837 protein-coding genes, 17 tRNA genes, 3 rRNA genes, 2 other RNA genes, 14 pseudogenes and 3 riboswitches (2 of these 876 cut by a window edge) are annotated in these 911,722 nt (G+C 66.7%); of the genes and pseudogenes, 490 read left to right on the plus strand and 383 right to left on the minus strand.

Annotated elements, in window-relative coordinates:
• The 6 genes from NP80_RS15085 to NP80_RS15110 all read right to left on the minus strand — a co-directional run.
• Positions 1-41 carry the 5' end (the start) of a UbiX family flavin prenyltransferase gene (locus tag NP80_RS15085; protein ID WP_006400504.1) on the minus strand. The gene continues 556 nt to the left of window position 1, outside the view, so the window shows 41 of its 597 coding nt (coding positions 1-41); the start codon lies at positions 39-41; its stop codon lies beyond the left edge, outside the window.
• A gap of 13 nt (positions 42-54) precedes the next feature.
• Complete coding sequence (gene grxD, locus NP80_RS15090) at positions 55-366, minus strand: Grx4 family monothiol glutaredoxin (RefSeq protein ID WP_006400503.1); 312 nt, start codon at positions 364-366, stop codon at positions 55-57.
• Between the two features lie 67 nt (positions 367-433).
• Positions 434-1,276, minus strand: a complete 843-nt coding sequence (gene prmC, locus NP80_RS15095) for a peptide chain release factor N(5)-glutamine methyltransferase (RefSeq protein ID WP_012214221.1) — start codon at positions 1,274-1,276, stop codon at positions 434-436.
• 10 nt (positions 1,277-1,286) lie between these two features.
• Positions 1,287-2,369: a peptide chain release factor 1 gene (prfA, locus tag NP80_RS15100; RefSeq protein WP_006400499.1), complete on the minus strand. Its 1,083-nt coding sequence runs from the start codon at positions 2,367-2,369 to the stop codon at positions 1,287-1,289.
• 82 nt (positions 2,370-2,451) lie between these two features.
• Positions 2,452-3,750, minus strand: coding sequence for a glutamyl-tRNA reductase (gene hemA / locus NP80_RS15105; protein ID WP_006406930.1), 1,299 nt, complete (start codon positions 3,748-3,750; stop codon positions 2,452-2,454).
• A gap of 26 nt (positions 3,751-3,776) precedes the next feature.
• Positions 3,777-4,538: a response regulator transcription factor gene (locus NP80_RS15110; protein WP_006406929.1), complete on the minus strand. Its 762-nt coding sequence runs from the start codon at positions 4,536-4,538 to the stop codon at positions 3,777-3,779.
• A 168-nt stretch (positions 4,539-4,706) separates the two neighbouring features.
• On the opposite strand from NP80_RS15110, the gene NP80_RS15115 reads away from it, so the two are divergent.
• The 4 genes from NP80_RS15115 to NP80_RS15130 are packed head-to-tail and all read left to right on the plus strand — an operon-like array spanning position 4,707 to position 8,024.
• The gene (locus NP80_RS15115) at positions 4,707-4,961 is read left to right on the plus strand and encodes a hypothetical protein (RefSeq protein ID WP_006406928.1); all 255 of its coding nucleotides are present in this window, start codon (positions 4,707-4,709) and stop codon (positions 4,959-4,961) included.
• Positions 4,962-4,979: 18 nt separating this feature from the next.
• Positions 4,980-6,794: an aminopeptidase P family protein gene (locus NP80_RS15120; protein WP_045593884.1), complete on the plus strand. Its 1,815-nt coding sequence runs from the start codon at positions 4,980-4,982 to the stop codon at positions 6,792-6,794.
• A gap of 58 nt (positions 6,795-6,852) precedes the next feature.
• A complete protein-coding gene (locus tag NP80_RS15125) occupies positions 6,853-7,404 on the plus strand; it encodes an isochorismatase family protein (protein WP_006412104.1) in 552 nt (183 codons plus the stop codon).
• Positions 7,401-8,024: an HAD family hydrolase gene (locus NP80_RS15130; protein ID WP_006412112.1), complete on the plus strand. Its 624-nt coding sequence runs from the start codon at positions 7,401-7,403 to the stop codon at positions 8,022-8,024. Before NP80_RS15125 ends, NP80_RS15130 begins: the two co-directional genes overlap by 4 nt.
• Positions 8,025-8,098: 74 nt before the next feature.
• On the opposite strand, the gene ettA is transcribed toward NP80_RS15130, so the two are convergent.
• The 3 genes and pseudogenes from ettA to NP80_RS15145 all read right to left on the minus strand — a co-directional run.
• Positions 8,099-9,766 carry an energy-dependent translational throttle protein EttA gene (ettA, locus tag NP80_RS15135; RefSeq protein ID WP_006400488.1) on the minus strand — a complete coding sequence of 556 codons (1,668 nt, stop codon included), beginning with the start codon at positions 9,764-9,766 and terminating at the stop codon, positions 8,099-8,101.
• Positions 9,767-9,949: 183 nt separating this feature from the next.
• Complete coding sequence (locus tag NP80_RS15140) at positions 9,950-10,258, minus strand: DUF3761 domain-containing protein (protein ID WP_006406924.1); 309 nt, start codon at positions 10,256-10,258, stop codon at positions 9,950-9,952.
• Between the two features lie 93 nt (positions 10,259-10,351).
• Positions 10,352-10,603, minus strand: a pseudogene (locus NP80_RS15145) (LysR substrate-binding domain-containing protein); the annotation flags it as partial.
• 432 nt (positions 10,604-11,035) lie between these two features.
• Here NP80_RS15145 and gabP point away from each other — a divergent pair.
• Complete coding sequence (gabP, locus tag NP80_RS15150; protein ID WP_006406920.1) at positions 11,036-12,427, plus strand: GABA permease; 1,392 nt, start codon at positions 11,036-11,038, stop codon at positions 12,425-12,427.
• A 144-nt stretch (positions 12,428-12,571) separates the two neighbouring features.
• On the opposite strand, the gene NP80_RS15155 is transcribed toward gabP, so the two are convergent.
• Both NP80_RS15155 and NP80_RS31260 read right to left on the minus strand, forming a co-directional pair.
• A complete protein-coding gene (locus tag NP80_RS15155; RefSeq protein WP_006406919.1) occupies positions 12,572-13,726 on the minus strand; it encodes a JmjC domain-containing protein in 1,155 nt (384 codons plus the stop codon).
• A gap of 66 nt (positions 13,727-13,792) precedes the next feature.
• Entirely contained in the window at positions 13,793-14,113 is a 321-nt protein-coding gene (locus NP80_RS31260) for a hypothetical protein (RefSeq protein ID WP_125902617.1), read from the minus strand.
• Positions 14,114-14,853: 740 nt separating this feature from the next.
• Here NP80_RS31260 and NP80_RS15165 point away from each other — a divergent pair.
• Positions 14,854-16,065: an MBL fold metallo-hydrolase gene (locus tag NP80_RS15165; protein ID WP_006412111.1), complete on the plus strand. Its 1,212-nt coding sequence runs from the start codon at positions 14,854-14,856 to the stop codon at positions 16,063-16,065.
• 109 nt (positions 16,066-16,174) lie between these two features.
• Here NP80_RS15165 and ychF read toward each other — a convergent pair whose 3' ends face one another.
• Together ychF and NP80_RS29685 are read right to left on the minus strand one after the other, a co-directional pair.
• Positions 16,175-17,269, minus strand: a complete 1,095-nt coding sequence (gene ychF / locus NP80_RS15170; RefSeq protein ID WP_006406916.1) for a redox-regulated ATPase YchF — start codon at positions 17,267-17,269, stop codon at positions 16,175-16,177.
• Between the two features lie 177 nt (positions 17,270-17,446).
• A complete protein-coding gene (locus tag NP80_RS29685) occupies positions 17,447-17,743 on the minus strand; it encodes a hypothetical protein (protein WP_157160140.1) in 297 nt (98 codons plus the stop codon).
• Here NP80_RS29685 and NP80_RS15180 point away from each other — a divergent pair.
• From NP80_RS15180 to NP80_RS15195, 4 genes are all read left to right on the plus strand, one after another.
• Positions 17,733-18,911 carry a UbiH/UbiF family hydroxylase gene (locus tag NP80_RS15180; protein WP_006412109.1) on the plus strand — a complete coding sequence of 393 codons (1,179 nt, stop codon included), beginning with the start codon at positions 17,733-17,735 and terminating at the stop codon, positions 18,909-18,911. The two genes, NP80_RS29685 and NP80_RS15180, sit on opposite strands and share 11 nt — an antisense overlap.
• 90 nt (positions 18,912-19,001) lie before the next feature.
• Positions 19,002-19,730 (plus strand): DsbC family protein, encoded by a 729-nt coding sequence (locus NP80_RS15185; RefSeq protein WP_006412110.1) that lies wholly within the window; start codon positions 19,002-19,004, stop codon positions 19,728-19,730.
• Between the two features lie 103 nt (positions 19,731-19,833).
• Positions 19,834-21,636, plus strand: a complete 1,803-nt coding sequence (locus tag NP80_RS15190) for a M61 family metallopeptidase (protein WP_006406912.1) — start codon at positions 19,834-19,836, stop codon at positions 21,634-21,636.
• A gap of 146 nt (positions 21,637-21,782) precedes the next feature.
• Positions 21,783-22,379 carry an FMN-dependent NADH-azoreductase gene (locus NP80_RS15195; RefSeq protein WP_006400474.1) on the plus strand — a complete coding sequence of 199 codons (597 nt, stop codon included), beginning with the start codon at positions 21,783-21,785 and terminating at the stop codon, positions 22,377-22,379.
• 116 nt (positions 22,380-22,495) lie between these two features.
• Here the strand turns inward: NP80_RS15195 and NP80_RS15200 are convergent, their stop codons facing one another.
• From NP80_RS15200 to rpe, 8 genes are all read right to left on the minus strand, one after another.
• Positions 22,496-23,392: a uracil-DNA glycosylase gene (locus NP80_RS15200; RefSeq protein WP_006406911.1), complete on the minus strand. Its 897-nt coding sequence runs from the start codon at positions 23,390-23,392 to the stop codon at positions 22,496-22,498.
• 13 nt (positions 23,393-23,405) lie between these two features.
• Positions 23,406-24,032, minus strand: a complete 627-nt coding sequence (locus NP80_RS15205; RefSeq protein WP_006406910.1) for a CYTH domain-containing protein — start codon at positions 24,030-24,032, stop codon at positions 23,406-23,408.
• Positions 24,032-24,817 carry an indole-3-glycerol phosphate synthase TrpC gene (gene trpC / locus NP80_RS15210; protein WP_006406909.1) on the minus strand — a complete coding sequence of 262 codons (786 nt, stop codon included), beginning with the start codon at positions 24,815-24,817 and terminating at the stop codon, positions 24,032-24,034. Before trpC ends, NP80_RS15205 begins: the two co-directional genes overlap by 1 nt.
• A 28-nt stretch (positions 24,818-24,845) precedes the next feature.
• Positions 24,846-25,877, minus strand: coding sequence for an anthranilate phosphoribosyltransferase (trpD, locus tag NP80_RS15215; RefSeq protein WP_006406908.1), 1,032 nt, complete (start codon positions 25,875-25,877; stop codon positions 24,846-24,848).
• Between the two features lie 12 nt (positions 25,878-25,889).
• Positions 25,890-26,477 carry an aminodeoxychorismate/anthranilate synthase component II gene (locus NP80_RS15220; protein ID WP_006412108.1) on the minus strand — a complete coding sequence of 196 codons (588 nt, stop codon included), beginning with the start codon at positions 26,475-26,477 and terminating at the stop codon, positions 25,890-25,892.
• 13 nt (positions 26,478-26,490) lie between these two features.
• Positions 26,491-27,984, minus strand: coding sequence for an anthranilate synthase component I (gene trpE / locus NP80_RS15225; protein ID WP_006406907.1), 1,494 nt, complete (start codon positions 27,982-27,984; stop codon positions 26,491-26,493).
• Positions 27,985-28,343: 359 nt separating this feature from the next.
• Positions 28,344-29,114 (minus strand): phosphoglycolate phosphatase, encoded by a 771-nt coding sequence (locus NP80_RS15230; RefSeq protein ID WP_006406906.1) that lies wholly within the window; start codon positions 29,112-29,114, stop codon positions 28,344-28,346.
• Positions 29,115-29,118: 4 nt separating this feature from the next.
• On the minus strand, positions 29,119-29,805 hold the full coding sequence (gene rpe / locus NP80_RS15235; RefSeq protein ID WP_006400466.1) for a ribulose-phosphate 3-epimerase: 687 nt from the start codon (positions 29,803-29,805) through the stop codon (positions 29,119-29,121).
• A 185-nt stretch (positions 29,806-29,990) separates the two neighbouring features.
• On the opposite strand from rpe, the gene apaG reads away from it, so the two are divergent.
• Together apaG and mltA are read left to right on the plus strand one after the other, a co-directional pair.
• Positions 29,991-30,365, plus strand: coding sequence for a Co2+/Mg2+ efflux protein ApaG (gene apaG, locus NP80_RS15240; protein WP_006400465.1), 375 nt, complete (start codon positions 29,991-29,993; stop codon positions 30,363-30,365).
• Between the two features lie 111 nt (positions 30,366-30,476).
• Positions 30,477-31,709, plus strand: a complete 1,233-nt coding sequence (gene mltA / locus NP80_RS15250) for a murein transglycosylase A (protein WP_080559128.1) — start codon at positions 30,477-30,479, stop codon at positions 31,707-31,709.
• Between the two features lie 201 nt (positions 31,710-31,910).
• Here mltA and paaK read toward each other — a convergent pair whose 3' ends face one another.
• The 5 genes from paaK to paaN all read right to left on the minus strand — a co-directional run bounded on the left by paaK (position 31,911) and on the right by paaN (position 37,539).
• Positions 31,911-33,209 (minus strand): phenylacetate--CoA ligase PaaK, encoded by a 1,299-nt coding sequence (gene paaK / locus NP80_RS15255; protein ID WP_006406904.1) that lies wholly within the window; start codon positions 33,207-33,209, stop codon positions 31,911-31,913.
• 38 nt (positions 33,210-33,247) lie between these two features.
• Complete coding sequence (gene paaI, locus NP80_RS15260; RefSeq protein ID WP_006406903.1) at positions 33,248-33,706, minus strand: hydroxyphenylacetyl-CoA thioesterase PaaI; 459 nt, start codon at positions 33,704-33,706, stop codon at positions 33,248-33,250.
• A gap of 1 nt (position 33,707) precedes the next feature.
• Positions 33,708-34,499, minus strand: a complete 792-nt coding sequence (gene paaG / locus NP80_RS15265; RefSeq protein ID WP_006406902.1) for a 2-(1,2-epoxy-1,2-dihydrophenyl)acetyl-CoA isomerase PaaG — start codon at positions 34,497-34,499, stop codon at positions 33,708-33,710.
• Between the two features lie 44 nt (positions 34,500-34,543).
• Positions 34,544-35,746, minus strand: a complete 1,203-nt coding sequence (gene pcaF, locus NP80_RS15270) for a 3-oxoadipyl-CoA thiolase (RefSeq protein ID WP_006406901.1) — start codon at positions 35,744-35,746, stop codon at positions 34,544-34,546.
• An 86-nt stretch (positions 35,747-35,832) separates the two neighbouring features.
• Positions 35,833-37,539: a phenylacetic acid degradation protein PaaN gene (gene paaN / locus NP80_RS15275; protein ID WP_006406900.1), complete on the minus strand. Its 1,707-nt coding sequence runs from the start codon at positions 37,537-37,539 to the stop codon at positions 35,833-35,835.
• A gap of 128 nt (positions 37,540-37,667) precedes the next feature.
• Between paaN and NP80_RS15280 the strand changes: the two genes are divergently transcribed.
• The 8 genes from NP80_RS15280 (at position 37,668) to NP80_RS15315 (ending at position 48,412) form a co-directional block, all read left to right on the plus strand.
• A complete protein-coding gene (locus NP80_RS15280; RefSeq protein ID WP_006406899.1) occupies positions 37,668-38,444 on the plus strand; it encodes an enoyl-CoA hydratase in 777 nt (258 codons plus the stop codon).
• Positions 38,445-39,015: 571 nt separating this feature from the next.
• Positions 39,016-40,548: ribosomal RNA gene (locus NP80_RS15285) — 16S ribosomal RNA — on the plus strand.
• A 61-nt stretch (positions 40,549-40,609) separates the two neighbouring features.
• Positions 40,610-40,686: transfer RNA gene (locus tag NP80_RS15290), tRNA-Ile, on the plus strand.
• A 38-nt stretch (positions 40,687-40,724) separates the two neighbouring features.
• Positions 40,725-40,800 (plus strand) — tRNA-Ala (locus tag NP80_RS15295).
• 345 nt (positions 40,801-41,145) lie between these two features.
• Positions 41,146-44,026, plus strand: a 23S ribosomal RNA gene (locus NP80_RS15300).
• Positions 44,027-44,178: 152 nt separating this feature from the next.
• Positions 44,179-44,291 (plus strand): 5S ribosomal RNA (rrf, locus tag NP80_RS15305).
• The 16S, 23S and 5S rRNA genes sit together here with 2 tRNA genes alongside, the layout of an rRNA operon.
• 234 nt (positions 44,292-44,525) lie before the next feature.
• On the plus strand, positions 44,526-46,601 hold the full coding sequence (locus tag NP80_RS15310) for a molybdopterin-containing oxidoreductase family protein (RefSeq protein WP_035948672.1): 2,076 nt from the start codon (positions 44,526-44,528) through the stop codon (positions 46,599-46,601).
• A gap of 137 nt (positions 46,602-46,738) precedes the next feature.
• Positions 46,739-48,412, plus strand: coding sequence for a long-chain fatty acid--CoA ligase (locus tag NP80_RS15315; RefSeq protein ID WP_006407649.1), 1,674 nt, complete (start codon positions 46,739-46,741; stop codon positions 48,410-48,412).
• 300 nt (positions 48,413-48,712) lie between these two features.
• Here NP80_RS15315 and NP80_RS15320 read toward each other — a convergent pair whose 3' ends face one another.
• Positions 48,713-49,876: a porin gene (locus NP80_RS15320; protein WP_006407648.1), complete on the minus strand. Its 1,164-nt coding sequence runs from the start codon at positions 49,874-49,876 to the stop codon at positions 48,713-48,715.
• 280 nt (positions 49,877-50,156) lie between these two features.
• Here NP80_RS15320 and coq7 point away from each other — a divergent pair, with 280 nt between their 5' ends.
• The 18 genes from coq7 to lpxC all read left to right on the plus strand — a co-directional run bounded on the left by coq7 (position 50,157) and on the right by lpxC (position 70,354).
• Positions 50,157-50,783: a 2-polyprenyl-3-methyl-6-methoxy-1,4-benzoquinone monooxygenase gene (coq7, locus tag NP80_RS15325; RefSeq protein WP_006407647.1), complete on the plus strand. Its 627-nt coding sequence runs from the start codon at positions 50,157-50,159 to the stop codon at positions 50,781-50,783.
• A gap of 385 nt (positions 50,784-51,168) precedes the next feature.
• Complete coding sequence (gene mraZ, locus NP80_RS15330; RefSeq protein WP_006400450.1) at positions 51,169-51,597, plus strand: division/cell wall cluster transcriptional repressor MraZ; 429 nt, start codon at positions 51,169-51,171, stop codon at positions 51,595-51,597.
• A 23-nt stretch (positions 51,598-51,620) separates the two neighbouring features.
• Complete coding sequence (rsmH, locus tag NP80_RS15335; RefSeq protein WP_006407646.1) at positions 51,621-52,562, plus strand: 16S rRNA (cytosine(1402)-N(4))-methyltransferase RsmH; 942 nt, start codon at positions 51,621-51,623, stop codon at positions 52,560-52,562.
• Positions 52,559-52,900, plus strand: coding sequence for a cell division protein FtsL (gene ftsL / locus NP80_RS15340; protein ID WP_006407645.1), 342 nt, complete (start codon positions 52,559-52,561; stop codon positions 52,898-52,900). The genes rsmH and ftsL overlap by 4 nt, the downstream gene beginning before the upstream one ends.
• Positions 52,897-54,747: a peptidoglycan D,D-transpeptidase FtsI family protein gene (locus tag NP80_RS15345; RefSeq protein ID WP_006407644.1), complete on the plus strand. Its 1,851-nt coding sequence runs from the start codon at positions 52,897-52,899 to the stop codon at positions 54,745-54,747. Before ftsL ends, NP80_RS15345 begins: the two co-directional genes overlap by 4 nt.
• Positions 54,744-56,285, plus strand: coding sequence for a UDP-N-acetylmuramoyl-L-alanyl-D-glutamate--2,6-diaminopimelate ligase (locus tag NP80_RS15350; RefSeq protein ID WP_006412210.1), 1,542 nt, complete (start codon positions 54,744-54,746; stop codon positions 56,283-56,285). Before NP80_RS15345 ends, NP80_RS15350 begins: the two co-directional genes overlap by 4 nt.
• Positions 56,282-57,688 carry a UDP-N-acetylmuramoyl-tripeptide--D-alanyl-D-alanine ligase gene (locus NP80_RS15355; protein ID WP_045593890.1) on the plus strand — a complete coding sequence of 469 codons (1,407 nt, stop codon included), beginning with the start codon at positions 56,282-56,284 and terminating at the stop codon, positions 57,686-57,688. Before NP80_RS15350 ends, NP80_RS15355 begins: the two co-directional genes overlap by 4 nt.
• Before the next feature lie 16 nt (positions 57,689-57,704).
• Positions 57,705-58,874 carry a phospho-N-acetylmuramoyl-pentapeptide-transferase gene (mraY, locus tag NP80_RS15360; RefSeq protein ID WP_006400444.1) on the plus strand — a complete coding sequence of 390 codons (1,170 nt, stop codon included), beginning with the start codon at positions 57,705-57,707 and terminating at the stop codon, positions 58,872-58,874.
• A gap of 28 nt (positions 58,875-58,902) precedes the next feature.
• The gene (murD, locus tag NP80_RS15365; protein WP_035945977.1) at positions 58,903-60,414 is read left to right on the plus strand and encodes a UDP-N-acetylmuramoyl-L-alanine--D-glutamate ligase; all 1,512 of its coding nucleotides are present in this window, start codon (positions 58,903-58,905) and stop codon (positions 60,412-60,414) included.
• Positions 60,411-61,694, plus strand: coding sequence for a putative lipid II flippase FtsW (gene ftsW, locus NP80_RS15370; protein WP_006400442.1), 1,284 nt, complete (start codon positions 60,411-60,413; stop codon positions 61,692-61,694). The genes murD and ftsW overlap by 4 nt, the downstream gene beginning before the upstream one ends.
• Complete coding sequence (murG, locus tag NP80_RS15375) at positions 61,691-62,794, plus strand: undecaprenyldiphospho-muramoylpentapeptide beta-N-acetylglucosaminyltransferase (RefSeq protein WP_006407640.1); 1,104 nt, start codon at positions 61,691-61,693, stop codon at positions 62,792-62,794. Before ftsW ends, murG begins: the two co-directional genes overlap by 4 nt.
• Entirely contained in the window at positions 62,791-64,188 is a 1,398-nt protein-coding gene (murC, locus tag NP80_RS15380) for a UDP-N-acetylmuramate--L-alanine ligase (RefSeq protein ID WP_006407639.1), read from the plus strand. The genes murG and murC overlap by 4 nt, the downstream gene beginning before the upstream one ends.
• A gap of 1 nt (position 64,189) precedes the next feature.
• Positions 64,190-65,131, plus strand: coding sequence for a D-alanine--D-alanine ligase (locus NP80_RS15385; protein ID WP_006400439.1), 942 nt, complete (start codon positions 64,190-64,192; stop codon positions 65,129-65,131).
• 18 nt (positions 65,132-65,149) lie between these two features.
• Positions 65,150-65,902 carry a cell division protein FtsQ/DivIB gene (locus NP80_RS15390; protein ID WP_006400438.1) on the plus strand — a complete coding sequence of 251 codons (753 nt, stop codon included), beginning with the start codon at positions 65,150-65,152 and terminating at the stop codon, positions 65,900-65,902.
• A gap of 26 nt (positions 65,903-65,928) precedes the next feature.
• Positions 65,929-67,161 carry a cell division protein FtsA gene (gene ftsA / locus NP80_RS15395; protein ID WP_006400437.1) on the plus strand — a complete coding sequence of 411 codons (1,233 nt, stop codon included), beginning with the start codon at positions 65,929-65,931 and terminating at the stop codon, positions 67,159-67,161.
• 144 nt (positions 67,162-67,305) lie between these two features.
• Positions 67,306-68,502: a cell division protein FtsZ gene (gene ftsZ / locus NP80_RS15400; protein WP_006400436.1), complete on the plus strand. Its 1,197-nt coding sequence runs from the start codon at positions 67,306-67,308 to the stop codon at positions 68,500-68,502.
• A 187-nt stretch (positions 68,503-68,689) separates the two neighbouring features.
• The gene (locus NP80_RS15405; protein ID WP_006407636.1) at positions 68,690-69,196 is read left to right on the plus strand and encodes a peroxiredoxin; all 507 of its coding nucleotides are present in this window, start codon (positions 68,690-68,692) and stop codon (positions 69,194-69,196) included.
• 240 nt (positions 69,197-69,436) lie between these two features.
• Complete coding sequence (gene lpxC / locus NP80_RS15410) at positions 69,437-70,354, plus strand: UDP-3-O-acyl-N-acetylglucosamine deacetylase (RefSeq protein ID WP_012214184.1); 918 nt, start codon at positions 69,437-69,439, stop codon at positions 70,352-70,354.
• A gap of 76 nt (positions 70,355-70,430) precedes the next feature.
• Here lpxC and NP80_RS15415 read toward each other — a convergent pair whose 3' ends face one another.
• Entirely contained in the window at positions 70,431-70,913 is a 483-nt protein-coding gene (locus tag NP80_RS15415; RefSeq protein WP_006400433.1) for a DciA family protein, read from the minus strand.
• A 256-nt stretch (positions 70,914-71,169) separates the two neighbouring features.
• Here NP80_RS15415 and secA point away from each other — a divergent pair, with 256 nt between their 5' ends.
• From secA to NP80_RS15435, 4 genes are all read left to right on the plus strand, one after another.
• On the plus strand, positions 71,170-73,968 hold the full coding sequence (gene secA / locus NP80_RS15420) for a preprotein translocase subunit SecA (protein WP_006407635.1): 2,799 nt from the start codon (positions 71,170-71,172) through the stop codon (positions 73,966-73,968).
• Positions 73,969-74,111: 143 nt separating this feature from the next.
• Positions 74,112-75,353 (plus strand): bifunctional glutamate N-acetyltransferase/amino-acid acetyltransferase ArgJ, encoded by a 1,242-nt coding sequence (gene argJ, locus NP80_RS15425; protein WP_006407633.1) that lies wholly within the window; start codon positions 74,112-74,114, stop codon positions 75,351-75,353.
• A gap of 19 nt (positions 75,354-75,372) precedes the next feature.
• Positions 75,373-76,242 carry an ATP-binding protein gene (locus NP80_RS15430; protein ID WP_006400429.1) on the plus strand — a complete coding sequence of 290 codons (870 nt, stop codon included), beginning with the start codon at positions 75,373-75,375 and terminating at the stop codon, positions 76,240-76,242.
• A complete protein-coding gene (locus tag NP80_RS15435) occupies positions 76,239-76,700 on the plus strand; it encodes an NUDIX domain-containing protein (protein WP_006409614.1) in 462 nt (153 codons plus the stop codon). Before NP80_RS15430 ends, NP80_RS15435 begins: the two co-directional genes overlap by 4 nt.
• A 61-nt stretch (positions 76,701-76,761) precedes the next feature.
• On the opposite strand, the gene NP80_RS15440 is transcribed toward NP80_RS15435, so the two are convergent.
• The 9 genes from NP80_RS15440 to NP80_RS15480 form a co-directional block, all read right to left on the minus strand.
• Positions 76,762-76,959 (minus strand): DNA gyrase inhibitor YacG, encoded by a 198-nt coding sequence (locus NP80_RS15440; protein ID WP_006400427.1) that lies wholly within the window; start codon positions 76,957-76,959, stop codon positions 76,762-76,764.
• A 27-nt stretch (positions 76,960-76,986) separates the two neighbouring features.
• On the minus strand, positions 76,987-77,742 hold the full coding sequence (gene zapD / locus NP80_RS15445; RefSeq protein ID WP_006400426.1) for a cell division protein ZapD: 756 nt from the start codon (positions 77,740-77,742) through the stop codon (positions 76,987-76,989).
• Positions 77,743-77,861: 119 nt separating this feature from the next.
• Positions 77,862-78,470, minus strand: a complete 609-nt coding sequence (gene coaE / locus NP80_RS15450) for a dephospho-CoA kinase (protein ID WP_006407630.1) — start codon at positions 78,468-78,470, stop codon at positions 77,862-77,864.
• A gap of 3 nt (positions 78,471-78,473) precedes the next feature.
• Positions 78,474-79,385 carry a prepilin peptidase gene (locus NP80_RS15455; RefSeq protein ID WP_006409615.1) on the minus strand — a complete coding sequence of 304 codons (912 nt, stop codon included), beginning with the start codon at positions 79,383-79,385 and terminating at the stop codon, positions 78,474-78,476.
• Positions 79,386-79,430: 45 nt separating this feature from the next.
• Positions 79,431-80,642, minus strand: a complete 1,212-nt coding sequence (locus tag NP80_RS15460; RefSeq protein ID WP_045593897.1) for a type II secretion system F family protein — start codon at positions 80,640-80,642, stop codon at positions 79,431-79,433.
• Complete coding sequence (locus tag NP80_RS15465; RefSeq protein ID WP_006408715.1) at positions 80,639-81,910, minus strand: GspE/PulE family protein; 1,272 nt, start codon at positions 81,908-81,910, stop codon at positions 80,639-80,641. Before NP80_RS15465 ends, NP80_RS15460 begins: the two co-directional genes overlap by 4 nt.
• Positions 81,911-82,121: 211 nt before the next feature.
• On the minus strand, positions 82,122-83,420 hold the full coding sequence (locus tag NP80_RS15470; RefSeq protein WP_053297660.1) for an HlyC/CorC family transporter: 1,299 nt from the start codon (positions 83,418-83,420) through the stop codon (positions 82,122-82,124).
• A 127-nt stretch (positions 83,421-83,547) separates the two neighbouring features.
• Positions 83,548-83,624, minus strand: a tRNA-Pro gene (locus NP80_RS15475).
• A 169-nt stretch (positions 83,625-83,793) separates the two neighbouring features.
• Positions 83,794-84,789, minus strand: coding sequence for a polyprenyl synthetase family protein (locus NP80_RS15480; protein WP_006407625.1), 996 nt, complete (start codon positions 84,787-84,789; stop codon positions 83,794-83,796).
• A gap of 209 nt (positions 84,790-84,998) precedes the next feature.
• Here NP80_RS15480 and rplU point away from each other — a divergent pair, with 209 nt between their 5' ends.
• The 4 genes from rplU (at position 84,999) to proB (ending at position 88,105) form a co-directional block, all read left to right on the plus strand.
• Entirely contained in the window at positions 84,999-85,310 is a 312-nt protein-coding gene (rplU, locus tag NP80_RS15485; RefSeq protein ID WP_006025184.1) for a 50S ribosomal protein L21, read from the plus strand.
• A 24-nt stretch (positions 85,311-85,334) separates the two neighbouring features.
• Positions 85,335-85,598 (plus strand): 50S ribosomal protein L27, encoded by a 264-nt coding sequence (gene rpmA / locus NP80_RS15490; protein WP_006400419.1) that lies wholly within the window; start codon positions 85,335-85,337, stop codon positions 85,596-85,598.
• Between the two features lie 186 nt (positions 85,599-85,784).
• Positions 85,785-86,894: an Obg family GTPase CgtA gene (gene cgtA, locus NP80_RS15495; protein ID WP_006400418.1), complete on the plus strand. Its 1,110-nt coding sequence runs from the start codon at positions 85,785-85,787 to the stop codon at positions 86,892-86,894.
• Between the two features lie 92 nt (positions 86,895-86,986).
• A complete protein-coding gene (gene proB, locus NP80_RS15500) occupies positions 86,987-88,105 on the plus strand; it encodes a glutamate 5-kinase (RefSeq protein ID WP_006400417.1) in 1,119 nt (372 codons plus the stop codon).
• 73 nt (positions 88,106-88,178) lie between these two features.
• Here proB and NP80_RS15505 read toward each other — a convergent pair whose 3' ends face one another.
• The 3 genes from NP80_RS15505 to NP80_RS15515 form a co-directional block, all read right to left on the minus strand.
• Positions 88,179-89,501, minus strand: coding sequence for an IS4 family transposase (locus NP80_RS15505; protein ID WP_006412131.1), 1,323 nt, complete (start codon positions 89,499-89,501; stop codon positions 88,179-88,181).
• A gap of 146 nt (positions 89,502-89,647) precedes the next feature.
• Positions 89,648-90,256 (minus strand): CNP1-like family protein, encoded by a 609-nt coding sequence (locus NP80_RS15510; protein ID WP_006407622.1) that lies wholly within the window; start codon positions 90,254-90,256, stop codon positions 89,648-89,650.
• A gap of 13 nt (positions 90,257-90,269) precedes the next feature.
• Positions 90,270-90,917 (minus strand): RNA pyrophosphohydrolase, encoded by a 648-nt coding sequence (locus NP80_RS15515; RefSeq protein ID WP_006400415.1) that lies wholly within the window; start codon positions 90,915-90,917, stop codon positions 90,270-90,272.
• Positions 90,918-91,135: 218 nt separating this feature from the next.
• Here NP80_RS15515 and NP80_RS15520 point away from each other — a divergent pair, with 218 nt between their 5' ends.
• Both NP80_RS15520 and NP80_RS15525 read left to right on the plus strand, forming a co-directional pair.
• Positions 91,136-92,872, plus strand: coding sequence for a proline--tRNA ligase (locus tag NP80_RS15520; protein WP_006400413.1), 1,737 nt, complete (start codon positions 91,136-91,138; stop codon positions 92,870-92,872).
• A 21-nt stretch (positions 92,873-92,893) separates the two neighbouring features.
• Positions 92,894-93,502 carry a MarC family protein gene (locus NP80_RS15525; RefSeq protein WP_006400412.1) on the plus strand — a complete coding sequence of 203 codons (609 nt, stop codon included), beginning with the start codon at positions 92,894-92,896 and terminating at the stop codon, positions 93,500-93,502.
• 94 nt (positions 93,503-93,596) lie between these two features.
• Here the strand turns inward: NP80_RS15525 and NP80_RS15530 are convergent, their stop codons facing one another.
• Positions 93,597-94,148, minus strand: coding sequence for a hypoxanthine-guanine phosphoribosyltransferase (locus NP80_RS15530; RefSeq protein ID WP_006400411.1), 552 nt, complete (start codon positions 94,146-94,148; stop codon positions 93,597-93,599).
• A 94-nt stretch (positions 94,149-94,242) separates the two neighbouring features.
• Positions 94,243-95,610 carry a signal recognition particle protein gene (gene ffh, locus NP80_RS15535; protein WP_006400410.1) on the minus strand — a complete coding sequence of 456 codons (1,368 nt, stop codon included), beginning with the start codon at positions 95,608-95,610 and terminating at the stop codon, positions 94,243-94,245.
• A gap of 89 nt (positions 95,611-95,699) precedes the next feature.
• Between ffh and NP80_RS15540 the strand changes: the two genes are divergently transcribed.
• The 7 genes from NP80_RS15540 (at position 95,700) to NP80_RS15565 (ending at position 103,567) form a co-directional block, all read left to right on the plus strand.
• Entirely contained in the window at positions 95,700-96,596 is an 897-nt protein-coding gene (locus tag NP80_RS15540; protein ID WP_006407620.1) for a cytochrome C assembly family protein, read from the plus strand.
• Between the two features lie 13 nt (positions 96,597-96,609).
• Positions 96,610-96,915: a PP0621 family protein gene (locus NP80_RS15545; RefSeq protein ID WP_006400408.1), complete on the plus strand. Its 306-nt coding sequence runs from the start codon at positions 96,610-96,612 to the stop codon at positions 96,913-96,915.
• The gene (gene ampD, locus NP80_RS15550; RefSeq protein ID WP_006412130.1) at positions 96,912-97,502 is read left to right on the plus strand and encodes a 1,6-anhydro-N-acetylmuramyl-L-alanine amidase AmpD; all 591 of its coding nucleotides are present in this window, start codon (positions 96,912-96,914) and stop codon (positions 97,500-97,502) included. The genes NP80_RS15545 and ampD overlap by 4 nt, the downstream gene beginning before the upstream one ends.
• Before the next feature lie 450 nt (positions 97,503-97,952).
• The gene (locus NP80_RS15555; protein ID WP_006407618.1) at positions 97,953-100,940 is read left to right on the plus strand and encodes a ribonucleoside-diphosphate reductase subunit alpha; all 2,988 of its coding nucleotides are present in this window, start codon (positions 97,953-97,955) and stop codon (positions 100,938-100,940) included.
• Between the two features lie 363 nt (positions 100,941-101,303).
• Positions 101,304-102,515, plus strand: a complete 1,212-nt coding sequence (locus NP80_RS15560) for a ribonucleotide-diphosphate reductase subunit beta (RefSeq protein ID WP_035946475.1) — start codon at positions 101,304-101,306, stop codon at positions 102,513-102,515.
• Positions 102,516-102,597: 82 nt separating this feature from the next.
• Positions 102,598-102,924: a hypothetical protein gene (locus tag NP80_RS29705; RefSeq protein WP_080559141.1), complete on the plus strand. Its 327-nt coding sequence runs from the start codon at positions 102,598-102,600 to the stop codon at positions 102,922-102,924.
• Positions 102,925-102,952: 28 nt separating this feature from the next.
• On the plus strand, positions 102,953-103,567 hold the full coding sequence (locus NP80_RS15565) for a histone H1-like DNA-binding protein (RefSeq protein ID WP_006409732.1): 615 nt from the start codon (positions 102,953-102,955) through the stop codon (positions 103,565-103,567).
• Positions 103,568-103,781: 214 nt separating this feature from the next.
• On the opposite strand, the gene NP80_RS15570 is transcribed toward NP80_RS15565, so the two are convergent.
• From NP80_RS15570 to NP80_RS15615, 10 genes are all read right to left on the minus strand, one after another.
• A complete protein-coding gene (locus NP80_RS15570; RefSeq protein WP_006400401.1) occupies positions 103,782-104,255 on the minus strand; it encodes an outer membrane lipoprotein in 474 nt (157 codons plus the stop codon).
• A gap of 19 nt (positions 104,256-104,274) precedes the next feature.
• Positions 104,275-105,213, minus strand: coding sequence for a carbohydrate kinase family protein (locus NP80_RS15575; RefSeq protein ID WP_006407615.1), 939 nt, complete (start codon positions 105,211-105,213; stop codon positions 104,275-104,277).
• 67 nt (positions 105,214-105,280) lie between these two features.
• On the minus strand, positions 105,281-105,784 hold the full coding sequence (gene tpx / locus NP80_RS15580; RefSeq protein WP_006400399.1) for a thiol peroxidase: 504 nt from the start codon (positions 105,782-105,784) through the stop codon (positions 105,281-105,283).
• Positions 105,785-105,857: 73 nt separating this feature from the next.
• Positions 105,858-107,300 carry a zinc-ribbon and DUF3426 domain-containing protein gene (locus NP80_RS15585; protein WP_006409735.1) on the minus strand — a complete coding sequence of 481 codons (1,443 nt, stop codon included), beginning with the start codon at positions 107,298-107,300 and terminating at the stop codon, positions 105,858-105,860.
• A gap of 45 nt (positions 107,301-107,345) precedes the next feature.
• A complete protein-coding gene (gene prmA / locus NP80_RS15590) occupies positions 107,346-108,248 on the minus strand; it encodes a 50S ribosomal protein L11 methyltransferase (protein WP_006400397.1) in 903 nt (300 codons plus the stop codon).
• A gap of 2 nt (positions 108,249-108,250) precedes the next feature.
• On the minus strand, positions 108,251-109,618 hold the full coding sequence (gene accC / locus NP80_RS15595; RefSeq protein WP_006407612.1) for an acetyl-CoA carboxylase biotin carboxylase subunit: 1,368 nt from the start codon (positions 109,616-109,618) through the stop codon (positions 108,251-108,253).
• Positions 109,619-109,702: 84 nt separating this feature from the next.
• Entirely contained in the window at positions 109,703-110,185 is a 483-nt protein-coding gene (accB, locus tag NP80_RS15600) for an acetyl-CoA carboxylase biotin carboxyl carrier protein (RefSeq protein WP_006400395.1), read from the minus strand.
• Positions 110,186-110,250: 65 nt separating this feature from the next.
• Positions 110,251-110,703, minus strand: a complete 453-nt coding sequence (gene aroQ, locus NP80_RS15605; protein WP_006400394.1) for a type II 3-dehydroquinate dehydratase — start codon at positions 110,701-110,703, stop codon at positions 110,251-110,253.
• A gap of 194 nt (positions 110,704-110,897) precedes the next feature.
• A complete protein-coding gene (locus NP80_RS15610; protein WP_006407611.1) occupies positions 110,898-111,446 on the minus strand; it encodes a TlpA family protein disulfide reductase in 549 nt (182 codons plus the stop codon).
• 7 nt (positions 111,447-111,453) lie between these two features.
• The gene (locus NP80_RS15615; RefSeq protein WP_006407610.1) at positions 111,454-112,098 is read right to left on the minus strand and encodes a hypothetical protein; all 645 of its coding nucleotides are present in this window, start codon (positions 112,096-112,098) and stop codon (positions 111,454-111,456) included.
• A gap of 123 nt (positions 112,099-112,221) precedes the next feature.
• On the opposite strand from NP80_RS15615, the gene mpl reads away from it, so the two are divergent.
• The 18 genes from mpl (at position 112,222) to NP80_RS15705 (ending at position 132,221) form a co-directional block, all read left to right on the plus strand.
• On the plus strand, positions 112,222-113,712 hold the full coding sequence (gene mpl, locus NP80_RS15620; RefSeq protein ID WP_006412032.1) for a UDP-N-acetylmuramate:L-alanyl-gamma-D-glutamyl-meso-diaminopimelate ligase: 1,491 nt from the start codon (positions 112,222-112,224) through the stop codon (positions 113,710-113,712).
• Positions 113,709-114,278 (plus strand): YqiA/YcfP family alpha/beta fold hydrolase, encoded by a 570-nt coding sequence (locus tag NP80_RS15625; protein ID WP_006412030.1) that lies wholly within the window; start codon positions 113,709-113,711, stop codon positions 114,276-114,278. The genes mpl and NP80_RS15625 overlap by 4 nt, the downstream gene beginning before the upstream one ends.
• A gap of 81 nt (positions 114,279-114,359) precedes the next feature.
• On the plus strand, positions 114,360-116,432 hold the full coding sequence (locus tag NP80_RS15630; protein ID WP_006400388.1) for a ribonuclease catalytic domain-containing protein: 2,073 nt from the start codon (positions 114,360-114,362) through the stop codon (positions 116,430-116,432).
• Positions 116,429-117,295: a shikimate dehydrogenase gene (aroE, locus tag NP80_RS15635; protein WP_006407606.1), complete on the plus strand. Its 867-nt coding sequence runs from the start codon at positions 116,429-116,431 to the stop codon at positions 117,293-117,295. The genes NP80_RS15630 and aroE overlap by 4 nt, the downstream gene beginning before the upstream one ends.
• Positions 117,296-117,311: 16 nt before the next feature.
• The gene (gene mtgA, locus NP80_RS15640) at positions 117,312-118,049 is read left to right on the plus strand and encodes a monofunctional biosynthetic peptidoglycan transglycosylase (RefSeq protein ID WP_035489629.1); all 738 of its coding nucleotides are present in this window, start codon (positions 117,312-117,314) and stop codon (positions 118,047-118,049) included.
• A gap of 449 nt (positions 118,050-118,498) precedes the next feature.
• Positions 118,499-120,106: a S10 family peptidase gene (locus NP80_RS15645; RefSeq protein WP_006407603.1), complete on the plus strand. Its 1,608-nt coding sequence runs from the start codon at positions 118,499-118,501 to the stop codon at positions 120,104-120,106.
• A 93-nt stretch (positions 120,107-120,199) separates the two neighbouring features.
• Positions 120,200-120,601, plus strand: coding sequence for an EF-hand domain-containing protein (locus NP80_RS15650; protein WP_006407602.1), 402 nt, complete (start codon positions 120,200-120,202; stop codon positions 120,599-120,601).
• Positions 120,602-120,968: 367 nt separating this feature from the next.
• Positions 120,969-121,868: an IclR family transcriptional regulator gene (locus tag NP80_RS15655; RefSeq protein WP_006400380.1), complete on the plus strand. Its 900-nt coding sequence runs from the start codon at positions 120,969-120,971 to the stop codon at positions 121,866-121,868.
• Complete coding sequence (locus tag NP80_RS15660; protein WP_006407599.1) at positions 121,865-122,890, plus strand: 2-dehydro-3-deoxygalactonokinase; 1,026 nt, start codon at positions 121,865-121,867, stop codon at positions 122,888-122,890. The genes NP80_RS15655 and NP80_RS15660 overlap by 4 nt, the downstream gene beginning before the upstream one ends.
• A gap of 28 nt (positions 122,891-122,918) precedes the next feature.
• The gene (locus NP80_RS15665; RefSeq protein WP_006407598.1) at positions 122,919-123,596 is read left to right on the plus strand and encodes a 2-dehydro-3-deoxy-6-phosphogalactonate aldolase; all 678 of its coding nucleotides are present in this window, start codon (positions 122,919-122,921) and stop codon (positions 123,594-123,596) included.
• Entirely contained in the window at positions 123,596-124,375 is a 780-nt protein-coding gene (locus tag NP80_RS15670; protein ID WP_035489637.1) for an SDR family oxidoreductase, read from the plus strand. The genes NP80_RS15665 and NP80_RS15670 overlap by 1 nt, the downstream gene beginning before the upstream one ends.
• A gap of 107 nt (positions 124,376-124,482) precedes the next feature.
• On the plus strand, positions 124,483-125,478 hold the full coding sequence (locus NP80_RS15675) for an arabinose ABC transporter substrate-binding protein (protein WP_006407596.1): 996 nt from the start codon (positions 124,483-124,485) through the stop codon (positions 125,476-125,478).
• Between the two features lie 76 nt (positions 125,479-125,554).
• Positions 125,555-127,066 carry an L-arabinose ABC transporter ATP-binding protein AraG gene (araG, locus tag NP80_RS15680; protein WP_035945926.1) on the plus strand — a complete coding sequence of 504 codons (1,512 nt, stop codon included), beginning with the start codon at positions 125,555-125,557 and terminating at the stop codon, positions 127,064-127,066.
• A gap of 74 nt (positions 127,067-127,140) precedes the next feature.
• On the plus strand, positions 127,141-128,157 hold the full coding sequence (gene araH, locus NP80_RS15685; protein WP_006407594.1) for an L-arabinose ABC transporter permease AraH: 1,017 nt from the start codon (positions 127,141-127,143) through the stop codon (positions 128,155-128,157).
• 22 nt (positions 128,158-128,179) lie between these two features.
• Positions 128,180-128,974, plus strand: a complete 795-nt coding sequence (locus NP80_RS15690; protein ID WP_006407593.1) for an SDR family NAD(P)-dependent oxidoreductase — start codon at positions 128,180-128,182, stop codon at positions 128,972-128,974.
• Between the two features lie 70 nt (positions 128,975-129,044).
• On the plus strand, positions 129,045-130,106 hold the full coding sequence (locus NP80_RS15695) for an aldose 1-epimerase (protein ID WP_006407592.1): 1,062 nt from the start codon (positions 129,045-129,047) through the stop codon (positions 130,104-130,106).
• Between the two features lie 40 nt (positions 130,107-130,146).
• Positions 130,147-130,974 (plus strand): orotidine-5'-phosphate decarboxylase, encoded by an 828-nt coding sequence (gene pyrF, locus NP80_RS15700; protein WP_006407591.1) that lies wholly within the window; start codon positions 130,147-130,149, stop codon positions 130,972-130,974.
• 188 nt (positions 130,975-131,162) lie between these two features.
• A complete protein-coding gene (locus NP80_RS15705) occupies positions 131,163-132,221 on the plus strand; it encodes a hypothetical protein (RefSeq protein WP_006410844.1) in 1,059 nt (352 codons plus the stop codon).
• Between the two features lie 36 nt (positions 132,222-132,257).
• Here NP80_RS15705 and NP80_RS15710 read toward each other — a convergent pair whose 3' ends face one another.
• From NP80_RS15710 to thiL, 3 genes are read right to left on the minus strand one after another with little or no spacing between them, the layout of a single operon-like run.
• Positions 132,258-132,758 carry a CinA family protein gene (locus NP80_RS15710; RefSeq protein WP_006400369.1) on the minus strand — a complete coding sequence of 167 codons (501 nt, stop codon included), beginning with the start codon at positions 132,756-132,758 and terminating at the stop codon, positions 132,258-132,260.
• 30 nt (positions 132,759-132,788) lie between these two features.
• Positions 132,789-133,337: a phosphatidylglycerophosphatase A family protein gene (locus NP80_RS15715; RefSeq protein ID WP_006410847.1), complete on the minus strand. Its 549-nt coding sequence runs from the start codon at positions 133,335-133,337 to the stop codon at positions 132,789-132,791.
• Complete coding sequence (gene thiL, locus NP80_RS15720; protein ID WP_045593912.1) at positions 133,327-134,325, minus strand: thiamine-phosphate kinase; 999 nt, start codon at positions 134,323-134,325, stop codon at positions 133,327-133,329. Before thiL ends, NP80_RS15715 begins: the two co-directional genes overlap by 11 nt.
• Before the next feature lie 136 nt (positions 134,326-134,461).
• On the opposite strand from thiL, the gene NP80_RS15725 reads away from it, so the two are divergent.
• From NP80_RS15725 to NP80_RS15735, 3 genes are all read left to right on the plus strand, one after another.
• On the plus strand, positions 134,462-136,804 hold the full coding sequence (locus NP80_RS15725) for an NADP-dependent malic enzyme (RefSeq protein WP_035489643.1): 2,343 nt from the start codon (positions 134,462-134,464) through the stop codon (positions 136,802-136,804).
• Positions 136,805-137,175: 371 nt separating this feature from the next.
• Entirely contained in the window at positions 137,176-137,607 is a 432-nt protein-coding gene (locus NP80_RS15730; RefSeq protein ID WP_006407584.1) for a ribonuclease, read from the plus strand.
• A gap of 16 nt (positions 137,608-137,623) precedes the next feature.
• Positions 137,624-138,190, plus strand: a complete 567-nt coding sequence (locus tag NP80_RS15735; RefSeq protein ID WP_012214136.1) for a barstar family protein — start codon at positions 137,624-137,626, stop codon at positions 138,188-138,190.
• A gap of 104 nt (positions 138,191-138,294) precedes the next feature.
• On the opposite strand, the gene NP80_RS15740 is transcribed toward NP80_RS15735, so the two are convergent.
• The 3 genes from NP80_RS15740 to speE form a co-directional block, all read right to left on the minus strand.
• Positions 138,295-139,062, minus strand: coding sequence for a 16S rRNA (uracil(1498)-N(3))-methyltransferase (locus NP80_RS15740; RefSeq protein WP_006407582.1), 768 nt, complete (start codon positions 139,060-139,062; stop codon positions 138,295-138,297).
• Positions 139,059-139,475, minus strand: coding sequence for a VOC family protein (locus tag NP80_RS15745; RefSeq protein WP_006411974.1), 417 nt, complete (start codon positions 139,473-139,475; stop codon positions 139,059-139,061). The genes NP80_RS15740 and NP80_RS15745 overlap by 4 nt, the downstream gene beginning before the upstream one ends.
• A gap of 103 nt (positions 139,476-139,578) precedes the next feature.
• Positions 139,579-140,436, minus strand: a complete 858-nt coding sequence (gene speE, locus NP80_RS15750) for a polyamine aminopropyltransferase (protein ID WP_006407580.1) — start codon at positions 140,434-140,436, stop codon at positions 139,579-139,581.
• A gap of 215 nt (positions 140,437-140,651) precedes the next feature.
• Between speE and tkt the strand changes: the two genes are divergently transcribed.
• The 3 genes and pseudogenes from tkt to NP80_RS29720 all read left to right on the plus strand — a co-directional run.
• Entirely contained in the window at positions 140,652-142,724 is a 2,073-nt protein-coding gene (gene tkt / locus NP80_RS15755; protein WP_006400360.1) for a transketolase, read from the plus strand.
• A gap of 93 nt (positions 142,725-142,817) precedes the next feature.
• The gene (gene gap, locus NP80_RS15760; protein WP_006407578.1) at positions 142,818-143,828 is read left to right on the plus strand and encodes a type I glyceraldehyde-3-phosphate dehydrogenase; all 1,011 of its coding nucleotides are present in this window, start codon (positions 142,818-142,820) and stop codon (positions 143,826-143,828) included.
• A gap of 213 nt (positions 143,829-144,041) precedes the next feature.
• A pseudogene (locus NP80_RS29720) lies at positions 144,042-144,404 on the plus strand (MarR family winged helix-turn-helix transcriptional regulator); the annotation flags it as partial.
• 104 nt (positions 144,405-144,508) lie between these two features.
• On the opposite strand, the gene NP80_RS15765 reads toward NP80_RS29720, so the two are convergent.
• Positions 144,509-145,708, minus strand: coding sequence for an MFS transporter (locus tag NP80_RS15765; protein WP_006407577.1), 1,200 nt, complete (start codon positions 145,706-145,708; stop codon positions 144,509-144,511).
• 290 nt (positions 145,709-145,998) lie between these two features.
• On the opposite strand from NP80_RS15765, the gene cynR reads away from it, so the two are divergent.
• Entirely contained in the window at positions 145,999-146,898 is a 900-nt protein-coding gene (cynR, locus tag NP80_RS15770; RefSeq protein ID WP_006407576.1) for a transcriptional regulator CynR, read from the plus strand.
• Positions 146,899-146,905: 7 nt separating this feature from the next.
• Here the strand turns inward: cynR and NP80_RS15775 are convergent, their stop codons facing one another.
• The gene (locus NP80_RS15775) at positions 146,906-147,628 is read right to left on the minus strand and encodes a FadR/GntR family transcriptional regulator (RefSeq protein ID WP_006407575.1); all 723 of its coding nucleotides are present in this window, start codon (positions 147,626-147,628) and stop codon (positions 146,906-146,908) included.
• A gap of 209 nt (positions 147,629-147,837) precedes the next feature.
• On the opposite strand from NP80_RS15775, the gene NP80_RS15780 reads away from it, so the two are divergent.
• From NP80_RS15780 to NP80_RS15790, 3 genes are all read left to right on the plus strand, one after another.
• Positions 147,838-149,157: a C4-dicarboxylate transporter DctA gene (locus tag NP80_RS15780; RefSeq protein WP_006400352.1), complete on the plus strand. Its 1,320-nt coding sequence runs from the start codon at positions 147,838-147,840 to the stop codon at positions 149,155-149,157.
• A 189-nt stretch (positions 149,158-149,346) separates the two neighbouring features.
• Entirely contained in the window at positions 149,347-150,354 is a 1,008-nt protein-coding gene (gene alc / locus NP80_RS15785; protein WP_006407574.1) for an allantoicase, read from the plus strand.
• Between the two features lie 13 nt (positions 150,355-150,367).
• Positions 150,368-150,892, plus strand: a complete 525-nt coding sequence (locus NP80_RS15790) for an ureidoglycolate lyase (protein WP_006407573.1) — start codon at positions 150,368-150,370, stop codon at positions 150,890-150,892.
• A 91-nt stretch (positions 150,893-150,983) separates the two neighbouring features.
• Here the strand turns inward: NP80_RS15790 and fur are convergent, their stop codons facing one another.
• A complete protein-coding gene (gene fur, locus NP80_RS15795) occupies positions 150,984-151,412 on the minus strand; it encodes a ferric iron uptake transcriptional regulator (protein WP_006400349.1) in 429 nt (142 codons plus the stop codon).
• 142 nt (positions 151,413-151,554) lie between these two features.
• Between fur and NP80_RS15800 the strand changes: the two genes are divergently transcribed.
• From NP80_RS15800 to NP80_RS15840, 9 genes are all read left to right on the plus strand, one after another.
• On the plus strand, positions 151,555-152,337 hold the full coding sequence (locus tag NP80_RS15800) for an outer membrane protein assembly factor BamE (RefSeq protein ID WP_006400348.1): 783 nt from the start codon (positions 151,555-151,557) through the stop codon (positions 152,335-152,337).
• A 65-nt stretch (positions 152,338-152,402) separates the two neighbouring features.
• On the plus strand, positions 152,403-153,200 hold the full coding sequence (gene dapB / locus NP80_RS15805; RefSeq protein WP_006407572.1) for a 4-hydroxy-tetrahydrodipicolinate reductase: 798 nt from the start codon (positions 152,403-152,405) through the stop codon (positions 153,198-153,200).
• A gap of 17 nt (positions 153,201-153,217) precedes the next feature.
• Positions 153,218-153,886, plus strand: a complete 669-nt coding sequence (locus tag NP80_RS15810; RefSeq protein ID WP_006407571.1) for a MotA/TolQ/ExbB proton channel family protein — start codon at positions 153,218-153,220, stop codon at positions 153,884-153,886.
• Positions 153,887-153,910: 24 nt separating this feature from the next.
• On the plus strand, positions 153,911-154,372 hold the full coding sequence (locus NP80_RS15815) for an ExbD/TolR family protein (RefSeq protein ID WP_006407570.1): 462 nt from the start codon (positions 153,911-153,913) through the stop codon (positions 154,370-154,372).
• A 274-nt stretch (positions 154,373-154,646) separates the two neighbouring features.
• On the plus strand, positions 154,647-157,241 hold the full coding sequence (gene leuS, locus NP80_RS15820) for a leucine--tRNA ligase (protein WP_006407569.1): 2,595 nt from the start codon (positions 154,647-154,649) through the stop codon (positions 157,239-157,241).
• A 38-nt stretch (positions 157,242-157,279) separates the two neighbouring features.
• Positions 157,280-157,831 carry an LPS-assembly lipoprotein LptE gene (locus NP80_RS15825; RefSeq protein WP_006400343.1) on the plus strand — a complete coding sequence of 184 codons (552 nt, stop codon included), beginning with the start codon at positions 157,280-157,282 and terminating at the stop codon, positions 157,829-157,831.
• 18 nt (positions 157,832-157,849) lie between these two features.
• The gene (gene holA, locus NP80_RS15830; protein WP_006407568.1) at positions 157,850-158,944 is read left to right on the plus strand and encodes a DNA polymerase III subunit delta; all 1,095 of its coding nucleotides are present in this window, start codon (positions 157,850-157,852) and stop codon (positions 158,942-158,944) included.
• A 148-nt stretch (positions 158,945-159,092) separates the two neighbouring features.
• Positions 159,093-160,364: a glutamate-5-semialdehyde dehydrogenase gene (locus tag NP80_RS15835; protein ID WP_006407567.1), complete on the plus strand. Its 1,272-nt coding sequence runs from the start codon at positions 159,093-159,095 to the stop codon at positions 160,362-160,364.
• A gap of 21 nt (positions 160,365-160,385) precedes the next feature.
• On the plus strand, positions 160,386-160,808 hold the full coding sequence (locus tag NP80_RS15840; protein WP_006400340.1) for a CopD family protein: 423 nt from the start codon (positions 160,386-160,388) through the stop codon (positions 160,806-160,808).
• Positions 160,809-160,889: 81 nt separating this feature from the next.
• Here the strand turns inward: NP80_RS15840 and NP80_RS15845 are convergent, their stop codons facing one another.
• Positions 160,890-161,738 (minus strand): MurR/RpiR family transcriptional regulator, encoded by an 849-nt coding sequence (locus NP80_RS15845; RefSeq protein ID WP_006407566.1) that lies wholly within the window; start codon positions 161,736-161,738, stop codon positions 160,890-160,892.
• A 291-nt stretch (positions 161,739-162,029) separates the two neighbouring features.
• Between NP80_RS15845 and edd the strand changes: the two genes are divergently transcribed.
• The 4 genes from edd (at position 162,030) to NP80_RS15865 (ending at position 166,638) form a co-directional block, all read left to right on the plus strand.
• A complete protein-coding gene (gene edd / locus NP80_RS15850; protein ID WP_006409959.1) occupies positions 162,030-163,886 on the plus strand; it encodes a phosphogluconate dehydratase in 1,857 nt (618 codons plus the stop codon).
• A gap of 25 nt (positions 163,887-163,911) precedes the next feature.
• Positions 163,912-164,538, plus strand: coding sequence for a bifunctional 4-hydroxy-2-oxoglutarate aldolase/2-dehydro-3-deoxy-phosphogluconate aldolase (gene eda / locus NP80_RS15855; protein WP_006400336.1), 627 nt, complete (start codon positions 163,912-163,914; stop codon positions 164,536-164,538).
• A gap of 221 nt (positions 164,539-164,759) precedes the next feature.
• On the plus strand, positions 164,760-166,121 hold the full coding sequence (locus tag NP80_RS15860) for a GntP family permease (protein ID WP_006400334.1): 1,362 nt from the start codon (positions 164,760-164,762) through the stop codon (positions 166,119-166,121).
• A gap of 13 nt (positions 166,122-166,134) precedes the next feature.
• Entirely contained in the window at positions 166,135-166,638 is a 504-nt protein-coding gene (locus NP80_RS15865) for a gluconokinase (RefSeq protein WP_006400333.1), read from the plus strand.
• 205 nt (positions 166,639-166,843) lie between these two features.
• Here the strand turns inward: NP80_RS15865 and NP80_RS15870 are convergent, their stop codons facing one another.
• The gene (locus NP80_RS15870; RefSeq protein WP_006407563.1) at positions 166,844-167,515 is read right to left on the minus strand and encodes a TetR/AcrR family transcriptional regulator; all 672 of its coding nucleotides are present in this window, start codon (positions 167,513-167,515) and stop codon (positions 166,844-166,846) included.
• Between the two features lie 277 nt (positions 167,516-167,792).
• Between NP80_RS15870 and NP80_RS15875 the strand changes: the two genes are divergently transcribed.
• The 4 genes from NP80_RS15875 (at position 167,793) to NP80_RS29740 (ending at position 172,950) form a co-directional block, all read left to right on the plus strand.
• A complete protein-coding gene (locus NP80_RS15875) occupies positions 167,793-169,211 on the plus strand; it encodes an NAD(P)/FAD-dependent oxidoreductase (RefSeq protein WP_006407561.1) in 1,419 nt (472 codons plus the stop codon).
• 541 nt (positions 169,212-169,752) lie between these two features.
• Positions 169,753-170,157, plus strand: a complete 405-nt coding sequence (locus NP80_RS30885) for a hypothetical protein (RefSeq protein ID WP_140401770.1) — start codon at positions 169,753-169,755, stop codon at positions 170,155-170,157.
• Between the two features lies 1 nt (position 170,158).
• Positions 170,159-171,478, plus strand: a complete 1,320-nt coding sequence (locus NP80_RS29735; RefSeq protein WP_080559142.1) for a KGGVGR-motif variant AAA ATPase — start codon at positions 170,159-170,161, stop codon at positions 171,476-171,478.
• Positions 171,475-172,950, plus strand: coding sequence for a hypothetical protein (locus NP80_RS29740; protein WP_006407559.1), 1,476 nt, complete (start codon positions 171,475-171,477; stop codon positions 172,948-172,950). Before NP80_RS29735 ends, NP80_RS29740 begins: the two co-directional genes overlap by 4 nt.
• Positions 172,951-173,030: 80 nt before the next feature.
• On the opposite strand, the gene purB is transcribed toward NP80_RS29740, so the two are convergent.
• Positions 173,031-174,419 (minus strand): adenylosuccinate lyase, encoded by a 1,389-nt coding sequence (gene purB / locus NP80_RS15880; protein ID WP_006407558.1) that lies wholly within the window; start codon positions 174,417-174,419, stop codon positions 173,031-173,033.
• A gap of 161 nt (positions 174,420-174,580) precedes the next feature.
• On the opposite strand from purB, the gene NP80_RS15885 reads away from it, so the two are divergent.
• The 6 genes from NP80_RS15885 to NP80_RS15910 all read left to right on the plus strand — a co-directional run bounded on the left by NP80_RS15885 (position 174,581) and on the right by NP80_RS15910 (position 180,507).
• Positions 174,581-175,534, plus strand: coding sequence for a LysR substrate-binding domain-containing protein (locus tag NP80_RS15885; protein ID WP_006407556.1), 954 nt, complete (start codon positions 174,581-174,583; stop codon positions 175,532-175,534).
• A gap of 249 nt (positions 175,535-175,783) precedes the next feature.
• On the plus strand, positions 175,784-177,070 hold the full coding sequence (locus NP80_RS15890) for a Glu/Leu/Phe/Val family dehydrogenase (RefSeq protein ID WP_006400326.1): 1,287 nt from the start codon (positions 175,784-175,786) through the stop codon (positions 177,068-177,070).
• 242 nt (positions 177,071-177,312) lie between these two features.
• Positions 177,313-178,206 carry a glutamate/aspartate ABC transporter substrate-binding protein gene (locus NP80_RS15895; RefSeq protein WP_006408338.1) on the plus strand — a complete coding sequence of 298 codons (894 nt, stop codon included), beginning with the start codon at positions 177,313-177,315 and terminating at the stop codon, positions 178,204-178,206.
• Positions 178,207-178,367: 161 nt separating this feature from the next.
• Positions 178,368-179,108: an amino acid ABC transporter permease gene (locus NP80_RS15900; protein ID WP_006401699.1), complete on the plus strand. Its 741-nt coding sequence runs from the start codon at positions 178,368-178,370 to the stop codon at positions 179,106-179,108.
• The gene (gene gltK, locus NP80_RS15905) at positions 179,108-179,785 is read left to right on the plus strand and encodes a glutamate/aspartate ABC transporter permease GltK (protein ID WP_006409957.1); all 678 of its coding nucleotides are present in this window, start codon (positions 179,108-179,110) and stop codon (positions 179,783-179,785) included. The genes NP80_RS15900 and gltK overlap by 1 nt, the downstream gene beginning before the upstream one ends.
• Positions 179,782-180,507, plus strand: a complete 726-nt coding sequence (locus tag NP80_RS15910; RefSeq protein ID WP_006401697.1) for an amino acid ABC transporter ATP-binding protein — start codon at positions 179,782-179,784, stop codon at positions 180,505-180,507. Before gltK ends, NP80_RS15910 begins: the two co-directional genes overlap by 4 nt.
• Before the next feature lie 78 nt (positions 180,508-180,585).
• On the opposite strand, the gene NP80_RS15915 is transcribed toward NP80_RS15910, so the two are convergent.
• Together NP80_RS15915 and NP80_RS15920 are read right to left on the minus strand one after the other, a co-directional pair.
• Complete coding sequence (locus tag NP80_RS15915; protein WP_045593924.1) at positions 180,586-185,808, minus strand: autotransporter outer membrane beta-barrel domain-containing protein; 5,223 nt, start codon at positions 185,806-185,808, stop codon at positions 180,586-180,588.
• 565 nt (positions 185,809-186,373) lie between these two features.
• Entirely contained in the window at positions 186,374-187,288 is a 915-nt protein-coding gene (locus tag NP80_RS15920; RefSeq protein ID WP_012467478.1) for a class II glutamine amidotransferase, read from the minus strand.
• A gap of 204 nt (positions 187,289-187,492) precedes the next feature.
• Between NP80_RS15920 and pyrC the strand changes: the two genes are divergently transcribed.
• The 3 genes from pyrC to rnpB all read left to right on the plus strand — a co-directional run bounded on the left by pyrC (position 187,493) and on the right by rnpB (position 189,859).
• Complete coding sequence (pyrC, locus tag NP80_RS15925; RefSeq protein ID WP_006410646.1) at positions 187,493-188,557, plus strand: dihydroorotase; 1,065 nt, start codon at positions 187,493-187,495, stop codon at positions 188,555-188,557.
• The gene (locus NP80_RS15930; protein WP_045593928.1) at positions 188,554-189,435 is read left to right on the plus strand and encodes a DUF3025 domain-containing protein; all 882 of its coding nucleotides are present in this window, start codon (positions 188,554-188,556) and stop codon (positions 189,433-189,435) included. Before pyrC ends, NP80_RS15930 begins: the two co-directional genes overlap by 4 nt.
• A gap of 12 nt (positions 189,436-189,447) precedes the next feature.
• Positions 189,448-189,859, plus strand: an RNA gene (gene rnpB / locus NP80_RS28475) — RNase P RNA component class A.
• A gap of 64 nt (positions 189,860-189,923) precedes the next feature.
• Here the strand turns inward: rnpB and NP80_RS15935 are convergent.
• Together NP80_RS15935 and NP80_RS15940 are read right to left on the minus strand one after the other, a co-directional pair.
• Positions 189,924-190,388 (minus strand): OsmC family protein, encoded by a 465-nt coding sequence (locus tag NP80_RS15935; protein WP_080512232.1) that lies wholly within the window; start codon positions 190,386-190,388, stop codon positions 189,924-189,926.
• A gap of 419 nt (positions 190,389-190,807) precedes the next feature.
• Complete coding sequence (locus NP80_RS15940; RefSeq protein WP_006408331.1) at positions 190,808-191,113, minus strand: DUF1090 family protein; 306 nt, start codon at positions 191,111-191,113, stop codon at positions 190,808-190,810.
• A gap of 313 nt (positions 191,114-191,426) precedes the next feature.
• Here NP80_RS15940 and rplM point away from each other — a divergent pair, with 313 nt between their 5' ends.
• Genes rplM through erpA form a run of 4 tightly spaced genes read left to right on the plus strand, consistent with a single transcriptional unit; the run spans position 191,427 to position 192,849 of the window.
• On the plus strand, positions 191,427-191,855 hold the full coding sequence (gene rplM, locus NP80_RS15945; protein WP_004522094.1) for a 50S ribosomal protein L13: 429 nt from the start codon (positions 191,427-191,429) through the stop codon (positions 191,853-191,855).
• Between the two features lie 11 nt (positions 191,856-191,866).
• Positions 191,867-192,259: a 30S ribosomal protein S9 gene (rpsI, locus tag NP80_RS15950; protein ID WP_006401689.1), complete on the plus strand. Its 393-nt coding sequence runs from the start codon at positions 191,867-191,869 to the stop codon at positions 192,257-192,259.
• 9 nt (positions 192,260-192,268) lie between these two features.
• A complete protein-coding gene (locus NP80_RS31425) occupies positions 192,269-192,436 on the plus strand; it encodes a hypothetical protein (RefSeq protein WP_006408330.1) in 168 nt (55 codons plus the stop codon).
• Positions 192,437-192,477: 41 nt separating this feature from the next.
• Positions 192,478-192,849, plus strand: a complete 372-nt coding sequence (erpA, locus tag NP80_RS15955) for an iron-sulfur cluster insertion protein ErpA (RefSeq protein ID WP_006401687.1) — start codon at positions 192,478-192,480, stop codon at positions 192,847-192,849.
• 91 nt (positions 192,850-192,940) lie between these two features.
• On the opposite strand, the gene NP80_RS15960 is transcribed toward erpA, so the two are convergent.
• A complete protein-coding gene (locus NP80_RS15960) occupies positions 192,941-194,095 on the minus strand; it encodes an anhydro-N-acetylmuramic acid kinase (RefSeq protein ID WP_035948086.1) in 1,155 nt (384 codons plus the stop codon).
• 142 nt (positions 194,096-194,237) lie between these two features.
• On the opposite strand from NP80_RS15960, the gene tyrS reads away from it, so the two are divergent.
• From tyrS to NP80_RS15975, 3 genes are read left to right on the plus strand one after another with little or no spacing between them, the layout of a single operon-like run.
• Positions 194,238-195,479 carry a tyrosine--tRNA ligase gene (tyrS, locus tag NP80_RS15965; protein ID WP_012467482.1) on the plus strand — a complete coding sequence of 414 codons (1,242 nt, stop codon included), beginning with the start codon at positions 194,238-194,240 and terminating at the stop codon, positions 195,477-195,479.
• A complete protein-coding gene (gene dtd / locus NP80_RS15970) occupies positions 195,476-195,934 on the plus strand; it encodes a D-aminoacyl-tRNA deacylase (protein WP_006401684.1) in 459 nt (152 codons plus the stop codon). Before tyrS ends, dtd begins: the two co-directional genes overlap by 4 nt.
• Before the next feature lie 23 nt (positions 195,935-195,957).
• Positions 195,958-196,620, plus strand: coding sequence for a histidine phosphatase family protein (locus NP80_RS15975; RefSeq protein ID WP_006411660.1), 663 nt, complete (start codon positions 195,958-195,960; stop codon positions 196,618-196,620).
• A gap of 295 nt (positions 196,621-196,915) precedes the next feature.
• Here NP80_RS15975 and NP80_RS15980 read toward each other — a convergent pair whose 3' ends face one another.
• The 9 genes from NP80_RS15980 to NP80_RS16020 form a co-directional block, all read right to left on the minus strand.
• Complete coding sequence (locus NP80_RS15980) at positions 196,916-197,878, minus strand: oxygenase MpaB family protein (protein ID WP_006411662.1); 963 nt, start codon at positions 197,876-197,878, stop codon at positions 196,916-196,918.
• A 25-nt stretch (positions 197,879-197,903) separates the two neighbouring features.
• Positions 197,904-198,971 carry a Holliday junction branch migration DNA helicase RuvB gene (gene ruvB / locus NP80_RS15985; RefSeq protein WP_006401680.1) on the minus strand — a complete coding sequence of 356 codons (1,068 nt, stop codon included), beginning with the start codon at positions 198,969-198,971 and terminating at the stop codon, positions 197,904-197,906.
• A gap of 96 nt (positions 198,972-199,067) precedes the next feature.
• Positions 199,068-199,649: a Holliday junction branch migration protein RuvA gene (gene ruvA, locus NP80_RS15990; protein ID WP_006401679.1), complete on the minus strand. Its 582-nt coding sequence runs from the start codon at positions 199,647-199,649 to the stop codon at positions 199,068-199,070.
• A gap of 178 nt (positions 199,650-199,827) precedes the next feature.
• Positions 199,828-200,370 carry a crossover junction endodeoxyribonuclease RuvC gene (ruvC, locus tag NP80_RS15995; protein WP_006408324.1) on the minus strand — a complete coding sequence of 181 codons (543 nt, stop codon included), beginning with the start codon at positions 200,368-200,370 and terminating at the stop codon, positions 199,828-199,830.
• A gap of 217 nt (positions 200,371-200,587) precedes the next feature.
• Positions 200,588-202,153, minus strand: a complete 1,566-nt coding sequence (gene purH, locus NP80_RS16000; protein ID WP_006408323.1) for a bifunctional phosphoribosylaminoimidazolecarboxamide formyltransferase/IMP cyclohydrolase — start codon at positions 202,151-202,153, stop codon at positions 200,588-200,590.
• 44 nt (positions 202,154-202,197) lie between these two features.
• Positions 202,198-202,431 (minus strand): Fis family transcriptional regulator, encoded by a 234-nt coding sequence (locus NP80_RS16005; protein WP_006401675.1) that lies wholly within the window; start codon positions 202,429-202,431, stop codon positions 202,198-202,200.
• Complete coding sequence (gene dusB / locus NP80_RS16010; protein ID WP_006401674.1) at positions 202,428-203,492, minus strand: tRNA dihydrouridine synthase DusB; 1,065 nt, start codon at positions 203,490-203,492, stop codon at positions 202,428-202,430. The genes NP80_RS16005 and dusB overlap by 4 nt, the downstream gene beginning before the upstream one ends.
• 147 nt (positions 203,493-203,639) lie before the next feature.
• Positions 203,640-204,827, minus strand: coding sequence for a UbiH/UbiF/VisC/COQ6 family ubiquinone biosynthesis hydroxylase (locus NP80_RS16015; RefSeq protein ID WP_006411834.1), 1,188 nt, complete (start codon positions 204,825-204,827; stop codon positions 203,640-203,642).
• A gap of 45 nt (positions 204,828-204,872) precedes the next feature.
• Positions 204,873-206,258, minus strand: a complete 1,386-nt coding sequence (locus tag NP80_RS16020; protein WP_035948223.1) for an aminopeptidase P N-terminal domain-containing protein — start codon at positions 206,256-206,258, stop codon at positions 204,873-204,875.
• A gap of 185 nt (positions 206,259-206,443) precedes the next feature.
• Here NP80_RS16020 and NP80_RS16025 point away from each other — a divergent pair, with 185 nt between their 5' ends.
• On the plus strand, positions 206,444-207,055 hold the full coding sequence (locus tag NP80_RS16025; protein ID WP_006401671.1) for a glutathione S-transferase family protein: 612 nt from the start codon (positions 206,444-206,446) through the stop codon (positions 207,053-207,055).
• 97 nt (positions 207,056-207,152) lie between these two features.
• On the opposite strand, the gene NP80_RS16030 is transcribed toward NP80_RS16025, so the two are convergent.
• From NP80_RS16030 to NP80_RS16040, 3 genes are all read right to left on the minus strand, one after another.
• Positions 207,153-208,772 (minus strand): FMN-binding glutamate synthase family protein, encoded by a 1,620-nt coding sequence (locus NP80_RS16030; RefSeq protein ID WP_006408319.1) that lies wholly within the window; start codon positions 208,770-208,772, stop codon positions 207,153-207,155.
• 115 nt (positions 208,773-208,887) lie between these two features.
• The gene (gene mnmA, locus NP80_RS16035) at positions 208,888-210,033 is read right to left on the minus strand and encodes a tRNA 2-thiouridine(34) synthase MnmA (RefSeq protein ID WP_006408318.1); all 1,146 of its coding nucleotides are present in this window, start codon (positions 210,031-210,033) and stop codon (positions 208,888-208,890) included.
• The gene (locus tag NP80_RS16040) at positions 210,030-210,539 is read right to left on the minus strand and encodes an NUDIX hydrolase (protein WP_006401668.1); all 510 of its coding nucleotides are present in this window, start codon (positions 210,537-210,539) and stop codon (positions 210,030-210,032) included. Before NP80_RS16040 ends, mnmA begins: the two co-directional genes overlap by 4 nt.
• Positions 210,540-210,817: 278 nt before the next feature.
• Between NP80_RS16040 and NP80_RS16045 the strand changes: the two genes are divergently transcribed.
• The 4 genes and pseudogenes from NP80_RS16045 to NP80_RS31785 all read left to right on the plus strand — a co-directional run.
• The gene (locus tag NP80_RS16045) at positions 210,818-211,957 is read left to right on the plus strand and encodes a Re/Si-specific NAD(P)(+) transhydrogenase subunit alpha (RefSeq protein WP_006408317.1); all 1,140 of its coding nucleotides are present in this window, start codon (positions 210,818-210,820) and stop codon (positions 211,955-211,957) included.
• 11 nt (positions 211,958-211,968) lie between these two features.
• On the plus strand, positions 211,969-212,295 hold the full coding sequence (locus NP80_RS16050; protein WP_006401666.1) for an NAD(P) transhydrogenase subunit alpha part 2: 327 nt from the start codon (positions 211,969-211,971) through the stop codon (positions 212,293-212,295).
• Positions 212,292-213,746, plus strand: coding sequence for an NAD(P)(+) transhydrogenase (Re/Si-specific) subunit beta (locus tag NP80_RS16055; protein WP_006411831.1), 1,455 nt, complete (start codon positions 212,292-212,294; stop codon positions 213,744-213,746). The genes NP80_RS16050 and NP80_RS16055 overlap by 4 nt, the downstream gene beginning before the upstream one ends.
• A gap of 164 nt (positions 213,747-213,910) precedes the next feature.
• Positions 213,911-214,097: pseudogene (locus tag NP80_RS31785) on the plus strand (carbon-nitrogen hydrolase family protein); the annotation flags it as partial.
• Between the two features lie 65 nt (positions 214,098-214,162).
• On the opposite strand, the gene NP80_RS16065 reads toward NP80_RS31785, so the two are convergent.
• The 8 genes from NP80_RS16065 to NP80_RS16100 all read right to left on the minus strand — a co-directional run bounded on the left by NP80_RS16065 (position 214,163) and on the right by NP80_RS16100 (position 223,135).
• Positions 214,163-214,849, minus strand: a complete 687-nt coding sequence (locus NP80_RS16065; protein WP_006401662.1) for a helix-turn-helix transcriptional regulator — start codon at positions 214,847-214,849, stop codon at positions 214,163-214,165.
• Between the two features lie 79 nt (positions 214,850-214,928).
• Positions 214,929-215,369, minus strand: coding sequence for a VOC family protein (locus tag NP80_RS16070; RefSeq protein WP_006411833.1), 441 nt, complete (start codon positions 215,367-215,369; stop codon positions 214,929-214,931).
• 248 nt (positions 215,370-215,617) lie between these two features.
• Positions 215,618-216,916: a THUMP domain-containing class I SAM-dependent RNA methyltransferase gene (locus NP80_RS16075; protein ID WP_006408313.1), complete on the minus strand. Its 1,299-nt coding sequence runs from the start codon at positions 216,914-216,916 to the stop codon at positions 215,618-215,620.
• 115 nt (positions 216,917-217,031) lie between these two features.
• Positions 217,032-219,164, minus strand: a complete 2,133-nt coding sequence (locus tag NP80_RS16080) for a site-specific recombinase (protein ID WP_045593934.1) — start codon at positions 219,162-219,164, stop codon at positions 217,032-217,034.
• Positions 219,165-219,503: 339 nt separating this feature from the next.
• Positions 219,504-220,235 carry a PqiC family protein gene (locus NP80_RS16085; RefSeq protein ID WP_006401658.1) on the minus strand — a complete coding sequence of 244 codons (732 nt, stop codon included), beginning with the start codon at positions 220,233-220,235 and terminating at the stop codon, positions 219,504-219,506.
• On the minus strand, positions 220,232-221,851 hold the full coding sequence (locus tag NP80_RS16090; RefSeq protein WP_006401657.1) for a PqiB family protein: 1,620 nt from the start codon (positions 221,849-221,851) through the stop codon (positions 220,232-220,234). The genes NP80_RS16085 and NP80_RS16090 overlap by 4 nt, the downstream gene beginning before the upstream one ends.
• Positions 221,844-222,473, minus strand: a complete 630-nt coding sequence (locus NP80_RS16095; protein WP_006401656.1) for a paraquat-inducible protein A — start codon at positions 222,471-222,473, stop codon at positions 221,844-221,846. The genes NP80_RS16090 and NP80_RS16095 overlap by 8 nt, the downstream gene beginning before the upstream one ends.
• Entirely contained in the window at positions 222,470-223,135 is a 666-nt protein-coding gene (locus NP80_RS16100) for a paraquat-inducible protein A (protein WP_006408341.1), read from the minus strand. Before NP80_RS16100 ends, NP80_RS16095 begins: the two co-directional genes overlap by 4 nt.
• Before the next feature lie 256 nt (positions 223,136-223,391).
• On the opposite strand from NP80_RS16100, the gene NP80_RS16105 reads away from it, so the two are divergent.
• The 4 genes from NP80_RS16105 (at position 223,392) to NP80_RS16120 (ending at position 226,623) form a co-directional block, all read left to right on the plus strand.
• Entirely contained in the window at positions 223,392-223,952 is a 561-nt protein-coding gene (locus NP80_RS16105) for a cytochrome b (protein WP_006408342.1), read from the plus strand.
• A gap of 8 nt (positions 223,953-223,960) precedes the next feature.
• Complete coding sequence (locus NP80_RS16110; protein ID WP_006410365.1) at positions 223,961-224,521, plus strand: YceI family protein; 561 nt, start codon at positions 223,961-223,963, stop codon at positions 224,519-224,521.
• 64 nt (positions 224,522-224,585) lie between these two features.
• Positions 224,586-225,167: a YceI family protein gene (locus tag NP80_RS16115; RefSeq protein ID WP_006408344.1), complete on the plus strand. Its 582-nt coding sequence runs from the start codon at positions 224,586-224,588 to the stop codon at positions 225,165-225,167.
• 178 nt (positions 225,168-225,345) lie between these two features.
• Positions 225,346-226,623 carry an MFS transporter gene (locus NP80_RS16120; RefSeq protein ID WP_006410366.1) on the plus strand — a complete coding sequence of 426 codons (1,278 nt, stop codon included), beginning with the start codon at positions 225,346-225,348 and terminating at the stop codon, positions 226,621-226,623.
• A gap of 224 nt (positions 226,624-226,847) precedes the next feature.
• Here NP80_RS16120 and secF read toward each other — a convergent pair whose 3' ends face one another.
• From secF to queA, 5 genes are all read right to left on the minus strand, one after another.
• Positions 226,848-227,798: a protein translocase subunit SecF gene (secF, locus tag NP80_RS16125; RefSeq protein ID WP_006401649.1), complete on the minus strand. Its 951-nt coding sequence runs from the start codon at positions 227,796-227,798 to the stop codon at positions 226,848-226,850.
• 18 nt (positions 227,799-227,816) lie between these two features.
• Entirely contained in the window at positions 227,817-229,838 is a 2,022-nt protein-coding gene (secD, locus tag NP80_RS16130) for a protein translocase subunit SecD (RefSeq protein ID WP_006408348.1), read from the minus strand.
• Between the two features lie 105 nt (positions 229,839-229,943).
• Complete coding sequence (gene yajC / locus NP80_RS16135) at positions 229,944-230,267, minus strand: preprotein translocase subunit YajC (RefSeq protein ID WP_006401647.1); 324 nt, start codon at positions 230,265-230,267, stop codon at positions 229,944-229,946.
• Between the two features lie 234 nt (positions 230,268-230,501).
• Complete coding sequence (tgt, locus tag NP80_RS16140; RefSeq protein WP_006408350.1) at positions 230,502-231,701, minus strand: tRNA guanosine(34) transglycosylase Tgt; 1,200 nt, start codon at positions 231,699-231,701, stop codon at positions 230,502-230,504.
• Positions 231,702-231,882: 181 nt separating this feature from the next.
• Complete coding sequence (gene queA / locus NP80_RS16145) at positions 231,883-232,950, minus strand: tRNA preQ1(34) S-adenosylmethionine ribosyltransferase-isomerase QueA (RefSeq protein ID WP_006408352.1); 1,068 nt, start codon at positions 232,948-232,950, stop codon at positions 231,883-231,885.
• Between the two features lie 167 nt (positions 232,951-233,117).
• Here queA and recG point away from each other — a divergent pair, with 167 nt between their 5' ends.
• From recG to ubiA, 6 genes are all read left to right on the plus strand, one after another.
• A complete protein-coding gene (gene recG, locus NP80_RS16150) occupies positions 233,118-235,493 on the plus strand; it encodes an ATP-dependent DNA helicase RecG (protein ID WP_006408353.1) in 2,376 nt (791 codons plus the stop codon).
• A 125-nt stretch (positions 235,494-235,618) separates the two neighbouring features.
• Positions 235,619-236,578: a LysR substrate-binding domain-containing protein gene (locus NP80_RS16155; RefSeq protein ID WP_006401641.1), complete on the plus strand. Its 960-nt coding sequence runs from the start codon at positions 235,619-235,621 to the stop codon at positions 236,576-236,578.
• 603 nt (positions 236,579-237,181) lie between these two features.
• Complete coding sequence (gene katG, locus NP80_RS16160; protein WP_006409655.1) at positions 237,182-239,368, plus strand: catalase/peroxidase HPI; 2,187 nt, start codon at positions 237,182-237,184, stop codon at positions 239,366-239,368.
• Between the two features lie 117 nt (positions 239,369-239,485).
• Entirely contained in the window at positions 239,486-239,647 is a 162-nt protein-coding gene (locus NP80_RS31430; protein ID WP_006408358.1) for a hypothetical protein, read from the plus strand.
• 121 nt (positions 239,648-239,768) lie between these two features.
• Positions 239,769-240,263, plus strand: coding sequence for a Dps family protein (locus tag NP80_RS16165; protein WP_035489597.1), 495 nt, complete (start codon positions 239,769-239,771; stop codon positions 240,261-240,263).
• Positions 240,264-240,552: 289 nt separating this feature from the next.
• On the plus strand, positions 240,553-241,416 hold the full coding sequence (gene ubiA, locus NP80_RS16170) for a 4-hydroxybenzoate octaprenyltransferase (protein ID WP_035489595.1): 864 nt from the start codon (positions 240,553-240,555) through the stop codon (positions 241,414-241,416).
• 153 nt (positions 241,417-241,569) lie between these two features.
• Here ubiA and proC read toward each other — a convergent pair whose 3' ends face one another.
• The 6 genes from proC to NP80_RS16200 form a co-directional block, all read right to left on the minus strand.
• Entirely contained in the window at positions 241,570-242,382 is an 813-nt protein-coding gene (gene proC, locus NP80_RS16175; protein ID WP_006411011.1) for a pyrroline-5-carboxylate reductase, read from the minus strand.
• 43 nt (positions 242,383-242,425) lie between these two features.
• Complete coding sequence (locus NP80_RS16180) at positions 242,426-243,124, minus strand: YggS family pyridoxal phosphate-dependent enzyme (protein ID WP_006411014.1); 699 nt, start codon at positions 243,122-243,124, stop codon at positions 242,426-242,428.
• Between the two features lie 196 nt (positions 243,125-243,320).
• The gene (gene glcF, locus NP80_RS16185; RefSeq protein ID WP_006408363.1) at positions 243,321-244,547 is read right to left on the minus strand and encodes a glycolate oxidase subunit GlcF; all 1,227 of its coding nucleotides are present in this window, start codon (positions 244,545-244,547) and stop codon (positions 243,321-243,323) included.
• 7 nt (positions 244,548-244,554) lie between these two features.
• Positions 244,555-245,643, minus strand: coding sequence for a glycolate oxidase subunit GlcE (gene glcE / locus NP80_RS16190; RefSeq protein ID WP_006408364.1), 1,089 nt, complete (start codon positions 245,641-245,643; stop codon positions 244,555-244,557).
• A 253-nt stretch (positions 245,644-245,896) separates the two neighbouring features.
• Positions 245,897-247,390, minus strand: coding sequence for an FAD-linked oxidase C-terminal domain-containing protein (locus NP80_RS16195; RefSeq protein ID WP_006408365.1), 1,494 nt, complete (start codon positions 247,388-247,390; stop codon positions 245,897-245,899).
• A 230-nt stretch (positions 247,391-247,620) separates the two neighbouring features.
• Positions 247,621-249,030, minus strand: coding sequence for an FAD-binding oxidoreductase (locus tag NP80_RS16200; protein ID WP_035945972.1), 1,410 nt, complete (start codon positions 249,028-249,030; stop codon positions 247,621-247,623).
• 253 nt (positions 249,031-249,283) lie between these two features.
• On the opposite strand from NP80_RS16200, the gene NP80_RS16205 reads away from it, so the two are divergent.
• Entirely contained in the window at positions 249,284-249,835 is a 552-nt protein-coding gene (locus NP80_RS16205; RefSeq protein ID WP_006401622.1) for a cob(I)yrinic acid a,c-diamide adenosyltransferase, read from the plus strand.
• A 95-nt stretch (positions 249,836-249,930) separates the two neighbouring features.
• Entirely contained in the window at positions 249,931-251,139 is a 1,209-nt protein-coding gene (hmpA, locus tag NP80_RS16210) for an NO-inducible flavohemoprotein (RefSeq protein WP_006409159.1), read from the plus strand.
• Between the two features lie 78 nt (positions 251,140-251,217).
• Here hmpA and NP80_RS16215 read toward each other — a convergent pair whose 3' ends face one another.
• From NP80_RS16215 to NP80_RS16240, 6 genes are all read right to left on the minus strand, one after another.
• On the minus strand, positions 251,218-251,607 hold the full coding sequence (locus tag NP80_RS16215) for a type II toxin-antitoxin system VapC family toxin (protein ID WP_006408368.1): 390 nt from the start codon (positions 251,605-251,607) through the stop codon (positions 251,218-251,220).
• Positions 251,604-251,873, minus strand: coding sequence for a type II toxin-antitoxin system Phd/YefM family antitoxin (locus NP80_RS16220; protein WP_006408369.1), 270 nt, complete (start codon positions 251,871-251,873; stop codon positions 251,604-251,606). The genes NP80_RS16215 and NP80_RS16220 overlap by 4 nt, the downstream gene beginning before the upstream one ends.
• A 115-nt stretch (positions 251,874-251,988) precedes the next feature.
• A complete protein-coding gene (gene aroG / locus NP80_RS16225; protein WP_006401618.1) occupies positions 251,989-253,062 on the minus strand; it encodes a 3-deoxy-7-phosphoheptulonate synthase AroG in 1,074 nt (357 codons plus the stop codon).
• Between the two features lie 395 nt (positions 253,063-253,457).
• The gene (gene tldD / locus NP80_RS16230; RefSeq protein WP_006408370.1) at positions 253,458-254,924 is read right to left on the minus strand and encodes a metalloprotease TldD; all 1,467 of its coding nucleotides are present in this window, start codon (positions 254,922-254,924) and stop codon (positions 253,458-253,460) included.
• A gap of 85 nt (positions 254,925-255,009) precedes the next feature.
• Positions 255,010-255,837, minus strand: a complete 828-nt coding sequence (locus NP80_RS16235) for a carbon-nitrogen hydrolase family protein (protein ID WP_006409153.1) — start codon at positions 255,835-255,837, stop codon at positions 255,010-255,012.
• A gap of 51 nt (positions 255,838-255,888) precedes the next feature.
• Positions 255,889-260,088 carry a YhdP family protein gene (locus tag NP80_RS16240; protein ID WP_006409155.1) on the minus strand — a complete coding sequence of 1,400 codons (4,200 nt, stop codon included), beginning with the start codon at positions 260,086-260,088 and terminating at the stop codon, positions 255,889-255,891.
• 225 nt (positions 260,089-260,313) lie between these two features.
• On the opposite strand from NP80_RS16240, the gene glnE reads away from it, so the two are divergent.
• A complete protein-coding gene (gene glnE, locus NP80_RS16245) occupies positions 260,314-263,118 on the plus strand; it encodes a bifunctional [glutamate--ammonia ligase]-adenylyl-L-tyrosine phosphorylase/[glutamate--ammonia-ligase] adenylyltransferase (RefSeq protein ID WP_035945975.1) in 2,805 nt (934 codons plus the stop codon).
• Positions 263,119-263,247: 129 nt separating this feature from the next.
• Here glnE and recN read toward each other — a convergent pair whose 3' ends face one another.
• The gene (gene recN, locus NP80_RS16250) at positions 263,248-264,897 is read right to left on the minus strand and encodes a DNA repair protein RecN (protein ID WP_006406413.1); all 1,650 of its coding nucleotides are present in this window, start codon (positions 264,895-264,897) and stop codon (positions 263,248-263,250) included.
• A gap of 19 nt (positions 264,898-264,916) precedes the next feature.
• Positions 264,917-265,819, minus strand: a complete 903-nt coding sequence (locus NP80_RS16255) for an NAD kinase (RefSeq protein ID WP_006409161.1) — start codon at positions 265,817-265,819, stop codon at positions 264,917-264,919.
• A gap of 130 nt (positions 265,820-265,949) precedes the next feature.
• On the opposite strand from NP80_RS16255, the gene hrcA reads away from it, so the two are divergent.
• The 3 genes from hrcA (at position 265,950) to NP80_RS16270 (ending at position 268,661) form a co-directional block, all read left to right on the plus strand.
• Positions 265,950-266,972 (plus strand): heat-inducible transcriptional repressor HrcA, encoded by a 1,023-nt coding sequence (gene hrcA / locus NP80_RS16260; RefSeq protein WP_006416966.1) that lies wholly within the window; start codon positions 265,950-265,952, stop codon positions 266,970-266,972.
• Positions 266,973-267,189: 217 nt separating this feature from the next.
• Positions 267,190-268,257, plus strand: coding sequence for a ferrochelatase (gene hemH / locus NP80_RS16265; protein ID WP_006409158.1), 1,068 nt, complete (start codon positions 267,190-267,192; stop codon positions 268,255-268,257).
• Complete coding sequence (locus NP80_RS16270) at positions 268,254-268,661, plus strand: RNA-binding S4 domain-containing protein (RefSeq protein ID WP_006401607.1); 408 nt, start codon at positions 268,254-268,256, stop codon at positions 268,659-268,661. Before hemH ends, NP80_RS16270 begins: the two co-directional genes overlap by 4 nt.
• Here NP80_RS16270 and NP80_RS31435 read toward each other — a convergent pair.
• Complete coding sequence (locus NP80_RS31435) at positions 268,633-268,794, minus strand: hypothetical protein (RefSeq protein WP_006401606.1); 162 nt, start codon at positions 268,792-268,794, stop codon at positions 268,633-268,635. The two genes, NP80_RS16270 and NP80_RS31435, sit on opposite strands and share 29 nt — an antisense overlap.
• 351 nt (positions 268,795-269,145) lie before the next feature.
• Between NP80_RS31435 and grpE the strand changes: the two genes are divergently transcribed.
• The 5 genes from grpE to pabB all read left to right on the plus strand — a co-directional run bounded on the left by grpE (position 269,146) and on the right by pabB (position 275,474).
• Positions 269,146-269,691 carry a nucleotide exchange factor GrpE gene (gene grpE, locus NP80_RS16275; protein WP_006401604.1) on the plus strand — a complete coding sequence of 182 codons (546 nt, stop codon included), beginning with the start codon at positions 269,146-269,148 and terminating at the stop codon, positions 269,689-269,691.
• Positions 269,692-269,701: 10 nt separating this feature from the next.
• Positions 269,702-270,121 carry a thioredoxin family protein gene (locus NP80_RS16280; protein WP_006406408.1) on the plus strand — a complete coding sequence of 140 codons (420 nt, stop codon included), beginning with the start codon at positions 269,702-269,704 and terminating at the stop codon, positions 270,119-270,121.
• 147 nt (positions 270,122-270,268) lie between these two features.
• A complete protein-coding gene (dnaK, locus tag NP80_RS16285; RefSeq protein ID WP_006401601.1) occupies positions 270,269-272,215 on the plus strand; it encodes a molecular chaperone DnaK in 1,947 nt (648 codons plus the stop codon).
• Positions 272,216-272,477: 262 nt separating this feature from the next.
• Positions 272,478-273,608 (plus strand): molecular chaperone DnaJ, encoded by a 1,131-nt coding sequence (dnaJ, locus tag NP80_RS16290; protein WP_006406406.1) that lies wholly within the window; start codon positions 272,478-272,480, stop codon positions 273,606-273,608.
• 3 nt (positions 273,609-273,611) lie between these two features.
• Complete coding sequence (pabB, locus tag NP80_RS16295) at positions 273,612-275,474, plus strand: aminodeoxychorismate synthase component I (protein ID WP_006412269.1); 1,863 nt, start codon at positions 273,612-273,614, stop codon at positions 275,472-275,474.
• Positions 275,475-275,577: 103 nt separating this feature from the next.
• Here the strand turns inward: pabB and panB are convergent, their stop codons facing one another.
• The 6 genes from panB to hda are packed head-to-tail and all read right to left on the minus strand — an operon-like array spanning position 275,578 to position 280,665.
• Complete coding sequence (panB, locus tag NP80_RS16300) at positions 275,578-276,393, minus strand: 3-methyl-2-oxobutanoate hydroxymethyltransferase (protein WP_006401598.1); 816 nt, start codon at positions 276,391-276,393, stop codon at positions 275,578-275,580.
• Between the two features lie 46 nt (positions 276,394-276,439).
• Complete coding sequence (locus NP80_RS16305; protein WP_006401597.1) at positions 276,440-277,126, minus strand: deoxynucleoside kinase; 687 nt, start codon at positions 277,124-277,126, stop codon at positions 276,440-276,442.
• The gene (gene folK / locus NP80_RS16310) at positions 277,123-277,662 is read right to left on the minus strand and encodes a 2-amino-4-hydroxy-6-hydroxymethyldihydropteridine diphosphokinase (RefSeq protein WP_006401596.1); all 540 of its coding nucleotides are present in this window, start codon (positions 277,660-277,662) and stop codon (positions 277,123-277,125) included. Before folK ends, NP80_RS16305 begins: the two co-directional genes overlap by 4 nt.
• Before the next feature lie 35 nt (positions 277,663-277,697).
• Positions 277,698-279,236 (minus strand): polynucleotide adenylyltransferase PcnB, encoded by a 1,539-nt coding sequence (gene pcnB / locus NP80_RS16315; RefSeq protein ID WP_006406404.1) that lies wholly within the window; start codon positions 279,234-279,236, stop codon positions 277,698-277,700.
• Between the two features lie 5 nt (positions 279,237-279,241).
• Positions 279,242-279,919, minus strand: coding sequence for a histidinol-phosphatase (locus tag NP80_RS16320; RefSeq protein WP_006401594.1), 678 nt, complete (start codon positions 279,917-279,919; stop codon positions 279,242-279,244).
• An 11-nt stretch (positions 279,920-279,930) separates the two neighbouring features.
• Positions 279,931-280,665, minus strand: coding sequence for a DnaA regulatory inactivator Hda (hda, locus tag NP80_RS16325; RefSeq protein WP_006401593.1), 735 nt, complete (start codon positions 280,663-280,665; stop codon positions 279,931-279,933).
• 238 nt (positions 280,666-280,903) lie between these two features.
• Here hda and purM point away from each other — a divergent pair, with 238 nt between their 5' ends.
• Positions 280,904-281,959 carry a phosphoribosylformylglycinamidine cyclo-ligase gene (gene purM / locus NP80_RS16330; protein ID WP_006406403.1) on the plus strand — a complete coding sequence of 352 codons (1,056 nt, stop codon included), beginning with the start codon at positions 280,904-280,906 and terminating at the stop codon, positions 281,957-281,959.
• A gap of 100 nt (positions 281,960-282,059) precedes the next feature.
• Complete coding sequence (locus tag NP80_RS16335; RefSeq protein ID WP_006401590.1) at positions 282,060-282,455, plus strand: YybH family protein; 396 nt, start codon at positions 282,060-282,062, stop codon at positions 282,453-282,455.
• A 93-nt stretch (positions 282,456-282,548) separates the two neighbouring features.
• Here the strand turns inward: NP80_RS16335 and miaA are convergent, their stop codons facing one another.
• Both miaA and mutL read right to left on the minus strand, forming a co-directional pair.
• Positions 282,549-283,526, minus strand: a complete 978-nt coding sequence (gene miaA / locus NP80_RS16340; RefSeq protein WP_006401589.1) for a tRNA (adenosine(37)-N6)-dimethylallyltransferase MiaA — start codon at positions 283,524-283,526, stop codon at positions 282,549-282,551.
• On the minus strand, positions 283,523-285,508 hold the full coding sequence (gene mutL, locus NP80_RS16345) for a DNA mismatch repair endonuclease MutL (protein WP_006412270.1): 1,986 nt from the start codon (positions 285,506-285,508) through the stop codon (positions 283,523-283,525). Before mutL ends, miaA begins: the two co-directional genes overlap by 4 nt.
• Before the next feature lie 172 nt (positions 285,509-285,680).
• Here mutL and NP80_RS16350 point away from each other — a divergent pair, with 172 nt between their 5' ends.
• Positions 285,681-286,364 (plus strand): DedA family protein, encoded by a 684-nt coding sequence (locus NP80_RS16350; protein WP_006401587.1) that lies wholly within the window; start codon positions 285,681-285,683, stop codon positions 286,362-286,364.
• A gap of 189 nt (positions 286,365-286,553) precedes the next feature.
• On the opposite strand, the gene NP80_RS16355 is transcribed toward NP80_RS16350, so the two are convergent.
• From NP80_RS16355 to NP80_RS16385, 7 genes are all read right to left on the minus strand, one after another.
• Positions 286,554-287,366, minus strand: coding sequence for a mechanosensitive ion channel family protein (locus NP80_RS16355; protein ID WP_006401586.1), 813 nt, complete (start codon positions 287,364-287,366; stop codon positions 286,554-286,556).
• A 134-nt stretch (positions 287,367-287,500) separates the two neighbouring features.
• Positions 287,501-288,412, minus strand: a complete 912-nt coding sequence (gene rfbD, locus NP80_RS16360; protein WP_006412268.1) for a dTDP-4-dehydrorhamnose reductase — start codon at positions 288,410-288,412, stop codon at positions 287,501-287,503.
• 8 nt (positions 288,413-288,420) lie between these two features.
• Entirely contained in the window at positions 288,421-288,972 is a 552-nt protein-coding gene (rfbC, locus tag NP80_RS16365; RefSeq protein WP_006409346.1) for a dTDP-4-dehydrorhamnose 3,5-epimerase, read from the minus strand.
• The gene (gene rfbA / locus NP80_RS16370) at positions 288,957-289,850 is read right to left on the minus strand and encodes a glucose-1-phosphate thymidylyltransferase RfbA (protein WP_006409339.1); all 894 of its coding nucleotides are present in this window, start codon (positions 289,848-289,850) and stop codon (positions 288,957-288,959) included. Before rfbA (NP80_RS16370) ends, rfbC (NP80_RS16365) begins: the two co-directional genes overlap by 16 nt.
• A gap of 11 nt (positions 289,851-289,861) precedes the next feature.
• The gene (gene rfbB / locus NP80_RS16375; RefSeq protein WP_035946113.1) at positions 289,862-290,923 is read right to left on the minus strand and encodes a dTDP-glucose 4,6-dehydratase; all 1,062 of its coding nucleotides are present in this window, start codon (positions 290,921-290,923) and stop codon (positions 289,862-289,864) included.
• Between the two features lie 202 nt (positions 290,924-291,125).
• Positions 291,126-291,959 (minus strand): class II glutamine amidotransferase, encoded by an 834-nt coding sequence (locus NP80_RS16380; RefSeq protein WP_012214048.1) that lies wholly within the window; start codon positions 291,957-291,959, stop codon positions 291,126-291,128.
• A gap of 97 nt (positions 291,960-292,056) precedes the next feature.
• Entirely contained in the window at positions 292,057-292,386 is a 330-nt protein-coding gene (locus NP80_RS16385) for a carboxymuconolactone decarboxylase family protein (protein WP_006401580.1), read from the minus strand.
• Between the two features lie 128 nt (positions 292,387-292,514).
• Between NP80_RS16385 and NP80_RS16390 the strand changes: the two genes are divergently transcribed.
• The 5 genes and pseudogenes from NP80_RS16390 (at position 292,515) to NP80_RS16395 (ending at position 295,518) form a co-directional block, all read left to right on the plus strand.
• The gene (locus tag NP80_RS16390) at positions 292,515-293,462 is read left to right on the plus strand and encodes a cupin domain-containing protein (RefSeq protein WP_006409340.1); all 948 of its coding nucleotides are present in this window, start codon (positions 292,515-292,517) and stop codon (positions 293,460-293,462) included.
• 95 nt (positions 293,463-293,557) lie between these two features.
• Positions 293,558-294,304, plus strand: a complete 747-nt coding sequence (locus NP80_RS29775; RefSeq protein WP_226823112.1) for a hypothetical protein — start codon at positions 293,558-293,560, stop codon at positions 294,302-294,304.
• Between the two features lie 12 nt (positions 294,305-294,316).
• Positions 294,317-294,379 (plus strand): annotated as a pseudogene (locus tag NP80_RS30910) (PAAR domain-containing protein); the annotation flags it as partial.
• A 186-nt stretch (positions 294,380-294,565) separates the two neighbouring features.
• Positions 294,566-295,270: a hypothetical protein gene (locus NP80_RS29780; RefSeq protein WP_080596170.1), complete on the plus strand. Its 705-nt coding sequence runs from the start codon at positions 294,566-294,568 to the stop codon at positions 295,268-295,270.
• Positions 295,267-295,518 (plus strand): PAAR domain-containing protein, encoded by a 252-nt coding sequence (locus tag NP80_RS16395; RefSeq protein WP_006409345.1) that lies wholly within the window; start codon positions 295,267-295,269, stop codon positions 295,516-295,518. The genes NP80_RS29780 and NP80_RS16395 overlap by 4 nt, the downstream gene beginning before the upstream one ends.
• A gap of 286 nt (positions 295,519-295,804) precedes the next feature.
• Here NP80_RS16395 and NP80_RS16400 read toward each other — a convergent pair.
• The 9 genes from NP80_RS16400 to NP80_RS16440 all read right to left on the minus strand — a co-directional run bounded on the left by NP80_RS16400 (position 295,805) and on the right by NP80_RS16440 (position 302,321).
• A tRNA-Lys gene (locus NP80_RS16400) sits at positions 295,805-295,880 on the minus strand.
• A 57-nt stretch (positions 295,881-295,937) separates the two neighbouring features.
• Positions 295,938-296,687, minus strand: a complete 750-nt coding sequence (gene ybgF / locus NP80_RS16405) for a tol-pal system protein YbgF (RefSeq protein ID WP_006401574.1) — start codon at positions 296,685-296,687, stop codon at positions 295,938-295,940.
• Between the two features lie 19 nt (positions 296,688-296,706).
• Complete coding sequence (pal, locus tag NP80_RS16410) at positions 296,707-297,216, minus strand: peptidoglycan-associated lipoprotein Pal (protein WP_006401573.1); 510 nt, start codon at positions 297,214-297,216, stop codon at positions 296,707-296,709.
• Positions 297,217-297,233: 17 nt separating this feature from the next.
• Complete coding sequence (gene tolB / locus NP80_RS16415; RefSeq protein ID WP_006401572.1) at positions 297,234-298,529, minus strand: Tol-Pal system beta propeller repeat protein TolB; 1,296 nt, start codon at positions 298,527-298,529, stop codon at positions 297,234-297,236.
• A 109-nt stretch (positions 298,530-298,638) separates the two neighbouring features.
• On the minus strand, positions 298,639-299,691 hold the full coding sequence (tolA, locus tag NP80_RS16420) for a cell envelope integrity protein TolA (RefSeq protein ID WP_006409338.1): 1,053 nt from the start codon (positions 299,689-299,691) through the stop codon (positions 298,639-298,641).
• Entirely contained in the window at positions 299,688-300,137 is a 450-nt protein-coding gene (gene tolR, locus NP80_RS16425; protein ID WP_006401570.1) for a protein TolR, read from the minus strand. The genes tolA and tolR overlap by 4 nt, the downstream gene beginning before the upstream one ends.
• Positions 300,138-300,147: 10 nt before the next feature.
• Entirely contained in the window at positions 300,148-300,825 is a 678-nt protein-coding gene (gene tolQ, locus NP80_RS16430) for a protein TolQ (RefSeq protein ID WP_006401569.1), read from the minus strand.
• 163 nt (positions 300,826-300,988) lie between these two features.
• Entirely contained in the window at positions 300,989-301,474 is a 486-nt protein-coding gene (gene ybgC, locus NP80_RS16435) for a tol-pal system-associated acyl-CoA thioesterase (RefSeq protein ID WP_012467499.1), read from the minus strand.
• Between the two features lie 100 nt (positions 301,475-301,574).
• Positions 301,575-302,321 carry an SDR family NAD(P)-dependent oxidoreductase gene (locus NP80_RS16440; RefSeq protein ID WP_006406394.1) on the minus strand — a complete coding sequence of 249 codons (747 nt, stop codon included), beginning with the start codon at positions 302,319-302,321 and terminating at the stop codon, positions 301,575-301,577.
• A 179-nt stretch (positions 302,322-302,500) separates the two neighbouring features.
• Positions 302,501-302,600: riboswitch (ZMP/ZTP riboswitch) on the plus strand.
• A gap of 136 nt (positions 302,601-302,736) precedes the next feature.
• Here NP80_RS16440 and glyA point away from each other — a divergent pair.
• The 7 genes from glyA (at position 302,737) to NP80_RS16475 (ending at position 307,463) form a co-directional block, all read left to right on the plus strand.
• The gene (gene glyA, locus NP80_RS16445) at positions 302,737-303,984 is read left to right on the plus strand and encodes a serine hydroxymethyltransferase (RefSeq protein WP_006401565.1); all 1,248 of its coding nucleotides are present in this window, start codon (positions 302,737-302,739) and stop codon (positions 303,982-303,984) included.
• Positions 303,985-303,990: 6 nt separating this feature from the next.
• On the plus strand, positions 303,991-304,470 hold the full coding sequence (gene nrdR / locus NP80_RS16450) for a transcriptional regulator NrdR (RefSeq protein ID WP_006401564.1): 480 nt from the start codon (positions 303,991-303,993) through the stop codon (positions 304,468-304,470).
• 150 nt (positions 304,471-304,620) lie between these two features.
• A complete protein-coding gene (locus tag NP80_RS16455; protein ID WP_006406393.1) occupies positions 304,621-305,184 on the plus strand; it encodes a GspH/FimT family pseudopilin in 564 nt (187 codons plus the stop codon).
• Entirely contained in the window at positions 305,181-305,597 is a 417-nt protein-coding gene (locus NP80_RS16460) for a type IV pilus modification PilV family protein (RefSeq protein ID WP_006401561.1), read from the plus strand. Before NP80_RS16455 ends, NP80_RS16460 begins: the two co-directional genes overlap by 4 nt.
• Positions 305,587-306,429 (plus strand): type IV pillus assembly protein, encoded by an 843-nt coding sequence (locus NP80_RS16465; RefSeq protein ID WP_006408668.1) that lies wholly within the window; start codon positions 305,587-305,589, stop codon positions 306,427-306,429. Before NP80_RS16460 ends, NP80_RS16465 begins: the two co-directional genes overlap by 11 nt.
• Positions 306,430-306,515: 86 nt before the next feature.
• Entirely contained in the window at positions 306,516-307,013 is a 498-nt protein-coding gene (locus NP80_RS16470) for a pilus assembly PilX family protein (protein ID WP_006406391.1), read from the plus strand.
• 6 nt (positions 307,014-307,019) lie between these two features.
• On the plus strand, positions 307,020-307,463 hold the full coding sequence (locus tag NP80_RS16475) for a type IV pilin protein (protein WP_006406390.1): 444 nt from the start codon (positions 307,020-307,022) through the stop codon (positions 307,461-307,463).
• 64 nt (positions 307,464-307,527) lie between these two features.
• Here the strand turns inward: NP80_RS16475 and NP80_RS16480 are convergent, their stop codons facing one another.
• From NP80_RS16480 to NP80_RS16490, 3 genes are all read right to left on the minus strand, one after another.
• The gene (locus NP80_RS16480) at positions 307,528-307,968 is read right to left on the minus strand and encodes a DUF3318 domain-containing protein (RefSeq protein WP_006401557.1); all 441 of its coding nucleotides are present in this window, start codon (positions 307,966-307,968) and stop codon (positions 307,528-307,530) included.
• A 43-nt stretch (positions 307,969-308,011) separates the two neighbouring features.
• Entirely contained in the window at positions 308,012-308,401 is a 390-nt protein-coding gene (locus tag NP80_RS16485; RefSeq protein WP_006401556.1) for a phage holin family protein, read from the minus strand.
• A 119-nt stretch (positions 308,402-308,520) separates the two neighbouring features.
• Positions 308,521-308,823, minus strand: coding sequence for an ElaB/YgaM/YqjD family protein (locus tag NP80_RS16490; protein ID WP_006401555.1), 303 nt, complete (start codon positions 308,821-308,823; stop codon positions 308,521-308,523).
• Positions 308,824-309,139: 316 nt separating this feature from the next.
• On the opposite strand from NP80_RS16490, the gene NP80_RS16495 reads away from it, so the two are divergent.
• Positions 309,140-309,778 (plus strand): peroxiredoxin, encoded by a 639-nt coding sequence (locus NP80_RS16495; protein WP_006401554.1) that lies wholly within the window; start codon positions 309,140-309,142, stop codon positions 309,776-309,778.
• 118 nt (positions 309,779-309,896) lie between these two features.
• Here NP80_RS16495 and NP80_RS16500 read toward each other — a convergent pair whose 3' ends face one another.
• Positions 309,897-311,084, minus strand: coding sequence for an acyl-CoA dehydrogenase (locus tag NP80_RS16500; protein WP_006406389.1), 1,188 nt, complete (start codon positions 311,082-311,084; stop codon positions 309,897-309,899).
• Between the two features lie 76 nt (positions 311,085-311,160).
• Between NP80_RS16500 and NP80_RS16505 the strand changes: the two genes are divergently transcribed.
• Together NP80_RS16505 and NP80_RS16510 are read left to right on the plus strand one after the other, a co-directional pair.
• Positions 311,161-311,952, plus strand: a complete 792-nt coding sequence (locus tag NP80_RS16505) for an IclR family transcriptional regulator (protein ID WP_006406388.1) — start codon at positions 311,161-311,163, stop codon at positions 311,950-311,952.
• 143 nt (positions 311,953-312,095) lie between these two features.
• Complete coding sequence (locus NP80_RS16510) at positions 312,096-312,506, plus strand: GFA family protein (RefSeq protein WP_006401551.1); 411 nt, start codon at positions 312,096-312,098, stop codon at positions 312,504-312,506.
• Positions 312,507-312,655: 149 nt separating this feature from the next.
• On the opposite strand, the gene NP80_RS16515 is transcribed toward NP80_RS16510, so the two are convergent.
• Positions 312,656-313,459 (minus strand): EAL domain-containing protein, encoded by an 804-nt coding sequence (locus NP80_RS16515; protein ID WP_006406387.1) that lies wholly within the window; start codon positions 313,457-313,459, stop codon positions 312,656-312,658.
• Positions 313,460-313,831: 372 nt separating this feature from the next.
• On the opposite strand from NP80_RS16515, the gene NP80_RS16520 reads away from it, so the two are divergent.
• The 5 genes from NP80_RS16520 to fahA are packed head-to-tail and all read left to right on the plus strand — an operon-like array spanning position 313,832 to position 319,761.
• Positions 313,832-315,499 carry an FAD-dependent oxidoreductase gene (locus NP80_RS16520; RefSeq protein ID WP_006406386.1) on the plus strand — a complete coding sequence of 556 codons (1,668 nt, stop codon included), beginning with the start codon at positions 313,832-313,834 and terminating at the stop codon, positions 315,497-315,499.
• A gap of 26 nt (positions 315,500-315,525) precedes the next feature.
• Positions 315,526-315,756 (plus strand): DUF2783 domain-containing protein, encoded by a 231-nt coding sequence (locus NP80_RS16525; protein ID WP_006406385.1) that lies wholly within the window; start codon positions 315,526-315,528, stop codon positions 315,754-315,756.
• A complete protein-coding gene (locus NP80_RS16530) occupies positions 315,753-317,105 on the plus strand; it encodes an MFS transporter (RefSeq protein WP_006411577.1) in 1,353 nt (450 codons plus the stop codon). Before NP80_RS16525 ends, NP80_RS16530 begins: the two co-directional genes overlap by 4 nt.
• A 20-nt stretch (positions 317,106-317,125) precedes the next feature.
• The gene (gene hmgA, locus NP80_RS16535) at positions 317,126-318,460 is read left to right on the plus strand and encodes a homogentisate 1,2-dioxygenase (RefSeq protein ID WP_006411569.1); all 1,335 of its coding nucleotides are present in this window, start codon (positions 317,126-317,128) and stop codon (positions 318,458-318,460) included.
• A complete protein-coding gene (gene fahA, locus NP80_RS16540; protein ID WP_006411570.1) occupies positions 318,457-319,761 on the plus strand; it encodes a fumarylacetoacetase in 1,305 nt (434 codons plus the stop codon). The genes hmgA and fahA overlap by 4 nt, the downstream gene beginning before the upstream one ends.
• A 96-nt stretch (positions 319,762-319,857) precedes the next feature.
• On the opposite strand, the gene NP80_RS16545 is transcribed toward fahA, so the two are convergent.
• The 5 genes from NP80_RS16545 to NP80_RS16565 all read right to left on the minus strand — a co-directional run bounded on the left by NP80_RS16545 (position 319,858) and on the right by NP80_RS16565 (position 325,555).
• Positions 319,858-321,018, minus strand: a complete 1,161-nt coding sequence (locus tag NP80_RS16545) for an MFS transporter (protein ID WP_006401543.1) — start codon at positions 321,016-321,018, stop codon at positions 319,858-319,860.
• Positions 321,019-321,134: 116 nt separating this feature from the next.
• Positions 321,135-322,304 carry an MFS transporter gene (locus NP80_RS16550; RefSeq protein WP_006411576.1) on the minus strand — a complete coding sequence of 390 codons (1,170 nt, stop codon included), beginning with the start codon at positions 322,302-322,304 and terminating at the stop codon, positions 321,135-321,137.
• 214 nt (positions 322,305-322,518) lie between these two features.
• Positions 322,519-323,346 carry a 5,6-dimethylbenzimidazole synthase gene (gene bluB, locus NP80_RS16555; protein ID WP_006411572.1) on the minus strand — a complete coding sequence of 276 codons (828 nt, stop codon included), beginning with the start codon at positions 323,344-323,346 and terminating at the stop codon, positions 322,519-322,521.
• Positions 323,347-323,538: 192 nt separating this feature from the next.
• Positions 323,539-324,537 (minus strand): 2-hydroxyacid dehydrogenase, encoded by a 999-nt coding sequence (locus NP80_RS16560; protein WP_006406378.1) that lies wholly within the window; start codon positions 324,535-324,537, stop codon positions 323,539-323,541.
• A 34-nt stretch (positions 324,538-324,571) separates the two neighbouring features.
• Complete coding sequence (locus NP80_RS16565) at positions 324,572-325,555, minus strand: LysR family transcriptional regulator (protein ID WP_006411568.1); 984 nt, start codon at positions 325,553-325,555, stop codon at positions 324,572-324,574.
• A 737-nt stretch (positions 325,556-326,292) separates the two neighbouring features.
• On the opposite strand from NP80_RS16565, the gene NP80_RS16575 reads away from it, so the two are divergent.
• Entirely contained in the window at positions 326,293-327,504 is a 1,212-nt protein-coding gene (locus tag NP80_RS16575; protein WP_006411571.1) for a pyridoxal-phosphate-dependent aminotransferase family protein, read from the plus strand.
• A gap of 18 nt (positions 327,505-327,522) precedes the next feature.
• Here NP80_RS16575 and NP80_RS16580 read toward each other — a convergent pair whose 3' ends face one another.
• Positions 327,523-328,458 (minus strand): AraC family transcriptional regulator, encoded by a 936-nt coding sequence (locus NP80_RS16580; protein ID WP_035948027.1) that lies wholly within the window; start codon positions 328,456-328,458, stop codon positions 327,523-327,525.
• Positions 328,459-328,587: 129 nt separating this feature from the next.
• Here NP80_RS16580 and NP80_RS16585 point away from each other — a divergent pair, with 129 nt between their 5' ends.
• Positions 328,588-329,478 (plus strand): DMT family transporter, encoded by an 891-nt coding sequence (locus tag NP80_RS16585; RefSeq protein WP_006401531.1) that lies wholly within the window; start codon positions 328,588-328,590, stop codon positions 329,476-329,478.
• 115 nt (positions 329,479-329,593) lie between these two features.
• Here NP80_RS16585 and NP80_RS16590 read toward each other — a convergent pair whose 3' ends face one another.
• Positions 329,594-330,808, minus strand: coding sequence for an MFS transporter (locus NP80_RS16590; protein ID WP_006401530.1), 1,215 nt, complete (start codon positions 330,806-330,808; stop codon positions 329,594-329,596).
• A gap of 351 nt (positions 330,809-331,159) precedes the next feature.
• Here NP80_RS16590 and xdhA point away from each other — a divergent pair, with 351 nt between their 5' ends.
• The 4 genes from xdhA to NP80_RS16610 all read left to right on the plus strand — a co-directional run bounded on the left by xdhA (position 331,160) and on the right by NP80_RS16610 (position 336,351).
• Positions 331,160-332,755 (plus strand): xanthine dehydrogenase small subunit, encoded by a 1,596-nt coding sequence (xdhA, locus tag NP80_RS16595; protein ID WP_006412071.1) that lies wholly within the window; start codon positions 331,160-331,162, stop codon positions 332,753-332,755.
• Positions 332,756-332,773: 18 nt separating this feature from the next.
• Positions 332,774-335,128, plus strand: a complete 2,355-nt coding sequence (gene xdhB / locus NP80_RS16600) for a xanthine dehydrogenase molybdopterin binding subunit (protein ID WP_006406375.1) — start codon at positions 332,774-332,776, stop codon at positions 335,126-335,128.
• A gap of 1 nt (position 335,129) precedes the next feature.
• Complete coding sequence (gene xdhC / locus NP80_RS16605; protein ID WP_006412069.1) at positions 335,130-335,765, plus strand: xanthine dehydrogenase accessory protein XdhC; 636 nt, start codon at positions 335,130-335,132, stop codon at positions 335,763-335,765.
• A gap of 184 nt (positions 335,766-335,949) precedes the next feature.
• A complete protein-coding gene (locus NP80_RS16610) occupies positions 335,950-336,351 on the plus strand; it encodes a nuclear transport factor 2 family protein (protein ID WP_006401525.1) in 402 nt (133 codons plus the stop codon).
• Positions 336,352-336,373: 22 nt separating this feature from the next.
• Here NP80_RS16610 and NP80_RS16615 read toward each other — a convergent pair whose 3' ends face one another.
• From NP80_RS16615 to NP80_RS16625, 3 genes are all read right to left on the minus strand, one after another.
• Positions 336,374-337,321 carry a LysR family transcriptional regulator gene (locus NP80_RS16615; RefSeq protein ID WP_006406373.1) on the minus strand — a complete coding sequence of 316 codons (948 nt, stop codon included), beginning with the start codon at positions 337,319-337,321 and terminating at the stop codon, positions 336,374-336,376.
• A gap of 69 nt (positions 337,322-337,390) precedes the next feature.
• On the minus strand, positions 337,391-338,029 hold the full coding sequence (locus tag NP80_RS16620; protein WP_006401523.1) for a 2-hydroxychromene-2-carboxylate isomerase: 639 nt from the start codon (positions 338,027-338,029) through the stop codon (positions 337,391-337,393).
• A gap of 84 nt (positions 338,030-338,113) precedes the next feature.
• Entirely contained in the window at positions 338,114-339,541 is a 1,428-nt protein-coding gene (locus NP80_RS16625) for a TAXI family TRAP transporter solute-binding subunit (protein WP_006401522.1), read from the minus strand.
• Between the two features lie 416 nt (positions 339,542-339,957).
• Here NP80_RS16625 and NP80_RS16630 point away from each other — a divergent pair, with 416 nt between their 5' ends.
• On the plus strand, positions 339,958-340,320 hold the full coding sequence (locus NP80_RS16630) for a BON domain-containing protein (RefSeq protein ID WP_006401521.1): 363 nt from the start codon (positions 339,958-339,960) through the stop codon (positions 340,318-340,320).
• Positions 340,321-340,469: 149 nt separating this feature from the next.
• The gene (locus NP80_RS16635; RefSeq protein ID WP_035948466.1) at positions 340,470-342,563 is read left to right on the plus strand and encodes a D-(-)-3-hydroxybutyrate oligomer hydrolase; all 2,094 of its coding nucleotides are present in this window, start codon (positions 340,470-340,472) and stop codon (positions 342,561-342,563) included.
• 244 nt (positions 342,564-342,807) lie between these two features.
• On the opposite strand, the gene NP80_RS16640 is transcribed toward NP80_RS16635, so the two are convergent.
• From NP80_RS16640 to NP80_RS16660, 5 genes are all read right to left on the minus strand, one after another.
• Positions 342,808-343,596, minus strand: a complete 789-nt coding sequence (locus NP80_RS16640; RefSeq protein ID WP_035948463.1) for a sulfite exporter TauE/SafE family protein — start codon at positions 343,594-343,596, stop codon at positions 342,808-342,810.
• Positions 343,597-343,852: 256 nt separating this feature from the next.
• Positions 343,853-345,295 (minus strand): DHA2 family efflux MFS transporter permease subunit, encoded by a 1,443-nt coding sequence (locus NP80_RS16645; RefSeq protein ID WP_045593944.1) that lies wholly within the window; start codon positions 345,293-345,295, stop codon positions 343,853-343,855.
• A gap of 214 nt (positions 345,296-345,509) precedes the next feature.
• A complete protein-coding gene (locus NP80_RS16650) occupies positions 345,510-346,241 on the minus strand; it encodes a DsbA family oxidoreductase (RefSeq protein ID WP_006410766.1) in 732 nt (243 codons plus the stop codon).
• Positions 346,242-346,347: 106 nt separating this feature from the next.
• Entirely contained in the window at positions 346,348-347,139 is a 792-nt protein-coding gene (locus NP80_RS16655; protein ID WP_006410760.1) for a helix-turn-helix transcriptional regulator, read from the minus strand.
• Positions 347,136-348,107: an ornithine cyclodeaminase family protein gene (locus tag NP80_RS16660; protein ID WP_006410761.1), complete on the minus strand. Its 972-nt coding sequence runs from the start codon at positions 348,105-348,107 to the stop codon at positions 347,136-347,138. Before NP80_RS16660 ends, NP80_RS16655 begins: the two co-directional genes overlap by 4 nt.
• A gap of 372 nt (positions 348,108-348,479) precedes the next feature.
• Between NP80_RS16660 and NP80_RS16665 the strand changes: the two genes are divergently transcribed.
• From NP80_RS16665 to groL, 11 genes are all read left to right on the plus strand, one after another.
• Positions 348,480-349,259, plus strand: coding sequence for an ABC transporter substrate-binding protein (locus tag NP80_RS16665; RefSeq protein WP_006406365.1), 780 nt, complete (start codon positions 348,480-348,482; stop codon positions 349,257-349,259).
• A 67-nt stretch (positions 349,260-349,326) separates the two neighbouring features.
• Positions 349,327-350,571, plus strand: coding sequence for an NAD(P)/FAD-dependent oxidoreductase (locus tag NP80_RS16670; protein ID WP_006410764.1), 1,245 nt, complete (start codon positions 349,327-349,329; stop codon positions 350,569-350,571).
• Between the two features lie 513 nt (positions 350,572-351,084).
• Positions 351,085-356,880 (plus strand): beta strand repeat-containing protein, encoded by a 5,796-nt coding sequence (locus NP80_RS16675; RefSeq protein WP_045593946.1) that lies wholly within the window; start codon positions 351,085-351,087, stop codon positions 356,878-356,880.
• 310 nt (positions 356,881-357,190) lie between these two features.
• Positions 357,191-357,550, plus strand: coding sequence for a COG4315 family predicted lipoprotein (locus tag NP80_RS16680; protein ID WP_006406359.1), 360 nt, complete (start codon positions 357,191-357,193; stop codon positions 357,548-357,550).
• A 27-nt stretch (positions 357,551-357,577) separates the two neighbouring features.
• Positions 357,578-358,093 carry a sigma-70 family RNA polymerase sigma factor gene (locus NP80_RS16685; protein ID WP_006410629.1) on the plus strand — a complete coding sequence of 172 codons (516 nt, stop codon included), beginning with the start codon at positions 357,578-357,580 and terminating at the stop codon, positions 358,091-358,093.
• The gene (locus NP80_RS16690) at positions 358,093-358,872 is read left to right on the plus strand and encodes an anti-sigma factor family protein (protein WP_006410628.1); all 780 of its coding nucleotides are present in this window, start codon (positions 358,093-358,095) and stop codon (positions 358,870-358,872) included. Before NP80_RS16685 ends, NP80_RS16690 begins: the two co-directional genes overlap by 1 nt.
• A 19-nt stretch (positions 358,873-358,891) precedes the next feature.
• Complete coding sequence (locus NP80_RS16695) at positions 358,892-359,311, plus strand: cupredoxin domain-containing protein (protein WP_006400977.1); 420 nt, start codon at positions 358,892-358,894, stop codon at positions 359,309-359,311.
• A gap of 38 nt (positions 359,312-359,349) precedes the next feature.
• Positions 359,350-359,940 (plus strand): LolA family protein, encoded by a 591-nt coding sequence (locus NP80_RS16700; protein ID WP_080594183.1) that lies wholly within the window; start codon positions 359,350-359,352, stop codon positions 359,938-359,940.
• A 39-nt stretch (positions 359,941-359,979) separates the two neighbouring features.
• A complete protein-coding gene (locus NP80_RS16705; RefSeq protein ID WP_006406354.1) occupies positions 359,980-360,489 on the plus strand; it encodes an SRPBCC family protein in 510 nt (169 codons plus the stop codon).
• A gap of 373 nt (positions 360,490-360,862) precedes the next feature.
• Entirely contained in the window at positions 360,863-361,156 is a 294-nt protein-coding gene (gene groES, locus NP80_RS16710; protein ID WP_006400974.1) for a co-chaperone GroES, read from the plus strand.
• Between the two features lie 45 nt (positions 361,157-361,201).
• Positions 361,202-362,842 carry a chaperonin GroEL gene (gene groL, locus NP80_RS16715; RefSeq protein ID WP_006400973.1) on the plus strand — a complete coding sequence of 547 codons (1,641 nt, stop codon included), beginning with the start codon at positions 361,202-361,204 and terminating at the stop codon, positions 362,840-362,842.
• Positions 362,843-363,001: 159 nt separating this feature from the next.
• On the opposite strand, the gene NP80_RS16720 is transcribed toward groL, so the two are convergent.
• A complete protein-coding gene (locus tag NP80_RS16720) occupies positions 363,002-363,868 on the minus strand; it encodes a hydroxymethylpyrimidine/phosphomethylpyrimidine kinase (RefSeq protein WP_012467504.1) in 867 nt (288 codons plus the stop codon).
• Positions 363,869-364,119: 251 nt separating this feature from the next.
• Between NP80_RS16720 and NP80_RS16725 the strand changes: the two genes are divergently transcribed.
• The 8 genes from NP80_RS16725 to NP80_RS16760 all read left to right on the plus strand — a co-directional run bounded on the left by NP80_RS16725 (position 364,120) and on the right by NP80_RS16760 (position 370,752).
• Positions 364,120-364,290, plus strand: coding sequence for a rubredoxin (locus NP80_RS16725; RefSeq protein WP_006400971.1), 171 nt, complete (start codon positions 364,120-364,122; stop codon positions 364,288-364,290).
• 104 nt (positions 364,291-364,394) lie between these two features.
• Positions 364,395-365,720 (plus strand): hypothetical protein, encoded by a 1,326-nt coding sequence (locus tag NP80_RS16730; protein WP_045593952.1) that lies wholly within the window; start codon positions 364,395-364,397, stop codon positions 365,718-365,720.
• 180 nt (positions 365,721-365,900) lie between these two features.
• A complete protein-coding gene (locus NP80_RS16735) occupies positions 365,901-366,479 on the plus strand; it encodes a YqgE/AlgH family protein (protein ID WP_006400969.1) in 579 nt (192 codons plus the stop codon).
• Positions 366,476-366,925 carry a Holliday junction resolvase RuvX gene (gene ruvX / locus NP80_RS16740; RefSeq protein ID WP_006412024.1) on the plus strand — a complete coding sequence of 150 codons (450 nt, stop codon included), beginning with the start codon at positions 366,476-366,478 and terminating at the stop codon, positions 366,923-366,925. Before NP80_RS16735 ends, ruvX begins: the two co-directional genes overlap by 4 nt.
• Positions 366,912-367,424 (plus strand): bifunctional pyr operon transcriptional regulator/uracil phosphoribosyltransferase PyrR, encoded by a 513-nt coding sequence (pyrR, locus tag NP80_RS16745; protein ID WP_006400967.1) that lies wholly within the window; start codon positions 366,912-366,914, stop codon positions 367,422-367,424. Before ruvX ends, pyrR begins: the two co-directional genes overlap by 14 nt.
• Positions 367,425-367,497: 73 nt before the next feature.
• Positions 367,498-368,529, plus strand: coding sequence for an aspartate carbamoyltransferase catalytic subunit (locus NP80_RS16750; protein WP_006412021.1), 1,032 nt, complete (start codon positions 367,498-367,500; stop codon positions 368,527-368,529).
• 59 nt (positions 368,530-368,588) lie between these two features.
• Positions 368,589-369,875, plus strand: coding sequence for a dihydroorotase (locus tag NP80_RS16755; protein ID WP_006412023.1), 1,287 nt, complete (start codon positions 368,589-368,591; stop codon positions 369,873-369,875).
• A 19-nt stretch (positions 369,876-369,894) separates the two neighbouring features.
• Positions 369,895-370,752: a lysophospholipid acyltransferase family protein gene (locus NP80_RS16760; protein ID WP_006412020.1), complete on the plus strand. Its 858-nt coding sequence runs from the start codon at positions 369,895-369,897 to the stop codon at positions 370,750-370,752.
• Between the two features lie 45 nt (positions 370,753-370,797).
• On the opposite strand, the gene NP80_RS16765 is transcribed toward NP80_RS16760, so the two are convergent.
• Positions 370,798-371,637, minus strand: coding sequence for a symmetrical bis(5'-nucleosyl)-tetraphosphatase (locus NP80_RS16765; protein WP_035948403.1), 840 nt, complete (start codon positions 371,635-371,637; stop codon positions 370,798-370,800).
• 333 nt (positions 371,638-371,970) lie between these two features.
• Between NP80_RS16765 and rfbB (NP80_RS16770) the strand changes: the two genes are divergently transcribed.
• From rfbB (NP80_RS16770) to NP80_RS16815, 12 genes and pseudogenes are all read left to right on the plus strand, one after another.
• Positions 371,971-373,032 carry a dTDP-glucose 4,6-dehydratase gene (rfbB, locus tag NP80_RS16770; RefSeq protein WP_045593956.1) on the plus strand — a complete coding sequence of 354 codons (1,062 nt, stop codon included), beginning with the start codon at positions 371,971-371,973 and terminating at the stop codon, positions 373,030-373,032.
• 11 nt (positions 373,033-373,043) lie between these two features.
• Positions 373,044-373,937 (plus strand): glucose-1-phosphate thymidylyltransferase RfbA, encoded by an 894-nt coding sequence (gene rfbA, locus NP80_RS16775; RefSeq protein WP_045593958.1) that lies wholly within the window; start codon positions 373,044-373,046, stop codon positions 373,935-373,937.
• A complete protein-coding gene (rfbC, locus tag NP80_RS16780) occupies positions 373,922-374,473 on the plus strand; it encodes a dTDP-4-dehydrorhamnose 3,5-epimerase (protein WP_006409980.1) in 552 nt (183 codons plus the stop codon). Before rfbA (NP80_RS16775) ends, rfbC (NP80_RS16780) begins: the two co-directional genes overlap by 16 nt.
• Positions 374,474-374,481: 8 nt before the next feature.
• Positions 374,482-375,402, plus strand: a complete 921-nt coding sequence (gene rfbD / locus NP80_RS16785) for a dTDP-4-dehydrorhamnose reductase (protein WP_045593961.1) — start codon at positions 374,482-374,484, stop codon at positions 375,400-375,402.
• A 72-nt stretch (positions 375,403-375,474) separates the two neighbouring features.
• Positions 375,475-376,329 carry an ABC transporter permease gene (locus NP80_RS16790; RefSeq protein ID WP_035948696.1) on the plus strand — a complete coding sequence of 285 codons (855 nt, stop codon included), beginning with the start codon at positions 375,475-375,477 and terminating at the stop codon, positions 376,327-376,329.
• 9 nt (positions 376,330-376,338) lie between these two features.
• Positions 376,339-377,556 (plus strand): ABC transporter ATP-binding protein, encoded by a 1,218-nt coding sequence (locus tag NP80_RS16795; RefSeq protein ID WP_080596291.1) that lies wholly within the window; start codon positions 376,339-376,341, stop codon positions 377,554-377,556.
• A complete protein-coding gene (locus NP80_RS29795; RefSeq protein WP_080596292.1) occupies positions 377,540-378,382 on the plus strand; it encodes a glycosyltransferase family 2 protein in 843 nt (280 codons plus the stop codon). The genes NP80_RS16795 and NP80_RS29795 overlap by 17 nt, the downstream gene beginning before the upstream one ends.
• Before the next feature lie 35 nt (positions 378,383-378,417).
• The gene (locus tag NP80_RS16805; RefSeq protein ID WP_201776351.1) at positions 378,418-381,624 is read left to right on the plus strand and encodes a glycosyltransferase; all 3,207 of its coding nucleotides are present in this window, start codon (positions 378,418-378,420) and stop codon (positions 381,622-381,624) included.
• 107 nt (positions 381,625-381,731) lie between these two features.
• Complete coding sequence (locus NP80_RS29800) at positions 381,732-382,550, plus strand: glycosyltransferase family 2 protein (protein WP_006412242.1); 819 nt, start codon at positions 381,732-381,734, stop codon at positions 382,548-382,550.
• Positions 382,547-383,512 carry an NAD-dependent epimerase/dehydratase family protein gene (locus tag NP80_RS29805; protein WP_080596294.1) on the plus strand — a complete coding sequence of 322 codons (966 nt, stop codon included), beginning with the start codon at positions 382,547-382,549 and terminating at the stop codon, positions 383,510-383,512. The genes NP80_RS29800 and NP80_RS29805 overlap by 4 nt, the downstream gene beginning before the upstream one ends.
• 5 nt (positions 383,513-383,517) lie before the next feature.
• Positions 383,518-384,534 (plus strand): MraY family glycosyltransferase, encoded by a 1,017-nt coding sequence (locus NP80_RS16810; protein WP_035948702.1) that lies wholly within the window; start codon positions 383,518-383,520, stop codon positions 384,532-384,534.
• Positions 384,535-384,546: 12 nt separating this feature from the next.
• Positions 384,547-386,455: pseudogene (locus tag NP80_RS16815) on the plus strand (polysaccharide biosynthesis protein).
• A 179-nt stretch (positions 386,456-386,634) separates the two neighbouring features.
• Here NP80_RS16815 and glmS read toward each other — a convergent pair.
• The 6 genes from glmS to NP80_RS16845 form a co-directional block, all read right to left on the minus strand.
• Positions 386,635-388,452 (minus strand): glutamine--fructose-6-phosphate transaminase (isomerizing), encoded by a 1,818-nt coding sequence (glmS, locus tag NP80_RS16820; protein WP_045593965.1) that lies wholly within the window; start codon positions 388,450-388,452, stop codon positions 386,635-386,637.
• Positions 388,453-388,559: 107 nt separating this feature from the next.
• Positions 388,560-389,666: an MraY family glycosyltransferase gene (locus tag NP80_RS16825; RefSeq protein ID WP_006412232.1), complete on the minus strand. Its 1,107-nt coding sequence runs from the start codon at positions 389,664-389,666 to the stop codon at positions 388,560-388,562.
• 27 nt (positions 389,667-389,693) lie between these two features.
• Positions 389,694-390,716 (minus strand): UDP-glucose 4-epimerase GalE, encoded by a 1,023-nt coding sequence (gene galE / locus NP80_RS16830; protein ID WP_006412239.1) that lies wholly within the window; start codon positions 390,714-390,716, stop codon positions 389,694-389,696.
• Positions 390,717-390,731: 15 nt separating this feature from the next.
• The gene (locus tag NP80_RS16835) at positions 390,732-391,868 is read right to left on the minus strand and encodes a glycosyltransferase family 4 protein (protein ID WP_006412238.1); all 1,137 of its coding nucleotides are present in this window, start codon (positions 391,866-391,868) and stop codon (positions 390,732-390,734) included.
• A gap of 40 nt (positions 391,869-391,908) precedes the next feature.
• Entirely contained in the window at positions 391,909-392,733 is an 825-nt protein-coding gene (locus tag NP80_RS16840) for a glycosyltransferase (protein WP_006412230.1), read from the minus strand.
• Positions 392,730-393,986, minus strand: coding sequence for an oligosaccharide flippase family protein (locus NP80_RS16845; protein ID WP_006412233.1), 1,257 nt, complete (start codon positions 393,984-393,986; stop codon positions 392,730-392,732). Before NP80_RS16845 ends, NP80_RS16840 begins: the two co-directional genes overlap by 4 nt.
• A 248-nt stretch (positions 393,987-394,234) precedes the next feature.
• On the opposite strand from NP80_RS16845, the gene NP80_RS16850 reads away from it, so the two are divergent.
• The 4 genes from NP80_RS16850 to waaA all read left to right on the plus strand — a co-directional run bounded on the left by NP80_RS16850 (position 394,235) and on the right by waaA (position 399,087).
• Positions 394,235-395,629, plus strand: coding sequence for a phosphomannomutase/phosphoglucomutase (locus NP80_RS16850; RefSeq protein ID WP_006400938.1), 1,395 nt, complete (start codon positions 394,235-394,237; stop codon positions 395,627-395,629).
• 105 nt (positions 395,630-395,734) lie between these two features.
• Positions 395,735-396,802, plus strand: coding sequence for a lipopolysaccharide heptosyltransferase I (waaC, locus tag NP80_RS16855; protein WP_370445546.1), 1,068 nt, complete (start codon positions 395,735-395,737; stop codon positions 396,800-396,802).
• A gap of 25 nt (positions 396,803-396,827) precedes the next feature.
• Positions 396,828-397,712, plus strand: coding sequence for a Kdo hydroxylase KdoO (gene kdoO, locus NP80_RS16860; RefSeq protein WP_006406317.1), 885 nt, complete (start codon positions 396,828-396,830; stop codon positions 397,710-397,712).
• Positions 397,713-397,749: 37 nt separating this feature from the next.
• Positions 397,750-399,087, plus strand: a complete 1,338-nt coding sequence (gene waaA, locus NP80_RS16865) for a lipid IV(A) 3-deoxy-D-manno-octulosonic acid transferase (RefSeq protein WP_006408834.1) — start codon at positions 397,750-397,752, stop codon at positions 399,085-399,087.
• Between the two features lie 112 nt (positions 399,088-399,199).
• On the opposite strand, the gene ureG is transcribed toward waaA, so the two are convergent.
• The 12 genes from ureG to urtA form a co-directional block, all read right to left on the minus strand.
• Positions 399,200-399,847 (minus strand): urease accessory protein UreG, encoded by a 648-nt coding sequence (ureG, locus tag NP80_RS16870; RefSeq protein WP_006406315.1) that lies wholly within the window; start codon positions 399,845-399,847, stop codon positions 399,200-399,202.
• A 20-nt stretch (positions 399,848-399,867) separates the two neighbouring features.
• Positions 399,868-400,548 (minus strand): urease accessory protein UreF, encoded by a 681-nt coding sequence (locus NP80_RS16875; protein ID WP_006408830.1) that lies wholly within the window; start codon positions 400,546-400,548, stop codon positions 399,868-399,870.
• Positions 400,535-401,158, minus strand: a complete 624-nt coding sequence (gene ureE, locus NP80_RS16880) for an urease accessory protein UreE (RefSeq protein WP_006408833.1) — start codon at positions 401,156-401,158, stop codon at positions 400,535-400,537. Before ureE ends, NP80_RS16875 begins: the two co-directional genes overlap by 14 nt.
• A gap of 17 nt (positions 401,159-401,175) precedes the next feature.
• Complete coding sequence (gene ureC, locus NP80_RS16885) at positions 401,176-402,882, minus strand: urease subunit alpha (RefSeq protein WP_006406312.1); 1,707 nt, start codon at positions 402,880-402,882, stop codon at positions 401,176-401,178.
• A 35-nt stretch (positions 402,883-402,917) separates the two neighbouring features.
• Positions 402,918-403,223 (minus strand): urease subunit beta, encoded by a 306-nt coding sequence (locus NP80_RS16890; protein ID WP_006408829.1) that lies wholly within the window; start codon positions 403,221-403,223, stop codon positions 402,918-402,920.
• 10 nt (positions 403,224-403,233) lie between these two features.
• Positions 403,234-403,536 carry an urease subunit gamma gene (gene ureA / locus NP80_RS16895; protein WP_006406310.1) on the minus strand — a complete coding sequence of 101 codons (303 nt, stop codon included), beginning with the start codon at positions 403,534-403,536 and terminating at the stop codon, positions 403,234-403,236.
• 216 nt (positions 403,537-403,752) lie between these two features.
• On the minus strand, positions 403,753-404,628 hold the full coding sequence (locus tag NP80_RS16900) for an urease accessory protein UreD (RefSeq protein WP_045593969.1): 876 nt from the start codon (positions 404,626-404,628) through the stop codon (positions 403,753-403,755).
• A gap of 126 nt (positions 404,629-404,754) precedes the next feature.
• A complete protein-coding gene (gene urtE / locus NP80_RS16905; RefSeq protein ID WP_006400919.1) occupies positions 404,755-405,447 on the minus strand; it encodes an urea ABC transporter ATP-binding subunit UrtE in 693 nt (230 codons plus the stop codon).
• 4 nt (positions 405,448-405,451) lie between these two features.
• Entirely contained in the window at positions 405,452-406,309 is an 858-nt protein-coding gene (urtD, locus tag NP80_RS16910; RefSeq protein WP_006411237.1) for an urea ABC transporter ATP-binding protein UrtD, read from the minus strand.
• Positions 406,306-407,493, minus strand: coding sequence for an urea ABC transporter permease subunit UrtC (gene urtC / locus NP80_RS16915; protein ID WP_006400917.1), 1,188 nt, complete (start codon positions 407,491-407,493; stop codon positions 406,306-406,308). Before urtC ends, urtD begins: the two co-directional genes overlap by 4 nt.
• Before the next feature lies 1 nt (position 407,494).
• Entirely contained in the window at positions 407,495-409,117 is a 1,623-nt protein-coding gene (urtB, locus tag NP80_RS16920) for an urea ABC transporter permease subunit UrtB (RefSeq protein WP_035948493.1), read from the minus strand.
• 182 nt (positions 409,118-409,299) lie between these two features.
• Complete coding sequence (urtA, locus tag NP80_RS16925) at positions 409,300-410,607, minus strand: urea ABC transporter substrate-binding protein (protein WP_006412082.1); 1,308 nt, start codon at positions 410,605-410,607, stop codon at positions 409,300-409,302.
• Between the two features lie 305 nt (positions 410,608-410,912).
• Here urtA and aptA point away from each other — a divergent pair, with 305 nt between their 5' ends.
• Positions 410,913-412,241: an omega-aminotransferase AptA gene (gene aptA, locus NP80_RS16930; RefSeq protein WP_006412085.1), complete on the plus strand. Its 1,329-nt coding sequence runs from the start codon at positions 410,913-410,915 to the stop codon at positions 412,239-412,241.
• Positions 412,242-412,301: 60 nt separating this feature from the next.
• On the opposite strand, the gene NP80_RS16935 is transcribed toward aptA, so the two are convergent.
• The 4 genes from NP80_RS16935 to hemN all read right to left on the minus strand — a co-directional run bounded on the left by NP80_RS16935 (position 412,302) and on the right by hemN (position 415,126).
• Positions 412,302-412,625 carry a rhodanese-like domain-containing protein gene (locus NP80_RS16935; RefSeq protein ID WP_006400913.1) on the minus strand — a complete coding sequence of 108 codons (324 nt, stop codon included), beginning with the start codon at positions 412,623-412,625 and terminating at the stop codon, positions 412,302-412,304.
• A gap of 14 nt (positions 412,626-412,639) precedes the next feature.
• The gene (locus tag NP80_RS16940; protein ID WP_006412081.1) at positions 412,640-413,293 is read right to left on the minus strand and encodes a protein-L-isoaspartate O-methyltransferase family protein; all 654 of its coding nucleotides are present in this window, start codon (positions 413,291-413,293) and stop codon (positions 412,640-412,642) included.
• Between the two features lie 102 nt (positions 413,294-413,395).
• Complete coding sequence (locus NP80_RS16945) at positions 413,396-413,653, minus strand: hypothetical protein (RefSeq protein ID WP_006412091.1); 258 nt, start codon at positions 413,651-413,653, stop codon at positions 413,396-413,398.
• An 81-nt stretch (positions 413,654-413,734) separates the two neighbouring features.
• Positions 413,735-415,126 carry an oxygen-independent coproporphyrinogen III oxidase gene (gene hemN / locus NP80_RS16950; protein ID WP_035948488.1) on the minus strand — a complete coding sequence of 464 codons (1,392 nt, stop codon included), beginning with the start codon at positions 415,124-415,126 and terminating at the stop codon, positions 413,735-413,737.
• A 160-nt stretch (positions 415,127-415,286) separates the two neighbouring features.
• On the opposite strand from hemN, the gene NP80_RS16955 reads away from it, so the two are divergent.
• The 5 genes from NP80_RS16955 to NP80_RS29815 all read left to right on the plus strand — a co-directional run bounded on the left by NP80_RS16955 (position 415,287) and on the right by NP80_RS29815 (position 419,370).
• The gene (locus NP80_RS16955; protein WP_006400909.1) at positions 415,287-415,625 is read left to right on the plus strand and encodes a YkgJ family cysteine cluster protein; all 339 of its coding nucleotides are present in this window, start codon (positions 415,287-415,289) and stop codon (positions 415,623-415,625) included.
• A gap of 169 nt (positions 415,626-415,794) precedes the next feature.
• Entirely contained in the window at positions 415,795-416,376 is a 582-nt protein-coding gene (locus NP80_RS16960) for a DUF1439 domain-containing protein (RefSeq protein ID WP_035948485.1), read from the plus strand.
• A 76-nt stretch (positions 416,377-416,452) separates the two neighbouring features.
• Complete coding sequence (locus NP80_RS16965) at positions 416,453-417,283, plus strand: undecaprenyl-diphosphate phosphatase (RefSeq protein WP_006412092.1); 831 nt, start codon at positions 416,453-416,455, stop codon at positions 417,281-417,283.
• 521 nt (positions 417,284-417,804) lie between these two features.
• The gene (locus NP80_RS30915; RefSeq protein ID WP_157160138.1) at positions 417,805-418,497 is read left to right on the plus strand and encodes a phospholipase A2; all 693 of its coding nucleotides are present in this window, start codon (positions 417,805-417,807) and stop codon (positions 418,495-418,497) included.
• Between the two features lie 9 nt (positions 418,498-418,506).
• Entirely contained in the window at positions 418,507-419,370 is an 864-nt protein-coding gene (locus tag NP80_RS29815; RefSeq protein ID WP_006406297.1) for a hypothetical protein, read from the plus strand.
• 412 nt (positions 419,371-419,782) lie between these two features.
• On the opposite strand, the gene trmB is transcribed toward NP80_RS29815, so the two are convergent.
• The 17 genes from trmB to NP80_RS17050 form a co-directional block, all read right to left on the minus strand.
• Complete coding sequence (gene trmB / locus NP80_RS16970; RefSeq protein WP_006412093.1) at positions 419,783-420,547, minus strand: tRNA (guanosine(46)-N7)-methyltransferase TrmB; 765 nt, start codon at positions 420,545-420,547, stop codon at positions 419,783-419,785.
• Between the two features lie 314 nt (positions 420,548-420,861).
• On the minus strand, positions 420,862-421,770 hold the full coding sequence (locus NP80_RS16975) for a LysR family transcriptional regulator (protein WP_006412088.1): 909 nt from the start codon (positions 421,768-421,770) through the stop codon (positions 420,862-420,864).
• Positions 421,771-422,002: 232 nt separating this feature from the next.
• Positions 422,003-423,154, minus strand: coding sequence for a S1C family serine protease (locus NP80_RS16980; RefSeq protein WP_006412086.1), 1,152 nt, complete (start codon positions 423,152-423,154; stop codon positions 422,003-422,005).
• 23 nt (positions 423,155-423,177) lie between these two features.
• Entirely contained in the window at positions 423,178-424,134 is a 957-nt protein-coding gene (locus NP80_RS16985; protein WP_023115015.1) for a zinc metalloprotease HtpX, read from the minus strand.
• On the minus strand, positions 424,112-424,609 hold the full coding sequence (psiE-GI, locus tag NP80_RS16990; RefSeq protein ID WP_006412078.1) for a heat resistance protein PsiE-GI: 498 nt from the start codon (positions 424,607-424,609) through the stop codon (positions 424,112-424,114). The genes NP80_RS16985 and psiE-GI overlap by 23 nt, the downstream gene beginning before the upstream one ends.
• The gene (gene kefB-GI, locus NP80_RS16995; protein WP_006412077.1) at positions 424,606-426,321 is read right to left on the minus strand and encodes a heat resistance system K+/H+ antiporter KefB-GI; all 1,716 of its coding nucleotides are present in this window, start codon (positions 426,319-426,321) and stop codon (positions 424,606-424,608) included. The genes psiE-GI and kefB-GI overlap by 4 nt, the downstream gene beginning before the upstream one ends.
• Before the next feature lie 3 nt (positions 426,322-426,324).
• On the minus strand, positions 426,325-426,765 hold the full coding sequence (trx-GI, locus tag NP80_RS17000; RefSeq protein ID WP_006412084.1) for a heat resistance system thioredoxin Trx-GI: 441 nt from the start codon (positions 426,763-426,765) through the stop codon (positions 426,325-426,327).
• Positions 426,755-427,900, minus strand: coding sequence for a hypothetical protein (locus NP80_RS17005; RefSeq protein WP_006412090.1), 1,146 nt, complete (start codon positions 427,898-427,900; stop codon positions 426,755-426,757). The genes trx-GI and NP80_RS17005 overlap by 11 nt, the downstream gene beginning before the upstream one ends.
• 79 nt (positions 427,901-427,979) lie before the next feature.
• On the minus strand, positions 427,980-428,591 hold the full coding sequence (gene hdeD-GI, locus NP80_RS17010; RefSeq protein ID WP_034016810.1) for a heat resistance membrane protein HdeD-GI: 612 nt from the start codon (positions 428,589-428,591) through the stop codon (positions 427,980-427,982).
• A 96-nt stretch (positions 428,592-428,687) separates the two neighbouring features.
• Positions 428,688-429,575 carry a heat resistance protein YfdX2 gene (gene yfdX2, locus NP80_RS17015; protein WP_006412094.1) on the minus strand — a complete coding sequence of 296 codons (888 nt, stop codon included), beginning with the start codon at positions 429,573-429,575 and terminating at the stop codon, positions 428,688-428,690.
• A 102-nt stretch (positions 429,576-429,677) separates the two neighbouring features.
• The gene (yfdX1, locus tag NP80_RS17020) at positions 429,678-430,592 is read right to left on the minus strand and encodes a heat resistance protein YfdX1 (protein WP_034016806.1); all 915 of its coding nucleotides are present in this window, start codon (positions 430,590-430,592) and stop codon (positions 429,678-429,680) included.
• Positions 430,593-430,614: 22 nt separating this feature from the next.
• A complete protein-coding gene (gene hsp20-GI, locus NP80_RS17025) occupies positions 430,615-431,073 on the minus strand; it encodes a small heat shock protein sHSP20-GI (RefSeq protein WP_001275372.1) in 459 nt (152 codons plus the stop codon).
• An 87-nt stretch (positions 431,074-431,160) separates the two neighbouring features.
• Entirely contained in the window at positions 431,161-432,978 is a 1,818-nt protein-coding gene (gene ftsH / locus NP80_RS17030; protein ID WP_006410670.1) for an ATP-dependent zinc metalloprotease FtsH, read from the minus strand.
• Positions 432,979-433,005: 27 nt separating this feature from the next.
• Positions 433,006-434,436, minus strand: coding sequence for a cardiolipin synthase (cls, locus tag NP80_RS17035; RefSeq protein WP_006410658.1), 1,431 nt, complete (start codon positions 434,434-434,436; stop codon positions 433,006-433,008).
• Between the two features lie 16 nt (positions 434,437-434,452).
• Positions 434,453-437,302: a heat shock survival AAA family ATPase ClpK gene (clpK, locus tag NP80_RS17040; protein ID WP_006410678.1), complete on the minus strand. Its 2,850-nt coding sequence runs from the start codon at positions 437,300-437,302 to the stop codon at positions 434,453-434,455.
• A 94-nt stretch (positions 437,303-437,396) separates the two neighbouring features.
• The gene (locus tag NP80_RS17045; RefSeq protein WP_006410662.1) at positions 437,397-437,966 is read right to left on the minus strand and encodes an Hsp20/alpha crystallin family protein; all 570 of its coding nucleotides are present in this window, start codon (positions 437,964-437,966) and stop codon (positions 437,397-437,399) included.
• A gap of 35 nt (positions 437,967-438,001) precedes the next feature.
• Positions 438,002-438,364 (minus strand): helix-turn-helix domain-containing protein, encoded by a 363-nt coding sequence (locus NP80_RS17050; protein ID WP_436967851.1) that lies wholly within the window; start codon positions 438,362-438,364, stop codon positions 438,002-438,004.
• Positions 438,365-438,567: 203 nt separating this feature from the next.
• On the opposite strand from NP80_RS17050, the pseudogene NP80_RS17055 reads away from it, so the two are divergent.
• Positions 438,568-438,861 (plus strand): annotated as a pseudogene (locus NP80_RS17055) (IS110 family transposase); the annotation flags it as partial.
• A gap of 121 nt (positions 438,862-438,982) precedes the next feature.
• Here the strand turns inward: NP80_RS17055 and NP80_RS31940 are convergent.
• A pseudogene (locus tag NP80_RS31940) lies at positions 438,983-439,434 on the minus strand (transposase domain-containing protein); the annotation flags it as partial.
• 150 nt (positions 439,435-439,584) lie between these two features.
• Between NP80_RS31940 and NP80_RS17065 the strand changes: the two are divergent.
• The 12 genes from NP80_RS17065 to NP80_RS17120 all read left to right on the plus strand — a co-directional run bounded on the left by NP80_RS17065 (position 439,585) and on the right by NP80_RS17120 (position 451,168).
• A complete protein-coding gene (locus tag NP80_RS17065) occupies positions 439,585-440,493 on the plus strand; it encodes a LysR family transcriptional regulator (RefSeq protein WP_006410652.1) in 909 nt (302 codons plus the stop codon).
• A gap of 539 nt (positions 440,494-441,032) precedes the next feature.
• Entirely contained in the window at positions 441,033-441,791 is a 759-nt protein-coding gene (locus tag NP80_RS17070) for a hypothetical protein (RefSeq protein WP_034016796.1), read from the plus strand.
• Positions 441,792-441,932: 141 nt separating this feature from the next.
• Complete coding sequence (locus NP80_RS17075; RefSeq protein WP_006410661.1) at positions 441,933-442,151, plus strand: AlpA family transcriptional regulator; 219 nt, start codon at positions 441,933-441,935, stop codon at positions 442,149-442,151.
• A gap of 40 nt (positions 442,152-442,191) precedes the next feature.
• On the plus strand, positions 442,192-443,058 hold the full coding sequence (locus NP80_RS17080; RefSeq protein WP_006410655.1) for a ParA family protein: 867 nt from the start codon (positions 442,192-442,194) through the stop codon (positions 443,056-443,058).
• Positions 443,042-443,299: a hypothetical protein gene (locus NP80_RS17085; RefSeq protein ID WP_003454921.1), complete on the plus strand. Its 258-nt coding sequence runs from the start codon at positions 443,042-443,044 to the stop codon at positions 443,297-443,299. Before NP80_RS17080 ends, NP80_RS17085 begins: the two co-directional genes overlap by 17 nt.
• Entirely contained in the window at positions 443,292-444,974 is a 1,683-nt protein-coding gene (locus NP80_RS17090; RefSeq protein ID WP_006410657.1) for a ParB family protein, read from the plus strand. Before NP80_RS17085 ends, NP80_RS17090 begins: the two co-directional genes overlap by 8 nt.
• 12 nt (positions 444,975-444,986) lie before the next feature.
• Positions 444,987-445,547, plus strand: coding sequence for a DUF2857 domain-containing protein (locus tag NP80_RS17095; protein ID WP_006410671.1), 561 nt, complete (start codon positions 444,987-444,989; stop codon positions 445,545-445,547).
• Positions 445,548-445,550: 3 nt separating this feature from the next.
• Positions 445,551-446,780, plus strand: a complete 1,230-nt coding sequence (locus tag NP80_RS17100) for an STY4528 family pathogenicity island replication protein (RefSeq protein ID WP_006410660.1) — start codon at positions 445,551-445,553, stop codon at positions 446,778-446,780.
• Between the two features lie 308 nt (positions 446,781-447,088).
• Complete coding sequence (locus NP80_RS17105) at positions 447,089-447,868, plus strand: PFL_4669 family integrating conjugative element protein (RefSeq protein WP_006410666.1); 780 nt, start codon at positions 447,089-447,091, stop codon at positions 447,866-447,868.
• Entirely contained in the window at positions 447,865-448,416 is a 552-nt protein-coding gene (locus NP80_RS17110; protein ID WP_006410647.1) for a DUF3158 family protein, read from the plus strand. Before NP80_RS17105 ends, NP80_RS17110 begins: the two co-directional genes overlap by 4 nt.
• On the plus strand, positions 448,413-448,862 hold the full coding sequence (locus tag NP80_RS17115; RefSeq protein ID WP_006410649.1) for a single-stranded DNA-binding protein: 450 nt from the start codon (positions 448,413-448,415) through the stop codon (positions 448,860-448,862). The genes NP80_RS17110 and NP80_RS17115 overlap by 4 nt, the downstream gene beginning before the upstream one ends.
• Positions 448,863-449,137: 275 nt before the next feature.
• Positions 449,138-451,168 (plus strand): DNA topoisomerase III, encoded by a 2,031-nt coding sequence (locus tag NP80_RS17120; RefSeq protein WP_006410664.1) that lies wholly within the window; start codon positions 449,138-449,140, stop codon positions 451,166-451,168.
• 522 nt (positions 451,169-451,690) lie between these two features.
• Here NP80_RS17120 and arsN2 read toward each other — a convergent pair.
• Genes arsN2 through NP80_RS17145 form a run of 5 tightly spaced genes read right to left on the minus strand, consistent with a single transcriptional unit; the run spans position 451,691 to position 454,936 of the window.
• Positions 451,691-452,521, minus strand: coding sequence for an arsenic resistance N-acetyltransferase ArsN2 (gene arsN2, locus NP80_RS29825; RefSeq protein WP_006410668.1), 831 nt, complete (start codon positions 452,519-452,521; stop codon positions 451,691-451,693).
• Positions 452,518-453,609, minus strand: a complete 1,092-nt coding sequence (arsB, locus tag NP80_RS17130) for an ACR3 family arsenite efflux transporter (protein WP_006410676.1) — start codon at positions 453,607-453,609, stop codon at positions 452,518-452,520. The genes arsN2 and arsB overlap by 4 nt, the downstream gene beginning before the upstream one ends.
• 9 nt (positions 453,610-453,618) lie before the next feature.
• Positions 453,619-454,116, minus strand: coding sequence for an arsenate reductase ArsC (locus NP80_RS17135; RefSeq protein WP_006410663.1), 498 nt, complete (start codon positions 454,114-454,116; stop codon positions 453,619-453,621).
• Between the two features lie 12 nt (positions 454,117-454,128).
• On the minus strand, positions 454,129-454,593 hold the full coding sequence (locus NP80_RS17140; protein WP_006410682.1) for an ArsI/CadI family heavy metal resistance metalloenzyme: 465 nt from the start codon (positions 454,591-454,593) through the stop codon (positions 454,129-454,131).
• 13 nt (positions 454,594-454,606) lie between these two features.
• A complete protein-coding gene (locus tag NP80_RS17145) occupies positions 454,607-454,936 on the minus strand; it encodes an ArsR/SmtB family transcription factor (RefSeq protein WP_006410656.1) in 330 nt (109 codons plus the stop codon).
• A gap of 303 nt (positions 454,937-455,239) precedes the next feature.
• Here NP80_RS17145 and NP80_RS17150 point away from each other — a divergent pair, with 303 nt between their 5' ends.
• From NP80_RS17150 to NP80_RS17160, 3 genes are all read left to right on the plus strand, one after another.
• Positions 455,240-455,632, plus strand: coding sequence for a hypothetical protein (locus NP80_RS17150; protein ID WP_006410659.1), 393 nt, complete (start codon positions 455,240-455,242; stop codon positions 455,630-455,632).
• A gap of 100 nt (positions 455,633-455,732) precedes the next feature.
• The gene (locus tag NP80_RS17155; RefSeq protein ID WP_006410674.1) at positions 455,733-456,197 is read left to right on the plus strand and encodes a hypothetical protein; all 465 of its coding nucleotides are present in this window, start codon (positions 455,733-455,735) and stop codon (positions 456,195-456,197) included.
• Between the two features lie 80 nt (positions 456,198-456,277).
• Positions 456,278-456,994, plus strand: coding sequence for a DUF5983 family protein (locus NP80_RS17160; RefSeq protein ID WP_006410654.1), 717 nt, complete (start codon positions 456,278-456,280; stop codon positions 456,992-456,994).
• Positions 456,995-457,001: 7 nt separating this feature from the next.
• Here NP80_RS17160 and NP80_RS30925 read toward each other — a convergent pair whose 3' ends face one another.
• Entirely contained in the window at positions 457,002-457,286 is a 285-nt protein-coding gene (locus tag NP80_RS30925; RefSeq protein ID WP_124988535.1) for a hypothetical protein, read from the minus strand.
• Here NP80_RS30925 and NP80_RS17165 point away from each other — a divergent pair.
• Together NP80_RS17165 and NP80_RS17170 are read left to right on the plus strand one after the other, a co-directional pair.
• Positions 457,285-458,082 carry a hypothetical protein gene (locus NP80_RS17165; protein WP_006410677.1) on the plus strand — a complete coding sequence of 266 codons (798 nt, stop codon included), beginning with the start codon at positions 457,285-457,287 and terminating at the stop codon, positions 458,080-458,082. The genes NP80_RS30925 and NP80_RS17165 overlap by 2 nt on opposite strands.
• A 76-nt stretch (positions 458,083-458,158) precedes the next feature.
• A pseudogene (locus NP80_RS17170) lies at positions 458,159-458,523 on the plus strand (DUF3085 domain-containing protein).
• Between the two features lie 93 nt (positions 458,524-458,616).
• Here the strand turns inward: NP80_RS17170 and NP80_RS17175 are convergent.
• On the minus strand, positions 458,617-459,567 hold the full coding sequence (locus NP80_RS17175; protein WP_006410675.1) for an arsenic resistance protein: 951 nt from the start codon (positions 459,565-459,567) through the stop codon (positions 458,617-458,619).
• A gap of 456 nt (positions 459,568-460,023) precedes the next feature.
• On the opposite strand from NP80_RS17175, the gene NP80_RS17180 reads away from it, so the two are divergent.
• From NP80_RS17180 to NP80_RS17320, 29 genes are all read left to right on the plus strand, one after another.
• A complete protein-coding gene (locus NP80_RS17180; RefSeq protein WP_006410650.1) occupies positions 460,024-460,578 on the plus strand; it encodes an STY4534 family ICE replication protein in 555 nt (184 codons plus the stop codon).
• A 111-nt stretch (positions 460,579-460,689) separates the two neighbouring features.
• Positions 460,690-461,319, plus strand: a complete 630-nt coding sequence (locus NP80_RS17185) for a DUF3275 family protein (protein ID WP_006410648.1) — start codon at positions 460,690-460,692, stop codon at positions 461,317-461,319.
• Positions 461,320-461,412: 93 nt separating this feature from the next.
• Positions 461,413-462,240, plus strand: a complete 828-nt coding sequence (locus NP80_RS17190; protein ID WP_006410680.1) for a DUF932 domain-containing protein — start codon at positions 461,413-461,415, stop codon at positions 462,238-462,240.
• Between the two features lie 309 nt (positions 462,241-462,549).
• Complete coding sequence (locus NP80_RS17195) at positions 462,550-463,206, plus strand: hypothetical protein (RefSeq protein ID WP_006410653.1); 657 nt, start codon at positions 462,550-462,552, stop codon at positions 463,204-463,206.
• 67 nt (positions 463,207-463,273) lie between these two features.
• Positions 463,274-464,392, plus strand: coding sequence for a DUF6094 domain-containing protein (locus tag NP80_RS17200; RefSeq protein WP_006410679.1), 1,119 nt, complete (start codon positions 463,274-463,276; stop codon positions 464,390-464,392).
• A 134-nt stretch (positions 464,393-464,526) separates the two neighbouring features.
• Positions 464,527-466,809: a DEAD/DEAH box helicase family protein gene (locus tag NP80_RS17205; RefSeq protein WP_031688397.1), complete on the plus strand. Its 2,283-nt coding sequence runs from the start codon at positions 464,527-464,529 to the stop codon at positions 466,807-466,809.
• A gap of 147 nt (positions 466,810-466,956) precedes the next feature.
• The gene (gene pilL2, locus NP80_RS17210) at positions 466,957-467,553 is read left to right on the plus strand and encodes a PFGI-1 class ICE element type IV pilus protein PilL2 (RefSeq protein ID WP_006409216.1); all 597 of its coding nucleotides are present in this window, start codon (positions 466,957-466,959) and stop codon (positions 467,551-467,553) included.
• Positions 467,550-468,194, plus strand: coding sequence for a hypothetical protein (locus NP80_RS17215; protein WP_006409203.1), 645 nt, complete (start codon positions 467,550-467,552; stop codon positions 468,192-468,194). The genes pilL2 and NP80_RS17215 overlap by 4 nt, the downstream gene beginning before the upstream one ends.
• Before the next feature lie 9 nt (positions 468,195-468,203).
• Positions 468,204-468,926 carry a TIGR03759 family integrating conjugative element protein gene (locus tag NP80_RS17220; protein ID WP_006409212.1) on the plus strand — a complete coding sequence of 241 codons (723 nt, stop codon included), beginning with the start codon at positions 468,204-468,206 and terminating at the stop codon, positions 468,924-468,926.
• Positions 468,911-469,495 (plus strand): lysozyme family protein, encoded by a 585-nt coding sequence (locus NP80_RS17225; protein ID WP_006409211.1) that lies wholly within the window; start codon positions 468,911-468,913, stop codon positions 469,493-469,495. Before NP80_RS17220 ends, NP80_RS17225 begins: the two co-directional genes overlap by 16 nt.
• Positions 469,492-470,046: an integrating conjugative element protein gene (locus NP80_RS17230; protein WP_006409204.1), complete on the plus strand. Its 555-nt coding sequence runs from the start codon at positions 469,492-469,494 to the stop codon at positions 470,044-470,046. Before NP80_RS17225 ends, NP80_RS17230 begins: the two co-directional genes overlap by 4 nt.
• 28 nt (positions 470,047-470,074) lie before the next feature.
• Positions 470,075-472,234 carry a type IV conjugative transfer system coupling protein TraD gene (gene traD / locus NP80_RS17235; protein WP_006409209.1) on the plus strand — a complete coding sequence of 720 codons (2,160 nt, stop codon included), beginning with the start codon at positions 470,075-470,077 and terminating at the stop codon, positions 472,232-472,234.
• Positions 472,231-472,980: a TIGR03747 family integrating conjugative element membrane protein gene (locus tag NP80_RS17240; RefSeq protein WP_006409210.1), complete on the plus strand. Its 750-nt coding sequence runs from the start codon at positions 472,231-472,233 to the stop codon at positions 472,978-472,980. The genes traD and NP80_RS17240 overlap by 4 nt, the downstream gene beginning before the upstream one ends.
• 114 nt (positions 472,981-473,094) lie before the next feature.
• Positions 473,095-473,481 carry an integrative conjugative element protein, RAQPRD family gene (locus NP80_RS17245; protein ID WP_006409217.1) on the plus strand — a complete coding sequence of 129 codons (387 nt, stop codon included), beginning with the start codon at positions 473,095-473,097 and terminating at the stop codon, positions 473,479-473,481.
• Positions 473,478-473,717 (plus strand): TIGR03758 family integrating conjugative element protein, encoded by a 240-nt coding sequence (locus NP80_RS17250; protein ID WP_006409219.1) that lies wholly within the window; start codon positions 473,478-473,480, stop codon positions 473,715-473,717. Before NP80_RS17245 ends, NP80_RS17250 begins: the two co-directional genes overlap by 4 nt.
• Positions 473,718-473,740: 23 nt before the next feature.
• Positions 473,741-474,106, plus strand: a complete 366-nt coding sequence (locus NP80_RS17255) for a TIGR03745 family integrating conjugative element membrane protein (RefSeq protein ID WP_031688395.1) — start codon at positions 473,741-473,743, stop codon at positions 474,104-474,106.
• 12 nt (positions 474,107-474,118) lie between these two features.
• Entirely contained in the window at positions 474,119-474,544 is a 426-nt protein-coding gene (locus NP80_RS17260; RefSeq protein WP_006409213.1) for a TIGR03750 family conjugal transfer protein, read from the plus strand.
• Positions 474,541-475,233: a PFL_4703 family integrating conjugative element protein gene (locus tag NP80_RS17265; RefSeq protein WP_006409208.1), complete on the plus strand. Its 693-nt coding sequence runs from the start codon at positions 474,541-474,543 to the stop codon at positions 475,231-475,233. Before NP80_RS17260 ends, NP80_RS17265 begins: the two co-directional genes overlap by 4 nt.
• Positions 475,230-476,147, plus strand: a complete 918-nt coding sequence (locus NP80_RS17270; RefSeq protein WP_006409214.1) for a TIGR03749 family integrating conjugative element protein — start codon at positions 475,230-475,232, stop codon at positions 476,145-476,147. The genes NP80_RS17265 and NP80_RS17270 overlap by 4 nt, the downstream gene beginning before the upstream one ends.
• On the plus strand, positions 476,137-477,615 hold the full coding sequence (locus NP80_RS17275; RefSeq protein ID WP_006409207.1) for a TIGR03752 family integrating conjugative element protein: 1,479 nt from the start codon (positions 476,137-476,139) through the stop codon (positions 477,613-477,615). The genes NP80_RS17270 and NP80_RS17275 overlap by 11 nt, the downstream gene beginning before the upstream one ends.
• A complete protein-coding gene (locus NP80_RS17280) occupies positions 477,596-478,030 on the plus strand; it encodes a TIGR03751 family conjugal transfer lipoprotein (protein ID WP_006409218.1) in 435 nt (144 codons plus the stop codon). The genes NP80_RS17275 and NP80_RS17280 overlap by 20 nt, the downstream gene beginning before the upstream one ends.
• Positions 478,030-480,924 carry a conjugative transfer ATPase gene (locus tag NP80_RS17285; RefSeq protein WP_006409220.1) on the plus strand — a complete coding sequence of 965 codons (2,895 nt, stop codon included), beginning with the start codon at positions 478,030-478,032 and terminating at the stop codon, positions 480,922-480,924. Before NP80_RS17280 ends, NP80_RS17285 begins: the two co-directional genes overlap by 1 nt.
• 13 nt (positions 480,925-480,937) lie before the next feature.
• The gene (locus NP80_RS17290) at positions 480,938-481,684 is read left to right on the plus strand and encodes a DsbA family protein (protein ID WP_031688392.1); all 747 of its coding nucleotides are present in this window, start codon (positions 480,938-480,940) and stop codon (positions 481,682-481,684) included.
• Positions 481,685-481,878: 194 nt separating this feature from the next.
• Positions 481,879-482,373, plus strand: coding sequence for a RadC family protein (gene radC / locus NP80_RS17295; RefSeq protein ID WP_006409205.1), 495 nt, complete (start codon positions 481,879-481,881; stop codon positions 482,371-482,373).
• A 156-nt stretch (positions 482,374-482,529) separates the two neighbouring features.
• Positions 482,530-482,976, plus strand: coding sequence for a TIGR03757 family integrating conjugative element protein (locus tag NP80_RS17300; protein WP_031688390.1), 447 nt, complete (start codon positions 482,530-482,532; stop codon positions 482,974-482,976).
• Entirely contained in the window at positions 482,973-483,923 is a 951-nt protein-coding gene (locus NP80_RS17305; protein WP_006411714.1) for a TIGR03756 family integrating conjugative element protein, read from the plus strand. Before NP80_RS17300 ends, NP80_RS17305 begins: the two co-directional genes overlap by 4 nt.
• Before the next feature lie 9 nt (positions 483,924-483,932).
• Positions 483,933-485,336 carry an integrating conjugative element protein gene (locus tag NP80_RS17310; RefSeq protein WP_006411707.1) on the plus strand — a complete coding sequence of 468 codons (1,404 nt, stop codon included), beginning with the start codon at positions 483,933-483,935 and terminating at the stop codon, positions 485,334-485,336.
• Entirely contained in the window at positions 485,333-485,686 is a 354-nt protein-coding gene (locus tag NP80_RS17315; protein ID WP_006411722.1) for a hypothetical protein, read from the plus strand. The genes NP80_RS17310 and NP80_RS17315 overlap by 4 nt, the downstream gene beginning before the upstream one ends.
• Before the next feature lie 15 nt (positions 485,687-485,701).
• Complete coding sequence (locus NP80_RS17320) at positions 485,702-487,219, plus strand: conjugal transfer protein TraG N-terminal domain-containing protein (protein ID WP_006411720.1); 1,518 nt, start codon at positions 485,702-485,704, stop codon at positions 487,217-487,219.
• A gap of 5 nt (positions 487,220-487,224) precedes the next feature.
• On the opposite strand, the gene NP80_RS17325 is transcribed toward NP80_RS17320, so the two are convergent.
• From NP80_RS17325 to NP80_RS17335, 3 genes are all read right to left on the minus strand, one after another.
• Positions 487,225-487,596 (minus strand): DUF3742 family protein, encoded by a 372-nt coding sequence (locus NP80_RS17325; protein ID WP_006411717.1) that lies wholly within the window; start codon positions 487,594-487,596, stop codon positions 487,225-487,227.
• Between the two features lie 86 nt (positions 487,597-487,682).
• Complete coding sequence (locus NP80_RS17330) at positions 487,683-488,147, minus strand: type II toxin-antitoxin system YhaV family toxin (RefSeq protein ID WP_006411718.1); 465 nt, start codon at positions 488,145-488,147, stop codon at positions 487,683-487,685.
• A complete protein-coding gene (locus NP80_RS17335) occupies positions 488,147-488,464 on the minus strand; it encodes a type II toxin-antitoxin system PrlF family antitoxin (RefSeq protein WP_003454724.1) in 318 nt (105 codons plus the stop codon). Before NP80_RS17335 ends, NP80_RS17330 begins: the two co-directional genes overlap by 1 nt.
• Before the next feature lie 313 nt (positions 488,465-488,777).
• On the opposite strand from NP80_RS17335, the gene mobH reads away from it, so the two are divergent.
• On the plus strand, positions 488,778-490,625 hold the full coding sequence (gene mobH, locus NP80_RS17340; RefSeq protein ID WP_031688389.1) for a MobH family relaxase: 1,848 nt from the start codon (positions 488,778-488,780) through the stop codon (positions 490,623-490,625).
• 26 nt (positions 490,626-490,651) lie between these two features.
• Here mobH and NP80_RS17345 read toward each other — a convergent pair whose 3' ends face one another.
• On the minus strand, positions 490,652-490,957 hold the full coding sequence (locus NP80_RS17345; RefSeq protein ID WP_031688388.1) for a helix-turn-helix domain-containing protein: 306 nt from the start codon (positions 490,955-490,957) through the stop codon (positions 490,652-490,654).
• 104 nt (positions 490,958-491,061) lie between these two features.
• Between NP80_RS17345 and NP80_RS17350 the strand changes: the two genes are divergently transcribed.
• Positions 491,062-491,688, plus strand: a complete 627-nt coding sequence (locus NP80_RS17350; protein WP_006411712.1) for a substrate-binding domain-containing protein — start codon at positions 491,062-491,064, stop codon at positions 491,686-491,688.
• Between the two features lie 22 nt (positions 491,689-491,710).
• Here NP80_RS17350 and NP80_RS17355 read toward each other — a convergent pair whose 3' ends face one another.
• Both NP80_RS17355 and NP80_RS17360 read right to left on the minus strand, forming a co-directional pair.
• Complete coding sequence (locus NP80_RS17355) at positions 491,711-493,564, minus strand: tyrosine-type recombinase/integrase (protein ID WP_006411704.1); 1,854 nt, start codon at positions 493,562-493,564, stop codon at positions 491,711-491,713.
• Between the two features lie 240 nt (positions 493,565-493,804).
• Positions 493,805-493,879, minus strand: a tRNA-Gly gene (locus tag NP80_RS17360).
• Between the two features lie 236 nt (positions 493,880-494,115).
• Between NP80_RS17360 and NP80_RS17365 the strand changes: the two genes are divergently transcribed.
• Both NP80_RS17365 and NP80_RS17370 read left to right on the plus strand, forming a co-directional pair.
• A complete protein-coding gene (locus tag NP80_RS17365) occupies positions 494,116-495,183 on the plus strand; it encodes a nucleoid-associated protein (RefSeq protein WP_006411705.1) in 1,068 nt (355 codons plus the stop codon).
• On the plus strand, positions 495,180-496,169 hold the full coding sequence (locus NP80_RS17370; protein ID WP_051003637.1) for a GTP pyrophosphokinase: 990 nt from the start codon (positions 495,180-495,182) through the stop codon (positions 496,167-496,169). Before NP80_RS17365 ends, NP80_RS17370 begins: the two co-directional genes overlap by 4 nt.
• A 407-nt stretch (positions 496,170-496,576) precedes the next feature.
• Here the strand turns inward: NP80_RS17370 and NP80_RS17375 are convergent, their stop codons facing one another.
• Both NP80_RS17375 and NP80_RS30930 read right to left on the minus strand, forming a co-directional pair.
• Positions 496,577-496,786, minus strand: a complete 210-nt coding sequence (locus tag NP80_RS17375) for a hypothetical protein (RefSeq protein WP_035948117.1) — start codon at positions 496,784-496,786, stop codon at positions 496,577-496,579.
• A 33-nt stretch (positions 496,787-496,819) separates the two neighbouring features.
• On the minus strand, positions 496,820-497,185 hold the full coding sequence (locus NP80_RS30930; protein WP_105756504.1) for a hypothetical protein: 366 nt from the start codon (positions 497,183-497,185) through the stop codon (positions 496,820-496,822).
• Positions 497,186-497,273: 88 nt separating this feature from the next.
• Between NP80_RS30930 and NP80_RS17380 the strand changes: the two genes are divergently transcribed.
• Positions 497,274-497,504 (plus strand): hypothetical protein, encoded by a 231-nt coding sequence (locus NP80_RS17380; protein ID WP_035948119.1) that lies wholly within the window; start codon positions 497,274-497,276, stop codon positions 497,502-497,504.
• Between the two features lie 3 nt (positions 497,505-497,507).
• On the opposite strand, the gene NP80_RS17385 is transcribed toward NP80_RS17380, so the two are convergent.
• Positions 497,508-497,906, minus strand: coding sequence for a helix-turn-helix domain-containing protein (locus tag NP80_RS17385; protein WP_045594010.1), 399 nt, complete (start codon positions 497,904-497,906; stop codon positions 497,508-497,510).
• A 173-nt stretch (positions 497,907-498,079) separates the two neighbouring features.
• On the opposite strand from NP80_RS17385, the gene NP80_RS17390 reads away from it, so the two are divergent.
• The gene (locus NP80_RS17390) at positions 498,080-498,559 is read left to right on the plus strand and encodes a MarR family transcriptional regulator (RefSeq protein ID WP_006411716.1); all 480 of its coding nucleotides are present in this window, start codon (positions 498,080-498,082) and stop codon (positions 498,557-498,559) included.
• Positions 498,560-498,641: 82 nt separating this feature from the next.
• Here the strand turns inward: NP80_RS17390 and NP80_RS17395 are convergent, their stop codons facing one another.
• Complete coding sequence (locus NP80_RS17395; RefSeq protein ID WP_006400871.1) at positions 498,642-498,887, minus strand: helix-turn-helix domain-containing protein; 246 nt, start codon at positions 498,885-498,887, stop codon at positions 498,642-498,644.
• Positions 498,888-499,004: 117 nt separating this feature from the next.
• Here NP80_RS17395 and NP80_RS17400 point away from each other — a divergent pair, with 117 nt between their 5' ends.
• Together NP80_RS17400 and NP80_RS17410 are read left to right on the plus strand one after the other, a co-directional pair.
• Positions 499,005-499,859, plus strand: coding sequence for a CHASE domain-containing protein (locus NP80_RS17400; RefSeq protein ID WP_006411709.1), 855 nt, complete (start codon positions 499,005-499,007; stop codon positions 499,857-499,859).
• 21 nt (positions 499,860-499,880) lie between these two features.
• Positions 499,881-501,130 (plus strand): IS3 family transposase gene (locus tag NP80_RS17410; protein ID WP_226823114.1). Its coding sequence is split into 2 segments (ribosomal slippage): positions 499,881-500,247 and positions 500,247-501,130, totalling 1,251 coding nucleotides; the frame shifts between segments, so codons are not numbered across the junction.
• 571 nt (positions 501,131-501,701) lie between these two features.
• Here the strand turns inward: NP80_RS17410 and NP80_RS17415 are convergent.
• From NP80_RS17415 to NP80_RS17430, 4 genes are all read right to left on the minus strand, one after another.
• Positions 501,702-502,712, minus strand: a complete 1,011-nt coding sequence (locus tag NP80_RS17415) for an ornithine cyclodeaminase family protein (protein WP_006411711.1) — start codon at positions 502,710-502,712, stop codon at positions 501,702-501,704.
• A gap of 36 nt (positions 502,713-502,748) precedes the next feature.
• Entirely contained in the window at positions 502,749-503,744 is a 996-nt protein-coding gene (locus tag NP80_RS17420; protein ID WP_035948123.1) for an asparaginase, read from the minus strand.
• A 58-nt stretch (positions 503,745-503,802) separates the two neighbouring features.
• Positions 503,803-505,056 (minus strand): D-amino acid dehydrogenase, encoded by a 1,254-nt coding sequence (locus NP80_RS17425; RefSeq protein WP_006400865.1) that lies wholly within the window; start codon positions 505,054-505,056, stop codon positions 503,803-503,805.
• Positions 505,057-505,291: 235 nt separating this feature from the next.
• On the minus strand, positions 505,292-506,374 hold the full coding sequence (locus NP80_RS17430; RefSeq protein ID WP_233620093.1) for a GlxA family transcriptional regulator: 1,083 nt from the start codon (positions 506,372-506,374) through the stop codon (positions 505,292-505,294).
• A 356-nt stretch (positions 506,375-506,730) separates the two neighbouring features.
• On the opposite strand from NP80_RS17430, the gene NP80_RS17435 reads away from it, so the two are divergent.
• The 6 genes from NP80_RS17435 (at position 506,731) to NP80_RS17460 (ending at position 513,709) form a co-directional block, all read left to right on the plus strand.
• Positions 506,731-507,840, plus strand: a complete 1,110-nt coding sequence (locus NP80_RS17435) for a branched-chain amino acid ABC transporter substrate-binding protein (protein WP_006400863.1) — start codon at positions 506,731-506,733, stop codon at positions 507,838-507,840.
• A 182-nt stretch (positions 507,841-508,022) separates the two neighbouring features.
• Complete coding sequence (locus tag NP80_RS17440) at positions 508,023-508,973, plus strand: branched-chain amino acid ABC transporter permease (RefSeq protein WP_043279623.1); 951 nt, start codon at positions 508,023-508,025, stop codon at positions 508,971-508,973.
• 90 nt (positions 508,974-509,063) lie between these two features.
• Entirely contained in the window at positions 509,064-510,233 is a 1,170-nt protein-coding gene (locus NP80_RS17445) for an ABC transporter permease subunit (protein ID WP_006400861.1), read from the plus strand.
• 47 nt (positions 510,234-510,280) lie between these two features.
• Positions 510,281-511,054 (plus strand): ABC transporter ATP-binding protein, encoded by a 774-nt coding sequence (locus NP80_RS17450; RefSeq protein ID WP_006400860.1) that lies wholly within the window; start codon positions 510,281-510,283, stop codon positions 511,052-511,054.
• Positions 511,054-511,770 carry an ABC transporter ATP-binding protein gene (locus NP80_RS17455; RefSeq protein ID WP_043279622.1) on the plus strand — a complete coding sequence of 239 codons (717 nt, stop codon included), beginning with the start codon at positions 511,054-511,056 and terminating at the stop codon, positions 511,768-511,770. Before NP80_RS17450 ends, NP80_RS17455 begins: the two co-directional genes overlap by 1 nt.
• Positions 511,771-512,674: 904 nt before the next feature.
• The gene (locus tag NP80_RS17460) at positions 512,675-513,709 is read left to right on the plus strand and encodes an IS481 family transposase (RefSeq protein ID WP_006409625.1); all 1,035 of its coding nucleotides are present in this window, start codon (positions 512,675-512,677) and stop codon (positions 513,707-513,709) included.
• A 314-nt stretch (positions 513,710-514,023) separates the two neighbouring features.
• On the opposite strand, the gene NP80_RS17465 is transcribed toward NP80_RS17460, so the two are convergent.
• The 3 genes from NP80_RS17465 to NP80_RS17475 form a co-directional block, all read right to left on the minus strand.
• On the minus strand, positions 514,024-515,172 hold the full coding sequence (locus tag NP80_RS17465; protein WP_006409631.1) for a site-specific integrase: 1,149 nt from the start codon (positions 515,170-515,172) through the stop codon (positions 514,024-514,026).
• A gap of 142 nt (positions 515,173-515,314) precedes the next feature.
• Positions 515,315-517,585 carry a phage/plasmid primase, P4 family gene (locus tag NP80_RS17470; protein WP_006409623.1) on the minus strand — a complete coding sequence of 757 codons (2,271 nt, stop codon included), beginning with the start codon at positions 517,583-517,585 and terminating at the stop codon, positions 515,315-515,317.
• Between the two features lie 132 nt (positions 517,586-517,717).
• Positions 517,718-518,077 (minus strand): hypothetical protein, encoded by a 360-nt coding sequence (locus tag NP80_RS17475; protein WP_045594016.1) that lies wholly within the window; start codon positions 518,075-518,077, stop codon positions 517,718-517,720.
• 1,043 nt (positions 518,078-519,120) lie between these two features.
• Between NP80_RS17475 and NP80_RS17480 the strand changes: the two genes are divergently transcribed.
• Positions 519,121-519,429 carry a hypothetical protein gene (locus NP80_RS17480; RefSeq protein WP_006409620.1) on the plus strand — a complete coding sequence of 103 codons (309 nt, stop codon included), beginning with the start codon at positions 519,121-519,123 and terminating at the stop codon, positions 519,427-519,429.
• 84 nt (positions 519,430-519,513) lie between these two features.
• On the opposite strand, the gene NP80_RS30935 is transcribed toward NP80_RS17480, so the two are convergent.
• Entirely contained in the window at positions 519,514-520,086 is a 573-nt protein-coding gene (locus NP80_RS30935; RefSeq protein ID WP_140401768.1) for a hypothetical protein, read from the minus strand.
• 1 nt (position 520,087) lies between these two features.
• Entirely contained in the window at positions 520,088-521,161 is a 1,074-nt protein-coding gene (locus NP80_RS17485; protein WP_088930117.1) for a hypothetical protein, read from the minus strand.
• 830 nt (positions 521,162-521,991) lie between these two features.
• Here NP80_RS17485 and NP80_RS29835 point away from each other — a divergent pair.
• Positions 521,992-523,188 carry a reverse transcriptase domain-containing protein gene (locus NP80_RS29835; RefSeq protein ID WP_035946364.1) on the plus strand — a complete coding sequence of 399 codons (1,197 nt, stop codon included), beginning with the start codon at positions 521,992-521,994 and terminating at the stop codon, positions 523,186-523,188.
• Between the two features lie 779 nt (positions 523,189-523,967).
• On the opposite strand, the gene NP80_RS17495 is transcribed toward NP80_RS29835, so the two are convergent.
• The gene (locus tag NP80_RS17495) at positions 523,968-524,507 is read right to left on the minus strand and encodes a chromate transporter (protein WP_006409619.1); all 540 of its coding nucleotides are present in this window, start codon (positions 524,505-524,507) and stop codon (positions 523,968-523,970) included.
• Positions 524,504-525,115, minus strand: coding sequence for a chromate transporter (locus NP80_RS17500; protein ID WP_006409627.1), 612 nt, complete (start codon positions 525,113-525,115; stop codon positions 524,504-524,506). The genes NP80_RS17495 and NP80_RS17500 overlap by 4 nt, the downstream gene beginning before the upstream one ends.
• A gap of 172 nt (positions 525,116-525,287) precedes the next feature.
• On the opposite strand from NP80_RS17500, the gene NP80_RS17505 reads away from it, so the two are divergent.
• From NP80_RS17505 to NP80_RS17515, 3 genes are all read left to right on the plus strand, one after another.
• On the plus strand, positions 525,288-526,157 hold the full coding sequence (locus NP80_RS17505; RefSeq protein WP_006409628.1) for an SIR2 family NAD-dependent protein deacylase: 870 nt from the start codon (positions 525,288-525,290) through the stop codon (positions 526,155-526,157).
• 145 nt (positions 526,158-526,302) lie between these two features.
• The gene (gene crcB / locus NP80_RS17510; protein ID WP_006409624.1) at positions 526,303-526,689 is read left to right on the plus strand and encodes a fluoride efflux transporter CrcB; all 387 of its coding nucleotides are present in this window, start codon (positions 526,303-526,305) and stop codon (positions 526,687-526,689) included.
• Positions 526,690-526,712: 23 nt separating this feature from the next.
• Positions 526,713-527,063, plus strand: coding sequence for a DUF190 domain-containing protein (locus tag NP80_RS17515; protein ID WP_006409629.1), 351 nt, complete (start codon positions 526,713-526,715; stop codon positions 527,061-527,063).
• 9 nt (positions 527,064-527,072) lie between these two features.
• Here NP80_RS17515 and NP80_RS17520 read toward each other — a convergent pair whose 3' ends face one another.
• Positions 527,073-527,636 carry a YggT family protein gene (locus NP80_RS17520; RefSeq protein ID WP_006400835.1) on the minus strand — a complete coding sequence of 188 codons (564 nt, stop codon included), beginning with the start codon at positions 527,634-527,636 and terminating at the stop codon, positions 527,073-527,075.
• A gap of 76 nt (positions 527,637-527,712) precedes the next feature.
• Positions 527,713-528,642 (minus strand): Rossmann-like and DUF2520 domain-containing protein, encoded by a 930-nt coding sequence (locus NP80_RS17525; RefSeq protein WP_006400834.1) that lies wholly within the window; start codon positions 528,640-528,642, stop codon positions 527,713-527,715.
• Positions 528,643-529,176: 534 nt separating this feature from the next.
• On the opposite strand from NP80_RS17525, the gene NP80_RS17530 reads away from it, so the two are divergent.
• Positions 529,177-529,461 (plus strand): hypothetical protein, encoded by a 285-nt coding sequence (locus tag NP80_RS17530; RefSeq protein ID WP_006400832.1) that lies wholly within the window; start codon positions 529,177-529,179, stop codon positions 529,459-529,461.
• 80 nt (positions 529,462-529,541) lie between these two features.
• Here the strand turns inward: NP80_RS17530 and NP80_RS30940 are convergent.
• From NP80_RS30940 to NP80_RS17550, 3 genes are all read right to left on the minus strand, one after another.
• Positions 529,542-530,905 (minus strand): IS3-like element ISBmu5 family transposase gene (locus NP80_RS30940; RefSeq protein ID WP_088930125.1). Its coding sequence is split into 2 segments (ribosomal slippage): positions 529,542-530,443 and positions 530,443-530,905, totalling 1,365 coding nucleotides; the frame shifts between segments, so codons are not numbered across the junction.
• Positions 530,906-531,090: 185 nt separating this feature from the next.
• Positions 531,091-531,756, minus strand: a complete 666-nt coding sequence (locus NP80_RS17545) for a LysE family translocator (RefSeq protein WP_006409618.1) — start codon at positions 531,754-531,756, stop codon at positions 531,091-531,093.
• Between the two features lie 25 nt (positions 531,757-531,781).
• Entirely contained in the window at positions 531,782-533,338 is a 1,557-nt protein-coding gene (locus tag NP80_RS17550) for a UbiD family decarboxylase (RefSeq protein ID WP_035949600.1), read from the minus strand.
• A gap of 598 nt (positions 533,339-533,936) precedes the next feature.
• Here NP80_RS17550 and NP80_RS17555 point away from each other — a divergent pair.
• On the plus strand, positions 533,937-535,061 hold the full coding sequence (locus NP80_RS17555; protein ID WP_006410520.1) for a transglycosylase SLT domain-containing protein: 1,125 nt from the start codon (positions 533,937-533,939) through the stop codon (positions 535,059-535,061).
• 101 nt (positions 535,062-535,162) lie between these two features.
• On the opposite strand, the gene NP80_RS17560 is transcribed toward NP80_RS17555, so the two are convergent.
• The 9 genes from NP80_RS17560 to NP80_RS17600 all read right to left on the minus strand — a co-directional run bounded on the left by NP80_RS17560 (position 535,163) and on the right by NP80_RS17600 (position 543,271).
• Positions 535,163-536,359: a pyridoxal phosphate-dependent aminotransferase gene (locus NP80_RS17560; protein ID WP_006410517.1), complete on the minus strand. Its 1,197-nt coding sequence runs from the start codon at positions 536,357-536,359 to the stop codon at positions 535,163-535,165.
• Positions 536,360-536,457: 98 nt separating this feature from the next.
• Positions 536,458-536,895, minus strand: coding sequence for a transcription antitermination factor NusB (gene nusB, locus NP80_RS17565; RefSeq protein WP_006400827.1), 438 nt, complete (start codon positions 536,893-536,895; stop codon positions 536,458-536,460).
• A complete protein-coding gene (gene ribH, locus NP80_RS17570) occupies positions 536,892-537,410 on the minus strand; it encodes a 6,7-dimethyl-8-ribityllumazine synthase (protein WP_006410511.1) in 519 nt (172 codons plus the stop codon). Before ribH ends, nusB begins: the two co-directional genes overlap by 4 nt.
• 51 nt (positions 537,411-537,461) lie before the next feature.
• Positions 537,462-538,604 (minus strand): bifunctional 3,4-dihydroxy-2-butanone-4-phosphate synthase/GTP cyclohydrolase II, encoded by a 1,143-nt coding sequence (ribBA, locus tag NP80_RS17575; RefSeq protein ID WP_006410516.1) that lies wholly within the window; start codon positions 538,602-538,604, stop codon positions 537,462-537,464.
• A gap of 112 nt (positions 538,605-538,716) precedes the next feature.
• Positions 538,717-539,232, minus strand: a complete 516-nt coding sequence (locus NP80_RS17580) for a DUF1993 domain-containing protein (RefSeq protein ID WP_006400824.1) — start codon at positions 539,230-539,232, stop codon at positions 538,717-538,719.
• 348 nt (positions 539,233-539,580) lie between these two features.
• Complete coding sequence (locus NP80_RS17585) at positions 539,581-540,210, minus strand: riboflavin synthase (RefSeq protein ID WP_006412310.1); 630 nt, start codon at positions 540,208-540,210, stop codon at positions 539,581-539,583.
• 14 nt (positions 540,211-540,224) lie between these two features.
• The gene (ribD, locus tag NP80_RS17590) at positions 540,225-541,346 is read right to left on the minus strand and encodes a bifunctional diaminohydroxyphosphoribosylaminopyrimidine deaminase/5-amino-6-(5-phosphoribosylamino)uracil reductase RibD (protein ID WP_006412307.1); all 1,122 of its coding nucleotides are present in this window, start codon (positions 541,344-541,346) and stop codon (positions 540,225-540,227) included.
• Positions 541,347-541,358: 12 nt separating this feature from the next.
• Positions 541,359-542,642 carry a glutamate-1-semialdehyde 2,1-aminomutase gene (gene hemL / locus NP80_RS17595; protein WP_006410509.1) on the minus strand — a complete coding sequence of 428 codons (1,284 nt, stop codon included), beginning with the start codon at positions 542,640-542,642 and terminating at the stop codon, positions 541,359-541,361.
• Positions 542,643-542,815: 173 nt separating this feature from the next.
• Positions 542,816-543,271 (minus strand): hypothetical protein, encoded by a 456-nt coding sequence (locus tag NP80_RS17600; protein ID WP_006410508.1) that lies wholly within the window; start codon positions 543,269-543,271, stop codon positions 542,816-542,818.
• 232 nt (positions 543,272-543,503) lie between these two features.
• Between NP80_RS17600 and NP80_RS17605 the strand changes: the two genes are divergently transcribed.
• Positions 543,504-544,721, plus strand: coding sequence for a Bcr/CflA family multidrug efflux MFS transporter (locus NP80_RS17605; RefSeq protein ID WP_006410518.1), 1,218 nt, complete (start codon positions 543,504-543,506; stop codon positions 544,719-544,721).
• 93 nt (positions 544,722-544,814) lie between these two features.
• On the opposite strand, the gene NP80_RS17610 is transcribed toward NP80_RS17605, so the two are convergent.
• From NP80_RS17610 to zwf, 3 genes are all read right to left on the minus strand, one after another.
• Entirely contained in the window at positions 544,815-546,743 is a 1,929-nt protein-coding gene (locus NP80_RS17610) for a bifunctional transcriptional regulator/glucokinase (protein ID WP_006410513.1), read from the minus strand.
• Positions 546,721-547,401, minus strand: coding sequence for a 6-phosphogluconolactonase (gene pgl / locus NP80_RS17615; RefSeq protein WP_006410519.1), 681 nt, complete (start codon positions 547,399-547,401; stop codon positions 546,721-546,723). Before pgl ends, NP80_RS17610 begins: the two co-directional genes overlap by 23 nt.
• An 86-nt stretch (positions 547,402-547,487) precedes the next feature.
• A complete protein-coding gene (gene zwf / locus NP80_RS17620) occupies positions 547,488-548,957 on the minus strand; it encodes a glucose-6-phosphate dehydrogenase (protein WP_006400816.1) in 1,470 nt (489 codons plus the stop codon).
• 427 nt (positions 548,958-549,384) lie between these two features.
• Between zwf and NP80_RS17625 the strand changes: the two genes are divergently transcribed.
• The 4 genes from NP80_RS17625 to NP80_RS17640 all read left to right on the plus strand — a co-directional run bounded on the left by NP80_RS17625 (position 549,385) and on the right by NP80_RS17640 (position 553,829).
• Positions 549,385-550,632, plus strand: a complete 1,248-nt coding sequence (locus NP80_RS17625) for an ABC transporter substrate-binding protein (RefSeq protein ID WP_006410512.1) — start codon at positions 549,385-549,387, stop codon at positions 550,630-550,632.
• 142 nt (positions 550,633-550,774) lie between these two features.
• Positions 550,775-551,713 (plus strand): carbohydrate ABC transporter permease, encoded by a 939-nt coding sequence (locus NP80_RS17630; RefSeq protein ID WP_006400814.1) that lies wholly within the window; start codon positions 550,775-550,777, stop codon positions 551,711-551,713.
• Positions 551,703-552,560 (plus strand): carbohydrate ABC transporter permease, encoded by an 858-nt coding sequence (locus NP80_RS17635; protein WP_162839292.1) that lies wholly within the window; start codon positions 551,703-551,705, stop codon positions 552,558-552,560. Before NP80_RS17630 ends, NP80_RS17635 begins: the two co-directional genes overlap by 11 nt.
• 150 nt (positions 552,561-552,710) lie before the next feature.
• On the plus strand, positions 552,711-553,829 hold the full coding sequence (locus NP80_RS17640) for an ABC transporter ATP-binding protein (protein ID WP_006412309.1): 1,119 nt from the start codon (positions 552,711-552,713) through the stop codon (positions 553,827-553,829).
• A gap of 120 nt (positions 553,830-553,949) precedes the next feature.
• Here NP80_RS17640 and NP80_RS17645 read toward each other — a convergent pair whose 3' ends face one another.
• The 3 genes from NP80_RS17645 to trxB form a co-directional block, all read right to left on the minus strand.
• A complete protein-coding gene (locus NP80_RS17645; protein ID WP_006400811.1) occupies positions 553,950-554,573 on the minus strand; it encodes a trimeric intracellular cation channel family protein in 624 nt (207 codons plus the stop codon).
• Entirely contained in the window at positions 554,560-555,336 is a 777-nt protein-coding gene (locus NP80_RS17650) for a Smr/MutS family protein (protein WP_006416962.1), read from the minus strand. Before NP80_RS17650 ends, NP80_RS17645 begins: the two co-directional genes overlap by 14 nt.
• A 132-nt stretch (positions 555,337-555,468) precedes the next feature.
• Positions 555,469-556,431, minus strand: coding sequence for a thioredoxin-disulfide reductase (gene trxB, locus NP80_RS17655; RefSeq protein WP_006400809.1), 963 nt, complete (start codon positions 556,429-556,431; stop codon positions 555,469-555,471).
• A 330-nt stretch (positions 556,432-556,761) separates the two neighbouring features.
• On the opposite strand from trxB, the gene NP80_RS17660 reads away from it, so the two are divergent.
• The 3 genes from NP80_RS17660 to NP80_RS17670 all read left to right on the plus strand — a co-directional run bounded on the left by NP80_RS17660 (position 556,762) and on the right by NP80_RS17670 (position 561,267).
• Positions 556,762-559,071, plus strand: a complete 2,310-nt coding sequence (locus NP80_RS17660; protein ID WP_012467517.1) for a DNA translocase FtsK — start codon at positions 556,762-556,764, stop codon at positions 559,069-559,071.
• Between the two features lie 47 nt (positions 559,072-559,118).
• On the plus strand, positions 559,119-559,808 hold the full coding sequence (gene lolA / locus NP80_RS17665; protein WP_006410990.1) for an outer membrane lipoprotein chaperone LolA: 690 nt from the start codon (positions 559,119-559,121) through the stop codon (positions 559,806-559,808).
• A gap of 148 nt (positions 559,809-559,956) precedes the next feature.
• A complete protein-coding gene (locus tag NP80_RS17670) occupies positions 559,957-561,267 on the plus strand; it encodes a replication-associated recombination protein A (protein ID WP_006410988.1) in 1,311 nt (436 codons plus the stop codon).
• Between the two features lie 12 nt (positions 561,268-561,279).
• Here the strand turns inward: NP80_RS17670 and NP80_RS17675 are convergent, their stop codons facing one another.
• On the minus strand, positions 561,280-561,546 hold the full coding sequence (locus tag NP80_RS17675) for a DUF2164 domain-containing protein (protein WP_006400805.1): 267 nt from the start codon (positions 561,544-561,546) through the stop codon (positions 561,280-561,282).
• A gap of 248 nt (positions 561,547-561,794) precedes the next feature.
• Between NP80_RS17675 and serS the strand changes: the two genes are divergently transcribed.
• Positions 561,795-563,096 carry a serine--tRNA ligase gene (gene serS / locus NP80_RS17680; protein ID WP_006410994.1) on the plus strand — a complete coding sequence of 434 codons (1,302 nt, stop codon included), beginning with the start codon at positions 561,795-561,797 and terminating at the stop codon, positions 563,094-563,096.
• 129 nt (positions 563,097-563,225) lie between these two features.
• Positions 563,226-563,316 (plus strand) — tRNA-Ser (locus tag NP80_RS17685).
• A 60-nt stretch (positions 563,317-563,376) separates the two neighbouring features.
• On the opposite strand, the gene NP80_RS17690 is transcribed toward NP80_RS17685, so the two are convergent.
• Positions 563,377-564,537: an alkane 1-monooxygenase gene (locus NP80_RS17690; protein ID WP_006410992.1), complete on the minus strand. Its 1,161-nt coding sequence runs from the start codon at positions 564,535-564,537 to the stop codon at positions 563,377-563,379.
• Between the two features lie 574 nt (positions 564,538-565,111).
• Between NP80_RS17690 and NP80_RS17695 the strand changes: the two genes are divergently transcribed.
• The 5 genes from NP80_RS17695 (at position 565,112) to NP80_RS17715 (ending at position 568,343) form a co-directional block, all read left to right on the plus strand.
• On the plus strand, positions 565,112-565,732 hold the full coding sequence (locus NP80_RS17695) for a GNAT family N-acetyltransferase (RefSeq protein WP_226823116.1): 621 nt from the start codon (positions 565,112-565,114) through the stop codon (positions 565,730-565,732).
• Between the two features lie 130 nt (positions 565,733-565,862).
• Positions 565,863-566,636, plus strand: coding sequence for a septum site-determining protein MinC (gene minC / locus NP80_RS17700; protein ID WP_006410991.1), 774 nt, complete (start codon positions 565,863-565,865; stop codon positions 566,634-566,636).
• 59 nt (positions 566,637-566,695) lie between these two features.
• Positions 566,696-567,511: a septum site-determining protein MinD gene (gene minD / locus NP80_RS17705; RefSeq protein WP_006400799.1), complete on the plus strand. Its 816-nt coding sequence runs from the start codon at positions 566,696-566,698 to the stop codon at positions 567,509-567,511.
• Between the two features lie 12 nt (positions 567,512-567,523).
• Positions 567,524-567,778 (plus strand): cell division topological specificity factor MinE, encoded by a 255-nt coding sequence (minE, locus tag NP80_RS17710; RefSeq protein ID WP_006400798.1) that lies wholly within the window; start codon positions 567,524-567,526, stop codon positions 567,776-567,778.
• 160 nt (positions 567,779-567,938) lie between these two features.
• The gene (locus tag NP80_RS17715; RefSeq protein WP_006410987.1) at positions 567,939-568,343 is read left to right on the plus strand and encodes a YXWGXW repeat-containing protein; all 405 of its coding nucleotides are present in this window, start codon (positions 567,939-567,941) and stop codon (positions 568,341-568,343) included.
• Positions 568,344-568,459: 116 nt separating this feature from the next.
• Here NP80_RS17715 and NP80_RS17725 read toward each other — a convergent pair whose 3' ends face one another.
• Positions 568,460-569,980 carry a chloride channel protein gene (locus NP80_RS17725; RefSeq protein WP_045594023.1) on the minus strand — a complete coding sequence of 507 codons (1,521 nt, stop codon included), beginning with the start codon at positions 569,978-569,980 and terminating at the stop codon, positions 568,460-568,462.
• 170 nt (positions 569,981-570,150) lie between these two features.
• On the opposite strand from NP80_RS17725, the gene waaC (NP80_RS17730) reads away from it, so the two are divergent.
• Entirely contained in the window at positions 570,151-571,143 is a 993-nt protein-coding gene (waaC, locus tag NP80_RS17730) for a lipopolysaccharide heptosyltransferase I (protein WP_006400795.1), read from the plus strand.
• 24 nt (positions 571,144-571,167) lie between these two features.
• On the opposite strand, the gene NP80_RS17735 is transcribed toward waaC (NP80_RS17730), so the two are convergent.
• The 9 genes from NP80_RS17735 to rph form a co-directional block, all read right to left on the minus strand.
• Positions 571,168-571,347, minus strand: coding sequence for a hypothetical protein (locus tag NP80_RS17735; RefSeq protein ID WP_006400794.1), 180 nt, complete (start codon positions 571,345-571,347; stop codon positions 571,168-571,170).
• A 102-nt stretch (positions 571,348-571,449) separates the two neighbouring features.
• On the minus strand, positions 571,450-572,760 hold the full coding sequence (locus NP80_RS17740) for an MFS transporter (RefSeq protein ID WP_006409358.1): 1,311 nt from the start codon (positions 572,758-572,760) through the stop codon (positions 571,450-571,452).
• Between the two features lie 283 nt (positions 572,761-573,043).
• Positions 573,044-573,532, minus strand: coding sequence for an energy transducer TonB family protein (locus NP80_RS17745; protein WP_170933536.1), 489 nt, complete (start codon positions 573,530-573,532; stop codon positions 573,044-573,046).
• 134 nt (positions 573,533-573,666) lie between these two features.
• A complete protein-coding gene (locus tag NP80_RS17750; RefSeq protein WP_006406268.1) occupies positions 573,667-573,960 on the minus strand; it encodes a hypothetical protein in 294 nt (97 codons plus the stop codon).
• 161 nt (positions 573,961-574,121) lie between these two features.
• Positions 574,122-574,517 carry a hypothetical protein gene (locus NP80_RS17755; protein WP_006400789.1) on the minus strand — a complete coding sequence of 132 codons (396 nt, stop codon included), beginning with the start codon at positions 574,515-574,517 and terminating at the stop codon, positions 574,122-574,124.
• A gap of 172 nt (positions 574,518-574,689) precedes the next feature.
• Positions 574,690-574,777, minus strand: a tRNA-Ser gene (locus tag NP80_RS17760).
• A gap of 43 nt (positions 574,778-574,820) precedes the next feature.
• Entirely contained in the window at positions 574,821-576,035 is a 1,215-nt protein-coding gene (gene hemW, locus NP80_RS17765) for a radical SAM family heme chaperone HemW (protein ID WP_006409357.1), read from the minus strand.
• Positions 576,036-576,069: 34 nt separating this feature from the next.
• Positions 576,070-576,696, minus strand: coding sequence for an RdgB/HAM1 family non-canonical purine NTP pyrophosphatase (rdgB, locus tag NP80_RS17770; protein WP_035489269.1), 627 nt, complete (start codon positions 576,694-576,696; stop codon positions 576,070-576,072).
• Positions 576,689-577,429 (minus strand): ribonuclease PH, encoded by a 741-nt coding sequence (rph, locus tag NP80_RS17775; RefSeq protein ID WP_006400786.1) that lies wholly within the window; start codon positions 577,427-577,429, stop codon positions 576,689-576,691. Before rph ends, rdgB begins: the two co-directional genes overlap by 8 nt.
• A 174-nt stretch (positions 577,430-577,603) precedes the next feature.
• Between rph and NP80_RS17780 the strand changes: the two genes are divergently transcribed.
• The 4 genes from NP80_RS17780 to NP80_RS17795 all read left to right on the plus strand — a co-directional run bounded on the left by NP80_RS17780 (position 577,604) and on the right by NP80_RS17795 (position 581,910).
• Complete coding sequence (locus NP80_RS17780; RefSeq protein WP_006400785.1) at positions 577,604-578,527, plus strand: YicC/YloC family endoribonuclease; 924 nt, start codon at positions 577,604-577,606, stop codon at positions 578,525-578,527.
• 7 nt (positions 578,528-578,534) lie between these two features.
• Entirely contained in the window at positions 578,535-579,218 is a 684-nt protein-coding gene (gene gmk, locus NP80_RS17785; RefSeq protein ID WP_006400784.1) for a guanylate kinase, read from the plus strand.
• A 58-nt stretch (positions 579,219-579,276) separates the two neighbouring features.
• Positions 579,277-579,480: a DNA-directed RNA polymerase subunit omega gene (gene rpoZ, locus NP80_RS17790; RefSeq protein WP_006400783.1), complete on the plus strand. Its 204-nt coding sequence runs from the start codon at positions 579,277-579,279 to the stop codon at positions 579,478-579,480.
• A 63-nt stretch (positions 579,481-579,543) separates the two neighbouring features.
• Positions 579,544-581,910 carry a RelA/SpoT family protein gene (locus tag NP80_RS17795; RefSeq protein ID WP_006400782.1) on the plus strand — a complete coding sequence of 789 codons (2,367 nt, stop codon included), beginning with the start codon at positions 579,544-579,546 and terminating at the stop codon, positions 581,908-581,910.
• Positions 581,911-582,049: 139 nt separating this feature from the next.
• Here NP80_RS17795 and NP80_RS17800 read toward each other — a convergent pair.
• From NP80_RS17800 to NP80_RS17810, 3 genes are all read right to left on the minus strand, one after another.
• Positions 582,050-582,126 (minus strand) — tRNA-Arg (locus tag NP80_RS17800).
• A 59-nt stretch (positions 582,127-582,185) separates the two neighbouring features.
• Positions 582,186-582,262 (minus strand) — tRNA-Arg (locus tag NP80_RS17805).
• Between the two features lie 61 nt (positions 582,263-582,323).
• A tRNA-Arg gene (locus NP80_RS17810) sits at positions 582,324-582,400 on the minus strand.
• A gap of 131 nt (positions 582,401-582,531) precedes the next feature.
• Here NP80_RS17810 and greB point away from each other — a divergent pair.
• Positions 582,532-583,095: a transcription elongation factor GreB gene (gene greB, locus NP80_RS17815; protein WP_006400781.1), complete on the plus strand. Its 564-nt coding sequence runs from the start codon at positions 582,532-582,534 to the stop codon at positions 583,093-583,095.
• Between the two features lie 105 nt (positions 583,096-583,200).
• Here the strand turns inward: greB and NP80_RS17820 are convergent, their stop codons facing one another.
• Both NP80_RS17820 and NP80_RS17825 read right to left on the minus strand, forming a co-directional pair.
• A complete protein-coding gene (locus tag NP80_RS17820) occupies positions 583,201-584,340 on the minus strand; it encodes a porin (RefSeq protein ID WP_012213920.1) in 1,140 nt (379 codons plus the stop codon).
• Positions 584,341-584,818: 478 nt separating this feature from the next.
• Positions 584,819-585,085 carry a hypothetical protein gene (locus tag NP80_RS17825; protein WP_006400779.1) on the minus strand — a complete coding sequence of 89 codons (267 nt, stop codon included), beginning with the start codon at positions 585,083-585,085 and terminating at the stop codon, positions 584,819-584,821.
• Between the two features lie 390 nt (positions 585,086-585,475).
• On the opposite strand from NP80_RS17825, the gene NP80_RS17830 reads away from it, so the two are divergent.
• Together NP80_RS17830 and NP80_RS17835 are read left to right on the plus strand one after the other, a co-directional pair.
• The gene (locus NP80_RS17830) at positions 585,476-585,679 is read left to right on the plus strand and encodes a cold-shock protein (protein ID WP_006400778.1); all 204 of its coding nucleotides are present in this window, start codon (positions 585,476-585,478) and stop codon (positions 585,677-585,679) included.
• 118 nt (positions 585,680-585,797) lie between these two features.
• Positions 585,798-586,925: an exonuclease domain-containing protein gene (locus tag NP80_RS17835; protein WP_006410737.1), complete on the plus strand. Its 1,128-nt coding sequence runs from the start codon at positions 585,798-585,800 to the stop codon at positions 586,923-586,925.
• A gap of 37 nt (positions 586,926-586,962) precedes the next feature.
• On the opposite strand, the gene NP80_RS17840 is transcribed toward NP80_RS17835, so the two are convergent.
• Positions 586,963-587,553 (minus strand): chorismate mutase, encoded by a 591-nt coding sequence (locus NP80_RS17840; protein ID WP_006410740.1) that lies wholly within the window; start codon positions 587,551-587,553, stop codon positions 586,963-586,965.
• A 223-nt stretch (positions 587,554-587,776) separates the two neighbouring features.
• Positions 587,777-587,923, minus strand: a complete 147-nt coding sequence (locus NP80_RS31440; protein WP_009690993.1) for a hypothetical protein — start codon at positions 587,921-587,923, stop codon at positions 587,777-587,779.
• Positions 587,924-588,121: 198 nt separating this feature from the next.
• Between NP80_RS31440 and NP80_RS17850 the strand changes: the two genes are divergently transcribed.
• The 4 genes from NP80_RS17850 (at position 588,122) to NP80_RS17865 (ending at position 592,752) form a co-directional block, all read left to right on the plus strand.
• On the plus strand, positions 588,122-588,511 hold the full coding sequence (locus NP80_RS17850; RefSeq protein WP_045594029.1) for a DUF2946 domain-containing protein: 390 nt from the start codon (positions 588,122-588,124) through the stop codon (positions 588,509-588,511).
• A gap of 136 nt (positions 588,512-588,647) precedes the next feature.
• Positions 588,648-591,023: a TonB-dependent receptor gene (locus NP80_RS17855; protein WP_006411149.1), complete on the plus strand. Its 2,376-nt coding sequence runs from the start codon at positions 588,648-588,650 to the stop codon at positions 591,021-591,023.
• The gene (locus NP80_RS17860) at positions 591,011-592,270 is read left to right on the plus strand and encodes a sialidase family protein (RefSeq protein WP_035947665.1); all 1,260 of its coding nucleotides are present in this window, start codon (positions 591,011-591,013) and stop codon (positions 592,268-592,270) included. Before NP80_RS17855 ends, NP80_RS17860 begins: the two co-directional genes overlap by 13 nt.
• Positions 592,267-592,752 carry a TlpA family protein disulfide reductase gene (locus tag NP80_RS17865; protein ID WP_006400771.1) on the plus strand — a complete coding sequence of 162 codons (486 nt, stop codon included), beginning with the start codon at positions 592,267-592,269 and terminating at the stop codon, positions 592,750-592,752. Before NP80_RS17860 ends, NP80_RS17865 begins: the two co-directional genes overlap by 4 nt.
• Positions 592,753-592,837: 85 nt before the next feature.
• Here the strand turns inward: NP80_RS17865 and NP80_RS17870 are convergent, their stop codons facing one another.
• Entirely contained in the window at positions 592,838-593,089 is a 252-nt protein-coding gene (locus NP80_RS17870) for a GlsB/YeaQ/YmgE family stress response membrane protein (RefSeq protein ID WP_006400770.1), read from the minus strand.
• A 592-nt stretch (positions 593,090-593,681) separates the two neighbouring features.
• Here NP80_RS17870 and NP80_RS17875 point away from each other — a divergent pair.
• Positions 593,682-594,179: an Hsp20/alpha crystallin family protein gene (locus NP80_RS17875; protein WP_006406255.1), complete on the plus strand. Its 498-nt coding sequence runs from the start codon at positions 593,682-593,684 to the stop codon at positions 594,177-594,179.
• Between the two features lie 149 nt (positions 594,180-594,328).
• Here NP80_RS17875 and NP80_RS31540 read toward each other — a convergent pair whose 3' ends face one another.
• Complete coding sequence (locus tag NP80_RS31540; protein ID WP_170933535.1) at positions 594,329-594,628, minus strand: hypothetical protein; 300 nt, start codon at positions 594,626-594,628, stop codon at positions 594,329-594,331.
• Between the two features lie 39 nt (positions 594,629-594,667).
• Here NP80_RS31540 and NP80_RS17885 point away from each other — a divergent pair, with 39 nt between their 5' ends.
• Positions 594,668-594,931 carry a hypothetical protein gene (locus tag NP80_RS17885; RefSeq protein ID WP_006400765.1) on the plus strand — a complete coding sequence of 88 codons (264 nt, stop codon included), beginning with the start codon at positions 594,668-594,670 and terminating at the stop codon, positions 594,929-594,931.
• A 39-nt stretch (positions 594,932-594,970) separates the two neighbouring features.
• Positions 594,971-595,213, plus strand: a complete 243-nt coding sequence (locus tag NP80_RS17890; protein WP_006400764.1) for a hypothetical protein — start codon at positions 594,971-594,973, stop codon at positions 595,211-595,213.
• A 74-nt stretch (positions 595,214-595,287) separates the two neighbouring features.
• On the opposite strand, the gene NP80_RS17895 is transcribed toward NP80_RS17890, so the two are convergent.
• The 3 genes from NP80_RS17895 to pepN all read right to left on the minus strand — a co-directional run bounded on the left by NP80_RS17895 (position 595,288) and on the right by pepN (position 599,522).
• A tRNA-Thr gene (locus NP80_RS17895) sits at positions 595,288-595,363 on the minus strand.
• A 206-nt stretch (positions 595,364-595,569) separates the two neighbouring features.
• A complete protein-coding gene (locus NP80_RS17900; RefSeq protein WP_006400763.1) occupies positions 595,570-596,583 on the minus strand; it encodes a class 1 fructose-bisphosphatase in 1,014 nt (337 codons plus the stop codon).
• A 245-nt stretch (positions 596,584-596,828) separates the two neighbouring features.
• On the minus strand, positions 596,829-599,522 hold the full coding sequence (gene pepN / locus NP80_RS17905; protein WP_006406254.1) for an aminopeptidase N: 2,694 nt from the start codon (positions 599,520-599,522) through the stop codon (positions 596,829-596,831).
• A 185-nt stretch (positions 599,523-599,707) separates the two neighbouring features.
• On the opposite strand from pepN, the gene NP80_RS17910 reads away from it, so the two are divergent.
• The gene (locus NP80_RS17910; RefSeq protein ID WP_006400760.1) at positions 599,708-600,412 is read left to right on the plus strand and encodes a DUF4136 domain-containing protein; all 705 of its coding nucleotides are present in this window, start codon (positions 599,708-599,710) and stop codon (positions 600,410-600,412) included.
• Positions 600,413-600,476: 64 nt separating this feature from the next.
• Here NP80_RS17910 and NP80_RS17915 read toward each other — a convergent pair whose 3' ends face one another.
• The 7 genes from NP80_RS17915 to NP80_RS17945 all read right to left on the minus strand — a co-directional run bounded on the left by NP80_RS17915 (position 600,477) and on the right by NP80_RS17945 (position 608,297).
• Positions 600,477-601,049, minus strand: coding sequence for a TMEM165/GDT1 family protein (locus NP80_RS17915; RefSeq protein WP_006400759.1), 573 nt, complete (start codon positions 601,047-601,049; stop codon positions 600,477-600,479).
• A 77-nt stretch (positions 601,050-601,126) separates the two neighbouring features.
• A riboswitch (yybP-ykoY riboswitch) is annotated at positions 601,127-601,263 on the minus strand.
• A gap of 102 nt (positions 601,264-601,365) precedes the next feature.
• Positions 601,366-602,685 carry a guanine deaminase gene (gene guaD, locus NP80_RS17920; protein ID WP_035489291.1) on the minus strand — a complete coding sequence of 440 codons (1,320 nt, stop codon included), beginning with the start codon at positions 602,683-602,685 and terminating at the stop codon, positions 601,366-601,368.
• A 312-nt stretch (positions 602,686-602,997) separates the two neighbouring features.
• A complete protein-coding gene (locus NP80_RS17925; RefSeq protein ID WP_006400756.1) occupies positions 602,998-604,023 on the minus strand; it encodes an adenosine deaminase in 1,026 nt (341 codons plus the stop codon).
• A 17-nt stretch (positions 604,024-604,040) separates the two neighbouring features.
• Positions 604,041-605,051: a xanthine dehydrogenase accessory protein XdhC gene (xdhC, locus tag NP80_RS17930; RefSeq protein ID WP_006400755.1), complete on the minus strand. Its 1,011-nt coding sequence runs from the start codon at positions 605,049-605,051 to the stop codon at positions 604,041-604,043.
• 550 nt (positions 605,052-605,601) lie between these two features.
• Positions 605,602-606,114: a disulfide bond formation protein B gene (locus tag NP80_RS17935; protein ID WP_006400754.1), complete on the minus strand. Its 513-nt coding sequence runs from the start codon at positions 606,112-606,114 to the stop codon at positions 605,602-605,604.
• A 118-nt stretch (positions 606,115-606,232) separates the two neighbouring features.
• Complete coding sequence (locus NP80_RS17940) at positions 606,233-607,609, minus strand: amidase (protein ID WP_006400753.1); 1,377 nt, start codon at positions 607,607-607,609, stop codon at positions 606,233-606,235.
• Between the two features lie 7 nt (positions 607,610-607,616).
• Entirely contained in the window at positions 607,617-608,297 is a 681-nt protein-coding gene (locus NP80_RS17945; RefSeq protein WP_006411188.1) for a GntR family transcriptional regulator, read from the minus strand.
• 257 nt (positions 608,298-608,554) lie between these two features.
• Here NP80_RS17945 and NP80_RS17950 point away from each other — a divergent pair, with 257 nt between their 5' ends.
• Positions 608,555-609,787 carry a gamma-glutamyl-gamma-aminobutyrate hydrolase family protein gene (locus NP80_RS17950; RefSeq protein ID WP_045594032.1) on the plus strand — a complete coding sequence of 411 codons (1,233 nt, stop codon included), beginning with the start codon at positions 608,555-608,557 and terminating at the stop codon, positions 609,785-609,787.
• 438 nt (positions 609,788-610,225) lie between these two features.
• Positions 610,226-611,521, plus strand: a complete 1,296-nt coding sequence (gene tcuC / locus NP80_RS17960; RefSeq protein WP_006410412.1) for an MFS transporter — start codon at positions 610,226-610,228, stop codon at positions 611,519-611,521.
• 60 nt (positions 611,522-611,581) lie between these two features.
• Here the strand turns inward: tcuC and NP80_RS17965 are convergent, their stop codons facing one another.
• The gene (locus NP80_RS17965; RefSeq protein ID WP_006406250.1) at positions 611,582-613,429 is read right to left on the minus strand and encodes a tetratricopeptide repeat protein; all 1,848 of its coding nucleotides are present in this window, start codon (positions 613,427-613,429) and stop codon (positions 611,582-611,584) included.
• A 130-nt stretch (positions 613,430-613,559) separates the two neighbouring features.
• On the opposite strand from NP80_RS17965, the gene NP80_RS17970 reads away from it, so the two are divergent.
• On the plus strand, positions 613,560-615,209 hold the full coding sequence (locus NP80_RS17970; protein WP_006410406.1) for an FAD-dependent monooxygenase: 1,650 nt from the start codon (positions 613,560-613,562) through the stop codon (positions 615,207-615,209).
• A gap of 5 nt (positions 615,210-615,214) precedes the next feature.
• Here NP80_RS17970 and NP80_RS17975 read toward each other — a convergent pair whose 3' ends face one another.
• Genes NP80_RS17975 through NP80_RS17990 form a run of 4 tightly spaced genes read right to left on the minus strand, consistent with a single transcriptional unit; the run spans position 615,215 to position 620,517 of the window.
• Positions 615,215-615,466, minus strand: coding sequence for a formate dehydrogenase subunit delta (locus NP80_RS17975; protein ID WP_006410407.1), 252 nt, complete (start codon positions 615,464-615,466; stop codon positions 615,215-615,217).
• A gap of 7 nt (positions 615,467-615,473) precedes the next feature.
• The gene (gene fdhF, locus NP80_RS17980) at positions 615,474-618,425 is read right to left on the minus strand and encodes a formate dehydrogenase subunit alpha (protein ID WP_006410414.1); all 2,952 of its coding nucleotides are present in this window, start codon (positions 618,423-618,425) and stop codon (positions 615,474-615,476) included.
• Between the two features lie 17 nt (positions 618,426-618,442).
• On the minus strand, positions 618,443-620,020 hold the full coding sequence (locus NP80_RS17985; protein WP_006410410.1) for a formate dehydrogenase beta subunit: 1,578 nt from the start codon (positions 620,018-620,020) through the stop codon (positions 618,443-618,445).
• On the minus strand, positions 620,017-620,517 hold the full coding sequence (locus tag NP80_RS17990) for an NAD(P)H-dependent oxidoreductase subunit E (RefSeq protein ID WP_006400742.1): 501 nt from the start codon (positions 620,515-620,517) through the stop codon (positions 620,017-620,019). Before NP80_RS17990 ends, NP80_RS17985 begins: the two co-directional genes overlap by 4 nt.
• Before the next feature lie 131 nt (positions 620,518-620,648).
• On the opposite strand from NP80_RS17990, the gene NP80_RS17995 reads away from it, so the two are divergent.
• From NP80_RS17995 to NP80_RS18030, 9 genes are all read left to right on the plus strand, one after another.
• Positions 620,649-621,755, plus strand: a complete 1,107-nt coding sequence (locus NP80_RS17995; protein WP_006410413.1) for a substrate-binding domain-containing protein — start codon at positions 620,649-620,651, stop codon at positions 621,753-621,755.
• A 102-nt stretch (positions 621,756-621,857) separates the two neighbouring features.
• Positions 621,858-622,127 (plus strand): hypothetical protein, encoded by a 270-nt coding sequence (locus tag NP80_RS18000; protein WP_006410405.1) that lies wholly within the window; start codon positions 621,858-621,860, stop codon positions 622,125-622,127.
• A gap of 261 nt (positions 622,128-622,388) precedes the next feature.
• Positions 622,389-622,739 (plus strand): DUF4148 domain-containing protein, encoded by a 351-nt coding sequence (locus tag NP80_RS18005; protein ID WP_006400739.1) that lies wholly within the window; start codon positions 622,389-622,391, stop codon positions 622,737-622,739.
• Between the two features lie 424 nt (positions 622,740-623,163).
• Positions 623,164-624,993 carry an N-6 DNA methylase gene (locus tag NP80_RS18010; RefSeq protein WP_035947096.1) on the plus strand — a complete coding sequence of 610 codons (1,830 nt, stop codon included), beginning with the start codon at positions 623,164-623,166 and terminating at the stop codon, positions 624,991-624,993.
• Complete coding sequence (locus tag NP80_RS18015; RefSeq protein ID WP_006410415.1) at positions 624,990-626,294, plus strand: restriction endonuclease subunit S; 1,305 nt, start codon at positions 624,990-624,992, stop codon at positions 626,292-626,294. Before NP80_RS18010 ends, NP80_RS18015 begins: the two co-directional genes overlap by 4 nt.
• The gene (locus tag NP80_RS18020; protein WP_006410402.1) at positions 626,291-629,233 is read left to right on the plus strand and encodes a type I restriction endonuclease subunit R; all 2,943 of its coding nucleotides are present in this window, start codon (positions 626,291-626,293) and stop codon (positions 629,231-629,233) included. Before NP80_RS18015 ends, NP80_RS18020 begins: the two co-directional genes overlap by 4 nt.
• On the plus strand, positions 629,230-629,571 hold the full coding sequence (locus NP80_RS18025) for a M48 metallopeptidase family protein (protein ID WP_006410411.1): 342 nt from the start codon (positions 629,230-629,232) through the stop codon (positions 629,569-629,571). Before NP80_RS18020 ends, NP80_RS18025 begins: the two co-directional genes overlap by 4 nt.
• A gap of 53 nt (positions 629,572-629,624) precedes the next feature.
• On the plus strand, positions 629,625-629,870 hold the full coding sequence (locus NP80_RS29890) for a hypothetical protein (RefSeq protein ID WP_201776352.1): 246 nt from the start codon (positions 629,625-629,627) through the stop codon (positions 629,868-629,870).
• A gap of 30 nt (positions 629,871-629,900) precedes the next feature.
• Positions 629,901-631,160: an IS256 family transposase gene (locus NP80_RS18030; protein WP_045594034.1), complete on the plus strand. Its 1,260-nt coding sequence runs from the start codon at positions 629,901-629,903 to the stop codon at positions 631,158-631,160.
• A gap of 89 nt (positions 631,161-631,249) precedes the next feature.
• Here the strand turns inward: NP80_RS18030 and NP80_RS18035 are convergent, their stop codons facing one another.
• The 5 genes from NP80_RS18035 to ompA all read right to left on the minus strand — a co-directional run bounded on the left by NP80_RS18035 (position 631,250) and on the right by ompA (position 634,471).
• Complete coding sequence (locus NP80_RS18035) at positions 631,250-631,477, minus strand: hypothetical protein (protein ID WP_088930114.1); 228 nt, start codon at positions 631,475-631,477, stop codon at positions 631,250-631,252.
• A 355-nt stretch (positions 631,478-631,832) separates the two neighbouring features.
• Positions 631,833-632,202: a transfer-messenger RNA gene (gene ssrA / locus NP80_RS29895) on the minus strand.
• Between the two features lie 17 nt (positions 632,203-632,219).
• On the minus strand, positions 632,220-632,936 hold the full coding sequence (gph, locus tag NP80_RS18040; protein WP_006400738.1) for a phosphoglycolate phosphatase: 717 nt from the start codon (positions 632,934-632,936) through the stop codon (positions 632,220-632,222).
• Positions 632,937-632,949: 13 nt separating this feature from the next.
• A complete protein-coding gene (ubiG, locus tag NP80_RS18045) occupies positions 632,950-633,648 on the minus strand; it encodes a bifunctional 2-polyprenyl-6-hydroxyphenol methylase/3-demethylubiquinol 3-O-methyltransferase UbiG (protein WP_006400737.1) in 699 nt (232 codons plus the stop codon).
• Positions 633,649-633,802: 154 nt separating this feature from the next.
• Entirely contained in the window at positions 633,803-634,471 is a 669-nt protein-coding gene (ompA, locus tag NP80_RS18050; RefSeq protein ID WP_006400736.1) for an outer membrane protein OmpA, read from the minus strand.
• 523 nt (positions 634,472-634,994) lie between these two features.
• Here ompA and gyrA point away from each other — a divergent pair.
• From gyrA to cysM, 16 genes are all read left to right on the plus strand, one after another.
• The gene (gyrA, locus tag NP80_RS18055) at positions 634,995-637,598 is read left to right on the plus strand and encodes a DNA gyrase subunit A (protein WP_012213844.1); all 2,604 of its coding nucleotides are present in this window, start codon (positions 634,995-634,997) and stop codon (positions 637,596-637,598) included.
• Between the two features lie 103 nt (positions 637,599-637,701).
• Complete coding sequence (locus NP80_RS18060; RefSeq protein WP_006400733.1) at positions 637,702-638,301, plus strand: DUF2059 domain-containing protein; 600 nt, start codon at positions 637,702-637,704, stop codon at positions 638,299-638,301.
• Positions 638,302-638,475: 174 nt separating this feature from the next.
• Positions 638,476-639,558 carry a 3-phosphoserine/phosphohydroxythreonine transaminase gene (gene serC / locus NP80_RS18065; RefSeq protein ID WP_006400732.1) on the plus strand — a complete coding sequence of 361 codons (1,083 nt, stop codon included), beginning with the start codon at positions 638,476-638,478 and terminating at the stop codon, positions 639,556-639,558.
• 35 nt (positions 639,559-639,593) lie between these two features.
• The gene (gene pheA, locus NP80_RS18070; RefSeq protein WP_006400731.1) at positions 639,594-640,676 is read left to right on the plus strand and encodes a prephenate dehydratase; all 1,083 of its coding nucleotides are present in this window, start codon (positions 639,594-639,596) and stop codon (positions 640,674-640,676) included.
• A gap of 183 nt (positions 640,677-640,859) precedes the next feature.
• The gene (locus NP80_RS18075) at positions 640,860-641,786 is read left to right on the plus strand and encodes a prephenate dehydrogenase (RefSeq protein WP_006400730.1); all 927 of its coding nucleotides are present in this window, start codon (positions 640,860-640,862) and stop codon (positions 641,784-641,786) included.
• A 13-nt stretch (positions 641,787-641,799) separates the two neighbouring features.
• Positions 641,800-643,104, plus strand: coding sequence for a 3-phosphoshikimate 1-carboxyvinyltransferase (gene aroA / locus NP80_RS18080; protein ID WP_006410074.1), 1,305 nt, complete (start codon positions 641,800-641,802; stop codon positions 643,102-643,104).
• Between the two features lie 12 nt (positions 643,105-643,116).
• Positions 643,117-643,803, plus strand: a complete 687-nt coding sequence (cmk, locus tag NP80_RS18085; RefSeq protein ID WP_006400728.1) for a (d)CMP kinase — start codon at positions 643,117-643,119, stop codon at positions 643,801-643,803.
• Positions 643,804-643,944: 141 nt separating this feature from the next.
• Entirely contained in the window at positions 643,945-645,657 is a 1,713-nt protein-coding gene (gene rpsA / locus NP80_RS18090) for a 30S ribosomal protein S1 (RefSeq protein ID WP_006400727.1), read from the plus strand.
• A gap of 22 nt (positions 645,658-645,679) precedes the next feature.
• Positions 645,680-646,003, plus strand: a complete 324-nt coding sequence (locus NP80_RS18095; protein WP_006400726.1) for an integration host factor subunit beta — start codon at positions 645,680-645,682, stop codon at positions 646,001-646,003.
• Positions 646,004-646,215: 212 nt separating this feature from the next.
• Complete coding sequence (locus NP80_RS18100) at positions 646,216-646,509, plus strand: lipopolysaccharide assembly protein LapA domain-containing protein (RefSeq protein ID WP_006406241.1); 294 nt, start codon at positions 646,216-646,218, stop codon at positions 646,507-646,509.
• A gap of 54 nt (positions 646,510-646,563) precedes the next feature.
• On the plus strand, positions 646,564-647,736 hold the full coding sequence (gene lapB / locus NP80_RS18105; protein ID WP_006400722.1) for a lipopolysaccharide assembly protein LapB: 1,173 nt from the start codon (positions 646,564-646,566) through the stop codon (positions 647,734-647,736).
• A gap of 90 nt (positions 647,737-647,826) precedes the next feature.
• Entirely contained in the window at positions 647,827-649,227 is a 1,401-nt protein-coding gene (locus NP80_RS18110; RefSeq protein WP_006410077.1) for a UDP-glucose dehydrogenase family protein, read from the plus strand.
• Positions 649,228-649,234: 7 nt separating this feature from the next.
• Positions 649,235-650,185, plus strand: a complete 951-nt coding sequence (gene rfaE1 / locus NP80_RS18115) for a D-glycero-beta-D-manno-heptose-7-phosphate kinase (protein ID WP_006400720.1) — start codon at positions 649,235-649,237, stop codon at positions 650,183-650,185.
• Between the two features lie 48 nt (positions 650,186-650,233).
• A complete protein-coding gene (gene rfaD / locus NP80_RS18120; protein WP_006400719.1) occupies positions 650,234-651,226 on the plus strand; it encodes an ADP-glyceromanno-heptose 6-epimerase in 993 nt (330 codons plus the stop codon).
• Between the two features lie 75 nt (positions 651,227-651,301).
• Entirely contained in the window at positions 651,302-651,658 is a 357-nt protein-coding gene (locus NP80_RS18125; RefSeq protein WP_006400718.1) for a ComEA family DNA-binding protein, read from the plus strand.
• A 208-nt stretch (positions 651,659-651,866) separates the two neighbouring features.
• Entirely contained in the window at positions 651,867-652,769 is a 903-nt protein-coding gene (cysM, locus tag NP80_RS18130; protein WP_006410073.1) for a cysteine synthase CysM, read from the plus strand.
• 81 nt (positions 652,770-652,850) lie between these two features.
• Here cysM and mltB read toward each other — a convergent pair whose 3' ends face one another.
• Positions 652,851-654,194, minus strand: a complete 1,344-nt coding sequence (gene mltB / locus NP80_RS18135) for a lytic murein transglycosylase B (RefSeq protein WP_080596201.1) — start codon at positions 654,192-654,194, stop codon at positions 652,851-652,853.
• Positions 654,195-654,237: 43 nt separating this feature from the next.
• On the opposite strand from mltB, the gene NP80_RS18140 reads away from it, so the two are divergent.
• Positions 654,238-655,161, plus strand: a complete 924-nt coding sequence (locus NP80_RS18140; protein ID WP_006410075.1) for a histone deacetylase family protein — start codon at positions 654,238-654,240, stop codon at positions 655,159-655,161.
• Between the two features lie 21 nt (positions 655,162-655,182).
• Here NP80_RS18140 and NP80_RS18145 read toward each other — a convergent pair whose 3' ends face one another.
• A complete protein-coding gene (locus NP80_RS18145; protein ID WP_006400714.1) occupies positions 655,183-656,091 on the minus strand; it encodes an alpha/beta hydrolase in 909 nt (302 codons plus the stop codon).
• A 217-nt stretch (positions 656,092-656,308) separates the two neighbouring features.
• Between NP80_RS18145 and NP80_RS18150 the strand changes: the two genes are divergently transcribed.
• From NP80_RS18150 to NP80_RS18170, 5 genes are all read left to right on the plus strand, one after another.
• Positions 656,309-657,343: a methionine ABC transporter ATP-binding protein gene (locus NP80_RS18150; protein WP_006414351.1), complete on the plus strand. Its 1,035-nt coding sequence runs from the start codon at positions 656,309-656,311 to the stop codon at positions 657,341-657,343.
• Positions 657,333-657,986: a methionine ABC transporter permease gene (locus tag NP80_RS18155; protein WP_006400712.1), complete on the plus strand. Its 654-nt coding sequence runs from the start codon at positions 657,333-657,335 to the stop codon at positions 657,984-657,986. Before NP80_RS18150 ends, NP80_RS18155 begins: the two co-directional genes overlap by 11 nt.
• Before the next feature lie 28 nt (positions 657,987-658,014).
• Positions 658,015-658,812, plus strand: a complete 798-nt coding sequence (locus tag NP80_RS18160) for a MetQ/NlpA family ABC transporter substrate-binding protein (RefSeq protein ID WP_006411864.1) — start codon at positions 658,015-658,017, stop codon at positions 658,810-658,812.
• A gap of 228 nt (positions 658,813-659,040) precedes the next feature.
• Positions 659,041-659,790, plus strand: a complete 750-nt coding sequence (locus NP80_RS18165; protein WP_012213833.1) for an electron transfer flavoprotein subunit beta/FixA family protein — start codon at positions 659,041-659,043, stop codon at positions 659,788-659,790.
• Positions 659,791-659,805: 15 nt separating this feature from the next.
• Positions 659,806-660,741 (plus strand): electron transfer flavoprotein subunit alpha/FixB family protein, encoded by a 936-nt coding sequence (locus tag NP80_RS18170; protein ID WP_006400708.1) that lies wholly within the window; start codon positions 659,806-659,808, stop codon positions 660,739-660,741.
• 203 nt (positions 660,742-660,944) lie between these two features.
• Here the strand turns inward: NP80_RS18170 and NP80_RS18175 are convergent, their stop codons facing one another.
• Complete coding sequence (locus NP80_RS18175) at positions 660,945-662,231, minus strand: D-amino acid dehydrogenase (RefSeq protein WP_006406234.1); 1,287 nt, start codon at positions 662,229-662,231, stop codon at positions 660,945-660,947.
• A 145-nt stretch (positions 662,232-662,376) separates the two neighbouring features.
• Between NP80_RS18175 and NP80_RS18180 the strand changes: the two genes are divergently transcribed.
• A complete protein-coding gene (locus NP80_RS18180; protein ID WP_006400706.1) occupies positions 662,377-662,865 on the plus strand; it encodes a winged helix-turn-helix transcriptional regulator in 489 nt (162 codons plus the stop codon).
• Positions 662,866-662,966: 101 nt separating this feature from the next.
• Positions 662,967-664,145, plus strand: coding sequence for a PA0069 family radical SAM protein (locus tag NP80_RS18185; protein ID WP_006400705.1), 1,179 nt, complete (start codon positions 662,967-662,969; stop codon positions 664,143-664,145).
• A 37-nt stretch (positions 664,146-664,182) separates the two neighbouring features.
• On the opposite strand, the gene NP80_RS18190 is transcribed toward NP80_RS18185, so the two are convergent.
• Entirely contained in the window at positions 664,183-664,650 is a 468-nt protein-coding gene (locus NP80_RS18190; protein ID WP_006400704.1) for an NINE protein, read from the minus strand.
• A gap of 109 nt (positions 664,651-664,759) precedes the next feature.
• Positions 664,760-665,899, minus strand: a complete 1,140-nt coding sequence (locus tag NP80_RS18195) for a PQQ-dependent sugar dehydrogenase (protein ID WP_006411865.1) — start codon at positions 665,897-665,899, stop codon at positions 664,760-664,762.
• 155 nt (positions 665,900-666,054) lie between these two features.
• On the opposite strand from NP80_RS18195, the gene rpsP reads away from it, so the two are divergent.
• The 6 genes from rpsP to NP80_RS18225 all read left to right on the plus strand — a co-directional run bounded on the left by rpsP (position 666,055) and on the right by NP80_RS18225 (position 670,178).
• Complete coding sequence (rpsP, locus tag NP80_RS18200; protein WP_006400702.1) at positions 666,055-666,309, plus strand: 30S ribosomal protein S16; 255 nt, start codon at positions 666,055-666,057, stop codon at positions 666,307-666,309.
• 42 nt (positions 666,310-666,351) lie between these two features.
• The gene (gene rimM, locus NP80_RS18205; protein WP_006406230.1) at positions 666,352-667,023 is read left to right on the plus strand and encodes a ribosome maturation factor RimM; all 672 of its coding nucleotides are present in this window, start codon (positions 666,352-666,354) and stop codon (positions 667,021-667,023) included.
• Between the two features lies 1 nt (position 667,024).
• Entirely contained in the window at positions 667,025-667,819 is a 795-nt protein-coding gene (trmD, locus tag NP80_RS18210) for a tRNA (guanosine(37)-N1)-methyltransferase TrmD (RefSeq protein WP_006400700.1), read from the plus strand.
• Positions 667,820-667,952: 133 nt separating this feature from the next.
• Positions 667,953-668,345 carry a 50S ribosomal protein L19 gene (gene rplS, locus NP80_RS18215; RefSeq protein WP_006400699.1) on the plus strand — a complete coding sequence of 131 codons (393 nt, stop codon included), beginning with the start codon at positions 667,953-667,955 and terminating at the stop codon, positions 668,343-668,345.
• 87 nt (positions 668,346-668,432) lie between these two features.
• Positions 668,433-669,119, plus strand: a complete 687-nt coding sequence (locus NP80_RS18220; RefSeq protein ID WP_006400698.1) for a CoA pyrophosphatase — start codon at positions 668,433-668,435, stop codon at positions 669,117-669,119.
• Between the two features lie 120 nt (positions 669,120-669,239).
• Complete coding sequence (locus NP80_RS18225) at positions 669,240-670,178, plus strand: CobD/CbiB family protein (RefSeq protein ID WP_006406229.1); 939 nt, start codon at positions 669,240-669,242, stop codon at positions 670,176-670,178.
• A 72-nt stretch (positions 670,179-670,250) separates the two neighbouring features.
• Here NP80_RS18225 and NP80_RS18230 read toward each other — a convergent pair whose 3' ends face one another.
• The 3 genes from NP80_RS18230 to NP80_RS18240 form a co-directional block, all read right to left on the minus strand.
• Positions 670,251-670,568 carry a putative signal transducing protein gene (locus tag NP80_RS18230; protein ID WP_006400696.1) on the minus strand — a complete coding sequence of 106 codons (318 nt, stop codon included), beginning with the start codon at positions 670,566-670,568 and terminating at the stop codon, positions 670,251-670,253.
• Between the two features lie 62 nt (positions 670,569-670,630).
• A complete protein-coding gene (gene rsgA / locus NP80_RS18235; RefSeq protein WP_006400695.1) occupies positions 670,631-671,572 on the minus strand; it encodes a ribosome small subunit-dependent GTPase A in 942 nt (313 codons plus the stop codon).
• A complete protein-coding gene (locus NP80_RS18240) occupies positions 671,569-672,828 on the minus strand; it encodes a M48 family metallopeptidase (RefSeq protein ID WP_006406228.1) in 1,260 nt (419 codons plus the stop codon). Before NP80_RS18240 ends, rsgA begins: the two co-directional genes overlap by 4 nt.
• 117 nt (positions 672,829-672,945) lie before the next feature.
• On the opposite strand from NP80_RS18240, the gene orn reads away from it, so the two are divergent.
• Positions 672,946-673,581 carry an oligoribonuclease gene (gene orn, locus NP80_RS18245; RefSeq protein ID WP_006406227.1) on the plus strand — a complete coding sequence of 212 codons (636 nt, stop codon included), beginning with the start codon at positions 672,946-672,948 and terminating at the stop codon, positions 673,579-673,581.
• A 16-nt stretch (positions 673,582-673,597) separates the two neighbouring features.
• Here orn and mog read toward each other — a convergent pair whose 3' ends face one another.
• Together mog and yjgA are read right to left on the minus strand one after the other, a co-directional pair.
• Positions 673,598-674,215 carry a molybdopterin adenylyltransferase gene (gene mog, locus NP80_RS18250; RefSeq protein WP_006406226.1) on the minus strand — a complete coding sequence of 206 codons (618 nt, stop codon included), beginning with the start codon at positions 674,213-674,215 and terminating at the stop codon, positions 673,598-673,600.
• Positions 674,199-674,801 (minus strand): ribosome biogenesis factor YjgA, encoded by a 603-nt coding sequence (gene yjgA / locus NP80_RS18255; RefSeq protein ID WP_006411867.1) that lies wholly within the window; start codon positions 674,799-674,801, stop codon positions 674,199-674,201. Before yjgA ends, mog begins: the two co-directional genes overlap by 17 nt.
• 128 nt (positions 674,802-674,929) lie before the next feature.
• Between yjgA and pmbA the strand changes: the two genes are divergently transcribed.
• Positions 674,930-676,300 (plus strand): metalloprotease PmbA, encoded by a 1,371-nt coding sequence (gene pmbA / locus NP80_RS18260; RefSeq protein WP_006406224.1) that lies wholly within the window; start codon positions 674,930-674,932, stop codon positions 676,298-676,300.
• A gap of 91 nt (positions 676,301-676,391) precedes the next feature.
• On the opposite strand, the gene NP80_RS18265 is transcribed toward pmbA, so the two are convergent.
• Positions 676,392-676,892 (minus strand): dihydrofolate reductase, encoded by a 501-nt coding sequence (locus NP80_RS18265; protein ID WP_006400688.1) that lies wholly within the window; start codon positions 676,890-676,892, stop codon positions 676,392-676,394.
• A 26-nt stretch (positions 676,893-676,918) separates the two neighbouring features.
• On the opposite strand from NP80_RS18265, the gene NP80_RS31445 reads away from it, so the two are divergent.
• Positions 676,919-677,089, plus strand: a complete 171-nt coding sequence (locus NP80_RS31445) for a hypothetical protein (RefSeq protein WP_006400687.1) — start codon at positions 676,919-676,921, stop codon at positions 677,087-677,089.
• 29 nt (positions 677,090-677,118) lie between these two features.
• On the opposite strand, the gene NP80_RS18270 is transcribed toward NP80_RS31445, so the two are convergent.
• Positions 677,119-677,439 (minus strand): hypothetical protein, encoded by a 321-nt coding sequence (locus NP80_RS18270; protein WP_006406223.1) that lies wholly within the window; start codon positions 677,437-677,439, stop codon positions 677,119-677,121.
• 473 nt (positions 677,440-677,912) lie between these two features.
• Here NP80_RS18270 and NP80_RS18275 point away from each other — a divergent pair, with 473 nt between their 5' ends.
• Together NP80_RS18275 and NP80_RS18280 are read left to right on the plus strand one after the other, a co-directional pair.
• Entirely contained in the window at positions 677,913-679,301 is a 1,389-nt protein-coding gene (locus NP80_RS18275; protein WP_006411866.1) for a sigma-54 dependent transcriptional regulator, read from the plus strand.
• Between the two features lie 41 nt (positions 679,302-679,342).
• Entirely contained in the window at positions 679,343-680,314 is a 972-nt protein-coding gene (locus NP80_RS18280) for a thymidylate synthase (protein WP_006400684.1), read from the plus strand.
• A gap of 96 nt (positions 680,315-680,410) precedes the next feature.
• Here the strand turns inward: NP80_RS18280 and NP80_RS18285 are convergent, their stop codons facing one another.
• Both NP80_RS18285 and NP80_RS18290 read right to left on the minus strand, forming a co-directional pair.
• Positions 680,411-682,963 carry a DUF6600 domain-containing protein gene (locus tag NP80_RS18285; RefSeq protein ID WP_035945046.1) on the minus strand — a complete coding sequence of 851 codons (2,553 nt, stop codon included), beginning with the start codon at positions 682,961-682,963 and terminating at the stop codon, positions 680,411-680,413.
• A 160-nt stretch (positions 682,964-683,123) separates the two neighbouring features.
• Positions 683,124-683,831 (minus strand): ArsR/SmtB family transcription factor, encoded by a 708-nt coding sequence (locus NP80_RS18290; protein ID WP_006400682.1) that lies wholly within the window; start codon positions 683,829-683,831, stop codon positions 683,124-683,126.
• Between the two features lie 212 nt (positions 683,832-684,043).
• Here NP80_RS18290 and NP80_RS31855 point away from each other — a divergent pair, with 212 nt between their 5' ends.
• Both NP80_RS31855 and NP80_RS18295 read left to right on the plus strand, forming a co-directional pair.
• Positions 684,044-684,175 carry a hypothetical protein gene (locus NP80_RS31855; protein WP_006400681.1) on the plus strand — a complete coding sequence of 44 codons (132 nt, stop codon included), beginning with the start codon at positions 684,044-684,046 and terminating at the stop codon, positions 684,173-684,175.
• Positions 684,176-684,255: 80 nt separating this feature from the next.
• On the plus strand, positions 684,256-684,768 hold the full coding sequence (locus tag NP80_RS18295; protein ID WP_006400680.1) for an acyl-CoA thioesterase: 513 nt from the start codon (positions 684,256-684,258) through the stop codon (positions 684,766-684,768).
• Positions 684,769-684,820: 52 nt separating this feature from the next.
• On the opposite strand, the gene fumC is transcribed toward NP80_RS18295, so the two are convergent.
• The 3 genes from fumC to NP80_RS18310 form a co-directional block, all read right to left on the minus strand.
• Positions 684,821-686,215 carry a class II fumarate hydratase gene (fumC, locus tag NP80_RS18300; protein WP_006400679.1) on the minus strand — a complete coding sequence of 465 codons (1,395 nt, stop codon included), beginning with the start codon at positions 686,213-686,215 and terminating at the stop codon, positions 684,821-684,823.
• A 118-nt stretch (positions 686,216-686,333) separates the two neighbouring features.
• On the minus strand, positions 686,334-687,722 hold the full coding sequence (norM, locus tag NP80_RS18305; RefSeq protein WP_006400678.1) for a multidrug efflux MATE transporter NorM: 1,389 nt from the start codon (positions 687,720-687,722) through the stop codon (positions 686,334-686,336).
• A 128-nt stretch (positions 687,723-687,850) separates the two neighbouring features.
• On the minus strand, positions 687,851-688,072 hold the full coding sequence (locus tag NP80_RS18310) for an RNA-binding S4 domain-containing protein (protein ID WP_006406220.1): 222 nt from the start codon (positions 688,070-688,072) through the stop codon (positions 687,851-687,853).
• A gap of 257 nt (positions 688,073-688,329) precedes the next feature.
• On the opposite strand from NP80_RS18310, the gene NP80_RS18315 reads away from it, so the two are divergent.
• A complete protein-coding gene (locus NP80_RS18315) occupies positions 688,330-688,785 on the plus strand; it encodes a hypothetical protein (protein ID WP_006400675.1) in 456 nt (151 codons plus the stop codon).
• 123 nt (positions 688,786-688,908) lie between these two features.
• Here the strand turns inward: NP80_RS18315 and NP80_RS18320 are convergent, their stop codons facing one another.
• From NP80_RS18320 to fdxA, 8 genes are all read right to left on the minus strand, one after another.
• Positions 688,909-689,685, minus strand: a complete 777-nt coding sequence (locus tag NP80_RS18320) for a DUF4088 family protein (protein ID WP_006403032.1) — start codon at positions 689,683-689,685, stop codon at positions 688,909-688,911.
• Between the two features lie 182 nt (positions 689,686-689,867).
• On the minus strand, positions 689,868-690,206 hold the full coding sequence (locus NP80_RS18325) for an AzlD domain-containing protein (RefSeq protein ID WP_006403031.1): 339 nt from the start codon (positions 690,204-690,206) through the stop codon (positions 689,868-689,870).
• Positions 690,203-690,970 (minus strand): AzlC family ABC transporter permease, encoded by a 768-nt coding sequence (locus NP80_RS18330; protein ID WP_035489357.1) that lies wholly within the window; start codon positions 690,968-690,970, stop codon positions 690,203-690,205. The genes NP80_RS18325 and NP80_RS18330 overlap by 4 nt, the downstream gene beginning before the upstream one ends.
• Positions 690,971-691,106: 136 nt before the next feature.
• The gene (locus NP80_RS18335; RefSeq protein WP_006408126.1) at positions 691,107-692,018 is read right to left on the minus strand and encodes an AraC family transcriptional regulator; all 912 of its coding nucleotides are present in this window, start codon (positions 692,016-692,018) and stop codon (positions 691,107-691,109) included.
• 57 nt (positions 692,019-692,075) lie between these two features.
• Positions 692,076-692,558 carry a CreA family protein gene (locus NP80_RS18340; RefSeq protein ID WP_006408127.1) on the minus strand — a complete coding sequence of 161 codons (483 nt, stop codon included), beginning with the start codon at positions 692,556-692,558 and terminating at the stop codon, positions 692,076-692,078.
• A 108-nt stretch (positions 692,559-692,666) separates the two neighbouring features.
• Positions 692,667-692,742: transfer RNA gene (locus tag NP80_RS18345), tRNA-Asn, on the minus strand.
• 69 nt (positions 692,743-692,811) lie between these two features.
• A tRNA-Asn gene (locus NP80_RS18350) sits at positions 692,812-692,887 on the minus strand.
• Between the two features lie 97 nt (positions 692,888-692,984).
• Positions 692,985-693,308 (minus strand): ferredoxin FdxA, encoded by a 324-nt coding sequence (gene fdxA, locus NP80_RS18355; protein ID WP_012213808.1) that lies wholly within the window; start codon positions 693,306-693,308, stop codon positions 692,985-692,987.
• Between the two features lie 252 nt (positions 693,309-693,560).
• On the opposite strand from fdxA, the gene pncB reads away from it, so the two are divergent.
• From pncB to NP80_RS18380, 5 genes are all read left to right on the plus strand, one after another.
• Positions 693,561-694,760 carry a nicotinate phosphoribosyltransferase gene (gene pncB, locus NP80_RS18360; RefSeq protein ID WP_006401294.1) on the plus strand — a complete coding sequence of 400 codons (1,200 nt, stop codon included), beginning with the start codon at positions 693,561-693,563 and terminating at the stop codon, positions 694,758-694,760.
• Between the two features lie 89 nt (positions 694,761-694,849).
• Positions 694,850-695,512, plus strand: a complete 663-nt coding sequence (locus NP80_RS18365; protein ID WP_006411655.1) for a LutC/YkgG family protein — start codon at positions 694,850-694,852, stop codon at positions 695,510-695,512.
• A gap of 40 nt (positions 695,513-695,552) precedes the next feature.
• Positions 695,553-696,983 (plus strand): sodium:proton antiporter, encoded by a 1,431-nt coding sequence (locus NP80_RS18370; protein WP_006411659.1) that lies wholly within the window; start codon positions 695,553-695,555, stop codon positions 696,981-696,983.
• 81 nt (positions 696,984-697,064) lie between these two features.
• Positions 697,065-698,054 carry a 2-hydroxyacid dehydrogenase gene (locus tag NP80_RS18375; protein ID WP_006401291.1) on the plus strand — a complete coding sequence of 330 codons (990 nt, stop codon included), beginning with the start codon at positions 697,065-697,067 and terminating at the stop codon, positions 698,052-698,054.
• On the plus strand, positions 698,051-699,529 hold the full coding sequence (locus NP80_RS18380; RefSeq protein WP_006408129.1) for a DNA recombination protein RmuC: 1,479 nt from the start codon (positions 698,051-698,053) through the stop codon (positions 699,527-699,529). The genes NP80_RS18375 and NP80_RS18380 overlap by 4 nt, the downstream gene beginning before the upstream one ends.
• A 118-nt stretch (positions 699,530-699,647) precedes the next feature.
• On the opposite strand, the gene NP80_RS18385 is transcribed toward NP80_RS18380, so the two are convergent.
• The 6 genes from NP80_RS18385 to NP80_RS18410 form a co-directional block, all read right to left on the minus strand.
• Complete coding sequence (locus NP80_RS18385) at positions 699,648-700,133, minus strand: GNAT family N-acetyltransferase (RefSeq protein WP_006401289.1); 486 nt, start codon at positions 700,131-700,133, stop codon at positions 699,648-699,650.
• Positions 700,130-700,405: a hypothetical protein gene (locus tag NP80_RS18390; RefSeq protein WP_006401288.1), complete on the minus strand. Its 276-nt coding sequence runs from the start codon at positions 700,403-700,405 to the stop codon at positions 700,130-700,132. Before NP80_RS18390 ends, NP80_RS18385 begins: the two co-directional genes overlap by 4 nt.
• A gap of 45 nt (positions 700,406-700,450) precedes the next feature.
• On the minus strand, positions 700,451-701,743 hold the full coding sequence (gene moeA / locus NP80_RS18395; protein ID WP_006411654.1) for a molybdopterin molybdotransferase MoeA: 1,293 nt from the start codon (positions 701,741-701,743) through the stop codon (positions 700,451-700,453).
• A 111-nt stretch (positions 701,744-701,854) separates the two neighbouring features.
• Positions 701,855-702,475: a molybdenum cofactor guanylyltransferase MobA gene (mobA, locus tag NP80_RS18400; protein WP_006401285.1), complete on the minus strand. Its 621-nt coding sequence runs from the start codon at positions 702,473-702,475 to the stop codon at positions 701,855-701,857.
• A gap of 20 nt (positions 702,476-702,495) precedes the next feature.
• Positions 702,496-703,608: a GTP 3',8-cyclase MoaA gene (gene moaA, locus NP80_RS18405; protein WP_006401284.1), complete on the minus strand. Its 1,113-nt coding sequence runs from the start codon at positions 703,606-703,608 to the stop codon at positions 702,496-702,498.
• Positions 703,609-703,741: 133 nt separating this feature from the next.
• A complete protein-coding gene (locus NP80_RS18410) occupies positions 703,742-706,903 on the minus strand; it encodes an Rne/Rng family ribonuclease (protein WP_006408131.1) in 3,162 nt (1,053 codons plus the stop codon).
• Positions 706,904-707,624: 721 nt separating this feature from the next.
• Here NP80_RS18410 and NP80_RS18415 point away from each other — a divergent pair.
• From NP80_RS18415 to NP80_RS18430, 4 genes are read left to right on the plus strand one after another with little or no spacing between them, the layout of a single operon-like run.
• Entirely contained in the window at positions 707,625-708,629 is a 1,005-nt protein-coding gene (locus NP80_RS18415; protein WP_012467543.1) for an RluA family pseudouridine synthase, read from the plus strand.
• Between the two features lie 5 nt (positions 708,630-708,634).
• Positions 708,635-709,294, plus strand: a complete 660-nt coding sequence (locus NP80_RS18420) for an HAD-IA family hydrolase (protein WP_006401281.1) — start codon at positions 708,635-708,637, stop codon at positions 709,292-709,294.
• Entirely contained in the window at positions 709,291-709,689 is a 399-nt protein-coding gene (locus tag NP80_RS18425) for a Rieske (2Fe-2S) protein (RefSeq protein WP_006408132.1), read from the plus strand. The genes NP80_RS18420 and NP80_RS18425 overlap by 4 nt, the downstream gene beginning before the upstream one ends.
• Before the next feature lie 12 nt (positions 709,690-709,701).
• Positions 709,702-710,694 (plus strand): S49 family peptidase, encoded by a 993-nt coding sequence (locus NP80_RS18430; RefSeq protein ID WP_006408133.1) that lies wholly within the window; start codon positions 709,702-709,704, stop codon positions 710,692-710,694.
• 84 nt (positions 710,695-710,778) lie between these two features.
• Here the strand turns inward: NP80_RS18430 and NP80_RS18435 are convergent, their stop codons facing one another.
• Both NP80_RS18435 and NP80_RS18440 read right to left on the minus strand, forming a co-directional pair.
• The gene (locus tag NP80_RS18435; protein ID WP_006408134.1) at positions 710,779-711,501 is read right to left on the minus strand and encodes an SAM-dependent methyltransferase; all 723 of its coding nucleotides are present in this window, start codon (positions 711,499-711,501) and stop codon (positions 710,779-710,781) included.
• Positions 711,498-712,127 carry a Maf-like protein gene (locus NP80_RS18440; RefSeq protein ID WP_006401277.1) on the minus strand — a complete coding sequence of 210 codons (630 nt, stop codon included), beginning with the start codon at positions 712,125-712,127 and terminating at the stop codon, positions 711,498-711,500. Before NP80_RS18440 ends, NP80_RS18435 begins: the two co-directional genes overlap by 4 nt.
• 185 nt (positions 712,128-712,312) lie before the next feature.
• Here NP80_RS18440 and NP80_RS18445 point away from each other — a divergent pair, with 185 nt between their 5' ends.
• The 22 genes from NP80_RS18445 (at position 712,313) to nagZ (ending at position 732,102) form a co-directional block, all read left to right on the plus strand.
• The gene (locus NP80_RS18445) at positions 712,313-712,948 is read left to right on the plus strand and encodes a DUF177 domain-containing protein (protein ID WP_006408135.1); all 636 of its coding nucleotides are present in this window, start codon (positions 712,313-712,315) and stop codon (positions 712,946-712,948) included.
• A 96-nt stretch (positions 712,949-713,044) separates the two neighbouring features.
• Entirely contained in the window at positions 713,045-713,224 is a 180-nt protein-coding gene (rpmF, locus tag NP80_RS18450) for a 50S ribosomal protein L32 (RefSeq protein ID WP_006401275.1), read from the plus strand.
• A gap of 129 nt (positions 713,225-713,353) precedes the next feature.
• Positions 713,354-714,460 carry a phosphate acyltransferase PlsX gene (gene plsX, locus NP80_RS18455; RefSeq protein ID WP_006408136.1) on the plus strand — a complete coding sequence of 369 codons (1,107 nt, stop codon included), beginning with the start codon at positions 713,354-713,356 and terminating at the stop codon, positions 714,458-714,460.
• Positions 714,461-715,450 (plus strand): beta-ketoacyl-ACP synthase III, encoded by a 990-nt coding sequence (locus NP80_RS18460; RefSeq protein ID WP_006401273.1) that lies wholly within the window; start codon positions 714,461-714,463, stop codon positions 715,448-715,450.
• Between the two features lie 80 nt (positions 715,451-715,530).
• Positions 715,531-716,463, plus strand: a complete 933-nt coding sequence (fabD, locus tag NP80_RS18465; RefSeq protein WP_035489317.1) for an ACP S-malonyltransferase — start codon at positions 715,531-715,533, stop codon at positions 716,461-716,463.
• A gap of 36 nt (positions 716,464-716,499) precedes the next feature.
• Positions 716,500-717,249 (plus strand): 3-oxoacyl-ACP reductase FabG, encoded by a 750-nt coding sequence (fabG, locus tag NP80_RS18470; RefSeq protein ID WP_006401271.1) that lies wholly within the window; start codon positions 716,500-716,502, stop codon positions 717,247-717,249.
• A gap of 144 nt (positions 717,250-717,393) precedes the next feature.
• Positions 717,394-717,633: an acyl carrier protein gene (gene acpP, locus NP80_RS18475; RefSeq protein ID WP_004197638.1), complete on the plus strand. Its 240-nt coding sequence runs from the start codon at positions 717,394-717,396 to the stop codon at positions 717,631-717,633.
• A gap of 161 nt (positions 717,634-717,794) precedes the next feature.
• On the plus strand, positions 717,795-719,027 hold the full coding sequence (gene fabF, locus NP80_RS18480; protein ID WP_006410745.1) for a beta-ketoacyl-ACP synthase II: 1,233 nt from the start codon (positions 717,795-717,797) through the stop codon (positions 719,025-719,027).
• 12 nt (positions 719,028-719,039) lie between these two features.
• Positions 719,040-719,504: a hypothetical protein gene (locus NP80_RS18485; RefSeq protein WP_006401269.1), complete on the plus strand. Its 465-nt coding sequence runs from the start codon at positions 719,040-719,042 to the stop codon at positions 719,502-719,504.
• A gap of 104 nt (positions 719,505-719,608) precedes the next feature.
• Positions 719,609-720,208 (plus strand): RNA polymerase sigma factor RpoE, encoded by a 600-nt coding sequence (gene rpoE, locus NP80_RS18490; protein ID WP_006401268.1) that lies wholly within the window; start codon positions 719,609-719,611, stop codon positions 720,206-720,208.
• Positions 720,209-720,298: 90 nt separating this feature from the next.
• Positions 720,299-720,916, plus strand: coding sequence for a sigma-E factor negative regulatory protein (locus NP80_RS18495; protein WP_006408138.1), 618 nt, complete (start codon positions 720,299-720,301; stop codon positions 720,914-720,916).
• Between the two features lie 5 nt (positions 720,917-720,921).
• Positions 720,922-721,974: a MucB/RseB C-terminal domain-containing protein gene (locus tag NP80_RS18500; RefSeq protein ID WP_035489319.1), complete on the plus strand. Its 1,053-nt coding sequence runs from the start codon at positions 720,922-720,924 to the stop codon at positions 721,972-721,974.
• 16 nt (positions 721,975-721,990) lie between these two features.
• The gene (locus NP80_RS18505) at positions 721,991-723,463 is read left to right on the plus strand and encodes a DegQ family serine endoprotease (RefSeq protein ID WP_006408139.1); all 1,473 of its coding nucleotides are present in this window, start codon (positions 721,991-721,993) and stop codon (positions 723,461-723,463) included.
• 6 nt (positions 723,464-723,469) lie between these two features.
• Entirely contained in the window at positions 723,470-723,706 is a 237-nt protein-coding gene (locus NP80_RS18510) for a glutaredoxin family protein (protein WP_006401264.1), read from the plus strand.
• A gap of 204 nt (positions 723,707-723,910) precedes the next feature.
• A complete protein-coding gene (lepA, locus tag NP80_RS18515; protein ID WP_006401262.1) occupies positions 723,911-725,704 on the plus strand; it encodes a translation elongation factor 4 in 1,794 nt (597 codons plus the stop codon).
• A gap of 16 nt (positions 725,705-725,720) precedes the next feature.
• Entirely contained in the window at positions 725,721-726,614 is an 894-nt protein-coding gene (gene lepB / locus NP80_RS18520) for a signal peptidase I (RefSeq protein ID WP_006401261.1), read from the plus strand.
• A 153-nt stretch (positions 726,615-726,767) separates the two neighbouring features.
• Positions 726,768-727,976: a ribonuclease III gene (gene rnc, locus NP80_RS18525; protein WP_006401260.1), complete on the plus strand. Its 1,209-nt coding sequence runs from the start codon at positions 726,768-726,770 to the stop codon at positions 727,974-727,976.
• Positions 727,977-728,036: 60 nt separating this feature from the next.
• On the plus strand, positions 728,037-728,936 hold the full coding sequence (gene era, locus NP80_RS18530) for a GTPase Era (RefSeq protein WP_006401259.1): 900 nt from the start codon (positions 728,037-728,039) through the stop codon (positions 728,934-728,936).
• Positions 728,923-729,759, plus strand: a complete 837-nt coding sequence (gene recO / locus NP80_RS18535; protein WP_006409243.1) for a DNA repair protein RecO — start codon at positions 728,923-728,925, stop codon at positions 729,757-729,759. Before era ends, recO begins: the two co-directional genes overlap by 14 nt.
• On the plus strand, positions 729,756-730,532 hold the full coding sequence (pdxJ, locus tag NP80_RS18540; protein WP_006401257.1) for a pyridoxine 5'-phosphate synthase: 777 nt from the start codon (positions 729,756-729,758) through the stop codon (positions 730,530-730,532). Before recO ends, pdxJ begins: the two co-directional genes overlap by 4 nt.
• An 84-nt stretch (positions 730,533-730,616) precedes the next feature.
• A complete protein-coding gene (gene acpS / locus NP80_RS18545) occupies positions 730,617-731,057 on the plus strand; it encodes a holo-ACP synthase (RefSeq protein ID WP_006401256.1) in 441 nt (146 codons plus the stop codon).
• A gap of 16 nt (positions 731,058-731,073) precedes the next feature.
• The gene (nagZ, locus tag NP80_RS18550) at positions 731,074-732,102 is read left to right on the plus strand and encodes a beta-N-acetylhexosaminidase (protein ID WP_035946036.1); all 1,029 of its coding nucleotides are present in this window, start codon (positions 731,074-731,076) and stop codon (positions 732,100-732,102) included.
• 175 nt (positions 732,103-732,277) lie between these two features.
• On the opposite strand, the gene NP80_RS18555 is transcribed toward nagZ, so the two are convergent.
• The 3 genes from NP80_RS18555 to earP form a co-directional block, all read right to left on the minus strand.
• Positions 732,278-733,663: a sigma-54-dependent transcriptional regulator gene (locus tag NP80_RS18555; protein WP_006401253.1), complete on the minus strand. Its 1,386-nt coding sequence runs from the start codon at positions 733,661-733,663 to the stop codon at positions 732,278-732,280.
• A 280-nt stretch (positions 733,664-733,943) separates the two neighbouring features.
• Entirely contained in the window at positions 733,944-734,501 is a 558-nt protein-coding gene (efp, locus tag NP80_RS18560; protein ID WP_006401252.1) for an elongation factor P, read from the minus strand.
• A 128-nt stretch (positions 734,502-734,629) separates the two neighbouring features.
• Positions 734,630-735,823 (minus strand): elongation factor P maturation arginine rhamnosyltransferase EarP, encoded by a 1,194-nt coding sequence (gene earP, locus NP80_RS18565; RefSeq protein WP_006409248.1) that lies wholly within the window; start codon positions 735,821-735,823, stop codon positions 734,630-734,632.
• A gap of 76 nt (positions 735,824-735,899) precedes the next feature.
• Between earP and uvrC the strand changes: the two genes are divergently transcribed.
• The 6 genes from uvrC to NP80_RS18595 all read left to right on the plus strand — a co-directional run bounded on the left by uvrC (position 735,900) and on the right by NP80_RS18595 (position 739,252).
• Positions 735,900-737,924 carry an excinuclease ABC subunit UvrC gene (gene uvrC, locus NP80_RS18570; protein WP_006409244.1) on the plus strand — a complete coding sequence of 675 codons (2,025 nt, stop codon included), beginning with the start codon at positions 735,900-735,902 and terminating at the stop codon, positions 737,922-737,924.
• 96 nt (positions 737,925-738,020) lie between these two features.
• Positions 738,021-738,608 (plus strand): CDP-diacylglycerol--glycerol-3-phosphate 3-phosphatidyltransferase, encoded by a 588-nt coding sequence (pgsA, locus tag NP80_RS18575; RefSeq protein ID WP_006401249.1) that lies wholly within the window; start codon positions 738,021-738,023, stop codon positions 738,606-738,608.
• Positions 738,609-738,749: 141 nt separating this feature from the next.
• Positions 738,750-738,825 (plus strand) — tRNA-Gly (locus tag NP80_RS18580).
• Between the two features lie 50 nt (positions 738,826-738,875).
• A tRNA-Gly gene (locus NP80_RS18585) sits at positions 738,876-738,951 on the plus strand.
• A gap of 51 nt (positions 738,952-739,002) precedes the next feature.
• Positions 739,003-739,078, plus strand: a tRNA-Gly gene (locus tag NP80_RS18590).
• Between the two features lie 100 nt (positions 739,079-739,178).
• Positions 739,179-739,252 (plus strand) — tRNA-Cys (locus NP80_RS18595).
• 105 nt (positions 739,253-739,357) lie between these two features.
• Here NP80_RS18595 and NP80_RS18600 read toward each other — a convergent pair.
• Both NP80_RS18600 and NP80_RS18605 read right to left on the minus strand, forming a co-directional pair.
• The gene (locus NP80_RS18600; protein WP_006408147.1) at positions 739,358-739,912 is read right to left on the minus strand and encodes a GNAT family N-acetyltransferase; all 555 of its coding nucleotides are present in this window, start codon (positions 739,910-739,912) and stop codon (positions 739,358-739,360) included.
• Between the two features lie 51 nt (positions 739,913-739,963).
• Positions 739,964-740,581, minus strand: coding sequence for a helix-turn-helix domain-containing protein (locus NP80_RS18605; RefSeq protein WP_035946033.1), 618 nt, complete (start codon positions 740,579-740,581; stop codon positions 739,964-739,966).
• Positions 740,582-740,750: 169 nt separating this feature from the next.
• Here NP80_RS18605 and NP80_RS18610 point away from each other — a divergent pair, with 169 nt between their 5' ends.
• Both NP80_RS18610 and map read left to right on the plus strand, forming a co-directional pair.
• Positions 740,751-740,984, plus strand: coding sequence for a ParD-like family protein (locus NP80_RS18610; RefSeq protein ID WP_006401246.1), 234 nt, complete (start codon positions 740,751-740,753; stop codon positions 740,982-740,984).
• On the plus strand, positions 740,984-741,790 hold the full coding sequence (gene map / locus NP80_RS18615; RefSeq protein ID WP_006409236.1) for a type I methionyl aminopeptidase: 807 nt from the start codon (positions 740,984-740,986) through the stop codon (positions 741,788-741,790). Before NP80_RS18610 ends, map begins: the two co-directional genes overlap by 1 nt.
• Positions 741,791-741,895: 105 nt before the next feature.
• Here the strand turns inward: map and NP80_RS18620 are convergent, their stop codons facing one another.
• Together NP80_RS18620 and NP80_RS18625 are read right to left on the minus strand one after the other, a co-directional pair.
• Positions 741,896-742,399, minus strand: a complete 504-nt coding sequence (locus tag NP80_RS18620) for a GAF domain-containing protein (RefSeq protein ID WP_006401244.1) — start codon at positions 742,397-742,399, stop codon at positions 741,896-741,898.
• A gap of 95 nt (positions 742,400-742,494) precedes the next feature.
• Positions 742,495-743,415: a LysR family transcriptional regulator gene (locus NP80_RS18625; RefSeq protein WP_006409249.1), complete on the minus strand. Its 921-nt coding sequence runs from the start codon at positions 743,413-743,415 to the stop codon at positions 742,495-742,497.
• Positions 743,416-743,527: 112 nt separating this feature from the next.
• Between NP80_RS18625 and NP80_RS18630 the strand changes: the two genes are divergently transcribed.
• Positions 743,528-744,394 carry a pirin family protein gene (locus tag NP80_RS18630; protein WP_006401242.1) on the plus strand — a complete coding sequence of 289 codons (867 nt, stop codon included), beginning with the start codon at positions 743,528-743,530 and terminating at the stop codon, positions 744,392-744,394.
• A 123-nt stretch (positions 744,395-744,517) separates the two neighbouring features.
• Complete coding sequence (locus tag NP80_RS18635; protein ID WP_006401241.1) at positions 744,518-745,009, plus strand: GNAT family N-acetyltransferase; 492 nt, start codon at positions 744,518-744,520, stop codon at positions 745,007-745,009.
• Between the two features lie 21 nt (positions 745,010-745,030).
• Here the strand turns inward: NP80_RS18635 and NP80_RS18640 are convergent, their stop codons facing one another.
• The 3 genes from NP80_RS18640 to NP80_RS18650 are packed head-to-tail and all read right to left on the minus strand — an operon-like array spanning position 745,031 to position 747,007.
• Complete coding sequence (locus NP80_RS18640; RefSeq protein WP_006401240.1) at positions 745,031-745,900, minus strand: cytochrome c oxidase assembly protein; 870 nt, start codon at positions 745,898-745,900, stop codon at positions 745,031-745,033.
• A 10-nt stretch (positions 745,901-745,910) separates the two neighbouring features.
• A complete protein-coding gene (locus tag NP80_RS18645) occupies positions 745,911-746,354 on the minus strand; it encodes a copper chaperone PCu(A)C (protein ID WP_172488738.1) in 444 nt (147 codons plus the stop codon).
• A 17-nt stretch (positions 746,355-746,371) separates the two neighbouring features.
• Positions 746,372-747,007 carry an SCO family protein gene (locus NP80_RS18650; RefSeq protein ID WP_035946038.1) on the minus strand — a complete coding sequence of 212 codons (636 nt, stop codon included), beginning with the start codon at positions 747,005-747,007 and terminating at the stop codon, positions 746,372-746,374.
• A gap of 275 nt (positions 747,008-747,282) precedes the next feature.
• Here NP80_RS18650 and otsB point away from each other — a divergent pair, with 275 nt between their 5' ends.
• Positions 747,283-748,035: a trehalose-phosphatase gene (otsB, locus tag NP80_RS18655; protein ID WP_006409241.1), complete on the plus strand. Its 753-nt coding sequence runs from the start codon at positions 747,283-747,285 to the stop codon at positions 748,033-748,035.
• Entirely contained in the window at positions 748,032-749,408 is a 1,377-nt protein-coding gene (gene otsA, locus NP80_RS18660; RefSeq protein ID WP_006409235.1) for an alpha,alpha-trehalose-phosphate synthase (UDP-forming), read from the plus strand. Before otsB ends, otsA begins: the two co-directional genes overlap by 4 nt.
• A gap of 344 nt (positions 749,409-749,752) precedes the next feature.
• Here otsA and NP80_RS18665 read toward each other — a convergent pair whose 3' ends face one another.
• Positions 749,753-751,582: an ABC transporter ATP-binding protein gene (locus NP80_RS18665; RefSeq protein ID WP_006401234.1), complete on the minus strand. Its 1,830-nt coding sequence runs from the start codon at positions 751,580-751,582 to the stop codon at positions 749,753-749,755.
• Positions 751,583-752,142: 560 nt separating this feature from the next.
• Here NP80_RS18665 and NP80_RS18670 point away from each other — a divergent pair.
• From NP80_RS18670 to NP80_RS18680, 3 genes are all read left to right on the plus strand, one after another.
• Positions 752,143-753,207: a glycosyltransferase family 4 protein gene (locus NP80_RS18670; RefSeq protein ID WP_006401233.1), complete on the plus strand. Its 1,065-nt coding sequence runs from the start codon at positions 752,143-752,145 to the stop codon at positions 753,205-753,207.
• Between the two features lie 236 nt (positions 753,208-753,443).
• A complete protein-coding gene (locus NP80_RS18675) occupies positions 753,444-754,283 on the plus strand; it encodes a hypothetical protein (RefSeq protein ID WP_035946031.1) in 840 nt (279 codons plus the stop codon).
• Between the two features lie 38 nt (positions 754,284-754,321).
• Positions 754,322-754,786: a DUF2214 family protein gene (locus NP80_RS18680; RefSeq protein WP_006408154.1), complete on the plus strand. Its 465-nt coding sequence runs from the start codon at positions 754,322-754,324 to the stop codon at positions 754,784-754,786.
• A gap of 171 nt (positions 754,787-754,957) precedes the next feature.
• Here the strand turns inward: NP80_RS18680 and gudD are convergent, their stop codons facing one another.
• Positions 754,958-756,310 carry a glucarate dehydratase gene (gene gudD / locus NP80_RS18685; protein ID WP_035945916.1) on the minus strand — a complete coding sequence of 451 codons (1,353 nt, stop codon included), beginning with the start codon at positions 756,308-756,310 and terminating at the stop codon, positions 754,958-754,960.
• 285 nt (positions 756,311-756,595) lie between these two features.
• Between gudD and NP80_RS18690 the strand changes: the two genes are divergently transcribed.
• Positions 756,596-757,357: a FadR/GntR family transcriptional regulator gene (locus NP80_RS18690; RefSeq protein WP_006401228.1), complete on the plus strand. Its 762-nt coding sequence runs from the start codon at positions 756,596-756,598 to the stop codon at positions 757,355-757,357.
• Between the two features lie 169 nt (positions 757,358-757,526).
• On the opposite strand, the gene NP80_RS18695 is transcribed toward NP80_RS18690, so the two are convergent.
• The 3 genes from NP80_RS18695 to pdxY all read right to left on the minus strand — a co-directional run bounded on the left by NP80_RS18695 (position 757,527) and on the right by pdxY (position 762,316).
• Positions 757,527-758,675 (minus strand): branched-chain amino acid ABC transporter substrate-binding protein, encoded by a 1,149-nt coding sequence (locus NP80_RS18695; protein ID WP_006401226.1) that lies wholly within the window; start codon positions 758,673-758,675, stop codon positions 757,527-757,529.
• Between the two features lie 349 nt (positions 758,676-759,024).
• The gene (locus NP80_RS18700) at positions 759,025-761,181 is read right to left on the minus strand and encodes a phosphocholine-specific phospholipase C (protein WP_006409083.1); all 2,157 of its coding nucleotides are present in this window, start codon (positions 761,179-761,181) and stop codon (positions 759,025-759,027) included.
• 274 nt (positions 761,182-761,455) lie between these two features.
• Positions 761,456-762,316, minus strand: coding sequence for a pyridoxal kinase PdxY (gene pdxY, locus NP80_RS18705; protein WP_006401223.1), 861 nt, complete (start codon positions 762,314-762,316; stop codon positions 761,456-761,458).
• Between the two features lie 164 nt (positions 762,317-762,480).
• On the opposite strand from pdxY, the gene NP80_RS18710 reads away from it, so the two are divergent.
• A complete protein-coding gene (locus tag NP80_RS18710) occupies positions 762,481-763,542 on the plus strand; it encodes an alpha/beta fold hydrolase (protein ID WP_035489328.1) in 1,062 nt (353 codons plus the stop codon).
• 63 nt (positions 763,543-763,605) lie between these two features.
• Here NP80_RS18710 and NP80_RS18715 read toward each other — a convergent pair whose 3' ends face one another.
• Positions 763,606-764,604: an LLM class flavin-dependent oxidoreductase gene (locus NP80_RS18715; protein ID WP_006401221.1), complete on the minus strand. Its 999-nt coding sequence runs from the start codon at positions 764,602-764,604 to the stop codon at positions 763,606-763,608.
• Positions 764,582-765,049 (minus strand): hypothetical protein, encoded by a 468-nt coding sequence (locus NP80_RS30950; RefSeq protein WP_140401766.1) that lies wholly within the window; start codon positions 765,047-765,049, stop codon positions 764,582-764,584. Before NP80_RS30950 ends, NP80_RS18715 begins: the two co-directional genes overlap by 23 nt.
• Positions 765,050-765,235: 186 nt before the next feature.
• Between NP80_RS30950 and hpnI the strand changes: the two genes are divergently transcribed.
• The 9 genes from hpnI to NP80_RS18760 all read left to right on the plus strand — a co-directional run bounded on the left by hpnI (position 765,236) and on the right by NP80_RS18760 (position 774,196).
• The gene (hpnI, locus tag NP80_RS18720; RefSeq protein ID WP_006401220.1) at positions 765,236-766,414 is read left to right on the plus strand and encodes a bacteriohopanetetrol glucosamine biosynthesis glycosyltransferase HpnI; all 1,179 of its coding nucleotides are present in this window, start codon (positions 765,236-765,238) and stop codon (positions 766,412-766,414) included.
• A gap of 174 nt (positions 766,415-766,588) precedes the next feature.
• Positions 766,589-768,031: a hopanoid biosynthesis associated radical SAM protein HpnJ gene (gene hpnJ / locus NP80_RS18725; RefSeq protein ID WP_306300585.1), complete on the plus strand. Its 1,443-nt coding sequence runs from the start codon at positions 766,589-766,591 to the stop codon at positions 768,029-768,031.
• Between the two features lie 3 nt (positions 768,032-768,034).
• Entirely contained in the window at positions 768,035-768,919 is an 885-nt protein-coding gene (gene hpnK, locus NP80_RS18730; RefSeq protein WP_006408161.1) for a hopanoid biosynthesis-associated protein HpnK, read from the plus strand.
• The gene (locus NP80_RS18735; RefSeq protein ID WP_006401217.1) at positions 768,916-769,947 is read left to right on the plus strand and encodes a lysylphosphatidylglycerol synthase domain-containing protein; all 1,032 of its coding nucleotides are present in this window, start codon (positions 768,916-768,918) and stop codon (positions 769,945-769,947) included. The genes hpnK and NP80_RS18735 overlap by 4 nt, the downstream gene beginning before the upstream one ends.
• 85 nt (positions 769,948-770,032) lie before the next feature.
• Positions 770,033-770,590 carry a hypothetical protein gene (locus NP80_RS18740; RefSeq protein WP_006408162.1) on the plus strand — a complete coding sequence of 186 codons (558 nt, stop codon included), beginning with the start codon at positions 770,033-770,035 and terminating at the stop codon, positions 770,588-770,590.
• 323 nt (positions 770,591-770,913) lie between these two features.
• Positions 770,914-771,603 carry an ABC transporter permease gene (locus tag NP80_RS18745; RefSeq protein ID WP_012467549.1) on the plus strand — a complete coding sequence of 230 codons (690 nt, stop codon included), beginning with the start codon at positions 770,914-770,916 and terminating at the stop codon, positions 771,601-771,603.
• Complete coding sequence (locus NP80_RS18750; protein ID WP_006401214.1) at positions 771,600-772,313, plus strand: ABC transporter permease; 714 nt, start codon at positions 771,600-771,602, stop codon at positions 772,311-772,313. The genes NP80_RS18745 and NP80_RS18750 overlap by 4 nt, the downstream gene beginning before the upstream one ends.
• A 21-nt stretch (positions 772,314-772,334) precedes the next feature.
• On the plus strand, positions 772,335-773,135 hold the full coding sequence (locus NP80_RS18755; RefSeq protein WP_006401213.1) for an ABC transporter ATP-binding protein: 801 nt from the start codon (positions 772,335-772,337) through the stop codon (positions 773,133-773,135).
• Positions 773,136-773,155: 20 nt separating this feature from the next.
• On the plus strand, positions 773,156-774,196 hold the full coding sequence (locus tag NP80_RS18760) for a GlxA family transcriptional regulator (protein WP_006408165.1): 1,041 nt from the start codon (positions 773,156-773,158) through the stop codon (positions 774,194-774,196).
• Positions 774,197-774,411: 215 nt separating this feature from the next.
• On the opposite strand, the gene NP80_RS18765 is transcribed toward NP80_RS18760, so the two are convergent.
• The gene (locus NP80_RS18765; protein ID WP_035489330.1) at positions 774,412-774,750 is read right to left on the minus strand and encodes a hypothetical protein; all 339 of its coding nucleotides are present in this window, start codon (positions 774,748-774,750) and stop codon (positions 774,412-774,414) included.
• Between the two features lie 539 nt (positions 774,751-775,289).
• Between NP80_RS18765 and NP80_RS18770 the strand changes: the two genes are divergently transcribed.
• The 11 genes and pseudogenes from NP80_RS18770 to NP80_RS18820 all read left to right on the plus strand — a co-directional run bounded on the left by NP80_RS18770 (position 775,290) and on the right by NP80_RS18820 (position 786,817).
• Entirely contained in the window at positions 775,290-776,549 is a 1,260-nt protein-coding gene (locus NP80_RS18770) for an IS256 family transposase (protein WP_006408677.1), read from the plus strand.
• Between the two features lie 40 nt (positions 776,550-776,589).
• Positions 776,590-777,465 (plus strand): annotated as a pseudogene (locus NP80_RS18775) (integrase core domain-containing protein); the annotation flags it as partial.
• Positions 777,466-777,517: 52 nt separating this feature from the next.
• Positions 777,518-777,823: pseudogene (locus tag NP80_RS18780) on the plus strand (transposase); the annotation flags it as partial.
• A 28-nt stretch (positions 777,824-777,851) separates the two neighbouring features.
• Positions 777,852-778,112, plus strand: a pseudogene (locus NP80_RS29920) (transposase); the annotation flags it as partial.
• 426 nt (positions 778,113-778,538) lie between these two features.
• A complete protein-coding gene (locus tag NP80_RS18790; RefSeq protein ID WP_006407552.1) occupies positions 778,539-779,771 on the plus strand; it encodes an aspartate aminotransferase family protein in 1,233 nt (410 codons plus the stop codon).
• 32 nt (positions 779,772-779,803) lie between these two features.
• Positions 779,804-780,856 carry an arginine/ornithine succinyltransferase subunit alpha gene (gene aruF / locus NP80_RS18795; protein ID WP_006401207.1) on the plus strand — a complete coding sequence of 351 codons (1,053 nt, stop codon included), beginning with the start codon at positions 779,804-779,806 and terminating at the stop codon, positions 780,854-780,856.
• Positions 780,853-781,899 (plus strand): arginine N-succinyltransferase, encoded by a 1,047-nt coding sequence (astA, locus tag NP80_RS18800; protein ID WP_006407551.1) that lies wholly within the window; start codon positions 780,853-780,855, stop codon positions 781,897-781,899. Before aruF ends, astA begins: the two co-directional genes overlap by 4 nt.
• Before the next feature lie 7 nt (positions 781,900-781,906).
• Positions 781,907-783,370, plus strand: coding sequence for a succinylglutamate-semialdehyde dehydrogenase (astD, locus tag NP80_RS18805; protein ID WP_006401205.1), 1,464 nt, complete (start codon positions 781,907-781,909; stop codon positions 783,368-783,370).
• Between the two features lie 14 nt (positions 783,371-783,384).
• On the plus strand, positions 783,385-784,725 hold the full coding sequence (astB, locus tag NP80_RS18810; RefSeq protein WP_006401204.1) for an N-succinylarginine dihydrolase: 1,341 nt from the start codon (positions 783,385-783,387) through the stop codon (positions 784,723-784,725).
• Positions 784,709-785,758, plus strand: a complete 1,050-nt coding sequence (gene astE, locus NP80_RS18815) for a succinylglutamate desuccinylase (protein WP_006407550.1) — start codon at positions 784,709-784,711, stop codon at positions 785,756-785,758. The genes astB and astE overlap by 17 nt, the downstream gene beginning before the upstream one ends.
• Before the next feature lie 264 nt (positions 785,759-786,022).
• Positions 786,023-786,817: an ABC transporter substrate-binding protein gene (locus NP80_RS18820; RefSeq protein WP_006412196.1), complete on the plus strand. Its 795-nt coding sequence runs from the start codon at positions 786,023-786,025 to the stop codon at positions 786,815-786,817.
• A 69-nt stretch (positions 786,818-786,886) separates the two neighbouring features.
• Here the strand turns inward: NP80_RS18820 and NP80_RS18825 are convergent, their stop codons facing one another.
• Together NP80_RS18825 and cdpA are read right to left on the minus strand one after the other, a co-directional pair.
• Entirely contained in the window at positions 786,887-788,386 is a 1,500-nt protein-coding gene (locus NP80_RS18825; protein ID WP_006407549.1) for an HDOD domain-containing protein, read from the minus strand.
• An 18-nt stretch (positions 788,387-788,404) separates the two neighbouring features.
• Positions 788,405-790,147, minus strand: a complete 1,743-nt coding sequence (gene cdpA / locus NP80_RS18830) for a cyclic di-GMP phosphodiesterase CdpA (RefSeq protein ID WP_193788453.1) — start codon at positions 790,145-790,147, stop codon at positions 788,405-788,407.
• Positions 790,148-790,416: 269 nt separating this feature from the next.
• Between cdpA and NP80_RS18835 the strand changes: the two genes are divergently transcribed.
• Positions 790,417-790,968, plus strand: coding sequence for a peroxiredoxin (locus NP80_RS18835; RefSeq protein WP_006401198.1), 552 nt, complete (start codon positions 790,417-790,419; stop codon positions 790,966-790,968).
• Positions 790,969-791,059: 91 nt separating this feature from the next.
• Here the strand turns inward: NP80_RS18835 and NP80_RS18840 are convergent, their stop codons facing one another.
• Complete coding sequence (locus NP80_RS18840) at positions 791,060-791,689, minus strand: SDR family oxidoreductase (protein ID WP_006407546.1); 630 nt, start codon at positions 791,687-791,689, stop codon at positions 791,060-791,062.
• A 296-nt stretch (positions 791,690-791,985) separates the two neighbouring features.
• On the opposite strand from NP80_RS18840, the gene NP80_RS18845 reads away from it, so the two are divergent.
• A complete protein-coding gene (locus tag NP80_RS18845) occupies positions 791,986-793,452 on the plus strand; it encodes an NYN domain-containing protein (RefSeq protein WP_045594043.1) in 1,467 nt (488 codons plus the stop codon).
• Between the two features lie 91 nt (positions 793,453-793,543).
• Here NP80_RS18845 and NP80_RS18850 read toward each other — a convergent pair whose 3' ends face one another.
• From NP80_RS18850 to NP80_RS18890, 8 genes are all read right to left on the minus strand, one after another.
• Positions 793,544-793,927, minus strand: coding sequence for a VOC family protein (locus NP80_RS18850; protein ID WP_006401195.1), 384 nt, complete (start codon positions 793,925-793,927; stop codon positions 793,544-793,546).
• Between the two features lie 374 nt (positions 793,928-794,301).
• The gene (locus NP80_RS18855; protein ID WP_006409120.1) at positions 794,302-797,610 is read right to left on the minus strand and encodes an efflux RND transporter permease subunit; all 3,309 of its coding nucleotides are present in this window, start codon (positions 797,608-797,610) and stop codon (positions 794,302-794,304) included.
• A gap of 3 nt (positions 797,611-797,613) precedes the next feature.
• Positions 797,614-800,727 carry an MdtB/MuxB family multidrug efflux RND transporter permease subunit gene (locus NP80_RS18860; protein WP_006407542.1) on the minus strand — a complete coding sequence of 1,038 codons (3,114 nt, stop codon included), beginning with the start codon at positions 800,725-800,727 and terminating at the stop codon, positions 797,614-797,616.
• A gap of 15 nt (positions 800,728-800,742) precedes the next feature.
• Positions 800,743-802,104 (minus strand): MdtA/MuxA family multidrug efflux RND transporter periplasmic adaptor subunit, encoded by a 1,362-nt coding sequence (locus tag NP80_RS18865; RefSeq protein WP_006401191.1) that lies wholly within the window; start codon positions 802,102-802,104, stop codon positions 800,743-800,745.
• A 244-nt stretch (positions 802,105-802,348) separates the two neighbouring features.
• Positions 802,349-803,173, minus strand: coding sequence for an IclR family transcriptional regulator (locus NP80_RS18870; RefSeq protein ID WP_006407541.1), 825 nt, complete (start codon positions 803,171-803,173; stop codon positions 802,349-802,351).
• 550 nt (positions 803,174-803,723) lie between these two features.
• Positions 803,724-805,685, minus strand: coding sequence for a PhoX family protein (locus NP80_RS18875; RefSeq protein WP_006410732.1), 1,962 nt, complete (start codon positions 805,683-805,685; stop codon positions 803,724-803,726).
• Between the two features lie 189 nt (positions 805,686-805,874).
• A complete protein-coding gene (locus NP80_RS18880) occupies positions 805,875-807,068 on the minus strand; it encodes an ammonium transporter (protein WP_006407538.1) in 1,194 nt (397 codons plus the stop codon).
• A gap of 282 nt (positions 807,069-807,350) precedes the next feature.
• On the minus strand, positions 807,351-807,686 hold the full coding sequence (locus tag NP80_RS18890) for a hypothetical protein (RefSeq protein ID WP_035489337.1): 336 nt from the start codon (positions 807,684-807,686) through the stop codon (positions 807,351-807,353).
• Between the two features lie 185 nt (positions 807,687-807,871).
• On the opposite strand from NP80_RS18890, the gene NP80_RS18895 reads away from it, so the two are divergent.
• The 4 genes from NP80_RS18895 to NP80_RS18910 all read left to right on the plus strand — a co-directional run bounded on the left by NP80_RS18895 (position 807,872) and on the right by NP80_RS18910 (position 810,262).
• Complete coding sequence (locus NP80_RS18895; RefSeq protein WP_035489364.1) at positions 807,872-808,300, plus strand: BCAL1086 family glycoprotein; 429 nt, start codon at positions 807,872-807,874, stop codon at positions 808,298-808,300.
• 87 nt (positions 808,301-808,387) lie between these two features.
• Entirely contained in the window at positions 808,388-808,843 is a 456-nt protein-coding gene (locus NP80_RS18900; protein ID WP_006401181.1) for an Rrf2 family transcriptional regulator, read from the plus strand.
• Between the two features lie 114 nt (positions 808,844-808,957).
• Positions 808,958-809,599, plus strand: coding sequence for an NAD(P)-dependent oxidoreductase (locus NP80_RS18905; protein WP_035947363.1), 642 nt, complete (start codon positions 808,958-808,960; stop codon positions 809,597-809,599).
• A 192-nt stretch (positions 809,600-809,791) separates the two neighbouring features.
• A complete protein-coding gene (locus NP80_RS18910) occupies positions 809,792-810,262 on the plus strand; it encodes an Lrp/AsnC family transcriptional regulator (RefSeq protein WP_006401179.1) in 471 nt (156 codons plus the stop codon).
• A gap of 53 nt (positions 810,263-810,315) precedes the next feature.
• Here the strand turns inward: NP80_RS18910 and NP80_RS18915 are convergent, their stop codons facing one another.
• From NP80_RS18915 to NP80_RS18925, 3 genes are read right to left on the minus strand one after another with little or no spacing between them, the layout of a single operon-like run.
• The gene (locus NP80_RS18915; RefSeq protein ID WP_006410734.1) at positions 810,316-811,089 is read right to left on the minus strand and encodes an ABC transporter ATP-binding protein; all 774 of its coding nucleotides are present in this window, start codon (positions 811,087-811,089) and stop codon (positions 810,316-810,318) included.
• Between the two features lie 4 nt (positions 811,090-811,093).
• The gene (locus tag NP80_RS18920; protein WP_006401177.1) at positions 811,094-812,782 is read right to left on the minus strand and encodes an ABC transporter permease; all 1,689 of its coding nucleotides are present in this window, start codon (positions 812,780-812,782) and stop codon (positions 811,094-811,096) included.
• The gene (locus NP80_RS18925) at positions 812,772-813,815 is read right to left on the minus strand and encodes a Fe(3+) ABC transporter substrate-binding protein (RefSeq protein WP_006401176.1); all 1,044 of its coding nucleotides are present in this window, start codon (positions 813,813-813,815) and stop codon (positions 812,772-812,774) included. Before NP80_RS18925 ends, NP80_RS18920 begins: the two co-directional genes overlap by 11 nt.
• Before the next feature lie 252 nt (positions 813,816-814,067).
• Here NP80_RS18925 and NP80_RS31450 point away from each other — a divergent pair, with 252 nt between their 5' ends.
• Positions 814,068-814,229 (plus strand): hypothetical protein, encoded by a 162-nt coding sequence (locus NP80_RS31450; protein ID WP_006407531.1) that lies wholly within the window; start codon positions 814,068-814,070, stop codon positions 814,227-814,229.
• 139 nt (positions 814,230-814,368) lie between these two features.
• On the opposite strand, the gene NP80_RS18930 is transcribed toward NP80_RS31450, so the two are convergent.
• Positions 814,369-815,736 (minus strand): amino acid permease, encoded by a 1,368-nt coding sequence (locus tag NP80_RS18930; protein WP_006407530.1) that lies wholly within the window; start codon positions 815,734-815,736, stop codon positions 814,369-814,371.
• A gap of 341 nt (positions 815,737-816,077) precedes the next feature.
• A complete protein-coding gene (locus NP80_RS18935; protein WP_006407529.1) occupies positions 816,078-818,369 on the minus strand; it encodes an FUSC family protein in 2,292 nt (763 codons plus the stop codon).
• Between the two features lie 180 nt (positions 818,370-818,549).
• Between NP80_RS18935 and recC the strand changes: the two genes are divergently transcribed.
• The 4 genes from recC to arfB are packed head-to-tail and all read left to right on the plus strand — an operon-like array spanning position 818,550 to position 828,281.
• Positions 818,550-821,888 (plus strand): exodeoxyribonuclease V subunit gamma, encoded by a 3,339-nt coding sequence (gene recC / locus NP80_RS18940; protein WP_006407528.1) that lies wholly within the window; start codon positions 818,550-818,552, stop codon positions 821,886-821,888.
• A complete protein-coding gene (gene recB / locus NP80_RS18945) occupies positions 821,885-825,595 on the plus strand; it encodes an exodeoxyribonuclease V subunit beta (protein ID WP_006401171.1) in 3,711 nt (1,236 codons plus the stop codon). The genes recC and recB overlap by 4 nt, the downstream gene beginning before the upstream one ends.
• Positions 825,592-827,880, plus strand: coding sequence for an AAA family ATPase (locus NP80_RS18950; protein ID WP_006401170.1), 2,289 nt, complete (start codon positions 825,592-825,594; stop codon positions 827,878-827,880). Before recB ends, NP80_RS18950 begins: the two co-directional genes overlap by 4 nt.
• Positions 827,877-828,281 (plus strand): alternative ribosome rescue aminoacyl-tRNA hydrolase ArfB, encoded by a 405-nt coding sequence (arfB, locus tag NP80_RS18955; RefSeq protein WP_006412006.1) that lies wholly within the window; start codon positions 827,877-827,879, stop codon positions 828,279-828,281. The genes NP80_RS18950 and arfB overlap by 4 nt, the downstream gene beginning before the upstream one ends.
• A gap of 50 nt (positions 828,282-828,331) precedes the next feature.
• Here arfB and NP80_RS18960 read toward each other — a convergent pair whose 3' ends face one another.
• From NP80_RS18960 to thiC, 5 genes are all read right to left on the minus strand, one after another.
• Positions 828,332-829,603, minus strand: a complete 1,272-nt coding sequence (locus tag NP80_RS18960; RefSeq protein WP_006401168.1) for an EAL domain-containing protein — start codon at positions 829,601-829,603, stop codon at positions 828,332-828,334.
• 204 nt (positions 829,604-829,807) lie between these two features.
• Positions 829,808-830,734 carry a DMT family transporter gene (locus NP80_RS18965; RefSeq protein ID WP_006401167.1) on the minus strand — a complete coding sequence of 309 codons (927 nt, stop codon included), beginning with the start codon at positions 830,732-830,734 and terminating at the stop codon, positions 829,808-829,810.
• A 178-nt stretch (positions 830,735-830,912) separates the two neighbouring features.
• Positions 830,913-831,149: a hypothetical protein gene (locus NP80_RS18970; protein WP_006401166.1), complete on the minus strand. Its 237-nt coding sequence runs from the start codon at positions 831,147-831,149 to the stop codon at positions 830,913-830,915.
• Positions 831,150-831,462: 313 nt separating this feature from the next.
• Complete coding sequence (locus NP80_RS18980) at positions 831,463-831,675, minus strand: glycine zipper 2TM domain-containing protein (RefSeq protein ID WP_012467552.1); 213 nt, start codon at positions 831,673-831,675, stop codon at positions 831,463-831,465.
• A gap of 236 nt (positions 831,676-831,911) precedes the next feature.
• Positions 831,912-833,843, minus strand: coding sequence for a phosphomethylpyrimidine synthase ThiC (gene thiC / locus NP80_RS18985; RefSeq protein ID WP_006401164.1), 1,932 nt, complete (start codon positions 833,841-833,843; stop codon positions 831,912-831,914).
• Positions 833,844-833,963: 120 nt separating this feature from the next.
• Positions 833,964-834,081, minus strand: a riboswitch (TPP riboswitch).
• 507 nt (positions 834,082-834,588) lie between these two features.
• Here thiC and NP80_RS18995 point away from each other — a divergent pair.
• Positions 834,589-835,737 (plus strand): annotated as a pseudogene (locus tag NP80_RS18995) (EamA family transporter); the annotation flags it as partial.
• Between the two features lie 314 nt (positions 835,738-836,051).
• Here the strand turns inward: NP80_RS18995 and NP80_RS19000 are convergent.
• The 7 genes from NP80_RS19000 to NP80_RS19030 all read right to left on the minus strand — a co-directional run bounded on the left by NP80_RS19000 (position 836,052) and on the right by NP80_RS19030 (position 843,354).
• A complete protein-coding gene (locus NP80_RS19000; protein ID WP_006408886.1) occupies positions 836,052-837,251 on the minus strand; it encodes an MFS transporter in 1,200 nt (399 codons plus the stop codon).
• A 320-nt stretch (positions 837,252-837,571) separates the two neighbouring features.
• Positions 837,572-838,396, minus strand: a complete 825-nt coding sequence (locus NP80_RS19005) for a phosphodiesterase (protein WP_006408883.1) — start codon at positions 838,394-838,396, stop codon at positions 837,572-837,574.
• A gap of 53 nt (positions 838,397-838,449) precedes the next feature.
• Complete coding sequence (locus tag NP80_RS19010; RefSeq protein ID WP_006408887.1) at positions 838,450-839,481, minus strand: ABC transporter ATP-binding protein; 1,032 nt, start codon at positions 839,479-839,481, stop codon at positions 838,450-838,452.
• Between the two features lie 13 nt (positions 839,482-839,494).
• Entirely contained in the window at positions 839,495-840,391 is an 897-nt protein-coding gene (locus NP80_RS19015; protein WP_045594049.1) for an ABC transporter permease, read from the minus strand.
• A gap of 11 nt (positions 840,392-840,402) precedes the next feature.
• A complete protein-coding gene (locus NP80_RS19020) occupies positions 840,403-841,227 on the minus strand; it encodes an ABC transporter permease (RefSeq protein ID WP_006411737.1) in 825 nt (274 codons plus the stop codon).
• A 6-nt stretch (positions 841,228-841,233) separates the two neighbouring features.
• Complete coding sequence (locus NP80_RS19025) at positions 841,234-842,262, minus strand: ABC transporter substrate-binding protein (RefSeq protein ID WP_006411745.1); 1,029 nt, start codon at positions 842,260-842,262, stop codon at positions 841,234-841,236.
• A 66-nt stretch (positions 842,263-842,328) separates the two neighbouring features.
• Positions 842,329-843,354, minus strand: coding sequence for a LacI family DNA-binding transcriptional regulator (locus NP80_RS19030; protein WP_006401155.1), 1,026 nt, complete (start codon positions 843,352-843,354; stop codon positions 842,329-842,331).
• A gap of 816 nt (positions 843,355-844,170) precedes the next feature.
• Between NP80_RS19030 and NP80_RS19035 the strand changes: the two genes are divergently transcribed.
• The 8 genes and pseudogenes from NP80_RS19035 to NP80_RS19060 all read left to right on the plus strand — a co-directional run bounded on the left by NP80_RS19035 (position 844,171) and on the right by NP80_RS19060 (position 850,911).
• On the plus strand, positions 844,171-845,187 hold the full coding sequence (locus tag NP80_RS19035) for a site-specific integrase (RefSeq protein WP_006411746.1): 1,017 nt from the start codon (positions 844,171-844,173) through the stop codon (positions 845,185-845,187).
• A gap of 242 nt (positions 845,188-845,429) precedes the next feature.
• Entirely contained in the window at positions 845,430-846,053 is a 624-nt protein-coding gene (locus tag NP80_RS30970) for a hypothetical protein (RefSeq protein ID WP_141110010.1), read from the plus strand.
• Entirely contained in the window at positions 846,025-846,303 is a 279-nt protein-coding gene (locus NP80_RS19040; RefSeq protein ID WP_223855036.1) for a hypothetical protein, read from the plus strand. The genes NP80_RS30970 and NP80_RS19040 overlap by 29 nt, the downstream gene beginning before the upstream one ends.
• A 65-nt stretch (positions 846,304-846,368) precedes the next feature.
• Positions 846,369-847,820 (plus strand): annotated as a pseudogene (locus NP80_RS19045) (ShlB/FhaC/HecB family hemolysin secretion/activation protein); the annotation flags it as partial.
• A gap of 355 nt (positions 847,821-848,175) precedes the next feature.
• Positions 848,176-848,310: pseudogene (locus tag NP80_RS31790) on the plus strand (helix-turn-helix transcriptional regulator); the annotation flags it as partial.
• A gap of 159 nt (positions 848,311-848,469) precedes the next feature.
• Positions 848,470-849,099, plus strand: a complete 630-nt coding sequence (locus NP80_RS19055) for an NAD(P)H-binding protein (protein WP_006411748.1) — start codon at positions 848,470-848,472, stop codon at positions 849,097-849,099.
• A 25-nt stretch (positions 849,100-849,124) separates the two neighbouring features.
• Entirely contained in the window at positions 849,125-849,517 is a 393-nt protein-coding gene (locus NP80_RS31795; protein WP_006411739.1) for a hypothetical protein, read from the plus strand.
• Positions 849,481-850,911 carry a purine-cytosine permease family protein gene (locus tag NP80_RS19060; RefSeq protein WP_035948158.1) on the plus strand — a complete coding sequence of 477 codons (1,431 nt, stop codon included), beginning with the start codon at positions 849,481-849,483 and terminating at the stop codon, positions 850,909-850,911. The genes NP80_RS31795 and NP80_RS19060 overlap by 37 nt, the downstream gene beginning before the upstream one ends.
• Positions 850,912-850,977: 66 nt before the next feature.
• Here the strand turns inward: NP80_RS19060 and NP80_RS19065 are convergent, their stop codons facing one another.
• Positions 850,978-851,934 (minus strand): LysR family transcriptional regulator, encoded by a 957-nt coding sequence (locus NP80_RS19065; protein ID WP_006401094.1) that lies wholly within the window; start codon positions 851,932-851,934, stop codon positions 850,978-850,980.
• A 196-nt stretch (positions 851,935-852,130) separates the two neighbouring features.
• Here NP80_RS19065 and NP80_RS19070 point away from each other — a divergent pair, with 196 nt between their 5' ends.
• Genes NP80_RS19070 through NP80_RS19080 form a run of 3 tightly spaced genes read left to right on the plus strand, consistent with a single transcriptional unit; the run spans position 852,131 to position 855,792 of the window.
• The gene (locus tag NP80_RS19070; protein WP_006407452.1) at positions 852,131-853,441 is read left to right on the plus strand and encodes an MFS transporter; all 1,311 of its coding nucleotides are present in this window, start codon (positions 852,131-852,133) and stop codon (positions 853,439-853,441) included.
• Positions 853,442-853,472: 31 nt separating this feature from the next.
• On the plus strand, positions 853,473-854,744 hold the full coding sequence (locus NP80_RS19075; protein WP_006411740.1) for a Zn-dependent hydrolase: 1,272 nt from the start codon (positions 853,473-853,475) through the stop codon (positions 854,742-854,744).
• Positions 854,745-854,769: 25 nt separating this feature from the next.
• Positions 854,770-855,792, plus strand: a complete 1,023-nt coding sequence (locus NP80_RS19080) for a histone deacetylase family protein (RefSeq protein WP_006411747.1) — start codon at positions 854,770-854,772, stop codon at positions 855,790-855,792.
• A 163-nt stretch (positions 855,793-855,955) separates the two neighbouring features.
• Here the strand turns inward: NP80_RS19080 and NP80_RS19085 are convergent, their stop codons facing one another.
• From NP80_RS19085 to NP80_RS19095, 3 genes are all read right to left on the minus strand, one after another.
• The gene (locus NP80_RS19085) at positions 855,956-857,161 is read right to left on the minus strand and encodes an MFS transporter (protein WP_006411741.1); all 1,206 of its coding nucleotides are present in this window, start codon (positions 857,159-857,161) and stop codon (positions 855,956-855,958) included.
• Between the two features lie 645 nt (positions 857,162-857,806).
• Complete coding sequence (locus tag NP80_RS19090; RefSeq protein ID WP_045594053.1) at positions 857,807-858,922, minus strand: DUF2242 domain-containing protein; 1,116 nt, start codon at positions 858,920-858,922, stop codon at positions 857,807-857,809.
• A 150-nt stretch (positions 858,923-859,072) separates the two neighbouring features.
• Positions 859,073-859,966, minus strand: a complete 894-nt coding sequence (locus NP80_RS19095) for a LysR family transcriptional regulator (protein ID WP_006401086.1) — start codon at positions 859,964-859,966, stop codon at positions 859,073-859,075.
• A 107-nt stretch (positions 859,967-860,073) separates the two neighbouring features.
• Between NP80_RS19095 and NP80_RS19100 the strand changes: the two genes are divergently transcribed.
• Together NP80_RS19100 and NP80_RS19105 are read left to right on the plus strand one after the other, a co-directional pair.
• Positions 860,074-860,841 carry a TerC family protein gene (locus NP80_RS19100; RefSeq protein ID WP_006407446.1) on the plus strand — a complete coding sequence of 256 codons (768 nt, stop codon included), beginning with the start codon at positions 860,074-860,076 and terminating at the stop codon, positions 860,839-860,841.
• Positions 860,842-860,913: 72 nt separating this feature from the next.
• Entirely contained in the window at positions 860,914-861,180 is a 267-nt protein-coding gene (locus NP80_RS19105; protein ID WP_006401084.1) for a TFIIB-type zinc ribbon-containing protein, read from the plus strand.
• Positions 861,181-861,279: 99 nt separating this feature from the next.
• Here the strand turns inward: NP80_RS19105 and NP80_RS19110 are convergent, their stop codons facing one another.
• Positions 861,280-861,693, minus strand: coding sequence for an Hsp20/alpha crystallin family protein (locus NP80_RS19110; RefSeq protein ID WP_006401083.1), 414 nt, complete (start codon positions 861,691-861,693; stop codon positions 861,280-861,282).
• A 16-nt stretch (positions 861,694-861,709) separates the two neighbouring features.
• On the minus strand, positions 861,710-862,150 hold the full coding sequence (locus tag NP80_RS19115; protein WP_006401082.1) for an Hsp20/alpha crystallin family protein: 441 nt from the start codon (positions 862,148-862,150) through the stop codon (positions 861,710-861,712).
• 222 nt (positions 862,151-862,372) lie between these two features.
• Between NP80_RS19115 and NP80_RS19120 the strand changes: the two genes are divergently transcribed.
• Positions 862,373-863,290: a 3-hydroxyacyl-CoA dehydrogenase NAD-binding domain-containing protein gene (locus NP80_RS19120; protein ID WP_006401081.1), complete on the plus strand. Its 918-nt coding sequence runs from the start codon at positions 862,373-862,375 to the stop codon at positions 863,288-863,290.
• A gap of 79 nt (positions 863,291-863,369) precedes the next feature.
• Here NP80_RS19120 and NP80_RS19125 read toward each other — a convergent pair whose 3' ends face one another.
• A complete protein-coding gene (locus tag NP80_RS19125) occupies positions 863,370-864,218 on the minus strand; it encodes a LysR substrate-binding domain-containing protein (RefSeq protein WP_006401080.1) in 849 nt (282 codons plus the stop codon).
• A gap of 326 nt (positions 864,219-864,544) precedes the next feature.
• Between NP80_RS19125 and madL the strand changes: the two genes are divergently transcribed.
• From madL to NP80_RS19180, 11 genes are all read left to right on the plus strand, one after another.
• The gene (madL, locus tag NP80_RS19130; RefSeq protein WP_006401079.1) at positions 864,545-864,940 is read left to right on the plus strand and encodes a malonate transporter subunit MadL; all 396 of its coding nucleotides are present in this window, start codon (positions 864,545-864,547) and stop codon (positions 864,938-864,940) included.
• Between the two features lie 11 nt (positions 864,941-864,951).
• The gene (gene madM, locus NP80_RS19135) at positions 864,952-865,719 is read left to right on the plus strand and encodes a malonate transporter subunit MadM (RefSeq protein WP_006407445.1); all 768 of its coding nucleotides are present in this window, start codon (positions 864,952-864,954) and stop codon (positions 865,717-865,719) included.
• Positions 865,720-865,865: 146 nt separating this feature from the next.
• Complete coding sequence (mdcA, locus tag NP80_RS19140) at positions 865,866-867,512, plus strand: malonate decarboxylase subunit alpha (protein ID WP_006401077.1); 1,647 nt, start codon at positions 865,866-865,868, stop codon at positions 867,510-867,512.
• Positions 867,513-867,522: 10 nt separating this feature from the next.
• Complete coding sequence (gene mdcC, locus NP80_RS19145) at positions 867,523-867,837, plus strand: malonate decarboxylase acyl carrier protein (RefSeq protein WP_006401076.1); 315 nt, start codon at positions 867,523-867,525, stop codon at positions 867,835-867,837.
• Positions 867,834-868,769 (plus strand): biotin-independent malonate decarboxylase subunit beta, encoded by a 936-nt coding sequence (locus tag NP80_RS19150; RefSeq protein WP_006411545.1) that lies wholly within the window; start codon positions 867,834-867,836, stop codon positions 868,767-868,769. Before mdcC ends, NP80_RS19150 begins: the two co-directional genes overlap by 4 nt.
• A complete protein-coding gene (gene mdcE, locus NP80_RS19155; RefSeq protein ID WP_006408683.1) occupies positions 868,756-869,463 on the plus strand; it encodes a biotin-independent malonate decarboxylase subunit gamma in 708 nt (235 codons plus the stop codon). Before NP80_RS19150 ends, mdcE begins: the two co-directional genes overlap by 14 nt.
• Complete coding sequence (gene mdcG, locus NP80_RS19160) at positions 869,450-870,118, plus strand: malonate decarboxylase holo-[acyl-carrier-protein] synthase (protein WP_045594056.1); 669 nt, start codon at positions 869,450-869,452, stop codon at positions 870,116-870,118. The genes mdcE and mdcG overlap by 14 nt, the downstream gene beginning before the upstream one ends.
• Positions 870,115-870,984 carry a triphosphoribosyl-dephospho-CoA synthase MdcB gene (gene mdcB / locus NP80_RS19165; protein ID WP_045594059.1) on the plus strand — a complete coding sequence of 290 codons (870 nt, stop codon included), beginning with the start codon at positions 870,115-870,117 and terminating at the stop codon, positions 870,982-870,984. The genes mdcG and mdcB overlap by 4 nt, the downstream gene beginning before the upstream one ends.
• Positions 870,981-871,913, plus strand: a complete 933-nt coding sequence (mdcH, locus tag NP80_RS19170) for a malonate decarboxylase subunit epsilon (RefSeq protein WP_006405101.1) — start codon at positions 870,981-870,983, stop codon at positions 871,911-871,913. The genes mdcB and mdcH overlap by 4 nt, the downstream gene beginning before the upstream one ends.
• 105 nt (positions 871,914-872,018) lie before the next feature.
• Entirely contained in the window at positions 872,019-872,540 is a 522-nt protein-coding gene (locus NP80_RS19175) for a phospholipase D-like domain-containing protein (protein WP_006408699.1), read from the plus strand.
• A 178-nt stretch (positions 872,541-872,718) separates the two neighbouring features.
• Positions 872,719-873,387 (plus strand): phosphoribosyltransferase, encoded by a 669-nt coding sequence (locus NP80_RS19180; RefSeq protein WP_006401069.1) that lies wholly within the window; start codon positions 872,719-872,721, stop codon positions 873,385-873,387.
• Here the strand turns inward: NP80_RS19180 and phaZ are convergent.
• Positions 873,374-874,621, minus strand: a complete 1,248-nt coding sequence (phaZ, locus tag NP80_RS19185; protein ID WP_006405099.1) for a polyhydroxyalkanoate depolymerase — start codon at positions 874,619-874,621, stop codon at positions 873,374-873,376. The genes NP80_RS19180 and phaZ overlap by 14 nt on opposite strands.
• Positions 874,622-875,248: 627 nt before the next feature.
• Here phaZ and NP80_RS19190 point away from each other — a divergent pair.
• Positions 875,249-875,446, plus strand: a complete 198-nt coding sequence (locus NP80_RS19190) for a hypothetical protein (RefSeq protein WP_006401066.1) — start codon at positions 875,249-875,251, stop codon at positions 875,444-875,446.
• Between the two features lie 158 nt (positions 875,447-875,604).
• On the opposite strand, the gene proP is transcribed toward NP80_RS19190, so the two are convergent.
• Complete coding sequence (gene proP / locus NP80_RS19195) at positions 875,605-877,098, minus strand: glycine betaine/L-proline transporter ProP (RefSeq protein WP_006401064.1); 1,494 nt, start codon at positions 877,096-877,098, stop codon at positions 875,605-875,607.
• A gap of 517 nt (positions 877,099-877,615) precedes the next feature.
• On the opposite strand from proP, the gene NP80_RS19200 reads away from it, so the two are divergent.
• Positions 877,616-877,948, plus strand: coding sequence for a YnfA family protein (locus tag NP80_RS19200; RefSeq protein ID WP_006401062.1), 333 nt, complete (start codon positions 877,616-877,618; stop codon positions 877,946-877,948).
• Between the two features lie 33 nt (positions 877,949-877,981).
• Here the strand turns inward: NP80_RS19200 and dnaQ are convergent, their stop codons facing one another.
• The 3 genes from dnaQ to NP80_RS19215 are packed head-to-tail and all read right to left on the minus strand — an operon-like array spanning position 877,982 to position 880,007.
• On the minus strand, positions 877,982-878,716 hold the full coding sequence (gene dnaQ, locus NP80_RS19205) for a DNA polymerase III subunit epsilon (RefSeq protein WP_006401060.1): 735 nt from the start codon (positions 878,714-878,716) through the stop codon (positions 877,982-877,984).
• Between the two features lie 38 nt (positions 878,717-878,754).
• A complete protein-coding gene (gene rnhA, locus NP80_RS19210) occupies positions 878,755-879,198 on the minus strand; it encodes a ribonuclease HI (protein WP_006401058.1) in 444 nt (147 codons plus the stop codon).
• Positions 879,195-880,007: a class I SAM-dependent methyltransferase gene (locus NP80_RS19215; RefSeq protein ID WP_006405096.1), complete on the minus strand. Its 813-nt coding sequence runs from the start codon at positions 880,005-880,007 to the stop codon at positions 879,195-879,197. The genes rnhA and NP80_RS19215 overlap by 4 nt, the downstream gene beginning before the upstream one ends.
• Before the next feature lie 18 nt (positions 880,008-880,025).
• Here NP80_RS19215 and gloB point away from each other — a divergent pair, with 18 nt between their 5' ends.
• The 8 genes from gloB (at position 880,026) to NP80_RS19255 (ending at position 890,490) form a co-directional block, all read left to right on the plus strand.
• A complete protein-coding gene (gloB, locus tag NP80_RS19220) occupies positions 880,026-880,832 on the plus strand; it encodes a hydroxyacylglutathione hydrolase (protein WP_006401056.1) in 807 nt (268 codons plus the stop codon).
• A gap of 152 nt (positions 880,833-880,984) precedes the next feature.
• Positions 880,985-882,571, plus strand: a complete 1,587-nt coding sequence (locus NP80_RS19225) for a transglycosylase SLT domain-containing protein (RefSeq protein ID WP_006405095.1) — start codon at positions 880,985-880,987, stop codon at positions 882,569-882,571.
• A gap of 139 nt (positions 882,572-882,710) precedes the next feature.
• Positions 882,711-883,943, plus strand: a complete 1,233-nt coding sequence (locus tag NP80_RS19230) for an MFS transporter (protein WP_006405094.1) — start codon at positions 882,711-882,713, stop codon at positions 883,941-883,943.
• Positions 883,944-884,286: 343 nt separating this feature from the next.
• The gene (gene carA, locus NP80_RS19235) at positions 884,287-885,432 is read left to right on the plus strand and encodes a glutamine-hydrolyzing carbamoyl-phosphate synthase small subunit (protein WP_006401052.1); all 1,146 of its coding nucleotides are present in this window, start codon (positions 884,287-884,289) and stop codon (positions 885,430-885,432) included.
• Positions 885,433-885,458: 26 nt separating this feature from the next.
• Positions 885,459-886,118, plus strand: coding sequence for a leucine efflux protein LeuE (gene leuE / locus NP80_RS19240; protein ID WP_006405093.1), 660 nt, complete (start codon positions 885,459-885,461; stop codon positions 886,116-886,118).
• 48 nt (positions 886,119-886,166) lie between these two features.
• Complete coding sequence (gene carB / locus NP80_RS19245; RefSeq protein WP_006405092.1) at positions 886,167-889,421, plus strand: carbamoyl-phosphate synthase large subunit; 3,255 nt, start codon at positions 886,167-886,169, stop codon at positions 889,419-889,421.
• Between the two features lie 119 nt (positions 889,422-889,540).
• Positions 889,541-890,017, plus strand: a complete 477-nt coding sequence (greA, locus tag NP80_RS19250) for a transcription elongation factor GreA (RefSeq protein ID WP_006401049.1) — start codon at positions 889,541-889,543, stop codon at positions 890,015-890,017.
• 14 nt (positions 890,018-890,031) lie between these two features.
• Positions 890,032-890,490 (plus strand): DUF4149 domain-containing protein, encoded by a 459-nt coding sequence (locus tag NP80_RS19255; protein ID WP_006401048.1) that lies wholly within the window; start codon positions 890,032-890,034, stop codon positions 890,488-890,490.
• A 57-nt stretch (positions 890,491-890,547) separates the two neighbouring features.
• On the opposite strand, the gene NP80_RS19260 is transcribed toward NP80_RS19255, so the two are convergent.
• On the minus strand, positions 890,548-891,078 hold the full coding sequence (locus NP80_RS19260; RefSeq protein WP_006401047.1) for a YhbY family RNA-binding protein: 531 nt from the start codon (positions 891,076-891,078) through the stop codon (positions 890,548-890,550).
• 194 nt (positions 891,079-891,272) lie between these two features.
• Between NP80_RS19260 and NP80_RS19265 the strand changes: the two genes are divergently transcribed.
• The 11 genes from NP80_RS19265 (at position 891,273) to phoR (ending at position 903,546) form a co-directional block, all read left to right on the plus strand.
• Complete coding sequence (locus NP80_RS19265; protein ID WP_006401046.1) at positions 891,273-891,935, plus strand: RlmE family RNA methyltransferase; 663 nt, start codon at positions 891,273-891,275, stop codon at positions 891,933-891,935.
• A gap of 165 nt (positions 891,936-892,100) precedes the next feature.
• Complete coding sequence (ftsH, locus tag NP80_RS19270) at positions 892,101-893,996, plus strand: ATP-dependent zinc metalloprotease FtsH (protein WP_006401045.1); 1,896 nt, start codon at positions 892,101-892,103, stop codon at positions 893,994-893,996.
• Positions 893,997-894,072: 76 nt separating this feature from the next.
• Positions 894,073-894,966 carry a dihydropteroate synthase gene (gene folP / locus NP80_RS19275; RefSeq protein ID WP_006405091.1) on the plus strand — a complete coding sequence of 298 codons (894 nt, stop codon included), beginning with the start codon at positions 894,073-894,075 and terminating at the stop codon, positions 894,964-894,966.
• Between the two features lie 29 nt (positions 894,967-894,995).
• Entirely contained in the window at positions 894,996-896,351 is a 1,356-nt protein-coding gene (gene glmM, locus NP80_RS19280) for a phosphoglucosamine mutase (protein ID WP_006405090.1), read from the plus strand.
• Between the two features lie 497 nt (positions 896,352-896,848).
• Positions 896,849-897,880 (plus strand): phosphate ABC transporter substrate-binding protein PstS, encoded by a 1,032-nt coding sequence (pstS, locus tag NP80_RS19285; RefSeq protein ID WP_006401042.1) that lies wholly within the window; start codon positions 896,849-896,851, stop codon positions 897,878-897,880.
• 94 nt (positions 897,881-897,974) lie between these two features.
• Entirely contained in the window at positions 897,975-898,961 is a 987-nt protein-coding gene (gene pstC / locus NP80_RS19290; RefSeq protein ID WP_006405088.1) for a phosphate ABC transporter permease PstC, read from the plus strand.
• Entirely contained in the window at positions 898,958-899,851 is an 894-nt protein-coding gene (gene pstA / locus NP80_RS19295; RefSeq protein WP_006405087.1) for a phosphate ABC transporter permease PstA, read from the plus strand. Before pstC ends, pstA begins: the two co-directional genes overlap by 4 nt.
• A 15-nt stretch (positions 899,852-899,866) precedes the next feature.
• Positions 899,867-900,715, plus strand: a complete 849-nt coding sequence (gene pstB / locus NP80_RS19300) for a phosphate ABC transporter ATP-binding protein PstB (RefSeq protein ID WP_006401039.1) — start codon at positions 899,867-899,869, stop codon at positions 900,713-900,715.
• Between the two features lie 18 nt (positions 900,716-900,733).
• Positions 900,734-901,438, plus strand: coding sequence for a phosphate signaling complex protein PhoU (gene phoU / locus NP80_RS19305; RefSeq protein WP_006401038.1), 705 nt, complete (start codon positions 900,734-900,736; stop codon positions 901,436-901,438).
• A 30-nt stretch (positions 901,439-901,468) separates the two neighbouring features.
• The gene (phoB, locus tag NP80_RS19310; protein WP_012213681.1) at positions 901,469-902,170 is read left to right on the plus strand and encodes a phosphate regulon transcriptional regulator PhoB; all 702 of its coding nucleotides are present in this window, start codon (positions 901,469-901,471) and stop codon (positions 902,168-902,170) included.
• A gap of 56 nt (positions 902,171-902,226) precedes the next feature.
• Positions 902,227-903,546: a phosphate regulon sensor histidine kinase PhoR gene (gene phoR / locus NP80_RS19315; protein ID WP_006401036.1), complete on the plus strand. Its 1,320-nt coding sequence runs from the start codon at positions 902,227-902,229 to the stop codon at positions 903,544-903,546.
• A 102-nt stretch (positions 903,547-903,648) separates the two neighbouring features.
• On the opposite strand, the gene ppk1 is transcribed toward phoR, so the two are convergent.
• On the minus strand, positions 903,649-905,712 hold the full coding sequence (gene ppk1, locus NP80_RS19320; RefSeq protein ID WP_006401035.1) for a polyphosphate kinase 1: 2,064 nt from the start codon (positions 905,710-905,712) through the stop codon (positions 903,649-903,651).
• Between the two features lie 275 nt (positions 905,713-905,987).
• On the opposite strand from ppk1, the gene ppx reads away from it, so the two are divergent.
• Entirely contained in the window at positions 905,988-907,502 is a 1,515-nt protein-coding gene (gene ppx, locus NP80_RS19325; protein ID WP_006411726.1) for an exopolyphosphatase, read from the plus strand.
• Positions 907,503-907,527: 25 nt separating this feature from the next.
• Here ppx and NP80_RS19330 read toward each other — a convergent pair whose 3' ends face one another.
• From NP80_RS19330 to NP80_RS19355, 6 genes are all read right to left on the minus strand, one after another.
• Entirely contained in the window at positions 907,528-907,959 is a 432-nt protein-coding gene (locus tag NP80_RS19330; protein WP_006401032.1) for a hypothetical protein, read from the minus strand.
• Positions 907,960-908,126: 167 nt separating this feature from the next.
• Positions 908,127-908,327 carry a hypothetical protein gene (locus NP80_RS19335; protein ID WP_006401031.1) on the minus strand — a complete coding sequence of 67 codons (201 nt, stop codon included), beginning with the start codon at positions 908,325-908,327 and terminating at the stop codon, positions 908,127-908,129.
• 173 nt (positions 908,328-908,500) lie between these two features.
• Positions 908,501-908,806, minus strand: a complete 306-nt coding sequence (locus NP80_RS19340; RefSeq protein ID WP_006405085.1) for a DUF3331 domain-containing protein — start codon at positions 908,804-908,806, stop codon at positions 908,501-908,503.
• Positions 908,807-909,140: 334 nt separating this feature from the next.
• Positions 909,141-910,043 (minus strand): efflux RND transporter periplasmic adaptor subunit, encoded by a 903-nt coding sequence (locus NP80_RS19345; protein WP_006405084.1) that lies wholly within the window; start codon positions 910,041-910,043, stop codon positions 909,141-909,143.
• A gap of 26 nt (positions 910,044-910,069) precedes the next feature.
• Complete coding sequence (locus NP80_RS19350; protein ID WP_006401027.1) at positions 910,070-910,270, minus strand: DUF1656 domain-containing protein; 201 nt, start codon at positions 910,268-910,270, stop codon at positions 910,070-910,072.
• Positions 910,260-911,722, minus strand: the 3' portion of a protein-coding gene (locus NP80_RS19355; protein ID WP_045594342.1) for an efflux transporter outer membrane subunit. 10 nt of this gene lie beyond the right edge of the window; 1,463 of the gene's 1,473 nt are visible here — the last part of the coding sequence; the start codon falls outside the window, past its right edge — the gene reads right to left on this strand; its stop codon occupies positions 910,260-910,262. The genes NP80_RS19350 and NP80_RS19355 overlap by 11 nt, the downstream gene beginning before the upstream one ends.

The following is a 911,722-nucleotide window of genomic DNA, read 5'->3' on the forward strand; positions in this document are numbered from 1 at the left end:
GCGACGATCAGCCGGCGACGCGGCGCGCTGGGAGAGACCATCGGGGAAGCGGTGTTACGCGGCGGCGAACAGTTGCTGCAGCTCGCCCGACTGGTACATCTCCATCATGATGTCCGAGCCGCCGATGAACTCGCCCTTGACATACAGCTGCGGGATGGTCGGCCAGTTCGAGAATTCCTTGATCCCCTGACGGATCTCTTCGTCCTCGAGCACGTTGACCGTCTTGAACTGATCGACGCCGCAGGCCTTCAGCACCTGCACCGCGCGGCCGGAAAAGCCGCACATCGGGAATTGCGCGTTGCCCTTCATGAAGAGCACGACCGGGTTTTCGTCGACGATTTGCTTGATACGTTGTTGGGTGTCCATGACTGACCTTGCGTTTGCGGGGCGTTAGATCGAAATGATAGCGGATTTCAACCGGGCGGGCCGGGCGTCAGCGGGGCAAGCGGCCGCCCGTCGTGCGTTCGATTGCGGCGAGATCGGCGAGCGATTCGACCGCGTCGAAACCGTGCGATGCGAGCAGCGCGCGCACCGCTTCCGCCTGGTCGTAGCCGTGCTCGATCCACAGCGTGCCGCCCGGCTTCAGATGCGCACGCGCGCCGGCGACGATCGTCCGAATCGCGCTCAGCCCGTCGGCGTCGTCGGTCAGCGCGCCGCGCGGCTCGAAGCGCAGGTCGCCTTGCGACAGATGCGGATCGTGCTGTGCGATATACGGCGGATTGCTGACGATCGCATCGAAGGCGAGCGCGGGATCGAGTGCCGCGTACCAGTCGCTCTGCAGCCACTGCAGCGGGCCGCCGGGGCGGCGCGCATCGAGCAGTTTGTCGGCGTTGCGCTGCGCGACCGCGAGCGCGGCGGCCGACCGGTCGAGCGCCCATACGCGCGCATCGGGCCGCTCGGCTGCGATCGACACCGCGATCGCGCCGCTGCCGGTGCCGAGATCGAGCACGGCCGGATGCGCGAGCCCGTCGATCGCGTCGAGCGCGGCTTCGACGAGCAGTTCGGTTTCGGGGCGCGGGATCAGCACGTCGGGCGTCACGTCGAACGGGCGGCCGAAGAACTCGCGCATCCCGACGAGCTGCGCGACGGGCTCGCCGGCCGCGCGGCGCGCTTCGAGCGCACGATAGCGTTCGACTGCCTCTGCATCGAGCGGCCGATCGCCGCGCGTGATCAGCTGCGTGCGCGTCCAGCCGAGCGCGTGCGCGAGCAGCACGCGCGCGTCGACCGCATCGAGCGGCGTCGCGCGCAGCAGGTCGTCGGCGGTCGGTGCGGACATCGTCGCGGCCTCAGTCGGCGTCGCCGAGCGACGCGAGCAGCTCGGCCTGATGCTCGCTGACGAGCGCGCCGATCAGCTCGTCGAGATCGCCGTCCATGATCGCCTCGAGCCGGTAGAGCGTCAGGTTGATCCGGTGATCGGTCATCCGGCCCTGCGGGAAGTTGTACGTGCGGATTCGCTCGGAACGATCCCCGGAGCCGATCAGGCTCTTGCGCGTCGCGGCTTCCTTCGCGTGCTGCTCGTGATACTGCTTGTCCTTGATGCGCGCGGCGAGCACCTTCAGCGCGCGATCCTTGTTCTTGTGCTGCGAGCGGTCGTCCTGGCACTCGACGACGATCCCGGTCGGCAGGTGCGTGACACGCACCGCGGAATCGGTCTTGTTGATGTGCTGGCCGCCCGCGCCCGAGGCGCGGAACGTGTCGATCCGCAAGTCGGCCGGATTGATCTCGACTTCGCCGATTTCGTCCGCCTCCGGCATCACGGCGACCGTGCACGCGGACGTATGGATGCGCCCCTGCGTTTCGGTGGCCGGCACGCGCTGCACGCGATGGCCGCCCGACTCGAACTTCAGCCGCGAATACGCGCCCTGGCCGGCGATCCGCACGATCACCTCCTTGTAGCCGCCGAGGTCGGACGGACTTTCCGACATCATCTCGACCTGCCAGCGCTGCCGTTCCGCGAAGCGCAGGTACATGCGCAGCAGATCGCCGGCGAACAGCGCCGATTCGTCGCCGCCGGTGCCCGCGCGGATTTCGACGAAGATGTTGCGATCGTCGTTCGGATCCTTCGGCAGCAGCATCTTCTGCAGCTCGACCTCGAGCCGCGCCATCCGCTCGCGCGCGCTGCGGATTTCTTCCTCGGCGAAATCGCGCATCGACGGATCGGCGAGCAATTCCTGCGCGGCCGTCTCGTCGCTGCGCGACTGGCGCCACAGCGCATACTGCTCGACGACCGGACCGAGTTCCGCGTGTTCGCGCGTGAGCTTGCGGTACTGGTCGAGATCGGCCGTGACGTTTTCGCGGCTCAGCAGATCGTTCAGTTCGGCCAGCCGGGTGGACAGCTGGTCGAGCTTGCGTTGCATGCTCGTCTTCATGGTGTGGAGCGGCGCTCCCGGGCAAGGAGTATTCGGAAAGGATAGGCCGGCCGACGGCCGGCGGCAGTGCGATCGGCCGGCGCTAGTGGCCGGACTGATCGTTGGAGCGCGGCGCGTGCTGATAGAAACCGCGCATCAGCTCGATCAGCGAATCGCGATCGGCGCCGTTCACGCGGTTGAGCGCACTCGTCGGGCCGTGGATCAGCTTGTTGGTCAGCGCCTGCGACAGCGCTTCGAGCACGGCGGCCGGATCGTCGCCGCGAGCGAGCATTTTCTGCGCCTTCTCGACTTCCAGGCGGCGCAGCGCGTCGGCCTGCGTGTGCATATGACGGATCACCGGCACGACGCTGCGCGTATCGAGCCATTGCATGAAATTCTGCACGCGCGTCTCGATGATCGCTTCGGCCTGCGCGACCGCCGCCTGACGCGATGCGTTGCCTTCGCGCACGATCGCGCCGAGATCGTCGACGGTGTACAGGAACACGTCCTTCAGCTTGCCGACTTCGGGCTCGATGTCGCGCGGCACGGCGAGATCGACCATGAAGATCGGACGGTGACGGCGCGCCTTCACGGCGCGCTCGACCGCGCCGAGACCGATGATCGGCAGCGTCGACGCGGTGCACGACACGATGATGTCGAATTCGTGCATCCGCGCCGGCAGGTCCGACAGCGGCATCGCGCGGCCGTTGAAGCGTTCGGCGAGCCGCTGGCCGCGCTCGGCCGTGCGGTTCGCGACGACGAGCTCGCGCGGGCCTTGTGCGGCGAAGTGCGTCGCGCAGAGCTCGATCATTTCGCCGGCGCCGATGAACAGCACGCGCTGATCCGACACCTTTTCGAAGATCCGCTGCGCGAGGCGTACCGCGGCGGCCGCCATCGACACCGACTGCGCGCCGATCTCCGTCGTGCCGCGCACTTCCTTCGCAACCGCGAACGTGCGCTGGAACAGCTGATTCAGGTAGGTGCCGAGCGCGCCGGCTTCGGACGCGGTACGCACCGCGTCCTTCATCTGACCGAGGATCTGCGTTTCGCCGAGCACCATCGAATCGAGGCCCGAGGCGACGCGAAATGCGTGCCGGACCGCTTCGGACTGCGGCAGCGCATAGACGTGCGGCGCCAGTTCATCGACCGGAATCCGGTGATAGTCGGACAGCCAGCGGATCGCGGCGTCGCGCGCCGCGCGATCGTCGGTTGCGCAGTAGAGCTCGGTGCGGTTGCAGGTGGACAGGATCGCCGCTTCGGGCGCGTTGGGCGCCTGCGGGCCGAGGAAGACGTTCTTGAACGTGACGAGAGCCGGCTTGATCTGCTCGAGCGGAAACGCCACGCGTTCGCGCAAGGCGACTGGCGCAGTGTGGTGGTTGATTCCGATCGTGAGGAGTTGCATATCGAGGGCTATCGTTTAGCCGCATATTATAGCGTCTCGGCGGATTGCTCACCTGCGCTGTAGCGGGCGTCCGCGAGGCGCGGGCGGCGATTTGGGGGCTCGATCGGCACGCGATCGAGCTGATAGCCGTAGCCGTACAGCGGCAGCAGCCGGTAGCCGCGTTCCGGCAGCAGCCGCAGCTTGCTGCGCAGCCGCGATGCGTGCGTGTCGAGCGTGCGCGACTTCATGTCGCGGTGGCGCGCCCACACCGTCTCGAGGATATGGGCGCGCGACACCGGCCGCGACAGGTTCGCGAGCAGAAGCCGCGCGAAGCGGAACTCCTTCGGCGTGAGCGCGACGGTGTGCTGGCCGAAGCTGACGAGCAAGTGCGTCGCATCGAACGCGAATTCGCCATACATTTCGCGCGAGCGCACCGGCGGCCGGCGCACGCCCGCGCGCCGGCTCAGCGCGGTCACGCGCGCCAGCAGCTCGGGCCCGCCGACCGGGCGCACGAGGCAGTCGTCGGCACCCGCGTGCAGGCAGGCGACGATTTCGCTTTCGCGTGACAGATGGAAGACGGCGATCGCGGGCAGCCCGGGCAGGACCGCCTGCGCGCGCGGAATGATGTCTTCGGCAGGGCTGTCGCCGGCCCAGCCCGCGACGATCAGCATGTCGCAGGTGTCGCCTGCAAGCCATTCGAAGAACGCCGCGGCGGTGGAAAATGCGTGGCAAACGTGACCGCCGATGAAGAGCTGGCGATTCAGGAACGCGGCGTGGTCCGCGTCCGGATCGATCAGAGCGATTCGCATGATGTGTGTTCAATGCGGCAGCCGGTGCGCGCTTGCCATAACGTCGACTGGGCCCCTACACTCGAACGTTCGCGGCGCCCGGCTGTCCCGGGTTCGATGGATGATCGATGCTAGCCGCTGGCAACGTTCACGCCTATTGGACGAATCTGAATTTATAGAAGGCGTCGAATGAACTGGTTTGGGATTGTTGTCCTGGGGGCGGCCGTCGGGCTCGTCGGCCGCTGGCTGCACCCGATGCGGCGTGCGGGCCGGCCGGCGTGGTGGGCGTCGGTGCTCGTCGGCATCGCGGCGGCCGCCGCCGCGCGCATGCTCGGCAACCTCTCGGGACTGTTTTACGACGGCGAAACGCTCGAATGGCCGGTCTGTACCGGCGCCGCGTTCGTCGCCGTCGCCGTGACGGTCGCGCTCGCGGCCCGTCGATGAAAGCTCTCAGGTGAAATCATGAATGCCCGTCTCCCCGAAGTCTCGCCGGTGCCGGCCCGGCTCGCGCTGCTGCGCGGCGCGATGGTCCGCGAGGATCTGGCCGCGTATCTCGTACCGTCCGCCGATCCGCATCTGTCCGAATATCTGCCCGAGCGCTGGCAGGCCCGCCGCTGGTTGTCCGGCTTCACGGGCTCGGTCGGCACGCTCGTCGTGACCGCCGATTTCGCGGGCCTCTGGGTCGACAGCCGCTACTGGGTGCAGGCCGAAGCCGAGCTCGCCGGCACCGGCGTGCAACTGATGAAGATGACGGGCGGCCAGCAGAGCGCACCGCACGTCGACTGGCTCGCGCAGAACGTGCCGGCCGGTGCGACGGTCGGCGTCGACGGCGCGGTGCTCGGCGTCGCCGCGGCGCGCGCGCTGACGGCGGCGCTCAGCGCGCGCGGGATCGCGCTGCGCACCGATCTCGACCTGCTCGACGCGATCTGGCCCGAGCGGCCGGCGCTGCCCGCCGATCCGGTGTTCGAGCACGTCGCGCCGCAGGCCGACACGACGCGCGCGAGCAAGCTCGCCGACGTGCGGCGCGCGATGCAGGCGCAGGGCGCGCAGTGGCATTTCGTCTCGACGCTCGACGATCTCGCGTGGCTGTTCAACCTGCGCGGCGCCGACGTCAGCTTCAATCCGGTATTCGTTGCGCACGCAATGATCGGCATCGAGCGCGCGACCTTGTTCGTCGCCGACGGCAAGGTGTCGCCGGCGCTGGCCGCGTCGCTCGCGCAGGACGGCGTCGACGTGCGGCCGTATGGCGACGCGCGGGCGGCGCTCGCCGCGCTGCCGGACGGCGCGACGTTGCTGGTCGACCCGCGCCGCGTGACGTTCGGCACGCTCGAAGCCGTGCCGGCCGGCGTGAAGCGGGTCGAGGCCGTGAACCCGTCGACGTTCGCGAAATCGCGCAAGACGCCCGCCGAGATCGCGCATGTGCGCGTGACGATGGAGCACGACGGCGCGGCGCTCGCCGAATTCTTCGCGTGGTTCGAGCAGGCCGTGAACCGCGACACGATTACCGAGTTGACGATCGACGAGCAGCTGACGGCCGCGCGCGCGCGGCGCCCCGGCTACGTGTCGCCGAGTTTCGCGACGATTGCCGGTTTCAACGCGAACGGCGCGATGCCGCATTACCGCGCGACGCCTGCGTCGCATGCGACGATCGCCGGCGACGGGCTGCTGCTCGTCGACTCGGGCGGCCAGTACCTGACGGGCACGACCGACATCACGCGCGTCGTGCCGGTCGGCACCGTCAGCGATCTGCAGCGGCGCGATTTCACGATCGTGCTGAAGTCGATGATGGCGCTGTCGCGTGCGCGTTTCCCGCGCGGCATCCGCTCGCCGATGCTCGACGCGATCGCGCGCGCGCCGATGTGGGCAGCCGGTCTCGACTACGGTCACGGCACCGGCCACGGCGTCGGTTATTTCCTGAACGTGCACGAAGGTCCGCAGGTGATTTCGCACTACGCGCCGGCCGAGCCGTACACGGCGATGGAAGAAGGGATGATCACGTCGATCGAGCCGGGCGTGTACCGCCCCGGCCAGTGGGGCGTGCGGATCGAGAACCTGGTCGTGAATCGCGCGGCCGGGCAGACCGAGTTCGGCGATTTCCTCGCGTTCGAGACGCTGACGCTGTGCCCGATCGACACGCGCTGCGTGCTGATCGAGATGCTGCACGAGGAAGAGCGCGCGTGGCTCAACGCGTATCACGCGACGGTGCGCGAGCGCGTCGGCCGGCACGTGAGCGGCGACGCGAAAGCATGGCTCGACGCGCGCACGCAGCCGGTCTGACGCGGCGAACGGCACGGGCCGCGCGGCGGCCCGACGATAACGACGGCGAGGAGCGACGATGACGGATACCGCAGTGATCGTGGTCGACATGCAGCACGGGCTCGTGCAGCGCGCGACGCCCGCGTACCGGCTCGACGACGTCGTGTCGGGCATCAACCGGCTGACCGCGGCGGCGCGCGCCGCGCGTGCGCCGGTGTGCTTCGTGCAGCACGACGGCGACGCGGCCGACGACATCGTGCCCGGCACGCCCGGCTGGGAGCTGCATCGCGGGCTCGTCGTCGAGGCCGGCGACTGGCGCATCCGCAAGCGGATGAGCGACGCGTTTCACGACACGCCGCTCGCCGCCCAGCTGGACCGGCACGGCGTCCGGTCGGTGCTGATCTGCGGCTACGCGACCGAGTTCTGCGTCGATGCGGCCGCGCGTCGCGCGGCGCTGCTCGGCTACCGCACGACCGTCGTGTCGGATCTGCATACGACGAATACGCGCGCGCACCTGTCGGCGGAGCAGATCGTCGCGCATCATCACTTCATCTGGGAAAACAGTTCGCTGTCGGGCAACGCGGTGACGCCGCGCCCGCTGGCCGACGTGCTCGCAACGGAGCTCGCATGACGATCAAGGCGGTGGTGTTCGATTTCGGCGGCGTGCTGATCGACTGGAGCCCCGAGTATCTGTACCGGAAACTGATTGCCGACGACGCCGAGCGCCGCTGGTTTCTCACGCACGTCTGCGCGATGGAGTGGGTCGTGCGGCAGGACGGCGGACAGACGATCGAAGAAGGCACGAACGAGCTCGTCGCGCAGTATCCCGAACACGAAGCGCTGATCCGCGCGTTCTACGCACGCTGGCACGAGATGATCGGCGGCGTGCTCGCGGAAGGCGTCGCGCTCGTCGAGCGGCTCGAGGCGCGCGGCATGCCGCTGTTCGGGCTCACGAACTGGTCCGCGCAGACGTTTCCGTATGCATGGGAGCACTTCCCGGTGCTGCGGCGCTTCAAGGACATCGTCGTGTCGGGCCACGTGAAGCTCGTGAAACCCGATCCGGCGATCTACCGCGCGATGCATGCGCGGATCGATCCGCATCTGCCGGGCATCGCGCCGCACGAACTCGTGTTCATCGACGACAACGCGAAGAACGCGGCCGCCGCAACCGCGCTCGGCTGGCACGGCATTCACCACACGAGCGCGGCCGCGACCGAAGCGCGGCTGCGCGAACTCGGCGCGCTCGCGTAAGCCGCCGCCAACAAAAAACCCCGCGCTTCGGACAGACAGCGCGGGGTTTGTGCGTCGGCGGGGCCGCCGGCGGATCAGCGCGTGATCGGCTTGTAGCGGATGCGCTTCGGCTTCGCCGCTTCCTCGCCGAGACGTGCGCGCTTGTCGGCTTCGTATTCCTGGTAGTTGCCGTCGAAGAACGTGACCTGCGAGTCGCCTTCGAACGCGAGGATGTGCGTCGCGATCCGGTCGAGGAACCAGCGATCGTGCGAGATCACCATCACCGAGCCCGCGAACTCGAGCAGCGCGTCTTCGAGTGCGCGCAGCGTTTCGACGTCGAGGTCGTTCGACGGCTCGTCGAGCAGCAGCACGTTGCCGCCGGAGATCAGCGTCTTCGCGAGGTGCAGCCGGCCGCGCTCGCCGCCGGACAGGTTGCCGACGATCTTCTGCTGGTCGCCGCCCTTGAAGTTGAAGCGGCCGATGTACGCGCGCGACGGCGTTTCGTACTTGCCCACCGTGAGCACGTCGGCGCCGCCCGAGATTTCCTCGAACACCGTCTTCGAGCCGTCGAGCGCATCGCGGCTCTGGTCGACGTACGCGAGCTTCACGGTCGGGCCCGTCACGATCTCGCCCGAATCCGGCTGCTCCTTGCCCGTGATCATCCGGAACAGCGTCGACTTGCCGGCGCCGTTCGGACCGATGATGCCGACGATCGCGCCGGCCGGAATCTTGAAGCTCAGATTGTCGATCAGCAGCCGATCGCCGTACGACTTGCTGACGTTCTTGAATTCGATCACTTCATTGCCGAGGCGATCGCCGACCGGAATGAAGATTTCCTGCGTTTCGTTGCGCTTCTGGTATTCCTGGCTGTTCAGCTCCTCGAAGCGCGCGATACGCGCCTTCGACTTCGCCTGACGGCCCTTCGGGTTCTGGCGCACCCACTCCAGTTCCTTCTTGATCGCCTTCTGGCGCGCGGATTCGGCCGCCTCTTCCTGCTTCAGGCGTTCCTCCTTCTGGTCGAGCCAGCTGCTGTAGTTGCCCTTCCACGGAATGCCGTGGCCGCGGTCGAGTTCGAGAATCCACTCGGCTGCGTTATCGAGGAAGTAGCGATCGTGCGTGACGGCGACGACCGTGCCCGGGAAGCGCACGAGGAACTGCTCGAGCCAGTCGACCGATTCCGCATCGAGGTGGTTGGTCGGTTCGTCGAGCAGCAGCATGTCGGGCTTTTCGAGCAGCAGCTTGCACAGCGCGACGCGGCGCTTTTCGCCGCCCGACAGGTGCTCGATCTTCGCGTCCCACGGCGGCAGGCGCAGCGCGTCGGCCGCCACTTCGAGCTGCTGCTCGGGGCTGCCGCCGTCGCTCGACGCGAGGATCGCCTCGTATTTCGCCTGCTCGGCCGCGAGCGCGTCGAAGTCGGCGTCCGGTTCCGCATACGCGGCGTAGATTTCCTCGAGCTTCTTGTTCGCCTGGAACAGATCGCCGAGACCTTCCTCGACCGCCTCGCGCACCGTCTTGCTCGGATCGAGCTGCGGTTCTTGCGGCAGGTAGCCGATGTTCAGGTTCGGCATCGGCGTCGCTTCGCCTTCAATATCCTTGTCGACGCCCGCCATGATGCGGATCAGCGTCGACTTGCCCGAGCCGTTCAGGCCGAGCACGCCGATCTTCGCGCCCGGAAAGAACGACAGCGAGATGTCCTTCAGAATCTGGCGCTTGGGCGGCACGATCTTGCCGACCCGGTTCATCGTGAAAACGTATTGGGCCATTTCGGTGTGAAGTCAGAAGTGGTTGAGACGGCCGCGCAGCGCGCTGGCGTGGCGGCGTCGGATGATTCGGTACGGAGCGGCCGCGCGATGCGCGGCGGTGTGCCGCGTGCGGCGACGCGAACGGCTATTGTACTTCGCCGCCGGCTGTCGCTGGCGCGGCTCGGCCGTTTGGCCGAGGCACGCTCAGAGCCACTCGGCGACGCCGCCGTGGCCCGAGCACGTGCCGCGTCGATGGCGGCTGAAGCTGTACGCGCCGTCGCGGCATCGCGCGCTCGCGCCTTCCGGCACGCGGCCCGATTTCGAGCGGGCCGGCGCGTGGACGGTCTCGCCGTCGCGATTGCGATAGGTGTCGTGGCGATCGAGGTCGGCTTCGTTGCCGTACGCGGGCGATGCGCGGAACGCGTGCGCCGGAGCGGACAGCGGCGCGGTGGCGGCGAACAGCGCGATCGACAAGGCTGCGATGCGCGTCGCGCGGTGGAGCAGGGCGGGCATGGTCTTCTCGTGATGTTGTTATTGGAGCGGCGCGATGGCCGTGGGCGGCATGCTAACCGATGCGCGGGAGAAGCGGCGCGGCGCGCGCTGTCGCTACGTCGCGCCGGACATCGATGGCGCGTCGCCGGCGCGCGCGGCATCGAGTATCCAGCGCCGGAACGCAGCCACCTTCGGCCGTTCCGCATGATGCGGCGGGTAGACGAGGTCGTACGCGAAATCGTCGAGCCGTGCGACGTCGGCGAGCTGCACGAGCCGGCCGTTCGCGAGCTCGCCGCGCACCATCGCAGCCGGCAGCAGCCCCGCGCCTTGCCCGGCGACGATGGCCTGCAGCGGCGGTGACAAGCCTGCTTCGGCGCGAATGGGAGGCGAACGTGCCGGCCAAATGGCGGGAAACGGGCGATGCGAGTTGGCGCGTCGACCGGTGCCGGCACGGGCGGCCGAACCGGATCACGCGTTGCATCGATGCGCGTCGATGCAACAAGTGGTTCCATCGAAAATATTCAATTGGTTCTTAGTGAAGAACCGTTTGATGCTTACACTGCATCGCTTCGAAGGCGGCTGACCGAAAGCCGACGGAATCGGCGCGCGCGATGCGCCGGCGCGCTGCGCGCCGCATCGCACCCGCAGCTTCGCAGACTGCGCGGCGCGCCGTCCCGGAGCGGCCCGGCGGATTCGCGTGCCGCACGCACGCGGTTCCATCCCGGCTCAACAAAGACAATCCCCACGCCGCCTTCACGCGACACCAGTCGTACCGGACCGTTTTTTGGAGAGAGACAGATGAAGGAAAGCAAGACAGGCCTTGGCACCGGCCTGAAGCAGCGGCACGTGACGATGATGTCCATTGCGGGCGTGATCGGCGCGGGCTTGTTCGTCGGTTCCGGCCACGCGATCGCGGAAGCCGGTCCGGCATCGATCCTCGCGTATGCGATCGCGGGCGTGCTCGTCGTGCTGGTGATGCGCATGCTCGGCGAAATGGCCGTCGCGCATCCGGACAGCGGCTCGTTTTCTACCTATGCCGACCGCGCGATCGGTCACTGGGCAGGCTTCACGATCGGCTGGCTGTACTGGTGGTTCTGGGTGCTCGTGATCCCGATCGAGGCGACGGCCGCCGCGACCATTCTCAATGCGTGGTTCCCGGGCATCGCGACGTGGATGTTCGCGCTCGGCATCACGCTGCTGCTGACCATCACGAATCTGTTCTCGGTCAAGAACTACGGCGAATTCGAATTCTGGTTCGCGCTGATCAAGGTCGTCGCGATCGTCGTGTTCTTGTGTGTCGGCGCTGCGGCGATCGTCGGCATCGTGCCGGCGCCGGCCGTGTCGGGCGTGTCGAACCTGTTCGCGCATCACGGCTTCATGCCGAACGGCGCCGGTGCGGTGCTCGCGGCGATGTTGACGACGATGTTCTCGTTCCTCGGCACCGAGATCGTGACGATCGCGGCCGCCGAATCCGACAACCCGCAACGCCAGATCGTGCGTGCGACGAATTCGGTGATCTGGCGCATCACGCTGTTCTATCTCGGCTCGATCCTCGTCGTGGCGGCGATCGTGCCGTGGAACGACCCGCTGCTGCCGGCGCACGGCTCGTATCAGCGTGCGATGGAGCTGATCGGCGTGCCGAACGCGAAGGCGATCATCGACGTGATCGTGCTCGTGTCGGTTGCGAGCTGCCTGAATTCGGCGCTGTACACGGCGTCACGGATGCTGTTCTCGCTGTCGAAGCGCAAGGATGCGCCCGCGTTCCTGCATCGCACCGATGCGACCGGCACGCCGCGCGCGGCCGTGCTCGCCTCGACCGCGTTCGGCTTCGTGACCGTGATCGCGAACTACCTGATGCCCGAGCAGGTGTTCGGCTTCCTGCTCGCGACCTCGGGCGCGATCGCGCTGCTCGTGTATCTCGTAATCGCGATCTCGCAGCTGCGGATGCGCAGGACGCTCGAAGCGACTGGCGCGGATCTGCCGCTGCGGATGTGGATGTTCCCGTGGCTCACGTGGGCCGTGATCCTGTTCATCTGCGGCACGCTGACCGTGATGCTCGTGAGCGAGGAACACCGGATGGAAGTCGGTGCGACGGCCGTGCTGGCGCTGTTCGTGCTGCTTGCGTCGTGGCTGAACAAGCGAGGTCGCGATGCGCGGGTGGGGGAGGGGCGGCGCGTGTCGGCGACGTAACTCGCGTGAACCGGACGGGCGCGGCTGCTGCGCCCGTTCGCGCTGTGCGGCGTAGGCGCGGTGGAATCGAGGCGTGGCGTCGGGGAGGGCGGGCGTTGGCGGCACACCGCACGCGGCAGCGCGATGAATATCGGCGATAGCGCGTTACGCGAGAGAAAACTCCAGAATATCCTGGCGACAGAGATCCGTGACCAGATCGCGGATGCGGTCCGCATCGGTGTTGGCAAAACCAGAAATCAGTGTTCCGAGGCTGATGCCGGGGCGCTCGACGATCAGTCGAATCAGCGTTGCGCCTTGATCGTCCAGATTGACCTTGGTGCCGTTGGCGATCACATAGCGATCGTCGCGGCCAGGCGGCCGATAAGCGCTCAAGCGAATTCTCGATTCATCTGGGATTGCCGACACCGCTGGGTTCCCCAATGTCTCGAGTGCGAGATCTGTCTCGATACGTATGGCCCCAGTCCTATCGTCGAGAAAGCGGCGGTAATTCTCTCGGGTGCAAATGAAGTCCTCGAATTGTTGCCCTATCGACGCCAGGACGTTTTTATCGTTCTCCCAGTCACTCAACGAACGTCTGGCGTCGAGCAAGTGCGGCATTCGGTTTATCGCCCAACTCAAGTAATCAATGACATAGGCCGGGAAAGTTCCGAATGCAAGATGGAAGGTCGCTTCACCGACGGGAAGCGGGTTGTGCCACCAGCCTCGTGGTAGATAGAGCAGATCACCGGCCTCCAACATGACGTCCATATACGGGGTGTCAGGACACGGATACAGGCCCTCGTAATCCTTGCTTTGTTGCATGTAAAGCGGTGCCTCGAGTGAGGGCTCGTACAGGACCCACCGCTTGCGCCCGATGAGTTGTATTGCGAAAACGTCACGTGTATCCCAATGGCAGCGGAACGAGTCGCGCTCACCGAATGCCAGGTAGGCGCTACTGACCACCTGTCTGCCGGTGAATTCGATGAGTTGTCTCGATAACTGATTGACCTTCGGTTCAGTGGCGATTTTGTTTGCGATCAATGTCGCGCCCTTGCGCAAATAATCGTAGACAACTGGCTTGATCAGGCGATGGCGAAGCGTGCCGATGTCCCACCAGCTTTCGATGTATTCGCTCTTTGGTCGGATGCCGTCGAAAGTCAGCTTGAAATCGTCGGAGGCTACGTTGCTGCGTTCGAAGATTTCATTTACGTCCCGCCAGGAGAAGTTGCGAAGCGATACGGCTCCTTTCATAAGCAAGGGGCGCTTTTCCTGGTAATCGAGTGCGAAGTCTTTAGGGGAGACGCTGAACGAAATGCTCATCGGAACGATTTGATGTTTGGGCTGGTTTCGGGTTCGGTTGGGGAAGGTGATTTAGTTGTAGTTGGTTCATGGCGCGTTGTAGTTGGTGCCCGCCGAGTTGGTCGCATTTTCCAAGAAACCAGCGGCCATTCCACTATAAAATCCAAGCTGACCATTGAGAATGGTCATTGCACCGGCTTGCATGAGTGTGGGGGTTGCTGGGCCGGTAAAAAAGCCAAGCGTGGCCCCGGCAAGTATCGCTGAAGCGAGACCGGTGGGGCTCGCTTGTCCGGTGACCGATGCTTGCCCCAAGTAAATGGCCCCCCCTCCGACACCGCCAAGCGCGGCACCGATTGGCCCTACGGCGCCAGAGACTACCTTCAGTTCTCGAATTGATAGTTCGCGCATTTCAATTCTCCGAAAAACCGTCATGTCAGGGATGTTTGGTAAGTAGTGATTTTGCGATGTTTCCTAAAATTACGGATAAAAATATTAGGATCATCCAGGGGTTTACTTTTGTTTTTATGATGAACGTCGATATTATTTTGAATAGCCAATACAGGACAATATGGATGGAAATGATGAGTGCGCATCCAATGAAGAAGTCGATGAAGAAAGCGTCGACTGAACCGGGGGTGAATTTTATGCCGAGAATCTCGGCGTGTGGTTCATTTTTCATGGAGTGATTGATCCTTGGATTGATGAGGTGCCGAGTGCCTACGGGAAGTGATGGGGGCAGTATTGTGTGCGATCAGATGCTTGTATATAGAACAAATACCAATTTTTATAAATCTGCGTCGGAAAATGTCTGAAGTCGTAGCTCGATGACGATCGCTGTTTTTTGTTGGAAGTGTGCTGAACGAATTTTCGGGCTGTATCCGTCCGGCGCCATTCAATTGATCCATCGGTTCGAGTCGGTCTACGGACAGCCGGTGGGCAACGGCTTTGCGATCGGACCAGGACGGAGAAACCAGTCGCCGCATCCGTCGAGCAACAATTCCAAGTAAAGGCAGACCAAAAAAGCAAACTGTCGTCGCACCCTCCGCGATTCGTTCTCGCGAGTAAATAGACGATCAACAGATCGGCTATTTGTAACCGACATAGTTTCATTTATCGTTCGTCGACCTCATCTCTGAAGGAGTACGACCATGTCGGTACGTCACCTGGTTTCATCCGTACTGGCGGCGAGCGCGCTGCTCGGCGCGGCATCGTCGAGCATTGCCGGCCCGCTGGCCGTGGACGTCTACAATCCGGGCGCGAAGAGCATCTTTCCGGTGTCGTCGGAGATCGTGTCGGGCAAGACCGAAGCGATCCTGATCGACGCGCAGTTCCAGCGCAACGACGCGCAGACGCTCGTGAACCGGATCAAGGCGACGGGCAAGACGTTGAAGGCCGTCTACGTCAGCCATAGCGATCCGGACTACTACTTCGGGCTCGACACGATCCACGCGGCGTTCCCGGACGCGAAGATCGTCGCGACGCCGCAGACGGTCGCCGCAATCGAAGCGAGCAAGGACGGCAAGCTCGCGTACTGGCGGCCGATCCTGAAGGACAACGCGCCGGCGTCGATCGTCGTGCCGCGGCCGCTCGACGGCGACACGCTGAGCGTCGACGGCGAGAAGCTGCGCATCGTCGGGCTCGACGGCCCGACGCCGGACCGCACGTTCGTGTGGATTCCGTCGGAGCGCACGGTGGTGGGCGGAATTCCGGTCGCGGCGAACATCCATGTGTGGATGGCCGATACGCAGACCCCGCTGTCGCGCGCGAACTGGCTCGCGACGCTCGACCGGATCGATGCGCTGAAGCCGGTGCGCGTCGTACCGGGCCACTTCCTGCCGAACGCGGACGGCAGCCGGCCGTTCACGACCGGCGTCGCGTTTACGCGCGCCTATGTGAAGGCGTTCGATCAGGAGGCCGCGCGCGCACGCGATTCGTCGGCGCTGATCGCCGCGATGGAGGCGCGCTATCCGACGCTAGGGGCGAAATCGTCGCTCGAACTGAGCGCGAAGGTCGCGAAGGGCGAGATGCAGTGGCCTGCGCCGCAGCCGTTTCCGGCAATCGGCAAGGTCGCGCGCGTGGCGTTCGGCGACACGGTGTTCGACCTGCACTTCAAGGACGACAAGACGATGTCGTTCATCGGCACGGCAGGCCAATTCAAGGGCGTGACCGATACCGTGCAATACACGGCGCACGAGATTCGGCCGCAGGTGTACATGGTGTACTGGCACGAGCCGTCGACCGGTTCGAACGTCGTGCACGTCGAGGATTTCGCGCGCGGCACGGTGAACACGAACATCGCGACGAAAGACGGGCAGTTTCTCCACATGTCCGGCACGATCGCGATCGTCGGCGGCGAGTAACGAACGCATGCGGCTGCGACACGGTACCGTCGTCGCGGCGCGCCCCGCGACGCAAAAAAGAAAAAGCCCGCATCGAGCGGGCTTTCTCACGGCAGCATCGAAACGACGCTCAGACGTTAAACAGGAAGTTCATCACATCGCCGTCGTGCACGACATATTCCTTCCCTTCCGCGCGCATCTTGCCGGCTTCCTTCGCGCCTTGCTCGCCCTTGTACGCGATGAAGTCGTCGAACGCGATCGTCTGCGCACGGATGAAGCCGCGCTCGAAGTCGGTGTGGATCACGCCGGCCGCCTGCGGCGCGGTGTCGCCGATGTGAATTGTCCACGCGCGCACTTCCTTCACGCCCGCGGTGAAGTAGGTCTGCAGCCCGAGCAGCTTGAAGCCGGCGCGGATCACGCGATCGAGACCCGGCTCCGACATGCCCATGTCGGCGAGGAACGCTTCCTTGTCGGCATCGTCGAGATCGGCGATTTCCGCTTCGATCGCCGCGCACACCGCGACCACCGGCGAATTCTCGCTTTCCGCGTACTTGCGCACCGCGTCGAGGTGCGGGTTGTTCTCGAAGCCGTCGTCCTTCACGTTCGCGACGTACATCGCCGGCTTCGCCGTGATCAGGCAGAACGGCTTGAGCAGCGCCTGCTCGTCGTCGGACAGCGCGAGGCCGCGCACGGCCTTGCCCTGGTCCAGATGCGCGCGCACCTTGTCGAGCACCGCGACGAGCTTCGCCGCTTCCTTGTCGTTGCCGGACTTCGCGGCCTTCGAGTAGCGCGCGAGCGCCTTCTCGACCGTGCCGAGATCGGCGAGCGCGAGTTCGGTGTTGATCACCTCGATGTCGTCGATCGGGCTCACCTTGCCTGCGACGTGGACGACGTTGTCGTCCTCGAAGCAGCGCACGACGTGCGTGATCGCATCGGTTTCGCGAATGTTCGCGAGGAACTGGTTGCCGAGGCCTTCGCCCTTGCTCGCGCCGGCGACGAGGCCCGCGATGTCGACGAACTCGACGACGGCCGGCACGATGCGCTCGGGCTTCACGATTTCGGCGAGCGCCTTCAGGCGCGCGTCGGGCACTTCGACGATGCCGACGTTCGGCTCGATCGTGCAGAACGGGTAGTTCTCGGCGGCGATGCCGGCCTTGGTCAGCGCATTGAACAGAGTGGACTTGCCGACGTTGGGCAAGCCGACGATGCCGCATTTGAGGCTCATGGAATCCTTCGAACGGATGAAGCGGCGCGGCCGGGCAGGGCGCGGCGGCGCGGGACAAAGAGGGCGGCCGGCGCTGGGCAGCGCGACGGGCCGGCGTTCAAAGACGCTATTGTACCGTGCCGACGCGCCGGTTTCCGGCTGCGGAGCGCTCCGGCGCGGCCGCCGGCGCCGCCGCCATCACGCCGTCACCGTCGTCACAGCCGTCACAACCGTCACAACCGTCACAACCGTCACCACTGCCACCGCCGCCACCGCGGCCACCGCGGCCACCGCGGCCACCGCGGCCACCGCGACCACCGCCGCTGCTGCCGCCAGCGCCCCCGCCCCCACCACACGCCCCCAATCGACGTGCGCGCGGCGCAGCAACCGCCCGCGTGCGCCGGCCGGTCGCGCCGCCGCGCGCCGCGATTCCGCTGATTTCCCGCAAAGTCCGGCCGCGTAAGGGTTTGGCCCCGCGGCTATAATGCCCGCCATGACTGTCCACCATACCTTCGACGTCGCCGTGGTCGGCGGCGGGCTCGTCGGCAAGACGGCCGCGCTCGCGCTGACCCAGTCCGGCTACAAGACCGCGCTGCTCGCGCAGCCGGTCACGCCGCGGCCGGCCGATCTCGCGTTCGATACGCGCGTGTATGCGCTGTCGTCCAGCTCGCAGGCGCTGCTCGAGCGGCTGCGCGTCTGGCAGGCGCTCGATCACGGCCGGCTCGCGCCCGTCTATGACATGCGCGTGTACGGCGATGCGCACGCCGAGCTGCATTTTTCCGCCTATCAGGCGTCGGTGCCGCAGCTCGCCTGGATCGCCGAATCGTCGTTGATCGAGACGTCGCTCGACGCCGCGCTGCGTTTCCAGCCGAACCTGACCTGGTTCGACGCGCGCGCGCAGGGCCTCGACGTGCGCGACGACGCGGCCGTGCTCGCCTTGTCGTCGGGGCAGGTGCTCGAAGCCGATCTCGTCGTCGGCGCGGACGGCGCACACTCGTGGGTACGTTCGCAGATGGGCGCGCGCGTCGAGCGGCGCGATTACCGGCAGACGGGCGTCGTCGCGAACTTCAAGGCGTCGCTGCCGCACCGCGAAACCGCGTATCAATGGTTTCGCGACGGCGAAATCGTCGCGCTGCTGCCGCTGCCCGACGGCCACGTGTCGCTCGTGTGGTCCGCGCACACCGCGCACGCGGACGAGCTGCTCGCGCTCGACCCCGCGCAGCTCGCGGCCGAAGTCGAGCGCGTGTCGCACGCGCAGGTCGGCACGCTCGAATGCGTGACGCCGGCCGCCGGTTTCCCGCTCGCGCTGCAGACGGTCGACAAGCTGATCGCGCCGCGCGTCGCGCTCGTCGGCGATGCCGCGCATCTGATCCATCCGCTCGCGGGGCAGGGGATGAACCTCGGCCTGCGCGACGTCGCCGCGCTCGCCGATGCGATCGCGACGAAGGAGAGCTTCCGCAACCTCGGCGATACGGTGCTGCTGCGCCGCTACGAGCGTTCGCGCCGGGAGGACATCCGCGCGCTGATGGTCGCGACCGACGGCCTGCAGCGGCTGTTCGCCGTGCCCGGTTCGTTCGCGAAGGCCGTGCGCAATGCGGGCATGGCGTTCGTCGGCGCGCAGCCGCTCGTGAAGCGCTGGCTGGTATCCGCCGCGCTCGGTTGAGCGAACCTTCGGCCGCATCGCCGGTCGGACTCGGTTCCGTTACGGCGTACACTGTGCCGTGCATTCCGATAGAGCTGAAGGAACAACTCGATGAAAAAAACGATCCGCATCGCCTCGCTGGCGCTGGCCGTCACGATGGCGGCGCTCGGCTGCACTGCGCAGGCCGATCAGACCACCGACAAGCTGAAAGTCACGCTGCAAGCGCGTCTCGGCAACGACGCACCGATCAAGAGCGTGTCGAAATCGCCGGTCGCGGGGCTGTACGAAGTGAACCTCGGCTCGCAGATCATCTATAGCGATGCGGCGGGCGACTACGTGCTGCTCGGCGATCTCGTCGACGCGAAGACGCACAAGAACCTCACCGACGCACGCCTGTCGGAGCTCAACAAGATCGACTTCACGAGCTTGCCGTTCGCCAACGCGATCAAGGTCGTGAAGGGCAACGGCGCGCGCAAGATAGCCGTGTTCTCCGATCCGAACTGCCCGTATTGCAAGCGTCTCGAAACCACGCTGCAGTCGGTCGACAACGTCACCGTGTACACGTTCCTGTATCCGGTGCTGTCGCCCGATTCGACCGCGAAGTCGAAGGCGATCTGGTGCGCGACCGATCGCGCGAAGACGTGGCAGAGCTGGATGCTCGATCATCGTGCGCCGTCCGGCGCCGGCAACTGCGACACGAGCGCGCTCGACAAGAATCTCGCGCTCGGCCGCGGCATGAACGTGACGGGCACGCCGACGATCTTCCTGCCGGACGGCCGCCGCCTGCCGGGCGCGGTGTCGGCCGACCAGCTGAACCAGGCGCTCGCGTCGAGCAAGTAACCGACCGACATGCCGGGCCGCGCGCCCGGCCAGCGAGGGGCGCCCGCGATGCCTGCCGGCGCCTCTCTTCGTTTCCGCAGCCGCAGTTCGACCGATTGCCACGATGAACCAGCCGATCCGCTATTCGATTGTCCCGAAAGACGTTGCCGCCCACCTGTTCGAAGTGACGGTGACGGTTTCCGATCCCGATCCCGACGGCCAGCGCTTTTCGCTGCCCGTATGGATTCCGGGCAGCTATCTCGTGCGCGAGTTCGCGCGCAACATCGTGACGCTCGACGCGTTCAACGACGCCGGCCGCAAGGTACGGATCGCAAAGACCGACAAGCATACGTGGCAGGCCGCGCCCGTCAGCGGCGCGCTGACGCTGCGCTACGTCGTCTACGCATGGGATCTGTCGGTGCGCTCCGCGTATCTCGACGAATCGGGCGGTTTCTTCAACGGCACCGCGGTGTTCCTGAACGTCGCGGGCCGCGACGATGCGCCGTGCGAAGTCGACATCGCGAAACCGGCCGGCGACGTGTTTCGCGCATGGCGCGTCGCGACCGCGCTGCCGGAGGCGCGCGGCACGAAGCGCTACGGCTTCGGTGCCTATCGCGCGGCAAACTACGACGAACTCGTCGACCATCCCGTCACGATCGGCGAATTCGCGCTCGCGACGTTCGACGCGCACGGCGTGCCGCACGACATCGTGATCGCCGGGCGCGTGACGCAGCTCGACATGGAACGGCTGCGCACGGACCTGAAGCGCGTGTGCGAAGCGCAGATCGCGCTGTTCGAGCCGAAGTCGAAGAAGGCGCCGATGGATCGCTACGTGTTCATGACGCTCGCGGTCAGCGACGGCTACGGCGGCCTCGAGCATCGGGCCTCGACCGCGCTGATCTGCAATCGCACCGATCTGCCGGTGAAGGGGCGCCCGGAAACGACGGAAGGCTATCGCACGTATCTCGGCCTCTGCAGCCATGAATACTTCCACACCTGGAACGTGAAGCGGATCAAGCCGGCGGCGTTCGTGCCGTACGACCTGACGCGCGAGAACTACACGTCGCTGCTGTGGCTGTTCGAAGGCTTCACGTCGTATTACGACGACCTGATGCTCGTGCGCAGCGGGCTGATGTCGCAGGACGAATATTTCGCGGCGCTCGGTCGCACGATCGGCGGCGTGCTGCGCGGCACGGGCCGCCTCAAGCAGAGCGTCGCGGACAGCTCGTTCGACGCGTGGATCAAGTACTACCGCCAGGACGAGAACGCGACGAACGCGATCGTCAGCTATTACACGAAGGGCTCGCTCGTCGCGCTCGCGTTCGATCTCGCGATTCGCGCGCAGACGCGTCACCGCAAGTCGCTCGACGACGTGATGCGGCTGCTCTGGCAGCGCTACGGCCGCGACTTCTATCGCGGCAAGCAGGCGGGCGTCGCCGAAGACGAAGTCGCCGCGCTGATCGAAGAAGCGACCGGCGTCGCACTCGGCCGTCTGTTCAGCGATGCGGTGCACGGCACGCGCGACCTGCCGCTCGCCGAGCTGCTCGCACCGTTCGGCGTGACGCTCGCGCCGGACCTCGGCGCGCCCGGTGCGGTCGCGAAACCGTCGATCGGCGCACGTCTGCGCGGCGGCGCCGACTGCACGCTCGCAGCCGTCTATGAAGGCGGCGCCGCGCATCGTGCGGGGCTGTCGGCCGGCGACACGCTGATCGCGCTGGACGGGTTGCGCGTGACGGGCACGAACCTCGATGCGCTGCTCGCGCGCTACCGTCCGGGCGACAAGGTCGAGGTCCACGCCTTCCGCCGCGACGAACTGCGCACCGCGAAACTGAAGCTCGACGGCCCGGAGGTGTCGCGCTACCGGCTGACGGCCGCCGCGAGACCGGCCGCGTTGCTGAAGGCGCGCGAAGCCTGGCTGAAGGGCTAGCATGACGAAGCGGAAATCGGGGCGCGATCCGCAATTGTTCTGCTGTTGCAACAATCCGTCGCCCTGAGCCCGCTTTTTCACGCAAATGCGGCCACGCACAATGGCGTCACTCGCGCTACCGAAGCGCAACCCAACCGGAGCCTGACATGACGACCATTCTGCAAATCAATTCGGCGGCGCGTTCGCAAGGCGCGCAGTCCACGCTGCTGTCCAACGAACTGACGGCAAAGCTGCAACAATCGAATCCCGGTGCGAAGGTCGTGGTCCGCGACCTGCTGGCCGATGGTCTGCCGCATCTCGACGAATCGGTGCTCGGCGCGTTCTTCACGCCGGCCGAGAACCGCAGCGCGGAGCAGAATGCGATCGTCGCGAAGAGCGATGCGCTGATCGCCGAACTGCAAGCCGCCGACATCATCGTGATCGGCGCGCCGATGTACAACTTCGGCATCTCCTCGCAACTGAAGACGTACTTCGACTGGATCGCCCGCGCCGGCGTCACGTTCCGCTACACCGAGAACGGCCCGGAAGGCCTCATCAAGGGCAAGAAGGTGTACGTCGTATCGGCGCGCGGCGGCAAGTACGCGGGCACCCCGCACGACAGCCAGACGCCGTATCTGCGTTCGTTCCTCGGCTTTGTCGGCATGACCGACGTGAGCTTCATCTACGCGGAAGGCCTGAACATGGGGCCGGAAGCGCAGAGCGCGGCGCTGGCCGGTGCACGCGAGGCGATCGCCGCTGCGTAAGGGTTGGACGCGGGCGTCGCACGCCCGCGGCTCGATCTGAAAGCAGAAAGCGCCGCGTCCCGACAGGGGCGCGGCGCTTTGCATTCCGGCCGACGCAGGACGCGGCGCAGCCGCCGTTACGCGAGCGTTTCGGCGACCTCGGGCAGCCGCCAGTCGATCGGCGTGCGGCCGTGCTCGACCAGATAGTCGTTCGCGAGCGCGAAGTGGCGGCAGCCGAGAAAGCCGCGATGCGCGGACAGCGGCGACGGATGCGGCGCCTCGAGCACGCAGTGCGCGCTCGCGTCGAACAGCGCACGCTTCGCCTGCGCGTGCGCACCCCACAGCATGAACACGAGGCCGCGATGACGGTTCGCGAGCTCGCGGATCAGCGTATCGGTGCACTGCTCCCAGCCGCGCTTGGCGTGGCTCGCGGCCGCGCCGCGCTCGACCGTCAGCACGGTGTTCAGCAGCAGCACGCCCTGGCGCGCCCACGTGTCGAGACAGCCGTGGCGCGGCGTATCGTGGCCGAAGTTCGCGGCGATTTCCTTGAAGATGTTGCGCAGCGACGGCGGTGTGCGCACGGCGGGCGGCACCGAGAATGCGAGGCCGTGCGCCTGCGGCGTGCCGCGATCGTCGCCGTGATAAGGGTCCTGACCGAGGATCACGACCTTCACGTCGTCGGGGCTCGTCAGCCGCAGTGCGCGGAACACGTCGGTCGGGTAGATCGTCTTGCCGGCCGCGCGTTCGTCGTCGACGAAGCGGCATAGCGGCGCATATGCGTCGCTGTCGATGAACGGCTTCAGCACGTCGCGCCATACGGCGGGCAGTGCATCGAATTGCGCGGCGAGGTGCGGGATGTCGCGCGCGGCATGCGGGGCGGCCGCGGCGCCGGCAGCGATCTTGCCGGCCGGCCGGCGCTCGGCTGCGGGAGCGGCCGGCGCAGCGGGCCGGAGGTCGGCCTCGGCCGTTTCCGGCACGGGATCGTCGAACAGCGACGCCTGCAGCGGCGTGCGGGAGGTCTTGCGGGTTGCCATGCGTGATGCGGGTTTATTGCGCGCGCAGCCGGTAGCCGCGCTGCGCCTTGCTGATGTTTTCGGGAGCGAGACCCGGCAGCGCCTGCTGCAGCTCGGCGGCGAGCGTCGCGAGCGCCGCTTCCGGGCCGTCGAGCAGTTCGAGTTCGATTTCGCTGATCGGTTCGCGGCGCGTGTCGCGGTCCGTGTGGACGACGATCTCGCCGATGTCCACCGCCGCCTCGACCGTCGCACCGCCGATCGCGACGCGCCACAGCGTACGCGAAAAATCCGTGCGGAACAGCGCGTGTAGCGCGGGCGCCGCGTCACGCAGCGCGGCGGCGGCTTCCGGCACGTCGCATGCGGCGACGAGCGCGGCGACTTCGAGCGCGTCGCCGGCCACCGGCAGTTCCCATTCGTGGCGGCGGTGCAGCCCGTGTTCGGCGCTGCCGACCGTCTTGAACGTCTGCAGCCAGCCTTGCGGCGTGCGGCGTACGCGCACTGCGCTTTTCGAACGCGCGAGCGCGAGGTCGGGCGTGTCGTAATAGACGTTCGACAGCGCGATCTCGCGGCCGCGCTCACCGGTCAGCGTCTCGAAGAAGCGGTGCGCGGCCGGCGCGTGGCCCGCCGGCAGCGCGAGCTTGATTTCCTTTTCGATCGCCATCAGAAGAACATCCGTGCGAGTTCCTCGCCCGGCTGGTCGGCACGCATGAACGCCTCGCCGACGAGGAACGTGTTGACGTTCGCCGCGCGCATCGTATCGACGTCCGCGCGCGACAGGATCCCCGATTCGGTCACGACGATGCGGTCCTGCGGAATCATGTCGAGCATGTCGAGCGTCGCCCGGATCGAGGTTTCGAACGTGCGCAGATTGCGGTTGTTGATGCCGAGCAGCGGCGTCTTGAGCGTCAGCGCCTGCTCCATTTCGTTGCGGTCGTGCACTTCGACGAGCACCGCGAGGTCGAGCGAGTGCGCATACGCTTCGAGCTCCTGCATCAGCGGCGTGTCGAGCGCGGCGGCGATCAGCAGGATCGCGTCCGCGCCCATCGCGCGCGCTTCGAGGATCTGGTACGCGTCGACGATGAAGTCCTTGCGCAGCACCGGCAGGTCGCACGCGGCGCGCGCTTCCTCGAGATAGCGGACGCCGCCCTGGAAGAACTGCTCGTCGGTCAGCACCGACAGGCACGCGGCGCCGTGCGCCGCATACGAGCGCGCGATGTCGGCGGGCACGAAATGCTCGCGCAGCACGCCCTTCGACGGGCTCGCCTTCTTGATTTCGGCGATCACGGCCGGCTGGCCGGCCGCATGCTTGGCGCGCAGCGCGCCGACGAAGTCGCGCCGGTCGCGCGCGGACGCTTCCAGCTTCAGCGCCTCGAGCGGCGTGCTGCGCATGGCGGCTGCTACTTCTTCGCGCTTGACGGCGATGATTCGGTCGAGAATGTCGCTCATTGGGGTTCCTGCTTGATTCGTAACGGGGTCAGCGCTTGAATTGCTGCGTGAAGCGCACGAGTTCGTCGACTTTCGCACGGGCCTTGCCGCTCGCGATCGCTTCGCGCGCGAGCCGGATGCCGTCGGCGATCGAGCCGGCGACGTTCGCCGCATAAAGCGCGGTGCCCGCATTCAGCGTGACGATCTCGCGCGCGACGCCGGGCTGATTGTCGAGCGCGCCGAGCAGCATCGCGCGCGATTCCTCGGCATTTTCCACCTTCAGCGTGCGGTTCGACACCATCTGCAAGCCGAAGTCCTCCGGATGGATCTCGTATTCGTGCACCTGGCCGTCGCGCAGTTCGCCGACGAGCGTCGCGGCGCCGAGCGACACCTCGTCCATCCCGTCCTTGCCGTACACGACGAGCACGTGCTGCGCGCCGAGGCGCTGCATCACGCGCACCTGGATGCCGACGAGGTCGGGGTGGAACACGCCCATCAGCTGATTCGGCGCGCCGGCCGGATTGGTGAGCGGGCCGAGGATGTTGAAGATCGTGCGTACGCCGAGCTCGCGGCGCACGGCCGCGATGTTCTTCATGGCCGGATGATGGTTCGGCGCGAACATGAAGCCCATCCCGGTCTCGGCGATGGACGCGGCAACCTGGTCGGGCTGCAGGTCGATGTTGACGCCGAGCGCTTCCAGCACGTCGGCGCTGCCGGACTTGCTCGATACGCCGCGGTTGCCGTGCTTCGCGACCTTCGCGCCGGCCGCGGCCGTCACGAACATCGACGCGGTCGAGATGTTGAACGTATGCGAGCCGTCGCCGCCCGTGCCGACGATGTCGACGAAGTTCGAATTGTCCTGCACCTCGACGTGGTTCGCGAATTCGCGCATCACGGTCGCGGCGGCGGCGATCTCGCCGATCGTCTCCTTCTTCACGCGCAGCCCGGTGATGATCGCGGCCGCCATCACCGGCGACATGTCGCCGCGCATGATGAGCCGCATTAGATGCAGCATCTCGTCGTGGAAAATCTCGCGGTGCTCGATCGTGCGCTGCAGCGCTTCCTGCGGAGTAATCGTCATCGTCGCGCTCCGTCAGGCGGCATGCGCGGCCGCGCGCGCCTGCTTCAGGAAATTCTCGAGCAGCGCATGGCCGTGTTCGGACAGGATCGATTCCGGATGAAACTGCACGCCTTCGATCGGCAGCGTCTTGTGACGCACGCCCATGATTTCGCCGTCGTCGGTCGTTGCGGAAATCTCGAGGCAGTCGGGCAGCGACTCGCGCTCGATCGCGAGCGAGTGATAGCGCGTGACGTCGAAGTGCTTCGGCAGATCGGCGAACACGCCGCGGCCGTCGGTCTCGATGCGGCTCACCTTGCCATGCATGATGGTCTTCGCGCGCACGACGCGGCCGCCGAACGCCTCGCCGATCGCCTGATGGCCGAGGCACACGCCGAGAATCGGCTTCTTGCCCGCGAATTCGCGCAGCACGTCGAGCGTGATGCCCGCGTGCTGCGGGTTGCTCGGCCCCGGCGACAGGCAGATCGTGTCGGGATTCAGGCGCGCGATGTCGGCGAGCGTGATTTCGTCGTTGCGGTAGGTGCGCACGTCCTCGCCCAGTTCGCCGAAGTACTGGACCAGGTTGTAGGTGAACGAGTCGTAGTTGTCGATCATGAGCAGCATGGTCAGTCTCCGGTCAGAAGTCGCTATCGAGGCCGTCCTGGACCTGTTCGGCCGCGCGCAGCACCGCGCGCGCCTTGTTCTCGGTCTCTTGCCATTCGGATTCGGGCACCGAATCCGCGACGACGCCGGCCGCCGCTTGCACATACAGGTTGCCGTTGTGGATCAGGCCCGTGCGGATCGCGATCGCGAGATCCATCTCGCCCGAGAACGACAGGTAGCCGACGGCGCCGCCGTAGAGCCCGCGCTTGACGGGCTCGAGCTCGTCGATCAGCTCCATCGCGCGCACCTTCGGCGCGCCGGACAGCGTGCCGGCCGGGAACGTCGCGCGCAGCACGTCGAAGTTCGTCATGCCGGGCTTCAGCTTGCCTTCGACCGAGCTGACGATGTGCTGCACGTGCGAGTACTTCTCGATCACCATCTTGTCGGTCACCTGCACGGAGCCGATGTCGGCGATGCGGCCGACGTCGTTGCGCGCGAGGTCGATCAGCATCACGTGCTCGGCGATTTCCTTCGGATCGTTCAGCAGCTCGGTCGCGAGTTCCGCGTCGCGCTCGGGCGTGTTGCCGCGCGGGCGCGTGCCGGCGAGCGGGCGGATCGTGACGATCTGGTCGTCGCCGCGCTTTTCCTGGCGCACGAGGATTTCCGGCGACGCGCCGACCACGTGAAACTCGCCGAAGTTGTAGTAGTACATATACGGCGACGGATTCAGCGAGCGCAGCGCGCGATACAGCGACAGCGGATTGTCGCGGTAGGGCTTCGTCAGGCGCTGGCCGACCTGGATCTGCATCAGTTCGCCGGCCGCGATGTATTCCTTCGCCTGACGCACGGCGGCCAGATAGTCGTCCTTCTTGAATTCGCGGAACGTCTCGGTGCGCACGCTCGCCGACGTGACGGGCGGCTGCACGGTCGCGCGCAGCCGCTGCTTGAGCTCGCGCAGGCGCTGCTTCGCCTTGGCGTACGCCTCGGGCTGGCCCGGATCCGCGTAGATGATCAGATACAGCTTGCCGGCGAGGTTGTCGATCACCGCGACTTCCTCGGTCAGCAGCAGCTGGATGTCGGGCAGGCCGAGATCGTCGCGCGGCGCGGTGTGCGCGAGCTTCTTCTCGATGTAGCGCACCGCATCGTAGCCGAAGTAGCCGGCGAGGCCGCCGCAGAAGCGCGGCAGGCCCGGGCGCTGCGCGACCTTGAAACGCGCCTGGAACGACGCGATGAATTCGAACGGATCGCCGTGGTGCGTCTCGACGACCGCGCCGTCGCGCACGACTTCGGAGACGCCGTTGCGGGTGCGCACGAGCGTGCGTGCCGGCAGCCCGATGAACGAGTAGCGGCCGAAGCGTTCGCCGCCGACCACCGATTCGAGCAGGAAGGAGTTCGCGCCCGCGCGTTCGGGTTGCGCGAGCTTCAGGTAGAGCGACAGCGGCGTTTCGAGATCGGCGAGCGCTTCGGCGATCAGCGGGATGCGGTTATAGCCTTCGTTCGCGAGCGATTGGAATTCGAGTTCGGTCATGTTCCGGTCCTGTTCGGGACGAGCGGCGCGTGCGCCAGGGATCGTTTGACGCTGCGCGGGCTACCGTCGGCGAAAGGGCGGTCGATCCTGAAGTGCCTGGTGCCGGCCGGCGCGGCCCGCAGCGTGAACGTCGCGAGCCTGCAGCCGATCCTGAACGCAGGCGTTCGGACACGGTGGAACTCGGGTGGTGCGACGATCGGCGCGCGGATGCGCAGCGAGATAAAAAACGGCGCTGAAGACGTGCTTCAGCGTACCTCATCGAAGAGGTTAGCGCGACCAGCGACGCCAGGGCCAGGCTCCCCGGTCGATGCTGCTCAGACTCCGTTTTTTATTCAGAAACATGCGGATGGAAGAAATAGTCAGACGGTTGGCTGGCCGGCATTGTGCGCGACGATCGCGCGAGCCGCAGCCAGCAACGAATCGACTATACCATCCGAATTTATCGTTTGTATAGGCTTGCCGTGGTTGTAGCCATACGGGACCGTCAGCGTTGCCATCCCGGCCGCGCGGCCCGCGAGCGCGTCGTTTTCCGAGTCGCCGATCGCGACCGACACGTGCGGCGCGACGCCGAGCGCCTCGCAGGCGGCCAGCATCGGCAGCGGATCGGGCTTCTTGCGCGCGACGCTGTCGCCGCCGAGCACGACGCCGAAACGATCGGCAAGCCCGTATTGCTCGAGCAGCTCGACCGCGAAGCGGTGCGGCTTGTTCGTCACGCACGCGAGCCGGATGCCTGCCACGCGCAGCGCATCGAGGCCGGTCGCGACGTCGGGATAGAGGCGCGTGTGGCGGCCGTTGATCTTCGCGTATTCGGCCTGATAGATCGCGAGCGCGTCGTCGAAGCGCGTGCGCACTTCGTCGGCAGTGAAGCGCGGCGCCAGCACGCAATGAATCAGATGCTCGGAGCCCTTGCCGACGTAGCCGATCACTTCGTCGCGCGACGTGGCCGGCGCACCGAGCTTCGCGAGCATCGCGTTCAGGCCGGCCGTGAAATCGTCGACCGTATCGACCATCGTGCCGTCCAGATCGATCAGCGCCGCGTCGATGCGCGGCGCGCTCAACCGGATCGTGCGATCGCCGGCGGCGGGCGGCTCGGCGGCGGATGCGGGCGCGGCAAGCGGCGGCTGAGCCATCGCGTCAGCTCCGCTCGACGGCCGCGAGGGCGGCGCGCATCTCGTCGATCACCTTTCGGTAGTCGGGCTTGCCGAAGATCGCCGAGCCCGCGACGAACGTGTCGGCGCCGGCCGCCGCGATTTCCGCGATGTTGTCCGCCTTCACGCCGCCGTCGACCTCGAGCAGGATCTCGCGGCCCGTGCGTTCGGTGTACGCGTCGATGCGCGCACGCGCTTCGCGCAGCTTGTTCAGCGTTTCCGGAATGAACGACTGGCCGCCGAAACCGGGGTTCACCGACATCAGCAGCACGTAGTCGAGCCGGTCCATCACGTGATCGAGATAGTTCAGCGGCGTCGCCGGGTTGAACACGAGACCGGCCTTGCAGCCATGATCGCGGATCAGCGTCAGCGTGCGGTCGATGTGGTCGGAGCCTTCCGGATGGAAGCTGATCAGGTTCGCCCCGGCTTTGGCGAAGTCCGGCACGATCCGGTCGACCGGACGCACCATCAGATGCACGTCGATCGGCACCTGCACGTGCGGACGAATCGCTTCGCACACGAGCGGGCCGATCGTCAGGTTCGGCACGTAATGGTTGTCCATCACGTCGAAGTGGATCCAGTCGGCGCCGGCGGCGACCACGTTGCGGACTTCTTCGCCGAGCCGCGCGAAGTCGGCCGACAGGATGCTGGGAGCGATGCGGAATTGAGTCATGACAGGGAAGCGGGGACGCTGCGGCGCAAAACCGCCATTCTACCGCCCGCCGGGCGCGGCGCGGCGGCGGGCCGTCCGGTTGCAGCCCGTTTGCGCATCAAGCAGAATGCCGAACCAAAGCGGCGCGCCTGCCGCGTCCTTCGTCCACGTCGCCGGCGCGGGCCTTACCCTCCAGCGGAAACACCATGAGTCAGTATCAGTTCACCGTTTCGGTGAAAACCAGCTACTTGCCGGAACAATCCGACCCCGAACGTCGTCAATACGCATTCGCGTACACGCTGACGATCCGCAACACGGGGCAGGTCGCCGCGCAACTGATCGCGCGCCACTGGATCATCACCGACAGCGAGAACCACGTGCAGGAAGTGAAAGGGCTCGGCGTGGTCGGGCACCAGCCGCTGCTGCAGCCGGGCGAACAGTTCGAGTACACGAGCTGGGCCGTGATCGCGACGCCGGTGGGCACGATGCGTGGCGCGTATTTCTGCGTGGCCGAAGACGGCGAGCGCTTCGAAGCGCCGATCGACGAGTTCGCGCTGCACATGCCGCGCACGCTGCACTGAGCGCACGACGCCGCACGCGGCGCGGCGCGGTGCTGCGCGCGCCGCGATCAGCGCGGCTGACGGTCGTTGTTGCGGGCGTGCTTCTTTCTGCCCGACGCGGTCCACGCGACGATGAAAACCAGCAGGGCGAGCGCGAGAAAGGCTTCCAGCGCGAAGATGAGCATCGGATATTGGTCGAGAAAATCTGACATGGCGGTTTCCATCAAGAACGGACATTGTATGTGGTTTGGGCGCCGGGCGGCCGGCTGGGCGGCGGCGGTCGCGATGGCGGCGCTACTCGCCGCATGCGGCGGCGCGCCGACGCGGCCGACGGCGCTGAAGCCGCCGACCGGCGCGGCGATCGTGCCGGGGCAGGTCGCCGCGAAGCGGCTCACGCCGGTGGCGTGGCAGCAGGTGCCGGGCTGGCAAGACGATTCGCTGATCGGCGCGACGGCCGCGCTGCGGCAGAACTGCGTGCGGCTCGCGCGGCAGCCGGCGTGGCAGCGCGCGTGCGCGGCCGCCGAGCGGCTCGACGAACTCGACGCGAACGGCGCGCGCGCGTTTTTCGAAACGTACTTCACGCCGTTCCAGTTCGCGAACACCGACGGCACGCTCGACGGCCTCGTGACCGGCTATTACGAGCCGCTGCTGCACGGCTCGCGCGTGCGCCGCGGCCCGTATCAATATGCGCTGTACCGCTGGCCGGCCGGCTATCGCGCCGGCGCGGCGCTGCCTGCGCGCGCGCAGCTCGAACGCTCGGGGATACTGAACGGCAACGAACTCGTGTGGGTCGACGACCCGATCGAGGCGTTCTTCCTGCAGGTGCAGGGCTCGGGGCGCGTGCTGCTCGACGACGGCTCGGTGATGCGGGTCGGCTTCGGCGGCACCAACAATCAGCCGTATCGCTCGATCGGCAAGTGGCTGCTCGATCGCGGCGAACTGACGCCGGCGCAGGCGACGATGCAGGGCATCAAGGCGTGGGCGAAGGCGAATCCGGGCCGCGTCGACGCGCTGCTCGACACGAACCCACGGTTCGTCTTCTTCCGCGAGATGCCGACGAAGGAAGAAGCGCCGCACGGCGGCGCGGACGGTCCGATCGGCGCGCTCGGCGTGCCGCTCACGCCCGAGCGTTCGATCGCCGTCGATCCGGCGTCGATTCCGCTCGGCACGCCGGTGTTTCTGCAGACCACACGTCCACTGACGAACACGCCGATGAACCGGCTCGTGTTTGCGCAAGATACGGGCAGCGCGATCAAGGGCGGCGTGCGGGCCGACTATTTCTGGGGGCTCGGCGACGATGCCGGCGACCTCGCCGGTCGCATGAAGCAGGTCGGCCGGATGTGGCTGCTGTTCCCGAATTCGTGAGGGTTTTCGTGTCGGTCGTCGTGACGGGCGACGGCGGCGCGTAGCCGACGCGGCGCGCGCCTGTCGGCGAAATCGTTCGGGCGAGGCGGTTCGCGCCGATGAATAGAAAAACGCCCGCCCGGCGTTCGCCGGTCGGGCGCTGCATCGAAATGGCGTTGCGGGCGTCGACGTTCGCTATGCGGCGCGCGACGACTTGCCGGCTCAGCCCTTGCGCTTGTCGATCACGCGGCGCGCCTTGCCCACCGAGCGCTCGATCCCGTTGACCGGCAGCACGTTGACCACCGCCGTCACGCCGATCAGCGATTTGATGTCGTACGCGAGCGCCTGCTTCGCGGCCTGAATCGCGGCGGTGTCGGGCGCCGTTTCCGGGCACGGCTCGACGTTGAGCGTCAGTACGTCGAGCGGCCCTTCCTTCGTCAGCACGATCTGGTAATGCGGCGCAAGCGCGCGCTGCTTCAGCAGCTGCTCCTCGATCTGCGTCGGAAACACGTTCACGCCGCGCACAATCATCATGTCGTCCGAGCGGCCCGTGATCTTTTCCATGCGCCGCATCGTACGGGCGGTGCCCGGCAGCAGACGCGTGAGGTCGCGCGTCCGGTAGCGGATGATCGGCAGCGCTTCCTTCGTCAGCGAGGTGAACACGAGCTCGCCGAGTTCGCCGTCCGGCAGCACTTCGCCGGTGTCCGGATCGATGATTTCCGGGTAGAAGTGATCTTCCCAGATCGTCGGGCCGTCCTTCGTTTCGACGCATTCCGACGCGACGCCGGGGCCCATCACTTCGGACAGCCCGTAGATGTCGACCGCGTCGATCTTCATCCGCTGCTCGATCGCGACGCGCATGTCGTTGGTCCACGGCTCGGCGCCGAAGATGCCGATGCGCAGCGAACTATGCGCCGGATCGACGCCCTGCCGTTCGAACTCGTCGGCGATCGACAGCATGTAGCTCGGCGTCACCATGATGATGTCGGGGCGGAAGTCCTGAATCAGCTGCACCTGTTTTTCGGTCTGGCCGCCGCCGAACGGAATGACCGTGAGGCCCGCGCGCTCGGCGCCGTAGTGCGCGCCGAGGCCGCCGGTGAATAGCCCGTACCCATAGCTCACGTGCACCTTGTCGCCGGGGCGCGCTCCGGCCGCGCGGATCGAGCGCGCAACGAGGTTCGCCCACGTATCGATGTCGCGCGCCGTGTAGCCCACCACGGTCGGTTTGCCGGTCGTGCCCGACGACGCATGAATACGCGAGACCCGCTCCTGCGGCACCGCGAACATCCCGAACGGATAGCTGTCACGCAGGTCGCTCTTCGTCGTGAACGGGAAGCGCGACAGGTCGGCGAGCGTTTGCAGGTCGTCCGGATGCACGCCGGCTTCGTCAAACTTGCGGCGATAGACAGGGGAGTTATCGTACGCGTGCCGCAGCGACCATTTGAGGCGTTCGAGCTGCAGCGCGGTCAGCTCGTCGCGGGATGCGGTCTCGATCGGCTCGAGCGGTAGCGGGGTAGTCATGCGTGTCTCCAGTGTTTGTTATGGGCGTGGCGCCGACGTCAGCGGTCTTCCGGTATCACGGTGCCCTTGATCTGCGCGGACTTGCCGCGAAACATCGCCACCGTTTCGCCGGCGCGGTTCGTCACGCGGATGTCGTAGATGCCGTGCCGGCCGCTGCGTGTTTGTTCGGTTGCCTCGGCGGTCAGCACGTCGCCGCCGTGCACGGGCCGCAGATACTCGATCGAGCAGCCGGCTGCGACCGTATTGACGTTGTACGAATTGCACGCGAATGCGAACGTCGAATCGGCGAGCGTGAAGATCAGCCCGCCGTGGCAGATCTGATGGCCGTTCAGGAAATCGGCGCGCACGGGCATCCGCAGGCACGCATAACCGGCGCGCACGTCGACGATTTCGATGCCGAGCGCGCGGCTGCACGCGTCGGCTTCGTACATGGTCTGCGCAGTCATGCGGGCGAGAGCGTCGGGATCGAGCGTGTCGGTCGTCGGGTTCGTCGTCATGTCAGCGGCCCTCGAAGCGCGGCGCGCGCTTTTCGATGAATGCGTTGACGCCTTCGGCGTAATCGTGCGACTGGCCGAGCTTGCGCTGCAGGTCGCGCTCCAGATCGAGTTGCTGGTCGAGCGTATGGGTCATGCCGTCGCGCATCGCCTGCTTGATCGACGCGATCGCGAGCGTCGGTTGCTGCGCGAGCCGCGCGGCCAGCTCACGGGCCGATGCGGCGAGCGCGTCGTCGTCGACGGCGCGCCAGATCAGCCCCCACTGTTCCGCCTGTTCGGCGCCGAGCTTGTCGCCGGTCAGCGCAAGGCCCAGCGCGCGCGCCATCCCGACGCGCTGCGGCAGGAACCACGTGCCGCCCGAGTCCGGCACGAGGCCGATCTTGACGAAAGCCTGGATGAAGCTGCTCGAGCGCGCGGCGAGCACGATATCGCACGCGAGCGCGAGATTCGCGCCCGCACCGGCGGCCGTGCCGTTGACGGCCGCGATCACCGGAATCGGCATGCGCTGCAGCCGCCGGATCAGCGGATTGAAGTGCTCGTCGATCAGCGCGCCGAGGTCGGTCGACGCGCCCGGCGTGAAATCGAGGTCCGCGAGATCCTGCCCGGCGCAGAAGCCGCGCCCGGCACCCGTCAGAATCAGTGCGCGCGCACCGGCCGCGCCGACCTCGTCGAGCGCCGACTGCAGCTCGCGATGCATCGCGCGCGTAAAGCTGTTCAGCTTGTCGGGACGATGCAGCGTGATCGTCGCCACGCGGGCGGCTTCGTCGATGTCCAGCCGAATTGCCTGATAGGACATGCAGTGTCTCCGTGATGATTCGTTATAGGTGCGCGCGGAGCCAGCTATACGCGTTCGATCGCGAGCGCGATGCCTTGCCCGACGCCGATGCACATCGTGCAGAGCGCGAAGCGGCCGTTCGTGCGATGCAGCTGATACATCGCCGTCGTCACGAGCCGCGCGCCCGACGCGCCGAGCGGATGGCCGAGTGCGATCGCGCCGCCGTTCGGGTTCACGCGCGGATCGTCGTCGGCGACGCCGAGCATGCGCAGCACCGCGAGGCCCTGCGACGCGAACGCTTCGTTCAGCTCGATCACGTCGAACTGATCGATCGTCATGCCGAGTTGCTGCAGCAGCTTCTGCGTGGCCGGCGCCGGGCCGATGCCCATCACGCGCGGCGCGACGCCGGCGGTCGCCATGCCGATGACGCGCGCGCGGCGGCGCAGGCCGTACTGGTCGGCCGCTTCGGCATTCGCGAGCAGCAGCGCGCACGCGCCGTCGTTGACGCCCGACGCGTTTCCGGCCGTCACCGTACCGTCCGGGCGCACGACGCCCTTCAGCTTCGCGAGCGCTTCGAGCGACGTTTCGCGCGGATGCTCGTCGCGCGACACGACGAGCGGGTCGCCCTTCTTCTGCGCAATCGTGACGGGCACGATTTCCTCGGCCAGTGTGCCGTCCTGCTGCGCGCGGGCCGCCTTCTGCTGGCTGCGCAGCGCGAACAGATCCTGATCGGCGCGGCTCACGTTGTAGTCGACCGCGACGTTCTCGGCCGTCTCCGGCATCGAGTCGACGCCGTATTGCTGTTTCATCAGCGGATTGACGAAACGCCAGCCGATCGTCGTGTCGTAGATGTCGGCCTGACGCGCGAATGCGCTCGCGGCCTTGCCCATCACGAACGGCGCGCGCGTCATGCTTTCGACTCCGCCGGCGATCATCAGCCGCGCTTCGCCGGCCTTGATCGCGCGCGCGGCCGTGCCGATCGCGTCCATGCCCGAGCCGCAGAGCCGGTTCAGCGTCGCACCGGGGACGGCGGTCGGCAGCCCGGCCAGCAGCGCCGACATGCGCGCGACGTTGCGGTTGTCTTCGCCGGCTTGGTTCGCGCAGCCGTAAATCACGTCGTCGACCGCGTTCCAGTCGACGTCGCGGTTGCGCTCGATCAGCGCCTTCAGCGGCACCGCGCCGAGGTCGTCCGCGCGGACGTCTTTCAGGGCGCCGCCGTAGCGGCCGATAGGGGTGCGAATGGCATCGCAGATATAGGCGTCAGTCATGGCGTATCGGAAGGCGACGAACCCGCCGGATGGCGGATTCGTTCATGGTAGAGAATGTGGCGGCGTTTGCACGTCCGCCATTCGGGTTATACCGGTTGGCCGACTTCCGCGGGCGCCGCCTTCGGCGCAACATGGACGCGGCTCTGAACCACGCGGAAGCGGTTGGCGACGAATGCGGCATCGGCCAGTGCCGCGTTCGCGGCCGGATTGGCGCCCGTACCGTGGAAGTCCGAGAACGCCGCCGACTGATTGACGAACACGCCGCCTGTCAGGTTGAGCGACAGCGCGACGCCGCCGCGCACCGCGGCTTCGTGTGCGGCGTCGATCACGTCGTCGGCCGTGCTGTAGACGGACAGCGTCAGCGCGCCGTGCTCGGCGGCGATCTCGCCGGCGAGATCGAGCGACTGCGCGGTCGAGTCGGTCGCGATCACGAACGAGATCGGCCCGAACCATTCCTGCGTGAATTTTTCGCGGTCGGCGACGTCGAGCTGCAGCACGAGCGGCGTGCGCACGCGAGCGTCGGGGAAGGCGGGGTGCTGAAGCGTCTGGCTATCGAGAAGCACTCGGCCGACTGCGCGCGCGGCGTCGATACGTGCCGTCACGCCGTCGTTCTGGATGGCGCCGATCAGCTCGACCGACCGTGCCGGGTCGCCGGTGAGTTTCTGCACCGCGCCGGCGATCGCCTGCGCGACTTCGTCGAAGCTCGCATGGCCGTCGGCGGTGCGGATGCCGTCGCGCGGCACATAGATGTTCTGCGGCGCGGTGCACATCTGCCCCGAGTACAGCGCGAGCGAGAACGCGATGTTCTTGGCGGCGGCTTTCAGATCGTCGGTCGAGTCGATCACGATCTGATTGACGCCTGCCTTCTCGGTGTAGACCTGCGCCTGATGGGCGTGACGTTCGAGCCACGTGCCGTTCTGCGTGCTGCCGGTGAAGTCGATCAGCTTGATCTCGGGGCGCAGCGCGAGGTCCTGCACGAGTGCGCCGTCGTTCGGCTCCGTGGCGAGCAGCGTCACGACGTTCGGATCGAAGCCGGCCTCGCGCAGCACATCGCGCGCGATCCGCACGGTGATCGCGAGCGGCAGGATTGCGCCGGGATGGGGCTTCACGATCACCGTGTTGCCGGTCGCGAGATCGGCGAACAGGCCGGGATAGCCGTTCCAGGTCGGGAACGTGCAGCAGCCGAGCACGAGCCCGGTGCCGCGCGGGACGATCGTGTAACGCTTCTGCATCGCGAGCGGCGGGTTCTTGCCTTGCGGCTTTTCCCAATGCGCGTCGGCCGGGATGCGGCGCAGCTGGTCCCACGCATAGGCGACGGCCTCGAGCGCGCGGTCCTGCGCATGCGGGCCGCCGGCCTGGAACGCCATCATGAACGCCTGGCCCGTCGTGTGCATCACGCTGTACGCGATTTCGAAGCTGGCGCGGTTCAGGCGCGCGAGGATCTCGAGGCTGACACCGATCCACGCGCTCGGGCCGGCTTCGCGCCACGCCCGCTGGGCAGCGCCGGCGGCGGCGATCAGCGCATCGGGCGTCGACTTCGGATACCGGATGTCGAGCGCGACGCCATACGGAGAACGTTCCGCGCCGACCGTCTCGCCGCTGGCCGGCTGGTCGAGCTCGAAGGTCTTGCCCAGGTGCGATTTGAACGCGGCTTCGCCGTCTGCATTGCCGCTTTCCCCGTACACTTTGGGGCTCGGCATTTCGGCGAACGGGCTCCAGTATCCGCGGCTCTCGATGGCGGCGAGTGCGCGTTTCAGCGTGTCTTCGTGCTTCGTGAACAGTGCATGGGTCATGACGGCGGCCTGATGAACGTGAGAAGGGTTGGATCGATTAATTAACCGACCGGTTGGTCGGAGAATGGTAGCATCAAACTATTCGCGTGTGCGAGGCGTTTCTCAATTCATTGATCGAGGAGAAATAGATGTCTTACGAGAACATCCTGGTGGAGACGCGAGGGCGTGTCGGACTGATCACGCTGAACCGGCCGAAGGCGCTGAACGCGCTGAACGACGCGTTGATGGACGAGTTGGGCGCAGCGCTGAAGGCGTTCGACGCGGACGACGCCGTGGGCGCGATCGTCGTAACGGGAAGCGAGAAGGCCTTCGCGGCCGGAGCGGACATCGGCATGATGGCCACCTATTCCTATATGGACGTGTACCGCGGCGACTACATCACGCGCAACTGGGAAACGGTGCGCCAGATCCGCAAGCCGATCATTGCAGCGGTCGCCGGTTTTGCGCTCGGCGGCGGCTGCGAGCTTGCGATGATGTGCGACATCATCTTCGCCGCCGATACGGCGAAATTCGGCCAGCCGGAAATCAAGCTGGGCGTGATGCCGGGCGCCGGCGGCACGCAGCGCCTGCCGCGCGCGATATCGAAGGCGAAGGCGATGGACATGTGCCTGACTGCGCGCTTCATGGATGCTGACGAGGCGGAGCGCGCCGGGCTCGTATCGCGCGTGCTGCCGGCGGACAAGCTGCTCGACGAGGCGTTGTCGGCTGCGGCGACGATCGCCGAGTTTTCGCTGCCCGCTGTCATGATGATCAAGGAGTCGGTGAATCGGGCGTACGAGACGACGCTGGCGGAAGGCGTTCATTTCGAGCGCCGGCTGTTCCACTCGCTGTTCGCGACGGAGGATCAAAAGGAAGGGATGGCGGCGTTCGTCGAGAAGCGTAAGCCGGTATTCAAGCACCGCTGATGGTGTCGCGCCGCGGTTGCGGTGTTTGTTGTCAACGGCGCGATGGGTAACGCAGTCGGACCCGCGCGTCGTTGCCCCGAAGCTTCCGTGCGCGGCAGCGCACGGAAGCTTTTAAAAATATTTTCACAAACCGCTTGCGTGTTGGACGTGGGCTGCATAGAATCACGCCTCTTTCGCGCTAACGGAAACGCGGCGTGAAAGGGGAAGCGAAGTTGGACGTGTGCTGCAGCATAGAGCGCCCGGCCGACGAAGGAAGAAGAACCCCGCAGTCGCAACGATGTAGTGAAAAAAGTTGTTGACGAACTGCGAAACAGTGTTCATAATCTCGCTTCTCTGCTGCTGACAACGCAGCGCTGCTGAGCAAGACGATCTGCTCGCAGATATGTTCTTTAAAAACTAACAGCCGATAAGTGTGGGCGCTTGATGTGAGCGAGACCTGATCTTCGGATCGGGATAGCAAAAGTATCAAGAGTCTCACACTAAAGTAAGTCAGGTTTATGAAGCAATTCATATGACCTGTCAGCTTTGAGTGAGCGACCGGTTCGAGAGAACCGAAAACAGTAACAGGTTTGAACTGAAGAGTTTGATCCTGGCTCAGATTGAACGCTGGCGGCATGCCTTACACATGCAAGTCGAACGGCAGCACGGGTGCTTGCACCTGGTGGCGAGTGGCGAACGGGTGAGTAATACATCGGAACATGTCCTGTAGTGGGGGATAGCCCGGCGAAAGCCGGATTAATACCGCATACGATCCACGGATGAAAGCGGGGGACCTTCGGGCCTCGCGCTATAGGGTTGGCCGATGGCTGATTAGCTAGTTGGTGGGGTAAAGGCCTACCAAGGCGACGATCAGTAGCTGGTCTGAGAGGACGACCAGCCACACTGGGACTGAGACACGGCCCAGACTCCTACGGGAGGCAGCAGTGGGGAATTTTGGACAATGGGCGAAAGCCTGATCCAGCAATGCCGCGTGTGTGAAGAAGGCCTTCGGGTTGTAAAGCACTTTTGTCCGGAAAGAAATCCCTGGCTCTAATACAGTCGGGGGATGACGGTACCGGAAGAATAAGCACCGGCTAACTACGTGCCAGCAGCCGCGGTAATACGTAGGGTGCGAGCGTTAATCGGAATTACTGGGCGTAAAGCGTGCGCAGGCGGTCTGTTAAGACAGATGTGAAATCCCCGGGCTCAACCTGGGAACTGCATTTGTGACTGGCAGGCTAGAGTATGGCAGAGGGGGGTAGAATTCCACGTGTAGCAGTGAAATGCGTAGAGATGTGGAGGAATACCGATGGCGAAGGCAGCCCCCTGGGCCAATACTGACGCTCATGCACGAAAGCGTGGGGAGCAAACAGGATTAGATACCCTGGTAGTCCACGCCCTAAACGATGTCAACTAGTTGTTGGGGATTCATTTCCTTAGTAACGTAGCTAACGCGTGAAGTTGACCGCCTGGGGAGTACGGTCGCAAGATTAAAACTCAAAGGAATTGACGGGGACCCGCACAAGCGGTGGATGATGTGGATTAATTCGATGCAACGCGAAAAACCTTACCTACCCTTGACATGGTCGGAATCCTGAAGAGATTCGGGAGTGCTCGAAAGAGAACCGGCGCACAGGTGCTGCATGGCTGTCGTCAGCTCGTGTCGTGAGATGTTGGGTTAAGTCCCGCAACGAGCGCAACCCTTGTCCTTAGTTGCTACGCAAGAGCACTCTAAGGAGACTGCCGGTGACAAACCGGAGGAAGGTGGGGATGACGTCAAGTCCTCATGGCCCTTATGGGTAGGGCTTCACACGTCATACAATGGTCGGAACAGAGGGTTGCCAACCCGCGAGGGGGAGCTAATCCCAGAAAACCGATCGTAGTCCGGATTGCACTCTGCAACTCGAGTGCATGAAGCTGGAATCGCTAGTAATCGCGGATCAGCATGCCGCGGTGAATACGTTCCCGGGTCTTGTACACACCGCCCGTCACACCATGGGAGTGGGTTTTACCAGAAGTGGCTAGTCTAACCGCAAGGAGGACGGTCACCACGGTAGGATTCATGACTGGGGTGAAGTCGTAACAAGGTAGCCGTATCGGAAGGTGCGGCTGGATCACCTCCTTTCCAGAGCTATCTCGCGAAGTTGAGCGCTCACGCTTATCGGCTGTAATCAAGACAGACTCAGGGGTCTGTAGCTCAGTCGGTTAGAGCACCGTCTTGATAAGGCGGGGGTCGTTGGTTCGAATCCAACCAGACCCACCAAGTTGTCTGGCGAGAAGAAACCTGAGTGGTCTCTGTATGGGGGCATAGCTCAGCTGGGAGAGCACCTGCTTTGCAAGCAGGGGGTCGTCGGTTCGATCCCGTCTGCCTCCACCACAATCTTCAATGCGAAGTGCTTGGTTCGAAAGCGAACCGAGGATTTGGCATTGGCGATTGAGCCAGTCAGAGTGATGCAGGAAACTGTATCGGCTGTCGTTCTTTAACAATCAGGAAGAAGTAAGTAATTTGGATAGCGGAAGCGTCTTATGAGATGGACGTGGAAACTATCCGGGTTGTGATTGTATCGATGTATCTCAAGATGATTCGAACTTCATTGTTCGGCTCAATTTGGAATACGGCACACACGTAGTGTGGGCTCCGCGTAAGTGCTAAAGCACTGACGCTGAGCGACACGCGAGAACTCAACCTGTAACGACTGTCGACGAGACAGACTCGTTATAGGGTCAAGCGAACAAGTGCATGTGGTGGATGCCTTGGCGATCACAGGCGATGAAGGACGCGGTAGCCTGCGAAAAGCCCCGGGGAGCTGGCAAACAAGCTTTGATCCGGGGATGTCCGAATGGGGAAACCCACTCCGTATGGAGTATCCATGACTGAATACATAGGTCATGTGAAGCGAACGCGGTGAACTGAAACATCTAAGTAACCGCAGGAAAAGAAATCAACCGAGATTCCCAAAGTAGTGGCGAGCGAAATGGGATGAGCCTTGTACTCTTTATTCGTATTGTTAGCCGAACGCTCTGGAAAGTGCGGCCATAGCAGGTGATAGCCCTGTAGGCGAAAACAGTATGAAAGAACTAGGTGTACGACAAGTAGGGCGGGACACGTGAAATCCTGTCTGAAGATGGGGGGACCATCCTCCAAGGCTAAATACTCGTGATCGACCGATAGTGAACCAGTACCGTGAGGGAAAGGCGAAAAGAACCCCGGGAGGGGAGTGAAATAGATCCTGAAACCGCATGCATACAAACAGTCGGAGCCTCGTAAGGGGTGACGGCGTACCTTTTGTATAATGGGTCAGCGACTTACGTTCAGTAGCAAGCTTAACCGTATAGGGCAGGCGTAGCGAAAGCGAGTCCGAATAGGGCGTTCAGTTGCTGGGCGTAGACCCGAAACCAGGTGATCTATCCATGGCCAGGATGAAGGTGCGGTAACACGTACTGGAGGTCCGAACCCACTAACGTTGAAAAGTTAGGGGATGAGCTGTGGATAGGGGTGAAAGGCTAAACAAACCTGGAAATAGCTGGTTCTCTCCGAAAACTATTTAGGTAGTGCCTCGTGTCTCACCTTCGGGGGTAGAGCACTGTCATGGTTGGGGGGTCTATTGCAGATTACCCCGCCATAGCAAACTCCGAATACCGAAGAGTGCAATCACGGGAGACAGACATCGGGTGCTAACGTCCGGTGTCAAGAGGGAAACAACCCAGACCGCCAGCTAAGGTCCCCAAATATGGCTAAGTGGGAAACGAAGTGGGAAGGCTAAAACAGTCAGGAGGTTGGCTTAGAAGCAGCCACCCTTTAAAGAAAGCGTAATAGCTCACTGATCGAGTCGTCCTGCGCGGAAGATGTAACGGGGCTAAGCCATATACCGAAGCTGCGGATGCGTGCTTGCACGCATGGTAGGAGAGCGTTCCGTAAGCCTGCGAAGGTGCCTTGTAAAGGGTGCTGGAGGTATCGGAAGTGCGAATGCTGACATGAGTAGCGATAAAGGGGGTGAAAGGCCCCCTCGCCGTAAGCCCAAGGTTTCCTACGCAACGTTCATCGGCGTAGGGTGAGTCGGCCCCTAAGGCGAGGCAGAAATGCGTAGCTGATGGGAAGCAGGTCAATATTCCTGCACCGTCGTTAGATGCGATGGGGGGACGGATCGCGGAAGGTTGTCCGGGTGTTGGACGTCCCGGTCGCTGCATTGGAGAAGGCGCTTAGGCAAATCCGGGCGCAGGATTCAAGGGTGTGGCGCGAGCGACTTCGGTCGCGAAGCAATTGGAAGTGGTTCCAAGAAAAGCCTCTAAGCTTCAGTCTAACGATGACCGTACCGCAAACCGACACAGGTGGGCGAGATGAGTATTCTAAGGCGCTTGAGAGAACTCGGGAGAAGGAACTCGGCAAATTGGTACCGTAACTTCGGGATAAGGTACGCCCTTGTAGCTTGACCAGCCTGCGCTGGAAGGGTGAAGGGGTTGCAATAAACTGGTGGCTGCGACTGTTTAATAAAAACACAGCACTCTGCAAACACGAAAGTGGACGTATAGGGTGTGACGCCTGCCCGGTGCCGGAAGATTAAATGATGGGGTGCAAGCTCTTGATTGAAGTCCCGGTAAACGGCGGCCGTAACTATAACGGTCCTAAGGTAGCGAAATTCCTTGTCGGGTAAGTTCCGACCTGCACGAATGGCGTAACGATGGCCACACTGTCTCCTCCCGAGACTCAGCGAAGTTGAAGTGTTTGTGATGATGCAATCTACCCGCGGCTAGACGGAAAGACCCCATGAACCTTTACTGTAGCTTTGCATTGGACTTTGAACCGATCTGTGTAGGATAGGTGGGAGGCTATGAAACCGGAACGCTAGTTTCGGTGGAGCCGTCCTTGAAATACCACCCTGGTTTGTTTGAGGTTCTAACCTTGGTCCGTGATCCGGATCGGGGACAGTGCATGGTAGGCAGTTTGACTGGGGCGGTCTCCTCCCAAAGGGTAACGGAGGAGTACGAAGGTACGCTAGGTACGGTCGGAAATCGTGCTGATAGTGCAATGGCATAAGCGTGCTTAACTGCGAGACCGACAAGTCGAGCAGGTGCGAAAGCAGGTCATAGTGATCCGGTGGTTCTGTATGGAAGGGCCATCGCTCAACGGATAAAAGGTACTCTGGGGATAACAGGCTGATACCGCCCAAGAGTTCATATCGACGGCGGTGTTTGGCACCTCGATGTCGGCTCATCTCATCCTGGGGCTGTAGCCGGTCCCAAGGGTATGGCTGTTCGCCATTTAAAGAGGTACGTGAGCTGGGTTTAAAACGTCGTGAGACAGTTTGGTCCCTATCTGCCGTGGGCGTTGGATATTTGAAGGGGGCTGCTCCTAGTACGAGAGGACCGGAGTGGACGAACCTCTGGTGTACCGGTTGTGACGCCAGTCGCATCGCCGGGTAGCTATGTTCGGAAGAGATAACCGCTGAAAGCATCTAAGCGGGAAACTCGCCTTAAGATGAGATATCCCTGGAGGCTTGACCTCCTTGAAGGGTCGTTCGAGACCAGGACGTTGATAGGTCGGGTGTGTAAGCGCAGTAATGCGTTCAGCTAACCGATACTAATTGCCCGTAAGGCTTGATCCTATAACAAGTCTGCCTTGTAGATCGGCGCCGTGCGACAGCACCGGCTGCGATCCAAAGCGACACGTTGGATTCTCGAGTGCGATACGCACAACCCAAAATTACTGCTTCTTCCCGATTGGTTGCGCTGCGAAGCAACGCAACAACCCTCTTTGCCTGATGACCATAGCGAGTCGGTCCCACCCCTTCCCATCCCGAACAGGACCGTGAAACGACTCTACGCCGATGATAGTGCGGATTCCCGTGTGAAAGTAGGTAATCGTCAGGCTCCCTAAGCCAAAAACCCCCGCCTGATCAGGCGGGGGTTTTTGCATTTGTGGCGCCGGAAATGCGCTGTCGGCCCGAGCGCCGGCCAAATGCGCCGCTGCGATCTCCGATTCTTCTCCTCCGACCGGCCCGCCTAGCCCCATCTTCAAATAAAGCCCGCGACCTGTACGGAATGAGCGCTTTATCCGGCAGGTCCACGTAAAATTTGCGAATCCCCATCTTCGCACCCACAACAATGAACGCCGCCACCCACGTTGCTCGGGCCGTCTGCCCGCATGATTGTCCGGATACGTGCGCCATGCGCGTGACTGTCGAGAACGGAAGGGCGATCAAAGTCGCAGGCGACCCCGACCATCCGCCGACGCAAGGCGTCCTCTGCACGAAGGTCAGCCGATATGCGGAGCGTGTTCATCATCCGGACCGTCTTACCGTGCCGCTGAAGCGCATCGGCGCGAAAGGCGAAGGGCGCTTCGCGCCGATCAGTTGGGACGATGCGTTCGACGAAATTGGTCGCCGTTTGGGGGACATTGCGACGCGCGCGCCCGAAGCGATCGTGCCGTACAGCTATGCGGGAACGATGGGTCTCGTGCAGGGCGAAGGCATCGCACAGCGCTTCTTCCACAAGATCGGCGCGTCCCGCCTCGAGCGGACGATCTGCGCGGCGGCCGGCGCCGCCGGCCTGCGCTTCACTTATGGCGCCAGCGTCGGGATGCATCTCGAGCATTTCGAGGAAAGCGAACTGATCCTGATCTGGGGCGCCAATCCGATCGCATCGAGCCTGCATTTCTGGACCCGCGCGCAGGAAGCCAAGCGGCGTGGCGCGCGGCTCGTCGCGATCGATCCGTATCGGTCGCTGACCGCCGAAAAGTGCCACCAGCACATCGCGCTGAAGCCCGGCACCGACGGGGCATTCGCGCTCGGCATGATGCACGTGCTGATCACCGAGAATCTGCTCGATCACGATTACATCGCCGACCATACGCTCGGATTCGACGCACTCAAGGCGCGCGCGCTGTCGTATCCGCCGGAGCGCGTCGCGCAGATTTGCGGTATCGATGCGTCGGAACTGATCGATCTTGCCCGCCGTTACGGCGCGACGCGCAAGGCAGCGATCCGCCTTAATTACGGTATGCAGCGCGTGCGCGGCGGCGGCAATGCGGTGCGCGCGATCGCCAGCCTGCCCGCGCTGACCGGTGCCTGGCGCGACCGCGCGGGCGGCCTGCTGCTGTCGTCGTCGGAATTCGCGCCAATCAATCAGCCCGCGTTGTTGCGCCCGGATCTGATCCCCGGCTGGCCGCACAAGCTGCCGCGCATCATCAACATGAATGCGATCGGCGATGCGCTGCTGCACCCGGGCGATGCGGCGTTCGGTCCGAAAATCGAGGCGGTGATCGTCTACAACTCGAATCCCGTTGCCGTCGCACCCGACTCGTCGAAGGTCGCGGCCGGGTTCGCACGCGAAGACCTGTTCACCGTCGTTCTCGAGCATTTCAAAACGGATACCGTCGATTTCGCCGATATTGTGCTGCCGGCGACGACGCAGCTCGAGCACCTGGACGTCCACAAATCGTACGGGCACACCTACGTGATGGCGAACCTGCCGGCCATTCCGCCCGTGGGCGAGGCACGGCCGAACACGGAAATCTTCCGCGGCATCGCGCGCAGCATGGGGATCGACGAGCCGGCGCTCTATCACTCCGACGAGGAAGTCGCGCGCGCGGCGCTTCGATGGGACGACCCTTCGCTCGACAGCGATTGGGACACGCTGAAGCGCGAAGGTTGGCTGAAGCTGAAATTGCCCGATGCGCCGTTTGCAAACGGCGGGTTCCGCACGCCGTCCGGCAAGTGCGAGTTCTACAGCGCGCGGCTCGAGCAAATGGGTCTGGATCCGGTGCCCGACTATCTGCCGCCTTTCGAGTCGGCCGAAGCGGCGCCGGAGCTCGCGGCCCGTTACCCGCTCGCGATGATTTCGCCGCCGGCGCGCCACTTCCTGAACAGCACGTTCGTCAACGTCGAGAGCCTGCGCAGCACGGAAGGGCAGCCGCACCTCGACATGCACCCGGCGGACGCCGCATCGCGCGGCATTGCGGACGGCGATCTCGTGCGCATCTTCAACGACCGCGGATCGATGCAGGCCGTCGCGAGAGTGACGGACCGCGCGCGTGCGGGGCTCGTCGTCGGCTTGTCGATCTGGTGGAAGAAGCTGTCGCCCGACGGCCGCAACGCGAACGAGGTCACGAGCCAGGCGCTGACCGATCTCGGCAATTCGGCGACGTTCTACGACTGTCTGGTCGAAGTCGAACCCGCCTGAGCGAACGGACGCACGCGCGTCGGGCGAGCATCGTCCCCCGTTCGAAGGGGACGTCTAACCCTGTTGTCTCGCGACGGGCGACCCGCTACGATGCGTTTTAGCACGACCATTCGAAAATCCGTGAGGAGACGCGCAGTATGGAAAAAATTTGGCTGAAATCGTACCCGCCCGGCGTTCCAGCCGAAATCGACGCGTCTCCGTATCCATCCGTTCCCGACCTCCTCGACGAGAGCTTCACGCAATACCGCGACCGTACGGCATTCGTCTGCATGGGCAAGGCGATTACGTACGGCGAACTCGATGCGCTGTCGCGCCGCTTCGGCGCGTGGCTGCAGTCGCGCGGCCTCGCCCGCGGCGCGCGCGTCGCGATCATGATGCCGAACGTGCTCCAGTACCCGATCACGATTGCGGCCGTGCTGCGTGCCGGCTATACGGTCGTCAACGTGAACCCGCTCTACACGCCGCGTGAGCTCGAGCATCAGCTGAAGGACAGTGGTGCAGAAGCGATCGTCATTCTCGAGAATTTCGCGTCGACGCTGCAGGCGGTGATTGCGAATACGGCGATCAAGCACGTCGTCGTCGCGTCGATGGGCGATCTGCTCGGCATCAAGGGCTGGATCGTCAACTACGTCGTGCGCAACGTGAAGAAGATGGTGCCGGCCTGGCAGTTGCCGTCCTTTACGCGCTTCAATGCGGCGCTCGCCGAAGGAGCGCGGCAAACGTTCAAGCCGCCGAAGCTCGGCCCCGACGACGTCGCATTCCTGCAATACACGGGCGGCACGACCGGCGTCGCAAAGGGCGCGACGCTGCTGCACCGGAACATCGTGTCGAACGTGCTGCAGGCCGGCGCGTGGCATCAGCCTGCACACGACAAGTATCCCGATGTGAAACAGTTCGTGACGGTTGTCGCGCTGCCGCTCTATCACGTGTTTGCGCTGACCGTCTGCGGCTTTCTGACGATGCGCACCGGCGGCATGGGCGTGCTGATTCCGAATCCGCGCGACATCGGCGGAATGATCAAGGAGCTGAAGGGCTATCAAATCTCGACGATTCCGGCCGTCAACACGCTGTACAACGCGCTGCTGAATCATCCCGACTTCGGCCAACTGGATCTGTCGAAGCTCGTGATTGCGAACGGCGGCGGGATGGCGATCCAGGAAGGCGTCGCGAAGCGCTGGTATGAAAAGACTCATACGGCGATCGTCGAAGGCTACGGGCTGTCCGAAACGTCGCCGGTCGCGACCTGCAATCCGGTCACGGCGACCGAATACAGCGGGACGATCGGGCTGCCGCTGCCGTCGACCGAAGTCACGATTCGCGACGATGCCGGCAACGACGTCCCGCTGGGCGAGCCGGGCGAGATCTGCATCCGCGGGCCGCAAGTGATGGCCGGTTACTGGAACCGCCCGGAGGAAACCGCGAAGGTCATGTGTCCGGACGGATTCTTCAAGACCGGCGACGTCGGCGTGATGGATGCGCGCGGTTACGTGAAGATCGTCGATCGCAAGAAGGACATGATTCTCGTATCCGGCTTCAACGTTTATCCGAACGAAGTCGAGGACGTCGTCGCATCGCATCCGGGCGTGTTCGAAGTGGCCGCGGTCGGCGTGCCGGACGAGCACTCGGGCGAAGCGGTGAAGCTCTTCGTCGTGAAGAAGGATCCGGCGCTGACCGACAAGGATCTGCTTGCGTACTGCAAGGAGCGCCTGACCGGCTACAAGCGGCCGAAGTTCGTCGAATTCCGCACGGAATTGCCGAAGACGAACGTCGGCAAGATCCTGCGGCGAGAACTGCGCGACGGACGCGCGTAACGGCGCAACGCTCGAGCGAGCGGACCGCAGGACGAGCCCGGCCTATGCCGGGCTTTTTGTTTGCCTGCGCGAAAAGCGTCGTCGCAATTGCAAGGCCGCCGCTGCGTGGCGCGACGAGGACGCGCATGGCACGGCTCGACGAATGCCGCTGCTGCGGTCACCCGTTGCGCGGTGATCCGCGAGCGGATCACGCATCGTCGAGCGCCGAGTTCAAGCGGCCGCAGGCGCGTACGCGCGCCGAAAAAAGAAAAAGGCGCCCGAAGGCGCCTTCAATATGCTGCGGCTTGTCAGACAAGCTGATTAGAACTTGTGACGGATGCCGACGCGCGCTGCGACCTGGTTGCTCGTCGCCGACGGATCGAGACCGTTGATCGAAGCCGTTGCGTTGATCGGCGTGCCGGTCGGGTTCGTCGGGTCGAGCGTCTTGCCCGAGGCGTGCTGGTACACGCCGATCACGTAGACGTCGGTCCGCTTCGACAGGAAGTAGTCGACGCCCAGCGAGCCTTGGTGATACTTGGCTGCCGAGTTGCCGTCGATCTTGCTGCCTTGCGTGTAGTCGTACGCTGCGCCGAGGATCAGCGCCGGCGTCAACTGATACTTGAAGTTGATTTCGCCGTTGTTGAACGTCGCGGTTTGGCCAGTGTACGGGCCGAAGTTGAAGTTCTTGAACTTGACGTTCGAGTACGTTGCCCCGATCGTCGCTGCGCCGAACGTGTACGCACCACCCGCGCCGATCACCTGATAGGTGTTCGCGTTTGCATATGCGCCATAAATCGGCGAGCTCAAGACGCTGTTCGAAGTCGCCGAGCCGTTGTTGAACATGCCGCCGAAGTTGCTCGGCGTACGTGCGTTCAAGTAACCCACACCGAGTACCAGCGGGCCGTTGTTGTAGCCGGCGCCGAGCGACCAGACCTGATTCTTCGAGAACTGGCCCGCTTGACCGCCGAAGCTATACAGGCCGCCGAACGAGAAACCGCCGTAGGTCGGGCTCGTGTACTTCACCGCGTTGTTCACGCGGTACGCGTTGTTGAAGTTGTCGAGGTCGCCCGGGTGAGCGGCGATGTAGCCGCCCCACTGGTCGCCTGCCTCGAGCGGGCCGACGAAGTCGACGACGGAGTCGTACTGGCGGCCCAGCGTGACCGTGCCGTACTGGCTCGACAGGCCCACATAGGCCTGACGACCGAACATCAGGCCGCCCTGGCCGAGCCTGCCCGAGTTCACGTCGAAGCCGTTTTCGAGGGTGAAGATCGCCTTCAGGCCGCCGCCGAGGTCTTCGGTGCCGCGCAGGCCGAAACGGCTACCCTGCATGACGCCGCTGCTCAGACCGTACAGGTGCTGGCCCTTCGCGTTGTTGTTGAAGATGAAACCTTCATCGATGATGCCGTAAAGCGTCACGCTGCTTTGCGCATGGGCAGCGCCAGCGAACGCGCCCAGCGCGACGAGCGCGAGAAGCGACTTTTTCATTAACGGATCTCCAAGAATCACTGAATTTTTCTGTCGGGGCGGGTAGTTATGTTTTGCCGGCTGCCCCCGTCAACTTCGCAAGAAGTCGCTCGTAATGTAGCAAAACGGATTTTTGCCACAAAGCGAAATGCCGTACCGCAACCTCGGCATGTTTCCTTTATGCAACAATGGTTAAAATCACGGGTTAACCGCAATTTCCGCTGAAGAATCAAGTCGTTTACGCAGCGGGACGCGTGCCTTCGCCATTCGCGGCGGCGGCACATGCAGCCAGGAGAACAGGATGGTGTTGGATGAACTGATCAGCGAATTCGACCGCGGGCTGCGGTCGCTTACGGGTATCAGCCGGATGAGCCGCCCGGTGCCCGCGCCGGCCGAGGCGCCGGCCGCCGAGCTCACACCGGCCGAGCGCACGCACGCGGCCGGGCTGATGCGCGTGAATCACGTCGGCGAAGTCTGCGCGCAGGCGCTCTATCAGGCGCAGAAGCTCACGGCACGTTCGCCGTCCGCCAAGGCGATGTTCGAGGACGCCGCGCGCGAGGAGGAAGATCACCTCGCGTGGACGGCCCATCGCCTCAAGGAGCTCGATTCGCGTCCGAGCGTGCTGAATCCGCTGTGGTACGCGGGCGCACTCGCGATCGGCGTCGCGGCCGGCACGCTCGGCGACAAGGTGAGCCTGGGGTTCATGGCCGAGACGGAGCGCCAGGTCGAGAGTCATCTCGACGGCCACCTGTCGGACCTGCCGGCCGGCGATACGGCGTCGCGCGCGATCGTCGAGCAAATGCGCGTCGACGAAGCGAAGCACGGCAAGGCGGCCACGGATGCCGGCGGCATCGAGTTGCCGCTGCCCGCGCGAATGCTGATGCGCGCCGCGTCGAAAATCATGACGCGCACGGCGTACTACCTGTAAGATGCGCGCCGGCGGCGGACGACGTGCCGCGCCGGCCACCCCGTCCAACCCGCCCGTTTCGTCCGCGTTTTCCCGTCCCCGAAAGTCCTGTCCCCGTCCCCGTCTGCCCGGCCCTTCTCACGTATCACCTTCACAAGTTGCACTAGCTCATTCATTTATAACGGTTTTTGGATAAGGGGCTGCATGAGCATGTGCGCGTAAGTCCTTGTTCTAACTAACAAAATTCGTCAAAAAAGCGGGCCGCTCCCTTGACCGTGCCACACCCTTCCTCTAAAGTGGGAGACAGTGTGAGAAAGTGTATTTTTGTGTGATTTGGCGGGCTAATCCGGCTAAATTCTCAGCCTTGAGAGCGGGTGCTTCGGTGCCCTGAACGGGAGAGCGGAACGTGTTCCAAGGGGCGTCGGCGCTGACGCTCGATGCGAAAGGGCGGATGTCGGTGCCGGCTCGCTATCGCGAAGCGCTGCAAGGACAGGCAGAAGGACGGGTGACTGTGACCAAGCACCCGGACGGCTGCCTGTTGCTGTTTCCGCGCCCTGAATGGGAGGTGTTCCGCGCCAAGATCGCCGCGCTGCCGATGGACGCGCACTGGTGGCGGCGGATTTTTCTCGGCAATGCGATGGATGTCGATCTCGACAGCGCGGGCCGGATTCTCGTATCGCCCGAGCTGCGCATGGCAGCGGGGCTGGAAAAGGAAGTCATGTTGTTGGGAATGGGTAGTCACTTCGAGCTGTGGGATTCGCAGACCTACATCGCGAAGGAGCAGGCAGCGATGGCGCAGGGCATGCCCGACGCGCTGAAGAACTTCACGTTCTGATTGCGGTGACGGAGACGCCCGCGATGGGAAACGAATTGCAGCATCGGACGGTGCTGTTGGACGAAGCGGTCGAATCGCTCGTGACGCGTCCGGACGGCATCTACGTCGACGGCACGTTCGGGCGCGGCGGTCACAGCCGCGCGGTGCTCGCGCGGCTCGGGCCGGCCGGGCGGCTGATCGCGTTCGACAAGGATCCGAGAGCGATCGAGACGGCGCAGGCGATGGCCGATGCGCGCTTCTCGATCGTGCATGACAGCTTTGCCTCGATGCGCGGCGCGCTTGCGGCGCGCGGCATCGAGAAGGTGTCGGGTGTATTGCTGGACCTGGGCGTGTCCTCGCCGCAGGTGGACGATCCGGCGCGCGGCTTCAGCTTCCGCGCCGATGGTCCGCTGGACATGCGTATGGATCCGACGCGCGGCGAATCGGCGGCGGAATGGCTCGCGCGGGCTTCGCTGCAGGAACTGACGGAGGTGATACGAGATTATGGGGAAGAACGGTTTGCTTTTCAGATTGCAAAGGCGCTTGTTGCTCGCCGGGCAGAGTCCGACCGTCTCGGGCCTCTCGACAGCACGGGCGAGCTTGCCCAAATCGTGGGTCACGTCGTCAAAACCCGTGAGAAGGGCAAGGATCCGGCAACCCGCACCTTTCAGGCTATACGGATTCACGTCAATCAAGAGCTTGCGGACCTGCAAGTCGTACTAGACGCGGCATTGTCGTTGCTGGAGCAAGGGGGGCGGCTGGTGGTCATCAGCTTTCATTCACTCGAGGACCGGATCGTCAAGCGATTCATGCAGGCGCACGCCAGTGCGCCTGCGGTCGATCGTCGCCTGCCGATCCGTGCCGTCGACCTCCCGAGCCCGCCGCTCAAGATCATCGGCCGCCAGTTTCCGAGTGAAGCGGAAGTGGTCGCCAACCCGCGAGCCCGTTCGGCCGTGATGCGCATTGCGGAGCGCGTCACGCCATGAGCCGCTTCAACATCTTCCTGTTGATCATCGTGATGGGCTGTGCGCTGTCCGTCGTCAACTCGACGAACCAGCAGCGGCAGATCTTCATCCAGTTGCAGCGCGCGCAATCGCAGGAGCGTCAGCTCCAGCAGGATTACGCGCAGCTTCAATATCAGCAGAGCGCGCTGTCGAAAACGTCGCGCATCGAGCAGCTCGCGAACGACTCGCTGAAGATGCAGCCGATCACGACCGGCCGCACGCAGTACCTGACGCTGCCGCCGGGCGCCGCGAAGGCCGTCGACGCGCCGATCCCCGCATCGGCCGACTCGGCCGGCAAGGGCAAGGGAGGCGCGCGATGAAGAAGCCTCCGCAGAAGCGCCACGACGTGAAGTTCTCGTCGAGCCCCGTGCTGTCCGTGCATCTGCCGATGTGGCGCTCGAAGCTCGTCGTGTTCATGCTGTTCATGGCGTTCGTCGCGCTCGCGGCCCGCGCCTTCTGGATCCAGGGGCCGGGCAACGCGTTCTATCAGAAGCAGGGCGAAAGCCGGTATCAGCGCACGATCGAACTGCCGGCCACGCGCGGCAAGATCCTCGACCGCAACGGGCTCGTGCTCGCGACGAGCCTGCCCGTGCGCGCGATCTGGGCGATTCCGGACGCGGTGCCCGACGATCTCGGCGCCGACAAGATCAACCAGCTCGGCAAGCTGCTCGGCATGACGCCGAAGGAGCTGCGCGTCAAGCTGTCGGAAGACAAAGGCTTCGTCTACGTGAAGCGCCAGGTGCCGATCGACATCGCGGACAAGGTCGCCGCGCTCGACATTCCCGGCATCTATCAGCGCAACGAATACAAGCGCTTCTATCCGGAAGGCGAGATCACCGCGCACCTGATCGGCTTCACGAACGTCGAGGACGAAGGGCAGGAGGGCGTCGAGCTCGGCGACCAGAAGCTGCTGTCGGGCACGTCCGGCATGCGCCGCGTGATCAAGGACCGCCTCGGCCACATCGTCGAGGACGTCGCCGAGCAGATTCCGCCGCACAACGGCACGGACGTCGATCTGTCGATCGACAGCAAGATCCAGTACATCGCGTATGCGAACCTGAAAGCCGCCGTCGAGAAGTTCAAGGCGAAGGCCGGCGCGGCGATGGTCGTCGACGTGCGTACCGGCGAAGTGCTCGCGCTCGTCAACTATCCGACGTACAACCCGAACGACCGCTCGCGGCTGACCGGCGAGCAGCTGCGCAACCGGATCCTGACCGACGTGTTCGAGCCGGGCTCGATCATGAAGCCCTTTACGGTGTCGCTCGCGCTCGACCTGCACCGCGTGACGCCGAATACGCTCGTCGAAACGGGCAACGGGCATTTCGTGCTCGACGGCGCGCCGATCACCGACGATGCCGGTTTCGGCACGCTGACGGTCGGCGGCGTGATCCAGAAGTCGAGCAACATCGGCGCGACGAAGATCGCGATGACGATGCGGCCCGAGGAAATGTGGAACATGTATACGAGCATCGGCCTCGGCCAGGCGCCGAAGGTCGGCTTCCCGGGCGCGGCCGCGGGCCGGCTGCGTCCGTGGAAGAGCTGGCGCCGCATCGAGCAGGCGACGATGTCGTACGGCTACGGGCTGTCCGCCTCGCTGTTCCAGCTCGCGCGCGCCTACACGGCGATCGCGCACGACGGCGAACTGATGCCCGTGACCATTTTCAAGACCGACCCCAAGCAGCCGATCGCCGGTACGCAGGTGTTTACACCGACCACCGCGCGCGAAGTGCGGGCGATGCTCGAGACCGTGGTCGCGCCGGGCGGCACGTCGCCCGATGCGGCGGTGCCCGGCTATCGCGTCGGCGGCAAGAGCGGTACCGCGTACAAGCATGAAGGCCATGGATATACGCGCAAGTACCGCGCGTCGTTCGTCGGGATGGCGCCGATGCCGAATCCGCGGATCGTCGTCGCGGTGTCGGTCGACGAGCCGACCGCCGGCAGCCACTTCGGCGGACAGGTGTCCGGCCCCGTCTTCTCGGCGATCGCGGGCGATACGCTGCGCGCGCTGAACGTGCCGCCGAACATGCCGATCAAGCAGCTCGTCGTGTCGGACGATTCGCCCGCTACGGCGCCTTCGACCGGTGCGCAAAAGCTGGCCGCGGGCGGCAAGGCGAAGCATATGATCGTATCCAGCACCACACGCAATTCACCAGGAGTCGTTCGATGAGCGCCGCTCGCAGTTCCCATCCGGCGCATCAGCAAATCGCAGCCGCGCTTGCGTGGCTGCGTCAGCATGTAGCCCCCGCCGCGCAATTGCATGCGGACACGCGCAGCCTTCGGGCCGGCGACGTGTTCGTCGCCTATGCGGTCGACGGGGCAGACAATCGCGCATTCATTGCCGACGCGCTCGCGCGCGGCGCGGCCGCCGTGCTGTACCAGCCGGAGGGACTCGCCGCCACGCCGAACGCGCCCGTCGCGCTCGCGGTGCCGGCGCTCGACCAGCTCGCCGGCGAGATCGCGAGCGGCTGGTACGGCGATCCGAGCGACGGCCTGCTCGCGATCGGCGTGACGGGCACGAACGGCAAGACCACCTGCACGCAGTGGATCGCCGCCGCGCTGACGGCGCTGCACCAGCCGTGCGCCATCATCGGCACGCTGGGCAGCGGAATGCCGGGCCATCTCGTGCCGACCGGCTTCACGACGCCCGATGCGCCGCAGCTGCAGCGCAGCCTCGCGCAGCTGCGCGATGGCGGCGCGCAGGCGGTCGCGATGGAAGTGTCGTCGCACGCGCTGCATCAGGGGCGCGTGAACGGCACGGCGTTCGACATCGCCGTCTTCACGAATCTGACGCAGGATCACCTCGACTATCACCGCACATTCGAAGCGTACGAAGCGGCGAAGGCGAAGCTGTTCGCCTGGCGCGGGCTGCGCGCGGCGGTCGTGAACCGCGACGACGCGGCCGGCCGCCGCCTGCTCGAAAAACTCGCGGGCCGCGTGCGCACGATCGCGTACGGGATCGGCGATACGCAGCAGGCGCTCGACGCCGATCGCGAACTGGTCGCGCTCGACGTGCGGGCGACCGCGACGGGCACGGCATTCCGTCTGCGTTCGTCGTGGGGCGACGCGGACGTCGAGGTCGGCACGCTCGGCACGTTCAATGTCAGCAACCTGCTCGCCGTGCTCGGCGCGCTGCTCGCGGCCGACGTGCCGTTCGACGCGGCGCTTGCCGAGATCGCGCGGCTCGAGCCCGTCAACGGCCGGATGCAGCGTCTCGGCGGACGGCTGCAGAACGACGAGCCGCTCGTCGTGATCGATTACGCACATACGCCCGATGCGCTCGAGAAGACGCTCGACGCGCTGCGCCCGATCGCCGTCGCGCGCGGCGGGCGGCTCGTCTGCATGTTCGGCTGCGGCGGCGATCGCGATGCGACCAAGCGCCCGCTGATGGGCGCGATCGCCGAGCGGCTCGCCGACGACGTCGTCGTCACGAGCGACAACCCGCGCAGCGAGGATCCGCAAGCGATCATCGACCAGATCGTCGCCGGCATGACGGCGCCCGATCGCGCGCGCCGCATCGAGGATCGCGCGAGCGCGATCCTGCAGGCCGTGCGCGGCGCGGCGCGCGAGGACGTCGTCGTGCTCGCCGGCAAGGGACACGAGGCAACGCAGGAAATCATGGGCAAGAAGCGCGCATTCTCCGACCAGGACCACGCGCGGCTCGCGCTCGCGGCGCGCGCGACGCACGGCAAGGGAGGCGGCGAATGACGATGCTGAGTCTCGACGAAGCCGCGCGCCTGATTCCCGGCGCGACGGTTCATGGCGATGCGCACGTGACGTTCGAGCGCGTGTCGACCGACAGCCGCACCGTCGGTGCGGGCGACCTGTTCGTCGCGCTGAAAGGCGAGCGCTTCGACGCGCACGACTTTCTCGCGGACGTCGCCGCGCGCGGCGCCGCGGCTGCGCTGGTCGCGCAGGCGCCGGCGGGCGTCGCGCTGCCGATGATCGTCGGCGGCGAAACGCGCGCGGCGCTCGGCGCGCTCGCGCACGGCTGGCGCAAACGATTCGCGCTGCCGGTCGTCGCGGTGACGGGCAGCAACGGCAAGACGACCGTGAAGGAAATGATCGCGTCGATCTTTGCCGCGGCGGTCGGCGCCCACGCACGGCTCGCGACGGCCGGCAATCTGAACAACGACGTCGGCCTGCCGCTGACGCTGCTGCGCCTGACGGCCGCGCACCGCCTCGCGGTGATCGAGCTCGGAATGAATCATCCGGGCGAAACGGAGATCCTCGCGCGCCTGACGGCGCCGACGGTCGCGCTCGTGAACAACGCGCAGCGCGAGCACCAGGAGTTCATGGCGACGGTCGAAGCCGTCGCGCTCGAACACGCGGCCGTGATCCATGCGCTGCCGCCCGACGGCGTCGCGGTGTTTCCGGCCGACGATGCGTACGCGAGCATCTGGCGCGTCGCGGCGACCGGCAACCGGATTCTCGATTTCGCGCTGCACGACGACGAACGGCAGACGGCGGCGCAAGTCACCGGCCGGCTGCACGGAGGCGAGCTCGCGATCGATACGCCGTCGGGCACGCTGACCGTGCGGCTGCGCGCGCTCGGCGAGCACAACGCACGCAATGCGCTGGCCGCGACGGCGGCCGCGCTGGCCGGAGGCGTCGCGCTGTCGGCGATCAAGCAGGGCCTCGAATCGTTCGAACCGGTCAAGGGCCGGCTGCAGGTGCGTCGCGCGAGCGCGGGCAGCCTCGCCGGCGCGACGGTCGTCGACGATACGTACAACGCGAACCCCGACTCGATGCGCGCGGCGATCGACGTGCTCGCTGCGCAACCGGCGCCGCGCGTGCTGGTGATCGGCGACATGGGCGAGGTCGGCGACGAAGGGCCGGCGTTTCACCGTGAGGTAGGCGCATACGCGCGCGAGCGCGGCATCGACGCGCTGTTCGCGCTCGGCGACGCATCGCGCGACGCCTGCGCGGCGTACGGCGAAGCGGCGCGCCATTTCGACGAGGTCGGCACGCTCGTCGACGCGCTGCTCGCGGCGGGCTACGGCGCCGACGCGTCGGTGCTCGTGAAGGGCTCGCGGTACATGAAGATGGAGCGCGTGGTCGACGCGCTGACGAACCAACCCGCGGCGGGCACGACGCCCGCCGCCCACTGAGTAGAAGGAAGGAAGCATGCTGCTGGCGCTGGCGCAATGGCTGCAAGGAGACGCAAGCTTTTTGCGCTTGTTCACGTACCTGACGTTCCGTGCCGTGATGGCCACCATCACGGCGCTCGGCATCGGGCTCGTGTGCGGACCGTGGGTGATCCGCAAGCTGACGGAAATGAAGGTCGGGCAGGCCGTGCGCAAGGACGGCCCGCAGACGCACCTCGTCAAATCGGGCACGCCGACGATGGGCGGCGTGCTGATCCTGATCGGCATCGCGGTCGCGACGCTGCTGTGGGGCGATCTGACGAACCGTTTCATCTGGATCGTGATGCTCGTCACGTTCGGCTTCGGCGTGATCGGCTGGGTCGACGACTACCGCAAGGTCGTCTACAAGGATCCGCGCGGGATGTCGTCGCGCGAGAAGTATTTCTGGCAGTCGGTGATCGGCCTGTTCGCGGCCGTTTATCTCGCGTTCAGCGTGTCGGAGGCGAACAACGTGCGCGTCTTCGACCTGTTCATGGCGTGGGTGCGCAGCGGGCTGTCGATGGGGCTGCCGGCGCGGGCCGACCTGATGCTGCCGTTCCTGAAGTCGATCAGCTATCCGCTCGGCGTGTGGGGCTTCATCGCGCTGACCTATTTCGTGATCGTCGGCGCGAGCAACGCGGTGAACCTCACCGACGGCCTTGACGGTCTCGTGATCATGCCGGTCGTGCTGGTCGGCGCGTCGCTCGGCGTGTTCGCGTACGTGATGGGCAGCGCCGTCTATTCGAAATATCTGCTGTTCCCGCACATTCCGGGCGCCGGCGAGCTGCTGATCTTCTGCTCGGCGATGGGCGGGGCAGGGCTCGCGTTCCTCTGGTACAACACGCACCCCGCGCAGGTGTTCATGGGCGACGTCGGCGCACTCGCGCTCGGCGGCGCGCTCGGCACGGTCGCGGTGATCGTGCGCCAGGAAATCGTGCTGTTCATCATGGGCGGCATCTTCGTCGCGGAAACGCTGTCGGTGATGCTGCAGGTCACGTGGTTCAAGTACACGAAGAAGCGTTACGGCGAAGGGCGGCGCATCTTCAAGATGGCGCCGCTGCATCACCATTTCGAATTGTCCGGCTGGAAGGAAACGCAGGTGGTGGTGCGTTTCTGGATCATCACGTTGATGCTGTGCCTGTTCGGTCTGTCCACCCTCAAGTTGCGGTAAAGGAAAGGTAACAAGGATGTCTGGCGAGATGTTTGGAGATCGGCAACGGCCGATGGTGCTCGTGCTGGGGCTCGGCGAATCGGGCCTCGCGATCGCGCGGTGGTGCGCGAGGCACGGGTGCCGGCTGCGCATTGCCGATACCCGCGAGGCGCCGCCGAACCTTGCCGCACTGCGCGCCGAAGGCATCGACGCGGAATTCGTCGGCGGGCCGTTCGGGCCCGCGCTGCTCGACGGCGGCGTCGAGATCGTCGGGTTGAGCCCCGGCCTGTCGCCGCTCGAGCCCGCGCTCGCGACGCTGCTCGCGGCTGCGAACGAGCGCGGCATCGCCGTATGGGGTGAACTCGAATTCTTCGCACAGGCGTTGCGCGCCCTCGGCACGAGCGGCTATCAGCCGAAGGTGCTCGCGATCACCGGCACGAACGGCAAGACGACGACGACGAGCCTCACGGGCCTGCTGTGCCAGCGCGCGGGCAAGAAGGTCGCGGTGGCCGGCAACATCAGCCCGGCGATGCTCGACCGGCTCGCGGCCGCCATCGACGACACGGCGCTGCCCGACGTCTGGGTGCTCGAACTGTCGAGCTTCCAGCTCGAAACCGCGCGCACGTTCGCACCCGATGCGGCCGCGATCCTCAACATCACGCAGGATCATCTCGACTGGCACGGCAGCTTCGACGCGTACGCGGCCGCGAAGGGCCGGATTTTCGGCGCGACGACGACGCGCGTGCTGAACCGCGACGATCCGGTCGTGATGAAGTTCGCACCGGCGGCCGGCGCGGCCGACGCGCCGCGCACGATCACGTTCGGCCTGAACGAGCCGACGCAGGACGGCGATTATGGGCTGTCGCGCGACAACGGCATCGCATGGCTCGTCGAAGCGATCGATCGCGACGCACCGGACGAAACGGCGACGACGACGCGCCGTCGCAAGCGCGACGCGCATACGCCCGACATCGCGCACAAGCGGCTGATGCCGGCCGACGCGCTGCGCATCCGCGGGCTGCACAACGCGGCGAACGCGCTGGCCGCCTTCGCGCTCGCGCGCGCGATCGACCTGTCGGCCGCGCCGCTGCTGCACGCGCTGCGCGAGTACCGCGGCGAAGCGCATCGCGTCGAAGTGATCGCGACGATCGACGACGTCGACTACGTCGACGACAGCAAGGGCACGAACGTCGGCGCGACGGTCGCCGCGCTCGACGGGCTCGCGCAGAAGACCGTGCTGATCGCCGGCGGCGACGGCAAGGGCCAGGATTTCGCGCCGCTCGTCGCGCCGGTCGCGCGCTGGTGCCGTGCAGTGATGCTGATCGGCCGCGATGCGCCGGCGATCCGCGACACGCTCGCGGAAACCGGCGTGCCGCTCGCCGAGCATCCGACGCTCGAAGCAGCCGTGCACGCGGCAGCGGCGCTCGCGGAGCCCGGCGACGCGGTGCTGCTGTCGCCCGCATGCGCGAGCCTCGACATGTTCCGTAACTATGCCCACCGGGCGGACGTGTTCCGTGCGGCGGTCGACGAACTCGCCACCGACAAAGGAGCGACGCCATGAGCTGGTCCGATCGCCTCGTCTCCCGTTTCAACGACCGGCGCGATGCCGGCGGCAATGCCGCGGGCGGCCGCGTCGCGTCGGCCACGCGCGCGGCGACCGGCGGCCTCGCGAGCGTCGTCAACGGCGTGCGCCCGAGCCGCTCGCGGATGCTCGATTTCGACTACTCGCTGCTGTGGGTCGCGATCGCGCTGCTCGGGCTCGGCGTCGTGATGGTGTATTCGGCGTCGATCGCGATGCCCGATTCGCCGAAGTACGCGCAGTATCACGACTACGCGTTCCTGATGCGCCACGTCGTCTCGCTCGTCGTCGCGTTCATCGCGGCGGTGATTGCGTTCCGCGTGCCGGTGTCGACGTGGGACAAGTACGCGCCGCACCTTTTCCTGATCGCGCTCGTCGGCCTCGTGATCGTGCTGATTCCGCACGTCGGCAAGGGCGTGAACGGCGCACGACGCTGGATTCCGCTCGGCATCACCAACATGCAGCCGTCGGAAATCATGAAGCTCGCGGTGACGATCTACGCGGCGAACTACACGGTGCGCAAGCAGGAATACATGCAGAGCTTCGCGAAGGGCTTTCTGCCGATGGCGTTCGCAGTCGGCCTCGTCGGTGCGCTGCTGCTGCTCGAGCCGGACATGGGCGCGTTCATGGTGGTCGCGGCGATCGCGATGGGCGTGCTGTTCCTCGGCGGCGTGAACGGCAAGCTGTTCGGCGGCCTCGTCGCGACCGCGATCGGCACGTTCACGATGCTCGTGTGGCTGTCGCCGTGGCGGCGCGAGCGGATCTTCGCGTATCTCGATCCGTGGGACGAGCGCTACGCGCAGGGCAAGGCGTACCAGCTCACGCACTCGCTGATCGCATTCGGCCGCGGCGAGTGGTTCGGCGTCGGTCTCGGCGGCAGCGTCGAGAAGCTGAACTACCTGCCGGAAGCGCATACCGACTTCATCCTCGCGGTGATCGGCGAGGAGCTCGGTTTCGTCGGCGTGCTGGTCGTGATCCTGCTGTTCTACTGGATCGTGCGCCGCGCGTTCGAGATCGGCCGTCAGGCGCTCGCGCTCGATCGCACGTTCGCGGGGCTGATGGCGAAGGGCATCGGCATCTGGTTCGGCGCGCAGGCGTTCATCAACATGGGCGTGAACCTCGGGCTGCTGCCGACGAAGGGCCTGACACTGCCGCTCGTCAGCTACGGTGGCTCGGGCATTTTGCTGAACTGCGTCGCGCTTGCGGTGCTGCTGCGGGTCGATTACGAGAACCGGGTGCTCATGCGCGGAGGGAAGGTATGACCGCGTCGCGACGCACGCTGATGGTGATGGCAGGCGGCACCGGGGGCCACGTGTTCCCGGGGCTCGCGGTCGCGCACCGGATGGAAGCGGCGGGCTGGCGCGTCGTGTGGCTCGGCAATCCGGCCGGGATGGAAGCGACGCTCGTGCCGAAGCACGGGATTCCGATGGAATACGTGCGCTTCGGCGGGCTGCGCGGCAAAGGGCTGAAGACCAAGCTCGCACTGCCGTTCAACCTGCTGCGTGCCTGCGCGCAGAGTCTCGGCGCGCTGCGCCGCGTGCGGCCTGACGTCGTGCTCGGCATGGGCGGCTACATCACGTTCCCGGCCGGCGTGATGACCGCGCTGTCGGGCCGTCCGCTCGTGCTGCACGAGCAGAATTCGATCGCGGGCCTCGCGAACAAGGTGCTCGCGAAGTTCGCGAAGCGCGTGCTGGTCGCGTTTCCCGGCGCGCTGCCGCACGCCGAATGGACCGGCAATCCGATTCGCGCGGAACTTGCGCGCACGGAACCGCCCAAAGCACGCTATGCGGCGCGCAGCGGCCCGCTCAACGTGCTGGTCGTCGGCGGCAGCCTGGGCGCCGCCGCGCTGAACGAAGTCGTGCCGCGTGCGCTGGCGCTGCTCGCGCCCGGCGAGCGTCCGCGCGTCGTGCATCAGGCGGGCGCCAAGCACATCGACGCGCTGAAGGCGAATTACGAAGCCGCCGGCTTCGCGGCGGGCGACGACGTGCGGCTCGTGCCGTTCATCGACGACATGGCGGCCGCCTATGCGGCGGCCGATCTCGTGATCTGCCGCTCCGGCGCGATGACGGTGTCGGAAATCGCGGCGGTGGGCGTCGCGGCGCTGTTCGTGCCGTTCCCGTACGCGGTCGACGATCACCAGACGACCAATGCCGCGTTCCTCGCCGATGCGGGTGCCGCGGTGCTGGTGCAACAACGCGACCTGTCGGCGGAACTGCTCGCCGACTGGCTGCGCGGCCAGTCGCGGGCGTCGCTCGCGGCGATGGCGGAGCGTTCGCGCTCGCTGGCAAAGCCCGAGGCTACCGACGAAGTCGCGCGCGTGTGCGCGACGGTAGCCGGCGCGAACCTGGAATCATTGCAATGAAACACATCGTCAAACACATTCATTTCGTCGGGATCGGCGGCGCGGGCATGAGCGGCATCGCGGAAGTGCTCGTCAATCTCGGCTATCAGGTCAGCGGCTCGGATCTCGCGCGCAACGCGGTGACCGATCGCCTGGCTGCGCTCGGTGCGCGGATCGCGATCGGCCATGACGCGGCGAACATCGAAGGCGCGAACGCGGTCGTCGTGTCGACGGCCGTGCGCTCGGACAACCCGGAAGTGCTGGCCGCGCGCGCGCAGCGCGTGCCCATCGTGCAGCGCGCGGTGATGCTCGCGGAACTGATGCGCCTGAAGCAGGGGATCGCGATCGCCGGCACGCACGGCAAGACCACGACGACGAGCCTCGTCGCGAGCGTGCTCGCCGCGGGCGGCCTCGACCCGACGTTCGTGATCGGCGGCCGGCTGATCAGCGCCGGCGCGAACGCGCGGCTCGGCACCGGCGACTTCATCGTCGCCGAGGCCGACGAATCCGACGCGTCGTTCCTGAACCTGTATCCGGTGATCGAAGTGATCACGAACATCGACGCCGATCACATGGATACGTACGGCCACGATTTCGCGCGGCTCAAGCAGGCGTTCATCGAATTCACGCAGCGCCTGCCGTTCTACGGCAGCGCGGTCGTGTGCGTCGACGATCCGAACGTGCGGCAGATCATCCCGTTCATTTCGAAGCCGGTCGTGCGCTACGGCCTGTCGCCCGACGCGCAGGTGCGCGCGGAGGACATCGACGCGCGCGACGGTCGCATGCATTTCACGGTGATCCGCGAAGGACGCACGCCGCTCGCGGTCGTGCTGAACCTGCCGGGCCTGCACAACGTGCAGAACGCGCTCGCGGCGATCGCGATCGCGACCGATCTCGGCGTGTCGGACGACGCGATCCAGCAGGCGCTGGCCGAATTCAACGGCGTCGGCCGGCGCTTCCAGCGCTACGGCGACGTGCCGACCGCCGACGGCGGCCGCTACACGCTGATCGACGACTACGGTCATCACCCGGTCGAGATGGCCGCGACGATCGCGGCCGCACGCGGTGCGTTCCCCGGCCGCCGGCTCGTGCTCGCGTTCCAGCCGCACCGCTATACGCGCACGCGCGACTGCTTCGACGATTTCGTCAACGTGCTGTCGACGGTCGACGCGCTGGTGCTGACCGAAGTGTATGCGGCCGGCGAGGCGGCGATCGCGACGGCCAACGGCGACGCGCTGTCGCGCGCGCTGCGCGCGGCGGGGAAGGTGGAACCGGTGTTCGTCGAGACGGTCGACGCGTTGCCGGAGGCACTGGCGAAGGTCGCGCAGGACGGCGACGTAGTAATCACGATGGGCGCGGGTTCGATCGGCGGCGTGCCGGCGAAGATCGTGCAGAACACGCAACAGAAGGGATGACATGAGCGGGATCGATCCGAAACGTTTCGGCAAGGTGGCGGTGTTGTTCGGCGGCGAATCCGCCGAGCGCGAGGTGTCGCTCACCTCGGGCCGCCTCGTGCTGCAGGGGCTGCGCGACGCAGGCGTCGACGCCCATCCGTTCGACCCGGCCGAGCGGCCGCTGTCGGCGCTGAAGGACGAAGGCTTCGTGCGCGCGTTCAACGCGCTGCACGGCGGCTACGGCGAGAACGGCCAGATCCAGGGCGCGCTCGATTTCTACGGCATTCGCTACACGGGCAGCGGCGTGCTCGGCTCGGCGCTCGGGCTCGACAAGTTCCGCACGAAGCTCGTGTGGCAGCAGACGGGCGTGCCGACGCCGCCGTTCGAGACGGTGATGCGCGACGACGACTACGCCGCGCGCGCGACCGAGATCGTCGCGAAGCTCGGCCTGCCGCTGTTCGTGAAGCCGGCGAGCGAAGGCTCGAGCGTCGCGGTGCTGAAGGTGAAAACGGCCGACGCGCTGCCGGCCGCGCTCGCGGAAGCCGCGACGCACGACAAGATCGTGATCGTCGAGAAGAGCATCGAAGGCGGAGGTGAATACACGGCGTGCATCGCCGGCGATCTCGATCTGCCGCTGATCAAGATCGTGCCCGCGGGCGAGTTCTACGACTATCACGCGAAGTACGTGGCCGACGACACGCAATACCTGATCCCGTGCGGGCTGCCGGCCGACCAGGAAGCGCAGCTGAAGCGCCTCGCGCGCCGCGCGTTCGACGTGCTCGGCTGCACCGACTGGGGCCGGGCGGACTTCATGCTCGACGCGGCCGGCAACGCGTACTTCCTCGAAGTGAACACGGCACCGGGCATGACCGACCACTCGCTGCCGCCGAAGGCCGCGCGCGCAATCGGCATCAGCTATTCGGAACTGGTCGTGAAGGTGCTGTCGCTCACGCTCAACGACTGACGCGGAAACGGAACACGTATGTGGAACAACGTTCGCCAACTCAACCTTGCCGCCAGCGCGTTGTACGCGCTGCTGCTGCTCGTGTTGGCGGCGGCCGGCTGCTACTGGCTGATTCAGCGTCCGACGTTCACGCTGCGCGAGATACGGATCGACGGCGACACCGAGCACATCAACACGCCGACGGTGCGTGCGGGGCTCGTCGGCCGGCTGAAGGGCAACTTCTTCACGGTCGATCTCGACACGGCGCGCGCCGCGTTCGAGCAGATGCCGTGGGTGCGGCACGCGAGCGTGCGCCGCGTGTGGCCGAACGCGCTCGCCGTGACGCTGGAAGAGTACAAGCCGCTCGGTACCTGGGGCAGCAGCCAGCTCGTGAGCGTCGACGGCGAGCTGTTCACCGCGAACCAGGGCGAGCTCGATCGGGAACTGCCCGCGTTCGACGGCCCGGAGGGCAGTGCGAAGGAAGTCGTCGCGCGGTATCGCGACTTCGAGAAATGGTTTGCGCCGCTGAAGGCGGCGCCGGAAGAAGTGACGCTGTCGGCGCGCTACGCGTGGACGGTGAAGCTGTCGAACGGGATGCAGGTCGAGCTGGGCAGAGAGCGCAACAACGACACGCTGCATGACCGGAGCCAGCGCCTCGTCGCCGCGTGGCCGGCGGTCACGGAGCGCTGGGGCAACGACATCGAGTACGCGGACCTGCGCTATCCGAACGGATTCGCGATTCGCGCGGCAAGCATGCGGTTCCTGACCGATACCGACAAGCGCAAGAAGTAACGAGAGATCACACGCAAGAGCACTTTATGAGCAAAGACTACAAGGATCTGCTGGTTTCCCTCGACATCGGCACGTCGAAGGTGGTGGCCATCGTCGCCGAGCTGAAGGGCGAAGGCCATTACGAGGTGATCGGTCTGGGCCAGAGCGAATCGAAGGGTCTGAAAAAAGGTGTGGTGGTCAACATCGAGGCCACCGTGCAATCGATCCAGCGCGCGCTCGAGGAAGCCGAGCTGATGGCCGACTGCAAGATCACCAACGTGTTCACCGGCATCGCGGGCAGCCATATCCGCAGCTTCAATTCGAGCGGGATGGTCGCGATCAAGGACAAGGAAGTCACGCAGACGGACGTCGCGCGCGTGATCGAGACCGCGAAGGCGATCAACATCCCGACGGACCAGCAGGTGCTGCACATCCTCACGCAGGAATTCATCATCGACGGGCAGGAAGACGTGCGCGAGCCGATCGGGATGAGCGGGATCCGGCTGGAAGTGAAGGTGCACATCGTGACGGGCGCGGTCAGCGCCGCGCAGAACATCGTCAAGTGCGTGCGCCGCTGCGGGCTCGAGGTGAACGACCTGATCCTGCAGCCGCTCGCGTCGTCGCTCGCGGTGCTGACCGAAGACGAGAAGGATCTCGGCGTGGTGCTCGTCGACATCGGCGGCGGCACGACCGACATCGCGATCTTCGCGGAAGGCGCGATCCGTCACACGGCCGTGATTCCGATCGCCGGCGACCAGATCACGAGCGACATCGCGATGGCGCTGCGCACGCCGACGCCCGATGCGGAAGACATCAAGGTCGGCTACGGAATCGCGAAGCAGGCACTCGCCGATCCGGACGAGATGGTCGAAGTGCCGGGGCTCGGCGAGCGCGGTCCGCGCACGCTGTCGCGCCAGGCGCTCGCGGCCGTGATCGAGCCGCGCGTCGAGGAACTGTTCTCGCTCGTGCAGCAGGTCGTGCGCGAATCGGGTTACGAAGAACTGCTGAGCTCCGGCGTGGTCATTACCGGCGGCGCGGCGATGATGCCGGGCATGGTCGAGCTCGGCGAGGACATTTTCCTGAAGCCGGTGCGCATCGGTGCGCCCGAGTACGCGGGCGGTCTTGCCGACGTCGTGCGCAATCCGCGCTATTCGACGGCGATGGGGCTGCTCGTCGAAGGCAGCGCGCAGCGCATGCGCGGCCGCAAGGTTGCGGTGCAGTCCGGCAACGCGGGGCAGATCTTCTCGCGGATGAAGGAGTGGTTCCTGAGCAATTTTTAAGCGCCGCGCGGCACGGCAAACCGAGCGTGCGGAGAACCGAATCGAAATTCGCGCTGGTGCCGGCGGCTGGCGCGCGACAGGGGGTTGCCCGATCTCCTGCCGAATAACGGCCGAGTAGCGGTAATTTTCTTGACGGAGGCAACAATGGAATTCGAAATGCTGGAAACCGAAACCAACGGCACCATCATCAAGGTGGTCGGCGTTGGCGGCGCTGGCGGCAATGCCGTGCAGCACATGATCAACCGCGGCGTGCAGGGCGTTGACTTCATCGTGATGAACACGGATGCGCAGGCGCTGTCGCGTTCGCGTGCACCGTCGGTGATCCAGCTCGGCAATACCGGCCTTGGCGCCGGTGCGAAGCCGGAAATGGGCCGTGCAGCGGCCGAGGAAGCGCGTGAGCGCATCGCGGACGCACTGCGCGGCGCACACATGGTGTTCATCACGGCCGGCATGGGCGGTGGCACCGGCACGGGCGCGGCACCGGTCGTCGCGCAGATCGCGAAGGAGATGGGCATTCTGACCGTCGGCGTGGTCAGCAAGCCGTTCGAGTTCGAAGGCGGCAAGCGCATGCGCGTCGCGGAAGCCGGTTCGCAGCAGCTCGAGGATCACGTCGATTCGCTGATCGTCGTGCTCAACGACAAGCTGTTCGACGTGATGGGCGACGACGCCGAGATGGACAAGTGCTTCCAGTGCGCGGACGACGTGCTGAACAACGCAGTGGCCGGCATCGCGGAAATCATCAACGTCGACGGTCTCGTGAACGTCGACTTCGAAGACGTGAAGACGGTGATGGGCGAGCAGGGCAAGGCGATGATGGGCACGGCGACGGTCGCCGGCGTCGATCGCGCGCGCCTCGCGGCGGAACAGGCCGTGGCGAGCCCGCTGCTCGAAGGCGTCGATCTGTCGGGCGCGCGCGGCGTGCTGGTCAACATCACGTCGAGCCGTTCGCTGCGTCTGTCGGAAACGCGCGAAGTGATGAACACGATCAAGAGCTACGCGGCGGAAGACGCGACGGTGATCTTCGGTGCGGTGTACGACGACGCGATGGGCGATGCGCTGCGCGTGACGGTCGTGGCGACGGGTCTGGGCCGTGCGGCGAAGAAGCAGCAGTCGGCACCGATGACGCTGCTGCGCACCGGTACCGACAACCAGCCGGTCAACGCGGTCTCGCACGGCTACGCACAGCCGCACCACGTCAGCACGGCAGACTACGGCGCGCTCGACACGCCGGCGGTGTGGCGCAACTCGCGCGAAACCGCGGCATCGCACGTGCAGGCGCTGCAGGAGAAGGGTGTCGACACGTACGACATTCCGGCTTTCCTGCGCAAGCAGGCCGACTGACGCATACACAGGCGAAGCCGCGGCGGTGTCGCCGCGGTAACGCCGGCGTGATGGATGCCACGAACCGCAACAGGCCGCGTCGAGACGACGCCGGGCCGGGAGACGTGCCCTCTTCGCTTGCGCGAAGCGGGATGGGTCGTGCTGTCCGCAACATGCCGAAAAACCGTATCGCTATGAGGGACCAGCCATGATTCAAGTGGGCGACGCGCTGCCCGACGCGCAACTGTTCGAATTCGTCGACGACGCGCGCGAGGGCTGCACGCTGGGGCCGAACGCCTTCAGCGTGCGCGAACAGGTCGCGGGCAAGCGTGTGGTGATCTTCGGATTGCCGGGCGCTTTCACGCCGACCTGCTCGGCGCAGCATGTGCCGGGCTATGTCGAGCACGCGGAGCGCTTGCGCGCGGCGGGCATCGACGAGATCTGGTGCGTGTCCGTCAACGACGCATTCGTGATGGGCGCATGGGGACGTGATCTGCACACCGCGGGCAAGGTGCGCATGATGGCGGACGGCAGCGCGGCTTTCACTCATGCGCTGGGGCTGACGCAGGATTTGTCCGCGCGTGGCATGGGAATCCGTTCCCTGCGCTACGCGATGGTGGTCGACGACGGTGTGGTCAAGACGCTGGCCGTCGAAGCGCCGGGCAAATTCGAAGTGAGCGATGCGGCGAGCGTGCTCGCGACGTTGACGTCCTGATCGTGCGGTGCGCCGTTGCTTGCCGGCAACGCCGCTTACCGCGCTCGGGGCAGTTGTAACACGGGCCGATGACCGGAAACGCCTCCGTTCCGGGCATCGGCCCGTCCCGTATCGGCGCGGGTAAACAGTCGAAACAGATTGATACGCAGTTTCAAACGGCGTTGAATAGGGAATTACGCTATAATCACGCCTATCGAAGATAACTCCTGATTGGAATCTTCAATCAAGACAAAGAACATCATGCTGAAGCAGCGCACCATCAAATCGATCGTGAAGACCGTCGGTATCGGTCTCCACTCGGGCCGCAAGGTCGAACTGACGCTCCGTCCCGCCGCGCCGGGCACGGGGATCGTGTTTTCGCGCGTCGACTTGCCCACGCCCGTCGATATTCCGGCCAGCGCGATGTCGATCGGCGACACGCGGCTCGCATCGGTGCTGCAGAAGGATGGCGCGCGCGTGTCGACGATCGAGCACCTGATGTCCGCGTGCGCGGGGCTCGGCATCGACAACCTGTATGTCGACGTGACGGCCGAGGAAATCCCGATCATGGATGGCAGCGCGGCATCGTTCGTGTTCCTGATCCAGTCGGCCGGCATCGAAGAGCAGAATGCGCCGAAGCGCTTCATCAAGGTCAAGAAGCCGGTCGAAGTGCGCGACGGCGACAAGTTCGCGCGTCTCGATCCGTTCTTCGGCTTCAAGCTGAAATTCACGATCGACTTCCGTCATCCGGCGGTCGACAAGACGGGCCAGGCGCTCGAGGTCGACTTCGCGAACACGTCGTACGTGCGCGAGATCGCGCGCGCGCGCACGTTCGGCTTCGCGCACGAAGTCGAGATGATGCGCGAACTGGGCCTGGCGCGCGGCGGCAGCATGGACAACGCGATCGTGCTCGACGAGTACCGCATCCTGAACAACGACGGCCTGCGCTACGACGACGAATTCGTGAAGCACAAGATGCTCGATGCGATCGGCGATCTGTACGTGGTCGGCCATCCGCTGCTCGCGTCGTACACCGCGTACAAGTCGGGGCACGGGCTGAACAACGCGCTGCTGCGCGAACTGCTCGCACACGAGGACGCTTACGAGATCGTCACGTTCGACGATCCGCAAGCTGCGCCGAGCGGCTTCGCGTTCGATACGCAGACGGCCTTCGCGTAAGCGCGGCAAGTCGAATCTGTAAAAAAAGCGGCCTGCGGGCCGCTTTTTTATTGCGTTTCGCTTGCGCGCCGCGTGCTCAGCGCGGCGTCTTCTTCGCGCCGTGGCGCGCGGCCATCCGCGCGAGCGCGGCCTGCAGCGGCGACGGCGCGAGATGGTCGGCCAGATCGCGCAACGCGGCCGCGCCGGCTGGCGTCATGCGCGCCTGCTTCTGCGGAGCCGGTTCCGGCGCGTCCTTCGGCCGCACGCGCACGCGCAGCGTCGACACGGGCCAGCCGCGCTTTTGCAGATCGGCGAGCAGGCGCGGTTCGACCTGCCGCAAGCGGGCCGCGAGCGCGTTGTGGGCGGCAAAGAGGGTCAGGGTGCCGTCCTTCACGAAGCCCGGTTCGACGTGCGCCGCCAGATAGTCGGGCAGCAACGCGGCGAGGTCGCGCTGCAGCGACGCGACCTGCTCGACGCCGGCGCGCAGTGCGGCGAAGGCATCGGCGCGACCGAGCACTTCGGACACGGGCTGCGGGCGATACGCGGGGAGCGGGCCGAAACGGTTGGAAAAGCGGGTCATCGAGTCATTCTTCGGGCGCGCACGCGCGCGGAGGTTGCCGCCGATTGTACTCGCGCCGGCCCGCGCCCGCGCGGGTTTCGGCGCTCGCGACGCGCATGCGGCGCGCAACCGCGATCCCGCCGAGACACGGGCGCGTGCGCCCTCGCGTGCTAAAATTCGACGTTTGAGTCCACCCATTCGCTAAGCCGCCGGGGCTCGGGCGTCGGGGCGCGCAACACGCGCCGGGCGCCGGTGCTGCGACGCAGGATCCGATCCGATGACAACCGGTTTTCTCCAGAAAATTTTTGGCAGCCGCAACCAGCGGCTCGTCAAGCAATACCAAAAGACCGTCGCGGCGATCAATGCGCTCGAAACGCAGATCGAGAAGCTGACGGACGACCAGTTGCGCGGCAAGACGGACGAATTCCGCCAGCGTGTCGCGGCCGGGGAGTCGCTCGACAAGCTGCTGCCCGAAGCGTTCGCGGTCTGCCGCGAGGCGAGCCGCCGCGTGCTGAAGATGCGCCACTTCGACGTGCAGCTGATCGGCGGCATGGTGCTGCACTACGGCAAGATCGCCGAAATGCGCACCGGCGAAGGCAAGACGCTGGTCGCGACGCTGCCCGTCTACCTCAATGCGCTGTCGGGCCGCGGCGTGCACGTCGTGACGGTCAACGACTATCTCGCGCAGCGCGACGCCGAATGGATGGCGCGCCTCTACAACTTCCTCGGTCTGTCGGTCGGCATCAACCTGTCCGGGATGGAGCACGACCAGAAGCAGCAGGCGTACGCGGCCGACATCACGTACGGCACGAACAACGAGTTCGGCTTCGACTACCTGCGTGACAACATGGTCTACGAGACCGGCGCACGCGTGCAGCGGGCACTGAACTTTGCAGTCGTTGACGAAGTCGACTCGATCCTGATCGACGAAGCGCGCACGCCGCTGATCATCTCCGGCCAGGCCGAGGATCACACCGAGCTGTACGTGCGGATGAACGCGCTGCCGCCGCTGCTCGAGCGCCAGATCGGCGAGGAGAAGGCCGACGGCACGGGCGTCGAGAAGCCGGGCGACTACACGCTCGACGAGAAGTCGCGCCAGGTGTTCCTGACCGAGTCGGGCCACGAAAAGGCCGAGCGCCTGCTCGCCGAGTGGGGCCTCATCGGCGAGGGCGAAAGCCTGTACGCGCCGCAGAACATCACGCTGATGCATCACGTGTACGCCGCGCTGCGCGCGCACACGCTGTTCCACAAGGATCAGCACTACGTCGTGCAGAACGGCGAAGTGGTCATCGTCGACGAATTCACGGGCCGCCTGATGGCGGGCCGCCGCTGGTCCGACGGCCTGCATCAGGCGGTCGAGGCGAAGGAGCACGTGAAGATCCAGAGCGAGAACCAGACGCTCGCGTCGATCACGTTCCAGAACTACTTCCGGATGTACGCGAAGCTCGCGGGCATGACCGGTACCGCCGATACCGAAGCATACGAATTCAACGAGATCTACGGTCTCGAGACGGTCGTGATTCCGACCAACCGTCCGCCGAAGCGGATCGACAAGCAGGACCAGATCTACAAGACGGCCAAGGAGCGCTACGACGCGGTGATCCGCGACATCCGCGACTGCTACGAGCGCGGTCAGCCGGTGCTCGTCGGCACGACGTCGATCGAGAACTCGGAGCTGCTGTCGCACCTGCTGAAGCAGGCCGGGCTGCCGCACGAAGTGCTGAACGCGAAGCAGCACGAGCGCGAAGCCGCGATCGTCGCGGAAGCCGGACGCCCGCGCGCGATCACGATTGCGACCAACATGGCCGGCCGCGGCACCGACATCGTGCTCGGCGGCAACGTCGAGAAGCAGGCCGCGTTCATCGAGGCCGACGAGTCGATTCCGGCCGACGAGAAGGCGCGCCGCATCCAGCAGCTGCATGACGAGTGGGAATCGCTGCACGAGCAGGTGAAGGCGGCCGGGGGCCTGCACATCATCGGCACCGAGCGGCACGAGTCGCGCCGGATCGACAACCAGCTGCGCGGCCGTGCGGGCCGTCAGGGCGATCCGGGCTCGTCGCGCTTCTATCTGTCGCTCGACGATCCGCTGCTGCGCATCTTCGCGGGCGACCGCGTGCGCGCGATCATGGATCGTCTGAAGATGCCCGAAGGCGAGGCGATCGAGGCCGGCATCGTCACGCGTTCGATCGAGTCCGCGCAGCGCAAGGTCGAAGCGCGCAACTTCGACATCCGCAAGCAGCTGCTCGAGTACGACGACGTCGCGAACGACCAGCGCAAGGTCATCTACCAGCAGCGCAACGAACTGCTCGAAGCGCACGACATCACCGAGACGATCACCGCGATGCGTCACAGCGTGATCGCCGACGTCGTCCGCCAGTTCGTGCCGGAAGGCAGCATCGAAGAGCAGTGGGACGTGCCCGAGCTCGAGGAAGCGCTGCGCAACGACTGGCAGCTCGATCTGGCGATTCAGGAAATGGTGAACGAGTCGTCGTCGATCACGGCGGACGAGATCCTCGACGCGGTGACGACGGCCGCCGACGAGCAGTACGAAGCGAAGGTTGCGCTGGTCGGCCGCGAATCGTTCAGCGCGTTCGAGCGCTCCGTCATGCTGCAGACGGTCGACCGCCTGTGGCGCGAGCACCTGGCGGCGCTCGACCACCTGCGTCAGGGCATCCACCTGCGCGGTTACGCGCAGAAGAATCCGAAGCAGGAATACAAGCGCGAGGCGTTCGAGCTGTTCGCAGCGATGCTCGAGGCGATCAAGCAGGAAGTCACGCGGATCGTGATGAACGTGCAGATCCAGTCGCCGGAGCAGCTCGAAGAGGCGGCCGAGCAGATCGAGGAGCGCAGCAGCCATCTCGAGAACGTCGAGTATCAGCACGCGGAGTTCGCGGAAGCCGGCGCGCCGGCGGCCGGCGGTGCGGCGGTCGCCGCGGCCGCCGCGACGGCCGACATGGTCGGCAGCGCGATGGCGCACAGCGGCCCCGGCGGCGAAATGCCGAAGGTCGGCCGCAACGACCCGTGCCCGTGCGGCAGCGGCAAGAAGTACAAGCACTGTCACGGCAAGCTGTCATGATCGGCGGCGCGGCGTGCCCTGTGCGCCGCGTCGTGTTGGCTTGACGTCAGTGATCTGAGTTGCGGCGGCGCGCGCGAGCGGCCGCCGGTTCGTCCAATCGATGCCGGCGCGCGCCGGCATTTTCCTTTCGGCAGGTGTGCCCCATGGCTGTCAATTTTCCGTCGATCGATCCCGCCCAACTGCATCCCGTCGCCGGCGTCACGCTCGGCTGGGCCGAAGCGAACATCCGCAAGCCGAATCGCAAGGACGTGCTCGTCATCTCCGTCGACGAAGGTGCGACGGTCGCCGGCGTGTTCACCGAGAACCGCTTTTGCGCGGCGCCCGTCACCGTATGCCGCGAGCATCTGGCGAAGGTGCGCGCGGGCGGCGCCGGGATCCGTGCGCTCGTCGTGAATACGGGCAACGCCAATGCGGGCACGGGCGAGCCGGGCCTTGCGAACGCGCGCGAAACCTGCGCCGAACTCGCGCGTCTGGCCGGCATCGAGCCGTCGCAGGTGTTGCCGTTCTCGACCGGCGTGATCCTCGAACCGCTGCCGATCGATCGGCTGAAGGCGGGCCTGCCGGCCGCGCTGGCGAACCGCGCTGCCGCGAACTGGTACGACGCCGCGCAGGCGATCATGACGACCGATACGCTGCCGAAGGCCGCGTCGCGCCGCGTGACGATCGACGGCCACACGGTCACGCTGACGGGCATCAGCAAGGGCGCGGGGATGATCAAGCCGAACATGGCCACGATGCTCGGCTTCCTCGCCTTCGATGCAGCGGTTGCGCAGCCGGTGCTCGACACGCTCGTGAAGGAAGTCGCCGACCGCTCGTTCAACTGCATCACGATCGACGGCGATACGTCGACGAACGACTCGTTCATGCTGATCGCGTCCGGCAAGAGCACGCTGCCGGCGATCACGTCGACCGACTCGCCGGCCTACGCGGCGCTGCGCGATGCGGTCACGGCGCTCGCGCAGACGCTGTCGCAGCTGATCGTGCGCGACGGCGAGGGCGCGACGAAGTTCATCACGGTGCAGGTCGAAGGCGGGCGCAGCGTCGCCGAGTGCCGGCAGATCGCCTATGCGATCGGCCACTCGCCGCTCGTCAAGACGGCGTTCTACGCATCGGACCCGAACCTCGGCCGGATTCTCGCGGCGATCGGCTACGCGGGCGTCGCGGATCTCGACGTCGACAAGATCGACCTGTATCTGGACGACGTCCTCGTCGCGAAGGCGGGCGGCCGCAACCCGGCCTACCGGGAAGAGGACGGCCAGCGCGTGATGAAGCAGAGCGAGATCACGATCCGCGTGCTGCTCGGCCGCGGCGACGCGCAAGCAACGATCTGGACGTGCGACCTGTCGCACGATTACGTGAGCATCAACGCGGATTACCGCTCCTGATCGGGGGCGCTCGAACGACATGGACAAGCTCGAACAATTTCTGACGCGGGCCGAAGCGCTGCTCGGCCGCCTCGAATCCATGCTGCCGCCCGCGCCGGCAGCCGTCGACTGGAACGCGGCGCACGCGTTCCGCTGGCGCAAGCGCCAGGGGCGCGGCTATCTGCAGCCGGTGCCGGCCGTGTCGACGATCACGCTCGACGATCTGCACAACATCGATCGCCAGAAAGGGCTGATCGAGCAGAACACGCGGCAGTTCGTCCAGAAGAAGCCGGCCAACAACGTGCTGCTGACGGGCGCGCGCGGCACCGGCAAGTCGTCGCTGATCAAGGCGTGCCTGAACGCGTTCGCGAAGGACGGGCTGCGCCTGATCGAAGTCGACAAGGACGATCTGCACGATCTCGGCGACATCGTCGAGCTGATCTCGCCGCGCCCCGAGCGCTTCATCGTGTTCTGCGACGACTTGTCGTTCGAGGACGGCGAGTCGGGCTACAAGGCGCTGAAGGTCGCGCTCGACGGCTCGATCGCCGCGCAATCGGACAACGTGCTGATCTACGCGACGTCGAACCGCCGCCATCTGCTGCCCGAGTACATGAGCGACAACGAGACGTACAAGCACCTGCCGGACGGCGAAATCCATCCGGGCGAGGTTGTCGAGGAAAAGATCTCGCTGTCCGAGCGTTTCGGGCTGTGGGTCAGCTTCTACCCGTTCAAGCAGGACGACTATCTCGACATCGTCGCGCACTGGCTGCGCCATTTCGGTTGCCCGGAAGCGGAAATCGAGACCGCGCGCGGCGACGCGCTCGTGTGGGCGCTCGAGCGCGGGTCGCGTTCGGGACGCGTCGCATGGCAATTCGCGCGCGACTGGTCGGGCCGCAAGGAGCAGGCATGAGCGGCGTCGATGGCGTGGCGTCCGCCGCGCACGCACCCGACGGGCGCAAGGTGACCGAAGTCGCGGTCGGCGTGATGGTGCAGTCCGACGACGCGACCGGCCGCAGCCTCTACCTGCTCGCGCAGCGGCTGCAGGGCAAGCCGTACGAAGGCTACTGGGAATTTCCGGGCGGCAAGCTCGAGGCCGGCGAGAGCGTCGAGGATGCGCTCGCGCGCGAACTGCACGAGGAACTCGGCATCGTCGTCACGGCGAGCCATCGCTGGCACACGCTCGAGCACGACTATCCGCACGCGTACGTGCGGCTGTATTTCTGCAAGGTCACGGGCTGGACGGGCGAGCCGCACAGCAAGGAAGGGCAGGCGTTCGTCTGGCAGCCGCTGCCGGTCGACGTCGCGCCGCTGCTGCCCGCGGCGCTGCCGGTGCTGGCACTGCTCGAGCAGGAGGCGGCGTCACGCTGACGTCGCCGCGGCCGGCCCGTGCGGCCGGTCGCTTCGCATACCGGGCGGCGTCGCGCGCCGCTCAGTTGTCGCGGCGTTCGTCCGTGCCGTCCTCATCGGACAGCGGCGCATCGTCCGAGCCGCCGATCCGGTACTTTTCGGACGCCCATGCACCGAGGTCGAGCTGTTTGCAGCGGGCCGAACAAAACGGACGGAATTGATTCTCGGGCGTCCAGCGCACCGCTACGCCGCACGATGGACATTTGACAACGGTAACCATACGAAAAAACGATCCGGCACGCGGCCGTTACAGATTGCACAAGGTCAGCTGGAACGGCACGTCGATGTCGACCGCGCGCGGCCGCACGTCGCCGTCCTGCATCGTGAACCGCACCCAGAGCATGTACTTGTTCGCGCTCGCTTCCGGTATCACGTGCAGTTCGCGCGGCACACGCACCTGCATCAGCTGATAGCTGCGGCCGGACAGCATCTGCTGATAGCTGCCCTGCATCGCCATCACTTTCGACGCCTGACCCGATTCGCGCGCGAGCCGCAGCACGATCGTCGCCGCGTCGCGCAGCGGCAGCAAAGGCATGATCCACTTCGCGATGTCCTGGCGCCGCTGCTCGGCGGGCCATTGCTGCCACGCGTAGTACGACGGCAGGTCGAACTTGCAGGTGCCGCCGGGGATCACCGCGCGGCTGCGAATGCTCGCGAGCCATTCGTTGTCGACCAGATGCTGACCCGTCTTGCCCTGCATTTGCGCGAGATTGGCGAGCGTCTGCTCGATCTCGCCGAGCACGGCTTCGAGCGCGTTCTGTTCGATGCCGGGATTGCCGCGAAACGGCGCGAGCGTCTGGCGCTGACGTTCGAGCTCCTTCATCAGATCCGATTTCAGGTCCGCGCGGCCCGTCACCTCGGCGATTTCGAACAGCGTCGTCAGCGCGACGTGATGTTCCCGCGGGTCCTCTTGAGCCAAAAAGAACGCGAAGCGCTCGAACAAGTCTTCGAGGCGCAGCAGCGTGCGAATTCGCTCATTGAACGGATACTCGTAAAGAATCAAGCGCGCTCGCCTCTCGGATAGGGATGGAAACAATGCAGGACATTCTAATGCTCACACTCTACCCTAGCAACGCGCCAATTTCGTACGCCATCACGAGTGCGCGCGCGTTCAACGCATCGTTAGCGCATCGTTGCCGCGTGCTGCAGATAGCGTTGGTGCAGTGCATCGACCTGCGCGGCGAGTGCCGCCGGCGTCGCCGCGTCGTTGACGATCACGTCGTCGGCCGCGGCAAGACGCGCCTCGCGCGTCGCCTGCCGCGCGATGATCGCTTCGACCTGCTCGCGCGTGAAATCGTTGCGCCGCATCACGCGCGCAATCTGGGTCTCGACCGGACAGTCGACGACGAGTATCCGGTCGGCACGCGCCTTCCAGTTGCCCGATTCGACGAGCAGCGGCACGACGTATATCACGTACGCGCCTTGCGCTTCGCGCGCTTCGCGATCGGTTTCCGCGCGGATCAGCGGGTGCGTGATCGCTTCGAGGCGGCGGCGCGCAGCGTCGTCGCTGAAGACGAGCGCGCGCATCTTCGCGCGATCGAGCGAGCCGTCGGCGGCGACGAAATCCGGCCCGAACGTACGCTCGATCTCGCGCATCGCGAGACCGCCCGGCGCGGTAATACGGTGCGCGATCACGTCGGTATCGACGATCGACGCGCCGCGCGCGGCAAACAGATCGGCGACGGTCGTCTTGCCGCTGCCGATACCGCCGGTGAGTCCCACTGAAAACATGTGTCAGCCTCCGAGCGCGGAATAAAAAGGGGTGCCGAAAAACAGCGTAGCCGCCCCGCCGGCCGCAAGGAACGGGCCGAACGGAATCGGCTCCTCGAAACGCATGCGGCCGCGCCAGGTCGCGACGAGCCCGACGAGCGCGCCCGTCACGGCTGCGAACAGCACGACCTGCGGCAGCGCGGCCCAGCCGAGCCACGCGCCGAGCGCCGCGAGCAGTTTCAGGTCGCCGAAGCCGATGCCCTCGATGCCGCGCAGCCATTTGAACAGCCAGTAGACCGACCACAGGAACAGATAGCCGGCCATCGCGCCGATCACCGCCGAACGCAGCGACGCGAACGTGCCGCCGAGATTCAGCACGAGGCCGGCCCACAAGAGCGGCAGCGTCATCGAGTCGGGCAGGTAGCCGGTGCGCATGTCGATCGCGCTCATCGCGAGCAGCGCCGCGCACAGGCCGAACGCGGCCAGCGCGGTGCCCGTCATCCCGAAGGCCGCGAGCGAGCCGGCCGCGAGCAGGCCGCCGGCCAGCTCGACGAGCGGATAGCGCGCGCCGATCGGACGGCTGCACTGCCTGCAGCGCCCGCGCAGCAGCAGATAGCTGACGAGCGGGATGTTTTCCCACGCGCGCAGCACGTGGCCGCAATGCGGGCAGGCGCTGCGCGGACGGCAGAGGTCGTAGCGCAGCGGATAGCCGTCGTCGGGTGCGGCCGCCGCATTGCCGGTTGCGTCGGCAATCTCGCGCTGCCACGCGCGCTGCATCATCACCGGTAACCGGTGCACGACCACGTTGACGAAGCTGCCGACGCACAGGCCGAGCACGACCGCGAACACATACTGCGCGGCAGGCGGCAGCATCGCCAGGGCGAGCAGCGTGCTCTCGGGCGCAGAAGAGGCGGCGTACAGGGGCGCGGGCGTCATGATGCTGAGGGGTTCCGACAAAAAGGGCGACAGTGCGCTGCGATGCTACACCACGTTGCCGAGCTGAAGGATCGGCAGATACATCGCGATTACGAGCCCGCCGACGAGCGCGCCGAGCACGATCACGATCAGCGGTTCGCCGAGTGCGGCCAGCGTGTCGATACGTGCGTCGAGCTGATGTTCGGACAACGTCGCGATGTCCGCGAGCATCGTGTCGAGCGCGCCGGTTTCTTCGGCGACGGCGATCGGCTGCACGATGTCGTCCGGGAAGCAGTCGCTCGTCTGCATCGCGTCGGCCAGGCGTGCGCCGCGCAGCACGCGCGCGGCGATCTGCGTGCTCGCCCGTTCGAACACGGGGTGGCCGGCCGTTCGTTCGAGCGTCGCGAACGCGTCGGCGAGCGGCACGCCGGCGCCGAGCAGCGTCGCGAGCGAGCGGCACCAGCGCGCGGCCGCGTATCGCGTCAGCGTGTCGCCGATGAGCGGCGCGCGCAACGCCTGCCGCGCGAGCGCGTATCGCAGCGTCAGCGAGCGCCGCAACGCGTATTGCGTGGCGAGCGCAGTTGCGGCGGCGCCGGCGGCCAATGCGCCGCCCGATGCCGACAGCGCGGACGAGAGCGCGAGCAGCGCACGGGTCGGCGCCGGCAGCGCGGTGCCGAAACCGTCGAAGATCTGCCGGAAGGTCGGCACGACCCACACCATCAGCGCGGCCGCAATCGCGAGTGCGAACAGGATCACGACGGCCGGATAGGCGAGCGCCGTGCGCAGCTTGCGCCATTGCGCGTCCGCACGTTCGCGATGCTCGGCGATGCGCATCAGGACCGTGCCGAGTGCGCCCGACGCTTCGCCGACCTCGATCAGTTGCCGATACAGCGTGCCGAACTGCGACGGGTACAGCGCGAGCGCGGCCGCGAAGCGCTGCCCGTCGACGATCTCGCGCGCCAGGCCGGCGGCGATGCGCGGCAGGCCGCCGTGCGTGCGCGTGCGCGACAGCATGTCGAGCGCCGGCGCGAGCGGCAGGCCGGCCTGCAGCAGGCTCGCGAGCTGACGGGTGAAGCGCGTGACGTCGCGGGCACGCGCCGTCGGCGGCCTTGCCGGCCCGCGCGCGGCGAGCGACAGCACGGCGATGCCGTCGCGCGCGAGCCCGGCGCGCGCAGCGGCGGCGTCGAACGCGATGACGGTGCCGCTGCGCGGCGTGCCGTCGCGGCGACGGCCGCGCCAGGCGAAGCGCATCTCGCGGGGCGGCGTGCGCACGGTCATGCGTTCGGCGTGGCGGCGAGCGCTTCCGCGACGCTCGTCGTGCCATCTCGAACGCGCGCGAGCGCCGCGTCGCGCAAGCTGCGAACACCTTCCGCCGCCGCGCATCGCGCGAGTTCGCCGACGCTCGCACGCGCGACGATACGTTCGGCGAGCCGCGACGACACCGGCATCGTCTGATGCAGGCCGATGCGGCCGCGATAACCGATGCCGTGGCATGCGGCGCAGCCGCGCGCGACGAACGGGCGCCATCCGGATTCGAGCGCGGGCGCGTCGCAGCCCGCGTCGCGCAGCAGCGCGGCCGGCGCGTCCGACGGCACGCGGCAGCCGACGCACAGCCGCCTGACGAGCCGTTGCGCCGTGACGAGGCGCAGCGCGGCCGCGAGGTTGTACGGCGCAACGCCGATGTCGAGGAGCCGCGCGATCGCGGCCGGCGCGTCGTTCGTATGCAGCGTCGACAGCACGAGATGGCCGGTCTGCGCGGCCTTGATCGCGACGTCGGCCGTTTCGGCATCGCGGATCTCGCCGACCATGATGACGTCCGGATCCTGCCGCAGCAGTGCGCGCAGCGCGGTCGCGAACGTGAGGCCGGCTTTTTCCGCGACGCCGACCTGGTTGATGCCATCGAGCTGGATTTCGGCGGGGTCTTCTACCGTGCAGACGTTGTGGGCATCGCGATCGAGCATCTGCAGCGCGCAGTACAGCGACAGCGTCTTGCCGCTGCCCGTCGGGCCCGTGACGAGCACGAGGCCGTGCGGTGCGCGGATCGCCGCTTCCATCGCGCGTGCCTGCTGCGCATCGAAGCCGAGCGCGGCGAGCGTGAGATCGGGCGGCAGCGTTTCGAGTCGGCGCAGCACGAGCTTTTCGCCGAACAGCGTCGGCAGCGAGCTCACGCGGTAGTCGCCGCGCGTGCCGCCGCCGAGCGCGATCCGCAGCCGGCCGTCCTGCGGAAGCCGACGCTCGGCGATGTCCATGCGCGCGAGCACCTTGATGCGCGTGACAAGCGCGTCGCGCAGGTGAACGGGCGGCCGCCCATGCTCGTGCAGCACGCCGTCGATGCGCAGCCGGATGCGCCAGCCGCCTTCGAACGGCTCGATGTGAATGTCGGAGGCATCGCGTGCATGCGCCGCATGCAGCGTGTCGGTGAGCAGGCGCACCGCAGGCGCATCGTCGAGCTGCGCCGCATCGAGCGAGCGGGGCACAGCGGCCGCGGCCGCTGCGTCGGAGGGCGCAGGCGCACGCGGCGCCGTGCGGGAAGCGGGAAAGTTCATGTGAGCCGGCGCGTCGGCCGCCGTTGATCGTGACGCGTACAGGATCGCGCGGCACGGCAGGCACCGGTAGTCGGCCGTTCGGTCAGGCGCGGCCGCGCCCGTGACGGGCGTTCGGCGTTAGCGGGGAGCTTGGCGTGACGGTGAAACCGTTCTTCCCGCGCGTCGCAGCGGCGCGCGACACGGACGCGCTGCGCGAACGGACGCAAATGCGCTAGCGACGGGCGCCGCCCTTCGCGCGCGATCCGGCACCGCGCGGCCGGAACAGCTTCACCGTGCGCACCGCCTGATCGTCGCTGCGCATCACTTCGAGCATCACGTCGCCGATCTTCAGGCAGACGTCGTCTTCCGGAATTTCCTCGAGGATTTCGAGAATCAGGCCGTTGAGCGTCTTCGGGCCGTCGGTCGGTAGCTTCAGATGCAGCCAGCGATTCAGCTCGCGCAGCGGCATGCTGGCCGCGACGATGCATTCGCCGTTTTCATCCCAGCCGCCCGCGCGCTCGCTGCGCGGCATCGACGTCGTGAACTCGCCGATCAGTTCCTCGATGATGTCTTCCGGCGTGACGAGACCTTCGAGTTCGCCGTATTCGTTGACGACGAGCGCGGTGCGCTGCCGGCTTTCCTGGAAATACTGCAGCTGCTGGACGACCGGCGTGCCCGACGGCACGTAGTACGGTTCCGCGAGCAGTTCGCGCAGCGTTTCGCGATCGAAATCCTGGTTGTGCAGCGCGGTCAGCGTCTTGCGTACGTGCAGCACGCCGAGCACCTTGTCGATATCGCCCTCGTAGACGACCAGCCGGTTGTGATAGCAGGTCTCGAGCTGATGCAGGATGTCGTCGAGCGGCGCATGGAAGTTGAGCGACTCGATCTGGCGGCGCGGCACCATCACGTCGTCGACGGTGATGTTTTCGAGATCGAACAGGTTGAGCAGGATGCTGCGGTGCTTGGTCGGCATGAAGCTGCTCGATTCGAGCACGATCGCACGCAGTTCGTCGGCCGACATCCGCTGATCGCGACCTTTCTTCGTATTGATGCGCAGCGCCCACAGCACACCGTTCGCGAGCGCGTTGACGAACCAGACGACCGGCTTGAACACGCGCATCAGCGGCGCGATCACGAGGCTCGCGGGCAGCGCGATGCGCTCCGGGAAGGTCGCGCCGACGATCTTCGGCGCGATCTCCGCGAACACGATGATCAGGAACGCGACGATGCCGGTCGCGATCGACAGCGCGAGATTGTTACGGCCGAAGGTATGAAGCGCGATCGACGTCGTGAGGACGGGGATGATCGTGTTGAACAGGTTGTTGCCGATCAGGATCACGCTGAGCAGCAGGTCGGTGCGCGTGAGCAGGCCTTGCGTCGCTTTCGCGCCGAGCGCGCCCTGGCCGACGAGATGCTTCAGCCGATGGCGGTTGAGCGCCATCATGGCGGTTTCGGAGATGGAAAAGAAGCTGGAACAGAGGAGAAGCAGGAAGACGGCGCCGATTTGCGCCCATAAGGGAATTTGGTCCACGCGTGGAAAGGGCTGTGAAGGACAGGGATGGAGCGAATATAGCAGAGGCGGCCGTAACGCTGCGGCGAGGGCGCCGCGCATACGGACGAAAAAAAACCGTGCACGTGGTGCACGGTTTTTACAAATCTGGTCGGGGTGAGAGGATTCGAACCTCCGGCCTCTACGTCCCGAACGTAGCGCTCTACCAGGCTAAGCTACACCCCGATTTGGACTCTTCCGATTTCGCCGTCTTCTTCAAGACAGCTGCGTCGTCGAGCAAGAACATAACTATATCAGCGCTTTTTCGAAAATGGAATACCTTGGGAAAGAAAATTTTCGAAGCGCCTGATCGGCGCGGCCATGGCGTCCTGCCGCCGCGCCTACTGCCGCGCCCTTACGACTGCCGAGACGTCGAATACGAGCACAGCGCGAGCAGGCTTTCCTTGTATGTCGAATCGGGAAACGCGGTAATCGCCGCTGCGGCCGCCAGCGCTTCCTGGCGTGCGCATTCGAGCGTGTGATCGAGCGCGCCGGAGCGCGTGATCGCATCGAAAATGGTGTCGAACCGATCGGTGCCGCCCTGTTCGATCGCTTCGCGCGCGAGCGCCGCCTGTTCGGGCGTACCGCGCTCGATCAGATAGATCAGCGGCAGCGTCGGCTTGCCTTCGCGCAGATCGTCGCCGGCGTTTTTGCCCATCGCTTCGGCCGTGCCCGCGTAATCGAGCCAGTCGTCCATGATCTGGAACGCGGTGCCGATCCGGCGGCCGTATTCGGCGGCCGCGGCCTCGGTCGGTGCGTCGGCGCCAGCGAGCACTGCGCCCAGACGGGCCGATGCTTCGAACAGCTTGGCCGTCTTGTAGCGGATCACCTGCATGTAGCGCGTTTCGTCGACGTCCGCATCGTGCATGTTCAGAAGCTGCAGCACTTCGCCTTCGGAAATGATCGTCGTCGCCTCGGACAGGATATCCATCACGCGCATCTTGCCGACGCCGACCATCATCTCGAACGAGCGCGAATAGAGGTAGTCGCCCACCAGCACGCTCGCCGCATTGCCGAACAGCGCGTTGGCCGTCTCGCGGCCGCGTCGCAGCTCCGATTCGTCGACGACGTCGTCGTGCAGCAGCGTCGCCGTGTGGATGAACTCGACGACGGCGGCCAGCACGTGCCGCTGATGCGACGTTTCGCCGAGCGCGCCGGCCACGAGCAGCAGCAGTGCCGGGCGCAGCCGCTTGCCGCCCGCGCCGATGATGTACTCGGCGATCTGGTTGATCAGCAGCACGTCGGACGCGAGGCTTTGCCGGATAACGCGATTCACCTGCTCCATGTCGCTGGCGATCGGGGCGAGCAGGTGGGCGGCGCTGAGGGAGGGGGAGGCGGTGGACGACGACATGATGATGGAATTGGGTGATGCCGCGGATTATAAGGCGAATCGGCAATATTCCGGTCTGTCGCACGTTGCGCGCCCGCGATTTTGGCCGTCCGGCCGAGGCCCGCGCGCGGCAATCGTCGATCGGCTTTGACTTCGATGCTAACTCTCTGTATAATCACGCCTTTTCCGCGCGTGGTGTGCGGAAAAATGGATCCAGAGTGAGGTTCTCAATGTACGCGGTCATAAAAACCGGCGGCAAGCAGTACAAGGTTGCCGTTGGCGAAAAACTGAAAGTAGAACAGATACCGGCTGACATTGACGCTGAAATCACGCTCGACCAGGTTCTCGCAGTGGGCGAAGGCGAATCGATTAAGTTCGGTACGCCGCTGGTCAGTGGGGCTTCCGTCAAGGCCACCGTCGTGTCGCACGGTCGTCACGCCAAGGTCACCATCTTCAAGATGCGTCGCCGGAAGCACTACCAAAAGCACGGCGGCCACCGCCAGAACTACACTGAGCTGCGCATCGACGCGATCAACGCGTAAGCGCCTCGGTAAAGGAGCAATCAGATGGCACACAAAAAGGCAGGCGGCTCGTCCCGTAACGGCCGCGACTCCGAGTCGAAACGTCTCGGCGTGAAAGTGTATGGCGGCCAGGCGATCAACGCCGGCGGCATCATCGTGCGTCAGCGCGGCACGCGCATGCACGCAGGCGAGAACGTCGGCATGGGCAAGGATCACACCCTGTTCGCGCTGGTCGACGGTCACGTGAAGTTCGCGACGAAGGGCGCGGACAAGAAGCATACGGTCATCGTCGTCCCGGCAGCTGCCTGAGTTCAGGCATCACGGGCTTCGTAGCCGAAAGGCCCCGCAGTCTTCGCGGGGCCTTTTTTATTGGCCGCCGCGCGCAGGTGCGCGCCGGCGGCCGTCGCAAAAACCGGCGCACCATTGGCCGAACGGCCGATTGTTCAAGCGCGCCGGCGCGCGGCACAATAGCGGAAATACTGGGCGGAGTAACGAATGAAGTTCATTGACGAAGCGCGAATCGAAGTCATTGCCGGCGATGGAGGCGATGGCAGCGCGTCGATGCGCCGCGAAAAATTCGTTCCGTTCGGCGGGCCGGACGGCGGCGACGGTGGCCGGGGCGGCAGCGTCTACGCAATCGCCGACCGCAACATCAACACGCTGATCGACTACCGATACGCGAAAAAGCACCTGGCGCGCAACGGCGAAAACGGCCGCGGGTCCGATTGCTACGGCAAGGGCGGCGACGACATCACGCTGCGCATGCCGGTCGGCACGGTGATCACCGACATGGACACCGGCGAGCTGATCGCCGATCTGACGGAGCACGACCAGCAGGTGCTGCTCGCGAAAGGCGGCGCCGGCGGCCTCGGCAACCTGCATTTCAAGTCGAGCACGAACCGCGCGCCGCGGCAGAAGACCGACGGCAAACCGGGCGAGCGGCGCATGCTGAAGCTCGAGCTGAAGGTGCTTGCCGACGTCGGCCTGCTCGGCATGCCGAATGCGGGCAAGTCGACGTTCATCTCGTCGGTGTCGAACGCGAAGCCGAAGATCGCCGATTACCCGTTTACGACGCTCGCGCCGAATCTCGGCGTCGTGCGCGTGGGCCCGAGCAAGAGCTTCGTGATCGCCGACATCCCGGGGCTGATCGAGGGCGCGGCCGAAGGCGCGGGCCTCGGTCATCAGTTCCTGCGGCACCTGCAGCGCACCGGTCTGCTGCTGCATCTCGTCGACATCGCGCCGTTCGACGAAGGCGTCGATCCGGTCGCCGAAGCGACGGCGATCGTCGGCGAGCTGCGCAAGTACGACGAGGCGCTCTACGAGAAGCCGCGCTGGCTCGTGCTGAACAAGCTCGACATGGTGCCCGAGGACGAGCGTGCGGCACGCGTCGCCGATTTTCTCGAGCGCTTCGACTGGCACGGCCCCGTGTTCGAGATTTCCGCTTTGACGGGGCAGGGCTGCGAAGCGCTGTGCTACGCGATCTACGACTATCTGGCCGAGCATTCGGACGCGCATCGCGCGGCGGAGGCGGAAGATCTGGCGGCAGACGTGCGCTTCCGCGATGCGCCGCCGGCCGCCAATGCTGCGCCGGGCGACGACGCCTGAGCGTACCCGTCACGCGCCGGTCTGCGTCGGTCCGGCGCCGGAATTGAATCGCGCCCGGCCGGGCAGGCTTCAGATACAGGAGACAGCGCACGATGCGTTCGATCATCGCGGATTCGAAGCGATTGGTAGTGAAAGTAGGCTCCAGCCTCGTGACGAACGACGGCAAGGGGCTCGATCATGCGGCAATCGGCCGCTGGGCTGCGCAGATCGCAGCGCTGCGCGCGCAGGGCAAGGAAGTCGTGCTCGTCAGTTCGGGCGCGATTGCCGAAGGCATGCAGCGGCTCGGCTGGAGCAAGCGGCCGCGCGAGATCGACGAGCTACAGGCCGCGGCCGCGGTCGGCCAGATGGGGCTTGCGCAGGTCTATGAGAGCCGCTTCACCGAGCACGGGATTCGCACTGCGCAGATCCTGCTCACGCATGCGGATCTCGCCGATCGCGAGCGCTACCTGAACGCACGTTCGACGCTGCTGACGCTGCTGCGTCTCGGCGTGGTGCCGATCATCAACGAGAACGACACGGTCGTCACCGACGAAATCAAGTTCGGCGACAACGATACGCTGGGCGCGCTCGTCGCGAACCTGATCGAAGGCGACGCGCTGATCATCCTGACCGACCAGTCGGGGCTGTTCACTGCGGATCCGCGCAAGGATCCGGCGGCGACGCTCGTCGCCGAGGCGAATGCGGGCGCGCCGGAGCTCGAGGCGATGGCGGGCGGCGCCGGCTCGAGCCTCGGCCGCGGCGGCATGCTGACGAAGATTCTCGCGGCGAAGCGCGCGGCGCACAGCGGCGCCAACACGGTGATCGCGAGCGGCCGCGAGCCGGACGTGCTCGTGCGTCTGGCCGGTGGCGAGGCGATCGGCACGCAGCTGATCGCGCGCACGGCGCGGATGGCCGCGCGCAAGCAATGGATGGCCGACCACCTGCAGGTGCGCGGGCACGTCGTGATCGACGCCGGCGCGGTCGAGAAGCTGACGGCCGGCGGCAAGAGCCTGCTGCCGATCGGCGTGACGGACGTGCAGGGCGCGTTCGCGCGCGGCGAGGTCATCGCATGCGTCGGCCCGGACGGGCGCGAAGTCGCGCGCGGCCTGACGAACTACAGCAGCGCCGAGACCAAGCTGATCCACCGCAAGCCGAGCGGCGAAATCGAAAGCGTGCTCGGCTACATGCTCGAGCCCGAGCTGATCCATCGCGACAATCTGGTGCTCGTCTGAACGCAGCGCGGGCAGTCGCGCCATGCGTTATCGCGGCCGAAATGAAAAAGCCCGCTCGATGCGGTAATGCCGTTCAGTTAAGGTTCTTTCTGAGGAACCGGACGGCATAACGAGCAGGACGGGACTTGACGGCCCGATCGCATTTGCGATCGGGCCGTTTTACATTGATGAGCAGCTTGAGGTGTTCGCGAAGTCGCTTGAGCACGGCGGGCAGCTTGGCGTAGGCAGGCGTGCGTGCAGCCCACATCATCTCGTGCTGGATGAGATGGAACGAGCGAACGAAGCTCAGTTCGGTCGGTTCGCACTTGGCCTCGAAGGCGGCGCAAGCCATTTCGCGGCGAATCAGGTTGTAAGCGATCAGCGCACCCCAGATCTCTTGGTAGATGCCGTCGACGGTTCGGCTACGTAGAGTCAGTTCGCTACCGAGCATGGACTGCTTCAGTTCGCGATAGCTGGTCTCGATCTGCCAGCGCCGCTCGTAGCAAGCAACCAGATCGGCCAACTTGAAGCGGCGCCGATCGGTCAATGACGTCAGTAGTACACGTTCCCGCCCCTGTGCATCTTGAATGCGCACTGCACGCGCCGTCCACCACTCCGGCAGATCGGGGCATTTCTGCCGAGCCTGAGGCGAGACGCGCATGCGCACCAATGCATCGTCCGGTTTGCCCGACAGTACCTCCCAACGCGTATTGGACTTTGCCGGAATCAGGAAGTGGCGATTGCGTTCGCCCGAGCTCAGGCCGCACAGGATCTCGGCTGCCAGGAAGCCTTTGTCGAAGACCGTGAGCGAATGGTCGGGAATCTGCTCCAGCAGATTCTTGGCGTAGATCATCTCGTTGGTGTCGTAGCGGCCAAACGCGATGTTTGCTACCAGATGCGTCGGGATCGAGGTCAGCGTGACGGCCCGCACCTGCGGGTAGCTGGCCACCTTGCCGCTCGCGTAGCTTTGGGACCCGAAATGTTCCCGATTCGCGGCACTGTCCGGCGTGCGTAGCGTGGTGCCATCCATGGCCCACAAGCTAAGCCCTTTGAAGGCATGGCGCGCACCATCCTGCTTGCACCATGCCTGCGCGGTTTGCTCGAACAGCCAAGCTATCGGGGCGTGGCCTAAGCGCTGCCGGGCCTGGGTGACGGCGCTCTTGCTGACGAACGTGGTCTCGTTGGGCAGCACCAGTTCCAGACTGTCCACCACTTCGCTGACTGACCAATGACGATAGATCGCCAGCGCGATCACCAGCCAGACCACCTGTTCAGCCGGCAAGCGACGGCGACGAATGCTCGCCGTGCCTGTCGCTTCGATGGCCTGTTCGATCCATGCATGGGGAAGATGCTCCGCCAACCGGCTCAGGTCGGTAGGTTCGGCATCGAGCATGAAGGTCAGGTGGTCGGTCAGCATCGCGCCAAAAGTTAACATCTCAGCGCAGCGTTTACAACCACTCCTTCCCCAAAACAAAAATGCCGTTCAGTTGCTTAACTGAACGGCATTACGCTCGATGCGGGCTTTTTGCCGAATGCCGCCGACACTGCCGGGGCCGCGTACGATCAGCGCAGCTGGCTCATCGCGGTGCGATGAAAGCGGATGTTCTCGACGATCTGCTGCGCGGAGCCTTGCGGCATCTTGTTCGCGCACAGGTAGTCCTGATAGAGCGCCGCGTGATACGCGTTCAGCTCGCCGTTCTCGATGCGCCGCCAGTCGTTCTCGACCGTGCGGTCCCAGCCGTCGTGATCCGAATTCAGCCCCGCGTACTGGCGCCATTCGTACGTATCGCAGCGGATCCCTTCGTAATTCACGTTGCGCGCGCCGGCCGGGCTCGTGACGACGACCGTGTAACGCACGACGCCGTCGCTGCCGACCGTCAGCGATTTCGCGTCGACGAAGAACTTCAGCGGCGTGTTCTGCGACACGTTGAACGGCAGCAGGTCGGCCGTTTGCGGGAGCGCCGGCAGCGTGTCGACCGGGTTTTCCTTCCAGTTCCCCTGGCGGTCCAGCAGATACACGAACGCGCTGTCGTCCTTGTTGGTCGGCGTTTTCGAATTCGCGCAGCCGGCCAGTGCGGCGGCTGCGGCGATCGACGCGAGCGCGAGAGCAATCGCTTTCAATATGCATTCCTCGTAAAAAAAGGGCGCGACACCAAGGTCGCGCCCGGTCATGCAGTCCGACTCGTCATTTGCCGACGATCACGCGGGGCGGCATCTCGTCGAGCGTGCTCGCCTCCACTTCGACCTCGGAACAGACGACCGATGTGTCGACAATCGTCAGCGTCTCGGTGGGTTGCGCGGCGATCACGCGCGGATAGCGCGGCAGACGCGGCCCACGGGGCTTGTCGGCTCGCTGCGCCGGGCGGCGCAGGAAGCGCGACAGTTCCGTCAGCGCCAACTGATAGACATCCCGCTTGAACTCGATTACCGCATCGAGCGGCACCCAGTACTCGTTCCACCGCCACGCATCGAACTCCGGGTGATCGGTCGCGCGCAAGCAAATGTCGCAGTCGCGTCCGAGCATCCGCAGCAGGAACCAGATCTGTTTCTGGCCGCGGTAATGACCGCGTACTTCGCGTTTGATGAACTTGTCAGGCACCTCGTAACGCAACCAGTCGCGAGTGCGGCCGATTATCTTGACGTGTTCCGGCAGCAGGCCCGTTTCCTCGTGCAGTTCCCGGTACATCGCCTGCATGGGGGTCTCGCCGTACTTGATCCCGCCTTGAGGAAACTGCCAGGAGTGCTCGCGGAGCCGTTTGCCCCAAAACACCTCGTTGCGCGCGTTCAAGAGGATGATGCCGACGTTCGGGCGAAAGCCTTCACGATCCAGCATACAACCACCTTCGAATCCTTTAAAATTGCTTTGATTATAAACAGATAACGGGCGCTGCGCACCGTGACGGAGCGAATCCGCACGAGGCGCGCCGGCTGAATTGTCCCTGATTTGTCTGCTACGTCATCTGCGCCATCGTCGTTCGTCGCGCGCAGCTTTTTCACCTTGAATCTTTTTCGGGCGCCCTGCCTGGGGGCGCCGTTTTTGGAACCGTCCGCATGAAAGCTTCCCGTTTCTTTATCGGCACCCTCAAAGAAGCACCGGCCGACGCAGAGATCGTCAGTCACAAGCTGATGGTGCGCGCCGGCATGATCCGTCGCGTCGCCGGTGGCATCTACAACTATCTGCCGATCGGTCTGCGCTCGATTCGCAAGGTCGAGGCGATCGTGCGCGAGGAAATGAACCGGGCGGGCGCAGTCGAACTGCTGATGCCGGCCGTGCAGCCGGCCGAACTGTGGCAGGAGTCGGGGCGCTGGGAGCAGTACGGCCCCGAGCTGCTGCGCTTCAAGGACCGCAAGGACAACGACTTCGTGATCGGGCCGACGCACGAGGAAGTCGTCACCGACATCGCGCGCAATCAGATCAAGAGCTACCGGCAGATGCCGGTGAACTTCTATCAGATCCAGACGAAGTTCCGCGACGAGATCCGTCCGCGTTTCGGCGTGATGCGCGGCCGCGAATTCATCATGAAAGACGCGTACTCGTTCGACAAGGACGCGGAAGGCCTGCGCGAGTCGTATCGCAAGATGTATGACGCGTACGTGCGCATCTTCACGCGCCTCGGCCTCGAATTCCGCGCGGTCGCGGCCGACAGCGGCTCGATCGGCGGCAACTTCTCGCACGAGTTCCACGTGATCGCCGATACCGGCGAGGACGCGATCGCCTACTGCCCGAGCTCCGAGTTCGCGGCGAACGTCGAGGCGGCCGAAGCGCTGCCGCTGATCGCGGAGCGCGCCGCGCCCGCCGAAGCGCTGACGAAGGTCGCGACGCCGGGCAAGGCGAAGTGCGAGGCCGTCGCCGAGCTGCTGAACATCCCGCTCGAGCGCACGATCAAGTCGATCGTGCTCGCAACCGACAACGAAGGCGCCGAGCCGACCATCTGGCTCGTGATGCTGCGCGGCGATCACGATCTGAACGAGATCAAGGTATCGAAGCTGCCGGGGCTGAAGAACCACCGCTTCGCGACCGAGCAGGAAATCGTCGAGTGGTTCGGCACGCCGCCGGGCTATCTCGGCCCGATCGGCACGAAGAAGCCGGTGAAGGTAATCGCCGATCGCACGGTCGCGAACATGAGCGATTTCGTCGTCGGCGCGAACGAGGTCGACTATCACATCGCCGGCGTGAACTGGGGCCGCGATCTGCCGGAGCCCGAGGTCGCCGATGTGCGCAACGTGAAGAAGGGCGATCCGTCGCCGGACGGCAAGGGCGCGATCGACATCTGCCGTGGCATCGAGGTCGGCCACGTGTTCCAGCTCGGCACCAAGTACTCGGAAGCGATGGGCGCGACGTTCCTCGACGAATCGGGCAAGCCGCAGCCGATGCTGATGGGCTGCTACGGGATCGGCGTCACGCGTATTCTCGGCGCGGCGATCGAACAGAACTTCGACGACAAGGGCATCATCTGGCCGGAGTCGATCGCCCCGTTCGAAGTCGTGCTGTGCCCGATGGGCTACGACCGCAGCGACGCGGTGCGCGAAGCGGCCGACAAGCTGTACGCGGAACTGACGGCGGCCGGCATCGACGTGATCCTCGACGATCGCGGCGAGCGTCCGGGCGTGATGTTCGCCGACTGGGAACTGATCGGCGTGCCGCACCGCCTCGTGATCGGCGAGCGCGGGCTGAAGGACGGCAAGATCGAGTACCAGGGCCGCCGCGACACCGAAGCGACGCTGCTGCCGGCCGGCGAGGCCGCGGCGACGGTCGCGGAGAAGGTCCGCGCGGCACTCGCGCACTAAGCGGATCGGACGGGGAACGCGGTGGAGTACACCTTCCTGTCGGCTACCGTGCTTCTCGTGCTGATCACCGATCCGCTCGGCAATATCCCGCTGTTCATTTCGGCGATGCGCGACGTGCCGCGCGAGCGGCGCGTCAAGCTGATCCTGCGCGAGGTGGGGATCGCGTTCGTGATCCTGCTGTTCTTCATGGTGGTCGGCGATCGCTTCCTGCGGATGATGAGCCTGACCGACCTGTCGCTGCGCCTCGGCGGCGGGATCGTGCTGTTCCTGATCGCGCTTCGGATGATCTTTCCGCATCCGGACGGCGCGCTCGGCAGCGATCCGCGGGCGGGCGGCGAGCCGTTCATCGTGCCGCTCGCGATCCCCGCGCTCGCGGGGCCGTCCGCGCTCGCGACGGTGATGCTGCTGACGTCGCAGGCGCCCGGCAAGATGTTCGAATGGGTCGGTGCGCTGACCGTCACGATGATCCTGTGCGCGATCACGCTGGTGCTGGCCGAACGGATCCAGCAATGGCTCGGCGAGCGCACGGTCGCCGCGTTCGAGCGGCTGATGGGCCTCGTGCTCGTCGCGATCTCGGTCGAGATGCTGCTCGCCGGCATCCGCGCGTTCGTCCACCAGTTGCAGACCTGACGCGCGTTTCGCGCGTAACGACAAAAAAAGCGGCGCTCCGGGCAATGAACCCGGGCGCCGCTTTCCGTTTGGCGACGGCGAAGCCGGCGTGCGCTCAGACGTTCGCGGTCAGCGCGCGGATCGTCGGCAGGTTGCGCCAGTAGCCCTTCGCGTCCATCCCGCAGCCGAACACGTAGCGGTCCGGCACCGAGAAGCCGCAGAAGTCGGGATGCAGCGGCTTCGCCTTCGCGAGCGTCTTCTCGCACAGCACGGCCGACATGAAGCGCTTCGCGCCCATGTCGAGGATGCGGTCGCGGATCGCGGCCATCGTCTCGCCTTCGTCGAGGATATCGTCGAGAACGAGCACGATGCGGTCTTTCACCGACTCGCGCGGCGCGACACGCCAGTGCATCTCTGGGCTGCCCTGCGTCGTGTTGCGGTAGCGCGTCAGGTGGATGTAGTCGAATTCGAGCGGGAAATCGAGATGCGGCAGCAGCATCCCGGTAAACACCGCCGCGCCGCCCATCACCGACAGAACGAGCGGGAACGCGTCGCCGATCTCGGCGCGGATCGCGTCGGCCATCCGGACGATCGATGCGTTGACGGCGTCCGCCGAGACGATCTCTTCGGAGTGTTCGAAAATGTGGAGGGCTTCTTCGCGGTTCATGTGTTCTGGCGGACAGTCGGTATACAAATAAGAGTGAAGCACAACGGCCGGTGCGCGCTACGGCAAAAACCCGCGCGCCGGCCGGCGGACGGAATCAGCGCAGGCCGGGCATCATGCCCTTCAGTCCGCGCATCATCTTCTGCATGTTGCCGCCCTTCAGCTTCTTCATCATCGTACGCATCTGATCGTACTGGTTCAGCATCCGGTTGACTTCCTGCACCGGCACGCCCGCGCCGGCTGCAATGCGGCGCTTGCGCGTCGCCTTGATGATTTCGGGTTTCGCGCGCTCGGCCGGCGTCATCGAGTTGATGATCCCTTCCATCCGGCGGATCTGCTTCTCGGCCTGGCCCATGTCGGCGCCGGCCGCGGCCTGCTGGAACTGCGCGGGGAGTTTGTCCATCAGCGACGACAGCCCGCCCATGTTCTTCATCTGCGAGATCTGCGCGCGGAAATCGTTCAGGTCGAAGTCGCCGCCTTTCTTCACCTTGTCGGCGAGCTTCTGCGCGGCCTGCACGTCGACGCCGCGCTGCGCTTCCTCGACGAGCGCGAGGATGTCGCCCATGCCGAGGATCCGGTTCGCCATCCGGTCGGGATGGAACACCTCGAGGCCGTCGAGCTTCTCGGCGACGCCGACGAACTTGATCGGCTTGCCCGTCACGTGCCGCACCGACAGCGCGGCGCCGCCGCGCGAGTCGCCGTCGAGCTTGGTCAGCACGACGCCCGTGAGCGGCAGCGTGTCGTTGAACGCCTTCGCGGTGTTGACGGCGTCCTGGCCGAGCATCGCGTCGACGACGAACAGCGTTTCCGCCGGCTTCAGCACGCCGTGCAGCGCGGCGATTTCCTGCATCATCGCTTCGTCGATACCGAGCCGGCCGGCCGTATCGACGATCAGCACGTCGTGATAGTGGCGCTTCGCCCAGTCGACGGCCGCGACCGCGATGTCGACCGGCTTCTGGTCGGGTGTGGACGGGAAGAAGTCGGCGCCGACCTGTTCGCTCACCGTTTTCAGCTGCATGATCGCGGCCGGGCGATAGACGTCGCACGAGACGGTCAGCACCTTCTTCTTGTACTTCTCGCGCAGCAGTTTCGCGAGCTTGCCGGCCGTCGTCGTCTTGCCGGCGCCCTGCAGGCCGGCCATCAGGATCACGGCAGGCGGCGAGACTGCGAGGTTCAGCTCGGCGGCCTTGCCTTCGTAGTCGCCGCCGATCACGGCGGTCAGCTCCTTCTGCACGACGCCGACGAGCGCCTGGCCCGGCGACAGGCTGCTGATCACTTCCTCGCCGAGCGCCTTTTCCTTGACCTTCGCGATGAATTCGCGGACGACCGGCAGCGCGACGTCGGCCTCGAGCAGCGCGAGACGCACTTCGCGGAGCATTTCCTGCGTATTCGCCTCGGTGAGCCGGGCTTCGCCGCGCAGCGTCTTGACGACGCGCGCCATCCGTTGAGTGAGATTGTCGAGCATGGGGAGCGATGGACAGTGGGGCCCTAAGGCGCGGCGGTCATCGAACAACGGAGCCGTCGCGGGAAGGGGGCCTAGTGTAAACTTCGAACATGGATATTGTACTGTATGCCCTCACCGCATTCCTGTACGGCGGCCTTGCCGTCGCAGGCTGGCGCACGCATCGGCAGGGCGCGGCGTCGCCGCTCGTCGCGAGCGTGCCGGCCGTGCCCGTTCCGGCATCGGCCGCGTCCGGGATGAGCGGCATCGGGCGCGCGCTGCTGTTCGCCGCGCTCGTCGCGCACGGCGTGCTGCTCCACATGACGATCTTCCCGCACGACGCGATGATCTTCGGTTTCGCGTTCGCGCTGTCCGCGATGTTCTGGCTCGGCGCCGGCATCTACTGGATCGAGAGCTTCTTCTTCCCGCTCGACAGCCTGCGTCTGCTCGTGCTGCCGCTCGCCTGCGGCGCATCGCTGCTGCCGCTCGTGTTCGGCGGCGTGCGGGTGCTGCCTTATGCCGCAGCACCGCTGTTCAAGCTGCACTTCCTGATCGCGAACATCGCGTACGGACTGTTCGCGATCGCGGCGCTGCACGCGGTGCTGATGCTGATGGTCGAGCGGCGCCTGCAGTCGCTGCGAAGCGGCGGGCGCGACGGCTCGACCGGCTGGATCGCGAGCTGGCTCGAAACGCTGCCGCCGCTGCTCACGCTCGAGAAGCTGCTGTTCCGCCTGATCGGCGCCGGCTTCGTGCTGCTCACGCTGACGCTCGCGTCGGGCATCCTGTTCAGCGAGCAGGTCGATGCGCGCGCACTGCGCCTCGATCACAAGACGGTGTTCGCGATTCTGTCGTGGCTGATGTTCGGCGGCCTGCTGATCGCGCGCAAGACGTCCGGCTGGCGCGGGCGCGGCGCGGCGCGCTGGGTGCTCGTGTCGTTCGCCGCGCTGCTGCTCGCGTATGTCGGCAGCCGGTTCGTTTTTGAGGTGCTGCTGCACCGCTCCGTCGTTTGACCGCAGGTTTCCGATGCGACAGATTCTTCTCCTGATTCTTCTCTTCTTCGCCGGTTCGTGGCTTGCGCGCAAGCTGCGTCACGCGCAGGAGCAGGCGCGCGCAGGCCGCGGCGCCGATGCGTCCGGCGCGCCGGGCTACGGCGCCGGTGCCGCGCGTCCGAACGGCGATGCGCGCTCGCTGCCGGAGCCGATGGTGCGCTGCGCCGAGTGCGGCGTGCATGCGCCGAAGGGCGATGCGATCGCGGCGGCGAGCGGCGAATACTTCTGCAGCACCGAGCACGCGCAACGTCACGCCGCACGCGCGGGCGGCGCGCGATGACCGACGCGCGGCGGCTGTCGGTCGACGCGGCCGGCTGGGTGCGCGAAGCGCGCCACGCGCGCTCGCCGAACTTCGAGGCGCGGCCCGCGGGCGCGGTGCCGTCGCTCGTGATCGTGCACAACATCAGCCTGCCGCCCGGCGAGTTCGGCGGCGACGCGATCGAGGCGCTGTTCCTGAACCGCCTCGACTGCGACGCGCACCCGTACTACCAGCGTAACCTGCGCGACGTGCGCGTGTCCGCGCATTTCCTGATCCGCCGCGACGGCGAGCTCGTGCAGTTCGTGTCGTGCGACGAGCGCGCGTGGCACGCCGGTGCGTCCGAGTTTTTCGGCCGGCCGCGCTGCAACGACTTCTCGATCGGCATCGAGCTCGAAGGCGCGGACGACGTGCCGTTCGACGATGCGCAATACGCGACGCTCGCCGTGCTCGCGCGCACGCTCGCCGCGCGTTATCCGGTCGACGCGTTCGCCGGGCATTCCGACGTCGCGCCCGGCCGCAAGACCGACCCGGGTCCGCATTTCGATTGGCAACGCTTCGCGCGCGATGCCGGGTTCGGCGCCGAATACTTTCCTTTCCGGCAGCAGTGAGCGCAGGGTTTTTTTGACCGGGAAACCCCTTTTCTCGGATCAATGCCTTGTCGCGTCTGCCCGTGCGCGATGTCAAGACCTCCGGCGCAAATTCTCCGTTTGGACCTCGCCGGAATGTCCACTATACTTGGTGCCTGTTGAGCGGTTCTGCACTAGATATAGTGTGTGTCGCAGGGGAAACCCGAGCGGCACCGGCCGGTGGGCAACGCCGGCGAACGGGGTTCTCAGGGCGGCGCGTCAGGCCGGGCAGTCCAGGCGCCGCAATCAGCGCAGCGAACATCGCGGGTAGGGTAGACATGACGAAGCACACGACCGAACCGGTTGTCGCGCATCGACGGAACCGGCTTCCCCGACGCATCGCTCGCCTCTTACCGCTTGCGCACCGCATCGCGCAGCGTTCGTTTTAATCCGCGGTTCTCTCCGCACCATCCAACACCAGGAGCTTTGCACATGCAAACCACCGACAACGCGACGTCCCAGTACGAGAGCGCATCGAGCCGTCCTCTCGGCGGGGCCGAACAAGGCGCGCCGGCGCTCGCGCCGCAGGCAACGTTCGCCGACTACAAGGTGATCCGCCGCAACGGCAGCGTGGTGGCGTTCGAGCCGTCGAAGATCGCGATCGCGGTGACCAAGGCTTTCCTGGCCGTCAACGGCGGGCAGGGCGCCGCGTCCGCGCGCGTGCGCGAGCTCGTCGACCAGCTCACGCGCAACGTCGTGCGCGCGCTCGTGCGCAGCCGCCCGAACGGCGGAACGTTCCATATCGAAGACATCCAGGATCAGGTCGAGCTCGCGCTGATGCGCGGCGGCGAGCACAACGTCGCGCGCGCGTACGTGCTGTATCGCGAGAAGCGTCACCTCGAGCGCCAGCATGCGGGCGAGGAAACGGCGGCGGTGCGCGAGACGACGGGCGGCATCAACGTCGTCGACAACGGTGTCACGCGTCCGCTCGACATGAACGCGCTGCGCGCGCTGATCGTGTCGGCATGCGACGGCCTCGGCGCTGCGGTTAACCCTGATCCGATCGTCGCGGAGACGGTGAAGAACCTGTACGACGGCGTGCCGATGAGCCAGGTCTACGACTCGGCGATCCTCGCTGCGCGCACGATGATCGAGAAGGATCCGGCATACAGCCAGGTCACGGCCCGCATCCTGCTGCACACGATCCGCCGCGAGATCCTCGGCGAGGAAGTCGTGCAGGCCGACATGTCGACGCGCTACGCCGAGTATTTCCCGCAGTTCCTGAAGCGCGGCGTCGAAGCCGGCCTGCTCGACGACAAGCTGCTGCAGTTCGACCTGAAGCGCCTCGGCGAAGCGCTCGACGCGAGCCGCGACCTGCAGTTCGGCTACCTCGGCCTGCAGACGCTGTACGACCGCTACTTCCTGCACGTCGACGGCACGCGCATCGAAATGCCGCAGGCGTTCTTCATGCGCGTCGCGATGGGCCTGTCGCTGAACGAGATCGACCGCGAAGCGCGTGCGATCGAGTTCTACAACGTGCTGTCGAGCTTCGACTTCATGAGCTCGACGCCGACGCTGTTCAACTCGGGCACGCACCGCTCGCAGCTGTCGTCGTGCTATCTGACGACGGTCGCGGACGACCTCGACGGCATCTATGAAGCGCTGAAGGAAAACGCGCTGCTGTCGAAGTTCGCCGGCGGCCTCGGCAACGACTGGACGCGCGTGCGCGCACTCGGCTCGCATATCAAGGGCACGAACGGCAAGTCGCAGGGCGTCGTGCCGTTCCTGAAGGTCGTCAACGACACGGCCGTCGCGGTGAACCAGGGCGGCAAGCGCAAGGGCGCGGTCTGCGCGTACCTCGAATCGTGGCACCTCGACATCGAGGAATTCCTCGAGCTGCGCAAGAACACGGGCGACGACCGGCGCCGTACGCACGACATGAACACGGCGAACTGGATTCCCGACCTGTTCATGAAGCGCGTGATGGAAGGCGGCGAATGGACGCTGTTCTCGCCGTCGACCTGCCCGGATCTCCACGACAAGTTCGGCGCGGACTTCGAGGCGGCTTACACGGCTTACGAAGAGAAAGTCGCGCGCGGCGAGATCAAGCTGTTCAAGAAGATTCCGGCGCAGCAGCTGTGGCGCAAGATGCTCGGCATGCTGTTCGAGACGGGCCATCCGTGGATCACGTTCAAGGATCCGTGCAACGTGCGCTCGCCGCAGCAGCACGTCGGCGTCGTCCACTCGTCGAACCTGTGCACCGAAATCACGCTGAACACGAGCGACACCGAAATCGCGGTCTGCAACCTCGGCTCGGTGAACCTCGTCGCGCACCTCGTCAAGCAGCCGGACGGCACCTACGCGCTCGACCACGACAAGCTGAAGCGCACGATCAGCGTCGCGATGCGCATGCTCGACAACGTGATCGACATCAACTACTACGCGGTGCCGAAGGCGCGTAACTCGAACCTGAAGCACCGTCCGGTCGGCCTCGGCATCATGGGCTTCCAGGACTGCCTGCACCTGCTGCGCACGCCGTACGCGTCGGAAGCGGCGGTCGAGTTCGCCGATCGCTCGATGGAAGCGGTCTGCTACTACGCCTACTACGCGTCGACCGAGCTGGCCGAGGAGCGCGGCCGCTACTCGAGCTACCGCGGCTCGCTGTGGGATCGCGGCATCCTGCCGCAGGACACGCTGAAGCTGCTGGCCGAAGCGCGCGGCGGCTACGTCGAGGTCGACTCGTCGGAATCGCTCGACTGGGCCACGCTGCGTGCACGGATCGCGACGCACGGGATGCGCAACTCGAACTGCGTCGCGATCGCGCCGACGGCGACGATCTCGAACATCATCGGCGTGTCGGCGTGCATCGAGCCGACCTTCCAGAACCTGTACGTGAAGTCGAACCTGTCGGGCGAGTTCACGGTCGTCAACGAGTACCTCGTGCGCGACCTGAAGGAGCGCGGCCTGTGGGACGAAGTAATGGTCGCCGACCTGAAGTACTTCGACGGCATGCTGTCGCGCATCGACCGCATCCCGGCCGACCTGCGCGCGATCTACGCGACCGCGTTCGAGGTCGATCCGAAGTGGCTGGTGGAGGCCGCGTCGCGTCGCCAGAAGTGGATCGACCAGGCGCAGTCGCTGAACATCTACATGGCCGGCGCATCGGGCAAGAAGCTCGACGAGGTCTACAAGCTCGCGTGGCTGCGCGGCCTGAAGACGACCTACTACCTGCGCACGATGGCGGCGACGCACGTCGAGAAGTCGACGGTCGCACACGGCGCGCTGAACGCGGTGCCGACGAGCGGCGGCGGCGCGGCAGGCGGCGCGCAGGGCGCAGCGGGCGGCTTCGGTGCGGCGGGCGGCGATGTGTCGTCGGGCGCGCTCGATGCAGCGGCGCTCGCGCCGGTCGAGGCGGAAGGTCCGGTGTGCACGATGCGTCCTGGCGACCCGGGCTTCGACGAATGCGAAGCGTGCCAGTAACGCTGCACGCCTGAGTCGAAGAGACTGCGGGCGGCGCGCACGACGAGCGATCCAGGTTGAAGTGCGCGCCGCTCTCTACTAAAAAAATGATAAGGAATCTGTAACGCGACATCTGCGTTGCAGGCAACGACGAACGATCGAGACATCCCCGACGACGTCACGTTTCGATCAGCGTTCGATGCGTCGAGCGCACCTCGCAAACGATGTGCGACACAGGTCGCGCACTGCATGACCGACGATGCGTTGCTCAAAGTGTTGTATCGAGGTCGCAACGCGAATCGAAAAAAGGATTTTTCGTGAGCGAACCCTTTTATCGCTCAGGAAAAGATGGTACAAACCGTTCTAAATTGATGGTGAGAATTTATGCTCAACTGGGATGACGAGATGACCGCCGTAACTCCCGCGAGTGGAGCGCAGCAAAACGCGATGCGCACCTCCGCGGGGACGGCTGTCGGAATGCAGGCTGCGTCGCCTGCCGCCCATCAGGTCCGTGACATTTTCGAAGGCGATCTTGCGGTGCCGCCGCAAGCATCGGCTGTTCCCGCCGGCCGTTCCGAAGCGCGGGTCAATGTCGCCGACAAGCGCATCATCAACGGCCAGACTGACGTCAATCAGCTGGTGCCGTTCAAGTACAAGTGGGCGTGGGAGAAGTATCTGGCCGGTTGCGCGAACCACTGGATGCCGCAGGAAATCAACATGTCCCGCGACATCGCGCTGTGGAAGGATCCGAACGGACTGACCGAAGACGAGCGCCGCATCGTCAAGCGCAACCTCGGCTTCTTCGTCACGGCCGACTCGCTCGCCGCGAACAACATCGTGCTCGGCACGTACCGCCACATCACCGCACCGGAGTGCCGCCAGTTCCTGCTGCGCCAGGCATTCGAAGAGGCGATCCACACGCACGCGTATCAATACATCGTCGAGTCGCTCGGGCTCGACGAAGGCGAGATCTTCAACGCGTACCACGAAGTCCCGTCGATCCGCGCGAAAGACGAATTCCTGATCCCGTTCATCCATACGCTGACGGACCCGGCCTTCAAGACCGGCACGCTCGAAGCGGATCAGAAGCTGCTGAAGTCGCTGATCGTGTTCGCCTGCATCATGGAAGGCCTGTTCTTCTATGTCGGGTTCACGCAGATCCTCGCGCTCGGCCGCCAGAACAAGATGACGGGTGCTGCGGAGCAATATCAGTACATCCTGCGCGACGAGTCGATGCACTGCAATTTCGGCATCGACCTGATCAACCAGATCAAGCTCGAAAACCCGCACCTGTGGACGGCCGAGTTCCGTGCGGAGATCCGCGAGCTGTTCAAGCAGGCTGTCGAACTCGAATACCGTTACGCCGAGGACACGATGCCGCGCGGCGTGCTGGGCCTGAACGCGTCGATGTTCAAGAGCTATCTGCGCTTCATCTGCAACCGTCGTTGCCAGCAGATCGGCCTCGATCCGCTGTTCCCGAACGAGGAAAACCCGTTCCCGTGGATGAGCGAGATGATCGACCTGAAGAAGGAACGCAACTTCTTCGAGACGCGTGTGATCGAGTATCAGACGGGAGGCGCGCTGTCCTGGGAGTAACCCGCAGCAGCGAACCCGTCACATGATGGAGCAGCCGGCGGCCTCTCGGCGCCGGCCCAAGGTTTAGGAGCAAGAACGCCTGATGCAAAGCATGCCCGGTGCCTTAAAGGCCCAACGACACGACAGGCACTTTGCGAACCCTTCAGTGGGATGGGCAAACTTCCCTCCGGAAAAAGCGGACGGCCGTGTGGTCGTTCGCTTGATCAAGCGATTAGGGGCAGCGGCGCGACGTGTGCCGGCTGCCGACTTGATTTGGCGCGCGAAGCCGGGTGGCTTCGCGCGCCATACCGTATTCATTAGCGTAAGCGTGCGGTATCCGCGTACGCCGATGAATAGCCCGCTTCGAAGCGCACGTGCTGAACAGCGTCCGCGGGAAGCGGGTTTTGACGAAGGGTGTAGTTTGAACTGACTCTCATCTGAACCTGAAGGAGAACAACATGGCTACTGCCAAGAAGAAACCGGCTGCCAAGAAGGCTGCTGCGAAGAAGACCGTTGCGAAGAAGGCTGCAGCACCGGCGAAGAAGGCCGCTGCAGTGAAGAAGGTTGCTGCGAAGAAGGTCGCGGTGAAGAAGGTTGCCGCGAAGAAGGCAGCGCCGGCGAAGAAGGCCGCTGCCAAGAAGGTTGCAGCGAAGAAGGCAGCACCGGCGAAGAAGACCGCTGCGAAGAAGGTCGCAACGAAGAAGGTTGCAGCCAAGAAGGTCGCGACGAAGAGGGTCGCCGCGAAGAAGGCGGCACCGGCGAAGAAGGCCGCAGCGAAGAAGGTTGCAGCCAAGAAGGTCGCGACGAAGAAGGTAGCGGCGAAGAAGGCCGCACCGGCGAAGAAGGCTGCTGCCAAGAAGGCGGCACCGGCGAAGAAGGCTGCAGCGAAGAAGGCTGCGCCCGCGAAGAAGGCCGCGCCGGCGAAGAAGGCTGCTGCGCCGAAGAAGGCTGTGGTGAAGAAGGCCGCACCGGCAACGACGGCATCGACGGCATCGGTCGCACCGGCATCGGGCGTGAAGACGGCGCTCAACCCGGCAGCGGCATGGCCGTTCCCGACCGGCAGCCGTCCGTAATCGCGGTTGACGAGCACCACCCGGACACCTTCGTCGTGTCCGTGGGTTGAGTAGCGCTACTCAATCGGTCCCGCCATCTGGTTCAGGTGGCGGGATTTTTTTCGTCCGCGTTTTCATCCGTCTGCGGCGGCCGCCGCGTACGGACGAAAAAAAACGCATGTGCAGCCTCGCACATGCGTTCGACCGCGGCTCGCGCCGCGCGCTGAGGTACTCGTTAGTGCGTGACGCGCGTGACGCCGCCGCTCGACAGCAGACGCACGCGTTCGCCGGCACGGAACACTTCGCCGGTCGCGGCCTGCGTGATCGAGCGCAGATCGCCGTTGTCGAGGCGCACCGTGATTTCGACGCCGTTCGCGGTGCTCATGTTTTCGCCGATCGCATTGCCCGCGACCGCGCCCGCGAGGCCGCCTGCGATGGCCGTCAGGATCGACCCCCGGCCGCCGCCGATCGCGCTGCCGGCCACGGCGCCGAGCGCGCCGCCGCCCAGCGTGCCGATCGCGCTGCCGCCGCCGTCGGACTGGATGCGCACCGCGCGAACGCTTTCGACGGTGCCCATGCGGACCGTCTGTTCGCGCTGCGCCTGGCCGACGCTATAGACGTCCGCCGAGCCGGGCGGCGTGAAGCAGCCGGCGAGCGTCACCGTGGCGGTGACCATGGCCGCGAGCGTGAGGGTTTTTTTCGTCAGCATCTTTGCTCTCCAACAATATTCATTTGAGACTGTAACCGAACGCAGCCTCGAAGCGCGCGTCGATTTCGGCGCGCGTCAGTACGTAAGTCTGGGGCCCCTGGTAAGCGATCTTCAGCGAGCCCATCAGGCTTGCGAGGCGGCCCGTGGTTGCCCAGTCGAGGCCGTTTTCGATCCCGTAGAGAAGCCCGCCCCGGAAGGCATCGCCGCAGCCGGTCGGGTCGACGACGCGCTCGGCGCGCACGACGGGAATCTGTTCTTCGCCGTTTTTGTGAAGAATGGTAGAGCCGTGCTCGCCGCGCGTGATGATCAACGCCTGAACCCGGCTGGCGATTTCCTGTTCGGACCAGCCCGTCTTGTCGCTGACGAGCTTGCCTTCGTAGTCGTTGACTGCGACGAACGTCGCGAGTTCAATGATGCGGCGCAGCGTCGCGCCGTCGAACAGCGGCAGGCCCTGGCCCGGATCGAAGATGAACGGGATCCCGGCCTTCGCGAACTGCTCGGCGTGCTGGACCATCCCGTCGAAGCCGTCCGGTGCGACGATGCCGAGCTTCACGCCCGGCACTTCGTCCGCGCGGTTCAGGTGCGACAGCATCATCGCGCCCGGGTGGAAAGCCGTGATCTGGTTGTTGTCGAGATCGGTCGTGATCATCGCCTGCGCGGTATGCGCATCGGGCACCACGCGCACGTTCGCCTTCGACAGGCCGAGGCTGTCGAGCCGCTCGAGATAGCGATCGGCATCGTTCGCGCCGACCGTCGCCATGATGCGCGCGTCGCCGCCGAGCATGTGCAGCGCGTAGGCGATATTGCCCGCGCAGCCGCCGAATTCGCGTCGCATCGTCGGCACGAGGAAGCTCACGTTCAGCAGGTGAACCTGGTCGGGCAGGATGTGCTCGCGAAACCGGCCCTCGAAAGTCATGATGTTGTCGTAGGCGAGCGAGCCGCAAATCAGCGTAGTCAAGGCGTGCGTTCCTGTAGAGAGCAAAGGGAGGCGGCCGCCCGGCCGGCGCGGGCCGGGCGGCGGCGGATTACTTCAGTGCGGCGAGCGCTGCGTCGTAGTTCGGCTCGTCCTTGATCTCGCTGACGAGTTGCGCGTGGATCACCTTGTCCTGCGCGTCGAGCACGACAACCGCGCGCGCCGTCAGGCCGTTCAGCGGGCCGCTCGTCACGTCGACGCCGTATGCGTTCGCGAATGCGCGGCCGGTGCGGAACGTCGACGCCGTCACGACGTTCTCGAGGCCTTCGGTCGTGCAGAAGCGCGATGCCGCGAACGGCAGGTCGGCCGACACGACGATCACGACCGTGTTGTCCAGCGACGACGCAGCTTCGTTGAACTTGCGGGTCGACGTCGCGCAGGTCGGCGTGTCGAGGCTCGGCACGATGTTCAGCACCTTGCGCTTGCCGGCGAAGCTGGCGAGCGTCAGATCGGCGAGGTCCTTGCCGACCAGCTTGAAGTCGGGGGCCTGCGAACCGACGGTCGGGAACGTGCCGGCGAGATCGATCGGGTTGCCACCCAGCGTAACTTTGCTCATGTTCGTGCTCCGAAATAGCGCGCCGCTCGGGCGCGCGGGTTGAGACGGGCGCGCGTGCGCGCGCCGCGGTGCGTCACGGATAGAAGATCTGGACGCGGAAATTCGATGCGGGTGCGCCGTTCGTGTCGAGGCGGACGATCATCGTCTGCGTCGTGCCGGGCGGCAGCCCGGCGTCGATCGGCGTACCGGGGCGCACGTACTCGCGCGGCGCGAGCACGCGGCGCACGGTGACGCGATTGCTGTCGTCGAGCAGCGTCAGCTCGAGCGACGGATAGGCGAGCGCGACACGGTAGCGGTTCGTCAGCGGCGCTTTCAGTTCAAGCACGCGCGGGCCGTCGAGCTGGCGCAGATCGGTCGCATCGAGCCGCAGCCCGTCGATCGCGCGCGGCGGCGCGACCGTGCAGCCGAGCGGCGCGCACAGCTGGCGGAACCAGCCTTGTGTCGCCGGCCAATGGATCATCAGCGGTTCGCGTTGCCACCACGCGAGCTGCGCGACGAGCAGCACCGCGAGCGCGGCCGCGACGAGCCCGCCCACGAAGCCGCCGAGCACCCCGCGACGCTGCGGCTCGCGCGCTTCGCGTGTGACCGCGAACGGCGGACGGTCGTCGTCGGACGGCACCGCGGCGAACGGTTCGTCGGCCGGTGCGCGCGTATCGGCGGCAGCGAAGGCCGCTGTCGCCGGTGCCGCTGCGGCTGCGAAACGCGGCTCGCGCGGTGCGTCGATATCGTCCGGCACGGCGAAGTGCGGCGGGCGGGGCGGTTCGTCGGCGTCGTTGCCGGCGTCGGTCGGCACGGGCGCGATGAAGCGCGGTTCGCGTGCGTCGGTGTCGGCAGAGGGCGGGAAGGGCGGCACCGCCGCGGGTGCGTCGGCGGATGCAGTGAGCGGCGGCAGCGTTGCGTCGGTTTCGGTCGATGCAGCGGATGCCGCAATTGGCGGCAACGCAGCGTCCGTTTCGTGCGGCGAAGTAGAGGAAGCCGAGAGCGGGTCGTGCGCATCGCCGGCACGCGACGCAGCGTCGGCTTCACGCGCGTGCGGCGTCCGCTCGGGCGTGCCTGTCAGACGAACGACGCCCGCTTCGATCGACGGCAGCGCGACCGGCACCAGCGGTTCGATCCGGACCGTTTTCCCGTTGTGCTGCAACGCCGGATCGATGCTGCCGTCGAGCCACGGCGCCCACATGTCCCAGCCTTCGGGCTTGTAGTCGGCGCTTGGCGGCACGTCGCGCGGCGCATCGGCGAACAGCCGCGGCGGTGCGTCTGCATGCGCGGCATTGCCGGCATCGTCGATATCGCGAAGGTTCGTCGGCCGCTCAGCGTCGCTCGGCTTCAGTTCGGGCGACGTCGGCTTGGAGGCGGGCGATGCGGGCGGCTGCGCGTGCTCGGGCACGAGCGATTGCGCGGCATTGAAGACTTGCCGGCAGTGTCCGCAACGCACGAGCCCTTGATGCAGCGACAGCTGTTCCGGCTGCAGCCGGAAGACGGTTTCGCAATGAGGGCAGCGCGTCGCAAGAAACATGTCGAGCCGGGCGGCCTGCTGGCCAGAGTGAAGGACAGCGCTATTCTAATGGCTTTCCCGCCGCGTTCCGGCGAGGCAGACCCAACCTTCGTGTTCGCGCCAGACCGAGATGTCGACGTAACGCGCATACACGGCCGCGACTTCGTCGGCCTGACGCGCGAGCACGCCCGACAGCGCGATGCGCCCGCCCGGTTTCACTTTCGAAGCGAGCATCGACGCCATCAGCTTCAGCGGATTCGACAGGATGTTCGCGACGACGATGTCGAACTCGCCGGCCGGGCACGCGTCCGGCAGCCCGTACGTGACTTCCGCGCGGTTGCGTTCGCTGTTCTGACGCGCCGATTCGACGGCTTGCGGATCGATGTCGATGCCGACGACGGGGTTCGCCCCGCATTTCTTCGCGAGGATCGCGAGGATGCCCGAGCCGCAGCCATAATCGAGCACCGACTGGCCCGGCTGCACCGACTGCTCGAGCCATTCCATGCACAGGCGCGTGGTCGGGTGACTGCCCGTGCCGAACGCGAGGCCCGGATCGAGCTCGAGCACGAGCGCGTCGGGATCGGGTGCGTCGTGCCACGACGGCACGACCCAGATCCGTTCGCCGATCGGGATCGGCTCGAACTGCGACTGCGTAAGCCGCACCCAGTCCTGTTCCTCGACTTCGCGCACGTCGAACTTCGGCGTGGCGTCGAGGCCGATCTCGTTCGCGGCGGCCGCGAGCAGCACGGCCGGCTCGTGGTCGGGCGACAGCAGCGCGATCACGCGCGAGTGCTGCCACGCGGTGCGCTCCGGCACGAGGCCCGGCTCGCCGAAGAGCGGCTGTTCGTCGGGCGTGTCGGCATCGGCATCTTCGACCGATACCGACAGCGCGCCGAGTTCGAGCAGCGCGTCGGACAGCGCCTCCGCGTGCTCGCGGGCCAGTTCGACGACGAGTTCGCGATAGCTCATGCTTACGCTTCTTCCGGTGCGACGGCCTGCTTCTGCGCGAGCCGGTTTTCGAGGTAGTGGATGCTCGTGCCGCCTTCGACGAACTTGGAGTCGATCATCAGTTCGCGGTGCAGCGGGATGTTCGTCTGGATGCCTTCGACGACCATCTCCGACAGCGCGATGCGCATGCGGCGGATCGCCTGCTCGCGCGTCGCGCCGTAGGTGATCAGCTTGCCGATCATCGAATCGTAGTTCGGCGGCACGAAATAGCCATTGTAGGCGTGCGAATCGACGCGCACACCGGGGCCGCCCGGCGTATGCCACGACGTGATCCGGCCCGGCGACGGCGTGAACTTGAACGGATCTTCGGCGTTGATCCGGCATTCGATCGCGTGGCCGCGGAACTGGATGTCGCGCTGGCGCAGCGTCAGCTTCTCGCCAGCCGCGATGCGGATCTGCTCCTGCACGATGTCGACGCCGGTGATCATTTCCGAGACCGGGTGCTCGACCTGCACGCGCGTGTTCATTTCGATGAAGTAGAACTCGCCGTTTTCGTACAGGAATTCGAACGTGCCGGCGCCGAGGTAGCCCATCTTCTTGCACGCGTCCGCGCAGCGATCGCCGATGCGGTCGATCAGACGGCGCGGAATGCCGGGCGCCGGCGCTTCCTCGATCACCTTCTGGTGGCGGCGCTGCATCGAGCAGTCGCGCTCGCCGAGCCAGATCGCGTTCTTGTGCGCGTCCGACAGCACCTGGATCTCGATGTGGCGCGGGTTCTCGAGGAACTTCTCCATGTAGACCTGCGGGTTGCCGAACGCACGGCCGGCTTCCTCGCGGGTCATGTTCACCGCGTTGACGAGCGCAGCTTCGGTGTGCACGACACGCATCCCGCGACCGCCGCCGCCGCCTGCGGCCTTGATGATCACCGGATAGCCGATCGCGCGCGCAATCTTCACGATCTCCTTCGGATCGTCCGGCAACGCGCCTTCCGAGCCCGGCACGCACGGCACGCCGGTCTTGATCATGGTCTGTTTCGCGGTGACCTTGTCGCCCATCAGGCGGATCGTTTCCGGACGCGGGCCGATGAACGTGAAGCCCGACTGTTCGACGCGTTCCGCGAAGTCGGCGTTCTCGGACAGGAAGCCGTAGCCGGGGTGGATCGCTTCGGCGTCGGTGACTTCCGCGGCGCTGATCAGCGCCGGCATGTTCAGGTAGCTCAGGTTCGACGGGGCCGGGCCGATACAGACGGCCTCGTCCGCGAGGCGCACGTACTTGGCTTCCTTGTCGGCTTCCGAGTAGACGACCACCGTCTTGACGCCCAGCTCGCGGCACGCGCGCTGAATGCGCAGCGCGATTTCACCGCGGTTGGCAATGAGGATTTTTTCAAACATAGCGAGTATTCGTCTCTTCGAGGGGCGCGCGAACGGCGCCTGGAGAGCATCGGCGGCGCGCGGCCGGATGGCCGCGCGGCGGGCTTAGCCGATCACGAAAAGCGGCTGGCCGTATTCGACGGCCTGGCCGTTCTCGACGAGGATTTCCTTGATCACGCCGGCCTTGTCCGACTCGATCTCGTTGAGCAGCTTCATCGCTTCGATGATGCAGAGCGTCTGGCCTTCCTTGACCGAGTCGCCGACCTGCACGAACGGGTCCGCGCCCGGCGACGGCGCGCGGTAGAACGTGCCGACCATCGGCGAGGTCACGACGTGACCCTGCGGAGCGGCCGGTGCCGGTGCAGCTGCCGCGGCGGCTGCAGGCGCTGCGGCCGACGCTTCGGCCGACGTCGGCGCGGCCGATGCGGCGACGCTGACCTGCGGGGCAAACCCGCCCGTCGGCTGCACGTAAACCGGCGGCGCGTTCTTGACGATACGCACCTTGCCTTCGCCTTCCGTCACTTCGAGCTCGGAGATGCCCGATTCGGAGACGAGGTCGATCAGAGTTTTCAGCTTACGAAGATCCATCGGGAATTCCCCTTTCAATACGTGAAAGCGCCGGTTGAGCCCGGCGCTGAATCCAGATCGCGGAATCAGCCGCGCGACGCGCCTTGCAGCTTGTCCAGCGCGTACTCGAGCGCGTACAGATAGCCTTTCCAGCCCAGCCCGCAGATCACGCCTTCGGCCTGGTCGGAAAAGTAGGAGTGGTGCCTGAACGCTTCGCGGCGATGCACGTTCGACAGATGTACCTCGACGAACGGAATGCCGACGCCGGCGAGCGCATCCCGGATCGCGACGCTCGTGTGCGTATACGCCGCCGGGTTGATCAGGATGAAATCGGTCTGTTCCTCCCGCGCGGCCTGGATGCGGTCGACGAGCGCGCCTTCGTGGTTGCTCTGGAACGACGACAGTTCGGCTCCCGCTTCCTGCGCACGCGCGGCCAGCGCCTGATCGATCTGCGCCAGCGTGACGCGGCCGTACACCTCCGGTTCCCGGGTGCCGAGAAGGTTCAGGTTAGGGCCGTGCAGCACCAGCAATCGTGTCATGGTCGCTTCTAATTCTGCGGAATTGCGCGCACTTTAGCGCTATTTAGAGAAATTTGTCTAGTTTTGCCGAACGGCCGCGCGCGCCGGCCCTGTAATAATTACCGGCATCAATGCAAAGTGTCGGCGAATTCGCGCGAAACTGCCGCGATCGATGTGCGAACCGCAGTCAACTTGCACATCGCGATTCGGACGCGTCACAACGCGTCGAGCGTCTTTTTCAGCTCCGCAGGTTGGATTTGTCCCAATTTTGTCTCGCGGATCTTGCCCGTGGCGTCGATGACGACCGTAAAAGGTAGAGCGCCGGCCGTGTTCCCGAAATTACGGGCCAGATCTGCGCCCGCATAGCCGCTGACGAACACCGGGTAGTCGACCTTCACCTTCTGCAGGAAGTTCTTCACGTTCTGCTCGGAATCGACGCCGATCCCGACGAAACGGATGCCCTTCTGCCCATATTGATGCGACAGCGCGACGAGCTCGGGCATCTCCTCGACGCACGGGCCGCACCACGAGGCCCAGAAATTCACGACGACCTTCTGGCCCTTGAAGGCCGCGAGCGTCGCGGGCTTGCCGTCGACGCCCGTGAGCGATGCGGCCCACAGCTGCTCGACCGGATTGCCCTGCGCGGCCGCGGCGACGGCGACGCCGTCGTCGGTGCTGCCGTGGAACCAGCGGCCGGCGGCGATCCCGCCGGCGACGGCGGCGGCCGCGACCACTGCGAGCGCCAGCATGCGTTTCATCATCATCGTTCAATCATTCCGGTTCGGAAGGCGCGGTTCCCGCGCCGACGAGCGCGCGCAGCGCGGCGGCGTCCGCGCGCGCGACACGGCCGCGCGCGTCGGCCTTGACCGCGCCGCGCAGGTCGTCGCTCGCGTAGAGCGCGACGTGGATGCCGATCGCGTCCATGTCGCGCCGCGGGCGCCACAGGAAGCTCAGCGTCTCGACGTCGCCGCGGCCCGCGAAATGCCGCGTCTCGGAGACGTCGTACTGCACGTTCTGATTCAGCAGGTAGATCGCGACGTCCTTCGGGTTGTCGGTGAAGGTCTGCAAATGAATGTCCGAATGTGCGTTCGCGGTGCCGTTCAGCACCGCGCCCGTCACGTACGGATTGAATTCGGCGAGCCGGCGCATCCAGTCGAGCGCGATTTCGCGCAGGCGCCGCAGCTCGTCCGGCTGCGTATCGCTCTGGAACAGCGCCAGGTATTCGCGCAGTTCTTCCTCGATCAGGTCGTTATCGGGCAGCCATTCGCCAGCCACGCGCGTGTCGCCGAGCAGCTGGCGCGCGGCCTTGCGTTTGGCGCCGGCATAGTCGAGACCGTCCTCCGCGATCAGGCGCGCGGCGGACTGGGCGATTTCCTCGCGGACGCGCCGCGGATCGACAAGGGGTTTGCGAGACATGATCCGGCAATCATACTCGATCGCCGCGGCGCCCGACCGCGCTGCGGCCGCACGCCGCCCGGCGCGTGCCGCGGTGTGCGCCGGCGCCCGGTGCGCACGGGGCGTCAGTTACAATGACGCTCTTTGCGTCGCCTCGGCACGCGCGCGGCCGGCCACGCGGCCCGTGCGGCGCGACGCAGACCATCCTTTCCGAATCGACGGCGCCAGGCGGCGCGAAAGCATTCATCTATGCACATCCACATTCTCGGCATCTGCGGCACCTTCATGGGCGGTCTCGCCGTACTCGCGCGCGCGGCGGGGCATACGGTGACGGGTTGCGACGCGGGCGTCTATCCGCCGATGAGCACGCAGCTCGAGGCGCAGGGCATCACGCTGATCGAGGGCTACGGCGCCGACCAGATCGACCTGAAGCCGGATCTCTTCGTGATCGGCAACGTCGTCACGCGCGGCAATCCGCTGATGGAGGCGATCCTCGACCGCGGGCTGCCGTACGTGTCAGGCCCGCAATGGCTCGGCGAGCACGTGCTCGCCGGCAAGTGGGTGCTCGCGGTCGCGGGCACGCACGGCAAGACCACGACGTCGTCGATGCTCGCGTGGCTGCTCGAGGACGCCGGGCTCGCCCCCGGTTTCCTGATCGGCGGCGTGCCGTTGAACTTCGGCGTGTCGGCGCGGCTTACCGATTCGAGCTTCTTCGTGATCGAGGCCGACGAATACGACACCGCATTCTTCGACAAGCGCTCGAAGTTCGTCCACTACCGGCCGCGCACCGCGGTGCTGAACAATCTCGAATTCGATCACGCCGACATCTTCCCCGATCTCGCCGCGATCGAGACGCAATTCCATCATCTCGTGCGCACCGTGCCGGGCGTCGGCCGGATCGTCACGAACGGCCGCTCGGATGCGCTCGAGCGCGTGCTCGCGCGCGGCTGCTGGAGCGAAGTCGAGCGCTTCGGCGTCGATGGCGGCTGGCAGGCGCTGCCGGCCGAGGACGGCGTGCCGGTCGACGAGCGCTTCGCGGTCTATTCGCATGCCGAGCGTGTCGGCGAAGTCGCATGGCAGGTGCAGGGCGAGCACAACCGCATGAACGCGCTCGCGGCGATCGCCGCCGCGCGCCACGTCGGGGTGCCGCCGGCCCAGGCCGCCGCGTCGCTCGCGTCGTTTCGCAACGTGAAGCGCCGCATGGAGGTGCGCGGCAGCGTCGACGGCGTGACCGTCTACGACGACTTCGCGCACCATCCGACCGCGATCGAAACCACGATCGCCGGGCTTCGCGCACGCATCGGCCGTCAAAACAGCCGCATTCTCGCGGTGCTCGAGCCACGCTCGAACACGATGAAGCTCGGCGTGATGAAGGCGCAGCTGCCGGCGAGCCTCGCCGATGCCGATCTCGTGTTCGGCTACGGCGCGCCGAGCGGCCGCGACGCGCTCGGCTGGAATCTCGGCGACGCGCTTTCGCCGCTCGGCGACAAGGCGCGCGCGTTCGACGATCTCCATCTGCTCGTGAAGGCCGTCGCGGAAGCGGCGCGTCCCGGCGACCACGTGCTCGTGATGAGCAACGGCGGCTTCGGCGGCGTGCATCAGAAGCTGCTCGACGCGCTCGGGAGCCGTGCGTGATCCTCTATCTGCACGGCTTCCGGTCGTCGCCCGCGTCGCAGAAGTCGCGGCTGCTCGCCGCGCGAATGGCCGAGCTCGGGCGCCTGGACGAATGGCGGTGCCCGTCGCTGTCGGTGTCGCCGCTCGAGGCGGTCGCGCTCGCCGAAGCCGAAGCGGCCGGCGCGCGCGACGTGACCGTGATCGGCAGCTCGCTCGGCGGCTATTACGCGACGTGGCTCGCCGAAAAGCACGGCTGGAAAGCCGTGCTGCTGAACCCGGCGATCGTGCCGCAGCGCGATCTCGAACAGTATCTCGGCGAACAGCCGCTGTATCACGGCGGTGGCACGATCGTCGTCGAACGCCGCCATCTGCAGGAGCTCGACGCGTTGCGCGTGCCGGCGATCACGCGTCCCGAGCGCTACTATCTGTTCGCGGCGACGGGCGACGAAGTGCTCGACTACCGCGAGATGCTCGCCCACTACCGCGGCGCGAAAACGCGCGTGATCGAGGGCAGCGATCACGGCATCAGCGAATTTGCCGACTATGTCGACGACGTTCTCGCGTTTTGCGACGAAAAAGCGACATGAACCGGCCGTGAGCCGGTCGAATTCCCCAACATCATGCGGCGCCGTCTGCGCGGCGTCCGGCAGTCTGAACGAGAGTACTGAGTGAACGTTTTCTTCGAGGAATCGGGCAGTTTCAAGGCGGGCAGCGTGCTGTCGCGCCAGGGCGACGCGTTTCAGGTCGAGTTGCCCGGCGGGCGGCGCGCGAAAGTGCGCGCGAAGGACGTGCTGATCGAATTCGAGAAGCCGGCCGCGAGCGAGCTGATGCAGGAGGCCGATGCGGCCGCGCAGCAGATCGACCTGGATTTCCTGTGGGAATGCGCGCCGGCCGAGGAATTCGCGTATACGGCGCTCGCCGAAGAGTACTTCGGTGCGACGTACGGCCCGGTCGAACGCGCGGCGCTGGTGCTGCGGCTGCACGGCGCGCCCGTCTACTTCCGCCGCAAGGGGCGCGGCCAGTATCAGCGCGCGCCCGAAGAGCAGCTGAAGATGGCGCTCGCGTCGCTCGAGCGCAAGCGCCAGCAGGCCCTCGTTCAGGCCCAGTACGAAGAGGAGCTCAAGGCCGGCAAGCTGCCGGACGCATTCGCCGGCAAGGTGCTCGGCCTGCTGACGCGCCCCGACAAGAACTCGATCGAATACAAGGCGCTCGAGGCGGCGGCCGGCGCGCGCGGCGTGTCGCCCGCGCGGCTGATGCTCGATTGCGGCGGGATCGCGTCGGCGCGGGCGCTGCACGAAGCGCGCTTTCTCGCGGAATTCTTCCCGCACGGCACCGGCTTTCCGCCCGTCACCGTCGGCAGCCTGCCCGACGACCTGCCGCGCGCGGACGTGCAGGCGTTCTCGATCGACGACATCACGACGACCGAAATCGACGACGCGTTCTCGGTCGAGCATCTGTCCGACGGCCGCGTGCGGGTCGGCGTGCACATCGCGGCGCCGGCGCTCGGCATCGTGCGCGGCGACGCGGTCGACGCGATCGCGCGGGCGCGCCTGTCGACCGTCTATATGCCGGGCGACAAGATCACGATGCTGCCGGACGACGTCGTCGACGTCTTCACGCTGAAAGAGGGCGACTATCGCCCGGCGCTGTCGCTCTACATCATCGTCAATCGCGAGACGCAGGACATCGTCGCGAGCGAGACGCGCGCCGAGCTCGTGTTCGTGAAGAGCAATCTGCGCCACAACACGCTCGACGAACTCGTGACCGAAGAGTCGCTCGCGGCCGGCACCGGCGACTATCCGCACAAGGACGACATCGCGGTGCTGTGGCCGCTCGCGCAGGCGCTGTTCGAGAAACGCCAGGTCGCGCGCGCGGGTTACGGGCTGAAGCGCGAAGTACAGCGCAATACCGACTACAACTTCTACGTCGAAGGCGAGCACGTGACGATCACGCCGCGCCGCCGCGGCTCGCCGCTCGACCTGATCGTGTCGGAGCTCGCGATCCTCGCGAATTCGACCTGGGGCGCGTTCCTGCACGACCACACGGTGCCGGGCATCTACCGGACGCAGCGCGGCTTCGGCGCGCCGGGTCCGAAGCGCACGCGGATGCAGACGACGGCCGCGCCGCACGAAGGGCTGGGCGTCGCGCAGTATGCGTGGAGCACGTCGCCGCTGCGCCGCTACGTCGACCTCGTCAACCAGTGGCAGCTGCTCGCCTGCGTGCAGCACGGCGTGACCGCGAAGCTGGCCGCGCCGTTCAAGCCGAAGGACGCCGATCTGTACGCGGTCGTACAGGGATTCGACGATACCTACACGGCCTACGCGGATCATCAACGGCGGATGGAGTATTTCTGGTGCCTGCGCTGGCTCGCGCAGGAGCAGAAGAAGCAGGTCGTCGCGACCGTCGTGAAGGGCGATCTCGTGCGCCTCGAGGAAATCCCGCTGCTGCTGCACGTGCCGGCACTCGGCGTCCATGCGCGCGGCACGCGCGTGCTGCTCGAGGTAATGGCGCTCGACGAGCTGACGATCGAGGCGTCGGTGCGGCTGCTGCACGTGCTCGACGCGCCGGTCGTCACGAGCGGCGACGCGGCCGACGAAGACGACGAAGCCGGCGACGACACGCTGCTCGACGCGCAGGAAGCGTCCGCGCAGACCGAGGCCGAAGCGCTGGCCGAATCGGACGACGCAGCGCCGGGCGCCGATGCCGACGCTGGCGCGTCGCAGCAGGAGCGCGCATCGTGAGCGCGACCGCCCCGACGCGCGGTGCCGACCGCTACGTGGTATTCGGCAATCCGGTGGCGCACAGCAAGTCGCCGTTCATCCACGCGCAGTTCGCCGCGCAGACGGGCGAGGCGATCGACTATACGCACCGGCTCGCGCCGGTCGACGGCTTCGAGGCGGCCGTGCGCGCCTTCATCGCCGAAGGCGGGTGCGGCGCGAACGTGACGGTGCCGTTCAAGCTCGACGCGCATGCGCTCGCCGACACGCTGTCGCCGCGTGCGGCGGCGGCCGGCGCGGTCAATACGCTGCGCTTCGACGCAGACGGCCGCATCTACGGCGACAACACGGACGGCGTCGGCCTCGTGCGCGACATCGAGTCGAACCTCGGCGTGTCGCTCGCGGGCGCGCGCATCCTGCTGCTCGGCGCGGGCGGCGCGGCGCGCGGCGTGGTGCTGCCAATGCTCGACCGTGCGCCGCTGTCGATCACGATCGTGAACCGCACGGCGAGCAAGGCCGAAGCGCTGGTCAGCCAGTTCATGCAGGCCGCGCACGACGCGGGCTGCACGCTCGCGGGCGGCGGGCCCGGCGAAGTACGCGCGCAGCCGTACGACGTGATCGTCAACGCGACGGCCGGCAGCCTCGACGCGGCGCTGCCCGAGTGCGACGCGGCCGCGTTCGGTGCGGGCACACTCGCGTACGACATGATGTACGGCGCGCAGCCGACCGTGTTCATGCAGCACGCGGCGTCGCTCGGTGCGCGCACGGCGGATGGGCTCGGCATGCTCGTCGAGCAGGCCGCCGAATCGTTCTTCGTGTGGCGCGGCGTGCGCCCGGACGGCGCGCCGGTGCTGGCCGCGCTGCGCCGCGCGCTCGCGGCGAACTGAACGGCGCGAGCGGCACGTGGTAGCGGTGACCGGTACGCAACGCACGCGCGTGGTCAGCCCGACGCGCTGGATCGTTTACGCGGGCGCGGTGTTCGCGGCCGCATGGCTCGCGACGCAACTGTTCTACTTCGTGCAGATCGCACTGTGGTCGTTCGTGAATCCCGGTTCGACCGCGTTCATGCGTACCGACGCGTGGTGGCTGTCGCACGACACGCCGCCCGCGCAGATCCAGCATCAGTGGGTGCCGTACGACAAGATCTCGCGCAACCTGAAGCGCGCGATCATCGCGTCCGAGGACGCTACCTTCGCGACCAACAACGGCTACGACGTCGACGCGATTCTGCAGGCGTGGGAGAAGAACAAGGCGCGCGGCCGGATTGTCGCCGGCGGCTCGACGATCACGCAGCAGCTCGCGCGCAACCTGTTCCTGTCGCGCGAGAAGAGCTATATCCGTAAGGGGCAGGAGCTGATCATCACGTGGATGCTCGAAACGCTGCTCGACAAGGAGCGGATCTTCGAGATCTATCTGAACTCGGTCGAATGGGGGCGCGGCGTGTACGGCGCGGAGGCCGCCGCGCGCTATTACTACCGGATCCCGGCGAGCCGCCTCGGCGCGTGGCAGTCCGCGCGCCTCGCCGTCATGCTGCCGAAGCCGCGCTGGTTCGACGCGCATCGCGGTTCCGCGTATCAGGCGCAGCGCGCGGCGATCATCGCGCGCCGGATGGGCGCGGCCGAACTGCCGCAATCGGAGTAGCAGACGTTCGCCGTGACGGTGGCGTCGCCGCACACCCGTTCATGTTGCTCGTCCTCCATTCATGCCTCGTTTGTGCGCCGCAGCGAATGCACGCCCGATTCGTTCCACGCCGCTTTCTCTAGATTAAACCGTCTATTTCGCGTTGCTGAGCAATGCAGGTCTTCATGCGCGTACATCGTCGCGTACCGGACGCGATGCACGCGATTTCGCCGCTCCGGCGACGCGCGCACGCGCCGCTGAAAGCGGGACGAAAACAGACGTTTCGGCATTCGAAGCGTGTCTGTAAGGTGTGCGCCGCAACGGCCGCTCGCGCGAATATTTCAAAATTTTTCAATGCTGACACGCTCGCGTATATTGGCCGGCACCGCGGCTGACCCGCCGCGCGAACGAGGTGGGGGGCGGCCCGACCGGCTGCTCGACATAACAACATCGAGAGAGGGAAGGCAACGATGCCAGCAAGCCAAGCGAAGCTGTGGTTGGGAGTCGTGTTTTCTTCGCTGATCCTGACGGCCTGCAACGACGACGTCACGTCGTCCGTTGCCAGCGCCGGCGATTCAGCGCAGTCCGCCGCGCAGGCGGACAAGCCCTACGCCGATCCGAACAGCTATTCGTCGAATGCGAACGCGTCGCTCGATGCGTCCGCCGCGGTCGAGCAGGCCGCCGTCACGCATCATCAGATCACGCTGAACGGCCAGACGATCCGCTACACGGCCACGGCCGGCCATCTCGTCGCGCGCGATCCGCGCAGCGGCGCACCCGAGGCGTCGTTCTTCTATGTCGCCTACACGGCCGACAACCAGCCCGCCGCGAAACGGCCGGTCACGTTCCTCTACAACGGCGGCCCGGGCTCCGCATCGGTATGGCTGCATCTCGGCTCGTTCGGCCCGAAGCGGATCCAGACCGGCGACCCGAACGCGAACACCTCGACGTTTCCGTTCGTCGACAACGCGGAGAGCCTGCTCGACACGACCGATCTCGTGTTCGTCGACGCGATCGGCACCGGCTATTCCGAGGCGATCGCGCCGAACACGAACCAGACGTTCTGGGGCGTCGACCAGGACGCCGGCGCCTTTCGCGATTTCGTGACGCGCTACCTGAGCGTGAACCAGCGCAACGATTCGCCGAAATACCTGTTCGGCGAATCGTACGGCACGCCGCGTACCGACGTGCTCGCGAACCTGCTGGAGACGGCCGGCGTCAAGCTCGACGGGATCGTGCTGCAGTCGTCGATCCTCGACTACAACACGAACTGCGACATGGCGAGCGATTACGTCGGCAACTCGAACAACGGCGCGAGCGCGGTGAGTTGCGCGGGCTTCGTGCCGTCGTACGGAACAGTCGGCGCGTACTACCAGCTCGACAATCCGAATCCACCGAGCCTGCCGCCGTATGCGGACCAGATGCGCCTGCTGACGGCCGGCAGCTACGCGCCCGCCGTGAACGCGTATCTCGCGAACCATACGCCGCCGTTGCCGAGCCTCGTGACGACGATGACGAACGCGACCGGCGTGAAGGCGTCGCTGTGGAACGCCGACTTCAACGTCGTGCCGACCTTCTTCGACAACAGCTTCCAGCTGTCGCTGCTTCCCGGCACGCTGATCGGCCGCTACGACGCGCGCGTGAACGTACCGATATCGAGCGCGCTCGCCGCCGACGGCGATCCGTCCAGCACCTACATCACGAAGCCGTTCACCGACACGATCGCAAGCTATCTGCCGAACGAGCTGAAGTACACGGCGAAGACCGCCTATGCTGTCAGCAGCAACGCGATCAATACGTGGGACTGGAGCCACGACGGCCTTGCGATGCCGGACACGATTCCCGACCTCGCGGCGGCGCTGACGCTGAATCCGGCGTTGAAGGTGCTGTCGCTGAACGGCTATCACGACATCGCGACGCCGTTCTACCAGACCGAGCTCGACCTCGCGCGGCTCGGCACGCAACCGAACCTGACGATCAAGGACTATCAGGGCGGACACATGGTCTATCTCGACGATACGTCGCGTCCGCAGGAGAAGGCGGATCTGGCGGCCTTCTACCGCACGGCCGCGCGCTGACGCGACACGCGGCCGGTGCGCGCGTCGGACGAATCGCGCCCGCACGCGCCATGCGGCCGGCCTCGACGACCTCATTCCAGACTGGAGCCTGACATGCAAAAACGTCTCATCGTCATCGCCGCGGCGCTCGCAGCAGCGGGCGTCGCGCTGTCCTCGGCCGCGTTCGCGCAGGCGAGCGACGCGGCCGCACCCGCCCGCGCACGGCAGGCGCAGCTCGGCGACCCGTACGTGCCGCCGGCCGCGCGCCGCCCGACCGCCGGCACGCAGACGACCGGCGCGGCGCTGCACGCGCAGGTCGTGCGCAAGCTCGCGCGGCAGTTCAGCGCGGCCGACACGCAGAACACCGGTTCGATCACCGAAGCGCAGGCGCGCGCGGCGGGGCTCGGCTACGTCGCGAACCATTTCCGGCAGATCGACGCGAGCGGCAGCGGCCGCGTGTCGTTCAGCGACGTGCAGCGCTACATGCAGACGCGTAGCGAGAGCGGACAGCAGTAGGCGATCGATCGCGACCGTGCGCGACGCGCGCGGCGGCAAACCGGGGGCGGAACCTGCGGTGCACGCGGATTTCGCCCCCGCGCACATCGGCGCCGCACGCATCGAACGTCGACGGCCGATCGACCGTTTTTCTCATTATCTGGGCAGCGCATTCAAATATTGGAGGTGGATGCGTACGCTCCTACAATCCGAAGCACATCGACAGCTTCGGACCCGCACCGCGCGGCGCCCGACGCATACGGAGACACCTTCCATGACGTTTGCCGGGCGCTTTCCTCGGTGCTTCGCGCGCCGCGTTGCCGCGGCCGGGCTCGTGCCCGGCGCGCAGGACGCGGTTTCACCGATCCCGTTGAAGTAGCCCCGTCCCATGACCAAGATGCCCGACTCCCTCGCCCTCGACGCCCGACGCGCGACGCCGGACGATGCGCCGCTCAGCGACAGCATCGGCGCGACCAGCACGCCGCTCGATCTCGCCGCGCAGCAGGCCGGCACGCAGACGCTGTTGCGCGGCCTCGCGATTCTCGAAGCGATCGCGAACGGCGCGCGCGACATGCGCGCGATCGGCGCCGCGCTCGGCACGACGCGCAGCACCACGCATCGCCTCGTCAGCAGCCTCGTGCAGGCCCGCTATCTGCGCCAGGTGCAGGGCGGCTATCTACTGGGGCCGAAGCTGATCGAACTCGGCACGATCGCACTCGAGCAGATGCCGCTGACCGCCGTTGCGCGGCCGCATCTCGAGGCGCTTGCCGAAGCGACGCTCGACACGATTCATCTCGGCGTGCGCGACGGCGACGACGTGCTGTACATCGACAAGATTCCCGGCACGCGCGGGCTCGAGATGCGCTCGCGCGTCGGCCACCGGATGCCGCTCGCCTCGACCGGCATCGGCAAGGCGATGATGCTCGACCTCGCGCCGGAGACGTGGCGCACGCTGTTCGAGGCCGCGCGGCGCGCGCTCGCCGGTGTCAGCTTCAAGCCCGACAACCGGCCCGACTCGGCGGCGTTCCTGCAGCGGATGGCGCACTACGCGGCCGGCGGCTACACGTTCGACCTCGAGGAGAACGAGGCGTCGATCCGCTGCGTGGCGGCGCCGATCCGCGACGCGTCGGGTGCGATCGTCGCGGCGGTGTCGGTCGCGAGCACGATTCCGTACATGCCGCACGACCGGATGGACGAACTGATTCCGCTCGTGCAGCGCGAAGCGCGAGCCATTTCCGCGGAGCTGGGCTGGAGCCCGCCGCAGGGTACCCGCAGGATCAAACGATGACGAATCCGACCCGGACCGTTCCGGATGCCGCCGGCGCCGCAGCGTCGCTGATCGCGCTCGACTGGGGCACGACGTCGCTGCGCGCCTATCTGTACGATGCGCGCGGCGCGTTGCTCGACACGCGCAGCCGCGCGGCGGGCGTGATGCATGTGCCGGGCGGCAGTGCGCACGCATTCGACGCGGCGTTCGAGGATGCGTGCGGCGACTGGCTCGACCGCGCGGGCGCCGTGCCGGTGCTCGCGGCCGGCATGGTCGGCAGCGCGCAGGGCTGGCGCGAGGCGCCGTACGTCGCGGTGCCGGCCGGCGCCGACGCGCTCGTCGCGGGTCTCGTCACGGTGACGACCGCGCGCGGCGCGACCGTGTCGATCGTGCCGGGCGTGATCGCGACGGGCGAGCTGCCCGACGTGATGCGCGGCGAAGAAACGCAGATCGTCGGCGCGCTCGCGGCCGATCCGACGCTTGATGCCGATCGTTCAGGGCTCCTGATCGGGTTGCCGGGCACCCATGCGAAATGGGCGTGGGTCAACGGCGGCCTCATCGAGCGATTCCAGACCTTCATGACGGGCGAGCTGTTTGCCGCGCTGCGCGACCACACGATTCTCGGCCGCACGATGCGCGCGCCGGCGTCGCCGGATCGCGCCGCGTTCGAGCGCGGCGTGACGGTTGCACGCGACGCGCAGCACACCGGGCTGCTCGGCACGATTTTCAGCACGCGCACGCTCGGCCTGACCGAGCGTCTCGCGCCCGATGCGCAGGGCGACTATCTGTCCGGGCTGTTGATCGGCCATGAGCTGAACGCGCTCGACGCGATGCTCGCCGAACGCGGCGCGACGCTCGCGAACCAGCCGCTGCTGCTGATCGGCGACGACCGGCTGTGCGCGCGCTACGTCGACGCGCTGCACGTGTTCGGCTGCATGCACGCACGCGTCGTCGCGCACGCGACCGAGCGCGGGCTGTGGCAGATCGCGTCGCGCGCGGGGCTCGTGCACACGGACGGCGAACCCGTATGCGCCGGCCACTGAACCGAACCGATTGCGGAGGAATGTAACGATGTCGTCCGACCTGACGCTGCCCGCGCCGTACACGCCGCATGCCGGCCTGATGCGCGCGTTCGACGCGTGCCCGCTGATCGCAATCCTGCGCGGCATCACGCCGGCCGAAGCGGTCGAGCACGGCCGCGCGCTGTACGACGCCGGCTTCCGGCTCGTCGAGGTGCCGCTCAATTCGCCGGCGCCGTTCGATAGCATCGCCGCGCTGCGCCGCGCGTTGCCGGACGACGCCATCGTCGGCGCGGGCACCGTGCTGCGCGCCGAATACGTGGACCGCGTGCAGGACGCAGGCGGTGCGCTGATCGTGATGCCGCATGCGGATACCGCGGTGATACGCCGTGCCCGCGAGCGCGGCCTCGCCTGCGCGCCGGGCGTCGCGACGCCGACCGAAGCGTTCGCGGCGCTCGCCAACGGCGCCGACGTGCTGAAGATGTTTCCGGCCGAGCAGCTCGGCACGGCGGTCGTGAAGGCATGGCGCGCGGTGATCGATCGCGCGGTGCCGCTCGTGCCGGTCGGCGGGATCGCACCCGACAACATGCAGCCGTTCCTCGCGGCCGGCGCGAACGGTTTCGGGCTCGGCTCCGCGCTCTACCGGCCGGGCCAGTCGGCCGATACGACGGCCGCCAATGCACGCGCGTTCCAGGCCGGCCTGCGCGCGGCGCGCGACGGAGCCGCATGATGAACCGGCTGGCGGGCAAGGTCGCGATGGTTACCGGCGCGGCGCGCGGCATCGGCGCGGCAATCGCGCGCGCATTTGCCGGCGAGGGCGCGCGCGTCGCGCTCGTCGACGTCGATTTCGCGCAGGCCGAGCATACGGCCGCGGCGATTGCGCGCGACGTCGAGGGTGCACGCGTGCTGCCGCTGCATGCGGACGTCACGCAGCAGGGCTCGGTACGCGACGCGCTCGCGCAGGCGGAAGCGGCGCTCGGCGCGCTCGACGTGCTCGTGAACAACGCGGGCATCAACGTGTTCGCCGATCCGCTGACGATGTCGGACGACGACTGGCGCCGCTGCTTCGCGGTCGATCTCGACGGGGTCTGGCACGGCTGCCGCGCGGCGCTGCCGGGCATGGTCGAGCGCGGGCGCGGCAGCATCGTGAACATCGCGTCGACGCATGCGTTCCGGATCATCCCGGGCTGTTTTCCGTACCCGGTCGCGAAGCACGGCGTGCTTGGCCTCACGCGCGCGCTCGGCATCGAATACGCGGCGCGCAACGTGCGCGTGAACGCGATCGCGCCGGGCTACATCGAGACGCAGCTCACGCGCGACTGGTGGGACGCGCAGCCCGATCCGGCCGCCGCGCGCGCCGAGACGCTCGCGCTGCAGCCGATGAAGCGGATCGGCCGGCCCGAAGAAGTCGCGATGACCGCGGTGTTCCTCGCGTCCGACGAGGCGCCGTTCATCAATGCCGCGTGCATCACCGTCGACGGCGGGCGCGCGGCGCTGTACCACGACTGAACTGAAGCAACGATTCGACAGACCGCACGTGCGCCGGCCGCGCGCACGCTGCGTCGACACCAACAAGCGGCCGCATCCTGTTCGATGAAGACAAGGAGACACTGGAGATGAAACGCAGAACGTTCGTCACGCTGGCCGCTGCGGCCGCGGTGGTGATGGGGAGCCCGATCGCGCACGCGGCCGATCCGGTGAAGATCGGCTTTCTCGTGAAGCAGCCGGAAGAGCCCTGGTTCCAGGACGAGTGGAAGTTCGCGGAGATCGCCGCGAAGGACAAGGGCTTCACGCTCGTGAAGATCGGCGCGCCGTCGGGCGAGAAGGTGATGAGCGCGATCGACAACCTCGCCGCGCAGAAGGCGCAGGGCTTCATCATCTGCACGCCCGACGTGAAGCTCGGGCCGGGCATCGTCGCGAAGGCGAAGTCGCACAACCTGAAGATGATGACGGTCGACGACCGCCTCGTCGACGGCGCGGGCAAGCCGATCGAAGCGGTGCCGCACATGGGGATCTCGGCGTACAACATCGGCAAGCAGGTCGGCGAGGGTATCGCGGCCGAGATCAAGAAGCGTGGCTGGGACATGAAGGACGTCGGCGCGATCGACATCACGTACGAGCAGCTGCCGACCGCGCACGACCGCACGACGGGTGCGACCGATGCGCTTGTCGCCGCCGGTTTTCCGAAGGCGAACGTGATCGCGGCGCCGCAGGCGAAGACCGACACCGAGAACGCGTTCAACGCGGCGAACATCGCGCTCACGAAAAATCCGCAGTTCAAGCACTGGGTCGCCTACGGCCTGAACGACGAGGCCGTGCTCGGCGCCGTGCGCGCGGCCGAAGGGCGCGGCTTCAAGGCGGACAACATGATCGGCATCGGCATCGGCGGCTCCGACTCCGCGCTGAACGAGTTCAAGAAACCGCAGCCGACCGGCTTCTTCGGCACCGTCATCATCAGCCCGAAGCGCCACGGCGAGGAAACCTCCGAGCTGATGTACACGTGGATCACGCAGGGCAAGGCGCCGCCGCCGCTGACGCTCACCACCGGCATGCTCGCGACGCGCGACAACGTGACGAAGGTGCGCGAGCAGATGGGACTCGCATCGAAGTAACGGGCGCCGCGCGGCCGTCGCAGCGATGCGGCGGCGCGCGGTCCATCGATCATGCAAGTGGAAGTGGAGAAGCGACGTGTCAGCGGCACTGCGTTTTGACAATATCGGCAAGGTATTTCCCGGCGTACGCGCGCTCGACGGCATCTCGTTCGACGTGCACGCCGGCGAGGTGCACGGCCTGATGGGCGAGAACGGCGCGGGCAAGTCGACGCTGCTGAAGATTCTCGGCGGCGAATATCAGCCCGATGCGGGCAGCGTGCTGGTCGACGGCCGGCCCGTGCATTTTCCGAATGCGGCGGCATCGATCGCGGCCGGCATCGCGGTGATTCACCAGGAGCTGCAGTACGTGCCCGACCTGACGGTCGCGGAAAACCTGCTGCTCGGCCGCCTGCCGAACGCGTTCGGCTGGGTGAGAAAGGGCGACGCGAAGCGCTACGTGCGCGAGCGGCTCGCCGCGATGGGCGTCGATCTGGATCCGGCTGCGAAGCTCGGTCGGCTGTCGATCGCGCAGCGGCAGATGGTCGAGATCTGCAAGGCGCTGATGCGCAACGCGCGCGTGATCGCGCTCGACGAGCCGACGAGCTCGCTGTCGCACCGCGAGACCGAAGTGCTGTTCAAGCTTGTCGACGACTTGCGCGCGCAGGGCCGTGCGCTGATCTACATCTCGCACCGCATGGACGAGATCTACCGGCTGTGCGACGCCTGCACGATCTTCCGCGACGGCCGCAAGATCGCGTCGCACGCATCGCTTGCCGACGTGCCGCGCGAGCGGCTCGTCGCCGAGATGGTCGGGCGCGAGATCTCGGACATCTATCACTACGCGCCGCGCGCGCTCGGCGACGTGCGGTTCTCGGTCGAAGGCATCGAGGGCCCCGCGCTGCGCGAGCCGGCGAGCTTCTCGGTGCGTGCGGGCGAGATCGTCGGCTTCTTCGGGCTCGTCGGCGCGGGCCGCAGCGAACTGATGCGGCTCGTGTACGGCGCCGACCGCCGCCGCGCGGGCGCGCTGACGCTCGACGGCAAGCGCATCGACGTGAAGCGCACCGGCGACGCGATCCGTCACGGGATCGTGCTGTGCCCGGAAGACCGCAAGGAAGAAGGGATCATCGCGATGGCGTCGGTCGCGGAGAACATCAACATCAGCTGCCGCCGCCATTCGCTGCGCGCCGGGCTCTTCATCGATCGCAAGACCGAGAACGACACGGCCGACCGCTTCATCCAGCGGCTGAAGATCAAGACGCCGAACCGCCGGCAGAAGATCCGCTTCCTGTCGGGCGGCAACCAGCAGAAGGCGATCCTCTCGCGCTGGCTCGCCGAGCCCGACCTGAAGGTCGTGATCCTCGACGAGCCGACGCGCGGCATCGATGTCGGCGCGAAGCACGAGATCTACGACGTGATCTATCGGCTCGCGGAACGCGGCTGCGCGATCGTGATGGTGTCGTCGGAGCTGCCGGAAGTGCTCGGCGTGTCCGACCGCATCGTCGTGATGCGCGAAGGCCGCATCGCGGGTGAGCTGCCGCGCGCGCAGGCGAACGAGCACGCGGTGCTGAGCCTCGCGCTGCCGCAGGCGAGCGCGGTGCAGGCCGCGTGACGCCGCCGGGCGCCGGATTCGAATCGATAGCGCGCGGCGCAGGGCCGCGCGATGCAGGAGCAGGAGACACAACCATGCAAGTCAACGAAAACCTCGCCAGCGCAGCCGTGAAGCCGTCGGCCGACGCGCTGGTGCCGCAGCAGAGCGACCGCCAGAAATGGTGGCAGCAGCTCACCGAATACAGCTTGATCGCGATCTTCGCGGTGATGTTCGTCACGATGTCGCTGACGGTCGATCACTTCTTCTCGATCGACAACATGCTCGGCCTCGCGCTGTCGATCTCGCAGATCGGGATGGTCGCGTGCACGATGATGTTCTGTCTCGCGTCGCGCGACTTCGACTTGTCGATCGGCTCGACCGTCGCGTTCTCGGGCGTGCTCTGCGCGATGGTGCTGAACGCGACCGACAACACGTTCGTCGCGATCGTCGCGGCGGTCGCGGCCGGCGCCGCGATCGGCTTCGTCAACGGCGCGGTGATCGCCTACCTGCGGATCAACGCGCTGATCACGACGCTCGCGACGATGGAGATCGTGCGCGGGCTCGGCTTCATCGTGTCGAAGGGGCAGGCGGTCGGCGTGTCGTCGGATACCTTCATCGCGCTCGGCGGCCTCACGCTGTTCGGCGTATCGCTGCCGATCTGGGTCACGCTGCTGTGCTTCATCGTGTTCGGCGTGCTGCTGAACCAGACCGTGTACGGCCGCAACACGCTCGCGATCGGCGGCAATCCGGAAGCGTCGCGGCTCGCCGGGATCAACGTCGAACGCACGCGCGTCTACATCTTCCTGATCCAGGGTGCGGTGACCGCGCTCGCGGGCGTGATCCTCGCATCGCGGATCACGTCGGGCCAGCCGAACGCCGCGCAGGGCTTCGAGCTGAACGTGATTTCGGCGTGCGTGCTCGGCGGCGTGTCGCTGATGGGCGGCCGCGCGACGATCTCGGGCGTCGTGATCGGCGTGCTGATCATGGGCACCGTCGAGAACGTGATGAACCTGCTGAACATCGACGCGTTCTATCAGTACCTGGTGCGCGGCGCGATCCTGCTCGCGGCCGTGCTGCTCGACCAGCTGAAGAACCGCGGCGCACGCGACTGAACCGCCTACACGGAGACGCTGCATGACCACCGATTCTTCCGCGCGCGACGCGCATGCGAACTATGCGCACTATCCGAGCCTCGTCGATCGCGCGGTGCTGATCACCGGCGGTGCGACCGGCATCGGCGCGTCGTTCGTCGAGCACTTCGCGCAGCAGGGCGCGCGCGTCGCGTTCGTCGACCTCGATGCGGACGCGGGTCGCGCGCTCGCCGATCGTCTCGGCGGCGCACGCCACGCGCCGCTGTTCCTGCCGTGCGACCTGACCGACATCGAGGCGCTGCGTCGCGCGATCGACACGATCCGTACGCAGATCGGCGCGATCGCGGTGCTCGTGAACAATGCGGCGAACGATGTGCGGCATGCGATCGCCGACGTGACGCCCGCGTCGTTCGACGCCGGCATCGCGGTGAACCTGCGGCACCAGTTCTTCGCTGCGCAGGCCGTGATCGACGACATGAAACGGCTCGGCGGCGGTGCGATCATCAACCTCGGCTCGATCAGCTGGATGCTGAAGAACGGCGGCTATCCGGTGTACGTGATGGCGAAGGCGGCCGTGCAGGGCCTCACGCGCGGGCTCGCGCGCGATCTCGGCCCGTTCGGGATTCGCGTGAATTCGCTGGTGCCCGGCTGGGTGATGACCGACAAGCAGCGCCGGCTCTGGCTCGACGACGCGGGCCGCGCCGCAATCAAGGCCGGCCAGTGCCTCGAGGCGGAGTTGCTGCCGGCCGATCTCGCGCGCATGGCGCTGTTCCTCGCGGCCGACGACAGCCGGATGATCACCGCGCAGGACGTGATCGTCGACGGCGGGTGGGCCTGACCGTCGCGCGGCCCGCGTAGCGGCCGCCCATCGAGCGCATCGTTTCATCGACGAACGAAAGGAGCTGATCATGACCGCCACGTCCTCGCGCGCATCGTCGTCCACCAGCCAGTCGCGCCGCGCGCGCCTTGCGGCCGCCGCGCAGCCGGTCAGCGCCGGGCCGCAGACCGCCGTGTTCGCGCGCGGCGTCGGCGCCGCGCATGCGGCGGCCGTCACGCTGTCGAATGCGGCGCTGCGGGTCGACGTGCTGCCGCATCTCGGCGGCGGCATCGCGCGCTTCGACTGGCGGCGCGACGACGGCGCGCTCGTGCCGGTGTTTCGCCGCTGCGCGCAGCCGGAAACCGCGACGGACCCGAACGAGCTCGCCTGCTATTCGCTGCTGCCGTACTCGAACCGGATCGGCGGCGCGCGCTTCGAATGCGACGGACGCAGCATCGCGGTGCCGCGCAACCGGCTCGACGAGCCGCTGCCGATTCACGGCGACGGCTGGCTCTCGTGCTGGCAGGTCGACGATGCGACCGACACGTCGCTGCGGCTGACGCTCGACCGCCGCAGCGGTGCGCCGTACGCGTTCCGCGCGGTCCAGTCGTTCGAGCTCGACGATGCGACGCTGACGATCGCGCTGACGATCGAGAACGCGGGCCGCACGCGGCTGCCGTTCGGGCTCGGCGTGCATCCGTTCATCGTGCGCGACGACGCGACCGAACTGGCGGCCGCGGCGGGCGGCCTGTGGCTGTCCGGCGCGGATTTTCTGCCGGTGCGCCACGTGAGCGTGCCGCCTGCGTGGCAGTTCGGCGTCGCTTATCCGCTGCCGGCGACGCTCGTCAATCACGCGTTCACGGGCTGGGGCGGCCATGCGACGGTGAGCTGGCCGCGTCGCGGCATCACGCTGACGGTCGCGGCCGATGCCGACGCGTATGTGCTCTATACGCCGCCCGGCGCGGATTTCTTCTGCTTCGAGCCGGTCGATCATCCGATCAATGCGGTGAACCTGCCGGGCGGCGCGGCGGCGCACGGGATGACGTTGCTCGCGCCCGGCGAGCGGCTGACGCGGCGCTTCGCGTTCAGCGTCGCACGCAGCGACGCGCGCACCGGCGCCGTCGCGCGCGAGGGTGGTCGGCGACGCGGGTAAAATACGCGGTCTACCAACGGTTTGCCGCGAGTATCCGCCCATGTCTTCCCCGCTTACTTTCCTCGATTCGCTGCGCGCCGCGTGGCAACGCACGAATTCGCTGCTGTGCGTCGGCCTCGATCCCGAGCCGTCGCGCTTTCCCGCGCAGTTCGACGGCCAGCCCGACGCGATCTTCGAATTCTGCCGGCAGATCGTCGATGCGACCGCGCCGTACGCGAGCGCATTCAAGCCGCAGATCGCGTATTTCGCCGCGCATCGCGCGGAGGATCAGCTCGAGCGCCTGATCGCGCACATCCATCTGCAGCATCCCGGCCTGCCCGTGATCCTCGACGCGAAGCGCGGCGACATCGGCAGCACGGCCGAGCAGTACGCGCGCGAGGCGTTCGAGCGCTACCGCGCGGACGCCGTGACCGTGAACCCGTACATGGGCTTCGATTCGGTCGAGCCGTATTTCGAACACGAGGGCAAGGGCGTGATCGTGCTGTGTCGTACGTCGAATCCGGGCGGCTCCGACCTGCAGTTCCTCGACACCAACGGCCGGCCGCTGTACCAGGTCGTCGCCGATCTCGCGGCGAACCGGTGGAACGCGAAGAGCGGCCAGCTCGGCCTCGTCGTCGGCGCGACGTTCCCGAAGGAGATCGAGATCGTGCGCGGGATCGTCGGCGACATGCCGCTGCTGATTCCCGGCATCGGCGCGCAGGGCGGCGACGTCCAGGCGACGGTGAACGCGGGCCGTACGGCCGACGGTACGGGCATGATGATCAACTCGTCGCGCGCGATCCTCTACGCGAGCAGCGGCGACGATTTCGCCGAAGCCGCGGCGCTCGCCGCGCAGAAGACGCGCGACGCGATCAACGCGTATCGCTGATGCAGCCGCGCCCGCGCATGCGGGCGCTCCGCCTCCGGCGCGGCGCTGCCGCGTCGTCCCCGCCGCGCCGCCGTGGCGCGCGCGGACAACTTCCCGTCGTTTCCGCACTGCATGCGCGCGCGTCAATCGCGCGATGCTGCCGCTTGTCATCGATCCGTCATCACAATGTCAAGAAAAGGAGCGACGCCATGCCGAAGCTGTATTCACGACTTCTGACCGCGCTTGCCGCATCGCTCTGCATGACGTTCGCGCATGCGGCCGATCTCGCACACTGGCCGGCCGACAGCGCGAAGGCGCTGAACGCGATGATCGCCGCGCACGCGCATCGCGGCGACTACGCGGTGTTCGATGCCGACAACACGACGTACCGCTACGACCTCGAGGAGTCGCTGTTGCCGTACCTCGAGCATCGCGGCGTGCTGACGCGCGACACGCTCGACGCGTCGCTGAAGCTGATTCCGTTCAAGGATTCCGCCGACTACAAGGAATCGCTGACGAGCTACTACTACCGGCTCTGCGAGATCGACGATCTCGTTTGCTACCCGTGGATTGCGCAGGCGTTCGCGGGGCTGTCGCTCGCCGACCTGAAGCGCCACATCGACGCGATGCTCGCCGACGGCAAGCCGATCCCGATCCGCTACTGGCAGGGCGACAAGGTCGTCGACGGTACGGCGAACCCGCCGCGCTTCTTCCGCGGGATGCAGGAGCTCTACAACGCGCTGCGCGAGAACGGCATCGAGGTGTACGTCATGACGGCCGCGCACGAAGAGCTGGCGCGGCTCGTGCTGTCCGACCCGAAGTACGGCTACAACGTGAAGCCCGAGAACGTGATCGGCGTGACGACGCTGCTGCGCAATCCGGCGACCGGCGCGCTCACGACGTCGCGGCTGCAGATCAAGGCCGGCAAGTACGACGAAGCCGCGAACCGCAATCTCGTGATCACGCCGTTCCTGATGAACCCGATGACGTGGTACGAGGGCAAGCTCGGTTCGATCGTCGGCTGGATCGACCAGTGGAAGAAGCCGGTGCTCGTCGCGGGCGACACGCCCGCGTCCGACGGCTACATGCTGCTGAACGCGACCGACGTCGCGCGCGGCGGCGTGCGCGTCTGGGTCGACAAGAAGGACAAGCAGATGGCGCAGATCCGCGCATGGTCCGACGAATCGGCCGCGAAGCAGAAGGCGCTCGGCCTGCCGGTGACGGCCGATCGCAACTGGATCGTCGTGAAGCCCGACGCGATCCAGTAAGCGGCACGCGCGCAGCGGCGCACGGCCGCGCGCGCGTCAGCCCTCGCGTTCGTCGAGCAGCTTCAGCAGCCCGCGCAGCGCATGCGCGGCCGCCTGCGTGCGGATCTGCTCGCGATCGCCCTTGAATACGAGCGTTTCGACGTCGGTATGAAGCCGGTTGCTCCATGCGAACGACACGGTGCCGACCGGTTTTTTCTCGCTGCCGCCTGCGGGGCCCGCAATGCCGGTGACGGACAGCGCGACCTGCGCGCGGCTGTTGCGCAGCGCGCCTTCGGCCATCGCGCGCGCGACCGGCTCGCTGACCGCGCCGTGCTTCTCGATCAGATCGGGCGGCACGCCGATCATCTCGCTTTTGGCCTGATTCGAATATGTGACGAAGCCGCGCTCGAACCACTGGCTGCTGCCGGAGATGTCGGTGATGGCCGCGGCGATCAGGCCGCCGGTGCAGGATTCGGCGGTGGCGAGCATCAGGTGCTCGTCACGCAGCTTGTTGCCTGCGCGGATCGCAAGCTGATGGACGACGGAATCGGTAGGCATGCGCGTCTGGAAACGGAAGTCGGTAATCGGTCAGCCGACGAGCGAGCGCCACAGCGCGATCACGAGCAGCGTCATGAACGCGGCGACCAGATCGTCGACCATGATGCCGAGCCCGCCGCTCAGGCGACGGTCGAAATGGCGGATCGGCGGCGGCTTCACCATGTCGAAGAAGCGGAACACGACGAACGCCCACAGCTGGCCGACGAACGTCGCCGGCGTGACGAACAGCATCACGAGCCAGATCGCGACGATCTCGTCCCAGACGACGGCGCCCGGATCGGCGACGCCCATTCTGCGCGCGGTGAAGCCCGTGATCGCAATGCCCGCGACGAACGCGAGCGCGATCAGCAACCACCATTCGGGCACGGTCAGATAGCGGTTCAGCGCGACGAACGCGAGCCAGCCGAACAGCGAGCCGAACGTGCCGGGCATGAACGGCGCGAGACCGCTGCCGAAGCCGAGCGACACGATGTGCGCGGGATGCGACAGCATGAAGCGCGCGCTCGCGCGCTGCGGCGCGCGGGGCGCCGTGCCGGTGTCGGGCGCGGCTTGCGGCGCGGGCGTCGGATCAGTCTGCATGGAAATGGTCGAAGCCGTGCAACGTGAGGGCGAGAGGCGCGCCGGCGGCGTCGTGCCACGCGATCGCGGGGCGCTCCGACGGTGCGGACAACGCGCGTATTGTACCGATACGCGTGACCGCGACGCCCGCCTTCGCGCCGGCCGCCGCGACGGCCGCGCGGGCGGACGCGGGCGCGGTGAAGCAGAGCTCGTAGTCGTCGCCGCCCGCGAGCGTGCAGCGACGCTGCACGTCGGCCGGCAGCGTCGCGAGCGCGGCCGAGCGCGGCACCGCGTCGGCGTCGATGTCGGCGCACACGTTCGAGCGCGTCAGGATGTGCTGCAGATCGCCGGCGAGGCCGTCTGAAATGTCGAGCGCCGCATGGGCGACGCCGGCGAGTGCGACGCCGAGCGCGACGCGCGGCTCGGGCCGCTCGAGCGCCTCCCGGAACGCGGCCGCCGCGTCGGCGCCGGCCGCCCATTCGCCGCGCGCGACACCGAGCCCGGCGCGTGCATCGCCGAGCGTGCCCGACACCCAGACGTCGTCGCCGTCGCGCGCGGCGTCGCGGCGCAGCGCGGCGTCGGGCGCGACTTCGCCGAACACGGTCACGCACAGATTCAACGGCCCGCTCGTCGTGTCGCCGCCGATCAGCTCGCAGCCGTAGCGCTCGGCCAGCGCGAACAGCCCGTTGCTGAATGCTTCGAGCCATGCGGCATCGGCGCGCGGCAGCGCGCACGCGAGCGTGAACGCGCGCGGCTCGGCGCCCATCGCCGCCAGGTCCGACAAATTGACCGCGAGCGTCTTGTGGCCGAGCGCCTCGGGCGCGACGTCCGGGAAGAAGTGCCGGCCCTCGACGAGCATATCCGTCGAAATGGCCAGCAATTTTCCGGAACGCGGCGCGATCAGCGCGCAATCGTCGCCGATGCCGAGGGTCGACGCGCGTGCGCCGCGGGCCGCGCGGCGCGCGAAGAAGCGATCGATCAGCGAAAACTCGGACAGGGCGTCTGGCACGGCGAATGGACCCGAAGCGGTTGAAGGAACGGCATTGTACGGGGCGAACGGCAGCGGTTCCTGCACCGTTCAGTACATTTTTGTCGCGGCTGTTGCACCCGAATCGACGGTCAGAGGGCGGTCGATTGGCGCTACAATGCCGTCGAACAGTCATTCTAATCCGCACGTCACCAGACACATGTCCACCCAAGCCTCCTCCAAAGCCAAGCTCCGCGAAGCCGCCCTCGACTACCACGAATTCCCGACGCCGGGCAAAGTCGCCATCGCCCCGACCAAGCAGATGATCAACCAGCGCGACCTCGCGCTCGCGTATTCGCCGGGCGTTGCGTTCGCATGCGAGGAGATCGTCGAGAATCCGCTGAACGCCGCGCGCTTCACCGCGCGCAGCAACCTGGTCGGCGTCGTCACCAACGGCACCGCGGTGCTCGGGCTCGGCAACATCGGCCCGCTCGCGTCGAAGCCGGTGATGGAAGGCAAGGCCGTGCTGTTCAAGAAGTTCGCCGGCATCGACGTGTTCGACATCGAGCTGAACGAGTCCGATCCGCACAAGCTGGTCGACGTGATCGCCGCCCTCGAACCGACGTTCGGCGGCATCAACCTCGAGGACATCAAGGCGCCCGACTGCTTCATCGTCGAGCGCGAAGCGCGCAAGCGCATGAAGATTCCGGTGTTCCACGACGACCAGCACGGCACCGCGATCGTCGTGGCCGCGGCCGTCACGAACGGGCTGAAGGTCGTCGGCAAGGACATCAAGAAGGTCAAGCTCGTCGCGTCGGGCGCCGGCGCCGCCGCACTCGCGTGCCTGGACCTGCTCGTCGACATCGGCCTGCCGATCGAGAACATCACGGTGACCGACCTCGCCGGCGTCGTCTACAAGGGCCGTACCGAGCTGATGGATCCGGACAAGGAGCGTTTCGCGCGCGAAACCGACGCGCGCACGCTCGCGGAAGTGATCGACGGCGCGGACATCTTCCTGGGCCTGTCGGCTGCCGGCGTGCTGAAGCAGGAGATGGTGAAGGGAATGGCCGAGCGCCCGCTGATTCTCGCGCTCGCGAACCCGACGCCGGAAATCCTGCCGGAAGTCGCGCTCGAAGTGCGCCCCGACGCCGTGCTCGCGACGGGCCGCACCGACTACCCGAACCAGGTCAACAACGTGCTGTGCTTCCCGTTCATCTTCCGCGGCGCGCTCGACGTCGGCGCGACGACGATCACGCGGGAAATGGAAATCGCGGCCGTCAACGCGATCGCCGAGCTCGCGCAGCAGGAGCAGAGCGACATCGTCGCGACCGCATACGGCATCCAGGATCTGTCGTTCGGGCCCGAATACCTGATTCCGAAGCCGTTCGACCCGCGCCTGATCGTGAAGATCGCGCCGGCCGTCGCGCAGGCCGCGATGGACGGCGGCGTCGCGACGCGTCCGATCGAGGACATGGAAGCGTACAAGCAGCATCTGCAGCAGTTCGTCTATCACAGCGGCACGACGATGAAGCCGATCTTCCAGATCGCGCGTGCGGCGCCGGAAGAGAAGAAACGCGTCGTGTTCGCGGAAGGCGAAGAAGAGCGCGTGTTGCGTGCCGTTCAGATCATCGTCGACGAAAAGCTCGCGAAGCCGGTCCTGATCGGCCGCCCGGCCGTGATCGAACACCGCATCCAGCGCTACGGGCTGCGTCTGACGCCGGGCACCGACTTCACGGTCGTGAACACCGAGCACGACGAGCGCTACCGCGACTTCTGGCAGACCTACTACAAAATGATGGCGCGCAAGGGCATCAGCGAACAGCTCGCGCGCGTCGAAATGCGCCGCCGCACGACGCTAATCGGCTCGATGCTCGTGAAGAAGGGCGAAGCGGACGGGATGATCTGCGGCACGATCAGCACGACGCACCGTCATCTGCACTTCATCGACCAGGTGATCGGCAAGCGGCCCGGCTGCAGCGTCTACGCGGCGATGAACGGCCTCGTGCTGCCCGGCCGCCAGATCTTCCTCGTCGATACGCACGTGAACGTCGACCCGACGCCGGAGCAACTCGCCGAGATCACGATCATGGCCGCGGAAGAAGTGCGCCGCTTCGGCATCGAGCCGAAGGTCGCACTGCTGTCGCACTCGAACTTCGGTACGAGCAACGCGCCGTCCGCGCAGAAGATGCGCGATACGCTCGCGATCCTGAAGGAACGTGCACCGGAACTGACCGTCGACGGCGAAATGCACGGCGATGTCGCGCTCGACGCGGCGCTGCGCAAGGAAATCCTGCCGGAATCGACGCTCGAAGGCGACGCGAACCTGCTGGTGCTGCCGAACATCGATGCTGCGAACATCGCGTACAACCTGCTGAAGACGGCAGCCGGCAACAACATCGCGATCGGCCCGATCCTGCTCGGCGCCGCGCAGCCGGTGCACGTGCTGACCGAATCGGCGACCGTGCGCCGGATCGTGAACATGGCGGCGCTGCTCGTCGCGGATGTGAACGCCGCGCGCTGAGCGCACACGCGCGGTGCCGGCAGACCGGTGCCGCGCGGCAGGCGAAAACGTCAACAATCGAAAAAAAGGCGTGCCCGCAACGGGCACGCCGCCGGGCATCGTGCAAGCGCACATCCCGCAGTCAACATCAGCATCTCCCTACCCTCGACGGTGTGCGCGGCAAGGAGGCAGGACTCGCCGCGCGGGAGATGCCGCGCTCATTTTATCCTATGTAAGATAAAAATGACGAATATTCGGTAAAAAATACGCGATTCGACAGGAAGGCGCGCTTTCGATTCCCAAACGAACATTGATTCGGGCGGACAATAGCGCTACGCTAACGCCTTTGCTGGTCGTTCAACTATTTGATTTAACAGCGGGAACCCCGGTTCATGGCACGCAAGTGGCTCCGCAACGGCGCGCTCGCGTCCGTCTTCGCGATGTTCGCGATGGGTATCGTCGGCACGCCGACGGGCAGTCTGGTTTCCGCCGCCTACGCACGGCAGACCGTTTCGGCCGATGTGGCCGCCGGCGGGTTCGATACGATCCCGACCGCCCGTCTGCCGCGCGAGGCCGTGACCACGCTCGGCCTGATCGCTGCGGGCGGTCCCTATCCGTACGATAAAGACGGCATCGTGTTCGGCAACCGTGAGCGGATCCTGCCGAAGGCGAAGCGCGGCTACTACCACGAGTACACGGTGCCGACGCCGCGCGCGCGCAATCGCGGCGCGCGCCGGATCGTCTGCGGCGGGCCATTGCGGCGGATCGACAACTGTTATTACACGGACGACCACTACAACAGTTTTAAACGTATTGTTGAATGACTTCGGGATGAACGGCATGAGCGACTCCATCTACGCGCACGATACGGCGGCGGCGGAACTGTTCGCGGCCGGCGACGGCAATCTGTTTCAGCGCGTCATGCAACTGCGCGCGACGGCACAGGCCGGCGCCGCGCCGGTCCAACAGGAATCTGCCGATCCGGGGCTTTCATCGAACGAGGAGCCTATGAGCCTTTTCACGACCGTGCGACCCAATCTCGTGCAGTCGATCCGCGCATTTCGCGTTCAGGATCTCGCCGACGAAGCCGCCCGGCTCGGCCAGCATTTCCTCTATGCGTATTGCGGCGCCGCGCAGTCGAAGCAGGAAGTGATGGAGACGATCGCGACGTCGTTCCTGTTCCCGAAGCACTTCGGCAAGAATTACGACGCGCTGTACGACTGCCTGACCGACCTCGTCGCCAAGGCCGGTGCGCAGCCGGGCTTCGTGATCGTGCTCGAAGGGCTGCCGATCGCACAGAAATTCGACAAGGAAGGGCGCGAAACGCTGCTCGACGTCTTCCGCGAGGCCGCCGAGTTCTGGGCCGAGCGCAAGGTCGCGTTCCGCGTGTTCTATTCGTTCGCATAAGCGGCGAACCATCCGCTATCTGCCGGTATCCGCCGGCATCTGCAGAAAAGCCCGCGTCAGCGGGCTTTTTCGCATCCGGCGCTCGCGTGCGGCGGGGCGCTGCGTTACCAGCCGCCCCAGCGCGCGGCGAGGGCGGCCAGGACGGCCGCGCCGGCCGTCTCGGTGCGCAGCACGCGCGGGCCGAGCGACAGCGCCGTGAAGCCGCGTGCCCGCGCGGCCGCTTCCTCCTCCGGCGAGAGGCCGCCTTCGGGCCCGATCAACAGCGTGACCGGCGCCGCGGGCGGCGCGTCGGGCAGCGACGCGAACGGGATGCTCGCACGCGGCGACAGCAGCAGCCGCAGCTCGCCGTCGACGGGCGCCGGCGCCAGGCCGTCGAGCCATGCGGCGAATGCGCGCACCGCAGCGACGTCGGGCACGCGGTTGCGGCCGCACTGTTCGCACGACGCGCGCACGACACCGCGCCAGTGCGCGACGCGCTTTTCCGCGCGCTCGCCGGACAGCTTCACGACGCCGCGGGCCGTCGACAGCGGCACGACGGCCGCGACACCGAGTTCGACTGCCTTCTCGATCACCCAGTCCATCTTGTCGCCGCCCGCGATGCCCTGCGCGAGCGTCACGCGGTACGGCGGCTCGGCTTCGGCGGGATCGAAGGCGTCGATTTGCGCGAGCGCACCGCGCTTGTCGATCTCGACGAGCCGCGCGCGATACTGGCCGCCCGTGCCGTCGAACAGCGCGAGCGGATCGCCGGGCTGCAGCCGCAGTACCTGCGCGTGGCGCGCGACGTCGGCGGGCAGCGCGAGCGTCGCGTCCGCGCGCAACGCGGTGTCGACGAAAAAGCGCGGCACGGCCGCGGTCGTGCTGGCTTCGCTCATGCTTCGAGCCGGCGCGCGAGCGCCCAGCGGTAGCCGTCGAGATCCTCGATCTGCGCGAACCGGTCGCCCCAGAACTGGTCCTGCGGCGCGGTCAGCGACTTCGCGCCCGCGTCGAGCGCGCGCTGCCACGTCGCATCGACGTCGTCGACGTACAGATAGAACGACTGCGGCGCGATCGCGTTCGCGCTTTTCGGCGTGCGCGCGGTCGAGCCGAACGCGCCCTCGGGCGCGAACATCACGATCAGCTGGCCGCGATAGACCATCTCGACGTGCATGATCGCGCCGTCCTCGTCGAGCACGTCGCGCAGCGCGAAGCCGAATGCGGCCGTGAAGAAATCGATCGACGCGCGCGCATTGCGCACGGTCAGGTAAGGCGTCAACCAAGGCACGTCGGCCGGACGTGGATCGGTCATCAAGCAATCTCCTGTCGTTCGGGGGAGGCGGCGCGAGCGTGCACCGGTTCGCTGCGCGCGTTGGCGCATCGCGCGAAGCGGCGCGCGCGTGCGAAGCGTACGCTCAGCGGCGAGCGCCCAGTGTATCGCGCAGCGCGCGCGGCAGCGCAAAAAGGGCCGCATGCAGCCGCGCATCGTAGTAGCGCAGGCCTTCGATGCGGCGCGCGGCGAGCCGTTCGTCGATGTCGTGCGCGAACAGCGCGGCCGCGTCGAGCGTGTCGCTCGCAATCGCCATCAGCCATTGCGAGCCGTACAGCGGCACGTGCGCGGAGAGCGGATCGACGACCGCGAAGCTCGCGCGCAGATCCTCGAGCAGCGCGGCGATCCGCGCGGCATGGAACAGCGGCGAGCCGAGATGCATCGACACCGCGCCGCGCGGCGTCAGGATGCGCTTGAGCCGTGCGTAGAACGCGCGCGTATAGAGGCCGGCGGCCGGCGAATCGGGCGGCGTCAGATCGAACACGACGAGATCGAAATGCTCGACCGTCGATTCGACGAAATGGGCGGCATCGCCGATCACGAGTTCGACGCGCGGGTCGTCCAGCGCGCCCTGATGGACGTCGTCGAGATAGCGGCGCGCCATGCCGACGACTTCGTCGTCGAGCTCGGCGACGACGATCCGTTCGATGCATGCATGCTTGAGCAGCTGGCGCGCGGCGCCGCCGTCGCCGCCGCCGAGCACGAGCGCCTTTTTCGGCGCCGGGTGCGCGAGCGCGGCCGGATGCGTCATGCACTCGTGGTAGACGTACTCGTCGCCGACGGACGTCATCGGCCGCCCGTCGAGCGTGAACAGCCGGCCGAGCTGCGCGGTTTCCCAGACTTCGATCTGCTGGTGCGCGGACGCGACGCGCGCAAGGCGGCGCGCATTCGGAAAGCCGTAGGTGGCGTCGGGTGTCGGATGAAAGAGGAGGGTCGTGCTCACGGGCGGGCCGCGCGAGGCGGGCAGTTCCAACGCCTGAATTATAGGAGGCGCGCGCTTTCGCGGAAAACCGTGCCGGAACAAGCCGATGCGCCGGGGAAATCCCGGCCCATCTGTTAAAATGACGAGCTTTGCAGCCCCGTCCGTAGGCTCCGTCCGCTTCGCGTCCGTCAGGCGCCGCACTGCGCGCCGGGAACGGTCGATGCGTGAGCTTCCGGATGCCGCCGTGCTCCCGTTTTCTCGACTCGTTCTCCGGACTCGACATGACGACTTCGTCTCCCGCCTCCACCACCCTGATGGCCAACGCGATCCGTGCGCTCGCGATGGACGCCGTCCAGCAAGCGAACTCCGGTCACCCGGGCATGCCGATGGGCATGGCCGAAATCGGCGTGGCGCTCTGGTCGCGCCACCTGAAGCACAACCCGACGAACCCGCACTGGGCGGATCGCGACCGTTTCGTGCTGTCGAACGGTCACGGCTCGATGCTGCTGTACTCGCTGCTGCACCTGACCGGCTACGACCTGCCGATCGAAGAGCTGAAGAACTTCCGCCAGCTGCACTCGAAGACGCCGGGCCACCCCGAATACGGCATCACGCCGGGCGTCGAGACGACCACCGGCCCGCTCGGCCAGGGTCTCGCGAACGCGGTCGGCATGGCGCTCGGCGAAGCGCTGATGGCCGACGAGTTCAACCGTCCGGACGCGAAGATCGTCGATCACTACACGTACGTGTTCCTCGGCGACGGCTGCCTGATGGAAGGCATCTCGCACGAGGCCTGCTCGCTCGCCGGCACGCTGAAGCTGAACAAGCTGATCGCGCTGTACGACGACAACGGCATCTCGATCGACGGCGACGTCGTCAACTGGTTCCACGACGACACGCCGAAGCGCTTCGAAGCGTACGGCTGGAACGTGATCGCGAACGTGAACGGCCATGACGTCGATGCCGTCGACGCGGCCATCGCGAAGGCGAAGCAGTCGGACAAGCCGACGCTGATCTGTTGCAAGACGGTGATCGGCAAGGGCGCGGCGACGAAGGCGGGCGGCCACGACGTGCACGGCGCGGCGCTCGGCGCGGAAGAAATCGCGAAGACGCGCGAAGCGCTCGGCTGGAAGTGGGAGCCGTTCGTGATTCCGCAGGAAGTCTATGCGGCATGGGACGCGAAGGAAGCCGGCAAGCGTGCCGAAGCGGCGTGGAACGACGCGTTCGCGCAGTATCGCGCGAAGTATCCGCAGGAAGCGGCCGAATTCGAGCGCCGCATGGCGAACCAGCTGCCGGCCGACTGGGCCGAGAAGGCGAAGGCGATCGTCGCGGGCGCGAACGAGCGCGCCGAGACGGTGGCGACGCGCAAGGCATCGCAGCAGGCGATCGAAGGGCTGGCCGCGGTGCTGCCGGAACTGCTCGGCGGCTCGGCCGACCTGACCGGTTCGAACCTGACGAACTGGAAGGCCTCGAAGGCCGTGCGCGCGAATCCGGAAGGCGCGGGCGTGCTGCTCGGCAACCACATCAACTACGGCGTGCGCGAGTTCGGCATGAGCGCCGCGATCAACGGCCTCGCGCTGCACGGCGGCCACAAGCCGTTCGGCGGCACGTTCCTGACGTTCTCCGACTACAGCCGCAACGCGCTGCGCGTGGCCGCGCTGATGAAGGTGCCGTCGATCTTCGTGTTCACGCACGATTCGATCGGCCTCGGCGAAGACGGCCCGACGCACCAGTCGGTCGAGCACGTGTCGAGCCTGCGCCTGATTCCGCACCTCGACGTGTGGCGTCCGGCCGATACGGTCGAAACCGCCGTCGCATGGACGCACGCGGTCGCGGCCCATCGTCCGTCGGCGCTGATCTTCAGCCGCCAGAACCTCGCGTTCAATCCGCGCACCGACGCCCAGATCGCGAACATCGAGAAGGGCGGCTACGTGCTGAAGGACTGGGACGAGGAAGTCGTCGCGCGCAAGATCATCCTGATCGCGACGGGCTCCGAGGTCGAACTCGCGATGAAGGCCGTCGAGCCGCTCGCGCAGCAAGGAATCGCCGCGCGCGTCGTGTCGATGCCGGCGACCACCGTGTTCGACCGCCAGGATGCCGAATACAAGGAACGCGTGCTGCCGCACGGCGTGCGTCGCGTCGCGATCGAAGCGGGCGTAACCGATTTCTGGCGCAAGTACGTCGGCCTCGAAGGCGGCGTCGTCGGGATCGACACGTTCGGCGAATCGGCACCGGCCGGCGTGCTGTTCAAGTATTTCGGTTTCACCGTCGACCACGTCGTCGACACCGTGAAGGCCGTGCTCGCCTAAGCAATCAACACATTCGCGACGCGCGCCGCCCCTCGCGCGCGTCGCACGTGAAGCTGCACGAAACGAATTTTTTCAGCCATCAGGAGATAGACCATGACGATTCGCGTCGCAATCAACGGCTACGGCCGCATCGGCCGCAACACGCTGCGCGCGTTTTATGAAAACGGCAAGAAGCACGATCTCGAGATCGTCGCGATCAACGACCTCGGCGATGCGAAGACGAACGCGCACCTGACGCAGTACGACACCGCGCACGGCAAGTTCCCGGGCGAAGTGTCGGTCGACGGCGACTACCTCGTCGTGAACGGCGACAAGATCCGCGTGCTCGCGAACCGCAATCCGGCCGAACTGCCGTGGGGCGAGCTCGGCGTCGACGTCGTGATGGAGTGCACGGGCTTCTTCACGTCGAAGGAAAAGGCGAGCGCACACCTGAAGGGCGGCGCGAAGAAGGTGATCATCTCGGCGCCGGGCGGCAAGGACGTCGACGCGACGATCGTCTACGGCGTGAACCACAACGTGCTGAAGGCCGAGCACACGGTGATCTCGAACGCATCGTGCACGACGAACTGCCTCGCGCCGCTCGTCAAGCCGCTGAACGACAAGATCGGCCTCGAAACCGGCCTGATGACGACGATCCACGCCTACACGAACGACCAAGTGCTGACCGACGTCTATCACGAAGACCTGCGCCGCGCGCGTTCGGCCACGCACAGCCAGATCCCGACCAAGACGGGTGCGGCGTCGGCGGTCGGCCTCGTGCTGCCGGAACTGAACGGCAAGCTCGACGGCTACGCGATCCGCGTCCCGACGATCAACGTATCGATCGTCGATCTGTCGTTCATCGCGAAGCGCGACACGACGGTCGAGGAAGTGAACGCGATCATGAAGGAAGCATCGGAAGGCGCACTGAAGGGCATCCTCGGCTACAACGACGCGCCGCTGGTGTCGGTCGACTTCAACCACAACCCGGCTTCGTCGACGTTCGACGCGACGCTGACGAAGGTGTCGGGCCGCCTCGTGAAGGTGTCGAGCTGGTACGACAACGAGTGGGGTTTCTCGAACCGCATGCTCGATACGGCAGTCGCGTTCGCGAACGCGAAGTAAGTATCGCGTCGCGCGCCGCCGTTATGCGGCGGCGTGTGCGCCATGCAAGCCCGGTCCGGTTTTCCGGCCGGGCTTTTTTGTTCGGTGTGGATTTCGGTAGGGCGTGTCGGGGAATGTGTCCAACGTTCGATGCGGCCGCTACGGAAATGTCGCTGGAGGCGAGTGATGCAATTCGCACGCGAACTAACTCCGTCGGCTGATATCTGCTCGTCAATGAAGCATCGTCTCGTCTATCTGTTGAATGTCGGACAGCGCCGGCTGCAACGGTGGTCGCAAATGCGTGCGGCCGCGGGCGGCGTCACTGCAGCCCAGGCAGGGCTGCTGTTTTTTCTGGGCGAGCACAACGGCGCGCTCATGAGCGAGGCCGGTGCCGCGCTGGATCTCGGCGCGCCGGGAATGAGCGGTCTTGCCGACCTGACCGAAAAGGCGGGATTGATCGAGCGTCGCGCGGACGAGACGGCCGGCCGCGCTTCGCGCCTGTGGCTGACGGAGGCCGGACGTGCCGCGCGCCAGCGATCGAAGCGTCGCACGAAGGACTTGAACGCCAAACTGACCGCCCCGTTGACCGATTTCGAGAAACGGGAAGTGCCGCTTCGGGCGGCAAGCGACGCCCGCCGAAACGCGCGAAGCGCTTTCCCCCAACCCCGACCCACCCGCCACACGCCCCGCACCCGATCACATCACTGCGCGACCTCGCGCGCGCCGACGCGCTGCGACGCGAGCCACACCGCAACCAGCACGCCGCCGAGCACGCCGCCCGCCGCGCACACGCCGCGCCATCCGTCGAGGCCATACGCGACGCTCGCCGCGAACGACCCGAGCGCGCCGCCGACGAAATAGCTCGTCAGGTAGATCGTCGTCACGCGGCTGCGCGCGTCGCCGGCGAGTGCGTAGATCACGCTCTGATTCGAGATGTGCATGCCCTGGACGCCGACGTCGAGCAACAGAATGCCGGCGATCAGCGCGGCGAGCGAATGCGCACCGGCGGCGATCGGCGCGAACGAGGCGAGCACGGCGGCCGCGAAGAGTCCCGTTGCCGCGTTGCCGTGACCGCGATCGACGAGCCGGCCAGCCGACGTCGCCGCCAGCGCGCCCACCGCGCCGACGATGCCGAACAGGCCGATCCGGCCTTCGCTGTAGCCGTAGGGCGGCTGGCTGAGCAGGAACGTGAGGCCCGTCCACAGCAGGCTGAAGCACGCGAACACGAGCGCGCCGTATGCCGAGCGCAGCGCGATCAGCGGTTGCGCGCGCACGAGCGCGGCAAGCGATTTCATCAGCGCCGGATAGTCGAGTCGTGCGTCGCGGCGATCCTTCGGCAGCTTCACGGCCAGCACGACCGTCAGCGCGAGCACCATCGCAGCGGCGATCGCGTAGACCGCGCGCCAGCCGAACCAGTCGGCGATCGCGCCCGCGGCGACGCGCGCAAGCAGGATGCCGAGCAGCAGCCCGCTCATCACGGTGCCGACCGCGCGGCCGCGCGTGCGCGCATCGGCGAGCGACGCGGCGAACGGCACGAGCAGCTGCGTCGAGCAGGTGACGAAACCGAGCGCGACGTTCGCGGCGACGAACATCGCAAACTGCGTACTCAACGCGACGCCGACCAGCGCAACGACGTTCAGCGCAAGTAGCCGCACGATCAGCGTGTGGCGGTTCAGCGCGTCGCCGAGCGGCACGATCAGCAGCAGGCTCGCCGCGTAGCCGATCTGCGTCAGCGTGACGAGATAGCCGAGCTCGGCCGGTGCGCGGCCGAAACTGTGCGCGATCGCGGCGAGCAGCGGCTGCGCGTAGTAGATGTTGCCGATGACGATGCCGCACGCGCAGGCGAACAGCAGCGTCATGCCGCGTGTCAGCGGCGTATGGGAATCGGAAGACGGTTTCATGGTCGCAAAAAAAGCGGCGGCCGGCGGCGCTGGCCGTCGGCGGCGCGGGTCAAGGGAACGGCGGAGCCGCTTGCGGCGCAACCGATGCGGCGGCCGGCCACGGAGACCGCAGACCTCGCGCATTGCGCACACGAAGCGGCCGAGCGCTGCACAGCTGCGCCGGGCCGCCCCGGGGCGCGACGGCGAGTGCGTCGCGCGGAGCGGATGTGCGTATGATGCGGAAATCGAGTCATAGCGTCCAAGACTCGATCCTTATACGATGCATTGGTAAAACCAATACTTGAGCCGCCATGCTGCTTCGTCACATCCGCTATTTCCTGGCCGTCGCCGAGCAGGGCAGTTTCACGCGCGCGGCCGATGCGCTGCATGTGTCGCAGCCGACGCTGTCGCAGCAGATTCGCCAGCTCGAGGAAACGCTCGGCGTGCCGTTGTTCGACCGCTCGGGCCGCACGGTGCGGCTCACCGAATTCGGCGACGTCTACGCGAAGCACGCACGCGCGGCGCTGCACGCGCTCGACGCGGGCGCGCGTGCGCTGCACGATGCGGCCGATCTCGCGACCGGCTCGCTGCGGCTCGCGATGATGCCGACCTTCGCGGCCTATCTGAGCGGCTCGCTCGTCGACGCGTTTCATGCCGCGTATCCGAACGTCGTGCTGACGATCGACGCGATGCCGCAGGCGCGCATGGAGGCGCTGCTCGTCGAAGACCGCCTCGATGCGGGCTTCGCGTTCGTGCCGGCGCGCGCGCCGGAGATCGACGCGCTGCCGCTCTGGGACGAATCGCTCGCGTTCGTGACCGCGCGCACGCATCGGCTCGCGCGCCGTCGCCGCGCGCTCACGCCGGCCGAGCTGAGCGGCGAGCCGCTGGTGTTGCTGAGCCGCGCCTTTGCGACGCGCGAGCGCATCGACCGCTATTTCGTCGAGCATCGCGCGCAGCCGCGGATCGCGATCGAGACGAACACGGTCAGCGCGGTGCTCGAACTCGTGCGACGCGGACGGCTCGCGACCGTGCTGCCCGACGCGGTCGCGCGCGGCAGCGACGAGCTGTGCGCGCTGCCGGTCGACCCGCCGCTGCCGACGCGCACGGCCGCGCTGCTCACGCGCAAGGGCGCCTATCGCAGCGTCGCGGCGCGCGCGTTCATCGAGTGCGCGCTCGCGTATCGCGTGCCGTCGCCGGCGTCGAGGGTGTAGGCGGCGCTTACGCGCCCGGTGTCGGGAAAAAGATGCCCGCGCGCTGCGCGGCATTCGAGATGTGCGTTTCGATCGCGGTGCCGGCCGCGGCCGCGTCGCGCGCACTGAGCGCATCGACGATCGCGCGATGCTCGTGCCAGGTCGACAGCAGCAGCTCGCGCCGGTAGAACGGCATGCGCTGGCTTTCCTTCATGATGTCCGCACTGCTGCGCAGGACCGATTCGATCGCCGCATTGCCGGCCAGATGGATGATGCGCATGTGGAACTCGAAGTCGAGCTGCGACGCGTCCTCGAGCGCGTTCTCGGTCAGCGCGACGTGCAGATCGGCGAGATTGTCTTCGAACCACGCGATGTCGTCGTCGCTGACGACGCGCGCGGCCATCCGCGCGGCGAAGCCTTCGAGCGCGTAGCGCATCTGGTACGTGTCGGGCGGCGACGACTGTTCGGCGAACTGCCACGCATGGGCGGTGGTCGCGCGCGCGCTTTCGACATACACGCCCTTGCCGGCGCGAATGCGCAGCATGCCGAGCGCTTCGAGCGTCGACAGCGCCTCGCGCAACGACGCACGACTGATCTCCAGCTCCTCGGAGAGCTGCCGCTGGGCCGGCAGCAGGCTGCCGACCGGATACACGCCTGCCTCGATCCGGTCGCGGATCGTCGCGATGGCGGCGTCGGTCACGGTATGCGGAACGTTTTTCATGAGGTGAACGATGGCCGGTCTGACCGGCATTGTAAACCGCGCCGGCGCCGCGCATCCGCGGCTACGGGAAAGCCACGACACGGCCGGTTTTCCGCGTCGCACCAGTTCGGGTGCGGGGCGGGAAATCCCTATTTTGACGAGCCTTGACGCGACTATATCGGCTTCCTACTATCGACCATAACATCACTGGTCTTACCAGTATGAACAGACGAAACTGCAACCCATCTCGGGAGAGCGCCGTGTCAAAGTTCCTCAATTCGCTGTTTGGTCGAGTCGTGATCGCACTGATCCTCGGGGTCGCGCTCGGCGCGTTCTTCCCGCATTTCGCCGAGTCGCTGAAACCGCTCGGCGACGGTTTTCTGAAGCTCATCAAGATGGTGATCGGGCCGATCGTGTTCTGCGTCGTGGTGAGCGGGATGGCCAATGCGGGCGACCTGAAGAAGGTCGGCCGCGTCGGCTTGAAGGCCGTCGTCTACTTCGAGGTGATGACGACGCTCGCGCTCGGCATCGGGCTCGTCCTCGCCTGGCTCACGCGGCCGGGCGAGGGGATGAACATCAACCTGCACTCGCTCGACGCGTCGTCGCTCGCGTCGTACGCGAAGAACGCAGAGAGCCTGAAGGACACGGCCGGCTTCCTGATGAAGATCATCCCCGACACCGCCATCGACGCATTCGCGAAGGGCGACATCCTGCAGATCCTCGTGTTCGCGGTGCTGTTCGGCTCGGCGCTGTCGCTCCTCGGCGACAAGGCCAAGCGCGTGAACGGGCTGATCGAGGAGCTGTCGCACGTGTTCTTCCGCGTGATCGGCTTCATCATCAAGCTCGCGCCGCTCGGCGTGCTCGGCGCGATCGCGTTTACGACCGGCAAGTACGGCGTCGCATCGCTGAAGCAGCTCGGCTATCTCGTCGCGGTGTTCTACGTGAGCTGCGCGGTGTTCGTCACGGTCGTGCTCGGCATCGTGATGCGGCTCGCCGGCTTCTCGGTGTTCAAGCTGATCCGCTACCTGCGCGAGGAACTGTCGATCGTGCTCGGCACGGCTTCGTCGGACGCGGTGCTGCCGCAGGTGATGCGCAAGCTCGAGTACATGGGCGTCAAGGATTCGACCGTCGGCCTCGTGATCCCGACCGGCTATTCGTTCAACCTCGACGGCTTCTCGATCTATCTGACGCTCGCGGTGCTGTTCATCGCGCAGGCGACCAACACGCCGCTGTCGGCGCACGATTTGATCGTGGTCCTGATCGTGTCGATGATCACGTCGAAGGGCGCGCACGGGATTCCGGGCTCGGCGATCGTGATTCTCGCGGCGACGCTGTCCGCGATTCCGGCGATTCCGGTGCTGGGCCTCGTGCTGATCCTGCCGGTCGACTGGTTCGTCGGGATCGCCCGCGCGCTGACGAACCTGATCGGCAACTGCGTCGCGACGGTCGTGGTCGCGGTGTGGGAGAACGACATCGACCGCGCACGTGCGAAGCGCGTGCTGAACCGCGAGCTGCGCTACGTGCCGGCCGAGGAGGACGGCGCGACGCCGGTCGCCGGCGACCAGGCTCACGCGCTCTGAGCGCCGCGCGGCGGTCTGCCCCGGACCGTCCGCGCACGTTGCAACCGGCCGGCGCAGCGATGCGCCGGCATTTCATCAGGACGGCGGGCAACGGAGGCGGGCAAGCGTGACGCGCCCGCCGCACCGGCCTGCTTCGCCAGGCTGGCGCGCGCGGCGACGCGCGACGTGCAGCCGATAATTGGAGACGACATGGCAGCCCCCATTCTCGACCCGAACGCGCCGGCCTTCACGCGGCGCTACATGAATCTCGCCGATCCGCGCCTGGGCGCCGCTGCGCTGTTCGCGAGCGACGAATTCTTCGCGCCGAAGGAGCGCATGCTGAACCCCGAGCCGGCCGTGTTCATCCCCGGCAAGTACGACGATCACGGCAAGTGGATGGACGGCTGGGAGACGCGCCGCAAGCGCACGACCGGTCACGATTTCTGCGTCGTGCGGCTCGCGCGGCCGGGCGTGATCCACGGCGTCGACCTCGATACGAGCCACTTCACCGGCAATTTCCCGCCGGCCGCGTCGATCGACGCCTGCTTCGCGGACGGCGACACGCCGTCGGACGACGCCGAATGGCACACCATCGTGGCCGCGACGACGCTGCAGGGCAACGCGCATCACTACGTCGAGGTCGCCGATGCGCGGCCGTACACGCATCTGCGCGTGAACCTGTATCCGGACGGCGGGCTCGCGCGGCTGCGCGTATACGGGCAGCCGCAGCGCGACTGGAGCCGCGTGCCTGCAGGCGAACCGGTCGATCTGGCCGCGATCGAGAACGGCGCCTATCTGGTCGCCGCGAACAACCAGCACTTCGGTGCCGCCTCGCAGATGCTGATGCCGGGGCGCGGCGCGAACATGGGCGACGGCTGGGAGACGCGGCGCCGCCGCGAGCCCGGCAACGACTGGGCGATCGTCGCGCTGGCGCGGCCGGGCATCATCCGGCGCGTCGAAGTCGATACCGCGTTCTTCAAGGGCAACTTCCCGGACCGCTGTTCGCTGCAGGCCGCGCACGTCACGGGCGGCACCGACGATTCGCTGGTCACGCAGGCGATGTTCTGGCCCGAACTGCTCGGCGAGCAGAAGCTGTCGATGGACAGCGTGCACACGTTCGACGATCTCGCGGCGCTCGGCCCCGTCACGCACGTGCGCTTCAACATCTTCCCGGACGGCGGCGTGTCGCGGCTGCGTCTGTGGGGCGAACCGGCCTGACGAGGGAGTGGCGATGAGCAGCTTGCATACTCTGCGCGTCGAGCGTCTGACCCGCGAAGCATTTGCGCCGTTCGGCGACGTGATCGCACTCGAAGGCGCCCGGCATTTCCCGATCAACGGCGGCACGACCGAGCGCTTCCACGATCTCGCGAACATCGACGTCTGCGCGGACGGCGGCCGTCCGCTCGTCAGCGTGTTTCGCGCGCAGCCGCGTGCGCTGCCCGTCGCGCTCACGCTGATGGAGCGCCATCCGCACGGCAGCCAGGCGTTCATTCCGCTGGCGGCGGTGTCGCGCTACGCGGTCGTCGTCGCGCCGGCCGGCGAGTTCCGGCCCGACGCGATGCGCGCGTTCCTCGCGGAAGGCTGGCAGGGCGTCAACTATGCGAAAGGCGTGTGGCACCATCCGCTGCTCGCGCTCGATGCCGTCAGCGACTTCGTGATCGTCGATCGCGGCGGCCCGCAGCCGAACTGCGACGAGATCCCGCTCGACGGCGCCTGGGCGCTCGAATTCGAGCCGGCTTGCGCGGGCGCGCTCTGACGCGCGCGGCGGCCGAACGGCCGCCGGAAAAACAGACGGCCCGGGCGGCGACATGCCGGCCGGGCCGTGTGCGCATCGGCGCTGCTGTCGGTCAGTGCTTGCGGTGCGGGCAGTTTTCGGTGGTGCACGACCCGTACATCGCAAGCGAGTGCTCCTGGAGGCGGAAACCGCGCTCCTTCGCGATCGCCTGCTGGCGGCTTTCGATTTCGGCGTCGAAGAACTCCTCGACGCGCCCGCAGTCGAGGCAGACGAGGTGGTCGTGGTGCGAGCCTTCGTTCAGCTCGAACACGGCCTTGCCGGATTCGAAGTTGCTGCGCGACAGCAGGCCGGCCTGCTCGAACTGCGTGAGCACGCGATAGACGGTGGCGAGCCCGATGTCGAGCTGCTCGTTGAGCAGGTTGCGGTAGACGTCTTCGGCGGTCAGGTGCCGCACGGGGCTCTGCTGGAAGATCTCGAGAATCTTGAGGCGCGGTAGGGTGGCCTTTAGCCCGATATTCTTGAGATCCGTCGGATTGGTCATGGCTAGGCGTCCCTAGAGTACAATGCAGGGCTTCAATGTTACCGGCTTTTCGCCGTTCCAGAAACACGCGCGGCCTGCGACGCGGGCCAGCACGGTGAGGGAAATGATTCCAGAATCTCTTTCGCACTTTCAGAGGAGCCGCATGCGGAGTGCCATCATCGCTGCCGCCGCCGTTGCCGCGCTGGCTGGTTGTTCGTCGTACGACAGCGTGACGCAGCGCATCGCGCAGAGCATCACGCCTTATCGGATCACCGTCGTGCAAGGCAACTTCGTGTCGCAGGAGAAGGCCGCGCAACTGCAGACCGGCATGACGCGCGAGCAGGTCCGCGCGCTGCTCGGCACGCCGCTGCTGACGGACATGTTCCACGCCGACCGCTGGGATTACCTGTTCTACTTCAAGCGCGGCTCGACGTCGGTCGTCCAGCAGCGCGATCTCGTGCTGACGTTCTCGGGCGATCGCCTCGCGAGCTGGACCGGTGCCGAGAATCTGCCGTCCGAGCTCGATCTGCTCGCCGACATCGACGGCGACCGCCGCGGCAAGAAAGCGGCGAAGGACAAGGCGGCCGCCGCCGCGGCCGCGAGCGGCGCGAGTGCGGTCACGACGGCAAGCGCGCCGACGTCGGTCGGCGAGGTCGTCGATCAGGATGCGAACGCGCGGGCGGCGCGCGCGGCTAACCGCGCGACCAATCAGGTCTCCGGCCAGGGCTCCGCTACGCGGCACTTCACGCCGTCCGCGCAGGCATCGGGCGGTGCGCCGGTGCCGGGCGGCCAGCCGCCGGGCGCCGTGCCGGCGATCCAGCCGCAGTTCCAGTTCCATCGGCCTCCGCAGCCGAACGTCTCGAACGAAGCGGCGCCGCCGGTCGGCCCGCAAGGGTCCGACACGCTGCAGAACCAGCCGCTCACCGCACCCGCGCAGTCGCAGTAAGCGGCGCGCGCGTGCAACCGGGGCGGCCCGCGCCGCCTGCCTTTAGACCTGTCGTGTAGAAAGCCATGAAGATTGCGATTGCCGGCGCATCGGGCCGGATGGGCCGGATGCTGATCGAAGCCGTTCTCAACGATGCCGACGCGCAGCTCGTCGGCGCGCTCGACCGCGCCGGCTCGCCGTCGCTCGGTCAGGACGCGGGCGCGTTCCTCGGCAAGGATACCGGCGTCAAGCTGACCGACGACATCGACGCGGTGTTCGCGCAGGCCGACTATCTGATCGACTTCACGCGTCCGGAAGGCACGCTCGCGCACGTCGAGGCCGCGCTGCGCCACGACGTGAAGCTCGTGATCGGCACGACCGGCTTCACGGCGGAGCAGAAGGCCGTGCTTCATGCGGCCGCCGAGAAAGTCGCGATCGTGTTCGCGGCCAACATGAGCGTCGGCGTCAACGTCACGCTGAAGCTGCTCGAATTCGCGGCGAAGCACTTCTCGCACGGCTACGACATCGAAATCATCGAGGCGCACCACCGCCACAAGGTCGACGCGCCGTCGGGCACCGCGCTGATGATGGGCGAAGCCGTCGCCGGCGCACTCGGCCGCTCGCTCGACGACTGCGCGGTGTACGGGCGCCACGGTGTGACGGGCGAACGCGATCCGTCGACGATCGGCTTCGCGGCCGTGCGCGGCGGCGACATCGTCGGCGATCACACGGTGCTGTTCGCCGGCATCGGCGAGCGGATCGAGATTACCCACAAGTCGTCGAGCCGCGTGTCGTACGCGCAGGGCGCGCTGCGTGCCGTGCGCTTCCTGTCGGCGCGCGATACGGGCCTGTTCGACATGCAGGACGTGCTCGGCCTGCGCTGACGCGACGGGGAACCCCGATGGCCATTCCCACCGGCGTTGTCCACTACCTCGAAAGCGGCGATGCGATCACGCACGCCGTCGCCTACGTGCTGCTGGCGATGTCGATCGCCAGCTGGTGCTTCCTCTTGATGAAGGCATGGCTGCTCGTGCGCGCGAAGCGGCAGGGGCCACGTGCGCTCGCGGCGTTCTGGCGCGCGTCGTCGCTCGAGTCGGGCATCGCCGCCCTGGCCGGTGCCGATCGCGAGCGCGTGTTCGTGCCGCTCGCGGAGGCCGCGCGCGACGCGGCCGACGAACATGAGCCGGCCGCGCTGGCCGCGCGCGTCGAGCGCAGCGAACGCGTGCTGCGCGCGCTGCGTCATGCGATGCTGCGCTCGCAGCGGCGCCTCGAATTCGGTCAGGTGCTGCTCGCGTCGATCGGCAGCACGGCGCCGTTCGTCGGGCTGCTCGGCACCGTATGGGGCATCTACCATGCGCTCGGCAGCATCGCCGCGAGCGGGCAGGCGCAGATCGAGAACGTCGCGGGGCCGGTCGGCGAAGCGCTGATCATGACCGCGTTCGGGCTCGTCGTCGCGATTCCGGCCGTGCTCGCGTACAACATCCTCGGGCGGCTCGTCCGGCAACTCGCCGAGGAACTCGACGGCTTCGCGCGCGATCTGCACGTGTTCGTCTGCGCGCAGCCCGCGTGACGCCCGCTTCCCGGAGGAACGCTCATGGCATTCGGCGGACTCGAGCACCACAAGACGTCCGCGCCGATGGCGGAGATCAACATGACGCCGCTGATCGACGTGATGCTCGTGCTGCTCGTCATCTTCATCATCACCGCGCCGCTGATGACGCACGCGATCCGGCTCGACTTGCCGAAGGTCGCGGCAAGCGTCGCGCGCGACACGCCGCAGTCGGTCACGCTGTCGATCGACGATGCGGGCAAGCTGTACTGGAACGACACGCCGATCGCGCTCGAGGCGCTGCCCGCGCGCTTCCGGCAGGCCGCCGCGAGCGCTGCGCCGCCCGAGCTGCGGCTGCGCGCGTCGCGCGCGACGCGCTACGACGTGATCGCGCAGGTGATGGGCGCCGCGCAGGCCGCGGGCCTCACGCGAATCGGCTTCGTCACCGACATGCCGCCCGCCGGCACCGCAGGGCCGGCCGCGCCCGCTGCGCCGGCCGCGCACTGACGCCGCCCGCAGCGCTCGTGGCCGTCGCGGCCGCGATGCGCGATGCCCGCGACACCGGCCTTACGCGCCGGCGCGGGCGGTATAATCGACGTTTTTCCCGGTCGGCAGGATTGTCCTGGTCATCCGGAGCCCGCGTGGGCGTTCCGGCGATGCACCGGGCGCCGGCGGCCGGGCCCGGCACGGCCCGCCTTGTTCCTGCGCCGGGCCAGCACGATTTTCGATCCACTCCGCGCGCGAGCCGTCGCGTCGCATAAAGCCTAGTCCGAACCACACCATGCACGAGAGATACGTACCCGCCGACGTCGAAGCCGCCGCCCAGGGCGACTGGCGCGCAGCCGATGCCTACAAGACGCAGGAAGACGCGCAGAAGCCGAAGTTCTACTGCGTGTCGATGCTGCCGTATCCGTCCGGCAAGCTGCACATGGGTCACGTGCGCAACTACACGATCAACGACGTGATGTACCGCTATCTGCGGATGAACGGCTACAACGTGCTGATGCCGATGGGCTGGGACGCGTTCGGGATGCCCGCGGAGAACGCCGCGATGGCCAACGGCGTGCCGCCCGCGAAGTGGACCTACGACAACATCGACTACATGAAGGGCCAGATGCAGTCGATGGGCCTCGCGATCGACTGGTCGCGCGAGATCGCGACCTGCAAGCCCGACTACTACAAGTGGAACCAGTGGCTGTTCCTGAAGATGCTCGAGAAGGGCATCGCATACAAGAAGACGGGAACCGTGAACTGGGATCCGGTCGACCAGACCGTGCTCGCGAACGAGCAGGTGATCGACGGCCGCGGCTGGCGCTCGGGCGCGCTCGTCGAGAAGCGCGAAATCCCGATGTACTACCTGCGCATCACGCAGTACGCGGACGAGCTGCTGAACGACCTCGACGGCCTCGGCTGGCCCGAGCGCGTGAAGATCATGCAGCAGAACTGGATCGGCAAGAGCTTCGGCGTGAACTTCGGCTTCCCGTACGAACTCGACGGCGAGAAGCAGCTGCTGCGCGTGTTCACGACGCGCGCCGACACGATCATGGGCGTCACGTTCTGCGCGATCGCGGCCGAGCATCCGCTCGCGACGCGCCTCGCGCAGGGCAAGCCCGAGCTGCAGGCGTTCATCGACGAATGCAAGCGCGGCGGCGTCGCCGAGGCCGACATGGCGACGATGGAGAAGAAGGGCGTCGCGACCGGCTTCTCGGTCACGCATCCGCTGACGGGCGAGCCGGTCGAGGTGTGGATCGGCAACTACGTGCTGATGAGCTACGGCGAAGGCGCCGTGATGGGTGTGCCGGGCCATGACGAACGCGACTTCGCGTTCGCGAAGAAGTACGGCCTGCCGATCAAGCAGGTGATCGCGGCTGAAGGCCATACGTACTCGCTCGACGCCTGGCAGGAGTGGTACGGCGACAAGGACATCGCGGTCTGCATCAACAGCGGCAAGTACGACGGCCTCGGCTACGCGGCGGCCGTCGACGCGGTCGCGGCCGACCTGAAGGCGGGCGGCTTCGGCGACAAGCAGGTCACGTGGCGTCTGCGCGACTGGGGCATTTCGCGCCAGCGCTACTGGGGCACGCCGATCCCGATCATCCACTGCCCGTCGTGCGGCGACGTGCCGGTGCCGGAACAGGACCTGCCCGTCGTGCTGCCGGAAGACCTCGTGCCGGACGGCTCGGGCAACCCGCTCGCGAAGTCCGAAGCGTTCCTGAACTGCACGTGTCCGAAGTGCGGCGCGGCCGCGAAGCGCGAAACCGACACGATGGACACCTTCGTCGATTCGTCGTGGTACTTCTCGCGCTACACGGCGCCGGACGCCGAGACGATGGTCGACGCGCGCACCGACTACTGGATGCCGATGGACCAGTACATCGGCGGCATCGAGCACGCGATCCTGCACCTGCTGTATTCGCGCTTCTGGACGAAGGTGATGCGCGATCTCGGCCTCGTGAAGTTCGGCGAGCCGGCGAAGAACCTGCTCACGCAGGGCATGGTGCTGAACGAGACGTACTATCGCGAGGACGCGGCGGGCAAGAAGACCTGGTACAACCCGGCCGACGTGACCGTCACGCACGACGACAAGGGCCGCCCGGTCGGCGCGACGCTGAACGCCGACGGCCAGCCGGTCGTGCTCGGCGGCATCGAGAAGATGTCGAAATCGAAGAACAACGGCGTCGATCCGCAGGTGCTGATCGACCAGTACGGCGCGGATACCGCGCGCCTGTTTACGATGTTCGCCGCGCCGCCCGAGCAGCAGCTCGAGTGGTCGGGCGCCGGCGTCGAAGGCGCGAGCCGCTTCCTGCGCCGCGTGTGGAGCTTCGGCTATGCGAACCGCGAAGCGCTCGCCTCGCGCGCGGGCTTCGATGCGGCCGCGCTCGGCGACGCCGACAAGGCGCTGCGCCGCGAAATCTACAGCGTGCTGAAGCAGGCCGACTTCGACTATCAGCGTCTGCAATACAACACGGTCGTGTCGGCCGCGATGAAGATGCTGAACGCGATCGACGGGGCGAAGGGCGCGACGCCGGCCGTGCTGCGCGAAGCGTACGGCGTGCTGCTGCGCGTGCTGTATCCGGTGGTTCCGCACGTCACGTACGAGCTCTGGAAGGCGCTCGGCTATGCCGACGAATTCGGTCCGCTGCTCGACGCGCCGTGGCCGAAGGTCGACGAGGCGGCGCTCGAGCAGGCCGAGATCGAACTCGTGCTGCAGGTGAACGGCAAGGTGCGCGGCGCGCTGAAGGTCGCGAAGGACGCGAGCCGCGAGGCGATCGAAGCCGCGGCGCTGGCCGACGACGCGTTCGCGAAGTTCGGCGAAGGCAAGCCGGCGAAGAAGATCGTCGTCGTGCCGGGCCGCCTCGTGAACATCGTCGTCTGACGGCCGCCGGCCGTCGGGCGTACACAGAAGGAGCGAAGGTGATCCGCAGATCGTTTTTGATGCTCGTCGGCAGCGCGGTCGCGCTGTCCGCATGCGGTTTCCAGTTGCGCGGCCAGCAGGACTACGCGTTCAAGCACCTGCTGATCGCCGGTGCGCCGGCGCCGGTGTCGGCGCGGCTCACGCGCCTCGTCGAGGGCGGCAGCGACACGAAGATCGTCAAGTCTATCGACGATGCCGATGCCGTGCTGCGCATGTGGGAGTCGCGCGGCCAGAACACGCTGACGCTGAACCAGTACGGTTCCGCGCAGGAATATGCGCTGTTCTACACGCTGAACTACACGCTGACGAGCAAGGACGGCACCGTGCTGATTCCGCCGAGCGCGATCGCGCTGAACCGCGCGATGACGTACAGCGACCAGTACACGAACGCGAAGGCGCAGGAAGCGGACATCCTGTACGCGGACATGCAGAACGACGCGGTCGATCAGCTGATGCGCCGCCTCGCGATCGTGCATTCGCTGACGCCGCGTCCGGAAGACGTGGTGCCGGGCGTCGCGCCGCGCGCGCCGCTGCCGCCGCCGCCGCTTTGATCCCCGCCGCACGCACCGATGCAATTGCGACTTGATGCACTGGAGCCGCACCTCGCGAAGGGGTTGGCCGGGCTCTACACCGTCTACGGCGACGAGCCGCTGCTCGCGCAGGAGGCGTGCGACCGCATTCGCGCGGCCGCGCGCGCGGCCGGCTTCACCGAGCGTTCGGTGCATACGGTCGAGCGCGGCTTCGACTGGAGCGTGCTGCTCGGCGCGACGCAGGCGATGTCGCTGTTCGGCGAGCGCCAGCTGATCGAGCTGCGTATTCCGTCGGGCAAGCCGGGCAAGGAAGGGGCCGACGCGCTGAAGGCGCTGGCGGCCGCCGACAATCCCGATGCGCTGATGCTCGTCACGCTGCCGCGTCTGGATGCGGCCACGCAGAAGTCCGCGTGGTTCACCGCGCTGCAGAACGGTGGCGTCGCGCTGAAGATCGATCCGGTCGACCGCGCGCAGCTGCCGAACTGGATCGGCCAGCGTCTCGCGATGCAGGGGCAGCGCGTCGCGCCCGGCGACGACGGCCGGCGCGCACTGCAGTTCATCGCCGAGCGCGTCGAGGGCAACCTGCTCGCGGCGCATCAGGAAATCCAGAAGCTCGGGCTGCTCTATCCGCAGGGCGTGCTGTCGTTCGAGCAGGTGCACGATGCCGTGCTGAACGTTGCGCGCTACGACGTGTTCAAGCTGAACGAAGCGATGCTTGCCGGCGACGCCGCGCGGCTCGCGCGGATGATCGACGGGCTCAAGGGCGAGGGCGAGGCGATCGTGCTCGTGATGTGGGCCGTCGTCGAGGAGTTGCGCACGCTGCTGCGGATCAAGCGCGGCACCGCGGCCGGCAAGCCGCTCGCGACGCTGCTGCGCGAGAACCGCGTATGGGGCCCGCGCGAGCGGCTGATCGGTCCGGCGCTGAACCGCGTGTCCGAAGCCGTGCTCGAAAAGGCGCTCGCGTTTGCCGCGAAGCTCGACCGGCAGGTCAAGGGTCTCGCCGCCGTGACGCCCGGCCGCCGCACGCACGACGATCCGCCGCCCGATCCGTGGGACGGGCTGTTTCAGCTTGCGATGACGGTCGCCGGGCCGCAGCACGAGCGACCGCCGACCGCGGGTCGCGTGCGGCGTTAGGTCCCGTTCCGGGCCTCAGCGTACGCATCGCAACCCGCTTACAATGCTCCGAAGCTGGCGCAGCCTGCCCGCTGCCGCACCGGGCGCCGCGCCACGCCAGCCCCACGAATTCATGCCGCGCCACGCGGCTCGCTTCTCGAGTCACACGATGGACATCGATCAGTACATGACCGACCTGGGCCGCCGCGCCCGGCACGCGTCGCGCGCGATGGCGCGCGCCAGCACCGCCGCGAAGAACGCGGCGCTCGAGGCCGTCGCGCGCGCGATCGAGCGCGATGCGCAGGCGCTGAAGGACGCGAACGCGCGCGACGTCGCGCGGGCGCGCGAAAAGGGGCTCGATGCGGCGTTCGTCGATCGGCTGACGCTGTCCGACAAGGCACTGAAGACGATGGTCGAAGGGCTGCGCCAGGTCGCGTCGCTGCCGGACCCGATCGGCGAGATCGGCAATCTGAAGTACCGTCCGAGCGGGATCCAGGTCGGTCAGATGCGCGTGCCGCTCGGCGTGATCGGGATCATCTACGAGTCGCGCCCGAACGTGACGATCGACGCGGCCGCACTGTGCCTGAAATCGGGCAATGCGACGATCCTGCGCGGTGGCTCGGAAGCGCTCGAATCGAACACCGCGCTCGCGAAACTGATCGGCGAAGGGCTCGCGGCGGCCGGGCTGCCGCACGATGCGGTGCAGGTCGTCGAGACGGCCGATCGCGCGGCCGTCGGCAAGCTGATCACGATGACCGAATACGTCGACGTGATCGTGCCGCGCGGCGGCAAGAGCCTGATCGAGCGGCTGATCAACGAAGCGCGCGTGCCGATGATCAAGCACCTCGACGGCATCTGCCACGTCTACGTCGACGATCGCGCGGATCTCGACAAGGCGCTGACCGTCTGCGACAACGCGAAGACGCACCGCTACGGCACCTGCAATACGATGGAGACGCTGCTCGTCGCGAGCGGCATCGCGGCGAAGGTGCTGCCGCCGCTCGGCAAGCTGTATCGCGACAAGCAGGTCGAGCTGCGCGTCGATGCGGCCGCGCGCGCGGTGCTCGCCGATGCGGGCGTCGGCCCGCTCGTCGACGCGACCGAAGAAGACTGGCACACCGAATATCTCGCGCCGGTGCTCGCGATCAAGATCGTCGACGGGCTCGATGCGGCGATCGAGCACATCAACCATTACGGCTCGCATCATACCGATGCGATCGTCACCGAGGATCACGACCGTGCGATGCGCTTCCTGCGTGAAGTCGATTCGGCGAGCGTGATGGTCAACGCGTCGACGCGGTTCGCGGACGGCTTCGAGTTCGGCCTCGGCGCCGAGATCGGCATCTCGAACGACAAGCTGCACGCGCGCGGCCCCGTCGGCCTCGAAGGGCTGACGTCGCTGAAGTACGTGGTGCTGGGGCACGGCGAAGGCCGGCAGTAACGCGAAGCGAGGCGCAAACCGATGGCGATGCTCTGGATCAAGACCTTCCATATCGTTCTGATCGCCGCGTGGTTCGCGGGCCTGTTCTATCTGCCGCGCATCTACGTGAACCTCGCGATGGAAACCGATCCGGCCGCGGTGCGCCGGCTGCTGCTGATGGCGCGCAAGCTGTTTCGCTTCATGACGTTCATTGCGGTGCCGGCGCTCGCATGCGGCTTGTGGCTCTGGCTCGTGATCGGCATCGGACAGGGGCAAGGCTGGATTCACGCGAAGGTGACGGTCGTGCTGCTGCTGATCGTCTATCACGCGTACTGCGGGCATCTGCTGAAGGTGTTCGAGCGCGGCGAGAACCGTCGCACCGACAAGTGGTATCGCGTGTTCAACGAACTGCCGGTGCTCGGCATGCTGGCTGCGGTCGCGCTGGTCGTGATCAAGCCGTTCTGAGCGGCGCAGGCCGACGATACGCGGCAAGCGCACGGCGCCCTTCGGGGCGCCGTTTGTTTTTGCGTCGTGCGCGGCGAGCCCTCAGTCCTTCGCGCCGTCGTCGATCCGGCGGCGCGTGATCGCTTCCTTCGCGCGGCCGACGCGTTCCATCAGCGCCGGCCCGCGCGACAGCGCGACGCCGACCGCGAGGATGTCGCCGATCGCGAGGTGCGACATGCGCGACGTCATCGGCGAAAACACGTCGGTTTCCTCCGCGATGTTCGATGCGAGGCTGACGGTCGCGAGCTTCGCGAGCGGCGAGTGGCTGTGCGTGATCGCGACGACCTTCGCGCCGCACGCGAGCGCCGCACGCGCCGCGTCGACGATGTCGCGCGTGCGGCCCGTGTTCGAGATTGCGACGACGACGTCCTGCGGGCCGAGCAGCGCGGCCGACATCGAGAACGTGTGCGGATCCGAATACGCGACGCTCGGCACGCCGAGCCGGAAGAACTTGTGCTGGATGTCCTGCGCGGCGATGCCCGAGCCGCCCGCACCGTAGAACTCGATGCGCGACGCATTCGACAGCAGCGCGATCGCCTCGGCGACGCTGCCGGCCGACAGGCTGTTGCGCACCTCGATCAGCGCGCCGATCGTGCGATCGAACACCTTGCCGATGATGCCGGGCGCCGGCTCGTCGGGTTCGACGTCGCGATAGACCGACGACACGCCGGGCGCGACGCTCTGCGCGAGCCGGATCTTGAACTCACGAAAGCCGCTGCAGCCGAGTGCCTGGCAGAAGCGCGCGATCGTCGGCTGGCTGACGCCCGCGCGTGCCGACAGCTCGGTCATCGCGAGGTCGAGCACCTCGCGCGGCGCGGCGAGAATGTAGTCGGCGAGCTTGCGCTCGGACGGGCGCAGTTCGGCGCGGATCGCTTCGATACGGGGCAACATGGGGCAGAGGCAGGAAATCGGGTTCGGATGAGCGAGTGTATCGCAGTCGAATTGTAGAAAATCTACATGAAAATGCTAGCGGAAACCGCACGGTTTGCCGCGAGAGGCGATCATCTGGATAAGGGTTTTCACTAATATGGTATTGGCTCTTAGCGGGAATGCGCGTTGCACGACGACGAAACCGCATTGCGCGTGTGTAGTTTTTCTACTAGACTGCGTTCGTTCGGTCGACGCATCGACCGTCCCCACGATTCCAACCGCCGGCGCGGCCGGCATACAGGAGCGCCCAGCATGACGTCGCTGCATCCCACTCTGGCGAAAGTCACCGAACGCGTGATCGCCCGCAGCCAATCGACCCGTTCCGCCTATCTGCAGCGCATCGACGGCGCGCAAGGCAAGTTCCCGGCGCGCGGCGCGCTGTCGTGCGCGAACCTCGCGCACGGCTTCGCGGGTCTCGAGGGCAGCGACAAATTCGCGATCAAGGCGATTCGCGAGCCGAATATCGGCATCGTTTCGTCGTACAACGAGATGCTGTCCGCGCATGCGCCGTACAAGGACTTCCCCGACATCATCAAGGCCGCCGCGCGCGAGAACGGCGGCGTCGCGCAGTTCGCGGGCGGCGTGCCGGCGATGTGCGACGGCATCACGCAGGGCAATCCGGGGATGGAGCTGTCGCTGTTCTCGCGCGAGGCCATCGCGATGGGCACGGCAATCGCGCTCACGCACAACATGTTCGACGCGGCGCTGTGCCTCGGCATCTGCGACAAGATCGTGCCGGGCCTGCTGATCGGCGCGCTGCAGTTCGGCCACTTGCCGACGATCTTCGTGCCGGCCGGCCCGATGACGAGCGGCCTGTCGAACGACGACAAGGCGAAGATCCGCCAGCAATTCGCGACGGGCCAGGTCGGCCGCGACGCGCTGCTCGAAGCCGAGTCGGCCGCCTATCACGGTCACGGCACCTGCACGTTCTACGGCACGGCGAACAGCAATCAGATGCTGATGGAGCTGATGGGGCTGCATCTGCCGGGCGCCGCGTTCATCCATCCGCACACGCCGTTGCGCGACGCGCTGACGGCCGAAGCCGCGCGCCGCGTGCTCGATCTGACCGTCGAGCGCGGCCAGTACACGCCGATCGGCCACGTGATCGACGAGAAGGCGATCGTCAACGGCATCGTCGCGCTGCTCGCGACCGGCGGCTCGACCAACCATACGCTACACCTCGTCGCGATCGCGCGCGCGGCTGGCGTGCTGATCGACTGGAACGACTTCGACGAACTGTCGGCCGCCGTGCCGCTGCTCGCGAAGATCTACCCGAACGGCAAGGCCGACGTGAACCATTTCCACGCGGCAGGCGGCGTCGCGTTCCTCGTGCGCAATCTGCTCGAAGGCGGCCTGCTGCACGAAGACGTGACGACGGTCGCCGGCAAGGGGCTGTCGCACTACACGAAGGAGCCGAAGCTGATCGACGGCAAGCTGACGTGGGTCGACGGCGCGGCCGAGAGCCACGACACGAAGGTGCTGCGCAGCATTCGCGATCCGTTCCAGCCGGACGGCGGCCTGCGTCTGATGCAGGGCCGGCTGGGCCGCGGCGTGATCAAGATTTCGGCCGTCGCGCCCGAGCACCGCAAGGTGAAGGCGCCGGCGATCGTGTTCGACTCGCAGGAAGCGGTGCAGGAGGCGTTCGATCGCGGCGAGCTGAAGCGCGATTTCGTCGCGGTCGTGCGTTTCCAGGGTGCGCGTGCGAACGGCATGCCGGAGCTGCATCGTTTGACGCCGCTGCTCGGCGTGCTGCAGGATCAGGGCTTCCACGTCGCGCTCGTCACCGACGGGCGCATGTCGGGCGCGTCGGGCAAGGTGCCGGCCGTGATCCATCTGTCGCCGGAAGCGCTGCTCGGCGGCCCGATCGGCAAGGTGAAGACGGGCGACCTGCTCGTGATCGATGCGGAAGCCGGCGTGCTCGACATCGAGGTCGACGCCGCCGAATGGGAGGCGCGCCCCGTCGCGCAGCCGCAGCATCAGGCCGACAACGAGGTCGGGTTCGGGCGCGAGCTGTTCGGCGTGTTCCGCGCGGCGGCCGCGCCGGCCGAGCAGGGCGCATCGGTTTTCGGGACGCTGGTCGGCGAAACGGCCGCCCGCGTCGCCGCATGAATTTCCAGATCAAGGAGTGTTATCGATGAAGACGATTGCCGAAATCGTGAAGCTGGGCCCCGTCATTCCGGTGCTCGCGTTCGACTCGGTCGAGCAGGGCGAGCATGTGTCGCGTGCGCTGCACGCGGGCGGCGTGAAGGTGCTCGAGATCACGCTGCGCACGCCGGCCGGCCTCGAGGCGATCCAGCGCGCGAGCCAGCTCGCGGACGACATCGTCGTCGGCGTCGGCACGATCACGAAGCCCGAGCACTGCGCGCAGGCGAAGCGCGCGGGCGCGAAGTTCGGCGTCTCGCCGGGCCTGACGAAGGAACTGCACCTCGCGTCGCTCGACGCGGACCTGCCGCTGCTGCCGGGCGTCATGACGCCGAGCGACATCATCCAGGCGCTCGAATTCGGCTACGAGATCGTCAAGTTCTTCCCCGCGCAACAGGCGGGCGGCGTGCCGATGCTGCAGGCATTCCACGGCCCGTTCCCGACGCTCAAGTTCTGCCCGACGGGCGGCATCACGGCCGATACCGCGCCGACTTTCCTGAAACAGCCGAACGTCGTGTGCGTCGGCGGCTCGTGGCTCACGCCGAAGGCGGCACTTGCCGCGCAGGACTGGGCCGAAGTCACGCGTCTCGCGCAAGCCGCCAGCCAGCTGCCGCGCTAAGACTTGCATCCGGTGACCGTCCAACCCTCGGTAAACGAGCGCTTAGTGCTTGTTTTACCGAGGGTTTTTGCTGATGGAACCGGTTCTATCCGCGGGGCGTAAAGATAAGTAAAATTCAGCGTCCTGACGGGGTGGGAACCCCCCGTGTATCGGAGACCTGCATAGCCGGGCATACTCGCTACCACTCGCCCGGTTTCGAACAATCCAAGGAGGAGTGCCACATGGGGGCTGTCCAAGGCAGCATGCTGCTCGTATTCACGCTGATCGCGATCGCCGCGCTGATCCTGATGATCGCGCGCTTCAAGATCTACCCGTTCCTGGTGCTGATCATCGTGTCGCTCGGCCTCGGTCTGGCCGTCGGCATGCCGATGGACAAGATCGTCAAGTCGTTCGAGACGGGCACGGGCGGCACGCTCGGCCATATCGCGATCGTCGTCGGCCTCGGTACGATGCTCGGCAAGATGATGGCCGAATCGGGCGGCGCCGAGCGGATCGCGACCACGCTGATCGACTGGTTCGGCGAGAAGAACATCCACTGGGCGATGATGTTCGTCGCGATCATCGTCGGTCTGCCGGTGTTCTTCGAAGTCGGCTTCGTGCTGCTGATCCCGATCGCGTTCAACGTCGCCAAGCGTACCGGCAAGTCGCTGCTCGTCGTCGGCCTGCCGATGGTGGCGGGCCTGTCCGTCGTGCACGGGCTGATTCCGCCGCACCCGGCCGCGCTGCTGGCCGTTCAGCAATACGGCGCCGATATCGGCAAGACGATCGCGTTCGGTCTGATCGTCGGCGTGCCGACCGCGATCATCGCCGGTCCGCTGTTCGCGCTGACCATTTCGAAGTTCGTGAAGCTCGCCGAAAACAATCCGCTCGCGTCGCAGTTCGTCGATACGCGTGCCGGCGGCCGCGAGCGTCCGCTGCCGGGCTTCGGCATCACGCTGTTCACGATTCTCCTGCCGGTCGTGCTGATGCTCGTCGGCAGCTGGGCCGATCTGGTGTTCGCGCCGAAGTCGCTGCCGAACAACCTGCTGCGCTTTGCCGGCAATTCGGACGTCGCGCTGCTGATCGCCGTGCTCGTGAGCTTCTTCACGTTCGGCAAGCTGCAGGGCTTCAATCGCGACCAGATCCAGAAGTTCTGCGGCGAGTGTCTCGCGCCGATCGCCGGCATCACGCTGATCGTGGGCGCGGGCGGCGGCTTCGGCGGCGTCCTGCGCGACAGCGGGATTTCGCAGCAGATCGTCGAAACCGCGAAGCACGCGCACCTGTCGCCGCTGCTGCTCGGCTGGTTCGTCGCCGCGCTGATGCGTCTCGCGACGGGCTCGGCGACGGTCGCGATGACGACCGCATGCGGCATCGTCGCGCCGATCGCGGCCGCGGCCGGCACGACGGTGAGCCCGGAGCTGCTCGTGCTCGCCACGGGGTCGGGCTCCCTGATCTTCTCGCACGTGAACGATGGCGGTTTCTGGCTGATCAAGGAATACTTCGGGATGACGGTCGGTCAGACGTTCAAGACGTGGTCGTTGCTGGAAACGATCATCTCGGTGCTCGGCCTCGGCTTCACGTTGCTGCTGAGCATGGTTCTGTAACAAGGGGTAGTCAATGATTTTGATCGCAATGGGCGTGTCGGGCGCGGGCAAATCGCGAATCGGCGAAATGCTGGCGCAACGCCTGTCGTGCAGCTATACCGACGGCGACGCGTTTCACAGCGCCGCCAACAAGGAGAAGATGCACCACGGGATTCCGTTGACCGACGACGACCGCTGGCCGTGGCTGCGCGCGATCCGCGCGGCCATCGAGGAAAAGCAGCGGGCCGGCGAGACGGCCGTCTTCACGTGCTCGTCGCTGAAGCGGTCGTACCGCGACGTGCTGCGCGGGCACGACACGGACGTGCGATTCGTGTATCTGAAGGGTTCGTTCGAGGTCTTGCGCGAGCGTCTGAAGACACGCACCGGCCATTTCTTCGATCCGTCGCTGCTGCAGAGCCAGCTCGACACGCTCGAGGAGCCGGGCCCGGACGAAGCGATCGAGGTCAGCATCGAGCTGACGCCCGAACAGATCGTCGATCAGGTGATCGCAAAGATGGGCACCGCGCAGCAGCATTGAGGGCAGGGCGGGACGCACGTTCCACTGACACCGCTCGATATGCCGCTGATGAAGGGCCGAGTCCTGTTTGCGTACAGGGCTCGGCCCTTTTTAGTTGGTGGGCCCGTAGCCGATCAGCGCTTCCGTGCGCTTATTCCAGCCTCATAGCACTTCGGCGATATGGAGCCCGCACCAAGGGCATTCCGCGCTTCAGCGCGGATCTGCCTCAAACCGCCTCACCTTTCCCGGCAGCGCCGCCGCCTGCCTGACGCGCAATCCCGTCGAGCAGAACCTCGACCATCGTCTCGTGCACCACCGCCGGATCGAGCGCCGCATAAAGCGGCGCGGCCGCCTTGACCAGCGGATACCCCGTATCCGACAGCGCGTCCATTTCCGCGAGCTCGATGTCGTTCGCGGGCCGCGTGAGGCCGCCGGCCTCGGCCGCTGCAAGCCCGATCACGCTCGCATACCAGCCGACGCACACGGTCGGGCGCGCGTTCGCCGCGACGCCGGCGTCGGCGAGCGCGCGGTGCACGGCCTCGACATGCGCGAGATCGGCGGGCCCCGTGCTCATATGCCGCTGCAGCAGCCCGAACGCGACCGGATGGCGCAGCGCCAGCGCACGGTATTGGCGCGCGAGGTCGCGCAGCCGGTCGCGCCACGGCAGCGCGTCGTCGAGCGGCACGAGCGCACGCGACAGCGCGTTCGCGATCGCGCGGTTCAGCCCTTCCTTCGACTTGAAGTGATACAGCACGCTCATCGGATCGCAGCCGATCGACTGCGCGAGCTTGCGCACGCTGAACGCGGCTTCGCCGACCGTTTCGAGCAGCGCAAGCGCGGCCGCGACGATCGCTTCCTTGTCGAGGCCGCGCGGGCCTGGGGCGGATTTGTCCTTCATCGGAGCAATGCAGCCGCGCACGGCGCGCGGCTGAAAGGTTGACGAAAGCTGATTCTACACTGTAGAATTATTTCTGCGGTGTAGAAATTGGGTGTCCCGGCACCTTTCAATGCGTGCGTTTCGCACGGTCCGGGATCCAGGCGGCCACGCGCGTGGCCGCCGTCAACACGGGCCGCTGCGCCCCGTTTCTCGTTGACACCCAAGTGGAACCGGCTGCCCCACCCGCGAAGCCCGAACGGCTCTTCGACTGGCGGCCCAAGACCATGCAAGTGCGAACATGACTTCCATTCCCTCGCTGCTCGAGCGCGAATCGCGTTTCGAAGCCACGCAACTGAATATCGAAAAAGACAACTGGAACTGGTGCGACCCGGCACGCTACGCCGGCGAACGCCCGGCGAACTGGTACGAGGCATCGCTGTCCCGCTGGGACAACGCGGCGCCGCTCGCGCACGATGCAGTGTGCGACGTGCTCGTGATCGGCGCCGGTCTGCTCGGCGCGTCGGCCGCGCTGCATCTCGCGGAGGCGGGCGTCGACACGATCCTCGTCGACAAGCATCACGTCGGCTCGGCCGCGTCCGGCCGCAACGGCGGCCAGCTGACGCCCGGCCTCGCGCGCTGGGAAGCGGCCGACATGATCGAGCGTCTCGCGCATGAGGACGCGAAGCGGCTGTGGCGTTTCGCATCGTCGGAATCGATGGCGCTGATCGATGCGATCGCCGCGCGCTACGCGCTCGACCTCGATCGCGGGCGCGGCCACGTGACGGCCGCCGTTCATCCCGGCCACATGAGCGCGCTGCTCGACGGCGCGGATGCGCGCCGTCATCTCGGCGACGCGAGCGTGACGCTCGTCGGCAAGCATCAGCTGCACGACGAATACGTGCGCTCGCCGCTCTATCACGGCGCGGCGATCGATGCGCTCGGCGGCCAGCTTCATCCGCTCGCGCTCGTGCGCGGCCTCGTCTACGGCTTTCGTGCCAACGGCGGCGCGCTGTACGAATGCACGGAGGTGCTCGAACTCGACGAAACGCCCGCGGGCGTCGTCGCGACGACGCCGGGCGGCACGATCACCGCGCGCAAGGGTGTCGTGCTCGCGCTGCACAACACGACGTTCCGGCTGTTCGACGACGGCGCGGCGACGACCGTGCCGTTCTTCACGTACGTGAGCGTGACGGCGCCGCTCGAGGTCGACGTCGCGTCCCTGATGCCGGCCGGCATGCCGGTGTACGACACGCAGTTCCAGATCGACTACTACCGGCCGGTGCGCGGCAACCGGCTGCTGTTCGGCGGGCAGGGCACCGGCACCTGCTGGCCGCAGCACGATGCGAACGCGTATCTGATCACGCGATTGAATGCGGTGTTTCCGCAATACGACGGCCGGTTCGCGCTCGACTACAGCTGGAGCGGCGTCAGCGACTTCACGCTGAACGGCGCGACCGACAGCCGCAAGACCGAGGGCCGCGTGCCGGTGTACATGGTGCAGGGCTGGAGCGGGCACGGCGTCGCGCAGACGGTGCGGATCGGCAAGGCGATCTGCGACGACTTCGTCGGCCGCAACGACGACTTCTCGATGCTGACCGGCATCGACCATCGCGAGATTCCGCTCGGCCGTCAGCTGTCGCCGGTTGCGATTCCGGCCGCAAAGGCGGCGATGAGCGTGATGAGCGCGCTGAATCCGGGGAAGATGATCTCGTTCTGAAGAAACGTATGTCTCGAGCATAGCGGGACAGCCCGCCGTAGGGACGTGAAGGTGCGAGAGCGGTGGAAATGGTGTAATGTGCGTCCGCTCCGTGATCATGCAAGATGTCCACTGTGGCCGCTGTGGTGGCCCGTCAGGGGCGAGCGACGTGACTTCGACGTATTACTTGCACTGTAGTGTTCTGGTCGGCGCCAGTTGAGAAGCTCGAGCGCACCATGCGTTTCTGTATAGGGGCTTCTCACGGTTGTTCTGCGTCGTCGTCGGTGATATCGCGGCAAGTTCATGTCTGAGAGTGAAGCTGCAACCCTCCAGCACTAAGTCGCTCTGCCACATGTGCAAGTGCGCATCGAACGGGAAACCTTTGAAGCGATAGCTCCGGTGCGATGGAGGAGGGAGCCGCGGTTGCTTTGGGACCGGTGTGCATGGTAAGTCGTGTAGTTCGCGACCAAGTCTCGCGTTGACCAAACGGCCAGTCTCTGGGCCTCCGAGGGCGGGTTAAAATCGCAGAGAATTCCAACATGCAAGACACACTCGGGGAAAAATGGAAAACTACGCGGATGCTGCCGGACGTCACTGGGGTGATGGTCTCCTACTTGAGCGCGAAAGTCGCCTGGAGAATGCGGATCAATTGTACGGAATTGCTGCTGAATGTGCGATCAAGGCAGCCCTCGTCGCGTCTGCTGGCAATTGTGCCTCGAATGGTCTTGCAAAAGCTTACAAGGCGCATATCGATGAGCTATGGGACAAGGTATCGGCGAATGCCATTCCAAGACATCTCGCTGCGCTTCCCCCGCTCCTGAAGATGGATAACCCATACTCGGACTGGAAGATTGATCAACGCTATGCCCGTAATGGCACTGTTACTGCAGATGCACTTGAGCGTCATAAGATGATGGCCAAGCGTCTGGTATCAGCGGTCGGCGTAGTTGGAACAAGGACGAAGTGAGATGGCAAAGTTTGATGATGTGATCGGCATTGCGCTTGGACTTGTGAGGAAGTCAGTTGCCGGTGCACAGCCCATTCACATGGTTAGAGACACCAATGGCGCCCTGGTTGTCGTCCTACCCGATAACGCCGTTCCGGAGCAGCGGTGGAGTGAACTCGGACAGGAATTAGATTCTGCTCTTAAGCCGTATAGTCCCGGGGCAAGGCGGGTTTTGCTCTCCGCGTCGGATGTCTTGGAGCCTGCCGACGTATTTGATTCTCCGGACAAGGTGCCGGTGGAAGGGGAGCCCAACACGTGGCTGATCGATAGATTGATTACCAATCAAGATTGGTTGCGCCCTCCTTTGATTGCTGTGCCCCCGCTACCAGTTTTGGTTGCATTTAGCGTCAAAGGTGGAGTTGGGCGAACAACGGCTCTCGCTATGCTTTCGTGGTATTTGGCGCGCCAAGGCAAGGATGTTTTGGTTGTAGACCTCGATCTGGAGGCTCCAGGGATTGGGGAGCTATTGCTTTCAGAAATGCCGTCTTATGGGCTCGTTGACTGGCTTATAGAGTCCGCTAACACCGAGGACGGCGAGATGTCGCTCGACGAGTGTATCGGTATAAGTCCTATTGGCGACGATACCGCCGGCCGTGTACGAGTCCTTCCTGCATATGGGTTGGATAGTAAGGCATACATTGCCAAACTCGGGCGTATTTATGCACCGTCTATTGACAGTGAAGGTGTAGTTATAGGGTTGGCCGAGAGACTCGCGAAGCTATTGCATACAATCAATGGGTTGATGGAGCGCCCGGAAGTTGTGTTAATGGATGTCCGTGCCGGCCTCCATGATATAGGTTCAGCTGCAGTTACTCGATTGGGCGCGGAAGTGCTCTTTTTTGCGCGAAATGATTCGCAGAACTGGTGGGCGTATCGTCAACTATTTGATCACTTGAAGCACGCTCGAACCGTTGAAAACGGAATGGGTGACGACGATGATCTTCGCTGGCGCCTTAAGATGGTGGCTGCACAGACTGAACCTCGAGAGGACGTGAAGCGCGGTTGGATTAGTTCGTCTTATGACGTGTGGAATGAGTTCTATGACGACGAAACAGCGGGCGGGAATTCTGATTTCCAACCTGAGGTGTTCGATCGTTTCAGTGAGGAGGCTCCTCACTACCCATTATTTATTAGTCACGATCCGGCAGTACGTTCGTTTGTACTTAATGATGTTGCTTTGAGGCCCGATTGGTCTTATGTCGTTGGAGTGTTCGGTGATTTTTTCAAAGGCGCCGAGGATCGACTTTGGTCAACTTCCGCCGAAAAAAAGGATAGCCAGTGAGTCTCAAGTCATACCAATTTGATGCGTCAGCGATACGAAATGCACTGACTCGGATCGAGGATACGTCGCAGGAAAATCTAGTTCCGCCACCGCTGAGCACGATGTACTTGCCGCCGGCACACGCGAAGGCGTTGAGTTTGAGCGCGAGTGTCGTCGTAGGACTTCGCGGAACAGGTAAGAGTTACTGGACTGCGGTGCTCAATAGTAAGGTTCATCGTGATCAGGCTGCCCGAGCGGGGCGTTTGCCAGAGCTATTACGTACTGACGTTGCGGTTGGGTTCGCGCTTGACCCGAGCAGTCAAGATTTTCCGTCTACTGCAACGCTGTCTAAATTGATTCAATCGGGAGTATCGCCGGATGATGTTTGGCAGACGGTCGTACTTGTCCATGCACTACGTGCTGCAAACCGCCAATCGCTGACACATGGAGCATGGGAAACTGCGATTCGATGGTTTGCGGGAAATCGAGATGAAGGATTAGCGTTGCTCGCGGAGTGCGACAGAGAAATTCAAGAGTCCGGGCGAGTACTGCTGGTTCTTTTTGATGCGCTCGATCGAGTTGGGTCTGACTGGTACGAAATAAGGCAATACCTCCAATCATTGCTGAAATTTTGTCTTCAATGTCGATCTCGTCGCGCTATTCGTCTGAAGATATTTCTTCGGCCGGACATGGAGGAAGATGAAGAGGTCTGGAATTTTGTCGACAGCTCAAAGCTGCGAGCTAATCGGGTTGAGATATCGTGGCGTGCCATGGATTTGTTCGGCCTTATTCTACTTTATTTGGCCAACGATCAATATGTTGGAGACGATTTTCGGGCCGAGACGTCACGCGTTTCCGATGTTGAATGGCAGGAGGTTGATGATATCTATCAACTTCCGAGAACGCTAGGCGCAAATGAGCAACCCGCAAGAGCAATAATCGAAGCCATCACAGGTCCATGGATGGGGACCAGCGCAAAGCGAGGATATGTTTATACGTGGATTCCGACACACCTCGCGGATGCGAAGGGTCGCTTGAGTCCGCGTAGTTTTTTGTTGGCATTTCGTGAGGCGGCTGAGTGGACAGAGCAGCATGAATCAGACAACGAGCGCGCGCTTAATTTCAATGGAATACACCAAGGCGTTACAAAGGCATCGGAAATACGAGTAGGCGAAATTTCAGAGGATTACCCATGGGTTCGTCCGCTGCTTGAGGCGGCGCGAGGTCTTACGGTGCCATGTGAAATTTCCGATTTAACGGGATATTGGAAAAGAGATCGCATGGCCCAATTTCGTCGAGCAGTCGCGGAAAAATTGCCGCCACGTAGATATGGAACCGACCCGCTTCGAAAGGAAACTACAGACGCACTTATTGAGGATCTCGTTGAATTAGCGATTTTGTATCGTACGGAAGATGATCGACTTAATATTCCTGATATTTTTCGTGTAGGATTCGGTATCAGGCGAAAGGGCGGGGTAAGGCCCCCTAAGTAATTCTAAAGCGGAAGTTTTTCAAGAAGGGGGCCCGCCCGATGTAACTTAATACATCGGGCGTTTTTTGCGGCGCTGAATGGTTACGCGATCCGCTTCGCGAGTTCGATGGCCTTGCCGATATACGACGCGGGCGTCATCGCGAGCAGGCGGTCCCTGGCGTCCTGCGGAATCGCGAGCGTGCCGATGAACTGCTGCAGCGCTTCGCGCGTAATGCCCTTGCCGCGCGTCAGCTCCTTCAGCTGCTCGTACGGGTTCTCGATCCCGTAGCGGCGCATCACGGTCTGCACCGGCTCGGCCAGCACTTCCCAGCAGTTGTCGAGATCTTCGTTCAGACGCTGCGGATTCACTTCGAGCTTGTCGAGGCCGCGGATCAGCGCGTCGTACGCGAGCAGCGAATAGCCGAGCGCGACGCCCATGTTGCGCAGGACCGTCGAGTCGGTCAGGTCGCGCTGCCAGCGCGATACCGGGAGCTTGTCGGCGAGGTGGCGCAGCGTCGCGTTCGCGAGGCCGAGGTTGCCTTCCGAGTTCTCGAAGTCGATCGGGTTCACCTTGTGCGGCATCGTCGACGAGCCGATTTCGCCGGCCTTCGTCTTTTGCTTGAAGTAGCCGAGCGCGATGTAGCCCCAGACGTCGCGGTCGAGGTCGAGCAGGATCGTGTTCGCGCGCGCGACCGCGTCGAACAGTTCGGCCATGTAGTCGTGCGGCTCGATCTGGATCGTGTACGGGTTGAACGTGAGTTTCAGGCGGTTTTCGATCACGTCGCGCGAAAACGCTTCCCAGTCGAATTCCGGATACGCGGACAGGTGCGCGTTGAAGTTGCCCACCGCGCCGTTCATCTTGCCGAGGATTTCGACCTTCTCGATGCGCGCGATCGCACGCGCGAGCCGCGCGGCGACGTTCGCGAGCTCCTTGCCGAGCGTCGTCGGGCTCGCCGGCTGGCCGTGCGTGCGCGACAGCATCGGCTGCTCGGCGTGCGCGTGTGCGAGCGCAACGAGACGCTGGTGGACCGTGCGCAGCGCCGGCAGGATCACGTGCTCGCGCGCGCCGGCGAGCATCATCCCGTGCGACGTGTTGTTGATGTCCTCGGACGTGCAGGCGAAGTGGATGAATTCGCTGGCCTTCTCGAGTTCGGGCTGGCCCTTCACCGATTCCTTCAGCCAGTATTCGACGGCCTTCACGTCGTGGTTCGTCACGCGCTCGATTTCCTTGATGCGCGCGGCATCGTGCGCGGTGAACCGCTCGACGAGCTGCAGCAGGAACTGCTCGGCGGCTTCGGAGAAGCGCGGGACTTCGGCGAAACCGGCGCGCGACAGCGCGATCAGCCAGTGCACCTCGACGGTGACGCGGTGACGCATGAAAGCGGCTTCGGAGAGCCAGTCGCGCAGCGCTTCGGTCTTGCTGGCGTAGCGGCCGTCGATGGGCGAGAGCGCGGTGAGCGCGAAAAGCGTATCGGGACGAGTGTCGGACATGATCGGGCGGGCCCTGGGGCCGGGTCGAGCGTGGAGAGGAGAATCCGGGATTTTACCATCGGCGCGCGCCGGCTCCGTCGCGCGCGGCCGCCTGCGATGGCCGCGCGCGGCGCCGGTAAAATGCAGCCTTCTTCCGCTCGCCGCCCGCCGCGCCCGCCCGTATGGAACTGAAATGGCTCGAAGACTTCGTCTCGCTCGCGGAGACGCGCAGCTTTAGCCGGTCCGCCGAGCTGCGGCACGTGTCGCAGCCCGCTTTCTCGCGGCGCATCCAGGCGCTCGAAGCGTGGCTCGCGACCGAGCTAATCGACCGCTCCGTCTATCCGACGCGGCTCACGCAGGCCGGCCAGATCTTCTACGAGCAGGCGCTGACGATGCTGTCGCAGGCGCACGAGGCGCGCACGCTGCTGCGCGGCCACGTCGGCGCGCCGGTGCCGACGATCGAGTTCGCGGTGCCGCACACGCTGTCGCTCACCTACTTCCCGCGCTGGCTGCAGCGGATCGAGGCGAAGATGGGGCAGGTCCATACGCGGCTGCGCGCGCTGAACGTGCACGACGCGGTGCTGTCGCTCGTCGAGGGCGGCTGCGACCTCGTGATGGGCTATCACCATCCGAGCCATCCGGTCGCGCTGGACCCGGCCCGCTACGACATGCTGATCCTCGGCAGCGAACCGATCAGCGCGTTCTCGGCGCCCGGCCGCGCAGGCCGGCCGCGCTACACGCTGCCCGGCACGCCCGACGCGCGCGTACCGTATCTGTCGTACACGCCGAACGCCTATCTCGGCCGCATGACGGAAGTCATCATCGCGAACGCGCCGACGCCGCTGTTTCTCGATCGCGTGTACGAAACCGACATGGCCGAAGGGCTGAAGGCGATGGCGCTCGCGGGCCACGGCGTCGCGTTCCTGCCGCACAGCGCGGTCGAGGACGCGGTCGCGGGCGGCCGGCTGATCCGGCTCGACCGCGCCGTGCGCGGCGGCGCGCAGCCGTTCACGCTGACGATGGAGATCCGGCTCTACTGCGACAAGCTCGCGCTGCAGGGCGAGGAGCCGCGCCAGAAGCTCGTGCGTGCGCTATGGGACGTCGTGCGCGACGAGCTGCGCGAGACGGGCGGCTGAGGCCGTCGGCTGACGGCGCGCTTGCAGCGGCTGACTGCACGCTGACCGCCGGGCACGTCCGCGCGGCCGCGCAGGATTTTTCGCGCGCGCAAAGCACGGCCGATCGCGGCCGTTCTTGCGCAAATCGACCGCGGATTTGCGAAAAATCGCGATCATGCAAGAAACGCATAATCGAATAAGCAAACGGCATTGGATAAAAAAAACGGGTTTTTCGACAATGTGCGCAATCCGTTGAACGTTGGAGCATCCATGTCTTCGCAACTGCAGTCCATCCCGTCCTACTTGCACGCCGACGATCTCGGCCCGTGGGGCAACTACCTTCAGCAGGTCGATCGCGTCGCGCCGTACCTCGGTTCGCTGTCGCGCTGGCTGGAAACGCTGAAGCGTCCGAAGCGCATCCTGATCGTCGATGTGCCGATCGAGCTCGACAACGGTACCGTCGCGCACTTCGAAGGCTATCGCGTGCAGCACAACGTGTCGCGCGGCCCCGGCAAGGGCGGCGTGCGCTACCACCAGGACGTGACGCTGTCGGAAGTGATGGCACTGTCGGCATGGATGTCGGTGAAGAACGCCGCGGTGAACGTGCCGTACGGCGGTGCGAAGGGCGGTATCCGCGTCGACCCGCGCAAGCTGTCGCGCGGCGAGCTCGAGCGCGTCACGCGCCGCTACACGAGCGAAATCGGCATCATCATCGGCCCGAACACCGACATTCCGGCGCCGGACGTCAACACCAACGAACAGGTGATGGCGTGGATGATGGACACGTTCTCGATGAACCAGGGCCAGACGTCGACCGGCGTCGTGACCGGCAAGCCGATCTCGCTCGGCGGCTCGCTCGGCCGCAAGGAAGCGACCGGCCGCGGCGTGTTCGTCGTCGGCTGCGAAGCGGCGAAGAAGAAGGGCCTCGAAATCGAAGGCGCGCGCATCGCGGTGCAGGGCTTCGGCAACGTCGGCGGGATCGCCGCGAAGCTGTTCCAGGAAGCGGGCTCGAAGGTGATCGCGGTGCAGGATCACACGGGCACGATCTACCAGCCGGCCGGCCTCGACGCGAACAAGCTGCTCGACCACGTCGCGCGCACGGGCGGCGTCGCGGGCTTCGAAGGCGCGGAGCCGATGGCGAACGACGAATTCTGGACGGTCGAGACCGACATCCTGATCCCGGCGGCGCTGGAAAACCAGATCACCGAGAAGAACGCGTCGAAGATCCGCACGAAGATCATCGTCGAAGGCGCGAACGGCCCGACCACGACCGCGGCCGACGACATCCTGAGCGCGAACGGCGTGCTCGTGATCCCCGACGTGATCGCGAATGCGGGCGGCGTGACGGTGTCGTACTTCGAATGGGTGCAGGATTTCTCGAGCTTCTTCTGGACCGAAGACGAGATCAACCATCGCCTCGAGCGCGTGATGCGCGAAGCGTTCGCCGGCGTGTGGGCGGTCGCGGAAGAGCACAAGGTGTCGGTGCGTACGGCGGCGTTCATCGTCGCGTGCAAGCGCATCCTGATGGCGCGCGAAATGCGCGGCCTGTACCCCTGATCGGCGGCGCCGGCCGAACGCGGCCGGCGATCGCGATCGATCCATGACGCAATCCACCCGATTGCGTGCATGAACCCGCGCGGGCGGTGCCGAATCCGGCACCGCCCGCGCGCGCATGCGGAGCGCCCGAAGCCGGGAGGACGGCTTTCCGCGCGGCGATTCGTAGTGCGGTAAACAACCAGTACTTTCAGAAATATTACTTTGATACACTGGCGCGGGTTTTAGCCAAGGAGATGACCACAATGAAATACCACAAGGCAGTCCTGATGGTTGCAGCGCTCTGCGCGTTCGCAAGCGGCGCGCAAGCTCAGGAGACCGGCACGCTGAAGAAGATCAAGGACACGGGCGTGATCGCGCTGGGCCACCGCGAATCGTCGATCCCGTTCTCCTACTACGACCAGAACCAGCAGGTGGTCGGCTATTCGCGCGAATTCCAGCTGAAGGTGGTCGACGCGGTGAAGAAGAAGCTGAACCTGCCGAACCTGCAGGTGAAGAACATCCCCGTCACGTCGCAGAACCGCATCCCGCTGGTGCAGAACGGCACGGTCGACATCGAATGCGGCTCGACGACGAACAACGCCGAGCGTCAGCAGCAGGCCGCGTTCTCCAACACGATCTTCGTGATCGGCACGCGCCTGATGACGAAGAAGGATTCGGGCGTCAAGGACTTCGCCGACCTGAAGGGCAAGACGGTCGTCACGACGGCCGGGACGACGTCGGAGCGTCTGCTGCGCAAGATGAACAATGACAAGCAGATGGGCATGAACATCATCAGCGCGAAGGATCACGGCGATTCGTTCAATACGCTCGAATCGGGCCGCGCGGTCGCGTTCATGATGGACGACGCGCTGCTCGCGGGCGAGCGCGCGAAGGCGAAGCAGCCGGGCGAATGGGTGATCGTCGGCACGCCGCAGTCGGAAGAAGCTTACGGCTGCATGATGCGCAAGGGCGATCCGGAGTTCAAGAAGGTCGTCGACGATGCGATCGCGCAAGTCGAGAAGTCGGGCGAAGCCGCGAAGATCTACGCGAAGTGGTTCGAGAATCCGATCCCGCCGAAGAACCTGAACCTGAACTTCCCGCTGTCCGATTCGATGAAGAAGCTGTACGCGAACCCGAACGACAAGGCGCTCGACTGATCACGCGTCACGGCCTGCGCGCGAGCGGCGGGCCGTCCGCGGCGACGTCCGCGTGACGGCAACCGGCACGCTCGGCGAGAACAGGCCGCCGATGCAGAATTGACGCTGACGAAACGGAAGAGGCCACGCTTCTTCCGTTTCTTTTTGCTGGAGTCTTGCCCATGTCATACCACTGGAACTGGGGCATCTTCCTGAGCCCCGTCTCGACCGGCGAGCCGACGACTTACTTCGGATGGCTGATGTCCGGCTTCTGGGTGACGATCGAAGTATCGCTCGTCGCCTGGGTCATCGCACTGATCGTCGGCTCGCTGTTCGGCGTGCTGCGCACGGTGCCGAACAAATGGCTGGCCGCGATCGGCACGGTCTATGTCTCGATCTTCCGGAACATTCCGCTGATCGTGCAGTTCTTCATCTGGTACCTCGTCGTGCCGGAGCTGTTGCCCGCCTCGATCGGCACCTGGATCAAGCAGCTGCCGCCCGGCACGCAGTTCTTTACTGCGTCGATCGTCTGTCTCGGGCTGTTCACCGGCGCACGCGTGTGCGAACAGGTGCGCTCGGGCATCAACGCGCTGCCGAAGGGCCAGCGCGCCGCCGGTCTCGCGATGGGCTTCACGCAGTGGCAGACGTATCGCTACGTGCTGCTGCCGGTCGCCTACCGGATCATCGTGCCGCCGCTCACGTCCGAGTTCCTGAACATCTTCAAGAACTCGGCGGTCGCGTCGACGATCGGTCTGCTCGATCTGTCGGCGCAGGCGCGCCAGCTCGTCGACTACACCGCGCAGACTTACGAGTCGTTCATCGCGGTCACGCTCGCGTACGTGCTCATCAACCTCGTCGTGATGGGGCTGATGCGCTGGATCGAAGGCCGCACGCGGCTGCCCGGCTACATCGGAGGCAAGTGATGCATCAGTTCGACTGGAGTAGTATTCCCGGCGCGCTGCCGACGCTGTGGACGGGGGCGATCGTCACGTTCAAGATCACGCTGATCGCGATCGTGGTCGGGATCGTCTGGGGCACGCTGCTCGCGCTGATGCGCCTGTCGGGCGTGAAGCCGCTCGCGTGGTTCGCGAAGGCCTACGTGACCGTGTTCCGCTCGATCCCGCTCGTGATGGTGCTGCTGTGGTTCTTCCTGATCGTGCCGCAGGTGCTGCAGGGCGTGCTCGGGCTGTCGCCGACGATCGACATCCGGCTCGCGTCGGCGATGGTCGCGTTCTCGCTGTTCGAAGCCGCGTATTATTCCGAGATCATCCGCGCCGGCATCCAGGCGGTGCCGCGCGGGCAGGTGAACGCGGCGTTCGCGCTCGGCATGAACTACGCGCAGGCGATGCGCCTCGTGATCCTGCCGCAGGCGTTTCGCGCGATGGTGCCGCTGCTGCTCACGCAGGCGATCGTGCTGTTCCAGGACACGTCGCTCGTGTACGTGATCAGTCTCGCGGACTTCTTCCGCACGGCCGCGAACGTCGGCGATCGCGACGGCACGACCGTCGAGATGGTGCTGTTCGCCGGCGCCTGCTATTTCGTGATTTGCTCGGTGGCGTCTGCCCTCGTCAAAGGTCTCCAGAAAAAGGTCACAAGATGATTTCCATCAAGAACGTTTCGAAGTGGTACGGCCAGTTTCAGGTTCTCACCGACTGCACGACCGAAGTCAAGAAGGGCGAGGTGGTCGTCGTGTGCGGGCCGTCGGGCTCGGGCAAGTCGACGCTGATCAAGACCGTGAACGGCCTCGAGCCGTTCCAGCAGGGCGAGATCCTCGTGAACGGCCAGTCGGTCGGCGACAAGAAGACGAACCTGTCCAAGCTGCGCTCGAAGGTCGGGATGGTGTTCCAGCATTTCGAGCTGTTCCCGCATCTGTCGATCACCGAGAACCTGACGCTCGCGCAGATCAAGGTGCTCGGCCGCGGCAAGGACGAAGCGACCGAGAAGGGGCTGAAGCTGCTCGATCGCGTCGGCCTGAAGGCGCATGCGCACAAGTATCCGGGCCAGTTGTCGGGCGGTCAGCAGCAGCGTGTCGCGATCGCGCGTGCGCTGTCGATGGATCCGATCGCGATGCTGTTCGACGAACCGACGTCCGCGCTCGATCCGGAGATGATCAACGAAGTGCTCGACGTGATGGTCGAACTCGCGCAGGAAGGCATGACGATGATGGTCGTCACGCACGAGATGGGCTTTGCGAAGAAGGTCGCGCATCGCGTGATCTTCATGGACAAGGGCGCGATCGTCGAGGACGACCGCAAGGAAGACTTCTTCTCGAATCCGAAGTCGGATCGCGCGAAGGACTTCCTCGCGAAGATCCTGCACTGAGCGGCGCGGCCTCCGTCGCACGCAACGGCAAACCGCCCGGCCAGACGCCGGGCGGTTTTTTTTCGTCCGCGCGTGCGGCTACCAGCTGTACCGGTAGCCGACCTGCCCGACGATGCCGCGCCGGTAGTCGCCGCCGATGTTGCGCGCGTATTTGACGTTCGCATACAGCGCACCGGACTTGCCGAAGCCGGCCGTGACGCCGAGGCCGAGCTCGTACCAGGTGCGGCCCAGATGCGTCGCGAACGGCGTGCCGCCGACGACGGTCCGGCCCGGCGACAGGAAGTCGCGCAGCACGTCGGCCGTGAAGTACGGCGTCGCCGCACCGTCGCCCGCGCCCGCTTCCATATTCGGCCGGAAGATCCGCACGCCGACGCGCCCGCGCAATGCATTCGACGTCGTGCCGGACACGGCCGACACGTTGTCGCCGAAGCCGTTGAGCTTCAGGTACTGATACATCAGCTGCGCCTGCGGCTCGATCGCGATCGGCGTGCCGGCGATCGCGAACGGCTTGCCGACTTCCTGCGACAGCGCGACGCCGAAGCCGTTCTGCGACGCTTCGTTGCCGTAACTGTCGCGATAGCGGTTGCCGTAGTGCGTGGCCTGTCCGACCGTGTCGAAGTACGTGCCGTCGGACAGATAGCGCGTCCAGTAGCCGCCGATGCTTTGCGCATGCATCTGCACCGAGCCGGTCGAGGTCGACAGGTCCGCCGCGTCGGCGCGCGCGCGGTCGCTGAAGCTCGCATGCGAGGTGCCGATCGTGGCCGTCAGGCCGGCATGCGTGCTGCCGCCGTTCGGCGTCTGCTCGAGCGTCCAGTCCTTGCCGAGCTGCGCGAAGAAGGTGCGCTCGTCGGCCGCGAAGCGGCCCGCGTTCGCGTCGAGGCTCTGGCCGCCGATGCGCCCCCACACGCCGTCGCGGTTGCCCGGCTGCCGCTTCTCGACGTTGTAGACATCGCCGACGCGTTCGTGCAGCTTGCCGAGCGTCGAGAAGCCGTAGTCGACGTTGAGCAGCGGCGTCAGCGCGTAGCCGGCCACGCCCGGGCGATACGCGAGGTGGCTGCCGCCGCCGTCGCCGCCCGCCGACGGACCGACCGGATCGCCGGGATCTGCCGGATCGAGTTGCGAACGCAGATACCAGCCGTTCGCGTCGCGTTGACCGCCGCGGAACAGCCGGTATTCGTACGCGCCCGCTTGCACGGGGCCGGCGAGATGGAAGGCCGACGCGCTCGTCGTGCCCCCGTTCGCGGTGACGACGACCGGAATGCCGTCGCCGGTCGTCTGCGCACCGGTGCCCGCGGTGTTCGCGATCTTCAGGCCCGTCGTGCCGGTCGCGCTGCCGCCGTCGACGACGACGCGGTCGGTCGGTGATGCATCCGCGCCGAGGAACGTGTTCAGCGCGATCGTGCCGCCGTTGCCGACGTAGCTGCCGGTCGTCAAGGTCTTGTAGCTGCCGGTCAGCGCCGGCGAGCCGGTCGGGGCGGCGAACGCGACCGTGCCCGCGTTCGTCAGGCTGCTCAGCACGGAGCTCGCCGTCATGTTCCAGGTGCTCGTGCCGTCGACCGTCAGCGCGACCGGATCGATCCGGCCGGTGAGCGTCGTGCGCTGGGTCAGGAATACGTTGCCGGTGCTCGACGCGTCGGAGACGATGTCGCCGCTCAGGTTCACCGCCGAGGCGGTGAATGTCGTGCGGCTGCCGTTCGCGAGATCGAGCAGCGTGCCGTTGCCGGTCGTGACGACCGTGCCGTTGCGCACCGCGATGTCCGCGCTGCCGCCGCGCGCGGCGAACGCCGGGCCGCCCACGGCCGTGATGCTGCCGCCGTCGATCAGCACCGAACTCGTGGCGCCGCTCGCGAGCGTATCGGACGTCGTCACGCCGGACGTCGCGCCCTTCAGCGTCGTGCCCGTCAACACGAGCGCGCTGCCGCCGTCGGCCGTCGCGCCGTTGCCGGCCGCGCTCGCGATCGACGAGCCCGTATCGGCGAGGCGGCCGCCGCGCTGCGCGACGATGCCGTCGGCCGCGATACCGGTGGTGCTCAGCTTGGCGCCCGACAGCAGCGCCGTCGTGCCGCCGTCGGCGACGATCGCATGCGCGCCGGCGCCGGCCGTCGCGACGGTCGTTCCCGTGGCGTCGAGCGTCGAGCCCGCGCCCGACACGAACAGGCCACGCGCGCCGTCGCCGCCCGTGCGCACGACGGTCGCCGCGTCGGTCGCGATGTGCGCGCCGGCGCCGGTCGAATGCAGGCCGTCCGCGCCGCTGCCCGTCGTGCCGATCTGCGTGCCGGTCAGCACGATCGTCGAATCGGTGCCGACGTTGTCGATCCCCTTGCCTGCGCCGCCGACCGCGATCGAGGTCGCACCGGCGGCGATCCCGCCGCCGCTGACGGTAGCGTCGATCAGCATACCGTCCGCACTGCCGTTCGCGACGACGCTGCCTGCGCCGGACAGCGCCACCGACGCGCCGGCGCCGGTCAGATGAACGCCCGCCACGCCGTCGTCGGCTTCGATCGTGCCTGCGTTGGCGAGCGTCGCCGATGCGCCTTCGACGCGCGCGCCGGTCCCGTTCGCGACGCGGATCGTCGACGTGTTGTTCACCGTGCCGAGCGTGCCGGCGACGACGCCGGTCGAGCCGGCGCCCGTCAGCAGCACCGTGTTGCGGTTGTCGAGCGTACCGAGCTGTTGCGTGACGAAGCCCGTCACGCCGGCCGTCGACGACGTCACGGCCGCATCGTTGGTCAGCCGCGTCGCGACCGCGGTGCCTGCCGGCGCGCCGGACAGGTCGTGCGGCTGACCGTCGACGATGCCGGCCGTCGCGCCGTTCGCATTCAGGTTGATCGTCGCGCCTGCGTCGATCGTGCCGGTCGCGCCGCCTTCGACGGCGATCGCGATACCGTTCGCGCCGTTCACGTTGTAGACCGCATTGCCGGTCGACAACGTGGTGCCCGCATCGGTCGCGACGACGCCGCGCGCGCGTGCGCCGTCGACGTTCGTCGTCAGCGTGCCGGCCGCCGACCGGCCCGTGTACGCGGCACCGCCTGCGACGCGGAACAGTGTCGAATCGTCGGTGCCGACGCTCAGGTTCTGCGCGCCGACGTTGATCTTCGAGCCGGCGCCGTACGCGTAGAAGCCGATCTGGTTCGTGCCCGACACGAAGTGCGGCACGGCATTCGCGCCGACGTCGATGGTCGCGCCCGCGCGCGCGTGCACGCCGATCGCGCCGTTGCCGGTGAGGTTCAGCGTGCCGTCCAGTTTTGCCGCCGCGTTCGCCCCTTCGGCCCAGATACCGTAGTTGCGCATGTCGGACGCGGGATCGATCGCGCCGGCGACGTCGATCGTGCCGGTCGACGTCGCCGACGTGGCGGTCGCGCCGTTGCCGACGACCATGATGCCGATGCCGTTCACGCCGTTCAGCGTGATCGTGCCGGTGTTCGTGACGGTCGCGGCCGTATCGGCGGCGAGCATCCCGACGTTCGCGAGCGGCGTGCCGGGCGCCGCGCCGTTGACGGCGATCGTGCCGGCATTGGTGAGCGTACCCGCCTCCGAGCCGATGCTCGCCATCGCCGCACCGTTCTGCGTCAGCGAGCCGATCACGATCGTGCCGCGGTTCGTCGCGGTGCCCGATGCGCCGAGCAGCACGCCGTACGCATGCGCGGACGACGCGACGTCGTTCACGGCTTCGGGCGCCCCGCCGTCATATTGCGCCGCGCGGCCGAGATAGATTGTGCCGCCGGCTTCGTTCGTGAAGCTGCCGCCGGCCGCGAAGCCGCCGATCACCTGGCTGTCGAGCGTCGTCGCGTTGACGCCGACGTTGATCGTGCCGGCGTTCGACGCGGCCGCGCCGTCCATCACGGCCACCGCGTAGTTCTGCAGGTCGGGGCGATTGCGGCCGTACGTCCATGCGCCGACGTTCATCACGCCGTTGTTGACGAACGTCGTACCGGCGCCGCTCGCGTACACGCCGTTGCCTTCGGTGTAGGCGTGAAAGCCGAAATTGTCCGGCTGCGCGCTGCCGCCGGTGTCGAAGTTGTCGCCGGACGCATAGCCGGACGAGATCGCGCCGTTGTTCACGCCGCTCGCGCCGCTCAGCAGCCGCACGAGCGTGAAGTCGCCCGACAGCCGGCCGTCGTTCACGAAGTGCGCGCCGTTGTCCGCCAGCACGGCCGAGCTCGATTCGACGAGGTTGGTGCCGCGGAAGTCGATCTGGCCGTCCTTGCCGATCTGCACGGTCGCGTTCGCGCCGGTGCCGTGCATCACCGACAGATGATCGGTCGGCAGCGCGTTCTCGTCGCCGGGCGAGACGTTGTTCGCGTATTCGAAGGTCTGCGTCGACATCGTGACGGCCTGGCCGAACGCCGCGTCGTACGCGGCCTGCGAGCCGAGCGCGCCGCTCTGGATCGAGCGCACGAGAAAATCGTTGTATGTGGCGAGCGACGCAGCATCGTTGACCGTCCACCTGCTGCCGTCGAATGCGGTGAAGGTGCCCGCGTAGGTCGGTACGTCGAGCGCGACGCTGCCGAGCGGCCCGCCGTTCGCCAGATAGTCGCCGGTCGTGAATTGGATCTGGTTGCGCGAATGCCAGTCGATCGTGCTCGACGCGGTACCGGTGCCGTCCGCGAGCGTCAGGTCGGTCTGCTTCGGCGCGATCGAAATCAGGTTGCCGGGCGCCGACGGCGCGGCGGCCGGATCGCCGATCGACACGTCCAGCGTGCCGCCCGAGCGGTCGACCGTCCCGATGCGCGCGTTCACGTACTGGTTGCCGTTCACGTCGTGAAATACCGGCACTTCGTGCGCGCCGGCCGTCGATCCGACGAACGCGGACGAATCGTAGGTGGCGACCGACGTATGCGCGCTCGTGATCGTATCGGGTGTGGCGACGCTTTGCGTCTTGCCGCCGAGCGACAGCAGCGGCTGATTCGGGTTGCCGGATACGACCGTCGTGCTGCCGAAGGGCAGCTCGGTATAGCCGGAGTCGCCGGCGGCGCCGGTCCACGCGCCCGTCACGGCGACCGTGTCGCCGCCCGACACGGTCGCCGAGCCGACCAGGTTGTCGTTGACGGTCGGGCTGAAGGTGCCGAGCGCGCAGCTACCGCCGCTCGCGACGCTTGTGCCGTCGCCGCAGCTCGATGCGTAGGCATTGCCGGCCGCGAGCGCGGCGAGTGCGGTGGCGAGCGCCGCGATGCGCAGCGGCGAGCGGCCGGCGCGCGCAGTGCCGCTGCGCGCCGGCTTGCCGCGCGCGCGCGTGGTTTCCGCGACGGCGATCCAGCACCCCGATGTGTCGCTCCATATCGATCGAAATGAGTGATTCACGACATACCCCTCTTTCTTCTTTTGAAGTGATATTCACCGCGAAGCGGTGAAGGCGCATTCCACGGCGGGAAATGAGCAGGCGTGCGGCAGTAGTGGCTGCATCGTGCGCCAATCGCATTTCGTTACACCGGGGATGGGGCGAGTCTAACGATTGAAGGGGAGTGTGATTATCAGAAAAATTAAAATCGTGGTGATAATGCCGATTTTGTCCGATATTTATGAATTGTGTGATTTATCGAACGGAAGGTATTGATGTTAAAGGACTTTGTCATTTTTGTGAGGCGGTGGGGGAAAATCGCCGGATCGGTGGCGTCGCGCACTGTTCGGCAAAATTCGTCGCGCTAGAATGGGGGTTCGGGATTATATGGTTTTAAGGTCGACTGCTTTTTGCCGTGCGCGTGGAGTATTTTTATGCGCGAAATAGGGTAATGGCAAGAAAATAATATCGGCCGGTGTTTCGATAGGTCTTTCTGTCCCGCGGATGGAACGGCGCCGCGTGAATGCGCGCTGTGTCGATGGAAACGGCCGTGGTTGCCGGACGGCGGCGCGGGCGCGCAGGGCGCGCTCAGAAATCGATCGTGTCGTCCGGGTCGCCGTCGGCGGCGGTCGCGAGCGCCGCCGTGCGCGTCGTGCACGGCGCGGACGCCGACGGATCGAGCGACGGATTGCGCAGCTTCTCGAGCACGCGCTCCGGCACCGGAATCTGCATCCGCGCGGCGACGTCGCCGCACTGGAACATGATCAGCTCGCCGGGCTCGAAGGCCGTCCACACTTCATTGTCGGTGAGCGGCTGCGTCGCGATCACCGCGACGCGATCCTCCGGCGTCGTGTATTTCGCGAAGTCGATCGACAGGTCTTCGTCGACGAGATGCGCGGTCGAGAACGGCCAGCGGCGCACGAGGTAGTGCAGCCGCGTCGAGCAGTGCGCAAACAGCGCCTGGCCGTTCGACATCAGGAAATTGAACACGCCGTGATCGGTGATGCCGCGCGTGAGTTCGCCGACGCGCTCGAACAGTTCCGGCAGCGGCGGCTGCGCGCCGGGAAACGCCTCGCGCAGCCCCTGCATCAGCACGCAGAACGCCTTCTCGCTGTCGGTCGTGCCGACCGGCTGGTACACGCTGCGCTCGAGCTCGGGCTCGAAGTCCTGCAGATCGCCGTTATGCGCGAAGATCCAGTGCCGCCCCCACAGCTCGCGCATGAACGGGTGACTGTTCTCCAGCACGATGTGGCCTTGCGTGGCCTTGCGGATATGCGCGATCGTGTTCTTCGACTTGATCGGATAGCGCTTGACCATTTCGGCGATGGGCGAGGTGGCCGATGCCTGCTGGTCGATGAAGAGGCGGCACGCCTTGTCCTCGAAGAATGCGATGCCCCAGCCGTCGGCGTGGTGATCGGTGAGGCCGCCCCGGGCCGCGAATCCTGTGAAGGAGAATGTGACGTCCGTCGGCGCGGCGCAGTTCATTCCTAGGAGTTGGCACATTTTACTTGGGGCGGCAGACTGAAGCGGGGTAACGAACCGGGCGAACCCCCGGTACAATGCGGCTTCTAGCATATCACCGAGCCTCGAGCGGTAAAAAGCGGATTCCGCCGGCCGAAGGCCCCGTGTTGCGGTTTGCCGTCAGTCGCGACCCGCGCACGCGCGGTCCGGCCCCGCCGATGCCGGCCCGTTCCTCACGAGCCCCCTATGACTGCCTCGAACGCTTCCTCCCCGGCGACGCTGTCGCTCGCCCGTCCCGACGACATGCATCTGCACCTGCGCGACGGAGAGATGCTCGCCGCCGTGCTGCCGCATACCGCCCGCCAGTTCGCGCGCGCGATCGTGATGCCGAACCTGAAACCGCCGGTGACGACCACCGCGCACGCGCAGGCGTACCGCGACCGCATCCTCGCCGCGCTGCCGGCCGGCATGGCGTTCGAGCCGCTGATGACGCTGTACCTCACCGACAACACGTCGCCGGACGAGATCCGCCGCGCGCGCGAAAGCGGCTTCGTGCACGGCGTGAAGCTGTATCCGGCCGGCGCGACGACGAATTCGGACCACGGCGTCACCGATCTCGCGAAGTGCGCGAAGACGCTCGAGGCGATGCAGGAGACCGGCATGCCGCTGCTCGTGCACGGCGAGGTGACCGATGCGTCGATCGACCTGTTCGATCGCGAGAAGGTGTTCATCGATCGCGTGATGACGCCGCTGCGCCGCGATTTCCCGGGCCTGAAGGTCGTGTTCGAGCACATCACGACGAAGGACGCGGCCGATTACGTGCGCGACGCCGATGCGGCGCCCGGCCTGCTCGGTGCGACGATCACCGCGCATCACCTGCTGTACAACCGCAATGCGCTGTTCGTTGGCGGCATTCGTCCGCATTACTACTGTCTGCCGGTCCTGAAGCGCGAAACGCATCGCGTCGCGCTCGTCGAAGCGGCGACGTCGGGCAACCCGCGCTTCTTCCTCGGCACCGACAGCGCGCCGCACGCGCGTGGCGCGAAGGAAGCCGCGTGCGGCTGCGCCGGCTGCTACACGGCGCTGCACGCGCTCGAGCTGTACACGGAGGCGTTCGACCAGGCCGGCGCGCTCGACAAGCTCGAAGGCTTTGCGAGCTTCTACGGTGCCGATTTCTACGGACTGCCGCGCAGCGCCGAGACGGTAACGCTGCGCCGCGAGACGTGGGAACTGCCGCGCGAGGTGCTGGCGGGCGACACGCCCGTCGTGCCGCTGCGCGCCGGCGAGACGCTCGGCTGGAAACTCGCATGACGCACGCGCCGCCGCGCGCGGCCGCCCACGCGGGCGGCGACGGCGCGGCTGCGTTCGCGCGGATCGACTGGTCCGCGCCATGGCTCGCGCGCTTCGCGCAGCCGGGCCGCACGGTGCAGGCGGCCGCGACGGTCGGCGACGCCGCGCTGCTCGAGGCACTGAACGACGCACTGCGCGACGGCGCGCGCGTCACGGGCCGCGGCAAGCCGCTGCGCTTCGTGCCGCAGGCCGAGCTGCCGCCCGGCATCGCGTACGAAACCCATATCGCCGAAACCGGCCGCGTGCCGACGCGGCACAATCTCCACGACTTCTTCAATGCGCTCGTCTGGCTCGCGTATCCGCGCATCAAGGCCGCGCTGAACGCGCGCCAGGCCGCGGCGATCGACGCGGCGGGCGGCGTCGGACCGGTGCGCGGCACGCTGCGCGACGCGCTGACGCTGTTCGACGAGAATGCGGCGCTGTTCGTGACCGCCGATCCCACGCTCGCCGATGCGCTGCGCGCGTTCGACTGGCAGCGGCTGCTGGTTGCCGCGCGCGACGCGTGGGGCGCGCGCTGCGAGGCGCGGCTCGTCGGCCATGCGCTGCTCGAGAAGCTCGTCGCGCCGTACAAGTCGTGCACCGCGCACGTCTGGATCGTCGAGGTCGACGCCGACTATTTCTCGTGGCCCGACGCGCGGCGCACCGAGCATGTCGACGCGCAGGTCGCCGCGATGCTCGCGACGCGCGCGCTGACGAGCCGCGATTTCTCGCCGCTGCCCGTGCTCGGCGTGCCGGGCTGGTGCGCGGCGAATGCCGATCCGGCGTTCTACGCGGATCCGGCCGTGTTCCGCAGCGGCCGCCGCACGCGAGAGGCGGCCGACGGCGGCGCGCAGTGCTAGAATGCGCGTCGCAAAGCAGGCCAGGCAGTCGCGGCCTCGCCGCCTTCGGGCTGGCGGGGGCGAGGAAAGTCCGGACTCCACAGGGCAGGGTGATGGCTAACGGCCATCCGTGGCGACACGCGGAACAGGGCAACAGAAAGCAAACCGCCGATGGCCCGGCGCAAGCCGGGATCAGGTAAGGGTGAAACGGTGCGGTAAGAGCGCACCGCGGCGACGGCGACGTCCGCCGGCACGGTAACCTCCACCCGGAGCAATTCCAAGTAGGCAGGCGCGCATCTTCGGATGCAGGACGGGGCCCCCGTCTCGTCTGCGGGTAGGAAGCTTGAGCGCGTCAGCAATGGCGCGCCTAGAGGAATGGCTGCCACGCAGCGTGCGCTTCGGCGCGCGGTGTGCACAGAATCCGGCTTATCGGCCTGCTTTGCCGCTCGAATGCAAAGGGCCGGCGCTCCTGACGGAACGCCGGCCCTTTTTTCATGCGCGTGCGCTGCTTACGCGGCGACGATGTCGAACGAGTGCGTGAGTTCGGCCGTCTTCGCGATCATGATCGACGCCGAGCAGTACTTGTCGTGCGACAGGTTGATCGCGCGCTCGACCGTTGCCGGATTCAGGTTGCGGCCCGTGACGGTGAAGTGGAAGTGGACCTTCGTGAACACCTTCGGATCTTCGCTCGCGCGCTCGGCCTTCAGCGTGACCGAGCAGCCCGTGACGTCCTGGCGGCTTTTCTTCAGGATCAGCACGACGTCGTACGCGGTACAGCCGCCGGTGCCGACCAGCACCATCTCCATCGGCCGCGGCGCGAGGTTATGGCCGCCGCCTTCCGGCGCGCCGTCCATCGCGACGAGGTGGCCGCTGCCGGTCTGTGCCGAAAACGCCATCCCGTCCTGACCCATCCAGCTTACTTTGCATTCCATGCTTGCGCTCCCGCGTTGCCTGATTCGAATTCGATCCGGCATTGTAGCCCGGCGCGCAACGGTCGGCTGACGCACTGCACGGCGCGAAACGGTGCGTCCTCGGTCACGGGAGGAACGGCACTCGCGGCGACGATTTCCCTGTCGGCTTTAGGGGTTTTACTCTAGATGCGTGCGTTCGGGCGCGCCTGATGCCGAAAGTAACTTATTGATTCGACAGAGAAATTTCGTGCGTCGCCAGGTTTGTCGATAATTTCACATCGTGGTCATCGATTTCGCAATGCAAATTTTCTTGTGAAGTCTGCAGGCCATTCGTATAATGCGACTCATTGGTTGTCGCGCTGCGGCAACCTCCGAATGTCTCCTCCACCCTCCTCCTAAGGTGGATTAAGCCCGAACCAGCCGTTCGGGCTTTTTTTCGTCCCATGCAAACAGCGGCGCACGGCTTGCGCGCGCCGACAGCGTCAGGCGGGCTGCCGCGCCGTCGGCCGCGACGCCGCATCAGGCGGTGCGGATGACGTCGGTGCGGCGGGCGCGGACGCATGCGCGGCCGACGCATGCGCGCGACCGTGTGCGCAGAAATGGCGAACGCGCTCGCGCACGGCGCGCAGGCGCGCGATCCGGTCCTCGGCGTGGGCGGCGCGCGCTTCGGCGATGCGTGCGTCGAGCGCATCGAGCTTCGCGTCGCAGCCGGTGCGGGCGAGGGCGGCAGGCGCCGCGGCGGCCAGCAGCGCGGCCGCGAACAGGTAGATCGGTCGTTGTTTCATCATGCTGGTTTGTTGTTCTGGATGGTCGGCCGGCCGCGGCGCGGCCAGCTCGTGCGCCGCGCGCGACCGGATGCGCCGGCCCGGCGCTCGGTTCGCCGGGAAATCGGGGCACGGAGCGGATTTTGGCCCATTTCGCGCGCGCCGCACACGGGGCGCGGATTCCCTTTGACCGCGCAGCCGCATTTCCTTTATAATTCAGGGCTTTTCCGCATTCATGCCCACGGAAAAAGAACAGGGAGAGCCTGCACCGCGCCTCGAAGCGCACACAGACAAGCAGGAAGAACACATCGGGCAAAGCAATTTTTTTGGATCGATCATGAAGACGTTTTCCGCAAAAGCCCATGAGGTGACGCGCGAATGGTACGTGATTGACGCGACGGATAAGGTTCTCGGCCGTGTCGCCAGCGAAGTGGCACGCCGTCTGCGCGGCAAGCACAAGCCTGAGTTCACCCCGCACGTCGACACCGGTGATTTCATCATCGTCATCAACGCGAGCAAGTTGAAGGTCACGGGCAACAAGACTCTGGACAAAAAGTACTACCGTCACTCGGGCTACCCGGGCGGTATCTATGAAACGACGTTCGGCAAGATGCAGGAACGCTTCCCGGGCCGCGCGCTCGAGAAGGCGGTCAAGGGCATGCTGCCGAAGGGCCCGCTCGGCTACGCGATGATCAAGAAGCTGAAGGTCTACGCAGAAGCGACGCATCCGCACTCGGCTCAACAGCCGAAGGCGCTCGAGATCTAAGGGGAGCCCACATGATCGGTAACTGGAACTACGGTACGGGCCGCCGCAAGAGCGCAGTCGCTCGTGTCTTCATCAAGGCTGGCAAGGGCGACATCATCGTCAACGGCAAGCCCATCGCTGACTACTTCGCACGTGAAACGTCGCTGATGATCGTGCGTCAGCCGCTGGAACTGACGAACCACGCTCAAACGTTCGACATCAAGGTGAACGTGTCGGGCGGCGGCGAAACGGGTCAGGCAGGCGCAGTGCGTCACGGCATCACGCGCGCGCTGATCGACTACGACGCGACGCTGAAGCCGGCCCTGTCGAACGCAGGCTTCGTCACGCGTGACGCGCGTGAAGTCGAGCGTAAGAAGGTCGGTCTGCACAAGGCACGCCGCGCCAAGCAGTTCTCGAAGCGTTAATTCCGCTTCATGGCCGCGCCGCTTGCGGGCGGCGCCCGCCGGAAAAACCGCCAGCTTTCGCGCTGGCGGTTTTTTTATGCGCGCGTGCCGGACGGGCCGTCGCCGCGCGCACCCGGCCCGGCGCAGCGAAATCGACAAGAACCTGTTGATTTCATGGACTTCAGCACGATCTTCTGATCGGCCCTACAATAGCGGCTAAAGCTTTTTGGAGAGTTCGCATGAACGCTGTTACCGAATCCGCAGCAACGACCACCGAAATGCCGGCTCCGTTCGTCTTCACCGACGCCGCGGCCGACAAGGTCAAGCAATTGATCGACGAAGAGGGCAATCCCGACCTGAAGCTGCGCGTGTTCGTGCAAGGCGGCGGCTGCTCGGGCTTCCAGTATGGCTTCACGTTCGACGAGGAAGTCAACGAGGACGACACCGTGATGAACAAGAACGGCGTCCAGCTGCTGATCGACTCGATGAGCTACCAGTATCTGGTCGGCGCCGAGATCGACTACAAGGACGACCTCAACGGCGCGCAGTTCGTGATCAAGAACCCGAACGCCACGACCACGTGCGGGTGCGGCTCGTCGTTCTCGGTCTGATCGCACGATCGCGCCTTTCCGGTTCGCCGGAACGAAAAACGGGGCTTCATGCCCCGTTTTTTATTGTCGGGATCGCGCGCGTCGGCGCGCATCAGCGCGGGTAGAGCGCACCGAGCACGCGTTCGCCGGCCGCGCCGGTCACCGCGGACAGGTTGCCGGGCTCGCGTGCGACGAAGCGATACGCGAGCCACGCGAACGCGAGCGCCTCGACTTGCTGCGGCGGCACGCCGAGCGCGGCGGTCGTGTCGACCGAGCCCGGCACGCCGGCATCGCGCAGCGCGCGCGACAGCGCGTCGAGCAGCACCGGATTGCGCGCGCCGCCGCCGCATACGAACACCGCGCGGCAGTCGGGCGCATGCCGCGCGATTTCGCGCGCGACCGACACCGCGGTCAGCGCGGTCAGCGTCGCCTGCACGTCTTCGGGCGCGACGTGCGCGAAGGCGCCGAGCTTCGCGTCGAGCCACGCGGGATTGAACAGGTCGCGCCCCGTGCTTTTCGGCGGCGGCGCGGTGAAATACGGCTCGTCGAGCAGCGTATCGAGCAGGGCCGCGTGCACGGTGCCGCGCGCGGCGAATTTCCCGCCGTCGTCGTAGGGCTTGCCGAGGTGGCGCGTCGCCCATGCGTCGATCAACGCGTTTGCGGGGCCGCAGTCGAAGCCGCGCACGTCGCCGCCGCCGCCGTCGGCGGGCAGGATCGTGATGTTGCTGATACCGCCGAGATTGCAGACGACGCGCGTCTCGCCCGGCGCGCCGAACACCTCCGCATGGAACGCGGGCGCAAGCGGCGCGCCGTGGCCGCCCGCGGCGACGTCGCGGCTGCGGAAATCGGCGATCACGTCGATATGCGCGAGTTCGGCGAGCAGCGCCGGATTGTTCAGCTGCCGCGTATAGCCGCGCTCCGGACGGTGCCGCACCGTCTGGCCATGCACGCCGATCGCGCGCACGTCGTCCGGCGCGAGGCCGGCCGAGCGCAGCAGTTCGTGGCAGCACACCGCGTAGCGCGCGACGATGGCGTTGGCGGCGAGCGACTCGCGCTCGATCTCGTTGTCGCCGGGCTGCTGCAACGCGAACAGCGCGTCGCGCAGCGACTGCGCGAAACCGACGCAGGCCTGCGCGAGCACGACCGGCGCGCTGCCGGCGGCGAAACGCACGGCGACGCCGTCGACGCCGTCCATGCTGGTGCCGGACATCAGGCCGAAGTAGATGCCGTCGGCTGGATGGGCGGTTGGCGGGTGTCGTTGCGGCACGTTGCGGTTCTCCTGAAGCATGAAGCGCGGGCACGATCCGCGCGCGTTGCGCCGATTATCCGCGCAACGCGGCGCGCCGTTAAGCGACGCGCGCGCAAGTTATGGGAAAATCCCTGTTTTTGCGACATTCTTCCTGGCACCGATGAGCACCGAACCCAGTTCCAAGCCCGTTTTCCCGATCACCGACGAAGTCCGGCATGCGCTCGCCGTCACGAAGCGCGGCGTCGACGAGCTGCTGATCGAGGAAGAGTTCGCGCAGAAGCTCGCGCGCAGCGCGGCCACCGGCAAGCCGCTGCGCATCAAGCTCGGCCTCGACCCGACGGCGCCCGACATCCATATCGGCCACACGGTCGTGCTGAACAAGATGCGTCAGCTGCAGGATCTCGGCCATACGGTGATCTTCCTGATCGGCGATTTCACGTCGCTGATCGGCGATCCGTCGGGCCGCAACGCGACGCGTCCGCCGCTTACGCGCGAGCAGATCGAGGCGAACGCGAAGACCTACTTCGAGCAGGCCGCGCTCGTGCTCGACCGCGACAAGACCGAGATCCGCTACAACAGCGAATGGTCGATGCCGCTCGGTGCGGACGGGATGATCAAGCTCGCGTCGCGCTACACGGTCGCGCGCATTCTCGAGCGCGAGGACTTCACGAAGCGCTTCCAGGGTGGCGTGCCGATCTCGATCCACGAATTCCTGTATCCGCTGATGCAGGGCTATGACTCGGTCGCGCTGAACGCCGATCTCGAGCTCGGCGGCACCGACCAGAAGTTCAACCTGCTGGTCGGTCGCGAACTGCAGAAGCAGTACGGCCAGGAACAGCAGTGCATCCTGACGATGCCGCTGCTCGAAGGTCTCGACGGCGTCGAGAAGATGTCGAAGTCGAAGGGCAACTACGTCGGCATCAGCGAGAAGCCGACCGACATGTTCGGCAAGCTGATGAGCATCTCCGACACGCTGATGTGGCGTTACTTCGAACTGCTGTCGTTCCGCAGCATGGACGAGATCGCCGGCTTCAAGCGCGAAGCCGAAGGCGGCCGCAACCCGCGCGACTTCAAGGTGATGCTCGCGCAGGAAATCGTCGCGCGCTTCCATTCGCAGGCCGATGCCGAGCGTGCGCTGGAAGACTTCAACCATCGCGCGAAGGGCGGCGTGCCGGACGACATTCCGTCGGTCTCGCTCGCCGGCGCGCCGCTCGCGATCGGCCAGCTGCTGAAGCAGGCGGGGCTCGTGCCGTCGACGAGCGAAGCGCTGCGCAACATCGAGCAGGGCGGCGTTAAGATCGACGGCACGACGGTGTCCGACAAGGGCCTGAAGGTCGACGCCGGCGAATACGTCGTGCAGGTCGGCAAGCGGCGTTTCGCGCGCGTGACGCTCGCTGCATGATCGCGCTGATCCAGCGCGTGAAGCGCGCCGACGTGCGCGTCGGCGAGCGCGTGACGGGCGAGATCGGCGCCGGCCTGCTTGCGCTCGTATGCGCGGAGCGCGGCGACACCGAGGCCGCGGCCGACAAGCTGCTCGCCAAGGTGCTCGGCTACCGCGTGTTCAGCGACGCGGCAGGCAAGATGAACCTGCCGGTGTCGAATATCGACGGCGCGGGCCGTGCGGGCGGGCTGCTGCTCGTCTCGCAATTCACGCTCGCGGCCGACACCAACAGCGGGCTGCGGCCGAGCTTCACGCCGGCCGCGCCGCCCGACGAGGGCGCGCGGCTGTTCGACTATTTCGTAGCCGCCGCGCGTGCGCGTCACCCGATCGTCGAAACCGGCGAATTCGGCGCCGACATGCAGGTGTCGCTCGTCAACGACGGCCCCGTGACGTTCTGGCTGCAAGTGCGGCCCTGATTCCCCGCCGGAGACGCCTCGCGATGGCTACCACCCAGATCCTCTTCATTCGCCATGGCGAAACGGCCTGGAACCGCATCAAGCGGATACAGGGCCACATCGACATTCCGCTTGCCGACACGGGCCTCGCGCAAGCGCAGCGGCTCGCCGCGCGCCTCATGCGCGAGGCGCACGACGGGGCACGCATCGATGCAGTCTATTCGAGCGACCTGATGCGCGCGCAACAGACCGCGCAGCCGTTCGCCGCTGCGCTCGGCCTGCCGCTGCTGCTGCGCCAGGGGCTGCGCGAGCGTGCGTACGGCGTGTTCCAGGGGCATGACAGCGCCGAGATCGAAACGCTGTTTCCGGACGCGTATGCGGAATGGCAGACGCGCGATCCCGGCTTTGCGCCGGAAGGCGGCGAATCGCAGCGCGCGTTCTATCATCGCGTGCTGCATGCGCTCGAGCCGATCGTCGCCGCGCATCCCGGCGGGCGGATCGCGTGCGTCGCGCACGGCGGCGTGCTGGACTGCGTGTATCGCTTCGCGAACGGCCTCGACCTGTCGGCGCCGCGCAACTATCCGCTGCTCAATACGAGCATCAACGTCGTCGATTACGTCGACGGCTGCGCGCATGTCGTCCGGTGGGGCGACATCACGCATCTCGACGCGCCGAGCGACGACGACGGGTATCGCAAGGTGCTGTGATCGCGTGCGCGCGTCGGCGTGCGCATCGCGTGACTGCGCGGCGGGTCGTGCGTTGGAGTGGGGCGCGTGTGTGCGGTTACTGCGGTTACGGCGTTTGTCGGCTTGCCCGCTTGTCGGCCGCGATCGGCGACGCAGCTTGTCGATTTCCTGATTGCCGTTCTTCTTGCCGCGGTGTCTTGCGTTCGTGCGTCCGTGCTTCTGCGCGCTGCGCCGGTCTTGCCGTCGATCGCCGGATCGGTCGCCATCAATCACTATGCGGGCCGAGGCACTCCACACCGCATTGGCTTCATCGCCATCAGCCGTGATTCGACGACGGACGATCGGGCGGCACGGCCGTCGCGGCGGTCGCGCGACGTCGTGCGCGTTTGGACACGCCGTTCACGAGCGCCCACCGCAGCACGGGCGCGACGGCGCGCACGCCGGGGCGAACCACCGCGCGGCGCAGCGGCGCGAACGTCGACACGCCGAGCATCTGTTGCGCCCACGGCGGCAGCAGGTCGACGCCGGCCTGCATCACGAGTGTCGCGGCGGGCCGCAGCATCGGCGACGCGAGCGGCGCGTTCAGCAGGATGCGCATTACCTCGAAGGTTCGCGGCCCAGCCTCGAGCTCGGGACGCATCCGCGCGAGATATGCGTCGATTCCGGCGCGCGAGCGCGGAATGTCGGTCGCGCCGAGCCGCTCGGCGATCTGCGCGGTCTCCGCATAGTAGCGATCCTGCAGTTCGCCCGACAGCGCGGGGTTCACGTAGCGCAGATGCGCGGCGAGAAAGCTCGACACCTCCGCGACATGCACCCAGGTCAGCAGCGCGGGATCGTCCGCGCGATAGGGGCGGCCGTCCGGTGCCGTGCCGGCGACGCGTGCATGAATCGCCTTCACGCGTTCGATCAGCGCCAATGCATCGCAGCGATTGCCGAACGTCGTGCCGGAGATGAACGTCGCGGTGCGCCGCAAGCGGCCGAGGATATCGGTGCGAAACGACGAATGATCCCAGACGCCCGCAAGCGCAAGCGGATGCAGCGCCTGCAGCAGCAGCGCGCAGATGCCGCCCGTCATCATCGACGTGAAATCGGCATGCACGCGCCAGCAGACCGCGTCGGGGCCGAACAGCCCCGGATCGCCGGGCGGCGACGAATAGTCGAGCGTCGGGCCGCTGCCGGTGGTCAGATGCGTGACGCCGGCCGCGACCCGCTTGCGGATCTGTTCGATCCACCGCGGGCTGCCGGCGGTAGAAGGCGGAGCGCTGTGCGGTGTCGTCATGGCGGGCCGCGTGTCGGACCGTGCGTTACTGCGCGTCCGGCGTGTCCCAGATGCTTTGCACGGGACTGCCGGCGTCGGGCGCGGCCAGGCCGAAGTGGCGGTACGTGAGGAGCGTCGCGACGCGGCCGCGCGGCGTGCGCTGCAGGAAGCCCTGCTGAATCAGGTACGGTTCGAGCACGTCCTCGATCGTGTCGCGCTCTTCGCCGATTGCGGCGGCGAGGTTGTCGATGCCGACCGGGCCGCCGTCGAACTTGTGCAGGATCGCTTCGAGCAGCTTGCGGTCCATCAGGTCGAAGCCGACCGGATCGACGTCGAGCATCGCGAGCGCCGCGTCGGCGATCGCTGCCGTGATCTGGCCGTCGGCCTTCACCTCCGCGTAATCGCGCACGCGGCGCAGCAGCCGGTTCGCGATCCGCGGCGTGCCGCGCGAGCGCTTCGCGATTTCGAGCGCGCCGTTCGGATCGATCTGCGCGTTCAGCAGCGACGCCGAGCGCTGCACGATGCGCGACAGCTGATCGGCATCGTAGAACTCGAGGCGCGCGACGATCCCGAACCGGTCGCGCAGCGGATTGGTCAGCATGCCCGCACGCGTGGTCGCGCCGACCAGCGTGAACGGCTGCAGGTCGAGCTTCACGCTGCGCGCGGCCGGCCCTTCGCCGATCATGATGTCGATCTGGTAATCCTCGAGCGCCGGATACAGGATTTCCTCGACGACCGGCGACAGCCGGTGGATTTCGTCGATGAACAGCACGTCGTTGGCTTCCAGGTTCGTCAGCAAGGCCGCGAGGTCGCCCGCGCGCTCGAGCACGGGGCCCGACGTCTGACGCAGGTTCACGCCCATCTCGCGCGCGATGATGTGCGCGAGCGTGGTCTTGCCGAGGCCCGGCGGCCCGAACAGCAGCACGTGATCGAGCGGCTCGCGGCGGCGCTTTGCAGCCTCGATGAAGATTTCGAGCTGGCCGCGCACCTTTTCCTGGCCGACGTAGTCGTCGAGCTGGCGCGGCCGCAGCGCGCGTTCGAACACCTCCTCGTGCGACGAGGCGGGCGTGGCGGCAATGATCCGCTCGGCGGCGAGTTTGTCGGTTTCAATCATGCGGCCATTGTACCGCGCGGCGTGGCGCGGCCAACCTGGCCGAACGGCCGACTGTCGCGCGCGCCGACGCCGCGCGACACTGGATGCGACGGGCCGTTACGCCTTGGAGAGCGCCTTCAGCGCGAGCTTGATGCCTTCGGACACGCCGGTGCCGGCCGGCACGTTCTTGATCGCCGCGAGGCCTTCCTTTTCGGAATAGCCGAGCGCGAGCAGCGCGTTGAGGATGTCGGTCGCGTGGTCCGACGCCGACGCGGCGCCGGCGAGTGCCCCGAGGTCCGCGCCGAGCTTGCCCTTGAGTTCGAGCAGCAGGCGCTCTGCGGTCTTCTTGCCGATGCCGGGCAGGCGCGTGAGGCGCGCGGCGTCCTGCATCGTCACGGCCTGCGCGAGCTCCTGCACGCTCATGCCGGACAGCACGGCGAGCGCCATGCGCGCGCCGATGCCGGTGATCTTCAGCAGCTCGCGGAACGTCGTGCGCTCCTGCGGCGTGAGAAAGCCGTACAGCAGGTGCGCGTCCTCGCGCACGATCTGCTGCGTGAGCAGGACGACGCGCTCGCCGGTCTGCGGCAGGTTGTAGAAGGTGCTCATCGGCACGTCGATTTCGTAGCCGACGCCGTTGCAGTCGACGAGCAGGTGAGGCGGGTTCTTTTCGAGCAGGATGCCGGCGATGCGACCGATCATGGATGGCGGGATGCGAGGAAGAAAGCGCGAGTGTAGCGCACGTGCGGCGCAAAGCCGATGGTCCGGCGCGGCAGCGGCGCAATGCGGCGCGCACGCGCGACGCCGGCCCCGAGCGGCCGCGCCGGTTGCGGTCGGCCGGCCGTTCGCCGGCACATGCCGGCGGCGCGCCCGGTGCCGCTCAGCCGACGAGCCGGCCGCGGCGCAAGCGCAGGCCTTTCTGCGCGAGCGCCGGCGCGAGGCCGCCGAGCGTGCTCAACGTATTGCCGCCGTGCGCATGGCAGATCGCGATGCCGAGCGCGTCGGCCGCATCGCTGCCGGGCTGGCCGCTCAGGCTCAGCAGCCGCGTGACCATCTCCTGCATCTGCGCCTTCGTCGCGCGGCCGTAGCCGACGATCGCCTGCTTCAGCTGCAGCGCGGTGTATTCGGCGACGGGCAGTCCGCCCGATACGAGCCCGCAGATCGCGGCGCCGCGCGCTTGGCCGAGCAGCAGCGTCGACTGCGGGTTCACGTTGACGAACACTTTTTCGATCGCGGCCTGGTCCGGTGCGTGTTCGCGTACGAGCGTCGAGACGCCCGCGAAGATCGTGCCGAGGCGCGTGGCCAGATCGGCCGTCGGCGTGCGGATCACGCCGCTCGCGACATAGGCGAGCCGATGGCCGCTGACGTCTATGACGCCGAAGCCGGTGACGCGCAGGCCGGGGTCGATGCCGAGAATTCGCATGTGAAGAGGGAGTTGCGTGATGCAGCGATACTACAACGAAAGGGGCAGGGCGCCGTCGCCGCACGGGGCGCCGCGAGGCGGAACCCCCGTTCGCGCGAGGCGCGGTGCAGGTGCGGTCCCGCACGGCCGGCCGTTCATGCGCGGCCCAATAAAAAACCCGGCGGGTGCGACGCCGCCGGGCATGGGCGCAGCGGCCGCGCGGGCCGCATGCGGGCGATCAGTGACGGAAGTGACGCACGCCCGTCAGGATCATCGCGATGTTGTGCTCGTCGGCTGCCGCGATCACTTCGTCGTCGCGCACCGAGCCGCCCGGCTGGATCACGCAGGTCGCGCCTGCCGCGACGACCACGTCCAGACCGTCGCGGAACGGGAAGAATGCGTCCGACGCCACGGCCGAGCCGGCCAGCGTCAGGCCCGCGTTCTGCGCCTTGATGCTTGCGATGCGCGCGGAGTCGACGCGGCTCATCTGGCCGGCACCGACGCCGAGCGTCATGCCGTTGCCGCAGAACACGATCGCGTTCGACTTCACGTACTTCGCCACGCGCCACGCGAACAGCAGGTCGTCCATTTCCTTCGGCGTCGGATGACGCTTCGTGACGACACGCAGCTCATGCGGCTGCACGTTCTTCGCATCGAGCGACTGCACGAGCAGGCCGCCGCCGACACGCTTCAGGTCGAACGCGTTATGGCCTTCGCCAAGCGCGATCTCCAGCAGTCGCACGTTCTGCTTCGCGGCGAACACCTGCTTCGCGGCATCGGTGAACGACGGCGCGATCAGCACTTCGACGAACTGCTTGGCAACGGCCTGTGCAGCCGCTTCGTCGACTTCGCGGTTGAACGCGATGATGCCGCCGAACGCCGACGTCGGGTCGGTCTGGAACGCCTTCGCGTACGCATCGGCCGAGTCGTTGCCGACCGCGACGCCGCACGGGTTCGCATGCTTGATGATCACGCACGCCGGCGCGTCGAACGTCTTCACGCATTCCCACGCCGCGTCCGAATCGGCGATGTTGTTGTACGACAGTTCCTTGCCCTGCAGCTGGCGGTAGTTCGCGAGCGCGCCGGCCGGCGTGACGATGTCGCGATAGAACGCCGCGCTCTGGTGCGGGTTCTCGCCGTAGCGCAGGTCCTGCACCTTTTCGAACGCCATGTTCAGCGTCGCCGGATACGGATTGCGCGAGCTGTGCTTCAGTTCTTCGGTCAGGCTCGTCAGGTAGTTGGTGATCGCGCCGTCGTATTGCGCGGTGTGCGCGAATACCTTCGTCGCGAGCCGGAAGTTCGTCGCGTAGCCGACCGTGTTGCCGTTCGCCTTCATTTCGTCGAGCACGACCGCGTAGTCGGCCGGATCGACGACGACCGTCACGTCGCGGTGGTTCTTCGCGGCCGAACGCAGCATCGTCGGGCCGCCGATGTCGATGTTCTCGATCGCGTCGGCGAGCGTGCAGTCGTCCTTCGCGATCGTCGCGACGAACGGATACAGGTTCACGACGAGCAGGTCGATCGTCGGGATGTCGTGCGCTTCCAGCGCCTGCATGTGCTCGGGCAGGTCGCGACGCGCGAGGATGCCGCCGTGCACCTTCGGATGCAGCGTCTTCACGCGCCCATCGAGCATTTCCGGAAAGCCCGTGTAGTCCGCCACTTCGGTGACGGGCAGGCCCGCGTCGGCGAGCAGTTTCGCGGTGCCGCCCGTCGACAGCAGCTTGACGCCGAGGTCGGACAGCGACTTCGCGAAGTCGACGATGCCGGTCTTGTCGGAAACGGAAATGAGCGCTTGCTTGATCATGATGGAACCACCAATAGCCAGGGAAACGGGGACGGGGCGGCCGACTACAGCAGGCCGTGCTGCTGCAGCTTCTTGCGCAGCGTATTGCGGTTGATGCCGAGGTACTCGGCGGCGAGCGACTGGTTGCCGCCCGCCTGTTCGAGCACGACCTCGAGCATCGGCTTTTCGACGCAGGACATCACCATTTCATAGACGTCGTGCGGATTGGAGCCGTCTAGATCCCGGAAATACACGTCCAGGCTCTCGCGGACACATTGTTCGATGTTGTGCTTGCTCATGCTGCTAACTGGTTATGGTCGTCCGGCTCGCCCTGACCGTTTTCGTCGTCGTCGACGTAGACGAGGTGGTCCGACAGCGCCTTTTGCGCGTCGAAGAACGCATTGACGGCGGCGAGCTGCTCGCGGGTGGAATCGAGCGTGTTCATCCGGTGCCGGAACGCGTTGGCACCGGAAAGGCCGCGAGTGTACCAGCCGATGTGCTTGCGCGCAGTACGGACGCCGGTGAATTCGCCGTAGAACGCGTAGTGGTCTTCCAGGTGCTCGTTCATCACCTGCTGGATCTCGTCGATGCGCGGCGGCGGCAGCAGCTCGCCCGTTTGCAGGAAATGATCGATTTCACGGAACAGCCAGGGCCGGCCTTGCGCGGCACGACCGATCATCAGCGCGTCGGCGCCCGTTGCCTCGAGCACGGCCTTCGCCTTCGCGGGCGACGTAATGTCGCCGTTCGCGACGACCGGGATGCGCACGGCCGCCTTCACGGCCGCGATCGTTTCGTACTCGGCCTCGCCGCGGTACAGATCGGCGCGCGTGCGGCCGTGCACGGTGAGCATCGAGATGCCGGCGGCCTCGGCGAGCCGCGCGATCGTGATCGCGTTCTTGTGCTCGCGGTCCCAGCCGGTGCGGATCTTCAGCGTGACGGGCACCGCGTCGGGCCCCGTGCCGACGGCCGCGACGACGGCCTCGACGATCCGCTGCACGAGCGGCTCGTTCTGCAGCAGCGCGGAGCCGGCCGCCACGTTGCAGACCTTCTTGGCGGGGCAGCCCATGTTGATGTCGATGATCTGCGCGCCGTTGTCGACGTTGTAGCGCGCCGCTTCGGCCATCATCGCCGGATCGGCGCCCGCGATCTGCACCGCGATCGGCTCGACCTCGCCTGCGTGGTTGGCGCGGCGCATCGTCTTCGCGCTCTTCCAGAGCTGCGCGTTGGACGCGACCATCTCGGACACGGCGTAGCCGGCGCCGAGCTTCTTGCAGAGCTGGCGGAACGGACGGTCCGTCACGCCGGCCATCGGCGCGACGAACAGGTTGTTACGCAATACGTGAGAGCCGATAACGGGCATCGCAATGGCACCGCCCGCGGCACGCGCGGGCATCGAAAGGGCGGAGGGAAAACGCGCATTTTACCGTATTCCCAACCCCCGCCGATTTGACCCGGTTTGTGCGGGCGCACACCGGCACCGGCCGGTGCGGTCTGCGCGCCGCGCGCGTCAGCCGCGCTGGCCGAACATCATCTGCCGCGCGATCGCCTTCTTCAGCGGCGGCACGAATTCGAGCGCGGTGAGCGCCGCGCCGCGCAGCAGCGGCAGCGGGCCGGCATCGATCGTAAACAGCCGCGCGAGCGTGTCGGTCGCGCCGATCGTGAGCCGCCGGTCGAGCGCGCGGCGCGCATTGAAGGTCGCGAGCGCGGTCGCGTCGAAACCCTGCGTCGACAGCACGTCGACGAGCGTGTGCGCGTCGCGCAGCCCGAGGTTCAGCCCTTGGCCCGCGACCGGGTGCAGCGTCTGCGCGGCATTGCCGACGATCGCGATGCGGCCCTTGACGAGCGTCTGCGCGGCGTTGAGCCCGAGCGGGAACGACGCGCGGCCCGCGATCGCGACGAAGCTGCCCATCCGCTCGCCGAACGCGATCCCGAGTTCGCGCAGGAAGGCGTCGTCGGGCAGCGCCGCGCGGCGCGCCGCCTCGTCCGGCGCGCAGCACCAGACGAGCGCATAGTCGGCCTGCCGCGGGCCGCCGAGCGGCAGCAGCGCGAGCGGGCCTTCGTGCGTGAAGCGCTCCCACGCGACGTTCGGGCGCGGCGACGACACCGTCACGGTGCCGACGAGCGCGGTCTGGCCGTAGTCGCGTCGATGCTTGCCGGCGTCTGCCTGCTGCTCGTGGAACAGCCCGCCTTCGGCATTCACGACGATGCGCGCGCGCAGCACGCGTTCGCCGTGCGGCCCGTCGAGCGTCAGCGCGACGCAGTCGGCGTCCTGCAGCGGCGCGCGCGCGGTGGTCGACGTGAGCCAGTCGACGCGGCTGCCGCGCACGGCGCCGGCGAGCGCCTGGACGAGCGAGCCGTAGCGCACGACGTAGCCGAGCGCCGCGAGATCGTGCTCGTCGCGCTCGATCAGCGTGCGCCCGAAATGGCCGCGCTGCGACACATGAATGTGTTCGATCGGCGTCGCGTCGGCCGGCCACGCGAGCGTATCGAGCAGCACGCGGCTGCCGTGCGACACCGCGATCGCGCGCGGATCGTTCGCGCTCGCGGACGGCTCGCGCGCATCGATCAGCGCGATCGACGCGTGCTGCGTCGCGCTGCGCCGCGCGAGCCAGCCGGCGAGCGCGAGCCCGACCGGGCCCGCGCCGACGATCGCGAGGTCGTAGTCGGTCGGGGGCGGGGAGGAAGCGTGGGTCATCGGAATTCGTGAAACGGAAATAACGGTCGGCGGCCCGCGTGCGGCTTACGCGCGCGCACGCATCAGCGCCTCGATGTCGGCCGCCGCGACGGGCACGTCGCGCGTGATCAGCTCGCAGCCGTGCTCGCGCACGATCGCGTCGTCTTCGATGCGGATGCCGATGTTCCAGTACTCGGACGGCACGTCGTCGGCCGCGCGCACGTACAGGCCCGGTTCGACCGTCAGCGCCATGCCGGGCTTCAGCGTGCGCCACGGCAGCGCGCCGTTGGCGTCGCGCTCGGCGTGCCGTTCGCGGTAGTCGCCGCAGTCGTGCACGTCCATCCCGAGCCAGTGGCCCGTGCGGTGCATGTAGAAACGCGTGTACGCGCGCTCGGCGATCACGTCGTCGACGTTCGAGAAGCGCGTTTTCGCGATGATGCCGGTGTCGAGCAGCCCCTGCGCGAGCACGCGCACGGCCGCGTCGTGCGGCGCCTCGAACGGCACGCCCGCGCGCGTCGCGTCGATCGCGGCCTGCTGCGCGGCGAGCACGATGTCGTACAGCGTGCGCTGCGCGGGCGAGAAGCGCCCGTTCGCGGGGAACGTGCGTGTGATGTCGGAGGCGTAGCCGTCGAGTTCGCACGCGGCGTCGATCAGGATCAGGTCGCCGTCCCGCGCGGCCGCGTTGCCGGCCGGGTAGTGCAATACGCACGCGTTCGCGCCGGCCGCGACGATCGATCCGTAGGCGGGCGCCTGCGCGCCGTGCAGGCGGAACGTATACAGCAGCTCGGCCTCGAGTTCGTATTCGCGGATGCCGGGCTTGCATGCCTGCATCGCACGCCGATGCGCGAGCGCCGAGATGTGGGCGGCGCGCGTCATGATCGCGAGCTCGTGTTCGTCCTTCACGAGCCGCATGTCGTCGAGCAGCGGCGTGAGGTCGCGCATCGCGTCCGGCGCGGCGACGCCCGAGCGTGCCTGCGCGCGCACCGCATCGAGCCAGCGCGCGAGCTGCCGGTCGAACGCGGTCGACGCGCCGAACCGGTAGTGGACGGTGCCCGCGTCGGCGAGCAGGCGCGGGATCTCGGTATCGAGCACGTCGGTCGCGTACGCGGCGTCGAAGCCGAACGTGTCGCGCGCGGCCTCGGGCCCGTAGTGGAACCCTTCCCAGATCTCGCGATCGGCGTTCTTCGCGCGGCAGAACAGGATCGACTCGGGCGCGCCATGCGGCGCGGCCGCGTTCAGCACGAGCACCGCGTCAGGCTCGGTGAAGCCGGTCAGGTAATAGAAGTAGCTGTCGTGCCGGTACGGATAGCCCGTATCGCGGTTGCGCAGCACTTCCGGCGCGGTGGGCACGATGGCGACGCCGCCGCCCGCGGCGCGCAGTGCGGCAAGCACGCGTTCGCGGCGCTGGCGGTAGACGTCGACGGCAATGGCGGTATCGAGGGGCGGATTCATCGTGCGATTGTAGCGCCGCCGGCCGCGGCGCGCGAAAGTGCGCGCGAGCGCCGCGCAGCCGGGCCCGCCGGCCGATTGTTGCAAACCATCCACAGGCCGGACGGGCGATTTTCTACCCGGCCGTGCCGCCCGGTTATGATCGGCGACAACGTATACTCCCGGCGGTTCCCTTAAAAAGGCAGATGATGAAATTAATCGGTTCGCTCAGCAGCCCGTACGTCCGCAAGGCGCGGATCGTGCTCGCTGAAAAGAAGATCGACTACAAGCTGGAGCTCGAGAACGTGTGGGCCCCCGATACGAACATTCATGCGTCGAATCCGCTCGGCAAGGTGCCGTGTCTCGTGATGGAAGACGGCGCGGCGGTGTTCGATTCGCGCGTGATCTGCGAATACGTCGATACGCTGTCGCCGGTCGGCAAGCTGATTCCGGCTTCGGGGCGCGAGCGCGTCGAGGTGCGCTGCTGGGAAGCGCTGTGCGACGGCGTGCTCGACGCGTCGGTCGCGATCCGTCTCGAACACACGCTGCGCGACGAAGCGCAGCGCAGCGCGAGCTGGATCGCGCGGCAGCAGCGCAAGATCGACGACGGCCTCGTCGCGATGTCGCAAGGCCTGGGCAGCAAGACGTGGTGCGTCGGCAATCATTACACGCTGGCCGACATCTCGCTCGGCTGCGCGCTCGGCTATCTCGACTTCCGGATGCCCGAGCTGAACTGGCGCGAACGTCACCCGAACCTCGACAAGCATTTCGTGAAGCTGTCGCAGCGTCAGTCGTTCGCCGATACGCTGCCGCAGGGCTGACCGGCGGGCCGTATGCCGCAGACTGCGCCCCTGAGAGGGCGCTTTTTTTCGACCTGACCGGTTGACGGGCCGCCACCGACCGAGGCCCGCACACGCGTCAGTCGATCGACGCGTAGACCGTTTCGCCGAGCGTGAACGAATCGCTGCGGGCAATCGGCCACCACTTGTCGTACAGCGTATAGCCGCACGTGTTGCCGTCGAGCAGCGCGCCCGGCTTCAGATATTTCAGCAGCTGCGACATCAGGCGGACCTCGTGCGGCGACACCCGCTGCACGATGTGATGCGCGCGCAGCTCCGACGGATGCGACAGCCCGGCCGCCTGCACGAGCTCCTGCAGCGCGTGCAGCGTATTGCGATGGAAGTTGTAGACGCGCTCGGCCTTGTCGGGCACGACGAGCGCGCGCTGACGCACCGGATCCTGCGTCGCGACACCGGTCGGGCAGCGGTCGGTGTGGCAATGCTGCGCCTGGATGCAGCCGACCGCGAACATGAAGCCGCGCGCCGAGTTCACCCAGTCCGCGCCGATGGCGAGCGTGCGCGCGATGTCGAACGCGGTGATGATCTTGCCGCTCGCGCCGATCTTCACGCGGTCGCGCAGCCCGATACCGACGAGCGTGTTGTGCACGAGCAGCAGCCCTTCCTGCAGCGGCACGCCGACGTGGTCGGTGAATTCGAGCGGCGCCGCGCCGGTGCCGCCTTCGGCGCCGTCGACGACGATGAAGTCCGGCACGATCCCCGTCTCGAGCATCGCCTTCGCAATGCCGAAGAATTCCCACGGATGGCCGATGCACAGCTTGAAGCCGGTCGGCTTGCCGCCCGACAACGTGCGCAGCCGCTCGACGAATTCGAGCAGCCCGCGCGGCGTCGAGAATTCCGAGTGCGTCGCGGGCGAGATGCAGTCCTTGCCCATCGGCACGCCGCGCGTCTCGGCGATCTCGGGCGTGATCTTCGCGGCCGGCAGCACGCCGCCGTGGCCCGGCTTCGCACCCTGCGACAGCTTGATCTCGATCATCTTGACCTGCGGGTCGGCGGCCTGCTTCGCGAACTTGTCGGGGTTGAACGTGCCGTCGTCGTTGCGGCAGCCGAAGTAGCCGGACGCGATTTCCCAGACGATGTCGCCGCCGTGCTCGCGGTGGTACTTCGACAGCGAGCCTTCGCCGGTGTCGTGCGCGAAGCCGCCTTTCTTCGCGCCGAGGTTCAGCGCGCGGATCGCGTTCGCGGACAGCGAGCCGAAGCTCATCGCCGAGATGTTGAAGATCGAGATGTCGTACGGCTGCGCGCGCGTCGCGCCGACGCGGATCCGGAAGTCATGGTTCGGCAGCCGCGTCGGTGCGAGCGAATGACTGATCCATTCGTGCGCGACTGCCTTCACGTTCAGCTCGGTGCCGTACGGGCGGTTGTCGGCGACGTTCTTCGCACGCTGGTAGACGAGGCTGCGCTGCGCGCGCGAGAACGGTTTCTCGTCGGTATCGTCCTCGACGAAGTACTGGCGGATTTCCGGACGGATGAATTCGAACAGGAAGCGGAAGTGGCCCCAGAGCGGGTAGTTGCGCAGGATCGCGTGGCGGTCCTGGTTCAGGTCGTACAGGCCGAGGGCGACGAGCGCCGCCGGGATCGCGATCCACAGCCCCGAGAGCACGTGGAACGACGCGAGCGCGGCCGCCGCGACGAGCAGCAGGACCGCGCACCACATCGCGAGATAGCGTCGTGAAAGCATGGGGACTCCACAGAAGTGAACGGCCGCCATGCGTACGCTGCGCGGCGGCGCGCCGGCCTCGACGGAATCGTGTTCCGCCGGGCGCGGCGTGCCGCAAGTCTAAACCGAACGGGGGTCAGCGTGCTTCGGCGAGGGCCGGCGCGGCGGCCGGAGCGGGCGCGTGGCCCGGCTGGCCGGTGGCCGCGAATTCGATGATGCCGCCGCCCAGGCAGACCTCGCCGTCGTACAGCACGGCCGACTGGCCGGGCGTGACGGCCCATTGCGCGTCGGCGAACGCGAGCGAGAAGCGCTCGCCGCCGGCGCGCGCGAACGTGCATGCGGCGTCGGCCTGCCGGTAGCGTGTCTTCGCGCCGCACGCGAAGCCTTCCGCGGGCGGCTCGCCCGCGACCCAGCTCACGTTGCCGGCGACGAGCTCGCGCGACAGCAGCCACGGATGATCGTGGCCCTGCACGACGTAGAGCGTGTTCGACGGGATGTCCTTCGCAGCGACGAACCACGGTTCGCCGCTGCCGTCCTTGCTGCCGCCGAGGCCGATGCCCTTGCGCTGGCCGAACGTATAGAACGCGAGGCCGATGTGCTCGCCGACGAGCTTGCCGTCCGGCGTCTTCATCGGGCCCGGTTTCGTCGGCAGATAGCGGTTCAGGAAGTCGCGGAACGGCCGCTCGCCGATGAAGCAGATGCCGGTCGAATCCTTCTTCTTCGCGTTCGGCAACCCGATCTGCGCGGCGATCTCGCGCACTTTCGTCTTCGGAATCTCGCCGAGCGGGAACATCGTCTTCGACAGCTGCGCCTGGTTCAGCCGGTGCAGGAAATACGACTGGTCTTTCGTATGATCGAAGGCCTTCAGCAATTCGAAGCGGCCGTCGCGTTCGCGCACGCGCGCGTAGTGGCCGGTCGCGATCGTTTCCGCGCCGAGCGACATCGCGTAATCGAGGAACGCCTTGAACTTGATCTCGGCGTTGCAGAGCACGTCCGGGTTCGGCGTACGGCCGGCCGAATATTCGCGCAGGAATTCCGCGAACACGCGGTCCTTGTATTCGGCCGCGAAGTTCACGGCCTCGACGTCGATGCCGATCAGGTCGGCGACCGACACGACGTCGATCCAGTCCTGACGCGTCGAGCAGTATTCGCCGTCGTCGTCGTCTTCCCAGTTCTTCATGAACAGTCCGACGACGTCGTAACCCTGTTCCTTCAGCAGCCACGCGGTCACCGACGAATCGACGCCGCCCGACATGCCCACTACCACACGGCGCTTGCTCATTTGTTTACCGCCTGACGGTCGAATGCATCCGGCCGCGGCGCGACCGAATGCGTATGCACGAAATCGAGCGGAACGCGCCGCCCGGCCAGATAGTCGTCGACACAGCGCATCACGGCCGGCGACCGGTGGCGTTCGATGCACGCGCGCAGTTCGCCGGCCGTCATCCACAGCGTGCGGACGATGCCGTCGTCGAGCCGCTGACCGACGATGCGCTCGCCCGCCGTGCCGCAGAACGTGAAGCGCAGATACGTCGCGCCCGCGCTGCCGGGGCGCTCGTAATGTGCGAGGTACACGCCGACGAGCGCCGTCGGCACGAACGGATGCGCGGTTTCCTCGAGCGTTTCGCGGATCACCGCGTCGGCGAGCGTTTCGCCGGCTTCGAGATGGCCGGCCGGCTGGTTGATGCGCAGGCCCGTCGAAGTTTCTTCCTCGATCACGAGGAAGCGGCCGTCGCGCTCGACGAGCGCCGCGACGGTCACGTGCGGGGTCCAGATTTCGGGTTTCATGGTTCGGCATTTTACCGGTTGCGCCCGGACGCTGCCGGCCGTCTCGTTAGACGAATCCGACCCTTCGGTGCGCGCGGTCGTGCATGGTGCAAGCGTGCGCCGCGCCGCACGTTGGCAACCTCGCACGATCGTGCGGAAAGTGCTGGCGCGCGGAACGCTTTCGGTTAAAGTGCTGCGTGAACGCCGTTGCCCGTGAGCCGGTAGTCAGCCTGTCCGGCTCGTTGTTGCAGTCAGAATCGCAAGACTAGAAATATCAACGATGACTGGAGGAACTGACGATGCATATTGGAGTGCCTGCTGAGACGCGGGCCAACGAGGCGCGCGTGGCCGCGACGCCGGAGACCGTGAAGAAGTACGCGGCCGCCGGCCACCGCGTCAGCGTCGCGAAGGGGGCCGGGACCGCGGCCAGCTATCGGGACGAAGCCTATGCCGCCGCCGGTGCGGAATTGACCGACCAGTCGGCCGCGTTTGGCGCCGACATCGTGCTGAAGGTGCAGGCGCCGACCGATGCGGAACTACCGTCGCTGAAGCGCGGCGCGGTGCTGGTCGGGATGCTCGAGCCGTTCAACGCCGAGCAGGCGGCGAAGCTCGCGGCCGCCGGCGTGACCGGTTTCGCGCTGGAAGCGGCGCCGCGCACCACGCGCGCGCAAAGTCTCGACGTGCTGTCGTCGCAGGCGAACATCGCCGGCTACAAGGCCGTGCTGGTCGCCGCGTCGCTCTATCCGCGCTTCCTGCCGATGCTGATGACGGCCGCGGGCACCGTGAAAGCCGCGCGCGTGCTGGTGCTCGGCGCCGGCGTGGCCGGGCTGCAGGCAATCGCCACCGCGAAGCGGCTCGGCGCCGTGATCGAGGCCTCCGACGTGCGGCCCGCCGTGAAGGAGCAGATCGAATCGCTCGGCGCGAAATTCCTCGACGTTCCGTACGAAACCGACGAAGAGCGCGACGCCGCGCAGGGCGTCGGCGGCTATGCGCGGCCGATGCCGCCGTCGTGGCTCGCGCGTCAGGCCGCGCTCGTGCACGAGCGCGCGAAGCAGGCCGACATCGTGATCACGACCGCGCTGATTCCGGGCCGCCCTGCGCCGACGCTGATCTCGGCGGAGACCGTGCAGGCGATGAAGCCCGGCTCGGTGCTCGTCGATCTCGCGGCCGGCCGCGGGCCGGAAGTCGACGGCCGCAAGGGCGGCAACTGCCCGCTGACGGTGGCCGACCAGGTGATCGTGCACAACGGCGTGACGATCGCGGGCCATACGAATCTCGCCTCGATGGTCGCGTCGGATGCGTCCGCGCTCTACGCGCGCAACCTGCTCGATTTCATGAAGCTGATCGTCACGAAGGAAGGCGTGCTGAACATCGACCTCGCCGACGACATCGTCGCGGCGACGCTGTTGTGCCGCGACGGCGAAGTGACCCGCAAATAACGGAGGAGACCATGGAAGTCATCAATCACACGGTGATCAACGTGATCATCTTCGTGCTGGCGGTGTACGTCGGCTACCACGTGGTGTGGAACGTCACGCCCGCGCTGCATACGCCGCTGATGGCGGTGACCAACGCGATTTCGGCGATCGTGATCGTCGGCGCGATGCTGGCCGCCGCGCTGACCGTCGGCGCGACCGGCAAGGTGTTCGGCACGCTCGCGGTCGCGCTGGCGGCCGTCAACGTGTTTGGCGGCTTTCTCGTGACGAGACGGATGCTCGAGATGTTCCGCAAGAAGGAGCCCAAGCGTGTCGAGGGCGGCAAGGAGGGCGCGCGATGAGCATGAACGTCGTCACGCTGCTGTACCTCGTCGCATCGGTGTGCTTCATCCAGGCGCTGAAGGGGCTGTCGAACCCGAAGAGCGCGCGGCGCGGCAATCTGTTCGGCATGGTCGGGATGGCCATCGCGATCCTCACGACGATCGCGCTGATCGTCAAGCAGGCCGCGTGGCTCGGCGCGAACCTGCCGCTCGGGCTCGCGCTCGTGCTCGGCGCGCTCGTCGTCGGCGGTGCGGTCGGCGCGTTCGTCGCCGCGCGCGTCGAAATGACCAAGATGCCGGAACTCGTCGCGGCGATGCACTCGCTGATCGGTCTCGCGGCCGTCTGCATCGCGTATGCGGTCGTGTCGGAGCCCGAAGCGTTCGGGCTCGTGCCGCAGGACGCGGTGTCGTCGGACTTCATTCCGTACGGCAACCGCGTCGAGCTGTTCATCGGCACGTTCGTCGGCGCGATCACGTTCTCGGGTTCGGTGATCGCGTTCGGCAAGCTGTCCGGCAAGTACAAGTTCCGCCTGTTCCAGGGCGCGCCCGTCGTGTACGCAGGCCAGCACCTGATCAACCTGATGCTCGCGATCGCGATGCTCGGCTTCGGCATCCTGTTCTTCATCACGCAGGCGTGGCTGCCGTTCATCATCATGACGGCGATCGCATTCGTGCTGGGCGTGCTGATCATCATCCCGATCGGCGGCGCGGACATGCCGGTGGTCGTGTCGATGCTGAACTCGTACTCGGGCTGGGCCGCCGCCGGCATCGGCTTCTCGCTGAACAACGCGATGCTGATCATCGCGGGTTCGCTCGTCGGTTCCTCCGGTGCGATCCTGTCGTACATCATGTGCCACGCGATGAACCGCTCGTTCTTCAACGTGATCCTCGGCGGCTTCGGCGGCGAGGCCGCGGCCGGCGGCGCGGCGGGTGCGCAGGAGCAGCGCCCCGTGAAGTCGGGCTCGGCCGACGATGCGGCGTTCATGCTCGGCAACGCGGAATCGGTCGTGATCGTGCCGGGCTACGGGCTGGCCGTCGCGCGTGCGCAGCATGCGCTGAAGGAGCTGACCGACAAGCTGATCGAGAAGGGCGTCGACGTGCGCTACGCGATCCACCCGGTCGCCGGGCGGATGCCGGGCCACATGAACGTGCTGCTCGCGGAAGCGGAAGTGCCGTACGACATCGTGTTCGAGATGGAGGACATCAACGGCGAGATGGGGCAGGCGGACGTCGTGCTCGTGCTCGGCGCGAACGACGTCGTGAACCCGGCCGCGAAGAACGATCCGAAGTCGCCGATCGCGGGCATGCCGATCATCGAGGCGTACAAGGCGCGCACGGTGATCGTCAACAAGCGGTCGATGGCGGCCGGCTACGCGGGGCTCGACAACGACCTGTTCTACATGGACAAGACGATGATGGTGTTCGGCGACGCGAAGAAGGTCATCGAAGACATGGTGAAGGCGGTCGAGTAGCGCATGCGAGCGGTCCGGCCGGGCGATGCGGCCGGGTGCGGTTCGACAATGGGGCCCGTCCGGCGGATGCCGGCCGGGCCCCGATCGTTTACGGGCGCACGATTCGTTCGACGCACGCGGCGATCGTGTCGCGCACGCGCACGATCGCCGGAGCGCGCTGCGCGCTCGTCGGGCCGCTCGGCGATTCGCTGACCGAGCCGCCGATCGGCGAGGCGGGGCTCGTGAGCGCGCGTATCGACACCGATGAACTCGTGCGCGCGCGCTACGACTTCGACGTGGTCGGCGCACTATGCGCGCGCCGACGTGTTCTCGCTGCACGTCGACGAGCGGCCGAAGCGGCCCGTGGTGTTCGGGGCGTCAGCAGGGCAGGGGCGTCCCCGCGCGGGGCGCCGCCCGCGCGAATCGACGCGGCTGCGTCAGCGCATAGGCGTTTCCGCGATCCGCATGTAGTCGGCGATGCGCCGGCCTTCCATGTCCGGAAACTGCTCGTGCACGGTGATGTCGCCCATCCGCGCGATGTCGAACGTGCGGAAGTCGCCGCGCAGCTCGCACCACGCGCCGATCGTCCAGCGCCCGCCCCAGTAGACGAGCCCGAGCGGCCACACGCGCCGCTTCGTATGCGCACCGAGCCGGTCGCGATACGTGAAGCTGACGATATGGCGCGTATCGACGGCCTGGTGGATCGCATCGACCTTCGCGAAGAACGCTTCGTCGATGTGAAACGACGGCGCGAACACCGGCAGGCGATCGAGTGCGGTGCGCTTGTCGGCCGGCATCGCGGACGCGATCTTGGCGAGCGCCGATCGCGCGCCGCCCGCGAAGCGCGCGCCGCCCCAGGTCTCGAGCATCCGCGCGCCGGCCGCGAGCGCGGCCAGCTCCTCGGCCGTGAACGTGAGCGGCGGCAGGCTCGCGTTGCGGTTCAGCCGGTAGCCGATCCCCGCTTCGCCTTCGATCGGCACGCCCGACAGCTGCAGGTCGCGCACGTCGCGATAGACGGTGCGCGGCGACACCGACAGCCAGTCGGCGAGTTGCTGGGCGGTCGTCAGACGCCGCCCGCGCAGCAGTTCGGCGATCTGGAACAGGCGGTCGGCACGGCGCGTCATGGCTGCACCTCGGCTCCTTCGGGGACGGGAATGTCGCGATGATAGCGCCGCGCCGGCCGCGCGGCGGCGGCACGCGCGCTCAGTGGCATTTCGGCGCGTGCAGCCCGACGCGGTTGCCTTCCGTGTCGATCAGATAGCCGATGTAGCCGTAGTTGTTCGGCAGTTCGACGACCGAGCCCTGCACGACGCCGCCCGCGCGCTTCGCGCGATCGAGCGCCGCGACGACCGATTCGCCGGCGTTCAGATACACGAGCACGCCGTTCGCGCTCGGCTTGAGTTGCTGCGGATCGAACACGATGCTGCCGCCCGTGCTCGACGCCTCGTGGTCGAAGATCGCCATCGGCACGCCGCCGATCACTTCGCGGTGCAGCGTGGTCTGCAGCACGGCTTCGTAGAAGCGGATCGCGCGGTCGAAATCGAGCGACGGAATGTCGAACCACGCGATCGCGCGATCGGCCGCGCCGGTGGCGGCGGTCTTTGCGGGTGCGGGTGCGGTTGCGGTTGCAGTTGCGGACGTCATGACGAGCTCCTTTTTTTCGTTCGGATTCTGTTGGAAACCAGCCTGGCATTGCGCCGGGATTGCAGTGTGATCGACCGCTGCTGACAGCGTGCTGTCAGCAGTCGTTGCGGTCCTGACAGCGCGCGGACGCATTGCGCCGAACGGCGGGAGCGGGAGCGGGACGGGGAAGGTACGCGGCCGGGCGGCCGGGCATGGCGGTGGGTGGCAGCAGCCGGCGCGCGCGGCGCCGGTGCGGGTGGCGACGACGCTTACGCGTCGCCGTCCGATGCGGCCGGGCGCGCCTTCACGCTGCCGGCGATCAGGTCGAAACGGAACAGCCGGCATTCGAGCGCGCCGTTGAACAGCGGCGTCTTCGCCGATTCGCGCAGCCGCAGCTGGCCGGGCAGCGCGCGGTCCGACGTCAGCAGGAACGCCTGCCAGCCGGCGAAGCGCTGCTTCAGCGCATCGCCGAGCGCGTTGAAGAACTCGCTGTCGGGCGCGTCGGTGTGCGTACGGCGGAACGCGTCCTCGTTGCCGCGGTTGCGGCCGGTTTCGCGCGCCTCGCCGCGTGCGCTGCGGCCGCGCACCTCGATCCGCTCGCCGTACGGCGGATTCGCGACGATCAGGCCCGGCCCGTCGCACGGCGGCGTCATGCCGCGTGCATCGACCTGCTTGAGCCAGACGGACGGCACGCCCGCGCGCTCGAGGTTCGCGCGCGCCTTCTCGAGCATGTCGCCGGAGATGTCGCTGCCGTAGACGCGCAGATCGTCGCGCCGGCCGCGCGCCGCGCGCTTCGCGTCGATCGCGGCGACCTTCAGCCCCTGCCAGGCCGTGATGTCGTACTGCTTCAGCTTCTCGAAACCGAATCGGCGCTCGACGCCCGGCGCGACGCCGAGCACCATTTGCGCGGCTTCCGCGAGGAACGTGCCGCTGCCGCACATCGGGTCGTACAGCGGCGTGCCGGGCGTCCAGCCGGTCAGGCGCAGGATGCCGGCCGCGAGGTTCTCGCGCAGCGGCGCCGCGCCCTTGTCGAGACGCCAGCCGCGCTTGAACAGCGGCTCGCCGGACGTGTCGAGGTACAGCGTGCAGTCGGTGGCCGTCAGGAATGCGAACACGCGCACGTCCGGCGCGCCGGTGTCGATGCTCGGGCGTGCGCCGGTCTTGTCGCGCATCCGGTCGCAGATCGCGTCCTTGACGCGCAGCGTCGCGAATTCGAGGCTCTTCAGCGGCGACTTGATCGCGGTGATGTCGACGCGCAGCGTCTGCGTCGCCGCGAACCAGCGTTCCCAGGGCTGCTCGAGCGCGAGCGCGTAGACGTCCTGCTCGCTGCGGTACGGGCGGTGCGCGATCTTCAGCAGAATCCGGCTCGCGATCCGCGAGTGCAGGTTCGCGGCCATCCCGGCGGCCCAGCCGCCGCGGAAATGGACGCCGCCCGGCACCTGCGCGCCCGCGGCGAACGGCGCGCCGTCCAGGTGACGGCCGGCGATCTCGGCCAGCTCGGCGGCGAGCGCCGCTTCGAGGCCGCGCGGGCAGGGAGCGAAAAAGTCGTACAGGGTGGGCGAGGACATAAGGCGGGTGCGGGGACGTACAAAAGTCCAGTATTGTACGCGGCGCCGGCGCGTGCGGCCCGGCGTCGGCCGCAACGCGGTTCGCGGCCGGCGCGCCATGCGCCGGCCGGCGTGGCTAGTGCGAACCGGACTGCTGCGCGCGCGCGTCGCAGCCGGCGGCCGGCCAGAGCAGCCCGAACGGATGCGCGACGACCGCGCGCAGGATCGCCGCGACGAGCGCGCGCACCTTCGTCGGCCGCAGGCTGCGCGAGCGCACGGCCATCGTGAACGCGAGCGCGAAGCTCACCAGCACGTTGAGGATCGCCATGCTCAGCACGCCCGCGCAGGCCCACCAGAGTTCCGGCGTGCCGAGCGCGCCCTTGCCGAGCACGCCGAGCGCCACGCCGATCGAGCCGGCCGACAGCGTCACGTGCCGCACTTCGAACGGAAACAGGAACACGGTGACGATCGCCGGAATCAGGCCGAGCATCAGCCCGAGCCCGACGTTCGCGACGACGCCGGCGACGTTGGACCGGCAGAAGTGCGCGAACTTCGCGGCGCCGGCCGCGCCGAGCGTGAGCCGCAGCCGGCGGTTGTAGGCGAGCGCGTCGCCGACGCGATGCAGCACGAACCAGTTGTCCGCCCAGCCGGCGAGCAGGCTCGACGCCCACAGCAGCACGCCGGTCAGCGCCGCGTAGAACGGCGTCGGGCCGAACAGCGAGAACGAATGCAGCGTCGCGTGCGCCTTTTCCGGCGAAATCACGTTCACGTGCAGCACGCCGGCCGCGAACAGCTGCACGAGCAGGCACACCGGCAGCACGACGAGCACGTTGCCGGAAATCGCGGCCGCCTGCGTGCGGATCAGCGCGATCACCGACGCGACGAACGCCTTCACGCCTTCGTCGTGGCCCGTGTCGTCGAGCTCGCGTGCGAGCGTCGGCGCGGTCATCGCGGGCTGCTTCGTCGCGAGCGTGAAATGCAGGAAGTGCATCAGCATGAAGCTCGCCGCGTAGTTGACGCCGGCGAGGAGCCCCTCGAGCATCGACTGCAGGTGCGCGCCGGTGATCGCGAACTTCACGCAGACGGTCGCGACGGTCACGAGTCCGCCGCCCGCGGCCATGCGCAGCATCTTCAGATACTCGGCGCGGCTGCGCGAAATGTAGTGCTCGCCCGTATCGGCATTGGTCTCCACGAGCTTGCGCGCGAACAGCGAGAAATTGCTGCGCATCAGGTGCGCGACGCTCTGGCTGTTCTGGTTCGCGTCGACGAGTTCGGCGGTCAGACGTGCCATGCCGCGCAGATCGTCGCGCGCCATCCACGCGTTGAGCAGCGTCTCCGCGCGCAGAATGCGCATCCGCATCCGCTCGACCTGGAACACGATGTCGACCGACACGCCGTTGCGGTACAGATGCGAGAACACGTCGTCGACCGCGACGCGGCATTCGTCGAGCAGCACGCGCAGATAGTTCACCTCGTGCAGCAGCTTGCTCGGATCGCCGCCGTCCTCGACCGCCGCGTGCGCGGTTTCGACCGCGAGCATCGCGCGCGTGAGCCGGTAGAACGGCTGCGCTTCGAGCGGCGTGCGCGCATCGTCGTCGGACAGGCGGCTGCGCACCGTCTGCGACAGGCCGGTCGAGCTGATCTGGCAGGTCAGGTTGTGCAGCGCGGCCAGCAGGTCGCGCGAGAACGAGCCAGGTTCGTGGCGCTCGTCGTCGGTCACGTCGAACGCGAGCAGATCCGCGAGCCGCGCGAGCAGATCGTCGGGCAGCGCGTCGATCCACTGCGCGTCGTCGGGCGTCGGGAACATCAGCGTGAACAGCGCGGACAGCTCGCGGCGATTCGGCGCCGGCGGAATCAGCGAGGCATCGATGCGCTCGAACAGCGCGCCGAAGAAGCCCGAATGCACGGGCATGCCCGCATCGCACAGCAGCGAGATGCCGTCGCATTCGCGCAGGATGCCGCGCACGATGCGCGCCGCGTGCGACTTCCATGCCGGATTGCGATCGAGCACGTGGAACAGGTAGCGCAGCCGCGCATGCGCGGGATAGGCGCGGGCGTCGTCGCCGCGTTCGGCCGAGCCGTCCTGCGCGGCCTGTGCGGTCTGCATCGCGCCGCCGCGGCGCAGCCAGTGCGCGAGTTCGATCAGCCATTCGCTGCGCTCGGCGTACGACGCCTCGGCGTTCGCGTGCGCGAGCAGCGCATCGAGCTGATGGCTCGCACTGCGCGACGCGCGCCACTTCTTGATCAGGGTCGTCAGGGAACGGAACATAAAACGGAGTAGCGAAAGCCCTGGACGGGCGGGTTCGGAGGGCCGGCCGGGCATGCGGCGCGGCGCCGGTGAGTACGGGTGTGGCGGTCGGGGCGCCGGACGCGGCGCCCCGTTGCGGTGCACGCGGATCGCGGGCGGACGTCCACCGGACCGGCGTGCGGGCCGGACGCGCCCGGCGCTGCCGGCTCGCGCGCACGGCGGACAGCCGGCGGCGCGAGCGTGAAAGTGCGTAGGATCGTCAATCGACCGCAAAAACGCAAGGCGACCGCGCGACGCGGCGCCGGTTCCGGTCGACTTTGACAAAGAGTGCAAAGTCGCGCGGCGGAGAGCCGCGCGCTTTTACGCGCCCGGCTGGCCGGTCGCGCCGGCGTCGGTCGCGGGCGCCGCAGCCGGCGCCGGCGGGCAGGGCACGAGCGGCGGGACCGCTGCGGCGGCCGTCTTGCCGGCCGGCTGCGCGGCCGTGCCGCGGCGCGCGGCGAGCGCGCGCACGCCGGCCGCCGCCTGCGCCGCGATCGCGTCGAGCGCGCGCCGATGGCCGGCGACCAGCGCGTCGTAGCCGCTGCCGACCGGCTCGGCGACGCTCGTGCGGCACGTCATGACCGCTTGCGAGCCGACCGCGCGCACGCTCCATACCGCGTCGATCGCCGCGCGCTTGCCGGGCCACGATTCGAAGCGCTGCACGTTCACGCTGATCCGGTACACGGGCATGCCCGGCGGCACGGCGGAATCGGCGACGTCGATCGTGCCGAGCCGCGCGGCGAGATCGTCGGACAGCGCCCGGCGGATTTCGTCGGCGGGCGGCGCTGCCCAGCGCTCCTGTTCGAGCACGTCGACCTGCGCGCCGCCCTTCTGCACGACGAGCTGATTCTTCGCGATCTGCTCGGGCACGTCGACCGACGGCACTTCGATCAGGAACGGCGGATTGGCCGGCGCGGTGCGCGCGGGCGCGGCGGCGTCGGCGCGGGCGAGCGTATAGAACCGCGCGGGCGGCGAACTGCACGCGGCAAGCGCGAGTGCGGCGAGCACGGCCGCCGCGCCGCTCGCGAGAACGTTCACGCGAGTCGTCGTCATGGTTGATCTCCTGGCTTGCCCTTGATCAGCGATTCGGGATGGCGCTCCAGATAGTCGGCGAGCGCGTTGAGCGACTGCAGCGTGCGCGTGAGCTCCTTCAGCGCGCCGCGCACGTCGGACTGCAGCGGCGAATCCTGCTGCAGCGTCGCTTCGGCGGTCGAGAAGGTCTGCTTCGCGGCCGACAGCGTGTCGCGCGCCTCCGGCGCGACCTGCGTGTCGAGCTGCTTGAACAGCTTGTCGGCGTTCGACAGCGCGCTGTTCAGGTTCGCGCCGATCTGGTCGAACGGCACCTTGTCGAGCTTCTTCGCGATGTCGGCGACCTGCAGCTGCAGTTCGTCGAGCGTGTTCGGCACGGTCGGCAGCTCGAGCGGCTGATGCGACACGTCGACCTTCGCGGGCGGCGCCTTCGGGAAGAAGTCGAGCGCGACGTACAGCTGGCTCGTCAGCAGGTTGCCGGTGCGCAGCTGGCCGCGCAGCCCGTGCTGGACGAGACGCTGGACGATCTCGAGGCGCGCCGCTTCGCCCTTGCTCGCGATCGTCTCGCGGAAGCGCCGGCCGAGCCGTTCCGGATACACGTTCATCGTGACCGGCATCGTGAAGTTCTTCGTCTTCGGATCGTAGTCGATGCCGATGTTCGTCACTTCGCCGAGCACGATGCCGCGGAAGTCGACCGGCGCGCCGATCCCGAGCCCGCGCAGCGACTGGTTGAAGTTCATCACGACCTGCAGCGGCTGGCCGTCCGGATCGCGCATCGCGTCGCCTTCGTCGGCCGCCAGGCGGAACGTCGTGTTGTTCGGCGCGAGCACACCGCTGCTCTGGTTCGGCGGCGTCTGGAACGCGATACCGCCGAGGATGACCGTTGCGAGCGACTGCGTGTTCAGCTTCAGCCCGCTCGAGTCGAGCCGCAGATCGACGCCGCTCGCCTGCCACCAGCGCGAGTTCGTGCCGACGTACTGGTCGTACGGCGCATTGACGAACACGTTGAACGTGACGCCCGTGCCGTCCTTGTCGAGCGAGAAGCCGACCACCTGGCCGACCTGCACGCGCCGGTAGTAGACGGGCGAGCCGATGTCGACGGAGCCGAGCGAATCGCCGCGCAGCACGTACTGCGTGCCCTTCTGGTCCGCCGTGACGGCCGGCGGCTTCTCGAGACCCGTGAAGTCGGTCTGCACGTCCTGCGAGCGGCCCGCGTCGACGCCGATGTACGCGCCGGACAGCAGCGTGCCGAGCCCCGACACGCCGGTCGCGCCGACGCGCGGCCGCACGATCCAGAAGCGCGAGTCCTTGACCGCGAAGTCTTCGGCTTCCTTCTTGAGCTGCACTTCGACGAGCACGCGCGACAGGTCCTTCGACAGCTTGATCGTCTTGACCATGCCGATCTCGACGTCCTTGTACTTGACCTGCGTCTTGCCGGGCTCGAGCCCTTCGGCGCTATGGAAGCTGATCGTGATCTCGGGGCCGCGTTCGCGCACCGAGCGCACGACGAGGCCGATCCCGATCAGCGCGGCGATCAGCGGCACGAGCCAGACGAGCGACGGCAGCCAGCCGCTTTTCGTCGAGATCGTCGGGTCGGGCGGCCGGGACTCGTCGTGTTGCGGGCCTTGCGGACTATTCATGGTGTTTCCCTGAGGTTTCGACTGGATCCCAGATCAGACGGGGATCGAACTGCATCGACGCGAGCATCGTCAGGATTACGACCGAGCCGAACGCAAGTGCGCCGGGGCCGGCCGTGATGACGGCAAGCGAGCGGAAATGGACGAGCGCGACGGTGAGCGTCACGACGAAGATGTCGAGCATCGACCAGCGGCCGATGCGCTCGACGATCCGGTACAGGCGCGTGCGCTGCAGCGGCCGCCATGCGGTGCGGCGCTGCGCGCTGATCACGAGGATCAGCAGCACGCCGAGCTTGAGCATCGGCACGAGGATGCTGGCGACGAACACGACGACCGCGAGCGGCCAGTCGCCCGACACCCAGAAGTAGATGACGCCGCTCATGATCGTGTCCTGCTGCGAGCCCATCAGCGACGAGGTGCGCATGATCGGCAGCAGGTTGGCCGGAATGTACAGGATCGCGGCGGCGATCAGCAGCGCCCACGTGCGCGCGATGCTGTTCGGCGTGCGAAAGTGCAGCGCGCTGCCGCAGCGCGCACAGTGCGCGTGCGGCCGGTCGAGCGTCTGCACGAGCCCGCACGCATGGCAGCTGACATAGCCCTCGCGGGCGGCGGTCGGCGTCGTCATCGGCGGGCGCCTTCGGCCAGCGGCGCGACGCCGTCGCGCGGCGTACGCATGCGGCCGGCGCGCAGATCGTCCGCGATGTCCCACAGCGTGCGCGGATCGAACATCAGCACGACCGCGAGCATCAGCGTGAGCGCGCCGAACGCGAACAGCGCCGCTTCCGGCACGACGCGCGCGAGGCTCACCATCTTCACGATCGTCACGAGGATGCCGAGCATGAAGACCTCGATCATCCCCCACGGGCGCACGAGCTGCACCGCGCGCAGCACGGCGTTGAAGCCGGGCGGAATCACGCCGCGCCGTATCGGCAGCAGCAGATACAGCAGCGCCGACATTTCGACGAGCGGGAACAGCACGGTCGAGCAGAACACCATCGCGCCGACGATCGCCATGTCCTGCCGCCAGAGCGCGTCGATCGCGCCGATCAGCGTCGTCTGTACGCGGTTGCCGTTCACGTCCATCTCGAGGATCGGGAAGGTCTGCGCGATCACGAACGTGATCAGCGCGGCGAGCGCGAGCGCGCAGATCCGCTCGATCTGCGAGGCGCTGTTGCGATAGAGCATCGCGTCGCAGCGCGGGCAGCGCGCGACTTCGTGTCCGCTAAGGCGCGGTTTATGCAACAGTGCGTCGCACTCGTGACAGGCAATCAGATCGTTTCGTTGCATGGACAAAGGGGTTGCGCGACGGCGAAAGGCGGCGTCGACGGGGCCGGAACCCGCGCCAATCTTACCAAAACGCCTTTTGCACCGTGTCGACGGGCGCCGCCGCCGTGACCGGTCTGTAACATGGCGGCAGGCGGGCGGCGCGATGACGCGTCTGTCCTCAGATGCCGCGCGCGTCAAAAGGTTGCGGTAGCATGGCGCCCGTGACGAGTACCGGCCGCGACGGCCGGCGGCCGTTCGCTGAACTGAGGAACGCAAGATGACATCGAATTCGCTGCGGCCCGCGCCGTCGGGCTATACGGGCACCGCGATCGCGCTGCACTGGCTGATCGCGCTGCTGATCGTCTGCGGCTTCGCGCTCGGCTGGGTGATGACCGACATTCCGGGCTTCACGCCGACGAAGCTGAAGTACTTCTCGTGGCACAAGTGGATCGGCGTGACGGTGTTCGCGCTCGCGATCGTGCGCGTGCTGTGGCGCGCGACGCACGTGCCGCCCGCGCTGCCGGCCGGCATGCGCGCGTGGCAGCGCACCGCGGCGCACGTGGGGCATCTGCTGCTGTACGTGCTGATGCTCGTGATTCCGGCGACCGGCTATCTGTACAGCTCGGCTTCGAACATCCCGGTCGTCTATCTGGGCATCGTGCCGCTGCCGCGGCTGATCGATCCCGATCCGGTGCTGAAGGAAACCTTCAAGACGCTTCACGTGTCTTTGAATTACATTTTGCTTGCGCTCGTGTCGCTGCACGTGCTCGCGGCGCTCAAGCACCAGCTGGTGGACCGCGACGGCCTGCTGTCGCGGATGCTTCCCTTTGCCAAATGAAGGATCCCATGAAAGTGTCTTTCTCCCGTTCCATGCTGGCCGCGTTCGCCGCGGCGTCACTCGTCGCGTCGGGCGCGGCGCTCGCCGACGTCGACCTGGCGAAGAGCAAGGTGTCCGCGGTGTCGAGGCAGATGAACGTGCCGACCGAAGGCGTGTTCAAGAAGTTTTCCGCGCAGGTGAAGTTCGATCCGGCGAAGGCCGCGCAAGGCAGCGCGCAGATGACGATCGACGTCGCGAGCTTCGACCTCGGCGACAAGATGTACAACGACCAGGTCGCGGGCAAGGAGTGGTTCGACGCGAAGGCGTATCCGCAGGCGACCTTCGTGTCGTCGGCGATCGCGCCGGCCGGCGGCAACAAGTACAACGTGACCGGCAAGCTGACGATCAAGGGCAAGACGGAGAACGTCACGGTGCCCGTCACGGTCACGCAGAGCGGCGCGACGCAGACCTTCGACGGCGTGCTGCCGATCAAGCGCTCGACGTTCAACGTCGGCACCGGCGAATGGAAGGACACGTCGGTCGTGGCGGACGAAGTGCAGATCAAGTTCCATCTCGTCGCGACGAAGTAAGCGGCGGGCTGTCGCACCACCCGAATGCCGCGCGAGGGCGCGGCGTTGTTCCTAGGAGAATGAGTTGAAAAAGCATCTGATGATCGCCGCCGGCGCGCTCGCCGCTTCGCTGTCGTTCTCGGCATTCGCCGAAAGCGCGACGTACCAGTTCGATCCGAGCCACACGTATCCGAGTTTCGAGGCCGATCACTTCGGCGGCCTGTCGGTCTGGCGCGGCAAGTTCGACAAGTCGAGCGGCACCGTGACACTCGATCGCGCGGCGAAGACGGGGACGGTCGAGGTGACGACCGACATCGCGTCGATCCACACCGGCAGCGCGAAGCTCGACGAGCATCTGCAGACGGCCGACTTCTTCGACGCCGCGAAGTATCCGCAAGCCGTCTACAAGGGCACGATCAAGTTCGACGGCGACAAGCCGGCGTCGGTCGTCGGCAACCTGACGCTGCATGGCGTCACGAAGCCGCTGACGCTCAAGATCGACTCGTTCAAGTGCATGCCGCATCCGATGCTCAAGCGCGAAGTGTGCGGCGTCGACGCGGTCGGCGAATTCAACCGCGACGAATTCGGCCTCGACTACGGCAAGCAGTACGGCTTCAAGATGCAGACGAAGCTGCTGATCACGGCCGAAGCCGTCAAGCAGCAGTAACGCGCGCAGCCGGGCGGCGCGTCGCGCCGGCCCGCCGCGAACCGGCCGCCGCGCTCCCGATCGGGGCGCGGCGGACTTTTTTTACGTGCCTATAATCGTTCGGGCGCCTGCCGGCGCGGCGGCCGACCGCGTACGCGGCGGCGCGCGAACAGAACGTACAACGACAAGGAGATCGCCGATGCATGCCGTCACGCCGTCCCGTTCCATAGCCTCGTCGCCGCGCGTGTGGCGCGCGGTGGTCGCCGCGTCGATCGGCAACGCGCTCGAGTGGTTCGACCTCGTCGTCTACGGCTTTTTCGCGGTGACGATTTCCAGGCTGTTCTTTCCGGCCGGCAACGACACCGTGTCGCTGCTGCTCACGCTCGGCACCTTCGGCGTGTCGTTCTTCATGCGTCCGCTCGGCGCGATCGTGCTCGGCGCCTATGCGGACCGCGCGGGCCGCAAGGCCGCGCTCACGCTGTCGATCCTGTTGATGATGGCGGGCACGCTGATCATCGCGGTGCTGCCGACCTACGAGACGATCGGCATCGCGGCGCCGCTGATCCTCGTCGCCGCGCGGCTGATGCAGGGCTTTTCGGCCGGCGGCGAGTTCGGCAGCGCGACCGCGTTCCTCGCCGAGCACGTGCCGGGGCGGCGCGGCTTCTTCGCAAGCTGGCAGGTCGCGAGCCAGGGCCTGACGACGCTGCTCGCGGCCGGCTTCGGCACCGTGCTGAACGCGCAGCTGACGGCCGCGCAGATGGCCGCGTGGGGCTGGCGCGTGCCGTTCTTCTTCGGGCTGCTGCTGGGGCCGGTGGCTTACTACATCCGCAAGAAGGTCGACGAGACGCCGGAGTTCCTCGCGGCCGAAAGCACCGCGAGCCCGCTGCGCGACACGTTCGCGTCGCACAAGGCGCGGCTCGTTGCCGCGATCGGCGCGGTGGTGCTCGGCACGGTCGCGACGTATCTCGTGCTGTTCATGCCGACCTACGGCGTGAAGCAGCTCGGCCTCGCGCCGTCGGCCGCGTTTGCGGCGATTCTCGTCGTCGGCGTGATCCAGATGGCGTTCGCGCCGCTCGTCGGCCACTGGTCGGACCGTTACGGCCGCGTGCGCGTGATGCTCGCGCCGGCGCTCGGCTTCCTCGTGCTGATCTACCCGGCATTCGCGTATCTGGTCGCGCATCCGGGCTTCGGCACGCTGATCGCGCTGCAGGTGCTGCTTGCCGTGCTGATGACGGGCTATTTCGCGGCGCTGCCGGGCTTGTTGTCCGAGGTGTTTCCGGTGCAGACGCGCACGACCGGGATGTCGCTCGCGTACAACGTCGCGGTGACGATCTTCGGCGGCTTCGGGCCGTTCATCATCGCGTGGCTGATCAAGGCGACCGGGATGAAGACCGCGCCAAGCTTCTACCTGATGTTCGCGGCAGTGCTGAGTCTCGCGGCGCTGGTCGTGTTGCGCAGGCGGTTCGGGTTTCGGTGACGGGGCGGCGTCGGCGCCGCGCCCGCGAGGAGGGGCGGCGTCGCGGCGGCGCAGTGTTGCGCCCCTGCGGTAAGCGGACGGGGAAGGGGAGCGCTTCAGCCTACCGGGCAACGCTTCGACGCCGGCGGCTGAACGTAGCCGCCGCGTGCGACCAAACATAAAAAAAGCCGGCCCTGTCGGACCGGCTTTGCGCGTTTACCGCAACGGTGACGCAGCGGCGGCGCTCAGACCTGCGCGCCTGCGTTCGGATCGTCCGGATCGTGCGCGACCTTCTTTTCCTTGATCAAGTCTTCGCGCTTGATGCCGAGCCACATCGCGAGCGAGCCCGCGACGAACACCGACGAATAGATGCCGAACATGATGCCGACCGTCAGCGCGAGTGCGAAGTAGTGCAGCGTCGGGCCGCCGAAGAAGAACATCGACAGCACCATCATTTCCGTCGACGTGTGCGTGATGATCGTCCGCGACATCGTCGTCGTGATCGCGTGGTTGATCACCTCCGGCACCGTCATCTTGCGTTCGCGGCGGAACGTCTCCCGGATCCGGTCGAAGATGACGACCGACTCGTTCACCGAGTAGCCGAGCACCGCGAGAATCGCCGCGAGCACCGCGAGCGAGAACTCCCACTGGAAGAACGCGAAGAACCCGAGAATGATCACGACGTCGTGCAGGTTCGCGATGATGCCGGCGACCGCGTACTTCCATTCGAAGCGGATCGACAGGTAGATCACGATGCCGATCACGACGCAGGCGAGCGCGAGCAGCCCGTCGGTCGCGAGCTCGCGGCCGACCTGCGGGCCGACGAACTCGACGCGCTGCAGCGTGACGTCCGGACTTTGCGCCTTCAGCGCCGTCATCACCTGATCGCTCTGTTGCGCGGAGGTCAGGCCTTCCTTCAACTGCAGGCGGATCAGGACGTTGCGCGAGGTGCCGAAGTTCTGCACTTGCGCGTCGGCGTAGCCGAGCTTGCCCAGCGTCGCGCGCACGGGTTCGAGCTGCGCGGCCTGCTGGTACTGCACCTCGATCACCGTACCGCCGGTGAACTCGACCGACAGGTGCAGCCCGCGGTGGAACAGGAAGAACACGGCGGCGAGGAACGTGACCAGCGAGATCACGTTGAACACCAGCGCGTGCCGCATGAACGGAATGTCTTTACGGATGCGGAAAAATTCCATGGCTTCGTCTCCGGGGCCTTATTGGGTCGAGCCCGGTTTCTTCGGCGACACGCCCGGCTGCGCACGGTTGCGCAGTTGCGGCTTGCCGGCGCGCGGCGCGTTGCCCTTCGGCGGGGCGGCGAGCTTCGCGGCGCGCGCGGTGTCGGTCGATTCGTCGGCCGCCGCGAGCGACGCGGCCGCTGCGGCGCCTTCCGGCCGCCACACCTGGCCGATCGCGAGCGACTTCAGCTTCTTGCGGCCGCCGTACCAGAGGTTGACGATCCCGCGCGAGAAGAACACCGCGGAGAACATCGACGTCAGGATGCCGAGGCAGTGCACGATCGCGAACGCGCGCACCGGGCCCGAACCGAACGCGAGCAGCGCGAGACCGGCGATCAGCGTCGTCACGTTCGAGTCGAGAATCGTCGCCCATGCGTGCGCGTAGCCGGCCTGGATCGCGAGTTGCGGCGGCTGGCCCGCGCGCAGTTCCTCACGCACGCGCTCGTTGATCAGCACGTTCGAGTCGATCGCCATACCAAGCGCGAGCGCGATAGCGGCGATGCCCGGCAGCGTCAGCGTCGCCTGCATCAGCGACAGCACCGCGACGAGCAGCAGCAGGTTGACCGACAGACCGATCACCGAGATCACGCCGAACAGCATGTAGTAGGCGATCATGAACACCGCGATCGCGCAGAAGCCCCAGATCACCGAGTGCACGCCCATCTTGATGTTGTCGGCGCCGAGGCTCGGGCCGATCGTGCGTTCCTCGATGATGTCCATCGGCGCGGCGAGCGAGCCGGCGCGCAGCAGCAGCGCGAGATCGGCTGCGGCCTGCGGCGTGGGCTGGCCCGTGATCTGGAAGCGGTCGCCGAGCTCCGACTGGATCGTCGCGACCGTCAGCACTTCGCCCTTGCCCTTCTCGAACAGCACCATCGCCATCGGCTTGCCGATGTTGTCGCGCGACACGGTGCGCACGGCGCGGCCGCCCGCCGAATCGAGGCGGATGTTGACCGACGGACGCTGGTGTTCATCGAAGCCGGCCGACGCGTCGATGATGCGGTCGCCGGTGAAGATCACATCCTTCTTCAGCAGCACGGGCACCTGGTTGCCCTGCGTGAACAGTTCCTCGCCCGGCGGCACCGGATCGTTCGGATTCGGATGCGTGTTGATCGGATCGGCGAGGCGCGCTTCGAGCGTCGCCGTGCGGCCGATGATGTCCTTCGCCTTCGCGGTGTCCTGTACGCCCGGCAGTTCGACGACGATGCGGTCGTTGCCTTGCTGCTGCAGGATCGGCTCCGACACGCCGAGTTCGTTCACGCGGTTGTGCAGCGTGGTCAGGTTCTGCTTCAGCGCGGCGTCTTCGACGGCCTTCTGCACGGCCGGCGTGAACGTGCCGACGACCTGCGTGCCGCCGCCGCCCGGCTGCGTCGCCCATTGCAGTTCGGTGATCGACGACGCGAGCACCTTGCGTGCGTCTTCCGCCGTCTGCGCGTCGCTGAAGTTCACGACGACCGATTGATCGACGCGGCTCACGCCGCCGTCGCGGATGTTCTTGTCGCGCAGCAGCGAGCGCGCGTCGGCCGCATCGGAGTCGAGCTTCTTCGTGAGCGCGCCCGTCATGTCGACCTGGAGCAGGAAGTGGACGCCGCCGCGCAGGTCGAGGCCCAGATACATCGGCAGCGCGTGCAGCGCGGTCAGCCAGCGCGGCGAGGCGCTCTGCAGGTTCAGCGCGACTACGTATTGCGGATCGTTCGGGTCGGCGTTCAGCGTCTTTTGCAGCAGATCCTTCACGCGCAGCTGCGTGTCGGTGTCCTTCAGGCGCACGCGGATGTTCGCGTTGGTCGCCGTGTTCTCGAAGGTGACGTCGTCCGGCTTGATCTGCGCGGCCGCGAGCGCCGTTTCGACCTGCGTCAGCGTGTTCGCGTCGAGCTTGACCGTGGCCTTGCCGCTCGACACCTGCACCGCCGGCGCTTCGCCGAAGAAATTGGGCAATGTGTACAGAAAGCCGATGGCGAGCGCCACGACCATCACGACATATTTCCAGAGTGGGTAACGATTCATGAGGGGGCCGAACGGATGGTTGGCATGAAAGCGTCGCGTCCGGCGCCGCGGCGGCCGGCCCGGCAGGGCAGCGGCGACGCGGGAGCCGGACGCTCGGTGACGGGCTTACAGCGACTTGATCGTGCCCTTCGGCAGAATGGTCGTGACGGCCGCCTTCTGCACCGTGATTTCGGTGCCTTCGGCGATCTCGACGCCGATGTAGCCTTCGCTGACCTTCGTCACCTTGCCGACGAGGCCGCCGCTCGTGACGACTTCGTCGCCCTTGGCCATGGCGGCGAGCATGTTGCGGTGCTCCTTCTGCCGCTTCATCTGCGGACGGATCATGATGAAGTAGAGCACGGCGAACATCAGGATGAGCGGCAGGAAGCTCATCAGGCTCGATTCGGCGCCACCGGCACCTTGCGCGAAGGCATTGGAAATGAACGGCACGTTGGTCTCTCCGTAGGGGAAGATCGAAAATTAAGCCGGTTATTCTACCACCGGCCCCATCTGCAAACGGCGCGGCAAATGCGCTTTGGGATCAAGCTGTTAAAGCGCGAAGCGCGATTGCCGCGACCGGTTTGGAAAGGTAATTGTAATGTTTTGGCGATCGGGACCGAGCGGCGCGACGCATTATTTCGTTCGCATACGATGCGCGGGCCACGCCCGGCCAGGCCAGGCCCGTCAGTCGACGCCTCTCGCGCGATCCTCCGCGAAGCGCTGGCGGAACGCGTCGAACGTGTGCGATTCGATCGCGTCGCGGATCTCGCTCATCAGCTGCAGGTAGTAGTGCAGGTTGTGGATCGTGTTCAGCTGCGCGCCGAGGATTTCGCCGACGCGGTGCAGGTGATGCAGATAGCCGCGCGAGAAATTGCTGCACGTGTAGCAGGTGCAGCTCGGGTCGAGCGGCTTCAGCGAGTTCTTGTGCGTCGCGTTGCGGATCTTCACGTCGCCGAAGCGCGTGAAGAGCCAGCCGTTGCGCGCGTTGCGCGTGGGCATCACGCAGTCGAACATGTCGACGCCGTTCGCAACGCCCTCGACGAGATCCTCGGGCGTGCCGACGCCCATCAGGTAGTGCGGCTTGTGCGCCGGCAGCTTGGGGCCGACATGGCGCAGCACGCGCATCATGTCCTCTTTCGGCTCGCCGACCGACAACCCGCCGATCGCAAGGCCGTGGAAGCCGAGTTCCGACAGGCCCGCGAGCGATTCGTCGCGCAGATCCTCGAACATCCCGCCCTGGACGATCCCGAACAGCGCGTTCGGATTGCCGAGCCGGTTGAACTCGTCGAGCGAGCGCTTTGCCCAGCGCAGCGACATGCGCATCGAGTCGGCCGCTTCCTTGTGCGTGGTCGGCACGCCGTCGGTCGCGTACGGCGTGCATTCGTCGAACTGCATCACGATGTCCGAGTTCAGCACCTTCTGAATCTGCATCGACACTTCCGGCGACAGGAACAACTTGTCGCCGTTGATCGGCGACGCGAACGTGACGCCGTCCTCGGTGATCTTGCGCAGGTCGCCGAGCGAGAACACCTGGAAGCCGCCCGAGTCGGTCAGGATCGGCTTGTTCCAGCCCATGAAGCCGTGCAGGCCGCCGTGTGCGTCGATCGTGTCGAGGCCCGGGCGCAGCCACAGGTGGAACGTGTTGCCGAGGATGATCTGGGCCTTGATCTCGTGCAGCTCGCGCGGCTGGATCGCCTTCACGGTGCCGTAGGTGCCGACCGGCATGAAGATCGGCGTCTCGACGACGCCGTGGTTGAGCTTCACGCGGCCGCGGCGCGCGTGGCCGTCGGTCGTCAGCAGTTCGAATTCGAGCCCGTTGGCGGGGCGGGCGGGCGCGGCTTCGGGCGTGTGCGCGCGCGTATCGTGGGATGAACCTTCGGTCATCGTGGGGTGCTCCTGGCCACCGGAAAACAGTCCGGCGCAAGTTGGAAAAAGCCGCCGGAGTAGCGGCGGCGGAAAGAATGGATGTGCGCCATCGTAGCGCGCGGCGCGGGCGAGCGGCGGGCCCGTGCCGAAGGCGCCGCGGCGGCCGTGCCGTACGGCCGGCCGTCGCACGTGCGGCGCCTTACGCGTGCGTCGCCTCCGGCGTATCGCGCCGTGTGAGCAGCATCGCGTCGCCGTAGCTGAAGAAGCGGTAGCGCTGTTCGATCGCGTGGCGGTACGCGGCGCGGATCGTCTCGATGCCCGCGAACGCGGACACCAGCATCATCAGCGTCGACTTCGGCAGATGGAAATTCGTGACGAGCCGGTCGACCACTCGGAAGCGGTAGCCGGGCGTGATGAAGATGTCGGTCTCGGCCTGCGTCGCCGCGAGCGGCCGGCCGGCGGCTTCGGCGTCGCGCGCCGCGGCTTCGAGCGCGCGCATCGAGGTCGTGCCGACCGCGATCACCTTGCCGCCGCGCGCGCGCGTGGCCGCGATCTTGTCGACGAGAGACTGCGGCAGCTCGTACCACTCGCTGTGCATCTTGTGCTCGGCGATGTTCTCGACCCGCACCGGCTGGAACGTGCCCGCGCCGACGTGCAGCGTCAGCGTCGCGCGCTCGATGCCCATCGCGTCGAGCTTCGCGAGCAGCGGCTCGTCGAAGTGCAGGCCGGCCGTCGGCGCGGCGACCGCGCCCGGGTTGCTCGCATAGACCGTCTGATAGCGCGTCTCGTCGGTCGCGTCCGGATCGTGCTCGATGTACGGCGGCAGCGGCAGTCGGCCGTACTGCTCGATCAGCTCGAGGCACGGCTGCGGAAAGTGCAGCGTGAAGAACGGCTCGACGCGTTCGCCGACCGTCACGTCGAACGCGTCGGCGAGGCGCAGCGTCGTGCCGGCGCCCGGCGACTTGCTCGCGCGGATCTGCGCGAGCGCCGTGTGCGAGCCCGTCACGCGCTCGATCAGCACCTCGATCCGGCCGCCGCTCGCCTTCTGGCCGAAGAAGCGCGCCTTCAGCACCTTGGTATCGTTGAACACGAGCAGGTCGCCGCGCGCGATGCACGCCGGCAATTCGGCGAAACGGCGATCGACGAAGCGCGCGGGCTCGGCCGTCGCGTCGACCTCGAGCAGGCGGCTTGCGGTGCGGTCGGGCAGCGCGGTTTGCGCAATCAGCTCGGGCGGCAGATTGAAATCGAAATCGGAAAGCGTGAACATGCGGGCTGGTTCGAAACGGCCGGCGGGCGCCGCCGGCATGGCGGAAACGCGTAAAGGGGGCGCGCGAGCCGCTATGATGGCGGGATGCGCGGCCTGGCCGGCGTCGTTCGTTCGGACGACGTGAAAGCCGCTATTGTACTTGCCTTGCGAAGCACGCTCACGACCCGATGCCTGTCTCACCCCGCCGTTCCGCCGCCGCTGCCGATTCCGACGATCCGTTCGACACGGAGCTCGCCGCGTCGCCGCCGGCGCGCGCGGTCGATCGCGACGCCGCGCCGCCGGTCGGTCGTGCGGCGCCGCGCCGCGGACCGAAGCGCGGTGCCGACGGACGGCTCGCGCAGCCGGCCGCGGCCGCGCAGGCCGAGTCGATCGACGACGATGCGCACGCAGGCCCGCCCGCCGATGCGCCGGCAGACGCCGACGGCGCGCCGGCCGCGAAGCGCGGCAAGAAGGCCGCGGCGGCGAAATCGTCCAAGCCGGCGCTGAAAACCGCCGACAAGCTCGCGAAGCTCGGGCTCACGCGCTCGATCGATCTCGTCCTGCATCTGCCGATGCGCTACGAGGACGAAACGACGCTCACGCCGATCCGCGATCTGCTGCCGGGCGGCATCGCGCAAACCGAAGGCGTCGTGATCGACAACGAGGTCGCGTATCGCCCGCGCCGCCAGCTCGTCGTGAAGATCCGCGACGACGACGGCGAGCAGCTCGTGCTGCGTTTCCTGAATTTCTACGGCTCGCAGGTCAAGCAGATGGCGGTCGGCCAGCGCCTGCGCGTGCGCGGCGACGTGCGCGGCGGCTTCTTCGGGATGGAGATGGTGCATCCGGCGGTGCGCGTCGTCGAAGCCGATGCGCCGCTGCCGCAGGTGCTGACGCCCGTCTATCCGAGCACGGCCGGCGTGTCGCAGGCCTATCTGCGCAAGGCGATCGAGAACGCGCTCGAGCGCACGCCGCTGCCCGAGCTGCTGCCGCCCGAAATCGAGCGCGACTACCTGAAGCCGCTCGGCGTGCCGACGCTCGCTGACGCCGTGCGCATCCTCCATCATCCGGGCGTCGATTCCGACGAAGCCGCGCTGATGGACGGCTCGCATCCGGCATGGACGCGCATCAAGTTCGAGGAACTGCTCGCGCAGCAGCTGTCGCTGAAGCGCGCGCACGAGGAGCGCCGCACGCGCGCGGCGCCCGCGATGCCGCGCCGCACCGCGCGCGAGACCGACGCGCTGACCACGCGGCTCTACGCGGCGCTGCCGTTCCGGCTGACGGGCGCGCAGGCGCGCGTCGTCGACGAGATCGCGCACGATCTGACGCTGCCGCACCCGATGCAGCGGCTGCTGCAGGGCGACGTCGGCAGCGGCAAGACAGTCGTGGCTGCGCTCGCGGCCGCGCAGGCGATCGACGCCGGCTACCAGGCCGCGCTGATGGCGCCGACCGAAATCCTGGCGGAACAGCATGCGCGCAAGCTGCGCGGCTGGCTCGAGCCGCTCGGCGTGTCGGTCGCATGGCTCGCGGGCAGCCTGAAGGCGAAGGAAAAGCGCGCCGCGATCGAGGCGGCCGCGCTCGGCACCGCGCAGCTCGTGATCGGCACGCACGCGATCATCCAGGACACCGTCGAATTCGCGCGGCTCGGGCTCGTCATCGTCGACGAGCAGCATCGCTTCGGCGTCGAGCAGCGGCTCGCGCTGCGCGCGAAGGCCGCCAACGCGGCGGACGGCGCGCAGGGCTTCCAGCCGCATCAGCTGATGATGTCGGCCACGCCGATCCCGCGCACGCTCGCGATGACGTATTACGCGGATCTCGACGTGTCGACGATCGACGAACTGCCGCCGGGCCGCACGCCGGTGCTGACGCGCGTGGTCGGCGACGCGCGCCGCGACGAGGTGATCGCGCGCGTGCGAGAGGCCGCGCTGACGGGCCGCCAGGTGTACTGGGTCTGCCCGCTGATCGAGGAAAGCGAGACGCTGCAGCTGCAGACGGCGGTCGAGACCTACGAGACGCTCGCCGCCGCGCTGCCCGAACTGAAGGTCGGCCTCGTGCACGGGCGGCTGTCGCCGGCCGACAAGGCGGCCGTGATGGACGCGTTCACGCGCAACGAGGTGCAGCTGCTCGTCGCGACGACCGTGATCGAGGTCGGTGTCGACGTGCCGAACGCGTCGCTGATGGTGATCGAGCACGCCGAGCGCTTCGGCCTCGCGCAGCTGCATCAGCTGCGCGGGCGCGTCGGGCGCGGCACCGCGGCGTCGGTCTGCGTGCTGCTGTACTCGGGGCCGCTGTCGATCGCGGGCCGCGAACGGCTGAAGACGATGCGCGAGACGACCGACGGCTTCGAGATCGCACGGCGCGACCTCGAGATCCGCGGGCCCGGCGAATTCCTCGGCGCGCGTCAGTCGGGCGCCGCGATGCTGCGCTTCGCAAACCTCGAGACGGACGGCTGGCTGATCGACCCCGCGCGCGCCGCCGCCGCGCGACTGATCGCCGCGTATCCGGACGTCGTCACGCAGCATCTGGCGCGCTGGCTCGGCGCGCGCGAGCAGTATCTGAAGGCTTGAGGCCGCGTTTGAGGGTCGGAGCCTTAGCGCCGATCGGCCGACCGCGATGCGGAGAAACTTGGCGAACGGCCGCCACAGGGTGTATAAATTATGCCTATCGCTCGTTTATACCTGATTGACCCACAATGACGCTGACTGAATTGAAATACATCGTCGCGGTTGCGCGCGAGCGGCATTTCGGCCGCGCGGCCGAAGCGTGCTTCGTGAGCCAGCCGACGCTGTCGGTGGCGATCAAGAAGCTCGAGGACGAGCTGAACGTGCAGATCTTCGAGCGCGGCGCGAGCGAAGTGAGCGTCACGCCGATCGGCGATCAGATCGTCACGCAGGCGCAACGCGTGCTCGAGCAGACGTTCGCGATCAAGGAGATCGCGAAGCAGGGCAAGGACCCGCTCGTCGGCCCGTTCCGCCTCGGCGTGATCTACACGATCGGCCCGTACCTGCTGCCGACGCTCGTCAAGCAGATGATCCAGCGCGTGCCGCAGATGCCGCTGATGCTGCAGGAGAACTACACGCTGAAGCTGCTCGAGCTGCTGAAGCAAGGCGAGATCGACGCGGCGATCATGGCGCTGCCGTTTCCCGAAACGGGGCTGATGGTGCGGCCGCTGTACGACGAGCCGTTCGTCGTCGCGCTGCCCGCCGGCCATCCGTGGGAGAAGCGCCGCGAGATCGACGCCGAAGACCTGAAGCAGGAAACGATGCTGCTGCTCGGCAACGGTCACTGCTTCCGCGACCACGTGCTCGGCGTGTGCCCCGAGCTGATGCGCTTCTCGCAGACGGCCGACGGCATCCAGAAGACGTTCGAAGGCTCGTCGCTCGAGACGATCCGCCATATGGTCGCAAGCGGCGTCGGCATCACGGTGCTGCCGAGAATGTCGGTGCCGGAGATCGGCCCGCGCGCGAACGGCCCGGACGCCGAGCTGCTGTCGTACGTGCCGTTCAACGAGCCGGTGCCCGACCGCCGCGTCGTGCTGGTGTGGCGCAAGAGCTTCACGCGGATGCCGGCGATCGACGCGATCAGCGAAGCGATCGCCGCGTGCGAGCTGCCGGGCGTCGCGAAGCTCGACATGCCGGCTACCTTGAACTGACGTGGCCGCCGCGCCGCATCGATCGACGGGGTCTCGCGACCCCGTTTATTTTTCCCTATCGAATAGATTTAAACAATTGAATTCTGTTGGGCGATAGATTTACGTAGACTCTTCACATGGTCGGCGTCCCCGAGGCGCCCGTTGCAGATTCAATGCAAGCGTCAAAGGAGGATGTCATGATGCGATCGGTATTGCGGCACGCGCAGCGGAACATCGCGTCGCGCGAGCAAGTCGTCAATCGTGCCAGGGCCGCGATCCGCAGCCTGCGTCCGATTGCGTTCGCATACCTGGCGGATCGCACGTATGGCGGATGACGCCGTACGCCGGTCCCGTGTTCCCCCGATTCAACCGCGCCGAAGAGGGAGCAAAACATGATCGACAACACGAAGACCCAGCGCATCGCCGGCGGCGCGTCTGCCGGCCGCGCTTGCCCGAAGCGTCCCGCCTGCGGCGCTTCGCCCGGGAAGCGCGACGCGAAGCGCATCCCGTAGTCGGGCGGCAGGCCCCGCCTGTTCCGTTTTCCACCCCCGCAATCACGCTCCGCGCACGTCGTCCGGCGCTACGCCGGCACGGGGGCACATGAGCCATCCAAGGAGAAAAAGCATGTCGACCGAACCGAAGTGCCCGTTCCACCACACCGCAGGCAGCGGCACATCGAACAAGGACTGGTGGCCGAATCAGATCAACCTGAATATCCTGCACCGGCATTCGTCGCTGTCCGATCCGATGGACAAGGACTTCAACTATGCCGAGGCATTCAAGCAGCTCGACCTCGCGGCCGTGAAGCGCGATCTGCATGCGCTGATGACGACGTCGCAGGACTGGTGGCCGGCCGACTTCGGCCACTACGGCGGCCTGTTCATCCGGATGGCCTGGCATAGCGCGGGCACGTACCGGATCGCCGACGGCCGCGGCGGCGCGGGCGGCGGGCAGCAGCGCTTCGCACCGCTGAACAGCTGGCCCGACAACGCGAACCTCGACAAGGCGCGCCGGCTGCTGTGGCCGATCAAGCAGAAGTACGGCCGCAACATCTCGTGGGCCGACCTGCTGATCCTGACCGGCAACGTCGCGCTCGAATCGATGGGCTTCAAGACGTTCGGCTATGCGGGCGGCCGTCCCGACACGTGGGAACCGGACGACGTGTACTGGGGTTCCGAAAAGATCTGGCTCGAGCTGAGCGGCGGCCCGAACAGCCGCTACTCCGGCAACCGGGAGCTCGAGAACCCGCTCGCGGCCGTGCAGATGGGCCTCATCTACGTGAACCCGGAAGGCCCGGACGGCAATCCCGATCCGGTCGCGGCCGCGCGCGACATCCGCGAGACGTTCGCACGGATGGCGATGAACGACGAAGAGACGGTCGCGCTGATCGCGGGCGGCCACACGTTCGGCAAGACGCACGGTGCCGGTCCCGCCTCGAGCGTCGGCCCCGAGCCGGAAGCGGCGGCCCTCGAGCAGCAGGGTCTTGGCTGGCAGAGCACGTTCGGCACGGGCAAGGGCAAGGACGCGATCACGAGCGGCCTCGAAGTCACGTGGACATCGACGCCGACGAAGTGGAGCAACGATTTCTTCAAGCACCTGTTCAGCTACGAGTGGGAGTTGACGAAGAGCCCGGCTGGCGCGCATCAGTGGGTCGCGAAGGATGCGGAGGCGGTGATCCCCGATGCGTTCGATCCGGCGAAGAAGCACCGTCCGACGATGCTGACGACCGACCTCGCGCTGCGCTTCGATCCCGAGTACGAGAAGATCTCGCGCCGCTTCTACGAGCATCCGGACCAGTTCGCCGACGCGTTTGCGCGCGCATGGTTCAAGCTCACGCACCGCGACATGGGTCCGCGTTCGCGCTATCTCGGCCCGGACGTGCCGGCCGAGGAGCTGCTGTGGCAAGACCCGGTGCCGGCCGTCGACCATCCGCTGATCGACGAAGCCGACATCGCGGCGCTGAAGGCGAAGGTGCTTGCGTCGGGGCTGTCGGTGTCGCAGCTCGTATCGACCGCATGGGCGTCGGCGTCGACGTTCCGCGGCTCGGACAAGCGCGGCGGCGCAAACGGCGCGCGCATCCGTCTCGCGCCGCAGAAGGACTGGGAAGTGAACCGCCCGGCCGAACTCGCGGCCGTGCTCGAGACGCTCGAAGGCGTGCGCAAGGCGTTCAACGATGCGCAAACGGGCGGCAAGAAGGTATCGCTCGCGGATCTGATCGTGCTGGCCGGTGCGGCCGGCGTCGAGCAGGCCGCGAAGAGCGCGGGCGTCACGGTGACGGTGCCGTTCGCGCCGGGCCGTACGGATGCGTCGCAGGAGCAGACCGACGTCCACGCGATGGCCGTGCTCGAGCCTGTCGCCGACGGCTTCCGCAACTATCTGAAGCGCAAGTTCAAGACGCCGGCCGAGGCGCTGCTGGTCGACAAGGCGCAACTGCTGACGCTGACCGCGCCGGAGATGACGGTGCTCGTCGGCGGGATGCGGGTGCTCGGCACGAATGTCGGCGATCCGAAGCACGGGGTCTTCACCGAGCGTCCGGGCACGCTGACGAACGACTTCTTCGTGAACCTGCTCGACATGCGTACCGAGTGGAAGCCCGCATCGGCCGACAACGACGTGTTCGAAGGCCGCGATCGTGCGACGGGCGAGCTGAAGTGGACGGGCACGCGCGTCGACCTCGTGTTCGGTTCGCATTCGCAGCTTCGCGCGCTTGCCGAGGTGTACGGCAGTGCGGATGCGCAGCAGAAGTTCGTACACGACTTCGTCGCGGCATGGAACAAGGTGATGAACCTCGATCGCTTCGATCTCGTCTAACAGCCCGCTGCCGGCAGCGATGCGGCAGCGAAGTCTTGCAACAGGGCGGCGAGCGCCGGGCGGCCGATGAGCGGCAGCCCGGCGCGTCGTCGCCGTTTCGTTGAAGGAGGGACCATCATGACGCAACGCACGCTCGACCTGCACGCGGCGTTTGCCGCGCCCGCACTGCGTGCGCCAGCCGCCGCGCGGCGCCTCGTCGGCGCGGCGATCGCCGGCAGCGGCGCGGCCGTGCTGATCGCGCACGCGCTCGGCGCGATCGCTCACGTGGCCGGCGCGTAAGCGCGCATTGGCGCGTGTCACGCTAAACTGGCAGACCGCGAGCGCATGCCGCGTGCACGCGACATGCGAATGGCTCGACGCATTTTCATCGGTTCAACATGTCGAAATGAGGAGTCCGACGATGGCAAAGAAAGGCAATGCAAATGCAACGCAAATCAACATCGGCATCAGCGACAAGGATCGCAGGAAGATCGCCGACGGCCTGTCGCGCTTGCTGGCCGATACGTTTTCGCTGTATCTGAAGACGCACAATTTCCACTGGAACGTGACGGGCCCGATGTTCAACACGCTGCATCTGATGTTCGAGGAGCAGTACAACGAACTGTGGCTCGCGGTCGATTCGATCGCGGAACGCATTCGCACGCTCGGCGTCGTCGCGCCGGGCACGTTCGGCGATTTCGCGCGACTGTCGTCGGTGCCGGAAGCCGAGGGCGTGCCGGCCGCCGAAGACATGATCCGCCAGCTCGTCGAAGGGCACGAGGCTGTCGTGCGCACCGCGCGCGAGATTTTCCCGGCGGCCGACGCGGCGAGCGACGAGCCGACTGCCGATCTGCTCACGCAGCGCTTGCAGACGCATGAAAAGACCGCGTGGATGCTGCGGTCGCTGCTCGCGTAAGGACGTTGCGCGGCGGGGCGCGCGCCCGGCCGCGGCGCGCGGCATGTCGTTGCGGCATGCGGCAGGGCCGCAAGGTAGGCGGCGGCGCTGCCGCCGCACGGTTCGCACGGCGACTCGCGCGGCACCGATGGTTCCCGGATCGTGCCGGCCGCCTTCGATCTTGGTCGGCGATCCGCCGATTTCTTCACACCGATCCATTCCCCTCGGCCGGGCCTCGCGCCGGCCGCACCCATGACGCAAACGGCCGTTGGGCTCTAAAATGCCGGGATCGTCTTTCCGGTGCTTCGCCATGCTTGCCCGCTTTCCCCTGTACCTGCGCCTTGTCCGGATGGACAAGCCGATCGGCAGCCTGCTGCTGCTGTGGCCGACCTTGAACGCGCTATGGATCGCGTCGGACGGCCATCCGCGCTGGCCGCTGATCGTGATCTTTGCGCTCGGCACGCTGCTGATGCGCTCGGCCGGCTGCGCGATGAACGACTACGCGGACCGCGATTTCGACCGGCACGTGAAGCGCACGGCTGACCGGCCGCTGACGTCGGGCAAGATCCGCGCGTGGGAAGCCGTCGCGATTGCCGTCGGCCTGTCCTTCGTGGCGTTCCTGCTGATCCTGCCGCTCAATACGCTGACGAAAGAGCTGTCGGTCGTCGCGCTGTTCGTCGCGGGTACCTATCCGTTCATGAAGCGCTTCTTCGCGATTCCGCAGGCGTATCTCGGGATCGCGTTCGGCTTCGGAATTCCGATGGCGTTCGCGGCCGTGCAGAACACGGTGCCGCCGCTCGCGTGGGTGATGCTGATCGCCAACGTGTTCTGGTCGGTCGCGTACGACACCGAATACGCGATGGTCGACCGCGACGACGACATCAAGATCGGCATTCGCACGTCGGCGCTGACGTTCGGCCGTTTCGACGTCGCGGCCGTCATGGCGTGCTATGCGGTCACGCTCGGAATCTACGTGTGGATCGGCATCACGCTCGGCTTCGGTGCGGCGTACTGGGTGGGCTGGGCCGCCGCCGCCGGCTGCGCGGTGTATCACTACACGCTGATCAAGGGCCGCGAACGGATGCCGTGCTTCGCGGCATTCCGCCACAACAACTGGCTCGGCGGCGTGCTGTTCGCCGGCATTGCCGCGCATTACCTGATGGCGGCGAGCTGAACGGCGGCCCGCGCGGCTTCGTGCCGCGCGCGGCGTGCTGAAGCAGAAAAAGAAAAAGCGGCCGAGGCCGCTTTTTTGTTGCTGCTACCGGATGATGGCGTGCGCGGTCTGCTGCGCAAGTCCATCCTCGTGCAGGACGAAGCGTCGAGCCGCTCAGGCGCGGCCGAGTTCGTCGCCCATTTCCTTCGCGCGTGCGTCGGCCGCGAGCACGCCGCGCACGATCGCTTCCTTCACACCTTGCGCGTCGAACGACGCGAGCGCGGCGGCCGTCGTGCCGCCCTTCGACGTCACGCGCTCGCGCAGCACGCCAGCCGGCTCGCCCGATTGCGCGGCGAGCTGCGCGGCGCCCGTAAACGTCGCGACCGCGAGCGCGCGGCCCTGTTCGTCGTTCATCCCGAGGCGGCGCGCCGCTTCCTGCAGCGCTTCGATGAAATAGAACACGTATGCGGGCCCGCTGCCCGAGATCGCCGTGACGGCGTCGAGCCGCGATTCGTCGTCGAACCAGACGATCTCGCCGACCGCGCCGAGCACGTTCGAAGCCAGTTCGCGGCCGGCCGCATCGACGCCCGGCAGTGCGGCGAGGCCCGTCACGCCCATGCCGACGAGCGCGGGCGTGTTCGGCATCGTGCGCACGACGCGCGCGTAGCCGCCGAGCCAGCGCGACAGATCCGCGCCCCGGATGCCGGCCGCGATGCTGATCACGAGCTGCGCGCGCAGATGCGGCGCGAGCGCCTGCGCGACGTCCTTCAGCACCTGCGGCTTGACCGCGAGCACGATCGCGTCGTAGTCGCCGATTGCCGCGTCGATCGCGGCGCCGGTGCGGATCCCGAACTGCTGCGCGGCGCGCGCGCGGACGTCTTCGTTGACGTCGATCGCGTACAGGCCGTCCGCGGCGACGCCGCGCTTGATGAGGCCGCCGATCAGGGCCGCGGCCATGTTGCCGCCGCCGATGAATGCGATTTTCATGATGTCGGATTGAGCGAGTGAGTGAAGGGATAGGGCGCGGCGTTCAGCGCGAATAGTCGCGCGCGCCGAAGATCGCGGTGCCGACGCGCACGATCGTCGCGCCTTCGAGTACGGCCGCCTCGAGATCGGCGGACATGCCCATCGACAGCGTGTCGAGCGGCAGGCCGTCGGCACGCAGCGCGTCGAACAGCGTGCGCAGTGCGCGATGCGGCACGCGTTGCGCGTCGAGGTCGGCTGCCGGTTCCGGGATCGCCATCAGTCCGCGCAGCCGCAGCGACGGCAGCGCGGCCACCGCGCGTGCGACCTCGGCGACCTCGGCCGGCGCGACGCCGCTCTTCGACGCCTCGCCGCTGATGTTCACCTGCACGCACACGTTCAGCGGCGGCAGGTGCGCGGGGCGCTGCTCGGCGAGCCGCTGCGCGATCTTCAGCCGGTCGATCGAATGTACCCAGTCGTAGCGCTCGGCAACCGCGCGCGTCTTGTTCGATTGCAGCGGCCCGATGAAATGCCATTCGAGCGACGCGCGCAAATCGGCGAGCGCGTCGATCTTGTCGATCGACTCCTGCACGTAGTTTTCGCCGAATGCGCGCTGGCCGGCCGCGTGCGCGGCCCGCACCGCGTCGGCGGGAAAGGTCTTCGATACGGCGAGCAGCGACACGGAGGCCGGATCGCGGCCGGCGGCACGCGCGGCGTCGGCGATGCGGCGATGAACGGATTCGAGACGAACGGCGAGATCGGACATGACGGGCACGGATACGGCGCGAGAAAACGGGCACGGAGCGGATGCGCCGCAGGCGGCGCAACGATCCGCACATTATACGGACGCCGTGCGCGCCGCCGCGACGCGCTCGCGTGCATGCATGCCCTTCACGCAGCGATCATGGCGCACCGCGAGCGGCGAGCGGCGAGCGGCGAGCGGCGAGCGGCGAGCGGCGACATTAACCGTAGATGAGGTGCTCGACGAGCTGGATCCAGTGCGCGACCGGGATCTGCGTGCCGCTTTGCAGGTGCGCGATGCAGCCGACGTTGCCGGACACGATCATCTGCGGTTCGAGCGCCTGCAGCTTCAGCAGCTTCTGCTTGCGCAACCGGTACGACAGCGACGGCTGCGTCAGCGAATAGGTGCCGGCCGAGCCGCAGCAGAGGTGGCTGTCGGCCGGCAGCCGCACGTCGATGCCGAGCGTTTCGAGCAGCCGTTCGACCTTGCCGCGCGACTGCTGCCCGTGCTGCAGCGTGCACGGAGGATGGTACGCGACCGTATGGATCGCACGGCGGCGGCCGAGCGTCGCGAGTTCGGCCTCGAACGCGAGCAGTACGTCCGAGATGTCGCGCGTCAGCGCGACGATGCGCCGCGCCTTTTCCGCATAGGCCGGATCGTCGCGCAGCAGGTGTGCATATTCGAGCACGGTCGCGCCGCAGCCCGACGCGTTCATCACGATCGCTTCGACGCCTTGTTCGACGTACGGCCACCATGCGTCGATGTTGCGGCGCGCGTCGTCGAGCGCTTCGTCGTGATAGTTCAGATGCAGCCGGATCGCGCCGCAGCAGCCTGCGTCGGGCGCGACGATCGTCTCGACGCCGAGCGCGTCCAGCACGCGCGCGGTCGCGATGTTGATGTTCGGCAGCATCGACGGCTGCACGCAGCCGCCGAGCATCAGCATCTTGCGCGGATGCGTGCGCTGCGGCCATTCGAGCAGCCGCGTGCGCGGCGGTACCTTGTCGCGCAGCCGCTTCGGCAGCAGCGGCCGCACCTGCTGGCCGAGCCGCATCACGGGCGAGAACAGCGTCGCGTTCGGCACGAGGCTCGCCAGCAGGCGGCGCACGAGCCGCTGCGACAGCGGGCGCTGCACCTGCGCCTCGACGTGCTTGCGGCCGATCTCGACGAGCCGGCCGTACTGGACGCCCGACGGGCACGTCGTCTCGCAGCTGCGGCACGTGAGGCAGCGATCGAGATGCTGCTGCGTGCTGCGCGTGACTTTCGCGCCTTCGACCATCTGCTTGATCAGGTAAATGCGTCCGCGCGGGCCGTCGAGTTCGTCGCCGAGCAACTGATAGGTCGGGCACGTCGCGGTGCAGAACCCGCAGTGCACGCACTTGCGCAGGATCGCGTCGGCCTCGTTGCCGTCGGGCGTGTCGCGGATGAAGTCGGCGAGGTTCGTTTGCATCGGCAGCTCAGAGATCGGGATACAGCCGGCCGCGGTTGAAGATGCGCGCGGGATCGAACGCCGCCTTCAGGCCGCGGTGGATTTTCAGCAGCGGCGCGGCGAGCGGCGTGAACACGCCGGCGCTGCGATCGTAGGCGTCGCCCGCGCGGAACAGCGTCGCGTGGCCGCCGGCCTGCTTCGCGCTCATGCGGACCGTCTGCGCGTCGGCGTCGGTAATCCACCAGCGTTGCGCGCCGCCCCATTCCATCAGCTGTGTGCCGGGCAGGTGCATCGGTTCGGTGATCGACGGCAGCGAGAGCCGCCACAGCGCATAGTCGGGCGGGATCCCGTTGAAGAACGGATCGGTGTGCTCGCGCAGGCCGGCCCAGAATCGCTCGGCCTCGACCGCGTCGACGACTTCGCCGCCGAGCTGCGTCTTTGCCGATTTGACGGCGGCCTCGGCGCCGGACAGGCGCAGCACGAGCGTGCCGTTGCGCCACGCGCTGCCGCTGACCGGCAGCGGATGGCCACCCCATTCGTTGAGCTTGCGCACGGCATCGGTCGCCGTCATCTCGAACTTCAGCGTGACTTCGGCGACCGGCACCGGCAGCACCTTGATCGAGAGCTCGAGCATCAGCCCGAGCGTGCCGAGCGAGCCGGCCATCAGCCGCGAGACGTCGTAGCCGGCGACGTTCTTCACGACCTGCCCGCCGAAGCGCAGCGTTTCGCCGCGGCCGTTCATCAGCGTGACGCCGAGCACGAAGTCGCGCGGCGCGCCGCAGGTCGCACGGCGCGGGCCTGCGAGGCCGGCCGCGATGCAGCCGCCGACGGTGGCCGCGCGCCCGAAGTGCGGCGGCTCGAACGGCAGCATCTGGCCGCACTCCGCGACGACGCTTTCGAGCTGCGCGAGCGGCGTGCCCGCGCGCACCGTGACGACGAGTTCGGCCGGGTCGTACGACACGACGCCGTGCAGCGCGCGCGTGTCCAGTATTTCTCCTTCGAGCGTCTGCCCGTACCAGTCCTTCGTGCCGCCGCCGCGAATCCGCAGCGGGCGGCCGTCGGCGCTGGCCGAGCGGACGCGTTCGGCCCATTCGGCGACGATGTCGTCCTCTTCCATGTTTTCGTGGCTGCCTCGTCTTGTTGTCCGATCGATTGTACCGGGGTGGCGCGAATCCACATCGCGACTATCCCTAGGATGCGTCGGCGACACCCGCGACATCGAGGAAAGGGGGGCGCTACAGCGCGTACCGGGCGGCGGGCCCGCCGCCCGGACTGCGCAGGCGGCGCGCGCGAGCCTGCGCCGCGCCATACCGCGCGGCCGCGCCGGGCGCTTCCTGAAGCCGGCCGGGCGGCGGCCGGCATGCGCGCGCCTAGAAGCGCGGCAGTTCGGGGTGCGGCAGCAGCCCGCCGCGCACGTGCTGGCGTCCGTATTCGGCGCAGCGTGCGCGTGTCGGAATGCCCTTGTCGGGATTGAGCAGCTCCGGCGGATCGAACGCACGCTTGACCGCGAAGAACGCGTCGCGCTCCTGCGGCGAGAACTGGACGCACATCGAGTTCAGTTTCTCGATGCCGACGCCGTGCTCGCCGGTCACGCTGCCGCCGAATTCGACGCAGCATTCGAGGATTTCCGCGCCGAACTGCTCGGCGCGATGGAGTTCGTCCGGGTTGTTCGCGTTGTACAGAATCAGCGGATGCATGTTCCCGTCGCCGGCATGGAACACGTTGATGCAGCGCAAGCCGTAGCGCGTTTCGAGCTGTTCGATGCGCGCGAGCAGCGGGCCGATCGCGCGGCGCGGCACGGTGCCGTCCATGCAGTAATAGTCGGGCGAGATGCGTCCGGCGGCCGGAAACGCGTTCTTGCGGCCCGACCAGAAGCGCAGCCGCTCGCTTTCGTTGCGCGAGACCTGGATGCGCGTCGCGCCGTGCTCGCGCAGCACGGCCGTCATCCGCACGATTTCCTCGGCGACTTCTTCCGGCGTGCCGTCCGATTCGCATAGCAGGATCGCTTTCGCGTCGAGGTCGTAGCCGGCGTGCGTGAACGCCTCGACGGCCTGCGTCGCCGGCTTGTCCATCATCTCGAGGCCGGCCGGGATGATGCCGGACGCGATGATCGCGGCGACCGCCTCGCCGCCCTTGACGACGTCGTCGAAGCTCGCCATCACGAGCTGCGCCGCCTGCGGTTTCGGGATCAGCTTCACCGTCACTTCGGTGACGATCGCGAACATCCCTTCGCTGCCGATCATCACGGCGAGCAGGTCGAGGCCCGGCATGTCGAGCGCGAGCGAGCCGAATTCGACGATTTCGCCGTCGATCGTCACCGCGCGCACGCGCATCACGTTGTGCACGGTGAGTCCGTACTTGAGGCAATGGACGCCGCCCGAATTTTCCGCGACGTTGCCGCCGATCGTGCAGGCGATCTGCGACGACGGATCGGGCGCGTAGTACAGCCCGTACGGTGCGGCGGCTTCGGAGATCGCGAGATTGCGCACGCCGGGCTGGACGGTGGCGGTGCGCGCATACGGATCGACTTCGACGATGCGTGTGAAGCGCGCGAGCGACAGCACGACGCCGAGCGAGATCGGCAGTGCGCCGCCGGACAGGCTCGTGCCGGCACCGCGCGGCACGATCGGCACGTCCATGCGGCGGCAGATCTGCACGATGCGCTGCACTTGCGATTCGGTTTCGGGCAGTGCGACTGCGAGCGGCAGGCGGCGGTATGCCGACAGGCCGTCGCATTCGTACGGTGCGGTGTCTTCGTCGCGATACAGCAGGCAGTGCGTCGGCAGCACGGCCATCAGCGCCTGGACGACTTCGCGCTGGCGCTGCGCGCGCATCTGGGCGGACAGTTCGACAGGGGCGTTCATCGGGTCTCCTTTTGCGACGGGAGTTAGCGCTTTAGCGCTTACTCCCGTCCCAGGCAAAGCGCGGCTGGAGTGAGCGCTTTAGCGCTTGCTCCAGCCTCAGGCAAAGCGCGGCTGGAGTGAGCGCTTTGGCGCTTGCTCCAGCCTCAGGCAAAGCGCGGCTGGAGTGAGCGCTTCAGCGCTTGCTCCCGTCCCAGGCAAAGCGCGGCCGCGGCCGCCGCTTCGCCGCCGCATCAGCACGCGAAGATCTTGCCGGGGTTCATCAGGTTGCGCGGATCGAGCGCGAGCTTGATCGCGCGCATCGTGTCGATCGCGTTGTCGCCATGCTCCTTCGGCAGGAAGCGCATCTTGTGCAGCCCGACGCCGTGCTCGCCCGTACACGTGCCGCCGAGCCGCAGCGCACGCTCGACGATCCGGTCGTTGATGCGTTCGGCCTCGTCGATTTCTTCGGGCTTGTCGGGATCGATCAGGATCGCGACGTGGAAATTGCCGTCGCCGACGTGACCGACGATCGGGCACGGCAGCGACGACGCGCGCAGATCGGCCTCGGTTTCCTCGACGCAGGCGGCGAGTTGCGAGATCGGCACGCATACGTCGGTCGTCACCGCGCGGCAGCCGGGCTTCAGCTGCAGCATCGCGAAATACGCGTTATGGCGTGCGGACCAGAGCCGGCTGCGGTCTTCGGGCCGCGTCGCCCATTCGAAACCCTGGCCGTTGTTCTGGCCCGCGAGCGCCTGCACGAGCTCGGCCTGTTCCTTCACGCCGGCTTCCGTGCCGTGGAATTCGAAGAACAGCGTCGGCGCTTCGGCGAGCGTCAGGTTCGAATGGCGGTTGATCGAACGCACGGCAAGCGCGTCGACGAATTCGACGCGCGCGATCGGCACGCCGATCTGAATCGTCTCGATCACGGTGCGCACGGCGTCGCCCATCGTCGGGAACGTGCAGATCGCGGCCGATACGGCTTCCGGCAGCGGATGCAGCCGCAGCGTGATTTCGGTGATCACGCCGAGCGTGCCTTCGGAGCCGACGAACAGGCGCGTCAGATCGTAGCCGGCCGACGACTTGCGCGCGCGCGAGCCGGTCTTCACGACGCGGCCGTCGGCGAGCACCGCGGTGAGGCCGAGCACGTTCTCGCGCATCGTGCCGTAGCGCACGGCATTCGTGCCGGACGCGCGTGTCGCGGTCATCCCGCCGATGCTCGCGTCGGCGCCCGGATCGATCGGGAAAAACAGCCCGGTGTCGCGCAGCGCCTCGTTCAGCGCCTTGCGCGTAATGCCGGGCTCGACCGTGACGGTCAGGTCTTCCGCGTTGATCGACAGCACGCGGTTCATCTCGGACAGATCGAGCGACAAGCCGCCGCGCACCGCGAGCAGATGACCTTCGAGCGACGAGCCGGCGCCGTACGGAATCAGCGGGACGCCGTAGAGCGCGCACTGCGACACGACTTCGCGGACGTCGTCGACGCTGTGCGCGAACACGACCGCGTCGGGCAGCTGCGGATCGAACGGCGATTCGTCGCGGCCGTGGTGTGCGCGCACGGCATCGGCGACCGAGACGCGCTCGCCGAACCTGGCGCGCAGCGCATCGAGCATGGCGGGGGGCAGGGGGCGGCGCGTGGCCGCCGGCGGGGCGGGGTGATTCACGAATGTCTCCTTTGTCGGGGCAGCGCACGGGCGCGTGCCGGCATCGTGCGCGGTGGCCGGCGGACGATGCCGGGCGCATGTCGCGCCGACCGGGTTCGCGGCGGCCGACCGTCCGAAAAACGGGTCCCGCTTCGACGCGGTTTCGGCCCATTCTACGCTGGAACGCCTGCTGCGGCCGTCGCCGCGGGCTGCGATAATCGCGTTCCAACGCAACCGGGCCGCATCGCGGCCGCGCACCGGAGAGGACATTCGCATGGGCAACCGCTTGAGCAAGATCGCCACGCGCACCGGCGACGACGGCACCACCGGCCTCGGCGACGGCCGGCGCGTCGGCAAGGACGATGCGCGGATCGCCGCGATCGGCGACGTCGACGAACTGAATTCGAATCTCGGCGTGCTGCTCGCCGAAACGCTGCCCGACGACGTGCGCACGGCGCTCGTGACGATTCAGCACGATCTGTTCGATCTCGGCGGCGAGCTCTGCATCCCGGGCCATACGGTGATCGACGACACGCATCTCGCGCGGCTGGACCGCTGGCTCGCCGACTACAACGCGACGCTGCCGCCGCTGAAGGAATTCATCCTGCCGGCCGGCTCGCGCGCGGCATCGCTCGCGCACGTGTGCCGGACCGTGTGCCGCCGCGCCGAGCGCTCGATCGTCGCGCTCGGCCGGCACGACGCACTCAACGACGCGCCGCGGCGCTACGTGAACCGGCTGTCGGATCTGCTGTTCGTGCTCGCGCGTGTGCTGAACCGCGCAGCCGGCGGCGCGGACGTGCTGTGGGAGCGCGGCCGCGTCCGGTAACGCAGCCGGCGCCTTTTTCCGCACTGCGACAATTTGTCCGTCCGGCCTGCGATTTTAAAGAGGTATCGTATCAGCATGTTTAACGGAGAACGAACATGACCCAGATCACCGCCGATCAGATGGCACGCGTGAAGGCGACCGCTCCCGTTCTCGCCGAACACGGCGCGACGATTACGAAGCACTTCTACCAGCGCATGTTCGCGCGCCATCCGGAGTTGAAGAACCTGTTCAACCAGACGCATCAGAAGACGGGCACGCAGCCCGAGACGCTCGCGAAGGCCGTCTATGCGTATGCGGCGAACATCGACAATCTGGGCGCGCTCGGCGGTGCGGTGTCGCGGATTTCGCACAAGCACGCGAGCCTGAACATTCGTCCCGAGCACTATCCGATCGTCGGCGAGAACTTGCTCGCGTCGATCGTCGAGGTGCTCGGCGACGCGGTCGACGCGGCTACGCTCGAAGCGTGGCGCGTCGCCTACGGCCAGCTCGCGCAAATCCTGATCGGCGCGGAGGCCGACCTGTACGCGGGTGCCGCCTGGAGCGGGTTCCGGCCGTTCCGCGTCGAGCGCAAGGTGCGCGAAAGCGACGAGATCACGTCGTTCTACCTGGTGCCGGCGGACGGCGGCGCGGCGCCGTCGTTCGAGCCGGGCCAGTACGTGACGGTGAAGCGCTTCGTCGGCGATCTCGGCGTCGATCAGCCGCGCCAGTACAGCCTGTCCGACGCGCCGAACGGCAAGTGGCTGCGCATCTCGGTGAAGCGCGAGTCGGGCAACGCCGAGGCGATTCCGGCCGGCAAGGTGTCGACGCTGATGCACGACGGCGTCGAAGCGGGTTCGATCGTCGAGGTGACGGCGCCGAAGGGCGATTTCTCGCTGAGGCGCGACGCCGATACGCCTGTCGTGCTGATCTCGGGCGGCGTCGGCATCACGCCGATGATGTCGATGCTGTCGACGCTCGTCGCCGAAGGCAGTCGGCGCGACGTGCGGTTCGTCCACGCATGCCGGTCGGGCGCGGTGCACGCGTTCCGCGACTGGCTGAACGACACGGTGCGCCAGCACGCGAACGTGAAGCGTACGGTGCTGTACGAGCGGGTCGGACCGAACGACCGCGTCGGCATCGATCACGACCTCGAAGGGCGTCTGACGCCCGAGCGCGTGAAGCAGTACGCGCTGGTGCCGGACGCCGACTACTACATCTGCGGCCCGATCGCGTTCATGAAGGCGCAGCGCGATGCGCTGGTCGCGCTGGGCGTCGCGCCGGAGCGCGTGAATACGGAGATTTTCGGTTCGGGGGCGCTCGAGTAACGCGTCACGCAGGCACTCGCGGCTGCTCATGAAAAAGCCCGGCGTATGCCGGGCTCTGGTTTTGGTGCATGGAGGACGTCAGGCGCGCAGCACGAGCGTGGCGTGATAGCGCCACAGCTTGGGATCTGCGCTGACGAGCGGCATACCTTCATGTAGCGCCTGCGCAACCATCACGCGGTCGAACGGATCGGCGTGATCCGGAAAATCGGGCAGCGCGGCAACGCCTTCGACGTGATCGCTGCTGATAGGCAGCTCCGCAAAGCCAGCAAGCCGGAACGCCGAACGGGCATCGCGCGGATGGACCGGCAGATTGCCTTTGCGGTATTTGATCGCGATTTCCCAGATGGATGCGGCACTGACGTACAGCGTGTTCTCGGGATGCTCGATCAACGCGGCCGCTGTTGTCGGCAGTTGAGGCGCGCCCTCCGCCGCCCATAGCGCGATGTGCGTATCGAGCAGCAGCTTCATGGCGCAAGCCTTTGTTCCGAGCTGGCCTCGAAATCCGCGGCGATCGATTCGTCGGCGGCATTGAATGCCTCGACGGTTGTCGGGATGTTCAGCCCGGCAAGCAGCTGACGAGCTGCGCCGATCCGCTTCGGCGCAGCATAAGGAACGATCCGGGCCACTGGATGACCATTCCGGGCGATCACGACCTCGGTTTCGCGCCCGGATTCCAGCGCTTCGACCAGGCTGGAGAGCCGCGACTTGGCATCGTGCATGTTAACCGTCGACATGGTCGCCTCCTCGCTTAGCTAGAGAATGTTAGCTAGTCTAGCAGAGCGAGGCGATCACCGCGCGCTGGCCGCATGGCCGAGGCGCCACGGGACGAACGCGCTGCTTGCCGCCCCGTCAGTTTCCGCTGCCGCTCGCGACGCGGCGCGCCTTCACCGATTCCGCCAGCCCTTCGAGCACCTTCACGCTGTCTTCCCAGTTGATGCAGGCGTCGGTGATGCTCTGGCCGTACGTCAGTTCGCAGCCTTCCTTCAGATCCTGACGGCCTTCAACGAGGTGCGACTCGATCATCACGCCGACGATGCGCGAGTCGCCGGCCGCGACCTGGCGGCCGATGTCCGCGCATACCGGAATCTGGTTCTCGTGCTTTTTCGAGCTATTGGCGTGGCTCGCGTCGATCATCAGGCGCGCGGCGAGGCCGGCCTTGCCGATGTCCGCGCACGCGGCGTTCACGCTGTCCGCGTCGTAGTTCGGCGCCTTGCCGCCGCGCAGGATCACGTGGCAGTCCTCGTTGCCGGCCGTCGACACGATCGCCGAGTGGCCGCCCTTCGTCACCGACAGGAAGTGGTGCGGCTGCGATGCGGCCTTGATCGCATCGACCGCGATCTTCACGTTGCCGTCCGTGCCGTTCTTGAAGCCGACCGGGCACGACAGCCCCGACGCCAGCTCGCGGTGCACTTGCGACTCGGTCGTGCGCGCGCCGATCGCGCCCCACGAGATCAGGTCGGCGATGTACTGCGGGCTGATCATGTCGAGGTATTCGGTGCCGGCCGGCAGCCCCATCTCGTTGATCTGCAGTAGCAGTTCGCGCGCGGTGCGCAGCCCTTCGTTGATCTTGAAGCTGTTGTCGAGATGCGGGTCGTTGATGAGCCCCTTCCAGCCGACCGTCGTGCGCGGCTTCTCGAAGTACACGCGCATCACGATTTCGAGTTCGCCCTTGAAGCGCTCGCGCTCCTTCACGAGCCGGCCCGCGTATTCGAGCGCCGCCTTCGTATCGTGGATCGAGCACGGCCCGATCACGACGATCAGACGGTCGTCCATGCCGTGCAGGATCCGGTGCATTGCCTGCCGCGCGTTGTAGATCAGCTCGGACGCCGCTTCGGAGCAGGCGAACTCGCGGATCAGGTGAGCGGGCGGCGTCAGTTCCTTGAGTTCGCGGATGCGGACGTCGTCGGTATTGTGCGGGGGCATGCTGTTTCTCCTAGCTTTTGGGGGCGCCGTTCGGTCAGTGTGCGTGCGGCAGATTCGTCGATTCGGGTGGTGCGGTGTGTCGTTCGGGCTGCAGGGCGGCCGTCGCGACGACGGCTGGCGAAGGGCGAAAAAAAACCGCCGGGTTCGCCGGCGGTTTTTTCGGGAATTTCGGTTGCGCTTTGCGCGCCATCAACCCTCTCGATCCGCCAGCGGTCTGAGATACCAAAAAAAGTAAAAGTAAAACTTGGCGGACATGACGGAGATTCGGTTCGTCGAAAAAGTCGATTCGGAATTTATACCCGGTCGCCGTGCCGCTGGCAACCGGGGTGCGTCAAAAATGCGGACAATCCGCGCGTTCGGTCAAAAATTCGCGGATTGTCTGCGCGGCGATGCGGTTATGCCGTACCGCCGACCGTCATCTTGTCGATGCGCAGGGTCGGCTGGCCGACGCCGACCGGCACGCTCTGGCCTTCCTTGCCGCATACGCCGACGCCCGTGTCGAGCGACATGTCGTTGCCGATCATGCTCACGTACTTCAGCGATTCGGGGCCGCTGCCGATCAGCGTCGCGCCCTTGACCGGATACGTGATCTTGCCGTTCTCGATCATGTACGCCTCGGACGCCGAGAACACGAACTTGCCGTTCGTGATGTCGACCTGGCCGCCGCCGAAGTTCACCGCGTAGAGACCGTTCTTCACCGACGCGATGATTTCCTGCGGATCCTTGTCGCCGTTGAGCATGTAGGTATTCGTCATGCGCGGCATCGGAAGGGCCGCATACGATTCGCGGCGCGCGTTGCCCGTGACCGGCATCTTCATCAGGCGCGCGTTCAGCGTGTCCTGGATGTAGCCCTTCAGGATCCCGTCCTCGATCAGCGTCGTGCACTGCGTGGGGTTGCCTTCGTCGTCGATATTGAGCGACCCGCGGCGGTTCGGCAGCGTGCCGTCGTCGACGACCGTCACGCCCTTCGCGGCGACCTGCTCGCCGATGCGGCCCGCGAACGCGGACGAACCCTTGCGGTTGAAGTCGCCCTCGAGACCGTGGCCGATCGCCTCGTGCAGCAGCACGCCGGGCCAGCCCGGCCCGAGCACGACCGTCATCGCGCCGGCCGGCGCGGGGCGCGCGTCGAGGTTCACGAGCGCGGCGTGCACCGCGTCGTCGACGTAGCGCGACAGTACGTCGTCGGTGAAGTAGCCGTAGTCGAAGCGGCCGCCGCCGCCGCCGGTGCCGATTTCGCGGCGACCGTTCTGCTCGGCGATGACCGTGACCGAGACGCGCACGAGCGGGCGGATGTCGGCCGCGAGCGCGCCGTCGCTGCGCGCGACCAGCACGACATCGTATTCGCCGGCGAGGCCCGCCATGACCTGCGTGATGCGCGGGTCGCGGCTGCGCGCCATCTGCTCGACGCGTTCGAGCAGCTTCACCTTGGCCGTCGCGTCGAGCGACGCGAGCGGATCGGACGGCAGATAGAGGTCGCGGCCCGAGATGCCTTTCAACGACGTCGCCGCCTTCACCTTCTGGCGGCCGCCGCCCGCGGCCGCGATCGCCTTCGTCGCCGCGGCGGCCTGCGCGATCGCTTCCGGCGACAGGTCGTCCGAATACGCGAATGCGGTGCGGTCGCCCGCCACCGCGCGCACGCCGACGCCCTGGTCGATGCTGAAGCTGCCCGACTTCACGATGCCTTCCTCGAGGCTCCACGCCTCGCTGCGCGTTGCCTGGAAGTACAGATCCGCGTAGTCGACGCGGTGCGTGAAGATGTCCGCGATCGTGCGCGTGAGCAGGCTCTCGTCGAGGCCGTACGGCGTCAGCAGGATGTCCTTCGCCAGCGCCAGGTTGCGGATGCCGGGTTCGATGATGTTCATGCGGGTATCGGGTGCTCTCAAAAAGTTGTCGGATGCGTATCGCGCAGATGGGTGGGCCGCGCGGCGTTTCAAGCGGGCCGGCCGCTCAGGTCAGTACGCGGTGCCGCCACGCGGGCAGGCTCTGGCGCACGTCGGCGATGCGCTGCGGCTCGAGCGTGCCGCTCACGACGCTCGCGCCTTCGTCGCGCACCGCGACGATCTCGCCCCACGGGTCGATCAGCATGCTGTGGCCCCAGGTGCGCCGGCCGTTCTCGTGCTTGCCGCCCTGTGCGGCCGCGAGCACGTAGCACTGATTCTCGACCGCCCGTGCGCGCAGCAGCGTCTCCCAGTGCGCGCGGCCCGTCGTATACGTAAACGCCGACGGCACGACGATCAGCGCGCAATCGCCCATCCTGCGATACAGCTCCGGAAAGCGCAGATCGTAACAGACCGACAGCCCGACCCGGCCGAACGGCGCGTCGAACGTGACGACCGTCTCGCCCGGGCGAATCGTGCGCGCCTCGTCGAACGACTCGTCGCCTTTCTCGAAGTTGAACAGATGGATCTTGTCGTAGCGCGCCGCCTCGTTGCCCGACGGATCGAACACGAGCGTCGTGTTCAGCACGCGCTGCGGTTCCGGCGCCTTCAGCGGCAGCGTGCCGCCGATGACCCATACGCGGTGGCGGCGCGCGGCATCGGCGAGGAATTGCTGGATCGGGCCGTCGCCGTACGGCTCGGCGAGCGCGAGCTTGTCGGTGTCGCGCTGACCCATGAAGCAGAAATACTCGGGCAGCAGCACGAGCTGCGCGCCTTCGTCGGCGGCTTCCGCGATCAGGCGGCGCGCTTCGGCGAGATTGCGTCCGACGTCGGTCGTGCTGACCATCTGCAAGGCGGCAACACGGAACGGCGCGGCGGAAGGGGCGGAATCGGTCATCGCGAAATCGGTGGCGTCATAAATGGGGTGCGGCCCGGCGGCGAAGGCGGCTCAGTGGCCGGGCGCCTCGGCCGCATCGCGATTCATCTTACCCTGATCGCCCCGCACCCGCTCGATGTGCGGATGCGCCCACGATCCGGTGATCGCGTAGTCGAGCGCGAACGCGTGCTGCAGCGTCTGCGACAGCGCGAAGTCGGCGGCCAGCACGCCGACGCCGAGCAGCGGATTGATCACCGCCGCCGCGATCGCGGCCGCGCCCGCGCCGACCTTCGGCGCGACGTGCGCATGGAGATCCTGCGTCTCGGTGCCGAGATCGACGGCGCCGCGCACCGTCACGTTCGCCGGTGCGGTCGTCATCGCGAAATCGTCGGTGCGCGCGATGCCGTTCGAAACGCGGGCGGTGCCGGTGATCTTGTCGAACGGCAGTCCCTTGCCGATCACGTCGCGGAAATTCAGCGTCAGGAAGCGCGCGAGGCTCTGCAGGCTCAGCACGCCGAGCAGCTTCGCGGCGCCCGGATCGACCTTCAGGATTTGCCCGTGCTCGAGGTCGAGCGCGATCTGGCCGTTCAGCGACGGCAGGTCGACCGCGGTCGGGCCGCCGCGCCAGCCGACCTTGCCGGTCACCGAACCCTGGCCCTTCGCGAGCGTACGCGGCAGGCCGACGCGATCGAGCAGCGCGCCCGCATCGTCGACGTCGAGCCGGAAGTCGAACACCGACCGCCGCGGCGCCTCGCTTTCGTCGACGCCGCGCGCGAGCGCGCGCCGCGACGTGCGCCAGTTGCCCGTCGCGCTCAGTTTCGCGTCCGGGTTCGTCAGCGTGAGGCGGTCGAGCTGCCAGACCGGCGTGCCGTTCTCGTCGACGTTGCGTGCGTTGACGACTAGGCGGCCGATGTCGTGGTTGCGCGCGACGACCTGGTCGACGATCACGTCGACCGACGGCATCGGCCGATCGGTCGGCGTCGGCAGGTTCATCGCGCGGCCGACGAGATCGTGCTGCGCGCTGTCGGGAATCACGAGCTTCGCGAGCCGTGCGTTGAGCACACCCGCGCCGTTGTGGCCGCCGCCCGGCGCCCACGACAGGTAGCCCGACACCTGGTTCGACGCGATGTTGGCCTGCCACAGATCGTCGACGTGCGACGCGCCGACGATCACGTTTTCCCAGTTGCGCTTGAGCAGCGTCAGCGTGCCGAAGTGGAGCGCAAAGCGCTTCGGCGCGAAGCTCGCGACATCGACGCGCGACGCCGCCGGCGGCTGCGTCGCGCGCGGCGTCTCGGCGCGCAGGGTACGCGCCAGCGCGATCCAGGCGTCCGCGTCGAAGGCGTCGACGTCGACCGCCGCGCTGACGCCTTCCTGCGGCATGTCGGGCATGCGGTGGATGCCCATCGCGCCGCGCACGGCACGCAGCGGCGCGCCGCGCGCCGCATCGAGCAGATAGGTCGCCGACACGGGGCCGAGCGTCAGGTCCGCGTGCTCGAGGCGCGTGCCGTCGGTCTGCGGCGCCGGCTGTAGCGTGAAACGGAACGGCATCGTCGTGCCGGCCGGCTTCGCGAACGGCGCGGGGAAGTTCAGCGCGACGCCGGTCAGATCCGATTGCGCGGCGATGTCCGGCAGGCGCCCCGGTGCGCCGCGCACCGCGATCCGGTACGGCGCGTCGCCGCTCACGTGTTCGAGCAGCGCCGCCGCGGCGCCGCGCAGATTCAGCCGGCGCGCGGCGTCGAGCGCGAGCTTGCCGTCGACGTCGACGGCGTACGGCCCGTGCGACTGGAAGCGGCCGTTCGCGCGCACCGGGCCGCCGAGGAAGCGGCCCGACAGTGCATGCAGCGACGCGCCGGTTTCGGTGAAGCGCACCTGCCCGCGCAGCGCGGACAGCGGCGGCACGCCGTCCGCCGACAGCGTGTTGCCGCCGAACGCGAGCGCGCCTTCGATCCGCGTATGCGGATGCGCGACGTGCTGCGGAATCGTCAGCTTCAGCGCGAGCGACGCCGGCCCCTGCGCGTCGATGCGCGCGCCGACGCGATCGCTCATCGCGCCCAGCGAGCTGTTGTCCGCGTAATCGATCAGGTCGGCGAGCGGTCCTTGCGCGTGGCCTTCGATGACGAGCGGCGAGTCGCTCGGGTGGCCGAGGTCGTCGATGCGGCCGGCGACCTTCGTCACCGCGACACGCTTGTAATGCGCGCGGTCGATGTCGAAGCGCAGCTTGTTCTGCGCGAGCTCGAACACGCCGTCGATGCCGTCGAGCGCGGGCCACACGCTCGGCGTGCCGTTCGCGAGCGTGCGCGGCGGGTACGGCGTCGGCTCGAAGCGGCCGCCCGTAAACGGCGCGACGATCCGGAACACGCCGGCTGTCGGCTCATGCTGAAACGGAAACTTGTCGAGCGGGCCGCGCGCGACGATCGACGCGCCCTTCGTCACGCGGCCGTCCTGCAGCGCGTGGCCGAGATAGGCACGCAGGTGATCGGACATCCCCGTCGGCAGATAGCGCGGAATCCGGGCGACCGACGCGCGCGCGAAATCGGCGCGCAGGTCGAGCGAGCCGCGGCCGTGCCCCGGATTCGTGTAGGTGCCCGACACCGCGATCTCGGCGTCGGGATTCGCGACGAACAGATCGGGCACATTCACGTCGACGCGCGCGTGCTTTTCGCCGGGCGCCGGCGTGATGGTCCAGTTCGCGCGGCCGCGCAGCTTGTCGAACGTGAGCCGCGGCTCGTCGAACTCGCCGGGCACCGTGACGGCCGCGTCGATCGTGTCGAACTCGGCGGTGCCTCCCGTCTCGCTTGCGTCGACGCGGCCCCACAGGTTCTCGACGCCCGGCAGGCCGGCACGCGGGTGGCCGCGCGCCGACAGCCCCGGCGGCGGCTCCTGCGCCGCGAAGCTGATGCCCTGCAGATCGCCGAGGAACCGGTAGCGCACGATCGGCGCGGCGCCCATGCGGCGCTCCTCGTCGGCGAGGTCGGCGCGCGCGGGCTTCGCACGTTCGACTTCGATGTGATAGTTCGACATCATCCCGCGCGGGTCGATCTTGACGAGCTCGTTGCGCAGCCGCGCGGGCAGCGGCAGCCCGCGGATGAATTCGCTGAGGATGCCGAGATCGACGCGATCGCCGACGACGCTGAGCAGCTGGCCCTGATCGGCCGTCGGCACGCGATAGCGCGCCTTCAGCGTCGACAGCGCGAGCGAACGCGCGAGCGGCGTGCCGTCGGGCAGCGGCGGCTGGCCCAGTTCCGCGTTGAAGTGCGTCAGATGCAGCGTGTAGTCGCGGCCCGGATCGAGCGCGAGATCCCAGCGGAAGCCGACCGTCGGCACGTCGAGGCGCGGCTGCGTCGGCCGCACGCGCAGCGCGACGTCGGCGCCCTGCAGGTCGCCGCCTGCCGAGCGCAGCCGGCCGTTGCTGAAGGTCGCCCAGATCGCGTTGTCGATCCGGCCGGCATGGATCGTGAGCGGCATGTCGACATAGCGCGCGAGCGTCTGCAGATCGACGGGGCCCGTCGACAGATAGGCGTTGCCCGTCCAGTTCGAGGGCTTGCCGATCGGCGCGAGCGCCTTGTGCGTGAAGCGCGCGCGGAAATCGAGCGGGCCGAGCAGCAGCGTGCCGTTCGCGGGCGCCTGCAGCGCGGCCTTGTGCAGGCGGCCGTCGTTGAGCACCGCGAGCCGGATGCCGGACAGCGCGAGTTCCGGCGCGTCGTGCTGCGCGTCGCGCCAGCGCAGCGTGCCGCCGCGCAGCACGATCGCTTCCTGCTTCAGCAGCCAGGTGCCGAACGTGTCGTTGCCGCCGTGCGCGGACGCGACGCCGACGCCCGCGATGCTCAGCGAGCCGTCCGCCGCGCGCGCGACGACGAGGTCCGGCTCATCGACGATCAGGCTCGACAGCGCGGGCGACAGACGCAGCAGCGACATCCACGACAGCGCAGCCGTCGCGTGCGGTACCGACAGCGCGACCTGACCGTCGCGGCCGCGGATCGTCAGACGGGTGACTTCGACGCCCGGCTGCATGCCGGACCAGTGCGGCGACAGCTTGCCGATCGACAGTTGTGCGTGGAGCTTGTCGGACACCGCGCGCTCGATGCGCGGGCGGAATTCGTCGATGCGCGGCAGCAGCACGTAGCGCAGCCCGAGGAACGTGCCGCACGCGACGAAGTACGTGCCGATCGCGACCGCCAGCGTCACCTTGAACACGCGACGCAGCACCGGATGATCGTGCTTCGGAGTGGCCGCTTCGGGCGCTGCTGCGGCGGATTCCTGACGGTCGGACATGCGGCGGACGGGCGGCGATATGGTAGTTTTGCAAACTGACGTTGAAATGTATCACACGGGTTCGTGCCGGCGGCCGCCAGGCGGCGCGGCGCGGGCCTCCCGGCGCGCGGCGTCGCACGGGCGCGGCGCGTCCGCGATGCCGCGCCTTGTCCATTGGGGCCGGCTCGCAACGCGCATCGAATGCACGCGCGTGCCGGCCGGCCCGACCGCAAGGCCTGCTTCTCGATGACCGACGCTTCCGCCCTGATCAGCACGTCCTATTCCCGTTACCTCGCGCGCGCGGCCGCCGCGCGTCCGGCGCTCGTCGAGCAGATCGCCCGCTGGGCCGACGCGCCGCTTACGCGCGCGCAGCAGGACGAACGGCTCACCGCGCTGCTCGGCGTGCCGCCGGCCGGCGCGGCCGTGCCGACCGACGAACAGTTGAAGCGCGCGCTGCGGCAATTGCGCACCGAGGTGTTCGGCGCGGTGGCCGAGCGCGACCTGCGCGGGCTCGCGAGCGTCGCCGAGGTGACGGGCGCGATGACCGATCTGGCCGAGCTCGCCGTGCAGCGCTCGCTCGCGCTGCTGTCGGCCGAATTCGAGGCGCTGTACGGCGAGCCGCGCGGCGCCGACGGCCAGCGCGTGGTGCTCGGCGTCGTCGGGATGGGCAAGCTCGGCGGCCGCGAACTGAACGTGTCGTCCGACATCGACCTGATCTTCGTCTACGAGGACGACGGCGAGACGGCCGGCGGCACGCGCGCGCCGCTGTCCACGCAGGAATATTTCACGCGGCTCGGCCGGCGCCTGATCGGCGTGCTGTCGGAAGTCACGGCCGACGGCTACGTGTTTCGCGTCGACATGCGGCTGCGCCCGAACGGCGATTCCGGGCCGCTCGTATGCAGCCTCGGGATGCTCGAAGAGTATTTCTACGTGCAGGGGCGCGAGTGGGAGCGCTACGCCTGGATCAAGGGGCGGCTCGTGTCGGAAGGCGACAGCGACGCGGCGCGGCGGCTCGCGTCGCAGCTCGAGTCGATCGTGAAGCCGTTCGTGTACCGGCGCTATCTCGACTTCGGCGTGATCGGCGCGATCCGTTCGCTGCATCAGCAGATTCGCCACGAAGCCGCGCGCCGCGCGTCGATGCGGCCCGACAAGGCCGACGACATCAAGCTCGGCCGCGGCGGCATCCGCGAGATCGAGTTCAGCGCGCAGGTGTTCCAGCTGATCCGCGGCGGCCAGGATGCGGGGTTCCGCGTGCGGCCCACGCTCGCGGTGCTCGCGCACGCGCAGGCGCGCGGCTTGATCGCCGACGACGTGCGTGCGCGCCTGACTGACGCGTACAACTTCCTGCGCACGCTCGAGCACCGGCTGCAGTACCGCAACGACGCGCAGACGCACGCGATGCCGGTCGAACCCGACGAGCGCGCGGCGCTCGCCGCCTCGCTCGGCTTTGCCGACTACGCGGCGCTGATGACGGCGCTCGACGCGCATCGCACGTTCGTCGAGGCGCAGTTCGACCAGATCTTCGCGGACAAGGTGGGCGGCGGCCCGTGCAGTGCCGGCGACGACACGGCGGCCACCTGGATCTGGAGCGGCGCACTCGCCGACGACGGCGAGGACGACGCGCTGACGGCGCGCCTCGAGGGCCTGGGCTTCGCCGATCCGGCTGCGATGCTCGCGCGGCTGCGCGCGGTATGGCAGTCGTCGCGCTATACGGGCCTGCCGGAAAAAAGCCGTCAGCGCTTCGACAGCGTCGCGCAGCGCGCGCTCGAGGCGGCACCGAAAATCGACGCCGCGCGCCGCGACGACACGATCGTGCGCCTGTTCGACCTGCTCGAGACGGTCAGCCGGCGCGGCGTCTACCTGGCGCTGCTGACCGAATATCCGGCCGCGCTCGACCGCGTGCTGTCGGTGCTCGGCGCCACGCGCTGGGGCGGCGGCTATCTGATCCGCCACCCGCAGCTGCTCGACGAATTGCTCGACGACGAAGCGATTGCGAGCCCGTTCGACTGGCCGGCGTTCAAGGACGCGCTGCGCGCGCGCCTGGCCGCCGCCGACGGTCCCGAACAGCAGATGGACCTGCTGCGGCATGCGCAGCACGCGGAGGTATTCCGGATCCTGCTGATCGACCTGGCCGGGCAGCTGTCGGTCGAGCACGTCAGCGACCGGCTGTCGGAGCTCGCCGACGCGGTGCTCGACGTCACGATCGAAGTCGTCTGGTCGCAGCTCGCGAAGCGTCACCGCGACGTGCCGAAATTCGCGGTGATCGCGTACGGCAAGCTCGGCGGCAAGGAGCTCGGCTACGCATCCGATCTCGACCTGATCTTCCTGTACGACGATCCGGACGATCGCTCGGCCGACGTGTACACCACGTTCACGCGGCGCCTCATCACCTGGCTGACGACGGCCACCGGCGCCGGCGCGCTGTTCGACATCGACCTGCGCCTGCGGCCGAACGGCGAGGCCGGGCTGCTCGTGACGGACCTCGACGCGTTCCGCCGCTATCAGCTGCGCGAAGGCGATGCGGCGAACACCGCGTGGGTCTGGGAGCACCAGGCGCTGACGCGGGCGCGCTACAGCGCGGGCGACGCGGAGATCGGCGCGGCGTTCGAGGCGATCCGCCGGCAGGTGCTGACGACGCCGCGCGACGCGGACGTCCTCGCGAAGGAAATCGTCGACATGCGCGCCAAGGTGCTCGCCGGGCACCCGAACCAGACCGAGCTGTTCGATCTGAAGCACGACCGCGGCGGCATGGTCGACATCGAGTTCATCGTCCAGTACTGGGTGCTGCTGCACGCGTCGAGCGACCCGGAACTGATCCGCAACACGGGCAATATCGCGTTGCTGCGCGAAGTCGCGCGCTTCGGGCTGATGGGCGAGGACGAGGCCGAGCGCGTCGGCGCGGCGTACCGCACGTACCGGAAGCTGCAGCACAAGCTGCGGCTCGACGGGATGGAGAAGGCGCGCGTCGAGCCGGCGCTCGTCGCCGACGAGCGCGCGGCCGTGATCGCGCTGTGGACGCGCGTGTTCGGTGCGCTTGAAACGGGCGTTTGATGGGCGGCGGCGTGCGCGGGCGGGCGGCGCTTCTATATAAGTAAACGCGTCGGCGGAGCAGGCGCGCGTGCGTGCGGTCCGCCCGCCGCCACGGCGCTGCGGCGCCGGCGTGCTTGCCGCGCCGCAGCGTCAGGCCGCGAGCATTTCCTTCGCGTGCTTGCGTGTCGTCGCGGTGATCTCGAGCCCGCCGAGCATCCGCGCGACTTCCTCGATCCGGCTCGCCTTGTCGAGCGCGACGACGGTCGACACGGTGCCGCCGTGCTCGTCGCTGCCTTTCGCGACCTGGAAATGGTGGTCGCCGCGCGCCGCGACCTGCGGCAGGTGCGTCACGCACAGCACCTGCCGGTCGCGCCCGAGTTGATGCAGCAGCCGGCCGACGACTTCGGCCACGCCGCCGCCGATACCCGTATCGACCTCGTCGAAGATCAGCGTCGGCGTCGGGCTCGCGGCGCTCGCGATCACCGCGAGCGCAAGACTGATCCGCGCGAGCTCGCCGCCCGACGCGACTTTCGCGAGCGGGCGCAGCGGCACGCCGGCGTGGCCGGCGACGCGGAATTCGATCTGCTCGAGCCCGTGCGGGCCGCCGTCCGCGAGCGGCACGAGCGCGACTTCGAAGCTGCCGCCTGCCATCGACAGTTCCTGCATGCCGGCCGTCACCGCGGTGCCGAGCGCCTGCGCGGCCTGCGCGCGCGCCTTCGACAGGCGCTTCGCGTCGGCCAGATACGCGTCCCATGCCTTCGCCTGCGCGGCTTCGAGCGCGCCGAGATCGGCCGCCGCGTCGAGCGCGGCAAGCTGCGCGCGGCGCGCCGCGTGTTCCTCGTGCAGCGTGTCGGGCGGCAGCCGGAACTTGCGGGCGGTGGAATGCAGCGCGTCGAGGCGCATTTCGACCTGCGCGAGGCGGTCGGGATCGAGATCCAGACGCTGCGCGTAGTGCGACAGCGAATAGACCGCTTCCTGCAGCTGGATTTCGGCCGGCTCGAGCGACGCGAGCGCGTCGCCGAGCGCGGCGTCGTAATCGGCGAGGCTGCGCAGCTTCGACACGATCGCGCCGAGCTGCGTGAGCATCGCGTCGTCCGATTCGGACAGCGCATCGAGCGCGCCACGCACGCCCTCGATCAGATTCGCCGAATGCGACAGGCGCTTGTGCTCGGCGCTCACTTCTTCCCATTCGCCCGGCTGCGGCGCGAGCTTGTCGAGCTCCGCGAGCTGCCATGCGAGCTTTTCGCGTTCCAGTTGCAGCTCGCGTTCGTGCGCCTTCGCCGCGTCGATCGCCTGCGTCGCATCGCGCCAGACGCGCCACGCGCGCGCGACGTTCGCGGCCTCGGCGACGAGCCCCGCGTGCGTGTCGAACAACTCGCGCTGCGCGTCGGGACGCATCAGCAACTGGTGCGCGTGCTGGCCGTGAATGTCGACGAGCATCTCGCCGAGTTCGCGCAGTTGTGCGAGCGTCGCGCTGGTGCCGTTGATGAATGCGCGCGAGCGGCCGTTCGCGTCGATCACGCGGCGCAGCATCACGGTGTCTTCGGCGTCGAAAGCGTGTTCGTCGAGCCAGCGCGCGACACGGTCGTGCGGCGTGAATTCGGCGGTGATGTCGGCACGGCTGCAGCCGGTGCGCACGACGCTCGCGTCGGCGCGCTCGCCGAGCGCGAGCGCGAGCGCGTCGATCAGGATCGATTTTCCGGCGCCGGTTTCGCCGGAAAAGACGGTAAAGCCGGCGTCGAATTCGAGATCGAGCGCGGCGACGATGACGAAGTCGCGTATCGAGAGGTGGCGGAGCATGGTGTCGGGCGGCGGCGCGTCAGGACGCCTTGTCGTCTTCGTTCGAGGCGTGCTCGTTCCAGTGCAGCTTCTTGCGCAGCGTCGCGTAGTAGCTGTAGCCGATCGGATGCAGGAACGGCACCGTGTGCTTCGAGCGGCGCACCTCGATCGTATCGTTCAGTTCGAGCGCGGTGAACGACTGCATGTCGAAGTTCACGTTGACGTCGCGCCCGCCGACGATCTGGATCGCGATCTTCGAATCGTCCGGCAGCACGATCGGCCGGTTCGACAGCGCGTGCGGCGCGATCGGCACGAGCACGATGCCTTGCAGCTGCGGATGGAGGATCGGGCCCGCCGACGACAGCGCGTATGCGGTCGAGCCGGTCGGCGTCGCGACGATCAGGCCGTCGGAGCGCTGGTTGTACATGTACCGGCCGTCGACCGACGCGCGCAGCTCGACCATCCCGGAGAAGCCGCTGCGGTTCACGACGACGTCGTTGAATGCGAGCGCGTGGTAGATCGGTTCGCCGTCGCGGACGATTCGCGCCTCGAGCAGCGAGCGCTCCTCGCGCTCGAACTTGCCCGACAGCATCACGGGGACGAGCGCCTGCATGTCGGCCGCGGCGATGTCGGTGATGAAGCCGAGCCGGCCGTGGTTGATGCCGATCAGCGGCGTCCGGTACGGCGCGAGCTGCCGGCCGATGCCGAGCATCGTGCCGTCGCCGCCGAGCACGACCGCGACGTCGGCGCGCGCGCCGATCTCGGCCGGCGTCAGCGCCGGATAGCCCGAGATGCCGATCTCGCGCGCGGTGTCGCCTTCGAACACGACCTCGAACCCGCGCTTCGCGATGCAGGCGGCGAGCGTGGCGAGCGGCTCGGCGATGCCCGGCGTGTTGCTGCGGCCGACGAGCGCGACGGTGTTGAACAGATTACCGGTTTTCATGCCGGCATTACACCATAGCTCGATGCCGAAAAGAACCGTCGTGCCGCCGCGGGGCCGGATCGGACGCCGCCGCGCAACAGCGCTTGCGGCCACTCGCCGCGCTCGCGCGGTTGCGCTAAAATTTTCCACCATGCTAGATCCTCGCGCACGAACCCTCCTGAAAACCCTGATCGAACGGTATATCGCCGACGGTCAGCCGGTCGGATCGCGCACGTTGTCCCGGTACTCGGGGCTCGAGCTGAGCCCCGCGACGATCCGCAATGTGATGTCCGATCTGGAGGAGCTCGGCCTCGTGTCGAGCCCGCACACGTCGGCCGGCCGCGTGCCGACGCCGCGCGGCTACCGGCTGTTCGTCGACACGATGCTGACCGTCGAAACGCCGATCGACGCCGCGGCCGTCGCGCGGCAGGTGCAGAGCACGCTGCAGGCCGGCGAGCCGCAGCAGAAGGTGGTCGCCGCCGCGGCCAGCGTGCTGTCGAACCTGTCGCAGTTCGCCGGCGTCGTGCTGACGCCGCGCCGCAGCCACGTGTTCAAGCAGATCGAGTTCATGCGGCTGTCGGAAAAGCGCATCCTGCTGATCATCGTGACGCCGGAAGGCGACGTGCAGAACCGCATGCTGGCGACGCCGCGCGACTATTCGCCGTCGCAGCTGACCGAAGCGTCGAACTACATCAACGCGCATTTCGCGGGCCTGTCGTTCGACGAGGTGCGCCGGCGCCTGCGCGACGAAATCGACCAGCTGCGCGGCGACATGACCGCGCTGATGCACGCGGCCGTGACGGCGAGCACCGAGGTGCCCGACACCGAGGACACGGTGCTGATTTCCGGCGAGCGCAACCTGCTCGAGGTGGCGGACCTGTCGTCCGACATGGCGCGGCTGCGCAAGCTGTTCGACGTATTCGACCAAAAGACGGGCCTCCTGCAACTGCTCGACGTGTCGAGCCACGCCCAGGGCGTGCAGATCTTCATCGGCGGCGAATCGACGCTCGTGCCGATCGAGGAGATGAGCGTCGTCACCGCGCCTTACGAGGTGAACGGCAAGATCGTCGGCACGCTCGGCGTGATCGGGCCGACGCGGATGGCGTACAACCGCGTGATCCCGATCGTCGACATCACCGCGCGCCTGCTGTCGCTGACGCTGAGCCAGCAATAGCCGGCGCGAGCGCGTTCCGCCATCATCGGCGCGCGGGCGCCGCGCCGCCAGTCGGCCGGACGGCTAGTGGGCGGCGGATCGATCGTCGCGGCCGGCCTGCGCCCCGGCTGATCTGCGCGCCGGGCCGGTCTCCCGCGGTTCGACCGCGCGGCCCGACATCCGCACCCCGCTATAATTAAAAGCCATCCGGTTTCGTGCCTCGAGCACGCTCTTGCCCATGCGTTTCGACCTTGAGCCGCCTTCGAGCGTCGCGGCTGCCCACCGCGTCGGCGTGCTGCTGATCAATCTCGGCACGCCCGACGCGCCGACGCCGCGTGCGGTGCGGCGCTACCTTGCCGAATTCCTGTCCGATCCGCGTGTCGTCGAAATCCCTCAGCCCGTCTGGCAGGTGCTGCTGCGCACGCTGATCCTGCCGCTGCGCGGCCGGGCATCCGCGAAGAAGTACGCGGCGGTCTGGATGCCGGAGGGCTCGCCGCTGCGCGTGTACACCGAGCGTCAGACCGAGGGCGTGCGGCACCTGCTCGCGTCGAACGACTATCACGTGCTGGTCGACTACGCGATGCGCTACGGCAGCCCCGGCATCGCACAGGCGCTCGCGCAGTTCAAGCGCGCAGGCGTCGAGCGCGTGCTGCTGATGCCGATGTATCCGCAGTATTCGGCATCGACGACGGCCACCGCGTTCGACGCCGCCTTCGCGGCGCTCGCGCGCATGCGCAACCAGCCGGAAGTGCGCACGGTGCGCCACTATGCCGACCACCCGGCCTACATCCACGCGCTCGCCGAGCAGGTGCGCCACTACTGGGCGCAGCACGGCCGGCCCGATTTCGCGGCCGGCGACAAGCTCGTGCTGAGCTTTCACGGCGTGCCGAAGCGCACGCTCGATCTCGGCGATCCGTATCACGACCAGTGCCAGCAGACGGGCGCGCTGCTGATGGCTGCGCTCGGGCTCTCGACGATCGAATGCCGCGTGACGTTCCAGTCGCGCTTCGGCAAGGCCGAATGGCTGCAACCGTACACGGCGCCGACGCTGCGCGAGCTCGGCGAGGCCGGCGTGCGGCGCGCCGACGTGTTTTGTCCGGGCTTCACGGCCGACTGCCTCGAGACGATCGAGGAGATCGGCATGGAAGTGCGCGACGCGTTCATCGCGGGCGGCGGCCAGTCGTTCCACCGGATTCCGTGCCTGAACGGCGCGCCGGCGTGGATCGGCGCGCTCGGCGAGATCGTCGCGGAGAATCTGCAGGGCTGGCCCGTGCGGACCGCCCAACCCGAAACGGTGAACGGATGAACTACAGGATTTCGACGGAGCCCGGCGCGAAGCTGCGCATCGACAAATGGCTATGGGCCGCGCGGTTCTTCAAGACGCGTTCGCTCGCGAGCGATGCGGTCGACAAGGGGCGCGTGAAGATCGGCGGCGCGGCCGTCAAGCCGGCGAAGGAAGTGCGCGTCGGCGACGAGGTCGAGATTGCGATCGATGGCATCGTCTGGCACATTGCCGTGCTGGGCGTCTGCGACGTGCGCGGGCCGGCCAGCGTCGCGCAGACGCTCTATGCGGAAACGGAAGCAGGGCGCGCCGAGCGGCTCGCCGAACTGGAGCGGCGGCGTACGTATCGCGAGCCGGCGGCCGCGCTGCATGGCCGGCCGACGAAGCGCGACCGCCGCATCATCGACAAACTGTCCGGTGGACGCTGAACAGCTGATCGAACGTCGCGCGTACGCTGCCGTATTCGGTCGTGCGGTCGGTCACGGCGCCCGACAGACAGATGGTGGTGGTGCCGGCGATGAGTACCAGCGCGACCACCGATATCGCAAAGGTCAGTTTCACGGTACTCCCCTCGAAAAGACGGGTGAAAATGGCGCCAGGCGGAGATCGGGCGGCGGGAGCTAGGGTAAACGCGCTTTTCCCGACGCCTGAAACGAGTGTAGTGCAGCGCACAGTGCCGGGCTAGTACTTCCCCGGTAAGCGTTGTTACCGGCCGTTTCGCGCGATTCGGCGGCCGATGCGCGCAATGCGGGGCAAACCGCTTCGTTGTTTCGCCGCACGCGCGAATTCCGGCGAATCTCCCTCTTGAAACCGCGGTTTTCGCCCTTATCTGCACCAGCAATGTGCGGCACCTTCGGTCATACGGCCGGCGGTTGCCGATTTGGCTTCAACCTCTAATCGACTTTCAGCGACATGGAAAACACGCAAGAGAACCCGGCATCCCAATCGGCCGAAGAAAACGGCAGCGAGACGCAGGCGGCACAAGACGCGGCTCCCGCCGCGGAAGCAGCCGACGCGGCGCTCGCCGAGGCTCAAGCCAAGGTCGCCGAGCTGCAGGAAAGCTACCTGCGGGCGAAGGCCGAGACCGAGAACGTTCGCCGTCGCGCGCAGGAAGACGTCGCGAAGGCCCATAAATTCGCGATCGAAAGCTTCGCCGAGCACCTGCTGCCGGTGCTCGACAGCCTCGAAGCCGCCGTCGGCGACACGTCGGGCGACATCGCCAAGGTGCGCGAAGGCGTCGAGCTCACGCTGCGCCAGCTGACGAGCGCGCTCGAGAAGGGCCGCGTCGTCGCGATCAATCCGGTCGGCGAGAAGTTCGATCCGCACCGCCATCAGGCGATCTCGATGGTGCCGGCCGATCAGGAGCCGAACACCGTCGTCACGGTGCTGCAAAAGGGCTATACGATCGCCGACCGCGTGCTGCGTCCCGCGCTCGTGACGGTCGCGCAGCCGAAGTAAGGGCGTCGCCATGCTACCCGCCGGCGTCGATCCGGCCGCGTTCGACGCGTTCGGCATGCAGCCGCTGTCCGCCGACACGTTCGACGCCGGCATCGCCGGCGCCGGCGACGCGCTCGCGGTCGTGTTCTTCTGGGGCGTCGACTGCTTCAACTGCGAGATCGCGAAGAAGGCGATGCTCGCGCAGCCCGACGCGATCCGCGCGCTGGACCTGAAGTGGTTCCACTGCAACGTGTACGAACATCGCGAGCTGGGGCGCCGCTTCGGGTTGCACGGCGTGCCGACCTGGTTCTTCTTCCATCGCAGCAAGCGGCTGGGCCGCGCGACCGGCTGGCACGGGCTCGCGCAGTTCCAGGCGGCGGTCGCCGCCGCGCGCGCGAAGATCGCCGCGTCGGCGCCCGCGGAGGACGATCCTGCTTCGCGCGGCGATTGAAAAAATTTAATATCCGCATCGGTCGTCAGGTCTTGAAAACGGATCCGCCGGACGCATTTCGGGAACAGAGTTGAATTCGGCGCGCGAAACCGGCCCAAAACGGCCGGTTTCGCGCAGCAAACAAGCATTTCTGGAGATTAGGAAAAAATGGGAAAGATCATCGGTATTGACCTCGGCACCACGAACTCGTGCGTCGCGGTGATGGAAGGCAACCAGGTCAAGGTCATCGAGAACTCGGAAGGTGCGCGCACCACGCCGTCGATCATCGCGTACATGGACGACAACGAAGTGCTCGTCGGTGCGCCGGCCAAGCGTCAGTCCGTGACGAACCCGAAGAACACGCTGTTCGCGGTGAAGCGCCTGATCGGCCGCCGCTTCGAAGAGAAGGAAGTGCAGAAGGACATCGGCCTGATGCCGTACTCGATCATCAAGGCCGACAACGGCGACGCATGGGTCGAGGCGCACGGGCAGAAGCTCGCGCCGCCGCAGGTGTCGGCCGAAGTGCTGCGCAAGATGAAGAAGACGGCCGAAGACTACCTCGGCGAGCCGGTCACGGAAGCCGTGATCACGGTGCCGGCGTACTTCAACGACAGCCAGCGTCAGGCCACCAAGGACGCCGGCCGCATCGCGGGCCTCGAAGTCAAGCGGATCATCAACGAGCCGACCGCGGCCGCGCTCGCGTTCGGTCTCGACAAGGCCGAGAAGGGCGACCGCAAGATCGCCGTGTATGACCTCGGCGGCGGTACCTTCGACGTGTCGATCATCGAGATCGCGGACGTCGACGGCGAGAAGCAGTTCGAAGTGCTGTCGACCAACGGCGACACGTTCCTCGGCGGCGAGGACTTCGACCAGCGCATCATCGATTACATCATCGGCGAGTTCAAGAAGGAGCAGGGCGTCGATCTGTCGAAGGACGTGCTCGCGCTGCAGCGCCTGAAGGAAGCGGCCGAAAAGGCGAAGATCGAGCTGTCGTCGAGCCAGCAGACCGAAATCAACCTGCCGTACATCACGGCCGACGCATCGGGTCCGAAGCACCTGAACCTCAAGATCACGCGCGCGAAGCTCGAAGCGCTGGTCGAGGATCTGGTCGAGCGCACGATCGAACCGTGCCGCATCGCGATCAAGGACGCCGGCGTCAAGGTGTCGGACATCGACGACGTGATCCTCGTCGGCGGGCAGACGCGCATGCCGAAGGTGCAGGAGAAGGTGAAGGAATTCTTCGGCAAGGAACCGCGCCGTGACGTGAACCCGGACGAAGCCGTCGCCGTCGGCGCGGCGATCCAGGGCCAGGTGCTGTCCGGCGACCGCAAGGACGTGCTGCTGCTCGACGTGACCCCGCTGTCGCTCGGCATCGAAACGCTCGGCGGCGTGATGACGAAGATGATCAGCAAGAACACGACGATCCCGACGAAGCACTCGCAGGTGTATTCGACGGCGGACGACAACCAGTCGGCCGTGACGATCAAGGTGTATCAGGGCGAACGCGAAATGGCGGCCGGCAACAAGCTGCTCGGCGAGTTCAACCTCGAAGGCATCCCGCCCGCACCGCGCGGCGTGCCGCAGATCGAAGTGACCTTCGACATCGACGCGAACGGCATCCTGCACGTCGGCGCGAAGGACAAGGCGACCGGCAAGGAAAACAAGATCACGATCAAGGCCAACTCGGGTCTGTCCGAGGCGGAAATCGATCAGATGATCAAGGACGCGGAAGCGAACGCGGCGGAAGATCACAAGCTGCGTGAGCTGGCCGATTCGCGCAACCAGGGCGACGCGCTCGTCCACAGCACGAAGAAGGCGCTCTCCGAGTACGGCGACAAGCTGGACGCCGGCGAGAAGGAGAAGATCGAGGCGGCGCTGAAGTCGCTCGAGGACGTGCTGAAGGACACGTCGGCCGACAAGGCTGCGATCGACGCGAAGGTCGAGGAGCTTGGCAAGGCATCGCAGAAGCTCGGCGAGAAGATGTACGCCGACATGCAGGCCCAGGCGGGTGCGGCCGGCGCGGCCGGTGCAGCGGAGGGCGCGGCGCAGGGCGGCGCGCAGCAGGCTGCGGACGACGTCGTCGACGCCGAGTTCAAGGAAGTGAAGAAGGACTGAGGCCGGGTTGCAATGGCACCGTACGCCGCGCGCGAACCGCGCGCGGCGCGGCCGACAAGCCGTCTGTCTTTCCTTCCTGCCGCTGCGCGCTGCGCGGCGGATGGCCGGATCGACTCCACGCCTGGCGGGCTTCGCGGCCCTCCGGGCACATTTGTTTTTTGGCGGGCGCTGCGTAACGTCTGCGGCGCCGGACGAGTCGAGAGACTTTACTGCGGGCGAAAGGAGCCGACGCGCGTGCGGCGCGCGGCGGCGGTGAATCGATATGGCGAAACGGGATTACTACGAGGTTCTGGGCGTCGCGAAGAACGCGAGCGACGACGAAATCAAGAAGGCGTATCGCAAGCTGGCGATGAAGTACCACCCGGACCGCAATCCGGACAACAAGGATGCGGAAGAGCATTTCAAGGAGGTGAAGGAAGCCTATGAAATGCTGTCGGACAGCCAGAAGCGGGCCGCGTACGACCAGTACGGCCACGCGGGCGTCGACCCGAACATGGGCGGTGCGGGCGCACAGGGCTTCGGCGGCTTCGCGGACGCGTTCGGCGACATCTTCGGCGACATCTTCGGTCAGGCCGCGGGCGGTCGCGGCGGCCGCGGCGGCCCGCAGGTGTATCGCGGCGCCGACCTGCGCTACAGCATGGAAATCACGCTGGAGCAGGCCGCGCACGGCTACGACACGCAAATCCGCGTGCCGAGCTGGGTGTCGTGCGAAGTCTGTCACGGCTCGGGCGCGAAGCCGGGCACGAAGCCCGAAACCTGCCCGACCTGTCATGGCCAGGGCTCGGTGCGCATGTCGCAGGGCTTCTTCAGCATCCAGCAGACCTGCCCGAAGTGTCACGGCACCGGCACCTACATCCCGGAGCCGTGCGCGCATTGCCACGGCTCGGGCAAGGTGAAGGAAACCAAGACGCTCGAAGTGAAGATCCCGGCCGGGATCGACGACGGGATGCGGATCCGCTCGGCCGGCAACGGCGAGCCGGGCATCAACGGCGGGCCGCCGGGCGACCTCTACGTCGAGATCCACATCAAGCCGCACGCTGTGTTCGAGCGCGACGGCGACGATCTGCACTGCCAGATGCCGATCCCGTTCACGACGGCGGCGCTCGGCGGCGAGATCGAAGTGCCGACGCTGGCCGGTCGCGCGACGTTCCCGGTGCCGGAAGGCACGCAGTCGGGCAAGACGTTCCGTCTGCGCGGCAAGGGCATCAAGGGGCTGCGCTCGAGCATTGCCGGCGATCTGTACGTGCACGTCCAGGTCGAGACGCCGGTGAAGCTGACCGACCATCAGCGCGATCTGCTCAAGCAGTTCGAGAAGTCGCTGGCCGAAGGCGGTGCGCGTCACAGCCCGCAGAGCAAGAGCTGGTTCGACCGCGTGAAGAGCTTCTTCGAGTAAGTCATGACTGACGGTAACGGGAGCGCGTCGTTCGCGCTCTTGGACGATTGCGACTCGACCGCGTCCGCGCGGTCGAGTCGTTTGTATTCGGGCTTCGTGCGTGAACGCGTGTGTACCGATCCCGCACGGCTCGACGCGCTCGATGCGGCGCTCGCGCAGGACTTGCGCGACGGTCTGCATGCGGTCGTCGTCGGCGACTATGAATTCGGACGCAATCTGCAACGCGCGCAGCCGGGCCATGCCCCGCTGCGCTTTTTGCTATATGCGCGCTGCGAGCGTCTGTCGCGTGCCGAGGTCGACGCGTGGCTCGCCGCGCAGGACGGCGCCGATACGCCGTCGATCGCAGGCGTCGCGCATGTGCGGAAAAGCGTGACGCGCGACGCGTTCGGCGCGGCGATCGCCGCCGTGCACGACGCGCTGCGCGCCGGCGATTCGTATCAGATCAACTATACATACCGGCTGAACTTCGACGTGTTCGGCACGCCGCTCGCGCTGTACCGGCGGCTGCGTGCGCGTCAGCCGGTGCGCTACGGCGCGCTGATCGCGCTGCCGGACGGCGCGTGGGTCGTGTCGTGCTCGCCCGAGCTGTTCGTCGAGAAGCACGGCGAACTGCTGCGCGCGCGGCCGATGAAGGGCACTGCGCCGCGTTCGGCCGATCCGCAGCAGGATGCGGCGTCCGCCGCGTTCCTCGGGAACGATCCGAAGAACCGCGCGGAAAACGTGATGATCGTCGATCTGCTGCGCAACGACGTGTCGCGGATCGCGCGCACGGGCACGGTCCGCGTGCCGGCGCTGTTTTCGGTCGAACCGTATGCGTCGGTATGGCAGATGACGTCGACGGTCGAGGCCGGCTGGCGCGACGGCACGACGTTCGCCGACATGCTGCGCGCGCTGTTTCCGTGCGGCTCGATCACGGGCGCGCCGAAGCACAAGACGATGCAGCTGATCGATGCGATCGAGACGACGCCGCGCGGCCTCTACACGGGCACGATCGGCTGGCTCGATGCGCCGCGCGATGCGGCCGCGGCGTGCGGCGATTTCTGTCTGTCGGTCGCGATCCGGACGCTGACGCTCGACGCGCCGCCGGCCTCCGCACCGGCGGGCGACGACCGGCGGCGCGGGACGATGGGCGTCGGCGCCGGCATCGTGCTCGACAGCGTGGCCGCCGACGAATACGCGGAGTGCGAATTGAAAGCACGCTTCCTGACCGACGCCGATCCCGGCTTCCAGCTGTTCGAGACGACCTGCGCGACGCGCGCGGACGGCATCCGCCACGTCGATCGCCACCTCGCGCGGCTGCAGCGCAGCGCGGACGCGTTCGGCTTTCGCTTCGATGCCGATGCGCTGCGGCGCGCGATCGACGCGCGCTGCGCGGCGCTGGACGGCGACGGGCCGTACCGGATGAAGCTCTCGCTTGCGAAGGACGGCACGCTCGACATCGTCGCCGCAGCGCTGAAGCCGCTGCCTGCGGGGCCGGTGCGCGTCTGGCTCGCAGCCGACCACGGCTTCGCGCCGACGCGCGCGAACGACGCGCTGCTGCTGCACAAGACGACGCGCCGCGCCGACTACGATCGCGCCTGGCAGGCGGCGGAAGCACTCGGCGGCTTCGACATGCTGTTCGTCAACGAGCGCGGCGAGCTGACCGAAGGCGGGCGCTCGAACCTGTTCGTGAAGCTCGACGGGCAATGGGTGACGCCGCCGCTCGCGTCGGGCGTGCTGCCGGGCGTGATGCGCGCCGTGCTGCTCGACGATCCGGCCTTCGGCGCGGTCGAGCGCATCGTCACGCGCGACGATCTCTCGCGCGCGCAGGCGCTGCTGCTCACGAACGCGCTGCGCGGCGCGCTCGACGCGGTATTGACGAAGTAGCGCGGCACGGTCCCTCCCGCCGCAAGTAAAAAGCGCGACGCCCGGCAACGGACGTCGCGCTTTCGTTTGTCGACGGCTCGCGTGGGCGCGCCGCAATGGATGCTCAGAACGAATGCTCCGGCCCGGGGAACGAGCCGTCCTTCACTGCCTTCACGTATGCATCGACCGCCGCCTCGATGTTCGGCTGCCCCTGCATGAAGTCCTTCACGAAACGCGGCCGCTTGCCGGGGAAGATCCCGAGCATGTCGTGCAGCACGAGCACTTGCCCCGAGCAGTCGGCGCCCGCGCCGATGCCGATCGTCGGAATCTTCAGCATGTGCGTGACTTCGGCGGCGACGAGCGTCGGCACCGCTTCGAGCACGACGAGCTGTGCGCCGGCCGCCTCGATCGCGCGCGCGTCGCGCAGCAGCTGCGCGGCGCCGGCTTCGGTCTTGCCCTGCACCTTGAAGCCGCCGAACGCGTGCACCGACTGCGGCGTGAGGCCGAGGTGCGCGCATACCGGCACCGAGCGCTCGACGAGGAAGCGGATCGTCTCGGCGAGCCATTCGCCGCCTTCGAGCTTGACCATCTGCGCGCCTGCGCGCATCAGCTCGACCGCGTTCGCGAACGCATCGGCCGGCGTGCCGTAGGTGCCGAACGGCAGATCGGCGACGACGAGCGCACGCGGCTGCGCGCGCGCGACGCATGCGGTGTGATACGCGATGTCGGCGAGCGACACGGGCAGCGTCGTCGAGTGGCCCTGCAGCACGTTGCCGAGCGAATCGCCGATCAGCAGCACGTCGGTGCCCGCGCGGTCGAGCAATGCGGCGAAGCTCGCGTCGTAGCACGTGAGCATCGCGATCTTCTCGCCGGCGTCGCGCATCGCCTGCAGCTTCGGCACCGTCACGGCAGGCCGGCTCGATTCCTGGAGATAGGTCATGGAGAAATCCGGTTCGATGAGTGAAAAACGACGGGCGGGACGCGTGTCAGCGCGTCGTCTCGCCCTTGACGAAGAATTCCTTGCGGCCGCGCATCGTTTCGATGCGCTCGACCAGCAGCGCGAAGTCTTCGGGGGAATCCAGCGGGTTCAGGTGTTCCGCGGCGACCGTCAGCACCGGCGTGCGGTCGTAGTGATAGAAGAATTCGTTGTAGGCGTCGACGAGCGCGCGCAGGTACGCATCGCCGATCTGCAGTTCCATCGGCAGCCCGCGCTTCTGGATCCGCGCGAACAGCACTTCGGGGCTCGCCTGCAGATAGACGACGAGATCGGGCGCCGGCGCACGCGGCGCTTCGAGATGCGCGGCGATCGACCGGTACAGCTGCCATTCGTCTTCGGGCAGGTTCAGCCGCGCGAAGATGTCGTTCTTCTGCGGCATGAAGTCGGCGACGACCGGCCGGCCCGTATCGAGCGCGCCGATCAGCTCGGCCGCCTGCTGCGCGCGCTGCAGCGCGAACGACAGCTGCGTCGGCAGCGCATAACGCGCGGTGTCGCGATAGAAGCGCTCGAGAAAGGGGTTGTCCTGCGGCCGCTCGAGCAGCGTCTGCATCGACCAGCGTTCGGCCAGCAGCTGCGCGAGCGTCGTCTTGCCGACGCCGATCGGCCCTTCGATCACGAGATAGCGATGCGGGGCGCGCAGATCGGGCGCGGTGACGGTCAGCGGTGTGGGGTTCATCGGCAGCGGTTCTTGTCGGCGCCGTCGCCGGCGGCGAGCGCCTTCATCAGGCACTGACAGGTCTGCACCTTCTCGATGCGCTGGTGCGCGACCGCAGCGAGGAATGCGTCGGCGCGGCCGCGCGCCGGAATGTCGAGCAGCGGCTCGACCTCGACGAGCGGCACGAGCGCGAAGGCGCGCTCGGTCAGGCGCGGATGCGGGACGATCAGGTCGGGCTCGTCGATCGAATCGGCACCGAACAGCAGGATGTCGATGTCGAGCGTGCGCGGCGCATTGCGGTACGGACGTTCGCGGCCGAAGTGATGTTCGATCTTCTGGCAGAGCGCGAGCAGCTCGCGCGCGGCGAGCGTCGTGTCGACCTTGACGACGCAGTTGTAGTAGTCGTCGCCGCCCGCATCGATCGGCGCGGTGCGGTACAGGCTCGACTTGTCGAGAATCGTGATGGTGCGCTGCTGCGCGAGACACACCACCGCGTCCTTCAGGGTCTGGCGCGCATCGCCGAGATTTGCGCCGAGCCCGAGATATGCAACCGTCATGGCATCACTTCCTGCGTCGTTCGCCGGCGAGCGCGTCAGTCGTCGGAGCTGCCCGCGGTATCGGGTGCCTGCTCGGCGGCGCCTTCGCCCGACTTGCGGTTGCGCGCACCGCCGCGGCGGCGCCGCTTGCGGGGCGATTTTTCCTTCGACCCGCCCTGCGAGAGCAGTGCCTCGCGCGCGGCCGCGTCGCCTTCGATGAAATCCGTCCACCACTGTCCGACAGCCGGGTCGAGCTCGCCGGATTCGCAGCGTAACAGGAGGAAATCATACCCCGCTCGAAATCTTTGGTGTTCCAGCAGCCGCAGCGCGCTGCGGCCCGAGCGTTTTTCGAGGCGCAGCTGCAGGCCCCAGATCTCGCGCATGTCGGCCGAATAGCGCTTGTGGATCGCCAGCTTTTCGGTCTGCATGTCGAGCACGTCGTCCATCGCGCGGTGCAGCGCGGGCACCGGGAATTCGCCTTCGGCCGTGTACTGCTCGAAGCGCTGGCGCATGTCGTGCCACAGCAGCGTCGCGAACAGGAAGCCCGGCGATACGGGCTTGCCGGCGCGCACACGCGCGTCGGTATTGTTCAGCGCGAGCGTGATGAACTTCTCGCCCTGCGGCTGTTCGAGCACGACGTCGAGCAGCGGCAGCAGCCCGTGGTGCAGCCCTTCCTTGCGCAGCCGCTGCAGGCACGCGAGCGCATGGCCCGACAGCAGCAGCTTCAGCATTTCGTCGAACAGGCGCGCGGCCGGCACGTTGTTGATCAGATCGGCGAGCGCGTTGATCGGCTCGCGCGTGTGCGGCTCGATCTCGAAGCCGAGCTTCGCCGCGAAGCGCACGACGCGCAGCATGCGCACCGGATCCTCGCGGTAGCGCGTGGCCGGATCGCCGATCATCCGCAGCAGGCGCGCGCGCACGTCGGCCATGCCGTCGTGGTAGTCGAGCACGGTCTGCGTCGACGGGTCGTAGTACATCGCGTTGATCGTGAAGTCGCGGCGCGCGGCGTCTTCGTGCTGCTCGCCCCAGACGTTGTCGCGCAGCACGCGGCCGCTCGCGTCGACCGCATGCGTGCGGCGATCGAGCTCGTCGCGCTTCAGGCGCCTGGGCGGCTCGGCCGTCGCGGCTTCGGGCGGCGCATCGACGAGCGCGCGGAACGTCGACACCTCGATCAGCTCCTGGCCGAACTGCACGTGGACGATCTGGAAGCGGCGGCCGATCAGGCGCGCACGGCGGAACAGGCGCTGCACTTCGGTCGGCGTCGCGTCGGTCGCGACGTCGAAATCCTTCGGCGCGATGCCGAGCAGCAGGTCGCGCACTGCGCCGCCGACGATGAACGCGCGGTAACCGGCCTGCTGCAGCGTGTCGGTCACGCGCACCGCGTTCTTCGAGATCAGCGCGGGATCGATCCCGTGCACGCTGGCCGGCACGATGGTCGGCTCGTGATTGCTGCGCGGCTTTTTCGCGGCGGCGGCGCGCGCGGATCTGGCCGGCCGCGGCGCGGTCGAGGCCGGTGCGTCGGCCGCGCTCGCGGCGGGGGAGGTTTGCACGGCGTCGTCCTGGCCGAGCAGCTTGCGGATGAGTTTCTTGATCACGACGTTCAGAAGAGATCGAGGATGCGCCAGCCGCGGTCGCGGGCATGCGCGCGCAGCGTGTCGTCGGGATTGGTCGCGATCGGATCGGTGACTTTCTCGAGCAGCGGGATGTCGTTGTGCGAGTCGCTGTAGAAGTAGCTGCGCTCGAAGTCGTCCCAGTGCTTGCCGAGCGAGGCGAGCCAGGCTTCGGTGCGCACGATCTTGCCTTCGCGATAGCTCGGCGTACCGGTCGGCCGCCCCGTGTACGGCGAATCGGGATGGCCGTCGATCGTCTCGACCTCGCACGCGATCAGCGTCTCGACGCCAAACGCGGCCGCGATCGGCCGCGTGATGAATTCGTTCGTCGCGGTGACGATGCAGCAGAGATCGCCCGCGTCGAGGTGCGTACGCACGAGTTCGAGCGCGGCGGGCGTCATCGCGGGCCGGATCACCTCGTGCATGTACTGCTCGTGCCATTGCGCGAGCTGCTCGCGCGAATACTTCGCGAGCGGCGTGAGCATCGCCGTCAGGTACGCATGGATGTCGAGCTTGCCGGCCTTGTAGTCGGCGAAGAACTGATCGTTCTGACGCGAGAAGCTTTCCGCGTCGACGATGCCGAGCTTCACCATGAAGCGGCCCCATTCGTGGTCGCTATCGGTCGGGATCAGCGTGTGATCGAGGTCAAAGAGTGCCAGATTAGTCATGGAAGCGCATTTTACTCGAAGCGGTTCGGGCCCGCGCCGGGCGGCGCGATGTCGTCGCCGGGGCGGGCCAGCATCCGGCGCAGCAGCGGCAGCGTGACCGCGCGTTTCTGCTCGAGCGAGAAGCGGTCGAGCGCGTCGAGCAGCGCCATCAGGCTCGGCATGTCGCGCCGGAAATGGGTGAGCAGATAGGCGGCCACGTCGTCGGTCAGCGTGATGCCGCGCTCCTTCGCCGCGAGGCGCAGCACCTCGATCTTGCCGGCGTCGGACAGCGGCGACAGGTGGAACACGAGCCCCCAGCCGAGCCGCGTGCGCAGATCCTCGCGCACGTCGAGCGCAAGCGGCGCCGCCGGGCCCGCCGCCACGAACGCGCTCGACGGATGCGCGCGGACTTCGTTGAACAGATTGAACAGCGCGACCTGCTGCGTATCGGACATGCGGTCGCAGTCGTCGATCGCATAGATGCCGATGCGCGGATCGAACGCGAACGCGCCGAGCGGGCTTTGCGGCGTGAGATAGCGTGCGTAGCCGTACGATGCGTCGCTGACGAGCGCCTGCAGCAGATGGCTGCGGCCGCTGCCGGGCTCGCCCCAGATGTAGAACGAGCGGTCGGGCACGGGGCCCGCCGCGAGCGCGAGATCGAGCTTCTGCAGCCGCGTGACGAGCTCGCCGTTCTCGCCCGTGATGAAGTTGTCGAACGTGGCGGGCGGCGGCGTGCCGAGATCGAGCGTCAGTTGACGGGTCACCATGCGGGTCGATTGGAAAAACGCGTGCCGGGCGCCGGGCACGCACCGCGGAACGCAGGCCGGTTGGCGGCACGCGCGACCGTACGCAGGGCGGCGCGCGGCGTCGTGCGCGGCTCGCTCGGCGAGGAAAACGGGGACGTGTTGGCCAAGATGCGATCCCTGACGATTCGATGCGGGGAATTCCGGCCAGCGGGCCGGCTTCGGGTAAAATCGCATTTTACCGACCTTCTCGCATTCCCCCATGAATCCTCCGAAATCCGCTCCCGACGCTCAGGGTCTGTCCTACCGCGACGCAGGCGTCGACATCGATGCCGGCGACGCCCTCGTCGACAAGATCAAGCCTTTTGCGAAGAAAACCCTGCGCGATGGCGTGCTCGGCGGCATCGGCGGGTTCGGTGCGCTGTTCGAAGTGCCGAAGAAGTACAAGGAGCCCGTGCTCGTGTCGGGCACCGACGGCGTCGGCACCAAGCTCAAGCTCGCGTTTCATCTGAACAAACACGACACGGTCGGCCAGGATCTCGTCGCGATGAGCGTGAACGACATCCTCGTGCAAGGCGCCGAGCCGCTGTTCTTCCTCGACTACTTCGCGTGCGGCAAGCTCGACGTCGACACGGCGGCCACCGTCGTCAAGGGCATCGCGCAAGGCTGCGAACTGTCGGGCTGCGCGCTGATCGGCGGCGAAACGGCCGAAATGCCGGGCATGTATCCGGACGGCGAATACGATCTGGCCGGCTTCGCGGTCGGCGCGGTCGAGAAGAGCAAGATCATCGACGGCAGCACGATCGCCGAGGGCGACGTCGTGCTCGGCCTCGCATCGAGCGGCATCCACTCGAACGGCTTCTCGCTCGTGCGCAAGATCATCGAGCGCGCGAATCCCGACCTGTCGGCCGATTTCCACGGCCGCTCGCTCGCCGACGCGCTGATGGCGCCGACGCGCATCTACGTGAAGCCGCTGCTCGCGCTGATGCAGAAGATCGCCGTGAAGGGCATGGCGCACATCACGGGCGGCGGCCTCGTCGAGAACATTCCGCGCGTGCTGCGCGAAGGCCTGACGGCCGAGCTCGACCAGAAGGCGTGGCCGCTGCCGCCGCTGTTCAAGTGGCTGCAGGAGCACGGCGGCGTCGCCGATGCGGAAATGCACCGCGTGTTCAACTGCGGGATCGGGATGGCCGTGATCGTGTCGGCGGCGGATGCCGACGCAGCGGTCGCCGATCTGACGGCTGCCGGCGAACAGGTGTGGAAGATCGGCACCGTGCGCGCGAGCCGCGAAGGCGAGGCGCAGACGGTCGTGGTCTGACGCGCCGCGTTCTGCCGATGGATCAGCAAAACCGCCCGGGCTGGCACCGGGCGGTTTTTTTTCGGGCGCCGTACGGCGCGCCGGCGAAGGAGGGACGACGATGAGCGAAGACGAACGGGCGATTCGCGAACTGGTGGACACCTGGTTCGTGTCGAGCCGGCGCGGCGATCTGGCCACCGTACTCGACCTGATCGCCGACGACGCGATCTTCATGGTGGCCGGCCGGCCGCCGTTCGACAAGGCGGCGTTCGCGGCCGCGTCGCGCGATGCGAATACCGGCGGCACCGACGCGCCGAAGATCGACGGCCGCTACCGGATCGACGAACTGCGCGTGCTCGGCGACTGGGCGTACATGCGCAACTTCATCGAGATCGAAGCGACGCCTCCCGGCGGCGATACCGTGCGCCGGTCCGGTCATACGCTGACGATCTTCCGCAAGCAGGACGGCCGCTGGCAGCTCGTGCGCGACGCGAATCTCGTGACGCTCGCGCAATGAGCGCGGCGACGGTGCAGACTTGCTCCGGCCGCGCTGCGCGGGGCGCCGCGTAGCGGCGCCGTCGCGGCGCGCGACCGGGCGATGTCCTTCGGCTCAGCCCGCGGGAATGTGCCCGTCGAGCACGCGTTCGAGCGCGTCGAGCGCGCGCGCGGTCGAATCGGGCGCGATGCAATCGACGACGATCCGTTCCGGCATCGCGCGCAGCCACGTGATCTGCCGTTTGCAGAGCTGGCGCGTCGCGAAGATGCCCTTGTCGCGCATCGTCCGGTAATCGATGTCGCCGTCGAGGAATTCCCATGCCTGCCGATAGCCGACGCAGCGCATCGACGGCAGGCCGAGATGCAGATCGTCGCGGCGGCGCAGTCGTTCCACTTCGTCGATGAAGCCCGCGGCGAGCATCGCGTCGAATCGCTGCGCGATGCGGGCGTGCAGCACCGCGCGATCGGACGGTTCGAGCGCGACCGGCACGAAGCGGTAGGCGGCGGCCGCGTCGTCGGCGGGACGCGGCGCCGCGAGCAGTGCGGACATCGGCTGCCCGCTCAGCATGAACACTTCGAGCGCGCGCTGAATGCGCTGCGCGTCGTTCGGCGCGAGCCGCGCCGCCGTTGCCGGATCGACCTGCGCGAGCCGTGCATGCAGCGCGGGCCAGCCGTCGCGTGCGGCTTCGGCGTCGAGTTCGGCGCGCACCGCGGGATCGGCGGTCGGCAGATCGTTCAGCCCTTGCGTGAGCGCCTTGTAGTACAGCATCGTGCCACCCGCGAGCAGCGGCGTGTTGCCGCGCGCGACGATCTCGCCGATCAGCCGCAGCGTGTCCGCGCGAAAGCTGGCCGCAGAATACGCGTCGGCCGGGTCGATGATGTCGATCAGATGGTGCGGCACGCGTGCGCGCTCGTCGCGCGTCGGTTTCGCGGTGCCGATGTCCATGTCGCGGTAGACGAGCGCCGAATCGACGCTGACGATCTCGATCGGTCGGCGCGCGGCGAGCGCCAGCGCAGCGGCGGTCTTGCCCGATGCGGTGGGGCCGAGCAGACAGGCGATCGTCGTCGGGACGGACTGCGCGGACACGCTCATTGGCCGCGCATGAACAGGCGGTCGAGATCGCTCAGCGTGAGCTGATACCAGGTCGGCCGGCCGTGATTGCACTGGTCCGCGCGCTCGGTCGCTTCCATCTGACGCAGCAGCGCGTTCATTTCGTCGAGCGTCAGACGCCGATTCGCGCGCACCGCGTGATGGCACGCCAGCGTGCCGAGCAGTTCGTGCTGGCGTTCGGTCAGCACACGCGAGCCGCCGAACGCGTGCAGATCGGCGAGCACCGCGCGCGCGAGCGCCTGCAGGTCGGCGTCTTTCAGCAGTGCAGGCACCGCGCGGATCGCGAGCGACGTCGGCGACAACACCGCAAGGTCGAAGCCGAGCGCTTCGAGCGTGTCGCGCTCTTCCTCGACGGTGCCGATCTCGACCGGCGTCGCCGTCATCGATACCGGCAGCAGCAGCGACTGCACGGCCACCGCGCGGTCCGCGAGCGCGTTCTTGAACTGCTCGTACAGGATGCGTTCGTGCGCCGCGTGCATGTCGACGATCACGAGCCCGTGCGCGTTCTGCGCCAGCACATAGATGCCGTGGATCTGGCCGAGCGCGAAACCGAGCGGCTGCTCGTCGTGCATGGAAGCAGCGGACGGCATCGCCGCGAACCCGGGCAGCGGCGCGGCCGGGTCGTCGGCCGCGTCGCGCGCCGTCGTCGTGGCGTCCGGCGTGCCGGCGCCCGTGTCCTTGCGGCCGAACAGCGCATCGTAGAGCGCGAGCGGCTGCGCGACCGGCAGCGTGCCCTGCGTCATCCGCGCCTGGCGTAGCCATGTGCTGCCCGGCGCCGACGAAGACGGCGACGAGAAACCGCTGCCGGCCGTCGATGCGGGCTGATTCTGGCTTTGGCCGAGCGGCGTCGAGAGGAACGACGCCGGGCCGCGCGGCGCCGGTTCGAGATGCGCGGCGTGCCCGCCCGCGGTGGTTTCCGGCGACGCGCCGGCATGGCGCGCAAGCGCGCGCTGCACCGCGTGGAATACGAACTGGTGGATCGAGCGCGAATCGCGGAACCGCACCTCGATCTTCGACGGATGCACGTTGACGTCGACCGCTTCCGGCGGCAGGTCGAGGAACAGCACGTACGATGGATAGCGGTCGCCGTGCAGCACGTCTTCGTACGCGGCCCGCACTGCGTGCGTGAGCAGCTTGTCGCGCACGAAGCGGCCGTTCACGAAGAAGTATTGCTGGTCCGCGCGGCCGCGGCTTGCAGTCGGCAGCCCGGCGCAGCCGTAGACCGCGAGCGGGCCCGCGCGCTCGTCGAGCGGCAGGTGCGCGGTCGCGAAACCGTCGCCGAGGATCTTCGCGACGCGCTGCGCAGGCTCGGTCGCGTTCCAGTGCTCGACGGCCTTGCCGTTGTGCAGCACCGAGATCGCGACGTCCGGCCGTGCGAGCGCCGCGCGGCGGATCATTTCGACGCAGTGGCCGAATTCGGTCTGCTCGCTCTTCAGGAACTTGCGGCGCGCGGGCGTGTTGAAGTACAGCTCGCGCACCTCGATCGTCGTACCGACCGCGCCGGCCGCGGGCGACAGCACGCCTGTCTGCGCGTCGATGCGCGTCGCGTGCGCGGCGTCTGCCGTGCGGCTCGTGATGAACATCTCGGCGACCGATGCGATCGACGCGAGCGCCTCGCCGCGGAACCCGAGCGTCGCGACCGCTTCGAGCTCTTCGAGCGAGCGGATCTTGCTCGTCGCGTGACGCATCAGCGCGAGCGGGAGCTCGCCGGGCGGAATCCCGCAGCCGTCGTCGGTGATCGAGATGCGCTTCACGCCGCCTTCCTCGAGCACGATGCGCAGCGTCGTCGCGCCGGCGTCCATCGCGTTCTCGAGCAATTCCTTGACGACCGACGCTGGACGTTCGACGACTTCGCCCGCGGCGATCTGACTGATCAGCTGGTCGGGCAGGGGCTGGATCGCGCGTAGCGGGCGCGGAGCAGGGGCGGGCGCGGCGGTCGCGGCCGTTTCGGTGAATTCGGACATGGCCGAATTATAGCGAGGCCGCGGATGCGTGCCGGCGCGCCCGGCCGTTACGTTTTTTCACGGAGCGCGAAGGCAGTTTGGGTATCATGGCTGCGTCGCGCGCGCCGGCCTTGCCGGACGCCGTTTTCACCCCGGTGGCCGGTCTGGCCCTTTCGCCTTCGAGGAATCGCATTTGGATACGCTGCTTCATTTCGTCAACCTTGTCCTGCATATCGACGCCTTCCTCGGCGATTTCATCCGGCAGTACGGCGCGTGGGTGTACCTGGTGCTGTTCCTGATCGTGTTCTGCGAGACCGGGCTGGTCGTGTTTCCGTTTCTGCCCGGCGATTCGCTGCTGTTCATCGGCGGCGCGTTCGCCGCGACCGGCGAAATGAATGTCGGTGCGCTGATCGTGCTGCTGCTCGTCGCGGCGATCGGCGGCAATACCGTCAACTATCTGATCGGCCGCTGGGTCGGCCCGAAGGTGTTCAATACGCGCATCCCGGTGCTCGAGCGCTTCCTCGATCGCGCGGCGCTGCAGAAGACGCACACGTTCTATGAAAAGCACGGCGGCAAGACGATCGTGCTCGCGCGCTTCATTCCGGTCGTGCGCACGTTCGCACCGTTCGTCGCGGGCGCTTCGGCGATGAGCGCGGCGCGCTTTCAGCTGTTCAACGTGCTCGGCGCGCTGATCTGGGTGCTGCTGCTCGTGCTGCTCGGCTATTTCTTCGGCAACATTCCGTTCATCCGCCAGTATCTGAACGTGATCGTGCTGGCCGGGATCGGCGCGGCGGTGGTGCCGGTCGCGATCGGCGCGCTATGGAAGCTCCTGCGCGGGCGGCATTCCGATACGACGCAGAAGACCGGCGGGCGGTGACGCCGGCTACGGAAGTGCGGTGAACGAGCGTGGCGATGTGCCGCGCATCGACGATCGACGAACCCCTCGCGTGGTACTGCGAGGGGTTTTGTTTTGTGGCGGCCGCTTTCCGCGCGGTCCGCCCGCCTTGTTCGTTCGTCGTTTCGGGGAGGCTGTCGTGTCGCGTGTCGCGTTTGCGTCGCGATGCCGTCATGCGCTGCGATGCGCGACCGGCGTTTCGGGCGTCGGGTACTGCGCGTCGCGGAACGTGTCGAGGATCACGCGGTGCGTGTCGCAGTAGACCTGCCAGTAGTTCGCGGGCTGCGTGGACGGGCGCACGAACAGCAGCGGCCCTTCGGGCGTGAACTGCAGCACGCCGACGTCGGGCGCCGGATCGGTCAGCACGTTCGGAATCTTCTGGACCGCGGCCTTCAGCCGGTTGATCGCGTCGACCGCATCGACGCCGTTCGCGATCTTCGCGGTCAGATCGACGCGGCGGTACGGCGTTGCGCTGTAGTTCGCGATGTTGTCCGAGAAGATCTTGTTGTTGCCGACGATCGTCACGACGTTGTCGGCCGTGATGATCGTCGTGCCGAACAGGCCGAGCTCCTTCACCGTGCCGGTGACGCCGCCCGCGCTGATCACGTCGCCGACCTTGAACGGGCGCAGCACCTGCATGAACACGCCCGCGGCGAAATGCGACAGCAGCCCGCCCCATGCCGTACCGATCGCGAGACCGAGGCCGGCGAGCAGCGCGGCGAACGACGTGGTCTGCACGCCGAAAAGCTGCAGGATGGCGAGGATCAGCAGGATCGTCAGCAGCACGCTGACGACGGAACTCAGATAGTCGGCGAGCGTCGGGTCGACCTTGCCGGAGCGGCGCACGACCTTGCCGAGCAGGCGTGTGCCGACGTGAATCGCCCAGCGGCCGATGAACCAGAGCGCAATCGCGGCGAGGAGGTTCAGGCCGAAGTCGAGGCCGCGGGTCATCAGGAATTGTTGGGCGGTTTCCAGGTTCAGCATGGGGGCTCCGTGGGTGAAGGGGCCGACAGGCAGCTTGGGGACCGATGGTTATAACCGAAGCGCCCGCGATGCAGGATCAACAAATGTTAAAGACCGCACTGCATCGCGGGGAAATCGCGCGTTTCGCGCGCGATCTAAGTGGAATGCCGAACCGTCTGCATCATGCAGAGCGCGAGCGCCGCTTCCCAGTGCGGCGCGTGCAGACCGAAATGCTCGGCGAGCTTCGCATTCGCCATCTGCGAATTGGCCGGCCGCTTCGCGGGCGTCGGATACGCGCTGGCGGGAATCGGCATTACCGCCGGCTTCTTCGCCAGATCGGCGAGGCGGAAGATCGCTTCGGCAAAGCCATGCCACGACGTCGAGCCGGCGGCGCACAGATGATAGATACCCGAATGCGCATGCCACCATTCGTCGCGCATCGGGGCGGATATGGCTTGCGCGACGACGTGCGCGGTCAGTGTTGCGATCGTATTCGACCACGTCGGCGCGCCGATCTGGTCGGCGACGACTTTCAGTTCGTCGCGCTCGGCGCCGAGCCGCAGCATCGTCAGCAGAAAGTTCTTGCCGCGCGTGCCGTAGACCCAGCTCGTACGGAAAATCAGATGCGCGCATCCCGATGCCGCGATCGCGCGTTCGCCGTCGAGTTTCGTCCTGCCGTACACGTTTTGCGGGTCGACTGCATCGTCCTCGACGTACGGGCCTGCTTTCGTGCCCGAAAACACGTAGTCCGTCGAATAATGGATCAGCGCGGCGCCGATGCGCTTCGCTTCTTCCGCGAGCACGGCCGGCGCTTCCGCATTCAGCCGTGTGGCCATTGCCACGTCGGTCTCCGCCTGATCGACCGCCGTATAAGCGGCGGGATTCACGATCAGATCGGGCTTCAGGTCGCGTACGACGTCGCGCACCTGATCGAGACGCGACAGGTCGAGCCGGCTGCGATCGAGGGCGACCACGTTGCCGAGCCCCTGCAGCGTACGCTGCAATTCGAACCCGACCTGGCCGTTGATGCCGGTCAGCAAAATCGTTTTGCGATCGGAGGTCTGCACGGCGGCCCTCACTGGAAGCACTCGGCTTCGGCGAGCCGTTTGCCTGCCGCATCCTTCGCCGCCAATAGCGGCTCGAAATCGATCGGCCACTCGATGCCGATGTCCGGATCGTTCCACAGGATGCTGCGTTCGTGCTCGGGGTACCAATAGTCGGTGGTCTTGTACAGGAACTGCGCCGCCTCCGACAGCACGACGAAGCCGTGCGCGAATCCGGGCGGCACCCAAAGCTGCCGATGGTTGTCCGCCGACAGCGTCACGCCGACCCATTTGCCGAAATTCGGCGAACTGCGGCGAATGTCTACCGCCACGTCGAATACTTCGCCTTCGACCACGCGCACGAGCTTGCCCTGCGCATGCTGGATTTGATAGTGCAGCCCGCGCAGCACACCCTTCGCCGAGCGCGAATGGTTGTCCTGCACGAACTCGACGCCCGGCTCGACCTGCTCCGCGAACTCGCGCCCGTTGAAGCTCTCGTAGAAGTATCCGCGCGCATCGCCGAATACCTTCGGCTCGATGATTTTGACTTCGGGCAGTGCCGTAGCAGTTACCGTGATGGCCATGCAACCTGATCCGTAAGAATGTTCAGCAGATATTTGCCGTAGCCGTTCTTCGCCAGCGGCTGCGCCAATTTCTGCACTTGTTCCGCGTCGATCCAGTGGCGGCGGTATGCGATTTCCTCGGGGCACGCGACCACCAGCCCTTGCCGCTTCTGCAGCGTCGCGATGAAGCTCGCCGCTTCGATCAGCGAATCGTGCGTGCCGGTGTCGAGCCATGCGTAGCCGCGGCCCATGATCTCGACGTTTAGTGTGCCGTCCTGCAAATACCGCGAATTGACGTCGGTGATTTCCAGTTCACCACGCGCGGACGGCTTGATGTCGGCCGCGATGTCACACACGCGGTTGTCGTAGAAGTACAGGCCCGTGACCGCATAGTGCGAACGCGGCTTGGCCGGCTTCTCTTCGATCGACAGCGCGCGAAAGTCCTTGTCGAACTCGACGACGCCATACCGCTCGGGATCGTGCACGTGATAGGCAAACACGGTCGCACCGTGCTCCTGCGCGTTGGCGTGCTCGAGCTGCTTGGCGAGATCGTGGCCGTAGAAAATGTTGTCGCCGAGAATCAGCGCCGACGGATCGTTGCCGACGAAGTCCTTGCCGATGATGAACGCCTGCGCGAGACCGTCGGGCGACGGCTGCACCGCGTACTGGATGTTCATCCCCCACTGACTGCCGTCGCCGAGCATCGATTCGAAGCGCGGCGTGTCCTGCGGGGTCGAGATGATCAGCACGTCGCGAATGCCCGCGATCATCAGCGTCGACAGCGGATAGTAGATCATCGGCTTGTCGTACACGGGCAGCAGTTGCTTCGATACGGCCTGTGTGATCGGATAGAGGCGCGTGCCGGAACCGCCCGCGAGAATAATGCCTTTGCGTGCCATGTCTGCCGCCCTTACGCGCGCTGCGCGTAGTTGGTCTCGACCCACTTGCGGTACTCGCCCGATGCGACTTCGTCGACCCACTGCTGGTTGTCGAGATACCAGTCGACCGTCTTTGCGAGACCCGTTTCGAACGTCTCGGCCGGCTTCCAGCCGAGTTCGCGCTCGAGCTTGCGCGCGTCGATCGCATAGCGGCGATCGTGGCCCGGGCGGTCTGTCACGTAAGTGATCTGATCGCGATACGAGCCCGTTGCCTTCGGCCGCTTCGCATCGAGTAAGTCGCACAGCGTATGCACGACTTCGAGGTTCTTCTTCTCGTTCCAGCCGCCGACGTTGTACGTTTCGCCCGGCACGCCGCGCGCGAGTACTTCGCGGATCGCGCTGCAGTGGTCGCCTACATACAGCCAGTCACGCACGTTCTGGCCGTCGCCGTACACGGGCAGCGGCTTGCCGGCGAGCGCGTTCGCGATCATCAGCGGAATGAGCTTTTCCGGGAACTGGTACGGGCCGTAGTTGTTGGAGCAGTTCGTCGTCAGCGTCGGCAGGCCATAGGTGTGATGGTATGCACGAACGAGATGATCGGAGCCGGCCTTGGTTGCCGAGTAGGGGCTGTTCGGCGCGTACGGCGTCGTCTCCGAGAATTGCGGATCCGTGGCGGAGAGCGAGCCGAACACTTCGTCGGTCGACACGTGCAGGAAGCGGAAAGCGGCCTTGTCCGCGTCGTTCATGCCGTTCCAGTATTGGCGGGCAGCTTCCAGCAGCGTGAAGGTGCCGACCACATTGGTCTGCACGAAATCGGCCGGGCCGTGAATCGAGCGATCGACATGGCTTTCTGCCGCGAAGTGCAGCACCGCGCGCGGCTTGTGCTCGGCAAACAGCGCATCGAGCGCAGCGCGGTCGCAGATATCGACACGCGCAAACACGTGCTTCGGATTGCCTTCCAGCGACTGCAGCGTACGAAGGTTGCCCGCGTAGGTCAGTTTGTCGACGTTGAGCACGGCTTCGTCGGATGCGCGCAGCCAGTCGAGTACAAAGTTGGCGCCGATAAAGCCTGCGCCTCCTGTCACCAATATCATGTAGTCCCTTTTACGTTGAGCGGACGCGAGCCTTGCGCGCTCCATGGTCGGCAAGGCCCGTTCAAGGCCGCACGAAGAATATCAAGAAACCGCGGGGCCGAACGGGCGTCCGGTCCGGCCGGCTCGACCGTGGGGTGCGGGCGGCCCTCGGGGGCGCCGTCTCGCGTCAAACGGTCGAGTTTATCTTACCGACATCCGTCTCCTACTTATGCCGAGGCGCAAACCCCATACGCCGAACCTCCGCGCCGTGCGCGACGATCGCCGTGCTCTCCGGCACTTGCTCCCACGCACCGCGCAGATCGACGAGCGGTTCCGACACGACCATGAACGCATCGTCGCCGGCTTCCGCGATCCGCGGATTATGTGGATACAGAGCGTGCAGGTGCTTGAACGACGTGCTGTGGAACAGCGACCGCGATTGCCGCTCGCTCGAGTAGCGCACCGCGATGATCCGTTCGCCGTCCGTCGCGCAGATCGTCATGTTCAGCGGCTCGGCGACGCGATGCCGAGCCGCGGTTTCCTCGACGATGCCGACCATCCGCTCGAGCGCCGGCAGCGGCGCCTGTTCGAGGCCGTACGTCAGCGCGAGCCGGAACATCAGTTCCGAATCGGTCGAGCCTTCGAGCGTCGGGAACAGCGCCGGATCGATCTTCATCGTCAGATCGCGACGCAGCTTGTGGAAATCGCGAATCAGTCCGTTATGCACGAACAGCCAGCGGCCGTGCCTGAACGGATGACAGTTGGTTTCCTGCACCGGCGTGTCGGTTGCCGCGCGGATGTGCGCGACGAACATCGGCGAGCGGATCGCGCGCGCCGCTTCACGCAGATTGCGATCGTTCCACGCGGGATGCACGGAGCGATAGCGGAACGGCAGTTCGTCGGGGTGCCCGTACCAGCCGATGCCGAAGCCGTCGCCGTTGGTCGTCGTCGCGCCGAGTTCGGAATGCAGGCTCTGATCGATCAGCGAATGCTTCGCGCGAAACAGCACGGTCTCGAGATGGATCGGGTTGCCCGTATAGGCGAGCCAGCGACACATGAAACGCTCCTTCGCGATGTATCTGTGCGCATGGTAGCCGAGTTCCATGCGCGGCCGGCGTGGCGCGAAGCCGTCGCGTCGCGCCGGCCGCGGCGCGTCAGTCGCCCATCGCGTCCATCACGCGCGCGGAGTAGACGAGCGCGGCGCCGGCATTGAGCGCGACTGCCACGCCGAGCGCTTCGGCGACTTCTTCCTTCGTCGCGCCGTGCTTCGCCGCCTCCGCGGTGTGCACGGCAATACAGCCGTCGCAGCGCGTCGTTACGGCGACCGCGAGCGCGATCAGCTCGCGCGTCTTCGCATCGAGATGGCCGGTTTTCGCCCCGGCGCCGGACAGCGCCTTGTAGCCGGCCAGCGTATCGGGCGACAGCTTCGCGATTTCGCCGATGCGCGTCGAGAGTTCCTTCCGGTATTCGTTCCAGTTCAGCATGATGCGTCCTTTGGAAAAGAGGTGAGGAGGGCGGCCGCAGCCGCAATCTTGGCGATGCAGGGCTATTCTGCGCGTTCGCACTGAGGCTTTCGATACGCTACAGTGTCGATTTTTAGCGCAATCGTCTCATGGATGCATTGAGTCAACTGTTATTGCTCGGGCGCAGCCACGTCGAGCTCGATCTGCGCTGTCTGCTCGACGGCGCGTTCGCAATGCCGCACGCATCGCTGCCGCCCGGCGAGGCGGCCTTTCATCTGGTGCTGGCGGGCAGTTGCCGGCTGCGTACCGCCGGCGGCCGTACGTTGCAACTGGCCGAAGGCGACTTCGTGTTGCTGCCGGGCGGCGACGCGCACGATCTGCTCGACGCGATCGCTGTCCGGTCGCGCGCCGCCGCGCCGTTGCGCGAGCCGGACCGCGACGGCGGCACGGTGCTGCCGATCAAGTCGAATCTGGGTGCAGCCGACCGGGATCGCGCGAGCGTGGATCTGCTCTGCGGCCGCTTCGTCTACGCACGCGGCGCCGGCGAATTGCTGATGCGGACGCTGCCGCGCATGCTGCACGTAGGTTTGCGCGACGGGCTCGCGACGGCGCCGCCGCTGCAGTGGCTGACGGATGCTCTGCGCAGCGAGGCGTCGAGCGCGCAGCCGGGCGCGCGGGCGATCGTGAATGCGCTCGGGCAGGCGTTGCTCGCGTATACGCTGCGCGCGTACGGGCGCGATACGCGGATGCCGTCGGGCTGGCTCGCAGTCGCGGCCGACGCGCGGCTCGGCCCGTCGGTTCTGGCCGTGCTGCAGGCGCCGGCGAAGCCGTGGACGGTCGAGTCGCTCGGCGACGCCGTCGCGATGTCGCGTGCGACCTATGCGCGGCATTTTCGCGAGAAGGCGGGGATGAGCGTCGGTGCATTTGTGGCGCAGATCCGGATGATGCATGCGTGCACGCTGCTGCAGGAGACGCAGCGCGGACAGGCGGAAATCGGGCAGGCGGTGGGGTATCAGTCGGAGGCGGCGTTCGGGAAGGCGTTTCGTGCGGTGCTCGGTACGACGCCAGGGAGGTGGCGGCGGGCGTGGAGGGAATAGGGGCATGTGGCTGTGGAAGGCCGAGATCGCGCGGATCGGGAAATTGCAGTGGTGGGAGCAGGCAGCCGGCGTTGAAGGGGTTTCCGAAGAAGGAGATGTTGGTCGCCAATGATTCCAGTCAGGCCGTTTTCTTGAAGGGCTGGCTTGACCGCGGTAACGATTACCTTCGGGTGGAATTCATGAATAATTTGATGCGCATTTTTATTATCCTGTGTTTTCTTATTGAATTCGGGGCTGCGATTGCGCAAGTGCCTCAGGCTGAGGGAAGCCCACTTCTTGGTGAGTGGCGGTATGTTTCTGCGCAACACGAAGGCAAGAAACCTTATTCCACATTTGTCATTCAGTTACATAGGTCTTCAGGCAATCAAGTTGCTGGCGCCTATTGCTTTGTCACAGAAGAGGGGCGGAGGGTTGATTGCAACCCCGACGGGGTAAGCAATTTGAGTGGCGTAATATCGCCGGACGGATTGCGTGCAACGATCAATTTCTTCTCGTTTTTTGGTGCAAAAGATGGGGTTGCAGATGTGTCGTTAAGCGATGGTAAACTGCACTGGAAGGTTATAAGAACTCCGGATGGTGATTTCTTTTATGGTCCATTCGATGTTTTTCTGATCAGGAATAAAAAGCCGTCCAAGAATAGGCCGGTCGTTTCTAATCGAGCCTATTTATATGCTGGGCCAACAAGCAAAAGTAAATCAAAGGCGTACCTAATAAAAGGGGATCAGGTCGAGCTATTGAATATTTCAGGTGACCTGAAGTTTTGGAGGATTAGATATACCACGACAGACGGAAGGACTATAGAGCGCTGGATTGAGTGTGGCACCGTCAACGCATGTCCATAGCGCAGAGCGAAGATGCTTAATCTGATTCGGGTAGGCGACGATACCGACCACGGCGGCAAGGTCGAAACAGGGTCAACTTAGATGCACTGTTGTAGATTCTTCGGTGCCGGTAGGTATGAAGCTCAAGGAAAAGTGCATCATGCACTAAAATGGAAGCTGCGCTCCGCGGCGATTTAAAATCGAAGCCGATGCGTAAAAGTTTGTCGAAAAATGCTTCAATCGATAACGCAGCGAATCGTGACTTCATTTCAATGACAGAATATGAGATTCATCGAAAAAGTCGCACTATTCACGTTCTTTGTGATGGCCTCGTGGACCGCATGCGCCTCACCGGGAGCTTGTAAGAATGAATTAAGAGAATTGGTGGTTCCTTCATTTCAGGATGTTGCAATGAATAAGAGCGACATCCAGGCTGAGATTGAGGATGAATCTAATGGAATATACAGCGTCAGGGCGTACGTCGCTGCGGATAGCCCCGACAATCTTGATAAGCAAGTATCCATCGGGTGGATAAATTTGGATACAAATTCGATGAAGGCACTGGACGTGACGCGCGACCCAGATCATCCGGACGAATTAAAGGTGGACGAGGAAAAATACCGAAAATTTCTCTCCGATTGCATTCGTGCATCATCTAAAACGGTGTCTATGTGTGATGACCACAACAATCGCACCTCGGAGACCGCCGTTCGCATACTACACTCAGAAAGTAAGATGACGGTAATCGGGAGCGGGCGACTTCAGTTTTATTCTGCCCCTGACTTATCGTGCAAAATTCCTGGTGTTTTTATTTTGCCAGGCGAACCTGTAGTAGCAGAAAAGAGCGATCGTGGATTTACATTTGTGGCTTACCGGTCGGCAAAAAAGGATGGCCCCGTTCTAGGTTGGGTAAGAAGTGATCGCCTGAAGCACAACGGCCCAGGAGCCACTCCACGGCAGCCAGCCAATAACGAGCAGACCAAATGATGAACCTAATCCGCATCGGCGACGACACCGACCACGGCGGCAAGGTGGAAACGGGCTCCACGACCATGCGTTTCGATGGTCGCTATGTTGCTCGCAAGGGCGATCGCGTTTCTTGCCCGCAGCACCCCGACGTATCACCGAACCTCATTGAAGAGGGCGACTCATCGATAACGGACGACGGCATTCCGATCGCGCGCCACGGCCATCGCGCTACGTGCGGCTGTCATCTGATTTCGAGTCTGGTCTAATCCGCTTGCGGCGTTGCGCCGCATGCAGTTCAGTCGGGGCACCGAGAAGCGCGTCCGTCAGATCGAGCAACTCGATTCGTCGCGCGCCGGGAGGGCTGATGTGGGTCGCTTCTCATGAGTCAACGACCAAATTGAATGGGGCTACCGGCTGCGGTAACCCACCGAAGCGCCAAGGAAGCACATCGTCAGCGATATGGACCGATGTGGATGTGGATAAGAACCACCCACAGACGCCGGAAATAGAAAAGGACTTACACGCCGAAGCGATGTAAGTCCTTGAATTCTTTGGTAGGCCGTGCAGGATTCGAACCTGCGACCAACGGATTAAAAGTCCGCTGCTCTACCAACTGAGCTAACGACCCAAAGAGCAAAAAATTATAGCGACGGATTGTGGGTTCGTCAACAACCCGCCGCGATAATTATTTGATCGACTCGAGCTTGCCCTGCGCCGTCTGCGCCGCGTTCGATCCCGCGTACTGCGACACGACCTGCTCGAACGTCTTCTTCGCGGCCGCCTTCTGGCCTTGCTCGAGCTGGTTCGTGCCGATCGCCACGAGGGCGTCGGCGGCGCGCGGGTGCTGCGGGTACTTGCTCACGATCGCTTGCCACGTCGCCGTCGAACCGCGGTAGTCGCGCAGCGCGTATTGCGCATTGCCGAGCCAGTATTGCGCGGTCGGCTGGTACGGGCTCTGCGGATACTTCGCGATGAAGCTGCGGAACGAAGCCGCAGCCGCCTTGAAGTTGCCGTTGCGGAACTGCTGCTGCGCCGCGTTGAGCGCATCCGTTTCACCCGGCTGCACGGTGCCTTCCACGCCGTCGATCGTCTTCTGCTGCGGCTCGAACTTCTTGAGACGCGTGTCGAGATCTTCGTAGTACTCCTTCTGCTGCCGCTCGAGCGTCGTCAGCCGGTTCGTCAGATCCTCGTTCTCGCCGCGCAGCGTCGCGACCTGCTGGTTCAGCTGGTCGAGGCGGGCGGATTGATCGAGGATCGTACGCTGGGCGGCCGACAACTGGTTCGCCAGGTTGTCGCTCTTGCTGCGCAGATCGAGCACGGCGCGGCGTGCTTCGTTGTCGTCGAACATGCCGGCGTGCGCCGGCGCGGCCGACCACGCCGCGCCGACGACGCAGAACGCTGCGACCGCGCGCAGCCAGGTTACACGGTGCGTCATACAGCGATTCTTCCGTTACTTACTGTTGGTAGACGAGATCGGCGCGGCGGTTCTGCGCCCACGACGCTTCGTCGTGACCCGTTGCTTGCGGCTTTTCCTTGCCGAGGCTCACGGCTTCCATCTGCGAATCGGCAACGCCGAGCAGCGCGAGCGCGCGGCGCACGGCTTCCGCACGCTTCTGGCCCAGCGCGAGGTTGTACTCGCTCGTGCCGCGTTCGTCGGTATTGCCCTGGATCAGCACGTGGCGCTGCGGGTGGCTCTTCAGATACTGAGCGTGCTGTTGCAGCAGCGGCTGATACTCGTCCTTCACCGAATAGCTGTCGAAGTCGAAGTAGATGCTGCGCTTCGCGAGCGGGCTGTTCGGATCGTTCAGCGGATCGACGTTCACTTGCGCGACGTTGTCGGCGCTCGGTTGCGTGCTCATCGCACCGGCGTTTGCCTTGTCGTCGAGCTTCACACCCGACTTACACGCTGCGAGCGCGCCGATCATCATCACGGCCAGGGCCAGACGAACTTTTTTCGACATCATGGTTACTCTCCTTGTGGTCATTGCATGAAGGGCCCCCACGACGGCTCACGAACCGAGCCGCCCTGGACGGACAGAATCTGCGGCGGCGCACTGCCGTCGGAAGGCACCGCAGCGAGCACGTTGCGACCGCCCGACTGCGTGGCGTACAAAATGTACTGGCCGTTTGCCGCGAAGCTCGGCGATTCGTCGCGATTCGTATTGGTGATAGCGTTCGCCGCGCCGGTTTGCAGATCCTGAACGTACAGCTTGAAGCCCCCGCCCGTACGGGAGATGTAAGCGAGCAGCTTGCCGTCCGGGCTCACGCGCGGACTCGTGTTGTAGCTGCCGGTGAAGGTCACGCGCTGCGCCGCGCCGGCGCTTTCGCCTTGCGCGGGCATCCGATAGATCTGCGGCGCACCGCCGCGATCGCTCGTGAAGTAGATCCAGTGGCCGTCCGGCGAGTAGAACGGCTCGGTGTCGATCGAGCTGCTCTGCGTGAGACGGCGCAGGCCGCCGCCGTTCGAATTGACCGAGTAGATCTGCGTGTTGCCCGTCAGCGACAACGCGACCGCGAGCGTATTGCCGTCCGGCGACCACGCCGGCGCGCTGTTGTTGCCCTTCTGGTCGGAGACCATGTAGCGGCGGCCGGTCGGCAGATCGTGGATGTAGACGATCGGCTTCTTGCGCTCGAACGACACGTACGCGACCTTCGTGCCGCTCGGCGACCACGCCGGCGAGATGATCGGCTCGGTGCTCGACAGCGCGATGCGCGCGTTCTGGCCGTCCGAGTCCGAAATCTGCAGCTGGTAGCGATTGCCGGTCTTGATCACGTACGACAGACGCGTCGCGAACACGCCGCGCACGCCGAGCAGCTTCTGGTAGATGTAGTCGGCGATTTTGTGCCCGGCCGTGCGCAGCGTCGTGTCGTTGGCGCTGAGCGACAGGCCGCCGAGGCTTTGCTGCTTCACGGTGTCGTACAGGATGAAGTTGATCTTGTACTGACCGTTGCCCTCGCGGTTCACGCTGCCCGCGACGAATGCGTTCGCACCTTTGGCCTTCCACGCGCCGAGATCGACCGAGGCCGTCTCGGGCACGGGCGTGCTGCCCGCGTCGATGTTGGTGAATTTGCCGCTGCGGGCAAGATCGGCACGGACGATCGACGTGACCTGCTGCGGCAGGCCTGCCTCATTCGCGAAGTTCGCGGTGGCGATGGGGAACTGGGTCGAACCGACGCCGGTGATCAGCACGTTGACCTGCGCGTTAGCGGCACTGCCGGCCGCAATCAGGCACGAGGCCACGAGTGCCCTGAAACCTAGCTTCGTCATCAAACTCATGCTTCTTGCTTCCCGTATGACATGGATCGCTGCGCAACCGCAGAGACTGTAAAAATACCCGATTCGTTCCCGTCGGACAGCGACGGCCGGAGTGTAAGCGCATTTCCCGTCACTCCGCCGCCTTGAAGGTAATCGTAATGTCCGGCGGGGTGCGACCGTTAGAATCGGGCGGCAACGGGACCGACGCCTGGATCGCATTGACCACGGCTTGATCCCACCCCGAATTTCCGCTCGAACGGCGGATCGATACGCTCAACACGTTACCCGACGGCGTGCAGCGGATCGCAACGACCGTCGTCAGGCCGGCACGCTCGCCGCCCCAGACGATATTCGGCTTCACGCGGCGGCGCACCTTGTCCGGATAGCCGGGCGATGCCGCATTGCCGCCGGCGCCCGAACCGGTGCCGCTCTTCGCGAGCCCTTCGCCGCCGCCTTCACCTGCACCGGCCAGGCCCTGCATCTGCGCGAGACGCGCGCGCCGTTCCTGGTCGAGCTTCGCCTTCGCGGCCGAATCGGCCTTCGCGCGCGCCGCTGCTTCGGCCTTCGCCTTTGCCGCGGCCTCCGCCTTGGCCTTCGCGGCCGCTTCCGCTTTCGCCTTGGCCGCCTGCTGCGCCTCGAGCTGCGCCTGCTTCTGCTGCTGGAGTTTCTGCTGTTCGAGCTTCTGCTGCTCGGCGAGCTGTTGTTGCTTGAGCTTCTCGGCCTGCTTCTGCTTTTCGCGTTCGGCCGCCTTCTGCGCGGCGAGCGCCGCCGCCTGCTGGGCCGCAAGCTGCTGGCGTCGCGCTTCCTCTTCCTCGCGTGCCTTTTGCTGCTGGGCGCGGCGCTGCTGCTCGAGCAGCGCTTCGCGTGCGGCCGCTTCCTGCTGACGCTTCTTCTGCTGAAGCGCGATGTCGGCCTGCTCGTCGCGAACCGGGGCAGGGGGCGGCGCGACCTTCGCAGGCGCCGGCGGTGTCACGACCGGACGCGGCGCCGCGACGTCGGGCACCTCCGTCCACAGTTCGGCTTCGGCGCCGGCCGGCGTGCTGTTTTGCCACTGCACGCCATGATAGAGAAACAGCGCGAGCAGCACATGCATCAGCGCGGCGAGCGCGAACGCGCGCCACGTGCCGCGCTCGCGCGGCGGCTGAGGCGGATAGGCGGTGCTGCGCGGGGATAACCGGTTCATTGCGATTTGACGAGGAGGCCGACGCGCTTGACGCCGCGCGCCTTCAGATCCGACATCACGGTCATGACTGCATCGTACTGCACGGTCTTGTCGGCTGCGATCACGACCGGCTGATCCGGGTGATCGGCCTGCCGGGCCGAAATGAAGCTGTCGAGCTCGGCCTTCGTCATCGTGTCTTCCTGCGTCGCGCCGGAGTCGCCCTTGTACTTGACGCTCATCGTGCGGTCGGCCTTGATGTTGACGACGACAGGCGGCGTCTGCTCCTGCGGCGCCGCGTTGCCGACGGTCGGCAGATTGATGATCGACGGGGCGACGAGCGGCGCCGTGACCATGAAGATCACGAGCAGCACGAGCATCACGTCGATGTACGGAACGACGTTGATGTCGGCCATCGCGCGGCGCGAGCGGCCGCCGCGCATGCTCGATCGAATGGGGGTGCCTGCCATCGCGTGCTCCTTACTGGGCCTGACGCTGGAGGATGTTCGAGAACTCTTCGATGAAGGTCTCGAAGCGGATCGCGAGGCGGTCGATGTCGTGCGCGTAGCGGTTGTATGCGACGACCGCCGGAATCGCGGCGAACAGGCCGATCGCGGTAGCGACGAGCGCCTCGGCGATGCCCGGCGCGACGTTCGCCAGCGTGGCCTGCTGTACGTTCGCGAGCCCGCGGAACGAGTTCATGATCCCCCAGACGGTGCCGAACAGACCGATATACGGGCTCACCGAGCCGACCGACGCGAGGAACGCGAGGTTCGATTCGAGCACGTCCATCTCGCGCTGGAACGATGCGCGCATTGCGCGCCGGGCGCCGTCGAGCACGAGGCCCGGATCGCTGAGACGCTTTTCCTTCGCCTTCAGGAACTCACGCATCCCCGACTCGAAGATCCGCTCGAGCGCACCGATCGTGTGGCGGTTGTTCGCGGCGCTCTGATAGAGCGCCTGCAGATCGCCGCCCGACCAGAAGTCCCGTTCGAAGCGCTCGGTCTGCGCGCGCGCGCGGCGGATTGCGAACCACTTGCGGAAGATGAAGGTCCACGACATCAGCGACAGCAGCAGCAGCAGCCCCATCACGGCCTGGGCCAGCACGCTCGCGTTGAGAACGAGGGAAATGATCGACAGGTCTTGAGAAGTGTTCATAGAGGTTTGAAGTAACGTCCCTTCGGGGTGCCCGGGGCGCCCGGTGTGCGTGCAGTGCGACGCGCCGGCGGGCGGGGCCGGAATGCGCCTGCCGCGCCTGAGGTCGAACCTTGCTTAGTATCGATTCAGAAAGGCGAGTTCATAGGCTTTGTCTAAACGGCGCTCATGCGAGCTTCGTTGACAGTTCGCCGGGCCCGGCATTCGCGACGGGCCCGCGTTGCAGCGCATCGAGCGCGGCCGGCGGGATCGCCGCGGGCCGGATGCCGGTGCGGTCGACGCAGCCGATGCGGATTTGCCCGGCGACGAGCAGCGTGTCGCCACGCCATGCTTCCTGTACGAATTCCACCGATGCGCGACCGATGCGTGCGGGACGGCTCGTGATCGTTAGCATGTCGTCGAGTCGCGCCGGCGCGCGGTAGTCGAGCGACGTGCTGCGGACGATGAAGAGCGCGCCCGTCTCGTCGGCGAGCCGACGCTGGTCGATACCGCACGCGCGCAGCCACTCGGTGCGGGCGCGCTCGAAGAATTTCAGGTAGTTGGCGTAGAAAACGATGCCGCCGGCATCGGTGTCCTCGTAGTACACGCGCACCGGCCAGGTAAAGCCGGAAGGCACGTCCGACGAGCGGGTAGGCTGAGTCATGGCGCGCATTCTACCGGAAGGGAAGGGTCCGATTCGCAACCGATTCGTAACGGAATGTAGTAGTCGCAGTACACCGCGGGCCGGCCGTCGGCCGGGCCCGCACGGCCATTCAGCCGCGATGCACGGTCGGGCCGCCCGGCGCCTGCGCGATCGGCATCAGCTCGATCGCGTTGACGTTCACATGGGCGGGACGCGTCGCAATCCAGTACACGGTGTCGGCGATGTCCTCGGGCATCAGCGGCCGCACGTTCGCGTACACATTGGCGGCTTTTTCGTTGTCGCCGCGGTAGCGGACGTTCGAGAACTCGGTGCCGCCGCACAGGCCCGGCTCGATGTCGGTCACGCGCAGCGGCGTGCCGAGCAAATCGGCGCGCAGGTTCAGGCTGAATTGTCTGACGAAAGCCTTGGTCGCGCCGTACACATTGCCGCCGGCATACGGGTAGGAGCCGGCGACGGAGCCGATGTTGAAGATGTGGCCGCGGCCGCGTTCGATCATGCCGGGCAGCAGCGCGTGCGTGACGGTGACGAGGCCCGTGCAGTTCGTGTCGATCATCGTGTGCCACTCGTCGAGGCTCGCCTTGTGGGCCGGTTCGACGCCGAGCGCGAGGCCCGCGTTGTTGACGAGCACGTCGAGCGCCGCGAACTCGGCGGGCAGGGCGGCCGGCACGGCTTCCACGGCCGCGCGGTCGCGCACGTCGAGCTCGAGCGGCAGCAGCGCATCGCCGAGCTCGGCGGCGAGCGCGTCGAGCCGCTCCTTGCGGCGCGCCGTGGCGACCACGCGGTGGCCGCCCTTGACGAAGGCACGGGCGATGGCGGCGCCGAAGCCGGCGGACGCGCCTGTGACGAACACGATCATTGCTGCTCCTGGTCGGTAAAAAAGTAGCGCGTAGTATCGCGCAAACGCGCCGGGATTGCCGCACCGCGACAACGGCGTCGCGTGCGCCGGACAAGGCGACTCGGTTCCGGCCCCGATTCTTCGTGCGGCCGGGGGCGCGGTTGCCTATTCATGGCGCATCCAATACACTAACGCGCTCATCACCCCTGCGTGACTGGCGATAGAACCCTCGGGTTCAAGGTGGAGCATCCCACCGTGAAGCGCAGGGCGCCGTTTTTGCCGTTCGCCTGGGCAGCCGTTGTGCGCCGTCGCGTGCATCGCCGGTGGCTGTCCTGCCTCGCGTCACTCGGATTCTTCCGCCACGTCGAGCTGGTCCTGCCAGCAGCGCAGTGTACTCGGCCACCCGGTCAACCTGTACACACTTAACGGAAACCGTATGTTTGACAGAGCCCAAAGCACCATCGCGAACGTCGATCCCGAAGTCTTTGCAGCGATCGAGCAGGAAAACCGTCGCCAGGAAGAGCACATCGAGCTGATCGCGTCGGAAAACTACACGAGCCCGGCCGTGATGGCCGCGCAGGGCTCGCAGCTCACGAACAAGTACGCGGAAGGCTATCCGGGCAAGCGCTACTACGGCGGGTGCGAGTACGTCGACGTCGTCGAGCAGCTCGCGATCGACCGCGTCAAGCAACTGTTCGGCGCCGAAGCGGCCAACGTGCAGCCGAACTCCGGCTCGCAGGCAAACCAGGGCGTGTTCTTCGCGATGCTCAAGCCGGGCGACACGATCATGGGCATGAGCCTCGCGCACGGCGGCCACCTCACGCACGGCTCGCCGGTCAACATGTCGGGCAAGTGGTTCAACGTGGTCAGCTACGGGCTGAACGAGAACGAAGACATCGACTACGAAGCGGCCGAGAAGCTCGCGCAGGAGCACAAGCCGAAGCTGATCGTCGCGGGCGCGTCGGCGTTCGCGCTCAAGATCGACTTCGAGCGTCTGGCGAAGATCGCGAAGTCGGTCGGCGCATACCTGATGGTCGACATGGCGCACTACGCGGGGCTGATCGCCGCCGGCGTGTATCCGAACCCGGTGCCGCACGCCGACTTCGTCACGACGACCACGCACAAGAGCCTGCGCGGCCCGCGCGGCGGCGTGATCCTGATGAAGGCCGAGTACGAGAAGCAGATCAACTCGGCGATCTTCCCGGGCATCCAGGGCGGTCCGCTGATGCACGTGATCGCGGCGAAGGCCGTGGCGTTCAAGGAAGCGCTGTCGCCGGAGTTCAAGGCCTATCAGCAGAAGGTGGTCGAGAACGCACGCGTGCTGGCCGAGACGCTCGTCAAGCGCGGCCTGCGGATCGTGTCGGGCCGTACCGAAAGCCACGTGATGCTGGTCGACCTGCGTGCGAAGAACATCACCGGCAAGGCGGCGGAAGCCGCGCTGGGCGCCGCGCACATCACCGTGAACAAGAACGCCATTCCGAACGATCCGGAAAAGCCGTTCGTGACGAGCGGCATTCGTCTGGGCTCGCCGGCGATGACCACGCGCGGCTTCGGCCCGGCCGAAGCGGAGCAGGTCGGCAACCTGATCGCCGACGTGCTCGAGAACCCGGAAGACGCAGCGACGATCGAGCGCGTGCGTGCTCAGGTCGCCGAGCTGACCAAGCGCTTCCCGGTCTACCGCTGATCGACGATGCGCTGCCCGTTCTGCCGGCACGACGACACGCAGGTAGTTGACTCGCGTGTGTCCGAAGATGGCGCCGCGATTCGCCGGCGCCGTCGCTGCTCGGCTTGCGACAAGCGTTTCACGACGTACGAACGGGTCGAGCTGGCTCTGCCGTCCGTCGTGAAAAAGGACGGCAGCCGCACCGAATTCGACCGTCGCAAGATCGTCGCCAGCATGCAACTCGCGCTGCGCAAGCGGCCCGTTGCTGCGGATGCGATCGACGCGGCGGTCGCTCGCATCGAATATCAACTGCTCGCAACCGGCGAGCGTGAAGTCCGTAGCGAGAAGCTCGGCGAACTCGTGATGAACGAGTTGCGCGGCCTCGATACGATTGCCTATGTCCGCTTCGCATCGGTGTATCGCCGGTTCGAGGACGTGTCCGAATTTGCCGACGTGATCGAAGAGTTCCGTCGCGCCTCTCCCGCCAAGCCTCCGCGTAAGCGCTGACGCGCTGCGTCCGTTCATCGCCTGCTCCTGTCGTTCAGTTCGCGCCGATTGTGTCGGTTGCACGCGCTCGCCGTCAGTCGGCCGTTCGGCATATGGTGCGCGTCGCCGCACGTCGCTAGAGTCGTTGCATCACGTTGGCGGAGCGCGGCGATGGAACGGTGCGGGCAGGCAGGAATGAAAGGCGGGCGACACGTCGGCGGCTTCACGCTCGTCGAACTGATGGTCGCGATTGCGATTGCGGCCGGTCTCGGCCTCTACGCCGTGCCCGTCTTCGATCAGTGGCGGATGCGCGAGCGTGTCGATGCGCGCGCTCGCACATTGCTCGGTGCGCTGTCGTTCGCGCGCGCCGAGGCAACGCGTCTCGGCGTACGCGTCACGCTCTGTCGTGCCGACCGCAACGGCGGTTGTCTGCACGCCGCGCAGCGCTGCGGGTCGGCCGAGTGGTCATGCGACTGGGTCGTCGCGGGCGAGCTCGAAGGCGCGTTGCGCGTGTTGCGGCGCTATCCGCAGGATCGGGAAATTGCCGTGGCGGGCGCCGCGCAGGAACTGGCTTTCGTGCCGCCCGCGGGGCAGGTGATCGGCGGAATCCGGCGCTTCGAATTGCGTCCGCGGCGCGATGTGCCGGCGCTCGATGGCGCGCGCCTGTCCCGCTGCGTACGACTTGCGGCGGGCGGCCGCGCGCGCCTGTCGACCGGCCGGTGCGACGCGGCATGATCGCGGCGCGCAACCGGTCGCGCGGCACGTCGCTGCTCGAAGCGATGCTGGCGATCGCGCTGCTCGCGATCGTGATGCTGGCGGTGGCGGGCAGCCAGCTCGCGATGGCGCGTGCGCAGCGGGCGACGGTATGGCGCGAGCGTGCGCTGTGGCTTGCCGACGCGCGCCTCGAATATCGGCGTGCCGCTCGCGGCGCGGACGGTGGCGTCGCGACGTTGTCGGCTGCATCGTTGCCCGGCGGTTCGACTGCGATTGCGAGCGGGCCCGGCGGCGTGCAATTCGCGATCGTGGCCTGGCGCGGCGAGCGTACCGTAGCGCCTTCGCAGGCGCAGTGCGGGAACGCGATTCCCTCGGCGCAGCCGCCATCATGCGTGCGCATTCCGTTTCGGGAGGTCGATGCGGATGAACGCTGAACGCCGGATGCGTGCGCATACGCTGCTCGAAGTGCTGATCGCGATGCTCGTCGGACTGCTCGTGCTGGCCGCAGCCGGCGCGCTGTATCACGCTCAGCGCATCGCACAGCGGCGCGCAGACGATGCATTCACGCTGCGCGATGCGGCGGGAACCGCGCTGATGCTGATCGGCCAGCAAGTCCAGATGGCCGGGTTTCGTCCGCTGGATGTCGGTGCATCGTCGTCTTCGTCGTCGTGGTCGCCGGTGTTCGGCTGTGCGTCCGCGCGCATGCGAGGCGACGCTGCGCAACTGCAGTGCGATTCCGTCCGGCAATCGTCCGACGCGCTGCTCGTGCGCTATATCGGCGATGCCGTGTCGACATGGCCGACTGCGAGCGGGCACGTGTCCGATTGTCTGGGGCAGGGTGTCGGGACGCCGGGCGAACGGCCGCTCGTCGCCAATCGTTTCGACGCGCACGTCAGCCCTTCGACCGGCGAACCGGAACTGTACTGCGAGGGTAGCGGCCGGGCCGGCGTCCCTCAACCGGTGGTGTCCGGTATCGAGCAGTTGCGCGTGCGTTATCTGCGGCGCGGCGATACGCAGTTCGTCCGTGCGGATGTCATGCGGGCGGACGATTGGCGCAACGTCGTCGCCGTACATTTATGCGTGCAGGCGCGCGGCGAAGCGATGCATGCGCGCGTTCGGTACACCGATTGTGACGAACGCGTATCCGTGGCGCGAGACGGGCGCGCGCGTGTCGCGTTGCACCGCATCGTCGCGCTGCGCAATGCGTCCGTGCGGTCCGACGATAGAGCGTCGCCCGCTGGACCTGCACGCGAGGACTCGCAATGACGCCCGGGGCAACGAGTACACGGTCTGGTGCGGGGCGCGGTCGCAGTTCCCGGCATCGCGACGCCGGGCTCGCGCTGCCTGCCGTGATGGCGGTGAGTGCAGCGGTCGCAGCGTTGACCGCCATCTGGTTCGAATCCGCGTTGACGGAGTCGCGTCGCACGCGCGCGCTGTCCGACCGCTTGATCGCGTTCCATGCGGCCGATGCTGCGCTCGGCGCGTGTACCGCCGCGTTGTTGCGCGGTACTGCACGCTACTCGAGCGCACACGCGTCGCGGGGTGAACTGCAAGGTGAGCCGCACGGCCAGCCTCAACGCGAGCCGACCATGTGGCAACGCATGCCGGCGCTCGCGCATCCCGATGCGTTCTCGCCATTCGCCGATTGGCCGATGGCCGCGCAGCCGCCGCGTTGCCTGATCGAGGCGTGGCCCGATGCCGATCCGCCGGACGGTCGCGCTTATCTAATCACCGCACGCGGCGTCGGCGCGCAGGCGTCGAGCGCGGTCTGGCTGCAAACGCAGCTCGCCGTGCGCGGAGGCCGTGTCGTCGCGCAACGCTGGCGTCGCGTTGCGGCGCTGCATCGATGAGCGAGCATGCATATGGCACGACGAACGGGATTTACGTTGCTGGAGCTGATGATCGTGCTCGCGATCGTCGGCTTGTTTGCCGGATGGGGCATTCCGTCGTATCGCGACCATATGGCGCGCGTTCATCGCGCGTCCGCGGTATCGGCGCTCTATCGGGCGGCGCATTATCTCGAGACCGAGACGCTGGACGTCGGGCTGCCGCGTACGGTGCCGGAAGCACTCGCGCACGCACCTCCGGACGGCCGTCCCGTCTATCGGATCGCGTTACGCCCGCCGCAACAGGGCGACGCCGCTGCGGCCGCTGATGAACTGAACGCAATGCCGCTCGACACTGGGCCGATGCGCGACGATGCATGCGGCACATTCATCTTGCGTTCGGACGGGACGAAGGGAAACCGGAAGCGCGACGGCACCGACGAATGGGAACCCGCCTGCTGGGGCGTACGTTGAACGCGATCGACATGCGCAGTGCGACGGATGCATCCGACGCGCATGCCCGATCGCCGCGCCGGGCTCAGTCGCGCAACGTATCGACCTGGCGTTCGCCGCGCGACTGCTTCCAGATCCGATACGCTTCCCACGCGGCGAAGCCGAGCGTGCCCCACTTCAACGCCGGGCCGGCGCTTGCACGCAATAGCGAGCGCATCGGTTTCGCGAGCACGAGCGATGCGACCGAGCTCAGCATCGGATACTGGTTCAGGAGATTGCCGAGGCTCGCGTTCAGCGTTTTCGCGGAATGGCTGAACTTGCCGCTCGACAGGCCAGGGATGAAGACCTTGAGCCAGCTGAAGCGCGTGACCGCGTGCCGCATTTCGGATGCGGCCTGCGCGAGCTCGAGCCGTTCGACTTCGGATTGCAGGATCAGCAGCTCCTTGCGGAGCGCACGACGTTGCGCGGCGTTCCATTTCGACCGCGACGAAGGAGGGCGGCGTGTGCCCGTGTCATTCTGGTTCATGGCGCGTCGGCGAAGTGGGTGACGAGGATGAACGCGCGAGCGTTCACGACTTGCCGCGGAACAGCTCGCGGTCTTTCTCGAGTTCGGCCAGCGTCGCGTCGAACACGGTCGGCGCATCGCGCAGGCCCGAGCGCGCCTTCAGCGCACAGACGATGCCGCCGATCGCGTACAGCGCGGTGATCCCGGCGAGCGATTGCCAGCGGTACGTGTCCCAGAACGCGATCGCGATCAGCACGGTCAGGCTGATGAGCGCCATTGTCGCGAGCATCATCGCCGCGAGCCCGAGGAACAGCACGCCCATCAGGCGTTCCTTCTCCTCGGCCAGCTCGATGCCGACGAGCTCGAGACGCGTTTGCAGGAGGGCGATCGCCGAGCCGACGAGGCGGCGCAGCGGTCCGTGGCCGGACGCCTGCGAGGTGGTGTCTGTCGTCATGGATGATTGGCTTGCGCGTGCAATAGGCGGCTGGGACCGAGCCGGCCGGCGGCGAACCGCCGGCCGGGCTTCGGCATCCTGCGGGCCGCCGGGCGGCCCGCGAGACGGAACGGCGCGCGTTACTTGCGGTTGATCAGCAGACCGATCAGCACGCCGACGCCGGCCGCGATACCGATCGAGGTCCACGGATGCTCATGCACGTAGTCGTCGGTCGCGCGCGCGGCCTTCTTGCCTTTCTCGACCACGACGACCTGGACGTCGGCTGCCTTTTCCTTGGCCTGCTTCAGGCGAGACATGGCCTTCTCGCGCAGCTCGGCCGCACGGTCGCCCGTGCTGCTCGCGGCTTGCTTGAGCAGGTCTTCGGCGTCCGCGAGAACGGTTTTGATATCCGACATCAGTTTCTCCTTGTTGATTTCCGACATTGCAACTCCCTTCGTGCTGTCATGCTGCAGGTTCACATCGTAGCGAAACGCCTGCTTGCTGGCGAGCCGGGAAGACGCACGGCGGCAGTGCCAGACCGAATGGTAAACGACTCGTAATCCCTAACAGAGCGGCAAGCAACCGAAAAAGTTTCGCCAGCACCCGCGATCGTCGTCCGACCGATCGAAAAAATGACAAAAAGATATGAATATCAAACGTAATAATCGTTCGCATGGCCCATTGCTTCCCGTAAGCTGATGGACTGTCCCGCGCCGACCGCGCGCGGTTTCAACTTGCATCGTTCGAGGAGGGAACACCATGAGTCTGCGTCTTGGCGACATCGCACCGGATTTCGAGCAGGAATCGAGCCTGGGCCCGATCAAGTTTCACGAGTGGCTCGGCGATAGCTGGGGTGTCCTGTTCTCCCATCCGGCCGACTACACGCCGGTGTGCACGACGGAACTCGGGCTGACCGCGAAGCTGAAGGACGAATTCGCGAAACGCAACGTGAAGGTGATCGCGCTGTCGGTCGACGGCGTCGAATCGCACAAAGGCTGGATCAACGACATCAACGAAACGCAGTCGACGGTCGTCGGTTTCCCGATCATCGCCGATGCGGATCGCAAGGTCTCGCAGCTGTACGACATGATTCATCCGAACGCGAACGAGACGCTGACGGTGCGCTCGCTGTTCGTGATCGATCCGAACAAGAAGGTGCGGCTGATCATCACGTATCCGGCCAGCACCGGCCGCAATTTCGACGAAGTGCTGCGCGTGATCGACTCGCTGCAACTGACCGACAACTACAAGGTCGCGACGCCCGGCAACTGGAAGGACGGCGACGACGTCGTGATCGTGCCGTCGCTGCAGGATCCGGAAGAACTGAAGAAGCGCTTCCCGAAGGGCTTCAACGCGGTGCGTCCGTATCTGCGTCTGACGCCGCAGCCGAACAAGTAAAGCCATCGTCGCGCGCCGTATCGGCGGCATGCACAAAACGGCCCGCCCGGCAGTCATGCCGGGCGGGCCGTGTCGTTTCCGCCCATCGCGTGTAATACGGACACGCTGCGCCGATTGCTCAGAAGAATGCCTGGATGCCGGTTTGTGCGCGGCCGAGAATCAGTGCGTGGATGTCGTGCGTGCCTTCATACGTATTGACCACTTCGAGGTTCACGAGGTGGCGTGCAACGCCGAATTCGTCCGAGATGCCGTTGCCGCCGAGCATGTCGCGCGCGAGCCGCGCGATGTCGAGCGCCTTGCCGCACGAATTGCGTTTCATGATCGACGTGATTTCGACCGCCGCCGTGCCTTCGTCCTTCATCCGGCCCAGCCGCAGCACGCCTTGCAGGCCGAGCGTGATTTCGGTCTGCATGTCGGCAAGCTTTTTCTGGATCAGCTGATTCGCGGCGAGCGGGCGACCGAACTGCTTGCGATCGAGCACGTACTGGCGCGCGGTATGCCAGCACGATTCCGCGGCGCCGAGCGCGCCCCATGCGATCCCGTAGCGCGCCGAGTTCAGGCAGGTGAACGGCCCGCGCAGGCCGCTGACGTTCGGCATCAGGTTTTCCTCGGGCACGAACACCTCGTCGAGCACGATCTCGCCCGTGATCGACGCGCGCAGCCCGACCTTGCCGTGGATCGCCGGCGCCGACAGCCCTTTCCAGCCCTTCTCGAGGATGAAGCCGCGGATCGTATCCTTGCCGTCCTCGTCGAGCTTCGCCCAGACGACGAACACGTCGGCGATCGGCGAGTTCGTGATCCACATCTTCGCGCCCGACAGCGAGTACCCGCCCGGCACCTTCTTCGCGCGCGTGACCATGCTGCCCGGGTCCGAGCCGTGGTTCGGCTCGGTCAGCCCGAAGCAGCCGATCCACTCGCCGGTCGCGAGCTTCGGCAGATATTTCTCCTTCTGCGCGTCGGAGCCGAACTCGTAGATCGGCACCATCACGAGCGACGATTGCACGGACATCATCGACCGATAGCCCGAATCGATACGCTCGACCTCGCGCGCGATCAGCCCGTAGCTCACGTAGTTCAGCCCGGGGCCGCCGTATTGCTCGGGAATCGTCGGGCCGAGCAGGCCGACTTCGCCCATCTCGCGAAAGATCGCGGCATCGGTGCGCTCGTGGCGAAACGCCTCGGTGACGCGCGGCGCGAGCTTGTCCTGCGCATACGCGTGCGCGGCGTCGCGCACCATGCGCTCGTCCTCGGTCAGTTGCTGATCGAGCAGCAGCGGATCGTCCCAATGAAAAGTTGCAGCGCTCATCGTGTCATCTCCTCACTTGACTGGAGTTCCGCTATGCGGAACAATGTTTTGCAAATTGATCCCAGTGTAGCATCGGATGACACTTTCAACCATCGACGACACCGCGATCGACGAGCGCAAGTTCGTCGTCGCGCTTGCGCGCGGGCTCGACTTGCTGCGGGCGTTCCGGCCCGGCGAGACGATGCTCGGCAATCGCGACTTCGCGGAGCGCACCGGCTTGCCGAAGGCGACCGTGAACCGGCTCGCGTACACGCTGACGGTGCTCGGCTATCTGCGCTACGACGAGACGCTGGGCAAGTATGCGCTCGACGCCGGTGTGCTGTCGCTCGGCTATGCGCTGCTGTCGGGCGCCGGCACGATCGACCTCGCGCGGCCGCACATGCAGGCGCTCGCACGCGAGATCGGGGCGGCCGTGTCGCTCGGCTGCCGGGACGGGCTCGACATGATCTACCTGGAGACGATCCGCAGCGAAACGGCGCTGACGCTCGGGCTGGCGCCCGGGTCGCGGCTGTCGATGCTGACGAGTTCGATGGGCCGCGCCTATCTGGCCGTCCAGCCCGACGACGTGCGGCGCGCGCTGTACGCGGAACTGCACAAGGCGGCCGGCGGCGCGGACGATGCGGATGCGCTGGTCGCCGCGGCGCAGGCGGCGGTCGCCGAATTTCCGGAAAGCGGCTGCTGCTATTCGTTTCGCGCATGGCACGCGGACGTCAATGCGGCGGCCGTGCCGTTTCGCGAACCGCGCGAAGGGCGCTGGTTGATTCTCAGTTGCAGCGGGCCGGCGTCGTCGATGGGCGAGGAGGTGTTCCGCACGCAGGTCGGGCCGAAGCTGAGGGCGCTCGCGCAGCGGCTCGGGCAGACGCTCTGACGAACGGCCGCGTGAGACCGCGGCGGCGCCGTTCGGCGGCGGATCGGCGAAATCGGCAGACGCGGCGGGCCCGCGGTTGCGGACCGAGCGGACCGCGCTCATCATCGTTCGTCCGTCTACCGACTTCGACGACGAGGAACACGATGACTGCATCCGACACGCTCGACGGCGGCTGCGCATGCGGCGCGATCCGCTACCGGATCGCCGGTGTGCCGACCGACGCCGGCTTCTGCCATTGCCGGCTCTGTCAACGAACGACAGGCGCGGCGGTCGTCGCGTCCGCATCGGTGCCGATCGGCGCGTTCGCATATCTGCAGGGCGAGCCGGTCGTCTATGCGTCGAGTGCGTGGGGCGAGCGGCGTTTCTGCGGCCGTTGCGGCGCGCAGCTCGAGTACCGGCGCCGCGACGCGCCGCAGACGGTCGAAATCAACACGGCGACGCTCGACGATCCGTCGCGGCTGCAGCCGCGCTGGCACGTCTGGTATGCGGACCGGTTTCCCGGCATCGAGATCGGCGACGATCTGCCGAAGTACGCGGACGGCGGCCGCGACTGACACGGCCGCGCGACGCGCCCGATTCGCGTGCGGCGATCCGCAAAACGCACCGGCAAAACCCATCCTGGAAACCCGTCGGCAACGCGCGAGCGGCCGGCAGGCCGCGACCCGCGCCCGCGCCCGCGCCCGCGCCCGCGCCGTAACGGGCGCTAGACCGTCATCACCTTCGCGAACACCGGCCCCTGCATGAAGCGCACGTCGTGCTGACGCAGCAGTTCGCACTGCGTCTCGTCGACGACGCCATCGAAGATCAGCGGAATCCGCACGCGCTGCGCATACGCGACGAGCGCCTTCACCATTCCGTCGCGCAGCGCGATGCCGGCGTCCATCTTGATGTAGTCGGGACGCGCCATCTCCGATTCGACCGCGAGGATGCGCCCGGGATCGGGCAGCTTGTCCGCGACCTTGAAGCCGTGATGCTGGTAGCTGCGCGTCAGATAGCCGAGGAAGGTCTTGTGCGCGACCGCGACGGCCGGCAGCTCGATCACGATCCGCTCCGGCGGCAGCCCGAAGCGCTGCAGCACCGACGAGAAATGCTTGCCGTGATCGTACTTCACGCTCTTGAGCAGCCGCTCGTGCACGCGCAGGAACAGCAGGCCGTGGCGCTGCGCGCCGAAGAAGTTGATCGCGTGCAGCGCGCGCGACAGGCGGTCGAGCGCGACGAGCGTCTGGTCGTCGACGGCCGAGTCGACCGGATCGTGCGGCGCGCCCGTCACCTGCGTGACAGCCTGGAACCCGAGCTCGTCGCCGTAGCGCTCGATCGCATCGGCGAACGACGTCGACTGCGGCGCGCCCGGCATCGTCACGTCGTAGATCGGCTCGTACGTGCTGCCGAGCGTGCGCTCCGGCAGGCGCGCGCATGCGGTGCCGTCGTCGGCGAGCGCGATGTGCTCCCGCAGATAGGGCAGTTGTCCGGCACGGGCGACCAGCTCGGGGATGGTGGGCGGAATCATCGGCGTCGACAAGGAAAAACGGCGGCCAACGGGCCGCCTCATGTCTGGATAGTAGCAGCGCCCGCGCCGCTCGGCTCGGCGTTTCGTTCATATCGTTATCCCGTCCCCGAACCGATGCCTAGGGTTTACGTTGATTTCACTATTCGTAATTGGTTTTACTATTCGTAAATCCAAAGACGTGCGGCGGATCACGGCAGGCGGCTGCGGGCGCCGCGGCGGTGCCGGCCCGAGATCAACAGGAAGCAAGGAGCGAGACGTGGCGGTTGACAGCAAATGGACGGAGGACGTGGGCGGGCCGGCAGGCCGGTACGCGACGGGCGCAACGACGGCGTGCGCAGGTGCGCGCGTCGCGGCAGTGGGGGCGCGCGGGTCATGAACGTCGATTACCAGAGCCTGAAGTTTGCGTACCGCCCGCGCGCGGAGCGCGCGATCGCCGACGATGCGGCCGTCCGGCCCGTGATCGTCGTCGGCGCGGGGCCGGTCGGCCTCGCCGCGGCAATCGATCTCGCGCAGCAGGGCGTGCCCGTCGTGCTGCTCGACGACGACGACACGCTGTCCACCGGCTCGCGTGCGATCTGCTTCGCGAAGCGCACGCTCGAGATCTTCGACCGGCTCGGCTGCGGCGAACGCTTCGTCGACAAGGGCGTGAGCTGGCACGTCGGCAAGGTGTTTCTGCAGGACGAGCAGCTGTACGCGTTCGACCTGCTGCCGGAACAAGGGCATGCGCGTCCGGCCTTCATCAATCTGCAGCAGTACTACGTCGAAGGGTATCTGGCCGAGCGCGCGTTCGAGTTGCCGAACCTCGAGATCCGCTGGAAGCACAAGGTGACCGGCATCGAGCAGGCGGCCGAGCATGCGGTGCTGACGGTCGAGACGCCCGAAGGCGTCGACACGCTGCGCGCGCAGTACGTGATCGCGGCCGACGGCTCGCGCAGCCCGATGCGCACGATGATGGGCCTCGAAAGCCGCGGCCGCACGTTCAAGGATCGCTTCCTGATCGCGGACGTGAAGATGAAGGCCGACTTCCCGACCGAACGCTGGTTCTGGTTCGATCCGCCGTTTCATCGCAACCAGTCGGTGCTGCTGCACCGCCAGCCGGACAACGTCTGGCGGATCGACTTCCAGCTCGGCTGGGACGCCGATCCGGTCGCCGAGAAGCAGCCGGAGCGCGTGATTCCGCGCGTGCGCGCGCTGCTCGGGCCGGATGTCGAGTTCGAGCTCGAATGGGTCAGCATCTATACGTTCCGCTGCCAGCGGATGGACACGTTCCGTCACGGCCGCGTGCTGTTCGCGGGCGATTCGGCGCATGGCGTGTCGCCGTTCGGCGCGCGCGGCGCGAACAGCGGCGTGCAGGACGCGGACAACCTCGCGTGGAAGCTGAAGCTCGTGCTGGACGGCCGCGCGCCCGACCGGCTGCTCGACACCTATGCGAGCGAGCGCGAATACGCGGCCGACGAAAACATCCGCCACTCGACGCGCTCGACCGACTTCATCACGCCGAAAAGCGCGGTGTCGCGCGTATTCCGTGACGCGACGCTGAAGCTCGCGCGCGACTGCGAGTTCGCGCGCAAGATCGTGAACAGCGGGCGGCTGTCGACGCCCGCGGTCCTCGACGGTTCGCCGCTGAACACGCCCGATCGCGCGGGCGAGACGTTCGCGTGCGCGATGCGTCCGGGCGCGGCCGCGGCCGACGCGCCGGTGCGCGCCGAGCACGGCGCGAGCTGGCTGCTGCCGCATCTGCACGGCGGCTTCGCCGGCGTGCTGTTCGGCCTGCCGGGCGACGGCGCGGCGCTCGCGCAGGCGGTCGCGGATCTCGCGCTGCCGGTGCGGCCGGTGCTCGTCGTGCCGGCCGGCCATGCGCAGCCGGTGGCCGGCGTCGACGTCGTCGAGGACGTCGACGGGCTCGCCGCCCAGCGCTACGACGCGCGGCCGGGCACCTTCTATCTGCTGCGTCCGGACCAGCACGTGTGCGCGCGGATGCGCGCGCTCGACCGCCAGGCGATCGCCGATGCGCTGGCCCGCGCGATCTGCGCCGGCTGAATACGACAACGATACGGAGACACCTCATGCCCCCACTCGATACCCGCGCGCGTCTCGCCGATCCGGACGCGTTTTACGAAGCGCTGATCGACATGCATCGCGACCTGTCGGACGCGGACAGTCAGCTCGTCAACGCGAAGCTGATCCTGCTGCTCGCGAACCACATCGGCGATCTCGACGTGCTGCGCGAAGCGATGGCGCTCGCGCGCCGCGGCGTGACTCCGCCCGTGCATCCGGCCGCCGAGGTGACGCCGTGAGCGCCGCGGCCGACGCGCGTACGCTCGAAGTCGAGCGCGTGATCGACGACACGCATCGTCCGGGCTTTCACTGGATGCTGCTCGCGCTGTGCGGGCTGTGCCTCGTGATCGACGGCTTCGATGCACAGGCGATGGGCTACGTCGCGCCGAGCGTGATCGCCGAGTGGCACGTGCCGAAGCAGGCGCTTGGGCCGGTGTTCAGCGCGAGCCTGTTCGGGATGCTGCTCGGCGCGCTCGCGCTGTCGGTGCTGGCCGACCGGATCGGCCGCCGTCCGGTGCTGATCGGCGCGACGCTGTTCTTCGCGTTGACGATGCTCGCGACGCCGTTCGCGGGTTCGATCCCGGTGCTGATGGCGCTGCGCTTCGTCACCGGTCTCGGCCTCGGCTGCATCATGCCGAACGCGATGGCGCTCGTCGGCGAATTCAGTCCGAGCGCGCATCGCGTGAAGCGGATGATGATCGTGTCGTGCGGCTTCACGCTCGGCGCGGCGATCGGCGGCTTCATCAGCGCGGCGCTGATTCCGGCGCTCGGCTGGCGCGCCGTGTTTTTCGTCGGCGGTGCGGTGCCGCTCGTCCTCGCGATCGCGATGGCCGCGCGGCTGCCCGAATCGCTGCAGTTTCTCGTGCTGAAAGGGCGCGACGCGCAGGCGCGCGACTGGCTCGCCGGCTTCGCGCCGCACGCGGGCATCGACGCGAGCACGCGGCTCGTCGTGCGCGAGCGTGCGACGACGGGCGCGCCGGTCGCCGAACTGTTCCGCGGCGGCCGCCTGCCGGTCACGCTGCTGCTGTGGGCGATCAGCTTCATGAACCTGATCGATCTGTACTTCCTCTCGAACTGGCTGCCGACCGTGATGCGCGACGCCGGCTATTCGCCGGGCACCGCGGTGATCGTCGGCACCGTGCTGCAGACGGGCGGCGTGATCGGCACGCTGTCGCTCGGCTGGTTCATCGAACGCTACGGTTTCGTGCGCGTGCTGTTCGCGTGCTTCGCGTGTGCGGCGGTGTCGGTCGCACTGATCGGCTCGGTCGCGCATGCGCTGCCGTGGCTGCTGATCGTCGTGTTCGCGGGCGGCTTCTGCGTAGTCGGCGGACAGCCGGCCGTGAACGCGCTCGCGGGCCAGTATTACCCGCCGTCGCTGCGTTCGACCGGCATCGGCTGGAGCCTCGGCATCGGTCGGATCGGTTCGGTGCTCGGGCCGCTCGTCGGCGGACAACTGATTGCGCTGAACTGGACCAACGGGGCGCTGTTTCATGCGGCCGCGGTACCCGTGCTGTGCTCGGCGCTGTTCGTGCTCGGGCTGGCCGGGGTGACGCGGCGAAGCGGTGCGCAGGCGCCGCATGCCGCCTGAATTGATGGAGAAATGAAACGATGACGCTTGACTTGTCGAAACCGGCGACCGCCGGCTACCTGAGCGGTTTCGCGAACGAGTTCGCGACCGAGGCGCTGCCCGGCGCGCTGCCGCACGGCCGCAATTCGCCGCAGCGCGCACCGTACGGGCTCTATGCGGAGCAACTGTCGGGCACCGCGTTTACCGCGCCGCGCGGCCATAACCGCCGCTCGTGGCTGTACCGGATCCGGCCGGCCGCCGTGCACCGGCCGTTCGAACCGTTCGCGGGCGCGCAGCGCCTGGTGTCGGACTTCGCCGACTCGGCCGACGTGCCGCCGACGCCGCCGAACCAGCTGCGCTGGAATCCGCTGCCGATGCCGAGCGAGCCGACCGATTTCGTCGAAGGGCTCGTGACGATGGCCGGCAACGGCTCGGCCGCCGCGATGAGCGGGTGCGCGATCCACCTCTATGCAGCGAACCGTTCGATGCGGGACCGCTTCTTCTACAGCGCGGACGGCGAACTGCTGATCGTCCCGCAGCAAGGGCGGCTCTTCATCGCGACCGAATTCGGCCGCCTCGACGTCGAGCCGTTCGAGATCGCGGTGATTCCGCGCGGCGTGCGCTTCACGATCGCGCTGCCGGACGGCGATGCGCGCGGCTATATCTGCGAGAACTTCGGCGCGCTGCTGCGGCTGCCCGATCTCGGCCCGATCGGCTCGAACGGGCTCGCGAATCCGCGCGACTTCCTGACGCCGCAGGCCGCATACGAAGACCGCGAAGGCGCGTTCGAGCTCGTCGCGAAGCTGAACGGCCGGCTCTGGCGCGCGGACATCGGCCATTCGCCGCTCGACGTCGTCGCGTGGCACGGCAACTATGCGCCATACAAATACGACCTGCGCCTGTTCAACACGATCGGCTCGATCAGCTTCGATCATCCCGATCCGTCGATCTTCCTCGTGCTGCATTCGCAGACCGATACGCCGGGCGTTGACGCGATCGACTTCGTGATCTTCCCGCCGCGCTGGCTCGCGGCCGAGGATACGTTCCGTCCGCCCTGGTTCCACCGCAACGTCGCGAGCGAGTTCATGGGGCTCGTGCACGGCGCGTACGACGCGAAGGCCGAAGGCTTCGTGCCGGGCGGCGCGAGCCTGCACAACTGCATGTCGGGCCACGGCCCGGATGCGGACACGTTCGAGAAGGCGTCGGCGAGCGATACGACGAAGCCGCACAAGGTGGACAACACGATGGCGTTCATGTTCGAAACGCGCACGCTGATCCGGCCGACGCGCTACGCGCTCGACACTGCGCAGCTGCAGGCCAACTACTTCGAATGCTGGCAAGGCATCAGGAAACACTTCAATCCGGAGCAACGATGAGCGATACCCAAGACTGGCGCGCGACGCTCGACCCGGCCCGCAAGAGCTGGGTCGAGTCGGCGAACGATCCCGCCTGCGATTTTCCGATCCAGAACCTGCCGTTCGGGATCTTCAGCGATGCGAAGCAGCCGGCGCGTCGCGCGGGCGTCGCGCTCGGCGACGCGATCGTCGATCTCGCGGCGCTCGGGCGCGCAGGCCTGCTGACGCTGCCGGGCGGCGCGGACGTGTTCGCCGCGCCGACGCTGAACGCCTTCATCGCGCTCGGCCGCGATGCGTGGCGCAGCGTGCGCGTGCAGTTGTCCGAGCTGTTCTCGCGCGACAACGCGCGGCTGCGCGACGATGCGGCGCTGCGCGCGCGGGTGCTGGTGGCGCAGCGCGATGCGACGCTGCATCTGCCCGTCGACATTCCCGGCTACACCGATTTCTATTCGTCGAAGGAGCATGCGACGAACGTCGGCTCGATGTTCCGCGATCCGAAGAATGCGCTGCTGCCGAACTGGTCGGAGATGCCGATCGGCTACAACGGCCGCGCGTCGTCAGTGGTCGTCAGCGGGACGCCGGTGCGTCGCCCGAACGGGCAACTGAAGCTGCCGGATCTCGAGCGCCCGGTGTTCGGCGCGTGCCGCAAGCTCGACATCGAGCTCGAGACGGGCTTCATCGTCGGCAAGGGCAATGCGCTCGGCGAGCCGATCGCATGCGAGGACGCGGAAGCGCACATCTTCGGCATGGTGCTGCTGAACGACTGGAGCGCGCGCGACATCCAGCAATGGGAATACGTGCCGCTCGGCCCGTTCAACTCGAAGGGCTTCGCGACGACGATCTCGCCGTGGATCGTCACGCTCGACGCGCTCGAGCCGTTCCGCACCGCGCAGCCCGAGCAGTCGCCGCAGCCGCTCCCGTATCTGCAGCATGCGGGCCGGCACGCGTTCGACATCGCGCTCGAAGTGACGCTGCGCGCGCAGGACGCGGCCGAAGCGACGACGATCTGCCGGACCAACTTCAAGTACATGTACTGGTCGATGGCGCAGCAGCTCGCGCATCACACGGTGTCGGGCTGCAATACGCGGGTCGGCGACCTGATGGGCTCGGGCACGATCAGCGGGCCGACGAAGGATTCGTTCGGCAGCCTGCTCGAGCTCACGTGGAACGGCAAGGAGCCCGTTGCACTGAACGGCGGCGGCACGCGTACGTTCATCGAGGACGGCGACGAGCTGACGCTCGCCGGCTGGTGCCAGGGCGACGGCTATCGTGTCGGCTTCGGCACCTGCGTCGGCAAGATCCTGCCTGCATTGCAAGCGTGACGCATCGCGCGTGACGCGCTGGTCCCGGACGGCCCGCTTCGCGCGGGCCGTCGTCGTTTCAGCGGTGTCACGATGCGTGCGCGGGGCGCACGGGCCTCATACGGCGCGCGACAACGCGGCACGCCGCTCCCACAGCGCGGCCGCGACGAATGCGGCGACGCAGACGACCAGCACGCCGACCAGCGCGTTGCTGCCCAGCTGCTCCATCAATGCACCGGCGACGAGCGGGCCGCCGAAGCTGGCCGCGCTCCACGATGCGGAGACGAGCGAGCTCGCGGTAACGAGCGCCGCGCCGCGGAAGCGTTCGCCGCAGGCGACGAGCGACAACGTATAGATGCTGCCGGCCGCCGCGCCGAGCACGAACAGCAGCGGCCAGCACAGCAGCGGATTCGCGACGACGAACGGCAGCAGCGGCAGTCCCGCGAGCACGATGGCGCCCGCGCCCAAATGCACGCGTTCGCGGCCGAGCTTGTCGGCGAGCCAGCCGATCGGGAACTGCATCGCGGTGTCGCCGAACAGCATGATCGACGCGAGCAGCACCGCCGTTTCGCTGGCGACGCCGTGATCCATCGCGTACAGCGGCAGCAGCGACAGCGCGAGCGTATCGAACAGCGCGAAGAAACCCGTGCCGATGATCAGCGCCGGCATGCGCGGCAGCACCGCGAGCCAGCGATCGTGTTGCGCGTGCTGTGCGTCGTCGCCGGCGAGCGGTGCGCGGCGGATCGTCGCGAGCGTCGGCAGTGCGAGCAGGAACAGCGCGCCGCAGAGCGCGAAGCGGATGCCGGTCGCGCCCGCGATCTGGCTGACGAGCACGGGGCCCGCCATCTGGAACAGCGTGAAATTGGTCGCGTAGATCGCGACGACGCGGCCGCGCGTCGCATCGTCGGCGAGCTGGTTGACCCATGCCTCGCCGATCGTAAACAGCAGCATCAGCGCGGCGCCGCACAGCACGCGCAGCACGCCCCAGACGACGAGATTCGACGTGAACTGCATCCATGCGGTCGCCGCGGCGAGCACGACGACCGACACGACGATCGCGCGGCGCGCACCGATGCGCCGCGCCAGCGCGGTGACGAACGGGACGATCGCGAGGCCGCCGCCGGCCTGCGCGGCGGTCAACATGCCGACGACGTTCGTGCCGTGGCCGGCTTCGGTCAGGGCGAGCGCGGTGAGGGGAAGGGTGGCGCCGGTGCCGAGACCGACGACGGCGACGCTCAGGATCAGCGCGACGAAATCGCGATTGAGTATGGCTTTCATCGGCCGAGATGCTACACCGCAGCCCTTGAACGGTCCATGACGCGGCCGGCGTACGGTGTCGCTGCAGCTGCGCTGCGTCGCGTTACGATGCGCGAGCAACGATCGCGCGGCGCGCGTCAGACGTATTCGGTCGGTACCGCAGCCGGGCGGCGTTCGAGCGCTGCGGACCACAGCGTCAGCGCGAGCGCGGCGACGGCCATCGCGACGCCGACCCACGGCAGGTTCACGAGCGACACGCCGGCGCCGATCGCGCTGCCGCCGAGCCACGCGCCGGTGGCATTGCCGAGGTTGAACGCGCCCTGGTTCAGCGTCGACGCGAGGTTCGGCGCGTCGCTCGCGCGATCGACGATCAGGATCTGCAGCGGCGGCACGATCGCGAACGCGAGCACGCCCCACACGAAGATCGTCGCGAGCGCGGCGAACGGCAGATGCATCGTCGCCGCGAACAGCGCGAGCACGACGCCGATCAGCGCGAGCGTCGCGATCAGCGACGGCATCCGGCGCCAGTCGGCGAGCCGCCCGCCGAGCGTGCCGCCGACCGTCAGCCCGAGCCCGAACAGCAGCAGCACCCAGGTGACCTGGTGCGGCGAGAAGCCGGTCACGTCCTCGAGGATCGGCGTGATGTACGTGAACACGCTGAACAGGCTCGCGGACGCGAGCACGCTGATGCCGAGCACCATCAGCACCTGCGGGTGCTTGAGCACGCCGAATTCGCGCGTGATGCTGGTTTCGGGCATCGCGAGGTGTTTCGGCAGACAGACGGCGAGCGCGGCGGCCGCGGCGATGCCGATGCCGGTCACGGCCCAGAACGTCGCGCGCCAGCCGTATGCCTGGCCGAGCGCGGTGCCGAGCGGCACGCCGAGCACGTTGGCGAGCGTGAGGCCGGTAAACATCAGCGCGATCGCCTGCGCGCGGCGGTTCGGTGCGACGAGGCTGCTCGCGACCACCGAACCGATGCCGAAAAACGCGCCGTGGCAGAACGCGGTCACGACGCGCGCCGCCATCAGCACCGCGTAGCCGGGCGCGATCGCGCAGAACAGGTTGCCCGCGATGAACAGGCCGATGAGCCCCATCAGCGCGCGCTTGCGCGGCATCTTCGCGGTGACGACGGCGAGAATCGGCGCGCCGATCGTCACACCGAGCGCATAGCCGGAGACGAGCATGCCGGCGGCCGGGATCGACACGCCGAGGTCGCGCGCGACGTTCGGCAGCAGTCCCATGATGACGAATTCGGTGGTACCGATTCCAAACGCGGCAACGGCGAGGGCGAACAGAGGTAAGGGCATCGCGGGGGATTCCGGGAAAGGCCGTCGGCCAGGAGCGGCGCAGGACGCGCGGAGCGGGTGGACGGCAGGGCGATAGCGGCGATTCTACTTCAGTAAAAACCCTTATGCTGGGGGCCGGAACGGATGTTGCCGGCGTGCGACGGACCGCGCCCCCAGTGTGGGACGGGACGGCGATGCGGGCCGCGATCGCGCGCGGCTCGGGACGGGCGCGCGCCTAGGTCGGTCGTTCGGCCGATCGAGCGGAAAGCGCGACCGCGGGTTCCGGGTCGCAGGCGTGCGGTGCAGGCGTCGGAGCGGACGTGTCGGGTTGCGCGGCGGTCCGCACTTCGCTGACGGCCGAGGCGGCCGTGCCGCCGGATCCGCTATCGGGATCGACCGTCGCGGTAACCGCCGGCCCGTGCCCCGCCGGCTCACCCCAGCCGTTTTCGAACAGGCACGCTTCGATCGGCATCCGCGCGGCCCAGCGCTCCTGTTCGAGCATCGGCTTCGCGTAGAAGGCGTCGACGTGGCCGAGGCACAGCACGGCGATCGGTTTTGCGCCGGCCGGCATGCCGAGCAGCGTGCGCAGCGAGTCGACGTCGAACAGCGAGACCCAGCCCATCCCGAGCCCTTCGGCGCGCGCCGCGAGCCACATGTTCTGGATCGCGCACGCGGCGGACGCGAGGTCCATCTCCGGCAGCGTGCGCCGCCCGAACACATGGCGCTCGCGATCGTCGGTCAGCGCGACGACGAGCAGCTCGCCGCACTCGCGCACGCCTTCGACCTTCAGTCGCATGAATTCGTCGTGACGTTCGCCGAGCGCGTCGGCGGTCGCGCGCCGCTCGGCGTCGACGAGCGCGTGGATCGCGTCGCGCCGTGCAGGATCGGTGATGCGGATGAAGCGCCACGGCTGCATGAAGCCGACGCTCGGCGCATGGTGTGCCGCGCGCAGCAGCCGTGCGAGCACGGCCGGATCGACCGGAGCCGACGTGAAATGGCGCATGTCGCGCCGCTCGAAGATGGCGCGGTAAACGGCGTCGAGGGCGGAATCGTCGAAACGCATGACGGGCAGCGGCAGCAGAGGAACGTCGGCGAACGATAGCAGAGTGCGGGCGCGCCGCGGCGCGTGGACAAAAAACGCCGGCGCGGCAAAGGTGTGCGGTAGTGTGCGGTGTGTGGCTGGAGGCCGAAGACGGAGTGCGGAAGGCGGAAGGCGGAAGGCGGAAGGCGGAAGGCGGAAGGCGCGCCCGGCGCGTCAGCGGCTCGGCGCCACGACGTTCTGCGGCGTGCCCGCATGCCACGCTTCGATGTTCGCGAGCGTCGTATGCGCGATTTCCGCCAGCGCTTCGCGCGTGAAGAACGCCTGATGCGACGTGACGATCACGTTCGGGAACGTCAGCAGCCGCGCGAGCACGTCGTCCTGCAGCGGCAGGTCGGAATGATCCTCGAAGAACAGCCCGCTTTCCTCTTCGTAGACGTCGAGGCCCAGGTGGCCGAGCTGGCCGCTCTTGAGCGCATCGATCAGCGCCTGCGTGTCGACGAGCCCGCCGCGGCCCGTATTGATCAGCATCGCGCCCGGCTTCATCTGCGCGAGCGTGCGCGCATTGATCAGATGATGCGTGGACGGCAGCAGCGGGCAGTGCAGGCTGACGATGTCGGCGCCGCGCAGCAGCGTGTCGAGGTCGACGTAGCGCGCGCCGAACGCGATCAGCTCGTCGTCGTACGGCGGCATCGAATGCGCGAGCACATGCATCCCGAAGCCCATCATGATCTTCGCGAACACGCTGCCGATGAGCCCCGTGCCGATCACGCCGACCGTCTTGCCGTGCAGATCGAAGCCGAGCAGCCCGTTCAGCGAGAAGTCGCCTTCGCGCGTGCGCGCGACCGCGCGCGGCAGCCGACGGTTCAGCGCGAGAATCAGTGCGACCGCGTGTTCGGCAACCGCGTGCGGCGAATAGGCCGGCACGCGTACGACCGTGATGCCGAGCCGCTCGGCCGCCGCGAGGTCGACATGGTTGAAACCCGCCGAGCGCAGCGCGATCAAGCGCGTGCCGCCTTCCGCGAGCCGTTCGAGCACCGCCGCATTCAGCGTGTCGTTGACGAACGGGCACACGACGTCGTAGCCGTGCGCGAGGATCGCCGTTTCCGCATCGAGATGCGACGGCTGGAAGTGCAGCCGGTAGCCGAACCGGCGGTTGGCGGCGGTGAACGAATCGTCGTCGTACTGTCGGCTGCTGAACAGGATCACGCGCACGCTGTTTCTCCGGGGGAGCGTCGTCGCCCGCAGTTTACTGCAGCCCCGGCACGCCGTCGGCATGCGCGGACGCGTGCGCCGCCCGCAGGAAACCGTAGCCCGCGCGCTCGGGCTGCGCGAGCGTGCTGAAGTGCTCGACCGCATGTTCGACGAAGCTGCGCGTGCGCGCCGGCACGAACTGCCGGTTCGGATAGACGAGCGAGAGCTGCGTATGCGGATCGTCGATCCGGTAGCCGGGCAGCAGCCGCACGAGCGTGCCGCTGTCGATGGCGTCGGCGACGCAGTGCTCGGGCAGCATCGCGATGCCCGAGCCCGCGACCGCCGCCGCATGGACGAGCGCGAGCTGATTGACCGTGCATGCGGGCCGCACGGTGACCGTATGCACGCGCGCGTCGGGGCCGACCAGCCGCCATGCGCCCGGATGCTGATGCGGCGCGAGCGCGACCCAGTCGTGGCGCGGCAGATCGTCGGGTGTGCGCGGCTCGCCGTGCCGTTCGAGATACGCGGGCGATGCGCATGCGACGAACGGATTCGGCGCGAGCGCCTGCGCGATCAGCGCCGGGTTGCCGTCGAAGCGGTCGCCGGTGACGATGCCGACGTCGTAGCCGGCATCGAGCACGTCGAGCGGCGCTTCGGCGATCGTCATCTGCACGCGCAACTCCGGATAGCGATGCCGGAACCGGCCGAGCAGCGGCGTCAGCGCGCCCGGCGACAGCAGCCCCGACGCGACCACGCGCAGCGTGCCGCCCGGCTCGTGCGTGGCCTGCGCGACCGACGCCTCGAGATGATCGAATTCCTCGAGCAGCGCGCGGCAGCCGTCGAGATAGCGCACGCCGGCTTCCGTCAGCGACAGGTTGCGCGTGGTGCGGTGGATCAGCCGTGTATTGAGATGGCCCTCGAGCATCGCGATCGAGCGCGTGACGAGTGCGTTGGACACGCCGAGATGATGCGCCGCACGCCGGAAGCTCTGATGCTCGGCGACGCAGACGAAGACACGCATGGTCTGAATCTGGTTCATGGCTTGCGTATTTTTGGCCCGGTTGACTGATTATGGTTGTGATTTTTCATCGTGCAGCGCGGAAAAAACATTGCGCGGCGCGTGATTCCCGCTCGTATCGGTTAAAGCGTTTTCGGAATCTGCAGACGATTGTTCAATAAGAAAAGCGTGTCCGTCAACCTGAGAAAAGGGGCGGGTTGCGGAAAATCGAAATCGCGCGTATCGGAAAACCGATCGATGCCGGTCATACGCTTGTCGCGATTGCGTGTCTTTTCGCCTGGATATCGTCGCAGCCGCGTTAATTCATTGGTAAATCAATGAATTGGGCGGCAGGCCCGGAATGCGGGCGGTAATTTCGGCAGGCGACGGCATTAGCGATCGGGATAACGCAGGTTTTTCTGCGTGTGCCGAATATGCGTGCCGAATCGCGTATGCCGATTTTGCGGCGTGCGGTGCTTTTTGCCGTTTGACGGGCAGACGGCGCCGAAAGCGACGGTATCGAGCGCGTCGCGATATGGCCGCGCAAAATCGCGCGCGATCGGTCTCCTTTCTCCGGGCGGCGAATCGCGCCCGCAATTCGCGCGCAAGCGATGCGCGGCGCGCGCGGTGCGCTGGCCCGGTCGGCGCGCCGGGCCACCTTCGTGCTGTCCGCCCGCGCGTGCCTCTTGCGCAACGCCGCGGAACGCGGAATGATCGGTCGCTTGCCGTGTCGTGCGGCACGCGTTCCGTGCGTTTTCTTCCTTCACTTCGTTCCAGCCATGTCCATCGACCATTCGCCGATTCCCTGTCCCGTCGTCGTGCCGCTCGACGCGATCCTGCCCGAAGAACCGCTGCTGATGATGGGGGCCGGCCCGGTCCCGATCCCGGCTGCCGTCGCGAAGGCGAACACGATCGTGATCAACCACCTCGGCGCGACGATGGCGAAGATCATCGAGCAGGTGAAGGAAATGGCGCGCTACGTGTTCCAGACGCGCACGAAGTGGGTGCTCGGCGTCGCCGGTCCCGGCTCGGCCGCGATGGAGATGGCGATCTCGAACCTCGCATGGCGCGGCACGCGCGTGCTGTCGATCCGCAACGGTTTCTTCAGCGCACGGATGGCCGAGATGGCCACGCGCGTCGGCGCGGAAGTCGCGACGCTCGAAGTCGCCGATCGCGCGGTCGCGAGCCTCGACGAAGTCGCGGAGGCCATCGCGCGCGAGCGGCCCGAGATCGTCACGATCGTGCAGGGCGAGACGTCGAATACGGTGTGGAATCGCGATCTGCGCGACATCGCGGCGCTCGCGAAGGCGGCCGGCGCGCTGGTCGTCGTCGACGCGGTCTGCACGCTGTCGACGATGCCGCTCGAGATGGACGCGTGGGGCATCGACGCGGTGATCACCGGCGGTCAGAAGGGGCTGTCGTCGATTCCCGGCGTGTCGCTGATCGCGTTCTCCGACGCCGCCTGGGAACGGATGAAACATCGCCCGGAGCCGAACGCGCACTGGTGCCTCGACATGGCGCTCGCCGAGAACTTCTGGCACAACGCGGGCTATCACTACACCGCGCCCGTGTCGGGCGTGCTCGCGCTGCACGAGGCGCTGCGGCTCGTGTGCGCGGAGACGCTCGAAAGCCGCTTCGCGCGCCATCTGCGCTGTTCGCTCGCGCTGCAGGCGGCCGTCGAGGCGATGGGACTGAAGCTGTATGCGCCGAAGGCGTGCCGGCTCAATTCGGTCGTCGGGATCGAGACGCCGGAAGGCCTCACGCCGGGCCTGATCTGCGGCCATATCTCGAAACAGTATCAGGTCGAGATCTCGGGCTCGTTCGGCTTGCCGATCGTGCGGATCGGCCAGATGGGCGAGCAGTGCCGCGAACACAACCTGTTCCGCACCGTGCATGCGTTCGGCCGCACGATGGTCGACCTGAAGGTGCCCGTGGATCTGCCGGCCGGCGTCGCGGCGCTCGAGCAGGAACTGTCGCGGCGCGGCGCGTAACGCGCGCGGCGCGGCCGCTCAGCGGCCCTGGATCGCGCGCCGGTACGCGTTCGGCGCCGCGCCGTGCGCGTCGCGAAAGCGGTGGCTGAAATGCGCGGCGTTCGCATAGCCGCAGTCGGCCGCGATCTGCGCGAGCGGCAGCGACGTCGTGCGCAGCAGCAGGCGCGCGCGGGCGAGCCGCTGCTCGGCGACCCATGCATGCGGCGCGCGGCCGAACGACAGCCGGAACATCCGCGAGAAGTGGTATTCGGACAGCGCGGCGACCTCCGCGAGCTCGCCGAGCGTCAGCGGCTGCGACAGATGCGCGTCGATGTAGTCGCGCACGCGGCGCCGCACGGCCGGCGCGAGGCCGCCGCGAAACGGCGTGTCGGTGCGCGTCGCGCTCTGTTCGCGCAGCAGCAGGCTCAGCACGTCGTGCGCCATTTCGTTCACGCGCAGGCGGCCGTCCGCATCGTCCCAGCGCTCGAGCGCGACCGAGCGCAGCAGCGACGCGACGCGCGCTTCCTCGAAATAGGTCCGATCGGCGAGCTTCAGTTCGCGCGGTTCGCGATCGAGCTCGCGGATCGCGCGTTGCGTGAAGTGCTCGGGCAGGAAGTACAGGTGGACGAAGTGCATCTCTCCGCGCACCCACCAGCGCGATTCGTGGTCGCCCGGCAGCGCGCACAGCAGGCTCGGCGCGCCGTAGCGCGGCACGCGTTCGCGCTCGGTCCGGTAGCCGCCGTCGAGGTAGCACGAGAGCGTGTGGTGACCGGGCTGCGCGTAGACGGTCTCGCTCTCGTCGGTGATCCGCGTCCACTCGGCGATCGCGAGGTGGTCGCCGAGCCAGGCGAAGCGCTCGAGCGTCGCGTTCGCGTCGGCGAGCGTGCGGCACACCGACTGCAGGCCGAACGGCAGATCGCCGCCGGACAGGGCGGCGGCGCGATCGACGGGCGGGGCGGACAGGGACGCGTTCATGAGGTCCGAGTATAAGCGCGCGCATGCCGGCGCGCGGGCGCCGGCGAAAAAGACCGCAATTCCGGACAATCGGCACGCGTCGTGCGACGGCATAGTCGGATTCCCGTTTCGTTCGAAGCCGCCGTCGCCATGAACCTGTCGCTCTATATCGTTACCGTGCTGATCTGGGGAACCACCTGGATCGCGATCAAATGGCAGCTCGGCAGCGTGCCGCCGCCCGTGTCGATCGCGTGGCGCTTCTGGCTCGCGGCCGCCGTGATGTTTGCGCTGCTGCGCGCGATGCGTCGCCCCGCGCGGCCGCCGCGCGCCGCGTGGCGCTATCTCGCCGCGCAGGGCGTTGCGCTGTTCTGCCTGAATTTCCTGTGCTTCTACTACGCGGAGCGCGTCGTGCCGAGCGGGCTCGTCGCGGTGATTTTCTCGACCGCGCCGCTGCTCAATTCGATCAACGGGCGGCTGTTCATGGGGCGGCCGCTGCGCGCGTCGGCGATTGCGGGCGCGCTGCTCGGACTGACCGGCATCGCCTGCCTGTTCTGGCAGCAGATGGCCGGCCATCTCGACGATCGCGCGACGTGGATCGGGCTCGCGATCGCGTTCGCGGGGACGATGTGCTTCTCGGCCGGCAACCTGCTGTCGAGCCGCATGCAGTCGATGGGCCTGCATCCGCTCGCGACGAACGGCTGGGCGATGCTGATCGGCGCGGCGATTCTGACCGTCGGCAGCGTGGCGGCCGGGCTGCCGTTTTCGCTCGAAATGGAGCCGCGCTATCTCGGCGCGCTGCTCTATCTGGCCGTGCCGGGCTCGGTGATCGGCTTTACCGCTTATCTGACGCTCGTCGGCCGGATCGGGCCGGAGCGCGCCGCGTACTGCACGGTGCTGTTTCCGATCGTCGCGCTGGCCGTGTCGACGGTGTTCGAAGGGTATCGATGGTCGCCGCTCGCGGTGATCGGGCTGCTGCTGGTGCTGGCCGGGAATCTGGTTGCGTTCGAACTTGTGCGGCGGTTGGCGCCGCGGACAGCGTGACCGAAGCGGCCGTCGCTATGGCATACCGACAACAAAATGCCCGCGCGAAGCGGGCATTTTCCTTCCGGCGGCGCGCGGACATCCGCGTTCGGCTTGCCGTCTTGCGGCAAGCGGGCTAGGCCGCCGCGCCGCTTCCCGCGACGCGCGCCTGCCGCTGATACAGCACGACCGACAGCGCGACGCCTGCCGCCGCGGCGAGCGCCGCGAACAGGAACACCTGCGGATAGCCAAACGCGCCCGCGACGTAGCCGGCGAGCGGCCCGGTGATGCCGAGCGACAGGTCGAGGAACACCGAGTACGCGGACAGCGCCGCGCCGCGGCTGGCGGCCGGCACCAGCGCGACCGCCTCGACGCCGAGCGCCGGGAAGATCAGCGCGAAGCCGAAGCCCGTCAGCGCGGCGCCGACGAGCGCGACGTGCGGCACCGGCGCGAGCCACAGCAGCACGAGGCCCGCGCATTCGAACGCGAACGACACGATCGCGACGCGGAAGCCGCCGTGCGTCTTGATCGTGTTCGCGAACAGCAGACGCGCGCCGATGAACAGCGTGCCGAATACGGTCAGCGACAGCGCGGCGTTCGGCCAGTGGCGCGCCGCGTAGTAGAGCGTGACGAACGTCGCGATCGAGCCGAAGCCGGCCGAGCCGAGCGCGAGGCCGATGCCGTGCGGCAGCACGCGCGTGAACACGCTCGCATACGACATCCGTTCGCCGTGCACGAGCGGCACCGCATCGATCAGCCGCGCCAGCGCATAGCCGAGCGCCGCGAGCGCGATCACGAGCACGCCGATCAGCGCCGGGTTCAGCGAATGCGCGATCGCGACGCCGACCGGCGCGCCGAGCGCGAGCGCGCCGTACGTCGCGATGCCGTTCCACGAGATCACCTTCGCGTTGTGCGCGACGCCGACGCGGCCGATGCCCCAGAGAATCGCACCGGTGCCGCACAGGCTCTCGCCGACGCCGAGCACGAGCCGGCTCGCGACGAGCAGCACGAGGCTCGCGGCCGGCCAGCGCGCGAGCAGCAGCGCGACGAGCAGCAGCACGCCCGACGCGCCGCAGCCGAGCAGCCCGCGCAGCACGGTCTGCTTCGGGCCGAGCGTATCGGCGAGGCGCCCGGCGAGCGGGCGCGACGCGAGCGTCGCGAAATACTGGACGCTGATCGCGGCGCCCGCGACGATCGCGGAAAAGCCGAGCTCGTCGTGGACGAAGCCCGGCAGCACCGCGAGCGGCAGGCCGATGGTCAGGTAGCAGATGAACGTGAAGCAGACGACGGACACGATTTGCAGCGTGACGGCGAGCCCGCTGCGCGGCGTGGAGGCAGAATCGGTTGACATGGGGTCGGAACAGATGAGCGAACGGAACGGATCGTGGCGAAAAACGGAATCGGGATTTTCCCATGGAACCGGTTTTCACGCAGGTACCGTTTAGTTAACGTCGCCCCCTTTTTCGGACGACGCCGAACCGGCGCCTTCGCGCACCGCGGCTGGCCATGCGGCGGCCATGCACCGGCCGCGGCGGCCCGCCGGCACGGGCGGCCGCGCATATCGCCGCAGTTATATGGGCCGCATGCGTATTGGGCTATGGGTTGCGGAATTTGACGGTGATAGCGTGCAAACTGTCAGAGAAACGTCGGCCGAGCGCCCCGCGCAGGCCGCCTTTGCCCCCACTTGAAGAACGACAGAGACATGAGTGAGCCGATCCGCTTCTACCATCGTCACGCCGTCCGCGAAGTCAGCGGCGCGGACGTCACCCGCACCGTGTTGCAGTACCTGCGCGAGGACGCGCACTGCACCGGCACCAAGGAAGGCTGCGCGGAAGGCGACTGCGGCGCGTGCACGGTCGTCGTCGGCGAGCTGACCGACGCGGGCACGGTCGCGTTCAAGGCCGTCAACGCGTGCATCCAGTTCCTGCCGACGCTCGACGGCAAGGCGCTGCTGACCGTCGAGGACCTGCGCCGCCCGGACGGCTCGCTGCATCCGGTTCAGCAGGCGATGGTCGACTGTCATGGATCGCAGTGCGGTTTCTGCACGCCGGGCTTCGTGATGTCGATGTGGGCGCTCTACGAGAAGCACGGCCATGAACGCTGCGGCGGTGCCTGCGAGAAGGCGAAGCACGTGCCGACGCGCACCGAGATCGCCGATGCGCTGACCGGCAACCTGTGCCGCTGCACCGGCTATCGTCCGATCGTCGACGCGGCGGTGAGGATGTTTGACGGGGCCGGCGAAGGTGCGGCCGGCGTGGGTGTGACGGGCGAAGGCGCAACCGGCGAAGGCTCCACCCCCGAACAGAACACCGCGCCGGTCGACCCGGCCGCGCTCGCGCGCACGCTCGCATCGCTGCGGCGCGACACGACCTTCGACTACACGATCGGCGGCGCGCGCTTCGCTGCCCCGCGCACGCTCGACGCGCTCGCCGCGCTCAAGGCCGAGCGTCCGGACGCGCGGATTCTCGCGGGCAGCACCGACATCGGGCTGTGGGTCACGAAACAGATGCGCCGGCTCGACGACCTGATCTACGTCGGCCAGATCGCCGAACTGCAGCGCATCGTGCACGGCGAGGACTGGATCGAGATCGGCGCGGGCGTCACGGTCGAGAACGCCTACGCGGCGCTCGCGGAGACGTATCCCGAACTGACCGAGATGTGGAAGCGCTTCGCGTCGCTGCCGATCCGCAACGCGGGCACGCTCGGCGGCAACGTCGCGAACGGCTCGCCGATCGGCGACTCGATGCCGGGCCTGATCGCACTGGGCGCGCGCGTCGTGCTGCGCGGCGGCGACACGGTGCGGGAGCTGCCGCTCGAAGCGCTCTATACGGGCTACCAGCAGAAGGACATGGCGCCGCACGAATTCGTCGTCGGCGTGAAGGTGCCGACGCGCAGCGGCGCGCGCGCGAACCTGCGATTCCGCACCTACAAGCTGTCGAAGCGGTTCGATTCCGACATTTCGGCCGTCTGCGCGGCGTTCGCGTTCATCGCGGACGGCGACACGATCCGCGAGCCGCGCGTCGCGTTCGGCGGCATGGCCGCGACGCCGAAGCGTGCGGCGCACACCGAAGCGGTGCTCGACGGCGCGCAGTGGCACGAGGCCACCGCGCAGGCCGCGATGCAGGCGCTCGAACGCGATTACCAGCCGCTCACCGACATGCGCGCGACGAGCACATACCGGCTCGATACCGCGAAGAACCTGATGTACCGATTCTGGCTGGAGACGCGTCCGCAGGATCCGCTGCCGCCGCAAGCCCTGAACGTGCGCGAAGTGCCCGCGGAAGCGGCGCGTGTCTGACGACGGAGAACCCCGAACATGAACCAGCAAGCAGAACCGTTCCTCAGCACCCTCGATCCGCAAGCCGATGCCGCGCAGGTGCACGTGTCGCGTGCGCACGAGTCCGCGCATCTGCACGTGAGCGGGCGCGCGACCTACACCGACGACATCCCGCTCGTCGCGGGCACGCTGCACGCGGCGCTCGGGTTGTCCGCGAAGCCGCACGCGCGGATCGTGTCGATGAACTTCGACGCGGTGCGCGCGACGCCGGGCGTGGTCGCGGTGTTCACCGCCGACGACATTCCGGGCGTCAACGACTGCGGCCCGATCGTGCACGACGATCCCGTGCTTGCGCAGGGCGTCGTGCAGTACGTCGGCCAGCCGATGTTCATCGTCGTCGCGACGTCGCACGATGTCGCGCGGCTCGCCGCTCGGCGCGCGCAGGTCGAATACGAGGAGCTGCCGGCGATCCTGACCGCGCAGGAAGCGCGCAAGGCCGAGTCGTACGTGATTCCGCCGCTGAAGCTCGCGCGCGGCGACGCGGCGGCACGCATCGCCGCCGCGCCGCATCGCGAGTCGGGCGAGATGCTGCTCGGCGGGCAGGAGCAGTTTTATCTGGAAGGGCAGATCGCGTACGCGGTGCCGAAGGACGACGACGGCATGCACGTGTACTGCTCGACGCAGCACCCGAGCGAGATGCAGCATCTGGTCGCGCACGTGCTTGGCGTCGCATCGCACAACGTGCTCGTCGAGTGCCGCCGGATGGGCGGCGGGTTCGGCGGCAAGGAATCGCAGTCGGGGCTGTTCGCCTGCTGCGCGGCGCTCGCCGCCTGGAAGCTGCTGTGCCCGGTGAAGCTGCGTCCGGACCGCGACGACGACATGATGATCACCGGCAAGCGGCACGACTTCCATTACCGCTTCGACGTCGGCTATGACGACGACGGCCGCATCGACGGCGTGTCGCTCGACATGACCTCGCGCTGCGGGTTCTCGGCCGATTTGTCGGGCCCCGTGATGACGCGCGCGGTCTGCCACTTCGACAACGCATACTGGCTGTCCGACGTCGCGATCGCCGGCTACTGCGGCAAGACCAACACGCAGTCGAACACCGCGTTTCGCGGGTTCGGCGGCCCGCAGGGCGCGTTCGCGATCGAGTACATCCTCGACGACATCGCGCGCACGCTCGGCCGCGATCCGCTCGACGTCCGCTACGCGAACCTGTACGGCAAGACCGAGCGCAACGTCACGCCGTACGGTCAGACCGTCGAGGACAACGTGCTGCACGAACTGCTCGCCGAACTCGAGGCGACGAGCGACTATCGCGTGCGGCGCGACGGCGTGCGCGCGTTCAACGCCCGCAACGCGGTGCTGAAGAAGGGCATCGCGCTGACGCCGGTGAAGTTCGGGATCGCGTTCAACGTCACGCACTTCAACCAGGCCGGCGCGCTCGTGCATATCTATACGGACGGCTCGGTGCTCGTGAACCACGGCGGCACGGAGATGGGGCAGGGGCTGAACACGAAGGTCGCGCAGGTCGTCGCGCACGAGCTCGGGATCCGTTTCGGCCGCATCCGCGTGACCGCGACCGATACGAGCAAGGTCGCGAACACGTCGGCGACGGCCGCGTCGACCGGTTCGGATCTGAACGGCAAGGCCGCGCAGGACGCCGCGCGCCAGCTGCGCGAGCGGCTCGCCGTGTTCGCGGCGAAGCAGTACGGCGACGGCCGGGTCGAGGCGGCCGACGTGAAATTCGCGAACGACTGCGTGTGGATCGGCACGACGGCCGTGCCGTTCGGCGACGTGATCGCGAAGGCGTATCTCGCGCGCGTGCAGCTTTGGTCCGACGGCTTTTATGCGACGCCGAAGCTGCACTGGGACCAGTCGAAGCTGCAGGGGCGGCCGTTCTACTACTACTCGTACGGCGCGGCCGTGTCGGAAGTCGTGATCGACACGCTGACGGGCGAGATGCGCACGCTGCGCGTCGACGCGCTGCACGACGTCGGCGCATCGCTGAACCCGGCGCTCGACATCGGCCAGGTCGAAGGCGCGTTCATCCAGGGGATGGGCTGGCTGACGACCGAGGAGCTGTGGTGGAACGCGGGCGGCAAGCTGATGACGCATGCGCCCTCGACGTACAAGATTCCGACCGTCAACGACACACCGCCCGAATTCAACGTGCGGCTGTTCAAGAACCGCAACGTCGAGGACAGCATTCACCGTTCGAAGGCCGTCGGCGAGCCGCCGCTGCTGCTGCCGTTCTCGGTGTTCTTCGCCGTGCGCGACGCGATTGCGGCGGTCGGCGACTATCGCGTGAATCCGCCGCTCGACGCACCGGCGACCGGCGAGTCGATCCTGCGTGCGGTGCAGGCCGTACGCGCGGCGCGGGCAGCCTGACATGCGTGCGCCGGCCCGTTCGCCGCATTCGCCTGCACGCGCGGTCGCACCCGACGCGGCCGCGTTCGCGCGCGGCACCGGCACCCGCAACCGCGCGACAGACGCGCCGCCGCCGATGCACGTCGTGCTGTTCGGCGCGGGGCACGTCGGTCATGCGCTCGTCACGCTGCTCGGCGCGTTGCCGTGCACGGTGCAGTGGGTCGACACGCGCGACGAACTGTTCCCCGACGAGTGTCCGCCCAACGTGCAGCCCGAGCCGACCGACACGCCGGAGGCGATCGTCGATGCCGCGCCGCCCGGCACCTACTTCCTCGTGATGACGCACAACCACGCGCTCGATTTCGCGCTCGCCGAGCAGATCATGCGGCGGCGCGATTTCGCGTACTTCGGGATGATCGGCTCGCGCACGAAGCGCGTGAAGTTCGAACGACGGCTTGCCGCGCGCGGCGTCGATCCGGCAAGGCTCGTCGAGATGGTGTGTCCGATCGGCGTGGCCGGCATCGTCGACAAGGCGCCCGGCTCGATCGCGGTCGCCGTGTGCGCGGAACTGCTGCAGGTGCGCGCCGGGATGCCGGTCGCCGGCGCGAAGGCAGCCGCCGCTGCCGCCGCGCGCGACGACGCGTGCTGCCTGCGCTGAGTCGCACGTCCTGCGTCGCACGCGGCACACTGCACGCACGCATGCACGCAACGACGATAGGCGCCGGCGCGCACCGGACGCGCTCGGGGGCGCCGCACGACATCGCGTCGACGCACGGCCGCGCGTTTTTCCCTACACTGCACGGCATGCGCGGCGTCCGGCCGCGCCTTTTCGTGTACGCACCATGTCCGATTCCCGCCTCTATCTCGACGTGCTCGACGCGAGCATCGTCGCCATCGAGCGCTGGCTGTCCGGCGTCGATACGGCGCCGGCCGCGCTCGACGCGCTGCTCGCGCATTTCTCCGCCGACTTCACGATGATCATGACCGACGGCCGCGCAGTCGATCGCGACGGTCTGCGCGCACTGTTCGCGACGCTCGGCGGCGCGAAGCCGGGGCTGCGCATTACGCTGTCGGATGTACGCGTGCTTGCGGCCGACGCGTCGCATGCCGTGGTTGCGTACGTCGAAGCGCAGCACGCGGCGTCCGGCGAGTTGCCGGCGCGCCGTTCGACCGCCGTGTTCGCACGCGACGCCGCGGGCGCGGTGCGCTGGACGCATCTGCAGGAAACGTTCTGCGCGGCGTGACGCGCGTGCCACGCGCGCGGGCTCAGCGCTTGCGTGCGCGTGCGGCGGTCAGTTCGTCGGACACGCTCTGCATCAGCGCGCACAGCCACGCGATGTCGGTCGGCCGGTCCGGCTGCGGATGCGTGAGCAGATAGCTCTTGATGCGCGGAAACGGCACCGGCGGCGCGACGACGACGAGCGGCAGCAGCTGCGCATAGTGCGTGGCGAAGCGACGCGTCGTCGTGAAGATCAGGTCGGTCTGCAGCAGCACCTGCGGGACGATCCCGAAGTACGGCAGCGTCGTCACGACACGCCGCGCGAGGCCCGCGCGCGCGAGGCCGATCTCGATCGCGTTGCGCTTGTCGCCGGTATACGGCGTCGGCGCGACGTGCGCGGCGGCCGCGTACGCTTCGCGCGTGAGCGGCTCGCGTGCGAGCGGATGCGCATCGCGCATCAGGCACACGATCGTGTCGGAGAACAGGTCCTGCCGGGCGAACTGCGGATCGGGCTTCGGCCAGTTGCCGATCACGAGATCGAGCGCGCCCGATTCGAGCGCGCCTGCGTGGTCGAGCGCGGGATTCAGCGAATCGATTTCCAGATGCGCGTGCGGCGCGGCATCGCGAAAGCGCTCGATCAGCGTCGGCATGAAGAAATCGTTCAGATAGTCGGGCGCGGCGATGCGGAACGTACGCCGCGCGGACGACGGATCGAAATCGCCGTGCGGCGTCGAGATGAAGTCGACCTCGCGTAGCGCGCGCGTCGCGGCGCCGAGCAGCGACGCGCCGTATTCGGTCGGCACCATGCCCGACTTGCCGCGCACGAGGATCGGGTCGTTCAGCGTTTCGCGCAGCTTGCGCAGCGCGGTGCTGATCGCGGGCTGCGTCTGGTTGAGCCGCAGCGCGGTCTGCGTGACGCTGCGCTCGAGCAGCAGCGTGCGCAGCACGCGCACGAGCCAGATGTCGAGCGAGGCGGTACGGTCGTCGTCTTCCATCGATGCGGGGCAATTCGGGCGAAGCGTAACCTTACCGCAGCCGTGCGCGCGCGTGCGTGATACCCGCCATCACGCGCGGCCCTTCGGCAGCGTGCTGATCCGCTTCACTTCCTGCGATTCGAGCCAGTTCGGCGTGCGCGCGCAGTACAGCACCATCGGCAGCGCATCCTCGCCCCAGAACAGCTGGCGGTTCATCCAGAAGGTCGGCACGCCGAACACGCCGAGCGCGATCGCATCGTCGGTATTGCGGCGCAGCTGCGCGCTCGTCTCTTCGAATTCGATCAGCGCGTCGCCATGGCTCACGCCGACGCGCTCGCAGAGCGCCGCGAAGCCGGCCGGCGTCGACGGGTCGTTGCCTTCGCGCCAGATGAAGCGGAACATTTCGAGCACGGTCGCGATGTCGGCGCGCGTCGCGATCGCGAGGCGCAGCGCCTTGTCGGAATCGAACGGATGCACGGGCGGCATCTTGAAGCGGATGCCGAGCTGCTCCGCGCGAAACAGCGCATGCCGGTACGTGAAGATGCGCTTGGCCGGCACGTCGGCGCTCGGGCGCTGCCCCCAGTGCCGCTGCAACTCGTTCAGCGACACCGCGACGGGTTCGAACGGCATCGCCGGCCATTTGTCGTGCTGTTCGAGCAGCAGATAGGAGAACGGCGACACGAAGTCGAAGAACCACGCGGGTTGGGCGGTGTCGAGGCCGGTTGTCATGACGATCTCCAGAGGGTGGGGCGTGCGGCGGGCCTCCATGTTACGGGCCGTACGCGCATGCAGCAATGATCGCGGATCGTCCGTTCATGCGGAACCGGGAGTCGCCCGAGGGGCGTCGGCCACTCGCGGCGCGGCATCGGCCGCGCGAGGCGCGGCGCCGGCGGGCGCATCGGCATCGTGCGCGGCGAGCCGTTCGCGCACGAAGCCGATGTGCTCGCGCAGCACGTAGAACTGCCCGGCGTACGCGAGCGGCATCTTCATGCGGTTCACGGCTTCCTCGATGTCGTCGAGCTCGTCGAGCAGCGCGACACGCTCCTCGGCCGTATGCTCGCCGAGCGCGCGGCGTTCGATCGCGATTAGCGCGCCGTACCAGCGGTAGATCCGCGAGCGCACGCGCCAGCCGTACAGCGACGGCACGAGCCGCAGGCCCGGAATCAGCACGACGATCAGCGGCACGACGACGACCAGCAGCCGATCGACGAGGCTCGCGACCCAGAACGGCAGCCGTCGATACAGGAACGTCTTGCCGGACTTGTAGTAGCGCGCCGCGTCGTCGGACAGCGGGAAGCCGCGCGTGACCGGCGACGGGAATTCGCCCGCGTGCTGCAGGATCGTCGCGTGGCCGTGCACTTCGCGAGCGGCCTCGATCAGCAGGTCCGACAGCGCCGGGTGCAGCGTGTCGCGCGCGACGAGTTCGATCGTCGGCGCAACCGTATGCAGATCCTCGGGCGGCAGGTTGCGGCCGAGATCGTAGACGCCCATCGGCAGCGTGATCGCGGTCAGGTACGGAAAGCGCCGCGCGTAGGCTTCCGCCTGCGTAAACGAATACATGTGCACGCCCGGCGTGCGGAACAGCTTCGCCATCACGGGGATCTGCGTCGAGTCGCCGGACAGGAACGCCGCGTCGATCTTGCCGTCGAGCAGCGCGGCCGCCGCGTCTTCGCCGCTCGTCGGCAGCAGCCGCGTCGTGCCGCCCGGCTCGATCCCGTTCATCTTCAGCAGCGCGAGGCTCAGCTCGCGCGCGCCGCTGCCTTCGGCACCGATCGCGAGCCGCTTGCCGTTGAAATCGGACAGGCGCGCGACCACCGGCCCGCGGTACATGATCGCGAGCGGCACGTAGCCGATGCTGCCGAGCGAGGCGAGGTGATCGTCGCGTTCCTTCGGGCCGATTCCGCTCTGCACGAAACCGACGTCGACCGTGGCGTTCGGGTTCTGCAGCCGCGCGAGGTTCTGCGCGGATCCTTCCGACGATTCGACGTCGAGCGTGACGCCGTTCTTCGCGAGGATCGCCTTGTATTTCTGGGCGGCGTTCCAGTACGTGCTGCCGGGCGGGCCGGCCGAGATCACGAGCGTCGAGGGCGGCGCGGGCTGGATCATCCGGATCGCGAGCCACACGGCGGCGGCCGCGAGCAGCACGGTCGGGCCGATCGACAGCGCGAGGTCGCGCCACGACACCGCGACGAAACGGGCGAGGATGCGCGGCGGCGGCCGCTGCGGGCGGGTTGGCTTCATGAGATCGATCGATGACGCGGGCGCTGCGCAGTGCCGCGACGGGCGACGCTGCGCGCTCTGGCGGCGATGGTAACCGGTTTGGGCGCGCCCGCGCGAGTGCCGCGTGGCGGCCGTCGGCGCGCGGCGGCGCGATGCCGCGTCAAAAGCTTTGCGCTTCCGCGGGCGCTGGATTACATTGTGCGACGCAGCCGCGCCCGACTCGCGCGACCCGGCACCCGACGAGACCGGGCGCGTCCGGCCCGGCGGCTGCCCGGTCCGGCCGGCCGCTTCGCGTGCGCCGGCTGCCGGCCCGTCTCGCCTCTCTCGCATCGCCGTGGAAATCATCGGCCGACCCGCCCGTTCGCGCGCGGGCCGGCTGCCTTTGGGGGTATCCGGCCGTACTGTGCGCGGCCGTTCCGAAGTTACAAGGAGATAGCATGAAGTCGATCGTGTTGAGAGCGTTGGGTATTGCCGCCGTGGCGGCCTGTCTGTCGGGCAGCGCGTATGCGCAGTCGAGCGAGCCGGCCGCGGCCGAAGCGCCGGCCGCCGCGACGCAGTCGAAGTCGGCCGCGAAGACGGCGAAGCACGCGAACCGCAAGCTCGGCTACGCGGTGCGCAAGGCGATCACGAAGGCAGGCGGGATCGACGTGTCGAACCTCGTCGTGCGCTCGAAGGGCGGCGCGATCACGCTGGAGGGCACGGTGCCCGACCAGGCTCAGATCGACAAGGCGGGAGAAGCGGCGAAGGGCGTGAAGGGCGTCACGTCGGTCACGAACAAGCTGACGGTCCAGCAGCAATGATGCCGGGCGACGACGCGCAAGCGTCGTCCGGGCCCGCGCACGCGCGGGTCGTGCGGGCCCCGGCATGCCGGGGCCCGTTTGCGTTTCAGCGGCCGCACGCGCTGCACGACACGGCGGCGGCCCGATAAGCATATCGAGAGGGGGCGGCAATGACGATGCACGGATGGGGCAGGTGGATGCTTGTCGGCACGGCACTGGCCAGCACCGCGGCGCTGCTCGGCGCCTGCAACGGCGACGAGACGGGCGAGCGCAACCGATTGCCCGGCTTCGTGTCGGGCAACGTGCGCACGACCGCGTACGACGGCACGAGCGACGATCTGCTGACGGCCGGGCTCGGCAAGACGGGCCTCGCGAGCGCGACCGCGCCGAGCTTCGCGAATCCGTCGCGGCCGACGAGCGCCGAGCTGCGCCGTCTTGCGATCTGGTCGAACTACCGCGCGCTCGTCGACATGAGCGCGAACGGCGGCTACGGCCGCTTCTGGGGGCCGAACGTCGATGTCGACGGCAACGCCACGCTCGGCGAGGGCAAGATCGCCGGCACCGAGTATCTCGCCTATTCCGACGACGGTAGCGGCCGCAAGAACGTGACGCTCCTCGTGCAGGTGCCGGCGAGCTTCGATCCCGCACAGCCGTGCATCGTGACCGCGACGTCGTCGGGCTCGCGCGGCGTCTACGGCGCGATCTCGGCCGCCGGCGAGTGGGGGCTCAAGCGCGGCTGCGCGGTCGCGTACAACGACAAGGGCGGCGGCAACGGCGCGCACGAGCTCGGCAGCGACACCGTCACGCTGATCGACGGCACGCTCGCGAACGCGGTGCTCGCCGGCAACGCGAGCCTGTTCACCGCGAACCTGACGAGCGGCGATCTCGCCGCGTTCAACAGCCGCTTTCCGAACCGCTATGCGTTCAAGCACGCGCATTCGCAGCAGAATCCCGAGCAGGACTGGGGGCGCTCGACGCTGCAGGCGGTCGAGTTCGCGTACTGGGCGCTGAACGAGCAGTTCGCGCCGCTCGTCGACGGCTCGCATCGCGGCGTGCGCTATCGCGCGGGCGACATCACGACGATCGCCGCGTCGGTCAGCAACGGCGGCGGCGCGTCGCTCGCGGCCGCCGAGCAGGACGATCGCGGCTGGATTACCGCGGTCGTAGTCGGCGAGCCGCAGATCAACGTGCGGCTGGCGCCGAATGCGGTCGTGCGAACCGGCGGTCAGCCGGTGCCGTCGTTCGGCCGGCCGCTCGCCGACTATGCGACGCTCGCGAATCTGCTGCAGCCGTGCGCGGCCGCTTCGGCGTCGCTGGCGGGCGAGCCGTACATCAGCGCGCTGCCGCTCGCGACCACGCAGTCGATCCGCACGCAGCGCTGCGCGACGCTCGCCGCCGCGGGCCTCGTGTCGGGCGCCGACACGCAGAGCCAGGCCGCCGACGCGCTTGCGCAACTGCATGCGGCCGGTTATCTCGCCGATTCCGATCTGCTGCACGCGTCGATGTGGGATTCGCAAGCGATCCCCGCGATCGCCGTCACCTATGCGAACGCGTATACGCGCTCGCGCGTGACCGACAACCTCTGCAATTTCAGCTTCGCGACGACGCAAGCGGGGACCGGCACGGTCGCACCGCCCGCGGCGTCGCCGATGCCGGCCGTGTTCGGCACCGGCAACGGCATACCGCCGACGGCCGGCATCGATCTCGTGTTCAATACGGGCGCCGGCGTCGATCATCGGCTCGCGACGCCCGACGCGAGCTTTGCCGGCGCGCTGTGCCTGCGCCAGCTGTGGACGAACGCGATGCTCGGGATGCCGGCGAACGTCGAGGCGGTCCGCGTGAACGCGAACCTGCACGGCAAGCCCGCGATCATCGTGCAGGGGCGCAGCGACGCGCTCGTGCCGGTCAATCACGCGTCGCGCGCGTACGTCGCGCAGAACAGCCTCACCGAGGGCAGCCGTAGCGGGCTCGTGTTCTACGAGGTGACGAACGGTCAGCACTTCGATGCGTTCCTGCCGGTGCCCGGCTACGACACGCGCTTCGTGCCGGTCCACTACTACGATCTGCAGGCGCTGAACCTGATGTGGCAGCACCTGAAGAAGGGTACGCCGCTGCCGCCGTCGCAGGTGATCCGCACCGTGCCGCGCGGCGGCACGCCCGGTGCGGCGCCCGCGCTGACGACGGCGAACCTGCCGCCGATCGCCAGTGCGCCGGGCGCGAACGCGATTTCGGCGGCGGCCGGCACGATCGACGTACCGCTCTGAGCGCACGCGCGCTTGCTGCGAAGCCGGACGATGGTTGTCCGGCTTTTTCGTTTTGAAGGGGGAATCGGGCGGGGCGGCTTCGGCCGCCGAGCGGCCGGAGAAGCGGTAAGCGCGATGCGGCCGTCGGGGCGCGACACGCTCGACTGCAGCCGTGACCGCAACCGCGATTACGACCACGGCCGCGGCCGCGAACATGGCCCGCAACCAGGACGGCCGCGGCGCACCGCGCCGCATGGCGCAGGTTTCAGGCGAGCACGAGCCGCACGCCGACCGCGACCAGCGTCGCCGCGAGCAGATTGCGGAGCAGCCGCTCCGGCGCGCGCGCCGACAGCAGGCTGCCGATCACGATGCCCGGCAGCGAGCCGAGCAGCAGCGAGAGCAGCATCGACCAGTCGACCGAGCCGAGCAGCCAGTGCCCCATGCCGGCGACGAGCGTGAGCGGCACCGCGTGCGCGATGTCGGAGCCGACGATGCGTGTCGTCGCGAGCGCCGGATAGAGCAGCAGGAGCACGGTCACGCCGATCGCGCCCGCGCCGACCGAGGTCATCGACACGAGCACGCCGAGCACCGCGCCCGTCAGCACGGTCGACCACAGCGTGCGCGCGGGGCTCGGCGCGAGCGGATTGCGCGCGGCGAACGCGGCGAGCTGCGGGCGGAAGATCAGCGCGACCGACGTGAGCAGCAGCGCGATGCCGAGCACGAGCTGGATCAGCCGTGCGGTGCCCGGCGCGTTTACCCCGTGCGAATGCAGCACCCACAGCGTGACCGCGGCCGCCGGCACGCTGCCGGTCGCGAGCCGGCCGGTGATGCGCCAGTCGATCGAGCCTTTCAGCCCGTGGACCAGCGTGCCGGTGGCCTTCGTCGCCGCTGCATACAGCAGATCGGTGCCGACCGCCGTCGCGGGATGCACGCCGAACAGCAGCACGAGGATCGGCGTCATCAGCGAGCCGCCGCCGACGCCCGTCAGGCCGACGAGGATGCCGACGAACAGGCCGGACAGGGAGTACAGCAGATCGATATGGGGAAGCGACATCGGAAGCAGGCGGTTATGGGGCGTTCGGCGGCGGCGCGCGGCTGCGGCGGCGCGGATCAAAGTCCGACATTGTCGCAAAAGTGACGCGTCGGTGTACGACTGCGTTAAAAATCGGCCGGCGCGCGGCCGCCGGCCGATGGGGCGGGGCGGTGAAACGGGCGTTTGAAGAGCGCTTGCGCGCGGCGGCGTGCGGCGCGTGTGCGCAGGCGTACCGGCTGCGGGCGGCCCGCCGGCGCGCCGGCCCGCCGGTCGCGCGTCAGTGCAGGGAAGCGCCGACGCCGCTGTCGGCCGGCGCCGGCGGACGCACGCGCAGCGCGACGCCGATCGCGGCGGCGAGCGCCGCGAACGCCGCGCCGAACGCGAAGGCCGCGTGGTAGCCGCCGTTCAGCGCGCCGAGCGGCGCGATCTGCGCGGCTGTCAGCGCGTCGGTGCGCGCCGCCGCGACGCTCGCAAGCACCGCGAGGCCGAGCGCGCCGCCCATCATGAACGCGGTGTTCACGATGCCCGACGCGAGCCCCGAATCGGCCGGATCCACGTCGCTCATCGCGGCAAGCAGCACCGGGTTGAACGCGATGCCGGCGCCGATACCGAGCAGCGTCATGCCGGGCAGCACGTGCCAGACGAACCCGCCGTCGACGGGCGCGCGCGCGAACAGCGCGAGCCCGCACGCGGCGATCAGCAGGCCGGCCGCGATCGGGCCGCGAATCCCGAAACGCATGACGATCCGCGCGGACAGCCCGAGCGAGAACGCGGCCATGATCAGGTTCGCGGGCAGGAACGCGAGGCCGACCTGCAGCGGCCCGTAGCCGAGCACGCGCTGCAGGTACAGCGCGGACAGGAAGAACCACGCGAACATCGCGGCTGCCCACAGCACGCTGATGACGTTCGCGAGCGCGACGTTGCGCGCGGCGAACAGCGTGAGCGGCATCAGCGGATGCGCGACGCGCATTTCGATCGCGACGAACAGCGCAAGCAGCACGACGGCCGCGCCGATCAGCGCAACGGTCTGCGCCGACAGCCAGCCGGCCTCGTTGCCGCCGACGATGCCGTAGACCGCGAGCATCAGCGACGCGGTGACCGTGATCGCGCCCGCGACGTCGAGCCGCCCGGCGCCGGCCGGTACGCGCGTACGCGGCAGCAGTGCCGCGCACAGCGCGTAGACGGCGATGCCGATCGGCAGATTCACGAGGAAGATCCAGTGCCAGGACAGCGCGCTCGTCAGCAGCCCGCCGAGCAGCACGCCGATGCTGCCGCCGCCCGCGCACACGAAGCCGTACACGCCCATCGCGCGCGCCCGTTCGCCGGGCTCGGTAAACAGATTCATGATCAGCGACAGCGCCACGGCCGATACGACCGCGCCGCCGAGCCCCTGCACGGCGCGCGCGGCGATCAGCATCGTCTGCGACTGCGCGAGCCCGCATGCGAGCGAGGCGAGCGTGAACACGACGAGGCCGACGAGGAACATGCGCCGCTGTCCGTACAGGTCGCCGAGCCGGCCGCCGAGCAGCAGGCAGCCGCCGAACGTCAGCAGATAGGCGTTGACGACCCAGACGAGCGCCGTTTCGGTGAAGTGCAGATCGGTGCCGATCGACGGCAGCGCGACGTTCACGATCGTGCTGTCGAGCACGATCATCAGCACGCCGAGGCAGAGGACGATCAGTGCGTACCAGCGCTTTTCGCCGTGGATGCCGTGTGTCATGGGCTCGCAGCCTTCCGATAGGGATTTGAAAGGCTGGATTGTAGACGGCATTCGTACGCGTCTGCTGCCGGTTTGTGGCAGCAGCGTTGCGTAGTCGCCGAACGGCGTGAGCGCGCGCGCGTGTGGGCGTCGGCGCCGTGCCGGCACGCGCGCGGATGCAGCCGCGACGTGCCGTTATGCGATCGCGGGCCGCGGCGATCGAAGGTCCGGATGTTTATTCGCGCGGCGGCAGCGCACAGCCGTCCGGGCCGCATGCGGCTGCCGCATCGCCGCCCGGTTCGACGACGCCGTCGCGCCACGCTTGCTCGAGCGCCTGCGCGAACACGTCGGCCGGCTGCGCGCCCGACACCGCATAGCGGCCGCCGAACACGAACAGCGGCACGCCGCGTCCGCCGATCTGCGCGGCGCGCGCGCCGTCGGCTTCGACTTCGTCGCGGTACGCGTCGCCGCGCAGCGCCGCTTCGACCGCCGCGCGCTCGAGCCCGGCTTCGACCGCGAAATCGGCGAGCGCCGTGCGATCGAACAGCGAGCCGTGCTCGCAGAAGTACGCGCGGTACAGCCGCTCGGTCAGCGCGTGCGCGCGGCCGGTCGCTTCCGCGAGCTTCACGAGCCGGTGCGCGTCGAGCGTGTCGCCGACCAGCGTGCCGGGCAGGTCGTAGCGCAGGCCGACGCTCGCGGCGGCGTCCGTCACCTGGCGCAGCATCTGGTCGACCTGCGCCGCCGACATCCGGTATTTGCCGGCCAGCATCGCTTCGACCGGTTCGACGGGCTGGCCGGGCATCAGCCGGTACGCGCGCAGCGCGACGTCGACGCGGTCCGCATGCGCGAAGGCGGCAAGCGCCTCGTCGAAACGGCGTTTGCCGATCCAGCACCACGGGCAGATCAGGTCGGACCAGATTTCGACGGTCAGCGTCGGGCGGGCGGTCGGAGCGGGAGCGATCGGCATGGCAACAGGCATTCGAAAAAATGTAACTGAAACTATAGCATTTGCGCGCAGGCGCGAGCGTCGTCGCGAGCGCGCGATGCACGCGGCGACGCCGCCGCGCGTGCGCTCATGCGTCGCCCTGCGTGTCCTTCAGATGTTTCAGATGCTTGTAGACGGTCGCGCGCCCCATGCCGAGCACGTTCGCGACGTAGTTCGCCGCGCTCTTGCCGCGAAACGCGCCTTGCGCATGCAGCGCCTCGACGAGTTCGCGCCGGTGTTCGCGCGTGAGGCCGTTCAGCCCGATCTGCCGCTCGCGCAGCCAGCCGTGCAGGAACGTGTTGATGCGCTCCTGCCAATCGTCGCGGAACAGTTCGTCCGGCTGCGCGACGACGCCCGCGCCCTTGATGAACAGATCGAGCGTCGTGCGCACCTCGTCGAACACCGCGATGTTGAAGTTGATGCACATCATCCCGGCGGGCCGGCCGCCGTCGTCGAAGAGGACGTTGCTGACGCAACGCATGCGCCGGCCGTCCCAGTTCAGCTTCTCGTACGGACCGATCACGCGCTCGCGCGCCGAGTGGTCGATTTCCTCGAGCGCGGAATCGTCGCCGACCTCCCGCTTCGACAGGTTGTTCGCCAGATACAGCACGGTCTGGTCGTGCAGATCGTGGATGACCACTTCCGCGTACGGGAAGAACAGCGCTGCGATTCCGTCCGCGATCGGCGCGTAGCGGGTGAGCAGCAGGTCTTTGACGGGGGACGGCTTCTTGCGCATCGGAATCGCGATATCGGGTGAGCGGGACGCAGGCCGCGGGTTCGGCCGATCGGCCGGCGCACCGGCAGTCGTCGTGCCCGTGCGCCCGCGTGCGGCTGTCGCGGTTGCGCCATTGTATCGGCGTCGCGTGGGCACGATGCTCATGCGCGCGTCAGATGCGTATACAACGCGTAGGCGATCGCGATGTCCTCGAGGCCGAGGCCGATCGATCGGAAGAACGCGTGACGCGTGCGCGACGGCGCCGCGCACGTGCCCGCGACGAGCGCGGGCAGATCGCCGACGATGCGCTCCGGCGTCCAGCCGTGCTCGGCTGCCGCGAGCCGCATCTCGCCGGCACTGGCCGGCGTCGTATGCCGGTAGTCGCAGTAGACGTCCATGTCGGGCAGCCATGCAGGCGGAATCTCGTGCGCCTGCGCGACGTTGGTGCTGATCGACGTGACGAGCGCCGGCCGCGTCAGCATTCCGTCGCCGAGCACCGGCGTGCCCGACGACGTGCAGAGCATCACGACATCGGCGTCGCGCACGCACGCGGCGATGTCGGATGCCGGCCGTGCGCGTGGATCGGTGCGCGCGACGGCGGCCTGCAGCGCGCGATCGTCGGCGAGCGTCGGCGAGTACACCGAGATCGTGTCCCACTCGCGCAGCGCGGCCGCATGCCGCAGATGCGCAAGGCCGACCGCGCCGGCGCCGACGATCGCGAGACGGCGCGCATCGCGCGGCGCCAGGCAGTCGACCGCGAGCGCCGTCGTGCCGGCCGTGCGTTCGACTGTCAGCTGTCCGGCGTCGCACCACATCAACGGCTGGCCCGTGCGCATCGACATCAGCGCGGTCCAGGCGGTGACGACCGGTTTGCCGTCCGGTCCGCCGCCGACGATGTACGGCGACAGCTTCGCGCCGAACACCTGTTCGTCGGCCAGTGCGCCGAGGTACGTGATGAAGTCGCCGGCCTGTTCGGGGAACAGCGTGAGCGTTTGCGGCGGCTGCACCGCGCGTGCGGACGCGAGCGACGCGAACATGCGGCGCAGCGTGCCGAGCACGTCGAGCGACGGCAGCGCCGCGCGGACCATCGCGTCGTCGACGGTCAGCGGCAGGGTCGGGGCGGTCGGGTTCATCGGACATCTCCGGTCGGGGCCGGACAGGACAGTCTCGCGATGCGATGTCCGGCGTGGTTCGTTGTGGACGAAAAGTCTAATATAGACAATGTGGATGTGGCGAGCGTTTCTTTTTCTACGCTTGCGGGATCGTTGTCTCTTGGAATAGCGGTGAAGAATCAAAGAGATAAGGGTCGTATGCAGCGTCCGATACGCAGCGCAGTGGCCGCGCATTATCGTATCCCCTATAGTCTATAGTAGACTTTGAGTCTATATTTCGAGTGCCCGGCAGCGTGCCCGCAGACGCGGTGCCGCCGCACCGGTCGCCGCTTCGTCGCCCTGCGCGGTCGCGTTGCGCGCCCGACTTTCATCGCTGAACCTGAAGGATCCGTCATGAACTGGAAGCTTTCCCTTTGCGCCGCCGCGGCGCTCGCCTGCGCGGCCGTCACCGTCCACGCGGAACCGACCACGTTGCGCTTCGGGATCGAAGCCGCCTATCCGCCGTTCGAGAGCAAGACGCCGGCCGGCCAGTTGCAGGGCTTCGACGTCGACATCGGCAATGCCGTGTGCGCGAAGCTGAACATGAAGTGCGTGTGGGTCGAGAACGCGTTCGACGGCCTGATTCCCGCGCTGCAGGCGCGCAAGTTCGACGTGATCAACTCGGCGATGAACATCACCGCGAAGCGCAAGCAGAGCATCGATTTCACGCCGCCGATCTACGTGGTTCCGATCGTGATGATCGCGAAGCGCGGCTCGCCGTTGCGGCCCGAGGTCGCGAGCGTGCGCGGCAAGCGCGTCGGCGTGCTGCAGGGCTCGTCGCAGGAGGATTTTCTGAAGGCGCACTGGGCCAATGCGGGCGTGTCGGTCGTGTCGTATCAGGATCAGGACCAGATCTATGCGGATCTCGTCGCCGGGCGCCTCGACGCCGCCGTGCAGGAAGCGCAGACCGCGCAGGAGGGCTTCCTCGACAAGCCGGCCGGCCGCGACTACCAGATCGTCGGCGAGCCGCTCAAGGATCCGGCGACGCTCGGCGAAGGCACGGGCTTCGGGCTGCGCAAGGGCGACAAGGCGCTGCAGGCGAAGGTCGTCGGCGCGCTCGATGCGCTGAAGAAGGACGGCACGTTGAGCGCGCTGTCGCAGAAGTACTTCAAGCGCGACATCATCGCGAAGTAAGCGCGGGCGGGCGCCGGCCGCGGTGCCGGCGCGTGCTGCATCGACCTTCTACGCTGGACGGGCAAGCATGGATTTCGACGTGATCGTTCTGGGGGCCGGCATCGTCGGCGTGTCGTCGGCGCTGCACCTGCAGGATCGCGGGCTGCGCGTCGCGCTCGTCGACCGGCGCGATCCCGGCGAGGAAACGAGCCACGGCAACGCGGGGCTCATCGAGCGTTCGTCGGTCGTGCCGTATGCGTTTCCGCGCCGGCTCGGCACGTTGCTGCGCTATGCGCGCAATCGTTCGGTCGATCTCTACTGGGACTACCGTGCGCTGCCCGCGTATGCGGGCTGGCTCGCGCGGTTCTGGCGCGAGTCGTCGCCGAAACGCCTCGCGGCGGCCGCGCGCGACATGTTGCCGCTCGTCGCGGCGAGCGTCGTCGAGCACGATGTACTGCTTGCGCGCACCGACGCGCAGCCGCTCGTACACGACGGCGGATGGATCGAGGCGTTTCGCTCGCCCGCACTGTTCGATGAAGAGGCGCGCGCGCAGCAGCGCATCGCCCATGCGCACGGCTTGCGGATGACGGTGCTCGATGCGCACGCGTTGCGCGCACGCGAGCCCGGCATCGGCGATGCGTTCTGCGGCGCGTTCCACTGGCAGGATCCGAAGACGGTGTCGAGCCCCGGCGGGCTCACGAAGGCGTACGCGCGATTGTTCGAGCGCGACGGCGGCACGTTCGTGCACGGCGACGCGGCGACGCTCGCGCAGATACGCGACGGCTGGCAGGTCGCCACGGCGCACGGGGCGATGTCGGCGCGCTCCGTCGTCGTCGCGCTCGGGCCGTGGTCCGAGCGCGTGTTCGGGCCGCTCGGCTACCGGATTCCGCTGCGCGCGAAGCGCGGCTATCACATGCATTACCGGCCGACGCGCGCGCCGCTGCGCGTGCCCGTGTGCGACACCGAACAAGGGTTCGTCGTCGCGCCGATGGACGGCGGCCGCCTGCGGCTGACGACCGGTGTCGAGATCGCGCTACCCGACGCGCCGCCGACCGGCGTGCAGCTCGAGCGCGCGGAGCCGCTTGCGCGCGAGGCATTCGGTCTCGGCGAACGGCTCGATGCCGAACCGTGGCTCGGGCTGCGGCCGTGCACGCCGGACATGCGTCCGGTGATCGGGCCGGCGCCGCGGCATCGCGGGCTGTGGTTCGCGTTCGGCCACTGCCACCACGGGCTGACGCTCGGGCCCGCGACCGGGCGTCTGCTCGCGGAGATGATGACCGGCACGCCGACCTACATCGATCCGCGTCCGTATCGGCCCGAGCGATTCGATTGAGTTTTCGGCGATGCGCACATGCGTGCGCATTTGCCGTTAACAATTGACGCCGGTGAATCGACGCAAAATCGCGGCGTTAACAATTTTTCGTTTTGCTGTCCGAATTGAGTTGAAACGACGATTCGCTGATGAACCGCGTAAGGCGTCGGAAAGATATCGCGAAATCATAAAACCAGTAAATTCGCGATTTATCCGTGCATTTTCATATTCGTGAAAAGGAATATCTATAGCGATCCGATTCGGCGTCCGCGACGCTGTCGAAACGATCGTTCGCAGATGTACCGGAACACGTTACCTTGGGGCTCGCAAACGTTACGTTACGTTTCTGCGCGGCACCGTTTTCTCGTATGAGGATTGACCCGTCGTATTTCGTTATTTCTTAATGGAGTCGGGCTTTTCTCGGTTATTGCATCGCAATAAATCGTGAAATTCCGCGTGAATTTCGCGATGGCACACTTCATGCAACCTGTCCCCGTGCTTTATCAATGAAGTGCCAACCGAGATGAGGTCACGATGGGAAATAACTTTAAATTGACGGGTGGGGCGCTGGCCGTAGCGGCCGCGTTCGGGGTGCTGGCTTCGGGGTCGGCGGTTGCCGCGGCCGGTCCGCTCGATGGACTCTCGATTCCGCAGGTGATCGTCAATCCGCCGTCGCAAGGCGTATCGGCGAGCCTCACGGCGACGGGCACGACGCCGCTGGGCTCGGTTAACGTGACCGCATCCGGGTCCGGCTCGATCAGCACGTCGATCGGCAATCCGGGCAGCGTGCTGAACGGTGTCGCGCATACGGTGACCGGTCTGCTCGGCGGCGCCGGCGGCGGCACGGTCGATCCGCTCGGCCAGGTGCAGGGCGCGGTCGGGCAGGTGGTTGGCGCGCTCGGCGGCGGGAACGCGGGCGGTGCGGTTGGCGGCGCGGTGAGCGGTGCAGTGGGCGGTGCCGTCGGCGCCGTCACGGGCGCGCTCGGTGGCGCGAACAACCCGGCTGGCGCGCTGACCGGTGCGCTCAATACGGCAAGCGGCGCGTTGAGCGGTGCGATCGGGACGGCGACGGGCGCGCTCGGCGGAAGCGATCCGACGGGCGCGTTGAATGGGGTGGTTGGTACGGTCACGGGCGCGCTGGGTGGCGCGAACAATCCGACCGGTGCGCTGAACGGTGTGGTGAGCACGGTGACGGGTGCGCTGGGCGGCAACGGTCCGACGGGCGCGTTGAATGGGGTGGTTGGTACGGTCACGGGCGCGCTCGGTGGCGCGAACAATCCGACCGGTGCGCTGAACGGTGTGGTGAGCACGGTGACGGGTGCGCTGGGCGGTAACGATCCGACGGGCGCGCTGAATGGCGTGGTCGGTACGGTCACGGGTGCGCTTGGCGGTGCGAACAATCCGACGGGCGCGTTGAACGGCGTGGTCGGTACGGTTACCGGCGCCCTTGGCGGCGCGAACAATCCGACCGGTGCACTGAATGGTGTGGTGAGCACGGTGACGGGTGCGCTGGGCGGTAACGATCCGACGGGCGCATTGAACGGTGTGGTGGGTACGGTCACGGGTGCGCTGGGTGGCGCGAACAATCCGACCGGTGCGCTGAACGGTGTGGTCAGCACGGTTACGGGCGCATTGGGCGGCAACAACCCCACGGGCGCACTGAACGGTGTCGTGAACACCGCAACCAATACAGTCAACACGATCGTCGCTGCGCACGGCGCGCTGGATCAAGCGGTGCTTGATCTGGCGAGCAATGGGCTGAATAGTGCGGTCGGCACGGTCACGGGCGCATTGGGCGGTAACAACCCGACGGGCGCGCTGAACGGCGTGATCGGTACGGTCACCGGCGCCCTGGGCGGCGCGAACGGGCCGACCGGTGCGCTGAACGGCGTGGTCAGCACGGTGACGGGCGCGTTGGGCGGTAACGATCCGGCGGGCGCATTGAATGGCGTGGTCGGTACGGTCACGGGCGCACTTGGCGGCGCCAACAACCCGACCGGTGCGCTGAACGGTGTGGTCAGCACGGTGACGGGCGCGCTGGGCGGTAACGATCCGACGGGTGCATTGAATGGCGTGGTCGGTACGGTTACGGGTGCCCTTGGCGGCGCGAACAACCCGACCGGTGCACTGAACGGCGTGGTCAGCACGGTGACGGGCGCGCTCGGCGGTAACGATCCGACGGGTGCATTGAATGGCGTGGTCGGTACGGTTACGGGCGCACTTGGCGGCGCGAACAACCCGACCGGTGCACTGAACGGCGTGGTCAGCACGGTGACGGGCGCCCTCGGTGGCAATGGTCCGACGGGCGCATTGAACGGCGTCGTGACGACGGCGCAAGGCGCGGTCAACTCGGTGACCGGCGCGCTGGGCGGCACGAATCCCGGCGGAGCGCTGAACGGTGTGGTCAGTACGGTCACGGGCGCATTGGGCGGCAATAACCCGACCGGCGCACTGAACGGTGTCGTGAACACCGCAACCAATGCAGTCAACACGATCGTCGCAGCACATGGCGCGCTGGATCAAGCCGTGATCGATCTGGCGAGCAACGGGCTGAACGGTGCCGTCGGCACGGTGACGGGCGCGTTGGGCGGCAACAATCCGACGGGTGCGCTGAACGGCGTGGTCGGCACGGTGCAGGGCACGGTGAACTCGGTCACCGGTGCGCTCGGCGGCAGCAATCCGACCGGTGCGTTGAGCGGTGTCGTCAACACGGTGACGGGCGCCCTTGGCGGCAACAATCCGACGGGTGCGTTGAACGGCGTGGTGAGCACGGTCACCGGCGCGCTCGGCGGCAATGGTCCGACTGGCGCATTGAACGGTGTCGTGACGACGGCACAAGGCGCAGTCAATTCGGTCACGGGTGCATTGGGCGGCACGAATCCCGGCGGCGCGCTGGGCGGTGTGGTCGACAAGGTGACGGGCGCACTTGGCGGCAGCAATCCCACGGGTGCGCTGAACGATGTGGTGAGCACGGTCACCGGCGCGCTGGGCGGCAATGGCCCGACCGGCGCATTGAACGGCGTCGTGACCACGGCGCAAGGCGCGGTGAATTCGGTGACCGGGGCCCTGGGTGGCACGAATCCCGGCGGCGCGCTGAGCGGTGTGGTCGATAAGGTGACCGGGGCACTGGGCGGCAGCAATCCGACGGGTGCGTTGAACGGCGTGGTGAGCACGGTCACCGGCGCGCTCGGCGGCAATGGTCCGACCGGCGCATTGAACGGCGTCGTGACCACGGCGCAAGGCGCGGTGAATTCGGTCACGGGCGCACTGGGCGGCACGAATCCGGGTGGTGCGCTGAGCGGTGTGGTCGATAAGGTGACCGGGGCACTGGGCGGCAGCAACCCGACCGGTGCACTGAACGGCGTCGTGACGACGGCGCAAGGCGCGGTGAATTCGGTCACCGGGGCGCTCGGCGGCACGAATCCTGGTGGTGCGCTGGGCGGTGTGGTCGACAAGGTGACGGGCGCACTGGGCGGCAGCAACCCGACCGGTGCGTTGAACGGCGTAGTCGGCACGGTGACCGGCGCGCTCGGGGGCAATGGCCCGACGGGCGCGTTGAACGGCGTCGTCACGACGGCACAAGGCGCAGTGAATTCCGTTACCGGAGCGCTTGGCGGCACGAATCCGGGCGGTGCGCTGAGCGGTGTGGTTGATAAGGTGACCGGCGCATTGGGCGGCAGCAATCCGACGGGTGCGTTGAACGGCGTCGTGACGACGGCACAGGGCGCAGTGAATTCGGTTACCGGAGCGCTTGGCGGCACGAATCCGGGCGGTGCGCTGAGCGGTGTGGTTGATAAGGTGACCGGCGCATTGGGCGGCACGAATCCGACGGGCGCGTTGAACGGCGTCGTGACGACGGCACAGGGCGCAGTGAATTCGGTTACCGGAGCGCTTGGCGGCACGAATCCCGGCGGCGCGCTGGGCGGCGTGGTGAGCACGGTGACCGGCGCGCTCGGTGGCAATGGCCCGACGGGCGCACTGAACGGCGTCGTCACGACGGCACAAGGCGCAGTGAATTCGGTCACCGGGGCACTGGGTGGCACGAATCCGGGCGGCGCGCTGAGTGGTGTGGTCGACAAGGTGACGGGCGCGCTGGGCGGAGCCAATCCGACTGGCGCACTGAACGGCGTCGTAACGACGGCACAGGGCGCAGTGAATTCGGTCACGGGTGCACTGGGCGGCACGAACCCCGGCGGCGCGCTGAGCGGTGTGGTCGACAAGGTGACCGGCGCACTGGGCGGCGCGAATCCGACGGGTGCACTGAACGGCGTCGTAACGACGGCACAAGGTGCAGTGAATTCGGTGACGGGGGCGCTCGGCGGCACGAATCCGGGCGGTGCTCTGGGCGGCGTGGTCGATAAGGTGACCGGCGCACTGGGCGGCACGAACCCGACCGGTGCACTGAACGGCGTGGTAAGCACGGTCACCGGCGCGCTGGGTGGCAACGGCCCGACGGGCGCGTTGAACGGCGTCGTCACGACGGCACAAGGCGCGGTGAATTCGGTCACGGGTGCACTGGGCGGCACGGATCCCGGCGGCGCGCTGAGTGGTGTGGTCGACAAGGTGACGGGCGCGCTGGGCGGCACCAACCCGACTGGCGCACTGAACGGCGTCGTAACGACGGCGCAAGGTGCGGTGAACTCGGTGACGGGCGCACTGGGCGGCACGAACCCGACTGGCGCGCTGAACGGCGTCGTGACGACGGCACAAGGTGCGGTGAACTCCGTGACCGGCGCACTGGGCGGCAACAACCCGACCGGCGCCCTGAACGGTGTCGTGACCACGGCGCAAGGTGCGGTGAACTCGGTGACGGGCGCACTGGGCGGCAACAACCCGACGGGCGCGCTGAACGGCGTGATCGGCACGGTGACGGGCGCATTGGGCGGCACCAACCCGACCGGCGCACTGAACGGTGTCGTGACCACGGCGCAAGGTGCGGTGAACTCGGTGACGGGCGCACTGGGCGGCAGCAACCCGACGGGCGCGCTGAACGGCGTGATCGGCACGGTGACGGGCGCATTGGGCGGCACCAACCCGACCGGCGCACTGAACGGTGTCGTGACCACGGCACAGGGCGCGGTGAACTCGGTCACCGGCGCACTCGGCGGCACGAACCCGACCGGTGCACTGACCGGCGTCGTCAACACCGCGCAAGGCGCCGTCGGCGCTGTCACGAGCACGCTGGGCAGCGGCAACCCGACCGGCGCGCTGAGCAACGCCGTGAACACGATCACGGCCGGCCTCGGCAACCTGAGTGGCGGTTCCGGCCCGCTCGCCCCCGTGCAGGGTGCGGTGACGCAGCTCGCCGGCACGCTCGGCGGCAGCGATCCGGCTGCGGTGCTCGGCAATGCGGTGAACACGCTCACCGGCACGCTGGGTAATCTCGGCGGCGGTGCGGGTCCGCTCGCGCCGGTGCAGGGTGTCGTCAATCAGGTCGTCGGCACGCTGTCCGGTGCGGCGGGCGGCGGCAGCCCGATCACGCCGATCACGAATCTCGTGAGCGGTCTGACGGGCGGCGGCAACCCGGCCGGCGCAGTGACCGGCGCACTGGGCTCGGTGACGGGCGCACTCGGCAATCTGGGCGGCACGAACCCGCTCGCGCCGGTGCAGGGCGTCGTCACGCAGGTCGTCGGCGCGCTCGGCAACGCCAACCCGACCGGCGCACTCAGCGGCGCGCTGAACTCGGCCACGGGCGCGCTCGGCGGCGCAGTGAGCTCGGTGACGGGCGCACTGGGCAACCTCGGCGGCGGTGCAGGTCCGCTCGCGCCGGTGCAGGGTGTCGTCAACCAGGTCGTCGGGACGCTGTCCGGCGCAGCAGGCGGCGGCAGCAGCCCGATCGCGCCGATCACGAACCTCGTGAGCGGTCTGACGGGCGGCGGCAACGCGGGCGGTGCAGTGACCGGCGCGCTCGGTTCGGTGACGGGCGTGCTCGGCAACGCCGGCGCATCGCTGTCGCAGACGGTGGGCACGCTGAGCGGTGCAGCCGCGAGCGGTTCGTCGGCGATCGGCCAGGCGGGCAGCGCACTGTCGGGCGTGGCCGGTTCGGGCGCGGCGGCGGGCGGCAGCCTGCTCGGCTCCGGTGCCGCTGCCGGCGGCAGCGTGCTCGGCTCGGGCGCCAGCGCGGCAGGCAGCACGACCGGTGCAGTCGGTGGACTGCTGACGGCCGGCGGTAACGCGGCCGCCACGGTCGTCAACGCGGTCGGCACGACGCTGGGCGCGGCGCCGGGCCTGTCGGTCTCGACGCACTCGAACGGCACGAGCGCGGCGAACAATCCGCTGGCACCGGTGTCGTCGCTGATCCAGTCGCTGACCGGCGGGTTGTCGAAGTAACGCCGGACGCAGTACGCGCGGCGGCATTGTCCGCCGCGCATCCGGTCGTAGGACGCGGCATGACGGTAACGTCATGCCGCGTTTTGTTTGGTGTCGCGCGTTCGTGCGCCGACGCATCGCAGTCACATCGAGCATCTGCACGATGGCGAGATTGCGCGATGGAGATTGCACGACCGCATGGAATAACCGGCCAGGCCCGTTCGTTTACGTACCGGGACGCGACTCGCTCGCGCGGCGCATCATGATCGCGATGCAGTCGGCGTCCCGTGAACGCATGCGATGTCGCATCGCGACGCCAAGGAGAACGGGAATGAAAACGATGTTGTTCGCCGTCGCGCTGACGGCTGCGATCGCGCGGCCGGCGGCCGCGGAACCGCCGCAGGTCGGCGACGGGAAGCTGGTCGACGACGAGCACATGACGCTCTACGTGTTCGACCGCGACGCACCGGGCAAGAGCGCGTGCACGGGCACGTGCGCGGCGAACTGGCCGCCGGCGCTCGCCGATGCGTACGACAAGCCGTCGGGCGCACTGAGCGTCGTCGCGCGCGACGACGGCAAGATGCAATGGGCGTACAACGGTCGTCCGCTGTATCGCTGGAAGATGGATCGCAAGGCCGGCGATGCGGGCGGCGACGGCGTCGGCGGCGTCTGGCACGTCGCACATCCGTGACGGCCGCGCCGCGCGCGGGATCGTCGCATGAGCTACGAATCGGACCTGCTGGTGTGGCTGCCGCATCTGACGCGGTATGCGCGCGCGCTGACGGGCGATCGGGCCTGGGCGGACGATCTCGTGCAGGACACGCTCGAGCGCGCGCTGAACCGGCCGCCGCGCGATGCCGGCAATCTGCGCGCGTGGCTGCTGACGCTGCTGCGTCACCGCTTCATCGATCAGTTGCGCGCGCGGCATGAAGTAGCCGTCGACGACGCGACGGCGCCATGGCAGACGCTCGCCCCGCCTCCGGGCGACGTGGGCGGCCTGATGCTGCGCGACGTGCAGCGCGCGCTGTACCGGCTGCCGGTCGAGCAGCGCGAGGTGCTGCTGCTGGTCGCGCTCGAAGAGCTGAGCTACCGCGATGCCGCGCAGGTGCTCGGCGTGCCGGTCGGTACGGTGATGTCGCGGCTGTCGCGCGCGAGAGAGCAGATGCGGGCGCTGCTGTCCGGGGAACCGGCCACGCATGGCACGGCCGCGTTACGGGTGATCGGGAAGACATGATGGACGAGTCGCGCACACCTTCGGACGATCGGGACGACGAAGCGTCGGCGCAGCTGCTGTCGGCGCTGCTCGACGGCGAGCTGTCCGCGCACGAACGCCGCGAGGTACTCGAACGTCTGCAGTCGGATCCGCGCGAAGCGGACCGGTTCGTGCATTACCGTGCCCAGCGCGACGCACTGCACGCGTTGTTTCCGCTGTCGCCCGCCACGTCGGCGCTGTTCGTGCAGCGCCGCGCATCGCGCCGGCCCAGATTCGCCTACGCGTTCGCGGGGCTCGCGGCCGGGCTGCTGATCGGCATCGCGCTGCACGCGGGCTGGACTGCACTGGGTGCTGCCCCGGAATTCGCTACGCGCGCCGATGCGGCGTACGCTGTCTATGCGGCCGACCGCGACCATCCGGTGGAAGTCGATGCGCGCGACCCGGAGCGTTTGGCTGCGTGGCTGTCCGCGCGGCTCGGGCGGCCGGTGCGCGCGCCGTCGCTCGGCGAATACGGCTACGCGCTGCTCGGCGGCCGTCTGCTGCCCGGCGACGCAGGGCCGGCCGCACAACTGATGTACCAGCGCGCGGACGGCGACCGCGTGACGCTCTACATGACCGCCTACGACGCGCGGCGCGTGGCGCCGCAGCCGTTATCGGCCGACGGTCGCTACACGTACTTCTGGTCGGATCGCGGCATGGGTTATGCGCTGTCCGGCGGTGGCGACGAACGGCGCGTTCGCGAACTCGCGATCGAGGCGTGCGGCGCACTCGGCGGACCGGTCGGCGCGTGGAGCGGGTGACGCGCGCACGGAGCGAACGATGAAAGCGATGGCGGCGGTATGGGCAGGACTGGTTGTGCTCGCAGCAGGCACCGGATTTGCGTACGCGGACGACGATGCACCGGTGCGCGTGCCGATCGATCCGGACGGCGTGCAGCGCGTGACGATCGTCGGCGGCAGTTATTTCTTCCGGCCGAACCACGTGATCGTGACCGCGCAGGCGCCCGTCGAGCTGACGGTGTCGGCGGAGCCGGGGATCGTGCCGCACAGTTTCCGGATCGATGCGCCGCAGGCCGGCATCGACGTGCGCACGGAACTCGCCACGACGCCGCGCACCTTCCGTTTCACGCCGACGCAACCGGGCCGCTTTGCCTACTATTGCACGCACCGGTTGCCGTTGTTCGGCAGCCATCGCGCGCGCGGCATGGAAGGCGTACTGGACGTCGAGGCCGCGCCGTGATTGCCGCGTTGCTGGCCGCGAGCCTGATAGGAGCGAGCATGACAGCCGATCCCGTGACCGTTGCGCAGTCGCAGTTCGACCACGTGCACTCGTACCGCGCGACGATCCGTTCGACCGCGAGAAGCGGCGAGCACACCGAAATCCGCTATGCCTATCTGAAACCGGGCTTCGTCCGGATGGACTTCGTGTCGCCGCACCACGGCGCGGTGCTCGCGTACGATCCGGACGACGGCAAGGTGCGGCTGCGTCCGTTCGGCGTGCATATGCCGCCAGCGCTGACGCTGTCGCCCGACAACCCGATGGTGCGCGACCGCAGCGGCCATCGCGTCGACCGGTCGGACGTCGGCCAGCTGCTGCGCAACGTCCACGCGCTGCAGCAGGGCGGGGCGACGGTGAGCGAAGGCGAGGAGACGGTCGGCGGCCGCACGACGTTGCGCGTATCGGTGACGGGCGCGCCGGCACAGGCGGTCGACGGCGTGCATCGCTACCGATTGTGGCTCGATACCGAGGACGGATTTCCGCGCAAGGTCGTCAGCTTTGCCGATGACGACGGCGAGCCGCTCGAAACCGTGACGCTCGACGACATCGAGCTCGACGTCGCGTTTCCCGAGCGTTTTTTCTCGCCCTGATCCCGATTCGACGCTGCGCGACGGCGCGCCGGAGGCTCCATGGCGGAATACCGGTTTTCGACGACGTGGCACGTGGACGCGCCGCTGATGGCCGTCTGGGATGCGATCTACCAGGTCGACCGCTGGCCCGACTGGTGGAAGGGCGCCGTGCGGACCGTGGAACTGGAGGCCGGCGACGCGCGCGGCGTCGGGGCGCTGCACCGCTATACCTGGAAAGGCGCGCTGCCGTACCGGCTGACGTTCGACATGCGCGTGCGGCGCGTCGAGCCGCCGCACGTGCTCGAAGGCCGCGCGAGCGGTGCGATCGAAGGCGACGGCCGCTGGTCGTTCGTCGCCGACGGCGCGCGCACGGTCGTCCGCTACGACTGGCACATCCGCACGCACGCGCGCTGGATGAAGTGGCTGGAACCGATCGCGCGGCCGCTGTTCACATGGAATCACGACGTCGTGATGCGCGACGGCGCGAAAGGACTCGCGCGGCTCCTCGGTGCGACGGTAGAGACCGACGGCCGGACGTTCCGGCCGCTCGAGGGGTGCCCGGAAGCGTGACGCTGACCGCAGCCGGTCGCCTCCGCCGGCAGGGCTGACGCACTTTTTTCGACGTACGCGAAATAGTGCGGAACTCGCCGCCGTCCTGCTGTCCAATCGGGGAACGATGATCGGGGAATCCCCTAACACGGGCGGCCGCCGGTTTCGCGACGAATTTCCATCTCGTTGTTTCAAAAGGATTTTTCTGCGTTTTCCTCCCTTCCCGCGTGCCCGACGCGGCGCAAAAAAAGCCCCGGTATCTCTTCTTGAATTTGTCAAAACCCGTCCATATAATTAGCACTCGCTGCACGAGAGTGCTAACAATTCTCTGCCGGGCCTCTGGCCGGGCAGGTTCCCTAAGCGTTCTTCAATCTCAGTCAAGAGAGGAGTGAATATGAACCTTCGTCCTTTGCACGATCGCGTGATCGTCAAGCGCCTGGATCAGGAAACCAAGACTGCCTCGGGCATCGTGATCCCCGACGCAGCTGCTGAGAAGCCGGATCAAGGCGAAGTCCTGGCCGTTGGCCCGGGCAAGCGCGACGACAAGGGCGCCCCGATCGCACTCGACGTGAAGGTCGGCGATCGCGTGCTGTTCGGCAAGTACGCGGGCCAGACCGTCAAGGTCGACGGCCAGGAGCTGCTGGTCATGCGCGAAGAAGACATCATGGCCGTGGTCAACGCGAAGTAAGCGTCCACAACGGTACATATTCCCAAGAATTCAAGGAGTTAGAAGATGGCAGCTAAAGACGTCGTATTCGGCGATTCGGCCCGTGCGAAGATGGTCGAAGGCGTGAACATTCTCGCCAACGCAGTTAAGGTCACGCTGGGTCCGAAGGGCCGCAACGTCGTGCTCGAGCGCAGCTTCGGCGGCCCGACGGTCACGAAGGACGGTGTGTCGGTCGCGAAGGAAATCGAGCTGAAGGACAAGCTCCAGAACATGGGCGCGCAAATGGTCAAGGAAGTTGCTTCCAAGACCAGCGACAACGCAGGCGACGGCACGACGACGGCAACCGTCCTCGCGCAATCGATCGTCCGTGAAGGCATGAAGTACGTCGCATCGGGCATGAACCCGATGGACCTGAAGCGCGGTATCGACAAGGCCGTTGCAGCTGCCGTCGAAGAGCTGAAGAAGATCAGCAAGCCGTGCACGACGAACAAGGAAATCGCGCAAGTCGGCGCGATCTCGGCGAACAGCGACTCGTCGATCGGCGATCGCATCGCTGAAGCGATGGACAAGGTCGGCAAGGAAGGCGTGATCACCGTCGAAGACGGCAAGTCGCTCGCCGACGAGCTCGACGTCGTCGAAGGCATGCAGTTCGACCGCGGCTACCTGTCGCCGTACTTCATCAACAACCCGGACAAGCAAGTCGCCGTCCTCGAGAACCCGTTCGTGCTGCTGCACGACAAGAAGGTCTCGAACATCCGCGATCTGCTGCCGGTGCTCGAACAAGTCGCGAAGGCAGGCCGTCCGCTGCTGATCATCGCTGAAGACGTCGAAGGCGAAGCGCTCGCTACGCTGGTCGTCAACAACATCCGCGGCATCCTGAAGACCGTTGCGGTCAAGGCGCCGGGCTTCGGCGATCGTCGCAAGGCGATGCTGGAAGACATCGCGATCCTGACCGGCGGCCAGGTCATCGCGGAAGAAACCGGCCTGACGCTCGAGAAGGCAACGCTGGCAGAACTGGGCCAGGCGAAGCGCATCGAAGTGGGCAAGGAAAACACGACGATCATCGACGGTGCAGGCGAAGCGGCGAACATTGAAGCGCGCGTCAAGCAAATCCGCACGCAGATCGAAGAAGCGACGTCGGACTACGACCGCGAGAAGCTGCAAGAGCGCGTGGCGAAGCTCGCCGGCGGCGTGGCAGTGATCAAGGTCGGTGCTGCGACCGAAGTCGAAATGAAGGAAAAGAAGGCACGTGTCGAAGACGCGCTGCACGCAACCCGCGCTGCCGTTGAAGAAGGCATCGTCCCGGGCGGCGGCGTTGCGCTGATCCGTGCACGCACCGCGATCGCATCGCTGACGGGCGCGAACGCCGACCAGAACGCCGGCATCAAGATCGTGCTGCGCGCAATGGAAGAGCCGCTGCGTCAGATCGTCACGAACGGTGGCGAAGAAGCGAGCGTCGTCGTGGCGGCCGTTGCTGCAGGCAAGGGCAACTACGGCTACAACGCAGCGACGGGCGAGTACGTCGACATGGTTGAAGCCGGCGTCGTCGACCCGACCAAGGTCACGCGCACCGCACTGCAGAACGCAGCTTCGGTTGCCGGCCTGCTGCTGACGACGGACGCAGCCGTCGCAGAACTGCCGAAGGAAGATGCACCGATGCCGGGCGGCATGCCGGGCGGCATGGGCGGCATGGGCATGGACATGTAATCGACTTCGGTCGATGAGGTCCGGAGCGCGCAGCGATGCGTGCTCCAGCCAAATAAAAAGACCCGCAGTGATGCGGGTCTTTTTTTATCTGCGCGCGGCGCGAAGGGGACGGCCGGCGGCGGCCGAATCAGCGCGATCTGCGAAGGGCCGCGCGCCGACTCAATGCCGATGCGACGTCCGCGGCAGCGGCTCGACCGCAGCGGCCGGCGGCGCATCGGCATCCTCGTTGCTGCGCGCCCAGAAGAAGCGGTCGGGCAAATACGCGCCCATCCCGGGCCGGAACGCGTCGCGCACCGCCTGATAGAGATATTCCTGCGCTTCGCGCACGGCCTCGGGCGGTTCCTGGCCGTTCGCGAGCAGCGCCGCGATCGCCGCGCCGAGCGTATCGGTGATGCCCATCAGCCGGTGCGGCGAGCGGTCCCACATGTCTTCGCGCAGCTGGCCTTCCTCGCCGTACAGCGTGTTCACGAGCCGGTGCGAGCCCGTTTCCGACGACAGGATGTATTCGCAGCCCTGCGACAGCAGATGCGACACGGCCGCATCGAGATTCGGCGCTTCCGCATCGCCGTCCGGCTGCGCGAGCGCGATCAGCGTCGCGTGGTCGGCGACGAGCAATGTCGTCTGCGGCGCGAGCAGATCGGCGATCGACTCGCGCAGATCGTCGGCGGCGAGCACGTGCTCGTCGTCGAGCGTGAAGTCCGGCGCGAGCACCAGCGGCACGCCGTCGTAGTCGGCGACCACTTCGGCGATCGCGCTGACGACTTCCGCGCGCGTCGCCGCGCCGATCTTGAACGCGGCGACCGGCATGTCCTCGAGCAGCATGCGCGCCTGCGCGGCGACGATGTCGGGATCGAGGCCGGTCACTTCATCGCAGGCAGCCGAGTCGCGCACGGTATAGCCGGTGAGGACGGACACGCCGTGGCAGCCCATGCTCGCCAGGGTCATCAGATCGGCTTGGAGGCCGGAGCCGCCGGTGGGATCGGACAGGCCGAAGGTGAGGACGATCGGAGGGGCGTTGCTGGACATGGAAAAAAGGGCAAGAAAAATACGGGGAAGCGACGGAGGTGCGGCGGCAGCAGGCGACGGGCCGTCGGGCCCCGTGTTGCCCGGCAGGCCGCACTGTGCGCCCATTATGCGGCGGAATCCGGCCGATACGACGGATTTTTTAGCGCAGCACAACGTAGTCGCTGCACTCCAGCGCGATTGCTAGGCAGTCCGGCCCCGACACGGTACCATCATGGCTCCCGAATTTACCGACTTTCCCGACGCGGCTTAAGATGGAATACAAGAGCTGGATGTGCTTGATTTGTGGCTGGATTTACGACGAAGAAGCCGGGCTGCCGGACGAGGGCATTGCCCCGGGCACGCGCTGGGAAGACGTTCCGATCAACTGGACGTGTCCTGAATGCGGCGCCCGCAAGGAAGACTTCGAAATGGTCCAGATCTGATCGGACCTTTGCCGCACGGACACTCCGCTTTGGCCTCGCGCGGGCCCGGCGCTCGCGCGCCGCGACCCGCGCGAGCGGCTTGACGACCCCACGCGCGCGTGTCCATGACGTCCGAACCGGCGACCGTTCCCCCTCCTGACGCATTGCCCAATCCGCGCGGCGGCGCCGTGCGCGCGGCCGACGCGGCGCTCGCCGCTGCGGCCGATGCAGCCCATGCAGCCCATGCAGCCGAACGGCACGCCGATGCCGCGGCGCCGCTCGCCGAGGCGGCGGCCGTGCTGGCCGAAGCCGGCTGGCTGCCGGCCGCAAGATTCGCGGGCCAGCTGGCTGCCGGCGCACCGTTCGCGGCGGCGGCAGGCGAAGCGGACGTCGCCGCGTGGCGCGCCGCGTTGCGCGACTTTCGTGCGGCCGTCGGCCGGCACAATCTGCGCGAACTCGCGTGTTCGCCGGTCCTGTTTGCCCATTTCCGTACGCTGCGCGCGCTGACGGGCGGCGGTGCGCCCGCGGCCGTTCCGCTCGACGCGCTGGCCCTCGTCGGCCGCGCGGTGCCGGCCGCGTCGCTGCGTGCGCTGCCAGACGGATTCGCGGCCCGCGTGCGCGCCCGTTATGAACAAGCGCTGCTCGGCGCGCTGCGTGCGGAGAATCCGGCATCCGGCCCCGCACTCGACGAACTCGACGCGCTCGCCGCCGCGCTCGCCGACGATACGCCGTACGACTTCTGGCGCCTCGCCGCAGCGTGCATGCGCGCGCTTCGTGCGAGCGGCGCGCCCGATCTGAAACGCTTTCTGGCGCGCATGAACTTGCTGCTTGCCGAACACGCGAACGGGCGGCCATACGCACCGCCTGAACTCTTGCGCGAAACCGTTGCGCTGTTGTGGCGCGATTTCGCGCTGTTCGGCGCGGCGGCCGAAGACGCCGCGCTCGTCGACGTGCTGCACGACTACGGGCTCACGGTCGACTGGCACGTGGCCGGCACGCCCGGCTCCGAAGCGCTGTGGGAAGCCGATGCGGCGCGTGCCGAGCACGACGCGCTCGCCGCCGCACCGACGCGCACGCTCGGCGTCGTGACGGTCAACGCACATGCGTATGAGGATTTCCTGCAGACCGCCGATGCGTCGATGACCGACCTCTCGGCTCATCCCGCGGCCGCGGATGCCGGCGCGGCATGGCGCGCGTCCGCGGCCGCGTACCGCGTTGGCGCGGCCGCCTGCGCGCTTGGGCTCGGCCACGCGGCACTGCTGGCCGATACGCTGGGCCTGGCATGGCGCCGCGCCGCGCACGGGCTGCCGCTCGCCGGCAGCGCACGCGACGCGCATGCGCGCGCGGCCGACATGCTGCGCGCCGCACTGCTGAAGATTGCGGCCGGCGTCGCGCCGCCGGACCTGACGGCGGGGTCCGAAGCGCTCGGCACGGCGCTCGGCCGGCCCTGAGCGGAACGCCGGCCGGCATGGCGCGGCGGCCATGCCCGGCGCCGCTGCAACGCGCTGCCGACAGCGCCCGCGCGCGTGTTAGAGTGCCGTGTAATCGCGCGCGTCATTGCCAGCGCGTCGCGATGTTGCTCGTTGATCGCGGCCCGGTCAGGCCGCAGCGTCTTTGCTAAAATTCAAACCATGTCAAAGCCTTCCGATCGCATCAATCTCACCAACCAGTTCCTGATCGCCATGCCCAACATGGCCGATCCGACGTTCTCGGGAACGGTGGTCTATCTTTGCGATCACAGCGAGCGCGGTGCGCTCGGCCTCGTCATCAATCGTCCTACCGATATCGACCTCGAATCGCTGTTCAACCGGATCGACCTGAAGCTCGAGATCGAGCCGCTGCTGCACATTCCCGTGTACTTCGGCGGCCCCGTGCAGACCGAGCGCGGCTTCGTGCTGCACGAGCCGGTCGAGGGTGCGAACTACAGCTCGTCGATGTCGGTGGAGGGCGGGCTCGAGATGACGACGTCGAAGGACGTGCTCGAGGCGGTCGCAACGGGCACGGGCCCGAAACGCTTCCTGCTGACGCTCGGCCATGCAGGCTGGGGCGCCGGGCAGCTCGAGGAAGAGATTTCCCGCAACGGCTGGCTCACGGTCGCCGCCGATCCGCGCATCGTGTTCGACACGCCGGCCGAAGAGCGCTTCGAAGCCGCGCTCGGCCTGCTCGGCGTCAGTTCGTCGACGCTGTCCGGCGAAGCAGGGCACGCATGAGCGGCACGAGCGCGCGCGATGCGACGCTCCTGGCGTTCGACTACGGCGAGAAGCGAATCGGTGTCGCGATCGGCAATGCGCTGACGCGCTCCGCGCGCGCGCTCGTCGTGATCCCCAACCTGAACCGCGAACACCGCTTCAAGGCCGTCGGCGAACTGCTCGCCGAATGGCGGCCCGACGCGCTCGTCGTCGGGCTGCCGATGCATCCCGACGGCACGCCGCACGACATGACGCAGCAGGCGAAGCGCTTCGGCAACCAGCTGAACGGCCGCTTCGGGCTGCCCGTCACGTGGGTCGACGAACGCTATTCGTCGGTCGAAGCCGAGGCCGGCATGCGCGAGCGCAACGTGCGCGGCCGCGCACGCACCGACATGCTCGACGCCGAAGCCGCGCGCGTGATCCTTCAACAGTATCTCGATCAATTGTCCGACCATGAGCCCCATTGACGCCGAGGCGCTGTACCGCGCCCTGCTCGACCAGATCCGTGCCGCGTACGGCACCGCGTTCGCCGAACCGGGCGGCCCGCGGCTCGCCGGCATCTACAGCGGCGGCGCGTGGCTTGCCGAGCGTCTCGCGCGCGATCTCGGCGCGCCGGCGTTCGGCGTCGTCAACGTCGCGCTGCATCGCGACGACTACGCGAAAAAGGGGCTGCACAGCCAGGCGAGCCCGACGTCGCTGCCGTTCGACGTCGACGGCGCGCGTATCGTGCTCGTCGACGACGTGCTGTACACCGGCCGCACCGTGCGCGCCGCGCTGAACGAACTGTTCGACTACGGCCGTCCGGCTGCCGTCGAACTCGCCGTGCTCGCCGATCGCGGCGGACGCGAGCTGCCGGTCGCCGCGCGCTTTGCCGGCGGCACGCTCGACGTGCCGGCCGGCGCGACGCTCGTGCTCGCGCGCGACGATTCGCAGTTCACGCTGAACGTCGAGGCGCAAGCCGCCTGAACGACCGCGAAACCGTATCCCGGGCCGCCGGTTCGCGCCGCGGCCCGTTTGCATAGTTGGAATCACGCACACCATGACCACCGACACCACTGGCCGCACCGGCAATCCCGCGGCGGCCGCGAGCACCGAGCGGTTCCGCTACGGTTTCCTGAAGGGCAACCCGCAGCTCACGAAAAACGGCGAGCTCAAGCATCTGCTGTCGATCGAGGGCCTGCCGCGCTCGATCGTCAACCACATCCTCGATACGGCCGAGCAGTTCGTCAGCGTGACGGACCGCGAAGTGAAGAAGGTGCCGCTGCTGCGCGGCAAGTCCGTGTTCAACCTGTTCTTCGAGAACTCGACGCGCACGCGCACGACGTTCGAGATCGCCGCGACGCGCCTGTCGGCCGACGTGCTGAATCTGAACATCAATGCTTCCTCGACGAGCAAGGGCGAATCGCTGCTCGACACGATCAACAACTTGTCGGCCATGCATGCGGACCTGTTCGTCGTGCGTCATGCATCGAGCGGCGCGCCGTACCTGATCGCCGAGCACTGCGCGCCGCACGTGCACGTGATCAACGCCGGCGACGGCCGCCATGCGCACCCGACGCAGGGCCTGCTCGATATGTACACGATCCGCCACTACAAGCGCGACTTCACGAAGCTGCGCGTGGCGATCGTCGGCGACATCCTGCATTCGCGCGTCGCGCGCTCGGACATCCACGCGCTGACCACGCTCGGCGTGCCCGAAGTGCGCGCGATCGGCCCGCGCACGCTGCTGCCGGGCGGCCTCGAGCAGATGGGCGTGAAGGTGTTCCACAACCTCGACGAAGGGCTGAAGGGCGTCGACGTGATCATCATGCTGCGCCTGCAGAACGAGCGGATGAGCGGCGCGCTGCTGCCGTCCGCGCAGGAGTATTTCAAGACGTGGGGGCTCACGCCCGAACGCCTCGCGCTCGCCGCGCCCGACGCGATCGTGATGCACCCGGGCCCGATGAACCGCGGCGTCGAGATCGACTCGCAGGTCGCCGACGGCCCGCAATCGGTGATCCTCAATCAGGTCACGTTCGGCATCGCCGTGCGTATGGCCGTGATGGGCATCGTCGCCGGCAACAACGACTGAGCTGCTTCGCGCCTCCTTATCCAGGCATTCAACGCATTCAACGCATTCACAGACAGCGCATGAAGATTCATATCAAAGGCGGCACGCTGATCGATCCGGTCGCCGGCAGCGAGCGGCAAGCCGACGTATTCATCTCGGGCGGCAAGATCGACGCGATCGCCGAAGCCGGCCGCGCGCCGGCCGGCTTCGCGGCCGACAAGACGATCGACGCGACGGGCCTGATCGTCGCGCCCGGCCTCGTCGACCTGTGCGCGCGGCTGCGCGAGCCCGGCTACGAGCACAAGGCGACGCTCGCGTCGGAGATGGCGGCGGCCGTCGCCGGCGGCGTGACGACGCTCGTGTGTCCGCCGGACACCGATCCCGTGCTCGACGAGCCGGGCCTCGTCGAGATGCTGAAGTTCCGTGCGCGCAATCTGCACCAGGCCAACGTGCATCCGCTCGGCGCGCTGACCGTCGGCCTGAAGGGCGAAGTGATCACCGAGATGGTCGCGCTGACCGAGTCCGGCTGCGTCGGCTTCACGCATGCGAACGTGCCGCTGCGCGACACGCAGGTGCTGCTGCGCGCACTGCAGTACGCGAGCACCTACGGCTACACCACCTGGTTGCGCCCGCTCGACGCGTTCATCGGCAAGGGCGGCGTCGCGGCGAGCGGGCCCGTCGCGTCGCGGCTTGGGCTGTCCGGCGTGCCGGTCGCGGCCGAGACGATCGCGCTGCATACGATTTTCGAACTGATGCGCGTGACCGGCGCGCGCGTGCACCTTGCGCGGCTGTCGTCCGCGGCCGGCCTCGCGCTCGTGCGCGCGGCGAAGGCCGAAGGGCTGCCCGTCACGTGCGACGTCGGCGTGAATCACCTGCACCTGATCGACGTCGACATCGGCTATTTCGATTCGCAGTTCCGGCTCGATCCGCCGCTGCGCAGCGAGCGCGATCGCGAGGCGATCCGTGCGGCGCTCGCGGACGGCACCATCGACGCGATCTGCTCCGATCACACACCGGTCGACGACGACGAGAAGCTGCTGCCGTTCGGCGAAGCGACGCCCGGTGCGACCGGCCTCGAACTGCTGCTGTCGCTGACCGTGAAATGGGCCGACGAGACGCGCACGCCGCTCGCGCAGGCGCTGCGCCGCATCACGTCGGCGCCTGCGGACGTGCTGAACCTGCCTGCCGGCCGTCTGACCGAAGGCAGTGCGGCCGATCTCTGCGTGTTCGACCCGCGCGCGCACTGGCGTGTCGAGCCGCGCGCGCTGAAGAGCCAGGGCCACAACTCGCCGTTCCTCGGCTATGAGCTGCCCGCATGCGTGCGCGCGACGCTCGTCGCCGGGCAGGTCGCGTTCGAGCGCAACTGAACCACGCCGGGCTTTCGTCATGAACGCTATCCGCAAGCTGCGCCTCGTCTTTCACCTGTTGCGCGGCATGGCGATCGTCGCGCTGCGCTTTTCGCACGTGACGCCCGCGCAGCGCCTCGAGCTCACGCGCCGCTGGTCGCTCAAGCTGCTGCGCATCTGCGGGCTGCGCCTCGTCGTGCACAACGACGGCGCGCGTCTCGACGCGGGCGCGCTTGTCGTCGGCAACCACGTGTCGTGGCTCGACATCTACACCGTCAACGCGTGGCGGCCTACGCCGTTCGTGTCGAAGGCCGAGGTGCGGCAGTGGCCGGTGGTCGGCTGGCTGGCCGAGAAGCTCGACACCGTGTTCCTGCAGCGCGAGAAGCGCACCGAGGCGATGCGGGTCATGCACGAGATGGCCGACCGGCTGCGCAGCGGCGGCGTGATGTGCGTGTTTCCGGAAGGCACGACATCCGACGGGCAGGGGCTGCTTCCGTTCCATGCGAATCTGTTTCAGGCCGCGGTGTCGGCCGGCTGCGCGGTGCAGCCGATCTGCCTGATGTACGAGGATGCGCAGGGGCGGCAGTCGGTCGCGCCGGCCTATACGGGCGAGTTGTCGCTCGGCATGTCGCTCGACATGGTGCTGCGCGGCGGGCCGCTCGTCGCGCATCTGTACGTGTGCGATCCGATTCCGCCGGGCGGCGACCGGCGTGCGATGTCGGCCGCCGCGCGCGACGCGATCGCGGCTGCGCTTGAAGCGATGCAGGCGAAGGTCGGCAAGCCGTCGGCCGAGTCGCTGGCCGAGCTCGCGAAGCATGCCTATCCGGTCGCGGAAGTCGGCTCGGACGCGGCCCGCGACGGTGCCGCCGAAGAGCCGGTGCCGGGGCGCGAAGGCTGATCGTGCCGCGGTCCGTTGGCGCGGGCTGCGGCCGTTACATTGCGGTCATTCGCCTCCCGGTGTGCGGCATGCTTCGCATTGCACCTGCGTGACCGTGCGCTGTGCCGGATCGGCCGTCAGGCGCACGGCCGACAGCTGATTTCCCCATACGCATCCCGAATCGAGCGCGACGACGTTGTCGCGCAGCATCAGGCCGAGCGCGGCCCAATGGCCGAACACGACCGTCACGTCTTCGGTGCGGCGATCCGGTGCGTCGAACCACGGCAGATAGCCGGGCGGCGCGCTCTCGGGGCCGCCGTTCGCCTTGAATTCCATCGCCCCGTCCGCGGTGCAGAACCGCAGGCGCGTGAAGGCGTTGAACGCGACGCGCATCCGGTCGCGCTTTTTCAGGTTCGGATTCCATTGGTTCGGCTCGTTGCCGTACAGCTTTTGCAGCGTCTCGCGCCAGTCGGGTGCGCGCAGTGCCTGCTGGAGTTCGTCCGCGAGCTCGAGGGCGAGCGTCACGTCCCATTGCGGCAGCACGCCCGCGTGAACGAGCAGTTTGCCGTCTTCGAAATGCGCGAACGGGCGGTGGCGGACCCAGTCGAGCAGTGCGTCGGCGTCGGGTGCGTCGAGGATCTCGCCGATCGTGTCGCCGCGGCGCTCGGTGCGGATGCCGGCCGAGACGGCGAGCAGGTGCAGGTCGTGGTTGCCCAGGACAGCCGTGACGCGCGGGCCGAGGTCGATCAGCGAACGCAGCGCGGCGAGGGAGCCGGGGCCGCGGTTCACGATGTCGCCGGCGATCCAGAGCGGCGTATCGGCGGGGGCGGAGAGTTTTTTCAGCAGCGAATCGAAAGCTGAATGACAGCCTTGGATGTCGCCGATGGCGATGGGAGTCGGGGTCATGAGAGCGGCAGTGCTATTGATTTCCGCGCGGAAAGAAGATTCGTTGGTACGAGACGCCATTTTGCAACCGACGTTCCCTGAAATGTCATTGATTCGACAGGAAATTTTATTCGACGCAGGGGTCCGGAGCGCTGTATCAAGTTGTTAGCGGCGTGGATTTTGCGGTCGACGGGTCCCTATAATTGTCGTTTTCGCGAACAAAATTAGCATTTCATGACTTTGACTGCCATGGTGGGCGGGTAAAATTGCGGGTTTGACGTGACGATGGTGTCACGCGCGAATCCGATGCGGTAGGGCCGGCTGGCTCTACCGGGCATTACTAGAGGGAGCCCCATGATTCTGGTTACGGGCGGCGCAGGCTTTATCGGCGCCAACTTTGTACTCGACTGGCTGCGCGCATCCGACGAAGCCGTGCTCAACGTCGACAAACTGACCTACGCGGGCAACCTTCGTACGCTGCAGTCGCTGGAAGGCAATCCGAAGCACGTGTTTGCGCGTGTCGATATCTGCGACCGCGCTGCGCTCGATGCGCTGTTTGCCGAGCACAAGCCGCGCGCGGTGCTGCACTTCGCGGCAGAAAGCCACGTCGATCGGTCGATTCACGGCCCGGCCGATTTCGTGCAGACCAATGTGGTCGGCACCTTCACGCTGCTCGAAGCCACGCGTCAATACTGGAACGCGCTGCGCGAAGCCGACAAGGCCGCGTTCCGCTTCCTGCACGTGTCGACCGACGAAGTGTTCGGCTCGCTGTCGGCAACCGATCCGCAATTCTCGGAGACGACGCCGTACGCGCCGAACAGCCCGTACTCGGCAACCAAGGCCGGCTCCGATCATCTCGTTCGCGCATACCATCACACCTACGGCCTGCCGACGCTGACGACGAACTGCTCGAACAACTACGGTCCGTACCAGTTCCCGGAAAAACTCATTCCGCTGATGATCGCGAACGCGCTCGCCGGCAAGCCGCTGCCGGTGTACGGCGACGGCCAGAACGTGCGCGACTGGCTGTATGTAGGCGACCACTGCAGCGCGATCCGCGAAGTGCTCGCGCGCGGCGTGCCGGGCGAAACGTACAACGTCGGCGGCTGGAACGAGAAGAAGAACCTCGAGGTCGTGCATACGCTGTGCGACCTGCTCGATGCGAAGCGGCCGAAGGCGGCAGGCTCGTATCGCGATCAGATCACGTACGTGACCGATCGCCCCGGCCACGATCGCCGCTATGCGATCGACGCGCGCAAGCTCGAGCGCGAGCTCCGCTGGAAGCCGGCGGAGACGTTCGAAACCGGTCTCGCGAAGACGGTCGACTGGTATCTCGATAACCAGCAGTGGGTCGACGAAGTCGCATCGGGCGAGTACCGCAAGTGGGTCGAGACCAACTACGCGCAGCGCGCGTAAGGGTGGCAGACATGGCACGCAAAGGCATCATTCTCGCGGGCGGTTCCGGCACGCGGCTCTATCCGATCACGCACGCGGTATCGAAACAACTGCTGCCCGTGTACGACAAGCCGATGATCTACTATCCGCTGTCGACGCTGATGATCGCGGGCATTCGCGACGTCCTGATCATCTCGACACCGCAGGACACGCCGCGCTTCGAATCGATGCTCGGCGACGGCAGTCAGTGGGGGATGAACATTCAGTACGCGGTGCAGCCGTCGCCGGACGGTCTCGCGCAGGCGTTCGTCATCGGCAAGGACTTCGTCGGCAACGATCCGTCGGCGCTGATTCTCGGCGACAACATCTTCTACGGCCACGATCTCGCCAAGCAGCTCGAGCACGCGAACGCGCAGGAGCACGGTGCGACCGTGTTTGCCTATCACGTGCACGATCCCGAGCGGTATGGCGTGGTCGAATTCGACAAGGACTTTCGTGCGCTGTCGATCGAAGAGAAGCCGGCGAAGCCGCGTTCGCACTATGCGGTCACTGGGCTGTACTTCTACGACAACCGCGTATGCAACATCGCCGCCGACATCAAGCCGTCCGCGCGTGGCGAACTGGAAATCACCGACGTCAATTCGCGCTACCTCGCCGATGGCACGCTGAACGTCGAAATCATGGGCCGCGGCTACGCATGGCTCGACACCGGCACGCACGATTCGTTGATCGAAGCGGCGAGCTTCATCGCGACGCTGCAGAAGCGGCAAGGGCTGGTGGTCGCGTGCCCCGAGGAAATCGCATACCGCCGCCAGTGGATCGATGCGGAACAAGTGCAGAAATTGGCGCAGCCGCTGGCGAAGAACGGCTACGGCAAATATCTGCTGAACATTCTTACGGATCAGGTTGCATGGCCATCACGGTAACTGCTACGGCACTGCCCGAAGTCAAAATCATCGAGCCGAAGGTATTCGGCGATGCGCGCGGCTATTTCTACGAAAGCTTCAACGGGCGCGAGTTCGCGGAGCAGGTCGAGCCGGGCGTCGAGTTCGTGCAGGACAACCATTCTCGCTCGGCGAAGGGTGTGCTGCGCGGGCTGCATTATCAAATCCAGCATGCGCAGGGCAAGCTCGTGCGCGTCGTCGAAGGCGAAGTGTTCGACGTAGCCGTGGATATCCGGCGCAGTTCGCCGAATTTCGGCAAGTGGGTCGGCGTGACGCTGTCGGCGGACAACCATCGGCAGCTTTGGGTGCCGCCCGGATTCGCGCACGGCTTCGTCGTGCTGTCGGAGGCGGCGCAGTTCCTCTACAAGACGACCGACTACTGGTACCCCGAGCACGAGCGCAGCATCGTGTGGAACGATCCGGATATCGGCATCGATTGGCCGATCGATTTCGAGCCGCTATTGGCGGCGAAGGATGCGGCAGGCAAACGGCTCGCCGAAGCCGAGTGCTTCCAGTGAGGGCCGCCGTGCAGACCTCCGATCGCAAAACGATTCTGCTGACCGGCATCAACGGCCAGGTCGGGTTCGAATTGCAGCGTACGCTGCAGGGGCTCGGCAACGTGGTCGCCCTCGATCGCAGTCGGCTCGACCTGTCGCGCCTCGACCAGGTGCGCGACGTCGTACGCGACCTGAAGCCCGATCTGATCGTGAATCCCGCCGCTTATACGGCGGTCGATCAGGCGGAGACCGACGTGGCAATGGCCACACGGCTGAATGCGGAAGCGCCGGCCGTGCTCGCAGAAGAAGCGAAGCGCATCGGCGCCGCGCTGATCCATTACTCGACCGACTACGTGTTTGCGGGCACGAAAGCAGGCCCGTACGTCGAGGACGATGCAGTCGACCCGCAAAACGTGTACGGCAGGACGAAGCTCGACGGTGAACGCGCGATCGTGGCATCGGGATGCGCGCATCTGATTTTCCGTACGAGCTGGGTCTACGGCACGCGCGGCAAGAACTTTCTGCTGACGATGCTGCGGCTCGGCGCCGAGCGCGACGAACTGAAAGTCGTCGCCGACCAGATCGGCGCGCCGACGTGGTCGAACACGATCGCGACGCTGACTGCGCACGTCGTCGCGCAAGCGACATGCGCCCCGATGCGCGACGAATGGTGGCATGCGCATTCGGGCATCTATCATCTGTGCGCCGCCGGTTCGACGTCGTGGCACGGCTTTGCCGAAGCGATCTTCCGCCTCGCCGATCTGCCGAAAAAGCCGGCGGTAATGCCGATTCCCGCCAGCGCATATCCGACGCCCGCGAAGCGGCCGGCCAATTCGCAGATGTCGAATGCGAAGCTCGCCGAGCATTTCGGTCTGCACGCGCCGCAATGGGAAGCGGCGCTCGCGCTGTGTCTTTGCGATGGGCCCCGCACCTTGTTTTCCGCGCCATGACGGCGACGGCTGGATGCGGAATACGCCAGTGCGGGGCGCCTGTCCGGATATGGAACTACTAGAGCCTTTCAAATGCAAACCAAGAGTGTGTCAGCATCTTCAGCCAATTCTTCATTTCCACTATCTCCGTGGTCGATGGTGGCGAGCATCAAGCATCACCGCCATTTGATCTGGCAGATGACCAAACGCGAAGTAATTGGTCGCTATCAAGGATCAGTCATGGGGATTCTGTGGTCGTTTCTCAATCCCCTCTGCATGTTGATTGTATATACGTTCGTATTCAGTGTCGTGTTCAAGTCGCATTGGGGACAAGATACGTCGGACAATAAGACCGCCTTCGCGCTTATCCTATTTTCGGGACTGATTGTCTTCTCCGTGTTTTCGGAAGCGATCGGCAAGGCGCCCGGACTTGTTACGGCAAACGTGAACTATGTCAAGAAGGTGGTCTTCCCGCTCGAAGTTCTACCGATCGTGTCGCTCGCGGCCGTGGCATTCCATATGCTCGTCAGTGTTCTCATCCTATTGATAGCATTCGGGCTGTTTAATGGATATCTGTATTGGTCCGTAATCCTGTTTCCGCTTGTGTTGGTTCCGCTTGCTCTGTTCGTGCTCGGGGTGTCTTGGTTTCTCGCGTCGCTCGGGGTGTTTTTGCGAGACGTACAGCAGACCATTACACTGGCGATTACAGTCATCATGTTTGTGACGCCGATTTTTTATCCAATTACTGCTTTGCCAGAACGTTATCAAGTTTATCTGCGCCTTAATCCGATGGCGTTTTTCGTCGATCAAGCGCGGCGCGTGCTTGTATTCGGTCTCATGCCGCAGTGGACTGCTTTGGCCGCTGCGACCATCCTCGGCGCAGGTGTCGCATGGCTTGGCTATGTGTGGTTTCAGAAAACACGTGTCGGATTTGCGGACGTTCTATAAGGTAAGAAAATGACCGTAGAAGTTGCGATTTCGGTACAAAACGTCAGCAAATGCTTTGACGTCTACGATAAACCCCACCATCGACTGCTGCAGTTTTTAACACGCGGCGAGCATAGCTGGGCACGTCAATTCTGGGCACTGCGCGACGTGTCGTTCAACGTGTCCAAGGGTGAGACGGTTGGCATCGTCGGCCGTAATGGCGCCGGTAAATCGACGCTATTGCAAATCATTACAGGCACGCTGACGCCAACAAGTGGTAGTGTCCGCGTTCGAGGTCGTGTCGCGGCGCTGCTTGAACTCGGGGCTGGTTTCAACATGGAGTTTACGGGAACCGAGAACGTCTTCATGAATGCAATGCTACTCGGTATGACGAGGGCCGAAGTCGAAAAGAAGTACGACGATATTGTCGATTTTTCCGGAATCGGTTCGTTCGTCGAGCAACCGGTCAAAACGTACTCGAGCGGAATGTTCGCTCGATTGGCATTTTCCGTCGCTGTACACGCTGAGCCCAGCGTACTAATTGTTGACGAGGCACTGAGCGTGGGCGATTCCGCGTTCCAAGAAAAATCAGTGACCCGAATGAAGGAAATTCGTGAGTCGGGTACGTCGATTTTGTTTGTAACGCACTCGCTACCGATCGTGAGAAATTTTTGCGATCGCGCAGTCCTGCTCGACAAAGGAACAGTGCGCCTCGTGGGTGAGCGACTGACAGTTTGTGACGAGTACCAGGTAATGGTGGACGAAGAGGTCAAGAGAAACAAGTTGCAACTGGTCGCTAAGGAACAGAAAGGGAGCGAGGTTTCATCTAGTGAATTGGTGGCCGACAAATCAATTCGAATTGTTAATGTTGTGCTCGAGCCTGATCGCTGTGAGATGGGCGCGGACATCAGAATTATCATTGAACTTGAGTTCAATGCGAATATCGCTAAATACGGAGTTGGAATTCTCATTCATGATGGCCGTGGCAATCTCGTTTCCGTTCTTAATACTTTGCGCGACGATATTGTTCTGACCGGCAAGCATGGCCTTGTGAGGCTGGTGATTCGCAATAACCACTTTGCCCCAGGCGAATATTTCGTTACGGCCTCAGTTTCCGATGCGGAAGCGATGTTTGCATACGATCGCGTGGACCACGCGTGCCGACTTGTGGTTGTCGGAAGGTTTTCTGCTCGAGGCTTGCCTACGGTCGAAGGTTACGTGAGGTGTGAGCATGACTGGGAATACTGACGCGTGGGTAATCGATAGGGACGAGCAACTTCATTTGAAGCCCTGGGTGCGATCTGTCGCTCAACCGGTTTCCCTCGTGGCAATTACACGCGTGCGCAATGAATCATTGTTGCTCGGCGATACTCTCGATCATGTCGCGGAGTTCGCAGATGTCATATTTGTCTACGACGATGCTAGCACGGACGACACGCTGGATATTGCAATGAAGCATCCCGCCGTTGCCGCGGTCGTTCAGAATAGACGATGGAGGCCGGGAGCGCATGAACGCTTGCATTCCGAGACGCGCCATCGCGGTTTGTTGGTGAATTTGGCGAAACAGCACTTTATCCCAGATTGGTTTTTCTGCTTCGACGCGGACGAGAGATACATAGGTCCAATTCGAGAATTCGTGCGAATGCCGACAGCGCCTGATTTGAATGGAATTCGGGTGCGCCTTTTTGATGCGTATATGACGGAAAACGATTCTGCCCCGATTGTGCGTGGGAAATGTCTGATGGATTTCAGGCGAAACTTTGGACCTGAATATCGAGATATTCTGATGCTCTGGAAGAACAAAAATGGCGCCCGATACGTTGGGCTAGATTCGCGGGAGCCGACTATTGAGGGGCGTAGTGAAGTGATGTTCTATTGTCAGCACTATGGGAAGAGTCTCTCCATTGATCAATGGGAGGCGACGTGTCGATATTACATCGATCATTTCCCGTATGAGCCATATGGAAGAAAATGGAGCGAGCGAGTCGGTAAAGCGATTCACAAAACGTCGGATTTTGGTCGGACGCTTCGCACTTGGGGGCCTGAGTTGTTTGGGCATGCGGTGGCGCTTTGAATTCATTTTTTGCTAATTAATTGATGGGTTTGACTATGAACGGGCGCACCGCGATTGTTTCTAATTCCCGGCTGGTTGAGTTCGCAGGCTCGGAAATCACGACGATGGAGATTGCCGACACACTGGCGTCCCTAGGGATGTCGGTTACGGTGGCGGCCTACGAATTCGGTGCTGAATTCATAAAGGAAATCGAGGAGCGCGGACATACCCTGCTCAATCTTCGTGCGGCCAGCGAGCTTGAACTGAATGTCGACCTCGCTTGGATCCATCACGCGACTACGTACTATGCGCTTATAGCGGCGCATAACATGCGGGCACGGCGGATCGTATCATCGTCGCTGTCTTTTTTTGAACCAATTGAGTCTCCGCCCATTGCGCTATGTGGTATTGACCGCTTTTTAGTCAACTCCCAGGAAAGTCATGGGCATTTTGTTTCGCACTATCCACAGTACGCAGATCGTTGCGTGATATTTCCCAATGCTGCCGCGCCAAAGTTTTGGAATGCCTTTGATCCGCATCGCACAGAAACACTGCGCCGTGTGGCGGTTGTATCAAACCATGTTGCTGCTGAGGTTGCTGGGCTGGTTGACTTGTTGCGAATGAATGGTGTAACGGTTGATGTGTACGGTATTGGCGCGATAGTGACTCGGATTACGCCCGATTTGCTGGCCCAATATGATTCCGTTGTGTCGATTGGTAAGACGGTGCAGTACTGTATTGCTGCCGGCATTCCCGTTTTTTGTTATGACCATTTTGCCGGTCCCGGCTGGATCACTTCGGACTCGTTTGATAGCGCCCGGCAAGCGAATTTCTCTGGGCGCTCACATCCTTCAAAGCGGCCGCCAGGTTTGCTTTACAGCGAATTCAGAAGCGGATTTGCGCGGGCTTACGCGGACAGGATTGAGCTGAGAGAGCGAGGGAAAGCGCTGTTCGATCTGTCGGCGAATGTTCGGAATCTGCTGGACAGCATCGAGGCTTCCGGCGGCCCCATCGCTCACATGGAGTTGACCGAGACGCATCGCAATTTGATATCGCGACATGTCGACATGGTCTTGCGTCCGCGAGACATGCTATCGCACGTGCAGCATGTGAAGGACGACGTCGAGCATCGATTGATCGAGATCGAGGCAAAGTTTGCGAAGGCACGGGACGAGCGCGACCGGGCAAAGGAAGCGATGACCACGCTCGAAAGCGATGTGCATCGACTGACGTGGGCACTCTCAGAGGAGACTCAGCGACGAGAACGTGTGGAACAGAAACTCGATGCGCTATATCGCTCGACATCGTGGCGCTTAACCAAGCCCGTACGGTTGCTCAAGCAAGGTGGGGTACGCACGCGCACGCATCTAGCGTGGGGCAAATTCCTCGTCGGGCGCGGTGTACAAGTAGCGCGTCATCAAGGCGTCGGCGAGCTAAGTCGGAGAACCGCGCGCTATGTGCGTGCGGTGATGCGAAGCAAATTGGCGAGCGCGAAGTCACTGGAAACCGCGACGTCACGATCGGCTGAGCAGCCCCTCGTGAGTTTTGTGATCCCGATCTATGATCGAACGGACGTTTTGCGCGAAGCGATCCTTTCAGCGCTCGCCCAAACAGTTACGTCGTTTGAAGTGCTGCTGATCACAGACGGCTCGCCGCCCGCAACCCTGGCGGTCGTCAACGAATTTGCCGATCATCCTCGCGTCCGCATATTCCATTTTCCCGTTAGTTCCGGCAACGCCGTTCGTGGGCGCAATAAAGGCATCCTCGAAGCGCGCGGCAAATATATCGCATTTCTTGATAGTGACGATGTTGCGGCACATGATCGACTGGAGAAAACATTGCCGCTGCTCGAATCGGGGATCGCCGACGTCGTGTATGGTGCATGGCGTGCTCGTCTCGATGGTTCACGGGAGATCGAAGGAATCAGTGATCAACAGATCGTCTATAGTCCCGATGCCGATCTGGAGTTGCTAAAGCAAGTATGCGTGCCGTGCCAGAGTACGGCGACCGTGCGTCGGGACATCCTGTTGAAATGTGGGTTTCTTAAACCACACATGGAATATCGGGAAGATCATGAACTGTGGGCGCGTATTGCTTATTTCGGTGGCGTTTTCAAGTCGCTGCCGAGCGTGCTCGTTGACTTGCGCCTCCATGCCGGTAACAACGAACTGAACTTCAAGAACGAGGATGCCGTCTACGGTGAGAGATTGCGGGAGCAATTCAGTCAGCGTGGGCCAATTCCGAAAAAGATTGCATTTATTCTTCCGGGAGTGGGTATTTCTGGCGGCGTGGCAGTTGTGTTCCGCCATGCGTCGATGCTGATGAAGGCCGGTCACGATGTGACGATCATTAATATCGGGCTGGAAGGTGACGGTAAATGGTTCTCTGGCAACACTGCGCCGATCGTTCATGTCTCGGATCGTCGAAAGTATTTGTTCGACGGCATAGACATGTTAATCGCAACCGGATGGCAAACCGCTGAGTGGTTATCGCGAATTCCTGCTAAGCGTCTGCTGTATTTCGTACAGTCGGACGAACGGCGGTTCTATGAGGAAGACGCGCTGAAGAGAAAAATCGAGGCAACCTATCGCATCGAGTGTGAGTATTTCACCGAAGCTCACTGGATCCGTGCAATGCTGCGCGACGAGTTCGGCCACGAATCTGCCTACGTGCCAAATGGGCTTGATCCGGTGTTGTTCCATCCCGATGTCCCGCTTGAACCGAAGGCAGCGGGCGGGCGTCTGCGCGTCCTTCTCGAAGGTCCAATCATCATTCCGTTCAAGGGTATGGCGGATGCATACGCAGCGGTTGAATCACTCGACTGCGAAATCTGGATCATCAGCAGTGCCGGCAAACCTCCCGCAAATTGGCGATGCGATCGTTTTTTTGAGGCAGTCGAAATGAATCAGATGCGACATATATATTCGGCGTGCGATATTTTCATAAAAATGAGTCGCGTCGAAGGGTTCTTCGGACCGCCTATGGAAGCGATGGCATGCGGGTGTTCTGTTGTTGTCGGTAAGGTAACCGGTTGGGATGAGTACATCGTGCATGAAGGCAACGCCTTGGTCGTCGAGCAGGGCGACATCGAGGGGGCAAAGATCGCAGTTAAACGTCTACTTGACGATCCGGACCTACGTGCCCGGCTGATCGAGGGGGGCAAGAAGACAGCGTCTGAATGGACCTGGGAAAAGTCAGGAAAGGCAATGCTAGAAGTGGTTGACGCACCGGTTACCGGTACGTCAGACGTCGTTAGCAACTGATCGTTTAGGGACCTAACTGTGTTGATAGCTCGCTGTGTGCAGGTCAGATTACGACGAAGAGGGCATATTGATCAACGTTCGACGGAATCTGCCGTCCAGAGCAACGTATGTCGCACTATCGAGCAACTGTAAGCATTTCGATCGTGGTTTACTACCCCGACGAGGCGTTGTTGCGCCGGACGATTGAAACATTGTCGGCCGCCATTGCGACGGCGGCCGACAATATTTCGGAAGCGACGGTGTACATGATCGATAATCGGGAGCACGTGCAGGGGCACGACTATCATATCGAGGCATCCAACTTGTTCGACCTGCGTTGGATCTCCGGCCATGGCAACGTAGGATACGGTCGCGCCCACAATCTGGCTATTGAGCGTACAAGCAGTGACTTTCATGTGGTTCTAAATCCGGACGTTGAACTTGATGCAAGAAGTCTGCGGGAAGCGTTGGCATTCTTCGAAGCGGAACCCGAACTCGGACTGTTAGCACCATCGGTTTGTGATGCGGAAGGTAAGCCTCAATTCTTGTGTCGCCGTATCCCGACACTATTGGACTTGTTCGTGCGTGGATTTCTTCCGCCGAGCATACAGCGTTTTTTTTCCGGCCGTTTGGAGCGATACGAAATGCGTGAGTTGATCTCTTCACGACATGTCGTATGGGATCCCCCAATTGTAAGTGGCTGTTTCATGATGTTCCGGACAGCGACACTCAAGTCACTGGGTGGCTTCGATCCGCGCTATTTTTTATATTTCGAGGACTATGACTTGAGTTTGCGGGTGCATGGTGTGGCGCGAGTTGCTTATGTTCCTGCCGTGCATATCCTGCATCATGGTGGCGGCGCATCGCGCAAAGGTTTCGCCCATATCCGCATGTTCATCATGTCTGCTTTCAAGTTTTTCAATCGCTTCGGCTGGAGATGGTGGTGAGTCGGCTCCTCGTTACCGGTGCAAACGGCTTTGTCGGTCGAGCCGTTTGCCGCAGAGCATTGAAGGCAGGGCATACCGTTACGGCGGTCGTGAGGCGTCCGGGGGAGTGCGTCGCCGGTGTTAGGGAATGGCTCCATGGCGCACCAGACTTTGACGGGCTCCGATCGGCATGGCCGACCGACCTCGAGATCGACTCTGTTATCCACCTCGCCGCACGCGTTCACGTTACACACGAGCAGTCACCAAATCCGGACGCTGCGTTTGACGCCACTAACGTCGTCGGTACTCTACGCGTTGCCGAAGCGGCGTGCAGTCATGGTTCGCGCAGAATGGTATTCGCTAGCAGCATCAAGGCGGTAAGGGAAAATGACGGTGGTGCCCCGCTAACAGAGGACGCGCCTCCGAGTCCAATGGATGCGTATGGTCGATCAAAACTCCGTGCGGAGAGAGAACTTGCACAGTTCGGCAGATCGGCTGGACTTGAGGTAGTCATTGTGCGGCCGCCGCTTGTCTATGGTCCTGGAGTTCGCGCAAATTTTCTTCGACTGATGAACGCTGTCGCGAGCGGGATACCGCTACCGCTCGACGCTGTTGCGGCGCGTCGTAGCATTGTCTTCGTTGAGAATCTCGCGGACGCTTTGCTGCACTGCGCCACGGCTCGGGACGCTGTCGGCGAATGCTTTCACGTAGCCGATAGCGACGCGTTCTCGGTTCCCGAGTTGATTAAAATGGTGGGCGATGCGCTTGGTCGGCCAGCCCGTCTGTTCCCGATACCGACGATTCTGTTGTACGCGCTTGGTAGGTTAACTGGTCGCGGTGCGGCCGTTGAGCGTCTAGTTGGTAGTCTTCAAATGGACACCGGCCGCATCCAGCGGGTGCTGGGATGGCGGCCACCTTATACGACGCGAGAAGGCCTCGAAGCGACAGCAGCATGGTATCGTTCGCGCGATATCCGAGAATAGGAAACATGCTTCCCGTGAATTCCCCTTGGCTCATCGCGGCCGCCGTAGCCTTGGTCGCGGCATTCGCTTCGGCCGCGATTCTCCGCATACTACTCTCCAGCGGACTGGCTTGGCGTCTCGCGATCGACGTTCCGAACGACCGGTCACTGCACGCGCGCCCCATACCGCGCGTGGGCGGATGGGGAATCGTGCCGGTGTGCGTTGTTGCAATGCTGCTCTTTGCGCCCAGCCTATGGCTAATCGCGGCTGGGGCCCTAGGATTGGCTGTCGTGTCCCAAGTGGACGATCGGCGCGGATTATCCGCCCGCGCGCGTTTCTCGGCACACCTCGCCGCGGTAGCGCTGTTAATCGTGACTTTTCCCTATCACGCTCCCTGGTGGCTACTCGTCGGCGCGGGTTTCGCAATGGTCTGGCTGACGAACTTGTACAACTTCATGGACGGCGCTGATGGCCTTGCAGGCGGTATGGCTGTGTTCGGTTTTGGCGCCTATGGCATAGCGGCGTTGCTCGGTCCGCGAACTATGCCGGACCTTGCCATCGGCGCCGCTTGTGTCGCCGGTGCCGCACTTGGCTTTCTTCTGTTGAATTTCCATCCAGCCAAGCTCTTCTTGGGGGACGCAGGCTCAATTCCATTGGGATTTTTGGCAGGCGCCCAAGGCTACTGGGGCTGGCGCTCGGGCATTTGGCCGATCTCGTTCCCGGTGATGGTGTTTGCTCCGTTTATTGCCGACGCGTCTGCGACGCTTTTGCGACGTCTTTTACGTGGCGAAAGATTCTGGCAAGCGCATCGCGAGCACTATTATCAAAGAATGGTTCGGTCCGGCATGGGCCATGCACGTACCGCTCTATATTGGTACCTCATCATGCTCGGCGGCGCGGTTTTGGCGCTGTGGGCGAAGAGTCGCGCAGAACTACAGCAATGGTTGTCGTTGACCCTTTGGTATGGCGTCCTCGCTTGTATCGGGTTGCTGATCGACGTACGCTGGCGCCGCTTTCGGATGGCTGCCGAGAACAATTTATGAGGTCTTCCGCCGATGTTGCGATTGAAAGCATCATGGCTGTCATTGAGCGCATTCCTGTTTGATTTGCTCGCCGGCGCGGCGGCGTGGCTGCTTGCCTATCTAGTCCGGTTCAACGGCAATATCCCGCCGGATTTCCTGCACGGCGCGCTCTCTGCGCTCCTGTGGGCGCTGCCTGTGTATGGCTTGATGTTTCATATGTTCGGGCTGTACAGGGGCCTTTGGGTTTTCGCGAGCCTGCCAGATCTAATGCGTATTTCGAAGGCAGTGATCGGCGGCGCCATCATCGTGATGATTGGCGCGGTGATGCTCCAGCCTCAGCCAATCATTCCCCGCTCGGTCCTGTTGGTTTGCCCCATGATGCTATTCCTCATCATGGGCGGCGCCCGCGCGTTGTATCGCGCGACGAAGGAGTTTTACCTGTACGGCGGCCTCGTCGGCCAGGGCAAGCCCGTGCTCGTCCTCGGCGCCGGCACGGCCGGCGCGAATCTCGCGCGCGAGCTGTCCCGTTCCGGCGAATGGCGGCTCGTCGGTCTGCTCGACGACGATGTCACGAAGCAGGGCCGCGAAATCTACGGCTACAAGGTGCTCGGCTCGTTCAACGACCTGAAGCACTGGACCGACGCGATGAAGGTCGAATACGCGATCATCGCGATCCCGTCGGCGTCCGTCGAAACGCAGCGACGTGTCGCGACGCTCTGCGTGCGCGCCGGCGTGAATCTGCGTGCGCGCCGGCGTGAAAGCGATGGTGTTGCCGTCGCTCACGGCGCTGATGCCGGGGCAGGGCTTCCTGTCCCAGGTGCGCAACATCGATCTCGAAGACCTGCTCGGTCGCGAGGCGGTAACGATCGACACGCCGCACGTCGAAGCGCTGCTGCGCGGCCGCGTCGTGATGGTCACGGGCGCCGGCGGTTCGATCGGCTCCGAGCTATGCCGGCAGATCCTGCGCTTCGCGCCGGCGCAACTCGTCGCGTTCGATCTGTCCGAATATGCGATGTACCGCCTCACCGAGGAATTGCGCGAGCGCTTCCCCGATCAGCCGGTTGTACCCATCATCGGCGACGCGAAGGATTCGTTGCTGCTCGACCAGGTGATGTCGCGCTATGCGCCGCACATCGTGTTCCACGCGGCCGCCTACAAGCACGTGCCGCTGATGGAGGAGCACAACGCATGGCAGGCGCTGCGCAACAACGTGCTTGGCACGTACCGCGTGGCGCGTGCGGCGATCCGCCACGAGGTGCGCCACTTTGTGCTGATCTCGACGGACAAGGCCGTCAATCCGACCAACGTGATGGGCGCGAGCAAGCGGCTCGCCGAAATGGCATGTCAGGCGCTGCAGCAGACGAGCGGCCGTACGCAGTTCGAGACCGTGCGCTTCGGCAACGTGCTCGGCAGCGCGGGCAGCGTGATTCCGAAGTTCCAGCAGCAGATCGCGAAGGGCGGCCCGGTGACGGTCACGCACCCGGAAATCACGCGATTCTTCATGACGATCCCGGAGGCATCGCAGCTCGTGCTGCAGGCATCGAGCATGGGACGCGGCGGTGAGATCTTCATTCTCGACATGGGCGAGCCGGTCAAGATCGTGGATCTGGCGCGCGACCTGATCCGTCTCTACGGTTTTTCGGAGGAGCAGATTCGCATCGAATTCACCGGCTTGCGGCCCGGCGAAAAGCTCTACGAGGAACTGCTCGCGGACGACGAAACGACGACGCGCACGCCGCATCCGAAGCTGCGGATCGCACGCGCCCGCGAAGTGCCCGACAACCTGCTCGACGAACTGTTGCCGTGGCTGATGCAGCATCGTGTGCTGACCGACGACGAGGTGCGGCGCGATCTGCGGCGCTGGGTGCCGGAATATCAGACAGCATCGACGCCTATGTTGCAAAGCGTCCCGATGGCAGTACGTGCGGCGCCAGAGGGTTAACGGTGGTTCAGATACGCTGAGGGCTAGCGGCGAGCACGAGCGGTAGCCGGGGCCTGCAAAACCGTTAGCGGTTTAGCCAGCGCATGTCTCGAGATGTCGCGCCACCCCGCCAGTTTCCAGCTGCGCGACTCTATACTTACCGGGACGGTGCGACGCAACCGTCCCGTTACTCATCAGAATTATTCGACCGTCACCGATTTCGCCAGATTGCGCGGCTTGTCAACATCGGTGCCGCGCGCGCATGCCGTGTGATACGCGAGCAGCTGCAGCGGCACCACGTGTAGAACCGGGGACAACTGCCCGTAGTGCTCGGGCATCCGGATCACGTGCAGGCCGTCGCCGTTGACGATCTGCGTGTCCGCATCGGCGAATACATACAGCTCGCCGCCGCGCGCGCGCACTTCCTGCATGTTCGACTTCAGCTTCTCGAGCAGCGTGTCGTTCGGCGCAACGGTAATCACCGGCATCGCTTCGGTGACGAGCGCGAGCGGGCCGTGCTTCAGCTCGCCGGCCGGGTATGCCTCCGCGTGGATGTACGAGATTTCCTTCAGCTTCAGCGCGCCTTCGAGCGCGATCGGGTAGTGCAGCCCGCGGCCGAGGAACAGCGCGTTTTCCTTGCGCGCGAATTCGTCGGCCCACGCGATGATCTGCGGCTCGAGCGCGAGCACGCTGTTCAGCGCGGCCGGCAGATGGCGCAGCTGCTTCAGATATTCGGTTTCCTGCGCGGCGTCGACATGCCCGCGCAGCTTGCCGAGCGTGGCGGCGAGCACGAACAGCGCGACGAGCTGCGTCGTGAAGGCCTTCGTCGACGCGACGCCGATCTCGGTGCCCGCGTGCGTGAGGAACTGCATGCCGGTCAGGCGCACCATCGCGCTCGTCGCGACGTTGCAGATCGCGAGCGTGTGCGTGTGGCCGAGCGCCTGCGCGTGCTTGAGCGCGGCGAGCGTGTCGGCCGTTTCGCCCGACTGCGAGATCACCAGCACGAGCTGACGCGGGTTCGGCACCGAGTCGCGATAGCGGTATTCGCTCGCGATCTCGACCTGCGTCGGGATCTTCGCGATCGACTCGAGCCAGTATTTCGCCGTCAGCCCCGAGTAGTAGCTCGTGCCGCACGCGAGGATCAGCAGGCTGTCGATCTGCGCGAACGCGGCGGGCGCGGCGTCGCCGAACAGCGTCGCGTCGAACGCGTCCGTCTGCGGCACCGTGTCGCCGATCGCGCGCGGCTGCTCGAAGATTTCCTTCTGCATGAAGTGGCGATACGGGCCGAGTTCGACCGCGCCGCCGTAGGCGCTGACCACGCGGATCTCGCGCTGCACGAGCGCGCCGTGGCGATCGACGATCTTCACGCCGTCCAGCGACAGCTCGCAGACGTCGCCTTCCTCAAGGAACGTGAAGCGGTCGGTGCTGCCGGCGAGCGCGAGCGCGTCGGACGCGACGAAGTTCTCGCCGTCGCCGTGGCCCACCACGAGCGGCGAGCCCTGACGCGCGCCGACGACCGTATGCGGCTGATCCTTGTGGATCACCGCGATCGCATACGCGCCGTGCAGTTGCTGCACCGCTTCGCGCACGGCGTCGAACAGATCGCCGCGGTAGAGGCTGTGCACGAGGTGCGCGATTACTTCGGTGTCCGTTTGCGACACGAACTCGTAGCCCTTCGCGCGCAGCGCGTCGCGCAGCGGCTCGAAGTTTTCGATGATGCCGTTGTGCACGAGCGCGAGCGCGCCGGACGAGAAGATCGGATGCGCGTTGTGCGTGACGGGCGCGCCGTGCGTCGCCCAGCGCGTATGCGCGATGCCGGTCGTGCCTTCGAGGTGCGAGTCGCGAACCTGCGCGTCGAGATCGGCGACGCGCGCGACGCTGCGCGCGCGCTTGGGCGCATCCGCTTCGAGCACGGCGACGCCGCACGAATCGTAGCCACGGTATTCGAGGCGCCGCAATCCTTCGATCAGCACCGGAACGATATTACGCTGCGCAACTGCGCCGACAATGCCGCACATGAAAAATCTACCTTCTATGGGAAGCGGGCGCCGTACGGCACTCGCATGATGTTGAGTTTTTTACCCAGCTAACTTATAGCCGCTCGTTTCGGCCCGTACTTCAGCGTTCAATGTCCGCGCTTTTCCTTTCTGACCACCATCCACCTAGGCACCCTGAACCGCACGATACTCAAATAAAGCCACACATACGTGCAGGCAAACAGCACGACAAACACAAACAGATGCACCGTATGCCGCCAGAACAGCGTAGCCGGGATCACGGCCACGAGACACAGCAGCCACAGATAAGGTGAAGTCAGCGAATTCCTTCGCGTCAGATCATGCGCGTGCTTCGTCCCCACGGCCCACCGCATCAGCCGCTTGTACACGAGCATATGCAGGTGCACGCCATCCGGAATGCCCGGCGACATCCCGCGGATGAATTTCTTCCGATAGATCGAGAAGCACGTCTCGAAGATCGGGTACATGAACAGCAGCACCGGATACCACGCGGACACTTCGCGATTGCGCATCACGAGCAGGATCGCGAGTTCGGCGAGCATGAACCCGATGAAGTACGCGCCGCCGTCCCCGAGAAAGATCAGCCCGGCCGGAAAATTCCACAGAAAGAACCCGAGCACGGCGCCCATCATGATGATCGACGCCGACATCACGACCGGATCGTTGACGTGGAACGCGACATACGCGAGCGACGCGAACATCATGAAGCTGACCATCGACGCGAGTCCGTTGAAGCCATCGATGATGTTGATCGCATTCGCGAGCGCGGCCACCGCGAGCACGGTGATGAACGCCGAGATGGCCACGTAGCTGAGCAGGAAATCGAGCGGCGGCACGCTGATGCGCTTCACCGCGATCCCGAGCAGCCAGAACGCGAGCGCCGCCGCGGCCATCGTGCACAGCAGCCGCGCGCGCGGCGACACGCGCTTGGTCAGATCCTCGACGAGCCCCGACAGGAACGCCGGCAGCCCGCACGCGACGATCCCGAGAATGCTGCCGGAAATCGTGGGATAGCGTCGCGACAGCACCAGCGCGGCAATGACGACGCCGGCCAGGATCCCGATGCCCCCCACGCGCGGCACGGGCCGCACGTGGAATTTCTGCACGCCGGCCAGATCGCTGTCGATCGAGAATTTCTCGTGTAGATGCGCATAGCGCACGATGAACAGCGTAACGAGCAGGGAAACGATGAAGCCGGACGCGAAGCTGAGCATGGGATCGCTCGAAAAATGGACAGCGGATTATACAAAACCGCGCGGGTTCGCCTCCTGCCATCGCCAGTGGTCCGCACACATGTCGTCGAGGCCGAGCGTCGCACGCCAGCCGATGATGTCGGCGGCCGCCTGCGGGTTCGCATAGCACTCGGCGACGTCGCCCGGGCGGCGCGCGACGATCTCGTACGGCACCGGGCGGCCCGACGCCTTCTCGAACGCGCGTACGACATCAAGCACGCTGTAGCCCTGGCCGGTGCCGAGGTTCACGACGAAGCTCGCGTCGCGCTTCACGAGCGCATCGAGCGCGGCGATGTGCCCCTTCGCGAGATCGACGACGTGGATGTAGTCGCGCACGCCGGTGCCGTCGGGCGTCGGATAGTCGGAGCCGAACACGCGCAGCTTCTCGAGCTTGCCGACGGCGACCTGCGCGACATAAGGCATCAGGTTGTTCGGAATGCCGGCCGGATCCTCGCCGATCAGCCCGCTCGCATGCGCACCGACCGGGTTGAAATAGCGCAGTGTCGCGATCCGCCACGACGGATCGGACACCTCGAGATCGCGCAGGATCTGCTCGGCGATCAGCTTCGACTGGCCGTACGGATTCGTCGCGGAGAGCGGGAACGATTCGTCGATCGGCGAGCGCTCGGGCACGCCATAGACGGTTGCCGACGAGCTGAACACGAACTGCTTCACGTTGCGCGCGCGCATGACCTTCAGCACGGTCAGCAGCCCGCCAAGATTGTTCTGGTAGTACTCGAGCGGTTTCGCGACCGATTCGCCGACGGCCTTCAGCGCCGCGAAATGAATCGTGCCGGTGATCGGATGCGCGTCGAACACTTTCGCGAGCGCGGCTTCGTCGCAGACGTCGACCTGATGGAACGCGGGCTGCTTGCCGGTGATGCGTTCGATGCGCCGCACGGCTTCGGCCTTGCTGTTGACGAGGTTGTCGACGATCACGACGTCGTAGCCGTTGTCGAGCAGCTCGACGGCCGTGTGCGAGCCGATATAGCCCGCGCCGCCGGTAACGAGGATGGTGCCTTTAGCGCTCATTGCGGATGTACTCCTTCAAAAGGTAATGCCCGTCAGCGTACGAACAGTATGCCGGTAGCGTTCCACGACCTGCTGCTCATCGAATTCGGCTGCGACCTTGCGCCGGCCGCGCTCGCCCATCGCCTCGCGCCCGGCCGCTCCGATGTCGATCATGCGCATCAACTGCTCGGCGAGGCTCGCGCTATCGCGCACGCGGCACAGGAAGCCCGTTTCGCCGTCGGCGACGACGTCGCGGCAGCCCGGCACGTCGGTCGCGACGATCGGGCGTCCCATCGCGGACGCCTCCATCAGCGTGCGCGGCACGCCTTCACGATACGACGGCAGCACGACGCAGTCGGCAGCGGCGATGTGCGGACGCACGTCGTGCGCTTCGCCGAGATACTCGACGATGCCTTCGGCGACCCACGCATCGACGTCGGCGCGGCCGATCGCGCTCGGGTTGTCGACACCGAGCGGCCCGAGCAGCTGAAAGCGCGCATTCGGATGGCGCGCGCGCACGATGCGCGCTGCTTCAACGTACTCGCGCACGCCTTTATCCCACAGCAGCCGGCCGATCAGGATGAACACCGGCGCAGCGCCGCCCGGCAGCGGCACCGGCGCGAACTGTTCGAGATCGACGCCTTCGCCGTGCAGCAGCCGTGCGCGCTCCGGATGCGCGAGCAACCGTTCGTCGGTGAAGGTCGCGAGATCGTCGCGGTTCAAGAACCACACTTCACGCGGAAAGCGGAACGCGAACCGGTACAGCCGCTTCGCGATGCTCGCCGCACGGCTTTTCTGGATGAACACGTAGCCGAGCCCGGTCGTCACCGCGATCGAGGGCACGCGCGCGAGCCACGCGGCGACCGAGCCGTAGATGTTCGGCTTGATCGTGTAATGGAACACGAGATGGGGCTGCAGCGCACGGTAGTGGCGAACCAGCGCGGCGAGCGTGCCGAGATCCTCGCGCGGGCTCGTGCCTTTCGATGCAATCGCGAGCGCCACATAGCGGCAGCCCATCTGCTCGAGCAGCGGCACGGTGCGGTCGTGCGGCGCGATCACGATCACGTCGGCGCCGTGCGCGACGAGCGCACGGATCAGCCCGTGCCGATACGTGTAGATCGCCCAGGCCGTGTTGCAGACGAGCGCAATGCGCAGCGGGGAAGTGGCGGACATGAAAAAAAGAAAAAATAAAGCGTCGAAAATGCCCTGCGCGCTAGGCGGACGGCCGCGCGGCGAACAGCGTCTGCTTGATGCGTTGCAGCGTCCGATACGGCGTCACGAAGTGCAGCAGGTTCTTCGCGAGGCCGGCCCAGTCGTACGGATTCAGCGCGTTGAAGTGGCGCAGCAGCAGCGCGAGCGTCGACATCAGCTGGCGGCGACGCTTCGTCGCGCTGATTCCGCCCTCGTTGAGCTCGTAATAGAGGCCGAGCTCGGGCAGGTTCGCGCAATCGTAGCGTTGCATTAAGCGTAAAAAAAGATCGAGATCCTCGGCCGCGCGGTACTTCGCGCGATAGTTGCCGACCTCGCGCACGGCGTCGATGCGCAGCATCACCGACGGATGCACGAGCGGCGAGCGCAGGAAGCGCGTGCGGCGCAGCGTGCGCGGATCGGCGGGCGGCGTCAGCATGAAACGCGGCTCGCCGGCGCGCGACACGACCTGCGTCCACATCCCGACGCAGGCGACTTGCGGGTGCGCGTCGAGAAACGCGCGCTGCTTCGCGAGGCGCTGCGGCGCGGCGAGATCGCCGGCGTCGATGCGCGCGGCATAGCGGAAGCCGCGCTGCGCGAGCGCCTCGATGCCGGCTTCGAGCGCGCGCTCGATGCCGACGTTGTCCGGCATGCGCAGCACTTCGATCGTGAGGCCCGCGATCGCGGGCGCGACGATCGGCGGCGTGCTGCCGTCGTCGACGATCAGCACGTGTACGGGCGCGTCCTCGCGGAACGACGCGAGCGTGCGCACGACGTCGTCGTGCCCGTTGTAGGCCGGCATCAGCACGGCGACGTCGTCGAGCGGCGGCGCGGAAGCGGGAGACGTCATGAACGCAGTTTGAAACGAATGTAATAAAAATTGACGGCCGCGGCGGCCGCGTAGCCGGCGGCGAGCCCGACGAGCGCGCCGTACAGCCCGAGCCGCGGGATCGCGAGCCAGTTCGCGAGCGCGGCGATCGCGAGCGCGAGCGCCCATTTCGCGAGCAACACGAATTTTGCTTGATATTTGAGCACGATAAGATTGCCTATCGCCTCGATCCCGGCAGGCACGGACAGCCAGACGGCCCAGCGGAAGATGTCGACCGACGCCTCGTAGCCGCGTCCGAACACCTTGCCGACGATCAGCGGCGCGGCGGCATCGAGCACGAGCGCGCCGGCCGTCATCAGCGCGGCGGTCATCGCGATGAGCCGGACGATGTTGCGGCGCAATCGCGCGACGTCCTGCACGCGGTAGACGAACGCGGGCGCGATGGTTTGCGCGAGCATCAGCGCGAGCGTGATCCAATTCTCGTTGAGCTGTTGTGCGGCAGCGTACCGGCCGAGGTCGGCGAACGACACGTGGCGTTCGAGCATCAGCCGGTCGAGCTTCAGGAACAGGTACATGCAGATCAGCCCGAGCCAGAACACGGTGCCGGCCGTCGCGAAATGTCGGAACAGCGGTTTGTCGAACGTCCAGCCGAGCGAGCCGCCGTTACGATGACGGTAGTACAGCAGCAGCACGAAGCCGATCGCGGCCGCCTCGAGCGCCCACAGCCACGCGAAGCGGGCGGGCGCGGCGGCGGCGCGCACCAGCAGCCAGACGAGCAGCGCCTTCGCGAGCGCGGTGAACATGCTCGTCACGAGCTGCGGCTTGCTGTACGTCATGCTCTGCAGCCACGCGTTGATGACGCCGACGAACGGCTCGCGGAACACCATCGTGACGGCAAGGCCGGCCAGCATCGCGCCGACGAGCGGATCGAACGCGCCGGCGGCGATCGCGATCCAGGTCGCGATGAGCGCGGCGATCGACACGCCGATGCGCAGCGCGAACGCGCTGCCGAGCACGGCGCCGAGCTGGGCCGGCGGGCGCTGCACGATGGTCGGCACCAGAATTTCCGCGCCGCACACCCAGGTCAGCGGCGCCAGCACGAGGAGCAGCGTATTCGCATACTGCCATTTGCCGAACACGTCCGGCCCGAAATAACGGGCCAGCAGCCCGCTGATCGCGATCGCGACGCCGATCTGCGTCAGCCGTTCGAGCCCCAGCCAGACGAGGTTCGCGACGGCTTTCGCGACGTCCGGGTTGCCGAATCGCTTCAGCATGCGGCGGCTAGGCGGCCGCACGCGCGCGGGGCGGCCGGCAGGGCGCCGGCTGGCGGCAGGAAGGCGGCGGAGCGACTACGCATTAAAATGGGCGGTATGCACGTCATCGAAACCCGCGATTATAAGTGGGATCGGGGCCGCTCCAGCCGTCCCGTCCGTTGTTCCGCGCGGAGCCTGCGTGTAGCATGCGCCGGCACCGGCGAGAGGCGGCCAGACTATTTTCCATGCACGCAACCGAGAGAGAATCGATGATCTCCCAATCCATCTTCAAGGCATATGACATCCGCGGCGTGGTCGGCAAGACGCTCGACGCCGACACGGCGCGCAGCATCGGCCGCGCGTTCGGCAGCGAAGTGCGCGCGCAGGGCGGCGACGCGGTCGTCGTCGCGCGCGACGGCCGCCTGTCCGGGCCCGAGCTCGTCGGCGCGCTCGCCGACGGGCTGCGTGCGGCAGGCGTCGACGTGGTCGATATCGGCATGGTCCCGACGCCGGTCGGCTACTTCGCGGCGAGCGTGCCGCTCGCGCTGAAGGGCGGCGAGCGCCGCGTCGATTCGTGCATCGTCGTCACCGGCAGCCACAACCCGCCCGACTACAACGGCTTCAAGATGGTGCTGCGCGGCGCGGCGATCTACGGCGAGCAGATCCAGGCGCTGTATCGCCGCATCGTCGACGAGCGCTTCGAGAGCGGCAGCGGCACGTACGAAGAGCACGACGTGGCCGACGCGTACATCGACCGCATCGTCGGCGACGTGAAGCTCGCGCGCCCGCTGAAGCTCGTCGTCGACGCGGGCAACGGCGTCGCCGGCCCGCTCGCGACGCGCCTGTTCAAGGCGCTCGGCTGCACGCTGGTCGAGCGCTTCACCGACATCGACGGCACGTTCCCGAACCATCACCCCGATCCGGCCCACCCGGAAAACCTGCAGGACGTGATCCAGGCGCTGAAGGACACGGACGCCGAGCTCGGCTTCGCCTTCGACGGCGACGGCGACCGTCTCGGCGTCGTCACGAAGGACGGCCAGATCATCTATCCGGATCGCCAGCTGATGCTGTTCGCCGAGGAAGTGCTGTCGCGCAACCCGGGCGCGCAGATCATCTACGACGTGAAGTGCACGCGCCACCTCGCGCAATGGGTGAAGTCGAAGGGCGGCGAGCCGCTGATGTGGAAGACGGGCCACTCGCTCGTGAAGGCGAAGCTGCGCGAAACGGGCGCGCCGCTCGCGGGCGAAATGAGCGGCCACGTGTTCTTCAAGGATCGGTGGTACGGCTTCGACGACGGCCTCTACACGGGCGCGCGCCTGCTCGAGATCCTCGCGAAGACGGCCGACCCGAGCGCCGTGCTGAACGCGCTGCCCGATGCGATGAGCACGCCGGAACTGCAGCTGAAGCTCGAGGAAGGCGAGAACTTCAGCCTGATCGAGAAGCTGCAGAAGGAAGCGAAGTTCGACGGCGCGGACGAAGTCGTGACGATCGACGGCCTGCGCGTCGAGTATCCGGACGGCTTCGGGCTCGCGCGTTCGTCGAACACGACGCCGGTCGTCGTGCTGCGCTTCGAGGCGGAGACGCAGGACGGCCTGAAGCGCATTCAGGACGACTTCCGCCGTGTGCTGACGGCCGCGAAGCCGGACGTGAAGCTGCCGTTCTGACCTGGGCATCGGGCGGCCGCACGGGTCGCCCCAGCCGGTCGCCCTGACCGGGCGCCTTCTCCCCGAAAAGCGGCGTGCGCGTGACGCGTGCGCCGCTTTTTGTCAATCTACGGCGCCGGGCGCGATAAAATCGCGTCTTTATGCCTGTCGCCGGCCGTCTGCCGGCGTTTTTTCAGCGTGCAAAAGATCCTGATCGTGCGCGTGTCGTCGCTGGGCGACGTCGTGCACAACATGCCGGTGATCGCCGATATCCGGCGTCGCCATCCCGATGCGCAGATCGACTGGCTCGTCGAAGAAAGCTTCGTCGATCTCGTGAAACTCGTCGACGGCGTGCGCAACGTGCTGCCGTTCTCGCTGCGCCGCTGGCGCAAGCAGCCGTTCTCCGGCGCGACGTGGCGCGAGATCCGCGCGTTTCGCAAGCAGCTCGCCGCCGAGCACTACGATCTCGTGATCGACTGCCAGGGCTTGATCAAGACCGCGTGGGTCGCGAGCTGGGCGCGCGGGCCGCTCGTCGGCCTCGGCAACCGGACGGACGGCGCCGGCTACGAATGGCCGGTGCGCTTCTTCTATCGCAAGCGCGTGCCGATCGCACCGCGCACGCACGTCGTCGAGCGTTCGCGGCAGCTCGTCGCGGCCGCGCTCGGCGATCCGGCGCCGACGCCGGCCGATCCCGTCGATTTCGGCCTCGACACGCGCGACGCGTCGCGCGCGATCGCCTCGGTCGGGCTGAACCTGCCGGTGCCCTACGTGGTGTTCGTCCATGCGACTTCGCGCGCGGACAAACAATGGCCCGACGCCGCATGGATCGAGCTCGGCCAGGCGCTGGTACGGCGCGGCGCATCGCTCGTGCTGCCGTGGGGCAACGACGCGGAGCGCGCGACGAGCGAGCGGCTCGCGAAGGAGTTCGGCGAGGCCGCGATCGTGCCGCCAAAGCTGTCGCTGCCGGCCGTGGTCGGCCTGATCGACGGCGCGGCCGCGACGGTCGGGGTTGATACAGGTCTGGTTCACATCGCGGCCGCGCTGAAGCGCCCGACCGTCGAACTGTACAATTTCGCGACGGCCTGGCGAACCGGCGGCTACTGGTCGCCGAACGTCGTCAATCTCGGCACGGCGGGGCAGCCCCCGTCGATCGCGCAGGTGAAGTCGGCGCTCGCGGGCTTCGGTCTCCTGTAACGCACGCATTCGTGGCGAACCGATCATGAGCGAATCCCAGATCATCGAAGTCTCGTCCGCCGACTGGAGCGGACATCAGCTGTCGGTGCCGCGCGAGCAGTTGCTGGCGGCAGTCGAGGAAGGCAAGGTGCTGTATTTCCCGCACCTGCGCTTCGCGATCGAAGGCGGCGAGGAAGCGCTGCTCGATCCGGCGCTCGCCGATCCGAAACGCAAGAACATCAGTCTTGCGCCGAACGGCGGCGCGCTCGTCGGCGTGCTCGGCGACGAAGTCACGCAGTCTGCCGTGCGCGCGCTCGTCGCGCGCTTTCAGCAGCAGGCCGGCACGCTCGTCGACGGCCTGTTTCCCGAATACCGCGGCAAGCTGCGCGTCGCGCCGACGAGCCTGCGGCTGATGCAGGTCGAGACGCGCCAGACGTCGTGGCGCAAGGACGACAGCCGGCTGCACGTCGACGCGTTTCCGTCGCGGCCGAACTACGGCGAGCGGATCCTGCGCGTGTTCACGAACGTGAACCCGGCGGGCGTGCCGCGCGTCTGGCGCGTCGGCGAGCCGTTCGAGGACGTCGCGAAGCGCTTTCTGCCGAAGATCCGTCCGCAGCTGCCGGGCTCCGCGTGGCTGCTGAATCTGCTGCACGTGACGAAGTCGCGGCGCAGCGCCTACGACCATCTGATGCTGAATCTGCACGACGGGATGAAGGCAGATCTCGACTATCAGAAGACCTGTCCGCAGCAGACGATGCCGTTCCCGCCGGGCAGCGTGTGGATATGTTTCTCCGATCAGACTTCGCACGCTGTGATGTCCGGACAGTTCATGCTCGAGCAGACCTTCTTCCTGCCCGTCGACGCGATGGTGCGCCGCGAGTGCGCGCCGCTCGGCATCCTCGAGCGGCTCACGGGCAGGGCACTGGTTTGAGCGCGCATATTCATCGACACGACGGCCGGGCACACGCATGCTGAGGACGATCTATCGCGCGCTGTGGTGGCTCGTCGCGCCGCTCGCCGTCGTGCGGCTGTACGTACGCTCGCGCAAGGAGTACGGCTATCGCGAACATATCGGCGAGCGCTTCGGCTACGGCGCGGGCCGCGCGCCCGACGATCGCGCGCCGCTGATCTGGGTGCATGCGGTGTCGGTCGGCGAGACGCGCGCCGCGCAGCCGCTGATCGACGCGCTGATGCGCGCGCGGCCCGACGCACGGATCCTGCTCACGCACATGACGCCGAGCGGCCGCGCGACGGGCGAGCAGCTGTTCGGCGATCGCGTGCTGCGCTGCTATCTGCCCTACGACATGCCGGGCGCCGTACGGCGCTTTCTGCGTGCATGGCGGCCGACGCTCGGCCTCGTGATGGAAACGGAAGTGTGGCCGACGCTGATCGACGAGTGCCGTCGCGCGGACGTGCCGCTCGTGCTGACGAATGCGCGGATGTCCGCGCGTTCGTGCCGGCGGGCGGCGAAGTTCGGTGCGGCGACGCAGGAAGTGTTCGGCGGCTTCTCGCGCGTGCTCGCGCAGAGCCCGGCCGATGCCGAGCGGCTGACGTCGCTCGGTGCACGCAACGTCGCGGTGCTCGGCAACCTGAAGTTCGACATGACGACGCCGCCGGAACTCGCGGCGCGCGGCCATGCATGGCGTGACGCGATCGGCAAGCGTCCGGTGTGGGTCGCGGCGAGCACGCGCGAGAACGAGGAAGCGCTCGTGTTGCAGGCGTTCGCGGCGATGCGCACGCCCGGCGCGCTGCTGATGCTCGTGCCGCGCCATCCGCAGCGCTTTGCGGAAGTCGAGTCGCTGGTCGCGCGCGAAGGGCTCAAATGCGTACGGCGCTCCGCATGGGCGGCCGATGCGGCCGCGCTCGCGGCAGGTCGCCCGGCCGCGGATGCGCTGCCGAACGACGTGCAGGTGCTGCTCGGCGATTCGATGGGCGAGCTTGGCGCGTACTACGCGGCGGCCGACGTCGCGTTCATCGGCGGCAGCCTGCTGCCGCTCGGCGGCCAGAACCTGATCGAGGCATGCGCGGTCGGCGTGCCGGTCGTGATCGGGCCGCACGTGTTCAACTTCACGCAGGCGACGGCCGACGCGGTCGCGGCCGGCGCGGCGCTGCAGGTCGCGGATCCGCTCGATCTCGCGCACGTGCTCGACGCGCTGTTTGCCGACAACCCGCGGCGCATTGCGATGGGCGCCGCCGCCGCGGCGTTTGCGGCACGCCATCGCGGCGCGACCGCGCGCACGGTGGACGTGCTGGCGGCCCTGCTGCCGCCGGTCGAGCGCGACACGTCCGTCACGCAGGACGACTGACGGCGAGCCGGGGCGACGCGATTGCGCAGCGCCGGCGCCGCGCTGCCGCCGCCTATTTCAGATCGCCGCCGGCCCCGAGGCCATCCCGGTCGTGCGTGGGCCGGCCGTTCGCTCAGACCGTCAACAATCCCTTCTTCTCGATGAACGCGACGACTTCCGCGACGCCTTCGAGCGCCTTCAGGTTCGTCATCACGTAAGGCCGCTCGCCGCGCATCTTTTTCGTGTCGGACGCCATCACGTCGAGGTTCGCGCCGACCAGCGGCGCGAGATCGGTCTTGTTGATCACGAGCAGGTCGGACTTCGTGATGCCGGGGCCGCCCTTGCGCGGAATCTTCTCGCCGCCCGCGACGTCGATCACGTAGATCGTCAGGTCCGACAGTTCGGGGCTGAACGTCGCCGCGAGATTGTCGCCGCCCGATTCGATGAACACGATGTCGGCATCGGGAAAGCGCGACAGCATCCGGTCGACGGCCTCGAGATTGATCGACGCGTCTTCGCGGATCGCCGTGTGCGGGCAGCCGCCCGTCTCGACGCCCATGATGCGTTCCTCGGGCAGCGCGCCGGCGACCGTCAGCAGACGCTGATCTTCCTTCGTATAGATGTCGTTGGTGATCGCGACGAGGTCGTACCGGTCGCGCATCGTCTTGCACAGCATTTCGAGCAGCGTGGTCTTGCCTGAGCCGACCGGGCCGCCGATGCCGACGCGCAGCGGCGGCAGTTTCTTGGTGCGGCGGGAGACGGAGGGAGCGGGTGCGTTCATGGCGTAGTGTGGGTCGTAGGTCAGGAGCGGAACAACCGCGAATACTGCGTTTCGTGCCGTGCGGACAGGATGCCGAGCTGCGGCGCGAACGTGTTGACGGCATCGGCCGGCGTCGCGAGCGCGCGGCGCACGGCCGCGTCGATCGCATCGCGCAGTGCGACGATGATGCGCTGGCCGGCGAGCTGGCCGAGCGGCACGGCTTTCAGCGCGGCGGCCGTCTGGTTCTCGACCCAGCCGAATGCATAGGCGGCGAGCACCGCATCGGCGCCGGCATCGTGCGCGGCGGCCGCATAGGCGAACGCGGTCGGCAGCGCGATCGGCTGCAGCGATGCGAGCGTCGCGCGCCGCGCGGCGTCGCCCCATTCGAGCGACGCACAAAGCTGCGCGAGCGACCAGCCCATCTGCTCGGTCTCGCGACGCAGTTCCGACGATTCGCGGCTCGCGACGAACCATGCGTTTTCGGCGGCGAGCGCGGGCGCGTCGTGCGCATGCCAGCGCGCGAGCTGGTGTGCGAGGAACGGCAGTTCGCCGTGCGCGAGCACGTCGGTCAGGCCGCTGGCGATCCAGTCGCGCGCGCTGTCCGCGTCGTGGATCAGATTGGCGTCGAGCGCCGCTTCGAGCCCCTGCGAATAGCTGAACGCGCCGATCGGCAATGCCGGCGACGCGAGATGCAGCAGCGCGACGAGTTCAGTGGTGTTCATGGCCGTGGCCGTGCGTGCAACCGGGACCATGCTGATGATCGTGATCGTGATCGTGATCGTGCGAGTGCGAGTGCGAGTGCGAGTGCGAGTGGCCGTGGTGTTCGCCGAACACCTGCTGCGCGAGCGCATAGTCTTCGGCGAACGTCGCATCGTGTCCGTGCTTGTGGCCGCCGCCGTATGCGCCGGCTTCCGGCTGGAACGGCGCGCTCGTCTGCTCGACCTGCGTGCCGAGCCGGCGCAGCATGTCGGCGAGCACCGGGTCGGCTTCAAGCTTCAGATAGCCGTCGCCGATCTCGACCGGCGTATGCCGGTTGCCGAGGTGATAGGCGGCGCGCATCAACGTCAGCGGATCGGCCGCGCGCACGAGCAGCACGGTTTCGGCGGCCGCCGCGATGCGCACGAGTGCGCCGTCGTCGGCGACGAGCACGTCGCCGTCGCGCAGCACCGTGCCGCGCGGCAGCAGCACGGCGACGTCTTCGCCGGTGTCGAGCGTCGCGGCGAGCCGGCTCTTGCAGCGGGCGTCGTAGGTCAGCGTGAGCGTCGGTGCGCGTGCGACGAGCGACGCGGCGAGCCGGACGTTGGGAGCAATGCGTTTGTCGAGCGTGCGCATGAAACGGGAACGGTCGGTCAGAACAGGAAATAGCGCTGCGCCATCGGCAGCACGGATGCGGGTTCGCAGGTCAGCAGCTGGCCGTCGGCGATCACGTCGTAGGTCTCCGGATCGACGCTGATCGCGGGGCGCCACGCGTTGTGGATCATGTCGGCCTTCGTGACCTGGCGGCAATTGCGCACCGGCACGATCGGCTTCGCGAGCCCGTAGCGCTCGGCGATGCCTGCGTCGGCCGCCAGTTGCGACACGAAGGTCAGCGACGTGCGGGCCAGCGCGCCGCCGCGCGTCGCGAACATCTCGCGATAGTGAACCGGCTGCGGCGTCGGAATCGACGCGTTGGGGTCGCCCATCTGCGCGAGCGCGATCATCCCGCCCTTGAGGATCATCGTCGGCTTGATCCCGAAGAACGCCGGTTCCCACAGCACGAGATCCGCCCACTTGCCCGGTTCGATCGACCCGACGTGGTGCGCGATACCGTGCGTGATCGCCGGATTGATCGTGTACTTCGCGACGTAGCGCTTCGCGCGGAAGTTGTCGTTGCGCGCGCTGTCTTCCGGCAGCGCGCCGCGCTGCACCTTCATCTTGTGCGCGGTCTGCCAGGTGCGGATGATCACTTCGCCGACGCGGCCCATCGCCTGCGAATCGGACGACAGCATCGACAGCGCGCCGAGATCGTGCAGGATGTCCTCGGCCGCGATCGTCTCGCGGCGGATGCGCGATTCGGCGAACGCGAGATCCTCGGCGATCGACGGATCGAGGTGATGACACACCATCAGCATGTCGAGATGCTCTTCGAGCGTGTTGATCGTGTAGGGGCGCGTCGGATTCGTCGACGACGGCAGCACGTTCGCTTCGCCGCACACCTTCAGGATGTCGGGCGCATGGCCGCCGCCCGCGCCTTCGGTGTGATACGTGTGGATCGTGCGGCCCTTGAACGCGGCGACCGTCGATTCGACGAAGCCGGCTTCGTTCAGCGTGTCGGTATGGATCGCGACCTGCGTGTCGGTATCGTCGGCGACCGACAGGCAGGTATCGATCGCGGCAGGCGTCGTGCCCCAGTCCTCGTGCAGCTTCAACCCGATCGCGCCGGCCGCGATCTGTTCGACGAGCGGCTCCGGCCGGCTCGCATTGCCCTTGCCGAGAAAGCCGAGATTGATCGGCCAGCCGTCGGCCGCCTGCAGCATCCGTTCCATGTGCCACGGCCCCGGCGTGCAGGTCGTCGCGTTGGTGCCGGTCGCGGGCCCCGTGCCGCCGCCGAGCATCGTCGTGACGCCGGACGCGAGCGCTTCGTCGATCTGCTGCGGGCTGATGAAATGGATGTGCGTATCGATGCCGCCCGCGGTCACGATCAGCCCTTCGCCGGCGATCACTTCGGTACCCGCACCGATCGCGATCGTCACGCCGGGCTGGATGTCGGGGTTGCCGGCCTTGCCGATCGCGGCGATGCGGCCGTGCTTGATCGCGATGTCGGCCTTCACGATGCCCCAGTGATCGAGGATCACCGCGTTCGTGATCACCGTGTCGGGCACCTCGGCCGAGACGCGCTGCGACTGGCCCATCCCGTCGCGGATCACCTTGCCGCCGCCGAACTTCACTTCCTCGCCGTAGGTCGTGAAGTCGCGTTCGATCTCGATCAGCAGTTCGGTGTCGGCGAGGCGGACGCGGTCGCCCGTCGTCGGCCCGAACATTTCCGCGTACGCGCGGCGGCTCAAGCGTAGTGTCATGTCGTGCTGTTCCTGATGAGAAGCGCGGGCGTCGCTCAGAGCGGCCCCATCACCTTGCCCTGAAAACCGTAGACGACGCGATCGCCCGCGAGCGCGACGAGCTCGACGGTGCGCGTCTGGCCCGGCTCGAAGCGCACGGCGGTGCCGGCCGCGATGTTCAGCCGGAAGCCGCGCGCGGCTTCGCGGTCGAACGCAAGCGCGTCGTTCGCTTCGTAGAAGTGATAGTGCGAGCCGACCTGGACCGGCCGATCGCCGGTGTTCGCGACGACGAGCGCGATCGTCGCGCGTCCCGCGTTCAGTTCGTGTTCGCCGTCGTCGGTGAGGATTTCGCCGGGGATCATGCGCGGTGCCTTACGGAATCGGGTGATGGACGGTGACGAGCTTCGTGCCGTCGGGGAAGGTCGCTTCGACCTGAATGTCGGGAATCATCTCCGGCACGCCGTCCATGACGTCGTCGCGCGTGAGCAGCGTCGTGCCGTAGTGCATGACTTCGGCGACGGTCTTGCCGTCGCGCGCGGCTTCCATCAGCGCGGCCGTGATGAACGCGACCGCCTCCGGATAGTTCAGCTTGAGCCCGCGTGCGCGGCGACGTTCGGCCAGCAGTGCCGCCGTGAAGATCAGCAGCTTGTCTTTTTCTCGGGGAGTCAGTTTCATGAAGGCGGACGTTCAGGAAAGCGTAATGTTCGACGGCACACGGCACCCGTGCGGGAACGCGGCTCATCGTAGCACCGTGTCGTTCGACGTGCGCGACGTAGCGGATCGGTAAGCAGCAAGGGGCGTGCCATGCACGTCGCGCGCGATTCCATGCACATTCGTCGTGCGTGCTGCCCGAAAGCCGTGCATCGGCGCGCGCCGAACTGGTGCGCGTGCTCAGGTCTGCCAGAGGCGCAACGGTCGCGCCTCGGCGCCGTGCACGATCGGCCGCAGATGCAGCCAGCAGTCGGTGAGGTGACGCTGCAGCGTTTCCATCGACGCGGCGAGCGCGCGCACGAGCACGACGCCCGGCGTCACGCAGGTCGCGCCCGCGCGCAGCGCGTCGTCGAACGGCATGCGTTCGGCGAGCGATTCGGCGAGTGCGGCGTCGCACGCGGCGCCGGCCGCCCACAGCGTGCCGTACGCGGGGAAGCCCGCGAGGCCCTGCGGTGCCGCGCGCAGCGGGTCGCGCGCATCGAGCAGCGCGCGCTCGGTCCAGAGCGGCCGGCCGTGCGCATCGACGAGCGTCGACGTCGACGCGACGCGCCCGGCCGCCCAGGTTTCGCCGGCCGCCTGGCGGCCGAGCTGCGTCGCTTCCCAGCCGATCGCGCTCGCGCCTGCGCCGAGCGTCAGCGAGAAATCGAGCGACGCGTGCGCGTGATCGAAAAACAGATTGTTCTGCGGCAGCCAGTCGAGCTTCGCGCGTTCGCCGAGCACGATCGCGATGCGCTGCGTGGCGTCGAGTCCGTTCGACTTGTACCACTTCGTCGCGCCCGGTGTGGTGAGGACCGCGTGCGTGTCCTCGCCGAGTGCGATGTCGATGTCGAGTCGGTCGCCGCCCGCGACGCCGCCCGGCGGATGCACGATCACCGCATGGCAGATCGCGTCGCCTTCCGGATACAGCGGGCGCTGCACGCGCAACGGGCCGTCGTGCAAGCGATGCACGAGTGCCGTGCGCGTGTGCTGCCGTTCGAAGCCGAGTTCGAGGCGGCCGCGCCACGACTTGGCGACGGCGGGGCGCGACAGCGGCGCGTGGGAATCGGAGGCGGACATCGGTGCGAAAGGAAAACGAAGGGAGCGGATCGGCGCGCAACCGGCAGCGCGAATGCGGATGCTACCGGAACAATAATGCCGATGCCGCTTTCGCGGAAGTGCCGACGATGAAGGTCGCGCGGCGCGCTACACCGCGATGAGTTCGCGCACGCCGTTCGCATCCATGTCGCGCGCGTCGCCGCCCGCGACGATCTCGCCGCGGCTCATCACCCAGTAGCGGTCCGCGATCGAGCGCGCGAAATCGTAATACTGTTCGACGAGCAGCACGGTCATCTTCGTTTCGTCGACGAGCTGCCGCAGCGTGCGCCCGATGTCCTGGATGATCGACGGCTGGATGCCTTCGGTCGGCTCGTCGAGGATCAGCAGCTGCGGCTCGCTCATCAGCGCGCGGCCGATCGCGAGCTGCTGCTGCTGGCCGCCCGACAGGTCGCCGCCGCGCCGCGCGCGCATGTCCTTCAGCACGGGGAACAGCGCATAGATGCGCTCGGGCACTTTCGAGCGCGCGCTGCGGCTTGCCGCGCCGACGAGCAGGTTCTCTTCGACGGTCAATCGAGGAAAGATGTCGCGGCCCTGCGGCACGTAGGCGAGTCCGGCGGCCACGCGTGCCTCCGGTCGCAACGTGCCGAGCGACGCGCCGCGCCACGACACGGTGCCGCTTTTCGCGGCGACGACGCCCATCACGCAGCGCAGCAGCGTCGTCTTGCCGACGCCGTTGCGGCCGAGCAGCACGGTGAGCTTGCCGTCTTCGGCATCGAGCGTCGCGTTGCGCAGGATATGGCTGCCGCCGTAGTACTGGTTCAGCGCTTCGATCTTCAGCATCGCATCATCGTCCGAGGTAAGACTCGATCACGGCGTCGTTGCGCTTGACCTGATCGAGCGTGCCTTGCGCGAGCACCGCGCCTTCTGCCATGACCGTCACGCGGCCCGCGTCGCCGGCGAGCGCCGCGACGAATTCCATGTCGTGCTCGACGACCATCATCGAGCACGTGCCGCGCAACGTGTTCAGCAGTTCCGCGAGTTCCATCGTCTCGTGATCGGTCATCCCGGCCGCCGGTTCGTCGAGCAGCAGCAGCGCGGGGCGCTGCATCAGCAGCATGCCGATCTCGAGCCGCTGTTTCTGGCCGTGCGACAGCTCGCCCGCCGCGCGAAACGCGTGGCTTTCGAGGCCGATCAGCGCGAGCGTTTCCTCGATCTTCGCCTGCGCGTCGCGGTCGAGCCGCGCACGCAGCGACGCGAGCCAGCCCTTGTCGGTCTGCATCGCGAGCTCGAGGTTTTCCCACACCGGATGCTGTTCGAACACGGTCGGCTTCTGAAACTTGCGGCCGATCCCCGCACGTGCGATCTCGGGCTCGTTCATCCGCGCGAGGTCGAGCGTCTGGCCGAGGAAGACCTTGCCCGCATCGGGGCGCGTCTTGCCGGTGATCACGTCCATCATCGTCGTCTTGCCCGCGCCGTTCGGTCCGATCACGCAGCGCAGCTCGCCCACGTCGATCGCGAGCGACAGCTTGTTCAGCGCGCGAAAGCCGTCGAAGCTCACGTCGATGTCCTCGAGATAGAGAATCGTGCCGTGCGACGTGTCGATGCCCGTGGGCGCGACGCGGCCCATCGACGCGGTGCCGCTCACCGTATGCCGATCGTCTTCCGGCGGCGGAATGAACTGATAGAGCGCCGTTCCGTTCATCGGCTTTCCCCTTTCGCAAGCACGCGTTCGACGACGCCCATGATCCCGCGCGGCAGCAGCAGCGGCACGAGCACGAAGATCAGGCCGAGAAAGAACAGCCAGTATTCGGCGAAGTAGGCGGTAAACACGCTCTTCGCGCCGTTCACCGCGAACGCGCCGACGATCGGGCCGATCAGCGTGCCGCGTCCGCCGACCGCGACCCAGATCGCCATCTCGATCGAATTGCCGGGCGACATCTCGCCGGGGTTCACGATGCCGACCTGCGGCACGTACAGCGCGCCCGCGATGCCGCACAGCACGGCCGAGACGGTCCACACGAACAGCTTGTAGGCGAGCGGGCTGTAGCCGAGGAACATCAGCCGCGTCTCGCCGTCGCGCACCGCGGTCACGACGCGGCCGAGCTTGCTCGTGACGATCGCGCGCGCGGCGACGAACGCGAGCACGAGCGTCGCGAACGTGAGCAGCAGCAGCACGGTACGCGTGCCGGGCGACGTGATCGGGAAGCCGGCGATCCGCTTGAAATCGGTGAAGCCGTTGTTGCCGCCGAAGCCCGTCTCGTTCCGATAGAACAGCAGCATCGCGGCGAACGTCAGCGCCTGCGTGATGATCGACAGATAGACACCCTTCACGCGCGAGCGGAACGCGAAGAAGCCGAACACCCACGCGAGCACGGCCGGCACGAGCACGACCAGCAGCAGCGCCCACGCGAGGTGCTGCGTGCCGGCCCAGTACCACGGCAATTGATGCCAGTCGAGAAACACCATGAAGTCGGGCAGGTCGCTGCCGTACTGGCCGTCGCGGCCGATCTCGCGCATCAGGTACATGCCGATCGCATAGCCGCCGAGCGCGAAGAACAGCCCGTGGCCGAGGCTCAGGATGCCGCAGTAGCCCCAGACGAGATCGAGCGCGAGCGCGGCGATCGCATAGCACATCAGCTTGCCGGCGAGCGTCATCGCATAGGCGGACAGATGGAACGCGCTCGACTCGGGCGCGACGAGCGCCGCGAGCGGCACGCCGATGCCGACCGCGAGGCACAGCGCGACGAGCGCGAGCCATGCGCGGCGCGACAGCAGCGCCGGGCGCGGCGGCAGGCCCAGTGCGAAGCCGCCGTGCGTGCGCGCGGCGGGCGCGTGCGGCTGCGCATCGGCGGCCGCGTTCGACAACGAATCGGTGAGGGAAGTCACGTCAAGCCTCCGCGCTGCGGCCCTTCGCGGCAAACATGCCCTGGGGACGCTTCTGGATGAACAGCACGATCATCACGAGCACGGCGATCTTCGCCAGCACCGCGCCCCAGAACGGTTCGATCGCCTTGCCGACGAGGCCGAGGCCGAAGCTGCCGAGCACGGTGCCGGCAATCTGGCCGACGCCGCCGAGCACGACCGCCATGAACGAATCGATGATGTAGTTCTGCCCGAGGTCCGGGCCGACATTGCCGATCTGCGACAGCGCGCAGCCGCCGAGCCCCGCGATGCCGGCGCCGAACGCGAATGCATAGGCGTCGACGCGCGCGGTCTTCACGCCGACGCATGCGGCCATCCGGCGGTTCTGCGTGACGGCGCGCACGAACAGGCCGAGCCGCGTCTTCGTCAGCACGGCCCATGCGACGCCCACTACCGCGAGCGCGAACGCGAGGATCGCGAGCCGGTTGTACGGCAGGATCAGGTTCTGCATCACGGTGACGCCGCCGCTCATCCACGACGGATTCACGACCTGCACGTTCTGCGCGCCGAACAGCATCCGCGTCGCCTGGATCAGGATCAGGCTCACGCCGAACGTGGCGAGCAGCGTCTCGAGCGGGCGGCCGTACAGATGCCGCAGCACGAGCCGTTCGAGCACGATGCCGACGAGTGCGGCCGTCGCGAACGAGGCCGGCACCGCGACGAGCGGATACCAGTCGAACGCGGCCGGCGCGTGGCGCTGGATCAGCGTCTGCACGACATAGGTTGCGTACGCACCGATCATCAGGAATTCGCCGTGCGCCATGTTGATCACGCCGATCAGCCCGTACGTGATCGCGAGGCCGAGCGCCGCGAGCAGCAGCACACTGCCGAGCGACAGGCCCGCGAACACGGTGCCGACGATCTCGGCGCGGCGCTGCAGCGCATGCAGTGCGTCGAGCCCGTGCTGGGCCGCGTCGCGCACGCGCGCGTCGGGTTCGGCAAAGCTGCCGTCCGCGTTCTTCGCGACGAGCGGACGCAACTGCTCGATCATGTCGACATCGCTGCGCGCGGCCACCACGCGCACGGCTTCGAGGCGTTTCGCCGGATCGGCATCGTGCAGCGCGGCGATCGCCCACAGCGCGTCGAGGCGGCGTTTCAGGGCGGGATCGGTCTCCTTCGCGCGAGCGCGTTCGATCATCGGCTTCAGCGCGGGATCGGGCGACTTCAGCAGCGCATCGATCGCGTCGCGCCGCGCGGCGACGTCGGGCGAGGCCAGCGCGAGGCCCGACAGCGCGGCGGCGATCTTCGTGCGCAACAGGTTGTTCAGCATCACGGGCTGCGCGTCGCCCGCCGGCGTCGCGGCCTGCGTGAGCGCGTCGTGCGCGGTGTCGCCGCTCTGGATCAGCACGTGCGCGTCGCCGGTCGCGAGCGCGTCGCCGCTCGACAGTGCATTGAGCAGCGCGCGCGCGCGCGGATCGGTATCGCTGGCGAGCCGTTCGATCGCGGCCGTCTTCGCATCGAAGTCGTCGCCTGCGAGCGCGGCGGTGTCGGCGGCCGTCAGCGCGTATGCCGCGTGCGGCAGCGCGCCCGCGACAGCGGCACAGACGAGGGCCGCGACGGCGACGGCCCGGCGAAAGCGTAGTGGCATCGGAAATCCTGTCAGGCGTAGAGAAGCGGTGACGTGCGGTGGAGCGGCGGGGCCGCGCGTTTCGGCGGCCGCGGCGGCCTCGCGATGCGGCATACAACGACGCAGCCGCCGTACCGCGCCGTCATCGCGCTAAACCGCTCACCTGCGGAACGTTGCGCATGCAAGCAACGTCCCGCATCGCATCAGGCCATCGCCGCACGCTGCCGGCGCAGGAATGCCGGAATCGAGCTGACGACGTCCGGCTTGCCCTGGTTGCCGGCGATGAACGGGCTCCACGGTTGCGCCCGTACCGCGGTCTTCGTCTTCCATACGACGTTGAACTGCCCGTCGCCGCGGATCTCGCCGATCATCACCGGCTTGTGCAGATGATGGTTGCCGTCCATCGACAGCGTGAAGCCCGACGGCGCGGCAACGGTCTGGCCGATCATCGCGACACGCACCTTGTCGACGTCGGTGCTCTTCGCTTTCTCGACCGCCTGCTTCCACATATGGATGCCGACGTAGGTCGCCTCCATCGGATCGTTCGTCACGCGCTTCGCGCCGCCCGGCAGATTGTTCGCCTTCACCCACGCGGCGAACTGGTCCTTGAACTTCGTGTTGGTCGGGTTCTTCACCGACATGAAGTAGTTCCATGCGGCGAGGTGGCCGACGAGCGGCTTCGTGTCGATCCCGCGCAGCTCTTCCTCGCCGACCGAGAACGCGACGACCGGCACGTCGGTCGCCTTGATGCCCTGGTTGCCGAGCTCCTTGTAGAACGGCACGTTCGAATCGCCGTTGATCGTCGAGATGACGGTGGTCTTGCCGCCTTGCGCGAAGGTCTTGATGTTCGCGACGATCGTCTGATAGTCGCTGTGGCCGAACGGCGTGTAGACCTCCTGGATGTCGGCTTCCTTCACGCCTTTCGATTTGAGGAACGCGCGCAGGATCTTGTTTGTCGTGCGCGGATAGACGTAGTCGGTGCCGAGCAGGAAGAAGCGCTTCGCGCCGCCGCCTTCGGCGCTCATCAGATACTCGACGGCCGGAATCGCCTGCTGGTTCGGCGCGGCGCCCGTATAGAAGACGTTGCGCGACATTTCCTCGCCTTCGTACTGCACCGGGTAGTAGAGCAGCCCGTTCAGCTCTTCGAACACCGGCAGCACCGACTTGCGCGACACCGACGTCCAGCAGCCGAACACGCATGCGACCTTGTCCTGCGTGAGGAGCTGGCGCGCCTTCTCCGCGAACAGCGGCCAGTTCGACGCCGGATCGACGACGACCGGCTCGATCTTGCGGCCCATCACGCCGCCGTTCTTGTTGAGGTCGGCGATCGTCATCAGCGCCGTGTCCTTCAGCGACGTTTCGGAAATCGCCATCGTGCCGGACAGCGAATGCAGGATGCCGACCTTGATCGGGCCGGTGCCCGCATCGGCTGCGTGCGCGAACGGGCTCCTGCCTGCCAGCGCGAGCGCACCGGCCATCGAACCGAACTTCAACAGACTGCGACGTTTCATCGGTATCCCCTTGACGTGTTGGATGCGCATGCGCCGCGCGGCGCCGGCCGATCCACTCACGCAAGGCATGTGCCAGTCGCGCGAAGCCGCGCGGGGCGGGCCCGAGCGGTCGTTCGGCGGGATTCGATGACGCATCGTGTGGCATCGGCGGCGCCGTTGCGGTGCAGGCGCGCGGGCGCAGATGGTGCACGGTTGTGCTTCACCGTTTCGGTGCCTACACTCGATGTTCGATCCGCATCGAACGGGCGTCGGCGCACCACGCCGGCGCAGCGAACGGCCGCGCCCGATACCGCCAAGGAGACGTCATGACCGAATCGCCCTCGAATACGCCCGATCTGTCCGCGTTCTGGATGCCGTTTACCGCGAACCGTCAGTTCAAGGACGCGCCGCGCCTGCTGGTATCGGCGAAGGGGATGTACTACACGTCGGACGACGGCCGACGCATTCTCGACGGCACCGCCGGGCTCTGGTGCGTGAACGCCGGTCATTGCCGCGACGAGATCGTCGCGGCGATCGGCGCGCAGGCGGCCGAGATGGATTTCGCGCCGACGTTCCAGATGGGGCACCCGAAGGCGTTCGAGGCCGCGACGCGCATCGCGCGTCATACGCCGGGCAATCTGAAGCACGTGTTCTTCACGAACTCCGGCTCCGAAGCGGTCGATACCGCGCTGAAGATCGCGCTCGCGTATCACCGCGCGCGCGGCGAAGCGCAACGTACGCGCTTCGTCGGCCGCGAGCGCGGCTATCACGGCGTCGGCTTCGGCGGCATCTCGGTCGGCGGCATCGCGCCGAACCGCAAGGCGTATTCGGGCGCGCTGCTGCCGGCGGTCGACCATCTGCCGCATACGCTGAACATCGCCGAAGCCGCGTTTTCGAAAGGGCAGCCTGCGTGGGGCGCACATCTCGCCGACGAACTCGAGCGAATCGTCGCGCTGCACGACGCATCGACGATCGCCGCGGTGATCGTCGAACCGGTCGCCGGCTCGGCCGGCGTGCTGATTCCACCGCAGGGCTATCTCGAGCGGCTGCGCGCGCTATGCGACCGCTACGGAATCCTGCTGATCTTCGACGAGGTGATCACGGGCTGGGGGCGTCTCGGCGCGCCGTTCGCCGCGCAGTTCTTTGGCGTGACGCCCGATCTGCTGACGATGGCGAAAGGCACGACGAACGCGGCGGTGCCGATGGGCGCCGTCGCCGCGAGCGACATGATCCACGACACGATCGTCGACGGCGCGCCGGCCGGCATCGAGCTGTTCCACGGCTATACGTATTCGGGGCATCCGCTTGCCGCGGCCGCCGCGTGCGCGACGCTCGACGTCTACGAACACGAGCAGCTGTTCGACCGCGCGGCGCGCATGGCGCCCGTGTTCGAACGCGAGATCCACAAGCTGCGCGACGCGCGGCACGTGATCGACGTGCGCAATCTCGGGCTTGTCGGCGGCGTCGAGCTGAAGCCGCGCGACGGCAAGCCCGGCACGCGCGCGTACGACGTGTTCGTCAGGTGTTACAGGAAGGGCGCGATGATTCGCTATACGGGCGACATCCTCGCGTTTTCGCCGCCGCTGATCGTCGAGGAGGCACAGATTGCGGAGCTGTTCGCGATCGTCGCGGAAGCGCTGAAGGAAACGGACTAGCGAAGGAGAGAAGCGCGGGCACGCGATGCGCGTGCCCGGCGTGCGATCGGTAGCGGGCGATCAGTAGCGCGGCACCGACGGATCGACGTCGCGCGACCACGCGTCGATTCCGCCCTGCAGGTTGTACAGCTTCGTGAAGCCGCGCGATTCGAGGAACATCGCGACCTGCGCGCTGCGCATCCCGTGATGGCAGACGCAGACGATTTCCGCTTCGTCGTCGAGCTCTTCGCTGCGGGCGGGAATCTGCTGCATCGGAATCGACACGCTGCCGTCGATCTGCGCGGTCGCGACTTCCCACGGTTCGCGCACGTCGAGGACGACCGGCGCGGGGCGCGCCGGATCGCGAAGCCATTCCGCGAGCATCGCGGGCGTCAGGATCTGCATGGTGGCTCCGCCGCTCAGAACTTGAAGCGCGACGGTTCCATCGCGTTGACGAGGTGGTCGACGTAGGTTTCGAACACGTCCGCGACGCGATACTGCTTCTCGTCGATGCGCGTGATCACCTGCGCCTTCATCACCGGACGGCCGCCGACGAACGCCGACAGGCGGCCGCCGATCTTCAGCTGTTCGAGCATCTGCTGCGGCACGACCGGCAGGCCGCCCGCGACGCAGATCACGTCGTACGGCGCCTTGTCGGGCCAGCCGAGCGACCCGTCGCCGAGCACGACTTCCGCGTTCGTCACGGCGTTCTCGCGCAGGTTGTCGGCCGCGAACTTCGCGATCGTCGGGTCGATCTCGACGGCCGTCACGTGGAGCGCGCGGTGCGCGATCAGTGCGGTCAGGTAGCCGGAGCCCGCGCCGATCACGAGCACGTTCTCGTGTTTCTTGACGGCCAGTTCCTGCAGCACGCGCGCTTCGACGCGCGGGAACAGCATCTTGCGGCCGCCGGGCAGCGGCAGTTCGAGATCGGCGAACGCGAGATCGCGGTATTCGGCCGGAACGAAATTCTCACGCTTGACGATCGACAGCAGGCCCAGGACATCCAGATCCAGCACGTCCCACGGCCGGATCTGCTGTTCGATCATGTTGAAACGCGCTTTTTCGATATTCATGGTGTGGTCATGCAGCCTGGCGGCTATCAGCGAGGATAGAAAAACTTCGTGATTGTACCAAACAGGGCGCCCCGCAAGCCTTCAGGCGCCCTGCAACGAACCTTATCCTTTCCGCTTGTTGATCTGCGCCTCGAACGCGAGGTCGAGCTTGCTGACCTTGCGCGGTTTTTTGGGGCCAAGTTCATCGACGAACTTGACGAATTCGTCGAGCGGCAGCGGGTCGCAGCGCTTCTCGGCCGTGCCGCCCGAGCGGTCGACGAGATAGAACAGGCCGCCCGGCATCGCGACGGCCGCGTACTGCGGATTGCCGGAGCGGGCTTTCAGGCGTTCGACCGCGTGGGTCGCTTTGGTGGTGCGCATCGTGGGCGTGTGGCGGGGCGTAAGCTCCGTACTTTATCAAACCCGCCGCCCGCGCGCCGGCCGCCTGCGCCGCGCGGCGGCTCAGACCGTGCGCGAGTAGCGCTGCGCCGGCGTGCGGCCGAGATACGCGTCGAACGCCATCGCGATGTTGCGCACGACCATCCGGCCCGGCGGGTGGATCGTCAGCCGGTCGCGTGCGATCGTCAGCAGCCCATCGCGCTCGAACGGGCGCAGCGCGTCGAGCTCGCGCGCGAAACGATCGGCGAAGCGGATTCCGTGCGCGGCTTCGATCGGCGAGAACGGTAGCTCGAGATTGCACATCAGCTGAGCGATGACGTCGCGGCGCAGGCGGTCGTCGGCGGTCAGCCGCACGCCGCGCGCGATCGGCAGGCGTCCCGCCTCGAGCGCCGCGCCGTAGGCCGGCAGATCCTTGGCGTTCTGCGCGTAGACGTCGCCGACCTTGCCGATCGACGACACGCCGATCCCGATCAGGTCCGTATCGGCGCGCGTACTGTAGCCCTGGAAATTGCGCTGCAGCGTGCCGTTGCGCTGCGCGCGCACGAGTTCGTCGGAGGGTCGTGCGAAGTGGTCCATCCCGATGTAGACGTAGCCGGCCGACGTCAGCATGTCGATCGCGAGACCGAGCAGCGCGATGCGCGTTTCGGGCGGCGGCAGCGTCGCGTCGTCGATCCGGCGCTGCATCTTGAACAGATGCGGCATGTGCGCGTAGCCGAACACCGACAGCCGGTCCGGGGCGAGCTCGATGATCGTCTCGAGCGTGCGCGCGAACGCGGCGACCGTCTGGTGCGGCAGCCCGTAGATCAGGTCGACGCTGATCGAATGGAAGCCCGTCGCGCGCGCGGCGGCCATCACGTCGGCCGTCATCGCGAGCGGCTGGATCCGGTTGATCGCGCGCTGCACGTCCGGATCGAAATCCTGCACGCCGAGGCTCAGCCGGTTGAAGCCGATCGTGCGCAGATGGACGAGCGTGGCCGGCGTGACCGTGCGCGGGTCGATTTCGATCGAGTATTCGGCATCCGCGTCGGGCGCGAGCAGGAAGTGCTCGCGCGTCGCGGCCATCAGCTCGGCCGTTTCGTCGTCGGACAGGAACGTCGGCGTGCCGCCGCCCCAATGCAGTTGCGTGACCGGGCGCGACCGATCGAACAGCGTCGCTTGTAGCGCGATTTCGCGTTTCAGTTGATCGAGATACGGGCGCGCGCGTCGATGGTTGTTCGTCGCGATCCGGTTGCAGCCGCAGTAGAAGCAGGCCGTGTTGCAGAACGGGATGTGGAAGTACAGCGACAGCTCGCTCGACGACGCGCCCGGATCGCTCGCCGCGCGCACGTAGTCGCTATGCGGGAAGTCGTCGCGGAACTGCAGCGCGGTGGGGTAGGACGTGTAGCGCGGCCCGTTCGCGCCGTATTTCGCGAGCAGGTCGGGACGGAACAGCGTGTCGGCAGAACCGGAAGTCATGGCGGTCTCGCGCTTTTTAGATGCTTTCGAGTATATAAATGCGCGATTGGGCTGCATTGTGTAATAACGTCGCAGCGGCAGTGGCACAATGCGGGCTGCACGATCGGACGACGCGTCCGGTTGCCGCACCGATTTTTTTTGTTGCTTGCCGGAGAGCCGAGTGCCTGCCGAAACTGCCGTTCGCCCGGCGCCCGCCGATGTTTTACCGCCGCACGCCTGTCGCGAAGGATGCGGCGCGTGCTGCATCGCGCCGTCGATTTCCAGCCCGATTCCGGGCATGCCGGACGGCAAGCCGGCCGGCGTGCGCTGCGTGCAGCTCGGCGACGATCTGCGTTGCCGGATCTTCGGCAGCCCGGAGCGACCCGCGTGCTGTTCGGGGCTGCAGCCGTCGGCCGAGATGTGCGGCGCATCGCGCGATGAGGCGCTCGCATGGCTCACGCAGCTCGAAGCCGCGACGCAGCCTGTGGCCGCTTGTCCCGGTGGCAGCGTGCGGCGCTAGCGTGCGCGGTTAGGCGTCGGCGCTGCGTTGGCGGCGTGGGACTGCGGCGGTCCGGCGCATGGAACCCGCGTGCGGTGCTGCTGCACTAATTCGCGTCGGCGTCGTGCGCATCGGAGCGTGCCGAGCGCAGCGCCGGATTCGTCCGTTACAGGAACAGGAGAGCTTCAGCATGACCGCATCCCGCGCGCCCGGCCGGCGCCGTTTTCTTGCTGCGTGCGCCGCCGCCGTCGGCGTGTCGGTGTCGCTCGTCGCGTGCGCGTCGACGTTCCCGTTCATCCCCGATCACTACACGTTCTCGCGCGGCGACGTGCAAAAGGCCGTCGCGCGCAAGTTTCCGTATCGGAAGACCGTCGCGCAGGTCGTCGACGTCTCGCTCGCGAATCCGGCCGTCAGCCTGCTGCCCGATCAGAATCGCATCGCCGTGCAGCTCGACGCGCATTTCGAGAGTCCGTTCCTGCGCATGCCCGTCAGCGGCCGCTTCACGGTGTCGGGGCAGCTCGCGTACGATGCGCCGAGCCGCTCGGTCGTGCTCAGGGCGCCGGCCGTCGACAACCTCGTGCTCGACGGCGACGCGCAGATGTACACGCAACAGGTCGGCGCGGCCGCCGGCCTGCTCGCGACGCAGCTGCTCACGAACTATCCGATCTACACGTTCAAGCCCGAGCAACTGCAATTTGGCGGCGTAAATTACGAACCCGGTACAATTACGATTCTTACAAACGGCATACGCGTGGCGATCGTCGAGAAGTGACGTCGCATCGCGCGGCCGGGCGGGCCGCGACGACTGCGTGGCCCTTTCTTTCGATCACTTCGGAGTTGGGCCACGGATGGACTGGATCCTGATCTGCAAGGCATTGATCCTCGGCGTCGTCGAGGGGCTGACGGAATTCCTGCCGGTATCGAGCACCGGCCACCTGATCGTCGCCGGCAGTTTCCTCAATTTCAACGACGCGCATGCGAAAACGTTCGACGTCGTGATTCAGTTCGGCGCGATTCTCGCCGTGTGCTGGGAGTATCGGCAGCGGATCGCGTCGGTGGTGACCGGGCTGCCGAGCCGGCCCGACGCGCGGCGTTTCGCGCTGAACGTCGTCATCGCGACGATTCCGGCGATTGCGCTCGGGCTGCTGCTCGAGAAAAAGATCAAGGCCGTGCTGTTCTCGCCGGTGCCGGTCGCGTTCGCGCTCGTCGTCGGCGGCGCGATCATTCTGTGGGCCGAAGCGCGGCAGCGCGAGCGCCGCGAGCCGCCGCGCGTGCAGTCGATCGACGAGTTGACGCCGCTGGATGCGTTGAAAGTCGGTGTCGCGCAGTGCTTTGCGCTGATTCCCGGCATGTCGCGCTCGGGCTCGACGATCATCGGCGGGATGCTGTTCGGCCTCGAGCGTCGCGCCGCGACCGAGTTTTCGTTCTTCCTCGCGATTCCGATCATCTTCGGCGCGACGCTCTATGAAACCGTGAAGGACTGGCACGCGTTCACCGTCGACGCGCTCGGGTTGTTCGTGCTCGGGCTCGTGTCGGCCTTCGTCAGTGCGTTCGTCTGCGTGCGCTGGCTGCTGCGCTACGTCGCGACGCACGACTTCACGGTGTTCGCGTGGTATCGGATCGTGTTCGGGTTGTTCGTGCTGCTCGTCGGTTATAGCGGGTGGTTGAACTGGGCGTGATCGGCGTTCGGGGGAGTAGGGCGCGGATGTGAAAACGGCCCGATCGGCAGATGCCGGTCGGGCCGTTTTGTTTTTGATGCGGACAAAAGCGGGTTGTGCATGGAGCGGTAATGGCTGGTGGTCTCGTTTCGGAGCCGATCGCAGCGCCGGGCAGTCAGCTGAGGTCGCGTACGGCCTGCAGATTGGGAGACCTACGTTGCTATAGTCGTCAACCAGTGCCGATTGGCCGACATCGGTTCTGGTACGTCGGCACGCCGGACAAGGATGACCCGCACCGGTAGTGCACCGTGCTCTACGTACGTACCCTTGCCACGGCAAGGTCGGGGAAGCCTCACAGTCTACTTGCGAATGATTCTCATTCGCATTAGCATCCCAAAGCCACTCCTGTTTCGCTTTGCCGCGTTGTTTTGTAAATAGGGCTAGACGAGCGATTACGTCCCCAGACAGCTGTCCGGGGCAGGGGAGGAGACGACTGAACGCTTCAGTCGGATTGCGTGAACATAATTTCAATGGACGCACAAATGGGGAAAATCGCAACTTTGCTATTTGTATCTCCGCTTGCATTGTCAGAGACTGCAATGGCGCAAGGCGTACTGCCTGCTATTAACGTTACCGGATCAAGGCCATATGGATCGGTGATGGATTTTGCCGGGGACATCGGGCCGCCATCAAAAGGTCCTACGAGCTGGGCATTGGCCAATGTGCCTAATAGTCCGAGGCTTCAGTGTCAATACACGCAGATGCTAAGACGAGATTTGAAAAATTGTGACTTTTCAAATCCACCTAATATCGGCGTTTTCCGCCTTCACAGTTTTATTCCGAGAAACCAACCCTTCACGTCCGGCATTTCTTTTGTCCCAAACGCAGGTGTCTTGCAAAACGGTTGTGGTCCTGCGAGCGGTTGGATGAAGTACGTTATACCTAATGCGCCGCTCGGGTACGATTTTACCAACGCATGTAACAACCATGACGTTTGTTATGGAAGCAAGCTCAGCAAGGCGCTATGTGACAATTTATTCGAGCGGGATATGAAGCAAATTTGCAACGGTTCTGGCTTGTGTGGCGAAATAGCAGAGAAGTACGCAGATGCTGTCCGTAAATTTGGAGATAAACCATATCAGGAGGCGGTCGATCAGTGGTATTGCGCGCTATTTGGATTTCTCCGCGGTGTGGTGAGCAAGTACACTGGTGCAAGTCTGTGCAATATTGAGTAGGGGGAAGTTATGAAAAAGTTTTGGATCTTTCTGGTGCTGTGTGTGATCGCGAGCGTGTTCTATTTCGGGCTTCGCGCCGGCCCTGATTCGCCAAATAAAAATACCGAGAACTCCGCTATGGGGCATCAAACAAAGTCCGCCTCGGTCGATTCATTCAATTCCGTCGCAGTTGAGCGCAGGCCGTCAGAGGACGAAGCTCCAAAAAAATACCAATTTCCTAATGTGCATGTGTCGAAAGATTTTGGTAACGACGAAGAGCTCAGGGGTTCATTTCCCGGATCGGATAGGCTTGTGATGGACGAATTCTACAAGAATTTCCGACAAAATGCGATCGCGTTTAATAGCCGAGAGCAGTACGAGTGGCTGATGAAGAGCGGCTATCCGATGCCAGAAGAGGTCGTTACTGGATATAAGATGAGTATCGATGAGCTCGGGAAATTGGTCGAACAAGGTAACGTGAAGGCTAGTTATTTTTATTTGATGCGGGAAGTTTACAGCAAGGATAGCGGTGAAATTCTCGATAAAATGAATAAGTCCGGAGATGGCAGTGAATGGTCTAGAAGAATCGTTGCCGCGCAAAATGCAGTGATGGCTAGCGGTTCGGCGTTCACCGGATACATTCTGGCGGCTAAAGCAGGAAGAGACGGAGGTAGTCCGGAAGGCGTCTATGCAGGATATGCGTTGGCAGCAGTGATGGGGGATTCGCGCGCGTTGAACGTGGTAGCAGAAGCGCCGAGGCTCGATATACGCGCATTCGTGTCTATCTTGGCAAGCAATATTGATATGTTGCGTATTTCGAATCCTAATGTCTTTACTGGAAGGCCGTCTGAATTTCCTGATAGATATTCGACTGGGGTAAGCTATTCGAATTGAGATGTCTTGATTCCGACCGTTGCGCCTTGCTGATTCATAAGGTGCCCGCGATCGTCAATAAATCGTTGATGTTTTCGGGGCAGGGGCTGCGCACGGGTGTGGCGAGCCCGTCATGCGTGTCCGGCTGCCCGGGAACCGGTGTGCAGGCAAATATGCATGGTATCTCGGGGGCACAAGCTCAGCCGTTAGGCGGATTGTGAAAGGCCGGCACGTGCTTTACTTAATGGGTTCGGCGGGTCGGCACTACCGGTCGGCTATGACAACCGGCCCCTGAACTCCGTGCGACGCGGCAAGCGTATCGGCGGAAGACGTGAAAACGGCCACACGGGCGTTTGCCGGTGTGGCCGCATTGCCGTCGATGCCACCGGCGCGACGTATGCGTCGGCCGTCGGCGAGCACGTGCGCCGATCGCTCAGCCCGCGCGCTTGCGGAACACGAGATCCCACACGCTGTGACCGAGCCGCAGCCCGCGTCGTTCGAACTTCGTGACGGGCCGATAGTCGGGGCGCGGCGCGTAACCGTCGGCCGTGTTTTCGAGCGTCGGCTCGGCGCTCAGCACCTCGAGCATCTGTTCCGCGTAGTTCTGCCAGTCGGTCGCGCAATGCAGGTACGCGCCCGGTTTCAGGCGCGATGCCAGTTGCGCGACGAGCGGCGGCTGAATCAGACGGCGTTTGTGGTGCCGCGCCTTGTGCCACGGATCGGGGAAGAAGATGTGCACGCCGTCGAGGCTTTCGGGCGTGAGCATGTGTTCGAGCACTTCGACCGCGTCGTGCTGGATGATGCGGATGTTCGACAGATCCTGTTCGCCGATCAGCTTCAGCAGCGCGCCGACGCCCGGTTCGTGCACTTCGACGCCGAGGAAATCGTCGCCCGGGCGATTCGCGGCGATTTCGGCCGTCGACGCGCCCATCCCGAAGCCGATTTCGAGAATGCGCGGCGCGCTGCGGCCGAAGATCGCGTTCCAGTCGGGCGTTTCGGGGGCGTACGGGACGACGAAGCGCGGGCCGAGCTCGTCGAGCGCGCGACGCTGGCCGGTGGACACGCGGCCGGCGCGCGTGACGAAGCTGCGGATGCGGCGGCGGTGCAGCGGATTGACTTCGGTGCCGTCGGCGGCTTCGTCGGACAGGGCAGCGTCGTGCGGCGGCAGGCCGGCTTCGTTCGGATCGTCGTGCATCATCGGTGACAGAGATTGGCTCGGTTGCGAGCGAGGGCTCGGGCGCGGTGACCGGCGGAACCGGCACATGGTACAAAAAAGCCGCCTTCGACGAGGCGGCTTGCGCGCTGGCTGCAGTGCAGCCGGAAAGTGGAGCGGGCGATGGGAACATCATCGTGTCCCTAACTCGTTGATTGATAACGAGTTTTCCGCACTCGGCGAACCGAGATGGACATAATTATGGACTGAAAAACCACGCTTGGTCAACGCGCGCTCCGAGCAAGTCCAGTGCGAGCCATGGACAGCCAGCAGTAGCCAATGTACCCGAGCGCTCAACGTCACGAGGCCGGTTCATCTCCCTTTGGCAGGAACTCCTCGCGTGCGCGCTGCAGAAACCGCTTCATGGGCTCAGAGGGTTCGGCGCCGCGGCGCAGCAGGTAGGTGGACAGCATGGGCGGCGTGCCGGCCAGGGGACGGACGGCTATGTCGGGGCGGTTCAGGGTCTGCACCTGCGAGGCAATGGCGAAACCTAGGCCATAACCGGCACCGACCAGAGTCAGCATCACGCCTAGGCTCGTCACCTGATCTACCAGCTTGAGCGGCTTGGACGCACCTTGAAGCACCGCCTGGATCTGGTGGTGGCAGCCCGATCCCGCGTCCGGATGGCACAGTACCAACGGAAACTTCAAGGCTTCATCCAATGGCACTTCCGCGTGCGCCAACAAGGGGTGGCGCACGGGCACGATCACCGACAGAGGATCGGTCCACACGGGCTCGGCGACAAGGCCTTCGCTCACCGCGTCCGACAGCGCAAAGCCGATGTCCAGCAGATCGTTGTGCAGGCCCTTGAGCTGCTGCGCGAAAGGCAGCTCGAAGACGCGAATCTCCAGTTCGGGCTCTTCCTCGCGGCTGCGCGCCAGTAAGGTGGCAATGTGGGGCTGCGCCAAGCTGTCGCAGATGGCGATGCGCAGATAACCCTGATAGCCCTGCGCCGCCGCCTTTGCGGCACTCACCGCCTGCTCCACGGTGGCCAGCACACGCCGGCACTCACCGAGGAACACTTGACCGGCCCAGGTCAGTCGCGTCTGGTGCGCGCTGCGGTCGAACAACTGCACGCCGAGCGTGGCTTCGAGATTGCGCATTGCGCGCGACACAGGCGATTGTTCTACGCCAAGGCGCTCGGCCGCTCGCGCGAAATGCAGTTCTTCCGCGACCGCAACGAAATAGCGCAGTACTCTGAGTTCCAATGCGGCCTCCTGTTTGCCTCGTTCCTGGCCTGCGTCCACCTCATGCGGATTGCGCCTCGCTTTCTCCTTCGATGATTGGCAAGAGGTTCCGGCGTTGCATGCTTGCCTATTCGGATAGGCAGATCGCATCCGAAAATTACGGAGGTTGAGGCGGAACGCTACCTGGCCGAAGACCTGAGAACCTCAATCGCCGCGACGCTGCACTACCGCCTGATCCACAGGTTCAATTCAATCAATTCCCGGGTTGCAGCTCCACACGCACCTCGCGCGATTTGCCGGCCCGTTCCACTGACAAGACCACCACATCGCCGACCTTCCTGTCGTCTAGCCGCGCGAGCAGCTTAGCCACATCGTCCGTCGCCTTACCATCAACACCGATGATGCGGTCGCCCGGCACGATGCCTTGCGGCGTGACTTCGACACCCGCGAGGCCGGCCTTGTGCGCTGCCGAACCCGGGGTAACACGCAGCACGAACACGCCCTTGCTTCCAGTCAGCGCCAGCAGGCGCTGATTGAGCTGTTCGTCCACCTCGATGCCGAGCGCCGGACGGATGTACTTACCGGTCTTGATGAGTTGCGGCACCACGCGCATGACGGTGTCCACCGGCACGGCGAAACCGATCCCGGCCGAGGCGCCGGAAGGGCTGTAGATCGCCGTGTTGATGCCGATGAGCCGCCCCGCCGAATCGAGCAAGGGGCCACCGGAGTTGCCAGGGTTGATGGCGGCGTCGGTCTGGATCAGGTGATCGATGGCCGCTCCGCCCGCTTCTCCGGGTAACGAGCGGTCGAGCGCGGAGACGATACCAGTGGTGAGCGTCCAGTCCAGGCCGAAGGGGTTGCCGATAGCGAACACCTTCTGACCTACCTTGAGGTCGGCGCTGGTGCCGACCGGCACGGCCGGTGGGCGCTTGAAACCGACGCCGATCTTGAGCACGGCGATGTCATGCGCGGGGCTCGTCCCCACCAGCGCGGCCTGGTAGTCGCGGCCGTCGGCGAGTTTGACGGTGGCTTCGGACGCGCCCTGGATGACATGGAAGTTGGTGACAACGTGGCCGGCGTCGTCCCAGATGAAGCCCGAGCCTGTACCGCGCGGCACGGAGAACACGTTGCGCGTCCAGACATCGCGTACTAATTGCGCGGTGGTGATGTAGACCACCGAGGCGCGCGATTTTTCGAACAGTTCGATGGTGGCTTTCTCGTCCGCCGCCAGATCGCCACGCGCCGTCACGGTGCGTTCTGCCGCCTCGCGCGGACTGAACCAGGCCTCGATGGCGGGCAGGAACTGCCACAGCAGCATGAGCGCGGCAATACAGACGGTGATGAAGAGCCAGCGCCGAACGAAGTGGTCCGGCGCGGGGCGTTGGTACGGGTCGGGGTAGGCCATGAGAAGTCTCCTGTTGAGGGCAATCAGCGCCACAGCCCGCTCGGGCGCCAGCGCGGCGTCGCAGCGGATTCCGGCAAGAAATGGGTCTCGTGAAACGGCAACGCTGATGCTGGCCTGGGCGCCAACGTCAGCAGGCGTGAGATGCACTCTTGTGTTGCCGGATGCGTGCGCAACCAGGAGGGCTCGGGATTGCCCCATCCCGGCCACAGCCAGGCACGCCAGGAGCGGCTGACCCGCTCGATTTTCGCCAGCGCAGACGCAAGCCCGTGCGGGTCGCCCGTCAGTTCCGCCGCGAGGCGGTCAGCGTCGAACTCACGCACGCGAGACAAGCCGAGCTGTGCGAGCAGGGCCAGCTGGGGCGATGCGGCCAATAACAATAGACCAGGCCAATAGACCTCCGCCGCCCCAACCAGCAGCGCGGGCAGGCTGAGCAGGATCGCGATCTGTCCCATGAGGGCCAGCAGGCTCGTGAGGCGACTGACGGAATCCGCCAGCCCCATGACGCGCAAATCCTCATTGGCGATGTGCGCGACTTCATGCGCGAGCACACCCGCCAGCTCGCGTGGGCTCAGGCTGCGCAGCAGGCCATCGGTGAGGGCGATCGATGCCTCCTGCTTCGATCCGGTGGCGAAGGCGTTGACGACGGCACTGGGCACATAGTGCGGCACCGGCGTGGCGGGCAAACCGGCACGGGCGGACAGCTCGCGCAACAGGGCCCAAATCTCGGGGGCTTCGTGCGGGTGCAAAGCCCGTGCGCGGTACAGGCGCAAGGTCAAGGCGGATGCGGCTGCCGGTTCCAGCAGCAGCGTGCCTGCAACTGCAAACAGCGCGAGCCACAGGCCGCCTTCCCCAAACGGCAGTCTCCCTGCTGCGGCTGCGATCCCGACCAGGGTCAGAACCAACAGCCCGGTCTGCAGGCGGTTGAGCCAGCGGTGTTGCAACAGCGCCGCGCGCGGATCACTGGGATGATGACGGGTCATGCTCAGAGGTCTCGGCGGCGCGGTCGCCGCGCTCGCGCAGCAGCCAGTAGGTCGCACCCAGAGCCAGCGTGGCGCCTGCCAGCGCGGCAATCTTTGCGGGGCTCGCCTCGGGGTCAAGGATCACGAACTTGCGCGCCAGCGCGATCAGACCGATGAGGATCACGGTCTTGACCTGGATGATGCTGTCCCGACGCAGCGCCACGCGCACGATGGAATGCTTGAACTCCATCGCGATCAAGAGCGTCATGATCATGCCGAACACACTCTGGAATACCTTGTGATCCAGGGGATTGAAGGCATCGAGGACCAGCAGCGTGAAGACGATGGCGATGAGCTGGAACAGCGACACCACGATGATGACGGCAATTACCGCCGACAGCACGAGCGCGACGACCTGCTCGAAGCGCTCGTAAAAACTCATGATGGCCCATTGGTCACGGAAGACCTGAAATGGATTGCGGCCTGTTGACTTCATGCAGATGGACTCCCTGCGACATTGCCGCTGTCGAGACGGCGGCGCATCGCACTGATGTTTCGTTCGACGAGCTCGGCCGACATGCCAAGCGACGACATCACTTGTTCCGCCAGCCCAAGGCCTGCGGCAAAGGATTGCTGGTACACACGCACGTTGGGCATGGCGCGAAATGCATCGGCCGCGGTCGTACTTCTGCATGACACCCACAAGGTCAGCGCCGGACGGCGCTCGGCAATCGCCTGGGCGATGCGCAACGCTTGCTGGGCATGGGCGAACGTCAGCACCACCAAGTGCGCATGCGTCAAGCCGGCAGCCAGCAAGGTATCGGGCCGACTGGCATCGCCATGGAACACCGGCGCGCCGGCGGCACGCGCGGCCTCGACCTTCTGCGCGTCCGCCTCCAGCAGCAGATGCGCTACGCCGGCGTGGCGAAGAATCTCGCTGACTGTCAGGCCAAGCTCGCCCGCGCCGCAAACGATGACATGGTCTCGATATCGCGCCGTCTGCGCGGCGATCTCGACTTCTTCAGCCTGGGGTGGCTGAATGACGCCGCCGGTGCGGCTCAAGAACCGGGCAAGTACATCGTGATGGCGGATCAGTAGCGGTGCCAGGGCCATGCTGAGCACCAGCGCGACCAGCATGGGTTGGACGACGGTCGCGGGGATCAGATGCTGCTGCAAGACCGTGCCCAACAACAGCAGGGCGAACTCGCCGCCGTGCCCCAACGCTATGCCCGTGCGCCAGGCATCGAGGGCGGACAGGCGCGTCGCCCGCAAGGCCAGCGTATTGAGCAGGATCTTGACCGGTACCAGCACCACCAGCCACGCCAGCACCGCCAGCGGTGCCGAAAGAATCTGTGCTGCGTCCAATTGCAGGCCGATGGTCACGAAGAACACGCCCGACAACACATCGCGAAACGGCCTGAGGTGGCTTTCCATGTGGTGCCGGAAGTCGCTCTCGCCCAGCACCATCCCGGCGAGGAAGGCCCCCAGGGCGGCGGATACGCCGACCGCGTGCGCAGCGGCGGCGGCAGCCACCACCACGCACAAGGAGACGAGCACGAACGATTCCTCGTGGCCCCGCCGCGCCACCCAGCCCAGCAGGCCATGCAACAGACGGCGCGAGGCGAGGGCCGCTGCCGCGAACAGCAGCAGCACACCGAACACTTCGAGCAGCACATGCTCGATCTTCGGCGACTCGCCGCGCGCCCAGATCGCCAGCAAGGCCAGCAGGGGCACGCTGGCCAGGTCCTGAAAGACCAGCACGGCGATGGCACTGCGGCCGTGGCGGGTGGTGAGCTCGCCTTGGTCGGCCAGTTGTCGGCTGACCAGCGCCGTGGACGACATGGCCGCCGCAGTGCCGAGCAGCGCGGCGCTCTGGCCGGGCTGCCCCAGCCACATCAATAGCAGGATCAGCGGCGGGGCCACGGCGATCATCTGCAGAGCGCCCGCCATCAGCACCGTCCTGCGGGCGAGCCAGAAGTGTCCGAGGGAGAATTCCAGTCCGACCATGAACAACAGCAGCGCCACGCCCAGCTCGGACAGAAAGGTCAGCGTCTCCCCCGGCGCGATCACGCCGATGACTGAGGGGCCCAGTACAACGCCGACAGAGAGATACCCCAGCAAGGCGGGCACTCTGAACGCCGCCGTCGCCATCGCCGCCAGGCTGCAAGCCGCCAGCAGGATTAGCGTAGCGCCGAGCAAGCCCTGCATCGGTCAGCGCCCCACTTGCGTCGACGTCCAGCGCACGATGTCCTGCGCGCCCATCGCGCCGGCCTGACGGGCGATCTCCCGCCCACCTTGGAACAGGGCGAGCGTCGGGATGCTGCGGATACCGAACTGCGCGGCCAGGTGGGGCTCAGCCTCGGTATTCACCTTCGCCAGCCGGATCCTCGGTTCGAGCTGGTGCGCCGCTTGCTGGAACTGTGGCGCCATCATCTTGCACGGCCCGCACCATGGCGCCCAGAAATCGACCAGCAGCGGCAAATCGCTGCGCTCCACGTGGCGCGAGAATGTTGCCGTGGTCAACTCGATGGGCTCGCCCGTGAACAAAGGCTGCTGGCAGCGGCCGCAGTTGGGATGTTCCGATACCTTCGCAGTCGGTACGCGGTTGATGGACTGGCAATGCGGGCAGACGAGGTGAAGATCATTCTTCATGGTTCGCCTCCTTGGACCACAGTGAGGCTGCCGCGCTTCGGGTCACAGACAATGCCGACCAATCAACGCCTTGGAGCCAATCGTTCCCGTCTTTGCTTACTCCGGCCTCTTCCAAATGAGCAGCGATGAACGCTTCGGCCTGCATGAGCCACCTTTGGACAGTATCTTCCTGACTAGGAATCAGCAGGATTTCAGAGACGCTGCTGGCATCGAGCCCGTCCACACGGATAAGCAGAAAAATGCGCCGCCACAAACGCGGCATGTCCTTCAGCAGGTCGAATGCAAAAGCGAACTCGCTCGACCGATCAACTAGCTCCTCCTGTTCTGCGATCGTTGCGGCATCGGGATGCTGACTGTCAGCGATGATATCGGCCAGCCTGAGTGTGTCATCGGGCTGATAAAATTCGAAGACTTCCTCTTCCACCATGGCCTCGGCGACGTCCTGGGCATCCGCTTCGACCGGCGCGTCCAGAGAAACGAATTCGCCAAATTGCCGGCTGTTTGCCACTTCGTGATCCAGGACGGCGAACAGATGCTTCAGAAGACCGAAGTAAGCCGCTTTTTCTTCCGGCACGGATTGCCATTCCACCTCAGCTTGGACAATCGCTTCATCCACCACGTCGCGCAGCGTCGGATAATCGCGTGGTAAATCGCCGACGGCCCGCAGATAAGCCAGCTCACGCCTTGCGACAGCCTCAAGTTTCGACAGTAGAGGCATTCGGGTCACTTTGGCCTCATGGGCGGCTGACGCGGGGTTTGCGGCAATTCGCACCTTGAGCTCGCGCAAGCGCTCGCGTCGTGCTTTGCGCTTGATTTGATCCTGAGCATGCAGTCGGTCAAAATGCTTCTTGGCCTGACGGAACAACGACTGTGCGAGCATCTGCGCGAGGGGCGTCAGCTCGTCATGTGATGCAGTAACGCTGACAATCTTTTTGCCGGGCAGGTGCATATAGCCACTGGCCAGAAATTGCCGCTTGGTCTTGTCGCGATCAAGGACGATTTGAAGTCGCGCTGAATCTTTAGTGTGTTTGTCGAGCAATGGCTTGAGGTCGCGCTCGATCACATTTCCCAAAGCTCTCTGCCAAGGTTCATGAAACTCTTTGTCGATAGCTCGATAGCTATATTGCATCTGCATGTATGACTCCTTCGATGTCATTTCTATGGAGGCATGAATCGAGGATGCTCATATCCATAGATTTTGGTTTGGCACGCTCTTACCCCAGGCGCGATTTGCGAAGACTCCAACTCAAGAACAAAAGCGTGACGCCATAGACTGCCGCATGGAAACCCAACAACCAGCCTGCGGCCACGAATGACTCGACCGGACGGGTAAAAACTATCCACAAGACGATAGCGCCAAGGATAATCGAGAGCAGTCCACTGAGGGCAAGCCAGATTTCGCCCTTGATTTCCCGACGCAGCCGAACGGCGGCGGATATCTCCAGCACACCGGTGAAAATCGCCCAGAAGCCCACGCTAGCCCATAAAAAAGAAGCCAAGACTATCGTGGCGACCCAAGGAGCAACCAGGACGACGACGCCCGTAAGTATGCCGACAATGCCGCTGAACAGCAGCCAGCCCCAGCGCTCTTTTTTCTGGATATGGCGCACCGCTGCAAACAAGTTGAACGCGCCATTGACCAAGGAAAATGCGCCGAACACGATGGTCATGGCCAACAGAGCCGATTGTGGCATCCAGAACGCGAGGGCTGCAAAAATCAATGCCAAGACACCGCGCAGCGCAAAAAGCCACCAATTTTGGCTCAGCGAACACAGTGCTTTGGTGGGCTCATCCTCATTGGAATTGGCGATGGTGTCTGTGTTCATGCAATATCTCCTAAAGATCTAATGGGGTGAAAAATCAAACACTCCTGAGCCAAGAGAGGGGCGCGACGCGCCCCTCTTACGCCCTATGCAGCGGTTTCAGAACAACTTGGACAGTTTTGCCTTGATTTCATCGAGCCAGCCTTTTCCGCCGCCTCCCCCAGCCGTCTTTTCCTTGACTTTCTTGAGTTCAGCGAACAGGGGCTCAAAGTCCTTCTTTTTTCCATAGCCCAGCAGTTCTGCCATTTCCAACTGCTGCCGCGCTTCGTTCAATAATGTCTCCAGGCGCTCATTGGACGCTTCGCCCCGCTGACCATCTTCCACCAAGGTCTCGGCGCGCTTCAGGAGCAGCCTGGCACGCAGGGTGGGCAGCGGAAGCACGCTGCGCGTCTCGACCAGCGTGCTGAGCGCTGCCTGCAGCGCGGCTTTGGCTTCTTCAATCTTGCCCTGATCGATCAGCGGCACGACTGACTTCACGGCTGCGGGATAGGACGCCAGAGGGATGTTGGTGACCGCGATCACGATTTCACTGGCCAGCAAAGCCAGCACGAGACGTGCCTGTTGCACCTCGCCATGTTTGAGGGCATCCAGCGCCTCGTCAGTCATCGCCTCAATGGTTTCCGTGTTGGCGAACACGTCGTGCACGATGGTGCGCACATCAACGGGGGCCAGGGCGAGCGTTGGTTCGCGCGCAACGATCAGCTCCAGCTTTCCCGTCACTTCGGCCAGCGTTGCCAGTGCGCGTGCAGCGTCCTTGCCGTCAAGTGCGGCCAGCGCTGATTTGGTCAGCGCCAAGGCCGAGACGGCCTCATCGAGGACTTGTTTACGTTTGTCTGCCGCCTGCGAGTCCGTTTCCTTCTGAACCTCTGGCTGTACCTCCGTGACAACTTCAGGCTTGGCCTCTGGACTGACAGGAAGGCTGCTTACCGCGGCCTGTTCGTTAATTCCTTTGTTCGTCGCATTGGGATTCGGTGTTTGCTCATTCATGGTGACATGCCTCGTATGAGTTAGTGAAAATAGGCGAATCTATTGGGGCTGACTGCGAACATCGCGAGACTGACCGACCGAACAGTCGGCCCTTTCATCACCTCAAAACAGCTTTTGGATCCGCGTCTTCAACTCGTCGAACCATCCCTTGCCGCTTTTGCCTCCAGCCGACTTTTGCTCAATCGACTTCACCTGATCGAAGATGGGTTTGAAATCCGCCTTCTTGCCATAACCGAGGATCTGCGCCAGCTCGATCTCCGTGCGTACGGACGACAGCAAGGTGCTGAGCTCCTCGTTCTGCTTGGCATCGCGCTTGTCGGTCTCGGCCAGCTTTTCAGCTTTTGCCATCGCGGCTTCGGCCCGGAGCACGGGCAGAGGAAAGGCGACCGAGGTCACCACCAGCGTGTTCAGTGCTCGGGCGAGTTCCGCCTTGGCGTCGTCGATCTTGCCGCTGTCGATGAGCCGTGCGGCCGACTTGATCGCTGCCGGGTACGTTGCCATCGGCAGGTTGTCGGTTTCGATCACGATTTCGCTGGCCAGATTGGCAACGATGGGCCGGGCCTTTTGCACCTCGCCATCACCCAACAACTCCCGAGACAACTTGACCGCTTTCTTTACCGATTCCACGTTGGCGTGGATATCGTGGGTGATGACGCGTACATCGACCGGCGCCAAGGCAAGTTTGGCGTCGCGTGCCAATACCAGTTCCAGCTTTCCGCTGGCCAGTTCCAGCGCAGCGAGCGCCTCCTTGGTCTTCTTTGCATCAAGGAGGGTCAAAGCCTCCTGGGTCTTGGTGAGCGCCGTGATGGCGTCTTGAGTGAGCTCGGCACGCTTTTTATCGGCTTCCCGGGCGGCCTTGTCATCTACCTGTGGCTGTGCCGCCTTGGATGCGGCAGAGGGTGCTGCAGCACCTGGGCTAGAACCTGCCGCCGATTGGGCCAGAGCCGGTCCGCTCAGTCCGACGACGACCGCCAGGGCAAGTGCGGAGAAGGTGTATTGTGGCTGTTTGATATTCATGATCTTGGGCTCCTGATTGAAGTTAGTTGACTGAGATTTCAATCTGTTTCGGTTTGGCTTGCTCGGCCTTGACAAGCCGCACTTCCAGCACGCCGTCTTTCATCGAAGCCGTCACCTTGGTCGGATCAACGTTGTCAGGCAAGACAAAGCTGCGCACAAAGCGGCCATACGCACGTTCGATGCGGTGGAACTTCTTGCCCTGCTCCTCTTTTTCCAGTTTGCGCTCGCCGCTGATGGTGAGCACACCGTTTTCCGCGCTGACGCGCACGGCATCCTTGGGGACCTCCGGCAGATCCAGCTTGAGGAGGAATGCGTTCTCATCCTCGCTGATGTCCGCCATTGGTGCCCAGTCCGCCGTGGTCATGGCTTCGTTGCCGGTACGGGCGCCCTGTCGCTGGGGTATCCGTCCGAACATCGTCGCCAGGCGGTTTTGCAATTCATCCAGTTCCCGGAAGGGGTCCCACGGAGTCAATGCAGACATATCGGTTCTCCTTGAACAATGCCGGCGAATTGGATGACGCACTGAACAGAGCCGTCGGCTTACTCTGAATGGCACCTACTACTGTTTTCAGTTCCGAACAAGTCCTTGAGTCAATTGACGGATATCGCTTTCGTCGAGCGTTTCCCGCGCCAGCAGCTCGCGCGCACAGCGCTCCAGCACCGCGCGGTTGATGTCGAGAATCCGGTAGGCGCGCTCGAACACGCCCATCACGATGTCGCGGATAGCCTGATCGATGCGCGCCTGGGTCGATTCGGCCACCCGGCAACCGCCGTGGGCCAGTTCTGGTGTATCGAGAAAGCGGGGCCGCTGCGCCTCGAAGGCGATGTAGCCCAGGCCCTCGTCCATGCCAAAGCGGGTGATCATGTCGCGGGCGATGTCGGTGGCCCGCGCCAGATCGTCCGCCGCCCCGGTAGACAACTCGCCGAACACCAGCTTTTCGGCGGCACGCCCGCCCAGCAGTACGGCGATCTTGTGCTCGAGATCGGTACGCGTCATCAGGAAGCGGTCTTCGGTGGGGCGCTGCAAGGTGTAGCCCAGCGCGCCGATGCCGCGCGGGATGATCGAGATCTTGTGTACGGGGTCGGTGCCGGGCAGCGCCAGCGCCACCAGCGCATGGCCCATCTCGTGATGGGCCACGGTTTCCCGCTCCTTGGGATTGAGCACGCGGCTCTTCTTTTCCAGGCCCGCCACGATGCGCTCGATGGCCGCGGTGAAGTCCTGCAATTCCACGGCGGACGCACGGCGTCTCGTCGCCGCCAGCGCCGCCTCGTTGACCAGATTGGCGAGGTCCGCGCCGGAAAAGCCCGTGGTCAGTGCGGCTACCTGTTCGAGGTCTACATCCTGGGCCAGCGTCACCTTCTTGACATGAACCTTCAGGATGTCCAGCCGCCCCTTCTTGTCGGGCCGGTCCACCAGCACCTGGCGGTCGAAGCGGCCGGCACGCAGCAGCGCCTGGTCGAGGATTTCGGGGCGGTTGGTGGCGGCGAGGATGATCAGCCCCACCGAGCTGTCGAAGCCGTCCATCTCGGTGAGCAGCTGGTTGAGCGTTTGCTCACGCTCGTCGTGGCCGCCGATGGGGCCGCCGACGCCGCGCGCGCGGCCCAGGGCATCCAACTCGTCGATGAAGATTATCGACGGCGCCTGGGCACGGGCCTGCTCGAACAGGTCGCGCACCCGCGCCGCGCCCACGCCGACAAACATCTCGACGAACTCCGAGCCGGAGATAGAGAAGAACGGTACCCCGGCCTCGCCCGCCACGGCCTTGGCCAGCAGGGTCTTGCCCGTGCCGGGCGGGCCAACCAGCAACACACCTTTCGGGATGCGCGCGCCGAGGCGGCCGTAATCCTGCGGGTTCTTCAGGAAGTCGACGATCTCGACTAGCTCGGCCTTGGCCTCATCGACGCCCGCGACATCGGCAAACGTGACGCCCGTGTTCTTCTCCATGAACACCTTGGCGCGGCTCTTGCCGATGCTCAGAAAGCCGCCCATGCCCTGCTTCTCGGCAAAGCGGCGGAACAGGAAAAACCAGACGCCGAAGAAGGCCACCGCCGGCAGAATCCAGGAGAGCACATCACGCAGCCAGGTGCTTTCCACCACCCGCGCGTAGGGCACGTCGTATTTCGACAGCCGCTCGGCCAGGTCGGGTTCGACACGGGTGGCCACGATCGTGGTCTTGCCCCGGCTGTCCGGCGATTTCAGGCGTCCGGTGACCGTGCGGTCTGCCACCAGCACTTCGGCGACGCGCCCCTCGGCCAACGCTTTCTCGAATTCGCTGTAGGGTACGGGCTCGACGGTCTTCGCCGCCTGCCAGTAGTTCTGCAGCGTCAGCAGCAACAGACCGGCGACGATCCAGTAGCCAATGTTCCATTGATCTTTCTTTTCCATGGGCAATGTTCCTCGCAAGTCGTGCCGCTAGAGAATGGGGGTGAACAGACGGGCCACCCCGTCGCGCAAGCGGATGGCCAGCGGGCGGGCGCGCAACGCCATGACCGATATCTCGTTCGATGCATCACGGGCGGCATCAAAAAGGGATTCCAGCCGCGTAGACAGCGCGGTGTCGTACACCTCCACATTGAACTCGAAGTTGAGGCGCAGGCTGCGCGCATCCCAATTGGCCGAACCCAGGCAGCACCACTGGCCGTCTATCAGCATCAGCTTGCTGTGGTCGAACGGGCCAGGCCGTTCGAAGATGCGTACACCGTGCTCCAGCACCTGCCAGTAGTGGGCGCGCGCGGCCCATTGCACCGTGGGATGGTCGCCGTTTGCGGGCGTCAGCACCTCGACGCGCACGCCGTGCAACGCGGCCGTGCTCAGCGCCGCGATCATCGGCTGATCGGGCACGAAGTAAGGTGTCCAGATGCGCACCGAATGCTTCGCCGCGCTCAAAGCGCCCATGAAGGTCCAGCGCAGCCGGTCCAGGGCCTCATCGGGACCGGCCTCGATGCCGCGCGCCCAAGAGGTTCCTTGCTCATCAGCCATTGCGGGCGATTCGCGCCAGAAACCCTCGCTGAGCCGCTCGCCCGTGGTATCGCACCAATCATCTGTGAAGCACTGCATCAGATGCGCAACCACCGGCCCGCGCAGACGAAAGTGCAAATCGTGACAGGCCTGCTCCGGCGCATCGGGCCGCCAATACGGGCTGAAGATGTTCATGCCGCCGGTGAAACCCGTCTCGCCATCGATCACCAGCAGCTTGCGGTGATTGCGCAGATGCGCGGCATGCAGGCGCGCGGGAATCAACGTCGGGTTGAACGTCGCCGCCGGAACGCCGGCGCGTTGCAAGGCGCGGTAGGCGCTGCGGGGCCTCCAGCGGGCATAGACGTCGTCGATCAGCACCCGCACTTGCACGCCGCGCTCATGAGCCCGGCGCAGCGCATCGACGAACTGCGCCCCGATGCCTTGGCTGTCGAAGATGTACGAAGCCAGCGCGACGCTGTGCCGCGCTGACTCGATGGCAGCGAGCATGGCCGGGTAGGCCTGCTCGCCATCGACGAGCGGCTCGATGCGGTTGCCGCTGGTCAGCGACTGGCCGGTGGCGCGTCCCACCAGGTGCGCCAGGCCGGCAAACGGCGCCGATACGGCCTGGGGCATCGTAGACGCGAGGTCCTGCCGAACAGCAGGATCTGCCCCCGGAAACAGCCGCCGCGCCCGCCGCTGGTAACGGTTGATGCCGAACAGCCCATACAGCAGCGAACCGCCCAGCGGCAACAGCGCGATCAGCAGCACCCACAGCGTGGCCGATCGAGGGTCACGCTTGTAGATGACCGCGTGCCCCGCTATGGGGATAGCGACCGCCAGCGACACGAGGGTGGCTGCCCATGTCAGCCCGTTGGGGTCGGACACGACAGCCTCCCATCGCTCAAGATTCGCCGCCCGCCGGCTTCTTCTTGCGCGTAGCCTTGCTCTCGCCGTTCGGCGGTGCCTCGGCCACGTTCGCGGCATCGGGCTTTTCAGGCTCGGCCGGCTGCGCGGGTGGCTCCTTGCGCTCGAAGACGACGCGTTCGGCCTTGTCGTCCCAGCGTGCGCTGGCGTGATCGGCCTTGCCGATACCGCCACCCAGCATCTCGCGCGCCAGAGCGGTTTCCAGCTCGCTGCGGATCAGCCGCTTGAGCTCGCGCGCGCCGAACTCGGGTTTGTAGCCTTCCTCCGCGAAGTGATCGATCAAGGTCTGATCGAAGGCCAGCGTCACGCCCTGGCTGGCGGCGTTGCGCGCCACGCGATCGAGCTGCAGGCCGACGATATGGCGGATCTCCTCCTTGCCCAGCGCATGGAAGACGATGATTTCATCGATGCGGTTGAGGAACTCGGGGCGGAAATGCCCGCGCAGCACGTCCATCACCTCCGTCTTGGTCTTTTCATACTCCTCGCCGGCGGCACCACGCGCCTTGAGCCGACGCTGGATGATGTCCGAGCCCAGATTCGAGGTGGCGATGATGATGGTGTTGGTGAAATCCACCACCCGGCCCTTGCCGTCGGTGAGGCGGCCGTCGTCGAACACCTGCAGCAGGATGTTGTAGACGTCGGGGTGCGCCTTTTCGATCTCGTCGAGCAGCAACACGCTGTAGGGCTTGCGGCGCACCTTCTCGGTGAGCTGGCCGCCCTCGTCGTAGCCCACATAACCCGGAGGCGCGCCCACCAGGCGTGCCACGGTATGGCGTTCACCGTACTCGGACATGTCGATGCGCAGCAGCGCGCCCTCATCGCCATAGATGGACTCGGCCAGTGCCTTGGCGAGTTCGGTCTTGCCCACACCCGTCGGCCCGAGGAACAGGAAGGTGGCCACTGGCTTGCTGCCTTCGCGCAGGCCTGCGCGCGACAGCCGCACGGCATCGGCCACGGCACGTACTGCTTCGTCCTGTCCCACCAGGCGCTCATGCAGCCGCTGTTCCAGATGCAGCAGCTTCTCGCGTTCTTCCACCGTCAGCTCGTTGACCGGGATGCCGGTCAGCCGCGAGACGATCTGCGCCACGTGCTCTGCCTTGACCTCGGCGCTGCCCGAGGCGCGCTCGCGCTCCCAATCCTCGACGAGCTTCTTGAGTTCGGCCTCTTTGGCCTCGATGCGCTTGCCGAGCTCGGCAGCCTTGTCGTACTGCTTGCGCGAAGCCACATAGTCCTGCTCACGCCGCAACTGATGCAGTTCGGACTCCAGCTCTTGCACCGCCACCGGGCGCGCCGTGGCCGACAGCTTCACGCGTGCGGCCGCCTGGTCGAGCAGGTCGATGGCCTTGTCGGGCAAAAAGCGCGCGGTGATGTAACGGTCGGACAACTCGGCGGCGGCGATGATCGCATCCTCGGTGATGCTGACCTTGTGGTGCGCCTCGAAGGTGTCGCGCAGGCCGCGCAAAATCATCATGGTCTGCGCTACCGTCGGCTCGGGCACCATCACCGGCTGGAAGCGACGCTCCAGCGCGGCATCCTTTTCGATGTACTTCTGATACTCGTTGAGCGTGGTGGCGCCGATCAGGTTCAGCTCGCCGCGCGCCATCATCGGCTTGAAGACGTTGGCCACGTCCAGCCCGCCTTCGCCGCCACCTTGGCCGGCACCGACGATGGTGTGCACTTCGTCGATGAAGAGAATCAGCTCCCCCTGGTGCTCGGTCACTTCCTTGAGCACCTTCTGCACGCGCTCCTCGAACTCGCCGCGGTACTTGGCGCCGGCCACCATGGCATTGATGTTGAGTTCGACCAGGCGCTTGTCACGCAGCGTTTCGGGCACTTCGCCTGCGACCATGCGCTGCGCCAGCCCTTCGACGATGGCGGTCTTGCCGACGCCGGGTTCGCCGATCAGCACCGGGTTGTTCTTCTTGCGCCGGGCCAGCACTTCGATGGTCGTCTCGATCTCCTGCGCGCGGCCGATGACCGGATCGAGCTTGCCCTCGCGCGCCATCTTGGTGAGGTCGCGCGAATACTTGTCGAGTTCCGGCGTATTGGTCGGCGTCTCGGCACGGCCGTCCTCGGCCCCCTTGCCGACCACCTTGCTCACCTGCTGGCGCAGCGCCTGCGGCGTGAGCCCGTAGCGGCGCAGCAGGTTGGCTGCCAAGCCTTCGCCTTCTTCGGCCAGGCCGATCAGAAAGTGCTCTGGCCCCACATAGGAATGACTCAACTCGTTGGAGGCCACGAAGGCACGGCTGAGCGCATCCTTGACACGTGGCGACACGCCGATCTCGCCTTCGAACGGCTTGTCGCCACGCTTGGCTTCGGATTCAATCTGCCGCTTGAGGTCATCGACCTTGATCTTGAACTGCCCTAAGATGGTCTTGACCACGTCGCTGCCGGTCAGCGCCAGCAGCAGGTGTTCGGTATCGACTTCGGGCCGGCCGAACTCGGCAGCATGTTTGGCGGCTTCCTGCAACAGGGCCTCAGACTGTTCGCTGATACGGCTGGCCAGCCCACTGCCGCGGCGGCGCGCCGTGCCCGCCGTTGCGGGAGCGGATTCGCCGAAAGACGCATCGACCACTTCGTCGGCATCAGCCGCCACGGACGGTGCATCGTCACCGATGCGGAAGAAGTCGCTGCCGAGGAAGTCTTCGAACAAACCGCTGCGCGAGCCAAACAGAGCCTCCAGCGGCGAGACGGTGCGCTTTTGCTGGCGCGCCAGTTGGCGATAGTGATCGTCACACAACAGCATGGTGCTGTGGCGACCATTGAGATTGGCTTCCACCCGCACCGTGGCGGGTTGGCCGCAGACTTGGCATTGTTTTCTGGCCATGCTGATACTCCGGGAGGGTTAACTGGGCGAGGCACCGCAGATCAAGGCGCCTCGCCCTTCACTTGGTTTTTTGCAAAGGACTAGCAGGTGGGCGTCAGCCATTGATCGGGATCGAGCGCCCCTGCTTGGGCGTACTGGCCTCGCGCTTGTCCATCGTGATCGTGAGCACGCCGTTCTTGAAAGCGGCCTTGATCGTGTCCTGGTTGGCATCGGCCGGCAGGTTCAGAGCGCGCTGAAAGCTGCCGTAGGAGCGCTCCACCCGGTGGAAACCACCGTCTTTGGTTTCCTGCTCCTGACGCTTTTCACCGCGCACCAGCAACACATCGTTATCGAGCGTGATCTGAATGTCCTTTTCCTCGACGCCGGGTACTTCCAGGGCGATCGTGTACTGCTTGTCTGTTTCCTGGATGTCCAGCGCCGGCTTCAGCATGCCCGGCCAGTCCGCCGGCCAGCGCGGCAAGGCCAGCGCCGGGAAACCGAAGCCTCGAAACGCTTCGTCGAACAGGCGATCGATCTCGCGATGCAATTGCAGGATGGGGCTGACCGGCCCGCCTGCCGCCGGCAGGTCATTGCGCTGCACCGGCAGCGAGGCGGTGCTCTGTTGTTCTTCCTGCTCCTTTTTGAACCAGTTCCAGGGAGCCAATTTCTTGAAGTCAATGTCCATGTCACACCTCCAGAAGAAAAATTGAAGACTCTCGCTCACTCCGTTTGCCTGCGGCGACGGACAGCGCGCCCAGACGACACGGAGTGTTCCGCTGACCTTGGCTGCTCATCTGTGCGTATCACCTCCTTCTTTCTGCCTGCTTGGATCTGATCATTGATCCATCGATCGATTTCACTTTGACGAAACCGCCACGTCCCGCCGACCTTGAAGGCCGGAATCTCCCCGTGCGAGGCGAGCCGGTAAAGCGTCCGCTTGCCGACTTTCAAGTAGGCAGCCAACTCGTCGAGTGTGAAGATCGCCAGCTGGCGCGCTGTCATACCACCCCCACAAGTTCCGTCGTCACGCGGCCTCGCCTGAGGAAATTCTTGCAAGACTTTGCAAGATATTGCGCCTAACATGCCGAAAGTCAAGAGTCAACATCCAGCGATCTGCTGGCCGATTGATGTGACTCAATCGTAAGCAGCCAGGAAACAAATGTTGGCTGCCACCGCGATGGTGCTCCCCAAGTCATCAATCTGCAGCCATGTGAAAGGGGAAGTCCATGAACGAGATTGCCCGAGTCGGGGTGGATCTGGCCAAGCGGGTTATCTAGGTGCATGCGGTGGATGCGCGCGTGGTGGTTGCCAAGGCGCTGGCCGCTGACAAGTTTGCGGCCTGGTGCGCGCAGCTGCCTCCCGGCTGCCTGGTGGCCCTGGAGGCCTGCGGCGGTGCGCATCACTGGGCACGCAAGTTGCGCGGCTATGGGCTGGATGCGCGGCTGATTGCAGGCCACTTCGTCACGCCCTACCGCATGGCCGGCAAGGGACGCAAGAACGGTGCGGCCGATGCCGCAGCGATCTGCGAGGCGGCGACCCGCCCGCACATGCGCTTCGTGCCGGTGAAGCCGCCGGCGCAGACGCTGCTGACCAGCCATCAGCTACGCAAACCTCCCGATTCACTCACGCAGCTGATTCCTGCTTGCCTAGGGACGACCATGTAAGCGGCAGATGGTCGGAGTCCTTTGCGACCAGCACCTACGCGAGCAGCCCGGAGGTGGGGATGCCCTTGGCGATGATCTCCGCCGGGACCGGCGCCTGGGTCAGCGTTCGGCACCTGTGCGCAGGTCCACTTGCCGCGGATGTGGCACTCGACCGTGAACACGCCCGGCGTGTAGTCCAGCTTCTCGCTGATGCGCTTGAGCGCACAGCCGCACGCGCAGCGGGTGTTCTCGGGCTCGTGGTGGCGGTCCACGCGCGGTAGTCCGCCGGCAAGGCGGTGCGCTTCGGCACCGCGCCATGCGTAGCCGGCGGCTTCGTCTTGCTCAGCAGTTCTTGATGCTGCGCCTCGGCCGAGGCAATGTAGGCGTCCAGAGCCTTGTCGAACAGCGCGCGTTGTTCGGCATCGACCTTAACAAGGTGTCCATGAAACCGGCAGCAGCCCACTGCTCGCTCTTCTTGCCGAACTTCAGGCGTCGCAGCTGGGCGATCTCGAACGAGAGCTTCGCCGTAGGCGCTGACATGGGCGAAAAGCATCCGAGCATCCCCCCCAGGATGGCTCTCATCTCGATACAGAGGTGAATCCTCCGCACTATTCGGCTCCCTACGATGATATGGACTGATCACATCGGTAGGGAGAAAGCATGAACTTACGCCATCTTCGCTGCTTCATCGCCGTAGCCGAGGAACTGCACTTCGGCCGGGCTGCTCGACGGCTGCACATCGAACAGTCTCCACTGTCGCGCACGATCCGCCAGATGGAGGCGGATTTAGGGGTGCCGCTGCTCAACCGCTTGCCACGCAGTGTTCGTCTCACACCGGCGGGACAGGTCTTCCTCGAAGAAGCCCGGCGCGTACTGCTGGCCTTCGAGCAAGCGCAGACCAAGGCACGCGCCGCAGCGAACCAGCGGAACACGCTGCGCATTGCACTATCGGGTGACATGGGGCAGGCCCGCTTGTCGGCGTTGCTTGCGCTTTGCCGCGAGGAGGCACCACAGGTCGGCATTCGGATATTTGAAGCGCCACTGGCGCAGTTGGTGACTGGACTGCGCAACGACTTGTATGACGCAGGTTTTGCATTGGCTGGTGAAATGGACGCCGGCGTCGTCGCCATGCCGGTGTGGCGAGACCCGCTGGTGCTGGCTTTGCCCGCCAGGCATCCGCTGCTGGCTTTCAAGGAAGTGCCGCTGGAGGAAGTGGCGAGCTATCCGCTGGTGCTGTGCGATCCCCAGGTCTGCGAAGGTTGCAGCCGGCAGCGCGAACGGCTGCTCCGCACGGTGGATGCGCAGCCGACGGTAGCCGAGTACGTCAAGACCCATTCCCTGATGCTGGCCCTCGTGGCCGCCGGCTACGGCGTGGGCTTTTCGAGCGCGGCGCATCTGGCGGGTTGCCATCAGGCCGATGTCGTCGTGCGGCCGCTGGCCGACGAGACCGCTTCGCTGACGACCTATCTACTGCGACCCGAAGGCGAAATCATGGAGCCGCTGCGGCAGTTCATCGACCGCGTGGATCGTGTCGGACGCCCGCAAGGCACCGATCAACGCCCGATGTGACGCGGGGATTTTGGACGGTACGATTCCTTTTCGGTCTGGACCTTGACCCGAATTGCATCGGCGGCCGACCTTTTGCGTCACGGGCATGGATGGCGAATCGGGCCTATCCACCCGGCATCACGCAAGGCACCTTCAAGCTGTCGAGGTCACTGCAGTGACGCAGAACGCATGAGCCTTTGCTGGATGCAAACCGGCTCAGCCGGAAGACGCATTGGCGCTTTACCCCGCCCGTTTTCCTACGAAAACTTTGCCCTGGTTTTCCGGTAAAGCGCGGCATCCCTTCCTGATCGAACTTGGATGCGCGGCTTTTCAAACCGTTGCGCCGGTAACAAGATTTTTCGCAGGTGCATTATGGTGGAGGTGTAGCGGGCACCGCAAGGAGGTTTGCCCCCTGCGCAACGCTCGGCGACATCGCCGCACCCAACGTCCACCACGATGCCGACCGGCTCGCGCTTCATCGGGTTCTTTGGGCAATCGCTGCGCCCATGTGGGCCGCGCGCGCTTGCCATGTGTCGATCCGACGATGGGAAGAGCGCGATATGCCGAAATCGAGCAGCCACGCCTTTGGCGCAAAGACGTACTACCGACCGATCGAGGCGGCCGTCCGCTGGTGCGGTCTCCTGCGCTTCGAGCAGCGTATTCTGGAAGCGCTGGCGCAGCGTGCCATGCCGGAGCCCGGCGAATTCCCGCGCTGGCCGCTGCTGCGCCTGTATGCCGAGCGCATCTTCGACGCGCTGACGCATGGCGAATTGCCCGGTGGCAAGGCCGGCATCGTGCTGGACTCGCAGCGGCCGGCGCTCGACGACCCCGAGTTGACCGTGCGCCACGTGGACTTGAAAGCGTGGATGTCGCAGTTCTACCCCGGCGATCGGCCGGGGTTTTTGTTTGACGGCATCGAACGCGCGGTGCATCCGGCGGTGAGTGTGGACACGCTCAACATCCTGCTGGCCGATCGCGAAGCAGCGAAGTCGCAACTTGCCGAACTTGCCCTGGTGCATGAAACGCTGCGCACCGCGCACGAAGCACTGGCGAAGGAACATGCCACGCGCGCGGCCAACGACGAACAGGCGCGCGAGCCTGGCCTGCGCAGCGAGACGACTTACCTCAACATCATAGGCGGACTGCTGACGCTGCTGCTGGGCAATTCGCCGTCAGGCGCGGCCTATTCGTCGTTCCGCAGCATGGATGCCGTGGTCAGCGCGCTGATCGCACACCATGAGGGGCGGCCGGGTCTCAGCGAGCGGACGCTGTGGAGCAAGCTCGCGCAGGCGCGGCGCCACCTGGAGGAGTCGCGCTGACGACGCGGCCAGCATGATGCCGATGCGGCGCACTGCAATTGCAGTCGCTGCTTCTGCAATTGCAGTGATTTCGGCGACTGTGGTGTATTGAATACGAGGCACTTTCCGAACAGCGCTAGTGAGCGTCAAGGAGTGTCTCTCATGTCTTCGCAGACCACCGCGCCGGCAGTGCCGGCCGAGCACCGCATCCTGCGTCGCGCCGAAGTCGAGGCCAAAACCGGCTTCAAGCGCGCGCACATCTACAGCCTGATGAAAGAAGGCAAGTTCCCCAAGGCGCTGCGCCTGGGCGTGCGCGCCGTGGGCTGGGACTCGGCGGAGGTCGAGCAATGGATCGCCGATCGCCTCAATGAGCGCGCCTGACGCTTTTCCTCGGTACATGCCATTCAACCGGGAGAAGCCCATGCAGGTGGTGTCCATCATTTCGACCAAGGGCGGCGTCGGCAAGACCACGACGGCGGCCAACCTGGGCGGCTTCGCAGCCGACGCCGGGCTGCGCGTGCTGCTGCTGGACCTGGACGTGCAGCCCACGCTGTCGAGCTACTTCACGCTGGCCGAGCGCGCGCCGGCCGGCATCTACGAGATGCTGGCCTACAACGAGCAGCGCGCCGAGCAACTGGTGTCGCGCACCGCGTTCGAGCGGCTTGACCTGGTGCTCTCGAACGACGACCGCGGCGAGCTGAACACGCTGCTGCTGCACGCGCCCGATGGCAGATTGCGGCTGCGCCACCTGCTGCCCACGCTGGCGCCGAGCTACGACCTGCTGCTCATCGACACCCAGGGCGCGCGCAGCGTGCTGCTGGAGATGGCGGTGCTGGCCTCGAACTTGGCGCTGTCGCCGGTGACGCCGGAAATCCTCGCGGCGCGCGAGCTGCGGCGCGGCACGCTGCAACTCATCGAGGACATCGCGCCGTACCGCCACCTCGGCATCGAGCCGCCGCCGCTGCACCTGCTCATCAACCGCGTGCATCCGGTGTCGTCCAATGCGCGGCTGATCCAGCAGGCGCTGCGTCAGGTATTCCAGGAGCAGCCTGGCGTGCGCGTGCTGGACACCGACGTGCCGGCGATCGAAGCCTATCCGCGCGCCGCGACGCGCGGCCTGCCGGTGCATCGGGTGGAATACCGCCAGCCGGCGGGCCGCACGGCACCCGCCGCATTGGAGACCATGCGCGCGCTGGCCGGCGAGCTGTTCCCGGCGTGGCAGGAGCGCTTTGCGCTCGTCACCGGCCGAGGCGACGCGGGAGGGGCCGGCCATGGCCAGCGCACATGACCTGGCCCGCGGCCACAAGCGGCTGCGAGGGCTGATCGAGTTCGCCCTGGGAGAAGGTTGGAAGGTGGTGCGCACCCGCGGCGGGCACCTGCTGTTCACGAAGCAAGGCTGCGCGCCGATCTACACCAGCTCGACGGCGAGCGACCACCGCGCCGAGCGGAACGCCCGTGCGCAGCTTCGCCGCGCCGACCGGCAGGCGGCCCAGGGTGTTGCAGCATCTCAGGAGAACGGCCGTGGCTGACCTGACGCCGCAGGACATGGCCGCCAAGCTGCTGGCCTCGGGCTTCGAGCGCAACGGCCCTTCGGTCGCGGCCCTGAGCGACCCCATCGCCGACACGCCGATGGTGGTAACGCTGGACCAGTTGCGCCCCTACGACCACGACCCGCGCGTGACGCGCAACCCGGCCTACGAGGACATCAAGGCCTCGATCCGCGAACGCGGGCTCGATGCGCCGCCCGCGATCACGCGCCGGCCCGGCGAATCGCACTACATCATCCGCAACGGCGGCAACACGCGCCTGGCGATCCTGCGCGAGCTGTGGAGCGAGACGAAAGACGAACGGTTCTTCCGCATCCCCTGCCTGTTCCGCCCGTGGCCGCAGCGCGGCGAAGTGGTGATGCTGACCGGGCACCTGGCCGAGAACGAGTTGCGCGGCGGGCTCAGCTTCATCGAGCGGGCCTTGGGCGTGGAGAAGGCGCGCGAGTTCTACGAGCAGGAAATGGGGCGGGACAGCGGCCAGCCGCTGTCGCAGAGCGAGCTGGCGCGGCGGCTTACGGCCGATGGCTTCCCGCTGCCGCAGTCGCACATCAGCCGCATGCAGGACGCCGTGCACTACCTGCTGCCGGCGATCCCCACGCTGCTGTACGGCGGGCTTGGCCGGCATCAGGTTGAACGGCTCGCAGTGCTGCGCAAGGCCTGCGAACGCACCTGGGAGCGGCGTGCCCTGGGACGCAACCTGTCGATGGACTTCGCTACGCTGTTCCAGGACGTGCTCGCGCAGTTCGACACGCAGCCCGACAACTTCTCACCGCAGCGGGTGCAGGACGAGCTGGTCGGCCAGATGGCCGAGCTGCTGGAGGCGGACTACGACACGCTGGCCTTAGAGATCGACGACACGGAGAGCCGCCAGCGTGCGTTGACCAGCGATCCCGCGCCGTCGCAGGCGGCAAGACCTGTGGCACCGACCGCACCCGAGCCGCCGCGGCCACCGTCACCGCCTTCGTCGCCGGCAGGCCCTACGGTGCAGTCGTCGGAGCCTCGTACTTCCGCGCCGGCGGGCGCCGGCCTGGCTGCACCGGCCGTCGGCGCCGAGGGCTTGCAGCAGGACGGCGGGCTGCGCGACGAGCGCCTGCAGGGTCATATCGTGTCGCCCGCGCCGACCACCGAACGCCTGCAATCCATCCAGCGCATGGTGGCCGATCAGATGGGCGACAAGCTGCCCGACTTCGAGGCCGACGCGCTGCGCGCGATCCCCGTGCAGGCGGGCGGGCTCTACCCCATCTCGGACGTCTGGTACATCGAGCCCGGCCTGGACGTGCCGGATCGGCTGCGGATGCACATCGCGCAGTTCGCGCGCGAGATCGCCGAGGAAGCCGACGTGGCCGGGCAGGTCGAGCCCAGCGAAGGCGGCATCGGCTTCGTCTGCGTGGCGCCCCCGGCGGTGCGCGCATTGCCACCGTTCGCGCGTGCGGTGCTGACCTTGCTGCATGCGCTATGCGCCGCGCCCCGACCCGCAGCCGGCCTCGATGGCGCCCGGCTGGCCGACGACCTGGCGGCCTTGCTGCATGGCGGCGGCGCATATCCGCGCCTGAGCGATGCCGGGCTGGTAAAGCTGTTCCGGCTGCTGCGCCTGGCGCGCCGGTTGCTGGATCTGGAGACCGGCGCGGCCTCCAGCAACCTCGGCCACGGCGCCTGAGCGGAGGCCATCATGTCGGCACCGCATCCGCTCAACCAGGCCGTCATCGCACAGGCGCTGCACGACCTGCGCAATGGGCAACTGCGGCGCTGCAAGGCGATGGGCTTCGGCGAGGAGGAACTGGACGCGCTCAAGCACCCCGAACTCGTGAGCATGCTGGTCAACGCCACGGTGTCTTGGTGCTCGGTGTCGGTGAACCGAGATGTGCTGAAGCGGCTGCTAAGCCAGGTGCATGACGTGGAGCGCGAGATCGCCACGGTGGACCGGATGCTGCGCCTGGGCGCCAGCACGGAGATGGTGAGCCGGTTCTACGGCCTGACACACCAGGAGGTCGCCCTGCGCCGCGACATTCTCGGACTGCCCAAGCGCAAGGGGCGCCATCCGGTGCTGGACGAAGCGCAGGACACGGCGCTGTGGAAGCACTGGCAGGCCGGCATCGCCGAACGCGGCATCGCGCTGGATGACGAAGTGGCGATGCTGTCGCTGACCATGGACCTGGCCGAGACCTTGAGCCTGCCGATGTCGGTGATCTGGGCGGCGATACGCAACTGGATCGACCAGGGGCTGGTGTAGGTCATGGCGACGGGCGGCGCACCACGGCGCGATGGCCCCGTTGCGCTGTCCGCGTTATTCGACGACGCGCTGCGGCAACTGTTGCCCCCCGCGCAGCCGGCCGGGCACGGCACGACCACGGCGCAAGCTGCTGCGCCGGCCAGCGAGGGCTTCCTCTACAGCGGCAACCGCCATGAGAGCGTGCCGCTTGCGCTGTTCCTCGATCGGCGCCTGACGCCGCTGGAGCGCAATGCCTGGCAGGTGTTCCGCCTGCAGCTCAACGACGACGGCGTGACGACCTTCCCGACCTACGACCAGCTTCGCCCCTACCTCGCCTCGATGCCCTGCGCGGCGCAGGCCTCGCACGAGACCGTGGCGCGCGCCTTGACGCTGCTGCGGCTGACGCGCTGGCTGAGCCTGGTGCGGCGGCGCCGCGATCCGAAGACCGGCCGCATCCTCGGCAACCTTTATGTCCTGCACGACGAGCCGCTGACGCCCTTCGAGGCGATGCAGCTCGACCCCGACTACCTGGGCCTGGTCAGCCAGGCGCTGACCCATGCCGCGAAGGCGGTGCAGATCGTCGGCATGAACACGCTGCGGGAGATCGCCGAAGACCCGATGCTCAACGGCCGCACGCTGCCCACGCGCCTGCAGGTGCTGGCACAGCGCATGACACGCAGCGAATGGGCTGATGCGAGTTATCCACAAGACCCTGTGGATCACGAATCCGAAGAAGGCCAGGACGGCCTGCTTCGGAATCTCGAAGCCACGTCTTCGGAATCCGAAGCTGGGCCGAAACCCGCGCCAGACGGCTCACTTCGGAATCCGAAGGAGGACCGTACTGTACGTATGGATCGTATAAATCAAGTACGTACAGTACCGCGCGCGAAGGCGCTGCAACACCTGCGCCTGCCCGAGCGTCTGTTGCGCCTGAAGGACGAGCAACAAAGCGGCGCGCTGGTGGCCTTGCAGCAGGTGGACGAGTCACTGCGGCAGGCGGTGCTGGACGAATGGGATGCACGCTGCCGCAACAGCGCGGTGCGCAACCCGGCCGGCTACCTGTTCGGCATCATCCAGAAAGCCATCCGCGGCGAGTTCAAGGCCTGGGCCGGCGAAGGCGGCTCGCCATCGACGCCGCCACGTCCAGCCGCACCCGCACCCTCTGCACCGCCACCGCCTGCGCCGAACGGCCCTGGCCGCGAGGCGGCGCGGGCCTACCTGGCGAAACTGCGTTCGACGCTCGGCGATTCCTGAGCAGCTATCCCCAGGGGATAGCTGGGACACGAAGCCTTCCAGCCATCGGCTTCGGTGCTGTCATGCGTCACATCGTCGCAGCCCGGTGCGGACCTATTCCCAGGGGATAGATGGAACACGCCGCCTTCCGCGCCGTCCGGCTCAGTCGCGTCTTCATCGCCCGTGACGGCAGCTATCCCCTGGGGATAGACGGAACACACGGCCTTCCGGGACGACAACGGGGGACGCACCCGCTGCGGTTTGTTGACTGACGCCCTTCCGGGCGATGCCGATGCTGGCGGCTCGTTCCCTTACCGCGAGTCGTCATCATGGCCAACGAATCCCAGCCGCCCCTGCAGTTGAATCTCGGATCGCTGCGCAGCGCGATGTCGCTGACGCTGCACACCCACCACGCTTCACGCATCTGGCATGGCCGAGCGCCCGCCGAGGGCCGGACCGGGATCATCGGCCTGAACGGCTACATCAGCGTGATGAACAAGATGAAGCGCGGCGCCGAGCAGGACGACCCCTACTCGGACTTCTGGATGCTGCGCATCGAGGACAAGCTGACGCAGACCAAGGCCAGCTTGCAGGCGCTGCGTGAGCAGGTGGACCAGGCGCTGGCCGACGTGCCGCCCGCGCTGTCGCTGGGCGAGAACATGAACGTGCAGCCTGTGAAGCTGCCGCTGTTCGTCAATGCGCAACTCGGCTTCATGGCGGTGTACCTGCTGGCCGACTACGACGACCTGGCCCGCAAGCTGATCCTCGCCCACCACACCGCGCTGATCGACCGCAGCACGCTGGAACGCTGGCTCAACGACGGCGCGCATGCGCTGCGCAGCCTGTTCTCGCTGGCACAGCAGTACCGCTACTCCGGCGCGACGCGCGACGACTTCGCCTCGAAGAACGCGGTGGCGCGGGCGGCGCTGGAGAAGTTCGGCGAGTTGCCGCAGGACGTGCTCGAAGGCACGCGCCGCTCGCGCTTTGCGCCACCGATCGCACGGCGGTCGGGCAAGCCGGGTGCAGCCCCCGATGCGGCACCCAGCGCTGGCGCAGCCGACGTGGCGGACGACGACCACGACCATGACGGCGAAGGCACGAAGGCATGACAGCATCGTCTTCCACCGGCCAACCGGCGCGCTTCCTGCCGCTGGAACAGGCGGACTTCCAGCGCCTAGAACACGGCCCCTACCTAAAAGGCCTTTTACAGCCTTTTAAAGGTAAGGGGAGTCTGGAGACCTGGGCCAACCAATGCACGGCACTGCGCGACGACTTGATCGGCCTGGCGCAGCGGCGCGTGCTGCAACAGGCGCGGGCCTATCCCTTCACGTTGCTCGACGTGCAACTGGCCCAGCAGACCACTGGCGCAGGCACGACCTTCCTGCGCTGGCGCAACCACGACCGTTCTTCCATGGGCGTGGCGCTGTGGGAATCGCTGCTCGACCGCCCGGCGACGCCGGCCTCGCTGATCGACGACCTGTACGCGATGGAGCTGCAGCGCATCGCTTTGAACATGCAGATCAGCCTCCTTCACACGCTGGGCCGCCAGGCCCAGGAGTGCGCCAGCAAGGCCGCTCAGGCCGAAGCGGCTTACCTGCGACGTGTCCACGGGCATGCCGCGTCCGTTCCATCCACCACCCCCAAGGAGTCACCATGAGCACGCACTTCGTCGGCGAGGGCAACATCGGTTCTGCGCCGGACTACCGCGAATTCCCCAACGGCAACGACGAGCCGCGTCGGCTGCTGCGCCTGAACGTCTACTTCGACAACCCGATCCCGAAGAAGGACGGCGAATTCGAGGACCGCGGCGGCTTCTGGGCGCCGGTGGAGCTGTGGCACCGCGACGCCGACCACTGGAAAGACCTGTACCAGAAGGGCATGCGCGTGCTGGTAGAAGGCCGCACGGTGAAGGACGAGTGGGAGGACGCCGACGACAACGAGCGCACGACCTTCAAAATCGAGGCCCGCCGCATCGGCATTCTGCCGTACCGCATCCAGGCCGTGACCCTCAGCGCCAGGACGCTGGAACCCGAGGCCGCAGTACCGCCGCCGAAGGAGACCAAGGGGACGAAGGCGCCGAAGGAAACCAAGGCCAAGGGCTGATTCCGAGGGGGCGGCTGTAGCAACCGTCAGACGCCCGCCATGCACCAGCTATCCCCAGGGGATAGCGCCAGGGTGTTCCACCGAATTCCAGCCGCCCTCCCGAAACTACGCCCTCGCTGCGCCAGCCGTTGCAGTGCCGCGCATGCCGCTGCGGCAACGCATCGTCTGCCGATCACAAAGCGGTGTCTGCGCCGATCGGCTTCCTTGCTGCCGTCCTCCGCTGGCCCGGCCAAGCTGGGGCCATCCGATGAACCGCACACTTCCAAGGAGGCTTCATGCGCGTGTTCCTGTGCGAGAAGCCGTCCCAGGGCAAGGACATCGCCCGTGTGCTGGGCGCCGGCCAACGCGGCAACGGCTGCTACAGTGGTGCCGGTGTCGTCGTGACCTGGTGCATCGGTCATCTGGTCGAGGCGGTTCCGCCCGAAGGCTACGGCGAGCAGTACAAGCGCTGGGCCATCGAGCAACTGCCCATTCTTCCCGAGCGCTGGCGTGTCGAGCCCAAGGCGGCGACCGCGGCGCAGTTCAAGGTCGTGCAGCAGCTCGTCGCCAAGGCGGGCGAGCTGGTGATCGCGACCGACGCTGATCGCGAAGGCGAGATGATCGCCCGCGAGATCATCGAGCTGTGCGGCTACCGTGGCCCGATCCAGCGGCTGTGGCTGTCGGCGCTCAACGATGCGTCGATCCGCAAGGCGCTGGGTGCACTCAAGCCATCCGCCGAGACGCTGCCGCTGTACTTCTCCGCGCTCGCCCGATCGCGTGCCGACTGGTTGATCGGGATGAACCTGAGTCGCCTGTTCACGCTGCTGGGCCGCCAGGCCGGCTACACCGGCGTGCTGTCGGTCGGGCGTGTGCAGACCCCGACCCTCAAGCTGGTCGTAGACCGTGATCGCGAGATCGCACGCTTCGTCTCGGTGCCGTTCTGGGCCATCGAAGTCGCGCTTTCGCATGCGGGCCAGACCTTCGTCGCAAGCTGGACGCCGCCGCAGGGCAGTACCGACGAGGCCGGCCGCTGCCTGCAGCAGCCGGTGGCGCAGCAGGCCGGCGAGCGCCTGCGCGCGGCCGGCGCCGCCCAGGTGCTGTCGGTGGAGACCGAGCGCGTGCGCGAAGGCCCGCCGCTGCCGTTCGACCTCGGCACGCTGCAAGAGGTGTGCTCCAAGCAATTGGGCCTGGACGTGCAGGAAACGCTGGACATCGCCCAGGCGCTGTACGAGACGCACAAGGCGACGACGTATCCGCGCTCGGATTCGGGCTACCTGCCCGAGAGCATGCTGGCCGAGGTGCCGGCCGTCCTCGACAGCCTGGTCAAGACCGATCCCGGTCTGCGGCCGCTGATCGACCGCCTGGATCACCAGCAGCGTTCGCGCGCCTGGAACGACGGCAAGGTCACGGCGCACCACGGCATCATTCCGACGCTGGAACCGGCCAATCTCTCGGTGATGAGCGAGAAGGAGCTGGCCGTCTACCGGCTGATCCGCGCCCACTACCTCGCGCAGTTCCTGCCGCATCACGAGTTCGACCGGACGGTGGCGCAGCTCACGTGCGACGGGCAGTCGCTGGTGGCGGTCGGCAAGCAGATCGCGGTAGCTGGATGGCGCCAGGTGCTGGCGGCGTCGGTGCCCGACGACACGGACGGCGAGGACGCGCAGCGCGGCCAGGTGTTGCCGCCGCTGCAAGCTAGGACTTCCTGCCAGGTTGGCCAGGTCGAACTGAAGGCGTTGAAGACGCTGCCGCCCAAGCCCTACACGCAGGGCGAGCTGGTCAAGGCCATGAAGGGCGTCGCCAAACTCGTGACCGATCCGCGCCTGAAGCAGAAGCTGAAGGACACCACGGGCATCGGCACCGAGGCGACGCGCGCCAACATCATCAGCGGGCTCTTGGCCCGCGGTTATCTCTTGACGAAGGGCCGTGCCATCCGCGCATCGGATGCGGCCTTCACGTTGATCGACGCGGTGCCGACGGCCATCGCCGACCCAGGCACGACGGCGGTGTGGGAGCAGGCGTTGGACATGATCGAGGCAGGCCAGATGACGCTGGACACCTTCATCGCCAAGCAATCGAGCTGGGTCGCCCAGCTCGTGCGGCAGTACCGCGGCGCCACGCTGGACCTCAAGCTGCCGCCCGCGCCGAACTGCCCGCAGTGCGGTTCACCGATGCGCCAGCGCAGCGGCAAGAGCGGCGCGTTCTGGTCTTGCAGCCGCTACCCGGACTGCAAGGGCACGCAGCCGGTCGAAGATACCGCGGCAGGCAAGCGCGGCGCCTCCCGCCGACCATCCAGCACGCCGCGTCGGCGCTCCAGGGCGAACTGACGCCCACGTCTCCCTCTGCCACGCCGGCTGCTGCCGACGGCGGGGCAAACCTCCCGCTCCCCGCGGGATTCCCCAGCGCGCGTTCCCTTCTGCAACGGTGTGCGCGTCCTGCTGGCCCGAGACCGCCACAGGGCGAGAAGGTCATTGCTCCATCGAATCGCGCTCGACGCGGTTCCGCTGATCGAGGTGTTCGCGTCCATCCGCGAGCGGTCTCCTGACGCCTTGGCCCGCAAGGCTGCGAGGTGCCAGGAGACCGCTTGCGGTCGACGGTATTCGGTGCCGGTGCCCGCCGGTGAAAAAACGGGTTCCCTTTGTGTGTGGATACACGCCAGAGGATGCCGGCCCCAGCCACGAAACGGGCCGGGTGAGATTGCTGACGCAGCGAATGGCTTTGACGACGGCCTGGCCTGCTTGCAGCCCACAGGTGGTTTGCTTCCTCTCCAGCCGAAGGTCTGAGTGACCTTCGGCGCTTGTTCCATCTACGGATTCATCCCCGCTCCGGCACAGTCTTGCGAGACTGCATCACAACGTCATGCGGCGGCTAAGCAGCGCAGCACTCGAAGGGCACAAGCTCGCGGCCTGCCGTGTGGCAAGGATCGCCGCTGGCGCGGCAGTGCGCTCCGCGGGACTAAAGCCCGCACGCTCGAAGAACGGCGCTGCCGTCGTCGTCAGCAACCAGGCTTGGCGTCCGCCTTCATCGAAGGCGCGGCGCAGCAATATTGCGAGCATGCCGCTGCCGGTGCCGCGATGGCGTGCTTGTGGCAGAACCACCAGGGAGCGCACCAGCACGTCCTGGCCCATATGCTCGAAGCCGCCGAAGCCCACGCGCTCACCTGACACGGTGGCATAGGCGAAGAAGCGACGCCCCGGCTCGGTCAGGTCGGCGGTGGGAAGGCCGGCCTCGTGCAGCGCCAGCGCAAGGTCCGGGTCACTGCCGGCGATCGGCGTGTCCACCAGGAGCGTCGTGCCGTCTTCTTTGCAAATCTCGCCCGCCGGTCGCTGCGGCAGCAGCTCGATCACCATGTCCGAAGGGCGACACAGCCGCACGCCCAGGGGAGACACCACGATGGGCCGATTGATGAGGATCGGGTGCGCCAGCATCTGGTCGATCAACTGGTCGTCGCTCCAATGCGCGGCATCCAGGTTCAGTTCCTTGTAGGGCGTTCCCTTGACGCGCAACACATCCCGCACGCGCATGCCCATCCGCGCAATCAGCGCCTTCAAGGTCTCGCGGTCGGGCGGTGCTTTCACGTACTCGATGACTGTGGGCTCGATGCCGCTGGCGCGGATCAGCGCCAGCGTGTTGCGCGACGTGCCGCAGTCCGGGTTGTGGTAGATCGTGACGGTGCTCATGCCGGATGCCTCACCACATTGCGCGGGGCCTGTTCGTACCAGTCGCGGGAACGGTTGACCACGCGCACCACCAGCAGCATCACCGGCACCTCGATCAGCACGCCGACCACGGTGGCCAGCGCGGCGCCGGAGTGGAAGCCGAACAGACTGATGGCGGCCGCCACGGCCAGCTCGAAGAAGTTGGACGCACCGATCAGCGCGGAGGGACAGGCGATGTTGTGCTTCTCGCCGACACGGCGGTTGAGCCAGTAGGCCAGGCCGGAATTGAAGAACACCTGGATCAGGATCGGCACGGCTAGCATGGCGATGACCAGCGGCTGCTGCAGGATGGCCTGGCCCTGGAAGGCGAACAGCAGCACCAGGGTCAACAGCAGCGCGGCGATGGACAGTGGGCCGATGCGTTCCAGCGCTCGGTCGAACGCTGCCTGTCCACGACGCAGCAGCGAGCGGCGCCATACCTGGGCGATGATGACCGGGATGACGATGTAGAGCACCACCGAGATCAGCAGGGTGTCCCACGGCACGACGATCGAGGACAGGCCGAGCAGCAGGGCGACGATGGGCGCGAAGGCGAACACCATGATGGTGTCGTTCAAGGCCACCTGCGACAGCGTAAACATCGGATCGCCGCCGGTCAGCCGGCTCCAGACGAACACCATCGCCGTGCAGGGCGCGGCGGCCAGCAGGATCAGGCCGGCGACGTAGCTGTCGATCTGATCGGCCGGCAGCCAGTCGGCGAAGACATGACGGATGAACAGCCAAGCCAGCAGCGCCATCGAGAACGGCTTGACCGCCCAATTGACGAACAGCGTCACGCCGATGCCGCGCCAGTGCTGGCGGACCTGGCCGAGCGCGCCGAAGTCCACCTTGAGCAGCATGGGGATCACCATGATCCAGATCAGCAGGCCGACCGGGAGGTTGACTTGGGCCACTTCCATGCGGCCGACGGCCTGGAATGCGCCGGGCGCGAACTGGCCCAGGGCGATGCCGGCGACGATGCACAGCAGCACCCACACCGTCAGGTAGCGCTCGAAGATGCTCATCGAGAACGATGGCGTGGCGGCAACGGCTTCGGTCTGTACGGCCATCGCGCTACCTCACTGCTTGCCGATGGCGCGCAGCTCGTGCTGCAGCGACATGGCATCGAGCCGTTGGAGCGGCAGCGACAGGAACAGCTCGATGCGACGCTTGAGCGTCAACGCAGCGTCCATGAACGCCTTACGCTGCTGTTCCTCGCTGCCTTCGACGGCGGCCGGATCAGGCACGCCCCAATGGGCCGAGACCGGCTTGCCCGGCCAGACGGGGCACACCTCGCCGGCGGCGTTGTCGCAGACGGTAAAGATGAAATCGAACATCGGCGCGCCGGGCGCCACGAGTTCGTCCCAGCTCTTGCTACGGTAGCCGGTCGTCGGCAGGTGCAGGCGCTCCAGCGTGGCGAGCGCCAGCGGGTGGACTTCGCCCTTGGGGTGGCTCCCTGCCGAATAGGCGCGGAACCGCCCTTGACCCAGCTCGTCGAGGATGCCTTCCGCCAGGATGGAACGCGCCGAATTGCCAGTGCAGATGAACAGCGCGTTGTAGGTTTTTTCAGTCGTCATGCGCGCCTCGTGTCAGCAGCAGGAAGAAACCTGCTTCGCGGTAGCCCGGCCATTCCTCGGCGCGCAGCAGGCCGGAGCGGTGCCCGGCGCGGGCGGCGGCGCTTCGTTGAATACGGGGATGTTGCCCAGCGTGTGGAAGTGCTCCCAGGCCACGCCTTGCGGGTCGGTGATCCAGTGCTTCTCGCTGCGCGCGTAGCAGCAGGTCGTGGTGCCCTCGTCGAGCAGCGCCATGTCGGCGGCCTGCGCGCGGGCTTTCAGGGCGGCCAGTTCTTCGGCGTCGTCGGTCTGGATGCCCAGGTGGTCGATGCCCGGCTTGCTGCCGCGCGTGGAGATGGCGAAATTGACCGGCGGGTCTTCGAGCATCCACTTCGCATAGTCGCTCTCGATGCGCGCCGGCTGCGCGGCGAACAGTTGGGAATAGAAGCCGATGCTGCGATCCAGGTCATCGACATGCAGGTGGACGTGAAAGCGTTTCATGGGAAGGTTCCTTTCAGCAGGTGGTGCAGGCGCGGGTGGATTCGTTGGCCTCGCACACGCCGCCTTGGCAGCAGTGCTCGGTCAGGTAGCCGAGCAGCCCATTCATGTGGGCGAAGTCGGCGCGGTAGATCAGGTTGCGGCCCTGCTGTTCGATGCTGACCAGGCCAGCATGGGCCAGCTCCTTCAGGTGGAAGGACAGCGTGTTGCGGGCCACGTCGAGTTGGTCGGCCAGGACGCTGGGCGTGAGCCCTTCGGGGCCGGCGACGACCAAGGCACGGAACACGCGGAGGCGCTGGGTATGAGCCAGGGCGCCCAGGGCAGAAATGGCTTGGATCTCGTTCATTGTTCAATGATACAACAGTTATCGAATCATTGAACAGCACCCAGCAGCAATCAGGGACGAGGCGGGAACCGATTCCCCCGTGACGCAGAACGCGCCCCGGCGTGATGCTTTGCGGCACGTGTTGCTGACCTGATCAGCACATGCCAGCAGCCTGGGTCTTTCGGCTGCCGCGGGACTCTCCTCGTGCGACCCACCACCAGTCCGCTTCGCATCGACCACCGCGGACGGGCGTTTCACGACGCCGATGCCGTTCATGTTCAGCAGCGCCTCTACCCGTGAATCCAACCACCTGGAGCCCATGTCATGAACCGTGCCCTGCCTCAAGAGGTACTTGATCAGATCGAGCTGGAACACCAGCACTTCGCCGCCGCGCCGCAAGCCTTCTTCGAGGCGTGGAAGCGCGGTGCACGCATCGCCGGAGCCGAATGGTTTGGCGACGGCACCCGCGAAGGCCTGCAGCGTGCCACCACCAAGTGGGATCTGCGGCCGAACCTGCTGATGCTCAACGATGCCTTGGGCGTCCTGAGCAGCGGCCAGCGGATGTTCCTGTCCGCGATGGTGAGCTTCTACAACGCCCGCGAGGGTGGCGCGATGCTCAAGCGTTGCGGCTTCGAGGGTCTGTCCGACCTGGGCGGCCTCGATCTCGAACGGCGCAAGGTCATCGCCGACCTGACGCTGAACTACAACGGCTGGTGAGCCGCTTCGGCCCGCCGACGTTCTTCTTTTCTTCCCACCCCACGAGGGACATGCGTCCCTGTTCGGGGCCATGTCCCTCCTTTTTTCATAGGAGTGAATCATGTCCCCAGGCTTTTCCATCGGTCTGCTCGTGACCAACGACGACATCGATGCGGTCATCCTCGAAGGCTGGCCGGACGGTGTGCCCAAGCCGCGCATGGTGGTGTTCGACTACGCCGGCAACGACGTGCTCGATGAATACGTGCTGCGCGTCAGCACCGGAGCCCCGGACGCCGGATTGACCGGCCGCGAGGTGTTCGCGGTCGAGTACGGCCCCGATTGCCGCTACCCGTCGCCCGCCGAAATCCTCTCGGTACTCGATGCACGCAAGCCGGCCGACGAACCTTCGGCGCTGAGCATCGCCCGCGGCGTGCACCAGAGCATCCTCGAATTGGATGCGCGGCTTGATCGCCTGGAGCAGGCGCCGACCGGCGATGACTACAACCGCCTGTACCAGCTTGCCAATGGCGGCCTGCTCGACCTGTTGAAGACGCTGGGCGACCCGTCCTCTACCGCTGCCGACTGACCGGCTGCCACTTCATCCACCCGCTGGGGTTCAATCCCCAGCAGGGGATTGCCTCGGCCATCCTCTGCTGGAGAAATCCCATGTCCTACTCGAACAACAATCCCTTTGTCCGCGGTTACGATGGCCTGTCGGTCGAACGGCTGCTCGCCGTCTCCTATGACGACGACTGCCCGCTGACTTACCTGCCGCTGCATCCCTCGCAGTCGCATCTGCCGGACGGCCAGGTCGAACGGAGGGCCTGCATCTTCTCGGACGACTTCGTGCTGATCACCGAGGACCAGGCGGTTCCCGATGAACTGGAGGCGCAATGCCGCAGCCACGGGCTCGCCCGCAACGTGGTCTACGCCGTCATGGCCCAGGAAGAAGGCAAGCCGCTGCACGTCGGCGACACCTACTCCGACGAGGCGGCCCGGGAAGTCGTGCGGCGCCTACGCTATGAAACTGGCTTCTACAGCCGGTGCTGGGAGATCAGCAGCGGGCACCTCGACGCCGAAGCGCATCGCTTCCTCGCCGAGCTGGCGGACATCGCCACGCCGACGCTGTTCCTGTTCATCGCTTTCCGCATCCCGTACAGCCCGGCGATCGGCGTGAAGCTGATCGCCACGCCCTGGACGGATGACAACCTGCGCGCGGTCGAAGGCATCACGGCCAAGCGGCTGATGCAGGAGCACCGCAAGAAGGGCATGCCGGAATCCCTCGTGCACGTGCTGCACCTGGCCGCGCTCGCCGACGTGCGCATGCTGGTCTTCGATGCCGATGCGCAGGTGCTGGACGGACTGCCGATCTACGACGACTGACACCACCTCACGAGCCTCCACGCGGGGCTCGTTTTTTTTGAGGAAGTCGGTGGCGGCGCAGTGCCGATTCCCTCGCGACGCTGGCCTGCGTCTGCCGCACGCTGATCGCATGTTCGCTGGCGTTGCCGGCAAGCATGCCCAGGCAGTCGAGACCTTCGAGGCTGCGGTGCGGTTCGCCGCGCTGGTTGTTTTTCCTTCCACGGGCGCATGCGCGTCCATCCACCTCACCCCCAAGGGACATGCCTCCCTTGCGGGCGGGAGTTCCTTGGATTGCCACAAGGAGCTTTTCCATGGATACCCAAGCCATCCGCGCACAGATGCCGACGCTGGTTCGCGGCCACGTGCCTTCCAACGTCCGCAGCTTCAAGTTCAACATCTTCGACGGCCAGCCCAAGGTTTCGACGCTGGGCGTCCACATCGATCCCAAGCCCTTCGAGGGCAAGGTCATCGCCACCACCGACGAGGCCATCGTCGTCAAGACGGGCCGGGCCGAGTTCGCGGTGCTCGACAAGGCGCTCGTCACCGACGTGCCCGACGAAGGCGCCAAGGTGCAGGTCGAACCGTATGCGCGGCGCCGCTTCGACGGCCTGCGCGCGGACACGCCCGAGGAAAGCACCGAGTTCACTGCTGGCGGCCAAGCCTACACGGTGAAGCGGTTCATCCTGGGCTCGGCGCCGGCCAAGCTGCCGATCGCGGAGCCGCAGTGCCCCGAGTTGCAGGAGCTGATCCACCAACTGGAGCAGTTGCCCGCGCCCGATGGCTTCCGCCGCATCACGCACCTGCTGGTGGATGCCGGCGCGCGAGACTTCACCGTGGTCGATCCGAGCCCCAGCGACATCATCGCCACGCCGCCGGCCATCGGCTTCACGGTCGCCTCGGCGAAGTTCCAAGGGCACGTCACCGTGCTCTACGAGCGCGGCCTCGATCTCTACGCGGTGGAACTGCGCCGCGACGGCGAACTGGTCGAGCGGGTCGATGAAGTGTTCTTCGACACCCTGGGCCAGACGCTGGAGCGGCTGATCGACGACGGCACCTGGCGCCTCATCCGCGTGCAGCGCCTGTCGGGCCGCAAGCCTGTCTCGCACTGACCTCTCTGCGTCCCTATGCGGCTTCCCGTCCTCACGGCGGGAAGCCTTCTTCTTGCATCCGTTGGAGACCACTTCCATGACTGTTCGATTCAAGGGCGCCGATCTGCGGCCCGTGCTGGCCGAAGCGCTGGCCAACCAGTGCCGCGTCATCCTGGTCAAGGACCAGGGCGTCTATTTCATGGCCGAGCGCGGCGAGCGTCGGCCCGATGGGCGACGCAAGACCATCGCCTACGCCGTTGACTGCGACCCGGACGCCGATCCGTTCGACAACTGGTGGGAACTGGCGCGCGCCGAGTTCGGCGGCGACGACTTCGGCGAGTTCTTCGATCTGCAAGAACCTGTGTTCGCCCGCATCCAGCACAGCGAGGACGACCTCGAAGTGTCGGCCACGCGACGCACCTGTCGTTGCAGCCCGTGCTCGCGTCACTCGCCGGCCACTGACCCTCCTGCCTCCCAGCCCCCCGCATGGGGGTTTCTCTTTTTTCAGGACGACCAGCGTCAGGACTCCATATTTTCAATTCCAGGCCCGCTCCGTTATCTGAACAGGCGACGCGGTATCCACCACAGGTAGAACACCATGCCGAAAAGCTCGACCAGCGACTGCACCACGATCACCACAGCGGCGATTTCCCACCCGGCGGGCAGCGACAAGGCGAAGGGCAACACCACGAAGGAATTGCGCGTGCCCAGGCTGAAGGCGAGCGTTCGTCCTTGATCGGTCGGCAGCGCCATCAGCCAGGCCAGCCCTTTGGCAATCAGCGCAGCGGCCCCCAGAAAGACTAGGAACAGCGGAACGATCGAAGGGAACAGTCCCACGGCTCCCCAGACCGCATTGACTTGCGCACCGGCGATCATGAAGACGACGAGCCCCAACATCGGCACCGGCCACCATGCCAGACGCTCGCGCACGGCCGCGCGCTCCGCTCGGGCTTCGATCCAGCGTTCCGACAAGGCAGCGGCGACCAGCGGGATGATGACGACCAGCAATGCAGGCCACACGTCGCCAAAGCTCAGGGCCGATGACAGATCGGCCCCGAGCATGAGCCACAGGTAGGTCGGCAATAGCAGCAACTGCAACAGCAGGTTGATCGGGGTGACGGCGATGGCGCGGGGCACATTGCCGCCGCCCAATTGGCTGAACGTGATGAACCAGTCCGTGCAGGGCACCAGCAGGACCAGCAGCACGCCCAATCGCACGGCCGGATCAGCGGGCAGCCATTGCACCAAGCCCCAAGTCAGCGCCGGCACGACGATGAAGTTTCCGATCAGTACCGAGGCAACGAACCGATGATCGCGGAACGCTTCGCGCAAATGCAGCAGAGGCACTTGCACAAAGGTCGCGTAGAGCAGCAGCACCAGGGCCGGCCACAGCAGGGCCTCGAAAGTGGGGTTGACGCCGGGCCACGCGCTGCCGACCAGCAAGCCGGCAATGATGGCCGCCAGATAGACCCATACTTGGCGGCGTTCGAGAGTAAGACGATCCAAGAAAACACTACCCCAATCAGTTCGTTCGAGTCGGCACGTGCGGACGCGCCAGACAGGGATTTAGCAAAAGTAAGGCCAAGAGTTTTCTAGCCTTGCATGTACGAGGGTAGCTCACAAAGGGCATGGGTCAGTCCAACGGTAGTGCGCCGACCACCCAATGCGGGCACCGGCCGGTGCCGATTGCCGCTCGCGCGGGCGCGCGTCTGACGCCACGCTGCCGCCATGTTCCGCTGACACCCGTCAGCAGCATGCCCAGGCAGTCTCGATCTTCAAGACTGCGACGCGGTTCCGACTGCGTTGATCAACCAGTTCGCTCCGGCATCCCAGCACGAACGGCCATCGGTTCTCCCGATGGTGATGCCACCCAAGCTGTTCCTTCAACCCACGCGGGGGTTCCACACCTTCCCCGCCTTGGGTCGGGTGTGTCTCCGCCTCTTTGTTCTTAGGAGATTCACCATGACCACTTCCACCGAAAAGTCCTTCTTCGACCTGCACATCACCGGCCTCGGGTATCTCAATCGCATCCGCGAAGTGAAGCCCAAGAAAGGCGATGCGTTCCTGGCCTGCGACATCGCGGCGCTCAACGGCCCCAGCGATGACGTTGCCTACGTGCGTTTCGACACGCGCGTCTCGGGCTCCGAAGCGCAGCACCTGGTGCGCCGCTGCATCCAAGCGGTCGATGCCGAGAAGAAGGTGATGATCGGCTTCCGCCTGGGCGACCTGTGGGCCGACACCTTTACCTACTCAAAGGGCAAGCGTGCCGGCGAGCAGGGGGTGAGCCTCAAGGCCCGCCTGCTGTTCGTCAGTTGGATCAAGGTCGATGGCAAGCTCGTCTACAAGGCCGAGCCCAAGCCGACCGATGCCGACGATCGCGACGTGCGCAACACGGATGTCCCCGCGACTTCCGCCGAGCCGCAAGCCGCCGCGCCCGAGCCTTCCAGGCCCGCCGCCGAAGCTGCCGATGAAGCCGCTGCCGATGCCCCCGCATTGGAAGTTGCCGAGTCGTTCTGATCCGCAAGGCCCCGTCCCCTGGGGCCTTGTCTTCTTCCCACTCGCGTGCGCATGCGACCGTCGCCATGACGGCCGTGTGCGTGATCGCGGCTTCGTCCGCAGGAGTTCTTCATGATCACCATTCCCGGCCAATTGGCCATCAAGACCATCCACGGCCGCAACGGCGACTTCAACGTCGGCCGCCTCGCGACCTCCATCGGCGAGTTCGTCGTGAAGAACGCCGAACTCGACCAGTACGCCGAAGGCAAGTACGAGGGCGATTTCGCCATCGCGGAAATCCGCCCGTCCACGTACACCGCCAACGGTCGCATGGTCATCGAGATCCGCGCCTTGCTGGGCGGCATGACCTTGTCGGCCATCGACGCCCTGAGCCGTGACGACGCCAGCCGGCTGAGTCCGCAGGAAGTCGATCCGATCGACGAGGAAGCGCAGACCGCCACGCCGACGCCGACCACCGCCCCCAAGGCGGCCGGCCGGAAGAAGGCACGCAGTTCGCGCGACCCGCTGGTCGATACCACGCCGTTCGGCAGCGAACCGGCTGTTGCGTCTGCCGATGCTTCGGCCCATGCGGACGACGACGGCGACGCGGCCCTGTTCGGCGCGCTCTGGCCGCTGGGCGATGTCGTCAAGCTCGATGCCACCGTGGATCGGCGTGTGCTGCGTCAGCAGCGCGACCGCCTCGGTGATCTCGGCTACGAGTTTGCTCCGCTGTCCCAGGACTGGCACCTCGCCAGGGTCTGATTCCCACCGCCGCCTTGCGCGGCATTCCACCACCCACCGGGGTTCCTCCCCGGTGGGGCGGGGCTCCGGTCTCTTTTTCCCAAGGAGATCGTCATGCAACTTGCATCCCGCTTCGCTTATCGCTCGCCAGTGCTGCGCTCAAGTCACCCGCTGTCGGATGAGCAGATTCGCATCGTGGCCCCTTCCATCTTTGCGGACACCCCGCACGAAAGCCGCTCCGAACGGTACAGCTACATCCCCACGGCGGCTGTGCTGACCGAACTGCGCAAGGAAGGTTTCCAGCCGTTCATGGTGTGCCAGACCCGCGTGCGACACGAGGATCGCCGCGACTACACCAAGCACATGCTGCGCCTTCGCCACGCCAGTCAGATCAACGGCGCCGAGGCGAACGAGATCATCCTGCTCAATTCGCACGACGGCACCAGCAGCTACCAGATGCTGGCGGGCATGTTCCGCTTCGTCTGCCAGAACGGGCTGGTGTGCGGCGACACGTTCGCCGACGTGCGCGTGCCTCACAAGGGCAACGTCACCGATCACGTGATCGAAGGCGCCTACGAGGTGCTGCACGGCTTCGAGAGGGTGCAGGACTCGCGCGACGCCATGCGTGTCATCACGCTCGACGACGGCGAGGCCGAAGTCTTCGCCAGATCGGCGCTGACCCTCAAGTACGACGATTCGGGCAAGGCATTGCCCATCACGGAGACCCAGATCCTGCGGCCCCGTCGCTTCGACGACAACTGCGCCGATCTGTGGTCGGTCTTCAACCGAATCCAGGAGAACCTGGTCAAAGGCGGCCTGGCCGGCCGCGCCGCCAACGGGCGCCAGCAGCGCACGCGCCCCGTTCAGGGCATCGACCAGAACGTCCGGCTCAACCGGGCGCTATGGCTGCTCGCGGATGGCTTGCGCCAGCTCAAAGCCTGACCCACAAGCGGATCGTGTCCATGCGGCATGGTCCGCTTTTTTCTTTGGTGGGTGAGTCTCAGGCAAATAGGGGTGCGCTGCGCGGCGGATTTTCGCTGCCGTAAACCACCCGCCTGGGCGCAGGCTACGCTCATGTCCGTCGGCGCTGCCGACAACATGCCCAGGTAGCCCAGACCTTCAAGGCTACGGTGCGTTGCGACGCACGGTCTGATTCTTCGCCACGACGCTCACCGCGTTTTCTTCCATCCCCCTGGGGCAGTGACTGCCCTCGCGGGTGGTGCTGTCTCCGCTCACTTCGAGGACATCACCATGCCTGCACCTTCTTCCCCCAAGACGCTCTATCGCATCGACGAATGCCCCGACCTGATGGCCGATGGCGTCGTCGGTGACGAGAACGGCAACCTGGTCTTCATCTCCCTCTGGGCGCGCGACACCGCCGTCCAGGAATTCCTGGCTCGCCTCACCCTGGGCCGGGACGAACAGGGACTGGATCAGTTCCACGTCATCACCGAGCAGGGCGCGAGCATCCCGGTATTCGTCGGCAACGTCGAGAACCTGGAGAAGCGCAGCGCACGCGCCTACCGGCGCACGCTGTTCGGCTCGCTGACCAACATCTGGCTGTTCGACCGGCGCTGCGTCAAGCCCGACAAGGCCAACGCCAGCGCGCTGGCGCTCCTGCCTCGCGATTCCACGCACCGGCTCGACCGGCTGTGGAAGCTGGTGCGGGACACCTGCCCGCTGCCGCTTCTCGATCCATGGCGCGAACCCGTGCTGGAACTGCTGCAGGCGAAGTCGATGCTGACGCGCCTGCCGTTCGCCCTCGGGGCTCTGGAAGGCCATCGGCTCGCCATCGACGTGCCGACGCTGACCCAGGTGCTGGGCGGCCTGATCCGCAGCGGCGCGCTCGTCGCCGGCACGCCCGCCAGCCGCATCCCCTCGGCACAACCGCTCGAAGCGGTGGCTTGAGGCTCCTTCACCGGACATGCACGCGCGCATGTCCGCATCCCTTCATCTTCAATGCCAGGAGATTCCCATGGCCCTCATGTTCCCGCGGCTCGCCCGCAACTTCGTCAAGAACGGGTACTTCCCCACGGATGAACCCACGCTCGAAAGAGCACTCGCAGCGCTGGCGCCCGCCGAATCCTCGAACGGGCCGCTGTGCATCATCGATCCCTGCGCCGGCGAAGGCGTGGCGATCGCCGAAGCCGCGCACGCCCTCGGGCGCGAGCAGGTCCAGGCCTTTGCCGTCGAGTACGAGGCCGAGCGTGCACGCCATGCCCGGCAACTGGTCGATCGCTGCATCCACGGCGACCTGATGGACACGCTGATCAGCCGGCAGAGCTTCGGCCTGCTGTGGCTCAACCCGCCGTATGGCGACCTGACCAAGGACGCCAACGGCAACGTCGGCTACCAGGGCCAGGGCCGCGCCAGGCTGGAAAAGCTGTTCTACCAGAAGGCGCTGCCGCTGCTGCAATACAGCGGCGTGCTGATCTACATCGTGCCGCACTACGTGCTCGATGCCGAGCTGGTCGGATGGCTGACCCGGCACTTCGCCGATCTGCGCATCTACCGCGCGGTGGAAGCACAGTTCAAGCAGGTGGTGATCTTTGGCCGCCGTGTTCGTCAGCGCGACCAGGCATCGGATTCGGTCAAAGCCATGCGCGCGCTGCTGTTGCAGATCGGGCAAGGCGACGCCGAAGCGGAGGAACTGCCAGTCGAATGGCCGTTCCTGCCTTACACGGTGCCTGCCAGCCCGGCCGAGCCGGAGCACTTCTACCGCGTGACGATGGAACCCGAGCAGTTCGCCGAGGAAGTCGGCCGGCTGCAAGGGCTCTGGCCGACGCTCGATACGCACCTGGGCGCCGCGCAGCAATCGCTGCGGCCTCCGGCGCGGGCCTTGTCGCACTGGCATCTTGCCTTGGCGCTTGCTGCTGGCGCGATCTCCGGCGTGGTGAAGTCCAAGACGGGCCGCGTGCTCGTCGTCAAGGGCGACACCCACAAGGAGAAGACGCTGCAGACGGAATACACCGAACGCGACGACGGCTCCGTGGCCGAGACGCGCATCCTGACCGACAAGTTTGTGCCGGTCATCCGTGCCTGGGACATGACCCCAGGCTCGCCGACCTGCGGCGAGGTGTTGACCATCCGCTGATCGCTGTTCCCTGACGGTTCGCCGTCGATCTGTTCTTCCACTGCGGCTTCGCGCCGTTCTTCTCTTCCCACCCCGGGGCATGCCATCGCCCCCGCAGGGGGAGGTGCATGCCCCATCTTCTTTGGAGCATCACCATGTCCCTCGATACCGACGTTGTTCCCGCCGCCGATGGCACGCCCGTCCAGGGCGACCTGCTCGAAGCGGCCGCTTCTCCCTTGGCCTTGAGCCTTCAGGATTTCGTCGCCGAGTTCGGCGACGAGCTACTGGATTCGCTCAACCGCGCCAATCCACCCGTCTACACCGGCCAAGCCCGGCCGCATCGCCAGCTCGTGCTGGCCAGTCTCAAGCGCAAGCTGTTCCAGGCGCAGGCCGAAGTGGTGCATGCCGTCACCGAACTGCTGGCCGATCGTAGCGAACGCGCCGCGATCGTCAATGGCGAGATGGGCTGCGGCAAGACCACCGTCGGCATCGCCACGGCCGCCGTGCTGCACGCCGAAGGCTACCGCCGCACCCTGGTGCTGTCGCCGCCCCACCTGGTCTACAAGTGGCGCCGCGAAATCCAGGAGACGGTGGCCGGTGCCAAGGTCTGGGTGCTCAACGGCCCGGACACGCTGGTCAAGCTCATCAAGCTGCGCGAGCAGTTGGGCATGCAGGCGCGTGGCCAGGAGTTCTTCGTGCTCGGGCGCGTGCGGATGCGCATGGGTTTCCACTGGAAGCCCGTGTTCAACGTGCGGCACACGAAGCACGGCGAAGTCGGCGCATGCCCGGACTGCGGCCAGGTCATCACCAACCTCGACGGCGAGCCGATCAACCCGGTCGAACTCGAAGCCGAGGACTACCGCCGCCGGTGCAGCCATTGCGCCGCACCGCTGTGGACGCTGATGCGACCGCGGAGCCTTTCCGCCAACGACCAGTCCACGGCCGTCTTCAAAGCCTTGCAGCGCATCCCGACCATCGGGGAAGTCACCGCGCAGAAGCTGATGCGCAAGTTCGGCGACTCCTTCCTGGCGTCGATGCTCGGCGACAACATCCACGAGTTCATCAACCTCATGGATGGCAACGGCGAGCTGGTCTTCTCGGATCGTCAGGCGCACCGCATGGAGCGGGCGATGGCGAACATGGAGTTCGGCTTCGGCGAGGGCGGCTACCAGCCGTCCGAGTTCATCAAGCGCTACCTGCCGCAAGGCGCGTTCGACCTGCTCATCGCCGACGAGGCGCACGAGTACAAGAACGGCGGCAGTGCCCAGGGCCAGGCCATGGGCGTGCTCGCAGCGAAGGCGCGCAAGACCTTGCTGCTCACCGGCACGCTGATGGGCGGCTACGGCGACGACCTGTTCCACCTGCTGTTCCGAGCCCTGCCGGGGCGAATGATCGAAGACGGCTACCGCCTGACCAAGAGCGGCAGCATGACCTCGGCCGCGATGGCGTTCATGCGCGATCACGGTGTCCTCAAGGACATCTATTCCGAGAGCACCGGCACGGCGCACAAGACGGCCAAGGGCAACAAGGTCTCGGTGCGCACGGTCAAGGCGCCGGGCTTCGGCCCGAAAGGCGTACTGCGTTGCGTGCTGCCGTTCACGGTCTTCCTCAAGTTGAAGGACATCGGCGGCAATGTGCTGCCGCCCTACGACGAGGAGTTCCGCGAGGTGGCGATGGACACGGTGCAGGCCGCGGCCTATCGCGATCTCTCGGGTCGGCTGACCACAGCGCTGAAACAGGCGCTGGCGAAGCGCGACACGACGCTGCTCGGTGTGGTCCTCAACGTGCTGCTGGCCTGGCCGGATTGCTGCTTCCGGTCGGAGACGGTGGTGCACCCGCGCACGCGCCAGACCTTGGCCTTCGTTCCGGCTCAGTTCAACGAGCTGGAGGTGATGCCCAAGGAGCGCGAGCTGATCGAGATCTGCAAGCAGGAGAAGGCTGCGGGTCGCAAGACGCTGGTCTATTCGGTCTACACCGGCACGCGCGACACCACGTCGCGTTTGAAGGTGCTGCTGGAGCAGGAAGGCTTCAAGGTGGCGGTGCTGCGCGCGAGCGTGGATGCCTCCCGCCGCGAGGACTGGATCGCCGAGCAGTTGGACCGCGGCATCGACGTGCTGGTCACGAACCCGGAGTTGGTCAAGACGGGTCTCGACCTGTTGGAGTTTCCAACGATCGTGTTCATGCAGTCGGGCTACAACGTCTACAGCCTGCAGCAGGCGGCCCGGCGCTCATGGCGCATCGGCCAGAAGCAGCCGGTTCGCGTGATCTACCTCGGCTACGCGGCTTCCTCGCAGATGACCTGCCTGGGGCTGATGGCACGGAAGATCATGGTCTCGCAGAGCACGTCGGGAGACGTGCCCGAATCGGGATTGGACGTGCTGAACCAGGACGGTGATTCCGTCGAGGTGGCACTGGCCCGGCAGCTCATCGCGGCCTGATCCACCCACCCATGCCGGCGGCCCATCGGGTCGCCGGCTTCTTTTTTTGCCGCGCCATGAATCGGGCGCATGCCAGTTCCCTTTGTTTGCTGCCCGAAAGCTCTGCGGCGGCGATGGTGAGGGCTCCGTGTTCCAGGGAACTGCACCATGCAATCACTCACCTGCGTCGCCCATCGCCTGGTTGTGCCCGCCTTGCTCACCGGCTGCGTGCTCATCACCGGCTGCGCCTCCACGGGCGTGGCGAATGCCCCGACGGCCACCGCCATGCCACCGGAGCCGGTCTTGTCGGCCAGGGTCATCTACCCGGAACCCGAGCCGACCCTGATCCCGGTCGCCCGCTACGGGCGCTACACGCTGGTCGAGCTGGTGCCGGAACCCGCGCAGCGCGACCTGACGCGACAGGTGATTGAGGTTTCGATTCCGCCGACCTTCGATGCGAACGTCGGCGATGCCCTGCGGCACGTGCTGCTGCGCACCGGCTACCGGCTCTGCGACACGACGGAGGCCGCGGCGCTGTACGCGCTGCCGCTGCCGGCGGCGCATCTGCGGCTCGGGCCGCTGTCGCTGCGCGATGCCTTGCTGGCACTCGCCGGCCCGGCCTGGGAGCTGTCCGTCGATGACGCAGCGCGCGCGGTGTGCTTCACGCGCGTGACGGCAGCGCGCTCCGCTGGCCGCGTCGCCGCCGTCCCCGCACCCGGCACGACGGAAGCCGAACCCGCGCAACCCCAGGAGGCCCAGCCATGAACATCCCGCAACTTCCCGCCGAAGGCGCCGACCGCGCGCGCTGGCTGAAGATCGCAGCGGCCGCCTGCCTGCTGCTCGTGAGCGTGCTGGCCGTGGTCAACAGCGTGGGCCTGTCGCGCCTGGCCGAGCAAAGCCAGGCCAGTGCCCAGGATGCCCACGTGCAGGCGCTCAACACGCGCGTCGCGGAACTCGAACAGCAGTCCGCAACCTCGAAGAACCAGCCCAAGCCCGTCGCCCAACCGGACTTCGAGGCCGCCCGCAAGGCGCTCGACGAACGGCTGTCGCAAGTGGAGCAGGCCCAAGCCGCGGACAGCCGTGCCGGCGACCTGCAGGCGCTGCAGGCCCGCGTGGGCGACATCGAGGCCCGCCTGAAGAAAGCCGCTGCGCCTGCCGCGTCGCCCCGGCGCATCGCCGAGGCGGTCAAGCCCAAGGCGCCGGAGCCGCCGTTCAGCGTCGCAGGCCTGGAACTGCGCGGCGGCGAGCGCTTCCTGTCGATCGCGGGGCCGGGCGTGGCCGCCGTGCGCGAATTGCGACTGCTGCGCGAAGGCGATGCCATCGGCGCCTGGCAATTGCAAGTCATCGAGGCGCACGCCGCCGTGTTCCGCGTGGACGGCCAGACGCAGCGCATCGCGCTGCCGTAGGAGCCGGCCATGAAACCAGCCGCGATCGGTCTTGCCGCCATCCTCACCGTCGTCGCGGGTGCTGCCTCGGCGCAGTCGGCGCCGGTTGCGTCCTCGCGCACGGTTCCCGCCCAGGTTCAGAACAGCATCGACGCCATGCTGGACGAGCGCCTAGCGCGCGATTGGGGTCTGCGGCTGGAGGAATGGGCGCGCTACCGGCAACTGATGCAGGGGCCGCTGGGCGTCTATTCCCCGAACCTCGATCCGCTCACGGCCCTGGGCATCGAGGCGCGCAGCGACGAGGAACGCAACCGCTATGCGGAGCTGCATGTGCAGGCGGAATCGAAGCGCGTGGGCAAGACGCTGGCCTACCAGCGGGCCTACGACGCCGCCTGGAAGCGGCTCTATCCGGGCCAGCAGCGTGTGGACATGCCGGGCGCGAAGGCGCCGGGCGCCGGCAACCGGGGTTCGGGCCGGCTGGCGGTTTTCGTGAAGGCCGAGTGTCCGCCGTGCGAGCAGCGCGCGCGCCAGTTGCAGGCGGCCGGCACAGCCTTCGATCTCTACATGGTCGGCAGCCGCCAGGACGATGCCCGCATCCGCCAGTGGGCGACCCAGGCCGGCATCGACGCCGGCCGCGTGCGCGCGCGCACCATCACGCTCAATCACGACGCCGGGCGCTGGCTGTCGCTCGGCCTGCCCGGCGATCTGCCCGCCGTGGTGCGCGAGGTCAATGGCCAATGGCAGCGGCAGTAGCGCTCCGTGCCAGCAGTGTCGCACTGGCCCTCGGGCTCTGCGCCTGTGCGAGCTTCGCCCTGGCCCAAGAAGTGCCGCCTCCCGCCTATCAGCTTGCCGCGCAGCAGGCGGGCGTGCCGTCGCCGGTGCTGTATGCGGTCGCGCTGCAGGAGAGCGGCGCCCGGTTGCGCGGTCGCCTGATCCCCTGGCCGTGGACGCTCAACGTCGCCGGGCGGGCCGAACGCTACGCCACGCGGGTCGATGCCTGCGCAGGCATCCGCCGGGCGCTCGCCCGGGCGCCGGCCAACCGCATCGACGCCGGCCTCGGCCAGGTCAACCTCGGCTACCACGCGCAGCGTTACGACCACCCCTGCGACCTGCTCGACCCGTACCGCAACCTCGCCATCGCCGCGGAAATCCTGCAGGAGCAGCACATGCCGGGCGAGGACTGGCTGGTCGCCATCGGCCGCTACCACCGTCCTGCGGGTGGCGCGCCCGCCGCCCGCTACCGCCGCAACGTCCACCAGCACCTGACCCGCGTGCTGGGGCCGGGCGCCTCCATTCCCTCAGCCCGGAGCCCCATGCCATGAATCGCATCCTCCTTGCCGCCGCCGCGGCGATGTTCGCCGCCGTGGCCCACGCGCAGGACCGCAGCGCCGCAAACAAGGCCGTCTCCCCGCCGCTGATCGTGGTCGAAGACAAGGGCGGCGCCTCCGCGCTGCCGTACTACCGGGCCTTGAACCCGCAGGATGCGCAGCCAGGTCAACCGACGATGCCGCAGCCGGCGCCGCGCATCGGTGGCCCTGCGGACGCTGAGGCGGCCATGCTGCCGGTGCGCTCGGCGCGGCTGTCGCCCGGCGACGAGCCGCGCCGCGTGATCCGCGCGCCGGGCCTGACGCCGCAGTTCTTGGTCGGTGACGACGACCGCTCGCGCGCCTGGCTCAAGCAGCGGCGCGTGGAGCTGCAGGCACAGCGCGCCGTGGGCCTGGTGGTCAATGTCGCGACGCCCGAGGCACTGGCCGCGCTGCGCCGCCTCGCGCCGGGTCTGGTGCTGTCCCCGGCCTCGGGCGACGACCTGGCACACCGCCTGGGCATCAAGCACTACCCGGTGCTGATCACCGCCACCGGCATCGAGCCCTGACGCGGTAGAGCCAGGTGAAGCGCCCACCATGGCCCACTCCCAAGCCGTCGAAGTCTTGCTGCGGCCAGCGGTGGAGCTTTACACCGTCGCGGTCTGTGCGGGCGCCGCGCTTCTGTGCCTGGTGGCCCCGTGGTCGCTCGCGCTGAGCCCCTTGCTCGGCCTGGGTAGCGCGCTGGCCTTCCTGACCTTCGGTGCGATCCGCTTCCGGGACGCCTGGGCGATCCTGCGCTACCGGCGCAACATCCGGCGCCTGCCGCGCTACGTGATGACCAGCCGCGACGTGCCGGTCAGCCAGCAGCGGCTGTTCGTCGGCCGGGGTTTCCGCTGGGACCAGCGCCACACGCACCGGCTGATGCAGACCTACCGGCCGGAGTTCCGCCGCTATGTCGAACCGACGGCGATCTACCGGGCGGCCCGGTACTTCGAGGAGCGCCTGGAGTTCGCGCCGTACCCGCTGTCCAAGCTCGCCAAGGCCCTGGCCTGGGACAGCCCGCTCAACCCGGCGCGGCCTCTGCCGCCGGTGGGCGGCCTGCCGCGCCTGCACGGCATCGAGCCGCACGAGGTTGACGTCACCCTGCCTTTGGCCGAGCGCGTCGGCCATTCGCTGGTGCTGGGCACCACCCGCGTCGGCAAGACCCGCTTGGCCGAACTGTTCATCACCCAGGACATCCGCCGCAAGGTGGGCGGCCAGCACGAGGTCGTGATCGTCTTCGACCCCAAGGGCGACACCGATCTGCTCAAGCGCATGTACGTGGAAGCCAAACGCGCCGGGCGCGAAGGCGAGTTCTACGTCTTCCATTTGGGCTGGCCGGACATCAGCGCCCGCTACAACGCCGTGGGGCGGTTCGGGCGCATCAGCGAAGTTGCCACGCGCATCGCGGGCCAGCTCTCCGGTGAAGGCAATTCGGCCGCCTTCAGGGAGTTCGCGTGGAGGTTTGTCAACATCATCGCCCGTGCTCTGGTCGAGCTGGGGCAGCGGCCCGACTACCTGCTGATCCAGCGCCACGTCATCAACATCGATGCGCTGTTCATCGAGTACGCCCAGCACTACTTCGCCAGGAGCGAGCCGAAAGCCTGGGAGGTCATCGTCCAGCTCGAAGCCAAGCTGAACGACAAGAACATCCCGCGCAACATGATCGGGCGGGAGAAGCGCGTCGTCGCGCTGGAGCAGTACCTGTCGCAGGTGCGCATCTACGACCCGGTGCTCGACGGCCTGCGCAGCGCGGTGCGCTACGACCGGACGTACTTCGACAAGATCGTCGCATCGCTCCTGCCGCTGCTGGAGAAGCTGACCACCGGCAAGATCGCGCAGTTGCTGGCGCCGAACTACTCGGACCTGGGCGACCCGCGGCCGATCTTCGACTGGATGCAGATCATCAGGAAGCGGGCCGTGGTCTATGTCGGGCTCGATGCGCTGTCGGATGCCGAAGTGGCGGCCGCTGTCGGCAACTCGATGTTCTCCGATCTCGTCTCCGTCGCCGGCCACATCTACAAGTTCGGCATCGACGATGGTCTGCCGGGCGCGTCGGCCGGCATGAAGGTGCCAATCAACGTGCACGCGGATGAGTTCAACGAACTGATGGGCGACGAGTTCATCCCGATGGTCAACAAGGGCGGCGGCGCCGGGGTGCAGGTCACGGCCTATACGCAGACCATGAGCGACATTGAGGCCCGCATCGGCAGTCGCGCCAAGGCCGGCCAGGTCATCGGGAACTTCAACAACCTGTTCATGCTGCGCGTGCGCGAAACCATCACGGCCGAGCTGCTGACACGCCAACTTCCCCAGGTGGAGGTCTACACCACCTCCCTGGTCAGCGGCGCCACCGACAGTTCCGATCCTTCCGGCAACACCGCTTTCACCTCCAACACCCAGGATCGCGTCACCAGTACCAGCGTGCCGCTGATCGAGCCGGCGCACGTCGTCGGCCTGCCCAAGGGGCAGTGCTTCGCGCTGATCGAGGGCGGCCACCTGTGGAAGGTACGCATGCCCTTGCCGGCGCCCGACCCCGACGAGGCCATGCCGAAGGATCTGCAGGAGCTGGCCGGCTACATGCGGCAGCACTACGTCGAGGCCGGCGACTGGTGGGACGGCAAGGGCATTCCCGGCCTGCAGGATCAGGCGCTGCCCGACGATCTGCTGGCGGACTTCAAGCAGATGGCGAGCGTGGATGAAGGGGCCGCGGCATGAGCGACCCCGCCGTCGCCGTCCAGCGCCAGCAGGTCCGCCAGCAGGGCCTGATCGCGGGGCTGGTCACGCTGCCGTTCCGGCTGTTCGGCGTGCTGTGCGGCTCGCTGATGCTGTGCATCGTGATCGAGTGCGTCGGCATGCACTTCTTCTGGCCCGAGCAGGGCTGGCGCCATGCGCAGGGCATGCTGAACTACGAGCTGTCGCAGGTCTCGGAGCATTTCACGCGCAGCGTGCTGGTGCAGGAGCCGGGGCGCAGTGCGCGGCAGCTCGTCGAGTGGGCCTACCAAGGACTGTTCGTGAAGACCGGGCTGCTGGACTGGATACGCGATGCCGCCTCGCAATCCCGTGCCGGCACCCGCAGCCAGGTGCAGGACTTCCGCTACTACCTTGGACAGGTCTACGTGCATGTGGAGAGCTACCTGATCGCCTCGGCCTACACCGTGTTGGTGTTCCTCGTGCGGCTGCTGGTGCTGATCCTGATCCTGCCGCTGTTCGTGATGGCTGCTTTCGTCGGCCTGGTCGATGGGCTGGTGCGCAGGGACGTGCGCGGCTTCGGCGCCGGGCGCGAATCGGGCTTCGTCTACCACCGGGCCAGGGCGAGCCTGATGCCGCTGGCGGTGCTGCCCTGGGTCACGTACCTCGCGCTGCCGGTCAGCGTGCATCCGCTGCTGATCCTGCTGCCCAGCGCGGCGCTGCTGGGCGTTGCCGTGGCCATCTCCGCGGCCACCTTCAAGAAGTACCTGTAGGCGCGTCGTTCCTTGCGCTGCCGGAAAGCGGTGGCGGGCCGGTTCCGATTGATTGCGGCGCCGGAAGACCGGGCGTTCGAGCATGAGCCATTCGCATCCCCGGAGAACGGCTCGATGGAAACCTTCCGCAGTCCTGCGCATGTCCGGCGCCACGCCATCGCCGCGCTATTGGCCGCGCTCCTGCTCGCCGCTGCGGGGCTTCAGCCGGCCGTCGCCGCCGATGCAGCCGACAACGCCGCAGAGCGCGAGATGCTTGCCGCGGTGACGCGCCAGCTCGAACTGCTGGATCGCCTGGCCGAACGCGGAGCGGCCACCGCGCCGCAGGAACGGTCCCGCTACCACTTCGACTACGCCCGGCTGCGCGCCGACCTGCAACGCATGCGCGCAGGCGTGCGGGACTACCTCGTTCCCCAGCGCGCGCAGCCGCGCGATCCCGTGCCGCTGGCCGGCGACTACACGCGCAGCGGCACGGCCCCCGACAAGGAGGCGCCGTCGCCATGACGCCGTCCGCCGATCAGGTCGCCGCCTTTCAGGCCAACGGCGGGTTCGCGCCCGCAGCCGTCTCCACCGTCGTGCTCGGTTTCGTCTTCGCCGTCCTGCTGCTGTGGGGCGTGTGGGCGATGCGCACCGCCTATGTCGGCTGGGCCGAGCACCACCTGACCCAACGCCAGTTCCTCGGCGTCATCGTGCGCTTCGTCGCGATGTACCTGGTGCTGGGCTTCTTCCTCCTGTCCTGACCACCATGAAAGGGTGTATCGCCATGAACGCTTCGCTGATTCCTCGTCGCCCCGCTGCGCGCATCGCAGCCATGCTTGCCTCGCTGGGCCTCGCTGTCACGCCGCTTGTCTCGCTGGCGGCCCTGCCCACCTTGGAAGACCCGTCGCGCGGCACCGGCAGCGGCATCATGCAGACGCTGCAGAACTACGGCTACGACATCGTGCTGCTGATCGCGCTGCTCGTGGTCGCCTCGATGTTCGTCGGCGTCTGCTACCACGCCTACACGCGCTACGCGGAGATCCACACCGGCCGCGCCACCTGGGGCCAGTTCGGCCTGACGGTGGCGGTCGGCGCGATCCTCTTGGTCGTCGGCATCTGGCTGCTGACCAAGGCCACCGGCGTGCTGTAAGGGCCGGCAACCATGGCCAGCGCCCTGGAGAGCCCGCGCGACGGGCTCGTGACCTTTATGCCGCATCGCCTGAACCGCCATCCGGTGGTCGTGCGCGGGCTCACGGCCGACGAGCTGTGGGTCTGCGCCGGCTTGTCGGGCGCGGTCGGGTTCGTGGCCGGCGTGCCGCTGGCCTGGCTGACCCACAGCATTGCGATGGTGCCCACGCTGGTCGTTGCCGGCATCGGCATCGGCGTCTTCGTGGGCGGCGGTCTGTTGCGGAGGTGGAAGCGCGGCCGGCCTGACACCTGGCTGTACCGCCAGCTTCAGTGGCGGCTCGCGCTGCGCTACCCCGCGCTGGCGGCCCACGCGGGCGGTGGGCAACTCATCACCCGCTCGGGCTGGTGGTCCACGCGGCGCCTGCGGCCCAACCCGTCCCTGCGTCGAGATAGACCATGAGCCGATTCAAGAACGAGGTCGCGCACCTGCAGGCGCATGTGAAGGCCTTGCGCCTGGCCGGCGCCGCGCTGTTCGTGGTGGCGCTGCTGCTCGGCTTCGGCTGGTGGAGCGCACCCAAGAGCCTGACCATCCACGTGCCGCCCGACCTGCGCTCGGGCAGCACCCGCAAGTGGTGGGACGTGCCGCCGGAAAGCGTCTACGCCTTCACCTTCTACATCTGGCAGCAGGCGCAACGCTGGCCGACTAACGGCGAGCAGGACTACCCGCGCAACCTGCATGGGCTGTCGGCCTACTTCACACCGAGCTGCCGGGCTTTCCTGCAACAGGACTACGAGTTCCGGCGCAGCAACGGCGAGTTGCGCCAGCGCGTGCGCGGCATCTACGAGATTCCCGGCCGCGGCTACGGCGACGATCCCGCCGCGCGCGTGCGCACCGTGTCGGCGAACGACTGGATCGTCACGCTGGACGTGAGCGCCGACGAGTACCTGGGCGCCGAGCAGGTCAAGCGCGCACTCGTGCGCTACGCGCTGAAGGTCGTGCGCATCGACATCGATCCCGAGCGCAATCCCTTCGGCCTCGTTCTGGACTGCTATGCACGTGCGCCCGAGCGCATCGAAACCCCGCCGCCCCCGGCGCCAGCCGGCAAGCCCGCCAGCCCCGGTGCCAATCTGCAGGGAGACACCCCATGAAGCGCTGCTTCCTTCCGGCCCTGGCCGGCGTCCTGTTGTGCCTGGGTTTCGTGCCCGCGGGCAATGCCATCGAAATCCTGCGCTGGGAGCGCCTGCCGCTGGCGGTGCCGCTCGTGGTCGGCCAGGAGCGCGTGGTCTTCATCGAGCGCAACGTGCGCATCGGCGTGCCGGCCGGCGTCGGCGAGCAGTTGCGCGTGCAGAGCGCCGGTGGCGCGATCTACCTGCGCGCCAGCGCGCCCATCCCGCCCACGCGGCTGCAACTACAGGACGTGGAATCCGGCGCGCTGATCCTGCTCGACATCGCCGCCGAGCCGGCCAAGGCGGGCCAGCCCGCGCTCGAACCCGTGCGCATCGTCGAGGGTGATGTGCCGGCCATCCGCTACAGCGAGCCGGCCAGCCCCTCGGCCACCGCGGACGACGATGCGCAGCGCCCGACACCAACCGCCCGCCGCGCAACGCCGGTGGCCGTGGTGTTGACGCGCTACGCGGCGCAAAACCTGTACGCGCCGCTGCGCACCGTGGAGCCCATGGCCGGCATCGGCCGCGTCAACCTGCGCCGCAACCTCGCGCTGGACACCTTGCTGCCCACGCTGCCGGTGCGCGCGCAGGCGCTGGCCGCGTGGCGGCTCGAAGACCAGTGGGTGACGGCCGTGAAGCTCACCAACACCTCCGGGCGCTGGCTCGACCTCGATCCGCGTGCGCTGCAGGGCGACTTCCTCGCCGCGACCTTTCAGCATCCGACCCTGGGGCCGGCCGGCCGCGCAGCCGACACCACCGTGGTCTATCTCGTCACCCGTGGCCACGGCCTGGCCGAGTCGCTGCTGCCCAAGGTGGCGCCGATCGACGCGACGGTGAACCTGCCGCCGGCGGCGGCCGCCGGCCAGGCCGAAGGAGGAGCGCGCGATGAAAAGTAACCCCCTCCTGAAGTGGCTGCTGATCCCGATGGCGCTGGTGCTGGTGTTCGTCGGCATCAAGCTCTTCTCGGGCGAGCGCAGCGCCAGGCCGGTACCTCCCGGCAGCGCCAACCCGCTCACGCCCGAAGAGATGAAGGCGCTGGGCATCGAGGGCGACACGCCGCGCGATACCGTCGCGACGTTGGTGGCCCAGGTCAAGCAGTTGCGCAACGAGCTGCAGACGGCGCTCAACGACAACAAGAACCAGAAGACCGAGAACGAACGCATGCGCGCGAGGGAAAGCGCGATCGACCAGCGCATCCAGTCCGCGCTCGACGGCGAACGCGGCCGCCTGCAGCAGGACCGCGAGCAGTTGGCCGGCGACCGCCAGCAGACCCAGGGCCTGCTGCAAGACCTGCAGCGGCGCCTGGACGGCCTCTCCGGCAAGAGCGGCCAGGCCGACCTGCCGGTGGGCCTCGGGCTGGAGCAAGGCGACGGCAAGAGCTTCGGCGGCAACCAGAGCGGCAGTGCGCGCAACACCAACGGCACGCGCTGGGTGGAGCCGGACGATGCGAAACCCTCAGCGAAGAACGGCAGCAGCGGCGGCTTGAATTTCCCGACCAGCTTCGGGCCGGCGCAGAAGACGCTTTCCGACACGGCCGACGGCGTGGCAAGCACCGTCGCGGATGCGGGCAGCCGCGCCGTGAGCGCCACGGGCAATTTCGCCAAGCCGGTCTACACGGTGCCGTCGAACTCGACGCTGATGGGCTCGATCGCGATGACGGCGCTGATCGGCCGCGTGCCGATCGACGGCACGGTCAATGATCCGTATCCCTTCAAGGTGCTGATCGGCCCGGACAACCTGACCGCCAACGGCATCGACATCCCCGACGTGGCCGGCGCGGTGGTCAGCGGCACGGCCTCGGGCGACTGGACGCTTTCCTGCGTGCGCGGCCAGATCCGCTCGGTCACGTTCGTCTTCAACGACGGCACGATCCGTACCGTGCCGGAGGACGGCAATCGGAATCGGAGCAGCGGCAATCAGGGCAACAGCGCGAACAGCACGACGCAGGGCGGCCTGGGCTGGATCAGCGACCCCTACGGCATCCCGTGCGTCTCGGGCGAGCGGCGCAGCAACGCGCAGCAGTACCTGGGTTCGCAGGCGCTGATCACCGCGGCCGGCGCCGGTGCGGCCTCGCTGATCAAGTCGGACAACGGCAGCGTGGCCGTGGTCGCCAACAGCAACGGCTCGCTCGGCACCGTCGGTATCAGCGGCAATGAGGCGATGGGCCGCATCCTGGCCGGCGGCGTGCGCGACATGGCCGATTGGGTCAACAAGCTCTACGGGCAGGCCTTCGCCGCGGTCTACGTGCGGCCCGGCGCCAAGGTCGCCGTGCATCTGGAGCAGCCGCTCAACATCGACTACGACGCCAAGGGGCGGCGGGTCAATCACCGCATCGGAGACGCCCATGCGTCGGATTTGGATTGAATCGGCCGCGGCCCTGTGCGCGGTCATGGTGCTGGGCGGCTGCGCGACCAGCAAGGACGAGCTGCTGCCGCACGGCGATCACACCATGCTCGACGTGTGGAACCAGGAGACGGGCGGCAGCGCCGGTAGCGGACAGGCGGCGCGGCAACTGCTCGACGCGCGCCAGGGCCTGCGCCGGCCGCTGACCGAGGCCGACGTGCAGGCGGCGCCCGCCGCCGCTGCCGCCTACACGGGCACCGCGGCCAACGAGATTTACCGCCAGTTCCACCGGCTGCCGAACCCGGACCTGGTGATGTACGTGTTCCCGCACCTAGCCGGCACCGACCCGGTGCCGGTGCCCGGCTACACCACCGTGTTCCCGCTCTACCAGCGCGTGCAGTACGCGATGCCCGGCGAGCGCCTGGAGGACTACTGATGGCCTGGTCGTTGCCCTGGGCACGCAAGGCCGCCACGCCTGCCGGCCCCGACCTGGATGCCGATGACGCCTGGGCGCAGCATGTCTCGACGCTGGCCGCGCACGGTATTCCCGAGCCCGGCAGCGCGGTGGGCGGCCAGCCGCGCCGGCCGGCCACCGAGGCGGACTTGCAGGCGCTCTACGGCGTGGCGCCGTCCTTCGCCGACCTGCTCCCCTGGGTGGAGTACCTGCCCGATTCCAAGAGCGTGCTGCTGGAGGACGGCCAGTCGGTGGCGGCCTTCTTCGAGCTGGCGCCGGTCGGCACCGAGGGCCGCGAGATGGCATGGCTGTGGCAGGCGCGCGATGCGTTGGAGAACGCGCTGCAGGACTCGTTCGACGAACTCGACGAGAACCCCTGGGTGGTGCAGCTCTACGCCCAGGACGAAGCAACCTGGGACAACTACCTGCGCGGGCTCACGAACTACGTGCGGCCGCGCGCTCAGGGCAGCGCCTTCACCGAGTTCTACCTGCGCTTCTTCGGGCATCACCTGCGTGCGATCGCCAAGCCCGGCGGCCTGTTCGAGGACACGACGGTGACGCGCCTGCCGTGGCGCGGCCAAGTGCGGCGAGTGCGCATGGTGGTCTACCGGCGCGCGAGTGCGTCTGGCGCGTCCCGGCGCGGCCAATCTCCCGAGCAGGCACTGACGACGATCTGCGACCGACTCGCAGGTGGCCTCGCCAACACGGGCGTGAAGGCCCGGCGCATGGAGGCGAGCGACATCCACGACTGGCTGCTGCGCTGGTTCAACCCGCACCCCACGATGCTTGGCCCCGCCGCCGCCGACCGCGAACGGTTCTACGCGCTGACCCGCTACCCCGAGGAAGCCGAGCAAGGCGAGATTGAGCTGGCCAGCGGCGACTTCGCGCAGCGCCTGTTCTTCGGCCAGCCGCGCTCGGACGTGGCGAACGGCACCTGGGTCTTCGACGGCATGCCGCACCGGGTCATCGTGATGGACCGCCTGCGCATGCCGCCCGCCACGGGCCACGTCACCGGCGAGACGCGCAAGGGCGGCGATGCGGTCAACGCGCTGTTCGACCAGATGCCCGAGGACACGGTGATGTGCCTGACGGTCGTCGCGACGCCGCAGGACGTGCTCGAAGCGCACCTGAACCACCTGAGCAAGAAGTCGGTCGGCGAGACGCTGGCCTCGGAGCAGACGCGCCGCGACGTGCAGGAAGCGCGCGGGCTGATCGGCAGCGCGCACAAGTTGTACCGCGGCGCGCTGGCCTTCTACCTGCGCGGGCGCGACCTCGTGCAGCTCGACGCCCGCGGCCTGCAACTGGTCAACGTCATGCTCAACGCCGGCCTGCAGCCGGTACGCGAGGAAGACGAAGTGGCGCCGCTCAACAGCTACCTGCGCTGGCTGCCGTGCGTGTTCGACCCGGCCGCCGACAAGCGCCAGTGGTACACGCAACTGATGTTCGCGCAGCATGCGGCGAACCTCGCGCCGGTGTGGGGCCGCAGCCAGGGAACCGGCAATCCGGGCATCACGTTCTTCAACCGCGGCGGCGGGCCGATCACCTTCGACCCGCTGAACCGGCTCGACCGGCAGATGAACGCGCACTTGTTCTTGTTCGGCCCCACGGGCTCGGGCAAGTCGGCCACGCTCAACAACATCCTGAATCAGGTGACGGCGATCTACCGGCCGCGCCTGTTCATCGTGGAGGCTGGCAACAGCTTCGGGCTGTTCGGCGACTTCGCCACGCGGCTCGGCCTCAAGGTGCATCGCGTGAAGCTCGCACCCGGCGCCGGCGTCAGCCTCGCGCCGTTCGCCGACGCGCACCGGCTCGTGGATACGCCCAGCCAGGTGCAGACGCTGGATGCCGATGCGCTGGACGAGGACCAGGAGCCCGCAGTGCAGGCGGCGAGCCGCAGCGAAGAAGTGGACGAACAGCGCGACGTGCTCGGCGAGCTGGAAATCACTGCGCGGCTGATGATCACCGGCGGCGAAGACAAGGAAGAAGCGCGCATGACGCGCGCCGACCGCAGCCTGATTCGCCAGTGCATCCTCGATGCGGCCCAGCGCTGCGTAGCCGAGCAGCGCACGGTGCTCACGCGCGACGTGCGCGATGCGCTGCGCGAGCGCGCCCGCGACACGTCACTGCCCGAAGTTCGGCGCGCGCGCCTGCTGGAGATGGCGGACGCGATGGATATGTTCTGCCAGGGCGTGGACGGCGAGATGTTCGACCGGCCCGGCACGCCGTGGCCCGAGGCCGACATCACCATCGTGGACCTCGCCACCTTCGCGCGCGAGGGCTACAACGCGCAGCTCTCCATCGCCTACATCTCGCTGATCAACACGGTCAACAACATCGCAGAGCGGGACCAGTTCCTGGGCCGCCCGATCATCAACGTGACGGACGAAGGCCACATCATCACAAAGAACCCGCTGCTCGCGCCCTACGTCGTGAAGATCACGAAGATGTGGCGCAAGCTTGGTGCCTGGTACTGGCTGGCGACGCAGAACATCGACGACCTGCCCAAGGCCGCCGAGCCCATGCTCAACATGATCGAGTGGTGGATCTGCCTCTCCATGCCGCCGGACGAGGTGGAGAAGATCGCGCGCTTCCGCGAGCTGAACGCGGCGCAGAAGGCGTTGATGCTGTCGGCCCGCAAGGAGGCGGGCAAGTTCACCGAGGGCGTGATCCTCTCCAAGAGCATGGAAGTACTGTTCCGTGCGGTGCCGCCCAGCCTCTACCTGGCGCTGGCTCAGACCGAACCGGAGGAGAAGGCCGAGCGTTTCCAGTTGATGCAGCAGTACGGCATCGGCGAACTGGATGCCGCTTTCAAGATCGCCGAGAAGATCGACCGCGCCCGCAGCATCGAGCCGCTAGCGCTCGATGCGCTGGCGTGACGGGGAGTCCACGATGCGCATCCCTCGCTTCGCGCCGCCCCGCACCGTCCTTGTCGCCGCGCTGCTGGTGGCCGCGGCCCTGACCACGGCCGCGTGGCTCGCCCTGCGGCCGCCGTCGCCGCCCGCCGAGCCCGCTTCTCCTTCGGCAGAAGCAACACTTACGCCGGCAACGGCACCAGCCGGCCCGCCCTGGCGCTATGGCCGCGCCGATGCGCGCTTCACGGTGGTCGAGTACGCCGACCTCGAATGCCCGTTCTGCCGCGCGTACTTCGCGGTGCTCAAGCGCTGGATCGACGCGCACCCGGAGGTGAGCTGGCAATGGCACCACCTACCGTTGCCGTTGCACGAGCCGGCCGCTTCCGCCGGTGCGCGCCTGGTGGAGTGCGTCGGCGAGGCCGGCGGCCAGGCCGCGTTCTGGCAGGCCGTCGAGTGGGTCTACATGCACACCCGGGGCAACGGCCAGGGCCTGCCCGAGGGTCTGCGCTATCCCGACCTCACGCCGGCCGCGCAGCAATGCCTCGACAGCGACCGCCCCGATGCGCTGATCCGCGCACAGTCGGCGAGCGCGGCGCAGGAGGGCATCAAGGTCACGCCCACGCTGCGCCTGCAGGATCGCCAGTCCGGCAAGACGCTGCTGCTGCACGGCCCGGTCGAAGGAGATGCCTTGCTGTCCGCGATCGACCTGCTGGCGGCCAGTGCAGCGGCCGAGCCCGCATCGAAGGAAATGCCTGCCGAGTCTCTCGGCGACATGCCCAGGTAGCCACGATCTTCAAGGCTACGACGCGGCCTGGCCGCGCTGATCGACCCCGTTCGCTTCGCATCCCTGGACGCGAACAGCCACTGCGCATGTGGTGGCGGATGCCCGCTCTTCTGCCGCTTGTTCTTCATCGTCCCCCGGAGGGTTTGTCCCTTCCGGGACAGGCGTCCTCCGACTTCATTCCGTGGAGGTTCGCCATGTCCTATGTCGTCGCCGACTCGCGTCCCGAGTCGCTCAGCCTGATCGCCGCCCAGCACGAAGACTGGATTATCCGCCAAGCCATCACCTTGCTGGAACAACGCATCTTCAAGGCCGGCCCGGTGCTGAACAGTCCCGCCGCCGTGCGCGACTACCTGCATCTGAAGCTGGTCGCGGAGCCCAACGAGGTCTTCGCTGTCGTGTTCCTCAACTGTCAGCACCAAGTTCTCGCCTACGAGCCGATGTTCAAGGGCACGGTCGATCAAACCTCGGTGTACCCACGGGTGCTGGTGCAGCGCGCCCTGGCCCTCAACGCCTCGGCGGTCATCCTGGCCCACCAGCATCCATCCGGCATGACCGTGCCTTCGGCCGCCGATCAGGCGCTGACCGACCGGCTCAAGGCCGCCCTGGCGATGGTCGATGTCCGGGTGGTGGATCACTTCATCGTCGGCAAGGGCACGCCGTACTCCTTCGCCGAATCCGGCCTGCTGTAGCGCCGCTGACCGTCTGGTCCCCGCGGGAGCCTCGGCTCCCGCTTTTCTTTCGCCTGTCTGCCCAAAGCGGAGCGCGCGCGGTGCGCATTCCTTGTCGCGGGTGGACTGCGTTCGGCGTTCGACTAGAGCCTTGCTCTCATTCCCAGGACGCCCGCCATGACGGCTCCCTTCTTGAAATCCATCCCGCGGCTGCGGGCCACGCGCACCGCCTGCGCGGGAGGGCTGCTGCTGTGTCTGCTCGGCCAGGACGCATCCGCGGCCGACGTGCTGGTCGTGACCGACAGCCGCCATCCCGTGCAGTCCGCATCCGGCGCGCGCGTGATCGAGCTGGACCTGCCCGAGCGCATCGAGGCGGAACTGGCCGCGGGCCTGCCAAACGACCCCAGCCGAGCAGCCGCGCTCGTGCAGCAGCGCTTGCGCGATGGCGGCCAGGCACTGCAGCGCCGCATCGGCAGCGCCTATCAGGGCGTCGCCGATGCCTGGGGCCTGGGTATCGCCAAGGTGCCTGCCGTGGTGGTCGATCGCCGCTACGTGGTCTACGGCGAGCCCGATGTCGCGCGTGCCGTGGCCCGCATCGAATCCCACCGGAGGGCACAGCCATGAACCGCCTGCTGTCGGCGTCGTCGCGCCGAGCCCGCCTTGCCATCGCTTCGGTGCTGCTCGGCGGCGCCGCTTCGACGTTCGCGCTGAACACGGCCACCATCGTGTCCTCGGCCCTGTCGCCCGACTGCCTGGAATACCGCGTCGTCGGCATCTGCTACTGGCTGTTCTGCACCTGGACGGGTTGCACGGTGCGCACCTCGGTGAAGGTGCGCCACTACGTGCCCGACGCCGTGGTATCGAGCTACAGCAACACCGGCGAGAACCCGTGGATCGAGGTGCGCGCCATGAGCATGCCCAACCCCACGGCGCAGGCCGGCGGCGACGGGACGACGAACCACGACAACGAGAACAGCCTGGCGAAGTTCAAGAACGCCGACGTGATCGGGCATCCCGGTGGTTCGGTGTTCAGCCAGTTCGCCAGCGCTTCCGGCTACGCGTGCCAGGGCGCAGGCGCGGCCTTCATGCCGTACCTGCTGAGCACGCTGGACACGCTGGCCTGGCGCTACAACGTGCCGGAGATGGTGTACCCCGAGGCGCTGATCCCCGGCATGCGCGAGATCGGCGGCCGCACGACGCTCAACCTGTGGGGCAACGTCTATCCGCGCGGCGGCTTCCTGCACCAGACCGACGACTACAAGAGCGGCGCCGTCGTCGTGCAGCGCGCGGGCGATGTGGTCACGCGGCGCATGCAGCCGCATGTCTACCAACCGCTGCTCGCGAGTTCGAGCGACGGCTACTGGCCGGCCGGCGCCCTCATGGAGAGCGATGCCTCCACGGGCAAGTGGCAGGAGCTGACGCCGACCCTCTCCAACTCCTGCGCGGTGTTCCCGCACAGCAATACGCGCGTGCAGGCCCAGCAAGGCGACTACGCCTGGGCGCTGTGGCGGCCCTATGCCTGCTGCCAGCGCCGCGGGCAGGTCTTCCTCGGCAGCGTCGATTTCCTCTGAGGTGTTCCCATGAAAGCGTCTCTCTCCCGTTTCGCACAGCGCGCCAGGCCCTACGCGCTCAGCATCGCGCTCGCCTGCGCCGTCACGGCCGCAGCAGGCGTCGCCTGGGCGCAGACCCGCATCACTCCCACCGGCGTCGGCGTGAGCGGCAGCGTCATCGGCGACGACGTGCTCTACAGCATCGGCGGCGGCCGGGCCGTGTCCATGGGCGGCGCCGGGAACATGCAGAGCATCGGCGTGGGCATCGGCTGGAACAGCAACCTGATCTGCGGCGACATGAGCATCACGACGACGCTGCAGAACCAGTTGAACGGCATCACCAATGGCTTTCAACAGATCATGAGCAACGTGATCCAGAGCGCGACCAGCGCGGTCGCCTCGCTGCCGGCGCTGATCATCCAGCGCGCCGATCCGGGCCTCTACAACCTGCTGACCAACGGCGTGCTGCAGGCTCGGCTCGATTTCGACCGCAGCAAGTTGACGTGCAAGGCAATGGCCAACCGGATGGCGGACATGGCCGGCGGCCAGGCCGGGTGGGATCAGCTCGCCGAAGGCTTCGCGCTGCGCGATGCGGTGAGCAGCACCGATGCGGTGTCCGCCGTCGAGCAGGCCGAATCGAACAAGGGCAACAACGGCGTGCCCTGGGTGGGCGGCGGCAACGCGGGCGGTTCGGGCCAGGGCTCGATCAAGGTGGTCGGCGACGTGACCCGCGCCGGCTACAACCTGCTCAACAGCCGCGGCGTTATGGACACGTCGTCCATCCCGCGCGCCTCCTGCGGCAACCGGCTGACCTGCCAAACCTGGTCCTCGCCGCAGGCCGCCGCCGACTTCGCAACCCGCGTGCTCGGCGAGCGCGAGCAACGCACCTGCGAGACCTGCACCAAGACGCAGACGACGCCCGGCGTCGGCCTCACGCCGGTAATCCAGGAAGAGTACGAGACCAAGCTGCAGGCACTGCAGGAGCTTGTGACGGGCGCGAAGCCGACGACGGTGGCGAACCTCGAAGCGGCCGGCAGCAACTCGCTGCCGATCACGCGCGGCGTGATCGAGGCGCTGCGCGACGAGCCCGATCAAGACCTGCTGGGCAAGCGCCTGGCGTCCGAGGCCGCGCTATCGAGCGTGCTGGAGAAGGCCCTGCTGTTGCAGCGCACGCTGCTGACTGGCAAGAAGGAGCCGAACGTCGCCGCCAACGAGCTGGCCGTGAAGGCGGTCGATCAGGAGAACACGGCGCTGGAGCAGGAGATCAACAACCTCAAGACCGAGCTGGAGCTGCGGCGCACGCTGGCCGCCAATTCGGCGATGGCGATCGTGCAGCGCCACGGCACTCGCGCTGCGGGCTCGCGCGGCATCTTCGAGGGCGACACGACGCGCGACCGGCTCAAGGAAGTGCAGAAGCCGCGGAGCGGGCCATGACCAGCCGGGCCTGGCTGCGGCCGGCATGGCTGCTCGGCCGCCGCGTCGGCATCGTGCTGCTGTGGGTGCTGCTGGTGGCGGGCATCGCGGTCGGTGTGAACGTCGTCGGCCTCCATGTCGTCGGCAGCATCGACGGCTGGGAGCAATGGCTGCGCGAGCACTCGGGCCACTTCCTCGTCTGGCGGCTACTGCTCTACGCAGCGACGGCCTACGGCTGGTGGTGGATGCGTCGGCGCCTGCGCGAACGTGAGCCGTCGGCCGAGACCCATCAGCGCCTGCTGCGCGTCGAGATCGCGGCCGTCGCCACCCTCGTGCTGCTCGAAGGCAGCCAGCTACTGCGCAATGGCTGAGCCCCGGAGAACGCCATGACGCTCAACACAACGGACTACCTGGAGTATTACCTGACCCTGGTCGGGTGGATCGTCAGCAACGGCATCTGGAGCATCCTCGTGGCCAGCGGCGTGTTCGCGCTGCCGTTCGTGGTCATGGTGGTGCAGGAATGGCTGCGCGCGCGGGCCGAAGGCGCGGACGAGGGCAACAAGGGCGTGCTGTCCTCGATGCGCATCGAGAACCGCGTGTGGGTGGCGATCGTCGTCATCCTGTTCGCCGGCATCCCCTTCATTCCGGTCGACCTCAGCACCATCAAGTTCGACACGACGCGCTCCGCGCAATGCCAGGTCAGCGTCCCGCAGCCCACCGACACGGGCTGGTCGAACGCCTACACCACGCTCAACAACCAGAGCGCGCTGGTGCCGGTGTGGTGGTTCTTCATGCACGCCATCTCGAAGGCGGTGACGGGCGGCGCGGTGGCGGCGATCCCCTGCGGGACGGATCTGCGTCAGATGCGCATGGACGTGGATGCCACGCGCATCGATGACCCGGTGCTGGCCCAGGAGGTCGGCGACTTCGTGCATGACTGCTACGGCCCCTCGCGCGCCAAGCTGTTCATGTCTCGGCCCACGCTCTCCGACGAGCAGATGAACGACGTGACCTGGATCGGTTCGAGCTACTTCCTGAACAACGCGGGCTTCTACGACACCTACCACTCCAACACGCCACGCACGGCTTGGCCCTACGACGCGACGCGCGATGCAGGGCTGGCCCAGGTGGATAGCGGCGGGGGCTACCCCACGTGCCGGCAGTGGTGGTCGGACGGCGGCAGCGGCCTGCGCGCGCGCCTGCTGGCCCAGGTCGATCCCGACCTGCTGACGCGCATCGGCCGCTGGGCGGGCTTCCTGTCGCAGAGCGAGGTAAACGACTCGGTGATCCGCGCCGTGGTCTCGCCGCGGCAGCAGAAGATGAACCAGGGCTCGGTCTACACCGACTACGGCGGGCAGATCGAGAAGACGCTGCCCAACGTCGTGACGCGCGGCGCCGGCGACCTCGGGCTGACCATGGGCTCGCTGGGCTTCTTCCCGGCGATGGACGTGGTGCGCCAGGCGCTGCCGATGGTGCTGTCGCTGCTCAAGATGGCGCTGGTGATCTGCATCCCGCTGGTGCTGGTCTTCGGCACCTATGAGCTGAAGGCGCTGGTCGCGGTGAGCTGCGTGCAGTTCGCGCTGTTCTTCGTGGACTTCTGGTTCCAGCTCGCGCGCTGGCTGGACAGCACGATCCTCGACGCGCTCTATGGCTGGGGGTTCGGCGCGAACCGGCCGCACAGCAACTTCGATCCGCTGATCGGCCTGAACAACGCCTTCGGAGACATGCTGCTGAACTTCGTCATGGCGACGATGTTCATCGTGCTGCCTACCTTCTGGGTGGCTGCGCTGGGCTGGGTAGGCGTGCGCGCCGGAACGGCAATTCAAGGGCTGGCGGCAGGAACCAGGGACGCCCAAGCTGCTGGCGGCAGGGGTGCGGGTGTCGCTATGAAAGCAGCGAAGTAACGCCTCTAGGCTTGCTCGTCTTCTGGATCGTGGGGGTCGATCCGGTAGTCGTCATGGGTGTAGAGGCCGTACCCGGCAGGGCCGTATCGCCATTCCGGCTTGTGTTCCTCGTCGTAGCTCCCATCGTCGTTGCGGACTACCCAGGCGCCGACCAGCGCGAACGCAAGCAACAGCGCCAGCCAGAACGCGGTGTAGAGCAGGACACCGATCGCAGCGAGCTTGACGGCCAGCAGCGCGGCCTTGGCAATGCCAGGCGCCCATCCCCGCGCGAGCAGCCAGCCCTGCGCCCGCCGATCCAGACGCGCGCAGCTTCGCCACGCCCGGCCCAGTGTCCGGCCGAGGCGTTCTGCGAAGGTGGTCTGTGCGGCGGTCTTCATGGTGGCTACCTCATGTTCATCCTGTCGTGTGGCTGTGATCCCTGTCCATATCGCGATTGAATCCTGTGCAGTTCTTCAACCGCGGCCTAGCCTTTGTCCGTTGCTCGCCAGTCGGCCTTGCTTGCGGCCACCAGCGCCGCCCAATCGTCCGGCGGGTTGCCGCGGCCCAACATCTTCTCGAACACCGCATAGGGATCGGACTTGCTGCCCGCCGACCGCAAGGTCTGCTCGTCGTTGACCCAGGCGAACACGATCGCCTTGGCCTTGGAGTCGTAGCGGAAGAACAGCCGGAACCGCCGCCCGATCTTCGCGCGCCGCCAGTGCCGGTAGGCCGGCCCCAAGGTGTTGCCCTGGCGGAATTCGTCGCGCGCGGGATCGCTCGGCACGGCATCCATGATCAACTGGCTCAACGCCCGGAACAGCTTGACGTTGCCGTTGCTCTCGAACCCCTGCGGGTCGTTCTGTTCGGCCCGTTCCGCGGCCGCGTGCAGCTTGCGCAACTGCTCGATCACGCCCTCGTGAAACAGCAGCGTCCAACCGTGCCGCTGCATCAGAGCGCCACTTCGCCTTCGATGTCTTCATCGAGGTTCACCGCGTGGTGCGCGTTGGCCAGCATGGCCCGCGCCAGATCGTCCGGCAGGGACTGGACGTGTCGCCCGGCCCGGATGTCCGCTTCCAGCAGCCCCAGGAAAGCGCCGATGGCCGGGTCTTCATGGTCGGCGTCGGCGCGGGTCACGACGACTTCGCCGCCGCGCAGGTCGAACGCCACCTTGCCGCCGGTGTCCACGCCCAGCGCCTGCCGGATGGACTTGGGCAGCGTGATCTGACCCTTGGAGGTCAGTGTCGCGACTTCGTGGATTTCGGGCATGGCGGCACTCCTGATGGCAATGCCTGAATGGTAAGGAAATTTCCTTACCTTGTCAATCTGGGTGTGCATGGTGCTCCGTCCGGTCGATGAAACGGCTCCATCGTAGGAGCGGCACAGCCAGCCTTCCCGTATCAATCCGACTTGGGCCAAACCCGCATTGGTTGTGGTCTGGCAGGCGTCGTTGCCCTATATCCAAAGGTTTCCGTAAAGGCCAAAGGGCTGGGGAAGGGGCAAGGGAATGGGGCCAAGGGGAAAGGCCCTACCCAAAAAGGCCAAAAGGCTCTCCCGACCGGCCCGCCGTCCGGGGTTCGCCATGCTCTCGCTGTTCCAACGCAAACGGGTGCCGCCCGCCGCCAGTGCGCCGACGCCCAAACCTTCCGCCGAGCCCGGCAAAGGGCTGATGCGGCCGGAGCCGGCCGCATCGCTGCTGGCGACACCCCGCCGGCAGAAGCTGCTGGAACACATCTGGCAGCGCACCTCGCTCTCGCGCCGGCAGTTCGCCACGCTGTACCTCGCCCCGCTGGAACGCTACGCCGAGTTGGTCCAGCAATTCCCCGCGTCGGAGGCCCATCACCACGCCTATCCGGGCGGCATGCTGGACCACGGCCTGGAGATCGTCGCCTACGCGCTCAAGCTGCGGCAGTCGCATCTGCTGCCCGCCGGCGCCACGCCGGAGGCGCAAGCCGCCCAGGCCGAGGCCTGGACGGCCGGCACCGCCTACGCGGCGCTGCTGCACGACATCGGCAAGATCGCGGTCGACCTGCACGTCGAGTACGCAGACGGCACGGTCTGGCACCCCTGGCACGGTCCGCTGCGGCGGCCGTACCGCTTCCGCTACCGCAGGGAGCGCGAATACCGGCTGCACAGCGCCGCCACCGGGCTGCTCTACGCCCGGCTGCTCGATCCGGGCATCTTCGACTGGCTCGCCGGCTATCCCGACCTCTGGGCCGCGCTGCTGTACGTGCTGGCCGGCCAGTACGAGCACGCCGGCATGCTCGGCGAACTGGTCGTGCAGGCGGACCAGGCATCGGTCGCCCAGGAACTCGGCGGCGATCCGAGCAAGGCCCTGGCAGCGCCCCGGCACGCACTGCAGCGCAAGCTGCTCGATGGCCTGCGCTACCTCCTGAAGGAAGAGTTCAAGCTGAACCAGCCCCAGGCCTCGGATGGCTGGCTGACCCAGGACGCGCTCTGGCTGGTGAGCAAGACCGTCTCGGACAAGCTGCGCGCGCATCTGCTGTCGCAGGGCATCGACGGCATCCCGGCCAGCAACACGGCGGTGTTCAACGTGCTGCAGGATCACGGCATCGCCTTGGCCACGCCGGACGGCAAGGCGATCTGGAAGGCCACCGTCACCAGCGATGCCGGCTGGTCGCACAGCTTCACCTTTCTGAAGCTGTCTCCGGCCATGGTCTGGGATGCGGCAGACCGGCCGGCACCGTTCGCGGGTCGCGTGCAGGCCGACGAGGAACAAGGGGCGCTGACGCCACAGGCACCGGCAGCCGAAGCGCCGGGCCTGGAAAGCGCCGATACCGTGCCACCGAGCACCGCGCCGACCGCGCCCGTGCCCGCCGGCAACGGCGTGGCTGCGCTGCTCGATCTGCTGAGTGACACGGCCCCACCCGTAGCACCGGAGCCCCCGAGCGACCCCGAGCCGGCCTCGCCACCGTCGCCTACGGTGCTGCCGCAGGTGAGCCCCGCGCCAACTCGGGATCGGCCGGAGCCTTCCGGCGAGCATTTCATGGCCTGGCTGCGTCAGGGCATCCAGACGCACAAGCTCATCATCAACGACGCCAAAGCCCTAGTGCACAGCGTCGCGGGAACGGCCTACCTGGTGAGCCCCGGCGTCTTCCAGCGCTACGCGCAGGAACATCTGCAAATCGCCGCACTGGCGAAACCGGAGAACCTGGAGGGATGGCAGTGGGTGCAGAAGCGTTTTGAGAAACTGAGTCTGCACCGCAAGCAAGCCAGCGGGCTGAACATCTGGACCTGCGAAGTCACGGGGCCGCGCAAATCCAGGCGACTGCACGGCTACCTGCTGAGCGCTCCCGAAGCGCTGTTCCAGGAAATGCCTCCGGACAATCCATACCTGCGCCTCCTCACCGAGGCCGTAAAGCGCGAAAATTCAGCCGCCGGTAATAAGAACGACAACGAACAGGGGTAGACAAGGGGCCACGGCGCGGGCCGGCTTCAGTCCGCAGACTTGGGCGGAGCCGTCTCTCCCAGCTTGGCTTCAGTCAGCGCCATCAAGTGGGCAGAACTGCATTTCAGCGCACGGGCGATTTTGAGAATGAGGGGGAGCGTGGGGACATGCTCGCCACGCTCGATCTTTCCCATGTGCGAACGCTCGATTCCTGACAGATGGGCCAGCGTTTCCTGGGCGATGCCTTGACTGGTTCTTTCTTCGCGCACGGAGGCCCCAAACGCGATGGCTGGTTCCGCTTCGTAGGTTGTTGTGCCGGTGGGCCGGCCTCTCTGAATCGAACGCTTTTGCATTGCCAAAAGCGTCGAGGATTGACACGATATAAACCACGTTAAACTTAACTCACGAGAAGCGACTTCATCGGTCGCCGCGAGTTCACTGCCTGGGGGAACTGGACGTGAAATCGAGCGATGCCTCCACTGAAATCCGGGTGGCTGTGCTCGGCGAGTGGGTGCCTTCACCGCTTGCCGACTTGCTGGCGTTACAGCGCGCCGAAGAGCCAGAGACCGCCACTGCTTTGATCGGATGCAGTGTCACGGCGCAGGCGCAGGAACTGCCGCACGATAACTTTGACCTAGCCCTGTCCACAGCCGCCTGGGAGTGGCCGGGCTGGGTGTGCGAACCGTTGTGGCATGACACGCTGGCGGTCGCCGTCGCCAAGCGCTCGCACCTGCTGTCTTACCGTGAAGTGCCTCGCCAAGAACTGCTCAAGCAGCCGTTGATCTGCGCGCAGTCAACGGCCGACGAGCCGTGGCACGCGGTGGCGCAGCGCCTGTTCGAGGACGAACTGCGGGGCCGCGAGCAGGTGGTCAGCACCTTCGACATGGCCATGACGCTCGTTGCAGCGGGCTACGGCATCGCCTTTGCCCCTGTCGCAAGGCTGGCCAGCTACCTGTGCCGAGGCATCGCCGCGCGGCCGCTGGCCGGCTCACCGGCCATCGTGATGGCCTATCTGCTGCGTCCCTGCACGTCCTTGACCGAGCCCCAGGAGCGATTCGCGCGCCGCGCCCGTTCCGTGTCCTGATGAGGGGCGCAGCGCAAGGCTACTATGCGAACCCCACCACCTTCTCCTGATCCCACTCGCTGGCCTTCACGCTCGTGACCACGGCCATGATGATCTTGTCGAGATTGTTGGCGGTGGCGCCCTCCAGGGCCGAGCGGCCGCGCAGCATCGCACGCGGCTGCAGCAGCGCGTGGTAAATCTGCCAAGGGTCCGCGCCCCGGCTCAGCTTCATGACGGACTGGACCAGCTCGTGTTTGAGCGGGTCGAGGTGCCAGTCCGGCACCCGCTGGCCGCGGTTGCCCAGGTTCAGTGCCAGCAGGTTGCCCGCCTTGATCTCGTAGCTGATCCACCGGCGCGACTTGCCCGCCATCTTGGCGAACTCGACGACCGGAAGGTTGTGCGGCGACTCGAAAACATCGACGAGTTCCATCCGCTTGCGTTGAACGTCGGACAGTGGCTGCTCCATCACCGAGCGCGGCGCCGTGACCGCCGGCAGCCGCTGCGCCGCGGCTGACACCAGCGGCATCGCATCGCCAGGCTTGGTCACGAGCAGGATCGGCGTCGTCGCCGCCCTGGGCGGTGCGCTGTCAGCGGGATCGCCCCCGATGGCGGGCACGCCTTCCAGGTGAATGGTGAGCGGCATGCTCGCCGCTTCGACCATGTTCTGCTCAAAGAGGTCGAGGCGGTCGGCCCAATCCTGCATCATGCGGCGGCGCTGCTCCACGTACTCGGCGTGGTTGTACGTGCTGCTGACCTTGTTGGGATCGACGTGGGAGAGTTGCGCGTCCACCCAGGCTTTCGGATAGCCGAACTCGTTGAGCGCGGTGGACATCGTGGCCCGGATGCCGTGCCCCGTCAGCAGGTCACGGTAGCCCATGCGCTTGAGCGCGCCGTTGAGCGTGTTCTCGCTCATGCGCTTCTTCAGGTCGTTGTCGTGCCGGAGCAGATAGCGCTGGGCCGGCTTGAACTCCTCCAGCATGTGCCGGACGATCTCGATGGCCTGCACCGACAGCGGCACGATGTACGGTGGAATGTCCTGCGGCCGCTGGCGCTTCCTGCGCATGTCCACCTGCAACTGCTTCACGACGTCGGGCGGGATGATCCACAACCCCTTGTCGAGGTCGAACTGATCGGGCGTCGCCAGCCGCAACTCGCCCGTGCGCACGCCGGTCAGGCACAGCAGCCGCAATCCAAGCTGGGTGCGCAGCCTGCCGCGGTACTTGCGCAGCCGCTGCAACAGCTTCGGCAGATCCTCCATGCGCAGGAACGGGTTGTGGTTCACGGGCGGCAACGGCACGGCGACCACATCGAGGTCGGACGCCGGGTTTTGCTCCAGCCCCGGCACGATCACCAGCGCGTAGCGGAACAAGTGGTTCAACCACGTCCTGACCTTCTCGGCAACGGAGAGCGCCTTGCGCTTCTCGATCTTGGCGATCACGTCCAAGAGGTCGGAGCGCTTGATCTCGTAGATCGAGCGCTTGCCCAGGTAGGGCAGTACATCCTTGTCGAAGACGCGCGGGAGGATGGAGTGCGTGGTCTGCCGGCCCTTCTTGAGGCTGAGCGCGCGATGGGCAAACCACTTCCTGTAGATGACCTCGAAGGTGTGCTCGCCGGCGAGCTTGACCGCGGCGCGCTTCTGCTTGCGGTGAACACGGGGATTGATGCCCTTGGCGACCAAGGCGCGCGCCTCGTCGCGCAGCGCGCGGGCTTCGAGCAGCGATACCTCGGGATAGGTGCCGAACGACATCCGCTTGGGCTCCTTGAGCCAGTAGTAGCGGAAGTGCCAAGTCTTACCTCCCGTCGCTGCAACAGCGAGGGAGAGGCCCAACGTGTCGGGGAGGGTGTAGTCCTTGCCGGTGGCTTTGGCGCGTCGAACGGCCAGGTCGGAAAGTGCCATGCTTCTAGCTCCTGAACGTGAGTCAGGAACTCGATGCTGGTCACATCACCTGCGCGCCTCTACAAACAATCCGGAAGCGGTCGTGCCCGCAAAAATGGACACAATCATGGACATAAAAGTCCTGGCTTCAGGCGGATTTCCGTGGACGACAGCAGAACATCAAAGAGAGAAAAAAACCGTTGCGTGACAACGACTTGCAAACTCTCTTGGATTTCAGCGGACCTCCGCAGAAAGATGCAGTGGAGCGGGCGATGGGAATCGAACCCACGTCATCAGCTTGGGAAGCTGAGGTAATGGCCATTATACGACGCCCGCAGAACTGGCGATTCTACAGGGTTTGGCGTGGGGATGGCAAGCGGGCGGTTTTGGGTGGTGGCGTCGAAACTGGTATCGCTCTCGCTGTTCCTCCTGGCATCGTCCGTTCGACGGGTAGCGTCTACCCGCGCAATGGAATACTGTGTAGATGTACAGTGTTTGTGCCGGGAACTTTCCTCAGCCGGCAGGAATGTGTCACACTCGGCGCGCTAGTAATAACTACACGCTGAGGGACCATGCTGACGTTGGATTTGCTCGTCATAGAGCGACTGGTTGTTCATCACATCAATCAACGGGATGCGGACAGAAACGTCGTCGAGCCAAATTACGCTGACGACTTGCTGCACTTGCCGCCGGGAGCGATGGATATGTTTACGCGACGGATTGTGCAGGCACTCGGGCATCGGTCGCACGGTATCGAGGTCGATATAAGAGACGCGGGTCCGGGCAGCTTTTTTCAGAATGCTGCCGATGCTATGCATGCTGACGAAGGTCAATTCATGGCGCTGAGTCGCCAGATGGCGCATGACTTGGCTGCTGCGCAGGTCACGCGGGATTTGCCGCCGAGCAAGCTTATTGTTGTTTCGGGCGTCGTGGGCAGAGTGCAACGCCGATTTATGGCAGTCATCAAAGCAGAAATGCAAGATGGGTTGGGTGAGACTAGACACGGTCGGCAGACTCAGATTGACTACCTGACGAATATCTTTCTTACTGACAGTCAGCGTCTGTATAAGATTGGCTACGTGCAACAGATCGGCGGGAATGCGGGACGTGCTCAGCCGTACCAGCGGGAGCATTTCGTGATGCATCTTTTCGACCACTTGATGACGGGGACCGAGACAAGAAGCGCTGCGCTGTATTTCTACAGCGGGTTCATGGGCGCTGACATCGCTGCCTCAGACAAGCGTCTGACACAGGACTTCTACGAACGTACCATCGAGTTCATTAACTCTCGCGGCTTCGAGCCAGAGGACCGTATGGATCTTGTCGATGCGTTGCGTTCAGAGCTCCGGAGCAACAAACAGACCCTCAGCGTGGCCGACTTTGGGGATGAACACTTTGAGCGAGCTACACGTGACGAGTATTGCGATTTCATGGAGCGTGCCAACTTTCCGGTGCATGCAGTATCCAAGAACACGGAGTACATCAAAGCGAAGCTTAAACGGCGACAGCGAATGGTTTTTTCGGGGGACGTAGTGATTTCTACGCCACCTGACAAACTGAAGGAGCTTGTTTCTATCGACACGTCTGTTGATGGGGTAACTACAGTTACCATTAACGGCACACTTCAGTCACAGGAATGACCCAAGACGAAGTCGATAAGTGGCTTGGCGATCTATCTCCCGCACTTGAGGAGTGGGGGAAATTTGTCGTCCAGCGAGTCACTAATCGGGTGCGAGGCGAAATCGGAGAGCATAGGTATGGATCCTTCTTCAAGGTGGAGCCGACCTATCGTGTGAAGAGTGCCAAGTCCGCTTTTGAGAAAATCGACAGGAAAGGATACACAGATCCCGGCAGGCAGATCACGGATCTAGTGGGGGCACGCTTCATCGTTTTAGTGCGCACGGACATCGACATACTACAGGAGGCTTTGGCTCACTGCACAGACTGGACGCTTAGCAGGGAGCGGGACCCGTCATTCGAAATCAGCCAGGAGCCAATGGTCTTCGACTATCAGTCGGTCCATTATCTCGCAAGAAATAAGAGCAAGCTGGTACTCAACGAGGTTGAAGTGCCAGCGGATCTTGCGTGCGAAGTCCAAGTGCGAACGTTGTTGCAGCATGCATATGCGGAACTTGTGCATGACAACATTTACAAGCCAGCGGGCGTAGTGCCATCGTCCACGAAGCGACTAGTTGCTCGGTGCATGGCGCTGATGGAAACGACGGACAGCATGTTCTGTGAGGCGCTTGAAGAGTTAAATCAGGTGAATACGGAGCGTGAAGAATGGCTTCGGTTCTTGCCTGATGTCTATGCGCAAGTCACGGGGTATCGCGATGTGTCAGCTAGTGACGACGATACAATGACGGTGTTGAGCAAATATCGCGACTGGCTAACGCAAACGAATCGAGAAAAATTGCGCGAGCTCGTTACTCTGCCTGCTCTGGCGAAGAAGATCGCCGGCCGTGTTGGTAGCGACTCTTTGTTCGATCGACCAATGTGCCTGCTCGCATACTCGTTGATTGACGAACACGGCTCGGCTGCGTTCGAGTTGTGGCCTATCGAGAGATATGCGAACGACGTACAGACGATCATGGCGGATCTCGGAAAGGCGAGCAAGGTGCGTTAAACGTCGCGAGTCTCGCAGAGGCGAGAGACCTGATGTTGTCGCGACTATTCGGGAGATACTCGCTGGTAGTGCTTAGCGAGCAACTTCTCCTTCTTCAGGCGTTGGACTTAAAGAAACCCATGCTGCGACTCCGTCTCAATAGAACTCTTTCTCTTTCACTGCACGCAGTTCTTTCGAGTTACATCTTGGGCAGCGGGCGGGAGGAGACGACCTTCTTGATCGCCAGTTGTAAAAGCATTTTTCGCATGCCATCTCGCCGCGCCAGACAAGATAAAAGCGGTTTTGTGAGCACAGCTTGCGTAAAAATCTTTGTTCATCTTCAAGCTTGCTTGTCATTGGCTTGGCCCCAGCAGCCCAATATATCGAGTCGAATTGCTTTGTGTGTCAATTCTAAACTGGCGTGTCGATCAAGCCGCAAAGCCGTGATAGCTGCCAACCGCCACGGCTGCATCAACGAATCGTTTTGCAGTTGCGTGATCCGTAATTACAGTCTTTCCATCTATGGCTAGGTAGATGCTGTCCTCGGGGTAGAACGAGAAGCGGCCAAATTCGACGTCCATTGAGGTTTTGCCGCTTTGATCCAAAACAGTCTTGTCAAAATACATCGTGACCGCCATGATTGTTCTCGCCCGAGTTGACGATGTTTCGTGCTATCGGAGTACGCCATTCTTGTGACATACGATGAGGTTCGCTTGTTCCTCGATTTCGCTATTTGAAATTGAGATGGGTGCAAAGCGCGTAGGGTAGTTTGGAGTTCTGATGATGGCGCCCTGAAATATCTTGAAGCCAGTATATCCGCCAAACTTATTTTTTGCATTTACGTAGCCGCATGCAGTATTACCGTCTGCGCTAATCCGTATTTCGCGGAATTTTGCGCTATCTGGGTCAGTTAATTCGTGAATGATGGCTTGCTTTATCGCTTTTTCATCTTCGGGGCTGACCGAGTTTTGCGCGTAGGAGAGTGCCGGAGAAACTGCAAGCAAGAGGGCGCTCGCCGCCTTAGAGGTGAATCTCATTGTGAAGTCCCCGTTAAGTTGTCAGCTTGATATTCAACCTTATACCACATCGTAGCTGGAATCGGGGTGTCGCCGGGATAATCGGCGCATGAATGATAGCCAACACCATAAGGACTACCCGTCACTTACCATCGCGCAGATTCGCGATCTGGTTGCATTGGTCCGGGACAGCTTCGGAGGCAATCTCCCATGGACCAGCTTCATCGAACGTCTGTTGATGTCGCTCGAAGACATTCCGGGATTCGAGATGAGCGATGTTCCTCCATCGCTGATTGACTTGGCATGGGCTGAGTACGTCGGCCATCGCATCGAGTCCTGATCGCTACTTGTGCCGCTTGCTCTTTGCTGGATGCTTGGCCTTGAGCATGCCAGCGAATTGCTGAACAAAATTCACGACGAGTTCCCGCTCGTCGCTATCCAATCCATTGAGCGCATTCGCAATCATCGCCAGTTGGTCGTCCGGCCGCTTCGATCCACGTTGCAATAACTGGTCGACCGAGCAGTCCAGCGCGTCGCTGAGCTGCTGGAGCCGATGCAAGGTCGGCATCCTCGTACCGCGCTCCCATCGACTAATCGCCTCCTGTTCCAGATCGATCATCTCCGCAAGCTTGGCCTGAGTCAGACCGCGTGCGCGCCGTTGTTCGGCAATGGCGGTCCCGACACGAGCAGCAAGCAGCGCGTCTTCGGCATCGTCGGTGGGCGAGGTAGGGCGGGTAGTCATAGGCCGATATGGTCGTCTTCATTCCGGTAGTGATGAACAACCATAGTGGAATGTAATATTCCAATATGGTTGAATTCGAGGCGACTTTGCCGTATCGTGCGGAAATGCCTGAGCGGTCGGGGATAACAGCGAACGCCGTCGGGCAAGGGCCAATTCAGAAAAATCAACGACCTATGACCACGAACGATCCTCTTTCCCGGTTTCACGCCTTCATGACCGCCTATGAGGGATGTCGAGCGTCGGCGCTCGCGAGCGCGTTGCAGATGACGCCGATGGCGGCCAGAGCACTCGGACTGATCAATGCATTTCCGGGCATGACCCTGCACGAACTGAGTTGTGTTCTCGGCGGCAGCCAGGGGCAGGTAATCGGCGCGGCATTCGACCTCAAGCATCTCGGATATATCGACATCACCGAGGAGAAAAACGACAATCGCCGGTGCGTTCTCCAGCCCATTCGCGACCGAATGTTCGGCTTCGATGGGTATCAGCGGCTCGTGAACAATCTGGCGGCGGACGCCGGAATCGCCGAACGCTTGGAGGCGTTGCTACCGCTGTATCAGGACGTTTTGATGAAAGCTTTGGAAGAGTTGCAGGGAGACGCCCAAAACGTTCAGTATCAAGCGCAGCGGCGGATTCTCGCGCGGGTGGTGTGACCACACGGCCACGTGTGTTGTGTTGGATCGGAGATAGCGGGATCGAAGGGGCGACGTCGGCATATTCCCGAGGCGCAGCAAGCTACTTGCGACGCTGATTTTTCCCGTGACCGGACTCGAACGCGAGCATATCGCTCGGCGGGACGTTCAAGGTTTCGGCTAGGACGCAGATATTGTAGAGCGCGATGTTTCTCTGACCGCGCTCGATCCCGCCGACATACGACCGCGCCAAGCCCGATTCGAGGGCGAGTTTTTCCTGCGACCAGCCTTTCGCCTTTCGCAGTTCCACCAGCCGTTTTCCGAACAATTCGAGCGGGTCGTAATCCATCGTTGGATGTCCATGAACATCCGTTGGAGGGTATGGATTTGACCTTTATGAAGCCACTCTCTATGAGGACACGCACTATAAGTTACAATTTGCCGTCTGGATGGGGAGCGTGCCCCGTTGGCTCTACTCCCTGATGATCGTTTCCGCGAGCTAGGTCAAAGTCCGTCCGTGTGTTCACTTCATCGGTTGCTGGCAGCAGGCTTCCCCTTACAATGGCTGGCCTTGGTTTCGTGCCTGATCCTGATGATGCTTTCCATTCGGCATCTCCGTCCTTCCGCCAAAGTGATTGTTGTTGCCCTTGCCGGGTGGATAGCTGCGGCATCGATCGTCATTGGTGTTCTTGTTGCCTCCGAGATTGCCCGTCTGCGAAGAGAGTTCGTGGGCCAGAGTGAGACGACCTACGAAATCGTTCGCCAGCGGCTCGACCAGAATGAAGCCGTACTCGCCGGCATCGATTCCCTGCTGCACACGTTCCCCGGCGTGGAGTCGAAGGGCTTGAGCGATTACGCTCACCAAATGCTGACGCGCTATCCGCACATCTACATGATCGAGTTGCAGCCGCGCGTGGAGCTGGCTGACGTCGGGAAATTCGAGGCTTGGGCAAGAAAGAAGGTCACGCTCGGGTACTTCATCAAAGATTACGGATATGGGGGCGAGCGGAAATGGCATCCTGCATCGACCCGCTCTGTCTACTATCCGATAACCTTCATGGAGCCGCAGGAGCCGGCTGCTCTTCCGGTCCTTGGGCTGGATGTCTATGCCGACAGCAAGTTTCGGGGGGCGATAGACAAGACCATCCGGACAGGGCGACCGTCGATTTCCGCACCCTTCGACCTGTATGAGGGCGGGCGGGCTTATCTGATCTTCAAGGCCATCTACAGTAGCCCTCCGGAAACCAGCAGCGTTGCAGTACGAGCACAACTCGCGACCCGAGTTGTTTCGATGCTGATTGGAGCGGCCCCACGTATCTGAGGACACAAGGACTCTCTTAAAATGAGGGATAGTCTTGTGCCTATCAGTAAGCCTAGTCATTACGTGGAAAGCATCGAAATTCTGACCGAGCCGGAGCGCCGTCGTCGGCGCACGGCGCAAGAGAAAATCGCCATCGTGCAGGAGACACTTGAGCCGGGAGCATCGGTGTCGGCCGTGGCGCGTCGGCACGGCGTCAATGCCAACCAGGTGTTCGGCTGGCGCAAGCAATACCAGGAAGGCAGTCTGGCGGCGGTGAAGGTAGGCGAAACCGTTGTGCCGGCATCTGAACTGGCCGCCGCCATCAAGGAAATCAAGGAATTGCAACGGCTGCTCGGGAAGAAGACGCTGGAGGTCGAAATCCTGAAAGAAGCCGTGGAATGGGGCCGTTCAAAAAACCTGATTGCGCGCTCGCCCTTGCTGCCGGGGGACGACCGATGAAGACGGTCTGCGAAGTTCTCGGCGTGGCGCGCTCTGCCGTGGCGGTGAAGCGAACTCGCTTGTCTGACTGGCGCGATGGTCGCCGTGCCCGCGTGACCAATGACGCTGGACTGGTCGAGGAAATTCAGACCCATGTAGCGCATCTGCCGACTTACGGCTACAGGCGTGTCTGGGCGCTGTTGCGTCGCAGTCGGGAGCAGACCGGTGCGCCGTGCGTCAACGTCAAGCGCGTGTATCGGGTCATGCGTGAGCATCAGTTGCTGCTGCGCCGCCCCGGAGTGCGGCGAGACAAGCGGCGGCATGACGGTCGCATTGCCGTAGACCGCAGCAACACCCGCTGGTGCTCCGACGGCTTCGAGTTCCGGTGCGACGATGGTACGCCGCTGCGCGTGACGTTTGCGCTGGACTGCTGCGACCGTGAGGCAATTAGCTGGGCAGCGACGACCGGCGGGCATAGCGGTGATGTGGTGCGCGACGTGATGCTGGCCGCCGTCGAGCAGCGCTTCGGTACCACACGGGCCGCGCAGCCCATCGAATGGCTGTCGGACAACGGCTCGGCCTACATCGACCACCGTACGCGCAGCTTCGCTCGCGAACTGGGCCTTGAGCCGCTGACCACGCCGGTACGTTCGCCGCAGAGCAATGGCATGGCTGAATCGTTCGTGAAGACCATGAAGCACAATTACGTTGCCTATATGGACAAGCCTGACGCACCAACGGCGCTCTCGCATCTGGCTATCGCGTTCGAACACTACAATGAGCGCCACCCGCATAAAGCCCTGCAATACCGCTCGCCTCGCGAGTTCAGGCGTAATGCGGTGTCATCAACCTAACGGTGTCCGCGTGTCCTGAGTTACAGGGGCAACTCCAGTGGCGGAGTCGCCCGCATCCGCATAAGACGGAGCAACGATGTTGCCCTCCACCGAAACAAGGGAGCGCCGCGCTTGGGCAAGACCCGGGGGCGTGACGATCGAGGGAGGATTCAGAGAGGCTCGGCGGGCAACTGGAGATTCGGTTGATCCCAACCTCGGCGCTCGGGTCATCACTGCCAGAAGCGCGCCCGGCGGAGTGCCCTCCGGCCGGCCGGGCCGCTCGGCTTTTGCAGTCGATGTGGCCGGCCCAGCATCATCGCTGGCCAAAAGATTGATCGAATCACTGCTAGGGCGCGAGACAAGAATAGTAGGGTTAGTGCCGGACATGACTTTTCCCATGTAAATGAACGATTGAAAGCCGAACCGAATGGCGTTTGCGTGCCGCTCGTTGGCAATGTCATCGGAATGACATACGCCTATTTTCGGCTTCGTCGATGCGTTCGCTCCGCACGGGACGAAGTTATGGCTCAGTGGGCGAATGGCTCGCGCGGCTCCGGCGCGAAAGCCGGCTTGCGCGACGCGTGCCTGTCTCTCAAGCGAGGGCTTGCGCTTTTTGCATGACCCGTCGCGTAACGAGTTCGCCGAGGGCAACGTCGGCGAGCCCTATGCCAAGCGATTTAAAGACGGTGATATCGCCTTCGTCGCGCCCAAGAGAGTCGCCGTTGGCAATCGCGCTGCCAAGCTCGACCACCTCTTCCCAATGGATTACCCCGGCAGCGGCCATCAACAGATCGCCGGCTTCAGCCTTTGCTTGCTCCAGCGATTCGACGACGATGAGGCTGGCGCGAGAAAGCACCGTATCGTCGATTTCGCGTGCATTCGGTTTGCTTGAGCCGATGGCCGCGACGAATGTGCCCGCTTTGACGTCGGCGCCATCGAAGAGCGGCACGGCGCTTCTCGTCGCGGTGACGATGACGTCGGCGGCTTTCACGGCCGCCTCGGCGGACGACGCATCGAAGCGCACTTGCGGAAAGAGCGCCTGCATCTGCGCGACGGTCTCAGCGACGTGTTCTATGCCGACGATGAGTACCTGCTCGATGGCCGAGTGCTCGACGATCGCGCGAATATGGGATCTTGCCTGTACGCCTGTACCGAACACCGTCAGCACTTTTGAATCGGAGCGCCCAAACGCATCGAATGCGATGCGCGTCACAGCCGCTGTACGGTATTCGGTTAGCGCGCCGCCATGAATGATCGAGAGCAGCCGCCCGTCTTGCGTGGAGAACAACGGGATGACGAAGTCGAAGATGCCCTTATGTGTGGAATATACCTTCGCGCCGCAAACACCCGCGCCCGGCAAAATCGCTCCCATGGTGCTCAATGAAATGCTTTCGCCGAGCGTGCGCACTCGCGGCTGAATCTTGGCCTGTTGGGTGCCTTGCTCCGCCAATGCAAGTCGCAGCGTGGAGATTGCGTCGCTCATCGTGATGAGCTCATGGACTTGGTCGTCGGTGATGATATGCATAATGTTTTCCATCCTGAGAACGCCGAATGTGGCGGGCCGCCGGATGGCCAGGTTTGGAAATACGACCTGATGCGCCATGACGCAAACCCGATTGCGCCACCCGGACCGCGTGTTTCAGTAGCGATAAAACGCTGCTTGCAGCGCGCTTCGCTCGCGCGGATTGCTTGACATGGCCAGCATCAGCAGAATGCGGGCTTTTTGCGGCGCTTGGTCGTCAACCACGATCCAACCGTAATCGTCGTCCGGCTGCGCACCATTGCGGATCACGACTCCGTTGCCGGTGCGCGAGGCGCGCACGACTTGCAGGCCGTTGCGCGACGCCGCTCGCAACGGCTCGATGATGCGCTCCGCCACGTTGCCGTTGCCGGTGCCCGCATAAATGAGTCCGTTCGCATCGGATGCGACCGTACCGATCACCTCCTCGCCGAGCGCGCCATACGCGTAGACGATATCGACTTTCGGCAGATGCTCGAGCTCGTCGATGGACCATTCAGTGAGAAAGGTATGGTCGCGGGACGGTACGCGGTAGTAGCGCGGCTCCCCTTCGACGACGTACCCGAGCGCGCCGTATGGCGAGCGAAACGCTTCAAGTTTGAAGCTGTTTGTCTTGATGACGTCGCGCGCGGTGTGGATCTCTTCGTTGGCGACGACAAGCGTGCCTTTTCCGCGCGAGGCCGGGTGAATCGCCACCGAAATGGCATCGTAAAGGTTGAGCGAGGCGTCGGAACTCATCGCGGAGGGCGGGCGCATCGATCCGACGACGACTACGGGCTTTGCGCTGTTTAACGTAAGGTGCAGGAAGTAGGCGGTTTCCTCGATCGTGTCGGTGCCGTGTGTCAGGATGACCCCGTCGACGTCGTCGTCTTTCAGAACGGCCGATACCCGCTTGCCGATCTTGAGCAAATGATCGTTGTTGAAGTTTTCGGAGCCGGTTTGCAGCAATTGCTCCGCTCTCAGGTTCGCGAGCGACGATGCTTCGGGAATGGCGGACAGAATCTCGTCAATCGTCAGTATTGAACAGGCGTAGGCGGAGGTATTCGCCGCGCTTTCACCGCGGCCCGCAATGGTGCCGCCCGTGCCGATCACTACGATATTAGGTTTGTCTCTCATTCGGTGCGGATGGATGTTATCGGAATGGACTGTGAACGGTCGATCACAGGTGGCCCGCTCAATGACTGAGTGCAAATACGCTGGAAAGCGCCGAATCGGTATTTTGATCGAGCCAGTTGGTAAGCAGCGCCGCCGATCCCGCCGCCAATGTGAAGCCAAGCGCGCCGTGTCCGACATTGAGCCAAAGGTTGCGATACGGTGTGGGCCCAATGATTGGCGTGCCGTGCGGGGTGGCAGGACGCAGGCCAGTCCACTCTCTGACTTCGCCCTGATCGGCCGCGACCTTCGGCAGGAAGGCTGCCGTCTCGGCGCGCAGTGTGGCGAGACGGGCTGGGTCGGGCTTCAATGAGTACCCGTCGAGGTCCGCCATGCCGGCCACGCGCAGCCGGTCGCCAAGGCGCGCATAGACGACCTTGCGCGCGAAATCGGTGACGCTGATCTTCGGCGCCCCGGCGTGGCGGCCGAGGTGGTAGGTCAAACTATAGCCCTTGAGCGGGTAGATGGGAACGTCGATCCCCAACGGTTTAAGCAGACTTCTGGAGCCTGTGCCGGTCGCGATGATGATGTTCTCCGATTGCAGCGTGGCTGCGCCACTGCGAGCCTCGACGTAGCCGCGCTTTGAAAGCCGGAGCTCGTCGATCGGCGTATTCATCGCAAACTGCACGCCGCGTGAGCGCAGAATCGCCGCAAGGCTCTGGCAAAAGCGGTAGCAGTCCGCTGTGTCTTCGCTTTGGGTATAAATGCCGCCGGCAATCTCTTTACGCACGTCCGCTAGCGCGGGCTCGAGCGCGACGCATTCTTGCGCGCTGAGCGCCGTCTGCTCGCAGCCGAGTGAGCGCTGGTATTCGAGCAAGTCCACGGCGGATTGCATCGCGGCGGCGGAGCGATGCAAGATGAGTTTGCCCGAATGCTGGAAATCGAAGTCGAGCAGGGGTTCGTCCCGCACCAGCTCGTGCATGAGCGTTCGGCTGGCAAACGACAGGGAAAGCAATCTGCGAGTGGTGATATTGCTGCGCTTGCGCGTGCAAGCCAGCGCGAATTGCAAACACCAGCGCCATTGATCGGGATTGGCCGAGGGCCTGAAGCGAACCGGCGAGTCTTTATCCATCAGCCAGACGGGAAGCTTCGACAGCACGCCCGGCCCCGCGAGCGGCGCGACATAGCTGTACGAGAGCTGGCCCGCGTTGCCGTAGCTGGTCTCGGTTGCGACGTCCGCATGGCGGTCGACGACGATCACCTGATGCCCGGCGCGGCTCAAATAATAGGCGCTCGTGAGGCCGATGACGCCCGCACCCAATACCATGATCTGCATGTGGCTTTCCGATGTCTTTTGCCGCGATGCATCGCAAACGACGCAGTTGGGCGGCTAGCGCGCGTCAAACCTCTTGAGCGACGCCCGATCTTTTGAGTGAATGGAATGTACGATCAAGCGGCGCTCGTGAGATTGCACCGATCGGCAAAAAAGTAGAACGGAAGCGACAGGGCTGCCAAATGAGCGCGAAAGCAAGCACGAAAGCAAGCAGCGCAAGCCGCCGTGAAGCGATGCGTCAGTCGGTTGTCGGACCTGAGCGGGAGCTGCGCAGCTTGCCCGGCGTGACGCCGTACGCCTCGCGAAAGACGCGAATAAAGTGCGCGGAGTCCGCAAAGCCGCAATCGTAGGCGATATCGGTGACCTTGCGAGAGGTATTGAGCAGCATCCAGCGCGCGTACCGCAAACGCATGCGGCGATAAAACTCGTTTGGCGACACCTTCATCTCGGCCATGAAAGCGCGCTCCAACTGGCGCACGCTCGTGCCGACCATTTTGGCGATGACGGCGATATTGAGCGGCGCTTCGAGGTTTTCCTCCATCAGCAACGCCGCGTGCCGCACGGTGGCATCGTCCACCGAGAGGTAACCGAGCGCCCGGCGGCGCTCGACGAAGGAAGAGCCGGCCTGGCGGCTCACCGTCATCTGATGGATGACCTTTGCCGCGCGGTCCGGCCCGCAATGCAGATTGATGAGCCGCGCGGCAAGCTCGATGACCGATATGCCGCCCGCGCACGTGACCCGGTCCCCATCGATCAGATAGTCCGCATGCGTCACCACGCGCAGACCGGGGAACATATTGCGGTAGTCGTCGAAGTGGAAGCTATGCACGCAGGCGACGCGATCGTCCATCAAACCGGCGCGCGCCAAGACGAAGCTGCCGGTGCAAATCCCTACGAGCGGAACGCCGGCTTGCGCCGCTTCGCGCAGATAGTCCCAGCAGCGCTTGTCGACCTGATCGAGGTGGGGCAGCAATCCGCCGATCGCGACGATGTAGTCGAACTGCTTGACATCCGGAAAGACGGACTGCACCGGCACGGCGATCCCGCAACTGGATTCGACGGTACTGTTGGGTGCGCCGATCGTCGTCCATACGCAGCGCAGCTGGCGGCTTTGGTCGCCGCGATCGGCCGCGTGGCGCAAGGCATCGCAAAGACCGCCCAGCGACAGTAGCGGAAACCTCGGCCATAGCAGAATTCCGACGTTCAACTCCGCGCCGGAGCGCCGCTGCGACGGCTCGGCGGCAGTCGAAAGGGAGTCCAGCCGTTCGACCAATTCGTGCGCTGGAGTCGTGCTGGACGGGGGATCGTCGGAGGGGCGCATGCGCGACAGCGAAATCGGGACGTCGACATTATACGGCCGTCCACCGCGCGCCACCGCTGTCGCATATCTTCTGTTTTCTGGCAGATCGGTGCAATGCCGTGAGTTTGTGTCCACATACATTCGTCTCCGCCGTCATCGGAACGGCGTCGTGCGGGATTGAAGGACGGGATCCGCCGGGGACGGTCCATTGGATCGTCGGGGTATAGCGAGTGAGACGGGCTTGGTGGCGGATGCGATTTCCTATTCGCGAAGGACGCCTGCAGTGACCGCCTTTTCTTTGGTCAAGCCAGAACAATTGGTGAGGTGCAGCAATGAGCAAGAGCTTAACGTTGGGTCGCGGCGTGGCGACGGTTGGCATGGTCGGTGCGCTGGTCGCGGCGCCGGTCGGAGCGGCTTATGCCGACGAAACGGTCAAGATCGGGGAGGTCGCGCCTTTGACCGGTCCGGCATCCTATCTCGGCAAGGACACCGAAAACGGCGCGCGTTTGGCGGTCGAGGAAATCAACGAGAAAGGCCTCGTCGTTGGCGGCCAGAAAGTGAAACTCGTGCTCGACGCCGAGGATGATGCCGGCGATCCCCGCCAGGCCACCCAAGTGGCGCAAAAGCTCGTCGACGACAAGGTTGTCGCCGTCGTCGGCCATATGAACTCGGGTACGACGATTCCCGCATCGAAAATTTACAGCGACGCAGGCATCGTGCAGGTGTCGCCTTCGGCGACCAATCCGGCCTATACGCAGCAGGGCTTCAAAACCACCTATCGCGTGGTGGCAACGGACGCGCAGCAAGGACCGGCACTCGCCGACTACGCGACGAAGACGCTCAAGGTCAAGAAAGTTGCGATCGTCGACGACGCAACCGCGTACGGACAGGGTCTTGCCGTCGAATTCGAGAAGCAGGCAAAGAAGGACGGTATCGTCGTGCTTTCGCATGACGCCACCAACGACAAGGCGACGGACTTCCGCGCCATCCTGACCAAAATCAAGGGCGAGCAGCCAGACGTGATTATGTACGGCGGTCTCGATGCGACGGGTGGCCCATTCGCCAAGCAGGCGAAGCAACTCGGCATGGTGCAAAAGATCCTCGCCGGCGACGGGCTTTGCGCGGACGATCTCTCGAAGCTTGCGGGCGAAGCGGCGGACAATGTCATCTGCTCGATCGCCGGCTCGCCGTTGCAAAAGATGCCGAAGGGACCCGCTTTCACGGAACGCTACTTGAAGCGCTTTGGCACGCGCCCGGTGCTGAACTCGCCGTTTGCGTATGATGCGGTGTATGTCATCGTCGAGGCAATGAAGCGCGCCGGCTCCGCTTCCCCCGACAAGATACTCGCCGCGATGCCGGCGACCGACTACCAAGGCGTGCTCGGCCAGACCCAATTCGATGCCAAGGGCGATCTGCGCCACGGGACGATTTCGATCTACAAATATGTCGGCGGCAAGCAAACCTTGCTCGACTTCGTAAAGAACTAATCGACTGGTATTTGCTCGTTGAGCCAGGCCGGTACGCTTGCGATTCGCGTGCGTCTCACGCACACCTCGTGCATTGCCGGTCACCCCATTGGCCACGCAAGAGAGCGTGCTGCGGCCGCACGCCTCGAGAATTCGCATGATCGTCCGACGAACGCGTGACAGTTGCATTTGGTGAGCTGGATATGGATATTTTTCTTCAGCAGTTGATCAACGGACTCGTACTCGGCAGCGTCTACGCAATCATCGCGTTGGGCTACACGATGGTTTATGGAATCATCGCCATCATCAATTTCGCGCACGCCGACGTGCTGATGGTGGGCGCCATGGTGTCGCTTTCCGCGATCAGTGTCTTGCAACGGCACTTTCCGAATCTCGGCAACGTTCCAACGTTGCTTGTTGCGCTCGCGATGGCATCAGCCGCCTGTGCGGCGGTCGGCTATACGATCGAGCGCGTCGCCTATCGGCCGCTGCGCCGGGCGCCGCGCTTGGCGCCACTCATCACGGCGATTGGCGTTTCCATTCTGCTTCAGACGCTCGCCATGATCATCTGGGGGCGTAATCCGCTTCCGTTTCCGCAGCTGCTCCCGACGGATCCGATTGCGCTGGTCCATGCAGGCGCGAACGGCCCAGGCGTCGTCATTTCCATGACCGAAATCGTGATCATCGTCGTGGCGTTCATCATGATGGCCGGTCTGCTGCTGCTCGTGCACAAGACAAAGCTTGGGCGTTCGATGCGCGCGATCGCCGAAAGTCATCTTGTCGCGAGCTTAATGGGCGTCAATCCGAATTTCGTGATTTCGGTGACTTTCATGTTGGGTTCGGCGCTGGCGGCGCTGGGCGGTCTCATGATCGCTTCGGAGTACGGCAACATCCACTTCTATATGGGCTTCATTCCCGGGATCAAGGCGTTCACGGCCGCCGTGCTCGGCGGCATCGGCAACTTGGGCGGCGCAATGGTCGGCGGCATCGTGCTCGGGCTGATCGAGCAGCTCGGCGCGGGCTATATCGGCAACCTCACGGGGGGCGTGTTCGGCAGCAACTATCAGGATGTGTTCGCGTTCATCGTGCTGATCGTCGTGCTCGTATTCCGGCCCTCGGGTTTGCTCGGCGAGCGTGTCGCGGACCGCGCGTAGAAAACGTTGGGGCATTAGGGCGTTAAGGCGTTTGGCGTTCGGGGTGCCCGAGTGTAAAGCTGAAAGGGTGTAAGGGTAAGGAGCATAGAAATGGCCTTAATTCAACCGGTCGAGCCGTCCACGACGCTGATCCCCGAGAGAAACGCGACGAAGACGCTCGTCGTCGGCGTACTGACGGCGGCGTTCGTGATTGCCGCGCCGCTCATCATCGGCGCGGCCGGCGGCAACTACTGGGTGCGCGTGCTCGACTTCGCGATGCTGTACGTGATGCTCGCGCTGGGCCTGAACGTGGTGGTGGGCTTCGCGGGCCTGCTGGACTTGGGCTATATCGCGTTCTACGCGGTGGGCGCCTATACGGCGGCGCTTTTGACCTCGCCGCACCTGGCCAACCAGTTCCAATGGTTCGCCCAGATGTGGCCGGGCGGCATGCACCTGTCGTACTTCATCATCGTGCCGATCGCCATGGCGCTCGCGGCGCTCTTCGGCGTGCTGCTTGGCGCGCCGACGCTCAGGCTGCGCGGCGACTATCTGGCGATCGTGACGCTCGGCTTCGGGGAGATCGTGCGGATCTTCATGAACAACCTCGATCGCCCCGTGAACATCACGAACGGTCCGCAGGGCATCACCGGCATCGATCCGGTGCACGTGGGCGGCTTTAATTTGTCGCAAACGCATACGCTCTTCGGATTCCAGTTCCCGTCGGTGTACATGTATTACTACCTGTTCGTGCTCTGTGCGCTGCTCGTCATCTGGGTATGTACGCGCCTGCAGCATTCGCGTATCGGGCGGGCGTGGGCGGCGATCCGCGAAGACGAGATCGCGGCCAAGGCCATGGGCATCAATACGCGTAACGTCAAGCTGCTTGCTTTCGCGATGGGCGCCTCGTTCGGCGGGCTTTCGGGCGCCATGTTCGCGGGCTTTCAAGGGTTCGTCTCGCCGGAGTCGTTCACGTTCTGGGAATCGGTGGTGGTGCTCGCCTGCGTGGTGCTTGGCGGCATGGGCCATATTCCGGGCGTGATTCTGGGCGCCGTGCTGCTGGCGGTGTTTCCCGAGTTCCTGCGCTCGACGATGGGTCCGCTGCAGCATGCGATCTTCGGGCATCAGATTATCGATACCGAGGTGATTCGCCAGCTGCTGTACGGTCTGGCCATGGTGCTCATCATGCTGTACCGCTCGGAGGGTCTGTGGCCCGCGGCGAAGCACGAGGACAAGATCGCGAAACTGGCCAAGCGAAACGGCAGAAAGCCGGTGCGTGCTTGAGTGACAGATGAGCGAAATTTGAGCGAGACCTGAGCGGAGAGAATTTCGTGAGCAACAGCATTCGTTTGTCCGTCAAGGGCGTGAACAAACGCTTCGGGGGCCTGCAGGCGCTCTCGGAAGTGGGCCTGCAGATCCAGGAAGGCCAGATCTATGGTCTGATCGGCCCGAACGGGGCCGGCAAGACGACGTTCTTCAACGTGATCACGGGCCTTTATACGCCCGACTCGGGCGAGTTCATTCTCGACGGCAAGCCCTACACGCCGACGGCGGTGCATCAGGTGGCCGCTGCCGGCATCGCGCGCACGTTCCAGAATATTCGCCTCTTTGGGGGCATGACCGCGCTCGAAAACGTGATGGTGGGCCGTCACGTGCGTACCAAGCACGGTCTTTTCGGGGCGGTATTCCAGACGCCGGCCGAGCGGCAGGAAGAGCGCGAAATCAAAGAGCGCGCGATGGAGCTGCTCGAATACGTCGGGGTGTTGCAGTACGCCGACTACACGGCGCGCAACCTCTCGTACGGCCACCAGCGCCGGCTCGAGATCGCACGGGCGCTGGCCACCGACCCGAAGCTGCTCGCGCTCGACGAGCCGGCCGCGGGGATGAACGCGACCGAGAAGCTCGAGCTCACGAAGCTGCTGGAGAAGATTCGCGACGACGGCAGAACGATCCTGCTGATCGAGCACGACGTGAAGCTCGTGATGCACTTGTGCAACCGCATGACGGTGCTCGATTACGGCAAGGTGATCGCCGAAGGTCTGCCGCAAGACGTGCAGAAGGACCCGAAGGTGATCGAGGCATATCTGGGCGCGGGGGTCCACTGATGGCTACGGCAATGTTGAAGATCAAGGGCCTGCAAGTCAATTACGGCGGCATTCAGGCAGTGAAGGGCGTGGACATGGAGGTCGCGCAAGGCGAGCTCGTCACGCTGATCGGCGCGAACGGCGCCGGCAAGACCACGACGATGAAGGCCATCACGGGCCTAAAGCCCTACTCGGCGGGAGACATCGAATACCAGGGCAAGTCGATCAAGGGCGTGCCGCCGCACGAGCTGCTCAAGCGCGGGCTGGCGATGGTGCCGGAAGGGCGCGGCATCTTCGCGCGCATGTCGATTCTGGAGAACATGCAGATGGGCGCGTACCTGCGCTCGGATGCGGAGGGCATCCAGAAGGACGTCGACCGGATGTTCGGCTATTTCCCGCGCTTAAAGGAGCGGGCCAAGCAGCTTGCCGGCACGCTCTCGGGCGGCGAGCAGCAGATGCTGGCGATGGCGCGGGCGCTGATCAGCCGGCCGAAGCTGCTGTTGCTCGATGAGCCGTCGATGGGCCTCTCGCCGATCATGGTCGAGAAGATTTTTGAAGTGGTGCGCGATATTTCGAAGGAAGGGCTGACGGTGCTGCTCGTCGAGCAGAATGCCCGCCTCGCGCTGCAAGCCGCCAATCGCGGCTATGTGATGGATTCGGGGGCCATCACGATGTCGGGCAATGCGAAAGACATGCTCGACGATCCCAAAGTGCGTGCCGCCTATCTGGGCGAGTGACGCAGTCGAACCGGCGCCCGCGGCTTGCTCGCGGGCGAAAAAGTGGCTGGTTTTAAGCTGAAGCGGGTATGTACGGCTCGGTGTAACAGATCGATGACGCGCTGATAATGGGTTCGTCTTCTGTGTCAGTTCTTCGCTATCGCAACCGTCCCACATTTTCGATCGATGAGAATTCCATTCAGCGTTGCAGACGACTGTCGGATGACACTCCGAGCGATCGGCGGCATTCGCAAGGCACAAACGAATTTTCATCGATAGGTCGGTCATACCGAAAGAGGGGTCACCATGTCATCTTCGATCAGTCGTCCCGAATCTCCCGTTGCCAGGACGTCGGCTGAAGTAATCCAACATCACGCGGAAAAACAACCGCAAGACGTACCGCTTCCGCCTTCCCGGTCATCGTCGCGAAGCTCACACATTCCTTTATCGAGTCGCGCATCCGCGGATGCGGCCGAGCCGAGCACGCGGCCCCCACTTCGCGTCTCCGTTCCGCGCGTGGGAGGGAGCGCGGCGCCGGCCGCGTCCCCGTCTTCGTCCGCTTCTTCGCCGACGTCTTCGCGATCGACCGGACTCCCGCCCAAAAGCGATAGCCACGACGCGGCGCTGAAAGCCGCCGAGGATGCTCGTGCCGGACTACTCGAAGCACTTGGCGTCGACGAGACTGAACTGCCGCGCACGCTGGTGCCGGAAAACACGCCGCTCCGGTCCGCGACTGAAGGCGCTGCCGTAAAGGGCAAAGAGATTGAGCATCTGCCTTCGAACCCGACCCCGGAGCAGTTGAAGCAGCTCCAAGCCGCACTCGAAGCCGCGTTCGCGGACGTCGCCTGGTCTGACGACAGTTCCGTGAGTCAGGAGGAAGTTAAACTGTGTGATTCATAGACATCGTTTCAACTAAAATGAAGCGATGGACCGAGAGACCGCCGCGCGATTGCGTTGGGTGCGCATGTATCACGAGACGGGCAATGCTGGCCTCGTGTGCGCACGGTGCGGCATATCTCGGCCGACACTTCGCAAATGGCTACGTCGCTATCAGGAGGCTGGCGAAGCGGGTCTCCAGTCTCAAAGCCGTCGTCCATTGCGCAGCCCAAACCGGAAGGTCTCCGAGGCTGATCGGGCGACGGTCCTCCGATTACGCGCTGAGCGCAAAGGCGCACGGCGGATCCAGAATGAACTGCGACTGCACGAGCAACGAGAGCTATCCCTCGCGACCATTCACAAGGTCTTGAGCGAGGCGGGTGTAAAGCCGTTGGTTCGATCTAGGCGACCGACGCAGCCAAAACGCTATAGCCGGCCGGTGCCTGGAGACCGCGTCCAGATGGACACGATGAAAATCGCTCGAGGTGCGTACCAGTACACGGCGATCGACGACTGTTCGCGATTCCGGGTACTGGCGATCTACCCACGCAGAAATGCCCGAAATACGCTGCTTTTTCTTGATCGCGTCATTGAGGAGATGCCGTTCCCGATTCAGCGTATCCAGACCGACCGAGGCGGTGAGTTCTTCGCCGAGTCAGTGCAGCGGCGCTTGATGAGCGAGTGCATCAAATTCCGACCGATTCCGCCCCGTTCGCCACACCTCAACGGCAAGGTCGAGCGTTCACAGCTCACCGACCTCAACGAATTCTGGTCGGATCATCCACCGACCGGGGATGCGATCGACCAACGAATTGAGGAGTGGCAGTTCAACTATAACTGGCGGCGCCCGCACGGCTCACTTGGTGGCAAAACGCCCATCGATCGTATCGCGGAGTTAAGCGAAATTACGCCTCTCGCGGAGGAGGTGGAAAGTGCCTACGACGAAACGAAAGAACGAATTCGCCACCGTGAATGGCGCGTCGACAAGACCCTCGCCGAACATCACCGGCGCGTGGTGGAGCTCGCGTCTCCTAACGGAGCCTCGAGCTCCACCACGGAACGAAAAAGGCGCACCAAGAAGTGAAACGATGTCCGTGAATCGCACACATGAGGCGCAGGTGCGGTTGTTAGGCACAGGCGTCTCGGGGTTCATCTACAACCGACAGTTACCGCGTCGCGGGCTCGGCAAACCGTTCGATCTGACGCATCCCCGATGGGCAAATCGGGAATGGGCACCAGCATGGGAAGATGATCCCGATCCCGAGTGGAATGGCCACAAGTAATCGGATGCCGGCTTCCGGGATCCTCGGCCTCGAGAATCCCGGTTTTGTACGCCTTTAATAAGACATGGAAAGTGCCCTAAATTCGGAGCACGTTGAGGGCGGCACACCCCACGATTCATGCGGGATTGAGCAGTAGCGAGTCGATGACTTTTACGGCCTTCCGGCTCGCGTCGTTCGGGCTGAGGTGCGCGTAACGCTGCGTCATCTTCGGATCGCTGTGACCGAGCAGCACCGACACCTCATAGAGACTGACGCCCGCTTTGACCAGCTTGCTCGCGAACGTATGACGGAGCGTGTGCAGCGTAACGCGCCCGCCGCGTTCTTTGACGAGAGTGGGATCATTTAGTCCGGCGCGCTCAATTGCCTTCTTGATCGACTTCGTGCTGTAGCCGCGTTCATTGCCCGTGCGGTCTTCGAAGACGTATCGCTGCCCAGTCCGGCGTTCTTCCCACCGACGACGTAGGATCGCTTCGAGTCGCGATGTCATGTGCAGCACATCCTCGTTCCGAACCTTGCTCCGATAGAGGCTGATCGTGCTGGCGTCGATGTTGATCGCCGACCACGGAATATTCGCGACCTCCGAGTAGCGACATCCCGTATCGAGCAGGAAAACCGTGATGTCGTAGTTATCCTGCATATTCCGCGTCATTTCGGGTGTTAGCGGTTTAGACGCGTTTATACGCGCTCTAAGCCGTTCCGGATCGAGTTCGCGCAATAACGCCGACTCGTCGTTAGAATCCAGATATCGAAGCCTATACGAAGTCCTAAGCTCGGGAAAAACGATATCTCGACTGACTTTGAAGCCGAGCTTTGCCATCTCGTTGATGGTCGCGCGTAGCAATCCGATCTCGTGCTTGATCGTCGCGGGCTTGTCGCCTTCGGCCTTGCGCTTCGCGACGAGAAGATCGAAATCGCGCGTCGTCAGTTCATGCAGCAGCGTATCAGGCGACATGCCATAGCAGGGGAGCTTGGCCTTCGTCCGCGGATGAAGTTTATAGCCGAGCGTCTTCCGAACGATCGAGCACATGTTCCGGTGATAGGAAGTTTCGCTCCGTGCTTCGACATACTGTTCCAGCGCATTCTTGAGCGAGATGGGCTGCGCATCCCCGAGGTACTGCTCGGCGTGCGCGCGATTGCGCATCTCGCGTTCGACTTGAGCGGCCTTCGTCTTGTTCGGCGTGCCGGTGGAGCCGAAGAATTTCTTGCCCTGAATCTGAAACTGGTAGTACCAGTTCTTGCTGTTGTTTCGACGGATGAGTGTCATGTGTTGCTCCTAATGGAATGTAATTGATGAGCAACACCATCCGGGCTGATATGGGGTATGACAACAGCTTTCGCCCATGCCAGATGCAAAAAACGGAGCGTGCGCGAGCACGATCCGTTCGGGAGAAATCACTTACGACGGGTTATGCGGCGAGGGGTTCACCCTCGTTGTCATCGGGGCCTACATCTTCGCCGGTCATGCCCGCGAGCAGCTTGCTTTGCCAGTCGCGCTTCCGCAGCTCAAGTTCGTAGTCGTAGAACTCATGGCCGACGTAGGCTCCCGTGTTCTCGTTGAACTGGAGGTCAACGAGCAGCGTCAAACCCTGATAGACGCGATGAGGCCTAGCAACGGGCTTGTACCCCTTATCCTGCAAAATCATTCCGAGCCGTTTGCGGGAGTAGGAGAAATTGTATTCTGCCTCGCTCCACGCCTTGAAGAACTTATAGGCGTCACCGAAGTGGATCTCGCCATCGGGATCGTCGCGGGTGAATTCCGACAGCCAGCTTTCGACAACGTCCATTTCGCCACGGTATTCGGACACCTCATTCGTGATGATCGCCGGCTCCTTAAGCTTGTAGCCGTTATCGCGCCACTGCTGGCAGCCAACAAGCGCCCAGTTCAGGATACCCGGGAGTTCATCACGCAGCTTGCGTTCAAGGTCGGGGTCACGTTTCTCGGGCGGAATCGTAACCGTGAACGGGATCAGCTTCATGCGACGCCAGATGCCGTGATCGTTGCCCTTGATCGTTGGCTTGTAGTTTCCGGCGAGCCAGAGCTTGAAGCGAGGCGTGAACGAGAACGCATTCTGGTAGAGCATGCGAGCGACAATGTCTTCGCCGCCCGTATACCACTTCACCGTTTTCTCGCTGAAATGGCGTCCCTCTTCGACCTCGCTCATAGCGACGAGACGTTTCCCGACGAGGCGTGCGACTTCACTGCTTGAGGCATTCGAGGACATAGCTTGCCCGCCGTTCTTGTCGAGCAACATGTCGCCGTTCGCCTGTGCTCCGAGATCTCCGAAGAGAGCCCGCAGCAAATTGAGAAAGGTCGACTTCCCGTTTGCCCCGCTGCCGAAGGCAAAGAACAGGGCATGTTCCGAGGTTTGACAGGTCAGCGTATACCCGATGGCGCGGCGCAGGTACTCCACAAGCTCGACGTTCCCGTTCATGATTTCCAGCAGGAAGGCTTCCCACCGCGGGCAGGTTGCATCCGGATCGAAGTTCACCCCCGCAGTCTGCGTGATGTGCAGCGCGGGGTCCATCGGCATGAACTTGCCGGTCCGCAAATCAACGAGGCCGTTCTTCGCGGGGAACATCCATTCCCCTTCATCGAGGTTGCTGGCCGAGACGGCGATGCCGGGTTCGGACCTGAACAGTTCGACGGCATCCTTGAGCGCCTTATTGCTTTCGCTGTACTTCGCGTGATCCATCAGTTCACGGCGATTGCCTGGATTAAGGCGGCGAATCTCGTCGTGGATCATCGGAATGATTTCGCGGGCGAGCAGCAGCACGCGAAGTTCATCGATGAAACGCCAGGCACCGGACGGGGATTTTTCGAGCCAGCGCTTCATCTCCGAAACGTACCGGAGTGTGTCGCTGTACAGTTCTGACATCCGTTTCGCATTGCCGAGATCGGTTGCACGAGAGACGCTATCGTTGTTCTTCTGGTGCGAGCTAGCCACGTTCGCGGCAATCTGGGATACCTCCGATTCAGACAGTGGCGGGTCGCAATTTGTGGCGTTGTACTCCAGCAGTTCCTCCTCCAGCAGGTCGGGGTTCAAACCTGCATTGAGCAAAGAGAACCCCTCGAACGCGACAGATTCGTTGCGATTCCCGATGGTAGCGGATTTCGATTTGGCGGATTTCCGCTTGCGCGGTTTCGTGCCTTGCGTCGAGCAGAGCAGTTCAAGCAACCACGCAGGGGCACGAGAGATCGGCAGTACGGGTTCGTCGTAAAAATAGGGCTCGTCGTTGATGATCGACGGGGGAGCGAGACAGTAACCGCCTTCCGCTTTCACATCGACGCGAGGCAGGAAGTTGATCCTGCTCGGGACCTTCAGGTTCTCTGGATACCTGTAGATGAGGTGATACCCACCCGATGGCGTAAACACTTTGCGAGTTGGCGGAAGTGGGCCATGTTCTTTCTCCAGCCGACTGATCGACTTGAGGCCGGTGGCATCCCCGTTCTTCACATCGACATCGACAACGAGCACATATCCGGACGCCGGTCCGGTCGCGTACGCAACGTTGTAGTCGGCGCATTCATTCGCCCATGCGCGATGCTTGTCGGGGTCCATGTTCGCGTCCTTGAATCCGTGCTGCGTGGCGGGAACCTTATCGTTCAGGCGGATAGGAAGCGGGGCGAGACCTTCGGCTGCGAGGTCAGAGTATTTTTTGACGTGGTCTATATTCATAGTTAGGAATGCAAAAAAGATGGCCGGGAAATGGTGCGAGTACCATCTTCCGGCCACGAGTCAACGTTGGTTGAGAGTTATTTGCCCGGGAGCAGGCAGGTCAGATATGTCGTTGTTAGGCGGTCTCAGGAGTTAGGCATGCGTCATTGCTTCCTTATCGACAGGCAAGTCGTAAGGCATGCCAAGGTCGGTTGTCGTGCAAACGGCGTTGCATTCGTTGCAGACGAAGCCATACGGTTTCCCGTTCATCCCGATGATGGGAGTTGGGCTATGCGTAATCGGGTACCTGGGGCAGTGAATATAGTCCCCGATCTTAAGGCTGGAGAGGGGCTGCGGCGCGTCGTGTGAGTTGATCGGCCGAACGGGGTACTCGGGAGGCAGATCGCATACCCAATCCTCGGGGCCAATCCATTTCAGGAGGCCCTCTTGCATAAACAGGCTTACGATTTCCATAGGATCACTAACATAAGTGGTGTTGTGGTCGTTGTTCATGAAATTTCCTTTTAAAGATGGTTGCCAAGCCGTTCACGCTGAACGTTGCCGGATCGAAATCGGAAGGCGAGGGTGTGCCTCGTCGCACGTTGCTTCGTTGCCGAGTGACTGTGCAGGAATTCGATGGACCTGACTTTACGGAGGCGGAGGGCGTTACACAAGACGAACAACTGCCAAACGCATCTGGGTGAAGTATGAGTCTGCGAAATCCAGAAAATCGAATGCGCGGGCTAGAAGGTAGTTACAAATCGACGAGGTTGGGGAAGAGGGGGCGCAATATTTGTAACAGGCCTTCTCGGCTCGTTTGGCGCGTCGGAGATGCACGTTTTCGGTCAAGGCACCCCTCAGGACTCGGGTGTGCGTTTTTCGTCGCGGCAAACTCGGGTAAACACCTATAAAAGGCTGGATTGTTGTCGCTTTTTTGCGTCAATCTAGTATAAACCCGTATTTTTCCGACTCGGGCATTCCTGGATCGGCCGGAGTCATCGCAAGAATTTCGACGGGGCTTGCGCAGGTCATGCTCGGAACAGGCGGCGAGCACACAAATCTATCTCTTCAACTTATGCAGCTTTCGTGGGCGTGCGGCCATGCCCTCGGCCCTTTGCTCGGCGCGCGAGCAACAACATCACCAAACGATTCAACGATTTCATCAATTTTCAGAAAATTTTCTCTATCTCTTCTTCTATATAAAAACTTTCTAAAAACAAGAAAATTGTTTAATCGTTTAAAGAGCGGTTCCCTTCTGTTGGATGTGAAAGAAATCTCATCCCCACAACAGGGGGGGGGCGGTCGGCGATGGCGAGCACGCGGATTGGCCGGGATGGCCCTACGGCAGAATCCTAGAAAGCTGATGATCTAGCTCGGAAATTCCCGGTAGATCAAGGGGATAGAGGAGATGCGGGTGAGGGTGACGTGAAAACTGTCGCTGTTGCTCGACGGATTTCGCGATGGTCGCCGTCGTGTCGATCACAGGCGCGCTCGACGTTGCCCTGAAGGGCAGTCTGCCGGACCCTGGACGCACTTTCAACGAACGGAGTGCTGTCATGGTCGACCAGAAGCAAGGTGCAACGAGCAAGGACGAGAAAGCGGGGAAGCCGGTTGCTGCTGACCAAAAGCCGGTGATTCCCGCAACCAGTTCGACGGGAAATGATCCCGCAGTGAAGGCGGCACCGGCTACGCCGACGAAGATGGAGTTGGCGACGGAAATCTACAAACGGATGCGGACCGTCAAGGACGTGACCCGGAAGGACATCATCGAGAAGTTCATCGCCGAGGTGAAGCTGACGAAAGCCGGCGCGAGCACCTACTACCAGATGATCAAGGACAAGCACGAGCCGATGGGCAAGAAGTAACTGTCGGCGCTGTGCTGATTCTGCCGAGATGGCTCCTACGGGAGCCTCTTATGAGCCGAGTGGCTGGCCTCGGATAGATTGCCGCTAATGTGGGGGGGGAATGATGGTGCCGTAGTCGTCCGGAGTGATCTTGCTCGGAAATGATATGGACTTCTGGGCAGCTTCAATTCGCTCTGCAGCACGTCGTTTTGCTGCATTTAATACCAGTTCCTCCCGTAGCTTATGCAGGCTCAAAACTCCACCGAACAGACCAGCAAATTTCACGACGACGAACGTTATCGACGCGGATAGAAGTAGGCTGACAGCTGGTGCGAAATTAATCGTTCGCCCAGATTGTAATGAGATTGTGGTTCGATCCTTCAAAACGCTCGCTATCACAACCAGCGCAAATGCGACAATTGCGCTTGCTAGAAGCCCAAGCCAATAGTGCTGCTGATTGCGCAATCCTTTGGAAAGACGCTCGGCCTCATTGGGGGTTAGATCGTCGGATTGCAAGAAATTGGCAGTAACCGGGATCACTTGAATTAGGGCAGCGGCGATCAGCCCGAGAAACGCAAGTAGCCCCTGGTTCATATCGATCCAAAGGCCGAGCGGCACCCACTGCCAACCTATAGCGGCAGCAATCAGGGGCAACAATAATCCCGCCGCCCATTTCATGTCAGGTGCCCGGGTCGTCCGATATCTTGCCGTTGTTGTACATGACGTTGTACGCCTCGTACATAGCTCGCAAGACATCTGTAGGGTCAAGCAGCGAACCGACCTTCACGTTATCTCCCACGCCAGCTTTGATCAACTGCACGGATGCGTTGTGGTGCAGCCGTACACTACCGTCTGATGATTTACTCATGCCACGCGCCTTCACTTGTAACTGGCTGTCCGGAAGATTGCGAAGCCCAGTTTCAAGTTGGCGCAGGCCAGCTCGGCTGACAGAACGCTTGCGCGTCTTGTAGCCGATATGCACTTCGACGCGCAAGTCCGCATCCGGTGGCACGGATTGCATGACCTTATCGACGTTGGCATCGCCTCCCAGCAACGTTTTGAGAATATCCCAGGCTTGTGCCCACCCAGTGGTGCGTGCGGTGCCAACTTCCCCGTGCTGGGTGATTTCCCGTTCCTGCGGTGCTGGTGGTGTATCGGATTCCTCTGCGCGGTGTGCTGGCGCGGCTACACCGCCGACAACAATCTCTTGAATGTCGTTCAAATCTCCGCCCACCAATTGCTCGTCGAATCGCGCAGCGAGCACGATTTGAGGGGCAGGTTGTGGAAGTGTCGCGGTCAGTTCGCTGAGGAGCCACGCTAAGTAAGATTCCAGTTCCTCCGTTCTCAACGACATGCTCTGGATGACGAAGACATGATCGCCTTTGATCATCCAAAACATCTCGGAATGCACGTACTCTGTCAGCGACGGAGCTGGCATCTGCTGGACGGGCGCAACCGCGACATCAGTTTGAGCAACGGTGAAGAGAGCTTGTAGATGCCCCTTCGTAAAATGAATCACGTCCCCAAAAACGAGGGGCGTTTCATCCGCAGCTCGGTCGTAGAATGTATTCACAAAGTAGTTGTCTTCGCCCAGAGCCCTGACACGGGTTCTAAAGCGATCCCGGACTCGATGGCCGTCAACATTCGCCTCCATTGCTGCGCGAACGTGTTGTTCCAGCGTGCCCGCAGGAAATCCGCCGTTCCTGTCGAGCTTCCGATAGTGAATCGTTACCTGCTTTCGTTCCCCGGCCATTGGTCCCTCATGCACGTTCTTTTTGTGGTGACGGAATGATAGCGCGTCAACCATCACAAAGTGCTGTATGTTTGTACAGTATAGCAGGCAATCGATGGCGTACCGAGAATTGGGCAAATTCACTTGGAATTCGTATGTTGCCTCACGCGATCGCGTGACGGAGATAGACGAGGAAGCCGTCCAGTTGTTGTTGCTGATGACCCTATCCGGCACAATAGCTTCGTTCGGTAGCGCCCACGGGCATCTCTGCGGGTTGCGCTGCACGTTACCAATCGGCCGTCTGGCGCCCATGCGAGCGATCGCGTGTGCGTGACCGGCGGAATCAGGGGCGGGTCCGAATCGCAAGATGCGGTCCGCAACGAGGATGCCGAAGGGGCGACCGGGTCGCTTTCTGTCCCTAGAGCTGTTGGGAAGGCGATTAACAAACGTGTGGGGCATCCCCGAGGCAGGGAGGCGGGCGCGCCGGCAACGTCGCGGCGCATGTCTTCAAAACACCGCCCTCGTTGCGCCGGCCGGAAGCTGGTCGGCGCGGCCCTGGCCGCCATCGCTTGCATCACCGGAATCAAAACCAGCGTAATGGAGGTGGGAATGAGAAGCATTTGCATCGAGGCGGCCGCTTCGGTCGAAGTGCTGCGCCCACGGGCATCTCTGCGGGTTGCGCTGCACGTTACCAATCGGCAACCTGCGCCCATGCGAGCGATCGCGTGTGCGTGACCGGCGGAATCAGCGGCGGGTCCGAATCGAAAGATGCGGTCCGCAACGAGGATGCCGAAGGGGCTTTCAGCCGCTGGTCTAGGGAGGATGTTCAACGCCAGCGAAGCACCTGAGATATGGCTAGAAACGCGTACCATACTGCCCTGTCACTTGATGCCCTACGCGCGGCGTGGGGCATTCTATTTAAGAAATCTTCACCTCGATCCCACAATACTACGGGCGTCGATGACATCTCCATCAACGACTTTCGTGCTGACGAAAAGGCTCGTCTCAATCGATTGGCTCGCGATTTGCACCGCAAGGCGTTCCAGTTTTCCGATCTTCGACCACACCTCATTCCGAAGTCTTCAGGAAAGGATCGGTTGATCTGCGTTCCGACGGTCCAAGATCGCATTGTGCAGCGAGCGCTTTTGAATTTCCTTTCGGATCGCTACGCAGATCGACTTGCTAACAAGATCAGCTATGGCTTCGTGACGAATCGTGGGGTGAAGAAGGCTGTTCACGACGCTTGTGAGATTCGAGCGAAGTATGGATGGGTCTACAAGACAGATATCGCGTCTTTTTTTGATTCCATTGGTCGGTTGCATCTTGAGCGAGCGCTGAAGGCTGTCATCCGAGAGCGCTCCCTCCATCCGCTGCTGGTGCAGGCAATTGGTTGCGAGATTTCCGCGACGAAGGGGAGCGTTGCGAAGAGGATTAATCGACTCGGCATTAAAGCCGGGCGAGGCGTGCGACAGGGAATGCCGCTATCCCCATTCTTTTCCAACATCATGCTGGCTGGGTTTGACCGCGCGATTGCGCAGCAGGGTCTTCGTGCGGTCAGGTATGCAGACGACTTGATTTTCTTTGCCTCATCTCGCGGTGAGTGTGAGGGCGTGGCTGAATTCTGCGCGCATCATCTTGCCCCGATCGGATTGACTGTACCACCGGTTGAGCCCGGTTCGAAGTCAGTGATATACGAACCCGATCAGGCTGCCGAATTTCTTGGCGTGAGCTTGGTTCGCCACCAGTCAAGCTACCGACTTGAACTGACGCAAGAGCAAATCGTAGCGATTCGCGATGACTTGCTTAAGCTTGGCTCGGTACAAGAACTCGTGACACGAGGGATAGCGCTACCAAAGCTGGGCCACACGCTTATGCTGAGGCGAAACGGATATCTGGCAGCTTACGACATGTGCCACAACGTTGAAGATCTGGGGCGCGAGTTGGATAAGTTGGAGCAGCGGGTGCTCCGCAGGATCTACAGCGAGGGGCTCGGAATCGAACTAGCCAAGTTGCCGCCGGTGGCTCGCAATTTTTTGGGGCTGAGCTGAATTTGCGATCCGACGATCGGTGGCGGCCCGTGTTTCTGATTCGATGTCGCCGGTGAGTTGATGCAATATACGATCGCTATATCGTCAGCTTCTTGCTATTGGCGCTGGCGTGAAAACTGGCATCGCCGTGAACCCAGCATGAACAGTGGAGCTGCGTGGGGCCGGCAAAAAGCCCGACGTGAGAACGCGCACGATTAGTGGTTCTTATTAACGCGCCGGGGCTTGGGAAGCTGAGGTAATGGCCATTATACGACGCCCGCGGAATTGACGATTCTACAGGGAAACGCCGCCGCAAGGCAAGCGCGGACGGGGCGCACGCACCGCCCGACATCCGAACGTCCAGCGCGCGGCAACCGTGAAGGTGGCCGATTGCAAATGATTCGAATCGCATAGCGCACTGGATCGCGTTTATCCTCGCGCGTTGCCCGTTCCCGAATCGCGACGCGCTCCGCCGCTCGATTCGCGCACGCCGAAATCACCGCGTTCTGCGATTGCGGATGCAACGGTTTCAAGTCGAGCATCGCGTCGCGCCGCCATGGCCCAGGGAGCGCGTTGGAGGCCGACTTCATCGACCGCGATTCACCGGCCGAATCGCAAGCGGTCGAAGCCGTATTGTGCGGCGATGTTTCCGGGGCATCCCGGTTACGTCGAGCTCGATTTCTTCGGAAACGGACTACCGGATCCCGAGCATCTGAACCTGAAGCCGTCGCCGTATCGCGTGTTCGAAAGCGATCGATTGCTGCGAAATTGAAACGATGCGCTCGTCATTGCCGTCGTCGTCACACGCCGACCAACCGCAACCCGACCAGCGCCGCGGCCCCCGCCGCAATCAGCAGCAGCGCATGCACACGCGTATACATCACGCACAGCGTCGACGCGACCGCAATCGCACGTGCCGGCCAGCCGCCGTCGAGCGCCTGCAGCAGCACCCACACCGAAGCGGCGATCATCCCCGCCGCCACCGGCCGCAGCCCCGCTTCGAGTGCGATCTGCCAGCGCGCGCCCTGATGTCGCCGCCATAGCCGCGCGATGCCGTAGATCAGAAACGCGGTCGGCCCGAATAACGCGAGCGTCGCGATCACCGCGCCCCAGAAGCCGGCGACCTGCCAGCCGATCAGCGTCGCGAGCAGCGAGCCGGGGCCGGGCGCCATTCGCGCGATCGCGAAGTCGTTGACGAATTGCGCGGCCGTCATCCAGTGATGCACGTCGACGATCTGCCGCTGAATGTCGGCGACGATCGCCTGCCCGCCGCCGATCGTCGCGATCGACAGCGGCGCGAACACGCCGAACAGCGCGGCGTAGCGCGACGCGGCCGTCATCGGTCGCCGCTTCCTTGCGCGCGCGCGCCTGCTGCGCGGCGGTATTCGAATGCGACGCTGAGCGCACCGCCGATCAGCACGGTCCACACGAGCGGCCAGTGCAGCACGGCGACCGAGACGAAGGTGGCTGCCGCCACCGCGAGCGGCAGCACGCCGCGCGGCAGGCGGCGCACCGCGGTGATCGCCATCGACACCGACAGCCCGATCGCGGCGGCCGCCGCGCCGGCAAGCGCGACGTGCGTGAGCGGAAAGCGCGTCAGCGTCGAGAACGCGACGCCGAACAGCACGATCAGCACGGCGGGCGGCACGATGATTCCGATAAAGCCGGCCAGTGCGCCGCGCCATCCGGCAAGCCGGTAGCCGATCCAGATCGCGAGGTTCTTCACGTTCACGCCCGGCAGCGCCTGCGACAGTGCAAGACCGTTGAGGAACGCTTCTTCGTCGAGCCAGCGCCGTTCGTGCACGAAGTCGCGCATGATGCGGCCGCTCAAGCCGCCGCCGAAGCTCGTCAGGCCGATCTGGGCGAACGCGACAAACAGCGCGGCGACGCCGGGGCGCGGTGCGCGATCGTCAGGCTCGGCGGAAGAAGATGAAGGGGGCGGCGGCATCGGTTCGACGGAATCGGGCGGTTCGCGGGGCGGTCATGTTAGCAAGCGGCGGCTGTCGGGATGCTGACATCGATTCGTCATGCGCGTCATCGTGCGTCGCGGCGTCCGAACCGGCGTATGATCGCGACGCGCGCTCGCGCAACGTCCGTCATCCGTCCGCCGCTTCATCATCATGTCCGCTTCCGATTCGTCTTATTCCGCCGGGCCCGGCGCCGCGCCGCTGTCTGCCGATCTCGTCGCGTCCGCGGTCGCGGCGCTGTCGCGCGCCGACGCATTGCTCGTGACGGCCGGCGCCGGCATCGGCGTCGACTCGGGGCTGCCCGACTTTCGCGGCACCGACGGCTTCTGGCGCGCGTATCCGGCGCTGCGCCACGAGCGTTTCGAATTCCACGAAATCGCGTCGCCGCAGGCGTTCCGCGCGCGGCCGCAGCTGGCTTGGGGCTTCTATGGCCATCGCCTCGCGCTGTACCGGTCGACGGTCCCGCACGCGGGCTTCGCGATCCTGCGCCGCTGGATCGACGCGATGCCGAACGGCGGCTTCGTGCTGACGAGCAACGTCGACGGACAGTTTCAGAAAGCCGGTTTCGATCCGGCGCGCATCGTCGAGATTCACGGGTCGATCCATGCGCTGCAGTGTCTGCGGCCGTGCTCGGACGACACGTGGGATGCCGCGCCTTTCATCCCGACCGTCGACGAGGCCGCGTGCCGGCTCATCGGCGAGCCGCCGCGCTGTCCGCACTGCGGCGGCCTCGCGCGGCCGAACATCCTGATGTTCGGCGACGCGGGCTGGCTCGGCGCGCGCTACGCCGCGCAGGAGCGCGCGCTGCAGCAATGGATCGCGCAAGCGGGGCGCGTCGCGGTCGTCGAGATCGGCGCGGGCACGGCGATTCCGACGGTGCGCATGCTGAGCGAGCAGCTCGGCGCCGACGTGATCCGCATCAACGCGCGCGAAGCGCATGCACGGCGTGCGGACGTGATCGGCCTGAAAGGCGGCGCGCTTGCGACGCTGAACGCGCTCGACGTGGCCTGGCAACACGCATAGCCGCGATCGCCGGTTGCCGGCACGCGGCGAATCCGCCTACATTGCTGGCAATGCCGCGGATGCGCGCGCCGCGCGGATCCGTGCCGGCATGCCTCGCCATCGCGGGGCGGCGGCCCGCCGGCCGCTTCATCGAACGGGAGCGTCCGTGTTTTATTCGATCGTCGCGATCTTCGTCGGTGCCGGGCTCGGCGCGCTGCTGCGCTGGTTCCTGAGCCTCGCGCTCAATGCGCTGTTTCCCGCGGTGCCGCTCGGCACGCTGGCTGCGAACCTGATCGGCGGCTACGCGATCGGCGTTGCGGCCGTCGTGTTCACGGCGCGTGTCGGCCTGCCGCCGGAATGGCGGCTGTTCGTGATCACGGGTTTCCTCGGCGGCCTGACGACGTTCTCGACGTTTTCGGCCGAAGTGATGACGCACGCGTTGCAGGGCGAATCGGGATGGGCGTTTGCGGTGGCTGCCCTACACTTGACTGGATCGTTCACGCTGACCGCGCTCGGGATGTGGACCGCGCGTGCGTGGCTTGCGGCGACGTGAGCGCGCCGGCGACGGAGGGAGCGATGGACAGGGTGTTCTTGCGCTTTTACGTGCACGAGCAGCATCGGCTGCACTGGAAGCCGCTATGGGAATGGCTGCTCGAGGAGGCGAACCGGATGGGCGTCGCGGGCGGCTCCGCGTTTCGCGCGATGGCCGGTTTCGGCCGGCATCGCGTGCTGCACGAGGATCGCTTCTTCGAACTGCAAGGCTCGCTCGCGATCGAGGTGGAGTTCATCGTCACCGAGGAGGAGGCGCAGCGGCTGCTCGAACGGCTGTCGCGCGAGAAGCTGCGCGTGTGCTACGCGATGATTCCGGCGCGCTTCGGCGTGATCGACACGCTGGCTACGCCGCCGGCGCCGAGCCAGGCGGCGTAGCGTGCGCGCTCAGATACCGAACATCGTCAGCGACACGGCCGCGCGCGTGACGATCATCATCAGCACCTGGACGATCACGAACAGCAGGATCGGCGACAGGTCGATGCCGCCGAGGTTCGGGATCACGCGGCGCAGCGGGTTCAGGAACGGCGCCGTGAGCTGGTAGAGGATCGGCATCGCCGGCGAGCGCGGGTTCAGCCACGACAGCAGCGCCATCAGGATCGTCATCCAGATCACGAGGTTGAGCGCCCACTTGACGACGGTGAGCAGCGCGACGGCGACGACGGTCGGAATCACCGCGGCCGGATCGAAGCCGGCCATCGCGACCATCAGCACGACGTAGACGAGCGCGGTGAGCAGCGCGGCGACGACGCTGGCCCAGTCGATCCCGCGTACGCCGGGAATCGCACGGCGCAGCGGCAGCACGAGCCAGTTGGTCGCCTGCAGCACCGCCTGCGTGACGGGGTTGTACGGCGGCACGCGAACCGCCTGCATCCACACGCGCAGGATCAGCGCGGCGCCGAACAGCGTAAACAGCGTATTGAGTAGAAAACGGGCGATCTCGCCGAACATCGTTGGCATCCTTTTTATACAGTCGAGTAGCGTGCGGCCGCCAACGCCGGATGGCGGCGCATCGGCCGACACCTTATCACGCCTCGTGTTGCGGCGGCGAGGGGCGATCTGCCGCGCGCGCGAGCGCGGTCTCGACGACCTCGGCGAGCGCCGGCAGCGACGCAGGCGGCGCGGCGCGCTTCGCGGCCAGCGCGATCGCGCGGCGCGTCATCAGCGCATACAGCGTCGCGTGGTCGCCGCCGCGTGCATCGAGCAGCGCGAGCTGACGTTCGACGATTCCCGTGTCGCCGCGCGATACCGGCCCGGCAAGCGCGTTCGCGAGTCCCTTGTCGCGCGCGGTCTCGATCGTGCCGGCCAGCATCGGCAGCAGCGCGCGCAGCGCGGCTTCCTCGTCGAAGCCGAGGCCGCGCCACAGCTCGACGGCTTCCGCGAGCCCGCACAGCGCGAAGCTGGCCGCGTAGTGCGCGGCCGCGTGGTACAGCATGCGGCCGCCGGCCGGAATCGACAGCGGATGACAGCCGAGCGCCGCGACGAGACGCAGCAGCGTCGCGTGCAGTGCGCCGTCGGCTTCGATCGTGACCGAGCAGCCGTCGATGCGCGCGAGATCGGCGTCGGTGCCGCCGAACAGGTACAACGGATGGAAGCCGCCCGTCGCGACGTGCTGGCGTTTGGCCGGATCGAGCACCTCGATCGCCGACGCGCCGCTGCAATGGACGATCGCCTGCTGCGCGGCGCGTGACGCGTCGAAGCGCAGCGCGGCGGCGGTCGACGCGAGATGGTCGTCGGGCACGGTCAGGAAGATCAGGTCGGCGGCGTCGACGACATCTTGCGGCGTATCGAGCGCGCGGCATCCGTCGATCCGCGCGGCCAGCGTGCGGGCCGATTCGGGCCTGCGGCTCGCGATCGCGACGACCGGAAAGCCGGCGTCCGCGAAGCGCCGTGCGACGCAGTGCGCGAGGCGGCCGGCGCCGATGAAGCCGAGGCGGGGCGTGTCGGGAAGGGACATGGCGAAAGCGGTACGTCAAAACGGGACAGCCGCCAGTATCGCAGGAATGGGGCGGCGGCCGCGGCGTGCGGGAGGCGCGGGCGAGACAGCGTGTGCGTGCGGCGGTGATCGGTTGATTCGGCTGATTCGGCTGACGAAGACGCGCTGAACGTTCGCGAACCGCTGACACGCGAGCGCGCGCAGTGAATCGGCCCCAAATCGATTGCGCCACGCGCCGCTTGAATCGTCGGCATTTCGTCTCAAATTTGTAATCGTTCATTACGAATGCGCGCGATGACGCCGTTCGCGACGCGGTAAGACTGACCGATCGTCGCTGCGCGGGTCGACCTGCCGGGCGGAATTGCGCGGTGCGCAAGGCGTGCGGCGGCGGCCGGGCGCCGCGCGGCGCGGCCGTGCGCGGCGCATCGAATTGCAATTTGCAACAAATGGACGATACGCGCGGCGCGGGTTTTCGCTACATTGCTTCCATGCGACGCGCATGTTCGCCGTTGCCGACCGGAGCGCATAAATTACCGCTCCAGCAGGAGAATCGAAGTGAAAAAGCTCATTCCGTTCATTGCCGCCGCCGCGCTTGGCCTGGGTGTCGCGAGCGCCGCGCAGGCTCACGTGTCGATCGGGGTCGGCATCGGTGTCCCGGTCGCTCCCGCTTATCCGGTGTACGCACCGCCGCCGCCGGTGTACTACGCACCGCCGCCTCCGCCGGTCGTCTATGCGCCGGCGCCCGCGTATTACGCACCGCCGGCCGTGGTCGTCGGCGGCTACTACGGCCGTCCGTACTGGCACCGCGGCTGGGGCCATCACGGCTACTGGCGTCGCTGACCGATGCGCGCGCGGCGATGCCGCGCGATGCAAAACGGCGCACCGCTCTGAACTGACCCCACGAAGTTGGACGGTAAAAACTAAGCGGCCGAGGGCTGAGTCCTGTATTGCACGGGACTCAGCCCGTTTAATTTGAGCTTGATGCGTTCGTGGTTGTAGTAATGAATGTAGCGGCTCAACGCATCTCGCAACTGCTCCACGTTCGCAAAGCGCGCCAGCCGATAGCACTCGGATTTCAGCGTGCCGAAGAAGCTCTCCATGGCTGCGTTATCAAGGCAGTTGCCTCTGCGCGACATGCTCTGGGTGAGCGCATGCTGCTTCAACAACCGACGGTAGGCGGGCATCTGATACTGCCAGCCTTGATCCGAATGCAGTAACGGCCGTCCTTCATCATCGAGCTTGGCCACCGCCTTCTTCAACATGCCGCTGACCAACTCGAAGCTCGGGCGCTCATCCATTTGGTAAGCGACGATCTCCCCGTTGTACAAGTCCATCACCGGCGACAGATAGAGCTTTTGGCCCCCTACATTGAATTCGGTCACGTCGGTCACCCACTTCTGATTCGGGCGTTCAGCATCAAACTGCCGCCGCAGTAGATTTGGGGCAACGCGGCCGACTTCGCCTCGCCAGGAACGATATCTCTTCGGGCGTACCAGAGATTTCAACTGCAGTTGTCCCATCAACCGCTGCACGGTCTTGTGATTGATCGCGTGTCCCGCTTGCCGGATCACTGTCGTGATTCGCCGATAGCCGTAACGGCCCTTGTGGTGGTCGTACACGCTCCGGATCTTCACTTTGAGATCCGCATACCGATCGCCAGCATCCAATACCTTGAGTTGGTAATAGAACGTGCTACGTGCCAGACCTGCCGCCTTCAGTAACGCGGCTACCGGATGGCATTGCCTAAGCTCACGTATTATTTGCGTTTTTTCCTGGGCGCTGTCTGCTTCTTTGATTGCAGCAGCGCATCGAGCTTTTTTAGGTATGCCACCTCCGCGCGCAAATACACGATTTCCTTGAGCAGTTCCTCGCGGCTCGGCTCTTTCTGCGCGGCATCATCGGTAGGCTTCGGTGGCGGCAAGGTGGTCATCTTCGGGGGACGTCCTCGGCGACGAGGCATCAGGGCTTCTATACCGCCCTCATGATACAGGCGCTCCCAAACCGGGATGCTCCGTTCATTGCGAATGCCGAATACCACCGCCACTCGGGCATATGACAACTCATCGCGCCACATCCGTTGGAGCACCGATAGCTTGAATCGCGCGTCGTAGTGGCTGTGCTTCTTGCTCAGTCCGTCTTCCCCATGCTCGCGATAGCTCGCCACCCAACGTCGGACCATCGTGCTACCCACGCCGTAACGATGCGCAAGTGTCTTGGTCCCAGCCTCTCCAGCCAGGTATGCCTGAACCACCCGACGTCGGAAACGTTCGTCGTACTTCGTCATGAAAAACACCCCAAAGGTTGGATCTAGTCCAACTTTTGGGGTGCAGTTCACTCCGGCAAGGGGCGATGCGCCGTTTTTCATTGGGCGGCGCGGGTCGGCGGCAGGGACGCGGATTGCCGTGAGGCCGAACGGCCAACAGCCGACAGGTTGATCGCGCTTCGCGCGTCGTTGGTGTTGGCCGGCGTTCAGGCCGCGTGCACGATCAGATCGCGGTAGCCGCCGACGATCACGCTATAAGAGAAGTAGGCGAACAGCAGCGCGGAGGCGACGTGGCAAGCGCGCATCAGCCGCGCGCCGGCACGTTTGCGGCCGTGGCTCGCGAGCGTGCACATGAAGAGCGTCCACGCGAGCCCGCCGAGGAAGAAGCCCGACAGAAAGACGGAAGCAGTCGCCGCGCTGGTCGCGCCGGCCTTCGCGATCAGCGCGCCGCCGACCGCCGCGAACCAGAGGATCGCGCTCGGCGACGACATCGCGAGCAGCATCCCGCGCACGAAGCTGCGCCGCGCGCTGGCTCGGGGCGGCGCGACGTCGGCATCGCGGTCGGGCGCCGCGGCCGGCGACAGCGCTTCGCGCGCCATCTTCCAGGTGAGAAACAGCAGCACCGCGCCGCCGCCGATCCAGACGACCCAGCGCACCGCCTCGAACTGCAGCAGCACGGCCATCCCGGCGAGCGCGAGCGCCGCATAGACGAGATCGCCGACGCACGACCCGACGCCGAGCCAGAAGCCCGGCCGGAAGCCGTGCGAGAGCGTCAGCGACAGCATCGCGACGTTGACGAGGCCGATATCGAGACACAGCGACAGCGACAGGAAAAATCCGTCGGACAGCATCGAAGCGGGGGCGAAATTCATCATCGTTCCAGTGCGGCGGCTGCGCTCAAAGCCCGATGTCCTGCCACAGCCGATCGACGCGCGCCTTCACTGCGGCGTCCATCTCGATCGGGCGGCCCCATTCGCGGTTCGTCTCGCCGGGCCACTTGTTGGTCGCGTCGAGCCCCATCTTCGAGCCGAGACCGGCGACCGGCGACGCGAAGTCGAGATAATCGATCGGCGTGTTGTCGACCATCACGGTGTCGCGCACCGGATCGACGCGCGTCGTGATCGCCCAGATGACTTCCTTCCAGTCGCGGATGTTCACGTCCTCGTCGACGACGACGATGAACTTCGTATACATGAACTGCCGCAGGAAGCTCCAGACGCCGAACATCACGCGTTTCGCGTGGCCCGCGTAGCTCTTCTTCATCTGGACGATCGCCATCCGATAGCTGCAGCCCTCGGGCGGCAGATAGAAGTCGGTGATCTCCGCGAACTGCTTCTGCAGCAGCGGCACGAACACCTCGTTCAGCGCGACGCCGAGGATCGCGGGCTCGTCGGGCGGTTTGCCGGTGTACGTCGAGTGGTAGATCGCGTCGCGACGCATCGTGATCCGCTCGACCGTGAACACGGGAAACCACTCCTGCTCGTTGTAATAGCCGGTGTGATCGCCGTACGGGCCTTCGAGCGCATGCTCGTACGCGGCGGCTGCCTGGCCGGCCGGGCGCGGCGGCGCGCCGGCCGGCGCCGGGGCCGGCGTGCCGTCCTGCGGATAAATGAAGCCTTCGAGCACGATCTCCGCGCGCGCGGGTACCTGCAGCGTATCGACGCCCGGCGTCAGGCACTTCGCGAGCTCGGTGCGGCTGCCGCGCAGCAGCCCGGCGAACTGGTATTCGGACAACGAATCGGGCACGGGCGTGACGGCGCCGAGCGTCGTCGCCGGATCGGCGCCGAGCACGACCGCGACCGGATACGGCTTGCCCGGGTTCTTCAGCGCGAATTCGCGGAAATCGAGCGCGCCGCCGCGATGCGCGAGCCAGCGCATGATCAGCTTGTTGCGGCCGATCAGCTGCTGCCGGTAGATGCCGAGGTTCTGGCGCGGCTTGTTCGGCCCGCGCGTGACGGTCAGCCCCCACGTGACGAGCGGCCCCGCGTCGCCGGGCCAGCAGGTCTGGATCGGCAGCTTGTGCAGATCGACGTCGGCGCCTTCCCACACGATTTCCTGGCACGGCGGCGACGAAACCGTCTTCGGCGCCATGTCCCAGACGGCCTTCGCGAGCGACAGCAGCTTGCCGGCGTCCTTCAGGCTCCTGGGCGGATCGGGTTCCTTCAGCGCGGACAGCAGCCGGCCGAGATCGCGCAGCGAATCGAGCGCGGCGTCGTCGCCCGCGTCGACGCCCATGCCGAGCGCGACGCGCCGCGGCGTGCCGAACAGGTTGCCGAGCACCGGGAACGCATAGCCGGGCGGCGCCTCGAACAGCAAGGCCGGGCCGCCGGCCCGCAGCACGCGATCGCACAGTTCGGTCATTTCGAGCACGGGCGACACGGGCTGCGTGACGCGCCGCAGTTCGCCGAGCGCCTCGAGGCGCTGGATGAAATCGCGTAAGTCTTTGTATTTCATGAACAAGGTCCGGGCCGCTCGCAACGCGGGCGACGGTGGGCGGGCGCAGCGTCCGGCTGCGGCCCCGAATCGAGCGCCGATTTTACCCGGCCCGCCGTCCGCGCGTCCGGTCTCGAAAAAAGTCGATCGCGCGCAAACCCCCTACGGCAGGGCGATTCCGTTCTGAAGGGTCACGGTAAATTACTTTTTGTTATAATTTGAAGGTTTTGTAGTGTTGACGATCTATAAAACCCTGCTAGAATCCGCTCACATTGGTTGCAGGGTAAAGGCTTCGAGCCGCCAATCACCGATCCTTGACGCAGCGCGTCACCGTCCGCCGAAACCTGCACGGCGTGTTCGACGGTCTTGAGTCGTAGTCCCGACCAGCGCCTCCTGACGCTGGTTTTTTGCGTGGGTGCCACCGCGTATGCCCGCCTCGCCCACTGTGCGAAGGCGCCGGCCCAGTTCTACACCGTGGCCTCAAACGGTACTTATACCGTTTCCCCGATGCCTGTACGTCCCGACCAAGGCGTGCGGCGTCGTGATTCAGCGGCGCGTTTTCTGTCTCGCCAGCGAGCCGGGCGAGCCGCACGAGTCATGTTCATGGGAGATGATCTGAATGAACGCTTGGTTATCGTGGCGTCCTAACGAGCGGCATGCGCAATTCGTGCGCGACATGCTGCGTCGCGGGACGCGTGTCAGCCACCATCTGTTCAGCGTCGTCGGCTGTTTCGCCGTCGCCATCGCGCTGGCGCTCTGGCTGCTGCCGACCGTGCGCGGCACGCTGGCCGCAAAGCTGATGCCGATCGTGTCGGCGGCCGTCGAGGCCGGTCCGGCGCGTCTGCTGTCCGGCCATCCGCTGCCGAATTTCGCGCCGGCCGGCGCACAGCCGCAACCGCAAGACGACGGTCCGGAGACCGATGCGCTCGCCGCCGATCTCGACGTCGCGGCGGAAGCCACGGCCGCCGCGCAGAACGACGCATCGGACGTAGCCCGCAGCGGCCCGTCGCCGGTGGCGCTCGCGAAGCTGATCCCGACGCAGCGCGTGCCGGCCGATGCGCGCGACGATCGTGCGCTGGCCTCGAACCGCGAACAGGCGCTCGTCGCGACGTATCTGTCGCGCCGCTATCACGTCGCGCAGGAACCGCTCGGCCGGCTCGTGAAGGCCGCGTTCGAAACCGGCCGCGACGTCGGCCTCGATCCGCTGCTGCTGCTCGCCGTGATGGCGATCGAATCGGGCTTCAATCCGTATGCGGAAAGCGGCGTCGGCGCGCAGGGCCTGATGCAGGTCATGTCGAAGGTCCATTCCGACAAGTTCGAATATTTCGGCGGCACCGACACGGCGCTGCAGCCGATCGCGAATCTGCAGGTCGGCGCGCTCGTGCTGAAGGACTGCATCGCGCGCGGCGGCTCGCTGGCGAACGGGCTGCGCCTGTACAACGGCTCGACGAACCCGGACGACAACGGCTACGGTCAGAAGGTGATGGCCGAGCGCGGTCGTCTGCGCGATGTCGCCCGCGGCCGCAGCGTGCCGATCAATGCGCCGCAGGCGCCGGCCAAGCCGATCGTCACCGCGGCCGTCACGACCGCGGCGGCCGGCGGCGCGAAGCGCGTGCACGTGACGCTCGACGGCGCACAGCCGCTCGCCGCGAAGACCGCGCCGCCGAAGGCGCCGCAGCAGGCCGACGCGAGCGTCGATACGTCGAAGCAGGCGCGCGACGATCACTCGGATCTCGGCGCGTAACGTCGGATTTACTCCGCGCCGAAATGGAAAAAGACACCCTCGGGTGTCTTTTTTCGTTTGGAGGGGCGCACGCAGTAGCGGCGCGATCGCGCCGCGGTGACTCAGCGCCGGCCGAACAGCGTGGCGAGCCGGTCGACCGCTTCCTCGAGACGCGAATAGGCGGTCGCATAGGACAGCCGGATATAGTCGCGCGGTGCATGAACGCCGAAATCCATCCCCGGCACCAGCACGACGCCCGCGTCGTGCAGCATCGCGTGCGTGAGCGCCGCGCTGTCGCCGGCCGCCGGGTGCGCGACGCCGCCGCAGTGCGCATAGACATAGAACGCGCCGTCCGGCATCACGGGCACGCTGAAGCCGAGCCGCTCGAGCGCCGGCGCGATGAAATCGCGGCGACGCTTGAATTCGAGGCGGCGCGCCTCGTAGATGTCGAGCGATGCGGGCTCGAAGCACGCGAGCGCGGCGTGCTGCGCGAGCGCGGACGGGCAGATGAACAGGTTCTGCGACAGTTTCTCGAACGTGCCGATGAGCGCCGGCGGCACGACGAGCCAGCCGAGCCGCCAGCCGGTCATGCTGAAGTACTTCGAGAAGCTGTTCACGGTGACGACGTCGTCGCCGAACGACAGCGCGGAGACCGGCGGTGCATCGTAGCTGAGCCCCTGATAGATCTCGTCGACGATCGTGAAGCCGCCGCGCGCGCGAACCGCTTCGACGATCCGCTTGAGCTCGTCCGGCTCGAGCGAGGTGCCGGTCGGATTCGACGGCGACGCGAGCAGCACGCCGCGCGTGCGTGCGTTCCAGCGCGTGCGCACGTCGTCGGCGGTCAGCTGGAAACGCGCTTCCGGGCCGCTCGGCACGAGCACCGGCCGGCCTTCGGCGGCCGCGACGAAGTGCCGGTTGCACGGATACGACGGGTCGGGCATCAGCACCTCGTCGTCGCGGCCGACGAGCGCGAGGCACGCGAGCAGCAGCGCCGCCGACGCGCCGGCCGTCACGACGATCCGCTCCGGCGCGATCGTCAGGCCGTAGGCGTGCGCATAGTGCGCGGCGATCGCCTCGCGCAGCGGCGCGATGCCGAGCGCGCTCGTATATTGCGTGACGCCGCGGCGCAGCGCGGCCGCCGCCGCTTCGACGACCGGTTCCGGCGCGGTGAAATCGGGCTCGCCTATGCCCATGTGGATAACGTCGCGCCCGGCAGACTCGAGCTGCTGTGCCTCCTTCATCAGTTCCATCACGTAGAAGGGCTGGATCGCGTCGACGCGGGCGGCGAGCTTGACGAGCGAATCGGCGGTGGTGTTCATCGGTCGGGGCGGTTACGCGCGTAAAACGGAAAACGTCGGGAAACGTTGGGAAAGGGCGAAAAAAACGGGCGCTTGCGCGCCCGTCCGGAACAACGGAATCAGCCGTTGCGGCGCGCTTGCGTTTCGGCCGGCCGCAGCTTCGCGGCGAGCTTGTCGAGCACGCCGTTCACGTACTTGTAGCCGTCCGAGCCGCCGAACGTCTTCGCGAGTTCGACTGCTTCGTTGATGACCACGCGGTACGGCGTTTCGATATGGTGCGTGAGCTCGAACGTCGCGATCAGCAGCACCGCGCGTTCGACCGGCGACAGCTGGTCGATCGGGCGGTCCAGCGACGGCGTCAGCGCGTCGACGAGCGTGGCGTGCTCGCGGATCACACCGTGCAGGATCGCGTCGAGCAGCGCCTTGTCAGCCTTGTCGTACCCGAGCGCGCCGCGCAGTTGCGCGTCGATCTCGCCGGAGGACGCGTTCGACAGCAGCCATTGATACAGGCCCTGCGTCGCCAGCTCGCGCGATTGTCGGCGGGCGCTCTTCTTCATGCGCGCTCCTCTTCGTCGTCTTCGTCCTCTTCTTCGTCCTCGTCGTCGTCGCCGAGCTGGTCGAGCGCCATCGTCAGGTTGGCCATCTCGACGGCGACGCGCGCCGCGTCACGACCCTTTTCGGTCATGCGGGCGACGGCCTGCTCGTCGTTTTCGGTGGTCAGCACCGCGTTCGCGATCGGCACGTTGAAGTCGAGCGCGACGCGCGTGATGCCGGCGCCGCTTTCGTTCGACACGAGTTCGAAGTGGTACGTCTCGCCGCGGATGACCGCGCCGAGCGCGATCAGTGCGTCGAACTGGCCGCTTTCCGCGAGCTTTTGCAGCGCGAGCGGGATTTCCAGCGCGCCGGGAACCGACACGAGCAGCACGTCTTCGCCGGCGACGCCGAGGCGCTCCAGTTCTTCGACGCATGCGTCCGCGAGGCCGTTGCACACGGGCTCGTTGAAGCGCGATTGCACGATGCCGATACGCAGGCCGTCGCCTTCGAGATTCGGTTGGTATTGTCCGATTTCCATGATCTGTCCGTGGTTGGATGAACGGTTATTGGGCGAAAGCGCCGTGGCGGGTCACGCGTGCGGCGCCGGGCAGGGCTTGGCCTCGCCGCCGGGCATCGGAACGAAACCCGTCACTTCGAGGCCGTAGCCGGACATGCTGCCCAGCTTGCGCGGATTCGACAGCACCTGCATCTTGCCGACGCCGACATCGCGCAGAATCTGCGCGCCGATGCCGAACGTCTTGAAATCGACCGGCCGGCGCTTCAGCGCGGCCGCCTTCTCTTCCTCGTCGAACGCCTTGAAGACGTCGACGAGATGTTCCTTCGTATCGCCGCAGTTGAGCAGCACGACGACGCCGAGGTCGCGCTGCGCGATCTCGCGCATCGCGGCGTCGAGCGTCCACGAGTGGGTCGACACGCCCGTTTCGAGCAGGTCGAGCACCGACAGCGGCTCGTGCACGCGCACCGGCGTGTCGGCGTCCGGCGACGGCTGGCCGCGCACGAGCGCGATGTGCGGCGAGCCGGTCGGCTGGTCGCGGTAGAGCACCGCGCGGAACGCGCCGTGCGCGGTCTGCATCGTGCGCTCGGCGACGCGCTCGATGATCGATTCGGTGCGGCTGCGGTAATGGATCAGGTCGGCGATCGTGCCGATCTTCAGACCGTGCTGCTGCGCGAACTCGATCAGGTCGGGCAGGCGCGCCATCGTCCCGTCGTCCTTGATGACCTCGCAGATCACCGCGGCCGGCGTGAGGCCCGCGAGCGCGGTGAGGTCGCAGCCCGCCTCGGTGTGCCCGGCGCGCACGAGCACGCCGCCCGGCTGCGCCATGATCGGGAACACGTGGCCCGGCTGCACGATCTGCTCGGGACGCGCGTCGTGCGCGACCGCGGTCGCGATCGTATGCGCGCGGTCGGCTGCCGAGATCCCGGTCGTCACGCCTTCGGCGGCTTCGATGCTGACCGTGAACGCGGTGCCGTACTGCGTGCCGTTGCGGTACGTCATCAGCGGCAGTTGCAGCTGCTTGCAGCGTTCCTGCGTCAACGTCAGACAAATGAGGCCGCGGCCGTACTTGGCCATGAAGTTGATCGCTTCCGGCGTGACGAATTCGGCGGCGATCACGAGGTCGCCTTCGTTTTCGCGGTCTTCTTCGTCGACGAGGATCACCATCCGGCCGGCTTTCAGCTCGGCGATGATGTCGGGCGTGGAGGCGAGCGTCATAAGGGGGCGAGAAAGAGGAAAGTGCGTATTTTACGCTAGCCGCGCCGCGTTTCGGCCGGCGCGCCCGCGCACGGCCCGCGAACGGGCCGGAACGCGGTGCGGCCGCGCGTCGTCAGGCCTGCTCGTTGCGGCCGAGGTAGTCGAGCTTGCCGAGCTCGACGCCGTTGTGGCGCAGGATGTCGTACGCCGTCGTGACGTGGAAGAAGAAGTTCGGCAGCACGAAGTGCAGCAGGTACGACTGGCCGGTGAATTCGATCGGGCCGACGCGCATCTTCAGCACGATCTGGCGCGTTTCGCTGCCGTCGATCTGCGCGGCGTCGAAGCTTTTCAGATAGTCGATCGTCTTCTGGATGCGCGCGTGCAGTTCGTCGAACGTCTGTTCGACGTCCGGGTAGCTCGGGATGTCGACGCCGGCCAGCCGCGCCGCGCAGCCCTTGGCGGTGTCGGTCGCGATGTAGACCTGGCGCACGAGCGGCAGCATGTCCGGATAGAGACGCGCGCCGACGAACACCGACGGATCGATCTGCTTTTCGGCCGCGTGCGCCTGTGCCTTGCCGAGGATGTGCTGCAGGTTGGTCAGGCCGCGGATCAGCACGGGCAGCGAAGCCTGGTACATCGAGATGGACATGGGGACGACTCCTTGAGGAAGAGGGCGGCCGCGGTGCGGCGCGCGTTCGTTGCGGCGCCGAAACCGCGGTCGTCGCATCTTAGCGCGGCCGGGCGGGGCGTGCCTGGCGCGTGATTGCCGCGCGCTTGTGGGGCGCGTGGTCGCCGAGATGGCGGGCGATCGTCGAGCGACAGCAGATCGTCGACGGTGAAGCGACGCTGCGATGCGCAGCGGGGGAGGGAGGCCGTCACGCGGGCTCCTGATGGAAGCGCCGGGAGCCGGTAGGCCACACGCAGCGGCCGCGAGTTTCGGATGCGGCTCGCGACGGCCGCCGCCCTCGGGCGGCGGGCGCATCGCGTCGCGCCGTCGTCAGTCCTGGCTTGCGCCCTGCGACATCGTCAACATCCGCTCCACATACCGCGCAATCATGTCGACTTCGAGATTGACCTGGTCGCCGGCCTTCAGGTGGCGCAGCGTCGTCACCTCGACCGTATGGGGAATCAGGTTGATCGAGAACTCGGAGCCGTCCGGGCGATCCTCGACCGCGTTGACGGTCAGGCTCACGCCGTTCACCGTGATCGAGCCCTTGTACGCGAGATAGCGGCCGAGCTCGCGCGGCGCGACGATCCGCAGCTCGTGCGATTCGCCGACCGGCGCGAAGCGCGACACGGTGCCCAGCCCGTCGACGTGACCCGACACGATATGGCCGCCGAGCCGGTCGTGCGCGCGCAGCGCCTTCTCGAGATTCACGTCGCCCGGCTGCGCGAGCCCGACCGTCCGATTCAGGCTTTCGCGCGACACGTCGACGTCGAAGGTCGTGTCGGTCTTGGCGATCACCGTCATGCAGGCGCCCTGGATCGCGATGCTGTCGCCGAGCGCGACGTCCGCGAGGTCGAGGCCGCCGGCGTTCACGGTCAGCCGCACGCCGGCGTCCGGCGACGCGCCGAGCGGATTGATCGATTCGATGCGGCCGACTGCCGCGACAATTCCGGTAAACATCGTGACGATTCCGTTCAATGAGTGGCGGGGGGCGGCGCGATACGCGCCAGAATCCGCAGATCGTCGCCGATCCGCTCGATATGGTGGAACACGAGCCGCGTGCGTGCGTCGAGGCTGGCCGGCGCGGCGAGATCGAACATGCCGGCCGCGTCGGCGCCGAGCAGGCTCGGCGCCAGATAGACGAGCAGCTCGTCGACGCACCGTTCGCGCAGCAGCGAACCGTTCAGCTTGTGGCCGGCCTCGACATGCAGCTCGTTGATGCCGCGCGCGCCGAGCGCCGACAGCATCGCGCCGAGGTCGACCTTGCCGTGTGCATTCGCGAGCGACACGATTTCCGCGCCGCGCGCCTTCAGCGCGCTCGCGCGCGCTTCGCCGTCCGCGTCGAGCCGGCCGCAGAAGATCAGCAGCGGCGCGCCTTCGAGCAGCCGCGCGTCGAGCGGCAGTTCGAGCCGGCTGTCGACGAGCACGCGCTGCGGCTGGCGCGGCGTGTCGATGCCGCGCACGGTCAGCTGCGGATCGTCTTCGCGCACGGTGCCGATTCCGGTCAGGATCGCGCACGCGCGCGCACGCCACGCATGGCCGTCGGCGCGCGCCGCTTCGCCGGTGATCCACTGGCTTTCGCCGGACGGCAGCGCGGTGCGGCCGTCGAGCGATGCGGCGGCCTTCATCCGCACCCACGGGCGGCCGCGCGTCATCCGCGACACGAAGCCGATGTTCAGCTCGCCCGCCTCATGCGCGAGCAGTCCGCAGCGCACGTCGATGCCCGCATCGCGCAGCATCCCGAGGCCGCGCCCCGACACCAGCGGATTCGGATCTTCCATCGCGGCGACGACCTTCGCGACACGCGCCTCGATCAGCGCGTTCGCGCACGGCGGCGTGCGGCCGAAGTGGCTGCAGGGCTCGAGCGTCACGTAGACGGTCGAGCCGGCCACGTCGTGGCCGCGCGCGCGCGCGTCCTTCAGCGCCTGCACTTCCGCATGGTCCTGGCCCGGCGGCTGCGTATGGCCTTCGCCGATCACCTCGCCGTGCTTGACGATCACGCAGCCGACGCGCGGGTTCGGCGTGGTCGTATACATCCCGCGTGCAGCGAGCGCGAGCGCGCGCTGCATGTGGGCGAAGTCGATGTCCGAAAACATGCGCGCGCCCGCTCAGGCGGCGAGGGCCGCGAACGCGCGGCGCGCGGCCGCGAGCGTCGCGTCGATCACCGCGTCGTCGTGCGTGCTCGACACGAAGCCCGCTTCGTACGCGGACGGCGCGAAATACACGCCTTCGTCGAGCATCAGGTGGAAGAAGCGGTTGAAGCGCTCGATGTCGCTCTTCGTGACTTCGGCAAAGCTCGTCGGCACGCGCTCGGCGAAGTACAGGCCGAACATCGCGCCGATCGAGTCGGCCGCGAACGGCACGCCTGCCGCGCGCGCTTCGGCGGCGAGGCCGTCGGCGAGCCGCTTGGTCTGTGCGGTCAGCGCATCGTAGAAGCCGGGCGCCTGGATCAACTGCAGCGTCTTCAGGCCCGCGGCGACCGCGATCGGGTTGCCCGACAGCGTGCCGGCCTGATACACGCCGCCGAGCGGCGCGAGATGGGCCATGATGTCGCGGCGCCCGCCGAACGCGGCGGCCGGCATCCCGCCGCCGATCACCTTGCCGAGGCAGGTGAGGTCGGCCGCGATCCCGTAGTGCGCCTGCGCGCCGCCGAGCGCGACACGGAAGCCGCACATCACTTCGTCGAAGATCAGCACGGCGCCGTGCTTCGTGCACAGCGCGCGCAGGGCGTTGAGGAACTCCGGCGTGCCGCGCACGAGGTTCATGTTGCCGGCGACCGGCTCGACGATCACGGCCGCGATTTCGTCGCCGAACGCGCCGAACGCTTCTTCGAGCGCGGCGACGTTGTTGTATTCGAGGACGGTCGTGTGTTTCGCGATATCGGCGGGCACGCCGGCCGAGGTCGGATTGCCGAACGTCAGCAGGCCGGAGCCGGCCTTCACGAGCAGGCTGTCCGCGTGACCGTGGTAGCAGCCTTCGAATTTGACGATGCGGCTGCGGCCGGTGAAGCCGCGTGCGAGCCGCAACGCGCTCATCGTCGCTTCGGTGCCGCTCGACACCATCCGCACTTGCTCGATCGACGGCACGAGCTTGCAGATCTCTTCGGCGATCTCGATCTCGGCCTCGGTCGGCGCGCCGAACGAGAAGCCGTCGGCGAGCACCTTCTGCACGGCGTCGAGCACCTCGGGGTGCACGTGGCCGACGATCATCGGGCCCCACGAGCCGATGTAGTCGATGTACTGCTTGCCGTCGGCATCCCAGAAGTACGGGCCTTGCGCGCGCGCGACGAAGCGCGGGGTGCCGCCGACCGAACGGAACGCGCGAACCGGCGAGTTGACGCCGCCGGGAATGGTCTTCTGGGCGCGTTCGAAGAGGATCTGATTGTTGGACATGAGCGAAACCTGCGAGAGAACGGCGCGGGGCCTGTGCACGGGCCGCGGCGCCTGGGCGGAACGATCGTCCGATTGTACCGGAGACGCGCGCGGCCGGCCGGGCCGCGGGTTGCGGCCTTTCGGCGCGTCGCGCCGGCCGCTTGCGATGGGCGTGCGTGCCGCCTGCCGCCCCGTTATCGCGGCGGCTTGCGCCGGCCGCCGGTCAGTTCGGCCCAGCGCTTTTCGAGCGGGCCTTCGACCATCGGCTTGATCGACGTGCCGGAGGTCTGCGCGTCCCAGGTTTGCACCGAGTACGGATGCACGCGCAGCGCGTCGCGCGGGATCACGACGTCCTGATGGCCGTCGACGAGCCAGTCGTAGACGAAATCGATGCAGAGCCGGTAGCCGCGCTTCGTCGTCGGGTCGGGCACCTCGTACGGCGCGCGCGTCACGTAGCCCGATCCGAATACGCCCTTCGGCGCCTGCGCGACGCGATGCAGGAACACGCGGTCGCCCGGCAGGATGCCGCGCGCGAAGCCGCAGCCCCAGACGTCGTGCACGGCCTCGCCGGCCTTCACGCGCGCGGCGACGTCGGGCAGTTCGGGCCACGGCCACTTCTTGGGGCTCCAGATCAGCAGGAAAGCGGTCATCGGTTCGAGGCGCATTGGTCAGACAACGGACGCAAGCTTAATGCAATTCGCGCTGGCGCCGCGCGCGGATACGGCCCGTATTCCGGCGCGTCGGGCGGCCGTGTCACCGCGCGCACGGTCGTGCGAAAAAAGTTGCGCGTACAATCATGCTCCTGAGCGCGCCGCATACGGCGCGACTTCGTCCAGACCGCCACGCGCGCCGCGAAGCGCGCGGGCTTCGACCCGGAATCCCATGTCTCACGTCGTCCGGCGCCGGCCCGATGCCCGGCTGATCCTGTTGCTCGGCGCGCTGGCTGCGTGCGGGCCGATCGCTACCGACATGTACCTGCCGAGCCTGCCGTCGATCGCGCAAGGCTTCTCCGTCAACCCGGGCGCCGCGCAGCGCACGCTGACGAGCTTCATGGCCGGCTTCTCGATCGGCATGCTGCTGTACGGCCCGCTGTCCGACACCTGGGGCCGCAGGCCCGTGCTGCTCGGCGGGATCGCGCTGTTTACGCTCGCGAGCGTCGGCTGCTTCGTGTCGACGTCGATCGACATGCTGATCGTCGTACGCTTTCTGCAGGCGCTCGGCGCCGGTGCGGCGTCGGTGCTCGCGCGGGCGATCGCGCGCGATGCGCACGAGCCGACCGATGCGGCGAAAGTGCTGTCGATGGTCGCGATCGTCACCGCAGTCGGCCCGCTGCTCGCGCCGCTGATCGGCGGACAGATCCTGCGCTTTGCCGGCTGGCGCGGCGTGTTCGTCGTGCTCGCCGCGTTCGGCGCGCTATGCGCGGCAACCGCGTATCTGCGCGTGCCCGAAACCTGGCCGAAGGAGCGGCGCAAGAGCGCGGCCGTGCTCGCGTCGTTCGCGTCGTACGGGCGCATCCTGTCCGACCCCGTTGCGTGGGGCCACATGCTGTGCGGCGGGATGGCGTTCGCGTCGATGTTCTCGTACATCACCGCGACGCCGTTCGTGTACATCGAATATTTCCACGTGTCGCCGCAGCACTACGGCCTGCTGTTCGGGCTCAACGTGGTCGGCATCATGATCGGCAACTTCACGAATACGCGGCTCGTCGGCCGGCTCGGCTCGCTGCGCATCATCTCGGCCGCGTCGCTCGTGAGCTGCGTCGCGTCGCTCGCGGTCGCGCTCGTCGCGCTGACGGGGTGGGGCGGGCTGTGGTCGATCGTCGTCTGCCTGTTCTTCGTCGTCGGCGTGGTCGGGATTCTGTCCGCGAACTGCACGACCGACCTGATGCATCGCTATCCGCACAACGCGGGCGCGTCGGCGGCCGTGTTCGGCGCGATGCAGCTCGCGCTCGGCGCGCTCGCGAGCGTCGCCATCGGCGTGCTCGCGGACGGCACGCCGTTCGCGATGGGCGTGACGATCGGTGTGACGGGCGTGCTCTGTTTCGTCGGACGTTATCTCGTGCTGCGCTGGCACGGGCGGCCGGTCAAAGCGGCCGCCTGAGCGCGTCGCCGCATGCAAAACGCCACCGCGCGCGCTTGCGCCGGTGGCGTTTTGCTTTGGGCACGCGCGGGCGTGCCGCGCGTGGGTGCTGCGTCAGTCGCGCGCGACGTCCTTCGCGGCCGGCGACGCGCCGTGGCTGAGCCAGTCGAGCACGTCGGCCGTTTCCTCGTCGTTCGCGCGCGCCTTCGCCTGCGCGAGCGCTTCGGGCAGCGCGTCGTTCGGCGATGCGCGGCGGATCGCGACGCCGACCGCGAGGATGTCGATCATCAGCAGATGCAGGATCCGCGAAATCATCGACAGCTGCGACTCGCGCATCTCGATGTGATCGGTCTCGAGCGCGACGGTCGCGCGCTTCGCGAGCGGCGTATTGCTCGACGTGATCGCGATCACCTTCGCGCCCGCCTGCATCGCGACCTCGAGCACGCGCAGCAGCTCGGGCGCGCGTCCCGATTTCGACACCGCGACGATCACGTCGCCCTTGCCGAGCAGCGCGGCGGAGGCGGCCTGCATGTACAGGTCGCCGTACGCGATGGTCGGAATCCCGAAGCGGAAGAACTTGTAATGCGCGTCCTGCGCGACGATGTTCGAGTTGCCGAGCCCGTAGAACTCGATGCGGCGCGCGCCGTTCAGGATCTCGATCGCGTTCTCGACATGCTCGAAATTCAGATGCTCGCGCAGCTGCAGGATCGCGGACACCGTGTTGTCGAGCACCTTCGCGCCGAAGTCGGTCGCCGTGTCGCCGAGATGCACCTGGCTGTGGCTCATCGGAATCGTGCCGGTGAGCCCGGTCGCGAGCTTCAGCTTGAAGTCGGACAGCCCCTGGCAGCCGAGCGAGCGGCAGAAGCGGATCACGGTCGGCTGGCTCACGTCGGCCTTGCGCGCGATGTCGACGATCGGATCGTTGATGATCGAGCGCGGATGGTTCAGCGCGAGATCGGCGACGCGGCGTTCGGCCGGCGTCAGCGCGTCGCGCATCTGGCGGATCCGCTCGAACACGGCCGACGATGCGCCGCCCGAGCGGTTCGACAGCTGCTCCGCGAGAATCGCCGACACACCGAGGAACGCCGGATATTCGGCGGTGATCAGGTAGGTCGGGATGTTCTGCAGATAGTGCGTGAAGCGGCCCTTCGCCTCGAAGCGCGCGCGGAACGACGAACGCGTGAAGAGTTCGCCGAGCTTCAGCGCGACGCCGCCGCCGATATAGACGCCGCCGAGCGCGCCGAGCGTCAGCGCGACGCTGCCCGCGAACGAGCCGAGGATGCCGCAGAAGCATTCGACCGTCTCGAGCGCGAGCGCATCGCCCGCATGCGCGCGCTCGACGACTTCGGCGGTATCGACGTTCGCGGCGACGCGCTTCTTGTCGCGCGCGGCGAGCGCGCGATAGATGATCTCGATGCCGGGCCCCGCGCAGACGCGCTCGAACGACACGTGCGGAAACTTCTTGCGCGCGTACTGCAGCACGAGATCCTCGCGTTCGTCCTGCGGCGCGAACGACGCGTGGCCGCCTTCGCTGCCGAGCGCGATCCAGCGATCGTCGGCAGGAATCAGGCCCGATACGCCGAGCCCCGTGCCGGGCCCGAGCAGCCCGATCACGCTGTTCTGGCGGCGCGTGCCGCCGCCGATCTGCACGCGCTGCGCGTCGGTCAGCCCCGGCAGCGCCATCGCGAGCGCCGTGAAGTCGTTGACGACGAGCAGCGTATCGAAGCCGAGCGCGCGGCGCGTCGCCTCGATCGAGAAGCTCCAGTCGTGGTTCGTCATCGTCACCTGATCGCCGTCGACCGGATTCGCGATCGCAATCGCCGCATGGTTCACGCGGCTGATCTTCACGTCCTTCAGGTATTTGCGGATCGCATCGGTGAGCGTCGGGTAATCGGCGCCGGGATACACGCGGATCTGCGTGATCTCACCCGGCCCGGTTTCCAGCGCGAAGCGCGCGTTGGTGCCGCCGACGTCCGCGAGCAGGCGCGGGCCGTCGGCATGCTGGCCCGCGACGACGGCCTTACTTTGCGCACCAGTAGACATCGAGCTTGGTCCCCTTGTCGTTGGCCAGTTGGGAAATCGCGTTCTTCTGCAGCGACGCGGCCGCGGCGTCGAGCACTTCGCGCTTGCGGTCGCCCGCGATCAGCAGGAACAGGCGCCCGACGCGCTTGAGCGCATCGAGCGACAGGCTCACGCGCGCGTGCGGCGCGGCGCCCGGATGCACGGCGACGAAACGCTCGGGCGTCGCGATCGCGTGATCCCATTCGGGCGCGTCCGCGAAGATCGACGCGGTGTGGCCGTCCTCGCCCATGCCGAGCACGGCGACGTCGGGCACGCGGTAGTCGGGGTTGGCGTTCAGCGCGGCGACATGCGCGTCGAGCGCGGCGCGCGTGTCGACGAGCGGCAGGAAGCGGGCGGGCGCGGCCGCGTGCTGCAGCAGCGTGTCGCGCACGAGACGCGCGTTGCTCGCCGCATCGTCGTCCGGCACCCAGCGGTCGTCGACCAGCGTCACGTCGACGCCGGCCCAGTCGAGCGCCGCGTGCGACAGCGTTTGCAGGAACGGCCGCGGGCTCGTGCCGCCGGACACCGCGAGCAGCGGCCGCGCGGGCCGCGCGCTTGCCGCGCGCAGCGCGTCGCCGACGGCCTGCGCGAGCGCTTCGCTTTGCGCTTCCTGGGTGTCGAAAGCGTGGATCTCGATCACATCTCCTCCGGACTGCTTTGTCTGTTCAAATCGTGTCGTTCATGCGACGCGATGCCGGGCCGCCGTGCGGCGCGGCGACGCGCGCATCAGTTTTCTTCTTCGAGCCAGCACGTGCCGTGCTGCGCGAGCATCGCGCTCGACGCGGCCGGCCCCCACGTGCCTGCCGCATAGGGCTTCGGCGGCTTCAGCGAGCGCGCCCATTCGTTGAGGATCGGCTCGACCCAGCGCCACGCGGCCTCCTGCTCGTCGCGGCGCACGAACAGCGCGAGGCGACCGTTGATCACGTCGAGCAGCAGGCGCTGATACGCCTCCATCTGTCCTTCCTTGAAGAACTGATCGAACGCGAGATCGAGGTGCACGCTGGCAAGATTCATTCCCTCGCCCGGCTGCTTCGCGAGGCAGTAGAGGCGAATCGTCTCGTTCGGCTGCAGACGGATCACGAGGCGGTTCGCGCCGGGACGCAGCGCGGTCGGCCCGAGCGCCGAATGCGGGACCGGCCGGAAATTGACGACGATCTCCGCGACGCGATCGGCGAGCCGCTTGCCCGTACGCAGGAAGAACGGCACGCCGGCCCAGCGCCAGTTTTCGATTTCCGCCTTCAGCGCGACGAACGTTTCGGTCTGGCTGTCGGGCTTCACGCCCGGCTCGGTCGCATAGGCGGGCACCTGCACGCCCTTGATCACGCCCGCATGATACTGGCCGCGCACCGCGACCTTGCCGATGTCGCGCGGATCGACCGGCTTCAGCGCGCGCAGCACGCGCAGCTTTTCGTCGCGCACGGAATCGGAATCCATCGAGTGCGGCGGCTCCATCGCGACGATCGACAGCAGCTGCAGCAGGTGGTTCTGCACCATGTCGCGCAGCGCGCCCGTATTGTCGTAGAAATCGCCGCGCGCTTCGACGCCGAGCTCCTCGGCGATCGTGATCTGGATGCTCTCGACCCACTCGCGGCGCCACAGCGGCTCGAACAGCGCGTTGCCGAAGCGCAGCGCGAGCAGGTTCTGCACGGGTTCCTTGCCGAGGTAGTGGTCGATCCGGTAGATCTGCTCTTCCGCGAAGATTTCGCCGACCGCGTCGTTGATCGCGTTCGACGAGCGCAGGTCGTAGCCGAGCGGCTTCTCGAGCACGATGCGCGAGCCTTCGTTGAGCCCGACCGATGCGAGCGCCTTGCAGATCGGCACGAACAGCGACGGCCCCGTCGCGAGATAGAACACGCGGATGCCGGGCAGCGGCTCGACCGCATCGCGCAGCACCGCATAGTCTTCCGCGCGGCCGAGATCGAGCTTCACGTATTCGATGCGCTCGAGGAAGGACTGCCACGCAGCCTGATCGAACGCGCTGCCCGCCGCCTTCGCCGCGTGCGGCTTCACGTGCGTGTCGACCCATTCGAGATACCCGGCCCGATCCGATTCGTGCCGCGCGACGGCAACGATCCGGCCGCTTTGCGCGAGCATGTTCGCGCGGTGCGCTTCGAACAGCGCAGGCAGGATCTTGCGCATCGACAGATCGCCGGTGCCGCCGAAAAGTACGAAGGTAAAGCTGGAATCGGTATGCATGTGTCTCCGCCGGTTTGGGGGTGCTGGGAAGCGATCCGTAGTGCGATAAAAATATTTTTGACACTGAATTGTAGTTTAACTACAATCCGCCGCAAGGGGTAGCACCCGGGCGAAGAAAAAAATGAAGTGCGGCCGATGAACTGCGCGCGCTTCGTCTTCGGGAGCGCCTTGTGCCGAATGTTATCGGACATTGGCGGCGCGCATCGTCCGCGCGCCGTCGGCCCCGGGCTCGTGCCGCTTCGCGGCGGGCCAGAAACACAAGAGGAGACATGCAGTTGAATCTCAAGTCACGCTTTCTGTAAGAGCCCGGCCGGTCATCGGCCCCGTACGCGCCATGCGTCTCGCGGCTCGATTTCCCCGTCGTTATCAAGAAGCCGTTCCCGCTGAGGGAACTTCACGAGTTGATTCAGTCTGGAGGAGATAAGGAATGAAAGTTCGCTCGATCATGGGCGCGCTCTGCGCCGCAGGTCTGATGGCCGGCGCGATGGCGGCGCAGGCGGCCGAGAACGTCACGGTGCTGCACTGGTGGACTTCGGGCGGCGAGTCGAAGGCCGTCGGCGTGCTGAAGGACGACCTGCAGAAGCAGGGCTACGTGTGGAAGGACTTCGCGGTCGCGGGCGGTGCGGGTGCAGCGGCGATGACGGCGCTGAAGACCAAGGTGATCAGCGGCGATGCGCCGTCGGCGGCGCAGATCAAGGGCCCGCTGATTCAGGATTGGGCCGATCAGGGCGTGCTCGTGAACATCGATTCGGTCGCCGGCGACTGGAAGCAGAACCTGCCGCCGGAAATCGACAAGATCATGAAGTACAAGGGCCATTACGTCGCTGCGCCGTTCTCGGTGCACCGCGTGAACTGGCTCTACATCAACAAGGCCGCGCTCGACAAGGTCGGCGCGAAGGTGCCGACCACCTGGCCCGAGTTCTTCGCGGTCGCCGACAAGCTCAAGGCCGCCGGCATCCAGCCGGTCGCGATGGGCGGCCAGCCGTGGCAGGACCTGACGCTGTGGGAAGACGTCGTGCTGTCGCAGGGCGCCGCGTTCTACAAGAAGGCGCTCGTCGATCTCGACCAGGCGACGCTGACGTCGCCGCAGATGGTGTCGGTGTTCGACACCGTGCGCAAGATCCAGGGTTACTTCGACGCGGGCCGCAACGGCCGCGACTGGAACCTCGCGACCGCGATGGTCATCAACGGCAAGGCCGGCATGCAGTTCATGGGCGACTGGGCGAAGGGCGAGTTCGAGAACGCGGGCAAGAAGGCGGGCAAGGACTACATCTGCGCGCCGGTGCCGGGCACGAGCAACGCGTACACGTTCAACGTCGACTCGTTCGTGTTCTTCCAGCAGAAGGGGCAGAAGGCGGCGACGCCGGGCCAGCTCGCGCTCGCGAAGACGATCATGACGCCCGAATTCCAGGAGCAGTTCAGCCTGCTGAAGGGTTCGATTCCGGTGCGCCTCGGCGTGAAGATGGACAAGTTCGACGACTGCGCGAAGAAGTCGTATGCCGACGAGCAGACCGCGCTGAAGGCCGGCGGCTACGTGCCGTCGCTCGCGCACGGGATGGCGCAGGGCGATGCGACGGCCGGTGCGATCACCGACGTCGTGACGAAGTTCATGAACTCGCAGCAGGATTCGAAGAGCGCGGTGGCGGCGCTCGCGAAGGCCGCGAAGGTGAAGTAATGCCGTAGCGCGACGGGCGCCCGGCCGGCTGCGCTGGCCGTCGGGCGTTCCGCCAGCGCTGCAAACGGGCGCGTCCGCGCGCCCGTGCCGTATCGGACGCCGGCTGCGGCCCGCGTCGCCCTCGTTCCAGGAGTCGAATCAAGTGGCTGCCCCTCTTAGCGGAAACGGATCTGGCGCTGCCGTCGCGCGGCGATCGTCGCCGATGTCGGCATTCGCCGATCGCTGGATTCCGAAGCTCGTGCTCGCGCCGAGCGTCGCGATTGCCGTGGTGTTCATCTACGGCTTCATCCTGATCACCGGCTATCTGTCGCTGACCAACTCGCGGCTGTTGCCGAACTACGAATTCGACGGCTTCGGCCGTTATACGGATCTGTTCCAGAACGACGTGTGGTGGACCTCCGCCGCGAACCTCGGCTGGTTCGGGATTCCGTTCATCGCGATCTGCGTCGCGCTCGGGCTGTTCCTCGCGATCCTGCTCGACCAGAAAATCCGCAACGAAGGCGCGCTGCGCGCGATCTTCCTGTATCCGATGGCGCTGTCGTTCATCGTCACGGGCACCGCATGGCAGTGGATCCTGAACCCGGGCCTCGGCCTCGAGAAGGTGATGCACGACTGGGGCTGGACGAGCTTCTCGTTCGGCTGGCTCGACGATCCCGACAAGGCGATCTTCTGCGTGGTGATCGCGGCCGTGTGGCAGTCGACCGGCTTCGTGATGGCGCTGTTCCTCGCGGGGTTGCGCGGCGTCGACGGCGAGATCTTCAAGGCCGCGCAGGTCGACGGCGCGACGCTGCCCACCATCTACCGCAAGATCGTGATCCCGAGCATGCGCCCCGTGTTCTTCTCGGTGCTGCTGATTCTCTGCCACATCACGATCAAGACCTTCGACCTCGTCGTCGCGCTGACGGCCGGCGGCCCCGGCACGTCGTCGTCGCTGCCGGCGATGTTCATGTACACGTTTTCGTTCAACCGCGGCCAGCTGGGCCTGGGCGCGGCATCGTCGGTGATGATGCTCGCGACCGTGGTCGCGGTGCTCGTGCCGCTGATGTATATGGAATCGAGGAGCACGCGCAATGCAGCCTAAGATGACCATCAGCCGGGCGGTGATCTACGCGGCATTGATCCTGTTCGCGCTGTACTTCCTGTTCCCGATCTACGTGATGCTGTCGACGTCGTTCAAGGATCTCGACCAGCTGCGCACCGGCAACCTGCTGACGCCGCCGTCGAACTGGACGGTCGCGCCGTGGGTCAAGGCGTGGAGCGAGGCCTGCACGGGCGTGCGCTGCGACGGCATGAAGCCGTTCTTCCTGAACTCGATCCAGATGGTGATTCCGGCCGTGCTGATCTCGTCGCTGATCGGCGCGTTCAACGGCTACGTGCTCACGCATTGGCGCTTTCGCGGCGCGGATGCGCTGTTCACGATGATGCTGGTCGGCTGCTTCATTCCGTTCCAGGTGATCCTGCTGCCGATGGCGCGGCTGCAGGGCATGTTCGGGCTCGCGAACACGATTCCGGGCCTCGTGTTCGTGCACGTCGTGTACGGCATCGCGTTCACGACGATGTTCTTCCGCAACTTCTACGTGAGCGTGCCGGCCGAGCTCGTGAAGGCGGCGCGCATCGACGGCGCGGGCTTCTTCACGATTTTCACGAAGATCCTGCTGCCGGTGTCGCTGCCGATCTTCATGGTCTGCCTGATCTGGCAGTTCACGCAGATCTGGAACGACTTCCTGTTCGGGATCGTGTTCTCCGGCGTCGATTCGATGCCGATCACGGTGGCGCTGAACAACCTCGTGAACACGTCGACGGGCGTGAAGGAATACAACGTCGACATGGCCGGCGCGATCATCGCCGCGCTGCCGACGCTGCTCGTCTACGTGATCGCCGGCCGCTACTTCGTGCGCGGCCTGACGGCGGGCGCGGTGAAGGGCTGAGCGCGACGACCACGATGCAACGCGATGCGCCGCCGTGCGGCGCGTCGAAACGAACCGACACGGCGCTGGAGCGCGCCGGGCTTTGGATGGGACCGCGGGCGCGCGCCGACGCGCGCCGCGGCCGACACACGAGACAGAGGATTCACAAGCATGGCAAGCCTTTCCATCCGTGACGTGTACAAGACCTACCCGAACGGGGTGCCGGTCCTGAAGGGTGTCGACATCGACATCGAGGACGGCCAGTTCCTGATTCTCGTCGGCGGCTCGGGCTGCGGGAAGTCGACGCTGCTCAACATGATCGCGGGGCTCGAGACCGTCACGAGCGGCGAGATCCGCATCGACGGCAAGGTCGTCAACGACCTGTCGCCGAAGGATCGCGACATCGCGATGGTGTTTCAGTCGTATGCGCTGTACCCGTCGATGACGGTGCGCGACAACATCTCGTTCGGCCTGAACATCCGCAAGGTGCCGAAGAGCGAGCAGCAGCAGATCGTCGATCGCGTGTCGCAGATGCTGCAGATCCAGCATCTGCTCGACCGCAAGCCGGGCCAGCTGTCGGGCGGCCAGCGCCAGCGCGTCGCGATGGGCCGCGCGCTCGCGCGCGATCCGGCGCTGTTCCTGTTCGACGAGCCGCTGTCGAACCTCGACGCGAAGCTGCGCATCGAAATGCGCGCCGAAATCAAGCTGCTGCACCAGCGGCTCGGCACGACGATCGTCTACGTGACGCACGACCAGATCGAGGCGATGACGCTCGGCGACCGGATCGCGGTGATGAAGGACGGCGTCGTCCAGCAGTTCGGCGCGCCGCAGGAGATCTACGACTCGCCGTCGAACCTGTTCGTCGCGGGCTTCATCGGCGCGCCGCCGATGAACTTCATCAGCGGCAAGCTTACGGAGCAGGGCAGCGGCGTCGCGCTCGAGCTCGATACGGGCCTGGCGCGCAGCGCGCTGAATCTGCCGTTCGATGCGGCGAAGCTGAAGTCGTACATCGGCCGCGAAGTGATCCTCGGGCTGCGCCCGGAGCGCATCACCGATGCGCGCAGCGCGCACAACGGCGAGGCGTCGCGGCTGCAGCCGGTCGACGTGCGCGTCGACGTGACCGAGCCGACCGGGCCCGACACGCACGTGTTCGCGCAGGTGAACGGCAAGCGCATCGTGAGCCGCGTGCATCCGGCCGCGAATCCGCAGCCGGGGCAGACGCAGTCGCTGCTGTTCGACGTGTCGAAGGCCGTGCTGTTCGATCCGCAGACGGAGGCGCGCATCGCGTGATGCACGCGGGCCCGCGGCAGCGGCGTGCCGCCGGGCTCGGAGCCGGGCCGGGCCGCGCGGCGGTGTGCGGCGTGCCGCGCCGCTTTACGGTTGCTCGGCGCGCTGCCCGATGCGCGTCGCTCAGTGCGGCAGCCGCACGTCGAACTTGAACGTGAGAAGCCGCGCGACGAGCGTGAAGCCCGTCGCGAGCAGCACGCTGTACACCGAGTCGAACTGCAGCCACACGAGCAGCAGATAGAACCAGCAGCCGACGAACGCGCAGGTCGCGTAGGGCCGCGAGTCGCGCAGGATCAGCGGAATGTCGTTGCACAGCACGTCGCGGACGATCCCGCCGACGACCCCCGTAATCACGCCCATCATCACCGCGATGAAGCGCGGCATTTCCGCTTCGAGCGCGATCGCGGTGCCCGAGATGCTGAAGATCCCGAGCCCGATCGCATCGGCGACGAGCAGCACGCGCTCGGCCGACAGCCGCGACAGCATGCGCAGCAGGAACGGCGCGAACAGCGCGAGTACGAAGATCGCGATCACGTAGTCGTCGTGCACGACCCAGTAGAACGGCCGGCGTTCGAGCAGGATGTCGCGCAGCGTGCCGCCGCCGAACGCGGTCGCGATCGCGACGACGAACGTGCCGACCGAGTCGAGCCGGTTCTTGCGCGCTTCGATGAAGCCGGAGATCGCGAAGGCGAGCGTGGCGATCGCTTCGAGTACCGCGATCGCGAGCGTGAGCCTAGGATGCGGCACGCGGTCCCCGCTCGGCGGATGCCGCGAGCGGCTGCAGCAGCACGAGCACCGCGCCCGCACCGCCGTCGTGGCCGCGCGCCTCGCAGAACGCGATCACTTCTTCCTTCTGCACGAGCCACGCACGGACCTTGCCCTTCAGTACCGGCTCCTTGCCGATCGAGCCGAGCCCCTTGCCGTGGATCACGCGCAGGCAGCGCAGCCCCTTCTTGCCGGCTTCGCGGATGAATTCGGCCAGCGCCTCGCGCGCCTCGTCGCGGCGCATCCCGTGCAGATCGAGTTGCGCCTGCACGATCCATGCGCCGCTGCGCAGCTTGCGCACGACGTCGCGGCTGATGCCGGGGCGGTGGTAATACAGCGATTCGTCGCTGTCGAGCAGCGTCTCGGGATCGAACTCGTCGGACAGCGTCGCGTTCAGCACCGCTTCCTCGTCGCGCTGCGTCTGCTTCGGCACGGGCGGCGGCGGCACGCGGCCGGACGCCGCGCGCGGCGGAGCGTTCAGCGGCCGCACGGCGCCGATCTCGTTGCGGAACAGGTTCGCGTCGGCTTCGGCCTGGCGCGCGGCCTTGACGGTTTCGACGCGCGTGCGCTCGCGGCGCTCGGCTTCGCCTTGCAGCGCCTGGCGCAACGCGGCGAGGCCGGCGAGACCCTGGCCGCGCAATGCGGCCGGTTCGACGGCAGGCGGCGGCGCGACGGGCGCGGCGGCGGGACGGGCGGCGATCTGCCGCTTCGCGGGATCGCTCGGATGGGGCTGATTCTTCGCCATGATTCGATACGCAATGCAGCGCCGGGGCGCGCGGGCACAAAAAAGCCGCTGCGCGACGGGCAGCGGCTCCGGCCTGGCCTGCTTCGCGGCAGCGGCCGCCATTGTAGCGCCCGACGCGGCGGCGCTTGCGGCTTACTTCTTGTCGTGCAGGCTTTCGAGGTAGCGCTGCGCGTCGAGCGCGGCCATGCAGCCCGTGCCGGCGCTGGTGATCGCCTGACGGTAGACGTTGTCCTGCACGTCGCCGGCCGCGAACACGCCCGGCACGCTCGTCGCCGTCGCGTTGCCCTGCAGGCCGCTCTTCGTCAGGATATAGCCGTCCTTCATCTCGAGCTGGCCCTGGAACAGATCGGTGTTCGGCTTGTGGCCGATTGCGACGAACAGGCCCTGGACCGCGATGTCTTCGGTCGCGCCGGTCTTCACGTGCTTGATACGCACGCCCGTCACGCCCGAGTCCTCGCCCGTCACTTCGTCGAGCACGTGATCCCACTTGATGTCGACGACGCCTTCCTTTTGCTTCTCGAGCAGACGGTCGACGAGGATCGGCTCCGCGCGGAATTTGTCGCGGCGGTGGATCACCGTGACCTTCTTCGCGATGCCGGTCAGGTAGAGCGCTTCCTCGACGGCCGTGTTGCCGCCGCCGATCACGGCGACGTCCTGGCCGCGGTAGAAGAAGCCGTCGCAGGTCGCGCAGGCCGACACGCCCTTGCCCATGAACGCTTCCTCGGACGGCAGGCCGAGATACTGCGCCGATGCGCCGGTCGCGATGATCAGCGCGTCGCAGGTATATTCGCCGGAATCGCCGATCAGCCGGATCGGCCGTTCGTGCAGCTTCGCGGTGTGGATGTGGTCGAACACGATCTCGGTATTGAAGCGCTCGGCGTGCTCGAGAAAGCGCGCCATCAGTTCCGGACCTTGCACGCCTTTCGCGTCCGCCGGCCAGTTTTCGACGTCCGTCGTCGTCATCAGCTGCCCGCCCTGCGCGATGCCGGTGATCAGCACCGGCGACAAATTGGCGCGGGCCGCATAGACGGCGGCCGTGTAGCCGGCGGGGCCGGAACCGAGAATCAGGACTTTGGCGTGTTTGGGCGTGGACATGTGCGAAATCCGTAAAAGACGGCCACGGCGGGCGCGGTGCGGCTCGCCGGACGGTCCGGGTTGACCGGGATGCCGTGCGTAGATGGGTATCAGACGCGCATTATAAAGGCCCCGTTGCTGCGATGCCGAACGAGAGTTTCAATCGGCGCGATAGCGTTTCGCCCGAACTGCGCGCACGATGCGCGGTGCGCCGCCGGTCCGCTTCGGCATCCGGCCCGCCGATGTAACCGTCATTTACACTTGGGCGCCCGATGCAGCGTTTACAATAAGCGGGATCGAACGACAGGCGGGACGCGCGGCATGCGCGGCCCGTTCTCTTTATACGGATTCATGGCAAAAGCTCCTTATTCCGCCCAGGCACAGGCGTTGCCGCACCGGATGTCGAAGCTCCTCATGGAGATCCGCTGGATTCTCCAGGTCGCGCTCTGCGCATTTCTCGTGATGGCGCTGCTCAGCTATAGCCGGCGCGATCCCAGCTGGACGCACGCCGCGCAGGTCGACCACATCTCGAACTGGGCCGGCCGCGTCGGCGCGTGGACGGCCGACATCGTGCTGCTGCTGTTCGGCCTGTCGGCGTACTGGCTGATCGTGCCGCTCGCGCGGCGCATCGCGGTCAACTATCGGCGCATCACGCGCCACGACGCGCTTGCCGACGAGCCCGAGCGGCCGATCGGCTGGCTCACCGAGATCTTCGCGTTCGTGCTTGTCGTGCTCGCGTGCGACGGCATCGAGGCGCTGCGCATGTGGTCGCTGAAGGTGCAGCTGCCGCGCGCGCCGGGCGGCGTCGTCGGCGAGGCCGTCGCGGGCGCGATGTCGCATGCGTTCGGCTTCACGGGCGGCACGCTGCTGCTGCTGATCGCGCTCGCGATCGGCCTGTCGCTGTATTTCCGCTTCTCGTGGCTGGCCGTCGCCGAGCGTGTCGGCGGCGCGATCCTGTCCGCGGTGAACGTCGCGAAGCTGCGCCGCGAGGCCGAGCGCGACCGCAAGCTCGGCGAAGCCGCGGCGGTGCGCCGCGAGGGCAAGGTCGAGGAAGAGCGCGTGCGCATCGAGGATCACGAGCCGGTGACGATCGTGCCGCCGGTCGTCACGCCGGCCAAGTCCGAGCGCGTCGAGCGCGAGCGTCAGGTGCCGCTGTTTACCGACCTGCCGGGCGACTCGACGCTGCCGCCCGTGTCGCTGCTCGATCCTGCGCCGAAGACGCAGGAATCGATCTCCGCCGATACGCTCGAATTCACGTCGCGGCTGATCGAAAAGAAGCTGAAGGACTTCGGCGTCGAGGCGAGCGTCGTCGCCGCGTATCCGGGCCCGGTCGTCACGCGCTACGAGATCGAACCGGCCACCGGCGTGAAGGGCAGCCAGATCGTGAACCTCGCGAAGGATCTCGCGCGTTCGCTGTCGCTCGTGTCGATCCGCGTCGTCGAGACGATTCCGGGCAAGAACTACATGGCGCTCGAACTGCCGAACCAGCGCCGCCAGACGGTGTACCTGTCCGAGATCATCGGCTCCGAGGTCTATGCGGCCGCGCCGTCCGCGCTGACGCTGAGCCTCGGCAAGGACATCAGCGGCAAGCCGGTGTGCGCCGATCTCGCGAAGATGCCGCACCTGCTGGTCGCCGGCACGACGGGCTCGGGCAAGTCGGTCGGCATCAACGCGATGATCCTGTCGCTGCTGTACAAGGCCACCGCCGAGCAGGTGCGGCTGATCCTGATCGATCCGAAGATGCTCGAAATGAGCGTCTACGAAGGCATTCCGCATCTGCTGTGTCCGGTCGTCACCGACATGCGTCAGGCGGGCCATGCGCTGAACTGGACCGTCGCCGAGATGGAGCGCCGCTACAAGCTGATGAGCAAGCTCGGCGTGCGCAATCTCGCGGGCTACAACAACAAGATCGACGAAGCGGCCAAGCGCGAGGAAAAGATTCCGAATCCGTTCAGCCTGACGCCCGAGGATCCGGAGCCGCTCGGCCGGCTGCCGAACATCGTCGTCGTGATCGACGAGCTCGCCGATCTGATGATGGTCGTCGGCAAGAAGGTCGAAGAGTTGATCGCGCGGATCGCGCAGAAGGCGCGCGCGGCCGGCATCCATCTGATCCTCGCGACGCAGCGTCCGTCGGTCGACGTGATCACCGGCCTGATCAAGGCGAACGTGCCGACGCGGATCGCGTTCCAGGTGTCGTCGAAGATCGACTCGCGCACGATTCTCGACCAGATGGGCGCCGAGTCGCTGCTCGGGATGGGCGACATGCTGTACCTGCCGCCGGGCACCGGGCTGCCGGTGCGCGTGCATGGTGCTTTCGTCGCCGACGACGAAGTGCATCGCGTCGTCGAGAAGCTCAAGGAGCAGGGCGAGCCGAATTACGTCGAGGGCCTGCTTGAAGGCGGCACCGCCGACGGCGACGAGGGCTCGGCCGGCGCGGGAACCGGCGAAGCCGGCGCGGAGTCTGATCCGCTGTACGACCAGGCGGTCGAGATCGTGATCAAGAACCGCCGCGCATCGATCTCGCTCGTGCAGCGTCATCTGCGGATCGGCTACAACCGCGCGGCACGGCTGCTGGAGCAGATGGAGCAGTCGGGGCTCGTGTCGGCGATGTCGTCGAGCGGCAACCGCGAAATTCTTGTGCCGGTACGCGACGCGGAATGAAGTCTGCGGCGCCCGCGGCGCCGGCCACCCACGGAGAAAACCGCATCATGCAGCAACTTTCGTTCGTCCCTTCCCTTCGTTCGACGCGCCGCTGGCTCGGCGCCGCGCTCGCCGGCGCGTCGCTGATGCTCGCGGCCACGCACGCGTTCGCGGGCGGCACCGAGCAGCTGAAGGCGTTCGTGGCGCAAGTGCGCTCGGCGAAGGGCGACTTCACGCAGCAGATCGTCAAGGCGCCGGCCAAGGGCGCGAGCGCCGCGCAGGCCGCGCCGAAGCCCACCGACAATTCGAGCGGCACGTTCGTGTTCTCGCGTCCCGGCAAGTTCATCTGGACGTACCAGAAGCCGTACCAGCAGGTGCTGCAGGCCGACGGCGACAAGCTCTACGTGTACGACCGCGATCTGAACCAGGTCACCGAGCGCAAGCTGAACGGCGCGCTCGGCGCGAGCCCCGCCGCGATCCTGTTCGGCAGCAACGATCTCGACAAGAGCTACACGCTGCGCGACGCCGGCGAGAAGGGCGGCATCGAATGGCTCGAGATGCTGCCGAAGGCGCAGGACACGCAGTTCCAGCGAATCGGCATCGGCTTCAAGAACGGCACGCTCGCGGCGATGGAGCTGCACGACGTGTTCGGCAACGTCACGCTGCTCACGTTCTCGAACATCCAGACCAATCCGCCGCTGAAGGCCGACACGTTCAAGTTCGTCGTGCCGAAGGGCGCGGACGTGATCACCGGCTGAGCGGCGCGCCGCTCGCACCGACCACGGGCCTGCCGGCAACGGCAGGCCCGTGTCGTTTCCGGGCACGGCGGGCGCGTCGCGCGACTGTCATAATGTCGGGTCCGGCGGCCGCGTTCGGCCGCTACCGTTTGTTGTGGAGCGAGGGTTCATGTCCGACCTGTTTCAAGTCGAGCCGCGCCGTCCGCTCGCCGAGGCGCTGCGGCCGAAAACGCTCGCCGACGTGATCGGCCAGACGCATTTGCTCGGCGAAGGCAAGCCGCTGCGGCTCGCGTTCGAATCCGGCAAGCCGCATTCGATGATCCTCTGGGGGCCGCCCGGCGTCGGCAAGACGACGCTCGCACGGCTCACCGCGCTCGCGTTCGACTGCGAGTTCATCGCGCTGTCCGCGGTGCTCGGCGGCGTGAAGGACATCCGCGAGGCGATGGATCAGGCGAAGGAGACGCTGAACCGCACGGGCCGCCACACGATCCTGTTCGTCGACGAAATCCACCGCTTCAACAAAGGGCAGCAGGACGCGTTGCTGCCGTTCGTCGAGTCGGGGCTCGTCACGTTCATCGGCGCGACCACCGAGAATCCGAGCTTCGAGGTCAACTCCGCACTGCTGTCGCGTGCGCAGGTGTACGTGCTGAAATCGCTGACCGACGACGAAATGCGGCAGCTGCTCAAGCGCGCGCAGCAGATCGCGCTCGACGGTCTCGAATTCGACGACAAGGCGGTCGATACGCTGATCGGCTATGCGGACGGCGACGCGCGGCGCTTTCTGAACCTGCTCGAGCAGGCGCAGACGGCCGCGTCCTCGGCCGGCGTGACGACGATCGATGCGGACTTCGTCGGCAGCGCGATGACGCTGAACGCGCGCCGCTTCGACAAGGGCGGCGACAACTTCTACGACCAGATCTCGGCGCTGCACAAGTCGGTGCGCGGATCGAGCCCGGACGGCGCGCTGTACTGGTTCTGCCGGATGGTCGACGGCGGCGCCGATCCGAAGTACCTCGCGCGCCGGATCGTGCGCATGGCATGGGAAGACATCGGGCTTGCCGATCCGCGCGCGCTGCAGATCGCGAACGACGCGGCCGAGACGTACGAGCGGCTCGGGTCGCCGGAAGGCGAACTCGCGCTCGCGCAGGCCGTGATCTATCTCGCGTGCGCCGCGAAGAGCAATGCGGGCTACAACGCGTTCAACCAGGCGATGGCGTTCGTGAAGCAGGACAAGTCGCGCGAGGTGCCCGTGCATCTGCGCAATGCGCCGACGAAGCTGATGAAGGAGCTCGGCTACGGTCACGCGTATCGCTACGCGCACGACGAGCCGAACGCGTATGCGGCCGGCGAGACCTACCTGCCGGACGGCATGCGCGAGCCGCACTGGTACAAGCCGGTGCCGCGCGGGCTCGAATCGAAGATCGCGGACAAGCTCGCATGGCTGCGCGAGCTCGATCGCGAGGCCGGCAAGAAGGACTGATGGCGCGGCGCGTCAGCGCTTGCGGTGCGGCTGCTTCGTCCAGTAACCGAACGGCTCCTCGTGGCAGTCGATGTCGAGTTCGGCGACACGCGTGTGCAGGCGCGCCTGCGCGTCGGCGATCGCGGCGTTATAGATCGCCGGCGCGATTTCGTCGACGAAGAAGTTCAGCAATGCGCCCGCCTGAATGTTGCCGATCGGCTCGTCCAGGTTTTCTGTGAAATAGCGTTGCAGCGACGCGATCGCGCGGTCGCGTACGTCCTTGTCGAGTTCGATGGGCATCGGTCCTGGCCTCTGTGATCGGGTGGCGCCCGGAGGGCGGCGGAGCGCGGCGCACTCCCGCACGGTGCGGGCGTTGCGGCGGGCGCGGTTCGGCCGACGACGGCCGTGTGCCGCGCGGTCCCGCGACACGCGCTTGTTCGATACTGCCACCGCCCGAGGTTTTCCGTCATCGTCCGCCCGGCCGATGCGTTGGCGGTGCCGCCGTGCGTTAGAATCCCCGTCTTACACAACGATTTTCCAGTCCTCCCATGCTTGACATCCAGCTGCTGCGCAAAGACCTCGACGGCGTCGCGAAGCGCCTCGCCGATCGCGGCTACACCCTCGACGTCGCCGCGTTCTCCGCGCTCGAAGCGGAACGCCGCGCGATCCAGACCCGCACCGAAGAGCTCCAGGCACGCCGCAACGCGCTGTCGAAGCAGATCGGCGCGATGAAGGCGAAGGGCGAGGACACGTCGGCCGTGATGGCCGAGGTCGGCGGGATCGGCGACGAGATGAAGGCATCGGCGGCGAAGCTCGACGAGATCCAGGCGCGCCTGTCGGAGCTGCTGCTGGGCATGCCGAACCTCGCGCACGAAAGCGTGCCGGTCGGCAAGGACGAGGCCGACAACGTCGAGGTGCGCCGCTGGGGCACGCCGCGCCAGTTCGACTTCGACGTGAAGGATCACGTCGACATCGGTACGCCGCTCGGCCTCGATTTCGAGACGGGCGCGAAGCTGGCCGGCGCGCGGTTCACGATGCTGCGCGGCCCGATCGCGCGCCTGCATCGCGCGCTTGCGCAGTTCATGCTCGATACGCATACGCAGCAGCACGGCTACAGCGAGACGTACACGCCGTACATCGTGAATCCGGAGATCCTGTACGGCACGGGCCAGCTGCCGAAGTTCGCGGACGACATGTTCCGCGTCGAGAAGGGCGGTGCCGAGAACACGGTCACGCAATACCTGATCTCGACGTCCGAGATCTCGCTGACGAACACCGTGCGCGAGTCGATCGTCGAAGCGTCCGCGCTGCCGATCAAGCTCACGGCCCATTCGCCGTGCTTCCGTTCGGAGGCCGGGTCGTACGGCCGCGACACGCGCGGGATGATCCGCCAGCACCAGTTCGACAAGGTGGAGATGGTGCAGATCGTCGCGCCGGAGTCGTCGTATGCGGCGCTCGACGAAATGGTCGGCCACGCGGAAGCGATTCTGCAGAAGCTCGGCCTGCCGTACCGCGTGGTCGCGCTCTGCACGGGCGACATGGGTTTCTCGGCCGCGAAGACGTTCGACCTCGAGGTGTGGCTGCCGGCGCAGAACACGTATCGCGAGATCTCGAGCTGCTCGAACACCGAGGCGTTCCAGGCGCGCCGCATGCAGGCGCGCTTCCGCAACGCGCAGGGCAAGCCGGAGCTCGTGCATACGCTGAACGGTTCGGGGCTCGCGGTCGGCCGTACGCTCGTCGCGGTGCTCGAGAACTACCAGAACGCGGACGGCTCGGTCACGGTGCCCGAAGTGCTGCGTCCGTACATGGGCGGTCTCGAGCGGATCGACGCGCCGGCACAGGCGTCGTAACGGCGCGCGACGATGCGCATGCCAGGCCCGCAAAAAAATTTGCAAAAAGGGCTTGGAAGTTTCGCAGAGTTCGTTCTATAATCTTTGCTTTCCCGGAAACGACCAACCGGGAAATGAAGCAGCAAGGAAGGAGAGGTGGCAGAGTGGTCGAATGTACCTGACTCGAAATCAGGCGTACGGTTTCCCCGTACCGTGGGTTCGAATCCCACCCTCTCCGCCAAAATACGAAGCCCCTTGATCCGAAAGGATCAAGGGGTTTTTCGTTTTGGCCGTGCATCGATCACGCCGGCGCCGGATACTGCGCGAGCACCTTCTCGCGAATCGACGGCTTGATGTTCGACTGCGCCATGTTGCCGCGGTAATGCGCGACGACGCGCGGGTTCATCACGCGATACCAGAGCGGCGGCACGTACGCGAGCAGGATCATCGTCGCGTAGCCGGCCGGCAATTGCGGCGCGTCGTCGAAGTGGCGCAGCGCCTGATACGAACGCGTCGGATTCGCGTGATGGTCCGCGTGTCGCTGCAGCTGATACAGGAACAGGTTCGTGACGACGTGATTGCTGTTCCACGAATGCTGCGGCGTGCAGCGCTCGTAGCGACCGTTCGGCAGCCTGCGCCGGCCGAGCCCGTAGTGCTCGACGTAGTTCACGACTTCGAGCAGCGACGCGCCGTACACGGCCTGGATCACGAGGAACGGGATCGCCACCACGCCGCCGATCGCAATCGCGATACCCCATACGACCAGCGTCATCGCCCACGCATGCAGCACCTCGTTGCGCCAGGTCCAAGGCGAGCGGCCGAGCCGCGCGAGACGCGTGCGTTCGAGCCGCCACGCGGAGCGCACGCTGCCGACGACGGTACGCGGCAGGAACGCCCAGAACGATTCGCCGTAACGCGCGCTCGCGGGATCCTCGGCGGTCGCGACGCGCACGTGATGACCGCGGTTGTGCTCGACGAAGAAGTGGCCGTATGCGACCGGCGCCAGCGTAATCTTCGCGAGCCAGCGCTCGAAGCGGTTCGTCTTGTGCCCGAGCTCGTGCGCGGTGTTGATCGAGATGCCGGTCGCCGCGCCAAGCGACAGCGCGAAGCCGACGTAGTCGTGCCACGCCAGCGCATGCGTGCCGACGATCCGTACGCACATGAAGAACGCGACATACTCGACGAGCGTCGCAAGATAGACGATCAAGCGGTAGTAGCGCTCGCGTTCGAGGTGCGGCACGACGTCTTCGGGCGGGTTGTCGCGGTCGTCGCCGATGAGCGTGTCGAGAACCGGAATGACGCCGAACGCGAACAGCGGGCCGAACCACCAGAACACGTGAAGCCCCGTCGACAGCGCGAGCTGTGCGGCGAAGATCGGCAGCGTGATCGTCAGCGCGCCCAGCAGCCATAGATAACGTTTGCCATCCGACCAGCTCGAGGCCGGTGCGTCGGTCGTTGCCATCGTCTCCCTCCAGTCGGCCGGATCGTATGCGGCGGTGCATCGTCCGGTCCGTTACGGTTTTGTGCGGATCCTCGTCGGCCGGGGTGCGCGTGCAAGGCGCGAGATCGTCGCCCGGTTCTGCCGTTATATGACCCGTGCGCGCGCTTTCCAAACGCCGCCGCTAGGCGCGAAACTCCAAACGCGCCGCGGTGCGTGCGCCGCGCGTACAAGCGGCCGCGTGCGCCGATTGAAACGCGACGGCGCAGGGTGAATCGTCGTGCGTAGTAGCCGTATCGTCGGATGAATCGAGCGGAGACACTCCCGCTCAATCGCAAGCGCATCGCGACAACAAATGTTGCGCCGCAATATCGGGCATACCTTCACGGTCTCGCCGGTGTACTTTCCCCGCCGTGTATTACTGCCGATTACAACACGCGCGCCGACATCGTTTCGAAAGAATTCCCACCTACCCGCGCGTATCAACGCGCACGCCGATCGCCGCAGCGATAACCGGCGCGCATGACGCACCTCCCGCCGCGCATCGACACGCGATGCTGCACATGCACATCGCCGCCTGCGAAACGCGCAACGGACGTTGCCTGCCGCCTTTCGATCGGCGCCGCCATTTGAAAATAACGATTTGACTCATGCCCCGCTTTCGGTTGAAGCTAATAGCTTGCTGTCCGAAGGGGGCTGTGCCTGCATGAGTTCGACCTTGACCGTTCGTCGTATCGCCGCCGACCAGGGCGACGTGTATCGCGAACTGCGCGCGGCGTCGCTGCGCGAGCCCTACGCACCGGGCGAAGCGCCGGAGGCCGAATTGCTGAACGTCGATTCGGACGCCGCGGCGGCCATCGCTGCGCAGCGCGCCGCATCCGACACGTCGACGACCTTCGTGCTCTACACGGAAGGCCATCCTGCCGGCATGATCGGCGCCTACTTCGACAACTCGCCCGAGCGGCGCGCGTTCGTCAGCGAACTGTGGGTCGCGCATGCCGTGCGTCATCTGCGCGGCGGCGTGCTGCTGGTCGAGACGGCGACCGGCTGGCTCGCCGAGCGCGGCGCCCAGGACGTCTATGCCTGGATCGCCGACGCGAACCGGAACGCGATCCGTTTCTACGAGCGCGTCGGTTTCAGCAACACCGGCGAACACGCGCCGATCGTGCGCATGCCGGGCGCGCTGAAGTCGCTGTTCGTGTCGCACGTCAAGCCGTGAACCGGCATCCTTCCCGTGGCCGCTGCGCGCAGTGAGCGGCGCACCGGGGCCGCGCATCGCGGCCGCCCAAAAATGATGGCTGCGCGCGTGGACGCCTGTAAAATACGCAAAAATTTTTTGCAGAGTGTCCATGTCGCTTAAAAAATCGCCATTCTTCGAGCTGCGCAGCGGATCGGTCGATACGTTGCTGTTCACCGTGAAGACGACCGATCTCGATGCGTTGCGTGCCGAACTGGTCAAACGCTTCGAAGCGACTCCCGAGTTTTTCGCCGACGATGTCGTCGCCATCGACGTCCGCCGCCTCGCGGACGGCGAGCGCGTCGCGCTGGCCGACATCCGGCAGATGCTGAGCGACGTGCGGATGCGCCCGGTGGGCGTCGTCGCGCTTGCCACGCAGGGCTGGGCGACGGAAGCCGGTCTGCCGCTGCTCGAGGCGCGCGATCGCCGCGCGCCGGCTGCAAAAGCGGCCGACGAAGCGGAGCCCGCCGCGGTGCCGGCTGTCGAAGCCGCCGCTGCACCGGCAGCGGAACCGACGCCGGAGCCCGGCGCGGCGTCGCAGCCGGCGGGCGTTCAGACGCTCGTGATCGACCGGCCGCTGCGCTCGGGGCAGCAGATTTACGCGAAAGGAGACCTCGTGGTGCTCGCGCCGGTCAGTCACGGCGCCGAAATCATCGCGGAAGGCAACATCCACATCTACGCGCCGTTGCGCGGCCGCGCACTCGCGGGCGTGCACGGCAATCACGACGCGCGCATCTTCTGCACGTGTCTCGAGCCGGAACTGATTTCGATCGCGGGTATCTATCGAACGACCGAGAACCCGCTGCCCGCAGACGTACTGGGCAAATCGGTGCAGATCCGGCTCGAAGAGGAAAAACTGATGATCGAACCGCTGCGCCTCACGTGATGCATACGGTGCGCTCCGGATCGATCGGCTCTCATTGACGAACACAGGGTATTGGGTAAATGGCAAAAATCATCGTGGTGACTTCGGGCAAGGGCGGCGTGGGCAAGACGACGACGAGCGCGAGCTTCGCGTCCGGTCTCGCGCTGCGCGGCCACAAGACGGCCGTGATCGACTTCGACGTCGGCCTGCGTAACCTCGATCTCATCATGGGCTGCGAGCGTCGTGTCGTGTACGACCTCGTGAACGTGATCCAGGGCGAAGCGAACCTGAACCAGGCGCTGATCAAGGACAAGAAGTGCGAGAACCTGTTCATCCTGCCGGCGTCGCAGACGCGCGACAAGGATGCGCTCACGCGTGACGGCGTCGAGAAGGTGCTGAACGATCTCGCGGCGATGGACTTCGAATACATCGTCTGCGATTCGCCGGCCGGCATCGAGGCCGGTGCGCTGCACGCGATGTACTTCGCGGACGAAGCGCTGATCGTGACGAACCCGGAAGTGTCGTCGGTGCGCGACTCGGATCGCATTCTCGGCATCCTGTCGTCGAAGACGAAGCGCGCGACCGAAGGCAAGGAGCCGATCAAGGAGCATCTGCTGATCACGCGCTACAGCCCGAAGCGCGTGAGCGAGGGCGAGATGCTCTCGCTCGAGGACATCAGCGAGATCCTGCGCATCAAGCTGATCGGCGTGGTGCCGGAGTCCGAAGCGGTGCTGCACGCGTCGAACCAGGGTTTGCCGGCCGTGCATCTCGACGGTACCGACGTCGCCGAAGCGTACAAGGACATCGTCGCGCGCTTCCTCGGCGAGGACAAGCCGCTGCGCTTCACCGAATACCAGAAGCCGGGCCTGCTGCAGCGCCTCTTCGGCAGCAAGTAACGGAGGCCGCTCATGTCCATTCTTTCGTTTCTCCTCGGCGAGAAGAAGAAGTCCGCATCGGTCGCGAAGGAGCGTCTGCAGCTCATCATCGCGCACGAGCGGGTCGGCGGCCGGCCGCCGGCCGATTACCTGCCGGCGCTGCAGAAAGAGCTCGTTGCCGTCATTTCGAAGTACGTGCAGATCTCGAACGACGACATCCGCGTGAGCCTCGAGCGCCAGGACGATCTCGAAGTCCTCGAAGTGAAGATCGAGATTCCGCAGGCCTGACCGTTTCGCTATCCCTCCGCACGGCGGCGCAGGCCGCCGTGCGCGTCTTACGCGTTGTTGCACTTTCGGCCGTGCCGTAACACGGCGTCTGTCGGCCGTTCGCCTGCCTCCCGCATTGAACGAATACGTTCCGCGTGATCCGTTCAATCAGGAGGTTGTCATGACTGTCTCTTCCGTTCCGCGCCGTCTCGTGTCGCTCGCGCTCTGTGCCGCGGGCCTGTCTGCCGTCGCCGCGCCGTTCGCCGCGCACGCCGAAGAAATCCTCGTCGGCGCGCCCGTCGTCGCGCAGCCCGCGCGCATCGTCGTCGCGCAACCCGTTGCGGTGCCGGCCGCCGAAGAAGTCGTGGTCGTCGCGCCGAGCGCGCCGCCGCCGGTGCGCTACGAAGTCGTCCCGCCTGCGCGCGTCGGCTACGTGTGGGAGCGCGGCCACTGGCGCTGGGAGCACGGCCGCTATGTCTGGATCGGCGGCCACTGGGAGGCCGAGCGCGTCGGCATGCATTGGGTGCCCGGTCACTGGGAGCAGCGCGGGCCGAACTGGTTCTGGACGCGCGGTCACTGGGCCTGACGGAGGCGCACGATGAAACGAACGCTCTTTGCCATCGCGCTCGTGGCCGTCACGCTCGCCGGCTGCATCGTCGTGCCGGCGCGGCCCGTCTACTACCGGCCGGCGCCCGTGGTGATCTACTGAGTGTCGCGCGGGCCGCTGCGCGCCGCATCGGCTGCGGCGGCCGTCTCTGCCTCGTCGCTTTCTGCGCGATGGCCGGTCTCGGCGCCGCCTTCGTCGCGCAGCGTATCGAGCGGATCGGCAGGCGCCGCGCCCGCGTCCTGCGCGGCGACGACGTCGGTGGCCGCCGCTGCCGCCGCTGCGGCCGGTGCCGGCTGCGCGGCGGCGACGGGCGCCGGCGGCGCGAGGTAGCGCTCGGCGAGCGTCTCGTAGAGCGGCGGCGCGAAGAAGCGCGCGACGCGGCTCGAGACGAGCGCGGTCGCCATCAGCGAAATCACGAGCGCATGGCCATTGATCATTTCCATCACGATCACGAACGACGTGATCGGCGACTGCGTGACGGCGGCGAGATAGCCGACCATCGCGAGCGCGATCAGCAACGGCAGCGGCATGTTGCCGAACACGAGATGCAGCAGGTTGCCGAACCCCGCGCCGATCGAGAGCGACGGCGCGAAGATCCCGCCCGGAATGCCGGGCAGATACGACGCGACCATCGATACCATCTTCATGAACGGATAGAAGACCGACAATTGCTCGTAGCCGTCGAGCAGCCCGCGCGCTTCGGCGTAGCCGCTGCCGAACGTCGTGCCGCCCGACACGAGGCCGACGACGGCGATCACGAAGCCGCACAGCGCGGCGAACGCGACCGGCCGCCCGCGGTACAGGCCGAGCAGCCGCTCGGGCAGCCAGCGCGCGGTATTGAGCAGCAGCCAGCTGAACAGGCCGCCGGCGATGCCGGTCACGATCGCGGTGACGAGCACGGCAACCGCGAGCAGCTTCGGGAAATGCGCGCCGACGTCGATCGTGCCGAAATACGTGTAGTTGCCGTTCAGGCCCAGCGCGACGACGCCGGCGAGGATGATCGCGGTAATCAGCACGCCGCTCGCACGTGCGGAGAAGCTGCGCGTCAGTTCCTCGATCGCGAACACGATCCCCGCGAGCGGCGTGTTGAACGCGGCCGACAGGCCGGCGGCCGCGCCGGCGAGCACGAGCTGGCGTTCGATCTGCGCGTTCGAGCGCGGATACAGGCGCCGCAGATTGAACATTAGCGCGGCGCCGACCTGCACGGTCGGCCCTTCGCGGCCGATCGTGAAGCCGCCGAGGATGCCGAGAAACGAAATCAGGATCTTGCCGAACAGGATGCGCAGCGTCAGCAGCCGCGAGCCGAATGCACCCGGCTGCGCGTGCAGTGTCGCGATCACCTGCGGAATGCCGCTGCCTTCGGCGCCGCGAAAGAACCGGCGCGTGGTCCACACGGAGGCTGCCGCGATCGCGGGCGTCAGCACGAGCGGCAGCCACACGGCATGCGCGCGCATCGTGCGGAACGTTTCGTAGCCCCAGTCGATCAGCCGCGCATAGAGCACCGCGGTGAGGCCGACGGCGATCGCGCCGAGCCAGAACACGCCGTACTGGCGCCAGATCCGCAGCGAGCGGCGGGTGAGGGCGGGAAACAGGGTGGGAAGCGCGGGGCGTGGCATCGGCGGGGCCGGGCGGGCAAAGATTCGATTATAAAAAGAACGCCGCCGGCGCGCCTTTCGACAAGCTTTTACTGTCGCGACGCATTTTGTTGCAAGTGTAGTGAAATCGTAATATTTGCGCGCGCCAATCGTCTTTAGTATGCCGAAATGGCCGGCTCTTCCCCGCAAACGTGAACCGCATCCTCATCGTAAAAGTGACGTCGCTCGGCGATGTCGTCCAGACGCTGCCCGTCGTCGCGGACATCCATCGCGCGTTTCCCGGCGTGACGGTCGATTGGGCCGTCGACGAATCGTGCGCGGAAGTCGTGCGCTGGCATCCCGGCGTCAGCACGGTGCTGTGTGCGCCGCTGCGGCGGTTCAAGAAGCTGCGCAACGCCGGCGATCTGAAGGCGATCACCGCCTCGATCGGCGCGCTGCGCGCGCATCGCTACGACGCGGTAATCGACCTGCACGGCGTGTACAAGAGCGCGATCATCGCGGCGCTCGCGCGTGCGGCGCGCCGCGTCGGCTATCAGACGCAGGATCTCGGCGAAACGGGCGCGCGCTTCGCGTACTCGCATCGCTTCGGCCCGCGGCCGGCGTGCGACGCATGGCACGGGATGCGCGTGAGCGCCGGCGAGGCGCTCGGCTACGTGCCGGAGGGCGCAGCGACATACGGCATCGTCGCGCCGCAGCATGCGGATCTGCCGCCTGCCGTGACGAGCGGCGCGCCGTTCATGCTGCTGTTCCACGCGACGTCGAATCCCGACAAGAAATGGCCGGCCGACCGCTGGGCCGCGCTCGCGACGCGAATGATGGCGCGCGGCCTGCGCGTGCTGCTGCCGTGGGGCTCGGCCGCCGAGCATGACGACGCGCAGGACATCGCCGCCAGGGCGCCTGGCGCGATCGTGCTGCCGGCGATGTCGGTGCGCGCGCTCGGCGCGGCGATCGGCCGGGCGGCGCTCGTCGTCGGCGTCGATACGGGATTCGTCCATATGGCGCACGCGCTCGGGCGGCCGACCGTGATGATCTTCGTCGCGACGTCGCGTCATCACTGCGGGATCGGTGGTGCGCCGCATGCGTTGTCGATCGGCGAGCAGGGTGTGATGCCGACCGTCGACGATGCGCTCCGTGCGATCGATACGGTCGGGCCCGCATACGGCGCATTCGCGCGCGCGAGCTGACGCGCGCGGCGCGCGGCCGTCGCGCTACGCAAGCAGCGCTTCGACGGTGACGACCGCGGCGATCGCCGCGAGGTTCGCGAGCAGCGCCTCGAACACGAGGCCGCGCCAGGTTTTCGGCCGGAAGCGCAGCGCGAGCAGCAGCGCGCCGCCCAGCGCGAGCGCGAGGATCAGGACGAGGTCGGCGTTGCCGAGACGGACGCTCATGGGCGCGGCTCCTTCAGGGACGGATGGGGCGCGCGCGGCGGCGCCCTCGGATCCGAGTATAAGGAGCGCCCGGCGCCGTGCAACCCGGGTCGTCCCGGAGCGTCAGACGAGCGACGTGTCGCGCGTCTCGCGCATCAGCAGCACGCCGATCAGGCTGATCGCGGCCGCGACGGACACGTAGCCGCCGACCCACGACAGCCCGCCGCGCGCGGCCAGCAGCTGCGCGATGTACGGCGCGATCGACGCGCCGAGAATCCCGCCGAGGTTGTACGCGACGCCGGCACCCGTGTAGCGGACGTTGGTCGGGAACAGCTCGGGCAGCAGCGCGCCCATCGGCGCGAACGTGACGCCCATCAGGAACAGCTCGATCGTCAGGAACAGCGCGACGAGCGGCATCGACCCGCTGCCGAGCAGCGGCGCCATCGCGAAGCCCGACAGCAACGCGGCGATCGAGCCGACGACGAGCACCGGCTTGCGGCCGAACCGGTCGGATGCCCACGCGGACAGCGGCGTCGCGAGTCCCATGAACACGACGGCAAAGCACAGCAGCCCGAGGAAGCTCTGGCGCGGAATGTGCAGCGCCGACACGCCGTACGACAGCGAGAACACCGTCGAGATATAGAACAGCGTGTAGCAGACGACCATCGCGAGCGCGCCGAGCAGCGTCGGCTGCCAGTGCTGCGACACGAGCGTCGCGACCGGCACGCGCACGCGCTCCTGACGGTCGACGGCGGCCTGAAACGCCGGCGTCTCGGCGATCTTGAGCCGCACATAGAGGCCGAGCGCGACGAGCACCGCGCTGACGAGGAACGGAATGCGCCAGCCCCAACTGCGGAACTGCGCGTCGGACAGCGACAGCGCGAGCGCGAAGAACAGCCCATTCGACATCAGGAAGCCGACCGACGGGCCGAGCTGCGGGAACATGCCGAACCAGCCGCGCTTGCCCTGCGGCGCATGTTCGGTCGCGAGCAGCGCTGCGCCGCCCCATTCGCCGCCGAGGCCGATGCCCTGGCCGAAGCGCAGCACGCACAGCAGCACGGGCGCGAGCGTGCCGATCGCGTCGTAGCCGGGCACGAAGCCGATCGCGGTCGTCGACAGACCCATCACGAGCAGCGAGGCGACGAGCGTCGATTTGCGCCCGATGCGGTCGCCGAAGTGGCCGAACAGGAACGAGCCGATCGGTCGCGCGATGAACGCGATGCCGAACGTGACGAAGGCGGACAGCGCCTGCGCGGTCGCCGAGCCGTGCGGGAAAAACACGGGGCCGATCACGAGCGCGGCGGCCGTCGCGTAGACGTAGAAATCGTAGAACTCGATCGCGGTGCCGATGAAGCTCGCGAACACGATGCGCCGGTGGCTGACGGCGCCGGCCGAACCGGTTGCATGTGCAACGGCCGGTGGGGATGCGGACATGGATGTCTCCGTTTTGTCGTTGGGGCGGGCTGCGCGCGTTCGGTCGGACGAAGGCCCGCCGGCGCGGCCGAGCGATGGATGCGGGGAGGGCGTCGCGCGTCGCCGCGCGGACGTCGTCCGCCGGTCGACGATGGAGACGGATAGTCGCCGCCGCCCGGTGCCGGCGTGGTCGGCCCGCCTGCCGGGTGCGGCGCGCGGGCGGCGCGCAGCGTGATGGCCGCGCGAGTGTGCGGAAAATTATAGCGATCGCGGCCGCGCGCCGGCAATTGCGACCGGCGGCGGTTCAGTCGAGCGACTGCGCCTGTGCGGAGGCCGTGCTCTGCAACTGGAAGTGACCGTCGTCGTTGAACAGCCAGCCTTCCATCAGTTCGAGCCGGCCGTCGCCGTCGAGCAGCCGCGACGGCGGCGCGGGCAGCGGCGCCGAGCGGCGTAGCGAGGCGAGCGCGAGCGCTTCGGCTTCGCTGTCGCCGTTGCTGCGATAGACGGACGCGTTGACGAGCCGGCCGCCGCGATCGACGGTGAACGCGACGACGACGAGCGAACGCAGCATCGCCTGCGGCGTGCCGCGCAGCAGGCCCGACGGATTGCGTTCGGCCACGCGCCGCGCGATCTCGATGCGGTACTGATCGAGGCTCGCGGAACGGATGACGGGTGAAACGACTGCGCTCGTGTGCGACGGCGGAGGCGTGATGGTGCACGCGGCGAGCATCGCGACGGCGGCGAGCGCGACGACGCGCAGCCGGTCGACGATCGGAACGGATAGGGGACGCATGGCAGGGCAGCCGAGGTGACGATAGAAAAATGATAGACGCGCGCACGCCGCGCGATATGGGGAGAAACGCATAGCCCGCGAGGCGCAATACGCACGCGGCAGATGATGGAGCGGGCGCGCGCCGTGCGCGGACGTCAGTACCCGTGCGTGACGAGCGACAGGACCGACAAGTCGGGATGCGTGCCGTCGACGATGCTCTTGCCGACGTGCACGGCCTCGTGCACGGCTTCGTCGACGCTCGCGAAGCTCTCCTCGCCGTCCGCATGAAACGGCACCGCATGGCCGGGCAGCGCGGGATTCGCGCCCGGATGGCAGACGTAGCCCGTGTACGTGTAGCGCATCGCGTTGCCGGGCGCCGTGCCGGGCACGACGTGGATCTCGAAACCTTCGTAATCGACGTGATCGGTCGGGGTCGACAGCTCGGTCATGGCGGTCTCCGTATGCGGCGCGCACGGATCGCGCGCGCGGCGTCGAGTGCGCGGCGGATCGTGTCGCCGTGCTGATCCGAATTTTAGGCGATCGCCGCGCGGGCGGCGGCGACATCCGCGCTGCCGTGGTCGCCGCGCTCAGGCATGCGCGCGCGATCGGATCACGGCTTGCAGCGCGCGTCCTTTCTCTGTACGTCGATGATCACGGGATAGGTCCTGCCGTGGTCGAGCTCGACCGGCGCGACGACCGTCAGCATCGTCGGATCCGAATCGTCGTACACGCTGACGCGCTCGTTGCGCAGATAGGTGACGCCCGTGCAGTTCGACGCGCGTCCATCGTCGGACACCTTGCACTGCAGCTCGTTTTCCTTCAGATAGTTGTACGGCGTCGGGCTCGCGAGATATTCGCGCAGGCTGCCGGGCGCGCCGCCGACGCCCGTCACGGACGCGATCGCGCACGATGCGCTCTGCGTATCGCCGGCGGCGGTATCCGCGGCCGCCTGCGCGCTGACGACGGCCAGCACGGCGGCGAGCGACGAGAGGAGAAAGGGCTTCATGACGGGTTTCCCGTTTCGCGAATCGGAGCGCGGAATTGTAGCGGCATCCGGCGCGACGCGCGTCGGCGCGGCCGTCGCGCGGCACGTACAAGGCGGCTGCCGCATCGCGGCATCGCCGCGTCGGCCGCACAAACGAAAAACGGGCCGAGCGGCCCGTTTTCCATTCAAGCGTTGGCGGAAGCGGTGAGATTCGAACTCACGGACGGTTGCCCGTCGCTGGTTTTCAAGACCAGTGCCTTAAACCACTCGGCCACGCTTCCATGCGAGGCGGCATTGTAACCGAAATGCCGCACCGTTTTGCCGTCAATCGTCGCGCAGGAACAGTTCCTGCAGATCGTTCAGGAAACGCTGGCCGAGCGGCGTCGGCGCGATCCGCGTGAAGTCGCGCGTGATGAGTCCGCGCCGTTCCGCCTCCTGCAGCGCCGGCTCGATCGTGCTGATCGGCAGCCCCGTGCGCTCGACGAAGCTGTGCACCGGAAAGCCTTCGACGAGCCGCAGCGTGTTCAGCATGAACTCGAACGGCAGGTCGCGTGCGCCGACTTCGCGCTCCTCCTGCACCGGCGTGCCGGCCAGCGCCTGTTCGATGAAGGTCGCCGGATGCTTGTAGCGCGCCTGCCGCACGATCCGGTTCGGAAACGACAGCTTCGTATGCGCGCCCGCGCCGATCCCGAGGTAATCGCCGAAGCGCCAGTAGTTCAGATTGTGCTTGCAGCGATGATTCGGCTTCGCATACGCGGACACTTCATACCGTTCGTAGCCGGCTTCCGCGGTGCGCGCATGAATCCATTCCTGCATGTCGGCCGACGCGTCGTCGTCGGGCACCGCCGGCGGAAATTTCGCGAACAGCGTGTTCGGCTCCAGCGTCAGGTGGTACAGCGACAGATGCGGCGGCGCGAACGACAGTGCGGTCTCGATGTCGGCGCGGCATTCGTCGAACGTCTGGTTCGGCAGCGCGAACATCAGGTCGAGGTTGAAGTTGTCGAACGTCTTCGCGGCGATCTCGACGGCGGCGCGCGCTTGCGCGGTGTCGTGGATGCGGCCGAGCGCCTTCAGGTGCGCTTCGTTGAAGCTCTGGATGCCGACCGACAGCCGGTTCACGCCGCTCGCGCGAAACTGCGCGAACTTCGCGGCTTCGAACGTGCCGGGATTCGCCTCGAGCGTGATCTCGGCGTCCGCGTCGAGCGGCAGCAATGCGCGCACGTCCGACAGCAGCCGGTCGAGGCCGGCCGCCGACAGCAGGCTCGGCGTGCCGCCGCCGATGAACACCGTATGCACCTGCCGGCCCCACACGAGCGGCAGCGCGTGCTCGAGATCCGCGCGCAGCGCATCGAGATACTCGGTTTCCGGGAAGCGCTCGCCTTTCCATTCATGCGAGTTGAAATCGCAGTACGGGCACTTGCGCACGCACCACGGGAAATGCACGTACAGCGCGAGCGGCGGCAGCGACGTGAGCCGCACCTGTCCGGGCGACGTGAACGTCGCGACCACGCGTGCGCCCGTTTCGGCGGCCTGACTCATGCGGCCTCCCGCACACGGCTGACGTCGACGCGCGTCATGCTTCCTCCGCGAGTCGCGCGAGCAGCGCCTTCAGCGCGCGCGCCCGATGGCTGTGCGTATTCTTCACGGCCGGTTCGAGTTCGGCGGCCGTCGCGCCGAGCGAGGGCAGATAGAAATACGGGTCGTAGCCGAATCCGTGTTCGCCGCGCGGCGTGTCGACGATTTCGCCTTCCCAGCGGCCTTCGGCGAACAGCGGTTCGGGATCGTCCGCATGGCGCACGAGTGCGAGCACGCAGCAGTAGTACGCGCGGCGGTCGTCGATGCCGCGCAGTTGCTCGACCAGATAGGCGTTGTTCGCCGCGTCGCCCTTCTCGCGGCCCGCACGCTGCGCGTAGCGCGCCGAATAGACGCCGGGCGCGCCGCGCAGCGCGCGTACGCAGAGCCCCGAATCGTCGGCGATCGCCGGCAGCCCGGTGAGCTGCGATGCGTGGCGTGCTTTCGTCAGCGCGTTTTCGATGAAGGTGCGAAACGGCTCCTCGGCTTCCGGCACGGCGAGCTCGCCTTGCGGCACGATTTCGATGCCGACCGTCGAGAACAGCGCGGCGAACTCGCGCAGCTTGCCGGGATTGTTCGACGCGAGCACGATGCGCGCGAGCGGGGCGGCCATGCGATTCTCAGACATGGCGCAGGCCCAGCACGTCCTTCTGCAGCTGCACGAGCGTGCCGATGCCGCTTTGCGCGAGATCGAGCAGCGCGTCCATCTCGGCGCGCGAGAACGGCACGCCTTCGGCGGTGCCCTGGACTTCGACGAAGCCGCCCGCGCCCGTCATCACGACGTTCATGTCGGTGTCGCAGCGCGAGTCTTCCGCGTAGTCGAGGTCGAGCACCGGCGTGCCTTCGTACACGCCGACCGAAATCGCGGCGACATGATCGACGATCGGCGAGCGTTCGAGCTTGCCCGCTGCAAGCAGCGTCGACACCGCATCGTGCGCGGCGACGAAGGCGCCGGTGATGCTCGCGGTGCGCGTGCCGCCGTCGGCCTGGATCACGTCGCAGTCGAGGTGGATCGTGCGCGGGCCGAGCGCTTCGAGATCGAACACGGCGCGCAGTGCGCGGCCGATCAGGCGCTGAATTTCCTGCGTGCGGCCGGTTTGCTTGCCGCGGGCGGCCTCGCGATCGCTGCGCGTGTGCGTCGCGCGCGGCAGCATGCCGTATTCGGCGGTGAGCCAGCCCTGTCCGCGCTCGCGCAGGAATTCGGGCACGCGCTCGGCGACGCTCGCCGTGCAGATCACCTTCGTGTCGCCGAATTCGACGAGCACGGAGCCTTCCGCGTGCTTCGTGTAGTGGCGGGTGAGCGCGACCTTGCGCAGTTCGTCTGCGCGGCGGCCGCTCGGGCGGGAAAGGGAGGACGTCATGAGCGAATCGTGAGGAGGAAGAGGAAACCCCGATTTTAGCGCCGAACGGCGGGCTTGCCCGGCGGGGTCGTCCGCAAAAATGGGATAATGCGCGCTTCCCGCCCCGCGCTTCGGAACGCGCCGGGCGCCTCGACATATCCCGCCCGCAAGGGCACCCAGACGGCGAGACGAACCATGATTTACAGCATGACGGGCTACGCGAGCGCGACGCGCGAACTCGCGGCGGCCACCGGCAATGGCGGCGCCAGCGTGTCGGTCGAACTGCGCACCGTGAACTCGCGCTTCCTCGACCTGAACTTCCGCATGCCGGACGACGTGCGCGCGTGTGAACCCGCGCTGCGCGAGATGCTGATGAACAAGCTGTCGCGCGGCAAGGTCGACGTGCGCATCAACCTGCAGCGCGGCGAGCAGAGCATCGGCGCCGGCGCGCTGAATCAAACGGCGCTCGGCCAGCTCGCCGATCTCGAGCGCTCGGTGCTCGACGCATTCCCCGGCGTCGGCCGGCTGCGCGCGGGCGAAATCCTGCGCTGGCCCGGCGTGCTCGCCGAGAGCGGCGTGTCGGCCGACGCGATCCGCGATGCGGTGCTCGCCTGCGGCAAGGAAGCGATCGGCGAACTGGTCGTCGTGCGCTCGCGCGAAGGGGCGCAGCTCGCGACGATGCTGCTGTCGAACGTCGCCGAGATGGAGGCGATCGTCGCGCGCATCACGCCGCTCGTGCCGGAGCTGATCGCGAAGCATCAGCAGAAGATCGTCGAGCGGCTGCAGGAAGCGCTCGGCATCGCGGCGCCGGAAGGCAGCGCGCCGATCGTGTCGCGCGAAGAGGCCGCGGAACGCATTCGTCAGGAAGTGACGATGTACGGGATCCGGATCGACATCGCGGAAGAGCTGTCGCGACTCACCGCGCACCTGAACGAAACGCGTCACGTGATCGAGAAGGGCGGCCGTGTCGGCAAGCGTCTCGACTTCATGATGCAGGAACTGAATCGCGAAGCGAACACGCTCGGCTCGAAAGCAGCGGCGAAGGAACTCGCCGACGCATCGATGGCGCTGAAGCTGCTGATCGAGCAGATGCGCGAGCAAGTGCAAAACCTGGAGTAAAAGCAAGATGACCGAATCCACCCGCGACGGCCACGCGTCGCATTCACTGCACGGCGGCGTTTATCCCGGCAACCTGTTCATGGTCGTCGCGCCGTCGGGCGCCGGCAAGTCGACGCTCGTGAATGCGCTGCTGTCGAAGGACAGCGACATCCGCCTGTCGATCTCGTACACGACGCGCAAGCCGCGCCCGGGCGAGCAGGACGGCCAGCACTATCATTTCACGACGGTCGAGGATTTCCGCGCGCGGCACGCGGCGCACGAATTCCTCGAAAGCGCGGAAGTGCACGGCAACTACTACGGCACGTCGCGTGTCTGGATCGAAGAGCAGATGAAGAGCGGCCACGACGTGCTGCTCGAGATCGACTGGCAGGGCGCGCAGCAGGTGAAGAAGCAGTTCCGCAACGCGGTCGGCATCTTCATTCTGCCGCCGTCGCTCGACGCGCTCGAAGAGCGGCTGAAAAAGCGCGGCCAGGACGAGCCGAACGTGATCACGCGACGCCTGCTCGCGGCGGGCAGCGAGATGGCGCACGCGTCCGAAGCCGAGTACGTCGTGATCAACGAGAACTTCGATCGTGCGCTCGCGGAGCTCGAATGCATCGTCGCGGCGACGCGTCTGCGCTTTGCGTCGCAGTACGCGCGTCACACGGAGCTGTTCATCGAACTCGGTATCCATCTGCCCCACGCGGAATGACGCGGGGCATGAGGGACATAAGGTAGAATAAGGACTATATTCAGAAGGAATTACCAACATGGCTCGCATTACTGTCGAAGACTGCCTGAAGCAAATCCCGAACCGCTTCGAACTGGCGCTCGCCGCCACCTATCGCGCGCGGCAGCTCGCGCAAGGCCATACGCCGAAGATCGAAAGCCGCGACAAGCCGACCGTCGTCGCGCTGCGCGAGATCGCGGCCGGCCAGGTCGGCCTCGAGATGTTGAAGAAGGTGCCGGTGTAACGCGCACCCGGCCCGTTTCAGCCATGTAATTCACGCGCGCAACGACTCGACCAGGAGGCGAATATGAGCACCACCCCATCGTCCGCCTCCGCGGATGCGATCACCGAAGACACGGTCCGGTCGCCAGCGCGCCAGTACATCGACGCGGTCCTCGAACAGTCCTTCCGGCATCTGTTCGGGCCGACCGCCACTCCGGAGCAGCCGCGCAAGCACGGCGTCGTTTCGATTGCGAATCTGACGGCCGCGCTTGCCGAGTATCTCGGTCCGGACGAAATCAAAGAGGTGAAGGCGGCGTTCCATTTCAGCGACGAAGCCCACCTCGGTCAATATCGCCAGAGCGGCGAACCCTACATCACCCATCCTGTCGCCGTCGCCGAAATCTGTGCGGGCTGGAAGCTCGACGCGCAGGCGATCATGGCGGCGCTGCTGCACGACGTGATGGAAGACCAGGGCGTCACGAAGAGCGAGCTCGCCGAGCGCTTCGGCCCGAAGGTCGCCGAGCTCGTCGACGGCCTGTCGAAACTCGACAAGATGGAATTCCGCAGTCGCGAGGAAGCGCAGGCGGAAAACTTCCGCAAGATGCTGCTCGCGATGGCGCGCGACGTGCGCGTGATCCTCGTGAAGCTCGCCGACCGCCTGCACAATATGCGCACGCTCGGCGCGGTGCCGATGGAAAAGCGTCGCCGCGTCGCGCGCGAAACGCTCGACATCTATGCGCCGATCGCGCACCGGCTCGGCTTGAACAACACGTATCGCGAGCTGCAGGACATGAGCTTCGCGAACTTCAATCCGCATCGCTACGCGACGCTCGAGAAGGCCGTGAAGGCCGCGCGCGGCAATCGCCGCGAAGTGATCGGCAAGATTCTCGAGGCCGCGCAGCGCGCGATGGCCGACGCGAAGCTCGACGCCGAGATCACCGGGCGCGAAAAGACGATCTACAGCATCTACCGCAAGATGCGCGACAAGCAGCTGTCGTTCTCGCAGGTGCTCGACGTGTACGGCTTTCGCGTCGTCGTCGACAGCCCGCTCGACTGCTACACGTGCATCGGCGCGCTGCATGCGCTCTACAAGCCCGTACCCGGCAAGTTCAAGGACTACATCGCAATCCCGAAGATCAACGGCTATCAGTCGCTGCACACGACGCTCGTCGGGCCGTTCGGCGCGCCGATCGAATTCCAGGTGCGCACGCGCAAGATGCACGAGATCGCGGAAGCCGGCGTGGCCGCGCACTGGCTCTACAAGAACGGCGGCGCGGATCTGAACGACGTGCAGAAACGCGCGCATCAGTGGCTGAAATCGCTGCTCGACATCCAGAGCGAAGCCGGCGATTCGAGCGAATTCCTCGAGCACGTGAAGATCGACCTGTTCCCGGACGCGGTCTACGTGTTCACGCCGAAGTCGAAGATCATGGCGCTGCCGCGCGGCGCGACCGCGCTCGACTTCGCGTATTCGATCCACAGCGATCTGGGCAACCAGTGCGTCGCCGTGAAGATCAACAACGAACTGCTGCCGCTGCGCACCGAGCTGAAGAGCGGCGACATCGTCGAGGTCATTACCGCGCCGTATTCGAAGCCGAACCCGGCGTGGCTCGGCTTCGTGCGCACCGGCAAGGCGCGTTCGGCGATTCGTCACTATCTGAAGACGATGCGGCTGAACGAGTCGGTGCAGCTCGGCGAGCGGCTCGTCGACCAGAGCCTGAAGGGCTACGGCCTATCGCTGGCCGACGTCGCGCCCGAGGTGTGGGAAAAGCTCGTGCAGTGGACGGGCAACAAGAGTCGTCAGGAAATCTTCGCCGACATCGGCCTCGGCCGCCGCGTCGCGGCGGTGATGGCCAAGCGCATCGAGGTGCTGATGAGCGGCCGCGACGCGGACGACGATCTGCCGAAGGGCGAGCGCCACGTCGTGCAGCACGCGCCGCCGGTCGTGATCACCGGCACGGAAGGGATGTCGGTGCAGTTGTCCGCGTGCTGCCGGCCAATCCCGGGCGACGCGATCATGGGCTATATCGGCATCGGCCTCGGGATGGCGATCCATACGACCGACTGCCGCGTGGCGCAGCGCATCCATCGTCGCGATCCGGGGCGCTGGATCGACGTCGAATGGGCGCCGCAGCCGGGCCGGCTGTTCGACGTCGCGGTGAAGGCGCTCGTGAAGAACACGAAGGGCATCTTCGCGCGCGTGGCGGCCGACATCACGTCGGCCGACGCGAACATCGTGCACATCGCGATGGACGAGGATCTCACGCACGAATCGACGGTGCTGCGCTTCGTGATCCAGGTCAGCGACCGCGTGCATCTGGCAAACGTGATGCGCCGCGTGCGCACGAATCCGGACGTCATGCGCATCATGCGCGAGCGCTCGACCGACGACGGCACGCATGCGCGCCACGACGGCGGAATGCGCATCGAGCGCGAGCGGCAGGATTACTGACCTGGGATGAATCCAATGACGAAACGGCGGCCGCGGGCCGCCGTTTTTGTACGTGGGTTCGACAGGGAGGGGAGGCGCCACGCGCGCGGAACGAGCGGGCAAGAAAAAAGGGCCTTCCCGAAGGAAGGCCCTGATGAGGTGGCGCGGCTGGCAGGATTCGAACCCACGACCCCTTGGTTCGTAGCCAAGTACTCTATCCAACTGAGCTACAGCCGCACGCAAAGCGGTACTACTTCAACTGTCGGAGCCTTCTGCGATGGGAAGGCCCCCGAAAATGGCGCGGCTGGCAGGATTCGAACCCACGACCCCTTGGTTCGTAGCCAAGTACTCTATCCAACTGAGCTACAGCCGCACGCAAAACGCTACTACATCGAACTGAAAGGGCCTTCGGTTTGGAAGGCCCTCGAAAAAGGTGGCGCGGCTGGCAGGATTCGAACCCACGACCCCTTGGTTCGTAGCCAAGTACTCTATCCAACTGAGCTACAGCCGCACGCAGAAGAGGGATTATAGCAGGGTTATATAAAAAGGGAAGCCTTATTCGCAAATTGAGGGGCGCGACCGCGCTACGACGCCCTTCGTGTACCCTTGACGCATCTGTCAACCGCAATTCGAATCTGCATCATGAACAAGGCGTTTGTCAAAGAGTCCGACGGCGACGACGACGATCTCGACCAGGCCCAGACCGCCATTCCGGCGGGCGCGAAGAACTACATCACGCCGGCCGGCCACAAGCGGCTGAAGGACGAGCTGCTGAACCTGATCGACGTCGAGCGGCCGGAAGTCGTGCGGCTCGTGTCGTGGGCCGCATCGAACGGCGATCGCTCGGAGAACGGTGACTACATCTACGGCAAGCGGCGGCTGCGCGAGATCGACCGCCGTATCCGTTTCCTCACCAAGCGGCTCGATCTCGCCGAAGTCGTCGACGCCAGCCGGCAGGAAAACGTCGATCAGGTGTTCTTTGGCGCGACCGTCGATTACGCCACGCCGGACGGCGAAGAACACACGATCACGATCGTCGGCATCGACGAGGTCGATCTGGATCGCGGCTGCGTGAGCTGGATCTCGCCGGTCGCACGCGCATTGATCAAGGCGCGGATCGGCGACACCGTCACGCTGATGACGCCGGCCGGCCCGCAGCCGATCGACGTGCTCGACGTCCGCTATCCGGCGCGCGGCGACGCGTAGGCGTGTAGACGCATAGAGGCGACCGCACACCGCCGCAACGACAAAGCGCCCCGATCGGGGCGCTTCGTCATTCGAATGCCGGCCGGCGAGCCGCGCGGCCGTCGCTCAAAAGCGGTGACGCATGCCGGCCGTCACCGCGATCTGCTTGTTGGTCGACGACGCGACGCCGAGGCCGTTGATGTTCGCGCCGACCGCGAGTCCGTCCCCGTTCACGCGCTGGTATTCGCCCTGCAGATACAGGTCGGTGCGCTTCGACAGCGCGTAGTCGGCCTGCAGGTTGAACTGGTGCCAGCTCGGCTTCTGTCCTTCCATGCGGCCGTCGGTGTACGTATAGGAGCCTGCGAGCGAGAACGCCGGCGTCAATGCATAGCGCGCGTTCAGTTCGTAGTTGTTGAAGCGCGTGTCGCCCGTCAGCGGGATGCCGCCCGACACGCCCGATTGCCCGGCGCTGATGCCGGCCGAATCGGTGAGGCGCGTCTGCGTGAACACGAAGCCCGCGGTTGCCGGGCCGAACGCGTAGTTGAGGCCGGCGCCCCAGGTGCGCTGCCGGCTCGCCGCGAACGTCCAGTCGCCGGCCACCGCGCCGGGATCGCTAGCCGCGAGCGCGAGCGAGTTGATATTGTTGTTCAGCTGCATGTAGGCGGCGGCGACGTTGAAGCCCATGAAGCTGTACGACGCGCCGACGCTGTACGCGCGGTTGTTCGAGAAATCGGTCGAATTCGAGAAGCCGTAGAGCGCGCCGAACTTCAGTCCGCCGAAGTCCGCGCTTTGATACTTGACCGCGTTGCTGATCCGGAACGAGTTGTTCAGGTTGTCGTTGTCGAACGGGTGCGCGAACTGCGTGCCGCCGTACTGCGTGCCCGTCAGCGACAGCGGGCCGAGGAAGTCGACGACGCTGTCGTACTGGCGACCGAGCGTCAGCGAGCCGAACCCGCTATGCGCGAGGCCGACGAATGCCTGGCGGCCGAATTCGCGGCCGTTCTGCTTCAGCGTGCCGTTGTTGATCCCGAAGCCGTTCTCCAGCGTGAAGATCGCTTTCAATCCGCCGCCGAGGTCCTCGGTGCCGCGCAGCCCCCAGCGGCTGCCGTTGATCGAGCCGCTCGTTTCCTGCCATGCGCTGTGGCCGCCCTGGTTGTTCGTATACGTGATGCCGGCGTCGATCAGGCCGTAGAGCGTGACGCTGCTTTGCGCGTGCGCGGCCGCGCACGCGCCGGACAGGGCGGCGAAGATCAGGGTCTTTTTCATGGAATGCTGTCTCCAGACACGATGATGTCGATCGGACCTGTTGCCGGGCGCGACGGAGTCGGGCGGCATCGTCGGAAATCCACTTGAAGTGTAAGGAGCGTGCCGCAAGCGGACGAAAACCGCTTCCGGCAATACTGTATTTTGAATTTGGAAATGATCGGCGTGGATTGAAAACCCTATTTCGATCAAGGGGTTACAATCGTCGATCGAGCGGGTCGAAGCGCGGCGCGCGCCCGCCGTGCGTTGCGCGACGGCGACACGCGCCCTCTAGCCGCCCGCGGCCGCTATAGCGCGATTATTGACACATCGGCAATAGAGGTTTGTGCGGGCCATGGCTAATGTAAGGATGTTATCTCGCTATACTGCGGTTTCTGCTTTCCGAAGCAGACTTTTTCGTTGACGGAAAAGATCTCCAAACCTTTGTCGGCGCGACTTCCCAGTCGCGCTTTTTTTTGCCCGTTTGGTCCGTCGGTTGCCCTTACTGCCCGTATGAGCGCCGTTTGCGCTTGCCCGCGGGGGGCGTGTCGTCGGTGTCCGCCTGCGGCGGCGTGTACGTCCAGTCTTCCATCACGTAGTGGCGCGCATCCAGCGGGGACGCCAGAAGGTTCTGCCAGTGATCGCCATGCCACGTCGGGTCGAACTCGGTGTCGCACGGCGCAGTACGGGACGTTTCAGCCAGCGCGCGGGACTTGCGGCGCACGCGCGCGAGCCGACTCGCGAAGCGCTTGATTCCGTCCAGCCACATGACCCTCTCCTCAAACTGCGTTGTCTCAGGATCGCAACATCCGGCGCGTCGTGCAACCGTAAAAACCCCGACGATTTACCGACGGGATACGTCCCCGGTAGGATTTTCACTATCCGATTAATAATGGATCCGATCCCGGTAATATTGACAGGGTTTCTGATGCGAATCAATTAATCATCAGTGATGCGGTACCGATTCCGTCTGTATTCGTTTTTCGCGTAAAGCGAACGTTAAAAATTTTCTTGACGCGCCCGGATTGTCCCATTTATAAAGTGAGCACTCCGTCCTCGGGCGTAGTGCCCGGTACCGGTGCCGGCGCCCGATCGCGGGATTTCGGGAATCAGCTATAACGTAGCGATTTTTTTATCAAATTGAGTGGGGAACGAAGGTATGGATACCGGTATCGTGAAATGGTTTAACGATGCTAAAGGTTTCGGCTTTATTACGTCCGACAATGGCGGCGAAGATTTGTTTGCGCACTTTTCCGAAATCCGGATGGACGGTTTCAAGACGCTGAAGGAAAACCAGCGCGTTTCGTTCGACGTGAAGGTCGGGCCGAAGGGCAAGCAGGCTGCGAACATCCAGGCGCTCTGACGCGCCGCGCATGGCCGATCAAGCAGGCCCCCGCAATGGCGGGGGCTTTTTGCATCTGGGCGGCGAATCGCGCCGCGCGTGGTGCATACTCACGGCAGCACCGCTTTTCCGTCCTTTCATGTCCGATTCCTGCCCGTCCGATCCCGCCAGCGAACAGCCGCTCGTCTTCGTCGACCTTGAAACCACCGGCGGCACGCCCGCCGAGCACCGGATTACCGAAATCGGCGTCGTCGAAATCGGGCCGCTCGGCGTGTCGACCTGGACGACGCTCGTCAATCCCGGGCAGCCGATTCCGCCGTTCATCCAGCAATTGACCGGCATCTCCGATGCGATGGTGCGCGACGCGCCGTCGTTCGCCGAGCTCGCGCCGGCGCTGTTCGAGCGCCTCGACGGCAAGCTGTTCGTAGCGCACAACGCGAGCTTCGACCGCGGCTTCCTGCGCGCGGAGTTCGAACGGGCCGGCTTCGCGTTCAATCCGGACGTGCTCTGCACGGTACGCCTGTCGCGCGCGCTCTTTCCGCGCGAATCGCGGCATGGCCTCGACGCGCTGATCGCACGGCACGGCCTCGTGCCGGCCGCGCGGCACCGCGCGCTCGCGGACGCCGACCTGCTATGGCAATTCTGGCGGCACCTGCACGATGTCGTGCCGCTCGAGCGGCTGCGCGACCAGATCGCGCGGACGACGCGCCGGTTCCGGCTCGCGGGCGAGGTGACCGAAGCGCTGCTCGACACGGCGCCGGTGGGCTGCGGCGCGTATGCATTGTTCGGCGAGGAAGACCAGCCGCTCTACGTCGGCCGCAGCGTGCGCGTGCGGCAGCGGCTGCGCGCGCTGCTGACCGGCGAGCGGCGTTCGTCGAAAGAGATGCGGATCGCCCAGCAGGTGCGGCGCGTCGAATGGCGGGAAACCGGCAACGAGCTCGGCGCGATGCTCGTCGAAGCGCAGTGGATCGCGCGGTTGCGGCCGTCGTACAACCGCCGCCCGGTTGCCGAGGCGGTGCGTGCGGGCAGCGCGCCCTGGCCGTTCGACGGCGCCGTCGCGTTCGAGGCGCACGGCGAGCGGCGGCTCTTTCATGTGATCGACGGCTGGTGCTACCTCGGCGGTGCCGAATCGCTCGATGCGGCCGCGCGTCTCGCTGCGGACGCCGCGGGCAGCGCGTTCGAACCGTTCACACACCGTCTGCTGCAGACCCACCTCGCGCGCGGTCTGCAATTGATTCCGCTCGCTGCGGCGACGTCGGCCGCCTGAGCGGCGGGCGCGAGGCCCGCCTCGGCACGCGCCGGTATCAGCCGATCGCGCTCGCGCCGCCGCCCGCGCACACGTGCGACAGCGCCGTATCGAGCGCGGGTGTCCGGCTCGCATCGTAGCGCGTGAGCGCCTTCCAGTTCGCGATGCTGCGCGCGAGACGCGCCTGGCAGTCGGGCGCATCGCGCAGCGGCGCGACCTGCGCGAGACCGGCCAGCATTTTCTGTGTCAGCCGGTCGAGCGCCGGACGCGTGCTGGTCGCGAGATCGGGCGGCGTGCCTTCGGGCGGCCGCGTCGCCCGCCATGTCGCGAACAGCGCGTTCTGCACTTCCTTGCTCGCGGCGATCTGGTCCTCGAAGAACGTGCGCGCGAACGACGGATCGAGGCCCGCCTGCGCCGCGCGCTGTTCGACGGCCGCGAGCAACGCGGCCTCGCGCGGACGATCCTCGATCGGCTGACGATTCGCCCATTTCCAGCGCGCGACCGGCTCGGCGAGCGCGAGACGCTGCGACGCGAGCGCGACGAGGTTGGTGAGCGCGGTATCGTCACCGTCCGCGCGAACGGGCGACGACAAGAAGAGGGCGAGACCGAGCGCGGCGGCAACGGCGCTGACACGAAAGGCTTGCTTCATCGGAATGATCGGAGGGGCGGGGTAGGCCCGAGGTGGAAAACCAGAAGGATAGACGAACGCGGCCGCGCGGCGTGGCGACGCAGCGGAAGAATCAGCGGGCGAGCCGATCCGGCACCGTCAGGCCGTTGCAGCCCGGGTGCGAAGAAAACTGCGCAACAGACGCAGCGATGAACCGCACGATGACGACGATCGACACGTGTCGGTTACAGAGCGGAACGGTCGTTCACTTCGGCGAGTACAGCTTGTGCTGCTCGTCGAAGAACGCCCGCACATGCTCGGGCAATTCGGCGAGGAATTCCACGCCGACGGGTTCCGGATCCGGGCTCATCACTTGCTCGGGCGGCGGCATGCGGGTCGGTCTTTCATCCATGGTCATTTCTCCAACGGGTTCAACGATTATCAACCTCGTGCTCGGATTTGTGCCAGAGACGAATCGTTAGATTTTGTCTCTGTTGTATTAACGGCACATGCGCTGCAGCACGCGCTCTGATGCCCGCTATTGCCGTCTGCAGAATCGGCAACAGTCGGGCCGCTTGTTATACTTGCGCGCACTTTTTCCTGGACCGCGATGAAACGAACGACGCGATGGATCGGCCTGGTTTGGCTGGCGCTGGTACTGAACGTACTGTCGCCCGTCATCGGCTATGCGCGCGTCGCGTCGAGCGGCTCCGGCCCGCTGACGCTCGAATTGTGCAGTGCGGCGGGCGCACGCCATGTCGCGCTCGCGCAGGCGGACGACGATCGCGCCGCGTCGTCGTTCGATCACGCCGGCGTGCCGCACTGCGTGTACTGTCCCGGCTTTGCGGCGAACCTCGCGCTCGGCGCGAGCATGCCGCCGGTGCCCGGCTTCGTGCGGGCCTTCGCGTACCGCGCCGTCGCGCCCGTCGCCGCGGACGTCAGACGCACGGGCCTGCGTCTCGCGCAACCGCGCGCTCCCCCTGAAAACACCGCGATCTGATTGACGTCGTCCGTGCGCCGCTGCGGCGCACGGTCCGCCGCCCGCGGCCGATGCCGCGCGCCGCGCGCTTGCTGCACGGCGCGCCGGCGTCCGCATCTGCACGGCGGTATCCGGTTACGTTTTCAGGACACCCTCCATGTTGCTCATCCTTGCCGCGCGACCGACGCGCGGCCGGCTCGCGCTGGCGTGCGCGGCCGCTTTTGCCTTGCCCGGCGCATATGCGGCATCGTCCGACAGCGCGCCGACCGATCCGATCCGCGATCCGGCGAATCGCTCCGCGCGGGCCGCCGTGCCCGCGGCTTCCGCGGCTTCGGCTGCTTCCGCCGCTGCCGCCGATCCGGCCGGCGACACGCTGAGTGCCGTCAGCGTGACGGCCCAGCGCCAGCCGCTCGATCCCGATACGCCGGCCGTCGTCGAATCGATGACGCGCGAGCGCATCGACACGCATACCAACGTCACCACCGAGGATGCGCTGAAGTACGCACCGAACCTGATGGTGCGCAAGCGCTATATCGGCGACCGCAACAGCGTGTTCGCGGGCCGCGACTTCAACGAGCTGCAGAGCGCGCGCGGCCTCGTGTACGCGGACGGCCTGCTGTTGTCGAACCTGCTCGGTTCGAGCTATGCGTATCCGCCGCGCTGGTCGCTGATCGCGCCCGACGACATCGCGCGCGTCGACGTGCTGTACGGCCCGTTTTCGGCGCTGTATCCGGGCAATGCGATCGGCTCGACGGTGCTGCTCACCACGCGGCGGCCGGACAAGCTCGAGGCGTCGCTGTCGACGCAATTCTTCACGCAGCGCTATCGCGACGGCTACGGATTCGCCGACAGCTTCGGCGGCAATCATCAGACTGCGCGAATCGCGAACCGCATCGGCCGCTTCTGGTTCTCGCTGTCGCTCGACCGGCTCGAGAACGACGGTCAGCCGATGCAGTACGCTAGCCCGAACGCGAGCTACAACGCGAAACTCGGCCGCGCGGTGCCCGTCACGGGCGCCGCAACCGACATCGGGCCGAACGGCAAGGCGCGCACGATCGTCGGCGCGCAATCGCTCGAGCGCACCGAGCAGATCAACGAAACCGTGCGGATGGGCTATGCGTTCACCGACCGCGTCGACGCGACGCTGACGCTCGGGCACTGGGAGAACCACTACCGCCAGCACGGCGACACGTTTCTGCGCGACGCGGCCGGCCAGCCGGTCTACGGCGGCAACGTGTCGGTCGGCGGGCAGAGCATGACGATTGCGCCCGGCGCATTCGCGCCGCAGCGCGGCGACCAGGAGAACTGGCTGTACGCGTTCGGGCTCAACGGCCGGCTCGCCTCGGGCTGGCGGCTGTCGGGCATCGTGTCGGCGTACGACGTGTCGCGCGACGTGCTGCGCGCCGCGTCTACCGCGCAGGGCGGGGCGGGCACGCTGTTCCAGGGCGACGGCACCGGCTGGCGCACGCTCGACCTGAAGGCCGAAGCGCCCGAGGTGCACGGCCATGCGTTCACGTTCGGCTATCACTACGACAACTATTTCCTGCGCAACGTGACGTACAACACGGCCGACTGGCTGAACGGTCCGGTCACGTCGCTCGCCAGCGTCTATCGCGGCGATACGCGCACGCGGGCGCTCTACGCGCAGGACGCATGGCGCTTCGCGCCGGGCTGGCTCGCGACGCTCGGGCTGCGCTACGAGCGCTGGGACGCCTACGGCGGCGCGCTCGGCAACGCGAGCGGCACGTTCGGCTATGCGGATCGCAGCGCCAACGCGCTGTCGCCGAAAGTTGCGCTGCAATGGGATGCGACCGACGTGTGGCGCTTCCGGCTGTCGTTCGCGACCGGCACACGTTTTCCGACGGTCGGCGAGCTGTTCCAGGGGACGATCTCGAATAACGCGATCGTCAACAACAATCCGAGCCTGCGCCCCGAAAAGGCGATCGACTGGGACTTCACCGCCGAGCGCGACGTCGGCGTCGGCGTCGTGCGCGCGAGCGTGTTCCAGAGCGATCTGCGCGATTCGATCTACAGCCAGACGACGGTCGCCGGCGCCTCGACGGTCACCAACATCTCGAACGTCGACCGCGTGCGCGTGCGCGGCGTCGAACTCGCGTTCAGCGGCGAAAACGTCGGGCTCAAGGGACTCGCGATCGACGCGAACGTATCGGCGAGCAACGCGCAGATTCTCGCCGATGCCGCCAACCCCGCGTACGTCGGCTCGCGCTTTCCGCGCATTCCGCGGATGCGCGCGAATCTGCTCGCGTCGTATCGCTTCGACGAGCACTGGCTCGCGAGCGTCGGCGTGCGCTATTCGGGGCGGCAGTTCAACACGCTCGACAACAGCGACGTGAATCCCGACGTTTATGGCGGCACGAGCGCGTTTACGGTCGTCGACGTGAAGGCGCGCTATCGCTTCGATCGTCACTGGACCGCATCGGTCGGCATCGACAACCTGACGGACCGCCGCTACTACGTGTTCCACCCGTATCCGGGTCGCACTTTCTATGGAGAACTGAAATGGTCGCTGTGAAATCGATCGTCGCCGGCTGCGCGCTGTGGCTCGCGGCGCTGTCGTCGGCCGGCGCGCACGATGCGCCGGCGGCCGCCGATCCGCATGCCGCGCACATGAGCATGTCGGGCGCGCCCGCGCAACAGAAGGCACCGCTCGCGACCGGCGCCGCGTTCGACGCGCAGCATCGGCTGTGGGTCGCGTGGGTCGAAGGCGCGCATGTCGTCGTCGCGCACTCCGACGACGCGGGCCGCACCTTGTCCGCGCCGGTCGTCGTCAATGCGATGCCGGAGCCGATCTACACGAGTGCGGAGAATCGCCCGAAGGTCGCGACGAGCCCGGACGGGCGCGCGGTCTACGTGTCGTGGTCGATGCCGCTCGATGCGCCGTACACCGGCATGGTCCGCTTCTCGCGTTCGCTCGACGGCGGCGCGACCTGGAGCGTGCCGACGACCGTGCATCGCGATCGGCAGGCGATCACGCACCGCTTCGACATGATGGCCGTCGATCGGGCCGGCAATATCGCGATCGCGTGGATCGACAAGCGCGACCTCGTCGCCGCCAAGGCCGCGGGGCGCAGCTACGATGGCGCGGCCGTTTACTACGCGGTGTCGCGCGACGGCGGCGCATCGTTCGAGCCCGAGCGCAAGGTGACCGATCACACGTGCGAGTGCTGTCGGATCGCAATGACGGTCGATCCGGCCGGCCGCATCCAGGCGGCCTGGCGCAACGTGTTTCCGGGGCAGATCCGCGACCATGCGCTCGCGGTGCTGCCGGTATCGGCGTCGGAGCCCGTCGTGCCGCTGCGCGCGACGTTCTCGAACTGGCATGTCGAAGCGTGTCCGGAGCACGGGCCCGCGCTCGCGATCACGCCGGACGGCACGCGCCATCTCGCCTGGTTCGGCGTCGTCGGCGGCCGCGCCGACGTGTTCTATTCGCGCATCGGCGCGGACGGCCAGCCGCGCGGCACGCCGTGGGCCTTCGGTGCGAATCCGGCGGCTCCGGTCGAGCAGGCGTCGCATCCGGCACTCGTATCGCACGGCGATGTCGTGTGGCTCGCCTGGAAGGCGTTCGACGGCGATGCGATGCAGATCAAGCTGCGCCGGTCCGACGATCGCGGCGAACACTGGTCGGCGCCGCGCGTGATTGCCTCGACGTCGGGTGCGAGCGACAACCCGCAACTGCTCGACGATGCGGGCCGCATCTATCTGTCGTGGCGCACGCGCAACGACGGTTACCGGCTGATCGCGGTGGAGGACGGGCAATGAAGCGGCTGATCGCATCGATGATGCTCGTGCTGGCGAGCGTGTCTGCATGGGCGGCGGCCACGCTGCAGCCGCTGCGCGCGACCGAGGTCGCGACGCTGTACGCCGGCGCGCACGAACGTCCGCTCGCGGTCGAAATCTGGTCGCTCGATTGCGGCTACTGCCGCGAGAACGCCGCGCATCTCGTCGCGTGGCAGCGTCGTCATCCGGACGTGCGTGTCGCGATGATCGCGATGGATGCGTACGACGACAATCGCGCGGCGCTCGAACAGGCGCTCGCGCAGATGAACCTGCCGCCGCAGATCGCGCAGTATGCGAATGCGGAGCCGATGCCCGAGCGTCTGCGCGCGGCGCTCGATGCGGGATGGCGAGGCGAGATGCCGCGCACCGTGTGGATCGCGCGCGACGGCGCGCGCGAGGCGCGCAGCGGGTTGCTCAGCGACGACGTGCTCGACGGCTGGCTGCAGCGCGCGAAGCGGCGCTGAAACGGAACGCGGCGCGCGGCGAAGGGGCCGCGCGCCGCGCTCGATACGGGGCGCGCCCGCGCCCGCGGGCGCGCGGAGACGATCGTCAGGCTCGTCGGAACAGGCGGATGATGAACAGCAGGATCACCGCACCGATCACCGCGATGATCACCGAACCGATGAAGCCGCTGCCGACGCTGATGCCGAGCACACCGGCCAGCCAGCCGCCGATCACCGCGCCCACGATGCCGACGATGATGTCGACGATCAGCCCGAAGCCGCCGCCCTTGACGAGTACGCCCGCGAGCCAGCCGGCGATGGCGCCGATGATGAGCCACATAATCAAGCCATGAGTCATGTTGATCCTCTCCTTGTGTTGAGTCGAAATGACCGGACATCGGCGGAGTGCCGCAAGCGCTGGGCGAGTGCGGCTGACGATCCGTCGTGCCGCCTTCGCAATGTAACGCGATAGACGGGTCGGAATCGTTAAGTAATGTTATGCACGCTTAACGGGATTTTCCAGTTGATTTGTCTGATCAGCGGGCGCGAATGGGCAGTATGTTCGCCGTAATAAAAATGTAATGACGATCGCGGCGATTGCCTGTTCGCGTAGTCGGCATCGCCATGCACGCACGCGCGGGTGCGCCGATCGCGAACTGGAGCCATGCGCGTTCCGTCTGAGCGAAGCTACGGTTTCCTGATGAACGCACTCGGCATACGGACCGTGCCGACCAGCGCTTGCGCGAGCGTCGCTCTGCCGCATTGGGAGCGCTCCGCACTCTTGAAGCCATGCGTGCCGCCCCTATCTTCACGGCGTGGTGGTTCGGCGCGAATGCGCCGGACCGTAGTCGACTGCTTCGTGTGTGCAGGCAGCATGCGCGGACGAACGCAGTGCGTCTCGCGCTCGCCGTGCATCGTTCGCCTGCCTTCCGAAATACAGGAGGTGGAAAATGGACTTCAGGAATCTGATTCCGTGGAACCGCGATCGCAACGTGCCGGCCGTGCGTCAGCGCGAGGACGATCATCCGGTGCTGGCGCTGCATCGCGAAATGAATCGGCTCTTCGACGACTTCTTCCGCAGCTTCGATATGCCCGCACGTTTCGGCTCGTCGCTGGCGGCTTCGTCGTTCGGCTGGCCGAACATCGAGCTCAACGAGAGCGACAACGAAATCACCGTCGTCGCGGAGCTGCCCGGCCTCGAGCAGAAGGACATCGACGTGTCGCTCGATCACGACGTGCTGACGATCCGCGGCGAGAAGAAGGGCGCGTCGACCGGCGCCGTCTACAGCGAGCGCTGGCAGGGCGCGTTCCAGCGTTCGGTGCAGTTGAGCCCCGACGCCGATCCGGAGAAGGTGACGGCCAGCTTCCGCAACGGCGTGCTTACCGTGACGATCGCGAAGCGGCCCGACGCGCAGAGCCGCGTGCGCCGCATCCCGGTGACCGGGTAATTCGTGCAAGCGGCCGGCAGCGATGCCGGCCGTTTTTTCTGCTGCCGTCGTGCGCGAGACGAGGTGCGCGTCGCGCGAATGCGAACCGGCCGCGCCGCTTGAATTTTTCGTCGCGTGCGCTATGTTATCTGTCGCTCGGCAGTTGCGGTTCACGCACTGCGTGTTTCGATTTGTGTGTCGGCGGCCATGCGCGCGGCAGACGAACTGGAGCGCGTGGTCCGGTTCGGCTTGCGCGCAGGCCCCTCTGAAATCAGGAGCCGGTGATGAGCGATTTTTTCTTCGACGTGAATCTGCGTGGCGATCTGCGGCGCCTGCAACGGCAGATCGCGCATTTCTTCGCGGGTCTCCCCGCGCGGCTGCGCGCAACGCGCATCGGCCGCTTCTTCGATGCGCGCCAGGCCGCAGCGTCTGACGATACCGCGCCGCAACGGCGCGACGATCCGGTGCATCGCACGTAACGGGATGCGCCGTACACGGAGAAACGAGCCATGATCGATCCCGTCAGACACGAACACTGGAAGGGCTTCGAGATCGACACGCGCGAGATGCCGGTCAGGCATTGCGCGACGCCGTCGGCGACGCGCGATACGTACGTCGCGCTCGTGCGCATCGTACGTGCGGGGACCGTGCTGGCCGACTGGCATCTGCCGCGCTATGCGCAGCAGTGGGCGAGCGCCGACGAGGCGCACCGCGAAGCCGTGGAATATGCGATCAAGGCGATCGCGTCGGGACGCGTCGGCACCGCGGCCTGACGATTGCTCGCCGGCGCACACGCGACCATAGGAGGCAACATGCAGACGGAAACGTTCAGCGAATACCGAAGTTGCGCGATCCGTACCGTCGTCACGACGGAAGAGGACGGCCGCTACACGGCGGCCGCGATCGTCGCCGACCGCGACGGCGAGACGCGCACGCTCGGCGTCGAAGGCAACTTCGCGGAGTCGGACGAAGCGCGCGATCGCGCAATGGAACTGGCGATCGCGTGGATCCAGCAGCGCAGCATCGTGTCGGAGCGCTGCGTGCGACACGCATAGCGTGTTGCGCCGCGTATCGCGGCTCGGAAAGCAAAAAGCCCAGTCGCGAGGACTGGGCTTTTTGCCTGAATCAGTGGTGCCGGAGATAGGAGTCGAACCTACGACCTTCGCATTACGAATGCGCTGCTCTACCAACTGAGCTACACCGGCAGCAGAGAAATGAAATTATAGGGTGAAATCCGAGACCTTGGCAATAGGTTTCGCGAAATTTTTTTAGCGCCTGGCGCCTGCTTCGCGAAACCGTCGATCCGGCGGACTTCCCGCTTTCACTTCACCGCGATGCGGCCTGTCAGGGCCACATCGCGAGGCGCGATTTTACTTGCGTCGCGCGCGTCCGTCCAGTGTTGCGGTGCAAATTATTGGCTTTCGTGGTGATAGGCGGTCACACGCTCGACTTCGTTCTTCGAGCCGAGGAACACCGGCACGCGCTGGTGCAGGCCGGTCGGCTGGACTTCCATGATCCGCTGCGTGCCGGTGGTGGCCGCGCCGCCCGCCTGCTCGACGATGAATGCCATCGGGTTCGCCTCGTACATCAGGCGCAGCTTGCCCGGGCGGTCCGGCGTGCGCTTGTCGGCCGGATACATGAAGATGCCGCCGCGGTTGAGGATCCGGTGTACGTCGGCGACCATCGATGCGATCCAGCGCATGTTGAAGTTATCGCCGCGCGGGCCGTCCTTGCCGGCGTTCAGTTCGTCGACGTAGCGCTTGACCGGGTCGTACCAGTGACGCGCGTTCGAGGCGTTGATCGCGTATTCGCGCGTATCGGCCGGGATCTGCATGTTGCTCTGCGTGAGCACCCACGAGCCGACTTCGCGGTCGAGCGTGAAGCAGTTCACGCCGTTGCCGGTGGTCAGCACGAACACCGTCTGCGGGCCGTAAACCGCATAACCTGCCGCCACCTGCTGCGTGCCGGGCTGCAGGAACGATTCTTCGGTCGCCTGCTTGCCGTCCGGGCAGCGCAGTACCGAGAAGATCGTGCCGATCGACACGTTGACGTCGATGTTCGACGAGCCGTCGAGCGGATCGAACACGAGCAGGTATTCGCCGCGCGGATAGTTCGCCGGGATCGGGAAGAACGTTTCCATTTCCTCCGAGGCCATCGCGGCGAGGTTGCCGCCCCATTCGTTCGCGTCGAGCAGGATCTCGTTCGACAGGATGTCGAGCTTCTTCTGCACTTCGCCCTGGACGTTTTCGCTGCCGGCGGTGCCGAGCGCATCGCCCAGTGCGCCCTTCGACACGTTGTAGCTGATCGCCTTGCACGCGCGGGCGACGACTTCGATCAGCAGGCGCAGGTCGGCGGGGAGGTTGTTGGTCTCGCGCTGCTGTTCGATCAGGAACTTGGACAGCGTGGTGCGGCGGGCAATGGACATGACAGACTCCGAAAGGCCAAAGAATCCTTGAGTTGCCGCAATTTTACCTGCCGGGCCTCGGCGGCCGACGGGTTTTTTCGTCCCGTTACAACGCGCGGCGCGCGAATCGGCCCGGTTCGCGTGGCTATGGTGCGGTAGCGCACGCGCGCGGCGGGCACGCGCCGCGCCTCATGGAAAAAGGCCGGCACTGCAGGGCGCAGTACCGGCCTCGATGCGCGAGCGCGCCTGCCGCGATGCGGGGCGCGTCAGGCGAGCGCCTTCTCGACGATCTCGCGCACGTCGCGCGATTTCGCGCCTGCGGCGACCTTTTCGAGCGCCTCGCGCATCTTGTCGCGCAGCGCGGGCGTGTAGCGGCGCCACAGCTCGAGCGAACGCGCGAGCCGCGCGGCGACCTGCGGATTGATCGCGTCGAGCGCGAGCACCTGCTCGGCCCAGAACGCATAGCCCGAGCCGTCCGCCGCATGGAACTGCGCGGGGTTTGCCGCACAGAAGCTGAAGATCAGCGAGCGCGCGCGGTTCGGATTCTTCAGATTGAACGCCGGATGCGCCATCAGCTTGCGAACCTTTGCGAGCGTCGGCTGCGCGGGCGTGCCGCGTTGCGCGGCCTGCATCGCGAACCACTTGTCGATCACGAGCGCTTCCTTCTCGAAGCGGCGATAGAAGTCGTCGAGCGCGCGCTCGGCCGGCTCGTTCGCGCCGGCCGCCGCCGCGGACAGCAGTGCGCCGAGCGCGGCCGCGCGATCGGTCATGTTGTTCGCCGCGTCGTATTGCGCAGTCGCGAGCCGTACCGCGTCGGCCGGATCCTCGAGTTCCGCGAGATACGCGAGCGCGAGGTTTTTCAGCGCGCGGCGGCCCGACGCTTCGGGCGTCGGCTCGTACGTCCCGGGCGTCTGGTGCTGTTCGTACGCGGTGAGCCATTCGGCGCGCAGCGCGGTCGCGAGCTGGCGACGCACGAACTGGCGAGCGCGATGCACGGCGGCCGGATCGGCTTCGGCCATCTGGTCGGCGAGGTAGGTTTCCGACGGCAGCGTCAGCGCGAGTTCGCGGAACGCCGGCGACAGGTTCGCGTCGGTCAGCACGCGGCGGAACGCGGCGACGAAGTTCTCGCCGAGCGTCAGCGGCTCGTTCGCGGCCGCGCGCGCAGCGAGCGTCAGCAGCGCGCGCGTCGCGAGCCGCTGGCCGGCTTCCCAGCGATTGAACGCGTCGCTGTCGTGCGCGAGCAGGAACGCGAGATCGTCGTCGCTGTAGTCGTATTCGACGATCACCGGCGCCGAGAAATTGCGCAGCAGCGACGGCAGCGGCGCTTCCGGCACGTCGACGAACGTGAACGTCTGCTCGGTCTCGGTGAACTCCAGCACGCGCGTCGTGCCCGCTGCAGCGGCCTCGCCGTCGAGGCGCAGCGGCAGGTCGCGGCCGTCGCGGCCGATCAGCCCGATCGCGAACGGAATCAGCAGCGGACCTTGCTGCGTGTCGCGCGCGGCCGGCGACGCATCGCCGTAGCCCTGCGCGAGCGTGACGGTGTAGCGGCGCGCGGCGGCGTCATACGCGGCGCGCACGCTGACGCGCGGCGTGCCGGCCTGGCTGTACCAGCGCTCGAACTGCGCGAGATCGCGCCCGTTCGCATCGGCCATCGCGTGACGGAAATCGTCGCACGTGACGGCCTGGCCGTCGTGGCGCTTGAAGTAGAGGTCCATCCCCTTGCGGAAGCCGTCGCGACCGAACAGCGTCTGATACATCCGCACGACTTCCGCGCCTTTCTCGTAGACGGTCATCGTGTAGAAGTTGTTGATCTCGACGTAGCTTTCCGGGCGCACCGGATGCGCCATCGGGCCGGCGTCCTCGGCGAACTGCAGCTGGCGCAGCACGCGCACGTCCTCGATGCGCTTGACCGCACGCGCGGCCGATTCGAGATCGTCGCCGGCGGCCATGTCGGCCGAGAACTCCTGGTCGCGGAACACCGTCAGGCCTTCCTTCAGGCTCAGCTGGAACCAGTCGCGGCACGTCACGCGGTTGCCGGTCCAGTTGTGGAAATACTCGTGGCCGACCACCGATTCGATGTTCGCGAAATCGACGTCGGTCGCCGTCTCGGGGTTCGCGAGCACGTACTTCGTGTTGAAGATGTTGAGCCCCTTGTTCTCCATCGCGCCCATGTTGAAGTCGCCGACCGCGACGATCATGAAGCGGTCGAGATCGAGCTCGAGGCCGAAGCGCCGTTCGTCCCAGCGGATCGAATGGATCAGCGAATCCATCGCGTGACGCGTCTTGTCGAGATCGGCCGGCTCGACCCACACCTGCAGCAGCTTTTCCTTGCCGGAGCCGGTCGTGATCCGCTCCTCGATCGCGACGAGCTTGCCCGCGACCAGCGCGAACAGATAGCTCGGTTTGCGGAACGGGTCTTCCCATTTCGCGAAGTGGCGGCCGTCGGGCAGGTCGCCCGAATCGACGAGGTTGCCGTTCGACAGCAGCACCGGATACGCGGCCTTGTCGGCGCGCAGCACGACCGTATACGACGCCATCACGTCGGGACGATCGAGGAAGTATGTGATGCGGCGGAAGCCTTCGGCCTCGCATTGCGTGAAGAAGTTGCCGCTCGATACGTACAGGCCCGACAGCGTCGTGTTCTGGTCGGGCGCGCACGCGCTTTCGAGCGTCAGGTCGAACGTGTCGGGCACGTTCTCGACGGTCAGCCCGTGCTCGTGCGCGCGCACGGCGCCGTGCGGCGCGCCGTTCAGCTGGGCGCCGAGGAATTCGAGCGCCTCGCCCATCAGCTCCAGATGCGGTGCGGGCGCGGCATCGGGATTGCGACGCACGCGCATCGTATTCCTGACGATCGTACGGGCCGGCTCGAGATCGAATTCGAGCGCGACGGAATCGATGAGGAAGGCCGGCGGCGTGTAGTCGGCGCGGCGAATCACGGTGGAAGAGGCGTTGTCGGACATGGTCGTCGAGGTCGTGGAAAGGGGATCGGGCCCGCGGCGCGGACCTGGCGAACCGGCTCATTGTACAAAGGCTTGCGGCTGCGCGCCGCGCGAACTTTTTACCGGTTCGGACGGTCCGCGTATTATCGACATCCCGTCCGGTTCGCGCGGTGCGACGAACGGGAAACGGATCGACGAGGACGAACATGAAACGCGAATGGATTCATCGTGCCGCCGGCTGCATCGCGGCATTCGGCGCGGCGCTGCTGACAGGCTGCACCAGCTATGTGACGACGCAGGTCACGGCCTTTTCCGACTGGAGCGGCAGCGACGCGACGCGCACCTATGCGTTCACGCGCACCGATGCGCAGAAGAACAGCATCGAGCAGTCGACGTACGAGCCGATCGTCGCGAACGAGCTGTCCGCGTATGCGTTCCGGCAGGTGCCGCTTGCGCAGGCGCGCTACCTCGTCGGCCTGTCGTACAACGTCGGCAGCGATCTCGTGACGGTGCCGCAGCCGGTCTATTACGATCCGTGGTTCATCGGGCCGGGGCCGTACTGGCGCGGCGGCCCGTGGGGCCCCTGGGGGCCCTGGGGGCCGATGCCGGCCGGCTACGTCGCGCAGACGTATCGCGTGTTCGACTACACGCTCGGCATCCGCATCACCGAGCGCGCGACCGGCAAGGAGGTTTACAACGTGACCGCGCGCACGACCGGCGACAACGGCGCGATGCTCAACGCGATGCCGTTTCTCGCGCGCAGCGCGCTCGCCGATTTCCCGCTTGCGAACGGCGCGGTGCGCACGGTCCGCTTGCCGGTCGACAAGCGTGGCGGGCCCGCGATGCCGGCTTCCAACGAGCGTCCGGTTGCACCGGCGCCGGCGTCGGGCGCCGCGGCCGCGCCGAAATAATCGGCGGAATCCGGCGCGCAGGCGGACTGTCGCGGCCTGTTCGCCGCGACGTCCGCGCGTGCGATCAGAGGCCGACGCCCAACAGCGCCAGCACGCCGAGCACGACGAACAGCACGGCCGCGATGCCGTGCACGAGCTTGGTCGGCAGGCGATGCGCGAAGCGGTCGCCGAGCAGGATCGCCGGCACGTTCGCGAGCATCATGCCGAACGTCGTACCGGCGACGACCCCTATGTAATCCTGAAAGCGTGCGGCGAGCGCGACGGTCGCGAGCTGCGTCTTGTCGCCCATCTCCGCGAGGAAGAACGCGACGAACGTCGCGCCGAACACGCCGAGCCTCGAGCGGTTCGCATTGGCTTCGTCCGCGTCGAGCTTGTCCGGCACCAGGATCCACAAGCCCATTCCGACGAACGACACCGCGAGCGCCCACCGCATGATCGACGGCGTGACGAGCGCGCCGAGCCATTCGCCGAGCGCACCCGCGCAGCCGTGGTTGACGAGCGTCGCGACGAGCACGCCGAGAATGATCGGCAGCGGCTTGCGATAGCGCGCAGCGAGGACGAGCGAGAGCAGTTGGGTCTTGTCGCCGATTTCAGCGAGAGCGACGGCGCCGGTGGAGATCAGGAAGGCTTGAGTCACGTACGGGGTTCCACGGGCCTTGTTATGCGTGCGAGCGACGATCCACCGCGCGCCGGGCCCTGATGCGGCGCGCCATGAACCATCGGTCTCGCCAGGCCTCGGTGGCTGCGTCCGCCATGGCCGAACGGCCAAGTCTGTTGACGGACGCCTCCGTCACGATCGACGCAGCGGTGCGGCGGATCGAGCGGAGCGGCTACTCCCCAATGAGCGGCGCATTCTAGCATGGCGCGCGCAACGTGCAAATGTGCGTTGCGCGCGCATCGAACGGCGCTCGGCTGCCGGCCCGCACGCGCTGCGTGCGGGCGCGGGGACGTCGTCAGTTCGCGGCGACGCGGCATGCGGCGCCGCGCTCGTGCACGAGGCGGCCGGCCGCATAGGTGCGATAGACCGCGCGGTCGTCGCCGAGCAGCGCGAACGCGAACAGCAGTTCCTCGAGCGATTCCGCGCGCTGCGTGCGCCGCGCGAGCAGCGGCGTGGCCTGCGGATCGAGCACGACGAAGTCGGCCTCGGTGCGCGGCGCGAGCGTGCCGATCGTATCGGCGAGATCGAGCGCCTGCGCGGCGCCCGCCGTCGCGAGCCAGAACATCCGCGTCGCGCTCAAATGATGGCCCGACAACCGCGCGACCTTGTGCGCCTCGTTCATCGTCTGCAGCATCGAGAACGACGTGCCGCCGCCGACGTCGGTCGCGAGCGTGACCGGCACGCCGTATTCGCCGGCCTTGTCGAAATCGAACAAGCCGCTGCCGAGGAAGAAGTTCGACGTCGGGCAGTGCGCGACGACCGTGCGCGTCTCGGCCATCCGGCGGCGGTCCTCGTCGTCGAGATGGATGCAGTGGCCGTACACGGCGCGCGGCCGCAGCAGCCCGTAGCGATCGTAGATGTCGAGATAGCTGCGATGGCCGGGGAACAGCTCGGCCGCCCATTTCACCTCGTCGACGTTTTCGGCGACGTGGCTCTGCACGAACACGTCCGGATGGCGGCGCGCGAGCTCGCCGCATGCCTCGAGTTGCGCTTCGGTCGAGGTCGGCGCAAAGCGCGGCGTGATCACGTACATCTGCCGGCCGCGGCCGTGCCAGCGCCCGATCAGCTCGGCCGTGTCGTCGTAGCCGGACTGCGCGGTATCGCGCAGGAACTCGGGGCAGTTGCGATCCATCATCACCTTGCCCGCGATCATCCGCAGGTCGCGCGCTTCGCTCGCCGCGAACAGCGCGTCGGCCGACTGCTTGTGCACCGTGCAGTAGACGAGCGCGCTCGTCGTGCCGCAGGCGAGCAGTTCGTCGACGAAGAAGTCCGCGACCTCGCGCGCATGCTCGGGATCGCCGAACCGGCGCTCGGTCGGGAACGTGTACGTGTCGAGCCAGGGCAGCAGGCCGGGCGCCGGCGACGCGATCATGTCCGTCTGCGGGTAGTGGATGTGCGTGTCGATGAAGCCCGGCACGATCAGCTTGCCGCGCAGGTCGTGCACGACTGCGTCGCGCGCGAGCATCGGCGCGATGCGCGTATACGGGCCGGCCGCGACGACCTTGCCGTCGTCGACGATCAGCAGACCGTCTGTCTCGTGAATCGCGGCCTGGCTCGATTGTGCGGGGTCGCCGTTGAAGGTCAGCAACTGGGAGCGAAAAGCGGTTTGCGTCATGACGAAGGGTCCTGCATCAAGGTAAGACAGACAGAAGAAAACGGCCGGCGCCGCAGCGGCGAAGGCGTCGACGAAGCCGTGCGCGTATCGGCGCAGCGGCGGTTCGCGCGCTGCGATGCGCACGCGCGTGCATGGCGGTTATTCGCGATTGCGCCGCGTGCAGCGCGCACTGCATCGCGCGTTGCCCATGCCGGGCGCGGCGGGCGCGCCACGTCGCATCGCCTCGGCGTGCGGTGCGGCGCGCGTCCCGTCGTCGCGACATGCCGGCCGGTGCGGTGCGTGATCATCTGTCCGTCGCCTCGATTGCAGCCGTCACGCGGCGCGCCAGTATGCGTCGAGCCGCGCGATCAGCGCGTCGCGCTGCGCGGCGTCGACGAACGACGCCTCGAAGCCGTTGCGGATCACCGCGTGCACGTCGGCGTCGCCGAGCTGCAGCGCCTCGACCGTCGCGAAATAGTTGTCGTTGACGTAGCCGCCGAAATAGGCGGGATCGTCGGAATTGATCGTCACCGCGACGCCGCGGTCGAGCAGCGCCTTCAGCGTGTGCTTCGACATGTCGTCGAACACGCAGAGCTTGAGGTTCGACAACGGGCACACCGTCAGCGCCGTGCGCGTGCGCGCGAGCCGTTCGACGAGCGCACCGTCCTCGATCGCGCGCACGCCGTGGTCGATCCGGTCGACCTTCAGCACGTCGAGTGCTTCGTAGATGTACGCGGGCGGGCCTTCCTCGCCCGCATGCGCGACGAGCTTCAGCCCGAGCGCCCGTGCCTTGTCGAATACGCGCGCGAATTTCGTCGGCGGATGGCCGAGCTCGGACGAGTCGAGGCCGACGCCGATCAGCCGGTGACGATAGCGCTCGAACAGCGGCAGCGCCGATTCGAACGTTGCGAGCGCATCTTCTTCCGGCAGATGGCGCAGGAAGCACAGGATCAGCTTGCTCGACAGCCCGCGCTTTTCCGCATCCGCGAGCGCGCGCTCGATGCCGGCGACGACGGTCTCGATCGGCACGCCGCGCGCGGTATGCGTCTGCGGATCGAAGAACAGCTCGGTATGGACGACGTTGTCCGCGAGCGCGCGTTCGCAGTACGCGGCGGTCATGTCGTAGAAGTCCTGCTCGGTCAGCAGCACGCTCGCGCCCGCGTAGTAGATGTCGAGGAACGACTGCAGATCGGTGAACGCGTACGCGGCGCGCAGCGCGTCGATCGAATCGTAGGGAAGCTTCACGCCGTTGCGCTGCGCGAGCGCGAAGATCAGCTCGGGCTCGAGCGAACCTTCGATATGGATATGCAGCTCGGCTTTCGGCGCGCGAGCGATCTTGTTCTTGAATGTCGGAGTCATGGCGTCGTGATGGTCGGTCAGAGAGTAGGGGAAGCGTGCGCCGGCACCTGCGCGTTCGCCTCGACGGCCTGCAGCAGCTGCGCGGCCACCGAGATCGCGATCACTTCGGGCGCCTTGTCGACGATGCCTTCGACGCCGATCGGACAGCGCATCCGCGCGACCTGAACGGGATCGATGCCGATCGCCGCGAGGCGATGATCGAACTGCACGCGTTTCGCGTGCGAGCCCATCATGCCGAAGTACGCGTAGTCGCCGCGCCGCAGGATGCGCTCGGCCAGCGCGAAGTCGAGCGCGTGGTCGTGCGTCATGACGACGAAGTACGTGTGCGGCGGCGCGGCGTCGACGGCCGTTGCCGGATCGTCGAGCGCATCGATCGTCAGATCGCCGATGCCGGCGAGCGCGTCGGCCGCCGGGAAGGCCGCGTCGCGCCGGTCGATCCAGCGCACGCGGCACGGCAGCGTCGCGAGCACCTTCACGAGCGCGGCGCCGACGTGGCCGGCGCCGAACAGCGCGACCGGGAACGCATACGGCGCGATCGTTTCGGTCATCAGCGACACGCCGCCGGTTTCCCACAGCAGGCAGTCGGCGCGTGCGGCGGCCGGTTCCGGCTCGCTGAGCAGCGGCGCACCGGGCGAGGGGCCGAATGATACGCTACGCACCGTCGCCGCGCCGGCCGCGACGCGCTTCGCGAGCGACGTGATCCAGCCGAGATCGCCGACGTCGAGCCGCTCGAACGCGAGCACGACGGCGCCGCCGCAGCACTGGCCGAGGCTCGGGCCGAGCGCGAGCCGTTCGAGCCGGCGCGCGTGCGGCACGTGCGCGCCGTCTTTCAGCAGATGCCGCGCGATTTCGATCGCCTTCCATTCCAGATGACCGCCACCGATCGTATGACGCGCCGTATCGCGCGTGACGAGCATCTTCGTGCCGGCCTCGCGCGGCGCGGAGCCGTCGGTGTGTGCGACCGTCACGAGCACGGCCGATTCGCCGTGCGCGAGCAGTTGCTGCAGATCGCCGAGCCACGCTTCCATCAGCGTGCTCCGATCGGGACGACGCGGCACGACGCGCGGCGCGGGCTGGCGGGCGCGGCGGCAACGGGAACGGTCGGGAGCGGTGCGCGCCCGGCAGGCGCGGGCCGCGCGCAAGCGGGGCGGCCGGACGTGCGGACGCCATGAGGGTGACGGATGCGGATGGTTTGCGTTGTCATGATGAATCCAGTCGACATTGCGGATCAGGCGCGCGTTACGCAGGGTGAGACCGCCCGGTCTCGCGCACGTAGATCGCCATCCAGCCGCGAAGATAGCATCGCGCGGCCGCGCGAACATGGCCGGGCGGTGATGCGGGCTATCAGACGGCGATCATGTCGATCATAGGCCGACCGCGCGATGGCGGGGAGCGATGCGTGCGCGTCGGGCCGGAAAGCCGCAGCGGCGCGCCGTTCGCGCGGCAGGGGCGCGGGCCGCGCGGGCGTCGCGCGACGGGGACGAAACGGCTAGGTGTTTACGCGGAGCGCCCGGCAGGGCCGGGCCGCGTGCGAACGGGGCCGCGGCGCGCGGCCGCCGCCCGCGCAGTGTGCAGGCCTCAGCCCGCGAGCTTGCGGCGATGCCGCCAGAGGTTCGCGGCGACCGCGACGAGGATCACGGCGAACGCGATCAGCGCCCAGCCGGGCAGCAGGATCCCGAGGATCGGCGGATAGACGGTTTCGCACAGCCCGGCGACCTTGAACATGCCGGGGAACCAGTGCGCCGGCGGCAGGCTGTCGACGATCGGCTGCAGCGTGTCGAAGCCGCAGCTGAAGCCCGGATTCATCTGGATCGACAGGTGCCGCGCGGCCGTTCCGACGCCGGCGGCCGCCGCGATCGCGATCAGCAGCTCGAGCACCCAGATTGCGCGCCAGTTGCGCATCCCGGCGGCGAGGAACGCGAAAATGCCGATCGCCGCGAAGAAGTAGCGCTGGATGATGCACAGCGGGCACGGATCTTCGTTCTTCACGTACTGCAGATACAGCGCACCGGCGAGCAGGGCAATGCAGACCCATCCGAGCAGCATCAGCAGATGGCGTTGGCGGCGCAGCGCAAGCGTGGCTTCTTTCATGTCGGCAGGGATCCTCGTCGGTCGGTACGGAAAACGATCGCGCGATTTTAGCGCGAACGGTCCGGCCCCCACCGGCCGCCGCGCCTGCGGCACCCCGCCGCATCCCCGCGCGCCGCGCTCAGCGGATCGTGTTCAGCACGGCCTCGACCGACTGGCCGATCGCGAGCAGCGCATCGTCGCGGTGCGGCGCGGCTGCGAGCATCAGGCCGACCGGCGCGCCGTCGCGCGGATGGCAGGGCAGCGACAGCGCGCAGGCATCGAGGAAGTTGAACGCGCTCGGATTGCGCAGGATCAGCGCATTGGTGCGCGTGAACGCGGCGTCGTCGGTTTCGAGTTCCGCGATGCGTGGCGGCACGATCGGCACCGTCGGCGCGACCAGCGCATCGAAGCGCGCCCACACCGTGTGCGCGGCTTCGTCGAGCATCGCGCGGCGCGCCGCGAGCAGATCGAGATAGTCGGCCGCGGTGGCCGGCTCGCCTTTCAGAATGCGCGTCAGCACGCGCGGGTCGTAGCGGTCGCGATGCTCGGCGAGCAGCGGACGGTGCCACGCGTACGCCTCGATCGGCGAGAAGCCGAAGCGGTTGATGTCCGGCAGCCGGTCCAGCGCGGAGAACCGCACTTCGGTGACGATCGCGCCGGCCGCTTCCAGATGCTTGAGCGCGGTATCGAGCGCAGCGGCGACGTCGGCGTCGACGCCGTCGGTCACGTAGTTCGTCAGCACGCCGAGCCGCACGCCTTCGAGCGGCCGCGCGGCCGGCACGCTCGGCTCGAGTCCGGCGAGCATGCGGTCGACGAGCGCGCAGCACGCGACCGTCACGCCGATCGGCCCGAACGAATCGAGCGTCGTCGACAGCGGGACGCCGCCTTGCGTCGGCACGCGGCTCGCGGTCGGCTTGAAGCCGGTCAGCCCGCACAGCGCGGCCGGAATGCGGATCGAGCCGCCGGTGTCGGTGCCGAGCGCGACGGCCGCCATCCCGTCGGCGACCGACGCGGCGGCGCCCGACGACGACCCGCCCGCGATGCGTGCATCGCCCGGCACGTCGCGTCGATACGGCGACGCGGGCGTGCCGAAGTGCGGATTGAGCCCGAGCCCCGAGAACGCGAACTCGCTCATGTTGGTGCGGCCGACCAGCACCGCCCCCGCACGGCGCAGCCGTGCGACCGCGACCGCATCGGCGCGCGCGGGCGGCGCGTCGTCGAGCACGCGCGAACCGGCGCGCGTGACTTGTCCGGCAACGTCGAACAGATCCTTGATCGACACCGGAATGCCCGCGAGCGGCGACAGCACGGTGCCCGCGGCCCGCAGCCGGTCGTGCGCGTCGGCGGCCGCGCGCGCGTTGTCCGCATCGACTTCGGTGAAGACGACGGCGCCCTGGCCGGACGGATCGGCGATCCGTTCGAGCGCGGCGTCGACGAGCGCGCGGCTCGTGGTCGTGCCGGCGGCGAGATCGGCGGCGAGCTGGGCGAGCGGAGGGAAGGGCGTGAAAGTGGTCATGAGCGGCTCAGGGGCGAAGATGTTGGACAAGCGTGGAGCGGAACGAATCGATATGACGTTCGACGGCCGCGCGTGCACCGGCGGCGTCGCGCGCGGACAGCCGCTCGAACAGCGCGCAGTGCTCGCGCTGGACGTCGGCCAGATGGTGCGGCTCGGACAGCGTGACGAACCAGAAGCGCAGCGAGCGATCGTGCAGCCCGCGCAGGATGTCGGCGAGCACCGCGTTGCGCGCGGCCGCCGCGATCGTCTGATGGAACGCGCGATCGAGCTCCATCATCCCTTCGACGTCGTGCTGCTCGACACACGCCCGGCCTGCGTCGAGCAGCGCGGCGAGCGCTGCGAGATCGTCGGGCGTCGCGTGGCGCGCGGCGAGTTCCGCGCAATGGGCTTCGTTGATGCGGCGCACGTCGATCACCGCGACGATCTCGTCGAGCGACAGCGGCTGCACCATCAACCCCTTGCGCGGCATCACGGACAGCAGCCCTTCGAGCACGAGCCGATGCACGGCCTGATGGACGGGCGTGCGGCCGATGCCGGTGCGCGCGACGAGGTCCGCCTCGTTCAGCGCGGCGCCGGGCTTCAGCCGCATCGTGACGATGTCGCGCCGGATCAGCGCGTACGCGCGCTCGGCGAGGCTCGTGGCGGACGCATCGATGCGGTCGCGCGGTCGGTCGGTCGGGGCATTCATGCGGACGGCGGCGCGGCGGCCGGACGAGGCGCGATCATGGCGCGGGATCCCGGAAACGTGGCGAAGCGTCGATATTATTGTGATATATCACACGTGTCCAGCCGGCTGCGAACCGGATGCCGGACGTACGGCGACGCGCTTGCGACGGGCTTGCAACAATCTCGACAGGATGTTGCAGGTTTACCGGACGATCGTGCGCTGAAGCATAATGAATCCTCGTCTATCTACCCGCGTGAGCGACGCACCAGACCATCGTCATGAGCGAAAACACGCCTTCCCCGGCCGGTCTGCCCGGCACCTCGTCCGCTTCTTCCGATTCTCCCCGTTCCACCCCGGCCAAAGCCACCGACATGTCCGACACGTCGGCGGCGCAGGCGGCAGCTGCCGCGCAGGATGTCGCCGACGACGGCGCGTCGCCCGTCACGACGGCAACCGAACCGGGCGCGCCCGGCTCGTCCGCGACCGCCGCCGAGCCCGCGACCGCCGCCGAGCCCGCGGCCGCGACGGCAGCGGCCGCCGCGTCGAAGCCCGGATCGCCGCCGCCCGGATTCGGCGCGCCGCCCGATTTCGACACGCCGCGCCCGCCGCCCGCGAGCGCGCAGAATGCGCCGCCTGCGTATCTGAAGCAGAGCGACACGCCGTGGTCGGTGTTCGGCCGCATCATCGCCGCGCGCGCACGCCGGCTGTTCGACCGCGCCGGCCAGCGCATCACGCAGCGCACGCTGCGCATCGGCGTGTCGGCGCGGATCTTCCATCCCGAGCCGGGCGCGAAGGGGCTGCGCGGCAAGACGCTGCAGTATCTCGAGGAATCGATCGCGCACTGGGTGATGTCGCGCGACGTGCTCGTGTTCATGATTCCGACCGTCGGCCACCAGGGGATGCTGCATCCGAGCAACATCCGGCTGCGCGATTACGCGAAGCATCTCGACGGCCTGCTGCTGCAGGGCGGCGCCGACGTGTCGCCGCAGACCTACGCGGCGTCCGACGCGCGCCCCGAATGGCCCGGCGACCGCGTGCGCGACATGTACGAGCTCGAGCTGCTGCACGAGTTCATCGAGTCCGGCAAGCCGGTGCTCGGCGTGTGCCGCGGCTGTCAGCTGATCAACGTCGCATTCGGCGGGTCGCTGTACCAGGACATCGCGACCGACGTGCCGACCGCCAACGCGCACGTGAGCGAGCATTACGACCAGCACCGCCATGCGATCCGCTTTCCCGATTCGTCGACGCTCGCGAGCATGTTCCCCGGCCGCAGCGAGGCGATCGTCAATTCGATCCACCATCAGGCGATTCGCGATCTCGGCCGCGATCTGAACATCGAGGCCGTCTCGTCCGGCGACGGGATCATCGAGGCGATCCGTTATCGGCGCGCGCCGTTCGTCGTCGGCGTGCAGTGGCACCCGGAGTTCCATCGCGCGGGCGGCTCCGAGCTGCTCGACTGCACGCCGCTGCTCGACGCGTTCCTGCGCTCGGCACGCGAAACGCGTCTGTAAACGGCTTCCGCAGCGCCCGCGGAAGGCCGCGCGGGCGCGTCGCCGCGGTTCGTGAGGCGGCCGCGGCGTGTGCGCCAATCGGTGCGCGTTTCGGTTCGTACGCGGGCGCCGACGTCGGCCTTCCCACGTTCTCGTTAGTTGGCACGGGCAACGGCGCGTCATGCTGCCGTGGCCATCGCGTCGATCCGATTTTTTGCGCGGGCGCATGCTTTTCCGCAGCGGCACGACCCGCGCGCGATCGCGACGGCGGATGGTCACCAAAAGGCAAATGTCGGGTTCGCGTGGCATCATGGCCCGATCATGCCGGCCGCCGCCGCGTTCATCGTGCGCAGCGGCCGGCACGGCGCGAGCGTGCAGGTGTCGGGGTCGGCACGGCGCACGCCGCGTCCGTTCATGAGGCGCCGACGGTCGCGCGCCCTTCGAGATCGAGACAAGGACATGTCCACAGCATCGCAAGCCATCACGCAGGAATCGAAAGTCCGCACCGTGTTTCGCGTCGTTAGCGGCAACTTCCTCGAAATGTACGACTTCATGGTCTACGGCTATTACGCGTCGGCGATCGCGAAGACCTATTTCCCGAGCGGCAACGCGTTCGCGTCGCTGATGCTGTCGCTGTCGGTGTTTGGCGCGGGTTTCCTGATGCGCCCGGTCGGCGCGATCGTGCTCGGCGCGTACATCGACCATCACGGACGCCGCAAGGGGCTGATCCTGACGCTCACGCTGATGGCGCTCGGCACGCTGACCGTCGCCGCGGTGCCCGGCTATGCGACGATCGGCGTGCTCGCACCGGTGCTCGTGCTGCTCGGGCGCCTGCTGCAGGGTTTTTCGGCAGGGGTCGAGCTGGGCGGCGTGTCGGTGTATCTGTCCGAAATCGCGACCAAGGGGCACAAGGGCTTCTACACGTCGTGGCAGTCGGGCAGCCAGCAGGTCGCGGTCGTGTTCGCGGCGTTCGTCGGCGTGCTGCTGAACCGCACGCTGCCGGCCGAAGAGATGACCGCATGGGGCTGGCGCATCCCGTTCCTGATCGGCTGCCTGATCGTGCCGTTCCTGTTCCTGATTCGCCGCTCGCTGAAGGAGACGGACGAGTTCCTCGCGAAGCGCCATCGTCCGTCGATGGGCGAGATCATGCGCTCGATGCTCGACAACTGGGGGATCGTGATCGCGGGGATGGGCATGGTGATCATGACGACGGTGTCGTTCTACATGATCACCGCCTATACGCCGACGTTCGGCAAGGAAGTGCTGCACCTCTCGTCGCTCGACGCGCTCGTCGTGACGGTCTGCATCGGCGTGTCGAACCTCGTCTGGCTGCCGCTGTCCGGTGCCCTGTCGGACCGCATCGGCCGCCGCCCGGTGCTGATCGCGTTCACCGTGCTCACGCTGCTCACCGCGTATCCGACGGTGTCGTGGCTCGTCGCCGAGCCGTCGTTCCTGCGCTTGCTCGCCGTCGAGCTGTGGCTGTCGTTCCTCTACGGGTCGTACAACGGCGCGATGGTCGTCGCGCTGACCGAAGTGATGCCGGCCGACGTGCGCACGGCCGGCTTCTCGCTCGCGTACAGCCTCGCGACGACGATCGGCGGGTTCACGCCGGCGATCTCGACGCTGCTGATCCACGAAACGGCGAACAAGGCCGCGCCCGGGCTGTGGCTCAGCGTCGCCGCGCTGTGCGGATTGATCGCGACGCTCGTGCTGTACCGGACGCCGGAGTCGCGCAACCAGTACAAGGCCGTCTGACGCCGCACCGCGGCGCGGCCTGGCGGTAACGAAGGACGGAGCGCACGGCGCTCCGTTTTTTCATCCGCGCCCGGGCGCGGCGAGCGCCTGCGCGACGGCCGCGACGACGTCGTCCCATGCGCCGGGCGAGGGCTGACGCACGAGCCGCGCACGCGGATACCACGGGCATTCGTCACCGGTGAACCAGCGCCAGTCGGCCGCGAACGGCAGCATGACCCACAGCGGCTTGCCGAGCGCGCCCGCGAGGTGCGCGACGGCCGTGTCGACGGTCACGACGCCGTCGAGCCGTTCGATCAGCGCGGCCGTATCCGCGAAGTCGTTCAGCCGGCCGTCGAGACGATACACGCGCGGATGCGCGTCGACGCGGGCGCGCTCGTCGTCGTCGAGCGACGGCTGCAGCACGAGCCAGTCGATGTCGGGCAGCGCGAGCAGCGGCGCGAGCGCGTCGAACGGCATCGACCGATTGTCCTGCGCCTGACGGCGCCCCGACCATGCGAGCCCGAACTTGCGCTTGGCCTGGCCGCCGAGCGAACCGCGAAAGCGTCGTCGCGCGGTGTCGGGCGCGTCGAGATAGCGCGTGCCGGACGCGATGTCGGCCGGTTGCAGTCCGAGCGCGAACGGCAGGCTCATCAGCGTGCAGGCGACATCGGCGGCCGGCAGCTTCGGCGCGCCTTGTGCGACGAGCGTCACGCGCCACTGCGCGGCGGCCGGCGCGAGCAGCGTGACGAGCGCCGGCTGTACTTCGAGCACGACACGCGCGCAGCGCGCGCGCGCGAGCGGCACGAAGCGGACGAACTGCAGCGTATCGCCGAACCCCTGTTCCGCGCGAATCAGCAGCGTGCGCGACGCGATCGGCTCGCCTTGCCAGCGCGGCAGCCCGCCGAGCGGCGTCGCGCCCGGCGTGTCGTGACGCGCTTCGTAGGCGGGCAGCCCGCGCGTGAAGTCGCCGAGCGTCAGCAGCGTGACGGCGCGGTGCAGTTGCGCGAGCGTGAGGTCGGGCGCGACGCGCAGCGCCTGATCGAACGCGCGCAGTGCGCGCTCGTGTGCGCCGAGCGCGTGATGCGCATTGCCGAGATTGAGCCAGGCGAGCGCGAACGACGGGTCGAGGCCGACCGCGCGCTCGTAATACGGCAGCGCGTCGCGGTGACGCGATTGCGCGCTGAGCGCGTTCGCGAGACCGAACAGCGCGAGCGGAAACGGCGGATGCAGCGCGAGCGCCGCCTCGAACGCGGCCGCGGCTTCCGCATGGCGGCCTACCGCGTCGAGCGTGTTGCCGAGATTGAAATGCGCGGCGACGAAGCGCGGCTGCGCGGCGATCGCGGCCTGGAAATGCGCGATCGCTTCGTCCGCGCGGCCCATCGCGTTCAGCGCCATCGCGAGATTGTTGTGCGCGCCCGCGTGGCCCGGACGCAGCTCCAGCGCGCGGCGGAACGCGGCAAGCGCATCGTCGTGACGGCCGAGCGCATTCAGCGCGTTGCCGAGGTTGTTGTGGATCGACGCGTCGTCCGGCGTGAGCCGCAGCGCGCGGCGAAACGCGTCGACCGCGTCTTCGTGACGCTGCAGCGCCGCATAGGCGTTGCCGAGGTTGTAATGCGCGAGCGGAAATTCGGGCGCGAGCGTGAGGGCGTTGCGGAACCGCTCGATCGCTTCGTCGAGCCGGCCGAGCGCCTTCAGCGCATTGCCGAGGTTCAGTTGCAGCGCGGCATCGCCCGGGCGCAGCGCGACCGCGCGGCCGACGAGATCGGCCGCTTCGGCATGCTGCCCCTGCTGATGCCGCAGCACGCCGAACAGGTGGAGTGCGTCGGCGTCGGCGGGATTGTCGGCGAGGGCGGTGCGGTAGCCGTGCTCGGCCTCGGCGAGGCGGCCGGCGCGATGCGCGGCGTACGCTCGGTCGAATGCGGAATCCATGACGCGAAAACTGGCGGAAAGCGCGTATTTTCCCACAGCGCGCAGGCACGCCGCCGCTCGGCCGTTCGGCATATGGCCCCGTCACGCGGAGCGGCGTAGACTGGCAGCGTCGTGTCCGATCGAGGAACTCATGGCTGACACCCTGCTCGACATCCCGCCAGTGCTGATCGTCGGCGCCGGGCCTACGGGCCTGGCAGCGGCGATGAGCCTCGCGCGTGCCCGCGTCCCGGTGCGCGTGATCGACAAGCTCGCGGCGCCGGCGCCGTATTCGCGCGCCATCGGCATCCAGGCGCGCACGCTCGAACTGCTGGAGCAGCACCGCGCCGTCGAACCGTTTCTCGCGCTTGGGCATCGCGCGCACGCGGCCGCGCTGCATGCCGACGGCCGCGTGATCGCGCGGCTCGATTTCGATCCGCTGCAAACGCGCTATCCCTATCTGCTGCTGCTCGACCAGAGCGTCACCGAGCGGCTGCTGGCCGAGCATCTCGCCGAGCTCGGCGTAACGATCGAGCGCGGCGTGACGCTCGTCGAATGCGATGCGGGCGGCGCGTCGCTCGACGTGACGCTGCGCGATGCCGGCGGCCGCGACGAGCGGTTCTCGCCGTCGTATCTGATCGCGGCCGACGGCGCGCACAGCACGGTGCGGCATCTGCTCGGCATCGGCTTCGCGGGCCGCGCGTTCGAACAGACGTTTCTGCTGGCCGATTTCGCGGCGATTCCCGACTGGCCGGAAGACGAGATCCACCTATTCACGACGCCCGACGGCATCGCCGGGCTGTTTCCGCTCGGTAGCGGCCGCTATCGGCTCGTCGCCGACCGTCCGCCTGTCGGCGATGTGTCGCCCGACTCGCCGCCGCCGTCGCTGGCCGACTGCGAAGCGGTCGTGCGGGCGCGCATCGGCGCGTCGATCGCGCCGAGCGATCTCGCATGGTCGTCGTATTTTCGGCTGCACAGCCGCATGGTCGAGCGGCTGCGGCACGGCCGCGTGTTCTTTGCGGGCGACGCCGCGCACATCCACAGCCCGGCCGGTGCGCAGGGAATGAACACGGGCGTGCAGGAGGCGTTCAACTTCGGCTGGAAGCTCGCGCGCGTACTCGCGGGCGGGGCGCCCGACCGGCTGCTCGACACTTACCACACCGAGCGTCATCCGATCGAGCGCGACGTGCTGCGCCAGACGAGTCTGGTCACGCAGATCGTCGAAGCCGATCATGGGGCGATGAAGCTGCTGCGCGATCACCTGGTGCCGCTGCTGGTGTCGCTCGGGCCGCTGCGCGATGCGGTTCGGCGTAGTGTCAGCGAACTCGGCGTTCAGTACCGGAAGAGTCCGCTCACGCTCGAACGCGTGCTCGACGGCGGCCCGCGCGCGGGCGAACGCGCGCCCGATGCGTTGCTGCATGTGATCGACGGGCCGCTCGGTCAGGCGCCCGGCACCGCGCGGCTATACGACGTGCACGACCCGGCGAGCTTCACGTTGCTGCTGCTCGAGGCGCCCCCGAGCACCGGCCTCGACGACGTGTCGCCGCTGGCGGCCGACGCACAAGCGCTGATCCAGCGCCTCGAACGGATCATGCCGGGCGCGGTGCGCGCTTGGCGCGTGGCCGATGTCGAAGGCGACGGCGCGGACACGCTGGTCCAGGCGTACGGCCGCTCGCGTCCGGCGTTCTACCTGTTGCGGCCGGACGGCTACATCGCCGCACGCGGCCGCGCATCGAGCGACGCGAACGCGCTGCTGCGACACTGCGAAACCTGGTTCGCGGGCGTTCCTTCACCGTCTGCCTAGCGCGCTCAGGCCGTTGCAGCGGCCGGCACGAGCGAAGCGCGGTGCGTGGCTACCGCCTCGATCACGATCGGCGAGGCGCGCCGCGCCGCTTCGCTGGACGGATCGTCGAGCGAAGCGAGCAACGCGCGGCGCATGCGCGGTTCCCAGAAGCGCCGGATATGCTCGGCGATGCCGGTCAGCGCTTCCTCGCGATCGGGCATCGATTCGAAGAAGGCGCCGATCTGGTTCGCCATGTCGATCAGGTGTGTGCTGTCCATCGATTCCTCACTTGCCTGCCGTCGCGGCGGCGGGAGCACCGGTTCGCTGCTCGAGCAGCGCGAGCTGTTCGGCGTTGAAGCGTGCATACGCGCGCTGCCAGTCGGACGGCTGCGCGACCGGCATCACCTGGACGGCCGTGACCTTGTATTCGGGGCAGTTCGTCGCCCAGTCGGAGCTCTCCGTCGTGATCACGTTCGCGCCCGATTCGGGGAAGTGGAACGTCGTATAGACGACACCGGGCTGCATGCGGTCGGTCACGAGCGCGCGCAGCACCGTCTGGCCCGCGCGCGACTCGATGCCGACCCAGTCGCCGGTGCGGATCCCGCGATCCTGCGCGTCGTGCGGATGGATCTCGAGACGATCCTCCTCATGCCAGCGCACGTTCTCGGTGCGGCGCGTCTGCGCGCCGACGTTGTATTGCGACAGGATGCGCCCGGTCGTCAGGATCAGCGGATAGCGTTGCGTGACCTTTTCCGGCGACGGAATGAACTGCGTGATCACGAAGCGGCCCTTGCCGCGCACGAATGCGTCGACGTGCATCGTCGGCGTGCCTTCCGGCGCGTCCTCGTTGCATGGCCACTGGATGCTGCCGAGCGCGTCGAGCTTCTCGTAGCTCACGCCGGCGAACGTCGGCGTGAGCCGCGCGATCTCGTCCATGATCTCCGACGGATGCGCGTAGTGCATCTCGTAGCCGAGCGCGCGCGACAGCATCAGCGTGACTTCCCAGTCCGCATAGCCGGCGAGCGGCGGCATCACCTTGCGCACGCGCGAGATCCGGCGTTCGGCGTTCGTGAACGTGCCGTCCTTCTCGAGGAACGTCGAGCCCGGCAGCAGCACGTGCGCATACTTCGCGGTCTCGTTGAGGAAGATGTCCTGCACGACGATGCATTCCATTGCGGACAGCGCGGCCGCGACGTGCTGCGTGTTCGGATCGGACTGAACGATGTCCTCGCCCTGGCAGTAGAGCCCCTTGAAGCTGCCGTCGAGCGCCGCGTCGAACATGTTCGGAATGCGCAGCCCCGGTTCCGGCTGCAGCGTCGCGCCCCATGCCTGCTCGAATTGCGTGCGCACCGTCGTATCGCCGATATGCCGATAGCCGGGCAGTTCGTGCGGGAACGAACCCATGTCGCAGGAGCCCTGCACGTTGTTCTGGCCGCGCAGCGGATTCACGCCGACGCCTTCGCGGCCGACGTTGCCGGTCGCCATCGCGAGGTTCGCGATGCCCATCACCGTCGTCGAGCCTTGCGCGTGCTCGGTCACGCCGAGTCCGTAGTAGATCGCCGCGTTGCCGCCGGTCGCGTACAGCCGCGCGGCTGCGCGGACCAGTTCGGCCGGCACGCCCGTCACGTCCGCGGTCGCTTCGGGCGAGTTCTCGGCGCGCGCGACGAAATCGCGCCACTGCTCGAACGCGCGCGTTTCGCAGCGCTCGGCGACGAACGATTCGTCGACGAGTCCTTCCTTCACGATCACGTGCGCGAGCGCGTTGACGATCGCGACGTTCGTGCCGGGGCGCAGCTGCAGGTGATGGGCGGCCTTCACGTGCGGGCCGTCGACGACGTCGATGCGGCGCGGATCGATGACGATCAGCTTCGCGCCTTCGCGCACGCGGCGCTTGAGCCGCGAGCCGAACACCGGGTGGCCGTCGGTCGGGTTCGCGCCCATCACGACGATCACGTCGGCCTTGCCGATCGAGGCGAAGGTCTGCGTGCCGGCCGATTCACCGAGCGTCGTCTTCAGCCCGTAGCCGGTCGGCGAGTGGCACACGCGCGCGCAGGTGTCGACGTTGTTGTTGCCGAACGCGGCGCGCACGAGCTTCTGCACGAGATAGGTTTCCTCGTTCGTGCAGCGCGACGACGTGATGCCGCCGATCGAATCGCGGCCGTATTTCTGCTGCAGCTTGCGGAATTGCGTCGCCGCATACGTGAGCGCTTCGTCCCAGCTCACTTCGCGCCACGGGTCGGTGATCTTCTCGCGGATCATCGGCTTCGTGATGCGGTCCTTGTGCGTCGCGTAGCCCCACGCGAAACGTCCCTTCACGCACGCATGCCCTTCGTTCGCGAGGCCGTTCTTGTGCGGCGTCATCCGCACGACCTGCGTGCCCTTCATCTCGGCCTTGAACGAGCAGCCGACGCCGCAGTACGCGCAGGTCGTGATCACCGAATGCTCGGCCTGGCCGAGCTGGACGACGGTCTTTTCCTGCAGCGTCGCGGTCGGACATGCGGCGACGCATGCGCCGCACGACACGCATTCCGACTCCATGAAGGGCTCGCTTTCACCGGCCGCGACGCGCGACTCGAAGCCGCGCGCGGCGATCGTCAGCGCGAACGTGCCCTGCGTTTCCTCGCACGCGCGCACGCAGCGGTTGCAGACGATGCACTTCGACGGGTCGTACGTGAAATACGGATTCGATTCGTCCTTGCGATCGTGCAGATGATTCGCGCCGTCGAAGCCGTAGCGCACCTCGCGCAGCCCGACGACGCCCGCCATGTCCTGCAGTTCGCAGTCGCCGTTGGCCGGGCAGGTGAGGCAGTCGAGCGGGTGATCGGAGATGTACAGCTCCATCACGTTGCGGCGCAGTGCCTGCAGCCGGTCCGACTGCGTGCGTACCTTCATGCCCGCTTCGGCGGGCGTCGTGCACGACGCCGGATAGCCGCGCCGGCCTTCGATCTCGACGAGGCAGAGGCGGCACGAGCCGAACGGCTCCAGCGAATCGGTCGCGCAGAGCTTCGGCACGTTGATGCCGGCTTCGATCGCGGCGCGCATCACCGACGTGCCGGCCGGCACCGTGACCGGCTGGCCGTCGATTTCGAGCGTGACGTCGGTGTCCGCATAGCGCTGCGGCGTGCCGTAATCGGTATCGTCGAGCGGGTCGCGCGTGCGCGCCTGTGCGGCGCTCTTGCACGCGCATTGGCCCGAGCCGCAGCCGCCTTGGCGGACGTTGTTCGTGTCGAGGGACATGCAGGGCTCCTTCTGGCTCAGGCCGCAGCCTTGACGGGCTTCGACGCGGCATCCGTGCCGGCGGCGAGCCCGAAATCTTCGGGGAAATGGTCGAGCGCGGACAGCACCGGATACGGCGTCATCCCGCCCATCGCGCACAGCGAGCCGGCGAGCATCGTGTCGCACAGGTCGCGTAGCAGCGTGATCTGCCGTTCGGACGTGTCGCCGCCGCGGATGCGCGCGATCGTCTCGACGCCGCGCGTCGAGCCGATCCGGCACGGCGTGCACTTGCCGCACGATTCGATCGCGCAGAACTTCATCGCATACTCGGCGAGTTCCGCGAGATTCGACGTGTCGTCGTGCAGCACGATGCCGCCGTGACCGACGACCGCGCCGATCGCCGTATACGCCTCGTAGTCGAGCGGCACGTCCCACTGATGCTCGGGCAGGTAGGTGCCGAGCGGGCCGCCGACCTGCGCGGCGCGCGCGGGGCGGCCGGTCGCGGTGCCGCCGCCGAAGTCGAACAGCAGCTCGCGCAGCGTGACGCCGAACGCGAGTTCGACGAGGCCGCCGTAGCGGATGTTGCCGGCGAGCTGGAACGGCAGCGTGCCGCGCGAACGGCCCATCCCGTAATCGCGATAGAACGCCGCGCCGCGCGCGAAGATCACGGGCGCGGTGGCGAGCGTGATCACGTTGTTGATGACGGTGGGCTGGCCGAACAGGCCCGCGAGCGCGGGCAGGGGCGGCTTCGCACGCACGACGCCGCGCTTGCCCTCGAGCGATTCGAGCAGTGCCGTTTCCTCGCCGCACACGTACGAGCCCGCGCCCTTCGCGACGTGGAGTTCGAACGCGTGCGCGGAGCCGAGCACGTGCTCGCCGAGCCAGCCGGCTTCGCGGGCGCGCGCGATCGCCGCTTCGAGCGTCGCGATCGCGTGCGGGTATTCGCTGCGCACGTAGATGTAGCCGACCGTCGCGCCCGTCGCGACGCCGGCGATGATCATCCCTTCGATCAGGCAGTACGGATCGCATTCCATGAGCAGGCGGTCGGAGAACGTGCCCGAGTCGCCTTCGTCTGCGTTGCAGACGACGTATTTCTGTTTCGCGCTCGCCTGGCGCACCGTGCGCCATTTGATGCCGGCGGGGAACGCCGCGCCGCCGCGGCCGCGCAGGCCCGACTCGATCAGCGTCTCGCATGCGGCGTCGCCGTCGAGCGCGAGCGCGTTCTTCAGGCCGACGAGGCCGTCGTATTTCAGGTAGTCATCGATCGACAGCGGATCGGTGATGCCGATGCGCGCGAACGTCAGGCGCTGCTGGCGCGCGAGATACGGCAGCGCGTCGACGAGGCCGACGCCGCTCGGATGAGCACCGCCTTCGAGCCAGCCGGCGTCGAACAGCGCGGGGACGTCGGCGGCCGTCAGGTTCGCATAGCCGACGCGGCCGGCCGCGGTGCCGACTTCGACGAGCGGTTCGAGCCACAGCAGCCCGCGCGAGCCGTTGCGAACGAGTTCGATCGCGGCGCCGCGCCGTTCGGCCTCGGCGACGATCGCGGCGGCGAGCGCGTCGGCGCCGAGTGCGAGCGCGGACGAATCGCGCGGGACGTAGATACGGGTCGTCATGCGGCCTCCCCGGCGTGCGCGACCGCGTCGGCGAGCAGCGCATCGAATTTTTCCGGTGTGACCTTCGCGTGCAGTACGCCGTTGACCGTCATCGACGGCGACTGCGCGCACAGGCCGAGGCAGTACACCGATTCGAGCGCGACGGCGGGCGGCGCCGAGGCGTGCGCCGCGTCGTCGTGCGCGGCATCGAAGCGGCAGCCGGTACGCGTTTGCGCATGCTCGGCGAGCGCTTCGCAACCCATGCTGCGGCACGCTTCGGCGCGGCACATCTGGATCGTCACGCGCGCGGGCGGCGCAGTGCGGAAGTGGTGGTAATAGGTCAGCACGCCATGCACTTCGGCACGCGACAGGTTCAGCGCCTTCGCGAGCGGCGCGACGCAGCCCGGCGGCACATAGCCCACCTCGTCCTGGATGGCGTGCAGAATCGCGACGAGCGACCGGCCGGCGCGCGCATGGCGCTCGACCAGCGCCTCGGGCGCGTGGGAATTCGGGGACATCGGTTATGCTCCTCCAAAGTCTCATATGCGACTGAACTTCATATAGTCCGCATGGCGACTTCGTTCTGATTGATTTTGGTCAACGATAAGCGGAAGCTTTCGACGTCGCAATAGGAAATCGGAGTACATAATTGATTCGAATCGAATGCGACGCGTATCTGACCGTGCGCGACACGGAAGGGCGCACCGCGAGCCTCTCGGAGGTCGCGCCGCTGCTCGAATTGGTCGCCGAAACGGGCAGCATCGCGCAGGCCGCGCAAGCGAAAGGGCTGTCGTACCGTCATGCGTGGGGGATGCTTCGTGCGCTCGAGGCGTGCGTCGGCGGCGAGCTGATCGAAACCGCGCGCGGCAAGGGTTCGACGCTGTCCGAGCTGGGGCTGGCGATCGTCGACGCGCAGCGCCTCGCGCGCAGCCGCCTCGACGGCAACCTGCGCGCGCTCGCGGCCGAAGTGGCGAGCGATCTGAACCGGCGGCTCGCGCAACGCGACGGCGCCGTACGGATTCACGCGTCGCACGGCTATGCGGTCGCGACGCTCGTATCGGCGCTCGTCGATGCGCAAGCCGCCGTCGACATCAAGTATCGGGAAAGCGTCGAGGCCGTGCGGGCGCTTGCGCGCGGCGAGTGCGAACTGGCCGGCTTTCATCTGCCGCGCGGCGCGTTTCGCGCGCAGTGCGCGCAGATCTACCGGCCGTGGCTCGACGACGGCCGGCATGTACTGATTCATCTGACGCGCCGTCAGCAAGGGTTGTTCGTGCCGCGCGGCAATCCGAAGCACGTGAAGGGGCTCGCGGATCTCGCGCGCGACGACATCCGGTTCGTGAACCGCCAGCCCGGCTCGGGCACGCGCATGCTGCTCGAGCTCGCGCTGAGCGCGATCGGCATCGATCCGGCGCGCATCAACGGCTATGCGTCGGCCGAGCTCACGCATTCGGCGATCGCCGCGTTCGTCGCGAGCGGGATGGCCGATCTCGGTTTCGGCGTCGAGCCGGCGGCCCGTCATTTCGGGCTCGACTTCATTCCGGTCGTCGACGAAGACTATTACTTCGCCTGCGAGCGGGCACGGCTCGACGCACGGCCGCTCGCGGGCGTGCTCGCACTGTTGCGCGATGCGCGCTTCATCGAGCGCGTCGGCGATCTCGACGGTTACGATCCGGCCGCCTGCGGGACGCTGGTCGACGTCGCCGCGGGGCTCGCGGGCGGCGACCTCGCAGCCGCGGAGGGCGGCAATGCGCGGTAACACGCGGGCCGCCGGGCCGCGCTGCAGCAGCGGGGGAATTGCGCTACGCTTGCCGCTTGACCAACGTTCCAACAAGCACGCCGTTCAGGCGTCATTCCCGCCATGAAACTTTCCGTTTCCCTCTCCGCGGCAGCGTTGACCGCGGGGTTCCTGATCGCTGTTTCGCCGCTCGCACTCGCGCAGAATTCGCCGGGCGTGCCGGGCGGCATCCTCAGCGACCAGTTTCGTCTGAACGAGCATCCGCAGATGCCGTTCGCGGCATCGGAGCCGTCCAGGAAATATCAGAGCGGCAAGAAGTCGGCGTTGCGCCGCAAGGGCGACATGGGCGATCCGAACGGCTGCAACCTGAAGTGCCCGATGGACAGTCAGTGACACGCTGATCGCGGCGTCGCGCGCGTGCGTCGACGCCCGACTCGGCAGACAAGCAGACGAGCCCCGCGCAGCCATGGTGTTGCGCGGGGCTCATACGTTTCGGGCGGTATGTCCGCTTCGGATTCGGGTTAACCCGAATTCAGGAAGGATGTGTTCCTGAAACCTGCCTTATTCTTAAGCATTCGCCTACATAAACTTCGGACTGTCAGCGATGAGCGAGGTGTTCATCGCGAAATCGGACAAATCTGGAGGTAGGTCATCATGAAGTCGCTCGTTCAAGCCGTTGTCGTTGCCGCAGCCGTCGTTGCGCCGGTCGTGTCGTTCGCGCAGTCGGGCTCGACGATCACGCGCGAGCAGGTCCGCGCGGAGCTGATTCAGCTGCAGCAAGCCGGCTACAACTCGGCCCGCGGCGAAGATCCGCATTACCCGGAAGCCATTCAGGCGGCGACGGCCCGCGTCGCGGAACAGCAGCGCGCCGCGCTGGCGCAATCGCGAGGCGCGGATACCAGCGGTTATGGCGCGCAGGCGCAAGGCGCATCGGCGTCGGGTTCGCGCGCGATCGTGCGCCCGGCGAGCGACGAGGAAATGAAGTCGCTGTATCGCGGCAGCTAATCAGCGTAGTGCGCGATGCGGCCGGTATGGGGTGCGGCGATGAGCCGCGTCCGCAAGGCGGCGCCGCGTCCGCCGGCACCTACGCAGATACAGGCGCCGGCCCACGTGCGTCACCTCCTGCTGCCGGGATGCCGGCGGCAGGCGGCTGGCTCGAGGAGGGCCGGGCGCTATTTCGGAGGCGGATGCGCGGGCCGCGTCGGCAACAAAAAACCCCGCAGACGCGATGTCGTGCGGGGTTGTTGCGCGTGACGCTGAATGTGGTGGCGGAACACGGAACCGAACCCGCGTCCGCTTGCTGAACCAGATAGCAACGCCTCGGCCTTGAGGGCGCGGATTCGATGATTTGAGCTTTTCGGGGGTTGCAGTTCGGTTGGTTGCTGGCAGCGGCTTGACAAAATTCTGCGATATTGCAAATATCACAAACATGACAGATCAAGCCTCCTCCCTGCCCAATACGCTTCGCGCCATCCGCGCCAAGCTCAACCTCACCCAGGAGCAGCTCGCAGAGCGGCTGGGTGTTTCGTTCGCCACCGTCAACCGTTGGGAAGGTGGTGGTAGCAAACCCCAACGTGCAGCGGTGCAGGCCATCACGGCGCTCGCCCAAGATGCTGGTGTTGCAGACGAGCCTGCTGTGGACCCGGGCGAGAGCCCCATGCCGCCACGCCGCCGTCGCGGGCGCGCGGCAGCTGCTCAGGCCACCAGCACCAAACCAATGGAACAAATGCTCTGGGATGCGGCGTGCTCGATCCGGGGCGAGAAAGATGCGGCCAAGTTCAAGGACTACCTGCTGCCCTTGCTCTTCCTGAAGCGGCTGTCCGACGTGTTCGATGACGAGATCGAACGGCTAGCCGAAGAGTACGGCGACAGTGCTACCGCTCTGGAGATCGCTGAATCCGATCACTCGCTGCTACGTTTCTACCTGCCCCCGGAAGCCCGATGGGCGGTTATCAGCGGGCGCGAGTCATTTGACTGGCCGCTGGACGAGCGCGGCCGCCCGACCGCGCCTAGGGACATCGGTGAGCACCTGACTAAGGCCGTGCGTGCCGTGGTCAAGCAGAACCCGACGCTCTCCGGCGTGATCGACGTGGTGGACTTCGCTACAGAACGCAACGGCGAGCGCGACATCAACCCCGCCAAGTTGCGCGGCGTGGTTGAGACGTTCTCCGATCCGCGCTACCGCCTCGGCCTGGCCGACGTGCAGCCAGACTTCCTGGGGCGTGCCTATGAGTACCTGCTGCGCAAGTTCGCCGAAGGGTCGGGCCAGAGCGCCGGTGAGTTCTTCACGCCGACCGAGGTGGGCTTCTTGATGGCCCACGTCATGCGGCCGAAGCCCGGCGAAACCTGCCATGACTACGCATGCGGCTCGGCGGGGTTGCTCATCAAACTGCAGCTCGTCGCCCGCGAACTCGACCCGACCAGCAAGGTACCGCTCAGGCTCTCCGGCCAGGAGCTCCAGGCCGAGAGCTACGCCGTCGCGCAGATGAACGCAATCATCCACGACATGGAGGTGGAGCTCGCGCGCGGCGACACGATGATTAATCCCAAGTTCCGGAATGCTGACGGCACGATCCGCCAGCACGACATCGTCGTTGCCAATCCGATGTGGAACCAGCCGTTCACGTCAGACCTGTTCGCCAACGACCCGTTTGATCGATTCCGCACTGCCGGCGGCGTCACGAGCGGCAAGGGCGACTGGGCTTGGTTGCAGCACACGCTTGCCTGCATGGATGACGACGGTCGGGCCGCAGTGGTGCTTGATACCGGCGCGGTCACACGCGGCTCAGGCTCGAAGAACGAGGACAAGGAGCGAAACATCCGCAAGTGGTTCGTCGATCAGGACTTGATCGACGGGGTGATCCTGCTGCCCGAAAACCTCTTCTACAACACGACGGCGGCGGGCGTGATCGTGGTGCTAAACAAGCGCAAACCCGCCGCGCGCAAGGACAAGATCGTCCTGCTCAACGCCAGCCGCCACTTCCGCAAGGGCCGGCCGAAGAACTACCTGCCCGAGGAGGACATTCGGGCTCTGGCGGCGATGTACCTCAAGGGCGAACCGGTAGAGGGCGAGCTGACTGTCATCACGAAGCAGCAAGCCGAAGAGGCGGACTACAACCTCAGCCCGGGGCGTTGGATCGCACAGGGCGGCGACGCTGACCATCGGTCCATCAAGAGCATCGTCAAGGACATGCTGGCACTAGACGAGAAGGCCAGAGAGATTGACCAGACCCTCGCAAAGGTGCTCGCACCGCTATGACAAACCCAAACTGGAAATGGCGCCCCCTGGGCGAGCTGTTCGACATTGGCGCCGGAAAGACGATGTCCGCCGCCGCGCGCGCTGGCACTGACAAAGTCCCCTTTCTTCGCACATCGAATGTGCTGTGGGACGAAATCGATCTCACGGAGGTTGACGAGATGTCGATCTCTGCAGCCGAGCTAGTGGACAAGAGCCTCAAGGCGGGTGATCTGCTGGTCTGCGAGGGTGGAGAGATCGGGCGTGCGGCCGTCTGGGATGGTCGCGTACCGGTGATGTCGTTCCAGAACCACCTGCATCGTCTGCGCCCCATTCAGGACGACGTCGATGCGCGGTTCTACGTCTATTTCCTGCAGAGTGCGTTCACGCAGCTGGGCATCTTTGAAGGCGCAGGCAACAAGACTACGATCCCCAATCTTTCTCGCAACCGGCTCGCGGCACTGGGCGTTCCCCACCCGCCGCCAGCAGAACAGCAGTCGATTGCGCAGTCGCTTGCCAAGGTGCGCGACGCGATCACCGTTCATGACAAGGCCACATCAACCGCATTGGAGCTGAAACACGCGGTGATGAATGACCTTTTCACGCGCGGCTTGCGCGGCGAATCGCAGAAGGAAACGGAGATCGGGCCGATGCCGGAGAGCTGGAACCTCGTCGAGTTCCGCGAAATCCGGGAGTGGTTGCAGTACGGCACATCCACCCACTGCACCGTGGAAAGACGCAGCTATCCGGTTTTGCGGATACCGAACGTCGAGTCCGGGCGCGTCAACCCTTCTGACTTGAAGTACTGCGACCTTTCTGCCGCTGAGGCCAGCAAGTATCTGCTGCAACCAGGCGATCTCCTTTTCATTCGCACCAACGGGGTACTGGAACGACTAGGCTCTTGCGCCGTCTATCAGAGGGAGCCGGAAGGGGCCCTCTTCGCGTCCTACCTGATCCGGGCTCGCATCAAGACGGGAGTCGCCGATCCGCGGTACCTCTCCTATTTCTACGGATCACGCCGCGGCACATCGCTGGTCGCCGGCCGCGCGACCCCAGCGGCAGACGGCAAGTACAACTTGAACACCGGCACCATTGACTCGCTGCCGCTGCCCCTGCCATCTACGTTGGACGAGCAGGCGGAAATCGTCGGCGTCCTCGAAGCCCTCGACCGCAAGATCGACCTGCACCAGAAGAAGCGCAAGGTACTGGAGGAGCTTTTCAAATCCTTGCTGCATAAGCTGATGACCGGGGAAATCTCGGTCTCGGATCTGGATTTGTCGGCCCTGTCCACGGCCTCGACACAGCGTGAGGAGGTCGCGGCATGAGCACACTGAAGATCAGCGAGGCCGGCACCGTGCAGTTCCCGATGGTGAAGCACGCCGTGGAGATCGGCTGGACGCCGATCACACCGGAGGACGCGCGCGCCAAGCGCGGCGGCGAGGCGGGCACCTTCTTCCGCGACGTGCTGGAAGCCAAGCTCGCGGCGTTCAACCCTTGGATGTCCGCGGACGCGGTCCGCTCTGTGGTGGAAACGCTTGATGCGCTACCAGCCAGCATTGAGGGCAACCGTGAGCTTCTGGCCTGGTTGCGCGGCGAGCGCCAGTGGTACGACGAGGCGGAAAAGCGGCACCGGCCGGTGACGCTGATCGACTTCGAGCACGTGGCGGACAACGCTTTCCACGTGACGTGGGAGTGGAAGATCAAGCCGCCCGCGCGCAAGGGCAACCGCGCCGATGTGATGTTCGTCGTCAACGGCGTGCCGGTGGTGATCGTCGAGCACAAGAACCCGAAGGACGGTGACGCCATCGAGCGTGCGATTAAGCAACTGCGCCGCTACGAGCTGGAGACGCCGGAGCTGCTAGGTACGGCCCAGCTCTTCAACGTGACGCACCTGCTGGACTATTGGTACGGCGTGACCTGGAACGCCAACCGGCGCGACATGGCACGCTGGAAGCAGGCGCCGGAAGAGACCTACCGCTTCGCGGTGCAGGCCTTCTTCGAGCCCACCGACTTCCTGCGCACGCTACAGCACTGGATCTTGTTCTACGTGCAGGACGGCGAGACCCGCAAGTCCATACTGCGGCAGCACCAGCGGCGAGCGATTGACGCGATCCTGGACCGCTGCGCTGATCCGACCAAGACGCGCGGTCTGGTCTGGCACACCCAGGGTTCGGGCAAGACCTTCACCCTGCTGACCGCCGCGCGGCTGATCTTGGAAGACAGGGCGCGCTTCGCCAATGCGACGGTGATCCTGGTGGTAGATCGCACCGAGCTGGAAGGCCAGTTGAAAGGCTGGGTGGAGCGCCTGCTCGGCGAGATGCAGCAGCAGGACATCGCGGTCAAGCGAGCCAACAACAAGGCTGAGCTGCAGTCCTTGCTGGACGCCGACTTCCGGGGCCTGATCATCTCGATGATCCATAAGTTCGAGGCCATCCGCAAAGACAGTTGCCTGCGCGACAACGTCTACGTCTTCATCGACGAAGCCCACCGCTCGGTGGCCAAGGACCTCGGCACCTACCTGATGGCTGCGGTGCCCACGGCCACGATCATCGGCTTCACCGGCACGCCCATCTCGCGCACCTCGCAGGGCGAAGGCACGTTCAAGATCTTCGGTACTCAAGACGAGCTCGGTTACCTGGACAAGTACTCGATTGCCGAGAGCATCGCCGACGAGACCACGCTGCCAATCAAGCACGTGATGGCGCCGAGCGAGATGACGGTGCCTGCCGAGCGACTGGACAAGGAGTTCTTCGCGCTGGCCGAAAGCGAGGGCGTCACCGATGTTGAAGAGCTGAACAAGGTGCTTGACCGCGCCGTGGGCCTGCGCACCTTCCTCACCGCTGACGACCGCATCGAGAAGGTGGCCGCCTTCGTCGCCGAGCACTTCAAGGAGAACGTCCTGCCGCTGGGCTACAAGGCGTTCGTGGTGGCGGTGAATCGCGAGGCCTGCGCCAAGTACAAGAAGGCGCTGGACAAGCTGCTTCCTCCCGAATGGACGGCACCGGTCTACACGCAGAACGCGGCGGATGTGGTGGACCGTCCGCTGGTGGCCAAACTGCAGCTCTCGGACGAGGGCGAGGAGCAGGTGCGCCTGCTGTTCAAGAAGCCCACCGAAAACCCAAAGATCCTGATCGTCACCGACAAGCTGCTAACGGGCTACGACGCCCCGCCGCTGTACTGCCTGTACCTCGACAAGCCAATGCGCGACCACGTGCTGCTGCAATCCATTGCGCGCGTGAACCGCCCGTACGTGGATGCCAATGGCGTCCAGAAGCGCGTCGGGCTGGTGGTGGATTTCGTGGGCGTGTTGCGCGAACTGAAGAAGGCGCTGCAGTTTGATTCGTCGGACGTCAGCGGCGTGATCGAAGACCTAGACGTGCTGCTCCAGGACTTCCTGCAGAAGATCGCGCAAGCCGAGAAAGACTACCTGCTGGTTTCCAGCGGGGACACGCCGGACGAGCGGCTGGAGAAGCTGGTCTTCGGCCGCTTCCTCGCGCCCGAAGCGCGCAAGGCGTTCTTCGAGGCCTACAAGGAAATCGAGGCGCTATGGGAAATCCTCTCGCCATCGCCGGAGCTGCGCGATCACATCGTCACCTACAAGCAGCTTACGCAGCTCTATGCAGCGGTGCGCAACGCTTACGCCGAGAAGGTCGGGTTCGTGGCGGACCTGGCCTACAAAACACGCCGCTTGATCGAGGAGAGCGCGGAACAGCAAGGGCTGGGTAGGTTGACCAAGAGCGTCACATTCGACGTGCGGACCTTGCAAGCTCTGCGGAAAGAGGACGGCTCAGACGAGGGTAAGGTCTTCAACCTGGTGCGGGGCCTGCAGCAGGAGATGGACGAGGACCCGGCGGCCGCGCCCGTGCTGCAACCCTTGAAGGATCGCGCCGAGCGCATCCTCAAGGACCTGGAGGATCGTAAGACTACCGGCCTGGCCGCAATGGACCAGCTCGCGGCATTGGCGGCCGAGAAGGAAATCGCGATGAAGGCCGCACGGGACAGCGGACTTTCAGCGCGAGCGTTTGCCGTCTACTGGGTGCTGCGCGAAGACGCTGCTGTCAAGGCGGCGTCGGTCGATGCGATGGCGCTCGCAAAGGATGCCGAAGCACTGTTGTCGCGCTTCCCGAATGCAGCTGTGAATCCCGATGAGCAACGCCGCCTTCGCGCGGCCATGTACAAGCCGGTATTGGCACTTCGACAGGACGAACGCGCCCGTGTCGTCGACCTGATCATCCGGCTGCTGCTTGCAGAGGCCGGCGAGTGAAGTCGTCCCTGTACCCCACGCAAGAACTGCGACGACGTGCTCTGGCGTGGGCGGTGAAGTTGCGCCTCAACCCGCGTGTCGTTCGGGTTCAGGAAATGCGCAGGAAATGGGGCTCCTGCTCCTCGGCCGGGACGGTCACCTTGGCCGCCGATCTGGTCAGTCAGGATGAACGCTTCCAGGACTACGTCATCGTCCATGAGTTGCTTCACTTGCGCTTCGCGAACCATGGGCGGGTGTTTAAGGCGCTGATGAGCGCGCATGTGCCGGGATGGCGTGAGTTCGAGGAGACGCGTCGCGCACGCAAGACAATTGACCAGCCTGCCGATCGGCAGAACTGATTTCAAGCAAATTCCAAGAAAGGCTGCGCGAACATCTGTGCGGATTAATCACTATGGCAAAGAAACGAATTTCAAAAAGCACTCTGTCCATGTTTCTCCGCACAAAGTGCGACCGTGAGCTTTATCTGTCATTACACGAGGACTCGGAGCTTGAGGCCAACGGCATGCCTGTCCCTCTGCAGGCACGACCTGGAATTGGAGTGCTGCAAACCGCAGGCCGTGATTTTGAGGATGAGCGGAATGATCAATTGCTTCAGTCCTTCGGCAGCCTGGGAGCCTATCCGAACTTTTGTGTGTGAGGCATAAACTGATGGCCAAGGAGCCACTTTATGCCACGCAAACGCAAGGAAGAAGTGACGATTGAACCGGGCAAGGGATTGAACCTGGACCCGGAACTCATCAAGCAACTGGTGCCCGGGACGCTGGATCGGGCGACGATCAACGAGCAATTCGCGGCCCTGAAGAAGGCGATATTCGAGCGCGCGCTGGGCGGCGAACTGACCCACCACCTGGGCTACGAGAAGGGCGAAGCCAAGCCGGCGGGCCGCACGAACCATCGCAACGGCACCAGCCGCAAGCGCATCGCAACCGACAATGACCTGCTCGACGTCGAGATTCCGCGCGACCGCGAAGGCACCTTTGATCCGGTACTGATCGCCAAGGGCGAGCGACGCTTCACAGGCTTCGACGACAAGATCATCGCGATGTATGCCCGCGGCATGAGCGTGCGGGAGATTCAGGGCTTCCTGCTGGAGATGTATGGCATCGAGGTGTCGCCGGACTTCATCAGCACGGTGACTGATGCCGTGATCGACGAAGTGCGCGAATGGCAGCAGCGACCGCTCGAGCCGATGTACCCGGTCGTGTTCTTCGACGCCTTGCGAGTCAAGATCCGCGACGAAGGCGTGGTGCGCAACAAGGCGATCTACCTGGCGCTGGGCGTGCGCCGCGACGGCACACGTGACGTGCTCGGCCTTTGGATCGAGCAGACCGAGGGCGCCAAGTTCTGGCTGCGGGTGGTGAACGACCTGAAGCTGCGCGGCGTGCAGGACATTCTGATCGCCGTGGTCGACGGCCTGAAGGGCTTCCCGGAAGCGATCAACACGGTGTTCCCGGAAACGACGGTCCAGACCTGCATCGTGCATCTGATCCGGAACTCGCTGGACTTCGCCAGTTGGAAGGACCGGAAATCGGTCGCGGCGGCGCTCAAAGAAGTCTATCGGGCACCGTCGGCCGAAGCGGCCGCCGTGGCGCTGGACGCGTTCGATACGAGCCCGTGGGGTACGAAATACCCACCGATTGCCGCGCTCTGGCGCCGGGCCTGGGATCAGGTGATTCCGTTCTACGCCTTCGCGCCTGACATCCGGAAAATTATATATACGACCAACGCGATCGAGTCGCTGCACATGCAGCTTCGAAAGATCATCAAGGCGCGCGGCCACTTCCCGTCGGACGAGGCCGCGCTCAAACTGATCTGGCTGGCGCTGCGCAACGTCGTGGCCAAGTGGACCGGCTCTCGGCACGATTGGAAGAGCGCGATGACCCAGTTCGCGCTGCTTTACCCGGAACGATTCAACATTGGAATCTGAATCTCAACCCGCCTCACACACGAAATTCCGGATACCTCCGGCGCTGTTCGGCCCCGTTGCATGAACTGGCGGCCGCACTGCGGCGGCCGTCAGTCGTACCCCATCTTCAAATCTTGCGCCTGCGCGGCGAGTTCCTCCAGCGCGCGCAAGCGCTTCGGATCGACCCGGAGTCGTCGCTCGTAGGCCTCGGCGCGCTGCCGTAGCGCCAACAAACGCTCATCACTCGTCGCCGCGTCGGACGCAGCCCTGATCGCCTCCAGCACCTGCTGGTACTCGGCGTCTGAGCGGATCGGCATCACGTCTTCCACGGTTCTCATCGGTTCTCCTGGTAGTTCGGCCTCATCCTGCGCCGGGGTTCGGCCACAGCCAAGCCCTCCCTGCGGGAAGCCACCGCCGGGGCGGCTTCCGTGCGTTTCTCCGTTCTCGGTGCCCGACCGGGGGAAGCAGTTGCAATCTACAACCAGCCCCGCGCAAACCCGCAAGAATGCGGGAGGTGTGGCCGAGAACGCTCACGAGGCCAGCAGAGAAAAACGGAGACAGAGAGGCGGGAAGGACGCCGAAACGGGGTCACCCGGCTGGGTGGCGCTCGCGAGACATCGACGCGGAACCGCGCCAACACTGGCGTTCCGGGCAGAAAAAAACCCAACCGAGAGTGGTTGGGTTTTTGGTAAGTGGTGGAGGCGGCGGGAATCGAACCCGCGTCCAGAAGCGCTCTACGACTAGTTCTACATGTTTAGTTCAGTCTTTTGATTTAACCGCAGCGACGCGGACGAACACGCTGCGCTACGGCGATTCGCTAAGTTTTCGACCCGGCCGTCGCGACGCCGGCAAGGCTTAACTGACGTATATGACCTCTGGCGGTATTGCTACCGGTCTTGCGACGCTAGCCCGTCAGTGAACTAGGCAGAGGACGGCGGCCCTTAGGCTGCCAGTGCGAACGTATCGTCGTTTGCAGTTACGTTTTTCCCATTGATTAACGAGGTGACGGGTCCTCGACATGCCCTAGCCGCTTCACAACCCCTGTCGAAACCAGGTCGCCCCCGCGGATAAGATTGATCATTATAGCGCAACATCGCGCAGCAGATCGCGCAGCTCGCCGGTCGTGCCGACGAGGTGCTGCGCACGCCAGTCGCCCGGCGCGGCGCCGTCGCCGCAGTAGCCGTACGCGGCCGCGACCGTCGCCATCCCGGCTGCGTAGCCCGCCTGAATGTCGCGCAGGTCGTCGCCGACGTAGACGATGCGGTCCGGCGCCAGTGCGAGCAGGCCGGCCGCGTGCAGCAGCGGAGCGGGATGCGGCTTCGAGTGCGGCGTCGTGTCGCCCCCCACCACGCAGGCCGCGCGCGACGCGAGGCCCAGCAATTCGACGAGCGGCGCGGTCAGCCGCATCGCCTTGTTCGTGACGATCCCCCAACGCACGCCGCGCGCTTCGAGTTCGTCGAGCACCTCGGCAATGCCGGGGAACAGCGTCGTCTGAACGCAAATATCGGCGGCGTAGTTTGCGAGGAACTCGTCGCGCATCGCATCGTAGCCGGGCGTCTCGGGCGTGATGCCGAACGCGCCGCCGAGGAGGCCGCGCGCGCCCGCGGACGCGAGGCGCCGCAGCGCGTCGAGCGGCGTTTCCGGCAGGCCGCGCACGCGCTGCATCTTGTTGACGGCCGCCGCGAGATCGGGCGCCGTATCGGCGAGCGTGCCGTCGAGGTCGAACAGCACGGCTTCGCAGTGCTGCAGGCGCGGTGCGTCGAGCACGTCCCGCGCGGGCGAAAGGGGAGTCGTCATGCGGGTCGGCAGGTTACGCGGCGCGGCGGCACGCGACCAGGTAGTTGATGTCGGTGTCGTTCGACAGCGCGAAGCGCTTGCCGAGCGGGTGATACGTGATGCCCTTGATCTCGACGATGTGGAGATCGGTCGCGCGCACGAAGCCCGCGAGTTCTGACGGCCGGATGAAGCGCGCGTAGTCGTGCGTGCCCTTCGGCAGCATCTGCGCGATGTATTCGGCGCCGATCACGGCGAACAGGTACGACTTCAGGTTGCGGTTCAGCGTCGAGAAGAACACCCAGCCGCCCGGCTTCACGAGCGTCGCGCATGCGGCGACGATGTCGGCCGGCGACGGCACGTGCTCGAGCATTTCCATGCAGGTGACGACGTCGTAGGTACCGGGCTCGCGCGCCGCGATCGCTTCGGCCGCGATCGCTTCATAGTCGACGGTGATTCCGCTCTCGAGGCTGTGCAGATCGGCCACGCCGAGCGCTTCGGTCGACAGGTCGATGCCTTTCACCTGCGCGCCGAGGCCGGCCATCGATTCGGACAGGATGCCGCCGCCGCAGCCCACGTCGAGCGCGCGCTTGCCGGCGAGATGCGCATGCGAATCGATCCAGGCGAGCCGGACCGGGTTCAGGTCGTGCAGCGGCTTGAATTCGGCATTCGGATCCCACCACCGATGGGCGAGGTCGCTGAATTTCTGGAGTTCGTGCGGATCGGCGTTGGTCATGTCGGCAAACGGGATACGGGAGGAGGGCGGTGCTTCGGTTCGTCAGTCCCGAGTATATAAGATGCGGGCGAGCGGCGAACCGGCGAGCGCCCGGACGGGCGTCAATGAAAAAGCCCCGCCGGAGCGGGGCTTTGAAGCAGTCGAAAACCGCGGCTTACTGCGCCGGAACGGTCGTCTTCTGCACTTCTTGCGTACCGACCACTTCCACTTCCACGCGGCGATCCGGTGCGAGGCAGGCGATCAGTTGCTTGCGGTTCTTCTGGTTGCAGCCCGTCGTGACCGGGTTGCGCTTGCCCTTGCCTTCCGTGTAGATCTTGTTGGCCGGGACACCCTTGCTGACCAGGTACGACTTGACGGCTTGCGCACGGCGCAGCGACAGACGGTCGTTGTACTTGTCCGAACCGATGCGGTCGGTGTAGCCCGTTGCGACGACCACTTCCGTGTTCATGCCCTGGATCTTCGAAGCCAGTTCGTCGAGCTTCTGCTTGCCCAGCGGCTTGAGCGTCGCCTTGTCGAAGTCGAACAGTGCGTCGGCTTGATACGTGATCTTCTGGCTCGTGATGGCCGGAGCGACCGGAGCGACCGGCGGCTGCGGTGCCTGGGCGACCAGTGCGCCGTCGCACTTCGCGTTGGCGGTGGCCGGCGTCCAGAACGCGTCACGCCAGCAGAGCTCGTTCGTGCCGTTCATCCACACCCATTCGCCCGTGCCGTTCACCCAGTTGTCATTGACGGCTTGACGCGACGCCGGCACCGACTGTGCCGAAGCGGATGCAGCCATAACTGCGGTAGCTGCAATGAACGCGAGCTTTGAAAGTTTATTCATATTTCTCCTCTCGAAATTGAGATTACCGCAGGTTTACTGCGAGCCTGTTGACGGTGACAAGTCATACATTGCTCGAAGTATAACATTGGTGCGGCACAAAAAACGCGGCACCGCTCTGTGTAGACTTCGAGCAGCGTCTAACTTTCAGTGCGTTGGCATTTTGCCATATCGTTCCCTTCCTACGAAAAAAAATCCTCCCCACCCCAAGATCGCCTCCGCGATTGTGGTGCATGCGCAACACCGGCCTGCCGTAAGTTTCAGGAATTGTCAAGGGCGTACCCGCAAAATTGCGCGGGACGCGAAGGTCGTTTACCGGCGCGGGCGACGGCGCGACAGATCGCCGCACGACCGTGCGGTGCGCCGGCCGGGCGCGCGGCGGCCGCCGCGCAAATTTCCGCTATTTATATATAGAGGGGCGGCGAATTGGCGGCTGTTGGGCGCATGTTAGAATCTCGCGTTGCGTTGCGCATGCATCGCTCACGCGAAAGGCGTTCCCGTCTTCGCTCCGAAAAGATACGGATACATGGATCAATTCGCCAAAGAGACCCTGCCCACCTCCCTCGAGGAGGAAATGCGCCGTTCGTATCTCGATTACGCGATGAGCGTGATCGTCGGACGTGCCCTCCCGGATGTCCGCGATGGCCTGAAACCCGTGCACCGGCGCGTACTGTTCGCGATGCACGAACTGAACAACGACTGGAACCGGGCCTACAAGAAGTCGGCGCGTATCGTCGGCGACGTGATCGGTAAATACCACCCGCACGGCGACAGCGCGGTCTACGAAACGATCGTGCGGATGGCGCAGGACTTCTCGCTGCGCTACATGCTGGTCGACGGGCAAGGCAACTTCGGCTCGATCGACGGCGACAACGCCGCCGCGATGCGCTACACCGAAATTCGCATGGCGAAGATCGGTCACGAGCTGCTTGCCGACATCGACAAGGAAACGGTCGACTTCGGGCCGAACTACGACGGCAGCGAAATGCAGCCGCTGATCCTGCCCGCGCGGATCCCGAACCTGCTGATCAACGGTTCGTCGGGCATTGCGGTCGGCATGGCGACCAACATTCCGCCGCACAACCTGAACGAAGTCGTCGATGCGTGCCAGCATCTGCTGAACAATCCCGACGCGACGATCGACGAGCTGATCGAGATCATCCCGGCGCCCGATTTCCCGACGGCCGGCATCATCTACGGCGTCGCCGGCGTGCGCGACGGCTATCGCACCGGGCGCGGCCGCGTCGTGATGCGCGCGGCCACGCACTTCGAGGAAATCGACCGCGGCCAGCGCATGGCGATCATCGTCGACGAGCTTCCGTACCAGGTCAACAAGCGCTCGCTGCTCGAGCGCATCGCCGAGCTCGTCAACGAGAAGAAGCTCGAGGGCATCTCCGACATCCGCGACGAGTCCGACAAGAGCGGCATGCGCGTCGTGATCGAGCTCAAGCGCGGCGAAGTGCCGGAAGTGGTGCTGAACAACCTCTACAAGGCGACGCAGCTGCAGGACACGTTCGGCATGAACATGGTCGCGCTCGTCGACGGCCAGCCGAAGCTGCTGAACCTGAAGGAAATCCTTCAGTGCTTCCTGTCGCACCGCCGCGAAGTGCTGACGCGCCGCACGGTCTACGAACTGCGCAAGGCGCGCGAACGCGGCCACGTGCTCGAAGGTCTCGCGGTCGCGCTCGCGAACATCGACGAATTCATCGCGATCATCAAGGCCGCGCCGACGCCGCCGATCGCGAAGCAGGAACTGATGGCGAAGGCGTGGGATTCGTCGCTCGTGCGCGAGATGCTCACGCGCGCCGAAGCCGAGAACGCGGCGGCCGGCGGCCGCGCGGCGTATCGGCCGGAAGGGCTGAACCCGGCGTTCGGGATGCAGGGCGACGGGCTCTACAAGCTGTCCGACACGCAGGCGCAGGAAATTCTGCAGATGCGTCTGCAGCGCCTGACGGGCCTCGAGCAGGACAAGATCATCGGCGAGTATCGCGACGTGATGGCGCAGATCTCCGATCTGCTCGACATCCTCGCGCGTCCGGAGCGGATCACGACGATGATCGGCGAAGAGCTGACCACGGTGAAGGCCGAGTTCGGCGACGCGCGCCGCTCGAAGATCGAGCTGAACGCGACCGAGCTCAACACCGAGGATCTGATCACGCCGCAGGACATGGTCGTCACGATGTCGCACGCGGGCTACGTGAAGTCGCAGCCGCTGTCCGAATACCGCGCGCAGAAGCGCGGCGGTCGCGGCAAGCAGGCGACGCAGATGAAGGAAGACGACTGGATCGAGACGCTGTTCATCGCGAACACGCACGATTACATGCTCTGCTTCTCGAACCGCGGCCGCGTGTACTGGATCAAGGTCTACGAGGTGCCGCAGGGCTCGCGCAACTCGCGCGGCCGTCCGATCGTCAACATGTTCCCGCTGCAGGATGGCGAGAAGATCAACGTCGTGCTGCCGGTGAAGGAATTCTCGGCCGACAAGTTCGTGTTCATGGCGACGTCGCTCGGCACCGTGAAGAAGACGCCGCTCGAGGCATTCAGCCGTCCGATGAAGAAGGGCATCATCGCGGTCGGCCTCGACGAGGGCGACTACCTGATCGGCGCGTCGATCACCGACGGTGCGCACGACGTGATGCTGTTCTCCGACGCCGGCAAGGCCGTGCGCTTCGACGAGAACGACGTGCGGCCGATGGGGCGCGAGGCGCGCGGCGTGCGCGGCATGCAGCTCGACGAAGGGCAGCAGGTCATCGCGCTGCTGGTGGCCGGCAGCGAAGACCAGTCGGTGCTCACCGCGACCGAGAACGGCTTCGGCAAGCGCACGCCGATCACCGAATACACGCGCCACGGCCGCGGCACGAAGGGTATGATCGCGATCCAGACGTCCGAGCGTAACGGCAAGGTCGTCGCGGCGACGCTCGTCGACGCCGAAGACCAGATCATGCTGATCACGACGGCCGGCGTGCTGATCCGCACGCGCGTGTCGGAGATCCGCGAGATGGGACGCGCGACGCAAGGTGTTACACTCATCAGTCTCGATGAGGGTACGAAGCTCTCTGGCCTGCAGCAGATCGCCGAGGCCGAGGACGGTGACGGCGAAGCCGACGAGGCGTCGGACGGCGAGGCCTGAACGGATGAGACTCTCGGGCCGCCGCACGCGTGCCGCGCAAGCGGGTGAGCGCAGCACGCTGCGATCGGCGAGAAAACATTCATATTTCCAAGAGGGAGTGATGATGCAAAAGCAATTCAAGCAACTGGTCCTGCTGGCTGCACTGGTGCCGACGTTCGCGATGGCGCAAGCGCTGTCGAATTCCGCACCGGCTGCACCCGCGGCAGCTGCGCCGATCGACGCCGACAAGAAGGCGGCGATCAAGGACCTGCTCGACGCGATCGACGCGCCGAAGCTCGTGTCGGCCATCGGCAACAGCGCCGAGATGCAGGCGAAGCAGCTCGTGCCGGCGATCCTGTCGGACGCACTGTCCGAGAACAAGACGCTGAACGACAAGCAGAAGCAGGCTGCCGTTCCGACGCTGCAGAAGAACGCGGTGCCGAAGCTGGTCGACAGCGCAGGCAAGGTGTTCGGTACGCAGCAGTTCCAGAGCGACGCGATGTCGGCTCAGTACGACGCGTACGCGAAGTACTACAGCACGTCGGAGATCAAGGATCTGACGACGTTCTACAAGAGCCCGACGGGCCGCAAGTTCATCCAGGTTCAGGATCAGGTCGGTCGCGACGTGGTCAACGGCCTGATGCAGAAGTACATGCCGCAAGCGATCCAGGCGACGCGCGCCCAGGCCGACAAGGAAGTCGCGGCCGTCAAGCCGGGCAAGTAAGCGGTCCGGGCACGCCGCCGGCCGATCGGCCGCGTTTGGCGGGAGCCTGATGACAGTGCGATAATGGCCGTTTGCGCGCGAGCGCAAGCGGCCATTTCTTTTCCGGCGCGGCTCATTGGCATTGCATGACAGGCGGCAAGCCCGCCGGTCGCGTCCCTCCCGAGGTTTTTCACGATGCGCGTCTTTAATTTCTCTGCCGGCCCCGCGGCGCTGCCCGAGGAAGTGCTGCGGCAGGCCGCCGACGAAATGCTCGACTGGCACGGCAGCGGCATGAGCGTGATGGAGATGAGCCATCGCGGCAAGGAATTCATGTCGATCCACGAGGCGGCGCTCGCCGACCTGCGCGAGCTGCTCGACGTGCCGGCGAGCCATCGCGTGCTGTTCCTGCAGGGCGGCGGCATCGCGGAGAACGCGATCGTGCCGATGAACCTGCTCGGCTCGCGCAAGACGGCCGACTTCGTCGTGACGGGCTCGTGGTCGCAGAAGTCCTTCAACGAGGCGAAGAAATACTGCACGCCGCATCTCGCGGCAACCGGCAAGACGGACGCCGGCTTCACGCGCGCGCCGGCGTTCGCCGAATGGCAGCTGTCGGACGATCCGGCCTACGTGCACCTCTGCACGAATGAGACGATCGACGGCGTCGAGACGTTCGAGATCCCCGATCTCGGCGACGTGCCGCTCGTCGCCGACGTGTCGTCGCACATCCTGTCGCGCCCGATGGACGTCGCGAAGTACGGCGTGTTGTTCGGCGGCGCGCAGAAGAACATCGGGATGGCCGGCGTGACGGTCGTGATCGTGCGCGAGGATCTGCTCGACCGCGCGCTGTCGATCTGCCCGTCGGCGTTCGAATGGAAGACCGTCGCCGCGAACAACTCGCTGTACAACACGCCGCCCACGTATGCGATCTACATCGCGGGCCTCGTGTTCCAGTGGCTGAAGCGGCAGGGCGGCCTCGGCGCGATCGAGGCGCGCAACATCGAAAAGGCGAAGCTGCTCTACGACACGATCGATGCGAGCAGCTTCTATCTGAACAAGGTCGAGCCGGCGGTGCGTTCGCGCATGAACGTGCCGTTTTTCCTGGCCGACGAATCGCGCAACGAAGACTTCCTTGCCGGCGCAAAGGCGCGCGGGCTGCTGCAGCTGAAGGGCCACAAGTCCGTCGGCGGCATGCGGGCGTCGATCTACAACGCGGTGCCGCTCGAGGGCGTGAAGGCGCTCGTCGAGTACATGAAGGACTTCGAGCAGCGCTGCGCCTGACGGCGGCGCGCGGCTCAAACAGCACGGCAAAACGCATGGACGACGAACTGAATTCCCGCCTGAAACCGCTGCGCGACCGCATCGACGCGATCGACGCGCAACTGATCACGCTCCTGAACCAGCGCGCCGCGGTGGCGCTCGAGGTGGGCGAGGTCAAGAAGCATTTCAACGCGCCGGTGTTCCGGCCGGAGCGCGAACTGCAGGTGATCGCGCGGCTGCAGGACATGAGCGCCGGGCCGCTCGCGAGCGAGCATATCAGCGCGATCTGGCGCGAGATCATGGCCGCGAGCCGCGCGCTCGAGCAGACGATCCACGTCGCGTTTCTCGGGCCGGTCGGCACGTATAGCGAACAGGCGATGTTCGAGTATTTCGGCCAGTCGATCGAGGGGCTGCCGTGTCCGTCGATCGACGAGGTGTTCCGCTCCGTCGAGGCCGGCGCCGCATCGTTCGGGATCGCGCCGGTCGAGAATTCGACCGAGGGCGCGGTGTCGCGCACGCTCGACCTGCTGCTGCAGACGCAACTGCTCATCAGCGGCGAGCTCGCACTGCCGATCCACCACAATCTGCTCACGCAGAGCGGTACGCTCGACGGCGTGAAGCGCGTGTGCGCACACGCGCAGGCGCTCGCGCAATGCCAGCAATGGCTCGCGGCGAACGCGCCGCATCTCGAGCGGCAGGCCGTCGCGAGCAACGCGGAAGCCGCGCGGCAGGCGGCGGCCGATCCGACCGTCGCGGCGATCGCGGGCGATCGCGCGGCCGCGCATTACGGGCTGCAGATCGCGTTCTCGCTGATCCAGGACGATCCGCACAACCGCACGCGGTTCGTGATCATCGGCAAGCAGCCGGCCGGTCCGACCGGATACGACCAGACGTCGCTGATCGTTTCCGTGAAGAACGAACCGGGCGCGGTGTTCAAGCTGCTCGAGCCGCTCGCGCGGCACGGCGTGTCGATGACGCGTTTCGAGTCGCGTCCGGCGCGCGTCGGCACGTGGGAGTACTACTTCTATATCGACATCGAGGGGCACCGCGACGACGCGCCGGTCGTGGCCGCGCTCGCGGAGCTCGGCCAGAAGGCCGCGTTCCTGAAGATACTCGGTTCGTATCCGCGCGCGCGCTGAGCGTGCGGCCGCGTCCCGCACGCGGCGCGCGTGTCGCGAGGGCGCGCGCAGCGCAGGCCGGACGGCGCTGCGAAGGCGGGTTCGGGCGGCATCCGCGAGCGATCGCGCGGTGCGGGCCCGTTGCCCGGGATCTGGAATTCCGTGTGCGCGGCTGCGGCCCGTGCGCGTAACTTGGCTCTAGTCGTGTCAGGCTTTGCATTCAACAAACTGGTCATCTTCGGCGTCGGCCTGATCGGCGGATCGCTGGCCCGCGCGCTGCGCGAACGTGCGCCGGGCGGCGCGGGCGAGATCGTCGGCGTCGGTCGCTCGCGCGCCTCGGTCGAACGCGCGCTGGCGCTCGGCGTGATCGATCGCGCGGCGGCGCTCGACGACGACGCGCAGTTGCGCGACGCGCTCGCCGGCGCGGATCTCGTGTTGCTGGCCGCGCCGGTTGCGCAGACGGGCCCGCTGCTCGGCCGCATCGCGCCGTGGCTCGACGCCGCGACGATCGTCACCGACGCCGGCAGCACGAAGTCGGACGTCGTCGCGGCCGCGCGCGACGCGCTCGGCGAGCGGATCGCGCGGTTCGTGCCGGGCCATCCGATCGCCGGACGCGAATCGAGCGGCGTCGAGGCCGCGCTGCCGGATCTCTATGTCGGCCGCAACGTCGTGCTGTGCCCGCTGCCCGAGAACGCGCCCGCGACGGTCGCGCGCATCGACGCGATGTGGCGCGCGACGGGCGCCGACGTGCGCACGATGAGCACGGCGCAGCACGATCGCGTGTTCGCGTCGGTGAGCCATCTGCCGCATGTACTGTCGTTCGCGCTCGTCGAGCAGATTCTCGGCGAAGCGGACGCCGAACTGAAATTCTCGTATGCGGCCGGCGGTTTTCGCGACTTCACGCGAATCGCCGCGTCGAGCCCCGAAATGTGGCGCGACGTGTGCATTGCGAACCGCGCGGCGCTGCTCGACGAGCTCGACGGCTATACGCGCGTGCTCGCGCGGTTGCGCGCGGCGATCGACGCCGGCGACGGGGCCGCGCTCGAAGCGGTGTTCACGCGCTCGCGCGCGGCGCGCCGTGCGTGGCAGGAGCGCGGCGCCAAGGCCGCTGCCGAAGCGGACAAGCAATAACAGGACGATTCCCATGGACTATCTCGATCTCGGCCCGTATTCCAGTGCGTCGGGCACCGTGCGCCTGCCCGGCTCGAAGAGCATCTCGAACCGCGTGCTGCTGCTCGCCGCGCTCGCCGAAGGCGACACGACGATCACGAACCTGCTCGATTCCGACGATACGCGCGTGATGCTCGACGCGCTCGGCAAGCTCGGCGTGAAGCTCGCGCGCGATGGCGACACGTGCGTCGTCACCGGCACGCGCGGCGCGTTTACCGCGAAGACGGCCGATCTGTTCCTCGGCAATGCGGGCACGGCCGTGCGGCCGCTGACGGCGGCGCTCGCGATCAACGGCGGCGACTATCGCGTGCACGGCGTGCCGCGCATGCACGAGCGGCCGATCGGCGATCTCGTCGACGGGCTGCGTCAGATCGGCGCGCAGATCGACTACGAGCAGAACGAAGGCTTTCCGCCGCTGCGGATCCGGCCCGCGACGATCTCGGTCGACGCGCCGATCCGCGTGCGCGGCGACGTGTCGAGCCAGTTCCTCACCGCGCTGCTGATGACGCTGCCGCTCGTGAAGGCGAAGGACGGCCGCAGCATCGTCGAGATCGACGGCGAACTGATCTCGAAGCCGTACATCGACATCACGATCCGGCTGATGGCGCGCTTCGGCGTGAGCGTCGAGCGCGAGGGTTGGCAGCGCTTCACGGTGCCGGCCGGCGTGCGCTATCGTTCGCCGGGGCGAATCATGGTGGAGGGCGATGCCTCGTCGGCGTCGTACTTCCTCGCGGCCGGTGCGCTCGGCGGCGGCCCGCTGCGCGTCGAGGGCGTCGGACGCGCGAGCATCCAGGGCGACGTGGGCTTCGCCAACGCGCTGATGCAGATGGGCGCGAACGTGACGATGGGCGACGACTGGATCGAGGTGCGCGGCATCGGTCACGATCACGGCAAGCTCGAGCCGATCGACATGGACTTCAATCTGATTCCCGACGCGGCGATGACGATCGCGGTCGCGGCGCTGTTCGCGAACGGCACGAGCGCGCTGCGCAACATCGCGAGCTGGCGCGTGAAGGAAACCGACCGCATCGCCGCGATGGCGACCGAACTGCGCAAGGTCGGCGCGACCGTCGAGGAGGGCGCCGACTATCTCGTCGTCACGCCGCCCGCGGCGCTCACGCCGAACGCCGCGATCGACACGTACGACGATCATCGGATGGCGATGTGCTTCTCGCTCGTCAGCCTCGGCGGCGTGCCCGTGCGGATCAACGATCCGAAGTGCGTCGGCAAGACGTTCCCCGACTATTTCGACCGCTTCGCCGCGCTCGCGAAGGCCTGACCGACTGACCTGATGAAATCGACCCGACCCTTTCACCCGACCCCCGTCATCACGATCGACGGCCCGACCGCTTCCGGCAAGGGCACCGTCGCGGCGCTGGTCGCCGCGCATCTCGGCTTTCACCTGCTCGACAGCGGCGCGCTGTATCGCCTCGCGGCGCTCGCGAGCATGCGCTACGACATCGCGGCCGAAGACGTCGACGCCCTTGTGAAACTGATCGACGATCTCCACATCACGTTTCGCGAAGGCTGTGCCCAGCTCGACGGCGTCGACGTGTCGAACGACATCCGTGCCGAGGCGGTCGGCAACCGCGCGTCGGCCATCGCGGTGCACGGGCCGGTGCGCACCGCGCTGGTGGCGCGCCAGCGCGCGTTCCGCAAGACGCCGGGCCTCGTCGCGGACGGCCGCGACATGGGCACCGTGATCTTTCCGGACGCGATGCTGAAGGTGTTCCTGACGGCCAGCGCGGAGGCGCGCGCGGCCAGACGGCATAAGCAATTGATGCAAAAAGGTTTTTCTGCTAATATTGATGACTTGCTCCGGGATCTCCGCGAGCGCGACGCGCGCGACAGCAATCGTGCGGCCGCGCCGCTGAAGCCCGCGGCAGACGCCAAGCTGCTCGATACGTCGGCATTGTCGGTCGATGAAGCGGTCGACCAGGTGCTGCAGTGGTACCGGGCGCTCGGCCAGCCCGCCTGATCCGGCGGGCGGCAGTAGGTGCTCCGCGCGCAAGCGCGGAGTGTGTGTTGAACCCTTAACCCCGTGTGGTTTTCGCTCTGGCCCTTTCAGTCAGCCATTCCGGCTGGCGCGGCACCGCGATCCACGCACAAACCGATTTTTATGTCCGACCTGCAAACCTCCAACCCGAATACCGAATCCTTTGCGGCTCTGTTCGAAGAGTCGCTGACCCGCCAAGACATGCGCGCCGGCGAAGTGATCTCCGCCGAAGTCGTGCGCGTCGACCACAACTTCGTGGTCGTCAATGCAGGCCTGAAGTCCGAGGCTTACATTCCGATCGAGGAATTCCTGAACGATCAGGGCGAGGTTGAGGTGCAGGCGGGCGATTTCGTGTCCGTCGCGATCGACGCACTCGAAAACGGCTACGGCGACACGATCCTGTCGCGCGACAAGGCGAAGCGCCTTGCATCGTGGCTGTCGCTGGAAAAGGCACTCGACAACAACGAACTCGTCACCGGCACGATCACCGGCAAGGTGAAGGGCGGCATGACCGTGATGGTCAACGGCATCCGCGCGTTCCTGCCGGGTTCGCTCGTCGACACGCGTCCGGTCAAGGACACGACGCCGTACGAAGGCAAGACGCTCGAGTTCCGCGTGATCAAGCTCGATCGCAAGCGTAACAACGTCGTGCTGTCGCGTCGTGCCGTGATCGAAGCGACGCAAGGCGAAGAGCGCGCGAAGCTGCTCGAAACGCTGAAGGAAGGCGCGATCGTCAACGGCGTGGTCAAGAACATCACCGACTACGGTGCGTTCGTCGACCTCGGCGGCATCGACGGCCTGCTGCACATCACCGACATCGCATGGCGTCGTGTGCGTCACCCGAGCGAAGTGCTGTCGGTCGGCCAGGAAGTCACCGCGAAGATCCTCAAGTTCGACCAAGAGAAGAACCGCGTGTCGCTCGGCATCAAGCAACTGGGCGACGATCCGTGGGAAGGCATCTCGCGCCGTTACCCGTCGGGCACGCGTCTGTTCGGCAAGGTCACGAACATCACCGACTACGGCGCATTCGTCGAAGTGGAGTCGGGCATCGAAGGCCTGGTCCACGTGTCGGAAATGGACTGGACGAACAAGAACGTCGCACCGTCGAAGGTTGTTCAGCTCGGCGACGAAGTCGAAGTCATGGTGCTCGAGATCGACGAAGACCGTCGTCGTATCAGCCTCGGCATGAAGCAGTGCAAGCCGAATCCGTGGGATGACTTCAGCCGCAACTTCAAGAAGGGCGACAAGATCACGGGCGCAATCAAGTCGATCACCGACTTCGGCGTGTTCATCGGTCTGCCGGGCGGCATCGACGGCCTGGTCCACCTGTCGGACCTGTCGTGGAGCGAAGCCGGCGAAGAGGCCGTTCGCAAGTACAAGAAGGGCGACGAAGTCGAAGCGATCGTGCTCGGCATCGACGTCGAGAAGGAGCGCATTTCGCTCGGCATCAAGCAGCTCGAAGGCGACCCGTTCAGCAACTACGTTGCCATGAACGACAAGGGCTCGATCGTCGACGGCGTCGTGAAGTCGGTCGACGCGAAGGGTGCGGTCATCGCGCTGACGGGCGACATCGAAGGCTACCTGCGTGCGTCGGAAATCTCGCAGGATCGCGTTGAAGATGCGCGCAACGTGCTGAAGGAAGGCGACAAGGTCAACGCGATGGTGATCAACATCGATCGCAAGTCGCGCGGCATCAACCTGTCGATCAAGGCGAAGGATTCGGCCGAGCAGCAGGAAGCGATCCGCGGCCTGCAAGCCGACACCAGCGCTGCCGCGACCGGTACGACCAACCTCGGCGCGCTGCTGAAGGCGAAGCTCGACGGCCAGAACCAGTAAGCCTCACGAGGTCTGCTGAAGTATGACCAAATCCGAGTTGGTCGCGCAGCTGGCATCGCGATTTCCGCAACTTGTCCTCAAGGATGCGGATTTCGCGGTGAAGACGATGCTCGATGCGATGTCCGACGCTTTGTCGAAAGGGCATCGCATCGAAATTCGGGGTTTCGGCAGCTTCGGCCTCAACCGTCGTCCGGCGCGCGTCGGACGCAACCCCAAGTCGGGGGAGAAAGTGCAGGTGCCCGAGAAGTTCGTGCCGCACTTCAAGCCCGGCAAGGAGTTGCGTGAACGCGTCGACGGTCGCGCGGGCGAGCCGCTGAAGGCAGACGAGCCGGACGACGAGCGTTGAGCGTCGTGCGGCCGGCCCGGAACCCGTCCGGCAAAGGCTGAAGAAAAAAGCGCCCCTTCGTGGGCGCTTTTTTCGTTTCCGGCCGCCGTCGCGCAATAGCCGGCGCGCACGATCTGCGCTGACGCGGAAACGCTTCCTTTACAATACGGGTCGATTCGGCGCGGCGAAGGGGAGTCGCGCGCCGCGGCAAACCTCAACAAAGAGAGGGCTTCATGAAGTTTATCGTCTGGCTGGTTCGGGTATTGGTGTTCGTGCTGCTGCTGGTGCTCGCACTGGCCAATACGCAGACGGCGACGTTGAATTTCCTTGCCGGCTATGCGTGGCAGGCGCCGCTGATCCTGATCGGGCTGGCGTTCTTCGGCGTCGGGCTGCTGGCCGGCCTGCTGTCCGCGTTGCCTGCGGTGTTTCGTCTGCGGCTCGAGAACGGCCGCCTGAAGCGCGATCTGCGCGCGGCGAGGGAAACGCCGGCCGTCGTCGATCAGCCGCCGATGCCGCCCGTCATTTAAACCCCGACACCGCGCGAGTCTCGCGCGGTTTTCGTCTCTGCTTCGATATTTCGCATGGATCTGGATTTCTGGTGGTTGCTCGCGATTCCGGTCGCTTTCGCGCTCGGCTGGGCGGCGTCCCGCTATGACCTGAAGAGTCTGCTGTCGGAGAGCGCGAATCTGCCGCGCTCGTATTTTCGCGGCCTGAACTTTCTGCTGAACGAACAACCGGACAAGGCGATCGATGCGTTCATCGAAGTCGCGAAGCTCGATCCCGAAACGGTCGAGCTGCACTTCGCGCTCGGCAACCTGTTCCGCCGCCGCGGCGAGACGGATCGCGCGATTCGCGTGCACCAGAATCTGCTGAGCCGGACCGACCTGCCCGTCAACGAGCGCGATCACGCGCTGTACGAGCTCGGTCAGGACTTCCTGAAGGCCGGCCTGCTCGATCGCGCCGAAGAGGCGTTTCACAAGCTCGCCGACGGCGACTATGCGCTCGGTGCGCAGCGCGCGCTGCTGACGATCTACGAGATCGAGAAGGACTGGAACAAGTCGATCGATACCGCGAAGCGCATCGAATCGATGAGCGACAAGCCGCTCGGGACCGAAATCGCGCAGTTTCATTGCGAGCTCGCGCAGGATGCGCTGCAGCGCAAGAACGGCGCGGCCGCGGCCGAACAGCTGCGGCTCGCGCTCGCCGCGAATCCGCAGAACGTGCGCGCGACGATCCTGTCCGGCGATGCGGCCGACGCGGCCGGCGATCACGCGGCGGCGATCGAGCACTGGAAGCGCGTCGAAGCGCAGAATCCCGCCTATCTGCCGCTCGTCGCCGACAAGCTGATGAAGGCGTACGTCGCGCTCGGCAAGGCGGCGGAGGGTGCGGAGCTGCTGATGGGCTACGTCGACCGCTATCCGTCGAACGACCTGCTCGACATCGCGTATCAGCACATCGCGGGCTTGCGCGGGCAGGACGCCGCGCATACGCTCGCGCGCACGCAGATGGAGAAGTCGCCGAATCTGTCCGGCATGCTGCATCTGCTCGATGCGCAGATCGCCGGTGCCGACGAGCCGCGACGTAAGGAACTTGAAATGATGCGTGCGCTGATCAAGCAGCGCACCAAAAATCTGCCACGGTATACGTGCCAGAATTGCGGTTTCCGGGCGCGGCTCTTCTACTGGCAATGCCCGGGCTGCAGCGGCTGGGAAACCTATGCGCCGCGCCGCGTCGAACCTGCGATGCCGGGCTGATCCCGACACACGGCGCCGACGCATCGCGGTCGTCGCCGGGCGAAGCCCGGCGGCCAAGTTAGTCTATTACCGGGAAGCACCGGAACATCTATGAAAATCACCATCATCGGCACGGGCTACGTCGGCCTCGTCACGGGCGCGTGTCTCGCGGAGATCGGCCACGACGTCTTCTGTCTCGACGTCGATCTGCGCAAGATCGAGATCCTCAACAACGGCGGCGTGCCGATCCACGAACCGGGGCTGCTCGAGATCATCGCGCGCAACCGCTCGGCCGGACGGCTGCGTTTTTCGACCGATATCGAGGCAAGCGTCGCGCACGGCGAGATCCAGTTCATCGCGGTCGGCACGCCGCCCGACGAAGACGGCTCGGCCGACCTGCAATACGTGCTCGAAGCCGCGCGCAACATCGGCCGCCACATGACCGGCTTCAAGGTGATCGTCGACAAGTCGACGGTGCCCGTCGGCACCGCGCAGCGCGTGCGCGGCGTCGTCGAGGAAGCGCTCGCCGCGCGCGGCCTCGCGGGCAGCGTCGCGCATCGCTTCTCGGTCGTATCGAATCCCGAGTTCCTGAAGGAAGGCGCGGCGGTCGACGACTTCATGCGTCCGGACCGCATCATCATCGGCGTCGACGGCGACGAGACGGGCACGGTCGCGCGCGAGAAGATGAAGAAGCTCTACGCGCCGTTCAACCGCAATCACGAGCGCACGATCTACATGGACGTGCGTTCCGCCGAATTCTCGAAATACGCGGCGAACGCGATGCTTGCGACGCGCATCTCGTTCATGAACGAGATGTCGAATCTCGCCGACAAGGTCGGTGCCGACATCGAGGCCGTGCGCCGCGGCATCGGTTCGGATCCGCGCATCGGCTATCACTTCCTGTACGCGGGTGTCGGCTATGGCGGTTCGTGCTTCCCGAAGGACGTGCAGGCGCTGATCCGCACCGCCGGTGAAAACGGCCAGCCGCTGCGCATTCTCGAAGCGGTCGAAGCGGCCAACCATGCGCAGAAGGACGTGCTGATCGGCAAGATCGAGCGGCGTTTCGGCGCGGATCTGAGCGGCCGCGAATTCGCCGTCTGGGGGCTCGCGTTCAAGCCGAACACCGACGACATGCGCGAGGCGCCGAGCCGCCGTCTGATCGCGGCGCTGCTCGCGCGCGGCGCGACCGTGCGCGCCTACGATCCGGTCGCGCTCGACGAGGCGCGGCGCGTGTTCGCGCTCGATCTCGGCGAAGGCTCGGACGCGCTCGCGCGGCTGCAGTTCGTCGACACGCAGGACGCGGCAGTCATCGGCGCGGACGCGCTCGTGATCGTCACCGAATGGAAGGAATTCAAGAGTCCGGATTTCACGCGCCTGAAGGCCGAACTGAAGGCACCGGTGATTTTCGACGGGCGCAACCTGTACGAGCCCGACGCAATGGCCGAGCTCGGCATCGATTACTACGCGATCGGGCGCCCCCATCTCGACCCGCAGGCCCACTCCCATGGATGAACGCACGATGACCACGCTTCGCGAAGTCGTTCCGGTTCCGCGCGACCAGATTGCCCGATCGCGCGTGCTCGTCGTCGGCGACGTGATGCTCGACCGCTATTGGTTCGGCAACGTCGACCGCATTTCGCCGGAGGCGCCGGTGCCCGTCGTGCACGTGCAGCGTCACGAGGAGCGGCTCGGCGGCGCGGCGAACGTCGCGCGCAACGCGGTGACGCTCGGCGGCCAGGCGGGCCTGCTCTGCGTGGTCGGCTGCGACGAGCCCGGCGAGCGGATCGTCGAGCTGCTCGGCCATAGCGGCGTGACGCCGCATCTCGAGCGCGATCCGGCGCTGCCGACGACGATCAAGCTGCGCGTGCTCGCACGCCAGCAGCAGCTGCTGCGTGTGGACTTCGAATCGACGCCGACGCACGAAGTGCTGCTCGCGGGCCTCGCGCGCTTCGACACGCTGCTGCCGCAGCACGACGTCGTGCTGATGTCCGACTACGCAAAGGGCGGTCTCACGCACGTGACGACGATGATCGAGAAGGCGCGCGCGGCCGGCAAGCCGGTACTCGTCGATCCGAAGGGCGACGACTGGGCGCGTTATCGCGGCGCATCGCTGATCACGCCGAACCGCGCGGAGTTGCGCGAGGTCGTCGGTCAGTGGAAATCGGAAGACGATCTGCGCGCGCGTGTTGCGAAGCTGCGCGCGGAGCTCGACATCGATGCGCTGCTGCTCACGCGTTCGGAAGAGGGGATGACGCTCTTTTCCGCGAGCGGCGAGTTGCACGCGCCGGCGCTCGCACGCGAGGTGTTCGACGTGTCGGGCGCGGGCGACACGGTGATCGCGACGGTCGCGACCATGCTCGGCGCCGGCGTGCCGCTCGTCGATGCGGTGGTGCTCGCGAATCGCGCGGCCGGCATCGTGGTCGGCAAGCTCGGCACCGCCACGGTCGACTACGACGAACTGTTTCACTAAGCGAGTCGCGCCACGCGCGAACCGCTTCCTTTTCCAGGCAGGACGATCATGACTCTCATCGTCACCGGCGCGGCCGGTTTTATCGGCGCGAACATCGTCAAGGCGCTCAACGAGCGCGGCGAGACGCGCATCATCGCGGTCGACAACCTGACGCGCGCGGACAAGTTCAAGAATCTCGTCGATTGCGAGATCGACGACTATCTCGACAAGACCGAATTCGTCGAGCGCTTCGCGCGCGGCGATTTCGGCAAGGTGCGTGCGGTGTTCCACGAAGGCGCCTGTTCGGACACGATGGAAACCGACGGCCGCTACATGATGGACAACAACTTCCGCTACAGCCGCGCCGTGCTCGACGCGTGCCTCGCGCAGGGCGCGCAGTTCCTGTATGCGTCATCGGCGGCGATCTACGGCGGCTCCACGCGATTCGTCGAAGAGCGCAGCGTCGAGGCGCCGCTGAACGTGTACGGCTATTCGAAGTTCCTGTTCGACCAGGTCGTGCGCCGCGTGCTGCCGAATGCGAAGAGCCAGATCGCCGGCTTCCGCTATTTCAACGTGTACGGCCCGCGCGAAACGCACAAGGGCCGCATGGCGTCGGTCGCGTTCCACAACTTCAACCAGTTCCGCGCGGAAGGCAAGGTGAAGCTGTTCGGCGAGTACAACGGCTATGCGGCGGGCGAGCAGACGCGCGATTTCGTGTCGGTCGAGGACGTCGCGAAGGTGAACCTGTTCTTCTTCGATCATCCGGAGAAATCGGGCATCTTCAACCTCGGCACCGGCCGCGCGCAACCGTTCAACGACATCGCATCGACGGTCGTGAACACGCTGCGCGCACTCGACAATCTGCCGCCGCTGACGCTCGCGCAGCAGGTCGAGCAGGGGCTGATCGAATACGTGCCGTTCCCGGACGCGCTGCGCGGCAAGTACCAGTGCTTCACGCAGGCCGACCAGACGAAGCTGCGTGCGGCCGGCTACGATGCGCCGTTCCTGACCGTGCAGGAAGGCGTCGACCGCTACGTTCGTTGGCTGTCCGGCCAGGTTTAAGCGCGAGCGTTGCATCGCTAGACTGGGTCTCACGGTCGGCAGCCGCCGGCCGCTTTTCATCGGGAGATCCAGGACATGATCAGAAAGTGGTTTGCAGCGGCGGCGCTGTTCGGCGCATTCGCTTCCGCGTGGGCTGCCGTCGACGTCAATAGCGCGAACGAAGACGCGCTGATGGGAATCAAGGGCATCGGTCCTGCGCGCGCGAAGGCGATTCTCGACGAGCGCGGCGCGCGCGGTCCGTTCAAGGATGCCGCCGATCTCGCGTCGCGCGTGAAAGGGATGGGCGGGCACACGGTCGAGCGCCTCCAGAAGGAGGGATTGACCGTTGGTGCGGCCGGCCCAAGCGCCGCTGGTTCGCCTGCGGCCGGCAAGGCCGCATCGCCCGCCGCCGCAAAACCCGCAGGCGCACCCACGCGCACGGCACAGAAGTAACGCGCCGGACGAAACGACAGGCTCCTTCAGTCGCCGTCGTTGCGACGGCTTCCCGCGGCATGCCGCGGGTTTTTTGCGTGGATGCGCTGACGGGCGCACGTTGCGCGGCACGTCGCGTATTCCATCGTTGCAATGTGGGTTGCGGGCGCGGCGACGGGCGGTGGTTTACAATCGACCGATTGATCGGCCTCGCACTCACGGTATCTCCATGGCTTACAAAACTATCGAAGACACGATCGGCAACACGCCGCTCGTGCAACTGGTCCGCCTGCCGGACGACGAGATTCGCGCGCGCAACAACGTGATTCTCGCGAAGCTGGAGGGCAACAATCCGGCCGGGTCCGTGAAGGATCGCCCGGCACTGTCGATGATCAGCAAGGCCGAGGCACGCGGCCGCATCAAGCCGGGCGATACGCTGATCGAAGCGACGAGCGGCAACACGGGCATCGCGCTCGCGATGGCCGCCGCGATCCGCGGCTACAAGATGGTGCTGATCATGCCCGAGGATCTGTCCGTCGAGCGTCGGCAGAGCATGGCCGCGTACGGCGCAGAGATCATCCTGACGCCGGTGAAGGGCGGGATGGAACTGGCGCGCGATCTCGCGGAGCAGATGCAGCGCGAAGGCAAGGGCGTGATCCTCGATCAATTCGGCAATCCCGACAATCCGATCGCACACTACGAAGGCACCGGCCCGGAGATCTGGCGCGACACCGAAGGGCGCGTCACGCACTTCGTGTCCGCGATGGGCACGACGGGCACGATCATGGGCACGTCGCGCTATCTGAAGGAACAGAATCCGGCGATCGAGATCATCGGTGCGCAGCCGGAAGACGGCTCGCGCATTCCGGGCATTCGCAAGTGGCCGGAAGCCTATATGCCGACGATTTTCGAGCGCAGCCGCGTCGATCGCGTCGAGAACGTGAGCCAGGCCGCAGCCGAGACGATGGCGCGCCGGCTCGCGTCGGTCGAAGGCATTTTTGCCGGCATTTCGTCGGGCGGCGCATGCGAAGTCGCGATGCGCATCGCGCGTCAGGTCGAGAACGCGACGATCGTCTTCATCATCTGCGATCGCGGCGACCGCTATCTGTCTACCGGCGTGTTTCCGGCGTGACGCTGCGCGCCTCGCACGGGCCGCGCTTCAACAACAAAAAAACGCCGCATGCAGCGGCGTTTTTCTTGATGGCGGGCAGGATTACTGCGACGTCGACTGCGAGTCCGCATCGCTCGGCGGCAGTGCGCCGCTCGCTTCCATCTGCGCCTTCACCGCTTCGCCGAGCTGATACACGGCGAGCGCATAGAAGAAGCTGCGGTTGTAACGCGTCAGCACGTAGAAGTTCTTGAGGCCGAGCATGTATTCGGTCGCACTGCCCGGCGAGGGCAAGTCCACGACCGTAACGGGCGTGCCGGCTTCCGTCGTGATGTTGACCGTCGGTTCGTTCAGCGTCATGCCGGCGCGCAGCAGTTGCGACAGCGCCCAGTGCGGTTCGGGCTGACCGTCGGCGGCCGCCTGCGCGATGCCGAGGCTGCCCGTATCGGGCGTGATCTGCCACACCACGGGACGGTCGGTTTCCCAGCCGTGCTGCTTCAGATAGTTCGCAACGCTGCCGATCGCATCGGCCGCGCTGCTGCGCAGATCGACGCGACCGGTGCCGTCGTAGTCGACCGCATAGTCGCGGATGCTGCTCGGCAGGAACTGCGGAATGCCGATCGCGCCCGTGTACGAACCGAGCACGGTGGTCGGGTCGAGCTGGCTGTCGCGCGTCCACACGAGGAAATCCTCGAGGTTCTTGCGGAACGTCGCCTGACGGCTGTCGCGGTTCGGCGTGTCCGGATAGTCGAACGCCAGCGTCGTCAGCGCATCGAGCACGCGGAAGTTGCCCATGTAGCGGCCGTAGATCGTTTCGACGCCGATGATGCCGACGATCACTTCCGGCGGCACGCCGAACTCCTGCGACGCGCGCTGCAACGTCGCCTGGTTCGCCTTCCAGAACTTCACGCCCGCGTTGATGCGGATCGGCTCGATGAAGCGCGAACGATAGACGCGCCAGTTCTTCACGGTCGGCGTCGGTGCGGGCCGCACGAGCTTGACGGCCGTCGCCGAGTAGCTGACGCGCGAGAACAGCGCATGCAGGCTCGCGGCGTCGAAACCGTTGCGGCTCGCCATGTCGTCGATGAACGCATCGATCTTCGGATTGTTCGCGTAGCGCTGCGGAACGATCTCTTCTTCGAAAGTCTGGCCCGGCTGCGCCGGCTGTTGCGGCTGCGCCTGCGCGACGCGCAGGCCGGATTTCGCGGACGCCGTCTGTGCGCCGGCGGGCGCCGCGCACAATGCGGCGACGGCAGCGACGACGAGCGGAAGGCGAGCGCGGAACAGCGCGGAGAGAAGGGCGGCAGGCTTGCTGAAATTCATGTCGAAGCGCTCGGACAGGGCGATTGTGTTCGGCGCAGTATACCCGACGCATCCCGCGCGCCGACGCGAAGCGGACGCGCGATGTGGTAAGTTAGCGGCGAATTCGCGGCAGACGATGGACATCATTGAAGGAGACCTGCGGCGCATCCAGCGCTGCAGATGACACGTTATGGCAACCGCCTTCTATACGCACCCCGACTGCATGCTGCACGAGATGGGGCAGTGGCATCCGGAATGCCCGGCCCGGCTGTCGGCGATCCAGGATCAGCTGATCGCGAGCCGCATCGACGATCTGATCGTGCACGAAACGGCGCCGTTCGCGAGCGAAGTCGCGCTCGGCCGCGTGCATACGCAGGCGCACATCGACTATCTGCGCGGGTTGACGCCCGTCGACGGCTACGTCGAGATCGACCCCGATACGCTGATGAACCGCGACACGTGGCGCGCCGCATTGCGCGCGGCCGGCGCCGCGGTCGCGGCGACCGACGCGGTGATCGAGGGCCGCTACGCGAACGCGTTCTGCAGCGTGCGTCCGCCCGGCCATCATGCCGAGCCCGCGCGCGCGATGGGCTTCTGCTTCTTCAACAACGTCGCGGTCGCGGCGCGGCACGCGCTCGACGTGCACGGCCTCGAGCGCGTCGCGATCGTCGATTTCGACGTGCATCACGGCAACGGCACCGAGGCCGCGTTCGCGAACGACGCGCGCGTGCTGATGTGCAGCTTCTTCCAGCATCCGCTGTATCCGTTCTCGGGCGTCGATCATCAGGCGCCGAACATGGTGAACCTGCCGATGCCCGCGCGCAGCAACGGAATGGCGATCCGCGAAGCGGTCGACATGTTCTGGCTGCCGCGTCTCGACGCGTTCAAGCCGCAGATGCTGTTCGTATCCGCGGGCTTCGATGCGCATCGCGAGGACGACATCGGCAATCTCGGTCTCGTCGAAGCCGACTTCGAGTGGCTCACCGCACAGATCGTCGACGTTGCGCGCCGGCATGCGCAGGGCCGCATCGTCAGCTGTCTCGAGGGCGGCTACAACCTGTCGGCGCTCGGCCGCAGTGTCGTCGCGCATCTGCGCGTGCTCGCCGGCATCTGACGGCCCGCGCCCGGCGCGCACTCAGCGCGCCGGCACGCGCGCATCTATCCAGCCGATCAGCGCATCGATCACGCGCTCGCGCTCGATGTCGTTCATCGTTTCGTGAAATCCGCCTTCGTATAGCGTCAGCGTGCGGTCGGCCGAGCCGACGCGCGCGCCGAACGTGCGGCTGCCGTCCGGTTCGGTCAGTTTGTCCGCGGTGCCGTGGTAGACGAGCACCGGAACGCGCAGCGCGCTGCGGCCGCGCTCGATGCGCGCCATCGCGTCGAGGATTTCCGCGCCCGTGCGCGCCGGCACGGGGCCGTGATGCACGAGCGGATCCGCGCGATTCGCGGCGACCACGTCCGCGTCGCGCGACAGCAGCGCCGCGTCGATCCGGATCGCCGGGAAGGTCGGCCAGACTCGACTGATCAGGCGGCTAAGCGCGAGCATCCAGCGCGGCACGTCGCGGCCCGGCGCGAGCGCGGGGCTGGACAGCACGAGGCCGGCCAGCGTGCATGCGCGCGCCGGCGCGCGCTCGATCGCGTACAGCGCGGCGATCGCACCGCCCATGCTGTGGCCCATCAGGAACAGCGGCGTCGGCGCGCGCGCGGCTTCGTCCACGAGCGCGTCGGCGTCGTCGAGGTATTCGTCGAAGCGCGCGACCCAGGCGCGCTTGCCGGGCGAGCGGCCGTGGCCGCGCAGGTCGATCGCGAGCAGGTCGATGCCGGCCGCGTTCAGGCGGGCTGCGAGCGGCGCGTAACGGCCCGCGTGTTCGGCAAGGCCGTGCAACAGCGCGACCGTCGCGCGCGGCGGCGCAGCGCGGGCGTCGGCCGGCCAACGGTACGACGCCAGCTCGAGTCCGTCCGCCGTGCGCAGCCGCCCGATGTGCGGCGCGGGCGCCGTGCGTGCGTCGGCCGGCGCCTCGGTCTGCATGGTCGTAACCGTCATCTCGCGTGTCTCCCGTTGGTTCGTCGGCGTGTCGGGATCATAGTCGCGCCGCCGCGTCGGCGCGCTCGCGGCGTTCCTCTAATATCGTGCGGTTATGAAAAGATCGAAATCGATTATTAAGTGGAATGAGACGTTTGCGGTAAAATCGCCGGCTATTCCAGATGCATCGGCGGCCGACTGGCGGGCCTGCTCGCCAGCCGGTCGCCGTTTTGTTTACATGATCGAATTACGCAATCTGTCGCAGCGTTTTCCGGGCCCGAACGGTTGGGTCGAAGCGCTGCACAACGTCAATCTGACGATTCCGCAGGGCGAAGTGTTCGGCATCATCGGCCGAAGCGGTGCCGGCAAGAGCACGCTCGTGCGCACCATCAACCTGCTCACTCGGCCGAGCGAGGGCAACGTGACGGTCGCGGGCCGCGATCTGACGCTGCTGTCGGCGGGCGAACTGCGCGAGGCGCGTCGCCAGATCGGGATGATCTTCCAGCACTTCAATCTGCTGTCGTCGCGCACCGTGTTCGACAACGTCGCGCTGCCGCTCGAGCTCGCGGGCGCAAGCCGCGCCGAAATCGAGGCCGCGGTACTGCCGCTGCTCGAGCTCGTTGGGCTGTCCGCGCAGAAGGACCGCTACCCGGCACAGATCAGCGGCGGCCAGAAACAGCGCGTCGGAATCGCGCGTGCGCTCGCGAGCAAGCCGAAGGTGCTGCTGTCCGACGAAGCGACTTCCGCGCTCGATCCGGAAACGACGCGCTCGATTCTCGACCTGCTCAAGCGGATCAACCGCGAGCTCGGGCTGACGATCGTGCTGATCACGCACCAGATGGAAGTGATCAAGCAGGTCTGCGATCGCGTCGCGGTGCTCGATGCGGGTCGCGTCGTCGAAGAGGGGCGCGTGATCGACGTGTTCCTGCAGCCGCATCACGAAGTCACGCGCGCGCTGATCGGCGACGTGATCGCGCAGGAGCTGCCGCCCGCGCTGAAGGCGCGCGTCGCCGAGCGGCTGAAGACGGGCAGCGGGCATCTGCTGCGCCTCGCGTTCACCGGGTCCGGCGTCGACCAGCCGATCCTGTCGGAGACGATCCGCCGCTACGAACTCGATTTCAATATCCTGCACGGCCAGATCGACGAGATCCAGGGGCAGGCGTTCGGTTCGCTCGCGGTGCTGGCCGGCGGCGAGCCGGGCAAGGTCGGACAGGCGCTCGCGTTCCTGCGCGAGCAAGGTGTGGTGGTCGAGGAGCTTTCGTATGTTGAGTGAGATGTTCGATATGTTCGTGCAGTCGTTCTGGGAGACGCTGATCATGGTCGGCATCTCCGGGGCGGTCGGCGCGCTCGTCGGGCTGCCGCTCGGCGTGCTGCTCTATCTGACCGACCGGCAGGGCGTGCTGCAGAACCTCGCGGTCAATCGCGTGCTCGGCGGTGTCGTCAACGCGGTGCGCTCGACGCCGTTCATCATTCTGCTCGTGGCGGTGATTCCGTTTACGCGGCTCGTCACGGGCTCGTCGATCGGCACGGCCGCGGCGGTCGTGCCGCTGACGCTCGCGGCCGCGCCGTTCATCGCGCGACTCGTCGAGACGGCGCTGCGCGAAGTCGATCGCGGCCTGATCGAAGCTGCGCAGTCGATGGGCGCGACGACGTCGCAGATCGTCTTCAAGGTTTTGCTGCCGGAATCGCTGCCGGGCATCGTCGCCGGGCTGACGATCACGTTCGTGTCGCTGGTCGGCTATTCGGCGATGGCAGGTGCGATCGGCGGCGGCGGCCTCGGCGATCTGGGCATCCGCTATGGCTATCAGCGCTATCTGCCGGAAGTGATGTGGACGGTCGTCGCGATCCTGATCGTGTTCGTGCAGATCGTGCAGTCGTTCGGCGACTGGCTGGTCCGGCGCCTGAGCCACAAGTAAGCGACATTCATTCTCATCGGGGGAGACGATGCAACGACGCTTCATGCTGAAGTTCGCGGCGGCGCTCGGCGCAGCCGCGCTGTTCGCGGGCGCGCAAGCCGCGCAGGCCGAAACCATCAAGGTAGGCGTGACGGGCGGCCCGCACGCGCAGATCATGGAGGTCGTGAAGAAGGTCGCGGCGAAGAGCGGACTCGACGTGCGCATCGTCGAATTCGCCGACTACGTGCAGCCGAACGCGGCGCTCGCGGCCGGCGATCTCGATGCGAACAGCTATCAGCACGATCCGTATCTGCAGGCGCAGGTGAAGGACCGCGGCTACAAGCTGATCAAGGTCGCGGACACCGTCACGTTCCCGATGGGCATTTATTCGAAGCGCGTGAAATCGCTGGCCGAACTGAAGCCCGGCGCGCGCGTCGCGATCCCGAACGATCCGACCAACGGCGGCCGCGCGCTGCTGTTGCTGCAGAAACAGGGCGTGCTGAAGCTGCGGGCGGATGCGGGGCTCAAGGCGACGCCGCTCGACATCGTCGACAATCCGCGCAAGCTGAAGATCGTCGAGCTCGACGCGGCGCAGATTCCGCGTTCGCTCGGCGACGTCGACGCGGCGGCGATCAACACGAACTATGCGATGGAAGCGGGGCTGAAGCCGAAGCAGGACGCGATCGCGATCGAGGGTCCGAACGGCCCGTACGCGAACGTCATCGCGATCCGCGAGCCGGACCGGAACAAGCCGTGGGTCGCGAAGCTGGTCGCGGCCTATCATTCGCCGGAGGTGAAGCAGTTCATCGACGGCAAGTTCGGCGGCGCCGTGATCGCCGCCTGGTGACGCATTGCGTCTCGCGTGCCCGACGGTGATTAGAGTCGCTGATCGAAAACCCGGGCTTTGCGTCCGGGTTTTTTCTCTTTTAAAATAGAACGACCGTTCGCTATTGCCGGCGCGCCGCGGAGGAGCGTTATCCTCGACAGCCGCGATGGATTGGCCCGTTGGCCGCGCAGTCATGGGGCCTCGCTATAGAATGGCCTCTGGTCGTATTCGTAACTTTGGAGCGTGTGCATGAAAATCCTGGTGCCAGTGAAAAGAGTGGTCGATTACAACGTGAAGGTCCGCGTGAAGTCGGACAACACGGGCGTCGACATCGCGAACGTGAAGATGTCGATGAACCCGTTCGACGAAATCGCCGTTGAAGAAGCCGTGCGCCTGAAGGAAGCGGGCGTCGCGACCGAAGTGGTCGCCGTGTCGGTCGGTGTGGCGCAGGCGCAGGAAACGCTGCGCACGGCGCTCGCGATCGGTGCGGATCGCGCGATCCTCGTCGAGTCGAACGACGGCGTCGAGCCGCTGGCCGTCGCGAAGATCCTGAAGGCGCTCGTCGACAAGGAGCAGCCGCAGCTCGTGATCCTCGGCAAGCAGGCGATCGACGACGATTCGAACCAGACCGGCCAGATGCTCGCCGCGCTGGCAGGCCTGCCGCAAGCGACGTTCGCATCGAAGGTGACGATCGCCGACGGCAAGGCGACGGTGGCACGCGAAGTCGACGGCGGCGCGGAAACGCTGTCGCTGACGCTGCCGGCGGTGGTTACCACCGACCTGCGCCTGAACGAGCCGCGCTACGTGACGCTGCCGAACATCATGAAGGCGAAGAAGAAGCCGCTGGAAACGGTGAAGCCGGAAGACCTCGGCGTGGATGTCGCGCCGCGTCTGAAGACGCTGAAGGTGGTCGAGCCGCCGAAGCGCGCGGCCGGCGTGAAGGTGCCGGACGTGAAGACGCTGGTCGAGAAGCTGAAGACCGAAGCCAAGGTGCTGTAAAGGGAGCGGAAAGAAATGACGATTCTGGTAATTGCAGAACACGACAACGCGTCGATCAAGGCCGCGACGCTGAACACGGTGGCGGCGGCGGCAAAGATCGGCGGCGACATTCACGTGCTGGTCGCAGGTCACAACGCGCAGGGCGCAGCCGATGCGGCAGCGAAGATCGCCGGCGTGTCGAAGGTACTGCTGGCCGACGCGCCGCAGCTCGAAGCGGGCCTCGCGGAAAACGTCGAAGCAACGGCGCTGAACATCGCGAAGGACTATTCGCACATCCTCGCGCCGGCGACCGCGTACGGCAAGAACATCGCACCGCGTATCGCCGCGAAGCTCGATGTCGCGCAGATCTCGGACATCACGGCGGTCGATTCGGCCGACACGTTCGAGCGCCCGATCTACGCCGGCAACGCGATTGCGACGGTGCAGTCGAGCGACCCGATCAAGGTGATCACGGTGCGGGCGACGGGTTTCGATCCGGTCGCGGCCGAAGGCGGCAGCGCATCGGTCGAGAAGATCGAAGCGGCGGCCGATGCAGGCGTGTCGCAGTTCGTCAGCCGTGAAGTGACGAAGCTGGACCGTCCGGAGCTGACCAGCGCGAGCATCATCGTGTCGGGCGGTCGTGGCCTGGGCAGCGGCGAGAACTACACGAAGGTGCTGGAGCCGCTGGCTGACAAGCTGTCGGCCGCACTCGGCGCGTCGCGCGCGGCAGTCGATGCCGGCTACGTGCCGAACGATTATCAGGTCGGCCAGACCGGCAAGATCGTCGCGCCGCAGCTGTACATCGCGGTCGGCATCTCGGGCGCGATCCAGCATTTGGCCGGCATGAAGGATTCGAAGGTGATCGTCGCGATCAACAAGGATCCCGAAGCACCGATCTTCAGCGTGGCCGACTACGGTCTCGTCGGCGATCTGTTCACGCTCGTGCCGGAGCTCGTCAGCGAGCTTGGCTGATGCGGCGTGACGCGACGCGGAGATAAGCAGCGTCAAGCAGCGAAACGAGGGGCGCGACGAGCGCCCCTTTTTCGTTTCGGCGGAAAGCGGCGGGACGGAGGCGCGAATGTCCGTCGCGCCGTGCGTCTCGTCCCGTCAACAAAAAAGCGCCCGCAGGGGCGCTTTCTCGTCGCACGGCCGGCCGCTCGCGCGGCCGTCGCCGCTTATGCGTAAGCCGGGCGCGTCTGGCCTGCGACTTCCTTCAGGTAGCGATGTACCGACAGATCGTCCGCCTGGATCGCCGGCTTCTTGCCGGAAATCAGATCGGCGAGCAGCTGGCCGGAGCCGCACGACATCGTCCAGCCGAGCGTGCCGTGGCCCGTGTTCAGGAACAGGTTCGACACCGGCGTGCGGCCGACGATCGGCGTGCCGTCCGGCGTCATCGGGCGCAGGCCCGTCCAGAACGTGGCCTTCGACGTGTCGCCGCCGCCCGGGAACAGATCGTTCACGCACATTTCGAGCGTCTCGCGGCGTGCCGCGCGCAGCGTCTTGTCGAAGCCGACGATTTCCGCCATCCCGCCGACGCGGATGCGCTGGTCGAAACGCGTGATCGCGATCTTGTAGGTTTCGTCGAGCACCGTCGACACCGGCGCGGCCGCTTCATCGACGATCGGCGCAGTGATCGAATAGCCCTTCAGCGGATAGACCGGGATCTTCATCAGGTTCGCGACGAAATTCGTCGAGTACGAGCCGAGCGCGACGACGTACGCGTCGGCGCGCACCGTCTCGCTGCCGCACTGCACGCCCGCGATCTTGCCGCCCGCGATCGCCAGCCCGTCGATCGGCGTGTTGTAGCGGAATTTCACGCCGAGCGATTCGGCCAGCGCCGCGAGGCGCGTCGTGAACAGCTGGCAGTCGCCCGTTTCGTCACCCGGCAGACGCAGGCCGCCGGTGAGCTTGTGCGAGACGGCCGCGAGCGCCGGTTCCGCGTTCTTCAGCTCGGCCGGCGAGAGCAGTTCGAACGGCACGTTCGCTTCCCGCAGCACCGCGATGTCCTTCGCCGCGCCATCGAGTTGCTGCTGCGTGCGGAACAGCTGCAGCGTGCCGCCCGTGCGGCCCTCGTACTGGATGCCGGTGTCGGCGCGCAGCGCCTGCAGGCAGTCGCGGCTGTACTCGGCAAGGCGCACCATACGGCTCTTGTTGACCGCATAGCGCTCGGCCGTGCAGTTGCGCAGCATCTGCCACATCCACTGGAGCTGGAAGCGCGTGCCGTCGAGGCGGATCGCGAGCGGCGCATGCTTTTCGAACATCCACTTGACGGCCTTCAGCGGCACGCCGGGCGCGGCCCACGGCGCCGCATAGCCGGGCGAGATCTGGCCGGCATTCGCGAAGCTCGTCTCGAGCGCCGGGCCGGCTTCCCGGTCGATCACCGTGACCTCATGACCGGCGCGCGCGAGGTAATACGCGCTTGCCACGCCCACCACACCGCTGCCCAGAATGACGACTCGCATAGCTGCTCCACATCGAAGAAATCAGCTCGAGGCCGGGCGCACCTGCGTCTCCGTGTAACCTCTGACTGATCTAGTTTTTTGCGCTATGGTATTGTCGAATCTGTAGGTTTTGTTATCGTATTTTTCAGGTTTTCAGCATAAACCAATGAGAACGCAACGCCAGCCAGTACGCACGCTCGACAAGCTCGACCGCCGCATCCTGAAACTGCTGCAGGAGGATGGCCGGATGGCGATGAAGGACCTCGCCGAGCAGGTCGGGCTGACCGTCACGCCGTGCATCGAGCGCGTGCGCCGCATGGAGCGCGACGGCGTGATCACGGGCTATCACGCGCGCGTCGATCCCGCGCAGCTCGGCGCGGCGCTGCTGGTGTTCGTCGAGATCACGCTCGGCCACAAGGGCGGCAACATGTTCGAGCAGTTCCGCCGCGAAGTCATGAAGATCGACGAGGTGCTCGAATGCCACCTCGTGTCGGGCGACTTCGACTATCTGATCAAGGCGCGCATCGGGGAGATGGCCGACTACCGGAAACTGCTCGGCGACATCCTGCTGCAGCTGCCGGGCGCCGTGCAGTCGAAGAGCTACGTCGTGATGGAAGAGATCAAGGAAACGCTGACGATTTCGGTTGGCGACTGAGAGCGCGTGGGTGCCGTCCGACCCGGCCATCCGACCCCTTATCGCGCACTTGGCAGCCTTCACCCGATACTGTATAAATATCCAGTATTGGGTGAAGGCGAATGGGTGCGCAGATGGACGATCGGTCCGACAATGAATTTCCGATAGCGCCGCCGGTGCCCCTCAAGGGGCGCGGCGCCGTCGACAATCTGCAGGGGCGGTACGAGAGCGCGTTGCGCGAGGCCGTCGACGATGGCTGGGCGCACGTGTCGGACGATGCCGATCTGCCCGCGCCGTTGCGCACGCAGGTGTTCGAGGAGCGCGCGAAGAGCATTTTGACGCGCAATCAATCGCCCGACATCCCGTTCAGCGTGTCGCTCAATCCGTATCGCGGCTGCGAACATGGCTGCATTTACTGTTTCGCGCGGCCGACGCACAGCTATCTGGGGCTGTCGCCGGGGCTGGACTTCGAGAGCCGCATCTACGCGAAGATCAACGCGGCGGAACTGCTCGAACGCGAGATTTCGCGCAAGTCCTATGTGCCCGAGCCCATCGCGCTCGGCGTGAACACCGATGCCTACCAGCCGGTCGAGCGCGACTTGCGGATCACGCGCAGCGTGATCGAGGTGATGCACGATCGCGGGCTGCCGTTTGCGGCGATCACGAAATCGTCGCTGATCGAGCGCGATCTCGATCTGCTCGCGCCGATGGCCGAACGTGGGCAGGTGATGGCCGCGGTCACGATCACGACGCTCGATGCGGATCTGGCGCGCACGCTCGAGCCGCGCGCGGCCACGCCGGCGCGCCGGCTGCGCACGATTCGCGCGCTGCGTGACGCGGGCGTGCCGGTCGGCGTGAGCATCGCACCGCTGATTCCGTTCGTCACCGAGCCCGATCTCGAACGTGTGCTCGAAGCGTGCGCGGAAGCCGGCGCGACGCACGCGAGCTACATCATTCTGCGGCTGCCCTGGGAGGTCGCACCGCTGTTCAAGAGCTGGCTGGCCGCACATTTTCCCGATCGGGCGGACCGCGTGATGAATCGCGTGCGCGACATGCGCGGCGGAAAGGACTATGACTCCGATTTCGCGAAGCGGATGAAGGGCGAGGGCATCTGGGCCGACCTGCTGCGACAGCGGTTTCGGCAGGCGGTGAAGCGGCTCGGGCTGAACGAACGCCGGCACGGCATTCTCGATCTCTCGCAGTTTCGTGCGGCACCGGCGAGCGTGGCGGCCGCGCCGCGCGCTACGCGCAGGGCGCCCGCCCAGCCGGTGCGCGACGACGTGCAGATGAGCCTGTTCTGATCGGTGTGCGACGCGGTCGGCGCCCGCACACCGGCGCTCATTGCGAAATCTGCTTCGCCGCTTCGACCTGCGCTTCGAAATACGTCTGGAACGACAGCGCGAGCGCAGTCATCAGCAGGAACGCGCCGATCAGCAGCGAAAAGATCACGACGAAGATCACGGTCCAGCCCGAGCGGCTATGTTTGCCGGTTCCGGCGTTGAATTGCGCGTCCCATTTCTCGTCCGGCCGCAGTCCGTAGACGAGCGCGGCGAGGAACGCGGCCAGCAGCGAGATCGCGCCCGGCACCGCGAGCCACCAGCCGAGCGTCGCGCTGCGCTGCGTCGCCGCGAGCAGCAGGAAGCCGGGGATGCCGACGAGCGTCGCGAGTATGTGCGCCCAGCCGAAGACGTCGCGAAAGCCGTACAGATAGAAGCGGTGGGCGCCGAGCGAACCGAACAGGAAGGCGAGGGCGGCGGTGAGCGTCTTGGAGCGGAAGCGGCGGGACGAAGCGGTGCTGCTGGACATGGATGGCGGCGTATTGTCGTTGGCATGGGCAGCCGGCAGGCCGGCGCGGGCGCACGGCCCGGCACGCATTCTACGATGCCCGGTCGGGGCCGGTCATCCGCACGCTGCGTCAAGGTGCCGCATACGTGATCCGGTAGATCGCGCCTGCGTAATCGTCGCTGACGAGTAGCGAACCGTCGGGCAGCGGCAGCACGTCGGCGGGGCGGCCCCAAACGCTGCCGTCCGGTCGCAGCCAGCCTGTGACGAACGGCGTCTGCCGAGCGTGGCTGCCGTCCGCGGAGACGATCGCGCGCATGATGCGGTAGCCGACCTTCGCGCTGCGGTTCCACGACCCGTGCTCGGCGATGAAGACGTTGTTGCGGTACGACGCCGGAAACATCGGGCCCGTATAGAAGCGCATCCCGAGCGCGGCCACGTGTGCGCCGAGCTTCAGCACGGGCGGCACGTAGCGGCGGCAAACGTCGGCGCTGCCGAATTCGGGGTCGGGCGTATCGCCGCCATGGCAGTAGGGGAAGCCGAAGTCGAGCCCGGCGCGTGGCGCGCGGTTCAGCTTGTCGTCCGGCACGTCGTCGCCCATCAGGTCCCGCCCGTTGTCGGTAAACCAGAGCTCGCCCGTATCCGGATGCCATGCGAAGCCGACCGTATTGCGTATGCCGCGCGCGAACACGTCGCGGCCGCTGCCGTCGGCGTTCATCCGCTCGATGATCGCGTAGCGGTTGCGGTCCGCGAGGCAGACGTTGCACGGCGCGCCGGTCGGCACGTAGAGCTTGCCGTCGGGACCGAACGCAATGAATTTCCAGTCGTGATGATGCTGGGTGGGCAGCGTGTCGGTGACCACGGCCGGCGCGGGCGGCTTCGCGAGCCGGTCGTCGATGCCGTCGATGCGTAGAATGCGCGACACGGCGGAGATATAGAGTGTGCCGTCGCGGTACGCGACGCCGACCGGCATGTCGAGCCCGGACGCGATCACGTAGTGTGCGCCAATCCGGCCGCCCTGCATCGTGAACGCATGCACGCGGCCTTCGCGGGTGCCGACGTACAACACACCGCGCGGCGACCACGCCATTTCGCGCGCGCTCGGCACCGCGTCGGTAAGTACCTCGACATGGAAGCCGGGCGGCACGACGAGTTCGTCGACGGGCAGCCGCGCCGCGGCGCTCGCGGCTGCGGCCGAGCAGGCAAGGGCGGCGAGCAACGTGGCGAGGCGGCGCGGCGTGCGGCACGTCGGAAGGGCGCGAAAGAGCGGCATGGCGGCGCGGGGGCGGTCGCTGACACGACGATTGTATGCCGCGCCCGCAGGCCGTCCGCGGATTTTTTGCGCGTAAGTGTTTGTTGTACCTCCGGTTTCCGGCTATAATCGCGTGTTTCAGTAGTTTCGAACCCGGTTTTCCCGAAGGATTTCATATGGTTATCATCCGTCTGGCTCGCGGCGGCTCGAAGAAGCGCCCGTTCTACAACATCGTTGCTACCGATTCGCGCAACCGTCGTGACGGCCGCTTCATCGAGCGCGTCGGCTTCTACAACCCGGTCGCGACGAAGGGCGAAGCGCTGCGTATCGCTCAGGATCGTCTGACGTACTGGCAAGGCGTGGGCGCGCAACTGTCGCCGACCGTCCAGCGTCTCGTGAAGGAAGCGCAAAAGGCGCAGCCGGCTGCCTGACATGGCGCGGTGTGCCGGTCGTGCCGGCTGTGAGGTGTATTGATGTCGGATCACGATTCCGGTAATGCAAGGCGCGGGCGGGCGTCGTTCGGCGCATTCGTCCGCAAGCCGGTCGAGCGCGGTGCGCCCGCAGGCGCGGCTGCCGAACAGGGCGGCCTCGACGCGGTGCAGGCGCTTCCCGACGATGCGGTCGAGGTCGGCGCGGTAGTCGACGCGTACGGCCTGAAGGGCTGGGTCAAGGTAGCGACTCATGCCGACGCCGGCCGCGGTGGCGATGCGCTGCTCAGCGCGCGTCGCTGGTGGCTGGAAAAGGGTACGCAGCGGTTTTCCGCGCGTATCGTGCAGTCCAAGACGCACGGCGACACGGTCGTCGCGCAACCTGCGGGCGTAGGCGACCGCGATGCCGCGCTGGCTCTGCGCGGCTTTCGTGTGTTCGTGCGCCGGGAAGATTTCCCGGCATTGGCCGCGGACGAATTCTATTGGGTCGACCTGATCGGCCTCGACGTCGTCAACGAGCAGTCGGCGACGCTCGGCAAGGTGGTCGGGATGATCGACAACGGCGCGCATTCGATCATGCGTGTCGAGTATCCGTCGGTCGGCAAGGATGGCCGCCCGGCGGCTGCCGAGCGGCTGATCCCGTTCGTCGGCGTGTATGTCAAAACGGTAGACCAGGCGGCGCGTCGCATCGTCGTCGACTGGGAAGCCGATTACTGAAATGAACCAGGTCACGGAGCGCGCGGTGCAGTTCGATGTCGTCACGCTCTTTCCCGAAATGTTCCGCGCGCTGACCGACTGGGGTATCACCAGCCGGGCCGTGAAGCAGGGGCGCTTCGGGCTGCGTACCTGGAACCCGCGTGATTTCACGACGGACAACTACCGCACGGTCGACGATCGTCCGTACGGCGGCGGTCCGGGCATGGTGATGCTGGCCAGGCCGCTCGAGGCCGCGATCGGCGCCGCGAAGGCTGCGCAGGCGGAGCAGGGCATCGCGAGCACGCGTGTCGTGATGATGTCGCCGCAGGGCGCGCCGCTCACGCACGAACGTGTGACGCGAATGGCGCAGGAGCCCGGCGTCGTCGTGCTGTGTGGCCGTTACGAGGCGATCGATCAACGGCTGCTCGACCGCTGCGTCGACGAGGAAATCAGTCTCGGCGATTTCGTGCTGTCGGGCGGCGAACTGCCGGCGATGGCGATGATGGACGCAGTCGTGCGACTGCTGCCGGGCGTGCTCAACGATGCGCAGTCGGCCGTGCAGGACAGCTTCGTCGACGGCCTGCTCGATTGTCCGCACTACACGCGTCCCGAGGAGTACGAGGGCATGCGCGTGCCGGACGTGCTGCTCGGCGGGCATCATGCCGAAATCGAGCGGTGGCGGCGCCAGGAAGCATTGAGAAACACATGGCGGAAGCGGCCGGACCTGATCGTCCGGGCGCGCCGCGAGAAGTTGCTGAGCCGTGCCGACGAGGCATGGCTTGCGAACCTCGCACGCGAAGCGAAGGACGCCTCCTGAGGCGGCATCGCGGGCGGGAAATGGCGGTGCCGTACATGCGTGTGCGGTGCCTGATGTGAATCCATCCTCTATCGGGGCCAGGCCTGGAAGCAGGCGGGCGCAAACGCCGACACGATGGCTTTAGGAGTCAGTGATGAATCTGATCGCAAAACTTGAGCAGGAAGAAATCGAGCGCGCGCTCGCAGGCAAGACGATCCCCGAATTCGCCCCGGGCGACACGGTGATCGTGAACGTGAACGTGGTTGAAGGTAACCGCAAGCGCGTTCAGGCTTACGAAGGCGTCGTGATCGCGAAGCGCAACCGTGGTCTGAACTCGTCGTTCATCGTCCGCAAGATTTCGTCGGGCGAAGGCGTCGAGCGTACGTTCCAGACGTACTCGCCGCTGCTGGCGAGCATCGTCGTGAAGCGCCGCGGCGACGTGCGTCGTGCGAAGCTGTACTACCTGCGCGAGCGTTCGGGCAAGTCGGCTCGAATCAAGGAAAAGCTGGTGTCGAAGGATCGCGCTGCAGCAGCATCCCAAGAGTAAGAGCTGTAAGGAAAAAGCACCCACCCGGGTGCTTTTTTCATTCTGGCGCGACAATATGCTCGATACGACACGAACTCGAGAGCGCCATTGAATCGCCGTCCGATCATCGATCCCGAAGTATTGCCCGTCGAAGGTACCGGCGCTGGCCTGCCGCCGATTCAGCCGCCGCTGCTGACGCCGGCCGGCCTGCGCGAGCGCTTTGCCCGTACGCTCGAATGGAGCGTCGAGCCCGTCGAGGCGCGGCTGCAGGAAGGCGTCGATCCGCGCAGCGCCGCGGTGCTCGTGCCGCTCGTCGCGCGCGACACGGGCCTGACCGTGCTGCTGACGCAGCGCGCCGATCACCTGAACGACCACGCCGGCCAAATCAGCTTCCCCGGCGGTCGCCGCGAGCCGTACGATCGCGATGCGACGGCCACTGCGCTGCGCGAGGCGAAGGAAGAGATCGGCCTCGCGCACGAGCGCGTCGAGATCCTCGGCGCACTGCCCGACTACCTGACGGGCACCGGCTTCTGCGTCACGCCGGTGGTCGGCCTCGTGCATCCGCCGTTCACCGTGCAGGCCGACACGTTCGAAGTCGCCGAGATCTTCGAGGTGCCGCTCGCGTTTCTGATGAATCCCGCCAATCACCAAGTGCGCGTGTTCCGCTGGGACGGCGGAGAACGTCGTTTTTTTGCGATGCCTTATCCGAACGGCGAGGCGGGCGGCCATTACTTCATCTGGGGCGCAACTGCGGGCATGTTGCGCAATCTGTATCGCTTCTTGGCCGCCGGCTGACACGGCGCACCGCGTCGCGCGTGCGGCCGCGCGCGCTGCGGCGGCGCCAGAAGCCATCCGTGGCTTACGCTGTGCTATCGTTACGCCAAAAATGACATAACTCCGAAGACGGCGCCACGCATGACTTTCTTCTCGGTTCTTCTCGCCCTCATCATCGAACAGGTCCGCGCGTTGTCGCCGAGCAATCCGGTGTTCGCGCTGTTCCAGTTTCACGCGGAAACCGTTGCGCATGGGCTCGACGCCGGCAAACAGAAGCACGGCATCCTCGCGTGGCTCGCGGTCGTGCTGCCGTGGGTGCTGGTCGTCGCACTGATCTACTTCCTGCTGTACAAGGTGAGCTTCGTGCTCGCGTTCCTGTGGAACGTCGCCGTCGTGTATTTCACGCTCGGCTTCCGTCAGTTCAGCCACTACTTCACCGACATCCATCTCGCGCTCAACAACGACGACGTGCCGCGCGCGCGCGAAATCCTGCACGAGTGGACGGGCATCGATACCGTCGACATGCCGGTCGGCGAAATCGTCCGTCATACGCTGATCCATGCGGTCGTCGCGTCGCATCGTCACGTGTTCGGCGTGTTCTTCTGGTACGTGCTGCCGATCGGCCCGGCCGGCGCGGTGCTGTACCGGATCTCCGAATATCTCGCGCGCAGCTGGGCGACGCCCGGGGAGGACCGCACGGCCGAATTTTCTACGTTCGCGCAGCGCGCGTTCTTCGTGATCGACTGGATTCCGTCGCGGCTCACCGCACTCGGTTTCGCGATCGTCGGCAACTTCGAGGATGCGATCTACGCCTGGCGCAACCATACGCGCCAGTGGCCCGATCCGAACGACGGCGTGCTGCTCGCCGCGGGCAGCGGCGCGCTCGGCGCGCGGCTCGCGGGGCCGCTCGCCGAGCCGTCGAGCCTCGATGCGCTGGCGGTCGGCGACAGCGGTCCGCTGTCGGTCGGCGACGATTGCACGCCGCGCACGCTGCAATCGGCCGTCGGCCTCGTATGGCGCGCGGTGATCCTGTGGATGATTCTGCTGCTGATGCTGACGCTGGCGGTATGGGTATCGTGACGCGTTCGTCGCGTCGTGCATGTGCGAAAGGCCGGCTGGATGCCGGCCTTTGTGCTTTTGCCGTGATGCCGATCAGTCGTCGCGCGGATCGCGCACGGTGCCGCAATGCCAGCACGCGGTGAACTGCGCTTCGAGCGCCTCGCCGCACTGCCTGCATCGCCATGGCGCCGCGCCGGCCGCCGGGCCGCGCGACGCGGCGTCGAGCAGCCGGCGCGCGAGCGCGTCGTCGCGTTCGTCGTCGAGCCATAGCTCGGGCGCGCACGCGTCGACCGGAATGCCGCCGAGTGCGCCGGTCGCATAGCGGTTGTGCAGCTCGCAGCCGATCCCGGCCGCCTCGAGGACGTTCGCCCAGTGCTGTGCGGTGGCGAGATCGGGCGCCTTGAAACGCATCGCGGCTCCTCGGATGGCGAGAAAGGGTAGCGCGCCGGCCGCATGCGGTCGGCGTGATGCCGTCAACGCACGACCTGGCTCGCCTCGTGAACGAGCTGCGCGTACAGCGCATGCCGTGATGGCGCGATGCGACCGTCGGCGACGGCTTCGAGGATCGCGCAGCCCGGCTCGTGCAGATGATGGCAATTATAGAAACGGCAGTGTGCGAGCAGCGGACGGAATTCCGGAAACGCGCGTTCGAGTCGGCCTTCGGTCAGATGGTAGAGGCCGAACTCCTGGAAACCGGGCGAATCGATCAGCGCGCCGCCGCCCGGCAGCGGATAGAGGCGCGTGAACGTCGTCGTGTGGCGACCGCTGTTCAGCGCAGCGGAGATTTCGCGCGTCGCGGCTTCGGCTTCCGGCACGAGCAGATTGACGAGCGTCGATTTGCCCATCCCCGACTGACCGAGCAGGATCGTCGAACGGCCGGCCAGATGCGGCATCAGTTGTGCGCGCGCGTCGTCCGGCGCGCCTTTCACCGACAGCTCGAGCACCTCATAGCCGAGCGCGCGGTACGGTGCGAGCCGCTCGCGCGCGACGGGCAGCGCGGCCTCGACGTCGATCTTGTTCAGCACGACGATCGGCTTGAGCTCATTGGCCTCGGCCGCGATCAGCGCGCGCCCGAGCAGATCCTCGCTGAAGTACGGTTCGGTCGCGAGCACGATCAGCAACTGGTCGAGGTTCGCGGCGAACAGCTTCGACTTGAACTGATCGGACCGATACAGCAGGTTGCGCCGCTCGCCGATCTCGACGATCACGCCCTGATCGGCCGACGTGCGTTCGTAGACGACGCGATCGCCGACCGCGACGTCGCTCTTCTTGCCGCGCGGAAAGCACTGGAGCATTGGGCCGCCGTCGTCGGGCGCGACGATGTAGTGGCGGCCGTGCGCCGCGATCACGCGGCCCTCGACACGTTCGGCGCCCGATGCGCGCGCGGCCGGCTTGCGGGAGGTCGGCCGGCTCATGCTTGCTGCAGCAGACGGTCGATCCGCTGCGACGCGGGCGGATGCGAGTAGTAGAAGGCCGTGTAGACGGGGTCGGGCGTCAGCGTCGACGCGTTGTCCTCGTACAGCTTCACGAGCGCGCTGACAAGGTCCTGCGCGTCGGTCTGGCTGGCCGCGAACGCGTCGGCTTCGAACTCGTGCTTGCGCGACGTGAGGCTGCCGAACGGCGTCGCGAAGAACAGGAACACGGGAATCGCGAGGAAGAACAGCACGAGCGCGACGCCTGCATTGCTCGAATCGAGCGACGGGATCACGCCGAGCCCTGTGTAAAACCACGTGCGCTGCGCGAGCCAGCCGAGCAGCGCGAGCAGCGCAAGGCTCAGCACGAACGACACGAGCATGCGCTTCATCACATGGCGCCGCTTGAAATGGCCGAGTTCGTGCGCGAGCACCGCCTCGATTTCCTGGCCGGACAGCCGCGCCAACAGCGTATCGAAGAACACGATCCGCTTCGATGCGCCGAAGCCCGTGAAGTAGGCGTTGCCGTGCGCGGAGCGGCGGCTGCCGTCCATCACGAACAGGCCTTTCGCGGCGAAACCGCAGCGCTTCATCAGCGATTCGATCCGCGCACGCAGCGCTTCGTCGGTCAGCGGCTCGAACTTGTTGAAGAGCGGCGCGATGAAGGTCGGATAGATCAGCAGCACGAGCATCTGGAACGCGACCCAGACGAGCCACGCCCACAGCCACCACAGGCTGCCGGCCTGGTTCATCAGCCAGAGCACGACGAACAGCAGCGGCAGCCCGAGTACGGCGCCGAGCAGCGTGTTCTTCAGCATGTCGGTGAAGAACAGCCGCTTCGTCATCCGGTTGAAGCCGAAGCGCTGCTCGATCCCGAACTGGCGGTAATACTCGAACGGCACGTCGATCGCGCCGGTGATCGCGAGCACGACGGCGACGAGCGCGACCTGCTGGCCGTAGCCGCGCCCGAACCAGCCGGTCAGCAGCGTGTCGAGCGCGCCGACGCCGCCGAGCAGCGTGAGCGCGACTAGCACGCCCGCGCTGACGACGATCTCGAGCATCGTCAGGCGCGTGCGCTCGACCGTATAGTCGGCCGCGCGCTGGTGCGCGCCGAGCGGCACCTTGGCGGCGAACTGCGCGGGCACGCGATCGCGATGCGCGGCGACGAAGCGGATTTGCCGCGACGCGAGCCACAGTTTGGTGACGACCATCGCGAGCACGGCGCACGCGAACAGCAGGGTGAACGAAAAGGGTGACATCGAAGGCGCCAAAGGGTTCTATGCGAGAATTATATGTTCTTGCGGACGGCGCCCGCAGAGGCGAGGCCGGCCGTCCGGACGGCGCCGCGCGCCGTCCGCCATTTTCCAGGATGACTCATGACCGATACCGCCGCTTCCGCCAGCCAGCCCGCACTCGTGCGCAACGAGTTGAATCTCGTCTGGCTCGACATGGAGATGACGGGCCTCGACCCGGATAACGACCGCATCATCGAGATCGCGGTCGTCGTGACCAACTCCACGCTCGAGATCGCCGTCGAAGGTCCCGTGTTCGCGATCCACCAGAGCGACGAAACGCTCGCGAAGATGGACGACTGGAACAAGTCGACGCACGGCCGCTCGGGTCTGATCGACCGCGTGCGCGCATCGACCGTGACCGAAGCGGAGGCCGCCGCGCAGCTGCAGGCCTTCCTCGCGCAATACGTGCCGCCCGGCAAGTCGCCGATGTGCGGCAACTCGATCTGCCAGGACCGCCGCTTCATGGCGCGCTGGATGCCGGAGCTCGAGCGCTTCTTCCACTACCGGAACCTCGACGTCAGCACACTCAAGGAGCTCTGCCGCCGCTGGCAGCCGGCGATCTACAAGGGGTTCCAGAAGCGTGCGATGCATACGGCGCTGGCCGACATCCACGAATCGATCGACGAGCTCAAGTACTATCGCCAGCACTTCCTGATTCCGGCGGCTTCCGCAGCCTCCGCAGCCGCATCGGCGGGCGAGTCGGCGCCGGCCGCCTGAGCGGCCCGGCACGCGCTCAGCGCGGCGCGCGCTGCGCGCTTTTCGGCCGAAACGCCGCGACCACCGCGGCGTCGGTCTCGATGTACGGCCCGCCGATCAGGTCGATGCAGTAGGGCACCGCGGCAAAGATGCCGGGCACGGTCGACTTGCCGTCGGCATCGCGCAGCCCTTCGAGCGTTTCGCGGATCGACTTCGGCTGCCCCGGCAGGTTGATGATCAGCGCCGCGTGGTCGGCCGTTTCGCGGATCACCGCGACCTGCCGCGACAGGATCGCGGTCGGCACGAAGTTCAGGCTGATCTGCCGCATCTGTTCGCCGAATCCCGGCATTTCCTTCGTGGCCACCGCCAGCGTCGCCTCGGGCGTCACGTCGCGACGCGCGGGGCCCGTGCCGCCCGTCGTCAACACGAGATCGCAGCGCGCGACGTCGACGAGCTCGACGAGCGTCGCGGAGATCGTCGCCGTGTCGTCCTGGATCAGCCGCGTGTGCGCGCGCCACGGCGAGGTCAGCGCGGTGCCGAGCCATGCCTGCAGCGCCGGAATGCCCTGGTCTTCGTAGACGCCGGTGCTGGCGCGGTCGCTGATCGACACGAGGCCGACCACGAGCTCGTCGGGATGATTACGCTGCGTCGTCATCGTCGTCTCCGGCTTCGTCGGACGCCGTATCGTCGGTGTTGGGCGTGCCGCTCGCGGTCTTGATCCACTGGAACAGCTCGCGGAAGTAGCGCGGCGGCTTGCCGAGCTGCGCTTCCTTGCGCGCGTTGCGGATCAGCGTGCGGCCTTCCTGCACGTCGGCGTCCGGATACTGGCGAATGAATTCGGTCAGCGCCGCGTCGTCGGCGAGCAGCCGCTCGCGCGTGCGCTCGATCCAGTGCAGCCGCGCGGTCGCGGCCTTGTTCACGCCGCGCTGCGCGTCGAGTGCGGTGCGCAGCGCAGCCGTTTCGTCGTCGGTCAGCGAGCGCATCACGCGGCCGACGTATTGCAGCTGGCGGCGCTTGCCTTCGTGGTCGGTGATCCGGCGTGCCTCGAACACGGCCTCCGCGAGATCGTCGGGCATCGGCATGCGCTTGAGCGCGTCTTTCGGCAGGTCGACGAGCGCCTGGCCAAGTTCCTGCAGCGCGTGCATTTCGCGCTTCAACTGGGATTTGCTGGGGCGATCGTAGCCGTTGTCGACGTCGTCGTCGGCATGCTCGATCGGCTGGATTCGGGTTTTGCGGTTCATGGGCGGCATTGTATCGCGGCGCGCATGCGCCCAGCTTGTCGGTATCCGGCCGCGGACCTTGCTATGATCGCGGGATACGCAACATTTTGACCATGCGGGCGGCCTGCCCGCCACCGGATATCACGACGATGGCAGCCAATCTCGACGTACAAGCGCGCTATTTCCCGCACACGCAGGATCAGCTCAAAGAAATCGCCTCGGACATTCTTCGCCATGCGAAGGCGCTCGGCGCGACGGACGCGGCGACCGAAATCTCCGAAGGCGACGGCCTGTCCGTCTCGGTGCGCCGCGGCGAGGTCGAGACGATCGAGCACAATCGCGACAAGATGGTCGGCGTGACGGTGTTCATCGGCAAGAAGCGCGGCAACGCGAGCACGTCCGATTTCTCGCCGGCCGCCATCAAGGATACGGTCGCAGCGGCCTACAACATCGCGCGCTTCACGGCCGAGGACGACGCGGCCGGCCTCGCCGAAGCCGAACTGCTCGAGACCGATCCGCGCGATCTCGATCTCTATCACCCGTGGGCGCTGTCGGCCGACGAAGCCGTCGACATCGCGCGCCGCGCGGAAGACGCCGCGTTCGCGGTCAGCCCGCAGATCCGCAATTCGGAAGGCGCGAGCGTGTCCGCGCAGCATTCGCAGTTCGTGCTCGCCACGTCGCGCGGCTTCCTCGGCGGCTATCCGTACTCGCGTCACTACATCGCGTGCGCGCCGATCGCGGGCAGCGGCCGTCACATGCAGCGCGACGACTGGTACACGTCGAAGCGCAGCGCGGCCGATCTCGCCGCGCCGGAAGCGGTGGGCCGCTATGCCGCGGAGCGTGCGCTCGCGCGCATGGGCGCGCGTCGCCTCGACACGCGCAAGGTGCCCGTGCTGTTCGAAGCACCGCTCGCGGCCGGTCTGCTCGGCGCGTTCGTGCAGGCAGTGAGCGGCGGCGCGCTGTACCGGAAGACGTCGTTCCTCGTCGACAGCCTCGGCAAGCCGGTGTTCGCGCCGCACGTGCAGATCGTCGAGGATCCACACGTGCCGCGCGCGATGGGTAGCGCGCCGTTCGACGAAGAGGGCGTGCGCACGCGCTCGCGCAGCGTCGTGAAGGACGGCGTCGTCGAAGGCTATTTCCTGTCGACGTATTCGGCGCGCAAGCTCGGCACGCAGACCACCGGCAACGCCGGCGGCTCGCACAACCTCGCTTTGCGCAGCTCGAACACGCAGCCGGGCGACGATTTCGACGCAATGCTGAAGAAGCTCGGCACGGGCCTGCTGCTGACCGAACTGATGGGGCAGGGCGTGAACTACGTGACCGGCGATTATTCGCGCGGCGCGGCGGGCTTCTGGGTCGAGAACGGCGTGATCCAGTATCCGGTCGAGGAGATTACCGTCGCAAGCACGCTGCAGGAAATGTTCCGGCACATCGTCGCGATCGGCGCGGATTCGATCGTGCGCGGCACGAAGGAAACCGGCTCGGTGCTGATCGAGCAGATGACGATCGCCGGCCAGTAAGCACGGCACTGCGCCGCGTCGGCGGCGCGCTTGGACGAAAAAAAACCGATCGGCGCGAGCCGGTCGTTTTTTTTTCATGGGGCGGTACGTATCAGCCGCGCTTGCGTGCGTAGACGACGAATGCGTAACCGAACGTGTTCGGCGCGGCAGCCTGATGCGCATCGCGCGACACTTCCTGCCACTGTGCGGGATCGGGCGCCGGAAACGATGCGTCGCCTTCGAAGTCGGCATCGATCTCGGTGACGATCAGCTTATCCGCCTGGGCGAGGCCTTCCGCATACAGTTGCGCGCCGCCGATCAGGAATGCTTCCGCGGCACCGTCGCGCGCGGCGAGCGCGAGCGCATCGGCAAGCGACGTGACGGTGTCGCAGCCGTCGAAGCGGCGCGACGCGTCGCGCGTGACGACGATGTTGCGGCGGCCCGGCAGCGGACGGCCGATCGACTCGTGCGTCTTGCGCCCCATCACGATCGGCGCGCCCATCGTCGTGCGCTTGAAGAACGCGAGGTCTTCAGGAAGTTTCCAGGGCAGCTGGTTGTCGCGGCCGATGATGCCGTTGCGGGCGCGCGCGACGATCAAGGTCAACGTCGTCATGAAGGTCGGAGAGAGGAAGAACCGGAATGGCGCCGATTCTACCGGAACGGGCGCGCCTCCTCGCGGCGCGCTGCGCCTGCGTGCAGACAAAAAAATGCCCGCCGGGGGACGGGCTCGAAACCGTTGCATCGCACGAGGTGGCGATGTCGATCGATCGTGTTGCCGATACCGTACAGACGATCGATACGCGATCCTGATCGACTGTCGTGCGATCGGCGCGGACGTTTCATTGATGCACGTTGGTTTCCGCGCCTTCGTGCATCGCGTGCTGGACATCGGACGGCTGCGGCGCGGGCAGCGGCGTCGGCAACGGCGCGGGCGGCCCGATTTCATCCCAAAGCGTCACCGACATCTTGCCGGCCGGCACCGGCCGCGGCGCCGACACCGCGATGATCCCCGCGCCTTCGTGCGTCCGCATGCCGGGCGCCGCGTCGCGTAGCCAGGTGTCGCGTGCGGCGCGCGCGCTTTCGTCTGCGTGCGCGGGTGCGAACGCATACGCGGCGGCAATCGCGAGCGGAATGAAAGAATGTAAAAGGCGTTTTTGCATGGCCGCTCTCCCTGTTATTCGCTATTCAGCGAAATGCATGCCATCGCGGCGAGAGCGTTGTCGCGACGGGCATGCGCGTACGCGTGTCGCGAACGACGCGGGAAGAAGCGCAAAAAATGTTTCAGTCGTGAAACGACAGGGCTCCGGAATACTGCGGATTCAATCGCTGCGCATCCGGGACGACAATCGGCGCGTGTGTCGATGTCGAACGCTTCGCTGCGCCCGCGCTATGTGCAGATGATTGATCGATCGAAATCCTGAGCAGTCGGCCGGATCGACACATGCGCCGACACGGCTTCATGTCGTTCGACGGCTGTCACGGAGACCATCCGACAACAACAATCTGGACGCCAGACAAGCGCCATTATGCGAGGCCTGCTGTTGCCGCGCATCGGGCCGGGCCCGATTCGAATTTTTCGCACGTGACGTGCGTGCGCGGCAATCGTTACACGGTGGACGAACGGGGTGAGCATATGGGAGCCGAGCAGCGGCATGTGATCTATTATTCGCGCGAGCCGGACGACGCATTGCGCGGCCATTTCGACGACTGCGGCTGGCGCGTCGATCTCGCGGAGACCGTACGCGACGTACGGCGCGTCGTGCAGCAGGGCGTCGCCACCGCGGGATTCCTCGATTTCTCGCCAGGCTTCAAGCCCGCGGAGCTGCGCGAGCTGGAGTCGTGCCTGAGCATCCAGCACGTCGGCTGGATCGCGGCAACGTGTCGCGGCCAGTTGCAGGACCCGATGCTGCGGCATGTGATCCGCGATTACTGTTTCGACTATGTGACGATGCCGTACGAGACAGCGCGCATCGTGGAAACGGTCGGGCATGCGCACGGCATGATTGCACTGAGCGATCCGGTCGCGTCCGGCGGGCGCGGCGAAGGCGAGATGGTCGGCACGTGCGACGCGATGCTCGCGTTGTTCAAGACGATCCGGCGCGTCGCGATGACCGACGCGCCGGTTTTCATTTCCGGCGAATCGGGTACCGGCAAGGAGCTCACGGCCGTCGCGATTCATGAGCGCTCGGCGCGTGCGCACGCGCCGTTCGTCGCGATCAATTGCGGCGCGATTCCGGCGACGCTGCTGCAGGCCGAGCTGTTCGGCTACGAGCGCGGCGCATTCACGGGCGCGAATCAGCGCAAGATCGGGCGTGTCGAAGCCGCGAACGGCGGCACGCTGTTTCTCGACGAGATCGGCGATCTGCCGCTCGAGAGCCAGGCGAGCCTGCTGCGCTTCCTGCAGGAAGGGAAGATCGAACGACTCGGCGCGCATGCGTCGGTGCCGGTCGACGTGCGCGTGATCTGCGCGACGCACGTCGACATGGAGGCAGCGCTGCGCGAAGGCCGGTTCCGCGAGGATCTATTTCATCGTCTCTGCGTGCTGAAGATCGAGGAACCGCCGCTGCGGGCGCGGGGCCGCGATATCGAGGTGCTTGCGCGCCACATGCTCGAGCGTTTCAAGGGCGACGCGCATCGCCGTCTGCGCGGGTTCTCGCCCGATGCGGTCGCCGCGCTGTACGGCTATGCGTGGCCCGGCAACGTGCGCGAGCTGATCAATCGCGTGCGGCGCGCGATCGTGATGTCGGAAGGTCGGACGATCACCGCGGCCGATCTCGAGCTGAACGACTATGCGGCGCTCGCGCCGGTGTCGCTCGTCGAGGCGCGCGAAGCGGCCGAGCGGCAGGCGATCGAGCAGGCGCTGCTGCGGCATCGCGGCCGTTTCGCGGACGCCGCGCGCGAACTGGGGGTGTCGCGCGTGACGCTGTATCGGCTGATGTGTGCACACGGGATGCGCGACCGCGGCGACACGCTCGCGCCGTTTTCGCCGCCGCCGCCGGAGCTTCCTCGCCACGCTTGCTAAAATCTGCGGGTACGGCCGCCCTCGCGGCCGAAGGAACCCGCATGAAACAGTATCTCGACCTCGTTCGCACCATCCTCGACACCGGCACCTGGCAGGAGAACCGCACGGGCATCCGCACCATCAGCATGCCGGGCGCGATGTTGCGGTTCGACCTGCAGCAGGGCTTCCCGGCCGTCACGACGAAGAAACTTGCGTTCAAGTCCGCGATCGGCGAGCTGATCGGCTTTCTGCGCGCATCGCGCAGCGCGGCCGATTTCCGCGCGCTCGGCTGCAAGGTCTGGGACGCCAACGCGAACGAGAACGCGCAATGGCTCGCGAATCCGTACCGGCAGGGCGTCGACGATCTGGGCGACGTGTACGGCGTGCAGTGGCGCCAGTGGCCGGGCTACAAGGTGCTCGACGCGCACGCGGACGCGCAGCTCGCCGACGCGCAGCGCCGAGGTTTCCGGATCGTCACGCGCTTCGACGAGGATGGCGCGCAGAAGGTGCTGCTGTACAAGGCGATCGATCAGCTGCGTCAGTGTCTCGACACGATCATGGAGAATCCCGCCGATCGACGCATTCTGTTTCATGCGTGGAATCCGGCGGTCCTCGACCAGATCGCGCTGCCCGCCTGCCATCTGCTGTACCAGTTCCTGCCCAACGTCGCGAAGCGCGAAATCTCGCTGTGCCTGTATATCCGCAGCAACGACGTCGGGCTCGGCACGCCGTTCAACCTGACCGAAGGCGCGGCGCTGCTGTCGCTCGTCGGCCGGTTGACGGGCTATACGCCGCGCTGGTTCACGTACTTCATCGGCGATGCGCATATCTACGAGAACCAGCTCGACATGCTGCAGCAGCAGCTCAAGCGCGAGCCGTACGAAAGCCCGCGGCTCGTGATCGCCGATCGCGTGCCGGAATACGCGAAAACCGGCGTCTACGAGCCGGAATGGCTCGAACGCGTCGAGCCGTCGGATTTCTCGCTGGTCGGCTACCGACACCATGAGCCGCTGACCGCGCCGATGGCGGTCTGACGGCCCGGCGGCCGGCTCGGCCGTTCCGCTCGGCAACGACGAAGGCCCGACCGGTGTATGCCGGTCGGGCCTTCGTCGTTTGGGCGGGCGCGCCGCTCAGTGTCGGCGCCGTTCGTCGTCGTGCGGTGGGTTGGCGGGATGCGGCGCCTCCGCGTGCGGCGCCGGCTGCGGACGCGGCTCGATATGCGGTGCGGGCATCGGCGCGCGCTGTTCGACATGCGGTGCAGGCATCGACGGATGCGATTCCATGCGCGGTGCCGGCGGCTGCGGGCGCGGCATTTCGCGCGCCACCGCGGGCGGCCGGAATTCGTTCGCGCGCGGCGGGGCGGCGTCGTGGCGCGGCGCCGGTTGCGCGAATTCGCGCTGCGGTCGCGGGGCCGGCACCGCGCGTTCCGGCTGCGGCTGGGGTTGAGCGTGACGGGCCGGTTCGCGGAAGTCGGGGCGCGGTTGCGGGATCTGCGCCGTTTGAAGCGGCGGTTGCGCGGACGTGCGCGGGGCTTCGCGCCGCGCGTTCGATTGCTCCGGAGCCTGTCGGGCGTCGGGCGCATGCTGCGCCTGAGCCGGCTGTGCGACGCCGTGTAAAGGCGGCGCCGCGTGCCCGCCCGCGCCCGGCAGCGCAGCCGTAGCGGCCGGCGCCGGAGTCGGGCGCTGACGCACGAGCGGCGTATGCGGCTGCATCCACGCAGGCTCCGGCCGGGCAGCGGCGGGCTGTCCGCCATGCGCGGCATCGGCCACGCCCGCCGCTGTCGCGGGCGGATGCGGGACTGCTCCTGCGCCGGCGAACGCTGCGCGCGCCTGCGCGCTGCCGGGCGCGTGCGCGGCGTCGCCGTTCGCGGCAGGCGGCATGGCGTGTCCCTCGACCGCCGGTCTCGCGCCGTTCGGCCCATGCGGTCCCACGAATGCAACGGCGCCCGGCACACCGGGTCGTCCCGCCTGAGCCGGCATCGGCGCCGCGGCGCCCGGCGCTGCCGTCGCGTTGCGCGGCGCCGGATGCACGATCGGACCGTGCGGATTCACGAGCTGCACGTTGCGCATCGCCCATGCGCCCGTGTGCGCGGCGCCCGGCACGCGCACGGGCCGCGCCGCGTAATCGGGCGGCACGCTCGTCTTCGCGATCGGCGTGCCGGCGCCCGGCACGTGTTCGCCCTTGCGCACCAGATGCGCGGCCGCCTGATCGCGATACGCGGCCGGTACGGCCGGATTGCGCGTGGCGACGAACGGATGCTGGCCGATCGCGGCGGGCGGCCGATAGCTCGCGGTACGCAGGCCGCCCGTGAAGCTTTGCCGCACCGGCGCAATGCCCGGCGTGCCCGGCACCACGTGCGCGTTGCGCCATTGCCGCGGATCGACGTGCTGCGCAAAGCGCGCGACCGGCTGGCCGTGCACGAACGCGGTCGCGGGCACGGCCGCGATCGCATGCGGCGCGCCGAAATTCACGTACGTGTTGTGCACGTTCGTCACGTTCACGGTGTTGTTCACGGTAATCCGGTTCACGCGTTCGTAGTAGTGCGGACTCCATCCGCCCCAGGCCGGATGCCACGGCTCGCCCGGTCCGAGCGCGAACCACGCGCAGCCGGCCGCGGCGACGCCGCCGACCGTCAGCGCGACGCTCCAGTCGGGCCCGTCGCCGCCGCCGACGAACGCGACGAGCGCCGGCGCATAGGCGGGCGGCGCGCTGACGGCCGTCGGCCCCGGCACCCACGCCCAGCGATCGTCGACGTAGGCCCAGCGACCGTAGTGATAGGGCGCGAAGCCCCATGGCGCGTCGTCGACCCAGGTCCAGCCCCAGGGCGCCTGCCAGATCCAGTGGCCGTCGTGATACGGCGCCCAGTCGGCCGGCGTGTCGTTCGGCACCCAGACGGGGCCGTACGCCGGCGTGTCGCGCCACGTGCCGTTCGCGTCGAGGTCCTGATAGCCGGGGATGTCGCGGGACACGTAGCGGGCCGACACCGACCGGTCCTCGGCCGCGTCGCGTCCCGCGGCCCACCGGTCGAGCGCGTCGGGCGGCGGCGCGGCCGACTGCTGCGCGATCTGCAGGTCGGTGCCGGTAAACACGGCCTGTTGCCCGGCGGAGAGCGGATATTGGCCGTTGCTGCCGTAGACCGTCGCGCTGCCGCTGCGCACGGTGACCGTCGTGCTTGCGCCATCGGGCGCGACGTCGACGCGATAATCGCCCGGCGCCGTAATGCCGAGCGCGAGGTTCGGCGTATCGATTTCGTACGACGTGCCGGCCGGTAGCGCGCGCACGTGCGTCGAGAGCGTGCCGAGGCCGACTTTCAGCTGCGTCGTCGAATCGTCGAGGTTCAGCACCGACAGGCTCGTCGAGGCGCCGAGGCGCACCGCGGTCGAGCCGATGTGCAGTTCCGAGCGGGCGCCGGCGTCGTTCCAGAGCTGATCGCCGGTCGTGAGCGGCCGGTTCACCGCGGCATACGACCATGCGTCGGTGCCGGCCGGCTCGGTCGTCACCGCGCCGGACAGGTAGTTCAGCCGCGCGACGCGACCGGGCGGGTCGCCGGCGGACGGCTGCGCAGCCGCCGCATACGGTGCGGGTGCGGCCGTTTGCGCGAAAACGGGCGGCACCGCGGCGAGCGCCGCGACGGCGAACAGCGTGACGCGCGTGGTGCGCTTGCGCGCGAACAGAAAAGCCATGGTGAGCGATGGTCGTGATGTCGGCACGTCGATTCGTGCCGCTCGATTCACGATATCCGCTCGACCTGTTTCAGTGCGCTGCGTTTTGTAAGTCCGATCGGCGGCGATGTAACAAAACCTGTCCATCGCGCCTCGCTGTCGTGCGCGCGCAATGTGTGCGTCAGCCGGTCGTCAGCCAGGCGTCGAGCGCCTGCTGTCCGGGCACCGTCACGCGCAGCACGCGCGGGCGCGACGTGCGCTCGACCCAGCCGTGCGCGCAGAAGCTGTCGAGCATCGCGGCGCCGAGCGCGCCGCCCAGATGCGCGCGGCGCTCGCTCCAGTCCAGGCACTCGCACGCGAAGCGGCGCCGCCGCGCGCGCTGCTGCGCGACGTCGATGCCCCAGCGCGCGAGCGCTTGCGCGCCGAGTTCGGTCGTCTCGATCGCATCGCCGTTCGCGTGCAGCCAGCCGCGCGCGTTCAGACTGTCGAAGATGCGCACTGCGAGTTCGCCCGCCATGTGGTCGTAGCAGGTGCGCGCGTAGCGCAGCTCGGCCGGCACCGTGCGCGAGGGCGGCGGCACCGGCCGGTGCGGCGCGGCCGCGCGCGCGACGTTCGCGAGCGCTTCGAGCGATGCGGCGATGTCGGCCGACGCCAGCCGGAAGTAGCGGTGCCGGCCGCGCACCTCGAGGGCGAGCAGCCCGCCTTCGGTCAGCCGCGCGAGGTGCGCACTCGCCGCGGACGGCGACAGCCCCGCGATCATCGTCAGCTCCCCGGCCGGGCGCGCGCTGCCGTCCATCAGCGCCCACAGCATCGCCGCGCGGCCCGGGTCGGCCAGTAGCGCGCCGATGCGGTTCAGGCCCGGAAAGTGGTGATCGTCGTGGTCGCTCATCGTCGTCTCGCGTCTGGGAATGATTCGCAGTGTAGGCGCTGCCGGCATTCGATGTTTCGGGCCCGGCTGAAATGTCGATGCGGCCCCACGCAGCGGCACAGCCGCCGACAGCCGCCGACCGGCGCAGCGCGGATCCGCAGCGGCAGCCGCGCCGCGCGTAGAATGGGCGAACGCGGCGGCAGCGGGCCGCCGCGATCCGACACGATGCAACGATGAAGACGTTTTTCTGTCTGCTGGCGGCCGTGCTCGTGTGCGCCGCGTGCGCGCAGGGCGGCGCCGCCGAGCGAGGCGGCAGCCTCGAAATGTACGGGACGATCGATCAGGGCGTGACGGTCCGCTATTGAGGGCTCCGTTGCGCGGCGCGTTGTCGCAGTGCAACGTATAATCGCGCCGTTACAGCGCCGCTGTTGCCTGGAGTTAAACGATGTCCCATTCGTCCCCCGTTCCGGCTCCCCTCGACCGCAACGAAACCGTATTCCGCTTCCTCGCCGAACCGTCGTCCGTGAACTTCGGCGGCAAGGTGCACGGCGGCGCGCTGATGAAATGGATCGACGAGGTCGCATATGCATGCGCGGCGGTCTGGTCGAGCCGCTACTGCGTGACGGTCAGCGTCGGCAACATCCGCTTCCAGCGTCCGATCCTCGTCGGCAACCTCGTCGAGCTGAAGGCGCGCGTCGTCGCGACCGGGCGCACCAGCATGCACATTCACGTGTCCGTGCATGCCGGCGATCCGAAGGGCGGCGTACTGCGTCAGACGACCGATTGTCTCGTCGTGTTCGTGGCCGTCGACGAGAACGGCAATCCGCTGCCGGTGCCGACGTTCGTGCCGGAAACCGACGAGCAGAAGCGGCTCGCGAAATACGCGATGGACGTGCGCGCGGCACTCGACAAGATCGTCGAGATGAAGCCGGAAGAAGTCGCGAAGGGCGAAGTGTGACGACGCGGGGGCGCGTGCGCCCCCGTTTGCATTGCGCCGCGCGGGCCGACGCTCAGCGTGTGCCGACCATCTGCTCCGGCCTGACCCACTCGTCGAATTCCGCCTCGGTCAGATAACCGAGCGCCAGCGCGGCGGCCTTCAGCGTCGTGCCTTCCTTGTGCGCCTTTTTCGCGATCTGCGCGGCCTTGTCGTAGCCGATATGCGGATTGAGCGCGGTCACGAGCATCAGCGATTCGTTCAGCAGCAAATCGATGCGCGCGCGGTTCGGCTCGATGCCCACCGCGCAGTGATCGTTGAAGCTCTGCGCGCCGTCCGCGAGCAGCCGGACCGACTGCAGCACGTTGTGCGCGATCATCGGCCGGAACACGTTCAGCTCGAAATTGCCGCTTGCGCCGCCGACGTTCACCGCGACGTCGTTGCCGAACACCTGGCAGCACAGCATCGTGACGGCTTCCGACTGCGTCGGATTGACCTTGCCCGGCATGATCGAGCTGCCGGGCTCGTTTTCGGGGATCGACAACTCGCCGAGCCCGCAGCGCGGGCCGCTCGCGAGCCAGCGCACGTCGTTCGCGATCTTCATCAGGCCCGCCGCGACGGTCTTCAGCGCGCCGTGCGCGAACACCAGCGCGTCGGCGGCCGCCATCACCTCGAACTTGTTCGGCGCCGTGACGAACGGCAGCTTCGTCAGGCGGCCGATCTCGCCGGCCACGCGCGCCGCGAATTCCGGATGCGCGTTCAGCCCGGTGCCGACCGCGGTGCCGCCGAGCGCGAGCTCGTAAAGATGCGGCAGCGCCGATTCGACATGCCGGATGCCCTGGTCGAGCTGCGCAACGTAGCCTGAGAACTCCTGGCCGAGCGTGAGCGGCGTCGCGTCCTGCAGGTGCGTGCGGCCGATCTTCACGATGTCGGCGAACGCCTTCGACTTCGCGTCGAGCGTCGCGCGCAGCGTGCGCAGCGCGGGCAGCAGATGATTGACGATCGCGTACGCGGCCGCGACGTGCATCGCGGTCGGGAACACGTCGTTCGACGACTGGCCGCGGTTCACGTCGTCGTTCGGATGAACCTTGCGCGCTTCGCCGCGCTCGCCGCCCATCAGCTCGCTCGCGCGGTTCGCGATCACTTCGTTCAGGTTCATGTTGGTCTGCGTGCCGGAGCCCGTCTGCCAGACCGCGAGCGGGAATTCGCGCGCATGCTTGCCGGCGATGATCTCGTCGGCCGCGGCAATGATCGCCTGCGCTTTGTCGTCGGCGAGCACGCCGAGCGACTGGTTCACGGCCGCCGCCGCGCGCTTGACGATCGCCAGCGCATGGATCAGCTCGGGCGACTGTTTTTCCGTCGAGATCCGGAAATTCTGCAGCGAGCGCTCGGTTTGCGCGCCCCAGAGCCGGTCGGCCGGGACGGCGATCTCGCCGAACGTGTCGCGTTCCATCCGGACTGCTTCGTTCATGATGCACTCCTCGAGAAAAGGGGAAGGCCGCGCGGCGCGCGGCGAGGGCGTATCGTGAGGCGTGTGGGTGTTCAGTCGACAAGCATAGCGCCGGCCGCGATTTCGCGTCGTGTCGCGCTCAGCGCGCGGCGCTCGCCAACGACGCGCTCTTCAGATGGAAGCGCCACGCCATCAGCGCGGCGACGCTCGCGAGGCCGGCCGCGAGCCCCCACCACAGGCCGCGCGCGCCGAGTCCGGCATGGAACGCGAGCCAGTAGCCGGTCGGAAAGCCGATTCCCCAGTAGCCGAAGGTCGCCGCGAGCATCGGGATGCGCGTGTCCTTGAGCCCGCGCAACGCGCCCGACGCGACGGTCTGCATCCCGTCGACGATCTGGAATACCGCGGCGATGCCGAGCAGCGACGCGGCGAGTGCGACCGTGCCGGCGTTCGCCGGATCGTCGAGATGCAGGTAGAGCCCGACGATCGTGTGCGGCGCGACGATCATCACGAGGCCGGACAGCGACATGAACGCGATGCCGAGCCCGAGCGCGACGAAGCCCGCATGGCGTGCGGCGACCGGTTCGCCGGCGCCGACCCAGTAGCCGACGCGCACGTTCGCCGCCTGGCCGATCGCGAGCGGCACCATGAACGACACCGATGCGACGTTCAGCGCGATCTGGTGCGCGGCGAGCGAGGTCGCGCCGAGCACGCCGACCGTCAGCCCGGTCGCGAGGAACAGCGTCGACTCGACCCCGTAGGTGATCGCGACGGGCCAGCCGATCCCGATCAGCTCGCCCATCACCGGCAGCTTCGGGCGCGCGGCCGTCACGAAATGGCGAAAGCGCTGGCGCCCGTGCAGCAGCCAGATCAGCGCGAGCGCGGTCAGCCAGATCGTGATCGTCGTCGCGACGGCCGAACCCAGAAAGCCGAGCCGCGGCAGCCCGAACGCGCCGTGAATCAGCCCGTAGTTCAGCACGGCGTTCACGCCGACGCCGCCGATCGACACCCACAGCAAGCGGCGTGCCGCGCCGATCGCCGGCAGGAACGCGCGCATGAGGCCGACGCCGATCAGGCTGCCGAGCGCCGCGAAGCGCAGGATGCCCGTGTACTGGCCGACGTGATGCGCGAGCGTCGGCGGTTCGTGGAACATCAGCAGGATCGGTTCGGCGAGCGACAGCGCGACGATCGCCGGAATCGCGAGCAGCACCGACAGCACGAAGCCGGTCCAGTAGATGTGCGGCACGCGATCGTCGGCCTGCGCGCCGCGCGCATGCGCGACGCTGACGCTGACCGACGACAGCACACCCTGCAGCACGGTGACGATCACGAAGAAGAAGTTCGCCCCAAGGCCGCCGGCCGCGAGCGAATCGGGGCCGAGCGAGCCGAGCAGCACCGTGTCGGTGACGCTCATCGCCATCTGCGAGAGCTGTGCGATCGCGAGCGGCGCGGCGAGGCGCGCGGTATCGGCGGCGTGACGGGACAGGGACGGCGGCGCGGCGGCCGTCCGCGTAAGACCGGAATGCGACATGGAGAGGGCGCTCGCGCGAGTGCGGGCCCGCGCTGCCTGTATTTATTTTGAGAGACGGCTAGCTTACGGCTTTATTCGCACGGTGTCGAACGCGCGCGGCGATGGCCATGTCGCGGACAGGGGGAACGCTACGCGCCGCCGTGCACGGCGATGCGCGTATCGCCGAACAGCACGACCTGGCCAGCCCGAATCTTGCAGGTCTTGCGCAGCTCGACCGCGCCGTCGACTTTCACCGCGCCGGACGCGACGATCATCTTCGCGGTGCCGCCGCTGTCGGCGAGGCCTGTGATCTTCAGAAGGTTGTGCAGCTCGACGTAGTCGCCGGTCAGCGTGAAATCCAGATTGGGCATGACGAAAGTGCGCGCGATGCGCGGGAGGAATCGCCCCGCATCATACGGCACCGCGCGCCGGCGCGCGAGCGGGCCGGATGTGAGCGAGTGTGAGCGATTCGTCAGCAAATGAAACCGTGGGTAACAGTCTGAGAGATTGCAGAACCGGCTGCATCGGCCGCGTGTCTCTCGCGTTACCTGCTGCATGTTTTCGCAGCGGGCGACGCGACGGATCGCACCGACGCGGTTCGCGCCCACAACTCTTGAGGAGGATTGTCATGTCCAAGATTCGTACGATGCTGATCGGTGCCGCGCTGACGGCGTTTGCCACTTCGGCCGCCTTCGCCCAGACGGGTACGGCTGCGCAGGGCACGGCCGGCGCTGGCGCGCAGACGCAGGCGCCGGGCGCCGGAATGGGTGCGGGTGCAGGCGCAGGCGTGGGGACGGGCGCAGGTACAGGCACAGGCACGGGCGCTGCGGCAGGTACGCAGGGTGGCGCCGGCATGAGCGGGTCGGGTAACGCGGTCGGCGGTGCGACGGATTCGGTCGGCGCAGCGGCGAACGGCGCGAACGACACGACCGGGTCGGCCGTTCATTCGACGAAGAAGCATATGAAGCACACCGCGAAGTCGGCCAAGCATCGCGCAGGCTCGACGAACTCGAAGGTCGGCGACGCGGCAACCGAAGGCGCCGGCGTTCAGGGCGGTGCGTCGGCGGGCGCCGGCTCGCAGTAAGCCGGCGATCGCGGCTCGCCGCGCGGCGCTCGTCCCTGACGGCGCGCCGTGACGGCGGTCACCGGGCGGCCCGGTTCGCGCTGAGGCGGACCGGGCCGCCCGTTTCGTTGGTGCGGCGCGAACTCAGGGCCGGCGCTGGCCGTGCTCCGGCCCTGGCGCGGGCCGCGCGGCGGCCGGCGTGAACACGCTGCGCAGCCACGCGGCGAGCCGCGCGAAGATGTCGTACGGCTCGTCGACGAAGATTTCCGGTTTCAGCAGCCGCAGGTATTCCATGATCTGCTGCGCTTCCTGCTTCTGGAACGAACCGTGCGAGAGGCCGAGCCGCAACAGCCCGCGCAGTTCGCCGAGCTTGTCGCGCGCGGCGCTGCCGACGCTCATCTCGCACGCGAGCTTCGCTTCGTAGATCCGCTGGCGCAGCGATTCCGCGAGCCGCCAGGCGGGCGTCTGCATCATCTCCTCGAGCGTGCGGATGTCGTGCACCGCGCCCTTGATCTGCGCGGCGAGCGGGTCGACCATCGACGCGTCGGCCTGCGCTTCCGCGACGATCGCCTTCGCCCAGTCGCGGCAGGCCTTCGCGAGTTCGTCCGGCGTCCATTCGGCGCGCGATGCGAACCCGAAACCGTATTCGCCGGCCTGCCGCATCAGGATCGCGACGACATCCGGAAATTCCTTGTCGAGCGTGCGCTTTGCCCAGGCGTACTGGCCGCCTTCGAGCATGCGCTGCACCGCGTGCTCGGTGAGCGGCGTCATGTTGTCGAGCAGCTTTGCGCGCAGGAAGTCCTCGAACGACGGTGTCGCGAAATGCGGGTCGAGTTTCAGCGATACGCGCAGGAACGCATCGTAGTCCTTGCGCAGCGACGCGACGGTGTCGTCCTTCAGGGAAAGGGTGATCTGGCCCATGAATCGTCTCGATGGCGGCCCACGCGCGCGGCGGCCGACGCGGCTGCCGCTGCCGGCGCTGCGTCGACGGGCCGGTTCGTGCGGAGGCCGATGGCGGGTCTTCACCCGCTATATCGACACGTGCGGCGCAAACTTGAGCGCGCGGCGTCGACTGCGCGATCGCGCGGGCCGGCGCGCGGCCGCTAGGCACCCGCCCAGTGCGGCAGCACGACGCCTTGCCAGACGAAGAACACGGCCAGGCCGACCGCGATCGTCACGAGCGGGCGGCGCGTGGTCGCCGATACGAGCACCGCGGCCAGCGCACCGACGAGCTGCGGGTTGCGCCACGTCAGTTCGGCCGCGCCGCCGTGCGGCGACACCGTCATCGGCACGATGATCGCGGTCAGCACGGTGACGGGGACGAAGGCGAGCGCCGTGCGCACGAGCGGCGGGAAGGTCAGCCGTTCGCCGAACAGGAACAGCGTCGTGCGGATCGCGTAGGTAATGACGGCCATCCCGAGGATCAGCAGCGCGTAGCTCACGATGCGGCCTCCGAGCGCGTGCCGGCCTGCGCGCGCTCGTGCCGCAGCGTCAGCAGCACGCCGATCGCGACGCCGACCGCGACAGCGCCGAGCAGCCCGAGCTTGTACGGCCATCCTTGCCAGAAATACGCGAGCGTGCCGGCCGTTGCGGCCGCCGCGAGATAGCGCAGCGTGCCGAGCTGCGGGACGACGATCGCGATGAAGGTCGCCGCCATCGCGAAGTCGAGGCCGAGCGACTGCAGGCCCGGGAACGCGGCGCCGAAGCCGATGCCGGCGAGTGTCCATATCTGCCAGTTCAGGTACATCGCGAGCCCGGAACCGAAGAAGTAGTGGGGGCCGATCGTGCCGGGCGGGAAATGCCGGTAGTGCGCGTACGCGACGGCGAACACTTCGTCGGTCATCAGCGCGCCGAGCGTCGCGCGCCAGCGCAGCGGCAGATGCGCGACGTACGGCGCGAGCGTCGCGCTATAGAGCAGATGGCGCAGGTTCACGATGAACGTCGTCGCGAGCACGACGACGAAGCTCGCGCTGCCGGCGATCAGGCCGAGCGCGATGAACTGCGCGGAGCCGGCGAAGACGGCGAGCGACATCAGCGCGCCGTGCCAGGCGGCGAGCGGGCCGCCGCTGACCAGCGTGCCGAAGATCACGCCGAACGGCGCGGCGCCGATCATCATCGGGATCGTGTCGCGCGCGCCGTCGAGCCATTCGTTGAGCGGCCGGCGTGCGGCCGGGCGCGGTGTCGGGGATGCGGGTGGTGTCTCCATGTCGGCGAGAATAGCGGTCGTGCGCGCGGCCGGCTTGTACGTTCTTGCGCCGCCGCGCTCGCGCGGGCGCGCAACGGTCGTGCCCGCGGCTGCCGACCCATGCAAGCGTAGAGAGGCGATGCGGCCGGCCGCGCGTCTACCGCGCCTGCCAGCGTCCCGGCGGCACGCCGAACATCCGCTTGAAATGCCGCGTGAAGTGGCTCTGGTCGACGAAACCGCTGGCGGCCGCGACGTCGGCGACCGGCACGCCCGCGCGCAGCGGCGCGAGGGCGCGCTGCAGCCGCAGCTGGTTGCGCCACGCATGCGGCGGCATCCCGGTCGCGCGCGTGAACAGGCGCGCCGCGTGAAACGGCGACAGCCCCGCCGCCTGTGCGACCTCGTCGAGCGTGACGGTGGCGGTCAAATCGGCCGCGAGCCGCTCGCGCATCACCTCGACGCGCGGTTCGTCGGCGGCGAGCGGGGCGGGGCGCGGCCGCGTGTCCGCGTGCCGCACGATCAGCGTCGACAGCGCGTCGAGCATCGCCGTTTCCGCGGCGAGCGGATCGTAGGCGCGTGCCGCGTGGGGCGGCCGTACGTCGGTGTCCTCGCTGTAGCCGGCCCATGCGTCGCGCGCACGCGCGGCTGCCGTGCTGCCGGCTTCCATCATCCGGTGCGCGCACGCGAGGCGCGCGGCGAGATCGGCATCGCGGATCACGTCGGGCGGGAACCACGGCGCGTTCTGCGGGCGGCCGACGATCGCATCGGCGAGCGAGCGGATGAAGTCGACCGGCACGTAGCTCACGCGATAGCGCCAGCCTTCGTCCGCGCCGCGCGAGCCCGTATGCACTTCGCCGGGATTGATGACGGGGATGGTGCCCGCTTCCGCGACGTAACCGCTGCCGCGATAGGTGAAGCGCTCCGCGCCTTCGAGGATGACGGGGATCGTGTAGGCGTCGTGCCAGTGCGGCGCGAACGCATGGTCGCGATAGGTTGCGGTGACGAGATCGGCGTCCGGCAGCAGCGGCGTACGCCAGTAGCGGGCGGAGTCTCGAAGGCGGCGATCGGCCATGGTCGTGCTCGGCGCGCAGCGTTCGATTCGGCGGCGGATCGAGCGCGCGCGATGCGCTTACTTGAGCGGAATCGTCGTGCCCGGCGGCACCGGCACCGCGGTGACCGCATTCTTCGGGCTGCCGCTGACGATGCGATCGCTGTAGGTCAGATACACGAGCGTATTGCGCTTCTTGTCGACGACGCGCACGACATGCAGCGTCTTGAAGATGAACGACATGCGCTCGCTGAACACGTCGGTCTGCTGCTTCAGCGGTTCCTTGAAGCTGATCGGGCCGACCTGCCGGCAGGCGATCGACGCTTCGCTCGGATCCTCGGCGATGCCGAGCGAGCCCTTGATGCCGCCCGTGCGGGCGCGCGACACGTAGCACGTGACACCGGCGACGCCCGGATCGTCGTACGCTTCGACGACCACGCGGTCGGAGCCCGTCACGCGGAAATGGGTGTTCACGCTGCCGACTTCCTCCGCATGCGCGAACGGCGCGGCGGCGCAGCAGGCAAGCAGGGTAGCGGACACGACGGAAAGGAGACGGGGCTTCATCGACTGAACCGGAGGCGAATGCGGGACAGAAACTCTAGCATGCGCTGCGGATGCGATGGCGGGGCCGGAAAAACAAAAGGCCCGTCGAATGACGGGCCTTTCGCTGTCTGGCTCCCCGACCTGGGCTCGAACCAGGGACCTACGGATTAACAGTCCGGCGCTCTACCGACTGAGCTATCGGGGAATAAATCGGTTATCTGCGTTTGCGTCGCCATCGAAAAACCCGCTTGCTGCAACGGGCCTTTGGCGTTTTTGGCTCCCCGACCTGGGCTCGAACCAGGGACCTACGGATTAACAGTCCGGCGCTCTACCGACTGAGCTATCGGGGAACAAACAGCAGAGAAACGAGATTGTATGGACTGTTGGCTAGGCTGTCAACAGTTTCGAGCGGCTGCGTACTAAAATTTTTTTGCAGCCGCCGTTCGATCAGCGCTCGAGCAGGTGCAGCTTGTCCTGCACGTCCTTCCACTCGTCCGCGTCGGCCGGTGCCGGCTTCGTCTTCGTGATCGACGGCCAGACCTTCGCGAGTTCCGCGTTCAGCGCGGTGAACTGTTGCTGGTCGCCCGGAACGTCTTCTTCGGCATAGATCGCATTGGTCGGGCACTCGGCGACGCACACGGCGCAGTCGATGCACTCGTCCGGATCGATGGCGAGAAAGTTGGGACCTTCACGGAAGCAATCCACCGGGCACACATCCACGCAATCCGTGTATTTGCACTTGATGCAGCCTTCGGTCACAACGTGAGTCATTAAAACGCTCCTGCTTGGCGGTGTCGGTATATATGGGGTGGCGTTGACGCCAAAAGCGGCATTGTAACTGATGCGCAAAACCCGCATCGCGTGCTCGGCTTTCCCGCTTATACCGTTTCGTGATTAGTTTATGGGGCGCAGCGCGCGCCGGCGGTTTCGCGATGGTCCGGCACGCATTCGGGTAACATGGCCGGCAGACCGGGCGGCGCGCGGTGCGCCGGCACTGGTCACGATACTGGCGGTGCCGTCATCATGATCATCACTTCGCTGCTCGACACGGATCTCTACAAATTCACGATGATGCAGGTCGTCCTGCATCACTTCCCGGCCGCAAGCGTCGAATACCGCTTCAAGTGCCGCACGCCCGGCGTCGACCTCGTGCCGTACATCGACGAGATTCGCGACGAGGTGCGCGGGCTGTGTGCGCTGCGCTTCACGGACGTCGAACTCGACTATCTGCGGCGGATGCGCTTCATCAAGAGCGATTTCGTCGACTTCCTCGCGCTGTTCCATCTGAACGAGAAATACATTTCGATCACGCCGTCGCCGAAGGGCAACGGCGAGATCGACATCGAGATCAAGGGGCCGTGGCTGCACACGATCCTGTTCGAGATTCCGGTGCTCGCGATCGTCAACGAAGTCTATTTCCGCAACACGCAGCGCGAGCCCGACTATCGCGAGGGCCGCGAGCGGCTGCGCGAGAAGATCAAGCTGCTCGGCGCGAAGCCCGAATTCGCCGATTGCAAGATCGCCGACTACGGCACGCGCCGGCGCTTCTCGAAGGTCTGGCACGAGGAGGTCGCGCTCACGCTGCGCGACGGGCTCGGCGCGCAGTTCGCGGGCACGAGCAACGTCTACTACGCGATGAAGCACGGGCTCACGCCGCTCGGCACGATGGCGCACGAATACCTGCAGGCGTGCCAGGCGCTCGGCCCGCGGCTGCGCGACTCGCAGACCTACGGCTTCGAGATGTGGGCGAAGGAATATCGCGGCGACCTCGGGATCGCGCTGTCGGACGTCTACGGGATGGACGCGTTCCTGAACGACTTCGACATGTACTTCTGCAAGCTGTTCGACGGTGCGCGTCACGATTCGGGCGACCCGTTCGAGTGGGGCGAGCGGATGATCCGTCATTACGACGCGAACCGCTGCGACCCGCGCACGAAGGTGCTCGTGTTCTCGGACGCGCTCGACATCCCGAAGGTGATGCAGCTGTACGAGCGATTCCGCGGCCGCTGCAAGCTCGCGTTCGGCGTCGGCACGAACCTGACCAACGATCTCGGCTACGTGCCGCTGCAGATCGTGATCAAGATGGTCCGTTGCAACGGGCAGCCGGTCGCGAAGCTGTCCGATTCGCCGGGCAAGAGCATGTGCGACGACAAGGCCTATCTCGCGTATCTGCGCCAGGTGTTCGGCATCGCGCAGCCGGCCGACGAGGACGCGGCGTCGTGAGCGCCGGCCGCACGGCCGAAGGTGCGTGCGCGAAGAGGCGGCCGGTATAATCCGGCCGGTATCGAACGCCAACGTCACGAGGACGCTTCATGGACACTTCCGCTGCCCGTCGCCACATCCTCGCGCGCATCCGTGCGGCGCAGGGCCGCGCGGCCGAGCCGGATGCGGCGGAACGCGAGGGCGTCGCCGACTACCTCGCGCGTCATCCGCAAGGGCCGCGTCCGCCGGTGCCCGACGATCTCGTCGCGGCCTTCATGCAGGAAGCGGTCGCGATGGCGACGACCGTCGACGAAGTCGGCTCGCTCGCCGACGTGCCGGCGGCCGTCGCGCGTTATCTGTCCGCGCAGCAACTGCCGATGCGCGCCATTGCCTGGCGCACGCTGGCCGATCTCGACTGGGCGGCGGCCGGGCTGTCGGTCGAATGCCGCAAGCCGGTCGACGGCGATCTCGTCGGGTTGACCGGCTGCTTTTGCGCGACGGCCGAAACGGGCTCGCTCGTGCTGCTGTCCGGCCCCGACACCTACGCCTCCGCGGGGTTGCTGCCGGAAACGCATATCGCGATCGTCCCTGCATCGCGGATCGTCGCCGGCCATGAAGACGCCTTCGCGCTGATTCGCGCCGAGCGCGGCGAATTGCCGCGCGCGGTCAACTTCGTGTCGGGTCCGTCGCGCACCGGCGACATCGAACAAACCATCGTGCTCGGCGCACACGGTCCGTATCGCGTCCATGCGATCGTCGTACGCGGCGCGTGACGCGTTCGCCAGCACCGAACAACCACAAGGAAGACTCCGCATGAAACGACATGCCGCGTGGGCGGGCATGGCGTCGGGGGCTGCGCTCGGCGCGGCGCCCGCGTTCGCTTCGGCCGCGACACTCGACGGCGCCACGCTGTCCGCACTCTGGGGCATCCCGTTCGCCGGGATCCTGCTGTCCATCGCGTTGTTCCCGCTCGTTGCACCGGCGTTCTGGCATCACCATTTCGGCAAGATCGCCGCCGCGTGGGCGGTTGTGTTCCTCGTGCCGTTCGCGTTCGCGTTCGGTGCGGGCACCGCGTTCGGCACGCTCGTGCATGCGCTGCTCGAGGAATACGTGCCGTTCATCGTGCTGTTGACCGCGCTTTACACGGTCGCCGGCGGCATCTGCGTGAACGGCAATCTGCACGGCACGCCGAAGCTCAATACCGCGATCCTCGCGCTGGGCACGCTGCTCGCGAGCGTGATGGGCACGACCGGCGCCGCGATGCTGCTGATCCGGCCGCTGCTGCGGGCCAACGACAACCGCAAGCACGTCGTGCACGTCGTGATCTTCTTCATCTTCCTCGTCGCGAATGCGGGCGGTTCGCTGTCGCCGCTCGGCGATCCGCCGCTGTTCCTCGGCTTCCTGAACGGCGTCGGCTTCTTCTGGACGACGGTGCATCTGGCGCTGCCGATGCTGTTCATCTGCGTCGTGCTGCTCGCGCTGTTCTTCGCGCTCGATACGTACTTCTACCGGAAAGGCGGCGAGGAGCGGCCGGCCGCGCTCGATCCGACGCCCGACGGCGGCGCGCTGTCGATCGACGGCAAGATCAACTTCGTGCTGCTGGCGGCCGTGGTCGGCCTCGTGCTGATGAGCGGGATCTGGAAACCGGGGATCGCGTTCGACGTATGGGGCACGCACGTCGCGCTGCAGAACCTCGTGCGCGACGTCGCGCTGATCGGCGTGACGCTCGCGTCGCTCGCGCTGACGCCGCGTTCCGCGCGCGAAGGCAACGCGTTCAACTGGGCGCCGATCGAGGAAGTCGCGAAGCTGTTCGCGGGCATCTTCGTGACGATTGCGCCGGTGATCGTGATTCTGCGCGCGGGCGCCGACGGTGCGTTCGCGCCGATCGTCCATCTCGTCACGGCACCGGACGGCAAGCCGATCGACGCAATGTATTTCTGGGCGACCGGCCTGCTGTCGTCGTTCCTCGACAACGCGCCCACCTATCTCGTGTTCTTCAACCTGGCGGGCGGCGACGCCCAGGCGCTGATGACGACCGGCGCGACGACGCTCGCGGCGATTTCCGCCGGAGCGGTGTTCATGGGCGCGAACAGCTACATCGGCAATGCGCCGAACTTCATGGTGAAGGCGATCGCGGAGTCGCGCGGCGTGAAGATGCCGAGCTTTTTCGCGTATCTCGGCTGGGCGGTCGCGATACTCGCGCCGGTGTTCCTGCTGACGTCGTGGATCTTCTTCACGGCGTAAGCTGACGATTTTCAACCTCACGCGGGCGGCTCCGGCGGCGCATGTCGCGTCGCGCGCCGTCCGCCGCATGCGGAGATGGCGATGCAGAAGATCCTCGTCGCGCGTCCGATCTTTCCGGACGTGATCGAACGGCTCAAGCAGTATTTCGACGTCGACTGGAACAACGGCGATGCACTCGCACCCGACGCGCTCGCCGCGCGGCTCGCCGACAAGGACGGCGCGCTGACGGCGGGCGATCCGGTCGGCGCATCGACGCTGGCGGCGGCGCCGCGCTTGCGCGTCGTGTCGAACATGGCGGTCGGCTACAACAACTTCGACATGGCGGCGTTCAACGCGGCGAACGTGCTCGCGACGAACACGCCCGACGTCCTGAACGAGTCGACGGCCGATTTCGGCTGGGCGCTGATGATGGCCGCCGCGCGGCGGATCGCGGAATCCGAGCACTGGCTGCGTGCCGGCCACTGGCAGAAGTGGGCCTACGACGGCTTTCTCGGCAGCGACATCTACGGGTCGACGCTTGGCGTGATCGGCATGGGCCGCATCGGCCAGGCGCTCGCGCGTCGCGCGCGCGGCTTCGGGATGCAGGTGATCTACCACAACCGGTCGCGCGTCGCGCCCGAGATCGAGGCGGAGCTCGGCGCGGAGTACGTGTCGAAGGACGCGCTGCTTGCGCGTGCCGATCACGTCGTGCTCGTGCTGCCGTATACGAAGGAAAACCACCACACGATCGGCGCGGCCGAGCTCGCGAAGATGAAGCCGACCGCGACGCTGACCAACATCGCGCGCGGCGGGATCGTCGACGACGCGGCGCTCGCGGCCGCGCTGCGCAACGGCACGATCGCGGCGGCCGGCCTCGACGTCTACGAAGGCGAGCCGAACGTGCATCCGGCGCTGCTCGAAGTGCCGAACGTCGTGCTGACGCCGCACATCGCGAGCGCAACGGAAAAGACGCGCCGCGCGATGGCGAACCTCGCGGCCGACAACCTGATCGCCGCGCTCGGCGAAGGGCCGCGTGCCGGGCAGCCGCCGAATCCGATCAACCCGGACGTGATCGGGAAGCCGCGCGCATGACGATCGCGTTGCTGGTAGCCGCGCTCGTCGTGCTGGCCGTCGCGCTGGCGGTGGCGGTCGTCGCGCTGGTGCGCGGCGGCGGCCGCCACGACGACGCGGCCGTGCTCGGCGACCAGATCGAGGATGCGGCGCACGCACAGGCGCGCGCACTGGAGCGGCTCGAACGCGAGCTGCGCGGCGAGATCGTCGAGAGCGCACGCGGCGCGCGCACCGAACTGGGCGGCAGTTTCGCGCAGTTTCAGCAGACGCTCGCGGCGCAGCTGACGAGCGTCGCGACCGTGCAGAACAACCAGATCGAAGGATTCGCGCAGCAGCTCGCGACGCTGGTCGCCGGCAACGCGCAGCAGTTCGACGCGATGCGCGACAGCATGTTGCGTCACGCGCAGCAGGCGCGCGAAGAGCAGACGGCGGCGCTCCGGGTGTTCGGCGACACGTTGCATCGGCAACTGACGCAGCTGACCGAAGCGAACGATCGACGCATCGGCGAAGTGCGCGCGACGCTCGAGCAGCGGCTCAAGGACATCGAAACCAACAACGCGGCGAAACTCGACGAGATGCGCCGCGTCGTCGACGAGAAGCTGCACGCGACGCTCGAGCAGCGGCTCGGCGAATCGTTCAAGCTCGTGTCCGACCGGCTCGAGCAGGTGCATCGCGGCCTCGGCGAGATGCAGACGCTCGCGGCCGGCGTCGGCGATCTGAAGAAGGTGCTGACCAACGTGAAGACGCGCGGCACCTGGGGCGAAGTGCAGCTCGAGGCGCTGCTCGAACAGATGCTGACGCCCGATCAGTATGCGAAGAACGTCGCGACGGTGCCGAAGAGCACGGAGCGCGTCGAGTTCGCGATCCGGCTGCCGGGGCGCGAAGCGGGCGTGCGCGATGCGCCGCCCGTCTGGCTGCCGATCGACGCGAAATTCCCGCGCGAGGATTACGAGCGGCTGATCGATGCGCAGGAGCGTGCGGATGCGGTTGCGGTCGAAGACGCGGCGCGCGCGCTCGAGGCCCGCGTGCGGCTCGAGGCGCGGACGATCGCGGAGAAGTACGTCGCGCCGCCGTACACGACCGATTTCGCGCTGCTGTTCCTGCCGACCGAAGGGTTGTACGCTGAGATTCTGCGTCGTCCGGGCCTGACCGATCTGTTGCAGCGCGACTATCGCGTGACGGTGGCGGGCCCGACCACGCTGACCGCGTTGCTCAACAGCCTGCAGATGGGGTTCCGTACGCTCGCGATCGAGCAGCGCTCGAGCGAAGTGTGGCAGGTGCTCGGCGCGGTGAAGACGGAGTTCGGCAAGTTCGGCGACGTGCTCGCACGCACGAAGTCGCAGCTCGAGACGGTCACGCGCTCGATCGAGGCGGCCGAGCAGCGCACGCGCGTGATGAACCGCAAGCTGAAGCAGGTCGAGGCGCTGCCCGGCGATGCGGCAGCCGGGCTGCTCGGCGCGGAAGCGGCGGACGGCGCGGACGCCGACGAGACCTGACCACGTATCGGCACACGCCGGTGCCGGTGCGGCGCCTGCCCATGAGACACGCCCGAGCCGATTTGCACCGGCTCGGGCGTATTACTTTCGGCGCTCGAATCGAACGGGCGAACGCCGCCTAGCGTGCGGCGAGCGCGTCGAGCGCATCGCCCGTCACGCGCACGATGCGCCAGTCGGGCAGCACGGTCGCGCCCATCTTCTCGTAGAAGTCGATCGCGCGCTGGTTCCAGTCGAGCACCGACCATTCGAAGCGGCCGCAGCGGCGCTCGACCGCCAGCGCCGCGAGCTGCCTGAGCATTGCGGTGCCGAGCCCGGTGCCGCGCTGCGACGGCTGCACGTAGAGATCCTCGAGATAGAGGCCGCGACGGCCGAGGAACGTCGAGTAGTTATGGAAGAACAGCGCATACGCGACGATCGCGCCGTCGCGCTCGGCGACGAGCGCTTCGGCGGCCGGATGCGCGCCGAACAGGGCATCCGCCAGATCGGCCTCGGTCGCGACGAACAGGTGCGCGAGCTTTTCGAATTCGGCGAGTTCGCGCATCAGCGCCAGGATCGCGCCGACGTCGCGCGCGTCGGCCGCGCGGATCAGCGGCGTGTCGCTCACGCTTCCTCCGGCGGGTCGGACAGCACGATCTCGATGCCGCCGAAGCGCGATGCGACCCAGTTGTACGCGTGGCACGCGATCCATAGCAGCACGAAGCCGAGGATGGCGTTCAGCAGCAGCGCGCTCAGGATCGTGCTCAGTTCGACCATCCCGTAGCGCACGTACGCGACGAGGATGCCGAGCAGCACGATCGGCACGCTGAACGTCAGATAGACGAGGATCAGCGCTTTCGCGGTCTGCCCCGCGGCGATCGACGAGATTTGTTTCTTCATGTGCAGAATGCCCCCGTAGAGAGATACCGATAGTTGGATTCAGAGTCAGATCAGGCTGCCGAACGGCAGGATGTCGACCGGGGCGCCCGCGTCGACTGCCGCGGCATCGTGGCCCAGGACGATGAAACAGTTGGCGGCCGCGAGGCCGCTCAGCGATGCAGAGCTCTGCGAGCCGGCCGGTGCGACGTGCCAGCGCCCGTCCGCTGCGCGCGTCGCGATGCCGCGCAGATATTCGGTGCGGCCCGCGCGCTTTTTCAACGCTTGCGTGGTGTACGCGGTGTACATCGCCGGCGGCGGCACGCAGGCGCCCGCGAGCGTCAGCAGCGCCGCGCGCACGATGGCGTCGAAGGTGACAGCGGAGGCGACGGGATTGCCGGGCAGCCCGAAGAACAGCGCGTGGCCCGGTGCGCCGTCGCCGCGCGCGAGCGTGCCGACGGCGAGCGGCCGGCCCGGGCGCAGCGCGAGGCTCGCGAACGTGACTTCGCCGAGCCGCGCCATCACGTCGCGCGTGAAATCCGCTTCGCCGACCGACACGCCGCCCGACGTGATCACCGCGTCGGCATCGCGCGCGACCGCGTCGCGCAATGCTGCTTCGAGCGCGGCCGGATCGTCGCGGACGATGCCGAGATCGAGCACGTCGACGTGCAACTGTTCGAGCATCGCAATCAGCATCGCGCGATTGCTGTCGTAGAGCGCCCCGCGTTCGAGCGCGGCGCCCGGCTCCCGCAATTCGTCGCCGGTCGAAAACACCGCGACGCGCACGCGGCGTCGCACCGTCACGTGCGCGATGCCGAACGACGCGAGCAGGCCGATGTCGGCGGCGCGCAGGATGCGGCCTGCCGCGAGCGCGCATGCACCGCGTGCGAGATCCTCGCCGGCCTTGCGGCAGTTCGCGCCGCGCGCGATTTCGCGTGCGGCGAAGCGGATTCCGTCGTCGTCGACATGCACGCGTTCCTGCGGAATCACGGTGTCGCATCCGGCCGGCATCGGCGCACCCGTCATGATGCGTACGCATGCGCCGGCCGGCACGGCGCCGTCGAACGGATGGCCGGCGAGCGCGGTGCCGACGACGCGCATCGCGACGTCGCCGTGCGCCGACGCGCACGCACCGCCGTCGAACGCATAGCCGTCCATCGCCGAATTGTCGTACGCGGGAATGTCGAACGGTGCGCGCACGTCGGCGGCGAGCACGCGATGAAGCGCGTCGCGCAACGGCACGGATTCGCTGGCGGCGACCGGTGTCGCGAAACGGCAGGCGAGCGCCTGCGCGTCGGCGAGCGACAGCGGCAGGTCGGAATCGGGTGCGGCTCGGGGAGCGGGCGAGGGTTGCGTGATCATCGTCGGACTGCGCCGCAAGGCGTACAGGGTTCGTGGCCGGAGGCGCGAGCAGTGTGCGTGGCGCGGTCGCGAGCGGCGGGGCGGCGCGCGGGAACGGCGGCGCCGGCGCCGTCAGCGGCGGGCTAGCGCGGCGAGTTCCTGCCAGGAGTTGGCATTGTAAAACGCACGCTCGTCATGAAACTCGACTTCGGTCGTCTTGTGGCGCGCGTACCACGCACGCACCTTGCGATCGCCGGCCGCGAGCCGCGCGGCGAGATCGACGGCCAGCGACGTGCGCAGCAGCGCGAACGTCGGCTGCGGCGAGCGTGCACCTTGGGCGTCGACGCTGACCGCCATCGCGATGTCCGCATGCTGCGCATCGAGCGCCGCGTGCAGCGCCGCGACGAGATCGGCGGGCAGATACGGGGAATCGCACGGCGCACACGCGACGAGCGGCGCGCTCGCGGCGCGCATGCCGGCCAGCAGCCCGGCGAGCGGGCCGGGGAAGTCGGCCGTGTCGTCGGGCACGACGCGCGCACCGAACGGCGCGCCGAGCGTCGCGTAGCGATCGAGATGGCGATTCGCGCTGATCAGCACCTCGTCGACCTGCGGGGCGAGCCGGCGCAGCACGTGCAGCGCGAGCGGCACATCGTCGAGCTGTTGCAGTCCCTTGTCGACGCCGTCCATGCGGGTCGCGCGGCCGCCGGCGAGCAGCAGGCCGGCGATCGGGGGGCGGGCGGAGGAAGCGGACATCGTGCAAAGCGACGGCCCGTTCAGCCGCCGATGTACGACATCTCGACGCGCTTGCGCGCGCCGTCGGCCGCGTCCGCCGCGGCGGCGCTGCCGCGCAGCTGCGAGTAGCGGTCGGTGCGTGCATGCCAGATGCGCGCGATCGCGGTCGCGATCTCGGCGTCGGTCGCGCCGCCGCGCACGAGCGCACGCAGATCGTGGCCGCTCGACGCGAACAGGCACAGATAGAGCTTGCCTTCGGTCGACAGCCGCGCGCGCGTGCAGTCGCCGCAGAACGCCTGCGTGACGCTCGAGATCACGCCGATTTCGCCGCTGCCGTCCGCGTAGCCCCAGCGCTGCGCGGTTTCGGCGGCCGTATGCGGCTCGAGCGGCACGAGCGGGAAGCGCTCGGCGATCCGCGCGACGACGTCGGCCGACGGCAGCACCTCGGTCATGTTCCAGCCGTTCGACGTGCCGACGTCCATGTATTCGATGAAGCGCAGGATCACGCCGGTGCCGCGAAAGCGCTCGGCCATCGGCAGGATCTCGGTGTCGTTCGTGCCGCGCTTCACGACCATGTTGACCTTCACGGGCGCGAGCCCTGCGGCCTGCGCGGCGAAGATGCCGTCGAGCACGTCGGCGCTCGCGAAGTCCGCGTCGTTCATCCGTTTGAACAGCGCATCGTCGAGCGCGTCGAGGCTGACCGTCACGCGCGTGAGGCCGGCGTCCTTCAGCGCGCGCGCCTTGCGTGCCAGCAGCGAGCCGTTGGTCGTCAGCGTGAGGTCGAGCGGGCGGCCGTCGCGCGTGGTCAGGCGTGCGAGCCGCTCGATCAGGAACTCGAGGTTCTTGCGCAGCAGCGGCTCGCCGCCGGTGATGCGAATCTTTTCGACGCCGTGCGCGACGAAGATCCGCGCGACGCGCTCGATCTCCTCGTGCGTGAGCAGCGCGCTGTGCGGCAGGAACGGATAGTCCTTGCCGAAGACCTCGCGTGGCATGCAGTACACGCAGCGGAAGTTGCAGCGATCCGTCACCGAGATGCGCAGGTCGCGCAGCGGCCGGCCGAACGTGTCGGCGAGCGTGCCGTCCGGCGCGTGCGGCACGCCGGAAACGTCCGGCACGCCGCTGACGTCGGCGAGAGGAATGATGCGTCGGGACATGTTGAAAGATAGGCGAACCAAGCCTGTATTTTAGCCGTAAGCCGCGCGCCGGGCCGCGTGAGCGGAAACCCGTAGCGCGGATGTGAAAAAGCCCGCCGGCGGGCGGGCTTTTCTGGGACGGACGATGCGCCGCTTAGCGGTGCGTCGTCTCGACCTGCTGCATCGGCGTCGTGTCGACCGGCGGCAGCGGCTTGCGCTCGCGCGGCGTGCGCACCGGGCGCGGCAGACGCGATGCGGCTTCCTGCGCCGCACGCAGCTTCTCCGCGTCGGTATTCACCCACACGAGGCCCGCCTGCTGCAGCACGGCTTCCAGGCTCGCCGAAGCGGGCGCGGCGGAAGGCTGGGCGACGGCGGGTGCCGAAGCGGCAGCCGGTGCAGGAGCCGGAGCCGCGACCGGTTCGACCGGTGCTGCTTCGACCGGCGCCGGTGCGACAGCCGGTGCGGCCGATACTGCCGGTGCCGCCACGGCCGGCGCTGCCTCGGCAACGACTGCCGTGTCGGCCGGCTGCACGTCGACGGCAACCGGCGCTTCCACGCCGGCCGGCACTTCGAACGCGTCGGTCGGCGAAACGGCGAGCGCAACGGGGCCCGCTTCGACGTCGGCGGCCGGTGCGACGACCGGGGCCGGTGCCGCAGCGGGTGCGGCGGCGACGACCGGTTCGGCGACGGCGACGGAGTCACTGTCGGCATGTGCCGGAGCCGACGGCGTATCGACCGCGACCGATTCGGCACGCTGTTCGACGACCGTCTCGGCGACGATCACACCGGCCGCAGCGGCTGCCGCGACGGTAGCCGGCGCGTTCGCGTGGGCCGGCTCGGCGGCCGCCGGCGCTTCGTGCGCCGCCGGCTGCGCGGCGGCTTCGCCGTCGAGGCCCGCTTCGGCCTGATCGACCACTGCGCCTTCCTCGTCACGCTCGCGACGACCGCCGCGACGGCCGCGGCGGCGGCGGCGGCGCTCTTCGCCGTCACGCGCGCCGGCTTCGGCATCCGCTGCGACGTCCGCGCCCGGCAGGGCGGCGGCGGCCGCCTTGTCGGCGTCCTGTTCCGGATGGCTTTCGCCGCGGTTCACGGTTTCCAGCGTCGCCGCATGCTGCGGTTTGCGGCGTTCGCCGCGCTCGCGACGCTCGCCGCGTTCCTGGCGCTCGCCGCGGGCGGACTCGACGGCCTCCGGCTGCTCGGCGCGCTCGCGCGGTTCACGGGCTTCACGCGGCTCGCGGTTCTCGCGCGGTTCGCGTGCTTCGCGCGGTGCGCGGCCTTCGCGACCCTCACGGCCTTCGCGAGCTTCGCGGTTCTCGCGACCTTCACGACCCTCGCGACCTTCACGCGGCTCGCGCGCTTCCTTGCCTTCGCGTTCCTGACGTTGCGGCTGGCCGCGGCCTGCGGCCGCCTGGTCGCGACCGCCTGGCGCCTGCTGCCCGTTGCCGCCGCGACGATTGCGGTTGCGATCGCCGCCGCGTTCGCCGCGCTGCTCGGTCTTCTCGGTGCGTTCGCGGGCCGGACGGGCCGCCTGTTCCTTCGCCGGTGCCGGTGCGACCGGCGCGGGCGCCGGAGCGGCCGACATGCCGAACAGGCCCTTCAGCCAGCCGATGAAGCCGCCGCTCGGCTGCGCGACCGGCGCGGGGGCCGGTGCCGCTGTCGGCTCGACCGGACGCTGCGGGGCCGCGCTCGGTGCCGGACGCTCGGGCGTGATGCCCTTGACCGCCGCTTCCTGCTTCGGCTTCACGTCGGCCGCGCGCTTGCTGTAGCCGGTTTCCGACTCCAGTTCGCGCGCCGCTTCCTCGGCCATCTTCCACGAGGCACGCGGATCGTCGAGGCGTGCGTCATCGTGACGCAGGCGTTCGAGCTTGTAGTGCGGCGTGTCGAGGTGCTTGTTCGGGATCAGCACGATGCCGACCTTGAAGCGCGACTCGATCTTGTTGATTTCCTGACGCTTTTCGTTGAGCAGGAAGGCGGTCACTTCGACCGGCACCTGGCAGTGGATCGCCGCGGTGTTTTCCTTCATCGCTTCTTCCTGAATGATCCGCAGCACTTGCAGCGCGGACGATTCGGTGTCGCGGATGTGGCCCGTGCCGTTGCAGCGCGGGCAGGTCACGTGGCTGCCTTCCGACAGCGCCGGACGCAGACGCTGGCGCGACAGCTCCATCAGGCCGAAGCGCGAGATCTTGCCCATCTGGACGCGCGCGCGGTCATGCTTGAGCGCGTCCTTCAGGCGCTGCTCGACTTCGCGCTGGCTCTTCGCCGACTCCATGTCGATGAAGTCGATCACGATCAGGCCGCCGAGGTCGCGCAGGCGCAGCTGGCGGGCGACTTCGTCGGCCGCTTCGAGGTTCGTGCGGGTCGCCGTTTCCTCGATGTCGGCGCCCTTGGTGGCGCGCGCCGAGTTCACGTCGATCGCGACGAGCGCTTCGGTGTGGTCGATCACGATCGCGCCGCCCGACGGCAGCGGCACCGTGCGCGAGTAGGCCGTTTCGATCTGGTGCTCGATCTGGAAGCGCGAGAACAGCGGCACGTCGTCGTGGTAGCGCTTCACCTTCGACACGTTGTCCGGCATCACGATGTCCATGAATGCGCGGGCCTGATCGTAGATCTCGGTCGTGTCGATCAGGATTTCGCCGATGTCGGGCTGGAAATAGTCCCGGATCGCGCGGATCACGAGGCTCGATTCCAGATAGATCAGCATCGGCTGGCCGGGATTGCCGCTTTGCGATGCGGCTTCGATCGCGCGCCAGAGCTGCAGCAGGTAGTTCAGGTCCCACTGCAGTTCCTCGGCGCTGCGGCCGATCCCCGCGGTGCGGGCGATCATGCTCATGCCGTCCGGAATCTGCAGCTGCGCCATCGTTTCGCGCAGTTCCTGACGCTCGTCGCCCTCGATCCGGCGCGACACGCCGCCGCCGCGCGGGTTGTTCGGCATCAGCACGAGGTAGCGGCCGGCGAGCGAGATGAACGTGGTGAGGGCGGCGCCCTTGTTGCCGCGCTCTTCCTTTTCGACCTGAACGATCAGTTCCTGGCCTTCGCGCAGCGCGTCCTGGATGCGCGCCGAGCGCATGTCGACGCCGTCCTTGAAGTACTGGCGGGCGACTTCCTTGAACGGCAGGAAGCCGTGACGGTCTTCGCCGTAGTTGACGAAGCACGCTTCGAGCGACGGCTCGATGCGCGTGACGACACCCTTGTAGATATTGCCTTTGCGCTGTTCGCGCCCGGCTGTCTCGATGTCGATGTCGATGAGCTTTTGCCCATCGACGATGGCGACGCGCAGCTCCTCCTGCTGCGTCGCATTGAACAGCATGCGTTTCATGAACGACTCCAGGCGGCTCTGCAGGCGGCGCCTCGCGGTTGTCAGGCGCGAGGGCGGACACGACGGCAGGCCGCACCTTGTTGTGTTGTCACAAGCACGCTGGAGCGGGAACGATGGCGGGGAGAATTGCCTGAAGAGGCGCTTGGACCCGAACGACGGGCCGGCGGCCATAGGGCACCTGCGAACACGGCTTCAAAGCACGGCGTCCACACACCGCACGCTGCGAAAGCGCGCTAAGCCTGAGACCGGCATTGCCACGGGCGCGCGCAATGCGTCGCGCGCGCCGACGGGCGGCAGATGCTGCGGCTTGGGCCGCAGCGGGGAGTATCGAATCCAGCCCGACTTTCCCGCTTGGGGTGTACTTCCTTGGTTTGACGTCGCCAAGCCCCGCACGCTTCGCGGGGCCAAATCGGGCGCAACGCCGTAATTTTCGCAACCGGCAGCCCGTGCGGACACATGTCGCGCCGCCGCGCTGCCAATCAAATTCTTTTCAACCAACTTTCCGTTACCGCGGCGCCTTGCCGACCGAATCCGCCTGTGGGCGCGATCCTTGCCGACGGTCGGCGCCGTGCGTGCAACTTGCTGCTTCTCTTTGATAAGGGGCGAGCAGCGGACCCCCGGCGCAAGTAAAATGACGGTTTGCGCTTGCGCCTTGCCCGGTTGGGCCGGGTCGGCCGATCAGGCCGCCCGCAACGTCAGGCTGGGCAAAATTATATTCAGTATGAATGAGTTAGGCAAAATATCCCAGAATTCGGTCGCAAGCGGTCAGGTCTCCATGATCCAGATCGACGAAAGTGCAGCCGGTCAGCGGATCGACAATTTCCTGTTGCGCGTCTGCAAGGGCGTGCCGAAAAGCCATATTTACCGGATCCTGCGCAGCGGCGAAGTGCGCGTGAACAAGGGGCGCGTCGATGCGCAGTACCGGCTCGCGTTCGGCGACGTCGTGCGCGTGCCGCCCGTGCGCGTGGCCGCGGCCGACCTGGCGCGCGCCGACGCGCCCATCGTGCCGCCCGCGCAGTTCGACGTGCTGTTCGAAGACGACGCGATGCTCGTGATCGACAAGCCGGCCGGCGTCGCCGTGCACGGCGGCAGCGGTGTCGCGTTCGGCGTGATCGAGCAGCTCCGGCAGGCGCGCCCGCGCGCGAAATTCCTCGAACTCGTGCACCGGCTCGACCGCGAGACGTCCGGCGTGCTGATGCTCGCGAAAAAGCGTACCGCACTCGTCGCGCTGCACGAGCAGATCCGCGAAAACCGCATCGACAAGCGCTATTTCGCCTGCGTGCACGGCGAATGGCAGGCCGACTGGGGCCGTCGCCGCGCGGTCAAGGCGCCGCTGTTCAAGTACACGACCGCGGACGGCGAGCGCCGCGTGCGCGTGCAGGACGACGGCCTCGCGTCGCACACCGTATTCAATCTCGTCGAGCGCTGGCCCGACTATGCGCTCGTCGAAGCGGAACTCAAAACGGGTCGGACCCATCAGATTCGCGTGCACCTCGCGCATCTCGGTCTGCCGATCGTCGGCGACGCGAAGTATGGCGATTTCGCACTGAACAAGGCGCTGGCGCGCGCGAATGCGCAACCGTCGCTGAAACGGATGTTCCTGCACGCGCATCGGCTGCGGCTCGCGCATCCGCTGAGCGGCGACGCGCTGCAGTTCGACGCGCCGCTGCCGGCCGAATGCCGGCACTTTCTCGATCAACTGAGCGCACTGCGCGATACCGCCTGAACCGCATGCCCCGACAGCAATTTGATCTGATCGTCTTCGACTGGGACGGCACGCTGATGGATTCGACCGCGCACATCGCGCACAGCATCCAGGCCGCATGCCGCGATCTCGGTCTGCCGAAACCGTCCGACGAATCCGCGCGCTACGTGATCGGGCTCGGGCTGCGCGACGCGCTGCGCATCACGGCGCCGACGCTCGATCCGTCCGATTATCCGCGGCTCGCCGAGCGCTACCGCTATCACTATCTGCTCGACGATCAGCGCATCGAGCTGTTCGCCGGCGTGCGGGAACTGCTCGCGGAACTGCGCGACCTCGGCTACCTGCTCGCGGTCGCGACCGGCAAGGGCCGCGTCGGGCTGAATCGCGTGCTCGACCAGTCGAAGCTGACGAGCCTGTTCGACGCGACGCGCTGCGCGGACGAAACGTTCTCGAAGCCGCATCCGGCCATGCTGCACGAGCTGTCCCGCGAACTGGGGCAGGATCTGGCGCGCACCGTGATGATCGGCGACACGACCCACGACCTGCAGATGGCCGCGAGCGCCGGGGCGGCCGGCGTCGGCGTCGCGTACGGCGCGCATACCGCCGACGCGCTGGCCGCGCTCGCGCCGCGCTTCGTCGCGCCCGACGTCAACGCGCTGGCCGAATGGCTCAGGGAGCACGCATGAGCGCGGCGCCCGCTACGGACGCGGTGCGCGTCTGCGCGTCGGACGCGCTGGTCGACGGCGGCGCCGGCGTGCGCGTCGACGCGACGCTGCGCGGCGAGCAGGCGGTCGTGTTCTTCGTGCGCTACGACGGCCGCGCCTACGGCTATCTGAACCGCTGCGCGCACGTGCCGATGGAGCTCGACTGGGCCGAGGGCCAGTTCTTCGAATCGTCGGGGCTCTATCTGATGTGCGCGACGCACGGCGCGATTTACGCGCCCGACACGGGGCAGTGCGTCGGCGGCCCGTGCCGCGGCGGGCGGCTGCGGCCGGTCGAAGTCGACGAGCGCGACACGCCCGACGGGCGTGCGGTATTCTGGCTTCCCGACGCGGACCTGCGTCCCGCCACGCAAGACTGACGACAATCCTGCATGACCGATCAACCGAATTTCCCCGAATCCTCGTCCCGCCCCGACAATCGCGAGCTGAACTGGGAGCGCGCCGCGCTCGAGCGGATCGCGCTCGCGGCCGTCAAAGAGCAGCGCGCGGCACGGCGCTGGAAGATCTTCTTCCGCTTCGCGTTTCTCGCGGTGTTCCTGCTGTTCGCATTCGCGCTGATCGACTTCTCGAGCGACGCGAAATTCGCGTCGGGCGGGCGGCACACGGCGCTCGTGACGATCGACGGCGAAATCGCGGCCGGCACCAATGCGAACGCCGAGGACATCAACACCGCGCTCGACGCCGCATTCGAGGACGACGGCACGGCCGGCGTCGTGCTGCGGATCAACAGCCCGGGCGGCAGCCCCGTGCAGGCCGGGATGGTTTACGACGAGATCCGGCGCCTGCGCGGCAAGTATCCGGACAAGCCGCTGTACGTGGTCGTGACCGACATGTGCGCGTCGGGCGGCTATTACATCGCGTCCGCGGCCGACAAGATCTTCGTCGACAAGGCGAGCATCGTCGGGTCGATCGGCGTGCTGATGGACGGCTTCGGCTTCACCGGGCTGATGGGCAAGCTCGGCGTCGAGCGCCGGCTGCATACGTCGGGCGAAAACAAGGGCTTTTACGATCCGTTCTCGCCGGAAACGCCGAAGATGGACGCGCATGCGCAGGAACTGCTCGATCAGGTCCACGCGCAGTTCATCAAGGCGGTGAAGGACGGCCGCGGCAAGCGGCTGCACGAAACGCCCGACATGTTCTCCGGGCTGTTCTGGACCGGCGAGAAGAGCGTCGAGCTCGGTCTCGCCGACGGCTACGGCACGACCGACTCCGTCGCACGCGAGGTCATCAAGGCACCGGATCTCGTCGACTATACGGTCAAGGAAAGCCTGACGAACCGCGTCGCACGCAAGTTCGGCGCGGCCGTCGGCGGCGCCGCGATGAAGGCGTTGACGGCCGCCGGCGCGTCGGTTCAGTTGCGCTGACGGGCGGGGCGGCGTCGCGCGGCGGCGGCCGGCGGATTCGGCGATCGGGCCCCGGCGCCGCATGCCGCGGCGCCGGGTGCCGCCTCAGTGCGCGAGCAGCAGGAAAATCGCAGGGCGCTTGTGCAGATTCGGCGCAGGCGCCTTTTTCCAGTCGGCCGCCGTGCGCGTCGCGATCGTCTCGGTCGCGAGCGTCAGATCGGCCGCGACGCAGATCTGCGTCGACGGCGCGCACGTCGCGACGAGCGTGTCGAGCATCGCCTGGTTCCGGTAGGGTGTCTCGATAAAGATCTGCGTCTGGCGCGCCTTGCGCGAGACCTGCTCGAGTTCGCGCAGTCGCTTGGCACGCGCGGCCGCGTCGACCGGCAGATAGCCGTTGAACGCGAAACTCTGGCCGTTCAGCCCCGACGCCATCAGTGCGAGCAGAATCGAGCTCGGCCCGACGAGCGGCACGACCTTCACGCCGCGTTCGTGCGCGCGTCGCACGAGCAACGCGCCCGGGTCGGCGACGGCCGGACAGCCGGCTTCCGAGACGAGCCCCGCGTCCGTGCCGGCCAGTACCGGCGCGAGCAGCCGGTCGACCTCGCCGGCCGGCGTATTGACGTTCAGTTCGCGGATCTCGATGTCCTGGATCGGCCGCGACGTGCCGATCTTCTTCAGGAACGCGCGCGTCGTCTTCGCGTTTTCGCCGATGTAGTAGCCGAGCGTGCCGGCGCGCGCCTGCACGGCGGCAGGCAGCACGGCGGCGAGCATCGACGCGTCGCCTTCGCCGAGCGTATTGGGGACGAGATATAGCGTGCCGGCCGTCATGCGCGTGCTCCTTGCGCTGCGAACAGCGGATAGCCGACGGCGCGCAGCATCCGCGTCAGCGCGATCAGCGGCAGGCCGACGAGCGCGGTCGGATCGTCCGAATCGATCGCATCGAGCAGCGCGATGCCGAGCCCTTCGGATTTCGCGCTGCCGGCCACGTCGTACGGCGTTTCGGCGCGCAGATAGGCGTCGAGCTCGGCTTCGGGCAGCGAGCGGAAGCGCACGCGCGTCACGACGTCCTCGGTCTGCACTTCGCCGGTGCGGCTGTCGTAGAGGCTCAGCGCGCTGTGGAATTCGACTTCGCGTCCCTGCATCGACACGAGCTGCGCGAGCGCGCGTTCATGCGTGCCGGGCTTGCCGATCTGCAGCCCGTCGAAGGTGGCGACCTGGTCCGACCCGATCACGAGCACGCCGTCGGGCGCGTCGATCGTCGCGGCCACCGCGCGCGCTTTCGCGGCCGCAAGGCGCAGCGCGGTCGCAGCGGGCGTTTCGCCGGCGAGCGGCGTTTCGTCGAGGTCGGGCGACACGACGTCGAACGGTACGGCGAGGCGCTCGAGCAGCGCGCGGCGGTAGCGGGAACTGGAGGCGAGAATCAGCCGCGGCGGGCGGCAAACGGTATCCGGCATGGTCGATGGAATCGGTGAGTCGTCGGGGCTTGCGCGACGTTGCGCGGACGCAAGCTTAAGTGATTGACTGAAAAAGGTAAAACAGGTATGCTTTCCCGCTTTTCATCGGCAGGCTCCCGTTCAGGTGCCGGCCGGGTCTTCGGAAGTACGCGGCGCCAAGCCGGATCGACTTGCAGGGAGCGCACATGAACACTTCTTCTGGCAAACCTGCGGCAGCGCTCGATCCGCACGCGGTCGACCTGTTCGAATTCGCCCGCAGCGGGCGGCAGGCAGCAGGCGCGGTGCGCCTCTCGCAACTGCCGCGCATGTTGAACGAGGTGCCGGTGGACGCGCCCGATCGCGACACGGTATTCACGTGGCAGGCCGAGGGGTTCACGCAGAAGGAACTGCAGGACGACGGCACCGACGGGCAGCAGCCGTATCTGCGCCTCGCGCTGCACGGCCACGCATGGCTCACGTGCCAGCGCTGCATGACCCCGTACGATCAGGCGTTCGACGTCGACATGGTGTACCGGATCGTCGCGACCGAAGAAGAAGCCGAGGAATTTCCGCTCGACGACGATGAAGCCGATGTGATCGTGGGCTCGCGCCAGTTCGATCTCGTCGACTTGATCGAGGAGGAGTTGCTGCTTTCGCTGCCGCTCGTGCCCAAGCACGAGGTTTGCCCGGCGGTTCACGAAAGCCTCGTGTCGGGTGCGAGCGGTCCTTCGGAAGAGGCGGACGAGGAGTCCGACGACGCCGGGGACGAAGGCAAACGGCCGAATCCGTTCGCAGCGCTCGAAGCGCTGAAGAAGGGCGGGGACGGCAGCAAGAAACACTGAGCAGTGTGGCGCGGGAAGGCGTAAGGGCCGTGGGCCAGGGTAGTTAAGCGCCGGATCGGGCTGTGTTAGAATCCGGAAAATTTTTAGGAGTTAGTCATGGCAGTCCAGCAAAACAAGAAGTCGCCGTCGAAGCGCGGCATGCATCGTTCGCACGATTTCCTGACGGCAGCGCCGCTGGCAGTCGAGCCGAGCACGGGTGAAGTGCATCTGCGTCACCACATCAGCCCGAACGGCTACTATCGCGGCAAGAAAGTCGTCAAGACGAAGAACGACTAAGCGTCTCCTCGTGCGTTGCGCGCTACGATGGCCGTTCGCGTGACAACTGGTTCGCTTGACACTTTCCTGGCTCAACAAAAAGGTGGCATTCAACTGCCGCTTTTTTGTGCCTGAAATTCGTCGCATTCCATGACCGTAAAGCTCACAATCGACTGCATGGGAGGCGACCACGGCCCGTCCGTGACCGTTCCCGCGGCAGTCAAGTTCGTTCGTGCGCATCCCGATGCGCATCTGATGCTCGTCGGCATCGAAAGCGCGATCCGCGCGCAGCTCAAGAAGCTGAAAGCCCTCGACGATCCCGCGCTGTCCATCGTGCCCGCCACCGAAGTCGTGGCGATGGACGATCCTGTCGAAGTCGCGCTGCGCAAGAAGAAGGATTCTTCGATGCGCGTCGCGCTGAATCACGTGAAGGACGGCGAGGCGCAGGCGTGCATCTCGGCCGGCAACACCGGCGCGCTGATGGCCGTGTCGCGTTACGTGCTGAAGACGCTGCCCGGTATCGAGCGGCCCGCGATCGCGTTCTCGCTGCCGAATCCGACCGGCTACACGATGATGCTCGACCTCGGTGCGAACGTCGACTGCGAACCGCAGCATCTGCTGCAGTTCGCGGAGATGGGCCACGCGCTCGTCGCGGCGCTCGAAGGCAAGGACCGACCGACGATCGGCCTGCTGAACATCGGCGAAGAAGTGATCAAGGGCAACGAGACGATCAAGCGCGCCGGCGAACTGCTGCGCGCGAGCACGCTCAATTTCCGCGGCAACGTCGAAGGCAACGACATCTACAAGGGCACCGTGGACGTGATCGTCTGCGACGGCTTCGTCGGCAACGTCGCGCTGAAGACGTCGGAAGGGCTCGCGCAGATGCTCTCCGACATCATCCGCGAGGAGTTCGGCCGTTCGCTGCTGTCGAAGCTGATGGCGCTGCTCGCGCTGCCCGTGCTGATGCGCTTCAAGAAGCGCGTCGACCATCGACAGTACAACGGCGCGGCGCTGCTGGGGCTGAAGAGCCTCGTGATCAAGAGCCACGGTTCGGCCGACGCGTACGCGTTTGAGTGGGCGATCAAACGCGGGTATGATGCCGTCAAAAACGGCGTGCTGGAGCGCCTCACGCGCGCGATGGCGGACAATTCGGTGTCGCTCGGCGACGGCGAACACGACGCAGGCGGTGCGGGCCCCGCGAGCCCGGCCGCAGGCCATCACGCCGAACCTTCCGCTGCGCAATCCTCTAAAGCATAAATGGCCCAATCGACTCTCTATTCCCGCGTGCTCGGCACGGGCAGCTATCTGCCGCCCGACCGTGTCACGAACCAGCAGCTCGCCGATCGTCTTGCGAAGGAAGGTATCGAGACGAGCGATGAATGGATCGTGGCACGCACGGGCATCCACGCGCGCCATTTCGCCGCGCCGGACGTGACGACGAGCGATCTCGCGCTCGAGGCGTCGCGCCGCGCGATCGAGGCGGCCGATATCGATCCGCAGTCGATCGACCTGATCATCGTCGCGACTTCGACCCCCGATTTCGTGTTTCCGAGCACCGCGTGCCTGCTGCAGAACAAGCTCGGCATCAAGAACGGCGGGGCGGCGTTCGACGTTCAGGCCGTGTGCTCGGGGTTCGCGTATGCGATGGCGACGGCCGACAGCTTCATCCGCAGCGGCCAGCACCGCACGGCGCTCGTCGTCGGCGCGGAGACGTTCTCGCGCATTCTCGATTTCAAGGACCGCACCACCTGTGTGCTGTTCGGCGACGGCGCGGGCGCGGTGATCCTGTCCGCCTCCGAAGAGCCGGGCGTGCTCGGCAGCGCGCTGCACGCGGACGGCAGCTATTCGCACATCCTGTGCACGCCGGGCAACGTGAACCGCGGCGTGATCGACGGCAGCGCGTTCCTGCACATGGACGGACAAGCCGTGTTCAAGCTCGCGGTCAACGTGCTCGAGAAGGTCGCGATCGAAGCGCTCGCGAAGGCAAATCTCGCGCCCGAGCAGGTCGACTGGCTGATTCCGCATCAGGCCAACATCCGGATCATGACGAGCACGTGCCGCAAGCTCGGGCTGCCGCAGGAACGCATGGTCGTGACGGTCGGCGAGCACGGCAACACGTCCGCCGCGTCGATTCCGCTCGCCTTCGATGCCGCGGTGCGCGACGGCCGCATCCAGCGCGGTCAGCACGTGCTGATCGAAGGCGTCGGCGGCGGCTTCACGTGGGGCGCGTCGGTCTTCCGCTACTGATCCGTCGCGCGCGCATGGCGCGCGCTCCCTTCGGCGCGCCGTTCGTGCGCGCCGCTCGAACCGATTCAATTGGGGACGATATGAAATTTGCATTCGTTTTTCCGGGGCAGGGCTCGCAGTCCGTCGGCATGCTGAACGCATTCGCCGATCTCGCCGTCGTGCGCGAGACGCTGCAGGAAGCGTCCGATGCGCTGAACCAGGATCTCGGCAAGCTAATCGCCGAAGGCCCTGCCGAAGAACTGAATCTGACGACGAATACGCAGCCGGTGATGCTGACGGCCGCCTATGCGTGCTATCGCGCGTGGCAGCAGGCGGGCGGTCCGGCGCCGTCGATCGTCGCGGGGCACAGCCTCGGCGAATACACTGCGCTCGTCGCCGCCGGTGCGATCGCGTTCAAGGACGCGGTGCCGCTCGTGCGCTTCCGTGCGCAGGCGATGCAGACCGCGGTGCCGGTCGGTCAGGGCGGGATGGCCGCGATCCTCGGCCTCGATGACGATACCGTGCGCGCCGTGTGCGCGGAAGCGTCGAGCGAAGGCGTGGTCGAAGCCGTGAACTTCAATGCACCGGCGCAGGTCGTGATCGCGGGCGCGAAGGCGGCCGTCGAAAAGGCATGCGAAGTCGCGAAGGCGAAGGGCGCGAAGCGCGCGCTGCCGCTGCCGGTGTCCGCGCCGTTCCACTCGTCGCTGCTCAAGCCCGCGTCGGATCAGCTGCGCGACTATCTGGCGAACGTCGAGGTGAAGGCGCCGCAGATTCCGGTGGTGAACAACATCGACGTCGCGGTCGTCAGCGATCCGGCCGCGATCAAGGACGCGCTCGTGCGCCAGGCGGCGGGGCCCGTGCGCTGGGTCGAATGCGTGAAGCACATCGCGGGCACGGGCGTCACGCACGTGATCGAATGCGGGCCGGGCAAGGTGCTCGCGGGCCTGACGAAGCGCATCGACGGCAACCTGACGGGCGCATCGGTGTTCGATCCGGCGTCGCTCGACGAAGCGCTCAAGCTGGTGACCGCGTAACGCGGCGCCGTTCCTCAAGAGATGGATATTCGATTCATGGAAAAGACTCTCGATAAACAGGTCGCGATCGTGACCGGCGCATCGCGCGGCATCGGCCGTGCGATTGCGCTCGAACTCGCGCGCCTCGGCGCGACGGTGATCGGCACGGCGACGAGCGAGTCGGGCGCCGCCGCGATCACGGCTGCCTTCGCGGAGGCCGGCGTGACGGGCCGCGGCGCGGTGCTGAACGTCAACGACGCCGCCGCCGCCGAAGCGCTGATCGACGCGACCGTGAAGGAGTTCGGCGCGCTGAACGTGCTCGTCAACAATGCCGGCATCACGCAGGATCAACTCGCGATGCGCATGAAGGACGAGGACTGGGACGCGGTGATCGATACGAACCTGAAGTCGGTGTTCCGCCTGTCGCGTGCGGTGCTGCGTCCGATGATGAAGGCGCGCGGCGGCCGCATCATCAACATCACGTCGGTGGTCGGTTCGGCCGGCAATCCGGGCCAGGCGAACTACGCGGCCGCGAAGGCCGGCGTGGCGGGCATGACGCGTGCGCTCGCGCGTGAGATCGGCAGCCGCGGCATCACCGTGAACTGCGTCGCGCCTGGCTTCATCGATACCGACATGACGAAGACGCTGCCGGAAGAGCAGCAGGCCGCACTGAAAACGCAGATTCCGCTCGGCCGCCTCGGCAGCCCGGAAGACATTGCACACGCCGTCGCGTTCCTCGCATCGCCGCAGGCCGGTTACATCACCGGCACGACGCTGCACGTGAACGGCGGCATGTACATGTCTTGAGCATTTTCGTTTACCATCCGCGCCGTATCCCGTTTTTCAGGCGGATCGGCGCTTGATCGACCATCAAGCCAACGCGCGTTTTGCCTTGGGCAAACCTGATAAAATGCGCGCACTTGTAAATCTGAACTTTCCCTCGGAGGGGTAATGGACAACATCGAACAACGTGTCAAGAAGATCGTCGCCGAACAGCTGGGCGTCGCCGAAGCCGAGATCAAGAACGAAGCTTCGTTCGTGAACGACCTGGGCGCCGACTCGCTCGACACCGTCGAACTGGTGATGGCTCTGGAAGACGAGTTCGGCATGGAAATCCCGGACGAAGAGGCGGAGAAGATCACGACGGTTCAGCAAGCGATCGACTACGCTCGCGCGAACGTCAAGGCGTAAGCGCAGCCGCGCTCGTCTGTCACGTCGCCGCGATTTTCGCGTTTGACGCGCCATCCTGCCGGCATCCTCGCCGGACGGACTAACAGCCACAGGGCTCGCAGGGCTGGTTCCTGTGGCCACTGTGGCTTTTGTTTTTGTCATCCAATGGAAAAGAGGTTACCGTGAGCCGCCGTCGTGTTGTCGTTACAGGCCTGGGGCTGATTTCGCCTGTTGGCAATAATGTTGCCGACGGCTGGGCCAATCTCGTCGCCGGCAAGTCCGGTATCGCCACCGTCACGAAGTTCGATGCGTCGAACCTGGCCGTGCATTTCGCGGGCGAGGTGAAGGGTTTCAACGCCGAGGAATACATCCCGGCGAAGGAAGCCCGCAACATGGATACGTTCATCCATTACGGCATCGCGGCCGGCATCCAGGCGCTGAAGGACAGCGGGCTGGAAGTGACCGAAGCGAATGCCGAACGCATCGGCGTGCTGGTCGGCTCGGGCATCGGCGGTCTGCCGATGATCGAAGACACGCACCAGACCTACGTCGATCGCGGCGCACGCCGTATTTCGCCGTTTTTCGTGCCGGGTTCGATCATCAACATGATCTCGGCCCACCTGAGCATCATGTTCGGCCTGAAAGGCCCGAACCTCGCCGCCGTCACGGCCTGCACGACCGGCCTGCACAGCATCGGCCTCGCGGCGCGCCTGATCCAGGCCGGCGACGCGGACGTGATGGTTGCCGGCGGCGCCGAATCGACGGTGTCGCCGCTCGGCATCGGCGGCTTTGCGGCCGCGCGCGCGCTGTCGACCCGCAACGACGATCCGGCCACCGCGTCGCGTCCGTGGGACAAGGAGCGTGACGGCTTCGTGCTCGGCGAAGGGGCCGGCGTGATGGTGCTCGAGGAGTACGAGTCGGCGAAGGCGCGCGGCGCGAAGATCTACGCGGAAGTCGCGGGCTTCGGCATGACGGGCGACGCGTACCACATGACCGCGCCGAACATGGACGGCCCGCGCCGCTGCATGGTCGCGGCGCTGCGCGACGCCGGCGTGAACGCGGACGAGGTTCAGTACCTGAACGCGCACGGCACGTCGACGCCGCTCGGCGACAAGAACGAATCCGACGCGGTGAAGGCGGCTTTCGGCGATCACGCCTACAAGATCGTCGTGAACTCGACGAAGTCGATGACGGGCCACCTGCTGGGCGGCGCGGGCGGCCTCGAATCGGTGTTCACGGTGCTCGCGCTGCACAACAACGTCTCGCCGCCGACCATCAACATCTTCAACCAGGACCCGGAGTGCGATCTCGACTACTGCGCGAACACCGCGCGTGAGATGAAGATCGACGTGGCCGTGAAGAACAACTTCGGCTTCGGCGGCACCAACGGCACGCTGGTGTTCAAGCGCGTCTGACGCCTACATCGCTTGACGAGTCCATTCGATGCACCGGCCGGGCGTCCGCAGCGTTTCTCGCTGCGGGCCTCGGCCGTGTCGTATGTCGTGCTGGCCGCGTTCGTCGCGGCGGCCGCGGCATCCGCGTACCTTTTCTGCGCGCCGCGGGCCGGCATCGTCACGGGCGCATGCGTTGCGGCCGCCACGGCGGCGCTGCTCGCGATCGGCGCGGTGCGCGCATGCGCGCGGCGCTTGCCGCACGAGCTGCAGATCGATGCATTCGGGGAAGTTGCGGCGTTTGGCCGCGGCGGCCGGCTGCTCGCGCGCGGTCGCGTGACCGGGCATGCGCACTGGAGCAGCCTGCTGCTCGTGCTGTCGGTCGGGCAGGGCGCCCGGCGGGCGCGGCCGCTACTGATTCCGGCCGATGCGCTCGACGGCGCGTCGTTCAGCGCACTGGCGGTGCTCGCGCGCAGCGCGGGCCGGGCGGCGCGCGCATGACGGCACGGGCTGTTACGACGCGTAACCAGCGGCACGCGCAGCGGCCGGCGCGGGAACGCTACAATAGCGCTCCGCGTTGCATCCCTAGTTAACGGATTTGTCAGGTGAGTGAAAAAGAAATCGATCAGGTTCTGGTCGAGCGCGTTCAGAAAGGCGACAAGGCAGCGTTCGAACTCCTGGTCTCCAAATACCACCGCAAGATCATTCGGCTGATCTCGCGCCTCGTGCGGGACCCCGCCGAGGTCGAGGATGTGGCGCAGGACGCGTTCATCAAGGCGTATCGGGCGTTGCCGCAGTTTCGCGGCGAGTCCGCGTTCTACACGTGGTTGTACCGGATTGCCGTCAATACGGCCAAGAACTACCTTGCGACGCAGGGCCGCCGGGCGCCGACGTCGACCGAGGCCGATGCCGAGGAGGCGGAAACTTTCTCCGACGCAGACCAACTAAGGGATATCAACACGCCTGAGTCGATGTTGATGAGCAAGCAGATTGCCGAAACGGTCAACACGGCGATGGCCGCGCTGCCGGAGGAGTTGCGCCAGGCGATCACGCTGCGCGAGATCGAAGGTCTCAGCTACGAGGAAATCGCGGAAATGATGGGCTGTCCGATCGGCACGGTCCGGTCGCGGATTTTCCGGGCGCGCGAGGCAATCGCTGCGAAATTGCGTCCGCTGCTCGATACGCCGGAAGGCAAGCGCTGGTAAGCGCCGCCGACGGGCGCAACGACGCGGGTCGGGGTCTAGTTACGGATAGAGTCGTGAAGTCACGACGGGGTGTGCAAGATGGGGAGCATCATGGGGTCGGTCAATACGCAGTCGCAAGCGTGCTCGCACGGCGAGCGCCTTTCCGCTCTGGTCGACGGCGAAATGTTCGACGGCCCGGATCACGGGCAGTTTCTGGCTGAGCTCGACCGCGCGGATCGCGCTGCGTGGGCCCACTACCACCTGATCGGCGATGCGCTGCGCTCGGACGAGCTGGCGCTGTCGCCCGCGCTGAGCGCCGCGTTCACCGCGCGCATGTCGGCCGCGCTCGAAGCCGAGCCGCACCTGCTCGCGCCGGCGGCCGCGCCCGTCACCCGCAAGCTGCTGTCGCTGCGCCGTCGCGTGGTGCCCGCGTTCGCCGTCGCTGCCGCGGCGGCCACGCTGACGTGGATCGTCGTTCCGCAGATGCAGACGGCCGGCACGCCGGGCGCCGTCCAGGTCGCGTCGGTCGGTGCACCGGCGAACGGCGGCCTGCAGCGCGTGACGGTTGCGCAGGCATCGGCACAGCCGGGGCTGCAGGACGTCAACATCATTCGCGACGCGAGTCTCGATCAATACCTTGAAGCGCACCAGCAATTCGCGCAGCAGCCCGTCGTCACGGGCTCGATGCCGCTGATCCGCGCTGCCGTGTCCACCACGCCAGGCCAATAAACTCGATGCGGACATTGCGGTTGAATCACGCCATCTCCGGATGGAAGCGGCTGCCGGCCCTCCTGCTTTGCGCAGCCGCGCTGTTGTCCGTTCAATCCCTTCCTGCCAGCGCCCAGCAACCGGACGATCCCGTCGCGACCCGCAAGGCCGCCGCGGAATGGCTCGACCGCATCCAGCAGGCGGCGCAGCAGCAGACCTACGAAGGCACGTTCGTCTATCAGCGCGGCGGCTACGTCCAGTCGTCGCGCATCGCGCACATCGCGTCGCGCGACGGCGAGTTCGAACGGATCGAAACGCTCGACGGCAAGCCGCGCAAGCTGCTGCGCCATAACGACGAACTCTATACCTTCGTGCCCGAGCGCAAGCTCTGCGTGGTCGAGCGCCGGCAGACGCGCGATTCGTTCCCCGCGCTGCTCGGCGCGAGCGGCGAGCACGTGATGTCCGTCTACGACGCGAAGCTGCTCGGCAAGGATCGCGTCGCCGGCATCGACGCGCAGGTCGTCGAACTCGTCCCGAAGGACGCCTATCGTTTTACCTACAAGCTGTGGGTCGATGCGCGCACGGGCCTGCTGCTGCGCTCGCAGACGCTCGACGCGAACGATCGCGTACTCGAGCAGATCGCGTTCTCGCAGCTGCAGACGGGCGCGGCCGGCGGCGACAAGGCTGCGATCGCGGCCGGCATGCGCAACCTCGGCGGCTGGACGGTCGTCCGTCCGCCGGTGGCGACGGTCGACATGGAGGCGCAGGGCTGGCAGATCGCACCGGGCGTCGCGGGCTTCCAGAAGATCCGCGAGGTGCGCCGGCCGATGGCCGCGCGCGATGCGGGCGATCCGCCGATCGCAGTCGATCAGGCCGTGTTCACCGACGGGCTCGCGACGATCTCCGTCTTCATCGAACCGGCCGAAAAGAATTCGCGCAAGGAAGGCGCGGGCAGCACCGGCGCGACGCACGTGCTCGTCAAGCGCCGCGGCGACTACTGGATCACCGTGCTCGGCGAAGTGCCGCCGGCAACGTTGCAGCAGTTCGCGTCTGCCATAGAATACAAGGCTTCCAAGTAACGCTACGGCTTCCGACATGATGAAAATCACGCTGCGCAAATGGCTTGCGGCGGCGGCGCTGTCCGCCTGCCTGCCGCTCGTGCCGCACACCGCGGCCGCCGCGCCGGTCCCCGCTGCCAGCCTGCCCGATTTCGCCGATCTGGTCGAAAAGGTCGGGCCGGCCGTCGTGAACATCCGCACCACCGCGAACGTGCCGTCCGGCCCGCGCGGCGGGCTGCCGCCCGGTTTCGACAACGGCGACATGTCGGAATTCTTCCGGCGCTTCTTCGGCATTCCGCTGCCGCAGGCGCCCGGCAATCCCAAAAACGCACCGGCGCCCGACAACCCGCCCGACACCGAGCAGAACCGCGGCGTCGGCTCGGGCTTCATCGTCTCGGCCGACGGCTACGTGATGACGAACGCGCACGTCGTCGACGACGCGGACACGATCTACGTGACGCTCACCGACAAGCGCGAATTCAAGGCGAAGCTGATCGGCGTCGACGACCGCACGGACGTCGCGGTCGTGAAGATCCAGGCGTCGAATCTGCCGGTCGTCGCGATCGGCGATTCCAACAAGGTGCGCGTCGGCGAGTGGGTCGTCGCGATCGGCTCGCCGTTCGGCCTCGACAACACGGTCACGGCCGGTATCGTCAGCTCGAAGAGCCGCAACACCGGCGATTACCTGCCGTTCATCCAGACCGACGTCGCCGTGAACCCCGGCAACTCGGGCGGCCCGCTGATCAACATGCAGGGCGAGGTGATCGGCATCAATTCGCAGATCTACAGCCGCACCGGCGGCTTCATGGGCATTTCGTTCGCGATCCCGATCGACGAGGCGATGCGCGTCGCCGATCAGCTGAAAGCGACCGGCAAGGTCACGCGCGGCCGGATCGCGGTCGCGATCGGCGAGGTGACGAAGGACGTGGCCGACTCGATCGGACTGCCGAAGGCGGAGGGCGCGCTCGTCAGCAGCGTCGAGCCGGGCGGCCCGGCCGACAAGGCGGGCGTCCAGCCGGGCGACATCATCCTGAAGTTCAACGGCCGCGCGGTCGATACGGCATCCGACCTGCCGCGCATGGTCGGCGACACGAAGCCGGGCACGAAGGCGACCGTCACCGTATGGCGCAAGGGTCAGGCGCGCGACCTGCCGATCACGATCGCGGAGACGCCGTCCGATACGACCGCGAAGGCCGATCCGCGCAAGAACGCGCCGCAGAAGCCGCGCCAGAGCAATGCGCTCGGCCTGACGGTCAGCGACCTGTCGGCCGATCAGCTGAAGGCGTTGAAGCTGAAGAACGGCGTGCAGGTGGACGGCGTCGACGGTCCGGCCGCGCGCGCCGGCCTGCAGCGCGGCGACATCGTGCTGCGCGTCGGCGACACCGACATCATTAGCGCGAAGCAGTTCGCCGAAGTGACGTCGCAGCTCGACGCGCAGAAGGCCGTCGCGGTGCTCGTGCGACGCGGCGACAACACGCAGTTCGTGCCGGTGCGGCCGCGCCAGAAGTAACGCGCGATGTTCACGCTCTACGGCCGCGGCTGGTGCCATCTCTGCGACGACATGCGCGACGCGCTGGCACCGGTCGCCGCCGAATTCGGCGTGGCGGTCGACTATGTCGACATCGATGCCGATCCGGCGCTCGTCGCGCGCTACGACGAGGACGTGCCGGTGCTGCTGCTGGACGGCACCGAGGTATGCCGGCACCGCTTCGACGACGCGAAGGTGCGCAACGCGCTCGCGGCGCGACGCTGAGGGCGTCGTTCGAGGCATGCGGGCGGTCCGCGCGGCGCCGAGGCGGGCGAGCGCAACCGGCAAGCCCAACCGGCGGCCCCTACCGGCAAGCCCAAATTACCGCCCGGCGAAGGCCTTTTCGGCTAAAATAGGCCGTTTTTTCACCGACTTACAAGGCGTGCTCCGCGGTCGTCGAGCGCGCCTTTTTCGCTTGATCGGCACTGAATGGATCATATTCGCAATTTCTCGATCATCGCGCACATCGACCATGGCAAGTCGACGCTCGCGGATCGCATCATCCAGGTCTGCGGCGGTCTCGCCGACCGTGAAATGGAAGCGCAGGTGCTCGACTCGATGGACATCGAGCGCGAGCGCGGCATCACGATCAAGGCGCAGACGGCTGCATTATCGTATCGCGCGCGCGACGGCAAGGTCTACAACCTGAACCTGATCGATACGCCGGGGCACGTCGATTTCTCGTACGAGGTCAGCCGTTCGCTGTCCGCGTGCGAGGGCGCGCTGCTCGTCGTCGATGCAAGCCAGGGCGTCGAAGCGCAGACGGTCGCGAACTGCTACACGGCGATCGAGCTCGGCGTCGAGGTCGTGCCGGTGCTGAACAAGATCGACCTGCCGGCCGCGAACCCCGAGAACGCGATCGCCGAGATCGAGGACGTGATCGGCATCGACGCGTCCGACGCCACGCGCTGCAGCGCGAAGACGGGCCTCGGCGTCGAGGACGTGCTCGAGGCGCTGATCGCGAAGGTGCCGCCGCCGAAGGGCGATCCGGCCGCGCCGCTGCAGGCGCTGATCATCGACTCCTGGTTCGACAACTACGTCGGCGTCGTGATGCTCGTGCGCATCGTGAACGGCACGCTGCGTCCGAAGGACAAGATCAAGCTGATGGCGACCGGCGCGCAGTACCCGGTCGAGCACATCGGCGTGTTCACGCCGAAGTCGCGCAATCTGGAATCGCTGTCGGCGGGGCAGGTGGGCTTCATCATCGCCGGCATCAAGGAACTGACGGCCGCGAAGGTCGGCGATACGGTCACGCATGCGACGAAGGCCGCTGCCGAGCCGCTGCCGGGCTTCAAGGAAGTGAAGCCGCAGGTGTTCGCGGGCCTCTATCCGGTCGAGGCGAACCAGTACGACGCGCTGCGCGAATCGCTCGAGAAGCTGAAGCTCAACGACGCATCGCTGCAGTACGAGCCGGAAGTGTCGCAGGCGCTCGGCTTCGGTTTCCGCTGCGGCTTCCTCGGGCTGCTGCACATGGAAATCGTGCAGGAGCGGCTCGAGCGCGAATTCGACATGGACCTCATCACGACCGCACCGACGGTCGTCTACGAGGTCGTGCAGAGCGACGGCTCGACGATCATGGTCGAGAACCCGGCGAAGATGCCGGAGCCCGCGCGCATCGCCGAGATCCGCGAGCCGATCGTCACCGTGAACCTGTACATGCCGCAGGACTACGTCGGCTCCGTGATCACGCTGTGCGAACAGAAGCGCGGCTCGCAGATCAACATGCAGTATCACGGCCGCCAGGTGCAGCTCACGTACGAAATCCCGATGGCCGAGATCGTGCTCGACTTCTTCGATCGCCTGAAGTCGGTGTCGCGCGGCTATGCATCGATGGACTACGAGTTCAAGGAATACCGCTCGTCGGACGTCGTCAAGGTCGACATGCTGATCAACGGCGACAAGGTCGACGCGCTGTCGATCATCGTCCACCGTTCGCAGTCGCAGTACCGTGGCCGCGAAGTCGCCGCGAAGATGCGCGAAATCATCCCGCGGCAGATGTACGACGTGGCGATCCAGGCTGCGATCGGCGCGCACATCATCGCGCGCGAGAACATCAAGGCGTTGCGCAAGAACGTGCTCGCGAAGTGCTACGGCGGCGACATCACGCGTAAGAAGAAGCTGCTCGAGAAGCAGAAAGAAGGCAAGAAACGAATGAAGCAGGTGGGTTCGGTCGAGATCCCGCAGGAGGCGTTCCTCGCGATCTTGCGCGTCGAAGACAAATAACAGGACTGATCCTTTTATGAATTTTGCGCTGATTCTTTTTGTGCTCGTCATCGTGACGGGCGTAGCGTGGGTGCTCGACAAACTGGTGTTCCTGCCGCGGCGCCGCAAGGCGGCCGAGGCGGCGGTCGAAGAGTTCGATCGGCAGCAGTCGCGGATCGACAAGCGTTTCGCAGACGAAAACGCGGTGCAGACGCGCTCGAAGCTGCGCGACGAGAAGCTGCGCCAGCCGTGGTGGCTCGAATACACGGCGAGCTTTTTCCCGGTGATTCTCGCGGTGTTCGTCGTGCGTTCGTTCATCGTCGAGCCGTTCAAGATTCCGTCGGGCTCGATGGTGCCGACGCTGCTCGTCGGCGACTTCATCCTCGTGAACAAGTTCGAGTACGGGCTGCGCATGCCGATCACGAACACGAAGATCACGCAGGGCAGCCCGCTCGCGCGCGGCGACGTCGTCGTGTTCCGCTACCCGAAGGACGAATCGGTCGACTACATCAAGCGCGTGATCGGTCTGCCGGGCGATACGGTCGCGTATCAGGACAAGCAGCTGACGATCAACGGCCAGCCGGTGCCCGAAACGCCGCTGCCCGATTACTTCGACGACGAGCGGCAGAATTACGCGAAGCAGTTCGAGGAGACGATCGGCAACAAGAAGAACGCGATCCTGAACAACCCGGCCGTGCCGCCGTTCGTGATGGGCGCATATGACTATCCGTATCGCGACAACTGCACGTACAACAGCCGCGGCGTGATCTGCAAGGTGCCGCCGGGCCACTACTTCATGATGGGCGACAACCGCGACAACAGCGCGGACAGCCGCTACTGGGGCTTCGTGCCCGACAAGAACATCGTCGGCCGCGCGTTCTTCATCTGGATGAACTTCAGCGACCTGAAGCGCATCGGTTCCTTTAACTGATCGCGCTCGGCTCGCATGCAATACGCGGCGCACGGGCCGCGCCGCGTATTGCCGAACTACTTTAAAAACCGGCGGTAACACCGCTTCGTCACGCCTTTTCGCGTCCGGCCGCGCCGTTTCGGCCCGAACGGCGCCCGCGTTATACTCCTGCACATGCCCCTATCCCAGTTGGAAAGCCGGCTGCGCTACGAATTTCGCAATGCGGAATTGTTGCGCCAGGCTTTGACCCATCGCAGTCACAGTGCCACGCACAACGAGCGGCTCGAGTTTCTCGGCGATTCCGTTCTGAATTGCGCGGTGGCCGCCCTTTTGTTCCAGCGTTTCGGCAAGCTCGACGAAGGGGACCTGTCGCGCGTGCGCGCGAATCTCGTCAAGCAGCAGTCGCTGTACGAAATCGCTCAGGCCCTCAATATCTCGGAAGGCTTGCGGCTCGGCGAAGGCGAGCTGCGCAGCGGCGGCTTCCGCCGCCCGTCGATCCTCGCGGACGCGTTCGAAGCCATCATCGGGGCGGTGTTCCTCGATGGCGGCTTCGAAGCCGCCCAAGGGGTCATCAAGCGCCTTTACGTGCCGATCCTCGACCACATCGATCCGCGCACGCTGGGCAAGGACGCCAAGACGCTGCTGCAGGAATACCTGCAGGGCCACAAGATCGCGCTGCCGACGTACACCGTCGTCGCGACGCATGGTGCGGCGCACAATCAGCAGTTCGAAGTGGAATGTACGGTGCCGAAGCTCGACGTGAAGGTGTCAGGTTCCGGCGCGAGCCGGCGCGCGGCCGAGCAGGCCGCCGCGAAGAAGGCGCTCGACGAGGTGATGGCGGCCGCGCCGATGTTGGCGGCGAAGCCGAAGCGCTCCAAGAGCGCGCGCGCGGCCAAGCAGGCGGAACCCGAGATCGTGCCGGGCGTGAAGGGCGTGCAGGAAGCGCTCGATCTGCGTTCGCCGGAGCGCAAGGAGCGCGCGGCTGCGCGCGACGCGAAGGCTGCAGCGGCAGCTGCCGCAACGGGCGTGGAGCCGGCCGAACGGCCGGCCGTCGCTCCCGTTGCCGCGATTCGCGCGGCGCATGTCGAAACCGCGGCCGACAAGGGTGAGCGCGCCGCGAAAGCCGCGGCGGACAAGCCGGCGGCCGAAAAAGCGCCCGATCGCGCCGACGCCGCGCCGCGTGCGGCCGACAAGCCGGCCGGCGCCGCATCGGACGCCTCGACAGCTTCCGGCGACACGGCATCGCGCCCCGACAAGTCGGCGGCCGCCGATGCGCGCACCGCGGCGCGCGTGCCCGACGTCGCCGCTGCCGGCCCCGATACGTCGGCGGGCGCCGCGAGCGTGGCCGCCGCGCCGGCGCGCGTCGCCGATGCCGACCACTGAATTGCCCATCGATCGCGCCGCGCACCGCGCGGCCGGTTCCGAACCTGTCTCCCAATCGATATGAACGCTCCCGCTCCTACTGGTTTCCGCTGCGGCATGATCGCGATCGTGGGCCGTCCGAACGTCGGCAAGTCGACGCTGATGAACGCGCTCGTCGGCCAGAAGATCAGCATTACGTCGCGCAAGGCGCAGACGACGCGCCACCGGATCACCGGCATCAACACGACCGAAGACGCGCAGTACATCTTCGTCGATACGCCCGGCTTCCAGACCCGCCACAGCACGGCACTGAATCGTTCGCTGAACCGCGCCGTCACGTCGACGCTGACGTCGGTCGACGCGATCCTGTTCGTGATCGAGGCCGGCCGCTTCGGCCCCGACGATCAGAAGGTGCTCGACCTGATTCCGCCGGGCGTGCCGACGCTGCTGATCGCGAACAAGCTCGACCGCGTGAACGACAAGACCACGCTTTATCCGTTCATGCAGCAGGTCAGCGCGCTGCGCGAGTTTGCGGAAATCGTGCCGCTGTCGGCGAAGCATCCCGAGGACATCCAGCGTCTGCTCGAGACGATCAAGCCGTATCTGCCTGAAGGCGAGCCGATCTACGGCGAGGACGACCTCACCGATCGCAGCGCGCGCTTTCTCGCCGCCGAGATCCTGCGCGAGAAGGTGTTTCGCTGGACCGGCGACGAACTGCCTTACACGAGCACCGTCGTGATCGACAAGTTCGAGGAGGAAGGGCGCCTGAAGCGCATCTTCGCGACGATTCTGGTCGAGCGCGACTCGCACAAGGCGATGGTGATCGGCAAGAAGGGCGCGAAGCTCAAGCAGATCAGCACCGAGGCGCGGATGGACATGGAAAAGCTGTTCGACGGCCCCGTGTACCTCGAAACCTTCGTGAAGGTGAAGAGCGGCTGGGCCGACAACGAGGCGGGGCTGCGCGCCTATGGGTACGAATGACGCATCTGCGTCGACCGAAGACGCGGTAACGGCCGGCGCGAACGACGCGCCGCTGCCTGCACCGCCGGCGCCGCCGCGCAAGACGCGGCGCGCGACCGCCCGCACGTCCGAGTTCCGCGTCGCCGAGCAGCCGGCGTTCGTGCTGCACAGCTATCCGTATCGGGAAACCAGCCTGATCGTCGACGTGCTGACGCGCGATCACGGCCGTCTCGCGCTCGTCGCGAAGGGCGCGAAGCGTCCGCACTCCGCGTTGCGCGGCGTGCTGCAGACGTTTCAGCCGCTGCTGCTGTCGTGGTCCGGCAAGTCCGAGGTCCGCACGCTGACGGGCGCCGAATGGGTCGGCGGGATGCTGCCGCTCGCGGGCGACGCGTTGCTGTGCGGCTTCTATGCGAACGAACTGCTCGTCAAGTTCTGCGCGCGCGAGGATCCGCAACCGCCGCTGTTCAACCACTATGTGCTGACGCTCACGCGCCTCGCGCACGGCGAGCCGGCCGTGCAGGTGCTGCGTTCGTTCGAGCGCGTGCTGCTGCGCGAGACCGGCTATGCGATGGCGCTGAACCGGACGGTCGCGCGTCGCGCCGTCGAACCCGACCAACGCTACGTGTTCGATCCGGAACGCGGCGTGCGCCCCGCGGACGACGACGTCCCGTCGCACTGGCCGATCGTTTCCGGGCAGACGTTGCTCGACATGGAGCAGGACGATTACCATCGACCCCAGACGGTGACGCAAAGCAAGACGCTGATGCGCTTCCTGCTGAACACTTATCTCGGCGGCACGCCGCTCGCCACGCGACAGATCCTGATCGACCTGCAAAACCTATGAGCTTCTTCCTGACGACGCCCACCGCCATCGACCTCGGCGTGAACATCGACCACGTCGCGACGCTGCGCAACGCGCGCGGCACGACCTATCCCGATCCGATCCGTGCGGCGCTCGCCGCGGAGGAAGCCGGTGCGGACGCGATCACGCTGCATTTGCGCGAGGATCGCCGTCACATCGTCGATGCCGATGTACGCAAGCTGCGTCCGCTGCTGAAGACGCGCATGAATCTCGAATGCGCGGTGACCGCCGAGATGCTCGACATCGCGTGCGACGTGCGTCCGCACGATGCGTGTCTCGTGCCCGAAAAGCGCGAGGAACTGACGACCGAAGGCGGGCTCGACGTCGCGGGCCGTTTCGAGGCCGTGCGCGCCGCGTGCAAGCAGCTGGCCGATGCGGGCGTGCGCGTGTCGCTGTTCATCGACCCGGACGACACGCAGATTCGCGCCGCGCACGAAGCGGGCGCGCCGGTGATCGAACTGCATACGGGCCGCTACGCCGATGCGCACGACGAAGCGGAGCAGCAGCGCGAATACGAGCGCATCGTCGCCGGCGTGCAGACCGGCACGCAGCTCGGCCTGAAGGTGAACGCGGGGCACGGCTTGCATTACACGAACGTGCAGCAGATCGCCGCGATCGACGGCATCGTCGAATTGAACATCGGCCATGCGATCGTCGCGCACGCAATCTTCGCGGGCTGGGACAATGCCGTGCGGGAGATGAAGGCGATCATGGTCGCGGCTCGCGTCGCCGCGCTGCACGGCGGCGCGCGCTGACGATGCGGTCGTTGCGTACGACGCGCGTCGCATGCGGGCTGTCGACCGCGCACGCGGCGCCGCTGCGGGCGCGAAGGAGCTGACATGGCGATCTACGGCATCGGCACCGACATCGTGCAGGTCAGCCGCGTCGCGGCCGTGCTCGAGCGTACCGGCGGACGCTTCGCGGAGAAGGTACTCGGCCCCGACGAACTGCGCGTGTTCCATGCGCGCCGCGCACGTTCGGAGGCGCGCGGCATCGCGTTTCTCGCGACGCGCTTTTCCGCGAAGGAAGCGTTCTCGAAGGCGATCGGGCTCGGCATGCATTGGCCGATGACCTGGCGCGCGTTGCAGACGCTCAACCGGCCGAGCGGCGAGCCGTACGTCGTCGCATCGGGCGAACTCGCCGACTGGCTCGCGGCGCGCGGTATCGCCGCGCGCGTGACGGTCAGCGACGAGCGCGATTACGCGGTGTCGTTCGTGATCGCCGAGACCGACGTGCCTGCGCCCGACGTACCCACCGCTGTTTCCCGAACCACTCCCTGACGGATTTCCCGATTCGATGAAAACGACTCCCGGCCCGGTCATGCTCGACGTCGTCGGCACGGCCCTGTCGCGCGACGATGCGCGGCGTCTCGCGCATCCGAACACCGGCGGCGTGATCCTGTTCGCGCGGCACTTTCAGAACCGCGCGCAACTGACCGCGCTGACCGATGCGATCCGCGCAGTGCGCGACGATATCCTGATTGCAGTCGATCACGAAGGCGGGCGCGTGCAGCGCTTCCGCACCGATGGCTTCACGGTGCTGCCGGCGATGCGCCGCCTCGGCGAGCTATGGGATCGCGACGTGCTGCTCGCGACGAACGTGGCGACCGCGGTCGGCTACATCCTCGCGGCCGAGCTGCGCGCGTGCGGGATCGACATGAGCTTCACGCCGGTGCTCGACCTCGACTACGGTCAGTCGCAGGTGATCGGCGATCGGGCGTTCCATCGCGATCCGCGCGTCGTCACGCTGCTCGCGAAGAGCCTGAATCACGGGCTTGCGCTCGCCGGCATGGCGAACTGCGGCAAGCATTTCCCCGGCCACGGTTTCGCGGAAGCGGACTCGCACGTCGCGCTGCCGACCGACGACCGTCCGCTCGAGACGATCCTCGCGCACGACGTCGCGCCGTACGACTGGCTCGGCCTGTCGCTGTCGGCCGTGATTCCCGCGCACGTGATCTATACGCAGGTCGACGCGCGCCCGGCCGGCTTCTCGCGCGTGTGGCTGCAAGACATCCTGCGCGGCCGGCTCGGCTTTACCGGCGCGATCTTCAGCGACGATCTGTCGATGGAAGCCGCGCGCGAGGGCGGCACGCTGACGCAGGCCGCCGACGCGGCGCTCGCCGCCGGCTGCGACATGGTGCTCGTGTGCAATCAGCCGGAAGCGGCCGAAGTCGTGCTGAACGAGCTGAAGGCCGAGCGCAGCGTCGATTCCGTACGGCGTATCAAGCGGATGCGCGCACGCGGCAAGGCGCTCAAGTGGGACAAGCTGATCGAGCAGCCCGAGTATCGGCGCGCGCAGGCGCTGCTGGCCGACGCGCTCGAATGAGCGCAGGCGAGCGCGGTGCGGTCGACGCCGCCGCGCGCCGGTCGCATCAAACAAAAAGCCGCGCGTTTGCGCGGCTTTTCGCTTAAAGGGCTCTTTCATACGAGAGCGACTGAATCGGGCTTGTTTGCAACTAACGGCCAGCTCCGCCGGCGCCCGAAACGAACGCCGGTCACACTCAATTCACCTTCATCCGCTGCAGCTTGTTGTACAGCGTCTTCGGGCTGATGCCGAGCAGCGTCGCCGCGCGGTGGCGCGTGCCGCCGACCGCATCGAGCGTCGCCCGGATCAACAGGTCCTCGACGTCCGACAGCGGCGTGCCGACCTTGATCTGCACGCTGCTGCCGTTCAGCGCGGCGCCGGCCGCAAAGCTCGCTTCGCCGGCGCGCAGCGTTTCGATGAAATCGCCGGACGCGTCGTACGCGAAGCGCACGCGCTCCTGCAGCTCGCGCACGTTGCCGGGCCATTCGTACGACAGACATTCGCGCACGAAACCGGGCGCCGCGCGCTTGTCGGTCGTGCCGCGCCCGGTCGCATGCGCGTCGCGGTTCAGCTGGTCGATCAGCGCGTCGGCGATCGCGAGCGCGTCGCCGTCGCGTTCGCGCAGCGGCGGCATCGTGATCGACGCCGCATCGAGACGCAGCCACAGATCCTCGCGCAGCGTGCCGTTTGCGACCGCTTCGCGTGCGGGGCGGCGCGTCGCCGCGATCAGCCGGAAATCGCTCGCGATCGTGCTCGTGCCGCCGATCCGCATGAAGTTCTGCGAGTCGAGCGCGTGCAGCAGCGCTTCCTGCAGCACCAGCGGCAGCGCGGTGATTTCGTCGAGGAACAGCGTGCCGCCGCCCGCCTGTTCGAACAGGCCCACCTCGCGCCGGTCGGCGCCGTCGAACGCGCCGCGCTCGTGGCCGAACAGCACGCTGTCGAGCGACGCGCCGTGCCGGCCGGCCTGGGCGAGCGTGCGGCAGTCGAACGAGACGAACGGCCCTTTGCGGCGGCGGCTCAGATCGTGCAGCGTGCGCGCGGCGAGCTTCTTGCCGGTGCCCGCTTCGCCGGAGAACAGCACGGCCGTTTCGGTGCGCGCGTTGTGCTCGATCATGTCGTACACGTGCTGCATCGCCTCGCTGCGCCCGACCAGCGCGCCGAAGCGGCCGAGCTGACGCAGCGACGTGCGCAGCGACTGCACTTCGTCGATCAGTTCGTACGGACGCGGAATCCGCGCGAGCAGGCTGCGCAGGCGCGGGATGTTGATCGGCTTGAGCAGATAGTCCCAGATGCCGTGACGCAAACCCTCGATCGCGCTTTCGACTGTCGCGTTGCCGGTCAGCACGATCACGGGCAAGGACCCGTTCGGTTGCTGTTGCGGCAGGTGCTGGAGCAGGTCGAACCCGCTGCCGTCCGGCAGGTTCAGATCGACCAGGACGACGTCGGGGATCGATCGGCCGAGCGCGGTGCGCGCTTCGGCGAGCGACGTGGCCGTGTCGACGGAGAAACCGTCCGCGGCGAGCAGCGCGGTGAGGCCGGACAGGCTGTTGGGATCGTCTTCGACAATCAGGGCGTGTGGCATGGTGGACGCGAGAGTCGGTTCAAGAGAGGCGGGCCGTCAATCCGCAGCCGCATTTCGAGATGAGATTAAAAGCCGATTTTATGCCCCGCTGCACGCGTCACGGACATTATTTCCGTTTTGCTATAAAACAGTTACCTATGATACAAATTGAATAGTTTTGATAGCGGATTCTGTGCTGTTTACGCCGGACGCGCGGCCCGAGTCCGGCGCGCCGCTGTTGCGAACGGACAAACAAAAAGCGCCCCGAAGGGCGCTTTGTTCAATGCGGCATCGCGAGCGGTTACGCGCGGCTGCGGTACTCGTGCGTGCGCGTGTCGATTTCGATCTTGTCGCCGGTGTTGCAGAACAGCGGCACCTGCAGTTCGAAGCCCGTCGCGAGCTTCGCGTTCTTCAGCACCTTGCCCGACGACGTGTCGCCCTTGACGGCCGGTTCCGTGTACGTGATCTCGCGAACGAGGATCGTCGGCAGTTCGACCGAGATCGCCTTCTCGTTGTAGAACACGACTTCGCACGCCATGCCGTCCTCGAGGTAGTTGAGCGCGTCGCCCATCATTTCCGCTTCGACTTCGTACTGGTTGTAGTCGGCGTCCATGAACACGTACATCGGGTCGGCGAAGTACGAGTACGTCACTTCCTTGCGGTCGAGCACGACGACGTCGAACTTGTCGTCGGCCTTGTAGACCGATTCCTGGCCTGCGTTCGTCAGCAGGTTCTTCATCTTCAGCTTGACGACGGCGGCGTTACGGCCCGACTTGTTGTATTCCGTCTTCGAGATGACCCAAGCGTCGCTGCCGATCTGCACGACGTTGCCTACGCGGAGTTCCTGTGCGGTCTTCATAAAAAAACTGTCCTGATCAAATCAAATAAATAGGTGCCTGAGCGTTGCACAACGGCTGACAGCGCAAGCGGGGAGGTTCCGTGGGCGCCAAAAGCGAGCGCTTGCGTGGTCAGCCGTCGGATAACCGCTTATTTTAACTGAGATTTTGCGTATTCGGCCAGCTTTCCGGCGAGATCGCCGACCGCCGCGAGCGCGTCCGCCCAGCGTTCGGCGTTCGCCTGCAGCGCGGCGCGGTGCTGCCATAAATCGGCCCAGTCGGGCGTGCCGGCTCCGTTCCATGCATGCCAGAAGCGTGCGAGCGCGGCGCGCGGCGCGTCGGCGAGGCCGGCCGACAGATGCGCGAGCGCGGCATCGAGCTTCGGCAGATGCGCATCGTCGGCCTGCGGGTAGATGTGCCATACGAACGGCTTGCGCGCCCACTGCGCGCGGACGAATGAATCCTCGCCGCGCACGAAATTGAGATCGGCGCTCCACAGCAGCGCGTCGTAGTCCGGCTGCGGGACGAACGCGAGCCCGTGCGCGGTCAGGTTGCCGCGGCTGGCCTGCGCGCCAGCGCCGAACGACTCGACCCCGAAAAATCGTGCGAGCGCCGGCGACACGCGGCCCGCCGGCACGAGCGCGACGACCGGCGACGGCGCGTCGCGCCATTGCGCGAGCAGCGCGTCGACGGCCGGGTTCTCGTACGCGAACAAACTGACGACCGTCGCGTCGGGCGCGGGCGGCGCACCGCCCGTCGCGCGCCGCCACCATGCATCGCGCGCGGCCGCGTCGGTTTCGAACGCGATGCGCCGCGCGTCGAGGTCGCGCTCCTTCAGCACGCCGCCGGTGCCGGCCGACAGACCGGGGAAGAAGAACGTCTTCAGCAGCGGGTAGCGCGGATGCGGTGACGGCCGCAGATGGAAATCGGCGACCCAGTCCTCGGCGCTCAGATATTCGAGATTGATCCATACCGGGCGGCGCGCGCGGCGTGCCATCGCCGCGAGGTACGCGGCCGGCAGTTCGCAGGCGAACGCTTCAATCACGACGTCGGCGATCTCGAGCGTGTCGCCGACCTCCGCGTGCCAGTGCTCGATCGCGATGCCGTCGATCGTCTGGCGCGCGGCGTCGGGATCGACGTCCGGCACGAGGCGCACGAACGTGTGCAGATCGTCGACGAGCAGGCGCACCTGCCAGCCATGCTCGTCGGCGAGCTGACGCGCGAGACGCCAGCACACGCCGATGTCGCCGAAGTTGTCGATGACGGCGCAGAAGAGGTCGCACGCGACGGGTTCGTTCGGCGCGAGCGGCGGCGCGGCGACGTGGACGGGGACGGTGTCGGGCATCGAAGCGGATCGGTGAATGCTCTAAACTGGCGATTCTAATGGACCCGTTCCGCGCCCGACGGCGCCCGGATCACGCATGACATCCGCAGAAGCCCCCGATACTCCGTTCGAACCGAAGAAGATCCTCGCGCAGCTCCCGCATATGCCGGGCGTCTACCGCTATTACGACGCGGCCGGTGCGGTGCTCTACGTCGGCAAGGCCCGCGACCTGAAAAAGCGCGTGTCGAGCTATTTCACGAAGACGCAGCTGTCGCCGCGCATCGCGATGATGGTCACGCGCATCGCGCGCATCGAGACGACCGTCACGCGATCGGAAGCCGAGGCGCTGCTGCTCGAGAACAACCTGATCAAGGCGCTCGCGCCGCGCTACAACATCCTGTTTCGCGACGACAAGTCGTATCCGTATCTGAAGCTGACCTCGCATCGCTTTCCGCGGATGGCGTACTACCGCGGCGCGGTCGACAAGCAGAACCAGTATTTCGGGCCGTTCCCGAGCGCGTGGGCCGTGCGCGAGAGCATTCAGATCCTGCAGCGCGTGTTCCAGCTGCGCACCTGCGAGGATTCGGTCTTCAACAACCGCACGCGGCCGTGCCTGCTGCATCAGATCGGGCGCTGCACCGCACCGTGCGTCGGCGCGATTTCGGCCGAGGACTACGCCGTCGATGTGTCGAATGCCGCGCGCTTCCTGCTCGGCCGGCAGTCCGAAGTGATGAAGGAGCTCGAGCAGAAGATGCATGCGTTCGCGGCCGAGCTGAAGTTCGAACAGGCGGCGGCGGTGCGCAACCAGATGAGCTCGCTCGCGACCGTGCTGCATCAGCAGGCGATCGAGGTCGGCAGCGACAGCGACGTCGACATCCTCGCGGTGGTCGCGCAGGGCGGGCGCGTGTGCGTGAATCTCGCGATGGTGCGTGGCGGCCGCCATCTCGGCGACAAGGCATATTTCCCGACGCACGTCGAAAGCGCGCTGACGCTCGCGGAGGGCGGCCTCGGCGACGATACGGATGCCGACGCGATCGATGCGCCCGACGTCCCGGCGGAGGGGCCCGCCGGCGAGCCGGGCAGCACGCGCGATACGACGGCGTCGATCGAAGCCGAAGTGCTCGACGCGTTCATCGCGCAGCACTACCTGGGCAATCGCGTGCCGCCGGTGCTCGTCGTCAGTCACGCGCCGGCGAGCCGCGACCTGCTCGAGCTGCTGTCCGAACAGGCCGGCCACAGGGTGTCGCTGGTGCGGCAGCCGCAGGGACAGCGGCGCGCATGGTTGTCGATGGCCGAGCAGAATGCGCAGATCGCGCTCGCGCGGCTGCTGTCCGAGCAGGGCTCGCAGCAGGCGCGCACGCGCGCGCTCGCCGAGACGCTCGGCCTCGAATGCGACGATCTGGCGACGCTGCGCATCGAATGCTTCGACATCAGCCACACGATGGGCGAGGCGACGCAGGCGTCGTGCGTCGTCTATCACCATCACAAGATGCAGTCGGGCGAGTACCGCCGTTACAACATCACCGGCATCACGCCCGGCGACGACTACGCGGCGATGCGCCAGGTGCTCACGCGCCGCTACGAGAAGATGGTCGAGCAGGCCGCGCAGGCGGCGGCTGCCGACGACGCGGCCGGCATCGACGGCGAGTCGACGCGTCAGGCCGAAACGTCGAGCCTGCTGCCGAACATCGTGCTGATCGACGGCGGCAAGGGGCAGGTCGAGATTGCGCGACAGGTCTTCACGGAACTGGGGCTCGACACGTCGATGCTGGTCGGCGTCGCGAAGGGCGAGGGGCGCAAGGTCGGTCTCGAGACGCTCGTGTTCGCCGACGGCCGCGCGCCGCTCGAGCTCGGCAAGGAGAGCGCCGCGCTGATGCTCGTCGCGCAGATCCGTGACGAGGCGCACCGTTTCGCGATCACCGGGATGCGCGCGAAGCGCGCGAAGGCGCGCCAGACGTCGCGGCTCGAGGAGCTCGAAGGCGTCGGCGCGAAACGTCGCCAGCGGCTGCTCGCGCGCTTCGGCGGGTTGCGCGGCGTCGTCGCGGCGAGCGTCGAAGAGCTCGCGAGCGTCGACGGCATTTCGCACGCGCTCGCCGAGCAGATCTACAAGCAGCTTCACTGACGCGGCCGCCGCGGGCCGCGCGGCCCGGGCGCCGGCGTTCTTGTAGCGGGCCGGTCGACACGGCACAATTGCGAATCCTTTACTGTCCCGGATGCCATGCCGTTCAATTTTCCGATTTTCCTGACGTGGGTGCGGATCGTGCTGATTCCGCTCGTCGTCGGCGTGTTCTATCTGCCGGACACGGTGATGGGCGGCGCGCATCGCAATCTCGCGGCCGCGGCGATCTTCATCCTGGCGGCGCTGACCGACTGGTTCGACGGCTTTCTCGCGCGCAAATGGAACCAGACGTCGTCGTTCGGCGCCTTTCTCGATCCCGTCGCCGACAAGCTGATGGTGACGGCCGCGCTGCTGATCCTCGTGCAGATCTCGCGCGTCGATGCGGCGATCGCGCTCGTGATCGTCGGCCGCGAAATCGCGATTTCGGCGTTGCGCGAATGGATGGCGCAGATCGGCGCGTCGAAGAGCGTCGCGGTGAACCAGCTCGGCAAGTTCAAGACTGCGTGCCAGATGGTCGCGATTCCGATGCTGCTGTACTACGGGCCGCTGCCGCTCGGCGTCGCGACGATCGACACGCGCGTGTGGGGCGAGTGGCTGATGTATCTGGCGGCCATCCTGACGATCTGGTCGATGCTGTACTACATGAAGCTCGCGTGGCCGCAGATTCGCGAGCGCAGCGGCGTGTGATGCGCGTCGCGCGGGGCGGACGGCGAAAGTTTTTGGAAAAAGGGCGCGAAAAGCCCTTGACACACGAATGTGCCTTCGACATAATCTCGCTTCTCCGCTGCACGACGAAGTAACGGTGGCGGAGCAGCGGTAACGCAATACGCGGGAGTAGCTCAGTTGGTAGAGCGCAACCTTGCCAAGGTTGAGGTCGCGAGTTCGAGACTCGTCTCCCGCTCCAGGATTTTCGGCAGCGTGTTGTACGGCAAGACGCTGCACATGCAGGACAACGCGGGAGTAGCTCAGTTGGTAGAGCGCAACCTTGCCAAGGTTGAGGTCGCGAGTTCGAGACTCGTCTCCCGCTCCAAGGATTTTCGGCAGCGCGTTGTACGGCAAGACGCTGCGCATGCAGGACAATGCGGGAGTAGCTCAGTTGGTAGAGCGCAACCTTGCCAAGGTTGAGGTCGCGAGTTCGAGACTCGTCTCCCGCTCCAGACATGGGAAGCCACGCTTCCCTTTTTATTTGATGGCCTCGGCGGTCGTCGGATAAGAATCTGTCGCGTGTCGTCACGACGGCATCGGCAGTCCGCTTTCGGCGCGATAGCAAAGCGGTTATGCAGCGGCCTGCAAAGCCGTTTAGGCCGGTTCGACTCCGGCTCGCGCCTCCAGGTAGCAAGAGAAAAAGCCTCGCTTCGGCGGGGCTTTTCTTTTGTCATCGTCGCTGTTCTTTTGGCGTAACGTGCGCGCAGCCGCGCACGCATCCACACCGCGCGTCAGCCATCAACCGGCCGGCTCGGCGTATCGAGCCTCAGCTGATAGAACGCCGCATCGAGCCATCGCCCGAACTTGAATCCCGCCTCCTTGATCGTCCCCGAATGGACGAACCCGAGCCGCGTATGCAGCGCGATGCTGCCGGCGTTGGTCGCATCGATGCAGCCGACGAGCAGATGCACGTCCGCATCGTGTGCACGGCGGATCAACTCGCGCAACAGCAATTCGCCGAGCCCGCGTCCGCGGTGATCGCGATGCACGTACACGCTGTGCTCGACCGTGTACTTGAAGGCCGGAAACGCGCGGAACGTGCCCCAGCTCGCGAAGCCGAGCAGCGTGCCCGACGCGTCCACCGCGCCGACGACCGGAAAGCCGCTCGCACGCTTCGTCGCGAACCACGCGGCCATCGCTTCGGGCGGACGCGGCTTGTAGTCGTACAGCGCGGTCGAGTTGACGATCGCGTCGTTCAGAATCTCCAGAATGGCCGGCGCGTGCTCGGCCTCCGTGCAATCGATCAGGCGCACGTCGTCGCGCTGCGGCGGGTTCGGGGAAGTCATTCGAGCTCCTGTAGACATGGGGCGGACGGCCGCGCACGGATCGCCGTCGCATCACGCGGCCCGGGCCGCGGCGGCCGATGCATCGCAGATCGCGACGATGTACCGTGCCGCATGCGGCGACGGGTTGCTGAAAATCAGCGGCTGATCGAGCCGCATGGCGAGACAGTCGCCTTCGTGAAGCTGATGCAGCGTCGCGCCGAGCGTGACGTCGATGCGGCCGCGTACGACCCAGATCTGCTGGTGCCACGCGATCTCGCGTGCACCGGTGTCGTACGCGACACGTCCGCCGGGCGGGAAGTCGACTTCGACGAGTTGAAGCGGCGACGGCCAGCCGGGCGGCGACAGATTGCGTCGCGCATAGCCGGACGCCGGGTCGCGCCATTCGGCCTGCTGCGCGCGCCGCACGAGCGGCTGCGCGGGCGCGCCGTCGTCGCCGCCGAACAACCCGGCCAGCGAAATGCCGAGCCCGGCCGCGAGCTTGTCGAGCACGACGGCCGTCGGACTGGCCGCCGCGCGTTCGATCAGCGAAATCATCGAGCGGCTCACGCCGCAGCGCGCGGCGAGCGCGTCGAGCGTGTAGCCGCGCAGCGTGCGCAGCTCGCGTACGCGTCGTGCGATGCGTTCGTTGATGCCGGCGTCGTCGGCGGTGGGGGGCGGAGATTCCTGCATGATGGAAAGATTTTCCAGCAAAATGGAATGAACGGTCAACGCTTCGCAGTGAAACGTCGACGCGCCCGCATTGCATCTACGGCGCTCATCCACGCGACGAAGCGGCTTGCCGCCGGTCGGGACACAGCGTATTATACGTTCCGACTACATTTCGCATAATTGGTGACATATGGGCATCATCAAGATTTCCGACCACATGCACGAGCGGCTGCGCTCGACGAGCACGGCGCTCAGCCGGTCGATCAACGCGCAGGCCGAGCATTGGCTGCGGGTCGGCATGCTCGCCGAGCTCAACCCGTCGGCGTCCTACGGCGACATCTGCCGGATGCTGATCGAGGCGGAGGCGCGCGGCGGTACGGGCGCGGCCGAGCCCGTCGCCGGCCGCATCGAGCAGGTGGCGTAATGGCGAAGCGCGAAATCCCGATCCGCAACCCGGAAGACATCGCCAAGTCGCGCGAGGCGGCGAAGCTCGCGTCGCAGGTGCTGACGATGATCGGCGAATATGTGAAGCCGGGCGTCACGACCGACGAACTGGACGAGCGTTGCCGCCGCTACATCGTCGACGAACTCGGCGCGATTCCGGCCAACATCGGCTATCACGGCTATCCGAAGACGGTCTGCGCGTCGGTCAATCACGTCGTCTGCCACGGCATTCCGTCATCGCGGCCGCTGCGCGACGGCGACATCGTGAACCTCGACATCGCGGTGCTCAAGGACGGCTGGTTCGGCGACACGAGCCGCATGTACTTCGTCGGCGAGCCGGGCGAGCTGGCGCGCCGCCTCGTCGCGACGACGTACGAGGCGATGCATGCCGGCATCCGCGCGGTGCGTCCGGGCGCGACGCTCGGCGACGTCGGCTATGCGATCCAGCAGGTCGCACATCGCGAAGGGTTCAGCGTCGTGCGCGAATACTGCGGGCACGGCATCGGCGACGTGTATCACGACGAGCCGCAGGTGCTGCACTACGGCCGCCCTGGTACGGGGCTGCCGCTGCGGCCGGGCATGATCTTCACGATCGAGCCGATGCTCAACGCGGGCAAGCGCGACACGCGCGTGCTCGGCGACGGCTGGACCGTCGTCACGAAGGACCATTCGCTGTCCGCCCAATGGGAGCACATGGTGGTCGTGACGGAGCAGGGCTACGAAGTGCTGACCGACGATGTGGGGCCGCCCGCGTTCGCCGAGCTGCCCGGCACGCGCGTCGCCTGACGGGCGCCGCGCGCCGCGGCCGGCATCGAAGTCGCCGCCGGTATTGAATCGAACTGAAACGGGCCCGATGCGATCGGGCCCGTTTCGTTTGGCGGTACGCGGCGCTCAGCCGCGCGTCTTTTGCCACGCGTGTTCGACGAACACGCGGCACAGCGCCTCCATGCCGCGGCGATCCTCGTCGTCGAAGCGCGCGGCGACGGGGCTATCGACGTCCCATACGCCGATCAGCGTGCCGTCGTCGGCGACGAGCGGCACGACGATTTCCGATTCCGACGCAGCGTCGCACGCGATATGGCCGGGAAACGCGTGCACGTCGCGCACGACCTGCGTTTCGCGCGTCTGCGCGGCCGTCCCGCACACGCCTTTGCCGAGCGCGATCCGCACGCACGCGGGCTTGCCCTGGAACGGGCCGACCACGAGCTCGGTGCCGTCGAAGAAATAGAAGCCGGCCCAGTTCAGCCGGTCGAGCGAGTGATAGACGAGCGCGGAGAAGTTCGCGGCGTTCGCGATCAGATCGCGTTCTGACTCGACGAGCGCACGCGCCTGCTCGACGAGCGTCGCGTATTGATCGGCCTTGGAAGCATCGGGGTCGTGGGACAACGTGAACATGGCTGAAAAGCGGTAAAGGTTGGAAAAACGCGCGACGCGCGTACGGCAGTCTACGGCACGCGCGTGCGACGTGCAGCGTGCGGCGACACGCCGGCTCAGTCGGGTTCGAGTTCCGCGAACCGCGCCGCGAGAAAGTCGAGCAGCGCGCGCACGGCGGGCAGCAGTCCGCGGCGCGACGCGAATACCGCGTGGACGATCTCGCGGCGCGGCGCCCAGTCGGGCAGCACGGTGACGAGCGTGCCGCGCGCGAATTCGTCGCGCACCATCATCGTCGGCAACTGCACGATGCCGACGCCGGCGACGGCGGCCGCGCGCAGCGCGAGCATGCCGCCCGTCACGAAGCGCGGCTGATGATGGATTTCCGCGCTGGCGCCGTCGGGACCGCGCAGGCGCCACACGTGCGCCGCCTGCGGCACGCCGTGATCGAGGCTCGGCAGTCGCGCGAGATCGGCGGGCACCGCCGGCGGCGTGCCGTGCTCGCGCAGCAAAGCGGGGCTCGCGACGAGGCACTGGCCGCGCTCGGCCAGCACGCGCAGCGCGAGATCGCTGTCGTCGAGCGGCGGCGGCCGGACGCGAATCGCGACGTCGATCCCTTCGCCGATCACGTCGACGCGCCGGTTCGTCGCTTCCAGATGGATCTCGACGCGCGGGCACGCGAGCATGAACGCCGCGATCATGTCGCCGACCAGCGAATCGAGCAGCACGATCGGACAGCTGACGCGCACGATGCCGCGCGGCTGCTCGTGCAGCAACGCGACGGCCTCGTCCGCGGCATCGGCCTCGACGAGCATCGCGCGGCAGTGCGCGTAGTAGGTCTGGCCGACGTCGGTGACGGTGAAGCGGCGCGTCGAGCGCTGGATCAGTCGGATGCCGAGCCGCGCTTCCAAGAGCGCGATACGGCGGCTCAGCTTCGACTTCGGCATGTTGAGCGCGCGCCCGGCCGGCGCGAAGCCGCCGTGTTCGACCACCTGGACGAAGTAATAGAGATCGTTCAGATCTCGGGCGTTATCGTTCATGAAATAGAACGCTGAGTGCGGATTTTGCAGTCTACCGGACCGATCGTTCCACCACTATAGTGACACTCAAGGATGCGAAACACAGGTTTCGCCGCAAATTCGGAGAACGCAAATGAAGAAGGTCCAAGGTGTGTACAGTGCGCCGCGCGGTCATTGGGTCGGCGACGGTTTCCCGGTGCGCTCGATGTTCAGCTACCAGTCGCACGGCGCGCATCTGAGCCCGTTCCTGCTGCTCGACTACGCCGGTCCGGCGACGTTCGAGCCGGCTTCGACGCGGCGCGGCGTCGGCCAGCACCCGCACCGCGGGTTCGAAACGGTGACGATCGTCTACGACGGCGAAGTCGAACACCGCGACTCGACCGGCGCGGGCGGCGTGATCGGGCCGGGCGACGTGCAGTGGATGACGGCGGCAAGCGGGATTCTGCATGAGGAATTCCACTCGGACGCGTTCGCGAAGCGCGGCGGTGCGCTCGAAATGGTGCAGCTGTGGGTGAACCTGCCCGCGGCCGACAAGATGGGCGAGCCCGGCTATCAGACGCTGCTCGACGCGGACATTCCGGTCGTCGAACTGCCGGACGGTGCAGGGCGCGTGCGGATCATCGCGGGCGAACTCGACGGACGGCGCGGCCCGGCCCGCACGCATACGCCGATCGACGTGTGGGACGTGCGGCTCGCGGCCGGCGGTCATGCGCGGTTCCCGATCGCCGAAGGGCGCACGCTGGCGGTCGTCGTGCTGCATGGCACGGTGCTCGTGAATGGTGAGACGGTCGCGCGCGAAGCGCAGTTCGTGCAGTTGAGCCGTGACGGCACCGACGTCGAGATCGAAGCGAACGGCGACGCGAAGCTGCTGATCCTGAGCGGCGAGCCGATCGACGAGCCGATCGTCGGCTACGGTCCGTTCGTGATGAACTCGCAAGACGAAATCCGGACGGCGATCGAGGATTTCAACAGCGGCCGTTTCGGCCGGATGCCGGCCTGACGCAAGTGCCCCGCGCAATGCGGGGCTTTTTTTGCGTGGCCGCGCGCTCGCGCGTGCGGTGCGGTTCGAGGCATAATCGTCGGCTGCCGCGCGCCGGCCGGCGCGCCCGAATCAGGATCGCACATGAACGCTTCCGCACCCGCCGCATCCCCGACTGCGACCGATCTCGACTGGCGCTGGAAACCCTTCGATGCGCTGAGCGCGCGCGAAGTCTATTCGATCCTCGAGGCGCGCAGCGCCGTATTCGTCGTCGAGCAGAATTGCGTGTATCGCGACATCGACGATGCCGATCAGACAGCGTGGCATCTCGCCGCGTACGACGGAGCAGGGCGGCTCGCCGGCTATCTGCGCGTGCTTCTGCCGGACGCGCAGCACCGCGACGTGCGCATCGGCCGCGTGCTGACCACGGCCGCGTTCCGCGGCGCGGGGCTCGGCAACACGCTGCTCGCGCGCGCGCTCGAGCACATTCGCGCGCAGTGGCCCGACACGCCGGTGAGCCTGCATGCGCAGGCGCATCTGCAGCGCTTCTACGGTGCATTCGGCTTTACGCCGAGCTCGGACGTGCACGACGAGGACGGCATTGCGCACGTGTGGATGCGCAGCGAGCGCGCATGACGCAGGCGGCGCGCCGCGCGGTCAGTGCGCGGTGCGTGCGGCCCGACGATCGGCGGCGTGCTGCGCCGCGCGTTCGTCGATCAGACGGCCGCGCGCGGACAGCCGCAGCCAGTGCCGCAGCGCGATCAGCGCGCCGATCACGCTCATCATCGAGCCCGGAATCCAGAGCAGCAGCCCGCCGATCTGCTGATCGCGCAGCGGGCTCAGCCACGTAAACGCGCGGCCGCAGATCGAATAGATCGGATAGAGCTCGTGCGGCGTGAAGAAGATGAGCGCGCCGAGCGCGATTTGCGGCGGGATCGCCGCGACGGCGATCAGGATCCGGCGGCCGGGCGAGAGCCGCGCCGGCGGCGCCGGACGCGGATCGACGACGAGCCACCAGAACAGCAGCCCGTCGATCACCATGCTCCAGTTCATTACGCGGTACAGCCGCCAGTCGAGCATCGCGACGAAATGGATCGGCGACAGCAGCCAGAAGTAGATGAGCCCGACGAACAACACGACGGCGACGACCGGATTGAACACGACGTCGAGCGTCGCGCGCAGCGGCGGCCACGCGAGCGCGGGCCGCACGAAACGCTGGCGCCACCGGAACGGAATGCCGGCGCGGATCGCGGCGCCCGGATACGCGAGTGCGATGAAGAACGGCCCGAGATGGTGCAGCACGAGGTGCTGCGCGCGATGCATGAAGAACTCGTGCTCGAAGAAGTAGTCGAGCCGCGTGTGCAGCGCGATGTAGAGCGCAGTCAGCCCGAACCAGAACGAAAACTGCCGCAGCGGCGATACCTTCGCCTTCTTCGCGCCGCGCGCGAACAGCACGGCGGCCGCGAGCACCGCGACGACCACGGTCGGCGACGGTTCCCATGGATCGAGCCAGTACAGGACGTTCATCGCAACCCGATCATTTCGCCTGCGCGGGCGACTTCACCGCGAACGGCGTGTCGAGCGTTTCGCCGTCGGAGAACTTCAGGCGCAGGCGCACGGTGTCGCCGGGCTTGATCGCATGCTTGGGCTCCTCGAGCATGAAGTGATAGCCGCCCGGTGCGATGTCGACCTTGCCGCGAGCGGGAATCGTCAGCTTGTCGACCATTTCCATTTTCTGCGTCGAGCCGTTCGACACGGTCTGATGCAGCATCGCCATCCCGTAGTCGGGGCTGTCGACGTCGACGAGATCGACCGGCTTGTCGCTTGTGTTCACGAGCGTCACGTAGCCGCCGGCCGGCAGCTTGTTCGGCAGCCAGCGCACCCACGCGCCCTGCGCGGTGATCGCGCCGGCGGCGTACGCATGGGCGCCGGCGCAGAGCGCGGCAATCGCGGCGAGCATCTTGAAGGTCGTCTTGTTCATGTCGTTCATGTCGTCATTCAGGTTGCGGAAGCGGTGTCGATGATCCGGCGCACGTCGGCGGCGATGGCGTCGGGCGAGTCGCGGTCGGTCGCGAGCAGCCGCGCGCGGCCGTTCGCGTCGAACACGTAGACGGCGGAGCTGTGCGTGACTTCGTAGCCGCCGGACGGGTCGCGCTTTTCCATCTGATACGCGACGCGATAGCGTTTCGCGAGCGATTCGATCTGCCGGTCGGTACCCGTCAGCCCGCGCGCGTGTTCGGCATCGAACGCGTTGACGTAGGACTGCATCGCCTGCGGCGTGTCGCGTGCGGGATCGACCGATACGAACAGGATGCGGACGGCGTTCGCCTGCGGACCGAGCTTCGCGAGCACTTCCATCAGCCGCGCCATCGTTTCCGGACAGACGTCCGGGCAATGCGTGTAGCCGAAGTAGACGAGCGCGACGCGGCCGCGGAATGCGGCGGCATCGACGGGCCGGCCGTCGCCGCCCGTCAGGTCGAACGACAGGTCGGGCAGGTGGCCCGTGACGTCGGTGAGATGCCAGCGCGCTTCGTCGTGCGTGCACGCGGCGAGCGCCGCCGCAACGGCCAGCGCCGCGGCGGTGCGGATGAAGCGGGAAAGGCGCCGGTGCGGCGCGGGGCGGGCAGACGACATCCTGGGGCTCGATCGGACGGAACGGTCGCCGGCCGGCGCGGCGCCATGCGTCGCGCGGCGGCGGTTGCGACTGTAGCGCAATTCGCGCACCCGCGTCCTTTCGAAACCCGTACGGCGCGCGCGAGCGGGGCAATATGTCGCAGTGGGGCGCGGCAGCCGGCACGGCGCTTGCGTCACGCCGGTTTCGCCCATCTCCGCGCGCCGACGCGGTAAGATGCGCACAATTCCATTCGCGCAGCGGCGGCCCGGCGGGCCGTCCCTCAGACATCGAATCGATGCAATCCGTTCCGGCCTCCCTGTCTCTGACCGATACCGCGTTCTTCTTCGACTTCGACGGCACGCTCGTCGAGCTCGCCCCGACACCCGACAGCATTCACGTGCCGCGCGCGCTGCCGATGCTGCTCGACGAGCTGCGACGCCGCTCGCACGGCGCGGTCGCGATCGTGTCGGGCCGCGGCATCGACAGCATCGATGCGTTCCTGAACATGTCCGACCTGCCGGTCGCCGGCCTGCATGGCGCGGAGCGGCGCGACGCGAACGGCGATACGCAGCGCATCGGCTTCAACGACGCGCGACTGCTGCGCATCGAGCGCGAGCTCGCGGCCGTCGTCGAGCGCCATCCCGGCATGCTGCTCGAGATCAAGGGCGCGGCCGTCGCGCTGCACTACCGCAATGCGCCCGAGCGTGAGCCGGCCGCGCGCGAGGCAGCCGAGCGGCTCGTCGCCGAATACCCGGACGCCTACGTGCTGCAGCCCGGCAAGATGGTGTTCGAGATCAAGCCGAAGGGGGTCGACAAGGGGCGCGCGCTGGCCGCATTCCTCGACGAGCCGCCGTTCGCGGGCCGCGTTCCGCTGTTCGCCGGCGACGACCTGACCGACGAGAAGGGCTTTGCGCTCGTCAACGCGCGCGGCGGGCTGTCGATCAAGATCGGCGCAGGCGAAACGTCGGCGCGCATGCGGCTCGATTCGGTCGACGCGCTGCATGCGCAGATCGCGCGCTGGCTCGGTGCGGGGCAGCCGGGCGCATGAGTCGACTGATCATTGTTTCGAACCGCGTCGCCCCGATTTCGGAAGGCGAACCGGCGGCGGGCGGGCTCGCGATCGGCGTCTACGATGCGCTGAAGGAGACGGGCGGCATGTGGTTCGGCTGGAGCGGCGAAGTCGTCGCGTCCGGTGCGCCGCAGATCCGCGTCGAGGAACGCGGGCCCGTGACGTTCGCGACGGTCGGCCTGTCGCGTCGCGATTACGACCAGTACTACCGCGGCTTCTCGAACGCGACGCTGTGGCCCGCGTTTCATTACCGTGCGGATCTGATCCAGTACGATCGCCACGAATTCGACGGCTATCGGCGCGTGAACGTCTGGCTCGCGCAGCAGCTCGTGCCGCTGCTGCAGGACGACGACGTGATCTGGGTGCACGACTATCACCTGATTCCGTTCGCGCGCGCGCTGCGCGCGGCCGGCGTGAAGAACCGCATCGGCTTTTTCCTGCACATCCCGTTTCCGGCCGCGCAGGTGCTCGTCAACGTGCCGCCGCATCGCGAGCTTGTCGAGTCGCTGTGCGCGTTCGACCTGCTCGGCTTCCAGACCGAACCGGATCTGCGCGCATTTTGCGACTACATCGAATTCGAAGGCGGCGGCGAGATCGCGCGCGACGGCCGCACGGTGCGCGTGCAGGCGTTCGGCCAGACGCTGCATGCGGCCGCTTATCCGATCGGCGTGTATCCGGACGAGATCGCGTCGCTCGCGCAAGCCGGCGAGAACGGCAAGGCAGTGCGCACGCTCGCGACGTCGCTGCGCGGGCGGCAGCTGATCATGAGCGTCGATCGTCTCGATTATTCGAAGGGGCTCGTCGAACGCTTCCGTGCGTTCGAGAAACTGCTCGAGCATCAGGCCTCGTTCCGCAATCGCGTGTCGTTCCTGCAGATCGCGCCGTCGACGCGCGCGGACCTGCGCGCCTATCAGGACATCCGCTTGCAGCTCGAGGCGGAGTCGGGTCGCATCAACGGCCGCTATGCGGAACTCGACTGGGCGCCGATTCTCTACATCCACCGGCAGTACGAGCGGCAGGTGCTGGCCGCGTTGTACCGGCTCGCGCGCGTCGGCTTCGTCACGCCGCTGCGCGACGGGATGAACCTCGTAGCGAAGGAATACGTGTCCGCGCAGAACCCGGACGATCCCGGCGTGCTCGTCCTGTCGCGCTTCGCCGGTGCCGCACGCGAGCTGACCGGCGCGCTGATCGTCAATCCGATCGACGTCGAGGGCATGGCCGACGCGCTGTCGCAGGCGCTGACGATGCCGCTCGCGGAGCGCCGCGCGCGTTACGCGGACATGATCGCGCAGCTGCGCGAGAACAACGTGTCGGTGTGGCGCGACCATTTCCTGCGCGATCTGCAGGGGTAGCGGGCGCGGAGGATCGGTCGCTGGACGGTGCCGCGCATCGGAGTCGGCTGCGCGGCACCGTCGCCACTGCTTGCATGCACCGAGTATGCAGAGCGCGCGATGACGCAGCCGTTATCGCGTCGGTCGTAGTGTCCGCAGAGGCTTTCGCATTCATTCGGCCGTGTCGCCACTGCGTTTCGAATCACCGAACGGGACGAGACTTTTCATCCGCGATCGATCGCGATCGAACATCGAAGAGACAGTGAGGGAATCCCGGCCGGCGCTCGATCGGCAGCGGCATCGAACGCGCCGCTGCGCGCAGTGCGCCGCCGCGGCGTTTTTCGGTTGATCCGACCGCGCGCGCGTCAGGCGACGCGTTCGCCGGTCGGCGTGCCGCCGTCGATCGGATGATGGCGGCCGTGTTGCTTCGCGAGCAGGTCGCGGTACAGGCCGGGACGGTTGCGCAGCAGCTCCGGCGGACCGTCGTCGATCACCTTGCCGTTGCTCATCACGATGATCCGGTCGAAGTTGCGCAGCGTCGAGAGCCGGTGCGCGATCGCGATCACCGTACGGCCGACCATCAGCCGGTCGAGCGCGCTCTGGATCGCTTCTTCCGACGCGCTGTCGAGCGCCGAGGTCGCTTCGTCGAGCAGCAGGATCGGCGCGTCCTTCAGGATCGCGCGCGCGATCGCGATGCGCTGGCGCTGACCGCCCGACAGCTTCACGCCGCGATCGCCGACGATCGTATCGTAGCCTTCCGGCATCGCCTCGATGAACTCGGCGCAGCGCGCGTCGCGTGCGGCGGCGAGCACTTCCTCGCGGGTCGCCTCGGGGCGGCCGTACGCGATGTTTTCGTAGATCGTCCGGTGCAGCAGCGAGATGTCCTGCGGCACGAGCGCGATCGCCTGACGCAGGCTGTCCTGCGTGATCGTCTTCACGTCCTGGCCGTCGACCTTCACGACGCCGCCCTGCGTATCGTAGAAACGCTGCAGCAGCGCAAGCACGGTCGACTTGCCGGCGCCCGACTTGCCGATCAGGCCCACGCGCTGTCCGGGCTCGATATGCAGGTCGAAGTGGTCGAGGATCGCGCGGCGGTGCGGATACGCGAACGTCACGCGCTCGAAGTCGACGCGTCCGCCCTGGGCCGTCAGCGGCACTGCGTCAGAGCGGTCGGGCATCCCGTGCGGCTCGAGCAGCGTCTTCACCGCTTCGGACAGCCGCGCGATGTGCTGCGTGACGTCGACGAGCGCGACCGCGAGATCGCGCGTGCCGTGCAGGATCGTGAAGCCGAGCGAGCTGACGAGCACGATGTCGCCGGAGGTCGCCTGGCCGCGATCCCAGAGCCACAGCGCCCAGCCGAGCAGGCCGGCCGACAGCATCGCGGTGATCACCGCATGCAGCAGCCGCAACTTTTCGAGATACAGCAGGCTTTGCTGGCGCGCTTCCATTTCGGCCTTGACCGTCTCGCTGAAGCGCTTCTGTTCGCGCAGCGTCATGCCGAACGCGCGTACGAGGCCCATGTTGCCGATCACGTCGACGAGTTCGCCGTCGACGGCTGCGGCCTTGGCCGCGAACGCGTGGTGGCGCGCGGAGCCGCGCCCGGCGAGCTTGAACAGCACGACCGCGAGCACCGCCGAGCAGCCGAGCAGGCCGGCGGCCATCAGCGGATTGACGACGACGATCATCAGGATCGCGCCCATCACCGCGATGCACGGCGGCAGCACGTTCCACGCCATCGTGTTCTCGGACGTATACACCGCGTTCGACGTCGCGGTGATGCGGCTGGCGAGCGTGCCGGGCTGCTTCTCCGAGTAGTAGGTCGGCGAATGGCCGATCAGATACTGGAACAGGTCGCGCCGCAGATCGCCGGTGACCGCGACGAACGTATGCGCGGCGACCCAGCCGCCGACGCGCCACAGCAGGTTGTCGGCCGCGATCAGCCCGACGAGCAGCGCGAACGCGCTCCACAACGGGCCCGGATGATGACGCCCGGTCGCCAGCACGTCGATCAGGTGCTTGATCGCATATTGCGAACCGAGCGCACAGCCGACGGCGGCCAGCACGCTGCCGAGCACGACGAGGTGCGCGAGCGGGTGCAGGCGGATATAGCGGAACAGGAACGCGAGCGGCCGATGCGCGTAGCTCGACAGCTTCGCGTTATGGGCGTTGCGCTGGGCGGGGGTGAGAGATTCCAAAATATGCGTGCGGTGATTCGGTGATTGAGCGTTGCGGCCGGATCGCAGGCCGGCCGTCCCACCCGGACGTTAATCCGGCATTGTAAACAACGGCCACGTGCGACGCTGCGCGAATCTTGCGACCGCGTGCGGCCCGCGATCAGTTTTGAGATAAAATTCGGCATCTCGTCCTGTGTCGCACAGACGGTGCCGCCTGCCAGAACAGGACCGCGGGAGTGCCGAAGGGCCTTCCACTCTAGAACGGACACCGACGTCCGCGCGTTGCAAAGTGTTGCGCCTTTGTAACAAAGTAAAGTGTTTGAAATGTCGTACGCCGTATTGGGATAAACCCTAGATAATCGGCCTCGGGTTGGATTCCAGGTTTATTTACGAACCCCTGTCAACGGGACTTCGTTTCAAACGTTCTAAGCCTGTCGCGTCACCGGCGCTCATCGAGCCGCGCGGTTTCGACGCTCGCGGCAGGCCGGTTCGTCCGATGGTCGGACGAAACGCATCCAGCCCGGATCGCCGATAGGTCGCCGCCCAAACCTGGTTTTTTGCCGAATTTTTAGGAGTTACGCATGCGAATCGCCCAAATCGCTCCGTTGCATGAAGCGGTTCCCCCGAAGCTGTACGGTGGTACCGAACGGGTGGTGTCCTATCTGACCGAAGCGCTCGTCGAGATGGGTCATGACGTCACGCTCTTCGCGAGCGGCGATTCGCAGACTTCCGCGAAGCTCGAAGCGGTGTGGCCGCAGGCGCTGCGCCTCGATCCGACGATCCGCGACGTGATGGCCCCGCACATGCTGCTGCTCGAGCAGGTGCGCCGCCGCGCGGAAGAGTTCGACGTGCTGCATTGTCACATCGACTACTACCCGTTCTCGCTGTTCTCGCGCCAGCCGGTCCCGCATCTGACGACGATGCACGGCCGTCTCGACCTGCCGGAACTGCAGCCGATCTTCAACGCATTCAGCGACGTGCCGGTCGTGTCGATCTCCGACAACCAGCGCATCCCGCTGCCGCAGGCGAACTGGCTGTCGACCGTCTACCACGGCCTGCCGGAAAACCTGCTGACGCCGATCCCGAACGTGAAGCCGAGCTACCTCGCGTTCCTCGGCCGCATCTCGCCGGAAAAGCGCGTCGACACGGCCATCCGCATCGCCGAGCAGGCCGGTCTGCCGATCAAGATCGCGGCGAAGCTCGACAAGGCCGACCGCGCGTATTACGAAGAGAAGATCAAGCCGCTGTTCTCGCTGCCGCACGTCGAGTACATCGGTGAAATCAGCGAAGCCGAGAAGACCGAATTCCTCGGCAACGCGCACGCGCTGCTGTTCCCGATCGACTGGCCGGAGCCGTTCGGTCTCGTGATGATCGAGGCGATGGCGTGCGGCACGCCGGTGATCGCGTTCAAGCGCGGTTCGGTGCCGGAAGTGATCGACAACGGCGTGTCGGGCTTCGTCGTCGAAGACGAACTGTCGGCCGTCGCCGCGCTCAAGCGTCTCGATACGCTGCCGCGCGAGCAGGTTCGTGCCGCGTTCGAAGCGCGCTTTACCTCGAAGGTGATGGCGCAGAACTACGTGAAGAGCTACGAGGAACTGCTGCGTCAGAAGCGCCGCACCGTGCTGCGCGAAGTCAACGCAAGCTGATTCCGGCTGCCGGCCCGCTGCGGTGTCCGGCCGTCCTCGACGCCCCGTCCGGGTTTGCCGGCGGGGCGTTGTCATATCCGCGGCGCGGATCTGTTGTATTCTCGCCGCGCCCGAGCGTGCGAAGGGCGACGGATGCGGCCCGGCATGCGTTCCGGCCGTCTGTCCAGACGGTAATGTCCCTATAATGGCCGAGCCGCGAAATCCGGCCCCGCACGATCATCGAGAGGAGAGCAGTCTTGGCGAGAACGAAACCCACGCGCGCAGCGCCGGCCCCCGGCGCCGGAGTGATCTTCGCGTTGCGCGCGATCGGTGTCGTGCTGTTCGCGCGCTGGCTGTTCTCGATGTCGCAGATGGGCTATCGCGCGTCGCTGTCGGCGATGATGTCGTCGCCCTGGGCGTTCGTCTATCTGCTGCTGATCTTCCTGCTGCTCGTGCAGCCCGGCGCCGCCGCGCGCGCCGAGCGGCCGTTTCATCCGCTGCCGCAATGGCTGCGTCAGGCGCTGCGGTTTTTTGCGCTGATCGGCTTTCTGTTCGCGATCTGGTCGATCGGCGCGTTCGTCTGGGTGGCCGGCTGGCGGCGTGCGCTGCATGCGGTCACCGCGACCAACGGCTGGCTGGTTGCCGCGCCGGTGCTGTATGCCGCGGTCGTCTGGATCTGCCGGCCGCGTCCGCTGTGGCGGACCAACGTGGCCGCGCGCCGCTTTGCGATCGGGCGCTATGCGATTTCGCTCGATACGCTGACGCGCACCGCGATCGTCTGGATGGAAAGCCGCAAGGTCGGCCAGTACGACGCGCGCGAGCTGTCAGTGCGCTGGCCGGGGCGCAGCACTTCGGCGGCTGGTAATGGGTCGGGCGGCGTGCCGTCGGGCGGCGCTCCGTCGGGCGGCGTGCCGTCGCAGGAACCGCCGGCGCGCGTGCGCGGCGGTCTGTTCCGGCGGCCGAAGGTCGAATTGCTGTGGGATTCGCCGGCCGCCGTCGGCCATAACCGGCAGATCGTGATGCGCGTCCCGCTCGCGACCGAAGGCGACCGCGTCGCCGCGCTCGCGCTCGACGCCGCGCTCAAGCAGATCGTCTGACACGCCTGCGCACCGGCGCGGGCTCTCGAGGGGGCACGATGATCGTTCGTTGGTTGCTGGCTGCTGTTCATCTGAGTGCATTCGGCGTCGCCTTCGCGGCGATCGCGGCGCGCAACCGTGCGTTGCGGCGACTCATCGCATCGGCGCAGGCGGTCGATCTGCCCGGCGTGTTCAAGGCCGACACGGTATGGGGCCTGTCCGCGCTCGTCCTGATCGTCACCGGCCTGATGCGCGCGTTCGGCGGCTACGAGAAGGGCAGCGCGTATTACCTGCACGCGCCGTTCTTTCACCTGAAGATGACCGCGCTCGTGCTGATCCTGGTGCTCGAGATCGTGCCGATGCTCGGCCTGATCCGCTGGCGCATCGCCGTGCGGCAGCAGCGCATGCCCGATATCGGCCGCGCACGCACCTACGTGCAGATCGGCCACTGGCAGGCCGTGCTCGTGATCGTCATCGTGTTTGCGGCAGCGGGGATGGCGCGCGGCGTCTGGGCGGCGGGCTGATCGTCAGGCCGGGCGCTCGCGGCCCGGCAGTGTGGCGGCAGTATGCGCGACGGCCTGTGGCCCGCCGGCATCCGGCGCATGCGCGGCGCGGCTCGCGCGCCGCGCGCAGCAGCGTGACGCGCGTGTCGCTCGCACGACGCGCTCACGCCGGTCCGTCCCGGCCCGCGGCGCTCAGCGCACGAGGCACGGGCGCTTGTTGTCGAAGGTCCAGCCCGGAATCAGGTACTGCATCGCCGCCGCGTCGTCGCGCGCGCCGAGGCCGTGCTGCTTGTACAGCTCATGCGCACGCGCGACGGCGTCCATGTCGATGTCGACGCCGAGCCCCGGCCGCTTCGGCACTTCGACAAGCCCGTTCTCGATCTTCAGCGGCTCGCGCGTCAGCCGCTCGCCGTCCTGCCAGATCCAGTGCGTGTCGATCGCTGTCACGCGGCCCGGCGCCGCCGCCGCGACATGCGTGAACATCGCCAGCGACACGTCGAAGTGGTTGTTCGAATGCGAACCCCACGTCAGCCCCCAGTCGCGGCACATCTGCGCGACGCGCACCGAGCCCTGCATCGTCCAGAAGTGCGGATCGGCGAGCGGGATGTCGACCGCGTTCAACTGCACCGCGTGGCCCATCTGCCGCCAGTCGGTCGCGATCATGTTGGTCGCGGTCGGCAGGCCCGTCGCGCGGCGGAATTCGGCCATCACCTCGCGGCCCGAATAGCCGTTCTCGGCGCCGCACGGGTCTTCCGCGTACGCGAGCACGTGATGCAGGTCGCGACAGAGGCGCACGGCCTCGTCGAGCGACCATGCGCCGTTCGGGTCGAGCGTCACGCGCGCGCTCGGGAAGCGCTCGGCGAGCGCGGTGACGGCCTCCACTTCGCGCGCGCCTTCGAACACGCCGCCTTTCAGCTTGAAGTCGTTGAAGCCGTAGCGCGCGTGCGCGGCTTCCGCGAGCCGCACGACCGCTTCCGGCGTCAGCGCGGGCTCGTTGCGCACGCGCGTCCAGTCGTCGCTCGCGTCGCGGCCGTCGCGATACGGCAGCGCGGTTTTCGTGCGATCGCCGACATAGAACAGATAGCCCAGCATCTCGACGCTTTCGCGTTGCTGGCCTTCGCCGAGCAACGCCGCGACCGGCACGCCGAGATGCTGGCCGAGCAGGTCGAGCAGCGCGGCTTCGAGCGCGGTGACCGCGTGGATCGTCGTGCGCAGATCGAACGTCTGCAGGCCGCGGCCGCCGGCGTCGCGGTCCGCGAACGTGCGGCGCACCGCATTGAGCACGGCCTGGTAGTTGCCGACCGGCTGACCGACGACGAGCGCGCGCGCATCGTCGAGCGTGCGGCGGATGCTTTCGCCGCCCGGCACCTCGCCGACGCCGGTGCGGCCGGCGCTGTCCTTGAGGATTACGAGGTTGCGGGTGAAGAACGGGCCGTGCGCGCCGCTCAGGTTGAGCAGCATGCTGTCGTGACCGGCGACCGGGATCGCTTGCAGGTCGACGATGCGCGGCGTATCGGAGGAGGGCGAGGCAGTGACGGCGTTCATGGCGGCGATGGCGATAAGGTAGGCGGTGCCGCACGGCAAAAGCTTTGCCGCGCGTGGCGGGAGGTGCGATCATTCGACAACCGATGTGCGCGGGCGCCGTAGCGGTCGCTAAGCGGCGCATCGCCAAGCGTGACGGGGCGCCAATGTCAATGCAGCCGAGGCCACGCGTCGCGATCATCAGTCATCGGATGACTTGTGACGCAGTATAATGAAACCACGGCTTTCGCTCAAACCCCGCGTAAACCCTCGGCTCACACTACGATCATTCAGAAAGGAACCGGCCTCATGTCCGTGCCTACGCTTCCCGCAGCGCCGCGCCGTCGCGCGCGCAGCCTTGCACAAGATGTCGTCGACGCGCTGACCGCGCAGATCGAAAACGGCACGCTGCGCCCTGGCGACAAGCTGCCGACCGAAACCGAAGTGATGGCGGCGCAGGGGGTGAGCCGCACGGTCGTGCGCGAGGCAATCTCGCGGATGCAGGCGAGCGGCCTGATCGAGACGCGCCACGGAATCGGCAGCTTCGTGCTCGAACCGTCGCGCCGCCAGGCGCTCGGCATCGACCCGGCGACGATCACGACGCTGCGCGACGTGCTCGCGGTGCTCGAACTGCGCATCAGCCTCGAGAGCGAGTGCGCGAGCCTCGCCGCGCAGCGCGCGACGGATGCCGATCTCGCCGCGCTGCGCCGCGCGCTCGACGCGATCGCGACGGGCTCCGGCGGCGGGCGCGACACCGCGCAGCTCGACTATCAATTCCATCTGCAGATCGCGCAGTCCACCGGCAACCGCTATTTCGTCGACATCATGACGCAGCTCGGCGCGTCGATCATTCCGCGCACGCGCGTGAATTCCGCGCGCTTCGCCGGCGACGACCTCGAGCGCTACGTCGGCCGCCTGAACCACGAGCACGAGGACATCTACGAAGCGATCGCGCGCCACGATCCGGAGGCCGCGCGTGCGGCGATGCGCACGCATCTGACCAACAGCCGCGAGCGGCTGCGCCGCGCGCACGAGGCCGCCGAGGCCGAGCGCGACACGCAGGCGAACTGAGGCGCGCGCAACGGCGCGGCGCAATCGCGCGTCGTGCCGGGCCGCGCCGCCGCTGCGTCACGCCGCAACATCAGTCATCGTACAAGACCGACCGCTTCACCGCATCGTGGAGACGGGCGGCCCGCGTCAGGGCGGCCCGCGCCGCCCGTCCCCCGGACCGCCATCCCGATCAGCCTCCCTTCGTGACGATCGTCTTCCACGCGCCGTTCTTCACCTGATACAGCGTCGACATCCCGCTCTTCAGCGAGCCGTCCTTCGCGAACGAGATGCGCCCGGTGATGCCCTCGAAGTCGATCTTCTTCAGCGCCGGCCGATAGACGTTCGGATCGGTCGAGCCGGCCGCCTGCATCGCCTTGATCGCGGCCCACGTCGCGTCGTAGCCGAACTGCGCGTACGACAGCACGTCGACGCCGAAACGCTTCTTGAACCGCTGCTCGAAATCCTTGCCCTGCGGCAGCTCGTCGAGCGGGCGCCCGTACTCCCATGCCATCGCGCCTTCGGCCGCCGGGCCGGCGATCTTGATGAACTCGTTGTCCTTCACGCCGCCGCCACCGACGAATTGCGCATTGAGCCCGAGCTGGCGCATCTGCTTGATGAAGTTCGCCGCGAGCGCGTCGAGGCCGCCGAAGAAGATCAGGTCCGGGTTCTTGCCCTTCAGGCTCGTGATCTGCGCGCGGAAATCGACGGCCTGGTTGTTCGTGAACTCGCGCGCGATGATCGTGCCGCCGGCCGCCTTCACGGCCTTCTCGAACTCGTCGGCCTCGCCCTGACCGAATGCGGTGCGGTCGTCGACGATCGCGATGCGCTTCGCCTTCGTCACCTCGACCGCGTATTTGCCCGCGTTGCCCGCGTTCTGGCCGTCGGTCGCGATCACCATGAACATGTTGGCGAGCCCGCGCGACGTGAGCGTCGGGTTCGTCGCGGCCGGATCGATGACGGGGATGCCGGCCTTGTCGTAGACGACCGACGCCGGAATCGTCGTGCCGGAATTGAAGTGGCCGACCACGACCGACACGTTCTTGTCGACGAGCGCCTGCGCGGCTTGCACGCCGACGCGCGGGTCGGCCTGATCGTCCTGCACGATCAGGCTGAAGTGCGCGGGCTTGCCGGCGATCTGCACCTTCTGCGCGACCGCATCGTCGAGCGCGAGCTGCACGCCGTTCTGCAGATCCTTGCCGTAGCCGGCGTTCACGCCGGTCAGCGGGGCGGCGAAGCCGACCTTCACGTCGAGTTCGTCGGCCGCCTGCGCGGCCTGTTGCGAGAAGAGGGCAAGCGCGGATGCAATCGACACGGACAACAATGAATGGCGAAGTTTCATGTTCGATCCTCTTGTTCGACACCGGCGGGTGGGCACCGCACGCGGCCGGGCGCGTGCGGCGGACGGGCGGTTCGACCGCTTCTCGGAATCGGGCGCAGGGCGGCGGGACGGCGCTCGGAATGACCCCGCGAGGCTCCGGAGGAGCCCCGATCGCCTCGATATATAGGTCGCCGAATTGCGTGGGTCTTGGCAGTTCGACACGCATTCCGTGCGGATTTGCGCATAGCTTCCGCGCCGGCGCGTGCGGCCGGTATCGGGATATTCCCGCCGCGAACGGGCGGGGAGGGTGCGAATGCAACGGATGCGCGGGCGCACCGCAGCCCGTCCGGGCCGCGGTGCGACGCCGCGCTTAGCCGGCCGATGCGTCGGACAGCGCGTCCGACGCCGCGCCGGCGCCCGTGCCGGACGCGCTCGTGCGGATCAGCGGATCGCTGGTGCTCGCGCGGCCCGTTTCGACGTGGCCCGCGAAGCGGCGCAGGAAGCCGAGCGGCTGCCCGTCGCTGACGGTCAGGTCGTACCAGCCGTGGCTGCCGCGCAGATCCCAGTAGTCGTCGACGTGCGCGCCCGGCGCGAGCTCGAACGTGCGCGCGGCGCCGCTGCCGTACGCGTTCGTCACCGTGAGGCGCACCGTGCGGTGTCCGCGGTTCATGAGGCGCAGCGTGATGTTGCCGTTCGCGACGTCGTAGCCGTAGATCGCTTCCGGGTTCGCGTCCGCGTGGCCCACGCCGGTCGCGAACGGGCCGCGGAAATGGCAGTAGAAACCGTTCGGGCCGTACACGTCGAGGTCGTACCGGCCGAGCGACGGCGCGGCGCTCCACGTATCGGCGATGCGCTTGCCGGCTTCGACGGTGTACGTCCACGGGCCGTCGACGCGGTTGCGCGACTGCACCTGGAACGCGGCGCCCGCGCGGCCCGTATTCGCGAAGTTCAGCCGGAACCGGCCGGCGGCCGGCTCGACGCGGCCGTGCACGAACAGCTCGTACGGCAGCGCGCGCGCCGGGCGCAGCCCGGGCTCCTGCGTCGGCAGCGTCTGCAGCACCGGCGGCACCGGGATGTAGTCGGGATGACGATTGCGGTCGGCCGGCGCGTATGCGCTCGTGTCGGGCAGCGTCGGCCAGCTTGCGTCGGGCGTCGAGAAGTCGAACGCGGACGTGAGATCGCCGCACACCGCACGGCGCCACGGCGAAATGTTGGCCGCCTTTACCGCGTACTGCGCGCCGAAACGCGCCTCGATGAATTGCAGCAGCGAGGTGTGATCGAAGGTCTGCGAGCAGACCCAGCCGCCCTTGGTCCACGGCGACACGACGAGCATCGGCACGCGCGGCCCGAGCCCGTACGGGCCGGCCATGTGCGACGCGTCGCCGGCGAACACCTCGTTGGTCGTCGCGACGGTCGACAGCCCGTTGTCGCGCGACTGCGGCGCGAACGGCGGCGGCACGTGGTCGAAGAAGCCGTCGTTCTCGTCGTACGTGATGAAGAGCGCAGTCTTGCTCCAGACGTCCGGGTTCGACACGAGCGTCTTCAGCACCTGCTCGATGTACCACGCACCGTAGTTCGCCGGCCAGTTCGGATGCTCGGAATACGCTTCCGGTGCGCAGATCCAGGAGACCTGCGGCAGCGTGCCGTTCTTCACGTCCTGCTGCAGCACGTCGAACAGCGTGCCGCCGGCGCTGACGTTCGTGCCGGTGCGCGCGTTGTCGTACAGCGGCGTGCCCGGCAGCGCGGTGCGGTACTGGTTGAAGTAGAGCAGCGAGTTGTCGCCGTAGTTGCCGATGTACGGGTTCTGCGTCCAGCCCCACGAGCCGTTCGCGTCGAGGCCGGTGCCGACGTCCTGGTAGATCTTCCACGACACGCCGGCCTGCTGCAGCGCTTCCGGATAGGTCGTCCAGCCGTAGCCCTTTTCCTCGTTGCCGAGCACGGGGCCGCCGCCGATGCCGTCGTTGCCGACGTAGCCAGTCCACATGTAGTAGCGGTTCGGATCGGTCGAGCTCGGGATCGCGCAGTGATAGGCGTCGCAGATCGTGAACGCGTCCGCGAGCTGATAGTGGAACGGAATGTCGTCGCGCTGCAGGTACGCCATCGTCGTCGTGCCCTTGTTCGGCACCCACTGATCGTAGCGACCCTTGTTCCACGCCGCGTGCATGTCTTGCCAGCCGTGCGGCAGATCCTGCAGGAACTGCATCCCGAGCTTGTCCGCGCCCGGATGGAACGGCAGCAGTTCGGCCGCGCCGACCGGCTGATGGAACACCGACTTGCCGTTCGCGAGGCGCAGCGGCCGCGGATCGCCGAAGCCGCGCACGCCGCGCAGCGTGCCGAAGTAATGGTCGAACGAGCGGTTCTCCTGCATCAGGATCACGATGTGTTCGATGTCGCGGATCGTGCCGGTGCGGCGGTTCGCGGGAATCGCGAGCGCGTCGCGGATCACGGGCGGAAACAGGTTCAGCGCGGCGGCGCCGGCGGTGCCGGCGGCGAGGCGCAGGAAATCACGACGGTTCGATCGGGTCATGGTCGTTATCGTGCGGTAAAGGGAGGGCGCCGGTTGGCGGGACGGGCGGCGGCGCGCCCGCGCCGCGATAGCCTGCCGCGGGTCGTGCCGCCGCGAGCATAGCGGGGTTTCGGTGTCATTCATGTGAAGCCCGGAAACGTTTGCATGCGGGCTCCGCGTCGCGGCGAACGCACGGCCGATCGGCGGAAATGGCGGTGTATGCGACATGAAGCGATCGCGCGGGAGGGCAGGACGAGCCGCACGGTGTGCAGCGCGCGGCGAGGAGGTGCGAACGTCAGGCGTCGGTCACCCACGCGCCGAACCATTCGCTCGGGCGCGCGATTTCGTCCTGCGCGGCGATCAGTTCGAGTTCGTAGCGGCGCGCGTCGTAGGTCGCCTTGACGACCGCGTGCACGGCCGCGAGCGTGTGCTCGAACGCGGCGCGCACCGAGTCGCCGCGCAGCCGGCGCGCGACGAAGATCGCGCTGGTGAGGTCGCCGACGCCGACCGGATGACGCGGAAACGCATACAGCGGACGCTGGCCAATCCACGCTTCGGTCTCGGTGACGGCCAGCATGTTGAAGCGGTCGGCGGGGCTGTTGCGGTCGTGCAGATGCTTGACGAGGATGATCTTCGGGCCGCGCGCGATCAGCGTGCGGCATGCGTCGACCGCTTCGGCGACGGTCTCGATGCGTCGGCCCGCGAGTTTCTGCAGCTCGGTGTGGTTGGGCGACATGCCGTCCGCGAGCGCCGGCATTTCGTTGACGATGAATTCCTCGACGCCGGGCTCGGGCCGGATGCCGCCCGTCTGGCCCATCGCGGGATCGCAGAAGTACCACGCGTTCGGATTCATCGCCTTCACGGCGCGCACGATCTCGACGGTCGCGCGCGCCTGCGCGGGCGAGCCGGCGAAGCCCGACAGCACGGCGTCGCAGCGCTTGAGCGCGCCGATCGCGGCGATCCCGTCGACGAGCTGCTCCATCTTCGCGGCGTCGATCGCGCTGCCGGCCCAGTGGCCGTACTGCATGTGATTCGACAGCTGGACGGTGTTGAGCGGCCAGACGTTGACGCCCAGGCGCTGCATCGGAAACACGGCCGCGCTATTGCCGGCGTGGCCGTAGATGACGTGCGACTGAATGCTGAGGACGTTTTTCATGGGAATTCGCCGGCTCGCGTTTCAGGGTCACGTCACACGATACCCGAGTTCGCCGCGCGCGCGGAAGTCGCGCGGCGCACGGTGTTGCGCGCCGTCGTCAGCGCGACCCGCGTAGAATCGCGGGGCACGGCGCTGCCCGTGCGTGTCCAATTACCGTGAACGCCATGTTTTCGACTCGCAAGATGTTGTCCGCCGTGCGAGCCGCGCTCGTCGGCGCGGGCCTCGCCGCCGCGTGCGCGACGGCCGTCGCGGCCACCGTGCCGGCCGCGGCCGGCAACGACGGGCCCGCCTACGGTCCGCGGCTGGAAGGCTTCGACTATCCGGCGCCGCTGCACCGCTACGCATTCGTGTCGCAGCGCGAAACGCTCGAAATGGTGTACCTCGACGTGCCGCCTGCGCATCCGAACGGCCGCACGGTCGTGCTGCTGCACGGGAAGAATTTCTGCGCCGCGACGTGGGAAGACACGATCGGCGTGCTGAGCCGCGCCGGCTACCGCGTGATCGCGCCGGACCAGATCGGCTTCTGCAAGTCGTCGAAGCCCGAGCGCTACCAGTACAGCTTCCAGCAGCTCGCGCGCAACACGCATGCGCTGCTCGAGTCGATCGGCGTGAAGTCGGCCACGCTCGTCGGCCATTCGACCGGCGGCATGCTCGCGATGCGCTATGCGCTGATGTATCCGAAGGCGACCGAGCAGCTCGTGCTCGTGAACCCGATCGGTCTGGAGGACTGGAAGGCGCTCGGCGTGCCGCCGCTGTCGGTCGACTATTGGTACGCGCGCGAACTGAAGACGTCGGCGGACGGCATACGCCGCTACGAGCAGGCGACCTACTACGCGGGCAAGTGGGCGCCGTCGTACGAGCGCTGGGTGCAGATGCTGGCGGGCATGTACCGCGGGCCGGGCCGCGACATCGTCGCGTGGAATTCCGCGCTGATCTACGACATGATCCTCACGCAGCCGGTCGTCTACGAGCTCGGCGCGATCCGCGTGCCGACGCTGCTGCTGATCGGCGACAAGGACACGACGGCGATCGGCAAGGACGTCGCGCCGCCCGACGTGCATGCGAAGCTCGGCCGTTATCCGGAGCTCGCGAAGCGCACGCAGGCCGCGATTCCCGGCGCGCAGCTCGTCGAATTTCCGACGCTCGGACACGCGCCGCAGATCCAGGATCCGGACGCCTTCCACAAGGCGCTGCTCGACGGGCTCGACGCGGTGCGCACGCCGTAACGCGCAGCCGCGGCGTGCGGCATGCGGCCGCGCGCATCTCGGCAGCGGCGCCCGGCGCCGTTGCTATCGCCGCTCGCTCGCGAGCTCGTCGCGGATCTGCGCGGCCAGTTCGAACGAGCGCAGCCGCGCCGCGTGATCGTAGATCTGCGCGGTGATGATCAGCTCGTCCGCGCCCGTTTGCGCGATCCGGTCGCGCAGCTTGTCGCGCACCGTGTCGCGCGAGCCGACGGCCGCGAACGACAGCGAATGCGCGACGTTCGCGAGTTCGAGTTCGTTCGCCTCGAGCACGTCGACCGGCGGCGGCAGCTTGCCGGGCGTGCCGCGCCGCAGGTTGATGAACTGCTGCTGCAGCGACGTGAAGAGGCGCCGCGCCTCGTCGTCGGTATCGGCCGCGAACACGTTGACACCTACCATCGCATACGGCTTCGGCCACGCGGCCGACGGCCGGTACTGCGCGCGGTACACCTCGAGCGCGCGCATCAGATAGTCGGGCGCGAAGTGCGACGCGAACGCGAACGGCAGGCCGAGCATCGCGGCGAGCTGCGCGCTGAACAGGCTCGAGCCGAGCAGCCATACGGGCACGTCGAGCCCCGCGCCGGGCACCGCACGCACGCGCTGGCCGGGTGCCGGCTCGGCGAAGTAGCGCAGCAGTTCGGCGACGTCGTCGGGGAACGAATCGGCGCTGCCGATCAGGTCGCGGCGCAGCGCGCGCGACGTCGTCTGATCGGTGCCCGGCGCGCGGCCGAGGCCAAGATCGATGCGCCCCGGATACAGCGACGCCAGCGTGCCGAACTGCTCGGCGATCACGAGCGGTGCGTGATTCGGCAGCATGATGCCGCCGGAGCCGACGCGGATCGTCTTCGTGCCGCCCGCGACGTGGCCGATGACGACCGCGGTGGCCGCGCTCGCGATGCCCGGCATGTTGTGGTGTTCGGCGAGCCAGTAGCGTCGATAGCCCCAGCGCTCCGCATGTTGCGCGAGATCGAGCGTATTGCGGAAGGCCTGTGCGGCGTCGGCGCCGGCGGGAATGGGGGCGAGGTCAAGAACGGAAAACGGTGTCATCGGGTGCCTTCGAAGGGGGAGGGGCGCGGTGATGTGCGCACGCAACAGATCCGTCGATTTTGCCAAAGGGTTCCGGAACGCGCTGGCGCCGCCGCGATACCCATGCCTGCAGCAGGGCCGCGCGCGAAGCGCCGGCGATCGTTGCAAAAATCAATCCAATCGTCGTTTTGTTACGAATCTTTACCGCGATTGGCGGCGAATCTGCATCGGCATACAAATCTGCACGAAAGGTTTGATTTTCAAGACTGCAATACGCCTGCAAAGCGCTTACGCTAACGTGAACGTGGCCATATCGGAGCCCTTCGTCGACCGTACAGCTTTGCTGGAATCGCACCAGTCCGTTTCGCGCGGTGCCACGCGCGGACGCGTGCAGACTGTTAAAATCCGGCGCCTGTCCATCTCGTGCCGAAGGCAATCCATCCGATTTTTCCGCGCCGGACGGCATGCGGAAACGCCACGCTGAACGGGGCACGGCCGCCTTGCGCGGACCGGGCCGTGCCGCCCCAAACACTGAGGTCGCTGGAACAAGGAGTCGGGTCGTGCCCGCGTTTGTCGCTGTCGGAATATCCCATCATGTGCCGTGCGGCCGGATCGGCCGCCACGCGGCCGGCTTCGTCGGAGGGCGCCGCCCATGACGACGCCCGCCGTGTCACTGCTCGACTGGCTGCTGATCGCGTTCGCGGCGGCGGCGGCCGCTTACGCGCTGCTCGCGGCATTCGCGCCGCGTCCGCGCGTCCCGCGCACGGCCGCGCGCGACGGCGCCGAACCGGTCAGCGTGCTCAAGCCGCTGTGCGGCGCCGAGCCGCATCTGTACGAGAACCTCGCGACCTTCTGCGAGCAGCATCATCCGCGTTACGAGGTGCTGTTCGGCGTCGCGTCGGCGGGCGATCCGGCGATCGCGGTCGTCGAGCGGCTGCGCACCGCGTATCCGGATCGCGACATCGCGCTCGTCGTCGACGCGCGCGTGCACGGCACGAATCTGAAGGTCAGCAATCTGATCAATCTCGCCGACCGCGCGAAATACGATCGGATCGTGATCGCAGACAGCGACATCGCAGTCGCGCCCGACTATCTCGAGCGCGTGACGGCGCCGCTGGCCGACGCGTCGGTCGGCGTCGTCACGTGTCTGTATCATGCGCGCAGCGTCGGCGGGTTCTGGACGCGCATCGGCGCGCAATTCGTCGACGCATGGTTCGCGCCGTCGGTGCGGATCACGCATCTCGGCGGCTCGAGCCGTTTCGGCTTCGGCGCGACGCTCGCGCTCACGCGCGACACGCTCGAGCGGATCGGCGGCCTGCGCGTGCTGAAGGACGAGCTCGCCGACGACTTCTGGCTCGCCGAGCTGCCGCGTCGCCTCGGGCGGCGCACCGTGCTCTCCGAGGTCGAAGTCGCGACCGACGTGATCGAGGCGTCGTTCGGCCCGCTCTGGCATCGCGAGACGCGCTGGCTGCGCACGATCCGGTCGCTGAATCCGGCCGGCTTCGCGTTCCTGTTCATCACGTTCACCGCGCCGTGGCTCGCGATCGCCGCGGCGCTCGCGCTGAAGCTCGACGGCACGGTCGCCGGCACGGCGGCCGGCGTGGCGGCGGTTGCGGGCACGTTCGGCCGGCTCGTGTTGCACGCGCGCGGCGAAGACGGCTGGCGCGCGTACTGGCGCGACCTGCCGCTCGTCGCCGTGCGCGACACGCTGCTCGCGCTCGAATGGCTCGTCGCCGCGTTCGGTACGCAGGTCGTGTGGCGCGGCGCGCGCATGACGGTGGTCGGCGGCGAACGCGCGGCGGCCGCCGTGGAAGGCGGCGACGGTCGCTAGCGCCGCATCGGATACAGGCAGGCGGGCGCGGCCCGCCTGCCGACGGAATACGGCCCGGCAGCGGGCCGCCATGCGTGGCGAGCGACGCTGCCGCCGCGCGACATCACGGAGTAGCGGGCGGCCGGTACGGCGGCCCGCGGTTTTTTTGACTGAATCGTTGAGACGAATCGAACTATGCAGGCTACCGGAGCATTCATGAAAACGCTGTTCTTGCAGGCCCCGTCCTACGACGGCTTCGACGGCGGAGCCGGCTCGCGCTATCAGGCCAAGCGTGAAATCCGTTCCTTCTGGTATCCGACCTGGCTCGCGCAGCCGGCCGCGCTGGTGCCGGGCAGCCGCGTCGTCGATGCGCCCGCCGACGGCCTGTCGGTCGAGGAAACGCTGAAGATCGCGAACGACTACGACCTCGTGATCATCCATACGAGCACGCCGTCGTTCCCGACCGACGCGATGTTCGCGCAGGACCTGAAGAAGATGAAGCCGTCGATGCTGGTCGGCATGGTGGGTGCGAAGGTGATGGTCGATCCGCACAACTCGCTGACGGCGAGCGACGCGATCGACTTCGTCTGCCGCGAGGAATTCGACTACACCTGCAAGGAGCTCGCCGAAGGCAAGCCGTTCGCCGAGATCAAGGGCTTGAGCTGGCGCGCGAAGGACGGCTCGATCGAGCACAACGAAGCGCGTCCGATCCTCGAGAACATGGACGAACTGCCGTTCGTCGCGCCCGTCTACAAGCGCGACCTGAAGATCGAGAATTACTTCATCGGCTATCTGAACTATCCGTACGTGTCGATCTACACGGGCCGCGGCTGCAAGTCGCGCTGCACGTTCTGCCTGTGGCCGCAGACGGTCAGCGGCCATCGCTATCGCACGCGTTCCGTCGAGAACGTGCTCGCGGAAGCGAAGTGGATTCGCGACAACATGCCCGAAGTGAAGGAACTGATGTTCGACGACGACACCTTCACCGACGATCTGCCGCGCGCGGAAGCGATCGCCATCGGACTCGGCAAGCTCGGCATCACGTGGTCGTGCAACGCGAAGGCGAACGTGCCGTACAAGACGCTGAAGGTGATGAAGGAAAACGGGCTGCGTCTGCTGCTCGTCGGCTTCGAATCCGGCGACGACCAGATCCTCGTGAACATCAAGAAGGGCGTGCGCACCGATTTCGCGCGCCGCTTCAGCGCGGACTGCAAGAAGCTCGGCATCAAGATCCACGGCACCTTCATTCTCGGCCTGCCGGGCGAGACGAAAGAGACGATCAAGAAGACGATCGAGTACGCGAAGGAAATCAATCCGCACACGATCCAGGTGTCGCTCGCCGCGCCTTATCCGGGCACGACGCTCTACAAGCAGGCCATCGAAAACGGCTGGATGGAAGAGAACAAGACGATCAACCTCGTCAGCAAGGAAGGCGTGCAGCTCGCCGCGATCGGCTATCCGCACCTGTCGCGCGACGAGATCTATCACCATCTCGAGCAGTTCTATCGCGAGTTCTACTTCCGTCCGTCGAAGATCTGGGAGATCGTGCGCGAGATGCTGACGAGCTGGGACATGATGAAGCGCCGTCTGCGCGAGGGCGTCGAATTCTTCCGTTTCCTGCGCGCGCACGAGGCCTGATTCGTGACGACGCAGCGGGCGGCGCGGGCGCTCATCTTCACCGCGGACGACTTCGGGCTGCATGAGCGCGTGAACGCGGCGGTCGAGCGCGCGCATCGCGACGGCGTGCTGAACGCCGCGAGCCTGATGGTCGGCGCGCCGGCCGCGCAGGATGCGATCGCGCGCGCGCGGCGGCTGCCGTCGCTCGCGGTCGGCCTGCATCTGGTGCTCGCGGACGGCCCCGCGACGCTGCCCGCGCGCGAGATTCCGGCGCTGGTCGGCGCCGACGGCCGCTTCGGCGACGCGATGGCGAAGGACGGCTGCCGGTTCTTCTTTCTACCGCACGTGCGCGCGCAACTGCGCCGCGAGATCCGCGCGCAGTTCGATGCGTTCGCGGCGACCGGCCTGCCGCTCGATCACGTAAACGCGCACAAGCACTTCCATCTGCATCCGACCGTGCTGTCGATGATCGTCGAGATCGGCCGCGACTACGGTCTGCGCGCCGTGCGGCTGCCGTACGAGACGACCGCGCCCGTATGGCTGCGGCCGTGGATCGCGCTCGTGCGCGCGCGGCTCGACCGCGCGGGGCTCGCGCATAACGACTACGTGGTCGGCATCGCGCAGACGGGCCGGATGGACGAGGCCGTGCTGCTCGATGCGCTCGCGGCGCTGCCGCCCGGTGTCGGCGAGATCTACTGTCATCCGGCCGAAGCGGGCGACGGGCCGATCACGCCGACGATGGCCGACTACCGTCCCGTCGACGAACTCGACGCGCTGCTGTCGCCGCGCGTTGCCGCGGCGCTGACGCGCGCGGGCGTCGCGACCGGCGGCTTCGCGGCCGTGTTCGGCACGCGCGACGCGCAGCGGGGCGCGCCCGCGGCGCGCAGACCGGGAGCGCAGCCGTCATGAGCAAATGGTTCAAATGGCTCGGCTGGCCGATCGGCATCGGCATCCTGCTCGCGCTGGGGCTGCACGAGGGGATCGGCGACGTGTCGCAGATGCTCGCGCGTGCCGGCTACGCGCTGCTGTGGCTCGTGCCGTTCCATGCGCTGCCGCTGCTGCTCGATGCGTACGCGTGGCACGTGCTGCTCGACCGGCGCGGGTCGCTGCCGTTTCTGTGGTGGATCGCGACCGTGCGCGAGGCCGTGAACCGGCTGCTGCCGGTCGTCGGGATCGGCGGCGAGCTCGTCGGGATCCGGCTCGCGCGCTGGCAGGTGGCCGACGCGAGCCGCGTGACGGCTTCGGTGATCGTCGAGGTGCTGGTGACGATCGTCGTCCAGTACGCATTTGCCGCGCTCGGCCTCGTGCTGCTGCTCGCGATGACGAACGCGATGGGCGGCGGCACGATCGGCGTCGCGCTGCTGCTGACGCTGCCGTTGCCCGTGCTCGGCGTCGTGCTGATGCGACGCGGCGGGATCTTCCATGCGATCGAGCGCTTCGCCGGGCGGCTGCTCGGCGATTCGCACCGGCTGCTGCAAGGCGTCGACGGCCGGCGGCTCGACGCCGACATCGACGCGCTGATGTCGCGCACGCGGCTGCTCTTCTCCGCGTTCTTCTGGCAGCTCGGCGGCTATGTGCTCGGCGCGCTCGAGATCTACTGGGCGCTCGCGCTGCTCGGCCATCCGGTATCGATCGGCGGCGCGATCGCGATCGAAGCGATGACGCAGGCCGTGCGCCATGCCGCGTTCATGGTGCCGGGCGGCCTCGGCGTGCAGGAGGCGACCGTCGTGCTGCTCGCGCAGATGTTCGGCGTCGACCGCGAAACGGCGCTGTCGCTCGCGCTCGTGAAGCGCGGCCGCGAAGTGCTGTTCAGCTGCCTGTCGCTCGCCTCGTGGCAGCTCGCCGAACTCGTGCGCACGCGCCGCCGGCTGCGCGCGGCGAATGCGGCGCCGCATGCGCCATCGCCGCGCAAGGCGGAAACCGAAACGATGCACTGACCGAGGCGGGCCGCGCGCCCGTCTCGCGCTTTCGGGCCGGCACGGGTATGCTTGCCGCGTGTTTTCTCGACCGGCGTTTCTTCCGATGATTTTTCGTTTCCGGCTGCTTCCCGTGACCGTGCTGGCCGCTGCGCTCGCGCTCGCGGGCTGCGACGACAAGCAAGGCAATCTCGACGTGCAACGTATCAGGGACTTCTTCAACGCGATCAAACCGGCGCCCTTGCTGCTCAAAGGGCTGAAGGTCGGCGAGTCGACCGAGGCCGACGTGCGCGCGACGATGGGCAAGCCCGACATCGAGCGGACGTTCACCGACGGCTCGAAGCGGCTCGAATATCCGCGCGGCCCGATGGGCAATCAGACGTGGTTCGTCGATCTCGATCCGAACGGCCGCTACACGGGTGCGACGCAGGTGCTGACCGCCGAGAACTTCGCGAAGGTGCGCCCGGGAATGACCGTGGACGAAGTGCGGCGGCTGCTCGGCAAGCCGGGCGAGGTCGCGCAGTATCCGCTGAAGCCCGAGACGGTCTGGAGCTGGCGCTGGCTCGAGGACGGCGTGAACACCGACGCATTCTTCAACGTCCATTTCGGTCCGGACGGGCTCGTCTATACGACGTCGCGCTCCGACATTCTGAAAGGCCGCTGAGCGCACGCCCGGCGTCGGCGCACGGGCGCCGCTCGGCCGGCCGCGTCGACCGGTTTTGCGCTGCCGTCCGCTATATCGAAAAAGCGACCGAAAAATTGCAAAAAGTCCGCTTCGCGGCCCGTTATGTCGCTGTCAGGAAGCGGCTTTTTTCCTTTTGAAACAGTGAGATAGGCGGCGCGCCCAAACCGGCTGCCGAATTGCTGCGATGCAGCAGGCGTGCGCAGGGTGGTTTGAGGCAATCAATTTCGCTTGCGACTATCCGCGTCAGCACGGTGCGGGAAGGGATTCGCGCCGGCATTGATTCCAAGATCCAGGAGACGCGCGTGTTCCTTTACGGCTTTGGTCCCGTCCTGTGGGCCGGCACCGTGCAGACCATCGAGCTGTCGGTGCTGTCGCTCGCCACTGCGGTGGCGCTGGGGCTGATCGGCGCGGTGGCGAAGCTGTCGCACAATCGGGTGCTGCGAGCGATCGCGACCGGTTATACGACGCTGATTCGCTCGGTGCCCGATCTCGTTCTGATGCTGCTGCTGTTCTACAGCATCCAGATCTGGCTGAACCAGTTCACCGACCTGGTCGGCTGGACCCAGATCGACATCGATCCGTTCGTCGCGGGCGTGCTGACGCTCGGCTTCATCTACGGCGCGTACTTCACCGAAACGTTTCGCGGTGCGTTCCTCGCGGTGCCGCGCGGCCAGCTCGAGGCGGGCGCCGCGTACGGGATGAGCGGTGCGCGCGTGTTCGTGCGCATCCTGTTTCCGCAGATGATGCGCTTTGCGCTGCCGGGGATCGGCAACAACTGGCAGGTGCTCGTGAAGGCGACCGCGCTGGTGTCGATCATCGGCCTCGCGGACGTCGTGAAGGCCGCGCAGGACGCCGGCAAGAGCACGTTCAACATGTTCTTCTTCATCCTCGTCGCGGCGCTGATCTATCTGGCGATCACGACCGTTTCCAACCTCGTGCTGATCCAGCTCGAGAAGCGTTATTCCATGGGCGTGCGGCACGCAGAACTATGATCGAGATCCTTCAGGAATTCGGCAAGGCGTTCCTTTACTGGGACGGCCAGCGCCTCTCCGGCCTTGCGGTGACGCTGTGGCTGCTCGTTGCGTCGATTTCGCTCGGCTTCGTGTGTGCGGTACCGCTCGCGGTCGCGCGCGTGTCGAAGAAGAAGTGGGTGTCGATGCCGGTGCGGTTCTACACCTACGTGTTTCGCGGCACGCCGCTCTACGTGCAGCTGCTGCTGATGTACACGGGCATGTACAGCCTCGAGTTCGTGCGTTCGCACTCGCTGCTCGATGCGTTTTTCAGGAGCGGCTTCAACTGCGCGATTCTCGCGTTCGCGCTGAACACCTGCGCGTACACGACCGAGATCTTCGCCGGTGCGATCCGCGCGATTCCGCACGGCGAGGTCGAAGCCGCGCGGGCGTACGGGATGACGCCGTTCACGATGTACCGCCGCGTGATCCTGCCGTCAGCGCTGCGTCGCGCGCTGCCGTTGTACAGCAACGAGGTGATCCTGATGCTGCATGCGACGACCGTCGCGTTTACGGCCACCGTGCCCGACATCCTGAAGGTCGCGCGCGACGCGAATTCGGCGACGTACATGGCGTTCCAGTCGTTCGGGATCGCCGCGCTGATCTATCTTGCGGTATCGTTCGCACTCGTCGCGGCGTTTCGCCGTGCGGAGCGCCACTGGCTCGCGTATCTCGCGGCCGGCCGTCATTGATTTCACTTCGAGGAGAGCCAGTTGGCCGAGATCACTCAAACGAGCGCGTCCGCTTCCGTGAAGCTTGCCGCGGTCGACATTCACAAGCGCTACGGCGACAACGAGGTGCTCAAGGGCGTGTCGCTGAACGCGAAGGCGGGCGACGTCATCAGCATCATCGGCGCGAGCGGCTCGGGCAAGAGCACGTTCCTGCGCTGCATCAATTTCCTCGAGCGGCCGAATGCGGGGCAGATCGTCGTCGACGGCGAGGCCGTGCGCACGAAGGCCGACAAGACCGGCGCACTCGAGGTGGCCGATCACAAGCAGCTGCAGCGCATTCGCACGAAGCTTGCGATGGTGTTCCAGCACTTCAATCTGTGGGCGCACATGAACGTGCTCGAGAACGTGATGGAAGCGCCCGTGCACGTGCTCGGCATTTCGAAGAAGGAAGCCGAGGAGCGTGCGCGCACCTATCTCGAGAAGGTCGGTCTCGCGCCGCGCGTCGAGAAGCAGTATCCGTCGCATCTGTCGGGCGGTCAGCAGCAGCGTGTCGCGATCGCGCGCGCGCTCGCGATGCACCCCGACGTGATGCTGTTCGACGAGCCGACTTCCGCGCTCGATCCGGAGCTCGTCGGTGAAGTGCTGAAGGTGATGCAGAAGCTCGCCGAGGAAGGTCGCACGATGATCGTCGTCACGCATGAGATGGGCTTCGCGCGCAACGTCTCGAACCACGTGATGTTCCTGCATCAGGGGCGTACGGAGGAAGAGGGCGATCCGAAGGAGGTGCTGGTGCGGCCGCAGAGCGAGCGCCTGAAGCAGTTCCTGTCGGGCAGTCTGAAGTAACGCGCGCGCAGGTTCGCTTCGTGGTACCGGTGTCTCGTTCCGCAGGCGCCACCCGCACGACGCAGGTGGCGATCGTTGCATTGCCGCCCGTGTCGATGTCGGGCGTGGGTCCGATCGTCGATGCGCTGCATCTGGCGAACGAGATCGACGGGCGGCTGCTGTACCGGTGGCAGGTGTGTTCGTGGGACGGGCGGCCGGTGCCGCTTGCCGGCGGTGCGCAATGGCATGCCGATGCGGCGTTCAACGATGCGATTGCGTGCGACTGGCTGATCGTGATTTCGGAGCGCTTTCAGCAGTTTGCCGATTACCGGCTGTTTCTCGCGAGTCTGGCGCGGGTTGGGCAGCGCACGCCGCTCGTGAGCGGGATTCACCATGGCGTGTGGTGGCTCGCGATGGCGGGGCAGTTGTCCGGCTATCGCGTGAGCGTGAACTGGGAGACGTATCAGCAGTTTGCCGAGCAGTTCGAGCGATCGATCGTCACGCAGCAGATCTTCGAGATCGATCGCGATCGGGCGACGTGTGCCGGCGGGCAGGCGACTGTCGATTTCATGCTGGCGATGATCGGCCGCGAGCATGGGCCGGAGCTGTCGGAGCGGATTGCCGATGCGCTCGGGGCCGGTACGCTGCGCAGCGGCGAGGAGCGACAGCGGATTCCGTTCGTGACTGCGCCGGGCGAGCGGCATCCTCGGCTCAACGATGCGTTGCTGCTGATGGAAGCGAATATCGAGGATCCGCTGACGACCGATGAAATCGCGGGATTGGTCGGTGTGTCGCGGCGGCAGCTCGAGCGGCTCTTTCGGCAGTATCTCGGCGCGATGCCTTCGAAGTACTACCTCAATCTACGGTTGCTCAAGGCGCGGACTCAATTGCAGCGGACCAGCAAGTCCGTCGTTCAAGTCAGCCTCGCATGCGGGTTTTCTTCGGCCGCGCACTTTTCCAATGCGTATCGGGAGCGGTTCGGGGTGACGCCGCGGGAGGATCGGCGGGCCTGGCTCGAGAAGCAGACGGGCGGCGGCAGTGAACCACGGGCGGGGGCGCTCGTCGAGCGCGGGAAGGATTGAGGGCTTCGGGGGCGTGCGCGTTGGCTTGCGGGTGGTGCGCCTGCGTTGGGCTTGAAGCACCTGTCGTCGTGTCGGTCTATTAGCGTCGTCCCTGCGCGGGGCGGCGGTTACTTTTCTTTGTCTTGCCAAAGAAAAGTAACCAAAAGAAAGGCGCTGTGAGTACTAACGGCCGGACCGCGCGGTAGCGGACTCACTGGCTTTGCCTTGGCGCGGTCTTACTCACGCACAAGCCCCGATGCAGGCAGGGCGTAGGGGGCGACATAGAACAGAATCGCCAGCAGCGTCGCAGCGCCGAAAGCGAGAGACCACCTACGACCCGACCATCGTCGATAAGCCAGGACGTTCAGCACACCGAACGCGATGGCCGGCCACAGGAGCGACGCAAGCAATTCGACGACGAATCTCGCATGCGGTGCGCAGTGCTCCAAATCGTTGCATCCGGTTGCGTGTGAGTTCACCTCGGGCCAGTGAATATGATTCGCCGCATAGATTGACGCCCATGTGACGAACAAGCCCCACGCAATACCTAGAACCGCCAGGAACATACGCTTCATTTCACTTCCCAAAAGAGAATCTCTTTCGAATTCGATAGATCCGGAAACCAGTCTTCGTCGCTGCCGGGAGGGCAGGAGCGAAGGCGCGAGCGTGTCTTTGTTCCAGAGATCGATACGACCGGAAGCGGGGCCCCCACATGTGCGTTGACTGTTCCGCCGTCTGAAAGACTCTCGCCGACGATTGCAATTCGTCTATTCATGTTTGGTCCCGCTCGAAAAGTTTCAATCGTAGTCGCGTGGCGGCAGGGCCCATCTCGATATCGTCCGGGATCGCGCCACCCGGACGGGCGATCTTCAACTGCGCACCGGTTGGCGAGCCGGCCGATCATCTGGACTACGAGAAGGTTGGGCCGCGGTGATCGACGAAGTGCGCGAATGGCATAAGGACCCGCTCGAGCCGATGTAGTCGGTCGTGTGCGCCGCCACGGCACGCGCGATGTGCTCGGCCTTTGAATTGAGCAGACGAGGGGAGCCACATTGGCGGAGCCTATCCGAACTTTTGTGTATGAGGCATAAACTGATGGCCAAGGAGCCACGTTATGCCACGCAAACGCAAGGAAGAAGTGCCGGTAGAACCGGGCAAGGGCTTGAACCTGGACCCGGAACTCATCAAGCAACTGGTGCCCGGAACGCTGGATCGGGCTTCGATCAACGAGCAATTCGCGGCCCTGAAGAAGGCGATATTCGAGCGCGCGCTGGGCGGCGAACTGACCCACCACCTGGGCTACGAGAAGGGCGAAGCCAAGCCGGTAGGCCGCACGAACCATCGCAACGGCACCAGCCGCAAGCGCATCGCAACCGACAATGACCTGCTCGACGTCGAGATTCCGCGCGACCGCGAAGGCACCTTTGATCCGGTACTGATCGCCAAGGGCGAGCGACGCTTCACAGGCTTCGACGACAAGATCATTGCGATGTACGCACGCGGCATGAGCGTGCGGGAGATTCAGGGCTTCCTGCTGGACATGTATGGCATCGAGGTGTCGCCGGACTTCATCAGCACGGTGACTGATGCCGTGATCGACGAAGTGCGCGAATGGCAGCAGCGACCGCTCGAGCCGATGTACCCGGTCGTGTTCTTCGATGCCTTGCGAGTCAAGATCCGCGACGAAGGCGTGGTGCGCAACAAGGCGATCTACCTGGCGCTGGGCGTGCGCCGCGACGGCACACGTGACGTGCTCGGCCTTTGGATCGAGCAGACCGAGGGCGCCAAGTTCTGGCTGCGGGTGGTGAACGACCTGAAGCTGCGCGGCGTGCAGGACATCCTGATCGCCGTGGTCGACGGCCTGAAGGGCTTCCCCGAAGCGATCAACACGGTGTTCCCGGAAACGACGGTCCAGACCTGCATCGTGCATCTGATCCGGAACTCGCTGGACTTTGCCAGCTGGAAAGACAGGAAATCGGTCGCAGCGGCGCTCAAGGAGGTCTATCGGGCACCGTCGGCCGAAGCGGCCGCCGTGGCGCTGGACGCGTTCGATACGAGCCCGTGGAGTACGAAATACCCTCCGATTGCCGCGCTCTGGCGCCGGGCCTGGGATCAGGTGATTCCGTTCTACGCCTTCGCGCCTGACATCCGGAAAATTGTATATACGACCAACGCGATCGAGTCGCTGCACATGCAGCTTCGAAAGATCATCAAGGCGCGCGGCCACTTCCCGTCGGACGAGGCCGCGCTCAAACTGATCTGGCTGGCGCTGCGCAACGTCGTGGCCAAGTGGACCGGCTCTCGGCACGATTGGAAGAGCGCGATGACCCAGTTCGCGCTGCTTTACCCGGAACGATTCAACATTGGAGTCTGAATCTCAACCCGCCTCACACACGGAATTCCGGATACCTCCGGAGATTTCCCACCACCGGCCGCTGCTCAAGAACCGCGTGGATCCGCAGGTCGAGGCCGCCGTTGTCGAACTGGCCCTCGAATTGCCAGCCTACGGTCAGGTGCGTATCGCCAACGAGGTCCTCAAACGGCATGCGCTGTCCGTCTCGCCCCAAGGCGTCCGTAGCATCTGGTTGCGCCACGATCTCGAGACCATGCCGAAGCGCCTGAAGGCCTTGGAAGCCAAGTCCGCCCAGGAGGGGTTGGTGCTGACCGAGGCGCAGCTCGTCGCGCTCGAACGAGCCAAGCACGAGAAGGAAGTGCACGGCGAATTCGAGTCCGAATGTCCGGGCTACTGCGGCGCGCAGGATACGTTCTATGTCGGCAGCCTCAAGGGCGTCGGCCGTGTCTACCAGCAGACTTTCGTCGATACCTACTCGAAGGTTGCGTTCGCCAAGCTCTACGATCGCAAGACGCCCTTGCCGGCGGCGGACCTGCTCAACGATCGCGTTGTCCCGTTCTTCGATGGCTTCGGCATTCCGTTGCTACGCGTGCTGACAGACCGCGGCACCGAATACTGCGGCAACCCCGAGCATCACGAATACGAGCTGTATCTGGCCTTGGAGGACATCGACCACACCCGGACAAAGGCCAAGTCGCCGCAAACCAACGGGATCGTCGAACGGCTGCACAAGACCATGCTCAACGAGTTCTATCGCATCGTCTTCCGCAAGAAGATCTACGACTCGATCGCCACCTTGCAGACGGACCTTGATGCGTGGCTCGACCAGTACAACAATGAACGAGAGCATCAGGGGCGCTGGTGTTACGGCAAGACGCCGATGCGCACTTTCCTCGATTCGCTCGATCTCGCCAAGGAGAAACTCATCCCCCATTGATGACTCGTTCTTTGTCGGCCCGACTACCTGTCAGATCAAGTCCCGGCTAATACAGAAATACCCACCGATTGCGGCGCTCTGGCGCCGGGCCTGGGATCAGGTGATTCCGTTCTACGCCTTCGCGCCTGACATCCGGAAAATTGTATATACGACCAACGCGATCGAGTCGCTGCACATGCAGCTTCGAAAGATCATCAAGGCGCGCGGCCACTTCCCGTCGGACGAGGCCGCGCTCAAACTGATCTGGCTGGCGCTGCGCAACGTCGTGGCCAAGTGGACCGGCTCTCGGCACGATTGGAAGAGCGCGATGACTCAGTTCGCGCTGCTTTACCCGGAACGATTCAACATTGGAATCTGAATCTCAACCCGCCTCACACACGGAATTCCGGATACCTCCGTTCTACGCCTTCGCGCCCGACATCCGGAAAATTGTATATACGACCAACGCGATCGAGTCGCTGCATATGCAGCTTCGAAAGATCATCAAGGCGCGCGGTCACTTCCCGTCGGACGAGGCCGCGCTCAAACTGATCTGGCTGGCGCTGCGCAACGTCGTGGCCAAGTGGACCGGTTCCCGGCACGATTGGAAGAGCGCGATGACCCAGTTCGCGCTGCTTTACCCGGAACGATTCAACATTGGAATCTGAATCTCAACCCGCCTCACACACGGAATTCCGGATACCTCCCTCAAACGTGAAATTCGCGATTCTTCCCCATTGCGGAACCACTCCGGCGACCATGGCACCGGGAAGTCTTGCGTTTTCACAGCGCCTTTCTTTTGGTTACTTTTCTTTGGCAAGACAAAGAAAAGTAACCGCCGCCCCGCGCAGGGGCGACGCTAATAGACCGACACGATGACAGGTGCTTCACGCCCAACGCAGGCGCACCACCCAAACCCCACAAAAAACCGCCCCAAAAATACGAACAAAACCACACCCCCCCAGCCCGAGAGGGCAAAATACCCCGCACTATCCGCTTCCGATAGAACCCGTCGCAATTCCGCAAGACGCTTGCGTCACCCTTACCTAAACTTGATCCTGTTGAACCCTCTTACGAAACCGAAAGGAACGACCATGACGACCCCGACCGTGACCCGCCAGACTTTCGACGAAGTGATGGTGCCGGTGTTTTCCCCCGCCCCGTTCGTGCCGGATCGCGCGGAGGGCTCGCGCGTGTGGGACACCGACGGCCGCGAATACATCGACTTCGCCTGCGGGATCGCGGTCACGTCGCTCGGCCACGGCCATCCTGAACTGCTGAAGGTGCTCGACGAGCAAGGCCGCAAGCTCTGGCACATCGGCAACGGCTACACGAACGAGCCGGTCCTGCGCCTCGCCAAGCGCCTCGAGTCGCTGACGTTCGCCGATCGCGCGTTCTTCGCCAACTCGGGCGCCGAAGCGAACGAAGCCGCACTGAAGCTCGCGCGCCGCGTCGCGTTCGATCGCCACGGCGCCGACAAATTCGAAATCGTCTCGTTCGTGCAGTCGTTCCACGGCCGCACGTTCTTCACGGTCAGCGTCGGCGGCCAGCCGAAATACTCGGAAGGCTTCGGCCCCGTGCCGGCCGGCATCAAGCATCTGCCGTACAACGACATCGAAGCCGCCAAAGCCGCGATCGGCCCGCAAACCTGCGCCGTGATCGTCGAGCCCGTGCAGGGCGAAGGCGGCGTGATCCCGGCCGATCCGGCCTTCCTCAAGGCCCTGCGCGAAGCCTGCGACGCCAACGACGCACTGCTGATCTTCGACGAAGTGCAAACGGGCGTCGGCCGCACGGGCCAGTTCTACGCGTACATGGACACGGGCGTCACGCCCGACATCCTGACGACCGCGAAAGCGCTCGGCAACGGTTTCCCGATCGGCGCGATGCTGACGACGAACGCGCTTGCCGCCCACTTCAAGGTCGGCGTGCACGGCACGACGTACGGCGGCAACCCGCTCGCCTCGGCTATCGCCGACAAGGTCGTCGAACTGATCAGCGAGCCGGCCCTGCTCGAAGGCGTGCGCGAACGCAGCGTGCGCCTGAAAGGCGCGCTCGAGCGCGTCAATGCACGCTTCGGCATCTTCAAGGACGTGCGCGGCAAAGGCCTGCTCGTCGGCGCCGAACTCACGGCCGCCTTCGAAGGCCGCGCGAAGGACTTCGTGAATGCCGCCGCCGAACAAGGCCTCATCATGCTGATCGCGGGCCCGAACGTACTGCGCTTCGTGCCGTCGCTCGTGATTCCGTTCGATCTGCTCGACGAAGGCGTGAAGCGCTTCGAGAAGGCCGTCGAGCAAGTGCTCGCGACGCAGGAAGCCACCGCGCGCTGATCCCGCGCGCCCACCGCAGAACAGGAACGACGATGCTATTTGTTCGCCCCGGCAAACTCACGGATCTCGATGCGCTCGCGCACATGGCGCGCACCGCGCAGCCGGTCCTGCACTCGCTGCCGCACGATCGCGCGGCGCTCGAAGCGCGCGTCGCGCTCTCCGAGGACTCGTTTCGCGCGGACGTCGATTTCGCCGGCGAAGAGTTCTATCTGTTCGTGCTCGAGGATTCGGCAACCGGCAAGCTGCTCGGCACGGCGAGCATCGTGGCCGCCGCCGGCTACTCGGAGCCGTTCTACGCGTTTCGCAACGACGCACTGATTCACGCGTCGCGCGAGCTGCACGTGAACCGCAAGATCCACGCGCTGACGATGTCGCACGAACTCACCGGCAAGAGCCGCCTGGCCGGCTTCTACGTCGATCCGTCGCTGCGCGGCGACGCGGCTGCACACCTGATCTCGCGTGCGCGCATGATGTACATCGCCGCGAATCGCCGGCGCTTCACGCCGGAAGTGTTCACGCTGCTGCTCGGCGTCAGCGACGAAAACGGCGCGTCGCCGTTCTGGGAAGCGGTGGGCCGCAAGTTCTTCGGCCGCGATTTCACCGACGTGGACATCGCGTCGGGCGGCCGCAGCCGCACGTTCATCGCGGAAGTGATGCCGGCATACCCGCTTTACGTGCCGCTGCTGCCGGAAGCCGCGCAGCGTGTGCTCGGCGAGCCGAACGAAAGCGCACTGCTCGCGTACGACATCCATCTCGAGGAAGGCTTCGAGCCCGACCGCTTCGTCGACATCTTCGACGCAGGCCCGGTGCTGACGGCGCAGGTCGACCGCACCGCGTGCGTGCGGCACGGCAGCGAGCGCGTCGTGCGCGAAGCGGCGCGCGAGCAGGGCGACGTCGCGTACATGGTGTCGTCCGGCAGCGGCGAGTCGTTCCGCTGCGTGCTCGCGGACCTGCCGGCCGATGCCGCACATGCGCCGCTGTCGGGCGACGTGCGCGCGGCGCTCGATGTGAAGGATGGCGATGTCGTGCGCTGCGTGCCGCTGCATCGCCGCGACGATGAAGAGATGAAGGGAGACGCAGCATGATCGTCGTTCGGGTCGTACAAACGGGCGACGTCGACGCGCTCGTGTCGCTCGCGCAGGAAACCGGGCCGGGCCTGACCACGTTCAAGCCCGACCGCGACGCGCTGGCCGCGCGCATCGAGCGCTCGCGCCGCACGCTGGCCGGACAGGCCGCACCGGCCGAAGCCGGCTACTTCTTCGTGATGGAAGACTCGCAGACGGGCGACATCGCGGGCGTGTGCGGGATCGAATCGCAGGTCGGGCTCGAGCAGCCGTTCTACAACTACCGCGTGAGCACCGTCGTGCACGCGAGCCAGGAGCTCGGCGTGTGGACGCGCATGTCCGCGCTGAACATCTCGCACGACCTCACGGGCTACGCGGAAGTGTGCTCGCTGTTCCTGAGCCCGCGCTATCGGACGGGCGGCGTCGGCGGCCTGCTGTCGCGCTCGCGCTTCATGTTCATCGCGCAGTTCCGCGACCGCTTTCCGGAGCGCATCTGCGCGGAACTGCGCGGCCACTTCGACGAGGACGGCACGTCGCCGTTCTGGCGCGCGGTCGGTTCGCATTTCTATCAGATCGATTTCAATGCGGCCGACTACCTGAGCTCGCACGGCCGCAAGTCGTTCCTCGCGGAACTGATGCCGCGCTATCCGGTGTACGTCGACCTGCTGCCGCAGGACGCGCAGGACGCGGTCGGCCTCACGCATCGCGACACGCTGCCCGCCCGCAAGATGCTCGAGGCGGAAGGGCTGCGCTATCAGAACCACGTCGACATCTTCGACGCAGGCCCCGTGCTCGAATGCCACATCAACGACCTGCGCACGGTGCGCGAGAGCGTCGTCGTGCCGGTCGCGATCGGCGTGCCGAACGCGGGCGACGATACGCAGGACGGCCACGCGCCGAAATCGCTCGTGTCGAATACGTCGCTCGCCGACTTCCGCGTCGGCGTCGCGCCGGGCGTCGCCGCGAACGGCGCGTTCGTGCTGTCCGCCGACGATGCCGCCGCGCTGCGCGTGAAGGCCGGCGATCCGGTGCGCGTGCTGCCGCTCAAAGCCAAACAGGGATAAACGAATCATGACGGAACTCTTCATCGACGGCGCCTGGGTCGCCGGCTCGGGCCCCGCGTTCGCTTCGCGCAATCCGGGCACCGACGAGATCGCGTGGCAGGGCGCGAGCGCGTCCGCCGCGGACGTCGATCGCGCGGTCATGAGCGCGCGCCGCGCGTTCGCCGAGTGGTCGGCGCTCGATTTCGAATCGCGCTGCGCGATCGCAAAACGCTTCGCGGCGCTGCTCAACGAGCGCAAGGAAGCGCTCGCCGCCGCGATCGGCCGCGAGACCGGCAAGCCGCTCTGGGAAGCGCGTACCGAAGTCGCGGCGATGGCCGCGAAGGTCGGTATCTCGATCCAGGCCTATCAGGAACGCACGGGCGAGAAGCGCCAGGACATGGCCGACGGCGTTGCCGTGCTGCGTCATCGTCCGCACGGCGTCGTTGCGGTGTTCGGCCCGTACAACTTCCCCGGCCACTTGCCGAACGGCCATATCGTGCCCGCGCTGATCGCGGGCAACACGGTCGTGTTCAAGCCGTCCGAGCTCGCGCCGGGCGTCGCGCAGGCAACCGTCGAGGTCTGGAAGGACGCGGGCCTGCCGGCCGGCGTGCTGAATCTCGTGCAGGGCGAGAAGGACACGGGCATCGCGCTCGCGAATCACCGGCAGATCGACGGGCTGTTCTTCACCGGCAGCTCGGACACCGGCACGCTGCTGCACAAGCAGTTCGGCGGCCGTCCGGAGATCGTGCTCGCGCTCGAGATGGGCGGCAACAACCCGCTCGTGATCGGCGAAGTCGAGGACATCGACGCGGCCGTGCATCATACGATCCAGTCGGCGTTCCTGTCGGCCGGCCAGCGCTGCACGTGCGCGCGCCGCATCTTCGTGCCGCGGGGCGCGTTCGGCGACCGCTTCCTCGCCCGCTTCGTCGACGTCACGTCGAAGATCACGGCCGACGTGTTCGACGCCGATCCGCAGCCGTTCATGGGCGCGGTGATCTCGGCACGCGCGGCCGCGAAGCTCGTCGACGCACAGTCGCGGCTGATCGAGCAGGGCGCGCAGCCGATCATCGCGATGAAGCAGCGCGATCCGCGGCTCGGCTTCGTCAACGCGGCGATCCTCGACGTGACGAACGTCGCGAACCTGCCCGACGAAGAGCACTTCGGCCCGCTCGCGCAGATCGTCCGCTATGCGGATTTCGACGAAGCGATCGCACGCGCGAACGACACCGCGTTCGGGCTGTCGGCCGGCCTGCTCGCCGACGACGCGCGCGCCTGGGAGCACTTCCGCCGCACGATTCGTGCGGGGATCGTCAACTGGAACCGGCCGACCAACGGCGCATCGTCGGCCGCGCCGTTCGGCGGCACGGGGCGCTCCGGCAACCACCGTCCGAGCGCGTACTACGCGGCCGACTACTGCGCGTATCCGATGGCGTCGGTGGAAAGCGCGCAACTGACTCTGCCCGCGAGCCTGTCGCCGGGCCTGCACTTCTGATCGAGGGAACGACGATGAACGCACAAGAAGCCAATTTCGACGGACTCGTCGGCCCGACCCACAACTACGCCGGGCTGTCGTTCGGCAACGTGGCGTCGCTGAACAACGAGAAGTCCGTCGCGAATCCGAAGGCGGCCGCGAAGCAGGGGCTGCGCAAGATGAAGCAGCTCGCCGATCTCGGCTTTGCACAGGGCGTGCTGCCGCCGCAGGAGCGGCCGTCGCTGCGCCTGCTGCGCGAGCTCGGTTTCTCCGGCAAGGACGCCGACGTGATCGCGAAAGCCGCGAAGCAGGCGCCGGAGCTGCTCGCCGCCGCGAGCTCGGCCTCGGCGATGTGGACCGCGAACGCGGCCACCGTCAGCCCGTCGGCCGATACCGCAGACGGCCGCGTGCACTTCACGCCGGCGAACCTGTGCAGCAAGCTGCATCGCGCGATCGAGCACGAAGCGACGCGCCGTACGCTGTCGACGCTGTTCGCCGATCGCGCGCACTTCGCCGTGCACGATGCGCTGACCGGCACACCCGCGCTCGGCGACGAAGGCGCGGCGAACCACACGCGCTTTTGCGCGGAATACGGCAAGCCGGGCGTCGAGTTCTTCGTGTACGGCCGCTCCGAATACCGTCGCGGGCCGGAGCCGAAGCGCTACCCGGCGCGCCAGACGTTCGAGGCGAGCCGCGCGGTTGCGCAGCGTCACGGGCTCGCGGAAGAGGCGACCGTCTATGCGCAGCAGGATCCGGACGTGATCGATGCGGGCGTGTTCCACAACGACGTGATCTCGGTCGGCAACCGCGACACGCTGTTCACGCACGAGCGCGCGTTCGTCAACAAGCAGGCGATCTACGACACGCTGACGGCCGCGCTCGACGCGCGCGGCGCACGCCTGAACGTGATCGAGGTGCCCGATGCGGCCGTGAGCGTCAACGACGCGGTCACGTCGTATCTGTTCAACAGCCAGCTGCTGTCGCGCGGGGACGGCTCGCAGGTGCTCGTCGTGCCGCAGGAATGCCGCGAGAACGCGAACGTCGCCGCCTATCTCGACCAGCTGGCGGCCGGCAACGGCCCGATCCGCGACGTCCTGGTGTTCGACCTGCGCGAAAGCATGAAGAACGGCGGCGGTCCCGCGTGCCTGCGTCTGCGCGTCGTGCTGACCGACGCGGAACGTGCGGCCGTCACGTCGAACGTATGGATCGACGACACACTGTTCACGGCGCTCGACGCGTGGATCGAAAAGCACTACCGCGATCGCCTCGCGCCGGACGATCTCGCCGATCCGGCGCTGCTCGTCGAGTCGCGCACGGCGCTCGACGAGCTCACGCAGATCCTGCGCGTCGGGTCGCTGTATGACTTCCAGCGCTGAGGCCCGCATCGCCGCCGACGCGCTGCTCGGCGACTTCCTCGCGGCAACGCTCGCCGGCCGCGCGCCGGCCGCGCACGACGGCATGTGCGCGGGCGGCGCGGTGCGCTGGCACTGGCTCGGCGACGGGCTGCTCGCGTTCGAACCGGCGGCGAGCGACGCGGCGCGTGCGAGCGTGCTCGTGTCGGCGGGCGTGCACGGCGACGAGACCGCGCCGATCGAGCTGTTGTCGATGCTCGTGCGCGACGTCGGCACGGGCGCGCTGCCGCTCGCGTGCCGGCTGCTCGTCGTGCTCGGCAACGTACCGGCGATGCGCGCGGGCGAGCGCTATCTCGACGACGACCTGAACCGGCTGTTCAGCGGCCGGCATGCACAGTTGCCGGCGAGCCGGGAGGCGCCGCGCGCCGCGCAGCTCGAGGCGGCCGCGCGCACGTTCTTCGCCGGCTCGTCCCCGCATGGCGCACGCTGGCACATCGACATGCATACGGCGATCCGCGCCTCGGTCTTCGAGCAGTTCGCGCTGCTGCCGCATACGGGGACGCCGCCGTCGCGCGCGATGGTCGAATGGCTCGGCGACGCGCGCATCGCGGCCGTGCTGCTGCATACCGCGAAGGGCAATACGTATTCGCACTTCACGGCCGAACACTGCGGCGCACTGGCGTGCACGCTCGAACTCGGCAAGGTGCGCCCGTTCGGGCAGAACGATCTCGCGCGCTTCGCGCCGGCCGACCGCGCGGTGCGCCGGCTCGTGTCGGGCGCGCCGCGCGACGCCGACGCGCCGCTGCCGCGCGTGTTCACGGTGATCGACCAGATCACGAAACAGAGCGACGCGCTCGAGCTGTTCGTCGCTCCCGACGTCGCGAACTTCACCGCGTTCGCGCGCGGCACGGTGCTCGCGCAGGACGGCGATTACCGCTACACGGTGCGGCACGACGAGGAGCGCATCGTGTTTCCGAATCCGTCGGTGAAGCCCGGCCTGCGCGCGGGGCTGCTCGTCGTCGATACGACGCGCGACACGCTGGCCGCGCTCGTTTGACGGGCCGGTCGGCGCCGCGCCGGCACCGCGAGCTTGCCTGTTTGCGACATCGTCTTGCGGCTTTCGTGCGCGTGCATGGGGGCGCCGCGCGCGCGATGCAGCACGGCCGCTTTGCGGTGCGGGCCGCGCGGATTGGTACAATCGCGGCCTTGCGGCTGTTGCGCCGCATCACGGCGCGTCGTCGCGGTTGCCGTCGTCATCCGGCCCTGCAATGATGCATGCGCCCGTAGTTCCGGAACATTCGAGTATCGAGGAGAACACCTGATGAAGTTGGATTGGCGTAAAGTGGCCGCGCAGGCGGTAGTGGCGGCATCGGCGGTAGCGGCAGGCAGCGCGGTTGCGGCGGATCTGAAGGAGATCCGGTTCGGCGTCGAAGCCTCGTATGCGCCGTTCGAATACAAGACGCCCGACGGCAAGCTGACCGGCTTCGACATCGACATCGGCAACGCGGTGTGCGCGAAGCTGAAGGCGAAGTGCGTGTGGGTCGAGAACGACTTCGACGGCCTGATCCCCGCGCTGCAGGCGCGCAAGTTCGACGCGATCAACTCGGACATGACGATCACCGATCAGCGCAAGCACGCGATCGCCTTCACCGATCCGATCTACACGATCCCGAACCAGCTGATCGCGAAGCAGGGCAGCGGCCTGCAGCCGACGCCGCAATCGCTGAAGGGCAAGCGCGTCGGCGTGCTGCAGGGCACGATCCAGGAAGCGTACGCGAAGAAGAAGTGGGCGCCGGCCGGTGTCGAAGTCGTGCCGTACCAGACGCAGGATCTCGCCTACGCCGACCTGAAGTCGGGCCGTCTCGACGCGACGTTCCAGGATTCGGAAGCGGGCGCGAAGGGCTTCCTGTCGAAGCCGCAAGGCCAGGGCTTCGCGTTCGCGGGCGGCACCGTCAGCGATGCCGAGATTCTCGGCTCGGGCGTCGGCTTCGGCCTGCGCAAGAACGACGCGGCGCTGAAGACCGCGCTCGATCAGGCGCTGAAGGAACTGAAGGCCGACGGCACGATCGACTCGCTCGCGAAGAAGTACTTCAGCGTGCCCGTCACGCTCAAGTAAGCGCGTTTCGATTCCGTCGCTTTTCGCCAGCCGGCCGCACGATGCGGCCGGTTTGCTTTGGGGCGGCCGCTACGCGGGGAAGAACCGGCTCAGTTCGCGCGCAAGCTCGTTGAGCACGCTCATCTCCTGCTGCGTGATCTTGCGCGCGGGCTGCGCGCCGGCCCAGTCGCCGTACAGCAGCGCGACCGTCGAGCCGCCGGCGCGCACCGGCAGCAGCACGAACGAGTGCGTGTCGTCGAACGCGTCGAGATACCACGCGGGCAGCCGGCGCAGCATCTTCGGCTCCTGCGCGTGCTCGATGAAGATGCCGACCGAATTCGTGATCGCGAGATGGAACACGTCGGGCTCGAAGCGTTCGTCGAAGCGCAGCCGGTCGAGCACCGCATCGACGTCCGGACCGAAGCCGAGACGCGCAGCAAACGTGCCGTCGTCGTGCCGCACGAACATGACGGTGCGCGTGAACGCGAGGCCCGCGAGCAGGCTTTCGGACGCGAGCGCGAGCACCGGCGTCAGCACGTGCTCGGACGGCAGCGCGCGCAGGTCGGCGAGGCCCGCTTCGAGGCACGCTTCCGGCTCCGTCTGCGCGCGCGCGATCGCATCCGCATTCGCGCGCAGCTCGACGATCTCGCGCATCACGGTGTCGCTCGCTTCCTCGTGCGCGAGCTGCTCGGCGATCTCGACGAGCGCGCCGGACGGCATGTCGAGGATCGGCGCGTAGTGCTGCGCGAGCGTGCCGATGCGCGCGTCGCGCTGCGGGCCTTCCGGCATCGCGAGCGCGCTCGCGACGTCGGTCGAGCAGCGGCTCACCGCGCGCAGCCATTGCGCATGCCCGTCGTCCGCGTCGCTGCCGGCGAGGGCCGTGTCGTCGGCGTCGCGATCGTCGTCGCGCGATTCGTCGTCGCCCGCGCAATCGTCGTTCGCCATGCCCGCGCAGATCATGTCGGGCAGGCGCCAGCGGGCGGCGGCCTCGAGTCCGATCTCGTCGAAGCCGACACCGAGCACGTCGATGCACGCGGCCGTTTCGTCGCCGTGCAGCTCGGCCGCCCGCCGACGAATGCGGTCCCATTCCTGATCGAGATAGCAGACCACGAGCAGCTTGCCGACCTGGCGCATCAGCGTGCAGACGACCGCTTCCTCGCCCGCGCGCAGCTCGACGTGTTCGGTCAGCTTGCGCGCGACGCAGCCTGACAGCAGCGCGCGGTTCAGTTCGAGCTTCGCGTCGATGCGGCGCGGCGTGCTCTGATGGAAGTGATCGACGAGCTTCAGCCCGACGACGAGATGGCCGACCGCGTCCATCCCGAGCACCATCAGCGCGCGCGTGACGGTCGTGATGTTGCCGCCGAACGCCATGTACATCGCGGAGTTCGCGAGCCGCAGCACCTTCTGCGTCAGTGCGAAATCCGACAGCACGACGCGCACGAGCGCCGTGAAGTCGAGATCGTCGTTCTTCATCGCGGCCATCGTCGTGCGCAGCGACTCCGACAGCAGCGGGAAGTCGCCGCGTTCGTTCATCCGCGCCCACAGCTTGTCGAGCAGCGCGGTCGGGGCCAGGCGTTCGGTAATTGACATACGCATCCGTCCGGCCCGTCAGGCCGCCGCGTGCAGGTGCAGCTGCTGCGCCGCGAAGCGGCGCGCGAGCTCCTCGGACGGCAGCGCCTGACAGACGAGCCAGCCCTGGATGTGGTTGCAGCCCATTTCGGTCAGCAGGGCGCGCTGCGCTTCGGTCTCGACGCCTTCGGCGACGAGTTCGAGCTCGAGCGTCTGCGCGAGCCCGACGACGGCCGACACGATCGCGCGATCGTTGCGCGAGGTCAGCAGGTTCTCGACGAAGCTGCGGTCGATCTTCAGCTTCGCGAGCGGGAAGCGCTGCAGATACGCGAGACTCGAATAGCCGGTGCCGAAATCGTCGATCGCGAAGCGGATGCCGAGCTCGGTCAGCTCCTCGAGCAGCCCCTTGGCATGCGCGGGATCGTGCATCAGCAGGCTTTCGGTGATCTCGAGCACGATGCGCCGCGGATCGATGCCGGTCAGCGCGATCGCATCGCGCACGCTTTGCGTGAAGCGCGGATCGCGAAACTGCTGCGGCGACACGTTGACCGCGACGTACTGCAGCGCGAGCCCCTGCCGATCCCACGCGACGAGCTGCATGCAGGCGGCCTTCAGCACCCAGTTGCCGAGATAGTTGATGAGCCCGATCGATTCGGCGAGCGGAATGAAGGTCGCCGGCGGCACGAGCCCGTGAACGGGGTGGCGCCAGCGGATCAGCGCCTCGACGCCGACCACCGCACCGGACTGGCTGCGCGTGATCGGCTGGAAATGCAGCGAGAATTCGCCGTTGCGCACGCCGTCGTAGAGATCGGCTTCGAGCTTCAGCCGTTCGGCGTCGGCCGGATCGTCGACCGGCGCATGGAACGCGAGCGCATTGCCGCCCGACGCCTTCGCCTGCGCGAGCGCGTGATCGGCGCGGCGCAGCAGCGGACTGTGGTGCTGCGCGCGATGCGGCGCCGCGCGCTCGTCCGGATACAGCGCGATGCCGATGCTTGCTGAAAGATGCACCGGTTGCCCGTGGTACGTGTACGGCTCGCGCACCGCGGCCTGCAGCCGCCGCGCGAGCGCGTCGGCCGCGTCGCACGCGCGCGTGCGGTCCGGCGCGGCGAGCACGACCGCGAACTTGTCGCTCGCGACGCGCGCGAGCAATTCGTCGGGCGCGACGAGCGTACGCAGCCGCCGGGCGGTCTCGCGCAGCAGCGCGTCGCCCGCGTCGTAGCCGAGCGCGCGGTTGATCCGCTGATAATCGTCGAGATCGAGCAGCAGCAGCGCCGCGCACGTGCCTTCGTCGTCGGCCGTCTGCTGCGCGCGGATCAGCGCGGGGACGAGCGCCGACAGGTTGTCGAGCCCCGTCATCGGATCGTGATGCATTTCATACGTGAGCCGCGCCTCGAGCGCGCGCCACGACGAGATGTCGAACGCGGCTATCGCGAAGCCTTCGACGCCGTGGTGGCGGCTCTTCACGGCGCGCAGCTCGACGTCGAGCGGGTAGGTCAGCGACTTCACGATGCTCATCGTCGCCTTCTCGACCTGCCCGGAGCGCGCGGCGCGCGCAAGCAGGTCTTCGAGCGCCGCGGTATCCTGTTCGGCGATCAGGTCGCGCAGCGTCAGCGTGTGCAGATAGTCGCGGTGATAGCCGATGAAGCGCAGGCTCGCTTCCGACACGTAGAGGAAGCGCAGCTCGCGATCGACGTGGGCGAGGAAATCGACCGTGCCGACCGTCTGTTCCAGCCAGTTGCGCACGGTATCGTCGCGACGCGGTGCGCCGGCGCGCGCAGGCATCAGCGCGCCGCCCGACCAGGCGAAGCGGCGCAGCGTATGCAATGCGCTGCGCCAGGGGCCCTTGCGCGGCGTCTGTTTCCTGTTGGCTTCCATGTTTCTCGCTGACGTGAAGGGCTGGAACCGGTTGTCCGGGAGGAATAACGGCAGACTGCGAGGAATCTTTAACGGACCGGCCGGCGCGCTGCGCGGGCCGGGCGGGCGCCGGGTTCGGCAAGCGAACGCGGGCGCATGCTGCAACGAGGCTGACTTTATAAGAAATGAGGACGCAGATGAAGCGAAAACTATTGCTGGGCGCCGTTGCGGCGGCGCTGGTGGCCGGTCTTGCGCCGATCGCGCAGGCGCAGCTGAAGCCGGGCGACGCGGCGCCCGATTTTACGGCGCCCGCATCGCTGGGCGGCAAGACTTACAGGTACTCGCTCGCCGATGCGCTGAAGCAGGGCCCCGTCGTGCTGTATTTCTACCCGGCCGCGTTTACGAAGGGCTGCACGATCGAGGCGCACGCGTTCGCGGAGGCGGTCGACCGCTACAAGGCGTATGGCGCGACGGTGATCGGCGTGTCGGCCGACAACATCGATACGCTGACGAAGTTCTCGGTCAGCGAGTGCCGCAGCAAGTTCCCGGTCGCGGCCGATCCGGACGCGAAGATCATCCGCGAATACGACGCGAAGCTGCCCGCGCTCGATCGCGCGAACCGCGTGTCGTACGTGATTTCGCCGGAAGGGAAGGTCCTGTACGAATACACGAGCCTGTCGCCCGACAAGCACGTCGAGAACACGCTCGCCGCCGTGAAGGCGTGGGCCGACGCGCATCCGAAACGCTGACGGGCCGGCCAAAGAGAACGGCCCGCGCGCGCGGGCCGCATCGTGCTGCGGTGCCGGCGGCGCGGGTACTGCGCCGCCGGCGCTCCAGCGGTTACGCGCGCAGCGCCTGTTCGATCGGCACGCTGCCGCCGACGAAGCCGATAACCTTTCGCGAAATGCCAAGCTTGATCGCCTCGATCGCGGCCCATGCAACGTCCTGCCGCGACACGGGCGGCGCGGGCTCGACGCGCTCCTCGGTCAGCGCGATCTTGCCGACGCCCGGGCCGTCCGACAGCGGGCCCGGACGCAGGATCACGTAGTCGACGCCGGACGCGATCACGCGCTCGTCGCCTTCGCGCTTCATCTGCGAGTAGTGGCGCAGCGCGTCGGGGCTGCGCTCGGGCCAGTACGCGGTCAGCGAGCTGATCACGACGAGCTTCTGGACGTTGTATGCGAGCGCATACTCGGCCGCGCGCGCAACGGCGTCGCGATCGATCTGCTGCTCTTCGGTGGCGCCTTCGGATTCGGCCGAGCCGGCCGCATAGATCGCGTGCGCGATGCCCTGGAACGCCGACGAGAAATCGGTCGTGAGATCGGCCTCGACGACCCTCGCGCCCGGCAGCGTATAACCCGGCCGGCGCACGAGCGCGGTGAGCTCGAATTCCGGCTGCTTGAGCAGCAGATCCGCGCAGGCGCGGCCCGTGCGGCCGGTCGCGCCGATCAGCAGTACCTTCGTCGTCATGAAACGGCTCCTTGCTCGATGCGTCATCCTTCCAGTTAGGGACGGACGACCGATACTCAAGTGTATGTCGAATTGGCCGGGCGGCGGCGCGTCAAAAAGGGGCGCATCCACGGCGGCCCGGCGGTTGCACTTATCGGGAGCATACCGGGCGACGCGGCGCGACGACGGTGTGTCGCCGCACATAGTGCGGCTGCCGCGCGGAATGCGGGCGGCGCGCCGCCGACCGGCTATCATGTGCGCCACGCATTTCCTGCCGCTACGCAAATCAACGCGTCGGCCAACCGGTTGGAGTACACATGGCATTACCCCTGGACAACGTCAGCATGGCCGTGTTCTGCGACTTCGAGAACGTCGCGCTCGGCGTACGCGACGCGAAGTACGAGAAATTCGACATCAAGCCCGTGCTCGAAAAGCTGCTGCTGAAGGGCAGCATCGTCGTGAAGAAGGCCTATTGCGACTGGGATCGCTACAAGGGCTTCAAGGCGGCGATGCACGAGGCGAGCTTCGAGCTGATCGAGATTCCGCACGTGCGCCAGTCGGGCAAGAATTCGGCCGACATCCGGCTCGTCGTCGACGCGCTCGACCTCTGCTACACGAAATCGCATGTCGATACGTTCGTGATCGTCAGCGGCGACTCGGATTTTTCGCCGCTCGTGTCGAAACTGCGCGAGAACGCGAAGAAGGTGATCGGCGTCGGCGTGAAGAAGTCGACGTCCGACCTGCTGGTCGCGAACTGCGATGAGTTCATCTTCTACGACGATCTCGTGCGCGAACAGCAGCGCGCGCTCGCCAAGCGCGAACAGCAGCGTGCGGGCAACGGCGGCGCGAAGCGTGCGGACGAGCCGTCGCGCAAGCCGGAGATGGAGGCGCGCAAGGCCGAGGCGATCGCGCTCGCGGTCGAGACGTTCGAGGCGCTTGCGTCCGAGCGCGACGACGTCGGCAAGATCTGGGCGTCCGTGCTCAAGAGCGCGATCAAGCGCCGCAAGCCCGATTTCAACGAGTCGTACTACGGCTTCCGCGCGTTCGGCAACCTGCTCGACGAAGCGCAGGCGCGCGGGCTGCTCGAGGTTGGCCGCGACGACAAGTCGGGCGCGTTCGTGTCGCGGCCGCGTCAGTCGGCTGCGGCCGAGCCGGCCGCCGCGCGCGATATGGGCAGCGCGCACGCGGGGCATGGCGCGCGTCACGCGGAAGCCGCGCCGCTCGAACACGCGTCGCGCCGTCGCGGCGCGCACGGTGAGCCGGCGGCGGACGGCATGGCCGTCGACACGGACGGAGCCGGCGCGGTCGACGTCGTCGCGAGCGAAGCGGCGCTCGCACCGGCGGACGCGGTGGAATCGAACGAAACGGCGCACGCGGGCGCGACGCACGGCGACGCGAAGGACGGCCGCAAGCGCGCACGCAAGAGCGCGGCGAAGAAGGCCGGCGCAAAGAAGAGCGCCGATGCGGCGAGCGCCGGCCGGTCCGCGGCGAAGCGGGAGGCTGCAGCGCAGCGCGGCGACGAGCCCGCGGACGAGCGCCATGCCGAAGCCGCGCCTCGCGAGCCGGAGCAGGGCGACGCACGGCACGCCGCGCCGCAGCACGCGGCGCCGGCGGCCGACGCATTTGCGGCTTCGGATGCGGCCGCGCAGCCGTCGCCCGATGCGATGCCGGCGGGCGAACCGGCCGGCGAAACGGCCGCCGCCGAAGCGAAGCCGAAGAAGGCGCCCCGCAAGACGGCCACGCGTGCGCGCCGTCCGCGCAAGACGACGCCCGCCGCCGAGTAACGTCGGCCGTACGCAGGCGGCCCGGTCCGATACCGGACGGCCGCGCGTCCGCAGTCATCTCGGCCGGCGTCATGCCGGCCGATTCGTTTCGTCAGCCGTTCAGCGCATAGGGCTGCGTCATCACTTCGAGAAAGTGACCGTCCGGATCGTCGAAATACACGCCGCGCCCGCCGTTGTGGCGGTAGATCTCGCCCGGCTGCCGCTTCGCAGGATCGGCCCAGTGCGGCAGCGCGCGCTCGCGGATGCGGGCGTAGACGCGATCGAAGTCCGCTTCGTCGACGAGAAACGCGTAGTGCTGCGACGCGATCTCGCCCGGCTGCTGATAGAAATCGAGCGAGACGCCGTTGTCGAGCGCGACGACGAGCATCGGGCCGAACGGCGTCGGCGGCGGCAGGTCCAGCAGTTCGGTGAGAAAGCGGCTCGACGCGTGCGCGTCGCGGCACCAGACGATGGTGTGATTCAACTGGACGTTCATGACGGATTCCCGGCGAGGGCCATGCACAGACGATAGCCGATCGCAGCCGGTGTGCAAGCGGCACGCGCGCGATGGTCGAAGCGGGCGCGCCCGGCGGCGCGAGCGGCACGCCGCGCAACTCGGTCGCGCGAATGCTGAAAACGCTGGTTCGTCAGGGCTTTCTCGTCGTCGACGCGTATGGCCGCTATCGTCCGGGCCGGCGAGCGCGCGGATCGCGGCCGCGTATCTCGGCGCGCAACCGCCGGTCGCGCCGGCGCAGCCGGTGCTCGACGGGCCATGTGCGCGCAGCGGGCTGGCCGCGCAGCTGCTCGGCCGCGACGGCGCGGAAGCCGTCGTGCTCGCGCAGGCGCTACCCGCCGATGCGCCGTGCGCGCTTATTCGCCCGCTACCGCCGGCCCGCCCGGATTCCCGCGGCGGTTGCGCCGCTTCTCGCCCCACACGCGCAGGCGGTCCATGTACAGATAGACGACCGGCGTCGTATAGAGCGTCAGCACCTGCGACATGATCAGGCCGCCGGCGATCGCGATCCCGAGCGGCGCGCGCAGTTCGGCGCCGTCCGCGCTGCCGAACGCGAGCGGCAGCGCGCCGAGCAGCGCGGCCATCGTCGTCATCATGATCGGCCGGAAACGCAGCAGGCACGCCTCGCGGATCGCGTCGAACGACGACTTGCCGTGGTTGCGCGTCTGATCGATTGCGAAGTCGACCATCATGATCGCGTTCTTCTTCACGATGCCGATCAGCAGGATCACGCCGATCAGCGCGATGATGCTGAACTCGGTCTTGAACAGCAGCAGCGCGAGCAGGGCGCCGACGCCGGCCGACGGCAGCGTCGACAGGATCGTGATCGGATGGATGTAGCTCTCGTACAGGATCCCGAGCACGATGTAGACGGCGAGCAGCGCGGCGAGGATCAGGATCGGCTGATCGTTCATCGACTGCTGGAACGCCTGCGCGGTGCCCTGGAAGCTGCCGACGATCGTCGGCGGCACGCCGATCTGCGCCATCGTCTGGTAGATGACCTGCGTGGCCTGCGACAGCGACACGCCGGGCGGCAGGTTGAACGAGATCGTCGTCGCGACGAACAGCCCCTGATGGTTGACCGACAGCGGCGTCGTGCTTGGCCCGAAGGTCGCGATCGCCGACAGCGGAATCATCGTCGACTTCGACGTCGACACCGCGGCGCCTGCCGACGCGCTCGACTTGCCGCTCGACGCGATCGAGTTCAGCGCCTGGTTGCGCGCGGAATCGGACGCGATCGCGGCGGCGCTCGTGGCGGCCGTGCCGGCGCTCGACGTGCCGGCCGCCGTCGCGACGAACGTGCCGGCTGCCGCGTTGGTCGTCTGCGAGCCGCTCGCGCTGCCGCCCGACGTGCTGATCCACACCTGCTTCAGCATCTCGGGGCTCTGCCAGTATTTCGGCGCGACTTCCATCACGACGTGGTACTGGTTCAGCGGGTTGTAGATCGTCGAGACCTGCCGCTGGCCGAACGCGTCGTACAGCGTGTTGTCGATCTGCGCGGGCTTGATGCCCAGGCGCGCGGCGGTGGCGCGGTCGATCGTCACCATCGCCTCGAGGCCGCCTTGCTGCTGGTCCGAATTCACGTCGGTCAGCTCGGGACGCTTCTGCAGCGCCTCGGTCAAAATCGGCCCCCACTTGTACAGCTCCGCGCTCGAATCGCCGAGCAGCGTGAACTGGTATTGCGCATTGCTCTGCCGGCCGCCGACGCGGATGTCCTGCGCGGCCTGCAGGAACGTGCTCGCACCCGCGACGCGCGACAGCGGTCCGCGCAGCTGCTGGATCACCTGATCGGCCGATACCTTGCGCTCGCTGCGGTCCTTCAGCGTGACGAACATGAAGCCCGAGTTGGTCTGCGTGCCGCCCGTGAAGCCTGCCGCGCTCTTCACGTTCGGGTTGCTCTGCACGATGCGCATCATCTCGGTGAACTTCTGCTTCATCGCCTGGAACGAGGTCGCCTGGTCCGCGCGGATTCCGCCGATCATCAGCCCCGTGTCCTGCTGCGGGAAGAAGCCTTTCGGCACGATCACGTACAGATAGACGTTCAGCCCGATCGTCGCGAACAGGATCAGCAGGATCAGCAGCGGCCGGCTCAGCGCCCACGACAGCGAGCGCTCGTAGCCGCGCTGCATCCGCGCGAAGCAGCGTTCGAGAAAGCGCGCGAAGCGGCCTTCTTCGCGCGCGTCGTGCCGCTCCGGCAGCAGGCGCGCGCACATCATCGGCGTGACGGTCAGCGAGACCGCGAGCGACACCGCGATCGCGAGCGACAGCGTCAGCGCGAATTCGCGGAACAGGCGCCCGACGATGCCGCCCATCAGCAGGATCGGCAGAAACACGGCGACGAGCGAGATGCTCATCGACAGCACCGTGAAGCCGACCTCGCGCGCGCCGTCGAACGCAGCCTGCAGCCGCGGCTTGCCGTTCTCGATGTGGCGCGCGATGTTCTCGAGCACGACGATCGCATCGTCGACGACGAAGCCGGTCGCGACGATTAGCGCCATCAGCGACAGGTTGTCGATCGAGAAGCCGAGCAGGTACATCGCGCCGAACGTGCCGACGATCGAGATCGGCACCGCGACGCTCGGAATCAGCGTCGCGCGCCAGTTGCGCAGGAACAGGAACACGACCATCACGACGAGGCTCACCGCGATCAGCAGCGTGTGCTCGGTGTCCTTCAGCGAGGCGCGGATGGTCGTCGAGCGGTCGAGCACGGGCGTCACCGTGATGTCGGCCGGCAGCGACGCGGTCAGCTGCGGCAGCGCGGCGCGCACGCGATCGATCGTGTCGATGATGTTCGCGCCCGGCGACCGGTACAGGATCACGAGCACCGCGCGCTTGCCGTTCGACAGCCCGAGGTTGCGCAGATCCTCGACCGAGTCGACGACCTCCGACAGATCGGACAGCCGCACGCCCGCGCCGTTGCGGTACGCGACGACGAGATCGCGATACTGCGACGCCTGCGATGCCTGATCGTTCGTGTAGAGCTGGTAGTGCTGCGGCCCGAACTCGATCGCGCCTTTCGGGCTGTTCGCGTTCGCGGACGCGAGCGCCGCGCGCACGTCTTCGAGCCCGATGCCGTAGTGGAACAGCGCCTGCGGCTCGAGCTCGACGCGCACGGCCGGATTCGCGGAGCCGCTGACGGTGACCTGGCCGATCCCGTCGATCTGCGACAGCGACTGCTGCAGCACCGTCGACGCCGCGTCGTACAAGCGCGCCGGCGACGCGGTGTCCGACGTCAGCGACACGATCATGATCGGCGAGTCGGCCGGGTTCACCTTCCGGTAGGTCGGGTTGCTTTTCAGCGCGGCGGGCAGGTCGGCGCGTGCCGCGTTGATCGCGGCCTGCACGTCGCGCGCGGCGCCGTCGATGTCGCGGTTCAGCCCGAACTGCAGGATGATCCGCGCGTTGCCGACGGTGCTGGTCGACGTCATTTCGGTGACGTCGGCGATCGATCCGAGATGCCGCTCGAGCGGGCTCGTCACGCTGGTCGCGACGGTCTCGGGGCTCGCGCCCGGCAGCGACGCCTGCACGGAGATCGTCGGGAAGTCGACCTGCGGCAGCGGCGACACCGGCAGCTTGACGAACGCGAACAGCCCCGCGAGCGCGACGCCGAGCGCGAGCAGCGTGGTCGCGACGGGACGCGTGATGAAAGGGCGCGACAGGTTCATGGCTTACGCATCCGTGCGCGTGCCGGCCGCCGGGCCGTGGCGTTCGAACCAGCCGCGCGCGCGGCGCGCGAGCGCGTCGAAGCCGAGATAGATGACCGGCGTCGTGAACAGCGTGAGCACCTGCGACACGATCAGGCCGCCCGCGATCGCGATCCCGAGCGGCTGACGCAGCTCGGAGCCGGCACCGGAGCCGACGATCAGCGGCACCGCGCCGAGCAGCGCGGCGAGCGTCGTCATCAGGATCGGCCGGAAACGCAGCAGGCACGCCTGATAGATCGCTTCGCGCGGCGGCTTGCCTTCGACGCGTTCGGCCTCGAGCGCGAAGTCGATCATCATGATCGCGTTCTTCTTCACGATGCCGATCAGCAGCACGATGCCGATGATGCCGATGATGTCGAGATCGTGGCCCGTGATCATCAGCGCGAGCAGCGCGCCGACGCCGGCCGACGGCAGCGTCGACAGGATCGTGATCGGGTGGATGTAGCTCTCGTACAGCACGCCGAGCACGATGTACATCGTGACCACGGCCGCGAGGATCAGGAACAGCTGGTTCGACAGCGACGCCTGGAACGCGAGCGCCGCGCCCTGGAAGCGCGTCTGGAACGAGCCGGGCAGGCCGATCTCCTTTTCGGCGGCCTGGATCGCCTTGACGGCTTCGCCGAGCGACGCGCCCGGCGCGAGGTTGAACGAGATCGTCGTCGACGGGAACTGCGACAGATGCGAGACGAGCAGCGGCGACGGCCGCTCGTGGAAGGTCGCGATCGACGACAGCGGCACCTGGCCGCCGCCTGCCGACGGCAGATAGATGTCGTTCAGCGATTGCACGTAGTGCTGGTCCTTCGGCTCCGACTCGAGAATCACGCGGTACTGGTTCGACTGCGTGAAGATCGTCGAGACGATGCGCTGGCCGAACGCGTCGTACAGCGCGTTGTCGACCGTCGCGGGCGTGACGCCGAAGCGCGCGGCGCTCGCGCGGTCGATCTCGATATAGACCGACTGGCCGTTGCTCTGCAGGTCGGTCGCGACGTCCGCGAGCGACGGCTCCTGCTGCAGCCGCGTGACGAGCTTCGGCACCCAGGTCGCGAACTCGTCCGCGTTCGGGCTCGTCAGCATGAACTGATACTGCGTCGGGCTCACCGTCGAATCGATCGTCAAGTCCTGCACGGACTGCATGAACAGCGAAATGCCCGTCACGTTCGCGACGCGCTGCTGCAGGTCGCGGATGATCTGCGCGGCCGTCTCCGAACGTTCGTCGCGCGGCTTCAGGTTGATCAGCATCCGGCCGCTGTTCAGCGTGATGTTCGAGCCGTCGACGCCGATGAACGACGTGAGGCTGTCGACGTTCGGGTCCTTCAGGATCTCGGTCGCGAGCGTCTGCTGCCGCTCGGCCATCGCGCCGTACGATACCGACTGCGGCGCCTGCGTGATCGCCTGGATCACGCCCGTGTCCTGCGCTGGGAAGAAGCCCTTCGGCACGAACACGTACAGCAGCGCGGTCAGCGCGAGCGTGAGCAGCGCGACGACGAGCGTCGCGCGCTGCCGGTTCAGCACCCATTCGAGCGCGACCGCATAGCGCGCGATCACCCAGTCGATCGTGCGGTGCACGCGCGCCTCGAAACGATGGCTTTCGGGCGGCGGCGAGTGACGCAGCAGCTTCGCGCACATCATCGGCACGAGCGTCAGCGACACGATCGCCGAGATCACGATCGTCACCGCGAGCGTGATCGCGAATTCATGGAACAGGCGCCCGACCACGTCGCCCATGAACAGCAGCGGGATCAGCACGGCGATCAGCGACACCGTCAGCGAGATGATCGTGAAGCCGATCTGCTTCGAACCCTTCAGCGCGGCCTCGAGGCCCGAATCGCCTTCCTCCACGTAGCGTGCGATGTTCTCGATCATCACGATCGCGTCGTCGACGACGAAGCCGGTCGCGATCGTCAGCGCCATCAGCGACAGGTTGTTCAGCGAGAAGCCCGCGAGATACATCACCGCGAGCGTGCCGATCAGCGACAGCGGCACCGACAGGCTCGGGATGATCGTCGCGTAGATGTTCGCGAGGAACAGGTACATCACCAGCACGACGAGCACGACCGACAGCATCAGTTCGAACTGCACGTCGCGCACGGCCGCGCGGATCATCGTCGTGCGGTCGGTGACGATCTGCACGTCGAGCGCGGCCGGCAGCGTTTCCTGCAGCTTCGGCAACTGCGCCTTGATCGCGTCGACGGTCGCGATCACGTTCGCGCCCGGCTGGCGCTGCACGTTCAGGATGATCGCGGGCTCCGAATTGACCCACGCGCCGAGCTTCGTGTTCTCCGAGCCGGCCACGACCTTCGCGACGTCGGTCAGCATCACCGGGCGGCCGTTCTTGTATGCGACGACCGCGCTGTTGTACTGATCGGCGCTCGTCAGCTGGTCGTTGGCGTTGATCGTGTAGGCGCGCGTCGGGCCGTCGAAGTTGCCCTTCGGCGTGTTCACGTTCAGGTTCGAGATCGTCGTGCGTAGATCGTCGAGGTTCATCCCGTATTGCGCGAGCGCGGTCGGGTTCGCCTGGATCCGCACGGCGGGGCGGTTGCCGCCCGACAGGCTCACGAGGCCGACGCCCGCGATCTGCGAGATCTTCATCGCGAGGCGCGTGTCGGTCAGGTCCTGTACCTGCGTGAGCGGCAGCGTCTTCGACGTGACCGCGAGCGTCAGCACCGGCGCATCGGCCGGGTTGACCTTCGCGTAGATCGGCGGGGCAGGGAGGTCGGACGGCAGCAGGTTGCCGGCCGCGTTGATCGCGGCCTGCACTTCCTGCTCGGCGATGTCGAGCGGCAGGTCGAGCGAGAACTGCAGCGTGATGACCGACGCGCCGGCCGAGCTTTGCGACGACATCTGGTTCAGCGACGGCATCTGCCCGAACTGGCGCTCGAGCGGCGCGGTGACCGACGACGTCATCACTTCCGGGCTCGCGCCCGGATAGAAGGTCTGGACCTGGATCGTCGGATAGTCGACTTCCGGCAGCGCCGCGAGCGGCAGGAAGCGCAGCGCGACGAGGCCGGCCAGCATGATCGCCGCCATCAGAAGGGCGGTGCCGACCGGCCGGAGAATGAAGATGCGGGACGGATTCATCGAGCGGCCCGTGCGTTATTGGGCCGCTGCCTGCGACGCACCGTGCCGGCGCCCGCCGTGACGGCCGGCCGCGCCCGATGCCGCCGACGCAGCCGAAGCCGCGCTGGCGCCGTGCGCGCCCGACGCGCCTTTCGGCTGGTCGGCCGGAATCGAGATCTTCGCGCCTTCGCGCAGACGGTCGGAGCCGTCGGTGACCACGCGCTCGCCGACCGCGACGCCATCGACGATGCTCGTGCGCTCGCCGTCGACCGGACCGACCTTGACCTTGCGCACCGTGACCGTGTTGTCCGGTTTCACGATGTAGACGAACTGGCCGATCGAGCCCGTCAGCACGGCCGAGGTCGGCACGATCGTCGCGTCGCGGATCACGTCGACGAGCAGCCGCGTGTTGACGAACTGATTCGGAAACAGCAAGCCTTCCTTGTTATCGAACGTCGCGCGCAGCTTCACGGTGCCGGTGCTCGTGTCGATCTGGTTGTCGAGCGTTTCCAGCGAGCCGGTCTCGAGCGGAATCGTGTTGTTGCGGTTGTACGCGGTGACCGACAGCTTCTGGCCCGCGTTGACCTGCTTCAGGATCTGCGGCAGGTTGTCTTCCGAGGTCGTGAAGATCACGCTCATCGGCTGCAGCTGCGTGATCACGACGATTCCGTTCGTGTCGCCGGGCGTCACGTAGTTGCCCGGATCGACCTGGCGCAGGCCGACGCGGCCCGACACCGGCGCCACGATGCGCGCGTACGTGAGGTTCAGCTTCGCCGAATCGACCGCGGCCTGATCGGTCTTCACGGTGCCTTCGTACTGCTTGACCAGCGATGCCTGCGTGTCGACCGTCTGCGATGCGATCGAATCCTGCGACAGCAGCGTGCGGTAGCGCTTCAGGTCGAGGCGCGCGGTCGCGAGCAGCGCCTGATCGCGTGCGAGCGTGCCTTCGGCGTTCTCGAGCGCGACCTGATACGGGCGCGGGTCGATCTGCGCGAGCAGGTCGCCTTTCTTGACGATCTGGCCTTCCTTGAACGCGACCGACTGCAGGTAGCCGGACAACTGCGTCTTGACCGTCACGTTCGCGAGCGGCGTCACGGTGCCGAGCGCGCTCAGCACGACCGGCATCTCGCCGCGCGTCGCGGCCGCGACCTGCACGGGCTGCGGCACGTTCGCCATCGCTGCGGGCCCGCCGCGGCCGCGGTGGCCGCCGCCTGCGCTGCTAGCCGCGCTGCCCGCGGCCGGTTTGCCGGCCGGCGTGCGGTTCCACGGATGCCACCACAGCAGGCCGCCGATGACGACGACGGCCAGCGCCGCGGCGGTCAGCCTGCGGCGCGAACGTCGTGCGGCAGCGGGAGCGGGATCGTTCGAAGGGGGCGTGGGCTTTTGTTGGTTGTCCATCGTGTTCTGTCAGGAAGACGGCGCGGGCGTGCCGGGGAACGCACTGCGAGGGCGGCATGCGGGCGTATCGGAGGCGGCCGGCTCGGCCCGGGCGCGTCCCGCCCGCGCGGGAAAGAGCGGCGCGCACCGACGACCGGTGCGACGATTGGGCATGATGCTACGTCCCGTCCCCGTTACAGTCCAGTGCTCTATCTTTCAACGGGTTACGGTCGTTACAGAAGACGACGAAACGATGACGGCACGCTTACGCGGCGACGCGCCGCGCCGGTGCGCCGCCGATCTCGCGCGTGATTTTGGCGATGCATTCCTGCAGCGCCGGCACCACGTGTTCGCGCAACCATTCCGGCGGGCACTGGTGCGATGCGCCGCCGCAGTTCACCGAATAGCGCTGGCCGGACGGCCCGACGAAACCGGCCGCGACCGCGTTGAGCCCTTCGCGCCATTCGCCGATCGCGATCGCGTGGCCGTCGCGCATCGCGTCGTCGAGCGCCGGATTGAGCCGCGCGAACACGTGCGGCCAGTCGTCGCCGGCCGTCGCGCGCAGCGCGTCGAGCAGCGCACGCCGCTCGTCGTCCTCGAGCGCGGCGAGATACGCGCGGCCGACCGCCGTGCGCGCGATGTCCATCCGCGAGCCGATCTCGAGCCGCGTGACGAGCACCGCCGAGCGCGGGCGGATCACGTCGATCGCGACCATGTCGAGCCGGTCGCGCACCGCGAGGTGCACGGACAGCGACGTGCGCTCGGCAAGCTCGATCATGAACGGCCGCGAGCGCGCGCGAATGTCGAAGTTGCGCAGGAAACCATGGCTCAGCTCGAGCACCGACGCGGTTAGCACGAAGCGCTCGCTGTCCGGCAGCTGGAACAGGAAGCCGGCGCTGACGAGCGTCGCGGTGATGCGCGACACGGTGGGCTTCGGAATGCCGGTCAGCTCGGTCAATTCGCGGTTGCTGACGGGCGCGTCGGCGGCCGCGATGCGGCGCAGCACCGCAAGGCCGCGCGCGAGCGCGGTGATTTCGTCCGGCGACGATTCGCGTTCTCGGGGAGCGGGAGGGATGACAGATGTCGACACGAGGCGTTCTCTCTATTTCCGAAACTCTATTTCAGTTTACTTAATATTGTCAGATGATTGTCAAAAGATGCATGTTCGCCGAATGAACCGTTCATGTGATGAAACTTTACGGGTTGACCCTTGGTTTATTAGGAAAACCCTCACATCGGCGCCGCTGAAAAGTGCATGAGACGGTGCAAATACCGCTTGACTTGTTCCGCGGAAACGGAAAGAATGTCTCACGTTTTCGAAACATCGTTTCAGGAGTTTAACCGGCAACGGTGTTTCGTGCAGTCTCTCAGGTTCTAGCACGGCCCTCGGAATGGCTAGAACTTTTTTAGCGCCACGGTCTCCGTGGCGCTTTTTTTTTGCCGGCGCGTCGGCGCCGTATTATCGCGCGTCCGGCGCGCGGGCCCGGCCGGCGCGGCCGCGCATGCTCGGCGCGGCGCGTCCGGCGCGCGCAAAAAAAAGCGCGACGCCCGCAAGGGCATCGCGCATGAACCGGCGTGGAGCGCCGACGAATGAAACGTGATCGGGAAGGCGGCGCGTCCCGCGCGCCGCGGGGCGGGGCTCAGCCCTTCGCGAGCTGGATGCTGGTCTGCTCGGCCGTCAGATAGCCGACGCTCGCGCCGAAGCGGTCCTTGTAGTTCGCGCGCACGAGCGGATCGAGCACGGGCTTGACCTTGTCGTGCAGCGGCGATTCCCAGTCGCCCGCGTGCTGGAAGTTGCTCATGATGTAGGTCCAGCCGTTGATTTCGTCGACGGCATGCAGGCCCGTGGATTCGGCACCGGCCGGGCACGACAGCACGCGCGAGAGCGTCCTCGTATCGACGTGGTAGGCCCACAGGAAGTTGTTCACGTGCATCCCCGAGTCCTCGCCGATGAACAGCGTGCGCAGCTTTTCCGAGAACTTCAGGTTGTCCGGGTTCGCGATCTTGTCCGGGTTCGCGAGGTTGCCGAGTGCGTCCGCCGTCGCGAGATCCTCGCCGACCAGTGCCGCCGGCGCGGCCATGTCGACCGGCACCCACTCGCTGTCGATCGCGGTGCCCGACGTATCGCGCTGCCCGGCCTTCAGGTTCAGCGCATAGACGGCGCCCGCGGCGATCTTCGCGTCGAGCGCGACGTCGCGCGACACCGCGTTGCCCTTGACCATCGACGTCTCGATCCGCGACATCGCCGTGTAGACGATCTTGTCCTTCGCGTTCACGGTCGTGCCTTCGAGCTTCGTGAACGCCATGCTGCCGCCGATCAGCGCCGCGTAGCGGTGCGTTTCGAGGAACGCGGCCGCCTTTTCCATCCCGGGCTTGATGCGGATCCAGTTGAACTTGCCGCCGAAGTGGATCTTCGTGTAGCTCGCGTCGTTCGGATCGGTCGTCGCGAGATCCATGATGTCCGACGCCTTCAGCGTGTTCGCGAGCGATTCGATCTCGCTGCTCGTCGCATGGCCGATCCGGATCCACGTGAGCGTCGCGCTGCCTGCGCCGGCGGACGACGTCTGCGTCCACTTCGCGACGTAGAGCGTGCCGGCCGACAGGTCGGCCGCCTTGTCGGCGACAAACATGAACAGGCCGCCGTTGGTCGCGTCGTCGCCCATCATCACGGTACGCTGGTCGGGCATCACCTGGATCAGCTCGTGCGAAATGCGGCCAAGACAATAGTGCTTCTTCACGGTGCCGGTGCCGTCCGGGTTCACCGTGATCTCGGGCAGGTGGCCGTAGTGGTAGGGGTTCGCCTTGGTCTCGTCGCCGAACGTGTTCTTGCTGAACGCCTTGAACTGCGCGTCGGTCGCGGCCTTCGTCGCGTCCGGCTCGTATTCCTCGCTCGACAGATGCGTGCCCCACGGCGACAGGCTCGCGCCGCACGTGATCCAGAGGCCGTGCGCGCTCGACGTGTCGACGTTGTGGTACTTGACGAGCTTCAGCGCGCCGGTTGCCGGATCCTGATCGAGCGTCAGCACCGCGATCGGCGACGGCAGCTGGCCGTACTGCGACACGCTCGCCTGATCGCGCGTCGTGTATTCGAACTGCACGACCGCGAACACCGTGTTGCCCTTCACGCCGGGCACGTTCGCATTCTTCAGCGTGAGCAGCGAGCTGCCGTCCGGGCAGTCCGAATAGAACTGGCGTTCCTTGCCGGGCACCGAGCGGTCGATGATCGGCTGATTGTTGATGTCGTAGTAGCCGCCCGCGAGGATCGTGCCGCCCTTGCCGTCCGGCACCATGTCGCCGGTCACGAAGAACGGCCGGTAGGCGAGCTTGAAGTTGCGCGACGAGCCGTCCGAGAACGACACCGACAGCGTCGAGCCGACCGTCGTCGTCGCCATCGCCGCCGCGTTGTCGAGCGTCGGGGCGGCCATCGACGAGAACGTCGCCGCCGCGTAGGCGGCCGCCGTGGGCGTCGTGGCGGGCTGATCGTCGTCGCCGCCGCAACCCGTCAGCAGCGCCGGCAGCGCGAGGCCGGAGAGCGGCAGCATCGGAGCGCCGGCAAGGATCTTCAGGGCATGGCGACGGGAAGCATTGGGCAACGCGGGCATGTCGAGTCCAGTTTCAGGTGTGGAAAGAATGGCGTTCGCGAAGCCGGCCGGGCGGCAAGCTTCGCGAAGGCAGGTTGAAAACTGGACGGAAGTGTAGGGACGCTCGATGAAAGTTTTTTGAATTGAAAACGTAATGCGTATCGAGCGTGCGCCGGCGCACCGTTGCGAACGCGTGCGGCGCGCCTGGCGTCAGTCGCGTTCCGGCGTCGCCGTGATCCGATGGATCGACAGGTCCGCGCCGTCGAACTCCGCTTCGCGATCGAGCCGCAGGCCGACGGTCGCCTTCAGCGCGCCGTAGACGAGCGCACCGCCGACACTGGCGATCGCGATGCCGCCGAGCGTGCCGATCAGCTGCGACATGAACGCGACGCCGCCGAGGCCGCCGAGCGCCGGCAGCCCGAAGATGCCGGCCGCGATGCCGCCGAGTGCGCCGCACATCCCGTGCAGAGGCCATACGCCGAGCACGTCGTCGATGCGCCACTTGTTCTGCACGCACGTGAACATCGCGACGAACAGCGCGCCGGCGGCCGCGCCGGTCACGAGCGCACCGATCGGATGCATCACGTCCGATCCCGCGCAGACCGCGACGAGGCCGGCGAGCGGACCGTTGTACGTGAAGCCCGGATCGTTGCGTCCTGCGAGCCACGCGGCGAGCGTGCCGCCGACCATCGCCATCAGCGAGTTCACGGCGACGAGGCCGCTGATCTTGTCGAGCGTTTGGGCGCTCATCACGTTGAAGCCGAACCAGCCGACCGCGAGCACCCACGCGCCGAGCGCGAGAAACGGAATGTTCGACGGCGGATGCGCGGCGATGCGGCCGTCCTTCGCGTAGCGGCCGTGGCGCGCGCCGAGCAGCAGCACGGCCGGCAGCGCGACCCAGCCGCCGAATGCGTGCACGACGACCGAGCCCGCGAAATCGTGGAACGGTGCACCGAACGCGTGCGCGAGCCAGGCCTGCACGCCGTAGCGCTCGTTCCACGCGATGCCTTCGAAGAACGGATAGATGAAGCCGACGATGATCAGCGTCGCGACGAGCTGCGGATTGAATTTCGCGCGCTCGGCGATGCCGCCGGAGACGATCGCGGGAATCGCGGCCGCGAAGGTCAGCAGAAAGAAGAACCGTACGAGCGCGTAGCCGCTGTGCTGCGACAGCGTCCCGATGTCGTCGAAGAATTCGACGCCGTACGCGATCGTGTAGCCGATAAAGAAATACGCGAGCGTCGACACCGAGAAGTCGACGAGGATCTTCACGAGCGCGTTCACCTGATTCTTCTTGCGCACCGTGCCGAGTTCGAGAAACGCGAAGCCCGCGTGCATCGCGAGCACCATGACGGCGCCGATCAACAGGAACAGTGTGTCGACGCCGGATTTCATACCGTCCATGCGGAGGCTTCCTTGCTCAAAAAACGGGCAACGAATGCAAGTATCGAGCCAACTTGGGGAGCGCATGCGTGGCATTGGTGCGAAGCGCCGTATGATGCCGCGCGCGCGTGCGTCGCGGGGCGCCGCCAACGTATTCGCATGCGGCGCGCGTTGCACGTACATGGTGCGACGGGCTCGTATCTGGTGCGCGACGGCGGCGATGTGGTGCGAAGCGACGCGTCGTGGTGCGCGCGGGATGCGCCGCAGCGGGGCGGCTAAAGCGGTGTGCGGCCGGCCTGTGCGTCAGCGGCCGGCGAACAGCCGGCGCGGCCCGCGCAGCCGCCACGCGCACGCCGACCAATAGCCGGCGAGCGTCGCGAGCCCGAGTGCGCCGAATGCGAGCGCCGCAAAACCGGCCGGCGATGCGCCGACCGACGCGCCACCGAGCAGCGCCCGCGCGACCATCAGCGCGGACGCCCAGAAGCCGGTCACCGCCTGGGCGAGCAAACGCGCACACGCGAACCGCCGGGCGCGGCCGGCGCCCGCGGCGCCATGCGCCCGCGACGGTCGCAGGCACAGAAACAGCGCGGCGGCGAGCAGCGCGGCGAGCGCGATCAGCCAGTTGACGAGGAAATTCATGAGCGTGACGGGCGAGTAGACGATTCGACGACGCACACTTTAATTGCCGCGCATGCGCAATTAAATCGGATGAGTCTGAAATTGAAAGCCGTTTTTAATCCGGCGCCGGCTGATGCCTGCGCACAGGCGGTATCATCGACGTCGTTTCAACCATGCAGGCCGCGCGATGCGGCTACAGATCGCCGATGAAGATGAAGACTTTGCCGATGCGCCCGATGCGCGGCGCGGTGTTGACGGCCGTCGCGGCCGCTGCGGTGTTCGCGCTTGCGGGCTGCGAGAAATCGGGCGCGCCGGCCACGCAACCCGATACGGCCGCGAGCGCGGCCGCCGATGCAGCCAGCCACGCGGCGCAGGCACTCGATCAGGTCGCGAGCACCGTCAGCCAGCAGATCGATGCGGCGAAGGCCGGTATCGCGTCGGCCGCGTCGGCCGTGCCGCCGTTGTCGGCGAGCGGGCTGGCGTCCGCCGCGCAGGCGCAGATCGACGCGGCGGCGTCCGCGGTCGTCGCGCATGCGGCATCCGAAGCGGGCGCGAAGCTCGCGGAGGCCGGCAAGAAGCTTCAGCAGTGGAGTCAGCAGAATGCGGCGGGCGCCAAGCCGGCCAGCAATCCGTGACGCGCCGCTTGCAGAATCCATAAAGTGTAATTATCATGGTTACATATTGAGCCGCCGCGTTGCGCGACGGCGTCGAGTGAGTGTGGAATGAATACCAGCAGCCGCTTCGCGTTTGCCGTTCACGTGCTCGCCTTGCTGTCGATGCAGGAAGGCGTGCCGCTGTCGTCCGACATCATCGCGGGCAGCGTGAACACGAATCCGGCGCTGATCCGCCGGCTGCTGTCGATGCTCGCGGCGGCGGGGCTCACCACGTCTCAGCTCGGCGCGGGCGGCGGCGCGCTGCTCGCGCGCGAGCCGGGCGAGATCACGCTGCTCGACGTCTATCGCGCAGTCGACGATGCGCAACTGTTCGCGCTGCACCGCGAGGCGCCGAATCCCGCGTGTCTCGTCGGGCGGCATATCCAGGGCGTGCTGACCGGCTATATCGGCGACGCGCAGCGTGCGATGGAAGCGTCGCTCGCATCGCGCACGCTGGCCGACGTGACGGTCGACGTGCTCGACGCCGAACGGCGCGGCCCGCGTGCGGCCGGCGCGGGCGAGTAGGGCAGCGGCAATACACGACGCAGGCAGTCGGCGTCGGCAGGTGCGGGGCGGTCGCCCCGTTTTTTGCGGTCTTATATGTAATCAATTACATTACATTTATTTGGGAGAATCGACATGACGCAACCGTCTTTGAATATCGCGCTGTTCGGCGCAACGGGCATGATCGGCTCGCGCATCGCGGCCGAAGCGGCGCGACGCGGGCATCGCGTGACCGCGCTGTCGCGCCGTCCGGGCGCGGCCGGCGACGGCATCACCGCGAAAGCGGCCGACCTGTTCGATCCGGCAAGCGTCGCGGCCGCGCTGCCGGGCCACGACGTCGTGGCGAGCGCGTACGGTCCGAAGCAGGACGATGCGGCGAACGTCGTCGCGGCCGTGAAGGCGCTGGTCGAGGGCGCTCGTCGCGCCGGGCTCAAACGCGTGGTCGTCGTCGGCGGCGCCGGTTCGCTCGAGGTCGCACCCGGCAAGCAGCTCGTCGACACCGAAGGGTTTCCGGCCGAGTACAAGGCGGTCGCGCTCGCGCACCGCGACGCGCTCGATTATCTGAAGACCGTCGACGATCTCGACTGGACGTTCTTCGCGCCGGCCGCGCTGATCGCGCCGGGCGAGCGCACCGGCACGTTCCGCACCGGCACCGGCAAGCTGATCGTCGATGCGAACGGCGACAGCCGGATTTCTGCCGAAGACTACGCGGTCGCGTTCGTCGATGCGCTCGAGCAGCGCCGGTTCGTGCGCGAGATCGCGACGGTCGCGTACTGAGCCGTGCGCCGGCCGGCGGCGTGCGGCCGCCGGCGCCGGTTCGCGGCATCGAGGCCGCGCCGATCGCGCGGATACGCGCGCGTATTCGTCCGATCGGTGTTTATCCCGGTCGACGCGGCCGACCGGATTGCATATCGTTCCCCGTCATAGACGATGCATAGAATAAATTTCTATCGGCAGGGGACTCGAGAAATGGATGCAATCGACCGCAAGCTGCTGGAACTGTTGCAGACCGACGCGACGTTGCCGATTGCAGAACTCGCGCAACGCGTGAATCTGTCGCAGACGCCGTGCTGGAAGCGCGTGCAGCGGCTGAAGGAAACGGGCGCGATCCGCGCGCAGGTCGCGCTCTGCGATCCGCGCAAGCTCGGTGTCGGCACAACCGTGTTCGTCGCGATCCGCACGAACCAGCACACCGAGGAGTGGGCGCAGCGTTTCACGCAGGCGGTGCGCGACATGCCGGAGGTGGTCGAGGTGTATCGGATGAGCGGCGAGACCGACTATCTGCTGCGCGTCGTCGTGGCCGGCATCGACGATTACGATCGCGTCTACAAACAATTGATCCGCACGGTGCCGCTCTTCGACGTGAGCTCGTCGTTCGCGATGGAGCAGATCAAGTATTCGACCGCGCTGCCGGTGCGCGATCTCGCGGAGCCTGCCTAGCGTCGGCGCGTATCGCCCGCCGTATCGTCCGCCGTACGGCGCGCCGCCATGCGTTATCGGCCGCGTGCGAGCGCGTGGGCGCGTGCGTCGGCGAGCGCGTCGCGCCGGATGAATTCCGCGACGAACGCGCTGGCCGGATGATGATGCAGCGCGTACGGCGTATCCCACTGCGCGAGCCGGCCGTCGTGCATCACGCCGATCCGGTCGGCGATCGCAAACGCTTCGGCCTGGTTGTGCGTGACCAGGATTGCGGTGTGGCCTGTCCGCTTCAGGATGTCGCGCAGCTCGAACGCGAGCCGTTCGCGCGTATCGACATCGAGATTCGAAAACGGCTCGTCGAGCAGCAGCAGTTCCGGCGACGGCGCGAGCGCGCGGGCAAGCGCGACGCGCTGCTGCTGACCGCCCGACAGTTCGTGCGGATACGTATTGCCCGAGTCGGCGAGACCGACGAGTGCGAGCATGTCGGCCACGCGTGCGCGCCGTGCCTGCTTGGGCAGGCGCCGCAGCCCGAACGCGACGTTGTCGGCCGCGCTCAGATGCGGAAACAACGCATAGTCCTGGAACATCATCCCGATGCGCCGCCGCTCGGGCGGCACGTCGAACGACGGCGTCGCGACGCTCGCGCCGTCGAGCACGATGCGCCCCGCGCGCAGCGGTTCGAACCCCGCGATCGCGCGCAGCACGGTCGTCTTTCCGCACCCCGATGCGCCGAGCAGGCAGCCGATCTCGCCGCGCGGCAGCGCGAGGCTGAGCCCGTCGACCACCGTGCGGCGGCCCTGCGGCGTGTCGTATTCGATGGACAGCGTGTCGAGTTCGAGCAGATTCACAGTGTCAGGCTCCGATCTTGTGACGGGTGCGTGCGAGCAGGATCACGGGCACGAGCCCGGCCAGCACGATCGCGAGCGCGGCGACCGCGCCTTCCTCGTAGGTGCCGCGCGCGGCTTCGGCATAGAGCCAGGTCGCGAGCGTGTCGAAGTTCAGCGGACGCAGCAGCAATGTGGCCGGCAGTTCCTTCATCGCGTCGACGAATACCAGCAGCGCGCTCGTCGTGAGGGCGGGCCGCAGCAGCGGCAGATGCACGCGCCGCAGCGCGCCGGCCGCCGTCTCGCCGAGCGAGCGCGCGGCTTGTTCGAGCGACGGCGGAATGCGCGCAAGGCCCGCTTCGACGTTGCCGGCCGCGATCGCGAGAAAGCGCACCGTATAGGCGATGACGAGCGCCGCCGCCGAGCCGATCAGCCACAGTCCGTCGCGGCCGAGCATCGTGCCGAACAGCCGATCGACGGCGCCGAGCGGCGTGAGCAGACCGATCGCGAGCACGGTGCCGGGCACCGCATAGCCGAGGCTCGCGATCCGCGCGCCGAGGCGCGCGACGCCTGCGCGCATGCTGTCGCGCTGCGCGCGCGCGGCCCACGCGACGATCAATCCGCATGCGAGCGTCGCGACGGTCGCGGCGGCCGCGATCGTCAGCGTGTTCGCGAGCCCGTCGAGCAACTGCGCGGAGACGCCGCCGACCTGATGCAGCCGCTTGGCCGTCTCGACCGCGAGATAGGCGGCCGGCGCGCCGAAACCGAGCAGCACCGGCAGCCAGCCGAGCACGGCCGCCGTGCAGCCGGCCGCGCCCGTGAGCCGGCGCGGCGCGAGCGGCCGCATCCTGCGGCCGTGCGCATAGCGCTGGCGACGGCGTCCGTAGCGTTCGAGCGCGATCATCGCGACGACGACGGCGAGCATCGCGAGCGCGATTTGCGCAGCGCCCGCGAGATCCGAGCGTGTGATCCAGGTCGTATAGACGGACACGGTGAGCGTCTGCACGCCGAGGAATTCGGATGCGCCGATGTCGTTCAGCGTCTCCAGCAGCGCGAGGCTCACGCCGACCGCGATCGCGGGCCGCGCAAGCGGCATGACGACGCGCCAGAACGTCGCGACGCGACCCGCGCCGAGCGTGCGCGCCGCTTCGAGGAGGCTCGCCGACTGCGTGACGAACATCGCGCGCGTGCTCAGATACACGTACGGATACAGCACGAAGCCGAGCACGAACACGGCGCCCGGCAGCGAGCGCAGGTCGGGCAGCCGGAACTGTCGCGGGCTGTCGAAGCCGAGCAGCCAGCGGACCGCGCTCTGCACGGGGCCGATCGGATGCAGCAGATCGAGATACGCGAACGCGACGATGTAGGTGGGTACCGCGAGCGGCAGCAGCAGCGCCCACGTGAGCGTGCGGCGGCCGGGGAAGTCGTAGGCGGTGACGAGCCACGCGCAGCCGGTGCCGACGATCGACACGATCGTGCCGACGCCGGCAAGCAGCAACAGCGTATTGGCAAGCGCCTGCGGCAGCACGAATGCGGCGAGATGCCGCCAGTGCGCGAGATCGGCGTCGAACGCAGCCGCGACGAGCGCCGCGAGCGGCGCGGCAACCGCCGCCGCGATCGCGAGCGCAGCGAACGTCCACACGCCGCGCGCGCGCAGCAGAAAAGGCGGCCGTCGCGACCGGCCGCGGGCCGCGACGAAGCTCCGATCAGTTGTCAAAGCCGACCTTGTCGACGAGCTGGCTTGCCTGCTTGCGGTGCTTCGCGATTTCGGTCAGCGGCAGCGGATCGACCTTCAGCTGACCGAAGCTCGCGATCACCGGATCGAGCGTCACGTTCGCGCGCACCGGGTATTCGTAGTTCGCCTGCGCATAGAGCGCCTGCGCTTGCGGCGATACCAGGTATTCGAGCAGCTTGACCGCGTTGGCCTTGTTCGGCGCATGCTTCGCGACCGTCGCGCCGCTGATGTTGACGTGCGTGCCGCCGCTCTTCGCATTCGCGAACGTCGGCCGCACGACCTTGATCGCATCGCCCCATTTGCGCGCATCGGTGCCCGGTTCGGCGTTCTTCATGTGGCCGACGTAATAGGCGTTCGCGAGACCGACGTCGCAGATGCCGCCGAGGATGTCGCGCGCGACGTCGCGATCGCCGCCCGTCGCCTTGCGCGCGAGATTCGCCTTCACGCCGCGCAGCCATTTTTCGGTGGCCGCCTCGCCGTCGTGCGCGATCATCGCGGCGACGAGTGCGGTGTTGTACGGATGCTGGCCCGAGCGGATGCAGACTTTGCCTTTCCATTTCGGATCGGCGAGATCCTCGTAGCGGAACGCGTCGACTTTCAGATCCTTCTCGACGTACAGCACGCGGTCGCGCAGCGACAGCGCGTACCAGTCGCCCTGCGCGCCGCGCAGGTTGGCCGGGACCGCCTCGTCGAGCGCCTTCGAGCGGATCGGCTGCGTGAGGCCGCCGTCGACGAGATCGAGCAGATTGCCGATGTCGACCGTCATCAGCACGTCGGCCGGCGATTGTGCACCTTCGGCCTTCACGCGTTCGAGCAGCCCGTCCTTCACGAACACGGTGTTCACCTTGACGCCGCTCTGCTTCGTGAACGCGTCGAGGAGCGGCTGGATCAGCTTCGGCTCGCGGGTGGTGTACAGGCTCACTTCATCGGCCGCATGGGCAAGCGGCGCGAACGCGGTCGCGGCGAAGGCGAGGGTGCCGACGAGCGGCAGCAGGCGGAAACGCGGATTCGACATGAAGACTCCGAAGCGGCAGAGGGACGGTGGACGTTCCGGACGCGCGTGCCGCTCGATCGCCCGAAACATTACAAAATGAAAGACTTGGATTCTAGATCGAAATGGGAATGATTATCAAATGAAAGCTTTCGGCAAGGCGGCGACGGATCGGGAGGGCGGCGTGGCTGCGAGACGGCGAACGGGCGGCGCTGCACGCCGCGCCCAAGCGCGTAGAATGCGCGCTTCGACGAATTCGACGGAGCCGCAGCGACCATGAAGGATCAGCGCAAGAAGAACCCTGTCCGCAACGTGAGCATCCTGATCATCGTGGCCGTGCTGCTCGTGATCGGGACGATTCTGTACAACGCGATCTCGCAGAAGCGCGCGTACGACGACGCGCATCCGGCCGAGGCCGCGAGCGCGGCGTCGCACTGACACGGCGGCGCGCGTTCGCTGCGCGCCGCTCGTGGACGAAGGAAGAGGAGCGGCGGTGCCGCAACGCCGCTCGGCGGATGCGGCACCGCGCGGGCGGTGCGCCGGAGCCGGCGCGCCGCGTGGCGGTATCAGCGGTGCGTCAACGTGACGCGGCCGCGAAACGCGGACGAATCCGCACGTAGAACACGGCTGCGAGCAACGCGAGCCAGATCGCGCCGACGTAGAGCGCCACGCGCGTCTCGTCGAACCAGCCGAGCATCACGATCACGAAGGCCATGAAGGCGATCGTCAGTGCGGGCGCGACCGGCCACAGCGGCACCTTGAACTTCAGCGCCGCGACTTCCGCGGCCGGCAGGCGACGGCGCATCGCGACCTGCGACAGCAGGATCATGAGCCAGACCCATACGGTCGCGAACGTCGCGATCGCGGCCACCATCAGAAACACGTCCTTCGGCATCAGGTAGTTCAGCAGCACGCCGATCAGCAGGGCACCGGCCATCACGAGCACCGTGACCCACGGCACGCCGTGCCGCGACGTCGTCATCAGCACGCGCGGCGCCTGGCCTTGCCGCGCCATGCCGAACATCATCCGGCCGGCGCCGAAGATGTCGCTGTTGATCGCGGAAATCGCCGCGCTGATTACGACGAGGTTGAGGATCGTCGCGGCCGACTTCACGCCCAGCGTCGAGAAGATCTGTACGAACGGGCTGCCTTCGGCCCCGACGCCGGTCCACGGGCTGATCGACATCAGCACGACCATCGTCAGCACGTAGAACAGCAGGATCCGCGCGGGCACCGCGTTGATCGCGCGCGGGATCACGCGCTCCGGATCCTTGGCCTCGCCGGCGCTCATGCCGATCACCTCGATGCCGCCGTACGCGAAGATCACGACCGACAGCGACGCGATCAAGCCGCCGATGCCGTTCGGCAGGAAGCCGCCGTGGTTCCACAGATTCGCGAAGCTCGGCGCGTCGGCCGAATGACCGAAATGCATGCCGGCGATCAGGATCGCGACGCCGCCGCCGATCATCGCGAAGATCGCACCGACCTTGACGATCGACAGCCAGAATTCGAGTTCGCCGAATACCTTCACGTGGCAGAGGTTCAGCCCGCAGATCACGGCCACGACGCCGAGCACCCAGATCCACTGCGGGACGCCGGGAAACCAGAAGCCCATGTAGATGCCGAACGCGGTGATGTCGGCGATCGCGACGATCACCATTTCGAGCGTGTAGGTCCAGCCGGTGACGAAGCCTGCAAACGGCCCGAGATTCTCGGTCGCGTAGTGGCCGAACGATCCGGCGACCGGGTCGCGCACGGCCATCTCGCCGAGCGCGCGCATCACCATGTAGACGGCCGCGCCGCCGAGGATGTACGCCAGGATCACGGCCGGGCCCGCGAGCTGGATCGCGGACGCCGAGCCGTAGAACAGACCGGTGCCGATCGCCGAGCCCAGCGCGAGAAAGCGGATGTGCCGCGCGCTCAGGTGGCGCTGCAGATTCTTCATCGAGTCTCCGAAATCGTTGTCCGACCGAGCGGGCGCGATGGCTCGCCGGATCGAGTTGTATATACAACTTGAATGTGAACGAATGATAACAAGCGCGGACCGACAACCGGAATCGGGTATTCCCTGACCGGTGCGGCGCGGCGAACCGGTCAGGGGATGTGCGCGAACGGTGTGGTCGGTGCGTAGACGGCGGTGCGGCACGTGCGGCAGCGCGAGGCGTGTGCGGAAGGACACGTTGGCAGAGGACGCGCCGGTGCCAGGACTCGCCCGGCAGCACGCCGCGCCGGCAGCCGATGAGCGGTAAGCGGTAAACGACGCGCGGCCGGCCGCGGCCGCACGGATCATGCAGGCAGCCGGATCACGCTCGCATCCTTGCGGATCAGCAGCGACGACGCGAGCATCTGCTTGCACTGATGCGCGAGCACCTTGAGGTCGTAGGTCAGATCGGCATCGACCGCGTCGGATTGCTCGGCGGACACGACCATCGCATCAAGGTCGCGCGTGATCTGCTTCGTCGCTTCAAGCTGGTCGGCCGGCGGCGGCTCGCCGGCTTCGGCCTTCTTCAGGTTCTCGAGCACGGCGGCGAGACCGCGCTGCAACGCGTCGTCCTGCGGGATGCTGCCGTCGGCCGCGCACGCGGCGCGGATCAGCGGCGCGGCGGCCGTGATCTGTGCGCCGAGCACATGCGTCTGCACGAGCAGGTCGTTCAGCTCGGGCACGAAGCGCTGGTGCGCCTTCGGCTCGATCATCATCCGCTGGAAGGCCTGCCCGAGATTCGCGAACGCGATATGCACGTCCTTGCGCGCGAGCCGATAGCGATAGTCGTCGTCGAGGCTCGTGGACGGCGCCTCGATCGCCGCAGCCACGCCGGGCACGACCGCCGCGCCGTCGGCCACAGGCACGGCCGGCGGTGACGCGCCGCGCCCCGCGCGCCACACGGCTTCGAAATACTTGCGCGTCGCCGTCAGCATGTCGGCGACGAGCTTGCCCATCAGCCGGTATTCCCAGTACGGGAACAGCCGGCTTGCGGCGATCGCGATCATGCAGCCGACGACGGTATCGATGGCGCGCTCGCCGATGATGCGCATGTTGCCCGGTGCGAGCAGGTGGAACATCAGCAGCACGTAGGACGACGTGAACACGACGCTCGCCGCGTAATTGAACAGCAGCAGGCTGTAGCTCATCACCATCGAGCCGAACATCATCGCGATCAGCAGACGCGAGTCCTTGACCGTGTAGATGAGCGCGAGGCTCGCCGCGCAGCCGATCAGCGTGCCGATGATCCGCTGTGCGTTGCGCTGCTTGGTCAGCGAGTAGCCGGGCTTCAGGATGATGATGCTCGTCATCACGATCCAGTACGCGTTCGTGAGCGGCAGCAGGCGGCCGAGCCAGAACCCGACCGCCACCGCGATCGTCACGCGCAGCGCGTGGCGAAAGCTCGGCGAGCGCATGTTCAGGTTCGAGAAGATCAGCAGCGGCGACATTCGGCGGCGCTGCAGGAAGCGCGTGAGCGCCTTGTCGATCTTCAGCTCCGTCTGCTGCGGATCGGCATGGCCGGACAGGTTGCGGCGCATGCGATCGATCAGCCGCGTCCCGCTCCAGATGCGCCGGAACGTCGCGAGCACGGCCGCGTACGCTTCCGCGTGCGTCGCCGGGAACTGCTTCTTGCGCATCAGCTCGATCTCGTATTCGATCGCGCGCAGTTCGGCCTTCACGCTGATGCGCGCGTGCGGCGCGCGGTTCTCGAGCACCGCGAGGCCGATCTGCTCGAGATCGGCGGCCGCCTTGCGGATCAGGTCGCGGTAGAAAATGATCAGGTCCGATCCGCCGAACGTGTTGCGCATCAGCGGGTAGTCGGTATGCGCGCCGACGAACAGCTCGTGCAGGTCGACGCTGTTGATGAACAGGTTGAACATCGTCGTGCGGCCCGGATCGAGCTTGCCGCGCCGCAGCTTCGGCAGATTGCGCAGCACGATGTCGCGCGCGGTTTCCTGCGTCTCGACCGCGGTGATCTGCTTGGCGACGAGGTTCCGGTAGCACTCGTCGAGATCGGCGTCGAGATCGTAGAACTGCGCGCGCGCGAGCAGGTAGTCCGCGCATGCGAACAGGCTCTCGGCCAGCGCCTGCTGCTCGATGCGGCGCGCCTGCCACTGCGAGACGAGCGTCGCCCAGTACGTGTACCAGAGGCCGCCCGCGAGAATCCATCCGGCATTCACGAACGCCTGCAGCGGCGTGAGCTTTTCTTCGAGCGTCATCACCATCATGAACAGTGTCGCGAAACTGATCTGCGGCCAGCGGTTGCCGTAGACGACGATCAGCGACAGCGCGAACGTGAGCGGCACGATCGTCAGCCACAGCGCGAAGATGTTCGGCGTCGCGAGCCCCGTCGCGAGCGCCGCGAGCCCGCCGATCACGCTGCACGCGAGCATTTCGTTGTGCTTGTACTTCAGCGGGCCCGGCATGTCGACGACGCATGCGCCGAGCGCGCCCGTCGAGATCGTGAAGCCGAGCTCGCGGTTGTGAAACACGATCAGACACAGCACGGCCGGCAACGATACGCCGACTGCGATCCGCAGGCCGCCGAAAAAGTACTGGCTGTAAAGAAACTTTCTGATTTCGACCGAATAGCGCATCGATGGGCTGAATGGCTGACGAAGACGCCCGGGGCGGCGTATTGACTGGCGACGAGTCTATCGTATTTCGCGCGCCGCAAAACCTGGCCGTCCGGCCGATGCTCGCCGCGACGGGCCTTTTGCTATCCTTGGGGAACCCGTTCGCCGGGCTTGTCCGGCCCGACGCTCCAACGTCCTTTCATGCTCCAGCTCTTCTATTCGAATCGCCACGAAACGCTGGCTGACGCGCTGCTCGACGATCTCGCCGCGTTCCCGGCCCGCAACGGCCCGTGGGCGCCGCAGCAGATCATCGTGCCGAGCGCCGCGCTGCGTCGCCGTCTCGAGCTCGACATCGCCGCGCGTCACGGCGTGTGCGCGAATGTCGAGTTCACGTATCTCGCGCAATGGCTGTGGACGCAGATCGGCCGCGTGCTCGACGTGCCCGCGCGTTCGCCGTTCGCGCCCGACCGGCTCGTGTGGCGCTGCTACCGGTTGTTCGCGCAGGCGCCCGAGCATGCGCCGTGGCTTGCGTCGCCGCGGCTGGCCGCGTATCTCGGCGCGTCGGACGACGCGATGCGCTACGAGCTCGCGCATCGCGTCGCCACCGTGCTCGACCATTACCTGACCTATCGTCCCGAATGGCTGGCCGCCTGGCAGGCCGGCGAATCGGTGCTCGCGGCCGACGGCGCGCCGCGCGCGATCGGCGAGGCCGCACGCGACGACGAGCGCTGGCAGGCTGCGCTGTGGCGCGCGCTGCTCGCGGAGCTGAGCGACAGCGGCGCGCCGCCTGCGCATCGTTTTCTCGTCGGCGCGCGGCAGATCGATGCCGACGCGATCTCACGAATCGACTGGCCCGAGTCGGTCAGCGTGTTCGCGCTGCCGACGATGCCGCCGCTGCACATCGCGCTGCTGCGCGAGCTGTCGCGCTGGATCGACGTGCGCGTGTACGCGCTGAATCCGTGCCGCGAATTCTGGTTCGACATCGTGACGGCCGCGCATGCAGAAGCGCTCGATGCGGCCGGCCGGCTCGACTATCAGGAAGTCGGCCATCCGCTGCTCGCGGAGTGGGGCAGGCAGACGCAGGCGCAGCTGCACATGCTGCACGAGCTGACCGAAAGCGCGGCGCTCGGCGATGCGTCGCGGTTCGTCGAGAATCCCGCGCCGACCTGGCTCGCGCGCGTACAGAACGCGATCCTCGATCTGCAGCCGGAAGCCGCGCTCGGCGAGCCGCCTGCCGAACGCGGGATCGAGGTGCACGTGTGCCACAGCCTCGCGCGTCAGCTCGAGGTGCTGCACGACCGTCTGCTCGGCTGGTTCGACGCCGATTCGAGCCTGCAGCCGTCCGACGTGCTGGTCGCGGTGGCCGATCTCGCGGCGGCCGGGCCGCTGATCGACGCGGTGTTCGGCACCGCCGGCCCCGGCGGCGCACGCATCCCGTATCGGATCACCGGGCTGCCGCCGTCGCAGGCGAACCCGGTCGCGCGCGTGCTGCTCGACTGGCTCGCGCTGCCCGAACGTCAGGTCGGCGCGCCCGAGCTCGTCGAATGGCTGCGCGTCGATGCGGTGGCCGCGCGCTACGGGATCGACGCGAGCGCGCTCGAAACGGTGCAGACCTGGCTCGCGGCTGCCGGTGCGCGGCGCGGGCTCGCGCCGGTCGCGCATGACGACGCGGCCGTGCCGACGCCGCGCCACACGTTCTCCGATGCGCTGGCGCGCCTCTTTCTCGGTTACGCGATGCCGGACGGCGCAGCGCCGGTCGGCGCGTGGCTGCCGATCGAAGCGGCAACCGGCAGCGAAGCGGAACTGCTCGGCCGGCTCGCGCGCTTCACCGACGATCTCGACGGTTTCGCGCGGCGGCTCGCCGACGCGCATACGCCGCGCGGCTGGAGCGAACTGTTCGCCGACACGCTCGCGCGCTTCTTCGATTCCGGCGCCGCGTATGCGGACGCGCTTGCCGGCGTGCGCGACGCGCTCGACGCGATGCTCGCCGCGATGACCGAAGGCGCGGCCGACGAAGCGCTGCCCGCGGCCGTCGTGCGCGCGGGGCTCGCGGCGGCGCTCGACGATCCGGCGCGCGGCGGCGTGCCGTGGGGCGGCGTCACGTTCTCGTCGCTGACGAGCCTGCGCGGCCTGCCGTATCGGATCGTCTGTCTGCTCGGCATGGACGACGGCGTGCTGCCGAGCCTCGCGCGCGCCGACGAGTTCGACCTGATGGCCGTGCTGCCGAAGCTCGGCGACCGTCAGCGCCGCGACGACGAGCGCAATCTGTTCCTCGACCTGCTGCTCGCCGCACGCGACCGGCTGCTGATCGCATACACGGGGCGCAGCATTCGCGACAACGCGCCATTGCCGCCCGCGGCGCTCGTCGACGAATTGCTCGATCACCTCGCGCTCGTCACGGCCGGCCCGAACGCGGCGCCGGAGGCGGTCGACGCCGCGCGCCGCGCGTTCATCGTCGAGCATCCGCTGCAACCGTTCGCGGCTGCCTATTTCCGGCCCGACAGCACGATGGCGTCGTACGATGCCGAGCGCGCGGCGCTGGCCTCGCTGCTCGCGGGCGACGCGTCGCGCGACGGGCCGCGCGAGCAGCCGTTCTTCGCGCAGCCGCTGCCGGCCGAGCCGGCGGAGCCGGTGCCGTTCGGCGAATTCGAGCGCTTCTGGCGTCATCCGGCGCGCGCGCTGCTGCGTGCGCGGCTCGGCATCGTGCTCGCCGATGCGCAGGCCGAGCTGCTCGACACCGAACCGTTCGCGCTCGACTTCGCGGGCAGCGATGCGCTCGCGGAGCGCGTGCTGCCGCTGCTGATCGAATCGGACGAAGCGGCCGCGCACGATCATGCGCTGCGTATCGCGGACGCGAGCCCCGAACTGCCGGGCGGCGCGACCGGCGCCGTGTGGCGCGACCAGGCGCTCGGCTCGCTCGCGCAGCTCGCCTCGAGCGTGCGCCGCGCGCTTGCCGACGGCATCGAGCGGCGCCCGTTCTCGCTGGCGTTCGCGCCCGCGTGGCCGCAGGCCGAGCACGCGCTGTTCGGCGCCGACAGCGAGGCGCTCGCGCGCGACGCGACGCGCGCGCCGTTCGAGCTGCAGGGCACGCTGAACCGGCTGACGCAAGCCGGACAGATCATCTATCGCTATGCAAAGCCGAGCGCGCGCGACTATCTGTCCGCGTGGCTGGCACATCTCGTCTATTGCGCCGTCGAACCCGACGGGCCGCGTCGTACGCTGTGGTTCGGCAGCGGCGGTGCATTCGAGCTGACGCCGGTCGCCGCGCCGCTCGATCGGCTGGCGCCGCTGGCCGCGCTGTTTCGCGCGGGCCGCCGGATGCCGCTGCGTTTTTTCCCGCGCAGCGCCTGGGCGCGCGTGACCGACGGCGAAGCGAAGGCCGCGAGCGTGTGGATCAACGAGCGCGTCGCGAGCGAGGCCGACGATCCGGCCATCGCGATCGCCTGGCGCGGCGCGCAGCCGTCGCTCGACGAGCCGTTCGGCACGCTGGCGCGGCTCGTGTTCGAGCCGCTCGTCGAACATTTGAAGGAGGTCGCATGAGCGCCGCTTCGCCATCGCAGCCGGCGCTCGAACTCGACGTGTTCGCGTGTCCGCTCGACGGCGTGAACCAGATCGAGGCATCTGCCGGCACCGGCAAGACATGGAACATCTGCGCGCTGTACGTGCGGCTGCTGCTCGAGCAGGATCTCGGCGCCGACCAGATCCTCGTCGTCACGTTTACGAAGGCGGCGACCGCCGAGCTGCACGAGCGGATTCGCGGCCGGCTTGCGCAGCTCGCGCATGCGCTCGACACGGGCGACGACGGCGGCGATCCGTTCGTCGCGAAGCTGTTCGAGACGACGCTCGCCGCGGGCGGTCCGCTCGATACCGCGACGGCGGCCAAGCGTATTCGCCGCGCGCTGCGCGCGTTCGACCAGGCGGCGATCCACACGATCCACGCGTTCTGCCAGCGGGCGTTGCAGGAAGCGCCGTTCGCGGCCGCGATGCCGTTCGCGTTCGAGATGGAAGCGGACGACGCGTCGCTGCGCTTCGAGCTCGCAGCCGATTTCTGGCGCACGCGCGTCGAACCGACGGCGGCGCGCTGGCCCGGTTTCGCCGCCTGGCTCGTGCAGTCGGGCGCGGGGCCGGCCGCGCTCGATGCGCAACTCGCGCGCCGCTTGAAGAAGCCGCTCGCCGCGCTGCGCTGGGACGGCGTCGCCGAGCCCGACGACTCGGCCGACGCCGCGGCGGCAGAATGCTTCGCGGAAGCGGCGCGTCTCTGGGAAGCCGAGCGCGACGCGATCGACGCACTGCTGCGTGCCGCGCAGCCGGCGCTGAACCAGCGCTCGCACAAGCCCGACGCGATCGCCGAGGCGTTCGCCGCATGGGGTGCGCATTTCGCGCAGCGCGATGCGGCCGCCGCGTTGCCGAAGGCCGCGCTGAAGCTCACGCGCACCGCACTCGAGAAGGCGACGAAAAAGGGCGGCGCGACGCCCGAGCATCCGTTCTTCGACGTCGCCGACGCGCTCGAAGCGGCCGTCGCAGCCGCCGACGCCGCGCAGCGCGCTCGCTGGCTCGCGCTGATCGCCGAATGGCTCGACACGGCGCCGGCCGAGCTCGCCGAGCGCAAGCGGACGCGGCGCGTCGTGTCGTTCGACGATCTGCTTGCGAACCTGTATCACGCACTGCATGCGCATCCGTGGCTCGCCGACACGCTGCGCGCGCGCTATCCGGCCGCGCTGATCGACGAGTTCCAGGACACCGATCCCTTGCAGTTCGCGATCTTCGACCGGATCTTCGCGCCGGCAGGCCCGCTCTTTCTCGTCGGCGATCCGAAGCAGGCGATCTACAGCTTTCGCGCAGCCGATCTGCATACCTATCTCGCCGCCCGCGCGCGTGCGAGCGCGTGCTACACGCTTGCGGTCAATCAGCGTTCGACGCCGGCGATCGTCGAGGCATGCAACCGCTTTTTCCAGTCGAATCCGCGCGCCTTCGTGTTGGACGGGCTCGACTACTACCCGGTGCGCGCGGGCACGCGCACGCGTGCGCCGTTCGCGGACGAGACCGATCCGGCGCCGTCCGGCGACTTCCGGATCTGGATGCTGCCGGGCGGCGACGGCACGCTGCTCAAGCGCGATGCGCACGCACAGGCCGCACAGGCATGCGCGGCCGAGATCGCGCGGCTGATGCGCGGCGCGCGCGAGGGCCATGTCCGGCTCGGCGAGACGCCGCTGTCGCCGGGCGACATCGCGGTGCTCGTGCAGACGCACCGTCAGGGCAGCCTCGTGAAGCGCGTGCTCGCCGCGTGGGGCATCGGCAGCGTTGAACTTGCGCAGGCGTCGGTATTCTCGACGATCGATGCGGAGCAGCTCGAGCGCGTGCTCGCGGCGATCGATGCGCCCGGCGATCTGCGGCGTCTGCGCGCGGCGCTCGCGTCCGACTGGTTCGGCCTCGACGCCGGCGCACTGTGGCGCATGGAGCAGGGCGACGCCGATGCGCAACACGATGCGGGCGCAACCGATACGGCCGACGCGATGAGCTGGGTCGAGCGGTTTTCCCGCTATCGGCTGCTGTGGCGCGAACGCGGTTTCGCGGTGATGTGGCGCACGTTCGCGCGCGAGTTGCGGATCGCCGAGCGCCTGATGGCCGGCGCGGACGGCGAGCGCCGCGTGACCGACATCAATCATCTGGCCGAACTGACGCAGGCGCGTGCGTCCGCGCAGCCGGGCATCGCGCCGACGCTGCGCTGGCTTGCCGCGCAGCGGCTCGACGGCGGCGGCGAGGAAGCGCAATTGCGGCTCGAATCGGACCGCAATCTCGTGCAGATCGTGACCGTACACAAATCGAAGGGGCTCGAATACGCGATCGTGTTCTGTCCGTTCCTGAACGACGGCGGCTTGCGCGAGCCGCCCGCATCGGCGCTGCCCGATGCGCGCGAGTATCACGACGAAGCGGGCGACGCGGTGCTGCATTACGGCTGCGACGACGAGGCCGCCGCGCACGCGGCGCGCCAGGCATTGCGCGAGCAGGCCGCGGAACGCGCGCGGCTCGTGTACGTGGCGCTCACGCGCGCGGTCTATCGCTGCTATCTGGTCGCCGGGCCTTACCTCTCGTCGCGCTCGACGCGCGAGGCGCGGCGCAGCGTGCTGAACTGGCTCGTCGCCGGCGCGGGCCGGTCGTTCGATGCGTGGCTCGGCGAGCCGCCGGACGATGCCGAACTCGATGCCGCATGGCGCGCGCTCGCGGGCGGCCCGGTCAGCGTCGCGCCGCTGCCGGCGCCCGCACGCCGCGAGCGGCTGCCGGCCGGCCACGATGCGTCGCAGACGCTCGCCGCGCGTCACGCGACGCGCGTGCTGCGCGATGCGTGGCGGATGGCGAGCTTCAGCTCGTTGACTGCGTCGATCGCGCGCGAGGAGGCCGGTGTCGCACCGGTGCCGGACGACGAATTACGGCCGGACCACGACGCGCTCGCGGCGCTCGTGCCGGGCGCCGACATCGGTGCGGCGGCGACCGTCGCGCCGGAACCGCCCGACGACGATATTCTCGTCTTTCCGCGCGGCGCGGCGGCCGGCGAGTGCCTGCACCGGCTGTTCGAGTTGAGCCGTTTCGCGGAGCCCGCATCGTGGCCCGCCGCTGCGCTCGGCGCGTTGCACGATCGTCCCGTCGAAGCCGAGCCCGCGCTTGCCGAGCGGCTGCCGGCGATGATGGTGCGGCTCGTCGACGACGTCGTGCATACCGAGCTCGTTCCCGGGCTGCGGCTCGCCGATCTCGATCCGTCGAAGCGGCTGAACGAAATGGGCTTCCTGTTTCCCGCGCCGTCGCTCGATCTCGGCGCGCTGCGCCGGCTGCTCGTCACGCACGGCTATCCGGACGTCGCGCTGGACGCGGGCACGCTCGCCGGTTTCATCAAAGGTTTCATCGACATGATCGTCGAACATGACGGCCGCTTCTGGATCGTCGACTGGAAGTCGAACCATCTCGGCACGACGCCCGATGCATACGGCCCGCAGGCACTCGACGCCGCGATGGCCGATCATGCTTATCACCTGCAGGCGCTGCTCTATACGGTCGCGCTGCATCGCTATCTGCGCACGCGGCTTGCCGGCTACGACTACGATCGGCACATCGCCGGGTATCTGTACCTGTTCGTGCGCGGCGTGCGGCCCGATTGGCGCAGCGGCGGCGCACCGGCCGGCGTGCATGCGCGGCGCCCGGCGCGCGAGCTCGTCGACGCGCTCGACCGGATGATGGAAGGGGGGGCGGCATGAACGTGTCCGACGATACGCTCGAATTCACCGGCGGCCTTGTCGCGCGGCTGCCCGAGCCGGCGGACTTCGGTATCGCGCTCGCGGAGGGCTTCGCGCGCCGGATCGGCGATCTCGCGCGGCGCGCGGGCGCACCGGCCGAGGCCGCGCGCTGGGCCGCACGCGCGGCCTTCGCGACGAGCCGCGCGACCGCGGCCGGTCACGTCTGCGTGTCGCTCGGTGCGCTCGCGCAGCGCTACGAGGCGACGCTCGACGACGTGCGCGCGGCGCTCGCGGCAAGCGGCGTCGTCGCGTTCGGCACGCTCGTGCGCGGCGACGAGCGGCCGCTGCTCGTCGACCGGCACGATCACCTGTATCTGTCGCGCTATTTCGACTACGAACGGCGTCTTGCCGATGCGCTCGTCGCGCAGGCCGGCGTCGCGCGCGCGGACGATGCGCTGTCGCCCGAGCGCCTGCGCGAGAACCTGACGCGCTATTTCGGTCCGGCGACCGGCGAAGTCGACTGGCAGCGTGTCGCGGCGATCGTCGCGCTGACGGGCCGCGTGACGATCGTCAGTGGCGGCCCCGGCACCGGGAAGACGACGACCGTCGTCGGCGTGCTGGCCTGTCTGCTCGACGCGCATCCGGCGCTGCGCGTTGCGCTCGCCGCGCCGACCGGCAAGGCCGCGCAGCGCATGCAGGAAGCGCTGCACGCGCGGGCCGGCGACCTGCCGCCCGAGCTGGCGGCGCGGCTGCCCGACACGTCGTACACGCTGCACCGGCTGCTCGGCGGCGGCGGTGCGTCGGGCTTTCGCCATCATCGCGACAACCCGCTGCCGTACGACCTGATCGTCGTCGACGAAGCGTCGATGATCGACGTCGCGCTGGCCGCGCATCTGCTCGATGCGCTCGCGCCGGGCGCGCGGCTCGTGCTGCTCGGCGACAAGGATCAGCTTGCGGCGGTCGAGGCGGGCGCGGTGTTCGCGGAATTGAGCGCACGGCCGACGTTTACCGCCGCCGCGCGCACGCGCATCGCGCAGGCGCTGGGGATCGACGAAGCGGCGTTCGTTGCGGCATTGCCGGTGCCGGACGATGGGGCGAGCGAGAACGGAGCGACGTCGGCAGCTTCGCCCGTGGCGTCGCCGCCGCCTACCGCTGCCGCGCGCAAAACGACACGCAAGCGAACGGTCGATGTGCGGCAAGCGTCGCTGTTCGACGACGAACCGCAGGACGATGGCGCCAGGGCGGCCGACAGCGACTCCTCGCCACGATCGTCCACCGACGCCACCAACGCCACGGAGCCGCACGACGCCGCGCCCGCGTGGATCGAAGGCGAGGAACTCGCATGGCTCGATGCTGCCGTGCTGCCGCCGCTCGACGCGAACGCGATGGCGCTCGCGTCGACGCCCGCAGCGGCGGCGTCGGCACGCATCGAAGCGACTGCACCGTCGCCCGCCGCGTCCGCGCCCGCGCCGCTGGCCGACTGCGTCGTCTGGCTCGAACGCAATTACAGGTTCGGGCTCGATTCGCCGATCGGCCGGCTGTCGCTTGCGATCCGCCGCGGCGACGTGCAGGCCGCGCTCGATGCGTTGCCCGCCGACGACGCAGCCGCCGCGTCGTTTTACGAAGATGCAGGGGATATGCTCGCCGCGGCGACGATCGACCGGCTCGCGCGGCGGTTCGACGCCTATCTCGACGCGCTGCGCACGGCGCTGGCCGCGCCCACACCCGATCCGCTGCCGCTGTTCGACGCACTCAACCGGTTCCGGATCCTCTGCGCGACGCGCAACGGCTCGCGTGGCGCGGAACACGTGAACGCACTCGTCGCCGCGCAGGTGCGGCGCGCCGCGCGCGTGCCGCTCGCGGTCGGTGCGCACTGGTTCACGGGGCGGCCGATCATGGTCACGCGCAACGACTACGCGCTCGGCCTCTTCAACGGCGACATCGGAATTGCGCTGCCCGATGCGAACGGCGTGCTGCGCGTGTGGTTCCGCCGCGCGGACGACACCGCGCGTGCGGTGTCGCCAGCCGCGCTGCCGCCGCACGAGACGGCGTTTGCGCTGACGGTCCACAAGTCGCAGGGCTCCGAGTTCGACGAGGCCGCGCTGGTGCTGCCGGCATCGTTCGGTCGCGTGCTGACGCGCGAACTCGTCTATACCGCCGTCACGCGCGCGCGCACGCGCGTGGAGGTGATCGGGTCGCGGCACGTGCTCGCGCAGGCAGTCGCGGCCCGCACGCAGCGCGATTCGGGCCTGTCGGCACGCGTCGACGAAGCGCTCGCGCGACGTCGCGCGGAGGCGGCGCGATGATGATCCGCTACACGCTCGATCCGGCCGACGTCGAATGGACGGCCGTGCGCGCGCAAGGCGCGGGCGGGCAGAACGTGAACAAGGTGTCGAGCGCGATTCATCTGCGCTTCGATATTCGCGTGTCGTCGTTGCCGCCGGTGCTGAAGGAGCGGCTGCTCGCGCTGTCCGACCAGCGGATCACGCGCGACGGCGTCGTGGTGATCAAGTCGCAGGAATACCGGACGCAGGACAAGAACCGCGAAGCCGCGCTCGCGCGGCTCGATGCGCTGATTCGCAGCGTCGCGTTCACGCCGCGCGCGCGGATCGCGACGCGGCCGACCCGCGCGTCGAAGGAGCGTCGGCTCGAGCACAAGGCGCGCCGTAGCGCGGTGAAGTCGGGGCGCGGCAAGATCGTCGACTGAGCGGCGGCGCAAGCGCGCCCATCGCGCCATCGAACGCGCGCGATCCGGCGCTAACGCATCACCGTGCCCGCGCTGTCGAGTACGAAATCGACGCAGAAGACGACGAGCTGCCCGCGCGCATGCGTTGCCACGGCCGCCGTATAGCAGTCGCGGCCTTCGGTCAGCGAAAAATGCGGTCCCATCAGCGCGACGCGGCCGGGTGCCGCGATCGCGCGCTGGAAGTACGGCCGCCGCGACCAGTTGCTGTGGGTCTCCGGAAACAGCGGCGCGAGCCGCGTCGTGCCGGCCGGGCCCGGAGCGCCGATCGACGGCAGGAACTGCTCGCCGATCTCGTCGGTGACGAATACGCGCCGTGCGGCCGGCACCGCGAACACGCGCTGCGCGGCATCGTGCAGATCGCCGCTCGCGGCAAACGCCGCAGCGCCCGCAAGCACGAGCCGCTCGATCGCGTCGAAGCCCGGCTGCGCAGGAGCCGGCGGCGCATGCCGGCGCGCGATGAAACGCTGCCACGCCGCATCGAGCATCGCGGGCACGGCCGCACTCGCGTGCGCGATCGACGTGTCGGGCTGGCCGAACTGAAAGCCCTGCACGAAGTCGATGTCGGCATCCATCAGCGCCTGCAGCGCGTCGTCGCTTTCGACGCCTTCGGCGAGCACCATCGCGCCGGCCTGATGCAGCATCGACACGAGATGATGCATGATCCGGCGATCGTCGGGCGACCATGTCGAACGCTCGACGAGCGAGCGGTCGAGCTTCACGATGTCGGGCCGCGCACGCCACACGCGGTCGAAGTTCGAGAACCCGGTGCCGAAATCGTCGATCGCGATCAGGAAGTCGCGATGCTGGATCATGTCGATCGTGCGCGCGAGTGCGGCTTCGTCGCGCGCGGGCTGCTCGATGACCTCGAGCACGATGCGGTTCGGCGACAGCGAGAAGTGGCGGCACAGCGCTTCGACGAACTCGCGCTGCACGAGGCCCGAATCGAGCACGCGCGGCGTTACGTTCAGGAACAGCCAGCCGTCGCCGATGCCTTGCGCGACGAAGTTGGCCGTATGCAGGCAGCGCGCGAGCCGGTCGAGCAGCAACGAATCGGCGTCGTTGCGCGTGCGGTCGAACAGCGCGGTCGGCGAGATCAGCATGCCGTTCGCGTCGACCACGCGCAGCAGTGCCTCGTAGCCGACCACGCGCTTGTGCGTGATCGACAGCACGGGCTGGAACGCGCTGCGCAGCGTCGTGCCGCGGTAGGTCGCGACCCAGCCGCCGGGCGTCGGTGTCAGGCGATCGAGGAGGGAGTCGAGCGAGAGATCGCGCGAGGACTTCATGTCGGTAGCGCGCTGGCGCGAACGGAAGGGGCGATTTCACGCCGCCACGCAGGTGCGATCGCGCGCGAACGCGGATGCGGGAGAACGTGGGACATCGGGGCCGCCTTCTGCGGATGAGTGTTCGCAGTGTACCGGGAATGGCGCGGCGCGCGTATCAGGGTAACTCCACACGCGCCGCGCCGGCCGCGCGCCGCCGGCCGGCCCTCAGGCCGCTTCGCCGCCGCGCGGGCCGATGCCGGGAATGCGCTTGATCGCACCGGTCGCGAGCGCGGTGCCGACGAGCACGATCGCGCAACCTTCGACCATCGCGAGCGACACCTGTTCGCCGAGAAACAGCGCGCCCCACAGCAGCCCGAACACCGGGATCACGAACGTCACGGTGATCGCGCGTGCGGGGCCGATATGCGAGATCAGAAAGAAGAAGATGAAATACGCGACGCCCGTGCACGCGATGCCGAGCGCGAGCACGGCGCCCCACGCGTGCGCGCTGACGGCCGCGGCCGGCCACGTCGCGATCGCGAACGGCACGAGCAGGACGGTCGAGCCGATCATGCTGCCGGTCGCGTTGATCAGCGGGTCGACGCCGCCGAGCTTGCGTTTCGTGTAGTTCGCGGCGATCCCGTAGAGCAGCGTCGCGCCGAGCGCGGCTGCCGCGGCGAGTGCCGTGGTGCCGGCGCCGGCGTCGCCGTGCGCGGTCGCGACCTGATCCCACACGAGCGTCAGCACACCGGCGAAGCCGATCACGAGCCCGAGCGCGCGCAACCACGACAGCTTGTCCTTCAACCACAGATAGGCGACGAGTGCGCCCCACAGCGGCGTCGTCGCGTTGATCACCGACGTCACGCCGGCCGACAGCGTCAGCTCGGCGAACGCGAACAGACAGAACGGCGCGCCGGAATTGAGCACGCCGACGACGAACAGCGGCCCCGCATGGCGACGCAGCCGCGCGGCGAGATCGGCGGCGGGGAAGCGCGTGAGCGCGAACGCAGTCAGGAACAGCGCGCCGATCCCGACGCGCAGCGCCATCAGCGGCGCGACGCCGAATTCGGCGACGCCGATCCGGATGAACAGGAACGACGCGCCCCATAGGGCGGCGAGCACGGTCAGCAACAGCGCATTTTTCGGGGACATCGGGCGGGCGGCAGAGGGTGGATGCGCTGAATCTTACACCGCGTTACGGCCGGTCGTTTCACGATCGAATGAAACGACAAGAAACGGGAAGAGGGGGAAGAGCGCGCGGCGCCGCGACGGCGCAACGCGCGCCATGCGCTATGCAACCGCGACGACGCGCATGGGTTGCCTGCGGCCGTCAGTGATGGCGCCAGCCGCCGCGTCCGCCGCCGAAGCCGAAGTTCAGCGACAGCGACGGGCCCCAGTAGCCGCCCCAAGCCGGCGCATAGGCGGGCGCCGGATAGTAGTAGACGGGTGCGGGATCGACATAGACGGGCGCCGGCTGAACCGGCGCGGCCGCGTAATAGCCGTACGGGTAGTAGCAGCCGGCGAGCGCCGTGCAAGCGAGCGCGGCGGCGACGAGCGTCCTGTTCATGATGTCACTCCGGCGGCCGACGAGCGGCCGATGCGTGGGTCGTGCGCGCCGTCGTGAACGGCGCGGTATCGCGCCGGCCTGCTTCGTACGCACCGTGAATCGTCATCCGAATGCGCGTGCGCGCGGGCGTTCGCGCGATTACACGCGAAGCATACGCCGCGCACCGGTGACACGCTGTACGAAACGGTAACGGATCATTTCCGCACCCGCGCGCGAGCGGCTCATGCGAAAACGGCGCTTCGCTGCCGCGCAAGCGCCGTGGGCGGACCGGAGCGACATGTCGCGCACCGCATCGCGGCGCGCGTGGTGCCGCTTACTTGCCGACCTGGTTGCCGATCAGGCCGCCGGCCGCTGCGCCGCCCAACGTCGACAGCGCGTTGCCGCCGATTGCCGCGCCCGCGACGCCGCCGACGCCCGCACCGATTGCCGTGTCACGCTGGCGCCTCGTCATCGAGTCGCAGGCCGACAGGCTGGCCACCGTTGCGACGAGGAGAGCGCACACCCCAATACGCCGAATCGAGTTCATGATCGTTGTCCTTGTGGTAGTGAACGGAAGGGCGCGCGGCCGGCCCGCGGCCGCGCATGAATTCAATCTACGCGCGCGCCTGCGGTGCTGCTGTAAGGACTTGTTAAGCCCCGACGCGTTTCGTAATGAATTGTTTCGCCCCCACGCACAGGCACGCGCGATGCGAGCGGGCGCGCAAAAAAGCCCGCGCGAAGGCGGGCTCGACGAACGACGTGCGCGCCGCGGCGCGCCGTGCGTCACTGACGATGATAGATTTCCGAGCCGCTCTTGACGAACTCGACGGCCTTCACTTCCATCCCTTTCTGCAGCGCGTCCGCTTCGGACACGCCCTGCTGCGCTGCGAACTCGCGCACGTCCTGCGTGATCTTCATCGAGCAGAAGTGCGGGCCGCACATCGAGCAGAAGTGCGCGACCTTGGCCGAATCCTTCGGCAGCGTTTCGTCGTGGAATTCGCGCGCCTTGTCCGGATCGAGACCGAGGTTGAACTGGTCTTCCCAGCGGAACTCGAAGCGGGCCTTCGACAACGCGTTGTCGCGCACCTGCGCGCCCGGATGACCCTTCGCGAGATCGGCGGCATGCGCGGCGAGCTTGTACGTGATGATGCCTTCCTTGACGTCGTCCTTGTTCGGCAGGCCGAGGTGTTCCTTCGGCGTCACGTAGCAGAGCATCGCGGTGCCGAACCAGCCGATCATCGCGGCGCCGATGCCCGACGTGATGTGGTCGTAGCCCGGCGCGATGTCGGTCGTCAGCGGCCCGAGCGTGTAGAAGGGCGCTTCCTTGCACCAGTCGAGCTGCAGATCCATGTTTTCCTTGATCAGCTGCATCGGCACGTGGCCCGGACCTTCGATCATCACCTGCACGTCGTGCTTCCATGCGATCTGCGTGAGCTCGCCGAGCGTCTTCAGCTCGCCGAGCTGCGCTTCGTCGTTTGCGTCGTAGATCGAGCCGGGGCGCAGACCGTCGCCGAGCGAGAAGCTCACGTCGTACGCCTTCATGATCTCGCAGATCTCTTCGAAGTGCTCGTAGAGGAAGCTTTCCTTGTGATGCGCGAGACACCACTTCGCCATGATCGAGCCGCCGCGCGACACGATGCCCGTCATCCGGTTCGCGGTCAGCGGCACGTACTGCAGGCGCACGCCGGCGTGGATCGTGAAGTAGTCGACGCCTTGCTCGGCCTGCTCGATCAGCGTGTCGCGGAAGATTTCCCAGGTCAGTTCCTCGGCCTTGCCGTTGACCTTCTCGAGCGCCTGGTAGATCGGCACCGTGCCGATCGGCACCGGGCTGTTGCGGATGATCCACTCGCGCGTTTCATGGATGTGCTTGCCGGTCGACAGATCCATCACCGTATCGCCGCCCCAGCGGATCGCCCACGTCATCTTGTCGACTTCCTCGCCGATCGACGACGTGACGGCCGAGTTGCCGATGTTCGCATTGATCTTCACGAGGAAGTTGCGGCCGATGATCATCGGCTCCGATTCCGGGTGATTGATGTTGGCCGGGATGATCGCGCGGCCGCGCGCGACTTCGTCGCGCACGAATTCCGGCGTGATCTCGCTCGGCGCGTTGCCGCCGAATGCCGCGGCGCCGAACGCCTGCCCCGGATGCTGGCGGCCCATCATCGCGGCGAGCTTCGCGCCGTTCGGGCCGCTCGCCTTCAGGCTCTCCAGGTATTCGGCGCGGCGCTGGTTCTCGCGGATCGCGATGAACTCCATCTCCGGCGTGATGATCCCCTGACGCGCATAGTGCATCTGCGTCACGTTCTTGCCGGCGCGTGCGCGGCGCGGATTGCGGTGCAAGCCCGGGAAGCGCAGGTCGGCCGTGGCCGGATCGGCCGCGCGCTCGCGGCCGTACTGGCTCGACAGGCCGGGCAGCGTTTCGGTGTCGCCGCGTGCTTCGATCCAGCGCTGGCGCAGCGCCGGCAGGCCCGCGCGGATGTCGATCTTGGCGTCCGGATCGGTGTACGGGCCCGACGTGTCGTAGACGTAGATCGGGGGATTCTTTTCGCCGCCGAAGCCGGTCGGCGTGTCGGCCTGCGTGATCTCGCGCATCGGCACGCGGATGTCGGGCTGCGAACCCGTCACATAGACTTTCCGCGAATTGGGCAGCGGCGCGACGGCAGCAGCGTCGACGTGGGCGTCGGCAGACAGAAACTTCGGATTGGCGTTCATGCAATCTCCTTGTCGGCCCGAGTGGGCGCCTTGGCGTTCACCCGGGCCCCGTGACGAATGGGGGCTCGAGCTAAGCAGGAGACGAGTTTGGTGAGGCGGCGGGTTTCGTCAGAGGGATGGCGGCGAAGCCCGTACGCTTCCCTGCGCTGGCATTATCCAGATCAGGTTCAAAGGGTATTTCTCACCCACAATGCCGGCCGGTTCGACCGGGAGCATTGCAGGACCCCCGCGTTAGCAAGGGCACACGATACACCGGCTTCGCGGCGGATTCAACCGGAACCGGCCGCGGCGCGACGTGCGCGCGCAGCATCGCCGGCGCCCGCCTCGCACGCACTGCGCGACGCACGCGTGTGCCGGCGGCTGCGCACTGCAGCATCGTGCCGTGCGGCGTGTGCGGAAAACTTCGGGACCGCGATCGTTTCGACGGGCGTCGCCGCTTTGCGGCGTACGACACGCGCGCCGGCCGCCGAAATGTCGCGCCGAAACGTCAGTCCTGTTCCTTTCAGCAGTGTCAGGCGATGCTTTCGAATCCTTGGTGCCATAATGCCGAGCGTGCGCAGCCGTTGCGGTTGCGCACGTTTTTTTGTCCCTCTGCCGCCGCCTGCCGGTTTTCATTCGTCGCCGTTCGCACTGTCATGTCGTTCCGCACGTCCGCTTTCGCTTTCCCGGCCCTGTCAGGGCCGCTTGCCGGCGTCGCCGGCGTCTTTCGGCGGAGCACGCGGCGCGACGTGCGGGCGGTCAGGCCATGACGCCGCTCGACCGTCTGCTCGATTTCCTCGCGCGCTTCCCGCTGCGGATTCGTCTGCCGCAAAGCCGCGGCGGCCGCGTTGCGCTCGCGCTCGTCTTCATCTATTTCGTCTGGGGTTCGACGTACAGCGGGCTGCATTTCGCGCTGCAGTCGTTCCCGCCGCTGCTGCTGTCGGGGCTGCGCAACCTGCTCGGCGGGATCGGCCTGTTCGTCTTCGCGCTGCGCCGCAAGCCCGAATGGCCGACGCTCGTCGAGATCCGTAATGCGGCGATCGTGGGCACGATGCTCGTCGCGCTGTCGTCCGGCACGATCGCGCTCGGGATGCGCACGGTCAGCAGCGGTTCGGCCGCGGTGATGGTCGCGACGGTGCCGCTGTTCGCGACCGTGATCGCGGCGGTCGCCGGGCGGCGCGTGACGAAAGGCGAGTGGGCGGCCGTCGCGCTCGGGATGGTCGGGATCGTCGTGCTGAATTCGGGCGGCGCCGCCGCCGAAAACTCGGCGCTCGGCACGATCAGCGTGCTGGCCGGCGCGCTGTTCTGGGCAGGCGGCGCGCATCTCGCGACGCGGCTCAAACTGCCGTCCGACCTGTTTCTTTCGACGTCGCTGCAGATCGGCCTCGGCGGGCTGATGTCGACGCTCGCCGCATGGCTGCTCGGCGAGCATGTCGAACACCTCGCGGTCGCGCCGGTGTTCGCGTTCGTCTATCTGATGGTGTTCTGCACGATGGCCGCGTACGTCGCGTACGGCTATCTGATCCGGCACACGAGCCCGATCATCGCAAGCAGCTGCATGTACGTGAATCCGATCGTCGCCGTGGCGCTCGGCGCGCTGATGCTCGGCGAGCCGGTGACGATGGCGACGGTCGTCGCGACCGTCGCGATCCTCGGCAGCGTCGGGCTGTCGTTCCTGTTCGATCCGGCGCGTCGGCCGGCAGCGGCCGCGGCCGGTTCGCCGGTTGCTGCGACTGCGTCGGCGTCTGTGTCGGCGGCTGATGGCGCGTCGGCGTACGAGCCGATCGCAGTCCCCGTGCCGACCGCGATGCCGGACGTCGCGCCCGGTATGACGGCGGCCGCCGTGTCCGCGGCGGGTGCGGTGGCGAATGCTGCGCCGGACGGCGCGGCGGCCGGTGCGGCGGCAGCGGATGCAGGCGTGGTCGATGCGGTGGTATCCGGCGCTGCGGCAGTCGATGCAGAGGTAGCCGGCGAAGCAGTCGTCGATGCAGTGGCAGTCGGTGCAGCGGTAGGGGGCGCAGCGGTCGTTGATGCAGCGGTAACCTATGCAGCGGCAGCCGGTGCTGCAGCGGTCGACGCCGCGACGGCCGGCACAGCGGCAGTCGATGCAGCAGCACCCCACGCGGCGACGCCCGACACGTTGTCGCCACTTGCGCCGCGGCCTGCGCGCGAGTCCTCACCGCAGCGCGCGGACGCGTAAGGCGCCCGCCCCGCGCGCGGCGGCGGCGCTCAGCCGCGCTTGCCGCCGACGTAGTGGAACGCGCCTGCGAGCGCGGTAAACAGCAGTCCGGCCGCGCACATGCCGAGCCAGCCGGCTGCGCGCCAGGCCATAACGCCGACCGACGAGCCGAGCGCGCCGCCGATGAAATAGCACACCATGTAGACCGTGTTCACGCGGCTGCGCGCTTCCGGCTTCAGCGCGTAGATGCGCGACTGGTTCGAGATCTGCGCGGCCTGCACGCCGACGTCGAGCACGATCACGCCGATCACGAGCCCGACCAGGCTCGTGCCCGACAGCGCGAAGATCACGAACGAGACGGCCAGCAGCGCGATCGCGAGCGAGATGATCGCGCGCGGCCCGCGCGTGTCGGCAAAGCGTCCCGCATACGGCGCCGCGAGTGCGCCCGCCGCGCCGACGATGCCGAACAGGCCGGCCGCCTGCGGACCGAGATGAAACGGCGGCCCTGCAAGCAGCAGCGTCAGCACGGGCCAGAACGCGCTGAACGCCGCGAACAGCGAGGCGCCCGTCAGCGACGCTTCGCGCAGCCCGCGCAATTCGACCACGAGGTGCCACATCGAGCCGAGCAGCTTGCCGTACGACAGCGTCGAGGTCGGCGAGCTGCGCGGCAGCCGCAGCACGATGACGACTGCCAGCACGACGAGCGCGGCCACCGATGCGCCGAACACCGCGCGCCACCCGAAGTATTCGGCGACGAAACCGGCGGCCGTGCGCGCGAGCAGGATGCCGATCAGCAGGCCGCTCATCACGGTGCCGACGGCATGGCCGCGCTCGGCCGGCGGCGCGATCTCGGCCGCGAACGGCACGGCCTGCTGCGCGATCGTCGCGAGCACGCCGATCGCGAGGCTCGCCGCCGCGAGCACGACGAGCGACGGCGCGCTGGCGGCCGCGATCAACGCGACCGACAGGCCCGCCATCTGCAGCAGGATCAGCGTGCGGCGATCGAAGCGGTCGCCGAGCGGCGCGAGCAGGAACATGCCGGCCGCGTAGCCGAGCTGCGTCGCGGTCGGCACCGCGCCGATCCACGATGCACCTTGCGGAAACGCCGAGCGGAAGCTGTCGAGCAGCGGCTGGTTGTAATAGATGTTCGCGACCGACACGCCCGCGATCGTCGCGAGCAGCAACAGCAGGCTGCGCGAGTAGTGGGGCGAGGCGGCGTCGGTCGGACGGTCGGACGAAGCGATGGACATGGCTGCACGGGACGAAAGGAGCGCGTCGCGGCGCGCGCGGCCCTGGCGGACGCACGCAGCCGGACGTCGATCGAGGGTGCCGATCATACCGGAGCGCCGCAAATCGTGCCGGCGCGTGCCGGCGGCCCGATCGGGCGGGAGGGCGCTCTGTAAGGTGCGCCGGCTGTCGATACGGCACGGCGGTCGTCCGCTCGTCGGCATACCGGAGCGCTGCGAACCATGCCCGCGGCGACATGCCGTGCGATCGCGCCCCGGCGAACCGCGATGCGCGCGCGTCGCCGATGCGCGATCGCCGCCGGCGCAGCCACGCCCCAACCGCGTCAGTCGACCAGTTCCCCGGACGGCTCGTAAAACGGATACGGCCCGTCGCCCTCGTCGACGTACACGTGATGCGAAACCATCCCGGTGTCCGGCGCGTACCGGTGGACCGCGAACGCCGGCGGCTCGAGCCGGAACGCGGACGGCCCGTCCGCGCGCAGGTCGAAGGCGACCTGATGGGCAGGCGCCGGCACCGCCGACGCGAGCGTTCCGCCGAAGCGCGTAAACATCGTCCGGTGCACGTGCCCGCAGAGCACGCGCTCGACGTTCGGATAGCCGCGCAGCAGCGCATCGAGCTTCGCGGCCGCGCTCGGTGCGAGCCGCAATGCATCCATGTGCGCGATGCCCGACACGAACGGCGGATGATGCAACGCGACGATCGTCGGCCGGTCGCGCGCGGCGTCGAGCTGCGCGGCGAGCCAGCCGAGCCGCGCATCGCACAGGTCGCCGCCGCTCGTGCGCGGCACCTGCGAATCGAGCGCGAGCACGCGCACCGCGCCGATGTCGAGCGCGTACTGCACGAATTCGCCGTGCTGCAGTTCGTGGCGATCCGCGAACGCGCGACGCAGCGCCGCGCGATCGTCGTGATTGCCGACCATCAGGTAGTACGGGATCTCGAGCGGCGCGAGCAGATCGCGCAGATGCCGGTATTCGTCGTCATGGCCGAAATCGGTCAGGTCGCCCGTGACGAGCACCGCATCGGGGCGCGGCACGAGCGCATTCAGCTTCGCGACGCAGCGCGCGAGCGCGGCCGCAGTGTCGACGCGCCGGTACGCGAGCTGGCCCGGACGCTTGATGTGGAGATCGCTGATTTGAGCAAGCAGCATCGTCGGTTCCTCGGAGGGATGTCGTTATCGTGGGTGCGCGCGAGGCGCGCCGCTCATGCGCCGAGCGCGATCAGCCCGTCGGTCGCGATCGACAGGCCGACCGCGGTGCCGCGTGCAAGCGCGATGCGGCCCGGCACGTCGATCACGAGCGCGTCGGGCGCCGCATCCTCGATCGTCAGCCGCGTGCGCTCGCCGAGGAACGCACATGCGCCGACCGTGCCGCGCAACGGTGCATTGGCCGGATCGGCGAGCTGCGCGTCCTCGGGACGGAAGAACCATTCGTCGCCCGCATGCGGCGTCGCGATCGCGCCGCCCGTCGTGACCAGCGCGCCGTCCCGCCATTGTCCTGCAACGCGATTCAGCGTGCCGATGAATTGCGCGACCGTGCGGTTCGCGGGGCGGTAGTAGACGTCGCGCGGCGTGCCGATCTGTTCGATGCGACCGGCGCCCATCACGACGATCCGGTCGCCGAGCTCCATCGCTTCGGCCTGGTCGTGCGTCACGTAGACGGTCGTCACGCCGAGCGCGCGCAGCAGCGCGTTCATCTCGCGGCGCAGTGCGTCGCGCAGCTTCGCATCGAGCGCGGTCAGCGGTTCGTCGAGCAGCAGCACACGCGGGCCGACTGCGAACGCGCGTGCGAGCGCGACGCGCTGACGCTGTCCGCCGGACAGCTGATCGATCGGCTTGTCCGCATGCGCGTCGAGCCGCATCATCGCGAGCAGTTCGTCGACACGCGCGCGCAGCGCACGCGGCTCGGTGCGGCGAATCTTCAGCCCGTAGCCGACGTTGCCGCGCACGGTCAGGTTCGGAAACAGGGCGTAGTTCTGGAACACCATGCCGACCTGCCGACGCTCGATCGGCAGCGCGGTCACGTCGTCGTCGCCGAATGCGATCGTGCCGCCGGCATCCGGCGTGTCGAGGCCCGCGATCAGGCGCAGCGTCGTCGTCTTGCCACAACCGGACGGGCCGAGCAGCACGAGCGTCTCGCCCGCGCCGATCGACAGGTCGAGCGGTTCGAGCACGCGCGTGCCGCGAAACGTCTTCGCGCAGCGGGTCAGCGTAATGGGAATGGAATCGAGTTTCATCGGAACGGAAAGATCAGCGTGCGCGCCGCTTCGACGCGCGCGTGCCGGACGGATCGACGCCGAGCCATTGCATCGCGACGAGCAGCGGCAGCGTCATCAGCAGGAACAGGATCGTGTAGGCGCTGCCGACTTCGAGACGCAGCGACGCATAGGTATCGGCGAGACCGACCGGCAGCGTCTTCGTGTCGGGCGTATGCAGCATCCACGTGAGGTTGAATTCGCCGATCGACAGCGTGAGCACCGCGAGCGCACCCGCGACGATGCCGGGGCGCAGGTTCGGCAGCACGATCGTCGCGAAGCGCGTGGCGAACGACGCGCCGAGGCTCGCCGCGCCTTCCTCGAGCGTGCGCAGGTCCGCGCTCGCCGCGACGGCCGCGACCGCGCGCACCATGAACGGCAGCGTGAACACGACGTGGCCGGCGACGATGAACCACAGACTCATCCGGAATGCGGTGAAGCCGCCGTAGACGATCAGCAGCGCGAGCGCCGACGCAAGGCCCGGCAGCGCGACGGGCAGCACGAGCGCTTCCTCGATCACGCGCGCGACGCGGCTGCGGCTGCGCGCGAGCGCATAGCCGGCCGGCACGCCGACGACGAGCACGATCGCGAGCGTCGCGAACGCGACGGCGAGCGACAGCCAGATCGAGCCGTGATACTGCTGCCACACTTGTTCGAGCCAGCGCAGCGTGAGGCCGCTCGACAGCCCGCGGAAATAGTTGACGGTCAGGCCCGCGAGCACCGACATCGCGACGGGCACGATCAGGAACGCGCAGAGCAGCAGCGTGACGCTCCATTGCAGCGCGGCGATCGCACGGCCGCCGGCCCGGCGCGGCACGCGACGCGAACGGCCGGCCGCGCGCGCCGACGATGCCGCGCGCGGCGGCGCGGAAGAATCGGAAAGCGATGGCATCGAATGCCTCCTCAGGCCGCGGCAGCGGCGGTGTGACCGGCGAACCGGCGCGCGAGCGCGAGCACGGCCCACGTGACGATGCCGAGCACGATCGACAGTCCGGCGGCCGTCGCGATGTTCGCGTTCAGCGTGAACTCGGTATAGATCGTCATCGGCAGCACGTCGAGATCGGTCGCGAGCGTAAACGCGGTACCGAACGCACCCATCGCGGTGGCGAAGCAGATCGCACCGGCCGCGATCAGCCCCGGCGCGAGCGCGGGCAGCACGATGTCGGCGAAGATGCGCCACGGCGACGCGCCGAGCGAGCGTGCGGCTTCCTCGAGCGACGGATCGAGCTTCGCGGCTGCGGCGATCACGGTGACGATCACGCGCGGAATCGAGAAGTACAGGTAGCCGACGAACAGTCCCGCGATCGAATACGCGAACACCCACTTGTCGCCGGTCAGCTTCGCGGACAACGCGCCGATCAATCCCTGCCGTCCGGCGAGCATGATCACCATGAAGCCGACAACGACGCCCGGGAACGCAAGCGGAAAGGTCAGCAGCGCGAGCAGCACGCGCTTGCCGGCGAATTCGCGGCGCGCGAGCAGCAGGCCGGAAATCGTCGACAGCGCGAGCGTCGCGAGCGTAACGCCCGCGGACAGCGCGACGGTCGCGCCGAGGCTTTTCATGTAGCGCGCGTTGCCGAGCAGCGCCGCGTACCGCGCGACGAATCCGCCGTCGGCGGAGACGTGCACGAGCGCCGCCATCGGCAGCAGCCAGAATGCGGCGAACACCGCGAGCGCCGGCGCGACGAGCGCGATGCGCCAGCGCAGCGGAAAGGTCAGATCAAGCATCGGCGCTTACTGCATCACCTGCAGATACTGCTGGCCGAACGCCTGCTGGCCGGCCGCCATCTTGCCGAAGTCGACCGGCTTCGCGCGCGCATAGTCGCTCGCGGGCAGGAACTTCGTCGCGACGTCGGCGGGCAGCGTCTGTGCGCGCACCGGGCGCAGATACGCGTTCGCCCACAGCTTCTGGCCTTCGTCGGACAGCACGAAGTCGAGCACCTTTTTGCCGTTGGCGTCGTGCGGCGCGCCCTTCACGAGACTCATCACGTAGGGCACCGCGATCGTACCTTCCTTCGGGATCACGAACTCGACGTTCGCGTTGTCCTTGTACTTCGCGCGGTATGCGTCGAAGTCGTAGTCGAGCAGAATCGGAATCTCGCCCGACAGCACGCGTGCATACGCGGTCTGCTTCGGCACGATCGGCGCGTTCGCCTTCAGCTTGCGGAACCAGTCGAGCGCCGGCTTGAAGTTGTCGAGGCTGCCGCCGAGCGCCTGGTTGACGGCGACCGCGCCCGCATAGCCGACGAACGCGCTCGACGGATCGAGATAGCCGACCATCCCCTTGTATTCGGGCTTCAGCAGATCGGCCCACGAACGCGGCACGGGCTTGCCGTCGAGCGCATCCTTGTTGACGAAGAAGCCGAGCGTGCCCGAATGGATCGCGAACCAGTAGCCCTGCGGATCTTTCAGGCTCGCGGGGATGTCGTTCCAGTGCGCGGGCTTGTACGGCGCGATCACGCCCTTGTCCTTCGCCTGGAATGCGGACGAGACGCCGAGATAGACGACGTCGGCGACCGGGCTCTTCTGTTCGGCGATCAGCTGCGCGATCGCCTGACCCGAGTTCTTGTTGTCGAACGGCACGCGGATGCCGGTCTTCTGCTTGATCGCCGCAATCTGCGCGGCCCAGTCGGCCCATTCGGGCGGACAGTTGTAGCAGATCGCCGTTTCATCGGCGCGAGCGGCGTTCGCGCCGGCGATGAGTGCGGCGCAGGCGAGCGGCGCAGCGAGCGCGCGCAGCAGCGAGGTCGGACGGAAAGGCACGATCAGGTCTCCGGACGAAGAAAGGGGACGTCGCCGCGCGCCGCATGCAGCGCGCGGCGCGCGGGTTTACGCGCGACGCAGTTGCACGTCGGCCGCGGGCGGTGCGACGGTCGCGCCGTCGCGCACCGCGTGCGGCAGAATTAGCGACGTGCGTTCGATCGCGGCGCCGCCGATCGCGTCGATCAATCGTCGCCACGCATGGCGGCCGATGTCGCGGTTCGGCGTCGCGACACTCGCGAGCGGCGGCGCGAGCAGCTCGCCGATGTCGATGCCGTCGAAGCCGAGTACCGACAGATCGTCCGGGATCGAGAAACCGGCGCGGCGCAGCCCGCGCATCACGACCATCGCGAGCAGGTCGTTGCTGCAGAAGAGGGCGGTCGGGCGCGTCGCGTGCGCGGTCAGATGCGCGAGCACCGCGTCGGGCAGTTCGGGCGCGTTGAAGTCGACTTCGACGGGTGGCAGCGTCGCGACGCCGCTTTCGGCGAGCGCCTGCGCATAGCCGAGATGACGCTGGCGCGCGCGATCGGATGCGGCGAGCGAGCCCGCGAGCATCAGCACGCGACGATGGCCGCGCGCGGTGAGCAGCCGCACGCCGTCGTATGCGGCGTGCCGGTTGTCGACCGACACCGACGGCCGGCGCTGCGTGTCGTTGTGCATCAGCACGTAATGCGGTCCGTCGCGATCGAGCATGTCGAGGAGCGGATGCGTGTCGGCGTCGGCGACGGTCAGGATCAGGCCTTCGACGCGCTGCTCGCGCAGCGTCTCGATCGCGTGACGTTCGCGCGCCGCGTCGTATTCGGTCGTCATCAGGATCAGCTTGAAGCCGGCCGCGGTCGCGAGTTCGTCGATGCCGAGCAGGCAGTCGGCGAACACGGGATTCGACAGCGTCGGCACGACGACGCCGACGAGCCGCGTGCGCTCGCCGCGCAACTGCCGGCCGAGCGGACTCGGACGAAAGCGCAGCGTATCGATCGCGGTGCGGATTGCTTCGAGCGTCGCCGGGCTGACGGTGTGCGGCGCATTGATCGCGCGCGACACGGTGGCGATCGAAAAGCCGGCGAGTGCGGCGACATCCTTGATGGTCGAGGTCATGAGGTCACGCGATGTAAACGTTTTCGGCGGGTTGATTATCGAAAACGTTTGTGACCTGTCGATGACGCGTGAAGGGGGCGTATCGCGGTGTGCGTGCGCGTCGCGCGCAAGAGGGTCGGCGCGGCGCGGAGGCAGTTCCGATTGTATCGGCGGATGCGTCGATGCGGGGCGAAACCGCATGCGTTCGCGGGATTGGCGTCGGTTACGGCGGATTATTCCGGCGGCGCATCGCTGCGTGCGGACGCGAGAGCATGCTTCGACGGTTCGCGGCATGCCTGAATCGGGGAACGCACGCGCGACCAATGGTAGAATCGCGTCCGCCCTGTTGCCGGGGTGATGAAATTGGTAAACATAGCGGACTTAAACGATTGAGTGCCCGGCTGGAAACGGTCGGTGCAGAACCCTTCAAATTCGGCGAAACCCCTGATGTGCGCATCGAGGCAACGCCGAGCCAAGCCTCGCGGGCACCGCGAGGAAGGTGTAGAGACTAGACGGGGGGCGCCTAAGGCGCACGGGTCGGCAGCACGCCCGCGCGCGACGGCGAAGGCATAGTCCAGCGCACGAACGATGTCGTTCAGACGACGTCGGCTTCGAAAGAAGCAGTGTGACGAAAATCCGCCGCCTTAACTGGCTTGCCGGTTCGAGTCCGGTCCCCGGCACCACGGCCTTTCAACGTGAACTTGGCTGTCAAGTGGAACCGTGTAGAAACAACAGGTTACAGCGAGAGCCCTGTTCATCCATACAAGTATTATTCCCCTCAATTTGGGGAGAGTTGTAGAACGGATTCCCCATCTACTACGCACGACTCTCCCCACGATGGCATCGATCACCCCACACAAAGACGGCTTCCGCGTGCAGGTCTACGTCGGTGGCGTGCGCGATTCGAAGGTGCTGCGCACGCGCCGCGAGGCAAACGCGTGGGGCGCTGCGCGCGAGGCTGAACTGAAACGCCTCGGCGACATGCCGGCCGCCGATAGACATACCCTTGGCGAAGCGCTTGCCGAATACTCGAAGCGTGTGTCGCCCAAGAAGGGCGGAACGAAGTGGGAGCAGAACCGCATTGCCTCTTTCATCAAGCAGTTCCCCGAGTACGCAGAGAGGCCGTTGTCGCAGGCGGATACCCCGATGTGGGCCGAATGGCGTGATCGTCGACTATCCGGATATATCGCGCCCGATGGGAAGAAGGTGCGCGGCATCAAGCCCGGATCGGTCCTGCGCGAGATCAATCTGTATCGGAACGTCTACACGATTGCGCGAAGGGAATGGAAGTGGATCCAGTCCAGCCCGTTTGCGGACCTTGGTTTGCCACCAGACAGCGTGCCGCGGACGCGACGCGTTGATCCATGGAAGGAAGTGCGCCCGATCGTGCGCTGGCTCGGGTACCGGACCGGTCAGGAGCCGACGACGAAGAATCAGGAGGTCGCGCTCGCGTGGCTTGTGGCGCTCCGTTGCGGCATGCGCGCGAAGGAATTGCGCGGGCTCGGGAAGAATACGCTGAACATGAAAACGGGCGTCGCACGGCTGCCGCACAAGATGCAGTACCTGACAGGGAAACCGCGCGAAATTCCTTTGCCGCGCCCGGCGCTGCGCCTACTGAAGGCGGTCGCTCATCGCGAACAGTGCTTCACGGTGGAAGCTGGCTCGATGGATACGGCCGAACCAGATCTGCTTCACCGAGTCTTGCTTGCCCTTCATCTCCAATCTCCCGTTCCTATCGTGAAAATCGCCTCCGAAACGCCAACGCTCGTTTGTGGCCTGGATCCCCAGAGCAGTTCACGGAAACTCCCAAGCGAAGTGCGCCGATGCGGAAATGTAGCGACGGAGCGGCCATAGCTGACCGTACTCGGGTGGGCGATATGTGGTCACAGACTCGATCGCGGGACATGTGCAGATTCGACCTCGCAATTCTGTCAGGGATTTTTGAGATGACGGCTGAGGTAATATTCGCGCCGATTGCCGAAGTCAATGCTTTCGATACGCCCGACTAACACAATGCGCTGTTTGGCTTGTCGGATTGGGATTACGGATCGGCGAACTCGTCATTAATACAAGTGCGGAGAGTTTTCAGTTAGTTCGTGACTTCTCAGCAACGCTTGACATTTGTTGACGCTGCGGGTGGTACAACAAGTGACGGGAAGACGACCCTTGCGCAGATTACTGCACAGGCGAATCCGGAATTGCAGGCGTGCATTATGTCGAATGCAAGCTCGGCACCGGCTGGTGATGTGCCGAGCATTACTTATCTGCAGACCGGGAAAGGGGGAAGCTGGAACATCACGGGACCGTTCACGAAATTCGATCAATCCGATGCGAACTATGTGCGAAACACAACAGCGGAAGCGATGGGGATGATTTCGACAAATGCCGGACGTGTATCATCGAATGCGGTGGCGGGGGCAGCTGTAACGCCTTGCTCCGCGGTTTGCGACGGGATCGCATTTGCAGGGACAGTGGTAGGAATTGTCGCAAATGCAATCGGACAATTAGTTAAGCCGGATACAGGGCAGTATCTATTTAACGGATTTACGGCCATCGTTTCAAACTATATTTCAGCGGCCAACCCCGCATTTACTCCGGCAATTAATGAGCTTGCAAGTCAAGTCAATGGTAGTGGTGTTGCTAAAGTCGGTCAAAATAAGTTGAATCGGATTGTCGGTACTGATTCGTCAAATGGGAAAAATGAAGATCGAATTTATTGAGGATGGAAATTTCACCTCGTGGTTCCGGTTCTTGCTCATCGCTGTAGGGGTAGCATTTGCTGCCATCGCTGTTGAGTGCGACATCCCCATTCTGTGGGCGCGAATTCTTTTGCTTTCTGGTTTCGCTATCGCGCTTGTCGGCGGTATGACGAGCCGTGCTAAATTGCTTCATATCAAGCCGTTTGGCAATAGCTACAAGAAGGCCCATAAAAGCTATGAAACAAAAAGCGACGAGGACCAGAAATTGTAGGGCGACGCTGGTCTTTGTCATGGCTCGCGCCGGAGCTTTTCCTGGGAAAGATTCGCTTTTTGGGGGGCGCGTCCACCCTCCCGATGGATCGATTTTCTTTCGCCCGCGAATGGTTGGAGCACTATGCTGGCCAGTGCGTCGGCAAGCAAGGTATCGATGTGCTGGTCAAGGGTCTATCGCAAGCCATCCTGGCGCGCGGCTACGTGACGACACGTGTGCTGCTGCCCGAACAGGACCTGTCGACTGGTGCCCTCAAGTTTTCACTGATTCCCGGCGTGATCCGCCATGTGCGCTTCGCCGACGAAAAGCTCCGCGGCACCTGGAAAACCGCCTTTCCGACTGGCGACGGCGAACTGCTGAATCTGCGCGACCTCGAACAGGGCCTCGAGCAGATGAAACGCGTGTCGAGCCAGGATGTGTCGATGCAGATCGTGCCGGCTGAGGTGCCCGGCGAAAGCGACATCGTGCTCGACGTAAAGCGCGGCAAGCCGTGGACCATCGTCGCGTCGATCGATAACTCCGGAACGCGTGCGACCGGGAAGCTGCAGGGCAATTTGTCGCTCGGGATCGATAACCCGCTGGGCCTGAACGAGGTCTTCAATATTGGCGTCAGCCAGGATCTCGAATTTGGCGACAAGCGCCTGGGCTCGCACGGCTGGAACGGCTTCTACTCGATTCCGTGGGGCTACTGGACCGCGACGCTGTCCGCGTACACGAATACCTACTACCAGCAAATCGCCGGCGTGAACCAAACATTCGTGGCGAGCGGCAATTCGAAGACGCTCGATTTCAAGCTGGCCCGAGTGCTCGCCCGTAGTCAGAATGGCGTGCTCGGTACGTACGTTCGCCTGTCGCGTCGTTTCGGACAAAGCTTCATCGAAGACACCGAGATTTCGCAGCAGCGCCGCAATAACACGACGATCGAGCTTGGGCTGACCGATCGCCACTACTTCGGTGGCGCTCAGTTCGATGGCTCGCTTGCATATCGTCAAGGTGTCGGTGGATTGGGTGCTCAGGAAGACACGTTGGCAGCGGGTGGTGGGCCGACCTATCGCTTCAAGATGGCCGTGCTGGATGCGAACCTGTCGGTGCCGTTCGCGATCGGCAAGCAGACGTTTCGCTATGTCGGCACGCTCCACGGCCAGTACACGGGCAACACACTCTATTACATCGACGACCTGACCATCGGTAGCCGCTACACCGTGCGCGGTTTCGACGGTGAAACGATGCTCGCCGCGGCGCGCGGATTCTATTGGCGCAACGAATTGCAGGCACCGATCGGCCAGACGGGGCAGGCACTTTATGCGGGACTCGACTATGGTCGAGTTTGGGGCCCGCAACCTGTTGCCCTCGTCGGTACGCAGTTGGCTGGAGCAGTGATCGGCCTAAAGGGCAGCGTGGGCACGCGACTCGGAACCTATGCGTACGATCTCTTCGCCGGTACGCCGGTTTACAAGCCGTCAGGTTTTCCGACGGCACGTGTGACGCTCGGTTTTCAGGTGACCGCTCAGTTCTGAAGACGATGACCTCAGGTACTGCTCCGACACGGAGACATCGCAAGCCCGGTGTTGCATATGCTCGTCTGGGTGAGATTGCCGCCAAACGGGCTGATGCTTCCGATGCTCGAATGGCGCGGGCTGAAATCCTAGTTTCAGTTCCGCTGTGAATCGGGCTATGACGTCACAGGCGTCCCTCGCGGGGTTTTCGTTTGTCCGCCCACACCGCCCTTACGGCAGCGTCCGCGCACCATCCGTGCTTGCCGTCACCTCCCGATAGAACGCATCGATCGCATTAACCATCTGTGACAACCCCGGCTGTTCCAGCGGATAGTGGGCGCTGCTCAACACGAGCGAGCGCACGCTCAAGCGCCGGCTGCAGGAAGAGGGCGCGTGCTTTCGCGACATTTCGAATGCGGTCCGCAAGGCGCGCGCGCAGGCGCTCGTTGCCGAGGGGCGGCTGTCGATCAAGGAGATTGCGCAGGAACTGGGGTTCAGCGACATGTCATCGTTCTCGCAGGCGTACAAGCGCTGGACGGGCGTGGCGCCGAGCATGTCGCGGCAAAGGGCGGCGGTTCGTAGCGCGGGTTTGTGGCGGCGCGGCACGGCCGTACACTGCAGCGCTGGACATCAGCGATCAGCGCAACGTTATCCAACGGAGCGATCGAACATGAAACTGCTGCTTGTCGGCGCGACCGGTCTGGTCGGACGCCACGTCCTCGATGCGGCGCTCGCCGATCCGCGCGTCGCGCGCATCGTCGTCATCGCGCGCCGTCCGTTGTCACCGCATCCGAAGCTGCAGGCGGTGACGGTCGACTTCGAGCAGCTGCCGGCCGACGCGGATTGGCGGCGTGCCGACGCCGTGATCTGCACGCTGGGCACGACGATGCGCATCGCCGGATCGCAAGCGGCATTCCGGCGCGTCGATCACGACTATCCGCTCGCGGTGGCCCGCCTCGCGCATCGGCACGGCACGCCGACCTACGTACTGAATTCCGCGCTCGGCGCGGATCCGGCGTCGCGCGTTTTCTACAGTCGCGTGAAGGGCGAAGTAGAGCGCTCGCTCGCGGACGTCGGTTTCGCGTCGCTGACGTACGTGCGTCCCGGGCTGATCGGCGGTAGCCGCGACGAGTTCCGGCTCGGGGAGCGCGCGTTGCAGTTCGCACTGAGGATCGCGGGCGCGCTGCTGCCGCCGAAGTGGCGCGTGAATCCCGCGCCGCGCATTGCACGCGCGCTGCTCGATGCCGCGCTCGACGCGCGGCCGGGCGTGCATGTCGTCGCGTCGGACCGGCTGATCTGAGCGGCGAACGAACGGTGGACGAACGATGAAGGGCGCCGCCGATCGTCGCCTGTCGATGACGATGCCGCCGCCTCCTTTCGGTTTCCATACGTCACCTTGCATCACGCTGCGACTCGCGTGCCGACCCATCTACACGCCTAAAAAAGCGGCGAAAGACGGGTATTTCCGGATATCGGACAAGTTGTATATACAAGATCATGCGCTGGCAATGCCTGCCCGCGTCGTGCCGCATGCGCGGCGCCGTGCTCGTCGCGCCCATCGCGCATGCATGGCGTCGCTCGGCGAGCCACGGCGCCGCGTCGAAGCGCCGCACCGACGGCTCGACACGTTCAGCGTCCCGTTCGAACCATTTGTCGTCCCGAGTCATCTGGAGATTTGCCCGTGTCAACGCATCCCACCGGAAACGCCGGCGGCTTGATCGAAGTCCGCTCGATCGATTTCATTCCCGACGCCGAACGTCACGGCGGTTTGCTGAGCCAGTTCACGTTGTGGCTGTCGGCGAACATGCAGATCACCGCGATCGTCACGGGCGCGCTCGCGGTCGTGCTCGGCGGCGACGTGTTCTGGTCGCTGATCGCGCTGCTGCTCGGGCAGCTGATCGGCGGCGCCGTGATGGCGCTGCACGGCGCGCAAGGTCCGCAACTCGGGCTGCCGCAAATGATCTCGAGCCGCGTCCAGTTCGGCGTGTACGGCGCGATGATCCCGATCGTGCTCGTGTGCCTGATGTACATCGGCTTTTCCGCGAGCGGGTCCGTGCTGGCGGGGCAGGCGGTCGCGCAGTTGCTGCACGTCGACGACGCGGCCGGCATCCTGCTGTTCGCGGCGGTGATCGTCGTGCTGACGGTGTGCGGCTATCGCGCGATCCACTTCGTCGGCCGGATCGCGAGCGTGATCGGCATCGTCGCGTTCGTCTACATGTTCGCTCAGCTGTTCGCGAACCACGACATCGGCGCGCTGCTCGCGAACCGGCATTTCACGCTCGCGAGCTTCCTGCTGTCGATGTCGCTGTCGGCATCGTGGCAGATCGCGTTCGGCCCGTACGTCGCCGACTACTCGCGCTATCTGCCGCGCTCGACGTCGTCGCTCGGCACGTTCTTCGCGGTGGGCCTCGGCTCCGTGATCGGCGCGCAGGCGGCCATGGTGTTCGGCGTGTTCGCGGCGGCGCTGGCCGGCAGCGGCTTCGCGCACCACGAAGTCGCGTACATCGTCGGCCTCGGTTCGACGGGCGCCGTGGCCGCGCTGCTGTATTTCAGCATCGCGTTCGGCAAGGTCACGGTGACGGCGCTCAACGCGTACGGCAGCTTCATGTCGATGGCGACGATCGTCAGCGGCTTTCGCGGCAAGGGCGCGGTGTCGTCGCGCAGCCGGCTGCTGTACATCTTCGGGATGATCTGCGTCTCGACGCTGATCGCGCTGGCCGGTCGCCATTCGTTCCTGAAGGAATTCACGGCCTTCATCCTGTTCCTGCTCGCGTTCTTCACGCCGTGGAGCGCGATCAATCTCGTCGACTACTACTGCTTCACGCGTTCGCGCTACGACGTGCCGGCGCTCTCCGACCCGGACGGCCGCTACGGCCGCTGGAACGCGATGGCGATCGCGATCTACGTGATCGGCATTCTCGTGCAGCTGCCCTTCATGTCGACGCACGTCTATACGGGCCCGCTCGTCGACGCGCTCGGCGGCACCGACATCTCGTGGATTCTCGGCCTCGTCGTGCCGGCCGTGCTGTATTACGTCGGCGCGCGCGGGTCGCGTCGCAGCATTCCCGAACGCCTGATCTTGCCGCTCGAGCGCGGCGAAGCGCAGCCCTGACGGCGCGCATCGGGCCGGCATGCGTCCGGCTTGGGCGCCTATAGCGCGCGCGTCGCGCCCGCGGCGCTATTTCCCGAGCCGCTGCGCGAGCGAATAGCGCTGCATGCAGCGCTCCATCGCCTCGAGAAACGCCAGCTCGGCCGCATTCATCTTGCGGTCGCGATGCCACAGCAGGAACACGTCGACGTCGACGAGCCCTTCGTCGGGCGGCAGCCGCCACAGCCGCTGCTGGGCGATGTCGTCGCGCACGATATGCTCGGGCAGGCAGCCGATGCCGTAGCCGGCGAAGATCAGCCGCCGCACTTCCTCGAGGCTCGGCGACGACGCGACGATGCGTCCGGTGAAGCCCTTCTGATCGCGAAATACCGTGAGGGGCGACAGGCTGTCGCCGATCTGGTCGCTCGTAAACGACACGAAGTTCTCGGCGAGCAGGTCTTCCATCCGCAACTGCGTCTGCCCGAACAGACGATGATGGCGACCGCAGTAGATCGCATAGCGCTGGCGCAGGAAGCAGCGCATCTCGAGCTTGTCGTGCGGCGTGCGGCACAGGCCGAGCCCGGCCGTCGCGGTCTTCTGCAGCAGCGACGACAGGATGTCCGACGAGCGCATCACTTCGATCTGCAGATCGACGCGCGGATACGCGCGATGGAAATCCGCGAGGAATTCGTCGTAGACGGGCGACTCGATGCGGCTCACGGTCAACAGCCGGATCGAGCCGGTGAGGTCGGCCGTGCTGTCGTCGAGCTCCGTTTCGAGGCGCGAGATGCCGCCGTAGATGTCGCTCGCGATCCGGTAGACGGCTTCGCCGGCCGGCGTCGGCGCGAAGTGCGCGCCGCGCCGCTCGATCAGCCGCCGCTCGAGCGTGTCCTCGAGCCGGCGCAACGCCTGGCTCACCGCGGGCTGCGTCACGTGCAGCCGCGCGGCCGCGCGACTCACGCTGCGCTCCTGCATGATCACCAGATAGGTACGCAACAGGTTCCAGTCGAGACGGTCGTTGAGGAAGGGAGCGAGATCGGCGCGCATCGGGTCTCCGGACGGCAGGTGTGCCGTGTATTAGCTGAATTTATACGCCGAATAATAACTTGAAATTTGACTAATGAATTGCGGCGGCCGATAAAGGAGGCGTGCCGCAGCGTGCGGCCCGAGGCCGCGACAGACGGTCGCCATCACCATATTGCGTGCCGTTGCCGAGCGGCCCGGCGCGCGACAGGAGCCCCGCATGACCCAGTCTCTTCCTTCCGCCCGTCAGCCGGGCCGCGCCGCGACGGCCGCGTTCATCGGCACGATGATCGAGTGGTACGACTTCTACATCTACGCGACCGCCGCTGCACTCGTGTTCGGCGAGCTGTACTTCCCGTCGCACGACCGCTTCGTCAGCACGATGGCGTCGTTCGCGACGTTCGCGGTCGGCTTTTTCGCACGCCCGCTCGGCGGCATCGTATTCGGCCATCTGGGCGATCGCATCGGCCGCAAGAAGGCGCTGATGACGACGCTGATGATGATGGGCGTCGCGACCGTCTGCGTCGGGTTGCTGCCCGACTACGCGACGGTCGGCATGCTCGCGCCGGTGCTGCTCGTCGTGCTGCGCATCGTGCAGGGCATCGCGGTCGGCGGCGAGTGGGGCGGCGCGGTGCTGATGGCGGGCGAACACGCGCCGCAGGGCCGCCGCACGTTCTTCGCGTCGTTCGCGCAGCTCGGCAGCCCGGCCGGCCTGATCCTGTCGCTGCTCGCGTTTCGCGCGGTCACGTCGATGGACAAGGCCGATTTCCTCGCATGGGGCTGGCGCCTGCCGTTTCTCGCAAGCGCGGTGCTGCTGATCGTCGGCATCCTGATCCGGCTCGGCGTGAACGAATCGCCCGAGTTCGCGCGCGTGAAGGAAGCGAACCGCACGGTGAAGCTGCCGGTGGCCGAAGTGTTCCGGTCCGCATGGGGGCTCGTGCTGCTCTGCATCGGCGCGAACACGATCGGGATCGCGGGCGTCTATTTCACGAACACGTTCATGATCGCGTACACCACGCAGTACGTCGGCGTGTCGCGGTCGCTGATTCTCGACAGCCTGTTCGCGGTCGCGATCATCCAGTTCGTCGGCCAGCCGATTTCCGCGTGGATTGCCGAGCGTATCGGCGGCGCGCGCTTCCTGAAGCTCGCGGCCGCGCTCGCGATGCTGTCGCCGTATCCGATGTTCATGCTCGTGCAGGGCGGCACGTCGGTGTCGCTCGTGACGGGCATCGCGATCGCGGTCGTCTGCATGTCGGGCTTCTATTCGGTGATCGCGGGCTTCGTCAGCGGCGTGTTTCCCGCGCACGTGCGCTATTCGGCGATCTCGCTCGCGTACCAGATCTGCGGCGCGCTCGCGGGCGGCCTGACGCCGCTCGTCGGCACGTGGCTCGCGCACCGCTTCGCGGGCCAGTGGTGGCCGCTCGCGGTGTTCTACACGTGCCTGTCCGGCATCTCGCTGCTCTGCATCGTCGCGCTCGATGCGCGCCGCGCGGCGCAGCCGGCCGGCGCCGAAGCGCTCGGCACGCACTGAGCACCGATTCACGGTTTTATCCGGAGTGCATATGAAAGACCTGTTGAAAATCGACGGCGACCGCCTGTGGCGCAGCCTGACGGACATGGCGCGCATCGGCGCGACACCTCGCGGCGGCGTGCGCCGGCTTGCGCTCACCGAAGACGACCGGCGCGGGCGTGACCTGTTCGCGCAGTGGTGCCGCGACGCGGGCATGACGGTCAGCGTCGACGAAGTCGGCAACCTGTTCGCGCGGCGCGACGGCGCAGACGCGCACGCGGCGCCGGTGCTGATCGGCAGCCATCTCGACACGCAGCCCGAAGGCGGGCGCTTCGACGGCGTGTACGGCGTGCTGGCCGCGCTCGAACTCGTGCGCACGCTGAACGATGCGCGCATCGCGACGAACAAGCCGCTCGAGATCGTGTCGTGGACGAACGAGGAGGGTGCACGCTTCGCGCCGGCGATGCTCGGCTCGGCCGTGTTCACCGGCGCGCTGCCGCTTGCCGACGCGCTCGCGACGCGCGATGCCGACGGCGTGTCGCTCGGCGATGCGCTCGACGCCTGCGGCTATCGCGGCACGCGGCGCACGGGCGGCGCGGTCGACGCCTATTTCGAAGCGCATATCGAGCAGGGGCCCGTGCTCGAGGCGAACGGCACGACGATCGGGATCGTGACCGGCGGGCAGGCGATTCGCTGGCTCGACGTGACGGTCACGGGTGTAGCCGCGCATGCGGGCACGACGCCGATGCCGTACCGTCGCGACGCCTATTTCGCGGCCGCGCAGATCGCGCTCGATCTGGAGCGGATCGTCGCCGGCTATGCGCCGCGCGGCCTCGCGACGATCGGCCAGATCGCCGTTCGCAACGCCTCGCGCAACACGATTGCGGGCGAGCTGACCTTTACCGTCGATCTGCGTCATCACGACGATGCCGAAGTCGATGCGATGGAGCGCGCGCTGCGCGATGCAGCGGCACGCGTGGCGGCCGCGCGCGGCGTGCAGGTGGCGATCGGGACTTGCTGGCGCAGCCCGGCGACGCCGTTCGATCGCGCGTGCGTCGAACTCGTCGCGCAGGCCGCGGACGCGTTCGGCTATCGCAGCGAGCGAATCGTCAGTGGCGCCGGACACGATGCGATCGTGCTCGCGCGCAGCGTGCCGACTGCGATGGTGTTCATTCCGTGCGTCGACGGCCTGTCGCACAACGAAGCCGAAGATGCGCTGCCGGACGACGTGACGCGCGGCACGAACGTGCTGCTTCACGCGGTGCTCACGCGGGCGGGCGTCGCGGCGCGTGTGGACACGGCAACAGCCGCGCCGCGCGTATGACGATGCATTCCGACGAGGACGATCGATGAAGACGTATTTCCATCCCGAGCAATTGCTGCACCATCCGCGCACGTATCTGTCGCGCGGGCAGATGCGGGCGCCGCAGGAAGTGCCGGAGCGCGCGGCGCGCCTGGTCGCCGCTGTGCGTGCACTCGACTTCGACGTGCGCGAGCCGGCCGACCGCGGCACGGCGCCGATCGCGGCCGTGCACGACATGAACTACCTGCGCTTTCTCGAGGACGCGCACCGCGACTGGAAGAAGATGCCCGACGACTGGGGCGACGAAGTGATGTCGAACATCTTCGTGCGCGATCCGAATCCGCTGCGCGGCGTGCTCGCGAAAGCCGCGCGCTATCTCGCGGACGGCAGCTGCCCGATCGGTGCGAACACGTGGCGTGCCGCCTACTGGTCCGCGCAGAGCGCGCTCGCGGCTGCGGCCGACGTGAACGACGGCGCGCGCGACGCGTATGCGCTGTGCCGGCCGCCCGGCCATCACGCGCGCCGCGATGCGGCGGGCGGCTTCTGCTATCTGAACAACGCGGCGATCGCCGCGCAGGCGCTGCTCGGCCGCCATCGGCGCGTCGCGATCCTCGACACCGACATGCATCACGGGCAGGGCGTGCAGGAAATCTTCTACGGTCGCGACGACGTGCTGTACGTGTCGATTCACGGCGATCCGACCGACTTCTATCCGGTCGTCGCCGGCTACGAAGACGAAACGGGCGCCGGCGCCGGCGCGGGCTACAACCTGAACCTGCCGATGCCGCACGGTTCGCCGGAGGCGGTGTTCTTCGAGCGCCTCGACGACGCGTTGCGCGCGCTCGCGCGCTTCGAGCCCGACGCGCTCGTGCTCGCGCTCGGCTTCGACATCTACAAGGACGATCCGCAGTCGCAGGTCGCGGTGACGACCGACGGCTTCGGCCGGCTCGGCAGCGCGATCGGCGCGCTCGGTCTGCCGACCGTGATCGTGCAGGAAGGCGGCTATCACCTCGACAGCCTCGACGCGAACGCGCGCGCGTTCTTCGGCGGCTTCGGCGCGGCGCGCTGAGCGTGCCGGCGGCCGGTGCGCGAAGCAGGCGCCGGGCCGATGACGACGCGACATGGGCCGGATGACCGGCCCGTGTGCGCTGGTGCGCCTGATTGAATTCGGCACTGCGCGCGCCGCGACGCCGATGCGTACGGCTCGGCCGCGACGCTCGACGGTGCCGGCGTCAAGACCCCGCGGCGGCCGGCGCGCGGCGGCGCTGCATCCGCTGCAGCACGACGAGCGCGAGACCGGCCGCGGCAATCAGCCCGCCGACGAGCGGCACCGCCGCATAGCCAAACCCGGCCGAAATCGCGGCGCCGCCGGCGGCAGCGCCGAGCGCATTGCCGAGATTGAACGCGCCGATGTTGACGGCCGATGCGAGGCCGGGCGCCTCGGCGGCGGCGCGCATCACGCGCATCTGCAGCGGCGGCACGACCGCGAACGTCGCGATGCCCCACACGAGCAGCGTCGCGGCGGCGCCTGCATGCGTCGCGGCGAGCAGCGGGAACGCGGCCATCGACACGATCAACAGCAGCAGGAAACCGATCAGGCTGCCGTCGAGCGAGCGGTCCGCGAGGCGGCCGCCCGCGACGTTGCCGATCGAGAAGCCGACGCCGATCAGCACGAGCATCGCGGTCACGAAGCCGGGTGTCGCGCCGCTCAGATGCTCGAGCGTCGGTGCGACGTACGTGTACAGCGTAAACATCGCGCCGGCGCCGAGCACCGTGGTCGCGAGCGCGCCGAGCACGACGGGACGCGTCAACACGGCCAGCTCGGCCCGCAGATCGGGCATCTTGCCGGCTTCGCCTTTCGGCAGCGCGGCGAACAGGCCCGCAATCGCGATCAGGCCGAGCGCGGCCGTCGCCGCGAACGACATCCGCCAGCCGATGATGTGGCCGAGCCACGTCGCGGCCGGCACGCCGCCGACGTTCGCGATCGTCAGACCCATGAACATCGTCGCGACCGCGCTGGCCTGCTTGTCGCGCGGCACGAGGCTCGCGGCGACCACCGAGCCGAGCCCGAAGAACGCGCCGTGGTTCAGGCTCGTGACGAGGCGCGCGAGCAGCAGCGTCGTGTAGTTCGGTGCGACGGCAGACAGCAGGTTGCCGATCGTGAAGATCGTCATCAGCGCGATCAGTGCCGAACGGCGCGGGCGGCGCGCGAGCAGCAGCGTCATCAGCGGCGCGCCGGCCATCACGCCGATCGCGTATGCGCTGATCAGCATGCCGGCCTGCGGAATCGACACGTGCACGCCGTCGGCGATCACGGGCAGCAAGCCCATCGGCGAGAACTCGGTCGTGCCGATGCCGAACGCGCCGGCGGCGAGCGCCAGCAGCGGCAGCGCGGCGCTGCCGCCGGGGCGGGAAGCAGGGGAAGTCGTGGCGGTCAAGCGATGTACTCCTGTAAGCAATGGGCAACGGAACGGCGCCGTTGCGGACAGCCTGCATTGTGCTCGTCCGACTTTTGCGGAAAAAGCCGTATCGGGACGAAACTCTCTTGAATCGATATCAAGAATGGCGGCGCACCGCCGCTGCCGCGCGGGCGCGGGACGGGCGTCGGCGCGCCGGCGCGGACAAAAAAAACCCCGGCCACAGGGGGACCGTGACCAGGGAGGAAAGGCATCCTCTCTTTGGCACGAGGGTGGATGCGCGCGCAGTATATTTCGCGACGTAACGATTTGAAATGTCGTTAAACGGCCGTTTTTGGTGCCAATTCGTCATCCGAATAGCGCGTGCGGCCAGCGCGCGGGCGGCGCGGCGTGCCAGCGGCGCGGGGCAGCAGCATCGCGCGGCCGTACGAGCTCACGCCGGGTCCATGGCCGCACACGGGCGCGCGCCGACGAAGCGTCCCAACGGCGAGCCGGTCCGGGCGCAATCGAATTGGGATGGGGATTGGAATTTGGATGAGCCGCGCGCCGGCGTTACGGCCGGGCGCGGGCAGACCGCCACGCACGGCCTTCCATCGGACGAATGGCCTGGCGGCAATGTCCGCCCGCCGTGCGGGCCGGCGAGGCGGCGGCTTTCGGCCGGGCCGCTCAGTGCGCGCCAGGCGCGCCAGGCGCGCTGGCGCCCGACGGCGCCGATGCGACGGCGGGGCTGTCGGCGGCCGGTGCGTTGACGGTCGGTGTCTGCGACGCGTCATTCCGTGCGGCGGGCGCCGCAGCAGGTGCTGCCGATGACGGCGTCGAAACGGCCGGCGTCGACGCGGCGGGCGCCGGCGCAGCCTTCGAAGAAGCGGGCGCTGCCGGAGAAGCGCCGGCCGGAGCCGATGCCGGCGCAGGCGCCGCACCGGACGGCGAGACCGAAGCAGGCGCCGAAGCCGCGCCCGGCGTTGCCGCGGGCGCTGCGTGGCCGGGCGCCGACACGGGCGCTGCCGACGACGCGGCCGCACCCGTCGCCGCCGGCGCGATCACGGCCGGCGCGGTCGACACGGCCGCTGCCCCGGCCGCAGGCGCGGCGGTCGGCGTCGACAGCGGCACCGGCGCGGCAGGCGGCGTCGGCACGATCGGCGTCGTCATCTTCATCGGCTCGCCCTGCGGCGTCGGCGCCGGTTCGGGCAGCGGCGTGACGGCTTCCTTTTCGGCCGCCTTCACGGCCGCACGGTCGCGGCGCGCGGGATCGACCTTCAGGAAATGCTCGACGAGATTGAAGAAGCGCTCGTAGAACACGCCGGCCGGAATCGTCTCGCTCGCGGTCTTCACGAGCGCGTCGTCGCTCGAGCCGATCGGCAGCGACAGCGAGCCGAACACGCTGAGCCCGACGCTGGCCGACGTATTCGACTTCTTCAGCGTGTAGCGGTCCTGTACCGCGTTCACGTACGCGATGCTCGACGAGCCGTCCGCATTCGCGTCGGCGCAGACGACGTGAAACTCGATCACGACGTGCATGTCGTTGCTCGGCTGGAAATTCTTGCTGCCGTCGACCGCGTCGTTACGCGACGACGACACGACATAGCCCTGGCTCAGCAGTGCGCGCCGCGCGGCTTCGCAGGTGGCGTCGGAATTCGCATGGAACGTGTGCGCATACGGGCTGGTCGTCGCGTCGAATTGTTCCTGCTGGTAGATCGGTTTGGGCGGCGACGAGCACGCCGCGAGCACGGCCGCGGCCGCGAGCGCGCACGAAACGGGAAACAGGCGGAATCGGTTGTGCATGGCGTCTTTCAAAAGGCTCGGCGAGATGCCGCGCGCAGGGGGCCGGCGCGGCGCGCGAAGGCCGTCGCGCAACGGCGGGGCCGGGTCGCAGGCGCGGCAATCGCGTATGGCCGGGGCGTCATTATAGTTTCGTTTGACGTCGCGCTCGTTTCAGCGGTCCGGCGCCGGACGCGCGGAGGCGAGCAGGCGCGCCGTCAGCGGATGATGCTCGCCGCGCCGCGAGCGGATCGCGTGAATCTCCTCGGTCACGTCGCCGGCGCGCCCGAGCCGCCGCAGCCCGCGCAGCAGCGTCGCATCGTTCGCGCCCAGTTCGCTGAGCGGAAACACGCCGAGCCCGCGCGCCGCGAACACGGCCATCAGTGCGCTGTCCTCGAATTCGCCCACCACGCGCGGCACGATCCGCTCCGCCTCGAACCAGCGGTCGAGCCGTGCGCGCAGCGCCGAATGCGCGGTGGGCAGCAGCACCGGCAGCTCGGCGAGCGTGTGCGGAAAGCGCTGGCGCGCCGCGGGCGTGACGAGCGCCGCGGGGCCATACCAGTCGACCGGCGACGCGACGAGCCGCTCGCTCGTCACGCGCAGGTTCGATCCGGACGGCGCACCCTGGCCGGCGAGCACGAGATCCAGATGGTGCAGCGCGAGTTCGGCGAGCAGTGCGTCGTGCTCGCCGTCGTGGCATAGCAGCCGCAGCGTCGGCGTGTCGAGCACCGGCGCCAGCACCGCGTGCGCGGCGAGCTTCGAGATACCGTCCGCGAGGCCCACCGCGAGTCGCACGGTCGGCTGGCTCGCCGCCGCGCGCACTTCGTCCGGAATCAGCCGGCCCATCTCGAAGATCGCTTCCGCGCGTGCGTAGGCGGCCTGCCCGGCGTCGGTCATCGCGACGCCGCGCCCGGCCGGGCGCAGCAACGCATGGCCGAGCGATTTCTCGAGCTCGCGCACCTGCGCGCTGATGGTCTGCACGGCCATGTCGAGCCGTTCGGCCGCGCGCGCGAAGCCGCCTTCCTTCACGACGACCCAGAAGTAGTAGAGATGGCGGAAATTCAGCATCGGTCGAAACTTCGTAAAAACCGAACCAAAAATCAGATTCTCGCTGATTTTTACGAAGTGTGTCGCGCAGTATGATCGGCACTTTCCACTTTCATGGGCCCGTTTTCATGGACACCCTGCTGACGCTTGCCGCCGATCCTGCCGTCTGGGCAGCGCTTCTGACGCTCGTCGTGATGGAGATCGTGCTCGGCATCGACAACCTGATCTTCATTTCGATTCTCAGCAACAAGCTGCCGGAGGCGCAGCGCGCACGCACGCAGCGGCTCGGGATCGGCCTCGCGCTCGTGATGCGGCTCGCACTGCTCGGCACCGTCGCGTGGATCGCGCGGCTGACCGAGCCGGTATTCACGCTCTTCGATCACGCGTTTTCGTGGCGCGACATGATTCTGCTGTCGGGCGGCCTGTTCCTCGTATGGAAGGCGACGACCGAGATCCACCACCACGTGTCGCACGACGGCGGCGAGGCGCACGCGTCGGGTGGGGCGGCCGGCCTGACGATGTGGGCCGCGGTCGGGCAGATCCTGATGCTCGACATCGTGTTCTCGATCGACAGCATCGTGACCGCCATCGGCATGACCGAACACGTGCCGATCATGTTTATCGCCGTGATTGCCGCGGTGACCGTGATGCTGTTCGCCGCGCAGCCGCTCGCGCGCTTCATCGACCGCAACCCGACCATCGTGATGCTCGCGCTGTCGTTCCTCGTCGTGATCGGGATGACGCTGATCGCCGAAGGGTTCGGCTCGCACGTGCCGAAGGGTTACATCTACGCGGCGATGGCTTTTTCCGCCTTCGTCGAAGGGATGAACATGCTCGCGCGCCGCGCGAAGGCGAAGCGCGCGGCACGTGTCGAAGCACATGTCGAAGGCCGCTGAGCGCAGTGTGCCGCCACGGCGGCACGCGTCGCGCGGCGGGTCGTTCACCGTTGCCGCAAGGAGGGCACGACGATGAAATGTCCGGTCTGCAAAACCCCCGATCTGCTGATGGCCGAGCGCCAGTCGATCGAGATCGATTACTGTCCCGATTGCCGCGGCGTGTGGCTCGATCGCGGCGAGCTCGACAAGCTGATTGCGCGCGACAGGGGCGACGCGCCGCCGCCGCGGTACGAAGCACGCGATGATCGCCGCGACGACGGCCGCGCGTACGACGATCGGCGCAGGCATGACGATCGGCGCCGCCGCAAGTCGGTGTTCGATTTGTTCGATTTCGACTGACGGTTGCGTACGCGAATCTCGCGGTCGACAAAAAGCCCCGCCGAAGGCGAACGCCGGCGGGGCTTTCATCTTGTGCGCCGCGACGCGGCGCGCGATCGCTTACGCGTCGCCGGCGATCACGTCGATCCGGCGCGGCCGCGCTTCTTCGCGGCGCGGGATCGTCAGCGTCAGTACGCCGTCGCGCAGGCTCGCGTCGATCTTCGACGTGTCGAGATCGGGGCTCAGCACGAAACTGCGCGCAAAGCGCGGCGCGCGCACTTCGACGTGCCGCACGCGCAGTTCGGCCGGCGTATCGATGCGTGCTTCGGCCTCGATCGTCAGCGTGTTGTCGTGCACCTTCACGTCGAGGTTCTCGCGCGGCACGCCGGGCAGGTCGGCCCAGAGCGTCACACGCTGGCTGTCTTCGGCGATGTCGACGGCCGGTACGACGGCCGGCCGGCGTCCGGCCGCTTCGGCGGCCGCCGTCGGCGTGGTGTCCGGATCGCGTTCGGTGAGGGTCTGATTCGTGTTCATCGCAGGGTCCTCCGGATTACTGAACAGTGATCGCACGCGGCTTCGAGGCTTCGCGGCGACCGACGCGGATCAGCAGGCAGCCGTTTTCGTAGCGCGCGGTGACGTTGTCGGGATCGGCGTTCTGCGGCAGCTCGACGACGCGCCGGAACGTGCCGTGAAAGCGCTCCTGCGCGTAGGTGCGCACGTCGTCGCCTTCGCCGCGCGGCGCGGGCTTGCGCTCGCCGCTGATCGTCAGCAGCTCCTTGTCGATCGACACGTCGAAATCGCCGGCTGCCATGCCGGGCGCGAACGCGACGATCTCGATCGCATCGTCGGTCGCGCCGATGTTCAGCGCGGGAAAGACGTTCGGCCGCACCGCGCGGATCGCGGACGGAAGCTCGCCGAACAGGCTCGCCATCTGCCGCTGCATGCGCGCGAATTCGTCGAACAGGTCGTTGCCGAAATGGATACCGCTCATGATGGTCCTCCGGAACTCGATTGCTCCATACGCGGGAGACGCAGCGGTGCGGCATCGGCCGCGACCGGCTGCTTCCGCCGGGTCGAAACGGGCAGCGCGCGGGGCGCGGCTGCGGCGTAACGCGTAATTAGTGGCCGCGCGGCGCATTTCAAGGGCGGCGCGCGCGCCCGTTTCGATGCGACAATCGCCTCGCCATCAACGGATCATGGAGACGGGACGCACATGGACATTCAACGCATCGCGATCGTCGGCACCGGCGTGATCGGCGCGAGCTGGACGGCTTTCTATCTGGCGAAGGGCTTCGACGTCGTCGCGACCGATCCCGCGCCGCAGGCCGACGCGCGGCTGCGCGAATCGCTGGCCGCGTTTCTCGGCGACGACGCCGACGCGGCGTGCGCACGGCTCGCGTTCGACGCCGATCTCGTGCGCGCGCTCGACGGCGTCGATTTCGTGCAGGAAAACGGCCCCGAGCGGCTCGACCTCAAGCGCGCGCTGTACCGCCAGATGGACGACGTGCTGCCCGCGCACGTGCCGATCGCGTCGAGCTCGTCGGGACTCAAGATGTCGGATATCCAGACCGCGTGCGAGCAGCATCCGGAACGCTGCCTGATCGCGCATCCGTTCAATCCGCCGCATCTGATTCCGCTCGTCGAGCTGGTCGGCGGCGAGGCGACCGACGCGGCCGTGATCGAACGCGCGAAGGCGTTCTACGATGCGCTCGGCAAGGTCACGATCGTGCTGAACAAGGAGATGGCCGGGCACGTCGCGAACCGGCTCGCGGCGGCGCTGTTTCGCGAGGTGTATCACCTCGTCGGCGAAGGCGTGGTGAGCGTCGCCGATGCGGACAAGGCCGTCGCGTGGGGACCCGGGCTGCGCTGGGCGCTGATGGGGCAGTGCCTGACCTATCACCTCGGCGGCGGCGCGGGCGGGATCGCGCATTTTCTCGAGCATCTGTCGGGCCCGATGACGAGCTGGTGGAACGACCTCGGCACGCCGTCGTTCGATCCGGAGGTCGATCGCAAGCTGATCGACGCGTTGCGCGCGATCCAGGGCGACCGCTCGATGCAGGCGCTGGCCGCCGAGCGCGACCGGCTGCTCGTCGAGCTGATCGACGCGCGGCGCCGCAGTTTCCTGCCGTAACGGCGAAGCGGCGCGCGTGCCGCGTCCTTGCCGATCGCACGACGGCCGCCGTGCGACGGCGGCCATGCGACACCGCCCGCTACAACTGCGCGGCGGCCGCGATCAGCGTCGCTTCCAGCGCGAGCGTCGAGCGCGACGCAGCCGCCGGCCGGTCGATCACGTATTCGAGCTCGCCGAGTTCCGGCAGCCCGGCATCGAGCCGAGCGAGCCCGGCGGGAATCACGTAGCCGGCGAACGCGCTGACGCCGAGCCCCGCGCTCGCGGCCGCGCGCAACACCGCGATGCTGCTGCTGACGACCGCGATCCGGTACGGCCGCCCGACCGCTTCGAGCGATTCGAGCACGCGGCGGCGCGACACGCTCGGCTCCGGATGCAGCGCGAGCGGCAGCACGGTCTCGTGGCCCGTGATCCGCGAATCGGGGCCCGTGCACCAGTACAGCGGTTCGCTGCGGATCACGCGGCCGCGCCGGCTGCCCGCGATCCGCTTCGCGAACACGAGATCGTGCCGGCCTTCGTCGAGCGCGTCGAACAGGTCGCCGGACAGCCCCGTCGCGATCGCGAGCTCGACGTCCGGGTTGCGCTGCACGAAACTCGCGAGCGCGGCCGTCAGATGCGCGGACGCGAAATCCTCCGACATGGCGAGCCGCACCTTGCCCGACAGCGGCGGCCCGCACACCGACGTAACGGCCTCGTCCATCAGCTCGAGAATCCGCACCGCGTAGCGCAGCAGCGCATCGCCGTGCTGCGACAGGCGCACGTTGCGCGTGTCGCGCTCGAACAGCGGCCGGTCGAGCAGCTCCTCGAGTCGGCGGATGTGCTGGCTCACGGTCGACTGCGACAGGCTCACGCGCTCGGACGCGGCGGTAAAGCTGCCGGACTGCGCGACGGCGACGAAGCTGCGCAGCAGCTCGGGCGGTAATGGACGCATTGCTAAATCCACTGAATCGGTTTCGACAACTTCATAAATGGCCGGATTTTGCGGCGCTAGTATCGATTCACGCGCCGGTCGGCCCGCATGGCGGACGCCCGGACGCGCAACCCGCGTCGCGCCGCCGGCTGCTTCGGTCAGTCTACGGCATCCGGCGTCCGGCCCGAAACCGCATCATCCCATCGACCGCCCGAGAACGCGTCCGCACGACGGCGCACCGGGCCGCGGCGCACCGCCGCAGGAGACGGCTTCCGCACGGATCGGCGTGCGGCGATCGGTTCCCGCGAGCGTTCCGGCGCCGTCACGAAGAGACTTGGAGACGACTCATGATCATCTACGGAACCGCGCTGCTGGCGTTCTGCCATCTGGCCGGGCTGTTTCTCGGCGATCTGCTGGGCGCCGCGATCGGCGTGAAAACCAACGTCGGCGGCGTCGGCATCGCGATGCTGCTGCTGATCTGCCTGCGGCTCTGGCTGCACCGGCGCGGCTGGCTGCCGAAGGAAACCGAGGCGGGCGTCGGTTTCTGGGGCGCGATGTACATCCCGGTCGTCGTCGCGATGGCGGCGAACCAGAACGTCGTCGCCGCGCTGAAGGGCGGCCCCGTCGCGCTGCTCGCGGCGGTCGGCGCCGTCGCGATCTGCGCATGCTGCATCGCGGTACTCGCCCGCACCGGACGCGACGACACCGCGTTCGCCGGTGTGCCGCAACTCGACGAACAGTGAGGGAGGCCGCGATGCTGCAGATGCTCGAAAAGGTAGTGGCCCACAACGGGCTCGTCGCGTCGTTCGCGCTCGTCGGCCTGATCATGTGGCTGTCGTCGATCGCGTCGCGCAAGCTCACGTTCGGCCGTGTGCACGGCTCCGCGATCGCGATCGTGATCGGCCTCGCGCTCGCCTATGTCGGCGGCGCGCTGACCGGCGGCGAGAAGGGGCTGGCCGACGTGCCGCTGTTCGCCGGCATCGGCCTGATGGGCGGCGCGATGCTGCGCGATTTCGCGATCGTCGCGACCGCGTTCGAAGTGCAGCCGACCGAGGCGCGCAAGGCGGGGCTCGTCGGCGTCGTGTCGCTGCTGCTCGGCACCGTGCTGCCGTTCATCGTCGGCGCGTGCGTCGCGCGCGCGTTCGGCTATACCGATGCGGTCAGCATGACGACGATCGGCGCGGGCGCCGTCACGTACATCGTCGGGCCCGTCACGGGCGCGGCGATCGGCGCGAGTTCCGACGTGATTGCGCTCAGCATCGCGACCGGGCTCGTCAAGGCGATCATCGTGATGGTCGGCACGCCGGTCGCGGCCAACTTCATGGGCCTGAAGACGCCGCGCTCCGCGATGATCTTCGGCGGCCTGGCCGGCACCGTCAGCGGCGTCAGCGCCGGGCTCGCGGCGACGGACCGGCGGCTCGTGCCGTACGGCGCGCTCGTCGCGACGTTCCATACGGGCGTCGGCTGCCTGCTCGGGCCGTCGCTGCTGTTCTTCACGACGCGCGCGCTGGTCGGCGCGTGAGTGGCGCGGATGCGGGCCGCTCGCGTGTGCGACGCGCCGGCGCGCATCCATCGCGGCGCCCTCTGAGTCGCATTGCCCAACATCATCAATCGGCGGCGTCGCGAGGCTTAGAATGCCGCAGAACCATCGAAGCAGGAGAACTGTTCATGACGGGATGGAATCACGCGCGGCAGGCGCGCGATGCGCGCATTGCGGCCGGCGCGGCGTTCGCGCGCGGCAAGCGCGTCGATGCGCGCGACGCGGTCGCGCTGCTCGAAGCGGTGCTGCGGCCCGGCGATCGCGTGTGCCTCGAAGGCGACAACCAGAAGCAGGCCGACCTGCTCGCGACGGCGCTCGCCGACGTCGACAGCGCGAAGGTGCACGACCTGCACATGGTGCAGTCGGGCGTCGTGCTGCCCGAGCATCTCGACGTGTTCGAGCGCGGCATCGCGAAGCGGCTCGACTTCGCATATTCGGGCCCGCAGTCGCAGCGCATCGCCAAGCTGCTGTTCGGCGGCAAGATCGCGCTCGGTGCCGTGCACACGTATCTCGAGCTGTTCGCCCGCTACTTCATCGATCTCACGCCGCACGTCGCGTTGATCGCCGCGGTCAGCGCGGACGCGGACGGCAACCTGTACACGGGCCCGAACACCGAGGACACGCCGACCGTCGTCGAAGCGACCGCGTTCAAGGACGGCATCGTGATCGCGCAGGTGGACCGCATCGTCGACAAGGTGCCGCGCGTCGACATCCCCGGCGATCGCGTGCATTTCGTCGTCGAGGCCGGCCGCCCGTTCTACGTGGAGCCGCTGTTCACGCGCGATCCGGCCGCGATCACCGAGACGCAGATCCTGACCGCGATGCTGGCGATCAAGGGCATCTACGAGCCGTACGGCATCAAGCGCCTGAACCACGGCATCGGCTTCAACACCGCGGCGATCGAGCTGCTGCTGCCGACCTACGGCGCGAAGCTCGGGCTGAAGGGCAAGGTCTGCACGCACTGGGCGCTCAACCCGCACCCGACGCTGATTCCGGCGATCGAATCGGGCTGGGTCGAGCAGATCCACTGCTTCGGTTCCGAGGTCGGGATGGATGAATACATCCGCGCGCGTTCCGACGTCTGGTTCACGGGCCCGGACGGTTCGCTGCGCTCGAACCGCGCGTTCTGCCAGACGGCCGGCCTCTATGCGTGCGACATGTTCATCGGCTCGACGTTGCAGATCGATCTGTCCGGCCATTCGTCGACGGTCACGGCCGAGCGGATCGCCGGCTTCGGCGGCGCGCCGAACATGGGCAGCGACGCGCGCGGCCGGCGCCATCCGAGCGAACCGTGGCTGAAGGCCGGCGCCGAAGCCGATCCCGATACGCCGGCCGCGCTGCGGCGCGGGCGCAAGCTCGTCGTGCAGATCGGCGAGACCTTCGGCGACAAGAACGTGCCGATGTTCGTCGAGAAGCTCGACGCGCTGAAGCTCGCGGACAAGCTGCAGCTCGATCTGGCGCCGATCATGGTCTACGGCGACGACGTCACGCACATCGTCACCGAGGAAGGCATCGCGAACCTGCTGATGTGCCGCGACCGCGACGAACGCGAGCAAGCGATTCGCGGCGTGGCCGGCTACACGGAAATCGGCCGCGGCCGCGACCGCAGGATGGTCGAGCGGCTGCGCGAGCGCGGCGTGATCCGCCGGCCGGAGGATCTCGGTATCGATCCGCTCGACGCGGACCGTCGCTGGCTCGCCGCGCGCTCGATCAAGGATCTCGTGCACTGGTCGGGCGGGCTGTACGCACCGCCTGCCCGGTTCCGCAACTGGTAAGGAACAGCGCATGGAACAGTTGAACTATCGGTTCACCGCACGCGCGCGCGCGAAGGGCGAGCGGCCGATGGCGCTCGTCGGCGTCGTCGCGTCCGGCAATCTCGAGGTGCTCGTCGAGCGCGTGCTGCCGGGCAACGAGTGCGAGATCGACATCCGCACCGCGGCGGTCGGCTTCGGCGCGGTGTGGCAGGCCGTCGTGTCGGATTTCGTCGAACGGCGCGCGCCGGGCGGCCTGAAGCTGTCGATCAACGACGGCGGCGCGCGGCCCGACATGGTGTCGCTGCGGCTCGCGCAGGCCGTGCGCGCAATCGAAGGGGAGGTGTGATGACCGAAGCGATCCACGACGCGCCCGCATTCGTCGCGAACGCGGCGAGCTGGTACGAGGCGTCGGCGCGGCAGCGCGTCGATGCCTTGCTCGACGACGGCAGCTTCACCGAATTCCTCGGGCCGGCCGAGCGCGTGACGAGCCCGCATCTGCCGCTGTTCGACCTGCCGCAGCAGTTCGACGACGGGATGATCGTCGGCTGCGGCCGGCTCGACGGCAAGCCGGTGTTCGTCGCCGCGCAGGAGGGCCGCTTCATGGGCGGCGCGTTCGGCGAAGTGCACGGTGCCAAGCTCACGGGCCTGCTGCGCGCCGCGCGCGGCGGCGGCACGCCGGTGCTGATCCTGTTCGATACGGGCGGCGTGCGGTTGCAGGAAGCGAACGCGGGCGAGCTCGCGATTGCCGAGATCATGCGCGCGCTCGTCGACGCGCGCGCGGCCGGCGTGCCGGTGATCGGGCTGATTGGCGGGCGCGCCGGCTGCTACGGCGGCGGCGGGCTGCTCGCCGCGTGCTGCTCGGCGCTCGCGGTGTCGGAGCAGGGGCGCATCAGCGTATCGGGCCCCGAAGTAATCGAGACCAACCGCGGCGTCGAGGAATTCGACGCGAAGGACCGCGCGCTGATCTGGCGCACGATGGGCGGCAAGCACCGGCGGCTGATCGGCGGGGCGGAGCGCTACGTCGCCGACACGCCGGCCGCGTTTCGCGCGGCGGCGCTCGCGCTGCTCGAGCGCGCGCCGAAACTCGATGTCGCGACGCTGCGCGCCGAGCAGACGCGCCTCGACGCGCGCGTCGCGCGCTTCGGCGCCTGCGAGGATGCGCTCGACGTCTGGCGTGCGCTCGGCGCGCGCGTGCCAGAGGCGATCCCCGGCATGCCGGACGATGCGTTCGCGACGCTCGCCGACCAACTGCAGGAGCCGCAGCATGACGCTCGATGAGGTTTTGAATTCGCTGTTTCCGCACGGCCATGCCATCGCGCGCGAGCGTGGGCTGCTGACCGGCCACGCGTTGCTCGGCGGCGCGCGCGTCGACGTGATCGGTGTCGCCGAGCGCCTGCCGTTCGGAATCGACGAGGCGCTCGCGCTGTCCGCGCGCGTGCTCGACACGGTCGAGCGCGGCGACGCGACGCCGATCCTCGTGCTCGTCGACAGCGACAGCCAGCGGATGAGCAAGCGCGACGAATTGCTGGGCCTGAACGAAGCGCTCGCGCATCTTGCGAAGTGTCTGATGGTCGCGGACCAGGCCGGACATCGGACGATCGGGCTGCTGTACGGCCATACGGCCGCCGGCGCCTTCATCGCGACCGCGCTCGCGACGCGCACGCTGCTTGCGCTACCCGGTGCCGAGCCGGAGGTGATGGATCTGCCGTCGATGTCGCGCGTGACGAAGCTGCCGATCGACGTGCTGAAGGAGATGGCGCGGTCGACGGCCGTGTTCGCACCGGGGCTCGACAATCTCGTGAAGATGGGTGCCGTCGACGCGGTGCTCGATCCGGCGCGCGCGCTGGACGCGCAGCTGGCCGAATGGCTCGGCAAGCCGGCCGACCGCGTCGATCGCCGGGCGGCGCGCGGGCGTCCGGTCGCGGCCGACGTCGCCGCGCGCGTCGAGGCGCTCGCGCGTGCCGCACGCTGACGCACCGCTGCGCCGCCACACGCTCGTCACGCTGACGGCCGACGGCTGGCGCACGGCCTTGGCGCGCGATCCGGCGCTTGCCGCCGATCCCGTCGTGCGCGCGTGGGCCGACGGCGCGCGGCCGCTCGTGGTGCGCCGCGCGTCGCCGGACGAGGCGGCCGCCGGCCGCGTGCCGCTCGGCATACCGCTGCCGCCGGCTGCCGGCAAGCGCCGCATCGCGCTGAATGTCGCGCACAATGCAGTCGCGACGGCCGGCCCGCCGCCGGCGTTCGCCGACGTGCTGGCGGCCGCGCCGCACGCGTGGCAGCTGACGCTGCGCGCACTCGACGCGCTCGGCGCGCGTTGCGGTGTGCAGGGCCGCGTGTTCGGCAGCCTCGCGTGGCAGGCGCTGACCGGCGACTCGTATCTGAGCGCATCGTCGGATCTCGACGTGCTGTTTCCGCTGCCGGCCGCGTCGTGCATCGCGCCGCTGCTCGACGGGCTCGCGGCGATCGCCGCGCACGCGCCGATGCGCATCGACGGCGAACTGCTGCGCGACGACGGCGCGGGCGTCAACTGGCGCGAACTGCAGGCGCGCTTGCCCGAAGTCGCGGTGAAGACGGCGATCGCCGTCGAGCTGATGCCCGCGGCCGCGTTTGCCGGAGACGCGCCGTGAGCGCCGCAGCCGTTTGCCGCGCGCCGGCCGCATCCTGGTCGGACGCCGACCGTATCGCGGCGCTCGCCGAGCGCAGCCTCGTGCTCGAAATCGCAACCTATCCGAAGCCGGGGCTCGTCAGCCACGTCGATACGGGCAGCCATTCGGATATGGACGCCGCGACGTTCGCGCGCAGCGCGGCCGTGCTACGGCCGTTCTTCGCGGAACTGGCCGACGCGGGCGCGCGCGATGCCGAGATGGCCGCGCTGCGCAAGATCGGCCTGCGCGCGGAGCACGCGATGCTCGCCGCGACGGGCGGCGTCAACACGCATCGCGGCGCGATCTTCGGGCTCGGGCTGCTGTGCGCGGCGGCCGGCGCCCGCGCGCACGGCGGGGCGGCCGGTGCGCCTACGCTCGGCGCGTGGGTCGCGCGCCGCTGGGGCGCCGACATACTCGGCGGCCCGCGGCTGCCGGACAGCCACGGCGAACGCGCGAGCCGCCGCTACGGCGTCGGCGGCGCGCGCCGCGAAGCCGCGGACGGCTTTGCGACCGTGTACGGCATCGGCTTGCCTGCGCTACGGCGCGCGGCACGCGACGTGCCGGACGATGCCGAGGCCGCGCGCGTCGATGCGTGCTTCGCACTGATCGCCGCGCTCGACGACACGAATCTGCTGCATCGCGGCGGCCAGGCCGGCCTCGATTTCGCCCGCGCGACCGCGCGCGCGTTCGTCGCACGCGGTGGTGTGCGCGCGCGTGACTGGCGCCGGCACGCGGTGGCCGCGCATCGCGCGTTCGTCGCGCGACGGCTGAGCCCCGGCGGCGCGGCCGACCTGCTCGCGATGAGTCTCTTCGTCGATGCATTCGACGCCGGCGAGGGCGCGCGATGACGCTCGCGATCCTTTGCTCGGGGCAGGGCGCGCAGCGCGCCGACATGTTTGCGCTGACGGGCGCCGCGCCGCAGGCCGACGCGCTGTTCGCCCACGCGGGCCGGCTGCTCGGCGACGATCCGCGCGTGTGGGTGCGCGACGTCGCGCCGGATGCGTTGCGCGAGAACCGCGCCGCGCAGATTCTCTGTACGGTGCAGGCGCTCGCGGCGGCCGCGCTGCTCGACGCGCTGTGGCCGCGTCGGCGCTGCGTCGCCGGCTACAGCGTTGGCGAAGTGGCATCGTGGAGCGTCGCCGGCAGCCTCGATCCGCACGACGCGCTCGATCTCGCGGACGCGCGCGCACGTGCAATGGACGCCGCGAGCGGCGGCGACGAGCGCATGGCGTTCGTGCGCGGCTTGTCGCGTGCGCAGCTCGCCGCACTGTGCGACGGGCGCGAGGCGGCGATCGCCATCGCGAACCCGGGCGATGCGTTCGTGATCGCGGGCCGCCAGGCGGATGTCGATGCGGTCGCCGCGGACGCGGCGCGCGACGGCGCCCAGCGCGTCGCGCCGGTCTGCGTGCGGATCGCTTCGCACACGCGGCGCCTGGCGGCCGCCGTGCCCGCATTCCGCGCGTCGCTCGCGGCCGTGCGCGTGCAGCGGCCGCTTGCCGGCACGCGATTGTTTTCGGGGATCGACGGCGCATCGGTGCTCGACGTCGACGCGGGCCTCGACAAGCTCGCCCGGCAGATCGCCGAGCCGGTCGAGTGGGCGGCCTGTCTTGCTGCATGCGTCGAAGCGGGCGCGACCGCGTTTCTCGAACTCGGGCCGGGCCGCGCGCTCGCCGACATGGCGAGCGGCGCCTACCCGGCGCTGCCGGCGCGCAGCATCGCCGATTTCCGCTCGATCGACGGCGTCGCGCAGTGGCTCGCGCGCGTCGCAGCGCACTGATCGGGCGCGTCGCAGCGCACGCATCGCCGCTCGCTCGCGGCCGAGTGTTGCGTCGGCGCAGCAGCGTCGCGACGCGCGCTTGCCACGCGATTCGGCATCGCTACAATGGCGCGCGCCATGAGACCAGCCGCCTTTCTCGTCGCCGCGCTCGGCTGCGCGGCGACTGCCCACGCCGCGCAGATTCCGTCCGACGCCGCCTCGGTCGGCGCCTATTTTTCATACGACAATGCGGCCGCCGACGCGACCGTCGCGCTGATCGCGCACGCGCAGCGGCGCGTGCTGCTCGCGGGCTACGCATATGTGCCGCCCGCGGTGGCGAGCGCATTGCGCGCGGCGCGCGTGCGCGGCGTCGACGTGCGCGTCGTGCTCGTGCGTTCCGCGCGGGCAGGCAAGTACAGCGGCGCCGGCTATCTGAAGTCGGCCGGCATCGATGTCGCGATCGATTCGCGGCGCACCGAGCCGATGCCGCGTTTCGTGATCGTCGACGACAGCGTCGCGCTGCCGGCCTCGTCCGACGGCGCGGCTGCACAAGCCGAAACGGTCAACGTGTTCGAGCGCGCACCCGAACTCGCGCAGTCGTATACGCAGTCGTTCTGGCGGCTCTATCGGCAGGCGGCCGGACTCTGACGTTTCCCGACCGCGCTCGTGCGTGTAGTGCGCGTAGCGCGCGTACGTATCGTTGCCGTCGAAACGCGCGGCACCCGCCGGTATGACCCCGCTTGCATCGGCCGCGTCGATGCACGAAGCTGCATGAGCAGGGCGCGCGCATCGTGCGATCGTTCCGGCGGCGCGCAGGGAGCCGATCATGTTCGAATGTTTCGCCGATCGGGCGGACGCGGGTAGCCAGCTGGCTGCCGCGCTGCACGCGTATGCGGCGCGCGACGACGTCGTCGTGCTCGCGCTGCCGCGCGGCGGCGTGCCGGTCGCCTACCCGGTCGCACGGGCGCTGCACGCGCCGCTCGACGTGCTGGTCGTGCGCAAGCTCGGCGTGCCGTACGAGCCCGAGCTCGCGATGGGCGCGATCGCGACGGGCGGCGCGATTCATCTGCAGTATTCGGTGATCCGGTCGCTGGGCGTGACCGACGCGCAAATTGCCGACGTGCTCGTGCGCGAAACCGCCGAGCTGAACCGCCGCGAAGCGCTGTATCGCGGCGCGCGGGCGCCGCTGCCGGTCGAAGGGCGCGTCGCGATCGTCGTCGACGACGGAATCGCGACCGGCGCGTCGATGCGCGTCGCGCTGCAGGCGCTGCGCACGCGGCATCCGGCGCGCATCGTCGCCGCCGTGCCGGTCGCGCCGGCCGGCATCGGCCCGACCTTCGACGACGTCGCCGATGCATTCGTCGCGGTCGCGCGGCCGCTGTCGTTCTTCGGGATCAGCCAGTTCTACGCGCGCTTCGAGCAGACCGACGACGACGAAGTGCGCGCGCTGCTCGACGCGGCGCGCGGATCGGACGACGGCGTCACGTCCGTCTGATCGCTCGCGCGCGATGCGGCCGCCGCCGTGCCGCTTCGGCGAGCGCGAACAGCCGCTGCAGGGCCGGATGAACGTCGTCGCGCCAGTGTGCGCCCGAAAAGAGGCCGTAGTGATCGCAGTCGTCGATGTCCGCGCGATGGCGGTCGCGCGCGTCGAGGCCGCTGCACATCGCGAGCGCCGCATGCGTCTGGCCAGCGCCCGTCACGGCATCGCGCGCGCCTTCGACGGTCAGCAGCGCGACGTCGCGCAGCGCGGCCGGCTCGACGCACCGGCCGCCGACCTCCCACGTGCCGTTCGCGATGCACATCCGCTGGAACACGACGTCGATCGTGTCGAGGACATATTCGGCCGGCATGTCGAGCAGTGCCGTGTACTCGCGCAGTGCGCGCCGCGCGGACGCGAGCGCTGCCGGATCGAAGCGCGACGCGGCACGCGCATAGTCCTCGATCAGCGACAGGAAGCGCTGCGGATAGACGAGCGCGATCTCGCCTTGCTGCAGATAGGTCGGGAATACGGGGCGGCCGTGGCCCGCGAAGCCGGGCGGCACGATGTCGATCAGATTGCGACGGCACCACTCGAGCGAATGGGCGGCCGCGGCGGTGCCGAGCGTGCTCGGGTTGAGCCGCGCATCGAGCGGCCCGCCGATCAGCGTGAGGCTGGCCGGCGGCGCGAGCCCGCGCATCGCGCGCAGTGCGAGCGCGCCGAGCGCCGGCACGGTCGCCTGGCACACCGCGACGACGTGCAGCGGACGGCCGCTGAGTGCGAGCGCGTCGATGAAGCCGTCGAGCATCGCGACATATTCGTCGAGCCCGAAGCGGCCGCACTCGAGCGGCACGTCGCGCGCATTGAGCCAGTCAGTCACGCAGACGTCGCCGTCCGCGAGCAGCGTCTCGACCGTCTCGCGCATCATCACCGCCGAATGACCGGCGAGCGGCACGCACAGCAGCACCGTGCGCGAAGCGTCCGCGCGCGCGAAGCGGCGCAGATCGCAGAACGCCGTATGCGCGATGACGCGTTCGTCGACCGCCACGTCGCGGCCATCGATCGTCAACGGCCCGATGTCGAAGCCGGGCGGGCCGGCAGGCGCGCCGACGAGCGGCTCGAACAGATCGTCGTAGCACGACGCCGCTGCGTGCGGCAGCGTCGCCGACGGCCATGCATCGAACGCGTCGCGTGTCGCATCGCGCCACGCGCGCATCCATTCCCGCTGCTGCTCGACGAGTGCGTACCACATGGCGAACCTTCCGGCGGAATGGGCTGACACTGCATTATGGTCACTGCGCGCGCACAGCGGTGGGCGAATTCGCGGCCGGATGCGGCGCATTCCGTGTGCCTGCAGGCGTCGCATCGCGCGCCGCACGTGCTGCGTCGAGCGAAACGGCGCGGCGCTGCCGCAGTCGTCGGTCCCGTTCCTGCCGGAGCGTTGCACTGAAGTCGATCGGCGCGCTCGATTCTGCGTTGGACCGTTGTGTCTCGATCTCGGCAAAACCGGCCGATCTCCCGTTCGAGCACAAGGCAGTGCCGGCAAGCCACGACTTCGACCGGCGTCGCGCGATCGGTCCGGGTGCCAAAGCGCGCCGACGCCCGTTGCCGACGACGGTGCGACGACGCGCCTCGATTCGACGCCGATCGGCCGACGATCTCGATCGACTGGCCGAGCCGCAGCGGCCGCCTTTCACCCGATACGATGGATCGACGCACGCACGACGCTCGTCCCGACCGCGTTCGCAGGCCTTCGCCTTCCTGCGATGGCCGATTGTTCGCGACGGCTGACAAGTGACTTCGCATTCGCGCCGTTTATCCGGAGGTCGCTCGTCCCTAGAATCCACTCCATCGAATCACGCGTTGCCTGATGGAGCCGATGATGAAAGCCCTGATCGAATCGAGCCTGTACCACCCGTCCGTCGTGTTGCCGCTTGCCGCGCTGACGCAGCTGATGGTCGAGCGCGATTTCAATCTCGGCCAGGTCGGCCTGATCGTCGCCGCGCGCGGTGCGCAGGCCGCCGTGTCGCGCTCGCGTGCGCTGATCTTCTGCCGCCACTGCGACGCGCACGCATGAGCGCCGCGCAGCGGTACCCATAAACGAAACGCCCGAACGGCGCGAGGCCGGTCGGGCGTTTCAGGGCCGGGCATGCCGGCCGTCCGATCAAGCCCCGGTTTCGACCGGGGCTTTTCGTTGCAGCGGTTGCAGCGCTTCGCGAGCGCGTGACGCGTCGCTTATGCGCGTGCCGTGGACGCGACGCGATACACGTCGGCGTCGTCGTTCTCGTCCTCGTCCCGCAGCCGGCGCACGAGCTGGTGCGCCTCGCGATGCGTCGCGACGGCGGGCGGCGAGCCCTTCAGCGGCTTGCGCGCGGTCTCGGCGAGCGCGACGACCGATACGATGCCGATCACGGCGGCGCCCATCATGTAGTAGGCGGGCATCATCAGGTTGTGCGTGACGTCGACGAGCCATGCGGTCATCAGCGGCGTCGTGCCGCCGAACAGCGACACCGACACGTTGAAGCCGATCGCGAGCGCGCCGTAGCGGATCTCGGTCGGGAACAGCGCGGGCAGCGCCGACGGCATTACGCCCGTGAAGCACGACAGCAGCACGCCGAGGATCAGCAGGCCGCCGAACACCGAGGCGGTCGTACCCGCATGGATCAGCAGCATCGACGGAATCGCGAGCACGAGCAGCCCGACGCAGCCGGCGAGCATCACCGGCTTGCGGCCGACGTGGTCGGACAGACGGCCGGCGGCGAGCGTCATCGGCATCATCAGCACCATCACGATCAGCACGAGCACGAGGCTGTGCGATTCGTCGAAGTGCAGCGTCGACGACATGAAGCTCGGCAGATACGACAGCACCATGTAGTCGGTCACGTTGAAGATCAGCACGAGACCGACGCAGAGCAGCAGCGCGCGCCAGTTGCGCAGCAGCGTTTCGCGGAAACGCGCCTTCGGCACGGCCTTGTCCTGCGCTTCGCGCTCCTCGGCCTGGCGCTTGAACGCAGGCGTTTCCTCGAGCTTCATGCGGATGTAGAGACCGATCAGGCCGAGCGGGCCCGCGATCAGGAACGGCACGCGCCAGCCCCACGACAGCAGCGCTTCCTGCGACAGCGACGCCGTGAGCAGCGCGACGACGCCCGCACCCATCACATAGCCGATCAGCGTACCGAATTCGAGGAAGCTGCCCATGAAGCCGCGGCGCTTGTCGGTCGAGAATTCGGCGATGAAGGTCGCCGCGCCGCCGTATTCGCCGCCGGTCGAGAAGCCCTGCACGAGCCGCGCGACGAGCAGCAGCACCGGTGCCATGATGCCGATCGACGCGTAGCTCGGGATCAGGCCGATCGCGAAGGTGCCGACGGCCATCATGATCATCGTCATCGCGAGCACGCGCTGGCGGCCGATGCGATCGCCGAGCGGGCCGAACACCATGCCGCCGAGCGGGCGCACGAGGAACGCGGCCGCGAACGTGCCGAAGGTGGCCAGCAGCTGCGCGGACGGGCTGCTGGACGGGAAGAACACTTTGCCGAGCGTGACGGCGATGTAGCTGTAGACGCCAAAGTCGAACCATTCCATCGCGTTGCCGAGCGCCATGGCGCTGACGGCGCGCTTGAGCAGGCTTTGATCGACGACGGTAATGTCGTCCGCGGCGAGCGGGGCCTCCGTGGACGACGAGGTGGAAGAAACAGCGGTCGGGCTGACGTGTGTTGCGGTCAAGGTCATGCACTCCTTTGACTGCGCCGGAACGGCGGGCCGTCCGACACGGTTTGCCGGCGAGCGCGATGTCGTGTGCTGCGCGTCGGGGCAGGCCATTAAGCGCTTAGTGCGCAAGGGCTTGCTTCGACGCGGGCCCGTTGGGCCGTCGCGACAGTGCGCTCATGAAGAATGGGCCGCGTGATGCGAGCGGCAGATGCCGGTGCGGACGGTGTCCAGCGTGCCGGCGGACGCCCCGAAAGGGCGACGAAACGAGAAAAGCGGGCCTGTCGGGCGGGCTTTCCTGTGGATGCAATTCCGAGCGAAGCGCCGGCCCGCGTGACGCGGACAAGCTTTCGTCGAAATCGAATAGACAGAGATTGAATGTTGAAACAGGCGACATGATAGCACGATGACAGACGATCGTGCAAATTGCCGTGAAACGCAGGCCTGGCGGGGCGCTCCGCGCGATCGGCTCCGGTATGATCGGCGGCGCGCGGCGTGCCGCGTGGGGCCTGCGACGCGGGCCGAATTCGCGAGGAACCGGATGACGGAACTGATGAAAATCGCGGCGTTGTTCGCCGTGACGGCGGTCGCCGAAATCGTCGGCTGCTATTTGCCGTGGCTCGTGCTGAAGACGGGGCGGCCCGTGTGGCTGCTCGCGCCCGCCGCGGTGTCGCTGGCGCTGTTCGCGTGGCTGCTGACGCTGCATCCGAGCGCCGCGGGTCGCACCTACGCGGCGTACGGCGGGATGTACATCGCGGTCGCGCTGATCTGGCTGCGTGCCGTCGATGGTGTGGCGCTCACGCGCTGGGACGCGGCCGGCGCGGCGCTCGCGCTGGCCGGCATGGCCGTGATCGCGCTGCAGCCGCGCGGATGAGCGGGCGGCGCGCGCCCGGCGGCCGCCGCCTTGTCATGCGGCTTCGGCCGTGTCGGCTTCGTCCGCCTGGCGCCACACGCATGCGCCCTTGACCGACTTGTCGAGATCGTCGAGTTGCGCCTGATGCTCGGCGAGCTCTTCGGCCGTGGCGGCGAGCACCGGCAGGTCCAGTGCCGCAAGCGACACGCGCTGGCCGTTGGCGGCGCCGGCACCGCCGGCGTCGTCGTCGAGCATGTCGATGACGAGGCTGTCCTGGCCGCGCGTCATCGCGAGATAGACCTCGGCGAGCAGTTCCGAGTCGAGCAGCGCGCCGTGCAGCGTGCGGTGCGCGTTGCTGATGCCGAAGCGGTCGCACAGCGCGTCGAGCGAGTTGCGCTTGCCGGGGAACATCTGCTTGGCCTGCACCAGCGTGTCGATCACGCCCGCGCAGTGCTCGCTGAACGGCGGCAGCCCGAGCAGCGCGAATTCGGCGTCGAGAAAGCCGAGGTCGAACGGCGCATTGTGGATGATCAGCTCCGCGCCTTTCACGAAGTCGAGAATCTGATGCGCGATTTCCGCGAACTTCGGCTTGTCGCTGAGGAACTCGGTCGTGAGGCCGTGCACGGCCAGTGCGCCCGGATCGCTGTCGCGCTCCGGATTCACGTAGAAGTGCAGGTTGTTGCCGGTGAGCCGCCGGTTCAGCAGCTCGACGCAGCCGATTTCGATGATGCGGTCGCCCGTGCGGGCGTTCAGGCCGGTGGTTTCGGTATCGAGAATGATCTGGCGCATGTCGGATAAATCGGGAAAGGCAAGAAAGCGGCCGTCGCTCAGGCCGCGAGCGAGGCGACGCCGCGATTCGCGAGCGCGTCGGCGCGTTCGTTTTCGGGATGGCCGGCATGGCCCTTGACCCAGCGCCACTCGACCTCGTGCAATGCGACGAGCGCGTCGAGCCGCTTCCACAGGTCGGCATTCTTCACCGGCGTCTTCGCGGCCGTGACCCAGCCCTTTTTCTTCCAGCCGTGGATCCACTCGCTGATGCCTTTCTGCACGTATTGCGAGTCGGTGTGCACGATCACGTGGCACGGGCGCTTCAGCGCTTCGAGCGCGGCGATCACGCCCATCAGCTCCATCCGGTTGTTCGTCGTGTTCGGCTCGCCGCCGAACAGTTCCTTCTCGCGTTCGCCGTAGCGCAGCAATGCGCCCCAGCCGCCGGGGCCGGGGTTGCCCTTGCAGGCGCCGTCGGTGTAGATGTCGATGGTGTCGGTGGTCATGAATGTTCTTGATGGGTGGTCGGGGAGGCCGCCGGCGTCAGGCCCGGCGCGAGGACCGGCTTTTTCACCTTGATCGGGCCGACGAGCCGCATGCCGCGCACGCGCTTGACGGCCGTTACCATGTAGACGGCGCCGAAGATCGGCCACCAGCGGTCGCCTGCGGCTTCCATGAAGCCGTAGCGGGCGAGCCATTTGTCGGTGGCGAGCGGCGGCCGGTAGCAGCCGAAGCGGCCACGCTCGAGATCGAAGCCGAGCAGCTTGATCCAGTCCTTGAGCCGGATGAATGCGATCTGGTCGTGCGCGGCCGGCACGAACGGCCGGTTGGCCATCCGTCCGAACGATTGGCGCATTCCCCACAGGCTCAGCGAATTGAAGCCGGTGATCACGAGCTGGCCTTCCGGCATCAGCACGCGTTCGGCTTCGCGCAGCAGACGGTGCGGGTCGGACGTGAACTCGAGCGTATGCGGCATCACGATCAGGTCCACACTTTGCGATTCGAACGGCAGGTCGACGAGATCGCACCACGTCGTGCTGCGATCCGCGGGCGCGTGGTGCGGCGCATGTGCATCGTGCGCGTGCGGAAAGCGGTAGGGCGCACTCGCGCCGCTCGCCGGATCGAGCACGAGGCCGCGATACGGCATCCGGTTCTCGCGCAGCGCGTCGAGCTGCGGCAGGCCGAGCTGCAGCGCGTGAAACCCGAACACGTCGGACACGATGCGGTCGAGCTGCGCCTGCTCCCAGCCCAGCACGTAGCGGCCGGGCGGCGAGTCGGTCCAGGCGGGCCAGTCTATAATTTCTCGGTCAGACATAACGATGGTTGCGCGCCCATGAACGAGCTGGAATACGTGCCGGTGCCGGCATTCGAAGACAACTACATCTGGCTCGTGTCGGACGGTCGCGATGCGATCGCCGTCGATCCGGGTGAAGCCGAGCCGGTGCGCCGGGTTCTTGCCGAACGAGGCTGGCGGTTGACCGCTATTCTACTCACGCACCATCACGCCGACCATGTCGGCGGCGTCGCGGCACTGCAGGATAGCCAGCCGGCCGATGTGCCATTGCCCGTGTACGGCCCGGCCGACGAGGCGATCGGCGTAGTCGCGCATCCGCTCGCGGGCGGCGCGCGCGTGACGCTCGACGCGCCGGCCGCGACGTTCGACGTGCTGGCCGTACCCGGTCACACGCGCGGCCATATCGCTTACTTCCAGCCCGCCGGTCCGCACACGCCGGTGCCGCACGTGTTCTGCGGCGACACGCTGTTCTCGTGCGGCTGCGGCCGCCTGTTCGAAGGCACGCCCGCGCAGATGCTCGCGTCGCTCGACGCGCTCGCGGCGCTGCCGGGCGACACGCGCGTGCATTGCGCACACGAATACACGCTGTCGAACATCCGCTTCGCGCTCGCGTGCGAACCCGGCAACGCGGCGCTCGCCGCCTGGCGCGACGAAGCGCAGGCGCTGCGCGCGCGCGGCGTACCGACGCTGCCGACGACGATCGCGCACGAGCGCGCCGTGAACCCGTTCCTGCGTGCCGACGCCGCCGCGATCCACGCGACGCTCGAAGCCGAATTGCACGAATCGGTGCCGGATCGTTTGACCGCCTTCACGCTGATGCGCGAATGGAAAAACCGGTTCAGATGAGCGATTCGCGAGGACTCCCAAAGCTCAAGCGGAGTCTGTAAAAATTGCTCCAAACTTTGGATTTCAATGACTTTTCGGTGTTTTTATTGACGTGAAGCACGCACTTCCGTAGTATCGCCAGCAATTTCCAGCCGTCGGAAGCCGAGATTTTCATGCGATTCATATTGAGCGCGCTGATGGTCCTGCTGCTCGCCGCTTGTGCGAGCCAGGGCCCTGTCGCCAACAACGCCGCCGATGCACAGGCGACGTCCAACTACCTCCGCAAGTCAGCCACCGCCAAAGAAACCGTCGACGTCGACAAGCAATCGGTCGGCGATCTCACCAGCGCAGACAGCGACCTGTGGGCGCGCATCCGCCGCGGCTTCCAGATGCCCGACCTGCAGAGCGACCTCGTCGACATGCAGACGACCTGGTACACGCAGCGTCCCGACTACGTGCAGCGCATGACCGAGCGGTCGCAGAAGTACCTCTATCACATCGTCGAGGAACTCGAGGCGCGTCACATGCCGACCGAGCTCGCGCTGCTGCCGTTCATCGAATCCGCGTACAACCCGCAGGCGCTGTCGGTCGCGAAGGCGGCCGGCATGTGGCAGTTCATGCCGGGCACGGGCCGCACCTACAACCTGAAGCGCAATATGTGGCAGGACGAGCGGCGCGACGTGCTCGCGTCGACGAGTGCCGCGCTCGACTATCTGTCGCGCCTGCATGACATGTTCGGCGACTGGTATCTCGCGCTCGCCGCGTACAACTGGGGCGAGGGCAACGTGCAGCGCGCGATCGCGCGCAACCAGGCGGCCGGTCTGCCGACCGACTACCAGAGCCTCAGGATGCCGAACGAGACGCGCAACTACGTGCCGAAGCTGCAGGCGGTGAAGAACATCATCGCGAATCCGCAGCAGTACGGGCTCGCGCTGCCGGACATTCCGAACCACCCGTATTTCGTGACGGTCACGACGTCGCACGACATCGACGTGGCCGTGGCCGCGAAGCTCGCGAACCTGTCGCTCGACGAATTCAAGTCGCTGAACCCGTCGTTCTCGAAGCCCGTGATTCTCGGCGCGACCGAGCCGCAGATCCTGCTGCCGTTCGACAACGCGGCCGCGTTCGAGAAGAACCTGAAGTCGTATTCGGGCCAGCTGTCGTCATGGACGACCTACACGGTCAGCGAACGCGCGCGTCCGGCTGCAATCGCGGAAAAGATCGGCGTCGACGCCGATACGCTGATGGCCGTCAACAAGATTCCGGCCGGCATGCGGCTGAAGCCGGGCTCGACGATCGTCGTGCCGCGCGGCGACGACGATGACGAGGACATCAGCGCGGACGTCGCGGAAAACGGCGTGCTCGCGATGGAGCCCGACGTGCCCGATACGCGCAAGATGCTGATCCGCGTGCGCCGCAAGCAGTCGATGGCGACGATCGCGGGCCGCTACGGCGTGTCGGTTTCGCAACTGAAGGCATGGAACCGGACGCGTCGCGACCTCGTGCTGCCGGGCCAGGCGCTCGTGCTGCACGTGCCGGTCGGCCGCGCGGTGCCGGCCGAGCCGGGCCCCGAGCGGATCGCGACGTCGGTCGGCGGCGGCCGCATCGAGCGCGCGAGCCTGTCGACGGGCAGCAAGTCCGCGCGCGGCAAGCATGTCGCGAAGTCGGCGGCGCGTGCGACGAAGGCGGCGCCCGCCAAGGCCGAACGCGCGAAGGCCGCGCCGGCGAAAACGACCGCGCACAAGACGAAGAAAAAGTAAGCGACGCATTCGCGCGCGAGCCGGCTTGCGGCGCGCGACTGCGCTATCATCCGACGAAACGCCGTCACCGAGGTGACGGCGTTTTCGTTTGCGTGCGGCATCGTGCCGCGGCTGGATGGTGCTTCGATCGGGAGGAGCGATGTCGTCGGTGCAGGTCAGGGTGCTCGCGCTGTTTGCGCTCGGGTATTTCGTCTCGTATGTGTTTCGCGGCGTCAATCTCGGGTTCGCGCCGTTCGTCACGCGCGAACTCGGCCTGTCGGCGGCCGATCTCGGCCTGCTCACCAGTCTCTATTTCCTCGGCTTCGCGGGCGCGCAGATTCCGGCCGGCGTGATGCTCGATCATTTCGGCCCGCGCCGCGTGACAGCCGGCATGCTGCTGTTCGCGGCGGCCGGTGCGGCCGTGTTCGGCGCCGCGCACGGGCTCGGTACGATGATGATCGGCCGGCTGCTGATCGGCGTCGGCGTCTCGGTCTGCCTCGGCGCTGCGTTCAAGGCGCTCGCGCAGCATTTCCCGGTCGGCCGGCTGCCGTTCGTCAATGGGCTCGTGATGGCGGTCGGCGGGCTCGGCGGCGTCGCCGTCGGCTCGCCGCTGACCTGGCTGCTCGGCTGGACGAACTGGCGCACGATCTGCGCTGCGCTCGCGGTGCTGACCGTCGTCGTCGCGGCCGCGATCGGCTTCGGCGCGCCCGAGGCCGAGCGGCCGCGTCACCAGGGCGGCCTTGTCACCCAGTTCAAGGGCACCTGGCACATCCTCGGCAGTCGCGCATTCTGGAAGATTTCGTCGTTTTCGATGGTCACGCAGGGCGTGTTCTACGCGATGCAGTCGCTGTGGGTCGGGCCGTATCTGCGCGACGTCGCGGGTTTCGATGCGCCGCACGCGGCGCGGCTCGTGTCGGTGCTCGGGTTCGCGATGATGGGCGGCTGCGTCGGCTTCGGCGCGGCCGCGCGCATGCTCGAGCGGCGCGGCGTGTCGGTCCATGCGTTCTGCAGCATCGGCATGCTGCTGTTCGTCGCGACGCAGGCCGCGATCGTCGCGCGCGTGCCGCTGCCGCCGGCCGTGCTCTGGGCCGCCTACGGGATGTTCGGCGGCGTCGGCATCCTGACCTATGCGGTGCTGGCCGGCCATTTCCCCGCGCAGCTGATCGGGCGCGCGAACACGACGCTCACGCTCGTGATCTTTCTGCTGATCTTCGCGTTCCAGATCGGTGTCGGCGCGGTGCTGTCGCACTGGGCGCCGGTCGACGGCCGCTATCCGGTCGCCGCACACGTCGCCGCGTGGGGCGTGCTGCTTGCGCTGCAGGTCGCGAGCGCCGCGTGGTCGCTGTGGCCGGCACGCCATGCTGGTCAGCGCGCCGATCCGGCGGTACGCTGACGGATACGCGCGGCGAAATCGGGGCGGTAGCCGCGCGCGCGGCGGCCGGGCCGCATTGCGGCACGATCGGACGGCCGTATCGATTGAAGATAGGGCCATTTTCAGGCTATAATTTGAAAGTTTGTGCTGATCAACCTCGCACCCTAGCGCCTACCTCACTCATCCCGTTCATCCGCCGCACGCCGCCTGTCGGGCGTTGCCGCGAAGCCTCGTGCGCGCCGCGCCGGGTTCGCGTGTCGACGACTCAGGCTGCGTCCAGCTAGCGACCCCGCGCGCACGCCGCGCGGCGCTCGCGCGGCAGGGTAGACAGGTCGGCAGCAGGGTGTTCCCCAAGGAGCCTCCCGTGTTGCCGTCTTTTTCTCCCGCCTTGCTTGCACTTGCCGACGGCACGGTCTTTCGTGGTTATTCGATCGGGGCCGAAGGCCATACGATCGGTGAAGTCGTGTTCAACACCGCGATCACCGGCTATCAGGAAATCCTGACGGATCCGAGCTACGCGCGCCAGATCGTGACGCTCACCTATCCGCATATCGGCAACGTCGGCGTGAACGCCGAAGACGTCGAAGCCACGAAAGTCCATGCCGCGGGCCTGATCATCCGCGATCTGCCCACGCTCGCCTCGAACTTCCGGATGGAGCGCACGCTCGGCGACTACCTGCGCGACGAAGGCGTCGTCGCGATCGCCGGCATCGATACCCGCAAGCTGACCCGCATCCTGCGCGACAAGGGCGCGCAGAACGGCTGCATCCTCGCGGGCTCGGACGACGCAGCGAAGGCGATCGAACTCGCGCGCTCGTTCCCGGGCCTCGCCGGCATGGATCTCGCGAAGGTCGTGTCGACGACGAACCCGTTCGAATGGAAGCAGACGGAATGGCGTCTCGGCAGCGGCTACGGGATGCAGGAAGCGCCGAAGTACCGCGTCGTCGCGTACGACTTCGGCGTCAAGTACAACATCCTGCGCATGCTCGCGGAGCGCGGCTGCCAGGTGACCGTGCTGCCCGCGCAGGCGAGCGCGGCCGACGCACTGGCGCTGAATCCGGACGGCATCTTCCTGTCGAACGGCCCCGGCGATCCGGAGCCGTGCGACTACGCGATCGCGGCGACCAAGGAATTCATCGAGCGCGGCGTGCCGACGTTCGGCATCTGCCTCGGCCACCAGATCATGGGCCTCGCGGTCGGCGCGAAGACGCTGAAGATGAAGACGGGCCATCACGGCGCGAACCACCCGGTGAAGGATCTGGCCGACGGCCGCGTCGTGATCACGTCGCAGAACCACGGCTTCGCGGTCGACGCCGACTCGCTGCCGGCCAACGCGCGCGCGACGCACGTGTCGCTGTTCGACGGCACGCTGCAGGGCTTCGAGCTCACCGACAAGCCGGCGTTCTGCTTCCAGGGTCACCCGGAAGCGTCGCCGGGCCCGCACGACATCGGCTACCTGTTCGACCGCTTCACCGCCCTGATGGACGCGGCGAAGCAGCGCAGCGCCTGAACGGCGCGCGCACGGAGGCTCGCATCATGTTCGGTCACGCACTCGGCATCACGGATCTCTGGACCTATGTGTTCGGCGTGATCTTCATCATCCTGCTGCCGGGGCCGAATTCGATGTACGTGCTGTCGCTCGCGGCGCAGCGCGGCGTGAAGGCCGGCTATCGCGCGGCCTGCGGCGTGTTCGTCGGCGATACGGTGCTGATGGTGCTGTCGGCCGCCGGCGTCGCGTCGCTGCTGAAGGCGAACCCGCTGCTGTTCTCGGTCGTCAAGTACGGCGGTGCCGCGTATCTGCTCTACATCGGCACCGGCATGCTGCGCGGCGCGTGGCGCAAGCTGCGCGCGAGCACCGATGCGCCGGACGAAGCGCCGCGCGCGGTCGACGGCGACCGGCCGTTCCGCAAGGCGCTGATCGTGAGCCTCCTGAATCCGAAGGCGATCCTGTTCTTCATTTCGTTCTTCATCCAGTTCGTCGATCCGGCATTCCCGCATCCCGCGCTGTCGTTCGCGGTGCTCGGCGCGATCGCGCAATGCGCGAGCTTCCTGTACCTGAGCACGCTGATCTTCGCGGGCGCACGGCTCGCCGAGCATTTCCGCCGCCGCCGCAGGCTCGCGGCCGGCGCGGCGAGCAGCGTGGGCGGCCTGTTCATCGGCTTCTCGGTGAAACTCGCGCTCGCCACCATGAGCTGAGCGCAGCCGGCCGACCACGACAACGATTACTTATTGAATTCACAAGCCATGCCAAAACGCACAGACATCAAAAGCATCCTCATCATCGGCGCCGGCCCGATCATCATCGGCCAGGCGTGCGAGTTCGACTACTCGGGCGCACAGGCATGCAAGGCGCTGCGTGAGGAGGGCTACAAGGTCATTCTCGTCAACAGCAACCCGGCGACGATCATGACCGACCCGAACACGGCCGACGTCACCTACATCGAGCCGATTACCTGGGAAGTCGTCGCGCGCATCATCGAGAAGGAGCGCCCGGACGCGATCCTGCCGACGATGGGCGGCCAGACCGCGCTGAACTGCGCGCTCGACCTGCATCACCACGGCGTGCTCGAAAAGTTCGGCGTCGAGTTGATCGGCGCGTCGCCCGAGGCGATCGACAAGGCCGAGGACCGCCAGAAGTTCAAGGACGCGATGACGAAGATCGGCCTCGGCTCCGCGAAGTCGGGCATTGCGCACTCGATGGAAGAGGCGAGCAAGGTGCACGCGGAGATCATGGCGGCCACCGGCGGCAGCGGCTATCCGGTCGTGATCCGCCCGTCGTTCACGCTCGGCGGCTCGGGCGGCGGCATCGCGTACAACCGCGAGGAATTCGAGGAAATCTGCAAGCGCGGCCTCGATCTCTCGCCGACGCGCGAGCTGCTGATCGAAGAATCGCTGCTCGGCTGGAAGGAATACGAGATGGAAGTCGTGCGCGATCGCGCCGACAACTGCATCATCGTCTGCTCGATCGAGAACCTCGACCCGATGGGCGTGCACACCGGCGACTCGATCACCGTCGCGCCGGCGCAGACGCTGACCGACAAGGAATACCAGATCCTGCGCAACGCGTCGCTCGCGGTGCTGCGCGAGATCGGCGTCGATACGGGCGGCTCGAACGTGCAGTTCGCGATCAACCCGAAGGACGGCCGGATGGTCGTCATCGAAATGAACCCGCGCGTGTCGCGTTCGTCGGCGCTCGCCTCGAAGGCGACCGGCTTCCCGATCGCGAAGGTCGCGGCGAAGCTCGCCGTCGGCTACACGCTCGACGAGCTGAAGAACGAAATCACCGGCGGCCAGACGCCCGCGTCCTTCGAACCGACGATCGACTACGTCGTCACGAAGATCCCGCGTTTCGCGTTCGAGAAATTCCGCGAAGCCGATTCGCGCCTGACCACGCAGATGAAGTCGGTCGGCGAAGTGATGGCGATCGGCCGCACGTTCCAGGAATCGTTCCAGAAGGCGCTGCGCGGCCTCGAGGTCGGCGTCGACGGTCTCGACGAGAAGTCGACCGATCGCGACGAAATCGCGATCGAGATCCACGAGCCGGGCCCGGATCGTATCTGGTACGTCGGCGACGCGTTCCGGATCGGCATGACGGCCGAGGAAATCTACGCGGAAACGGCGATCGACCCGTGGTTCCTCGCGCAGATCGAGCAGATCATCCTGAAGGAGAAGGCGCTCGCGGGCCGCACGCTCGCGTCGCTGACGGCCGACGAACTGCGCTTCCTGAAGCAGAGCGGTTTTTCCGACCGCCGCCTCGCGAAGCTGCTCGGCGCGAAGCCGGACGACGTGCGCCGCCGTCGCGTCGAACTGAACGTGCGCCCCGTGTACAAGCGCGTCGATACCTGCGCGGCCGAGTTCGCGACGAAAACCGCGTACATGTACTCGACCTACGAGGAAGAGTGCGAGGCGCAGCCGACGTCGAACAAGAAGATCATGGTCCTCGGCGGCGGTCCGAACCGGATCGGCCAGGGCATCGAGTTCGACTACTGCTGCGTGCACGCCGCGCTCGCGATGCGCGAAGACGGCTACGAGACGATCATGGTCAACTGCAACCCGGAAACGGTGTCGACCGACTATGACACGTCCGACCGCCTGTACTTCGAGCCGCTGACGCTCGAAGACGTGCTCGAGATCGTCGACAAGGAAAAGCCGGTCGGCGTGATCGTCCAGTACGGCGGCCAGACGCCGCTGAAGCTCGCGCTCGACCTCGAGGCGCACGGCGTGCCGATCATCGGCACGTCGCCGGACATGATCGACGCAGCCGAAGACCGCGAGCGCTTCCAGAAGCTGCTGCAGGACCTCGGCCTGCGCCAGCCGCCGAACCGCACCGCGCGCAACGAAGAGGAAGCGCTCGAGCTGGCCGCCGAAATCGGCTACCCGCTCGTCGTGCGTCCGTCGTACGTGCTCGGCGGCCGCGCGATGGAAATCGTCCACGAGCCGCGCGATCTCGAGCGCTACATGCGCGAGGCCGTGAAGGTGTCGAACGACTCGCCGGTGCTGCTCGACCGCTTCCTGAACGATGCGATCGAATGCGACGTCGACTGCATCTGCGACGGCGAAGCCGTGTTCATCGGCGGCGTGATGGAGCACATCGAGCAGGCGGGCGTCCACTCGGGCGACTCGGCATGCTCGCTGCCGCCGTACTCGCTGTCGAAGGAGACGGTGGCCGAGCTGAAGCGCCAGACCGCCGCGATGGCGAAGGCGCTGAACGTCGTCGGCCTGATGAACGTGCAGTTCGCGATTCAGCAGGTGCCGCAGGCGGACGGCTCGAAGCAGGACGTCATCTACGTGCTCGAAGTGAACCCGCGCGCCTCGCGCACGGTGCCGTACGTGTCGAAGGCGACGAGCCTGCCGCTCGCGAAGATCGCGGCGCGCGCCATGGTCGGCCAGAAGCTGGCGCAGCAAGGCGTGACGAAGGAGATCGAGCCGCCGTATTTCAGCGTGAAGGAAGCGGTGTTCCCGTTCGTGAAGTTCCCGACCGTCGATCCGGTGCTCGGGCCCGAAATGCGCTCGACCGGCGAAGTGATGGGTGTCGGCCGCACGTTCGGCGAGGCGCTGTTCAAGTCGCAGCTCGCGGCCGGCTCGCGCCTGCCGGAGTCCGGCACGGTGCTGCTGACGGTGATGGACGCCGACAAGCCGAAGGCCGTCGAAGTCGCGCGCATGCTGCACGACCTCGGCTATCCGATCGTCGCGACGAAGGGCACGGCTGCCGCGATCGAAGCGGCCGGCGTGCCGGTGAAGGTCGTCAACAAGGTGAAGGACGGCCGTCCGCACATCGTCGACATGATCAAGAACGGCGAGATCGCGCTCGTGTTCACGACCGTCGACGAGACGCGCCAGGCGATCGCCGACTCGCGTTCGATCCGGATGAGCGCGCAGGCGCACAAGGTCACGTACTACACGACGATGTCGGGCGCACGCGCGGCGGTCGAGGGGCTGCGCTACCTGAAGGATCTGGAAGTCTATGATTTACAAGGTCTTCATGGTCGCCTAAACTAAGCGGTCAGTTACCTGTCGAAGCATCACGTGCCGCGGTTAAGCGGCGTTTCCGGTTCGCCGGGAATGCGCTTAATCGCGGTGATTTTTTTTATAGCCGTTTTTTAGCGATTGAGCCGTTTATGAGCACCATTCCGTTGACAAAGCGTGGCGCAGAGCAACTGCGCGATGAATTGCAGCGCCTCAAGTCCGTCGAGCGGCCGGCCGTGATCAATGCGATCGCGGAGGCCCGCGCACAGGGCGATCTGTCCGAAAACGCCGAATACGACGCCGCCAAGGAGAAGCAGGGCTTCATCGAGGGTCGTATCGCGGAGCTCGAATCGAAGCTGTCCGCCGCGCAAATCATCGATCCGACCGTTCTCGAGGCCGACGGCCGCGTGGTGTTTGCCGCGACGGTCGAGCTCGAGGATCTCGAGTCCGGCGACACCGTGAAGTACCAGATCGTCGGCGACGACGAAGCCGACATCGACCACGGCCTGATCTCGGTCAGCTCGCCGATCGCGCGCGCGCTGATCGGCAAGTCGGAAGGCGACGTCGCGGCCGTGCAGGCGCCGAGCGGTGTGCGCGAATACGAAATCATCTCGGTCAGCTACATCTGACGCGGGGCGACGTGATGCCGCACCGCGTGTTCCGTCTGCTGTCGGCCGTGTGGGTCGGCAGCCTGCTGACGATCGGCTATGCGGTCGCGCCCGTGCTGTTCCGCACGCTCGAGCGGATGACGGCCGGCTCGGTCGCGGCGCAGCTGTTCCGGATCGAGGCGATCCTCGGCGTCGTGTGCGGCGTGCTGCTGCTCGCGCTGTCGAATCAGCAGGTGCGGCGCGGCAGCGGCGAATACCGGCGCGTACGCTGGGTCGTCGCCGCGATGGTCGCGTGCGTGCTGATCGGCTATTTCGCGCTGCAGCCGTTCATGAACGCACTGCGCGTGGCCGCAATGGAGGCGGGCACCGATATCGCGAACTCGCCGTACGCGAGCCGCTTCGGGATGCTGCACGGCATCTCGAGCCTGTTCTATCTCGTCGAGAGCGTGCTGGGGCTGATGCTGATCTGGCGTCTGCCGGCGCGCGACGCCTGAGCGGGCGCGGGCGAAGCGGCGCGGCCCGCGAACGTGCCGCGGCCCGCGCGACGCGCTTTACTTGTTCTGGAACGGCCGCTTCGTGCTCGTCTGACGCTTTTTCGCGCGCTTCACGGTGCCGCCGGCCGTCACGCGCTCGTTGCCGCGCACGACGACCTTCGTGGGCTTCGGGCGGCGCACCGGGCTCGCGTTCGGCGACACCTTGACGACCTTGACGACGCGCGGCGCGCGTCCCTTTTTCGTGTCGGCCGCTTCGCCGGCGCTCGGCAGCGCGCCGGCGGCACGACGGCCGCGCGACGGTGCGGCGGCGGGCGCTTCCGGTTTCCAGATCACGAGCAGCTTGCCGATGTGCTGGATCGGCGCGGCGTTGAGCCGGTCGCAGATTTCGTCGTAGATCGCGACGCGCTCGTCGCGCTCGTCGCCGAACACGCGGATCTTGATCAGCTGGTGCGCGTCGAGGTGCACCTTGATTTCCTTCAGCACGGCGTCGGTCAGCCCTTCGGCGCCGATCAGCACGACGGGCTTGAGCGCATGGGCCTGGGAGCGCAGCGCGGAGCGCTCGGCGGGGGAAAGCGAAAGGGCGGGCATGGAATTATCGAAATCAAATTAGGGGCGCGCTGCACGAAAAGCGATCGCTGCGCAGCGACTGCGTCAGCGGCGCGCCGAAACCACGTAAAATCGCGGCATGGGCCTCAAAAGGGGCCGTAGCCGCGCGAAGAAGACGCGTATTATCCGCCAAAAGCGCGGCTTCACGAAGCATACGGCAGCAATCTCTCTTTCGAATGGCAAAAAACCGCTTCAACCAGCACTGGCTGCACGACCACATCAACGACCCGTACGTCAAAATGGCGCAGCGGGAGGGCTATCGCGCGCGCGCGGCATACAAACTCAAGGAAATCGACGAGCAGGACAAGCTGATCCGGCCCGGCCAGGTGATCGTCGATCTCGGCGCGGCGCCCGGCAGCTGGAGCCAGTATGCGCGCAACAAGCTCGCGCAGGGCAAGAAGCGCGACACCGTGCGCGAGGGCGGCATCGACGGCACGATCGTTGCGCTCGACATGCTGCCGATGGAGCCGATCGCCGACGTGCACTTCATCCAGGGCGACTTTCGCGAGGACGAGGTGCTGCATCGGCTCGAGGCGGTGCTCGAAGGCCGCACGGTCGACCTTGTTATTTCCGACATGGCCCCCAACCTGTCGGGAGTGGCGTCGGCGGATGCGGCGCGCATCGAGCACGTGTGCGATCTGGCGCTCGAATTTGCGCAGAATCACCTGAAGCCGGACGGCGCGTTGCTCGTCAAGTGTTTCCACGGCAGCGGCTACAGCCAGATCGTCGAAAAGTTCAAACAGCAGTTTAAGGTGGTCGCACCACGCAAGCCCAAGGCGTCCCGCGACAAATCGTCCGAAACGTTCATTTTGGGCCGGCATCTGAAGCATCCGCGGTAACGCGGGCAGGATGCCGCAAACGGGCCGCGGCCCTTGCCGGACAAGCGAATCGCTATCGCGGCGGTTGTCAATGCTTATGGCAGGGGTGGTCGGACTGGATTAGAATGACCGAGGAGCGCCGCAAGGAAAATGTAGGCGCTCGTCTACGAGTGAAGGAGTGGTGCTTTGAACAACAATATGTTTTCGAAGGCAGCAGTGTGGCTGGTGATCGCACTGGTGCTGTTTACGGTGTTCAAGCAGTTCGACAAGCCCCGCGTCCAGGAAGGTGTGTCCTATTCGCAGTTCATGGACGACGCCAAGAACGGCAAGGTCAAGAATGTCGTCGTGCAGGGGCGCAACCTCACCGTCACTCCGGCCGATGGCCAGAAATACCAGATCGTGTCGCCGGGCGACATCTGGATGGTCGGCGATCTGATGAAGTACGGCGTGCAGGTCAGCGGCAAGGCCGACGACGAGCCGAACGCGCTGATGTCCGCGCTGTACTATCTCGGGCCGACGATCCTGATCATCGTGTTCTGGTTCTACATGATGAGGCAGATGCAGGGCGGCGGCAAAGGCGGCGCATTTTCGTTCGGCAAGTCGCGTGCGCGGCTGATCGACGAGAACAACAACGCGGTCAACTTCTCCGACGTCGCGGGCTGCGACGAAGCGAAGGAGGAAGTGTCCGAGCTCGTCGACTTCCTGCGCGATCCGCAGAAATTCCAGAAGCTCGGCGGCCGCATCCCGCGCGGCGTGCTGCTCGTCGGCCCGCCGGGTACCGGCAAGACGCTGCTTGCCCGCGCGATCGCGGGTGAAGCGAAGGTGCCGTTCTTCAGCATCTCGGGTTCGGACTTCGTCGAAATGTTCGTCGGCGTCGGCGCGGCCCGCGTGCGCGACATGTTCGAGCAGGCGAAGAAGCATGCGCCGTGTATCGTGTTCATCGACGAAATCGACGCGGTCGGCCGTCATCGCGGCGCCGGCATGGGCGGCGGCAACGACGAACGCGAGCAGACGCTGAACCAGATGCTCGTCGAGATGGACGGCTTCGAAGCGAATTCGGGCGTGATCGTGATCGCCGCGACGAACCGTTCGGACGTGCTCGACAAGGCGCTGCTGCGTCCGGGTCGTTTCGACCGGCAGGTCTATGTCGGTCTGCCGGACATCCGCGGCCGCGAGCAGATCATGCGCGTGCACCTGCGCAAGGTGCCGATCGCGAACGACGTCGATGCAGCCGTCATCGCGCGCGGCACGCCGGGCTTCTCGGGTGCCGATCTCGCGAACCTCGTGAACGAGGCGGCGCTGTTCGCCGCGCGTCGCGGCAAGCGCATCGTCGAGATGCAGGACTTCGAGGACGCGAAGGACAAGATCTTCATGGGTCCGGAGCGCAAGTCGGCCGTGATCCGCGAGGAAGCGAAGCGCGCGACCGCCTATCACGAGTCGGGTCACGCAGTGATCGCGAAGCTGCTGCCGAAGGCCGACCCGGTCCACAAGGTCACGATCATTCCGCGCGGGCGTGCGCTCGGTGTGACGTGGCAGCTACCGGAACACGACAACGAGACCTATTCGAAGGACTATCTGCTCGACCGTCTCGCGATCCTGTTCGGCGGCCGCGTGGCCGAGGAGCTGTTCCTGAACCTGATCAGCACCGGTGCGTCGGACGACTTCAACAAAGCGACGCAGACGGCACGTGCGATGGTCGCCCGCTTCGGGATGACCGACGCGCTCGGGCCGATGGTCTACGTCGACGACGAGAACGACGGCGGTCCGTTCGGCCGCGGCTTCACGCGCACGATCTCGGAAGCGACGCAGCAGAAGGTCGACGCGGAAATCCGCCGCGTGCTCGACGAGCAGTACAACCTCGCGCGTCGTCTGCTCGAAGAGAACCGCGACAAGGTCGAAGCGATGACGGCCGCGCTGATGGAGTGGGAAACGATCGACGCCGATCAGATCAACGACATCATGGAAGGGCGTCCGCCGCGCTCGCCGAAGAGCACGCCGGCCGTCGGCGGCGATTCGCCCGGCGGCGGCGCCGCTGCCGAGGTGAAGCCGGGCAACGCACCGGCACCTGCCTCGCCGGTATAAACTTCGTCCTAGCACCGTTCACGGGCTGGTGTGGTTCCACACCGGCCCGTTTTGTATTCTCCCCCTCAGCCGCTCCGTGTCCGATTCCACCGCTTCCCCATCCATTCCCGCGCCGCTGCACTGCGGCCGCTTCACGCTGACATTCGAACGCCCGCTCGTCATGGGCATCCTGAACGCGACGCCCGATTCGTTTTCCGACGGCGGCCGTTTTCTCGCCTACGACGACGCAGTGCGACAAGCCGAACGGATGATTGCCGACGGCGCCGACATACTGGATATCGGCGGCGAATCGACACGTCCCGGCGCGCCGCCCGTGCCGCTCGACGAGGAGCTCGCACGCGTGATCCCGCTCGTCGAAGCGCTGCGGCCGCTGAACGTGCCGTTGTCGATCGATACGTACAAGCCCGCGGTCATGCGCGCGGCGCTTGCAGCCGGTGCGGATTTGATCAACGACATCTGGGGTTTCCGTCAGCCGGGTGCCATCGACGCCGTGCGCGACGGCGACAGCGGACTCTGTGCAATGCACATGCTCGGCGAGCCGCAGACGATGCAGGTCGGCGAGCCCGATTACCGCGACGTCGTCGCGGACGTGCGCGATTTTCTCGCGGCACGCGCGCAGGCGCTGCGCGACGCCGGCGTCGCGCCGGAACGGATTTGCGTCGATCCCGGTTTCGGGTTCGGCAAGGCAGTCGTCGACGACAACTATGCGCTGCTGGCCGCGCTGCCCGACACGGCGCCGCTGCGGCCCGACGGACGCGCGTATCCGGTACTCGCCGGGATGTCGCGCAAGTCGATGCTCGGCGCGGTGATCGGCGGCAAGCCGCCGATGGAGCGGATCGCGGCGAGTGTCGCCGCCGCGTTGTGCGCGGTCGAGCGCGGCGCCGCGATCGTGCGCGTGCACGACGTCGCGGCGACGGTCGACGCGCTGAAAGTATGGTGTGCCGTGCGCGAAGCCGCGCGGCAACGATAAGTCAGAAAACCGAAGGAGGAAGATTCGTCATGGGACGTCGATATTTCGGCACGGATGGCATTCGCGGCACGGTCGGCGATGCGCCGATCACGCCCGATTTCGTGTTGCGCCTGGGCTATGCGGCCGGCAAGGTGCTCGCGGGTACGGCGGACGTCGCGCCCGGTGCGCGGCCGACGGTGCTGATCGGCAAGGACACGCGCGTGTCGGGCTACATGCTCGAGGCCGCGCTCGAGGCCGGTTTCTCGGCGGCGGGCGTCGACGTGATGCTGGCGGGCCCGATGCCGACGCCGGGCGTCGCATATCTGACGCGCGCGCTGCGACTGTCGGCGGGCGTCGTGATCAGCGCGTCGCACAATCCGTATCCGGACAACGGCATCAAGTTCTTCTCGGCGGACGGCAACAAACTGCCGGACGACACCGAAGCCGCGATCGAGGCGTGGCTCGACAAGCCGCTCGAGTGCGCGCCGTCGGACGGCCTCGGCAAGGCGCGCCGCCTCGACGACGCGGCCGGCCGCTACATCGAGTTCTGCAAGAGCACGTTCCCGGCCGCGTTCGACCTGCGCGGGCTGAAGCTCGTCGTCGACTGCGCGCACGGCGCCGCATATCAGGTCGCGCCGCACGTGTTCCACGAGCTCGGCGCGGACGTGATTCCGATCGGCGTCGCGCCGAACGGCTTCAACATCAACGACGGTGTCGGCGCGACTGCGCCCGACGCGCTCATGCGCGCCGTGCGTGCGAATCGTGCGGACCTCGGAATCGCGCTCGACGGCGACGCGGACCGCCTGCAGATCGTCGACGCGTCGGGCCGCCTGTACAACGGCGACGAGCTGCTCTACGTGCTCGTGCAGGACCGGATCGCGACCGACGGCAAGGTCGAAGGCGCGGTCGGTACGCTGATGACGAACCTCGCGGTCGAAGTCGCGCTGCAGCGCGCGGGCGTGCAATTCGTGCGCGCGGCGGTCGGCGACCGCTACGTGCTCGAAAAACTGCGCGAGCACGGCTGGCAGCTCGGCGCGGAAGGCTCGGGCCACATCCTGTCGCTCGATCGCCATTCGACGGGCGACGGCATCGTGTCGGCGCTGCTCGTGCTCGCGGCGCTCAAGCGCAGCGGCAAGACGCTCGCGCAGATGCTCGACGGCGTGACGCTGTTTCCGCAGAAGCTCATCAACGTACGGATGAAGCCGGGCGCCGACTGGAAGGGCAGTGCGTCGATCCGCGCGGCGATCGAGACGGCCGAAGCGGCGCTCGCCGGCAGCGGCCGCGTGCTGATCCGCGCGTCGGGGACCGAACCGGTGCTGCGCGTGATGGTCGAGGCGCAACAGGCGGCCGACGCGACGCGCCATGCGGAAGCGATCGCCGAAGCGGTACGGGTGGCGACGGCGTGACGTCGAAACGGTCGGTGGGCGCCGGGTAGCGGCGCGCCGGCCGCATGATCAAAAGGAGCGCGGCGCCTTGCAAGCGCCGCGCTTTTATCTGCATGCAAGTACGCGCGCCGACGATCGCGAATATCTACTGCCGTCATCGTCGGTCGAGCCATTGCAGCCGGCCTCCATGCCGAGCAGTTTGTAGATCGCGCGCTTTCGCGCTTTCGACCCCATTCCAACTCACGCGCTAGTCCAACCGAACGGCACGCGCCATTCTTCGTCGCCCTGCATCGAACCGCGCCGCAGCGCCGTATCCTCCCCCTCGCCGCATGCGCGAGCGGTAACTTATACCGCCATCCGACCCCCGCGATGGCCGCGCCGGTAACAACGCCGCGCGCTACTCGCTTTCAACCAGTCATGTTACTGTCACGCCAGTTTCATCGATTGTCACATTATCGTCATGAGCAGCCCCTAACCTTCGCGGTGCCGTAGTCATCCGCTCACACACTGGAGGTCTCATGAAATTGATGCAAACCGCGATTGCCGGCCTGGCTGGCGCGCTTTTCGCCGTTGCCGCCCACGCAGCCGACATCACGGGGGCAGGCAGCACGTTCGCGATGCCGATCTACACGAAATGGGCTGCCGATTATCAGCAGTCCGGCGGCGCGAAGGTCAACTACCAGGGTATTGGTTCGTCGGGCGGCCTGAAGCAGATCGTCGCGAAGACGGTCGATTTCGCCGGTTCGGACGCGCCGCTGAAGGATGACGAACTCGCGAAGGAAGGCCTGTTCCAGTTTCCGACGGTCGTCGGCGGCGTGGTGCCGGTCGTCAACGTGCCGGGCGTGAAGGCCGGCGAACTGACGCTGTCGGGCCCGGTGCTCGGCGACATCTATCTCGGCAAGATCAAGAAGTGGAACGATCCGGCGATCGCCGCGCTGAACCCGAAGGTCAAGCTGCCGGATACGGACATCGCGGTCGTTCGCCGCGCGGACGGCTCGGGCACGAGCTTCATCTGGACGAACTACCTGTCGAAGGTCAACGGCGAGTGGAAGTCGAAGATCGGTGAAGGCACGACGGTCAACTGGCCGACGGGTACGGGCGGCAAGGGCAACGACGGCGTCGCCGCGTTCGTCCAGCGTCTGCCGGGCGCGATCGGCTACGTCGAGTGGGCGTACGCCAAGAAGAACAACATGACGTACACGGCGCTGAAGAATTCGTCGGGCGCCGTCGTCGAGCCGAAGACCGAAACGTTCAAGGCCGCGGCCGCGAGCGCGAACTGGTCGAAGTCGTTCTACCAGATCCTGACGGACGAGCCGGGCAAGGACGCATGGCCGGTCGTCGGCGCGACGTTCGTGCTGCTGCACGCGAAGCAGGACAAGCCGGGTCAGGGCGCGGAAACGCTGAAGTTCTTCGACTGGGCGTTCAAGAACGGCGAGAAGGCTGCCGACAGCCTCGACTACATCTCGCTGCCGGCGGCAGTCACGGCCGAGATCCGCAAGCAGTGGAAGGTGAAGGTGACCGACGCGTCGGGCAAGCCGGTCGCGGAGTAAGCGTCGCAGCGGTTCGCTGCCCGGCCGCGCCGGCCGGGCAGTGTGTGCGGTAAGGCCGGGCGTCACGGCGCCCGGCGATCCCAAGCAGGCACCCATGTCTGATATTTCCTATCCGTCTTCACGGTCCACCGGCGGCGAAGCGCAACGTGCGCCCGGCCGTATCGGCGACATCGTGTTCGGCGGCCTCGCGCGGCTCGCCGCGATCGTGACCCTGCTGCTGCTCGGCGGGATCATCGTTTCACTGATCATTGCGTCGATGCCGACCATCCAGAAGTTCGGCATCGGCTTTCTGTGGCACTCCGAGTGGGATCCGAACTCGGACATCTACGGTGCGCTCGTGCCGATCTACGGCACGATCGTCACCTCGCTGATTGCGCTCGTGATCGCGGTGCCCGTCAGCTTCGGCATCGCGCTGTTCCTGACCGAGCTGTCGCCCGTGTGGCTGCGCCGTCCGCTCGGCATCGCGATCGAACTGCTCGCCGCGATTCCGTCGATCGTGTACGGCATGTGGGGGCTGCTGATCTTCGCGCCGATTTTCGCGCAGTACTTTCAGAAGCCGATCGGCCGCCTGTTCGAGAACGTGTGGATTCTCGGCCCGCTGACCTCGGGTCCGCCGATCGGCATCGGCATTCTCGCCGCGGGCGTGATCCTGGCGATCATGATCATCCCGTACATCGCATCGGTGATGCGCGACGTGTTCGAAGTGACGCCCGTGCTGCTGAAGGAGTCGGCGTACGGCATCGGCTGCACGACCTGGGAAGTGATGTGGAAGGTCGTGCTGCCTTATACGAAAACCGGCGTGATCGGCGGCGTGATGCTCGGCCTCGGCCGCGCGCTCGGCGAGACGATGGCCGTCACGTTCGTCATCGGCAACACGAACCTGCTCGATAGCGCGTCGCTGTTCGCACCCGGCAACAGCATCACGTCGGCGCTCGCGAACGAATTCGCGGAAGCGCAGCCGGGCCTGCATACGTCCGCGCTGATGGAGCTGGGCCTGATCCTGTTCGTGATCACGTTTATCGTGCTGGCCATCTCGAAGCTGATGTTGCTGCGTCTCGAGAAGGGAGAGGGCAAGAAATGAGCGAGCGCATGATGAATTTTCCGGGGCCGGACGGCGCCGCGCTCGAGGCGATGCGCACGCGGCTGCAGCGCAAGCGCAAGCTGACCAACGCGGTCGCGTTGACGGCGTCGCTCGGCGCGATGGCATTCGGCCTGCTGTGGCTCGTATGGATTCTGTACACGACGCTGCATCTCGGCATCGGCGGCCTGTCGCTGCAGCTGTTCACCGAGTCGACGCCGCCGCCGAACACCGAAGGCGGCGGGCTTGCGAACGCGATCGTCGGCAGCCTGCTGCTGTGTGGCTTCGGTACGCTGATCGGCACGCCGATCGGCATCCTCGCGGGCGTCTATCTCGCCGAATACGGGCAGAAGAATCTGCTCGCGAGCACGATCCGCTTCATCAACGACATCCTGCTGTCGGCGCCGTCGATCGTCGTCGGGCTGTTCGTGTATGCGCTCGTCGTCGCGAAGTCGGGACGCTTCTCCGGCTGGGCCGGCGTGATCGCACTCGCGCTGCTGCAGATTCCGATCGTGATCCGCACGACCGAGAACATGCTGAAGCTCGTGCCGAACGCGCTGCGCGAAGCGGCCGTCGCGCTCGGCACGCCGAAGTGGCGCATGGTGTTGAAGATCACGCTGCGCGCATCGCTCGGCGGGATCGTGACGGGCGTGCTGCTCGCCGTCGCGCGGATCGCCGGCGAAACGGCGCCGCTGCTGTTCACCGCGCTGTCGAACCAGTTCTTCTCGCTCGACATGAGCCAGCCGATGGCGAACCTGCCGGTCACGATCTTCAAGTTCGCGATGAGCCCGTTCGCCGAGTGGCAGTCGCTCGCATGGGCAGGCGTGTTCCTGATTACGCTCGGGGTGCTCGGACTCAATATCCTGGCGCGCTCGGTCTTCTCGAAAAAGTAACGGCGGAGCAATCCGATGAATATGGCAGAAAGCCACCTGAATCCCGTCGAGCGCACGGCTGCGCCCGCCGGCACGCGCGACGCGGCCAACGGCCGCCCGCTCGCGCCGCTGAATGCGAAGATCGAGGTCAACAACCTCAACTTCTTCTACAACAAGTTCCATGCGCTGAAGAACATCAACCTGCGCATTCCGGAAGGGAAGGTGACGGCGTTCATCGGCCCGTCCGGCTGCGGCAAGTCGACGCTGCTGCGCACGTTCAACAAGATGTATGCGCTCTATCCGGAGCAGCGCGCCGAAGGCGAAATCCTGATGGACGGCGAGAACCTGCTGACGTCGAAGCGCGACATCTCGCTGCTGCGCGCCCGGATCGGCATGGTGTTCCAGAAGCCGACGCCGTTTCCGATGTCGATCTACGACAACATCGCGTTCGGCGTGAAGATGTTCGAAAAGCTCACGCGCTCGGAGATGGACGACCGCGTCGAATGGGCGCTGACGAAGGCCGCGCTCTGGAACGAGGTGAAGGACAAGCTGAACCAGAGCGGCTACGGGCTGTCGGGCGGCCAGCAGCAGCGGCTTTGCATCGCGCGCGGCATCGCGATCCGTCCGGAAGTGCTGCTGCTCGACGAGCCGTGTTCGGCGCTCGATCCGATCTCGACCGGCCGTATCGAGGAACTGATCGCCGAGCTCAAGAGCGACTACACGGTCGTGATCGTCACGCACAACATGCAGCAAGCCGCACGCTGCTCGGACTTCACGGCCTACATGTACCTGGGCGAGCTGATCGAATTCGGCGAAACCGAAAAGATCTTCATCAAGCCGGTACGCAAGGAAACCGAAGACTACATCACCGGCCGTTTCGGCTGATGACGGGGAACAACAATCATGTCGGATAAACATCTGTCGAGCCAGTTCGACGCCGATCTGAACGCGGTGTCGTCGAAGGTGCTGGAGATGGGCGGGCTCGTCGAGTCGCAGATCGTCGGCGCAATGCACGCGCTCAACGAGTTCGACCGCGACGCGGCCGAACGCGTGATCGCGGCCGAGGAAACGCTGAACGCGATGGAAGTCGACATCGACCAGGAGTGCGGAAACATCATCGCGCGGAGGCAGCCGGCCGCACGCGACCTGCGTCTTTTGATGTCGATTTCGAAAACGATTACGAACCTCGAACGCGCGGGCGACGAGGCCGAGAAGATCGCGAAGCGCGTGCGCCGCCTGATCGACGAGCCGGCTGCGCGTGCGGTCAACATCGCCGAGATCAAGGTGTCGGGCGAGATGGCCGTGACGATCCTGCGCCGCGCGCTCGACGCGTTCGCGCGCCTCGATACGGTGGCCGCCGCGCAGATCGTCAAGGACGACAAGGAAATCGACCAGGAATTCCGCGCGTTCGTGCGCAAGCTCGTGTCGTACATGCAGGAAGACCCGCGCACGATCTCGGTCGGTCTCGAGTATCTGTTCATCGCGAAGGCGATCGAACGGATCGGCGATCACGCGAAGAACATCGCCGAATTCATCATCTACATCGTGAAGGGCACGGACGTGCGGCATCAGCCGCGCGACACGCTCGATCGCGAAGCCAACAGTTAACGCGACTACGCCAGGAAGATAGAGGTGCCGATGCCCAGCAACATTCTCGTCGTTGAAGATGAACCCGCGATTTCGGAACTGATCTCGGTGAATCTCCAGCATGCCGGTCACTGTCCGATTCGCGCGTACAACGCTGAACAGGCGCAGAACCTGATCAGCGACGTGCTGCCCGATCTGGTGCTGCTCGACTGGATGCTGCCGGGCAAGTCCGGTATCGCGTTCGCGCGCGACCTGCGCAACAACGAACGGACCAAGCACATTCCGATCATCATGCTGACCGCGCGCGGCGACGAGCAGGACAAGGTGCTCGGCCTCGAGATCGGCGCGGACGACTACGTGACGAAGCCGTTCTCGCCGAAGGAACTGATGGCGCGCATCAAGGCGGTGCTGCGCCGTCGCGCGCCGCAGCTGACCGAAGACGTCGTGTCGATCAACGGGTTGCGTCTCGATCCGGCCACGCACCGTGTCGCCGCGCAGACGAACGGCAGCGAGATCAAGCTCGATCTCGGTCCGACCGAATTCCGGCTGCTGCATTTCTTCATGACGCATCCGGAGCGCGTGCACAGCCGCACGCAGCTGCTCGATCAGGTGTGGGGCGATCACGTCTTTGTCGAGGAGCGCACCGTCGACGTGCATATCAAACGATTGCGCGCGGCCTTGAAACCGGCCGGCTGCGATGCGATGATCGAAACCGTGCGCGGCAGCGGCTACCGGCTCGCGAAGCACGCGTAACGCCATCGGGCATGCCGGCAACGCGGCATGCCGTTCATTCTTTTGGACGCTGAATCATGAACATCATCTGGGCGCGCTTTCTGGTGTCGCTCGTGCTGCTCGTGCTGATCAGCGTACTGGTCGGCGTGTTCGCCGGCCCGACCGCGGGCTTCGGCTTCGCGGCCGCGATGCTGATCGTGCAGGGCTTTTTCAGTACGTTCCATACGCAGCGTCTGTGGCGGCTGCTCGATGCGCCGGTGTACGGCGAAGTGCCGAGCGCGCCCGGCATCTGGGGCGAGATCTACTACCGGCTGCACAAGCTCGCGAAGCAGTGGCACGCGCAGGTGCGGCAGGTCGAGCAGCAGCATTCGCGCTTCATCCAGGCGATCCAGGCCTCGCCGAACGGCGTCGCGATGCTCGACGATCACGACCAGATCGAGTGGTGCAACGCGATCGCCGAAGTGCATTTCGGTCTCGACGCGAAGCGCGACCTGCGCCAGCACATCACGAACCTCGTTCGTCATCCCGATTTCGTCCGCTATCTCAATGCGCAGCATTACGAGGAAACGCTCGTGATGCGCGGAATGGGCGACTCGCGGCAGAACGTGCTCGCCGTGCAGGTGTTTCCGTACGGCGAGAACCGCAAGCTGCTGCTCACGCAGGACATCACCGAGCTCGAGCGCACCGATGCGATGCGCCGCGACTTCGTCGCGAACGTGTCGCACGAGCTGAAGACGCCGCTTACCGTGCTGTCCGGCTTTCTCGAGACGATGCGCGAGCTGCCGCTCGGCGAAGAGGATCGCGCGCGCTATCTCGAGATGATGGAGCAGCAGGCGTCGCGGATGCGGCACATCGTCACCGATCTGCTGGTGCTCGCGAAGCTCGAAGGCGAAAGCAAGCCGCCGCTCGATCGCGCGATCGACATGCGCTCGGTGTTCGACCATCTGAAAGAGGACGCGCACACGCTGTCGAACGGCCATCACGACATCACGTTCTCGATCGACGACACGCTCGGCGTGACGGGCGCGCAGACCGAAGTGTTCAGCGCGTTCGCGAATCTCGTGACGAACGCGATCCGCTACACGCCGGACGGCGGCAAGATCTGCGTGACGTGGCGGCGCGAAGGCGCGCAGGGCGTGTTCTCGGTGACCGACAGCGGCTTCGGCATTCCGGCCGCCGATCTGCCGCGGCTGACCGAGCGCTTCTATCGCGTCGATCGCAGCCGTTCGCGCGATACGGGCGGCACCGGTCTCGGGCTCGCGATCGTCAAGCACGTGCTGCAGCGGCACGACGCGCATCTGTACGTGCAGAGCGAGGAAGGGCGCGGCAGTACGTTTACGGCGCGTTTTCCCGCGTCGCGGATCATCGCGATTCGTCCGGCCTCGATGGCATCGTGAGCGCGGCGCGCGCTCGCGGCACGCGATCGGCATAAGCGATCGGCATGAGACAACGCAGCCCGAGGGCTGCGTTTTTCATGGGCGTCGCTTCGCGCTACGCGATCACGAACAGAACTTCGCGAGCAGGCCGAGCTGCGCGTTGCGCACCGTCTTGCCGGCGCGGCGGCGACGGTAGTGACCGTCGCTTTGCATCTGCCACGCCGATTGATTGTCGCCGAGGCACACCGAGAGCCCTTCGGCGATCACGCGCCGCTTCAGCTTGCGCTCGCGGATCGGGAACGCGACTTCGACGCGGCGGAACAGATTGCGATCCATCCAGTCGGCGCTCGACAGATAGACGTGCTCGGCACCGTCGGCATGGAAGTAGTAGATCCGGTGATGCTCGAGGAAACGGCCGACGATCGAGCGCACCGTGATGTTTTCCGACAGCCCCGGCACGCCGGGCTTCAGCGCGCAGACGCCGCGCACGATCAGGTCGACCTTCACGCCGGCCTGCGACGCTTCGTACAGCGCCGCGATCACCGACGGCTCCAGCAGCGCATTCATCTTCGCGACGATGCGCGCGCGCTTGCCGGCGCGTGCGTTGTCGATCTCGGTGCGGATCGACTCGATGATGCGCGGATGCAGCGTGAACGGCGACTGCCAGAGCTCGTGCAGCGCCAGTTCGCCGCCGATGCCGGTCAGCTGCTGGAATACGTGGTGGACGTCCTCGCAGATCTTCTGGTCGGCCGTCATCAGCCCGAAGTCGGTGTACAACCGCGCGGTGCGCGGATGGTAGTTGCCGGTGCCGAGGTGCACGTAGCGGCGCAGCGTCGCCCTGCCGCCCTGCAGCACGCGCCGCACGATGAGCATCATCTTCGCGTGGCACTTGTGTCCGACGACGCCGTATACGACATGCGCGCCGACCGCTTCGAGCTGCGACGCCCAGTTGATGTTGGTTTCCTCGTCGAAGCGCGCGAGCAGCTCGACGACGACCGTCACTTCCTTGCCGTTGCGCGCGGCTTCCATCAGCGCGTCCATCAGCGGTGAATCGGTGCCGGTGCGATAGATCGTCTGCTTGATCGCGACGACGCTCGGATCGCGCGCGGCCTGCTGCAGCAGCTCGAGCACGGGCTGGAAGCTTTCGTACGGGTGATGCAGCAGGATGTCGCCTTCGTCGATCGCGTCGAACATCGTCGTCGCGTTCGCGATCGCCGGTGGAATCGATGCGGTAAACGGCGTGAACTTCAGGTCGGGCCGGTCGACGAGATCGGGAATCTGCATCAGCCGCACGAGGTTCACCGAGCCGATCACACGGTAACAGTCTTTCTCGCCGAGTCCGCTTTCCTCGAGCAGCCGCCGCACGATGTGCTGCGGCGTGTCGGCCGACACTTCGAGGCGCACCGCGTTGCCGAGATGGCGCGCCGGCAGTTCGCCCTGCAGCGCGACGCGCAGGTTCGTGATTTCGTCTTCGTCGACGAAGAGTTCGCTGTTGCGCGTGATGCGGAACTGGTTGCAGCTTTTCACGACGAGCTGCGGGAACAGTTCGCCGACGAAGCGCTGCATGAACGAGCTCAGCAGCACGAAGCCGTGCTCGAAGCCCGACAGCGCCTGCGGCATCTGCACGACGCGCGGCAGCGCGCGCGGCGCCTGCACGATACCCATCACGGCCTGGCGCCCGAATGCATCCCGGCCTTCGAGTTCGACGACGAAGTTCAGGCTCTTGTTCAGCACGCGCGGGAACGGGTGCGCGGGATCGAGGCCGATCGGGGTGAGCACGGGCAGCAGCTCGTCCAGGAAGTAGCGCCGCGCCCATTCGAGCTGCGCGTCGCTCCACGAGTCGCTGTTGTGGAAGTAGATGCCTTCCTGTTCGAGTGCGGGCAGCACGGTTTCGTGCAGCATCGTGTACTGCCGATGCACGAGCCGCTGCGCGCGCTCGACGACGAGGTCGTACGCGTGTTGCAGCGACATCCCGTCGGGCGTCATCGCGCCCGGGTTGTCGCGGATCTGTTCCTGAAGGCCGGCCATCCGGACTTCGAAAAATTCGTCGAGGTTGCTGCTCGTGATGCAGATGAAGCGCAGGCGCTCGAGCAGCGGGACTTGCGGATCGGCCGCCTGGGCCAGCACGCGCTCGTTGAAACCGAGGATGCCGAGTTCACGGTTGAGAAGCGGATAACGGACGGACATCGGCAATATAGGAGGCAGGTCGGGCGATGTTTCGAAAGGACGCTCGGAAACTCTCACGATTCGATGACGTGCTGATGACAAGACTAAATATATATCAGCAAAATATACGCCTGAAACGGGTGATATCGCGAATGTGCGGCGATATACGGTCGTATCGTGCGCATGTTCGCCGGGCGTGGCGCCCGAAAGCGTTCCACGCTTAAAATGTGCGCTTCGATCGACTGCTTCGCGGGCCGCACGGATGCCGCGAGCGAACGCGCACGGAGCCCCTTCTGATGGTTACAACTCCCCACTTGCTGGCTGCCGTGGATCTCGGCTCGAACAGCTTCCGGCTGATCGTCGGACGCGTCGAGGAGACGCCGGCGGGAAGCCAGATCTACCCTGTGGATGCGCTGCGCGAGCCGGTCCGGCTTGCCGCCGGGCTGTCGAGCGACAAACTGCTCGACCGCGCGTCCCAGGAGCGCGGCTGGGAGGCGCTCAAGCGGTTCGGCGAGCGCCTGCGCGATTTTCATCCCGATCATGTGCGGGCGGTCGCGACCAACACGCTGCGCGTCGCGAAGAATGCCGGCGAATTTCTCGTCGAGGCGGAAGCCGCGCTCGGTTTCCCGATCGAAGTGATCGCGGGCCGCGAAGAGGCGCGCCTGATCTATGCGGGCGCCGCGCACTCGGTGCCCGCGAGCGCCGGCAAGCGGCTCGTCGTCGACATCGGCGGCGGCTCGACCGAGTTCATCATCGGCTCGCACTACACGCCGCTCGTGATGGAGAGTCTGTACATCGGTTGCGTGAGCCACAGCCGCGCATTCTTTCCGGCCGGCAACGTCGACGAATACACGATGCGGCAGGCCGAACTCGCGGCGAAGCGCGAAATCCAGATCATTTCGAGCGAATACAAAAAGGCGGGCTGGGATCAGGCGATCGGCTCGTCGGGCACGGCGCGCGCGCTCGCCGAGCTCGTCGAGGCGAACGGCTTCAACGATCCGGGCATCACGCACGGAATCTCGCGCGGCGGCCTCGAGCGGCTCAAGCGCGCGCTGATCAAGGCCGAGAACGTGAACCGCCTGAAGCTGATCGCGCTGAAGCCCGATCGCGTGCCGGTGCTCGCCGGCGGTCTCGCGATCATGCTGGCCGTGTTCGAGGAACTGGGCGTCGACTACGTCGACACGACCGACGGCGCGCTGCGCCTCGGCGTGCTCTACGACCTGCTCGGCCGTACGCAGCACGAGGACATGCGCGCGGTCACCGTCGAAGGATTCACGCGCCGCTACGGCGTCGATCGCGCGCAGGCGGAACGAATCGCCGCGCTGGCGGTGCGCTTCTACGATCAGCTCGGCGAGCCGGACGACGAGCGGCGCGAAGAGTGCCGGACGTTCCTCGGCTGGGCCGCGGCGCTGCACGAGATCGGGCTGTCGATCTCGCACAGCGCATATCACAAGCATTCTGCGTATATCGCGAGCAATGCGGACATGCCCGGTTTCTCGCGCACCGATCAGGCGCGGCTGGCCGCCTTGGTGCTGGGCCATGCGGGTAAGCTCGGCAAGCTGTCGCAGGCGCGCGAAGTCGAGTGGCCGCTGCTGTTCTGTCTGCGGCTCGCGGCGCTGCTGTGCCGGCGCCGTACCGACGCCGGGCTGCCCGACATTTCGGTCGCGCAGATGAAGAAGGGCGGCTACGAAGTGCGGCTGCCGAGCGCGTGGGTCGAGCAGAATCCGCTCACCGATTACAGCCTCAGCCAGGAAGCGGCGGAATGGGAGAAGGTCGGTATTCCGTATCGCGTCGTCTATACGGGCGCATGACGGCCGCGGCGTCGGTGCCGGCCGCTCAGTCGGACGAGCAGACGATCGCGGTCAGGAACGGAAACGCCTGCTTGACCGTCGCATCGCTGCCGGCCTTGCGCACCGCCTCCTCGACGGCACTTTTCGTGCCGCGCACGACGACGCCGTATGCCCAGTCGCCGATCGGTGTGCCGTCGCCCGGGCGGAAGAGCGGATCGTTCGCCTGATAGCCGAGCACGACGTACACGCCGAAGCCGTAGGCCGTCAGCGGCCGGGCGGTGCGGAACGCATTCACCGAATTCGATTCGACGTGCATCGGCTCGCGCTGGATGTCGCCGGCCGCGAGCAGCGGCGCGACGAACTTGTGGCCGTTCGAATGGCAGTCGAGCGCGTCGTCGAGCGATTTGGCCGTCGCAGTGCCGGCCGTCGCGACGGCGAGCAGCGCGCCGAAGAGGGCGGTTCGGGTCGTTTTCTTCATGCGATTTTGACGGGGTTGGGTCGATATTATCGCGCGTTCGCCGTACCTGCGGCGGCCGGCGGTCATCGCCCGGTTGCCGCAAGGCCGTTGCGGTAGCAATCCTTGCGCCCGACGCGGCGTGCGCCCGCCATCGTCCGCCATCGCCCGTCATCGCGCCGGCGCGCGCATCAATGATCCTTGATCCGGACCGCGAAACCCGCGTCCTCGAACGCGACGACGAACTCCTCGGGAAACAACCACGAATCGACCGTCACGCGCGACGTCGCGCGGTCGATCTCGACCTTCGCATCGGGGTCCACGCGCCAGATTTCGTGTTCGACGGCCCGCGCGGCTTCGTCGTCGAGTGCATGATCCAGTAAGAATTCCATCGTTGCTCCTGTTTGTAAAAACGGCGTGGCGTCGCAGACCGGCGTTGCGCGTGGCCGTGGCCGCGCGGTGCGACACGCGATGATGAATACGATATAGACGATCGCCGCGCGCGATTAGCCGCAGGCTGCAGAACGGACTGTCGCATCCGCACGCGGCCGCACATCGCGCCGCATCAGCCGAACGCCGCGTCGAGCACGTCCGCTGCGATCATCGCAAGATGATTGCCCGGTCGAGGACGGCCGGTCGGGCGGTACACCGCATCGCCTTCGTCGATCGCGCGGCCCGAATACGCGCAGCGGCCCGCGCGCTTCGCGACCGCGCGCCGCCATTTCTGCTCGCCGTAATGACGACGGCCGCTTTCGACCCAGCGCACGAGCAGGCTTTCCGTCGAATATTCGAGAATCGTCACGTGGACTTCGCTGCGCGACGGCGATGCGATCGCGCGCGGCGCGACCCTGCAGGACGCTGCGCTCAGCATGAGCGGCTGCCGCCCGCTGCGCGGCAGTCGTCGGCGCGAGGCGAAGCCCGCACCGCCGACGGCATTCGACCGGAATCGTTGGGTCCGCAACGAAATCGGGACAGATACGCGTTGCTCGTTGCCATTCGTTGCCTCCCGTTGTCGAATGTGCGGCGCGGCGGCCGTGCTCGCGCGCTTCGCTCGTCCTGCGACGCAGCGACCGCGCGCCTGCACGATCCGGCCGACGTATACCAAGTGTAAGAGCGTATCCGCGCGTGCCGGAAGGCGTGCACTCGAGAACACGGTGTTTCCCGATCTCGAACGATGTGCGCGAACGCGCTCTTCGCTTCACGCTTCAGCGCGCGTCGATGCGGCGGCCCGGTCCGCGCTCGGGCGGCGCCGGGCGCAGCGTGACCGTGCAGGTCGTCCCCGCCGCGAGAAACTGCGCGGCCGGAACGTCGTCGAGACGAATGCGCACCGGCACGCGCTGCGCGAGACGCACCCACGTGAAGACCGGATTGACATCGGCGAGCAGCGTCGCGCCGGCCGGGTTGTCGCGATCGCTGATGCCGCGCGCGATGCTTTCGACGTGGCCGGTCAGCGGTGGGCCATCCCCCAGCAGCCGGATCTCGGCCGGATCGCCCACGCGCACCTGCGGCAGCTTGGTTTCCTCGAAATAGCCGTAGACCCAGTACGAATGCGCGTCGATCAGCGCGAGCCGCGCGACGCCCGCGCTCGCATAGTCGCCTGCATACAGGTTCAGGTTCGTGATATAGCCGTCGACCGGCGCGCGCACTTCGCTGCGTGCGAGATTGAGCCGCGCGACGTCGCGCGCGGCCCGTGCCGCCTGATAGTTCGCGAGCGCCTGCTTCGCCGCCGAACCTGCGTCCTCGCGCACTTCGGCGGACACGACCGCGCTGTCGAGCAGCGCGCGGCGCGACGCCTGTTGCCTGCGCATGTCGAGTTCGGCCTTGCGCAGCTCGACCTGCGCGTCCGCTTGCGCGAGCGCATAGCGAAAGCGTTCGGAATCGATGCGAAACAGCACGTCGCCGCGGCGGACCGCCTGATTGTCCGCGACCAGCACGTCGGTCACGATGCCCGATACGTCCGGCGCGATATTGACGACCTTGGCGCGCACGCGGCCGTCGCGGGTCCACGGTGCATACATGTAGCGGTTCCACAGCGCGTGGGCGAGCAGGATGGCGGCGACGAACAGCAGCAGGGTCGCCGCGACGCGAAAGCAGGTTTGGGAACGCATGTCGACTCGATACGTAAATAGGGTGCTCAGCGCGCGAACAGCAGCGCGACGCCGCAGAACAGGCACACGAACGCGGATACACGAAACAGCGCCGGATGCCACACGCGCCGGTACAGGCCCGCGCGCGCGAGCAGGCGATCGACGATCCGGAACGCGATCGCGCACGACACAAAGGCCGGCAGCAGGCCGGGAACGAGCAGCGACACGAACGGAATTTCAGCGAACATCGGAAGCTCCTTCTGGTGCGGTGGCGGCCGGTGCGGTAGGTGGCTCGACGCCGCCGCCGAGTGCCGCCATCAGCTGCGCCCATGCATCGAGCCGTGCGGCGCGCACGTCCGCCAGGCTTTGTTGCGCCTGCAACCGTTCGGTTTCCGTCGATAGCACGGTCAGGTAATCGGTCAGACCCGCGCGATAGCCTTGCATCGCATAGTCGACCGCGCGTCGCGCGGTGTCGGCCGACGCTTGGACGTCGGCCTGCTGTCGCGCGAGCGACTGCAGCGACTCGATGTGGTTAGCGACGTCGCGAAACGCGCCGAGCACCGCCTGGTTGTAGGTTTCGACCGCCACGTCGTAATCGGCGACGGCGGCGCCATAGCGGCCCTGCCGGCGCCCGCCGTCGAAGATCGGCAGCGAAATGGCCGCGCCGAAGCGGTGCGTCATCGCGTCGTTGTTCACGAGCGTGAAGAAGCCGCCGAACGCGGCGGAGGCGAGACCCGCACTCGCGATCAGGTCGATGTTCGGATAGAAGTCGGCTTTCGCTGCGCGCATCGCGCTCGACATCGATTCGATGCGCCAGCGTGCGGCGACGACGTCCGGCCGATGGCCCACGAGCTCGGCCGGCAGGTTCGCCGGCAGCGCGACCGGTACGTCGAGCCGCAGCGCCGGCCGCGCGAGCGGCGCGCCGGCGCCCGGCCCGCGGCCGGCGAGCACGGCAAGCTCGTTGCGCAGCACGGCGATCTGCCGATCGAGCGCCTCGATCTGCGCGCGCGTCGCGGCGATCGGCGTGCTCGCCTGCGTCAGCTCGAAACGGCTCGCGAGCCCCGCCCGCGCGCGTCGCTCGACGATGCCGACGATGTCCTGCTGGCGCTTCAGCGTCGCGAGCGCGACGTCGCGGTGATCGAACGTCTTCGCGAATACGATGTACGTGCGCACGACCGCGGTCTCGAGCATCAGGCGCGCCGCGCGCGCGTCCGCGGCGGCCGCTTGCACGTCGGCGAGCGCGCCTTCGTGTTCTGAGCGATGCTTGCCCCACAGATCGAGCGCATAGCGCAGATCGGCGCCGACCGAATTGTTCCAGACCGTGTTGCCGCCCGGCGGGCTCGGGCTCGCATAGCGCGCGAAGCGCGCGCGAGAGAAGTCCGCGTCGACCGCCGCGGACGGGTAGCGCGTCGCACCGGCGATTCGCGCGAGTTCGACGAAGCGGTCCGCACGCGCTTGCGCGACGCGAATCGCGGGGTTGCCGGCGATCGCGTCCGCGACGAGCGTGTCGAGCTGCGGGTCGCGCCACGCGCGCCACCAGCCGTCGCGCGGCCACGCGGTGCCCGACGCCGACGTCGCAAGGCCGCTCGCGACCGTTGCGGGATCGACGCGCGTCGCGCGCGGTGCGCGATCGCCCGGCGTCGCGCACGCCGCGAGCACCAGCGCCCCGAGCGAGGCGGCGGCGCGTAAGGCGCGTACGG

The sequence above is a fragment of the Burkholderia multivorans ATCC BAA-247 genome, assembly GCF_000959525.1.
Classification (GTDB): Bacteria; Pseudomonadota; Gammaproteobacteria; order Burkholderiales; family Burkholderiaceae; genus Burkholderia; species Burkholderia multivorans.

Coding starts and splice junctions, on each gene's coding strand:
- grxD (WP_006400503.1), bottom strand. CDS start 366: ATGGACACCCAACAACGTATCAAGCAAATCGTCGACGAAAACCCGGTC.
- prmC (WP_012214221.1), bottom strand. CDS start 1,276: ATGTCCGCACCGACCGCCGACGACCTGCTGCGCGCGACGCCGCTCGAT.
- prfA (WP_006400499.1), bottom strand. CDS start 2,369: ATGAAGACGAGCATGCAACGCAAGCTCGACCAGCTGTCCACCCGGCTG.
- hemA (WP_006406930.1), bottom strand. CDS start 3,750: ATGCAACTCCTCACGATCGGAATCAACCACCACACTGCGCCAGTCGCC.
- NP80_RS15110 (WP_006406929.1), bottom strand. CDS start 4,538: ATGCGAATCGCTCTGATCGATCCGGACGCGGACCACGCCGCGTTCCTG.
- NP80_RS15115 (WP_006406928.1), top strand. CDS start 4,707: ATGAACTGGTTTGGGATTGTTGTCCTGGGGGCGGCCGTCGGGCTCGTC.
- NP80_RS15120 (WP_045593884.1), top strand. CDS start 4,980: ATGAATGCCCGTCTCCCCGAAGTCTCGCCGGTGCCGGCCCGGCTCGCG.
- NP80_RS15125 (WP_006412104.1), top strand. CDS start 6,853: ATGACGGATACCGCAGTGATCGTGGTCGACATGCAGCACGGGCTCGTG.
- NP80_RS15130 (WP_006412112.1), top strand. CDS start 7,401: ATGACGATCAAGGCGGTGGTGTTCGATTTCGGCGGCGTGCTGATCGAC.
- ettA (WP_006400488.1), bottom strand. CDS start 9,766: ATGGCCCAATACGTTTTCACGATGAACCGGGTCGGCAAGATCGTGCCG.
- NP80_RS15140 (WP_006406924.1), bottom strand. CDS start 10,258: ATGCCCGCCCTGCTCCACCGCGCGACGCGCATCGCAGCCTTGTCGATC.
- gabP (WP_006406920.1), top strand. CDS start 11,036: ATGAAGGAAAGCAAGACAGGCCTTGGCACCGGCCTGAAGCAGCGGCAC.
- NP80_RS15155 (WP_006406919.1), bottom strand. CDS start 13,726: ATGAGCATTTCGTTCAGCGTCTCCCCTAAAGACTTCGCACTCGATTAC.
- NP80_RS31260 (WP_125902617.1), bottom strand. CDS start 14,113: ATGCGCGAACTATCAATTCGAGAACTGAAGGTAGTCTCTGGCGCCGTA.
- NP80_RS15165 (WP_006412111.1), top strand. CDS start 14,854: ATGTCGGTACGTCACCTGGTTTCATCCGTACTGGCGGCGAGCGCGCTG.
- ychF (WP_006406916.1), bottom strand. CDS start 17,269: ATGAGCCTCAAATGCGGCATCGTCGGCTTGCCCAACGTCGGCAAGTCC.
- NP80_RS15180 (WP_006412109.1), top strand. CDS start 17,733: ATGCCCGCCATGACTGTCCACCATACCTTCGACGTCGCCGTGGTCGGC.
- NP80_RS29685 (WP_157160140.1), bottom strand. CDS start 17,743: ATGGCGGGCATTATAGCCGCGGGGCCAAACCCTTACGCGGCCGGACTT.
- NP80_RS15185 (WP_006412110.1), top strand. CDS start 19,002: ATGAAAAAAACGATCCGCATCGCCTCGCTGGCGCTGGCCGTCACGATG.
- NP80_RS15190 (WP_006406912.1), top strand. CDS start 19,834: ATGAACCAGCCGATCCGCTATTCGATTGTCCCGAAAGACGTTGCCGCC.
- NP80_RS15195 (WP_006400474.1), top strand. CDS start 21,783: ATGACGACCATTCTGCAAATCAATTCGGCGGCGCGTTCGCAAGGCGCG.
- NP80_RS15200 (WP_006406911.1), bottom strand. CDS start 23,392: ATGGCAACCCGCAAGACCTCCCGCACGCCGCTGCAGGCGTCGCTGTTC.
- NP80_RS15205 (WP_006406910.1), bottom strand. CDS start 24,032: ATGGCGATCGAAAAGGAAATCAAGCTCGCGCTGCCGGCGGGCCACGCG.
- trpC (WP_006406909.1), bottom strand. CDS start 24,817: ATGAGCGACATTCTCGACCGAATCATCGCCGTCAAGCGCGAAGAAGTA.
- trpD (WP_006406908.1), bottom strand. CDS start 25,877: ATGACGATTACTCCGCAGGAAGCGCTGCAGCGCACGATCGAGCACCGC.
- NP80_RS15220 (WP_006412108.1), bottom strand. CDS start 26,477: ATGCTGCTCATGATCGACAACTACGACTCGTTCACCTACAACCTGGTC.
- trpE (WP_006406907.1), bottom strand. CDS start 27,984: ATGACCGAACTCGAATTCCAATCGCTCGCGAACGAAGGCTATAACCGC.
- NP80_RS15230 (WP_006406906.1), bottom strand. CDS start 29,114: ATGGCTCAGCCGCCGCTTGCCGCGCCCGCATCCGCCGCCGAGCCGCCC.
- rpe (WP_006400466.1), bottom strand. CDS start 29,805: ATGACTCAATTCCGCATCGCTCCCAGCATCCTGTCGGCCGACTTCGCG.
- apaG (WP_006400465.1), top strand. CDS start 29,991: ATGAGTCAGTATCAGTTCACCGTTTCGGTGAAAACCAGCTACTTGCCG.
- mltA (WP_080559128.1), top strand. CDS start 30,477: ATGAAAACCAGCAGGGCGAGCGCGAGAAAGGCTTCCAGCGCGAAGATG.
- paaK (WP_006406904.1), bottom strand. CDS start 33,209: ATGACTACCCCGCTACCGCTCGAGCCGATCGAGACCGCATCCCGCGAC.
- paaI (WP_006406903.1), bottom strand. CDS start 33,706: ATGACGACGAACCCGACGACCGACACGCTCGATCCCGACGCTCTCGCC.
- paaG (WP_006406902.1), bottom strand. CDS start 34,499: ATGTCCTATCAGGCAATTCGGCTGGACATCGACGAAGCCGCCCGCGTG.
- pcaF (WP_006406901.1), bottom strand. CDS start 35,746: ATGACTGACGCCTATATCTGCGATGCCATTCGCACCCCTATCGGCCGC.
- paaN (WP_006406900.1), bottom strand. CDS start 37,539: ATGACCCATGCACTGTTCACGAAGCACGAAGACACGCTGAAACGCGCA.
- NP80_RS15280 (WP_006406899.1), top strand. CDS start 37,668: ATGTCTTACGAGAACATCCTGGTGGAGACGCGAGGGCGTGTCGGACTG.
- NP80_RS15310 (WP_035948672.1), top strand. CDS start 44,526: ATGAACGCCGCCACCCACGTTGCTCGGGCCGTCTGCCCGCATGATTGT.
- NP80_RS15315 (WP_006407649.1), top strand. CDS start 46,739: ATGGAAAAAATTTGGCTGAAATCGTACCCGCCCGGCGTTCCAGCCGAA.
- NP80_RS15320 (WP_006407648.1), bottom strand. CDS start 49,876: ATGAAAAAGTCGCTTCTCGCGCTCGTCGCGCTGGGCGCGTTCGCTGGC.
- coq7 (WP_006407647.1), top strand. CDS start 50,157: ATGGTGTTGGATGAACTGATCAGCGAATTCGACCGCGGGCTGCGGTCG.
- rsmH (WP_006407646.1), top strand. CDS start 51,621: ATGGGAAACGAATTGCAGCATCGGACGGTGCTGTTGGACGAAGCGGTC.
- ftsL (WP_006407645.1), top strand. CDS start 52,559: ATGAGCCGCTTCAACATCTTCCTGTTGATCATCGTGATGGGCTGTGCG.
- NP80_RS15345 (WP_006407644.1), top strand. CDS start 52,897: ATGAAGAAGCCTCCGCAGAAGCGCCACGACGTGAAGTTCTCGTCGAGC.
- NP80_RS15350 (WP_006412210.1), top strand. CDS start 54,744: ATGAGCGCCGCTCGCAGTTCCCATCCGGCGCATCAGCAAATCGCAGCC.
- NP80_RS15355 (WP_045593890.1), top strand. CDS start 56,282: ATGACGATGCTGAGTCTCGACGAAGCCGCGCGCCTGATTCCCGGCGCG.
- mraY (WP_006400444.1), top strand. CDS start 57,705: ATGCTGCTGGCGCTGGCGCAATGGCTGCAAGGAGACGCAAGCTTTTTG.
- murD (WP_035945977.1), top strand. CDS start 58,903: ATGTTTGGAGATCGGCAACGGCCGATGGTGCTCGTGCTGGGGCTCGGC.
- ftsW (WP_006400442.1), top strand. CDS start 60,411: ATGAGCTGGTCCGATCGCCTCGTCTCCCGTTTCAACGACCGGCGCGAT.
- murG (WP_006407640.1), top strand. CDS start 61,691: ATGACCGCGTCGCGACGCACGCTGATGGTGATGGCAGGCGGCACCGGG.
- murC (WP_006407639.1), top strand. CDS start 62,791: ATGAAACACATCGTCAAACACATTCATTTCGTCGGGATCGGCGGCGCG.
- NP80_RS15385 (WP_006400439.1), top strand. CDS start 64,190: ATGAGCGGGATCGATCCGAAACGTTTCGGCAAGGTGGCGGTGTTGTTC.
- NP80_RS15390 (WP_006400438.1), top strand. CDS start 65,150: ATGTGGAACAACGTTCGCCAACTCAACCTTGCCGCCAGCGCGTTGTAC.
- ftsA (WP_006400437.1), top strand. CDS start 65,929: ATGAGCAAAGACTACAAGGATCTGCTGGTTTCCCTCGACATCGGCACG.
- ftsZ (WP_006400436.1), top strand. CDS start 67,306: ATGGAATTCGAAATGCTGGAAACCGAAACCAACGGCACCATCATCAAG.
- NP80_RS15405 (WP_006407636.1), top strand. CDS start 68,690: ATGATTCAAGTGGGCGACGCGCTGCCCGACGCGCAACTGTTCGAATTC.
- lpxC (WP_012214184.1), top strand. CDS start 69,437: ATGCTGAAGCAGCGCACCATCAAATCGATCGTGAAGACCGTCGGTATC.
- NP80_RS15415 (WP_006400433.1), bottom strand. CDS start 70,913: ATGACCCGCTTTTCCAACCGTTTCGGCCCGCTCCCCGCGTATCGCCCG.
- secA (WP_006407635.1), top strand. CDS start 71,170: ATGACAACCGGTTTTCTCCAGAAAATTTTTGGCAGCCGCAACCAGCGG.
- argJ (WP_006407633.1), top strand. CDS start 74,112: ATGGCTGTCAATTTTCCGTCGATCGATCCCGCCCAACTGCATCCCGTC.
- NP80_RS15430 (WP_006400429.1), top strand. CDS start 75,373: ATGGACAAGCTCGAACAATTTCTGACGCGGGCCGAAGCGCTGCTCGGC.
- NP80_RS15435 (WP_006409614.1), top strand. CDS start 76,239: ATGAGCGGCGTCGATGGCGTGGCGTCCGCCGCGCACGCACCCGACGGG.
- NP80_RS15440 (WP_006400427.1), bottom strand. CDS start 76,959: ATGGTTACCGTTGTCAAATGTCCATCGTGCGGCGTAGCGGTGCGCTGG.
- coaE (WP_006407630.1), bottom strand. CDS start 78,470: ATGTTTTCAGTGGGACTCACCGGCGGTATCGGCAGCGGCAAGACGACC.
- NP80_RS15455 (WP_006409615.1), bottom strand. CDS start 79,385: ATGACGCCCGCGCCCCTGTACGCCGCCTCTTCTGCGCCCGAGAGCACG.
- NP80_RS15460 (WP_045593897.1), bottom strand. CDS start 80,642: ATGACCGTGCGCACGCCGCCCCGCGAGATGCGCTTCGCCTGGCGCGGC.
- NP80_RS15465 (WP_006408715.1), bottom strand. CDS start 81,910: ATGAACTTTCCCGCTTCCCGCACGGCGCCGCGTGCGCCTGCGCCCTCC.
- NP80_RS15480 (WP_006407625.1), bottom strand. CDS start 84,789: ATGTCGTCGTCCACCGCCTCCCCCTCCCTCAGCGCCGCCCACCTGCTC.
- rplU (WP_006025184.1), top strand. CDS start 84,999: ATGTACGCGGTCATAAAAACCGGCGGCAAGCAGTACAAGGTTGCCGTT.
- rpmA (WP_006400419.1), top strand. CDS start 85,335: ATGGCACACAAAAAGGCAGGCGGCTCGTCCCGTAACGGCCGCGACTCC.
- cgtA (WP_006400418.1), top strand. CDS start 85,785: ATGAAGTTCATTGACGAAGCGCGAATCGAAGTCATTGCCGGCGATGGA.
- proB (WP_006400417.1), top strand. CDS start 86,987: ATGCGTTCGATCATCGCGGATTCGAAGCGATTGGTAGTGAAAGTAGGC.
- NP80_RS15505 (WP_006412131.1), bottom strand. CDS start 89,501: ATGCTGACCGACCACCTGACCTTCATGCTCGATGCCGAACCTACCGAC.
- NP80_RS15510 (WP_006407622.1), bottom strand. CDS start 90,256: ATGACCGGGCGCGACCTTGGTGTCGCGCCCTTTTTTTACGAGGAATGC.
- NP80_RS15515 (WP_006400415.1), bottom strand. CDS start 90,917: ATGCTGGATCGTGAAGGCTTTCGCCCGAACGTCGGCATCATCCTCTTG.
- NP80_RS15520 (WP_006400413.1), top strand. CDS start 91,136: ATGAAAGCTTCCCGTTTCTTTATCGGCACCCTCAAAGAAGCACCGGCC.
- NP80_RS15530 (WP_006400411.1), bottom strand. CDS start 94,148: ATGAACCGCGAAGAAGCCCTCCACATTTTCGAACACTCCGAAGAGATC.
- ffh (WP_006400410.1), bottom strand. CDS start 95,610: ATGCTCGACAATCTCACTCAACGGATGGCGCGCGTCGTCAAGACGCTG.
- NP80_RS15540 (WP_006407620.1), top strand. CDS start 95,700: ATGGATATTGTACTGTATGCCCTCACCGCATTCCTGTACGGCGGCCTT.
- NP80_RS15545 (WP_006400408.1), top strand. CDS start 96,610: ATGCGACAGATTCTTCTCCTGATTCTTCTCTTCTTCGCCGGTTCGTGG.
- ampD (WP_006412130.1), top strand. CDS start 96,912: ATGACCGACGCGCGGCGGCTGTCGGTCGACGCGGCCGGCTGGGTGCGC.
- NP80_RS15555 (WP_006407618.1), top strand. CDS start 97,953: ATGCAAACCACCGACAACGCGACGTCCCAGTACGAGAGCGCATCGAGC.
- NP80_RS15560 (WP_035946475.1), top strand. CDS start 101,304: ATGCTCAACTGGGATGACGAGATGACCGCCGTAACTCCCGCGAGTGGA.
- NP80_RS29705 (WP_080559141.1), top strand. CDS start 102,598: ATGCAAAGCATGCCCGGTGCCTTAAAGGCCCAACGACACGACAGGCAC.
- NP80_RS15565 (WP_006409732.1), top strand. CDS start 102,953: ATGGCTACTGCCAAGAAGAAACCGGCTGCCAAGAAGGCTGCTGCGAAG.
- NP80_RS15570 (WP_006400401.1), bottom strand. CDS start 104,255: ATGCTGACGAAAAAAACCCTCACGCTCGCGGCCATGGTCACCGCCACG.
- tpx (WP_006400399.1), bottom strand. CDS start 105,784: ATGAGCAAAGTTACGCTGGGTGGCAACCCGATCGATCTCGCCGGCACG.
- NP80_RS15585 (WP_006409735.1), bottom strand. CDS start 107,300: ATGTTTCTTGCGACGCGCTGCCCTCATTGCGAAACCGTCTTCCGGCTG.
- prmA (WP_006400397.1), bottom strand. CDS start 108,248: ATGAGCTATCGCGAACTCGTCGTCGAACTGGCCCGCGAGCACGCGGAG.
- accC (WP_006407612.1), bottom strand. CDS start 109,618: ATGTTTGAAAAAATCCTCATTGCCAACCGCGGTGAAATCGCGCTGCGC.
- accB (WP_006400395.1), bottom strand. CDS start 110,185: ATGGATCTTCGTAAGCTGAAAACTCTGATCGACCTCGTCTCCGAATCG.
- aroQ (WP_006400394.1), bottom strand. CDS start 110,703: ATGACACGATTGCTGGTGCTGCACGGCCCTAACCTGAACCTTCTCGGC.
- NP80_RS15610 (WP_006407611.1), bottom strand. CDS start 111,446: ATGATGATGAAACGCATGCTGGCGCTCGCAGTGGTCGCGGCCGCCGCC.
- NP80_RS15615 (WP_006407610.1), bottom strand. CDS start 112,098: ATGTCTCGCAAACCCCTTGTCGATCCGCGGCGCGTCCGCGAGGAAATC.
- NP80_RS15645 (WP_006407603.1), top strand. CDS start 118,499: ATGCCAGCAAGCCAAGCGAAGCTGTGGTTGGGAGTCGTGTTTTCTTCG.
- NP80_RS15650 (WP_006407602.1), top strand. CDS start 120,200: ATGCAAAAACGTCTCATCGTCATCGCCGCGGCGCTCGCAGCAGCGGGC.
- NP80_RS15655 (WP_006400380.1), top strand. CDS start 120,969: ATGACCAAGATGCCCGACTCCCTCGCCCTCGACGCCCGACGCGCGACG.
- NP80_RS15660 (WP_006407599.1), top strand. CDS start 121,865: ATGACGAATCCGACCCGGACCGTTCCGGATGCCGCCGGCGCCGCAGCG.
- NP80_RS15665 (WP_006407598.1), top strand. CDS start 122,919: ATGTCGTCCGACCTGACGCTGCCCGCGCCGTACACGCCGCATGCCGGC.
- NP80_RS15670 (WP_035489637.1), top strand. CDS start 123,596: ATGAACCGGCTGGCGGGCAAGGTCGCGATGGTTACCGGCGCGGCGCGC.
- NP80_RS15675 (WP_006407596.1), top strand. CDS start 124,483: ATGAAACGCAGAACGTTCGTCACGCTGGCCGCTGCGGCCGCGGTGGTG.
- araH (WP_006407594.1), top strand. CDS start 127,141: ATGCAAGTCAACGAAAACCTCGCCAGCGCAGCCGTGAAGCCGTCGGCC.
- NP80_RS15690 (WP_006407593.1), top strand. CDS start 128,180: ATGACCACCGATTCTTCCGCGCGCGACGCGCATGCGAACTATGCGCAC.
- NP80_RS15695 (WP_006407592.1), top strand. CDS start 129,045: ATGACCGCCACGTCCTCGCGCGCATCGTCGTCCACCAGCCAGTCGCGC.
- pyrF (WP_006407591.1), top strand. CDS start 130,147: ATGTCTTCCCCGCTTACTTTCCTCGATTCGCTGCGCGCCGCGTGGCAA.
- NP80_RS15705 (WP_006410844.1), top strand. CDS start 131,163: ATGCCGAAGCTGTATTCACGACTTCTGACCGCGCTTGCCGCATCGCTC.
- NP80_RS15710 (WP_006400369.1), bottom strand. CDS start 132,758: ATGCCTACCGATTCCGTCGTCCATCAGCTTGCGATCCGCGCAGGCAAC.
- NP80_RS15715 (WP_006410847.1), bottom strand. CDS start 133,337: ATGCAGACTGATCCGACGCCCGCGCCGCAAGCCGCGCCCGACACCGGC.
- NP80_RS15725 (WP_035489643.1), top strand. CDS start 134,462: ATGCCGTCGAACAGTCATTCTAATCCGCACGTCACCAGACACATGTCC.
- NP80_RS15730 (WP_006407584.1), top strand. CDS start 137,176: ATGGCACGCAAGTGGCTCCGCAACGGCGCGCTCGCGTCCGTCTTCGCG.
- NP80_RS15735 (WP_012214136.1), top strand. CDS start 137,624: ATGAGCGACTCCATCTACGCGCACGATACGGCGGCGGCGGAACTGTTC.
- NP80_RS15740 (WP_006407582.1), bottom strand. CDS start 139,062: ATGAGCGAAGCCAGCACGACCGCGGCCGTGCCGCGCTTTTTCGTCGAC.
- NP80_RS15745 (WP_006411974.1), bottom strand. CDS start 139,475: ATGACCGATCCACGTCCGGCCGACGTGCCTTGGTTGACGCCTTACCTG.
- tkt (WP_006400360.1), top strand. CDS start 140,652: ATGCCGCCGTGCTCCCGTTTTCTCGACTCGTTCTCCGGACTCGACATG.
- gap (WP_006407578.1), top strand. CDS start 142,818: ATGACGATTCGCGTCGCAATCAACGGCTACGGCCGCATCGGCCGCAAC.
- NP80_RS15765 (WP_006407577.1), bottom strand. CDS start 145,708: ATGAAACCGTCTTCCGATTCCCATACGCCGCTGACACGCGGCATGACG.
- cynR (WP_006407576.1), top strand. CDS start 145,999: ATGCTGCTTCGTCACATCCGCTATTTCCTGGCCGTCGCCGAGCAGGGC.
- NP80_RS15775 (WP_006407575.1), bottom strand. CDS start 147,628: ATGCCGGTCAGACCGGCCATCGTTCACCTCATGAAAAACGTTCCGCAT.
- alc (WP_006407574.1), top strand. CDS start 149,347: ATGGCAGCCCCCATTCTCGACCCGAACGCGCCGGCCTTCACGCGGCGC.
- NP80_RS15790 (WP_006407573.1), top strand. CDS start 150,368: ATGAGCAGCTTGCATACTCTGCGCGTCGAGCGTCTGACCCGCGAAGCA.
- fur (WP_006400349.1), bottom strand. CDS start 151,412: ATGACCAATCCGACGGATCTCAAGAATATCGGGCTAAAGGCCACCCTA.
- NP80_RS15800 (WP_006400348.1), top strand. CDS start 151,555: ATGCGGAGTGCCATCATCGCTGCCGCCGCCGTTGCCGCGCTGGCTGGT.
- dapB (WP_006407572.1), top strand. CDS start 152,403: ATGAAGATTGCGATTGCCGGCGCATCGGGCCGGATGGGCCGGATGCTG.
- NP80_RS15810 (WP_006407571.1), top strand. CDS start 153,218: ATGGCCATTCCCACCGGCGTTGTCCACTACCTCGAAAGCGGCGATGCG.
- NP80_RS15815 (WP_006407570.1), top strand. CDS start 153,911: ATGGCATTCGGCGGACTCGAGCACCACAAGACGTCCGCGCCGATGGCG.
- leuS (WP_006407569.1), top strand. CDS start 154,647: ATGCACGAGAGATACGTACCCGCCGACGTCGAAGCCGCCGCCCAGGGC.
- holA (WP_006407568.1), top strand. CDS start 157,850: ATGCAATTGCGACTTGATGCACTGGAGCCGCACCTCGCGAAGGGGTTG.
- NP80_RS15835 (WP_006407567.1), top strand. CDS start 159,093: ATGGACATCGATCAGTACATGACCGACCTGGGCCGCCGCGCCCGGCAC.
- NP80_RS15840 (WP_006400340.1), top strand. CDS start 160,386: ATGGCGATGCTCTGGATCAAGACCTTCCATATCGTTCTGATCGCCGCG.
- NP80_RS15845 (WP_006407566.1), bottom strand. CDS start 161,738: ATGTTGCCCCGTATCGAAGCGATCCGCGCCGAACTGCGCCCGTCCGAG.
- edd (WP_006409959.1), top strand. CDS start 162,030: ATGACGTCGCTGCATCCCACTCTGGCGAAAGTCACCGAACGCGTGATC.
- eda (WP_006400336.1), top strand. CDS start 163,912: ATGAAGACGATTGCCGAAATCGTGAAGCTGGGCCCCGTCATTCCGGTG.
- NP80_RS15860 (WP_006400334.1), top strand. CDS start 164,760: ATGGGGGCTGTCCAAGGCAGCATGCTGCTCGTATTCACGCTGATCGCG.
- NP80_RS15865 (WP_006400333.1), top strand. CDS start 166,135: ATGATTTTGATCGCAATGGGCGTGTCGGGCGCGGGCAAATCGCGAATC.
- NP80_RS15870 (WP_006407563.1), bottom strand. CDS start 167,515: ATGAAGGACAAATCCGCCCCAGGCCCGCGCGGCCTCGACAAGGAAGCG.
- NP80_RS15875 (WP_006407561.1), top strand. CDS start 167,793: ATGACTTCCATTCCCTCGCTGCTCGAGCGCGAATCGCGTTTCGAAGCC.
- NP80_RS30885 (WP_140401770.1), top strand. CDS start 169,753: ATGGAAAACTACGCGGATGCTGCCGGACGTCACTGGGGTGATGGTCTC.
- NP80_RS29735 (WP_080559142.1), top strand. CDS start 170,159: ATGGCAAAGTTTGATGATGTGATCGGCATTGCGCTTGGACTTGTGAGG.
- purB (WP_006407558.1), bottom strand. CDS start 174,419: ATGTCCGACACTCGTCCCGATACGCTTTTCGCGCTCACCGCGCTCTCG.
- NP80_RS15885 (WP_006407556.1), top strand. CDS start 174,581: ATGGAACTGAAATGGCTCGAAGACTTCGTCTCGCTCGCGGAGACGCGC.
- NP80_RS15890 (WP_006400326.1), top strand. CDS start 175,784: ATGTCTTCGCAACTGCAGTCCATCCCGTCCTACTTGCACGCCGACGAT.
- NP80_RS15895 (WP_006408338.1), top strand. CDS start 177,313: ATGAAATACCACAAGGCAGTCCTGATGGTTGCAGCGCTCTGCGCGTTC.
- NP80_RS15900 (WP_006401699.1), top strand. CDS start 178,368: ATGTCATACCACTGGAACTGGGGCATCTTCCTGAGCCCCGTCTCGACC.
- gltK (WP_006409957.1), top strand. CDS start 179,108: ATGCATCAGTTCGACTGGAGTAGTATTCCCGGCGCGCTGCCGACGCTG.
- NP80_RS15910 (WP_006401697.1), top strand. CDS start 179,782: ATGATTTCCATCAAGAACGTTTCGAAGTGGTACGGCCAGTTTCAGGTT.
- NP80_RS15920 (WP_012467478.1), bottom strand. CDS start 187,288: ATGTGCCAACTCCTAGGAATGAACTGCGCCGCGCCGACGGACGTCACA.
- pyrC (WP_006410646.1), top strand. CDS start 187,493: ATGACTGCCTCGAACGCTTCCTCCCCGGCGACGCTGTCGCTCGCCCGT.
- NP80_RS15930 (WP_045593928.1), top strand. CDS start 188,554: ATGACGCACGCGCCGCCGCGCGCGGCCGCCCACGCGGGCGGCGACGGC.
- NP80_RS15935 (WP_080512232.1), bottom strand. CDS start 190,388: ATGCCGGATCGAATTCGAATCAGGCAACGCGGGAGCGCAAGCATGGAA.
- NP80_RS15940 (WP_006408331.1), bottom strand. CDS start 191,113: ATGATGAAACAACGACCGATCTACCTGTTCGCGGCCGCGCTGCTGGCC.
- rplM (WP_004522094.1), top strand. CDS start 191,427: ATGAAGACGTTTTCCGCAAAAGCCCATGAGGTGACGCGCGAATGGTAC.
- rpsI (WP_006401689.1), top strand. CDS start 191,867: ATGATCGGTAACTGGAACTACGGTACGGGCCGCCGCAAGAGCGCAGTC.
- NP80_RS31425 (WP_006408330.1), top strand. CDS start 192,269: ATGGCCGCGCCGCTTGCGGGCGGCGCCCGCCGGAAAAACCGCCAGCTT.
- erpA (WP_006401687.1), top strand. CDS start 192,478: ATGAACGCTGTTACCGAATCCGCAGCAACGACCACCGAAATGCCGGCT.
- tyrS (WP_012467482.1), top strand. CDS start 194,238: ATGAGCACCGAACCCAGTTCCAAGCCCGTTTTCCCGATCACCGACGAA.
- dtd (WP_006401684.1), top strand. CDS start 195,476: ATGATCGCGCTGATCCAGCGCGTGAAGCGCGCCGACGTGCGCGTCGGC.
- NP80_RS15975 (WP_006411660.1), top strand. CDS start 195,958: ATGGCTACCACCCAGATCCTCTTCATTCGCCATGGCGAAACGGCCTGG.
- NP80_RS15980 (WP_006411662.1), bottom strand. CDS start 197,878: ATGACGACACCGCACAGCGCTCCGCCTTCTACCGCCGGCAGCCCGCGG.
- ruvB (WP_006401680.1), bottom strand. CDS start 198,971: ATGATTGAAACCGACAAACTCGCCGCCGAGCGGATCATTGCCGCCACG.
- ruvA (WP_006401679.1), bottom strand. CDS start 199,649: ATGATCGGTCGCATCGCCGGCATCCTGCTCGAAAAGAACCCGCCTCAC.
- ruvC (WP_006408324.1), bottom strand. CDS start 200,370: ATGCGAATTCTCGGCATCGACCCCGGCCTGCGCGTCACCGGCTTCGGC.
- purH (WP_006408323.1), bottom strand. CDS start 202,153: ATGATCAAGCAAGCGCTCATTTCCGTTTCCGACAAGACCGGCATCGTC.
- NP80_RS16005 (WP_006401675.1), bottom strand. CDS start 202,431: ATGAGCAAGCACAACATCGAACAATGTGTCCGCGAGAGCCTGGACGTG.
- dusB (WP_006401674.1), bottom strand. CDS start 203,492: ATGCCCGTTATCGGCTCTCACGTATTGCGTAACAACCTGTTCGTCGCG.
- NP80_RS16015 (WP_006411834.1), bottom strand. CDS start 204,827: ATGACCCACGCTTCCTCCCCGCCCCCGACCGACTACGACCTCGCGATC.
- NP80_RS16020 (WP_035948223.1), bottom strand. CDS start 206,258: ATGAATCCGCCCCTCGATACCGCCATTGCCGTCGACGTCTACCGCCAG.
- NP80_RS16025 (WP_006401671.1), top strand. CDS start 206,444: ATGAAATTAATCGGTTCGCTCAGCAGCCCGTACGTCCGCAAGGCGCGG.
- NP80_RS16030 (WP_006408319.1), bottom strand. CDS start 208,772: ATGCTTTCACGACGCTATCTCGCGATGTGGTGCGCGGTCCTGCTGCTC.
- mnmA (WP_006408318.1), bottom strand. CDS start 210,033: ATGAGCAAGCGCCGTGTGGTAGTGGGCATGTCGGGCGGCGTCGATTCG.
- NP80_RS16040 (WP_006401668.1), bottom strand. CDS start 210,539: ATGAAACCCGAAATCTGGACCCCGCACGTGACCGTCGCGGCGCTCGTC.
- NP80_RS16045 (WP_006408317.1), top strand. CDS start 210,818: ATGCATATTGGAGTGCCTGCTGAGACGCGGGCCAACGAGGCGCGCGTG.
- NP80_RS16050 (WP_006401666.1), top strand. CDS start 211,969: ATGGAAGTCATCAATCACACGGTGATCAACGTGATCATCTTCGTGCTG.
- NP80_RS16055 (WP_006411831.1), top strand. CDS start 212,292: ATGAGCATGAACGTCGTCACGCTGCTGTACCTCGTCGCATCGGTGTGC.
- NP80_RS16065 (WP_006401662.1), bottom strand. CDS start 214,849: ATGACGCGCCGTGCCGACCGCCTGTTCCAGATCGCCGAACTGCTGCGC.
- NP80_RS16070 (WP_006411833.1), bottom strand. CDS start 215,369: ATGACGTCCGCAACTGCAACCGCAACCGCACCCGCACCCGCAAAGACC.
- NP80_RS16075 (WP_006408313.1), bottom strand. CDS start 216,916: ATGTCCTCGCCCACCCTGTACGACTTTTTCGCTCCCTGCCCGCGCGGC.
- NP80_RS16080 (WP_045593934.1), bottom strand. CDS start 219,164: ATGTTCCGTTCCCTGACGACCCTGATCAAGAAGTGGCGCGCGTCGCGC.
- NP80_RS16085 (WP_006401658.1), bottom strand. CDS start 220,235: ATGACGACGACTCGCGTGAACGTTCTCGCGAGCGGCGCGGCGGCCGTG.
- NP80_RS16090 (WP_006401657.1), bottom strand. CDS start 221,851: ATGAATAGTCCGCAAGGCCCGCAACACGACGAGTCCCGGCCGCCCGAC.
- NP80_RS16095 (WP_006401656.1), bottom strand. CDS start 222,473: ATGACGACGCCGACCGCCGCCCGCGAGGGCTATGTCAGCTGCCATGCG.
- NP80_RS16100 (WP_006408341.1), bottom strand. CDS start 223,135: ATGCAACGAAACGATCTGATTGCCTGTCACGAGTGCGACGCACTGTTG.
- NP80_RS16105 (WP_006408342.1), top strand. CDS start 223,392: ATGACATCGAATTCGCTGCGGCCCGCGCCGTCGGGCTATACGGGCACC.
- NP80_RS16110 (WP_006410365.1), top strand. CDS start 223,961: ATGAAAGTGTCTTTCTCCCGTTCCATGCTGGCCGCGTTCGCCGCGGCG.
- NP80_RS16120 (WP_006410366.1), top strand. CDS start 225,346: ATGCATGCCGTCACGCCGTCCCGTTCCATAGCCTCGTCGCCGCGCGTG.
- secF (WP_006401649.1), bottom strand. CDS start 227,798: ATGGAATTTTTCCGCATCCGTAAAGACATTCCGTTCATGCGGCACGCG.
- secD (WP_006408348.1), bottom strand. CDS start 229,838: ATGAATCGTTACCCACTCTGGAAATATGTCGTGATGGTCGTGGCGCTC.
- tgt (WP_006408350.1), bottom strand. CDS start 231,701: ATGACCGAAGGTTCATCCCACGATACGCGCGCGCACACGCCCGAAGCC.
- queA (WP_006408352.1), bottom strand. CDS start 232,950: ATGTTCACGCTTTCCGATTTCGATTTCAATCTGCCGCCCGAGCTGATT.
- recG (WP_006408353.1), top strand. CDS start 233,118: ATGCCTGTCTCACCCCGCCGTTCCGCCGCCGCTGCCGATTCCGACGAT.
- NP80_RS16155 (WP_006401641.1), top strand. CDS start 235,619: ATGACGCTGACTGAATTGAAATACATCGTCGCGGTTGCGCGCGAGCGG.
- katG (WP_006409655.1), top strand. CDS start 237,182: ATGTCGACCGAACCGAAGTGCCCGTTCCACCACACCGCAGGCAGCGGC.
- NP80_RS31430 (WP_006408358.1), top strand. CDS start 239,486: ATGACGCAACGCACGCTCGACCTGCACGCGGCGTTTGCCGCGCCCGCA.
- NP80_RS16165 (WP_035489597.1), top strand. CDS start 239,769: ATGGCAAAGAAAGGCAATGCAAATGCAACGCAAATCAACATCGGCATC.
- ubiA (WP_035489595.1), top strand. CDS start 240,553: ATGCTTGCCCGCTTTCCCCTGTACCTGCGCCTTGTCCGGATGGACAAG.
- proC (WP_006411011.1), bottom strand. CDS start 242,382: ATGAAAATCGCATTCATCGGCGGCGGCAACATGGCCGCGGCCCTGATC.
- NP80_RS16180 (WP_006411014.1), bottom strand. CDS start 243,124: ATGTCCGATCTCGCCGTTCGTCTCGAATCCGTTCATCGCCGCATCGCC.
- glcF (WP_006408363.1), bottom strand. CDS start 244,547: ATGCAAACGAACCTCGCCGACTTCATCCGCGACACGCCCGACGGCAAC.
- glcE (WP_006408364.1), bottom strand. CDS start 245,643: ATGGAAGAGGACGACATCGTCGCCGAATGGGCCGAACGCGTCCGCTCG.
- NP80_RS16195 (WP_006408365.1), bottom strand. CDS start 247,390: ATGAACGCCCCTGTCGAACTGTCCGCCCAGATGCGCGCGCAGCGCCAG.
- NP80_RS16205 (WP_006401622.1), top strand. CDS start 249,284: ATGGGCAACCGCTTGAGCAAGATCGCCACGCGCACCGGCGACGACGGC.
- hmpA (WP_006409159.1), top strand. CDS start 249,931: ATGACCCAGATCACCGCCGATCAGATGGCACGCGTGAAGGCGACCGCT.
- NP80_RS16215 (WP_006408368.1), bottom strand. CDS start 251,607: ATGAAGCTGCTGCTCGATACGCACATCGCGCTATGGGCGGCGGAGGGC.
- NP80_RS16220 (WP_006408369.1), bottom strand. CDS start 251,873: ATGTCGACGGTTAACATGCACGATGCCAAGTCGCGGCTCTCCAGCCTG.
- aroG (WP_006401618.1), bottom strand. CDS start 253,062: ATGCCCCCGCACAATACCGACGACGTCCGCATCCGCGAACTCAAGGAA.
- tldD (WP_006408370.1), bottom strand. CDS start 254,924: ATGAACATCATCGAACCCGGCATCCGCAACCTGGCGCTGGCGAAGGAC.
- NP80_RS16235 (WP_006409153.1), bottom strand. CDS start 255,837: ATGACCGATTCCGCCCCTTCCGCCGCGCCGTTCCGTGTTGCCGCCTTG.
- NP80_RS16240 (WP_006409155.1), bottom strand. CDS start 260,088: ATGTCCGACCGTCAGGAATCCGCCGCAGCAGCGCCCGAAGCGGCCACT.
- glnE (WP_035945975.1), top strand. CDS start 260,314: ATGACCGACGCTTCCGCCCTGATCAGCACGTCCTATTCCCGTTACCTC.
- recN (WP_006406413.1), bottom strand. CDS start 264,897: ATGCTCCGCCACCTCTCGATACGCGACTTCGTCATCGTCGCCGCGCTC.
- NP80_RS16255 (WP_006409161.1), bottom strand. CDS start 265,819: ATGAAAACCGGTAATCTGTTCAACACCGTCGCGCTCGTCGGCCGCAGC.
- hrcA (WP_006416966.1), top strand. CDS start 265,950: ATGCTAGATCCTCGCGCACGAACCCTCCTGAAAACCCTGATCGAACGG.
- hemH (WP_006409158.1), top strand. CDS start 267,190: ATGCGTTTCGACCTTGAGCCGCCTTCGAGCGTCGCGGCTGCCCACCGC.
- NP80_RS16270 (WP_006401607.1), top strand. CDS start 268,254: ATGAACTACAGGATTTCGACGGAGCCCGGCGCGAAGCTGCGCATCGAC.
- grpE (WP_006401604.1), top strand. CDS start 269,146: ATGGAAAACACGCAAGAGAACCCGGCATCCCAATCGGCCGAAGAAAAC.
- NP80_RS16280 (WP_006406408.1), top strand. CDS start 269,702: ATGCTACCCGCCGGCGTCGATCCGGCCGCGTTCGACGCGTTCGGCATG.
- dnaK (WP_006401601.1), top strand. CDS start 270,269: ATGGGAAAGATCATCGGTATTGACCTCGGCACCACGAACTCGTGCGTC.
- dnaJ (WP_006406406.1), top strand. CDS start 272,478: ATGGCGAAACGGGATTACTACGAGGTTCTGGGCGTCGCGAAGAACGCG.
- pabB (WP_006412269.1), top strand. CDS start 273,612: ATGACTGACGGTAACGGGAGCGCGTCGTTCGCGCTCTTGGACGATTGC.
- panB (WP_006401598.1), bottom strand. CDS start 276,393: ATGACCTATCTCCAGGAATCGAGCCGGCCTGCCGTGACGGTGCCGAAG.
- NP80_RS16305 (WP_006401597.1), bottom strand. CDS start 277,126: ATGAACCCCACACCGCTGACCGTCACCGCGCCCGATCTGCGCGCCCCG.
- folK (WP_006401596.1), bottom strand. CDS start 277,662: ATGACGGTTGCATATCTCGGGCTCGGCGCAAATCTCGGCGATGCGCGC.
- NP80_RS16320 (WP_006401594.1), bottom strand. CDS start 279,919: ATGACTAATCTGGCACTCTTTGACCTCGATCACACGCTGATCCCGACC.
- hda (WP_006401593.1), bottom strand. CDS start 280,665: ATGGTGACCCGTCAACTGACGCTCGATCTCGGCACGCCGCCGCCCGCC.
- purM (WP_006406403.1), top strand. CDS start 280,904: ATGAATCCTCCGAAATCCGCTCCCGACGCTCAGGGTCTGTCCTACCGC.
- NP80_RS16335 (WP_006401590.1), top strand. CDS start 282,060: ATGAGCGAAGACGAACGGGCGATTCGCGAACTGGTGGACACCTGGTTC.
- miaA (WP_006401589.1), bottom strand. CDS start 283,526: ATGAGCGTGTCCGCGCAGTCCGTCCCGACGACGATCGCCTGTCTGCTC.
- mutL (WP_006412270.1), bottom strand. CDS start 285,508: ATGTCCGAATTCACCGAAACGGCCGCGACCGCCGCGCCCGCCCCTGCT.
- NP80_RS16355 (WP_006401586.1), bottom strand. CDS start 287,366: ATGCTGAACCTGGAAACCGCCCAACAATTCCTGATGACCCGCGGCCTC.
- rfbC (WP_006409346.1), bottom strand. CDS start 288,972: ATGGCCATCACGGTAACTGCTACGGCACTGCCCGAAGTCAAAATCATC.
- rfbA (WP_006409339.1), bottom strand. CDS start 289,850: ATGGCACGCAAAGGCATTATTCTCGCGGGCGGTTCCGGCACGCGCCTC.
- rfbB (WP_035946113.1), bottom strand. CDS start 290,923: ATGATATTGGTGACAGGAGGCGCAGGCTTTATCGGCGCCAACTTTGTA.
- NP80_RS16380 (WP_012214048.1), bottom strand. CDS start 291,959: ATGTGTCGCTGGCTCGCCTATACGGGCAACCCGATCCATCTCGAGACC.
- NP80_RS16385 (WP_006401580.1), bottom strand. CDS start 292,386: ATGCTGAACTGGAACGAATACCGGAAGGAACTCTCGACGCGCATCGGC.
- NP80_RS16390 (WP_006409340.1), top strand. CDS start 292,515: ATGGATGCATTGAGTCAACTGTTATTGCTCGGGCGCAGCCACGTCGAG.
- NP80_RS29775 (WP_226823112.1), top strand. CDS start 293,558: ATGTTGGTCGCCAATGATTCCAGTCAGGCCGTTTTCTTGAAGGGCTGG.
- NP80_RS29780 (WP_080596170.1), top strand. CDS start 294,566: ATGAGATTCATCGAAAAAGTCGCACTATTCACGTTCTTTGTGATGGCC.
- NP80_RS16395 (WP_006409345.1), top strand. CDS start 295,267: ATGATGAACCTAATCCGCATCGGCGACGACACCGACCACGGCGGCAAG.
- ybgF (WP_006401574.1), bottom strand. CDS start 296,687: ATGACGCACCGTGTAACCTGGCTGCGCGCGGTCGCAGCGTTCTGCGTC.
- pal (WP_006401573.1), bottom strand. CDS start 297,216: ATGATGTCGAAAAAAGTTCGTCTGGCCCTGGCCGTGATGATGATCGGC.
- tolB (WP_006401572.1), bottom strand. CDS start 298,529: ATGAGTTTGATGACGAAGCTAGGTTTCAGGGCACTCGTGGCCTCGTGC.
- tolA (WP_006409338.1), bottom strand. CDS start 299,691: ATGAACCGGTTATCCCCGCGCAGCACCGCCTATCCGCCTCAGCCGCCG.
- tolR (WP_006401570.1), bottom strand. CDS start 300,137: ATGGCAGGCACCCCCATTCGATCGAGCATGCGCGGCGGCCGCTCGCGC.
- tolQ (WP_006401569.1), bottom strand. CDS start 300,825: ATGAACACTTCTCAAGACCTGTCGATCATTTCCCTCGTTCTCAACGCG.
- ybgC (WP_012467499.1), bottom strand. CDS start 301,474: ATGCGCGCCATGACTCAGCCTACCCGCTCGTCGGACGTGCCTTCCGGC.
- NP80_RS16440 (WP_006406394.1), bottom strand. CDS start 302,321: ATGATCGTGTTCGTCACAGGCGCGTCCGCCGGCTTCGGCGCCGCCATC.
- glyA (WP_006401565.1), top strand. CDS start 302,737: ATGTTTGACAGAGCCCAAAGCACCATCGCGAACGTCGATCCCGAAGTC.
- nrdR (WP_006401564.1), top strand. CDS start 303,991: ATGCGCTGCCCGTTCTGCCGGCACGACGACACGCAGGTAGTTGACTCG.
- NP80_RS16455 (WP_006406393.1), top strand. CDS start 304,621: ATGGAACGGTGCGGGCAGGCAGGAATGAAAGGCGGGCGACACGTCGGC.
- NP80_RS16460 (WP_006401561.1), top strand. CDS start 305,181: ATGATCGCGGCGCGCAACCGGTCGCGCGGCACGTCGCTGCTCGAAGCG.
- NP80_RS16465 (WP_006408668.1), top strand. CDS start 305,587: ATGAACGCTGAACGCCGGATGCGTGCGCATACGCTGCTCGAAGTGCTG.
- NP80_RS16470 (WP_006406391.1), top strand. CDS start 306,516: ATGGCGGTGAGTGCAGCGGTCGCAGCGTTGACCGCCATCTGGTTCGAA.
- NP80_RS16475 (WP_006406390.1), top strand. CDS start 307,020: ATGCATATGGCACGACGAACGGGATTTACGTTGCTGGAGCTGATGATC.
- NP80_RS16480 (WP_006401557.1), bottom strand. CDS start 307,968: ATGAACCAGAATGACACGGGCACACGCCGCCCTCCTTCGTCGCGGTCG.
- NP80_RS16485 (WP_006401556.1), bottom strand. CDS start 308,401: ATGACGACAGACACCACCTCGCAGGCGTCCGGCCACGGACCGCTGCGC.
- NP80_RS16490 (WP_006401555.1), bottom strand. CDS start 308,823: ATGTCGGAAATCAACAAGGAGAAACTGATGTCGGATATCAAAACCGTT.
- NP80_RS16495 (WP_006401554.1), top strand. CDS start 309,140: ATGAGTCTGCGTCTTGGCGACATCGCACCGGATTTCGAGCAGGAATCG.
- NP80_RS16500 (WP_006406389.1), bottom strand. CDS start 311,084: ATGAGCGCTGCAACTTTTCATTGGGACGATCCGCTGCTGCTCGATCAG.
- NP80_RS16505 (WP_006406388.1), top strand. CDS start 311,161: ATGACACTTTCAACCATCGACGACACCGCGATCGACGAGCGCAAGTTC.
- NP80_RS16510 (WP_006401551.1), top strand. CDS start 312,096: ATGACTGCATCCGACACGCTCGACGGCGGCTGCGCATGCGGCGCGATC.
- NP80_RS16515 (WP_006406387.1), bottom strand. CDS start 313,459: ATGATTCCGCCCACCATCCCCGAGCTGGTCGCCCGTGCCGGACAACTG.
- NP80_RS16520 (WP_006406386.1), top strand. CDS start 313,832: ATGAACGTCGATTACCAGAGCCTGAAGTTTGCGTACCGCCCGCGCGCG.
- NP80_RS16525 (WP_006406385.1), top strand. CDS start 315,526: ATGCCCCCACTCGATACCCGCGCGCGTCTCGCCGATCCGGACGCGTTT.
- hmgA (WP_006411569.1), top strand. CDS start 317,126: ATGACGCTTGACTTGTCGAAACCGGCGACCGCCGGCTACCTGAGCGGT.
- fahA (WP_006411570.1), top strand. CDS start 318,457: ATGAGCGATACCCAAGACTGGCGCGCGACGCTCGACCCGGCCCGCAAG.
- NP80_RS16545 (WP_006401543.1), bottom strand. CDS start 321,018: ATGAAAGCCATACTCAATCGCGATTTCGTCGCGCTGATCCTGAGCGTC.
- NP80_RS16550 (WP_006411576.1), bottom strand. CDS start 322,304: ATGCCCTTACCTCTGTTCGCCCTCGCCGTTGCCGCGTTTGGAATCGGT.
- bluB (WP_006411572.1), bottom strand. CDS start 323,346: ATGCGTTTCGACGATTCCGCCCTCGACGCCGTTTACCGCGCCATCTTC.
- NP80_RS16565 (WP_006411568.1), bottom strand. CDS start 325,555: ATGAACCAGATTCAGACCATGCGTGTCTTCGTCTGCGTCGCCGAGCAT.
- NP80_RS16575 (WP_006411571.1), top strand. CDS start 326,293: ATGTCCATCGACCATTCGCCGATTCCCTGTCCCGTCGTCGTGCCGCTC.
- NP80_RS16580 (WP_035948027.1), bottom strand. CDS start 328,458: ATGAACGCGTCCCTGTCCGCCCCGCCCGTCGATCGCGCCGCCGCCCTG.
- NP80_RS16585 (WP_006401531.1), top strand. CDS start 328,588: ATGAACCTGTCGCTCTATATCGTTACCGTGCTGATCTGGGGAACCACC.
- NP80_RS16590 (WP_006401530.1), bottom strand. CDS start 330,808: ATGTCAACCGATTCTGCCTCCACGCCGCGCAGCGGGCTCGCCGTCACG.
- xdhA (WP_006412071.1), top strand. CDS start 331,160: ATGAGTGAGCCGATCCGCTTCTACCATCGTCACGCCGTCCGCGAAGTC.
- xdhB (WP_006406375.1), top strand. CDS start 332,774: ATGAACCAGCAAGCAGAACCGTTCCTCAGCACCCTCGATCCGCAAGCC.
- xdhC (WP_006412069.1), top strand. CDS start 335,130: ATGCGTGCGCCGGCCCGTTCGCCGCATTCGCCTGCACGCGCGGTCGCA.
- NP80_RS16610 (WP_006401525.1), top strand. CDS start 335,950: ATGTCCGATTCCCGCCTCTATCTCGACGTGCTCGACGCGAGCATCGTC.
- NP80_RS16615 (WP_006406373.1), bottom strand. CDS start 337,321: ATGGAAGACGACGACCGTACCGCCTCGCTCGACATCTGGCTCGTGCGC.
- NP80_RS16620 (WP_006401523.1), bottom strand. CDS start 338,029: ATGACAACCGGCCTCGACACCGCCCAACCCGCGTGGTTCTTCGACTTC.
- NP80_RS16625 (WP_006401522.1), bottom strand. CDS start 339,541: ATGAAGCCAACCCGCCCGCAGCGGCCGCCGCCGCGCATCCTCGCCCGT.
- NP80_RS16630 (WP_006401521.1), top strand. CDS start 339,958: ATGAAGTCGATCGTGTTGAGAGCGTTGGGTATTGCCGCCGTGGCGGCC.
- NP80_RS16635 (WP_035948466.1), top strand. CDS start 340,470: ATGACGATGCACGGATGGGGCAGGTGGATGCTTGTCGGCACGGCACTG.
- NP80_RS16640 (WP_035948463.1), bottom strand. CDS start 343,596: ATGTCGCTTCCCCATATCGATCTGCTGTACTCCCTGTCCGGCCTGTTC.
- NP80_RS16645 (WP_045593944.1), bottom strand. CDS start 345,295: ATGACACACGGCATCCACGGCGAAAAGCGCTGGTACGCACTGATCGTC.
- NP80_RS16650 (WP_006410766.1), bottom strand. CDS start 346,241: ATGCCGATCGCTCCCGCTCCGACCGCCCGCCCGACGCTGACCGTCGAA.
- NP80_RS16655 (WP_006410760.1), bottom strand. CDS start 347,139: ATGAGCATCGTGCCCACGCGACGCCGATACAATGGCGCAACCGCGACA.
- NP80_RS16660 (WP_006410761.1), bottom strand. CDS start 348,107: ATGAACCCGACCGCCCCGACCCTGCCGCTGACCGTCGACGACGCGATG.
- NP80_RS16665 (WP_006406365.1), top strand. CDS start 348,480: ATGAACTGGAAGCTTTCCCTTTGCGCCGCCGCGGCGCTCGCCTGCGCG.
- NP80_RS16670 (WP_006410764.1), top strand. CDS start 349,327: ATGGATTTCGACGTGATCGTTCTGGGGGCCGGCATCGTCGGCGTGTCG.
- NP80_RS16675 (WP_045593946.1), top strand. CDS start 351,085: ATGGGAAATAACTTTAAATTGACGGGTGGGGCGCTGGCCGTAGCGGCC.
- NP80_RS16680 (WP_006406359.1), top strand. CDS start 357,191: ATGAAAACGATGTTGTTCGCCGTCGCGCTGACGGCTGCGATCGCGCGG.
- NP80_RS16685 (WP_006410629.1), top strand. CDS start 357,578: ATGAGCTACGAATCGGACCTGCTGGTGTGGCTGCCGCATCTGACGCGG.
- NP80_RS16690 (WP_006410628.1), top strand. CDS start 358,093: ATGGACGAGTCGCGCACACCTTCGGACGATCGGGACGACGAAGCGTCG.
- NP80_RS16695 (WP_006400977.1), top strand. CDS start 358,892: ATGAAAGCGATGGCGGCGGTATGGGCAGGACTGGTTGTGCTCGCAGCA.
- NP80_RS16700 (WP_080594183.1), top strand. CDS start 359,350: ATGACAGCCGATCCCGTGACCGTTGCGCAGTCGCAGTTCGACCACGTG.
- NP80_RS16705 (WP_006406354.1), top strand. CDS start 359,980: ATGGCGGAATACCGGTTTTCGACGACGTGGCACGTGGACGCGCCGCTG.
- groES (WP_006400974.1), top strand. CDS start 360,863: ATGAACCTTCGTCCTTTGCACGATCGCGTGATCGTCAAGCGCCTGGAT.
- groL (WP_006400973.1), top strand. CDS start 361,202: ATGGCAGCTAAAGACGTCGTATTCGGCGATTCGGCCCGTGCGAAGATG.
- NP80_RS16720 (WP_012467504.1), bottom strand. CDS start 363,868: ATGTCCAGCAACGCCCCTCCGATCGTCCTCACCTTCGGCCTGTCCGAT.
- NP80_RS16725 (WP_006400971.1), top strand. CDS start 364,120: ATGGAATACAAGAGCTGGATGTGCTTGATTTGTGGCTGGATTTACGAC.
- NP80_RS16730 (WP_045593952.1), top strand. CDS start 364,395: ATGACGTCCGAACCGGCGACCGTTCCCCCTCCTGACGCATTGCCCAAT.
- NP80_RS16735 (WP_006400969.1), top strand. CDS start 365,901: ATGTCAAAGCCTTCCGATCGCATCAATCTCACCAACCAGTTCCTGATC.
- ruvX (WP_006412024.1), top strand. CDS start 366,476: ATGAGCGGCACGAGCGCGCGCGATGCGACGCTCCTGGCGTTCGACTAC.
- pyrR (WP_006400967.1), top strand. CDS start 366,912: ATGAGCCCCATTGACGCCGAGGCGCTGTACCGCGCCCTGCTCGACCAG.
- NP80_RS16750 (WP_006412021.1), top strand. CDS start 367,498: ATGACCACCGACACCACTGGCCGCACCGGCAATCCCGCGGCGGCCGCG.
- NP80_RS16755 (WP_006412023.1), top strand. CDS start 368,589: ATGAAGATTCATATCAAAGGCGGCACGCTGATCGATCCGGTCGCCGGC.
- NP80_RS16760 (WP_006412020.1), top strand. CDS start 369,895: ATGAACGCTATCCGCAAGCTGCGCCTCGTCTTTCACCTGTTGCGCGGC.
- NP80_RS16765 (WP_035948403.1), bottom strand. CDS start 371,637: ATGACCCCGACTCCCATCGCCATCGGCGACATCCAAGGCTGTCATTCA.
- rfbB (WP_045593956.1), top strand. CDS start 371,971: ATGATTCTGGTTACGGGCGGCGCAGGCTTTATCGGCGCCAACTTTGTA.
- rfbA (WP_045593958.1), top strand. CDS start 373,044: ATGGCACGCAAAGGCATCATTCTCGCGGGCGGTTCCGGCACGCGGCTC.
- rfbC (WP_006409980.1), top strand. CDS start 373,922: ATGGCCATCACGGTAACTGCTACGGCACTGCCCGAAGTCAAAATCATC.
- NP80_RS16790 (WP_035948696.1), top strand. CDS start 375,475: ATGCAAACCAAGAGTGTGTCAGCATCTTCAGCCAATTCTTCATTTCCA.
- NP80_RS16795 (WP_080596291.1), top strand. CDS start 376,339: ATGACCGTAGAAGTTGCGATTTCGGTACAAAACGTCAGCAAATGCTTT.
- NP80_RS29795 (WP_080596292.1), top strand. CDS start 377,540: ATGACTGGGAATACTGACGCGTGGGTAATCGATAGGGACGAGCAACTT.
- NP80_RS16805 (WP_201776351.1), top strand. CDS start 378,418: ATGAACGGGCGCACCGCGATTGTTTCTAATTCCCGGCTGGTTGAGTTC.
- NP80_RS29800 (WP_006412242.1), top strand. CDS start 381,732: ATGTCGCACTATCGAGCAACTGTAAGCATTTCGATCGTGGTTTACTAC.
- NP80_RS16810 (WP_035948702.1), top strand. CDS start 383,518: ATGCTTCCCGTGAATTCCCCTTGGCTCATCGCGGCCGCCGTAGCCTTG.
- glmS (WP_045593965.1), bottom strand. CDS start 388,452: ATGTGCGGCATTGTCGGCGCAGTTGCGCAGCGTAATATCGTTCCGGTG.
- NP80_RS16825 (WP_006412232.1), bottom strand. CDS start 389,666: ATGCTCAGCTTCGCGTCCGGCTTCATCGTTTCCCTGCTCGTTACGCTG.
- galE (WP_006412239.1), bottom strand. CDS start 390,716: ATGAGCGCTAAAGGCACCATCCTCGTTACCGGCGGCGCGGGCTATATC.
- NP80_RS16835 (WP_006412238.1), bottom strand. CDS start 391,868: ATGTCCGCCACTTCCCCGCTGCGCATTGCGCTCGTCTGCAACACGGCC.
- NP80_RS16840 (WP_006412230.1), bottom strand. CDS start 392,733: ATGACGTCTCCCGCTTCCGCGCCGCCGCTCGACGACGTCGCCGTGCTG.
- NP80_RS16845 (WP_006412233.1), bottom strand. CDS start 393,986: ATGCTGAAGCGATTCGGCAACCCGGACGTCGCGAAAGCCGTCGCGAAC.
- NP80_RS16850 (WP_006400938.1), top strand. CDS start 394,235: ATGATCTCCCAATCCATCTTCAAGGCATATGACATCCGCGGCGTGGTC.
- kdoO (WP_006406317.1), top strand. CDS start 396,828: ATGAGCGAATCCCAGATCATCGAAGTCTCGTCCGCCGACTGGAGCGGA.
- waaA (WP_006408834.1), top strand. CDS start 397,750: ATGCTGAGGACGATCTATCGCGCGCTGTGGTGGCTCGTCGCGCCGCTC.
- ureG (WP_006406315.1), bottom strand. CDS start 399,847: ATGAACGCACCCGCTCCCTCCGTCTCCCGCCGCACCAAGAAACTGCCG.
- NP80_RS16875 (WP_006408830.1), bottom strand. CDS start 400,548: ATGAACACCACTGAACTCGTCGCGCTGCTGCATCTCGCGTCGCCGGCA.
- ureE (WP_006408833.1), bottom strand. CDS start 401,158: ATGCGCACGCTCGACAAACGCATTGCTCCCAACGTCCGGCTCGCCGCG.
- ureC (WP_006406312.1), bottom strand. CDS start 402,882: ATGACACTACGCTTGAGCCGCCGCGCGTACGCGGAAATGTTCGGGCCG.
- NP80_RS16890 (WP_006408829.1), bottom strand. CDS start 403,223: ATGATCCCCGGCGAAATCCTCACCGACGACGGCGAACACGAACTGAAC.
- ureA (WP_006406310.1), bottom strand. CDS start 403,536: ATGAAACTGACTCCCCGAGAAAAAGACAAGCTGCTGATCTTCACGGCG.
- NP80_RS16900 (WP_045593969.1), bottom strand. CDS start 404,628: ATGTCCGCCTCCGATTCCCACGCGCCGCTGTCGCGCCCCGCCGTCGCC.
- urtE (WP_006400919.1), bottom strand. CDS start 405,447: ATGCTGAAGATCGAAGCGCTGAACCAGTACTACGGCGGCAGCCATATC.
- urtD (WP_006411237.1), bottom strand. CDS start 406,309: ATGAACGGAACGGCGCTCTATCAGTTCATTCCGCCGCCGGAAGACGAT.
- urtB (WP_035948493.1), bottom strand. CDS start 409,117: ATGCCACTACGCTTTCGCCGGGCCGTCGCCGTCGCGGCCCTCGTCTGT.
- urtA (WP_006412082.1), bottom strand. CDS start 410,607: ATGAAACGTCGCAGTCTGTTGAAGTTCGGTTCGATGGCCGGTGCGCTC.
- aptA (WP_006412085.1), top strand. CDS start 410,913: ATGACCGAATCGCCCTCGAATACGCCCGATCTGTCCGCGTTCTGGATG.
- NP80_RS16935 (WP_006400913.1), bottom strand. CDS start 412,625: ATGCAGATCCTGACGCCCGCGATGCTCGCGGAATGGCTTCGCGATCCG.
- NP80_RS16940 (WP_006412081.1), bottom strand. CDS start 413,293: ATGAATATCGAAAAAGCGCGTTTCAACATGATCGAACAGCAGATCCGG.
- NP80_RS16945 (WP_006412091.1), bottom strand. CDS start 413,653: ATGCGCACCACCAAAGCGACCCACGCGGTCGAACGCCTGAAAGCCCGC.
- hemN (WP_035948488.1), bottom strand. CDS start 415,126: ATGACTTCCGGTTCTGCCGACACGCTGTTCCGTCCCGACCTGCTCGCG.
- NP80_RS16960 (WP_035948485.1), top strand. CDS start 415,795: ATGACCGCATCCCGCGCGCCCGGCCGGCGCCGTTTTCTTGCTGCGTGC.
- NP80_RS16965 (WP_006412092.1), top strand. CDS start 416,453: ATGGACTGGATCCTGATCTGCAAGGCATTGATCCTCGGCGTCGTCGAG.
- NP80_RS30915 (WP_157160138.1), top strand. CDS start 417,805: ATGGGGAAAATCGCAACTTTGCTATTTGTATCTCCGCTTGCATTGTCA.
- NP80_RS29815 (WP_006406297.1), top strand. CDS start 418,507: ATGAAAAAGTTTTGGATCTTTCTGGTGCTGTGTGTGATCGCGAGCGTG.
- trmB (WP_006412093.1), bottom strand. CDS start 420,547: ATGATGCACGACGATCCGAACGAAGCCGGCCTGCCGCCGCACGACGCT.
- NP80_RS16980 (WP_006412086.1), bottom strand. CDS start 423,154: ATGGCCTACCCCGACCCGTACCAACGCCCCGCGCCGGACCACTTCGTT.
- NP80_RS16985 (WP_023115015.1), bottom strand. CDS start 424,134: ATGACCCGTCATCATCCCAGTGATCCGCGCGCGGCGCTGTTGCAACAC.
- psiE-GI (WP_006412078.1), bottom strand. CDS start 424,609: ATGAAGTCAACAGGCCGCAATCCATTTCAGGTCTTCCGTGACCAATGG.
- kefB-GI (WP_006412077.1), bottom strand. CDS start 426,321: ATGCAGGGCTTGCTCGGCGCTACGCTAATCCTGCTGGCGGCTTGCAGC.
- trx-GI (WP_006412084.1), bottom strand. CDS start 426,765: ATGAAGAATGATCTTCACCTCGTCTGCCCGCATTGCCAGTCCATCAAC.
- NP80_RS17005 (WP_006412090.1), bottom strand. CDS start 427,900: ATGCAGATGCAATATAGCTATCGAGCTATCGACAAAGAGTTTCATGAA.
- hdeD-GI (WP_034016810.1), bottom strand. CDS start 428,591: ATGAACACAGACACCATCGCCAATTCCAATGAGGATGAGCCCACCAAA.
- yfdX2 (WP_006412094.1), bottom strand. CDS start 429,575: ATGAATGAGCAAACACCGAATCCCAATGCGACGAACAAAGGAATTAAC.
- yfdX1 (WP_034016806.1), bottom strand. CDS start 430,592: ATGAATATCAAACAGCCACAATACACCTTCTCCGCACTTGCCCTGGCG.
- hsp20-GI (WP_001275372.1), bottom strand. CDS start 431,073: ATGTCTGCATTGACTCCGTGGGACCCCTTCCGGGAACTGGATGAATTG.
- ftsH (WP_006410670.1), bottom strand. CDS start 432,978: ATGGAAAAGAAAGATCAATGGAACATTGGCTACTGGATCGTCGCCGGT.
- clpK (WP_006410678.1), bottom strand. CDS start 437,302: ATGGCCAGAAAACAATGCCAAGTCTGCGGCCAACCCGCCACGGTGCGG.
- NP80_RS17045 (WP_006410662.1), bottom strand. CDS start 437,966: ATGGACATTGACTTCAAGAAATTGGCTCCCTGGAACTGGTTCAAAAAG.
- NP80_RS17050 (WP_436967851.1), bottom strand. CDS start 438,364: ATGTTAGGCGCAATATCTTGCAAAGTCTTGCAAGAATTTCCTCAGGCG.
- NP80_RS17065 (WP_006410652.1), top strand. CDS start 439,585: ATGAACTTACGCCATCTTCGCTGCTTCATCGCCGTAGCCGAGGAACTG.
- NP80_RS17070 (WP_034016796.1), top strand. CDS start 441,033: ATGCCGAAATCGAGCAGCCACGCCTTTGGCGCAAAGACGTACTACCGA.
- NP80_RS17075 (WP_006410661.1), top strand. CDS start 441,933: ATGTCTTCGCAGACCACCGCGCCGGCAGTGCCGGCCGAGCACCGCATC.
- NP80_RS17080 (WP_006410655.1), top strand. CDS start 442,192: ATGCAGGTGGTGTCCATCATTTCGACCAAGGGCGGCGTCGGCAAGACC.
- NP80_RS17085 (WP_003454921.1), top strand. CDS start 443,042: ATGGCCAGCGCACATGACCTGGCCCGCGGCCACAAGCGGCTGCGAGGG.
- NP80_RS17095 (WP_006410671.1), top strand. CDS start 444,987: ATGTCGGCACCGCATCCGCTCAACCAGGCCGTCATCGCACAGGCGCTG.
- NP80_RS17100 (WP_006410660.1), top strand. CDS start 445,551: ATGGCGACGGGCGGCGCACCACGGCGCGATGGCCCCGTTGCGCTGTCC.
- NP80_RS17105 (WP_006410666.1), top strand. CDS start 447,089: ATGGCCAACGAATCCCAGCCGCCCCTGCAGTTGAATCTCGGATCGCTG.
- NP80_RS17110 (WP_006410647.1), top strand. CDS start 447,865: ATGACAGCATCGTCTTCCACCGGCCAACCGGCGCGCTTCCTGCCGCTG.
- NP80_RS17115 (WP_006410649.1), top strand. CDS start 448,413: ATGAGCACGCACTTCGTCGGCGAGGGCAACATCGGTTCTGCGCCGGAC.
- NP80_RS17120 (WP_006410664.1), top strand. CDS start 449,138: ATGCGCGTGTTCCTGTGCGAGAAGCCGTCCCAGGGCAAGGACATCGCC.
- arsN2 (WP_006410668.1), bottom strand. CDS start 452,521: ATGAGCACCGTCACGATCTACCACAACCCGGACTGCGGCACGTCGCGC.
- arsB (WP_006410676.1), bottom strand. CDS start 453,609: ATGGCCGTACAGACCGAAGCCGTTGCCGCCACGCCATCGTTCTCGATG.
- NP80_RS17135 (WP_006410663.1), bottom strand. CDS start 454,116: ATGACGACTGAAAAAACCTACAACGCGCTGTTCATCTGCACTGGCAAT.
- NP80_RS17140 (WP_006410682.1), bottom strand. CDS start 454,593: ATGAAACGCTTTCACGTCCACCTGCATGTCGATGACCTGGATCGCAGC.
- NP80_RS17145 (WP_006410656.1), bottom strand. CDS start 454,936: ATGAACGAGATCCAAGCCATTTCTGCCCTGGGCGCCCTGGCTCATACC.
- NP80_RS17150 (WP_006410659.1), top strand. CDS start 455,240: ATGAACCGTGCCCTGCCTCAAGAGGTACTTGATCAGATCGAGCTGGAA.
- NP80_RS17155 (WP_006410674.1), top strand. CDS start 455,733: ATGTCCCCAGGCTTTTCCATCGGTCTGCTCGTGACCAACGACGACATC.
- NP80_RS17160 (WP_006410654.1), top strand. CDS start 456,278: ATGTCCTACTCGAACAACAATCCCTTTGTCCGCGGTTACGATGGCCTG.
- NP80_RS17165 (WP_006410677.1), top strand. CDS start 457,285: ATGGATACCCAAGCCATCCGCGCACAGATGCCGACGCTGGTTCGCGGC.
- NP80_RS30925 (WP_124988535.1), bottom strand. CDS start 457,286: ATGGAAAAGCTCCTTGTGGCAATCCAAGGAACTCCCGCCCGCAAGGGA.
- NP80_RS17180 (WP_006410650.1), top strand. CDS start 460,024: ATGACCACTTCCACCGAAAAGTCCTTCTTCGACCTGCACATCACCGGC.
- NP80_RS17185 (WP_006410648.1), top strand. CDS start 460,690: ATGATCACCATTCCCGGCCAATTGGCCATCAAGACCATCCACGGCCGC.
- NP80_RS17190 (WP_006410680.1), top strand. CDS start 461,413: ATGCAACTTGCATCCCGCTTCGCTTATCGCTCGCCAGTGCTGCGCTCA.
- NP80_RS17195 (WP_006410653.1), top strand. CDS start 462,550: ATGCCTGCACCTTCTTCCCCCAAGACGCTCTATCGCATCGACGAATGC.
- NP80_RS17200 (WP_006410679.1), top strand. CDS start 463,274: ATGGCCCTCATGTTCCCGCGGCTCGCCCGCAACTTCGTCAAGAACGGG.
- NP80_RS17205 (WP_031688397.1), top strand. CDS start 464,527: ATGTCCCTCGATACCGACGTTGTTCCCGCCGCCGATGGCACGCCCGTC.
- pilL2 (WP_006409216.1), top strand. CDS start 466,957: ATGCAATCACTCACCTGCGTCGCCCATCGCCTGGTTGTGCCCGCCTTG.
- NP80_RS17215 (WP_006409203.1), top strand. CDS start 467,550: ATGAACATCCCGCAACTTCCCGCCGAAGGCGCCGACCGCGCGCGCTGG.
- NP80_RS17220 (WP_006409212.1), top strand. CDS start 468,204: ATGAAACCAGCCGCGATCGGTCTTGCCGCCATCCTCACCGTCGTCGCG.
- NP80_RS17225 (WP_006409211.1), top strand. CDS start 468,911: ATGGCAGCGGCAGTAGCGCTCCGTGCCAGCAGTGTCGCACTGGCCCTC.
- NP80_RS17230 (WP_006409204.1), top strand. CDS start 469,492: ATGAATCGCATCCTCCTTGCCGCCGCCGCGGCGATGTTCGCCGCCGTG.
- traD (WP_006409209.1), top strand. CDS start 470,075: ATGGCCCACTCCCAAGCCGTCGAAGTCTTGCTGCGGCCAGCGGTGGAG.
- NP80_RS17240 (WP_006409210.1), top strand. CDS start 472,231: ATGAGCGACCCCGCCGTCGCCGTCCAGCGCCAGCAGGTCCGCCAGCAG.
- NP80_RS17245 (WP_006409217.1), top strand. CDS start 473,095: ATGGAAACCTTCCGCAGTCCTGCGCATGTCCGGCGCCACGCCATCGCC.
- NP80_RS17250 (WP_006409219.1), top strand. CDS start 473,478: ATGACGCCGTCCGCCGATCAGGTCGCCGCCTTTCAGGCCAACGGCGGG.
- NP80_RS17255 (WP_031688395.1), top strand. CDS start 473,741: ATGAACGCTTCGCTGATTCCTCGTCGCCCCGCTGCGCGCATCGCAGCC.
- NP80_RS17260 (WP_006409213.1), top strand. CDS start 474,119: ATGGCCAGCGCCCTGGAGAGCCCGCGCGACGGGCTCGTGACCTTTATG.
- NP80_RS17265 (WP_006409208.1), top strand. CDS start 474,541: ATGAGCCGATTCAAGAACGAGGTCGCGCACCTGCAGGCGCATGTGAAG.
- NP80_RS17270 (WP_006409214.1), top strand. CDS start 475,230: ATGAAGCGCTGCTTCCTTCCGGCCCTGGCCGGCGTCCTGTTGTGCCTG.
- NP80_RS17275 (WP_006409207.1), top strand. CDS start 476,137: ATGAAAAGTAACCCCCTCCTGAAGTGGCTGCTGATCCCGATGGCGCTG.
- NP80_RS17280 (WP_006409218.1), top strand. CDS start 477,596: ATGCGTCGGATTTGGATTGAATCGGCCGCGGCCCTGTGCGCGGTCATG.
- NP80_RS17285 (WP_006409220.1), top strand. CDS start 478,030: ATGGCCTGGTCGTTGCCCTGGGCACGCAAGGCCGCCACGCCTGCCGGC.
- NP80_RS17290 (WP_031688392.1), top strand. CDS start 480,938: ATGCGCATCCCTCGCTTCGCGCCGCCCCGCACCGTCCTTGTCGCCGCG.
- radC (WP_006409205.1), top strand. CDS start 481,879: ATGTCCTATGTCGTCGCCGACTCGCGTCCCGAGTCGCTCAGCCTGATC.
- NP80_RS17300 (WP_031688390.1), top strand. CDS start 482,530: ATGACGGCTCCCTTCTTGAAATCCATCCCGCGGCTGCGGGCCACGCGC.
- NP80_RS17305 (WP_006411714.1), top strand. CDS start 482,973: ATGAACCGCCTGCTGTCGGCGTCGTCGCGCCGAGCCCGCCTTGCCATC.
- NP80_RS17310 (WP_006411707.1), top strand. CDS start 483,933: ATGAAAGCGTCTCTCTCCCGTTTCGCACAGCGCGCCAGGCCCTACGCG.
- NP80_RS17315 (WP_006411722.1), top strand. CDS start 485,333: ATGACCAGCCGGGCCTGGCTGCGGCCGGCATGGCTGCTCGGCCGCCGC.
- NP80_RS17320 (WP_006411720.1), top strand. CDS start 485,702: ATGACGCTCAACACAACGGACTACCTGGAGTATTACCTGACCCTGGTC.
- NP80_RS17325 (WP_006411717.1), bottom strand. CDS start 487,596: ATGAAGACCGCCGCACAGACCACCTTCGCAGAACGCCTCGGCCGGACA.
- NP80_RS17330 (WP_006411718.1), bottom strand. CDS start 488,147: ATGCAGCGGCACGGTTGGACGCTGCTGTTTCACGAGGGCGTGATCGAG.
- NP80_RS17335 (WP_003454724.1), bottom strand. CDS start 488,464: ATGCCCGAAATCCACGAAGTCGCGACACTGACCTCCAAGGGTCAGATC.
- mobH (WP_031688389.1), top strand. CDS start 488,778: ATGCTCTCGCTGTTCCAACGCAAACGGGTGCCGCCCGCCGCCAGTGCG.
- NP80_RS17345 (WP_031688388.1), bottom strand. CDS start 490,957: ATGCAAAAGCGTTCGATTCAGAGAGGCCGGCCCACCGGCACAACAACC.
- NP80_RS17355 (WP_006411704.1), bottom strand. CDS start 493,564: ATGGCACTTTCCGACCTGGCCGTTCGACGCGCCAAAGCCACCGGCAAG.
- NP80_RS17365 (WP_006411705.1), top strand. CDS start 494,116: ATGCTGACGTTGGATTTGCTCGTCATAGAGCGACTGGTTGTTCATCAC.
- NP80_RS17370 (WP_051003637.1), top strand. CDS start 495,180: ATGACCCAAGACGAAGTCGATAAGTGGCTTGGCGATCTATCTCCCGCA.
- NP80_RS17375 (WP_035948117.1), bottom strand. CDS start 496,786: ATGGCGGTCACGATGTATTTTGACAAGACTGTTTTGGATCAAAGCGGC.
- NP80_RS30930 (WP_105756504.1), bottom strand. CDS start 497,185: ATGAGATTCACCTCTAAGGCGGCGAGCGCCCTCTTGCTTGCAGTTTCT.
- NP80_RS17380 (WP_035948119.1), top strand. CDS start 497,274: ATGAATGATAGCCAACACCATAAGGACTACCCGTCACTTACCATCGCG.
- NP80_RS17385 (WP_045594010.1), bottom strand. CDS start 497,906: ATGACTACCCGCCCTACCTCGCCCACCGACGATGCCGAAGACGCGCTG.
- NP80_RS17390 (WP_006411716.1), top strand. CDS start 498,080: ATGACCACGAACGATCCTCTTTCCCGGTTTCACGCCTTCATGACCGCC.
- NP80_RS17395 (WP_006400871.1), bottom strand. CDS start 498,887: ATGGATTACGACCCGCTCGAATTGTTCGGAAAACGGCTGGTGGAACTG.
- NP80_RS17415 (WP_006411711.1), bottom strand. CDS start 502,712: ATGGCGCATCAGGTCGTATTTCCAAACCTGGCCATCCGGCGGCCCGCC.
- NP80_RS17420 (WP_035948123.1), bottom strand. CDS start 503,744: ATGAGAGACAAACCTAATATCGTAGTGATCGGCACGGGCGGCACCATT.
- NP80_RS17425 (WP_006400865.1), bottom strand. CDS start 505,056: ATGCAGATCATGGTATTGGGTGCGGGCGTCATCGGCCTCACGAGCGCC.
- NP80_RS17430 (WP_233620093.1), bottom strand. CDS start 506,374: ATGCGCCCCTCCGACGATCCCCCGTCCAGCACGACTCCAGCGCACGAA.
- NP80_RS17435 (WP_006400863.1), top strand. CDS start 506,731: ATGGTCGGTGCGCTGGTCGCGGCGCCGGTCGGAGCGGCTTATGCCGAC.
- NP80_RS17440 (WP_043279623.1), top strand. CDS start 508,023: ATGGATATTTTTCTTCAGCAGTTGATCAACGGACTCGTACTCGGCAGC.
- NP80_RS17445 (WP_006400861.1), top strand. CDS start 509,064: ATGGCCTTAATTCAACCGGTCGAGCCGTCCACGACGCTGATCCCCGAG.
- NP80_RS17455 (WP_043279622.1), top strand. CDS start 511,054: ATGGCTACGGCAATGTTGAAGATCAAGGGCCTGCAAGTCAATTACGGC.
- NP80_RS17460 (WP_006409625.1), top strand. CDS start 512,675: ATGGACCGAGAGACCGCCGCGCGATTGCGTTGGGTGCGCATGTATCAC.
- NP80_RS17465 (WP_006409631.1), bottom strand. CDS start 515,172: ATGACACTCATCCGTCGAAACAACAGCAAGAACTGGTACTACCAGTTT.
- NP80_RS17470 (WP_006409623.1), bottom strand. CDS start 517,585: ATGAATATAGACCACGTCAAAAAATACTCTGACCTCGCAGCCGAAGGT.
- NP80_RS17475 (WP_045594016.1), bottom strand. CDS start 518,077: ATGAACAACGACCACAACACCACTTATGTTAGTGATCCTATGGAAATC.
- NP80_RS17480 (WP_006409620.1), top strand. CDS start 519,121: ATGGTCGACCAGAAGCAAGGTGCAACGAGCAAGGACGAGAAAGCGGGG.
- NP80_RS30935 (WP_140401768.1), bottom strand. CDS start 520,086: ATGAAATGGGCGGCGGGATTATTGTTGCCCCTGATTGCTGCCGCTATA.
- NP80_RS17485 (WP_088930117.1), bottom strand. CDS start 521,161: ATGGCCGGGGAACGAAAGCAGGTAACGATTCACTATCGGAAGCTCGAC.
- NP80_RS29835 (WP_035946364.1), top strand. CDS start 521,992: ATGGCTAGAAACGCGTACCATACTGCCCTGTCACTTGATGCCCTACGC.
- NP80_RS17495 (WP_006409619.1), bottom strand. CDS start 524,507: ATGACGGCCGCGTCGCGCTACGCCGCGCTGTTCGGCGTGTTCGCGCCG.
- NP80_RS17500 (WP_006409627.1), bottom strand. CDS start 525,115: ATGCCGCCGCCCCCTTCATCTTCTTCCGCCGAGCCTGACGATCGCGCA.
- NP80_RS17505 (WP_006409628.1), top strand. CDS start 525,288: ATGTCCGCTTCCGATTCGTCTTATTCCGCCGGGCCCGGCGCCGCGCCG.
- NP80_RS17515 (WP_006409629.1), top strand. CDS start 526,713: ATGGACAGGGTGTTCTTGCGCTTTTACGTGCACGAGCAGCATCGGCTG.
- NP80_RS17520 (WP_006400835.1), bottom strand. CDS start 527,636: ATGTTCGGCGAGATCGCCCGTTTTCTACTCAATACGCTGTTTACGCTG.
- NP80_RS17525 (WP_006400834.1), bottom strand. CDS start 528,642: ATGTCCCTTCCCGACACGCCCCGCCTCGGCTTCATCGGCGCCGGCCGC.
- NP80_RS17545 (WP_006409618.1), bottom strand. CDS start 531,756: ATGAATTTCGCCCCCGCTTCGATGCTGTCCGACGGATTTTTCCTGTCG.
- NP80_RS17550 (WP_035949600.1), bottom strand. CDS start 533,338: ATGAAATACAAAGACTTACGCGATTTCATCCAGCGCCTCGAGGCGCTC.
- NP80_RS17555 (WP_006410520.1), top strand. CDS start 533,937: ATGAACGCTTGGTTATCGTGGCGTCCTAACGAGCGGCATGCGCAATTC.
- NP80_RS17560 (WP_006410517.1), bottom strand. CDS start 536,359: ATGAACACCACCGCCGATTCGCTCGTCAAGCTCGCCGCCCGCGTCGAC.
- nusB (WP_006400827.1), bottom strand. CDS start 536,895: ATGAAGAAGAGCGCCCGCCGACAATCGCGCGAGCTGGCGACGCAGGGC.
- ribH (WP_006410511.1), bottom strand. CDS start 537,410: ATGGAAATCGGACAATACCAACCGAATCTCGAAGGCGACGGCCTGCGT.
- ribBA (WP_006410516.1), bottom strand. CDS start 538,604: ATGACGCTCGCCTCCACGCCCGACATCATCGCCGAGCTGAAAGCCGGC.
- NP80_RS17580 (WP_006400824.1), bottom strand. CDS start 539,232: ATGTCCATCTCGATGTACCAGGCTTCGCTGCCCGTGCTGATCCGCGGC.
- NP80_RS17585 (WP_006412310.1), bottom strand. CDS start 540,210: ATGTTTACCGGAATTGTCGCGGCAGTCGGCCGCATCGAATCGATCAAT.
- ribD (WP_006412307.1), bottom strand. CDS start 541,346: ATGTTTTCGGACATCGACTTCGCCCACATGCAGCGCGCGCTCGCGCTC.
- hemL (WP_006410509.1), bottom strand. CDS start 542,642: ATGTCCAACAATCAGATCCTCTTCGAACGCGCCCAGAAGACCATTCCC.
- NP80_RS17600 (WP_006410508.1), bottom strand. CDS start 543,271: ATGACCGCTTTCCTGCTGATCTGGAGCCCCAAGAAGTGGCCGTGGCCC.
- NP80_RS17605 (WP_006410518.1), top strand. CDS start 543,504: ATGTCTCACGTCGTCCGGCGCCGGCCCGATGCCCGGCTGATCCTGTTG.
- NP80_RS17610 (WP_006410513.1), bottom strand. CDS start 546,743: ATGTCTACTGGTGCGCAAAGTAAGGCCGTCGTCGCGGGCCAGCATGCC.
- zwf (WP_006400816.1), bottom strand. CDS start 548,957: ATGCATACCGATTCCAGCTTTACCTTCGTACTTTTCGGCGGCACCGGC.
- NP80_RS17625 (WP_006410512.1), top strand. CDS start 549,385: ATGAAAGTTCGCTCGATCATGGGCGCGCTCTGCGCCGCAGGTCTGATG.
- NP80_RS17635 (WP_162839292.1), top strand. CDS start 551,703: ATGCAGCCTAAGATGACCATCAGCCGGGCGGTGATCTACGCGGCATTG.
- NP80_RS17640 (WP_006412309.1), top strand. CDS start 552,711: ATGGCAAGCCTTTCCATCCGTGACGTGTACAAGACCTACCCGAACGGG.
- NP80_RS17650 (WP_006416962.1), bottom strand. CDS start 555,336: ATGGCGAAGAATCAGCCCCATCCGAGCGATCCCGCGAAGCGGCAGATC.
- trxB (WP_006400809.1), bottom strand. CDS start 556,431: ATGTCCACGCCCAAACACGCCAAAGTCCTGATTCTCGGTTCCGGCCCC.
- NP80_RS17660 (WP_012467517.1), top strand. CDS start 556,762: ATGGCAAAAGCTCCTTATTCCGCCCAGGCACAGGCGTTGCCGCACCGG.
- lolA (WP_006410990.1), top strand. CDS start 559,119: ATGCAGCAACTTTCGTTCGTCCCTTCCCTTCGTTCGACGCGCCGCTGG.
- NP80_RS17670 (WP_006410988.1), top strand. CDS start 559,957: ATGTCCGACCTGTTTCAAGTCGAGCCGCGCCGTCCGCTCGCCGAGGCG.
- NP80_RS17675 (WP_006400805.1), bottom strand. CDS start 561,546: ATGCCCATCGAACTCGACAAGGACGTACGCGACCGCGCGATCGCGTCG.
- serS (WP_006410994.1), top strand. CDS start 561,795: ATGCTTGACATCCAGCTGCTGCGCAAAGACCTCGACGGCGTCGCGAAG.
- NP80_RS17690 (WP_006410992.1), bottom strand. CDS start 564,537: ATGGCAACGACCGACGCACCGGCCTCGAGCTGGTCGGATGGCAAACGT.
- minC (WP_006410991.1), top strand. CDS start 565,863: ATGTCGCTTAAAAAATCGCCATTCTTCGAGCTGCGCAGCGGATCGGTC.
- minD (WP_006400799.1), top strand. CDS start 566,696: ATGGCAAAAATCATCGTGGTGACTTCGGGCAAGGGCGGCGTGGGCAAG.
- minE (WP_006400798.1), top strand. CDS start 567,524: ATGTCCATTCTTTCGTTTCTCCTCGGCGAGAAGAAGAAGTCCGCATCG.
- NP80_RS17715 (WP_006410987.1), top strand. CDS start 567,939: ATGACTGTCTCTTCCGTTCCGCGCCGTCTCGTGTCGCTCGCGCTCTGT.
- NP80_RS17725 (WP_045594023.1), bottom strand. CDS start 569,980: ATGCCACGCCCCGCGCTTCCCACCCTGTTTCCCGCCCTCACCCGCCGC.
- NP80_RS17735 (WP_006400794.1), bottom strand. CDS start 571,347: ATGAGCGTCCGTCTCGGCAACGCCGACCTCGTCCTGATCCTCGCGCTC.
- NP80_RS17740 (WP_006409358.1), bottom strand. CDS start 572,760: ATGTCCGCATCCCCACCGGCCGTTGCACATGCAACCGGTTCGGCCGGC.
- NP80_RS17745 (WP_170933536.1), bottom strand. CDS start 573,532: ATGCGTCCCCTATCCGTTCCGATCGTCGACCGGCTGCGCGTCGTCGCG.
- NP80_RS17750 (WP_006406268.1), bottom strand. CDS start 573,960: ATGACCGAGCTGTCGACCCCGACCGATCACGTCGATTACGAAGGTTTC.
- NP80_RS17755 (WP_006400789.1), bottom strand. CDS start 574,517: ATGAAGCCCTTTCTCCTCTCGTCGCTCGCCGCCGTGCTGGCCGTCGTC.
- hemW (WP_006409357.1), bottom strand. CDS start 576,035: ATGAGTCAGGCCGCCGAAACGGGCGCACGCGTGGTCGCGACGTTCACG.
- rdgB (WP_035489269.1), bottom strand. CDS start 576,696: ATGTCTGAGAATCGCATGGCCGCCCCGCTCGCGCGCATCGTGCTCGCG.
- rph (WP_006400786.1), bottom strand. CDS start 577,429: ATGACGTCCTCCCTTTCCCGCCCGAGCGGCCGCCGCGCAGACGAACTG.
- NP80_RS17780 (WP_006400785.1), top strand. CDS start 577,604: ATGATTTACAGCATGACGGGCTACGCGAGCGCGACGCGCGAACTCGCG.
- gmk (WP_006400784.1), top strand. CDS start 578,535: ATGACCGAATCCACCCGCGACGGCCACGCGTCGCATTCACTGCACGGC.
- rpoZ (WP_006400783.1), top strand. CDS start 579,277: ATGGCTCGCATTACTGTCGAAGACTGCCTGAAGCAAATCCCGAACCGC.
- NP80_RS17795 (WP_006400782.1), top strand. CDS start 579,544: ATGAGCACCACCCCATCGTCCGCCTCCGCGGATGCGATCACCGAAGAC.
- greB (WP_006400781.1), top strand. CDS start 582,532: ATGAACAAGGCGTTTGTCAAAGAGTCCGACGGCGACGACGACGATCTC.
- NP80_RS17820 (WP_012213920.1), bottom strand. CDS start 584,340: ATGAAAAAGACCCTGATCTTCGCCGCCCTGTCCGGCGCGTGCGCGGCC.
- NP80_RS17825 (WP_006400779.1), bottom strand. CDS start 585,085: ATGTGGCTGGACGGAATCAAGCGCTTCGCGAGTCGGCTCGCGCGCGTG.
- NP80_RS17830 (WP_006400778.1), top strand. CDS start 585,476: ATGGATACCGGTATCGTGAAATGGTTTAACGATGCTAAAGGTTTCGGC.
- NP80_RS17835 (WP_006410737.1), top strand. CDS start 585,798: ATGTCCGATTCCTGCCCGTCCGATCCCGCCAGCGAACAGCCGCTCGTC.
- NP80_RS17840 (WP_006410740.1), bottom strand. CDS start 587,553: ATGAAGCAAGCCTTTCGTGTCAGCGCCGTTGCCGCCGCGCTCGGTCTC.
- NP80_RS31440 (WP_009690993.1), bottom strand. CDS start 587,923: ATGGATGAAAGACCGACCCGCATGCCGCCGCCCGAGCAAGTGATGAGC.
- NP80_RS17850 (WP_045594029.1), top strand. CDS start 588,122: ATGAAACGAACGACGCGATGGATCGGCCTGGTTTGGCTGGCGCTGGTA.
- NP80_RS17855 (WP_006411149.1), top strand. CDS start 588,648: ATGTTGCTCATCCTTGCCGCGCGACCGACGCGCGGCCGGCTCGCGCTG.
- NP80_RS17860 (WP_035947665.1), top strand. CDS start 591,011: ATGGTCGCTGTGAAATCGATCGTCGCCGGCTGCGCGCTGTGGCTCGCG.
- NP80_RS17865 (WP_006400771.1), top strand. CDS start 592,267: ATGAAGCGGCTGATCGCATCGATGATGCTCGTGCTGGCGAGCGTGTCT.
- NP80_RS17870 (WP_006400770.1), bottom strand. CDS start 593,089: ATGACTCATGGCTTGATTATGTGGCTCATCATCGGCGCCATCGCCGGC.
- NP80_RS17875 (WP_006406255.1), top strand. CDS start 593,682: ATGGACTTCAGGAATCTGATTCCGTGGAACCGCGATCGCAACGTGCCG.
- NP80_RS31540 (WP_170933535.1), bottom strand. CDS start 594,628: ATGCACCGGATCGTCGCGCCGTTGCGGCGCGGTATCGTCAGACGCTGC.
- NP80_RS17885 (WP_006400765.1), top strand. CDS start 594,668: ATGATCGATCCCGTCAGACACGAACACTGGAAGGGCTTCGAGATCGAC.
- NP80_RS17890 (WP_006400764.1), top strand. CDS start 594,971: ATGCAGACGGAAACGTTCAGCGAATACCGAAGTTGCGCGATCCGTACC.
- NP80_RS17900 (WP_006400763.1), bottom strand. CDS start 596,583: ATGTCCATTGCCCGCCGCACCACGCTGTCCAAGTTCCTGATCGAACAG.
- pepN (WP_006406254.1), bottom strand. CDS start 599,522: ATGTCCGACAACGCCTCTTCCACCGTGATTCGCCGCGCCGACTACACG.
- NP80_RS17910 (WP_006400760.1), top strand. CDS start 599,708: ATGAAACGCGAATGGATTCATCGTGCCGCCGGCTGCATCGCGGCATTC.
- guaD (WP_035489291.1), bottom strand. CDS start 602,685: ATGACGCAAACCGCTTTTCGCTCCCAGTTGCTGACCTTCAACGGCGAC.
- NP80_RS17925 (WP_006400756.1), bottom strand. CDS start 604,023: ATGACTCCGACATTCAAGAACAAGATCGCTCGCGCGCCGAAAGCCGAG.
- xdhC (WP_006400755.1), bottom strand. CDS start 605,051: ATGGAAGCGTGGCTCGGCGATCTGCAGCAACTGCTCGCGCACGGCGAA.
- NP80_RS17935 (WP_006400754.1), bottom strand. CDS start 606,114: ATGAAAGAAGCCACGCTTGCGCTGCGCCGCCAACGCCATCTGCTGATG.
- NP80_RS17940 (WP_006400753.1), bottom strand. CDS start 607,609: ATGACCACTTTCACGCCCTTCCCTCCGCTCGCCCAGCTCGCCGCCGAT.
- NP80_RS17945 (WP_006411188.1), bottom strand. CDS start 608,297: ATGAATGCCCCGACCGACCGACCGCGCGACCGCATCGATGCGTCCGCC.
- NP80_RS17950 (WP_045594032.1), top strand. CDS start 608,555: ATGAGCGAAAACACGCCTTCCCCGGCCGGTCTGCCCGGCACCTCGTCC.
- tcuC (WP_006410412.1), top strand. CDS start 610,226: ATGTCCACAGCATCGCAAGCCATCACGCAGGAATCGAAAGTCCGCACC.
- NP80_RS17965 (WP_006406250.1), bottom strand. CDS start 613,429: ATGGATTCCGCATTCGACCGAGCGTACGCCGCGCATCGCGCCGGCCGC.
- NP80_RS17970 (WP_006410406.1), top strand. CDS start 613,560: ATGGCTGACACCCTGCTCGACATCCCGCCAGTGCTGATCGTCGGCGCC.
- NP80_RS17975 (WP_006410407.1), bottom strand. CDS start 615,466: ATGGACAGCACACACCTGATCGACATGGCGAACCAGATCGGCGCCTTC.
- fdhF (WP_006410414.1), bottom strand. CDS start 618,425: ATGTCCCTCGACACGAACAACGTCCGCCAAGGCGGCTGCGGCTCGGGC.
- NP80_RS17985 (WP_006410410.1), bottom strand. CDS start 620,020: ATGACGACCCGTATCTACGTCCCGCGCGATTCGTCCGCGCTCGCACTC.
- NP80_RS17990 (WP_006400742.1), bottom strand. CDS start 620,517: ATGTCCCCGAATTCCCACGCGCCCGAGGCGCTGGTCGAGCGCCATGCG.
- NP80_RS18000 (WP_006410405.1), top strand. CDS start 621,858: ATGAAACTTTCCGTTTCCCTCTCCGCGGCAGCGTTGACCGCGGGGTTC.
- NP80_RS18005 (WP_006400739.1), top strand. CDS start 622,389: ATGAAGTCGCTCGTTCAAGCCGTTGTCGTTGCCGCAGCCGTCGTTGCG.
- NP80_RS18010 (WP_035947096.1), top strand. CDS start 623,164: ATGACAGATCAAGCCTCCTCCCTGCCCAATACGCTTCGCGCCATCCGC.
- NP80_RS18015 (WP_006410415.1), top strand. CDS start 624,990: ATGACAAACCCAAACTGGAAATGGCGCCCCCTGGGCGAGCTGTTCGAC.
- NP80_RS18020 (WP_006410402.1), top strand. CDS start 626,291: ATGAGCACACTGAAGATCAGCGAGGCCGGCACCGTGCAGTTCCCGATG.
- NP80_RS29890 (WP_201776352.1), top strand. CDS start 629,625: ATGGCAAAGAAACGAATTTCAAAAAGCACTCTGTCCATGTTTCTCCGC.
- NP80_RS18030 (WP_045594034.1), top strand. CDS start 629,901: ATGCCACGCAAACGCAAGGAAGAAGTGACGATTGAACCGGGCAAGGGA.
- NP80_RS18035 (WP_088930114.1), bottom strand. CDS start 631,477: ATGAGAACCGTGGAAGACGTGATGCCGATCCGCTCAGACGCCGAGTAC.
- gph (WP_006400738.1), bottom strand. CDS start 632,936: ATGACGACTCCCCTTTCGCCCGCGCGGGACGTGCTCGACGCACCGCGC.
- ubiG (WP_006400737.1), bottom strand. CDS start 633,648: ATGACCAACGCCGATCCGCACGAACTCCAGAAATTCAGCGACCTCGCC.
- ompA (WP_006400736.1), bottom strand. CDS start 634,471: ATGAATAAACTTTCAAAGCTCGCGTTCATTGCAGCTACCGCAGTTATG.
- gyrA (WP_012213844.1), top strand. CDS start 634,995: ATGGATCAATTCGCCAAAGAGACCCTGCCCACCTCCCTCGAGGAGGAA.
- NP80_RS18060 (WP_006400733.1), top strand. CDS start 637,702: ATGCAAAAGCAATTCAAGCAACTGGTCCTGCTGGCTGCACTGGTGCCG.
- serC (WP_006400732.1), top strand. CDS start 638,476: ATGCGCGTCTTTAATTTCTCTGCCGGCCCCGCGGCGCTGCCCGAGGAA.
- pheA (WP_006400731.1), top strand. CDS start 639,594: ATGGACGACGAACTGAATTCCCGCCTGAAACCGCTGCGCGACCGCATC.
- aroA (WP_006410074.1), top strand. CDS start 641,800: ATGGACTATCTCGATCTCGGCCCGTATTCCAGTGCGTCGGGCACCGTG.
- cmk (WP_006400728.1), top strand. CDS start 643,117: ATGAAATCGACCCGACCCTTTCACCCGACCCCCGTCATCACGATCGAC.
- rpsA (WP_006400727.1), top strand. CDS start 643,945: ATGTCCGACCTGCAAACCTCCAACCCGAATACCGAATCCTTTGCGGCT.
- NP80_RS18095 (WP_006400726.1), top strand. CDS start 645,680: ATGACCAAATCCGAGTTGGTCGCGCAGCTGGCATCGCGATTTCCGCAA.
- NP80_RS18100 (WP_006406241.1), top strand. CDS start 646,216: ATGAAGTTTATCGTCTGGCTGGTTCGGGTATTGGTGTTCGTGCTGCTG.
- lapB (WP_006400722.1), top strand. CDS start 646,564: ATGGATCTGGATTTCTGGTGGTTGCTCGCGATTCCGGTCGCTTTCGCG.
- NP80_RS18110 (WP_006410077.1), top strand. CDS start 647,827: ATGAAAATCACCATCATCGGCACGGGCTACGTCGGCCTCGTCACGGGC.
- rfaE1 (WP_006400720.1), top strand. CDS start 649,235: ATGACCACGCTTCGCGAAGTCGTTCCGGTTCCGCGCGACCAGATTGCC.
- rfaD (WP_006400719.1), top strand. CDS start 650,234: ATGACTCTCATCGTCACCGGCGCGGCCGGTTTTATCGGCGCGAACATC.
- NP80_RS18125 (WP_006400718.1), top strand. CDS start 651,302: ATGATCAGAAAGTGGTTTGCAGCGGCGGCGCTGTTCGGCGCATTCGCT.
- cysM (WP_006410073.1), top strand. CDS start 651,867: ATGGCTTACAAAACTATCGAAGACACGATCGGCAACACGCCGCTCGTG.
- mltB (WP_080596201.1), bottom strand. CDS start 654,194: ATGATGTCCATCGTCTGCCGCGAATTCGCCGCTAACTTACCACATCGC.
- NP80_RS18140 (WP_006410075.1), top strand. CDS start 654,238: ATGGCAACCGCCTTCTATACGCACCCCGACTGCATGCTGCACGAGATG.
- NP80_RS18145 (WP_006400714.1), bottom strand. CDS start 656,091: ATGACGGTTACGACCATGCAGACCGAGGCGCCGGCCGACGCACGCACG.
- NP80_RS18150 (WP_006414351.1), top strand. CDS start 656,309: ATGATCGAATTACGCAATCTGTCGCAGCGTTTTCCGGGCCCGAACGGT.
- NP80_RS18155 (WP_006400712.1), top strand. CDS start 657,333: ATGTTGAGTGAGATGTTCGATATGTTCGTGCAGTCGTTCTGGGAGACG.
- NP80_RS18160 (WP_006411864.1), top strand. CDS start 658,015: ATGCAACGACGCTTCATGCTGAAGTTCGCGGCGGCGCTCGGCGCAGCC.
- NP80_RS18165 (WP_012213833.1), top strand. CDS start 659,041: ATGAAAATCCTGGTGCCAGTGAAAAGAGTGGTCGATTACAACGTGAAG.
- NP80_RS18170 (WP_006400708.1), top strand. CDS start 659,806: ATGACGATTCTGGTAATTGCAGAACACGACAACGCGTCGATCAAGGCC.
- NP80_RS18175 (WP_006406234.1), bottom strand. CDS start 662,231: ATGCGAGTCGTCATTCTGGGCAGCGGTGTGGTGGGCGTGGCAAGCGCG.
- NP80_RS18180 (WP_006400706.1), top strand. CDS start 662,377: ATGAGAACGCAACGCCAGCCAGTACGCACGCTCGACAAGCTCGACCGC.
- NP80_RS18185 (WP_006400705.1), top strand. CDS start 662,967: ATGGGTGCGCAGATGGACGATCGGTCCGACAATGAATTTCCGATAGCG.
- NP80_RS18190 (WP_006400704.1), bottom strand. CDS start 664,650: ATGTCCAGCAGCACCGCTTCGTCCCGCCGCTTCCGCTCCAAGACGCTC.
- NP80_RS18195 (WP_006411865.1), bottom strand. CDS start 665,899: ATGCCGCTCTTTCGCGCCCTTCCGACGTGCCGCACGCCGCGCCGCCTC.
- rpsP (WP_006400702.1), top strand. CDS start 666,055: ATGGTTATCATCCGTCTGGCTCGCGGCGGCTCGAAGAAGCGCCCGTTC.
- rimM (WP_006406230.1), top strand. CDS start 666,352: ATGTCGGATCACGATTCCGGTAATGCAAGGCGCGGGCGGGCGTCGTTC.
- trmD (WP_006400700.1), top strand. CDS start 667,025: ATGAACCAGGTCACGGAGCGCGCGGTGCAGTTCGATGTCGTCACGCTC.
- rplS (WP_006400699.1), top strand. CDS start 667,953: ATGAATCTGATCGCAAAACTTGAGCAGGAAGAAATCGAGCGCGCGCTC.
- NP80_RS18225 (WP_006406229.1), top strand. CDS start 669,240: ATGACTTTCTTCTCGGTTCTTCTCGCCCTCATCATCGAACAGGTCCGC.
- NP80_RS18230 (WP_006400696.1), bottom strand. CDS start 670,568: ATGCGTTTCAAGGCGCCCGATCTCGCCACCGCACAGCACTGGGCGAAC.
- rsgA (WP_006400695.1), bottom strand. CDS start 671,572: ATGAGCCGGCCGACCTCCCGCAAGCCGGCCGCGCGCGCATCGGGCGCC.
- NP80_RS18240 (WP_006406228.1), bottom strand. CDS start 672,828: ATGTCACCCTTTTCGTTCACCCTGCTGTTCGCGTGCGCCGTGCTCGCG.
- orn (WP_006406227.1), top strand. CDS start 672,946: ATGACCGATACCGCCGCTTCCGCCAGCCAGCCCGCACTCGTGCGCAAC.
- mog (WP_006406226.1), bottom strand. CDS start 674,215: ATGACGACGCAGCGTAATCATCCCGACGAGCTCGTGGTCGGCCTCGTG.
- yjgA (WP_006411867.1), bottom strand. CDS start 674,801: ATGAACCGCAAAACCCGAATCCAGCCGATCGAGCATGCCGACGACGAC.
- pmbA (WP_006406224.1), top strand. CDS start 674,930: ATGGCAGCCAATCTCGACGTACAAGCGCGCTATTTCCCGCACACGCAG.
- NP80_RS18265 (WP_006400688.1), bottom strand. CDS start 676,892: ATGACGACGTTGACCTTGATCGTCGCGCGCGCCCGCAACGGCATCATC.
- NP80_RS31445 (WP_006400687.1), top strand. CDS start 676,919: ATGGCGCCGATTCTACCGGAACGGGCGCGCCTCCTCGCGGCGCGCTGC.
- NP80_RS18270 (WP_006406223.1), bottom strand. CDS start 677,439: ATGCAAAAACGCCTTTTACATTCTTTCATTCCGCTCGCGATTGCCGCC.
- NP80_RS18275 (WP_006411866.1), top strand. CDS start 677,913: ATGGGAGCCGAGCAGCGGCATGTGATCTATTATTCGCGCGAGCCGGAC.
- NP80_RS18280 (WP_006400684.1), top strand. CDS start 679,343: ATGAAACAGTATCTCGACCTCGTTCGCACCATCCTCGACACCGGCACC.
- NP80_RS18285 (WP_035945046.1), bottom strand. CDS start 682,963: ATGGCTTTTCTGTTCGCGCGCAAGCGCACCACGCGCGTCACGCTGTTC.
- NP80_RS18290 (WP_006400682.1), bottom strand. CDS start 683,831: ATGAGCGACCACGACGATCACCACTTTCCGGGCCTGAACCGCATCGGC.
- NP80_RS31855 (WP_006400681.1), top strand. CDS start 684,044: ATGAAGACGTTTTTCTGTCTGCTGGCGGCCGTGCTCGTGTGCGCCGCG.
- NP80_RS18295 (WP_006400680.1), top strand. CDS start 684,256: ATGTCCCATTCGTCCCCCGTTCCGGCTCCCCTCGACCGCAACGAAACC.
- fumC (WP_006400679.1), bottom strand. CDS start 686,215: ATGAACGAAGCAGTCCGGATGGAACGCGACACGTTCGGCGAGATCGCC.
- norM (WP_006400678.1), bottom strand. CDS start 687,722: ATGTCGCATTCCGGTCTTACGCGGACGGCCGCCGCGCCGCCGTCCCTG.
- NP80_RS18310 (WP_006406220.1), bottom strand. CDS start 688,072: ATGCCCAATCTGGATTTCACGCTGACCGGCGACTACGTCGAGCTGCAC.
- NP80_RS18315 (WP_006400675.1), top strand. CDS start 688,330: ATGTCCAAGATTCGTACGATGCTGATCGGTGCCGCGCTGACGGCGTTT.
- NP80_RS18320 (WP_006403032.1), bottom strand. CDS start 689,685: ATGGGCCAGATCACCCTTTCCCTGAAGGACGACACCGTCGCGTCGCTG.
- NP80_RS18330 (WP_035489357.1), bottom strand. CDS start 690,970: ATGGAGACACCACCCGCATCCCCGACACCGCGCCCGGCCGCACGCCGG.
- NP80_RS18335 (WP_006408126.1), bottom strand. CDS start 692,018: ATGGCCGATCGCCGCCTTCGAGACTCCGCCCGCTACTGGCGTACGCCG.
- NP80_RS18340 (WP_006408127.1), bottom strand. CDS start 692,558: ATGAAGCCCCGTCTCCTTTCCGTCGTGTCCGCTACCCTGCTTGCCTGC.
- fdxA (WP_012213808.1), bottom strand. CDS start 693,308: ATGACTCACGTTGTGACCGAAGGCTGCATCAAGTGCAAATACACGGAT.
- pncB (WP_006401294.1), top strand. CDS start 693,561: ATGATCATCACTTCGCTGCTCGACACGGATCTCTACAAATTCACGATG.
- NP80_RS18365 (WP_006411655.1), top strand. CDS start 694,850: ATGGACACTTCCGCTGCCCGTCGCCACATCCTCGCGCGCATCCGTGCG.
- NP80_RS18370 (WP_006411659.1), top strand. CDS start 695,553: ATGAAACGACATGCCGCGTGGGCGGGCATGGCGTCGGGGGCTGCGCTC.
- NP80_RS18375 (WP_006401291.1), top strand. CDS start 697,065: ATGCAGAAGATCCTCGTCGCGCGTCCGATCTTTCCGGACGTGATCGAA.
- NP80_RS18380 (WP_006408129.1), top strand. CDS start 698,051: ATGACGATCGCGTTGCTGGTAGCCGCGCTCGTCGTGCTGGCCGTCGCG.
- NP80_RS18390 (WP_006401288.1), bottom strand. CDS start 700,405: ATGAAGAAACAAATCTCGTCGATCGCCGCGGGGCAGACCGCGAAAGCG.
- moeA (WP_006411654.1), bottom strand. CDS start 701,743: ATGATCACGCAACCCTCGCCCGCTCCCCGAGCCGCACCCGATTCCGAC.
- mobA (WP_006401285.1), bottom strand. CDS start 702,475: ATGTCCGCTTCCTCCGCCCGCCCCCCGATCGCCGGCCTGCTGCTCGCC.
- moaA (WP_006401284.1), bottom strand. CDS start 703,608: ATGTCCCGACGCATCATTCCTCTCGCCGACGTCAGCGGCGTGCCGGAC.
- NP80_RS18410 (WP_006408131.1), bottom strand. CDS start 706,903: ATGAAACGCATGCTGTTCAATGCGACGCAGCAGGAGGAGCTGCGCGTC.
- NP80_RS18415 (WP_012467543.1), top strand. CDS start 707,625: ATGAATGAGTTAGGCAAAATATCCCAGAATTCGGTCGCAAGCGGTCAG.
- NP80_RS18420 (WP_006401281.1), top strand. CDS start 708,635: ATGCCCCGACAGCAATTTGATCTGATCGTCTTCGACTGGGACGGCACG.
- NP80_RS18425 (WP_006408132.1), top strand. CDS start 709,291: ATGAGCGCGGCGCCCGCTACGGACGCGGTGCGCGTCTGCGCGTCGGAC.
- NP80_RS18430 (WP_006408133.1), top strand. CDS start 709,702: ATGACCGATCAACCGAATTTCCCCGAATCCTCGTCCCGCCCCGACAAT.
- NP80_RS18435 (WP_006408134.1), bottom strand. CDS start 711,501: ATGACGGCCGGCACGCTATATCTCGTCCCCAATACGCTCGGCGAAGGC.
- NP80_RS18440 (WP_006401277.1), bottom strand. CDS start 712,127: ATGCCGGATACCGTTTGCCGCCCGCCGCGGCTGATTCTCGCCTCCAGT.
- NP80_RS18445 (WP_006408135.1), top strand. CDS start 712,313: ATGAACACTTCTTCTGGCAAACCTGCGGCAGCGCTCGATCCGCACGCG.
- rpmF (WP_006401275.1), top strand. CDS start 713,045: ATGGCAGTCCAGCAAAACAAGAAGTCGCCGTCGAAGCGCGGCATGCAT.
- plsX (WP_006408136.1), top strand. CDS start 713,354: ATGACCGTAAAGCTCACAATCGACTGCATGGGAGGCGACCACGGCCCG.
- NP80_RS18460 (WP_006401273.1), top strand. CDS start 714,461: ATGGCCCAATCGACTCTCTATTCCCGCGTGCTCGGCACGGGCAGCTAT.
- fabD (WP_035489317.1), top strand. CDS start 715,531: ATGAAATTTGCATTCGTTTTTCCGGGGCAGGGCTCGCAGTCCGTCGGC.
- fabG (WP_006401271.1), top strand. CDS start 716,500: ATGGAAAAGACTCTCGATAAACAGGTCGCGATCGTGACCGGCGCATCG.
- acpP (WP_004197638.1), top strand. CDS start 717,394: ATGGACAACATCGAACAACGTGTCAAGAAGATCGTCGCCGAACAGCTG.
- NP80_RS18495 (WP_006408138.1), top strand. CDS start 720,299: ATGGGGTCGGTCAATACGCAGTCGCAAGCGTGCTCGCACGGCGAGCGC.
- NP80_RS18500 (WP_035489319.1), top strand. CDS start 720,922: ATGCGGACATTGCGGTTGAATCACGCCATCTCCGGATGGAAGCGGCTG.
- NP80_RS18505 (WP_006408139.1), top strand. CDS start 721,991: ATGATGAAAATCACGCTGCGCAAATGGCTTGCGGCGGCGGCGCTGTCC.
- NP80_RS18510 (WP_006401264.1), top strand. CDS start 723,470: ATGTTCACGCTCTACGGCCGCGGCTGGTGCCATCTCTGCGACGACATG.
- lepA (WP_006401262.1), top strand. CDS start 723,911: ATGGATCATATTCGCAATTTCTCGATCATCGCGCACATCGACCATGGC.
- lepB (WP_006401261.1), top strand. CDS start 725,721: ATGAATTTTGCGCTGATTCTTTTTGTGCTCGTCATCGTGACGGGCGTA.
- rnc (WP_006401260.1), top strand. CDS start 726,768: ATGCCCCTATCCCAGTTGGAAAGCCGGCTGCGCTACGAATTTCGCAAT.
- era (WP_006401259.1), top strand. CDS start 728,037: ATGAACGCTCCCGCTCCTACTGGTTTCCGCTGCGGCATGATCGCGATC.
- recO (WP_006409243.1), top strand. CDS start 728,923: ATGGGTACGAATGACGCATCTGCGTCGACCGAAGACGCGGTAACGGCC.
- pdxJ (WP_006401257.1), top strand. CDS start 729,756: ATGAGCTTCTTCCTGACGACGCCCACCGCCATCGACCTCGGCGTGAAC.
- acpS (WP_006401256.1), top strand. CDS start 730,617: ATGGCGATCTACGGCATCGGCACCGACATCGTGCAGGTCAGCCGCGTC.
- nagZ (WP_035946036.1), top strand. CDS start 731,074: ATGAAAACGACTCCCGGCCCGGTCATGCTCGACGTCGTCGGCACGGCC.
- NP80_RS18555 (WP_006401253.1), bottom strand. CDS start 733,663: ATGCCACACGCCCTGATTGTCGAAGACGATCCCAACAGCCTGTCCGGC.
- efp (WP_006401252.1), bottom strand. CDS start 734,501: ATGAAGACCGCACAGGAACTCCGCGTAGGCAACGTCGTGCAGATCGGC.
- earP (WP_006409248.1), bottom strand. CDS start 735,823: ATGCCCGACACCGTCCCCGTCCACGTCGCCGCGCCGCCGCTCGCGCCG.
- uvrC (WP_006409244.1), top strand. CDS start 735,900: ATGACATCCGCAGAAGCCCCCGATACTCCGTTCGAACCGAAGAAGATC.
- pgsA (WP_006401249.1), top strand. CDS start 738,021: ATGCCGTTCAATTTTCCGATTTTCCTGACGTGGGTGCGGATCGTGCTG.
- NP80_RS18600 (WP_006408147.1), bottom strand. CDS start 739,912: ATGACTTCCCCGAACCCGCCGCAGCGCGACGACGTGCGCCTGATCGAT.
- NP80_RS18605 (WP_035946033.1), bottom strand. CDS start 740,581: ATGCAGGAATCTCCGCCCCCCACCGCCGACGACGCCGGCATCAACGAA.
- NP80_RS18610 (WP_006401246.1), top strand. CDS start 740,751: ATGGGCATCATCAAGATTTCCGACCACATGCACGAGCGGCTGCGCTCG.
- map (WP_006409236.1), top strand. CDS start 740,984: ATGGCGAAGCGCGAAATCCCGATCCGCAACCCGGAAGACATCGCCAAG.
- NP80_RS18620 (WP_006401244.1), bottom strand. CDS start 742,399: ATGTTCACGTTGTCCCACGACCCCGATGCTTCCAAGGCCGATCAATAC.
- NP80_RS18625 (WP_006409249.1), bottom strand. CDS start 743,415: ATGAACGATAACGCCCGAGATCTGAACGATCTCTATTACTTCGTCCAG.
- NP80_RS18630 (WP_006401242.1), top strand. CDS start 743,528: ATGAAGAAGGTCCAAGGTGTGTACAGTGCGCCGCGCGGTCATTGGGTC.
- NP80_RS18635 (WP_006401241.1), top strand. CDS start 744,518: ATGAACGCTTCCGCACCCGCCGCATCCCCGACTGCGACCGATCTCGAC.
- NP80_RS18640 (WP_006401240.1), bottom strand. CDS start 745,900: ATGAACGTCCTGTACTGGCTCGATCCATGGGAACCGTCGCCGACCGTG.
- NP80_RS18645 (WP_172488738.1), bottom strand. CDS start 746,354: ATGAACAAGACGACCTTCAAGATGCTCGCCGCGATTGCCGCGCTCTGC.
- NP80_RS18650 (WP_035946038.1), bottom strand. CDS start 747,007: ATGTCGTCTGCCCGCCCCGCGCCGCACCGGCGCCTTTCCCGCTTCATC.
- otsB (WP_006409241.1), top strand. CDS start 747,283: ATGCAATCCGTTCCGGCCTCCCTGTCTCTGACCGATACCGCGTTCTTC.
- otsA (WP_006409235.1), top strand. CDS start 748,032: ATGAGTCGACTGATCATTGTTTCGAACCGCGTCGCCCCGATTTCGGAA.
- NP80_RS18670 (WP_006401233.1), top strand. CDS start 752,143: ATGCGAATCGCCCAAATCGCTCCGTTGCATGAAGCGGTTCCCCCGAAG.
- NP80_RS18680 (WP_006408154.1), top strand. CDS start 754,322: ATGATCGTTCGTTGGTTGCTGGCTGCTGTTCATCTGAGTGCATTCGGC.
- gudD (WP_035945916.1), bottom strand. CDS start 756,310: ATGAACGCCGTCACTGCCTCGCCCTCCTCCGATACGCCGCGCATCGTC.
- NP80_RS18690 (WP_006401228.1), top strand. CDS start 756,596: ATGTCCGTGCCTACGCTTCCCGCAGCGCCGCGCCGTCGCGCGCGCAGC.
- NP80_RS18695 (WP_006401226.1), bottom strand. CDS start 758,675: ATGAAACTTCGCCATTCATTGTTGTCCGTGTCGATTGCATCCGCGCTT.
- NP80_RS18700 (WP_006409083.1), bottom strand. CDS start 761,181: ATGACCCGATCGAACCGTCGTGATTTCCTGCGCCTCGCCGCCGGCACC.
- pdxY (WP_006401223.1), bottom strand. CDS start 762,316: ATGAAAAACGTCCTCAGCATTCAGTCGCACGTCATCTACGGCCACGCC.
- NP80_RS18710 (WP_035489328.1), top strand. CDS start 762,481: ATGTTTTCGACTCGCAAGATGTTGTCCGCCGTGCGAGCCGCGCTCGTC.
- NP80_RS18715 (WP_006401221.1), bottom strand. CDS start 764,604: ATGACACCGTTTTCCGTTCTTGACCTCGCCCCCATTCCCGCCGGCGCC.
- NP80_RS30950 (WP_140401766.1), bottom strand. CDS start 765,049: ATGCCGTCCGGCGCGGAAAAATCGGATGGATTGCCTTCGGCACGAGAT.
- hpnI (WP_006401220.1), top strand. CDS start 765,236: ATGACGACGCCCGCCGTGTCACTGCTCGACTGGCTGCTGATCGCGTTC.
- hpnJ (WP_306300585.1), top strand. CDS start 766,589: ATGCAGGCTACCGGAGCATTCATGAAAACGCTGTTCTTGCAGGCCCCG.
- NP80_RS18735 (WP_006401217.1), top strand. CDS start 768,916: ATGAGCAAATGGTTCAAATGGCTCGGCTGGCCGATCGGCATCGGCATC.
- NP80_RS18740 (WP_006408162.1), top strand. CDS start 770,033: ATGATTTTTCGTTTCCGGCTGCTTCCCGTGACCGTGCTGGCCGCTGCG.
- NP80_RS18750 (WP_006401214.1), top strand. CDS start 771,600: ATGATCGAGATCCTTCAGGAATTCGGCAAGGCGTTCCTTTACTGGGAC.
- NP80_RS18765 (WP_035489330.1), bottom strand. CDS start 774,750: ATGAAGCGTATGTTCCTGGCGGTTCTAGGTATTGCGTGGGGCTTGTTC.
- NP80_RS18770 (WP_006408677.1), top strand. CDS start 775,290: ATGCCACGCAAACGCAAGGAAGAAGTGCCGGTAGAACCGGGCAAGGGC.
- NP80_RS18790 (WP_006407552.1), top strand. CDS start 778,539: ATGACGACCCCGACCGTGACCCGCCAGACTTTCGACGAAGTGATGGTG.
- aruF (WP_006401207.1), top strand. CDS start 779,804: ATGCTATTTGTTCGCCCCGGCAAACTCACGGATCTCGATGCGCTCGCG.
- astA (WP_006407551.1), top strand. CDS start 780,853: ATGATCGTCGTTCGGGTCGTACAAACGGGCGACGTCGACGCGCTCGTG.
- astD (WP_006401205.1), top strand. CDS start 781,907: ATGACGGAACTCTTCATCGACGGCGCCTGGGTCGCCGGCTCGGGCCCC.
- astB (WP_006401204.1), top strand. CDS start 783,385: ATGAACGCACAAGAAGCCAATTTCGACGGACTCGTCGGCCCGACCCAC.
- astE (WP_006407550.1), top strand. CDS start 784,709: ATGACTTCCAGCGCTGAGGCCCGCATCGCCGCCGACGCGCTGCTCGGC.
- NP80_RS18820 (WP_006412196.1), top strand. CDS start 786,023: ATGAAGTTGGATTGGCGTAAAGTGGCCGCGCAGGCGGTAGTGGCGGCA.
- NP80_RS18825 (WP_006407549.1), bottom strand. CDS start 788,386: ATGTCAATTACCGAACGCCTGGCCCCGACCGCGCTGCTCGACAAGCTG.
- cdpA (WP_193788453.1), bottom strand. CDS start 790,147: ATGCCTGCGCGCGCCGGCGCACCGCGTCGCGACGATACCGTGCGCAAC.
- NP80_RS18835 (WP_006401198.1), top strand. CDS start 790,417: ATGAAGCGAAAACTATTGCTGGGCGCCGTTGCGGCGGCGCTGGTGGCC.
- NP80_RS18840 (WP_006407546.1), bottom strand. CDS start 791,689: ATGACGACGAAGGTACTGCTGATCGGCGCGACCGGCCGCACGGGCCGC.
- NP80_RS18845 (WP_045594043.1), top strand. CDS start 791,986: ATGGCATTACCCCTGGACAACGTCAGCATGGCCGTGTTCTGCGACTTC.
- NP80_RS18850 (WP_006401195.1), bottom strand. CDS start 793,927: ATGAACGTCCAGTTGAATCACACCATCGTCTGGTGCCGCGACGCGCAC.
- NP80_RS18855 (WP_006409120.1), bottom strand. CDS start 797,610: ATGAACCTGTCGCGCCCTTTCATCACGCGTCCCGTCGCGACCACGCTG.
- NP80_RS18860 (WP_006407542.1), bottom strand. CDS start 800,727: ATGAATCCGTCCCGCATCTTCATTCTCCGGCCGGTCGGCACCGCCCTT.
- NP80_RS18865 (WP_006401191.1), bottom strand. CDS start 802,104: ATGGACAACCAACAAAAGCCCACGCCCCCTTCGAACGATCCCGCTCCC.
- NP80_RS18875 (WP_006410732.1), bottom strand. CDS start 805,685: ATGCCCGCGTTGCCCAATGCTTCCCGTCGCCATGCCCTGAAGATCCTT.
- NP80_RS18880 (WP_006407538.1), bottom strand. CDS start 807,068: ATGGACGGTATGAAATCCGGCGTCGACACACTGTTCCTGTTGATCGGC.
- NP80_RS18890 (WP_035489337.1), bottom strand. CDS start 807,686: ATGAATTTCCTCGTCAACTGGCTGATCGCGCTCGCCGCGCTGCTCGCC.
- NP80_RS18895 (WP_035489364.1), top strand. CDS start 807,872: ATGAAGATGAAGACTTTGCCGATGCGCCCGATGCGCGGCGCGGTGTTG.
- NP80_RS18900 (WP_006401181.1), top strand. CDS start 808,388: ATGAATACCAGCAGCCGCTTCGCGTTTGCCGTTCACGTGCTCGCCTTG.
- NP80_RS18905 (WP_035947363.1), top strand. CDS start 808,958: ATGACGCAACCGTCTTTGAATATCGCGCTGTTCGGCGCAACGGGCATG.
- NP80_RS18910 (WP_006401179.1), top strand. CDS start 809,792: ATGGATGCAATCGACCGCAAGCTGCTGGAACTGTTGCAGACCGACGCG.
- NP80_RS18925 (WP_006401176.1), bottom strand. CDS start 813,815: ATGTCGAATCCGCGTTTCCGCCTGCTGCCGCTCGTCGGCACCCTCGCC.
- NP80_RS31450 (WP_006407531.1), top strand. CDS start 814,068: ATGAAGGATCAGCGCAAGAAGAACCCTGTCCGCAACGTGAGCATCCTG.
- NP80_RS18930 (WP_006407530.1), bottom strand. CDS start 815,736: ATGAAGAATCTGCAGCGCCACCTGAGCGCGCGGCACATCCGCTTTCTC.
- NP80_RS18935 (WP_006407529.1), bottom strand. CDS start 818,369: ATGCGCTATTCGGTCGAAATCAGAAAGTTTCTTTACAGCCAGTACTTT.
- recC (WP_006407528.1), top strand. CDS start 818,550: ATGCTCCAGCTCTTCTATTCGAATCGCCACGAAACGCTGGCTGACGCG.
- recB (WP_006401171.1), top strand. CDS start 821,885: ATGAGCGCCGCTTCGCCATCGCAGCCGGCGCTCGAACTCGACGTGTTC.
- NP80_RS18950 (WP_006401170.1), top strand. CDS start 825,592: ATGAACGTGTCCGACGATACGCTCGAATTCACCGGCGGCCTTGTCGCG.
- arfB (WP_006412006.1), top strand. CDS start 827,877: ATGATGATCCGCTACACGCTCGATCCGGCCGACGTCGAATGGACGGCC.
- NP80_RS18960 (WP_006401168.1), bottom strand. CDS start 829,603: ATGAAGTCCTCGCGCGATCTCTCGCTCGACTCCCTCCTCGATCGCCTG.
- NP80_RS18965 (WP_006401167.1), bottom strand. CDS start 830,734: ATGTCCCCGAAAAATGCGCTGTTGCTGACCGTGCTCGCCGCCCTATGG.
- NP80_RS18970 (WP_006401166.1), bottom strand. CDS start 831,149: ATGAACAGGACGCTCGTCGCCGCCGCGCTCGCTTGCACGGCGCTCGCC.
- NP80_RS18980 (WP_012467552.1), bottom strand. CDS start 831,675: ATGAACTCGATTCGGCGTATTGGGGTGTGCGCTCTCCTCGTCGCAACG.
- thiC (WP_006401164.1), bottom strand. CDS start 833,843: ATGAACGCCAATCCGAAGTTTCTGTCTGCCGACGCCCACGTCGACGCT.
- NP80_RS19000 (WP_006408886.1), bottom strand. CDS start 837,251: ATGTCCATCGCTTCGTCCGACCGTCCGACCGACGCCGCCTCGCCCCAC.
- NP80_RS19005 (WP_006408883.1), bottom strand. CDS start 838,396: ATGCTGCTTGCTCAAATCAGCGATCTCCACATCAAGCGTCCGGGCCAG.
- NP80_RS19010 (WP_006408887.1), bottom strand. CDS start 839,481: ATGAAACTCGATTCCATTCCCATTACGCTGACCCGCTGCGCGAAGACG.
- NP80_RS19015 (WP_045594049.1), bottom strand. CDS start 840,391: ATGCCATCGCTTTCCGATTCTTCCGCGCCGCCGCGCGCGGCATCGTCG.
- NP80_RS19020 (WP_006411737.1), bottom strand. CDS start 841,227: ATGCTTGATCTGACCTTTCCGCTGCGCTGGCGCATCGCGCTCGTCGCG.
- NP80_RS19030 (WP_006401155.1), bottom strand. CDS start 843,354: ATGACCTCGACCATCAAGGATGTCGCCGCACTCGCCGGCTTTTCGATC.
- NP80_RS19035 (WP_006411746.1), top strand. CDS start 844,171: ATGGCATCGATCACCCCACACAAAGACGGCTTCCGCGTGCAGGTCTAC.
- NP80_RS19040 (WP_223855036.1), top strand. CDS start 846,025: ATGGGAAAAATGAAGATCGAATTTATTGAGGATGGAAATTTCACCTCG.
- NP80_RS19055 (WP_006411748.1), top strand. CDS start 848,470: ATGAAACTGCTGCTTGTCGGCGCGACCGGTCTGGTCGGACGCCACGTC.
- NP80_RS31795 (WP_006411739.1), top strand. CDS start 849,125: ATGAAGGGCGCCGCCGATCGTCGCCTGTCGATGACGATGCCGCCGCCT.
- NP80_RS19065 (WP_006401094.1), bottom strand. CDS start 851,934: ATGCGCGCCGATCTCGCTCCCTTCCTCAACGACCGTCTCGACTGGAAC.
- NP80_RS19070 (WP_006407452.1), top strand. CDS start 852,131: ATGACCCAGTCTCTTCCTTCCGCCCGTCAGCCGGGCCGCGCCGCGACG.
- NP80_RS19075 (WP_006411740.1), top strand. CDS start 853,473: ATGAAAGACCTGTTGAAAATCGACGGCGACCGCCTGTGGCGCAGCCTG.
- NP80_RS19080 (WP_006411747.1), top strand. CDS start 854,770: ATGAAGACGTATTTCCATCCCGAGCAATTGCTGCACCATCCGCGCACG.
- NP80_RS19090 (WP_045594053.1), bottom strand. CDS start 858,922: ATGCACAACCGATTCCGCCTGTTTCCCGTTTCGTGCGCGCTCGCGGCC.
- NP80_RS19095 (WP_006401086.1), bottom strand. CDS start 859,966: ATGCTGAATTTCCGCCATCTCTACTACTTCTGGGTCGTCGTGAAGGAA.
- NP80_RS19100 (WP_006407446.1), top strand. CDS start 860,074: ATGGACACCCTGCTGACGCTTGCCGCCGATCCTGCCGTCTGGGCAGCG.
- NP80_RS19105 (WP_006401084.1), top strand. CDS start 860,914: ATGAAATGTCCGGTCTGCAAAACCCCCGATCTGCTGATGGCCGAGCGC.
- NP80_RS19110 (WP_006401083.1), bottom strand. CDS start 861,693: ATGAACACGAATCAGACCCTCACCGAACGCGATCCGGACACCACGCCG.
- NP80_RS19115 (WP_006401082.1), bottom strand. CDS start 862,150: ATGAGCGGTATCCATTTCGGCAACGACCTGTTCGACGAATTCGCGCGC.
- NP80_RS19120 (WP_006401081.1), top strand. CDS start 862,373: ATGGACATTCAACGCATCGCGATCGTCGGCACCGGCGTGATCGGCGCG.
- NP80_RS19125 (WP_006401080.1), bottom strand. CDS start 864,218: ATGCGTCCATTACCGCCCGAGCTGCTGCGCAGCTTCGTCGCCGTCGCG.
- madL (WP_006401079.1), top strand. CDS start 864,545: ATGATCATCTACGGAACCGCGCTGCTGGCGTTCTGCCATCTGGCCGGG.
- madM (WP_006407445.1), top strand. CDS start 864,952: ATGCTGCAGATGCTCGAAAAGGTAGTGGCCCACAACGGGCTCGTCGCG.
- mdcA (WP_006401077.1), top strand. CDS start 865,866: ATGACGGGATGGAATCACGCGCGGCAGGCGCGCGATGCGCGCATTGCG.
- mdcC (WP_006401076.1), top strand. CDS start 867,523: ATGGAACAGTTGAACTATCGGTTCACCGCACGCGCGCGCGCGAAGGGC.
- mdcE (WP_006408683.1), top strand. CDS start 868,756: ATGACGCTCGATGAGGTTTTGAATTCGCTGTTTCCGCACGGCCATGCC.
- mdcH (WP_006405101.1), top strand. CDS start 870,981: ATGACGCTCGCGATCCTTTGCTCGGGGCAGGGCGCGCAGCGCGCCGAC.
- NP80_RS19175 (WP_006408699.1), top strand. CDS start 872,019: ATGGCGCGCGCCATGAGACCAGCCGCCTTTCTCGTCGCCGCGCTCGGC.
- NP80_RS19180 (WP_006401069.1), top strand. CDS start 872,719: ATGTTCGAATGTTTCGCCGATCGGGCGGACGCGGGTAGCCAGCTGGCT.
- phaZ (WP_006405099.1), bottom strand. CDS start 874,621: ATGTGGTACGCACTCGTCGAGCAGCAGCGGGAATGGATGCGCGCGTGG.
- NP80_RS19190 (WP_006401066.1), top strand. CDS start 875,249: ATGATGAAAGCCCTGATCGAATCGAGCCTGTACCACCCGTCCGTCGTG.
- proP (WP_006401064.1), bottom strand. CDS start 877,098: ATGACCTTGACCGCAACACACGTCAGCCCGACCGCTGTTTCTTCCACC.
- NP80_RS19200 (WP_006401062.1), top strand. CDS start 877,616: ATGACGGAACTGATGAAAATCGCGGCGTTGTTCGCCGTGACGGCGGTC.
- dnaQ (WP_006401060.1), bottom strand. CDS start 878,716: ATGCGCCAGATCATTCTCGATACCGAAACCACCGGCCTGAACGCCCGC.
- rnhA (WP_006401058.1), bottom strand. CDS start 879,198: ATGACCACCGACACCATCGACATCTACACCGACGGCGCCTGCAAGGGC.
- NP80_RS19215 (WP_006405096.1), bottom strand. CDS start 880,007: ATGTCTGACCGAGAAATTATAGACTGGCCCGCCTGGACCGACTCGCCG.
- gloB (WP_006401056.1), top strand. CDS start 880,026: ATGAACGAGCTGGAATACGTGCCGGTGCCGGCATTCGAAGACAACTAC.
- NP80_RS19225 (WP_006405095.1), top strand. CDS start 880,985: ATGCGATTCATATTGAGCGCGCTGATGGTCCTGCTGCTCGCCGCTTGT.
- NP80_RS19230 (WP_006405094.1), top strand. CDS start 882,711: ATGTCGTCGGTGCAGGTCAGGGTGCTCGCGCTGTTTGCGCTCGGGTAT.
- leuE (WP_006405093.1), top strand. CDS start 885,459: ATGTTCGGTCACGCACTCGGCATCACGGATCTCTGGACCTATGTGTTC.
- carB (WP_006405092.1), top strand. CDS start 886,167: ATGCCAAAACGCACAGACATCAAAAGCATCCTCATCATCGGCGCCGGC.
- greA (WP_006401049.1), top strand. CDS start 889,541: ATGAGCACCATTCCGTTGACAAAGCGTGGCGCAGAGCAACTGCGCGAT.
- NP80_RS19255 (WP_006401048.1), top strand. CDS start 890,032: ATGCCGCACCGCGTGTTCCGTCTGCTGTCGGCCGTGTGGGTCGGCAGC.
- NP80_RS19260 (WP_006401047.1), bottom strand. CDS start 891,078: ATGCCCGCCCTTTCGCTTTCCCCCGCCGAGCGCTCCGCGCTGCGCTCC.
- NP80_RS19265 (WP_006401046.1), top strand. CDS start 891,273: ATGGCAAAAAACCGCTTCAACCAGCACTGGCTGCACGACCACATCAAC.
- glmM (WP_006405090.1), top strand. CDS start 894,996: ATGGGACGTCGATATTTCGGCACGGATGGCATTCGCGGCACGGTCGGC.
- pstS (WP_006401042.1), top strand. CDS start 896,849: ATGAAATTGATGCAAACCGCGATTGCCGGCCTGGCTGGCGCGCTTTTC.
- pstC (WP_006405088.1), top strand. CDS start 897,975: ATGTCTGATATTTCCTATCCGTCTTCACGGTCCACCGGCGGCGAAGCG.
- pstA (WP_006405087.1), top strand. CDS start 898,958: ATGAGCGAGCGCATGATGAATTTTCCGGGGCCGGACGGCGCCGCGCTC.
- pstB (WP_006401039.1), top strand. CDS start 899,867: ATGAATATGGCAGAAAGCCACCTGAATCCCGTCGAGCGCACGGCTGCG.
- phoU (WP_006401038.1), top strand. CDS start 900,734: ATGTCGGATAAACATCTGTCGAGCCAGTTCGACGCCGATCTGAACGCG.
- phoB (WP_012213681.1), top strand. CDS start 901,469: ATGCCCAGCAACATTCTCGTCGTTGAAGATGAACCCGCGATTTCGGAA.
- phoR (WP_006401036.1), top strand. CDS start 902,227: ATGAACATCATCTGGGCGCGCTTTCTGGTGTCGCTCGTGCTGCTCGTG.
- ppk1 (WP_006401035.1), bottom strand. CDS start 905,712: ATGTCCGTCCGTTATCCGCTTCTCAACCGTGAACTCGGCATCCTCGGT.
- ppx (WP_006411726.1), top strand. CDS start 905,988: ATGGTTACAACTCCCCACTTGCTGGCTGCCGTGGATCTCGGCTCGAAC.
- NP80_RS19330 (WP_006401032.1), bottom strand. CDS start 907,959: ATGAAGAAAACGACCCGAACCGCCCTCTTCGGCGCGCTGCTCGCCGTC.
- NP80_RS19335 (WP_006401031.1), bottom strand. CDS start 908,327: ATGGAATTCTTACTGGATCATGCACTCGACGACGAAGCCGCGCGGGCC.
- NP80_RS19340 (WP_006405085.1), bottom strand. CDS start 908,806: ATGCTGAGCGCAGCGTCCTGCAGGGTCGCGCCGCGCGCGATCGCATCG.
- NP80_RS19345 (WP_006405084.1), bottom strand. CDS start 910,043: ATGCGTTCCCAAACCTGCTTTCGCGTCGCGGCGACCCTGCTGCTGTTC.
- NP80_RS19350 (WP_006401027.1), bottom strand. CDS start 910,270: ATGTTCGCTGAAATTCCGTTCGTGTCGCTGCTCGTTCCCGGCCTGCTG.